The 708,839-nt window shown below is 67.6% G+C and carries 650 protein-coding genes, 3 tRNA genes, 2 rRNA genes, 5 pseudogenes and 4 riboswitches (1 of these 664 cut by a window edge); of the genes and pseudogenes, 289 read left to right on the top strand and 371 right to left on the bottom strand.

From position 1 onward, the window contains the following. Both LQ772_RS11100 and LQ772_RS11105 read left to right on the top strand, forming a co-directional pair. Positions 1-390 carry the final stretch of a phospholipase effector Tle1 domain-containing protein gene (locus tag LQ772_RS11100; protein ID WP_231320854.1) on the top strand. The gene continues 1,050 nt to the left of window position 1, outside the view, so 390 of the gene's 1,440 nt are visible here — the last part of the coding sequence; its start codon lies beyond the left edge, outside the window; the stop codon is at positions 388-390. Between the two features lie 19 nt (positions 391-409). Continuing rightward, positions 410-982, top strand: coding sequence for a hypothetical protein (locus LQ772_RS11105; protein ID WP_231320856.1), 573 nt, complete (start codon positions 410-412; stop codon positions 980-982). Between the two features lie 232 nt (positions 983-1,214). Here the strand turns inward: LQ772_RS11105 and LQ772_RS11110 are convergent, their stop codons facing one another. Then, on the bottom strand, positions 1,215-1,787 hold the full coding sequence (locus tag LQ772_RS11110; protein WP_231320858.1) for a Maf family protein: 573 nt from the start codon (positions 1,785-1,787) through the stop codon (positions 1,215-1,217). Between the two features lie 164 nt (positions 1,788-1,951). On the opposite strand from LQ772_RS11110, the gene LQ772_RS11115 reads away from it, so the two are divergent. Then, entirely contained in the window at positions 1,952-3,451 is a 1,500-nt protein-coding gene (locus tag LQ772_RS11115) for a GGDEF domain-containing protein (protein WP_231320859.1), read from the top strand. On the opposite strand, the gene LQ772_RS11120 is transcribed toward LQ772_RS11115, so the two are convergent. The 3 genes from LQ772_RS11120 to LQ772_RS11130 form a co-directional block, all read right to left on the bottom strand. Next, on the bottom strand, positions 3,441-3,890 hold the full coding sequence (locus LQ772_RS11120; protein ID WP_231320861.1) for a GNAT family N-acetyltransferase: 450 nt from the start codon (positions 3,888-3,890) through the stop codon (positions 3,441-3,443). The genes LQ772_RS11115 and LQ772_RS11120 overlap by 11 nt on opposite strands. Before the next feature lie 387 nt (positions 3,891-4,277). Then, positions 4,278-5,873, bottom strand: coding sequence for a GMC family oxidoreductase (locus LQ772_RS11125; RefSeq protein ID WP_231320863.1), 1,596 nt, complete (start codon positions 5,871-5,873; stop codon positions 4,278-4,280). Positions 5,874-5,875: 2 nt separating this feature from the next. Further along, positions 5,876-7,576, bottom strand: a complete 1,701-nt coding sequence (locus LQ772_RS11130) for an AsmA family protein (RefSeq protein WP_231320864.1) — start codon at positions 7,574-7,576, stop codon at positions 5,876-5,878. 201 nt (positions 7,577-7,777) lie between these two features. Here LQ772_RS11130 and LQ772_RS11135 point away from each other — a divergent pair, with 201 nt between their 5' ends. The 4 genes from LQ772_RS11135 (at position 7,778) to LQ772_RS11150 (ending at position 12,327) form a co-directional block, all read left to right on the top strand. Further along, complete coding sequence (locus LQ772_RS11135; RefSeq protein ID WP_231320865.1) at positions 7,778-9,193, top strand: MBOAT family O-acyltransferase; 1,416 nt, start codon at positions 7,778-7,780, stop codon at positions 9,191-9,193. Beyond that, positions 9,168-10,340, top strand: a complete 1,173-nt coding sequence (locus tag LQ772_RS11140; protein ID WP_231320866.1) for a hypothetical protein — start codon at positions 9,168-9,170, stop codon at positions 10,338-10,340. The genes LQ772_RS11135 and LQ772_RS11140 overlap by 26 nt, the downstream gene beginning before the upstream one ends. Positions 10,341-10,777: 437 nt before the next feature. Continuing rightward, positions 10,778-11,098: a hypothetical protein gene (locus tag LQ772_RS11145; protein ID WP_231320867.1), complete on the top strand. Its 321-nt coding sequence runs from the start codon at positions 10,778-10,780 to the stop codon at positions 11,096-11,098. 122 nt (positions 11,099-11,220) lie between these two features. Further along, complete coding sequence (locus LQ772_RS11150; protein WP_231320868.1) at positions 11,221-12,327, top strand: DUF1615 domain-containing protein; 1,107 nt, start codon at positions 11,221-11,223, stop codon at positions 12,325-12,327. Between the two features lie 116 nt (positions 12,328-12,443). Here LQ772_RS11150 and LQ772_RS11155 read toward each other — a convergent pair whose 3' ends face one another. After that, positions 12,444-13,724 (bottom strand): DUF763 domain-containing protein, encoded by a 1,281-nt coding sequence (locus tag LQ772_RS11155; RefSeq protein ID WP_231320869.1) that lies wholly within the window; start codon positions 13,722-13,724, stop codon positions 12,444-12,446. Positions 13,725-13,893: 169 nt separating this feature from the next. Between LQ772_RS11155 and LQ772_RS11160 the strand changes: the two genes are divergently transcribed. From LQ772_RS11160 to LQ772_RS11170, 3 genes are all read left to right on the top strand, one after another. Beyond that, positions 13,894-14,988 (top strand): aminoglycoside phosphotransferase family protein, encoded by a 1,095-nt coding sequence (locus LQ772_RS11160; RefSeq protein ID WP_231320870.1) that lies wholly within the window; start codon positions 13,894-13,896, stop codon positions 14,986-14,988. Next, positions 14,985-15,707: an N-acetylmuramate alpha-1-phosphate uridylyltransferase MurU gene (gene murU, locus LQ772_RS11165; protein WP_231320872.1), complete on the top strand. Its 723-nt coding sequence runs from the start codon at positions 14,985-14,987 to the stop codon at positions 15,705-15,707. Before LQ772_RS11160 ends, murU begins: the two co-directional genes overlap by 4 nt. A gap of 169 nt (positions 15,708-15,876) precedes the next feature. Continuing rightward, positions 15,877-17,346, top strand: a complete 1,470-nt coding sequence (locus tag LQ772_RS11170) for a sensor histidine kinase (protein ID WP_231320873.1) — start codon at positions 15,877-15,879, stop codon at positions 17,344-17,346. Positions 17,347-17,416: 70 nt separating this feature from the next. Here the strand turns inward: LQ772_RS11170 and LQ772_RS11175 are convergent, their stop codons facing one another. The 4 genes from LQ772_RS11175 to LQ772_RS11190 all read right to left on the bottom strand — a co-directional run bounded on the left by LQ772_RS11175 (position 17,417) and on the right by LQ772_RS11190 (position 21,766). Further along, entirely contained in the window at positions 17,417-18,325 is a 909-nt protein-coding gene (locus LQ772_RS11175; protein WP_231320875.1) for a hypothetical protein, read from the bottom strand. Continuing rightward, positions 18,325-20,544 carry a M1 family metallopeptidase gene (locus LQ772_RS11180; RefSeq protein WP_231320877.1) on the bottom strand — a complete coding sequence of 740 codons (2,220 nt, stop codon included), beginning with the start codon at positions 20,542-20,544 and terminating at the stop codon, positions 18,325-18,327. The genes LQ772_RS11175 and LQ772_RS11180 overlap by 1 nt, the downstream gene beginning before the upstream one ends. 350 nt (positions 20,545-20,894) lie before the next feature. Continuing rightward, positions 20,895-21,221 carry a non-heme iron oxygenase ferredoxin subunit gene (locus tag LQ772_RS11185; RefSeq protein ID WP_231320878.1) on the bottom strand — a complete coding sequence of 109 codons (327 nt, stop codon included), beginning with the start codon at positions 21,219-21,221 and terminating at the stop codon, positions 20,895-20,897. Continuing rightward, complete coding sequence (locus LQ772_RS11190; RefSeq protein WP_231320880.1) at positions 21,218-21,766, bottom strand: GNAT family N-acetyltransferase; 549 nt, start codon at positions 21,764-21,766, stop codon at positions 21,218-21,220. Before LQ772_RS11190 ends, LQ772_RS11185 begins: the two co-directional genes overlap by 4 nt. Positions 21,767-21,878: 112 nt before the next feature. Here LQ772_RS11190 and LQ772_RS11195 point away from each other — a divergent pair, with 112 nt between their 5' ends. Beyond that, a complete protein-coding gene (locus tag LQ772_RS11195) occupies positions 21,879-23,195 on the top strand; it encodes a PQQ-dependent sugar dehydrogenase (RefSeq protein ID WP_425600788.1) in 1,317 nt (438 codons plus the stop codon). 67 nt (positions 23,196-23,262) lie between these two features. Here LQ772_RS11195 and LQ772_RS11200 read toward each other — a convergent pair whose 3' ends face one another. From LQ772_RS11200 to LQ772_RS11230, 7 genes are all read right to left on the bottom strand, one after another. Further along, positions 23,263-24,516 carry a cysteine desulfurase gene (locus LQ772_RS11200; RefSeq protein WP_231320882.1) on the bottom strand — a complete coding sequence of 418 codons (1,254 nt, stop codon included), beginning with the start codon at positions 24,514-24,516 and terminating at the stop codon, positions 23,263-23,265. Positions 24,517-24,655: 139 nt separating this feature from the next. Continuing rightward, positions 24,656-25,960 (bottom strand): Fe-S cluster assembly protein SufD, encoded by a 1,305-nt coding sequence (gene sufD, locus LQ772_RS11205; protein ID WP_231320884.1) that lies wholly within the window; start codon positions 25,958-25,960, stop codon positions 24,656-24,658. Then, positions 25,957-26,724 (bottom strand): Fe-S cluster assembly ATPase SufC, encoded by a 768-nt coding sequence (gene sufC, locus LQ772_RS11210; RefSeq protein ID WP_231320886.1) that lies wholly within the window; start codon positions 26,722-26,724, stop codon positions 25,957-25,959. The genes sufD and sufC overlap by 4 nt, the downstream gene beginning before the upstream one ends. Positions 26,725-26,735: 11 nt before the next feature. Beyond that, positions 26,736-27,155 carry an ACT domain-containing protein gene (locus LQ772_RS11215; protein ID WP_231320888.1) on the bottom strand — a complete coding sequence of 140 codons (420 nt, stop codon included), beginning with the start codon at positions 27,153-27,155 and terminating at the stop codon, positions 26,736-26,738. Then, complete coding sequence (sufB, locus tag LQ772_RS11220; protein WP_231326025.1) at positions 27,152-28,588, bottom strand: Fe-S cluster assembly protein SufB; 1,437 nt, start codon at positions 28,586-28,588, stop codon at positions 27,152-27,154. Before sufB ends, LQ772_RS11215 begins: the two co-directional genes overlap by 4 nt. Before the next feature lie 23 nt (positions 28,589-28,611). Then, positions 28,612-29,067 carry an SUF system Fe-S cluster assembly regulator gene (locus LQ772_RS11225; RefSeq protein WP_231320890.1) on the bottom strand — a complete coding sequence of 152 codons (456 nt, stop codon included), beginning with the start codon at positions 29,065-29,067 and terminating at the stop codon, positions 28,612-28,614. A gap of 91 nt (positions 29,068-29,158) precedes the next feature. Then, positions 29,159-30,433: a nucleotide sugar dehydrogenase gene (locus tag LQ772_RS11230; protein WP_231320891.1), complete on the bottom strand. Its 1,275-nt coding sequence runs from the start codon at positions 30,431-30,433 to the stop codon at positions 29,159-29,161. 131 nt (positions 30,434-30,564) lie between these two features. Here LQ772_RS11230 and LQ772_RS11235 point away from each other — a divergent pair, with 131 nt between their 5' ends. The 3 genes from LQ772_RS11235 (at position 30,565) to LQ772_RS11245 (ending at position 31,993) form a co-directional block, all read left to right on the top strand. Beyond that, a complete protein-coding gene (locus LQ772_RS11235) occupies positions 30,565-31,071 on the top strand; it encodes a hypothetical protein (protein WP_231320893.1) in 507 nt (168 codons plus the stop codon). A gap of 62 nt (positions 31,072-31,133) precedes the next feature. After that, positions 31,134-31,430 (top strand): hypothetical protein, encoded by a 297-nt coding sequence (locus LQ772_RS11240; RefSeq protein ID WP_231320895.1) that lies wholly within the window; start codon positions 31,134-31,136, stop codon positions 31,428-31,430. 8 nt (positions 31,431-31,438) lie between these two features. Further along, entirely contained in the window at positions 31,439-31,993 is a 555-nt protein-coding gene (locus LQ772_RS11245) for a sugar O-acetyltransferase (protein ID WP_231320897.1), read from the top strand. Between the two features lie 25 nt (positions 31,994-32,018). On the opposite strand, the gene LQ772_RS11250 is transcribed toward LQ772_RS11245, so the two are convergent. The 3 genes from LQ772_RS11250 to LQ772_RS11260 form a co-directional block, all read right to left on the bottom strand. Then, positions 32,019-32,744: a glutathione S-transferase family protein gene (locus tag LQ772_RS11250; RefSeq protein ID WP_231320899.1), complete on the bottom strand. Its 726-nt coding sequence runs from the start codon at positions 32,742-32,744 to the stop codon at positions 32,019-32,021. 81 nt (positions 32,745-32,825) lie between these two features. Continuing rightward, positions 32,826-33,464, bottom strand: a complete 639-nt coding sequence (locus LQ772_RS11255; RefSeq protein WP_231320901.1) for a glutathione S-transferase family protein — start codon at positions 33,462-33,464, stop codon at positions 32,826-32,828. A gap of 165 nt (positions 33,465-33,629) precedes the next feature. Then, a complete protein-coding gene (locus LQ772_RS11260; RefSeq protein WP_231320902.1) occupies positions 33,630-34,178 on the bottom strand; it encodes a hypothetical protein in 549 nt (182 codons plus the stop codon). A gap of 127 nt (positions 34,179-34,305) precedes the next feature. Here LQ772_RS11260 and LQ772_RS11265 point away from each other — a divergent pair, with 127 nt between their 5' ends. The 3 genes from LQ772_RS11265 (at position 34,306) to LQ772_RS11275 (ending at position 36,063) form a co-directional block, all read left to right on the top strand. Then, on the top strand, positions 34,306-34,968 hold the full coding sequence (locus LQ772_RS11265; RefSeq protein ID WP_231320904.1) for a glutathione S-transferase family protein: 663 nt from the start codon (positions 34,306-34,308) through the stop codon (positions 34,966-34,968). A 16-nt stretch (positions 34,969-34,984) separates the two neighbouring features. Beyond that, positions 34,985-35,695, top strand: coding sequence for a DUF899 family protein (locus LQ772_RS11270; protein ID WP_231320906.1), 711 nt, complete (start codon positions 34,985-34,987; stop codon positions 35,693-35,695). Between the two features lie 182 nt (positions 35,696-35,877). After that, a complete protein-coding gene (locus LQ772_RS11275; protein WP_231320907.1) occupies positions 35,878-36,063 on the top strand; it encodes a hypothetical protein in 186 nt (61 codons plus the stop codon). Here LQ772_RS11275 and LQ772_RS11280 read toward each other — a convergent pair. Both LQ772_RS11280 and LQ772_RS11285 read right to left on the bottom strand, forming a co-directional pair. Then, positions 36,034-36,279, bottom strand: a complete 246-nt coding sequence (locus LQ772_RS11280) for a hypothetical protein (protein WP_231320909.1) — start codon at positions 36,277-36,279, stop codon at positions 36,034-36,036. The two genes, LQ772_RS11275 and LQ772_RS11280, sit on opposite strands and share 30 nt — an antisense overlap. A 222-nt stretch (positions 36,280-36,501) precedes the next feature. Beyond that, entirely contained in the window at positions 36,502-37,497 is a 996-nt protein-coding gene (locus LQ772_RS11285) for an alpha/beta fold hydrolase (RefSeq protein ID WP_231320910.1), read from the bottom strand. A gap of 264 nt (positions 37,498-37,761) precedes the next feature. Here LQ772_RS11285 and ligD (LQ772_RS11290) point away from each other — a divergent pair, with 264 nt between their 5' ends. Beyond that, positions 37,762-40,320: a DNA ligase D gene (gene ligD, locus LQ772_RS11290; protein WP_231320912.1), complete on the top strand. Its 2,559-nt coding sequence runs from the start codon at positions 37,762-37,764 to the stop codon at positions 40,318-40,320. A gap of 38 nt (positions 40,321-40,358) precedes the next feature. Here ligD (LQ772_RS11290) and LQ772_RS11295 read toward each other — a convergent pair whose 3' ends face one another. Continuing rightward, positions 40,359-41,042, bottom strand: coding sequence for a hypothetical protein (locus tag LQ772_RS11295; RefSeq protein WP_231320913.1), 684 nt, complete (start codon positions 41,040-41,042; stop codon positions 40,359-40,361). A gap of 313 nt (positions 41,043-41,355) precedes the next feature. Between LQ772_RS11295 and LQ772_RS11300 the strand changes: the two genes are divergently transcribed. After that, positions 41,356-42,198, top strand: a complete 843-nt coding sequence (locus LQ772_RS11300) for a class I SAM-dependent methyltransferase (RefSeq protein WP_231320914.1) — start codon at positions 41,356-41,358, stop codon at positions 42,196-42,198. Between the two features lie 51 nt (positions 42,199-42,249). On the opposite strand, the gene LQ772_RS11305 is transcribed toward LQ772_RS11300, so the two are convergent. The 4 genes from LQ772_RS11305 to LQ772_RS11320 all read right to left on the bottom strand — a co-directional run bounded on the left by LQ772_RS11305 (position 42,250) and on the right by LQ772_RS11320 (position 46,149). Further along, positions 42,250-44,028 carry a tetratricopeptide repeat-containing diguanylate cyclase gene (locus tag LQ772_RS11305; protein WP_231320915.1) on the bottom strand — a complete coding sequence of 593 codons (1,779 nt, stop codon included), beginning with the start codon at positions 44,026-44,028 and terminating at the stop codon, positions 42,250-42,252. 14 nt (positions 44,029-44,042) lie between these two features. Beyond that, positions 44,043-44,315: a hypothetical protein gene (locus LQ772_RS11310; RefSeq protein ID WP_231320916.1), complete on the bottom strand. Its 273-nt coding sequence runs from the start codon at positions 44,313-44,315 to the stop codon at positions 44,043-44,045. A 97-nt stretch (positions 44,316-44,412) separates the two neighbouring features. After that, the gene (locus LQ772_RS11315) at positions 44,413-45,180 is read right to left on the bottom strand and encodes an SAM-dependent methyltransferase (RefSeq protein ID WP_231326026.1); all 768 of its coding nucleotides are present in this window, start codon (positions 45,178-45,180) and stop codon (positions 44,413-44,415) included. Positions 45,181-45,339: 159 nt separating this feature from the next. Further along, positions 45,340-46,149: a hypothetical protein gene (locus tag LQ772_RS11320; RefSeq protein WP_231320917.1), complete on the bottom strand. Its 810-nt coding sequence runs from the start codon at positions 46,147-46,149 to the stop codon at positions 45,340-45,342. 229 nt (positions 46,150-46,378) lie between these two features. Between LQ772_RS11320 and LQ772_RS11325 the strand changes: the two genes are divergently transcribed. Beyond that, positions 46,379-47,035, top strand: coding sequence for a helix-turn-helix transcriptional regulator (locus LQ772_RS11325; RefSeq protein WP_231320918.1), 657 nt, complete (start codon positions 46,379-46,381; stop codon positions 47,033-47,035). Positions 47,036-47,098: 63 nt separating this feature from the next. On the opposite strand, the gene LQ772_RS11330 is transcribed toward LQ772_RS11325, so the two are convergent. Continuing rightward, positions 47,099-48,961: a hypothetical protein gene (locus tag LQ772_RS11330; RefSeq protein WP_231320919.1), complete on the bottom strand. Its 1,863-nt coding sequence runs from the start codon at positions 48,959-48,961 to the stop codon at positions 47,099-47,101. A gap of 518 nt (positions 48,962-49,479) precedes the next feature. Here LQ772_RS11330 and LQ772_RS11335 point away from each other — a divergent pair. Beyond that, a complete protein-coding gene (locus LQ772_RS11335; protein WP_231320920.1) occupies positions 49,480-51,108 on the top strand; it encodes a S8 family peptidase in 1,629 nt (542 codons plus the stop codon). Between the two features lie 107 nt (positions 51,109-51,215). Here LQ772_RS11335 and LQ772_RS11340 read toward each other — a convergent pair whose 3' ends face one another. Beyond that, positions 51,216-51,794: a redoxin domain-containing protein gene (locus LQ772_RS11340; RefSeq protein ID WP_231320922.1), complete on the bottom strand. Its 579-nt coding sequence runs from the start codon at positions 51,792-51,794 to the stop codon at positions 51,216-51,218. Positions 51,795-51,993: 199 nt separating this feature from the next. Here LQ772_RS11340 and LQ772_RS11345 point away from each other — a divergent pair, with 199 nt between their 5' ends. Further along, entirely contained in the window at positions 51,994-52,539 is a 546-nt protein-coding gene (locus tag LQ772_RS11345) for a peroxiredoxin (protein ID WP_231320924.1), read from the top strand. A gap of 238 nt (positions 52,540-52,777) precedes the next feature. Here the strand turns inward: LQ772_RS11345 and LQ772_RS11350 are convergent, their stop codons facing one another. The 4 genes from LQ772_RS11350 to LQ772_RS11365 form a co-directional block, all read right to left on the bottom strand. Then, complete coding sequence (locus tag LQ772_RS11350; protein WP_231320925.1) at positions 52,778-53,944, bottom strand: ScyD/ScyE family protein; 1,167 nt, start codon at positions 53,942-53,944, stop codon at positions 52,778-52,780. Positions 53,945-54,354: 410 nt separating this feature from the next. Beyond that, positions 54,355-54,753 carry a DUF1801 domain-containing protein gene (locus LQ772_RS11355; protein WP_425600789.1) on the bottom strand — a complete coding sequence of 133 codons (399 nt, stop codon included), beginning with the start codon at positions 54,751-54,753 and terminating at the stop codon, positions 54,355-54,357. An 84-nt stretch (positions 54,754-54,837) separates the two neighbouring features. Next, positions 54,838-55,284, bottom strand: coding sequence for a VOC family protein (locus LQ772_RS11360; protein WP_231320927.1), 447 nt, complete (start codon positions 55,282-55,284; stop codon positions 54,838-54,840). Further along, a complete protein-coding gene (locus LQ772_RS11365) occupies positions 55,281-55,742 on the bottom strand; it encodes a helix-turn-helix transcriptional regulator (RefSeq protein ID WP_231320928.1) in 462 nt (153 codons plus the stop codon). The genes LQ772_RS11360 and LQ772_RS11365 overlap by 4 nt, the downstream gene beginning before the upstream one ends. 214 nt (positions 55,743-55,956) lie before the next feature. On the opposite strand from LQ772_RS11365, the gene LQ772_RS11370 reads away from it, so the two are divergent. Both LQ772_RS11370 and LQ772_RS11375 read left to right on the top strand, forming a co-directional pair. Continuing rightward, positions 55,957-56,397, top strand: coding sequence for a BON domain-containing protein (locus LQ772_RS11370; RefSeq protein WP_231320929.1), 441 nt, complete (start codon positions 55,957-55,959; stop codon positions 56,395-56,397). A gap of 12 nt (positions 56,398-56,409) precedes the next feature. Further along, positions 56,410-56,976 (top strand): general stress protein, encoded by a 567-nt coding sequence (locus tag LQ772_RS11375; protein WP_231320930.1) that lies wholly within the window; start codon positions 56,410-56,412, stop codon positions 56,974-56,976. 88 nt (positions 56,977-57,064) lie between these two features. Here LQ772_RS11375 and LQ772_RS11380 read toward each other — a convergent pair whose 3' ends face one another. Further along, entirely contained in the window at positions 57,065-57,544 is a 480-nt protein-coding gene (locus LQ772_RS11380) for a hypothetical protein (protein ID WP_231320931.1), read from the bottom strand. Between the two features lie 330 nt (positions 57,545-57,874). Between LQ772_RS11380 and LQ772_RS11385 the strand changes: the two genes are divergently transcribed. Then, positions 57,875-59,533: a S8 family peptidase gene (locus tag LQ772_RS11385; protein ID WP_231320932.1), complete on the top strand. Its 1,659-nt coding sequence runs from the start codon at positions 57,875-57,877 to the stop codon at positions 59,531-59,533. Between the two features lie 80 nt (positions 59,534-59,613). Here LQ772_RS11385 and LQ772_RS11390 read toward each other — a convergent pair whose 3' ends face one another. From LQ772_RS11390 to LQ772_RS11410, 5 genes are all read right to left on the bottom strand, one after another. Next, positions 59,614-60,516, bottom strand: a complete 903-nt coding sequence (locus LQ772_RS11390) for an ATP-grasp fold amidoligase family protein (protein ID WP_231320933.1) — start codon at positions 60,514-60,516, stop codon at positions 59,614-59,616. A gap of 206 nt (positions 60,517-60,722) precedes the next feature. Then, positions 60,723-61,817, bottom strand: a complete 1,095-nt coding sequence (locus LQ772_RS11395) for a CapA family protein (RefSeq protein ID WP_231320935.1) — start codon at positions 61,815-61,817, stop codon at positions 60,723-60,725. Positions 61,818-62,034: 217 nt separating this feature from the next. Next, complete coding sequence (locus tag LQ772_RS11400; RefSeq protein WP_231320937.1) at positions 62,035-64,005, bottom strand: M61 family metallopeptidase; 1,971 nt, start codon at positions 64,003-64,005, stop codon at positions 62,035-62,037. A gap of 193 nt (positions 64,006-64,198) precedes the next feature. Further along, positions 64,199-65,719 (bottom strand): peptidoglycan-binding domain-containing protein, encoded by a 1,521-nt coding sequence (locus tag LQ772_RS11405; RefSeq protein ID WP_231320938.1) that lies wholly within the window; start codon positions 65,717-65,719, stop codon positions 64,199-64,201. Positions 65,720-65,762: 43 nt separating this feature from the next. Then, positions 65,763-66,206 (bottom strand): lysozyme inhibitor LprI family protein, encoded by a 444-nt coding sequence (locus tag LQ772_RS11410; protein WP_231320940.1) that lies wholly within the window; start codon positions 66,204-66,206, stop codon positions 65,763-65,765. Positions 66,207-66,438: 232 nt separating this feature from the next. Here LQ772_RS11410 and LQ772_RS11415 point away from each other — a divergent pair, with 232 nt between their 5' ends. Next, on the top strand, positions 66,439-67,158 hold the full coding sequence (locus tag LQ772_RS11415) for a hypothetical protein (RefSeq protein WP_231320942.1): 720 nt from the start codon (positions 66,439-66,441) through the stop codon (positions 67,156-67,158). A gap of 212 nt (positions 67,159-67,370) precedes the next feature. Here the strand turns inward: LQ772_RS11415 and LQ772_RS11420 are convergent, their stop codons facing one another. The 7 genes from LQ772_RS11420 to LQ772_RS11450 all read right to left on the bottom strand — a co-directional run bounded on the left by LQ772_RS11420 (position 67,371) and on the right by LQ772_RS11450 (position 74,560). Next, positions 67,371-67,937: a serine hydrolase domain-containing protein gene (locus tag LQ772_RS11420; protein WP_231320943.1), complete on the bottom strand. Its 567-nt coding sequence runs from the start codon at positions 67,935-67,937 to the stop codon at positions 67,371-67,373. Between the two features lie 81 nt (positions 67,938-68,018). Beyond that, positions 68,019-68,258 (bottom strand): hypothetical protein, encoded by a 240-nt coding sequence (locus LQ772_RS11425; protein WP_231320944.1) that lies wholly within the window; start codon positions 68,256-68,258, stop codon positions 68,019-68,021. A 124-nt stretch (positions 68,259-68,382) separates the two neighbouring features. Beyond that, positions 68,383-69,345 carry a class I SAM-dependent methyltransferase gene (locus LQ772_RS11430; protein WP_231320945.1) on the bottom strand — a complete coding sequence of 321 codons (963 nt, stop codon included), beginning with the start codon at positions 69,343-69,345 and terminating at the stop codon, positions 68,383-68,385. A gap of 14 nt (positions 69,346-69,359) precedes the next feature. Beyond that, positions 69,360-69,914, bottom strand: coding sequence for a YdeI/OmpD-associated family protein (locus LQ772_RS11435; protein WP_231320946.1), 555 nt, complete (start codon positions 69,912-69,914; stop codon positions 69,360-69,362). Between the two features lie 84 nt (positions 69,915-69,998). After that, positions 69,999-70,556, bottom strand: a complete 558-nt coding sequence (locus LQ772_RS11440; RefSeq protein ID WP_231320947.1) for a DUF3228 family protein — start codon at positions 70,554-70,556, stop codon at positions 69,999-70,001. 91 nt (positions 70,557-70,647) lie between these two features. Then, positions 70,648-73,557, bottom strand: coding sequence for a PAS domain S-box protein (locus LQ772_RS11445; protein WP_231320948.1), 2,910 nt, complete (start codon positions 73,555-73,557; stop codon positions 70,648-70,650). Positions 73,558-73,897: 340 nt separating this feature from the next. Beyond that, complete coding sequence (locus LQ772_RS11450; RefSeq protein WP_231320949.1) at positions 73,898-74,560, bottom strand: glutathione S-transferase family protein; 663 nt, start codon at positions 74,558-74,560, stop codon at positions 73,898-73,900. A gap of 224 nt (positions 74,561-74,784) precedes the next feature. Between LQ772_RS11450 and LQ772_RS11455 the strand changes: the two genes are divergently transcribed. Together LQ772_RS11455 and pyrC are read left to right on the top strand one after the other, a co-directional pair. Next, a complete protein-coding gene (locus LQ772_RS11455; RefSeq protein WP_231320950.1) occupies positions 74,785-75,540 on the top strand; it encodes a M90 family metallopeptidase in 756 nt (251 codons plus the stop codon). A 66-nt stretch (positions 75,541-75,606) separates the two neighbouring features. Then, entirely contained in the window at positions 75,607-76,647 is a 1,041-nt protein-coding gene (pyrC, locus tag LQ772_RS11460) for a dihydroorotase (RefSeq protein WP_231320951.1), read from the top strand. 90 nt (positions 76,648-76,737) lie between these two features. Here pyrC and LQ772_RS11465 read toward each other — a convergent pair whose 3' ends face one another. Next, positions 76,738-78,348, bottom strand: coding sequence for a S53 family peptidase (locus LQ772_RS11465; protein ID WP_231320953.1), 1,611 nt, complete (start codon positions 78,346-78,348; stop codon positions 76,738-76,740). Positions 78,349-78,718: 370 nt separating this feature from the next. On the opposite strand from LQ772_RS11465, the gene LQ772_RS11470 reads away from it, so the two are divergent. Continuing rightward, positions 78,719-79,441 carry an rRNA pseudouridine synthase gene (locus tag LQ772_RS11470; protein WP_231320955.1) on the top strand — a complete coding sequence of 241 codons (723 nt, stop codon included), beginning with the start codon at positions 78,719-78,721 and terminating at the stop codon, positions 79,439-79,441. A gap of 10 nt (positions 79,442-79,451) precedes the next feature. Here LQ772_RS11470 and LQ772_RS11475 read toward each other — a convergent pair whose 3' ends face one another. The 4 genes from LQ772_RS11475 to LQ772_RS11490 all read right to left on the bottom strand — a co-directional run bounded on the left by LQ772_RS11475 (position 79,452) and on the right by LQ772_RS11490 (position 82,517). Next, on the bottom strand, positions 79,452-79,922 hold the full coding sequence (locus tag LQ772_RS11475; protein WP_231320956.1) for a YehS family protein: 471 nt from the start codon (positions 79,920-79,922) through the stop codon (positions 79,452-79,454). A gap of 64 nt (positions 79,923-79,986) precedes the next feature. Continuing rightward, positions 79,987-80,880, bottom strand: coding sequence for a DUF5996 family protein (locus tag LQ772_RS11480; RefSeq protein WP_231320958.1), 894 nt, complete (start codon positions 80,878-80,880; stop codon positions 79,987-79,989). 160 nt (positions 80,881-81,040) lie between these two features. After that, positions 81,041-81,481 carry a barstar family protein gene (locus LQ772_RS11485; RefSeq protein ID WP_231320959.1) on the bottom strand — a complete coding sequence of 147 codons (441 nt, stop codon included), beginning with the start codon at positions 81,479-81,481 and terminating at the stop codon, positions 81,041-81,043. 142 nt (positions 81,482-81,623) lie between these two features. After that, positions 81,624-82,517, bottom strand: coding sequence for a LysR substrate-binding domain-containing protein (locus LQ772_RS11490; protein ID WP_231320960.1), 894 nt, complete (start codon positions 82,515-82,517; stop codon positions 81,624-81,626). A 117-nt stretch (positions 82,518-82,634) separates the two neighbouring features. On the opposite strand from LQ772_RS11490, the gene LQ772_RS11495 reads away from it, so the two are divergent. The 3 genes from LQ772_RS11495 to LQ772_RS11505 are packed head-to-tail and all read left to right on the top strand — an operon-like array spanning position 82,635 to position 84,600. After that, positions 82,635-83,153 (top strand): lipocalin-like domain-containing protein, encoded by a 519-nt coding sequence (locus LQ772_RS11495; RefSeq protein WP_231320961.1) that lies wholly within the window; start codon positions 82,635-82,637, stop codon positions 83,151-83,153. A gap of 18 nt (positions 83,154-83,171) precedes the next feature. After that, on the top strand, positions 83,172-83,648 hold the full coding sequence (locus LQ772_RS11500) for a 5-carboxymethyl-2-hydroxymuconate Delta-isomerase (protein WP_231320962.1): 477 nt from the start codon (positions 83,172-83,174) through the stop codon (positions 83,646-83,648). A 46-nt stretch (positions 83,649-83,694) separates the two neighbouring features. After that, positions 83,695-84,600 carry a sulfotransferase family protein gene (locus LQ772_RS11505; RefSeq protein WP_231320963.1) on the top strand — a complete coding sequence of 302 codons (906 nt, stop codon included), beginning with the start codon at positions 83,695-83,697 and terminating at the stop codon, positions 84,598-84,600. Between the two features lie 134 nt (positions 84,601-84,734). Here the strand turns inward: LQ772_RS11505 and LQ772_RS11510 are convergent, their stop codons facing one another. After that, positions 84,735-85,496, bottom strand: coding sequence for a hypothetical protein (locus tag LQ772_RS11510; RefSeq protein WP_231320964.1), 762 nt, complete (start codon positions 85,494-85,496; stop codon positions 84,735-84,737). 151 nt (positions 85,497-85,647) lie between these two features. Between LQ772_RS11510 and LQ772_RS11515 the strand changes: the two genes are divergently transcribed. After that, positions 85,648-86,058, top strand: coding sequence for an ExbD/TolR family protein (locus tag LQ772_RS11515; RefSeq protein ID WP_231320965.1), 411 nt, complete (start codon positions 85,648-85,650; stop codon positions 86,056-86,058). Positions 86,059-86,336: 278 nt separating this feature from the next. On the opposite strand, the gene LQ772_RS11520 is transcribed toward LQ772_RS11515, so the two are convergent. After that, positions 86,337-86,843 (bottom strand): hypothetical protein, encoded by a 507-nt coding sequence (locus LQ772_RS11520; protein ID WP_231320966.1) that lies wholly within the window; start codon positions 86,841-86,843, stop codon positions 86,337-86,339. Between the two features lie 373 nt (positions 86,844-87,216). On the opposite strand from LQ772_RS11520, the gene LQ772_RS11525 reads away from it, so the two are divergent. Next, complete coding sequence (locus LQ772_RS11525) at positions 87,217-88,908, top strand: TPR end-of-group domain-containing protein (RefSeq protein ID WP_231320967.1); 1,692 nt, start codon at positions 87,217-87,219, stop codon at positions 88,906-88,908. A 69-nt stretch (positions 88,909-88,977) separates the two neighbouring features. Here LQ772_RS11525 and LQ772_RS11530 read toward each other — a convergent pair whose 3' ends face one another. After that, positions 88,978-89,577 carry a hypothetical protein gene (locus LQ772_RS11530; RefSeq protein WP_231320968.1) on the bottom strand — a complete coding sequence of 200 codons (600 nt, stop codon included), beginning with the start codon at positions 89,575-89,577 and terminating at the stop codon, positions 88,978-88,980. Between the two features lie 603 nt (positions 89,578-90,180). Between LQ772_RS11530 and LQ772_RS11535 the strand changes: the two genes are divergently transcribed. Beyond that, on the top strand, positions 90,181-91,047 hold the full coding sequence (locus tag LQ772_RS11535) for an endonuclease/exonuclease/phosphatase family protein (protein ID WP_231320969.1): 867 nt from the start codon (positions 90,181-90,183) through the stop codon (positions 91,045-91,047). 67 nt (positions 91,048-91,114) lie between these two features. Here the strand turns inward: LQ772_RS11535 and LQ772_RS11540 are convergent, their stop codons facing one another. Then, positions 91,115-91,783 (bottom strand): hypothetical protein, encoded by a 669-nt coding sequence (locus LQ772_RS11540; RefSeq protein ID WP_231320970.1) that lies wholly within the window; start codon positions 91,781-91,783, stop codon positions 91,115-91,117. 249 nt (positions 91,784-92,032) lie between these two features. Next, positions 92,033-94,414 carry a beta-glucosidase BglX gene (gene bglX, locus LQ772_RS11545; RefSeq protein ID WP_231320971.1) on the bottom strand — a complete coding sequence of 794 codons (2,382 nt, stop codon included), beginning with the start codon at positions 94,412-94,414 and terminating at the stop codon, positions 92,033-92,035. A 104-nt stretch (positions 94,415-94,518) separates the two neighbouring features. On the opposite strand from bglX, the gene LQ772_RS11550 reads away from it, so the two are divergent. Beyond that, complete coding sequence (locus LQ772_RS11550; protein ID WP_231320973.1) at positions 94,519-96,372, top strand: family 43 glycosylhydrolase; 1,854 nt, start codon at positions 94,519-94,521, stop codon at positions 96,370-96,372. Positions 96,373-96,456: 84 nt separating this feature from the next. On the opposite strand, the gene LQ772_RS11555 is transcribed toward LQ772_RS11550, so the two are convergent. From LQ772_RS11555 to LQ772_RS11565, 3 genes are all read right to left on the bottom strand, one after another. Beyond that, positions 96,457-97,914: a glucoamylase family protein gene (locus LQ772_RS11555; RefSeq protein ID WP_231320975.1), complete on the bottom strand. Its 1,458-nt coding sequence runs from the start codon at positions 97,912-97,914 to the stop codon at positions 96,457-96,459. 76 nt (positions 97,915-97,990) lie between these two features. Next, positions 97,991-99,508, bottom strand: coding sequence for a tryptophan halogenase family protein (locus LQ772_RS11560; RefSeq protein WP_231320977.1), 1,518 nt, complete (start codon positions 99,506-99,508; stop codon positions 97,991-97,993). 63 nt (positions 99,509-99,571) lie between these two features. Then, positions 99,572-102,610 (bottom strand): TonB-dependent receptor, encoded by a 3,039-nt coding sequence (locus LQ772_RS11565; RefSeq protein WP_231320979.1) that lies wholly within the window; start codon positions 102,608-102,610, stop codon positions 99,572-99,574. Positions 102,611-103,000: 390 nt separating this feature from the next. On the opposite strand from LQ772_RS11565, the gene LQ772_RS11570 reads away from it, so the two are divergent. The 4 genes from LQ772_RS11570 to LQ772_RS11585 all read left to right on the top strand — a co-directional run bounded on the left by LQ772_RS11570 (position 103,001) and on the right by LQ772_RS11585 (position 109,716). Further along, positions 103,001-103,972 (top strand): TolB family protein, encoded by a 972-nt coding sequence (locus LQ772_RS11570; RefSeq protein WP_231320981.1) that lies wholly within the window; start codon positions 103,001-103,003, stop codon positions 103,970-103,972. Between the two features lie 419 nt (positions 103,973-104,391). Next, complete coding sequence (locus LQ772_RS11575) at positions 104,392-106,230, top strand: peptide-N4-asparagine amidase (protein ID WP_231320982.1); 1,839 nt, start codon at positions 104,392-104,394, stop codon at positions 106,228-106,230. 292 nt (positions 106,231-106,522) lie between these two features. Beyond that, the gene (locus LQ772_RS11580) at positions 106,523-107,659 is read left to right on the top strand and encodes a hypothetical protein (protein ID WP_231320983.1); all 1,137 of its coding nucleotides are present in this window, start codon (positions 106,523-106,525) and stop codon (positions 107,657-107,659) included. 176 nt (positions 107,660-107,835) lie between these two features. After that, positions 107,836-109,716, top strand: coding sequence for a peptide-N4-asparagine amidase (locus LQ772_RS11585; RefSeq protein WP_231320984.1), 1,881 nt, complete (start codon positions 107,836-107,838; stop codon positions 109,714-109,716). Between the two features lie 156 nt (positions 109,717-109,872). On the opposite strand, the gene LQ772_RS11590 is transcribed toward LQ772_RS11585, so the two are convergent. Both LQ772_RS11590 and LQ772_RS11595 read right to left on the bottom strand, forming a co-directional pair. Then, positions 109,873-111,954, bottom strand: coding sequence for an alkaline phosphatase D family protein (locus tag LQ772_RS11590; RefSeq protein WP_231320985.1), 2,082 nt, complete (start codon positions 111,952-111,954; stop codon positions 109,873-109,875). A gap of 213 nt (positions 111,955-112,167) precedes the next feature. Then, on the bottom strand, positions 112,168-113,355 hold the full coding sequence (locus tag LQ772_RS11595) for a serine hydrolase domain-containing protein (protein ID WP_231320986.1): 1,188 nt from the start codon (positions 113,353-113,355) through the stop codon (positions 112,168-112,170). A 252-nt stretch (positions 113,356-113,607) separates the two neighbouring features. Between LQ772_RS11595 and LQ772_RS11600 the strand changes: the two genes are divergently transcribed. After that, complete coding sequence (locus tag LQ772_RS11600; RefSeq protein ID WP_231320987.1) at positions 113,608-114,942, top strand: TolB family protein; 1,335 nt, start codon at positions 113,608-113,610, stop codon at positions 114,940-114,942. Between the two features lie 88 nt (positions 114,943-115,030). Here LQ772_RS11600 and LQ772_RS11605 read toward each other — a convergent pair whose 3' ends face one another. Further along, positions 115,031-116,107, bottom strand: a complete 1,077-nt coding sequence (locus LQ772_RS11605) for a GGDEF domain-containing protein (RefSeq protein WP_231320988.1) — start codon at positions 116,105-116,107, stop codon at positions 115,031-115,033. A gap of 442 nt (positions 116,108-116,549) precedes the next feature. Between LQ772_RS11605 and LQ772_RS11610 the strand changes: the two genes are divergently transcribed. Both LQ772_RS11610 and LQ772_RS11615 read left to right on the top strand, forming a co-directional pair. Beyond that, positions 116,550-117,371: a class I SAM-dependent methyltransferase gene (locus LQ772_RS11610; protein ID WP_231320989.1), complete on the top strand. Its 822-nt coding sequence runs from the start codon at positions 116,550-116,552 to the stop codon at positions 117,369-117,371. Between the two features lie 210 nt (positions 117,372-117,581). Beyond that, positions 117,582-117,929, top strand: a complete 348-nt coding sequence (locus LQ772_RS11615) for a zinc ribbon domain-containing protein YjdM (protein ID WP_231320991.1) — start codon at positions 117,582-117,584, stop codon at positions 117,927-117,929. A 314-nt stretch (positions 117,930-118,243) separates the two neighbouring features. Here the strand turns inward: LQ772_RS11615 and LQ772_RS17415 are convergent. The 3 genes and pseudogenes from LQ772_RS17415 to LQ772_RS11630 form a co-directional block, all read right to left on the bottom strand. After that, a pseudogene (locus tag LQ772_RS17415) lies at positions 118,244-118,333 on the bottom strand (DUF1456 family protein); the annotation flags it as partial. Positions 118,334-118,431: 98 nt separating this feature from the next. After that, the gene (locus LQ772_RS11625; RefSeq protein WP_231320995.1) at positions 118,432-119,073 is read right to left on the bottom strand and encodes an HD domain-containing protein; all 642 of its coding nucleotides are present in this window, start codon (positions 119,071-119,073) and stop codon (positions 118,432-118,434) included. Positions 119,074-119,282: 209 nt separating this feature from the next. Continuing rightward, on the bottom strand, positions 119,283-120,257 hold the full coding sequence (locus LQ772_RS11630; protein WP_231320997.1) for a GlxA family transcriptional regulator: 975 nt from the start codon (positions 120,255-120,257) through the stop codon (positions 119,283-119,285). Positions 120,258-120,490: 233 nt separating this feature from the next. On the opposite strand from LQ772_RS11630, the gene LQ772_RS11635 reads away from it, so the two are divergent. Beyond that, positions 120,491-121,195: a transposase gene (locus LQ772_RS11635; protein ID WP_231320999.1), complete on the top strand. Its 705-nt coding sequence runs from the start codon at positions 120,491-120,493 to the stop codon at positions 121,193-121,195. 109 nt (positions 121,196-121,304) lie between these two features. On the opposite strand, the gene LQ772_RS11640 is transcribed toward LQ772_RS11635, so the two are convergent. From LQ772_RS11640 to LQ772_RS11650, 4 genes and pseudogenes are all read right to left on the bottom strand, one after another. Continuing rightward, positions 121,305-121,967: a hypothetical protein gene (locus LQ772_RS11640; RefSeq protein WP_231321001.1), complete on the bottom strand. Its 663-nt coding sequence runs from the start codon at positions 121,965-121,967 to the stop codon at positions 121,305-121,307. 513 nt (positions 121,968-122,480) lie between these two features. Beyond that, positions 122,481-123,098, bottom strand: coding sequence for an HNH endonuclease (locus LQ772_RS17420; protein ID WP_425600790.1), 618 nt, complete (start codon positions 123,096-123,098; stop codon positions 122,481-122,483). Between the two features lie 134 nt (positions 123,099-123,232). Next, positions 123,233-123,754, bottom strand: a complete 522-nt coding sequence (locus tag LQ772_RS11645; protein ID WP_231321002.1) for a hypothetical protein — start codon at positions 123,752-123,754, stop codon at positions 123,233-123,235. Positions 123,755-123,928: 174 nt separating this feature from the next. Next, a pseudogene (locus LQ772_RS11650) lies at positions 123,929-124,018 on the bottom strand (transposase); the annotation flags it as partial. A 224-nt stretch (positions 124,019-124,242) separates the two neighbouring features. On the opposite strand from LQ772_RS11650, the gene LQ772_RS11655 reads away from it, so the two are divergent. Further along, positions 124,243-124,707: a hypothetical protein gene (locus tag LQ772_RS11655; protein WP_231321003.1), complete on the top strand. Its 465-nt coding sequence runs from the start codon at positions 124,243-124,245 to the stop codon at positions 124,705-124,707. Between the two features lie 260 nt (positions 124,708-124,967). On the opposite strand, the gene LQ772_RS11660 is transcribed toward LQ772_RS11655, so the two are convergent. Beyond that, the gene (locus tag LQ772_RS11660; RefSeq protein ID WP_231321004.1) at positions 124,968-125,837 is read right to left on the bottom strand and encodes a hypothetical protein; all 870 of its coding nucleotides are present in this window, start codon (positions 125,835-125,837) and stop codon (positions 124,968-124,970) included. Between the two features lie 52 nt (positions 125,838-125,889). On the opposite strand from LQ772_RS11660, the gene tcmP reads away from it, so the two are divergent. From tcmP to LQ772_RS11675, 3 genes are all read left to right on the top strand, one after another. Then, positions 125,890-126,717, top strand: a complete 828-nt coding sequence (gene tcmP / locus LQ772_RS11665) for a three-Cys-motif partner protein TcmP (protein WP_231321005.1) — start codon at positions 125,890-125,892, stop codon at positions 126,715-126,717. Between the two features lie 132 nt (positions 126,718-126,849). Next, the gene (locus LQ772_RS11670) at positions 126,850-127,593 is read left to right on the top strand and encodes a DUF5131 family protein (RefSeq protein ID WP_231321006.1); all 744 of its coding nucleotides are present in this window, start codon (positions 126,850-126,852) and stop codon (positions 127,591-127,593) included. Positions 127,594-127,603: 10 nt separating this feature from the next. After that, complete coding sequence (locus LQ772_RS11675; RefSeq protein ID WP_231321007.1) at positions 127,604-128,878, top strand: three-Cys-motif partner protein TcmP; 1,275 nt, start codon at positions 127,604-127,606, stop codon at positions 128,876-128,878. A 65-nt stretch (positions 128,879-128,943) separates the two neighbouring features. On the opposite strand, the gene LQ772_RS11680 is transcribed toward LQ772_RS11675, so the two are convergent. From LQ772_RS11680 to LQ772_RS11695, 5 genes are all read right to left on the bottom strand, one after another. After that, positions 128,944-129,378 carry a DUF488 domain-containing protein gene (locus LQ772_RS11680; RefSeq protein WP_231321008.1) on the bottom strand — a complete coding sequence of 145 codons (435 nt, stop codon included), beginning with the start codon at positions 129,376-129,378 and terminating at the stop codon, positions 128,944-128,946. Then, a complete protein-coding gene (locus tag LQ772_RS17425; RefSeq protein ID WP_425600844.1) occupies positions 129,375-130,133 on the bottom strand; it encodes a DUF488 domain-containing protein in 759 nt (252 codons plus the stop codon). Before LQ772_RS17425 ends, LQ772_RS11680 begins: the two co-directional genes overlap by 4 nt. Before the next feature lie 653 nt (positions 130,134-130,786). After that, complete coding sequence (locus tag LQ772_RS11685; RefSeq protein ID WP_231321010.1) at positions 130,787-134,272, bottom strand: methylmalonyl-CoA mutase family protein; 3,486 nt, start codon at positions 134,270-134,272, stop codon at positions 130,787-130,789. Positions 134,273-134,480: 208 nt separating this feature from the next. Then, entirely contained in the window at positions 134,481-134,819 is a 339-nt protein-coding gene (locus tag LQ772_RS11690; RefSeq protein ID WP_231321012.1) for an EF-hand domain-containing protein, read from the bottom strand. Positions 134,820-135,089: 270 nt separating this feature from the next. Further along, the gene (locus tag LQ772_RS11695; RefSeq protein ID WP_231321014.1) at positions 135,090-136,037 is read right to left on the bottom strand and encodes a transporter; all 948 of its coding nucleotides are present in this window, start codon (positions 136,035-136,037) and stop codon (positions 135,090-135,092) included. Positions 136,038-136,158: 121 nt separating this feature from the next. Between LQ772_RS11695 and pdxR the strand changes: the two genes are divergently transcribed. Continuing rightward, positions 136,159-137,631: a MocR-like pyridoxine biosynthesis transcription factor PdxR gene (gene pdxR / locus LQ772_RS11700; protein WP_231321016.1), complete on the top strand. Its 1,473-nt coding sequence runs from the start codon at positions 136,159-136,161 to the stop codon at positions 137,629-137,631. 35 nt (positions 137,632-137,666) lie between these two features. On the opposite strand, the gene LQ772_RS11705 is transcribed toward pdxR, so the two are convergent. The 5 genes from LQ772_RS11705 to LQ772_RS11725 all read right to left on the bottom strand — a co-directional run bounded on the left by LQ772_RS11705 (position 137,667) and on the right by LQ772_RS11725 (position 140,660). Then, positions 137,667-138,002: an EF-hand domain-containing protein gene (locus tag LQ772_RS11705; RefSeq protein ID WP_231321017.1), complete on the bottom strand. Its 336-nt coding sequence runs from the start codon at positions 138,000-138,002 to the stop codon at positions 137,667-137,669. A gap of 260 nt (positions 138,003-138,262) precedes the next feature. After that, positions 138,263-138,601 (bottom strand): EF-hand domain-containing protein, encoded by a 339-nt coding sequence (locus tag LQ772_RS11710; protein WP_231321018.1) that lies wholly within the window; start codon positions 138,599-138,601, stop codon positions 138,263-138,265. 37 nt (positions 138,602-138,638) lie between these two features. After that, positions 138,639-138,983: an EF-hand domain-containing protein gene (locus LQ772_RS11715; RefSeq protein ID WP_231321019.1), complete on the bottom strand. Its 345-nt coding sequence runs from the start codon at positions 138,981-138,983 to the stop codon at positions 138,639-138,641. Positions 138,984-139,123: 140 nt separating this feature from the next. Beyond that, positions 139,124-140,047 (bottom strand): alpha/beta fold hydrolase, encoded by a 924-nt coding sequence (locus LQ772_RS11720; RefSeq protein ID WP_231321020.1) that lies wholly within the window; start codon positions 140,045-140,047, stop codon positions 139,124-139,126. A gap of 10 nt (positions 140,048-140,057) precedes the next feature. After that, a complete protein-coding gene (locus LQ772_RS11725) occupies positions 140,058-140,660 on the bottom strand; it encodes a TetR/AcrR family transcriptional regulator (protein ID WP_231321021.1) in 603 nt (200 codons plus the stop codon). Positions 140,661-140,824: 164 nt separating this feature from the next. Between LQ772_RS11725 and LQ772_RS11730 the strand changes: the two genes are divergently transcribed. From LQ772_RS11730 to LQ772_RS11745, 4 genes are all read left to right on the top strand, one after another. After that, positions 140,825-141,622, top strand: a complete 798-nt coding sequence (locus LQ772_RS11730) for a M48 family metallopeptidase (RefSeq protein ID WP_231321022.1) — start codon at positions 140,825-140,827, stop codon at positions 141,620-141,622. Positions 141,623-141,930: 308 nt separating this feature from the next. Beyond that, positions 141,931-142,263, top strand: a complete 333-nt coding sequence (locus LQ772_RS11735) for a hypothetical protein (RefSeq protein ID WP_231321023.1) — start codon at positions 141,931-141,933, stop codon at positions 142,261-142,263. A gap of 224 nt (positions 142,264-142,487) precedes the next feature. Further along, complete coding sequence (locus LQ772_RS11740; protein WP_231321024.1) at positions 142,488-143,591, top strand: Glu/Leu/Phe/Val dehydrogenase dimerization domain-containing protein; 1,104 nt, start codon at positions 142,488-142,490, stop codon at positions 143,589-143,591. Between the two features lie 178 nt (positions 143,592-143,769). After that, the gene (locus LQ772_RS11745; protein WP_231321025.1) at positions 143,770-144,927 is read left to right on the top strand and encodes an isovaleryl-CoA dehydrogenase; all 1,158 of its coding nucleotides are present in this window, start codon (positions 143,770-143,772) and stop codon (positions 144,925-144,927) included. 93 nt (positions 144,928-145,020) lie between these two features. Here LQ772_RS11745 and LQ772_RS11750 read toward each other — a convergent pair whose 3' ends face one another. Then, positions 145,021-147,831, bottom strand: a complete 2,811-nt coding sequence (locus LQ772_RS11750; RefSeq protein ID WP_231321027.1) for a S8 family serine peptidase — start codon at positions 147,829-147,831, stop codon at positions 145,021-145,023. 204 nt (positions 147,832-148,035) lie between these two features. On the opposite strand from LQ772_RS11750, the gene LQ772_RS11755 reads away from it, so the two are divergent. The 3 genes from LQ772_RS11755 (at position 148,036) to LQ772_RS11765 (ending at position 151,609) form a co-directional block, all read left to right on the top strand. Then, positions 148,036-149,214 carry a thiolase family protein gene (locus LQ772_RS11755; RefSeq protein WP_231321029.1) on the top strand — a complete coding sequence of 393 codons (1,179 nt, stop codon included), beginning with the start codon at positions 148,036-148,038 and terminating at the stop codon, positions 149,212-149,214. A 158-nt stretch (positions 149,215-149,372) separates the two neighbouring features. After that, positions 149,373-149,789, top strand: a complete 417-nt coding sequence (locus LQ772_RS11760) for a hypothetical protein (RefSeq protein WP_231321030.1) — start codon at positions 149,373-149,375, stop codon at positions 149,787-149,789. A 212-nt stretch (positions 149,790-150,001) separates the two neighbouring features. Then, positions 150,002-151,609 (top strand): carboxyl transferase domain-containing protein, encoded by a 1,608-nt coding sequence (locus tag LQ772_RS11765; RefSeq protein ID WP_231321032.1) that lies wholly within the window; start codon positions 150,002-150,004, stop codon positions 151,607-151,609. Between the two features lie 111 nt (positions 151,610-151,720). On the opposite strand, the gene LQ772_RS11770 is transcribed toward LQ772_RS11765, so the two are convergent. From LQ772_RS11770 to LQ772_RS11780, 3 genes are read right to left on the bottom strand one after another with little or no spacing between them, the layout of a single operon-like run. Beyond that, entirely contained in the window at positions 151,721-152,026 is a 306-nt protein-coding gene (locus LQ772_RS11770; RefSeq protein WP_231321034.1) for a DUF6587 family protein, read from the bottom strand. Beyond that, positions 152,023-153,873, bottom strand: a complete 1,851-nt coding sequence (feoB, locus tag LQ772_RS11775; RefSeq protein WP_231321036.1) for a ferrous iron transport protein B — start codon at positions 153,871-153,873, stop codon at positions 152,023-152,025. The genes LQ772_RS11770 and feoB overlap by 4 nt, the downstream gene beginning before the upstream one ends. Further along, positions 153,870-154,112: a FeoA family protein gene (locus LQ772_RS11780; protein WP_231321038.1), complete on the bottom strand. Its 243-nt coding sequence runs from the start codon at positions 154,110-154,112 to the stop codon at positions 153,870-153,872. The genes feoB and LQ772_RS11780 overlap by 4 nt, the downstream gene beginning before the upstream one ends. 129 nt (positions 154,113-154,241) lie before the next feature. Between LQ772_RS11780 and LQ772_RS11785 the strand changes: the two genes are divergently transcribed. Next, a complete protein-coding gene (locus tag LQ772_RS11785) occupies positions 154,242-155,027 on the top strand; it encodes an enoyl-CoA hydratase-related protein (RefSeq protein WP_231321039.1) in 786 nt (261 codons plus the stop codon). 75 nt (positions 155,028-155,102) lie between these two features. Here LQ772_RS11785 and LQ772_RS11790 read toward each other — a convergent pair whose 3' ends face one another. Genes LQ772_RS11790 through LQ772_RS11810 form a run of 5 tightly spaced genes read right to left on the bottom strand, consistent with a single transcriptional unit; the run spans position 155,103 to position 159,835 of the window. After that, on the bottom strand, positions 155,103-155,705 hold the full coding sequence (locus LQ772_RS11790; protein WP_231321041.1) for a response regulator transcription factor: 603 nt from the start codon (positions 155,703-155,705) through the stop codon (positions 155,103-155,105). Further along, complete coding sequence (locus tag LQ772_RS11795) at positions 155,702-156,889, bottom strand: sensor histidine kinase (RefSeq protein ID WP_231326028.1); 1,188 nt, start codon at positions 156,887-156,889, stop codon at positions 155,702-155,704. Before LQ772_RS11795 ends, LQ772_RS11790 begins: the two co-directional genes overlap by 4 nt. Next, positions 156,889-158,082, bottom strand: coding sequence for a sensor histidine kinase (locus tag LQ772_RS11800; RefSeq protein WP_231321042.1), 1,194 nt, complete (start codon positions 158,080-158,082; stop codon positions 156,889-156,891). The genes LQ772_RS11795 and LQ772_RS11800 overlap by 1 nt, the downstream gene beginning before the upstream one ends. Before the next feature lie 39 nt (positions 158,083-158,121). Next, positions 158,122-158,907 carry an ABC transporter permease gene (locus LQ772_RS11805; protein ID WP_231321044.1) on the bottom strand — a complete coding sequence of 262 codons (786 nt, stop codon included), beginning with the start codon at positions 158,905-158,907 and terminating at the stop codon, positions 158,122-158,124. Position 158,908: 1 nt separating this feature from the next. Beyond that, positions 158,909-159,835 carry an ABC transporter ATP-binding protein gene (locus tag LQ772_RS11810; RefSeq protein ID WP_231321045.1) on the bottom strand — a complete coding sequence of 309 codons (927 nt, stop codon included), beginning with the start codon at positions 159,833-159,835 and terminating at the stop codon, positions 158,909-158,911. A 269-nt stretch (positions 159,836-160,104) separates the two neighbouring features. On the opposite strand from LQ772_RS11810, the gene LQ772_RS11815 reads away from it, so the two are divergent. Continuing rightward, a complete protein-coding gene (locus LQ772_RS11815; protein WP_231321046.1) occupies positions 160,105-161,601 on the top strand; it encodes an aminotransferase class III-fold pyridoxal phosphate-dependent enzyme in 1,497 nt (498 codons plus the stop codon). A 112-nt stretch (positions 161,602-161,713) separates the two neighbouring features. Then, the gene (gene upp, locus LQ772_RS11820) at positions 161,714-162,352 is read left to right on the top strand and encodes a uracil phosphoribosyltransferase (RefSeq protein ID WP_231321047.1); all 639 of its coding nucleotides are present in this window, start codon (positions 161,714-161,716) and stop codon (positions 162,350-162,352) included. Positions 162,353-162,468: 116 nt separating this feature from the next. Here the strand turns inward: upp and pip are convergent, their stop codons facing one another. Together pip and LQ772_RS11830 are read right to left on the bottom strand one after the other, a co-directional pair. Then, positions 162,469-163,425, bottom strand: coding sequence for a prolyl aminopeptidase (pip, locus tag LQ772_RS11825; RefSeq protein WP_231321048.1), 957 nt, complete (start codon positions 163,423-163,425; stop codon positions 162,469-162,471). Between the two features lie 96 nt (positions 163,426-163,521). Then, a complete protein-coding gene (locus tag LQ772_RS11830) occupies positions 163,522-164,907 on the bottom strand; it encodes an FAD-binding oxidoreductase (RefSeq protein ID WP_231321049.1) in 1,386 nt (461 codons plus the stop codon). A gap of 122 nt (positions 164,908-165,029) precedes the next feature. Here LQ772_RS11830 and serA point away from each other — a divergent pair, with 122 nt between their 5' ends. Continuing rightward, positions 165,030-166,262 carry a phosphoglycerate dehydrogenase gene (gene serA, locus LQ772_RS11835; protein WP_231321050.1) on the top strand — a complete coding sequence of 411 codons (1,233 nt, stop codon included), beginning with the start codon at positions 165,030-165,032 and terminating at the stop codon, positions 166,260-166,262. A gap of 233 nt (positions 166,263-166,495) precedes the next feature. Here the strand turns inward: serA and LQ772_RS11840 are convergent. From LQ772_RS11840 to rpmI, 7 genes are all read right to left on the bottom strand, one after another. Next, a tRNA-Pro gene (locus tag LQ772_RS11840) sits at positions 166,496-166,572 on the bottom strand. Between the two features lie 68 nt (positions 166,573-166,640). Beyond that, a complete protein-coding gene (locus tag LQ772_RS11845) occupies positions 166,641-166,997 on the bottom strand; it encodes a MerR family transcriptional regulator (RefSeq protein ID WP_209618439.1) in 357 nt (118 codons plus the stop codon). Continuing rightward, positions 166,978-167,277, bottom strand: coding sequence for an integration host factor subunit alpha (ihfA, locus tag LQ772_RS11850; protein ID WP_091333672.1), 300 nt, complete (start codon positions 167,275-167,277; stop codon positions 166,978-166,980). The genes LQ772_RS11845 and ihfA overlap by 20 nt, the downstream gene beginning before the upstream one ends. Position 167,278: 1 nt before the next feature. Further along, the gene (gene pheT, locus LQ772_RS11855; RefSeq protein ID WP_231321051.1) at positions 167,279-169,657 is read right to left on the bottom strand and encodes a phenylalanine--tRNA ligase subunit beta; all 2,379 of its coding nucleotides are present in this window, start codon (positions 169,655-169,657) and stop codon (positions 167,279-167,281) included. 22 nt (positions 169,658-169,679) lie between these two features. Then, positions 169,680-170,675 (bottom strand): phenylalanine--tRNA ligase subunit alpha, encoded by a 996-nt coding sequence (gene pheS / locus LQ772_RS11860; RefSeq protein WP_231321052.1) that lies wholly within the window; start codon positions 170,673-170,675, stop codon positions 169,680-169,682. Between the two features lie 269 nt (positions 170,676-170,944). Then, on the bottom strand, positions 170,945-171,304 hold the full coding sequence (gene rplT / locus LQ772_RS11865) for a 50S ribosomal protein L20 (RefSeq protein ID WP_091333679.1): 360 nt from the start codon (positions 171,302-171,304) through the stop codon (positions 170,945-170,947). A gap of 12 nt (positions 171,305-171,316) precedes the next feature. Beyond that, a complete protein-coding gene (rpmI, locus tag LQ772_RS11870; RefSeq protein ID WP_026635107.1) occupies positions 171,317-171,514 on the bottom strand; it encodes a 50S ribosomal protein L35 in 198 nt (65 codons plus the stop codon). Positions 171,515-171,740: 226 nt separating this feature from the next. Here rpmI and LQ772_RS11875 point away from each other — a divergent pair, with 226 nt between their 5' ends. From LQ772_RS11875 to LQ772_RS11885, 3 genes are read left to right on the top strand one after another with little or no spacing between them, the layout of a single operon-like run. Then, positions 171,741-172,643 carry a hydroxymethylglutaryl-CoA lyase gene (locus tag LQ772_RS11875; protein WP_231321053.1) on the top strand — a complete coding sequence of 301 codons (903 nt, stop codon included), beginning with the start codon at positions 171,741-171,743 and terminating at the stop codon, positions 172,641-172,643. Between the two features lie 36 nt (positions 172,644-172,679). Beyond that, complete coding sequence (locus LQ772_RS11880; protein ID WP_231321055.1) at positions 172,680-173,168, top strand: GNAT family N-acetyltransferase; 489 nt, start codon at positions 172,680-172,682, stop codon at positions 173,166-173,168. 4 nt (positions 173,169-173,172) lie between these two features. After that, positions 173,173-173,745 (top strand): GNAT family N-acetyltransferase, encoded by a 573-nt coding sequence (locus tag LQ772_RS11885; protein WP_231321056.1) that lies wholly within the window; start codon positions 173,173-173,175, stop codon positions 173,743-173,745. Positions 173,746-173,805: 60 nt separating this feature from the next. On the opposite strand, the gene LQ772_RS11890 is transcribed toward LQ772_RS11885, so the two are convergent. Next, the gene (locus tag LQ772_RS11890) at positions 173,806-174,600 is read right to left on the bottom strand and encodes a thymidylate synthase (protein WP_231321058.1); all 795 of its coding nucleotides are present in this window, start codon (positions 174,598-174,600) and stop codon (positions 173,806-173,808) included. Between the two features lie 131 nt (positions 174,601-174,731). Between LQ772_RS11890 and LQ772_RS11895 the strand changes: the two genes are divergently transcribed. After that, entirely contained in the window at positions 174,732-175,739 is a 1,008-nt protein-coding gene (locus LQ772_RS11895) for a TIGR00266 family protein (RefSeq protein ID WP_231321060.1), read from the top strand. A 69-nt stretch (positions 175,740-175,808) separates the two neighbouring features. Here the strand turns inward: LQ772_RS11895 and lgt are convergent, their stop codons facing one another. After that, positions 175,809-176,687 (bottom strand): prolipoprotein diacylglyceryl transferase, encoded by an 879-nt coding sequence (gene lgt, locus LQ772_RS11900; protein WP_231321062.1) that lies wholly within the window; start codon positions 176,685-176,687, stop codon positions 175,809-175,811. Positions 176,688-176,871: 184 nt separating this feature from the next. On the opposite strand from lgt, the gene LQ772_RS11905 reads away from it, so the two are divergent. Further along, positions 176,872-178,818, top strand: a complete 1,947-nt coding sequence (locus tag LQ772_RS11905) for an alpha/beta hydrolase family protein (RefSeq protein WP_231321063.1) — start codon at positions 176,872-176,874, stop codon at positions 178,816-178,818. A 60-nt stretch (positions 178,819-178,878) separates the two neighbouring features. Here the strand turns inward: LQ772_RS11905 and LQ772_RS11910 are convergent, their stop codons facing one another. The 4 genes from LQ772_RS11910 to LQ772_RS11925 form a co-directional block, all read right to left on the bottom strand. Then, the gene (locus LQ772_RS11910; protein WP_231321065.1) at positions 178,879-179,382 is read right to left on the bottom strand and encodes a TPM domain-containing protein; all 504 of its coding nucleotides are present in this window, start codon (positions 179,380-179,382) and stop codon (positions 178,879-178,881) included. Then, positions 179,383-180,279 carry a TPM domain-containing protein gene (locus LQ772_RS11915; RefSeq protein WP_231321067.1) on the bottom strand — a complete coding sequence of 299 codons (897 nt, stop codon included), beginning with the start codon at positions 180,277-180,279 and terminating at the stop codon, positions 179,383-179,385. It abuts the gene before it with no gap. Between the two features lies 1 nt (position 180,280). Beyond that, positions 180,281-180,904 (bottom strand): LemA family protein, encoded by a 624-nt coding sequence (locus LQ772_RS11920; protein WP_231321069.1) that lies wholly within the window; start codon positions 180,902-180,904, stop codon positions 180,281-180,283. Positions 180,905-181,017: 113 nt separating this feature from the next. Then, positions 181,018-181,404 (bottom strand): diacylglycerol kinase, encoded by a 387-nt coding sequence (locus LQ772_RS11925; protein ID WP_231321070.1) that lies wholly within the window; start codon positions 181,402-181,404, stop codon positions 181,018-181,020. A gap of 252 nt (positions 181,405-181,656) precedes the next feature. Between LQ772_RS11925 and LQ772_RS11930 the strand changes: the two genes are divergently transcribed. From LQ772_RS11930 to LQ772_RS11960, 7 genes are all read left to right on the top strand, one after another. Beyond that, positions 181,657-183,213, top strand: coding sequence for a peptide MFS transporter (locus LQ772_RS11930; RefSeq protein ID WP_231321072.1), 1,557 nt, complete (start codon positions 181,657-181,659; stop codon positions 183,211-183,213). A 44-nt stretch (positions 183,214-183,257) separates the two neighbouring features. After that, the gene (locus tag LQ772_RS11935; protein WP_231321074.1) at positions 183,258-184,526 is read left to right on the top strand and encodes an ATP-binding protein; all 1,269 of its coding nucleotides are present in this window, start codon (positions 183,258-183,260) and stop codon (positions 184,524-184,526) included. Between the two features lie 70 nt (positions 184,527-184,596). After that, positions 184,597-185,175 (top strand): response regulator transcription factor, encoded by a 579-nt coding sequence (locus LQ772_RS11940; protein ID WP_231321075.1) that lies wholly within the window; start codon positions 184,597-184,599, stop codon positions 185,173-185,175. A gap of 213 nt (positions 185,176-185,388) precedes the next feature. Continuing rightward, entirely contained in the window at positions 185,389-187,614 is a 2,226-nt protein-coding gene (locus LQ772_RS11945) for a TonB-dependent receptor (protein WP_231321076.1), read from the top strand. A gap of 15 nt (positions 187,615-187,629) precedes the next feature. Further along, on the top strand, positions 187,630-188,796 hold the full coding sequence (locus tag LQ772_RS11950) for a sialidase family protein (protein WP_231321077.1): 1,167 nt from the start codon (positions 187,630-187,632) through the stop codon (positions 188,794-188,796). Beyond that, positions 188,793-189,257, top strand: a complete 465-nt coding sequence (locus LQ772_RS11955; protein WP_231321078.1) for a thioredoxin domain-containing protein — start codon at positions 188,793-188,795, stop codon at positions 189,255-189,257. Before LQ772_RS11950 ends, LQ772_RS11955 begins: the two co-directional genes overlap by 4 nt. A gap of 322 nt (positions 189,258-189,579) precedes the next feature. Beyond that, positions 189,580-189,867 (top strand): hypothetical protein, encoded by a 288-nt coding sequence (locus tag LQ772_RS11960; RefSeq protein ID WP_231321079.1) that lies wholly within the window; start codon positions 189,580-189,582, stop codon positions 189,865-189,867. Positions 189,868-189,927: 60 nt separating this feature from the next. On the opposite strand, the gene LQ772_RS11965 is transcribed toward LQ772_RS11960, so the two are convergent. Both LQ772_RS11965 and LQ772_RS11970 read right to left on the bottom strand, forming a co-directional pair. Next, positions 189,928-190,632, bottom strand: coding sequence for an endonuclease domain-containing protein (locus LQ772_RS11965; RefSeq protein ID WP_231321080.1), 705 nt, complete (start codon positions 190,630-190,632; stop codon positions 189,928-189,930). An 86-nt stretch (positions 190,633-190,718) separates the two neighbouring features. Beyond that, positions 190,719-191,006: a helix-turn-helix domain-containing protein gene (locus tag LQ772_RS11970; protein WP_231321081.1), complete on the bottom strand. Its 288-nt coding sequence runs from the start codon at positions 191,004-191,006 to the stop codon at positions 190,719-190,721. Positions 191,007-191,182: 176 nt separating this feature from the next. On the opposite strand from LQ772_RS11970, the gene LQ772_RS11975 reads away from it, so the two are divergent. The 3 genes from LQ772_RS11975 to LQ772_RS11985 all read left to right on the top strand — a co-directional run bounded on the left by LQ772_RS11975 (position 191,183) and on the right by LQ772_RS11985 (position 194,750). Then, entirely contained in the window at positions 191,183-191,944 is a 762-nt protein-coding gene (locus LQ772_RS11975) for a hypothetical protein (protein WP_231321082.1), read from the top strand. An 11-nt stretch (positions 191,945-191,955) separates the two neighbouring features. Further along, positions 191,956-192,597, top strand: a complete 642-nt coding sequence (locus LQ772_RS11980) for a hypothetical protein (protein ID WP_231321084.1) — start codon at positions 191,956-191,958, stop codon at positions 192,595-192,597. Positions 192,598-193,061: 464 nt separating this feature from the next. After that, positions 193,062-194,750 carry a site-specific integrase gene (locus tag LQ772_RS11985; RefSeq protein WP_231321085.1) on the top strand — a complete coding sequence of 563 codons (1,689 nt, stop codon included), beginning with the start codon at positions 193,062-193,064 and terminating at the stop codon, positions 194,748-194,750. On the opposite strand, the gene LQ772_RS11990 is transcribed toward LQ772_RS11985, so the two are convergent. Further along, complete coding sequence (locus tag LQ772_RS11990; RefSeq protein ID WP_231321087.1) at positions 194,715-195,356, bottom strand: DUF6988 family protein; 642 nt, start codon at positions 195,354-195,356, stop codon at positions 194,715-194,717. The genes LQ772_RS11985 and LQ772_RS11990 overlap by 36 nt on opposite strands. Before the next feature lie 158 nt (positions 195,357-195,514). On the opposite strand from LQ772_RS11990, the gene LQ772_RS11995 reads away from it, so the two are divergent. Further along, positions 195,515-198,082: an AAA family ATPase gene (locus tag LQ772_RS11995; RefSeq protein ID WP_231321089.1), complete on the top strand. Its 2,568-nt coding sequence runs from the start codon at positions 195,515-195,517 to the stop codon at positions 198,080-198,082. Positions 198,083-198,117: 35 nt separating this feature from the next. Here the strand turns inward: LQ772_RS11995 and LQ772_RS12000 are convergent, their stop codons facing one another. After that, positions 198,118-199,767 (bottom strand): MobA/MobL family protein, encoded by a 1,650-nt coding sequence (locus tag LQ772_RS12000; protein ID WP_231321091.1) that lies wholly within the window; start codon positions 199,765-199,767, stop codon positions 198,118-198,120. A 339-nt stretch (positions 199,768-200,106) separates the two neighbouring features. On the opposite strand from LQ772_RS12000, the gene LQ772_RS12005 reads away from it, so the two are divergent. Beyond that, entirely contained in the window at positions 200,107-201,822 is a 1,716-nt protein-coding gene (locus LQ772_RS12005; RefSeq protein ID WP_231321093.1) for a hypothetical protein, read from the top strand. 25 nt (positions 201,823-201,847) lie between these two features. Here the strand turns inward: LQ772_RS12005 and LQ772_RS12010 are convergent, their stop codons facing one another. The 11 genes from LQ772_RS12010 to LQ772_RS12060 form a co-directional block, all read right to left on the bottom strand. After that, the gene (locus tag LQ772_RS12010; protein ID WP_231321095.1) at positions 201,848-207,424 is read right to left on the bottom strand and encodes a DUF3320 domain-containing protein; all 5,577 of its coding nucleotides are present in this window, start codon (positions 207,422-207,424) and stop codon (positions 201,848-201,850) included. 259 nt (positions 207,425-207,683) lie between these two features. Next, on the bottom strand, positions 207,684-208,559 hold the full coding sequence (locus LQ772_RS12015; protein WP_231321097.1) for a hypothetical protein: 876 nt from the start codon (positions 208,557-208,559) through the stop codon (positions 207,684-207,686). Positions 208,560-208,776: 217 nt separating this feature from the next. Continuing rightward, on the bottom strand, positions 208,777-209,262 hold the full coding sequence (locus LQ772_RS12020; protein WP_231321099.1) for a JAB domain-containing protein: 486 nt from the start codon (positions 209,260-209,262) through the stop codon (positions 208,777-208,779). Positions 209,263-209,475: 213 nt separating this feature from the next. Further along, complete coding sequence (locus LQ772_RS12025) at positions 209,476-210,525, bottom strand: hypothetical protein (protein WP_231321101.1); 1,050 nt, start codon at positions 210,523-210,525, stop codon at positions 209,476-209,478. Further along, complete coding sequence (locus tag LQ772_RS12030) at positions 210,497-211,975, bottom strand: DUF6538 domain-containing protein (protein WP_231321103.1); 1,479 nt, start codon at positions 211,973-211,975, stop codon at positions 210,497-210,499. The genes LQ772_RS12025 and LQ772_RS12030 overlap by 29 nt, the downstream gene beginning before the upstream one ends. A gap of 80 nt (positions 211,976-212,055) precedes the next feature. Further along, positions 212,056-212,148, bottom strand: a tRNA-Ser gene (locus LQ772_RS12035). 70 nt (positions 212,149-212,218) lie between these two features. Further along, positions 212,219-212,425, bottom strand: a complete 207-nt coding sequence (gene csrA, locus LQ772_RS12040) for a carbon storage regulator CsrA (protein WP_231321105.1) — start codon at positions 212,423-212,425, stop codon at positions 212,219-212,221. Positions 212,426-212,696: 271 nt separating this feature from the next. Further along, positions 212,697-215,324: an alanine--tRNA ligase gene (alaS, locus tag LQ772_RS12045; RefSeq protein ID WP_231321106.1), complete on the bottom strand. Its 2,628-nt coding sequence runs from the start codon at positions 215,322-215,324 to the stop codon at positions 212,697-212,699. A 53-nt stretch (positions 215,325-215,377) separates the two neighbouring features. Beyond that, positions 215,378-215,872, bottom strand: coding sequence for a regulatory protein RecX (locus LQ772_RS12050; protein ID WP_231321108.1), 495 nt, complete (start codon positions 215,870-215,872; stop codon positions 215,378-215,380). Positions 215,873-215,976: 104 nt separating this feature from the next. Further along, positions 215,977-217,011: a recombinase RecA gene (gene recA / locus LQ772_RS12055; protein WP_231321110.1), complete on the bottom strand. Its 1,035-nt coding sequence runs from the start codon at positions 217,009-217,011 to the stop codon at positions 215,977-215,979. A gap of 131 nt (positions 217,012-217,142) precedes the next feature. Next, positions 217,143-217,592, bottom strand: coding sequence for a CinA family protein (locus tag LQ772_RS12060; RefSeq protein WP_425600845.1), 450 nt, complete (start codon positions 217,590-217,592; stop codon positions 217,143-217,145). 298 nt (positions 217,593-217,890) lie between these two features. Between LQ772_RS12060 and mutS the strand changes: the two genes are divergently transcribed. Further along, the gene (mutS, locus tag LQ772_RS12065; protein ID WP_231321114.1) at positions 217,891-220,464 is read left to right on the top strand and encodes a DNA mismatch repair protein MutS; all 2,574 of its coding nucleotides are present in this window, start codon (positions 217,891-217,893) and stop codon (positions 220,462-220,464) included. A gap of 72 nt (positions 220,465-220,536) precedes the next feature. Here the strand turns inward: mutS and LQ772_RS12070 are convergent, their stop codons facing one another. Then, positions 220,537-220,941 carry an RNA-binding S4 domain-containing protein gene (locus LQ772_RS12070; protein ID WP_231321116.1) on the bottom strand — a complete coding sequence of 135 codons (405 nt, stop codon included), beginning with the start codon at positions 220,939-220,941 and terminating at the stop codon, positions 220,537-220,539. A gap of 36 nt (positions 220,942-220,977) precedes the next feature. Beyond that, the gene (locus tag LQ772_RS12075) at positions 220,978-221,877 is read right to left on the bottom strand and encodes an AEC family transporter (RefSeq protein ID WP_231321117.1); all 900 of its coding nucleotides are present in this window, start codon (positions 221,875-221,877) and stop codon (positions 220,978-220,980) included. A gap of 84 nt (positions 221,878-221,961) precedes the next feature. Between LQ772_RS12075 and LQ772_RS12080 the strand changes: the two genes are divergently transcribed. The 3 genes from LQ772_RS12080 to pnuC all read left to right on the top strand — a co-directional run bounded on the left by LQ772_RS12080 (position 221,962) and on the right by pnuC (position 226,149). Further along, positions 221,962-223,095, top strand: coding sequence for a phosphotransferase enzyme family protein (locus tag LQ772_RS12080; protein WP_231321118.1), 1,134 nt, complete (start codon positions 221,962-221,964; stop codon positions 223,093-223,095). A gap of 148 nt (positions 223,096-223,243) precedes the next feature. Then, a riboswitch (TPP riboswitch) is annotated at positions 223,244-223,341 on the top strand. Positions 223,342-223,402: 61 nt separating this feature from the next. After that, entirely contained in the window at positions 223,403-225,565 is a 2,163-nt protein-coding gene (locus tag LQ772_RS12085; RefSeq protein ID WP_231321119.1) for a TonB-dependent siderophore receptor, read from the top strand. After that, positions 225,565-226,149, top strand: coding sequence for a nicotinamide riboside transporter PnuC (gene pnuC / locus LQ772_RS12090; protein ID WP_231321120.1), 585 nt, complete (start codon positions 225,565-225,567; stop codon positions 226,147-226,149). Before LQ772_RS12085 ends, pnuC begins: the two co-directional genes overlap by 1 nt. Before the next feature lie 14 nt (positions 226,150-226,163). Here the strand turns inward: pnuC and LQ772_RS12095 are convergent, their stop codons facing one another. The 3 genes from LQ772_RS12095 to LQ772_RS12105 form a co-directional block, all read right to left on the bottom strand. Beyond that, entirely contained in the window at positions 226,164-226,817 is a 654-nt protein-coding gene (locus tag LQ772_RS12095) for a trimeric intracellular cation channel family protein (protein WP_231326030.1), read from the bottom strand. A gap of 30 nt (positions 226,818-226,847) precedes the next feature. Continuing rightward, on the bottom strand, positions 226,848-228,122 hold the full coding sequence (locus LQ772_RS12100) for a M20 family metallopeptidase (RefSeq protein WP_231321121.1): 1,275 nt from the start codon (positions 228,120-228,122) through the stop codon (positions 226,848-226,850). Positions 228,123-228,406: 284 nt separating this feature from the next. Beyond that, complete coding sequence (locus LQ772_RS12105; RefSeq protein WP_231321122.1) at positions 228,407-228,868, bottom strand: metallophosphoesterase family protein; 462 nt, start codon at positions 228,866-228,868, stop codon at positions 228,407-228,409. A 273-nt stretch (positions 228,869-229,141) separates the two neighbouring features. Here LQ772_RS12105 and LQ772_RS12110 point away from each other — a divergent pair, with 273 nt between their 5' ends. The 3 genes from LQ772_RS12110 to LQ772_RS12120 all read left to right on the top strand — a co-directional run bounded on the left by LQ772_RS12110 (position 229,142) and on the right by LQ772_RS12120 (position 231,526). Further along, entirely contained in the window at positions 229,142-229,297 is a 156-nt protein-coding gene (locus LQ772_RS12110) for a hypothetical protein (protein WP_231321123.1), read from the top strand. Between the two features lie 78 nt (positions 229,298-229,375). Beyond that, a complete protein-coding gene (locus LQ772_RS12115) occupies positions 229,376-230,317 on the top strand; it encodes an oxygenase MpaB family protein (RefSeq protein WP_231321124.1) in 942 nt (313 codons plus the stop codon). Between the two features lie 324 nt (positions 230,318-230,641). Then, positions 230,642-231,526 carry an EamA family transporter gene (locus tag LQ772_RS12120; RefSeq protein ID WP_231321125.1) on the top strand — a complete coding sequence of 295 codons (885 nt, stop codon included), beginning with the start codon at positions 230,642-230,644 and terminating at the stop codon, positions 231,524-231,526. A gap of 63 nt (positions 231,527-231,589) precedes the next feature. Here the strand turns inward: LQ772_RS12120 and htpG are convergent, their stop codons facing one another. The 4 genes from htpG to LQ772_RS12140 form a co-directional block, all read right to left on the bottom strand. Next, positions 231,590-233,458, bottom strand: coding sequence for a molecular chaperone HtpG (gene htpG, locus LQ772_RS12125; protein ID WP_231321126.1), 1,869 nt, complete (start codon positions 233,456-233,458; stop codon positions 231,590-231,592). Between the two features lie 149 nt (positions 233,459-233,607). Further along, positions 233,608-234,501, bottom strand: a complete 894-nt coding sequence (gene htpX / locus LQ772_RS12130; RefSeq protein ID WP_231321127.1) for a protease HtpX — start codon at positions 234,499-234,501, stop codon at positions 233,608-233,610. A gap of 114 nt (positions 234,502-234,615) precedes the next feature. After that, complete coding sequence (locus LQ772_RS12135; RefSeq protein WP_231321128.1) at positions 234,616-235,359, bottom strand: hemerythrin domain-containing protein; 744 nt, start codon at positions 235,357-235,359, stop codon at positions 234,616-234,618. A gap of 3 nt (positions 235,360-235,362) precedes the next feature. After that, positions 235,363-235,578 (bottom strand): hypothetical protein, encoded by a 216-nt coding sequence (locus tag LQ772_RS12140; RefSeq protein ID WP_231321129.1) that lies wholly within the window; start codon positions 235,576-235,578, stop codon positions 235,363-235,365. 90 nt (positions 235,579-235,668) lie between these two features. Here LQ772_RS12140 and gluQRS point away from each other — a divergent pair, with 90 nt between their 5' ends. Both gluQRS and phbB read left to right on the top strand, forming a co-directional pair. Beyond that, a complete protein-coding gene (gene gluQRS, locus LQ772_RS12145; RefSeq protein ID WP_231321130.1) occupies positions 235,669-236,529 on the top strand; it encodes a tRNA glutamyl-Q(34) synthetase GluQRS in 861 nt (286 codons plus the stop codon). Positions 236,530-236,690: 161 nt separating this feature from the next. After that, a complete protein-coding gene (gene phbB / locus LQ772_RS12150) occupies positions 236,691-237,431 on the top strand; it encodes an acetoacetyl-CoA reductase (protein WP_231321131.1) in 741 nt (246 codons plus the stop codon). A gap of 147 nt (positions 237,432-237,578) precedes the next feature. On the opposite strand, the gene LQ772_RS12155 is transcribed toward phbB, so the two are convergent. Beyond that, positions 237,579-238,364 (bottom strand): tRNA threonylcarbamoyladenosine dehydratase, encoded by a 786-nt coding sequence (locus tag LQ772_RS12155; protein WP_231321132.1) that lies wholly within the window; start codon positions 238,362-238,364, stop codon positions 237,579-237,581. Between the two features lie 137 nt (positions 238,365-238,501). Between LQ772_RS12155 and LQ772_RS12160 the strand changes: the two genes are divergently transcribed. Genes LQ772_RS12160 through LQ772_RS12170 form a run of 3 tightly spaced genes read left to right on the top strand, consistent with a single transcriptional unit; the run spans position 238,502 to position 241,299 of the window. Next, entirely contained in the window at positions 238,502-238,897 is a 396-nt protein-coding gene (locus LQ772_RS12160) for a cytochrome c (RefSeq protein WP_231321133.1), read from the top strand. 30 nt (positions 238,898-238,927) lie between these two features. Next, positions 238,928-240,286, top strand: a complete 1,359-nt coding sequence (locus LQ772_RS12165) for a sensor histidine kinase (RefSeq protein ID WP_231321134.1) — start codon at positions 238,928-238,930, stop codon at positions 240,284-240,286. Further along, complete coding sequence (locus LQ772_RS12170) at positions 240,283-241,299, top strand: response regulator (protein WP_231321135.1); 1,017 nt, start codon at positions 240,283-240,285, stop codon at positions 241,297-241,299. Before LQ772_RS12165 ends, LQ772_RS12170 begins: the two co-directional genes overlap by 4 nt. Before the next feature lie 139 nt (positions 241,300-241,438). Here LQ772_RS12170 and LQ772_RS12175 read toward each other — a convergent pair whose 3' ends face one another. From LQ772_RS12175 to LQ772_RS12200, 6 genes are all read right to left on the bottom strand, one after another. Next, the gene (locus LQ772_RS12175; protein ID WP_231321136.1) at positions 241,439-241,768 is read right to left on the bottom strand and encodes an Mpo1-like protein; all 330 of its coding nucleotides are present in this window, start codon (positions 241,766-241,768) and stop codon (positions 241,439-241,441) included. A 205-nt stretch (positions 241,769-241,973) separates the two neighbouring features. Beyond that, a complete protein-coding gene (locus LQ772_RS12180) occupies positions 241,974-242,849 on the bottom strand; it encodes a pirin family protein (protein ID WP_231321137.1) in 876 nt (291 codons plus the stop codon). Between the two features lie 18 nt (positions 242,850-242,867). Next, positions 242,868-243,941, bottom strand: a complete 1,074-nt coding sequence (locus LQ772_RS12185) for an NADH:flavin oxidoreductase/NADH oxidase (protein WP_231321138.1) — start codon at positions 243,939-243,941, stop codon at positions 242,868-242,870. A gap of 102 nt (positions 243,942-244,043) precedes the next feature. Continuing rightward, a complete protein-coding gene (locus LQ772_RS12190; protein WP_231321139.1) occupies positions 244,044-244,901 on the bottom strand; it encodes an alpha/beta hydrolase family protein in 858 nt (285 codons plus the stop codon). A 96-nt stretch (positions 244,902-244,997) separates the two neighbouring features. Beyond that, a complete protein-coding gene (locus LQ772_RS12195) occupies positions 244,998-245,207 on the bottom strand; it encodes a cold-shock protein (RefSeq protein WP_091333775.1) in 210 nt (69 codons plus the stop codon). Between the two features lie 259 nt (positions 245,208-245,466). Further along, positions 245,467-245,676, bottom strand: a complete 210-nt coding sequence (locus tag LQ772_RS12200; RefSeq protein ID WP_209614482.1) for a cold-shock protein — start codon at positions 245,674-245,676, stop codon at positions 245,467-245,469. Between the two features lie 318 nt (positions 245,677-245,994). On the opposite strand from LQ772_RS12200, the gene LQ772_RS12205 reads away from it, so the two are divergent. Continuing rightward, positions 245,995-246,489, top strand: a complete 495-nt coding sequence (locus tag LQ772_RS12205; protein ID WP_231321140.1) for a hypothetical protein — start codon at positions 245,995-245,997, stop codon at positions 246,487-246,489. Between the two features lie 55 nt (positions 246,490-246,544). Here LQ772_RS12205 and LQ772_RS12210 read toward each other — a convergent pair whose 3' ends face one another. Next, complete coding sequence (locus tag LQ772_RS12210) at positions 246,545-247,819, bottom strand: winged helix-turn-helix domain-containing protein (protein WP_231321141.1); 1,275 nt, start codon at positions 247,817-247,819, stop codon at positions 246,545-246,547. 121 nt (positions 247,820-247,940) lie between these two features. Between LQ772_RS12210 and LQ772_RS12215 the strand changes: the two genes are divergently transcribed. Both LQ772_RS12215 and LQ772_RS12220 read left to right on the top strand, forming a co-directional pair. Beyond that, positions 247,941-248,621, top strand: a complete 681-nt coding sequence (locus LQ772_RS12215; RefSeq protein WP_231321142.1) for a hypothetical protein — start codon at positions 247,941-247,943, stop codon at positions 248,619-248,621. A 211-nt stretch (positions 248,622-248,832) separates the two neighbouring features. Continuing rightward, a complete protein-coding gene (locus LQ772_RS12220) occupies positions 248,833-249,921 on the top strand; it encodes a phospholipase A (RefSeq protein WP_231326032.1) in 1,089 nt (362 codons plus the stop codon). A gap of 51 nt (positions 249,922-249,972) precedes the next feature. On the opposite strand, the gene LQ772_RS12225 is transcribed toward LQ772_RS12220, so the two are convergent. After that, positions 249,973-250,455 (bottom strand): FKBP-type peptidyl-prolyl cis-trans isomerase, encoded by a 483-nt coding sequence (locus LQ772_RS12225; protein WP_231321143.1) that lies wholly within the window; start codon positions 250,453-250,455, stop codon positions 249,973-249,975. A gap of 100 nt (positions 250,456-250,555) precedes the next feature. On the opposite strand from LQ772_RS12225, the gene dacB reads away from it, so the two are divergent. Beyond that, positions 250,556-252,061, top strand: coding sequence for a D-alanyl-D-alanine carboxypeptidase/D-alanyl-D-alanine endopeptidase (gene dacB, locus LQ772_RS12230; protein ID WP_231321144.1), 1,506 nt, complete (start codon positions 250,556-250,558; stop codon positions 252,059-252,061). 53 nt (positions 252,062-252,114) lie between these two features. Here the strand turns inward: dacB and LQ772_RS12235 are convergent, their stop codons facing one another. Next, on the bottom strand, positions 252,115-252,600 hold the full coding sequence (locus LQ772_RS12235) for a glutathione peroxidase (protein WP_231321145.1): 486 nt from the start codon (positions 252,598-252,600) through the stop codon (positions 252,115-252,117). Positions 252,601-252,700: 100 nt separating this feature from the next. On the opposite strand from LQ772_RS12235, the gene LQ772_RS17350 reads away from it, so the two are divergent. Continuing rightward, positions 252,701-252,832 carry a hypothetical protein gene (locus LQ772_RS17350; RefSeq protein WP_256445228.1) on the top strand — a complete coding sequence of 44 codons (132 nt, stop codon included), beginning with the start codon at positions 252,701-252,703 and terminating at the stop codon, positions 252,830-252,832. Between the two features lie 4 nt (positions 252,833-252,836). Here the strand turns inward: LQ772_RS17350 and pncB are convergent, their stop codons facing one another. From pncB to LQ772_RS12275, 8 genes are all read right to left on the bottom strand, one after another. After that, entirely contained in the window at positions 252,837-254,018 is a 1,182-nt protein-coding gene (gene pncB, locus LQ772_RS12240) for a nicotinate phosphoribosyltransferase (RefSeq protein ID WP_231321146.1), read from the bottom strand. A 43-nt stretch (positions 254,019-254,061) separates the two neighbouring features. Beyond that, entirely contained in the window at positions 254,062-254,448 is a 387-nt protein-coding gene (locus tag LQ772_RS12245) for a thioredoxin family protein (protein ID WP_231321147.1), read from the bottom strand. Positions 254,449-254,575: 127 nt separating this feature from the next. Then, positions 254,576-255,652: an aminopeptidase gene (locus LQ772_RS12250; protein WP_231321148.1), complete on the bottom strand. Its 1,077-nt coding sequence runs from the start codon at positions 255,650-255,652 to the stop codon at positions 254,576-254,578. 50 nt (positions 255,653-255,702) lie between these two features. Further along, positions 255,703-256,101 carry a hypothetical protein gene (locus LQ772_RS12255; protein WP_231321149.1) on the bottom strand — a complete coding sequence of 133 codons (399 nt, stop codon included), beginning with the start codon at positions 256,099-256,101 and terminating at the stop codon, positions 255,703-255,705. Positions 256,102-256,214: 113 nt separating this feature from the next. After that, complete coding sequence (locus tag LQ772_RS12260; protein ID WP_231321150.1) at positions 256,215-257,048, bottom strand: hypothetical protein; 834 nt, start codon at positions 257,046-257,048, stop codon at positions 256,215-256,217. Between the two features lie 141 nt (positions 257,049-257,189). Continuing rightward, positions 257,190-257,993, bottom strand: a complete 804-nt coding sequence (locus LQ772_RS12265) for a metallophosphoesterase family protein (RefSeq protein WP_231321152.1) — start codon at positions 257,991-257,993, stop codon at positions 257,190-257,192. Further along, positions 257,990-258,934: a diacylglycerol/lipid kinase family protein gene (locus tag LQ772_RS12270; protein WP_231321154.1), complete on the bottom strand. Its 945-nt coding sequence runs from the start codon at positions 258,932-258,934 to the stop codon at positions 257,990-257,992. The genes LQ772_RS12265 and LQ772_RS12270 overlap by 4 nt, the downstream gene beginning before the upstream one ends. Before the next feature lie 7 nt (positions 258,935-258,941). Then, entirely contained in the window at positions 258,942-259,544 is a 603-nt protein-coding gene (locus LQ772_RS12275) for a rhomboid family intramembrane serine protease (protein WP_231321155.1), read from the bottom strand. A gap of 138 nt (positions 259,545-259,682) precedes the next feature. Between LQ772_RS12275 and LQ772_RS12280 the strand changes: the two genes are divergently transcribed. Further along, positions 259,683-260,564: a PhzF family phenazine biosynthesis protein gene (locus LQ772_RS12280; protein ID WP_231321157.1), complete on the top strand. Its 882-nt coding sequence runs from the start codon at positions 259,683-259,685 to the stop codon at positions 260,562-260,564. After that, positions 260,561-261,025 (top strand): YaiI/YqxD family protein, encoded by a 465-nt coding sequence (locus LQ772_RS12285; protein ID WP_231321159.1) that lies wholly within the window; start codon positions 260,561-260,563, stop codon positions 261,023-261,025. Before LQ772_RS12280 ends, LQ772_RS12285 begins: the two co-directional genes overlap by 4 nt. 63 nt (positions 261,026-261,088) lie before the next feature. Here LQ772_RS12285 and LQ772_RS12290 read toward each other — a convergent pair whose 3' ends face one another. Next, positions 261,089-261,964 (bottom strand): NAD(P)-dependent oxidoreductase, encoded by an 876-nt coding sequence (locus LQ772_RS12290; protein WP_231321161.1) that lies wholly within the window; start codon positions 261,962-261,964, stop codon positions 261,089-261,091. An 88-nt stretch (positions 261,965-262,052) separates the two neighbouring features. Then, complete coding sequence (locus tag LQ772_RS12295; RefSeq protein ID WP_231321162.1) at positions 262,053-263,228, bottom strand: BaiN/RdsA family NAD(P)/FAD-dependent oxidoreductase; 1,176 nt, start codon at positions 263,226-263,228, stop codon at positions 262,053-262,055. 89 nt (positions 263,229-263,317) lie between these two features. On the opposite strand from LQ772_RS12295, the gene LQ772_RS12300 reads away from it, so the two are divergent. Continuing rightward, positions 263,318-263,800 (top strand): YajQ family cyclic di-GMP-binding protein, encoded by a 483-nt coding sequence (locus LQ772_RS12300; RefSeq protein ID WP_231321163.1) that lies wholly within the window; start codon positions 263,318-263,320, stop codon positions 263,798-263,800. An 84-nt stretch (positions 263,801-263,884) separates the two neighbouring features. On the opposite strand, the gene LQ772_RS12305 is transcribed toward LQ772_RS12300, so the two are convergent. Both LQ772_RS12305 and LQ772_RS12310 read right to left on the bottom strand, forming a co-directional pair. Continuing rightward, a complete protein-coding gene (locus LQ772_RS12305; RefSeq protein WP_231321164.1) occupies positions 263,885-264,565 on the bottom strand; it encodes a DUF1345 domain-containing protein in 681 nt (226 codons plus the stop codon). Positions 264,566-264,638: 73 nt separating this feature from the next. Next, positions 264,639-264,914: a GNAT family N-acetyltransferase gene (locus LQ772_RS12310; protein WP_231321165.1), complete on the bottom strand. Its 276-nt coding sequence runs from the start codon at positions 264,912-264,914 to the stop codon at positions 264,639-264,641. 142 nt (positions 264,915-265,056) lie between these two features. On the opposite strand from LQ772_RS12310, the gene LQ772_RS12315 reads away from it, so the two are divergent. Next, positions 265,057-265,482, top strand: coding sequence for an OsmC family protein (locus LQ772_RS12315; protein WP_231321166.1), 426 nt, complete (start codon positions 265,057-265,059; stop codon positions 265,480-265,482). Between the two features lie 41 nt (positions 265,483-265,523). On the opposite strand, the gene LQ772_RS12320 is transcribed toward LQ772_RS12315, so the two are convergent. Continuing rightward, positions 265,524-266,717 (bottom strand): GGDEF domain-containing protein, encoded by a 1,194-nt coding sequence (locus tag LQ772_RS12320; protein WP_231321167.1) that lies wholly within the window; start codon positions 266,715-266,717, stop codon positions 265,524-265,526. A gap of 179 nt (positions 266,718-266,896) precedes the next feature. Between LQ772_RS12320 and LQ772_RS12325 the strand changes: the two genes are divergently transcribed. From LQ772_RS12325 to LQ772_RS12340, 4 genes and pseudogenes are all read left to right on the top strand, one after another. Continuing rightward, positions 266,897-268,771 (top strand): 3'-5' exonuclease, encoded by a 1,875-nt coding sequence (locus tag LQ772_RS12325; protein WP_231321168.1) that lies wholly within the window; start codon positions 266,897-266,899, stop codon positions 268,769-268,771. Positions 268,772-268,846: 75 nt separating this feature from the next. Continuing rightward, a pseudogene (locus LQ772_RS12330) lies at positions 268,847-270,405 on the top strand (S10 family peptidase). Positions 270,406-270,464: 59 nt separating this feature from the next. Further along, on the top strand, positions 270,465-271,544 hold the full coding sequence (locus LQ772_RS12335) for an aromatic ring-hydroxylating oxygenase subunit alpha (protein WP_231321170.1): 1,080 nt from the start codon (positions 270,465-270,467) through the stop codon (positions 271,542-271,544). Further along, positions 271,541-272,839: an amino acid permease gene (locus LQ772_RS12340; RefSeq protein ID WP_231321171.1), complete on the top strand. Its 1,299-nt coding sequence runs from the start codon at positions 271,541-271,543 to the stop codon at positions 272,837-272,839. The genes LQ772_RS12335 and LQ772_RS12340 overlap by 4 nt, the downstream gene beginning before the upstream one ends. A 6-nt stretch (positions 272,840-272,845) precedes the next feature. On the opposite strand, the gene LQ772_RS12345 is transcribed toward LQ772_RS12340, so the two are convergent. Continuing rightward, the gene (locus LQ772_RS12345) at positions 272,846-273,736 is read right to left on the bottom strand and encodes a LysR substrate-binding domain-containing protein (RefSeq protein ID WP_231321173.1); all 891 of its coding nucleotides are present in this window, start codon (positions 273,734-273,736) and stop codon (positions 272,846-272,848) included. A 95-nt stretch (positions 273,737-273,831) separates the two neighbouring features. On the opposite strand from LQ772_RS12345, the gene LQ772_RS12350 reads away from it, so the two are divergent. The 3 genes from LQ772_RS12350 to LQ772_RS12360 all read left to right on the top strand — a co-directional run bounded on the left by LQ772_RS12350 (position 273,832) and on the right by LQ772_RS12360 (position 276,209). Continuing rightward, complete coding sequence (locus LQ772_RS12350; RefSeq protein ID WP_231321175.1) at positions 273,832-274,422, top strand: LysE family translocator; 591 nt, start codon at positions 273,832-273,834, stop codon at positions 274,420-274,422. 18 nt (positions 274,423-274,440) lie between these two features. Next, entirely contained in the window at positions 274,441-275,031 is a 591-nt protein-coding gene (locus LQ772_RS12355; RefSeq protein WP_231321176.1) for an NADPH-dependent FMN reductase, read from the top strand. 89 nt (positions 275,032-275,120) lie between these two features. After that, positions 275,121-276,209, top strand: a complete 1,089-nt coding sequence (locus LQ772_RS12360; protein WP_231321177.1) for an acyltransferase family protein — start codon at positions 275,121-275,123, stop codon at positions 276,207-276,209. Here LQ772_RS12360 and LQ772_RS12365 read toward each other — a convergent pair. The 3 genes from LQ772_RS12365 to chrA all read right to left on the bottom strand — a co-directional run bounded on the left by LQ772_RS12365 (position 276,181) and on the right by chrA (position 278,658). Beyond that, positions 276,181-276,678: an acyl-CoA thioesterase gene (locus LQ772_RS12365; protein WP_231321178.1), complete on the bottom strand. Its 498-nt coding sequence runs from the start codon at positions 276,676-276,678 to the stop codon at positions 276,181-276,183. The genes LQ772_RS12360 and LQ772_RS12365 overlap by 29 nt on opposite strands. A gap of 32 nt (positions 276,679-276,710) precedes the next feature. Beyond that, the gene (locus LQ772_RS12370; RefSeq protein WP_231321179.1) at positions 276,711-277,205 is read right to left on the bottom strand and encodes a GNAT family N-acetyltransferase; all 495 of its coding nucleotides are present in this window, start codon (positions 277,203-277,205) and stop codon (positions 276,711-276,713) included. 61 nt (positions 277,206-277,266) lie between these two features. Continuing rightward, positions 277,267-278,658 (bottom strand): chromate efflux transporter, encoded by a 1,392-nt coding sequence (gene chrA / locus LQ772_RS12375; RefSeq protein WP_231321180.1) that lies wholly within the window; start codon positions 278,656-278,658, stop codon positions 277,267-277,269. 117 nt (positions 278,659-278,775) lie between these two features. Between chrA and LQ772_RS12380 the strand changes: the two genes are divergently transcribed. Further along, on the top strand, positions 278,776-279,807 hold the full coding sequence (locus LQ772_RS12380; protein ID WP_231321181.1) for a YncE family protein: 1,032 nt from the start codon (positions 278,776-278,778) through the stop codon (positions 279,805-279,807). A 3-nt stretch (positions 279,808-279,810) separates the two neighbouring features. Here the strand turns inward: LQ772_RS12380 and rlmKL are convergent, their stop codons facing one another. Both rlmKL and LQ772_RS12390 read right to left on the bottom strand, forming a co-directional pair. After that, entirely contained in the window at positions 279,811-282,000 is a 2,190-nt protein-coding gene (gene rlmKL, locus LQ772_RS12385; RefSeq protein WP_231321182.1) for a bifunctional 23S rRNA (guanine(2069)-N(7))-methyltransferase RlmK/23S rRNA (guanine(2445)-N(2))-methyltransferase RlmL, read from the bottom strand. Continuing rightward, positions 281,997-282,515 (bottom strand): alpha/beta hydrolase, encoded by a 519-nt coding sequence (locus LQ772_RS12390; RefSeq protein WP_231321184.1) that lies wholly within the window; start codon positions 282,513-282,515, stop codon positions 281,997-281,999. The genes rlmKL and LQ772_RS12390 overlap by 4 nt, the downstream gene beginning before the upstream one ends. Positions 282,516-282,581: 66 nt before the next feature. Between LQ772_RS12390 and LQ772_RS12395 the strand changes: the two genes are divergently transcribed. From LQ772_RS12395 to LQ772_RS12410, 4 genes are all read left to right on the top strand, one after another. Beyond that, complete coding sequence (locus tag LQ772_RS12395) at positions 282,582-283,136, top strand: N-acetylmuramoyl-L-alanine amidase (RefSeq protein ID WP_231321186.1); 555 nt, start codon at positions 282,582-282,584, stop codon at positions 283,134-283,136. A 478-nt stretch (positions 283,137-283,614) separates the two neighbouring features. Further along, positions 283,615-284,481, top strand: a complete 867-nt coding sequence (tesB, locus tag LQ772_RS12400) for an acyl-CoA thioesterase II (RefSeq protein ID WP_231321188.1) — start codon at positions 283,615-283,617, stop codon at positions 284,479-284,481. Positions 284,482-284,523: 42 nt separating this feature from the next. Beyond that, the gene (locus LQ772_RS12405; RefSeq protein WP_231321189.1) at positions 284,524-284,916 is read left to right on the top strand and encodes a hypothetical protein; all 393 of its coding nucleotides are present in this window, start codon (positions 284,524-284,526) and stop codon (positions 284,914-284,916) included. 68 nt (positions 284,917-284,984) lie between these two features. After that, on the top strand, positions 284,985-285,692 hold the full coding sequence (locus tag LQ772_RS12410; RefSeq protein WP_231321190.1) for an arginyltransferase: 708 nt from the start codon (positions 284,985-284,987) through the stop codon (positions 285,690-285,692). 9 nt (positions 285,693-285,701) lie between these two features. On the opposite strand, the gene LQ772_RS12415 is transcribed toward LQ772_RS12410, so the two are convergent. Together LQ772_RS12415 and purT are read right to left on the bottom strand one after the other, a co-directional pair. Continuing rightward, the gene (locus LQ772_RS12415; protein WP_231321191.1) at positions 285,702-287,237 is read right to left on the bottom strand and encodes an FMN-binding glutamate synthase family protein; all 1,536 of its coding nucleotides are present in this window, start codon (positions 287,235-287,237) and stop codon (positions 285,702-285,704) included. Between the two features lie 104 nt (positions 287,238-287,341). Beyond that, the gene (gene purT / locus LQ772_RS12420) at positions 287,342-288,523 is read right to left on the bottom strand and encodes a formate-dependent phosphoribosylglycinamide formyltransferase (protein ID WP_231321192.1); all 1,182 of its coding nucleotides are present in this window, start codon (positions 288,521-288,523) and stop codon (positions 287,342-287,344) included. A 111-nt stretch (positions 288,524-288,634) separates the two neighbouring features. On the opposite strand from purT, the gene LQ772_RS12425 reads away from it, so the two are divergent. The 3 genes from LQ772_RS12425 (at position 288,635) to LQ772_RS12435 (ending at position 291,388) form a co-directional block, all read left to right on the top strand. Next, positions 288,635-290,161, top strand: coding sequence for a transglutaminase-like domain-containing protein (locus tag LQ772_RS12425; RefSeq protein ID WP_231321193.1), 1,527 nt, complete (start codon positions 288,635-288,637; stop codon positions 290,159-290,161). Positions 290,162-290,222: 61 nt separating this feature from the next. Next, on the top strand, positions 290,223-291,089 hold the full coding sequence (locus LQ772_RS12430) for an SPFH domain-containing protein (protein ID WP_231321194.1): 867 nt from the start codon (positions 290,223-290,225) through the stop codon (positions 291,087-291,089). Between the two features lie 95 nt (positions 291,090-291,184). Next, positions 291,185-291,388: a type II toxin-antitoxin system antitoxin gene (locus LQ772_RS12435; protein ID WP_231321195.1), complete on the top strand. Its 204-nt coding sequence runs from the start codon at positions 291,185-291,187 to the stop codon at positions 291,386-291,388. A 75-nt stretch (positions 291,389-291,463) separates the two neighbouring features. On the opposite strand, the gene LQ772_RS12440 is transcribed toward LQ772_RS12435, so the two are convergent. Further along, positions 291,464-291,844, bottom strand: coding sequence for a hypothetical protein (locus LQ772_RS12440; protein ID WP_231321196.1), 381 nt, complete (start codon positions 291,842-291,844; stop codon positions 291,464-291,466). 31 nt (positions 291,845-291,875) lie between these two features. After that, positions 291,876-292,271 (bottom strand): DUF423 domain-containing protein, encoded by a 396-nt coding sequence (locus tag LQ772_RS12445; RefSeq protein WP_231321197.1) that lies wholly within the window; start codon positions 292,269-292,271, stop codon positions 291,876-291,878. Positions 292,272-292,342: 71 nt separating this feature from the next. On the opposite strand from LQ772_RS12445, the gene LQ772_RS12450 reads away from it, so the two are divergent. Then, positions 292,343-292,942, top strand: coding sequence for an SCO family protein (locus LQ772_RS12450; RefSeq protein ID WP_231321198.1), 600 nt, complete (start codon positions 292,343-292,345; stop codon positions 292,940-292,942). Beyond that, a complete protein-coding gene (locus tag LQ772_RS12455; protein ID WP_231321199.1) occupies positions 292,939-293,379 on the top strand; it encodes a copper chaperone PCu(A)C in 441 nt (146 codons plus the stop codon). The genes LQ772_RS12450 and LQ772_RS12455 overlap by 4 nt, the downstream gene beginning before the upstream one ends. A gap of 68 nt (positions 293,380-293,447) precedes the next feature. Here LQ772_RS12455 and LQ772_RS12460 read toward each other — a convergent pair whose 3' ends face one another. The 8 genes from LQ772_RS12460 to LQ772_RS12495 form a co-directional block, all read right to left on the bottom strand. Continuing rightward, positions 293,448-294,320 carry a cytochrome c oxidase assembly protein gene (locus LQ772_RS12460; RefSeq protein WP_231321200.1) on the bottom strand — a complete coding sequence of 291 codons (873 nt, stop codon included), beginning with the start codon at positions 294,318-294,320 and terminating at the stop codon, positions 293,448-293,450. A 555-nt stretch (positions 294,321-294,875) separates the two neighbouring features. Continuing rightward, positions 294,876-296,747, bottom strand: a complete 1,872-nt coding sequence (locus LQ772_RS12465; RefSeq protein WP_231321201.1) for a Gldg family protein — start codon at positions 296,745-296,747, stop codon at positions 294,876-294,878. Position 296,748: 1 nt separating this feature from the next. Beyond that, complete coding sequence (locus tag LQ772_RS12470; protein ID WP_231321202.1) at positions 296,749-297,483, bottom strand: ABC transporter permease subunit; 735 nt, start codon at positions 297,481-297,483, stop codon at positions 296,749-296,751. Beyond that, positions 297,483-298,409: an ABC transporter ATP-binding protein gene (locus LQ772_RS12475; protein WP_231321203.1), complete on the bottom strand. Its 927-nt coding sequence runs from the start codon at positions 298,407-298,409 to the stop codon at positions 297,483-297,485. The genes LQ772_RS12470 and LQ772_RS12475 overlap by 1 nt, the downstream gene beginning before the upstream one ends. Before the next feature lie 126 nt (positions 298,410-298,535). Next, positions 298,536-301,061, bottom strand: coding sequence for a TonB-dependent receptor plug domain-containing protein (locus tag LQ772_RS12480; protein WP_231321204.1), 2,526 nt, complete (start codon positions 301,059-301,061; stop codon positions 298,536-298,538). Between the two features lie 273 nt (positions 301,062-301,334). Continuing rightward, positions 301,335-302,747 carry an SRPBCC family protein gene (locus LQ772_RS12485; RefSeq protein WP_231321205.1) on the bottom strand — a complete coding sequence of 471 codons (1,413 nt, stop codon included), beginning with the start codon at positions 302,745-302,747 and terminating at the stop codon, positions 301,335-301,337. Between the two features lie 328 nt (positions 302,748-303,075). Next, entirely contained in the window at positions 303,076-303,717 is a 642-nt protein-coding gene (locus LQ772_RS12490) for a response regulator (RefSeq protein ID WP_231321206.1), read from the bottom strand. Between the two features lie 96 nt (positions 303,718-303,813). Beyond that, positions 303,814-305,043, bottom strand: coding sequence for a sensor histidine kinase (locus tag LQ772_RS12495; protein ID WP_231321207.1), 1,230 nt, complete (start codon positions 305,041-305,043; stop codon positions 303,814-303,816). A gap of 195 nt (positions 305,044-305,238) precedes the next feature. Here LQ772_RS12495 and LQ772_RS12500 point away from each other — a divergent pair, with 195 nt between their 5' ends. From LQ772_RS12500 to LQ772_RS12520, 5 genes are all read left to right on the top strand, one after another. After that, positions 305,239-305,868 carry a GNAT family N-acetyltransferase gene (locus LQ772_RS12500; protein ID WP_231321208.1) on the top strand — a complete coding sequence of 210 codons (630 nt, stop codon included), beginning with the start codon at positions 305,239-305,241 and terminating at the stop codon, positions 305,866-305,868. A gap of 8 nt (positions 305,869-305,876) precedes the next feature. Further along, the gene (gene minC, locus LQ772_RS12505) at positions 305,877-306,644 is read left to right on the top strand and encodes a septum site-determining protein MinC (protein ID WP_425600791.1); all 768 of its coding nucleotides are present in this window, start codon (positions 305,877-305,879) and stop codon (positions 306,642-306,644) included. 39 nt (positions 306,645-306,683) lie between these two features. Beyond that, complete coding sequence (gene minD / locus LQ772_RS12510; protein ID WP_231321210.1) at positions 306,684-307,499, top strand: septum site-determining protein MinD; 816 nt, start codon at positions 306,684-306,686, stop codon at positions 307,497-307,499. A gap of 5 nt (positions 307,500-307,504) precedes the next feature. Beyond that, positions 307,505-307,774, top strand: a complete 270-nt coding sequence (minE, locus tag LQ772_RS12515) for a cell division topological specificity factor MinE (protein WP_231321211.1) — start codon at positions 307,505-307,507, stop codon at positions 307,772-307,774. A gap of 66 nt (positions 307,775-307,840) precedes the next feature. Further along, complete coding sequence (locus LQ772_RS12520; protein ID WP_231321212.1) at positions 307,841-308,302, top strand: hypothetical protein; 462 nt, start codon at positions 307,841-307,843, stop codon at positions 308,300-308,302. Positions 308,303-308,437: 135 nt separating this feature from the next. On the opposite strand, the gene chaB is transcribed toward LQ772_RS12520, so the two are convergent. From chaB to LQ772_RS12540, 4 genes are all read right to left on the bottom strand, one after another. Continuing rightward, complete coding sequence (gene chaB / locus LQ772_RS12525; protein ID WP_231321213.1) at positions 308,438-308,665, bottom strand: putative cation transport regulator ChaB; 228 nt, start codon at positions 308,663-308,665, stop codon at positions 308,438-308,440. Positions 308,666-308,732: 67 nt separating this feature from the next. Continuing rightward, positions 308,733-309,347 (bottom strand): DNA-3-methyladenine glycosylase, encoded by a 615-nt coding sequence (locus LQ772_RS12530; RefSeq protein WP_231321214.1) that lies wholly within the window; start codon positions 309,345-309,347, stop codon positions 308,733-308,735. 81 nt (positions 309,348-309,428) lie between these two features. Then, positions 309,429-311,648 carry a DUF5916 domain-containing protein gene (locus LQ772_RS12535; RefSeq protein ID WP_231321215.1) on the bottom strand — a complete coding sequence of 740 codons (2,220 nt, stop codon included), beginning with the start codon at positions 311,646-311,648 and terminating at the stop codon, positions 309,429-309,431. A gap of 135 nt (positions 311,649-311,783) precedes the next feature. Further along, a complete protein-coding gene (locus LQ772_RS12540; protein ID WP_231321216.1) occupies positions 311,784-313,040 on the bottom strand; it encodes a multidrug effflux MFS transporter in 1,257 nt (418 codons plus the stop codon). A 94-nt stretch (positions 313,041-313,134) separates the two neighbouring features. Next, positions 313,135-313,215: riboswitch (Fluoride riboswitch) on the top strand. A gap of 71 nt (positions 313,216-313,286) precedes the next feature. Here LQ772_RS12540 and crcB point away from each other — a divergent pair. The 3 genes from crcB to cfa all read left to right on the top strand — a co-directional run bounded on the left by crcB (position 313,287) and on the right by cfa (position 315,246). After that, complete coding sequence (gene crcB, locus LQ772_RS12545; protein WP_231321217.1) at positions 313,287-313,676, top strand: fluoride efflux transporter CrcB; 390 nt, start codon at positions 313,287-313,289, stop codon at positions 313,674-313,676. Between the two features lie 81 nt (positions 313,677-313,757). Further along, on the top strand, positions 313,758-314,093 hold the full coding sequence (locus LQ772_RS12550; protein WP_231321218.1) for a DUF190 domain-containing protein: 336 nt from the start codon (positions 313,758-313,760) through the stop codon (positions 314,091-314,093). 28 nt (positions 314,094-314,121) lie between these two features. Further along, a complete protein-coding gene (gene cfa, locus LQ772_RS12555; protein ID WP_231321219.1) occupies positions 314,122-315,246 on the top strand; it encodes a cyclopropane fatty acyl phospholipid synthase in 1,125 nt (374 codons plus the stop codon). On the opposite strand, the gene gcvA is transcribed toward cfa, so the two are convergent. After that, positions 315,197-316,138 (bottom strand): transcriptional regulator GcvA, encoded by a 942-nt coding sequence (gene gcvA, locus LQ772_RS12560; RefSeq protein WP_231321220.1) that lies wholly within the window; start codon positions 316,136-316,138, stop codon positions 315,197-315,199. The genes cfa and gcvA overlap by 50 nt on opposite strands. A 128-nt stretch (positions 316,139-316,266) precedes the next feature. Here gcvA and LQ772_RS12565 point away from each other — a divergent pair, with 128 nt between their 5' ends. From LQ772_RS12565 to LQ772_RS12610, 10 genes are all read left to right on the top strand, one after another. Next, positions 316,267-316,959: an FMN-dependent NADH-azoreductase gene (locus LQ772_RS12565; RefSeq protein ID WP_231321221.1), complete on the top strand. Its 693-nt coding sequence runs from the start codon at positions 316,267-316,269 to the stop codon at positions 316,957-316,959. 79 nt (positions 316,960-317,038) lie between these two features. Continuing rightward, positions 317,039-318,064, top strand: a complete 1,026-nt coding sequence (locus LQ772_RS12570) for a proline iminopeptidase-family hydrolase (protein WP_231321222.1) — start codon at positions 317,039-317,041, stop codon at positions 318,062-318,064. Positions 318,065-318,071: 7 nt separating this feature from the next. Next, on the top strand, positions 318,072-318,941 hold the full coding sequence (locus tag LQ772_RS12575) for a TraB/GumN family protein (protein WP_231321223.1): 870 nt from the start codon (positions 318,072-318,074) through the stop codon (positions 318,939-318,941). Between the two features lie 185 nt (positions 318,942-319,126). Continuing rightward, on the top strand, positions 319,127-321,367 hold the full coding sequence (gene parC / locus LQ772_RS12580) for a DNA topoisomerase IV subunit A (protein ID WP_231321224.1): 2,241 nt from the start codon (positions 319,127-319,129) through the stop codon (positions 321,365-321,367). A 275-nt stretch (positions 321,368-321,642) separates the two neighbouring features. Continuing rightward, on the top strand, positions 321,643-322,056 hold the full coding sequence (locus tag LQ772_RS12585; RefSeq protein WP_231321225.1) for a hypothetical protein: 414 nt from the start codon (positions 321,643-321,645) through the stop codon (positions 322,054-322,056). Positions 322,057-322,108: 52 nt separating this feature from the next. After that, complete coding sequence (gene lplB / locus LQ772_RS12590) at positions 322,109-322,399, top strand: lipoate-protein ligase small subunit (RefSeq protein ID WP_231321226.1); 291 nt, start codon at positions 322,109-322,111, stop codon at positions 322,397-322,399. Then, complete coding sequence (locus LQ772_RS12595) at positions 322,396-323,172, top strand: lipoate--protein ligase family protein (RefSeq protein WP_231321227.1); 777 nt, start codon at positions 322,396-322,398, stop codon at positions 323,170-323,172. The genes lplB and LQ772_RS12595 overlap by 4 nt, the downstream gene beginning before the upstream one ends. 147 nt (positions 323,173-323,319) lie before the next feature. After that, entirely contained in the window at positions 323,320-324,693 is a 1,374-nt protein-coding gene (locus LQ772_RS12600) for a M16 family metallopeptidase (protein ID WP_231321228.1), read from the top strand. Positions 324,694-324,701: 8 nt separating this feature from the next. Next, positions 324,702-326,120 carry a M16 family metallopeptidase gene (locus tag LQ772_RS12605; RefSeq protein ID WP_231321229.1) on the top strand — a complete coding sequence of 473 codons (1,419 nt, stop codon included), beginning with the start codon at positions 324,702-324,704 and terminating at the stop codon, positions 326,118-326,120. 119 nt (positions 326,121-326,239) lie between these two features. After that, the gene (locus tag LQ772_RS12610) at positions 326,240-326,617 is read left to right on the top strand and encodes a VOC family protein (protein WP_231321230.1); all 378 of its coding nucleotides are present in this window, start codon (positions 326,240-326,242) and stop codon (positions 326,615-326,617) included. 22 nt (positions 326,618-326,639) lie between these two features. Here the strand turns inward: LQ772_RS12610 and LQ772_RS12615 are convergent, their stop codons facing one another. Continuing rightward, complete coding sequence (locus LQ772_RS12615; protein ID WP_231321231.1) at positions 326,640-327,134, bottom strand: NUDIX hydrolase; 495 nt, start codon at positions 327,132-327,134, stop codon at positions 326,640-326,642. A 102-nt stretch (positions 327,135-327,236) separates the two neighbouring features. Between LQ772_RS12615 and LQ772_RS12620 the strand changes: the two genes are divergently transcribed. Beyond that, a complete protein-coding gene (locus LQ772_RS12620; RefSeq protein WP_231321232.1) occupies positions 327,237-328,028 on the top strand; it encodes a phosphodiester glycosidase family protein in 792 nt (263 codons plus the stop codon). Beyond that, on the top strand, positions 328,025-330,457 hold the full coding sequence (locus LQ772_RS12625) for a penicillin acylase family protein (protein ID WP_231321233.1): 2,433 nt from the start codon (positions 328,025-328,027) through the stop codon (positions 330,455-330,457). The genes LQ772_RS12620 and LQ772_RS12625 overlap by 4 nt, the downstream gene beginning before the upstream one ends. Before the next feature lie 184 nt (positions 330,458-330,641). On the opposite strand, the gene LQ772_RS12630 is transcribed toward LQ772_RS12625, so the two are convergent. Next, positions 330,642-331,031, bottom strand: coding sequence for a DUF3224 domain-containing protein (locus LQ772_RS12630; RefSeq protein WP_231321234.1), 390 nt, complete (start codon positions 331,029-331,031; stop codon positions 330,642-330,644). A 143-nt stretch (positions 331,032-331,174) separates the two neighbouring features. On the opposite strand from LQ772_RS12630, the gene LQ772_RS12635 reads away from it, so the two are divergent. Together LQ772_RS12635 and LQ772_RS12640 are read left to right on the top strand one after the other, a co-directional pair. Further along, positions 331,175-331,600: a YciI family protein gene (locus LQ772_RS12635; protein WP_231321235.1), complete on the top strand. Its 426-nt coding sequence runs from the start codon at positions 331,175-331,177 to the stop codon at positions 331,598-331,600. 65 nt (positions 331,601-331,665) lie between these two features. Next, the gene (locus LQ772_RS12640) at positions 331,666-332,925 is read left to right on the top strand and encodes an RNA polymerase sigma factor (protein ID WP_231321236.1); all 1,260 of its coding nucleotides are present in this window, start codon (positions 331,666-331,668) and stop codon (positions 332,923-332,925) included. A gap of 89 nt (positions 332,926-333,014) precedes the next feature. Here LQ772_RS12640 and dapE read toward each other — a convergent pair whose 3' ends face one another. From dapE to dapD, 3 genes are read right to left on the bottom strand one after another with little or no spacing between them, the layout of a single operon-like run. Then, positions 333,015-334,145, bottom strand: a complete 1,131-nt coding sequence (dapE, locus tag LQ772_RS12645; protein ID WP_231321237.1) for a succinyl-diaminopimelate desuccinylase — start codon at positions 334,143-334,145, stop codon at positions 333,015-333,017. A 55-nt stretch (positions 334,146-334,200) separates the two neighbouring features. Then, on the bottom strand, positions 334,201-334,554 hold the full coding sequence (locus tag LQ772_RS12650; protein ID WP_231321238.1) for a Spx/MgsR family RNA polymerase-binding regulatory protein: 354 nt from the start codon (positions 334,552-334,554) through the stop codon (positions 334,201-334,203). Continuing rightward, positions 334,551-335,378: a 2,3,4,5-tetrahydropyridine-2,6-dicarboxylate N-succinyltransferase gene (dapD, locus tag LQ772_RS12655; protein WP_231321239.1), complete on the bottom strand. Its 828-nt coding sequence runs from the start codon at positions 335,376-335,378 to the stop codon at positions 334,551-334,553. Before dapD ends, LQ772_RS12650 begins: the two co-directional genes overlap by 4 nt. A 150-nt stretch (positions 335,379-335,528) precedes the next feature. Between dapD and LQ772_RS12660 the strand changes: the two genes are divergently transcribed. Continuing rightward, entirely contained in the window at positions 335,529-336,653 is a 1,125-nt protein-coding gene (locus LQ772_RS12660; protein WP_231321240.1) for an HD-GYP domain-containing protein, read from the top strand. 54 nt (positions 336,654-336,707) lie between these two features. Here the strand turns inward: LQ772_RS12660 and glnD are convergent, their stop codons facing one another. Next, positions 336,708-339,353: a [protein-PII] uridylyltransferase gene (glnD, locus tag LQ772_RS12665; RefSeq protein ID WP_231321241.1), complete on the bottom strand. Its 2,646-nt coding sequence runs from the start codon at positions 339,351-339,353 to the stop codon at positions 336,708-336,710. A gap of 671 nt (positions 339,354-340,024) precedes the next feature. Here glnD and LQ772_RS12670 point away from each other — a divergent pair. Continuing rightward, on the top strand, positions 340,025-340,870 hold the full coding sequence (locus LQ772_RS12670; protein ID WP_231321242.1) for a class I SAM-dependent methyltransferase: 846 nt from the start codon (positions 340,025-340,027) through the stop codon (positions 340,868-340,870). Between the two features lie 6 nt (positions 340,871-340,876). Here LQ772_RS12670 and LQ772_RS12675 read toward each other — a convergent pair whose 3' ends face one another. The 3 genes from LQ772_RS12675 to map form a co-directional block, all read right to left on the bottom strand. Next, positions 340,877-341,329, bottom strand: a complete 453-nt coding sequence (locus tag LQ772_RS12675) for a DNA adenine methylase (RefSeq protein ID WP_231321243.1) — start codon at positions 341,327-341,329, stop codon at positions 340,877-340,879. A 60-nt stretch (positions 341,330-341,389) separates the two neighbouring features. Further along, positions 341,390-341,611, bottom strand: a complete 222-nt coding sequence (locus LQ772_RS12680; RefSeq protein WP_231326034.1) for a DNA adenine methylase — start codon at positions 341,609-341,611, stop codon at positions 341,390-341,392. 559 nt (positions 341,612-342,170) lie between these two features. Then, positions 342,171-342,935 carry a type I methionyl aminopeptidase gene (map, locus tag LQ772_RS12685; protein WP_231321244.1) on the bottom strand — a complete coding sequence of 255 codons (765 nt, stop codon included), beginning with the start codon at positions 342,933-342,935 and terminating at the stop codon, positions 342,171-342,173. A 302-nt stretch (positions 342,936-343,237) separates the two neighbouring features. Here map and rpsB point away from each other — a divergent pair, with 302 nt between their 5' ends. After that, entirely contained in the window at positions 343,238-344,116 is an 879-nt protein-coding gene (rpsB, locus tag LQ772_RS12690) for a 30S ribosomal protein S2 (RefSeq protein ID WP_231321245.1), read from the top strand. Positions 344,117-344,176: 60 nt separating this feature from the next. Further along, positions 344,177-345,061 (top strand): translation elongation factor Ts, encoded by an 885-nt coding sequence (gene tsf, locus LQ772_RS12695; protein ID WP_231321246.1) that lies wholly within the window; start codon positions 344,177-344,179, stop codon positions 345,059-345,061. A gap of 77 nt (positions 345,062-345,138) precedes the next feature. Here the strand turns inward: tsf and LQ772_RS12700 are convergent, their stop codons facing one another. Next, positions 345,139-345,525 carry a VOC family protein gene (locus tag LQ772_RS12700; protein WP_231321247.1) on the bottom strand — a complete coding sequence of 129 codons (387 nt, stop codon included), beginning with the start codon at positions 345,523-345,525 and terminating at the stop codon, positions 345,139-345,141. A gap of 124 nt (positions 345,526-345,649) precedes the next feature. On the opposite strand from LQ772_RS12700, the gene pyrH reads away from it, so the two are divergent. The 21 genes from pyrH to LQ772_RS12805 all read left to right on the top strand — a co-directional run bounded on the left by pyrH (position 345,650) and on the right by LQ772_RS12805 (position 368,102). Beyond that, the gene (gene pyrH / locus LQ772_RS12705; RefSeq protein WP_231321248.1) at positions 345,650-346,372 is read left to right on the top strand and encodes a UMP kinase; all 723 of its coding nucleotides are present in this window, start codon (positions 345,650-345,652) and stop codon (positions 346,370-346,372) included. A gap of 164 nt (positions 346,373-346,536) precedes the next feature. Then, positions 346,537-347,094, top strand: a complete 558-nt coding sequence (gene frr / locus LQ772_RS12710; protein WP_231321249.1) for a ribosome recycling factor — start codon at positions 346,537-346,539, stop codon at positions 347,092-347,094. A 208-nt stretch (positions 347,095-347,302) separates the two neighbouring features. Beyond that, positions 347,303-348,025: a polyprenyl diphosphate synthase gene (uppS, locus tag LQ772_RS12715; RefSeq protein ID WP_231321250.1), complete on the top strand. Its 723-nt coding sequence runs from the start codon at positions 347,303-347,305 to the stop codon at positions 348,023-348,025. A gap of 26 nt (positions 348,026-348,051) precedes the next feature. After that, positions 348,052-348,873: a phosphatidate cytidylyltransferase gene (locus tag LQ772_RS12720; RefSeq protein WP_231321252.1), complete on the top strand. Its 822-nt coding sequence runs from the start codon at positions 348,052-348,054 to the stop codon at positions 348,871-348,873. After that, the gene (locus LQ772_RS12725; protein ID WP_231321254.1) at positions 348,870-350,060 is read left to right on the top strand and encodes a 1-deoxy-D-xylulose-5-phosphate reductoisomerase; all 1,191 of its coding nucleotides are present in this window, start codon (positions 348,870-348,872) and stop codon (positions 350,058-350,060) included. Before LQ772_RS12720 ends, LQ772_RS12725 begins: the two co-directional genes overlap by 4 nt. A gap of 36 nt (positions 350,061-350,096) precedes the next feature. Continuing rightward, entirely contained in the window at positions 350,097-351,443 is a 1,347-nt protein-coding gene (rseP, locus tag LQ772_RS12730; protein ID WP_231321256.1) for an RIP metalloprotease RseP, read from the top strand. A gap of 156 nt (positions 351,444-351,599) precedes the next feature. Further along, the gene (gene bamA / locus LQ772_RS12735; protein WP_231321257.1) at positions 351,600-353,996 is read left to right on the top strand and encodes an outer membrane protein assembly factor BamA; all 2,397 of its coding nucleotides are present in this window, start codon (positions 351,600-351,602) and stop codon (positions 353,994-353,996) included. 133 nt (positions 353,997-354,129) lie between these two features. Continuing rightward, positions 354,130-355,158: a UDP-3-O-(3-hydroxymyristoyl)glucosamine N-acyltransferase gene (gene lpxD, locus LQ772_RS12740; RefSeq protein ID WP_231321259.1), complete on the top strand. Its 1,029-nt coding sequence runs from the start codon at positions 354,130-354,132 to the stop codon at positions 355,156-355,158. Beyond that, the gene (gene fabZ, locus LQ772_RS12745; RefSeq protein WP_231321260.1) at positions 355,151-355,624 is read left to right on the top strand and encodes a 3-hydroxyacyl-ACP dehydratase FabZ; all 474 of its coding nucleotides are present in this window, start codon (positions 355,151-355,153) and stop codon (positions 355,622-355,624) included. The genes lpxD and fabZ overlap by 8 nt, the downstream gene beginning before the upstream one ends. Next, a complete protein-coding gene (gene lpxA, locus LQ772_RS12750; protein ID WP_231321261.1) occupies positions 355,621-356,394 on the top strand; it encodes an acyl-ACP--UDP-N-acetylglucosamine O-acyltransferase in 774 nt (257 codons plus the stop codon). Before fabZ ends, lpxA begins: the two co-directional genes overlap by 4 nt. A gap of 99 nt (positions 356,395-356,493) precedes the next feature. After that, positions 356,494-357,690 (top strand): lipid-A-disaccharide synthase, encoded by a 1,197-nt coding sequence (gene lpxB, locus LQ772_RS12755; protein WP_231321262.1) that lies wholly within the window; start codon positions 356,494-356,496, stop codon positions 357,688-357,690. 76 nt (positions 357,691-357,766) lie between these two features. Next, positions 357,767-358,423, top strand: a complete 657-nt coding sequence (gene rnhB, locus LQ772_RS12760; protein ID WP_425600846.1) for a ribonuclease HII — start codon at positions 357,767-357,769, stop codon at positions 358,421-358,423. A gap of 77 nt (positions 358,424-358,500) precedes the next feature. After that, the gene (locus LQ772_RS12765; RefSeq protein ID WP_231321263.1) at positions 358,501-359,034 is read left to right on the top strand and encodes a TlpA family protein disulfide reductase; all 534 of its coding nucleotides are present in this window, start codon (positions 358,501-358,503) and stop codon (positions 359,032-359,034) included. Positions 359,035-359,237: 203 nt separating this feature from the next. Beyond that, the gene (locus LQ772_RS12770; protein WP_231321264.1) at positions 359,238-359,444 is read left to right on the top strand and encodes a hypothetical protein; all 207 of its coding nucleotides are present in this window, start codon (positions 359,238-359,240) and stop codon (positions 359,442-359,444) included. Positions 359,445-359,539: 95 nt separating this feature from the next. After that, positions 359,540-363,082 carry a DNA polymerase III subunit alpha gene (gene dnaE / locus LQ772_RS12775; protein ID WP_231321265.1) on the top strand — a complete coding sequence of 1,181 codons (3,543 nt, stop codon included), beginning with the start codon at positions 359,540-359,542 and terminating at the stop codon, positions 363,080-363,082. 202 nt (positions 363,083-363,284) lie between these two features. Then, a complete protein-coding gene (locus LQ772_RS12780; protein WP_231321266.1) occupies positions 363,285-364,241 on the top strand; it encodes an acetyl-CoA carboxylase carboxyltransferase subunit alpha in 957 nt (318 codons plus the stop codon). Between the two features lie 4 nt (positions 364,242-364,245). Then, entirely contained in the window at positions 364,246-364,632 is a 387-nt protein-coding gene (locus LQ772_RS12785) for a VOC family protein (RefSeq protein ID WP_231321267.1), read from the top strand. Between the two features lie 113 nt (positions 364,633-364,745). Continuing rightward, on the top strand, positions 364,746-365,501 hold the full coding sequence (locus LQ772_RS12790; protein WP_231321269.1) for an NYN domain-containing protein: 756 nt from the start codon (positions 364,746-364,748) through the stop codon (positions 365,499-365,501). After that, entirely contained in the window at positions 365,494-366,798 is a 1,305-nt protein-coding gene (gene tilS, locus LQ772_RS12795) for a tRNA lysidine(34) synthetase TilS (protein ID WP_338029229.1), read from the top strand. The genes LQ772_RS12790 and tilS overlap by 8 nt, the downstream gene beginning before the upstream one ends. A gap of 151 nt (positions 366,799-366,949) precedes the next feature. Further along, complete coding sequence (locus LQ772_RS12800) at positions 366,950-367,207, top strand: exodeoxyribonuclease VII small subunit (RefSeq protein ID WP_231321270.1); 258 nt, start codon at positions 366,950-366,952, stop codon at positions 367,205-367,207. Beyond that, positions 367,167-368,102: a polyprenyl synthetase family protein gene (locus LQ772_RS12805; RefSeq protein WP_231321271.1), complete on the top strand. Its 936-nt coding sequence runs from the start codon at positions 367,167-367,169 to the stop codon at positions 368,100-368,102. The genes LQ772_RS12800 and LQ772_RS12805 overlap by 41 nt, the downstream gene beginning before the upstream one ends. Positions 368,103-368,173: 71 nt before the next feature. Here the strand turns inward: LQ772_RS12805 and LQ772_RS12810 are convergent, their stop codons facing one another. Both LQ772_RS12810 and pmbA read right to left on the bottom strand, forming a co-directional pair. Next, complete coding sequence (locus LQ772_RS12810; RefSeq protein ID WP_231321272.1) at positions 368,174-368,635, bottom strand: DUF4870 domain-containing protein; 462 nt, start codon at positions 368,633-368,635, stop codon at positions 368,174-368,176. An 88-nt stretch (positions 368,636-368,723) separates the two neighbouring features. After that, on the bottom strand, positions 368,724-370,076 hold the full coding sequence (gene pmbA, locus LQ772_RS12815; RefSeq protein WP_231321273.1) for a metalloprotease PmbA: 1,353 nt from the start codon (positions 370,074-370,076) through the stop codon (positions 368,724-368,726). 89 nt (positions 370,077-370,165) lie between these two features. Between pmbA and LQ772_RS12820 the strand changes: the two genes are divergently transcribed. Then, positions 370,166-370,405, top strand: a complete 240-nt coding sequence (locus LQ772_RS12820) for a DUF1653 domain-containing protein (RefSeq protein WP_231321274.1) — start codon at positions 370,166-370,168, stop codon at positions 370,403-370,405. After that, a complete protein-coding gene (yjgA, locus tag LQ772_RS12825; RefSeq protein WP_231321275.1) occupies positions 370,402-370,965 on the top strand; it encodes a ribosome biogenesis factor YjgA in 564 nt (187 codons plus the stop codon). The genes LQ772_RS12820 and yjgA overlap by 4 nt, the downstream gene beginning before the upstream one ends. Before the next feature lie 439 nt (positions 370,966-371,404). Here yjgA and LQ772_RS12830 read toward each other — a convergent pair whose 3' ends face one another. From LQ772_RS12830 to thiL, 24 genes are all read right to left on the bottom strand, one after another. Next, positions 371,405-372,673, bottom strand: coding sequence for a threonine/serine exporter family protein (locus LQ772_RS12830; RefSeq protein ID WP_231321276.1), 1,269 nt, complete (start codon positions 372,671-372,673; stop codon positions 371,405-371,407). After that, positions 372,670-373,116 (bottom strand): NfeD family protein, encoded by a 447-nt coding sequence (locus tag LQ772_RS12835; RefSeq protein ID WP_231321277.1) that lies wholly within the window; start codon positions 373,114-373,116, stop codon positions 372,670-372,672. Before LQ772_RS12835 ends, LQ772_RS12830 begins: the two co-directional genes overlap by 4 nt. Before the next feature lie 88 nt (positions 373,117-373,204). Further along, entirely contained in the window at positions 373,205-374,149 is a 945-nt protein-coding gene (locus LQ772_RS12840; protein WP_231321278.1) for an SPFH domain-containing protein, read from the bottom strand. A gap of 95 nt (positions 374,150-374,244) precedes the next feature. Further along, positions 374,245-375,621 carry a sensor histidine kinase gene (locus LQ772_RS12845; protein WP_231321279.1) on the bottom strand — a complete coding sequence of 459 codons (1,377 nt, stop codon included), beginning with the start codon at positions 375,619-375,621 and terminating at the stop codon, positions 374,245-374,247. Between the two features lie 28 nt (positions 375,622-375,649). Beyond that, positions 375,650-375,985 (bottom strand): hypothetical protein, encoded by a 336-nt coding sequence (locus tag LQ772_RS12850; protein WP_231321280.1) that lies wholly within the window; start codon positions 375,983-375,985, stop codon positions 375,650-375,652. A 135-nt stretch (positions 375,986-376,120) separates the two neighbouring features. Next, positions 376,121-377,458 (bottom strand): sigma-54-dependent transcriptional regulator, encoded by a 1,338-nt coding sequence (locus LQ772_RS12855; protein WP_231321282.1) that lies wholly within the window; start codon positions 377,456-377,458, stop codon positions 376,121-376,123. Between the two features lie 82 nt (positions 377,459-377,540). Continuing rightward, the gene (locus LQ772_RS12860) at positions 377,541-378,770 is read right to left on the bottom strand and encodes an ABC transporter permease (RefSeq protein ID WP_231321284.1); all 1,230 of its coding nucleotides are present in this window, start codon (positions 378,768-378,770) and stop codon (positions 377,541-377,543) included. Between the two features lie 10 nt (positions 378,771-378,780). After that, on the bottom strand, positions 378,781-380,085 hold the full coding sequence (locus LQ772_RS12865; RefSeq protein WP_231321286.1) for an ABC transporter permease: 1,305 nt from the start codon (positions 380,083-380,085) through the stop codon (positions 378,781-378,783). Between the two features lie 169 nt (positions 380,086-380,254). After that, complete coding sequence (locus LQ772_RS12870; protein ID WP_231321287.1) at positions 380,255-381,478, bottom strand: ABC transporter permease; 1,224 nt, start codon at positions 381,476-381,478, stop codon at positions 380,255-380,257. Positions 381,479-381,487: 9 nt separating this feature from the next. After that, positions 381,488-382,810, bottom strand: a complete 1,323-nt coding sequence (locus LQ772_RS12875) for an ABC transporter permease (protein ID WP_231321288.1) — start codon at positions 382,808-382,810, stop codon at positions 381,488-381,490. A gap of 38 nt (positions 382,811-382,848) precedes the next feature. Then, on the bottom strand, positions 382,849-383,385 hold the full coding sequence (locus tag LQ772_RS12880; RefSeq protein ID WP_231321289.1) for an ankyrin repeat domain-containing protein: 537 nt from the start codon (positions 383,383-383,385) through the stop codon (positions 382,849-382,851). A gap of 165 nt (positions 383,386-383,550) precedes the next feature. Next, on the bottom strand, positions 383,551-384,774 hold the full coding sequence (locus LQ772_RS12885) for an ABC transporter permease (RefSeq protein ID WP_231321290.1): 1,224 nt from the start codon (positions 384,772-384,774) through the stop codon (positions 383,551-383,553). A 9-nt stretch (positions 384,775-384,783) separates the two neighbouring features. Continuing rightward, on the bottom strand, positions 384,784-386,085 hold the full coding sequence (locus LQ772_RS12890) for an ABC transporter permease (RefSeq protein ID WP_231321291.1): 1,302 nt from the start codon (positions 386,083-386,085) through the stop codon (positions 384,784-384,786). Positions 386,086-386,134: 49 nt separating this feature from the next. Continuing rightward, positions 386,135-387,355 (bottom strand): ABC transporter permease, encoded by a 1,221-nt coding sequence (locus LQ772_RS12895; protein ID WP_231321292.1) that lies wholly within the window; start codon positions 387,353-387,355, stop codon positions 386,135-386,137. Between the two features lie 8 nt (positions 387,356-387,363). Beyond that, positions 387,364-388,662, bottom strand: coding sequence for an ABC transporter permease (locus LQ772_RS12900; protein WP_231321293.1), 1,299 nt, complete (start codon positions 388,660-388,662; stop codon positions 387,364-387,366). Positions 388,663-388,713: 51 nt separating this feature from the next. After that, positions 388,714-389,946, bottom strand: a complete 1,233-nt coding sequence (locus tag LQ772_RS12905) for an ABC transporter permease (protein WP_231321295.1) — start codon at positions 389,944-389,946, stop codon at positions 388,714-388,716. Between the two features lie 10 nt (positions 389,947-389,956). Next, entirely contained in the window at positions 389,957-391,276 is a 1,320-nt protein-coding gene (locus LQ772_RS12910; RefSeq protein ID WP_231321296.1) for an ABC transporter permease, read from the bottom strand. A 177-nt stretch (positions 391,277-391,453) separates the two neighbouring features. Then, positions 391,454-392,686: an ABC transporter permease gene (locus LQ772_RS12915; protein WP_231326039.1), complete on the bottom strand. Its 1,233-nt coding sequence runs from the start codon at positions 392,684-392,686 to the stop codon at positions 391,454-391,456. A 14-nt stretch (positions 392,687-392,700) separates the two neighbouring features. Continuing rightward, positions 392,701-394,008: an ABC transporter permease gene (locus LQ772_RS12920; protein ID WP_231321297.1), complete on the bottom strand. Its 1,308-nt coding sequence runs from the start codon at positions 394,006-394,008 to the stop codon at positions 392,701-392,703. Between the two features lie 80 nt (positions 394,009-394,088). After that, complete coding sequence (locus tag LQ772_RS12925) at positions 394,089-394,802, bottom strand: ABC transporter ATP-binding protein (protein ID WP_231321298.1); 714 nt, start codon at positions 394,800-394,802, stop codon at positions 394,089-394,091. A 170-nt stretch (positions 394,803-394,972) separates the two neighbouring features. Further along, on the bottom strand, positions 394,973-396,244 hold the full coding sequence (locus tag LQ772_RS12930; RefSeq protein WP_231321299.1) for an efflux RND transporter periplasmic adaptor subunit: 1,272 nt from the start codon (positions 396,242-396,244) through the stop codon (positions 394,973-394,975). A gap of 518 nt (positions 396,245-396,762) precedes the next feature. Further along, on the bottom strand, positions 396,763-397,731 hold the full coding sequence (locus LQ772_RS12935) for a potassium channel beta subunit family protein (RefSeq protein WP_231321300.1): 969 nt from the start codon (positions 397,729-397,731) through the stop codon (positions 396,763-396,765). A 96-nt stretch (positions 397,732-397,827) separates the two neighbouring features. Further along, a complete protein-coding gene (locus tag LQ772_RS12940) occupies positions 397,828-398,331 on the bottom strand; it encodes a phosphatidylglycerophosphatase A family protein (RefSeq protein ID WP_231321301.1) in 504 nt (167 codons plus the stop codon). 46 nt (positions 398,332-398,377) lie between these two features. Continuing rightward, positions 398,378-399,340 carry a thiamine-phosphate kinase gene (gene thiL / locus LQ772_RS12945; protein ID WP_231321302.1) on the bottom strand — a complete coding sequence of 321 codons (963 nt, stop codon included), beginning with the start codon at positions 399,338-399,340 and terminating at the stop codon, positions 398,378-398,380. Positions 399,341-399,488: 148 nt separating this feature from the next. On the opposite strand from thiL, the gene LQ772_RS12950 reads away from it, so the two are divergent. Beyond that, positions 399,489-399,977: a nuclear transport factor 2 family protein gene (locus LQ772_RS12950; protein ID WP_231321304.1), complete on the top strand. Its 489-nt coding sequence runs from the start codon at positions 399,489-399,491 to the stop codon at positions 399,975-399,977. 79 nt (positions 399,978-400,056) lie between these two features. Here LQ772_RS12950 and nusB read toward each other — a convergent pair whose 3' ends face one another. The 6 genes from nusB to LQ772_RS12980 form a co-directional block, all read right to left on the bottom strand. Next, complete coding sequence (gene nusB / locus LQ772_RS12955; protein ID WP_231321305.1) at positions 400,057-400,503, bottom strand: transcription antitermination factor NusB; 447 nt, start codon at positions 400,501-400,503, stop codon at positions 400,057-400,059. Then, the gene (gene ribH / locus LQ772_RS12960; RefSeq protein ID WP_231321306.1) at positions 400,503-400,964 is read right to left on the bottom strand and encodes a 6,7-dimethyl-8-ribityllumazine synthase; all 462 of its coding nucleotides are present in this window, start codon (positions 400,962-400,964) and stop codon (positions 400,503-400,505) included. The genes nusB and ribH overlap by 1 nt, the downstream gene beginning before the upstream one ends. A gap of 128 nt (positions 400,965-401,092) precedes the next feature. Beyond that, positions 401,093-402,013 carry a muramoyltetrapeptide carboxypeptidase gene (gene ldcA, locus LQ772_RS12965; RefSeq protein WP_231321307.1) on the bottom strand — a complete coding sequence of 307 codons (921 nt, stop codon included), beginning with the start codon at positions 402,011-402,013 and terminating at the stop codon, positions 401,093-401,095. Positions 402,014-402,068: 55 nt separating this feature from the next. Next, positions 402,069-403,160, bottom strand: coding sequence for a bifunctional 3,4-dihydroxy-2-butanone-4-phosphate synthase/GTP cyclohydrolase II (gene ribBA / locus LQ772_RS12970; RefSeq protein WP_231321308.1), 1,092 nt, complete (start codon positions 403,158-403,160; stop codon positions 402,069-402,071). A 176-nt stretch (positions 403,161-403,336) separates the two neighbouring features. Then, complete coding sequence (locus tag LQ772_RS12975; RefSeq protein ID WP_231321309.1) at positions 403,337-403,978, bottom strand: riboflavin synthase; 642 nt, start codon at positions 403,976-403,978, stop codon at positions 403,337-403,339. 139 nt (positions 403,979-404,117) lie between these two features. Then, positions 404,118-404,300, bottom strand: a riboswitch (FMN riboswitch). Between the two features lie 42 nt (positions 404,301-404,342). Further along, a complete protein-coding gene (locus LQ772_RS12980) occupies positions 404,343-405,254 on the bottom strand; it encodes a LysR family transcriptional regulator (RefSeq protein ID WP_231321310.1) in 912 nt (303 codons plus the stop codon). A gap of 89 nt (positions 405,255-405,343) precedes the next feature. Between LQ772_RS12980 and LQ772_RS12985 the strand changes: the two genes are divergently transcribed. Beyond that, a complete protein-coding gene (locus LQ772_RS12985; RefSeq protein ID WP_231321311.1) occupies positions 405,344-406,354 on the top strand; it encodes a zinc-dependent alcohol dehydrogenase family protein in 1,011 nt (336 codons plus the stop codon). A 42-nt stretch (positions 406,355-406,396) separates the two neighbouring features. Here LQ772_RS12985 and ribD read toward each other — a convergent pair whose 3' ends face one another. The 3 genes from ribD to glyA form a co-directional block, all read right to left on the bottom strand. Next, complete coding sequence (gene ribD / locus LQ772_RS12990; RefSeq protein ID WP_231326040.1) at positions 406,397-407,500, bottom strand: bifunctional diaminohydroxyphosphoribosylaminopyrimidine deaminase/5-amino-6-(5-phosphoribosylamino)uracil reductase RibD; 1,104 nt, start codon at positions 407,498-407,500, stop codon at positions 406,397-406,399. Between the two features lie 70 nt (positions 407,501-407,570). Next, on the bottom strand, positions 407,571-408,083 hold the full coding sequence (gene nrdR / locus LQ772_RS12995) for a transcriptional regulator NrdR (protein WP_231321313.1): 513 nt from the start codon (positions 408,081-408,083) through the stop codon (positions 407,571-407,573). Positions 408,084-408,093: 10 nt separating this feature from the next. Further along, positions 408,094-409,362, bottom strand: a complete 1,269-nt coding sequence (gene glyA / locus LQ772_RS13000) for a serine hydroxymethyltransferase (RefSeq protein ID WP_231321315.1) — start codon at positions 409,360-409,362, stop codon at positions 408,094-408,096. 137 nt (positions 409,363-409,499) lie between these two features. Between glyA and LQ772_RS13005 the strand changes: the two genes are divergently transcribed. Together LQ772_RS13005 and LQ772_RS13010 are read left to right on the top strand one after the other, a co-directional pair. After that, positions 409,500-410,546, top strand: a complete 1,047-nt coding sequence (locus LQ772_RS13005) for an alpha/beta hydrolase family protein (RefSeq protein WP_231321317.1) — start codon at positions 409,500-409,502, stop codon at positions 410,544-410,546. Between the two features lies 1 nt (position 410,547). Further along, the gene (locus LQ772_RS13010; protein ID WP_231321319.1) at positions 410,548-411,156 is read left to right on the top strand and encodes a TetR/AcrR family transcriptional regulator; all 609 of its coding nucleotides are present in this window, start codon (positions 410,548-410,550) and stop codon (positions 411,154-411,156) included. Here the strand turns inward: LQ772_RS13010 and LQ772_RS13015 are convergent. After that, positions 411,147-412,016 carry a DUF817 domain-containing protein gene (locus LQ772_RS13015; protein ID WP_231321321.1) on the bottom strand — a complete coding sequence of 290 codons (870 nt, stop codon included), beginning with the start codon at positions 412,014-412,016 and terminating at the stop codon, positions 411,147-411,149. The genes LQ772_RS13010 and LQ772_RS13015 overlap by 10 nt on opposite strands. A 156-nt stretch (positions 412,017-412,172) precedes the next feature. On the opposite strand from LQ772_RS13015, the gene ettA reads away from it, so the two are divergent. From ettA to LQ772_RS13030, 3 genes are all read left to right on the top strand, one after another. Continuing rightward, positions 412,173-413,831 carry an energy-dependent translational throttle protein EttA gene (gene ettA / locus LQ772_RS13020; RefSeq protein ID WP_231321322.1) on the top strand — a complete coding sequence of 553 codons (1,659 nt, stop codon included), beginning with the start codon at positions 412,173-412,175 and terminating at the stop codon, positions 413,829-413,831. Positions 413,832-413,962: 131 nt separating this feature from the next. Then, positions 413,963-414,793, top strand: coding sequence for an orotidine-5'-phosphate decarboxylase (pyrF, locus tag LQ772_RS13025; protein ID WP_231321323.1), 831 nt, complete (start codon positions 413,963-413,965; stop codon positions 414,791-414,793). A gap of 169 nt (positions 414,794-414,962) precedes the next feature. Further along, on the top strand, positions 414,963-415,295 hold the full coding sequence (locus LQ772_RS13030; protein ID WP_231321324.1) for a TfoX/Sxy family protein: 333 nt from the start codon (positions 414,963-414,965) through the stop codon (positions 415,293-415,295). Positions 415,296-415,364: 69 nt separating this feature from the next. On the opposite strand, the gene LQ772_RS13035 is transcribed toward LQ772_RS13030, so the two are convergent. After that, entirely contained in the window at positions 415,365-417,284 is a 1,920-nt protein-coding gene (locus LQ772_RS13035; RefSeq protein WP_231321325.1) for a hypothetical protein, read from the bottom strand. 161 nt (positions 417,285-417,445) lie between these two features. Beyond that, entirely contained in the window at positions 417,446-418,459 is a 1,014-nt protein-coding gene (locus LQ772_RS13040) for a hypothetical protein (RefSeq protein ID WP_231321326.1), read from the bottom strand. A 250-nt stretch (positions 418,460-418,709) separates the two neighbouring features. Between LQ772_RS13040 and fusA the strand changes: the two genes are divergently transcribed. After that, a complete protein-coding gene (fusA, locus tag LQ772_RS13045) occupies positions 418,710-420,749 on the top strand; it encodes an elongation factor G (protein WP_231321327.1) in 2,040 nt (679 codons plus the stop codon). A gap of 119 nt (positions 420,750-420,868) precedes the next feature. On the opposite strand, the gene LQ772_RS13050 is transcribed toward fusA, so the two are convergent. Together LQ772_RS13050 and LQ772_RS13055 are read right to left on the bottom strand one after the other, a co-directional pair. Next, positions 420,869-421,417 (bottom strand): type 1 glutamine amidotransferase domain-containing protein, encoded by a 549-nt coding sequence (locus LQ772_RS13050; protein ID WP_231321328.1) that lies wholly within the window; start codon positions 421,415-421,417, stop codon positions 420,869-420,871. A gap of 107 nt (positions 421,418-421,524) precedes the next feature. After that, positions 421,525-421,992, bottom strand: a complete 468-nt coding sequence (locus tag LQ772_RS13055; protein WP_231321329.1) for an SET domain-containing protein — start codon at positions 421,990-421,992, stop codon at positions 421,525-421,527. A 158-nt stretch (positions 421,993-422,150) separates the two neighbouring features. On the opposite strand from LQ772_RS13055, the gene LQ772_RS13060 reads away from it, so the two are divergent. Then, positions 422,151-422,630 carry a hypothetical protein gene (locus tag LQ772_RS13060; protein ID WP_231321330.1) on the top strand — a complete coding sequence of 160 codons (480 nt, stop codon included), beginning with the start codon at positions 422,151-422,153 and terminating at the stop codon, positions 422,628-422,630. 81 nt (positions 422,631-422,711) lie between these two features. Further along, positions 422,712-424,487, top strand: a complete 1,776-nt coding sequence (locus tag LQ772_RS13065) for an acyl-CoA dehydrogenase C-terminal domain-containing protein (RefSeq protein ID WP_231321332.1) — start codon at positions 422,712-422,714, stop codon at positions 424,485-424,487. Positions 424,488-424,548: 61 nt separating this feature from the next. On the opposite strand, the gene pgeF is transcribed toward LQ772_RS13065, so the two are convergent. After that, a complete protein-coding gene (gene pgeF, locus LQ772_RS13070; RefSeq protein WP_231321334.1) occupies positions 424,549-425,292 on the bottom strand; it encodes a peptidoglycan editing factor PgeF in 744 nt (247 codons plus the stop codon). A 108-nt stretch (positions 425,293-425,400) separates the two neighbouring features. Then, positions 425,401-426,372, bottom strand: a complete 972-nt coding sequence (rluD, locus tag LQ772_RS13075; RefSeq protein WP_231321336.1) for a 23S rRNA pseudouridine(1911/1915/1917) synthase RluD — start codon at positions 426,370-426,372, stop codon at positions 425,401-425,403. A gap of 68 nt (positions 426,373-426,440) precedes the next feature. On the opposite strand from rluD, the gene LQ772_RS13080 reads away from it, so the two are divergent. Then, positions 426,441-427,268, top strand: coding sequence for an outer membrane protein assembly factor BamD (locus tag LQ772_RS13080; RefSeq protein ID WP_231321337.1), 828 nt, complete (start codon positions 426,441-426,443; stop codon positions 427,266-427,268). A gap of 123 nt (positions 427,269-427,391) precedes the next feature. On the opposite strand, the gene LQ772_RS13085 is transcribed toward LQ772_RS13080, so the two are convergent. The 3 genes from LQ772_RS13085 to sucC form a co-directional block, all read right to left on the bottom strand. Further along, positions 427,392-429,008: an NAD+ synthase gene (locus LQ772_RS13085; protein WP_231321339.1), complete on the bottom strand. Its 1,617-nt coding sequence runs from the start codon at positions 429,006-429,008 to the stop codon at positions 427,392-427,394. 153 nt (positions 429,009-429,161) lie between these two features. After that, positions 429,162-430,034, bottom strand: coding sequence for a succinate--CoA ligase subunit alpha (gene sucD, locus LQ772_RS13090; protein WP_231321341.1), 873 nt, complete (start codon positions 430,032-430,034; stop codon positions 429,162-429,164). A 13-nt stretch (positions 430,035-430,047) separates the two neighbouring features. Next, positions 430,048-431,208 carry an ADP-forming succinate--CoA ligase subunit beta gene (gene sucC, locus LQ772_RS13095; protein ID WP_231321343.1) on the bottom strand — a complete coding sequence of 387 codons (1,161 nt, stop codon included), beginning with the start codon at positions 431,206-431,208 and terminating at the stop codon, positions 430,048-430,050. 338 nt (positions 431,209-431,546) lie between these two features. On the opposite strand from sucC, the gene LQ772_RS13100 reads away from it, so the two are divergent. Both LQ772_RS13100 and LQ772_RS13105 read left to right on the top strand, forming a co-directional pair. Then, positions 431,547-433,127, top strand: coding sequence for a sensor histidine kinase (locus LQ772_RS13100; protein WP_231326041.1), 1,581 nt, complete (start codon positions 431,547-431,549; stop codon positions 433,125-433,127). 133 nt (positions 433,128-433,260) lie between these two features. Next, complete coding sequence (locus tag LQ772_RS13105) at positions 433,261-434,688, top strand: sigma-54-dependent transcriptional regulator (RefSeq protein ID WP_231321344.1); 1,428 nt, start codon at positions 433,261-433,263, stop codon at positions 434,686-434,688. A 132-nt stretch (positions 434,689-434,820) separates the two neighbouring features. Here LQ772_RS13105 and LQ772_RS13110 read toward each other — a convergent pair whose 3' ends face one another. From LQ772_RS13110 to LQ772_RS13125, 4 genes are all read right to left on the bottom strand, one after another. Further along, positions 434,821-436,395, bottom strand: coding sequence for a hybrid sensor histidine kinase/response regulator (locus LQ772_RS13110; protein ID WP_231321345.1), 1,575 nt, complete (start codon positions 436,393-436,395; stop codon positions 434,821-434,823). Positions 436,396-436,441: 46 nt separating this feature from the next. Next, a complete protein-coding gene (locus tag LQ772_RS13115; RefSeq protein ID WP_231321346.1) occupies positions 436,442-436,888 on the bottom strand; it encodes a response regulator in 447 nt (148 codons plus the stop codon). Beyond that, entirely contained in the window at positions 436,885-438,657 is a 1,773-nt protein-coding gene (locus tag LQ772_RS13120; RefSeq protein WP_425600847.1) for an ATP-binding protein, read from the bottom strand. The genes LQ772_RS13115 and LQ772_RS13120 overlap by 4 nt, the downstream gene beginning before the upstream one ends. A 332-nt stretch (positions 438,658-438,989) precedes the next feature. Then, positions 438,990-441,257, bottom strand: coding sequence for a GH92 family glycosyl hydrolase (locus LQ772_RS13125; RefSeq protein ID WP_231321348.1), 2,268 nt, complete (start codon positions 441,255-441,257; stop codon positions 438,990-438,992). Positions 441,258-441,399: 142 nt separating this feature from the next. On the opposite strand from LQ772_RS13125, the gene LQ772_RS13130 reads away from it, so the two are divergent. The 5 genes from LQ772_RS13130 to LQ772_RS13150 are packed head-to-tail and all read left to right on the top strand — an operon-like array spanning position 441,400 to position 447,929. Further along, positions 441,400-442,449 carry a LacI family DNA-binding transcriptional regulator gene (locus tag LQ772_RS13130; protein ID WP_231321349.1) on the top strand — a complete coding sequence of 350 codons (1,050 nt, stop codon included), beginning with the start codon at positions 441,400-441,402 and terminating at the stop codon, positions 442,447-442,449. A gap of 20 nt (positions 442,450-442,469) precedes the next feature. Beyond that, positions 442,470-443,792 carry a sugar MFS transporter gene (locus tag LQ772_RS13135; RefSeq protein WP_425600792.1) on the top strand — a complete coding sequence of 441 codons (1,323 nt, stop codon included), beginning with the start codon at positions 442,470-442,472 and terminating at the stop codon, positions 443,790-443,792. Beyond that, the gene (locus LQ772_RS13140) at positions 443,789-444,757 is read left to right on the top strand and encodes a carbohydrate kinase family protein (RefSeq protein ID WP_231321350.1); all 969 of its coding nucleotides are present in this window, start codon (positions 443,789-443,791) and stop codon (positions 444,755-444,757) included. The genes LQ772_RS13135 and LQ772_RS13140 overlap by 4 nt, the downstream gene beginning before the upstream one ends. After that, on the top strand, positions 444,754-445,965 hold the full coding sequence (locus LQ772_RS13145) for an AGE family epimerase/isomerase (protein WP_231321352.1): 1,212 nt from the start codon (positions 444,754-444,756) through the stop codon (positions 445,963-445,965). Before LQ772_RS13140 ends, LQ772_RS13145 begins: the two co-directional genes overlap by 4 nt. A gap of 14 nt (positions 445,966-445,979) precedes the next feature. After that, entirely contained in the window at positions 445,980-447,929 is a 1,950-nt protein-coding gene (locus LQ772_RS13150) for a M1 family metallopeptidase (protein ID WP_425600793.1), read from the top strand. A gap of 137 nt (positions 447,930-448,066) precedes the next feature. Here LQ772_RS13150 and ligD (LQ772_RS13155) read toward each other — a convergent pair whose 3' ends face one another. Next, the gene (ligD, locus tag LQ772_RS13155; protein ID WP_231321354.1) at positions 448,067-448,993 is read right to left on the bottom strand and encodes a non-homologous end-joining DNA ligase; all 927 of its coding nucleotides are present in this window, start codon (positions 448,991-448,993) and stop codon (positions 448,067-448,069) included. A 48-nt stretch (positions 448,994-449,041) separates the two neighbouring features. Beyond that, positions 449,042-449,998 (bottom strand): non-homologous end joining protein Ku, encoded by a 957-nt coding sequence (gene ku, locus LQ772_RS13160; RefSeq protein WP_231321355.1) that lies wholly within the window; start codon positions 449,996-449,998, stop codon positions 449,042-449,044. Positions 449,999-450,106: 108 nt separating this feature from the next. On the opposite strand from ku, the gene LQ772_RS13165 reads away from it, so the two are divergent. From LQ772_RS13165 to LQ772_RS13175, 3 genes are read left to right on the top strand one after another with little or no spacing between them, the layout of a single operon-like run. Beyond that, positions 450,107-450,730, top strand: a complete 624-nt coding sequence (locus tag LQ772_RS13165) for a YceI family protein (protein WP_231321357.1) — start codon at positions 450,107-450,109, stop codon at positions 450,728-450,730. Next, positions 450,717-451,289 carry a cytochrome b gene (locus LQ772_RS13170; protein WP_231321359.1) on the top strand — a complete coding sequence of 191 codons (573 nt, stop codon included), beginning with the start codon at positions 450,717-450,719 and terminating at the stop codon, positions 451,287-451,289. Before LQ772_RS13165 ends, LQ772_RS13170 begins: the two co-directional genes overlap by 14 nt. Then, a complete protein-coding gene (locus tag LQ772_RS13175) occupies positions 451,286-451,852 on the top strand; it encodes a YceI family protein (protein WP_231321361.1) in 567 nt (188 codons plus the stop codon). The genes LQ772_RS13170 and LQ772_RS13175 overlap by 4 nt, the downstream gene beginning before the upstream one ends. A gap of 41 nt (positions 451,853-451,893) precedes the next feature. Here LQ772_RS13175 and LQ772_RS13180 read toward each other — a convergent pair whose 3' ends face one another. Continuing rightward, positions 451,894-452,124 (bottom strand): glutaredoxin family protein, encoded by a 231-nt coding sequence (locus LQ772_RS13180; RefSeq protein WP_231321363.1) that lies wholly within the window; start codon positions 452,122-452,124, stop codon positions 451,894-451,896. A gap of 76 nt (positions 452,125-452,200) precedes the next feature. Between LQ772_RS13180 and LQ772_RS13185 the strand changes: the two genes are divergently transcribed. Beyond that, a complete protein-coding gene (locus LQ772_RS13185; protein WP_231321365.1) occupies positions 452,201-453,583 on the top strand; it encodes an L-serine ammonia-lyase in 1,383 nt (460 codons plus the stop codon). Positions 453,584-453,837: 254 nt separating this feature from the next. Here the strand turns inward: LQ772_RS13185 and LQ772_RS13190 are convergent, their stop codons facing one another. Genes LQ772_RS13190 through LQ772_RS13215 form a run of 6 tightly spaced genes read right to left on the bottom strand, consistent with a single transcriptional unit; the run spans position 453,838 to position 459,246 of the window. Further along, complete coding sequence (locus LQ772_RS13190) at positions 453,838-455,775, bottom strand: response regulator (RefSeq protein ID WP_231321367.1); 1,938 nt, start codon at positions 455,773-455,775, stop codon at positions 453,838-453,840. Beyond that, entirely contained in the window at positions 455,768-456,628 is an 861-nt protein-coding gene (locus LQ772_RS13195; protein ID WP_231321368.1) for a sensor histidine kinase, read from the bottom strand. The genes LQ772_RS13190 and LQ772_RS13195 overlap by 8 nt, the downstream gene beginning before the upstream one ends. Next, positions 456,621-457,637 carry an ATP-binding protein gene (locus LQ772_RS13200; RefSeq protein ID WP_231321369.1) on the bottom strand — a complete coding sequence of 339 codons (1,017 nt, stop codon included), beginning with the start codon at positions 457,635-457,637 and terminating at the stop codon, positions 456,621-456,623. Before LQ772_RS13200 ends, LQ772_RS13195 begins: the two co-directional genes overlap by 8 nt. Beyond that, positions 457,628-458,032 carry an anti-sigma regulatory factor gene (locus LQ772_RS13205; RefSeq protein WP_231321370.1) on the bottom strand — a complete coding sequence of 135 codons (405 nt, stop codon included), beginning with the start codon at positions 458,030-458,032 and terminating at the stop codon, positions 457,628-457,630. The genes LQ772_RS13200 and LQ772_RS13205 overlap by 10 nt, the downstream gene beginning before the upstream one ends. Then, a complete protein-coding gene (locus LQ772_RS13210) occupies positions 458,029-458,391 on the bottom strand; it encodes an STAS domain-containing protein (RefSeq protein WP_231321371.1) in 363 nt (120 codons plus the stop codon). The genes LQ772_RS13205 and LQ772_RS13210 overlap by 4 nt, the downstream gene beginning before the upstream one ends. 3 nt (positions 458,392-458,394) lie before the next feature. Continuing rightward, entirely contained in the window at positions 458,395-459,246 is an 852-nt protein-coding gene (locus tag LQ772_RS13215) for an STAS domain-containing protein (protein ID WP_231321372.1), read from the bottom strand. Positions 459,247-459,832: 586 nt separating this feature from the next. Between LQ772_RS13215 and LQ772_RS13220 the strand changes: the two genes are divergently transcribed. The 6 genes from LQ772_RS13220 (at position 459,833) to LQ772_RS13245 (ending at position 469,575) form a co-directional block, all read left to right on the top strand. Beyond that, on the top strand, positions 459,833-460,600 hold the full coding sequence (locus LQ772_RS13220) for a copper homeostasis protein CutC (RefSeq protein WP_231321373.1): 768 nt from the start codon (positions 459,833-459,835) through the stop codon (positions 460,598-460,600). Positions 460,601-460,612: 12 nt separating this feature from the next. Further along, positions 460,613-463,279 (top strand): beta-mannosidase, encoded by a 2,667-nt coding sequence (locus LQ772_RS13225; protein WP_231321374.1) that lies wholly within the window; start codon positions 460,613-460,615, stop codon positions 463,277-463,279. After that, on the top strand, positions 463,276-464,703 hold the full coding sequence (locus tag LQ772_RS13230; RefSeq protein ID WP_231321375.1) for a glycoside hydrolase family 125 protein: 1,428 nt from the start codon (positions 463,276-463,278) through the stop codon (positions 464,701-464,703). The genes LQ772_RS13225 and LQ772_RS13230 overlap by 4 nt, the downstream gene beginning before the upstream one ends. A gap of 64 nt (positions 464,704-464,767) precedes the next feature. After that, the gene (locus LQ772_RS13235; protein WP_231321376.1) at positions 464,768-467,197 is read left to right on the top strand and encodes a GH92 family glycosyl hydrolase; all 2,430 of its coding nucleotides are present in this window, start codon (positions 464,768-464,770) and stop codon (positions 467,195-467,197) included. A 314-nt stretch (positions 467,198-467,511) separates the two neighbouring features. Further along, a complete protein-coding gene (locus tag LQ772_RS13240) occupies positions 467,512-469,176 on the top strand; it encodes an APC family permease (protein ID WP_231321378.1) in 1,665 nt (554 codons plus the stop codon). Positions 469,177-469,329: 153 nt separating this feature from the next. After that, entirely contained in the window at positions 469,330-469,575 is a 246-nt protein-coding gene (locus LQ772_RS13245) for a DUF6582 domain-containing protein (RefSeq protein WP_231321380.1), read from the top strand. Between the two features lie 141 nt (positions 469,576-469,716). Here LQ772_RS13245 and LQ772_RS13250 read toward each other — a convergent pair whose 3' ends face one another. The 3 genes from LQ772_RS13250 to metX are packed head-to-tail and all read right to left on the bottom strand — an operon-like array spanning position 469,717 to position 473,011. Then, on the bottom strand, positions 469,717-470,793 hold the full coding sequence (locus LQ772_RS13250) for a homoserine dehydrogenase family protein (RefSeq protein ID WP_231321381.1): 1,077 nt from the start codon (positions 470,791-470,793) through the stop codon (positions 469,717-469,719). After that, complete coding sequence (gene metB, locus LQ772_RS13255; protein ID WP_231321382.1) at positions 470,790-471,977, bottom strand: cystathionine gamma-synthase; 1,188 nt, start codon at positions 471,975-471,977, stop codon at positions 470,790-470,792. The genes LQ772_RS13250 and metB overlap by 4 nt, the downstream gene beginning before the upstream one ends. 20 nt (positions 471,978-471,997) lie before the next feature. Continuing rightward, positions 471,998-473,011, bottom strand: a complete 1,014-nt coding sequence (gene metX / locus LQ772_RS13260; RefSeq protein WP_231321383.1) for a homoserine O-succinyltransferase MetX — start codon at positions 473,009-473,011, stop codon at positions 471,998-472,000. Between the two features lie 79 nt (positions 473,012-473,090). After that, positions 473,091-473,205, bottom strand: a riboswitch (SAM riboswitch). A 202-nt stretch (positions 473,206-473,407) separates the two neighbouring features. Between metX and LQ772_RS13265 the strand changes: the two genes are divergently transcribed. Then, the gene (locus tag LQ772_RS13265; protein WP_231321384.1) at positions 473,408-474,124 is read left to right on the top strand and encodes a 2OG-Fe dioxygenase family protein; all 717 of its coding nucleotides are present in this window, start codon (positions 473,408-473,410) and stop codon (positions 474,122-474,124) included. A 58-nt stretch (positions 474,125-474,182) separates the two neighbouring features. Here the strand turns inward: LQ772_RS13265 and LQ772_RS13270 are convergent, their stop codons facing one another. Then, positions 474,183-474,974, bottom strand: coding sequence for a hypothetical protein (locus LQ772_RS13270; RefSeq protein WP_231321385.1), 792 nt, complete (start codon positions 474,972-474,974; stop codon positions 474,183-474,185). A 202-nt stretch (positions 474,975-475,176) separates the two neighbouring features. Between LQ772_RS13270 and LQ772_RS13275 the strand changes: the two genes are divergently transcribed. Then, positions 475,177-475,848 (top strand): M24 family metallopeptidase, encoded by a 672-nt coding sequence (locus LQ772_RS13275; RefSeq protein WP_231321386.1) that lies wholly within the window; start codon positions 475,177-475,179, stop codon positions 475,846-475,848. A gap of 57 nt (positions 475,849-475,905) precedes the next feature. Here the strand turns inward: LQ772_RS13275 and LQ772_RS13280 are convergent, their stop codons facing one another. Continuing rightward, entirely contained in the window at positions 475,906-476,343 is a 438-nt protein-coding gene (locus LQ772_RS13280) for a hypothetical protein (protein ID WP_231321390.1), read from the bottom strand. A gap of 171 nt (positions 476,344-476,514) precedes the next feature. Here LQ772_RS13280 and LQ772_RS13285 point away from each other — a divergent pair, with 171 nt between their 5' ends. The 6 genes from LQ772_RS13285 to LQ772_RS13310 all read left to right on the top strand — a co-directional run bounded on the left by LQ772_RS13285 (position 476,515) and on the right by LQ772_RS13310 (position 485,341). Next, on the top strand, positions 476,515-478,116 hold the full coding sequence (locus tag LQ772_RS13285) for a peptide chain release factor 3 (RefSeq protein ID WP_231321391.1): 1,602 nt from the start codon (positions 476,515-476,517) through the stop codon (positions 478,114-478,116). A gap of 153 nt (positions 478,117-478,269) precedes the next feature. Next, complete coding sequence (locus LQ772_RS13290) at positions 478,270-479,205, top strand: CPBP family intramembrane glutamic endopeptidase (RefSeq protein ID WP_231321392.1); 936 nt, start codon at positions 478,270-478,272, stop codon at positions 479,203-479,205. An 83-nt stretch (positions 479,206-479,288) separates the two neighbouring features. Then, positions 479,289-482,921, top strand: coding sequence for a response regulator (locus LQ772_RS13295; protein WP_231321394.1), 3,633 nt, complete (start codon positions 479,289-479,291; stop codon positions 482,919-482,921). An 11-nt stretch (positions 482,922-482,932) separates the two neighbouring features. Next, positions 482,933-483,787, top strand: a complete 855-nt coding sequence (locus tag LQ772_RS13300; protein WP_425600848.1) for a CheR family methyltransferase — start codon at positions 482,933-482,935, stop codon at positions 483,785-483,787. Continuing rightward, entirely contained in the window at positions 483,774-484,346 is a 573-nt protein-coding gene (locus tag LQ772_RS13305; protein WP_231321398.1) for a chemotaxis protein CheB, read from the top strand. Before LQ772_RS13300 ends, LQ772_RS13305 begins: the two co-directional genes overlap by 14 nt. After that, entirely contained in the window at positions 484,343-485,341 is a 999-nt protein-coding gene (locus LQ772_RS13310) for a diguanylate cyclase (protein ID WP_231321400.1), read from the top strand. The genes LQ772_RS13305 and LQ772_RS13310 overlap by 4 nt, the downstream gene beginning before the upstream one ends. A gap of 34 nt (positions 485,342-485,375) precedes the next feature. Here LQ772_RS13310 and LQ772_RS13315 read toward each other — a convergent pair whose 3' ends face one another. From LQ772_RS13315 to LQ772_RS13330, 4 genes are all read right to left on the bottom strand, one after another. Beyond that, positions 485,376-486,893, bottom strand: coding sequence for a tryptophan halogenase family protein (locus LQ772_RS13315; protein WP_231321402.1), 1,518 nt, complete (start codon positions 486,891-486,893; stop codon positions 485,376-485,378). Between the two features lie 108 nt (positions 486,894-487,001). Then, positions 487,002-490,193, bottom strand: coding sequence for a TonB-dependent receptor (locus LQ772_RS13320; protein WP_231321404.1), 3,192 nt, complete (start codon positions 490,191-490,193; stop codon positions 487,002-487,004). 386 nt (positions 490,194-490,579) lie between these two features. Then, the gene (locus LQ772_RS13325; protein ID WP_231321406.1) at positions 490,580-493,051 is read right to left on the bottom strand and encodes an acyl-CoA dehydrogenase; all 2,472 of its coding nucleotides are present in this window, start codon (positions 493,049-493,051) and stop codon (positions 490,580-490,582) included. A gap of 1 nt (position 493,052) precedes the next feature. After that, positions 493,053-493,934, bottom strand: coding sequence for an alpha/beta fold hydrolase (locus tag LQ772_RS13330; RefSeq protein ID WP_425600849.1), 882 nt, complete (start codon positions 493,932-493,934; stop codon positions 493,053-493,055). A gap of 181 nt (positions 493,935-494,115) precedes the next feature. On the opposite strand from LQ772_RS13330, the gene LQ772_RS13335 reads away from it, so the two are divergent. The 5 genes from LQ772_RS13335 (at position 494,116) to LQ772_RS13355 (ending at position 498,738) form a co-directional block, all read left to right on the top strand. After that, the gene (locus LQ772_RS13335) at positions 494,116-494,694 is read left to right on the top strand and encodes a TetR/AcrR family transcriptional regulator (protein ID WP_231321410.1); all 579 of its coding nucleotides are present in this window, start codon (positions 494,116-494,118) and stop codon (positions 494,692-494,694) included. Between the two features lie 125 nt (positions 494,695-494,819). Further along, a complete protein-coding gene (locus LQ772_RS13340; RefSeq protein WP_231321412.1) occupies positions 494,820-496,598 on the top strand; it encodes a phosphoenolpyruvate carboxykinase (GTP) in 1,779 nt (592 codons plus the stop codon). A 236-nt stretch (positions 496,599-496,834) separates the two neighbouring features. Beyond that, positions 496,835-497,386, top strand: coding sequence for an RNA polymerase sigma factor (locus LQ772_RS13345; RefSeq protein WP_231321414.1), 552 nt, complete (start codon positions 496,835-496,837; stop codon positions 497,384-497,386). Beyond that, entirely contained in the window at positions 497,383-497,805 is a 423-nt protein-coding gene (locus LQ772_RS13350) for a hypothetical protein (RefSeq protein ID WP_231321416.1), read from the top strand. The genes LQ772_RS13345 and LQ772_RS13350 overlap by 4 nt, the downstream gene beginning before the upstream one ends. Positions 497,806-497,829: 24 nt before the next feature. Then, entirely contained in the window at positions 497,830-498,738 is a 909-nt protein-coding gene (locus tag LQ772_RS13355; protein ID WP_231321418.1) for a DUF4097 family beta strand repeat-containing protein, read from the top strand. A gap of 192 nt (positions 498,739-498,930) precedes the next feature. Here the strand turns inward: LQ772_RS13355 and LQ772_RS13360 are convergent, their stop codons facing one another. Beyond that, a complete protein-coding gene (locus LQ772_RS13360) occupies positions 498,931-499,824 on the bottom strand; it encodes a hypothetical protein (RefSeq protein WP_231321420.1) in 894 nt (297 codons plus the stop codon). Positions 499,825-500,089: 265 nt separating this feature from the next. On the opposite strand from LQ772_RS13360, the gene LQ772_RS13365 reads away from it, so the two are divergent. Continuing rightward, a complete protein-coding gene (locus LQ772_RS13365) occupies positions 500,090-502,984 on the top strand; it encodes a bifunctional diguanylate cyclase/phosphodiesterase (protein ID WP_231321422.1) in 2,895 nt (964 codons plus the stop codon). Between the two features lie 79 nt (positions 502,985-503,063). Here LQ772_RS13365 and hslO read toward each other — a convergent pair whose 3' ends face one another. Further along, positions 503,064-503,963 (bottom strand): Hsp33 family molecular chaperone HslO, encoded by a 900-nt coding sequence (gene hslO, locus LQ772_RS13370; protein WP_231321424.1) that lies wholly within the window; start codon positions 503,961-503,963, stop codon positions 503,064-503,066. A gap of 109 nt (positions 503,964-504,072) precedes the next feature. Here hslO and mtgA point away from each other — a divergent pair, with 109 nt between their 5' ends. The 3 genes from mtgA to LQ772_RS13385 all read left to right on the top strand — a co-directional run bounded on the left by mtgA (position 504,073) and on the right by LQ772_RS13385 (position 506,301). Next, positions 504,073-504,813 carry a monofunctional biosynthetic peptidoglycan transglycosylase gene (gene mtgA, locus LQ772_RS13375; protein WP_231321426.1) on the top strand — a complete coding sequence of 247 codons (741 nt, stop codon included), beginning with the start codon at positions 504,073-504,075 and terminating at the stop codon, positions 504,811-504,813. Between the two features lie 3 nt (positions 504,814-504,816). After that, positions 504,817-505,758, top strand: a complete 942-nt coding sequence (locus LQ772_RS13380; protein WP_231321428.1) for a glycosyltransferase family 2 protein — start codon at positions 504,817-504,819, stop codon at positions 505,756-505,758. Positions 505,759-505,872: 114 nt separating this feature from the next. Next, positions 505,873-506,301: a CBS domain-containing protein gene (locus LQ772_RS13385; RefSeq protein WP_231321430.1), complete on the top strand. Its 429-nt coding sequence runs from the start codon at positions 505,873-505,875 to the stop codon at positions 506,299-506,301. An 80-nt stretch (positions 506,302-506,381) separates the two neighbouring features. On the opposite strand, the gene LQ772_RS13390 is transcribed toward LQ772_RS13385, so the two are convergent. Further along, entirely contained in the window at positions 506,382-507,605 is a 1,224-nt protein-coding gene (locus LQ772_RS13390; RefSeq protein ID WP_231326047.1) for an NTP/NDP exchange transporter, read from the bottom strand. A gap of 280 nt (positions 507,606-507,885) precedes the next feature. Here LQ772_RS13390 and LQ772_RS13395 point away from each other — a divergent pair, with 280 nt between their 5' ends. Then, entirely contained in the window at positions 507,886-509,169 is a 1,284-nt protein-coding gene (locus tag LQ772_RS13395) for a serine hydrolase domain-containing protein (RefSeq protein WP_231321432.1), read from the top strand. A 140-nt stretch (positions 509,170-509,309) separates the two neighbouring features. Here LQ772_RS13395 and LQ772_RS13400 read toward each other — a convergent pair whose 3' ends face one another. The 6 genes from LQ772_RS13400 to LQ772_RS13425 all read right to left on the bottom strand — a co-directional run bounded on the left by LQ772_RS13400 (position 509,310) and on the right by LQ772_RS13425 (position 515,274). Continuing rightward, entirely contained in the window at positions 509,310-510,248 is a 939-nt protein-coding gene (locus tag LQ772_RS13400; RefSeq protein WP_338029230.1) for an energy transducer TonB, read from the bottom strand. A gap of 334 nt (positions 510,249-510,582) precedes the next feature. Next, complete coding sequence (metJ, locus tag LQ772_RS17395; RefSeq protein WP_345778312.1) at positions 510,583-511,113, bottom strand: met regulon transcriptional regulator MetJ; 531 nt, start codon at positions 511,111-511,113, stop codon at positions 510,583-510,585. 466 nt (positions 511,114-511,579) lie between these two features. Next, a complete protein-coding gene (gcvH, locus tag LQ772_RS13410; RefSeq protein ID WP_231321437.1) occupies positions 511,580-511,975 on the bottom strand; it encodes a glycine cleavage system protein GcvH in 396 nt (131 codons plus the stop codon). A gap of 84 nt (positions 511,976-512,059) precedes the next feature. After that, positions 512,060-513,160 carry a glycine cleavage system aminomethyltransferase GcvT gene (gcvT, locus tag LQ772_RS13415; protein WP_231321439.1) on the bottom strand — a complete coding sequence of 367 codons (1,101 nt, stop codon included), beginning with the start codon at positions 513,158-513,160 and terminating at the stop codon, positions 512,060-512,062. Positions 513,161-513,284: 124 nt separating this feature from the next. Continuing rightward, a complete protein-coding gene (locus LQ772_RS13420) occupies positions 513,285-513,872 on the bottom strand; it encodes an alpha-ketoglutarate-dependent dioxygenase AlkB family protein (protein ID WP_231321440.1) in 588 nt (195 codons plus the stop codon). Positions 513,873-513,876: 4 nt separating this feature from the next. Continuing rightward, entirely contained in the window at positions 513,877-515,274 is a 1,398-nt protein-coding gene (locus LQ772_RS13425; protein ID WP_231321441.1) for an amidase, read from the bottom strand. A 149-nt stretch (positions 515,275-515,423) separates the two neighbouring features. Between LQ772_RS13425 and LQ772_RS13430 the strand changes: the two genes are divergently transcribed. From LQ772_RS13430 to cysN, 10 genes are all read left to right on the top strand, one after another. Continuing rightward, the gene (locus tag LQ772_RS13430; RefSeq protein WP_231321442.1) at positions 515,424-517,040 is read left to right on the top strand and encodes an electron transfer flavoprotein-ubiquinone oxidoreductase; all 1,617 of its coding nucleotides are present in this window, start codon (positions 515,424-515,426) and stop codon (positions 517,038-517,040) included. 120 nt (positions 517,041-517,160) lie between these two features. Continuing rightward, on the top strand, positions 517,161-519,131 hold the full coding sequence (locus LQ772_RS13435) for a glycosyltransferase (protein WP_231321443.1): 1,971 nt from the start codon (positions 517,161-517,163) through the stop codon (positions 519,129-519,131). A gap of 5 nt (positions 519,132-519,136) precedes the next feature. Then, complete coding sequence (locus LQ772_RS13440) at positions 519,137-521,206, top strand: glycoside hydrolase family 99-like domain-containing protein (protein WP_231321444.1); 2,070 nt, start codon at positions 519,137-519,139, stop codon at positions 521,204-521,206. A gap of 817 nt (positions 521,207-522,023) precedes the next feature. Continuing rightward, complete coding sequence (locus LQ772_RS13445; protein WP_231321445.1) at positions 522,024-522,770, top strand: electron transfer flavoprotein subunit beta/FixA family protein; 747 nt, start codon at positions 522,024-522,026, stop codon at positions 522,768-522,770. Between the two features lie 27 nt (positions 522,771-522,797). Continuing rightward, the gene (locus LQ772_RS13450; protein WP_231321447.1) at positions 522,798-523,742 is read left to right on the top strand and encodes an electron transfer flavoprotein subunit alpha/FixB family protein; all 945 of its coding nucleotides are present in this window, start codon (positions 522,798-522,800) and stop codon (positions 523,740-523,742) included. A gap of 92 nt (positions 523,743-523,834) precedes the next feature. Then, positions 523,835-524,026, top strand: a complete 192-nt coding sequence (locus LQ772_RS13455) for a hypothetical protein (RefSeq protein WP_231321449.1) — start codon at positions 523,835-523,837, stop codon at positions 524,024-524,026. A 171-nt stretch (positions 524,027-524,197) separates the two neighbouring features. Then, positions 524,198-524,497 (top strand): SLC13 family permease, encoded by a 300-nt coding sequence (locus LQ772_RS17430; RefSeq protein ID WP_425600850.1) that lies wholly within the window; start codon positions 524,198-524,200, stop codon positions 524,495-524,497. Positions 524,498-524,501: 4 nt separating this feature from the next. After that, positions 524,502-525,683: a TrkA C-terminal domain-containing protein gene (locus tag LQ772_RS13460; RefSeq protein WP_231321451.1), complete on the top strand. Its 1,182-nt coding sequence runs from the start codon at positions 524,502-524,504 to the stop codon at positions 525,681-525,683. A gap of 10 nt (positions 525,684-525,693) precedes the next feature. Then, positions 525,694-526,614 (top strand): sulfate adenylyltransferase subunit CysD, encoded by a 921-nt coding sequence (cysD, locus tag LQ772_RS13465; protein ID WP_231321453.1) that lies wholly within the window; start codon positions 525,694-525,696, stop codon positions 526,612-526,614. Beyond that, positions 526,614-528,524 carry a sulfate adenylyltransferase subunit CysN gene (gene cysN, locus LQ772_RS13470; RefSeq protein WP_231321454.1) on the top strand — a complete coding sequence of 637 codons (1,911 nt, stop codon included), beginning with the start codon at positions 526,614-526,616 and terminating at the stop codon, positions 528,522-528,524. Before cysD ends, cysN begins: the two co-directional genes overlap by 1 nt. A gap of 332 nt (positions 528,525-528,856) precedes the next feature. On the opposite strand, the gene LQ772_RS13475 is transcribed toward cysN, so the two are convergent. From LQ772_RS13475 to LQ772_RS17435, 5 genes are read right to left on the bottom strand one after another with little or no spacing between them, the layout of a single operon-like run. Next, on the bottom strand, positions 528,857-530,257 hold the full coding sequence (locus tag LQ772_RS13475; RefSeq protein WP_231321456.1) for a hypothetical protein: 1,401 nt from the start codon (positions 530,255-530,257) through the stop codon (positions 528,857-528,859). A 43-nt stretch (positions 530,258-530,300) separates the two neighbouring features. Then, entirely contained in the window at positions 530,301-531,242 is a 942-nt protein-coding gene (locus LQ772_RS13480; RefSeq protein ID WP_231321458.1) for a glycosyltransferase family 2 protein, read from the bottom strand. Beyond that, complete coding sequence (locus tag LQ772_RS13485) at positions 531,239-532,357, bottom strand: DegT/DnrJ/EryC1/StrS family aminotransferase (RefSeq protein ID WP_231321460.1); 1,119 nt, start codon at positions 532,355-532,357, stop codon at positions 531,239-531,241. Before LQ772_RS13485 ends, LQ772_RS13480 begins: the two co-directional genes overlap by 4 nt. Positions 532,358-532,360: 3 nt before the next feature. Then, a complete protein-coding gene (locus LQ772_RS13490; RefSeq protein WP_231321461.1) occupies positions 532,361-532,786 on the bottom strand; it encodes a GtrA family protein in 426 nt (141 codons plus the stop codon). Beyond that, on the bottom strand, positions 532,783-533,415 hold the full coding sequence (locus LQ772_RS17435; RefSeq protein ID WP_425600794.1) for an acetyltransferase: 633 nt from the start codon (positions 533,413-533,415) through the stop codon (positions 532,783-532,785). Before LQ772_RS17435 ends, LQ772_RS13490 begins: the two co-directional genes overlap by 4 nt. Positions 533,416-534,368: 953 nt before the next feature. Between LQ772_RS17435 and LQ772_RS13500 the strand changes: the two genes are divergently transcribed. Further along, entirely contained in the window at positions 534,369-535,160 is a 792-nt protein-coding gene (locus LQ772_RS13500) for an ABC transporter permease (protein WP_231321465.1), read from the top strand. Between the two features lie 23 nt (positions 535,161-535,183). Further along, positions 535,184-535,921 carry an ABC transporter ATP-binding protein gene (locus LQ772_RS13505; protein WP_231321467.1) on the top strand — a complete coding sequence of 246 codons (738 nt, stop codon included), beginning with the start codon at positions 535,184-535,186 and terminating at the stop codon, positions 535,919-535,921. Between the two features lie 91 nt (positions 535,922-536,012). Here the strand turns inward: LQ772_RS13505 and LQ772_RS13510 are convergent, their stop codons facing one another. The 6 genes from LQ772_RS13510 to LQ772_RS13535 all read right to left on the bottom strand — a co-directional run bounded on the left by LQ772_RS13510 (position 536,013) and on the right by LQ772_RS13535 (position 544,526). After that, positions 536,013-537,065: a GSCFA domain-containing protein gene (locus LQ772_RS13510; protein WP_231326049.1), complete on the bottom strand. Its 1,053-nt coding sequence runs from the start codon at positions 537,063-537,065 to the stop codon at positions 536,013-536,015. Next, positions 537,065-537,970, bottom strand: a complete 906-nt coding sequence (locus LQ772_RS13515; RefSeq protein WP_231321469.1) for a WcbI family polysaccharide biosynthesis putative acetyltransferase — start codon at positions 537,968-537,970, stop codon at positions 537,065-537,067. Before LQ772_RS13515 ends, LQ772_RS13510 begins: the two co-directional genes overlap by 1 nt. Before the next feature lie 139 nt (positions 537,971-538,109). Then, positions 538,110-538,517 (bottom strand): hypothetical protein, encoded by a 408-nt coding sequence (locus tag LQ772_RS13520; RefSeq protein WP_231321470.1) that lies wholly within the window; start codon positions 538,515-538,517, stop codon positions 538,110-538,112. Positions 538,518-538,615: 98 nt separating this feature from the next. Then, on the bottom strand, positions 538,616-539,569 hold the full coding sequence (locus LQ772_RS13525; protein WP_231321472.1) for a sulfotransferase family protein: 954 nt from the start codon (positions 539,567-539,569) through the stop codon (positions 538,616-538,618). A 125-nt stretch (positions 539,570-539,694) separates the two neighbouring features. Then, a complete protein-coding gene (locus LQ772_RS13530; RefSeq protein WP_231321474.1) occupies positions 539,695-543,192 on the bottom strand; it encodes a glycosyltransferase in 3,498 nt (1,165 codons plus the stop codon). A 170-nt stretch (positions 543,193-543,362) separates the two neighbouring features. Further along, positions 543,363-544,526: a trans-sulfuration enzyme family protein gene (locus LQ772_RS13535; RefSeq protein ID WP_231321476.1), complete on the bottom strand. Its 1,164-nt coding sequence runs from the start codon at positions 544,524-544,526 to the stop codon at positions 543,363-543,365. Positions 544,527-544,702: 176 nt separating this feature from the next. Here LQ772_RS13535 and rfbB point away from each other — a divergent pair, with 176 nt between their 5' ends. The 10 genes and pseudogenes from rfbB (at position 544,703) to LQ772_RS13585 (ending at position 555,052) form a co-directional block, all read left to right on the top strand. Then, positions 544,703-545,752 carry a dTDP-glucose 4,6-dehydratase gene (gene rfbB / locus LQ772_RS13540; RefSeq protein ID WP_231321478.1) on the top strand — a complete coding sequence of 350 codons (1,050 nt, stop codon included), beginning with the start codon at positions 544,703-544,705 and terminating at the stop codon, positions 545,750-545,752. 10 nt (positions 545,753-545,762) lie between these two features. Beyond that, entirely contained in the window at positions 545,763-546,650 is an 888-nt protein-coding gene (gene rfbA / locus LQ772_RS13545) for a glucose-1-phosphate thymidylyltransferase RfbA (protein WP_231321480.1), read from the top strand. Continuing rightward, positions 546,647-547,204 (top strand): dTDP-4-dehydrorhamnose 3,5-epimerase, encoded by a 558-nt coding sequence (rfbC, locus tag LQ772_RS13550; RefSeq protein WP_231321482.1) that lies wholly within the window; start codon positions 546,647-546,649, stop codon positions 547,202-547,204. The genes rfbA and rfbC overlap by 4 nt, the downstream gene beginning before the upstream one ends. Next, positions 547,201-548,133 (top strand): dTDP-4-dehydrorhamnose reductase, encoded by a 933-nt coding sequence (gene rfbD, locus LQ772_RS13555; RefSeq protein WP_231321484.1) that lies wholly within the window; start codon positions 547,201-547,203, stop codon positions 548,131-548,133. The genes rfbC and rfbD (LQ772_RS13555) overlap by 4 nt, the downstream gene beginning before the upstream one ends. Positions 548,134-548,162: 29 nt before the next feature. Further along, the gene (locus tag LQ772_RS13560; protein ID WP_231321486.1) at positions 548,163-549,575 is read left to right on the top strand and encodes a mannose-1-phosphate guanylyltransferase/mannose-6-phosphate isomerase; all 1,413 of its coding nucleotides are present in this window, start codon (positions 548,163-548,165) and stop codon (positions 549,573-549,575) included. Between the two features lie 85 nt (positions 549,576-549,660). Further along, a pseudogene (gene rfbD / locus LQ772_RS13565) lies at positions 549,661-550,317 on the top strand (dTDP-4-dehydrorhamnose reductase); the annotation flags it as partial. A gap of 111 nt (positions 550,318-550,428) precedes the next feature. Then, the gene (locus LQ772_RS13570; RefSeq protein WP_231321488.1) at positions 550,429-552,615 is read left to right on the top strand and encodes a toll/interleukin-1 receptor domain-containing protein; all 2,187 of its coding nucleotides are present in this window, start codon (positions 550,429-550,431) and stop codon (positions 552,613-552,615) included. A 26-nt stretch (positions 552,616-552,641) separates the two neighbouring features. Beyond that, positions 552,642-553,016: a hypothetical protein gene (locus LQ772_RS13575; RefSeq protein WP_231321490.1), complete on the top strand. Its 375-nt coding sequence runs from the start codon at positions 552,642-552,644 to the stop codon at positions 553,014-553,016. Between the two features lie 95 nt (positions 553,017-553,111). Next, positions 553,112-553,270 (top strand): hypothetical protein, encoded by a 159-nt coding sequence (locus LQ772_RS13580; protein ID WP_231321492.1) that lies wholly within the window; start codon positions 553,112-553,114, stop codon positions 553,268-553,270. Positions 553,271-553,360: 90 nt separating this feature from the next. Then, entirely contained in the window at positions 553,361-555,052 is a 1,692-nt protein-coding gene (locus tag LQ772_RS13585) for a hypothetical protein (RefSeq protein ID WP_231321494.1), read from the top strand. A gap of 16 nt (positions 555,053-555,068) precedes the next feature. Here LQ772_RS13585 and glmS read toward each other — a convergent pair whose 3' ends face one another. The 5 genes from glmS to LQ772_RS13610 all read right to left on the bottom strand — a co-directional run bounded on the left by glmS (position 555,069) and on the right by LQ772_RS13610 (position 560,313). Continuing rightward, entirely contained in the window at positions 555,069-556,898 is a 1,830-nt protein-coding gene (glmS, locus tag LQ772_RS13590; protein ID WP_231321495.1) for a glutamine--fructose-6-phosphate transaminase (isomerizing), read from the bottom strand. 71 nt (positions 556,899-556,969) lie between these two features. Then, positions 556,970-558,340, bottom strand: a complete 1,371-nt coding sequence (locus LQ772_RS13595) for a pyridoxal-phosphate dependent enzyme (RefSeq protein ID WP_231321496.1) — start codon at positions 558,338-558,340, stop codon at positions 556,970-556,972. A 172-nt stretch (positions 558,341-558,512) separates the two neighbouring features. After that, a complete protein-coding gene (locus LQ772_RS13600; protein WP_231321497.1) occupies positions 558,513-558,740 on the bottom strand; it encodes an HP1242/YdcH family protein in 228 nt (75 codons plus the stop codon). 344 nt (positions 558,741-559,084) lie between these two features. Beyond that, on the bottom strand, positions 559,085-559,741 hold the full coding sequence (locus LQ772_RS13605; RefSeq protein WP_231321498.1) for a hypothetical protein: 657 nt from the start codon (positions 559,739-559,741) through the stop codon (positions 559,085-559,087). Further along, complete coding sequence (locus LQ772_RS13610) at positions 559,738-560,313, bottom strand: DUF4398 domain-containing protein (protein WP_231321499.1); 576 nt, start codon at positions 560,311-560,313, stop codon at positions 559,738-559,740. Before LQ772_RS13610 ends, LQ772_RS13605 begins: the two co-directional genes overlap by 4 nt. Positions 560,314-560,410: 97 nt before the next feature. Between LQ772_RS13610 and LQ772_RS13615 the strand changes: the two genes are divergently transcribed. Continuing rightward, positions 560,411-561,526: a PilT/PilU family type 4a pilus ATPase gene (locus tag LQ772_RS13615; RefSeq protein WP_231321500.1), complete on the top strand. Its 1,116-nt coding sequence runs from the start codon at positions 560,411-560,413 to the stop codon at positions 561,524-561,526. Between the two features lie 148 nt (positions 561,527-561,674). Here the strand turns inward: LQ772_RS13615 and mnhG are convergent, their stop codons facing one another. From mnhG to LQ772_RS13645, 6 genes are read right to left on the bottom strand one after another with little or no spacing between them, the layout of a single operon-like run. Then, on the bottom strand, positions 561,675-562,016 hold the full coding sequence (gene mnhG / locus LQ772_RS13620) for a monovalent cation/H(+) antiporter subunit G (protein ID WP_231321501.1): 342 nt from the start codon (positions 562,014-562,016) through the stop codon (positions 561,675-561,677). Next, positions 562,013-562,294 (bottom strand): K+/H+ antiporter subunit F, encoded by a 282-nt coding sequence (locus LQ772_RS13625; protein WP_231321502.1) that lies wholly within the window; start codon positions 562,292-562,294, stop codon positions 562,013-562,015. The genes mnhG and LQ772_RS13625 overlap by 4 nt, the downstream gene beginning before the upstream one ends. Then, a complete protein-coding gene (locus LQ772_RS13630; RefSeq protein ID WP_231321503.1) occupies positions 562,291-562,776 on the bottom strand; it encodes a Na+/H+ antiporter subunit E in 486 nt (161 codons plus the stop codon). Before LQ772_RS13630 ends, LQ772_RS13625 begins: the two co-directional genes overlap by 4 nt. After that, positions 562,773-564,326: a monovalent cation/H+ antiporter subunit D gene (locus tag LQ772_RS13635; protein ID WP_231321505.1), complete on the bottom strand. Its 1,554-nt coding sequence runs from the start codon at positions 564,324-564,326 to the stop codon at positions 562,773-562,775. Before LQ772_RS13635 ends, LQ772_RS13630 begins: the two co-directional genes overlap by 4 nt. Beyond that, a complete protein-coding gene (locus LQ772_RS13640) occupies positions 564,323-564,661 on the bottom strand; it encodes a Na+/H+ antiporter subunit C (RefSeq protein WP_231321507.1) in 339 nt (112 codons plus the stop codon). Before LQ772_RS13640 ends, LQ772_RS13635 begins: the two co-directional genes overlap by 4 nt. Then, positions 564,661-567,549, bottom strand: a complete 2,889-nt coding sequence (locus LQ772_RS13645; RefSeq protein ID WP_231321509.1) for a monovalent cation/H+ antiporter subunit A — start codon at positions 567,547-567,549, stop codon at positions 564,661-564,663. The genes LQ772_RS13640 and LQ772_RS13645 overlap by 1 nt, the downstream gene beginning before the upstream one ends. Before the next feature lie 191 nt (positions 567,550-567,740). Here LQ772_RS13645 and LQ772_RS13650 point away from each other — a divergent pair, with 191 nt between their 5' ends. Then, a complete protein-coding gene (locus LQ772_RS13650) occupies positions 567,741-568,625 on the top strand; it encodes a universal stress protein (RefSeq protein WP_231321511.1) in 885 nt (294 codons plus the stop codon). Between the two features lie 89 nt (positions 568,626-568,714). Here the strand turns inward: LQ772_RS13650 and maiA are convergent, their stop codons facing one another. Then, positions 568,715-569,374, bottom strand: a complete 660-nt coding sequence (maiA, locus tag LQ772_RS13655) for a maleylacetoacetate isomerase (protein WP_231321513.1) — start codon at positions 569,372-569,374, stop codon at positions 568,715-568,717. Between the two features lie 190 nt (positions 569,375-569,564). Here maiA and LQ772_RS13660 point away from each other — a divergent pair, with 190 nt between their 5' ends. After that, positions 569,565-570,743 carry a phosphoglycerate kinase gene (locus tag LQ772_RS13660; RefSeq protein ID WP_231321515.1) on the top strand — a complete coding sequence of 393 codons (1,179 nt, stop codon included), beginning with the start codon at positions 569,565-569,567 and terminating at the stop codon, positions 570,741-570,743. Beyond that, positions 570,743-571,381: an HAD hydrolase-like protein gene (locus tag LQ772_RS13665; RefSeq protein WP_231321517.1), complete on the top strand. Its 639-nt coding sequence runs from the start codon at positions 570,743-570,745 to the stop codon at positions 571,379-571,381. Before LQ772_RS13660 ends, LQ772_RS13665 begins: the two co-directional genes overlap by 1 nt. Before the next feature lie 171 nt (positions 571,382-571,552). On the opposite strand, the gene tkt is transcribed toward LQ772_RS13665, so the two are convergent. Continuing rightward, a complete protein-coding gene (gene tkt, locus LQ772_RS13670; protein ID WP_231321519.1) occupies positions 571,553-573,562 on the bottom strand; it encodes a transketolase in 2,010 nt (669 codons plus the stop codon). A gap of 392 nt (positions 573,563-573,954) precedes the next feature. On the opposite strand from tkt, the gene LQ772_RS13675 reads away from it, so the two are divergent. After that, positions 573,955-574,548 carry a porin family protein gene (locus LQ772_RS13675; protein ID WP_231321521.1) on the top strand — a complete coding sequence of 198 codons (594 nt, stop codon included), beginning with the start codon at positions 573,955-573,957 and terminating at the stop codon, positions 574,546-574,548. Between the two features lie 409 nt (positions 574,549-574,957). Here LQ772_RS13675 and LQ772_RS13680 read toward each other — a convergent pair whose 3' ends face one another. The 5 genes from LQ772_RS13680 to LQ772_RS13700 form a co-directional block, all read right to left on the bottom strand. Next, positions 574,958-575,962 (bottom strand): class I fructose-bisphosphate aldolase, encoded by a 1,005-nt coding sequence (locus LQ772_RS13680; protein ID WP_231321523.1) that lies wholly within the window; start codon positions 575,960-575,962, stop codon positions 574,958-574,960. Positions 575,963-576,089: 127 nt separating this feature from the next. Then, entirely contained in the window at positions 576,090-576,521 is a 432-nt protein-coding gene (locus tag LQ772_RS13685; RefSeq protein WP_231321525.1) for an energy transducer TonB, read from the bottom strand. 173 nt (positions 576,522-576,694) lie between these two features. Then, positions 576,695-578,167, bottom strand: a complete 1,473-nt coding sequence (gene pyk / locus LQ772_RS13690; RefSeq protein WP_231321527.1) for a pyruvate kinase — start codon at positions 578,165-578,167, stop codon at positions 576,695-576,697. A 137-nt stretch (positions 578,168-578,304) separates the two neighbouring features. Next, positions 578,305-579,099 (bottom strand): S1/P1 nuclease, encoded by a 795-nt coding sequence (locus tag LQ772_RS13695; RefSeq protein ID WP_231326050.1) that lies wholly within the window; start codon positions 579,097-579,099, stop codon positions 578,305-578,307. Between the two features lie 46 nt (positions 579,100-579,145). Next, complete coding sequence (locus LQ772_RS13700; protein WP_231321528.1) at positions 579,146-580,006, bottom strand: MBL fold metallo-hydrolase; 861 nt, start codon at positions 580,004-580,006, stop codon at positions 579,146-579,148. A 233-nt stretch (positions 580,007-580,239) separates the two neighbouring features. On the opposite strand from LQ772_RS13700, the gene gap reads away from it, so the two are divergent. Continuing rightward, complete coding sequence (gene gap, locus LQ772_RS13705; protein WP_231321530.1) at positions 580,240-581,238, top strand: type I glyceraldehyde-3-phosphate dehydrogenase; 999 nt, start codon at positions 580,240-580,242, stop codon at positions 581,236-581,238. Between the two features lie 165 nt (positions 581,239-581,403). Beyond that, on the top strand, positions 581,404-583,350 hold the full coding sequence (locus tag LQ772_RS13710) for a cytochrome c/FTR1 family iron permease (RefSeq protein WP_231321532.1): 1,947 nt from the start codon (positions 581,404-581,406) through the stop codon (positions 583,348-583,350). Between the two features lie 189 nt (positions 583,351-583,539). Here LQ772_RS13710 and fdxA read toward each other — a convergent pair whose 3' ends face one another. Further along, positions 583,540-583,863: a ferredoxin FdxA gene (fdxA, locus tag LQ772_RS13715; protein WP_231321534.1), complete on the bottom strand. Its 324-nt coding sequence runs from the start codon at positions 583,861-583,863 to the stop codon at positions 583,540-583,542. Between the two features lie 246 nt (positions 583,864-584,109). Here fdxA and ccoN point away from each other — a divergent pair, with 246 nt between their 5' ends. Genes ccoN through LQ772_RS13760 form a run of 9 tightly spaced genes read left to right on the top strand, consistent with a single transcriptional unit; the run spans position 584,110 to position 590,980 of the window. Then, positions 584,110-585,576, top strand: a complete 1,467-nt coding sequence (ccoN, locus tag LQ772_RS13720; protein WP_231321536.1) for a cytochrome-c oxidase, cbb3-type subunit I — start codon at positions 584,110-584,112, stop codon at positions 585,574-585,576. Between the two features lie 13 nt (positions 585,577-585,589). Further along, positions 585,590-586,243 (top strand): cytochrome-c oxidase, cbb3-type subunit II, encoded by a 654-nt coding sequence (gene ccoO, locus LQ772_RS13725; protein WP_231321537.1) that lies wholly within the window; start codon positions 585,590-585,592, stop codon positions 586,241-586,243. Beyond that, positions 586,240-586,458: a cbb3-type cytochrome oxidase subunit 3 gene (locus LQ772_RS13730; protein ID WP_231321538.1), complete on the top strand. Its 219-nt coding sequence runs from the start codon at positions 586,240-586,242 to the stop codon at positions 586,456-586,458. The genes ccoO and LQ772_RS13730 overlap by 4 nt, the downstream gene beginning before the upstream one ends. After that, positions 586,455-587,372: a cytochrome-c oxidase, cbb3-type subunit III gene (gene ccoP, locus LQ772_RS13735; RefSeq protein WP_231321539.1), complete on the top strand. Its 918-nt coding sequence runs from the start codon at positions 586,455-586,457 to the stop codon at positions 587,370-587,372. Before LQ772_RS13730 ends, ccoP begins: the two co-directional genes overlap by 4 nt. Continuing rightward, positions 587,347-587,634: a hypothetical protein gene (locus tag LQ772_RS13740; RefSeq protein ID WP_231321540.1), complete on the top strand. Its 288-nt coding sequence runs from the start codon at positions 587,347-587,349 to the stop codon at positions 587,632-587,634. Before ccoP ends, LQ772_RS13740 begins: the two co-directional genes overlap by 26 nt. Beyond that, complete coding sequence (locus tag LQ772_RS13745) at positions 587,631-589,862, top strand: heavy metal translocating P-type ATPase (RefSeq protein WP_231321541.1); 2,232 nt, start codon at positions 587,631-587,633, stop codon at positions 589,860-589,862. Before LQ772_RS13740 ends, LQ772_RS13745 begins: the two co-directional genes overlap by 4 nt. Further along, positions 589,859-590,074: a cbb3-type cytochrome oxidase assembly protein CcoS gene (gene ccoS, locus LQ772_RS13750; RefSeq protein ID WP_231321542.1), complete on the top strand. Its 216-nt coding sequence runs from the start codon at positions 589,859-589,861 to the stop codon at positions 590,072-590,074. Before LQ772_RS13745 ends, ccoS begins: the two co-directional genes overlap by 4 nt. Continuing rightward, complete coding sequence (gene azu, locus LQ772_RS13755; RefSeq protein ID WP_231321543.1) at positions 590,071-590,523, top strand: azurin; 453 nt, start codon at positions 590,071-590,073, stop codon at positions 590,521-590,523. Before ccoS ends, azu begins: the two co-directional genes overlap by 4 nt. 52 nt (positions 590,524-590,575) lie before the next feature. Further along, a complete protein-coding gene (locus LQ772_RS13760; protein WP_231321544.1) occupies positions 590,576-590,980 on the top strand; it encodes a group III truncated hemoglobin in 405 nt (134 codons plus the stop codon). 61 nt (positions 590,981-591,041) lie between these two features. On the opposite strand, the gene tpx is transcribed toward LQ772_RS13760, so the two are convergent. The 6 genes from tpx to LQ772_RS13790 all read right to left on the bottom strand — a co-directional run bounded on the left by tpx (position 591,042) and on the right by LQ772_RS13790 (position 596,406). Beyond that, positions 591,042-591,542 (bottom strand): thiol peroxidase, encoded by a 501-nt coding sequence (tpx, locus tag LQ772_RS13765; RefSeq protein WP_231321546.1) that lies wholly within the window; start codon positions 591,540-591,542, stop codon positions 591,042-591,044. Positions 591,543-591,566: 24 nt separating this feature from the next. After that, positions 591,567-592,004 carry a CopD family copper resistance protein gene (locus LQ772_RS13770; protein WP_231321548.1) on the bottom strand — a complete coding sequence of 146 codons (438 nt, stop codon included), beginning with the start codon at positions 592,002-592,004 and terminating at the stop codon, positions 591,567-591,569. 134 nt (positions 592,005-592,138) lie between these two features. Then, on the bottom strand, positions 592,139-592,699 hold the full coding sequence (locus tag LQ772_RS13775) for an SCO family protein (protein WP_231321549.1): 561 nt from the start codon (positions 592,697-592,699) through the stop codon (positions 592,139-592,141). 4 nt (positions 592,700-592,703) lie between these two features. Beyond that, on the bottom strand, positions 592,704-593,498 hold the full coding sequence (locus tag LQ772_RS13780) for a formylglycine-generating enzyme family protein (RefSeq protein WP_231321550.1): 795 nt from the start codon (positions 593,496-593,498) through the stop codon (positions 592,704-592,706). Between the two features lie 3 nt (positions 593,499-593,501). Beyond that, positions 593,502-595,031 (bottom strand): copper-containing nitrite reductase, encoded by a 1,530-nt coding sequence (gene nirK, locus LQ772_RS13785; protein ID WP_231321551.1) that lies wholly within the window; start codon positions 595,029-595,031, stop codon positions 593,502-593,504. Positions 595,032-595,167: 136 nt separating this feature from the next. Further along, entirely contained in the window at positions 595,168-596,406 is a 1,239-nt protein-coding gene (locus tag LQ772_RS13790; RefSeq protein WP_231321552.1) for an NnrS family protein, read from the bottom strand. Positions 596,407-596,592: 186 nt separating this feature from the next. Here LQ772_RS13790 and LQ772_RS13795 point away from each other — a divergent pair, with 186 nt between their 5' ends. The 4 genes from LQ772_RS13795 to LQ772_RS13810 all read left to right on the top strand — a co-directional run bounded on the left by LQ772_RS13795 (position 596,593) and on the right by LQ772_RS13810 (position 601,791). Then, entirely contained in the window at positions 596,593-597,354 is a 762-nt protein-coding gene (locus tag LQ772_RS13795; RefSeq protein WP_231321553.1) for a glucose 1-dehydrogenase, read from the top strand. Between the two features lie 14 nt (positions 597,355-597,368). After that, positions 597,369-597,806 (top strand): universal stress protein, encoded by a 438-nt coding sequence (locus LQ772_RS13800; RefSeq protein WP_231321554.1) that lies wholly within the window; start codon positions 597,369-597,371, stop codon positions 597,804-597,806. Positions 597,807-597,810: 4 nt separating this feature from the next. Then, complete coding sequence (locus tag LQ772_RS13805; protein ID WP_231321555.1) at positions 597,811-600,312, top strand: cation-translocating P-type ATPase; 2,502 nt, start codon at positions 597,811-597,813, stop codon at positions 600,310-600,312. Positions 600,313-600,399: 87 nt separating this feature from the next. Beyond that, positions 600,400-601,791 carry an MBL fold metallo-hydrolase gene (locus tag LQ772_RS13810; RefSeq protein WP_231321556.1) on the top strand — a complete coding sequence of 464 codons (1,392 nt, stop codon included), beginning with the start codon at positions 600,400-600,402 and terminating at the stop codon, positions 601,789-601,791. On the opposite strand, the gene LQ772_RS13815 is transcribed toward LQ772_RS13810, so the two are convergent. From LQ772_RS13815 to hmgA, 7 genes are all read right to left on the bottom strand, one after another. Continuing rightward, the gene (locus tag LQ772_RS13815) at positions 601,778-602,377 is read right to left on the bottom strand and encodes a DUF2238 domain-containing protein (RefSeq protein WP_231321557.1); all 600 of its coding nucleotides are present in this window, start codon (positions 602,375-602,377) and stop codon (positions 601,778-601,780) included. The two genes, LQ772_RS13810 and LQ772_RS13815, sit on opposite strands and share 14 nt — an antisense overlap. A gap of 5 nt (positions 602,378-602,382) precedes the next feature. Continuing rightward, positions 602,383-603,144: a helix-turn-helix domain-containing protein gene (locus LQ772_RS13820; protein WP_209615402.1), complete on the bottom strand. Its 762-nt coding sequence runs from the start codon at positions 603,142-603,144 to the stop codon at positions 602,383-602,385. Positions 603,145-603,164: 20 nt separating this feature from the next. Continuing rightward, positions 603,165-604,565 carry an oxygen-independent coproporphyrinogen III oxidase gene (gene hemN / locus LQ772_RS13825; RefSeq protein ID WP_231321558.1) on the bottom strand — a complete coding sequence of 467 codons (1,401 nt, stop codon included), beginning with the start codon at positions 604,563-604,565 and terminating at the stop codon, positions 603,165-603,167. Positions 604,566-604,811: 246 nt separating this feature from the next. Further along, on the bottom strand, positions 604,812-605,054 hold the full coding sequence (locus LQ772_RS13830) for a hypothetical protein (RefSeq protein ID WP_231321559.1): 243 nt from the start codon (positions 605,052-605,054) through the stop codon (positions 604,812-604,814). A 74-nt stretch (positions 605,055-605,128) separates the two neighbouring features. Beyond that, positions 605,129-606,115, bottom strand: a complete 987-nt coding sequence (locus LQ772_RS13835; protein ID WP_231321560.1) for a fumarylacetoacetate hydrolase family protein — start codon at positions 606,113-606,115, stop codon at positions 605,129-605,131. A gap of 18 nt (positions 606,116-606,133) precedes the next feature. Then, the gene (locus tag LQ772_RS13840; RefSeq protein WP_231321561.1) at positions 606,134-606,706 is read right to left on the bottom strand and encodes a lectin; all 573 of its coding nucleotides are present in this window, start codon (positions 606,704-606,706) and stop codon (positions 606,134-606,136) included. Further along, positions 606,706-608,013 (bottom strand): homogentisate 1,2-dioxygenase, encoded by a 1,308-nt coding sequence (hmgA, locus tag LQ772_RS13845; protein ID WP_231321562.1) that lies wholly within the window; start codon positions 608,011-608,013, stop codon positions 606,706-606,708. The genes LQ772_RS13840 and hmgA overlap by 1 nt, the downstream gene beginning before the upstream one ends. 121 nt (positions 608,014-608,134) lie before the next feature. On the opposite strand from hmgA, the gene LQ772_RS13850 reads away from it, so the two are divergent. Next, positions 608,135-608,527: a DUF5362 domain-containing protein gene (locus LQ772_RS13850; protein ID WP_231321563.1), complete on the top strand. Its 393-nt coding sequence runs from the start codon at positions 608,135-608,137 to the stop codon at positions 608,525-608,527. A 21-nt stretch (positions 608,528-608,548) separates the two neighbouring features. Here the strand turns inward: LQ772_RS13850 and hppD are convergent, their stop codons facing one another. After that, complete coding sequence (hppD, locus tag LQ772_RS13855; RefSeq protein WP_231321564.1) at positions 608,549-609,643, bottom strand: 4-hydroxyphenylpyruvate dioxygenase; 1,095 nt, start codon at positions 609,641-609,643, stop codon at positions 608,549-608,551. Positions 609,644-609,780: 137 nt separating this feature from the next. On the opposite strand from hppD, the gene LQ772_RS13860 reads away from it, so the two are divergent. Further along, positions 609,781-610,260, top strand: a complete 480-nt coding sequence (locus tag LQ772_RS13860) for a MarR family winged helix-turn-helix transcriptional regulator (RefSeq protein WP_231321565.1) — start codon at positions 609,781-609,783, stop codon at positions 610,258-610,260. A gap of 71 nt (positions 610,261-610,331) precedes the next feature. On the opposite strand, the gene LQ772_RS13865 is transcribed toward LQ772_RS13860, so the two are convergent. Together LQ772_RS13865 and LQ772_RS13870 are read right to left on the bottom strand one after the other, a co-directional pair. Beyond that, positions 610,332-611,840, bottom strand: a complete 1,509-nt coding sequence (locus LQ772_RS13865; RefSeq protein ID WP_231321566.1) for a peptide MFS transporter — start codon at positions 611,838-611,840, stop codon at positions 610,332-610,334. 155 nt (positions 611,841-611,995) lie between these two features. After that, positions 611,996-612,838: a tryptophan 2,3-dioxygenase gene (locus LQ772_RS13870; protein ID WP_231321567.1), complete on the bottom strand. Its 843-nt coding sequence runs from the start codon at positions 612,836-612,838 to the stop codon at positions 611,996-611,998. Positions 612,839-613,221: 383 nt separating this feature from the next. On the opposite strand from LQ772_RS13870, the gene pdhA reads away from it, so the two are divergent. The 4 genes from pdhA to LQ772_RS13890 all read left to right on the top strand — a co-directional run bounded on the left by pdhA (position 613,222) and on the right by LQ772_RS13890 (position 617,285). Further along, the gene (gene pdhA, locus LQ772_RS13875) at positions 613,222-614,307 is read left to right on the top strand and encodes a pyruvate dehydrogenase (acetyl-transferring) E1 component subunit alpha (protein WP_231321568.1); all 1,086 of its coding nucleotides are present in this window, start codon (positions 613,222-613,224) and stop codon (positions 614,305-614,307) included. A 3-nt stretch (positions 614,308-614,310) separates the two neighbouring features. After that, on the top strand, positions 614,311-615,291 hold the full coding sequence (locus tag LQ772_RS13880; RefSeq protein WP_231321570.1) for an alpha-ketoacid dehydrogenase subunit beta: 981 nt from the start codon (positions 614,311-614,313) through the stop codon (positions 615,289-615,291). Between the two features lie 69 nt (positions 615,292-615,360). Beyond that, positions 615,361-616,749, top strand: a complete 1,389-nt coding sequence (locus LQ772_RS13885; RefSeq protein ID WP_231321572.1) for a dihydrolipoamide acetyltransferase family protein — start codon at positions 615,361-615,363, stop codon at positions 616,747-616,749. Between the two features lie 152 nt (positions 616,750-616,901). Beyond that, positions 616,902-617,285, top strand: a complete 384-nt coding sequence (locus LQ772_RS13890; protein ID WP_231321574.1) for a VOC family protein — start codon at positions 616,902-616,904, stop codon at positions 617,283-617,285. Positions 617,286-617,400: 115 nt separating this feature from the next. Here LQ772_RS13890 and LQ772_RS13895 read toward each other — a convergent pair whose 3' ends face one another. The 8 genes from LQ772_RS13895 to LQ772_RS13930 all read right to left on the bottom strand — a co-directional run bounded on the left by LQ772_RS13895 (position 617,401) and on the right by LQ772_RS13930 (position 623,407). Continuing rightward, positions 617,401-618,045, bottom strand: coding sequence for a DUF6348 family protein (locus LQ772_RS13895; RefSeq protein WP_231321576.1), 645 nt, complete (start codon positions 618,043-618,045; stop codon positions 617,401-617,403). Between the two features lie 7 nt (positions 618,046-618,052). Next, positions 618,053-618,382 carry a hypothetical protein gene (locus LQ772_RS13900; protein WP_231321578.1) on the bottom strand — a complete coding sequence of 110 codons (330 nt, stop codon included), beginning with the start codon at positions 618,380-618,382 and terminating at the stop codon, positions 618,053-618,055. A 10-nt stretch (positions 618,383-618,392) separates the two neighbouring features. Then, entirely contained in the window at positions 618,393-619,751 is a 1,359-nt protein-coding gene (locus tag LQ772_RS13905) for a tryptophan--tRNA ligase (protein ID WP_231321580.1), read from the bottom strand. A 117-nt stretch (positions 619,752-619,868) separates the two neighbouring features. Beyond that, positions 619,869-620,783, bottom strand: coding sequence for an arginase (rocF, locus tag LQ772_RS13910; protein WP_231321582.1), 915 nt, complete (start codon positions 620,781-620,783; stop codon positions 619,869-619,871). 45 nt (positions 620,784-620,828) lie between these two features. Further along, a tRNA-Thr gene (locus LQ772_RS13915) sits at positions 620,829-620,904 on the bottom strand. Positions 620,905-620,972: 68 nt separating this feature from the next. Further along, positions 620,973-621,653, bottom strand: a complete 681-nt coding sequence (locus LQ772_RS13920) for an SPOR domain-containing protein (RefSeq protein WP_231321584.1) — start codon at positions 621,651-621,653, stop codon at positions 620,973-620,975. A gap of 27 nt (positions 621,654-621,680) precedes the next feature. Next, complete coding sequence (locus LQ772_RS13925) at positions 621,681-622,439, bottom strand: type III pantothenate kinase (protein WP_231321586.1); 759 nt, start codon at positions 622,437-622,439, stop codon at positions 621,681-621,683. Then, the gene (locus LQ772_RS13930; RefSeq protein WP_231321589.1) at positions 622,436-623,407 is read right to left on the bottom strand and encodes a biotin--[acetyl-CoA-carboxylase] ligase; all 972 of its coding nucleotides are present in this window, start codon (positions 623,405-623,407) and stop codon (positions 622,436-622,438) included. Before LQ772_RS13930 ends, LQ772_RS13925 begins: the two co-directional genes overlap by 4 nt. Before the next feature lie 187 nt (positions 623,408-623,594). Between LQ772_RS13930 and LQ772_RS13935 the strand changes: the two genes are divergently transcribed. Beyond that, complete coding sequence (locus LQ772_RS13935) at positions 623,595-623,912, top strand: hypothetical protein (RefSeq protein ID WP_231321590.1); 318 nt, start codon at positions 623,595-623,597, stop codon at positions 623,910-623,912. 44 nt (positions 623,913-623,956) lie between these two features. Here the strand turns inward: LQ772_RS13935 and LQ772_RS13940 are convergent, their stop codons facing one another. The 5 genes from LQ772_RS13940 to LQ772_RS13960 form a co-directional block, all read right to left on the bottom strand. Then, positions 623,957-625,333, bottom strand: coding sequence for an ATP-binding protein (locus tag LQ772_RS13940; protein ID WP_231321591.1), 1,377 nt, complete (start codon positions 625,331-625,333; stop codon positions 623,957-623,959). A gap of 79 nt (positions 625,334-625,412) precedes the next feature. Then, positions 625,413-626,105 carry a response regulator transcription factor gene (locus tag LQ772_RS13945; RefSeq protein ID WP_231321592.1) on the bottom strand — a complete coding sequence of 231 codons (693 nt, stop codon included), beginning with the start codon at positions 626,103-626,105 and terminating at the stop codon, positions 625,413-625,415. Then, a complete protein-coding gene (locus LQ772_RS13950) occupies positions 626,105-626,410 on the bottom strand; it encodes a PepSY domain-containing protein (protein WP_231321593.1) in 306 nt (101 codons plus the stop codon). Before LQ772_RS13950 ends, LQ772_RS13945 begins: the two co-directional genes overlap by 1 nt. 74 nt (positions 626,411-626,484) lie before the next feature. Then, complete coding sequence (gene dusA / locus LQ772_RS13955) at positions 626,485-627,462, bottom strand: tRNA dihydrouridine(20/20a) synthase DusA (RefSeq protein ID WP_231326052.1); 978 nt, start codon at positions 627,460-627,462, stop codon at positions 626,485-626,487. A 48-nt stretch (positions 627,463-627,510) separates the two neighbouring features. Next, positions 627,511-628,164 carry a TMEM175 family protein gene (locus LQ772_RS13960; protein WP_231321594.1) on the bottom strand — a complete coding sequence of 218 codons (654 nt, stop codon included), beginning with the start codon at positions 628,162-628,164 and terminating at the stop codon, positions 627,511-627,513. 181 nt (positions 628,165-628,345) lie between these two features. On the opposite strand from LQ772_RS13960, the gene LQ772_RS13965 reads away from it, so the two are divergent. The 5 genes from LQ772_RS13965 to LQ772_RS13985 all read left to right on the top strand — a co-directional run bounded on the left by LQ772_RS13965 (position 628,346) and on the right by LQ772_RS13985 (position 633,628). Continuing rightward, positions 628,346-629,122 (top strand): ferredoxin--NADP reductase, encoded by a 777-nt coding sequence (locus tag LQ772_RS13965; RefSeq protein WP_231321595.1) that lies wholly within the window; start codon positions 628,346-628,348, stop codon positions 629,120-629,122. A 169-nt stretch (positions 629,123-629,291) separates the two neighbouring features. Then, positions 629,292-630,434 carry a DUF3182 family protein gene (locus tag LQ772_RS13970; protein ID WP_231321598.1) on the top strand — a complete coding sequence of 381 codons (1,143 nt, stop codon included), beginning with the start codon at positions 629,292-629,294 and terminating at the stop codon, positions 630,432-630,434. Further along, entirely contained in the window at positions 630,421-631,194 is a 774-nt protein-coding gene (locus LQ772_RS13975) for an alpha/beta hydrolase family protein (RefSeq protein WP_231321601.1), read from the top strand. The genes LQ772_RS13970 and LQ772_RS13975 overlap by 14 nt, the downstream gene beginning before the upstream one ends. 110 nt (positions 631,195-631,304) lie before the next feature. Beyond that, positions 631,305-631,784, top strand: a complete 480-nt coding sequence (locus LQ772_RS13980; RefSeq protein ID WP_231321604.1) for a DUF456 domain-containing protein — start codon at positions 631,305-631,307, stop codon at positions 631,782-631,784. Between the two features lie 68 nt (positions 631,785-631,852). After that, positions 631,853-633,628: a DUF885 domain-containing protein gene (locus LQ772_RS13985; protein WP_231321606.1), complete on the top strand. Its 1,776-nt coding sequence runs from the start codon at positions 631,853-631,855 to the stop codon at positions 633,626-633,628. Between the two features lie 544 nt (positions 633,629-634,172). Here LQ772_RS13985 and trhA read toward each other — a convergent pair. Together trhA and LQ772_RS13995 are read right to left on the bottom strand one after the other, a co-directional pair. Then, positions 634,173-634,838, bottom strand: a complete 666-nt coding sequence (trhA, locus tag LQ772_RS13990; protein WP_231321608.1) for a PAQR family membrane homeostasis protein TrhA — start codon at positions 634,836-634,838, stop codon at positions 634,173-634,175. Between the two features lie 101 nt (positions 634,839-634,939). Continuing rightward, the gene (locus LQ772_RS13995; protein WP_231326054.1) at positions 634,940-635,374 is read right to left on the bottom strand and encodes a hypothetical protein; all 435 of its coding nucleotides are present in this window, start codon (positions 635,372-635,374) and stop codon (positions 634,940-634,942) included. A gap of 190 nt (positions 635,375-635,564) precedes the next feature. On the opposite strand from LQ772_RS13995, the gene LQ772_RS14000 reads away from it, so the two are divergent. The 3 genes from LQ772_RS14000 (at position 635,565) to LQ772_RS14010 (ending at position 638,310) form a co-directional block, all read left to right on the top strand. Further along, complete coding sequence (locus LQ772_RS14000) at positions 635,565-636,224, top strand: energy transducer TonB (protein ID WP_231321610.1); 660 nt, start codon at positions 635,565-635,567, stop codon at positions 636,222-636,224. 89 nt (positions 636,225-636,313) lie between these two features. Beyond that, on the top strand, positions 636,314-636,883 hold the full coding sequence (locus LQ772_RS14005) for a cupin domain-containing protein (protein WP_231321612.1): 570 nt from the start codon (positions 636,314-636,316) through the stop codon (positions 636,881-636,883). Positions 636,884-636,906: 23 nt separating this feature from the next. Continuing rightward, on the top strand, positions 636,907-638,310 hold the full coding sequence (locus LQ772_RS14010) for an FAD/NAD(P)-binding protein (RefSeq protein WP_231321613.1): 1,404 nt from the start codon (positions 636,907-636,909) through the stop codon (positions 638,308-638,310). Positions 638,311-638,378: 68 nt separating this feature from the next. Here LQ772_RS14010 and LQ772_RS14015 read toward each other — a convergent pair whose 3' ends face one another. Next, positions 638,379-638,747: a hypothetical protein gene (locus tag LQ772_RS14015; protein ID WP_231321614.1), complete on the bottom strand. Its 369-nt coding sequence runs from the start codon at positions 638,745-638,747 to the stop codon at positions 638,379-638,381. A gap of 80 nt (positions 638,748-638,827) precedes the next feature. On the opposite strand from LQ772_RS14015, the gene pncA reads away from it, so the two are divergent. Beyond that, a complete protein-coding gene (gene pncA / locus LQ772_RS14020; RefSeq protein WP_231321615.1) occupies positions 638,828-639,460 on the top strand; it encodes a bifunctional nicotinamidase/pyrazinamidase in 633 nt (210 codons plus the stop codon). A gap of 30 nt (positions 639,461-639,490) precedes the next feature. On the opposite strand, the gene LQ772_RS14025 is transcribed toward pncA, so the two are convergent. Further along, positions 639,491-639,679, bottom strand: coding sequence for a CPXCG motif-containing cysteine-rich protein (locus tag LQ772_RS14025; RefSeq protein WP_231321616.1), 189 nt, complete (start codon positions 639,677-639,679; stop codon positions 639,491-639,493). Between the two features lie 77 nt (positions 639,680-639,756). Between LQ772_RS14025 and LQ772_RS14030 the strand changes: the two genes are divergently transcribed. Further along, positions 639,757-640,020 (top strand): hypothetical protein, encoded by a 264-nt coding sequence (locus LQ772_RS14030; protein WP_231321619.1) that lies wholly within the window; start codon positions 639,757-639,759, stop codon positions 640,018-640,020. Positions 640,021-640,037: 17 nt separating this feature from the next. On the opposite strand, the gene LQ772_RS14035 is transcribed toward LQ772_RS14030, so the two are convergent. The 8 genes from LQ772_RS14035 to LQ772_RS14070 all read right to left on the bottom strand — a co-directional run bounded on the left by LQ772_RS14035 (position 640,038) and on the right by LQ772_RS14070 (position 645,215). Continuing rightward, the gene (locus LQ772_RS14035) at positions 640,038-640,499 is read right to left on the bottom strand and encodes a PIN domain-containing protein (RefSeq protein WP_231321622.1); all 462 of its coding nucleotides are present in this window, start codon (positions 640,497-640,499) and stop codon (positions 640,038-640,040) included. Positions 640,500-640,509: 10 nt separating this feature from the next. Then, the gene (locus tag LQ772_RS14040; RefSeq protein WP_231321625.1) at positions 640,510-641,241 is read right to left on the bottom strand and encodes an HAD family hydrolase; all 732 of its coding nucleotides are present in this window, start codon (positions 641,239-641,241) and stop codon (positions 640,510-640,512) included. An 83-nt stretch (positions 641,242-641,324) separates the two neighbouring features. Beyond that, positions 641,325-641,480 carry a DUF3309 family protein gene (locus tag LQ772_RS14045; protein ID WP_275045640.1) on the bottom strand — a complete coding sequence of 52 codons (156 nt, stop codon included), beginning with the start codon at positions 641,478-641,480 and terminating at the stop codon, positions 641,325-641,327. 332 nt (positions 641,481-641,812) lie between these two features. Next, positions 641,813-642,187, bottom strand: coding sequence for a YciI family protein (locus LQ772_RS14050; RefSeq protein ID WP_231321626.1), 375 nt, complete (start codon positions 642,185-642,187; stop codon positions 641,813-641,815). A 61-nt stretch (positions 642,188-642,248) separates the two neighbouring features. Then, a complete protein-coding gene (locus LQ772_RS14055; protein ID WP_231321627.1) occupies positions 642,249-642,803 on the bottom strand; it encodes a hypothetical protein in 555 nt (184 codons plus the stop codon). A 114-nt stretch (positions 642,804-642,917) separates the two neighbouring features. Further along, positions 642,918-643,109, bottom strand: coding sequence for a KGG domain-containing protein (locus tag LQ772_RS14060; protein ID WP_231321628.1), 192 nt, complete (start codon positions 643,107-643,109; stop codon positions 642,918-642,920). Between the two features lie 667 nt (positions 643,110-643,776). Next, positions 643,777-644,391, bottom strand: a complete 615-nt coding sequence (locus tag LQ772_RS14065) for an OmpA family protein (RefSeq protein ID WP_231321629.1) — start codon at positions 644,389-644,391, stop codon at positions 643,777-643,779. Positions 644,392-644,672: 281 nt separating this feature from the next. Then, complete coding sequence (locus LQ772_RS14070) at positions 644,673-645,215, bottom strand: hypothetical protein (protein WP_231321630.1); 543 nt, start codon at positions 645,213-645,215, stop codon at positions 644,673-644,675. Between the two features lie 198 nt (positions 645,216-645,413). Here LQ772_RS14070 and LQ772_RS14075 point away from each other — a divergent pair, with 198 nt between their 5' ends. Continuing rightward, the gene (locus tag LQ772_RS14075; RefSeq protein ID WP_231321631.1) at positions 645,414-645,623 is read left to right on the top strand and encodes a hypothetical protein; all 210 of its coding nucleotides are present in this window, start codon (positions 645,414-645,416) and stop codon (positions 645,621-645,623) included. A 28-nt stretch (positions 645,624-645,651) separates the two neighbouring features. Here LQ772_RS14075 and LQ772_RS14080 read toward each other — a convergent pair whose 3' ends face one another. Continuing rightward, a complete protein-coding gene (locus tag LQ772_RS14080) occupies positions 645,652-645,873 on the bottom strand; it encodes a hypothetical protein (protein ID WP_231321632.1) in 222 nt (73 codons plus the stop codon). 254 nt (positions 645,874-646,127) lie between these two features. Between LQ772_RS14080 and LQ772_RS14085 the strand changes: the two genes are divergently transcribed. After that, positions 646,128-648,482 (top strand): PAS domain S-box protein, encoded by a 2,355-nt coding sequence (locus LQ772_RS14085; RefSeq protein WP_231321635.1) that lies wholly within the window; start codon positions 646,128-646,130, stop codon positions 648,480-648,482. A gap of 36 nt (positions 648,483-648,518) precedes the next feature. Here LQ772_RS14085 and LQ772_RS14090 read toward each other — a convergent pair whose 3' ends face one another. From LQ772_RS14090 to LQ772_RS14120, 7 genes are all read right to left on the bottom strand, one after another. Then, on the bottom strand, positions 648,519-649,040 hold the full coding sequence (locus LQ772_RS14090; RefSeq protein ID WP_231321638.1) for a GNAT family N-acetyltransferase: 522 nt from the start codon (positions 649,038-649,040) through the stop codon (positions 648,519-648,521). Then, positions 649,037-649,237 (bottom strand): hypothetical protein, encoded by a 201-nt coding sequence (locus tag LQ772_RS14095; RefSeq protein WP_231321640.1) that lies wholly within the window; start codon positions 649,235-649,237, stop codon positions 649,037-649,039. Before LQ772_RS14095 ends, LQ772_RS14090 begins: the two co-directional genes overlap by 4 nt. Beyond that, positions 649,234-649,647, bottom strand: coding sequence for a hypothetical protein (locus LQ772_RS14100; RefSeq protein WP_425600795.1), 414 nt, complete (start codon positions 649,645-649,647; stop codon positions 649,234-649,236). Before LQ772_RS14100 ends, LQ772_RS14095 begins: the two co-directional genes overlap by 4 nt. A gap of 80 nt (positions 649,648-649,727) precedes the next feature. Continuing rightward, positions 649,728-649,937 (bottom strand): hypothetical protein, encoded by a 210-nt coding sequence (locus tag LQ772_RS14105; protein ID WP_231321642.1) that lies wholly within the window; start codon positions 649,935-649,937, stop codon positions 649,728-649,730. Positions 649,938-650,016: 79 nt separating this feature from the next. After that, complete coding sequence (locus tag LQ772_RS14110; RefSeq protein WP_231321644.1) at positions 650,017-650,286, bottom strand: hypothetical protein; 270 nt, start codon at positions 650,284-650,286, stop codon at positions 650,017-650,019. Between the two features lie 127 nt (positions 650,287-650,413). Further along, on the bottom strand, positions 650,414-650,851 hold the full coding sequence (locus LQ772_RS14115; RefSeq protein WP_231321646.1) for a GNAT family N-acetyltransferase: 438 nt from the start codon (positions 650,849-650,851) through the stop codon (positions 650,414-650,416). Positions 650,852-650,940: 89 nt separating this feature from the next. After that, on the bottom strand, positions 650,941-651,408 hold the full coding sequence (locus LQ772_RS14120) for a DUF1203 domain-containing protein (protein ID WP_231321649.1): 468 nt from the start codon (positions 651,406-651,408) through the stop codon (positions 650,941-650,943). A 163-nt stretch (positions 651,409-651,571) separates the two neighbouring features. On the opposite strand from LQ772_RS14120, the gene LQ772_RS14125 reads away from it, so the two are divergent. Together LQ772_RS14125 and bla are read left to right on the top strand one after the other, a co-directional pair. Next, a complete protein-coding gene (locus LQ772_RS14125; protein ID WP_231321651.1) occupies positions 651,572-651,760 on the top strand; it encodes a hypothetical protein in 189 nt (62 codons plus the stop codon). 129 nt (positions 651,761-651,889) lie between these two features. Beyond that, a complete protein-coding gene (bla, locus tag LQ772_RS14130) occupies positions 651,890-652,765 on the top strand; it encodes a class A beta-lactamase (RefSeq protein ID WP_231321653.1) in 876 nt (291 codons plus the stop codon). Positions 652,766-652,871: 106 nt separating this feature from the next. Here the strand turns inward: bla and LQ772_RS14135 are convergent, their stop codons facing one another. Further along, complete coding sequence (locus LQ772_RS14135; protein WP_231321655.1) at positions 652,872-653,285, bottom strand: hypothetical protein; 414 nt, start codon at positions 653,283-653,285, stop codon at positions 652,872-652,874. 17 nt (positions 653,286-653,302) lie between these two features. Next, on the bottom strand, positions 653,303-654,223 hold the full coding sequence (locus LQ772_RS14140) for a M14 family metallopeptidase (protein WP_231321657.1): 921 nt from the start codon (positions 654,221-654,223) through the stop codon (positions 653,303-653,305). Positions 654,224-654,495: 272 nt separating this feature from the next. On the opposite strand from LQ772_RS14140, the pseudogene LQ772_RS14145 reads away from it, so the two are divergent. Next, a pseudogene (locus tag LQ772_RS14145) lies at positions 654,496-654,651 on the top strand (HupB); the annotation flags it as partial. Positions 654,652-654,729: 78 nt separating this feature from the next. On the opposite strand, the gene LQ772_RS14150 reads toward LQ772_RS14145, so the two are convergent. Beyond that, positions 654,730-655,323 (bottom strand): OmpH/Skp family outer membrane protein, encoded by a 594-nt coding sequence (locus LQ772_RS14150; protein WP_231321658.1) that lies wholly within the window; start codon positions 655,321-655,323, stop codon positions 654,730-654,732. 332 nt (positions 655,324-655,655) lie between these two features. Between LQ772_RS14150 and LQ772_RS14155 the strand changes: the two genes are divergently transcribed. Next, a complete protein-coding gene (locus tag LQ772_RS14155; protein WP_231321659.1) occupies positions 655,656-656,522 on the top strand; it encodes a class I SAM-dependent methyltransferase in 867 nt (288 codons plus the stop codon). Positions 656,523-656,687: 165 nt separating this feature from the next. Further along, positions 656,688-657,584, top strand: coding sequence for a hypothetical protein (locus LQ772_RS14160; RefSeq protein ID WP_231321660.1), 897 nt, complete (start codon positions 656,688-656,690; stop codon positions 657,582-657,584). A 79-nt stretch (positions 657,585-657,663) separates the two neighbouring features. Here the strand turns inward: LQ772_RS14160 and LQ772_RS14165 are convergent, their stop codons facing one another. The 4 genes from LQ772_RS14165 to LQ772_RS14180 form a co-directional block, all read right to left on the bottom strand. Further along, entirely contained in the window at positions 657,664-658,086 is a 423-nt protein-coding gene (locus LQ772_RS14165) for a DUF3465 domain-containing protein (RefSeq protein ID WP_231321661.1), read from the bottom strand. A 59-nt stretch (positions 658,087-658,145) separates the two neighbouring features. Then, positions 658,146-658,664 carry a PH domain-containing protein gene (locus tag LQ772_RS14170; protein WP_231321663.1) on the bottom strand — a complete coding sequence of 173 codons (519 nt, stop codon included), beginning with the start codon at positions 658,662-658,664 and terminating at the stop codon, positions 658,146-658,148. Between the two features lie 170 nt (positions 658,665-658,834). Beyond that, the gene (locus LQ772_RS14175; protein WP_231321664.1) at positions 658,835-659,335 is read right to left on the bottom strand and encodes a hypothetical protein; all 501 of its coding nucleotides are present in this window, start codon (positions 659,333-659,335) and stop codon (positions 658,835-658,837) included. A 148-nt stretch (positions 659,336-659,483) separates the two neighbouring features. After that, positions 659,484-660,299, bottom strand: a complete 816-nt coding sequence (locus LQ772_RS14180; RefSeq protein WP_231321666.1) for a hypothetical protein — start codon at positions 660,297-660,299, stop codon at positions 659,484-659,486. Positions 660,300-660,454: 155 nt separating this feature from the next. Here LQ772_RS14180 and LQ772_RS14185 point away from each other — a divergent pair, with 155 nt between their 5' ends. Then, entirely contained in the window at positions 660,455-660,703 is a 249-nt protein-coding gene (locus tag LQ772_RS14185) for a hypothetical protein (RefSeq protein WP_231321668.1), read from the top strand. A gap of 88 nt (positions 660,704-660,791) precedes the next feature. Here the strand turns inward: LQ772_RS14185 and LQ772_RS14190 are convergent, their stop codons facing one another. Continuing rightward, the gene (locus LQ772_RS14190) at positions 660,792-662,045 is read right to left on the bottom strand and encodes an MFS transporter (protein WP_231321670.1); all 1,254 of its coding nucleotides are present in this window, start codon (positions 662,043-662,045) and stop codon (positions 660,792-660,794) included. A 148-nt stretch (positions 662,046-662,193) separates the two neighbouring features. Further along, positions 662,194-662,736 (bottom strand): DinB family protein, encoded by a 543-nt coding sequence (locus LQ772_RS14195; protein WP_231321672.1) that lies wholly within the window; start codon positions 662,734-662,736, stop codon positions 662,194-662,196. A 197-nt stretch (positions 662,737-662,933) separates the two neighbouring features. Here LQ772_RS14195 and LQ772_RS14200 point away from each other — a divergent pair, with 197 nt between their 5' ends. After that, a complete protein-coding gene (locus LQ772_RS14200; RefSeq protein WP_231321673.1) occupies positions 662,934-664,295 on the top strand; it encodes a glycoside hydrolase family 2 in 1,362 nt (453 codons plus the stop codon). A gap of 147 nt (positions 664,296-664,442) precedes the next feature. Then, the gene (locus LQ772_RS14205) at positions 664,443-664,637 is read left to right on the top strand and encodes a hypothetical protein (protein ID WP_231321674.1); all 195 of its coding nucleotides are present in this window, start codon (positions 664,443-664,445) and stop codon (positions 664,635-664,637) included. Positions 664,638-665,097: 460 nt separating this feature from the next. On the opposite strand, the gene LQ772_RS14210 is transcribed toward LQ772_RS14205, so the two are convergent. The 4 genes from LQ772_RS14210 to LQ772_RS14225 all read right to left on the bottom strand — a co-directional run bounded on the left by LQ772_RS14210 (position 665,098) and on the right by LQ772_RS14225 (position 668,128). Beyond that, on the bottom strand, positions 665,098-665,772 hold the full coding sequence (locus LQ772_RS14210) for a CPBP family intramembrane glutamic endopeptidase (RefSeq protein ID WP_231321675.1): 675 nt from the start codon (positions 665,770-665,772) through the stop codon (positions 665,098-665,100). 113 nt (positions 665,773-665,885) lie between these two features. Continuing rightward, positions 665,886-666,269, bottom strand: coding sequence for a VOC family protein (locus LQ772_RS14215; RefSeq protein ID WP_231321676.1), 384 nt, complete (start codon positions 666,267-666,269; stop codon positions 665,886-665,888). 128 nt (positions 666,270-666,397) lie between these two features. Continuing rightward, positions 666,398-667,291 carry a 1-acylglycerol-3-phosphate O-acyltransferase, YihG family gene (locus LQ772_RS14220; protein WP_231321677.1) on the bottom strand — a complete coding sequence of 298 codons (894 nt, stop codon included), beginning with the start codon at positions 667,289-667,291 and terminating at the stop codon, positions 666,398-666,400. A gap of 183 nt (positions 667,292-667,474) precedes the next feature. Beyond that, complete coding sequence (locus LQ772_RS14225; protein ID WP_231321678.1) at positions 667,475-668,128, bottom strand: glutathione S-transferase family protein; 654 nt, start codon at positions 668,126-668,128, stop codon at positions 667,475-667,477. Positions 668,129-668,239: 111 nt separating this feature from the next. Here LQ772_RS14225 and LQ772_RS14230 point away from each other — a divergent pair, with 111 nt between their 5' ends. After that, positions 668,240-668,827, top strand: coding sequence for a TetR/AcrR family transcriptional regulator (locus LQ772_RS14230; RefSeq protein WP_231321680.1), 588 nt, complete (start codon positions 668,240-668,242; stop codon positions 668,825-668,827). A gap of 442 nt (positions 668,828-669,269) precedes the next feature. On the opposite strand, the gene LQ772_RS14235 is transcribed toward LQ772_RS14230, so the two are convergent. The 6 genes from LQ772_RS14235 to LQ772_RS14260 all read right to left on the bottom strand — a co-directional run bounded on the left by LQ772_RS14235 (position 669,270) and on the right by LQ772_RS14260 (position 676,096). Beyond that, a complete protein-coding gene (locus LQ772_RS14235) occupies positions 669,270-669,974 on the bottom strand; it encodes a DUF4145 domain-containing protein (RefSeq protein ID WP_231321682.1) in 705 nt (234 codons plus the stop codon). 266 nt (positions 669,975-670,240) lie between these two features. Next, complete coding sequence (locus LQ772_RS14240) at positions 670,241-671,293, bottom strand: RelA/SpoT domain-containing protein (protein WP_231321684.1); 1,053 nt, start codon at positions 671,291-671,293, stop codon at positions 670,241-670,243. Positions 671,294-671,384: 91 nt separating this feature from the next. Beyond that, complete coding sequence (locus tag LQ772_RS14245; protein ID WP_231321686.1) at positions 671,385-672,179, bottom strand: TIGR02391 family protein; 795 nt, start codon at positions 672,177-672,179, stop codon at positions 671,385-671,387. A gap of 115 nt (positions 672,180-672,294) precedes the next feature. Then, positions 672,295-673,029, bottom strand: coding sequence for a TSCPD domain-containing protein (locus tag LQ772_RS14250; protein WP_231321687.1), 735 nt, complete (start codon positions 673,027-673,029; stop codon positions 672,295-672,297). 255 nt (positions 673,030-673,284) lie between these two features. Beyond that, positions 673,285-673,899, bottom strand: coding sequence for a histone H1-like repetitive region-containing protein (locus tag LQ772_RS14255; protein ID WP_425600796.1), 615 nt, complete (start codon positions 673,897-673,899; stop codon positions 673,285-673,287). A gap of 46 nt (positions 673,900-673,945) precedes the next feature. Continuing rightward, the gene (locus tag LQ772_RS14260; protein WP_231321688.1) at positions 673,946-676,096 is read right to left on the bottom strand and encodes an adenosylcobalamin-dependent ribonucleoside-diphosphate reductase; all 2,151 of its coding nucleotides are present in this window, start codon (positions 676,094-676,096) and stop codon (positions 673,946-673,948) included. 377 nt (positions 676,097-676,473) lie between these two features. Between LQ772_RS14260 and LQ772_RS14265 the strand changes: the two genes are divergently transcribed. From LQ772_RS14265 to LQ772_RS14300, 8 genes are all read left to right on the top strand, one after another. Then, entirely contained in the window at positions 676,474-677,850 is a 1,377-nt protein-coding gene (locus LQ772_RS14265; protein ID WP_231321689.1) for a DegQ family serine endoprotease, read from the top strand. 207 nt (positions 677,851-678,057) lie between these two features. Further along, entirely contained in the window at positions 678,058-679,356 is a 1,299-nt protein-coding gene (locus tag LQ772_RS14270) for a LysM peptidoglycan-binding domain-containing protein (RefSeq protein ID WP_231321690.1), read from the top strand. A gap of 14 nt (positions 679,357-679,370) precedes the next feature. Further along, entirely contained in the window at positions 679,371-680,096 is a 726-nt protein-coding gene (locus tag LQ772_RS14275; protein ID WP_231321691.1) for an HAD family hydrolase, read from the top strand. 200 nt (positions 680,097-680,296) lie between these two features. Beyond that, positions 680,297-681,691, top strand: coding sequence for a leucyl aminopeptidase family protein (locus LQ772_RS14280; protein WP_231321693.1), 1,395 nt, complete (start codon positions 680,297-680,299; stop codon positions 681,689-681,691). A 133-nt stretch (positions 681,692-681,824) separates the two neighbouring features. Continuing rightward, positions 681,825-683,150 (top strand): aspartyl/asparaginyl beta-hydroxylase domain-containing protein, encoded by a 1,326-nt coding sequence (locus LQ772_RS14285; protein WP_425600851.1) that lies wholly within the window; start codon positions 681,825-681,827, stop codon positions 683,148-683,150. Between the two features lie 240 nt (positions 683,151-683,390). After that, positions 683,391-686,207: a TonB-dependent receptor domain-containing protein gene (locus LQ772_RS14290; RefSeq protein ID WP_231321698.1), complete on the top strand. Its 2,817-nt coding sequence runs from the start codon at positions 683,391-683,393 to the stop codon at positions 686,205-686,207. A 103-nt stretch (positions 686,208-686,310) separates the two neighbouring features. Next, a complete protein-coding gene (locus LQ772_RS14295) occupies positions 686,311-688,152 on the top strand; it encodes a tetratricopeptide repeat-containing sulfotransferase family protein (protein ID WP_231321701.1) in 1,842 nt (613 codons plus the stop codon). Positions 688,153-688,236: 84 nt separating this feature from the next. Beyond that, positions 688,237-689,991, top strand: a complete 1,755-nt coding sequence (locus LQ772_RS14300) for a M1 family metallopeptidase (protein WP_231321702.1) — start codon at positions 688,237-688,239, stop codon at positions 689,989-689,991. A gap of 305 nt (positions 689,992-690,296) precedes the next feature. Here LQ772_RS14300 and LQ772_RS14305 read toward each other — a convergent pair whose 3' ends face one another. The 12 genes from LQ772_RS14305 to LQ772_RS14360 all read right to left on the bottom strand — a co-directional run bounded on the left by LQ772_RS14305 (position 690,297) and on the right by LQ772_RS14360 (position 703,765). After that, a complete protein-coding gene (locus tag LQ772_RS14305) occupies positions 690,297-692,534 on the bottom strand; it encodes a carboxy terminal-processing peptidase (protein ID WP_231321703.1) in 2,238 nt (745 codons plus the stop codon). A gap of 7 nt (positions 692,535-692,541) precedes the next feature. Beyond that, positions 692,542-693,534 (bottom strand): lipoyl synthase, encoded by a 993-nt coding sequence (gene lipA, locus LQ772_RS14310; protein WP_231321704.1) that lies wholly within the window; start codon positions 693,532-693,534, stop codon positions 692,542-692,544. 10 nt (positions 693,535-693,544) lie between these two features. Continuing rightward, entirely contained in the window at positions 693,545-694,222 is a 678-nt protein-coding gene (gene lipB, locus LQ772_RS14315) for a lipoyl(octanoyl) transferase LipB (protein ID WP_425600797.1), read from the bottom strand. A 190-nt stretch (positions 694,223-694,412) separates the two neighbouring features. After that, positions 694,413-694,703, bottom strand: a complete 291-nt coding sequence (locus LQ772_RS14320; protein WP_231321705.1) for a YbeD family protein — start codon at positions 694,701-694,703, stop codon at positions 694,413-694,415. After that, positions 694,703-695,959 carry a D-alanyl-D-alanine carboxypeptidase family protein gene (locus LQ772_RS14325; RefSeq protein WP_231321706.1) on the bottom strand — a complete coding sequence of 419 codons (1,257 nt, stop codon included), beginning with the start codon at positions 695,957-695,959 and terminating at the stop codon, positions 694,703-694,705. The genes LQ772_RS14320 and LQ772_RS14325 overlap by 1 nt, the downstream gene beginning before the upstream one ends. Before the next feature lie 62 nt (positions 695,960-696,021). Further along, the gene (locus LQ772_RS14330; RefSeq protein WP_231321707.1) at positions 696,022-696,933 is read right to left on the bottom strand and encodes a septal ring lytic transglycosylase RlpA family protein; all 912 of its coding nucleotides are present in this window, start codon (positions 696,931-696,933) and stop codon (positions 696,022-696,024) included. Continuing rightward, positions 696,930-697,934: a lytic murein transglycosylase B gene (gene mltB, locus LQ772_RS14335; protein ID WP_231321709.1), complete on the bottom strand. Its 1,005-nt coding sequence runs from the start codon at positions 697,932-697,934 to the stop codon at positions 696,930-696,932. Before mltB ends, LQ772_RS14330 begins: the two co-directional genes overlap by 4 nt. Before the next feature lie 91 nt (positions 697,935-698,025). After that, positions 698,026-699,141 (bottom strand): rod shape-determining protein RodA, encoded by a 1,116-nt coding sequence (rodA, locus tag LQ772_RS14340; RefSeq protein ID WP_231321712.1) that lies wholly within the window; start codon positions 699,139-699,141, stop codon positions 698,026-698,028. Beyond that, on the bottom strand, positions 699,138-701,084 hold the full coding sequence (gene mrdA, locus LQ772_RS14345) for a penicillin-binding protein 2 (protein ID WP_231321714.1): 1,947 nt from the start codon (positions 701,082-701,084) through the stop codon (positions 699,138-699,140). Before mrdA ends, rodA begins: the two co-directional genes overlap by 4 nt. Before the next feature lies 1 nt (position 701,085). Beyond that, positions 701,086-701,571, bottom strand: coding sequence for a rod shape-determining protein MreD (gene mreD / locus LQ772_RS14350; protein ID WP_231321716.1), 486 nt, complete (start codon positions 701,569-701,571; stop codon positions 701,086-701,088). After that, on the bottom strand, positions 701,568-702,509 hold the full coding sequence (mreC, locus tag LQ772_RS14355) for a rod shape-determining protein MreC (protein ID WP_231321717.1): 942 nt from the start codon (positions 702,507-702,509) through the stop codon (positions 701,568-701,570). The genes mreD and mreC overlap by 4 nt, the downstream gene beginning before the upstream one ends. A 209-nt stretch (positions 702,510-702,718) precedes the next feature. Beyond that, the gene (locus LQ772_RS14360) at positions 702,719-703,765 is read right to left on the bottom strand and encodes a rod shape-determining protein (RefSeq protein WP_091340706.1); all 1,047 of its coding nucleotides are present in this window, start codon (positions 703,763-703,765) and stop codon (positions 702,719-702,721) included. A 243-nt stretch (positions 703,766-704,008) separates the two neighbouring features. Between LQ772_RS14360 and LQ772_RS14365 the strand changes: the two genes are divergently transcribed. Next, positions 704,009-704,941: a carbohydrate kinase family protein gene (locus tag LQ772_RS14365; protein WP_231321718.1), complete on the top strand. Its 933-nt coding sequence runs from the start codon at positions 704,009-704,011 to the stop codon at positions 704,939-704,941. A gap of 772 nt (positions 704,942-705,713) precedes the next feature. Here LQ772_RS14365 and rrf read toward each other — a convergent pair. Together rrf and LQ772_RS14375 are read right to left on the bottom strand one after the other, a co-directional pair. After that, a 5S ribosomal RNA gene (gene rrf / locus LQ772_RS14370) occupies positions 705,714-705,827 on the bottom strand. Between the two features lie 114 nt (positions 705,828-705,941). Further along, a 23S ribosomal RNA gene (locus LQ772_RS14375) occupies positions 705,942-708,820 on the bottom strand. Between the last annotated feature and the right edge of the window lie 19 nt (positions 708,821-708,839).

Consider the following 708,839-nt stretch of genomic DNA (forward strand, 5'->3'; position numbering starts at 1 on the left):
GCACCTCGTCACCATCACCACGGTCATCGCGTGATGGGCGATCCCTACAACGCCGAACCCCGCAACGAGGCCCTGAGCGGCGAGTTCGATTTTCGCGCCGTGGCGATCAGTCCCGTGCCGGGCGCTGCCCCGGAAACCGCGGGGGAGCCTGCCAAGGCCGTCGCTGCGGATCCGGTCGACGCGATGGTCGAGCGGCTCTACCAGGCCGCCCTCAAACGGGACGCTGGCGCGATGGACGCCGTGGCGAGCGATTATCTGCAATCACCGCAAGGGACCGCCTGGTGGCGCGAGATCCAGCAATACAGCCAGGCGATGCAGGTCCCGGATCCAGCGCTCGCCTATCAGGGACAGGCGGCGGAGCCGGCGATGACGGCCGGCATGCAGCGCTGACCCAACCCGAGGAGATGCCATGGACGGCGGCACTATCGACGACGTGAAACAACTGCTGGTCAAGCTCGCGGTCATCGCAGAGCAGCTCGACACGCGCAGCCGCGGTGCCCTGCAGCGCATCGATACCAGCGCTACGGCGCTCGATCGCAGCGCGCAACGCTGGACGGAAGGCGGCGAGGATTTTTCCCGCAAGGCGTTGGAAACCATCGGCGCGCAGGCGCGCGACAGCATTGCCGGCGCCACCCGCCAGGCGCTGGCCCCGCTGGACGCGCAGTTGCGCCACGCCGCCGAAGCGGCGAAATGGGCGGCAGACGCGCTGGCCGAACAACGCAAGCTGCTCACCCAGGCGCAGCAGTCACTGGTCCGCAGGGGTCTGCTCGCCCTGCTGGTGGGATCGGTGCTTGCGGCAGGCGGCAGCGGCTACCTGGCCTGGCGCAACATGCACAGCGCCGCTCTCGGTGATGATGTGCTGGAGGCCGTGCGCTCGGGTGCACTCGTACGTTGCCCGGACAGCCAGTCGCTGTGCGTAAGGATAGGTACCCGGCCGCACCGCAGCGGGGGCCGGGGCGAATACCTGGTGGTCCAGCCGTAGCCTGGCGAAGGCGGGCATAACGGGAATGCCACGCGCCCCAGGCGCCCTCTGTCATCGAACGCGCGCCCGAAGGATCGAAGGCAGCCAGAACCGTCCGCCGCTTTTGGATGGAGGCTCGGATGGGTCGGGCGAGGGAAATCCCCACCTCCGCGCCAATCTTTCCACTCAAGGAGATCAGCGACCGCGCCGCGCGGTCCCAACAGCGACAAACCGTGGCCGGAGAGGAGCGGGATCAGCCCGGCAAGACGCCGAAGCCACGCAACAGGCGCGCCGTCTCGAACAGCGGCAACCCCATCACTCCGGAGTAGCTCCCCTCCAGATGTTCCACCAGCGCGGCACCGCGCCCCTGGATCGCGTAGCCGCCCGCCTTGCCGAACGGCTCCCCCGTGGCGACATACGTGGCGATGGCCGCCTCGTCCAGCGGTGCGAAACGCACCTTCGAGATGCAGAGCTCGCGGCGCGCCTGCTGCGCATCCACGCCCCATACCGCCGAGATCACCGCGTGGGTCCGGCCCGATAAGCGACGCAACATCGCGGCAGCCTGCGCCGCGTCCGACGGCTTGCCGAACACCTCGCCCTCCAGCACGACCTCGGTATCCGAACCGACCACCAGCGCGCCCGCGACATTCGCCACCAGGGCAAGCCCGGCCTTCGCCTTGTCGCGGGCGACCCGGCCGACGTACTGCTCCGGCGACTCGTCCCTCGCGCGTATCTCGGGTACGTCCACGTCCAGCGTGGTGTAGGCAACGCTGAGTTGCTGCAGCAGCTCGCGGCGGCGGGGGGATTGCGAGGCGAGATAAAGCATGGCGTGTCGGGACGAGGCGAAGAAACCAGCATAACGGCATCCGCTCCTGCGCTTACCGCGACACAGTCGGCACTGCGACCGTGGCAGCGTTGTGCGGCGACCCCGCCCGCTTCCACAATCGGGCCTCCCTGCTCCCCGGCAGCGCGGCTACCACCGAGGGCTTCGTGAAACTTCAGAGCTGGACGCCCAGGATCTACGCGCCGCTCCTGCTCGGCCATCTCGGCGTGCTGTTGTTCGTCGGCGAGCGCTGGATCCTGGCGTCCAGCTACGCGTTCGTGCTGGCGATTCTGGCGTTCACCGTGATCCTGTGCTGGCGCCGGCTGCACCTGAGCGTCAACCACAACACGCCACTGTGGGGTCTGCTGCTCGGCGCGCTGCTGGCGCAATTGGCCGCCTTCGCACTGTTGCTGGTCGATGCCCTGCATCACCCCCAGGGCACGCTGGTGGCGTTCGATCCCACGTTCTACTTCTGCCTTGGAAGCTTCTGGCTGATCGCCGCGGCGGCCTACAACCCGCTGACCCCGGTGCGTCGGTGGACGACCGCCATCGACGGCGTGCTGGCGTGCGCCATCGTGGCGCTGTTCTACCTGATGTTGGTCCGATTGCTCGCCGCCGGCCAGCCGGCGCAGGCCACGGGCCGTTACGTCATGTGGATGTTCGACGGCATGGGGTTGTTCGTGGCGCTGTTCGCCACGCTTCGCTTCGTCGCCACGCGGCGCGCGGACGAACGGCGCTTCCATTTCGTGCTGGCCGCCTTCGCCTGGGTAGATGCGATCCTGCCGGCGATCCACAGCCGCTTCATTCTGGCAAGCGAATCGTGGCTGCCGGAGTGGCTGCTGGGATGGCCCTTCGTGATGCTGGGGCTACTGCTCAGCCGCCGCCGAACGGTGTGGCTGCGCGGCTACCGGCCGACGCCGCGCACCCGCCAGGTGGCGGCCAGCATCGCCCCGTTGATGCTGAGTCTGGCGCTGTGCCTGCTCGGCTTCGCCCAGCTCGGCGCGGACCGGCCGCTGGCGATGGGCGCGCTGATCCTGGCCGTCGCCGCCTACGGCGTGCGGACCACCGTGCTGCTGGGTTACCACCAGGCGGTGGAGGACGAACTGCGCAGCCTGCGCCGCAACCTGCACCACAAGAGCGTCCGCGACGAGCTGACCGGCCTGCTCAACCGCGCCGGTTTCCGGCAGGTACTTCGACGCTCGTGGCAGGAAGCGGTGCGTGCGCGGCGGGCGTTCGGGATCGCCGTGGTGGACGTGGACAACTTCAAGTCCTTCAACGACACCTACGGTCACCTCGCCGGGGACGACTGCCTGTCGCTGGTCGCCCACACGCTGCGCCAGGAGGCCGGCATGCAGCCGGGCGTGGTGGCGGCGCGCTACGGCGGCGAGGAGTTCGTGATCCTTCTGAGCGACCTGGACATCGACCGCGCCGAAGCGGTCGTGCAACGGTTGCGGCTGCGCGTGGAAGCGCTGCAGGTTCGCCACATCAACTCGGCCCACGGCGCGGTCACGATCAGCGCCGGCGTGGCCGTGATGGCCGCGGGCACCATGCTGGCCAGCGAAAAACTGCTGCGCGCCGCCGACGAGGCACTGTTCGCGGCCAAGCGCGGGGGACGCAACCAGGTCCGCCGCGCGGCCGTCGTGGCGGCGCCGCCGGCTAAAGCGTGAGCGTGTACTCGCAGAACTGGCGATCGCGCTCCCAGCCCAGCGATTCGTACAGCGCCTGCGCGGGCGCATTGTCGAGCGCGGTCGACAAGGACAGGCTGGCCGCGCCCAGTGCACGCGCATGCGCCGCCGCTTCCCGCAGCAATGCTGCCGCCACGCCCTGCCGGCGCGCCCGGGCCGCCACGAACATGTCGTTGAGCAGATAGGTCCGCACCATCCGCACCGAGGAAAACAGCGGATAGAGCTGGGTAAAGCCCAGCCCGGCGCCCTCGGCGTCCAGCGCCAGCAGGATCACCGATTGATGGTGCGCGAAGCGCGCGCCGAGGAAGGCGCGTGCGCCTTCGAGGTCGGACGGCTTGCCGTAGAACTGCCGGTAGCCGTCGAACAACGGCGCCAGCGTGTCGAGGTCATGGACGGTAGCCTGGCGAACCTGGACGGTCATGGCAGTTCCGGAGAAGGTGGAAGTGCGACCGTATCGACCTGATGGCGGCCGCACAAGCCTGCCTCGTGGCTTGGCGCTACCCACGCGTTTCCGGGGCCTGAAGCGGACGTGCCGGTACCGCGGCTGGCGTCGGCATTCCGCATCGGCCGGACCGGCCCATGAGCTGCCCTCCCTGCCAACCTTCCTAGCTCGCGGCCTGGCCCGCGGAGGGCACATGCCATCAGGGGAATGAGGAACCGCGCCCACTGTAGGACCGCCCTTGGGCGCGCGACCGCGGGGCACGTGCGCAAGCCGATGCGGTAACTCGGGTGATGGCCGTCTCGGCGTCCAAATGGCGGTCGCGCCGAGGGCGCTCCTACAGGAGATCGCGCCGGGGCGCCCGGTCTGCTATGGGTTATCGGCCAGCACGAACCGCGCGGCCATCTCGCCGATCATCGCCGAGGGGGCTTCGGTGTTGCCACTGATCAACGTGGGCATGATCGAGGCGTCGGCGACGCGCAGCCCTTGGATGCCGCGCACGCGCAGCTGCGGATCGACCACCGCCCCCTCATCGGCGCCCATGCGGCAGGTGCCCACCGGGTGATAGATGGTATCGGCGTGTGCGCGGATCAGCGCGCGCAGGCCCTCGTCATCCTCGCTGCCGGTGCCGTACAACAGCCGCCCGCCGAACGCCGCCAGCGCCGGCGCCGCCAGGATGCGCCGGACGATGCGCGCCCCCTCGACCAGCAGCTCCGTGTCTTGCGGCGCCGAGAGAAAATCCGGATCGATCAGCGGTGCGGCCGCCACATCCGCACGCGCCAGGCGCACGCGTCCCCGGCTCGACGGTCGCAACACGCAGACATGCAGCGCCATGCCAGTGGACAGGTGCATGCGGCGGTTGTGGTCGTCGACCATGCCGATGCAGAAATGCAGCTGCAGGTCCGGTCGCGTGACCTCGGGCCGGCTGCGGATGAACCCCCCGGCCTCGGCCGCGTTGCTGGTCAGCATGCCCTCGCCCCGCCGGCGGTAGGCGCCGCCACTGGCGACCATCCGTGCAAGAGTCGTTGGGTTCATCCCGAACAGGCCTTCGGCGCGAACACGCAGGTTGGCGGTGTAGTCGATGTGGTCCTGCAGACGGCCGCCCACGTCGGGCGCGTCCTGCAGCACCGGGATGCCGAGCTCGCGAAGGTGCGCTCCCGGCCCGATGCCGGAAAGCATCAGCAACTGCGGCGAGCCGATCGCGCCGCCGCAGAGGATCACCTCGCGCCGCGCAAGCAGTCGCCTCCCTCCGACGAGCACCCCGCGCGCGCGATGCCCCTCGAACAGGATGCGCTGCACCGGCCGCCCGGCCAGCACGCGCAGGTTCGGCCGCGCCTTGCCGTCGCCGAGGTATGCACGTCCGGCGTCGATCCGGCGGCCGTCGCGCTGGTACACCTGGTATAGGCCAACGCCCTCCTGGCGCGGGCCGTTGAAGTCGTCGTTGCGCGGGTAACCGCACTGCACCGCCGCCTCCACGAACGCACGGCTCATCGGGCTGGGCGAGCGAAGGTCGCTCACCGGCAGCGGCCCGCCGACGCCGTGCCACGCATCGGCGCCGCGCTGGTTGTCCTCGATGTCGCGGAACACCGGCAGCACGTCGTCCCAGGCCCATCCGGCACAGCCGAGCGCGGCCCAGCCGTCGTAATCCTCGGGCTGGCCGCGGGTGCAGATCATCGCGTTGATCAGGCTGCTGCCGCCGACTCCGCGCCCGCGCGGCACGTAACCGCGACGTCCGTCCAGGTGCGCCTGCGGCACCGTCTCGTAGGCGTAGTTGTGCCGGCTACGAAAAGGCACGAGCGCGGCGATGCCCATCGGCACGCGGCTCAGCCATGAAGGCGTGGCCGGTCCGGTCTCGACCAGGAATACCGTGGGCCGACCGGGTGCATCGGCCAGCCGCGCGGCGACCGCGCAGCCGGCCGGGCCGGCGCCGACCACGATGAAATCGGCGCTCTCCCGGTCGCTCATGCTCAATGCCCCGAGGTCGGCTGCTTGGGCTTGAGCGCGTTCTGCAGCAGGTTGTTGAGCGCGTCCTCGGTGCTGGCGGGCTGCGTCGCCGCCGGCTGCGTGCCCTTGCCGCGCGCGCCGGCCTCCAGCAGGCCGACCGCCGCCTTGGGATCGAGCTTGAAGCTGGGTGCGCTGGCCGTGCCACCCACACGCACGCCTACGCCGTTGGTGCTCATGCCCTTGATCAGGCCGCCGAGCGCGCCGCCGGCTTTCGATCCGCCCAGCAGGCCGGCAAGGCCCTGGCCCGCCTGTCCCGCGCCGGTTACGCCCTGGTCGAGCTTGACCAGCATGCGGAAATCGAGCGCGCCGTCGGCGGCCATGCGGCCCTTGCCGGTGAAGCTACCGAGCTGGGCGATCTGCGCCTTGGCCGGGTCGGCGTCGATGCCCTTGGGCGAGATGGTCAGCATGGCCTCGGCATGGCGGATCACGGTGTCCTTCGGCGCGCTGATGCCGGCCAGCGCCAGTGCGCCACCGAGCTTGTCGCCGAGGCTGTAGCCGGCCAGCCGCGTGCCGTCGAGCGAGACCGGTCCGTGGATGACCAGCGCATCGAGCGGCCCGCGCACGCCGAGGTCCATGCTGGCGGTGCCGCCGGCCAGTCGCGAATCCTTCGGCAGGATCACGCCGAACACCGGCAACAGCGGCTGCAGGTCATCGATCGGCTGGCGCTGGCCCTTCACCTTCAGGTCCATGCGCATCACCGCGGGGCGATTGTCGAAGCTGCCGCCGATGGACAGGCGCGCCGCGCCCGCGTGCAGCGTGGTGTTGGCGATCTGGCCGGTACCGGCAGCCAGCCGGTAGTTGGCCTGGTAGTCGATGCGCAGCGGTTGCGGCGAAGGCGAGCCGGACGCGACCAGTTGCAGCTTGCGTGCATCGATGCGTCCCTTCGAGCGCAGCACGCCCTTGGCGGAAGCGATGTGCGTGTCCAGGTCGAGCACGCCGCCCACGCCGCTGCCGCGCGCCATCAGGCCGGCACCGATGAGGTCCAGATCACGCATGACCAGATGCGCGTCGACCGGGGTCGACACGGCGTTGCCGGACTGCCAAGGACCGAGCCTGCCGTCCAGCGCCAGGGTGCCGCCGCCGGCAACGTCGGCTTTCAGTTCGAACGGGAAGGCCGCCTGCGTGCCGACGTGATCCGCACCCAGGTGCACGTGGTCGTACACCTTGCGGTCGCCGGCCATGCGCGTGAGTTCGATGCGGCCATCGTCGATGCGCAGCCGGTCGACCGTGAGTCCGGCCGGAGCGCTGGCTCCGGCGCCTTCGGACGGCGCCGGACCGCCGCCGAGTCCCGCGAAGTTCCAGTCGCCCTTGCGGTTTTGCAGCAGGCGCACCACCGGCTGCTCGAGCGTCAGCGAGGTGACGTGCAGCTCGCGGTGGATCAACAGCGGCCACAGCTCCACGCCCAGGTCCAGCGAACGCGCGCTGACAAATGGCTGCTTGCCGAACGCCGGGTCATCACCGATGCGGATCTCGTTCGCCTCGAGCGAGCCAGTCCACAACGCCAAGTGCAGCTTGCCGATGCTCACCTCGCGACCCAGCGCCTTGCCCAACGAGGCCTGGATCTGCGGGCGGAAGTGGTTGGCGTCCACCAGCAGCAGCGCGGCGGCGCCGAGCACGACAAGCGCAATCACGACGGCAAATACACCGATGAGCAGGCGCTTCATGGGGTTTTCTCCGCGGAATCGACGGCAACGCGGCCGGCCTCGGGATACTAGCGCGGCTAACACGGTTGAGCCCGCCGCAATGCCCGGACCGTGCGCCGCGCCACGCTAGGCCGGTCTCGCGCGGCCGTAACGCACCGGCGCTTGCATCGGGCACCGCCTGATGCTAGACCACGCCGGCTGCTGCGCCCCGGGCCCAATGCGATGGTATTCAACTCGCTCGCCTTCATCGCGTTCTTCGCCGTGGTCCTGGCGCTGCACGCCATACCCTTCCGCTGGACGACCAAGAAGATCAATCTGCTGGTCGCCAGTTATCTGTTCTACGCCGCGTGGAACCCGCCGTTCGTCATCCTGCTCTGGATCTCCACGGTGGTCGACTGGTTTGCAGCCCAGCAACTGGTGCGCGCACAGCGGCCGCTGGTGCGCCGGGCCTGGATGCTGCTGTCGGTAGTGGCCAACCTGGGGATGCTCGGCTACTTCAAGTACGGCCATTTCCTGCTGGAGAACTTCAGCGCGGCGATGGCGGCGATTGGCGTTCACTACGTGCCGCCGACCTGGGACATCGTGCTGCCGGTGGGCATTTCCTTTTACACCTTCGCCACGCTGTCCTACACGCTGGACGTGTACCTGCACCGCGCCGTGCCGGCCAACCGGTTCCTGGACTACGCCCTGTTCGTGACATTCTTCCCGCACCTGGTCGCCGGGCCGATCATGCGCCCGACCGAGCTGGTGCCGCAGTTCGAGCAACCGCACAAGGCCAGCGCCGACCAGCTGCGCTTCGGGCTGGTGTTGATGACGCTGGGGTTGTTCCAGAAGATCGTGCTCGCCGACAGCTTCCTGGCGGGCGTAGCCGAGGCGATCTACGACACCGACCAGGCGCCCGGCACGCTGGATGCCTGGATCGGCACGCTGGCCTTCAGCGGCCAGATCTTCTGCGACTTCGCCGGCTACTCCACTACCGCGATCGGCGCGGCGATGTGCCTGGGCTTCGCCATGCCGGACAACTTCCGCTTCCCGTACGCGGCGATCGGCTTCTCGGACTTCTGGCGGCGCTGGCACATCACCCTGTCGTCCTGGCTGCGCGACTACCTCTATATCCCGCTGGGAGGCAACCGCCACGGCGCGGCGCGCACCTACCTGGCTCTGATGGCGACCATGCTGTTGGGGGGTCTCTGGCACGGCGCGAGCTGGACCTTCGTCGTGTGGGGCGGCCTGCACGGCCTGTACCTGTCGGGCGAGCGTGCGCTGCGCACGCACTTCGCCGGCTACCGGCCCGGGCCGGGCATGCTGCTGGCCCTTGGCCTGCTCACCTACGTGTTGATCAACGTGACCTGGGTGTTCTTCCGCGCGCACAGCTTCGGCAAGGCGTGGGACGTGCTGCGGGGCATGGCCGGCGGCAACGGGGCCGCCACGCCGATCCTGCCGATGGTGTCGCTGGTGACTACGGCACTGATCGTCGGCGGGCTCGTATTCGCGCACTGGCTGATGCGCAGGCACACGCTCGAATCCATGCTGCAGCGCGCACCCGCCGTGGCGTTGTCGACCGGGCTGGGCGTGATGGTGTTCGCCATCGTGATCGCACAGGGCACAGGCAATGCCTTCATCTATTTCCAGTTCTGACGAAACGTCCAGCGCGCAACCGCTGCGCGCCGGCTTCGTGCGGCTGACGGCAGCCGATCGTCCCGGCGTCGCGCAACCGGTGCCCGTGCGAGACATTCCCGTGCAGCCGTGGCGCTGGATCTGGATCGGTGCGGCGGTGCTCGCATTGCTGCTCACCGGCGCATGGGAGTGGCAATGGCGCGCCTTCGGCGTCACCCCGGGCTATCGCAACAGCAACGGCGAATGGGCCATGCAGCGGCGGCGCATCGACCAGGGCGAAGGCGGCAAGACCGTGCTGATCGGCTCCTCGCGCGTGCTGTTCGACGTGCAGTTGACGCAGTGGCAGCGATTGACCGGCGAACGGCCGATCCAGCTGGCGATGGAAGGCACCTCGCCGCTGCCGATGCTCGAAGACCTGGCCGCCGATCCGAACTTCAAGGGCCGGCTGGTGGTCGGCGTCGCGCCATTGCTCTTCTTCACCGGCTACGCCTACCGCGGCGACGTGGTGCCCTATACGCACAAGCAGACGCCGTCGCAAAAAATCGGCAACTGGCTGTCGATGCACCTGATCGAGCCCTGGCTTGCCTTCGACGACCCCGATTTCGCCCTGGCCACGGTGGTCAAGCGCCAGGCCTGGCCGGCGCGCGACGGTACCCACCCGTACATCGCCGTGCGCAAGCTCGCGGACACGGGCGCCGACCGCGACACCCACATGTGGACCAAGCTGCAGACCGACGCCGGCTACCGCGCACTGGCCCGACGCATCTGGGCGCAGCAGTTCCACCGTCCGCCACCGCCGAACATGGACACGCCGGCCAAGCAGCGCAGCATGGTCGATGAACAGATCCGCCGCGCAGTGGTGGCGGTCGCCACGCTGCGCGCCCGTGGCGTGCAGGTGGTATTCGTGCGCCCGCCGAGCATCGGTCCGTTCCATGCATTCGAGGAAAAGGTGCTGCCGCGCGCACAGACCTGGGACGTGCTGCTCAGGCGCACGGGCGCGCCGGGCATCCATTTCGAGGATCATCCGCAGTTGCGCGGCTACGAGCAGCCGGAGTGGTCGCACATCGCGGCCACCGATGCCCGCCGGTTCACCACGGCACTGGTGCCGCTGGTCGAGGGCCAGCTCGCCCCCGCCCCACCGGCCCGGCTGGCGTCGACGAAGCCGTAGTTCCGCGCAGGCACGCGACGGACCTCTTCATCACGGATCATTGAGCCTGCAAAGGCACCCAGGCGGTTAGCGTTGGCGACTCCTGCCCTGCCGGAGTCCGCCATGCGCCCGCTTCTGCGCGTCGATGACCGCGCGTTCCGGTTGCGCGAGCACCTTCGTGGCGCGGCGCCTGCTGGGCCGCGACTGAGCAACGGCGGCGTGCGCCGGTGGGTTGCCTTCCCGTTCCGCGTGCTTCGTGCACCGCCTCGGCATCGCTACGCCGTCGACGGCTCGCAGGACGAGCTGGGGCGCCGGCGCCGGGCTGGTCGTGCAGATCGCAGGCATGGCATCGATGATCACCCTCATGCGTGGCCGTCGCTGAACCGGCCGCGGCCCGCGCACTGGCCTTTCCATCCGGCGCGTAGTCGAATGCCCGGCAGTCTCCACCGGAGTTACAGGTGATCAAGGACATCGACCGACTGAACCGCCATCTCGATCGCTTCGAGCGTCGGTTGCCGCGCTGGATCGCGTCGCCCCTGCGCTGGCTGCGCGCGCCCTCGTCGCGCTGGGTGCGCATCCCGGTGGGCCTGCTGCTTATCGTCGCCGGCTTTTTCAGTTTCCTGCCGCTGCTCGGGCTGTGGATGCTGCCGTTGGGTGTGCTGCTGCTCGCCCAGGACCTGCCGTTCCTGCGCCGGCCCACGCGCTGGTCGTTGATCCTGCTGGAACGCCAATGGCTGCGCTGGAAGCGGCGCCGGCGCCAGGCCCGGCGGTCGTCGTAACCTTCGTAGGCTCAGCCCACCGTAATCCGCGGCAGGCCCCCCGGGCGGGCTGAAACCCATCCTGCGAAGCCCTGACTCGGGCTTCAGTCGCCATTGGCGAGCGCTACGGCACCCTATTACGGATGCGTATCCGAACGGCCACCCGTCCCGTCGTCCTGCTCGCGCTGCTGGCCCTGGCCGCCGGCTGCGCGCGTCCGCGCGTGGAAGCGCCGCAGCGCCGACCCGACGAGGTGCGCGCGCAGATCGTGCGCCTGTTGCCCGGAGACACCGCGGACCGCGCGGGTTGGGCCAACGACATGTACGCGGCGTTCTCCGCGCTGGACATCCCGCCGACCGACAGCAACCTCTGCGCCGCGCTCGCCGTCGCCGCGCAGGAATCGAACTATCACGCCGAACCGGTGGTGCCGGGCCTGGGCTCCATCGCGCGCAAGGAGATCGACCGCCGCGCCGCGCAGCACCACGTCCCGCAGTTTCTGGTGCGCGCCGCGCTGGCGCTGAAGTCGCCGGACGGCAAGCGCTACGGCGACCGCCTGGCCAGCGTGCGCACCGAACGCGAACTGAGCCGCCTGTACGAGGACTTCATCGGCATGGTGCCGCTGGGTCGCCGCCTGCTGGGCGACGACAACCCGGTGCACACCGGCGGCCCGATGCAGGTGAGCGTCGCCTTCGCCGAGGAATACGCCGACGACCACACCTATCCCTATCCGGTCGATGGCTCGATCCGCCACGAGGTATTCAGCCGCCGCGGTGGCCTGTACTTCGGCATCGCCCATCTGCTCGCCTACCCGGTCGACTACCGGCAGATGCTCTACCGCTTCGCCGATTACAACGCGGGCTGGTACGCCAGCCGCAACGCGGCGTTCCAGAACGCGCTGAGCGAGGTCACCGGCATTGCGCTGGACTTCGACGGCGACCTGATCCGCTACGACGGTGGCCTGGGCGCCACCGAACGCGCCGCCCGCACACTTGCCAGGCGCCTGGACCTCGAACCGGGCGAGATCCACGACGCACTGGCCGAAGGCGAAGGCCCCGATTTCGTGCGCACCGCCCTGTACACGCGCGTGTTCGAACTTGCCGACGCCGGTGCGCGCAAGCCGTTGCCACGCGAGATGTTGCCGCGCATCCGACTGGAAAGCCCCAAGATCACCCGCAAGCTCACCACCGCCTGGTTCGCCAAACGCGTCGACGGGCGCTATCAGCGCTGCCTGGCGCAGGCCCCGCGTGGCTGAGCCGCCCAAACCGATCGCCTGAAGCGCGTCGGCCGCGACCCGCAAGTCGCTTCAGCCCACCGGCCCGATCGCCAAAAGGTACCGGAGGCGCCGGGGGAGGCCTGCCCTCCGCCTCGCTATGAGGCCTTCTTCTGCCCGATCGGACCGGTTGCCGGCGGCTCCCAACCGAACACGCTGCGACCGCCGTACTCGTGCGAGCGAAGGCGCTCCCCGGCGATGTACTGCTCCACCGACGGTCCCCTGGCGTGCCGCTCCAGCCGACGCGCCTGCTCGTCGAGCCGCCTGAGCGCGGCCAGTTGTTCGTCCCGGCCGAGCCTGGCGTTCTCCACCGCCGACTTCAGCACGCCGATGGTGTGGTCGTAGACACGCGTGGGCACCGGGAACGGGTGGCGGTCCTTGCCGCCGTGCGCCAGCGAGAAGCGCGCCGGGTCGCTGAAGCGGCACGGGGCGCCGTGGACCACTTCGGCCACCATCGCCAGCGCGCGTACCGTGCGCGCACCCACGCCGGGCACCTGCAGCAGATCGGTGAAATCGCGCGGGCCGTTTTCCGCCGCGGCGGCGAGCGCGCCGTGCAGGCGGCGCGTCACGACGTCGCTGCCGCGCACGTCGTGGTGGTCGGGCATCATCAGGTGCGGCAGCAGGCCGAGTTGCAGCGGCCCGTCGGACGGCGACTGCACGGGTGCGGCCTTGCCCTCGATCTGCGCCATCTCGCGCGCGATGCCGTCCGGACCGAGCGTCCGCAGCAGTTCGATCTGCGCCAGGCGCGAGGCATGCGCGCGGTGGTCGGCCAGGTTCACGATGCGTCCCTGCCCCGGCCCGTCGACCGCCGCGTGCGGATCATCCACGAAGCTCTTGAGGTTCTCCGACAGCCAGTGGTAACGGCGTGCCTGCCGGCGCTCGCCGTTCATGCCCTGCTGCACGACGACCCACTGGCCGTCGTCGGTGACCACGAAGCCGTGCAGGTAGAGGTCGAAGCCGTCCTGCACCGCGGCGCTGTCCACCTTGGCCACCAGCCGGCTCGCGCCCGCCAGCGCAGCGCCGTCGAAGCCGACCTTCTCGCCGATGGCCACCAGCTCGCCCGGCGTGGCGCGCGAGTGTTTGCCGCGCCCGCCGCAGACGTGGATGCCCAGCTCGCCCGACAGCGGCGCGAGACCACGCTTGAGCGCGCCGATCACGCTGGTGGTGATGCCGGAGGAATGCCAGTCCATGCCCATCACCGCGCCGAAGGACTGGAACCAGAACGGGTGCGCCAACCGCCGCAGGAACTCGTCGCGTCCGTACTCGCGCACGATCGCCTCGGCCGTCAGCGCGCCCAGCCGCGTCATGCGGTCCGCCAGCCAGCGCGGCACGCGCCCGCCATGCAGCGGCAGGTCGGCGCTTCCGGATCGTCGGGTCATCGCGGCTCCAGCGAAAATACGGTCAGGCAGGGTGCAAAACCCAAGGTATCGAGTATCGCAAACGGCTGTCTCACCGGATGAACCTCCGCCAGCCGGCGTCGGCGCAAGCGGATGGACCGCGTGCGCGCCGGCTCGCTAAGCTGATGCGATGCCCGCGACCGACCCGCCCATGACCCCCTCCGACCGCGCCGCCGCCCGACTTGCCTGGGCCCGCGCCACGCTGCACGACGACACGCTGACCCTGGCGCCGGCTTCGTCCGACGCCAGCTTCCGCAGCTACTGGCGTACGCAGGGCGAGGGCAGCTGGATCGTCATGGACTCGCCGCCGGCGCTGGAAGATCCCGCGCCCTGGCTGGCCATCGGCCAGCGCCTGCGCGACGCCGGCCTGCACGCGCCAGTGGTGCTCGCGCACGACCTGGCGCAGGGCTTCCTGGTGATCGAGGACTTTGGCCGGCAGGACTACCTATCGTGCCTGAACCCGGACACGGCCGACGCGCTCTACGCCCAGGCGATGGACGCGCTGCTGCGCATCCAGGCCAACGTCGACGGCTCCGACCTGCCGCCCTACAACCATGCCTTCCTGCAGCGCGAACTCGAACTGATGCCCGAGTGGTTCCTGCAACGCCACCTGGGGTACACGCCCGCGTGCGAGGAATGGGACGTGATCGAGCAGGCCTTCACCGTGCTTCTGCACAACGCCGCCGAGCAGCCGCGCGTGTTCGTGCACCGCGATTTCCACAGCCGCAACCTGATGCGGTTGGAGAGCAGCCGTTCCGGCCCCTTCCGCATGCCCTGCCTGACGCCCTTCGTCGCGCCCTACCAGCCCGCAGGCGCGGAAGCCCTGCCGCGACTGCGCAACCCCGGCATCATCGACTTCCAGGGCGCGCTGCACGGCCCGCTCGCCTACGACCTGGCCTCGCTGCTGCGCGATTGCTACATCGCCTGGGACGAAACCCGCGTGGCGCAGTGGGTCGAGCAATACCGCCAGCGCGCGCAGCAGGCGGGCCTGCTCGACGCCACGGTCGACCGCGAGCGTTTCCAGCGCTGGTTCGACCTGATCGGCCTGCAGCGCCACATCAAGGTGCTCGGCATCTTCTGCCGGCTCTGGTACCGCGACGGCAAGCGCGGTTACCTCGCCGACCTGCCGCGCGTGCTCGGCTACGTGCTCACCGTCGCGCGTCGCTATCCCGAGCTGGCCGACCTGGCGGCGCTGATCGAACGCTGCGTGGGCGAGCGCGACATCACCGCACCGGCCTCCGCATGAGGCACGCGCTGATCTTCGCCGCGGGCCTGGGCGAGCGCATGCGGCCGCTCACCGACCGCACCGCCAAGCCCCTGCTCGAAGCTGGTGGCAAGCCGCTGGTCGCCTGGCATCTGGAAAAGCTCGCCGCCGCCGGCGTGCACTATGTCGTCATCAACACCTCGTACCTGGCCGAACAATTTTCCGACGTGCTCGGCGACGGCAGCCGCTGGGGCCTGCGCATCCGCTATGCCTACGAAGGCCCGACGCCGCTGGAAACCGGTGGCGGCATGCTCAACGCGCTGTCGCTGCTGGGCGAGGCGCCCTTCATCGCGGTCAACGGCGACATCCACAGCGACCTCGACTACGCATGCCTGCCGGCCGAACCCCAGGGCGACGCGCACCTGGTGATGGTGGACAACCCGGCACACCACCCGGAGGGCGATTTCCTGCTCGACGCGCACGGCCTGCTGCACGCCCAGGGCGCGCCACGGCTGACCTTCAGCGGCATCGGCGTCTATCGGCGCGAACTGCTGCAGCACTGGCGCCGGGTGATCGGCGACACGCCCGGCGTCGACGCCAACCCGCCGCGATTCAAGCTCGCGCCGTTGCTGCGCGCGGCCATGGCCGACGGACGCGTGCACGGCGTACATCATCACGGCGCATGGACCGACGTGGGCACGCCCGAGCGCCTGGCCGAGCTCGACAGGCACCTGCGCCAACGGCCAGCTACCGCCACCTGACTGGCGCGACCGGTGTCGGCGCACGCCTACACGCTGCCGCATTAAGCTCCGGCATCGCCCTGCCCCGCGCGGCGCCGGACAAGACTGCGCCCCGCTGGCACGGCGACGACATCGCCCACATCGATGTGCCCGCAGTCGAGAAAAACAAGACCAACAAGCATGGCGGCCCATGGACGACGAACGGATGCAAGCCGAACCGAAGATGGCCCAGCGTGTGCGCGCCTACGACTGGGGCGCCACCGCCATGGGTTCGATGGACACCTGGCCACAGCCGCTGCGCACCGTGGTCGACATCGTCCTGTCGTCCAACCTGCCGATGGTGATGGCATGGGGGCCGGACGCGCAGCTGATCTACAACGACGCCTACGCGGTGTTCGCCGGCGGGCGCCACCCGTACCTGCTCGGCCTGAACCTGTTGGCCGCCTGGCCTGAGGTCGCCGAGTTCAACCAGCACGTGCTCGAGGTGACGCTCGCGGGCCAGCCGCTTTCCTACACCGATCAACCGCTGGTGCTGTTCCGCCATGGCCACGCCGAAGACGTCTGGATGGACCTGGACTACACCCCGGTGCGCGATGCCGATGGTGTACCGCGTGGCTTCCTCGCCACCGTGGTCGAGACCACCGCGCGCGTGAAAGCCGAGCGTGCCTACCATCGCGCCCGCGAACAGGTCGAGCTGGCGCTCAATGCGGGTGCGGCGATTGGCACCTGGCTGTGGGACATCCCCGGCAATCGCGTCGTGGTCGATTGCCGCCTGGCCCGCGCCTTCTCGCTGGACCCGGTGGAGGGCGCAGCAGGCCTGCCCCTCGAAACCTTTCTCGAACGCATCCATCCGCAGGACCTGCCGGAGGTGGAGGTGCGCATCCAGGAAAGCATCGATCACGGCGTGCCATACCGTTGCCAATACCGCATCCGCCAGCCCGACGAAAGCTACCTCTGGGTGGAGGCATCCGGGCGCTGCGAGTTCGACGAAGACGGCAAGCCCACCTGTTTCCCCGGACTGATGGTCGATGTGCAGGAGCGCAAGCTGGCCGAACAGCAGCAGCGCACGATGATCAACGAGCTCAACCATCGCGTGAAGAACACCCTGGCGATCGTGCAGTCGCTGGCCGCGCAATCGTTCAACGGCGCCCCGTCGGTGGAGAGCGCGGCGGAGGTGTTCAACGCCCGCCTGATCTCGCTCTCGCATGCGCACGACGTGCTCACCCGCGAGCACTGGCGCAGCGCGCTGCTGAGCGACCTGGTCGAGCAGATGGCGCATTCCCACAATTTCCGGGGCAGCGAGCGCTTCGACATCGAGGGGCCGCGCGTGCGGTTGTCGCCGCAGAATGCGTTGTCCTTCGCCATGGCGTTGCACGAGCTGGCCACCAACGCGATCAAGTACGGCGCGCTGGGCGATCGGGGCGGCGGCGTGCGCATCCATTGGCGCGTCGGCGAAGCCAACGGCCGGCGCATCCTGCATCTGGACTGGATCGAGCACGGCGGGCCGCCGGTGCATCCGCCGGCCCGCAAGGGGTTTGGCACGCGCCTGGTCGAACGCAGTCTCAATCCCGCGCGCAACGGCGCGGTCAGCATCGACTATCGCGAAAGCGGCCTGGCCTGCCACATGGCGGTGCCGCTGCCGGAAGTGGACGACGAGTAGGTCCGGGCGCGGCGGCGACCGGCCAAAAAAAAACGCGGCCCCGCTCGGGGCCGCGCTTCCAGCCACAGGGCTACAGGGCGGGCGCGAACCCGCCACGCCGGGGCGCCAGCGAACGCCCCACCGCGGCCAGCGCGAACAATCGCGCGATGCGCATCCAGCCCACCGCGAGCACCGCCAGTTCGGCGAACAGCAGCGCCAGCAGGAAGCCGCCCAGGCCCACCGCCGGGGTATGCACGCGGCCCACGCCACAAGCCAGCGCAATCGCCGAGCCGATGGCGCCGATCAGCAGATAGCTCAGCAGCGTGCCCAGCGGCCGGCGCAAGAGCTGCATGAAGCCACGCCCCAGCGCGCGGGTCGCCGAACGCAGGCCCGGGTCGACGATGAACGCCGCGCGGGCCGACTCGACCACGGCATGGGCCAGCACGAACAGCACCCCAAGGACCCACAGTGCGGTGTGCGCATAGCGGTCGGCGGTACTCTGCAGCACCGCGTGCTCGCCTGACTTGTGCGCGGCGCCGATCGCCATCGCGCCCAGGCCGATGGCGACCGCGTAGGGCAGCAGCGACCACAGCATCAGGCGGAACATGCGCCCGTACTCGATCACGCCGGACTGCAACAGCTGGCCGAAGCCCAGCGCGCGACCGGCGCGGCCGGTGGCCACCGTCATGCCGGTCAGGAACGGGCCCAGCAGCAGCGCGAACACGGTCGCCAACAGCAGCGAGCCGTGCAGTGCGGCGCCGCTGTCGCCCAGCTTGCCGATCACGTCGCCGAAGGCCAGCCCGTCGAAGCGCTGCGCCCAGTCGGCGGCGTGCACGGAGCGGTCGAGCAGGTCGGCCAGCGTCCGCCATGCCGGCAGCGCGGCTACCGCGGTGGGCAGCAGCAGGAACAGCAGCCACAGCAACAACAGGCGCCACTGCAGCGCCGCCACGGGCGCGAGCATCACGGCGCCCACATCGGTACGTCGGGTCGAGGTCATCATCACAGCGACACCAGCAAGGAGTAGAAGGCCTGCACCAGGGCAGCGAAATCGGCGCTCCAGCGACGCGAGGCGGCGCCATCGGACTCGACCGTGCGACTGTCGTTCAACTTGTTCGCGTCGAGGTAGATCTTCCGCTCGGGATCGAGTTCGGCCGAAACGACCTTGCCAGGACCGGTGAACTCGAAGCGTCCCCAGCGCCGGTCGTCATTCCAGCGCAGGTCCTGGTGGCTTCCGTCGGCGAACGTCACGCGCAGGGTCTGCGGGACCGGTGCACCCTCGCGCACCACGCTCACCGTGCTGTGCCAGGGGAACGGCCCGGTGCCGGCCTTGGCGTTCGGATGGGCCTTCTTCCAGTCCTCGCGCTGCTTGTCGATCCGCTTGTCCAGCGCAGCGCTGTCCCCATCGGTACGCTTGCCATTGGCGATCGTGCTGCCGGCCGGCGGCAGCACTTCCTCGCTGTCGATGTTGGCCACGCGGTCGTCGATGTGCGCGGTGCCGTAGACGTACTGGTCGAACACCTCGTTGACGTTCTTCGCGTCACCCGACACGTCGATCAGCGTTGCGCGCAGGTCGGCGGCAGACGGGTGACGGAAGTGCCAGCGCCGGTAGTACTCGCGGAAGGCGCGCTCGGTGACGTCCTTGCCCAGGCGCTCTTCCAGGTCGTGCATCGCCGTGGCGGTGCGCGAGTAGACGGTGCCGTAGCTGCCGCTGGAGAGCCGGTCCCAGGCGTTTTCCCCGAGGGGGTCATAGGGCTGCTTGAGACCCGCCGCCGCCCGTTCCATCGCGAAACCGCTGATCGAGGGCGCGAAGCCCAGCCGCCTGAGGCCTTCGGTGGTGATGTCGATGGCCTGGCCCCGCGCGCGCAGCATGCGCTGGTCCCAGTACTCATTGAGACCCTCGTCGAGCATCGGCTCCTCGAATTCGTTCGAGGCGAGCAGGCCGTAGAAATAGCCGTGGCCGAACTCGTGGATGGTCACGAAGTCGATCGCATACTGGGTGGCGGTGCCGGGCGTGACCTCGTCATAGCCTTCGGCGGTGAAGAAGGTCGGGTACTCCATGCCGCCGGCTTCGCCCGCGTTGTACGGCGGCACCACCGCGGTGAGCGTGCGGTAGGGATAAGCACCGAGCGTGTCGGAGAAATACGTCAGCGAATCGGTGCTCGCCTTGAGCACCGGCTGCGCGCTGGCGGCGTACTCGGGCGGATAGAGCACGCGCACGGCGACCTTCGGGCTGCCCGGTCCCTGCCAGCTGCCGTCGAGCACCTTGTAGCCCTTGGCCGCGACCCAGGCGAAGTCGTGCACGTCGCCCTGCACGTAGTGGTAGGTGGTCTTGCCGTTGGCGACGACCGGCGCGCCCTGCTGCTCGCCCACCGCGCCGACGGTGTAGTCGCTGGGCACGGTCATGGTGACGTCGAAGCGGCCGAAATCGGCGTAGAACTCGCTGTTGAAGTGGAACTCGTGGACGTTCCAGCGCACCTGCGTCGCGCCGCGCTCGCCCGGCAGCTCCAGCACGCCGATCTTGGGGAACCACTGCGCGACCAGGTTGAAGTCGCCCCACCAGCCGGTGCGCTCGACCACGCGCGGCAGCTGGCTCAGGAAGTCGATGTCCAGCGTCAGGGTGCCGCCGGCTGGCACGGGCTGCGCCAGGTCGATGCGCGCGACCGTCTGGTCGGTCTTGGGGCCGCCGTCCGGGTGCACGAACGTCCACTTGAGCGCGCTGCCGTTCTGGGCGACCTGCTTGAGGTCGATCCAGCCCCATTGGCCCTTCTCCAGCTTGGCCGCGCCACGCGAACCGCTGTGCGCAGTGAGCACCTCGCGCTCGGTGAAGAAGGTGCTGCCCTCGCTCTGGAAGGCGTTGAGGTACAGGTGTACGTAGATGCTACGTATTTCGCGGTCGCTGCGGTTGCGCCAGGTCAGCTGTTCCTTGCCGCTCACCGCGTGCCTGGCGGCGTCGAGGGACGCATCGATGCGGTAGTCCACCACCCGATCGGACAGCGTCGGTTCGTTGCCGGTGCGCGGACCGCCCCAGGCGTCCGGCGCGCTGGGCACGTGCGGCGCGGAGGCGTTGGCCGGCGCGAAGGTGATCGGCGTGGGCGGCGCCGCCACGCTCGTCGCGGGCGTGGGCGCCGCGGGCTGGGCCTGTGCATGCAACAGCGCCGGCATGGCGGTGGCGCTGCACAGTGCAAGCGCGCCCAGCCACCCGGTAAAGGTCGGTTTCATCTGACGATCCCCCTGTCCTGGCAGGCCCCCGGCCCGCCGCAATCCAAGACGCTGGCGGCCATCCCCAAAGCGCCGCCGCAGGCGCGCAGCGTGCGGCATCCGCTCGTGAGGGCACATAGGCCAAAGGTCATGGACGCGGGTGTCCTTGTCCCTCGGAGAAGGGTTCCCGTGGTGCGTCCAGACGGCGGGCCTCTTCTCCCCTCCGGAGGGGTTGAGGGTCGTGGTTGCGGGCAGCTGGCTCCGCGCGAGGGTTTCGCTTCAACGCTTCCTGTCCGGCTCTCCGCCCTGGCGAGCCCAACCCTTACGCTGCGCTCCTCCCGGCTCTGGAGAGGGTCAGACCGTGTGACACTTCAGCGGTCGTCGCGGGTCCAGACGGCGCCTTCATCCTCGCGTACCGGAAAGCTGGCGATCGGCTCGTAGGCCGGCGGACGCGTGACGGCGCCGGTACGCACATCGAAGCGCGCGCCGTGGCGAGGGCACTCGACCTCGAAGCCGAATACTTCGCCGCCGGCGAGATCGCCGCCGTCGTGGGTGCACACGTCCTCGATCGCGTAAAGCTGGCCATCGATGTTGTAGACCGCGATCGGCGTGTCGCCGTCGAACACCACGGTGAATTCGCCGGGCAGCAAACCGCCCTGCCCGCACACGCGCACCCAGCCCTGCGCTGCCAGGCTCATACGGCGACCCCCGCCAGTTCCTTCACCAGCAGCTCGAAACGCAGGTCGTCGCGGCGCGGGATGCCGAAGCGCTCCTGGCCGTAAGGGAACGGCTTGTAGCTGCCGGTGCGCCGATAGCCCCGGCGTTCGTACCAGGCGATCAACTCCTCGCGCTGCACGATCACCGTCATCTCCATCAGGCGACAACCCCAGTCCTCCCGTGCGAGGCGCTCGGCCTCGCCCAGCAACTGCTTGCCCAGGCCGCCGGCCTGCCGCGCGGGATCGACCGCGAACATGCCGAAGTACGCGGCCTCGCCCTTGCGCTCCAGATGGCAGCTGGCGAGCAGACGATCGTCGCGCTCCAGCAGCAGGATGCAACTGTCGGGGCGGGACATCGCGTCGGCGACATCGGCCGCGTCGGTGCGCTGGCCGTCGAGCAGGTCCGATTCGGTAGTCCAGCCGCGCCGGCCCGAATCGCCCCGATAAGCCGATTCGACCAGCGCGACGATGGCGGGGATATCGGCTTCGGTGGCCGCGCGAAAGGTGAATGTGGATAGCGTGGTCATGCGCCCATGATAACGACGGGCGTACCGCGGTCGATGACCTGGGACAGGCCGGCGGTTCACGCAGGCTTGCTGCCGCAACCGTTCCACTGGCCACTTCCGTGGAGGCGTTCCCGTGTCGCTCATCCGCCGCACGCTGTGGCTTCTTCCCTGCCTGCTGGCGCTGACCGCCTGCGGTGTACGTGCGCGCCTGCCGGTGACGGCTGGCATCGGTTCCGATCCTGCGCTGCCGCCGCCCAACCCTTCGCTGATACCGACGGTGAACATCGCCCCGGCCAGGGGCTGGCCGCCCAACGCCAGCCCCGTCGCCGCACCCGGATTGGCAGTGCAGGCATTCGCGAGCAACCTCGATCACCCGCGCTGGCTCTACGTGCTCCCCGACGGCGATGTGCTGGTGGCCGAGACCAATGCGCCCCAACGACCGGAGGACGCCCGCGGATTGAAGGGCTGGTTCATGCGGCGGGTGCAGAAACGCGCGGGCGCCGGCGTGCCCAGCGCCGACCGCATCACGTTGCTGCGCGACGCCGACGGCGATGGCGCGGCCGAAACCCGCAGCGTGCTGCTCGATCATTTGCACTCGCCCTTCGGCATGGTGCTGGTCGGCGACGCGCTGTACGTGGCCGACACCGACGCGCTGCTGCGCTTTCCCTACCGCGACGGCGAAACGCACATCCAGGCGAGCGGCACCAAGATCGCCGACCTGCCCGCCGGACCGATCAACCACCACTGGACCAAGAACGTGGTCGCCAGCCCCGGCGGCAAGCGGCTGTACGTCAGCGTCGGCTCGAACAGCAACGTCGGCGAGAACGGCCTGGCGGTGGAACGGGACCGCGCGCGCATCCTGGAAATCGATCCGGCCACCGGCGCCACGCATGCGTACGCCACCGGCTTGCGCAACCCGGTCGGCATGGCCTGGCAGCCGCAGAGCGGCGCGCTGTGGGTCGCCGTCAACGAACGCGACGAACTGGGCAGCGACCTGGTGCCCGACTACATGACCGCCGTGCGCGAGGGCGCCTTCTACGGCTGGCCGTACAGCTACTACGGCGCGCACGTGGACGAGCGCGTCAAGCCGCAGGATCCGGCGCTGGTCGCCCGCGCCGTCGTGCCCGACTACGCACTGGGCCCGCACACCGCGTCGCTGGGCCTGGCGTTCTACGACGCCGGGTTGATGCCGCAGTATCGCAACGGCGCCTTCGTCGGCCAGCACGGCTCGTGGAACCGCAAGCCGCTGAGCGGGTACCGGGTGATCTTCGTGCCGTTTGCGGACGGCAAACCCATCGGTCCGCCGCAGGACGTGCTGACCGGCTTCGTCGACGGGCATGGCCACGCGCGTGGACGCCCGGTCGGGGTGGCGGTGGCGCGCGACGGCGCGCTGCTGGTCGCCGACGATGTGGGCAATACGATATGGCGGGTGGCGCCGACCAACCCGTAGGGTGGGCTTCAGCCCATGGGCTCCGACGACCGCGGCGGGCTGGAGCCCACCCTGCGACGGCCGAGGATCACATCAGCAGCTTGCGGACCTTCTCCAGCGCGGCCACGAACACGTCGACCTCTTCCATCGTGTTGTAGAACGCCAGCGACGCACGCAACGTCGCGGGCACGCCGAAGTGCTGCATCAGGGGATGCGCGCAGTGGTGGCCCGAGCGCACGGCCACGCCTTCCAGATCCAGCAGCGTCGCCAGGTCGGTCGACTGCGTGCCTTCGATGAGGAAGGAGATCACCGGCTCCTTTTCCGCTGCCTCGCCGAACAGCCGCGCCCCTGGCACCTCGCGCAGGCGCTCGGTGGCGTAGGCCAGCAGTTGCTGCTCCCACGCATGGATCGCCGCCAGGTCCAGCGTGCCGTAGTAGTCCACTGCCACGCCCAGGCCGACGAACCCGGCGATGTTGGGCGTGCCCGCCTCGAACTTGTGCGGCGGATCGGCGAAGGTGGTGCCGTCCACGCGTACCTGCCGGATCATGTCGCCGCCGCCGAAGAACGGCGGCATGGCGTCCAGGTGCGCCCGCTTCGCCCACAGCGCGCCGGTGCCGGTGGGGCCGAGCATCTTGTGTCCGGTGAAGGCGTAGAAATCGCAGCCGAGCGCCTGCACGTCGACCGGCCGATGCGGTACCGCCTGCGAGCCGTCCACCAGCAGCGGGATGCCGCGGCGCGCGCACTCGCGGGCGATCTCGCGCACCGGGTTCACGGTGCCGAGCACGTTGGACACGTGCGCCACGCAGGCGAGTTTCACCTCGGGGGTGAGCATCTCCAGATACCGCTCGACGTCCAGTTCGCCGCGCTCGTCGATGGGCGCGAACTTCACCGAAGCGCCGCTGCGCCCGGCGACCAGTTGCCACGGCACGATGTTGGCGTGGTGCTCCATCAAGGTGGTCAGGATCGTGTCGCCGGGCTTGAGCTGCGGCAATGCGTAGCTGTAGGCCACCAGGTTGATCGCCTGGGTGGTACCGGAGGTCAGCACCAGCTCATTGCGCGAGGGGGCGTTGATGAAGCGGGCCAGCTTGTCGCGCGCGCCTTCGTAGGCCAGCGTCGCTTCTTCGCCGAGCTGGTGCACGGCCCGCGAGACGTTGGCGTTGTGCATCCGGTAGTGCGCGTCCACCGCCTCGATCACCGCCGCGGGCTTCTGGCTGGTGTTGGCGTTGTCCAGGTAGACCAGCGGCTTGCCATGCACGCTGCGGGCGAGCAACGGGAAATCGGAGCGGATGCGCTCGATGTCGAGGGCAGGCGCCGGGTGTGCGTGGGCGGCGGTGGCGGACATCGGTGACTCGCTTTGTGAAGAAGGGATCACGAGGTTTTAGCCTGCCGGATGTGAAGAAAAGTTGGGTTGCCGAGCCCTGGTTTCCCGGCAGCCGCCCTCAGCCCAACCTCTCCCTCGAGGGGAGAGGCGGCAGATCGCGTCAGGCGGGCAGTCGGGACAGCAGCAACTGGTCGATATGCTGGCGCAGGGGCTCGTGCGGCAGCGACTCGAACGGCGCCCGGGCGAAGGCGGTCGTCAACAACGTGCGCGCCTGAGCGCCGGGAATACCGCGCGAGCGCAGGTAGAACAGCGCGCGCTCGTCCAGCTGGCCGACGGTTGCGCCGTGCGCGGCCTTCACCTCGTCGGCGTAGATCTCCAGTTCCGGCTTGGTGTCGATCTCGGCCTGCGCCGACAGCAACAGGTTCTTGTTGCCCAGCGAGGCGTCCGCGCCGTCGGCCCCGGCCGCCACCAGGATCGCACCACGGAACACGCCGCGCCCACGGCCACTGGCCACGCCGCGCCAGGTCGAGGAGGAGACGGTATCGCGCGCGCGGTGGTGGATCGCCAGCTGGGTGTCCATGTGCTGGCGGCCATCGGGCAGGAAGGCGCCATGGGTATGGAAAGCGGCCGCGTCGCCCACCAATTCGGCCCACAGGTCGTGCCGCGCCAGCGCGCCACCGAGTTCCAGCACGTGCAGGTGCGCTTGCGCGCGCGCATCCAGCCGGTAATGGCTGCGGCGCACGAGGCTGCTGCCGGTGCCCGCCTGCTGAAGCACCGCATGGTGCAAAGTCGCGTCGGCGCGCAGGGTGAAGCCGGCGAGCTGCGTGCCCAGGTGTGCCTGTTCGCCGGCATCGAGGTACTGCTCGATCAGCGTGAGTTCGGCGCCCTCACCCAGCTCGACGAGGTTGCGTACGTGCCAGGAAACGTCCCGGTCCGCCGCGGCGCCGACGAACAGCAGGCGCAGCGGCGCGGCGACCCGGGTTCCGGCGGCCACGCGCAACACCGCGCCATCGTGGGCGAAGGCACTGTTGAGGCGCGCGAACGCGTCGCCCGGCTCGCGGAAGTGCCGCGAGAGGGCGAAGCGCAGCGGCTCCGCATCCTCGGCCAGCGCGCGCGACAGCGGCTGCATGCTCACCCCGGCCGGCAACGCGTCGAGCGCGGAAAGGTCCGCGCGGAAAGCGCCGTTGACGAACACCAGCACGGGTCCGTCGATGCCAGGCAGCGCCATCGCGGCCGGGTCGACCGGACGACTGGCCGCCTGCGCGTCGCCGGCGGCGAAGCTGCGCTGCGCCAGCGCGCGCAGCGCGGTGTATTTCCACGCTTCCACGCGCGTGTCCGGCAGGCCGGCATCCGCAAAGGACTCGAGGTTCTCGCGACGCGCCTGGTCCAGCCAGGCAATGCCGCTGGCCGGCAGCGGCGCGTCGGCCAGCGCGGCGACGAACGGCGTACGGGCCGGCTGGTTCATGCCGACGCCCCGGCCGGTTCGCCGTGCTCGGCGACCCAGGCGTAGCCGTGTTCTTCGAGCTTGAGCGCCAGGCTGCGGTCGCCGCTCTCGACGATGCGCCCGCCGGCCAGCACGTGCACGAAGTCCGGCACGATGTAGTCGAGCAATCGCTGGTAATGCGTCACCACGATGAAGGAGCGCTCCGGCGAGCGCAGCGCGTTGACGCCCTCGGCCACCTGCTTGAGTGCGTCGATGTCCAGGCCCGAGTCGGTCTCGTCCAGGATCGCGAGCTTCGGCTCCAGCAGCGCCATCTGGAAGATCTCGTTGCGCTTCTTCTCGCCACCGGAGAAACCTTCGTTCACGGCGCGGTTCAGCAGGTCCGGCGAGAGCTGCATGATCTTGAGCTTCTCGCGCACCAGCTTGAGGAACTGCATCGAGTCCAGCTCGGCTTCGCCGCGCGCCTTGCGCTGCGCGTTGAAGGCCGCGCGCAGGAAATAGGTGTTGTTCACGCCCGGGATCTCGACCGGATACTGGAACGCCAGGAACACGCCGGCGGCGGCGCGCTCCTCCGGCTCCAGCTCCAGCAGGTTGCGGCCCTCGAACAGCACCGTGCCTTCGGTGACCTCGTAGCCCTCGCGGCCGGACAGCACGTTGCCCAGCGTAGACTTGCCGGCGCCGTTGGGCCCCATGATGGCGTGCACCTCGCCCGGCTTCACTTCGAGCGAGAGGCCCTTGAGGATGTCCTTGCCCTCGACGCGGGCGTGCAGGTTGACGATCTTGAGCATGGTCGTGTCCATCAGGCAGAGAGGTGCGCGAGCGCGTCGAGCGCGTCCTCGCGACGGTTCCAGGGCACGAACACGTGGTCGTGCAGGAACGCAGAAACCGGGTTGCAGGAAATGTCGCGCGCGGCCAGCGCGGCGGACACGGCAGCCATCATGCCGACCGCGTCGAGGCTCGATTCCACGCCCAGCGTGATCTGCGCCCACAGCAACCGGTCGGCGACCAGCTCGGGGCCTTCCAGGTCGTGGTCGACGATCAGCGTGACGCCCTCATCCTCGCGGAACATCATCAGCGCCTCGTGCATGCGCCCGAACGCCTTGTCGTGCGACACGAACAGGAAGCGGCGCGGCATCGGATGCAGGCGTGGATTCAGTCCGGCGAGCAGGGCTCGCAGGTCGGTTCCGCCCGGGTGCGAGCTCGTGGCAGCGGTGTTCATCCGACCGCGCCTTCCAGCGAGACTTCCAGCAGCTTCTTGGCCTCGACCGCGAACTCCATCGGCAGCTCCCGGAAGACCTGCTTGCAGAACCCGTCGACGATCATCGATACGGCGTCTTCCTCGCCGATGCCGCGCGAACGGCAGTAGAAGAGCTGGTCGTCGGAAATCTTCGAGGTGGTCGCCTCGTGTTCGACGATCGCGGTGGGGTTCTTCACTTCCATGTAGGGGAAGGTGTGCGCGCCGCACTTCTTGCCGATCAACAGGGAGTCGCACTGGGTGTAGTTGCGCGCGCGCTCGGCGCCCTTCTCCACCTTGACCAGCCCGCGGTAGCTGTTGGAACTGCGTCCGGCGGAGATGCCCTTGGAGACGATCTTTGACTTCGTGTCGCGGCCGATGTGGATCATCTTGGTGCCGGTGTCGGCCTGCTGGAAATGGTGCGTCAGCGCCACCGAGTAGAACTCGCCGACGGAGCGGTCGCCGCGCAGCACCACGGACGGGTACTTCCACGTCACCGCCGAACCGGTCTCGACCTGCGTCCAGCTGATCTTGCTGTCCGCGCCGCGGCAGTCACCGCGCTTGGTCACGAAGTTGTAGATGCCGCCGACGCCGTTCTCGTCGCCGGGGTACCAGTTCTGCACGGTCGAGTACTTGATGGTGGCGCCTTCCAGCGCGACCAGCTCCACCACCGCGGCGTGCAGCTGGTTCTCGTCGCGCCGGGGTGCGGTGCAGCCTTCCAGGTAGGAAACGTGCGCGCGGTCCTCGCAGACGATCAGCGTGCGCTCGAACTGGCCGGTGTTCTGCGCGTTGATGCGGAAGTAGGTGGACAGCTCCATAGGGCAGCGCACGCCCTCGGGCACGAACACGAAGCTGCCATCGGAGAACACCGCCGAGTTGAGCGCGGCGAAGTAGTTGTCGCCCTGCGGCACCACGCTGCCCAGGTACTTCTGCATCAGCTCCGGATGCTCGCGGATCGCCTCGCTCATCGAGCAGAAGATCACGCCGGCCTCGGCGAGCTTCTTGCGGAACGTGGTGCCGACCGACACCGAGTCGAACACTGCATCGACCGCCACGCCGGCCAGCGCGGCGCGCTCGTGCAGCGGCACGCCCAGCTTCTCGTAGGTTTCCAGCAGCGCCGGGTCGACCTCGTCCAGCGACTTGGGGCCGGCCTTGGGTGCGGAGTAGTAGCTGATCGCCTGGTAGTCGATCGGGTCGATCTTGAGCTTGGCCCAGTCGGGCGTGGGCATGGTCTGCCAGTGGCGGAACGCGGCCAGGCGCCACTCGGTCATCCACTCCGGCTCGCGCTTGATCGCGGAGAGCTGGCGGATGGTGCCTTCGTCGAGCCCCGGCGGCAGGCTGTCGCTCTCGATCTCGGTGACGAAGCCGGCCGCGTAGTTGCGGCCTAGCGCTTCGGCGACCTCGGCGTTGTCGCGCAAGACGGTGTTGTCAGTGTTCTCGGTCACGCGTGGGTCCTGCCCTTCAGTTCGCTCAGCGCCACGGTGGCGACCGCCGGGCGCGGCGGTTGCAGCATGTCGGCCAGGCTGACCGCGCGCAGCGCGTTGTCCAGCACGCTGCTGATGCGCCGCCAGCTGCCGCGCACGCCGCACTGCGATTCGCGATCGCACTGCCCTTCGACGCTGCATTCGGTCATGCCGATCGGCCCCTCCATCGCCTCGACGATCTGCGCCAGGCTGATCTCGCGCGCCGGGCGCGACAGGCGATAGCCCCCGTTGACGCCGCGGAACGACTCGACCAGGCCGGCGTGACCGAGCGATTTCAGGAGCTTGCTCACGGTCGGCCCTTCCAGCCGCGTTTCATCGGCGATCTGCGCGGTGCTGAGCACGTCGTGCGGGTGGGCGGCGATGCAGGTCATCACCACCGCGGCGTAGTCGGTCAGGCGGCTGACGCGAAGCATGGGGGGAGCCTCGTCAAATCCAGACCAAAATGGTACGGATTACGCGGGTTGAGGTCAACCGCGTCGCTCGCAGGATGGGCTTCAGCGCGCCCTACAAGCGCCCGTCGACGGCTTCTTGCGGCAGAACGGACTTCACGTCGTAGATCACCGCGCCTGGCTTGCCCAGCGCGCGGATGCGTTCGGCGCCCATCTCCTGGAACTGCCGGTGCGCCACCGCCACGATGATCGCGTCGTAACCCTCGCCGGGCTGGTCCACCAGCCGCACGCGGTAGGCGCGCTCGGCCTCGGACGCATCCACCCAAGGGTCGTACACGTCCACCTTTGCGGCGGAGGACTCCAGTTCCCGCACGATGTCGATCACCCGCGTGTTGCGCAAGTCCGGGCAGTTCTCCTTGAAGGCGAAGCCCAGCACCAGTACGCGCGCGTCGACGATGTGCAGGCGCCGCTCGCTCATCAGGCGGATCACGCGGTCGGCCACGACGCTGCCCATGCGGCTGTTGATCCGCCGAGCGGCCAGGATCAGCTCCGGGTGGTAGCCGGTGACCTCGGCCTTGTGGGTAAGGTAGTACGGGTCCACGCCGATGCAGTGGCCGCCGACCAGGCCGGGCCGGAACGGCAGGAAGTTCCACTTGGTGCCGGCCGCGGTGAGCACTTCCTCGGTATCGATGCCCAGCCGGTGGAAGATCAGCGCCAGCTCGTTGACCAGCGCGATGTTGACGTCGCGCTGCACGTTCTCGATCACCTTGGCCGACTCCGCCACACGGATCGAGGACGTCTTGTGCGTGCCGGCGCGGATGATCGTGCGGTACAGCGCATCGACCCGCTCGGCCGCTTCCGGCGTGGAACCGGAAGTCAGCTTGACGATGTCGGTCACGCGCCGCGCGTGGTCGCCGGGGTTGATGCGCTCGGGGCTGTAGCCGCAGAAGAAGTCGACGTTGAAGGCCAGGCCCGAACCTTCCGCCAGCAGCGGCACGCAGACTTCCTCGGTGGTGCCCGGATAGACGGTCGACTCGAACACCACCAGGTCGCCGCGCTTGAGCTGCGGTCCGAGCATGCGGCAGGCCGCCTCCAGCGGCTTCAGATCCGGCCGCTGCGCCTCGTCGATCGGCGTGGGCACGGTGACGATGTAGACGTTGCAGCGCGCCAGGTCGCCCGCGCGGTCGGTGAACGACAACCGGGTGGCGGCGCGCAACTGTTCGGGCGAGGTCTCCAGCGTGTGGTCGCTGCCACCACGCAATTCGGCCACGCGCGCGGCATCGATGTCGTAGCCCAGCGTGTCGAAATGGCGCCCGAATTCCACCGCCAGCGGCAGGCCGACGTAACCCAGTCCGATGATGCCGATGTGCGCGGAGGTGTTCGGGTCCATGGTTCCTGGCGGGCAACGTGAAATGCGCTGAGCGTACAGGATGCCGCCAGCTTCGGTCCCCGGTCGGGCGCACGCGACAGGAGGCGTTGCGTTCGCCCATCATCGACGCCCGCCGCCCGAGCATGCGCCGCATGGACGAGACCCGTCTCCCCGCGATTCCCTGGCCCGGCTTTTCGCCGGAACGCGCATTCGTGCTGCCGCTGCCGGCCGGTCGGATGGCTACGTCCCTTGGCGACATGTGCGAGATCGATGGCGTGCGCTTGCGGCGCAAGTCCGAGTTCCACGTCACCGTGCTGAGCCAGGACATGTCGCGCGCCGCGGCCGCCGACCTTGGCGAAAGTGCGCTTCGTGCGCTCTACGAATCGCTGGCATGGACGCCCCGCCGCACCGGCTGCTATGCCCTGCTGCACAAGGCCAAGCCGACCGATACCGGCACGCTCGACTGCTGGTCGCTGATCGAACACCTGGATCTTCCCGCGATGCACGCCTTCCGCGGCGAGCTGGCCCGCCAGCTCGGCCCGACCCTCGCCGACCCGGTGCCGCACGTAACCCACTATGTGCGGGGCGACCCCAACGGCATCGGCGTGCCGGACGCGCGCGCGCTGGCGTCGCTGCGGGTCCGCGAGGTGATGCCCTGACCATCACCCGGCCCGCACGGGCCGGGCGCGACACTGGGCCGTCCCACAGCGAGGTCAACCTCATGCAAGAACCGATCGAACCGGGCTTCATGGTGTTCGTCGCCGATGGCGAACTGGGCGTGGGCGCCGTGCGCGAGGTGCATGCCAGCAGCAGGGAGCTGGTCGTCAACATCCAGAACGGCGGCGACTTCACGCTGCCGGCCGATGCCATCCGCGACGTGCACGAAGGCAAAGTGATCCTGGATGTCGACCACCTGCCGCAGGCCGTGCGCCAAGCCCTGAGGCACCCGCATGACGCCGAGTATCCGGATTCGGTCTACGCCGCGACCGACCCGAAGGAAGGCGCACTGAAGGACTGACCACAGGCGTGCGCAGCGAAAAGGAAAAGATGCTGGCGGGCGACCTCTACGACGCCAGCGCACCCGAGCTGCAGGCGGAACTGGCCGAGAACCATCGCTGGCTGGCGCGCTACAACGCCGCCCTGGCGGAGGGCCCGGTACGCTGGCACACCCTGCTGGAAGAACGCCTCGCCGCGGTCGGCGAAGGCGCGGTGATCCGTCCGCCCTTCCACTGCGACTACGGCTTCAACATCCACCTGGGCGCCGGCGCCTTCCTCAATTTCAACTGCATGATCCTGGATGTGGTGGCGGTGCACATCGGCGAGCGGACGCAGATCGGCCCGGGCGTGCAGATCCTCGCCGCCGACCATCCGCGCGATCCGGCCAAACGCTCCACCGGCCTGGAATTCGGGCGGCCGGTGCGGATCGGCAGCAACGTCTGGATCGGTGCCGGCGCGCTCATCCTGCCCGGCGTCACCGTCGGCGACGATGCACTGGTCGGTGCCGGCAGCGTGGTTACCCGCGACGTCCCCGATGGCGCCACGGTCGTCGGCAATCCGGCGCGGGTTCGCGATCAGCGCTGACCGGGACCGACCCGCGCACGCATGCTCATTCCGGCCACGGATGCCCGGGGTAATGGCGCCGCATCATGCGGGCGACATAGGCGGCCAGGTTGGCGTGCGCCTCCGCGGCGCGCCTCAACGGGGTGTCGAAGAACGGCGTGAGCACGCAGGCCAGCATGCCGAAGGCGGTGGCATCGACGCCGCTGGGTGCATCGCCCATCAGCCAGGGCTTGTCGTCCAGGAGGGTGGCGAGTGCGTCGATCGAGCGCGTGCCCAGCTCGGCGATGCCCTCGGGTTCGTGCCGGCCCAAGCCCTGCGCGTGCAGCTCAGCCTGCTTGCGCGCCTGCAGGTCGCGCCGCAATTGCTCGCGCTGGCCCTCCGGTGCCGTATCGGCGAAGTGGGCCGGCCCCTTGGCGAAGTTCGCCGGTTCCAGCCAGCGAAACCACACCATGGCGAAATACAGGTGGTCTTCGAGCATGCGTTCGATGGCCCAGGCCTGCGCGCGCTGCGATGGGTCCAGGCCCGCGTCGAGGTCGATGCCGTAAGTGCGCTCGATGTGCGCGCGGATGAAGGTCGAGTCGGCCACCACCACGCCGCGATCGTCGATGTAGGGCAACTTGCCCCTTGGCGCCTGCGGCGGAATCGCGGAAGCGCGCTCGTAGGCCACTCCAGCCATCTGCAGCTGGACCTCGGTCTTGAGCACGAACGGGCTGGTATCGGGCAGGCCGAAGCCGGCGCGGGTGGCGTAGAGGGTCAGGCGTGAGGCAGACACGGGCGACTCCGGGGAAGGTGCCCCGCAGCATGGGATGAGCCTGCTGACAGCATCATGTCAGCAGGCAAAGCCCGAGCGCCTTCAGCCGGAGGTCGCCACGTCGAAGGCGTAGGCCGTGCGCTGCGCGGCTGGCCGCTCGCGCCAGGCCGCGGCGAAGGCGGACAGGTGGCCATACGGAGCGAGCGGCAGCGTGTCGCGGAAAGCCAGGTGTTCGAGCAGGCAGAACAGGGATGTTTCGAGCAGGCTCAGATCGCGCGGCGGGAGCGCTTGCAGCACCGATTCCAGGTTTGCATCCAGCCACGCCAGCGCGTCGCGGAAACCGTCGGTGGCCTTGGCGAAATACACGCTTTCCGCCGGCAGTCGCGCCACCTGCATGCCGAACACCAGCTGCACCTGCGCGCCCATGCCGTGCCAGACCAGCTCCTGGGCGTTGCGCGCACGCAGGTCGGGCAGGTGTTCGGTCCAGAGGATGCGTCGCGGCTCGCCCGCTCGCTCGGCGAGCGTGCGGCAGATGTTCTCGGTGCCGAACACCGGCCCTTCCCGCAGCACCAGGACCGGCAGCTTCAGCGCCGGGTTGCCGGCGTAATCGGCCGGGTCGCGCGAAGCCAGGTCGTACACGGGAGCAAACGCATAGGCAATGTCCAGCTCCTCGGCGAACATCCGCGCGAGCCGGGTGAAGTGTGAACTGCTGCGGCCGACGAGGCGGGGCTGGTCCAGCATGGGGGGCGTCCATGGGGCGGGTCGCGCCAATGTAGGACAACGCCCGTCTTCGCTGCATCCAGACGGGCCATCACCCCGGCGGAATGGCGGCACCGCCAGGTACGGACGTGGTCGACGGCAGGGTTTCACCGTCGACTCCGATGCCCCGGGAAGGGGTTGCCGGGCTCAGCGATGACCCGGCGGATGCGACGGCGGTCGGCTGGCGGGCTTGCTTGCGCTGTTCTGGACCGGCGGGTCGTAACGCTGCGACGGGGTCGGCCAGTAGTAGCCGGGCGGCTGCCGGAAGAAGCGCTGCCGCGTCGAATCGGCGCCCTGGCTCCTCAGTGCCAACCGGTGGCCATCCACATGCACCCAATACCAGGATCCCGGCGGCACGGGCGAAGTGGAGACGTACACGAACTTCGCGTCGAAATTGCCGTCGGGCCGCGCCATCGTCTGCAGGCCGAGGTTGATCACGAACTGGCTCGCCACCGGACGCCCGTGGTCGTTCGCCGGCTTGGTGATCATCTCGTCCAGTGTCTGGCGCAGCAGGCGGTCATAGCGCGGCGCCAGTTCGACCGAGGGCGATACCTGGGTGACCTTGCCGTGGCTGTCCACCTGCACGAGCACGGGCAGGACCTTGGGCGTGAACTGGTTGATCGACATCGAGGTCGCCAACGCGCCTTGCCCGGCGGCCAGCGTGCCCAACAGAAGGAACGCGCAGAACGGTTTCATGAGGACCTCCGGGGGATCGTTGCCCTCCACAGGTGATGGTAGTCCTGCGACGTCCGGCCTGCCAGCGGGGGCATTGTCGATTCCGCTCCCGGTGGTTCGTCGTGGATGCAGACCACTGGAGCGCACCATGCCGCCGAACCTTCCCCGCCTTTACGCCCACCCGTTTTCCTCCTATTCGCAGAAGGCGCTCGTCGCCCTCTACGAAAACGGCACCGCCTTCGAGTACCGCTCACTGGAAGAACCGGAAGCCCGCGAGGAACTGGCCGCGCTGTGGCCGATGCGGCGCTTTCCGGTCCTGGTCGACCAGGACCGCACGATCCTGGAGGCGAGCTGCATCGTCGAATACCTGGATCTCCACCATCCCGGCCCGGTGCGGCTTATCCCCGCCGATTCCGCGACGGCGCTGGAGGTGCGCATGCTCGATCGCGTGTTCGACAACTACGTGTCGACGCCGCAACAGAAGGTGGTGCTCGACAGCCTGCGTCCGGCGGACAGCCGCGACGATTACGGCGTGGCGGAGGCCAGGACCGCGCTGGAGACCGCCTACGCCTGGCTGGACCGGCACCTGGCCGGACGCGAATGGGCCGCCGGCGAAGACTTCAGCCTGGCCGACTGCGCCGCCGCGCCCTTCCTGTTCTACGCCGACTGGACCCATCCGATCGACCCGTCACTGACCACCCTGCATGCGTATCGCGCCCGCCTGCTGGCGCGGCCCTCGTTCGCACGCGCGGTCGACGAAGCCCGGCCCTATCGCGGCTATTTCCCGCTCGGCGCGCCCGATCGCGACTGACCCCATGGAGACCCCCATGACAAAAGACCTCGTGCCCGCCGCCGAACTGGCCGCCCGCAACCACCTGCGCTTTCCCAACGAAAGCGCCGCCTACCGCCAGGCCCGCCAGGCACTGCTGGCGGAAGAAATCGAACTTCGCCGGCACATCGAGCGCGTGGCGGAACTCCGCCGCGCACTGCCTCCGGGCGGCGCGGTCACTGGCAACTACCGTTTCGAGGGCGAGAGCGCGCCGACCGGTTTCGCCGGCCTGTTCGGGGACAAGCAGACTCTCGTGGTCTACAGCTACATGTTCGGCCCGCAGCGCGAGCGTCCCTGCCCCATGTGCACCTCGCTGCTCGGTGCATGGGACGGCGAAGCGCGCGACATGGCACAGCGCATCGCGCTGGCGGTGGTGGCGCGTTCGCCGATCGAGCGGCTCGCGGCCTTCAAGCGCGAACGCGGCTGGCGCCACCTCAAGCTCTATTCGGACGTCGACGGCGCCTACAGCCGCGACTACTTCGGCATGACCGCCGACGGCGGCGACGGCGACCAGGCGGCCATCAACGTGTTCACCCGGCGAGACGGCATCATCCGCCACTTCTGGAGCGGCGAGATGGGCTTCGAATCGGCCGACCCCGGCCAGGATCCCCGCGGCGCGCCCGACCTGATGCCGCTGTGGACCGTGTTCGACTGCACGCCCGAGGGACGCGGCACCGATTGGTATCCCAGCCTCGCGTACAGCGACTGACTCAGCCAGTCGCCGGCCTGGCGCGATTTCCCTCGTCCTGGGCCAGCGGTGTGGATGGATTACTTGTTTCTAACGCGCACAGGCGCATCGTCCAGAACGATGCCTTCACGGGCCGCCTGCCGGATGGGTGCCCGCCTTCCGCATGCGTGCGGCCTTTCCGTTACCGCTGCAAGGAGCGCCCTATGCCGCACAAGCAACGCCCCGTTTCCGTCGCCGACCTGCATGACATCTACGGCGGCGAACGCCCCGCTCCGAAGAGCGAGGGCTCGGCGACTTACCGCAAGGCATCCTTTTCGGTCCGCGAGGCCGGCCATCCGGGCGCGCCGCCGCCGCGGCAGCTACCGGACGGCAAGAAACGAATCCGCTGACGCAGCGGGCCCGTCGCCGAACAGCCGCGAGGCATGCCGGTAGAGATCGAGGTCCAAGGCATTTTCTTCCTGCAGCCGGGCATAAAGCCCGCTGCCGAGTTCCGCCTCGATGTCGCGCAAACGCTCCTCCAGCGTAGCCTTCCGGCCCTCGCTGCTGTTGGCCACCGTATGGCGGGTCGACAAGTCACCAACGTAGGGGCAAAGGCAGGCGCGCATCTAGACCTTGCCGCGTATGCGCTGGCCAACCCGGGCGTGCGGGCGATCTCCAGCCATCAGGCCAGCTTCCCTTGCCGAAAGCCGGCGGGTCGTGTTCCAACCGATCGTCTTCCTCATGCATTCGATCGACCGCGTGGGCTCGGTCTTCGAATTCGAGTGACGCCCGCCACCGCAGAGCCCGAGTCTGGGCGCGCGTCGCCAGGGAGCAGCACTCCACTCCAGTCAGTGGTGCTGCATGAAACCTTCCATGGCCTCGAGGAACGCCGCTGGCTGTTCCTGGTAGGGAAAGTGCGCACTGTCGGGGAGGACCACCAGCGTTGCCTGCGCCAGACGTCCGGCCAGCGCGCGCTGCGGGGCTACCCCGACCGCCTGGTCGTGCGCGCCGACCAGCACCAGCGTAGGCATGCGCAATCGCTCCGGATGGCGCACCGAGTAGCAGATGAAATTCGATTCGGGCGCCATCAGCGCCGCGCCGATTTCGCCGGTGTTGTGCAGGCCGCTCTGTGCATCCAGCCGCTCCTGTTCCAGCTTGGCGGCCGCCACGTGGAACTGCTGGCGATCATGGAACACGTGTCCGTCCGGCAGCGTCGCCGTCCCGGCGCCGACGAAAGCCATGCGGGCACGGGCCAGCGCGCAGACATCGCCCGGCGGGAGGGCACGCAGCGCCTTGCCGGCGTCGGAACGCTCGGCCGCTGCGTAGGCCTCCGGGAACTGCGTGGCCAGCGTCTGCACCCAGCTTTCCATCGCGCCCGGCAGGTCCACCGCGGCATCGATCAGTATCAGGCGCGCCACGTGCCCGGGATACGTCTGCGCGTACTCCACCGCCAGCGTGCCGCCGAAGCTGTGCCCCGCCACCACCATCCGTTCGACGCCCAGCTGCCGCCGCAGGCCCTCGATGTCCTCGACCAGCGTCGCCAGCGCATAGTCGCCCCGCCAGGGCCGCTCGCTCTCCCCACTTCCGCGCTCGTCCAGGTAGACCATCGGGTAACGCGCATCGAGCGCCTTGCCGGCCGTCATGCGGAAGCTGTAGGAGTTGTAGCCCGGCCCGCCGTGCAGGAACACCACCGGCACGTCCGTCGGCCGGATCGGGCGCGAGGTCCAGTAGGCCAGCCGGACGCCGTTGATCACCGCGTCGTGGCGGATCTCCGAGGCCCACGCGCGCGATGGCGGAACAAGCAGGCCGGCAAGGAGCGCGGCGGCGACAAGCAACAGACGCATGACGGGTCCAGTCGAAGGGGGATTGCGCAATCTTGCGTCCCGTCGCCGCCACCGGATAAGTGCCGTTGGTCTACTGACACGGCCTTCTCTTCGTAGCAGCCCACTTGCGGGCGATGCTTTCTGGCGTGTCCTGGGGGACACGGGCGTCGCCACTGCGGGCCGCCACAGCAAAAGCGGCAGAGGCGTGGTGTCGGTGCTGCGCTCCACCCGGGATTCACGACCCCGGTGCCACAACGATCCGGACCACTGTCGCGGAGCCATCGGTTGAGTCTCAGGGAATACGATCGCAAGCGTCGCTTCGACACCACGCCGGAGCCCCGGCCGGAGGGTTCGGCGGCGCAGGGCGGGCGGCCGATCTTCGTCGTGCAGCTGCATCACGCCAGCCGGCGGCACTACGACTTCCGGCTGCAGGTCGGCGACACGCTCAAATCCTGGGCCTGCCCCAAGGGACCCAGCTATGACCCGAACGTGAAGCGCCTGGCCGTGGAGGTGGAAGACCACCCGATCTCCTACGCCAAGTTCCAGGGTGACATTCCCGCGGGCGCGTACGGCGGGGGCCACGTCGACACCTTCGACAGCGGCGTGTGGTCGACGCAGTACGACCCGGAGGCGCAACTGGAAAAAGGCCACCTGCGCTTCGAACTGTTCGGCACGCGACTCAAGGGCAGCTGGCACCTGGTGCGCAGCGGCAAGCCGGCGAAGCAGCCGCAATGGTTCCTGATGCACGACAAGGACGCCTACGCCAGCGACGTGGAAGCCGACGACCTGCTGGACGCGCGGATGATCGCCAGTACCAAGGCCGCCGCCGGCCGTTCCGGCGGCGCGAAGGAAGTGGCCGCGACGCTGGACACGCGCAAGCGCAAGCAGGTTCCGGTCGCCGGTCACCCGGCCAGCAAGGCGGGCAAGCTGGCCGCTGCCGCGGAGGGCGCGAAGAAGGCCAAGGCCAGCACTGACTTCTTCAAACCCGAGCTGGCGACCTTGCGCGAGAACCCACCGGTCGGCGAGCAGTGGCTGCACGAAGTGAAGTGGGACGGTTACCGCATCCTTGCCACGATGGCCAAGGGCCGGGTGGAGTTGTGGTCGCGCAATGGGCTGTCCTGGACGGACAGGATCCCCGACATCCGCCAGGCGATCGAATCACTGGGCGTGGACTCGGCCCGCTTCGACGGCGAACTGATCGCCCTGAACGCGGAAGGCCAGGCCGACTTCAACGCGCTGCAGAAGACGCTCTCCGGCGAGGCCAGCGCGCCGCTCGCCTACATGCTGTTCGACGTGCCGTACCTGGAAGGCTACGACCTCTCCCGAACCCCGCTGCACGCGCGCAAGGCGATCCTCGAAGCATTGCTCGAGGATCCGCCGACGCACCTTTCCTACAGCAGCCACGTGGTGGGCAACGGCGACCAGGTGTTCGCCATGGCCAGCGAGCAGAAGCTCGAGGGCATCCTCAGCAAGCGCGTGGAGTCGCACTACCGCGCCGGCCGCGGCGACGACTGGCTGAAGATCAAGCGCGTGGAGTCGGACGAATTCGCGGTGGTCGGCTACACCGCGCCCAAGGGCGGGCGCCAGGGCTTCGGCGCACTGCTGCTGGCGAAGCCGGCAGCCGAGGGCGGTTGGCACTTCATGGGCCAGGTGGGCAGCGGCTTCAGCCACAAGCAGTTGCTGGACCTCAGCCGCACGCTGGCCACCGGCGGTGGCAGCAAGCCGATCGTGCGCAATCCCCAAGACGCCCCACGCGGGGTGAAGTGGATCGAGCCCACCGCGGTGGCGGAAGTGAACTTCCGCGGCATCGGCAACCAGGGCCTGCTGCGCCAGCCGAGCCTGAAGACGATGCGCGCAGACAAGACGCCTGCCGACTTGCACGACAGCGACCGCGCGGCACCCGTGGCCGAACCGCCCGCGACCAGGCGCAAATCATCGACGCGCGCAACGCAGGCAGCCGAGCCGGCCGGCATCACCATCACCCACCCCGAGCGTGTGGTCTACCCGGCCGACGGCTACACCAAGCAGGACGTGGCCGACTACTACCGCACGGTGATGGAGTGGTTCCTGCCCGGCGTGATCGACCGGCCCACCTCGATCATCCGCTTCCCGGACGGCATCGAAAAACCTTCGTTCTTCCAGAAGCACATTCCTTCGGGCGGCCTGAAATACGTGGGCAGCGTGAAGTTGAAGGAGGAAACCGGCGCCGCCGCCGTCTACCTGTATCCGCAATCCGCCGATTCGGTGATGGAACTGGTGCAGTACGGCACGCTGGAGTTCCATCCCTGGGGTGCCAAGGTACAGTCGCCGGACCTGGCCGACCGCGTGGTGTTCGACCTGGACCCCGGCCCGGACGTGGCCTGGGAGCGCGTGGTCGCCGCCGCGCGGCTGGTGCGCAAGCTGCTCGCCGACCTGGAGCTCGAATCGTTCCTGCGCACCACCGGCGGCAAGGGCTTGCACGTGGTGGTGCCGCTCGATCCGCCGTCGGACTGGGGCACGGTCAAGCAGTTCGCGCAGGGTTTCGCCGGCGCGCTGGCGGGCATCCATCCGCTGGAGTTCGTCGCGGTCAGTACCAAGTCGATACGCAACCAGAAGATCTTCGTGGACTACCTGCGCAATGGCCGCGGCGCGACCGCGGTGGCCTCCTACTCGCTGCGCGGGCGCCCGGGCGCGCCGGTGGCGGTGCCGCTGCGCTGGGAGGAACTGGGCAAGATCAAGAGCGGCGCGCAATTCGACATCCGCACCCTGCCCGCCCGGCTCAAGCGCCTGCGCAAGGACCCGTGGGCCGGCATCGACCAGGTCAGGCAGAGCCTGGGCAACGTGTTCGAGAAGCTCGGCGGCTGACGGACCTGGCGCCCGCTCGTTCTTCGCTTGGGGCGGCGTCACGCGCGCGTGGGGCATGCGAGCCAACGCATCCCCAGTAACACGCCCAGCGCGCTGGCCAGGGTCACCATGTGCACCAGCCACGGTGCGCCGGCGACCGGCCCGGCCAGGATCCCGGCGTCCAGCAACCGGTTGAGCAGCGGCAGCAACGGACCGGTGATGGCGATTCCCGCCACCAGCGCCGGCAGGAAGATCCCGGGCCGCCGTTGCGTACAAGCGAGGGCCCGCCAAGCCACGGCCAGCACGATCACGCAAAACCCGGCCACGACCGCAGCCGCCGCCATGTGCACCCAGACGGCATCGGCCTGCGTGCCGGCCCAGGTGCGCGCCACCAGCATCTCGTCGCCATGTCCGCTCAGCGCGGTCACCAGGCGCGCCAGGGGATTGGCAGCGAATACCAGCGCCAGCCCCGGCCAGGCGCGCCCGCGCCGCAGGGCGAGCAGCGCACCGATCGCCATCAGCAGGTAGGAGAACACCGGCCCGGCCGCGGTGGGCAGCCAGCTGTCGCAGCTGTCGATCGACCAGCGGTTGAAATCGCGCTCGGCCCAGCGCCCACAGACCAGTCGCCCGGTCAGCGTATGCGCAAATTCGTGCGCTTCGTGCACCAGCATGACCAGCGGTACCAGCGCGACCAGCCAGCGCCAGGGAAAATGGGTGTCTTCGTTCGTGCGCTGGGTCCGCATGGTCGGCTCCGGGTTGGATTGTCTTGGATGCAGACCGTGGTCGATGCGTTGCAACCGGCCGAGCCCGAGGGGTGCACTTGGGCGCGACCGGAGGTCGAGGCGAGGCGTGGCGTCCGGCGATGCCTGACAGGCCGTCGCGCACAAGTGCGCGCCTGCAAGGTGGCGGTCTCGAGGGAATCCGGGCGTGTCCGCCAAGGGGTGGCGCCCGGGCACAAATGCGTTGCTGCAGGGACGCGGCGGGAATGGCCGCCTTGGCGCCGATTCGCTATGGTCGCGCTCCACGCCGCGGCATCGCCGCGCCAGGAAGCTTCTCGTGTCGCATTACACCGGTCCCCTGCTTACCCGTTCGGTTACCGACGCGCTGATCGCTGCGCGCGATGCCGGCGCTGGCACCTGGAGCGGATCGCTGGACCTGGGCCGCTCGTGCACGGTCGTGCCGTTGCAACCGGACGCCTGGCAGTGGCAGGGCTCGCACTATCCGTATCCGGCGAAGCTCAAGGACCGCACGATCTATTACTGGGACGGCGAGGCGTTCGCGCCCGTGTCGCGCTTCTCCGGTTCGCTGATCAAGCTGGTGCCGACCGAATGGGGCGCGCCGACATTCGAGATCGACGGCATCAAGATGCTGCCCACCGCGAAGGACTCGCCGGTCGAGGACGCGCGCCGCAAGGTGGCGCTCGTGGAACCCCATGGCAAGGTGGTGCTCGACACCTGCGGCGGGCTGGGCTACTTCGCCGCCTGTTGCCTGGACGCGGGCGTGGCGCGCATCCAGTCGTTCGAAAAGAACCCGGACGTGCTCTGGCTGCGCACGATCAACCCGTGGTCACCGGATCCCGACGCGCCCGCCAGCGGCGGCCGGCTGCATCTCGCGCACGCCGACGTGTCCGTCGCGATTGCGCAGACCGCCGACGCCTCGGTGGACGCGCTGCTGCACGACCCGCCCCGCTTCGGCATCGCCGGCGAGCTCTATTCGCGGGCGTTCTACGACCAGTTGGCGCGCGTCCTCCGCCGCGGCGGCCGGCTGTTCCACTACACCGGCAGCCCGAACAAGCTCACCAGCGGCCGCGACGTGCCGCGCGAGGTGGCCGCGCGGCTGGAGAAGGCCGGATTCAAGGCTCGGTTGGCGCTGGATGGCGTACTGGCGACGCGTCGCTAGGCTTCACGCCGAGGTGGCACCGGTGGGTGCCCGGCCGGGACGAAACGAAGATCAGGCGTGGGTCAGCGCGCTGGCCACCTCGACGTCGCCCATCACGCAGTTGCGCCCCGCGCGCTTGGCGCGGTAGAGCGCAGCGTCGGCCTCCCTGCAAAGCCGCTGCACGCCGTAGCCGGAGGTGGCGGTCGAGGCCAGCCCGACGCTCGCCGACACGGTGATGTCGCAGCCTTCGTTGGCCATCGGCTCCTCGACGATCGCCGCGCGGATACGGTTGGCGATGTCCATGCCCTGCTCGCGCGAACACTCGTAAAGCAGGATGCCGAACTCCTCGCCGCCCAGCCGGCCGAACAGGTCGGTGGGGCGCAACTGCCGCTGGCAGGCGGCGACCGTGCGCTTGAGCACCGTGTCGCCCATGGCATGGCCATGGGTGTCGTTGATGAGCTTGAAGTGGTCCAGGTCCAGCACGATCAGGCAGGCATGGCCCACGCTCTTGTCCAGGTGGTGCAGCGCCCGCTCCGCCTTGCTGATGAAGTGCTGGTGATTGAGGATGCCGGTCAGACCGTCCAGTCGCGAAAGCTTCTTGAAGCGCAACTGGGAACGCTTCAGGCGCAGCATCCACAAGCCGATGGAACCGATGACCAGCAGCAGCAGGACGTTGTAGAGCCGAACGGTTTCGGCCGCCTTGGTGGCCAGTGCCTGCTGCAGGCGCAGGATTTTGTTCTGCTTGCTCAGGCTTTCGGTTTTCAACTTCTGGGCAAGCATGTGCTGCTTGGCCGATTCGTACGCCAGCGTCCTGGCGCGGACTTCGTCGAGATATCCCTTGTCCTGGGCGACATACCGTTCGTAGTACGCGAGCGCGGCCGTCGAATTGCCCCCGCGCTTTTCGATCCGGTAGAGCACTTCGTAAGCATCGTCCAACCAATCGTTGAAGCTTCCCTGCGGGACCTTCGCCACGACGGCCAGTGCGGCTTTCCTGGCCTCGCCATCGCGGCCCAGCTTGGCATAGGCCTGCGCCCGTTCCGCCTGCGAGGACAGCAGGTGCGGGTAGTAGTCATTGGCCTGGATGCTGGGCTCACGCCGATCGATCAGCGCCAGAGCCTTGGCCGGCTGATTCTCTTCCAAATAAAGGCTCGCCAGGAGGAGCCATATGGAATTGGACATCACCGGCTCATGCGCGGCTTCGCAGATCTCGATGGCGCGCTGTATTTCCGGGCTGGCCGAAGTCAGCCGCTTGCCGTTGTAAAGGGCCGCGACCTCTCGGGAGTAAGGCCGGCACAGGCTCTCGCCTGGCGGCACGGCCTCCTCCGCCATCTTTGCGTACTGGACCGCCAGGTCGATTTCGCCGGCGAAGTTGAGCGTCTGCGAGAGATCCGACGCCAGGTAGTAGCGGGCCTGTGGATCCTTGATCCGGGGAAAGCTGGCCGCAAGCTTGTTGGCCAGGGTGAAGGCATCCTCGTAGCGACGGTTGAGCGTCAGGTTGTTCACGAGCAAGCCCGACGCCTTGGCGGCCAGGAGCTCGTTGCCGGAGTGATCGATTACATCGCGCAGCGCCGATTCCGATTTGGCGTACTCGCCCTCGAACATCGTTTCCCAGGCGTCGAGATACCGCAGCTGCCATTGCTCGGACGGGGTCAGGCGGGGCCGTTCACGATGGATCCGGGCCAACATCTCGACGAACCTGGCATGGTCCTTGGTCCGCAGGCTCTCAGCCCGGTCGAGGAACCGTCCCGGCTCCGTGATCGACTCCACCGCCGGAGCAGCCTGCGCAAGCAGGCACCAGCTCAGTCCCAGCCATGCGGACCAGGCGACGGTGCGGCTTGGCAGCCGTGCCACGGCAAAAGCCCTGGTTACGACTGGGCGGGAGCAGGACCGCCGAGTGGTTCCTCATCGAGAGGCTCTTCTTCCTCTTCGCGGGCAGGCATCTGGACGGACTGGGGCGACAGATTGGACGCTTGCCCGAATTCCGCCGACAACATCGAACGGTCGCTGGAGGCCGCCGCCGCCACCAGCGCCGGAGAAGCCTGCCCCTGCTCCAGGAGCCGCGCCATCTCGTCAGCGGATGCGTGGCGCAAAGAGGCGTTGCCGCCAATCGTTTCCAGCAGATCGATCGTGTCCTTCATGTTCTTGCCCCTGTTTGATCAATGGTGACGGAAGCCCGCGAGCTTACGGTCGATGCAACGCGCGTGAGCCCCAGTCGGCGCAAAGCCCTAGCTAGGATTATCCGACTCTCGCCGCCCTGTCCAACGCGTCCAGTTCGGCCAATCGCGCCTGCATTTCGTGGTTTTCCCTGAGTGCATATGCCGGCGGCAGCACGACGGTCTCCTCGGCGGTCAATGCGGTCTGCGGCAGTTCCTGCAGGGCGACACGCCGGACCCTCGGCGCCTCGATGGGCAGGGTGGCGGCGCGGTAGATGATCACCTCATGGTCGGCCGGGTAGTCCCGCTGCAGCAATTCCACCAGCAACTGGCGGTATGCCGGACCGGTCGCAAAGCGCCCGAGCGAGCGGTCGCCGACCAGCGCGACCTGCCAGAGCACGAGGTAGCCGGTGACATCGATCCGCCGTTCGAAGAACAGCAACTGGCTGGCCTCGAAATGCTGGCAGCCGAACCGGCCCGGATCGATGCCGAGGTCGGCATAGAGGCAATCCTCCGCCGAAATGCCCGGTTCCATGTGCGCCTGGAAACCTTCCGCCCGCGCCGTGGCGATGGCCTTGTGCGGCGACCAGGCAAAGATGCCCGGGTGCCCGTAGAACACCCCGCATACGCGCTTGCCGCCACGCACTTCGACCATCATCAGTTCGACCCACTCGCGGTAGGTCTTCAGGCGCGACTTGCCTTCGCGGTAATACGGCTGGAGGCTGCGGACGTCGCGGTGCATGCGCTCGAGCCATTTCTCGACGATGCCATCGGATAGCCCCGCGAACACCACGTCGGCCTGCTCGATATGGCTGCGCGCCAGCGGCGTCAGGTGCGACCCAAGGGTCATGCCCATGCCGACGCATGCCAGGCTGCCGCGTGTCTTGTGCGCTACCGCAGAGAACGTATCCATCGCGTGATGGTAAAGCAAACCCGACGCGGCAGCGGGCGGACTTCAATCACGCGCACGCCCCCGGCCATGGACCGGGGGCGTGCGGGGGCAAGGCGGTCAGTCCAGCGGGACCTTGTAATTGCCGTGGTTGTCGATCGGGCAGGAGCATTCGTTACCCACTTGCTTGGGAGCGAAGTGGTAGCCCGGGATGCGGCTGGTGAGATAGGCGGCCGTAGCCTTGTAGGCATTCAGCCCGTACGGCGGCTTGGCCGAGCCGAAGGTGTTGCCGCCGGGCGTGGTGAGCACCTGCCACAGCGTCGGCTGGGCGGCCGAGGGCGTGATGTAGAAGCTCGGCACGACGGTGTCGTTGAAGGCGGCGTACTTGTCCACGCCGACCAGGTTCCAGGCATCCTGCGAGGCGTTCTTCCAGAAGCCCGGCGAGCACCACGCGCCCGGAGTCTTCATCGGCTGGCAACCGTGGCTGACGACCAGCTGCACGTTGCCGTGGGCGACCTCACCCTCGTACGTGGCCGTCACCGGCAAGCCGACCAGTTTGCTGTAGCGGTAGTACTTGCTCGCGTACTTGAAGGTGCCGCCGACCTGGATCATCTGCACGGTGCGGTCCGGCAGGGTCAGCGTGGCCGACGTCGCGCCATTGGCGGTGAGCACCCAGACCAGGTAGCCCTGTCCGGTCTGGTAGGGCTGGCCCGTTCCATTCCAGTTGGCGAACAGGCCGGTACCGCCATCGTCGGCATCGTCCTGCCCCGTGAGGCCGCAGCGCTCGTCCTGGAGATTGTGCGTGTTGCCGTCGAAGCTGTAGCCCTGGCCGGTATAGGTAACGACCGTGGCGGCCCACGCCGGTGCGGCCCCGACCAGGGTCAGCAGCAGGGCGAGCAGTGGCATGCCAAGCAAGCTAGTGATTTTCATGAGCCTGGACTTCATGAGCATGTACTCCCGGGGACCGCCGCAGCGGGGGACCGCAGCATGCGGTGCGCGCCACGCCGGTTGAATACTCCGGACGGAGTACGCCGGCGTCCCGTCCGGCCGAACGCCGACAAGCGGAGCCAGCAGCATGGCCCGGCCGTTACACATCGCACTCACGCCACCGAACCAATCCTTGCGCGGTGACAAAAACGCGGGACCATGGGAGGGCCGCGTGATCAGCATCGTGCTAGGTGGTCCGGACCCTGCCCTTCGGCGTGCGCTGACCGCCGGTTTCGAACACTTCGACGAGCTGCGGGTGCTCGGCGACAGCGGCGCGCCGGAGCACTTGTCCATGCTGGTCGCCACCCAACGACCCGCCGTGGTGGTGATCGAAGCGTGTTGGGCCCAGGCCAGTCCCGGATTGCTCGGCTACCTGCTGACCCGCCCCGCCGGGCCGCGCATCCTGGCCTACGCCGATACGCTGGCACGGCCGGAAGTTCTGGCTACCGTGAAGCTGGGCGTGCACGGCTGCCTGCCCCGCCACTCCCTCCTGCCGGCGTGGCGCCGCGCGATCCTGGCCATTCATGCAGGCGACGCCTGGATTCCCCGCGCGCTGATGGCCGCGGCACTGTCCGACTTCAGGCATCTGCTGCAATGGGCGCCGCCGCCCGCGGCGGGTATCGGATCGCTCACCGATCGCCAACGCGAAATCGTGCGCTGGGTGGCGCAAGGCATGAGCAACAAGGAAATCGGCCGGCACCTGGGGATCAGCCCGACCACGGTGAAGACGCATCTGCACAATATCTTCGAGCGCGCCGGGATCAATGGCCGACAGCAGCTGGCCGTGCGTGCGCTCAGGACCACCGGCACCGAGCAGGAAGTGAACTGAACCCGATGGCGTGGGCCGGCGATGGACGCGGTTTCCCGCGTTCATCGCCGGCCTGGTCCTATCTCAGAGCTGGAGCCGCGAGATGCGCGTCGACCAGTTGCTGAGCGCACCACGCGTGCCGCCGCACTGGAACAGCGGCGGGCTCAGGTACTCGGCCAGCGTGCACGAATGCGCGATGTACTCCGAGGCGGTCCAGATCGTGTTGCCCTCGGCCGCCGCCGCGCCGTAGTCACCCCAGCGGGGACGGTCGCCTCCCAGGTAGGGGATGCCGGTGAAGCCATCCCACGGCGCTGCACCCGCGGCCGCGATGTGCACTTCGCCAGCGCCATGCTTCGCGTCGAAGCTGGCATAACCTGCGCTGGGCCAGTCGTTCGGCCCGACCACGGTGAAGGCGATCACGCCGCGCCCGCTCTGCGTCACCGCCGAGGTGCCGTAGGTCAGGTTGGCATCCGGCAGCGCCAGCGTGCCGTTGGCGAACACGCCACCGGACTTCGGATCGATCACGAAATACGAGACGCCCGATCCATGGCTGCCGTCGCCCAGCAGCACGTCGGTGTCGAGCGTGCCCCACAGCTTGCCGTTGGCGAAGCTGACCTGCTGCATGCGCGAGTCGTTGACCGCGAGTGGCCGCGGCGTCGGATAGACGATGTTCGGGTAACCGAGGTACGTCGGCGCACAACCGGTGAGGGCGAAGCAGTCGCGCAGCGGTGCCACGCCAGGCTTCTGCTGCGCGAGGCTGGTGGGCACCGCGTAGGTCTGCACGCCGACCGCAGAGACATCCAGGGTCAGCGCGTTGGGCGCGCTGTCGATGGCGCTGGTGTTCGACACGGACCACAGCCAGATCGTGTCCGAGGTGCCTTCCTCGTAGAACACCGCATCGGAACTCAGCAGGTACTCGGTGCCGCCATGGGCGCCGGCGTACTGCCCGCCGGTGGAGATCGCCGGCCACACCGTGAACGCCGGAGCCGGAACGCTCGGATCGCCCGCGTTGAACAGCACCACGTTGGGCGAGGCATCACCGGCCACCAGGGCGCGCTTGGAGATCGCGTAGATCTGCGCGCCGTAGAAGCCCGGACCGAACAGCGAGAACTCGTTGGTGGTCAGGAAGATCGCGTTGGCATCGGCGCCGATGTGCGGATAGTCGCCCAGGCAGAAGCCGGCCGTGCACCCGTGGTCCGGCGTGCCGTCGCTGCCGTTGTTCTGCACCGGCAACCGGTACACGGTCCAGGCGCCGGTCGGATCGGCGCTCTGGCTGACCGCGATGTCCAGGTGGTTGGTGCCCGAGAGTGCCGAGGAGGTGCCGACGCGATCGAGCGTCAGCACGACGTGGAACCAGCGGCGGGTGTCGGCGTCGTAGTAGCACGAGGGGTCGGTGATGCTCGGCCCGTAGGCGCCGGTGGTGCGGTTGATCGCTGCCGGGTAGCCGTAGAACGTGTTCAGGTCGACCGGCCCGACCAGCTCGTTGCCGGCGCGGTCGTAGACCGCCAGCACATCGTTGACGCTCTCCACGACGAAGCCGTTGCCTGCGCACAGCCCCTGGTCCGGCGGTTCCACCGAAAACTGGTTGCCGCCGTTGGCGTAGCGCTGATCGTGGAAGTTCAGGCCTTCGAAGCCGCCCGCGAGCTGCGGGTTCGACTTGGTGCGCAAGGCGTGGCCCACGCTGTTGAGGCCACCGTGGTGACCGTGATGGATGGTGCGGTTGACCACCGGCTCACCGCCCAGGTCGTCCTCGCCATCGCCCGAATCGGCGTCGCCCGCCGCCATCGCCGGATCCTGTTCCAGGCTGGTGAGTGGTGCGCCGCCGATGGGCGTGGTGTGGGGGGTGGTGGTGGTCCCCTTCTGGAGCTTGAGCGTGACCGGGGTTGCCCCCATCGCGCAGGTGGCAAACGCCATCGCCGCGAGGGCGATGAGCAGTCGGGTTTTCATGGACGGTCTCCTGTCAATCCGTGAATCGGTTAGGTGACCGCGTCCCCCTGACAGGCGCCGCCGTCGAACAGGCCGACGAGCGTCTACGCAAGTACGCACACATGGGGTGTGCGTGCGCGGACGATACGCCCGGGTTCGGCCGCTTGCCACAGGATTTTTGGAAGAGTTCGCTCCCCTCCGGACCGCCCCGCAGGGTGGCTTCGGCCCACCGCCACGTCCCGGCAAATGGGCCTGGTGGGCTCCGCCCCGCCCTACGGGACGCAGCGGTCGGGGACGTTCGGGCCGGTGGTTGGCGCCCCGCGGGCCACCGTCCCCTTCGCGCCTGCCGCTTTCACGACAACCTTACAACCGTCTGCCTAGTGTCTATGCCCAGTTTGTCCGCGGGGAGGCCGCGGTCAGGGTTTCAGCCGGGGGCGGGGGCTCTCCGGCACCAGGGTTTCCGTGACAAGGCGGCGCCATCCGGCGCTGTCGTCGCTTGACGCGCCGCACGCGAGGCGCCACCACCGGAGGACCACCGCATGACACATCGTTACGCGATCAAGGCGCTGCTGGGCGCCTCCATCGCCCTTGCCCTGTCTCTGTCCGCCCACGCGGCCACGCCGCAGGGACCGTCCGGCACACGATTCGACATCAGCAGCCTCGCGCCCGGCGGGCACTACGACCGGTTCATCGTGACGTATCGCGACGGCAGCACGGAACGCAGCAACCATGCCGCGCTGTTGCAGAACGTCGGCGCGGCGATCAGCCGCGCGGGCCTGGACCGCGCCACCGCCGCCGGCGGCAGCGCAGGCGTGCAGGCGGCCTACCAACGCAAGCTCGCCACCGGCGCGGACCTGGTGCACACCTCGCGCAAGCTCGACAGCGGCGAAGCGGCCACCCTGATCCGCCAGATCGCGGCCGATCCCGCTGTCGCCTTCGTGGCGCCGGACGTGATGCTGCATCGCGTGCGCGACATCCAGGCGCCGGCCAGCCTCGCACCGGCCACCTTCACGCCCAGCGACACCTACTACCCGTTCTACCAGTGGGACCTGAAGGCGCCCGACGGCACCATCACCTACTTCGGCGACGCCAACCACGGTGGCACGCGCGTCAATGACGCGTGGGACCTGTCCGACGGCAAGGGCGTCATCATCGCCGTGCTGGATACGGGCATCACCCGCCACGTGGACGTCAACACCGGCCTGGCCGACCAGGGCTACGACTTCATCACCGACGCCTTCGTCTCCGGCCGCGCTACCGACGACCGCGTGCCGGGCGGCTGGGACCTGGGCGACTGGACCACCACCGAACCGTGGTTGTCGGCCTGCACCAACGAGAACAATCCGCCGGAGGCGAGCTCCTGGCACGGCACCCACGTGGCCAGCACGGCCGGCGCGGAAATCACCGACAACGCGCAGGGCATGGCCGGCATCGCTTTCCACGCCAGGGTGTTGCCGGTGCGCGTGCTCGGCCATTGCGGCGGCTACACCAGCGACATCGCCGACGCGATCGTGTGGGCGGCTGGCGGCAAGGTCGACGGCGTGCCGCGCAACCGTCATCCGGCGCAGGTGATCAACCTGAGCCTGGGCGGCGAAGGCCGCTGCAATCCCAGCGACGTGACCGCCAAGGCCGTGGCCAAGGCGAACTCGCTCGGCGCGGTGGTGGTGGTCTCGGCCGGCAACAGCGGCGACGACGCGGCCAAGTACACGCCTGCCGGCTGCCCCGGCGTGATCACCGTGGCAGCCACGGGCATCACCAGCCAGCGCGCCTTCTACTCCAACTGGGGCCATGCGGTGGAGATCGCCGCGCCCGGCGGCGGCGTCTACCAGGACGACGACCCGAACACCGGCGTGATTTCCTACGACGGCTTCATCTGGCAGGCGCTCAACAACGGCGACACCACGCCGGTGCCCGAGGGCACCACGTACGGCGGCTTCGCCGGCACCTCGCAGGCCGCCCCGCACGTCACCGGCACGGTCGCGCTGATGCAGAGCGCACGCAAGGAGCTGTGCCTGCCGCTGCTCAAGCCCAAACAGGTGCTCAAGCTGCTGCAGAAGACGGCCTACACGCCGATGATCCGGCCGGAGGGCAAGTACTCCATCGGCGCGGGCATCCTGGACTCCGCGGCCGCGGTGGAGGCTGCGGTCGACTTCGATCCGCACAAATAAGCCGCCGCGAGCTGCGTCCTTCATCGCAGCAATCTTCGGCTTCATCCACCAAAACAGGAAAAAGGCGGGCACGAGCCCGCCTTTTTCCTTGCCCGGACCCCGGCGCCTCAGGAATGCGCAACCGCCTGCGCGGGCTTCACTCCGGCCCTGGCGAGCATGCCGCGCGCCAGGAACAGCTCCACCCGCTCCAGCGGTATGCGATCGCCTGCATCGCCGCCGTAGTACGCCTCGGCGATATTGCCTTCCTCGTCGATCAGGAAATCGGCCGGCATCAGGTTGGTGGTGTTCAAGCCGGCCAGGCCGACGATGCGCAGGCCTTTGATCAGCGTCGGCACGCGGGTGAGGATGCCCTTGAGCTTGCGCCACAGCGAGCGCTCGATCCCGTAGGTTTCGTGCGCGTGCGAGGTCGGGTCCGCCACCACGCTGAATGGCCGCGGTTTGCGCGCGACGAAGCGCTGCACTGCTTCGGGCGTGGAGGTGAACACGGCGACGATGTCCAGCCCCAGCGACGACAGCGCGGGATGGTGGTTGGTCAACTCGTAGATGCGGAAATTGCAGAACGGGCACGCCGCGTCGCGGAAGAAGCACAGCAGCGTGCGCCGCCCCGAGCCGCCGATATCGACGCGGCGGCCGTAGATGTCGACGAAGTGCAGCAGCGGCGCCCTGGAAGGTGCGTTCAGTCTCATCGGAATTCCCCTGTTCCCCTGTTCCCCTGTCGAAATCCTGCGCGTGCCACGGCTCGCGCGCAAGCCGATGCCGTTGGTGCCACGAATGCGGAAAAAAGTTGGGCCCTCATCGACGACCCGGACGTGTTTCCCCGACCGACATCCGCCGTCGCGTTTGTAGCGTATAAACGGTGCTTCCACGCCCCCCAGGAGCACCGCCATGAAGTCCCCGCTCAAGCTCGCCGCGCTCGCCCTCGTCGGTACCGCCACATTGGCCTCACCGGCCTTCGCCGCCCTCAAGGAAGGCACGCAGGCGCCAGACTTCACCGCGCCGGCCTATCTCGCCGGCAAGGCCTTCACCTTCAATCTGGCCGATGCGCTGAAGAAAGGCCCGGTGGTGGTGTACTTCTTCCCCGCCGCGCACACTTCCGGCTGCAACCTCGAAGCCCACCTGTTCTCCCAGGCCATCGACCAGTTCAAGGCGTTGCACGCCACGGTCATCGGCGTGACCGCCGGCAATACCGACCAGTTGTCCGATTTCTCGAAGGAAACCGAACATTGCAGCGGCAAGTTCCCGGTCGCCGCGGACGCCGACGCGAAGATCGCCAAGGAATACGACGCCCTGCTGACGATGCGCCCCGGCTGGTCGGACCGCACCTCTTACGTGATCGCGCCTTCGGGAAAGATCACCCACGTCTATTCGGACCTGAAGCCGAACAAGCACGTGCAGGAAACGCTCGATGCGGTGAAGGCGCTGGAGAAATAAGCCACCGGCGTCGCGGTGCAGCCCTTGCCCGGCCGGCGTCCGGTCGGGCACCGATCGTCCACAGGAGTGAGACCGTGCCGATCCCGGACGAATCGCTCGCTGACCGAACCGAAATACGTCGAGCATGCTCGATGCATGGCTCCGGCAAAGGCAGGCCAGGCTGGGTCTCCGCGACCATGAATCCTCGTGTCACCCGGCGCTGGCGCGGTCCCACCGGGTCCGCGCCAGCACGGTCACGCTAGGGCGAATGGCGCCAGCCATCGAAGTCGAAGCGCAGCACCTGCCCCATGCCCGGCGGCAGGCCGAAGCCCGCGTTCGACACGTACAGCGCGCCGTCAGGCCCGAACGTCATCGCCGATGGCAACACCAGACCGGTAACCACTGCGTGGCGGTCGCCGGATGGCTCGATGCGCACCACCTTGCCGGTGCCCGGCGTGGGAGCCAGGTTGTCCTTGCCGGTGGTGTCTTCCAGCACGTACATGCATCCGCGCCGGTCGAAGGCGATCCCGAGCACCGTGGTCAACCGGTCCGCCACCGGCCACAGTTGCCCGTTGCGGGTCAGCTTGAGCACTTTCGACGAACCGGCCGTGATCGGGAATGTGCCGAGGTTGCCGATGAAGAATCGCCCACGATGCGCCAGCGCCGTCGGCACGATGTGGCCCTGGCTGGCCGACACATCGATCACGCGCCGGACCTTGCCATCGAGACTCACCTTCACCAGTTCGCCGTGATTGGGCTCGAGCGCGAAAAGTTCGCCATGGAGCGCCACCATGCTGTACCAGGTGCCGTCGGGCTCGAAATCCTCTTCCTCCGGGTTCTGCACCGGGTGGTTTTTCTGGTAGCGGCTGAGGTTGGCGATCCAGTGGATCGAACCGTCCGGATCGACGCGCGCGATGCCGTTGTAGGTGCCTTTCAGGCCATGCGAGCAGCCGGCCCCGGCGGTGATGGCATACAGGGTGTGTCCGATGAAGGCGACGTCCGCGACACCGCTGACCAGCGACCCGGTCTGGGCACTGGTCTGGCTTGACGGGAACTTGTTGGTGATCGTGACGCGATGGCCATGATGGTCGATCCTCGAAATGCGCCCGCCGGTGTAGCTGCCGCTGTACGGGCCGACTTCCGGCACCTGCGTGCAGTCCATCGCGGTGGTCTGGTGCCATCCGCCGCGGCCGCCCTCGGCCACGTAGAGATAGCCGTCCGGCCCGAACTTGAGGCCGCGCGGATTGTTCAGGCCCGTGGCGTAGACCGACACCTTCACCGGATAGCCGGTGTGCGTCTGCACCAGGCTGACGATGTCCGCTGCGCCGGGCGCCGCGCCGATATCCACGGCGAACGCCGGCGGAGCGACGGCAAACGAGAGGGCAAGCGCCAGCGCGCCGACCAGGAGTCGCTTACGAACAGTCATGAGGGGAACCCTCCAGGGAGAGTGCGGCAGGATCGGGCGGTGCCGCGTGCGCCTCGCAAGCCCGGGCCGTCGTCCGGCCCTGTTGCACGAAGCGGGCGGCGGGTGTGTCGCCCGGCCCGTGCGCGGTGGTGCGGGCTCGGGGCACGGCACGCGTTGCGCTTGCCCTCGCCAGCCAGGGCGTTACCTTCTGCTCCCGCACCAGGGCGGCGATCCTACTCGCCGGCGGTAACCCGGCCGTGACATCCGCGTGGCAATCGGTGAAGCCGTGCTCGACACGTCGATACCGCAACGCCACCGCGACCTGATGGTCGTGGAGGGCGACGCATCCGACAGGGCGGCCCGCACTCGTCGTCGTACGGCAGCGCTGCACGGCGTCCCGGCCATCCGGAACGCCATTGCACTGTCGAGCCTCAGTGCGTGTTGAGGGCCACGGCCGCGCGCACCAGCGCCGCCAGGGCGGCCTCGTCGACGGTTTCGCCCTCGTGGATGTCGATCGCACGCCGGGTGTTGCCATCGAGGCTGGCGTTGAACAGCCCCGCCGGGTCTTCCAGCCTCGCGCCCTTGGCGAAGGTCACTTTCACGACGTTCTTGTAGGTCTCACCGGTACACACGATGCCGGCATGGGACCACACCGGCACGCCCCGCCATTTCCATTCCTCGACGATCGCGGGATCGGCCTGTCTGATGAGCGCGCGGACGCGGGCTAGGGTTTCGCCACGCCAGTCACCCAGTTCCTCGATCCGTGCGTCGATGAGCTCGGAAGGCGAGAGTCCCGCCGCCGAAGTGGCCGGTTTGCGCATGGTCGCCATCGTTCGTCTTCTCTGGTGTGTTGCGGGTCTTGCCGTGGGCTTCGCCCACCGGCGGAGATGCGGGAAAGGGGACCGGCGCTCTCCCTACGACGCGCGCTCCTGGACGCGAAGCAGGTTGCCGGCCGGATCGCGCACGGCGCAGTCGCGCACGCCGTAAGGCTGGTGGGTCGGCTCTTCGACGATCTCCGCGCCGCTGGCCTGGAGCCTCTCGAATGCGGCATCGAGGTCCGGCGTGGCCAACAGCATGATGGCGTAGGTGCCCTTGGCCATCATCCCGGCGATGGTCTGCTTCTCTTCGTCGGTGACGCCTGGGCTCGCCGCTGGCGGGAACAGCACGATGGACGTGCCCGGCTGGTCGGCCGGACCGACCGTGATCCAGCGCATGCCGTTGTAGCCGACGTCGTTGCGCACCTCGAAGCCCAGGGCGTCGCGGTAGAAGGCCAGCGAGGCTTCCGGATCGGTGTGCGGGAGGAAACTGGCGTGGATGGTGATGTCCATGGCGGTGACGCTCGGTTTGGAAGGAGCGCTCATGCTAGGTCGGGCTCGCGATCGGGCGCTTCTCGATTCCTGATCGGTTTGGTCACCTGGCGCGCGACGCAGGAAGGCATGCCCGCGGTTGCACCGGCCTCATCCCGCCGGTAGACGCTCGGCGACACGCCCACCAGTTCGGTGAAGCGCGTGCTGAAAGTGCCCAGCGAGGCGCACCCGACGGTGAAGCAGACCTCGGTGACGCTGAGGTCGCCCCGGCGCAGCAGCGCCATGGCGCGCTCGATGCGCCGGGTCATCAGGTAGCTGTATGGCGACTCGCCGAACGCGGCCTTGAACTGCCGGCTGAGGTGTCCGGCCGACATGTGAACCCCGCGTGCGAGTGCCTCGACGTTGAGCGGCTGCGCGTACTCGCGGTCGATGCGATCGCGCACGCGACGCAATCGCGCCAGATCGCGCAGGTGCTGCGGTGCGAGCGGGCTGAGGGTCACTGGATCGTCCATGCCGACCTTGGATCATGAACTCATAGCAGACGGCCGCGGCGAAGTGAACGCCCTGCGTTGCGCCGCGTCGCGAGCGCTCGAATCGTCGAGTCCGCTCACTCCGATGACACGACCATTTTACCCCCCGTTCCCTAGCGTGACCTTCCCGGCCCATTCCAATGCCGGACCCAGAGTGCGGGTAGCCCCCGCATGGCTCTCCAACGAGGAGGAACGCATGAAATTCGCATTGCCCAGACCCCTGGCCGTGGGCGTGTTCGCAGCGCTCGCGGCAAGCACCGGCGCCTTCGCGCAGCAGGCCGCGCCCATGTCTTCGCCCGCGACCAGCCAGTCGGCCGCCGGCGTGGCCGGCGCGGATGCCGACAACACGCGCCTCAACCGGCGTGACCGCAACGATGCCACCACCACGCCGACGGACCAGTCCAACAGTTCGTCCGCGGTGGATATGGTCGCGAACGTCCGCAAGGCCATCGTCGACGACGACGGCCTTTCGGTGAAGGCCCGCAACGTCAAGGTCGTGGTCAACAACGGCGTGGTGACCTTGCGCGGCCCAGTGGCCGACGCCCAGGAAAAAGCGCGCGTGGAACGCGATGCCGCCAGCGTGCGCGGCGTTACCCGCGTCGACAACCAGCTCGATATCGCCACCGATTCCGATTGAGGAGACACCACCATGTACGCATCCGTCTATTGCACCGTCCCCAATCAGGACAAGGCCGAAGCCATCGTCGATGACCTGAAGGACGCCGGCTTTTCCAGCAACGACATCTCCGTGCTGATGCAGGACCGCCGCGGCACGCGGGAATTCGCCACCGAGCACAACACCAAGGCGCCCGAAGGCGCGACCACCGGCGGCGTCGCCGGCATGGGCGTCGGTGCCGGACTGGGCTGGCTGGTGGGCATCGGCACCCTGGCCATTCCGGGCCTGGGCCCGTTCATCGCTGCCGGCCCGATCATGGCCGCCCTCGGCGGCGCGGCGGTCGGCGGCGCGACCGGCGGCATCGTCGGCGCGCTGATCGGCATGGGCATTCCCGAGGTGGAAGCCAAGCATTACGACGAGCGCGTCCGCGAAGGCAACGCCCTGATAACCGTGAGCACCGAGGATGTGGCCGAGCGCGATCGCGCCCGCGCGGTCTTCGAGCGCCACGGCGCGACGGACATCGCCACCGGCACGGGCGCCGGCCTCGGCGCCACCCGCGGCACCACCGGCAACAACCTCAACACCGGTCCGCGCTTCTGAAGCAACGGCTGCCTCGAAGGCCGTTGCCGGCCTTCGAGGCGGGCTTGGAGATACCCGGCATCCGGCGCAAACCGGTGCCGGGTACCGGCTAGCCGTTTTCTCCGCGCCGCACCTGGATAAGTTCGGGTCCGGACAGCAGGCGCATGGCCTGCAACGTGCCGACCAGTTCACGGTAGCTTTGCGAAAGCTGGCGGTAGAGCGCCGCATAGGCCTGCCGGCTGGCCTCGGCAACGCCCAAATAGGCGGTGCGACCGATGTCCATGAAGTAATCCACGCTCACGCGCCGCCGCTCGGCCAGTCCCGGAAACAGGCCGGCCACCACCAGACAGCGATCACCTACCTCGCGCAGGCCTTCGGCGCGGGCATGGCCGACTCTCTGCAGCGCTTCCATCCAGTCCATGCCATGCACGTGCGACAGCAGCCAGGGTTCGCGCTGGTAGCGCAGCAGCAGAAACACCAGGTAGCTCTCGTGCGTCTCGTCCAGCGGCCGCCGGTTGCGCTCGCCCGCCTCCTGCACCAGCGCCTGCCAGACCTGGGCCGGAGTTCCGGTTCGGATTGCGTCGTACATGTCTTTGCCTCCACGCGTCGCATCGACGCCTCGAGCGTACTGCGCGCAACGGCAACGCGCCCGGCAGCCGGCCATTACGTCTGCTGACATCGACGAAAAAGCGGATCCCCGGCGGCACGGACGATTCGGTGAACTGTGTCCCGTTTTTAATGGCCGTGTTTCACAAACCACGGACGCCCACCTGCCTTAGCGTCGAAACCAACACCCGGAGGGGCCGGCACTGCAGGTCGGGGCCGGGTGCCATGGGGGATTGCTGTCCATCTCGGTCTACGCATCCGCCTCACCCTGGGCGGCCGCGCAAGCGCGGCTGCCACTGTCAGAGGAACACGCATGCATCATCGTTTCGGAATCAAGGCGCTGCTTGGCGCTTCCATTGCGGTTGCACTCTCGTTTTCGGCCAACGCCGCCAGCACGGCGCCGACGACGACCCGTTACAACATCAGCTCGCTCAAGGACGGCGGGCAGTACGACCGGTTCATCGTGACCTATCGCAAGGGGGCCGCCGAGCGGTCCGACCACGCCGCGGCCGCGCAGAACGTCCAGGCGGCGATCAGCCGCGCCGGCCTGGCGCAGGCTGTCGCTGGCCGGGCCATGCCCCGTGCCGTCTACCAGCGCAAACTGGCCATCGGTTCGGACCTGGTGCATACCTCGCGCAAGCTGGACAAGGCCGAGGCGACCGCGCTGATCAAGCAGATCGCTTCCGACCCGGCCGTGCTCAGCGTCGCACCCGACGTGCTGCGCCACCCGGTACGCGACTTCTCTGCGCCCAAGGCGCTGCAACCGGCGACCTTCACGCCGAGCGACACCTACTACGGCAACTACCAGTGGGACCTGAAGGCGGCCGACGGCTCGGTCACCGCGTTCGGCGATGCCAACCACGGCGGCAGCAACGTCAACAACGCCTGGGACGTGGCCGACGGCACCGGCATCACGATCGCGGTGCTCGACACCGGCATCACCAGCCACGTCGACGTGGACACTTCGCTGGCCGACGCGGGCTACGACTTCATCACCGACTCGATGGTTTCGGGTCGCGCGACCGACGGTCGTGCGCCGGGCGGCTGGGACCTGGGTGACTGGACCACCACCGAGCCGTACCTCTCCGCGTGCACCAACTCGAGCAATCCGCCCGAAGACAGCTCCTGGCACGGAACCCACGTCGCAAGCACGGCCGGCGGCGAGCTGACCAACAACAGCCAGGGCATGGCGGGCATCGCGTACAACGCGAAGATCCTGCCGGTGCGCGTGCTGGGTCATTGCGGCGGCTACGACAGCGACATCAGCGACGCGATCGTCTGGGCGGCCGGCGGTCACGTGGACGGCGTGCCCGACAACACCCATCCGGCGCAGGTGATCAACATGAGCCTGGGTGGCTCGGGTACGTGCAGCGCCACCGATCCCGAGGGCCTGGCCGTGGAGCAGGCCAACAGCCTGGGCGCGGTGGTCGTGGTCGCGGCGGGCAACTCCAACGCCGACGCGTCCCGGTTCTCGCCGGCCAGCTGCCCGGGCGTCATCACCGTGGCCGCCACCGGCATCACCAGCCGTCGTGCGTTCTACTCGAACTATGGCTCGGCCGTGGAACTGGCCGCGCCGGGCGGCGGCATCTACGCAAACGACGGCAGCAGCGGCACGCAGTCCAACGACGGCTTCATCTGGCAGGCCCTCAACAGCGGCACCACCACGCCGGTGCCGAACGACAGCACGTACGGCGGCTATGCCGGCACCTCGCAGGCAACGCCGCATGTGGCCGGCGCGGTCGCGCTGATGCAGAGCGCACGCCTGGCATCGGGCCAGGCCCTGCTCTCGCCCAGCGCGGTGCTGGGCATCCTGCAGAGCACTGCCTACGCGCCGAGCATCAAGCCGTCGCGACGGACCTCGATCGGCGCCGGCATCCTGGATGCCAATGCCGCCGTACGGGCCGCGGTAAGCAGCACGGGCAGCAGCGATGGCGGCAACACTGGGTCCGGTACGGGCCACGGTCACAAGTAACCGCTGACACCGTCATCGACCGAAGCGGGGAGGCGGCGCATGCCGCCTCCCTTTTCGCTGGAACAGCGAAGGTACGACGCCTATCGGCCCCGCCCTGCCGTTTCGGGCCAGCGGAACCGATCCCCGAGCATCTCGTCCCAATGCGGCGGCGACAGCGCATACATGCCGGCGCCCGGCGTGACCGTGAGCTCGCCGACGTAGACCCGTCCCGCGTGGTAGTAGCAATCCACGCGCAGGAAGCCGAAGGGCTCGGCCAGCTTCTTGGAGATGTGCATCATCTCGTCGAGCCCGTGCACCTGCGGCAGCGGCTTGCCGCTGGGCTTCAGGCCCCGGAAGCTGAAGGGCGCGGGGCTGCCGTCCGCCAGGTAAAAGTCCTGCGTCATGTCCTTGAAGCGGTCGTGGACGTATTGCACGAAGACAAACGGTTCGCCCGTCCCGCCGGAGTTGAACACGTTGAACTTGTAGTCGTCCGGGGGTTCGCCCGTGGCTCCCAGGAGCGCCTCTTCGAAAATGATTTTCCGCGGGATCTGCTGGTAGTGCTTTTCCCGTTGCCTTATCGAGAAATCCGATTTCAACCAGCCGTTGGCAAGACGCGCCAGCGCGTCCAGGTCTTCGGACTTCTTGTCGAGGACGATGCGTGTCTGTCCCGCGCTGTGGTTCGCCTTCATGACGAAGGTGTCGGGCAATGCGTCGAAGGTTTCGCGAGTCACTTGGCCACAGGAAAAAAAGGCCGGTACCAGGTACTGCTCGCCCACCGCTTCGGCGATGTAGTCGCGTACCGCCACCTTGTCGGCCAGCATCCCGAAAATCGGCAACGGATGCCGCATCCGGTAGAAAATCTTTTCCGAATAGCGCTTCGGTTGCGCGAGATTGCCTACCCGCCCGTAGATCTGGAAGTACCGATAGGGGTAATAGACGGGGTCGGGCATTTTCTTGACGATGGCTCTTCTTATTTTTTTTATGCGAGCGACGACACTGACCATTCAGGATTTCCTGTATGTATCGGCGCGTGGTCCGGGGCCGGACCGCTGCCGGAAATACCACTGCATTGCCATCCAGAAAGTCGACGGCCCAATGGCCGTGAAGCCTGTTTCACCCTGCGTGAAGGGACTGGCAAGTCAGGTGTAAGCCAGGCATGTAACATTCATACTCTGTGCGCTGGCCCGCAAAAACCGCATGGCCATCCACTTCACCACACCAGTGCCCAGCTGCCGTCGGGCTTTTCCTCGACATCGCAACCCATGCGGCCGTATTCGCGGCGCATGGCGGCAAACAACCAGCGCCGGTCCTCCGGCATCGGCGATTGGATGCGGAAGCCGCGGACGCGCGTCGGCACCAGCGCCAGCTCGCACAGCCGCCCATGCGAGGTCTCCAGCTGCGGGAAATACATCAGGCCCAGGTCGCCGCGGTATGCCTCGTGGCCGCCGATGCCTTCGTAGTCGTTGAGAAAATCGCCACACCCGTAAAGAACCAGGTGTCCGTGGTGCACTTCGATCGCCTTGGGGTGGTGCGAGGAATGGCCATGGAGCAAATGCACGCCGGCTTCGTCGATGAGTGCGTGGGCGAACGCGCGCTCCTGCGGGGCCACCTCGTAACCCCAGTTGCCACCCCAGTGCAGCGAAAACGCGACCAGGTCGCCTGGCTGCCTGTAATGGGCCAGCTCGGCCGCGATTCGGGCGATCGTCTCCGCGGACAGGTCCGGCAGGCGCCAGACCCCTGCACGTCTCGCCTCGGCTGACCAATCCTCCGGCACGCCCGCATCACCCGTGGCTGCGGCGAAAACCAGCAGCCGCCTTCCGCCGGGCAGCGGCAGCACCGCGGGTGCCTGCGCCATTGCAAGTCGCTCGCCGGCACCGGCGACCTCGATCCTCGCCGCCCGCAGCACCGCCAGCGTCTGCGCCAGGCCCTCGTGACCCCAGTCCAGCACGTGGTTGTTGGCCAGCCCGCAACAGTCCAATCGCGCGGCCGTCAGCACGCCGACGTTGGCCGGGTTCATGCGGTAATTGATGCCCTTGGGCCAGGGGCGACCGTGGCGCGTGATGCTGGTTTCCAGGTTGGCGATACGCAGTGCCGGCCGGCGCGCCTTCCACTGTGCGAGCGCCTCGCCCCAGACGTAATCGGCGTCCACCTTCCGCGGGATCGGGCCACTGGCCCGTTCGGCCAGCGCCACGTACTGGCGCGCGTCGTGCACGTAGTCCTCGTGCAAGGCCGGATCCGACGGATGGCCCAGGATCTGGTCGATGCCGCGACCGGGCATGACGTCGCCACACAGGAACAGGGTCACCAGCGCTCGACTTCCGTGATCCGGCGGCCACGTCGCCTTCTCCGCGGGCACGCGACGCACGACCATGCCCCCGACCGCACCCAACGCGATGCGGCTCCATCGCTTGAGGAATGCCCGCCGCCCTTTCATGGCGGCAGGGTAGATCGCGGTCGGTTATGCCGTGTTGAAGGCGGGCCGGGCCGTCCCGCCTTCGTCCAGGCAACCGTTTGCGCGGCTGCTATTTCGTGCGCGGCGTGATGATCTCGCTCAGGTAATCCGGCGTGCCCTCGATGCGCACCAGGTGCGGATACTGCAAGCCGCCGTGGTAATCCACCGGCACGGTGCGGTAGCCGCCCTGGAACTTGAGCAGCAGCTTGATAGGCGCCTTGCCGCTCTTTGCGGCGGTAATCGCGTTCTTCAGCACGTCGTTCGAGAAGTCCTTGCCGTCCACGGCAACGATGGTGGCGCCGGTGCTGACGCCTGCCTTGAAGGCCGGGCCATCCCAGCGCACGTCGTTGATCTGCCCGTGATCGTCCAGCGTCAGGCCGATCGACCAGGCGAAGTTGTACAGGTGCCGCGGCGACTGCGGCCGGCTGTTGTACTGCTTTTCGTAGTCGCTCGGCTGGTCGGTGTAGACGAGCTTCCAGCCGGTGCCTTCCAGGCCATCGAGCAGCGGCGGGTCGAGCGTGTCCACGTGCGCGCGCAGGAAGCCCGCCCAGTCGTACGGCGCCACGCCATTCAATGCAGCAGCCACGTCGTCGAAGGTGTAAGTCCTGGTCACGAAGCTGCCGTTGTCGACGCCGAAGAACGCGCGCGCGAAGTCGTCCAGCGACTTTTTGTCGTGGGTCAGCGCGCGCAGCCTGGCGTCCACTTCCAGCCACATCATCTGGCCGGCGCTGTAGTACTCCTCGCTCATCTGCCAGCTGCGATACGGCAGGCCGGTGCGATGCGCCGCCGTCGGGTCGTTGGTGGTGTCCTCCAGCGTGCGCCAGTGGAAGCCCACGCGGTTGCGGTCGTAGTTGGCGGCCGTCATGGCCAGCGCGTCGCGGAACTGTCCGGGCGTCCACAGACCGGCGCGCGCGGTAAGCACGTAACCCCAATACTGCGTCTGGCCCTCGTACACCCACAGCAGCGAGTCGCCCATCGGCACGTTGAAGTTGGGCGTCCACAGGTCGGCCGGCCGGCGGAATTTGCCGTTCCAGGAATGGGTGTACTCGTGCGCGAGCAGGTCGCGCCCTGGCGCGGCTTCCTTCCACGCGGTGAAGTAGTCGGCCTCCAGCCCGTTCTCGCTGGACTGGTGATGCTCCAGCCCGTTGCCACCCAACTGGTCCGACAGCGAGAACAGGAAGTCGTAGTGGTCGTAGTGGTGCGAGCCGAACAGCGTCGTCGCCTCCGCCACCAGCGCACGATGTCCCTGCACCTGTTCGGGGCTCATCTCCAGATACTTGGGAGCATCCGCGACGACGTCCAGGTGCACCGGCGCGCCCCCCTTCGGCGTGAGATCGACGCGTTTGAAGTACTGGCCCGCGTAGATCGGCGAATCGACCAGCGTGTTGAACGGCACCGGCTTGAAGGTGGTGGTGTCGCCTCCGGACGAGACCTTCGCCTGGCCCGCTGGCTCCAGCGCGCTGCCGAATTGCCAGCCGTGCGGCAACGTCACGCTGGGCGCGAAGGTGATGCCACGCGAGAAGTGGCCGGCCGGATACAGCGCCACCTTGTTCCACTCCAGGTCCAGCATGCGGTCGGTCATTTCGTAGCCGCCATCGCGGCTGGACAGGTACTGGAAATCCGCTTCGATAGAGGACACGCCGGCAGGTACGTCCACGTGGAACGCGTACGCGTCGTATTCGTCCCGCGTCCACTTGAGCGGCTTGCCACCCGCGCTGAGTTTCAGGCCGGCAAGCATCGCGACCGGGCCGCTCGGGGAGTGGTCGCCGGGAATCCACTTCGGATACAGCAGCGTCAGCGCACCGGCCTGCACCGGCAGGGTCTCGTGGACGCGGAAGATGCCCTGCCGCGTGTCGCTTGCATCGACGTGGATCGCAACGGTGCCCGGATAGGGCGTGTCTTGCGGCGGCGGCACGTGGGCGCTCGGGGATTGCCCTGCATTGGCCACGCCGGCCGCAAGGGCGATCGATACGGCCAGCGCGAGGCGCCACGGACCGCGGTGGGCAGCGACCGATGAACCAGCGAGAGCGACACGGGACATGGAAGACCTCCGGCAGGCGTATGGACAGCCCCGGAACTTAGCAGCAAACGGAGCCGCAGGTTCTTGCCGGCCAATGGCGACGGCTGGCGCATCGACCGTTCGCTTTGCGGTGTATCGCCCAGCGGCTCCCATGGGATAGGAACCCCTTTATCCGGGGCCCCGTCATGCCCTTGCCGTCCAAGGCGGTAGCCCGCTAGCGATGGGCGTCCTGCAGCGCGGGCGGGGCGAGCGTCTGTTGAGGTAAAGCCGCCAGCGATTCTTCCGCTCGCGGCGCCGCCGCGAGGAAATCTACGCTGCTTTGCGCCAGCGGCGTGGCGAGCGCCTGCAGGATGTCCACGCCCGCAAACCGCCTGAACGGCGAATCGAGCGCGCCCTGCACGGCAAAAGCGCGCGTGGCGTTCTCGCCCAGCACCACGTGGTCGATGCGGGTAAGCCCCTGCGCCTGTGCCGCCGTGGCCAATGCACCGGCCACGTTGTTCGACAGCTCGTCTGGCGTGCGCCCACACTTCGCGTCAATCAGATGAACCTTGTCCAGCGCCTGGCAAAACAGCGGGTGCCCGGGATGGCTGCGGTCGGCCAGACTCGCGGCTTGTAGCTGGATGGCGTCGTCCAGGATGCCAAGCGTCTTCGGGCCCACACGGCCGTCAGCCTTCAGGCCATGCGCTTGCTGGAACGCGACGACGGCTTGCCGGGTGCTCGGGCCGAAATCGCCATCCGGCTTCAACGCGTGGCCGTGGGCGTCGGTGATGCCCAACCTGGCGAGATCGGTCTGTAGAAAGGCCACCTCTTCGCCATGGGAGCCCTGGCGGAGGACATGGATCGGCGTCCCCTGGCCTATGGCTCTCAATCCCGCCTGCAGGTCCTGATCACTGGCAAAGCTCGCGGGATTGAACTCCGCGCTTCCCACTTTGGTTTGGGCGCGGGCAAGCGCGGCGGCTTTCTCCGGATCACTGTAAGTCTCCAGATAGTGCCCGGCCGTAGCCGCCGCTTTGGCTCCGGCGTAGCTCTTGTTGTGACGTTCGATCTCTTGAGCCTTTGCCAAGACATCATCGTAATCGCCACCACCGGACAGCACCTCGCGGAACTCGCGCAGTTCGGACGGCCGCTGGTTAGCCGTCTTCATGAGGATGGCAACCGTTTCCAGCCGATGGTTCTCAGGGATGTTCCGACCCACCGAATCCAGCATGTCCAGCGCTTGCTGCGTCGCGTTGCGGATCTGTGGGTAGTCGATGTTTTTGTGGATCCATTTTTTCCCACCTTCGGATCCGGCCCATGCGTTGAAGCTGTCACGCGTGCCGGGATCGATGAAACTCAGCGAGCTACGGTTGCCCTTGCCATCGCCGTGGGACAGCAATTGCTCGCGAAGCTCCGCCCTGTCTGCAGTGAAGCTCAGGTAATGATCTTCCGCATACTTCGCAGCTTGCGCGATGAGAGCGTCCACGTAAGTAGTCTCGCCGGGCTTCAAAGGCGCGCTTTCCGTAGCGCCAAGCGGCCATGTCCCACGTTTTCCCAAATCGACCTGGATAGCCCCGATCGAGTAGCCACTGTCGGCTGCGACCTCCTCCGTTTTCCCCCAGCGGGGCTCTGCCCCCCGAATGGTGATGCCGGCGATAGCCAGGTGATAGGGTGATGGCCCACCCTCAGTAGCGCGCCCAACAACGAAATACATGGCGCCTGCGAGCGCATCTACATCGTGCGTGTCCGGTCCTGCCATTCCGTTACTCCCTTAACGGATCAATCTCAAAAAAGAGCCCGCATTAGAGTTCGTTGGCGAGAGCCAAATACTCGTCCAGCTGGTTTGCCTGCCGACAAAGTGCGAAGGCCTCGTTTTCGGTCACTTCCAGGTTGCCCATGAGTTCGCTCCCATAAAGCGCACTTTCCACCTGGGAAGTCTTGTCTTGCCATTTCAACCAAGCGCGCTCTGCCTCGATCACATTCTTCTTTCGATCACCGTCGAGTTTGTGCAACAAGGCCTGGTAACTTGCGTTGAGGCGGCGGTCCTGCCGCTCTCGCTCCTGGGACACGCAGTAGGCCTTGTCGATATCGCTGAACTTTGCCTCGTCGATGCAGGCATAGAAGGCCTCTGTGATTCCCTTCGGCGAATCACGACGGATCCGGTCGCTGGGGCGCTCGACCGCTCCTGCACCCGAGGCGCAAGCGAAAAGAGCGAATGCGATGACGGTGGTCCTGATGCGTTCCATGGCAACTCCGGGCTTGAGTACGGAAGCGAAGCTTGCCGCGGCATGCAGCGCCTGTCTGTCGGCCGATGACTACGCCCGGTGACCGGAAGATCAACAGCTGTGAGGCGCCGCCCACTTCCGCTCTCTCCGGCATGGGATACCGGCGCATGCCCCGGGGCGCGTGGCTTCCGGCACTGCGACGACCGCGCGCCACCCGTTACCTTGACGCACCCCGAAACTGCGGAAGCGTGCAATGCGTTGGTGGCTGATTCTTGGTGCCTGGCTGGCCCTGCCGATGGCAGCGATGGCGCAAACCGGGCCGGCGAATGTGGTCGTGCTGGACACGCTGCACCAGATGCATGCCGAGGTGCCGGCTTACGACAACGCGGCGCTCGGTCGCGCCATCGAACGGCTCAAGCCGGATGTGTTGTGCGTCGAGCTGCAGCCGGACGATCTCACTGCCCGGCCGCCGGAAAAGACCAAGCAGGAGTATCCGTCCGTCATCTATCCGCTCATCGATCGCCACCATTTGCGCGTCTACGCGATGGAACCGGCCGAGCCGCTCTACGACACGCTGCTCGCGCCCTATCGCGCCAGCACCATGGCGTTCAACGAGCGCGAGCCGGCGCAGGCCAAGGCGTTCGGCCAATACGTCGATGGCTTGTACACGGTGCTCAAGGCGCGCTGGACCTCGCCCGCCGCCGTCAATGACCGCGTCACCGACGACGCGCTGCGCGCCAAGCACGCGCTGCAGGAGGCGCTGATGGGACCGGCCGAGCACACCGGCTGGGAAGCCTGGAACGGGCATTTCCTGGAGGTCGTCCAGCGCGCGGCACGGGAAAACCCGGGACGGCGCATCGTCGTACTCGTCGGCGCCGAACACGGTTACTGGCTGCGCGGGCATCTGCGCGACACGCCCGGCGTGATGCGGCTCGACACACCCAAGGCGCTCGAAGATCCTGCTCCGAATTGATCGAGGTCAACATCCGCCGCTCCGCGCCGGCCCATAACCGCTGGTGGAAGAGGGATGGTGCCGGCAGCGCGGCGCGGATGCGCGCGCGACCCTGCCGAACCATGCCGATGGCAAGCGAGACCCCCGCCCCATCCGCCAGCCGGAGCGCTGCCCTCTTCCACCTCCTCGCTCCCTTGACGCGATGCGCCCGACCACCGGTCTCATCACGGCGGTCATTCGCGTACCGAAGCCACCACGCCCTGCACCAGCCGGTTCACCGCGATGGCCGTCGGCAGCTCGTCGTAGGCGCCGGCGGTGGTGACTATGGAAAGGTCCAGCTGCGGCACCACGAACAGCCGTTGCCCACCATTGCCGAAAGCGGCATGCCAGGCGATCGGGCGCCCATGCCACTGCACCGTGCCGGCCCACCATTGGGCGCCGTAGCGGAAGTCGCTCACGCCGGTGGCCAGCTGCGGCCGCAGCGAGCGTTCGATCCACGCGGCGGGCACCAGCTGGCGCCCGTGCCATTGGCCGTGGTCGAGCACCAGCCGGCCGATCTTCAGCAGGTCGCGCGGGCGCATGCGCAGGCCGTCCAGCAGCGCGCGCGACGCCTTCTCGAGCGTGCGATCGTCGAGGCCTTGCGTCGCAGGCGCAGCTACCGGCCAGTCGCCACCCAGCGATGCCGGGACCGGCCCGACGCGAGGTCCGACCGGGCGCAGCCATGCCGGCCAGGCCAACGCGAACGCCACCAGCACGAGCGCCACGCGCCACGTCCATCGGATGCGGCCACCGTTCGTCATGCAGATCCACCTGCGCAGACCGCGGGTTGCGGCCTGCCCATTCTTCCAGACGCCGGTGGCCGGCGCCTCGCTGCGTTATTGCTAGCCGCAGTGACCGCAGCAGGTGCTTCCGCCGCTGATGTGCACCTCTTTCTCCAGCGGTCTGGCCACGCACCCGATGCCGAGCAGCGCGTCGAGGACCTGGGCGCTGCTCGCGCTGGCCAGTACTTCCAGTCGACCGCGTCCTGAGTCCAGCACGACCGTGGCGTGGGGATCCAGCGCCTGGACGGCGGTGGTGAGCAAGGCCGCATCGTGGTGGGCGGTGGACAATTCGAATTGCATCGTGGACTCCAAGGGGGGATCCCGGCAGCTGCCGGCCCACGCATGGTCCGGTCGCGCGCGCTTTCCCGCCTTGATCCCGGTCAACCGTCCTTTTTCCAGCCGGCTCGAACGTGATGCCGATCCATCAACGCTCGATACGCACCACCAGCGCCTGGATCCGGCCGGTGACCGGGCCGGTGCCGAACCGCGCGCTCATGGCCGCGGTGGCCGCTTCGGTCGCCGCATCCAGTCGCGAGGCATCGCGGGCCACGATCTCGTTGCGCAATGGCGTGCCCTGGCAGTACGCCACGGCAGCAATGGCGGGAGTCTCGGCCGTACTTTCGGCGGTGACGGTTTCGATCACGGGCTTCCCGGCAAACCCGGCCTCCGCCAGGTCGCGCGCGATGTCCGACCTGGAGCCATACCCGTGCGGCAGGCGCTCCAGAAAACGCGGCGGATCGTCGGGAAAGAGCCCGGCAACGGCGTCCTGGATGACCCGCGCGAAATCGTTGGTTTCGATGCGGTCCCACACGTTGAACAACAGCGTGCCGCCGGGTTGCAGCACCCGCCGCGCCTCGGCAAAGGCGCACGCCCGGTCCGGAAAGAACATCGCACCGAACTGGCACACCACGGCATCGAAGGACGCATCGGCGAACGGCAACGCCAACGCATCGGCCTGGCGCCAGAGTACGGGCCTGGACGTCCCCAGCTTCTGCGCCACGGCCAGCATGCTCTCGTTGAGATCCGTGGCGACCAGTTGCACGCCCGGCGACAGGCGCGAGGCCATTTCGCGCGTCACCACGCCGGTGCCCGCCGCCAGTTCCAGCACGCTGGCTACAGGCCGCGTCGCAAGCCGGGTCGCGAGATCCAGGGCATACGGCGCAAAGATCAGCGGCACCAGGAGTTCCTGGTAAAGCGCGGCGATGTCCTGACCGAACCGCCTGTCGTTCCCGGGCATCTGCATGGCGTGCGCTCCTCCGGCCACCGGATGGGCGAAGCCTACGCCGTTGCGGAGCAGGTGCAGCAAGGCGAAGCCGCCCGGCACCGTCGAGGTCGCGCTCCCATCGCGTACCGCCCACTGATGGATCCCGGCCAAGACCTCAGGCACGCGACCGGAATAACCTACGGTTCGCCGGCAGGCTCCGGCGGCGCGAATGCCTTGCTGTAGTAACCGGAAGGGTCGAAGCAGCACACCCGTCGCTTGCCCGATGCAAGCATGTCGCAGGCGTCGGCGACGCGCTTGGCGCGGGTGGCCGATTGCCTGGCCGACGTCAGCCAGTGGATCCAGTCCACGCGGGCCAACGTGGTGGTGTTCTCCCAGGTCGCCAACGCCTCGGGCGCGTCGTCCAGCGCCTGGCGCAGGTCCGGCGGAAGTTCCGGCGCCGGCTCTTTGGCGACCGGCGCGATCTCGAGCGCGACCATATCGCCGGCGGTCGCGCCCGCGGCCTTGCAAAGCGCCGCATCCACCTTGAACCAATGGCTCAGCCGGCCATCCGGCTCGAGCGTGGCCTCGAACGGCTGCCCGTTGATCGCGCCTTCCGCGGTCGTCCTTCCCCGTCGCGGGAATCGCGCGCTGGCTTCTTCGGGAAGGACCACGAAGGCCCAGGATGCGTTGCGCGGCTGCGCCGGGCGCAGCAGCCTTGCGTCGAATCGGGAAGCGCCTTTTTTCTTGGCCATATCGATGGGTCCGCAGGGAATCCGAAGCGTACCGTCCCGGGACGGCGACAGGTAGCCGCGGGCCAGCCTCCATACCGCCTTCGACTACCCCCGCCAGTTGGCGTGCGTGCGCCAGAACTCCACGCCGCGGCGATAGGCTTCCCGATCCAGCGGCACGCCGGAGCCGCCCTCCTCCACGCCCAATGCATTGCGCATCATCGTGATCGGGGCCATCGGCATTTCCTCCGGCTCGGCGGTGTACATGCAGCCGACCACGCCCCAATCGGCCGCGATGGACGTGCCCTCCTTCGCCAGCTGTTCGCGGCTGTAGAGGATCGGGATCAGGTAACCGGCCACGGGCGGCTCCAGCCCCTCGAACCAGCGCACCAGCACGGGCAGTTCGTCGCGGGTGCGCGCTTCGTAGTCCGAGCGCAGCAGGTGCCGGTTCGCGTCGGTCACCGGCACCGCCAGGCAGCGCGTGGACGTCCAGTTGTGATGCACGTGCAGCTTGCAGAACGGCGCATAGCCATCGAGCACCTTCAGCGGCGGGACCGTGTTGAGGTGGCGCTCGAACGCCTCGGGTGTGCAGTCCTGGATCGTGTTGCGGCGAGGCTCGCGCGGGAACAGCCGCGGAAGGGCGAAATCGGTGAGGACGATGGACATGCGGCGCTGGCCGTGGCTCGGGAGCCTGGGATTATCGCGTGATCGGCGGCGTCGGTCGGCGCCCCGCCGCACGGCCACGCCAGCCCTGCAGTCACTCGCCTCCATCCAGCATCGCCCTCACCTTCCGCGCCAGCTCGTCGATGGTGAAGGGCTTGCCGAGAAGTTCGACATCCGGATCGAGCACGCCCTGGTGGACGACCGCGTCGCGGGTATAGCCGGTGGTGAACAGGATCGGCAGCTCCGGCCGGCGATGGTGCACTTCGTCGGCGAGTTTGCGGCCGTTGATCTCGGGCATGACGATGTCGGTGAACAACAGAGCCACATCCGGGTGCCGGTCGAGCAACCGCAACGCGGCCGGCGCACCGTCGGCCTGCAGCACCCGGTAGCCGAGCTCTTCCAGCGCATCGACGCTGAACTGGCGCACCGACGGCTCGTCCTCGACCACCAGGATCAGTTCCTGCAGCCCGCCGGGCGCGGTGGCCGGGTCGCTGTCGGCGACCCAGCCGGCGGCAGGTTCTTCGCGCAGCCGCGGCAGGTAGATCCTGACCGTGGTGCCCTGGCCCGGCTCCGAGTAGAGCTTCACGTGGCCGCCGGATTGCCGCACGAACCCGTACACCTGGCTCAGCCCCAGGCCCGTGCCCTTGCCGACCTCCTTGGTCGTGAAGAATGGATCGAAGGCGCGCGCCAGCACGTCGGGCGGCATGCCGCTGCCGTTGTCGGTGACGGCGATCAGGACGTAATCGCCCGCACGGATGCCGTTGGCGGCGGCATAGTGTTTGTCCAGCTGCACATTGCCCGTCTCGATGGTGAGGCAGCCGCCATCGGGCATGGCATCACGCGCATTGACCGCCAGGTTGAGCAGCACGTTCTCCAGCTGGTTGGCATCCACCCGGATGGGCCACAGCCCGTCGGCCAGCGTCGTGTGCAGGCGGATGCCCGCGCCGATCGAATGGCGCAGCAGCTCCGACATCTCGCCCACCAGCCGGTTGGGATCGATCGGCTGCGGATTCAGCGCCTGCTGGCGGGAGAACGCCAGCAGCCGCTTGGTCAGCAGGGCGGCGCGGCCGGCCGCGTCGGTCGCGCTCTCGATCTGCCGGACCGCGCGGGGGTTGTCGCCCACGCGCCGCTTGAGCAGGTCGAGCGAGCCCATCACCACCGCCAGCATGTTGTTGAAGTCGTGCGCGATGCCGCCCGTGAGCTGGCCGACCGCTTCCATTTTCTGGCTCTGGCGCAGGGCCTCCTCCGCCGCGGCAAGCGCCTGGGCCTGTTCCTTCTGCTGCGTGACGTCGCGCCCGCTGGCGTAGAGCACGCCCTGGTCGGCGGACTTGACCCAGGACAGCCAGCGATAGCTGCCGTCCTTGTGCAGGCAGCGGATCTCCTCCGGAGGGAAACGGTCGAGCGCGGCCATCGACATCGCTTCCAGGTGGATGGCCACGTCATCGGGGTGCACGAAGGCCTCGGCGCTGCGCCCGATCAGCTCGTCAGGCCGATAGCCCAGGATGTCGGAGGCCTCGTTCGCCGCGAGGATGATGCCGGTGGCGTCCATGACCAGTTGCAGGTCGCGCGACATGGCCCAGGCGCGGTCACGCTCGCGGGTGCGTGCCTCGACGCGGGCTTCGAGCGTTTCGTTCAAGTCGCGCAGGCGCTCCTGCGCGATCCGGCGCTCCTCCACCTCGCGCTGGGCGGTGGCCAGCAGCCGTGCGTTGTCGATGGCGATCGCGGCGTGCGCGGCCACGCCGACCATCAGGCGCTCGTGCCGTGCCTTGAAGCGCGCCGGCTCCGGATGAACGAACACCAGGGCGCCCAGCGGCTCGCCGCATCGCGACGTTACCGGGACGGCGAGCACGCTGCGTATCGGCGCAGGCGTGGCCGACATGGCCTCGTGCGCGATGCGTGGATCGACGGTGACGTCGTCCGAGCGAAAGAGCCGGCGGTGCGCGATCACCGGACCGAACAACTCCGCCACACGCGTCTTGGCCGGACTGCCGAACGCGTCGCGATCGATGCCGGCCAGTGCACACAGCCTCGTGCCGCCAGCCGCTTCGTCCAATGTTTCGGAAAGAAACGCGCCCATGCTTGCCCGGGTCAGTTCGACGCCAGCCTCCGTGGCCAGCTGCACGACCTGGGGAAGGTCCAGTTCGGCGGCCATCTCGGCGGCGGTGCGATTGAGGATCTCGAGTGTGCGCGTGCGCCGGCGCAGCGCGCGGTCGGCCCGCTTGCGCTCGGTGACGTCGACCATCGCGCCGATCATGCGGATGGCGCGTCCCTGGGCGTCGCGCGCCACGGTGCCGCGGTCGCACACCTTTGCGTAGGTACCGTCGGCACGGCGGAAACGATACTCGTCGGTCCAATGGATACCGCCGCCCGCATGTACCACCTCGCGCAGGCCTGCATCGATGCGCCCGCGATCGTCCGGGTGGATCTGCGAAATGAACCAGGCGTAGGAGGTCTCCGTGTAGCGATGGCCGTAGGCCTCGAACAGCCGCTCGTTCCAGGCCGTGCGATCGGTCCGGGGATTCCAGTCCCAGATCGCATCCTCCGTGGCCTCGGTGGCGAGCCGGTAGCGTTGCTCGGCATCGCTCAGCGCGCGCTCGGCCTGCACCCGCGCGGTGTCGTCGTGGAAGGTGAGCACCGCGCCGGTCATCACGCCCTCGGCGTCGAAAAGCGGTTGCGCGGCGCCGCCGGCGATGCGCTGGGTGCCGTCCTCGCGCTGGATGCTCCAGCGCGCGTGGGGAACCGTCTCCCCGCGCACCGCACGCGCCAGCGGCAGGTCGACGGCCGGATAGGGCTGGCCATCCTCGGTAAGGAGATGAAAGACGCGGCTGTAGTCGACCGGCAGCACGCCCAGTTGCGACACGCCGAGGAAGCGCCCGGCCGCTTCGTTGATGAAGGTGATCCGCCCCTCGCGGTCGGTGAGTATCACGCCTTCGCGCAGCTGGCCGAGCACCGTGGCTTGTTCGCCGGGCAGCAGGCCGCGCATGGATGGCGTGAGGCTTCTCATGGGCAGGACACCCTTCCGCGCCGCGGGGCATGCGGGCGGGCATCCATCCCGCATGGCGCGGCACCAATTTCCTTACGCCGATGGGCGTGACGGGCGCAGAAAGGGAACGTCGCCGGTCGCGCCATGCGCGGCGGTGGCTGCCACGCCCGGGGCTACGGGCGGAACGGGCTCTTCTTCACGGTACAGGCCCCGGGCGACTGTTCACGTTTGCCGGGGCCTGGCCGCGGAAGCATCCTCCAGGACGGCGTGCGCGCACTGCTCTCCGGTGCCGATTGCACCGCCTGCTGGATCGCCGCCACCTTGTACTTGCCCGCCGGCCGTTTCGGTGTGGGGATGGGGCTCAAGCCCCTCCATTCACCTTCTCAGCCCGGGCCGCCACCGCCGCCTGGGCCGCGTAGGCCCGCTGGTATGCCGGGCGCGCTTCGCCGCGGGCGACGTAGGCGGCCAGACTGGGGAACTCGGCCAGCATGCCCGAGGGTTTGAGCCTGAGCAGTACCGACACCATCATCAGGTCGCCCGCGCTGAACGCGCTATCGAGCCAGTCGGCATCGCCCAGGCGGGCGGAAAGCTGGCGCAGCCGGGTGCGTATGCGCTCGGCGACCAGAGGCAGGCGTTCCTGGGTCCATGGCTTGTCGCCCTCCACGAACTTGGCGATGACCAGTTCGAGGATCGGTGCCTCGACCGTGTTGAGCGCGGCGAACATCCAGGTGATCGCACGCGCCCGGGCGTCCGCATCCTCTGGCAACAGGCCCGCATGGCGCTCGGCGATATGGAAGACGATCGCGCCGCTCTCGAACAGGCGGAGGTCGCCCTCCTCGTAGGTGGGAATCTGGCCGAACGGGTGGATCGCCAGATGCGCGGGTTCCTTCATTGCCTGGAACGAAACAAGGCGGACGTCGTAAGGCTGGCCCACCTCTTCCAGCGCCCAGCGCACGCGCGTATCGCGCGCCAGCCCCTTGCCGCCATCGGGCGAGCGTTCGAAGGCGGTGATGGTGATGGTCATCGTGAGGCTCCTCGCTGGTGATGGTCTGTGTGCCGCGCCGCCAAGGTCAACGGCGACTCCCTGCCGTTGGCATCCTGGCAGTCCCTCGCCCTTGGCGGCTCATTCCCACGACGATCCAGTCCCCGACGAATCGACATGGCCCCGGGACTTCTTTCCGGGAAGCGCTTGAGAAAGCGCCCATCGCCCTGATTGCCTGGAGACGCAAAGACCCATTTCGAAGGGCCATGTTCGCCAAAATCAGAAACTGGCGCGAGCGACGCATCGTCGCCCGCCGCCCCATCGCCGAACCGCTTTGGCAGGACGCGCTGCGCCGATGCGCGCCGGCTCGCCGCCTGGGCGCTTCCGACCAGGCCACGCTGCGCGTGCTGGCCACCTTGTTCCTGGAACGCAAATCGCTCGAGCCAACCCAGGGGCTGGAACTCGACGATGCCGACCGGGTGCTGCTCGCGGCCCACGCGTGCATACCGATCCTGAAACTGGGCCTGGACTGGTACGACGGCTGGCACAGCGTCATCGTCTATCCGGACGCATTCATTCCGCGGCGCACGCACACCGATGCGGCAGGCGTGGTCCACCAGACCCGCACCGTGATGGCAGGCGAGGCCTGGGGCCGCGGCCCGGTGATCCTCTCGTGGGCGGACGTGCTCGATGCCGGGGGCAAACCCGGGCACAACGTGGTCATCCACGAAATGGCCCACAAGCTGGACATGCTCAACGGGGACGCCAACGGCTTTCCACCCCTGCACCGGCGCATGGACCGGCGGAGGTGGACACGCGTCTTCTCCGAAGCATGGGATCGCCTGCGCGATGACCATCGCAACGGCCTGCCCCTGCCGATCGACCCGTACGGACTGGAAAACCCGGCCGAGTTCTTCGCGGTGGCCAGCGAGCAGTTTTTCGAGGAGCCGGCCAACCTGCGCGTCCAACTGCCCGAGGTGTATCGACAGCTCGAGCAATTCTACCGGCAGCATCCGTACTAGTCCGGTCGAGCCGCGGCGTTCGTCCGGTCGCGCTCCCCGTAACGTCAATCCCGCTAAACTTTGCCGATGAGCACGACCGACCTCACGCTGACCCGCCCCGACGACTGGCACCTGCACCTGCGCGACGGCGCCATGCTGGCCGCGGTGCTGCCGCATACGGCGCGCCGCTTCGCCCGGGCCATCGTCATGCCCAATCTCAAGCCGCCGGTCTCCACGGTGGCGCTGGCGCGCGCCTACCGCGAGCGCATCCTGGCCGCGCTGCCGGCCGGTGCGGATTTCGAGCCGTTGATGACGCTGTACCTGACCGAGGCCACCACACCCCACGACATCGCCGAGGCCAGCGCCAGCGGCTTCGTCCACGCGGTCAAGTATTACCCCGCCGGCGCGACCACCAACGCGGCCAGCGGCGTCACCGACCTGCGTCGCTGTTACGCCGTGTTCGAGGCGATGCAGAAGCACAACCTGCCCTTGCTGATGCACGGCGAGGTCACCGACCCGGACGTCGACGTGTTCGACCGCGAGCCGGTGTTCGTGGAGCGCCACCTGACCACGTTGCTGCGCGATTTCCCCGCGCTGCGGATGGTACTCGAGCACATCACCACCAGCGAGGCGGCCCGCTTCGTGCGCGACGCTCCGGCCCATGTCGGCGCGACCATCACGCCTCAGCACCTGCTGATGAACCGCAACGCGATCTTTGCCGGCGGCCTGCGCCCGCACAGCTACTGCCTGCCGGTGCTCAAGCGCGAAAGCCATCGCCGCACGCTGGTCGAAGTGGCCACCAGTGGCGATCCGAGCTTCTTCCTGGGTACCGACAGCGCGCCGCACCCGCGCCACGCCAAGGAAAGCAGTTGTGGCTGCGCGGGCATCTATTCCGCGCACGCCGCCATCGAGCTGTATGCCGAGGCCTTCGAAGCCGCCGGCGCGCTGGACAAGCTCGAAGCCTTCGCCAGCTTCCACGGCGCCGACTTCTACGGCCTGCCGCGCAATACCTCCACGATCACTCTTCGCAAAGAGCCGTGGGTCGTACCGGAGGAACTGGATTTCGGCGGAACACCCGGCGTACCCATGCGCGCGGGCGAAACCATCGGCTGGCGGATGGAAGGGTAGAGAGCGGGATCACCGCCGAACTCTCGCGGTGCGGGGCGCACGCCTTGCGCTAACTCGCCCGGTGGCGGAAGCCACCGGGCGAGCTTCGTCTTACAGGCTCGCGTTGAGATTGCTCACGATGATGCTGCCGAAGCCGCTGGCGTAATCCCAGCCGGTCGTGGCCGTCTCGCCACCGTTACTGCCCGAGGTGACGTCGTGGTACACGCTCGACGGCACCTGGTACAGGTGCGGGCCGGCGAAGCCGAGCGACGAATGACCGGCCAGCATGCGCGCCCAGGTGGCGGCAAACAGCGGAGCCGACAGGCTCGTGCCACCGTACTGGGCGTTGCTGCCGTTGACGATGATGATCGAGCCGGAGTTCGGATCGGCGTCGAACGCCACGTCGGCGACGTCGCGCGTCGTGCCGCCACCCTGGGTCTGCCAGCTCGGCTTGGGCTCGACCGTGCTCGGGCTGCCGCCGGCCTTGCTCCACAGCGTCTCGCTCGCCCAGCTGTTGTTGCTGCCGGTACCAAGCGTGGTGCCGCTGACCGCCACGACGTAGGGGGAGCTGGCCGGATAGCTCGGCGTGGTGCCGCGCGGGCTGCTTCCGCACTCGTTCGAGCCGGCATCGCCGGTGGACACCGAGAAGGTCTGCCCCTGCGCCACCGCGACCGCGAAGATCTGGTCGTCGGCCGCCATCGTGCCGTCCTGGTAGGTGTAGGTCTCGCACTCGCCCAGGGACACGTTGATGACGCGCGCCTGGTTGTCGCTGACCGCCTGGTTGTAGGCGGTGGTGAGCGCGCTGTTGCTGAGCGACGTGGCGGTATAGAAGATCAGCTTGCCCACGCCGCCGGACATGCCCACGATGTCCTGGCTGTCCAGGTCCCACTCGGCCGTGCCGCTGGTGTCGGTACCGGCCGCGCCGGCCACCACTACCTGCGTGTTGACCGCCGGCAACCCGTTCTTGCTGGTGAAGCTGGCGAGGTCCTTCAGCGGCTGGGTCATGTCGCCGTCGCTGATGATGCCCACCGTCACGGTCGACGCGGTCGGCGTGCCGCCGGCGTTGTAGATGCTCGGAAAGGTGGTCGGGTTGTGGCCGGTGATGGTGCCCGCGCCACCGCCGCCGCCCGGCTTGCCGGCCGTGCGGATCATGGTGTGCGCGTGCGAGACCGTCTGCAGGCCGAGCACCGACAGCACCGTGCCGGAAAGCGCGGCCGGCACCTTGGCGTCGTCGATGTTCGCGTAGGCCGCATGGCCCTGGCTGTCACGCGCGTGGACCAGGCGCGCGCCGAAGGCCGTCCGTGCGCCGGCAGCCGTGCCGTCGGCCGACACCATCAGCCGGTTCGGTGCGACGGTGATGTTGGTGAAACCGGACTTGGCCAGGTAATCGACCACAGCCCGCACCTGCGAAGCGCTGGGCGAGAAGTTGGCGGTGACGTCCTGCGGCAGCAGCCTGGCGCCGAACATCGCGCTGTGAGGGTTGTGCGCGTCGGCGATGAAGGCGTCGAGAACCGGGCGGTTCTGCAGCTTGAGCGCGACCGAGATATGGATGGGCATGCCTGGCTCGGCCAGGTCTTTCGCCGAGGCCGTCGCCGCGAGCGCTTGAGCATGCGTCGCGGTGGCAACCCAGGCGGTACCAGCGGGCGCGGCCATGGCCGGCACCGCAGCCACACCCAGCGCCGCCCCCAAGGCCAGGCACAGCATTGAAATCTTCGTCTGCATGAAACATCTCTCCCGTAGGAATCATGATGACCGTGTGCGTCACGGCTCCCCGCCGCCGTCCACGAGTGGCATTCGATGCAGAGGCATTTGCCGTCAACTGCGACCGCGCGCCACCGGTCGACGCTAGCACGGGAAAAGGCGAATTTCGGGTGAAGAATCGAATCGCAAGTTCTTGAAATATCGCAAGATATTTCGTTTCCGCGGATTGGGGATCGATTCTGGGATTCCTCCCCGACCGTGCACGCCGGACGCAGTCGACGCGGCGAATCGACGACTGCGCGTGATCGCACCTCACCCGACGGCGCTCGCGTTCCACAAGAGTGCGCATGCTGGCGGATACACTGGCCATCCCGATTTCCGGCACTGATCCATGTCCGATCCGGTTCGACTGGCGAAATACGTCGCCGACCTGGTCCGGTGCTCACGCACCGAGGCCGAGCAGTACATCAAGAACGGCTGGGTGACCGTCGGCGGGCGCGTGGTGGAGGATCCGGCGTACCCGGTCTCGACCGAAGCCGTCGCGCTCGACCCGGCTGCGCAACTGGAAGCCGTCGAGCCGGCCACGATCCTCCTGCACAAGCCGGTCGGCTACGACGCGATCAAGGGCCGCAAGGCCGCGGCGGGGCTGGTGCAACCGCAAACACGCTGGCCGGACGATCCCTCGGGCGTGCGCTTGCTCGAGCGTCATTTCCATCGCCTGACGCCGCTGGTGCCGCTGGAAACCGAAGCCAGCGGCCTGATGGTGCTGACCCAGGACGGCCGCGTGTGGCGCCGGCTGACCGAAGACCGGGACGAGATCGAGCAGGAATTCGTGGTCGAGGTCGGCGGCCGGATCGCGCCCTATGGCCTGCACAAGCTCAACCACGGCTTGCACTATCGCGGCCGTCCGCTGCGGCCGTGCAAGGTCAGCTGGCAGAACGAGATCCGCCTGCGCTTCGCGCTCAAGGGCGTGCAGGAGGGGCAACTGCGCGACATGTGCGCGCAGGTCGGCCTGGACGTGGTGGCGATCCGGCGCATCCGCATCGGCAAGGTGCCGCTGGCGAAGATGCCCGTCGGCATGTGGCGCTACCTGCCCGTCGGCGAGCGCTTCTGACGAAGGCGGCCTAGGCCCCGCGCACGCGCAGCGTCAGTCCCTTGAGGAAATTGCGCAGCAACTGGTCGCCGCACGGACGGTAGTTCTTGTGTCCGTGCTGGCGGAACAGCGCCGAGAGCTCCGGCCTGGAGACGGGGAATCCCGCGTCCTCGAAAACCTGGTGCATGTCCACGTCCTTGAGCTCGAAGGCCACCCGCAGCTTCTTCAACACCACGTTGTTGCTGACGCGCTTCTCCACTGGCCGCGACGGCAAGCTCTCGTCCCTGCCACGGCGATGCACGATCAGCCCATCGAGGAAATGCGCCAGCACGGCATCGCGGCAGGCCAGGTAGCCGGGCTCGTCTTCCTTCAGCAGGAAGGCGCGCACGTCGTCCTTCTCCAGGGCGAATGCCGGGTCGGCCAGATGGGCGATCTCGACCACCTTGTTGTCGCTGAGGTCGAGCATGTAGCGGATGCTGCGCAGGACGTCGTTGTTGATCATCGATTGACTGCAGGTTCGTGGCGGGCCGCCCAGTTTACCGGTGGCGGATGCATGATCTGGCCAGTCATTGCCGCTCCAGCTCCGCCAGGTCCCAATGCCCGAGCGTCGCGGCCCGGCGCCACGTGCTTTGCAGGAACGCTCGCAGAGCGGCTTCGGGCGAAGATGCTTTGCGCACCGCTTCATACGGCAGGATGAACTCGCTGAGCGACGGATGGAAATACGCCTCGCGCGGCTCCACCCGCGCCTTGGCCAATCCATCCGGTGGCGGCACCGCGTAGGCGTAGAAGGCCGGCTCCAGCAACGGCGCACTGCCGGGCCAGAAGCCGTGGCTGATCACCTCGTGCGAATACGCGTCGCGCTCGAACGCCGGACCCTCGCGCGATGGCGCCCGGCGACCGGAGAACCGCGTCACCGCCAGATCGAAGCTGCCCCAGAAGAAATTCACCGGGCTGCTCTTGCCCACGTAACTGCAACGCCAGCGCGCGAACTCGCGCTCGACCAGCACCAGGATCCGCCAGAACCGATGCGCCCATGCGGGCTCGTAGCTGCAATGGCGGGTGTCCTCGTCCAAGCGCACGGGCGTGGGCATCTCCACCGAGACCGGCCAGATCCGAACCGCCAAACCCATCTCCCGCAGCGCGGCCATCAGTGCGTGATGGAAGTCGGCGACGCTGCGCGGCTCAAGCGGCAGGCGGCGGGTTTGCCCATCGGTGCAGTCGATCACCAGCGCGTGGTCGATGAAGTCGAATGCCAGCGTGAAGCTCCGCGCCTCGTACGGCAGCAGCCGGGTGGACATGCCGCGCGCCGTGACGTGGAACGCGATGCCCCAGCAGTGGTTGAGCGGCGGCGCCAGCGCCAGCGCGACCTTGCCCACCACCTGCGACCACAGGTGCAACGTGGCATAGGTCTCCCGCCACGCGTCGTAAGGGAGCTCGGGCCAGGCCTCGTCGATTTGCATGCGATACCTCCTGCAAGCTCGCCGTGGTGCCCGAAACCGCCACGGCAAAGTGGGACGGCAACGGCTCCCATGGAAGCGCCCTGCGCCGGGCTTTCGACCGGCTCTCGCGGAACGGATCCCTCGGGCTCGACCCGAAAAGGCTCCGATCCGTCCATCCGGCTCAGGCGTCTATCGCGGCATCCAGCGTCTCGCTGTCCGGGAACACCATGAAAACGAAAAACGGCACGCCGCGGGCGTACCAGTCCTTGGCCACGCCGGCCAGGTGGTCGCGAAGTGCCGCGTAGACGTCGGGCGCCTCGGCGCGCAGGACGTCGGCATGATCGAGCACCAGCACGCAGCCCGGCGCCGACAGCCAGCCCGGATCGCGCAGGCTGGCCGTGACTTCGGACCAGTCATCCCCGGGTAGCGCCAGCTCGAACGCCTGGGCCAGGCACCGCATCGCGCGCTGGTGGCTCGTGCACTCGCGCAGATCGATGCGACTGAGGCGCAGGCCGGCGCGGGCAGCGTCATCGGCCAATGTCATCGGGTCGTCGGGCACGACGCGATAAATGCCGTCGCGTCCGGCATCGTGCAGGTCGATCTGCAGAACTTTGCTGGTCATCGGCAGAACGTGAGAGGCAAGGATCAACGCCTCTTACGCCCAGGGGCGTGTGGGCAACGAAAAAGCCCACAGCGAAGCGAAAGGCCCCGATAACCCCCTCGAGGGCGACCATGCATGGAGCGCGGCAGAGCCCGGCATCCGGTCACTTCCCGCGGGGTCCCGATCGACCCAGATGCGTTCGCGCCTGCTCCACCACCACCTGGCGCAGCCGTGTCAGCGCCGCAGAAGAAGGGCCGGAGGCGGCATGCAGGCACAGATCCACACCCGGCAGCGACGGCAGGCCGTGGCGCTCGTCCAGCCGCATCAACGCGGGCGGGAGGTCGGTGCCCGTGCGTACGGTGAGGCCCAGCCCCGCGGCGACGCCCGCCCACAGGCTTTGCAGACTCGCGGTGACGAATGCGGGCCGCCAGGCGATGCCTGCCCGATCCAGTGCTGCCGTACCCGCCTGTCGGAAGAAACACGGCGGCTGGTAAAGCGCCAGATCCAGCACCGCGCCGGGCCGCACGACCTCGCCCTTTCCTGCCGGGCCGATCCAGGTCATCGGCAACGTGGCCAGGCGCTGGGCGTCCGCCCGCCCGCCCTGGTTCATGGCAAGCACCAGATCGAGCTCGCCGCGATCTAACCGTTCGAGCAGCAGCCGGTTCGGCTCGACCAGGACATCCACCCGCACCGCTGGATAGGCTTTCCTGAATTGCCCCAACGCCGCCGGCAACCAGGACTCGGCGAAGTCGCCCGGCAGGCCGAAGCGCACCACGCCGTCGACCGCCGCACCGCGCACCGCGTGGACCGCTTCATCGTTCAGTTCCAGGATGCGGCGCGCGTAGGCGTGTACCCGGTCGCCCGCCTCGGTCAACACCACGCGGCGGCCCTGCTTGCGGAACAGCGGCTCGCCCAGCTGCAGCTCCAGCTTGCGCATCTGCTGGCTGACCGCCGAAGGCGAGCGCCCGATGCGTTCCGCGGCACGGGCCAGGCCGCCCGTGTGCAGGATCGCCACCAGGCTGCGCAACGCGTCCATGTCGAGATTGGGGAGCGACATAAGTAAGCAATTCGAAAGTTTTGTCCTCGAATTATTCGATTTTTCCGTATGCAGGCAAGCCGTACGATCGGCGAGGCCCCATCCACGACCTCCCCCGATTCGAACGAGGAAAACCCCATGAGCCTGCATCGCACCTTCTTCCGCCTCGCTGTCGTCGCCTGTCTGCTGCCGGGCCTGGCCTGGTCATCCGGCGCCGGTGCGACCGACACCGGCGATGTTTCGCTGGCCGGAACCTGGACGCTGGTGGCGGCCGACGTACTGCATCCGGACGGCTCGCGTTCGCACGACTACGGGGACGCGCCGAAGGGCCTGCTGCTGATCGACCGCACCGGCCACTACTCGCTGCAGCTCTACCGCGCCGACCGCCCGCGTTTCGCCAATCCGAGCAAGGCCAAGGCCACTGCGCAGGAATACCGGGCGGCGGTCATGGGCGCGAGCACCCACTACGGCACGGTCGCGGTCGAGCCGGATCGGCACCAGTTGGTGTTCCATATCGAAGGCGCCTCCTTCCCCAACTGGGAGGGGCAGGAGCAACGCCGCGCCTTCGAGTTGCACGGCGACACGCTCAGCTACCGTGTGCCGCCGCGTCCGGACGGCGACGTGCCCGTATCGGTCTGGCGGCGCATCGGCCACTGAGCCGGATGCAGCGACCCCGTGGCACAAGCCCGCGGGCGCGAACCGAGCTACCGCTTGCGGCGTGGGTGGATGCCGCCTGCCGAGTTGTTTTGCGGCCTCGATCGAGTGGCCCGAGGTAAGCCGCCTTTTTCCAAAACCAGGCCGGAAGACATGCCGCACTTCATCGTCGATTGTTCGCAGGAAATACTGCGACAGCACAGCGAGGAAGCCATCCTCGCGCGCCTGCATCGCGCCGTGAATTCGACGGGATTGTTCGAGGAATCCGATATCAAGGTGCGGATCCATCCCTTCCGGATCCACGCCGCCGGCGGCGCAAGGGAAGACTTCATCCACGTGTTTTCGTACATCATGCAGGGACGAACCGTCGAGCAGCGCGCCGATCTCTCGAAAAGGGTGGTCGGCGAACTGGCCGGCATGTTTCCGGCCGTCCACCGGATCGCCATGAACGTGATGGAATTCGAGAAGGCGACCTATTTCAATCGGGACATGTTGTAGACACGAAAAGCCGGACCACGCACGCCTGCCCAGGTTTTTCTTCGCCATGATCATCCATCCCGGTTTCATCAAAACGGGCACGACATCGCTGCAGGACTTCCTGCTCTTCGTCCATCCCCGGATTCATGCGTTCGGCCATCCCCACGGGTCGGATGTGGATGTCCGTGTTTCCCGGGCCCTTCGACGGATCGAGGGCTTCGACGATGACCCGCAGGAACTGCGCGAAGCGCTGGCAGCGGCGCTCGACGCCCGCCCCGACGGTCGGGTGCCTGTCCTCTCCGACGAGACGCTCACCGCCGATCCGCACCTGACCGCCAGCGTCGCCCGACGCCTGCATGATCACTTCCCGCAGGCACGGATCCTCTTCACCATCCGCCGCCAGGAGGACATGATCCGGTCCTTCTACGGTCGTCACGGCCGGGTACTCGTCAACGTCCCGGTTCCCTACCGCGACAGGCACGTACGCTTTGCCGCCTGGCTGGAACACGCCTGGCGGAACCGCCCCGCAGGCGTGCTCGGCGTCGCGGATTACCAGCGGACCATCGACATCTATCGCGCACTGTTCGGCGCCGAACGCATATCGGTACTGCTGCTGGAACAGTGGATGGCCGACCCCCGGGCTTTCGCCGACCGTCTGTCGACCCTCCTGGGCATCGACGCCCCGACCACCTTGCACTTGCTGGGCCACCGGCGCACGCACGGGCAGGAGACCTCGCGCTACGTCCTTTACGACCGCCTGCGCAAACGCTTCCCCATTGCAGGCCGCATGGCGGCGCTCCTGCCGCGCGGGGTGCGGACCCTCGGCAGTGGGTTCCTGACGCAGGGCGGCACGCAACGCGCCGAATTCCCCCCCGGATGGCCGGAAAAGCTGGGCGATCTCTACCGGGAGGGCAACCGGAAACTGGCCGAGCAATACGCCCTGCCCTTGCGCGATTTCGGGTACGCGGTTTGAGATCCCTAGCGCGGCGGGTTCCCGCGACGGAAAGCCGCCTCCGCACCCGCCGTGCCTGACATGAGCGGGCGCTACATGCTCGCGGTCATGCCCCGCTGCATCGGGCGCTACCCGTTGCGTGGGGCGATGGCCGGTCAGCCACCCTTCGCACGCAGGCCGTGGATGTATTCCAGCTCAGCCAGCGACTTGGGTTCGCCCGGGACCAGCTTCAGGCATTTTCGATAAGCCTCGGTCGCATCATCGAGCCGGCCCAGCTCTACCAGGGCGAAGCCTTGCCCGCGCAAGGCCGCGCACTTCAGCGGGGAGGCCTGCTCGGGGGCGGCGCTGATCTCCGCGTCGGCTTCCGCTTCCTGATCCAGAGCCAGCATCTTCTGCCAGTCGCGGCTTTCCTGATAGGTGTAGGCCAGTTCGATCTTGAACTGGCTGTCCATCGGAGACAGCGCGAGCGCCTTTTCGAGATCGGCGCGCGCTTCAGCGTAACGTGCCATTTCCGTCATGGCATACCCGCGTGCCCAATAGGCAAGCGCCCATGCCGGGCCTATCACGCTCACGGACACCCCGGGATCCGCGTCCGCCATCTTGTCGCCCAAGGCGGCGTAGGCAAGCGCATCGACCATTCCGCGGGCGCAGAACACCTTGGCCGGGCTGTCCTTGTAGAGCGCCTCGTATTTTCGGATGACCTCCGCCAGCGGGCCGTCGACGGCCTGCTGGATATGGCCAGCCTGGATCATCGCCAGCGCATCGTCCACCTTCTGCCGGTCGGCATCGGCAGCCGGTTTTCCGGCATCGTCCACAGCCAGCGTGATGGTCCTGGTCGGCTTGGCGCCTGGGTGCCCCGCGCAACCGGTGAGAGCGAGGAGCGAGGCCATCACCACGCTGAAGAGAGAACGCTTCACTGGAGATTCCTCCCTGAAAAACCGGTCCGGCGATCATGCGCGCGCACGGGCCCTTGCGGGAAGTCCCCGTCGGTGCGGCATAGTCGGGCCGCCGGCATCCCCCACTGGCCGGCACCAGGGCTCAACCACATCGAAAACGTCAGGAGGAAGTATGGCTTTCTCTGCGAGGATCGAGTCGTCCCCCTTCGCCGGCATCAACGTCACCCCGCTCGTCGACGTGTTGCTGGTGTTGCTCATCATTTTCATGATCACGGCGCCGGTCGTTGTGCACAGGAACCGCGTTGACCTGCCCGTGTCGGGTCACGCATCCAGCGACAGGCCCGAACCGTTGCGGGTCACCGTGGACCCGGGCGGCATGGTGTTCTTCAACGGCACGCTGGTGAGCGATGGCGCGCTCGCTACGCAGTTGGACATTGCCGCAAGCCACGGCCTGGATGACCCGGCCAGCATTCCCCGTGTCGAGCTCCACGCCCGGGATGAAGCCTCATACGACGATGTGGCGCGGGTGCTGGCGCTGGTGAAGGCGCACGGCATCACCGGCATCGATTTCGCATCGGACTGATTGCCGCGAAGCATCCAACGTGGCGGCGAGCGCCTCGCGGATGAGGCGCTCGCTTTGCGTCCCGCGCTCGAGAACAGTGCAAAGCACAGCGCACGCCCTCCCGCCGGTCGAGGCATCAGCCAACAGAGGCTCCTGCCCGACGAGGCTTCATGACCGGCCGGGGCAGCGCTCGATGGGGTGGTCGAGTCTGCCCCGGTCTCTCGGGCGGGCCGGCAAGTGGGGGATCAGCAGGCCCGCACGATCAGTGCATCCGGCACCTTTTCATGCACATCCCCTGCCTAGTCGCGCAGGTTCACCACGGCGACTTGCGGGTATACCGCCTGGGTCGACGCTACGCGCTGGCCCTCGTTGTCGGCCTTCATCAACTGAGGCGCCAGGGTGCAGCGCGCGGCGCCCGAGGGCATCGTCCGCTTGCAATAGACGTTGACGATGGCAACCGTGGTCTGGTCGGCGTCCATCAACAGGATGCGTTTCGCCACGCCAGGGCGCAAAGAGTTGTCGATGGCCACGGCAACATGCGTCACCGGGGTGCCGCTCTTGCGCACGGACTCCGACTGATCGGCCGCCTGCTGTGCCTGTACGTACTGCTTGTGCGTATTGCCGACGAGGGCGTGCAGGGTGTAGCCCGTATGCAGGTTGGCCACATAGGTTTCGTACTGGCCGGGGACCGCCGTGACTGTGACATCGCGCAAGTTGGTGGGCTGCGTCTGGTCCTGGGCCGCGCTGGCGCCGCCGGCGAAGGCAAGACCGAACGCAAGTGTGGTGGCATTGATCAGGTGTTTCATGGAAGCCTCCAGACGGACGCGGATGTCCGTGAAATGATTCTGGGCTGGGGGCTACGCCGCTTGCTTGAGGAACTTCGGAGGAATCCACGGGGATTCCATGAGGATTTCCAGCGGCGATCCGCGCCGATCGCGAAGGGTCTGCGACCGCTACCCCTCCGGCCGAACGTGATCCGGCCTTTTGCCCGCGACCGACGCCATGCGGCACTCAGGATGCATGACTGACGACCTACTCCGGGCCTGCGCCGCATTGGCATCGCACGCCAACGCGCGCTTGAGCCAAGCGGAATGGCGACGCTGGGCTCGCTTTTCGCCACCGCCCAACTCGCCGGCGAACTCTATCGATCTTTAACCACCCCTGTGATATTGCGGCCGCGTGGCCAGTGACTCGAACAGTCCGCGGGTCGACTACGCGTTCGGCGATATCCGCGTCGAGCCGGCGGCCCACCGCGTGTTGCGCGATGGCCACGAACTCGAACTGGAGCCGAAGGCCTACTCCGTGTTGCTGCAGTTCGTGACCCATCCGGGCGAACTGATCCAGCACGACGACCTGCTGGAACACGTGTGGGGGCACAAGTGCGTCACGCCGGCATCGTTGAGCCGGGTCATCTCGCAGTTGCGCCAGAAGCTCGGCGACGAAGCGGCGGAGCCGCGCTACATCCAGACCGTGCATGGGCTTGGCTATCGCCTGATCGCCGGCGTCACAGCCAGGAACCCAACGGATGCCAACCGGGCCAGCGGCGCCGTGCCCCGTCCACTGCGCCATGCGGACGGCGACCACGACCGCCGCAGCATCGCCGTGTTGCCGTTCGTCAACATGAGCGGCGACGTGGAAAACGAGTACTTCAGCGACGGCATCGCCGAGGAAATCCTCAGCCTGCTGACCAAGCTGCCGCAACTGAAAGTTTCCTCGCGAACCTCCTCGTTCTTCTTCAAGGGCAAGGAGATCGACCTCCCGACGATCGCGGCCAAGCTGGACGTCAGCACCGTGCTCGAAGGCAGCGTGCGCCGGGCGGGCAACAGGGTGCGGCTCACCGCGCAGCTGATCGACGTGGCGTCGGACTCGACGCTGTGGGCCGAGACGTACGACCGCGAACTGCGCGACGTGTTCGCCATCCAGGACGACATCGCCCAGAGCATCGTCGATGCCCTGAAGGTCACCCTGTCGCCGAAGGAGCGCCGCGCGATCCAGTACGTCGCCACCGCCGACGTGCAGGCCTATGACGACTATCTGCGCGGGCGGAAGTATTTCTATGCATGGAACCGGCGCGATTCGCTGCGCGCCATCGACATGTACGAGCGCGCCATCGCGCGGGACCCGAAGTACGCCGCGGCCTGGGCCGGCCTGTCCGATGCGTACGTGATGCGGCATCGCTTCCTGGATGCGAATCCCGCGCACGTGGCGCAGGCCATGGAAGCCAGCGAGCGGGCCCTGCAGATGGACCCGGACTCGGCCGAGGCGCATGCCTCGCGCGGCCTGGCGCTGTACGTCAGCAAGCGGTTCAAGCAGGCCGAGCAGGAATTCGAGACGGCCATGATGCTCAACCCGAACCTGCTGGAAGCCTATTTCCTGTACGGCATGATCTGCAGTTCGCTGGGCCATTTCCAGAAAGCCGCCTGGCTGTACCTGCGCGCGGCCGAAGTCAGTCCCGCCGACTACCTGCCGCTGGTCTACCTCAGCCAGGCGTACAGCGAGATGGGCCGCAAGGAGGACGAACGCAAATCCCGTCATCGCGCGATCGAGTTGATCGAACGCGCGTTGAGCGTGAACCCCGACGACGCCCGGGCCCGCTACATGGGGGCCGCGAATTTCGCGGCGATGGGCGACAAGGCCAAGGCGATCGAGTGGGCCAACCTGGCACTGCGATCGAGCGAAGACGAGCCGATGGTGTTCTACAACGCCGCGTGCACGTTCGCGGTGCTGGAGGAACACGACCGGGCCATCGACCTCCTCGAACGCGCGGTGAAACTCGGCTGGGGCGACCGCGCCTGGATGGCGAACGACAGCGACCTCGCCTCGCTGCGCAACAAGCCCCGCTTCCAGGCGCTGCTGACCAGCCTGAACTGAGGCACGCGGCGGGCCTGCTCCCGGGAACCCGCTTTTGTCAGCCGGGCATGGCCGTCCAGGCGCGCTCGATCAGGCCTTGTTGCGCACGGCGGCAACCTTGGCCATGAGCTGGTTGATGGCGTTGATCGCCGTCGGCTTGCCGCCCAACGCATGAGCCCGCGTGAAGTCGAAATCCACGAACCCGTTGCTGGTTTGAACGCGGATCCGGCAGTCCCTGGCCGCCGTCATCCGCTCCAGCACGGAGTACGGGATGACGACCTCGTTCATGCCGTACAGCCGGTTGGAGCCTGCCGACCCGCCTCCGGACGCAGCACGACTGGTCGGTTCGCCCGCCGAATACTGGGAGATGTCGCCATCGATGTTGATGAAGAATGCGCGTGTGTCGCTGAAAACCAGCGTGCCTGCAGTACCCGGGGCCCAACCCACGACAAGCGCAACGCTTTCTGGTGCCGCGCTCGACCACCGGGCTCCGAGCTCCAGCGGCTCGGTCCATGTGCCATCCACGTTGGCAAGCGCGTTGGGCGAGGCCTCGATGAGGGTCGCGTTGTCGAAACCGGACGTTCTTTCCGTGACCACGCCTCGGCCCGTCAACTGGTCCAGCGTGGTACAGCCGGACATGGCCAGCGCAAAGGCAACCACGAACAAGCGCTTTTTGTTGATACCGATCATGTGTAACTCCCTTTTGATGATCCATGGCGAGCCTGACGTTCTGGCGACGACGCCAGGTGCGATCCGAAGGCTCAAGAGAAGGACCCGTGTTGCGCACACGCGCCGGAGCGCAACCGCGCCTGCCCCACGCGTGCTGCAACCAACGCTGCCGTCCCCTCATTACGGGACACGCGCGGCTCCTCGCCGCCGCGCCAGGCACGCGGTCCACCAGCGAGTGGAACGCCGAGGCCGAGCCATCTCCGACAGGATCACCCGACGCCGCGACCACCACGATCAGCGCAGGACGCGCCCAACCGTCATCCGAGCAAGCCTTCTGCTGTCAGACAATGCGCCCGACGCCTTGGGTGAGATCCGATCCATCACCGGCGGACACCGGCGATGACCCGGCAACCACATGTCGAAGCCATGACCGCGGCACCATGCGGGAGTGGTCGGGTGCATGGTCGAACGGGATACTGGAACGCGGGCGTGGCCAGCGCGATGACGTGTCCGGCGCACGATGACGCGCGCCACTGCGTTTCGCACCGCGTGAACCCGCCTCGAGTGAGGCTGCCTCCAGTTCTGAAGTTCAGCGCGTCACCCCTTCCCCACAGGAGTTGCTCCATGCGTCTGCTATCACGCGTTTTCCTGATTTCCGGGCTCGCGCTCGCCTCCAGCATGGCCAGCGCCACCGCGCTGCCGGGCACGCACGACCTTCGCGTGATGACCTTCAACGTGCGCTACGGCACGGCCGACGACGGCATCAACGCCTGGCCCAAGCGTCGTGACCTGATGGTCCGGGTCATCCGCAAGGAACACCCGGACATCATGGGCACGCAGGAACTGCTCTCGCCCCAGGGCGACTACCTGCAGCAACACCTGGCGGGCTACACCTGGTTCGGCATGGGCCGCAACGGCAACGAGATCGACGAGAACGGCAACGAGCACATGGGCGTGTTCTACGACAGGACGCGCCTGCAGGTGCTCGAGTCCGGCAACTTCTGGCTGTCGGAGACCCCGGACAAGCCCGGAAGCATCGGAGCCGGCCTGTTGATGCCCCGCATGGTCACCTGGGCGAAATTCCACGACCGGCGCAGCGGCAAGGATTTCTACTACTACGACACGCATTTTCCCTACCGCGACGGCGAGGAGGCCGAAGCGACCCGCGAGCGTTGCGCCGAGCAGATCCGGCAGCGCCTGGCGCGACTGCCTGACTCGGTTCCCGTCATCCTGACCGGTGACTTCAACACGACGCCGGACAGCAGGACGCACGCTTCCCTGACTGAAGTCCTGCACGATGCGCGTACGTCGTCGCCACGAAACGATGGCCCGGAGGGCAGCTTCCACGACTTCACCGGCCATGCGACCAAGCGCATCGACTGGATCCTCTACCGCGGCCTGGAAGCCGACGACGTGCGTACGATCACCACGCACGAGGGCAAGGTCTACCCTTCGGACCACTTCCCGGTGGTGGCGGACTTCAGCTGGTAGGAGCCCGCAGGAGCGTTGGCTCCCGGGCCGAACGTGTACCTGTCGCGCCAAGCGCAACGGGCGCCTGTCAGGAAATGGCTTCCATGTTCGAGCTCAGCACGTGCCAGCCCCGCGCGTCATGCCGCAACACCGCGGTATGCCACGAGGCGCACAGGTCGCCACACCAGAAGCCGTACTGGACGTCGTAGTCGCCATCCGGGCGGCGCATCGGCAGGCCCACGTTCATCCGCATCCTCTGCTGCATCGGCGCCTTGCCGGAGGGCCACGCGCTTCCGGGGAACAACCGCAGGCCGGTGTCGACCAGTTGCCTGATGGCATCGGCGGAGAGGTCGCGCTGGAGCCCGCTGTCCGGCCAGCTCATGGACACGTAGAGCGGCATGCGGTTGGCGCGCACGTAGCCGTCCTTCGCCGTGGCCTGGTAGCGCACCAGCGCGACCATCATGCCCTGCAGGTCCGGAGCGGGATGAAGCACCGCGTCCTGCTGCGCCGCGCGCCGGACGCGGGCTTCCCCGAGGTGAGCCGCCACACTGCCTTGCGCGACACACTGCCTCACCGCCGGATCGCGCGCGCACACGGCGCCGGTCGCCTCGTCCAACGTGACCTCGAGCGAGGCCGGCGCCTTGGAGATGTCGCGGTCGAGCCGGAAGTGCCATACGCCGCGGCTTGGATCGAACTCGATGCCGCTGATCGTGGCGTCGTCTATCTCGGGCCGAAGCGCCGCCAGAGAGGCCTGCATGGCATCCATCCCGTCCAGCAGCGGCCTGGCCGGGGCACCCTGTGCGATCGCGACGCCGCTCGCGGGGATAAGGGCGAAAGATATCCATCCGAGGTACCGACCTGCCATCCGCATCGCCACGCCCCCGCCTGGTGGGTCCGGAAACGGTAGCCCGATCGCCGATGATCCGGCAATCGGACCATGCCTGCGTTCACCGGGAAAACGAACGATGCCGGGACAGGCGAGCATCGCGTTCCGCCGGGCCCGAGGTCATGGACGCACGTCGAAGTCGGCCTGCGCCGCCGCCTGCGAGCTGCCGCCGACCCACACCGTGTAGTGCGTGGGTTCCACCACCTGACGGCTGTGCACGTCGTAGAACGACAGTTCGGGGAAGCCGAGCTCGAAGCGCACCTGCCGCGATTCGCCCGGCTTCAGCGTCACGCGCTGGAAGCCCTTCAGGCCGCGCACCGGCTGCTCGACGCTGGCGCCGAGGTTGCGCACGTACAGCTGCGCGACTTCCGTGCCTTCGCGCTTGCCGGTGTTGGTCAGCGTGGCCGTGACTGTGACCAGCGATTTCGCGCCTGGCCGATTGGCCTCGGCCAGCGGCAGCGTGGCTCGCAAAACGTGCACGCCGGAGTACGCGAAGCTCGTGTAACCCAGGCCAAACCCGAACGGGAACAACGCGTCGTTCGGCACGTCGATGTAGCGCGAGACGAAGCGCGTTTCGCCGCCACTGGGCGGCTTGCTCAAGTCGGCGTCGCCGGCGGGCCGGCCGGTAGGGAACTGTGCGTAGTACAACGGCTCCTGCCCGACCGCGCGCGGGAAGCTCATCGGCAGCTTGCCGCTGGGCGCGACGTCGCCGAACAACACGTTGGCCAGCGCGTTGCCGGCCTCGGTACCGGGGAACCACACGGCCATGATCGCCGGCACGTGCCTGGCCGCCCAGTCCAGCACCAGCGGGCGACCGGAGAACACCAGCAGCACCACCGGCTTGCCCGTCGCCGCGATCTTCTCCAGCAGTTGCTGCTGGTTGCCCGGCAGGTCGAGGTGCGCGCGCGAGCCGGCCTCGCCGCTCATTTCCGACGACTCGCCCAATGCCATGACCACCACGTCGGCCTGGCGCGCGGCCTGCAGCGCGGCATCGAAGCCCGCCGTCGCGTCGCCCAGGACGTCCGTGCCGTGCGCGAACAATACGTGGCCGCCACGCTGCTGCATGCGCCGCTCCAGTGCCTGGCGCAGCGTCACCACGTCGGACGCCTGCGTTGCGCCGCCCCACGCGCCCTGCATCTCGTTGGAGGCATCGGCAAGCGGGCCGATCAGCGCCACCGACTTCACTTCGTTGCCCAGCGGCAGCACCGCCTTGCCGCCGACCGGCGCGTTGCGCAACAGCACGAACGACTCCTCGGCGGCACGGCGCACCAGCGGACGATGTGCAGGCACCGCGTGCGTCACCTCGGTGCCCTGCGCGTAGGGATGCTCGAACAAGCCCAGCGCGAACTTGACCCGCAGCACGCGCCGCACGGCCTCGTCCACGGTGGCCATCGAAAGCTTGTGCTCGGCCAGCAGCTTGGGGATCTGCGTGTCGTAGAAGTGGGACATCATGTCCACTTCCACGCCCGCCTCCAGCGCCTTCTTCGTCGCGGTGGCGGCGTCGAGCGCGATGCCGTGGTGGGTCAGTTCCATCACCGCGGTGTAGTCGCTGACCACGAAACCGTTGAAGCCCCATTCCTTGCGCAGGATCTCGTCCATCACGTAGGGGTTGGCGGTGGCCGGCACGCCGTTGAGCGCGTTGAACGAACTCATCATCGTCGCCGCGCCCGCCTCGACCGCGGCCTTGTACGGCGGCAGGTAGACCTGGCGCAGGCGGATGTCGGACATGTCGGTGGTGTTGTACTCGCGCCCCGCCTCGGCCGCGCCGTAGGCGGCGAAGTGCTTGACCGAGGCGGCGACGCTGTCCGGCCGGGACAGGTCGCTGCCTTGGTAGCCGCGCACGTAGGCACGCGCCATCGCCGAGCCCAGATACGGGTCCTCGCCCGCGCCTTCGGTCGAGCGGCCCCAGCGCGCGTCGCGCGAGATGTCGACCATCGGCGAGTAGAACCATTTCACGCCGGCGGTGGTGGCTTCGGTCGCCGCCATGTGCGAAAGGTCCCCGACCAGCGCCGTATCCCACGATGCCGCCAGGCCCAGCGGCACCGGATAGATGGTGCGATAACCGTGGATCACGTCCGCGCCGAAAAGGATCGGGATGTGCAGGCGGCTGTGCATCGCCGCCTCCTGGAAGGCGCGCGTCTTCTCGGCGCCGATCACGTTGAGCATCGAGCCGAGCCGGCCTTGTCTGGCCAGCGCCATGGCGTCGACCTCGGTCTTGGTCTCCGGGTTGGCGGCGAGCTCCTTGTCGCCGGTGGTGGGGGTCGGCGCGCTGAAGCCCTGATCGTTGTACTGGACGAGCTGGCCGATCTTTTCTTCCAGCGTCATCTGGTCGAGTAGCGCCTCGACACGCCGTTCGATCCCGGGCGAGGCCAGTTGCGCGTTCGAAGGCGCCGTGGCGTGCGGCAGAGCGCCGGCGACCTGCGCTTGGACGACTGTGCACGCGAACGTGCTTGCAAGCAGCAACACGGAGGGACGCAAACGGAAGATCGATGATCGGTTCATGGCAGCACGAGATGCGAGCGGCAGCGCCCGCTTGAGCGTGAAGACGTTTACACGACCGGGTGTGAAAAGATCAGATGTTCCCGATCCGGCCGAGGCCGCATGCCATGCCACACGCCTGCCCTTCCCGTTCCTGTCTCACGCTCGCCCTGCTGGTCACCGCGGGCATCGCCGCAACGGGTGCCCGCGCCGCCGTGAACCCGCATGGTCGCACCTGGGCCAACCCGGTCGACGTCGACTACCGCTACAACTACGAGCAGATGAACCAGGGCATCTCCTACCGTACCGGCGCCGATCCGGCGGTGGTGCGCTACGGCGACGCCTACTATCTGTTCCTGACCCTGGCCGATGGCTACTGGCGCTCCACCGACCTGGTGCACTGGGATTTCGTCAAGCCGGACCGCTGGCCGTTCGACGGCCCGGTGGCGCCGGCCACGCTGGTCGCCGATGGCAAGCTGTTCCTGATGCAGTCGGCGATGCAGCCGGTGCCGCTGCTGTATTCGACCGATCCCGCGCATGGCCACTGGAATTTCTGGACGCGCCTGTTGCCGCCGGTCCCGGGCGCCGTGTGGGCGGGCCACGAGAGCGAGATGAAGCCGGGCGACCTGCCGCCCGGCCCGTGGGACCCGGGCCTGTTTCGCGACGAGGACGGCAAGACCTATCTGTACTGGGATTCCTCGAACGTCTTCCCGCTCTACGGCGCGCAGATCGACCTGGCGCTGGACCACGGAAAGGAAGGCGAAGGCAAGCGCGTCACCTTCGTCGGCAAACCCGAGGCCCTGCTGCGCCTGCATCCGGACCAGCACGGCTGGGAGCGTTTCGGGCAGGACCACACCGACGAGAGCATCGACCCCTACGTCGAGGGCGCCTGGATGAACCGCCACGGCGACACCTACTACCTGCAGTACGGCGCGCCCGGCACCGAGTTCAACGTCTACGCCACCGGCGTCTACACCAGCGACAAGCCGCTCGGTCCGTTCCACTACGCACCGTACAACCCCATCGGCTACAAGCCCGGCGGATTCGTGGTCGGCGCCGGCCACGGTTCCACCTTCGAGGACACCTACGGCAACACCTGGAACACCGGCACGATGTGGGTAGCGGTGAACTGGCGCTTCGAGCGGCGTGTCGACTTGTTTCCCGCCGGCTACCACGACGACGGCCAGATGTGGGTCGACACCCGTTTCGGCGATTTCCCGCAGCGCATGCCCGACCACAAGCTCAAGCCCGGCGAAAGCACGTTCACCGGTTGGATGCTGCTCTCCTGGCGCAAGCCCGCCACCGCCTCGTCGCAGTTGCCCGATCACGGGCCGGCGGAGGTCACCGACGAGAACCCGCGCACCTATTGGGTCGCCGCGCAAGACAATCCGGGCCAGACGCTGACCATCGATCTCGGTACCACGCGCAGCGTGCGCGCCGTGCAGGTGAACTTCACCGACTACAAGGCCGGCCGCTACGGCGACGCGCCGGACATCGTCACGCAGTTCAAGCTCGAAGGCTCCACCGACGGCAAGCACTGGACCGTGCTTGCCGATCTCTCGCACGAGCAGCGCGACCGGCCCAACGCCTACCTGGAGTTCGACCGGCCCGCGCACGTCCGCTACGTGCGCTACGTGCACGGGCACGTCGGCGCGAAGCACCTGGCGATCTCCGATCTGCGCGTATTCGGCAACGCGGACGGCGCGCCGCCGTCACCGCCGGAGCTCGTGTCCGCCAAACGCGATACGGACGCCCGCGACGCCGAGATCGCGTGGAAGCCGGTACCGGGCGCGGTGGGCTACAACGTGCGCTGGGGACTGTCCGCCGACCGGCTGCACGAGACCTACCAGCGCTTCGCCGACCAGCCCACGCACCTGCAACTGCGCTCGCTCAACAAGGGCGTGCGTTACGTGGTGGCCGTGGAGGCGTTCGACGAGCATGGGGTGTCGAAACTGTCGCGGGTGGCGACGCTCGAACCCTGATCGATGGTTGCCTTTGCAGGCGCGGGGGCCCCTCGGGTGGCCGCGCTGCGCAACTTGCGTCTAGACCACACGTATGGCGGTAGGTCAGGGTTCGGGTGCGGCCAGCCAGCCGCCGGTGAAACCGGCCTTCTCCAGGCCCTTGCGGATGTACGGGTTTCGCCGCATCACCTTCCAGACGAAGTCGCTGCGCCAGTTCTCGATCATCAGCACGATCGGGCCCTGGTCGATGCCCAGTTGCACGCTGTCGACCCAGCCCAGCCCCGGCACCAGCCGGCCTGTGCGCAATTCGGTGTCGGTATGGAAGCTCGGGTTGAAGGCGTCGACGAAACCGTAGCGGTCGTAGATGGATTTGCCGTAGCGCTGCTTCATCGTCGCCAGCGCGGGAACCACGATCTCCGGCGCGAAGGCAATCGAGCCGCCCGCGGCGGTGGGGGCGATGGTGCCGTCGTCGGAGATGTAATCGAGCCCGGCACCGCGCGCCGTGTAGCCCTCGAACGTGAGCGTCTTGTCGCCCTGCTCGACGACGATGCCGCCCGGCCCGTTGCTGGCGGTCAGGCCCCACACGTTCGCGCCGTAGCCGGTCCAGTGGCCCGGATTGGCGATGGCGTAGTTGCGCTGGCTGTAGGTGGCGCGCCGGCTGTTCTGGAAGTAGTCCAGGTCGTGTTCGCGGTTCCAGTCGTCGCGGATGCCGCGGAAGTCCACCCAGACGTGGCTGTACTGGTGGCCGAACAGCGGCGCGAAGTTGAGGAAGGTCTGTCCTTGGAACGCGCCCCAGGTCTGGTCGTTGGTCGAGGTCCAGGCCTTCCATGCCGCCGGTTGCACCGGATGCGTGGGCGAGCCGAGCGCGAGGATGTAGACCAGCATGCCCTCGTTGTAGCCCTTCCAGTCGCTCGGGATGAACTGGCCGCCCGGGGTCCAGCCCATGCTGATCAGCGGCGCACGCGCCTGCATCCAGGGCCAGTCGACGCGGCGGTAGATGGTGTCGGCCAGTGCGCGGATCTCGCGCTCGGCGGGCGTGTCGCGGTCGAAGTAGGACTGCGCGAACAGCACGCCGCCGAGCAGCAGCGTGGTGTCGACGCTGGAGAGTTCCACCCAGCGGCCGAAGCGCTTGCCGGTGCCCATGTCCAGGAAGTGGTAGTAGAAACCGTGGTAACCGGCGGTGTCGTCTTCGCTGCCGTTCTGCGGCGCGTCCTTGAAGAAGCGCAGCGTGGCGAGCGTACGTTCGGCCGCCTGCGCGCGCGTGACGTAGCCGCGCTCGACGCCCACGCCGTAGGCGGTCAGCCCGAAGCCGACCGCGGCGATGCTGGAGAACGACTCGCCCGGGTAGTGATCCGGCACCAGCCCCGTCTTCGGATCGGCGCTGTCCCAGAACCAGTCGAAGGTGCGCCGCTCCAGATCGTCGATGAGCTTCTGCTGCGCAGGCGGCAGCGTGGCGTAGGTCGTCGCGGCGGGCCCGGGTGTCGCAGCGCGGACCGGCGGGGTGGCTGCGAGTGCCGTGGCGAGGAAGGCGGTCGTCAGTGCTAGCGAAAATCGGCAAGGCATGGGAACGGCATCCGTCGAGGGGGGGTGGAAAAAACCGGCCACCGCCGAACGGCGAGGAACGGACGGAAGGTGGGACTCAGGCCGGCACCGGGACGGCGGCGCAGCAGCGCTCGATGAAGGCGGCATGGCTCGGCATTGCCTGCACGCAACTGGCGATCACCCGTCCCACGTTGGCGATATAGCCGTCCACATCGGACTGGGCGACCTGATCGACCAGCGGGTGGTACTGCTCGGGCACGATGCCCTGGCCGATCATTACCTGCACCCAGCTGACCAATGCGAACATCTCCTCGCCCTGGCGGAAGAAGCGGCCGCTGTCGCGGAACAGGCGGATCGTCTCGGCCAGCGACGGCGGGATCGCCATCGTGCGGCAGTCGTTCCAGAACGCGCTGTCGGTGCGCTCGGTGGCGTGGTAGTGCAGGATCAGGAAATCGCGGATGCGCTCGTACTCGAACACCGACTGCGCGTTGTAGCGGTCCATCAACACCGGGTCGAAATCGCTCCACGGGAACAGATTGAGGAACCGGGCGATGCCCGACTGCACCATGTAGATGCTGGTCGATTCCAGCGGCTCCATGAAGCCGCTGGCCAGGCCCAGCGCGACCACGTTCCGGTCCCAGAACTTCCGCCGCATGCCCGCGGTAAAGCGCAGCACACGCGGCTCGCCGAGCGGGCGGCCGTCCAGGTGCTTGAGCAGCGTGGCAGCCGCTTCGTCGTCGCTCAGGTGTGCGCTGGAATAGACGTGGCCGTTGCCAATGCGATGCTGCAGCGGGATGCGCCACTGCCAGCCGGCGGATCGCGCGGTCGCGCGCGTGTAGGGCGTGGGTGGGCCGACCTTCTCGCAGGCCACCGCCACCGCGCGGTCGCACGGCAGCCAGCGACTGAAGTCGTCGTACCCGGCGTGCAGCGTCTGCTCGATCAGCAGGCCGCGGAAGCCGGAGCAGTCGACGAACAGGTCGCCCGCGATGCGCGTCCCGGAGGCCAGCGTCACCGCCTCGACGAAACCGCTGTCCGGCTGCAGCGCCACATCCACGATCTTGCCTTCGATCCGCTGCACGCCGTGGCGTTCGGCGTACTCGCGGAGGAAGCGCGCGTACAGCCCGGCGTCGAACTGGTAGGCGTAGGCAATGTTGGCCAGTGGCGAGGTCGGCGGCACGTCGCTGGCCGACACCATGAACCTGCCCTGCCCGGCCGCCAACGCGTTGAGCGAGTAGGTTCCGAGGTCGGCCGCCTTGCCCTGTCGGCGTGCCTTGAGCCAGTACTGGTGGAACGGCAGCAGTCCCAGGTCGGGGCCGAGGCCGCCGAAGCTGTGGAAGTAACGCTCGCCGATGCGGCCCCAGTCGTCGAACTGGATGCCGAGCTTGAATGTCCCCTGCGTGCGCCGCACGAACTCGGCCTCGTCGATGCCCAGCAGGTTATTGAAGAGTTTCAGGTGCGGCACGGTGGACTCGCCCACGCCGACGATGCCGATCTCGTCCGACTCGATCAGCCGGATCGCAAAACGTCCGCCGAGCACCTTGGCGAAGGCGGCGGCGGCCATCCAGCCTGCCGTGCCACCACCGACGATGACGATGTCGCGAATGGGTCCGCTCATAAAAGGCCCGGATGGGAGCGCGCTCCCGGCACGGCCGTAGCCGTGCCGGGGCGCTGGGCTGCGCTAGAAGTTCAGGCCGACCTCGAACTTGAACGTGCGCGGCACGAAGGTGATGTTGCCCAGGCGGTTGTACTCCACCGTCGCCTGCCCGTTCGCGTAGGTCGGAACGTAGTCGACGAAGTTGTCCCAGTTGAACACGTTCAGCACGTCGAACCGGCCGAACAGCGTCACGCCATGCCCGAGGTCGAAGTTCTTGGTCGCCTGGAAGTCGATGTCGCGGTAGCCCCAGATCTTGCCGCCAAAGATGAAGCGCGAGCCGCCCGGCGTCGCCGCCTGCGGGATGCAGTTGTTCCCGGCCGGGAACACCGCGCCGTCGTAGCAGGCGATGCCGTTGAACGGCAGCGGCGTGGCGAGGGTGAGCTTCGCCGACAGCGTGGTGCCCCACGGTCCGTCGATGTTGCCGGTCGCCACGAAGCGATGCTTGGCCGCGGCGTTGGACGTGATGAACGGGTAGTCGCCGATGGTCGCCTCGTCGAACGAGTAATGCTCGTTGATGTCGCGGTTCTGCTTGGCGTGGGTGAAGGTGTAGGCGAACGTCGCGCCCCAGTGCGATTCCTTCGTGTAGGGCTTCTCGGCCGAGAGCAGCAACTGAGTGGTGCGGGTGGCGATGCCGTTGTTGCCGACGATCAGCGCGCCGAACCCGGGCACGCCATTGCCCCACGGCTGGCTGTTGTTCTGGAAGAACGCGCCGTCCGGGTAGCGGTTGCCGAGCGTGAAGGCGAAGCCGTCGTGGCTGAGGATGCGCGAGACCGTCGCGCTCGTGTTCCAGTCGCCGACCTGGTTGCGCATGCCGAGGCTGAACTGGTCGGAGTACGGCGCCTTCAGGTGGTTGTTCAGCAGGTCGACCTCGGTGCCGGCATTGCTGCTGGGGCCGAGCAGCGCCTGCAAGTTGGCCAAGCCGTTGAGGTAGTTCGGGTCCCAGTCGTAGCAGGGGGTCGAATTGCGGTGACACAGGCCGGTCGCCGGGTCGCGGAAGTAGATCGTGTACTGCGGCAACGCCGATTTGGTCGTCTCGAGCTGCAGGTAGTCGTACAGGTCGCGGTCGTAGGCGCGGCCGGCGCCGCCGAAGATCACGTGCGCCTCGTCGCCGTTGAGGTCGTAGGAGAAGCCCAGGCGCGGCTGCCACTCGCCCTTGTAGGCGGAGCGGTTGCTGCCGGTGCTGATGTAGTCGTTGACGTCGATACCGCCGAGCGCGAGTGACTGCGCGTAAGTCTGGCCCGGCGGCCCGTTCGGGTCCTGGCTGTTGAGCGCGGCCACCACGTTCGCCGGCGTGACGAAGTTGGTGTACGACGGCGTGCGTTCGTAGTCCCAGCGCACGCCCAGGTTCAGCGTGAACTTGTCGGTGATGTCCCAGTCGTCCTGGATGTAGGCGCCGAACTGGTGGCTCTTGGTGGAGACCGACGGCGTGAGGCCCAGTCCCGTCACCGGCTTGGTGAAGAAGGCCTTGTACGGCGTGCCCGCAGTGCCGGCCGTCGTCACGTTGTAATAGAACTGCGGGTTGACGTCGGCCGCGTCGGCCGCGTTCAGCGTGACCATCTTCTTCTTGAAGCCCAGCTTGATCACGTGGTCGCCGTGCCACTGCAGGTCGTTGAAGGTGAAGTCGTCCTGGATGGCCGGACCCTTCTGCCCCTTGTTCTGCGTGGCCAGCGGGCTGGCCGCACCGGTCTGGATGATCACCGGGTCGTCGGTCGGTCGCTCCCAGGTGTAGACCAGGCCGTTGCCGTAGTTGAGCGCAGTCGGCGCGTTGAACGCGTCCTCGTAGGTCAGCAGCAACTCGTTGAAGTACGCCTCGCCGCTGTGCTGCCAGCGCAGCGCGTAGCGCTTGTCATTGTTGCGGGTGCTGAATCCCACCGAGGGAGCGTTCTGGTCGCCGATGCCGCCAAGCTGGTTTTCCTTGCGGATCTGCGCGCTGGCTTCGAAGCGGTCGCGGTCGGTCGGCTCCCAGTCGAGCTTGCCGAAATAGAGGTCTTCCTTGAAGTTCAGTCCGGCCGGGCCGAACAGCCCGGCCACGTCGGCGGGCAGGTAGGCCACGCCCGGCGCGCCGTCGGCGCTGGGCACGACGGTGATCGGCGTATCGAAGCGCTTGGCCTCGTACGTCGCGAAGAAGTGCATCTTGTCCTTGATGATCGGACCGCCGATGGCGAAGCCGTATTCCTTCTCCTCCGACGGCGTCTTGGTGCCGGCGTCGCGCTCGGCCGGCGTGCGCTCGCGGAACGCGTCATTGGTGTAGCGGTAGTAGGTCTCGCCGTGGAACTCGTTGGTGCCGGACTTGGTTTGCGCCGTGACCGCGGCCGAGGATATCTGGTCGTACTCGGCCTTGTAGTTGGAGGTGATGACCTTGTACTCGCCGATCGCCAGCTGCGGGAACGGGTTGCCCTGGCTGCCGAACTGGCCGCTGACGCCGCCTTCCTTGACGTAGCTCTTCTGGCCCACGCCGTCGATGTAGACGTTGACCGAGCTGTTGTTCATCGCGCCGCCGCGCAGCGACGTGTTGCCCTTGGAATCGACGGTGAAGACCATGCCGGGCACGGTGTCGGCGAACTCCAGGAAGTTGCGCGAGATCTGCGGGATGGTCTGGATCTGGCGCAGCGAAATGGTGTTGCCCACTTCCGGCGTCTTGACCTCGGTAAGCGTGGTCGCGGTGACCGACACGCCGCCAAGCGTGGTGGCGGCGGCCGGCGAAGGCGCACCCGCGGCCACTGGCACACCGGCCGCCACCGGCGCTTGCAGGTTCAAGGTCGCGGTGGAGGCGACGGTCAACGTCACCGTCTGCTCGGTGCCCGGGCCGGCATCCACCTGGTAAGTGCCTGGCTGCAGGCCGGGCAGCGCATAGCTGCCGTCCGCGCCGGTACGCGTGCGTCGCACCGAGCCGGTCGCCACGTTGCGGGCGGTGACCTGGGCGTTGGCCGGGCCGGTGCCGCGCAGGGTGGCGTTGGCGGTCTGCGCCCACAGGACGTTCGGGGCGACGGCCAGCGTCGCCACCGAGCCGGTGATCAAACTCGCCAGCAGGCTCTTCTTCATCAATCGCAGTGTCTTTTTCATCGGTTCCTACCTCGGCGGCCGGTTGCGAGGATGGTCATTAACCCGAAGTGATGACGGCGTCGGCAACGGATGCCCGAGGGCGAATGGCGAAGCGGTGAACGGCACGGGTTGGCATCGCGGCATGCCGCGCCACCGGCCGGCCGTCCCTTTCGCACGCCCGGGGTGAAACCTGTCCGGTCGCTGAACCTTCACAACGCCGGCAGCAAGATCTTGCGCACAGGGGCACGCCGGGCAAACACGGACGTTGCGGATTCCAGCTCCCCTCGTCTGTGTTGCCCCAACGAACGGAGCAACAACAAGATGAAATGCCCAGCCATCCTTTCGGCTCTTGTCGCAGTCGCAGCCGCAGCCGCAGCTCCTCTGTGCGCGGCACAGACGGCTTCCACTCCCTTGATCCTTCTTTCCCGCACTTACGTGGCCGGCGACGGCTCGACGTATTCAGGCTTGTATCGGGTAAAACCTTCCGGTGAACAGACCGTGCCGCTGTCGATCGCGGTGCCGGGCGTCACCTTTCGCCCCGGCGACTGGTCTCCCGATGGCGCCAACATGGTTTACGAACGGCTGGTTGCGGACTGGTCGCGCGAGTCGCAACTCTTCGTGACGAGTCGCGAGGGACCAGGGGACAGCCAGATCACCAGCGGCAGCTATCTGCATCAGCAGCCGTCGTGGGGACCCGACGGGCTGATCGCCTATATCTCCGACCGAGGCAGCCACAACCTCTGCCTCTCGCTCGCCCATGCGGACCGTTCGGGCCAGGAAGATCTGTTCTGCCCCGACATCGCCGATCGCCCCAGCGAGCCCATGACGATGTCCACTCCAACGTGGAACCCGAGCGGACGGGGAGTCATTTTCGAAGCCGCCGCCTGGGAGGACAGCATAGACGGGGACTGGATCTCGCACGTCTACCGCGTGAACGTCACCACGAAGGCGGTCGTCCAGCTCACCCAGCAGCGCCTCCCCAGCCAGACGGAGCTGACCGTCGCGCCCGGCGTCAAGCAGGGCATCTACGCCAACAGGTATCGCGTCAGCGCGATGTACCACGTGGATTTCGGAACGGGCACGCTGACGCCGTATGGAAATGGCCGTTCGCCGAAATACTCCCGCGACGGCAGCATGATCGCGTTCGACCAGGGCAATCAGGTTTACGTGATGAATGCCGATGGCAGCAACGCACACCCGGTTATTGCCGATCCTGACCCGAACGCCGGCTACTCGGTCGCCGACTGGTCATGGGACGGCACCCGGCTGCTGGTCAACAAGACCGGCCAGGCGCCGCTCATGCAAATCGTCGACCTGGGGACTGGCTCGACTAGGGACGTCGGCGCGGGCAGCGCCGCCTACTACGGTTGGTATCACAACTGATCCGCCCACCAGCGGCGCGCTGCGGTATGCGCTACCGCGAAGGGACGTGGCTCATCAGGATATCGATTTGCCACGTCCCATCGATCGCAGGAATGGGTGCCCAGAGCCCAGGTGTCACCATCTCCGCGACCCCTCTGATTCGCTCAAGCCCCCTCGCCGGTCCCGGCGCGAACGAGGCGCTGCTGTCGGGATCGATGGCGCGACAGCGCATGCGCTTTTCAGCCTCGCCGTGGTTCGTCCATGGGCGAGCATGTCCAGGACCGACCGGCTGATGTCGGTACAGCCGGTGATAGGGAAGGACTCATTCCGTCCTGTCTCGCCCTTCGTTGATCAACGTCAACTCACGTCGGCTGCCTTGCAGTAATACCTCGCGCGGGAATCCGGGATGCGACCATCCGCTAACGCGGTGGAGGCTCCTCATGCTTATCCCGAACGCTTCCTGGCATCGCACGCTGGCCATCGCGATGCTCTTGGTGGCACCGGCCTTCGGCGCGGGCGCACGCCCGCATGCCTCTCTCGAGGTCGCGCCACAGGTGGCTGCCACCGATCCGGTTCCATCGGTCGATCCGCGCGTACCGCGCGCCGCCGGCACCCCATGCCGGGTCGAGCTGCTGCACAACCGCCCGTGGCCCCAGGAGAACGTCTACATGGTCGTCGACCCGACGATTACCTACGTGCCTCCCGCGGCCTGTCCACCGCCGTGGTCCAAGGTCATCCTCACGCTGGATGTGCAAACCACCCGGCGTTCTATCGTGGAAACGCTCGGCATGGACTTGGCGCACGTGCGGCTGTTCCGCAGCGCGGCACCGCGCTACGAGGGCCTGTCGCGCTGGCATGTCGAACGCGACCTGACGGACTACAGCGCGCTGTTCAGGGCGCCGCACACCGGAAGCATCTGGAGCACGCAGAACCCGGAGGCCATCGACTACGACTGGCCCGATCACCTGCCCATCTACTACGCGACCGCGCGCCTGCTTTTCTATCCGTCTACCTCTGCCACGCCGGCGCCGCGTGTGCCCGATGCCGTCATCGGGGTCAACCGGGGTTCGCCGGTGGCCCTGCCGCACAACATCGTCCGCGCCTACGTGGACGTCGAGAACGGGTTTCTGCCGGGCGACCCGCTCTGGTTTACCTGCTGGAGCAATGATTCCGCGGGCGTGCGGCTCGGCGATGTCTTCGCGCCCGGGACGAATCCCAAGGTGGCGATCAATCCCCCGGACGAAGGATGTGGCGGCGGCAGTTTCCGCGAACTGCAGGTCAGGGTCGACGGCAGGCTCGCGGGAATCGCTCCGGTCTTCCCGTTGGTGATCGCCGATCTGAGCTGGTACCACCCCAACAGCGCCAACCTGCCGCTCCCCACTCTGGAGATGCTGAACTTCAAGCCCTACCGGGTCGATCTTTCGCCGTTCGCGGCGATCCTTAGTGCCGCCGGACCCCACGATGTTTCCACCGGCGCGGCCGGCACGCTGCTGCTCTACCTCGACCGCAATCGCACCCAGGTGACCGGCGCGGTGACGCTCAACACCCTCGCGACCGAAAACGGCGCACCCGTCGACACCAACACCGTCGAGCAGAACGGGGATAGCACGCAAGGTGACATCCGCACGCGCGAGCACCGCGACTTCACGATTCGCGGCTTCGTGAACACGTCGGGCGGGCGCATCGATTCGATCGTCCACCAGACCAACGACTTCTCCAACGTCCAGGCATTCCACCTCGAGGGACCGGACCGGCCGGACCAGTACGACACACCGATCGAAAAGCTCTACGTCCAGCACCTGTGGCTGGCCAGCACGGCAGTACAGACCAGCCGACGCTCCCAGGGCACGCGACTGATCAGTCGGGATCAGGTCACCACCCGTTACCCACTGGAACTGAGCTGGCACATGGCCGCGACGGTCACGCTCAGCGACGCGTTCATCGTCGACTTCCACCGCACCAACATCACCGTGCGGCAGCACCGCGTAGTCGATGGCGACCACTACAAGCCCGGCTTCGGCCACTACACCACGCATGCCGGCGCGCGCTTCTTCTCCACCGTGAAAGGTGGCGACGAACAGACCGACCCGCGCTGGGAGGGCTTCACGACGCGCAGCTACCGGGACAATTTCGGCAGCTGCTATTTCGGGGAACTGGACGCGCGTGGCGGCACGATCATCGGCCGCTCGCTGGGCACCGCTTGCCCCGATGGCCGCAACCGCGTGCGCTGGTTCGCGCATCCGGACGGCTCGCCGGAAAGCCTTGGCTGGTGGCGTTGAGCGAACAAAGGGACGTGGCTTATGAGCCCTCGCTTTTGCCACGTCCGTTTCGTGCACGAGATCTGCCGCGGCGTCAGCCGATCAGCTCAAAGCACCCCGCCGCAGTGGGGCGAATAAATCAGGCGCCGGGCGAATTGGCAGGGCCGCCTCGGATGCGTTCGCATGGGCATGCATTGCCGAAGCGGCCTTATCCGTCCCCCGCATGAAGGCAGCGCGATCTTTCGACTGCGGGGCGGAGCGGATCGCGGATTCGTTCACGCGTCCTTTGGACGCTCGCGATTAATCCGCGCCCATGTCCACCTCCGACGCCACAGTGGCTGCTGCATTGATGGACGCCTTCGCCCGGCGCACCGGGCTCGACGGGGATACGCTCCCGGTGCGCTACCTGTGGACCGACGCGTTCGCAACCTGCAACTTCCTGGGCTTGGCCCAGGCCGGCGGCGGCGCGCGCTACGACGCCCTTGCCCAACGCACGATCACGCAGGTGCACGAGGTGCTTGCGCATTTCCGCGCCGACGACTTCCGCAGCGGCTGGCTGCGCGGGCCGCATGGCTGCGCCGATGACGACCACCCCACCCGCCCCGGGCTGCGCATCGGCAAGCCGCTGCCCGAACGCGCCGCCGGCGAGCCGTTCGACGAGCGGCTGGAGTGGGAGCGTGACGGGCAGTACTTCCACTACCTGACCCGCTGGATGCATGCGCTCGACCGCTGCGTGCGCCTCCGCCACGCGGCGCACTCCAATCGCTGGGCCCGCGAACTGGCCGACACCGCGCACCGCGCTTTCGCCGCGAGCGGCGGGGGCATGTACTGGAAGATGAGCACGGACCTCGCCCGTCCACTGGTCGCCTCGATGGGCCAGCACGACCCGCTCGACGGCCTGCTCACCGCACGAGCGCTGCAGGCCACGGCGCAGGTCCTGGGCGACGCCTCGGGGCCCTCGCTCGACGCGGCGATCGCCGGTTACACCGGCATGCTGCACGGCAGCCAGCTGGCCACCGCCGACCCGCTGGGACTGGGCGGCCTGCTGGTCGACGCGCTGCGTCTGGACCGACTGTCGCAGGCCGGCAACACGGGTGATCGCGCACTGCTCGATCATCTGCTCGCCGCCGCGCTCGCCAGCCTGCCGCATGGCCAGCGCTCGCTCCATGGAGCAGCCAACACACGCCTGGGCTTTCGCGAGCTGGGCCTCGCGATCGGCCTGGCCGCGCTCGAACGACTGATCGCCGCGCCGATGAGTCGCACGAACCAGGCACGCCTGGATGCCTTCCGTTCCTATCTGCCGCTGCGGCGGGCGATCATCGATTACTGGCTTGCCCCGGACCACCGCGCTGCGGCCTCATGGACCGCACACCGAGACATCAACGAAGTCATGCTGGCTACCAGTCTGATGCCGGACGGATGGCTCGGCGACCAGGCACCGTCCGGTTGACGACCCACCTTGGGCCGGGCCCGACCGGCGTGGCTACGTCGGCGCCGGGTCTCATGGCGAGCGCGGCCCATCGCTGCCTTCCTTCCTTTGATCGACATCAAGCCATGCCGCGGGGAGCGGAGTAACACGCTACGCGGGGCCAGGATGGATCGACCGCAACGCGGTGGAGGCTTCGCATGACCTTTCGACACCATTCCCTGCATCGGGCGCTGGTCGCCACGGTGTGCATGTCGGCGCCGGCCCTTGTCATGGCCGCCCAATCACCCGCCGGTCCGGCCATCGCGCCCCAGGTGGCATCGACCAACCCGGTCGCATCGGTCGATCCGCGCGTGCCGCCGGCGGCCGGGCAGCCCTGCGCGGTGGAGCTCATGCGCGATCGCGTGTGGGCGCAAGGCGACCCTAACTACGATCCCAACGCGCCGATCACCTACGTGCCGCCGCCCGCCTGCCCGCCACCGTGGTCGAAAGTGATCCTCAAACTGGACGTGCGCAGCGTCCAGCGCTCATGGGCGCAGACGCTCGGCATGGACCTCGCGCACGTGCGGCTGTTCCGTAGTATCACGCCCCACTACGACGGCGATTCGCGCTGGCATGTCGAGCGCGACCTGACCGACTACAGCGCGCTGTTCCGGGTGCCGCGCACGGGCGTCATCTGGATGACGCAGAACGACGACCTTTCCGACCCGCCGCCGCCCCCGTTCTACGGAACCGCGCGGTTGCTCTTCTATCCGTCCAGCGCGGCCACGCCCGCGCCCCGCGTGCCGGACGCCGTGATCCCGGTCAACCAGGAAACCCCGGTCGACCTGCCGCACAACATCGTGCGGGCCTACCTGGATGTGGAGGCAGATTATTTCAGCGGCGGCGGTGGCCTGCCCGATAACTTCTGGTACACCTGCGTGATCGACTGGCCGAATGATGGAGGCCCGGCCGAGCAGCCCCACCTGACAGACGTACTTGCACCGGGTGGACGCATCCGCATCGCCATCAATCCGCCGCCACAGGGTTGCACCGGCGGCAACTACAGGGAATTCAAGATTGCCGTGGATGGAACCCTGGCGGGCATCGCTCCGGTGTTTCCGCTGCTGGTGGCCGACATGAACAACTACCATCACAACAGCGCCAACCAGCCCATTCCGACGCTGGAGATGCTGAACTTCAAGCCGTACCGGGTGGACCTCACCCCGTTTGCCGCCGTGCTGAGCGCGCCCGGCCGGCACAGTGTCACCGTGGACAACCGGTATCCCTATGACCGCGACCGCTACGCGGGCAGCGCACTGCTGGTGTACCTGGACCCGCAACGCGCCCAGGTGACCGGCGCCGTGACGCTCAACACGCTGGCCACCGAGAGCGGCACACCCCGCTACACCAACACGCTGCAGCGCATCGGCGACACGATCGTCGGCGACATCCACACGCGGCAACAGCGCGACTTCGAGATCCGCGGCTTCGTGAATACATCCCAAGGGCGCATCGACTCGCGCGTGTACCAGACCGGCAGCTTCGCCAGCACACAGGCGATCAGGGTGAAGGGCCCGTACACCGGCGTGTTCACCGCCGACAAGGCCTACCGGCAGGACCTGTCACTGAGCAGCACGGTGCAGCAGACCAGCCGCCGCGCGATCGGCACGCGGGTGATCAGCTGGGACCGCACAAGTGTCAGCTACCCGCTGCAGATGATCTACCGGTTGGCGGCGCATGTGGAGACCGGCGACGGGTGGTTCATCGACTTCACGCGCACCAACGTGAGCATCGCGCAGAGCCGCGTGATCGATGGCGATCACTACAAGCCCGGCTTCGGCCACTACACCACGCACGCGGGCGCCCGCTTCTACTCCGTCCGCAAAGGCGGCGCCGACCAGACCGACCCGCGCTGGGAAAGCTCCACCCTGCGCAACTACCGCGACAGCTTCGGCAGCTGCTACCACGGGGAGGTGGCCGCCCAGGACGATGTCATTGTGCACCTGTCCAAGGGCGACACCTGCCCGGATGGCCGCAATCAGGTGCGCTGGTTCGCGCATCCCGACGGCTCGCCTTACACACTCGGCTGGTGGCGTTGAACACTGATGTTCTGGATGGACAGGCCAGGGGGTGGGAGTTCGTCTCCCACTCTGACCCGCGTTCTTTCGATCGTGCGTCGATGGCGCCGACCGAGCGAAAAAGGATTCAGGGACTCCTTGAGCCTCGCCGCGAAGAGCGCCGACCGGTCACTCCATTCACACCGCGAGGCCCGGGTCCCCTTCCACCACCGTCTGCTGCATCCGCGGCCGCTCGCCGGCTTGCCACAGTGGCACTTCGTGGCGGACGCGGTAGCGCAGCGGTCCGCCGTCGGAACGCGGACTGCGCTCGATCGGGCGCGGGATGCACACGAACTCGGTGACCATCGTGCCAGCGTCGACGCGGACGGTTGCGTAGCCGTGGCCGCCCATGTCGACGAAGGTCAGGTGCGGGGCGAGGTCGGGGTTGCTGACGGCGTGCGCCTTCTTCAGATCCCCGCTCTTGGCGAACTCCAGCGCCGAGCGAACGCCATGGTGCATCAGAAGGTTGACGGTGGGCTGCGTCGGTCCGTCGCCCGGATTGGCGACGTATAACGGGCGCAACGGATCGTCCTTCTTCAGGTTGTGCTCGGAAGCTTCGAGCATGCCCGGGGAAATGAGCGATCCGCCCACGAAGGTGACGCCCGCGGGCTCGAACGCGGCGGGTGGCAAGGCCTTGGCCGCGTAGCCGGCCCAGAAGCTGTGGCGGTCGCCCGAGACGATCGCGAACCCGGTGATGCCCTCATCGCGCACGGTGTCGAAGATCTCGGCGCGCTCGTGGTACGCGCCGCCCCAGTCGCTGGTGGCCATGACGGCGAAGCCCTGCCCGGACCATGGGCCCAACGCCGGCGGGAGATGCTGCGGATCCACGCGCCAGTCGGGCGTGCCCAGCGAATTGCCCCAGATCTTCCAGGTAGCCTGCGCGCCGCGCAGGCGCTCGAGGAACCAGGCCTTCTGCTTCGCCCCCAGCAGGGTCTGCGCGGCCTCATGGGCGCGGTAGTTGGCCACGCTCTTGCCGCGGAAAGAGAGCTTCGCCGGCGGATGGCCGTCGGCGTAGTCGCGGCCCGCGTCGAGCTGCATTGCCAGCTCTTCCGGCACCCAGCCCAGCGCGTCGCCTTCGAACAGCGGAGCGAGCTCCTCGTGCGAACCCGGGTCGCGCGAGCGGAAGCTGTGCTGGTCGGTGAGGATCAGGTCGATGTGCCGGCCCCAGCGCAGGGCGCGATACACGATCAGGCTGTCGATGGCGGCGAGGTTGTTGGCTTCGCGCCCCAGTCCGTCGTCATCGAACGTCGTGACCGGGGTATCGACGACGTGCGGAGCCACGAAAGTGTCCATGCGGGCGCCCGGCGCCGCGACCCGTGCCGGCTGGAATTCGAACCAGGCCTGGTTGGCCGCGACCTTGAGCGTCTGCGCGGGAACCAAGCCGTCTGTGCCGGGAAATTCCTGGATCGACTGCCAGCCCTGCCAGGAGAATTCGTGGTTGTCCCAGACCGCCACGAACGGCCAACGCGCGCGCGCATCCTGCAGATCCGGGTCCTGCAGGTAGCCGTGGTAGAGGGCGCGGTAATCCTCGAGCGAGGCGGGCACCCAGTAACGGTTATCGGCGACCGTCTTGCCGGTCGGGTAGTGGACCGGGAACGTGATGCGGCGGTCGTAGCGATGGCCGTCCTTGACCTGGTCGGGGTATTGCACGACCTCGTAGACGAAATCGCCCAGGTGCAGCACGAAGCCGATCCTGTCCTCGGGCGCGGCACGCTCGTCTTCGAAGATCATGCGTCGATAGGCGTTCAGGGCACCCTCGCAGACGTCCTGGCAACTGACGAAGGCGAAGCGCGCCGTTCGCGGATCGTCGGGGCCGGGCGCCGTCATCGTGCGGCCGATCCGGCTGCCGTTGCCCTCCTCGTCCACGAAGCGGTACCAGTATTCGCGGGCCGACGGGAGATGGCCGACCAGCACCCGGCAGGTCCAGTCGGACGCGGCCGACACCCGCGCCGCCGTGCTCGCGATCACCCTCGTGAAATCCGGATCCTCCGCCACTTCGACCCGCAGCGTGGCGCTCTTGCGCGTGTCCGCATACGGACGCCGCGTCCATAGCAGGACGCTGTTCTCGTCCGGATCGCCCGAAGCGACACCTTGTGGATACATGTCACGACGCTCGCGCCAGCCGCTCGACGACGGGCGCACGGGCGTGCAACCCAACGCCAGGGCCGCGCCCAGCGTGCCGGAGAGCTTCAGGAACTGTCGGCGGTCCATGGTTGGCATGAGGTCCCTCGGCCGCGGCGGTAGCTTGATCGGTGCGTGGGAACGCTAGAGCTGATAACGGGCTGGGGAGTGTGCCGAAAGTACCGGGAGGCGCTCGAGCGCGTCAGTCTGGGCAAAGGGCCCGGATACCACGTCACGGCGGACCGGCGGCGCCTGCAAGGCGACCGCGCGCGGGACGGAGCTCGATTGGCTACGTCCCCTTAGTGGAACCGTTTAGCCGGACTTCCCTGCGTGATCGCCGTACTCCCATCCGTAGGGAACACCGGTGTCGCCGAGTATGAAGTGGACGAGATCGGCAAAGCCGGCTTCGGCGCGGACGTCGTTGGCGAGGATCAGTACGCAGCGCTCGTACGCTTCGATACACACGAGCGTGTTACCGGTCTGGCCGTCATGGCCTCCCTTGAAGAACCCATGGCCCTGCGGGCCGTCGAACACGACCAGGCCCAGGCCCGCGGACAGGTCCTTGCGTTGCTGGTTGGCGGGCAGGTTCGGCTGGACCGTCGGGAACTGCGTCCGCGTACCGATGTGCAGTTGCGGCTTGACCATCTCCGCGCGCGAGGCGCGCGACAGGCCCTTGCCGCTCACCAGCGCCGCGGCGAATTTCGAGAGGTCGTCGATGGTGGTGTCCATGGAGCCTGCGGCACGCACCTTCGAGCGTTCGTCATGCGGCTGCGGCTGGCCCTTGTCGTTCCAGCCGTCGGCAAGGTTGCCTGCGAAGTCGTCGCGCCACATCAGCGAACTGCGCTTCATGCCCAGCGGCTCGAATACGTTCTCGCGCACGAGGTCGCCGACGTCCACGCCGAGGCCCTGTGACTTGCGCCCATTCTCGATCGCGAACTGCAGCAGGATCATCCCTTCGCCCGAATAGCTGTAGCGCGAACCGGGCTCGAAATGGATGCGCAGCTTCTGGTCGGGCTCGAGCCAGTAGAAGTTGAGGAAGCCTGTCGAATGGGTCAACACCATCCGCGGGGTTATTTTCTTCCAGCGGTCGTCGCCGGCAAGATCCTTGTAAGGGCCGTACTTGTCCGGGTAGATCGCCTCGGTGTCGTATGCCGGAAGTGGCTTGTCGAGGTACGCCGCGATCGGCGTGTCCAGATCCATGCGGTGCTGGTCGACCAGCCGCATCACGGTGTACGCAAACACCGACTTGGTGAGCGATGCGCCGTACATGATCGTGTCGCTGCGCAGCGGATCGCCCTTGGCGTTGCGGGAGCCATAGGCCTTGACGTAGGTCACCTTGCCCCGGTCGATCACGGCGATGGCCAGGCCCTTGGCGCCCGTGCGCGAAAGCAGGTCTTCGACACGATGGTCGATGGCGGCGCCTGTGGGGATTTTCCCCGGCTGGCCCGCCATGAGAGGCGCGGCAAACAACAAGAGTGCGAACAAGCAGACGCGCGGCATGATCGGCTCCCAGGAGCATTTGTCGGGATAGCTTATTGGAGCGCGGTCGCACCAGTAGACCGTGTGCGCGTGCTGCGCGTCGACTGCGTATCTTCCTCGCGAGGATCCACCGGCCCCAACAATAGCTGTCACGGCAGCTATACGCGTATTAATGCACGCTGACTGCCAGGGGAGACATCCAGGCACCAAGCCAGTGCCGCAGCGCAACGCTGCGGCAGCGAAGGGGCTTTGCCCCAGATGGAGGAAACGCTTATGCGTGTTTTCTCGCTCGCCACCCTTGCAGCAGCCCTTCTTTGTGGATCATCGGCCGCCGTTGCCGGGCCGGGCACTCTTTCACAGGAAGGAACCCAACCTTCGACCTACGCGGGGGACAGCTCACCGGGCACCATTCTTTTGGTCCGTCCGCTCACCGACCCGGCGAGTCCGAACCGGGTGACCGGCAGCGCGATCTTCAGCGTCCGCGACAACGGTTTCGGTCTGCGCCAGCTCACACCCTTCGCGGACGACGTGTACAACCTCCCCGACGCGTGGTTTCAGCCTTTCGACTCGTTGGAGAGCTGGGTCGGCAATGCGTTCTCCCCTAGCGGGCGCTATAGCCAGTTCCTCAAAGCGCATACTCGCGAAGCCACGGTCAACCACCCGTTCGCGTCCGGCAAATACTTCATTATGAACGCGTGGGGCCAACGCACGCCGCCCCTTTTCCCCGGTGGAAATGATCTGCAACTGCCAAAGGACGGCCCCAGCTACGGCTGGCTCACCTGGGGCCCGGCGGGCACGGACCTGATCGCGTATTCCAACTCGGTAAATGGCACACCGCGGCGCAACGCCTGCGTCCGCCTGATGCACCCTGACGGCCATGGCAAGCGCACGCTGTGGTGTGCGCCGAGCAGTTACCCGAACAAGCAAGCCATCGAGGGACTTCGTTGGTCGGGCAACGGCAGGTTCCTGCTGGCCTATGTGGAAGTGACGGCTCCGGATAATCCCAATCAGACGATCGACACCAGGCTCTTTCGAATCAATCTCAATGTGGGGTCGGCGCAACTTGTCCATAACGACGTGACGTCGCCGCTGCATGGCGCGGCCGCAGATCTGTCGTATGACGGAGACAAGGTCGTGTTCCAGACCAACTCTCCGGGTGCCTGCGCACCGCAGGAACAGGACCAGCACGTCCTGTGCGTCAGGACGTTGAGTACCGGCCAGCTGGTACCGCTGGTCGACCTCGACCGCACGCTTGTGCTCAGTGGCGGGCAACTGCTGCTAACGCCAGATGGTTCCCACGCCGTCGTGAACGGCGGCAGCCGGATATCCAACGCGATTGAGCTTTATGTCATCAAGACCGATGGAACCCAGTTGCGCAGGCTGACCGTGCCCTGCAGGCCGTTGGACCCCAACGGGAACATCGCTGTTTACTGGCATCCCGTACGCCTTTCACCCGACGGTAAGCGGGTGCTGGCCAACTGCTATTCCGAGCAGGGGTCGCCCCGTATCCGTTATCCGACACAGATCTACGTCGTGGATATCAAGACTGCCAGCGCCCGTTACGTGATCGATGGCTATGCCTACGACTGGCACGTGCCAGCCATCTGAGGCGGCGGTCGATGCCGCAGGCGCGCAAGGAAGCGCGCCTGCAGCAACCCTCGCGGAGAAGCGGTCAATTCGCTGCGTCTCCTTTGCTTTATTCGCCGGACGCCGACTCCACCCGATTGCCGCCGTGCTCCTTGGCGCGATAGAGCGCGCGGTCCGCGCGTTGCAGCACGGTATCGAGCGAGTCATCAGGCTGGATCATGGTGATCCCGAACGACGCAGTGACCGCCTGCACCGGCGCCACCGGCAAGCCGGCAATGGCCGAACGCAGGCGCTCGGCGACCTGCGACAGGCCGGACGCATCGATGTCCGGCACGAGCGCCAGGAACTCTTCCCCGCCCCAGCGTGAGATGCATTCGTCTCCGCGCAACAGGTCCTTGCAACCGCTCGCCACCGCCTGCAGCACACGGTCGCCCACCGGATGGCCGTAGGTGTCGTTGATCGCCTTGAAGCGGTCCAGGTCCAGCATGATCACGCCGGCAGGCGTGTCCCTGTCCAACGCTTCCCGCAGCATCCGCTCGCCGAGCAACCGGCTCTGGGCGCCCGTCAACGGATCCCGATGAAGCAGCACTTCCATTCGCTGCCGCTCCGTCGAGAGACGCCGGATCTTGCCGGCCAGTCCACGCTGCACCGGCAGCAACACCACCGCCATGATGCTGACCGGCCCGTACGCCATCAGCAGATCCGTGCCCCGCGCGGACCACATTTCCTCGCGATGGAACAGCAGGTAGACCAGCACCGGCAGCGCGATCGTCGTCCAGCCCAGCGCGGCCAGAAGGAACGCCAGCCGGCCGGGGACGAAGATCATCAGCATGACCAGGAACACCACGAACAGCGACGACACCGGCGGCAGGGTGTCGACCAGCAGCGTCCCGGGCGTCAGGGTGGCCTGCAGCGTGTAGAGCCAGGCCGGCGCCGCCAGCGCCAGGCCTGCCGCCACCAGGGCGACCCGGGCGATGCCGACCATCCATTGGGGACGCCGTGTCAGGGCGATGATCAGGCCGGCGTACAGCGCGCTGATCGCGGGCGGCACGATCAAATCCATCGGCCGATGGACCGGGGACATCCAATGGATCACGGTGGCGCAGGTGCCACCCAGCAGCGCCAACGACAGCATGAACAGCACGGCCATCCGTGCGTAGCGATCGTCGATGTCAGGCGCTTGCATCCGGAAGGTCCGAGAAGTCTGCTGATGAGTGTAGTGGAGGCCGCCTGGGCAGGCGGCGTGTCACCCGTGGCTATCGGCACGGCGCGCGTTCACTCAAGCGAGCCATGGAGCGGGACGCGGCCAAGGACACTACGCCCGCCAGGGGCGGGACTTCACATCGACAGGTTCGGGAGACTCATCAGCGCGTAGTGACGCTCTCTCACGGGCAAAACCCGCGCTTGCGATCCGCGCCACCACCCACCTCCTGGCGATGCCAGTTCCTGTTGTAGCCGCTCACCCGGGAGCCCACCAATGCCGCCTTTCCCCGTGCGTCCGTGTCCATCGCCGTCTCGTGGATGTGATTTCGAGGATGTGTGGGACCCCGGGGGCATCGAAGCGAGGACATCGCGAAATGGCGTCGGGGAGTAGGCTTGGATGACTCCCACCCTCGGAGGTCCACGCCATGATCCGCCGCACCTTCCGGTTGTTTCCGTGGTTGGCCAGCACGCTGCTGGTCGTCCTGTGCGCCCCTGCCGTTGCCGCGGAACCCGCCACGCCCGCGGCCATCTCCCTGCCGCAGGCGGCCGCGGGTAGCTGGCGTTCGGACGCCAACAAGGCGCGCGACACCTACCGCCATCCCGTGCAAACGCTGGAGTTTTTCGGCCTCAAGCCAAACATGACGGTGGTGGAACTGGCGCCGGGCGACGGCTGGTATAGCGAGATCCTCGCGCCCTACCTGGCCGCCCACGGCCATCTGATCGAGGCTACCGCTCCGGGCGCCACTGCGTTTGTCTCCAAGCTCAAGGCGGCGCCAGCGGTGTACGGAAACGTCGGCCCCATCGTCGACTTCGCGCCACCGGGCCAGGTGCGGCTTGGCCCTGACGGGACTGCCGACATGGTGTTGACCTTCCGCAACACGCACGACTGGCTCAACCAGGGGCCGGATGCGCTTGCCGCGGTGTTCAAGGCCGCGTTCGCCGTGCTCAAGCCCGGCGGCGTGTTCGGGGTGGTCGAGCACCGCGCCAGGCCTTTTGCCAACGCACAGCAAAGCTCCCGCACGCTACATCGCATTCCCGAGGACTACCTCATCGCGCTGGCGTTGAAGACCGGCTTCCGCCTCGACGGCGTCTCCGAGATCAACGCCAACCCCGCCGACCCAGAAGACGTCAACGTCCATCGCCTCCCACCCAACCTCGCCGGCCCCGATAGCGAGCACAAGAAAATGCAGGCGATTGGCGAATCGGACCGGATGACGCTGCGCTTCGTCAGAGCGAGCGGTAAGTGAACCTGACCCCGTGAACTAGCCCTGGCCGATACCGCACGCTACGTAGTGGCGTGCTATCGCCACATCGAACCCAATTCCCTCGGGCGAGCGGCTGTCCCCCGGAAAGCCGGGCGCCCGAGGGAATACGACCCTGACTCCTTTTGTTGCCGCAGGCAGCCACTGCAGCCGCACGCTCTAGAATGCGTCCCTCTTCCCGGCAACGGCTTTGCGATGACCACCTTCCCTCCCTGCCCCCAGTGCGGTCTTGACGATACCTATCCGGACGGCGCCCAGCTGGTCTGTCCGCACTGCGCCCACGAATGGGCGGCAGGCGAAGCGGCCGACGCCGGCGCGGGCGAACCTCTCCTCGTACGCGACTGCAACGGCAACGCGCTGGCCCAGGGCGACAGCGTCGTGGTCATCAAGGACCTGAAGGTGCGCGGCAGCTCCATCCCGCTCAAGCAGGGCAGCGTCATCCGCAACATTCGTCTGGTCGCCGACGACCCGGAGCACATCGAAGGCAACTCGGACAAAATCAAAGGACTGGTGCTCAAGACCTGCTTTCTGCGCAAGGCCTGATGGGCAAAGGTGCGGGAGAAATGCCGCGCCGCTTGGTTTCAAAAGGGCCACGCACTCGGCTGGCCTGTCGGCAACAAGGGAAAGTGCACTCTGACCTGAGTTTTTCCTGCCGCCCCAGCGCCCCAAGCACGCGCGTCCGACGAGCCAGAGGCGGCACCGCCTTGCCCGAAGTGCGGCAAGGAGATGCAGCTACGGACCAACCGCCGAACCCACGAAAGATTCTGGGGCTGCACGTCCGACCCGAGCTGCCGCGGCACCCGCCAGCTGACCGAAAGTGCATTGTGACACCGGTTTTCCCAAGCTTTCCGGTGACCCGGGTTTTCCAGGCGCATGGTCTCGACCACCTTGTTGTCGCTGAGGGCGAGCATGTAACGGATGCTGCGCAGGACGTCGTTGTTGATCATCGATCTAGGTCGGGCCCAAGTTTACCGGTGGCGGGAAAAGAGACGTGGCGAATTGCGAAAGCCGGGGCACTCCGTCCCTTTTTGGGGCACAACCTGCGTCAGGTGGGCCAGGCTGAACCCAGGATCATCGAACAGAAGTTCTGGCGGACGTAACCCATGTCCTTCAACGCCAGCACGTCCGCCTTGACATTGCCGAACGTCGTAAGGGGCTTACTCGCGATGCCCCTGGCGAAGTGGTCGATGATGTTCTCCTTGAAGTTCGCCTCACGCGGGTGGTGGGCACAGACGTGGTCGCGCTGCTCCGGGGAAAAGTCCTGGTACGCAATGCCCAGCACATCCATTTCGACGCCGGCCGTGACCAGCGCGATGGTCGGACGCATGTGCTCGGGGATACCGGGCGTCGTGTGCAGTGCGATAGCCGTCCAGACGTCCTCGATGTCTCGCTCGGACATGCCATGGCTCTTCATGAAGTCGCGCGCGACGTTGGCACCGTCCACCTCGAATCGCAGGTCGGGGCTCGCATGGCGCCGAGTCAGGCCCATGTCGTGGAACATGGCGCCGAGATAAAGCAGTTCGTGATCGAACCTCAGATCGCGCCGCGCGCCGGCGAGCGCGCCCCAGAAGAACACCCGGCGGCTGTGGTGGTAGAGAAGGTCGTCCTCGGTATCACGGACGAGCTGGGTGGCCGCGCGCGCGATGGCACTGTCGGGCACGCGAACTCCGGCGATGGTTTCTGACATGGATGGCCTCCTCTGGGGCACGGTGGCGGATACGGATGGCCGCCACGCGTGCATCGGAAAACCGAGCCGGGGGTCCGCGGGCGGTGTGACCATTGTTGGCCGGTGCGCCGCGGGGGCCAAGCAAAAGGGGCCGTCCGATCAGGACAAGTACACGTCGTTTCATGCCAGCCGATGGCCGTACCGCGCGACGCGCGCCCGAAGGTGGCGTCCTAGCCCGTCCCGGTCCGCCGGAAACTCGCGCGGTACTGGGCCGGGGTGACGCCCAGGCGGGAAAGGAAAACGATGCGCATGCGATCGGGGGAGCTGAAGCCGCTGTCGTAGGCCACGGTCTTCAATGGACTGTCGCTTGCCTCGAGGAGCATCCGTGCGGCATCCACGCGCACGCGCTCGATGAACTCGTGCGGCGTCAGGCCGGCCTCCTGCACGAAGTGCCGGGCAAGGTTGCGGGGACTCATGCCCGCGATGGCGGCAAGCGACTCCAACGTGTGGCGGCCAGCCATGTTTGCCATCACGTGATCGCGGATGCGCGCGATCGGCGAAGCCGGATCCGCGGGGGCGACCAGAAAGGGACTGAACTGCGACTGCCCGCCCTGGCGCTGGGCCACGACCACCAACCGCTTGGCGACGCTCAACGCCGTTGAAGCGCCGTGCCGCTCGCCGACCAGCGCCAGCGCCAGATCGATCCCGGCGGTGATGCCGGCCGAGGTCACCAGGCGGCCGTCGCGGATGTAGATCGCATCCGGCTCGACCCGGGCGGCCGGGAACATGGCTGCGAGGGCACGCGCGTTCTGCCAATGGGTCGTGACGCGCCGCGCATCGAGCAGCCCCGCGTGACCGAGCAGGAATGCTCCCGTGCAGATCGACCCGTAGATGCCTGCCCGCTCCGGCATCGCGCGAATCCACTGCGTCACGCGCGGGTCCGGCTCGGCGTCAGGGAGGGCCGGCCCGCCCGCCACCAACGCGATGTCGAAAGTGCCCGGGGCCTCCTCGAACGCCAGGTCGGCGAGCATCCGCATGCCGTTGGATGCACGCAGTGGCTGGCGGTCGGCGGCCACGAGCAACACCTCGTACCGGTCGTTGGCCGGGAGGTAGGCGTTGGCCTCGGCGAACACGTCCACCGGGCCGGCGACGTCGAGCGCCTGCACGCCCTCGTGGATGACGATCGCGACCGTTTGCGCAGGCAAGGGGCTCACCTTTTCAAATTGCAGCCTCAGCCTACTACGGGCTCGCGATGGGCTCTTGCCGGGAAAGGTGCCGACTGACCGCCCGGGGGGCGCATGGAAGAAAGCAAAGGGGTCGGGTTCGTTTTCGCCGACGTGTGGACGCGCTGATGCGACCCACCTGGATCCGTGTGTTCCGACATACGTGCGAGATCCTCCCGGCCATCCTGCCAACTTCCGCCCGCGAGAGGATGCCCATGGCCCGCAACCCCCGACTGGATTTGCCCGGCGTCACGCAACACCTGGTGCAGCGGGGTAACGACCGCCAGGCGTGTTTCGCTGCGCCGGTCGACTATGGCCAATACCTGCAAGAACTGCGCGAAGCCGCGGCCAAACACGCGTGTGCCATTCACGCGTACGTGCTGATGACCAACCACGTTCACCTCCTTGCGACCCCGGCCGAACCCGGGTCGCTCTCCCGCATGATGCAGGCGGTGGGGAGACGTTACGTTGGCAGTTTCAACGCGCGCTACCGGCGCACCGGCACGCTGTGGGAAGGACGCTTCAAGGCCGCCCTGGTCGACACTTCGCGCTACGTCCTGGCGTGCTACCGCTACATCGAGCTCAACCCCGTGCGGGCGTCCATGGTGGCCGAACCGGGCGAATACCCATGGACCAGCTATCACGCCAATGCACTAGGCCAGCCCAATCTCCTGCTGACACCGCACGACGCATACCAGGCCCTGGGCGAAGGCAATTCCGCTCGCCTCGCCGCCTACCGCGCGTGGGTCACCGACACGGTCGACCAAGCGGAGTGGAACGAACTGCGCCGGCACACCCAACAACAACGCGCCTGGGGAACCGATCGCTTCCGCCAGCAAATCGAAGCACTAACCGGCCGGGCGGCAGGCGTCCTTCCACGCGGCCGTCCCCGAAAAGCCCCCACACCCGAGGGAAAATGAACCTGACCCCTTTTTTTCGCTTTCTTCTCAGGCTCGCGGCCCTGAAGACTGCCGACCGAGAAGGCCAGAAGCCGCGAGCCGGCCGGGCGAACGGGTTAGGGCCACTGCCCTATCGCTCCTCCAAGGCCTCAGCCAGGAGTGCTTCGTAGACGTCGAGCCGGCTACGAAGGCGGATCAGCCACCAAGACACCAGGTAAGCAAGGAGTAACGCCCAAAGAATCAGTCCGCCTACAAGATGCACGTTGTCCCACGTCGATGCCCAGTCGCCAAAGCGCCAATCCTTGAACTGCACGTACAGTACGGCGAGTACCGGTAGCACACCCAGTCGGTCCATGCTTCCACTGAAAAGACTAGTGCGGTAGGCGAGTGAGGCCCTACGAGCCTTCAGATATCGAAGACGCTGCTGCAGCTCCACCTTAGGGTGCACACGCACCGACGCCACAAGCTTCACATAGTGGTCGAACGACTGATCCAGTTCACGAGAGAACTCTTCGTGCGGCCGCTGGAAACCGCGCCACTCGCGCCGGAACATGCAGAAAAGGCTTGTGGCCAGACCTGTCAGCTCCAGGATGAGTGCAACAGTAGAAAGGCGGACGGCCAGGTTGCCGCTAAGTGCCTTTGCCAACACCAAGCCGACACCACCGGCAGCGCAACCAGTGACGAACGCCCAGCGCTCAACAGGTCCGGGCCGGTCATCGGGAGCTTCTGTTTCCTTGGCGTACTGACTGACCTTCTCGTGCAACAGAGAGAAGCTGATGGATTCGGCGTTCATAGGCATCCTTGTCTTGTAGGGAACCATTCAAACATGCCCGTTCCTGGCAACGTCAAGCGCCCGCCCACTGCTCCGCGGACGATGCCGCTCGCCCACAATCGAGGCGGGCCGGGCAAGGCTTAATTCCCTCCGTCCCCTTTTTTGCGGACACATTCGACGATGCCGAGTGGTTCGAACTACGCCGGCACACCCAGCAGCAGGCGCATGGGGAAGCGACCGCTTCCGCCAGCAGGTCGAGGCACTCACGTTGCGAGCGGCGACCGTCCCACCCCGCGGTCGGTCACGAAAGCCTCCCGCCGCTGAGGAAAAATGACCCTGACCCCTTTTTTCCCGGCAAATCGAAGCACTAACCGGCCGGGCGGCAGGCGTCCTTCCACGCGGCCGTCCCCGAAAAGTCCCACACCCGAGGGAAAATGAACCTGACCCCTTTTTTGCCTTACTGTCAGTCAGACAACCCGCACGCTGTCAGGAAAGTGCACTCTGACCCGGTTTTTTTGTAAGGGGGCTGTCCCGTTAGGTCTGTGCCGCAGCGATTCGAGATAAACCGTCCCAGGAATCACGTACCGGCTCTGGGGAGCGCGGGTCCGTCAGCTCGACCTCCGCCAACAACCACTCGCCCCGACCGAATTGGCAGCAGTAGCACGCGGTAACAAAGTTGTCAGGTTCGTTCCTTCCACCCCTCCCGTGAGGGTGCACATGGTCCAGCGAACACGCCATCGCGTAGAGGGCGGTGTGGCGTTCAAATTCTCGAGCGGACCAGTGCACCTCATCGGGGAAAGACCGAATAAGGCGAGCCCGTGCTGACCTGTTGATGACCTTTGTTCCGCAGAACCTGCATCGCCAGCCATCTCGGACGAAGATCGCCGCCTGCGCAGCAAGAGAGGGCATGCGCGCAGGGTCACGGTCACCCTTTGGGAGGCATTCTGGCCGCTTGACGACCCGATGGACCTCTACGCTCATCTTCCCCACCAGACGGCGGGCGTAAACTCCAATTTCCGGCAGATCGGCTGCCGCGATCAGGAGGGCGGCAAGCTCGCGGCGATTTGCCAGGACCGCGTCCGCTGCTGCGTCCAATAGTTTTGCCGCAAGCTCCAACTCAGGGATCGGCGGAAGTAGCGACGGCCTCATCATGCTGCCTCCCTAGCTGACAGGGACACCATACGGCGTCCGCGCCGGGGGATAAATGAACCTACCCTTTTTTTGGGCTACCCAGGCAACCCGCCAACTAGTCGAAAGAGCACTCTGACCCGGGCAACCGGTCTTCGTCAGCAAACGCGGATTATCTTTCGGATTCTCCCCAGCCTCACCGGCCGGACTGCCTCAATATAGAAGTACGCCACGTTGAACGCCGAGACTTTGTGGTTCCCCTTCCCCAAAGAAGGCCAGTCGCGAAAACGATCAAGCTGGGCATCAGTAAAAGGCTTCTTCGAAAAATCGAAAAGAACAAGAAGCGACCGCCCATCATACTTGAGTAGCTTCTTTAGCTCGCCTGCGTTAGCAACTGCCGATAGATTGCCTCTTGATCCCAGCGGCTTCCTGACCGCGAACTCGATAGCGATCCCGTCAACGCAAAAGTCGACCCTACCAGTTCCGGATGCAGACCCAGGCAATTTGCAAGCCAGCTCTGGCATTACCTTGCCAAAGTAGCCAAGCAAGAAGCTACGAGCAATCGGAAGCAACTCGCGTTCGCCGCATTTATGCAGTGACAAACTCTTGCGATAAGTCCGATCGTGCAAGCTACGGTAGAGAAGGTCAAAGGCGTCTGTAACAGCCGTCACGGTTGTCATTCTGTCACCCCAGCGTGCTACGCCAGCCCACCCATCAGCAGCGCGCTTGGGGAAGCGATCGCTTCCGCCAGCAGGTCGAAGCACTCACGTTGCGAACGGCAACCGTCCGCCCCGAGGTCGGCCACGAAAGCCTCCCGCCGCTGAGGAAAAATGAACCTGACCCCTTTTTCAGGAGTCCTCGAAGAAACAGGGTTGTCGATCGTTCCCTCGCTGCACGACATGCTGAGGGATACCTGGAAGATCGAGCCCTGGCTGACGTGGCATGAGCGCGTCCTTGAGCGAGTGCCCAAGGCTGCGCCATCGCCCCATGCCTTACTGTCAGTCAGACAAGCCGCACGCTGTCAGGAAAGTGCACTCTGACCCGGGTTTTGGACCCGGGTTTCGGTTTGCGTTTTGGGGTCGGTCTTCTGACCCGGGCTTTCTGTTTGGGCTACAAGTTACACAGCTTTCACAACTGAGCGCGCACGTTCCGCCGAGTCGCAGCCAAGATGGAGAAGAACGTGTCCTTTCAGACAATAGCTGCAGTCGAGAAGCCCGGGGCCGCCGAACTCGACGAATTTGTGTTGGAGGTGCAAACCTTTCTTGGGCTCGTCGTCACAAGCGACCGAAGGGAATTCAGCTTCCTTTGGGAAAACCACCTCGAACTACAATCAGATGCCATAGCAACGTTTAATTCCGATGTATCGGACCGAGGCGTACCGGAGCTAAGGAAAGCCATCGCCCAGATATCCGAAGACGCGCTAGATGCGCATGGCCTCCAAGGCAGGCCATTGAGATTCAAATTTCGAGTCCTCAGCGCAATTGCTGGGGAATCCGGTCTTGGTCGCGAAAGGAAGTGGTTCAAGAAAATGGTTGATGCCATCGACGCCATCCTTGACTCCCTTATCGCGGCCGCTGGCGGTGCCGGAGGACTCATCAAAGAGTTCAAAGACGCTCTACGCGCTCTGGCTTAAAGGCTTGCACGGCCGATAGTGAGGAAGAAAACGCTATGACTCGCAACTTACAGCCCAACAGCGTCAGCGATTTCGAAGTACGTACTGACCGGTTTCTGCAGTTGAGAGTGCACTCCTATCCGGGCTTATAAATCACTAGCTCAATGTTGGAGCTAAGCCAGCATCAGCCACCCAAGAAGCGCACTCTGCCCGGGTGTTGGAAAGTGCACTCTGACCCGGGTTTTTGCTTTTTCTTCCACCCTGACTGGGGTTTTCACGCGCTAGACCTTCATGCGTTCGCTTAGCTTCCTCTCATAAGCCCGTTTGACCTCACCCGGAAGCCAAACGAACTTGAGCACCTCTTCCAATATCTCCGGGTGAAGTGACAGCGGCGAGTTCACCGAGTGTGTGCGAGAACGCCACTTGATGGTTTTGCGGTTGTGGCAATTGAAGAAGAGGTTTTTCCATACCAGGGCTGTCCGAGCTGCATGCTTCTTGTTCGACAGAACAGTCTCAATCACGCCGCCGGTGCCGACTACGGGTCTGGGATCCTTCAGCTCGCGCTCGATGTCTGCCAGGTGGTACGGCAACATGTCCACATTCTTGCCATCCACCTTCAACTTGTGATTGATCACTCGACAATAGAGCCGTATCTCCCATACAGCCTTGTCGAGCTTGAGGAGTTCGTTGTCCCGAACGAAGTAAGACGTATCCAAGTAGCGAAAGCGCCCATACGTGTCCAAATGCTCGATGATTTCGTGGCTGGTATTCGACAGCTTCATGCGGAACGGCAACGCCTCTAGTGCTTTGACGCCTCGGTCGAGATGGTGCCCAAGCAGTTCGTCCCGCTTCATCGGCTGCGGGATGCGGTTGTAGAGAAGTATCGCCTTGATGTATTTCTCGATCGCCTGGAGGCCACTCCAAAGGAATTGCGCGTTGAGCTCAGACCGATAGGCTGCACGGGCCATGATGTAATCTTGGTCCGCAGTATCTCGGAACGATCGCGTAGCAAAGTCGTTTAGATAGGGGTCGTACTTTTTCTGCACGCTAATCAAAAGCCGTCCCTCCGCTTCACTTGAAGCCACATCTGTGCTTACGCTGAGGCTGAGATTACTTCTTTCATCTGCCGTCGCGGCAAGCTTAAATTCCATCGGACTCAGCCGATAGCCTTGAATTGTCAGTGCCGGTCAGGAGGACCAAGACGTGCCCACCCAAAAAGACCAAGACCGTTATGAGGTAGATCCCCACGACGGTTTACGTCGTGCCATCGTTGGCGGTTGGGCGCCCGAAAAGCACCTGCGCCTTCGGAAATACGTCGACATCACTCGTGCTGTTCGAGGGAAGTTCGGGAGGAACGCTACCTACATCGACCTCTATTGCGGACCGGGCCGCGCCCGCTTGCGTGAGGCCGGAGATATCGTCGATGGGAGCGCCATAGTTGCGGCGACGGAGGCCGCCTCGAAAAATCCTTATCGAGAAATCATCATCGGTGACCTCGACCCCCTGAACGTCGAAGCCTGCCAAGAACGTCTCAATCGTCTGGGCATCGCCAACGTCCGTGCCTTCACTGGAACGGCCTTAGAAGTTGCAGGCAAGGTTCTTCCGACGCTGAACCCAACCGGCTTTAACCTCGCCTTCCTCGACCCGTTCAACATCGAAGCCCTTCCCTTCGGCGTGATCGAGACGTTGGCCCAAGCTAAGCACATGGACCTGCTCATCCACGTCAGCATCATGGACCTCCAACGCAATGTCCGAAGCATGATGATGTCAGGGAAGCTCGATGCCTTTGCGCCTGGCTGGGAAAAGACGGTCAACCGAGGCGCGACAAACTCGACCCTAGTGATGCAGGTGTTCGAGCACTGGCGGAACCTCCTAGCAAGTATGGGCTACCTGATCAGTGACAACATCGAGCGCGTCCGAGGCAATCGCAATCAACCTCTGTATTGGTTGGTTCTAGCCGCAAAGCACGATTTGGCGGATAAGCTTTGGGGAGAGGTGAGCCAGGTCGAGCCGCAGCGCCGTCTCTTCTGAGCTTGCTTCACGGCTCGCTCCCCTTACCCGCATGATATAAATGGCCAATTTAGTCCCGGCCATTTAGTCCCGGCCATCGATCGTCACGCCGGCGAGACCGGCCTCGATCCCTTGGCCCACAAGAGGTGGACCATGACCACGACATCACGCATCGAATGGACCGAGCAAACTTGGAACCCCATCGTAGGGTGCACCAAGATTTCCGCTGGTTGTAAGCATTGCTATGCGGAGGTCATGGCCAAGCGCCTGAAAGCCATGGGCACGCCGGGTTATGAGAAGGGCTTCGCCCTCCGCCTCATCCCAGAGCGCCTGGAGGATCCGCTCCGGCGGAAGAAGCCGACCGTTTACTTCGTCAACTCAATGTCCGATCTCTTCCACGAGCGCGTGCCCGCAGCCTACATCGATCAGGTCTTTGAGGTCATTGCGAAGACGCCACAGCACAGCTATCAGATCCTGACCAAACGGGCGGAGCGGCTCGCCAACTACTTTAGTTCCCGATCGGTGCCCCGAAACGTGTGGCTAGGCGTCTCCGTCGAGAACAAGCGCCATGGTGTACCCCGGATCGACTACCTGCGACAGGTCCCAGCCAAGATCCGGTTCTTATCCGTTGAACCGCTCCTGGAAGATGTTGGAGAGTTGGATTTGACCGGCATCCACTGGGTGATCGTGGGCGGTGAATCAGGGCCCAAAGCTCGGCCGATGAAACCGGAGTGGGCGGACGCCGTGCGCGTCCAGTGCGAAGAGCAAGAAGTCGCCTTTTTCTTCAAGCAATGGGGCGGCTGGGGGGCCGACGGAAAGCGCCGAGCCAAATCCAAGAATGGCCGACTGCTCAACGGCCGCACGTGGGACGAAATGCCAGCCGCGCCGCTGGGCTGAGCTAGCGCCGATGAGCCGCCTTCCGTTCAAGTGGCCCGCGGATGGTTCCGGCGCAATGCTGCAACAACACAGCGTCGCAAAGCTCGACGTCCTGCGGGAGTATTTAATCGCCTATTTCCAGACCTTGGTCACCGCCCCAGGCCAGGAAGAGGTTCGATTGACCTTGGTGGATGGTTTCGCTGGCGGTGGCGTTTTCCGCCATGCCGATACCAAGGAACGCATCCTCGGCTCTCCATTGGTCTTTCTGAAGGCGTCCGAACAGGCCCAGGCCATCATCAATGCCCAGCGCAGTAAGCCAGTCCAGTTCCGCATCGCGTACATCTTTGTTGAGAAAGATCGCAACGCGGCCGCCTCCCTTCTCACCACTCTGAAAGCCGAAGGCTATGGCGCGCGCATTGGTCAAGACATCCAGGTCGTGCGGAGCACGTTCGAGGCGCAAAGCCAGTCCATCATTGACGCAATCAAGGACCGTAGTCCTCAGGTGGGCCGTTCCGTCATTTCGTTAGACCAATATGGCTACAAGGACGTGCCAACCGGCCTCATCCGTAGGATCCTGACCCAGCTTCCCCGGGCAGAAATCCTGCTGACATTCGCCGTCGATGCCCTGATCAACTTTGCTAGCGACAAGCCCGCCACTCATAGCATCCTGAGTCGACTGGGCATTCCCGATGTACTTAAGGGGCGCACCATCGCGGACATCAAAGCCAACGAGAGCGACTTCCGCCTACTGATTCAAAGCAGCCTCTATCAAGACCTCGTCAAGAACTGCGGAGCACGCTTTTACACGGTGTTCTTCATTAAGACGGCCGGCCATGGGGACTATTGGTTGGTCCACTTGTCCCAGCATCCGCGCGCCAGGGATGTCATGACGCAGGTGCATTGGGAACACAACAATCACTTCATCCACTACGGCGGTGCAGGCTTGGACATGTTCCAGGTACTGGGCTATGCCGCCCATCGTGACGAAAGCTACACCGGCCAATCGTCTTTCGGGTTCGAATTCGATGGCCATGCGCACGCGGCCAGTGTGAGTGCATTGACCGAGCAACTTGCTCAAAGAGTGCATGCTCTAGATGCGGTGACTTTTGGAACGCTCTACTCGACCACGTGCAACTCGACGCCAGCGGACAGCCTTCGTTACCGGCAAGCGATCGAACAGCTAGTAGCGCACAAGGAGCTTGTTGTGACCGCTGCGGCCGGCGGCTATCGACGAAAGGCGAGCACTATCCGCGATAGCGACGTCATCCGCCGCGCCAACCAGCGAAATCTGCTGTTCGTGAGCTAGTCTGAAGGCACGTGGCACGTTTCTTGGCGCAGACAAGGCGCGCCCACTCAAATGAGCATCAGTTTTTACAGGTGGTGTATATCCACATCACCCCACCGGCCCTTCAAATACTCAGCGACAAGACGCCTGTGACAGTGGTGCGGTTTGTCTTCGCTGCAAAGCAAGCAACCGTCCCCAATCACATCGGGGCTAATAAATTTCTCTATTGAACGACGCTTCATTAGATCCAAGAACTCACGTTCGTAAATCGACCAATCGCCCCCATGTTTTTTATACGCATCCAACATACTCTTAGTTGGCGCAAGGTCAGGGAGATGCAAATATTCAATATCGCATATTTCGCGAAGAAAAAACGACAGGTCTTGCCTCTTTGCAAAACCAGCTAACTGAGAGACATTATTCAACCGGACGTCAATTATTCGTTTGACACCCGCTCGTTTCAATCTACCAAAGAAGCGCTCAGCCGACGTCTTAGTGAAGCCTATCGTCAATATTCTCATTGCTCGCACTCATCGTCATGCTGAATGGCGGCCGGGTCTATATACGCAATCTTCTTTTCTCTCAGGACGTACGCCTCGTTTATCAATTCCTGCGCACTTCGAAACATGTCGACGCGGGGGAGGCCCACCACGTCAAGCATTCGGAGAATTGTTTCATCGTGCGTTTCAACCTCGCCATTTGGAAGAATGTGCCTGACATCTGCTCCGCGGCCTGATAAAGCCCTGCTCACCAAAAGAGTGCGGTGGCAATCAAGAGGCTCCTTTTCGGCGCACATTAGTGCTATGCGATACTTAGCAGCACCACTCAGCACCCTTTCAATGCCTGAAAGGAAAAGCCGCGTCCCCGCCAATCGAGTGTATTGAACACGACCATGTTCATAGCACGAAGGATCTTCTGATCTGGCGCCAAGCTCCTTCCCTAGAAACGCATAACTTATGCGATTGCGGAATAGTGCCGCACGGAGGCTTTCTTTATTAAATTGAGGGTTGTGCCGGCTGTACGGATAGGATCGTACGTCCGCGATGGCAGACACGCCGGAGCCCTCTAACAAATTCAGAAAGTATTGGAGGGAGTGGTTCGAATGACCGACAGTGTAAACCGTTGGCCCTCGCCCGTTCGGGTTTGCGCAGATATCTGCGCCGACATGGGAACCCATTGAAGTCATCAGGTTGTCACGCGTCTCTGTATCCTCGCAGCTGGCCCAGCTTAGACGGAAAAGTGTAGATCCCATTTGCCTGCAACCAATACCCGTCATTCGATGTATTTGGTTGGCAGAAGCGCCGACCGAGGCCGAGCCGAACAAAGACACGCTCTGCTGAGGCGAGGTGCCTGTTTACCATCGCGAGATCACCTCGTCCGTGATGCTCCTGCGCGTACTCGTGAAACCCAAGGTCCGTTATTGATATGTGAGAAAGTCGAAACCCATTATTGTCCGCCAGGCTTAGCTTGAGCTTCGCGGGTTCATACTGGTTTGGCAAAACCTCGATATCCTCAGGCGCCACCTCCAATGTAATTATGGAACGAGGGGCCCGTGTGTTGAACGGGATGAATTTCTGTCCCGCGGGAAAGGCGTATTGAAAGCCCTCCCTAATATTCTCCGACGAAGTTTTCTCGAGTATTTCGAGAAATTCTTGACCTGAGGCCGGACCCTCATACCTAAGCTTTTTGTAACTCGAATCCTCCAGGTGCGGATTAGCCGCGTCTTGCTTACGAGTCAGATCCCCCGAAATTATTGCGCCCGGGATCACCTTTAGCTCGCGGACTTCTTCATATAAAAGATAGGGCATCGGGCGAAAGCATTCGCCTGTTTGCCTGCAGATCATTGCTGTACAGACAATGTCTTTATTACTAAACCGAGTTAAATCCGTGACGACGTAGCTTCCCATTTCTCCCCCCGTTAGTTGTCGCCTACATATTCCTCCGATACTCCCCACCCACGTCATACAACGCGTGGCTGATCTGCCCCAGCGAGTTGTACTTCACCGCCTCCACCAACTGCTCGAACACGTTCTTCCGCTCCCGCGCCGTCTGCTGCAACCGCTTGAGGCTCTCCGGCGCCAACCCATTCCGCGCCTCCCCGAACGCCCGCACGTTCGCAATCTGCTGCCCCTTCTCCTCCTCCGTGGAGCGAATGAGCTCGATCTCGGTGGCCACTTCGCCGCCGTGCTCCTTCGGCAGGAAGGTGTTCACGCCGATCAGCGGCAGCGAGCCGTCGTGCTTCTTGTGCTCGTAGTACAGCGACTCTTCCTGGATCTTGCCGCGCTGGTACATGGTGTCCATGGCGCCCAGCACGCCACCGCGCTCGCTGATCGCCTCAAACTCCTTGTAGACAGCCTCCTCCACCAAATCAGTCAGTTCCTCGACCACGTAGCTGCCCTGCCAGGGGTTCTCGTTGAAGTTGAGGCCCAGTTCCTTGTTGATGATCATCTGGATCGCCACGGCGCGGCGCACGCTTTCTTCGGTCGGCGTGGTGATGGCTTCGTCGTATGCGTTGGTGTGCAGGCTGTTGCAGTTGTCGAACAGCGCGTAGAGCGCCTGCAGCGTGGTGCGGATGTCGTTGAACTGGATCTCCTGCGCGTGCAGCGACCGGCCGGAGGTCTGGATGTGGTACTTCATCATCTGGCTGCGCGGGCTGGCGCCGTAGCGCTCGCGCATGGCGCGGGCCCAGATGCGGCGGGCGACGCGGCCGATGACGGTGTACTCCGGGTCCATGCCATTACTGAAGAAGAAGCTGAGGTTCGGCGCGAAGTCGTCGATGTGCATGCCGCGGGCGAGGTAGTACTCGACGATGGTGAAGCCGTTGCTGAGCGTAAAGGCGAGCTGGCTGATCGGGTTCGCGCCGGCTTCGGCGATGTGGTAGCCGGAGATCGACACCGAGTAGAAGTTGCGGACCTTGTGCTCGACGAAGTACTGCTGGATGTCGCCCATCATGCGCAGGGCGAATTCGGTGGAGAAGATGCAGGTGTTCTGCGCCTGGTCTTCCTTGAGGATGTCGGCTTGCACGGTGCCGCGCACGGCGGCCAGGGTTTCGGCCTTGATGCGGGCGTAGGTTTCCTCGTCGACGAGCTGGTTGCCGGTGACGCCGAGCAGGCCGAGGCCCAGGCCATCGTTGCCCTTGGGCAGGTCGCCGGAGTAGCGCGGGCGCTCGCGGCCTTCGTAGAGCTTGGCGATCTGCTTCTCGGCCTCGGCCCAACGGGACGCGTCGGCCTTGAGGTACTTCTCCACGTTCTGGTCGATCGCGGTGTTCATGAACATCGCGAGGATCATCGGCGCCGGGCCGTTGATGGTCATGGAGACGGAGGTGGTCGGCGCGGACAGGTCGAAGCCGGAGTAGAGCTTCTTCATGTCGTCCAGGGTGGCGATGTTGACGCCGGAGTTGCCGATCTTGCCGTAGATGTCCGGGCGCGGGGCCGGGTCTTCGCCGTACAGGGTGACCGAGTCGAACGCGGTGGACAGGCGCGTGGCGGCGCCGCCCTGGCTCAGGTAGTGGAAGCGGCGGTTGGTGCGCTCCGGGGTGCCCTCGCCGGCGAACATGCGGGTGGGGTCTTCGCCAGTGCGGCGGTACGGGTAGACGCCGCCAGTGTAGGGGTAGTGGCCAGGGAGGTTTTCCTTGCCGAGGAAGAGCAGTTGGTCGCCCCAGCTTTCGGTCTTGGGCGGGGCGACTTTCGGGATCTTCTGATGGCTCAGGGATTCGCGGTAGTTCTCGACGCGGATGGTCTTGCCGCGGACCTGGTATTCGTTGACGTCCTTGGTGACCGATTCGCGCAAGGCGGGCCAGTCGCGCAGCAGGTGCACGGACTCGGCGGAGAGTTCCTTCACCGCTTCGTTGTAGCGCTGGCGCAGCAGGGTCAGGGTGCGGTCGCCTTCGGCCTTGAGGCTGTCGACCGGGTAGCGGTCCAGCGGCTTGGGCAGGTGTGCGTCGTCCAGCTCCCTGAGCGATTCGTAGTAGTGCTGCGCCTTGTTGGCCGCTTCGGCCTGGCGGGCGATGGAGCTGTTGATGCCCCTGCCCTGCTCGGCGATCTCGGCGAGGTAGCGCACGCGGCTGCCGGGGATGAGGACGGTGACGCGCGGTTCCTTGAGCGCGGTGTCCACTTCGGGGGCGAAGTCGCAGCTCGGGCTGCCGATGGCCTGGCCGTGCCTGGCGCCAACTTTCTCGCGCAGCAGGCGGCACAGGTTGGCGAACATCCAGGTCACGCCCGGGTCGTTGAACTGGCTGGCGATGGTCGGGTAGACCGGCACGTCCTCGTCCTTCAGGGCGAAGGCGGTGCGGTTGCGCTTCCACTGCTTGCGCACGTCGCGCAGGGCGTCTTCGGCGCCGCGCTTGTCGAACTTGTTGAGCACGATCAGCTCGGCGAAGTCGATCATGTCGATCTTCTCGAGCTGGCTGGCAGCGCCGTAGTCGCTGGTCATCACGTAGAGCGGGAAGTCGACAAGGTCGACGATCTCCGAGTCGCTCTGGCCGATGCCGGCGGTTTCCACGATGACCAGGTCGTAGGGCTGGCTCTTCAGGAACGCGATGCAGTCCTTGAGCACCTCGTTGGTGGCCATGTGCTGGCGGCGGGTGGCCATGGAGCGCATGTACACGCGGTGGGAGCGCAAGCTATTCATGCGGATGCGGTCGCCCAGCAGCGCGCCGCCGGAGCGGCGGCGGGTCGGGTCGACGGCGAGCACGGCGATGCGCATCTCGGGGAAGGCGTGCAGGAAGCGCAGCAGCAGTTCGTCCACCACGCTCGACTTGCCGGCGCCGCCGGTACCGGTGAGGCCCAGCACCGGGGTCTTGCGGCCGGCCAGATCCCATTCCTTGCGCAGGTGGGCCAGCTCGGTTTCGGTGAGGCGGGTTTCCTCGATGTCGGTGAGCATGTGACCGACAGAGATCTCGTCGTTGATGTCGACCTTCGGCACGCCGGCGGGCTCGGCCTTCAGGCGCGCCGCCTGGGCGGCGCGGGTGCGCGTGATGACGTCCTCGATCATCTCGGTCAGGCCCATCTTCATCCCGTCGTTGGGGTGATAGATGCGCTCGACGCCGTAGGCCTGCAGCTCGCGGATTTCCTCCGGGGTGATGGTGCCGCCGCCACCGCCGAACACGCGGATGTGGCTGGCGCCGCGCTCGCGCAGCATGTCCACCATGTACTTGAAGTATTCGACGTGGCCGCCCTGGTAGGAGGACAGCGCGATGGCGTCGGCGTCTTCCTGCAGCGCGGCGCGCACGACGTCTTCCACCGAGCGGTTGTGGCCCAGGTGGATCACCTCGGCGCCCTGGCTCTGGATGATGCGGCGCATGATGTTGATCGCCGCGTCGTGCCCGTCGAACAGGCTGGCGGCGGTGACGAAACGCAGCGGGGTGGTTTCGGCCTGCGCGGCGGCGGCGGGGACGTGGCTGGCGGGGGAACTCATGGGGACTCCGACATCGGTCTGCTCTGAACCCCTCGATTCTAGTGGGTTCGCGCATGACCGCGCAGGAGTCACTCCAGGCATGCTCCGCCATCGGCCAATCGGGCCCAAGGCTCGTCCACAGATCAAGGGCAGGCTTCAGGCCAGTCGCGAAACGAAGACGCCCCCGAGTCGGGGGCGTCTTATGACCCTTACGCACTACCGGCCACCGCTATTGTCCGGAGGCATTACTCCCACGGTTGTTGTTGATGTAACCGACGGGGCTCGAGGGTGGCGGGCTTACGTGTTCAAGGTGGCTCCCCTGGTACGGATATGTGTGCGGCTCCGTACGCCAACGCACTGCCTCCTCGGCGGCGACCAGCTCTTTCGAGTCGAGAAGCTTGTCGTGGTTCTTGTCGAAACGGGCGAACTCCACCTTGAGCAGGGAAGCGGGCGGCAGCTCGCTGTTGCTCAGACGCTGGTCGTGATCGGTGTCCAGACTGCGGTAGTCCGCAGAGAGCTGCGCCGCTGCCGCCAAAGGAACGGCACCCGCAAGCAGGGCAACTGTCATCCACCTTCTTCCATTCCACATAGGCTGTCTCCTTGTCAGTCCACGAGCGATCGGTAGCTATGGATCGTGCCGAGCACGGCAACGTGGTGGCCGCAGACGCATGGGTGACACGGAAGGCGCTCCCATGTGGATAGGCCTGTCTCCCTTCAGCCCTGAAGGACGATGCCTGCGCTGGCATGGTGGGTTATGAGCCCGGCACAAGGGCTTGTCAATGCACGAAAGGCGGCTTCACGCCGGCACCACGCGCAAGGCGCGGGGTGCTGCCTCAACTCAGTGAACGATGTTGACCGCGATCGCAGGCGTGACCGAGCGCGTGACGTTGTGTCCGCCAGGAATGACGCGTACGCCAAGCAGCACGCCGACGTTCGCGTTGAAGTTGTATTCGACCGCCGGCGCGAAGCCGAACGCTTCGCTGCGGCCGGAACTCGCGCGCACGGGTGTCGCCGGCAGGCCGAGCGGGTCGTCGTAGCCGGCCACGTGGGTGGCGTCGCTGCGGCTGTAGGTCAGGTCGAGCGCCAGCACCCAGCGGCGGGTGAGGCTGTATTCGAACGCGGTCGCGACGTAGAACGCATCGCCCGGCGTAGCGCGGCCGTGGAAATCGGGGCCGGTGCCGTAGCTGCTCGTGCCGTCGATGTCGGCATGGCGCGCGAAGGTCCACGTAGCGTTGAAGCGCACGCGCAGGATGCGGCCGTTGGGCATCCAGAAGTAGCTCTGCGCGTTGAGGCCGAGCGTGGTCGCCCAGGCGCCGGCGCCCATGCCGTCGGCCGTCCTCGCCAGGCGCTTGTAGCGACCGGTGGGCACGGCTTCCTGCAGCATGATGGCGAGCGTGGGGAACCAGCTTCCTTCATGGAAGCGGGTGAGGCGGTACTGCGCCTGCAGGATCTGGTCGCCCGCGCCGATGCCGGAACTGTTCCTCCCATGGTGCAGGCCGCTGTAGCCGATGATCGGTATGGCGCCGACGGTGAGGTCGTCGGTCAGGCCGTAGAGCACGTAGGCGCGCGAGCCGAAGCCGTCGTTGCCGCGGGTCTGTACGTCGTAGACGTAGGGCTCGATGAGCATGTGCCCGCGCGGCAGCGTCTCGGCCGAGTTGGCGAGCATCGGGCCGGTCCACCAGGCGTCGTCGCGCGACTGGCGCGTGGCGTCCTGCGCGAATGCGGTGCCGGCCACGAGCCAGGCGAGAACGCTGCCGAGGATGCGTCGCCGGATCCGTCTCGCCACTAGCCGCTCAATGCCCACGCCGCCCCCACCGTGTCCTCGGAAGCATGCACCTTAGGTGCCACAGTGGCTCGCGCGAATAGCCACTTCGCTATGATCCCGCATGACCACTTGGGAGCCGCGCATGAAACGCGTATCCGCCAGCCTGTTGCCGCCGATCGCGCTCGACCCCGGTGGCGACGTGCCCATCTACCGGCAACTCTCGGAGTGGTTCCGGCGCGCCATCGTAGAGGGGCAGCTCCAGCCGGGCCAACGCGTACCCTCCACGCGAGCATTGGCGGGCGAACTGAAGGTCTCTCGCCTGCCGGTGCTTAGCGCCTACGAGCAGTTGCACGCCGAGGGCTACCTGGAAACGTTCACCGGTGCCGGCACGTGTGTGGCCGGGACCATCCCGCCGGGAGGGCCGGAGAACATGCGACGCGGTCGCAGCATCTCGACGCCGGCGGCTTCGCCCGCCCGCCGGGTCGCGGCGCGCGCGCAGGCGATGGCGGGTCCTGAGCAGACCTGGCTCGAGAGCCAGGGCGCCTTCCGCGTGGGGTTGCCGGCGCTGGACGCGTTCCCGCACGAGGTGTGGGCACGCCTGCTCAGCCGGCACGCACGCCGCGTGGACACCGAATCGCTGGTCTACGGCGATCCACTTGGCTATCTGCCACTGCGCGAGGCGGTCGCCGATTACCTGCGCATCGTGCGCGCGGTGCGGGCCGACGCCTCGCAGGTGATGATCACCACCGGCGCGCAGCACGGCGTGCAGGTGTGCACCCACGTGCTGCTCGATGCCGGTGACAGCGCGTGGATGGAGGAACCGGGCTACCCCGGCGCGCACCAGGCGTTGGCGGCCGTCGGCGCGAAGGCGGTGCTGGTCCCGGTCGACGAGGACGGGCTGGACGTGGCCGAAGGCATCCGTCGCGGGCCCGACGCGCGCATGGTCTATCTCACGCCGTCGCACCAGTTTCCGCTCGGCGTGACGATGAGCGCTTCGCGGCGCATGCAGCTCCTGCAATGGGCGACGCGCGCGGGACGCTGGATCGTCGAGGACGATTACGACAGCGAGTACCGCTTCGGCGGCAAACCGGTGCCGTCGCTGCAAGGGCTCGATGCGGACGGGCGGGTGATCTACGTGGGCACCTTCAGCAAGGTGATGTTCCCTGCCCTGCGGCTGGGGTGGCTGGTGGTGCCGAAGGACCTGGTGCCCGCGTTCCGCGCCGCGCGCGATGCGCTGGACACCTGCTCGCCGATGCTGCCGCAGCGGGCGATGACCGACTTCATCCGCGAAGGGCATTTCGCGCGTCACACCAGGCGCATGCGCGCGCTCTATGCGGCGCGGCGGGCCGCCTTGCTGGAGGCGATCGAACGGCACCTGCCTGGCCGGCTGCGGGTCGTCGGCGCGGAAGCAGGCATGCAACTGGCAGCGCTGCTGCCGGACGGCATGGACGACATCGCACTCTCGCGTCGCGCCGCCCAGGTCGGCGTATCGATCCGACCGCTATCGCAGTGCTACCGGGGAGCCGCGTGTCGAAGCGGCGTCATCCTGGGCTACGGTGGCGTGGATGCACGCGCGGTCGACGAGGCTATCCGCAGGCTCGCGCACTGCCTGTAGGCCCGCCGAACCCTTCCCCGGGCTCTCGACCGGGATCAATGCGACGGCGGCGGTCCGTGCCGCGCGGGCGCGTCCCCGCCCGCGGCATTGCCGCTTCCCTTCATGGCGAGCTGGGCCGCGGCGAACTCCTGGGCGTCGAGCTTGTTGTCGTGGTTCTGGTCGTATGTCGAGAAACGGGTCCGCAACAGCACCATGTCTTTCGGCAATTCCGAGCGGGTCAGGCGACCGTCGTGGTCCTGGTCCATCGCCTGGAAATCCGCGTCCACCGTTGCCGGCGCTGAGGCTTGCTGCGCGGACACGACGGTCGCGATTCCGCACAGCGCAAACGCTAGGACGCCACACCTGATCTGGAACGATTTATCGCTTTTCACCGGACATTTCCTCTGCAGCTGGGCAAGGCGCGCTTCGCGAGGGCGGCACCGGCCCGACTCTGCGCCGGCTGCGGTGAAGCACAGCTCTAGCCGCAGACAACGATCCGACATGGGCGAAGGGCTGTTCAGCCAGGCCGAGTCGACGATTCGGTAACGCCTCGACACGAGAAAGTGTCCGGGACGTTATCGAGGGCTCCGAAACGGCAACGCCCCCGGAACCGGGGGCGTCTGGTGGCACTGCCTGACAACAACGGGCGCAGCTATTGCCCGCGCTCGTTGTTGATGTAACCGACCGGATGTCCAAGCGCCGGGCCATCATGCGTCGTGTGAAGACCGACCAGCGTCGGATTGGTGGCTCCGCGCACCTGCACCGCCTGCTTGGCGCTGTCCAATTCCGCGGTGTCCAGTTGCCCATCCCGATTCCGGTCGAAATTGGCAAAGTACGTTTTGAGGGGCGATGCGGGAGGCAGTTCCGGACGACTCAGGAAGCCGTCGTGATTGGCGTCGAACCCGCGAAAATCCGCGGGGAGGGACGCTGCAGTCGCCATCTGGACCATGCCCGCCAGCAGGCCCGCGATCGAACATGTGAGAAAACGCATTTCCTTCTCCTTAGCTTTAGGGGGTGGGACCTTCCTGCTAATTGCCGTTGGAACTGGGTATCCGAACGATCGGATCCTTCGGCGGCGCGGCGTGATCTGGACTGGACGAGAAATAGAGGCGTGGATCGCTGCCGTCCGGATCGACGCTGCGTATCGCGGCAATGAATTCGCCCTGGTCCAGGCGGCCGCTACTGTCGTGGTCGAAGGACGCGAAACGTGCCTTGAGAAGTGCCAGATCGTCGGGTATCTCGCCGCGACTGAGGCGACCGTCGTGGTTTTTGTCCAACGACTGGAAGTCCAGATGCTTCTGCTCGTCCGCGGCGAACACCAGGGTGGAAATTGCAAGCAACCCTGTCGTGCAGAAAGCTGTGCACATACGCATGAGGCTGTCTCCCTTTTGCCTTGGGTCCCCTACGCTGGACAAAATCCTCTCCAGCCGTTCGCATTTCTGCGCCCGATACCGTCCATTGTCAAATTGAACTGGCGCGCGACCGCCAGAACGATGCTTGTGCGGTCGGCTGATCAGGCGATCCCGAACGGGAGATTCACGGACGCAACAATCCGCTCGCCCACGACTGCCCCACCGGCGAAAGCGAGCACGGATTCGATCACCTCCGGCGCATCGAGCACGCGGTGGTGGCCCAGCCCCTGCGTGGTGAGCAGCCGCGCGCCGGGCCAGTGGCGCGCGTAGCGCTCGCCCTCCTCCCAGGGCACGTCGGCGTCGTCCAGGTCGTGCACGATCAAGCCGGGTTGGCCGAGTGCGGTGACGTGGCGGTGCATCTGCAACTCGTCCACGCTGATGCCGGTGCGGTTGACCAGCCAGGCGTAGAACGGACGACGCAGGTGTTCGCCCAGGCGCACGAAACGGAAGTAGCGGGTGGCGGCCGCGTGCATGTCGGCGGCCGGCGCGATCAGCACCAGCTTGCGGGCGCGCCAGCATTCGCCTTGGGCCAGCGCGACGGCGGCGCCGCCGAGCGAATGGGCGATCGCGAGCTCGGCGTCGCCGTAATGGCGGCCCACGGCGCGCACGGTGTCGGCGAACTCCGGCAGCGTGCAGTAGTTACCGGTACTCAGGCCGTGGCCGGGCTGGTCGAAGGTCACCACGGCGTAGCCGAGCGCGCGCAGGCGTCCGACCCAGGGTAGGAAGCGCAGGCCGAAGCTCGACCAGCCGTGCACCAGCAGCACGTATGGCTGCGTGGCCGGATCGCCCCAGACATAGGTGGCGATGGACTGGCCGGCGATCGACAGCGTCTCGCGGCGCATGGCCGGATCGGGCCTGGCGGCCTGGGCGCGAACGCGGCTGCTGGCGAACGGCGTGGCGAACAGCCGCGCAGCGCGATCGGCAGTGCGCCCCGGCGCCAGGCGACCGCCAAGGGCGAAGCTGGTGCGGACGGTGGCGAGCTTGAAGCGGGCGGCCAGGCCCGGGCGGCGCATCACGGTGGACATGGGTCGATCCTCAAGGTTGCCAGCTGCGCCACAGGCGCTCGAATGCGGCGCGGATACGCTGGCTCGCCTGCTCGAAGCCGAACAGGCCGGCGTCGTGGTGCAGGCCGAGCATCAGCGCGTAGATCTCGAAGGCGAGCTGGGCCGCGTCGGTGTCGGCCCGCAGGTGGCCCGCGGCGACGGCCTGGCCGATGGCCTTTTCCAGCTCGCCGCGCCAGCCGGCCTGTTGCGCCACCACGGCGTCGTGCAGCGCGCCTTCGCGGCCGTCGTATTCGCCCGCGGCGGTGAGCAATACGCAGCCGCTCTTGTGCATGCGGCCCCACTCGCACCACTGGGCGACGATCGCGCGCAGGCGCGGCAGGCCGCGCGGGGCGGAGAGCGCCGGCAGCAGCACGTGGGCCATGAAGCGGCGGGCCGCGGAGTCCAGCACCGCCAGCTGCAGGTCTTCGCGTGAACCGAAGTGGGCGAACAGGCCACTTTTGGACATCCCCACGTCGGTGGCGAGGGTGCCGATCGACAGGCCTTCGAGCCCGCCCACACGGGCCCGTTCGTAGGCGTGTTCCAGGATGAGTTCGCGGGTGGCGAGGCCCTTGGCGGGTGAGGTGGCGGTTGTCATGTGCGTAAAATAGCACGACCGTTCGTTCTTTTGTAGTGAACTTCGGCCCGCCACTGCGACGCCAAGGCGATGTCTTGATGTCCACCCTACGGCCTCGGGCTTTCATGCGGCCTAGGCGGGCGCAGCGGCTAAGCTTGGCCGCTGCCATCGCAAAGGAGACGCCCATGAAGCCCCGCCTGCTGACCGCCGCCGCCCTCGCCGCGCTGCTTGCCGGCTGCTCCACCTCGCCGACCGGACGCTCGCAGCTGATGGTGGTGTCCGATGCGCAGATGAGCCAGATGGGACTGGCCTCGTTCAACCAGATGCGCCAACAGGGCAAGTTCGCCAACGCGCCGAAACAGCGCGCCTACGCCACCTGTGTCGCGCAGGCACTGATCTCGGTGCTGCCGCCGCCGTGGAACACCCAGCAGTGGGAAGTGCAGATCATCGAGGACAACACGGCCAATGCCTTCGCCCTTCCCGGCGGCCGCATCGGCGTGAACCAGGGCATGTTCAAGGTGGCGAGCAACCAGGACCAGCTGGCGGTGGTGCTCGGCCATGAGCTCTCGCACGTGGTGGCGCGCCACGGCGCGGAGCGCGTGTCCGACAACATGGCCGCGCAGGCGGCGGTAACCGCCGGCAGCATCTACGCCGGCACGCGCGGCGGCGACGCCGGCAATGTCGCGGCGCTGTTGGGTGCCGGTGCCACCGTGGGCGTGCTGCTGCCGTTCTCGCGCACGCAGGAATCCGAAGCCGACACGCTCGGCCAGCGCTACATGGCCAAGGCCGGTTTCGATCCGCGCGCGGCGGTGACCCTGTGGGAGAAGATGGAAAAGCAGGGCAGCGGCGGCACGCCGACGTTCCTGTCTACCCATCCGGCCCCGGACAAGCGCGCGCAGGTGCTGGGCGAGCAGGCGCAGAAGCTGATGCCGACGTACCAGCAGGCGCGGGCGGGCGGGCATTCGCCCAACTGCAAGCTGTAAAGCGTCTTCGACCCGCATTGCGGGCCGTGGCAGAAGCGCCCCGCCCACCTGTCGGCGCCTTCCCCGCGTTTGTGGGGAAGGCTCAACGGGCCGAAGTCCGCTTCTCCCCCATCACTTTCGCGAATGGGTCAACCGGTTGCAGCCGGGGTCCTCCCCCCGTTCATAGCGGAAGGTGCCCGAGGTCGGACGGGGTGCCTTGCGGTAAGCCAGCTGCCTGCTGAATGCGCGTGAGCAACGCGTCAACACCAGGCCGGCCACCCCGTTTTCCGTGTTGCACGCCGCCCACGCGGCGCTCACCGGAGAACACGATGACCGCCATCACCCGCCCCCTCGCCCTGCTCGCCGGCCTCGGCCTGGCCTTGGGCGCTGCCGCCTACGCGCCGGCCTCGCAGGCCAGCCCCCACGTGACGATCGGCGTGCGCGTAGGCGTGCCGCCCCCGCCGGTGCGCGTGGTGCACGTGCGTCCGCGCCGCGGCTACGTGTGGGCGCCTGGCTACTGGCGCTGGAGTCCGCGCATCCACCGGCACCTGTGGACCGAGGGCTACTGGGTGCGCGAGCGTCCCGGTTATCGCTACCGCCCGGCGCGCTGGGAACGGCACGGCGACGACTGGCGTTTCCACCGCGGCCACTGGCACCGCTGAGGGCGGAGCCGGGCGCCGCTCGCGCCCGGCTTGCTGCGCCGCGGAAACGGCTGGAGCGCCGACGTATTAAACTAGCGGACTGAATTCACCGCCCCGGCCCTTGCCGGGGCTTTGACTTTCAAGCGTTTTCTGCCGCTGAGGCGGTCCGCACTGGATCGGCCCGCCACCTTTCTGCGGGATGCCATCCCCGTGGCATCCGCCAAACTTGTGGAGTCATCGTTCCAATGATCTTTGAAACCATCGCCAAGACGGGTCACGAAGAAGTCGTCTTCTGCCACAACAAGGACGCCGGCCTGAAGGCCATCATCGCGATCCACAACACGGTGCTGGGCCCCGCGCTCGGCGGCCTGCGCATGTGGCCGTACAAGACCGAGCAGGACGCGGTCAACGACGTGCTGCGCCTGTCGCGCGGCATGACCTACAAGAACGCCGTGGCCGGCCTGAACCTGGGCGGCGGCAAGGCGGTGATCATCGGCGATCCGTCCAAGGACAAGTCCGAGGCCCTGTTCCGCGCGTTCGGTCGTTTCGTCAACTCGCTGGGCGGTCGCTACATCACCGCCGAGGACGTCGGCATCGACGTCAACGACATGGAATACGTGTTCCGCGAGACCGAGTACGTCACCGGCGTGCACCAGGTGCACGGCGGCTCGGGCGATCCGTCGCCGTTCACCGCCTTCGGTACGCTGCAGGGCCTGATGGCCGCGCTGAACTTCAAGCACGGCAACGAGGACGTGGGCAAGTACAGCTACGCCGTGCAGGGCGCCGGCCACGTCGGTTCGGAGTTCATCAAGCTGCTGCGCGAGCAGGGCGCCAAGGTGTTCGTCACCGACATCAACAAGGATGCGGTGCAGCGCTGCGTCGACGAGCTGGGTTGCGAGGCGGTGGGCCTGGACGAGATCTACGATGTCGACGCGGACGTCTACTCGCCATGCGCGCTCGGCGGCACGGTCAACGAGCAGACCATCGACCGCATCAAGGCCAAGATCATCTGCGGCGCGGCCAACAACCAGCTGGCGACCGACGCGATCGGCGACGAGTTGAACAAGCGCGGCGTGCTGTACGCGCCGGATTACGCGGTCAACGCCGGTGGCGTGATGAACGTCTCGCTGGAAATCGACGGCTACAACCGCGAGCGTGCGATGCGCATGATGCGCACGATCTACTACAACCTGGGCCGCATCTTCGAGATTTCCAAGACGCAGGGCGTGCCGACCTACAAGGCGGCCGACCGCCTGGCGGAGGAGCGCATCGAGTCCATCGGCAAGATCAAGCTGCCGCACATGGGCAATGGCGGTACGCGCTTCCAGGGCCGCATGCGCGGGCAGTAAGCATCGCAGCACAGGGAATGGGCCGCCGCGAGGCGGCCTTTTCTTTTGCCGTCTGTTCGACCCCGCACAGAAGAAGCAGGCGCTGCGTCCCCGCGCCTGCGAAGAACTACCTCCGGGTCTCACCGGCCGCCAAACATCTGTGCGCTAAAATCGACACCCAACCTCTAGGAGTTCCCGGATGCGCCCGTTCCCGCTCGGAGAAGACATCGACCTGCTGCGCGAGAGCGTGCACGCCTTCGCGGAGAAGGAGATCGCCCCGCGCGCCGATCGCATCGACCGCGAGAACGCCTTCCCGGAGGACCTGTGGCCGAAGTTCGGCGAGATGGGTCTGCTCGGCATGACCATCCCGACCGAATACGGCGGCACCGGCATGGGCTTTCTGGCGCACATGGTGGCGATGGAGGAGATCTCGCGCGCGTCCGGTTCGGTGGGCCTGTCCTACGGCGCGCATTCGAACCTCTGCGTGCAGAACATCTTCCACAACGGCAACGAGGACCAGCGCCGCACATACATCCCCAAGCTGTGCTCGGGCGAGTACGTGGGCGCGCTGGCGATGAGCGAGCCGGGCGCCGGTTCCGACGTGGTCGGCTCGATGAGCTGCAAGGCTGAGCAGAAAGGCGACGTGTGGGTCGCCAACGGCTCGAAGATGTGGATCACCAACGGCCCGGATGCCGACGTGCTGCTGGTCTACATGCGTACCGCCCCACGCGCGGCAGGCAGCCGGTGCATGACGGCCTTCATCGTCGAGAAGGGCATGAAGGGTTTCTCCACCGCCCAGAAGCTGGACAAGCTCGGCATGCGCGGCTCCAACACCTGCGAGCTGGTGTTCGACAACTGCGAGATCCCCGCCGCGAACATCGTGGGCGAGGTCAACGAAGGCGTGCGCGTGCTGATGAGCGGCCTGGACACCGAGCGCCTGGTGCTCTCCGGTGGCCCGCTCGGCCTGATGCAGGCGGCGCTGGACCTCACCCTGCCCTACGTGCGCGAGCGCAAGCAGTTCAACGCGCCGATCGGCACGTTCGGGATGATGCAGGCGAAGGTCGCCGACATGTACACCGCGCTGCAGTCCTCGCGTGGCTTCGCGTATCTGGTGGCGCAGCAGTTCGATGCCGGCATCAAGTCGCGCATCGATCCGGCGGCCTGCCTGCTCAACGCGTCCACCAACGCGGTGAGGGTGACGCTGGAGGCGATCCAGGCGCTGGGCGGCAACGGCTACATCAACGAGTTCCCGGCCGGGCGGTTGCTGCGCGATGCCAAGCTTTACGAGATCGGCGCCGGAACGAACGAGATCCGACGCATGTTGATCGGGCGCGAGCTGTTCCACGGCAAGGCGTAAAAAAAGGGCCCGCATCGGGCCCTTTTTCGCAGGGTGGGCCTGAGCCCACCGCCACGCACGTGGGTGATGGGCTGAAGCCCCCGATGGCAAGCGCTAGAACGACAAACGATACGCCAGCGTCGCCATGCTCCCCTGCTCGCGCTGCGCAAAGCGATGGTCGATGCCGAACGTGAGCGCGGCCCGCGGCGTCATCGCCCAGTCCAGCGTCATGCCCGCCACGCCGCCGTAACGAGACAGTCCGATGCCGCCCAGCGGCGCCCACTGGTCGATGCCGGTGAAGCTGGCCTCGAACACGTCACCGCGGGTCGCGATCGCGCGTTGCCAGGCGAGCCTTGCTTGCAGGTCCAGGCTGCCACCGCCGGCAAAGGTCCACTGCCGTACCGCACGCAGGCCCAGCCCGGCCTGCCAGCGCTCGATCGCATGCGCGTTGGCCTTCAGGCCGAAGCCCCAGGCGCCCGGCTCGTTGAAGCCGCTGCTGTCCATGCGTGCGTACTGCAGGCTGGCGTAGGGGGTGAGCGTCAACCGGCCGAGCGTGGCGCGGTAGCCGCTCTCGCCATAGGCGACGTCGTAACGACCATGGCTGTCGCTGGCCACGCCGGCGAAGGCCGGGCCCAGCAAGACATTGCGGCGCATGGATTCACGGTAGTCGCCCGTGCCCACGCGGCCCATCAGGTACGCGTTGCCGCGCACCACGCCGCCATAGAGCATGCCTTCGACGGCATGGCTGCGGCCCTGATCGGCGGTCTCGGCCAGTCGGCCCAGGCCGCGCGACTGGCTCAGCGCAAAGCCGGCCACCCCGTTGCTGCCGATGCGCATGTCCTGCCCGACCAGCGTGCCGGAAAGGTCCACGCCGACGTTCGCGTAGCCGCTGCGCGCCAGGTCGCCGTGGTAGCCCAGGTCCTGCGTCCAGCCGCCAGTTCCGTTGCTGTCGAGCAGGCGGTCGAAGCGGTCGGACAGCGCCCGCGTGCCCGCGTCGATCGCCTCGAAGGTCATCGCCGCGCTGGCTGCGTGAAGCTGCCCGGAGAGGCTTTCCAGCGACTGGCTGGCGCTCGAAAGCGTGGTCGCCTGCTGCAGATGCGCTGCGCCGGCGACGAAGCCGCTGGTCGCGGACGCGGTACCGGCGCCGCTGGACACCAGCTGGCGGTCGAGCTGGTCGAAAGCGCCTTCCACGCGCTGTGCCGAGTTGTAGCTGGACGCGCTATAGCTCATGCCCTGGATCGCGGTGACGTCCGCGCGGGTCACGTCCAGCCAGGCGCTGGTGGCGTCGTAGCCGGCCGTGGCGGTCAGCATCACGTTGGAGGCGGCGTTGATCGCGCTGAAGGTGCCGGTCAATCCGCCCTGCGTGACGAGCACGTTGGTATGGGAGTCGAGCACATAGTCCGAACGCTTGCCGATCACGTACAGATCGCCACCGGATAGCGTGGCCGTACCGGCGACTTTGAGCACCGAGCCCAGTTCCAGCGCCAGCCGCCCGTTGTCGTGCTGCGAGTAATTGCCGCCGACATCCAGGTCGCTCCCGCTGACCGTGACAACGCCGGCGTTGTCGACGTCGCCACCGATGCGCGTGGCCGCTCCCAGCGTGCCGCCCATGTCCACCTGCAGTGCGCCGGCCAGGGACTGCGCATTGAGGATGCCGCCCTGGATCTCGGTCAGCCCCGCGTAGGTCGAGGCCTGGGTCAGGTTGAGTGTGCCGCTGCCCTGCTTGATCAGGCCACCGGCGCCGGAAATGGGATTGTTCCAGCTCGATTCGCCGGTGAAGCTGACGGTGACGTCGCCCCAGTCGAACTTCGCCGGTCCATTGACCGCCTTGCCCGCGTCGAGCATGCCGTAGCCGAACACCTTGTCCGGCCCGGCCGCGCCGAGGTCGTCGGCCGTGCCTAGCAAGGTCTGCCGCACCAGGTCGTTGGTGAAATACGGATAGGCCTCCCACACCAGCGCCGCGGCCCCGGAGACCTCCGGCGCCGCGAACGAGGTGCCGCTGACGATCCAGTAATCCTTCGGATCGGTGGCGGTGGCGTCCTTGTCGCTGACGATCACGTCGCCCGGCGCGGTCAGGCAGTAATTCATGGCCTTGCCGCAGGCGTTGGAATAGTCAGCCAGCACGGTCTTGCCATTGGCGGCACTGATGCTGTCGGCCGCGACCGCGACCAGCCAGCCGCGTTCGAGTTCGGGCGCGTACTTGGGCAGCGCGGCGATGTCGCTGGGATCGGCGCGGCCATCGTTGCCGGCCGCGAACACGACCAGTCCGTCGTGGTTGAGCACGAAATCGTCGTACGCCTGGGCGAAGGCCTGGTTGATGGTCGCGTCCGTGGTGTCCCAGTAGATGCCGCCCCAGGAGTTGTTCTGGATCTGCACGCCGTCGGCGATCAGGGCGGGGTTGAGGTACTGGCCGAAGAAATCCGCGTCCGAGGCACCCACCGCATTGCCCTGGCCCGAACCGTCGTCGGTGGGCTCCTTGTCGGCGATGATGCGCGCCGACACCAGGTTCGCGCCCGGCGCGATGCCGCCGGGGAATTTGTCGAACGCCTTGCCCGCGGCGATTTCCGATACCCAGGTGCCATGCCCGACCACGTCGTCGATGCTGGTGTTGTTGGCTTGCGAATCGACGTAGATCAGCTCGTCGGTCACCCGCCCGGCGAGGCTGGGATGGTTGCGCATGATGCCGCTGTCGACGATGCCGATGGTGACACCCTTGCCCGTAAAGCCTTGGCTGTGCGCGGCATAGGTATCGGTCAGATCCAGCTGGGCATCCACCGGTGGCTCGGGGCTGCTCGGCGTGGTGGGTGGCGGCTGCGGGGCCGGCGCCCGGACGTTGCTGCCGCCGCCTCCGCCGCATGCGCTAAGGCCGAGTGCGACAAGGATCCCCAACGCCACTTCCCGGTGGCGCAATGCGTACGTATTCATGCCAGCTCTCCGTACAACCGTCCCCATGCAGGCCCCCGCGATCGCGCGAGCCATCGGCCTGCAACCCGCCGCCAGTTTCCCACAACGCGTCCGACGCGAAGCATGCACCACGGCGCGTTTGCCGCACTGCCGCATGGACTGCGATAATGGGCAATCGTCCACGGCGCGCAGGCCGCGCGCCCCCAAGCCTCGCGGAGAAACCCCATGTCCGACGTCGTCATTGCGGGCGCCAAGCGCACCGCCATCGGCTCCTTCCTCGGCCAGTTCACCGGCGTGCCGACGCCCACCCTCGGCGCGACCGCGATCGGTGCGGCGCTGGAGCAGTCCGGCGTGGCGCCTGCCGAGGTCAGCGAAGTCATCATGGGTTGCGTGCTGACCGCCAACCTCGGCCAGGCGCCGGCCCGCCAGGCCTCGCTCGGCGCCGGCCTGCCGCCCGCCGTCGGCTGCACCACCATCAACAAGGTGTGCGGCTCGGGCATGAAGGCGATCATGCTCGGCCACGACCTGATCAAGGCCGGCTCGGCCGCGGTGGTGGTCGCCGGCGGCATGGAGTCGATGACCAATGCCCCGCACATGGTCGCCGCCCGCACCGGCATCCGCTATGGCGATGGCCAGCTGGTCGACCACATGGCCTACGACGGTCTGACCAACCCCTACGACAACAAGGCGATGGGCATCTTCGGCGAGCTGTGCGCCGACAAGTACCAATTCAGCCGCGAGGACCAGGACGCCTTCGCGATCGAATCGGTCAAGCGCTCGCAGGCGGCGCAGGCCTCCGGTGCGTTCGCCGACGAGATCGTCCCGGTGACGGTCAAAGGCCGCAAGGGCGACGTGGTGGTCGACGCCGACGAGCAGCCGGGCCGCTCCGACATCAACAAGATCCCGACCCTGAAACCCGCCTTCCGCAAGGAAAACGGCACCATCACCGCGGCCAGTTCGTCCAGCATCTCCGACGGCGCCGCCGCGGTGGTGCTGCTCTCGGCCGACGACGCCAAGGCCCGCGGTATCAAGCCACTGGCGCGCATCGTTGCCCACGCCACCAACTCCCAGGAGCCCGAGTGGTTCACCACCGCTCCGGTCGGCGCGATCCAGAAGGTGCTGGACAAGGCCGGCTGGAAGGTCGAGGACGTCGACCTGTTCGAAGTCAACGAAGCCTTTGCCGTGGTCGCCATGGCGCCGATGCGCGAGCTTGGCGTGCCGCACGCGAAGCTCAACGTCAACGGCGGCGCCTGCGCGCTGGGGCACCCGATCGGCGCCAGCGGCGCGCGCCTGGTAGTCACCCTGCTCAACGCGCTGAAGACCCGCGGCGGCAAGCGCGGCGTGGCGTCCCTGTGCATCGGCGGTGGCGAAGCGACGGCGATCGCGGTGGAGCGACTGGATTAAAGCTTCCCGTCACCTTCTGTCGACGGAACGAATGAAAGCCTGTTAACCGGCTTTTTAATATGTACTGAAGGGCAGTTGGTAAAACATATGGCGCGTGTACGGCGAAAGCGCTATTAATACGCGGCCAAAACGGCATTCCACGGCAAAGGAGATCCACCATGAAGTTGACGCGTACCCTACTCGCCTCCGCGCTCGTCGCGCTGCTGGCGGCTTGCAGCAACGGCGCGCAGGATTCCGCGCAGGACGCCCAGCAGTCCGCCGACCAGGCTCAGCAGTCCGCTGACCAGGCCCAGCAGGCTGCCGCGCAGACCGGCTCCCCGGCCGCCGACCAGGCTGCCCAGCAGGCCACCACGGCTGCCAACGCCGCCGGCCAGGCTGCTGATCAGGCCCAGCAGGCCGCCACCGCTGCTTCGGCTGCCGCCCCCGCCAACAACGACATGTCGAAGGACGCCATGTCGCAGGCCAAGGACGCCGCCGACAACGCTTCGGACCAGGCTGACAAGGCTGCCGACGCTGCCAAGGACGCCGCCGACAATGCCAAGGATGCTGCCGACGACAAGAACAAGGGTCACTGATCCTTCGGTTCGTCTGATCGAAAAAAACCGGCCGCTTGCGGCCGGTTTTTTTATGCGCGTTTTTTGCGTGTCGCACACCTTGACCGCACGGGCCGCAGTGGCCGGTTATCATCGGGTGTTTGGCCGGCGCGCTTGGTTTCGTATCGCGATCGCGCCCATGGACGAAACGCCGCCGCGGGCGGTCCCGAACGAATGAGCCAGAGTTCAGCCCGATGACCACCATTGCTTCGCAGATCGATATCCGTTCGCCCGATTTCCAGGCCTCCAGCGCCGCGCTGCGCGCGCTGGTCGAGGACTTGAAGGCACAGCTGGCGCGCAACGCCGAAGGCGGCGGCGCCAAGGCGCGCGAGAAGCACACCGCGCGGGGCAAGCTGCTGCCGCGCGAACGCATCCGCGCCCTGCTCGATCCGGGTTCGCCGTTTCTCGAACTCTCGCCGCTGGCCGCGCACGGCATGTACGAGGACGCCGCGCCGGCGGCCGGCATCATCACCGGCATCGGCCGCGTCAACGGCATCGAGGTGGTGGTGGTCGCCAACGACGCGACGGTCAAGGGCGGCACCTATTTCCCGATGACGGTGAAGAAGCACCTGCGCGCGCAGGAAGCGGCTCTGGAAAACCGGTTGCCGTGCATCTACCTGGTCGACTCCGGCGGCGCGTTCCTGCCGCTGCAGGACGAGGTTTTTCCTGACAAGGAACACTTCGGCCGCATCTTCTACAACCAGGCGCGCATGTCCGCGCTCAACATCCCGCAGATCGCCGTGGTGATGGGAAGCTGTACCGCCGGCGGCGCCTACGTGCCGGCGATGAGCGACGAGACCATCATCGTGCGCGAGCAAGGCACCATCTTCCTGGGCGGCCCGCCGCTGGTGAAGGCGGCTACCGGCGAGGTGGTCGATGCCGAAACGCTGGGCGGTGCGGACGTCCATACCTCCGTCTCGGGCGTCGCCGACCACTACGCGGAAAACGACGCGCACGCGCTTTCCATCGCGCGCGACGTGGTGGCGAGCCTCAATCGCCGCAAGCACATGCCGCTGGCGCTCGAAACGCCGGTCGAACCGAAGTACGCGGCCGAAGAGCTGTACGGCGTCATCCCGCAGGACACCCGCCGTCCCTTCGACATCCGCGAGGTCATCGCGCGCATCGTCGACGGCTCGCAGTTCCACGAGTTCAAGGCGCGCTACGGCAAGACACTGGTCACCGGGTTCGCGCACATCCACGGCTATCCCGTGGGCATCGTCGCCAACAACGGCATCCTGTTCGCCGAAAGCGCGCTCAAGGGCGCGCACTTCATCGAGCTGTGCAACCAGCGCAACGTGCCGCTGGTGTTCCTGCAGAACATCACCGGCTTCATGGTCGGCAAGAAGTACGAGCAGGCCGGCATCGCCAAGGATGGCGCCAAGATGGTCACCGCCGTGGCCTGCTCGCACGTGCCCAAGTTCACCGTGGTGATCGGCGGCAGCTTCGGCGCCGGCAACTACGCGATGTGCGGTCGCGCCTACGGCGCACGCTTCCTGTGGATGTGGCCCAACGCGCGCATTTCCGTGATGGGTGGCGAGCAGGCCGCCAGCGTCCTCGCCACGGTCAAGCGCGACGGCCTGGAAGCGGCCGGCAAGAGCTGGAGCGCGGAGGACGAAGAGGCTTTCAAGGCGCCGATACGCGAACAGTACGAACGCCAGGGACATCCGTACTACGCCAGCGCGCGGCTGTGGGATGACGGCATCATCGACCCGGCCGACACCCGCCGCGTACTCGGCCTGGCGATCTCGGCGTCGATGAACGCGCCGATCGAGCCACAGCGCTACGGCGTGTTCCGCATGTAGCGCTCCAGGCGGTCACACGAGGGTGGGCTTCAGTCCACCAGCTCCGCTGCGAGGAAACGGGGCAGTGGGCTCAAGCCCACCCTGCGCGATACGCAAGGATCGGAGCGTTGCTCAGCGCTCGCGGGGGCGGAAGTGCAGTGGCGTGGAAGGCTCCCGCGACGCGGGTACCGGGGCGCAGCCGCCGCAACTGGAGCAGCCGTCGCCGCTACCGCACCCCCCGCTTTTCGCCTCGGCCGGCTGCAGCCAGTCACCGAAGCGCCGCACGGCCCTGGCACGGCCAGGTCGGTCCAGCGCCGCCGACACCCCGGCCTGCACGCGCTTGGCCGTCTGCGGCAGCAGCTTGCGGAAGGCCGCGACCAGGCTGGCCAGCAGCACCAGCGTCAACACCACCGCCTGCACGACGGCGAACGTGCTCACGAGAGCGCCCGCGCGATCTGGTAGGTGACCAGCGAAGCCAGGTAGGCCAGGCCGAACAGGTAGCCGGCGGTGATCGCCACGTTGCTCCAGGAGTTGGTTTCGCGGCGGATCACGGCGAGCGTCGACATGCATTGCGGCGCGAACACGTACCAGGCCAGCAGGCTGAGCGCCGTGGCCAGCGACCACTGGTGCGAGATCAGCGGCCCGAGCTGGTTGGCGATGGTGTCGTCGCTGCCGGACATCGCGTAGACGGTACCCAGCGCCGACACTGCCACTTCGCGCGCGGCCAGGCCCGGTACCAGCGCGATGCAGATCTGCCAGTTGAAACCGATCGGCGCGAACACGTAATGCAGCGCATGGCCCAGGCGCCCGGCCAGGCTGTAGTCGATCGCCGGCCCGCTGGCGCCCGGCGGCGGCCCCGGAAAGCTGGAAAGGAACCACAGGATCACGGTCAGCGCCAGGATGATGCCGCCCACGCGCTTCAAGAAGATCTTGGCGCGCTCCCACAGGCCCAGTGCCACGTCGCGCACGTTGGGGAGGCGGTAGGACGGCAGCTCCATCAGCAGCGCGTGCTCGCTCTTGTCCTTGCGGAAGCGCTTGATCACGAACGCCACCGCCAGCGCGCTCACGATGCCGGCCACGTACAGCGTGAACAGCACCACGCCCTGCAGGTTGAACACGCCCCACACGGTGCGATGGGGTATGAACGCGGCGATCAGCAACGTGTAGACCGGCAGCCGCGCCGAGCACGTCATCAGCGGCGCGACCAGGATGGTAGTCAGGCGGTCGCGCGGATCGGTGATGCTGCGCGTGGCCATGATGCCGGGGATCGCGCAGGCGAAGCTCGACAGGAGCGGGATGAACGCGCGTCCGGTCAGGCCCGCCTTGAACATCAGCTTGTCGAGCAGGAACGCGGCGCGCGGCAGGTAGCCCGATTCCTCCAGCACCAAGATGAACAGGAACAGGATCAGGATCTGCGGCAGGAACACCAGCACGGCGCCCAGGCCCGCGAAGATGCCGTCGTTGAGCAGGCTATGCAGCGCGCTGTGCGGCGGCAACGCCCCGGTCATCCAGGTGCCCAGCGTGCCCACGCCCGCTTCGATCGCATCCATGATCGGCTGCGCCCAGGAGAACACCGCCTGGAAGATCAGGAACATCAGCACTGCCAGGATGCCGAGGCCGAACACCGGATGCAGTGCCCAGCGGTCGATCGCGTCGTCCACCGCATCGGTGGCACGCGGCATGATCACCGTGGCAGCCATCAGCGCGCGCACCTGTGCATGCAGGTCGTGGCGGCTGGCGGGATCGTCCGGCTGCACCGGCGCGGCGACCGGGACTTCGCCATCGACGCGCTCGATCAGTGCCTTCGCGCCACCGCGCCTGACCGCGATCGTTTCCACCACCGGCACGCCGAGCCGGCGCTGCAGTTCGGGCACGTCGATCACGATGCCGCGCCGGCGCGCGGTGTCCATCATGTTGAGCGCCAGCACCACCGGCCGCCCCAGTCGCTTGACCTCGAGCACGAAGCGCAGGTGCAGGCGCAGGTTGGTGGCATCGGCCACACAAACGATCAGGTCCGGCGCCGGCTCGCCCGGATAGCGGCCCTCGCAGACGTCGCGGGTGATCTGTTCGTCGGGGCTGGCCGCATCGAAGCTGTAGGTGCCGGGCAGATCCAGCAATTGCAGCACGCGACCGGACGGCGCGACGAAGCGGCCTTCCTTGCGCTCGACAGTGACGCCGGCGTAGTTGGCCACCTTCTGGCGCCCACCGGTGAGCTGGTTGAACAGCGCCGTCTTGCCGCAATTGGGGTTGCCCACCAGCGCGATGCGCAGACCTTGTGCGCTCATGCCGCCTCCGCCCTGACGAAAATGCGCGATGCCTCGCTGCGCCGAAGCGCGAAGCGGGTGGAGCCGATCTGGATCAGCAGGGGGTCGGCGCCGAGCGGGCCGCGGGCGACCACGCGCACCGGCTCGCCGTCGACGAAACCGAGGTCGCGCAGGCGCTGCGCGATGGGATCGCCGGCGTGGGCATCGTCCACGCGGTCCACCACGGCGGGCGAACCTTTGGGCAAGTCGGAGAGGCGCACGGATGGCAACTCAAACAAGAATGGTTCGCATTATAAGGCAAAAGCCTGTGCCCGCGCTGAGTCCGGCACCCGAACGGGACCACGCGCCACGCCCGTACAATTCCCACTTTCAAGCAGGGAACCTCGCGCATGTCCGCCATCCTCGTCACCGACCGCGCCGCCGTCCGCCAGATCGCCCTCAACCGCCCGGACGTGCACAACGCCTTCGATGACGGCCTGATCGCCGAGCTGACCTCCGCGCTGGTGGAGGCCGGCCGCGCCGAGGCGGTGCGCGCCGTGGTTCTGACTGGCACCGGAGCCAGCTTCTCCGCCGGCGCCGATCTCAACTGGATGCGCGGCATGGCGACGGCGAGCGAGCAGGAGAACCGCGAGGATTCGTTGCGCCTCGCCGCACTGGTGCGCACGCTGCAGTTCCTGCCCAAGCCGACCGTTGCGCGCGTCAATGGCGCAGCCTACGGCGGCGGCGTGGGACTGATCGCCGCCTGCGACATCGCCATCGGCGCCGAGGGCGCCAGATTCGGCCTGACCGAAGTGAAGCTCGGGCTGGTGCCCGCGGTGATCTCGCCCTACGTGGTCGCCGCCATCGGCGTGCGCCAGGCGCGGCGGTTGTTTCTCACCGGCGAAATCATCGACGCGGCCGAGGCCAGCCGCATCGGGCTGCTGCACCAGGTGGTGGCGGCCGATGCGTTGGACGAGGCGGTCGACCTCGCGCTGAAGCTACTGGCCAAGGCCGGCCCGCAGGCGCAACGGGAGGCCAAGCAACTGGCGTTGCGCATGGGCGGCATCAACGAACAGGACGCTGGCCGCATCGATGCGGAAAATGCGGAACTGATCGCGCGTCTGCGCGTTTCGGCCGAGGGCCAGGAAGGCCTCGGCGCCTTCCTCGACAAGCGCGCGCCCGCCTGGACCGCGTAGGGTGGGCTTGAGCCCATCGTCGGCAGGTGGGCGCAAGCCCGCCGCCCTACCGGGTCGGTTGGGTGGAACGCCGGCCTACAACCATCCCTTTTGCCGCGCGAGGCGAAACGCCTCGATGCGGTTGCCGGCGCCGAGCTTGCCGATCGCCTCGGACAGGTAGTTGCGCACCGTGCCGTGCGAAAGGTTGAGCCTTGTGGCGATGTCGCCGGCCGAAAGGCCTTCGCCCGCCAGCCGCAGCACCTGCCGCTCGCGATCATTGAGGGGGTCGGCTTCGGTCCAGGCTTCCAGTGCCAGCTGCGGATCGATGGCGCGCCCGCCGCGATGCACCGTGCGCAGCGCCTCGGCCAGGTTCTCGGCCGGCGCGTCCTTGAGCAGGTAGCCGGATACGCCCGCGTCCAGCGCGCGTCGCAGGAAGCCGGGACGGGCGAAGGTGGTCACGATGATCACCTTCATCGGCAGCTCCTGCCGCTGGATGCGCTGGGCCAGCTCCAGTCCGGTCAGGCCGGGCATCTCGATGTCGGTGACCAGCACGTCGGGCTTGAGCCGCTGCAGGTCGCGCCAGGCGGCCTCGCCGTCGGCGGACGAGCCGAGTACCTCGATGTCGCTTTCCAGGTTGAGCAGCGCCGACAGCGCGCCACGTACCATCGCCTGGTCTTCGGCCAGCAGCACCCGGATCATGCGGCGCTCCCTGAGGCCGGAACCGCGGCCGTTGCGGTGGCATCGCGTTCCGCGGCTACGCTCGCCGACACCGCACCTGGCACGCGGATGGACAGCGCCGTGCCGCGCCGCGGCGGCGAGTCGATCGCCAGCGTCCCGCCCAGCGCGCGCACCCGCTCGCGCATGCCACTCACGCCGTTGCCATGGGCGGCCAAACCGCCGCGTCCGTTGTCGCAGATACGCATCTGGAGCATGTCGTCCTCGAAGGAAACGCTGACGCTGGCCTGGGTGGCGCCCGCGTGGCGATGGATGTTGGTGACGGCTTCGCGCAGGACCAGCGCGACCGGTGCCTCGATGGCATCGGGCAGCGCCAGGCCGTCCGGCAACCCGCCCTCGAAGGCCACGCCAGAGGCTTCCAGCATGAGCCGCGCCGAAGTGAGTTCGGACGCCAGGTCGCTGCGGCGCATGCCGGTCACCGCCGCGCGCACTTCCGCGAGCGCATGGCGCGCGACGCGCTCGACCTCGGCCATTTCGCGCTGCGCACGCGCCGGCTCGTCCAGCGCCAGTCGCCGGGCCAGTTCCGACTTAAGCGCCACCAGCGACAGCGTGTGGCCGAGCAGATCGTGCAGGTCGCGGCCGATACGCTCGCGCTCGGCCAGCGTCGCCAGGCGCCGCACCTCGGTCTGCGACAGGCGCAGTTCGGCGTCCTTGCGGGCGCTGTGCATGTAGGCAACGTTGCTGAAGCCGCCGAACAGGCCGGACATTACGACCCACAACGCCACGCTCAGCGGATCGCCGAAGGTCCACGCCTTGGCCAGCGCGAGCGCGCCCATCACCGCCACGCTCACCAGCCAGCGCCGCCACGAAAGCGAGAAGGACGAAACGACGCCGGCAAGGATCAGCAGGATGAATCCGAACGGGTTGCACGCCCACAGCGCCAGTGCGGTGGCGACCATGCCGGCCACGTACCAGTCCACGCGCCGGCGCGGGCCCACGTAGACCCGCGAGTACAGGTACACGAACACCGGCACGGCCAGCAACGTGGGCGCCAGCCATGATCCGGGGGCGCGATGAAGCGAGGCCGGTCCCTGGAACAGCGCCACCAGCGCGAACAGCGAAAGGCCGGCCTGCCAGCGCATGTACAGCGGCGAGCGGAGCTGGCCCAACAGCGAATCCGGCCGCGGCGTGAACCACTGCACCTGCATCACGGGCGCGCTTCCGCCGTGAGCGTCAGCCCGTCGGCCGGCAAGGCCGGCGCCGCTGCGACCTGCATCGCCGACGCCGGAAGCGGCACCACGATCCGCAGGCGGGTGCCCTGCCCCTGCTGCGAATGGATCTGCAGGCGGCCGCCCAGCGCGCGCACGCGCTCGCGCATGCCGGTCAGGCCGTTGCCTTCCTCCAGCACGCCGCCGCGGCCGTTGTCCGAGATGGTCAGGCACAGGCCGCCGTCGATGCATTCGAACGCCACGCTGGCGCACGTCGCGGCCGCATGCCGGGCGATGTTGGTGGCCGCTTCGCGCAGCACCAGCGACAGGCCACGTTCGGTTTCGGCGGGCAGGCACGGCGGCTGGCCGTAGTCCAGGTGCGCGCCGGAGGATTCCAGCAGCAGGCGCGCGGAGGCCAGTTCGGCAGCCAGGTCGGTGGCGCGGATCCCGGTGACCGCCGCGCGCACCTGCGCCAGCGCGTGACGGGCGACGTTCTCCGCCTCGATCACCTCGCGCCGGGCCGCCTCGGTATCGCGATCGAACAGCTTGCGCGAGAGTTCCAGCTTGAGCGTGATCAGCGAAAGCGTATGGCCGAGCAAATCGTGCAGGTCCCGACCGATGCGCTCGCGCTCGGCGGTTGCCGCGAGGCGGCGAACCTCGTCATGGGAAAGCTTGAGGGCCGCGTCCCGCTCATGCCCGATCCGCTCCACGTGCGTGACCATCCCGATGATGAACGTCATCAGCGGGAAGGCGACCAGCGCCTGCCACGGATAGCCGACCTTCCATGCGACCAGCAGGAACAGCGCGTTCAGCGCGAGCAGGCGCAGCAGGAAGGGCGCCAGGCGCCGGCTGTTCACGCTGCAGGAGACGCAGCCGTAAATGAAGTAGCTCACGCTGCCCGAATAGAACGGCACCAGCGCGATGCCGAACACCGCCAGGGCCGCGCCGTAGCGCGAGGCAACGTTGCGGGAAACCAGCATCGACTTGGCGAAAAGTGCCACGAACAGCGGATAGGTCAGCGCGGTCAGGATCGCCCAGCGCCAGGTATATCCGCGGTCGAACAGGGGCGTAACGAAGATCCATGCCGACCACAACAAGTGGACGGACTCCATCCGCGGCGACTTGCCCTGCTGGATGATCTCGCTGATGCGCGAGCCCGGCTCGGGCGCAAACCAGGTAACAAGACGGTTCATCCAGCCGGGTCCCCACGACACGATCGCGGCCATGCTACTTCAACCGTGCCGACGCAGCCGCCGGGCAGCGAGCAGCAGGAACGCCACGGTGAAACCAAGCAGCACGAGTACGTGCGCCGCCAAGGCGTCCTGGCGCATGCCCACCGCGGCGAGCGCGAGGCGGTCCAGGTGGTAGCTGGGCCACAGCGGCGCGATCTGCTGCAGAACCCTGGGCAGCATCGGCAGCGGGAACCACAGGCCCGACAGGAACGACATCGGCAGGTAGACGAGGTTGAGCACGCCCGGCCCTCCCTGCCCCTTGACCAGCGTACCGATGAACATGCCCAGCGCACAGAACGGCAGCACGCCGAGCACGCCGGTGAACAGCAGCGCCGCGGCCTGCGCCAGCGACAGGGACACGTGCGCGATCTGCGACAGCCCCAACAGGAGCAGCACCACGAACGCCGCCGCGCCCATCGCCATCAGCATCTTGCCCATCAGGTAGGCGCCCGGCGGCATCGGCAGCGCGCGCTTGAGCGTGAGCAGCCCGCCGTCGCGCTCGATCGCGAGCGATACGCCGAAGCCGAACAGGCCCGGGCTCATCACGCCGAAGGTGGCATAGCTGGCCAGCAGGTAGCGCGCCGTGTCGGTGCCCCCGCCCTTGGCCATCAGCACGCCGAACACCAGGTAGAACATGCCCGGGAACAGCGTGATCGGCAGCATGAAGCTGGGTGCACGCAGGTAGCGCAGGCATTCGCTGCGCGCCTCGGCCAGGTAGGCGCCGAGCACGCGGCCGGGTGGCATCGCGTCGTTGTCGACGGACGGATCGAAGGAAAGGGTGTCCATGTCAGGCCGCCTCGCGCTGGTCGGTGGGCGATGCTTCGGGATCGCGGGTCAGTTCGGTGAAGGCTTCGGCCAGGCCGGCACGCTGCACTTCCAGCTCGCGCAGCCAGGCGTCGTTCTGCAGCAGGCGCAGGACCACCACTTCGGCCTCGGCGGTGGTCAGCTGCAGGCGACCGCCTTCGACGCGCACCTCGGCCACCTCGGGCCATGCGGCGACCGTTTCGGGCAACAGGGTGCTGATGCAGCGGATGCGCCTGACGCCGACGCGGGCGCGCAGCTCGTCCACCGTGCCCTCGTGGATGGCGCGACCGCGCGCCATCACGCACACGCGGTCGGCCAGCGCCTCGGCCTCTTCCAGGTAGTGCGTGGTCAGCAGCACCGAGCACCCTTCGCCGACCAGCCGCCGGATCGCCGCCCAAAGCGCCTGGCGCGCTTCGATATCCATGCCGACGGTGGGCTCGTCCAGGAACAGCAACCGCGGCCGTCCGCACAACGCCAGCGCGAACTGCACGCGACGCTGCTGGCCGCCGGAGAGCTTGCCGTAGGGACGGTCGAGCAGGTCCTCCACCGCGGCCAGCTCGGCCGATTCCTGCAGCACGCGGGGGTTGGGGTAGTAGCTGGCGGTCAGGCGCAGCAGTTCGCGCACGTGCAGGGTCTGGGGCAGCGTGGCGCTCTGCAGCATCACGCCGATCCGCCGGCGCGCCTCGATGCGCTGCGGGTCCAGCCCGAACAGCTCGACCTCGCCCGCGTCGGCGCGGTGCAGACCCAGCAGCAGACCGATGGCGGAAGACTTGCCGGCGCCGTTGGGCCCGAGCAGGGCGAGCAGCTCGCCCCGGTGCAGCGAGAGATCCAGGCCATCGACGGCGGCGAGCGCGCCGTAGCGCTTGACCGCACCGCGCAAACGCGCGACCGGGATTGCGGACATGTCCATGGGCAGCCTCCTTGGTATGGACGCAAACGTTAGGCGCGGCAAGGCCTTGCGGACACTGGTCGACGTCAGCCCGCGCTGGTGACAGCCGTCATGCGGGGTTACGGCGGAGCCGGGCGCACGGTATCCTTGGGTTTATCCCCGGCCCGTCTGGCGCGCTTTTCGACGCGAAAAGGCGGGTCCGCACAACCGCATGCGCCTTCAGGTCGCGCGTGCCCGCAATCACCGCCAGCGGCGCCATCGGGCGCCGGCCGGCCACGAGGAGGACTGCCATGGGTGTGATCGATCAGCTGCGCGAGATGCGCGATTTCGGCGGCAAGCCGCGTACCGTTGGCCTGGACGACGCCAACATCGAGCGCATGGCGGCCAAGGCGCCCGAGCTGGTGCAGGCGATCGACGAGGCCCTGGCCCGTCACCGCGAGCTGCGCGGCGAGTTCGGCGACTTCCTGAAGCTGGACGAATCCGAGCAGCTCGCCAAGGCCCAGGCCGGCTACGTCAATTTCTATCCCGACGACGCGATCAACCCGTACCTGCCGGCCGCCGCGCGCGGTCCGTGGATCGTGACGCTCAAGGGCGCCGTGCTGCACGACAACGGCGGCTACGGCATGCTCGGCTTCGGCCACAACCAGCCGTCCATCCTGGAGGCGTTGTCCCGCCCGCAGGTGATGGCCAACGTGATGTCGCCCAGCGTCTCGCAGCTGCGCTTCACCCGCGCGATGGACAAGGAACTGGGCCGAAGCCGCGGCGCCAATCCGTACAAGCACTACCTGTGCCTGAACTCCGGTTCCGAAGCGGTGGGCCTCGCCTGCCGCATCGCCGACGTCAACGCCAAGCTGATGACCGACGCCGGCAGCCGCTACGCCAACCGCACGATCAAGCGCCTGTCCGTGCGCGGCGCGTTCCACGGCCGCACCGACAAGCCGGCGCTGTACTCCGATTCCTCGCGCAAGACCTACCAGCAGCATCTGGCGAGCTACCGCCACGAGGACACGCTGATCACCGTGGCGCCCTACGACGTGGCGCAGCTGGAAGCGGCCTTCGCCGACGCCGACAAGCACGGCTGGTTCATCGAGGCGATGTTCCTGGAGCCGGTGATGGGCGAAGGCGACCCGGGGCGCGCGGTGACGCCGGAGTTCTACAAGGCCGCGCGCGAACTGACCGAGGCGCACGGTACGCTGCTGCTGGTCGACTCGATCCAGGCCGGCCTGCGCGCGCACGGCGTGCTGTCGATCATCGACTACCCCGGCTTCGAGAACCTGCCGGCGCCGGACATGGAGACCTTCTCCAAGGCGCTCAACGCCGGCCAGTACCCGCTGTCGGTCCTGGCGGTGAGCGACCGCACCGCCGGCCTGTACCGCAAGGGCATCTATGGCAACACCATGACCACCAACCCGCGTGCGCTGGACGTGGCGCTGGCCACGATGGAACTGCTCACCGACGAGGTGCGCGGCAACATCAAGGCGCGCGGCGAGGAATTCGTGGCCAAGCTGGAGAAGCTCAAGGACGAACTGGGTGGACTGATCACCAAGGTCCAGGGCACCGGCCTGCTGTTCTCCTGCGAACTCGCGCCGCAGTTCAAGTGCTACGGCAGCAATTCCACCGAGGAGTACATGCGCGAGCACGGCGTGGGCGTGATCCACGGCGGCGCCAATTCGCTGCGCTTCACCCCGCACTTCAACGTGACCAGCGCCGAAGTGGACCTGGTGGTCGACCACGTGCGCCAGGCGCTGCTGAAAGGCCCGCGCAAGCAGACCGCCGAGGCGGCCTGACCGGCAGGTTGATCGAAGGGCGCGTCGGCAACGGCGCGCCCTTTTTCATGCCTGGCGAACACACTCCTGCAGGAGCGCCCCGGGCGCGACCGCGATGCAAGAAGGAACCACCATGCCTGTCACCGAAGTCCGCCATCCGCTGATCCGCCACAAGCTGGGCCTGATGCGCCGCGCCGGCATCAGCACCAAGGAATTCCGCGAACTGGCTTCCGAAGTGGCCGCCCTGCTCACCTACGAAGCGACCAAGGACCTGGACACGCTCGATGAGACGATCGAGGGCTGGGCCGGTCCGGTGACGGTCGAGCGCATCAAGGGCAAGAAGATCACCATCGTGCCGATCCTGCGCGCCGGTCTTGGCATGCTGCCGGGCGTGCTGGACCTGATTCCCTCGGCCAAGGTCAGCGTGGTCGGCGTGCAGCGCGACGAAGCCACGCTGGCGCCGGTGGCCTACTACGAGAAACTCAGCGGCAGCATGCAAGAGCGCACCGCGCTGATCGTCGATCCCATGCTCGCCACCGCCGGCACCCTGGTGGCGACGGTGGACATGCTCAAGGCGGCCGGCTGCCGGCGGATCAAGGGGTTGTTCCTGGTCGCCGCGCCCGAAGGCCTGCAGCGCATCACGGCCACTCATCCGGACGTGGAGATCTACACCGCCTCGATCGACCGGCGGCTCAACGAGAAGGGCTACATCCTTCCCGGCCTGGGCGATGCGGGGGACAAGATCTTCGGCACCAAGCAGTTGCCGGGTTGAAAGGCGCGTTTCGCAGGGCTTGAGCCCACCTCAGCTGGCCGGCGAGGTTGCCGGCCGGCTGAAGCGCACCCTACGTCGCATCGTGGGCGTCGATGCAAGCTCAGGCGCCTCAGGCGCTAGCTTTTGAAGCGGTCGGTCGCCTCGACCAGCTCGTGCGTGATTCCCGCCTCGAACGCCGAGTGCCCCGCGTCCTGCACGATGCGCAGGTCCGCCTCCGGCCAGGCGCGGTGCAGGTCCCACGCGCTGCGAAGCGGGCACACCACGTCGTAGCGGCCCTGCACGATCACCGTCGGTATCCGCCGGATGCGGTCGACGTTGCGCAGCAGCTGGTCGTCGTGTTCGAAGAAGCCGCCGTTGACGAAGTAGTGGCACTCGATCCGCGCGAACGCGAGCGCGAACTCATCCTCGCCGCTGCTGGCGATGTAGCCCGGGTCCTGGAACAGGAAACTGGTGCCGGCTTCCCAGGTCGACCAGGCGCGCGCGGCCTCCAGCCGCGTCGCCGCATCCGGGCTGGTGAGGCGCCGGTGGTAGGCGCTCATCAGGTCGCCGCGTTCGGCCTCGGGAATGGCCGCCAGGTAGGGCTCCCAGGCATCCGGATAGAGCGCATCGCAACCCTTCTGGTAGAACCACTCCAGCTCCCATCGACGCAGCATGAAGATGCCGCGCAGGACCAGCTCGGTCACCTTGTCCGGGTGGGTCTGCGCGTAGGCCAGCGCCAGCGTGGAGCCCCAGGAACCGCCGAATACCTGCCAGCGCGCGATCCCGAGGTGCTCGCGCAGCCGCTCGATGTCGGCGACCAGGTCCCAGGTGGTGTTGTCGGTGAGCTCGGCGTGCGGCGTGGAGCGTCCGCAGCCGCGCTGGTCGAACAGGATGATGCGGTAGGCCGCCGGGTCGAAGAAGCGCCGGCAGCGCGGGCTGGCCCCGGCGCCTGGTCCGCCGTGCAGGAAGACCACGGGCTTGCCGTTCGGATTGCCGCTCTGCTCGTAGTAGATCGTGTGCAGTCCGGACACCGGCAGCATGCCGCTGTCGTAGGGTTCGATCTCCGGATACAGCGCGCGGCGTTCCTCGGTCATGCCTGGTTCTCCGTGGGATGGGAAGCCCTCAAGGCTAGCACCCGCGCCGGCCTTGCAGGAGCCTGCGCGCGGGTTCCCGCGGGTCGCGTAACCGGATCAATCGAACAGCTTGCCCGGGTTGAGGATGCCGTTAGGGTCGAATACCGTGCGTACCCCGCGCATCAGGGCAATCTCCGCCTCGCTGCGCGTGCTTTCCAGATACGGTTTCTTGACCAGCCCGATGCCGTGCTCGGCCGAGATGCTGCCGCCGTGGCGCTGCAGCGTATCGGCGAGCAGGCGGGTGACGCGTTCGCAATGGGCGATGAACTCGGCCTGCTGCATGTCCTCGGGCGGCAACACGTTGATGTGCAGGTTGCCGTCGCCGATGTGGCCGAACCACACGACCTCCATCTGCGGATATTCGCGCGCCAGCAGCGCCTGCATCTCGTGCAGGAACGCGGGCATCGCGCCGATGCGCAGCGCGATGTCGTTCTTGTAGGGCTTGCGCGGCGCCAGGCTTTCGGTGATTCCCTCGCGCAGCCGCCACAGCGTGGCCGCCTGCGATTCGCTCTGCGCGATCACGCCATCGCTGATCCAGCCCTCGCGCACGCCGTCCTCGAACGCCAGCAGGGCCGCCTGCTCGTCGCCGTCGTCGAGCGCGTCGTACTCGGTCACCACGTAATACGGCTGGTCGGCGTCGATCGCGCGCTGCGCGCCATGCGCCAGCACGTGCCGGAGCGCCACATCGGTGAAGAACTCGAATGCCTGCAGCTTCAGCTGCGCGCGGAACAGCGCGAAAACCTTCATCAGCGCATCCATGTGCGGCAGCGCCAGCAGCATGGTCTGCGCCGGCGGCGGCGGATCGGTGAGCTTGAGCTGCGCACCGACCACCACGCCCAGCGTGCCTTCGGACCCGATCATCAGCTGGCGCAGGTCGTAGCCGCTGGAGTTCTTGACCAGGCCACGGTTGAGCTCCAGCAGCTCGCCGTTGCCGGCGACCACGGTCAGGCCGCCGATCCACTCGCGCGTGGTGCCGTAACGGATCACGCGGATGCCGCCGGCGTTGGTGGCGATGTTGCCACCGATCGTGCAGGAGCCGCGGGCGCCGAAGTCCACCGGGTAGAGCAAGCCGTGCGAGCGCGCCGCCTCATGTACCGCCTGCAGGGTGATCCCGGCCTCGACCTCGAGCAGGCGGTCGGTGTCGCTGAAACCGAGGACGCGGTTCATCCGCTCCAGGCTCAGCACCAGTTCCCCACGTGCCGCCACGGCACCGCCGGACAGGCCGGTGCGGCCACCCGAGGGCACTAGCGCGACCTGTCGCTCGTTGGCCCAGCGCACGATGGCCTGGACCTCCTCGATCGAGCCAGGCAAGGCCACGGCCAGCGGCGCAGGACCCCAGCGGCGCGTCCAGTCGCGCCCGTAGTGGATCAGGTCGGCAAGTTCGGTCAGCAGGCGCAATGAGGGCGCGCGGGCGGTCAGTTCGGTGAGGCGGGGGTCGGTCATGGGGGCTCCGGGGGAAGCCGCCAGCCTGCCAGAGCGGGACCGGCGCGGTCCAGTGCTGCAGTGCCGCAAAAACACGGGAGCTCTGGCATAGTAGCCCGACGCCCCGTCATGGATTTGCGCCGATGAAGACCTCGTTTCCCAGGCAGGACATCCACGTGCTACTGCTCGAAGGCGTCAGCCGCAGCGCGGAGGAGAGCTTCCGCCTCGCCGGTTATACCCAGGTCGAGGTCCACCCCAGGGCATTGCCGGAGGTCGAGCTCAAGGCGCGCCTGGCCGAGGCGCATATCGTGGGCATCCGCTCGCGCACCCAACTCACGCCCGCGCTGCTCGAACACGCGCGGCGCCTGATCGCGGTCGGTTGCTTCTGCATCGGCACCAACCAGGTGGACCTGGGCGCCGCGCGCCGGCTGGGCGTGCCGGTGTTCAACGCGCCCTACTCCAATACCCGCAGCGTGGCCGAGCTGGTGGTGGCCGAGGCGATCATGCTGTTGCGCGGGATTCCCCAGAAGAACATGCAATGCCATCGCGGCGGCTGGTCGAAATCCGCGACCGGCAGCTACGAGGCGCGCGGCAAGGTGCTGGGCATCGTCGGTTATGGCCACATCGGCACGCAGGTCGGCGTACTGGCCGAGAGCATGGGCATGCGTGTGGTATTCCACGACATCGAGGCCAAGCTGGCGCTCGGCAACGCGCGCGCCGCGGCGAGCCTGGACGACCTGCTCGAGGCGGCCGACGTGGTCACGCTGCACGTGCCCGACACGCCAGCGACGCGGTTGATGATCGGTGCCGAACAACTCGCGCGCATGCGGCAGGGCTCGCTCCTGGTCAATGCCTCGCGCGGCAGCGTGGTGGACATCGACGCGCTGGCCGCGGCATTGTTCAGGGGACACCTGGCCGGTGCCGCGGTGGACGTCTTTCCGTCCGAACCCAAGGGCAACGACGACGCGTTCGTGTCCCCGCTGGTGGGGATGGACAACGTGATCCTCACCCCGCACATCGGCGGCAGCACGCTCGAAGCGCAGGACAACATCGGCATCGAGGTGGCGAGCAAACTGGTGCGCTACAGCGACAACGGCTCGACGCTTTCGGCGGTGAACTTCCCCGAAGTGTCGTTGCCCGAACATCCGCGCAGCCGCCGCCTGCTGCACATCCACCGCAACGTGCCCGGCACGCTTTCGCGCATCAACGAGCTGTTCACCGCCGGCAACATCAACATCGACGCGCAGTTCCTGCAGACCGATGGTGAAGTGGGCTACGTGGTCATCGACGTTTCGGCCGACGTTGCCCAGGCGCAGGCGTTGAAGGAGCGGATGGCGGCGATTCCGGGGACGCTGAAGACGCGCGTGCTCTATTGAGCCAGGCAAACCTCCGTCGCCTCGTGGCTCGACGACGTTTTGTCCTCGTGAGCGCTTCTTCGAGCCGTGCCCTCACCCGCCTGTAGCACCCTTGCCCAGGAAGGAAGAAGATTCGAATGCGGAGCTTGAGAGACGGCGCTGCGACTTCGCCGCTGCGCATCTGGGTCAGCGCGAGCACCTCCGCGCCCCGAAAACAAAAACGGCGCCTAAGGCGCCGTTTTCAGTTACCGAATTGGTCGGGGCGGCCGGATTCGAACCGACGACCCTCTGCCCCCCAGGCAGATGCGCTACCAGGCTGCGCTACGCCCCGACGTGACTCGTGTGTTCGCCGCGTTCGCGATGAAACAGGCGGCGAACTATAACAGATGCCCGCGTGTTTCAGCGACGCAGCAGGGTCAGGATTTCTTCCAGTTCCATGCGCACCTGGCGCACGATCTGGTGGGACATGCTCGATTCCATGCGCGCCTGCGGGCCTTCCAGCCGCGCGCGGGCGCCGGTGATGGTGAAGCCCTCGTCGTACAGCAGGCCACGGATCTGCCGGATCATCAGCACGTCGTGGCGCTGATAGTAGCGACGGTTGCCACGGCGCTTGACCGGGTTGAGCGCGGGAAATTCCTGCTCCCAGTACCGCAGCACGTGCGGCTTCACCCCGCAAAGCTCGCTGACCTCACCGATGGTGAAGTAGCGCTTGGCCGGGATGGCGGGCAGTTCGGTGTTATTCCCTTGGTCCAGCATAGCTCTCCACTCGCACCTTGAGTTTCTGCCCCGGACGGAACGTCACCACGCGACGGGCGGAAATCGGAATCTCCTCGCCCGTCTTGGGGTTGCGACCCGGTCGCTGGTTCTTCTGACGCAGGTCGAAGTTGCCGAAACCCGACAGCTTCACCTGCTCGCCCCTTTCCAACGCTTCGCGGACGACCTCGAAGTAGGCATCCACGAATTCCTTAGCCTCACGCTTGTTGAGGCCCACCTCGAGGAACAGGCGCTCGGCCATTTCCGCCTTGGTCAGCGCCATCTCAGCCTCGCAACTTTGCCTTGCATGTCGACTCCAACGCAGCCACCGCATCGCGCACGCAGCGGTCCGCGTCGTCGTCGGTAAGCGTGCGTGAAGCGTCCTGCAAAATCAAGCCCATAGCGAGACTCTTTCGGCCTATATCGACGCCCTTGCCGCTGTAACGGTCGAACAGCTTGAGCTCCTTGAGCACGCTGCCAAGCGTGCCCCGGACGGTTTGCTCGATCTGTGACCAGCGCACCTCTTCAGGCACCTCCACGGCGATATCCCGGCGTACCGAGGGAAACCGCGGGACCGGCCGGGCCTTGGGCAGGCGGCGGTCCAGCAGTGGCGCCAGGGCGATTTCCAGGACGTGCACATCCGGCCCCAGGTCGAGCGCCTTGGCCAATTGGGGATGCAGCGCGCCGAGGTGACCGACAGTCTCACCGTCCCGAGCGACGCGGGCGCTGCGGCCCGGGTGCAACCAGGACGGCAGCCCGTCGGCATGCAGCGACCACCGCCCCGGCTCGCCACCCCAGGCCAGCAGGGCGTCCAACTCGCCCTTGAGATCGAAGAAGTCGTACGGACGACCCGGCTCGGCCCACTGTTCGGCGCGCGCGGCGCCGCAGGCGGCGATCGCCAGGCTAGGGGTTTCCACGGGCGGATCGCCGGCGGCGAAGACGCGCGCGACCTCGAACAGTCGCACGCGTTCCTGCTGACGGGCGCGGTTGTGGCGCAGCGCCTCGACAAGGCCAGGCAGCAGTGACGGGCGCATGACGGCCAGGTCGGCCGACAGCGGGTTGGCCAGCGGCACGAGGCTTTCGGCATGGCCCCAGCGCGCGAGCAGTTCGGTGCTGACGAAAGACAGGTTCACTGCCTCGTAATAGCCGCGCGCGGCGAGCTGTTCGCGCAGCGGGAGTTCGCCGATGCGCGCCTCGGGCTCGGGCGCGAGCGACAGCGCGCCGGCGGGCGTATGGGTGGGAATGCGGTCATAGCCGTGGACGCGCGCGACCTCCTCGATCAGGTCCTCCTCGCGTTCGATGTCGAAGCGACTGGTCGGCGCGGTGATCTGCCAGCCATCAGCCGTGACCTGCACGGTCATGCCCAGCGCGGTGAAGATGCGCGTGACCTCCTCGTCGGGCACGGCAACGCCCAGCACGCGGGCCAGGCGTGCGCGCCGCAAGGCGACCGTGGCGGGCTTCGGCAGGTCGGCCGGGTTCTCCGCAACCAGCACGGGACCGGCTTTGCCGCCGGCGATCGAGAGCAGCAGTTCGGTGGCGCGCTCCAGCGCGCGGTTCGGCAACTCCGGATCGACGCCGCGCTCGAAGCGGTGCGAGGCATCGGTGTGCAGGCCGAGCTTGCGCGCGCGGCCCATGATCGCCGACGGGGCGAAATGCGCCGACTCCAGGAAAATGTTGCGGGTCGCATCGGTCACGCGCGAGTGGTGGCCACCCATGACGCCGGCGACGGCTAGCGCCTTGCGTTCGTCCGCAATCAAAACGAAACCCTCGTCGAGCTTCGCGTCACTGCCGTCGAGCAGCTTCAGCGTTTCTCCCGCGCGCGCATGCCGCACGACGATGTCGCCGTCCAGCGTGTCATTGTCGAAGGCGTGCAGCGGTTGGCCCAGTTCCAGCATCACGTAGTTGGTGACGTCGACCACCGCACTGATCGGACGCAGGCCGGCACGGCGCAGGCGCTCGGCGAGCCACAGCGGCGAGCGTGCCGACGCGTCGATGCCTTCGATGACACGGCCAAGGTAGCGCGGTGCGTCGCTGCCCGCGTCCAGACGGATGCCGCGGCGCGCATCGGAGGCGACCGGCGCCGGATCCTGCACCGGCACCAGCACGCGGCTGCCGAACAGCGCGGCCACGTCGTGGGCCAGGCCGACCAGCCCCAGGCAATCGGGGCGGTTCGGGGTGAGCTTGAGTTCGATGCTGGCGTCGGGCAGGCCAAGGAACCGGGCGAGGGGCTGGCCGACCGGCGCATTGGCTGGCAGCTCCATCAGGCCGGAAGCGTCGGTGTCGATGCCCAATTCTTTCGCCGAGCAAAGCATGCCGGACGATTCCACGCCGCGCAGCTTGGCCGCCTTGATCGTGATGCCACCCGGGAGCACGGCGCCAAGCATCGCCAGCGGAGCCTTGAGCCCCACCCGGGCGTTGGGTGCGCCGCAGACGATCTGCAGCGGCTCGCCCTGCCCGACCGCGACCTTGCATACCTGCAGGCGGTCCGCTTCCGGGTGCTTCTCGGCGGCGATGATCTCACCCACCACCACGCCGTCCAGGCCCTCGCCCAGCACGGTCAGCTCTTCCACTTCCAGCCCGGCCATGGTCAGCGCATGGGCCAGCTCGGCGCGGTCGGCCTGGATCTCGACCAGCTCGCGCAGCCAGTTCTCGGAGAATTTCATGGGTACTAGGTTCCTTGCCGGCTTACGCGAACTGCTTGAGGAAGCGCAGGTCGTTCTCGAAGAACGCGCGCAGGTCCGCGACGCCATAGCGAAGCATGGCGAAGCGCTCGACGCCGAGGCCGAAGGCGAAGCCCGTGTAGCGCTCCGGGTCGATGCCGCAGTTCTTCAGCACGTTCGGATGGACCATGCCGCAACCGAGCACCTCCAGCCAGCGGCTCTGGCCGTCTTCGGTCTCCCAGCGGATGTCCACCTCGGCCGACGGCTCGGTGAAGGGGAAATAGCTGGGGCGGAAGCGCATCTCGAAATCGCGCTCGAAGAACGCGCGCACGAACTCGGCCAGCGTGCCCTTGAGGTCGGCGAAGCTCGAAGTCTCGTCGACCAGCAGCCCCTCGATCTGGTGGAACATCGGCGAGTGGGTCTGGTCCGAATCGCTGCGGTAGACCTTGCCTGGCGCGATGATGCGGATCGGCGGCTGGCGACCCTGCATCGAGCGGATCTGCACCGGCGAAGTGTGCGTGCGCAGCAGGCGCCCGTCGCCGAAGTAGAAGGTATCGTGCATGGCGCGCGCCGGGTGGTGCGGCGGAAAATTCAATGCCTCGAAGTTGTGCCAGTCGTCCTCGATCTCGGGACCTTCGGCGCGCTGGTAACCGAGGCGCGCGAAGATGGCAGCGATGCGCTCGAGCGCGCGGGTGATCGGGTGGATGCCGCCACGCTCGCCGTCGCGACCCGGAAGGGTGATGTCGAGTTTCTCCGAAGCCAGGCGGCGGTCGAGTTCAGCCTGTTCCAGCGCCTGCTTGCGCATCGACAGCGCATCGGCCAGGCGGTCCTTGACGCGGTTGACCTCGGCGCCCCGGGCCTTGCGCTCGTCCGGGGCGAGCGCGCCCAGCGACTTCAGGGCGGCGGTGACGATGCCGCTCTTGCCGAGCAGGCCCACGCGCAGGGCTTCGAGCGCGTCGAGCGAGGCGGCGGCGGCTATGTCGGCCAAGGCCTGGGTTGCGCGGCTTTCCAGATCATCCATCGGTGCGTTTTCCGCTTTGGCTTCCGGCTCCCTCTCCCTCCGGGGAGGGGGTCGGGGTGAGGGGTCGCTCTTGCGTTGGAGTCGGGTTCGAAGCGGGCTTCGATAATGCCCAAGGCAAGCCTCGGCCCCTCACCTCAATCCTCTCCCCCGTCATTGATCAAAAATGGGGAGAGGAAGCGAACGCGAAAAGCGACATCATTAAATAAAAACGGGGAGAAGGCGTTGGCCTTCTCCCCGCTTGATTTACAGCATACCGTCGGTGACGACGATCAAGCGGCCAGGCTGGCCTTCGCCTTTTCCGCGATGGCGCCAAACGCCTTGATGTCGTGCACGGCGATGTCCGCCAGCACCTTGCGGTCGATCGTGATGCCGGCCTTGGACAGGCCATTGATCAGGCGGCTGTAGGACAGGCCGAACTGACGGGCGGCGGCATTGATACGCACGATCCACAGCGCGCGGAACTGGCGCTTGCGCTGCTTGCGACCGATGTAGGCGTACTGGCCGGCCTTGATGACGGCCTGGTTAGCAACGCGGAAGACCTTGCGACGGGCGTTGTAGTAACCCTTCGCGCGGCCGATGATCTTCTTGTGACGACGACGGGCGGTAACGCCACGCTTTACACGAGCCATGGTGTTGTCCCCTTAGACGTACGGCAACATGCGAGCCACACCCTTGGTGTCGCACGCCTTGACGTGATTGGTCGCGCGCAGGTTGCGCTTACGCTTGGTCGACTTCTTGGTCAGGATGTGCGACTTGAAGGCGTGACCGGCCTTGAACTTGCCCGACGCGGTCTTGCGAAAACGCTTCGCGGCCGCCCGGTTGGTCTTGATCTTGGGCATGGGAATGCTCCATGAGTGGGCTTGGTTGCCCGGTTTCTGACTGATTCGGCGGTGGGTCCGAGGAACCACGCTTTCCATCCTGCCGACATCGGTTCACGACCCGTCCGTGTGGGTCGAACCGGCGATTATACGGAGGAGTTCGGGGCAAAGCCAGCCTGCCGGGCGATCTGTCCTCGTCGGGCGGCCGACCGGCTAAAGTGGGCGCTTCCCCGCACCCGGAGCCGCCATGACCGCCCCCGTCGATACCGTCCGGATCGTCGAAGTCGGCGCCCGCGACGGCCTGCAGAACGAAAAGACCCTGCTGCCGGCCGAGGTGAAGATCGCGCTGATCGACCGGCTTTCGTCCACCGGCCTGACCACCATCGAGGCGACCAGCTTCGTCAGTCCCAAGTGGGTGCCGCAACTGGCCGACGCTGCGGAGGTCTTCAGCGGCATCCGCAAGGTGCCGGGCGTGCGCTATCCCGTGCTGGTGCCGAACCTGCAAGGCTACGAGCGCGCGCGGGCAGTGGGCGCGCAGGAGATCGCGGTGTTCACCGCGGCCAGCGAGGCGTTCAACCGCAAGAACATCAACGCTTCGATCGACGAGTCGATCGAGCGATTCATGCCGGTGATCGAGCGCGCCAAATCCGACGGCGTGGCCGTACGCGGCTATGTCTCCACCGTGCTCGGCTGCCCCTACCAGGGCGAGGTGCCGGTCGCCGACGTCGTGCGCGTGGCGCAGCGGCTGCATGCGCTGGGCTGCTATGAGGTTTCGCTGGGCGACACCATCGGCGTGGGCACCGCGGCCAAGGCGCGGACGATGCTGCGCGCAGTGGCACAAGCGGTACCGATGCAGGCGCTGGCCGTGCATTTCCACGACACCTACGGGCAGGCATTGGCGAACATCCTGGCCTGCCTGGAGGAAGGCGTGCGCGTGGTCGACAGCGCGGTCTCCGGTACCGGCGGCTGTCCATACGCCAAGGGCGCCACCGGCAACGTCGCGACCGAGGACGTGGCCTACATGCTGGAGGGCATGGGCATGCATACCGGGGTCGATCTGGACCTGCTCATCGCCACCGGGGCCTGGCTCTCGGCGCAACTGCACAAGGAAACGGCCAGCCGTGTCACCCGTGCGCGCACGGCCGCCTGAAACCCCTCAAGTTCGACGACCGCCAGATCCAAGATCATGACCACCAACTTCCTGATCCGCCCTATCGAACCGCGCGACGATGTTGACGTGGCATCGATCATCCGCACGGTGATGCCCGAATTCGGCGCCGACGGTCCGGGCTTCGCCATCCACGATCCCGAGGTCGACCACATGTCGCAAGCCTACGCACGCCCCGGCTGCGCCTATTTCGTGGTCGAACGCGAGGGCGTGGTGATCGGCGGCGCTGGCGTGGCGCCGCTGGACGGCGGCGAACCGGACGTGTGCGAGCTGCGCAAGATGTACTTCCTGCCACAGGCCCGCGGCATCGGCGCCGGCACGGCGATGATGCAGCGCTGCCTGGACGCGGCGCGCGCGCTGGGCCATCGCCGCTGCTACCTGGAAACCCTCACCGGTATGGACGCCGCGCAGGCGCTGTACCGGCGCAGCGGTTTCGCGCCGATCTGCCAGGCGATGGGCGGCACCGGGCACCACGGCTGCGACCGCTATTACCTGCGCGATCTTTGACGCCATGATCCGCATCGCCCATCCCGACGATGCCGTGGCGATCCATGCGATTTACGCCCCATCGGTCACCCACGGCGTCGCCACCTTCGAAACCGTGCCGCCCGGCGTACCGGCGATGCGCGAGCGCATCGCAACGCGACTGGCGCATTACCCCTGGCTGGTATGGGAAAGCGAAGGCGCGGTATTGGCCTACGCCTACGCCAGCCGCTTTCGCGATCGCGCCGCCTACGACTGGATCGCCGAGACCTCGATCTACGTGCGCGAGGATGCGCAGCGTTCGGGGCTCGCGCGGCGCCTGTACGGCGCGCTGCTCGGGGCGATGTGCCTGCAGGGTATCAACCAGGCAGTCGGCGTAATCACCTTGCCGGGCGAGCCCAGCGTGCGGCTGCACGAGGCGATGGGTTTCACGCCCGCCGGCGTGTGGCGGCAGAGCGGCTACAAGCTTGGCCGCTGGTGGGACGTGGGCGTGTGGCAGAAGACCCTGCAACCGCCGGCCGAGCCGCCGGCGCCGGTGGTGCCGTTTGCGGTGTTGCGTGACAGCCCTGCGTTGGGGGCATTGCTGGCGCGCGAACCGTAGGGCGGGCTTGCGCAGGAACCATGGCGGACTGGAGCTTACCCAAGCCCTCCCCGCCGCCGCCTAAACCGCGACGGGAGCCTTGATCGCCGGATGCGGCACGTAGCCCTCGAGCGCGATGTCCTCGAAGCGGAAATCCTCCAGCGCCCGCACTTGCGGGTTCAACACCACGCGCGGCAACGGCCTGGGTTCGCGACCAAGCTGCAGCCGGGCCTGCTCGACGTGGTTGCTGTACAGGTGCGCATCGCCCAGCGTGTGCACGAAATCGCCCACGCCCAACCCGCACACGTGCGCCACCATGTGGGTGAGCAACGCGTAGCTGGCGATATTGAAGGGCACTCCGAGGAAGACGTCGCCCGAACGCTGGTAGAGCTGGCAGGAGAGCCTGCCGTTGGCGACGTAGAACTGGAACAGCGTGTGGCAGGGCATCAGCGCCATTTTCGGCAGCTCGCCCACGTTCCAGGCGCTGACGATCAGGCGGCGCGAATCGGGGTTGCGACGGATCTCGTCGACCACCCAGCGGATCTGGTCGACGGTGCCGCCGTCGGCGGTCGGCCAGGCGCGCCACTGTTTTCCGTAGACCGGGCCGAGGTTGCCCTCCGCGTCGGCCCACTCGTCCCAGATGCTGACTCCGTGTTCCTTCAGGTAGGCGACGTTGGTGTCCCCGCGCAGGAACCAGATCAGCTCGTGCACCACCGACTTCCAGTGCACCTTTTTGGTGGTGACCAGCGGGAAGCCCTTGTCCAGGTCGAAGCGCATCTGCCAGCCGAACACGCTTTTCGTGCCGGTGCCGGTGCGGTCGGTTTTTTCCGTGCCGTGGTGGAGGACGTGGTCGAGCAGGTCGAGGTAGGTGCGCATGGGACGATTCTAGCGGACCGCCGGCGCAGCGTTTTCCCAACGGCTCCCAGCCGCACCCGGTGACATCCGTCACTCCCACACGCGCCCCGCGCCGGCCTAGACTCGTGCCCTTCCACCAAGGGACGGCCAACATGACGCAGTGGTATTTCAGCTACGGCAACAACGAACGCATCGGCCCGATGGACGACGAGGCCGCCCGTGCGCAGGCGCGCAGCCGTCCCGACGGTTACTGCTGGAAAGAAGGCTTCGGCGAATGGCGGCCGATCCACAGCGTGTTCCAGCCGGCCACCGCGATGGCCGTGGCGCCGCCGCCCGTGCCGGCCGGCCGCTACGGCAGCGCCGACGAGGTCGACTACCGCATCGTCGGCAACGACATGCAGTTCGTCGAAGTCGAGCTCGATCCGGGCGAGAGCGCGATCGCCGAAGCCGGCTCGCTGATGTACAAGGAGTCGGCGGTGCAGATGGACACCGTGTTCGGCGACGGTTCCACCGCCAGCCAGGGCGGCGGCCTGATGGGCAAGCTGATGTCCGCCGGCAAGCGCGTGATCACCGGCGAGAGTCTGTTCACGACGGTGTTCACGCACACCGGGAGCGGCAAGGCCAAGGTCGCCTTCGCCGCGCCCTACCCCGGTACCGTGATGGCGATGAAGCTCTCCGAACACGGCGGGCGCCTGATCTGCCAGAAGGATTCGTTCCTGGCCGGCGCGCGCGGCGTGCAGCTGGGCATCTATTTCCAGCGCAAGATCCTCACCGGCCTGTTCGGCGGCGAGGGCTTCATCATGCAGAAGCTCGAGGGCGACGGCTGGGTCTTCGTGCACGCCGGCGGCACCGTGGTCGAGCGCGAGCTCAAGGCGGGCGAACGGCTGGATGTGGACACCGGCTGCGTGGTCGCCTTCCACGACACCATCAACATGGACGTGCATACGGTCGGCGGCATCAAGAGCATGCTGTTCGGCGGCGAAGGCATGTTCCTGGCCTCGCTCACCGGCCCCGGCAAGGTGTGGCTCCAGTCGCTGCCGTTCTCGCGCATGGCCGGCCGCATGCTGGCCGCCGCGCCGCAGGGCGGTGGCCAGCGCCGCGGCGAGGGCTCGATCCTCGGTGGTCTGGGCGATCTGATCGGCGGTGACAATAACTTCTAAGGCGGGCTTAGGCCCATCGACCCCAGGCCGGAACGCAGGGTGGGCTGGAGCCCACCCCTGCGGAAACACTCAGTGCGCGGCGGGCGCCAGTGTCGGCGCCCGGCGCGACATCGCCACCAGCACCAGACCGATCACGATCAGCGGCAGCGACTGCACCTGCCCCATCGTGAGCCAACCCCAGGCCAGGTAACCCAGCTGAGGATCGGGTACGCGCACGAACTCCACCGCGAATCGGAAGCAGCCGTACATCAGCGCGAACAGCCCGGAAACCAGGTAGCGCGGGCGCGGCCTCATCGATACCAGCCACAGCACCGCGAACATCACCAGGCCTTCGAGCGCCATCTCGTACAGCTGCGAGGGGTGTCGGGGAATGCCGCCGAACTGCGCCAGTTGCTGGGCCAGCGCCGGCTGGCCGTGCGCCAGCTGCACGTCTTCCAGCTTCGCGTTCGGGAAAATCATCGCCCAGGCCACGTCGCCGGGTTTGCCCCACAACTCGCCGTTGATGAAGTTGCCCAGCCGGCCCAGACCCAAGCCCAGCGGCACCAGCGGCGCGACGAAATCCATGGTGTCGAAGAAGTGCAGCCGATGCCGCCGCGACCACCACCAGGCGGCTACCAGCACGCCGATCAGGCCGCCATGGAAGCTCATGCCGCCGTCCCATACCTTGAACAGCGCCAGCGGCTCGGTCCAGATCCAGTGAAGCCCGCCGGCGTAGTAGAACAGCATGTACCACACGCGCCCGCCGACGATGATGCCCAGCATCGCGTAGAACGCCAGGTCGCTCAGCGCGTCGCGGCTCACCGGCAACCGTCCCTGCTTGCGCCTCCGCTCGCCGAGCAGTCCCGCGCTCAGGAAGCTGAGCAGGTACATCAGACCGTACCAGTGCACCTGCACGGGCCCGATGTGGAAGGCGACCGGATCGAAGTGGACGGTGAAAGGCTGGGTCATGGTGGAGGGCTGGCGGACAAAGACCAAGTGTAGCCGGGCCCGACCGGCCCGCGCAGGCCCTTCCGGCCCGCGATCCACTCTCACTAGAATCGCGGCGAATGCATGCGGCGGGGGACGCCGCCCGGCCTGCCGCCGCGCTCCCGGCGGCCGCGCCTGCCACAGGGAGCTTACGGGGGAAGGGATGATGAACCGATTCACGCGGGCCGCGTTGTGCGCGGCCCTGTTAGGGGCGTCGGCGATCGTCGCCGCAGCCGATCTGCTGCCGGTGGAGGATTTCGCACGCCACCCGTCGCTGTCGATGCCGCGGCTGTCGCCGGACGGCAAGTACCTGGCCGTGCGCTGGGACGATGGCAGCTCTCACGCACTGGTCGTCTATCACGTCGACGACATGTCCCGGCCCGCCAGCATGTTGCGCATGCCCAAATACGAACTGCCGGCCGGCATCACCTGGGTCAGCCCCACGCGGCTGGTGGTCGAAAAAGGCAAGGAATACGGCTCGATCGACAAGCCGTCCATGACGGGCGAGATCATCGCCACCGACGTCGATGGCAAGAACCAGGACTACCTGTACGGCTACGATGTCAAGTACAGCTCGCGCGCCGCCACGCGGGGCACCGACCGCGGCTGGGGCACCGTCGACGGCATGCCCGAGCACGCCAACGGGCACTTCTACATGGGAGCCACGCCGTGGGACAGCTCCGACCACAGCTATATCTACGACGTCGACGCGAGCGCCAACACCCGCCGCCTGATCGGTGACATCGGCGAGGGCGGCATGACCTTCATGGTCGGCGCCGATGGCCAGGCGCACTACGCCTACGGCCGCAACGAGAACTTCGACTACGTGGTCTACCACCATCAGGACGGCCACTGGCAGTCGCTGAGCGCGCAGCAGATCGGCGGCACCTTCGCCCCGATCGACTACACGCCCGACCACCAGCGCATCTATGCCATGTACGACGCCGGCGGCGGCCCTGCCTCGCTGGTCGAGCAGGACGAGAACGGCGGCAACCGCAAGCTGCTTGCCGCCGCGGGCTTCGGTGACATGGGCGGCATCGAGTGGACGCCACTGCCGCATCAGCCGTTCGCCACCATCCCCGATACCGGCCTGCCGCAGCTGAGCTACATCGATCCCAACCTGCCGGCCGCCAAACTTCACCGCGCGCTGGTAATGAAGTTTCCGGGCCAGTACGTGCACTTCGTCGACTACAGCGAGGATGGCGGGCAACTGCTCTTCAGCGTGGCCAGCGACCGCACCCCGGGTTCGTATTTCCTGATCGATACGCATACCTACAAGGTGCGCAAGCTGTTCGACGCGGCGCCATGGATCGATCCGACCAAGATGGCTGAACGCCGTCCCCTGCGCTTCAAGGCCAGCGACGGCACGGAGCTGGAAGCGATCCTCACCCTGCCGCCGGGTCGCCCCGAAACCAACCTGCCGATGGTGCTGCTGCCGCACGGCGGCCCGATCGGCGTGCGCGACGACTGGTTCTACGACGACGACGCGCAGTTCCTGGCCAGCCGCGGATACCTGGTGTTGCAGGTCAACTACCGCGGCTCGGGCGGGCGCGGAGAAGACTTCCAGGAAGCTGGCTACCTCAAGTGGGGCACGCGCATCCAGCAGGACCTCACCGACGGCGTCAAATGGGCGATCGCAGAACACTATGCCGACCCGGCGCGCGTGTGCGTCTACGGCGGCAGCTTCGGTGGCTATTCGGCGATGATGACGGTGATCCGCGCGCCGGGCATGTTCAAGTGCGCTGTCGGCTACGCAGGCATCTACGACCTGAAGATGATGTACAAAAAGGGGGATATCCAGTCGAGCAAGAGCGGTCTCAGCTACCTCACCACCGTGATCGGCCGCAACGACGCCGAACTCGACGCCAACTCGCCGGACAAGCTTGCCGACAAGATTTCGGTCCCGGTGCTGCTCATCCACGGCGAGGACGACAAGCGCGCTCCATTCGCCCAGGCCAAGGCCATGCGCGCCGCGCTGGATGCTGCGCACAAGCCATACGAATGGATGAGCAAGCCGGGCGAAGGCCATGGCTTCTACGACGAGAAGAATCGCGTGGACTTCTACAACGCGCTGCAGGCGTTTCTGGAGAAGCACATCGGCAAAGGTGCCTGACGCGTATCGCGCAGTAGCGATCCCGCCAACCGGACGGCCGCCTTCGGGCGGCCGTTTTCGTCACAGCAGCACGGGCCGATCGGGCAACTCGTCGGGATTGTCGCGATCGCCCGCCGGGAAATGCTCACTCAGCAATGCGTTGATGGCGGCCAGGCCCGCCAGGCTTCCCTCGCGCCAGCGTGCAGCCGAGAAGTGATCGCGCATGAGCGAGCAGACGCCATCCCATTGCACCTGCGGCACGCGGCGCGCGATGCCGCGGTCGGCAACGATCTCGATCCGCTGCTCGGACAGCAGCAGGTACACGAGCACGCCGCAGTTCTCCTCGGTGTCCCACACGCGCAGCTGGGCGAACACGTCCCGAGCGCGCGAACGTGCATCCACGCCAGCCAACACGGCGCGCACGGTCAGGCGCGATTCGACCGCGAAGCGCACTTCGCCCAGGTGCCCCCGTTCGCCGATAGTCACCGCGTCGGCCAGCTCGTCCAGCAACATCGCGGGAAAGCGCTGGCGCAACTGGAACCAACCACCGAACAGGTTGGCGAACAATCGCTGCATGAGCGTCATCTACCAGCTCCCCGACGAACCGCCGCCACCGAAGCTGCCGCCTCCACCACTGAAGCCGCCGCCTCCGCCGAAACCGCCACCAAAACCGCCCCCGCCGAAACCACCGCCACCGAAGCCGCCCCAACCACCCCAGCCGCCACGCCCGATCGAGCGTCCGCCGCCGCCGGGCAGCAGCATGAACACGCCACCGATGATTGCGCCCAGCGCCGCCGCCCCCAGGCTGGCGGCGACCAGCCACAGGATGCCGCCGGTAATGCCGGCACCCAGCGGCGTGCGCACGAACAGGTTGGCGCGGCCGAACAAATTGCGCAGGAAGAAGGCGATGAAGATGCCGATGAACAGCGCCTGCTGGAAGCCGATGCCGCGGTGCTCGCGCGGCGCGCCCTGCACCGGCGGCGGCAACGGCTCGCCGTCGATCAGCTGGGTGAGCGCCCCCACGGCGTCATGAATGCCACCGTAGTAGTCGCCCTCGCGGAACTTCGGCGCGATGTACTCGCGGATGATGCGCGCGGTAGCTGCGTCGGGAATCGCACCTTCCAGCCCGTAGCCGACCTCGATGCGCACCCGGCGATCGTCCTTGGCCACCAGCAGCAGCACGCCGTCGTCGGTGCCCTTGCGGCCAACCTTGTTCTGCTCGGCCACCGCGAGCGAATAGCTCTCGATGTCCTGCTCGCCGGTGCTGCCGATCATCAGCACGACCAGCTGCGCGCCCTTGCCCTTCTCCAGCGCCACCAGTTGGCCGTCGAGTTCATCGACCTGCTGCGCGCTCAGCGTGCCGGTCAGGTCGGTGACGTGACGCTTGAGCGTGGGCACCTCGGCGGCCTGTGCCGCCCAGCCTGCCGCCAGGAGCAGCACGCCGAGCAGCAACCACGCCAGCCGTGGCGGGCGATGGGCCATGTCAGTGCGCGGCCGAGCCGGCCGGAGCCGGCGCCTGCGTGCCGAAGTCGACGGTCGGCGCGGTGGAGATCGCCTTTTCGTTCTCCACCGTGAAGTTCGGCTTGACCTGGTATCCGAACATCTTCGCGGTGAGGTTGTTCGGGAAGGTGCGGATCATCGAGTTGTACTGCTGCACCGACTGGACGTAGCGGTTGCGCGCCACGGTGATGCGGTTCTCGGTGCCTTCCAGTTGCGCCTGCAGGTTCTGGAACAGGCCATTGGCCTTCAGGTCCGGATAGCGCTCGCTGACCACCATCAGCCTCGACAGCGCACTGGAAAGCTCGCCCTGGGCCTGCTGGAACTGCTTGAGCTTCTGGGCATCGTTGATGGTGTCCGGGGTGACCTGCACGCTGCCCACGCGGGCGCGGGCGTTGGTGACCTCGGTCAGCACGCGCTCCTCGTGCTGGGCATAGCCCTTGACCGTATTGACCAGGTTCGGCACCAGGTCGGCGCGGCGCTGGTACTGGTTGAGCACCTCCGACCAGGCGGCCTTCACCGCCTCGTCCTGGCGCTGGATGGCGTTGTAGCCGCAGCCGCTCAGCAGCACGGCCAGCAGCGACAGCACGATCACGCGAAGGGTCTTCATGGCGGCGCTCCGAGGGATGGGAACGCCAGCGTAGGGTCAGGCTCCGGCCAGCGTCAACGAGCCCGCCATGACGTTCGCGCGAAAAGGCGGCGGGCCGAAGCCGACCTACCGAGCTACATGGTCAGGATCGCGGGCAACCGGGGGCCGACGATGAGCGCCCAGCTCAAACCCATGAAGACGAGCAGCACGAACACGGCAGCCGAACCCATGTCCTTGGCGCGCCCGGCCAGTTCATGGAATTCGGGGCTGACCTTGTCGACCACCGCCTCGATCGCCGAATTGAGCAACTCGGCCGACAGCACCAGGAACATCGGCAGCACCAGCGCCAGTTTTTCCAGCGCGCCCTGGCCCAGATAAAGGCCCAGCGGAATCACCACGATGGCCAGACATACCTCGAAGCGGAACGACGCTTCGTGGCGCCAGCCCGCGCGCAGGCCCTTCATCGACCAGCGCATCGCGTTCCACAGTTGCCGCGGTCCGCGGAAGCCTTCGGCGGCCATGCGCTCAGGCGCCCGTCCGCGCGAAGGCGGAGTCGGCGGGCAGCGGGAAAGGGGCTGTCGACATGGGCGGCTACTCGCGATTCGGCCGGCGGCAAGCGCGCCATGATGCCACAGCGACCGTCGCCGGACGGCATGCCGCAGTGCAACGTTACCCGTATGCCGGATCGGTTACCCTCGAATGGTTGTAGCCCGGTTCAGGGTTGCAGAGCAGGCCGCGCCGCGGCAGTCAGTGTTCAACCGCTCGGAAATTTCATGGCAATCCAGAATCCGCCCGTATCGAAAACCCGTTCCTTCAGCACCGTCTTCCTGATCGAAATGTGGGAGCGCTTCGGCTTCTACGGCATGCAGGTGCTGATGGTCACCTACATGATGAAGAAGCTCGGCTTCATCGACACCCACGCCAACCTGGTGTGGGGCGCGGCCGCCGCGCTGATCTACGCCACGCCCGCCATCGGCGGCTGGGTCGGTGACAAGCTGATCGGCACCCGCCGCACGATGCTCACCGGCGCGGTGGTGCTGGGCCTGGGCTACGCGATGCTGTGGATTCCCACGGACAACCCCTACCTGCTGTATGTCGCGCTGGGCGTGATCATCGTCGGCAACGGCTTCTTCAAGCCCAATGCCGGCAACCTCGTGCGCAAGATCTACGAGGGCGACGACACCAAGATCGATAGCGCGTTCACCATCTACTACATGGCGGTGAACGTCGGCTCGATGATCTCCATGACGCTGACCCCGTGGGTGCGTGACTACGTGGGCGAGCGCTACGGCGACGCCTGGGGCTGGCACACCGCCTTCGGCATCTGCGCAATCGGCCTTCTGCTGGGGCTGGTCAACTACATGCTGATGAGCCGCACGCTGCGGCACATCGGCTCGGCGCCGGACCAGAAGCCGTTCAATCTCGCCCGCTTCGGCATGGTGATGCTCGCTGCGGTCGGCATGGTGTTCGTCTCGGCCTTCATTCTGCAGAGCCAGACGGTGGCGCGCATCTGCGTGTATGCCGCGGGCGTGGTGATCCTGGGCATCTTCATCCACCTGATCCGCTCCAGCGAGCGCAGCGAGCGGGCCGGCCTGGTCGCCGCGCTGGTGCTGACCGTCCAGACGATCTTCTTCTTCATCTTCTACCAGCAGATGTCCACCTCGCTGAACCTGTTCGCGCAGAAGAACGTGAACCTGGACTTCAGCGTGTTCGGCATGCACCTGTTCACCTGGATCCCGGAGCAGTACCAGAACCTCAACGCGATCTGGATCGTGCTGCTCAGCCCCGTGCTGGTGTTCGTCTACAACTCGCTGGGCCGCGTCGGCAAGGACCCGTCCGTCGCCGCCAAGTTCGCACTGGGCTTCGCCGCTGTGGCGGCGGGCTTCTTCGTGTACGGCGTCGGCGCACATTGGGCCGTTGCCGGCCAGGTGTCCTCCTGGACCATGGTCTGGGGCTATGGCCTCTACTCGCTGGGCGAACTGCTGGTGTCCGGCCTCGGCCTGGCGATGATCGCCCGCTATGTGCCGGCACGCATGGGCGGCTTCATGATGGGCGCCTATTACGTCGCTTCCGGCATCTCGCAATACCTCGGCAGCGTGGTGGCCAACTTCGCGCACATCCCGGAAGGTCTCAACGATCCGCTGCAGTCGCTGGACATCTACACCAGCCTGTTCACCAAGCTGGGCTGGGTCGGCCTGGGCTGCACGGCGATCGCCGTGGCGGTGCTGCCGCTGATGAAGAAGCTCTCCAACAGCCATGCCGAGCATGCTGCCGCGGCCGATCCGCTGCCGCCGGTGCGCAGCGAGGAAGGCTGGGAACTCCCGGGCTGATCCAAGACGGCGCCGCGGACCACCGCGGCGCTTTTCCTTGCGCCATGCCACACCGGCACGCCAACCGCCGCATCGGACCCTTCGCGCTCACGCGCATGCTCGCGTGGTTGCGCCTGTGCGCGATCGCCGGCCAAAGCGTGGCGGTGCTGGTCTGCGCGCTGTGGATGCACCTGCCTATTCCAGTACTGCCGTTGCTGACCGGCATCGGCGCACTGGCGGTCTTCGCCGTGTTCGCCGCCTGGCGGCTCGGCCAGCCCTGGCCGGTGCGGGAGTGGGAAACCATCCTGCACGTCGCGATCGATACGCTGGTATTGGGCTACCTGCTCTACTTCACCGGTGGCGCCAGCAATCCGTTCGTGACCCTGCTGCTGGTGCCGATCGCGCTGACCGCTGCCGCGCTGTCGGTGCCCGCCGTGCTGGCGGTGGCGACCCTGGCCGGCGTGGCCTACCTGCTGCTGCTCTACCGCTACGAGCCGTTGCCGCTGCCGATGCACGGCGGCGGCTTCCCGCTGCACATCCTCGGCATGGGCGTGAACTTCGTGATCACCGCGCTGCTGCTGGGCTTCTTCATCAACCGCCTGGCGCGGGCGTTGCGCATGCAGCAGATGGAGATCCAGCGCGTGCGCGAGCGCGCGCTGCGCGACGAAGGCATTCTCGCCATCGCCACCCAGGCCGCCGGCGCCGCGCACGAGCTCAACACGCCGCTGGCGACCATGCGCACGCTGCTGCCTGAACTGCGTCGCGAACATGCACAGGACGCCCTGCTGGAAGAGGACCTCGCGCTGCTGCAGGAGCAGGTGGACCGATGCCGCACGATCCTGCGCGAGATGGTCGCCTTCGGCCAGGCGCAGCTGTCGCAGGAGGCCGAGCGGATGCCGCTGCAGGCATTCGTGCACGGTTGCCTTGAACGCTTCCAGTTGCTGCGCCCGGAGGCCGAGCTGGCGCTGGACCTTCCAGACGCCATCGCGCGACTGGTGCTTCGCGTGCCGGCGGGCCTGCGCCACGCGCTGATCAACCTGCTCAACAACGCCGCCGATGCCTCTGAATCGCGCGGATCGGATGCGGTCGAACTGCAGATCCGCTGTGAGCACGGCTGGCTGGAACTGACCGTGCGCGACCACGGCCCGGGCTTCGACACCCAGGCCGAACTGGGCGAACTTGGCCGCAGCGGCAAGCAGGGCGGCCTCGGGCTGGGACTGGCGCTGGCCGAAGCCACCGCCGAACGCCTCGATGGCGAACTGATGGCAAGCAATACCGCTCAGGGCGCCCAGGTGCGCCTGCGCCTGCCGCTGGCAGCGATCGGCGCGGGCTGATCCTGCGAAACGTGCAACTGCGGCGCGCTCGGGCAAGAATGTCTTTCCCGACCTTGCTCCCACCATGCCCATGACCGACGCCAACGCTCCCCGCCAGCTGCTGATCGTCGACGACGACGCCACCTTCGTTCGCGTGCTCTCCCGCGCGCTGGGTTCGCGCGGCTTCGAGGCGATCGGCGCCACTCGCGCCGACGAGGCGCGGCAACTGGCCCGGCGTCACCAGCCACGCTACTGCGTGCTGGACCTCAAGCTGGGCGAGGAGAACGGCCTGAAGCTGATCTCCGAACTGCACGCGCTGGTGCCGGAGATGCGCATCCTGCTGCTGACCGGCTACGCCTCGATTGCCACCGCCGTCGAAGCGATCAAGCGCGGCGCGCACGATTACCTGGCCAAGCCGGTCGACGCCGACGCAGTGGTGCGCGCGCTGCTCGAGGGCGAGGGCCCATCGGCGGTCGACGACGAGCCGCCGGAGGCACCCGAGGCGCCGCTGGCCTTGCGCCGGCTGGAATGGGAGCACATCCAGCGCGTGCTCACCGAATGCGACGGCAACATCTCCGAAACCGCGCGGCGCCTGGGCATGCATCGCCGCACGCTGCAGCGCAAACTGAGCAAGCATCCGGTACGCGAACGCCCCGACGCGGGCGAGTGATCGTGCCATCGTAGGGCGGGCTTGGAGCCCACCGACCGTCCGCGTCGCACACGATGGTGGCCGGAGCCCACCCCACGGTTTCCCCGCGAGAGGCGCTTTCCACACTCCCGTGCGACAACGCGTCATCTGGCCGTGCACATTGGCGCCGCTATGCTGCGAAGCCTCGACCCACGTCCAGAGTTGACTGTGAAGCCCCGATCGCCCGGTCTCCGCGTGCTCGCCATCCTGGCTTTCCCGGGCTTGCTGCACGCCGTCGACGCGCCACCGCAGGCGACCACGCTCGCCCCGGTGATGGTGCACGCCAGCGACACCCACGTGACCGAGACGCCGGCCGTCAGCGTGCGCATCGACCGCGCGCAGCTCGCGCGGCAGAACGTCACCACCAGTGCGGACGCGCTGCGCTTCGCTCCCAACCTGCAGGTGCGCGCGCGCTACATCGGCGACCCCAACGCCATCATCAGCGGCCGCAACGCGGGCACCCTGCAGAGCGCGCGCAGCCTGGTCTATTCCAACGGCCTGCTGCTCTCCAACCTGATGACCAACGGCTGGGACGGCGCGCCGCGCTGGGGCATGGTCACGCCCGAGGAGATCGGCGCGGTCGACGTGCTGTACGGGCCCTACTCCGCGCTCTATCCCGGCAACTCGATCGGCACCACGGTGCTGATCCACACGCGCCTGCCCGAACGGCTGACCGCCAGCGCGAGCGTGCAGTTGATGAGCCAGGATTTCCATGACGCTTATGGCGCCGACGGTCACTACAACGGCCGTCACGCTGCCGCCTCCCTCGGCGACAGGCAGGGCCGCTGGAGCTGGTTGCTCACTCTGGACCGCCTGGACAACCACGGCCAGCCGATGCAGTACGCCACGGCGCGGCCCGGCGGCGATCCCTCGACGGCGATCGCGGTGGACGGCGCCGCGCTCGACCGCAACCCCAACGGCAGCCCGCGCCTGGTGTACGGCGCCAACAGCATCGAACACACCGTGCAGACCCAGGCCAAGCTCAAGGTCGGCGTGGACCTCACCGATCGGGTGGCCGCGTTGTTCACGCTCGGCTGGTGGCACAACCACGCAGAGGACCGCACGCGCAGCTTCCTGCACGGCGCGGATGGCCGAGCGGTAACCGCCGGCACGGTCAGCGCCTACGGCGGCCTCTGGACATTGCCGCCCAGCGGCCTGGCACCGGCCGCCAGCGAAGATACGCACTTGCTCTACGGTGCCGAATTCAATGGCCATTGGTCCAACGACTGGCGCTGGACCGCCGTCGCCAGCCACTACGACTTCGCGCGCGCGCTGGCACGCAGCGCGTCGCTGCCGCCGGCCGGTCCGCTCGACGGCCCCGGTACCGTGGCAGACAACGCAGGCTCGGGCTGGGACACGTTCGACCTGCGCAGCTCCGGCCCGCTGGCCGACACGCACATGCTCTACGCCGGCCTGCACGGCGACCGCTACGTGCTCGACTCGCGCGCCCGTGCGGCCAGCGACTGGCGTGGCGCTCCCGACGGACCGCTGACCGCCGCTTTCGCCGGCCGTACGCAGACCCGCGCGGGCTACCTGCAGGACGTATGGAGCTTCGCCGACGCCTGGGCGCTGACGCTCGGCGCGCGCTGGGAGCAATGGCGCGCCTACGGCGGACGCCGTTCGGATGCCGCCAACGCCGTGCGTTACGCCGACCGCCAGCGCAGCGATCTCTCGCCCAAGGCCGCGCTCGAATGGGATTTTGCGTCCGACTGGCAGCTGCGCCTGGCCTGGGGCAAGGCGGTGCGTTATCCGACCGTGGCCGAACTGTTCCAGGGCGCGCTCTCCGACAACGCCATCGTCGGCAACGATCCCAACCTCAAGCCCGAGCGCGACAACTCGCTCGACCTCACGCTCAAGCGGCAACTCGCCAACGGCCATTGGCGCATCTCGCTGTTCCAGGACCGCATCGCCGATGCGCTCTACACGCAGACCGACATCACCGTCACGCCCACCGTCACCAACGTGCAGAACATCGACCTCACCCGCGTGCGGGGCATCGAGGGTGAGCTGGCGCTGACCGACCTGTGGACGAGCGGGCTGGATCTGACCGCGAGTGTGGCACTCAACGACGCCAAGACCCTGCGCGACCGTCGCTACCCGCTGGCCGAGGGCAAGTGGTTCCCGCGCATCCCGCGCCTGCGCGCGAGCCTCTTCGCCGATTACCGCTTCGCCGACGGCTGGGAGGCGTCGCTCGGCATCCGCCGTTCCGGGCGCCAGTACGGCACGCTGGACAACAGCGACTTCGTCGATACCTACGGCGCCGTCAGTGCCTTCACGGTCGCCGATGCGAAACTGCGCTGGCACTTCGCCCCGCGCTGGACCGCATCGCTGGGCGTGGACAACCTCACCAACGCGCGCTACTGGGTCTACCACCCGTATGCCGGTCGCACCTGGGTCGGTGGCGTGCGCTGGGATATGTAAACCGGAAGGACTGCCATGCGCCGCTTGTTGCTCCTGCTGCTTTGCCTTGCCGTCGCGCCGGTCGTTGCGCACGAGCACATGGCCATGTCCAAGGAGCCGCCGCTCGGCGCCAGCGCCGCATTCGACACGCAGGGCCGGCTATGGGTGGTCGATGCGGCCGACGGCCACGTGCGCCTGCGCCATTCGGACGACCTGGGCAAGACCTTCAGCGCGCCGATGCCGGTCAACGCGACGCCCGAGCCGATCTACGCCGAAGGCGAGAACCGGCCCAAGCTGGCGTTCGGCCCTGATGGCGAAATCTACGTGAGCTGGTCGCAGCCGCGCGCGAAACCGTGGACCGGCTTCGTGCGCTTCGCCCGCTCGCTGGATGGCGGCACGCATTTCTCCATCCCCATCACCGTGCACCGCGACCGCGCCGAGATCACCCATCGCTTCGATGCGCTGGCGGTCGACGGCAAGGGACGCGTCGTAATCGCCTGGATCGACAAGCGTGACCAGGCCGCGGCCGAGGCGGCGGGCAAGCCGTACCTGGGCGCCGCGGTGTACTACGCCTGGTCCGGCGACCGCGGTGCAAGCTTCGTACCCGAACGCAAGCTCGCCGCACACAGCTGCGAGTGCTGCCGCATCGCGCTTTCGAAGACACCGAACGGTGAAGTCGTCGCGTTCTTCCGCGCCATCTACGGCGACAACATCCGCGATCACGCCTATGCCACGCTGCGTACGGACGGCGGCCCAGCCCAAGCCGAACGCGCCACCTTCAGCGGCTGGCACATCGCCGGCTGCCCGCACCACGGCCCCGGCCTGGCGATCGGCAGCGACGGCACACGCCACGCGGTCTGGTACGAGGCCAGCGGCAAGCCGACGATCTGGTACGGCCAGTTGCAGCCGGGCCAGCGTGCGGCGCACGCGCAGGCGATCGCCGGCGCAGGCGCGAGCCATGCCGACGTCGCCGTGCACGACGCCTCCGTGTGGATCGCATGGAACCAGGTCGACGCACAGGGGGAAGCGCTGATGCTGCGACGCTCGGATGACGGCGGCCTGCACTTCGGCCCGCCGCACGCGCTGGCGAACAGCACCGCGGCAGTCGGCTCGCCACAGTTGCTGCAGCACGACGGCCGCGCCTACGTCGCCTGGAATACCGCAGCGGGCTTCCGCCTGCTGCCCGCGGGAGACACGCCGTGAAGCGTTGGCTCGCCATCCTGTTGCTGGCTCCCGCCCTCGCAACCGCCGGTTCGCTGAAGCCGCTGGCCGCCGCCGACGTCCCTGCCCTGCTCGCACCACCCGCGCACGGCGAACGCCTGATCGCGCTCTGGGCGCTGGATTGCGCGTATTGCGAACCGAACCTGCAGGCCCTCGCGCGATTGCAGCAGGCACATCCGGAGGCGATCGAGCTGGTCACCGTGGCCACCGACGACATGACGCACGAAGCGGCCATCGAAAAGCGCCTCGCCACCGCCGGCATGACCGCCTGGCCCGCTCGCGCCTACGCCGACGCCACGCCCGAGCGTCTGAACTATCTGCTTGATCCCGAATGGGGCGGCGAGACGCCGCGCGTGCTGGTCATCCGCGCCGATGGCTCACGCCACGGTTACAGCGGCGAGCTGACCACAAAACAGCTGCAAGCCCTCACCCTCGACCCATAGGGTGGCTTCAGCCCACCTTGCCCTCCGTCGTGGCTAGGTCGGAGGGCCGAAGCCCACGCTGGGAAAGCCGTGGCCAGACATGCAAAACGCCCCATTCGGGGCGTTTTGCATGTCTGGCGGAGAGAGAGGGAGATGATTCTCTCTCAACCCCACCAAGCCCTTGCGGCGCTTGGCCCGCCGGAAAGTTTGACCTCCGGTGTTGACCAAGTTCGGCGAACCGTATCAGGGAGCCTTGCTCTGCAGCAACCACTCGACCCTTGAAACGGCCGAGCCCGCCCAAACGTGAAAATTTGGTCCATGTGGACCGCTAGAGGCGACCAGCATGACTCAGCAGGAGAAGGAACTGGAACACGCCAAGGGCGATTGGTCCAAGCACGACAACAAGCGCTACATCGGCAAGATCGATCGTGTGAATGTATCGCTCAGTGAATCCTGGGAGGTCGAATACTTCATCGACCATTACATTCAGACCCGTGGGTTCCCCATCACTAACGGAAACCGGAACAAAGTCGTTGGCGCGTTGGAGAACTTCACCGGTCGCGCGCCTTACAAACGCGACGAATTGAATGCTTACCTGGACAAGCTTTGGGGTTTGTCGCCCAAGGTCTAAACCGGACCAGAGGGGCGCTGCTGCGTGGCGCGCCCTCTTTTTGCCCTGTCCAAATAGCAGTTACCACGAAAGCGGATCGGCGAAGGTGTCTGCGTGGCTTGGGGCGTGGGCTCGGTAACGTCGTTCCCATGCTTGCTTCAACAGGTCCACATCACGCAACCCAGTGGTTCGCACAAAATCGAGGTAAGGCTCAAGGCCGCGCGCCGAGCACTCATAGATGTCGCCGCGAAAGTTCATCGCAAACGCCCGGGACGAGAACCGCCAGCCTTCTTTGGGTGACCAACTATCCTCGCCGCTGCCCTCACAATCATCAGGGATCTCATTAGAGCTCTCGCTGTCCGACTGCTCCCATCTGGCTTGCGCCACCTCACACCACCGATCCCGCTGCTCTCGCTTGAAGCACTGGGGCTCAACGCGGGCAAGGCCAGCCAAGACACCGATGAGGTTGCTGTAAACAAACACTGCCGGGACTCGGTAGACCACGTCAGCCTTTCCGGCAGAGACGATGAACACCGTTCGCCACCGATCCCTGCCCAAGTCGTGATGCTGTCCGTCCACTTCGATGGCGACCCGCCGTCCCGGCCTGGTCAGTAGAAGATCGAGCCGGAACGGGCCCGCTTCCGTATCAACCCAGACTTGCGTAGTGAGTTGAACCCCCGGGGCCAATGAATCGCGCAAGCGCTCACCCAATGCTTCTTCAGGGTCGCTTTCATATGCCGTCTGGGTCCGAGCTAGCCGTGCGATAGCAGCGCTGATGTGTTCCATGGGATCAGCCTACTACCTACGTTCTCAGTCGACGAGACAATAAGTCTGTGGATAAAGCTTGTTTCCGTTTTAGAGCGACGAGTCCGTCATGGCGGGGCTTTGCCGGTGCGCAAGGTCTTTTCGACCTCTCGAGCCCAAGCGACCAGGTCCGTGCCACAAGCTTTGCACCAATCCCGGATCTGCAGCCCATCTAGCCTGACCGCACCTCGCTCGGCCGCGGTGACGTAGTTCTGCGACCTTCCCAATAGATCGCCCAGGTCTTTTTGCGTGAGCCCTGCCCGCGTTCTCACAGCACGCAGAGTCGCCAAGAACGCTTGGTTCTCCGGTCGATACAGGGACTTCTGTGCTCGTTCCGACAGCCGGTCGACAGCCATGTGCCCGCTCCCACGTTGGATCGGACACGCACGCTATGACTCAAAACTGTTTACACCGAGTTTGTGTTTTTGTTTAGTATCGATTCCGATTCGCGACGCTAGTCTCGAAATCGCCAAGGACGGTGCGGGTGGCCTTGGCATGGATCGCCACACACCCGCGGAACAGGGGTTTCGAGATGATCAAACATTGGATCCAGGGCACGGCCGCCGCGCTGCTAGCGCTATGCCTCACGCCGCTCCACGCCCAGGACAGCGGGCTCAAAGGCTTCCTCCACCGCGCCAGTTCGGCGATCACGCACACGGCCTCAAAGGTTCTGAGGGGCCCGGCAAACGGAGCAAGCGCCAACGCAGCCGGACCGGCGACAACCGACGGGGCCTACTACCGTCCCGTCAGCCCGTCCAAGTCCGGCGACATCGTCGGCATTTTCGCGCACCACAAGGTGGGCGACGCGTGGCCGCGGGTCGCGATCAAATTCACGGAAGCCGGAACGAACCTCGCGTGCTGGACCGCCACTGCCCGGGTGTGGCGCTCGGCCACTCGTCATCACGACGAAACCTTTCAGGTCTGTAACGCCCCCTTGGCGTTCACCGATGCGATGGGACAAACGCGCTACATGACGGCGCCGGAAGACAGCATCGGCAACGGCCAAGGCCGGCTCCAACTGCTCACGGCGCAGAACATCCAGGGGATCTCGCACGTCGACACCGCCGTTGGCGGCGTGCGCAACATGGGCCCAAACCCGCCCCACATGCTTTTCGATCTGGGGGACGCCACCGAGTCCGGGCCGTTCGCGCACCAGTATCACGAAATTCTCATTCGCCTCATGTGGATCACCAGCTGGATGAGCCACGCCGATCCGGTGTTGGACAACAACTCCGGCAAAACCCTTTGGATCGTCGGCGTCGATCCCGCCGGTAACCACAACCTGCGCCGCTGAGGGAGCCTCCAATGAGCGGACTGCTGACTTTCCTAGCGCTGCTGATTGCCGCGGGCGGCTTCGTTATTCACTATTTCGGCAGCAAGTCGAGCCGCGGACCCGTCTTTGAGGTCCGCGAAGCCGGCGGTTGGGCGACGCTCATCGCCACGCCCGCGGCGTTGCCCTTTCGCCTCACCGTTGTTTCGATGGGCTTGGCAATCATCCCCGCCTGGATCGTGGGCGGGATGATTTACGCACGCAACCCCGAAAGTTCGGCCGCGCCCATTGCTGGGTTCCTTACGTGGATTCTCGCGGGGGTGCTGATCCGCCAAATGTGGCAGGGTTACCACGACCACCGGCGAAAGGTCGTGCGCGAGCCGTTGAAGGTGTCCACCGAAGGCATCCGGGTTGGCACGACCTACATCCCCGCCGACCAGGTCCTTTCGCTGGTCCGCAGCAACGCGCAAGACGGCCGAACTGTCGTGATCGGCGGGAACGGCGTGGCGGCAGGGGTCGGTCACATGGCGGCCCAAACCCTTTCGTTGTTGGCGGGTGTGAGCTACACGGTTGAGGTGGATCACCTTGGCCAACGCACCGTGCTGGCGGGCGGACTGACCGACGCCCAAGCGAATGCCGTGGCTACCGAACTTGCGCGCCGGTTGGCGCGCTTCTAGCTGCTTTATTCATCGCCGGAGAACGCAAAGGCCGCCCTGTGAGGCGGCTTTTGTTTGTCCGTGGCGGGGACAGTGTCCGGAAAATTGGGCGGACAAAAACTGCTTGGCTGGTGGAGGTTTAGTTGAAAAAGGGCGGTGATGCATTTAGACCCTACCTATTCGCCTGGACCGCTTCGGGGAGCAAAAAACGAGCGATTTTCGGGCAGGCGCATGGGGAACCTCCGATCCACACCCGAACTTCTCACAAGCGACAGAACTGTCAACCGGCCGGGTGCGCACGGTCGGAACGCTAACCTTAGCGATCCGGCCCCGGCACCCGACGAGCGCGAAAAAATTCTTTGCACGCGCCAGCTCAAGCCCCACGTCGATTCGTCGGAAACTGCGTCACAACAAGCAAAAATCAGGGGTTGACAGCCCTCTGACCTCGGCTAGAACCACGCACCCAACTGCTGCGTTCTGCCGCCATGCTCTCCTCCTCCACCGCTTTGGAAGGCCCCACACACGAGCCGCATCTCTATGACCTAGTCGCCACCCGCGACGGGCTGCGCGTGTCACCCACATGCGTGGATGGGCATCTGCTGGTGATGGAGCTGCTGGATCGTCTCGGCCTGGCCGATCGGTTAAAAGCCGACGAAAGCGGTTCTGCAGGCGGCCAAGGTGCGCGCGGCGACTGGAATGGCGGCGCCTTGCCGATCCTCCTTACGCCGGCAGCGCCTCGGCAAGCGACACCGCCCGCTCAGCCACCGCGGCGCACCGTCGGTGCCACCGTCGCCCACCCGAGCGTGTCCCAGAAGCTCCACGAAGCCGATCAGGCCACCGCCAACGAAGAGCCGAAGCCGAATACTGTCCCTTTGCCAAAGGCGTCACTTGAGCCCAGCCCAGAGCCGGCTCCCTCCACAGCGTCCGCGCCCGCCAAACCGGGGGCTCCGCGACTGCTCAGCGAACTCACGGCCCTTCACCTGGCCAACCTGGCGCGCGGGCCGAAGAAGGCCACCTCCCCCGTCACGGATCGCCGCTACATCCTCAACCTCCTGCTCGACGTCCTGGGCGACAAACCGGTGGCCGAGATCACGGCCGCTGATGCCAACCGGTTTGCCGATGTCCTGGCGTCGTGGCCATGCCGGCTGACCCACCATCCGGAGTTGAAGGGGTTGCCGGCCGCACGCGTCGCTGCCATCACGAAAAAGAAGCGCCTGCCGGTCATCCAACGAGGCACCCAGGGCAAGCACATCATGGGCTTGAGCGCGTTCTTCAATTGGTGCGTGGACACCGGCGCCATCCCGGAGAACCCGTTCCACTACGTCCAGACGTCCCGCTACCGGGATCAGGTGCCCAAGAAAAAGGACATCTTCTCCGCGCAGGACCTTCAAACGATTTTCGCCCCGTCGCACCTCGGCCGTCATTCCGAGCCCCACAAGTATTGGGTGCCGTTGATCGCCCTGTTCACGGGTATGCGGGTCAACGAGATCGCCCAGCTCTACGTGGAGGACATCCTGACCACCACGGAGACGGATGCGGAAGGCCAGGAGCACACGATCCTGTATTTCGACATCACGCCCTTCCGCGAGGGTCAGAGCATCAAAACTTGCTACTCCATGCGTCGGATCCCGATCCACGCACGCCTGCTGGAACTGGGCTTCGAGCGCTACGTGGCCGACGTGAAAGCGTCCGGCGCCGTCCACCTGTTCCCCGGGCTCGTCTGGGAGGAAGGCGGCCCGGGCCGGGTGGTGTCCCGCTGGTTCAACGATTACCACCTGCGTCGAACCTGCGGCATCACCAGTGCCAAGAAGTCGCTGCATTGCTTCCGTCACACGCTGACCACCCGATGCGAGCGCGCCCATGTGCCGAAGAGTGTGATCCAGACGATCAACGGCCACAGCGACGGGCAAGGCGTGGACGCCCGCACCTATGTCGCTCGCGGCTCGCTCCTGGAATGTAAACAGGCCTTGGAGCGGCTGACCTACCCGCCACTGGACCTGGTGCCATACGCCTCAGAGCGTTTTGCGGCCTACTTGGCTCAGACAGCTGCGCAGGAAAGTCACGCCACCCGGTTGGCCGCGGAAGGGAAGCCCATCGCGCGCAAGCGGGGGCGGCGGCCCAAGCTACAAACACAGGATCTACGCGCGGGCATCTCCTGTGTCGGCGGCACCTGATGGCATCCGTCCGCGCAAGAATAGGTCGTCCGCCTCGACCATCATTTTCATGGCGCGTCCCGTGTCGCCAACAATGCCGCCGACCACGTCCACTGCCGCCATCGTGGCCACCCAAACACCGATGCTCAGCGCGTTGGCGAGATCATCCCGGGTGTATTGAGGACCCACGCTCGATGTTCCTATCCTCAGCCCCAAGTGCTCGATCCCACCATGCGTCATTGCGTTCATCCGCCGGACCAGGTTCTGCAAGTCTTTTTTTCGTGGGCCTGTTGGGTTTTCATCTCCAATGCGGCGAAGGAGCGGTTCGAGCGTGTGGGTCATACGCCCTCTCTTGAAGGCGTCCAGTTGATCCTCGCTGGCCTGGTAAAGCAACCAGTAACCCAACGCGAAGCCCTCAACTGCGCATCGAAGCAACGCCAAGGCGGAACCATAGGCCTGGGCACCGGCCAGCACGGTCATGGCCCGCTGATGCTCCAACGCCAAACCATAGGCCGCACCTGCAAGCCGATTCCGCACGGTCGGCTCCAGCTGGCGCCCTTGGACGTGTTCGGCCGCCCACGCCGCGGCGTCCACAGCACTTCGGTATGCCAGATCAAGCTCGCTCATGATTGAATTCCTTCACGTGGTCACGAGCCTGACCCGTTGGCTGGAAAATCTTCCACTGAGTGACCGCTAGTCTGAGACAGACCGGCCGCCATAACTGGCAACCCGGCCACTGCCCCGTAGAGATGCCTTAACCTTGCCCCACAGGAATGGGGGCCACGATGGCACTGATCAACGACCTCGCGCGGTTCACACAATGGCTGGGGGCGCGTCAGCCTTCCGAGGATGTGCGCAAAACTTGCGCTGTCGTAGAGGCTAACTTAGCGCACGTTGCTCGAACGACCCACGCCGGTGGCCAGCGATCGCGCCTGCTTGTGCCACTGCTTCGCGCAGGTATGGACCAAGCGGTCGTGGTTGACCAGGCAGCCGCTCCCACGCAAGTAGGCGTCGAATGGGACAAGCTGACCAGTCTCGAGATCGGCCCTTTTCGCGGCTTCCGTCGTAAAGAAGTCTTCGACCTATGTGGCGCCACAACGCTAATCCTCGGCGGCAATGGAACCGGTAAGAGCAGCTTGTGTGAAGCGCTGGAGCTCGCCCTTCTGGGCCGAATCGAAGAGGCGGATGAGCGCGGCTTGGGAGCAAAGCACTATTTCAACAACGCCCATGAGGGCAAACACAAGCAACCCGTGCTTCTCGGCAGCCTGAAAGGAGCATCTACTGAGATCAAACCGGACGACGAGCTTCACCGCTTTATCATCGTCGAGCGTAACCGCATCGAGGGTTTCGCCAGGATAGGTGCTCGCCGGCCTGCGGAAGCCGCCCGCATGCTGGCCGCCTTGTTTGGGCTTACGGCCTTCAACGACTTCGTCAGCGGGTTCGCCTCCTCCCTCGATAGCCAGCTGGACCTCGCCCTTCCCAAGGCCGCGGCTCTCGAATTGCGCCGCGCTGCCACTCAGGCGGACCAAGCAAAGGTGGCATCGACCGCCGAGAGCCACGGAAAGTTCGATGAGGAACGCGCAGCGGTTGCCGCCGGATTTGAGCCCGGGCTGACATACGCCGACCTTAAGGCGCGGATTGGCACGCAAGCGGCCCCGGGGCGCCTCCAGGAAATCCGGGACATCCTAAAAAACCCGTTGCCGGCGCTGACAGGGAGCAGCGCTAGCAAATTGGTCACTCTGCGCCGAGATCTTCGCGATATACAGCGCCAGCTCAAGCAAGCACGGGCGAAGCTAGAGGCTCGCAGCCGAGAGGTTTCCTTCCGCAGTCTGTATCAGGCTGTCGTAGCGTTGGAGGCAACACGGGCTGATCGGTGCCCGGCCTGCGAAACTCCGCTGGATCAGGTGGCAACTAACCCGTTCCGTCGCGCCGCTGATGGTCTTCAGGCACTACGAGAGCTCGCGCTGCTGGAACAACAGGCCCTCGAGTTGGACCGCCGATCTGCCGTAAGCCAGGCCGCCCTAGAAGAGGGGATCCGGCAAGTCATGAGCCACGCGGCCCAGTTGCCTACTGACAAGCAGCTGGCTCCATTGGAACAGCCGCTGAGCAACTACCGGTCAAAGGAGTGGCGCCAAGTCTTGGCGGCCGCCAAGGTCTTAGAGGAACTGGACGCTAAGTTGGCAGCAGAGCAGACGCAACGGGACGCGTTGTCCGCCGAAGCAGAGAAACTCCAGGGAGCTCGAAACGCGCTGATCGATATCCAAGGGCGACAGACTCAGTTCGACGCGGATGTGGCAGCAGCGCGAGAGCGGTTGACCGCCTTCGAACGAGAAAACGCGGAACTTCTGAAGGAGGTCGAGGCGGAGGCCGCCGAGCACCAGGTGAAGTTGAGGATCCAGAAGGCCTACGCCGAGTTTCTTGAGGAGCTCAAAACTTATCGAGACGGGCTCCCTCAACAGCTCTTGGCGGATCTGAACGAGGTCGCGCTCGACCTCTACAACTCATTCAACGTCGAAGACCAGCCGGCCGATTTGCTTGAAGAGCTGCGGCTGCCACTACGGGGCGGGGACCCGATACAAGTCCGTTTCCGGGGCACACCCGACCGTTGGCAAGATGCCTTGGCTATCTTGAGTGAGGGTCATGTTCGTTGCCTCGGGCTCGCCATCCTGCTGGCGAAAAACATCAAGCTCGGCCTGCCCGTCTTGCTGCTGGACGACGCGGTGAACGCCATTGACCACGATCATCGGGAAGGGATCCGCACCACGCTTTTCGGCCACCCAGAGCTCGTGAAGAAGCAGCTGATCATCAGTTGCCACAGCGACGAGTTCATCAAAGACATCCACAACCACCATGCGCGCGATGCCGAGCTTTACATCCTCCGCCACCATGACGGCGACCACCATCCGCGTGTGAGCGGGGGAAAGACGCGCAACTACATCAAGCAGGCGGATGCTTGCTTGGCCGACTACAACTTGCGGGGAGCTCTGTCCCACTCTCGCCAAGCGCTCGAGGGACTTCTCCACCAAATGTGGAAAAAGCTGGCGAAAGAGGCTCCTGACGTTGCGCGTTTCTCGCTAGAGCTGCGAGGTCCGGGCGCCCCGCCGGACACAAGGAACGTAGCCGAGGTGTTGCTCAGCCGGATAACGAAGGCTCTGACCGCTGGCACGCTGAAAGCCCCATGGGACCTCCGTCGGGACCAGCTAGATCTGATCCTTAAGGCCAAAGTGAACTCTCGGGCGTGGCTCTCGTTAAATAAAGGCACCCACGAAGAAGGAGATCGAGAAGACTTCGAGGAGCCAACCGTCCGCCGAATACTTCAAGCCCTGACTGCTATAGATGACTCTCTTCGGTAACGCCGCCATCTCAGGCTAGAAGTAACGCAGTTCGCTCACCCGGGCGCTCCCGGCCGCCTCCGCGGCTCCATCGTCAGAGCTCTGTCTGGCCTGCCCGACGTCTGCGGCGGCACCGAAGCCACCACCCCCGCGGCCTGGATCCATTCCCGCTCATCCTCGTGCGCCGCGGTGAACAAGGCACGCACAGACCCCTCGTCGGTGTTCCGAATTCCGCCCAGCAGCAGGCGCAGCCGGTTCATCAGGCTGGCGTGTTCGTTGCCCAACCGAAATCCCTCCTGATCGAACACCAGGATCTGCCGGTCATGAGAAGCAAGCGCTGACTCCATCTCCGCGATACGGTCCTGCCGCGCCTCCACTGCGCGGTTCAAGATCCGCCACTCGACTGGCTTGCCGTCGCCACCTCGGGCCTTGGCCGCTCTCATCCGCCATGGATGCGCGGCCTCCCATTCCTGGACGCGGGTGCGAGCGGCATCGCGCTCGTCGCGAACACGATCGAGGCGATAGACTACTTCAAGCTTGGCCGCCACCCGGCGTCCGCGCGCCTCATCGTGCTGTCGGAACCTGGCCAGCCACTCCCGAAGGGAGACGAACACCTTTTCGACAAGCCGAACCAGGCGCAAGACCTTGTTGTAGGCAGCGTGTTCCTTGGGGTCCTCCGGCGCCTCGTCCATCTCACGAAAACGCGCGAGGAGCGAGCCCGGAGGCCCTTCGATGAAGTCGGTAAAGGGTGACCCTGTTTCCCCCGCCGTTGTCGCTGACCCTTGCGCGTCCGCTCCAGCGGCTTCCGCTTTGGGCACCGTCTTGACCAGCTTCCATTCCAACGCCTCGCCATCGGTCGTCTGGATCACGCCTGGAGAGGGGGTGGTTAGTGGCTGAGGTTGGGGAACCTTCGTAGCAGCTTCCCGTTGGCGGTCTGCAGCAGCCTGAGCACGTTGCGCTTCAAGCACAATCGCATGAGCGGCTTCTGCGAGTTTGGACGGCAGGATGATGTCCTCACGCAGCTCCGCTCCCTTGCGCGTGAAAAAGCCCTTCCGCTCCATTGCCGTGACGGCCTGGCCGAGCGTGCGTTGCGGCTGGATCGGCAAATCTTGCCGTGCGTAGCTCCGGTGGTCGTAGTCGGCCGTCAGCCCGTGCTCGGCCATGTAACGGTTGGCGAGCTCGGCCCACTTCGCGTTCAACTGCTCGACGAAGGCGCCAGAGCTGTTCTTGTTCGAGAGCATGGTCAGTTTCGAGCCAAGCCCCCACTCGCCTTTTCCCTCTTCGCCTTCCAGCTGCTCGAGCTTTCGCGTCGGGAAATACAGGTGCGCGTGATACCCCTGCTTCTCCTTCGGCTTCACGTTGCCGAGCGCGTCGACCTCGGCATCGCGGTGAAGGCCCATGGACACTGCTGTGGTGAGAACGTCGGCGATATAACGCGCCATCGCCTCGGCCATGTCGCCCGCTTGCTCATCACTAAGGCCAAACGGAATCGGGATGCGGTAATCGCGCGCGACCTGCGCGTCCTTGCGCTTCTCAGCGCCCTCCGCCCGGTTCCACAGCTCGTCCGGATCGGTCGCCCAGTCGGGCGCGCCTGGCGGTGCCACGGTGACGGCACGCACGATCTCTTCGCCCAATTTGCGGCGCCTGAAGTCGTGCCACTTGCCTGTGCGCCGGTCGTAGAGGCGCAGGCCGAGACGGTAAGCCACGCCAGCGACGGCCGAGTGGCCGGCACCGCGTGAGTGGGTTTCCAAGTGGGGGCGGGCATGACGAGACACGTTGATCCTCCTTGATCCAGTCACCTGTCGGCGACCACCGGTCATCCTGACCAAAACTGACAGCGCGGCGGGCCAGCTTCATGCCCGCCCCCACGAGAACATCCAAGCAGATCTGGGGATTGCGTCAAGCCCAGCAGGCACTAAGGCGGCTGGGCGTTTCACCGAGTGAGATGGCGGTCTCGGAACATCCAGTGCCAGGCGCCCAACAGGAATGCCTTAGCATCATTGAACACCAGCGTGAAGCGATCGGTGGATCGCGAGGACAGGGGCATGGAAGAACAACAAGGAACCGTTGACCAGAAGCCAACGGCCAAAACGTCACCGGTCGAACCGGTGTTTGGTCTCTTAGAGTGGCTCGCGAAAGTCTCCGTGCCGCTCGGTGCGATGTTGCTGGCGGTTGCGGCGCTCTACTGGCTCGAGTTCATCAAGCTCTACGCGCTGCCCGTGGACTTTTCTTCCTCGGGCACGCTTTCAGGGTTGCCAGCGCTTGCCGCAGTGATCGCCGCACTGGTTGGTTTGGTGGCCATGTCGGCGTTGATGCCCATCATGGCGCTCGTCTACCCCCTCGATTCAGAAGGTCACACGCTCGCCCACACGCACCAGATGGCCGCCGCGGGCGATCCTGGAACGAAGTGGGGTGGAAGCCTCGGACAGCGGTGGATCATCCTCACCGTTGCTCTGACAATTCTCTGGCCACTGGTCATCGGCGCCTTGTCGCTGCTTCCAGGGATTGAGAGGTTCCTATGGGTCTTGTTCGGCCTGGCCATGGTCGTCTCTTACCTCTTCATCCTGCCCATCTATCGTCGAGCGACGACCAGAAAGTGGCCCCCGTTTGACGTCACCACGATCTTCATATCAGGGGTGGGCACCCAGCTGATGCTTACCTTCGGGGTGTTCTACGTGGCGGTGAAAACGTTGACCGACAGCCGGGTGTTCACGTTGGTGGCCGCTTCCGTGGTCTACCTCGCGGTCTGCATCGCCCTCTCAGCCGTCCAGTTCATTGCCGCCAAAAAATATGTCCAAGGATGGTCAGCCCAAACGCCGAAGTGGGTGGTTCCTGCGGCTCTCGTCATCATGGCGCTCCCCTTGGCTTGGCCACCGCTCGGCGGTGCGATTGCCTCGTTCCCCTTCCGCGTTTCGCCAGCCGGCGGCGGCTCGTGCGTCACCCTGGTGGCCTCGAACCTCGGTGAGAACACGGCTTGGGCCGACATCACAGATAAGGCTAGTCCGGGGCATACCCTGCCCCTGGGCTTCGCGGCCAGGCTGGACGATGCCTACTACATCAAGCTGGCGAAGGATCGGGCGACCTACATCCTGCCCGCGGCGATGGTCACCAAGGTGGATGGCTGCCCAAAGCCAGCACCCAAGGCAGCTGCCGCTCAGGCCACACTGCCAGCTCCCGCTGCTCCCCCAACAAACAAGGACGGCCACATGGCTCTCGTTGCGCTCATTACCTCCATCCTCTCAGCCATTGCGTCCCTTCTGACGGTGTTTTTCATGGTCCACCTTTGGCGCAGAAGCAACAGGCCCCTCGTCACCGCGAGGATTGCCACCCACCGCGGAGGGGATGTAAACACCGCGCTGGATGTTCTCGTCGAGAACGCCGGCAGCCAGCCGGCAATCAATGTCCGGCTGCGCGCAAAGCGGGAAGATGTCGAGGCAGCCATACGCAACCCACCCGGATCAGAGCGATTGAAGTCGGCCCCTGAGCGGATCTTCTTTTCGGACGTGACTATTCCAGTGCTGGCTAACGGTCGAACCGTAGCCAACTCCTTTGGGATGCTCGGAGAAGACGGGCTTTGGAAAGCGGGCGCCCAGCTCCCCATCACGGTGTGCTACGAGGCTATGGATGGACGGAGCTTCACGGAGAAGGGCGTGCTACTGCTGCACTCAGACGATGGGTTCGCCCAGACGTCTTGGGACGCCCCAGCGGACAGGGACATCGTCCATAGTCAGGTCGTGCTGACCGATCGCTCGAACGCTTAGCGTTGACTGTTGCCTTTAGCATCGATCATGCGAATTCCTCCCCCACCGTTAGCAGGCCTTCGGCCTCCACCAATTGCCCCGTCCGCACTGCTTTGTTGATAGCCGATTCGATCACGGACCGCACTTGGCTGCTGGTGCTCCGGATGCCTAGGCCGCGTGCTACAGCCTGAATGATCTGCTCCCGGGAAGCGCCAAAGTTCTTGCGCAACAGTTGGACGGCGGCAGCCTCGATCTCTGAAGGTGGCAGCATGTCCGCACGTCGCAGAGCAACCGTCTCGACGTTCCCACGATCCCTTGGAAGAGGTGTGGAACCAGGCAGCCAAAGGAAGTTTTGCGCACGCGCCACGCGCTTGAATCGAACAGCTACACCTATTGCTTGATCCACCGCAGCTTCAATGCGCTGGCCACTGCGCTTCAAACCCCAGGCTTCACGGATGCGTGTGGTTACCTGGTCAACATGCACCGGTCCCTCAATCGAAACAGCCTCTATCACCAGGTCGGTCAGCACATTGAGAGGTGTGTCGTGAAGTTCGGTTGCGCAGCGCGAAGGCCGCTTGAGCACAGCCTCCTTGTAGGGCGAGAAGACCGCAGCGTCCTCATCGCTTCCACTTTCGTCCCGCGGTATGGCGGGGATCTCTACCGAGGGCTCCGAAAGAGCAAATGCGTCCTCTTCGTCCGCGTCACCGGACTTTAAGGCCTCGATGCGTTTGATCACCAGGTCCAATTGCTCGGCCGGCCGCTGGAACCAATCGGTGCTCCATATCCGATGGATCACCCATCCATGCTCCTCCAAAATCATCTGTCGCAACCTATCTCGGTCCCGAGCGGATCGGGAGCTGTGATAGGCCGCACCATCGCATTCGATACCCAGCAAGAAGCGCCCAGGCTTTTGCGGGTCGACCACGGCGAGGTCGATGAAAAAGCCCGCGATCCCGACCTGGATCTGAACCTCGTAACCGCACGTTCGCAGCGCGTGCGCCACCTGCTCCTCGAAGATGCTGTCGTAGTCTCGCCCAGTGACCTCGGCCGTTGGCATCCGGCCTGTCCTCGCGTATTGGAGAAACAGGCGGAACGAGTGAACTCCCTTCTTGCCTGCGGCGTAGCTGGGATCAATGTCCTCATCGGTCATCGAGGCGAAAACCTCGCAACGCTGCTTAGCGCGGCTGATCAACACGTTCAGGCGCCGCTCGCCACCGTCTGTGCCGAGAGGACCAAAGCGCATGGGCACCCGGCCACCGGGCACAGAGCGGCCATAGCCAACCGAAATGAAGATGACGTCTCGCTCGTCACCCTGGACATTCTCCAGATTCTTGACGAAGAACGGCTCAGCCCCCTGTTTATTGAAGAACGCCTCGACCTCGGGGTCCGCACCGCGGCGCAGAAGTTCCAGCTCATCCACGATGGCACGGCGCTGAGCCGCGGAGAACGCCGCGACGCCAAGAGACAGGCGGGGGAATTTCGTCGCGTGTTCCATGATCGCCTTGGCGACCGCTTGGGCCTCGACTAAGTTGTTCCGCTTGTTACCTGCGTCGAAAAGGCCGTCCGGGACATAATGAAAGCGAAGACCCATTCCGCCTTGGGCGGTGTATGGGCTGGGCACAATGAACAACTTGTTCTCATAGAACTGATGGTTGCTCACCGCGATCAACGATTGGTGGCGGCTGCGGTAATGCCAACGAAGCATGCGGGTCGGCAGCCCCCTGGCCATGAAAAGACCCAGGATGCTTTCCACATCCGCGACTGCGGCACCGTCTTCGTCATCTTCGCTGTCAGCTGCGGTCATCTTGGCGAAGAATGAGGTCGGCGGCAGCTGCTTGGGATCGCCGACCACCACGACCTGTTGAGCGCGCGCAATGGCACCGAGGGCGTCCACAGGTTGGATCTGGCTTGCCTCGTCCATCACGAGTAGATCGAACTTCATTGCTCCGGGGGGCAGAAATTGCGCCACCGACAACGGGCTCATCATGAAGACAGGCTTGAGAGCGCGAAGTGCGGGACCCGCCTTCTCGACGAGCTTGCGCAATGGCATGTGCCCCCGTTTTTTCTGGATCTCGCCGCGCAAGATGCCTAAAGGGCCCATCGCACCTTCGCGTTGAGGAACGCCGTTGTGGTGGGCGCGGGCAACTTCCACTCGAGCGGCCACAATCCGCTCTTGATCGAGGGTTCCGAAGTCGCGAACCAGGCGTCCGTGCGTGGTGCCATCGAAGCGTGCGAGCTCAGGCTTTTCGCGCACCAGCCGCGCGTAAGTCGCTTCGAAGTAAGCCATCTCGAAGGCAGGGACCACCTGCTCGGGTGTTAGGCGGCCATCCCCCAAGCGCACCACGATCTCCGCGCAGCCCTGCTCCGTCGCTCGCGCAGCTCGATCGCGGTAGTTCACCCACTGGAAAATCTGTTCGTGCTCGTTGGCCCACCGCTGAAGGCGCCAGTCCACGACGCTGATGAGTGCTTCCTCGGGGGGGGCACCCAGCGATGCGTGAAGATCGAGCTTCAACTCAGTGGCCAATGCCCGGAAACTCGCGAGGGCATGCGCCTGGGCAACTTCAATGAACTTGGCCCGTGGCAGCAAACTTTCCCGCTCCCCGACCCGCCCAGCCAATGCACGGATGTCGGGGTTTGCCTTCATCCACCGACTGGCTTCCACGAGGAACCCCCAGTCGGATGCCTCGTCTCGCCACGCTTGGCCAAACGCGATCTGCCCCAGGGCTCGTGCCCCACGCACTGCCCCGCGGGCGGCCTGCCCCTCAGCCAGTTCCATGAGCAGCGCGCGGCCCTCACCCACGCGCTCAGGTGCGGGCGTGGCGATGCTGCGCACCAAGGCTTGAGCCCGGGAGTAGCGAACCGCGACTTGGAGCAGCGCGTTGAGTTCGACGCTCTCCACCGCCGCCATGTCTCCGAAATGCTTGGCCCGAGCCTCTCCAAGATCGATCCACGCTTCCCTCAGGAGGGGCGCGGCCATAGCGCAGAGATCCGAAAGTTGCCTCGCCCTGGCCGCAACCTCGGCTTTCTCCGGGCTACGCGAGGCAATCATGCGGGGTTCTGCGCCGAGTCCCTTGAGGGAGCGCATCCACTCGACCAGCGCAAGCAAGGGAGCGGCGTTCGAGCGTTCGCCCCGCCAGTCGTGCCCAAATGCGCTCCGGCCGAAGTGATCTTCGCCTTCGATAACTTTCCTTGCCGCTTTGCCTCGGGCGAGCGTATCCAGCAATCCCAAGGTGACGGCCAGGGGCTGGTCAGGCGCTGCGGTCACGGATCGCACCAAGCGATTGGCGTTCCGCCATTCACCACTGAGGAACCGGAAAACGCTGGTTCCGCGTGACGCCAGCACCGCTCGTGCGCCTGCGAGGTCGGTATCCCAAGCTAGATCGGTCAACTGGCTACCGATCGAGGCGCGCGCGTCTTCCAGGGTTGCCACCGCAGCGGCGAGGTCGCCAGCGCGTTCCACGCCGTTGTCCCACAGATCCGCAGCAAAAGTTTCTGGACTTGCTGGTGGCGCAGCAGAGACACATTGACCAATCCGAACAAGCACATGGAAATCTGCGAGGGTCCTACCGGGCTCGCGGCCCAAGGCCCGCCCAAGAGCCGCCGCCTCGGCCAGCACTCGCGGCAGCTGTAGGGACATTTGAGTCAGACGTTCGAATTGCTCGACTCCAAAGGCACCTGGCAATTCGGCGAGGGCCTGCTGGTCTTCCAGCAGATCGACATCCCAAGCATCGTCTGTCACTCGGCCGGATAGGCTTACCCTCGCCTTTTGATAGCGCAAACCCTCGCTGAGTAAGGCCTCCACGTCATCCGAGCGTTCCCACACGTCGCTACCCATTGCCTCGGATGAAAGGACCGGTGCGCCAGCAATGCGCCGCAAGAGCTCCACCATCGCAGGCACATCCATGAACCGCCGAGGCGGCTCAATTCCAAGCAGTTGCGCAGCCTCTTCGAACTTTTGATGGGTCGTGCCTAGATGGGCAGCAAGCGAGCGCACCCGCGTGACAAGTCGATCCGCGTCCATGGGTGTGATCGCTTCTAAACCGACGCCAACCCAGGCGTGGTCCGCAGGCTTGCCAATCTCCCGGACGCGAGAGGAGAGGTCGCTGAGCAAGTCATGGCGGCTCAGGAACCCATGGCGCCCCCATTCTTCCGGTGCGCCAAGCACGATGTCGTTGGGCTTTTCGCCTGCCGCGCGCAGCCGGGTCAACTGGCCTTGTATCTGATAGGCGGAAAGCCCCGAGCGCTCATCGACCTCGTGTAACCGGTTGGCATGACCGTTCAAATTGTCTCGTGCTTCCGTCAGCCGGACAAACAGCCTCCCCGGATCTTGTGCCCTTGGCGCGCCGAGCTCCCACGTGCGCCGGAGCTCTTCAAGCACCGAACGCTTGTTGGTCTTGTTGCTGTGGATTTCGAGACAGGCGTCACCGACACTCGTTTCGTCCAGGCGGCGTTTCACGACCTCCAAGGCGGCCATCTTCTCGGCCACAAACAGGACTGTCTTACCGTCCTTGATGGCCGCCGCGATCACATTGGCAATCGTCTGGCTCTTTCCGGTTCCCGGGGGCCCCTGGATGACAAGATTTTTCCCGCGCCGCACCTCGTGAATGGCCAATGCCTGCGAACTATCGCAGTTGAGAATGTGGACCATTTCTGCAGGTGGGATCAGCTCATCGATGTTCGCGTCTTCATGGGCCATGCCGTGATCGGCTGGAAACCCTTCGGTCAGCACGCCACGGATGAGCGGGTGATCGCTGATGGCGGCCCCGTTCGGCCAAACAGCCGGATCGAGGTCGCGATACATCAGGAACTTGGCAAACGAGAAGAAGCCTAGAGAGATGTCATCGGGCAGGACTTCCCAGTCTGCCTTGGCCTTGACGCTCGCGCGCACCCTTTCAACGTAGTCAACCGGATCAAACCCCTCGCTCACCTCGAACTCGGGCATCCGTAGAGCGTGGACGCGATCCAGGTATGTTTCGAGCGAAAGGTTGGATGCAAAGTCATCCTGTCGGGCCTTGAGCTGGAAGCGTTCACCAGCGCTGCCACGATCGAGTTGGACCGGCACCAGCAACAGGGGCGCGTGGCGGATGTTCTGTGCGTTGTTGGGATCCACCCACTTCAAGGCACCGAGTGTCAGGAACAGGACATTGACGCCTTGCTCTTCTTCCAGCGTTCGGGAGTCCAGGTAGAGTTCAAGCAGCCGCTTTTGGAGCCCCTTGCTCGTCAAGCGGGTTTGGAGGCGGGTGTCGGCATGCCGCCGCAACACCCCGCGTTCGTCTGTGCTGTCGTCTTCCGGTTGCGCCAGTTGCTCGATCTCTTCGGGCTCCTGGTCCGGCTGAGCATCAGCTGCGACAAGCGCCGTTTCAGCCTCGGCCGCACGTCCAGCCAGAAAGGTGAAGGTCTTTCCTTCGCGCACCAAAAGACGGAAGACCTCGCAGGCCTTCTCGTCAACGACCTCGATGGAGCGAGCGCCTCGCGCGCCCCTCGGCATACTGAGGAGGCGGTTGCGTGCGGAAAGATCGAGAAGTTCTGTGCGCGCCCGCTCCAGCTTCTCCCTTAACGGCAAATCGCTCTGAAAGATTGGCCCGGTTTGGGCCACCACGGCGACGTCCTCGTTCGGGCCCATGCCTTGCTCCCCCTTGCCCTGCGGTCCTTCCACGCAGCATAAAGCGGGTAAGGGCTGGGCGCACCTCTGCTTAGCTGGCTGCAGTGCTCCGGCCCGCCGCCGACAGGCGTTTCCTGAGCGCGTGAGGTCTTCATCTCAAGCAAGCTGCAGCATGCTTGGGCGCGTGAGGCGGAGCCTCGTGCGTCAACGCTTTAGCTTTGAGCGTCGTGTTCGCAGAACACTAAGACGCGCTCTGCCTAAGGGGCGAACCGAAATCAATTCATGCAGGTCCCAGCTGGATCTTTCTCGGTCGACCATTCACCCGCACCACGATCTTAGCCCGGGCGTTGTTCAAAACGCATGTCTTCGTAATCTCCCTGAGGCGCAAAACCGAATTCACCTTATGGGTAGCGCCCTGATGCTGAAAGTATCGAAGCTCGTCTAGAGAGCACGCCCTTTCCAGCGCTGACAATACACCGTTCACCTGAAGAAGCTTGAGTTTTTCGGGATGAATTAGACTGATCAGTTCTTTGAACTCATCGATTCGCTCGTGGAGATGTCTCATAGCGTCTGGCGCCGAGGCGACACCAAATTTTTTCCAGATTGGTTCGTGATGTGAGGCACGATTTCGGAATTTGCGGACTATTTCTATGAGAACACGGACTCGCATAAGTAATTGGCTTGTAGTCAGGTGTCCCCAGTCGCCACGAAAAACCTTTCCAAGATGGGCAGGCCAGAACAAGCCTGGGCCATTAAATTCCGGATCGAAAATAAACTCCCATGTGGAAAACTCTGTCTTCGCAACAATCTCGCTCCTACTTGGCGTGCAATTCCTCACGCCGTATCTGTCCATCTTATCTCGCCGGACGTTATTGTTTGCCTTCGCAAAGTTTTCTTTTACGCACTTCACAGCATGAGGCACAACGCCAGTAGTGGAATAGGACAAATAGCGCAGATGCGGCCTTTGCCACCAGAATGGATTTACTGCCCCTGCGAGGGCTGTGTCTACCGAATTGCGCAACGCCACTTCAACAGCGGTGATAAGCGGGTGAAAGCACGAGCAGACGTGGCCATTCCACAAATACGCTCCAAACAGCTCAATGTCATCTCTCGGAGCGAAGACAACCTGATAGCTATTGAGGCGGTCTTGCGTCATGATTCCGTCAACGAGGTCCGGCCTGTAGACCACAGTCCCTGGCATTCTTGGCCCCCTAGGCCTTGACTTGATGGTTGCGTTGGCCTATCTTAACCCCTAGGCCGGTATCCGCTTCCACTGTTGCAAAGCCGCATCAAGAACGGATATGTAAAGCCTGAACACCTCAAACCCCGGACCAGAGCCGGGGTTTTTCATACCTAAGGCTTGGAAGATAGGCTCACATGAGCCCCCTCCCCGCCATGCTGACGCAGCTGCCCGCGCCGACAACGATGTGGTCCAGCACCCGCACACCTACCAGCCGCAAAGCCTCCGTCAATTCCCGGGTGATGGCCCGATCGGCCGCACTGGGTTCGGCCACGCCGCTCGGGTGATTGTGCGCGAAGATTACGGCGCAAGCATTGGTCGTTAGGGCCGCTCGCACCACTTCCCTGGGATGGACGCTGGCGCCGTCCACCGTGCCCGTAAAAAGCTTCTGGCAGTCCAGGATGCGGTGGCGATTGTCGAGCCAGAGGACGTGGAACTCTTCGTGGAGCAGTGCCCCCAGGCGCATGCGCAGGAAGTCACTGGCGTCTTCCGGGTTGCCGATGCTGCCGAGTCGTTCCAGCTTGGCTTTGAGGATGCCTTCGGCGGCGGCCAGCACGTCGTGCTCCGTGGTTTTGCCGGTGAGCCGGTAGTTGCCTTTGCTGTCTTTCGCGATGCCCATGTTCCGTTTCCCTCGACGCGGGATTGCGCCGTGGGCTTCGCAGAACGAAGCGGGAACAGGGCTGCAGCACCTAGAACTAGCGCCTGCGCGCCGTGAAACGCGGGAACACCGTGGACGAGGCCTTGGCCTTGCGCGGACCGACCGCGCAGTGAGCATGGCCCACAACAAGCGCAGTCCAGTGGCGAGGGATGGAACAGGCGGTCGATCGGATCGCTATGACTTAGCGTTCGACAGCACGTTCAAGACGTGCCTGACGACGAGCTCTGCCACGGGCTGGCTCTCTTCTTTAGCGTCGATGACGACAGCTGCTCGCAAGCTTTCCGATACCGCCGCGTCGCACCCGTTGAGGAAGACCACGATGGGTTGGAAGCCTCTAGCGAAGGGGCGCTCGAAAACTGTCATGTGGTCCAGTAACCGTGAGGCGTGTTGACCCACGATTACCACAAAGGGCCTTTGCGCGATCATCCATAGGGGCCGGGCTCGGTCCGCATCCTGCGGTGCGCCTGCCGGGCCGCATTTGATAGCTTGACTTCTTGCTACGTTGGCCAAAACCTCGACGAATCTCAGCACGTCGGGCTGATCAAGATCATAGGAGATGGTAACCAGGACGCCGGGAAGCCAGACCCGCTCACCAATGGCCTCGGGGGTAAGCTCTTCGCGTAGGAAACAAGCCTCAACCAGATGGTTTCCCAGCGATGTCAGCTGCTCACCTTCCACCAAAGACTGGCTAACCAGCGCCGCATGATCGCGTCGATCAAGCACGCCGCCTTTGTTTCCCAAGAAGTCTGCGGGCGACTTATTACCGCTTCCCTGTGCTGGGAGCAATGTGTGTTGCTTCGCCACCCAGGCTCGCCTCAACCGCTCTGCTTGTTGAAGTGTGAGGGTTGACAGCGCCACCATCAACGGAGGCCCGAAGTTCGCCGGCACCTTGTTTTGCGCGATGGCCTTTGCTAACCGCCCATAGAGCGGCGCCTTCTTCTGCTCGATGTCAGCCATACAAAGACGAAGCATACCCATGAGCTCTTCGGCCGACATGTCTTCCGCATTCTCGGGAAACACGTCGCCTTCCAGCGCAGCCCGGACGAACTCCTCATAGCGCCGCTCCGTTTGGGCCTTGTAACACTCAGCGACCGCGCCGGCTCCTCGCTTTAGGAGGCTCGCGGCTGGAAAGCTGCCCAGCAGGGCGTCAGCCGCCATCCCGCCCGCGGACTTCACCAGATCCCAGGTCGGCGATTTACTTGCCACGAACACGCCTGCGGACACCGCCGCTCCACAGCGCCTTTCGGATGCCTGAAAGATCCAAAGCCCACCCTAGCCCGCCCTGGACGGCATCAAGCATCTCTTTGGGACCGTAATCACCGCTGTAAGCTTCCACATGCTCCTCGTCGAGCTCGTGACCGACGTAGGCGCACCGCCATTCCAGTGGCACTTTGGCTGCCTTCATCGTCTGGATCGCGGTCTTGCGCAAGCTATGGAAACCATACTTGCCCTTGGCCGGCTGCTCGATGCCCACCGCCTCGATGTGGCGGGTGAAAGACTTCGAAAGCCAATTGCCGGCGCCATTGACGGCGCCGACCTTGACCTTGGGAAACAGGCGCGTTTCCCCCTCAGCCCGCAGCGCTTCGACGCGCTCCGTGAGCCCCAACGCCAACAGATCGGGATGGATGGGGATCGTGCGGCGGCTCGCTTCGTTCTTGATGCTCTGCCCTTCGCCATCGTCGGTGATCGTGAGACACGGAACCTCATCCACGGTGGTGAAGTCCGTGAGTGCCAGTTGCCCCACTTCCGACACGCGCGCCCCCGCATAAAGACCGACGAGGGCGCCCCAGCGCGCCCCTTCGCTCAACTGAGCGAGCGCCTCCGGCGCATAGAGCTTCTGGACCTGTCCCAGGGTGAACGCCTTGAAGCCATGCGCCCGCCGCTTGACCTTCTCGCGCTTGCGGAAGACCACGTGCCCCATCGCCGGGTTCTCATCCTTGGGGAACTTCGGGTAGTAGCCCGCCTGGGCTGCCCAGTCGAAAAAGCCGCGGAGGTAGCTGCATTTGTTCACGAGGGTGGGCGTCTGCAGCCCGCTCAGTCGCAAAGCCTCCACCCACGCATGGATGTCCTCGCGCACTACCTCGTGGAGCATGCGATCAGTGCCGAAATGCTTGGCGAAGCCTTCCACGGCCGCCGCTTTGATCGTCAGCGTCTTCGTCAAGGTGTCGGCGCGGATGCTGCGCAGCCACTGCTCCGCGGCTTTGCCGATCGGGCGCATGAGCCGGTGCGCAGGCGCTGCCGGCCCCACAGGCAAGACCACGGGTGGCGGCACCAGGGCGGGCGGCTGCTGGGCCATCAGCGCCGCCATCTCCCGCATGGCTTCCATGGCCCGAGCGTGGTCCTCGGGACCGTTGGCTTCGATGCGGACGTTGCCCACCTGGCAGGCGTAGTCCAACACTTCGTTGCCCGGCCCGGTGGGCAACACCAAGGGCCGCGGGCGGTCCTTACGAGCCTTATCCATCGGCGGCGTCCCCTGTCCGCGTGCTGCGGCGAAGACCTGAGCATAACGTGCCCCTAAGACATACGCCCACACGCGCGCCACGGCGGGATCGCGGGTGCGCAGCGACTTCTTGATGATGCGCAGGCCGACGACGGCGCGCAGGTCGGCAGGAACAACCAGGCGGAAGTGAAACACGCCCGATGAGTGACGCAGGAGATGGTGGGGTAAACGCATGTCGTTTGACCAATCGACATGACCAAGCACCTTTCTCTAGGCCACAAAAAACCCCTGTAAAAACAGGGGCTTTTGCAATCTGGCGGAGAGAGAGGGATTCGAACCCTCGATAAGGCTTTTGACCCTATACTCCCTTAGCAGGGGAGCCCCTTCGGCCTCTCGGGCATCTCTCCGGGTATGTTCCGCGCTTTCGCGGAGCCGGCAAGGATACCGGCCGACGCCGCCGAGGTAAAGCGTTGGTGATCAGTGCTCGCCGGCTTCGCCGGACGCGCCGCCACCGGACTCGTGCTCGCCCTTGATCCGCTGATAGATCTCTTCGCGATGCACCGCCACGTTCTTGGGCGCATTGATGCCGATCCGCACCTGATTGCCCTTCACGCCGAGAACGGTAACGGTCACCTCGTCACCGATCATCAGGGTTTCACCGACCCTGCGGGTCAGAATCAACATGTTGTGTTACTCCATTACGCTGTTTGGTCACAGGCCTGCTGCCGCTGGAGCTTCACCCCTGAGCTCCCCGTCAGTCAGTTCGACGAAAGTCCGTCGAAGGCCCTACCGCCTTCCCCGGCTTACAGCCAAGACATTCGCCATGAATGCCCTTGCCTCGCGGCGACATCGTGGGTCCATGCCGCCGACAGTCAACCGATACTAGCCGAGCGCGAGCGCCGTGCGCAACGCATTTCGAGGGCGATAAATCCCCGATTCACAAAGGCCTGAAGGCCTACATCTGTTGGCCGATCCAGTCCGGCAAAGAGGCCAGCAGAGCCGGCAACTGGGCGGTGTCCAGGCCACCGCCCTGGGCCATGTCCGGACGGCCGCCGCCCTTGCCTTCGATCTGCCTGGCGACGTGCGACACGACGTCGCCTGCCTTGATGCGACCGAGCGCCGCACCATGCACACCGGCCACCAGTGACACGCGACCGTCGGCCGCACCAGCCAGCAGGACCACGCAATCGACCAGTTGCTGTTTGAGCTGATCGACGCTGTCGCGCAGGGACTTCGCATCGAAGCCCTCCAGGCGCGCCACGACTACCTTGATGCCGCCCACTTCGAGCGCCTGGCCGGCGAGGTCGGCAGTGGCGTTGCCGGCTGCCTTGCTGCGCAGCGATTCGAGCTCGCGCTCGAGCTTCTTCTGGCGGTCGAACAGCTGCCGCAGCTTCTCGACGACGTCATCGCCGCTGCCCGAAAGCAGGTGCGAGAGTTCGCCCAGGCGACGCTCCTCGTCGGCAACGTAGGCCAGCGCGCCGTCACCGGTCACCGCCTCGATGCGCCGCACGCCCGAGGCCACGCCGGCTTCGCTGACAATCTTGAACAGCCCGATGTCGCCGGTGCGGTTCACGTGCGTGCCGCCGCAAAGCTCGGTGGAGAAATCACCCATCTTCAGCACGCGAACTTCGTCGCCGTACTTTTCGCCGAACAGCGCCATGGCGCCGAAGGCAATCGCCTCGTCGTAGGCCATCTGATGGACTTCCGCCGGCGCGTTGCGGCGCACCTCGGCGTTGACCAGGGCCTCGACCGCGGCAAGCTCGTCGCGGCTGACCGGCTTGAAGTGCGAGAAATCAAAGCGCAGGCGCTCGGGCGCCACCAGCGAACCCTTCTGCGTGACGTGCTCCCCAAGCACCTGGCGCAGCGCCGCGTGCAACAGGTGCGTGGCCGAGTGGTTCAACACGGTGGCCTGTCGGCGGCCGGTATCGACGTGGGCGTCCAGCGTATCGCCCGTGCGCAGCGCCACGCCGTGCCAGCGACCTGCGTGGCCGAAGAACACGCCACCCATCTTGAGCGTGTCGCTGACCTCGAAGCGGCCATCGGCGCGGCTGAGCACGCCGGTGTCGCCCACCTGGCCGCCGGACTCGGCGTAGAACGGCGTGCGCTCGAGGATCACCAGGGCATTTTCGCCATCGTCCAGCGCATCGACCTGCCTGCCGTCGCGCACGATGCCCACCACCTTGCAGCCGGTGGCCACGAGCGCGTCGTAGCCCAGGAACACCGTCGGCGCGAGACGGCTGGCGAGTTCCGCCGGCATCTGGCCCTTGGCTTCGAAGCGGCCGGCCGCGCGGGCGCGCTCGCGCTGCTCGTTCATGGCCTGCTCGAAACCGGTCATGTCGACGGAAAGGCCACGCTCGCGCGCGATGTCGCCGGTCAGATCGACGGGGAAGCCGTAGGTGTCGTAGAGGCGGAAGGCATCGGCCCCGGGAATGGTGTTGCCGGCCTTTTTCGCGACCTCGTCGAACACGCGCATGCCGTGCTCGAGCGTCTCGCCGAAACGCTGTTCCTCGGTGCGCAGGGCGTCCTCGACGAAGGCCTGCCTGGCGGCCAGCTCCGGATAGGCCGCGCCCATCTCCTCGACCAGCGGCGCGACCATCTTCCAGAAGAAGTCCCCACGCACACCGAGCATCCAGCCATGGCGCAAGGCGCGACGGATGATCCGGCGCAACACGTAACCGCGGCCTTCATTGGACGGCAGCACGCCGTCGACGATCAGGAACGAGCAGGCGCGGATATGGTCGGCGATCACGCGCAGGGACTTGTTCCCCAGATCCTTTGTGCCGGTCAGTTCGCCCGCCACGCGAATGAGGTGTTCGAACAGGTCGATCTCGTAATTGGAATGCACGTGCTGCAACACGGCGGCCAGGCGCTCCAGGCCCATGCCGGTGTCCACGCACGGGGCCGGCAGCGGCGAGAGCGTTCCGTCCGGCGCGCGATCGAACTGCATGAACACCAGGTTCCAGATCTCGATGTAGCGGTCGCCGTCCTCGTCGGGCGAGCCCGGGGGACCGCCCGCCACGCCGGGGCCGTGGTCGTAGAAGATCTCGGTGCAGGGACCGCAGGGCCCGGTGTCGGCCATCTGCCAGAAGTTGTCCGAGGCGAACGGCGCGCCCTTGTTGTCGCCGATGCGCACGATGCGCTCGGCCGGCACACCCATCTGCTGGTTCCAGATGTCGTACGCCTCGTCATCGGTTTGGTAGACCGTCACCCACAGCCGCTCCGCGGGCAGCTTGAACACGACCGTGAGCAGTTCCCATGCGTAGGCGATGGCGTCGCGCTTGAAGTAGTCGCCGAACGACCAGTTGCCAAGCATCTCGAAGAAGGTGTGGTGGCGCGCGGTGTAACCGACCTGGTCCAGGTCGTTGTGCTTGCCGCCTGCACGCAGGCAGCGCTGCACATCGGCCGCACGCGCATACGGCAGCTTTTCGCTGCCCAGGAACACGTTCTTGAACTGCACCATCCCCGAGTTGGTGAACAACAGCGTCGGATCGCTGGCTGGCACCAGCGAACTGGACGGCACGATGGCGTGGTCCTTGGCGCGGAAGAATTCGAGGAAGGTCGAACGGATTTCGGCGGTTTTCATGGGCGGCGGGCGGCTAGACAAAAAAGGCCACGCCGGCGGCCACCGCCGCGAAATCAGTCGATTTCGTCGGCAGCGTCGTCCACTTCGGCGTGGGTAGCACGTCGTACTGTGGCGGCGGCAAAGCCGCGACGCAAGAGGAACTGCGCGCGCCGTGCGCGTTCGGCATGGTCCACCGGGCCCTTGCCGCCATAGCGGCGGCGCAGCTGGTCCACGGCCGAGGCTTCCCAATCGACGTCCGCCGCATCCAGCAATTCGCGGATGCGCACATCGGGCACGGCGTGGGTCTTGAGCTCGGCGCGGATGCGCTGGGGCCCGTAACCCTGGCCCGCGCGACTGCGCACCAGGATCTCGGCAAAGCGGTCATCGTCCTGGTATTGCTGTTCGCCAAGGCGGTCGACGGCCGCCGTGGCTTCGTCGCCATCATAACCGCTCTGGCGCAGCTTGGTCTTCAGTTCGCGCCGCGAGTGCTCGCGGCGGGCGAGCAAGCCGAGCGCCTTGTCGTAGGCGGTGCGTTTGGGCTTGTCGGGGTTATCCGTGCGACGCCTCATGGCGCGCGATGCGCATCGAAAGCGGCAGGACTGGCTCCCTCCCAAACCCGCTGCCCCGGCCGATGGCCGAGGCAGGGGCAGCGTCGATCAGGAAAGAGCACGACTCACGCTTCTTCGAGCGCCTCTTCGGAGGCCGGCGCGGCCTTGCCGCCACTGACCAGCAGGCGCGCGCGCAATTGCTGGTCGATGTCGTCGGCGATGGCGGGGTTGTCGCGCAGGAACTGGCGCACGTTCTCCTTGCCCTGGCCGATGCGGTCCCCGTTGTAGCTGTACCAGGCGCCCGACTTGTCGATCAGGTTTTCCTTGACGCCCAGTTCGATGATCTCGCCCTCGCGCGAGGTGCCCTCGCCGTAGAGGATCTCGAACTCGGCCTGGCGGAACGGCGGCGCGACCTTGTTCTTGACCACCTTGACGCGGGTCTCCGAACCGATCACCTCGTCACCCTTCTTGACCGCGCCGATGCGACGGATGTCCAGGCGCACCGAAGCGTAGAACTTCAGCGCGTTGCCGCCGGTGGTGGTCTCGGGGCTGCCGAACATCACGCCGATCTTCATGCGGATCTGGTTGATGAAGATCACCAGGCAGTTGGTCTTCTTGATATTGGCGGTGAGCTTGCGCAGCGCCTGGCTCATCAGGCGCGCGTGCAGGCCGACGTGGGAATCACCCATCTCGCCCTCGATTTCAGCCTTCGGGGTGAGCGCCGCCACCGAGTCGACCACCACCATGTCCACCGCGCCCGAGCGCACCAGCATGTCGGCGATCTCAAGCGCCTGCTCGCCGGTATCCGGCTGGCTGATCAGCAGATCGGCCACGTTGACGCCAAGCTTCTCGGCATAGGTCGGGTCGAGTGCGTGCTCGGCATCGACGAAGGCAGCGGTGCCGCCGCTCTTCTGGCAGTTGGCGATGGCCTGCAGGGTCAGCGTGGTCTTGCCGGAGGATTCCGGGCCGTAGATCTCGACCACGCGGCCGCGCGGCAGGCCGCCGATGCCCAGCGCGATGTCCAGGCCGAGCGAGCCGGTCGAAACCGTGTCGATGGCTTCGTTGCTCCGGTCGCCCAGGCGCATCACGGCACCCTTGCCGAACTGCTTCTCGATCTGGCCAAGGGCGGAGGCCAGCGCTTTGCGCTTGTTGTCGTCCATCGTGGGAATCCCGGGTGGTGTGGCTAGGAATGAGGGGATGATGCCCGGTCCGAATCTCACGGGCTGCGATAAGTCTGCGAAGGCGTTGATTATCCCACAGCCGTCAAGGCCCGCCGCCGGCGCAGGGCGCTTCAGCCCGTCAGCGCTTTCCGCACGCCGTTGAGCGCGGCGGCCACGCTTTGACGGCGGATCGCCTCACGATCGCCATCGAAATGGAACAGCTGCGCGTGGGCGTAGCCGCCTCGGCGTTTCCAGCCGATCCAGACCGTCCCGACCGGCTTGTCCGCCGTGCCGCCCGAGGGCCCGGCGATGCCGGTGACCGCCACCGCGACGCCCGCGCCGTAGCGCGCCATGGCGCCGGAAACCATTTCGAGCACGGTTTCCTCGCTCACCGCGCCGGCGTGTTCGAGCGTGCGCGGATTGACGCCCAGCAGCGCCTCCTTGGCTTCGTAGCTGTACACCACGACGCCGGCATCGAACCAGGCCGAACTGCCCGGCTGGTCGGTCAGCGTCTTGGCGATCCAGCCGCCGGTGCAGGACTCGGCGGTGACCAGCATGAGCTTGTGCTGCTGGACTTCCATGGCGACCTGGGCTGCCAGGGCAGACAGCTCGGCATCGGTGGGTGAGGAGGACAGGGGCACGGTGGGCTTCCCGGTGGTGCAAAGGCCCCTTCTACCCGCTGGGGCGAGGCGGCGGCAAGCGATGCCTCCTGGCGGGGCCTCTTGAATACGCGCAGCCGGCCGCGCGCACGGAACGCTCCCACGGGTAGTGCGGCCGTTCGCGCTTCCCATGCCGCCGGGCCAAGGGCGACGCCGTGTACACTCCGAAGCCTCCCGGCGCGATCACCGCCGCCGGCGACCGCCTGACCAAACTCCCTGCATGAACCTCAACGATTCCGCCTCGCATACCCCCTTCATGCGCCAGTACCTGGCACACAAGGCCGAGCACCCGGACGTGCTGCTGTTCTTCCGCATGGGCGATTTCTATGAGCTGTTCTACGACGACGCCCGCAAGGCGGCGCGGCTGCTCGACATCACGCTGACCCAGCGCGGGCAGTCGGCCGGGGCGCCGATCCCGATGGCCGGCGTGCCCTACCACGCGGCGGAAAACTACCTGGCGCGACTGGTGAAACTCGGCGAGTCGGTGGCGATCTGCGAGCAGATCGGCGACCCGGCGACCTCCAAGGGCCCTGTCGAGCGCAAGGTGGTGCGCATCGTCACGCCCGGCACGGTGACCGACTCGGCGCTGCTGGAAGAGCGGCGCGACAACCTGCTGCTGTCGATCCACGCCGGCGCGCAAGGCGCCTTCGGGCTGGCGTGGGTGGACCTTAGTTCGGGTCGCTTCCTGCTGAGCGAAGTGCCCAGCGCCGAGGCGCTCGCCGCCGAGCTCGCGCGCCTGCAGCCGGCCGAAACGCTGGTCGGCGAGGACGGCGGCTGGCCGAAGCTGGTCACCGCCCTGCCCGGCCTGCGCAAGCGTCCGCCGTGGCATTACGACGTCGACGCCGCGCGCCGCGAGCTCAACCGCTTCTTCGGCACGCGCGATCTCTCCGGCTTCGGTGTCGACGGATTGCCATTGGCGATCGCCGCGGCCGGTTGCCTGCTCGGCTACGTCGAGGAAACCCAGAAGAGCGCGCTGCCGCACCTCACCGGCATGGCGGTGGAAAACGCCGGCGAGACCATCGCGCTGGATGCGGCGACCCGGCGCAATCTGGAGCTGGATACCCATCCGAGCGGGCGCGTCGAGTACACCCTGCTTGGCGTGCTGGACGAGACGGTGACGCCGATGGGCGCGCGACTGCTGCGCCGCTGGCTCAACCGCCCGCTGCGCTCGCGCGACGTGTTGCGCCTTCGGCATCAGGCGATCGCCACGCTGATCGAGGCGCGCGCCTGCGAGCCATTGCGCGAGCAACTGCGCGGCATCGGCGACCTGGAGCGCATCCTGGCCCGCGTGGCGCTGTGCTCGGCGCGTCCGCGCGATCTCTCCACGCTACGCGACGGCCTCGCCGCGGCGCCGGTCTTGCGCGAACGCCTGGCCGCACTGGACAGCCCGCTGCTGCACACCTTGGTCGCGCGCATCGGCGACCATGCCGAAACGGCCGCGCTTCTGCAGCGCGCGATCGTCGCGCAGCCGCCGGTGCTGCAGCGCGACGGCGGCGTGATCGCCCAAGGCTACGACGCCGAGCTCGATGAACTGCGCCGCCTGTCCACCAACGCCGACCAGTTCCTGGTCGAACTGGAGGAACGCGAGAAGGCCGCCAGTGGCATCAGCACGCTCAAGGTCGGCTACAACCGCGTGCACGGCTACTACATCGAGATCACCCGCGCGCAGGCGGACAAGGCGCCCACGCACTACACCCGCCGGCAGACCACCAAGAACGCCGAGCGCTACATCACCGAAGAGCTGAAGGCGTTCGAGGACAAGGTGCTCTCGGCGCGCGAGCGCTCGCTGATGCGCGAACGCGCGCTCTACGAAAATCTGCTCGCCACGCTGATCGAACACCTCGCCCCGCTCAAGGACGCTGCGGCCGCCATCGCCGAACTGGACGTGCTGGCCGACTTCGCCGAACGCGCCGACGCACTCGACTGGCGCGCGCCCGACCTCACCGACGCGCCCGGCATCTGCATCGAGCGCGGCCGTCATCCGGTCGTGGAGAAGGTGCGCGACGAGCCGTTCGAGCCGAACGACCTGGACCTCACCGACGCGCGCCGCATGCTGGTGATCACCGGCCCGAACATGGGCGGCAAGAGCACCTACATGCGCCAGAACGCGTTGATCGTGCTGCTCGCCCACATCGGCAGCTACGTGCCCGCATCGCGCGCGTGCATCGGTCCGGTCGATCGCATCTTTACCCGCATCGGCGCCGGCGACGATCTCTCGCGCGGGCAGTCCACCTTCATGGTGGAGATGAGCGAAACGGCCAACATCCTGCACAACGCCACCGAGCACAGCCTGGTGCTGATGGACGAGGTCGGCCGCGGCACCAGCACCTACGACGGCCTGGCGCTGGCGCGCGCCGCCGCGGTGCACCTGGCTGTCGCCAGCCGCGCTTTCACGCTTTTCGCGACGCACTATTTCGAGTTGACCGAACTGGCCGGCGAGTATCCGTCCATCGCCAACGTACACCTGGACGCGGTCGAGTACGGCGAGCAACTGGTGTTCATGCACGCGGTCAAGGAAGGCCCGGCCAACCGCAGCTTCGGCCTGCAGGTGGCGGCGCTCGCCGGGTTGCCCAAGAGCGTGATCGCCGATGCCAGGCGCACGCTGGCCGAACTCGAGCGAGGGATGCATGGGCACGCCGCCACACCGACGCCCGCACCCACGGCCTCGCCCCAGCTCGGGCTGTTCGCGGCACAACCTTCCGCGGTGGAAGAAGCGCTGAAGGCGCTCGATCCGGATGCGATGTCGCCGCGCGAGGCGTTGGAGGCGCTGTACCGGCTGAAGGCGGTGGGCTGAGCGGACGCCCATCCCAGTGCCTCCGTGAAGGGGGAGAAGCAGAACGCGCGCGCCTTATAAGCGATCCCTGCCCTACGACTGCTCGTCCTTGAACCGCATGATCTGCCGCCGGGCCTGCTTGTCCGGCCGTGTCGGCGGACGCAGCAGGCCGGCGGCTCCCAGCTTGCGCTGCGCCTGCGCCGCCTCGCGCGCGACGAGGCTTTCCGCGGTCTCGCGATACAACGCCTGCGCCACCGGTGCCGGGCCGCGCTGTTCGGACAAAGCCAGCACCACCACCTCGAGCCGCTCCTCGCCGCGGCCGATGTGCAAACGGTCGCCCACGTGCAAGGCCTTCGCCGGCTTGCAGCCGCTGCCGTTGACGTCGACCTTGCCGCCGTCGATCGCCTGCTTGGCGAGGCTGCGCGTCCTGAAGAACCGCGCGGCCCACAGCCACACGTCGGCCCGCACGGCCGGCGGATTGTTCTGCGTGTCGTTCATGGCCTCATTATCCCGCGCTGCAGTGAGGCGCGCGCATCATCCCAGCAACGCGCTTCCCAGCGGCACCGTCAGCAACGACAACACGATGCCCGCGCCCAGGATGGTATTGGCCAGCGGCGGATCCAGCCCGTATTCGTCGGCCAGGATCGTGGCCGAAACCATCGGCGCCATCGCCGCCTGCAGCACGCCCACGGTCAGCACCAGTCCGCCCACGCCGGTGGCCATACCGAGCAGCCAGCACGCCAGCGGCGCCAGCAAGAGTTTCCAGCCCAGGCCAAGGCCCGCCGCAGCAAGCTGGCGCTCGCCCGGATGGAAGCGGAACTGCAGTCCGACCGAGAACAGCGCAAGCGGGGTAAGCGTCGCGCCCAGCGGCGCGAACACGCCCTCCACGACAGGCGGCCAGCCGCCGAACACGGCAACGGCGATGCCGACCAGCAATGCGACGAATGCCGGGAACGTCGCGATACGTCGCACGATCATCGTCGGCTCCGGCGTACGTCCGGCGTACAGGCAGGCCACCACGATACCCATCGAGGCGAGCACCGGAAACGCACCGAGCTGGTCGGCCACGACGGCGAGCGTCAGCCCCGGCTGGCCGTACAGCGCCTGCATGAGCGGGTAGCCCATGAACGAGGTGTTGCCCAGCCCGCAGACCAGGATCAGCGCCCCGGTGCGCCCGCGCGACCAGCCCAGCCGCGGCCCGAGCAACCCGAACAGCAGCCAGGCCCCACCGAAGGTCAGCCACATCGCGACGATCGGGAACCACAGCTGCGGATCGAAACGCAGCTTCGGAATCAGCTCCAGCACCAGCGCCGGCAGCGCCACGTTGATCACCCACCAGTTGAGCCCCGCCGCAAGGCCGGCCGGCGGCCGCGCCAGGCGCGCCACCAGTGCGCCCAGCACCAGGCAGGTGAACAGCAGCAGCAAGGCACTCATCGAGCAGGCCGGTGGGAAAGGGCGCCTAGCATGCCGGAAGCGGGATGCTGCTGTGGTTCCGGCTCCCGACGCGATAATGCCCGGATGAACGACACCGACCACCGCGTCCACGGCCTGGCCGCCGACGATGTCCCGCCCGACTGGCCCCCCATCGCCCCGGCGGAGGTGACCGCGCTCCTCGCGCGCTATCCATCGATCGGCTCTGCCGGCGTGATCCGGTGGTGCAGCCCCCGCCCGCTTTCGGCCGCCGCGCTGGTCGATGTCGCCGGGCGCATGGTGTTCGTCAAACGTCACCATCGCAGTGTCCGCACACCGGCCACGCTGGCCGAGGAGCACGCCTACATGGCCCGGCTGCGGGCGGCCGGCCTGCCCGTACCGGCGGTGTTTGCCGATGCGGCTGGAAACTCTGCCGTCGCGCGTGGCGAATGGACGTACGAGGTGCACACGGCCGCCGAAGGCCTGGATCTCTACCGCGAAACCACCTCGTGGTCGCCACTGCTCGATCTGGGGCACGCGCGGACCGCCGGCGCCATGCTGGCAAGGCTGCATGTAGCGGCGGAAGGCTACCCGGCCGAACAACGCCACACGCACCTGCTGGTTGCCCGCAGCGAGCTGATCGCATCGGCCCATCCGCTCGACACGCTGGCCGCGCAGTTGCCGGTACGGCCAGGGCTGGCCGCGTACCTGGCGCAACGCGACTGGCGCACGGAGTTCGAGCAGACGCTTGGCCCTTTCCATGCGCAGGTGCAGCCACGCCTGGCGGCGCAGCCCGCGCTGTGGACGCACGGCGACTGGCACGTTTCCAATCTGTGCTGGAGCGATGCGGGCTCGCAGGCGTCCATCACCGCCGTGCTCGATTTCGGGTTGGCGGCGCGCACGTTCGCGCTGTTCGACCTGGCCACGGCGATCGAACGCAACGCGATCGCCTGGCTGGCGCTCGACCGTGGCGATGCGGCCTATCCCGACACCGCGCTTGCATTGATCGCCGGCTACCGCGAACAGCGGCCGCTGTCCGCCGCGGACATCCATCTGCTGGCCGACCTGCTGCCACTGGTGCACGTGGACTTCGCGCTGTCGGAAGTGGAGTACTTCAGCGCGATCACGCGCTCGCCGGCCAACGCCGACGTGGCGTACCACACGTTCTTTCGCAGGCATGCGGCGTGGTTCGCCACCCCGCCCGGACGCGCGCTGCTGGATGCCATCCGCGCGCTCGCCTGATCCGCCGAGACGGTTGCGCGGCCATTGCTCGCGCCAGCAGGCGAAGTCGACAGGCCACGCAGGCGCGCGTGTCCTTGCGACGCCGGCCTGCGGCCTGCGCTCAGCGCGAACAGTTTGGGTTGGACGTCCATTCCATGTTTCAATAGCGGTCTTGAAGCGGGGGTGCCCGGCAAAACGCCGGGCTGAGAGAGTCCCTTGGAACCTGATCCGGTTTGTACCGGCGTAGGGAGCTTGATAAGCAGTCGCGCGTCCGTCCGGGCGTGCGCCTCGCCGTCGCTTCGTCCTTTCCCTTGCCGACGAGCCGACGATGACCTTTCCCCGCACGCCCCTGCTGCTCGCACTGATCACTGCGCTGGCTCCGGCCACGCACGCCGCCGATCTGCCCGACGCCACCCAGGCCAAGGAACTCGCGCCCGTGCGCGTGGAAGGCCTGACGCATGACGACCGCCACGGCACCGCCATCGACGCGTACGGCAACGCCTCGCTGCAGGACACTCCCGCGGCCGTCACCGTGGTCACGCGCAAGCAGATCGACGATCGCCACATCCGCACGCTGAGCGAACTGGCGCGAGAGGACGCGTCGCTGGGCGACAACTACGCCCCGGTCGGCTACTACCAGGACATCGCCATCCGCGGTTATCCGCTGGACCTGGCCACCGGCCTGCGCTTCAACAACCTCACGATCGCCGGCGAACAGCCGGTCGCGCTGGAGGACAAGCAGCGTGTGGAAGTGCTCAAGGGCCTGGCCGGATTGCAGGCGGGCGTGATGGAACCGGGCGGCGTGGTGAACTTCGTCAGCAAGCGCCCGGCGAACGTGCGCGAGGTGACGCTGGGCACCGATTCGCACGGCTCACGCTACGGCGCGCTGGATCTCGGCGGCTGGCTCTCGCCGACCTTCGGGGTGCGCGCCAACCTGGCCTGGGAAGACGTCCACTCCTACGTGCATCACGCCGACGGCCGGCGCAATTTCTACGCCCTGGCGGCCGACTGGCACCTCACCCCCGACGCCACGCTGGAGCTGGACAGCGACTACCAGGCCAGCGCGCAACGCTCGGTCTCCGGCTACCAGTTGCTGGGCGGCGACACGCTCCCGGAACGTGCCGACGCCACCCGCATGCTGGGCTTCGAACCGTGGCAGCAGCCGGTGAGCATCCATGCGGCCAACACCAGCGCGCGCTTCGGCTACGCCTTCAACGACGACTGGCGCCTGCGCCTGGCCGCCGGACACAGCCGGAGCGTGATCGACGACAACGTGGCGTTCGCCTACGGCTGCTTCTACTCGCCCGCCTGCGCCAGCGGCGCGCCCGGCAACTTCTTCGCGCCCAACGGCGACTACGACGTCTACGACTACCGCAGCCCGGATGACACGCGCATCGACGACGAGGCTCGCGCGACGCTGGAAGGCCACCTCGCCACCGGCTCGGTCAGCCACCAGCTCACGCTGGGTGCGAGTGCGTTCCGCCGCCTCAACGACCAGCGCGCCGATGTCTACGACTACGTCGGCACCGCCAACATCGATGACGTGGACCCGCCCTACTTTGCGCCCTCGCCCAACCAGCCCGGCCCATCCGCGCGCCGGCTCACCAGCTGGCAGCGCTCGCTGTTCGCCCTCGATCGCCTGCACCTGGGCGAGCAGTGGCAGCTCATCGCCGGCGGCCGCTTCGTACGCCTGCACGAGCGCGCGTACGACGGCGACGGCCTGCCCGAACGCGATACCCGCCTGAGCAAGGCGTTGCCGCAAGCGGCCGTGCTGTGGCAGCCGGGCGAAGCACTCACCACCTACCTCAGCTACAGCGAAGGCCTTTCGCTCGGCCAGGAGGCGCCGTACTGGACCAGCAACGACGGCCAGATGCTGGCGCCGCGCCTGTCGCGCCAGCTCGAAGCGGGCGTCAAGTACGCGGTGAGCAGCACGCTCGACGTCAGCGCGGCCGCGTTCGGCATCCGCCAGCCCTACCAGTTCGCGCAGCCGGACGATTCCGCCTACGGCTTCACCTTCGTGCAGCAAGGCGAACAGGTGCATACGGGGCTGGAGCTGGGTGCCCACGGCCACGCCAGCGACAACCTCGAAGTCACCGCCAGCGCCAGCTTCATCCGCGCCCGCGCCCGGGACACCGGCACGCCCTCCTACGAAGGCCACCAGGTCGCCAACGTGCCGCAGGTGCGCGCCGCCGTGTACGCCGACTACCGCCTGCCGTTCGCACCACAGCTGAGCCTGCTCGGCGGCTGGCGCTACGCCTCGCCCAACGTCGCCACCCCGGACGGTCGCGTGCGCGTTCCCGCCTACAACGTCTTCGACGCCGGCGTGCGCTACGCCACGACGCTGGACGGCCATGCGCTCACCCTGCGCCTGTCGATCGACAATGTATTCAACCGCTTCTACTGGCGTGACACCGGCAGCGCCTACGGCGACAGCTACCTGTTCCCGGGCGCGCCCCGCCTCGCGCGGCTGTCCGCGACGTTCGCCTTCTGATGGACGCGGTCGAACTCATCGGCGCGGCGCTGAGCGCGTGGGCGGTATGGCTCACCGCCCGGCGTCGCCCGTGGTGCTGGCCGGTGGGCTTCGCCTCGGTGATGGTCTACAGCTGGATCTTCATCGACGCGAAGCTCTACTCCGACGCCCTGCTGCAGGGCGCATTCGCCGTGCTGATCGTGTACGGCTGGATGCGCTGGCTCAAGCACCTGGGCGGCGACGGTCGCGTCCAGATCGCGGTGCTCCCGCCAGGCCAGTTCGTCGTGCACCTGATGCTCGGCATCGCCGGCGCGCTCGCGCTCGGCTACGCCATGCACCGCTGGACCGACGCCGCCCTGCCCTGGCTGGATGCCGCGCTTACCGCCTTCAGCCTGGTCGCGCAGTGGTGGCAGGGCCGCCGCCACCTCGCCGCATGGTGGCTGTGGATCGTGGTCGACGTGATCTACGTGGGCGAATACGTCTACAAGGACCTGCTGATCACCGCCGTGCTGTATGCCGGCTTCGTGGTGCTGGCCGCCATCGGCCTGCGCGACTGGCGCCGTGCGAGCCAGTCCGTGCCCGACGGCCACCCCGCGATCGGCTGAGCCCGTCCCGCCGATCAGCGAGCGTGGTCGCGATCGCGCTCGTTCGGTGTCGTGACTTGCTCCGAGCGTGCGGACGGCAGGCGCCAGCCGTAGCGGATCGCCATGAAGCGCAGCGCCAGGCACACGGCTCCGCCGGCCACTGCCGCCGCGGTTGGCGCAATCTGCAGCAGATGCCCACCGACCACCACGGCCGCGCCGGCGAGCGCGGCCAGCGCGTAGAGGTCCGTGCGCAGGACGGTGGGAATGCCGGACACGAGGACATCGCGCAACATGCCGCCGCCGATGCCGGTGAGCATGCCGAGCAGGGCCGCCATCAGCGGATGGACGCCGTGGACGAGTGCCTTCTCGGCACCGGCGACCGCGAAGAACGCCAGCCCCACCGCATCGAGCCACAACACGTCGCGGCTGTAGCGGCGGGTGACCGGATACCACAGGAAGGTAATCGTGCCGGCCAGCGCGGACACCGCGACGTAGCGCCAGTCGTCGATGGCCGCCGGCGGTATCGCGCCGATCAGCAGGTCGCGCGTGATGCCGCCGGCATTGCCGGCAGCAAACGACAACACCAGCACGCCGAACACATCCAGCCGGCATCTGACCGCGACCATCGCCCCACTGATGGCGAACACGAAGGTGCCGCCCAGGTCCAGCATCAGCACCAGGATGTGCATCATCGGACAATTGCTCCGGCTGCCCGTGGCTCAGGTGGCGGGCGACAGCCACGCGCGCGCAGCCACCACCAGCGTTTCCACGCCCGTTTCCAGGGTGGGATGGATGACCGGCAGGAAGCGCGGGTTGTGGTTGGTCGGGATCTCGTTCAGGCGGTTGTCGGCCTTCGCTTTCGCGTAGGTTTCCGCATCGGTGCCGCCAACGAACCAGAACACCGATGGCACGTGCCACTCGGCACCGAACGAGCCGAAATCCTCGCTGGCCGAGGTCGGGCCGGTCCGCCGTAGCCGTTCCGGCGGGAAGAACGCGCGGAACGCCTCGACCACGCGCGCCGCCGCCGCCGCATCGTTGTTCACCAGCGCGTAGCGGTCCAGCGGGGTGATTTGCGGCGGCCTGGGCGCACCGGATGCGGCCGCCTCGGCGTTGGCAATGCGCGTGATGGCATCGAGCACGCGCTTGCGGACGCCTTCGTCGAATGTGCGCACGTTGAGCTTGATGACGGCCTCATCGGGAATGACGTTTTCCTTGGTGCCGGCCTGCAGCGAGCCGACCGTGATCACCGCCGCCTCGGTCGGCGCCAGTTCGCGCGAGACGATGGTCTGCAGGCGCAGCACGGTCGCTGCCGCCATTACCACCGGGTCGATGCTCGCCTGCGGCATCGACCCGTGGGCGCCACGGCCGAACAGGCGGATTTCCAGGCTGTCGGCGGCCGAGGTGATGACACCGGTGCGACCCGCCACCGCGCCTGCCGTACCGACCATGACGTGTTGCCCGAGCACCACGTCCGGCCTGGGGAAGCGCTGGAACAATCCGTCGTCGATCATTGCGCGCGCGCCTTCGGCGGTTTCCTCTCCCGGCTGGAACACCGCCATCAGCGTGCCCTGCCATTGCGCGCGAGTCTGCGCCATCAGCGTGGCGGCACCGACCAGCCAGGTGACGTGCATGTCGTGGCCGCAGGCATGCATGACCGGCACGCTGTGGCCTTCGCGGTCGACGGCTTCGACCGTGCTCGCGTACGGCGCGCCGGTCGCCTCCTTCACAGGCAACGCGTCCATGTCGGCGCGCAGCATCACCGTCGGGCCCTCGCCGTTGCGCAACAGGCCGACCACCCCTGTCTTTCCGACACCGGTAGTCACCTCGTAGCCGGCGGCCCGCAGATGGTCGGCCGCCAACGCGGCGGTGCGGGTTTCCTGCATCGACAGTTCGGGATGCGCGTGGATGTCGGTGTAGAGCTCCTCCAGCGCGGGAAGCAGGCTCTGGAGGTTGCCGGGCCGGGCGGCGGAGGCATCTGTCTGCGTGGTGGTCATGGGGCATGGGGTCCGCTGGGAGGACGCTGGCGCGGGGCCGGTGTTACGACAAACGAACTGCGCGGGACGACACCTGAAAAATGCGCGGCGATATGGATGCGAGCGCGAGGACATGCCTCGTGTGTGGCCCTGAGGTCGCTGCGAAAACGCCTCGCCGATGTCTTGTGCAGCGTGCCGGCATCATGCGCGAGTACGCGCAAGGAGGGGTGAAGCAAGGGACGGCATGACTCGTTCGTGTGGGTCGAAAGTTCTTTCGCACCGCTGGGATATCCGGCACCAACCGGCTAGCCGTCCATTTCCACGATCCGCGGCATCACTTCGCGCCCGTCGATGAGCAGCTCGCCCACGCTGATCGGTAGCCTGAACCGCCGTCGCCCGGCGCTGCCGGGATTGACGTAGAGCACGCCTTCGCGTTCCTCGACCAGCGGTTTGTGCGAGTGACCCGAGACCACCACGTGCACGCCCTGCGCGCGCGGATCGATGGCCAGTTCCTTGAGGTCATGCAGAACGTGCACCCGCACGCCACCCAATTCGATCGTCGCCGTTTGAGGCAGGTCGGCGAATGCCTCGCCGCGGTCGTTGTTGCCGCGCACGGCGGTGACCGGCGCCACTGCCGACAACGCTTCCATGAGCGCGACGCCGCCAATGTCCCCTGCGTGGATGATGCGCTGGCACCCGCGCAGGAAATCCATCGCTGCGGGGCGCAGCAGGCCATGGGTATCGGAAATCAGGCCTACGCGGAACATCGTATCGGGCACCTCTCGCGCTGCCGACCTCGGTGGCGATGGCTCCACGCTAGCTCGCCCGGCGCGACCGTGCCGTCACGGACCGGCAGCGCACGGGAAAGGCGTTCGTGTCCGTCCGCGAGTGTGTCCGGACGCGGAAGCCGGTGTCCGCGGACGGCCATTGCGCGCGGGCTCGGTGCCTGGAAAACCGCATGGCGCCGTGCTTTTAAACGTTGGCACGCCTCGTGCCATCCAATCCGCGAAAGCTTCCCTTCAACCACGCGGAGAACCACCATGAAATTCGAAACCATCCTGCTGCAGAGCTTCTTTGCCGCCTGCATGCTGCTTTGCCTGGCCGTGATGAGCGCAATGCTGGTCCTGCCGACGCCGACCGCCGTGGCGGCCGCCAGCCAGGCGCACGCCGCAGCGGTCGCCAACGCGGAAGGCTGAAGCCGAAGCGAAGCCTTCGCCAGTCGGACAAGACCGACCGAAGGCCTCCATGAAGGGCGCATCCCTATACTTGCGCCCATGGCTTCGCCACTGCACCTGCTTCGCCGCGCCACGCACGAACCGATTCGCCGCTGGGTAGTGGGCGCCTTCCCGCGCGATCCCGGCGGCTCGCTGGACTATGACCACCCGCGTGGCGATCCCGGGCTGTTCGGCCCGGACAGCGTGACCTGGCGCATCCACGCCGACTTCCCCGGCATGCTCGCCGGCGGCCTGGCCGCGTTGATGATGCAGACCCTGCATCCGCTGGCGCTGGCAGGCGTGTGGGACCACTCCAACTTCCGCGGCGACCTGGTCGGCCGCCTGCGCCGCACCACCACCTTCGTTGGCGCCACCACCTACGCGCCGCGGGCGGCTGCGCAAGGGCTGATCGAGCGCGTGCGCCACATCCACGGTTTCGTGCGAGGTACGAGCGAGGACGGCACACCGTACTCGGCCGACGATCCGGCCCTGCTCACGTGGGTGCATGTCACCGAAGCGCACAGCTTCCTTGCCGGCTATCGCCGCTTTGCCCACCGCGCCGTTCCCCGCGCGATCGCCGACCGCTACTACGACGAAGTGCGGCGCGTTGCCGAAGCGCTCGGCGCGCGCAACGTGCCGGCGTCGGAGGGCGAGGCGAACGACTACTTCGCCGGCATCCGGCCGCAACTGGCCTATACCGATCGCTCGCGCGAGGTCCTGCGTATCCTCGCCGACGTGCGCCTGCCCGTCCCGCTCGCCGGCCTTTCGCGCGACGTGTTCCTCAACGCCGGCATCGCGCTGCTGCCCGCATGGGCCAGCGAACTGCTGCGCCATACGCCCCGGCAGCGCCAGCAGGCCCGCGTCGCCGCACGGTTGTTGTGGTCGATGGCCCCGGCCTTCCGCGCCGCCCTGAAGGAGAGCGGCGTGGTCAGCCGCTCGTGCCGTCGCGTGGGCGTGGCGCCGGAGGCGATGCGCCGCTGGCCCGCGCCGGGCGATCGGTAGCGCGCCGCTCAGGCCCCGGCCCATGCAAGCTTGCCTTCGCGCTGCCAGCGGCCGCCCTTGCGCGGCAGCAGCAGGCGCCAGGAGCGACATCGAGCTGGTCCCGGGGCCGGCGCCCGCCGTTGCACCTGGGCGGTCACCTGCCACTGCCGGCCACTGCTCGCGCTACGCCACTGCACGGGCAGCGTTACGTGCCGGACCTTCCGCCTTTGCTTCTACTGCCAGCATGCTGTCAGCAATAGCGCCGACAGCGTGCCCAAGGCGGTGGGTTTTGACTTGGCCGGCGCGCATCATGGTCGGAGTGATTTTCCCCATCCCGGTGCCCACATGTCCTCCCGCTCCGCCATTGCGCCGGTCGTGCTTGCGATCGGCGCGCTGTTGATCAGCATGGTGTCGTACCAATGCGGTGCGTCGCTGGCCAAGCATCTGTTCCCGCAGGTCGGCGCGCAGGGGGCGACGGCCTACCGGCTCGGGCTCAGCGCAGCGATCCTGTTACTGTGGCGGCGGCCGTGGCGGCGCCCGCGCAGCGGGCGCGACTGGCGCGCGCTGTGGGGTTACGGACTCTCGATGGGCGCCATGAACCTGGTGTTCTACATGTCGTTGCGCACGATCCCCCTGGGAATCGCGGTCGCGCTGGAGTTCACCGGACCGCTGGCGCTGGCGCTTTTCGGTTCGCGCCGGCCGCTCGATTTCGTCTGGATCGCGCTGGTGGTCGGTGGTCTGCTGCTTCTGCTCCCGCTGCGGGCGCACGCCCAGGCGCTCGATCCGGTCGGCGTGATGTATGCGCTGGCCGCCGGCGTGGGCTGGGCGCTGTACATCGTGCTGGGGAAAAAAGTCGGCGCGAGTCACGGCGCAGACGCGGTGACGCTGGGTATTTCGATCGGCGCCCTGCTGGTGATCCCGTTCGGTGTCGCGCACGCCGGCGCCGCGTTGCTGTCGCCGACGTTGCTGCCGTACGCATTGGGCGTCGCGCTGCTCAGCTCGGCGTTGCCCTATTCGCTGGAGATGGTCGCACTGACCCGATTGCCGGCGCGCACCTTCAGCACGCTGTTGAGCCTGGAACCGGCCATCGCGGCGATGGCGGGCGCGGCATTGCTGGGCCAGCAGCTGAGCCCGATGCAGTGGGCAGCGATCCTGGCGATCATCGTGGCGGCGGCCGGTACGGCGGTCAGCGTGCAGCAACCCACGGTAGTGGAACCGCTGGCGAACTGATCGTTTCGGTCGGTACGGAAAAAAAAGCCCGCCATGTGGCGGGCTTTTTTTTGGTCGCGGTGCTCAGCCGAGCAAAACGCGGTTCATCCGCTGCACGAACGCCGCCGGATCGGGCAGTTGCGCGCCGGCCGCGATCTCGGCCTGGTCCAGCAGCAGCATGGCCAGATCGTTCGCCTTGGCCGGGTCGCCCTCCGTCTCCACGCGCCGCACCAGCGGGTGCTTCGGATTGACCTCCAGCGTGGGCTTGCTCTCGGGCATGTCGTGGCCTGCCTCGCGCAGTAGCCGGGCCAGGTGCGGCGCCATCTCGTAGTCGGACAGCGCCAGGCACGAGGGGCTGTCGGTGAGGCGGGCGGAAACCTTGACGTCGCCGACGCGGTCGCCGAGTAGCTCCTTGAGCTTCGCGAGCAACGGCTCGGCCGCCTTGGCCGCTTCTTCCTGCTTCTTCCTGTCCGCCTCGTCCAGCGGCACCTCGCCCTTGGCGACGCTCTGCAGCTTCTTGCCGTCGTATTCGCTCAGCGAGCCGAGCATCCACTCGTCGATGCGGTCGGACATCAACAGCACCTCGATGTCCTTGGCCTTGAACGCTTCCAGTTGCGGGCTGCCGGCGGCGGCCGCGTAGCTGTCGGCGGTGATGTACCAGATGGCCTCCTGGCCGACCTTCATGCGGCCGATGTAGTCGTCGAAACCCACCGTCTGCTGGGCGCCCTCGCCCCGGGTGGACGCGAAGCGCAGCAGCTTGGCGATGCGCTCGCGGTTGTTGGCGTCCTCCCCTATGCCTTCCTTGAGCGTGTTGCCGAAGGCCTTGTAGAAGGTGGCGAACTTTTCCGGCTCGTCGCGGGCCAGCTTCTCGATCAGGTCGAGCACGCGCTTGACGCAGGCGGCCTTGATGCGGTCGAGCTGGCGGTTGTGCTGCAGGATCTCGCGGCTCACGTTGAGCGGCAGGTCGTCGGCATCGACCAGGCCGCGCACGAAGCGCAGGTAGTTGGGAAGCAGTTCCTCGGCCGCGTCCATGATGAAGACGCGCTTGATGTAGAGCTTCAGCCCCTTGCGCTCGTCGCGGCCGCCCATCATCAGGTCGAACGGCGGTTGCGCGGGGAGGTAAAGCAGCGTGGTGAAACTCTGGCTGCCCTCGACGCGATTGTGCGTCCAGGCCAGCGCATCGTTGAAGTCGTGCCCGAGCGACTTGTAGAAGCTCTGGTAGTCCTCGTCGCTGATCTCGCTCTTGGGCTTGGTCCACAGGGCGCCGGCGTCGTTGACGGTTTCCCACTCGGCGCTCGGCTTGCCCGCTTCTTCCTTGGGCATGCGGATCGGGAAGGCGACGTGGTCGGAGTACTTGCGGATCAGCGAGGCGAGCTGCCAGCGCTTGAGGAATTCGTCCTCGTCGGCCTTCAGGTGCAGGACCACGGTCGTGCCGCGTTCGCCGAGCTCGACCTGTTCCAGCGAATATTCGCCCTTGCCGTCGCTCTCCCACTTCACGCCCTCTTCCACCGGCGCGCCGGCACGGCGGGTAAGCACCGTAACCCGGTCGGCCACCACGAAAGCCGAGTAGAAGCCCACGCCGAACTGGCCGATCATGCGCGCGTCGGCCTTCTGCTCGCCGCTCATCGCTTCGAGGAACCGCCGGGTGCCGGAACTGGCGATGGTGCCGATGTTGGCCACTACTTCGTCGCGGCTCATGCCGATGCCGTTGTCACGCACGGTGACGGTGCGCGCCTGCTCGTCCCAGCTCACGTCGATGTGCAGTTCGCCCTCGCCGGCGAGCAGCTCCGGATGCGCGATCGATTCGAAGCGCAACTTGTCGCAGGCGTCGGAGGCGTTGGAGACGAGTTCGCGCAGGAAGATTTCCTTGTGCGAGTAGAGCGAGTGGGTAACCAGGTGCAGGACCTGGCTGACTTCGGCTTCGAACTTGCGGGTTTCGGTGGATGCGGTCATTGCGGTGATGCTTCCCAGGTAACGACAAAAGACATGTCCCCTCCCACCGGGGAGCGGGTGCCAAAGGCGGGAAAGGGCTCAGGCAGGCGATCTGCCCGGCGCCAACGAACCCCGCCCCAGCCCTCTCCCCGGGGGAGAGGGGCTCAAGTTCAGGCGCGGGCCGCCTGCAGCGCGGCGATGCGCTCGTCCAGCGGCGGGTGGCTCATGAACAACCGCTGCAGGCCCGCGGCCATGTGGCCGGAGATGCCGAACGCGGCCATGGCCTTGGGCAGCGTGGTGGCGCCGTGGTCGCCCTTGAGCCGCTGCAGCGCGGAAATCATCGATCCACGCCCGGCCAGCTGAGCGCCCGCGCGGTCGGCGCGGAACTCGCGCCAGCGCGAGAAGGCGGCCACGATCATCGAGGCGAACAGGCCGAACACTACCTGCAGCACCATCACGGTGACGAAGTAGCCGATGCCGCTGCCGCCGCGATTGTCGCGCCCGCCGGAAAGCCAGCTGTCGACCACGCTGCCGACCACGCGCGCGGCCAGGATCACCAGCGTATTGAGCACGCCCTGGATCAGCGTCAGCGTGACCATGTCGCCATTGGCGATGTGGCCGATCTCGTGGCCGAGCACGGCCGAAACCTGCTCGCGGTCCATCTGTTGCAGCAGGCCGGAACTGACTGCCACCAGCGAACTGTTCTTCGTCATGCCGGTGGCGAAGGCATTCATTTCCGGCCCGTCGTAGATCGCCACCTCGGGCATGCCGATGCCGGCGGCCTGGGCGTGCCGGCGCACGGTGTCGACGAGCCAGCGCTCCGCCTCGGTGCCCGGCTGCTCGATCACCCGGGCGCCGGTGGAGTATTTGGCGATGGTCTTGGACATCGCCAGCGAAATGAACGCGCCGCCCATGCCGAACACGGCGGCGAAGACCAGCATGCCGGTCATGCCGCCGTAGCCGCGGGCGGCGGCCCACTGGTCGATGCCGAACAGGCGGCAGACGATGCTCAGCAGCAGGAGGACGGCGATGTTGGTGGCAAGGAAAAGGACGATTCGACGCACGGCTGTCTCGTTTTGGCAGTCATGGAAAAGCGGCTTGCGCCGCAGGCTGAGACTCGGGGCGGCGTGCCATGGTTTCAAGAGGTCGGCGAGAGGCTCGCCGGCGCGACGGGAGACTCAGCGCGCCGGCGATGCCGGCGGGGGCGGAGCTGTCAGCGCGGCCAAGTCGGCCAGGCCGAAGGCCCGTTCAATGCGCCCGATCTGGTCGACCGCGTCCTCGAAGCCGTCATGGCCGAACATGCGCCGCTCCAGCGCCTCGAACGTTTCGGACAGCGCGCTGTATCGGGCCGGCGTCAGGGTGCGCTTCCAGGCCGGGAAGACGATCGTGTCCTCGATCGCCGTGTGATGCTGGTACATGCGCACCAGTCCGTCCAGCGCGTCGGCCAGCGGCGCCATGTCGGCCTGGCCGATGCCCTTGCCAGCGCTGGAGGCCAGGATGTAATCGGTGATCTGCCGGCCGCGCTCGTGCTGCGTGGCCAGGATGCGGCAAATCGTCGCCGGTTCGCCGCCGGTCGCCACCACGGCGGGAAAGACGTGCCGCTCTTCCAGGCTGTGCTCGTGATAGTCCTCGCCGAAATGGCGGAACAGTGCAGCCGTCCGGTGCAGCGCGTCGGCGGGTATCGTCTCGCGGGCGCGTAGCCGGGTGGCGGCCTGCGCATAGACCAGCAGCGCGCGGCGCAGCACGCCGTGCTCGCGCATCAGGTCCTCCACGGCCAGCACGTCGGTGGATTTTTCCTCCTCCGCCCGGGCGGCAAGCGGCAGGGCAACCGTGAGGCCGCCGAGCGCGGCCAGGCCTGCGCCTGCCAGCCAGCGGCGGCGCCGCGGATCGGTTGCTTCATTCCCGGGCTCGGGCCCTTCCATGGCTCAGCGCCAGGCCGCTTCGCTGCGCTGCTCGAAATGCTCGTAGGCGGCGATCAAGCCACCGAGCACCTCGGCGGAAGTCTCGAACGGCGCCTGCGCCTTGGGATCGGAAACCTTCGGCACGTCTCCGCGCACGTGATCCATGGCCTCGCGCAGCATGCCCTTGATCTTGCGGGTTTGCTCGCGCGGATCGTCATGGCCCTCGGTTGCATCGGTCATCGCGTTCTCCTTCGGCACCGGACGGACGGATGCTCGCGCCGCTTCCGTTGCCGGCGGGTGAACCGGTGCCCGCGCCCTTAGAATCGTGCGATGACCTACTGCGGCCGCTTCGCCCCCTCACCCACCGGCCTGCTGCACTTCGGCTCGCTGGTGGCCGCGGTGGGCAGCTGGCTGTGCGCGCGCCATGCGGGCGGGCGATGGCTGCTGCGGGTGGAGGACATCGATCCGCCGCGCGAGGTGGCGGGCTCGGCGCAGGCGATCCTGGACGCGCTGCCGGCGTTCGGGTTGGTGGCCGATGCGCCCGCGCTGTTCCAGTCGCAGCGCCAGGCTGCCTATGACGTGGCGTTCGACCGGTTGCGCGCGGCGGACCTGGCGTTTCCCTGCTGGTGCAGCCGGACACAACTGGCGGCCGAAGGCGGGCTGCACCGTGGTCGTTGCATCGCTCCGCCCGACCCCGACCGTCCACCGGCCTGGCGGATGCGCGTTCCCGACGGGACCATCGCCTTCGACGACGCGTTGCAGGGCCCGCAGCGGCAGGTCCTGCGCGACGAAGCCGGCGATTTCGTCATCCGCCGTGTCGAGGGCTACTACGCATACCAGCTGGCCTGCGTGGTGGACGATGCCTTCCAGGGCATCACCGAGGTGGTGCGCGGCACCGACCTGCTCGATTCCACGCCGCGCCAGATCCTGTTGCAGCGCTGCCTGGGCTATCCCACGCCGGCCTATCGCCATCTGCCGCTCGCGCTGGACGGGCAGGGTCACAAGCTTTCCAAATCCGGGCATGCGCATCCGGTGGACCCGGGCGATCCGCTGCCGGCGCTGCGGCGTGCGCTGGCATTCCTGGACGTCCAGACGGCCGCGGGCGCGGACAGCCCCGCAGCCCTTCTGCAGGCCGCGCTCGAGCGTTTCGATCCGGCCCGCCTGCCCCGCCTGGCTGCGCGCACCCTGTAGGGAGGGCTTCAGCCCGCCGTCCCCGATGCCGGGGGCTGAGGCGTTTGCCGAAAGCAACCGCGACTGGATTCACTGGCAGGCCGGCAGCAGTTGTCATGAAGTTGGGGTATACATGCAAGGGCACGCCAGCACCGGCGTGTTCTCACCGGGAACTGCACGCAATGAACCCACGCACCGCACTGGTCACCGGCGGCACGGGCGGCATCGGCAGCGCGATCGTCCGCAACCTGGCGCGCCAGGGACACAAAGTCGCCACCAACTACCGCGACGCGACCCGGGCCGAGGCCTGGCGCGCCCGCATGTCAGCCGAAGGGATCGACGTGTGCATGGTGCCGGGCGACGTGGCCGACCCGGTCTCGGCCGAAGCCATGGTGCGCGCGGTGGAAGCGCAGTGCGGGCCGATCCAGATCCTGGTCAACAACGCCGGCATCACCCGCGACGCCACCTTCCACAAGATGGACTACCAGCAGTGGACCGAGGTGGTGAACACCAACCTCAACGCCTGCTTCAATGTCACCCGTCCGGTGATCGAGGGCATGCGCGCGCGCCGCTGGGGCCGCATCGTGCAGATCAGCTCGATCAACGGCCAGAAAGGCCAGTACGGCCAGGCCAATTACGCCGCGGCCAAGGCGGGCATGCACGGCTTCACCATCTCGCTGGCGCAGGAGAATGCGAAGTTCGGCATCACGGTGAACACGGTTTCGCCCGGCTACGTCGCGACCGACATGGTGATGGCGGTGCCCGAGGAGGTGCGCGAGAAGATCGTGGCGCAGATTCCGATCGGGCGACTGGGCAAGCCGGAGGAGATCGCTCACGCGGTGGCGTTCTTCACCACCGAAGAGGCCAGCTGGATCACCGGATCGAACCTGGCGATCAACGGCGGGCATTACATGGGGTGGTGATGTAGCTCCCTCCCTCTTCGGGGAGAAGGGCTGGGGCGAGGGGCCACTCTTACGGAAAGCTGCAAAGTGGCCGCTCTTATGCGCGCTTCCCCCGAGCCACGGCGCTTCACCTCGGTCCGCTTCCCAGCGAGGGAGGCGGAAGACGAGCTACTTCTCCAGCACCTTTTCCAGCACCTTTCCCACCGCCGCAAACGCGAACGCCCCGGTGATGTGGGTGGCCGCCCCCAGCCCGCCGCCGCAGGCCAGGTTGAGCGAATCCCCACCCGGCGGGCGCAAACCACAGACCGAGCCGTCCGGCTGCGGGTACTGCACGTTCTGCAGCGAATACACCGCCGATACGCCGAAATAGCGGTCCGGATTGCGCGGGAAATTGAAATCCTGCCGGAGCTTCTTGCGGATCAGGCTGAACATCGCATCGTGCTCGGTGCGCGAAAGATCGCGCACGCGGATCTGCGTGGGATCGGTTCGGCCGCCGGCCGAACCGACGGTGACCATCGGCAGCTTGCGCCGGCGACACCAGGCGATCGCCTCGAGCTTGACGCGGAAGGCGTCGCAGGCATCGAGCACCACGTCGTAGCCGCGGTCCAGCAAGTCGTCCAGCGTGGCGGTGGTGAGGAAGCGCTCGATCGCCTCCAGCCGGATGCGCGGGTTGATCGCATGCGCGCGCTCGGCCATCACGCCGACCTTGGGCTTGCCCCACTGGCCGTCCAGCGCGTGCAGCTGGCGGTTGGTGTTGGACAGGCAGACATCGTCGGCATCGATCAAGGTCAACCGGCCCACGCCGCTGCGCGCCAACGCCTCGACCGCCCAGGAACCGACACCCCCGATGCCGACCACGCAGACGTGAGCGCCCATCAGTCGCTCGATGGTTCCACGTCCGTACAGGCGCTCGACGCCTTCGAAGCGTTCGACCGGATAGTGCGGCCCGGTCATGCGGCCTGCCCGGGGACGAGGTGGATGCTGCCTGCCATCGCGTGCGGTTTCCTACGCGGAAAAGCCCATTTTACGGCTACGAAAGCCGCCAATGCTTCGGTATTCTGGCTGTTCACAACTTCCAAGGGCGGTCCACCATGAATGCACGTTCCGCACTCCTGATCCTGCTCGGCCTGGTCATCGGCGTCCTCGGCACCGTCTTCGCCATGAAGGCGCTGGGCAATCGCAACCCCATGCCGCACGCGGTGATGACAGTGATGGGCCACCACATGGGCGCGCTCGGCCAGGCGGTCAAGACCAAGCAGTGCGACGCCGCGCAGGTCAACGACCACTTGCTGCGGCTGCAGTCGACCGCATCGGACATCCCCGTCGCCTTCCCGGGCGCCGAGCAGGATTTCCTCGACCATTCCGGTCGCCTGCGTACGGCCCTGCAGGGCGCGGTGCAGGCGCATCCGACCGACTGCGCGGCGCTCGCCCAGGCGATCAAGCCGGTCGGCGACGCCTGCCAGTCCTGCCACGAGCAATACCGGTAAGCCAAACGCCAACGGCCGGATGCCATGTTGATGCCAGGGACGACCGACACGACGCACCGCCGCCGCTCGCGGCTGCAGCAGCTGCGGCGGCGGGTGGACAATGCGATGTTCACCCGCGCGCGCTACTCGCAGCCGATGATGCCGGTGATGTGCCTGCTCGGCGGGCTGTTCATGCCGCTGTACTGGTTCCTGTGGACCTATGTGCTGCCGCAGCCCTACAGCAACCTCGGCCTGCACCTCGCCGGCTGCGCGGCGCTGCTGCCGCTGGCGTGGCAACGCTGGTGGCCGCGCTCGTTCAAGCCGTGGCTGCCGCTGTACTGGTACGCGGTGATCACGTTCGTGCTGCCGTTCTTCTTCGGCTACCTGTGGCTGCGCAACGGCGGCACGATCGTCTGGATGGGTGCGCACCTGTTCTCCATCTTCATCACCATGATGCTGTTCGACCTGGCCAGCTTCGCGCTCATCTGCAGCCTGGGCACGGCGCTGGCCGCGCTGGCGTTCCAGCTCGGGCCGCACGGGGCCTGGCCGTGGCACGCGCTGTTGCAATACGCACCGCTGCTGGCGCTGACGCTGATCCTTGGGCCGCTGGCCAGCCTCTCGCAGAAGTTCGCCGACGAGGCCAAGGTCAAGGCGCTGATCGGCGCTTCCAACAACATCGCGCACGAGCTGCGTACGCCGCTGGGCTCGGTGCAGATGGCCGGTCGCGCGATTGGCCGGTACCTGCCCAACCTGCTGGAGAGCCACCGCGTGGCCGAGCGCGCCGGACTGCCCGTGGCCGCGCTGCGCAACCCTCACCTGCAGGCCCTGCAGCGCGGCATCTCGGTGATCGAACACGAGGTCAACCACGCGCACACCGTGATCGACATGTTGCTGATGGCGGCCAGGCCGATGGGTACGCTGCAGCTCGAGCCGCTGCAGGCGCGCGCCTGCGTGGCGCAGGCGCTGGCGCGCTACCCGTACGCCTCGCAGGCCGAGCGCGAGCGCGTGCAGCTGTCGGCCGAGCCCACCGACTTCGTGCTGATGGGTTCGGAGACGCTGCTTACGCACGTGCTCTTCAACCTGTTGCGCAACGCGCTGTTCCACACCGGCCGGGCCGGCAAGGGCGAGATCCACGTGAGCCTGGACAGCGATGCGGGCGGCCACTGCATCCGCGTGCGGGACACCGGGCCCGGCATCCCGCCCGACGTGCTGCCGCGCATCTTCAACCGCTTCTATTCCTACAGCGAAAGCCGCGACGGCACCGGGCTGGGCATCGGCCTGGCTTTCTCCCAAAGTGCCGTCGAGCGCATGGGCGGTCGAATCAGCTGCCGCTCGCGCTGGGGCGAATACACCGAGTTTTTCGTGGCGTTCCCGCCATGCGTGCCAACAGGACAGGGACTTCCGGCATGAGCATCGACTTTCACGGCGACATCCTGCCGTTCCACTTCCCCACCACCACGCTGCTGGTGGACGACCACGAGACATACCTCGACAGCATGCCCCTGCTGCTCGATCCGGCCCTGCGCCTGCGCAGCTACAGCTCGCCGCGCAAGGCGCTGGCCGAACTGGGCAGCCACGGCATCCGCGCCGTGCCGGGTGGCGGCTGGATGTACCACTGGAAGGACCGCTCCTCGCAGACGCGCGAACTGGTCGCACTGGACATCGATTCCATCCACCGCGTGATGTTCGACCCGGAGCGTTTCGCCGAGGTGTCGGTGGTGGTCGTGGACCTGACCATGCCCGAGATGGATGGCATTTCGTTCTGCCGCGAACTGGCCAATCCCCACATCGGCAAGATCCTGCTGACCGGCACCGCCGACGACTGCACCGCCATCGAAGCCTTCAACGCCGGCGTGATCGACCGCTTCATCCGCAAGAGCGATCCGCAGGCGATCGACAAGCTGCAACTGGCCATCCGAGCGCTGCAGCGGCGCTACTTCGAGCGCGTGGGCGGGTTCGTGGCCGAAGCGCTGGCGCTGGGCAACGTGCGATTCCTGCGCGACCGCGCCTTCCAGCAGGCCTTCCGCGGCCTGGTCGGCGACTTCCCTGCGGTGGAGTGCTACCTGCACGTCAACCCCACCGGCCTGCTGCTGCTGGACGAGCGCGGCCGCGGCCGCTTCGTGCTGGTGCAGACCGACGAGGACCTGCGGGCGCACTACGAGATCGCCAGCGACCTGGGCGCCCCGGAAGTACTGCTGGCCGCGTTGCGCGAAGGCGACCGATTGCCATGGTTCGGCGAGGGCGACGGCTACTTCCACGAAGGCATCCGCGAAACGGAAGCGCTGCTGCACCCGGCCGTGACCGTGCGCGGCGAGCAGTGGTACCACTTGGCGGTGATCGAGGACGTCTCCCGCTTCCAGCTCGGCAAACTGCGCAATTACCACGACTGGCTGGGTGAGCAGGACCAGGCCCTGGGGGCCTGATGACCTGGCAGGGGCTTCAGCCCGCCATGGCATCGAAGCGCCGGGTCGAGGCCCATCCTAGCCTGCAGTAACTCTCTTGGCCGGGCCCGAGAGTCGGCAGTCGCGCCCAAGGGTCCACAACGGTTTCGCAGGCGGTTCGCTACATCCGCTGGCGGCCGCGCAGGATCTGCCAGTACATCACCCAGTCGCCGGCCAGGCTGTAGAGCGGATGGCGGAAAGTCGCCGGGCGGTTCTTCTCGAACACGAAATGCCCGACCCAGGCGAAGCCATAACCGGCCAGCGGGGCCAACCAAAGCCAGCGTGCGTCGCGGGTCACGAGCGCCACGGCGATCACCAGCAACACCAACGTACTGCCGGCGAAATGCAGCCGGCGGCAGGCGGGATTGCGGTGTTCGCCCAGGTAGTAAGGGTAGAAATCGCGGAAACGGGTCGGACATGGCGCAGAACGGTATCCGGCGAGCGATGCCACGAGCGTGCGCCTACCCGGCACCGGGTACAAGCCAACCCGCGTTCCGAAATTTCCGATCGCCAGGAGCGCAAACGCGCGGCGCAGGGGTTGAGGGGCAAGCCAGGCCCTGGAACCGCTCGCACAGGTGCGCTTCGACTTCGCTCGCTGGCGAGCTCCGCACGGCGCGAGCGGTCGTTCAGGTAGCGCAAACCAGTGCTCGGTCTCCTCAGTGCTCCGGGAGCGGGATGAATTCCTTGTCGTCGCCCGGCACCACGCCGAAGTGCCCGGCCGCCCAGTCGGCCTTTGCACGCTCGATGCGCTCGCGCGAGCTGGCCACGAAGTTCCACCACAGATGCCGCTCGCCATCCAGCGGCGCTCCGCCGAACAGCATCAGCCGGCTTGGCGCGCGCGCGCGCAACGGCACCGCGGCGTTTCCGCCCTGCACCGCCATGCGGTCGGCGCCGACCACGACGTCGCCCATTTCCACTTCACCTTCGACCACGTACACGCCCCGCTCGGCGTGCTCGCGCGGCCATTCCAGCGTGGCGCCTTCGGCCAGGTTGGCCTCGATCAGGAACATCGGTGCGAACACCTTCACCGGTGAGCGCTCGCCGTAAGCGGTGCCCGCGATCAACAGCAGTTCGGCGCCATCCCGGCCGATGCGCGGCAGCTCCCCCGCGCCGTGGTGGTGGAACTCCGGTGGGACTTCCGCATCCTCGCGCGGCAGCGCCACCCACAGCTGGATGCCGTGCAGTCGCTGGCCGTCGCGGCGCTCGTCCGGCGGCGTGCGTTCGGAATGCACGATGCCGCGGCCGGCGGTCATCCAGTTGACCTCGCCCGGGCGGATGTCGGCCAGGCTGCCCAGGCTGTCGCGGTGGCGGATCGCCCCCTCGAACAACCACGTGATGGTGGCCAGGCCGATGTGCGGATGCGGTCGCACGTCCATGCCCTTGCCCGGCGCGAAGTCGGCCGGTCCCATGTGATCGAAGAACACGAACGGGCCGACGTGCCGCGCCAGCAGCGCGGGCAGCAGGCGTCGCACCGTGAACCCGTCGCCCAGGTCGTGTTTGCGTCCTTCGATCAATCGTGGCGTGTGGTCCATGTGTCGGTCCTCCGGGCGCTACCAGGCGCGCTGATACTGTACCGGCGCGACCAGCGACACGCCCAACTCCTGTGCGGCGCGGCGGGGGAAGTACGGATCGCGCAGGCTCTCGCGGGCGATCAGCACCAGATCCGCCTCGCCCTTCTCGATGATGCCTGCCGCCTGGGCGGATTCGGTGATCAGGCCCACCGCGCCCGTGGCGATCTCCGCCTCGCGCCGGATCCGCGCGGCGAACGGCACCTGGTATCCGGGGCCGACCGGAATCTTCACGTGCGGCACCACGCCGCCGCTGGACACGTCGATCAGATCCACGCCCAGCGACTTGACCTCGCGCGCCAGCCGCACGCTTTCCTCCACGCTCCAGCCGTGTACGCCCTCGCTCTCCGGTGCCCAATCCGTCGCGGAGACGCGCAGCCATAGCGGTAGCGTGTCCGGCCAAACCTCGCGTACGGCCGCCAGCACCTCGCGCACCAGCCGCGTGCGGTTTTCGAAGCTGCCGCCATAGGCGTCGGTGCGATGGTTGCTGAGCGGCGAGAGGAACTGGTGCAACAGGTAACCGTGCGCCGCATGCACCTCGACCAGCTGGAAGCCCGCGGCGAGCGCGCGCCTGGCGGCCGCACGAAAGTCGTCCACCACCTTGCGCAGTCCTGCGTCGTCCAGCGCCTGCGGCGTATGCCAGCCCTGATCGAACGGGATCGCCGAAGGCGCCACCGTTGGCCAGTCGCCCTGCCCCGCCGCCAGCGGACCGCCGCCCTCCCACGGACGCTGCGCGCTGGCCTTGCGCCCCGCGTGCGCCAGCTGCACGCCCGCGACGGCGTGCTGGCCGCGGATGAAGGCGGTGATCGGCTTCCAGGCGGCCACCTGTGCGTCATTCCAGATACCGGTGTCGCCGGGCGAGATGCGCCCCTCCGGCGAGACCGCGGTGGCTTCGGCGACCACCGCCGCCGCACCGCCCACCGCACGGCTGCCCAGGTGCACCAGGTGCCAGTCATGCGGCACGCCGTCGGTCGCCGAGTACTGGCACATCGGCGCGACGACGATGCGGTTGCGCAGCGTCAGGCTGCGTTGCTCAAAGGAAGTGAACAGGTTCATGCGGTGGCCTTGTCGAAAGACAATGCCATCAGATGACGCCGTGTGGGCTGGGCTTCAAGAGGCAGGGCCGTGCGCGCTCTTCGTGCGGGCCCATCGTGACTCCTAGGCTTGCGATTCCAGCCAGCCCGTGATGCGCGCGGCGACCGGCTCGGGCGTCTTCATCCAACCGAAATGGTCGGCCGTCCCATGCAGGTCATCCGGTGTGAGCACCGCGCGCGTGATGCGCGCGCGGGACAGCTTGCCGAGCAGCCATTCCAACGAGGCTGCCGGACCCAGCCAGTCGTCGCACGGACGCAGCGCAAGGAGCGGGCCGGCAAACGTTGCCATGCCCGGCTCCAGGTCGCCCACGCCTGCGGCGGCGTAACGGCCGGTGCGTCCGCTGCGCGCCCAATCGACGATCACCCCGCGCGCCTCGTTGCCGCCGAAGCCGATCCGACGCCCGGGAAAATGCCCGAACAGTCGGGCCAGCACCGGCGCCGCCACGTATGCCGTGGCGATCAGCCAGGCGCGGCGGAAGTTCTTCCAGTAGGGCGAGCCACTGGCCACCAGCACCAGTCCCGCGATCTGCGCGGAATGCCTTCCGGCGAACATCGTCGCCAGTTGCCCGCCGAGGCTGTGGCCACCCAGGTAGCCGGTGGTTCCTGGCCAGGCGGCGCCCACGGCGGCGAATCCTTGCGGCAGGTCGTCCTGAAGCAAGGTGCGGTAGCCCCAGTCCTGGCGCCTGGACGCGCGCCGGTCACTGGAACCGATGCCGCGCCACTCGTGAAGCGCCACGCCGAGGCCGCGCGCCGCCAGCGCCTGGGCCAGCGGTAGGTAATGCTTCGCCGGCACACCCATCGCGGGCAACCAGTAAAGCCAGCGCCCGCCCATCGGCTCCCCGACCAGCAACAACTGGCTGGCCGCGCCGTCGGAGGCAGTCACGCGGATGACCCGCACAGCAGCGGTCGGATTGGCGTCCATGAAAACCTGCCGAAAAGTCCAAGGCTAGCGAGGCCGCGGCGCACGCACAAAAAAAGGCCGGCTTGCGCCGGCCCTTTTGAAAAGACTCCGCCTGTCTCAGGCTGGTGCGACCTCGTCGGCCTGCAGGCCCTTCTGGCCCTGCACGACCTTGAAGCTGACCTTCTGCCCTTCTTTCAGGCTTTTGAAGCCCGTGCCGCTGATGGCACGGAAATGCACGAAGACGTCGGGGCCACTCTCCCGGCTGATGAAGCCAAAGCCCTTGGCGTCGTTGAACCACTTGACGGTGCCAATCTCACGATCCGACATGACTCACTCCGTTCTGCACGATGCTGAGACAAGTCGACCTCCCCTTTGGCCGACGACTTACTGGGCATGCAGGGAGCGGGTGGAGCGAGGCGCGATTCGGACGAATCCCGCTTCGGGGCACGCACGTGGACCGAGCAGACACAGTGCCCCAAGCATAACGGAAATTTCGCCAAGGCAAGCGGGCCGCGAAACCGACCTTTCGGACACAAAAAAGCCGGGCATCGCTGCCCGGCTTTCGTAGCTTTCGCGGAGGAACCGCTTAGGCCGGCATGACCTCGTCGGCCTGCAGGCCCTTCTGGCCCTGCACGACCTTGAAGCTGACCTTCTGGCCTTCCTGCAGGCTCTTGAAGCCGGTGCCGCTGATGGCACGGAAATGCACGAACACGTCCGGACCGTTGTCGCGGCTGATGAAGCCGAAGCCCTTGGCGTCGTTGAACCACTTGACGGTACCGATCTGACGATCAGACATGAAACACTCCACTAGGTTTAATCAAAGAGACTCGACCGCCGCAACGTGCGGGGCCGACTTACTGGTGTGCAAGGAAAACCCTAGGGGTGATTCGATGAAGCGCCGGTCGGCGGCATCGGGCCACGTGACTCTGGTGACCCCGGCAAACGCAGTGGGCGCATCATAGCCGGTACCGATCCCCTGTGCGACCGACATGGCTGAACGGCGGAAGGCCCGCCAGCACGGGAAATTTCAGATTTTCTTCACAGTGCCGTTTGTCTAGTGTAGAGGTCGCCAGCCTCGTTGCCGGCCTTGCCTGTCGCCAGAGGAACGCCCGCCATGAAGCTCGCCCTTCCACGCCTGACCATTACCCTGCTCGGCGTCGGCCTGATGCTGACCGGTTGCGCAAACCATCCGGCCCGTTCCGGCTCGACCGGGACCAGTGGGTCGCAGTCGGCATCGGAAACCCCGGCGACACCCCGGGCCCAGCCGAGCGAAAGCCGCGGTGCGGGCCACGCCAGCCATGGCAACCACGCCGCCGCGGCCGGCACACCGGAACAGGCGAGCAAACTGCCCGACAGTACCGGGATTCCGGCGTGCGACGACTATCTCGCCAGCTACGTGGCCTGCCATCGCGCCGCGCAGGTCTACAAGCCCAACGAGATCCAGGGCCGCTACGAAGCCATGCGCACCAGCCTGCTGCGCGACTCGCAGGATCCGGCCATCCGCCCGAATCTGGCCACGCGCTGCAACTCGCTGGCGAGCCAGTTGCGCCAGGCGTTGCACGGCAAGTCCTGCGAAGGCGCGCCGGCCGCGTCACGCAGCAGCGACTGATCTGTCCTGATCGCTCGCCCGCCCGTCCTCCGGCGGGTGAGGTTTCGCCGGTCGCTTAACGCGCCGCCTTCCAGTTTGCCCGCAGGGCCCGTCCGAACGCTGCCGGCTCGCTACGCTCGAGCCGAATCTCCGGCGTCCCATGCCAGGTGGCCGTGCGCGCGATCGCATCGCCCACATCCGCAACCAAGCGCGGGGTAACCTCCTGGCCCGGTTCCAGGAACAGCGCCTTGATCTCGAATACGCCCTCGCCGCGGTGTGCCTTGGCATCCAGTCGCCCGACCAGGCTGCCGCGATGCAGGATCGGCAGCACGTAGTAGCCGTAGCGGCGCTTCGGCGCGGGCGTGTAGCACTCGATCGCGTACTCGAAATCGAACATGGCTTGCGCGCGGGCGCGGTCCCACACCAGCGGATCGAATGGCGAGAGCAAGGCCGTATGAGTCGCACGCAACCGGCCGGCGCGCGCCTTGTCGAGCGATGGCGCATGCTCGCGATGCACGTAGCCGGGCACGCTCCAGCCCTGCACCGGTACCGCCAGCAGTTCGCCCGCCGCGACCAGAGGCGCCAGTTCCGCCTCGTCCACCGCGGGCTTGAGCCGATAGTAATCGGCGACCCAGCGCGCCTGGGCGATGCCCAGCGCACGTACGCTGTCGAGGATGAAGCGCCGACGCAGGCCGGATGTGTCGAGCTGGCTCGGAACGAACGGCGGATCGAGCCTGGCGAGGACGCGCTCGGCCAGGTCGTAGACCCGCTGGAAACGCTCGCGCCGGGGGATCATCAGCTCGCCCAGCGCGAACCAGGCCTCCAGCCAGCGCTTCTCCGGCTTCCATTCCCACCAGCCGCTGACGCCGCGGTCGGCGCGCGGGAAATCGGCCGCGCGCACCGCGCCCTGCGCCCGGATCCGCTCGAGCAGTTCGTCCATGTCGGCGCGGTGGTCCCGATGCATGCGCGCGGCATGGCGGTGCGCCCAGTGCGCGCCGCGCTCACGCCAGGCGCGGTGCATGGGCAGGTCGGCCGCGGGCACGAAACAGGCTTCGTGCGCCCAGCACTCGGCGATGCGTCCCTGGGCCAGCGCGTCGTCGAGCCAGGCGCCGTCGTAGTCGCCCAGGCGCGCATGCAGCACCAGGTAAGGGCTGCGCGCCACCACATGGATGGAATCGATCTGCAGCAGGCGCATGCGCTCGATCGCCCCGACCACGTCGGCGGGCCGCGGACGGCGATCGAACGGCTGCAGCAGGCCCTGGGCGGCCAGGTGCAGCCGACGGGCCTGCGACAGGCTCAACGGCGCGATCTGGCTGGGTAAAGCGGAAGACAACGTGGTCTGGGACTTCACGGAACCCTGCTGCGCAAGATGAGGCCGCGTTTACAAATCGTTTGTTAGCGTGCCGGAAGCGCGGCGACCCCATCGAATGCGTTCAACCCGCGCCCCCGCATTCTGGCATGGAGTATCGATAATGAAATTCCGCAAGCCATGGCTGTCCGCCCTCGTCGCCAGCTCGCTGCTGGCGTCCGGGGTCCTGATGGCGCAGGACGTGCCGACGCCCCCGACACCGCCACCGCCGCCGACGGATCCGGGGACCCCCGCACCCCCGCCGCCGACCACCCCGATGCCGCCTCCCCCGGCCGGCGCGCCGCAGTCGAACATGCCGCCGACACCACCACCGCCGCCCGACCCGAATTCCACGCCGCCTGCCCCACCGACCAGCTCCGGCATGCAGACCATGCCGCCGCCGGCGTCGAGCGCGCCTCCGCCGATGGGCAACGATTCGGGCGGCATGAATGGCAACCAGGGCATGCAAAACGGCATGGACCATAGCGGGAACATGGATGCCAATGGCAACGCGAATGCCAACGGAAGCATGAACTCCCACGGCAACATGGACTCCAATGGCGACGCGAACGGTGCCGGCATGAATGCCGGTGGCAACGCCAACGTGGAATTCAAGTCCTCGATGCCGCCGGCTTCCTCCGCCGGCCCGGCGCCGGACTTCAGCCAGCTGGCCAACGGCAAGAAATCCATCACCCTGCAGGAAGCGGCCAGCTATCCGCCGCTGGCCAACGATTTCGACTATGCCGACAAGAACCGCGACGGTCGCGTCACGCAGCGCGAGTACGAAGCCTGGCAGTCGCATTGAGTTTCGCTCGACACTCCCCTCGCCGGCTGCCTGCAGCCGGCTTTTTTTTTTGGCCGGTCTTGGCCGACCACGGCCGGTGCGAAACATGTGCCTGATGGGGCGACGCCTCCTGGTTTCCGTGCATCTCCGCGTAGGCCCCTGCCTCCCGTCACGACCGGTTGGGATGCCGCTCGCTAGACTCGCGCCTTTGCCGTAGGGAGCGACGTCCTTGATCAAGCACGGTACGGCCGCGGTAGTCGCGGTACTTGGCGGCCTGTGGGCCTGCGCGGCGCACGCGCAGAACCCCGATCCGATGGACATCCGCGCCTGCACCGCCATCGAAAGCGACGCGCAGCGGCTGGCCTGCTACGACCACGCCACCGGCCGAGTGAACCTGCCGGTGGCGAAGAAGCGCGCGGACGAGGAAACCCGGTTGCCCAGCGTGTTCGGGCACGACCGCCTCCCGGGCCAGGTCGCCGCACGCGAAAATCCGGAGGTGTCCACGCCGATGTCACTGCTGGACAGTCGCTGGGAACTGGCGCCGGAAGCCAAGCTGGGGACGTACAACGTACGCGGCTACAAGCCGGTGTTCCTGATGCCGGTCTTCGCCACCAGCAACCAGAACGAGCGCCCGCAAAGCCCCAATCCGCTCAACACCGTGACCCACCCGGAGCAGCTGGAGAACATCGAGGCGAAGTTCCAGATCAGCTTCAAGACCAAGTTGTGGCAGGGCGTGTTCGGCGACGCGGGCGACCTGTGGCTGGGTTATACCCAGTCCTCGCGCTGGCAGGTCTACAACGACCATGCCTCGCGGCCGTTCCGCGAGACCAACTACGAGCCCGAGGCGATGCTCGTGTTCGACACCCACTACCAGGTGTTCGGATGGGACGGTCGCCTGCTCGGCATCGGCATCAACCACCAGTCCAACGGCCAATCCAACCCGCTCTCACGCAGCTGGAATCGCGTGGTCGCCAACGTGGGCTTCGAGCGCGGCGACTGGACGGTGATGCTGCGCCCCTGGTGGCGCATTCCCGAGGGGGGCACGGACGACAACAACCCGGACATCAGCGACTACATGGGTCGGGGCGACGTCCAGATCGTGCGCGAGTGGAACGGCCAGGAGTTCGGCATGATGCTGCGCCATTCCTTCCGGGGCGGCAGCCGCAGCCACGGCGCGGCGCGGTTCACCTGGAGCTTCCCGCTGGCCGGCAACCTGCGCGGCTACATGGAAGTGTTCAAGGGCTACGGCGAAAGCCTGATCGACTACAACCACAACGCCACGTACCTGGGGCTGGGCGTTTCGCTGCTCGACTGGTACTGAGCCTCACGCCATGCAGGAGCCCGTTTGCAGGCTCCTGCATGGTGGCCCGGCTCAGTGGTGGTGGCCGCCCGGGCCGTGCACGTGGCCATGCTGCAGTTCTTCCGCGCTGGCCTCACGCACGTCGGTCACCTCGACGTTGAAATGCAGGGTCTGCCCCGCGAGCGGGTGGTTGCCGTCGATGTGCACCTTGTCGTCGTCCACGCGCACCACGGTCACATTGATCGCGCCCTGCGGGCCGCGACCCTGGAACTGCATGCCCGGCTGGATGTCCTCCACGCCCTGGAAGGCCTCGCGCGGCACTTCCTGCATCAGTTCCGGATGGCGCGCGCCGTAACCTTCCTCGGGCGATACGTCGACCTTGAACTGATCGCCTGCCTGGCGGCCGGCCATCACCTTCTCCAGGCCCGGCACGATCTGCCCGGTACCGTGCAGGTAGGACAGCGGCTCGCGCCCTTCGGAGCTGTCGATGACGCGTCCTTCGTCGTCGGTCAGCGTGTAGTGGAAGGAGGCGACGGTGTTGTCTGCGATCTGCATGGCATTCTCGTTGTCGGTGAATGGGCCAGTTTAACAGCTCACGGTCGAGGGCCTGTCACACCGGCCTGCGCCGTTGCGCCATGGTTGCGATACTTCGGGCATGAAGATTGCCCGCTTGCCTTTCCTGCTCGCCCTCGTCCTGCTGCCATTGCACTCCATGGCGATGGACCTGCACGCCACGCGCGCGGCCATCGATTCGCGCATCGCCCAACCGCGTTTCGCCGCCGCGCGCTGGGGCATCGCCGTGGTCTCGCTGGACAGCGGCCGCACCCTGTACGTGCACGACGCCGACAAGCTTTTCCAACCCGCATCGACCACCAAGCTGTTCACCGCGGCGCTGGTACTGAACAGCCTGGATGCCGGCTACCGCATTCCCACCCGCGTGCTGGGCGCCACCCCGGAAAAACGCGGGCGCGTGCAGGGGCCACTGGTGCTCTACGGCATGGGCGATCCGTCGCTCGGCACCGATCCGTCCACCGCGGGCTGGGCCGACGCGCTGGCCGATCAGCTGGCGGCCAAGGGCGTACGCCGCGTACACGGCGACCTGGTGGCCGATGCCACCTATTTCGCCGGACCGGCGATCGGCAACGGCTGGGAAGCGTTCGACCTCCTTGCCGGCTTCGCCGCGCCGGCCTCGGCGTTGAGCGTGTACGAAAACCAGTTCCAGCTGAAGGTGACGCCTGCGGCACGCGCAGGCGAGCCGGCCGGACTGGCTTTCGATCCCGCCGGCGCGGCGATACCGTTGGATAACCGCCTGCTCACCGTACCGGCCGGCACCGCGAGCGACGTCAACCTTTACCGCGATTCCGGCGACCTGCTTCTGCACGCCTTCGGCTCGGTACCGGCGCAGTCATCACCGCGAAGCTTTCATCTGGCCATCGCCGACCCGGCACGGCTGGCCGGCCAGACGCTCCTGCGGGCGCTGGAGCGACGCGGCATCGATGTCGATGGCGAAGTGCGCGTGCTCTACTGGCCGCAGCAGGATGCGACGCTGCAGGCGGGCACGCGCGTGCTGGCCCAGCTGGAGTCGCCGCCACTGGCGACATTGCTGCGCGAGGGCCTCAAGCGCTCGCAGAACCTCTATCTGCAGAACCTGCTGCAGCTGGCCGGCGCGCGTGCCCACGCCGCGGCGGCTAACGACCCGGCCGCACCCACCGGGTTCCTCAGTGCGGCCGACTGGGGCATCCACGCGCTGCATCAGCTGCTCGATCGCATCGGCATCCCGCCCTCGGTCAGCCTGATCGGCGAAGGCACCGGACTGTCCCGGCGCGACCTCGCCACGCCGAACGCGCTGGTGCGCCTGCTCGCCTTCCTCGCCAACGGGCCGGGCGCCGGCCACCTGCGCGACATGCTGCCGGTGGCAGGCGTCGACGGCACGCTGGCCGGGCGCATGCGGGGCACGCTTGCCGCGGGCAACGTGCACGCCAAGACCGGCAGCATGACGTACGTGAACTGCCTGGCCGGCTATGTCACCAGCGCGGCGGGCGAACACCTGGCGTTCGCGATCCTGCTCAACGACTACGTGCCGCCGCAGGGGGTATCGGCCAGCGCGGACGTCGATGCGATCGCCGTCCTGCTTGCCGAGCTGAGCGAACGATCCCAGTAGGCGCGTCCTCGGGCGCGACCGCCATGCTGGTCGCACCAGGGGCGGCGGAGGAATCAGCCCTTGACCCGCTTCGCCAGATCCGCGCCGATCTTCTCCGGCGTATCCGTCGGCGCGTAGCGCCTGACGACCTGCCCCTCGGGATCGACCAGGAACTTGGTGAAGTTCCACTTGATCGCCTCGCTGCCGAGCACGCCCTTGCCCTCGCGCTTGAGCCAGCGGTAGAGCGGATGCGCATCGGCGCCGTTGACCTCGATCTTGGCGAACAGCGGAAAACTCACCTCATAATTGAGGCTGCAGAACTGGCGGATCTCCGCCTCGTCGCCTGGCTCCTGGTGGCCGAACTGGTCGCACGGAAAACCGAGCACCGTCAGTCCACGCTCGCGCCACTCCCGCCACAGCGCCTCCAGTCCGGTGTATTGCGGGGTGAAGCCGCACTTGGAGGCGACGTTGACGACCAGCAGCCAGCGCCCGCGCCACTCGGCGAGCGAGCGCTCCTGGCCATCGATGTCGCGGGCGGAAAAGTCGTAGACGCTGCTCATGCACGGGCTCCCGTAAGGTGTCGGCGAGTCTACGCCGCCAGCGGCATATGCACATGAGCGATGGTCATTTCCCGACGTGCGGTCCGGAGGCGATGCTGCCGTGATGCACCTCGTCCTTTCCGCCCTGGTCGCGCTCGCCACCCTCGTGTTGCTGGGCTACGCGGCATGCCGCGAGGCGCCGCGCCGGCATGTGCGCGTGCGTGCGCGCCGCGACCGCCACATCGGGCTGTAGCGACTCAGGCTTCCGGCGGGATGTCGAACACCTGCCGCAGGTAAGCCACGTAGGCCGGGTCCTCGCACATGTTCTTGCCCGGCGAATCGCTGAGCTTGGCCACCGGCTGGTCGTTGCAGCGGACCATCTTGATCACGATCTGCAGCGGCGTGGGCCCCACGTCGTTGGTCAGGTTGGTGCCGACGCCGAACGCCAGCTGGCAGCGTCCGTGGAAGTGGCGGTAGAGCTGCATCACGCGTGGCATGTCCAGCGCGTCGCTGAACACCAGGATCTTGGTGCGCGGATCGACGCGGTTGGCGCGGTAGTGCGCCAGCACCTTTTCGCCCCAGACGAACGGATCTCCCGAATCGTGCCGGGTACCGTCGAAGAGCTTGCAGAAATACATGTCGAAATCGCGCAGGAAGGCGTCCAGACCGTAAACGTCCGATAGAGCGATACCGAGGTCGCCGCGGTACTCCTTCGCCCAGGTTTCCAGCGCCACGCGCTGCGAATCGCGCAGCCGCGGGCCCAGGGCCTGGTGCGCCTGCAAGTACTCGTGGGCCAGCGTGCCCAGCGGAGTGAGCCGGAGCTTCCACGCCATCCACACGTTGCTGGTGCCGGCCAGCTGCTCGCCGAGGCCGTCGCGCAGCGTGCGCACCACTTCCTCGTGCCATTCGCGCGAGAAGCGCCGGCGCGTGCCGTAGTCGGCGATGCGGCAGTCGGCGTACTCCCGGTCCGCGCGCAGCAGCTCGATCTTGGCCTCGAGCCGCGCGCGGCCCTCGGCGAGATCTAGGCCCGGGCGGGTGCGGCGGAAGTACACCTCGTTGACGATCGCCAGCAGCGGCACCTCGAACAGGATCGTGTGCAGCCACGGTCCGCGGATGTGGATCTCGATCTCGCCGTTGGCCGCCGGCGAAGGGGCGATCTCCACGTACTTGGCGTTGAGCTGGAACAAGCCCAGGAAGTCGACGAAGTCGCTCTTGATGTAGCGCCAGCCGCGCAGGTAGTCGAGCTCGTCGCGCGTGAAGCGCAGGCCGCACAGCGCGTCGAGCTCGGCGCGGATCTCGTCGATGCACGGCACCAGGTCGATGCCCGGCGTACGGCACTTGAAGCGGTACTCGACGTGCGCCGCGGGGTAGTGGTGCAACACCACCTGCATCATCGAGAACTTGTACAGGTCGGTGTCGAGCAGGGACTGGACGATCATGCGCTGGCCTGGCGGGAACCGGCACATGGCCGGATCGGACGCATTATCCCTGCGGCGACGCCAGCGCGGCGAGCTGGGTGTCGATCGCATGCACGAAGGCGTCGGCGCCCGGCCAGCTGGTGATGCGCCCGAGCTTGCGGGAACCGGCGAACACGAAGAACGCCGGGATGCCGTGCAAGCCGAAGCGGGTGGCCATGCCGGGATCCTCGTAGACGTTGTCGTGCAGCCATTGCACGCGCGACCACTGGAAGCGTTCGCGCGCCAGCAGCATGGCTCGCTTGGCGATATCGCAATTGGGGCAATCGCGGCCCCACAGGAACAGGACGGTCAGGTCCCGGGCGGATTCGGACAGCGCGGCATCGAGTTCCGACTCGAGCACGCTGCGCATGGGGAACTGCTCGAAGAAGTGGGGAACGGTGGTATCGGCCATGGCTTCGACGTTGGGGCGTGGCGGGCGGGTGCAAGGCGCAGCGCCATGCAGGCCTCAGGCATCCTGCTCCGCCCGCACCGCCTGGCCAGGCCGCAGGCCGGAGCGGGCCGGCCGGCGGGCGGGCCGATCAGGGAGCATGGTTCTTCGCGGCAGCCAGATGCTCGAGTTCGCGCGTCCGTTCTGCCTCGGGCTTCTCCGCCAACGTACCGACCGCGGCATAGAACGCGCCCCACTGCCGTTCCGCCTGTTCGAACAGCACCGCGAAGGCGCCCGTCCAGCGGTCGTACAGGCCAAAGGGCAACAGCTTGGCGTTGTTGATCGGCGCTTCCACCCAGGCGTCGTAGCGGCGGTCGCCGGACCACCGGCTGTCGCGCCACTGCGCGTAGCGGCGACGGAACGCATCGACCTGCGCCTGCTTGCCGCGCGCCAGCTTGGCCGGATCGTCCCCACTCGCGTACAGCCGCCTGAGCCGCTCGCGCAGGTCCAGCACCAGTGCGGTGAAGCCCTGCTCCATCGCCTGATCGCGCGAGCCGGGGGGCGGCAAACCGCGCGCCTTGCGCCACTGGCGCAGACCCTCCTGCTCGACGAAGCTGGCGAAGGATTCATTGAACGCCGTGTCGCCCTTCACGTACAGCCGCTGGTGCGCGAGCTCATGGAAGATGGTGCCGGCCACGTCGTCGTCGTCCCAGCGCAGCATGCTGGAGACGATCGGATCGGCGAACCAGCCCAGCGTCGAATACGCCGGCACGGGCCCGATCCATACATCCTCGCCTTGCGCCTTCAGCTCCGCCGCGCGAACCCGCGCGCGGGACTGGTCGAAATAGCCACGGTAGGCCACGCAACCGGCGATGGGAAAACACTGCGGCAGGGCTTCGACCGAATACGGCGGCGTGGCGAACACGTTCCAGGCGACGTAAGGGCGGTGCAGGTCCACGTAGCTGGTATAGCTGCGGTTGTCCGGCAGCGCCAGCACCGCGGAAGCGAACCGCCGCGCCTGGGCCGCCAGGCGCAGGCGACGGGCCAACGTCGGGTCGGTGGCCGGGTCCTGCAGCACCTTGACGATCGGGCGGCGGTGCATCAGCAACGACGCCTGCCCATGCGCGACGTGGGCGTAATAGCGCAGGCTACCGCAGCCGCCGAGCAGGAGGCACAACGCGACAGTAGCCAGGCGCGCAGGGCGCCCGCGAAGGGTTGGAGAAGGCATGCCGCGATTGTGCCAAGCGGACGCTTCGGGCACGAGTCGCGGCGCGCCGGTCAGTCGCGATCGTGCCCGCGTCGCCCGCGCCAGTCGCCGCGGTCATGGCCGCGGTCTTCCCGGCCGCGCCACTCGCGACGATCATGCCTGTCGTCGCGGTAGTCATGGCGCTCGCGGCTCCAGTCGCGGCCACGGTAGTGGTGCGAATCGCCGCGCCAGGTACCGCTGATGCCGACGCTCACGCCGGAGGAATAGCAGCAGCCATAGCCCCAGCCGGGCCCGTAGTAGCCGCCGTAACCGTAGTAGTCCGGCTCGTAGATCACCGAGGGACCCTCGCCGTAGTAGGCATCGCCCTGATAGCCGTTGCTGCGCACGTAGCTGTAACCGGGGTCGTAATAGCAACCCGACAGCGCCGCCGTGCCAAGCACCAGCGCCAGTCCTGCAAGCATGCGTTTCATGGGCTCACCTCCGTGACTGCTGTCACGGGGATCACGCTAGTCGCGGCGGTTTGAATGCGCCCTGAGCGCCGCGCCCGGCTGATGCGCGGGCGCGGCGGCAGGGTGACCTGGCGTCAGACCTTGGCGCCGCGCTGTCCGGTGTGCACCGGAATGGTGGTCTTGGGCGCATCGCTGGGCAGCTGCGGGCTCTCGGGCGTATGGATGGCCGATTCGCCGTGTGGCCTCGGCTGTCCGTCCGCCGGACGGCTCGACGCCTGCCGGGTGCGTTCCTGCTTCGCATCGAGCAGCGCCTGGATGTGCGCCACCGCCTCTTCCGGGCTGATGTGCTGGATCGCGGGGGGTGCATTGCGCGGCGCCGCTGCCTTGCTGGCGGCGGGCTTGGCGCTGCCCGGCCGGCTGGGCTTCGACGCGGAGGAGGCCTTCTTCGCCACCGGCTTGCCCGCGGCCTTCGCCGCCATGCCGCCGGTGCGGGTGGCCGCTTTGGTCGGCGAGGGCTTTGTGGCCTTCTTGCTGGCCGACGCTGGCGTGCTCTTCCTGGTGGCCGTTTTTTTCAACGCGGCTTTCTTCGCCGCCGGCTTCCGGATGGCCTTCTTCGATGCTGCCTTTTTGACGATGGCCTTCTTCGGTGCCGCCTTCCTGGCGAGGGTCTTTTTCGGTGCCGCTTTCTTCGCGACCGTCTTCTTCGGAGCCGCCTTCCTGACGGATGCCTTCTTCGGAGCCGCCTTCTTCGCCGTCACCTTTTTGGCCGGCGATTTCTTCGATGCGGTTGCCGACCGGGAGGCCGAATCCTTGCCCGCGGCCTTCTTTGCGGCCGGACGGGCGGCGGTGCGGTTGATCGGTGTCTTGATGCCGGCCTTCGCGGCGGCGGTCTTCTTGGTCGCCTTGCTGCCGGCGGCTGCCTTCTTGGCCGCGGATTTCTTCGCGGCCGACGTGCGGGTCGTTGCCATGCGTCATCACTCCTGCGGTGGTCAGTGCAGCCTTGCCCGCGTTGACATGCTCCAAGCACGCGGCGGAAAGACCTGCACGTCCAGTATTGCGCGGGCATCTTCCGCTGTCATGCGCGATTGCGGCATGAAGCGCCTGGCAATTCAGGATGCATGCGGGACGCGCAGCGCGAGTGGCTGCCGCTCGTGGCAGACGAACGCCCCGGAGTTGGCGTCGTAGTCCCAGCGCTCCGCCGTGCAGGTATCGGAGTTTCCATCGCGGCGGAGCAGGTTGACCGAGTTGGGGATGTCGCCCCGTACCCTGTGCGAAACCGCGGTGCCGGCCTGCACGACCCATAGGGGGCGGCCGCCCGGTTCGGGCAGCGATCGTACGTAGGGCAAGTGGATATGGCCACCCAGCACCAGTTGCGCGCCGGCGGCTGCCCAGGCGCCGGCCGCCTGCGCGTGTCCTCTCAGCAGGTTGCGCCGGTCGGACTCGTCGATCACCGCCATCGGCTGGTGCACTACCACCACTCTCGTCTGCCCCGGAGCGGCCTGGCGCAGGCGCGCCGCCACCCGCTCGATCTGCGCCGGCGACACCTCGCCCTGCTTGTGCCGCCACCAACGCGTGGTGTTGACCCCCAGCACCAGCCATTCCGCCGACGACCATGCCGGCTCCAGCTCGTTGCCGAACGCCGCTGCATAGCGCGCGTACGGTGCCCGCAGGCGGGTGCCCAGGGCATACAGCGGGATGTCATGGTTGCCGGGGATCGCCAGGAACGGCGCGGGCAGGCTTGCGACGAAGTCGCGCGCGGCGGCGAACTGCGCCGGTCGTGCGCGCTGGGTCAGGTCGCCCGAGAGCACTACCAGTGCCGGTCGGCTGTCCCGGATCAATCCCCTCAGCGCATCCAGCACCGCCGCGCGCTCGGTGCCGAAATGCGAATCGGACATGTGCAACAACACGCTCACCGGTCGCTCCGGTTCCGCGGCACCAGCAGCCGGAGCGCCTGCGGCGCAACCCGGAAACGCAGCGGCAACGGCAGACGGACGATCTCCCCGTCGATCGCGAGCTTGAGCTCCCGCCGCCTCGGCAAGGCCACTTCGAGTTCGGTGAAGGCGAAGTTGTCGACCTTCTCGACGTCGCCCAGATGGCCGGACAGGCCGCGGATCGCCGTGAGGATCATGTGCCAGCGTGCAAGGGGCGGCAGCACGATGCCGACCAGCGCGCCGCGGGTCACGGCGTCGGCCTCGGGGATGCCGATGCTCTCCAGCTGCAGGCGGTTGTTGCCCACGACCAGGGTGGTGCTGCGCCGCACCTGCCACTGGCCGTCCTCGCAGAGCGACAGGCGCAGGTCCGGGTAGCTGCCCAGCAGCGCGCGCAGGCCCGACAGCAGCGCGACCAGGCGGTGGCGTCCGAAGCGGCGCTTGTCCTGTTCGCGCCGTTCCAGCAGCTCGGGGTAGAGCCCCAGGCTCGCGTTGACCAGGAACACGCGATCGTTGACCAGGCCCACCTGCACCGGCCTTTCCTGCGCGTCGAGCAGGCCGCGTATCCCCTCGCCGGCATCGCCCTCGGGCAGGCCGTGGCAGCGGCCGAAAAAGTTGAACGTGCCCTGCGGCAGCACGCCCAGCGGCAGGCCGCTGGGCAGCACCGCCTGCACCACCGCGTTGATGGTGCCGTCGCCGCCGGCGACGACCACTGCGCCCCCCTGCGCCCGGGCCGCTTCCACCGCCTGCCCCGCCAGCTCGCCCAGGTGTCGGGGGTGCTTCGCGCAGAACAGCCGGTAGGGATGCCCCGTGGCATCGAGTGCGCCGCGGATGGCCTCTTCCGTGGCACCGCCATCGCCGCTGCCGGAGCGGCGGTTGAGCACCACGAAGAAGGGTCGTCGCTGGCTGTTCCCTGGCGCGGGCATTGGCCTCCTACATGCGTGGATTCACGAGCTGCGCAAGGAAGTAAGTAAACAACCCTTGCTTGATCAGCAAGGTGAAGATCACGCCGTAGGCGGCGCCCCACAGATGGGCGCTGTGGTTGATATTGTCGCGGCCGGCCCGGTCCATGTAGATCGAGTAGCCGACGTAGAGCACCGCGTAGAGGATGGCCGGCATCGGCAGCACGAACACGATGATGCGGGCCCACGGCGCGAAGAGGATGAAGGCGAACAACGCCGCCGAGACTGCCCCCGAGGCGCCCAGGCTGTGATAGTTCGGGTTGCGCCGGTTCTTGATGTAGGTCGGCAGGATCGAGACCACCAGGCCGCCGATGTAGAACAGCAGGAAACCAAACCGGCCAAGCTCCTCGGCATACACGCTCTCGATGGCGCGCCCGAAGAAGAACAGCGTCAGCATGTTGAACAAGAGGTGGCCGAAGTCCGCGTGGACCAGCCCGTAGGTCACCAGCCGGTGGTATTCGCGATGGCGCTGGACCGCAGGCGGCCACAGGATCAGGTCGTCCATCAGCTTGGGCTTGTTGAAAGCCAGGAACGAGACGACGCAGGTGACGGCGATGATGGCCAGGGTGATCATGATCGCTGGGGCTTCCTGATGAACGGCGGACCGTCCATCTTGGCGTCACCCATGCCCCTTGTCGACTCGCGCGGCCACCGGTGCGACACCAGGGCGTATCATGCGCGCCCTTATCCGCCCCGCTCCCCACGGAAACGCATGGCACCGATCCGCTACCTGCATCTGGACGTCTTTGCCGCCACCTGTGGCGGGGGCAACCACCTTGGCGTGGTCACCGACGCGCGTGGATGGAGCGACGATGAGATGCAACGTTTCGCACGCTGGACCGCGCTGGTGGAGACCACGTTCCTGCTGCCGCCCTCGACGCCGCGGTCGAGCTACCGCGTGCGCATCTTCACCCCGCAGCACGAGATCCCGTTCGCCGGCCACCCGAGCATCGGCAGCGCGCACGCGGTGCTGGCCTGCGGACTCGCGCAACCGGTCGATGGCGTGCTCTGGCAGGAATGTGGCGCCGGCGTGCTTCCGATCCGCGTCGAGGGCGAGGGCGAGGCGCGCGACCTGCTGCTGAAGTCGCCCGGCGAGCAAGTGCTCGCCACCGGGCGCGACGCCCACCCTTTGCTTGCGGCCACGCTCGCCGGCATCGAACTGGGCACCCTGCCACCGGCGCTGGTCGATGGCGGCCGCCGCTGGTGGCTGGCCGAAGTCGCGGACGAAGCGGGCCTGCGCGGCTGGCTGCCCGACCATAGCGCCATCGGCGCGCTCGCACGCGCCACCGGCAGCATGGGCCTGTGCGTGTTCGCGCGCAGTTCGTCGGAGGATTACCCGCTGGTGGTGCGCGCGTTTCCCGCCGGCGTCGGCATCGTCGAGGATCCGGCCTCCGGGGCGGCCAACGGCCTGATCGCCGCCTACATCGCGCAGGCCGAGCCGCAGGGTGCGCTCTCGCGCGGCTACGCGATCAGCCAGGGCCGCGAGATGGGCCATGACGCGCGACTGCTGGCGCGTATCGAACCGGACGCGATCTGGGTCGGCGGCCGCGCACGCACGGTGGTCGATGGCGTGCTGCACTGGAACCGCGGGTGAGCGAGGCGCAGATCTGGGTCGATGCCGACGCCTGCCCGGGGCCGATCAAGGAGATCCTGTTCCGCGCGGCCGAGCGTGCACAGGTGGTGGTCACGCTGGTCGCCAACCAGATGCTGCGCACGCCGCCCACGCGATGGGTGCGCGCGATCCAGGTCGCCGGCGGCTTCGACGTGGCGGACAACGAGATCGTCCAGCGCCTCTCGTCAGGTGACCTGGTGGTGACGCAGGACATCCCGCTGGCCGCGCAGGCAATCGACAAGGGCGCGCTGGCACTGCACCCGCGCGGCGAGCTCTATACCCGCGAGACCATCGCCCAGCGCCTGTCGATGCGCAATTTCATGGACGAGTTGCGCGGCGCAGGCGTGGATACCGGCGGGCCGGCGACATTTCATGCGCGCGACCGGCAGGCGTTCGCCAACCAACTGGACCGCTGGCTGCAACAGCGCCCGAAGCATCCGTAGGTGGCGTAGCGGTCGCAGGGGGCGGCCCGGATCGCCACCCGTACCGGTAGGCTCGCCTTGCGGTCACTCCAGTTGCGCGCGGCGCGCGGCCACCTGCGCCAGCGCCGCCCAGTCCAGTCCTTCACCGCCGCCCGCGAGCGCTTCGATCAGCGCATCGCGCACCACGCCGGCGAACGGCAACGGCACGCGTGCCGCCTCGCCCGCGGCGAGCGCGAGGTTCACGTCCTTCAGCCCCAGCGGCAGCGCGAAGCCCGGCGGCGTGTAGCGCTCCTCGGCGATCAGCCGGCCGTAGCCCTGGTAGGCCGGCGCGGCGAACAGCGTGCTGGTCATGATCTCCAGGAAGTCGGCGGCACTGACGCCATGCGCCCGCGTGAGCGCGCTGGCTTCGGCCATGCTTTCGATCGCCGAGGCCAGCATGAAGTTGCCGGCGAGCTTGACCACGTTCGCGCGCTCGGGCGCCTCGCCTACCGGCCACAGCCGACTGCCCAGCGCTTCCAGCAACGGGCGCACGGTCTCGACCACGTGCGCATGCCCGGCCACCACGATGTTGAGCTTGGCCGCCGCAGCCATGTCCGGTCGGCCGAACACCGGCGCGGCGACGTAGCCCAGCCCGCGCCGCGCGTGCTCCACCGCCAGCTCGCGCGCCAGCGCCACGGAGATGGTGGCGTGGTTGACGTGCACGGTGCCCCGGTCCATTTCGTCCAGTACGCCACCGTCCAGGAACACCTCCCGCACCGCCTGGTCGTTGGCCAGCATGCTGTGCACGACCTGGCCCTGCACCGCCCGCCCGGGCGTGCGGACGACCCTGGCGCCGAGCGAGGCCAATGGCTCGGTGGGGCCTTCGGAGCGGTTCCACACCGTCAGCGTGTGGCCCGCCGCGAGGAGGTTGCTGGCCATGGCGCTGCCCATGGCGCCCAGGCCGAGGAAGCCGATGTTCAAGGAAGTTCTCCTGTTGGCGCGACCCGGTAATGGAACACCGGCGGTGTTGAAGGCGCGCAAAAGCCCGCCCCCGGTTTCGGCGCACGGCTCACGCCACTTCGCCGGCCGCATGCCCAGAAGCCCACGCCCACTGGAAGTTGTAGCCGCCCAGCCAGCCGGTCACGTCGACCACCTCGCCGATGAAATAAAGCCCCGGCACGAGCCTGGACTGCATGGTGCTGGAGGACAGCCCGTCGGTGTCCACGCCACCCAGCGTCACCTCCGCCGTGCGGTAGCCCTCGGTGCCGCTGGCGACCAGCGGCCAATCGTTCAGGCGGGCGCCGATCGCGGCCAGCTCCGCCTCGCGGTACTGGCGCATCGGGCGGTTGCCGAAGTCGAGTTCGCACAGCCGCTGCGCCAGCCGCTTGGGCAGCGCGTCGCCCAGCACGGTCTTCAGTTCCGCCGCCGGACGCGCCACGCGCTGGCCGGGCAGCCAGTCGGCGGCGTCGCGGTCGGGCAGCAGGTCCAGCCGCAGTTCCTCGCCCGGCTGCCAGTAGGAGGAGATCTGCAGGATCGACGGCCCGCTGATGCCCCGGTGGGTGAACAACAACCCGGCGCGGAACGCCTGCCGCCCGCAGCGCGCCTCGGCCGGCAATGCCACGCCGGCCAGGTCGGCGTAGCGCTCCTGGTGCTTGCCGCTCAACGTCAGCGGCACCAGGCCCGCGCGCGTGGGCCGCACGGCGTGGCCGAACTGGCGCGCCAGTTCGTAGCCGAACCCGGTCGCGCCCATGCTGGGGATCGACAGGCCGCCGCTGGCGACTACCAGCGCCTCGGCGTGCACCTCGCCGCGCGCGGTGGTCACGCTGAAACCGGTCTCTCCGTGGCGCACGCGCTCCACCGCGCAACCGGTCTCCACCCGCACGCCGGCGGCCGCGCACTCGTCCAGCAGCATGCGCACGATCTGCTTGGAGGAGTCATCGCAGAACAGCTGGCCGAGCTCCTTCTCGTGGTAGGCGATGCGGTGCTTCTCGACCAGCGCGATGAAGTCGGCCGGCGTGTAGCGCGCCAACGCGGACTTGGCGAAATGCGGGTTGGCCGAGAGGTAGTTGGCCGGCGTCACGCCCAGGTTGGTGAAATTGCAGCGCCCGCCGCCGGACATCAGGATCTTCTTGCCCGGCTTGTTCGCGTGATCGAGCACGAGCACACGCCGCCCGCGCTGGCCGGCGGTGATCGCGCACATGAGGCCGGCGGCACCCGCGCCGATGATGAGGACGTCGGTTTTCATGGATCGGCAGGGAGCGCGCGCCGGGCGCCGGTCGCGCATTATGGCCGAGCGCTTACACTTTCCGCTTTCCAACCCTCAAGGTGCCCACCATGCCCTCCTTCGACGTCGTCTCCGAAGTGGACAAGCACGAACTCACCAACGCGGTCGACCAGGCCAACCGCGAGCTGGCCAGCCGCTTCGATTTCAAGGGCACCGATGCGGTGTTCGAACTGGACGGCTACGTGATCACCCAGCGCGCGCCGAGCGACTTCCAGCTGCAGCAGATGCTGGACATCCTGCGCGGACGCCTGACCTCGCGGAAGATCGACATCCGCGCGCTGGACGTGGCCGAGCCGGAAGTGAACCTGGGCGGTGCGCGGCAGAAGGTCACCGTCAAGCAGGGCATCGAGCAGGCGATGGCCAAGAAGCTGGTGGCCGAGCTCAAGGCCGCCAAGCTCAAGGTCGAGGCGCAGATCAACGGCGACAAGCTGCGCGTGACGGGCAAGAAGCGCGACGACCTGCAGCTGGCGATGGCGCTGCTGCGCAAGTCCGAGGTGGAGCTGCCGCTGCAGTTCGACAACTTCCGCGACTGACGTGGCGCGAAGGGTGGGCTCAAACCCACTGCCCTGATCCCCGGCCAGGATGGGCGGGCTGAAGCCGCCCTTGCGGAGCCTCGCCTACAAGCCTCGCCCCGCCAGGATGTTCACGCTGACCGCCACGATGAACACGTTGAAGAAGAACGCGATCACACCGTGCACCAGCACCATCCGGCGCAACTCGCGGCTGGTCACCTGGACGTCCGAAACCTGGAAGGTCATGCCGATCACCACTGCGAAATACGCGAAGTCCCAATAGCCGGGCTCGCCGCCGCCGGGGAAGTCCAGACCCCTGTGCTCCTCGCCGTAGTCGCCGTAATAGCCGTGCGCGTAGTGCAGCGCGAACAGCGTGTTGAGGAAGCCCCAGCTGAGCATGATGCTCGCGGCGGAAACCATGATCGCGACCAGTCCGCCGGTCTTGCCGGCCTCCAGTTCGGTGCCCAGCGCCACCAGCACCACCGTCGAGATCGCCACGCCGCTCCACAGGATGCCCCAGCGCCCGGCGTCCTGGTGGCGCGCCTTCTTGCGCATGCTGGTCGGCGTGGCCGTGTTGAACTCCCACAGCTGCAGGCCCATGAATGCCAGCGCGCCGGCATCGAAACCGAGCAGGAACGCCGGCGCCGGATGCATGCCCAGGCTCCATGCCGCCACGGCCACCATCAGCAGCAGCGCGCCACCGACGGCCAGCGAGCGACGCGCGCGCAAGGCATGGACGAGACCGCGGCGACGATGCTGCCTGCCGTGGGGATCGGAACCACTCATCGGTCTCTCGCCGTCGTTGCGTCAACCCAGTGTGGCCGATGCGGCGAGGCGGACACAACGATCGGGCGCGGAATCAGGCGCGCAGGTCGGCGAACTCCGGATGCCGACGCAGCCACGAGGCGGCATAGGCGCAGGCGGGGATCACCGACCAGCCCTCGGCCCGCGCGGTTTCCATCGCGGCCTGGGTCAGCGCCGAGGCAATGCCACGGCCCTCCACCGGCCCCGGCACGCCGGTGTGGGTGATCGTCATGACCTTGCCGGCGAGGCGGTAATCCAGCTCGCAATGCTGGCCGTCCACCACGGTTTCGAAGCGCTGCGCGGCAGGGTCGTGCCGGATGTCGAAGCTCATGCCGATGCTCGGGAAGGGAAAGCCGCGAGCTTACGACTGACGGCGGCAAAACGCGCGTGAAGCAGGCGCGGGCGCGCGTTCGCGCGTCCTGAATGACAGCAGGCCCACACTGGTTCGTCCATCCGAACAACGGGAGAACCCCATGAAGAAATCCGCCTCCGCCACATGGTCCGGCGGCCTGAAGGACGGCCAGGGCACCATCTCCACCCAGACCGGCGTGATGCGCGAGGCGCCGTTCGGTTTCAAGTCGCGTTTCGAGGACGGCCCCGGCACCAATCCGGAGGAACTGGTCGGCGCGGCGCTGGCCGGCTGCTTCTCGATGGCGCTGTCGCTGGGCCTGGGCAATGCCGGGCTGACGCCGGAGCGGATCGAGACACGGGCCGAGGTGACGCTGGACAAGCAGGGCGACGGTTTCGCCATCACCACCATTGCCTTGAACTGCCGCGCCCGCGTGCCCGGCGCCGACGCCGACACCTTCCAGCGCATCGCGCAGGAGACCAAGCAGGGATGCCCGGTATCCAAGGTGCTGCGCGCCGACATTTTGCTCGACGCCGCACTGGAGGGCTGACTGCCGGGATGCGCAGGGTGGGCTCCGGCCGATCCTGCCGGTCAGGCCAGCAGGCGTCGGACCGCCAGTTCCGGATCGGCTGCCATGACCCGGTTGCGGCCGGCATGCTTGGCCGCGTACAGCGCCGCGTCCGCGCGCCGCAGCAGGGCCGCCACATCGTGCTCGCCCGGCTCGGCCGCGGCGGTACCGATCGACACGGTCAACTGCAGCAGATGCCCGTCGACCATCAACGGCGTGGACTCGACCGTGCCGCGGATGCGCTCGGCCAGCACCAGCGCCTGCTCCAGGCTGGTATCGGGCGCCAGCACCACGAATTCCTCGCCGCCGATGCGCCCGATCACGTTGCCGGCCCGCAGCGTGGCCCGGATGCTGGCGACCAGTGCCAGCAGGACCTTGTCGCCGCCGCCATGGCCGAAGCGATCGTTGACGCTCTTGAAGTGGTCGGCGTCGATCATCAGCACGCCCAACGGCCGTCCTCCGCGGTTGACCTGGGACAGCATCCGGGTGGCGCTTTCGGTCAGGGCTAGGCGGTTCTTCACGCCGGTCAGCGAATCGACCCTTGCCAGCAGGTGCAGCTCGCGCTGCAGCGTCTCGTTGTAGAGCAGCAGGAAACCGATACTGAGGAACAGCGGCTGCATGCCCGAGAGCAGCACGTAGAAATAATTGACCAGGGCCGGCTGGATGATGTCGGCCGGCGGGTTCAGGTCGAACCATAGCTGGCCGTTGCGCCACACCAGCAGCAGCGCCGAGGCCGAGCACATGACCAGCAGCACCACTCGCGCCCGTGAACTGCGGCCGGGACCGCCGCTCAGCAGCGCCCACATGCGCAGGGCGATGTCGGCCATGATCGCCGCCGATCCCCACAGCACGCGCACACGGTAGTCCGGCTCGACCACGCCGAACCAGGCCACGCCCAGCCAGCCGATCACGCCGATCGCCAGCGCCGTTCGCCAACGCAGCGGCGCGCCGAGCAGCATGCGCAATGCCACGACCGACATGCCCTGTGCCAGCAGGTTGAGCGCGTTGCCGCCCAGCACCAATTGCGCCGGGTGCAGCCAGACCTGCGCCGCCAGCATGCTCCAGCCGGCCGATTCGACCGCCAGCGCGCCCGCACGCAGCTTCAGGCTGGTGCGTGCCGAGCCCGGGCCGCCATGCGTGCCGGCCCAGAGCAGGACGGCCAGCACGAGCGACTGGACGGCACTGATCAGCGACAGCGTTTCGATATGCATGGGCATGCTGGGCTCTCCCCCGCGCCCGAACGTGACGATGGCTCCCGCCGTGGATGTCGCGTCTCCGCGATGGGCGTCCCGGCTTGGTCGTCGCCCGTCGTATCGGCGCTGGCTGGCGCGACTTTAGCGTTGACAGCGAGGCCGAGTCCGTTACTTTCCACGCAAAACGCCCAAACGGATGCCGGATGGCCACCCAGATCCCGACCCTCAACAGCTGCCTGCCCCGCATGACCGCGGGCGAAAAGCGCTTCGCCCAGCGGCTGGAACAGAAGCTGGAGGACGACTACCTGCTCTGGTACGACGTGCCGGTGGGCCTGAAGCAGCGCCGCCCGGACTTCGTGGTATTCCACCCGCGCCGCGGCCTGCTGGTGCTGGAGGTGAAGGACTGGAAGGCCGAGACGATCCAGCACGCGGACAGCACGCAGTTCACCCTGGTCACCGACCGCGGCCTGGTGAAGGAGAACCATCCGCTGCTGCAGGCGCGTGCGTACGCGCTGGAGATCGGCGTGGTGCTCGAGCGCGACCCCGCGCTGCGTTTCCCGGAAGGCCATCGCCATGCCGGCAAGATCATCATGCCGTGGGCCTGGGGCGTGGTGCTGGCCAACATCAGCCGCAAGCAGTTCGAGGATGGCGGGCTGGACGCAGTGATCCCGCCGCACCTGGCGATCTGCCGCGACGAGTTCTACGAATCGGTCGAGTCGGAGGACTTCCAGGAGCGGCTGTGGGCGATGTTCCCCTACGCCTTCCCGGTGGCCCTCACGCTGCCGCAGATCGACCGCGTGCGCTGGCACCTGTTTCCCGAACTGCGGGTGGAACCGGGCAGCGGGCAATTCGGCCTGTTCGGCCCGACCGAGGCGGCGGTGCGTCCGCTGCAGATTCCCGAGCTGGTCAAGGTAATGGACGCGCAGCAGGAACAGCTGGCGCGCTCGCTGGGCGACGAGCACCGGATCATCCACGGCGTGGCCGGCTCCGGAAAGACCATGATCCTGGGTTTCCGCGCCATGCAGCTGGCGCGCGCGATGAACCGGCCGATATTGATCCTCTGCTACAACAAGACGCTGGCCGCGCGGCTGGAGCAGTTGATCGGCGAGCGCGGCCTGGCCGACAAGGTGCAGGTCTACAACTTCCACAAGTGGTGCCACAAGATGCTCACGGCTTACCACGTGGAGCTGCCGCCGAAAGGCTCGGACGGCTTCTTCGAGCAGATGGTCGAGCGGGTGATCGCCGGCGTCGACAAGGGCCAGATCCCGCGCTTCCAGTACGGTGCGGTGCTCGTCGACGAAGGCCACGACTTCGAGCCGGACTGGTACAAGCTGATCGTGCAGATGATCGACCCGGCCACCAACTCGCTGCTGGTGCTCTACGACGACGCGCAGAACATCTATGGCAAGGCCGACCGTCGCAAGGTCAGCTGGAAGAGCCTCGGCGTGCAGGCGCAGGGCCGGACCACCATCCTCAAGCTCAACTACCGCAACACGCTGGAAATCCTGGCCGTCGCGCGCGGCTTCGCCAACGAGCTGCTCGATGCCCGCGCCGACGACGACGATGGCGTGCCGCTGATTGCCCCCGAGAGCGCCGGCCGCCGCGGCGCGGTGCCGGAGCTGATCCGCGTGGAAACCGCACCGGCGCAGCTCACCGTGCTGATCGCCCAACTGCGCGACGAACACGCGCACGGGCGGCCGTGGTCGGACATGGCGGTGATCTTCCGCAACCAGTGGGAGGGCGAGAAGCTCGCCGAGGCGCTGGCCCGCGAAGACATTCCCGGCCGGCTGGCCGAGGGCCGCGGCAAGGGCGCGCTGTTCGCCGTCGGCGACACGGTCAAGCTGGTGACCATGCATTCGAGCAAGGGACTGGAGTTCCCGTTCGTGATCATTCCCGGCCCGGGCTCGCTGCCCAAGGAAGGCAAGGACGAGGCCGAGGAAGCGCGCCTGCTCTACGTGGCGATGACCCGCGCGACCGAGCGGCTGCTGTTGATCCACCACGACGATTCGGTCTTCAGCAAGCGCATCCGCGACGCGATCAACCAGGTGCAGGATCAATTGGTGGCGCTACCGGCCTGACCGGTTGCAGGAGCGCGCCTTGGGTACGGCCGGAAGATGACGGTCGCGCCCAACGGCGCTCCTACAGGGGCTCCCATGCCTTTGGGCACACTCCCGCCCAGCTGGCAGCCGCTAGGCTGGGGCTTTCGCCCCAGGGGAATCACCGTGCGCAAGACCCTCCAGGCCACCCTGCTGGCCGCCTCGCTGCTGGCCGGCTTTACCGTCCCTGCCTTCGCTGCCGACAAGCCTGCCGCCGACGCCAGCCACGACGACTTTCACCTGCCGCCCTTCCCCGCCGACGCGCACGTGCAGCAGACCGCGCAGATCGACGGGCGCACGCTCAGGTACACCGTCACCGTCGGCTCGCTGCCGGTGCGCGACGCGAAGGGCAACACCGTGGCCGAGGTGGTCTACACCGCCTACAACATGGGCGGCGCCGACCGTCCGGTGACCTTCGCGCTCAACGGCGGCCCGGGCGCCTCGTCGGTGTACCTCAACCTTGGCGCGATCGGCCCCAAGCGCGTGGACTTCGGCGTCGAGGGCGACAACCCGTCCGATCCGGCCACCCTGCACGACAACCCCGGCAGCTGGTTGCCCTTCACCGACCTGGTGTTCATCGACCCGGTCGGCACCGGCTTCAGCCGCGCGCTGGTGGAGGACAAGAAGGCCACCGAGCTCTTCTACAGCACCGACAACGACATCAAGTACCTCTCGCGCATCGTCTACGACTGGCTGGTGAGAACGGCCGCCTGCAGTCGCCCAAGTACCTGGTCGGCGAGAGCTACGGCGGCTTCCGCGGTCCGCGCATCACCGATTACCTGCAGACCCAGCTCGGCGTGGCGATGAAGGGCGTGGTGCTGGTCTCGCCCTACCTGGACCCGGCCGCCTCCAACGACGAGAACGTCTCGCCGCTGCCGTGGATGCTGACCCTGCCTTCGATCGCGGCGGCGCACCTGGAGCGCGAGCACAAATTCAGCCCCGAAGCGATGGCGCAGGTGATCGAGTACACCCGCGGCGAGTACGCCACCGACCTGATGCGCGGCCGCTCCGATCCGCAGGCGACCGAGCGGGTGATCAGTAAGGTCACCGAGCTGACCGGCCTGGACCCGCTGTTCGTGCGCCGCTCCGGTGGGCGCCTGGAGACGCAGGCCTACCTGCGCGAGGTCTACCGCGCGCAGGGCAAGCTGGGCAGCCGCTACGACTCCAATGTCACCGCGTGGGATCCCTTCCCCTACGCGCCTCGCCAGCGCACCGGCGACCCGATCCTCAACGGCATCATCGCGCCGACCACCACGGCGATGGTCGACTTCGTCACCCGCACCGTGGGCTGGAAGTACTCCGGCCGCTACAACGCGCTCAGCTACGACGTGAACCGCCTGTGGCACGAGGACGATGACGCCATCGAGGGCTCGGTCTCGCAGCTGCGCGAATCCGTGGCCAACGATCCGGGCCTGCGCGTACTGATCGCGCACGGGTGGGACGATCTCTCCTGCCCGTTCATGGCCTCGGTGCTGATCGTCGACCAGATGCCGCCGATGGGCGACCCGACCCGCGTGCAGGTCAGGGAGTATCCCGGCGGCCACATGTTCTACGCCCGTCCGGACAGCCAGGCGGCGCTGCTGAAGGACGTCAAGGCGCTCTACGGCGCCCGCTGATTGATGTAGCTTGGGGTGCGCCAGACGAGCGCATCCCAACCACCATCGGTGCCCTGCCAATGACCGAGCTGCTCACGCCCGACCTCCTCGCCGCCCAGCCGCTCGATCACGCGTGCGCGCTTTCGGCGCGTTGCTACACCGATCCGCGCATGCCGGCGCTCGATGCCCGGTCCGTGTTCGCGAAGAGCTGGCAGCTGGTCTGCCACCAGTCGCAGCTGGCGGGCGTCGGCGACCACCTGGTCACCGCCATCGCCGGCCTGCCGATCGTCGTCGTGCGCAGCGACGAGACCACCCTCCGCGCCTTCCACAACGTGTGCCGCCATCGCGCCGGGCCGGTCGCCAGTTGCGATGGCAAGGGCGCGACCGCGTTGCGCTGCCGCTACCACGGCTGGACCTACGGCCTGGACGGGGTCCTGCGCGGTGCGCCGGAGATGGGTCGCACGCCCGACTTCGATCCCTCGACGATCCGGCTGCCCGAGGCACGCGTGCAGGTGTGGCAGGGCTTGGTCTTCGTCGCCACTGGCGAGGCGCCACCGTTCGCCGAATTCGTCGAAGGCATTGATGCGCGCCTGGGCGAAGGCCGCTCGCTGGCCGGCTTCGAGTTCCATCACCGCGCCAGCTGGGAAGTGGCCTGCAACTGGAAGGTGTACGTGGACAACTACCTGGAGGGCTACCACGTGCCGCACATCCATCCGGGCTTGAACAGCGTGCTGGACTACCGCAGCTACGTCACCGAGACCGCGCGGTGGTACTCCTACCAGTTCAGCCCGCTGGAAAGCGCCGACGAGCTCTACGGCAGTGGCGAGGCGCTGTACTACTTCCTCTATCCCAACACCATGCTCAACATCCTGCCCGGCCGCCTGCAGACCAACCGCGTGCTGCCGCTGGGCGTGGACCGCTGCCGCGTGGAATTCGACTTCTACTATGCCCCGGACACGAGCGACGAAGGCCGCGCCCGGCGCGAGCGCGACATCGCCTTCAGCGACGAGGTGCAGGACGAGGACGTGACCATCTGCGAGGACGTGCAGCGCGGGCTGGCATCCGGCTCCTACGAAAGCGGTCGCCTCAACCCGCTGCGCGAGAACGCGGTCCACCATTTCCACGAACTGCTGCGCCGCGCCTACCGCGAGCACGCGTGAGCAACCCCTCCGCCGCGGCTTCACGACCGCTTGGCCAACTGGCGCTGATCGCCCTGGTGGTCGGCAACATGATCGGCTCGGGCGTGTTCCTGCTGCCCGCGGCGCTGGCGCCGTATGGCGCGGCGAGCCTGCTGGGCTGGGCGCTGACGCTCGCCGGCGCGCTGCTGCTGGCACTGGTGTACGCCTGGCTGGCGCGCGCGATCCGCAACCACGGCGGCGCCTACGGCTATGCGCGACGTGCGTTCGGCGACGGCATCGGCTTCGTGGTCGCGTGGAGCTACTGGGTCTGCACCTGGAGCGCCAACGCGGCGATCGCGGTGGCCTTCGCCGGCAGCCTCGGCGCGCTGTGGCCGGCCGCCACCGCCACGCCGGCTCTCTCCGCAGGCTGCGCGCTGGGCGCGTTGTGGCTGTGCACCGCGGTGAACCTGGCCGGCGTGCGCGAGGCGGCGCGCATGCAGATGCTCACCACCCTGCTCAAGCTGGTCCCGCTGGTACTGTTCGGTGTGGTCGGGCTGGGCTGGGTGCATGCCGGCGCCTATCGGCCGTTCAATCCGAGCGGCCTGCCGCTGCTGGGCGTCACCACCTCGGTGGCCGCACTCACGTTGTGGGCCATGCTCGGCTTCGAGGCGGCCACCGTGCCGACCGGCGTCGTGCGCGACCCGGAACGCACGGTGCCGCGCGCCACCGTGATCGGCATGCTGGTCGCCGGGCTGGCCACGATGCTCGCCTGCACGGTGGTGATCGGACTGCTGCCGCCGGACGAACTGCGCCGCTCCGCCGCACCGATGATCGCCGCGGCGGCGCGCGTGTGGGGACCGGCCGCGGGCCTCGCACTGGCCGCCGTGGCGACGATCTCCTGCTTCGGCGCGCTCAACGGCTGGGTCCTGCTGCAGGCGCAGACGCCACTGGCCGCGGCCCAGGATGGCCTGTTCCCGGCGCGCTTCGCCCGGCTCGACGCGCGCGGCACGCCGGCCTTTGGCCTGGTCGTGGGCAGCGGCCTTGCCAGCGCGCTGATCGTGGCCAACTACAGCCGCACGCTGGTCGCGCTGTTCACCTTCTCGATCCTGCTGTCCACCGCCACCACGCTGCTGCCCTACGTGGTGAGCGTGCTGGCATGGTGGCGGATCGAGCCCGCCGCACGGTGGTGGCGGCGGCTGGTCGCCGCTGGCGCGCTCGCCTATGCGCTGTGGGCGCTGGCCGGCACGGGCATCGAGTCGCTGATGTGGGCGGGCGTGCTGGTGGCGATGGGCCTGCCGGTGCTGCTGTGGCAGCGCCGGCGGTCGGCCATCCCGTAAGCGGCGCTATGGCGTCGCGGCCTGCCAGCGCAGCCAGTCGATGACCGCCGCGACCGCGGGGCGCGGTCGCGTGCCGTCGGCGCGCACGATCCAGTAGGCGGCATCCAGCGGTATCTCCAGCGCACCAAACGGGCGCACCAGGGTCCCGGCCGCGAGTTCTTCGGCCACCAGGCGATGGCGCGCCAGCGCCACGCCCTGTCCCTGCTGCGCGGCGCGCAGTACCAGGTCCGAGGACGCATAGCGCGCGCCACCGTGCAGCGACAGCCGGGACGGCCCGTGCTCCCGACGCCACGATTCCCACGCCGCCTGCGGGTCGCGGTCGTGCAGCAGGCGCAATCCGGCCAGCTGGGCGGGCCGCGAGGGGCGGCCGTGGTCCTGCCAGTAGGCAGGGCTCATCACCGGGTACAGCGCGTCGCCCATCCAGGGCTCGCAGTGCAGCTCCGGCCAGGGGCCCTGCCCCATGCGCAACGCGACGTCCATGCGACCATCGGTGAAACCCTCCAGCTTCTGGTCGACCAGCACCGACAGCTCGATCTTCGGATGCGCCTTCTCGAACGCCGGCAACCGGGGAAGCAGCCAGCGGATCGCGAACGAGGGCGTGGTCGACAGCGCGACCGCATGCGCCGGGCGCGCCTCCCGCAACACCGCCACGGCACGTTCGATCTCGCCCAGGCCTGCGCATACGGCCCGCCCCAGCGCCTCGCCTTGCGGCGTGAACGCCAGTCCCGCGCGGCCTGCGCCGGCATGCAGCAGTGGCACGCCCAGCCAGCGGTCGAGCTCGCGCAGATGACGGCTCACCGACGAATGGGCCATGCCCAGCTCCCGCGCCGCGGCGCGCACGCCACGGTGCTGGTAGACCAGGGCGAAGGCGCGCAGCGCGTTGAGGGGCAGATCCATGGTCGGAATTCTAGACCATAGCCGGCACCCTTCCGACCAGCGAAAAGCGCCAGGCTATGGATGCTGCCCGATGGCAGCGACGCCACGGGAACGCCATGCACGACCTGTTCGCCTGCGCCGGCCTGCTGCTAGCCGCCGCGATCACGCCCGGACCGAACAACCTGGTCGTGCTGCACGAGGCCGGCCACGGCGGCGTGCGCGCGGCCGCCGGCGCGATCGGTGGCATCGTGCTCGGCGGACTGGCCCTGCTTGCCGTGGTCGCGACCGGTGCCGGTGCACTGCTGTCGACGCACGCCACGCTGCGCGCGTCGCTCGCGGCGCTCGGGGCGGCCTACATGGCATGGCTTGGCGTGCGCCTGTTGGGGAGCACGTCCGGTCGCGCATCCGCCGACGCGATGGCGCTGCCGACAAGTGCGCTCGGCCTGTTCGGTTTCCAGTTCCTCAACCCCAAGGGCTGGGCGATGGTGACAACGGTCGTCGCCGCCCGGCCCGCCGCCGATGCGGCCGGTTATCTGCCGCTCGTCGTGCTTTTCACCGCCATCCCGCTGGCCTGCCTGCTGTTGTGGAGCTTCGCTGGCCGACGGCTCGCCGTGCACCTGGCGCGTCCGCGTTCGCGGCGGCGCATCGATGCCGCCATGGGCGTGCTGCTGCTTGCCAGCGCGGCGTTGCTGCTCATCGACCTTTGACTCCTGGAGAGAACGTCCATGACCCACCGATCCCTTCGACTTCTCGGCCTCGCCGGCAGCCTGCGCCGCGCTTCGTGGAACCGCCGCCTGCTGCAGTCCGCCGCCGCGCTGGCACCGACCGGCGCCACGATGGACGTCTACGACGCACTGGGCCGCGTGCCGCTGTTCGACGAAGACCTGGAACGCGCTTCTCCGAACGGCCTGCCCGGCGTGCGCGCGCTGCGCGAGGCGATCGCCGCGGCCGACGGTCTGGTGATCGCCACGCCGGAGTACAACCACGCGCTGCCCGGCGTGCTGAAGAACGCACTGGACTGGCTCTCGCGCGAAGACGCGACCCTGGCCGATCTCCCGGTCGCCGTGCTCGGCGCCAGCAGCGGCCCGTGGGGAACGCGGCTGGCACAGGCCTCGCTGCGCCAGGTCCTGCATACCTGCGGTGCGCTGGTGATGCCCTCGCCCACGCTGTTCATCGCCCACGCGGCGGAACGCTTCGATGCCCACGGCGTGCTCGCCGATGAGGCGACGCGTGCGGCCTTGCAACGATTCATGGGTGCATTCGCCGGCTGGGTCCATCGCGTCGCGCCACCCAGCGTGGAAGCGGGCGCTGCGTGAGCCGGCAACGCAACGTACGGTGAACGGCGGGCGCGCAGAAGGGGCGACGGGGACGTCTCGTGAACAAACCCGTTGCTAGCCTGCGAGGGATGTATGGATCTGCCCGCGCCATCGACAACGTTCCCGCCAGCGCATCGCCCGTCCGGCCGGTGCGTGATGCCTGGAAGGACAACGCCCGCCTGGCCCTGATCACGCTCGTGGTGTTCGGCCACAGTCTGGAGCCGCTGCGCGGCGTGGCGTCGATCGACGCGCTGTACCGCTTCCTTTACCTGTTCCACATGCCGGCGTTCGCCTTTCTGTCCGGTGCCGTGGCGCGGACGGAAGTCGACGTGAAGCTGCTCAAGCGGATCACGTTCCAGCTGCTCCTCCCTTACCTGCTGTTCCAGGCGCTGTATGCGCTGGCCGCGCAGGCACCCGGCTGGCCCGATGCCGGGCCCAAGGGCGTGACCACGCCGTACTGGCTGCTCTGGTATCTGCCGAGCCTGGCGGCCTGGCGCCTGCTGCTGCCGTTGTTCGTGCGCCTGCGCCATCCGCTCCTGCTGGCCTGCCTGTTCGCGCTGATGGCCGGTTGGGCGGACGACGTGGGGTACCGCATGTCGCTCTCGCGCACGGCCTCGTTTTTCCCGTTCTTCCTGATCGGACACGTGTATGCGCCGGCATGGCGCGAGCGCCTGCGCGGTCCGCTGGTGTGCGCACTGGCGCTCGGCATGCTGCTCGCACTGGGCTGGGCGGCCAGCGCCGTGCCGGATCCGCGCTGGCTCTATGGCAGCAACGGCTACGCCGCGCTTGGCGTGGACGACGCCGCCGGCACGCTGTGGCGCATGCTGCGGCTGGGCGCGGGCGTCGCCGGCAGCGCCGCCTTCCTTGCGCTGGTCCCGCGCCGCGAATTCGACGCCACGGCGGTGGGCGGGCGCAGCCTGCAGGCGTATCTCGCCCACGGCTTCGTCGTGAAATTCGCGGCGGCCGCAGGGCTGTTCGCCTGGCTGGAGGGCAGCGAGCCGCCGCTGGTCAACGCGCTGGTCTTGCTGCTGGTCGCCTGGTTGCTGGTGCGCCTGCTGGCCAGCGCGCCGGCCGTCCGCCTGCTGAGTCCGCTGACCAGCCCGCAATGGCTGGAGCGATTCCTGTGGCGGGTGCCGGCCGCCGAGGAACTCAAGTCACCGGTGCGGCCGCGGGCCTGAGCACGGCGACCTGCTGCTCCATCGTCTTGGACAGTTCCATCAGCCGGCGCGCGTAGTCCTGCAAGCGCCGGTCCTCGTCCGTCTGCGGCTCCCAGCGCGGCACCGGCGTGGGCTTGCCGTCGGGGCTGTCCAGCGCAACGAACACCATCACGCAACTGGTTGCCAGGCGCTGCTCGCCCTTGCGCAGGTCCTGCGCCAGCACGTCCACCGCCAGGTGCATGCTGCTGGTACCGGTGTGGATCAACCGCGCGCGCACCGTCACCAGATCCCCGATCAGGATCGGCGCGATGAACTGGATGCCGCTGACCGACACGGTCACGCAGTACGCGCCGCTCCAGCCCACTGCGCAGGCGTAGCCGGCCTGGTCGATCCATTTCATCGCCATGCCGCCATGCACCTTGCCGCCGAAGTTGACGTCGGTGGGCTGGGCGAGGAAGCGGAAAGTGACTTCGTTCTGCTGGCCGGGCATGGCGTTCCTGTGGTGTCGGTGGCAGCGGTCGATTATGCCCGCCTCGACTCGCCGGCGAGTTCAAGCACCATCGGCGTGGTGCGGACACCGGCGGGCGAGAAGCCTTCCGGGCCGGTCGCGACGAAGCCCAGGTGTTCATACACCGGCACCGCGACGCGCGTGGCATTGAGCGTGAAGCGGCGCGTGCCGGCGCGGCGCACGGCGTCGGCCATCGCCCGCCGCCAGAGCCGGGTGGCGATCCCGCGGCCCTGGTAACGGGTGCCGACGAAGAATTGCACCAGGTGACAGTCGTCGCGCATCCCGGCGATACCGACCAGTACGTCGTCCAGCCAGGCCAGGTGGAAGCGCTGGCCATCCCGCATGCGCTCGCGCAACGAGCGCGTGCCCAGCCGCGCCAGCAATGCCTGGCCGGCCTCGTGCGACTGGTCGGGCAGGATCCATCGGCGGGCCACGCGTCGCGCCAGCGCGCTGATGGCGGGCGCATCGTCGGGACATCCCAGGCGCAGGTACAGGGCTGGATCAGGCATGCGCAATCCTGTCATCGATGGGCGGCAGTTTGCGCGGCCGGTCGACGGAACGCCACGGCGGCTAGAGCGCTCCGGCAAGCCATCGCCAGAGCAGCGCGACCACGCCGCTTCCCAGCAACACCCTTCCCATGCCCACCTTGAAGCGGAGCATGGCAAGCATCGCGGCGGCGGCAATCAGCGCCGATGGCCACTGCAGCGTGGACCAGTCGGGGTGTTCCAGCCGCAACCAGCCGTAGTGGCGCTCGTCCACGCGACCGAACACGGTATGCACGGTGAACCACACCGACAGATTCAACACCACGCCCACCACCGCGGCTGTCACCGCCGACAGTGCCGCATGCAGCGCGCGATTGCTGCGCAACGCCTCGATGTAGGGTGCCCCAAGGAAGATCCACAGGAAGCACGGCGCAAAGGTCACCCAAGTGGTGAGCACCGATCCGGCCACGCCGGCGGCCAGCGGCGACAGGCCGGCCTGGTGGTAGTAGGCGCCGAGGAAGGCGACGAACTGCACCACCATGATCAGCGGGCCGGGCGTCGTTTCGGCCAAGGCCAGGCCATCGAGCATCTGCCCTGGCGTGATCCAGTGGAAGCCGACCACGGCACGCTGCGCGATGTAGGCCAGCACCGCGTAGGCGCCACCGAATGTGACCACCGCGGTCTGGCTGAAGAACAACCCCTCGCGCGCCAGTACGCTCTGGCGCCCGAACGCGGCAATCGCCGCAAGCACGGGTATCCACCAGATCGCCAGCCAGGCCACCAACACCCGCCATGCCCGTCGCGCCGAGGGTCGCGTATGCGTCAGCCGCCCCTGGCCCAGCAGGCGGTCGATGAGGAAGTCGGACGATGCATCGGCCGCGGAGGACGCCGGTGCCGGGAAGTCGCGCGGCGCCCACCAGCGCCCCAGCAGGCCACACAGGCCCGCACCGAGCACGATCAGCGGGAACGGCACGCGGAAGAAGTAGATCGCCACGAAGGCGAGCGCAGCGATCGCGACCATGACGCGATTCTTAAGCGCCTTGCGGCCGATCCGGATGACCGCCTCGACCACGACCGCCAGCACGGCGGCCTTCAATCCGAGGAAGACGGCCAGGACCAGCGGGACCTGGCCGTACAGCGCGTAGACGATGCTCAGCGCCAGGATCGTGACGAAACCCGGCAGCACGAAGAGCACGCCAGCGACCAGTCCGCCGGCGGTCCGGTGCAGCATCCAGGCGATGTAGATCGCCAGCTGCGTCGCCTCCGGCCCGGGCAGCAACATGCAGTAGTTGAGGGCGTGCAGGAAGCGCGCGTCGCTGATCCAGCGGCGCGTGTCCACCAGTTCCCGGTGCATCAGGGCGATCTGGCCCGCCGGCCCGCCGAAGCTGAGCAGGCCGATCTTCGCCCACACGCGGGTGGCTTCGCGCAGCGAAACCGGCGAAAGGTCTTCGGCTTCCGTGTGAGCCCGCTCGTTCATTTCACCGTGCCGCTGGCCTGCTTTCGAGACGCCGTTTGCCTGCCCCCGGAAGGTGCACGACGGCAGTGTTATAAGCGCCGCATCCTACGCCTGTGTGAAGTCCGGAGAACGCGAGCCATGACGCCTGGAAGCCTTCGGTGCCGGCCCATCGTCGCCGGACTGGTGACCGTACTGCTGGCCGTCACCTCGAACGCCGGCAGGCAGGCGGCACCACCCTTGCCGCTCACCACGGTCGCCGATGTACCGCTGACCGGTCGCACCACGCGTTGGGATTACGCGAGCCTGGACCCGGTGCGCCACCGTCTGTTCCTGGCCCACTTGGGCGACGGCGTGGTCACCGCGTTCGATACGCGGGGCAACCGGGTGGTCGCCGACGTATCCGGCGTCAGCAGCGTGCATGGCGTGCTGGCGATTCCCGAGCTGGATCGCGTTTACGCCTCGGCCACCGGCACGGACGAGGTGGTGGCGATCGATGCCACGAGCCTGAAGGTCATCGCCCGGATGCACACGGGCGACTATCCCGACGGCATGGCCTACGCACCGGGTGCGCACAAGCTCTACGTCTCCAACGAGCACGGCGGCAGCGACACGGTGATCGACGTACGCGGCAACCGGCGGATCGCCACCATCCCGCTCGGCGGCGAGGTAGGCAACACGCAGTACGATCCGGTTTCCGGGCACGTCTTCGCCAACGTGCAGACGCGTCGCGTGCTGGCCGAAATCGATCCGGCCACCGACAAGGTCGTCGCGCGTATTCCGTTGCCCGGCGCCGAAGGCAACCACGGCCTCCTCATCGACGCTCCCGCGCGGCTCGCCTTCATCGCGTGCGAGGACAACGCAAGGCTGCTGGTGCTCGACCTGCGCAACCGTCGCGTGGTCGCTTCTTTCGCGGTGGGCGAAAGACCCGACGTGCTCGCCTTTGACCCGGGGCCAGGCTGGCTCTACGTGGCCAGCGAGTCGGGCGAGTTGGCGCTGTTCGAAGTGAAGGGTCGCGCCGTACGTGCATCGGGACGGGGCATGCTGGGCCCGAACGCGCACGTGGTCGCGGTGGACCCCGTCACGCACCGGGCCTATTTCCCGCTGAAGGACTGGAAGGGCAGGCCCGTGTTGCGGATCACCGAACCGGCGTCCGCTACCCGGCGCAAGTAAACCTCAACGGCGGTTGTGGAGGTGCCGCAGGCTGTCCTCCCACGGCGAGGCCTGCGCGTGCAGGCGCAGTAGCCAGCAACCATGGATGTCGGCGCGTCGGGCGAAGTCGAACGGGATGCTCGGGGCGCTCCAGTCCTCGATGGTGAAGCGCTCCTCCAGCGACGCCACGTCGAGCTTGAAGCGACGGAAGTTGTTGGAGAACACCACCACGCCGTCGCTCGCCAGCCGGTCGGCGCAGGCCAACAGCAGCGCCGCGTGGTCGCGCTGCACGTCGAAGTCCTCGGCGCGCTTGGAGTTGGAGAAGGTCGGCGGGTCGACGTAGATCAGCCCGTAATGGCCGCGATCCTGGCGCAGGAAGCTCGTGGCGTCGGCCTGCACCAGACGGTGCGCCGCGCCGGTGAAACCGTTGAGCGCCAGGTTGCGCGAGGCCCATTCCAGGTAGGTGCCGGAGAGGTCCACGCTGGTGGTGTCGCGCGCGCCGCCGGCGGCGGCGTACACGCTGGCCGTGGCGGTGTAGGCGAACAGGTTGAGGAAGCGCTTGTCGCGCGAGAGCTCGCGCAGCTTCGCGCGTACCAGCCGGTGGTCGAGGAACAGGCCGGTGTCGAGGTAGTCGGTGAGGTTGACCAGGAAGCGCAGGCCGCCCTCCTCCACCTCATGGAACTCGCCGCGCTGGTCGAAGCGGCCGTACTTGGCGCCGCCCTTGCCGCGCTCGCGTGTCTTCAGCGCGATGCGCTCGCGCGGCACGCCCAGCACTTCGCCGGCCACGCGCACGATCTCGCGCAGGCGCGTGCGCGCCACCTCGACCGGCACGTCGGTGGGCGCGCGGTACTCCTGGACGTGCAGCCAGGGCTCCTCGCCCGCGCGGCCGTAGACGTCGATCGCCGCGGCGTACTCGGGCAGGTCCTGGTCGTAGGCGCGCCAGCAGAAGATGCCCTCGCGCGCCAGCCGCTTGCGCTGGTGGCGCACGGTCTTCTCCAGGCGATTCTTCAGCATCTCCGCGCCGGGCGAGAGTGGCTTGCGCTCGCGTGGCGCGGTCTCCTTCGCGGACAGGTCGAAGGTGAGCAGCACCGTTTCCAGCGCGCCGTTGTAGAGCGCATAGCGCTTGTCCGCGTGCAGGCCCAGCGCGCGGCCGAGTTCGGCGTCGCCCGCCAGCACCGCGCCGCGCCACCCGGTGAAGCGCGCGCGCAGCGCATCGCCCAGCGCGCGGTAGAGCTGCGGCATCTGCGCCCGGTCGCCCAATCGCTCGCCGTAGGGCGGGTTGGTGATGACCAGGCCGCGCTCCTGCCCCGGGGGCGGCGCGGCGTGCGCGACGTCGTGCTTCTCCAGCGTGAGGAACCCGGCCACACCGGCTTCCTGCGCATTGCGCTTGGCGGTCTGCACCATGCGCGGGTCGGCGTCGGAACCGAAGAAGGTTGCACGCAGGTTGCGCAGGCCCACCTCGGCGCGCTCGCGCGCCTCATCCAGCAGGCCGCGCCACATCGCGATGTCATGCTGTTTCCAGCCGAGGAAGCCGAAGTACTCGCGGCGCAGGCCGGGCGCCGAGTCCGCCGCCATCAATGCGCCTTCGATCAGCAGCGTGCCGGAGCCGCACATGGGGTCGAGCAGTGCCCCGCCTTCGGCGTATACCTCGGGCCAGCGCGCGCGCAGCAGCATCGCGGCGGCGAGGTTTTCCTTCAGCGGCGCCTCGCCCTGCTGTTCGCGCCAGCCGCGGCGGTGCAGCGGCGTGCCAGCCAGGTCGAGCGAGAGCGTCACGCGGTCGCGCTTCAGGCGCAGGTTCAGGCGGACGTCCGGTTCCTCGGTGTCCACACCCGGGCGCGCGCCCTCGCGCTGGCGGAACTGGTCGACCACGGCGTCCTTCGCGCGCTGGGCGATGAACTGGCTGTGCGTGAGCTTGCTCAGCGCGGTGTGCGCATCGACCGCCAGCGTGCCGTGCGGCGCGAGGTGCGCCGACCAGTCGATCGATTGCACGCCCGCGTATAGCGCCTCGTCGTCCGCCGCATCGAACTCGGCCAGCGGCAGCAGGATGCGGCTGGCCAGTCGCGACCACAGGCAGGCGCGGTAGGCGGTTTCCAGCGTGCCGGTGAAGCGCACGCCGGCAAGCGATTCGTGCGCCTCGGCGGCGCCCAGTGCGAGCAGCTCGTCGCGCAGCAGGTATTCGAGGCCCTTGGGGCAGGTGGCGAAGAAGTTGCTCATGCCAGTGTGTCCAGAAAGAGGGCGAACTGGCGTTCGATCGCCGGCAGGCTGCTGCCCAGTCGATGGTCGTCGTCGAGGACCAGCAGCGGCAGCTGGCGGCGGGCGGCAAAGCTGTAGACGCCATCCAGCGGACAGACCTCGTCGCGCCAGCCGTGGATCAGCAGCGTTGGCACGTCCTGGCGGACATCCAGCGCGGTCTCGACACCCGGGATCGCTTCCGGCGTGGCAAGCAGGAAAAGGCCTGCGACCGGATGCTCCAGCGAGGCCACCGCCGAGACGAACGCACCCATGCTGGAACCGACCAGGACAGGCGGGGCCTTGCAGTCCGCGATCGCGGCATTCAGGCGCGCCAGCCGCGGCGCCACCGAGCCGGCGTGTCCGCGCGCGTCGTCCTCGCGATAGTCCGGCCGCTGCGTGCGCCAGTCGCGCGCCTCGGCGAGCGCCGCAAGGGCGCTGACCTTGGTGGCTTCCGGGCTGGAGTCGGAGCCGTGCGAAAGAAGGATCGTGCCGCGCATCGCTCGGAACTCCGGACCGCCGTGGGACCGGGCATGATAGCCGGTGCCGTGCGAGACTTCCCTCACATGCCCGCGATCACCGACCAGCCACTGCCCTACGTCGACTCCCTGCCCGAACGTCCCGCCGAGGCGGTGACGCTCGTGGTGATCCACTGCACCGAGCTGCCGGACCTGCTCACCGCGCGCGAGTACGGCGAGAAGGTGCTGTACGAGAGCGGCGCCGGCAACAGCGGGCATTACTACATCGACCGCGACGGCACGATCCTGCGCTACGTGCCCGGCACGCGCATCGCGCACCACGTGCGGGGGCGCAATGCGGATTCGATCGGCATCGAGCTGGTCAACAGCGGCCGTTATCCGGACTGGTTCCTGGCTGGGAACCAGTCGATGAGCGAGCCCTATCCCGAAGGGCAGATCGAAGCGCTGCGCGGTCTGCTCGCGCAGCTGCGTCGGGAGTTTCCCAACCTGCGCGGCATCGCCGGGCATGAGGACCTGGACACCGCGCGCGTGCCGGCCAGTGACGACCCGGCGGTCATGGTTCCGCGCAAGCTCGATCCAGGCCCGTTGTTCCCGTGGGACGCGATCGTTCCCTCCTGCGGGCTGGAGCGGATCGGGGCCTGACCGAGCTGTCCCGCGAGCCCCGCCCCTAACCCCACCCCTCTCCCCGCGGGGAACAGGGAGCTACTTCAGCGCACGCCCCGCCTTCCGCTCCGGCCTTCCGCTTTGCGTAGCTTCATCTGAAAAGTGCGCGCAGGAAGCGCGCTGCTCTACCGGGGTCCCCTATGGCGCGGCGGGCGGGTGGCGGATCAGCCCGAAGGGTGGCCGGCAGGACGCCGGCCAGTTTTTCGTCGGGGCAGGAAGCCCCGTCGAAAAACCCCGCCACCCGCACGCGCACCCGAAGGGCGCGCCATCGGGGTGCCCTTCTCTTTGGTTACTTTCTCTTGGGCAAGCAAGAGAAAGTGACTCGGGCGCCGACAGGCGTCCGAAAGCTCTTGCTCTCAAGCCACGAGGCAACCCCCGCCCCCAACCCCAGCCTCTCCCCGGAGGGGAGAGGGAGCACAGCTATAATCCACATCCCTCCACGCACCTCGGACACCCCATGCGGGAAGAACACGTCAAGGAACTGGTCGACCTGCTCCAGCTCGAGCGACTGGAAGACAACCTGTTCCGCGGCCAGAGCCGCGACATCGGTACGCGCTTCGTGTTCGGCGGCCAGGTGCTCGGCCAGGCGCTGGCAGCCGCGCAACAGACGGTGGATCCGAAGCGCGAGGCGCACTCGCTGCACGCCTACTTCCTGCGTGCCGGCGACATCGACGCGCCGATCGTCTATTCGGTGGAACGCGCGCGCGACGGCGGCAGTTTCTCGGCGCGTCGCGTGGTGGCGATCCAGCATGGCCAGCCGATCCTCAACGGCGCGATCTCCTTCCAGGTACCGGAACAGGGCTTCGAGCACCAGAGCGCCATGCCCGAAGTGCCCTCGCCCGAGGATCTCGAACCGATGCGCCACCTGCCGCCGGACGAGTTGTCCAAGCTGCCGGTGAAGCTGCAGCGCTGGCTCGGCATCGATGGCCCGTTCGAGTTCCGCCAGGTTTGGCCGCGCGACGAATTGCACCCGGCCAAGCGCCCGCCGATCCAGCACATCTGGTTCCGCCTGACCGCGCCGATCGGCGACTCGGCCATCCTGCACCGCGCCCTGCTCGCCTACGCCTCGGACTTCCACCTGATCGGCACCGCTACGCTGCCGCACGGCATTTCCTACCTAACCCACAACGTGCAGATGGCCAGCCTCGACCATGCGCTGTGGTTCCATCGGCCGTTCCGCGTCGACGAATGGCTGCTGTATTCCTTCGACAGCCCCACCGCGCAGGGCGGCCGCGGCCTGGCACGTGGACAGATCTACAGCCGCGACGGCCGGCTGGTCGCTTCCACCGCGCAGGAAGGCCTGATCCGCCTGCGCAACGGCTAGCCTTTCCTACAGGGAAGCCCGGCGAACGGCTAGACTCCATCCATGCGTCCGCTCTATACCTCTCCCCGCCAGGAAAACATCGACCGCGTGGTCGCGCTGCTGGCCGAACACGGCATCGAAACGACCGTCACCGGGCGGTCGAACTGGAATCGCCCGAGCTACCAGCGCTTCAGCTATGCCCAGCGCAACGAAAGCCGCGAGAGCTGGCCGCAGGTGTGGGTCAACCGCGCCGACGACTACACCCAGGCGCGCACGCTGATGCGCGGGCTAGGCATCGAGCCGATGGTACGCCACGGCGAGGAGCTGGCCGCGGCGCGCAATCCGACACCGGAGTCGCGCCGTTCGGGCGTAGCCACGCGCGTGCGCCGCATCGTGCTGCTGGCGCTGGCGGCGGCCTTCATCGTGCTGATGCTGCGCTACATGGGCAAGATCTAGCGCCCGATCAAGGCGGTCTTCTCGGAATATTTGCAACCGCCCGCGCGCTCGGTCATAGAATCGGGCTCATGCGCTCCGAACGCGTCCGCCTGTTCCAGACCCTGCCGCATGCCTGCGGCTACTACGCCGAGCGCACGGCGCAGAACCTGGTGATCGACCCGGCCGCGCCACGGCTGGACCAGCTCTACGGTCCCGCGCTGGAGCGTGGCTTCCGCCGCGCGGGCGGCCATCTCTACTACCCCAACTGCCCGCAGTGCCGCGCCTGCACGCCCTGCCGCATCGATGTGGAGCATTTCGTGCCCGACCGCGGGCAGCGGCGATGCCTCAAGCGCAACGCGGATCTCACGGTGGTCGAATGCATGGCCGGCTACAACGCCGAGCGCCACGCGCTGTACGAGCGCTACCTGCGCACCCGCCACGCCGGCGGCGGCATGGACGAGGCCGACGCCAGCGACTTCCGCCGCTTCCTGACCGCGCCGTGGAGCCCCACGCTGTTCCTGGAGTTCCGCCTCGACGCGCGGCTGCTTGCGGTGGCCGTCACCGACGTGTGCGCCAACGGACTGTCCGCGGTCTACACCTTCTTCGACCCCGACGAGAGCGCGCGCAGCCTGGGCACCTACGCCATCCTGCAACAGGTGCAGCTGGCCCGCCGCCGCGGCCTGCCGTGGCTGTACCTGGGTTTCTGGATCGAAGGCCACGAGAAGATGGATTACAAGCGGCGCTTCCACCCGCTGCAAGTGCGAACGCGCGAGGGCTGGGCCCCGCTGGCGTCATAGGTCCGGGCTTCAGATTGAAGGGCGCGGCTCGACCCGTCGCGTCGAGCCAACTTCCGGATACGGGAACAGCTTGATCAGCGGCACCGAGAGGCCGTCGTCCCCCACCACGCGGCAGTGCGTGCGATCGAGCTGGCGCGGATCATCGACCCCGCAGCTGTGGGCGATGATGCCGACCTCGTACATCAGGTTGCGCGCGTAGTGGTACACCTTCTCGCTCTTGTCGGTGACGACCAGACCGCGCTGCAGCTTCGGGTTCTGCGTGGTGATGCCGGTCGGGCAGGTGTTGCGGTTGCATTGCAGCGACTGAATGCAGCCGAGCGCGAGCATGAAGCCGCGGGCCGAGTTGACGAAGTCCGCGCCCATCGACAGCGCCCAGGCCACGTCGTAGGCCGTGATGCGCTTGCCCGAGCAGATCACCTTGATGCGTTCGCGCAGACCCTTGGCGATCAGCGTGTCGATGAGCGTCGGCAACGCCTCGTGCAGCGGCAAGCCCATGCCCTCCATCAACGTCTGCGGCGCCGCGCCGGTGCCGCCTTCGGAGCCGTCGACGATGATGAAGTCGGGTGCGCTCTCGATCCCGCGCCTCCACACCTCGTCGCACAGTTCCTCGATCCACGCCGGGTCGCCCAGCACCGCCTTGAAGCCGGTCGGCTTTCCGCCGACCTCGCGCACGTGTGCAATGGCGTCGAGCAGCTGCGGCACGTTGGCGATGTCCAGGTGGCGGTTGGGGCTCTGCGAATCCACGCCAATCGGGATGCCGCGGATCGCCGCGATCTCCGCCGTCACCTTGATGCCGGGCAACAGGCCGCCCATGCCGGGCTTGGCGCCCTGGCCGAGCTTGATGCTGACCATCTTCACCTGCTTGTGTGCGCAGATCGCGCGCAGGCGCTCGTCATCGAGCTGGCCGTCGGCGGTGCGCACGCCGTACTTGGCGGTGCCTATCTCGAACACCAGGTCGCAGCCGCCTTCCAGGTGGTAGGGCGCCAGCCCGCCCTCGCCGGTATCCAGCCAGATGCCGGCCTTGGCTGCGCCATGCGAGAGCGCGCGCACGGCCGGCGCCGACAGCGCGCCGTAGCTCATCGCCGAGATGTTGAAGAAGGCTGCATGATCGTAGGGCTCGCGCGCGTACGGGCCGATCCGCACGGGTTTGGGATCGACATGGTGGCCTTCCAGCCGCGGGAATGGCGCATTGACGAAGAACGGCACGCCCTCGGCGGAAAGATCGCGCGTGGTGCCGAAGCCGATGGTGGTATCGGCGTTCTTGGCCGCGCGGTAGACCCACACGCGCTGGGCGCGGTTGAACGGCAGCTCCTCGCGATCGCTGGCGAACAGGTACTGGCGGAAGAACTCGCCCAGGCGCAGGAACCCGTAGCGGAAATGCCCGATGACCGGGAAGTTGCGCAGCACCGCGTTGCCGGTCTGGTAGCGGTCGGCAATCCATACGGCCAGCACGAGCATTACCGCCAGCGCGAGCATCAGCACGAAGAATGCCGCCAATGTTTCGACCAGCACGATCAGCCAGTGCGCGAAGCCGTCCGATGCCATAATTTGCTCTCCCTCCGGTGAAGCCGCGAGCCTAGCCCATCGCGCGGACAAGCTCCCTCTCACCTGAGGGGCGAGGGAGCTTCATCAGGCGAGTATGCGGATTCTCAAAGCTCTACCTTCAGGCACCCCGCCGCCCGCACCGCCTTGGCACGCGCCGCCTCCACATCGACGTCCCGCGCCAGCGTCACCGCCATCCGCCGGCGACCCTTCACCTCCGGCTTGCCGAAGATGCGCAACTGCGTGTCGGGCTCGGCCAGCGCATCGGCCACGCCGTGGTAGCGCGGATGACGGCCTTCGCCCTCGACCAGCACCGCGCACGAGGCCGACGGCCCCCACTGGCGGATCACCGGGATCGGCAGGCCGAGGATCGCCCGCGCGTGCAGCGCGAATTCCGAAAGTTCCTGCGACATCAGCGTCACCAGTCCGGTGTCGTGCGGACGCGGGCTGACCTCGGAGAAGATCACGCTGTCGCCCCGGACGAAGAACTCCATGCCGAACACGCCCCAACCGCCCAGCGCCTGGGTGATCGCCGCGGCCTGGCGCTGCGCCTCGGCCAGCGCCGCTTCGCTCATCGGCTGCGGCTGCCACGACTCGCGGTAGTCGCCGTGTTCCTGGCGGTGGCCGATCGGCTGGCAGAAGCTGGTGCCATCGCGGTGGCGCACGGTGAGCAGGGTGATCTCGTAATCGAAGTCGACGAAACCCTCGACGATCACGCGCCCCTGCCCCGCGCGCCCGCCGGACTGTGCATAGTCCCAGGCCCCGTCGAGCTCGCCGGCATCGCGCACCGTGCTTTGTCCCTTGCCCGAGGAACTCATCACCGGCTTGATGACGAACGGGTAGCCGATCGCCTCGGCTGCCGCGCGGTACTCCGCCTGCGTGTCGCAGAAGCGATAGGGCGAGGTGGGCACGCCCAGCTCCTCGGCGGCGAGGCGCCGGATGCCTTCGCGATCCATCGTGAGCCAGGCGGCGCGTGCGGTCGGGATCACGCGCAACCCCTCTTTCTCCAGTTCGACCAGCGTCGGCGTGTGGATGGCCTCGATCTCGGGCACGACCAGGTCCGGCTTCTCGCGCGCTATCAGCGCGCGCAACGCGGCGCCGTCGAGCATGTCGATCACATGGCTGCGGTGCGCCACGTGCATGGCCGGTGCGTCCGGGTAGCGGTCGACCGCGATCACCTCCACGCCGAAACGCTGCAGCTCGATCGCCACCTCCTTGCCCAGCTCGCCCGAGCCGAGCAGCAGGACGCGCACGGCGTGGTCGGAAAGCGGCGTGCCGAAAGGCTTCATGGAAAGCTCCCTGGAAGAATGGGGCGCATTGTAGGGCTACGCTGCAGTGCGCATTGACGCCGGCCCCGCCAACCGTTCCACTGGGCTCGTCATCCGTCCCCGGGGTTGACCATGCGACGCGTCCTGCTCAGCTTGGTGCCTGCGATCTGGCTGGGCATCTTGGGTGCCGCGCAAGCGGCCGTGCCGGTCCAGACCGACTGGATGACCGTGCTGCTCGGCGGGCGCAAGGTCGGGCATGTGCAGATCGACCGCGAGCGCCAGCGCGACATCCTCACCACCACGCAGACGCTGTCGCTGGACCTGAGCCGCTCGGGCAAGCCCATGCACCTGGGCAACATGAGCCAGAGCGTCGAGGGCCCGGAAGGTGAGCCGCTCGGCTTCGCGGCGCGCACGCGGATGTCCTCGATGGACAGCACGGTCGATGCCATGCCGGACGTTGCCGGTCGCTATCGAGTCACCACCACGGTGGGTGGGCAGACACGCACGATGCTGATGGACTGGCCCGGCGACGCCCTGCTCGCCGAGGGGCAACGCCTCGCGACCCTCGCCGCCGGACGCACGCCGGGCACCAGTTACCAGCTGCACGAGTTCGATCCGTCCAGCCAGCAGGTCGTCCACGTGCGGGTGGATGTGCTTGGCGACGAAACCGTGACCTTGCCAGGCGGCGCCATGCGCCTGAGCCACCAGCGCCAGGTCCTCTCGCTGGCGCACGGACGCCAGACCCTGGACCTGTGGGTCGACGACCGCGGGATTGCCCGCAAGGGTTTGATGAGCCTGCTCGGCCAGCCGCTGGAAATGCTCGCCTGCGACCGCGCCTGCGCGCTGGCCCCGAACCAGCCGGTGGACATGCTGCGCGCGGCCACGATCGATTCGCCGCGCTGGTTGCCGGGCTATGTGCGCGCGGTGCCGATGCGCTACCGCATCCGCATCAGCGGCAACATCGGGCAGCCCTTCATCACTACCGACGAACAGCAGGTCACGCCACTGGGCGGTACCGACTGGATGCTGGACGTGGGCAACTCCCACGTCGGCCGACAGGCGCCGCCCCGGCCGACCGACACCCAGCCCAACGCCTGGCTGCAATCCGACGCACCGGCGATCCGCCGGCTGGCCGCGGAGGCGGTGGGCGGTGCGCACGACGACCTGCAGCGCATGCGCCGGCTGCGGGAGTTCGTGAGCCGTTACATCACCGGCCACGGCCTGGACGTCGGCTATGCCTCCGCGCTGGAAGTAGTGAACAGCCGCGCGGGCGACTGCACCGAATATGCGGTGCTGCTGGCGGCGATGGCGCGCGCGCAGGGCATCCCGGCGCGGGTGGTGACCGGCATGGTGTACGCCGACCGCTTTGCCGGCGCCTCGCAGCTGTTCATTCCGCACGAGTGGGTCCAAGCCTGGGTGCACGGCCGCTGGCAGAGCTTCGACGCCGCGCTCCGGCATTTCGACAGCACGCACCTGGCGCTGGCCAGCGGCGACGGCGACCCCTGGCACTTCGCCGCCACCACCCAGCTGTTCGGCAACCTGCACATCCGCCAGGCCGAGCCCGGAGCCGACCTGAGCCTGCCGGCCGGCGGCGGTCAGGCGGCGCCCGCCGGCCACCCGGGAGGCAACACCGGGAGCGATGGCAGCACCGGCCACTGACGACACTTGCATGGTGATATGTTTTTGATATCTACTTCCCATACCTAAGGGAGGTAGCGTCATGAACGAACGCAAGGGTTTTTCGATCGCCGGCATCCCCTTCATCGGGGTCTGCCTGGTGCTGGCGGCCATTGGCGTCCTGCTGCTGGTGAGCACCGATGGAGCGCAGCCGGCGCCGCACGTGGTCCCGGGCATGTTGCTGCTGGCGTTTACCGGGTTCCTGCTCAAGGGGTTTTTCCAGGTCGCGCCCAACGAGGCCCAGGTGATGCAGCTGTTCGGCCGCTACGCCGGCAGCGTGCGCGAGGAGGGCCTGCGCTGGACCAACCCGTTCTATGCCAAGCGCCGGCTGTCGCTGCGCGTGCGCAATTTCGAAAGCGGGAAGCTCAAGGTCAACGACAACGACGGCAATCCGATCGAGATCGCCGCGGTGGTCGTGTGGCAGGTCGTCGACACTGCAGAGGCCGTGTTTCGCGTCGAGGACTACGAGAATTTCGTGCACATCCAGAGCGAATCGGCGCTGCGCCAGATGGCGCAGAGCTATCCCTACGACGCGCACGATGACGGCGAACCGTCGCTGCGCAGCCATGGCGAGGTGATCAACAACCACCTGCGCGACGAGATCCAGGCGCGGCTGGAACAGGCCGGCGTGCAGGTGATCGAGGCGCGCATCAGCCACCTGGCCTATGCGCAGGAAATCGCCCAGGCCATGCTGCAGCGCCAGCAGGCCGGCGCGATCATCGCTGCACGCACGCGGATCGTCGAAGGCGCGGTGAGCATGGTCGAAATGGCGCTCGACCAGTTGAGCCGCCGCGGCGTGGTCGAACTGGACGAAGAGCGCAAGGCGGCCATGGTCAGCAACCTGCTGGTGGTGCTGTGCGGCGAGCGCGGCACGCAGGCGGTGGTCAACACCGGCACCCTCTACGGCTGAAGGAGACAACGTGATGAGCTACGCCATTCCCGTCATCGTCGTGATCCTGATCATTGCCGTGGCCGTCGCCGCGCGGCGCAAGCGCGACTGAGTCGATGCCCGCCGAGAAAAAGGCCTATCCGCTGAGGATCAGCGCCAGCGTGCTCGAAGCCATGCAGCGCTGGTCCGACGACGAGCTGCGCAGCGTCAACGCGCAGATCGAATATGTGCTGCGCGAGGCGCTGCGCAAGTCGGGGCGGTTGAAGGCCGGGACCAGCAAGCCGGTAGTGGACGACGAGCCGGACGCGGATAGCCGTTGAATACCGGCTTTGGAGAGCGCCTGGGCTCGACCGCGAGCATCACGGTCGAGCCCAGGGGCGTTCCTACCGCGAGTTTCAGCGCGATGCCTGCGCCAGGGGCTGCGGCCGCAATCCCGGCAACCGCACCCTCGTCGGCCCGTCATTCCCCAGCACGACCAGCCAGCGCCCTTCGAGCACCAGCCGGTCGACATCGGCAAGACCGGAGCGCCGGTCCAGCGTCCCAAGCGGACGTCCATCGCGCGCGTCGTAGGCCTGGATTCGATCGTGCTGGCGGTCGGCCACCAGCAGCCAGTCGTGGCCTTCGTCCGTCCAGCGCACCAGTTGTTTCGGCGGCGCCGCGGGCGATGGCGGCATGATCACGCCGGTCAGCGTCGCCGCCGCCAGGAAGGTAGCGGCAAACCCTGCCCGACCGTCGAGTCGACGCAACGACTCCTTGAGGGAGATGTATCGGCGCATGCCCGCAGCTTCGCGCGCGGGCATGACGAGGCTATGACGCGATCTTGTCCGTGCGGTGAAAGGCCAGGCCCAGCGCGATCCAGCCGACGATGAAGGCGAGTCCGCCCAACGGCGTGATCGCCCCGCACCACCGCGGCGCACCCAACGCCAGTGCATAGAGGCTGCCGCAGAACAGCACGATGCCCATCGCGAATGCCGCCAGCGCGCAGCGCCGTGGCCTGCCCGGCGGCGCCTGGCAGGTGATCGCCAACGCCAGCGCGTGCCAGAAGTGGTACTGCGAGGCGGTGTGCCACACCTCGCGGCCGCCGGCATCGAGCACGCCGCGCAGCGCGTGCGCGCCGAACGCGCCAAGCAGCACCGCGCTGGCACCCGCTGCGCCTACCAGCCAGGGCAGCGCGCGCGTCGTGGGAGGGACAGGTTGTCGCATAAGCTCCTCGTTGCGGGCGTCCGCATCGCCGCGTGGCGTATGCTGGCGGGATGCATCGCCCGGATTCTTGCATGAAGCCCTCGCGCCTGGCCCGCCTCGTCCTGCTGCTCGGCGTCGTACTGCTGACCGCCTGCCACCGCGAGGAGGCCCTGCCCTGGCGGCTGACCGACATCAGCGGCCACATGCCCGACCTCGCCTTCCAGCTCACCGACGACAACGGCAAGCCGGTGACCGCCGAGGACTACCGCGGCAAGGTGGTGCTGCTGTACTTTGGCTACACGCACTGCCCGGACGTTTGCCCGCTCACGCTGGCGCACCTGCACGCGGTGTTGCAGAGGGTCGGTCCAAAGGCGGACGGCGCGCGCATCCTGTTCGTCAGCGTCGATCCGGCACGCGACACGCCCGCGATCATGCATGCCTACGTCAATGCCTTCGACAAGCGGGCTGTCGGCCTGACCGGCGCGCCGCGCGCGCTGGAGGCGCTGAGCAAGCGCTACCGCTCCGCGTTCACTCGCGAGCCGGCGCAAGCCAACGGCCAGTACGAGGTCAGCCACAGCTCGGCGATCTATCTGTTCGACCGCCAGGGCCAGGCGCGCCTGCTCGCCACGCCCGCCGCGTCGCAGGACGACCTCGTCCACGATCTCTACCTGTTGCTGGAAGCCGGAAAATGACCTTGCGCTCGCTGCCCCTGCTGCTCGCCGGACTGCTCGGCGCCGGCGCCGCCCACGCGGGCCAGGCCGACCATGTGCATGCTGGAGACGCCTGGATCCGCGTGATGCCCGCCAGCCTGCCGGCCGGCGGCTACGTGACCCTGCGCAACGACGGCGACCAGCCCGTCGTGCTCGATGGCGCGAGCAGCGCCGCCTACGGCAGCGTGATGTTGCACGAGAGCTCCACCGACACCGGCATGGGCCGCATGCGCATGGTCGATCGCCTGATCGTGCCCGCGCACGGCCAGGTCGCCTTGGCGCCGGGTGGCTACCACTTCATGCTGATGGACGCGGCCAAAGTGGTGCAGCCGGGCCAGACGTTGCGGCTCACGCTGCATTTCGCCGACGGCAGCACGCTGGCCACCGACTTTCTCGCCAAACCGGCTAACGCGCTGTAAACCCACGTGGGGTGGGCTTTCGCCCACTCGCCGCGTTCGCGGCAGAAGCCGGCGGGCTGAAACCCGCCCTACGATGCGCGTTGCGTATCGCGCGCGACCGGCCGCGCGGGCACGCGATGCTCGCGGCGGATCCGGCCGCGCCCCGACAGTGCCAGCCACTGGCGCAGCGCCAGCAACGCGCCGATCGACTCGATCATCGCTGCCGGCACCCAGGTGATCACGCCTCCGACCAGTTGCCCCGTCAGCACGTTGAAGGTGAACGCGCGCCCGCAGATCTCGAAGATCGGATACAGGTCGGTCTTGGAAAAAGTGACGATCGCGCCGGCCAGTATCTGCGGCGTCATGGTAATGGCCGGGGACAGCACGCGCAGGCCCGGGATCATCCGTCCCGGCGGACGCGGCCGGTGATCCAGCACCAGCGACCAGTAGATGAATCCGCTGCCGAGCATCGTCCAGTTCATGAAGCGGTAGATGCGCCAGTCCAGCATCGCCAGCGTCTGCATCGACGGGATCAGCCAGACCAGGATGAAGGCGATGAACAGGAACGTCGCCAGCGCCGGATTGAACAGCACGGCGCTCGCCGCCCGCCACGGCGCCGATCGCTGCACCGGCCGCAGCAACCGCGTACGCCACTCCAGCGGCAGGCCTGCCCGCATTACCGATACCGGGTAGGACGCCACCACCAGCAAAGGCGCCAGGTGGTGCAGCAGCACCTGCTGGATGCGGTGCATGAAGAACTCGTGCTCCGCGTAGTAGTCGAGGTAGGTGTGCAGCGACAGGTAGATGATCGCCATGCCGCTCCAGAACGACAGGCGCCGCCCCAGGCTCACGCCGAGCGCGCGGGAACCCCGCCAGTACAGTACTGCGGCCACGAGGAAGCTCGCGAGGAACACCCACGAGAACTCCCACGGCACGATCCATTTGAGCAACAGCGCCATCACCGGCCCGCACGACCACCAGCCTGCAAGGATAGTCCCCGCGGCACGATGCCGGGGCGCTTGCGGCAGATTGCCGCTTTGGCGGCGGTCAGAGCTCAGGGACGGAGTTCCCGGCGAGCCCCAGGCCGCTCACCCCAACCCCCTCCCCGGAGGGGAGAGGGCGTTTGCCCCATGCGACTTGCTTTTCGCACGAGCGAGCAACCTCACCTGCACTATGGCTCTGCGCTTTGGTTCTACTGAGAAGTGCGCGCAGAAAGCGCGCTGCTTTTTCGGGTCCCCTATGGCGCGGCGGATGGGTGGCGGATCAGCCCGAACGGTGGCCGGCAGGACGCCGGCCGGTTTTTCGTCGGACAGGAGTCCCGCCGAAAAGCCCCGCCGCCCGCACGCGCACCCGGAGGTCCGAAGGCCCGTAGGGCGCGCCATTCGGGGTGCCCTTTCTCTTGGTGACTTCTCTTTGGGCAAGCAAAGAAGTACTCGGGCGCCGACAGGTGTCCGAAAGCTCTTGCTCCGAGCCGACGGGCAATTGAAAGAACCCGCTCCGACGAGTATCTAAAGCCTCTAGCCCGGCCGCGACCGGCTCTGGCGCACACGTCGCCAGCCGTACAGCAGCCCGATCAGGGTCACCAGCGCCGGCACCAGCACGATGTTGATCACCTTCAACCGCAACCCGAGCGCATCGATCTCGGCATTGAGCTGGTGCTGCACGTCACGCAGCTCCTTGTTGATCGCCAGCCGCCGCTGCTGGAACTGCTCGATCTCGCTTTTCTGCTGCGCACTGGCCCCACCAGACCGCCCGCCCTTGACCGGTTGCAGCTCGTCCAGCCGCTGCCGCGTCTCGGCCAGCTCCCGTTCCAGCTCCTGCTTCTTCACGAGGAACTTCTGGTCCGCCGCCGCCTGCAGCGCCCGCACGCGGGTGAAGGGCCGCTGCGAGGCCGAGCGCCCGCGGATGGAAAGCAGTGCCGAGGAGCCGCTCAGGTTGTCGGCCAGGTTGGTGGCGAAATCGCCGTTGTTGGCGAAGGCCGACAGCATCGGCTGGCCCAGGAAGTTCTGCATCTCGACCCACAGCCGGTCGCTGAGGATGTCGGTGTCGGCGACCAGCACGACTTCGGAATCGGGTTTGGATTCGGCCAGGTGTCCCGGGGTACCGGCACGCTGCGGGAAGGCGCTGTGGAAGGTGCCGCGCAGGCGCGCCGCGATCACGTAATGCTGGTTGTCCGGCTGGTAACCCTGCAGCAGCGAGGTCGGGTCGCTGACCGCCTCCAGCACGCGCTGCGAGGGCACCTTCTCGGCCTCGGCGCTGCTCTGGATCAAGGGCAGCAGGCGCGTCTGCGCGTCGGGCGCGAGGTCGAAGCTGCCGGCGGTGGAGACGTTGATGCGCTGCAGGCTGGCGGTCACCACGTCGTTGTGGTTGAGCTCCTGCGGACCCAGGCCAAGCATCGCCGGATGGTTGAGGTTGGTGCCGGCCAGCTCGATCTGCAGCGCTCGCGAGCGATCCAGTACCACCGAACTCGCATTGAAGGCCACACCCCACGCCGCAAACAGCCGCGGCAGGTCGGAGTTGTGGTCGTCGGTCATGCCGTTGCTGTCTACGTAGGGCGTGGTGTCCAGCTCGGCATCCGGATCGACGAACACCACCAGGTGCCCGCCACGCAACACGTACTGGTCCAGCGCATAGACCGCGGCGTCCGGCAACCGCTTCGGATGCACCAGCAGCAGCACCTGGATGTCGTCGCCCACGCGGTTGAGCGTGTCGGCGTCGAGCGTCCTGACATCGAACAGTTGCTCCAGCTGCTGCACGACCGCCCACGGCGGCTCGCCGATCGCCGGATTGCCCGCCAGCGGCAGCGAGCTGATCAGCCCGATATGGGGTTTGCTGGGCTGGTCCAGTTCGTAGAGCAGCTTGGCGATGTCGTACTCGAGGAAGGTCTCCCGTGCCGGGTCGAAGAACGGGATCGACAGGTTGCGATCCTCGCCTTCGCCCTCGCTGCCCGGCACGGTGTTGCCGACCAGGCCGAAGAACACCCGCTCGCCGTTGCTGCCGCCGTTGATCGGCGTCAGGCCGCCGCCCTCGGCGCTGGCCTCGTCGTCCGAGTACGGTACCGGGTCGATCACCGCCAGCCGGACGCGGCCGCGCGAGCGGGCGACCATCTCCTGCAGCATCTCGCGCACGCGTTGTTCGTAACTGCGCAGCTGCGGCAGGTCGCGGGTGGCGTGTTCGGAGAAATACAGCGTGAGCTTCAGCGGCCGGTGCAGGTCGTCGATGATGTGCTGCGTGCCGGGCGTGAGCGTGTAGAGGTGGTCGGCGGTCAGGTCGACGCGCGCCGTCTGCAGCCACCGGCTGCTGGCCAGGGTAATGCCGATGAAAGCCAGGGTCAGCGCGACCAGCGCGGTGACCAGCCAGGTGCGGCGACCGATGTGCAGGCGGCGCATGTCAGCGGTTCCGCTTCAGGTCGAGCACCAGCACGCCGGCGGTAAGCCAGGCGAGGATGGTGAGCAGGAAATACATCAGGTCGCGCACATCGAGCACGCCGCGCGCGATTGCTTCGAAATGCCGCAGCATCGACAGGTGCGCCACGCCATTGACCAGCTTGCGCGGAAGCGCGCCCTGGAAGAAATCCAGCACCTGCGGCTGCCCGACCAGGATCAGCAGCACGCACACCAGCGCGGTGAGGATGAAGGCCACCACCTGGCTGCGCGTGAGCGTGGAGAGGCAGGCGCCGATCGCCAGGAACCCGCCGGCCATCAGCCAACTGCCCAGGTAACCGGCGAAGATCACGCCGTTGTCCGGATCGCCCAGGTAGTTGACGGTGACCCAGATCGGAAAGGTCAGCAAAAGCGCCAGCCCGAGGAACAGCCAGGCGGCGAGGAACTTGCCCAGCATCGCCTGCACCAGCGTCACCGGCAGCGTGAGCAGCAGTTCCAGCGTGCCGGCCTTGGACTCCTCCGCCCACATGCGCATCGACAGCGCCGGCGCCAGGATCAGGTACAGCCACGGGTGGATCACGAAGAACGGCTGCAGGTCGGCCAGCCCGCGCTCGTAGAAGTCGCCGGCGTAGAAGGTGAGCAGCCCGGCCAGCACCAGGAAAATCACCAGGAACACGTACGCCACCGGCGTGACGAAATAGCTGCGCAGTTCGCGGCGCATGATCGCGGCGACGGGGTGCATCAGGCGTCCTCCCCCATCGTGATCTGGCGGAACACTTCGTCCAGCCGGCCGCGCTCGAGCTGGATTTCCGACACCTCCAGGCCCTGCTGGCGCAGCAGGTCCTCGACCGGTTCCAGGATGCGCGCGCCGGGCTTGGGGAACACGGTGATGCGCCCGTCCAGCGGATCGACCTCGATCGCCGCCACCTGCGGCAGGCGGCCGAGCATCTCCTGGGACACGCCGCTGCCGGGCGCGCTGAAGGACACCGCGCCGTGGTAGCGCGAGCGCGCTTCCAGTTCCGCCGGCGTGGCGTCGGCCAGCAGCTTGCCGCGGGCGATGATCACCACCCGGTTGCACAGCGCGTGGACCTCTTCCAGCAGGTGGGTGGAGATCAGGATGGTGCGTTCCCGCGCCATCGAGTCGATCAGGCGACGCACGGCGTGCTTCTGGTTCGGGTCCAGGCCGTCGGTGGGTTCGTCGAGCATCAGCACCGGCGGGTCGTGCAGGATCGCCTGCGCCAGGCCCACGCGCCGGCGCAGGCCCTTGGATAGCGTGTCGATGCACTGCTCGAGCACGTCCTCCAGCTGCAGGTGCGTGACCACTTCGTCGAAGCGGCGGAAGCCTGCTTCGGCCCGCAGCGCACGCACGCGCAGGATGAAGGTCAGGAACTCGCGCACTGTCATCTCGCCGTAGCTCGGGGCACCCTCGGGCAGGTAGCCGAGCGCGCGCTTGGCCTTGAGCGGTTCGCGCTGCACGTCGTGGCCGCACACGCGCGCGGTGCCGGCGGTGGGCGTCAGGAAGCCGGCGATCATGCGCATGGCGGTGGACTTGCCGGCGCCATTGGGACCGAGCAGCCCCAGCACCTGACCCGGCTCGGCACGGATGGACAGCGCGTCCACCGCGATGAGGCGGCCATAGCAGCGGGTAAGTCGGTCGGCTTCGATCATGCGGTGCGGGGCCTGGACTGGCCCGTCACTCTAGCGCACGGTACGCAGCTGCGGCAGGTCGATCCCTCCCGGCGCCTTCCCCCGCGAACGGGGGAAGGCGCCCAGGACGGGCGGGAATGTCTTCGCCTAGAACCGGAAATCCAGCCGCGCGTAGTAGAACCCGCCGTTCATGCCAAAGGGCATGGTTTCCCAGCCATAGGTAAAGCCCAGCTGCGGGAACGGCGCGCCCGTGTCTGGATCCCACTTGTCCGGGTAGGTGTCGAACACGTTGTCGGCGCCCACTGTGAGCTTGGCCGCGTCGGAGAAGCGGTAGCCCAGCGCCACGTCGGCCAGCCACTTGCCGCCCCAGGTCTGCTTGATGCCGGGCGTGAAGCCCTGCCCGCTGACCGGACCGAAATAGTTGCCGCGCAGCGTGAAGTCCCAGGCGCCGGTGCGATACACGCCCTGCAGGATGTGGTGCACGCGCGGCTGGCCTTGCTCGACCAGGGTGACCTGGGTGTCGTCGAACAATTTCTCCGGCGGCAGGATGGCCGACTGCGACTTGCGCCCGGTCACCTCCGTGCGGTTGTAGCTGAGCAACGCGGTGAGATCGAGGTTGCTGCCGCCATCGAAGGCGTAACCCTTCTGTGCCACCACGTCGGCGCCCTCGGTGCGGGTGTCGATCGCGTTGGTGAAGAACAGCACCTGGCCCACGCCCAGCGGATCGAGGATCGCGCGGATCGGGCAGTTGGCGTTGCCCGGCGCGCACGCCAGCCCGTCGGTACCGACCGTCTCGGGCACGATGTTGCTGGAGAAGATGATGCGGTCGTCGATGTCGATGCGGTAGACGTCGGCGGTCAGCGTGAAGTCGCCCATCGGCTTGTAGACGATGCCCAGCGTGCCGCTGCGCGAGGTCTCCTGCTTCAGCGGCTGGATGCCGAAGGCGCGCGTGACCGGGCTGTCCTGGCGCGCGGTCAGCGTGTCCACCAGTACGCCGCTCGGATCGAGGTTCGTCGAACGCTGGCTGTAGAACATCTGCTGCACGCCCGGGGCGCGGAAGCCGGTGGCCAGCGTGCCGCGCACGGCGAAACTGTCGGTTGCGTCGAAGCGCGCCGAGAACTTGCCGGTGGTGGTGCTGCCGAAGTCCGAGTATTTCTCGTAGCGCGCCGCCGCGCCGAGCAGCAGGCGGTCGGTGAGCTGCGATTCGGCGTCGAGGTAGAAGGCCCAGTTGTGGCGGCCATCATTTACCGCCTCGGTGGGCGAGAAGCCGGGGAAGCCTTGCATGCCCGGCTGCGCGATCTCGCCGGTCTGGCCGAAGATCGGAATGCCGCGGTCGTTGGTCCGCCCGTAGGTGTAGGTCACCGGATCGCCCGGGGTGATCGCGTACTCGTCCTTGCGCCACTCCACGCCCGTGGCCAGGTCCAGTGGATTGGCGCCCACGCCCCAGTCGACCGGGCCGCGCAGGTCCAGGTTGAAGGTGGTCTCGGTAAGCTTGAGCTTGCCGGTGTCGGCCTCGGTCGGCGATTGCGCGTAGATGCCGCCGTCCGGCGCCGGTTCGTACCACCAGCTCACATTGACCGAGTCGGCCTCGTGGAAGCCGAAATGGTTGCGTCCGCGGTTGACCGACACGTCCATGTCCCAGTCGCCGAGCGGATGACGAAATCCTACGGCCAGCGAGGCGTCCTTGACCGTGGTGACGATGTTGGGCAGGAAGCCGTCCGGATAGAGCGCCGGCACCGTGCGGTTGTCGCCGGCCGGGCGGAAGAAGCCGTACGAGCTGCCGTCGCGCTTGGACACGCCGCCGAACCAGTACAGCTCGCCACCCGCCACCGGCAGGCCGCCGTTGAGCCAGAAGTAGGCATCCTTGGCGTCGGCATCGCCCAGGCGCTGGGTGACGCGCGGCGGATCTACGCGCAGCGTGTCCAGCCCGGCGCGGTTGGTGGCGTCGCGCTTGCGGTATTCGAGCGTGAGGTCGAGGTATCCGTCCCTGCCGAGCTTGAACCCCGTGTTGACGCTGCCCTGGCGCATCAGGCCGTCGCCCTTGTAGGTCTGGCCGCTTTCGAGCGAGACGTTGGTCTGGCCGGTCTGCTTTTTCAGCACGATGTTGATCACCCCGGAGATCGCGTCGGAGCCGTACTGTGCCGCCGCACCGTCGCGCAGCACCTCGATGCGCTCGATCGCCGAGATCGGAATGGCGTTGATGTCGGTGCCGGCCGAGCCACGGCCGACGGTCTGCTGCACGTTCACCAGCGCCTGCTGGTGGCGGCGCTTGCCGTTGACCAGCACGAGCACCTGGTCCGGACCGAGGCCGCGCAGCGTGGCCGGACGCAGGATGTCGGTGCCATCGCTGACGAATGTGCGCGAGAAGTTGAAGCTCGGCTCGAGCATCTGCAGCGCTTGTCCCACTTCCACCACGCCGGCGTTCTGCAGCTGTTCGGCGCTGATGACGTCGACCGGCGCGACCGCCTCGGCAGCCGTGCGGTCCCTGGCGCGAGATCCGATCACCTGCACGCTGTCCAGTTCGGTGATCTTTCCCTTGTCCTTCGCGTCGCCCTGGGGCGCCTGCTGGCCCAGCGCGGGCAGACACAATCCCAGTGCGAGGACGGCCAGGCCCGTGCGCGGCACGACAGACCCTGCGCGTCCCTTGTGGGCCACGTGATGGTGATGCGACATGCGTTCACTCCCTCCCGAATGGCCGCCTCCAGGCGGCGCTGCTTCCCCTGCGTGAGGCAGGCTGCCATGCGGCATGCGGGAGCGTTGTGTCCTGCCGCGCGGTTCGGCAGGTTGACGCGGCTACTGACCCATGCCCGCCGAGGCCCTGGCGATGCGCCGCCACGCGCCGCGCATCGACCTACGGAGGCGCGTGGCCCAAGCGCCGTCTTCGCGGACAAAAAAAATCCTGCCCGCGCAAGGCGGGCAGGATTTCGGGGGACGAACCGCGTGGGCTTACTGGCCTGCGCTGGCGGCCTCGGCCGGAGCGGTGGCAGTGCCGGACGAGGCAGGCGCCGAAGCGCTGGCGGCGGGCGCCGAAGCGCTGGTGGCCGGCGCCGGCTCCAGGGTCGGCTGCGGAATGCCAGCGGCCTGCTCGGGGGTCTGCTCCGGCACATCGTCGCCCAGCAGCGGCAGGTAGACGTCGTACTTGGCGTAGGTGGTGATGTTGCCGCCCTTGTCCTTGGCCTCCGGCTGCACTTCGATGTCGTACAGGCGGTTGGTCACTTCGTCGAACTTGTAGCCGTGGGTCTGCGCGTAGGCCTTGAGCATTTCGCGGGTCTGCGGCACGCCGGCGGCGGTGCCGTTCCACACGCCCACCAGGGCGGGGCCGCCGAAGGCCAGCGTGGCGCGCACGTTGTTGTCCACGATCAGGCGACCGAAGCGGTCATGGTCGCCCGGCTGCGGACCGGCCGGCTTGGCGCCAGCGGCGCTGCTGGCACTCGCCGGCGCGCTGGAAGCCTCTGCCGGCGCCTCTTCGTCGCCGAGCTTGGGCGGCTGCGGTGCGGTCAGCTCCTGGCTCTGGCCAGCCACGGTCAGGCTGGTGGCGTCGATCGGCATGCCGACATCGAAGGTGTAGTTCTGGTCGCCGAAGTTGGTGGTGAAGATGACGCGCGGGCCGACCACGTTGACGCCCAGCTTCTTGGCAGCGTCCTGGATCTGCTTGACGGCGGTGGCGGTGGCATCGTCCAGCGCGGCAAGGCCGCCGCTGCGCGGGATCGAGCTGGAAACCACCAACATCGGGGTCGGCTGGGTCGGGCGGATGTACGGGACCAGGTTGCCGTAGTCGATGTTCGGCACCGCCGCCAGCACGTTCTGCAGGTTGCCCAGGCTGGTCTGGATCAACGAATCCGGATCGCCATGGATGTACAGGTTCGAGTAGCGGTTGACCAGGTTGAAGCCGTAGGCCACGTCGTAGGACCAGGTGACCTTGGTCAGCTGATGGCGGCTGCCCTGGCGCTCCAGGTCCAGCGTGAAGTGCTTGTCCTGCCCGCGCCAGTCGTTGTCCAGGTTCCAGACGACCTTGGCTTCGTTGACGGTGTTGTCGACCTTGTAGAAATCGGGGTCGGCGCTGGCGATGGTCAGCTTGCCGTCGCTGATGCGGTCGTTGTCACTGGTCCAGCTGATTTCCGCGCCGGGGCCATAGGCCTTGCCGGAAAGCTTGAACTGGATCTTCGGGTCCTCCTGGCGCAGCGAGGAGTAGTCCTCGAAGCGGCGGAAGTTGTTGAGGACGTCGTAGACCTGGCGCATGTCCTTGCCGAAGACGAGCGATCGTTCCACATGGCCGCTGCCGGGCATGATCACGCCTACCACGACACCGACCACGGCGACGATGATCAGGGCCACAATGAATTCAAGAACACGCATCATTACCTGGGTTCTCCGAGCGTTTTCCGCGCAGCGCTATAAGGTTCCCGTCGGATCCGCACCACGGGTTTGACCCCGGAGGAAGGCACGGCGAGGGTCGGCGAAATACCGAAGCTTGGGATGGTACTTGCTCGCGGGCTGGAACGCCATCGGGCGCGCAGGGGCCTGTCTGGGCGCCGTGAAAACGGCCTGGGGCGGGCTGCCGGCGGCTCGCAGGATCGCTTTCCCGGGACGAACGCAAAGGACCCGGGGCCAGTCCAGTGCAGCGCCGGCCCGTCGCGCCCGACTCCCAACGCGGGCTGCGCCTGCACGCTCGGCGCAGCCTGATGAATCAGACGATCCCCAGCTCCAGCGCCTTCAACACTGCACGGGTGCGGTCGCGCACGCCGAGCTTGGAAAGAATGTTCGAGACGTGGTTTTTCACCGTCCCCTCGGCGACCTTCAGCGAGTTGGCGATCTCCTTGTTGGAGTAGCCACCCGACAGCAGGCGCAGGATTTCCGTCTCACGCTCGGTCAGCGGGTCCGGTTGCTCCAGGCTGGTGAACTGGTTCTGCATGCGCCCCACCCCGGCCAGCAGGCGCTGGGTGACCATCGGCGCGACCAGCGAGCCGCCGGCCGCGACAGTGCGCACCGCCTCGACCAACTGCTCGAGCGAGACATCCTTCAGCAGGTAGCCGCGCGCGCCGGCCTTCAGGCCTTGCAGCACCAACTGGTCGTCGTCGAAGGTGGTCAGGATGATGGTCGGCGGAAGCTCGCCGCGCGCCGAGAGCGCCTGCAGCACTTCCAGCCCGCTCATGTTGGGCATGCGCAGATCCAGCAGCACGACATCGGGCTTGATCCTCGGAATGTCGGCCACGGCCTGCGCGCCGTCGACGCACTCGGCGACCACACGGATGTCTTCGGCCAGGTCCAGCAGCGAACGGACGCCCTGGCGCACCAGGTTCTGGTCATCGACGAGACAGACGGAAATCATCGCGGTTCCTCGATAGTGCGGTGATGGTGCGCTTTCCGCGCGACCGTGGCGCCGGGCGCTGCCCGTCATTCTGGCATGGGACACGCCAGCCCGGCGTCATGACATGCTCAACGCCGGCGGTTCGAGCCGGGAGGGCGAATGGGCCAGTTCCAGCGCCTCGCCCAGCGGCAGCCGCACGGTCAGCGCGAATCCCTCGCTGACGGCGGTATCGACCGCCACGCTGCCGCCGAACTCGGCCAGCCGCTCGCGCATGCCGGAAAGGCCGTTACCAGGCTTGAAGTGCGCCGACCCGCGGCCATCGTCGCGCGCGTGCAACCCGATCTGGTTGGCATCGGCATAGGCGAACGTCAGCCAGAGCTGGCGCGCGCCCGCATGCTTGGCGCAGTTGGTGATGATCTCCTGCGCGCAGCGCAGCAGCACCTGTGCGCGACGCGGATCCTCCACGCTGAAACGCGGCGGCGTGTCCACGTGCACGGACAGCCCGGGCACGCCCTCAATCAGGCTACGCAGCGCCTGGGTCAGGTCGATGGCGTCGTCCTGGCGGAGCTCGCTGACTGCCTCGCGCACATCCGACAGCAGATGCCGCGCGGTCGCCTGCGCCTTGCGCACGTGCTCGGCCGAGGCGTCGTTGGCCAGATGGCTGGCCACTTCCAGGTTGAGGCTGAGGGCGGTCAGGTGGTGGCCGATCAGGTCGTGCAGTTCGCGCGCGATGCGCATGCGTTCGGCGATGCGGGTCGATTCGGCTAGCAGCGCGCGGGTGGCGCGCAGTTCGGAGTTGAGCCGCCGCTGTGCCTCGCGCGCCTCGGTCTGCTGACTCGCCACCATCGAGGTGAAGAACGCCAGCGCAGAGATGCCCAGGTACATGCATACCTGCAGGAACGCGGTGACGATCGTCCAGCCCATGTAGCTGGCGATGATCGGAATCAGCATCAGGTTCTGCGCCAGCATCCATACCAGCCCCGCCACCACCGGCAGCTGCCAGGGCAAGACCACCGCGATCACGAGCATCAGCATCGCCGACAAGCCGCTCTGGCTGAACCAGCCCATCGCTACCGCTGAACCGGTCAGCACCACCAGGCCGAACAGCTTGAGCACCTGCGCGCGACCGCTCTGCCGGCTCATGCCCGAGCGGCCGGTCAGCAGAAGGTAGGTGAGTCCGAACACCAGGTAGGAAAGGATCCAGCCGGAGATGTTCGGATTGCTCCACCACGCATTGACCTGGGCCAGGCTCCAGCTGCCGGGCAGCAGCGGCAGCGCCACGCAGAGGTAGGTGAACAGCCCGGTCAGCCGCAGCAGCCGGATATGGTTGAAATTGGTCCAGGACATACCGGCATCATAGGCCCACGCCAGCCCGGCGCAATGCGCGGAAAGTCACCCTGCCACCGGTCACGCAGGCTCGCGTTTTACAAAGGTTTTACAGCCGCGCGCAGGGTGTGCGCCCCGCCCCCGCATGCCATAATGCGCCCTTGCGGGACGCCCTCGGCGGCCCACCGATCTGACTGTTCATCTGCGGAGCAACGAATGGCCTTAGCCATCCGCGACGTGCGCGAGCACGATCTGGATGCCGTGCTGGCGCTCAACAACGCCGCCGGCCGCTCCATCCTCGCCCTGGACGCCGCGCAGCTGCGCTACTTCTTCGAGCGTGCCGAATATTTCCGCGTCGCCGAGATCGACGGCCAGCTGGCCGGCTTCCTGATGGCCCTGCGCGACGGCAGCAGCTACGACAGCCCCAACTACCGCTGGTTTTCAGATCATTACGAGTCCTTCGTCTACATCGACCGCATCGTGATCGGCAACGCGTACCGCCGCCACGGCCTGGGCCGCATCCTCTATTGCGACGTCACCAGCTACGCCGAGGTGCGCGTGCCGCTGCTGACCTGCGAGGTGTTCCTGGAGCCACGCGACGACGTGGTCGTGTTGTTCCACGGCACTTATGGCTTCCAGGAAGTCGGCCAGCAGCGCATGGGCGAATCCGGTCCGCAGGTCAGCCTGCTGGCCAAGGACCTGCCCAGCTACGCCTACGTGCGCGAGACCTGGCTCGAGAACGGCGGCCTGCCGGACGAACCCTGGCTCGCCGAGCGCCAGTTGCCGCCTCCCCACTCTTCCCTCCCCTCCCAGCCGCGCCGCCTTGCCGGAGAGCGGCACCCGTGACCGTAAAGATGGATACGACTGAAAGTTGCGACCTGCGCTTCGGCCAGGTCGGCATCGCCTGCGTGCGCGTGCGGCGCGTGGATGCCGCTGCACTCTGCGAAGAACTCGAACGCCGCGTGCGCTCGGCGCCGCAATTGTTCTCCCGCGCCGCCGTGGTGCTCGATCTTTCTCATCTGCTCGACCTGCCCGACGACGGCACCGTCGATGCGCTGCTCGAGGCGGTGCGCAGCGCCGGGATGCTGCCCGTCGGACTGGCCTACGGCACCAGCGCCACCGAGGCGCTGGCCCAACGCATGGGCCTGCCGCTGATCGCCAAGTTCCGCGCCGCGTACGAGCCGGCCGATGGCGGCAGTGTTGCGCCGCCCGCTCCGGCGCCGGCGGCCGCCCCCGCGCCGCGTGCCGAACCGGTGCGCGAACCGATCCACGCCGCGCCCCCCGCGGGACCGGCACTGGGCGCGCAACACCACGACGGCACCGTCCGCTCGGGCCAGCAGGTTTACGCGCGCGACCGCGACCTGGTGCTCACCGGCGCGATCGCCAACGGCGCGGAGGTGATCGCCGACGGGTCCATCCACGTTTACGGAAGCCTGCGCGGGCGCGCGATGGCCGGAGCGCAGGGCGACGAAAAGGCGCGCATCTTCGTTTCCGATTTCCGTGCCGAACTGGTGGCCATCGCCGGCCATTACCGCGTGTTTGAACAGATCCCCAAGGACCTCGAAGGCCAGGCTGTGCAATGCTGGCTCGATGGTGAAAAATTGATGATCGCCCGGCTGTGACCGGCGCGATTCCCACCCAAGCATTCCGGAGAAGAGCCCTTGAGCGCTGAGATTATCGTCGTCACGTCTGGCAAAGGCGGCGTCGGCAAGACCACCACGAGCGCCTCGCTGGCCACCGGGCTGGCGATGGCCGGCAAGAAGGTTGCGGTGATCGACTTCGACGTCGGGTTGCGCAACCTGGACCTGATCATGGGCTGCGAGCGGCGCGTGGTGTACGACTTCGTCAACGTCGTGCACGGCGAGGCCACGATCAAGCAGGCGCTGATCAAGGACAAGCGCCACGAAAACCTGTTCGTGCTGGCCGCCAGCCAGACCCGCGACAAGGACGCGCTGACCCAGGAAGGTGTCGAGAAAGTGCTCGACGACCTTTCCAAGGACGGCTTTGACTACATCGTGTGCGATTCGCCCGCCGGCATCGAGAAAGGCGCGCACCTGGCGATGTATTTCGCCGACCACGCTGTGGTGGTGGTCAACCCCGAAGTCTCTTCGGTGCGCGACTCGGATCGCATCCTGGGCCTGCTCGCAAGCAAGACCCGCCGCGCCGAACGCGACGAGGGCCCGATCACCCAGCACCTGCTGCTGACCCGCTACAACCCCGCGCGCGTGGCGCTGGGCGAGATGCTCAGCGTCAAGGACGTCGAGGAAATCCTGGGCATCCTCGTGGTCGGCGTGATCCCCGAATCGGAGAACGTGCTGGCCGCCTCCAACGCCGGCGTGCCGGTGATCCTGGACGAGAATTCCAACGCCGGCCATGCCTATCGCGACACCGTGGCGCGCATCCTTGGCGAGGAGCGTCCGTTGCGTTTCACGGAAGTGGCCAAGAAGGGCTTTCTCCAGCGCGTCTTCGGAGGTTGACGGTGATGGGTATTCTCGATTTCCTGAAGCGCAAGCCGGAACCCACCGCCTCGGTCGCCAAGGAACGCCTGCGCATCATCGTGGCGCAGGAGCGCTCCACCCGCGGCGCGCCGGACTACCTGCCGCTGATGCGCAACGAGCTGCTCGAGGTGATCAAGAAGTACGTTCACGTCGACATCGACGCGATCAACATCAACGTCGAGCGCGACAGCGGCCATGAGGTGCTGGAGCTTTCCGTCGCCCTGCCCGACGGCAAGGCCGCCAGCACACCCTAGCCCGCAGGGTGGGCTTCAGCCCACCTTGCGGCACCGGAGCGGTGGGCTCAAGCCCACCCTACGCCCATGAATACTCCCGACGTCCTGCGCCTGGCCGACATCGGCTTCGACGCACCCACCGCCCTGCTCGCACGCCACGGCCTGGCGCTGCATTGTGTGCCTGCGGGCGAGCCCATCCCCGGAAGCTACTGGGGCGACGAAGAGGCCGGGATCATCGGCACGGCCGTCTACGCACGCGACGACACGCCGGTGCACTCGCTGCTGCACGAGGCCTGCCACCTGCTGGTGCTTCCGTCCGATCGCCGCGCCCGGGTACATACCGACGCCACCGATTCGGTGGAAGAGGAAGACGCCACCTGTTACCTGCAGATCCTGCTCGCCGACGAACTGCCGGGCGTCGGTCGCGCACGGCTGATGGCCGACATGGACACCTGGGGCTACAGCTTCCGGCTGGGATCGACGCGGGCGTGGTTCGAGCAGGACGCGGCCGAGGCGCTGGCGTTCCTCAAGGTCCGTGGACTGGCCTGAACAAATCGGCTGACGAGGGGCGAGGCTCGCGGAAAGCTCTCGACCCCTTCTGGAAGAAGATCAGCCGGCAGCGGGCCTTTCCCGCAAACCCCGCGCCTTTGCCTGCCCTGTCCCAGGGGCAGCAAGCGGCACGCTCTACTTCCGGTGCCACTTGTCGTCGCTTCCCTTCTCGTACTCGTTCTTCACCGCCGACCAGGCGACCTTGAACGAAACCTCCTCCTGCGATTCCTTGCCCCGGCGCTTGTCCGGATCCGCATACTCGTCCCAGGCACTGTTGAACGCCTCCTTGAAGATGTCCTGCGCGTGCTCGGGCAGATTGTCGCGCACGGCGTCGGGCAGATCGCTGGTGGACTTGTAAGGCATGGCCGCTCTCCTCGGTGGACTCACCTCACCGTCCGCCCGCGCGGATCAAGCGGGCGTCAACCCCGCCCTAGCGCGACACATGCCGATCGCCCTGCACGTACCAGCGCCATGGCGCTTCGGCGGCGCGGGTGATGCCGATCCTCGTCGATACCCCCGGGGCAGCCGGCGGCGCCACGCCGTCATCCAGCAAGACGAAGCCACCGGCACCCTCGACCAGATCGACGCCATCCTGCGCTCCGCCGATGCCCAGTGCCTGGCAGAGCCGCGCGGGGCCACGGCAGAGGTCGCGGTCATGCCGGCAGCGGGGACGTGCGGCGCGCATGGCGGTGAGCCCGGTCAGAGGCGCCAGTGCGCGCAACAGCACCGCTACGCCCTGGTCCTCCTCGCCGCACACCGGGTTGCAGCACCAGTGCATGCCGTAGGTGAAATACACATAGAGCCGCCCGGGCGGCCCGAACATGGTCGCATTGCGCGCCGTGCGCCCGCGCCAGGAGTGCGCCGCCGGATCGATCGCGCCGCAGTAGGCCTCGGTCTCGACGATCCGCCCGCTGCGCCCGTCGGCGCCGAGCAGCACCTTGTTGAGCAGATCAGGCGCCACCACGCGCGGATCGCGCGCATAGAACGCCCGCGGCAGCACGGTAGCCGGGCGGCCAAGCAGTGACGCGATGAAGTCGGGTGTCATGCGCACAGCATGCGGCGCGGAGCGTCAACGGGCCAACCATGGCAACACGCGCGCCATGACGTCCGGCGCCTCGCCCCAAGGCTAAAGCTCGAACCGATAGGCGAGCTTCACCAGCAACTGTTCGCTGTCGCGCAGGTCGAAGCTGCGGCCGAACTGGCTACCGGCTTCGCTGTAGCGCGGGTCGAGCGCATAGCCGCCACGCCCGTACACAACGTAAAGGTCCGACAGCGGCGCCAGCTCGTAGCGGTAGCGGATCTGGAACCCAAGGTTGCGCACGCTGAAGTCGTTCACAGGGTCGTCCGCCGGGACCGCGCGCATGTCGCCGTTGACGCGATAGGCCTGCAGCAGCCGCGCGTCCAGGCCCAGCGCCTGCAGCTTCACGCGCAGCTCCTGGCGGTTGCCGATGTTCCAGTTGACGCCCGCGTCGAGCAGTATCTGGTGGCTGTCGAAGCTTCCGATCAGGTTGTCGTGCTGCCACACCAGCCAATCCGGGTCGAACTCGTAGGTCACGCCGGTGAACAGGCTGAAGGCGTCATTGATGAAATAGGTTGGCTGGAACTGCGCGGCATAGCCCACCCGTTTCAGTCCGACACGATCGCTCCCCTTGAGCGTCACCTCCGACTCCCACGCCCAGTTGCCTTTGCGCGGGCTCTGGCGCTCCCAGTCCAGCAGCGCGTTGTGCGGAATGCGCAGCGCCCCGTGGCCGCGGGTGAGAAGGTCATCGTGCGCCGGTGCATCGAGGTTGAGCTGCCAGTCTTCCTGTCCACCGTCACGCAGCTGGCTCTCGCGGATCACGCGGAACTGCCGCTGCAGCGACAGCCCGTGGTCGTTGTCCATGCCGATGATGCGCCAATGCCACAGATGGGAGGCGTAGCGTGACTCGGCCGGCAGCTCGGCGAACCGCCGGCGCACCTCGTAGTGCACGTAGTTGAGGCTGTTGCGTGGCAGGTAGCCGAAGTCGTTGAGATCGAGCTTGTCGTCGAAGTGCATGGCGATCCACTGCTGGCTCCAGCGCTCGTTCATTTCGTACTCGACGATCGATGTGGCGCCGATGCCGCGTACGGTGGTTCCACGCTGGTCGATCGCGCTGCCGACCACGTTGCTCGTGACCGTAAGCTGGGCGTTCGGCTGCCACTTGTGGTCGATGCCCAGCACGTCCGCATCGCGGTCGAGCCAGGGGCGCTCCACGCGCGTGGCCATCATGCCCAGCGTCTGCGTGCCGTAGTCATGGATCAGGCGCACCGCCGAGAACGTGCGCCCCGCCTCGCCACTCTCCTGCGCCGCGAGCACGCCATACTGGGTGCCGCCCACGCTGCCGTTGAGCTTGACCGCACCGGTCACGTCGCCGGAGCCGTTGCCATCGTCGGCGGGGCCGCCCACGCGGCGGGTGTAGATCAGCTGGCTGTTGTCGATCAGGAGGCCGAAGTCGAAGATGCCCTGGTTCTCGGTGAAGAACGGCCGCTTGTCGGTAAAGAACGTTTCCTCGGCACCGAAATTCACTACCAGGTCGTCGCTCTCCACCTGGCCGAAGTCGGGGTTGATCGTCGCGGTGAGCTGGGTCTGCCCGTTCGGCTTCCAGAAGATGTCCGCGCCACCCTTGAAGCTGTTCGCGCCGTGCACCTGGTCGCGCAGCCCGACAACGTAGGGCGTGATCGCGAACAGCGACTGCGTGTAGGCCGGCAGCGTCACCGGCTTGAAGTCGGAGACGAAGCGCGGCTTGTTGAAGCTGGCCACCGGCCAGGCGTCTCGCTCGCCGGTCGAACCGATCACGCGATCCAGGTACAGGCCGATGGTGCGCTCGCCGCCGACCGCGCCGCGCATCGGCGCGATGTACCAGGGAATGAGCATCTCCACGCTCCAGCCCTGCGCATCCTCGCTGGAGGCGTGCTTCCAGTTGCCGTCCCAATCGGTGTTGAACTGGGTTTCCTGGGTCACCACCGCGTCGTTGATGTCGTCGGCAAGCGTGACCATGAAGTTGTAGCCGGTGCGCCCGTCGCCGTCGAAGTCGACCATCAGGTTCACGCGATCGACCTGCGCCTGCTCATCGCGGCGGATGCGCTGGTGCGTGCGCGGCACGCCCGGCGGCTGGATGCAGCGGAACGCGATCGCCAGGCCGTCCGGCGTGGACAGCACCCATGCCTCGGTCGGCAGGCTGCCCGGTTCGCCGTTGAGCGGCTGCACCTTGCGGAAGTCGGTGATGTGCCGGGCGCCTTGCCATTCGACCGGGTCGATGTGGCCGTCCACTTCCACCGCCATGGCGGGCAGGGCCAGCAGGGCGAACGAGGCGATCAGGGCGCGCATGGCGCAATGGCGTGCGGAAGGGCGCATCGGGAGGCGGGAAGCGAAGGGATGTCGCGCAGGATAGAGGGCCATCGCGATACGGCCGACTGGCGGAAGTCATGGCGGCGCGCCTGTCCGCGGACAGGCCGGCGCCGCTCAGCGTGGCTCGGCGATCTGCGCCTGCAGTTCGATGTCGCGCGGCGGCGGCGTGCGCGGCGTCCGCGTGACGCGCCGGTACCAGCCCCACGACAGCGCGCCGACCGTCGTCAGCACGCTCGCCCCCAGCGCCAGGTGCAGCAGGTCGCTCGAAAGCAGCGGCGAAAGGACACCGGCCACGGCACCGTTGAGGAGCAGGCTGGCAAAGGCCTGCACCGAGGAGATGCCGCCCCGCCTGTGCGCGAAGCGGTCCAGCAGCAGCAGGGTCAGCGTCGGGAAGGCCAGCTGCACGCCCACGCCGTGCAGCACCAGCGGCAGCATCGACCAGGGAAGCCGCGGTTGCGGAAGCGCGAGTGCGAGGACCACATGCAGCGCACAGGCCAGCAGCATCACCGCATAGCCCAGGTTTACCGTGAAGCCTACGCCGCGCCGGCCGGCCAGCCGCCCGGACAACCAGGCGCCGGCGACCAGGCCGGCCACCACCGGGATGAACAACCAGGGAAAGCCCTGCGCCGACAGGCCCAGCAGCTCGCGGATGATCCGCGGCGCCGAGGCGATGAACAGGAACAGCCCAGCAAAGTTGACCGAACTGGAAATCAGCAATGGCCAGAACGGCCGGTCGCGCCCGAACGCGATGTAGCCGGCCAGCAGCGGCTTCAGCGCGAAGCGACTGCGTGCCGCCAACGGGTGGGTTTCGTCCAGCTGCCACACCAGCAGCATCGCCAGTATCAGGGTGAAGCCGGTCAGCACCCAGAAGATGCCGTGCCAGCCGCCCAGGCCAAGCAGCTGCGCGCCCACCATCGGTGCGATCACCGGCGCCACGCCGAAGATCATCATCACCTGCGACATCAGCCGCTGCGCGGCCTCCCCCTCGAGGCTGTCGCGGATCACCGCGCGGCCCACCACCAGGCCGGCGCCGGCGCAGGCGCCCTGGATGCCGCGGCACACGAGCAGCATGCCGAAGGAGGTCGACAGCGCCGCCCCGGCCGAGGCCAGCGCATAACCGAGCATGCCCGCGGCGATGACCGGCTTGCGCCCGATCGCGTCGGAGATCGCGCCATGGAACAGGCTCATCACCGCGTAGGTCAGCAAGTACATGCTGAGCAGCTGCTGCAGCGCCACCTCGTCAACACCGAAGCGGGCGCCGATCAGCGGAAAGGCCGGGAACACCGCGTCGATCGAGAACGGGCCGATCATCGACAGCCCGGCCAACAGCCAGGGCAGACTGCGCCGGATGGGGGGAGGAGTCGTGGTCATCGGATCACGCCGGGAAGCGGCGGCGAGTATGCCACGCTCCCCGGCTGCTCCCGTGGGACGCCGTTGGCCTGGCACACGGCCATCGGCTAGCATCCGCCGGATGGGAGATGGCATGCCTCCCGTTCTTCACGGAACGAACCGCCCCGAGCGAGGGGTTGATGATGCCTGCACACCGGACGCCCCGGGTGCGGGTGCATGCCCGCAGCGCGGAGGTCCGGGATTTCGACCTTTCAGGGAGGCGCTCTCGTGGGTTACATCGGATTCCTTGCCATCGGCTTCGGCGGCGCGCTCGGCTGCTGGCTGCGCTGGCTGCTCGGCAGTCTTCTCAACCACCTCTTTCCCACGCTTCCGCCAGGCACGCTGCTCGCCAACCTGCTCGGCGGCCTGCTGATGGGCGGCGCGATGGGCGTGTGGGACCACTTCCAGACGCTGCCACCGGAACTGCGCCTGTTCGTGTTCACCGGCTTCCTGGGCGGCCTTACCACCTTCTCCACCTTTTCGGCCGAATCCTCCACCCTGCTGCTGCGCCAGCAGTACCTTTGGTTCGGCGGGCATCTGATGGTGCACCTGGTGGGCTCGATCGGCCTGACCCTGCTCGGCATTGCACTCACCCGCGGGCTGCTGCGCGCCTTTTAGCAGCTGCCTCGGCGTGACCGCCAAACACGCCGCCAGTGGGTCGCGCCAAGGGCGTTCGTGCAGATCCGACGGAGGACCAACGTGAGCGATACGACAATCGAAGGCGTACAGCTGTGCTTCTACGTCCATCTGCGTGCACGCCACGACGGCAGGTTGCTGTCCGAATGGCTGCTGGAACAGGCCAGGCAGCAGGGCATCGGTGGCGGCTCGGTATTCCGCGCCACCGCCGGCTTCGGCCGCCACGGCGTGCTGCACGAGGAAGCGTTTTTCGACCTTGCGGACGACCTCCCGGTGAAGGCCGAGTTCCTGCTCCGGCCGGCGGAGGCCGACGCCCTGCTCGCTCGCGTGCGTGAGGCCGGCGTCCACGCGGTCTATGCAACCTCGACCATACGCTTTGGGGTTCTGGGCGCGCAGTGAGGCGTGCCGCCATCTGAAGGAGCGCCGCATGCCCTTCCGCCAGCAGTCCATCAAGCAGCGCGCGATCGATCTGCTCGCGCTGGCCGGTGTCCGTGCGGCCGACAAGCCGCCCTGTGACATGTGCGTACACGACGATCGTCTCTACGCCCGCGTGTTCGCGCACGGCTCGCTCGGTCTGGGCGAGGCCTACATGGACGGCTGGTGGGACAGCGACGACCTGTCCGGCCTGTTCACCCGACTGCTGCGCGCACAGATCGACGACGAGCTGCGCACCCTGGACACCCTGATCGCCCACCTCAAAGCCCGCTTCGTGAACCTGCAGCGCGGCGAGCACGCCTTCGAGATCGGCAAGGCGCATTACGACCTGGGCAACGATCTGTTCCAGGCCATGCTGGGGGAACGGCTGGTGTACTCGTGCGGCTACTGGGCCCAAGCGACCAACCTGGACGACGCCCAGGTCGCCAAGCTCGACCTGATCTGCCGCAAGCTGCAGCTCAAGCCGGGCCAGCGTGTGCTCGACATCGGCTGCGGCTGGGGCGAGGCGCTCAAGTACGCGGCGGAGACCTACGGTGTCCAAGGCGTGGGCATCACCGTCTCGCGGGAGCAGGCGGCCTACGCGCAGGCGCTGTGCGCCGGGTTGCCGGTGGAAATCCGCCTGCAGGACTACCACGAGCTGGACGAGCCGTTCGACGCGATCATGTCGATCGGCATGTTCGAGCATGTGGGCGCGCTCAACTACCGCGGCTACTTCGAGGTCGCGCGGCGCTGCCTGCGCGAGGACGGTTTGTTCCTGCTGCATTGCATCGGCAGCAACGGCCGGCCATCGCGGCCCGACCCGTGGATCGAGAAATACATCTTCCCCAACTCGATGATCCCGGCGATGAGCCAGACCGCCACGGCGCTCGAAGACCTGTTCGTGGTCGAGGACTGGCACAACTTCGGTGCCGACTACGACAGGACGCTGACCGCCTGGCGCGCCAACTTCGATGCCGCCTGGCCGGCGCTGTCGCACCATTACGACGACCGCTTCCGCCGCATGTGGCACTACTACCTGGCCGTCTCCGCCGCGGTCTTCCGCAGCCGCCGCGACCAGCTCTGGCAGCTCACGCTGAGCCCGCGCGGCGTGCCCGGCGGCTACCGCGTGCCACGGTAGGAGCGACCGCTTCGGCGTTCATTTCGGCCTGCAACCAGTCCGCCAGCGCCGCCAGTTCGTCGCGCCTGGGCGCATCCGGCGCATGGACCAGATGGTATCGGTAGCCCTCGAGCACCGGCCCGAACGGCTGCACGAGCGCACCGCTGCGCAAGTCCGGCCCCACCAGCAGAAGGCTGAGCAAGGCCACGCCCTGGCCGGCCAGCGCCGCCTGGATCGCGTGGTTCTCGTCGCTGAAGACCACGCCCGATTCCGGCAGCACGCCGCGCATGCCTGCCTGTTCCAGCCAGCGCCGCCAGGTCGGGTTGTCGGCGCGCCGGTGCCGCCATTCGAAATGCAGCTGCGGCCACCGTGCGAGGTCGGCGCGCCGGCGCAGGAGCAGCGCGGGGCTGCAAACGGGGGCGAAGTGGTCGGCCGCCAGCGGCAGCGCGACGAGGCCTGGGTACGGCCCGCGGCCGTAGCGGATGGCGGCGTCGATGTCGCGGCCCTCCAGGCGTACCGGCTCGTCCGAGGCATGCAGGCGCAGGTCGAGTCCCGGGTGGGCGCGGCGGAACGAAGCAATGCGCGGCACCAGCCAGCGCGCGGCAAACGCACTGGTCGCCGACAGCGTCAGGCTGCGCCGGGCGCGGCGGTCGGCCACCGAGTCCAGCGCGCGCGCAAAAGCATCGAAGCCATCACGCAGCACGGGGTAAAGCTCCATCGCGGCGGCAGTAGCGACCACCTGGCGTGGATGCCGCTCGAACAGACGCACGCCCAGCCGGTCCTCCAGCTGGCGCACCTGGTGGCTGACGGCGGTGGGCGTTACCGCCAGTTCTTCGGCCGCACGCTTGAAGCTCAGGTGGCGCACCGCCGCCTCGAAGGCACGCAGCGAAGCCAGCGGCGGAAGTTTTCGCATGGGTCGCTCCCTCTGGGTGAGTTCAATTCACCCATGGCGCGAAAAACTATCGTTTGTCCGTGGAACTTTCCAGTTCCAAGCTGGCGTTCAACGCAGGCAGCTGAGCCTGCCTCATCCGACGAGGTCGCATGACCACCCTGCTCCACATTGATGCCAGCGCCCGCTCCGGTCGTTCCGATCAACAACCCCATGGCTCCCATACACGCCGGTTGAGCGCCCGGCTCGTGGAGCGCTGGAAGACGGCACGCCCGCACGACCCGGTGCTTTACCGCGACGTCGGAGCGAATCCCCCGCCACCGGTCAGTGGCGACTGGATCCACGCCGCGTTTACGCCACCCGACCGGCGGGAGCCCTGGATGGACGAGACGCTGGCCGCCAGCGAAATCCTGGTGGATGAGCTGATCGGCGCCGACCTGATCGTCGCCGGGGTGCCCATGTACAACTTCGGCATGCCGGCCGCGTTCAAGGCCTGGATCGACCAGATCGTGCGCGTCGGCCGCACGTTCGGCTTCGACCGCTCGCGCGAAGGCGCGCCCTACTGGCCGCTGCTGACCGATCGGCCGCGAAGGCTGGTGATCCTGAGTTCGCGCGGCGACTACGGCTACGCCGACCGGCTGCGCGCGATGAACCACGTCGAGGACGGTATCCGGACCGCCCTGGGCTACATCGGCATCACCGACGTGCACGGCGTCGCCGTCGAGTACGACGAGTTCGGCGGGCCTTCCTTGGCCCGCTCGCTGGCCGAGGCGGAAGCGCAGGTCGACCAGTTGGCGGATCGGCTGATCCGGGATGCTGTTCCGGCACCCTGCCGGGCCGCATGAGAACCCGGCGGGCCGTGAGGCCGCCGGTTGAAGCGGCGCGGGTGGCGGGGGATAGTGCGGCAAACCGCCGGGGCCCGCCATGAAGCACTACCTGCTCTGCCTGCTCGCCATCCTCGCGTTCGCGCCTTCCGGCACCGGCCGCGCCGCCGACGGCGTTCCCGCCTACTTCTCCCACGCCGACCACGACGATGTGCTGAGCGGCGGCGTGAAGATGATCGCCATCGACACGCCCAGGGGCCACTTCAAGGTCTGGACCAAGCGCGTGGGCAACAACCCGCGGCTCAAGGTGCTGCTCCTGCACGGCGGCCCGGGCATGACCCACGAATATTTCGAGGCGTTCGACAGTTACTTCCCCGGCGCCGGCATCGAGTACTACTACTACGACCAGCTTGGCTCGGCCTATTCGGACCAGCCCAAGGGCCCGGGTAGCGACGACCTGTGGACTACCGATCGCTTCGTCGAGGAAGTGGAGCAGGTTCGCCAGGCGCTGCACCTGGACAAGGACGACTTCTGCCTGCTCGGCCACTCCTGGGGCGGCGTGCTGGCGATCGAGTACGCGCTGAAATACCAGCAGCACCTCAAGTGCCTGGTGATCTCGAACATGGTCGATTCGATCCCCGCCTACAACGACTACGCGCACAAGGTATTGATGCCATCGATGGATCCGAAGGCGCTGGCCGAGGTGCAGAAGCTGGAGGCGGAACATCGCACCGATGACCCGCGCTACATGCAGATCCTGATGCCGATGCACTACGAGAAGCACCTGTTGCGCATGCCGGCGGCACAGTGGCCCGAGCCCGTGCTGCGCTCCTTCGGGCACGTCAACGAGCACATCTACCAGTTGATGCAGGGGCCCAGCGAACTGGGCGCCAGCGGCCGGCTGGAACACTGGGACCGCAGCGCCGACCTGCACCGCATCACGGTGCCCACGCTGGTGATCGCGGCGAAGTACGACACCATGGATCCGGCATACATGGCCGGCATGGCCAAACGCCTGCCCGAAGGCCAGTTCCTGCTGTGCTCCAAGGGCAGCCACATGGCCATGTACGACGACCAGCAGGCGTATTTCGATGGACTGATCCGCTTCCTGCGCGGCGTGGAGTGAGCCACTGATGGCCACGCGCATCCGCGCCCTCCTGCTCACCCTCCTGCTTGGCCTGTTCGCCGGTCCCGCGCTGGCGCACCCGGGGCTTTGGGTGGTCAAGGACGCCGACACCACCATCTATCTCTTCGGCACCGTGCACCTGCTGCCGCAGGACACCGATTGGCATTTCCCGGCGCTGGACAGGGCACTGGCCGACAGCCAGACGCTGTACGTGGAAATCGTGGACGACGACCAGGCCAACATGGCCGCGCTGGTGCTGCGTTACGGAATGGACATGACGCACCCGCTGACCGGCCTGCTCTCGCCGTTCGACCGTAGCAGGCTTGAACGGGCAGCGCGGCTGGCCAACGTGCCCGGCGGCGTCGCGTCACTTAACATGATGCGTCCGTGGCTGGCCGCGCTCACGCTCACGGTGGCGCCACTCACCCAGGCCGGACTGGACCCGGCCCAGGGCGTGGACAGGCAGCTGCGCGCAGCGATGGAGAAGGCCGGCAAGCCGGTGCGTGCGCTGGAGACGGCCGAACAGCAGATCGGCTTCCTCGCCGGGATGCCACAGGCGATGCAACTGGCCATGCTGCGTTCGACCCTGCGCGACACCGATCGGGCGACAGTGGATCTCAAGTCGATCATCGAGGCCTGGAAGAACGGCGACGACGAAGCACTCGCCCGCCTTGAGAACGAGCTGATGCGCCGCGACGAGCCGGAGCTTTACCAGCGCCTGCTGGTCGAGCGGAACGAGGCCTGGGCCAGGCAGGTCTCTGAGCTGTTGCAGCAGCCGGGCACCGTGTTCATCGCGGTGGGTGCTGCGCACCTGGCCGGGCCGGACAGCCTGCAGCGACAACTACAAAGACAGGGCGAGAGCGTCGAGCGCCTGTAGGGGACAGTGCCCGGTCGGCGCCGCAGTCCGCGCAAACCTCGGATAGCGCCCGCAGGAGCGGGCCCGAGGTAGCGAGAGGCAACCACCGCAGGCGTGCGGTCCAAGCGCCTGCCCCGGCCTCCCTGCTGTCCCGCCCGCGGCCGATCTGGCACCATCGGCCGGTTACCCGTGCAAGAAACCCCCGCATGAATCTGCAAGCCAATTTCGAACAGATCCCGCTCAAGGAATACGCCGAGCGGGCCTACCTCGACTACTCGATGTACGTGGTGCTGGACCGCGCCCTGCCGTTCGTGGGCGACGGCCTCAAGCCGGTGCAGCGGCGCATCATCTACGCGATGAGCGAACTGGGCCTGGCCGCGACCGCCAAGCCGAAGAAATCCGCCCGCACCATCGGCGACGTGATCGGCAAGTTCCATCCGCATGGCGACACCTCGTGCTACGAGGCCATGGTGCTGATGGCGCAGCCGTTCTCCTACCGCTACCCGCTGGTCGACGGCCAGGGCAACTTCGGCTCCCCCGACGATCCGAAGAGCTTCGCGGCGATGCGTTATACCGAGTCGAAGCTGAGCCCCATCGCCGAGGCGCTTCTGGGTGAGCTGGCGCACGGCACGGTCGACTGGGTGCCCAACTTCGACGGCACGCTGGAGGAGCCTTCCTGGTTGCCCGCGCGCGTGCCGCACGTGCTGCTCAACGGCTCGATGGGCATCGCCGTGGGCATGGCCACCGATATCCCGCCGCACAATCTGCGCGAAGTAGTGGCCGCCTGCATCCACCTGATCGACAACCCCGACGCCACCGTCGCCGACCTGGCCCAGCACATTCCCGCGCCGGACTACCCGACCGCGGCGGAGATCATCACCCCGCGCAAGGAACTGCTGTCGATCTACACCACCGGCAACGGTTCGCTGCGCGCCCGCGCGGTGTACCAGGTCGAAGACGGCAACATCGTCATCACCGCGCTGCCGCACCAGGTCAGCCCGTCCAAGATCCTCGAGCAGATCGCCGCGCAGATGCGCGCCAAGAAGCTGCCGATGGTGGAGGACCTGCGCGACGAGTCCGACCACGAGAACCCGATCCGCCTGGTCGTGGTGCCGCGCTCAAGCCGCGTGGACTCGGCCGAGGTGATGCAGCACCTGTTCGCCACCACGGACCTGGAAAAGAGCTTCCGCGTCAACCTCAACATGATCGGCCTGGACGGCCGCCCGCAGGTGAAGGACCTCAGGAAGATCCTCGCCGAATGGCTGACCTTCCGCACCGACACGGTGACTCGGCGCCTCACCCATCGATTAGGAAAAGTCGAGCGACGCCTGCACCTGCTCGAAGGCTTGCACATCGCCTACCTTAACCTGGACGAGGTGATCCGCATCGTGCGCTCGGAAGACGAGCCCAAGCCGGTGCTGATGAAGCGCTTCAAGCTGTCGGAGGAACAGGCCGACTACATCCTCGAAACCAAGCTGCGCCAGCTTGCGCGGCTCGAGGAAATGAAGATCGAGGCCGAGCGCAACCAGCTGGAGGAGGAGCGTGCGCGCATCAACGTGCTGCTCAAGTCCCCCGCCAAGCTGAAGACCCTGATCAAGAGCGAGTTGCAGGCCGACGCCGCCAAGTACGGTGACGCGCGACGCGCGCCGCTCGTCGAACGCGAAGTGGCGCAGGCGCTGGACGAGAGCGCGCTGGTAGCCAGCGAGCCGGTGACCGTGGTGCTGAGCCAGAAGGGTTGGATCCGCGCGGCCAAGGGCCATGACGTCGACCCCGAGAGCATGAACTACCGCGAAGGCGACGGCCTGCTCGCGGCGGTGAAGGCGCGCACCACCCAGCAGGTCGCGGTGATCGACTCGACTGGCCGCAGCTACTCGACGCCCGCGCACAGCCTGCCTTCGGCGCGTGGCAATGGCGATCCGCTCACCGGACGCTTCAGCCCGCCCTCCGGCGCGAGCTTCGACGCGCTCACGGCCGGCGACAACGACACGCGGCTGATCCTGGCCACCGACTTCGGCTACGGCTTCGTCACCCGCTTCGAGGCGCTCACCGGCCGCAACAAGGCCGGCAAGCAGATCATCAGCCTGACCGAGGGCGCAAAGATTCTCGCGCCACAGGCCAGCGCGGACCCGGCGCGCGACCGCATCGTGGTGGTCACCACCGAGGGCCATCTGCTGATGTTCTCGGTGGCGGAGTTGCCCGAGCTGGACAAGGGCAAGGGCAACAAGCTGATCGAGGTGCCCAAGGCCAAGCTCGCCAGCGGCGAGGAGCGCGTGGCCGGCATTGCCGTGGTGGCCGAGGGCAAGGGCGAGGTCACGCTCTACGCCGGCCAGCGCAAGCTCACCCTGCGCTGGAACGACCTGGTCGAGTACGGCGGCAACCGCGCCACCCGCGGCGGCCTGCTGCCGCGCGGCCTGCGGCGCGTGGAGCGGATCGAAACCACCGGTTGATGGGCACTGCAAGCTGCCGCCCACCGGCCCCCTCTCCCCCGCGGGGAGAGGGCTGGGGTGAGGGGTCACTCTTGCGACCATCTCGAGCCGGAGCGAGGCCCGATCGACCGTCCCGGCGAGCCCCAGCCCCTCACCTCGGCCCTCTCCCTGAGGAGAGAGGAAGCAAAGCGGTCGCTCGTTTCACCAAGAACTTTCACGCCCACCACCACTCCAACTCCGGTACACGCGACCGTGCCCCGCCCGTTGATATGGGCACCGCCCCACCGGATTCCGCCATGCGCCCCCTGCTTCCCGCCGCCCTGCTCGCTTCCTTGCTGACCGCACCGGCGTGGGCGCAGAGCGCCAACCAGCCGCTCAACCTGAAGCTCCCGCCCAGCAACCTGCCGACGCCGGCAAGCACCGCTCCAAAACCGGCGACCGCGCCCGGCGTCTACTACGGCGACACCAGCGGCAGCACCGCTGCCGATGACGAAGTCGCCGCCGACCACTGCGACGACGCCACCTTCAACCAGCCGCAAGTCCACGGCAGCGTGGGCGTGGGTGTCATGAGCGGCCGTCACATCGACGGCAACTACCAGCGAGGCACGGTGACGCTCGGCAAGGCGTTCGGCAGCTGCGACCACCCCACCGGCGGTGTCAGCGTCTCGATCGGCGCAGACAGCGGGCATTTCCACGGTCGCGGTCACTGACGCGCAGCGCGCCCCTGCGCTAGCCTTGCCGCCGGCCCGAGCGGAGGGATCCATGCACGGCGAATACAAGATGCCTGGCGGCAAGCTGATCGTGGTCGACCTTGACCTCCTCGACGGCTGCCTGGCCCGGGTGCAGGTCAGCGGCGACTTCTTCCTCGAACCGGACGACGCCCTGCGCGCCATCGACGCCGCGCTGGAAGGCCAGAGCGCCGACGCGGACGAACACATGCTCGCCGCCGCGGTCCGCGCCCAGCTCGTGCCCGGCGTGATGATGTACGGCATCTCCCCCGAAGCCATCGCGATCGCGGTCCGCCGCGCCATCGACCAGGGAACGGCCCCATGACCCGCACGCTCTGGCGCGACCACGCCTGGCATCTGATCCACACCGAACCGCAACCGCCCGCGCTGCACATGGCGCTGGACGAGGTGCTCACCCACGAAGTCGGCGCCGGCCACAGGCCGCCGACCCTGCGCATCTGGGAATGGGGCGGACCGGCGGTGGTGATCGGCCGCTTCCAGTCGCTGCGCAATGAAGTTGACGCCGAGGCCGCACGACGCCACGGCATCGAAGTCGTACGCCGCGTCTCCGGCGGCGGCGCCATGTTCATCGAACCGGGCAACACCATCACCTGGTCGATCTATGCGCCGCTGTCGCTGATCAAGGGCATGAGCTTCCAGGAGGCCTACGCCTGGATGGACGCCTGGACACTCGAGGCGCTGGCGGAGCTCGGCATCGAAGCCTGGTACCAGCCGCTCAACGACATCACGTCCGCCGGCGGCAAGATCGCCGGCGCGGCGCAGGCGCATCGCGGCGGCGCGGTGCTGCACCACGTCACCATGGCCTACGACATCGACGCGACCAAGATGCTCCAGGTGCTGCGCATCGGCCGCGAGAAGCTCTCGGACAAGGGCACGCAGAGCGCCGGCAAGCGCGTGGATCCGTTGCGCAGCCAGACCGGCCTGGCGCGCGCGGCGATCATCGGGCACATGATCGCCACCTTCCGCCACCGGCACGGCCTGGCCGAGGACACGCTGCGCGCCGGCGAGCTGGCGCAGGCCGAAGTCCTGGCGCAGGAAAAGTTTTCAAGCGCCGCCTGGACCGCCGACGTCCCGTGATGCGCAGGTGGGCTTCGGCCCACCGCCGCCCACCGGATGCGCTGGGCTGAAGCCCGCCCTACGTTCCGGCCATCCCAAACGTCACTTGCACCCCCTCGCCCGCCGCCGCAGGATCGGGCTTCCATTCGCGTGGACAAGGAGATGCAGATGCGCGTTTTACGCACGGCCGCCCTGGTGGCGGGATTGGGCATGGCCCTGGCCGCACAGGCGGCCGACACCGATACATGGAAGCTGCCGGTCGCCGTCAAGAAGCTGGACAACGGCATGACCGTGGTGGTCTCCGAGGACCACAGCTCGCCCACCGTGGGCATCAGCATGGTCTACCACGTGGGCATGCGGCTGGAGCCGCAGAACCGCACCGGCTTCGCGCACCTGTTCGAGCACCTGATGTTCGAGGGCACGCCGGACGCGCCCAAGGGCACCTTCGAGCGCGTGATCCAGGGCGGCGGCGGCGTGTTCAACGGCTCGACCCGCGCCGACTACACCAACTACATCGCTTCGGCACCCTCCTCCGCGCTGGCGCCGATCCTCTGGCTGGAGGCCGACCGCATGAAGTCGCTCGACTTCAGCGCCAAGAACCTGGCCAACCAGCAGAACGTGGTGAAGGAAGAGATCCGCGTCAACGTGAAGAACCAGCCCTATGGGCTGTTCTTCTGGACCGACCTCAACGCGCTGGCTTTCGACAAGTGGGCCAACAAGCACGACGGCTACGGTTCGTTCAAGGACCTTGACCACGCCTCTATCGAGGACGTTAAGACCTTCCACGACACGTTCTACCAGCCGGCCAACGCGGTGCTGGGCATCGCCGGCGACGTCACGCCCGAGCAGGCCTTCGCGCTGGCGCAGCAATACTTCGGCAACGTTCCGGCCCGCGCGCTGCCCAAGCGCCCGGACGTGTCCGAGACGCTCAACACCAAGCCGCGCCACGCCGAGGAAACCGACGCGCTGGCCAAGGTGCCGGCACTGGCGGTCGGCTGGAAGATGCCGCCACGCGGAAGCGCCGACCAGGTGCCGATGATGGTGCTCTCGCAACTGCTGGTCGGCGACAGCGCGTCACGCTTCTACCAGGGGCTGGTCAAGGGCCGCGAGCTGCTGCTCAACATCGAAGGCGGCATGAACTTCCCGCTGGGCGACGGCAGCGACTATGCCGGTCCCGCGCTGCTCGGCCTGTTCGCCATCTACAAGCCCAACGCCACGCCCGACCAGGTGCTCTCCGCGCTCGACCAGGAAATCGCCAAGGTCGCCGCCGATGGCGTGGACGACGCCACGCTGGCCAGCGTGAAGACCAAGATGCTGTCCGACTGGTACGGCGGCCTGGAGGCATTCATCAACCGCGCCGACACGCTGGCCAAGCTGCAGACCCTGTGGGGTGATGCCAACGTCGCCAACAAGATGCCTGGCTGGATCGAGGCGGTGACTGCCGAGGACATCCGGCGCGTGGCGCGCACCTATCTCACCGACGCCAACCGCAGCGTGGTCGTGCGCCGTCCCGTCGCCGCCGCGAAAGCCCCTGCCAAGTGAGGACCGCCATGAAGACGAACACGACGTTCAAGCTGCTCGCGCTGGCCGTGGGCCTTTCGCTGGCCGGTTTCGCGCAGGCCTCTACCCAGCCGCTGCCGAAGGACCTGCCCGCCTACGGTCCCGAAAAGCCGCTGCCCACCCCGCAGATCCAGCAGCGCACGCTGCCCAACGGCCTGACCGTGTGGGTCGTGCCACGCGAAGGGTTGCCCAAGGTCAACGTGGAGCTGGCCGTGCTGGGTGGCACGGCGGCCGACGATCCGAAGACGCCGGCCATCTCGTCCATGATGGCGCGCCTGCTCGACGAGGGCACCGCCGCGCGCACTTCGCGGCAGATCGCCGAGCAACTGCAATCGATCGGCGGCGACTACCGCTCCGGCGCGTACGCCGACGCGGTCACCGTCCGCGCCAGCGCGCTCGCCTCGCACGCGCCGGAATTGCTGGCGCTGGTGGCCGATACCGCCCTGCATCCGAGCTTCCCGGACAAGGAGGTGGCGCTGGCCCAGGCCAACGCCATGCAGGAGCTGAAGGTGCAGGAAGCGGACCCCGACTGGCAGGCGCAACGCGCCTTCGACCATGCCGCCTTCGGCGCGCATCCGTATGCACGCGATGCCCTCACCGAAGCCAGCGTGCAGGCGAGCAACCCAGGCGCGCTGCGTGCGTTGCATGACGCCCGCTTCCAGCCGGACCGTGCCCTGCTGGTGATCGTTGGCCGCATCGATGCGAACCAGGCGTTCAAACTGGCCGGCGAGCAGTTCGGCGGCTGGAAATCCGACGGCAAGGCGCTGGCCCGCACCGCGTCCGCGCCCCACGAAACATCGCCGGAGCGCCTGATCGTGCCGCGCGCGGGCGCGGTGCAGAGCAACATCCGCTACGGCCGCCCGGTGGTCGCCGCGAGCAACCCGGACTTCATCCCGCTGACCGTGGCCGACACCATCCTGGGCGGCGGCTTCACCAGCCGCATCACGCAGGACATCCGCGAGGACAAGGGCTACTCGTACAGCCCGTTCTCGCAGTTCGATGCCCAGCGTGCCGGCGGCAGCGCGTTCGCCCGCGTCGACGTGCGCAACGAAGTCACCGGCGCCACCCTGGCGGAGCTGGCCAAGCTGTACGACAGCATGGCCACGCAGGCGCCCAGCGAGGAGGAACTGACCGGCGCCAAGCGACTGGTCGGCGGCATCTATCTGCTGCGCAACCAGATCCAGATGGCGCTCACCGCGACCGTGGCCGGCTACTGGATCGACGGCCTGCCGGCGGACTTCCTGGGTCGCTATGTCGCCGATGCCAACAAGGTCACCGCCGGGCAGGTGCAGGCCATGGGGCGCAAGTACTTCGCCGCCAAGGACCAGAGCATCGTGGTGGTGGGCGATCCGAAGGCGATCGACGCGCAGCTGAAGCCGTTCGGGAAATTCGAGGTGTTCAAGCCTTGAGCCTGCAGCGGCCGCCGGCACCTGCCGGCGGCCGCTCGCCGGGGACCCATCGCGTTCACGCTTGCTCGACGGATGCGCGACCCAAATCCGGAACCCCGACTCCGGCAGAGGCAAAGGCCATGCAAAACCCCGTCGGCTGGTTCGAGATCTACGTGCAGGACCTGCAGCGCGCGAAAGCCTTCTACGAAGCCGTGCTCGCCGTGAAGCTGGAAAAGCTGGAAGCACCCGGTTCCAGCCCCGTGGACATGTGGGCCTTCCCCATGCAGCAAGGCGGCACGGGCGCAGCCGGCGCGCTGGTGAAGATGGAAGGCATGCCCTCGGGCGGCAACAGCACGCTGGTCTATTTCTCCTGCCAGGACTGCGCCGTGGAAGCCGGCCGCGTCGGCGCGCAGGGCGGCAAGGTCGAGAAGGACAAGTTCGCGATCGGGCCCTACGGTTTCATCGCGCTGGTGACCGATACCGAAGGCAACATGATCGGCCTGCACTCCATGCAGTGATCTCCGGCGGGCGGCTGCCGAATCAAAGCCGGCTGTACGACCACGATTGCATCCGCCCGTCCTTGTACGGCATCACGCCGTGGAACGGCCGCGGGTCTCCATCGAACACCAGCGGCAGGAAGTGCCGGTCGCCTTCCCACATCGGCAGATCCATCAGCCGCGCACGCGGCACCCATTCCAGCGTGCCCTCGTGGTTGCCGGCGTGGCAGCTGCCCTCGAAGCCGTCGATCAGGAAGATGAAGCCCAGCCAGTCCTCGCCCTGCTTGCCGAAGCCGGGCCAGTTGAGCGTGCCGCGCAGGCTCATCGACGTGCATTCGATGCCGGCCTCTTCGCGGATCTCGCGGCGCATGCAGGCGGCGATGTCCTCGCCCGCCTCCATCTTGCCTCCCAGGCCGTTGTACTTGCCCAGGTGCTGGTCGTCCGGCCGCGCGTTGCGGTGGATCATCAGCACATGCCCGCGATCGGGAGAGAGCACGTAGCCGAGCGTGGCGACGATCGGGCAATAGGTGTTCGACATCGGCGGGGACGTTGCGGCAAAGCGGCAAGTGTAGCGCCGGGGCTGAACATGCGCCCGGTCGCACACTTGCGCCTGTCGCGTCAGGGCGGCGACCATCGGGACATGATCCGCTCCGTCCCCCGCGTGCCCCTCGCCCCTATCGTGTCCCTGCTGCTGGCCGCCCTGGCCGGCTGCGCGCCGCAAGCCCGCGCACTGGACAGCGAGGAGCGCGCGTTCGAGGGTCAGAACTACCGCGTGGTCAGCATCGACCTCAAGCGCGAGCCGCTCACCCTGCACTGGCGTGCGCCCGAGAGCGGCGAGCCGTTCGGCAGCATCGACGGCCTGCGCCAGTGGGGCGAGCAGCATGGGCGCCAACTGCTGTTCGCCGCCAACGCCGGCATCTACGACGCGGCGTTCAAGCCGCTGGGGCTGTACGTGGAGGACGGCAAGGCGCTGGTGCCGCTGAACATGGCGCACGGGAACCCCGCCTCGGGCAACTTCTCGCTGCTGCCCAACGGCGTGTTCGCGATCTATCCGGACGGCAAGGCGGCCGTCGAAACCAGCGCCGCGTTCAAGGCGGACGGGCGCAAGGCGCAGTGGGCCACGCAGTCGGGGCCGATGCTGGTCATCGACGGCCAGATCAACCCGGCCTTCGTGCACGATTCGGACAGCCTCAAGTGGCGCAGCGGCGTGTGCGCGCGCACGCCACGCAACGTGGTTTTCGCGGTGAGCGAGGCGCCGGTCAACTTCCACACCTTCGCGCGTCTGTTCCGCGATGAGCTGGGCTGCCGCGACGCGTTGTTCCTGGACGGCACCATCTCGCAGTTCTACGTCGGCGACGAGGGCTACGCCGGCGCGCCGGCCTTCATGGTCAAGCCCTACGCCGGAATGTTCGCGGTGTTTGCGCCCGAATGAACCGCCGCCGCTTTCCGTGGCGGCGCGCCCTGGCGCTGGCGGTGCTGGTGGTGCTTGCGGCGACGTTGGCCACCGGCTGGTACCTGCTGGCCGGCAGCCGCGCGCGACTGGAGGGCAGACTCCGGGTGGCGGGCCTTGGCGCGCCGGTGACGGTCGCGCGCGATGCCAATGGCAGCGTCGTCATCGACGCGCGCAGCCGCGCCGACGCCACCTTCGCGCTGGGCTTCGTGCACGCGCAGGAGCGCTGGTTCGAGATGGACCTGATGCGCCGCGTCGCGGCCGGCGAACTGGCCGAGCTGGTGGGCCCGGCGGCGCTGGATTCCGACCTGGACATCCGCCGCCACCGCCTGCGCGCGGTGGCCGAGGCGGCCTATGTCGCGATGACGCCCGAACAGAGGCAGGTGCTGGACCGCTACCGCGACGGCGTGAACGCGGGCCTGGCCGATCTGCGCGAGAAGCCGTGGGAATACTTCCTGCTGGGCAGCGAGCCCAAACCCTGGCGCTCGGAGGACTGCCTGCTGGTGATCGGTGCGATGTACCTGGATCTCCACGGCCACGGGCACAACACCCGCGAGCTGGACATCGCGCGCATGCGCGCGGTGTTGCCCACGCCGTTGGTGGACTTCCTGCTCGCGCCCGACCCGGACTGGGAGGCACCGCTGACCGGCTCGCTCTCGCGCCCGCCGGTGCTGCCCGGCGCGGCCGTGTTCGATCTGCGCAAGGGCCCCGCGCCGGCGACCACGACGGCCTCGGTCGCCGCGGCGCTCGCACCTGCGCTCGCACCTGCGCTCGAAACGCGCCATCCGGGCAGCAACAACTTCGCCGTCGGCGGGACACTGACCGACACCGGCGCGGCAATGCTCGCCAACGACATGCACCTGGGCCTGCGCGTGCCGGACATCTGGTTCCGCGCGCGCCTGCGCTACCCCGACGCCACCGCGCCGGACGGCATCCGCGACGCGGTGGGCGTGACCCTGCCTGGCACCCCGGCGCTCATCATCGGTTCCAACGGGCAGATCGCCTGGGGCTTCACCAACAGCTACGGCGACTGGCTGGACTGGGTGCGCGTCACGCGCGATCCGGCCGACCCCTCGCGCTACAAGGTGCCGGGCGGCTGGGCCACGATCGAACGCCACGCCGAGCGCATCCACGTCAAGGGCGCACCCGACCGCGTGCTGGACGTGGATGACACGCGCTGGGGCCCGATCCTCGCCGAGGACGCCGACGGCACGCCGCTGGCCCTGGCCTGGATCGCGCACGATCCGCACGCATACAACCTGGGCCTGATGCAGCTCGAACGGGCGTCCAGCGTTGGCGCAGCGCTGGACCTGGCGTCGACCCTGGGCATGCCGCCACAGAACCTGCTGGTCGCCGACCGCGAGGGCCACATCGGCTGGACGCTCGCCGGGAATGCGATTCCGCTGCGTCCGTTCGACAGCGGTCCGCAGCAACCGGCGGACTGGTCAGAGGCGGGCAGCGGTTGGCAAGGCTGGGCCACGACGGGGCAGTACCCGCGCGTGGTCGACCCGCCCGGGGGCCGGCTGTGGACCGCCAACAACCGCACTGTCGACGGTGTTGCCCTAGACCTGCTCGGCAACGGCGGCCACGACCTGGGCGCACGCGCACAGCAGATCCGCGACGACCTGGCCGGGCACAGCGTGTTCACCACCGGCAACCTGCTCGACATCCAGCTGGACGACCGCGCGATCTTCCTCACGCCCTGGCAACGCCTGCTGCAGGACACGCTGGCGGGCACGTCCGATCCGGCGCTCCAGTCCTTGCGCAAGCTCACCGCCGATTGGCGCAACCGCGCCGCGCCGGACAGTGTGGACTACCGGCTGGTACGCGCCTTCCGCCAGGAAGTGCACCGGCTGGCGCTGGCCCCGTTCCTGGCGCGGGTGAAGGCGCGTTACCCGGACTTCGCCTGGCCCTCCGGCGCCGGCAACGCCGAGGCGGCCGTATGGTCGCTACTGCGCGATCAGCCCGCGTGGCTGCTCGATCCGGGCTACCGGAACTGGAACGCGCTGTTGCAGGATGCCGCCCGCCAGGTGGCGATCCGGCTGGGCGAACAGCCCGGTGGTCTGGCCGCGCGCAACTGGGGCGAGGTCAATCCCGCCGAGATCCGTCACGCGTTCTCGCCCGCACTGCCGCACTTCCTGTCCCGTTTCCTGGACATGCCCGATTCCCCGTTGCCGGGCGACGCCAACATGCCGCGCGTGGCCGCGCCCGGCTTCGGCGCCTCCGAACGGCTGGCGGTGTCGCCCGGCCACGAGGCCAACGGCATCCTGGAAATGCCCGGCGGCCAGAGCGATAACCCGCTCTCGCCCTACTACGGCGCGGGACACGCCGAGTGGGTCGAAGGCCGCCCCACGCCGCTGTTGCCCGGTCCTGCGAAGTGGACTTTGACGCTCAGTCCCGGACGGCCATGACCTGAGCCCTCTCCTTGGAGGAGAGGGCTGGGGTGAGGAGCCGGGTTCGAGCGGCCGTCCGATCGAGCGGCCTGCCGAGGGAAAACCAAAAAGCTGCACCTGCCCGCCGGACCTGCGCGCAGAGCCGGCATCGGCGCATCGCCCACAAGCGGCCCCCGCAAGGACGGGAAGGGGGCGCCGGGCGTTACGGCAACTCGTACTCGAACGCGTACTCGTGCCGCCCCTGCTCGATGCGGATCGCCAGCTCGCCCTTGAGCCCCACCAGCTCCGCCGTCCCCGAATCCGGCACCACCGATACCCGCAGGCTCGGCGTGCCCCGCTCCATCAAACCGTAGTGCATCAGCACGAAACTGCCCTGCCGGCCATGCAGCGCCCCGTTCACCCGCTCGATCGCCACGTAGCCGGCCGAACCGGGCACCTCGGTGCCGGCCGAGAGCATCTCGCCCAGGCTGGTGGCTTCCAGATCGCCCTGGAAGCGCTTGTCGATCGACAGTCGACCGAGTTGCGCTCCCTCGGTCCCCGGAGCGGCCGGTTGGGGGCTGAGTTTCACGTCGAAGGTTCCGCGGGCGTGCATGGTCTCTCCTGATCGGGTCGGTCGCAGCAATGATGGCGCAGCTTGCCCTACTTCCATGGCAGGTCGAACGATGTCGAATCACCCGGCGCTCGCGCGTCGTACCACGTGAGCCGGCAGCCGCCGGCGTCGACCGGGAGAGACGTATGCGATGCATGGTGATGGTCCGCGCCACGGCCGAGTCGGAAGCCGGCGTGCCGCCGAGCGAAAAACTTCTGCGCGAGATGATGGCGTTCAACGAGGAACTGGTGAAGGCGGGCGTGATGCTGGCCGGCGAGGGGCTCAAGCCCAGCGCCGAGGGCAAGCGGGTGTACTTCGCCGGCAACGGCCGCAGCGTGGTCGACGGCCCGTTCGCCGAAGCCCGCGAGCTCGTGGCCGGCTTCTGGCTGTGGCAGGTACGTTCGATGGACGAAGCGCTCGAATGGGTGCGCCGCTGCCCGCCGCCGTTCGAGGGCGAGTGTTCGATCGAGATCCGGCCTCTGCTTGAGGCGGACGACTTTGGCGAGGCGCTGACGCCCGAACTGCGCGCGACCGAAGAACGTCTTCGCAGCGAGGTGGCTGGCAAGGCCTAAAGTTCCGCTTTTTGCGGGAGCCCGAGGCTTGCTGGATTGGCGCTTGCGGTGGTCTGATCGGCCGCATGAGCCAAGCCGATACCCACCGCGCGATCGAAACCGTCTGGCGCCTGGAAGCGCCCAAGCTGGTCGCCGCGCTGATCCGCGTCGTACGCGACATCGACCTGGCCGAGGAACTGGCGCAGGACGCGCTGGTCGCGGCGCTGGAGCGCTGGCCGACCGCGGGCGTGCCGGACAACCCCGGCGCCTGGCTGATGACGGCGGCCAAGCGGCGCGGCATCGACCTGCTGCGGCACCGCCAGTTGGTCGAGCGCAAGCATGCGGCGCTGGATGGCGATCCGGAGCACGAGGCGTTCACCATGCCCAACCTGGAAGCGCTCGACGACGACATCGGCGACGACCTGCTGCGGTTGATCTTCACCGCCTGCCACCCCGCGCTCTCGACCGAGGCGCAGGTGGCGCTCACCCTGCGCCTGCTCGGCGGCCTGACCACCGCCGAGATCGCCCGCGCGTTCCTCACCGCCGAGCCGACCATTGCCCAGCGCATCGTGCGCGCCAAGCGCACACTGGCCGACAAGCGCGTGCCGTTCGAGGTACCGCGCGGCGAACAGCTGGCGGAACGCCTTGCCGCGGTGCTGGGCGTGATCTACCTGGTCTTCAACGAGGGCTACGCCGCCACCGCCGGCGACGACTGGATGCGTCCGGCGCTGTGCGAGGAAGCGTTGCGCCTGGGCCGCACGCTGGCCGGGCTGATGCCGCGCGAGACGGAAGTGCTGGGGCTGCTGGCGCTGATGGAGATCCAGGCCTCGCGCAGCCATGCGCGCGTGGGCGCCGATGGCCGTCCGGTGCTGCTCCTGGAGCAGAACCGCGCGTTGTGGGACCAGTTGCTGATCCACCGGGGCCTGGAGGCGCTGGAACGCGCCGGCCGGCTCGGCGGTGCCGACGGTCCGTACGCGCTGCAGGCTGCCATCGCCGCCTGCCATGCCCGCGCGACTAGCGCCGACGCGACCGACTGGACGCGCATCGCCGCGCTGTACGCCCGGTTGGCGAGCGTGGCGCCCTCTCCGGTGGTGGAACTCAACCGCGCCGTGGCAGTGGCGATGGCCGAGGGGCCCGCCGCGGGGCTGGCGCTGGTCGATGCCTTGCGCGACGTGGCGGCACTGGCCGGCTATCACCTGCTTCCGGCGGTGCGGGGCGACCTGTTGGCGAAGTTGGGGCGGAGCGAGGAGGCCCGCGCCGAATTCGAGCGTGCAGCCGGACTGACGCAGAACGCTCAGGAGCGGATGGTGATGCTGGAGCGGGCGGCGGGATGCGCGGCGGGATAGGCAATGCCTCGCTGCCAGCTCTGCTTCCTCTTCCCGGCGGGGAGAGGGAGCAAAGATCTGGCTTCGGCTCTGCTTGCCGCGAGAGCCCGCTAGCCGAGCAACCTCTCACAGATGGCCCGATAGAGCCCCGGCAACCGTTCCAGATCCGCGACTGACACGCACTCGTCCACCTTGTGGATGGTCGCGTTGACCGGCCCCAGCTCCACCACTTCGGCACCGAGCGGCGCGATGAAGCGGCCATCGGAGGTACCGCCGCCGGTGCTCTGCTCCGGGTCCACGCCGCACAGCTCACGGCAGACGCCCAGCACGGTTTCGCGCAGCCGACCGCCCGCGGGACAGAGGAACGGCTCGCCGGAAAGGTTCCAGTCCAGCTGCCAGTCCAGGCCGTGGCGGGTGAGGATGGCCTCGGTGCGCGCACGCAGGTCAGCGGCCGCGCTGGCGGTCGAGTAACGGAAATTGATGTGTGCCACCAGCGATCCCGGGATCACGTTGGTGGCGCCCGTGCCGGCGTTGAGGTTGGACACCTGGAAGGAGGTCGGCGGGAAGTCCGCGTTGCCCTCGTCCCAGCGCGTGGCCGCCAGCTCCGCCAGCGCGGGGGCGAAGGCGTGGATCGGGTTCTTCGCCTTTTCCGGGTAGGCCACGTGGCCCTGCATGCCATGCACGGTGAGCGTGCCGGAGAGCGAGCCGCGACGGCCGACGCGGATCAGGTCGCCCAGCCGGGCCTTGGAGGACGGCTCGCCGACCACGCACCAGTCCAGCCGCTCGCCGCGCGCGCGGAAGGTCTCGGTCACGCGGCGCACGCCGTCCAGATTCGTCGGGCCTTCCTCGTCGCTGGTCAGCAGCAACGCGACGCGACCGGCGTGACGGGGGTGCGCCGCCACGAAACGTTCGAGCGCCAACACCATCGCGGCGACCGAACCCTTCATGTCCGCCGCGCCTCGGCCGTAAAGATGGCCATCACGCACGACCGGCTCGAACGGCGGGCTCTGCCACGCGTCCTCCGGACCGGTAGGCACCACGTCGGTATGGCCCAGGAACACCAGCGTGGCGCCCTCGCCGTGCGTCGCCCACAGGTTGTCGACCGCGCCGTGGCGGAAGTGCTCGATGGCGAAGCCCGCCCGCACGAGCCGCTCGGCGATCTGCGCCTGGCAACCGGCATCCTCGGGCGTCACCGAGCGGCGGCCGATCAGGTCACAAGCAAAGTCCAGTACGTCGCTCAAGCGAACCCCCCGCTGCTTACGAAATTCCTGCAGGACAACTCCCGGCGCGGGACCTCTATTTGCCGAACAGCTTCTTGAAGCCGTTGTCGCTGAAACCCACGCTTACCGCACCGTCGTCCTGCACCACTACCGGCCGGCGCACCAGCGCCGGGTACTCCTTCAGCAGCAGCGTCCACTCCGGGTCGCTGCCCGGATCCTTGCGCTGCGGCAACAGGTTGCGCCAGGTGGTGGATGACTTGTTGACCAGCTTCTCCCAGCCGCCCAGCTGCTGCGCCCAGGCCTTGAGCGTGGCCGCCGGCACGGGGTCGGCGCGGTAGTCGACGAACGTGTGCGGCACCTCGAAGCGCGCCAGCCAGTTGCGCGCCTTCTTGCACGTGTCGCAGTTGGCCAGTCCGTACACGGTGGTCATTCGGCACCCCTGAGCAATTCGTTGATGCCGGTCTTGGCGCGGGTCTTCTCGTCCACCTGCTTGACGATCACCGCGGCGTACAGGCTGTGGCTTCCGTCCTTCGCCGGCAGGCTGCCGGCGACCACCACGCTTCCCGCCGGAATGCGGCCGTAGCTGACCTCGCCGGTCGCGCGGTTGTAGATGCGCGTGGACTGGCCCAGGAACACGCCCATGCCGATCACGCTATCCTTCTCCACGACCACGCCCTCGACCACTTCCGAGCGCGCACCGATGAAGCAGTCGTCCTCGATGATGGTCGGATTGGCCTGCAGCGGCTCCAGCACGCCGCCGATGCCGACGCCGCCGGAAAGATGCACGCGCGCGCCGATCTGCGCGCAGGAGCCGACCGTCGCCCAGGTGTCGACCATGGTGCCGGGCCCGACGTAGGCGCCGATGTTGACGTAGCTGGGCATCAGCACCGCGTCCTTGGCGATGTGGGCACCACGGCGCACCAGCGCGCCTGGCACGACGCGCGCGCCGAGCGTTTCCAGCTCCGCGTCGTTGCCGTGGCCGAAGCGCAGCGGCACCTTGTCGAAAGCCAGCGCCGCGCCACCGTCGACCACGCGGTTGCCGTTGATGCGGAAATACAGCAGCACGGCCTTTTTAAGCCACGCGTTGACCTTCCAGCCGCCCTGCCCGTCCGGCTCGGCCACGCGCTGCTCGCCCTGTTCGAGCAACTCCATCACCTGCGCGAGCGCCGGGCGCAGGTGCGTTTCGATCTCGCTCTGGCTGAGTTCGTTGCGGCGCTCGAAAGCGTCGTCGATCAGGGTATCGATGGAGGGCATGGGCAGCTCGCGGAAAGAAGCTCGGGAAGCGGCCAAGTATACGGAGGGGAACGGGTGCCTACGCCCGGAAACTCAAGTTCACACTCGAGCGGCCGATTCCCCTTCGCTCCCCGCGGCTCGTGCGACCGGTGGAGACGGAGAAGCAGAGCCATGCCACGGCGTCCGATCGACCCGGCCGAGATCACGGTCGGCCAACCTTTGCGATTCAACGCCTACGACGCCAGGGGCAAGCTGCTGATGCGCCTGGGCCAGGTGATCGGCACCGCGGCGCAACTGGAGAAACTGCTCGAACACGGCGTGTTCTACGGCTCCGAAGAGGAGTGCCGTGGACCTTTCCTGCCCCCGGCGCCCTCGCCGCCCTCGCCGCTGGCGCTGGTGCTGGAGGCGCGTGAACGGCTGCAGGCGCTGCTTGCCGATCCGGCGCCGGCGGACTTCCCCGGCGCGCTGGCCGGGATCGCCGAGCAGGTCCGCGAGGCCTGCCGGCGCAGTCCGGACGTAGCGCTGGCCAGCATCCTGCTGCGCCGCGAGGGACCTTACGGCACGCGCCATGCGGTCAACGCAGCGATCGCCTGCCAGCTCACCGGCACCGCGATGGCGCTGGAACCGGCCGAACTGGCGGCGATCGTGTCCGCCGCGCTGACCATGAACATCGGCATGTTCGAACTGCACGACCAGCTGGTCGCGCTGGAAGGGCCGCTGTCGGACGAACATCACCTGGCGGTACGGGCGCACTGCCGGCTGGGCGTCGTGCGGCTGCGCGATCACGGCATCGCCAGCGCCGCCTGGCTCAATGCCGTGCGCGATCATCACGAGCGCGCCGACGGCAGCGGCTATCCCGGCGGCAAGATCGGCGAGGAGATCGGTCGGCCGGCGCGGCTGCTGGCACTGGCCGACGTCTATTGCGCGCGGGTTTCCGGCCGCGACTACCGGCCGCCGCTGCAGCCGACGCTTGCGTTGCGCTGGCTGTTCCTCAACGAAGGGGCAGCGCTGGACGAACGGCTGGCCCGCACGTTCATCAAGACGCTGGGCATCTATCCGCCCGGCACCGGGGTGCGCCTGCGCAACGGTTCGATCGCGGTGGTCACCCAGCGTGGCCCGGTCGGCCACCAGCCGGTGGTCGCCTCGCTCACCACCCACGACGGATTGCGCACGGGCGCGCCGATCCGCCGCCGCGGCGACGTGGAGGCGCACGCCGTCAGCGAGGTGGTCGATTTGACCGCGCTGGACATCGACGTGGACATGGAAGCGCTCTGGGGCGCCGACGCGGTGGCGTAAACACCGATCTGCTGCAGACGCTGCGCGACCGGGACGCGTTCCTACAGCACTTCCTCAGCCGCTCTGCCCCAGCCGTGCCAGCAGCGCCTGCCGCAAACGCTCCTGCTGGGCATCGCCCAGCGGGGCGTCATGGCGATCGGTGAGCTGGAAGAAATCCTCCACCCGCTCGCCGAAGGTGGCGATGCGCGCGTCGTGCACGCGCACCTGCGCCTCGACCATCGCCTGGGCCACGGCGGCGAGCAGGCCGGGACGGTCGGTGCACACCAGCGCCAGCTGGGTGCGGCCGCCGGCGGCGTGGAAGGCGATCCGCGGGGTCATCTGGAAATGCTTGAGTTGCCGCGAGGCACTCCGTCGCGCGGGGTGCACCGGCACCGTCTGCGCCAGCGCGCGGGCCAGCCGCTGCTGCAGCTCCTCCGCCCGCGCCGGGGTGGCCGGCTGCTGCGTCTCGGTGTCCAGCAGCAGGAAGGTGTCCTGCGCCATGCCATGGGGCGAAACCAGCACGCGCGCTTCCAGCACCGACAGGCGCAAGCGGTCCAGCATCGCGGTGACGGTGGCGAACAGGCCGTCGCGGTCGGGGGTATAGACGAACAGTTCGGTGGTACCGCGCACCGACAGCGGATGCACCGCGATCAGCGGCAGCGCGCCATCGGCGCGCAGGATCGCGGCGGTCTGCCAGGCGATCTGCTCGGGCCGGTGGCGCAGGAAGCTCGCTTGCGGGAAGCCGGCCCAGACACGCTCGACCGTTGCCGCCTCGAAGCCGTCGGCTTCCAGCAGCGGCAACGCGTAGTCCTGGCATTCGCGCACGCGGGTGGCGGCATCGCGCGGCAGCTCCACGTCGCTGCGCAGGGCGTAGCGGGTGGCGCTGTAGAGATCGGCCAGCAGGCGGTCCTTCCAGCCGTTCCACAGCTTGGGGCTGGTGCCGATGATGTCGGCGATGGTGAGCAGGTAAAGCTGACCCAACTGCTCGCGGTTCTCCACTACTTGCGCGAAGCGCGCGACCACGTCCGGGTCGGTGATGTCCTGGCGTTGCGCGGTGACGCTCATCAGCAGGTGGTGGCGCACCAGCCAGGCGACCCGCTCGACGTCGTTGGGCGGCAGGCCGAGCTTCGCGCAGAACGTGCGCGCCTCTTCTTCGCCCAGCACCGAATGGTCGCCGCCGCGGCCCTTGGCGATGTCGTGGAACAGCGCGGCCAGCAGCAGCACTTCGGGCGTGGGCAGCGTGGGCCATATCTCGCGGGCGAGCGGGAATTCGGCCTGCGCCGCCGGGTCGGCGAAGCGCGCCACGTTGTGCAGCACGCGCAGCGTGTGTTCGTCGACCGTGTAGACGTGGAACAGGTCGTATTGCATGCGCCCGAACACGCGGCCGAACGCGGGCAGGATCGCCGCCAGCAGGCCGTGCCGGTTCATCCGCCACAGCGCATCGACCGAACGGGCGCCCTGGCGCAGCAGGCGCAGGAATGAGGCAAGCACCTCGCGGTTGTCGGCCAGCGCACCGTCGAGCTGCGCGGTGGCCTGGTGGATGCGGCGCATCGTGTCGGCGGTGAAACCGAGGATGCCGGGCTCGTCAAGGCGCGCGATGAAGGCCTCCACCAGAGCGGCGGGCCGTCGCATGAACACGTCCGGATCCCGCGCGGCCAGCCGCGTGCCGTAGCGCAGGAATTCCTCGCCGACCGGTACCGCGATCTGCGCCGGCTCGAGCATCTCCTCGAAGCGCTCGACGATCTGCACGCCCAGCCGCTCGATCTGGCTGGCGGCGCGGTAGTAACCCTGCATGAACTGCTCGACGCCCAGGTTGGTGGCGTGCTCGTCGACGAATCCCAGCGCCGCGGCAAGCGCGCGCTGGTAGTCGAACAGCAACCGCTCCTCGGCCCGGCCAGCCTCCAGGTGCAGCGCGTAGCGGTAACGGCGGAGAGTCGCCTCGGACTGTTCGAGCGTGACGCACTCGGCCGGGTCGAGCAGCCCCTCGCCGACCATCGCCTCGAAGCCGTCCGCATGCGCCAGCCTGTGGCCGAGCCAGCGCAGCGCGTCGAGCGTGCGCAAGCCGCCCGGACCTTCCTTGATGTTCGGTTCGAGGTTGTAGGCGGTGTCGTCGTAGCGCGCGTGGCGTGCATCGCGTTCGGCCAGGCGCACAGCGAGATAGGCGACTGGCGGCCACAGCGCCGGGTCGTCCACGATCGCCTGCAATTCGGCGTCCATGGCCGGGTCGCCGACCAGCCGCCGTGCGTCGAGCAGGCTGGTGAACACGCTGGCTTCCTGCGCGGCCAGCGCGCGGCACTGCAGCGGATCGCGCACGGCGTGGCCGACTTTCAGGCCTATGTCCCACAGCGTGGCGAAGCATTGTTCCAGCGCGCGCAGGCGCGCCGGCTGCGCCTCCCGTACCAGCGCCAGCAAATCGACGTCCGAATGGGGAAACAGCAGCCCGCGGCCGAAGCCGCCGACGGCGAACAATGCGGCGCCCTCGACTTCACCCAGGCAGGCAGTCCAGACGTGGGCAACCACGCGCGCGACCGCTTCGCCGCGGCGCCTGGCGAGCGCGCCGGCGTCGGCGCCGTCGCGGAAGGCGGCCGTCAGGGAACGATCTACGTCCTCCAGCAGCTGGCGCAGGGCGCGGCGGGCTTCCACCGAAACGCCCGAGCGCGGGACGGCCGGCGGCAGGCGCGGCAGCGGAGGGAGCGCGGGGCGGGCAAGTTCGTCGGTCACGGCAGCCATCTACGCGGGGATGTCGAGCTTACACGCGCGTCGATATGACAATCTCTCCATGCGGGGGGAGGGTGCCCGAAAGGCGGGTGGGTGTAAGCGGCCATTTAGTTTGCATACTCGGGACACTTGGTCTGCTTGCTCAGCTAGGAGCGGTTTAAAGGACGTTTGAAGGCCTTGCGCAGGGGCCTCAATCAGCACGCCCACTGGCGCGGGGGCAGCGGGACATCGAGCATGCTGGTCCCTCTGGTCTCGTCCCAGGGGCGTTCGGCCAAGCTCACGCCGAACTGGCGGGCCAGGCAGAGCACCGTTTGGCGCCATCGGCCATGGTGGTGCGAGAGGTGCTGCATGCCAGACAGGCTTCCCATCGATCAACCTTTCCCGCTTCCTGCATGCAAGCAGATATGTTTGCACCAGGGCGACCGTCCCAGAAGGTTGTAGAGCGGTTCACCGGGGTTGGCCGCGTCCAGCCAAGGCGACGGTGGACTCAGCTCCCCGATGGTCCATTCGAGGTCTCTCCCGCCCCAAATCACGCCGTTGGGCATCTTCGCGCCTCGCCAGCTTTGCGTGCGCGCGCGGTTGCAGGCGCGCCGGGACAGACACAACGGCATGGATGACAGTCCGATCGTCCATCGTGCCTATACTTCGCGCTCCACGATGAAGGATCGCTTTGCATGAGGCAGCCAGCATTCCCCAACGGCCATTTCTACTCGCCCGTAGTCGATCGCGCCGAGGCGGATAAGGACGCAGACCGGATCTGGCCGGCGGCCGCCAAGCCCGTCCGAGGCATCGACCTGAACTACGAAGGGCACCAGCGGTTGTTGCGTGAGGTATTTCCTGCCGTCGTGGAGGGTTTCGCTTACCCAACCTCCGGCCCGACAGACGACACGCTCGAACACTTCTATGACTTCAACGGGCAGTTCGAGCGGCAAGACCCAAAGGTCGCATTTTGCTTGCTGCAGACCATCCGGCCACGGCGGATCGTGGAGGTGGGTTCTGGCTATTCAACGCTGTTAACCATGGATGTGAACCAGCGGTTCCTAGGCGGAGCCGCCGCGATCACCTGCATCGAGCCATACCCGAGGCCTTTCCTAAGGCGCGCCGCTTCCGAGGGAAAGATCGCGCTCATTGAGGAGCGCGCGCAGACCGTCGACGAATTCATCTTCACTTCGCTGGCTGACGGCGACGTGCTGTTCATCGATTCGTCGCACGTGGGCAAGACCGGAAGCGATGTAAACCGGCTCATCTTGGAGATACTGCCGATTTTGGCTGAAGGCGTGTATGTCCACTTCCATGACATATTCCTGCCGCTCGACTATCCAGAACGATGGGTCCGCGAGCTGGGCTTCTCGTGGAATGAGCAATACCTGCTACAGGCATTCTTGGCCTTCAACCCGGTCTACAGCATCGTGTACGGCAGCGCGATCGCCCGCGAGCTCCACACCGAAACCCTGGGGGCGTTTCTGAAGGGAACGCCCATGCAGGGCGGTAGCTTGTGGTTGCGACGCAATCAGGGCTAGGGGATCTCACATCAAGCCGGCGGGCTGCTCTCGCAGGTCCCAATAGAAAATCAGGGCGTCGCCAATTTTTTCGGCCTTGTCACCGCCGACCGTGTACGTGTGGCGCGCGCTCGATGTGAACGCGACCGAATAGCTCGCGGATCGCCGGATGATCATTAAGTTGAGGATCGCCCGGCCCTTGGTGCTGCCAACGGTGGACGCGAGCGCCTCGTACTGGTCCCAGCCGAAGTCCACGCCGTAGCCCTCAGTCTCCCAATAGGGCGGATCCATGAGAAACAGCGTACGCGCCCGATCGTACTTGGCTACGCATTCGGTTCGTGGCAAGTGTTCGATGTAGGCGTTGGCCGGGCGCAAGTGGGCTGCTGAAAGAGTCTCCTCCAGCCGGAGCAGATTGAGGCCTGGAGGCGCGGTCGTGGCGGCGCCGTAGGTCTGGCCCTCAATCTTGCCGCGGAAACGCACTCTGCTGGCGGTAATAGAAGCGCGCCGCGCACTGGATGTCCGTGAGGGCCTCTGGCCGGGTTACTTTGAGCCACCCGAACACCTTGCGACTGGAAAGCGCCCATTTGGACTGGCGGACGAACTCCCCCAGGTGTGCTGCACCACGCGATAGAGGTTGACCAGGTCGCTGTTGATGTCATCGAGCACCTCGACGTCGGTCGGCGCCTTCAGAAAGAAAAGCGCCGCCTCGCCGGCGAAGGGCTTGACGTAGCAGGTGTGCTTGTTATTAAAGAACTTGAAGATTCGATCGCAAGGCGCCGCTTACCGCCGAGCCAGGGGGGTGATGGGTTTGCCGGTGAAAATCACCGGGCCGGTCGCCGCGGCCGCCGCTTAGCCTGTACGGCCACCAGGAGTGGATCGCGCGGCAGATCCTGCCCAACACCTGCGACGAGGAAGTGCTCGCCATGCGGCCCGCTGGGGGCAGTTGGTCAGCACCTTGAACAGATGGGCGCCCCTCCCTGGACGCCGCCGGCGCCCCGCCCCGGCGCGCCGCCGGCGCGTTTACGCGCTTCGAAGCCGTTTCACACTCGCCTCAACTGCCCTTCGAACACGAAAAAGCCGGTCCCTCGACCGGCTTCATTTGCAAACGTACTGTCTTTTGACCGGAATCGTGCCCAACTCTGCAAACTTACGCGAGGCCGGCGACGCGCTCAGCACGCTCGAAACCGGCGCCAGTCGTGGATTTCATCCCGAATTGGACCTTCTTATTTCGGATTGTCCCCCTTCAGTGGGGTCCGGGCGGAGCGTGCTGTCCGGCAATACCCGCCCTCACCCCTCTCCCGGCGGGAGAGGGGCTCAAACCTCACGCATCCGGCCAGGGCGTCAGGATCTCGAAGCCGTCGTCGGTCACCGCCACGGTGTGCTCCCACTGCGCGGAGAGCGAGTGGTCCTTGGTGACCACGGTCCAGCCGTCGGGCAGCTGCCGGGTTTGCGGCTTGCCTGCGTTGATCATCGGCTCGACGGTGAAGGTCATGCCCTTCTTCAATTCCACGCCGGTGTCGGGCTTGCCGTAATGCAGCACCTGCGGCTCGTCGTGGTAGACCTTGCCGATGCCGTGGCCGCAATACTCGCGCACCACCGAGAAACCGGCCGCCTCGGCATGCTTCTGGATGGCGTGGCCGATGTCGCCCAGATGGGCGCCCGGGCGCACCTGCTCGATGCCGCGCATCATCGCCTCGTGGGTGGTTTCCACCAGCCGCCTGGCCAGCACCGATGGCGTGCCCACGAAATACATGCGGCTGGTATCGCCGTGCCAGCCGTCCTTGATGACGGTGACGTCCAGATTGATGATGTCGCCGTCCTTGAGCACCTTGCCCGGCGTCGGGATGCCGTGGCAGATCACGTGGTTGACCGAGGTGCACAGCGTCTTGGGGAACCCGTTGTAGCCCACGTTGGCGGGTACCGCCTTCTGCACGTTGACGATGTGCTCATAGGCGATGCGGTCCAGCTCCTCGGTGGTCACGCCGGGCTTGACGTGCTCCTTGAGCAGCGCCAGCACTTCGGCCGCCAGCTTGCCGGCGACGCGCATGCCTTCGAGGTCCTGGGGAGATTTGAGGGTGATGGCCATGGAGTCCGCTTTCGAAGGGAGCGGCAGCGCCGGCTGGGCCGGCAACTTGCCGCGGAGCCGGCGCACCGGCTACAATTGCACGGTTTTGCAAGCCGCGTCAGGCCTTTGAAGGCATGCGGCGCAAGACGAAACGGGATTGTAACCGCCCTGCGGCAGCAAGCCCAATCAACGCCACACACGCATCGGCACCGTCTTCGGGGTGCCGCGGTCTGCTTTGAAGGCGACCGCGGTCGAGGCCGGGGATGCGTGGAGGTCCCAACCCCCGGGTCACTGCTTGTGGCCCAACAATCGAGAACACCACCATGGCACAAGTCACCATGCGCCAGATGCTTGAAGCTGGCGTGCATTTCGGTCACCAGACCCGCTACTGGAACCCGAAGATGGCCCCGTACATCTTCGGCGCGCGCGGCAAGATCCACATCATCAACCTCGAGAAGACCCTGCCGCTGTTCACCGACGCGATGAACTTCCTGTCGGGCCTGGCGCAGAAGCGCGGCACCATCCTTTTCGTCGGCACCAAGCGTTCGGCCCGCGAGCCGTTGGCCGAAGAGGCCGCCCGCGCCGGCATGCCGTTCGTCACCGCCCGCTGGCTCGGCGGCATGCTGACCAACTTCCGCACCGTCAAGCAGTCGGTCGCGCGCCTGAAGGAGCTGGAAGCGGCCGAGACCGACGGCACCTTCGAGAAGCTGGTCAAGCACGAAGTGCTGTCGCTGCGTCGCGAGCGCGACAAGCTCGAGAATTCGCTCGGCGGCATCAAGAACATGAACCGCCTGCCCGACGCGCTGTTCGTGGTCGACATCGGCCATGAGGACATCGCCGTGCAGGAAGCCAAGAAGCTCGGCATCCCGGTGATCGCGGTCGTCGACACCAACTACAACCCGGAGCTGGTGGACTACGCCATCCCGGGCAACGACGACGCCATCCGCGCGATCCAGCTGTACGCCCGCGCCGCCGCCGACGCGATCCTGGAAGGCAAGGCTGCCGCCCCGGATGCCGCCCACGGCGACGCCAACGAGTTCGTCGAGCTGGACGAGGAAGGCAACCCGATCGCCAAGGACGAGCGCAAGGCCGCCCCGCCGCGCCGCGAGCGCGACAGCCGTGGCCCGGCCAAGAAGGGCGCCGGCGCGCCGCGTCGTGACGGTGGCCGTGGCGGTCGCGAGTCGACCGAAACCGCCGAGTAAGCCTTTCACGCTGCCGTGGCGGCCCGGCCGCCACGGCACATCAAGATCCGAGGATTCAAGATGAGCAATATCTCCGCACAACTGGTCAAGGAGCTGCGCGAGCGCTCCGGCGCCGGCATGATGGAATGCAAGAAGGCGCTGGTGGAAAACAATGGTGACATCGACGTCGCCATGGAATGGCTGCGCAAGTCGGGCCTGGCCAAGGCCGACAAGAAGGCCAGCCGCGTCGCCGCGGAAGGCCGCGTGGTCACCGCCCAGGCCGGTGGCAAGGCCGTGCTGGTCGAGGTCAATTGCGAGACCGACTTCGTCACCAAGAACCCCGACTTCGTGAAGTTCAGCGACACCGTCGCCGACGTCGCCCTGAAGTCCGGCGCCGCTGACGTCGCCGCGCTCAATGCCGCCGCCTACCCGGGTGCCGGCAGCGTCGAGGAGGCCGCCAAGGGCCTGGTCGCCACCATCGGCGAGAAGATCGAAGTGCGCCGCATGGCGCGCGTCGAGACCACCGACGGCAAGATCGGCAGCTACGTCCACGGCGGCCGCATCGGCGTGCTGGTGGCGATCAAGCGCGGCTCCGAGGAGCTGGCCAAGGGCGTGGCGATGCACGTGGCGGCGATGAACCCGCCGTACGTGCGCGCCGACGACGTTCCGGCCGACTTCATCGCCAAGGAAAAGGAAATCGCGCTGAGCCAGATGTCCGACAAGGACAAGGCCAAGCCGGCCGAGATCCTGGAGAAGATCATCTCCGGCAAGATCAACAAGATCGTCTCGGAAGTCACCCTGCTGGGTCAGGCCTACGTGCTGGACACCAACATGACCGTGGGCGACGCGCTGAAGAAGGAAGGCGCGGACGTGCAGCAGGTCGTGCGTCTGGCCGTCGGCGAAGGCATCGAGAAGGTGGAAGAGGATTTCCACGCCGAAGTGATGAAGCAGGCAGGTCTGGCTTAAGCGCCAGCCGCATCGCTTGAAAAAGGCCGCGGGAAACCGCGGCCTTTCTTTTTGCCCGCTCATGGACGACCGCGGCCTCAGCGACGGGGTTGCAATAGATCCCAGCGATTGCCGTACAGATCCTCGAACACCACGACGGTGGCGTAGGCCTCCTCGCGGGGCGCTTCGCAGAAACGCACGCCCTTGGTGCGCATCGCCTCGTAGGTCGCCTGGAAATCCCGAGTCTCCAGGAACAGGAAAACCCGCCCGCCCGACTGGTTGCCCACCGCTTGCGATTGCCGCGCGTCGACCGCCTTCGCCAGCAACAGTCGTGTCTCGCTGGATCCGGGCGGCGCCACGATGACCCAGCGCTTGCCCCCGCCCTGGGGCACGTCCTCGATCAGCGTGAAACCGAGGCAATCGGTGAAGTACGCGATGGCTTCGTCGTAATCGCGCACCAGCAGGGCAATGGCGCCGAGATGCATGGTTACCTCCGGTGGTTGGCCGCCGCGCAGGATGAACGATCAGGCCGGCTCGCGCGGCCGTGCGCCTGACGGGGCACCGCCGCATCGCTACAATATGCCGGTTTACCCACAATCCGGAGACCCCATGAGCGACCAGCCCAAGTACCGCCGCATCCTGCTCAAGCTCTCTGGTGAAGCGTTGATGGGCGAGGCGGACTACGGCATCGATCCGAAGGTGATCGGCCGGCTGGCCAACGAGATCATCGAAGTGCGCAAGGCTGGCGTGGAAGTGGGCGTGGTGATCGGCGGCGGCAACATCTTCCGGGGCGCGGGGCTGGCGGCCGCCGGCATGGACCGGGTGACCGGCGACCACATGGGCATGCTCGCCACCGTGATGAACGCGCTGGCGATGGCCGACGCGATCGAGAAGCGTGGCGGCTATGCGCGCGTGATGAGCGCCATCCAGATCCACGATGTGGCCGAGGACTTCATCCGCCGCCGCGCCATCCGCCACATCGAGAAGGGCCGCATCGCGCTGTTCGCGGCCGGCACCGGCAATCCGTTCTTCACCACCGATTCGGCCGCTGCCCTGCGCGCGGTGGAGATCGGCGCCGACCTGCTGCTCAAGGCCACCAAGGTCGACGGCGTGTACACCGCCGACCCGGCGCGCGATGCCAGCGCGACGCGCTACGACCAGCTGAGCTACGACGACGTCATCCAGCGCAACCTGCAAGTGATGGACACGGCGGCCATCGCGCTGTGCCGCGACCATGGGATGCCACTGCGCATCTACGACATGACCGTGCCGGGCAACCTGATGCGGATCATGCAGGGCGCGCAGGTAGGCACGCTGGTCACCGCCAGCTGATCTGATGTAGGAGCGCCCCTGGGCGCGACTACCATCCGGGCCGTGCCGGGCCGCCCGGCTCTTCCGGTCGCGCCAAGTGCTCCAGCCCGGGATGCGGTGTGCCGGGCCGCCGCCACCTGTGCGCTGCTATACTTGGCTGCTTCACGCAACGCCGGATGACTCCCATGCTCAACGACATCAAAACCGATGCCCAAACCCGCATGGGCAAGAGCATCGACGCGCTCAAGCACGACCTGACCCGCCTGCGCACCGGCCGCGCCAGCACCGCGCTGGTCGACCATATCAAGGTGCCCTACTACGGCTCGGACATGCCCTTGAACCAGGTCGCCTCGGTGTCGCTGGCCGACGCCCGCTCGATCCAGATCTCGCCATTCGAGAAGAGCATGGTCGCGCCGATCGAGAAGGCGATCATGGCCTCGGACATCGGCGTCACGCCGACCACCGCCGGCACCGTGATCCGCCTGAACATGCCGCCGCTGACCGAGGAGCGCCGCAAGGAGCTGGCCAAGCACGTGTCGCACGAGGGCGAGAACGCCAAGATCGCGATCCGCAACATCCGTCGCGACGCCATGCAGAAGGTCAAGGACCTGATCAAGGACAAGCAGATCAGCGAGGACGACGAGCGCCGCGCCGACGACGAGATCCAGAAGCTGACCGACCGCTTCGTCAAGGAAGTCGATGCCGTGGTCAAGGCCAAGGAAGACGAGCTGATGGCGATTTGAGCGGTCCTGCGCTCATTGCCATGAACACCCCGGTGCGCCCCTGCCCTGCTCCCTCTCCTCTCCGGGGAGAGGACTGGGGTGAGGGGACGCTCTCGCGGGAAGCTCCCTCCGAAGCTCGCACACGCCTTCCCGGCGAGCCACAACCCCTCATCCGACCCTTCGGGCCACCTTCTCCCCGGGAGGGAGAAGGATTCAGTCGCGCGCATCCATGACCATTCCCCGCCACATCGCCATCGTGATGGACGGCAACGGCCGCTGGGCCAAGGCTCGCCTGCGCCCGCGCAGTTTCGGCCACAACGCCGGCCGCAAGGCCGTGCGCGAGGTGGTCGAGGGCTGCCTGCGCCAGGGCGTGGAGGCGTTGACGTTGTTCGCCTTCTCCAGCGAGAACTGGCGCCGCCCGGACGAGGAGGTCGGCGCGCTGATGGAACTGTTCCTGCGCGCGCTGGACAAGGAGGTCGACGAGTTGCACGAGCAAGGCGTGCGGCTGCGTTTCATCGGCGACCTCAGCGCGTTCCACGCCGAGCTGCGCCAGCGCATGGAGCTGGCGATGGCGCGCACTGCGGACAACCTCAAGCTCGCGCTCAACATCGCGGTCAACTACGGCGGCCGTTGGGACATCGTGCATGCCGCCCGGCAGGCGGCGATCGCGGTGGCGCAAGGCGAACTGCGCGTGGAAGACATCGACGAAGCGTGTCTGGGCGGCTATACGTCCCTGGCCGAATTGCCCCCGCTGGATCTGTTCATCCGTACCGGCGGCGAAGTGCGCGTCAGCAACTTCCTGCTCTGGCAGCTGGCTTACGCCGAGCTCTACTTCACCGACACCTTGTGGCCGGATTTCGACCAGGCTTGCCTGGCCCGCGCCATCGAGGACTTTGCCCACCGCGAACGCCGTTACGGCAAGACCGGCGAGCAGGTCGCCCGATCCGTATGATCGATCGGTAACCCCAAGGATCCTCGATGCTGCTCCAACGCACCCTCACCGCCCTGCTGCTCGCGCCCTTCGCGATCCTGGTAATCCTGCTGCCGCCTGGCTGGACATGGCTGTTCGCGCTGGTGACCGTGGCCGCATTCCTCGCCGGGCTGTGGGAGTGGACACGCCTCTCCGGTCTTCGCAACCGGCCGGTGCGGGCGTTGCTCCTGGGAGGAGCGCTGGTGGTGTTTGCGCTGCTTTGGTGGCTGCGCGATACGATCCAGTGGGCGGCCCTCGTCGCCGGTGCCGCCTGGTGGGCGTTGGCCTGCGTGTGGCTCAAACACTTCGCGTTCGCTGCCGCACCCACGACGGAAAACCGCAACCTCAAGCTCGCCGCCGGCGCGCTGGTGATCTTTCCGGCGTTCGTGGGCCTGCTGGCGATCCACGCGAGCGAGCCTTACGGCCATTGGTGGACGCTGCTGACGCTGCTGATCGTGTGGGCCGCCGACATCGGGGCGTATTTCAGCGGCCGCTTCCTGGGCAAGCGCAAGCTCGCGCCCAACATCAGCCCGGGCAAGACCTGGGCCGGCGTAGGCGGGGCCTTCGTCGCGGGCGCGCTGGTGGCCGTGGCCGGCGGCGTGCTGCTCGGGGTGGAAAGCTGGCGCCTGCTGGCGCTGGCCTTGCTGGCTGTGCTCACGGTGGCCGCATCGGTCGTCGGCGACCTGATCGAAAGCCTGATGAAGCGGCACGCCCAGGTGAAGGATTCCGGCCGCATGTTCCCTGGCCACGGTGGCCTGCTCGATCGCATGGACAGCGTGTTCGCGGCCGTGCCGGTGTTCGCGCTGGGCAAGCTGCTGCTGGGTCTATGAGTACCTCTACGCTCCGCCGGGTCGCGGTACTGGGCGCCACCGGCTCGATCGGCGGCAGCACGCTCGACGTGATCTCCCGCCACCCCGAACGCTTCCGCGCGAGCGTGCTGGTGGCCCATCGCAACGTCGAGGCACTGGTCGCGTTGTGCGCGACGCATCGGCCGGACCTGGCGATCGTCGCCGACCCGGCCATGGAGGGCACCCTGGTCCGCCAGCTTGCCGCCGCCGGCGTGCAGTGCGACGTCGCCAGCGGTGCCGAGGCCATCACGCTCGCCGCATCCGGTCCGTTGTGCGACACCGTGGTTGCCGCCATCGTCGGTGCCGCCGGGCTGGAGTCGACCCTGGCCGCGGCCCGCACCGGCAAGCGCCTGCTGCTGGCCAACAAGGAATCGATCGTGATGGCCGGGCCGCTGTTGCTGGCCGCGCTGCGCGAGGGCGGCGGCGAGCTGGTGCCGGTCGACTCCGAGCACAACGCGATCTTCCAGTGCCTTCCCGACGGTCGGCCGGAACTCGATGCGCATGGCGTGCGGCGACTGATCCTGACCGCCTCGGGTGGCCCGTTCCGCGGCAGGAGCCGCGCCGAACTCGCCGCCGTCACGCCCGAGCAGGCCTGCAAGCATCCCAACTGGGTGATGGGCCGCAAGATTTCCGTGGACTCGGCCACGCTGATGAACAAGGGCCTGGAAGTGATCGAGGCGCACCACCTGTTCGGCGCCGCGCCCGAGCGCATCGAGGTGGTGGTGCATCCGCAGAGCATGATCCACTCGATGGTCGAGTATGCCGACGGTTCCGTGCTCGCCCAGCTGGGCAACCCGGACATGCGAACGGCGATCGCCCATGCGCTGGCCTGGCCCGACCGCATCGAGGCGGGGGTCACGCCGCTGGACCTGGCCGCCTGCGCCCCGCTGGCCTTCGAGAAGCCGGACCTGCAGACCTTCCGCTGCCTGGCACTGGCCTTCGCCGCCCTGCGCGAGGGCGGCGACGCGCCGGCCATCCTCAACGCGGCCAACGAGGTCGCGGTCGAGGCGTTCCTGGCCGGCGCGCTGCCCTTCCTGTCCATCCCCGAGCTGGTCGAGGGCGTGCTTGCGGAACTGCCGGCCCAGCCCGTGGTCGATGTCCAGGCGCTGCGCGAGCGCGATGCGCAGGCGCGCATGGTGGCGCGTCGGAAGTTGCGAACGGCTTGCTGATAAGCTCGCACAGAGAAGTAACCCCAGGTTTTTTTGATGAATCCCTTCTTCGGCTCGGTGTTCTGGTTGCTGGTCACGCTGGGCGTGCTGGTGACCTTCCATGAGTTCGGCCATTACTGGGTCGCGCGCCGCTGCGGGGTCAAGGTGCTGCGCTTCTCGGTCGGCTTCGGCCGCGCCGTGTGGAAGCGCATCGGACGCGACGGCACCGAATACCAGGTCGCGATGATCCCGCTGGGCGGCTACGTGAAGATGCTCGACGCGCGCGAAGGTGACGTCGACCCCGCCTTGCGCGATGTCGAGTTCACCAGCAAGAGCGTATGGAAGCGCATCGCCATCGTCATTGCCGGCCCAGGCTTCAACCTGGTCTTCGCCGTGGCCGCGTTGTGGCTGATGTTCATGCTTGGCCGTCCGGATGCCGCGCCGGTGGTCACCGCAACGCCTGGCAGCATGGCCGCCGCCGCCGGCATTCAGTCGGGCGATCGCCTGCTGCGCGTGGACGGCGAACCGGTGGCCACCCTGAGCGACGCGATGGACGGCATCGCCACCGCCCTGCTCGGGCGGGAGCCGCTGCCGGTGGTCGTGCGCGGGCGCGACGGCAACCAGCGCGACGTGGTCCTGCCGCTGCAGGAGCTGCCGGCCGGTCGCAGCATCGACAAGTACTTCGACAAGCTGGGACTCAAGCTGGCCCCGCCGCCGGCGGTCGTCGCCACGGTGATGCCCGGCCAGCCGGCCGCGCAGGCGGGCATGGAGTCGGGTGACATCCTGCTGGCGGTCAACGGCAAAGCCGTGGCCGATTTCGACGACTTCGCCAAGGCGGTCCGCGACGCAGCCGCGCAGTCGCCGAAGCTGGACGTGGCCGTGCGCCGCGGCCAGCAGACCCTGCACCTGCCGGTCGTCGCCCGCTACGAGTCCCTGCAGGGGCAACCGCCCCGATGGTCCGTCGGCGTGGGCGCGATCCCCCCGGAGAACGTGACGAGGCGGTACGGCCCGGTCAAGGCCTTGGGCGCAGCGCTGGGCTCCGCCTGGGACACCACGCGCCAGACGTTCACCATGATCGGCAAGATGGTCACCGGCGACGCGTCGACGAAGAACCTGTCCGGCGTGATCGGCATTGCCCAGGTCGCCAACCAGTCCGCCCAGGCGGGCCTCCCGTATTTCCTCCGTTTCCTGGCGCTGGTCTCGCTCAGCCTGGCGATCCTCAACCTGCTTCCGATCCCCGTCTTGGACGGCGGTCACCTGCTGTATTACCTTATCGAGTTGGTCAAAGGCAGCCCGGTAAGCGAGCGGACCCAGATGATCGGCCAGTACATTGGCCTGGTCCTGCTGTTCACGCTGATGGGGCTGGCGTTCTACAACGACATACACCGCACCCTGCTTTCGTGACGCGAGCGCTCTTCCCCGCGGCCATCGGCCTTGTCGTGGCAGTAACGCCCGCCACGGCGCGCGGGTGCATTCCGGGACGGGGCTCGGCCCCTTCCCTTCAGAACATGCTGGAACGGCCTCGCGGCCGGCCGTCGGAATAACCCACCGGAATCGACGATGAAGCGTATCGCCGCCCTGCTACTGCTTGCCTCCCTCTCCGCCAATGTCCTGGCGTTCGAGCCGTTCGTCGTCTCCGATATCCGTATCGATGGCCTCAACCGCATCTCCGCCGGCACGGTCTACAACTACCTGCCGGTCAACAAGGGCGACCGCCTGACCGACGAGGAGGCGGCCCGCGCGATCCGCGCCCTGTACGACACCAAGTTCTTCAGCGACGTGGAGCTTTCGCGCGAGGGCAACATCCTGGTGATCAAGGTGGTCGAGCGCCCGTCCATCGCCAAGCTCACCCTGCGCGGCAACAAGGACATCAAGGAAGAGGACCTGCGCAAGGGCCTGAAGGAGATCGGCCTTTCCGAAGGCGAGACCTTCGACCGGCTGTCGCTGGACCGCGTGCAGCAGGAACTGATCCGCCAGTACTACAACCGCGGCAAGTACAACGTCTCGGTCGAGCCGCACGTGACCCGGCTGGACCGCAACCGCGTGGCGATCGACATCGAGATCCGCGAGGGCAAGGCCGCGCGCATCAAGCAGCTGAACATCGTCGGCAACACCGCGTTCCTGGACAAGGACATCCGCGAGGACTTCGAGTCCGACACCACCAACTGGATGTCCTGGTATTCCAAGGACGACCAGTACTCGCGCGAAAAGCTCTCCGGCGACCTGGAGAAGCTGCAGTCGTTCTACATGAACCGCGGCTACGCCGACTTCGGCGTGGACTCCACCCAGGTCACCATCGCGCCGGACAAGCGCGCGATGTACATCGCCGCCAGCATCAAGGAAGGCGAGATCTACACCGTCTCGGACGTGCACCTGCTCGGCGAACTGATCCTGCCCGAGGACACGCTGCGCAAGCTGGTGTTCGTCAAGAAGGGCGACACCTTCAACCGCGCCGCGGTCGAAGGCACCTCGGACGCGATCAAGGGCATCCTGGCCAACATCGGCTACGCCTATGCCAAGGTCACACCGGTGCCCAAGCTGGACAAGGACAAGCGCACGGTCGACATGACCTTCTTCATCGAGCCGGGCCAGCGCGTGTACGTGCGCCGGGTCGTTTTCCAGGGCAACACCCGCACCGAAGATGACGTGCTGCGCCGCGAGATGCGCCAACTCGAAGGCACGGTGTACTCGCAGGCGGCGGTCGACCGCTCCAAGATCCGCCTGCAGCGCCTGGGCTACTTCAAGAAGGTCGACATCGACAAGCAACGCGTGCCCGGCTCGCAGGATGCGGTCGACGTCACCGTGAAGGTGGAAGAGCAGTCCGCCGGCAGCCTGATGTTCGGCGTGGGTTACTCGCAGTACTCGGGCGTGATCCTCAACGCCTCGGTATCGCAGAACAACTTCCTGGGCACCGGCGACAGCTTCAGCGTGGGCGCCGAACACAGTTCGTACTACTCGCGCGTCACCGCCAGCTACTACAACCCGTACCTGACCGACAACAACATCGGCATCGGCTACAGCGCGAGCTACTCCAAGACCGATTACGGCAACACCGACTTCGCGAACTACGAAAACAGCACCAAGGCGTTTTCGACCTACCTCGGCATCCCGATCAGCGAGACCGACGGCTTGCGCGTCGGCATGGGGCTGTCCAGCAACAAGATCAACACCTACCAGAACATCACCCCGCAGGTGCTGGTGGACTACCAGAACGCCATCGGCAACCGGACCGTGCACTCCTGGACCGGGACGCTGGGCTGGACCCATGACACCCGCAATGGCTACTGGGCTCCCACCCGCGGCGGCCTGCTCTCGGCCAGCACCGAGGTGGCGCTGCCCGGCTCCACCGTGCAGTACTGGAAGTTCATGGGCGAGGCCAACCACTACTGGCCGGTCGGCGGCGGTTTCGTGCTGTACCTGGACGGCCAGGTCGGCTACGGCGACAGCTATGGCAACCAGACCTACAGCCGCACCTTCGGCGACTTCGTGGCCGGCCAACCCTACGATTTCCCGTTCTGGGAAAACTTCTACTCCGGTGGCGTGCGCGACGTGCGCGGTTTCCAGGACAACACGCTGGGCCCGAAGGTGTGCATTGGTGCATCCGGCACCTCCAGTACGCCCAATGCCAACGGCACCTGCACTGGCGGCTACTACCAGTATGCGCAGCCGATCGGCGGCGCCTTCAAGGTGCTGGGCACGGCGCAGGTGTTCATCCCCCTGCCGTTCCTCAAGGACATCAACACGGCGCGTGTGTCCGCCTTCGTCGACGTCGGCAACGCGTTCCGCAACTACCAGGCCTTCGATGCCAGCGAGCTGCGCGCCTCGGCCGGTATCGCGTTGCAGTGGCAGGCGCCGATCGGCCCGCTGATCATCAATTTCGCGGTGCCGATCCGGTCCAAGCCGGAGGATCGCCACTACGAGGAGCGCATCCAGTTCACCTTCGGCAGCCAGTTCTGACCGCAGGACATGATCCGACCAAAACGCGGCCCGACGGCCGCGTTTTGTTTTGGTCCGGATGATCCCAGCAGGACTGCGGCAGTCGTTCCCAGCCTCGCCCTCGCCTACAATGCCCTGCCCCAAAGGAGCGCGCATGAGCGAGCACATCTACACCGTGGCCGAACTCGCCGAGCGGTTCGGCTTCGCCTTCCACGGCGACGGCAAGCGACGGATCGGTGGCGTGGGCACGCTCGCCGCGGCGCAGCCGGACCAGCTCAGCTTCCTCTCCAACAGCAAATACACCGCCCAGCTGAGGGCTACCCGGGCGGGCGTGGTGGTACTGCGCGAAGAGAACGTGGGCGATTGCCCCACTGCCGCGCTCATCGCCGCCGACCCGTACGTCGCCTACGCGAAGATCGCCGCGCTGTTCGAGCGTCTGCCAGCCGCCCCTCGCGGCATCCACCCCAGCGCGGTCGTCGCCACCAGCGCGAAAGTGAGCGCCAGCGCCAGCGTCGGGCCACACTGCGTGATCGAGGACGGCGCGGTGGTCGAGGATGGTGCGGTGCTCGGCCCGCACTGCATCATCGGTCCGGACTGCACGGTGGGCGCGCAATCGCGGCTGGTCGCGCGCGTGACACTCGTGACGCGGGTGACGCTGGGCAGGCGGGTGCTGGTGCACCCGGGCGCGGTGATCGGTTCGGACGGCTTCGGCCTGGCCTTCGAGCGCGACCACTGGGTGAAGATCCCACAGCTGGGCGGCGTGCGCATCGGCGACGATTGCGAGATCGGCGCCAACACCACGATCGACCGCGGCGCGCTGGAAGACACCGTGCTGGAAGAGGATGTGCGGCTAGACAACCAGATCCAGATCGCCCACAACGTCCACATCGGCGCGCACACGGCCATGGCCGGCTGCGCCGCAGTCGCGGGCAGCGCCCGGATCGGCCGCTACTGCCAGATCGGTGGCAACGCGGGCGTGCTTGGCCATCTGGAGCTGGCCGACCGGGTTACCATTACCGCCAAGAGCCTGGTCACGCATTCGATTCGCGAGCCGGGCGAATATTCCTCGGGCGTGCCGCTGCAGGACAACCGCCAGTGGCGCAAGAACGCTGCCCGCTTCAAGCACCTGGATCAGTACGCGCGCCGCCTGTCGGCGCTGGAGAAGGACAGTAACGATGAGTGACAACCCCGCGACCTTGGCCCTGCCGGTCAACGTGGAGCAGATCCAGCAACTGCTGCCGCACCGCTATCCGTTCCTGCTGGTCGACCGCGTGATCGAACTGGTGCCGGACAAGAGCGTGGTGGCACTGAAGAACGTGACCATCAACGAACACTTCTTCCTCGGCCATTTCCCCGGCCATCCGGTCATGCCCGGCGTGCTGATCGTCGAGGCGATGGCCCAGGCCGCCGGCCTGCTGACGCAGATATCCAGCCGCATGAAGGGCGACCAGGGCAGCCCGCTGTTCTACCTGGCCAAGGTCGACAACGCCCGCTTCAACGCCCCGGTCGTACCCGGCGACCAGTTGCGCCTGGAAGTCTCGCTCAAGCGCCTGATGCGCGGCATGGGCCTGTTCGTCGCCCGCTCGCTGGTCGAAGGCAAGGAGGTGGCCAGCTGCGAGCTGATGTGCGCCGCGAGGGCCGACAAATGATCCATCCCACCGCGCAGATCGATCCCAGTGCCGTCATCGGCAGGAATGTCGCCATTGGCGCCTACAGCGTGATCGGTGCGGAGGTGGAGATCGGCGAGGGGACGGTGATCGGCCCGCACGTGGTGATCGAGGGCCCGACGCGGATCGGGCGCGAAAACCGGATCAGCCAGTTTGCCTCGATCGGCGGCGCGGCGCAGGACAAGAAGTTTTCCGGCGAGCGCACCGAACTGGTGATCGGCGACCGCAACCTGATCCGCGAATTCGTCACCATCAACCGCGGTACCGGCGAGGGCGGCGGCATCACCCGCATCGGCGACGACAACTGGCTGCTCGCCTACGTGCATATCGCGCACGACTGCCAGGTCGGCAACCGCGTGGTGTTCTCCAACTACTCGGCCCTGGCCGGACACGTGGAAATCGGCGACTGGGTGATCGTTTCCGGTTACGCCGGCGTGCATCAGTTCTGCAAGGTCGGCGCGCACGCCTTCATTGGCATGGGCTGCCTGGTCGGCTCCGACGTGCCGCCGTTCGTGATGATGGCCAACGAGCAGCACGGCCGCCCGCGCGGCATCAACAGCGAGGGCCTCAAGCGCCGCGGCTTCGATGCGCCGCGCATTTCGGCGATCAAGCGCGCCTACCGCACGCTGTACATGGCCGGGCTGTCGCTGCCGGAGGCGCGCGTGCAGCTCGCCACCCAGGCGCAGGACAGCGACGACGTGCGCGAGATGCTCGCATTCCTGGAGCGCAGCGAGCGCTCGCTGGCGCGGTAATCGAGCGCGATCGCGTCCGCCTCTCCGCGTTACGGTGCCGGCCGGCCCGGGCCGCTGTTGCGGTGACCCCCGCCGCCTTCGCCGCTACACTGCCGCTCCATGAGTTCCTCCCCCCTCATCGCCCTCATCGCCGGCGAAGACTCCGGCGACCAGCTCGGCGCCGAGCTGATCGCCGCGCTGCGCAAGCGCTATCCGCAGGCCCGCTTCGTCGGTATCGGCGGCGCGCGCATGCAGCGCGAGGGTTTCGAGTCCTGGTACGACATCCGCGAGCTGTCGGTGATGGGTTTCGCCGAAGTGGTCCGGCACCTGCCGCGGCTGCTGCGCCTGCGCAAGGCGCTGCTCGGTCGCCTGCGCGAGGCGCGCCCGGACGTGGTGGTCGGTATCGACGCGCCGGACTTCAACCTCGGCGTGGAACGTCGCCTGCGCGAGGCGGGACTGCGCACCGTTCACTACGTCAGCCCCTCGGTATGGGCCTGGCGCGAAAAACGTGCGGAGAAGATCGGCCTGAGCGCCGATCAAGTGCTGTGCCTGTTCCCGATGGAGCCACCGATCTACCAACGCCACGGCGTCGATGCCCGTTTCGTCGGCCACCCGCTGGCCGACCGCTTCGCGCTGGTTTCCGACCGCGTGGGCGCGCGCGACGTGCTGCAACTGCCGCAGGACGCGCCGGTGCTCGCCGTACTCCCAGGTAGCCGGCCTTCGGAAATCGACAGGCTGGGCACGATCTTTATTGACGCGGCCCGTCGCGTTGGCGCGGCCCTGCCCGGCCTTCGCATCGTGGTCCCCGCGGCCAACCCACAAGTGCACGCGCGCCTGAAGGCGCTGCTGGCCAGTGGCCCGCGCGACGAGAGCGCACCGCTGCTGATCGAAGGGCATGCGCACGAAGCCATGCAGGCCGCCGACGTGGTGTTGCTCGCCTCCGGCACTGCCACGCTCGAAGCGATGCTGGCCAAGCGGCCAATGGTGGTCGGCTACCGCGTGTCGCCGTGGAGCTATCGCATCGCCCGCGCTTTCAACATGCTCAAGACCGACGTCTACGCGCTGCCGAACATCCTGGCGCGCGCCTGCGGCCTGGGCCAGGACAAGGTGGTTCCCGAGCTGATGCAGGACGAATGCACGGCGGAGAACCTCGCCCGGGCGACGCTGGCGCTGTTTGCCGACAGCGAACGGCGCGGCCAGGTAGTCGCCGCGTTCGAGCACTTGCACCGGGCGCTGCGCGGCTCCGAGGAAGGGGGCGCGGGCGAACGCGCGGCCGCTGCCGTGGCCGAGTTGCTGGAGACTCCGCGTGCGTCCTGACGATCTCGACGAAGCCACCGCTCTGCTTCCTCGATCCTCAGTGGATAGCACGGTGGGGAGCGGCCTTCGCGACGCATTGGTCGCGGAGCGCGCCCCGAGTGGAGAAGAAACCGGTTCACCGGTACCTCCAGCCAAGGCCGCGCCAAGAACCAGGCGTCTCATCGCCGGCGTGGATGAAGCCGGTCGCGGCCCACTGGCCGGCCCGCTGGCGGTCGCGGCCGTGATCCTCAACCCGCGGCACAAGATCGAAGGCCTGGACGACTCCAAGAAACTCACCGAGGCCCGCCGCGAAGCGCTCTACGCGCAGATCGTCCAGCGCGCGCTGGCCTGGCACGTGGTGCTGGTCGAGGTGGATGAGATCGATCGCATCAACATCTTCCAGGCGACCATGGCCGGGATGTGTCGCGCCGTGGCCGGCCTGAAGGTTGCCGCGCACGAGGCCTGGGTCGACGGCAACCAGCTGCCCAAGGCCCTGCCCTGTCCCGGCAAGGCCATCATCGGCGGCGACGCGTTGAAGCCTGCGATCAGTGCCGCCTCGATCATCGCCAAGGTCACCCGCGATCGGCTGATGTGCACGCTGGACGCGCACCATCCCGGCTACGGTTTCGCCAGCCACAAGGGTTATTCCACCCCCGAACACCTGGCCGCGCTCCGGCAGCTCGGGCCCTGTGCGCTGCACCGGCGCAGCTTTGCGCCCGTGAAGCTTCTGTTCGACCAGGGCACCCTGTTCTGACATACGATGACGCGTCGCGCCGGGAGGCGTGACGCCGCGCACCTTCAGTGGCCAGCTGTTCGTCGGGGGAGAAACGCATGCTTCGCAAGATCGCATTGGCCCTGCTGGGTCTGGCGTTGGGCTTTGGCGCCCGCGCGGACGTCAAACCGGGCGAACCCGCGCCTTCCGCGCTCGGCTCGGACCTGCACGGGCACGCGCTCGACGTGCCGGCACTGCACGGCAAGGTCGTGGTGCTCAGCTTCTGGGCCACCTGGTGTGGCTACTGCATGAAGGAGATGCCGGTACTGGCCAGCCTTCAGAACGTCGCGGACGAAAAGCACCTCCCGCTGCAGGTCGTGCTGATCAACTCCCAGGAAGACCGCGACGTCTTCCGCCACACCAGCGGCGTGCTGCGCAGGCAGGCGCCGGGCGTGCTCGCCACCTGGGACCGCCACGGCGAGATCGGCAAGCCCTACGGCGCCGACCGCAGCATTCCCGTGATGGTGATGCTGCGACGGGATGGCACGGTAGCGCACGTGCACGTCGGCTACGGAGAGGACATGCTCGACAGCCTGCTCGCCGAGATCAACGCGTTGCTGCAGGAACCGCAGGCCGCGGCAAAGGGCTCCTGACCGCGCTGCCCGGCGGGCCGATCGTCCTCGCGACCGGGCGCGACAACGCGCTGCACACCGGGGGAAAATAGGCCATAGGTCTATGCAACTTTTCGCGAAAGTGGAGCATCCTATCCACGTGGGAAGACGGCCAAGCGGCCTCTTCCAGCGTTCGCACGGACGCCGTGTCCTCCACCGCGGAACCCCTCCGCAGGAGTCGTGCCATGTTGTCGCGCTTCTTCCACGTGCGCTCTGCACTCAAGCCCTTCGCCGCGCCATCGGCCAGTCCCACCGTCGAAGCCGACGAGGCTCGACCAGCCAGCGATCCCTACTACCACCACGTCGACTACGACCGGCATTCGCTGGAGACCAGCGGCTTCGACCACTATGTCGAGTGGAACGAGGACGACGAGCGGTTTTTCGTCCATTGAGCACGGCCGCGAGGCCGTCTCCGCTGTCAAGCTTGTGGGAAGCGGGCACCGCAGCGTAGCCTTCACGGACTAAGCCGGGGAATGCTCCCGAGTCCTTGATGTCCGCACGCTTCGTCCACTTCCACCTGCACAGCGAGTACTCGCTGGTCGACTCGACCATCCGCATCAAGGCGCTGGTCGATGCATGCGTGCGCGAAGGCATGCCGGCGGTGGCGCTCACCGACGACAGCAACATGTTCGCGCTGGTGAAGTTCTACAAGGCGTGCAGCGGTGCGGGCATCAAGCCGATCGGCGGTTGCGACCTGTGGGTCGGCTCGCCGGACGATCCGCGCCCGTGGCGACTGACCCTGGTCTGCCAGAACCGCGAGGGCTATCTCAACCTGTCGCGCCTGGTGTCGCGGGCCTGGCGCGACGGCCAGCACGGCGGCAAAGCGCTGATCGAGGCGAGCTGGCTGACCCCGGACGCCACTGCCGGGCTGATCGCCCTGCTCGGGCGCGAGAGCGAAGTCGGCCGCATTGCGGTGAGCCATGGCGTGGATCCGGGCGTCGCGCGGCTGCAACCCCTGGCGCGACTGTTCCCCGACCGCCTGTACCTGGAGCTGACCCGCTGCGGCCGCGAAGGCGAGGAAGCCTGGAATACCGCCGCGCTGGCGCTGGGCGATGCGCTCGAGCTGCCGCTGCTGGCCAGCAACGACGTGCGCTTCCTCAAGCAGGACGACTTCGAGGCGCACGAGGCGCGCGTATGCATCAACCAGGGGCGCGTGCTGGCCGACCCGAAGCGCCCGCGCGACTACTCCGACCAGCAATACCTGAAGTCCCCGACGCAGATGGCGGAACTCTTCGCCGATCTGCCCGAGGCGCTCGAGAACACGGTCGAGCTCGCCAGGCGCTGCAACCTGGAACTGAAGTTCGGCACGTATTACCTGCCCGACTTCCCGGTGCCGCAGGGCTACGATCTCGACAGCTACATCCGCGAGACCGCGCGCGCCGGCCTGAAGGAGCGCCTCGCCGCCAATCCGCTCGCCGCCGGCTACACGCTGGCCGATTACGAAGCGCGATTGGAGCGCGAGCTCGACGTCATCATCGAGATGGGCTTCCCCGGCTACTTCCTGATCGTGGCCGACTTCATCAACTGGGGTAAGCAGAACGGGATTCCGGTCGGCCCGGGCCGCGGCTCGGGCGCCGGTTCGCTGGTCGCCTGGGTGCTCAAGATCACCGACCTGGACCCGTTGCAGTTCGACCTGCTGTTCGAGCGCTTCTTGAACCCTGAACGCGTGTCGATGCCCGACTTCGACATCGACTTCTGCATGGATCGGCGCGACGAGGTGATCGACTACGTCGCGCGCAAGTACGGCCGCGAGCACGTCAGCCAGATCATCACCTACGGCTCGATGGCGGCCAAGGCGGTGCTGCGCGATTCGGGCCGCGTGCTGGGCATGGGCTACAACGCGGTCGACAAGATCGCCAAGCTGATCCCGCCGCGCCCGCTGGACCTGACGCTGTCCGATGCGCTCGGCCGCTCGGAGAAGTCCAGGAAGGAACCCGACCGCGTCGTCAGGGAATTCTGCGAGCTGTACGAGCAGGACGAAGAAGCGCGCACGCTGGTCGACCTCGCGCTCAAGCTGGAGAACCTCACCCGCAACGTCGGCAAGCATGCCGGCGGCGTGGTGATCGGTCCCCGGCCGCTCACCGAATTCGCGCCGATGTACTGCGAGCCGGGCGGCGGCGGCATGGTGACCCAGTACGACAAGGACGACGTGGAAGCCGTCGGCCTGGTCAAGTTCGACTTCCTGGGTCTGCGCACGCTCACCATCATCGACTGGGCAGTCAAGGCAATCAACGTGCGCCGCGCCCAAGCCGGCGAGCCGCCACTGGACATCAGCGCATTGCCGCTGGACGACCCGGCGCCGTACGAGCTGCTCAAGAAGGCGCAAACGGTCGCGGTATTCCAGCTTGAATCCTCCGGCATGCAGCGCATGCTCAAGGACGCCAAGCCCGACCGCTTCGGCGACATCGTGGCGCTGGTGGCGCTGTACCGCCCCGGCCCGATGGACCTGATTCCCAGCTTCGTGGCGCGCAAGCATGGCCGCGAGGACGTGGAATATCCCGATCCGCGCGTCGAACCGATCCTGAAAGAGACCTACGGCATCATGGTCTACCAGGAGCAGGTGATGCAGATGGCGCAGATCGTCGGCGGCTATACGCTCGGCGGCGCCGACCTGCTGCGCCGCGCGATGGGCAAGAAGAAAGTCGAGGAGATGGTCAAGCACCGCGCGACCTTCCGCGAGGGTGCCGCGAAGGACGGGCTGCCGGGCGACAAGGCCGACGCCATCTTCGACCTGATGGAGAAGTTCGCCGGCTACGGCTTCAACAAGTCGCACGCGGCCGCTTACGCGCTGGTCTCCTATCAGACCGCGTGGCTGAAGGCGCACTACCCGGCCGAGTTCATGGCCGCGACCATCTCCTCGGACATGGACAACACCGACAAGGCGGTGACGTTCCTGGACGAGTCGCGCGCGATCGGCCTGACCATCCTGCCGCCGGACGTGAATGCCTCGGACTTCATGTTCGTCGCCGTCGAGCCGAAGGTGATCCGCTACGGCCTGGGTGCCATCAAGGGCGTCGGCCAGGGCGCCTGCGAGTCCATCGTCGAGGAGCGGCGGCGCGGCGGCCCCTACACGGATCTTGCCGACTTCTGCCGGCGCGTCGATTCGGCCAAGCTCAACCGCCGCGTGCTCGAAGCGCTGATCCTGTCCGGCAGCCTGGATGCGCTCGCGCCCAACCGCGCCAGCCTGATGCTGCAGCTGCCCGACGCGATCAAGGCCGCCGAGCAGCACCTGCGCGACAAGCAGTCCGGCCAGAACGACATGTTCGGCGCGCTGATGGGCACCAGCACGCCGGCAGTGCAGATCGAGCTGCCGACCGCACCCGAGTGGCCGCTTGAGCAGAAGCTGCAGGGCGAGCGCGAGACGCTTGGCCACTACCTTTCCGGCCACCCGACCGACCCGTGGCGCGAGGAGCTGGCCCAGCTGTCCACCTGCCCGCTGGGCGAGATCGCCGACCGCTACCAGCCGCCGCGGCCGCGCAAGAACGACGGCGAGGAAAACCGTTTCCGCCGCGGGCCGGACACGCCCTGGACCGTCGCCGGCATGGTCACCGCGGTACGCAAGCGCGGCGACAGCGACGCCTTCGTGCGGCTCGAAGACGGCACCGGCATCATCGAGGTGAGCTTCTTCGGCGAGGTCTACCAGCAGGTCGCGCCATTGCTCACCCGCGACGAGATGCTCATCGTCGAGGGCGGCCTGCGCATCGATGACTTCTCCGGCGGCGGCTTCCAGCTGCGCGCCCGCGGCGCCATGACCCTGGCCGACGCCTGCCGCCGCCACGCCCGGGCGCTCAGGGTCAAGCTCAACGGCATCGGCCCCGGTTTCGAGCAGGAACTCAAGCAGACGCTGGCCGGCTACCGTGGCGGTCGCGCCACGGTGATCCTGCACGGCTACCACAACCGCAGCGCCCAGGCCGACCTGGAGCTGGGCGAGCAGTGGCGCGTGGACGCCATCCCCGACCTGCTCCGTGCGCTGCGCGGGCTGTCGTGGGTGGAAGCGGCGAAGCTCCGGATCGTCAAGTCCGAAGCCTGATCCCAAACCCTCCCCTACCCCAGAAAACGCCGTCCACCCTGAGCGCAGGCCGCGGTGCCGAAATCGAAGGCGGCCTCTGTGCGGACGCGGCGCCGGGGTTCGCGCCGCCACGCCCAGCGCGAGCCGCCCCATACGCGCCCGTTCCCGCCTTTGCACCCACCCCGGCTATACTGGCCCGCTCAGCGTCACGAATCGCCTGCGAATGAACCCCAACTTCCTCGATTTCGAACAACCGCTCGCCGAACTGGAAGCGAAGATCGAAGAACTGCGCCATGCCAGCCATGGCCAGGCGTTCAACATCGACGAGGAAGTCGCGCGCCTGCGCGAGAAGCTCAAGGTCAAGACCGCCGAGATCTTCCGCAACCTCAACTCCTGGCAGATCACCCAGCTTTCGCGCCATCCGGCGCGGCCCTACACGCTCGACTACATCGGCGTGATCTGCGAGGAGTTTCAGGAACTGGCCGGTGACCGTGCGTTTTCCGATGACGCCGCCATCGTCGGCGGCCTGGGCCGAATCAACGGCCGGCCGGTGATGATCATCGGCCACCAGAAGGGCCGCGACACCAAGACCAAGGTACGCCGCAACTTCGGCATGCCCCGCCCTGAGGGTTACCGCAAGGCGCTGCGCCTGATGAAGATGGCCGAGCGCTTCGGCCTGCCGCTGCTGACCTTCATCGACACCCCCGGCGCCTACCCCGGCGTGGGCGCCGAGGAGCGTGGCCAGAGCGAGGCGATCGCCCGCAACCTGCTGGAAATGGCCGACCTGAAGACCCCGATCGTGTGCACGGTGATCGGCGAAGGCGGCTCCGGCGGCGCGCTGGCGATCGGCGTGGGCGACCGCGTCAACATGCTCCAGTACTCGACCTATTCGGTGATCTCGCCCGAAGGCTGCGCCTCGATCCTGTGGAAGAGCCAGGACAAGGCGCGCGACGCCGCCGAGGCGCTGGGCATGACCGCGCCGCGCCTGCACGAGCTCGGCCTGGTCGACAAGGTGATCCGCGAGCCGCTGGGCGGCGCCCACCGCAACGCGCGCTCGATGGCGGTGCGCCTCAAGGCCGTGCTGATGAACCAGCTCGACGAACTCGAAGCGATCGCCGCGCCGGACCTGCTGGAGCAGCGTTACCAGCGCCTGCGCAGCTACGGCGCCTACGCGGAATAAGTCCATGACCGGCGTGCGCGGCCTCGCCCATGCCAACATCCGCGCACCCGAGGCGATGATCGAGCGCCTGCGCCGCTTCTACATCGACGTGGTGGGCCTGCGCGAAGGCCCGCGGCCGGCGTTCCGCTCCGGCTCGCGCGGCCATTGGCTCTACGCCGGCGAGACCGACGTGCTGCACCTGACCGTCGCAGGGCCGGGTGATGCAGTTCCCACGCGAACCGGCCACCTCAACCATCTTGCCTTCGCCTGTACCGACCTCGACGTCACCCGCGCGCGCCTGGACGCGAGCGGGCTGGCGTACGAGGTCGACGGGGTGGACGAACTGGGCCAGGTGCAACTTTTCCTCACCGATCCCAGCGGCCTGGACATCGAGCTCAACTTCAGCCGCTGATCCCGTGGGAGCGTACGTCTGCGCGACCGGGATGCCTGCGGTCGCGCGGTTGCTCCTACACGAGCCACGCCCGCCCACGGTTACTATCGGGGTCCGTCCCGAAGGGCATCGCCATGGCCGACCACGCCAAGCTCGCCGTATTGATCGACGCCGACAACGCCCAGCCCGGCCTGGCCGAGGGCCTCCTCGCCGAAGTGGCCCGCTACGGCACCGCCCACGTCAAGCGCGCCTACGGCGACTGGACGGACAACCACCTGCGTGGCTGGAAGGACCGGCTGCTGGACCTGTCGATCCAGCCGATCCAGCAGTTCGGCTACACCAAGGGCAAGAACGCCACCGACTCGGCGATGATCATCGATGCGATGGATCTGCTTTACACCGGCCGCTTCGACGGCTTCTGCATCGTCTCCAGCGACAGCGACTTCACGACGCTCGCGCGCCGCATCCGGGAATCGGGCCTGACCGTCTACGGCTTCGGCGAACGCAAGACACCCGGGCCGTTCGTCGCCGCCTGCGACAAGTTCATCTACACCGACGTGCTCGGCGAACCCGACAGCGACAACGAGAAGCCCGCCGAGCCCGCGCAGCGCATGAACACGCAGGAGCTGCGCCAGGACGCGCGGCTGGTCAATCTGCTGCGCAATGCGATCGAGGACGCCGCCGACGATACGGGCTGGGCGGGCCTCGGCGCCGTCGGCAGCATGGTCAGCAAGCGCGCGCCGGAGTTCGACTCGCGCAACTGGGGCTACGGCAAGTTGAGCGGCCTCATCGGCGCGATCGGGCTGTTCGAGACCGAAGACCGCCAGCTCGGCAACGGCAAGCACATCTACGTGCGCAACAAGAAGAAGAAACCGTCCGGCCGTGAGTAGTCCGCGCACGCTGGCCGACACGCTCGGCCACGCCCTCGACCGCCACCCGGACGGGCCGCTGTGCGTTGCCTTCAGCGGCGGGCCTGACTCGACCGCCCTGTTGCATGCGCTGGCCGCGCTGCCTCAGGCGCGCGCGCGCGGCCTGCGCGCGTTGCACGTGGACCACGGATTGCATCCGCAAAGCGGCGACTGGGCCACGCAGGCGGCGGCGTTCTGCGCAACGCTGGGTATCGACTGCGAGGTGCGCAGGGTCGAAGTCGCACGCGCCGGTGGCGAAGGCCTGGAAGCGGCCGCACGGCACGCGCGCTACGCCGCCTTTGCCGGCGCACTGCGTTCGGGCGAATGGCTGTTGCTGGGACATCACCGCGACGACCAGGTCGAGACGGTGCTGCTCAAGCTGCTTCGCGGTGCCGGTCCGCAGGGGCTCGGCGGCATGCGCGTGATCCGCCCGCTGGGTCGTGGCTGCCTCTGGCGCCCGCTGCTGGACCTGCCTCGCGAGGTGTTGCGTGCCTACGTCGAAGCCCACGCGCTGGCCTGCGTCGATGACCCGTCCAATCGCGACACCACCCTGGCGCGCAACCACCTGCGCCACGAGATCCTGCCGCGCCTGCGCCGGCACTGGCCGCACGCCGCCGATTCCATCCTGCACAGCGCCGCGCTCTGCCGCGCCGCGGATGAAAGTTTGCGAGCGCGTTGGCGGGACGCTTTCGCCGCGCTGCACGACCCCGCCAGCGGCAGCCTCGATGCCCAAGGCTGGCTCGCCCTCGACGCTGCACTGCGCGAGCCGCTGCTCGACCACTGGCTGCACGCTCGGGGCCTGCCCGCACCGACCGCTGCGCAGCGTCGGCAGATCGAGCGCCAGTGCCACGCCCGCGCAGGCCAGCAGCCGTGCGTGCGCTGGCCAGGGGCCGCGCTGCATATCTGGAAAGACAGGCTATGGGCGCATGCGCCGCGGCCATCATTCGATCCGCGCTGGGAGGCCCGCTGGCACGGCGAGGCGTTGGCCCTGCCCGACGGCGGCCATCTCTCGCTTGCTCCGGCCCGCCGCCTGCCCACGCCTCTCACCGTGCGGCTGCGCCAGGGTGGCGAACGGATCAAGCCCCTCGGCGACCGCCACACCCGCGAGCTGCGCGACCTGTTCCAGCAGGTGGCGCTTGCGCCATGGCAGCGCGAAGCCTGTCCGCTGCTCTATGACGGAGACGAGCTGCTTGCGGTGGCCGACCTGTGGCGTACGGCTTCGGGCGCGGAGTTGTTCGAGGCGCTGGGCGCCTGGCCGCGCTGGATCCGGGCCGACTGAGCGCCGCCGGCCCGCGCGGAAGCCCGCGCGTGGGCGATGCTTTTCATATCGAGCCGCCACGCCCACAAGTGGGCTTCTGCAAGGGAGTTCCAAGCTTCGGCTCCGCGCCGGACATTGATTCCAACCCCCTGCTGCGCTAGCGTTGCGGCCCATGGCCAAACCCGCTCCCGCCTCCGCGGAAACCCCATCCGTCGCCGACTTCGAGCATTCGCTGGACGAACTCGAGCAGCTGGTGGCGCGCATGGAAGGCGGCGAGTTGAGCCTGGACGAATCGCTGGCCTCGTTCGAGCGCGGCATCGGCCTCTACCGTCACTGCCAGCAGGCCCTGGACAAGGCCGAACTGCGCGTGCGCCTGCTGCTCGATCCCGATGCGCCCGACGACGCCGAACCCTTCGAATCCGACCTCTGACGCGCCGCTCCAACTCGGCCCCCGGCTGCTCGCGCTGACCGCGCGCGCCGACGCCGCGCTGGCGCGCGTGCTGCCCTCCGAGCAACAGCCGCCACTGGAGTTGCACCGGGCCATGCGCTACGCCGTGCTGGGTGGCGGCAAGCGGCTGCGTCCGCTGCTGGTCTACGCCGCCGGCCACGCGCTGGGCATGGACGGGATCGAACTGGACGCACCCGCCTGTGCGGTGGAGCTCATCCACGCCTACTCGCTGGTACATGACGATCTCCCGGCGATGGACGATGACGCCCTGCGCCGCGGGCGGCCAACCTGCCATATCGTCTACGGCGAGGCGATGGCGATCCTGGCCGGCGACGCGCTGCAGGCGCTGGCCTTCGAAATCCTTGCCCACGATCCGCACACCGGCGCCGACGCCGCGCGCACGCTGGAGATGCTGCGCGTGCTCGGCCGCGCCTGCGGCGCGGAAGGCATGGCGGGTGGCCAGGCGCTGGATCTGGCGGCCGTGGGCCGCAAGCTCACGCTGGACGAACTCGAACACATGCACGCCTGCAAGACCGGCGCGCTGATCCGCACGGCCGTGCGGCTGGGTGCCCTCGCCGCCGGCGCGGACGCGAACGCGCTCGATGCGCTGGACCGCTACGCGGGCGCCGTCGGCCTTGCGTTCCAGGTACGCGACGACATCCTCGACGTGGAAGGCGAATCGGCGGTGATCGGCAAGACGGCCGGCAAGGACGCGGCGGCCGACAAGCCGACCTTCTCCTCGATCATCGGCCTGGAGGCTTCGCGCGCGCGCCTGGCCGAACTCACCACCACCGCGCTGCAGGCCATCGCCCCGTTCGGCGATCGGGCCGTGCTGCTCCGGGAACTGGCGCACTACGCAGCCAATCGCTCCCACTAGAAAGACTGAGGGAGCGCATCGCTGCGCTCCCTCAGGCAATCCGGCGGGCCGGAGCCCGCGCGTGGAGTTACTTACTTGATCAGTCGCAGCGTGAACGGATAACGGTAACGCTCGCCCTCGTTCGCCTTGATCGCGGCGATGATCGTGAACACCAGCCAGGCGATGCCGACCAGGATGCCGACCGGCACCGTCAGCAGCGCGCCGAAGCCGAAGGTGACCAGGGTCAGCAGCAACAGCGCCACGCCGACGATGGCCAGGGTGATGTTGAAGTTCAGCGCTTCCTTCGCCTGGTCATCGACGAAGGGCATGGTGTCCTTCTTGATCAGCCAGATCACCAGCGGGCCGATGAAGCAGCCCAGGCCGGCGAACGCGCCGGTGAGCAACCCGCCCACCAGCGCGGACAGATGCGCGAACAGCGCCCACTGGCGCTCCTCGTGGCTGGGCATGCCGACCGAATCGATCGGCTCGGGCGGCGGGACCGGCTCGCCCGAAGGCGGCGGGGGCGGGACGACGGAATCGGGTGGAACGCTCATGCCAGGCTCCTCTTTCCTTCGATGACGCCGGCCTGTCGCCGGTGCCGCGATGCTAGCAAAGCCACGCGGCGACGCCATAGGCCAAAGGCTATTGGCCGCCGACCGTCATCCGGTCGAGCAGGATCGAGCCGGTCAGGATCTGCGCCCGCCGGTCCACGTCGCTGCCCACCGCCACGATGCCCGCGAACATGTCGCGCAGGTTGGCGGCGATGGTGATCTCTTCCACCGGGAAAGCGACCTGCCCGTTCTCGACCCAGAAGCCCGCCGCGCCGCGCGAGTAATCGCCGGTCAGCGTGCTCACGCCCTGTCCCATCACCTCGGTCACCACCAGGCCGGTGCCCATGCGCCGGAGCAGCGCAGCGAAGTCGTCCGGGCCGGACTCGACCAGCAGGTTGTGGATGCCACCGGCGTTGCCGGTCGACTCCAACCCCAGCTTGCGCGCCGAGTAGCTGCCGAGGATGTAGCGCGCCAGCACGCCATTCTCCACGAGCGCGCTGTCGGCGGTGGCCACGCCCTCGGCGTCGAACGCGCCCGAACCCATGCCGCGCGGCAGGAATGGCCGTTCGACGATGTTCATCCATTCGGGCATTACCCGCTTGCCCGCGTGGTCGAGCAGGAAGCTGGCCTGCCGGTAGAGCGCGCCGCCGCTCACCGCGCTGACCAGGTGACCGATCAGCCCGCGCGCGAGTTCAGGCACGAACAACACCGGGCACTGGCGCGTGCCCAGGCTGCGCGAGTTCAGCCGCGCCAGCGTGCGCTCGGCCGCCTTGTCGCCGAGCGCCTGCGCGCTCATGAAGTCGCTCGCGTCGCGCACCGAGTCGTACCAGTAATCGCGCTGCATGCCGTCGCCCTCGCCGGCGATCAGCGAAAGCGAGAGCGCATGCCGCGTGGCGCGCTCGCGCCCGACGAAACCGTGCGAGTTGGCATATACCGACAGGGTCTGGCCCGCCTGTACCGCCGCCCCGTCGGAATTGGTGATGCCCGCGTGCGCACGGCCGGCCGCCTCGATCTGCTGGCCCAGCGCGATCGCCTCGGCCGTGTCGACCTGCCAGGGATGCCACAGGTCCAGGTCCGGGAAGCTCGTCGCCATGCGCGCCGGATCGGCAAGGCCCGCGGCGGGGTCGGCTTCGGTGTAGCGCGCGATCGCGCAGGCCTGGTCGATCGTGGCCTGGATCGAAGCCGGGTTGAGGTCGGCGGTGCTGGCCGTGCCCTTGCGCTGGCCGAAGTACACGGTCAGGCCGAACCCGCGGTCGCGCGTATGCTCGACCGTCTCCACCTCGCCCAGGCGGACGTTCACGCTGAGACCGCTGTCGATGCTTGCCGCCACCTCGGCCGCACTGGCGCCCGCCACGCGCGAGCGGCGGATCACGTCCTCGGCGAGCTCGGCCAGGCGGTCGAGTTCCTGATGGCTGGTGTCGGCGGTCAAGGCGGCTGCACTCACGGGGCGTTCCTTCAGGCAGGTAGAATGGGCGGCGACAAACGCACGACTTCCGGAGATGGGGTCGCCCTGCCCGATCAAAAGGAGCGCGCATGGCACCGGTCCCCGGCATCTACCGACACTACAAGGGCCAGCGCTACGAAGTGCTCGGCATCGCCCGCCACAGCGAAACGCTGGAGGAACTGGTCGTGTATCGCGCACTGTATGGCGAACACGGCCTGTGGGTGCGCCCGATGGCCATGTTCAGTGAAACCGTCACGATCGACGGCGAACCCGTGCCCCGCTTCGCGCTGGAAACGCCCAGCCAACCCGATTCCATGGAAAGCCAGTGAGCCCGAGCCGCAGCCGCAACCAGACCGAACTCGACGAGCAGGACTATGGTCCCAGCCGCACCCAGCAGCGCCGCGAGGCACTCGCCGTGCTGGCGCTCGCCAACCAGCTGGTCGAGTTGCCGCCCAGCCGCCTGGCCAAGCTGGAGCTGCCCGAGGAGGTGCGCGAGGAGATCGCCAACGTGCGCCGGATCAGCTCGCACATCGCGCGCAAGCGGCAGCTGGCGTTCCTGGCCAAGAAGATGCGCCGGCACGAGGACGCGGTGTTCGACAGCGTGCGCGCCGAACTCGGCGAGAACCGCGAGCGCCAGCGTCAGGAAACGGCCGCCATGCATCGCCTGGAAGCGCTGCGCGAACGGCTTCTCGACGACGACGAAGCCGTCGCCACGCTGATCGCCGAGCACCCTTCCGTCGACCGCCAGCACCTGCGCTCGCTGATCCGCCAGGCGCGCAGCGAGCGCGCGGCTAACAAGCCGCCGCGGGCGTACCGCGAGATCTTCCAGTTGCTGAAGGATCTGCAGCAGGAAGATGCCGGCGATGAGGGTGAGGACGCCGAGGACTGAAAGACCCATCGCCTTCGCTGATCGCCAAGGCGAGCCCGACCCCTCACCCCAACCCTCTCCCCGGAGGGAGAGGGCGCATCTCTTTGGCAAGCGCCAACTTTCCAGCCATCTGCTTTCGCCGCGCGCGCAGCCCGGCTCTGCGCTCTGGCTCTGCGCTTTAGCTCGGCGCCTTTGCTTCCCAGGTCCCCTATGGCGCGGCGGGCGGGTGGTGGATCAGCCCGCAGGGTGGCCGGCAGGACGCCGGCCAGTTTTTCGCCGGGGCAGGAAGCCCCGTCGAAAAACCCCGCCATCCGCACGTGCACCCGGGGGGCCGAAGGCCCTAGGGCGCGCCATCGGGGTGCCCTTCTCTTTGGTTACTTTCTCTTGGGCAAGCAAGAGAAAGTGACTCGGGCGCCGACAGGCGTCCGAAAGCTATTCGCTGGGCGAAAAACTCTTCGCTCTAGAGCGACCGCCGGGGTGAAACCAGCAAGTCACCGAACAACAACCCCGCCACCAGCGAAATCAGCAAAGTGATCAACAGGATGAAACTGTCCATCCCGAGCGTCGTATCCCGCTCGAACAGATAGGACACGCTGCGAAATCCCACACTGCCCGGCACCAGCAGGATGATCCCCGGCTCGCGTATCACCGCCCCCGGCCGATGCATGTACCGCGCATAGAGATTCGCCAGCGCCCCCAGCAACAACCCGCCGAGGAACACGCCAAACGGCGCCCCCGGAATCGCCCCCGACAGCAACCCGCCCCAGCGGGTGGCCAGATAGCCCACGACCACCGCCGCCATCACGATCAGCCAGTCGCGCCGCGCCGCGCGGAACAGGATCGCAAAGCCCAGCGCGCCGATCAGCAACGACGGCCAATCCATCCATCGCGGCAGAGGCGGCAACACGAAGGTGCCGGGGTAGATGCCGAACGCGGCGCACACCTGACTGGCCGCCACGGTGCCGAAGGTGAGTTTGAGCAGGGTGGCGATGGCCCCGCCCATGCGCGCCGTGCCCGAAGTCAGGTGCTGGCTGGAAATCTCCCGCACCGCCGTGGTCAGCGACATGCCCGGGATCAGCACGATCAACGCCGCGAGCACCACCGACTTGATCGCCAGCGGCACGATGAAGGCGCTGACCAGGATCGCGCCGGCGGTCGCCACCAGGGCGCTGATCGCCTCGCTGGCGGCGGCCAGCCGTGGCCGCGTGCCCGAGAGCACCGTGATCAGGCCGATCACCAGGCCGATCGCACCGGCCACCACCAGGTCGGCCCAGGAACTGTGCAGGAACAGCGCCGCGACACTGGCGGCCGACAGCCCGTAGCTGCCGACCACGGCGGCCTGGGCGCGCCGCGTCTCCGGCCGGCCCAGGTCGCGCAACAGGCGGAAGCCTTCGCGGAGGCCAAGCTCGCCGGCGATGGCGCGGTCGGCGATCGCGTCGGCCTCGCAAAGGCGCGCCAGGTGCACGTCGCCCGGTGGTAGCCGCATCACCTGGGTGACCTGGGCCAGCCCTTCCTCGCTCTGGCTGGGGTCGGCAAAGGAAATGATGATCGCGGTCGGACTGGACCATACGTCCGCGACCAGCGCCAGCCGCTGCGCGGCGGCGGCGATGGCTATCTCCAGGCGCGCCGCGGAGGTGCCGTATTGATGCAGCCGGCGCGCCAGCTCGACCAGGAAGGCGATCCGCGTATCGACTGGCGCCTGCGCCGCGCCTGCGATCAAACCGCTCATGCGGCGGGCCGCACCTGTAGCGTATTGCCATCGACGCCGACTACCTCGACGGTGGCGCCAAGCGGCAGGTCCGGACCGTTGACCAGCCATTCGCCATCGCCCACGCGCGCCTTGCCGCGGCCGTTGACGATCGGCTCGATCAGCACGTAGCGCCGGCCGACCATCTGCGCACCGCGGCGGTTGAGCCGCTCGCCGGTGGACTCGGTGCGCCGCAGCTTCGGTCGCAGCATCCACGCGTAGACCGCGCAGGCGAGGAAGGCCAGCACCGCGAAGGCGATCGCCTGCCCCAGCAGCGAAAGATCCGGCACCAGCCAGGCCAGCATGCCGGTGGCCGCGGCGCCGATGCCGATCCACAGCAGGAAGTAGCCCGGCAGGGCGACCTCCAGCCCGATCAGCAGCAAGGCCAGCAACCACCACAGGTGATGCGCGGAAAGTAGTGACATCGATGGAGCTCCTGCCAGGTCCTCGGGATGAGCCGTCGCGCGAGCCGTCGACTCCGCAGCGTTACGCCGGAATGGAACGACCGGGAATCTACCGCGGCGGGGGGACGATCTTGGCCGAGCCCTGCTGCGACATCGCCTCCTTCGCCAGCTCGGCGATGCCCGCCAGCGAACCGATCACGCCGGTCGCTTCCATCGGCAGCAGCAGCATCTTCTGGTTGGGCGAGTGTGCGATTTCCTTCAGCGCCTCGACGTACTTGTTGGCAACGAAGTAGTTGAGCGCGTTGATGTTGCCGCTGGCGATCGCGTCGGACACCATCCGGGTCGCCTCGGCCTCGGCCTCGGCCAGCCGGATGCGCGCCTCGGCTTCGCGGAAGGCCGCTTCCTTCTTGCCTTCGGCGGCCAGGATCGCGCTTTGCTTCTCGCCGTCGGCCTTGAGGATCGCCGCCTGCTTGAAGCCCTCGGCCTCCAGGATGTTGGCACGCTTCTCTCGCTCGGCTTTCATCTGCCGCGCCATCGAATCGATCAGGTCGCGCGGTGGCGCGATGTCCTTGATCTCGATGCGGTTGACCTTGACGCCCCACGGGTGGGTGGCCTCGTCCACCACGCGCAGCAACTGCGCATTGATCGCATCGCGCTTGCTCAGGGACTCGTCCAGGTCCATCGAGCCCAGCACCGTGCGAATGTTGGTCATCACCAGCGCCAGCGACGCCTGCTCCAGGTTGGCCACCTCGTAGGCGGCCTTGGCCGCGTCCAGCACCTGGTAGAACACCACGCCGTCCACGCGCACGACTGCGTTGTCCTTGGTGATGACGTCCTGCGAGGGGACGTCCAGCACCTGCTCCATCATGTTCATCCTGGCGCCGACGGCCTGGTAGAACGGCACCAGGAAATGCAGGCCCGGGCTCAGCGTGCGGGTGTAGCGACCGAAGGTCTCCACGGTCCATTCGTAGCCCTGCGGCACGATCCGCACCAGCTTGGCGATCACGATGATCACCAGCAACACCAACACCACGCCGATTATCCAGCTGCCCATGGCCCCCTCCTGTGGTTGAGCGACCAGTATAGGCGCGCGATGCCTGCAGGGCGCGCCTGTGCGCGCCCACGGGCCGGTCCAGCACCGGCGCGCTCCTACTGGTTTCTTGCCGGCAGCAGCAGGCTGACCCGCAGGCCGCCATCCTCGCGGTTGGCCAGCGTGATGCGCCCGCCGTGCGCCTCGGTGATCTCGCGCGCAAGCGCCAGCCCGAGGCCGGTGCCCGCGCGCTTGGTCGAATAGAACGGCAGCAGCGCCTGCGCCAGCACCGTCTCGCTCATGCCCGGACCGCGATCGGCCACTTCGATGCGCCAGTCGTGGCCGACCTGTGCCAGCGCGATCGTCACGCCGTCCTCGGCGCCGCCCGCCTCGTGCGCGTTCTTGATCAGGTTGATCAGCACCTGCTCGATCTGCGCCTTGTCGAACCAGCCCGGCTCGGTCGGCACCGGCCCGGCCAACTGGAACCGGCAGTGCAGCGCAAGGCTGTCAAGGAACGCCTGCCAGTCGATCGCCTGAGGCTGCGGCGCCGGCAACTTGGCGAAGCTGGCATAGCCGGCGATGAAGCCGTGCAGGTGGCGCGCGCGCTCGCCGATGGTGGCGAACACGCCGGGCAGCCGCGCCAGGTCGCCGCGGCGAGCCAGTTCCGCGCCCGAATGCGCCAGCGAGGAAATCGGCGCCAATGAGTTGTTGAGCTCGTGGCTGATCACGCGGATCACCCGCTTCCACGTCGCCACTTCCTGGCGCGACAGCTCGCGCGTCATGCGGCGCAGCGAATACAGCTTGTGCGGCCGTCCCTGCAGCCGGAACAGCCGCTGGGACAGGTGGAACGTTTCCTCGGCGCCGTCCATGGGTACGCTGAGCAGCGCATCCTCGCCGCTCTCCACTGCGCGGCGCAGCGCCTCGGGCACGTTGAGCAGCAACTCGCCGAAATCGAGGCCGTTGAGGCTGCGCCCCTCGTTGAACAGGTGCCGCGCGGCGATGTTGGCGTAGGCGATGCGTCCCTGGGCGTTGGCCAGCACCAGCGACACGGGCGTGTGCTGCACCACCGTGTCCAGCAACAACTCGCGCTGTACCAGGTGCTGGCGCTGCTCGCGCAGGGTCTGGCCCAGCGTGTTGTGCATGCGGATCAGCGCGCCGAGTTCGTCGCGCCGGTCGGCCGCGATCGAGAAGCTGAAGTCGCCGTCGCGGAAACTCGCCACCGCGCCTTCCAGCGCACGCAGCAGGCGGCGGATCGGCGACATCACCTGCCCACCCAGCCAGAACGCCAGCGGCAGCAACACCAGCATGGTGGCGAGCAGGCTCCCGGAGATGCCCGGCCAGGTCGGCAGATGGACGCCCAGGCGCGGGTCGTGGCGCAGCCACGCCAGCACCTGGGGCATGGGCCACTGGGTGAGGCCGGCATAGACCAGCGCGCCGCTGAGGCTCGCCAGCAAGAGCAGCCCGGTCAGTCGGACCTGCAGCGATCTCAGTTGCATGCGACGCTCCGGCCCCGGGACGGTTGCGTCAGTGGCACGCAGGATCCATCGGAGTCTGCGGGCAGTTGACTGCCGGACGGCCATTGCGATCCATGGTGCCCATGGTGCCGACCGCGGCATGACCCGAATGCTGCTGCGCCGCGTTGCCCGGGGGTTGGGTATAGCTGTCGCGCTCCTTGAACTTGAAGTGCGATGCGGACTTCTTCTCCTTCACCCCGGGAATGGCATCGGCCCGATAGCTCGCCGTGGAAGCCGGCGCCGGGGTGCTCCAGCTGTCGCTGGGCTGGGTGGAGGGTGGCACCGCCTGGGCGTGGGCCCCGGCAGCCGCCAGCAGCGAGGCAAGCACGATGATCCGGATACGCATGGTTCCTGCTCCTTGGGGACTGGCGTCGATCATCCCGCGCGCCCGTCGTACCGGCAACCGCCGTTGTGGACTGCAGGGTGGGCTTCAGCCCGCCAGCCTCGCGCAGGGCCCCAGCCCACCCTGCGCCAGGCGCCGTCAGCTCGTCGCCAGCCCGTAGCGCTCCATGCGCCGGTACAGCGCCTGGCGCGACAGCCCCAGCGATTGGGCGGCCCGGCTGACCACGCCGTCGGCGCGGTGCAGCGCGGTCTCTACCGCCTCGCGGCTGGGTTCGTCCAGGTTGCGCGCAACCGCAGGCGTGTGCTGCGGCAGGTTGAGCAGTTGCGGCGTCACCACCCCGTCGGTCGCCAGCAGCGCGGCGCGTTCGATCGCGTTCTTCAGTTCGCGCACGTTGCCAGGCCAGGGATAGGTCGCCAGCGCCTCGCGCGCGGCGTCGCCGAGCTCGGCGCGCCCGTCGAGGAAGTATTCGGCTAGCGGGACGATGTCGTCGGTGCGCTCCGCCAGCGGCGGCAGGTTCACCTCGATGACGTTGAGTCGGTAGTAGAGGTCTTCGCGGAAGGTGCCGGCGCGCACCATCGCCTTGAGGTCGGCATTGGTCGCCGAGAGCACGCGCACCTTGACCTGCCGCGTGCGGCCCGAGCCCAGCCGCTCGAACTGCCCGGTTTCCAGCACGCGCAGCAGCTTCACCTGGCCCGGCAGCGGCAGATTGCCGATCTCGTCCAGGAACAGCGTGCCGCCGTCGGCCAGCTCGAAGCGGCCCTCGCGCGCCTTGTTGGCGCCGGTGTAGGCGCCGGCATCGGCGCCGAACAGTTCCGCCTCGATCAGCTCGCCCGGAAGCGCGCCGCAGTTGACCGCCACGAACGGCCCGTTCCGGACCGGCGAGTTCGCATGCACGATGCAGGCGATGCGCTCCTTGCCCGCGCCGTTGGGGCCGGTGATCAGCACCGGCACGTGCGAGCGGGCCACCTGGCAGGCGAGCTCCAGCGTCTGCGCCATCGCGTCGGAAGCGAACACCAGCCCGTCCAGCTCGTAGGTCTGGCGCAACACGTCGCGACGCCGGCGGCGCTCGCGACGGGTGCGGTTGACCTCGCGGGTGGACTCGGAAAGCTCCAGCAGGTTCTCCACCGTGGCCAGCAGCTTGGTGTCATCCCACGGCTTGGCCACGTAGTCGGCGGCGCCGGCCTTGACCAGCTCCACCGCGGTTTCCAGGTGGGTCCAAGCGGTCAGCAGGATTACCGGCAGGTCGGTGTGGCGCTGGCGGATCGCGCGGAACAGCGCCACGCCTTCCTCGCCCGAGGTGGTGTCGGCGGTGAAGTTCATGTCCTGGATCACCACGTCGACGAGCTCGCGGTCCAGCGCCGCCAGGCCCTCCTGCGGCGTGACCGCGATCAGCGGGCGGATGTCGTGCAGCGAGAGCAGCAGCGACAGCGCCTCGCCCACCGCGGGGTTGTCATCAATGATCAGGACGGTTCGCATTTTTTTCCTGCACATGCCGGCATGGATGCATCTCCACGCCAAAAGGTTGCCACAGGTCCGCCAAAGGGGAAGCCATTACCCTTCAGACCGACCGCGTCGCCACCACCGGCGGCACGCGCGAGGCGCGCAGCGCCGGCGCCAGTACCGAGAGCTGGCCCAGTGCCCACAGCGCCAGCGCGCCGACCGGCAGATACCACAGCGGCAGGCGCGGCAGCTCGTAGCGGCTCATCAGCAGCAGGTTCAGCGCCAACGCCAGCAGCATGCCCAGCGCCACGCCGCCGCCCACGATCAGGGCGTTCTCGGCCTGGAAGTAACACAGGATGTCCGCGCGAGTGGCGCCGATCGCGCGCCGGATACCGATCGCGCGCGTGCGCTGCTGTACCCAGAAGTTGGCCAGGCCAGCCACGCCCAGCGCCGTGACGAACAGCAGGCCCAGCGCGGCGGCCAGCAGCAGGCCGACCATGGTGCTGTCGCGCTGGAAGTAATCCTCGCGCATCTGCGTGTAGGTGCGTTGGCCAGTTTCGGGGATCAGGCGGTTGGGGTCGAGCGCCTGCAGGGTGGTCACGGCAGCGGCGAGCACGCGCGCGCGATCGGCCGGCGCGCTGCGCAACAAGTAGCTGGTCTCGTTGTCATCGGGCAGTTGCGGCCACAGCATGACCTCGCCGTCGCTGCCGTCGCCGCGCAGCATCGGCCGAACGGTGTCGCTGACGATGCCGATCACCCGGCTGCTGTGGCGGCCGGCGTAGACCACCTGCCCCAGCGGATCCTTGCCGCCGAAGAACTTTTTCGCCGCCGCCCCCGTCAGCAGGATCGACGGTACATCGCCAGTGACGTACTCGTCGGCGGTGAAGTCGCGCCCGGCGATCACGTGCAACCCCAGCGCGCCAAGGAAGCCCGGCCCACCGCTGTAGGTGTCGATCGACATGCAGCCGGTGTGATCCAGGCTGCTTGCAACCATCGCACGCTTGAGCGCCTCCTCGTTGGGGCAGACGCCGTAGCTGTTCACGCTGCTGCTGAAGGGCAACGCCCAACCCACCGCGACGGCTGCCGTCACCCCGGGAATCCGGCGCAGAGCATCCAAATCTGCTGCATGCCGCGCCTGATGGTTCTCGTCCTTGGCAGTGCCCTCCACTCGGATCAACGAGAGCTCCTGCTCGGCCAGCCCGCTGGGCGTGTGGATGCGCTGCACGCGCTGGGCCACCATGAAGGCGGCGTTGGCGACGATCGCCAGCGTGAGCGCCACCTGCAGGATCAGCAGGCTGGCGGTGAGCTTGTGATGGCGCAGGCTGGAAAGAATCGGACGCAAAGGCATGGCGTGGTCCTCACTGTGCCTTCAGTTGCAGGGCGGGAACGACGCGACTGGCGCGCCAGGCCGGCAGCATGCCGGCCAACAAGCTGCCGGCGATCGCCAGCAACACGGTCAGCGCCAGCATGGACAGATCCATCCGGGCGATGTGTGCGTAGCTGTCCGGCCGATGCCGTACGCTCCACAACCCGGCTTGCGCGATGGCGATGCCGAGCAGGCCGCCGAGCAGGCCCACCAGCGCCGACTCGATGCCGAACTGCAGGAAGATGTCGCGCCGCGTCGCCCCCAGTGCGCGGCGGACGCTGACCTCGCCACTGCGACGCAGGAACTTAGCCAGTAGCAACGCCACGATGTTGACCAGGCAGACGATCAGGAAGCTCAGCGCCAGCCAGAGCTGGAGACGCAGATCGCCCGGCACCAGCTTCTCGTGTTCCAACCAGCCCATCAACGGATACAACGCGGCGTTCTGCGACGAGCGCTCGAACCGCCCCAACCGTTTCTGTTCGGCCGAGTAGTCGACCAGGAACTGGCGGTAGTTGCGCACTTGCGCGGCGTCCTTCAGCCGCACCCACACCTGCAGCCAGGTGTAGTAGCCGCTGGTCTTGCCGCCCTCCTTCCAGCTCGCCTGGTTGCCGCTGACGCTCATCCCCAGGTCCAGCGCGGTGGCCAGCGGCAGGAAGAAGCGGTCCGCCTCGCCGTAATTGCCCTTGCCAGCGGCGTCGGCATAGAACTGCGGCTGCGGCGCCCACTCGGAAGTTACGCCCATCACCTGGAAGCGTGCATCGCCCAGCCGTACCGTGCGGCCCACCACGTCGGTGCGACCGAACAGTTGCATGGCCAGTCCGTGGCTGAGTACCGCCACCCGTGCACGGGCTTCGTCGTCCGCCATGGTCCAGCCCCGCCCCTGTTCGAAGCGCAGTCCGAACAGGTCGAAGAACCCGGCCGTGGCATAGCGCCCACCCACCCGGAACGGCAAGCGGCCGGTCTGCACTGGCCACACCAGCACCCGGCCGCCGGCCATCGCGGCCTGCTGGTCCGCGCGATGGGCCTTGAGCATCGCCATGGCGTCGGGCCAGGTGAAGTTGTCGCTGGGATCCCCCCAGTCGTTGTTGGTCGGGTAGTTCGCCGGCAATGGATCCAGGTGCGGGTAGTAAAGCTGGGCGCTCAGTGCCGGCAACGGATCGCGGGTCATCACGTGCAACACGGTCAGCATGGTCATGCTGGCGCCGATGCCCAGGCCGATCGCCAGCACCATCAGGCTTGTGAGGACCGGACTGCGCCGGAGGCTGTGCAGGGCGAGATCGAGGTAGTAGGCGAACATTCCGTGTGCTCCTGGCGAATCGAACGCTGCGGCGAGGTCACCCCCATCCGCCCTTCGGGCACCTTTCCCTCTTGGCACGGGAGAAGGATCATTTGCGCGCCCATCTTCCGAGCCTTCCTCCGCACGCGGGGGAAGGTGCCGACAGGCGGAAGGGACTCCTGCGGCGATCTCACACCGACCGTGTCGCCACCACCGGCGGGACCGCCGCCGCGCGCAGCGCCGGCGCCAGCACGGCCAGCTGGCCCAGCACCCACAGCGAGAGCGCGCCGATCGGCAGGTAGTACAGCGGCAGGCGCGGCAGTTCGTAATGGCTCATCAGCGCGAGGTTCAGGCCGAAGGCCAGCACCATGCCCAGTCCGATGCCGAAGCTGACGATCAGGAAGTTCTCGGTCTGGAAGTAGCGCAGGATGTCGCTGCGCGTCGCGCCCAGTGCGCGGCGCACGCCGATCTGCTTGCGCCGCTGCGCGACCCAGAAGCTGGCCAGGCCGACGATGCCCAGCGCGGTGACCAGCAGCAGCGCGGCGATCACGCCGACCAGCATGCCGGCCATGGCGCGGTCGTTGCGGAAGTAGCGGTGGCGCAGGTCGCCCAGGGTCTGGCTCTGGTCCAGGTCGAGCACGCCCTCCGGAACGGCGCGGATCAGCGCGGCGCGTGCGTCGCGCAGCACGCGCGGCAGGTCGGCGGGCGCGGCCTTGATGACGTAGTTGCCGGCCAGCTGCCTGCCCGGCGCCATCGGCAGGAATATCGACCATTGCGCCGTGGCCACGCCGCGCGCGCCAGGCTCCGGCTGCGCCAGGTGGTCGAGGATGCCGGCGACGCGGAAATGGTACTTGTCGCTCCAGAAGTCCTTGCCGAGCGGGTTCTTGCCCGGCCACAGGTGCTCGGCCAGCGGGCGAGTGATCCACACCGGCGCATCCAGCGGCAGCCAGGCGCCATCGGAGGGCTGGAAGTCGGCGCTCGAGAAGCGCCGCCCCTGCACCGGACGTATCCCGATCGCTTCGGCGGCCGCGGGACCGCCGGCGTAGAAGTGCGGCACGGTGCCGTAGTGGCGCTCGGCCTGCCCGGGCGGGTCCAGCGTGATGCCTGCATACCCGCTGGGCGCGCCGAACGGCAGCGAACTGACGACCGCGGCCGCCTGCGTGCCCGGCACCGTGCGCAACGCGGACAAGGCGCGCGCATTGAGGTCCGATTCGTTGCAGCCGTCGCAATCGAGCCGCAACTGCGCGAGCGAGGACTCGTCCACGCCGCTGGGCACCTTCATCAGGTCCAGCCGCGAGACGATCAGGAAGCAGGCATTGCACAGCACCGCGCAGGCAAGCGCGATTTCGAGCGCGATCAGCAAGGTGGCAAGCCGGTGGCGGCGCAGCGCGGCGAGTATCGGTCGGATATCCATGATGCTTCCTTACAAGGTCTTCAGCTGCAGCGCCGGCGCCACGCGGCTCGCACGCGCGGCAGGCAACAGGCCGGCCGCCACGCTGGTGGCCACGGCCAGCACGAAGGTCACCGCGAACATCGAAACGTCCAGGTGCGCCATGTCCGCATACGCCACCGGCTGGTGCCTGACCAGCCACAGCCCCACCAGCGACAGCAGCCATCCGGCGATGCCGCCCAGCAACCCGATCATGCCGGCCTCCACCAGGCATTGTGCGAACACTGCGCCACGCGTGGCTCCGAGCGCGCGACGCACGCCGATCTCGCCGCTGCGGCGCAGGAACTTGGCCAGCAGCAGGCCCACCGTGTTGAACAGGCAGATCGCCAGGAAGGCGAACGCCAGCCAGGTCTGCAGCCGCACGTCGCTCGGCACCACGCCGTTGTAGTCCAGCCATTCGGTGAGGTTGCGCATGCGCGTGTTGCCGGCATGGCTGAAGCGGCCCAGCGCCATCTGCTGGGCCGCATAGGAAGCGACGAAGCGGCGGTAGTCGTCCGCCTTGCCCGCGTCGGCCAGTTCCACCCACAGCCGCACCCACACGCAAGGCGAGTCCTTGAGGTAACCGGGCCGTTCGGGCACCTGCCAGCAGGTGAACTGGTAGAAGTTGCCGTCGTTCAGATCCATGCCGGTGAAGAACGGCGTCATCACATCCTCGGGCTTGCCATAGAAGCCATCCGTATGGCCGTGCGCGAAACGGCCGCCGGCCACTTCGTAAAACAGCGGCGACGGGCGCCAGGGCGCCAGCACGCCGACGATGCGCACGTCCTTGTCGCGCAGCCGCAGCGTGCGACCGACGCTGTCCCTGCCGCCGAACAGCTTGTTGTTGAGGTCCGCCGAGATCACCGCCACGCGGCTGTGCCGGGCGTCGTCCTCGGCCGACCAGCTGCCGCCGTACTGGAAGGCAACGCCGAACATCGGGAAGAAATCGGCAGTGGCCGAGAGCATGTCGAGCTTGGAAGCGGGCACGTCCGAACCGGGCGCCGCGACCTTGATGGGGCTGGACACGACCAGCGCCTGGCGGTCGGCACGCTTCGCGCTCCACAGGTCCACGGCCGAGTGGTAGTCGAGCTCGTCGTAGGGCTCGTCCGAATCCTTGTTGGCCGGATCCGGGTCCACCTGCGGATAGAAGATGTGCTGGCTGCGGCCCGGCAGGGGATCGCCGGAAAGCAGCCGCATCACGGTAAGCGTGGTCATGCTCGCGCCGATGCCCACGGCGATGGCGAGCACCATCAGCGCGGTGAGCGTCTTGTTGCGCTTGAGGCTGCGCAGGGCGAGATCGAAGTAGTAGCCGAACATTCACTCACTCCATGGTTCGTCGGGGCGCGCCATCGGCCTCATCGGCGTGGCGTACCGCTTGCCGTCGCGCCCTTGCCGCGCAGGAAGCCCGCGACGGCATCGCCGCGGGCCTGGTTGAGGGGCGTGCGCCACTGGCCGTTGTCCGCCATGGCGCCAAGGTTGACGTCGGCGCCGTGCGAGGCCAGGTACTGCACGGCCGCCAGGTGATTGCCACGGACGGCCGTGATCAGCGCGGTCTCGTCGCCGGGGACGACGGCGTCCAGCCGCGCGCCGGCGTCCAGCAGTTGCGCCAGGGTGCCGACGTCGCCCGCCGCGGCCGCCGCGATCAGCGGATTGCCGTCACCGTGGCAGGCGCCGTTGACGTCCGCGCCCAGGCGAAGCAGCGCATCGACCATCGTCCGGTCGGCGCCCTGCGCGGCCACGATCAGCGGGCTGCCGTCGCCCGGCGCGCAGGCATCCACGCTGACGCCCGCGTGGACCTGCTGCCGCACGAGGTCGGTGCGGCCGTGCCGGACCGCTTCGACCAGCGCCGCCGCTTCTTCGGCATGGCCGGCTCGGGTGCCCGGCGGCGACACGGCCGCGGACGCCGTTGCGGGCAAAGCGCACGCGCCGACGCAGGCCGCGGCCAGTGCGCATGCCATCGAAAGAGGCAGGCGCCGGACGCTCCGGCGAGGCAACACGGAAGCTGGCGTACCCGATCGGGCGATGTGCTGCATGTTCATGGTCGTGTCTCCTCGAGGTCAGACCGAGCGGGTGGCGACCACCGGTGGCACCGCGGCGGCGCGGATGGCCGGGCCGAGCACCGCCATCTGCCCGATCAGCCACAGCGCGATCGCGCCCACGGGGAAGTAATAGGCGGGCAGCCGTGGCAGCTCGTAATGCAGCATCAGGAACAGGTTGATGCCGTAGGCCAACACCATGCCCAGCGCGATGCCGATGGTCGCCAGCAGGAAGTTCTCGGTCTGGAAGTAGGTGAGGATGTTGCGGCGGGTGGCGCCCAGCGCGCGACGCACGCCGATGGTCCGCCGCCGCTGCGCGACCCAGAAGCTGCCCAGGCCGACGATGCCCAGCGCGGTCACCACCAGCAGCGCAATGCAGACGCCGGCGAGCAGGCCCGCCATGGCGCGGTCGTCCTGGAAGAATTCGGCACGGATGTCGTCCAGCGTCTTCTTCTCCAGGATGATGCGGTGCGGGTCGGTCTTGCGCAGCGTGGCCACGGCGGCGGCCAGCACGCGGTCGCGCTCCTGCGGCGCGGTGCGGATCACGTAGCGGCTGGCGTTGTCCGAGTCCATCCGCAGCGGGAACACCATCGACCACTGCGCCGTATCGTCGCCGCCGAACAGCGCCGGACGGATCAGCCCGGCCACCACGCCGACCACCCGCACCGGATCGCCACCGAGGTAGATCGTCTTGCCGAGCGCGGACTGGCCGGGCCAGAGCTTCTCGCCGAGACCGCGGGTGATGATCACGGTGGTGATCTTCTTGGCGAGCTTTTCGTCGCGGGCGACCTGGCGCATTTCCAGGTACTCGCCCGGCTCGAAATCGCGCCCGGCCACGAGCTGCGCGCCGAAGGTCTTAAGCAGGTTCTCGCCGAAGTACTGGGTCGCGTTGAGGGTGGCCTGCTTCTGCTTGGGATCGAGCTTGACGCTGGTGTTCCAGGAGCTGTTGGTGAACGGCACCTGGTTGACCAGCGCCACCGATGTCACACCCGGAATCTGGCGCAGCGCGGTGAGGTCCTCCTGCGCGTGCGCCTTGGCGTCGGCGGTGTCGCCGATGCCGAAAGCCTGGACCTGGATCAGTTCGTGCTCGGCCACGCCGCTGTACATCTGCATGCGCTCGAGCCGCTGGTTGATCAGGAACACCGCGTTGCAGACGATCGCGCAGGTCAGCGCGATCTCCAGCACCAGCAGCAGGGCGGTGATCTTGTGGCGGCGCAGCGTGGAGAGGATCGGAAGAATGTCCATGGGGTGCTCCTAGTTGCTCTTCAGCTGCAGCGCGGGGGTGACCTGGCAGGCGCGCCAGGCGGGCAGCAGCCCGGCCAGCAGCGAGGCACCGACGGCCAGCAGGAAGGTGGCCAGCAACATCGACAGGTCCAGATGGGCGAGCGCGGCGTAGTCCGACGGTTGCTTGCGCACCAGCCACAGGCCCACCAGCGACAGCAGCAGTCCGGCGACGCCGCCGGTGAGGCCGATCACGCCCGACTCGACCAGGAGCTGCATGAACACCTCGCGGCGCGAGGCGCCCAGCGCGCGGCGCACGCCGAGCTCGGGGCTGCGGCGCAGGAACTTGGCCAGCATCAGGCCCACCGTGTTGACCAGGCACACCAGCAGGAAGCCCAACGCGAGCCACGCCTGCAGCCGCACGTCACCCGGCACGACCTTGTTGTAGTCCAGCCAGCCCATCACATCGGGCAGGCGCACGTTCGGCGGGCGCTGGAAGCGGCCCAGCGCCTTCTGCTCCTGCGAGTAGTGCACCAGGTACTGCTTGTAGGCGGCGGCCTTGGCCGGCGTATCCAGCTGCACCCAGAACTGCAGCCACACGCAGGGCGCGGTGTCCATGTGATCCGGATCGGAGCCCTTGCCCCAGCAATCGGTCGAACCGTTGCGCCCGAGCTTGAGCTCGTAGGCGGTGGTCAACGGCAGGTACACGCCCTCGTCCTCGGCGTAGCTGCCGCTGTTGAGGTCGTAGAAGTGCGGCGTCATGCGCCAGGTGTCCAGCACGCCGACAATGCGGAAGGCGACGTCGTTCATGCGCAGGGTCTGGCCGGTGCTGTCGCGACCCTGGAACAGCTTGTCGTTGAGCTTGCGCGAGATCACCGCCACGCGCGCATGCGCCTCGTCGTCGGCCGCCGTCCACGCGCGGCCGTAGCGGATCGGCACCTCGAACATGGGGAAGAAGTCGGCCGTGGTGTAGCGCGCGTCCTCGAAGAACGGATCGATCGCCGACTGCGCCGGCTGCACCGGCACCGCGCCGCCGGTCATCAGCGCCTGCCGGTCGGCACGGCCCGCGTGCAACAGGTTCATGCCGTCGGTCCAGGTCACCTGCACCGGCGGATCGTCCTGCGGCTGGTAGCCGTCCATGTCCTGCGGGTCGAGCTGCGGGTAATAGAGCTGCGCGCTCTTGCCGGGCAAGGGATCGCCCGAGAGCACGTGCAGCACCGTCAGCGTGGTCATGCACGCGCCGATGCCCAGCGCGATCGCCAGCACCATCAGCGCCGTGAGGGCCTTGTTGCGCCTGAGGCTGCGCATGGCCAGGTCGAGGTAGTAGCCGAACATTCCGGTTCTCCGTGGCTGGAATCCCTCTTCCACCGGAAGAGGGCAGAATTCATGCGCTGCGCGTGGCTTCCACTGGCGGCACCGATGCGGCGCGATGGGCCGGGCCGAACACGGCCACCTGTCCGAGCAGCCACAACGCGATGGCGCCGACGGGCAGGTAGTACCAGGGCATGCGGTCCATTTCGTAGTGCTGCATCAGGTACAGGTTGATGCCGAACGCGAGCACCATGCCCAGCAACACGCCGGCGCCGCTCAACAGGAAGTTCTCGGTGCGGAAGTAGCTCAGGATGTGGCTGCGCCGCGCGCCGACCGCGCGGCGGATGCCGATCTGGCGGCGGCGCTGCGCCACCCAGAAGCTGGTCAGGCCGACGATGCCGAAGGCAGTGACCGCCAGCATCACCACGCACACCAGCACCAGCATCCAGACCATGCTGGCGGCGCCGGAAAAGTACTCGCCACGCATGTCGGGAAACGTCTTGCCTTCGGCCACGGCACCGGGCTCCAGCCCGGCCAGCACGTCCTCGGCCTGGCGCGCGACGCGGTCGCGGTCGGCCGGCGCACTGCGCAGCACGTAATAGCCGAGCGCGCCGGTCGGCTGCATCGGGAAGAACGCCGCGTCATAGATGCCCGGCAGGCCCGCGCCGGCCTGCTTCGGGCGCAGCACGTTCGCCACCACGCCCACCACCTGGTACCAGTACCGGTCCACGTACATCTTCCGGCCGAGCGCCGACTGGCCGGGCCACAGCCGTTCGGCCAGGCGCTCGTTGACGATGGCCACGTGCGTTTCCGGCATGAAGGAGGAGCCCATCGATGCGGTGGCGTAGTCCTCTGCGGTGAACATGCGTCCCTGCTTGAGGCGCAGCTCCAGCGCGCGATCGGCGCCCTCGCCCAGCAGGTACACGTTGGAGTTGATGCTGGCCTTGTCGGTCGGCTTCATGTCCGCCCGCGTGGTGAAGTTGCTGTTCCAGCCGTTGCCGGACAGCGGCATGGTGTTGACCACCGCCACCGCCTCCACGCCGTCGATGCGGCGCAGCGCATCGAGGTTGCGCGGGATCTCGCTGGCGGCGCGGTCGGAATCGGCGCCGGAGAGGGTGACCACGCTCAGGCCCTGCTCGTCGATCGCGTTGGGCAGGCGGATTTCGCCGGCGCGTTCGCTGATCATGAACACGGCATTGCACAGCACGGCGCAGGCCAGCGCGATTTCCAGCACGATGAGCAGCGCCGGGATGCGGTGCTTGCGGAGGCTGGCAAGGATCGGTGCGATTTCCATGCGAAACCTCAGGCGCTCTTCAACTGTGGCGCAGGCGAGACCACGCAGGCGCGCCAGGCCGGCAGCAGTCCCGCGACCAGCGCCGACACCAGCGCGACGATGAAGGTGAAAACGAACATCGAAACATCCAGCCGGGCCAGGCTGGCGTATTCGGCCGGCTGGTGGCGGATGCCCCACAGGCCCAGTTCGGCGACCGCCAGCCCGAGCAATCCGCCGGCCAGGCCGACCATCGCCGCTTCCACCATGAACTGTCCGAAGATCGCGCCCCGCGTGGCACCCAGCGCGCGGCGCACGCCGATCTCGCGCGAGCGGCGCAGGCATTTGGCCAGCAGCAGGCCGATGGTGTTGGTCACGCAGATCAGCAGGAAGCCGAAGGCAAGTCCGGCCTGCAGCCGCGCGTCGTCCGGCACCACGTTTTCGATGCGCAGCCACTGCAGCACGTCAGGCAGCGCGGTATCGGTGCGGTGGAAACGGCCCTGTGCGATCTGCTCGCGCACGTAGCCGTCGAGGAAGCGCTTGTAATTGGCGACCGCGGTGGCGTCGGTCAGCTGCACCCACAGGCCCAGCCACATGCACGGGGCGGTCTCCAGATGCTCGATGTCGGCCGCTTCCCAGCAACTGATGTTGTTGGGATCGAGCTGTACCGCCCGTGCCGCGCGCAGCGGCAGGAAGGCGCCATCGCCGTCGCCGTAGCTGCGCCCGATGTTGATCGCGTAGAAGCGCGGCTGCGGTGAGAAGTGGTCGAGCACGCCGACCACGCGGAAGTCGTGGCCGTTCAGGCGCAGGGTGCGCCCGACGCTGTTGGCTCCGCCGAACAACTTCTGGTTGAGGAAGTCGGCGATCACCACCACCCGCGCGCCGGCGGCGTCGTCATCGGCGCTCCAGCCGCTGCCGTAGCGGAACGGGGCACCGAGCATCGGCAGGAAGTCGGCCGTGGTCATCACCGCATCGCCGAAGAACGGCCGCCCGCCCGCATCGCGCGACTGGATCTTCGCCGAGCCCAGCGCCACCAGCGCCTGCCGCGGCGCGCGGTGCGCGTCGAACAGGTTGTTGGCGTCGACCCAGGTGAGGTTTTCCTGCGGCTTGCTTTCGCCGGGGATATAGCCGTTCTTCGGATACGGGTCGATCTGCGGGTAGTAAAGCTGCGCGCTGCGGCCAGGCAGCGGGTCGCCCGAGAGCAGCCGCAGCACGGTCAGCGTGGTGATGCAGGCGCCGATGCCCAGCGCCAGCGCCAGCACCATCAGCGTGGTGAGCACGCGGTTGCGGCCGAGGCTGCGCAAGGCAAGGTTGAGGTAATAGCCGAACATCCCAGGCTCCTGGCTATGCTCCCTCTCCCCCGCGGGCAGAGGGACTCCAAGTCAAACGCTGCGCGTAGCCTCCACCGGAGGCACGCGCGAGGCCTTCACCGCCGGCGCCAGCACCGCTCCCTGCCCCAGCAACAGGAGCATCAGCACGCCGGCGACCAGGTAGAGCGGCGACATCGGCTGTGAACCCATCCGGATCACCAGCCACACATTCATCGACACCGCGAGCACCACGCCCAGCAGCACGCCGCCGAGGGTGATCAGCAGGTTTTCGGTAAGGAAGTAGCCGAGGATGTCGCGCTGGCGCGCCCCAAGCGCGCGGCGCACGCCGATCTGCCTGCGCCGCTGGCCGACCCAGAAGCTGGTCAGGCCGACGATGCCCGCGGCGGTGATCACCAGCAGCACGGCGCTGATGATGCCCATCAGGATCGCCATGCCGTAGTCGCCGTCGTAGGCGCGGTGGCGGACCTGGGCGAAGGTCATGATGCCGTCCTGCGCGGGGATGATCCGCATCGGACTCTGCGCGTAAAGCGCATCCTTCGCCTGGCGCATGGCATCGGCGAGCTGCCCCGGCCGCGCGCGCACCAGGTAGAACGTGCCGTCGCCGGTCAGGCGCGCCGGGACCAGCACGGCGTTGTAGGCATAGGGCTTGGCCCACACCCCGGTCATGTGCGCCTGCAGGGTGTCGGTGATGCCGATCACGGTCGAGGGCGCGTTGTCGTTGGACACGTAGATGGTCTTGCCCAGCGCCGAGCCGCCCGGAAAGAGGATCTCCGCCAACCCCTTGCTGATGATGATCTGCCGGGCATGCATGCGGTCGGTGCCGCTCTGGCTGCCGACCTCGTCCGCGCTGAAGTTGCGGCCGGCGATCAGGCGCGCACCCAACGTCGCGAGGGTATGCTCATCGGAGAAAAAGATCGCCGTGTCGGTGGTCATCTTGACCTGATCGGGGCTCAGCCGGACGAAGTTGTCCCAGCCCGAGCCGCGCAGCGGGAAGCTGTTGGAGGAACTGACCTCCTGCACGCTGCCGAGCTGGCGCAGCGCCTGCAGGTCGGCGCGCATGCGCGCGTCGGCGTCCTGCGAGGGCAGCTTCTCCGGCCAGTCGTTCTGGATCACGAACAGGTTCGACTCCTGCACGCCGCTGGGACGGTCCACCCGCACCAGCCGCTGCTGGATGATGAACAGCGCGTTGCACACGATTGCCAGCGTCAGGGCGATCTGCAGCGCAATGAGCGTGGTGCCGGCCTTGTGGCGGCGCAACGCGACGAGGATGGGTCCGATTTGCATGCTTGCCCCGTCAGTTGGACTTCAGTTGCCAGGCGGGCTGCACTTTCGCGGCGCGCCAGGTGGGATAGAGCGCGGCGATCATCGTGGCCAGGATCGCCAGCAGCAGCGTCGACAGCATCAGCGACACGTCCACGTGCGCCAGTTGGGCGATTTCCGGCGAGAACAGCAGTCCCACCCCGCCGACGCCGACCGCGGTGAGCAACAGGCCCAGCACGCCGCCGGCGGCGCCGACGGTGCCCGCCTCGATGAGGAACTGGCGGTAGATCTCGCCCCGCGGGGCACCCAGTGCGCGACGCACGCCGATCTCGGCGCTGCGGCGCATGAACTTGGCCAGCAGCAGCCCGATGGTGTTGACCAGGCAAATCACGAAGAAGCCGGCCGCCACGATCAGCGAGATGCGGCTTTCCGGCGGCACCACGTCCTCGAAGTCCAGCCAGTCGGCGACGTCGCGCAGGCGCACGTTCGGCGCCCAGCGGAACCGGCCGGCGCGCTGCTGCTCGGCGGCATAGCCCTCAAGGAAATTGCGATAGGCCGACACCTGCGCAGGCGTGTCCAGTTGCACCCACATCGGGATCCACGAGCACTCGCCGTGCAGCCAGCCTTCGCGTCCGGCGTCCACGCCCGTGTTGGGCGCACCGCCGCAGTTGTTGCGCCCGGCCGTGTCGATCTTCAGGTCGTCGGCGCGATGGAACGGAATGTAGATCTGCGCGGGTTCGTCGAAGGCCGAGCCGTCGAACAGGTCGAAGTAGCGCGGCTTCGGGTCCCAGTGCTGGGTGACCCCGACGACGCGGTAGGTGTGCCCGCTCAGGTCGATATCCCTGCCCACGCTGTCGGCGCCGCCGAACACCTGCTGGTTGAACTCGTGGCTGAGCACCACCACGCCGGTGCGGCGCGCGTCTTCCTGCGCCGACCAGCCCGAGCCGTACTGGAAGGGCACGTTGAACATGCCGAAGAAGTCGGCGTTGGTCGCGTAGCCGATCGCCTTCAGCGGCAGGCTGCGGTTGCCGCCGGGAAGCACCGCCAGCGCGATCGGGTAGAACAGGGTCTGGTGCGGCGCCTTGTGCGCGCGGACCAGCGCGTTGGCATCGGTGTAGGTCAGCGCCTCCGGCGGCTCACCGTCGTTGTTGTACTGCGGGCCGCGGTTGTCGACCAGCACGGTGAACAGCTGCGAGGACTTCTCCGGGATCGGGTTGCCCGACACCACCCGGAACACCGACCAGGTGATCATCGAGGCGGCCACGCCGAACCCGATCGCGACGACCATCAGGGCGGTCAGCACGGGGTTGCGGCGCAGGCTGCGCATGCCGAGTTGGAAGTAGTAACCGAACATCCAGGGTTCCCGTATTTTTGCTCCCTCTCCCCTTTTGGGGAGAGGATTGGGGTGAGGGGCCGGGCAGGGCGCGGACGTCCACGCCAGTCCCGAGTTCCAATCCCGCTTTCGATGGAGTGCCGGGCGAACCCCGCCCTTCACCCCAACCCCTCTCCCCTGAGGGAGAGGGGCTCGGAATCACACCGAGCGCGTCGCTTCCACCGGCGGCACGCGCGAGGCCTTCATCGCCGGCGCGAGCACCGCGCCCTGCCCCAGCAGCAGCAGCGCGATCACGCCCGCCGCGACGTACACCATCGACAGCCGCTCCATCTCGAAATGGCTCACCATCCACAGGTTCATGCCGATCGCCAGCGCGGCGCCCAGGATCACGCCGCCGGCGCCGATCAGCAGGTTCTCGGTGAGGAAGTAGGAAAGGATGTCGTGCTTGGTCGCGCCCAGCGCGCGGCGCACGCCGATCTGCTTGCGCCGCTGGCCGACCCAGAAGCTGGTCAGGCCGACGATGCCCGCGGCGGTGATCGCCAGCAGCACCGCGCAGACCACGCCCATCAGGATGGCCATGCCACGGTCGCTCTTGTAGGCCTGCTCGCGGACTTCGGCGAAGGTGCGTACGCCACGTTCTTCCGGGATCACGCGCATGCGGTTGGTCTTGATCAGCAACGCCGGCACCGCCTTGGTGAGGCGTTCGAGCTGCCCGGGCTGGGTACGTACCAGGTAGCTGCCGAAGTTGCCGGTGAGCAGGCGGGGAATCAGCATCGAGTTCTCGGCGAAATTGTTCGCCCAGGAACCCGTCCACGGCACCTGCAGCCGATCGACGATGCCGATGATGGTGCTCGGCTTGGTCTGGCCGGAGTGGTACAGCACCTTGCCCAGGGCGTCGCCCTTCGGATAAAGCTTGTGGGCCAGCTCCCTGGTCACGATCACCACCGGCGTGGTGGTGAATTCCTTGGCGTCGACCCAGTCGATCTCGTCCGGCCGGAAGTTGCGGCCCGCCACCAGGGTGAGGCCCATCGCGGCCAGCGCATGGTCGTCGGTGAAGTAGAGCGTGGTGTGCGCCATCTCCTTCTTCGCTTCCGGCGTGATGTTGATGCTGGTCGACCAGCCACCGCCGCGCAGCGGATAGGAGTTGGTCATGGTGGCATCGACCACGCCCGGCATGCGGCGCAGCGCCTCCAGGTCGGTCTTGCCCAGCGACGGCGTCGCCTTGTCGTCGGCGCCGACCCAGCGGTTGGCGACGGTCAACAGGTTGGTCTCGACCATGCCGGTCGGACGCGAGAGGTGCTCGGTCCGCTGCTGGATGATGAACAGTGCGTTGCACACGATCGCCAGGGTCAGCGCGATCTGCAGCGCGATCAGGACAGTGCCGGCCTTGTGGCGCTTGAGGGCGGCGAGAATGGGCTTGATCTGCAACATCGTCATCGCCTCCTTCAGTTGGACTTCAATTGCCAGGCAGGCTGGACCTGCGCGGCCCGCCAGGTGGGATAGAACGCCGCCAGCAGCGTGGCCAGCACGGCGGCGACGATGGTCAACGCGATCAGCGAGCCGTCCAGCGTGGCCAGCCGCGCGATCTGCTCGTCGAACACCCAGCCCACGCCGAGCACGCCCAGGCCGGTCAGCAACAGGCCCAGCACGCCGCCGGTCAGGCCAACCGTGCCCGCCTCGATCAGGAACTGCGCGTAGATCTCGCGGCGCGAAGCACCCAGCGCCCGGCGCACGCCGATCTCCGGCGAACGGCGCATGAACTTGGCCAGCAGCAGGCCGATGGTGTTGACCAGGCAGATCAGCAGGAAGCCCAGCGAGACCAGCAGCGAGATCTTTGATTCCGGTGGCACGACCTTGTTGAAGTCCAGCCAGTCGGTGACGTTGCGCAGGCGCACGTTCGGCGCCCACTTGAAGCGGCCCGCACGCTGCTGTTCGGCGGCGTAGCCGGTGAGGAAGCGCTTGTAGGCATCGGCGTCGGCCCTGGCCGGAAGCTCGGCCCAGTACTCGATCCAGATGCACTCCGAGTGCAGCCAGTTGTCCCAACCGGGACCGGGCGTGTCGTTGCAGTTGTTGTTGCCGGCCGACGGCATCTGCAGGTCGATCGCGCGGGTGAACGGAATGAACAGGCCGATCGGATCACCGAAGCCGCCGGTGTTGACCGGGTCGAAGAACAGCGGCTGCGGGTCCCATTCGCCGATCACCCCGGTGATGCGGTAGTCGTGCCCGTCCAGGTTGATCGTCTTGCCGACGCTGTTGCGGCCGTTGAACAGCTTGTCGTTGAGCTTCTTGCCGATCACCACCACCGCCGCGCGCGCGTCGTCCTGCGCCTGCGTCCACGGCCCGCCGTAGATGAACGGGACGTCGAACATGGCGAAAGCGTCGCCGTACCAGGCGTAGCTGTTTTCCTCGATCGGCAGGCGGCTGGCGTCGGCCGGGATCACCGACGGCGCGATCGGATAGAGCGCGGTCTGGCGCTTGGCCTTGTGCGCCTGCATGAAGGCCATGGCGTCGGTGTAGGTCAGTGCCGAGGGCGGCTCGCCCTGGTCGAGGTCTTCGGCCTTCCAGTTGGCGATCTGCACCGCGTAGAGCTGGTCGGATTTCTGCGGGATCGGATTGTTGGAGGTCGCCCGGAACACCGAGTAGGTGATCATCGAGGCGGCCACGCCGAAGCCGATGGCCATCACCATCAACGCGGTCAGCAGCGGGTTGCGGCGGAGACTGCGCAGGCCAAGCTGGAAGTAGTAGGCGAACATGTCGGGGTTTCCGGATAGGTGAAGTTGCCGCGCCCGCTCCCTCTCCCCGGCGAGCCGGGGAGAGGCTCCATCGACAAGGCTCAGGCGTCGGCGACGCGCGCGTTGTGCGAGTGGAAGCGCGGCTCTTCGGACAGGTCGACCACCTGGCCGTCGATGATGTGCACGTTGCGCTGGGCGCGGGCGGCGAGTTCCGGATCGTGGGTCACCATCACGATGGTGGCGCCCTCGCGATGGATCTCCTCCAGCAGTTCCATCACGCCGCGGGCCATCTGCGTGTCCAGGTTGCCGGTCGGTTCGTCCGCCAGCAGCAGGCGCGGGCTGCCGGCCAATGCGCGGGCGATTGCCACGCGCTGCTGCTGGCCGCCGGAAAGCTCGGCCGGGTAATGCTTGGCGCGCGAGGCCAGGCCCACGCGCTCGAGCGCGTCCATGATGCGCTGCTTGCGCTCGGCACCCTTCATGCCGCGGTAGCGCAACGGCACTTCGACGTTGTCGTACACGTTGAGGTCGGGGATCAGGTTGAACGCCTGGAAGATGAAGCCGATCTTCTCGTTGCGGATCTTCGAGCGGGCGTTGTCGTTCAACTGGCTCACCTCGATGCCGTCGAGGTGGTAGTGGCCACCGGTGAAGGTCTCCAGCAGGCCGGCGATGGTCAGGAAGGTGGTCTTGCCCGAACCGGACGGGCCGGTGACGGCGACGAACTCGCCTTCCTTCACGTCGATGTTGAAGTCGCGCAGGGCGTAGGTCTCCACCACTTCAGTGCGGTAGACCTTGGACAGGTGGGTCATCTTGAGCATGGTTACGTCCTTCGGTGGTGGTGGTAGTTCGTGCAGGGAACGGAGGATGGGGAACGGGTAGATGCGTCTGCGGCGTCTGGGGTTTCACCGCCCGGAGGTTTCCACGGCAAGGAGGCCGCCTCCGGATGCCACTCTTGCCTGTTCCCCATGCTCCGTTCCCCGCCTTTCGGTCAATCGCTGATGGCGACCTTGGCCGCATCCTTGAAGTTGTCGGTGCCGGAGATCACGATCCGGTCGCCTTCCTTCAGGCCGTCCAGGATCTCGACCTTGTCGATGCTGCTGGCGCCCACGCGGATCGGCTTCTTCTCGGCGATGCCCTCGTGCACGACGTAGGCGAAGTTGCCGCCGGACTCGTCGACGAAGGAACCGCGCTGCACGGTAAGCACGTTGTCGCGCTTGTCGAGCAGGATGCGCACCGACAGGCGCTGGTTCTGGCGCAGCTGCTTGGGCGTGGCGCCCTCGAAGCGCAGGCGGGCGGCAACCTCGCCGTTGACCACTTCGGGCGAGATCGCACTGACCAGGCCCTTCCAGGTGTGCCCGTTGCCGGTGATCTCGCCGGACATGCCGATCCCCAGGTCACGCGCGAAGCTTTCGGGTACCTGCATCTCCACTTCCAGCGCGGAGAGGTCGATCACGCTGAGCAGCTTGGCGTCCTTGGCCACGGTCGCGCGCTCGGCGATGAACAGCTGGCCGACCTGGCCGTCCACCGGCGACTTGACGTTGAGGTCGTCGACCTGGCGCTCGAGGTCCTTGACCAACAGCTCCTGGCGCTCGTGCGCGAGCTTCTTGGACTTGATGTCGAAGTTCAGGCTGTCGTTGTCCATCCCCAGGTCCGCCTTCGCGTGCTGGGTGGTCAGCCTGGCCTTCTGCAGCGTGTCCTTGGCGCGGTCCACGTCCATGCCGGAAACCGCGCCGAGCTTGAACGCCTTCTCGTTGCGGGCCAGGTCGCGCTCGGCCGCCTGCTGGTCGATCAGCGCGTTGTCGTAGGCCTTCTGCAGCGAGGAGCGCTGCTTGCGCGCCTCGATCTGCGCGCGCTGGTATTCCACTTCCATCGCATCGGCGTTGGACTCTTCCTGCAGCAGCTTGTTGGTCAGTTCGGGGCTGTCGACCACGGCCAGCACCTGGTCCTTCTTCACCGTGTCGCCCGCGTGCACCTTGAGCGTGACCGCGCCGCCGGAAGTGGCATAGAGCGTGGGGCTGACCGCCGCCACCACCTTGCCCTCGGCCGCGATGTCGCGCACGAACAGGCCGCGTTCGACGGTGGCGAAGGAAAGCCGCGAGGCGCTGACCGACGCGTCGGCCGAGAACAACCGCATCGCGGTCGGCAGCGCAAGGGCCAGCGCGACCAGCACGGCCAGGCCGATGCCGCCGATGAGCAGCTGGCGCTTGCGGTTGGGTTTGACCTCGACCAGGCGGTCTTGAGCGGAGGTGTCGCGAATCATCGGGCGGTCCTGACCTGAAGTGACTGGGCTGGTTGAGCAATCGCCGTGCCAAGTCGGATCGGAGGCGCGCAACCCTTGTGGTTGCTGGCTTTTCGCAAGGACACACCCGACGTGTCCGCTGTCCGCGGACACCGTCACGGACAGACGGACAAGCCGCCGGACACCGGGTTTACGCTCTGCCCTTCCCTCGCTTGGGGGACAACAGGGCGAGGGCCCCGTGGCTTGCGGCGACGGCCGGGCAAAGCCGACACCCGGGCTTTGCTCCCTCTGCCGAGGTGGGGGTCAAGGCTTGCGAATAAACACGGTGAAGCAGGAGCGCTGGCCGATGCGGAAAGTCCAGGGCGAGCCCCGGCCCCTCACCCAACCCTCTGGGGAGAGGGAGCCGAAGCGGCAATTCCGCGAGCGGCGGAGCGCCTGCCCGGCAGCGACCATCACCAGCCTTAGGAATGCGGGACCAAGTCGTTGCGGATAGAACCGGCGAGCGTGGCGGCAAGCCGCGCGGCCAGGGATCCGGACCGCTAACCGACCGCCTGCTCGATCCGCTGCTTCAGCGCCGCATCGATGCGTGGCACCAGCTCCAGCGCCGCCAGATTCTGCTCCAGCTGCTCGCGCCGGCTCGCCCCCAGCAGCACGGTGGACACGTGCGGGTTGGCAAGGCACCAGGCAAGCGCAAGCTGGGCCTGGCTCACGCCCAGCTCCTGCGCGATCGGCGCCAGGTGGCGCACGCGCTCCACGCGCTCGCGCCCCGACCCGAGCACCGTCTCGCGCAACCACTCGTAGCCGGCTTGCGCCAGCCGCGAATCATCAGGAATGCCGTCGTTGTAGCGTCCGGCCAGCAGGCCCGAAGCCAGCGGCGACCAGATCGTGGTGCCCATGCCGAAGCGCTCGTACAGCGGCGCGTATTCGCGCTCGACGCGTTCGCGGTGCAGCAGGTTGTATTGCGGCTGTTCGGCCACCGGCGCGTAGCAGTGGTTCTCGCGCGCGATGCGGTGGGCCTCGGCGATCGCCTCGGCCGGCCATTCGCTGGTGCCCCAATAGAGCACCTTGCCCTGGCGCACCAACGTGTCCATCGCGGCCACGGTTTCCTCGATCGGCGTATCCGGATCGGGTCGATGGCAGAAGTAGAGGTCCAGGTGCTCGACCCGCAGGCGTTCCAGCGCCTGGTGGCAGGCCTCGATCACATGCTTGCGCGAGAGCCCGCGTTGCGTGGGCCGGGGATTGTCCACGGCGCCGAAGAACACCTTGCTGGACACGCAGTAGCTGTCACGCGGGAAGCGCAGGTCGGCGAGCACGTCGCCCATCAGCCGCTCGGCCTCGCCGCGGTTGTAGGTCTCGGCGTTGTCGAAGAAGTTGACGCCCCGGTCCCACGCCAGCGCGAGCAACTCGCGCGCCTGGGAACGCCCCACCTGCCGTCCGAAGGTCACCCACGCGCCGAAGGACAGCGCGGAAAGTTGCAGGCCGGTGCGGCCGAGGCGGCGGTAGAGCATGGCGGAGTCTCCACGGGTGAAAGACGGCATGGTGTCGGACACGGCCTCAATGGAGAGCGAAAACGCGAGGCCATTTGCAGGAGCGCCCTCGAACTCCTACAAGGCGATGGCGATTAGCGCCAGCACTATCGCCGCGTAAGCGCCGGCCACCACGTCGTCGATCATCACGCCCAGCCCGCCCTTCATGTTCCCGTCCAGCCAGCCGATCGGCCAGGGTTTCCACACGTCGAACAGCCGGAACAGACCGAAACCCACGGCGACCATCCACCATGGCGCCGGCAACACGAGCAGCGGCAGCAACGCGAGCCATTGCCCGACGAATTCGTCCCACACCAGGCTGCGATGGTCGTCCACGCCGAGCGTGCGTCCGGCCACGTTGCACGCCCACACGCCGAGCGCGAACGCCAGCACCAGCACCAGCACGTACAGCGGCAAGGCGAGATGGCGCAGCGCAAGCCAGGGCAGGATGGCCGCCAGCGATCCGAACGTGCCTTGCGCCACCGGCGCCAGGCCAGAGCCCAGGCCGCAGGCGATCCAGCCGGCGGGCGAGGCCAGCAGGCGTCGGCGCTGGTCGGGGGTGAGTTTCTTGCGGTCGGTCATGGGGGTTCCGTTGGTTGCGGCTTTCCTGCAGGCGCGGCGTTCGCGTCTACGGGCCGAAATGATCCCAGCCGCCGCGCGTGGCGGCCAGTGGAGCGCCGCCGATCGCGCGTACGCCCTGGCCTTCGACGATCACACCGATGCGTGTGGCATGGCTTCCCACCGCCGCCAGTGCCGCCTGCATGGCGCCGATCGAGGCGGTCGGCACGGTGAAGCAAAGCTCGTAATCGTCGCCGCCAGACAGGGCCAGTTCGCGGGCGGCGGCATGGCCGAACACGCTGGGCAGCGCGGGCGACAACGGCAGGGCTTCGAGGTCGAGCTCGGCGCCGACGCCGCTGGCGGCGCAGATGTGGCCCAGGTCCGCAAGCAGGCCATCGGAAACGTCGATGCAGGCGCTGGCATGCGCGCGCAGCGCAACGCCGGTGCGCACGCGCGGGGTCGGGCGATCCAGCCGCTTGCGCAAGCTGCGGTGCAATTCGTTTCGCGGATCGAATGGCACCCTGCCCTGCGCCAGCCGCAGGCCGCCGGCCGCCGTGCCGAGCGCGCCGGTGACGAACACGGCGTCCCCCACGCCGGCCCCGCTGCGTGTCAGCGCCTGTCCCGGCGGCACGAAACCGTGCACCGCCACGCTCAGGCAGAACGGGCCGCGGGTGGTATCGCCGCCGACCAGCGACACGCCATGCTCGCGCGCCAGCTGCGCGAAGCCTTCGGCCAGGTCGTCGACGAAAGACGCCTCGCCCTGCGGCAGGGTCAGCGCGAGCAGCGCCCAGGCCGGCGTCGCACCCATCGCAGCAAGGTCGGACAGGTTCACTGCCAGCGCCTTCCAGCCGATGTCCCGCGGCGCGGTGCCGTGCGGGAAATGCACGCCCTCGACCAGTGTGTCGATCGCCACCGCCAGGTGCTGGCCGGCCGGTACCGCCAGCACCGCCGCATCGTCGCCGATCCCCAGCCGCACGTCCTCGCGCGCCAGCGCGGTGCGGTCGCGGATGCGGTCGATCAGGCGGAATTCCATGGCGTGGCCGTCGGCTTGGGAACGCGCAAGCAGAGCATCCGCGCGCCCGCGAATGCAAGCCTTGGCGCCCGGCAACCCATGCCGAATGGCAGGGCTGCGGCGTGCATCGGGCTGGCTAGAATCGAGACCTCTCCCAGGAGACGACGCCATGCGCCCTACCCTGCTTTACCGCAGCCGCGCCCTCGCGGCCTCGATCGGCCACCATCGGCTGCTGCCGCTGCTTGGTGGCCTCACCCTGGTCTGCGCCGCCGCGCTGGCGGACACGCCCGCCTCCCACGGCCCACTGGAACCGGTGCACGCCTTCTTCGATGCCATGGCGCGCCATGACCAGGCAGCCATGCGCGCACAAGTACTGCCGGCCGGAACCGCCACGCTGATGCGCGACGGCAAGCCGGTGCAGCTCACGCTCGGCGATTTCGTCGACCACGTGAAGCCTGGCAAGGAGCGCATCGAGGAGCGCATCGGCAAGCCGCAGGTGATGGTCGACCACGACCTGGCGGTAGTGTGGGCGCCCTATACCTTCCTGCTCGATGGCAAGCCACATCACTGCGGCACGGACGTGTTCAACCTTGTGCAGGTCGATGGGCAGTGGCGCATCGCGGCCATCGCCGACAACAGCCGCAAGTGCGAACCGTAAGGTGGGCATGGCGGCGGGCTTGGGCCCACCGCTCCTCCGCCCGTTGGAGCCGGTGGGCTGAAGCCCACCCTGCGCAGAACTAGCGTGCGCCTTTCTCGGCCGCGCGCAATTCGCCCGCCAGCTTGTCCAGCACGCCGTTGACGTAGCTGTGTCCGTGGTCGGCGCCGAAACGCTTGGTCACTTCGATCGCCTCGTTGATGACCACGCGGTAGGGCACGTCCAGGCGGTACTTCAACTCGTAGGCGGCCAGACGCAGCGCGGCGCGCTCGATCGGATCGATCTGCTCGACCTCGCGATCCACGTAGGGCTTGATCGCGGCGTCGAGCGTGCCGACGTTCGCCTCGACACCCTGCAGCAGGTCCTCGAAGTACTCCTGGTCGGCCACTTCCATGTCCTGCTCGTGGCGGAACTGGTCGATGACGGACTTCATGTGACTGCCGGACAGCTGCCAGGCGTACAGCGCCTGCAGCGCGCGGCGACGGGCGCGCGAACGGGCGGCCAGGTCGATGCCCTGCGGACCGCTCATCACAGTTTCCCGTACAGGTTGGCCATTTCCAGCGCGGCCAGCGCCGCGTCGGCGCCCTTGTTGCCGGCCTTGGTACCGGCGCGCTCGATCGCCTGCTCGATGCTGTCGGTCGTGAGCACGCCGAACGCCACCGGTACGCCGGAGGCGTAGGCGGCCTGCGCCAGGCCCTTGGCGCACTCGCCGGCGACGTAGTCGAAGTGAGGCGTGGAGCCGCGGATCACCGCCCCCAGCGCGATCACTGCCGCATAGCGGCCCGAGTTGGCGAGCTTGTGCGCGGCCAGCGCGATCTCCCAGGCGCCCGGCACGCGGATCAGGTCGATCGCCTCGTCCTTCACGCCATGGCGCACCAGTGCGTCGCGCGCGCCGGCCACCAACGGCTCGACGACGAAGCCGTTGAAGCGGCCGGCGACGATGGCGAAACGGCCCGTGGGCGTGGCGAAGTCGCCTTCGATGATCTTCATTGCGAATCCTTGGGCAGACGGGAAGCCCTTGCGGGGCCGGGTATTTTACGGGTTTGGGGCGTCGATATCTCCTGCGGGAGCACCGTTGGGCGCGACAGGAGGCATCCGGGTCGCGCCCAAGGGAGCTCCTACGGGGACATGTGCGGGTAGCCGGTGCACTCCAGACGCGCCTCGCCACCGCTGACACGCAACCTCGCCTGGGCACCGAACGGCAGCGTGAGCTGGCGTGCGGCATGGCCGTGCGGCAAGCCGTGGATCACTGGAACGCCGGCCATCCGGGCCAGCTGCGCGAACGCCGCGTCGAGGTCGTAGCCGTTGTCGCGCGGGCCCGGGCGACAGGCGTGGAAATCGCCCAGCACCAGCGCACGCTGCCTTCCGAGCACGCCGGACAGGTGCAGCTGGTAGAACAGCCGCTCGATGCGGAACGGCGGCTCGGCAAGGTCCTCGACGAAGAGAATGCCGCCGTCGATGGCCGGAAAATAGGGCGTGCCGAGGAGGCTGCACAGCACGGCCAGGTTGCCACCCCACAGCGGGCCCTGCACGTCCAGCCCGGCATCGCCGGCGCCGGCCCAGGTGGCCACGCTGGCGTCCGCGCTCAACGTGCTCCAGAAATGTTCCCAGGTGTAGGTGGGGCAAGGCTCGGCGCCGAGGTCCGCCAGCAGCGGGCCGGCGAAGCTGCGCACGCCGCTCCTCGCATACAGCGCCAGCTGCAGCGCGGTGAAGTCGCTGTGGCCGACCAGGGCGAGGTTCGAATGGGCCAGGCGCTCGCGCAGCGCGCCGTAGTCGAGTTGGCCGAGCAGGCGCGCGGCGCCGTAGCCGCCGCGGGTGACCAGTGCGATGTCCGGCAGCTCGTCGAGCGTGGCCAGCGCGTTGATGTCGCCCGCGCGCTCGGCATCGCTGCCGGCGAAACGCAGCTGCGCGCGCCCCAGCACGTCCAGGTTCTCCACTGTGCAGCCGGCCTCGCGCAGGCGAGCCACGCCGCGCATCATGGCGTCCGGATCGTGGGCGTAGCCGGAGGGGGCGATCAGGCGGATGCGGGCGTTGGGCATGGGCTTGATGGCGATGGAGTACGGAGCATCCTAAGGCATGTGGGGCGCGGCGCCCTCACACGTACTCGACCACTTCCAGATCGAACCCGGCCAGGCCGACGAGCTTGCGCGGCGTCCCCATCACGCACAGCTTGTGCACGCCCAGATCGGTCAGTATCTGCGCGCCCAGCCCGAGTTGGCGCCACTCCTGCTGCTGCGCGTCCTCCGGTGCGAGCGCCGCGGGTTGGCGTTTCAGCCGGGCCAGCAGCGCATCGGGCGTGTCCTCGCCGGAGAGCACCAGCAGCACACCGCGTCCCTCGTCGGCAATCCGGCGCAACGCACTGGTGACGGTCAGACCGAGGTCCTCGCGCGTCAGGTGCAGCACGTCCGACAGCGTGTTGCGCACGTGCACGCGGGTCAGCACCGGCCTGCCGTCGTCGACCGTGCCGCGCGACAGCGCGTAATGCAGGCCGTGGCGGATGGCATCGCGGTAGGCGACCAGCCGGAACGGGCCGAACTCGGTCTCGACGTCCTCCTCGTGCACGCGCTGGATCGTCTTCTCGGTCTCCAGCCGGTAGCGGATCAGGTCGGCGATGGTGCCGATCTTCAAACCGTGTTTGGTCGCAAAGACTTCCAGTTCGGGGCGCCGCGCCATCGAGCCGTCCTCGTGCAGGATCTCGATCAGTACGGCCGAGGGCTCCAGCCCTGCCAGCGCGGCCAGGTCGCAGCCGGCCTCGGTGTGGCCGGCGCGGGTGAGCACGCCGCCGGGCTGCGCGGTGAGCGGGAAGATGTGGCCCGGCTGCGAGAGATCCTGGGGTCGGGCATCGGACTTGACCGCCACCTGGATGGTGCGCGCGCGGTCGTGCGCCGAGATGCCGGTGGTCACGCCCTCGGCCGCCTCGATCGAGACGGTGAAGTTGGTGTGGTAGGGCGAGGTGTTGTCACTGACCATGGGCTTGAGGCCCAGCTGGCGCGTGCGCTGCTCGGTGAGCGTCAGGCACAGCAGGCCGCGCGCCTCGCGGACCATGAAGTTGACGTCCTCGGGCCGCACCATCTGCGCGGCCATGACGATGTCGCCCTCGTTCTCGCGGTCTTCGTCGTCGAGCATCACGACCATGCGGCCGGCGCGGAGGTCTTCGAGGATTTCGGGGATGGTGTTGAAAGGCATGGTGGGTTCCAGAACGGATTCAATCTTGCGGGGCGTCATTCCGGCGAACGCGGGAATCCATGTTGGCTTTCCTGCATCGGAGCGAGATGGATTCCCGCGTTTACGGGAATGACTTCAAGGCGATCGGCAGAGCACGGGCAAGCGTGGGACACGGCGAAACCGGCACAGTGATCGAGTCAGGCGAAGCCGTGCTGCTTGAGGAACGCCTCGTCCAGCCGCGGCGCCTGGCCGCTGCCGATCAACCGCTCGACGTACCGCGCGATCACGTCCACCTCGATGTTCACCGGATCCCCCGCGCGCCTGGCGTGGAAAGCCGTGTGTGCCACGGTGTGCGGGATCAGGTTCACGCCGAAGCGGGTGCCCGATACCTCGTTGACGGTCAGGCTGGTGCCGTCGATGCAGATCGAGCCCTTGGCGGCGATGTAGCGCGCAAGGCCCGGCGGCACCTCGAAGGTCCAGCGCTGCGAGCGCGCATCGGGGGTGATGGACACCACCCTGCCCACGCCATCGACGTGACCCGAGACCAGGTGTCCACCCAGCCGGTCGGCCAGCCGCAGCGCCTTTTCCAGGTTGACCGGGTCGCCGGCCTTGAGCCCACCCAGGGTGGTGAGCGACAGCGTCTCGTTGGACACGTCGGCCGCGAATCCGCGTTCGGTGAGCGAAATGGCCGTCAGGCACACGCCGGACACGGCGATCGAATCGCCCAGCTGCACGTCGGAAAGATCGAGCTGGGCGGTATCGACGTGCAGGCGCACGTCGCCACCGCGTGGCTCGAGGCGCGCGATGGAACCCACGGTCTGGATGATGCCGGTGAACATCAGCGCACCCTCCGGCCGGAGGCGGCTGCAAAACAAGCGACAAGGGACATGAAACGTTCTCCGCATGGGGTCAGCGAAAAACGCCTCAAGGCATGAGGCCGACGCACCGCCATGGCCTTTCGGCCCGCGCGATGCGGTCTGCCGTCTTCTTTCATCCGGACTGTGGGCCGCCCCGGATCACCGGAGTGGCTCGACCGTCGGCTCCGGCATCGGACCGGATCTGCTGACCCCTCGCATGGCGAGGGCGCTCGCGGGCTCGTGTCCTGCATCCATCCGGACACCTACCGCCGGTGGGGAATTCCACCCCGCCCTGAAGACGTTCGCCGGCAACGCCGGCGGGCGAAGTCTAGCAGCACCGGCCCCCTCAGGCCTGCGCGAGTGCACCGGCGAGGTGATCGATCAGCCGCCGCAGCGCCGGCGTGCGGTCCGCGCCGGGCAGCCACAACAGGTGGATCGGGAACGACGGCAGTTGCCAGTCCGGGAACAGGTCCACCAGACGCCCGTCGGCGACCAGGCCATCGGCCATGTAATCGCCCTGCAGGCCGACGCCCACGCCGGCGAGCACCGCGTCGCGAATCGCCTGCGCGTCGTTGCAGGTCAGCACCGGGTCGATCCGCACCGAGCGCCGCTGGCGCTGTCGGCCGAACGACCAGAGCGTGCCCCGGCGATAGCCGCTGAAGGCAATGCAACGGTGCGCCTTCAGGTCGGCCGGATCACGCAGCGGTGGCGCGCCGGCAAGGTAATCGGGCGAGGCACAGGCAAACAGGCGCATCGTGCCTACCCGGCGCGCCACCAGTTGCACGTCGGCCAGCCGTCCGAGGCGCACGGCCAGGTCCACCCGACCGGCCACCATGTCCACGTAGGCGTCGTCATAAGTCGCCTCGATCCGCACGCGTGGGTGCTCGCGCATGAAATCGGCCAGCAGCGGCGCGACGCAATAACGGCCGTAATTCGCCGGAAGATGCACGCACAGGCGCCCGGACAGCTCGCCATCCGTCGGGCGAAGGCCGGCCGCCAGGTCGGTCATCACCGCTTCCATGCGCTGCCACTGCGCCAGCAACTGCTCGCCACGTGCGGTCAGCGCCATGCGCCGGGTGGTGCGCAGGAACAGCCGCGCGCCGACCGCCTCCTCCAGCGCCGCGATGCGGCGACTCAACACCGATGCCGTGCAGCCGACCTCAAGCGCTGCGCGCGAGAAATTGAGACGACGCGCGGCCGCGGCGAAAGCGCGCAGTTCGCGCAGGCGGGTCGGCGTGAGGTCGAAGGATTGATTCATACAGTGAACAGAAGATCACCCATTCGTGCGCATTATCGCAAGCCGTCGATGGCGGGACCATGGCCTCACCACTCACCACGGAGCCCCGCATGCGCGCCATCCAGCTTTCCGCTTTCGGTCTCGACCACCTGCAACCGGTCGACCTGCCTGCCCCGCGCCCCGGCCCGAACCAAGTGCTGGTGCGCATGGAGGCCGCCTCGCTGAACTTCCGCGACTGGATGCTGGTGGACGGCCAGCTGTATCGGGGCGTGTCCCTGCCGATCGTGCCGGTGTCCGACGGCGCGGGCACCGTCGTGGAAGTCGGCGATGCGGTGACGCGCTTCAAGCCGGGCGACCGCGTCACGACCTTCTACAAGTCGCGATGGATCGCCGGCGCGATGCGGCCGGAGTGGGAAGGCGCCGAGATCGGCGGACCGGAACCGGGCGTGCTGCGCGAACTGGCCTGCTTCGACCAGTACTGGCTGGCGCGCGCGCCTGGTCACCTGAGCAGCCTTCAGGCCGCCACGCTGCCGATTGCCGCTCTCACCGCCTGGCAGGTGCTGGAAGCGGCCCGTATCACCACCGGCCAGACCGTGCTGCTGCTCGGCACCGGCGGCGTGTCGCTGTTCGCGCTGCAGTTCGCGAAGTTGCGTGGCGCGCGGGCGATCGTGCTGTCCTCCAGCGACGACAAGCTGGAGCGCGCGAAGGCGCTGGGCGCGGACATCGGCATCAATTACGCGAAGCACCCGCAGTGGGGTGCGCTGGTGCGCGAAGCCAGCGGCGGTACCGGCGTGGACGCGGTGGTCGAGACCGTCGGCGCGGCCACCCTGGCGCAATCGCTGGAGGCCGTGCGCATGCACGGCTTCATCGGCGTGCTCGGGTGGCTCGGCGGGATGGAGGCCACGTTGCCACTGTCCAAAGTGGTGCTCAAGCGCGTGCGGATCCAGGGCATCTCGGTCGCGCCGCTGGAGGAGCACGAGCGGATGGTCGAGGCGATCGAGGCCACCGGCCTGGAGCCGGTGATCGACCGCGTCTACGGGTTCGGCCAGGTGCGCGAGGCGTTCGAGCACCTGGTTGCCGGCCGGCACTTCGGGAAGCTTGCGATCGACTTCAACGCATGAGGAGGCGCCAATGAAGGCGCTGCGCTTGACCGCTCAGGGAGCTCAGTCCCTCACGCGCAGGCGCAGGCGCAAGTCCTGCCCCACCATGCGCTGGTCGAGCACCTGCAGCTGCCAGCGGTCGGCCATGGCGGCCAGCGGGGGCAGTTCAAGCAGCGGCCGGGCCTGGTCGCCCAGCAGCACCGGCGCGACGTAGAGCAGCAGTTCGTCGGCGAGCCCTTGCGCGAACAGCGCACCGCACAGCGCAGGACCGGCTTCGACGTGGACCTCGTTGATTTCGCGTCCCGCCAGGGCGGCGAGCACGGCCGCCAGGTCGAGGCGGCCGGCGTCGCTGGTGATGGCCAGCCGCCCGACGCTTGCGAGATGGGGCGCGACGGGCGCATCCGCCGCATGCACCAGCACGGTGGGCGCCGCCGCATCGAGGACGTGGCTGCCCGCCGGCGTGCGCAGGTGCGTATCGAGAACCACGCGCAAGGGTGGCGCCGGCGCCCCGGCCTCCGCTTCCACCTGGCGCACGGTAAGGCGTGGGTTGTCGGCCAGCACCGTGCCGCTGCCGGATAGGATGGCGGAGCTTCGCGCGCGCCAGCGCTGCACATCGGCGCGGGCGGCTTCGCCGGTGATCCACTTCGACTCGCCGTGGGCCAGGGCCGTGCGGCCGTCCAGGCTCATCGCCAGCTTCACGCGCACCCACGGGCGGCCGCGTTCGATGCGGCTGAAGAAACCGATGTTGAGTTCGCGAGCCTGCCCGCGCAGCAGGCCGCTTTCGACGGCGATGCCCGCCGCACGCAGCTTCGCGATTCCGTTGCCGGCCACCTGCGGGAATGGATCTTCCGCGGCGATCACCACCCGCGCCACGCCGGCGGCCACCAGCGCATCGGCACACGGCGGCGTGCGGCCGAAATGCGCGCAAGGCTCGAGTGTCACGTACGCGGTGGCGCCACGCGCCGCATCCTTCGCTTCGCGCAGCGCGAACACCTCGGCGTGCGGCTCGCCGGCGCGCTGGTGCCAGCCGGTGCCGACCACCTGTTCGCCGTGCGCGATCACGCAACCTACGCGCGGGTTTGGCTGGGTCGTGTAGAGGCCACGGGCGGCAAGTCGCAGTGCGTGCGCCAGGTGCAGGTGGTCGATGCTGGAGAACGCTTCGGTCATGGCGTCGCTGTCGTAGGGTGGGCTTCGGCCCACCGCATTTCCCGCATCAGGCCGGAGGGCTGAAGGCCACCTATTTGGCAGGCCGCTTGCTGCCGCCGAGCAACGGCAACTGCAGCGCATCGAGCCCCGGCAGGTCGCGCTCGAGCTTCTCGATCTCCTCGCGGAACGCCTGCACGTCCTCGAACTTGCGGTAGACGGAGGCAAAGCGCACGTAGGCGACCTGGTCGAGCTTCTTCAACTCGCGCATCACCAGCTCGCCGACCTGGCGCGACGGCACTTCCCGCTCGCCGCTGCGGCGCAGGTCGTTGATGATCTCGCGTACAGCGTGGTCGACGTCGTGGCTGGCGACCGGCCGTTTCTGCAGCGCGCGCTCGAAGCTCGTGCGCAGCTTGCGCTCGTCGAACACCTCGCGCCGCTCGCCGCTCTTGACGATCGCGGGCAGTTTCAGCTCCGCCGTCTCGAACGTGTTGAAACGCTCACCGCACTGCGGGCACTCGCGACGACGGCGCACGGTGGCGCCGTCCTCGGTCAGCCGCGAGTCGATCACGCGGGTGTCTTCGTGCTGGCAGAAGGGGCAGTGCATCCGGTGCCGGTCAGCCGTAAACCGGGAAGTTCTTGCACTGCGCCTCGACCTTCTCGCGCACCTTGGCGATCACCGCCTCGTCGCCCGGCGCGTCGAGCACGTCGCACAGCCAGTTGGCCAGGTCCACGCAGTCGGCTTCCTTGTAGCCGCGGGTGGTGACGGCCGGGGTGCCCACGCGCAGGCCCGAGGTGACGAAAGGCTTCTGCGGGTCGTTCGGCACGGCGTTCTTGTTGACCGTGATGTGGGCCTTGCCCAGCGCCGCTTCCGCATCCTTGCCGGTGACGCCCTTGCCGATCATGTCGACCAGCATCAGGTGGTTCTCGGTGCCGCCGGAGACGATCTTGTAGCCGCGCTCGATGATGGTCTTCGCCATCGCCTGCGCGTTCTTCACCACCTGCGCCTGGTAGGCCTTGAAGTCAGGCTCCAGCGCTTCCTTGAAGGCGACCGCCTTGGCCGCGATCACGTGCATCAGCGGGCCGCCCTGGATGCCCGGGAAGACGATCGACTGCAGCTTCTTCTCGATCTCCTCGCCCGCCTCGCCCATCGCGTCGCGGCTGGCCACGATGATGCCGCCGCGCGGACCGCGCAGGGTCTTGTGGGTGGTCGAGGTGACCACGTGCGCGTGCGGCAGCGGGCTCGGATACACGCCGGCGGCGACCAGGCCGGCCACGTGCGCCATGTCGACGAAGAAGATCGCGCCGACCGAATCGGCGATCTGGCGCATGCGCTTCCAGTCGACCACCTGCGAGTAGGCCGAGAAACCGCCGACCAGCATCTTCGGCTTGTGCTCGCTGGCCAGGCGCTGGACTTCGTCGTAGTCGATCAGGCCTGCGTCGTTCACGCCGTACTGCACGGCATTGAACAGCTTGCCGGAGATGTTGACCTTGGCGCCGTGGGTGAGATGGCCGCCGTGGGCGAGGCTCATGCCAAGGATGGTGTCGCCCGGCTGCAGCAAGGCCAGGTACACCGCCTGGTTGGCCTGCGAGCCCGAGTGCGGCTGCACGTTGGCGTAGGTGGCGCCGAACAGCTGCTTGACGCGATCGATGGCCAGGCGTTCGGCCACGTCCACGTACTCGCAGCCGCCGTAGTAGCGCTTGCCGGGGTAGCCCTCGGCGTACTTGTTGGTCAGCACCGAGCCCTGCGCTTCCATCACGCGCGGGCTGGCGTAGTTCTCCGAGGCGATCAGCTCGACGTGGTCTTCCTGGCGACGCGCTTCGTCGGCGATGGCCTTGGCCAGCTCAGGGTCGAAACCTTCGATCGTGCAATCCTTCGGGAACATGCGTCGCCTCGGCGGGGTGGGTGCGGGGTTTAGCCGAAAAGTGTAGTCCTCGCGGGGGTTCGCGGCCACTGCGGGCGCTTGCGCCAGAGTTGCGTACATCGTACCGTACACCGCACGCCACCCTGGGAGAACGTTCGATGGCACCGATTGCGCGACGCCTGCGCTGCCTCATGGCAGTCACCCTGCTCTTGATCCCGTTGGCGCTGTGCGCGGTGGACGTCGAGGGCGCGGGCATACGACCGATCAGCTTCCCGGACCCGGTCAACCAGGCACAGACGCCAGGCTTCGTGTTCTATCCCTCGTCCACGCCGACGCACGGTACGACAGCCTTCGGTCCGTATGACGTCGCCGCCACATCGGACGCTGCGCCAACACCTGGCCCGTGGCCGCTGGTGATCATCTCGCACGGGCATGGCGGCTCGGACCTGGGCCACCACGACCTGGCCAGCTATCTCGCGCGGCACGGCTTCGTCGTCGCCACCTTCGAGCAACCCGGCGACAACTTCCACGACCAGAGCGGCTCGGCCACGTCCAGGGTGCTGGTGGGGCGTGCCATCGAAGTGCGCGCCGTCATCGACACGGTGCTCTCGGACGCGCACTGGAAAACGCTGATCGATCCGGCGCGCATCGGCGTGGCCGGTTTCTCGGCGGGCGGCTACACCGCCCTGCTCGTCGTCGGCGCCAAACCGCGATTCGATCTTTTCATCGGCTACTGCCATCGCCACCCGGACGACATGGAGACCTGTGGTCCGGCGAAGAAACTCACGCCCGAGGCGGCTGCGGCTTACCTGGCGGATATCCAGCACGACATCGGCCGCTGGGGCGATACCGCCGATCCGCGCGTCAAGGCCGCCTTCGTGATGGCGCCGCTGTCGCTGGTCTTCGACAAGGCCGGCGCCGGCGCGATCGATCGACCGGTCGACCTCTGGTACGGCCAGCACGACCACGTGCTGTTGCCCTCGGAGAATGCGCTGCACCTCAAGCCGCTCGTTCCCACCCTCGCGCGCGTCAACGAGGTGCCCAAAGCGGACCACTGGGTCTTCCTGGCGCCCTGTTCGGCGGCGCTGGCGAAGGACGCCGGCGCGATCTGCAAGGATCCGCCGGGCGTGGACCGCGCGAAAGTGCACCAGCGGATCAACGCCGACGCCGTCGCTTTCTTCCGCAAGGCGCTGGGCACGCGCTGACATGCCCAAGGCGCTCAGCGAGCACGACGCGGAGGCCTTCCGCGAACGCATCTGCCAGGTGGCGGCACGGCTGTTCGTCGAGGAAGGCCCGGCTGCCGTCAGCATGCGCCGCATCGCCGCCGAGCTCGGCTGCGGCACGATGACGCCTTACCGCTACTTCGCCAGCAAGGAGCAGATCGTCACGGCGGTGCGTACGCGCGGCATGCACCGGTTCTCCGAGGCACTGGAGCGCGCGCTGGACACGCCTGGCGACGGCCGCACGCGCAGCCGCGCGGTGCGCGATGCCTACGTCGCATTCGCCCGCCGCGAGACGGCCACCTACCGGCTGATGTTCGAGTATCCCGAGCCCCGCCGCGACGACCCGGCCTATCGCGAAGCCCACGCGCGCATGTGGCGCACGATCGCCGCCCACGTCGAGGTGCTGGTGGCCGAAGGTGCGGTGGAGGCCGACGCGCCGCTGCTGGGTCACCAGATCTGGGCGGCACTGCACGGCGCGGTGATGCTGGAGATCGCCGGCCTGTTGCCAGAAGGCTTCGACGCCGCCTCGCTGCATACCCGCACCGCCGGCACGTTGTTCGAAGCGGCGCGACCCGACCGCGCTCAGTCCTGATCGGCGCCTCCCTTGCGCTGGTGCAACGCCCAGACCATCACGTAGCTGATCACCATCAGCAGCAGCCACGACCCCAGCTTCGACACCGGGACCATCGACCAACCGTGGCGCTGCGGCGGATAAAGCCAGGCGCGGCTGAAGGTGCCCACGTTCTCGGCCATCCAGATGAACAGCGCCACCAGCACGAAGCCCAGCAGCAATGGCATGCGCCGGTGCACGCGGCGGATGCGGTAGTGCACCCAGGTGTGCCGGAACAGCCACGCCAGCGCGGCGAACAGCAACACCCGGGCGTCCGGCAGGTAATGGTGGGTGAAGAAGTTGAGGTAGATCGCCAGTGTCAGCCCCAGCGTCGGTGCAAAGCCCGGGTGCCCGGTGAAGCGGAAATCGAACAGCCGCCAGGCGCGTGCGATGTAGCTGCCCACCGAGGCGTACATGAAGCCGGAAAACAGCGGCACCCCGCCCAGGCGCAGCAGCGAGGGCTCCGGATACGTCCACGAGCCCACGGCCGTCTTGAACAGCTCCATCAGCGTGCCGACCACGTGGAACAGCGCGATCACGCGCGCCTCGCGCGGGCTCTCCAGCCCGCTCGCCAGCAACGCCAGCTGGATTCCGACCGCCGTCAGCGTGATGAAGTCGTAGCGCGCCAGCGGGGCATCGGGCGGGTACCAGCGCCACGACGCCAGCAACAGCGCCACCATCAACCCGCCGAACAGGCAGGCGGAGGCCTGTTTCACCCCGAAACAGAGGAATTCGTAGGCGAAGGTCGCCGTCGGTCCACGCCGGGAAACCCGCTGGCCGACCCACCGTTCCAGCGCGCGCCAACCGCGCCGCCTGCTCCATACGCCGCCGATCGCTTCCATCGCCCTGCTCCCGAGCCCAAAACGCCGAGCCTCAAGGGGAAAACGGCCCGCCGCGTGGCAAGACGCAGCCCGATCGGCGATAATTGGCGGTCATTTCCCCGCCTTTCTCTGTCGGACCGCTCCCGCGGCCCGCGGACGCCCTTAGGGAGCCGAAGCATGCAGTACATCTACACCATGAACGGGGTGAGCAAGATCGTTCCCCCGAAGCGCCAGATCATCAAGGACATCTCGCTCAGCTTCTTCCCCGGCGCCAAGATCGGCCTGCTGGGCCTCAACGGCGCGGGCAAGTCCACAGTGCTCAGGATCATGGCCGGCGTGGACACCGACTTCCAGGGCGAGGCCCGCCCGCAGCCGGGCATCAAGGTCGGCTACCTGGCGCAGGAACCACAGCTCGATCCGGAAAAGACCGTTCGCGAAGTGGTCGAGGAAGGCGTGCACGTCATCCTCGACGCGCAGAAGCGACTGGAAGAGGTCTACGCCGCCTATGCCGAGGAAGGCGCCGATTTCGACGCCCTCGCCAAGGAGCAGGAACAGCTGGAAAACCTGCTCGCCGCCAACGACGCCCACGCGCTGGGACGCCAGCTGGAAGTGGCCGCCGACGCGCTGCGCCTGCCGCCGTGGGATGCCCCGGTCGGCCCGCTCTCCGGCGGCGAGAAGCGCCGCGTGGCGCTGTGCCGCCTGCTGCTGTCCAAGCCGGACATGCTGCTGCTCGACGAGCCGACCAACCACCTGGACGCCGAGTCGGTCGAATGGCTGGAGCATTTCCTGCAGGATTACCCCGGCACCGTGGTGGCGGTCACCCATGACCGCTACTTCCTGGACAACGCTGCCGAATGGATCCTCGAGCTCGACCGCGGCCGCGGCATCCCGTGGAAGGGCAACTACACCGACTGGCTGGAACAGAAAGACGCTCGCCTGAAGCAGGAAGCGCAGCAGGAGAAGTCCCGCCAGCGTGCGATCGAGAAGGAACTGGAGTGGATCCGCTCGGCCGCCAAGGGCCGCCAGTCCAAGGGCAAGGCTCGCCTCAACCGCTTCGAGGAACTGAACTCGGTCGAGTACCAGCGCCGCAACGAGACCAACGAGATCTTCATTCCGCCGGGCGAGCGCTTAGGTCAGGAAGTGATCGAGTTCAAGAACGTCAGCAAGTCCTTCGGCGACCGCCTGCTGATCGACGACCTGTCGTTCAAGATCCCGGCCGGTGCGATCGTCGGCGTGATGGGTCCCAACGGCGCGGGCAAGTCGACGCTGATGAAGATGATCATGGGCAAGGAGCAGCCCGATTCGGGCGAGGTCAAGCTCGGCCACACGGTCAAGCTCGCCTACGTCGACCAGTCGCGCGACGCGCTCGATGCCAAGAACAACGTGTGGCAGGAAGTGTCCGGCGGCTCGGACATCCTCACCATCGGCAACTTCGAGATCCAGTCGCGCGCCTACATCGGCCGCTTCAACTTCAAGGGCACCGACCAGCAGAAGATCGTCGGCAACCTGTCCGGCGGCGAACGCGGCCGCCTGCACATGGCCAAGACCCTGCTGCAGGGCGGCAACGTGCTGCTGCTCGACGAGCCGTCCAACGACCTGGACGTGGAAACCCTGCGCGCGCTCGAAGACGCGCTGCTGGAGTTCCCCGGCTGCGCGGTGGTGATCAGCCATGACCGCTGGTTCCTGGACCGCATCGCCACGCACATCATCGCCTTCGAGGGCGACTCGCACGTGGAGTTCTTCCCCGGCAACTACAACGAGTACGAGGCCGACAAGAAGCGCCGCCTGGGCGACGACGCCGGTCCCAAGCGCGTGAAGTACAAGAAGCTGGCCTAAGCGTTTGGCCCCTCCACGCGAGGGGCCATCCCGCGCCCTCTCCCCTAGGTGGAGAGGGCTGGGGTGAGGGGCCGCTCTAGCCCGGCAGCACCATCGAGCGAAAGACACTACACACCAACGAGGAGCCCCCCATGCACTTCATGCAGTCCCTGCACCAGGCATGGCAGCGCAATGACTCCCTCGTCTGCGTGGGCCTCGACCCCGAACCCGCCAAGTTCCCCGCCCATCTGCGCGACACCTCCGACGCGGTCTACACCTTCTGCCGCGCCATCGTCGACGCCACCGCCGACCTGGTCTGCGCCTACAAACCCCAGATCGCCCACTTCGCCGCCCTTCGCGGCGAAGACGCGCTGGAACGCCTGATCGCCCACATCCACGACGCGCATCCGGGCGTGCCGGTCATCCTCGACGCCAAGCGCGGCGACATCGGCTCGACCGCCCAGCACTACGCCACCGAAGCCTTCGAGCGCTACCGGGCCGACGCCGTCACCCTGAACCCCTACCTCGGCCGCGACTCCATCCAGCCCTTCCTGGACCGTGCCGACAAGGGCGTGATCCTGCTCTGCCACACCTCCAACCCCGGCGCCGCCGACCTGCAGGACCTGATCGTCGAAAGCACCAACGGCGAACGTCTGCCGCTCTACCAGCACCTCGCCCGCACCATCGCCCGCGACTGGAACGCGAACGGCAACTGCGCCCTCGTCACCGGCGCCACCTGGCCCGAGCAACTCGCCCAGGTACGCGTCCTGGTCGGCGACATGCCCCTGCTCGTCCCCGGCATCGGCGCCCAGGGCGGCGACGTCGAAGCGGTCCTGCGCCATGGCCGCACGGCTGACGGCACCGGCCTGATGATCAGCTCCTCCCGCGCCATCCTCTACGCGGGCGACGGCGAAGACTTCGACGCTGCCGCCCGCAAAGCCACCGAAGCCCTGCGCGACCAGATCAACCGCTGCCGCGCCTGAGGCGCCCCCGCGTTCGCCACTGGGCGAATCGAATTACCGCTGGCAGGTTGCGGCGCCGGCGAGACGGGCCTGGCGCGGCCAACCGCCGCCGGGTCCGCCCGCAACAAGAGCGGACGTGCGATAAAGAGGCGTTGCCAGCCCTGGCGGCCGGCGTTTCCCGAGGCCATGCATGGCAACAGATCTTTCCTTCATCGATTACGTCATCGAACAGGCGGCGCTGGACGAACGCATTACGTTCAAGCGGATGTTCGGCGAGTACGGGATCTACATCGACGGGAAAGTGGTCGCTTTCGCGTGCGACAACAGCCTGTTCGTCAAGGCGGCGAACGCCACCGCCGAGCTGACGGCAAACCTGCCGCGCCGCCCGCCCTACCCCGGCGCCAAGCCCTATCCGGTCGCGGACGAGTTGCTGGACGATTCGGACCAGCTGCAGGCGTTGCTGCTGGCGACCGCGGGTGCCATGCCCGAGCCCAAGCCGAAGAAACCCCGGAAAGGTCGGTAGTAATCACGGCGCCCCGGGAAGGGGATACCTGGTTGCCGGACGGCACAACGAGCGCCGCCCAGCCCGCTGTCAGAACTGGTCGCTCGCCGGCACCCACGAGCTCGAGCTGCTGGGCGGCACGCGCGCGGGTGGAGGCGACGGCGCGACACCCTCGCAATTGGGCGGCAGCGGGCCGCCGCTGACGCGCGCAGCGGCGCATTGTGCCGCGTTGTCCAGCTTGATCGGCGCGGCGGGCACGGGGGTCGGTGTGGCCGTCGCCGCGCTGCTGGATACGGTGGGATCGAGCGATTTCACTGGCGCCAGGTTCAGGCGCTTGTAGAGCTCCGGATCCTTGGCGGCTTTCGCGGGCGGGTCGCCACCGCAGCCGAACAGCGCGATGGGAAACAGCGGGCTGACCTTGCAATTGAGCCGCACGCCCCGCGGCAGGTGAAAGGTGTGCTTGATGGTGGTCTTCTCGACCGCGTGGCGCAGGGCGGTATCGATGGAACTCTCGCCTTCGGGCGCCCAGTCGTCCTCGAAGCGGGTGGGCCTGTAACCGATATCGGGCGCGCGATGGTCCATGATTTCGGTGTCGCCGTGTGGCTTGAGCTGGATGTAACTGCCCAGTCGGCCCCGCTGGGCGCCCTCGGCCGCGCCCGGTTGTGCCTTGCCCTGCTTGCCTTCGTCCTGCCCCTTGCCCTGGCCGGCCTGCGGCGCGGGTGCGCCGTTGGCGCTCGCGGTTTCGGATGCGCCTTCGCGGGCGCCGGGGGCGCCCGTGTCGCTGCCCTGCGGTGTCGCCTCGGGCGCGCTGGCGGGTGCGTTCTCCTGCGTGGTGGCACTACCTGGCTGCGTGGCGGCGGTTTCCCCGGCGGGAGTTGACGGTGCGGCGGCTTCGGCCGGTGCAGATGCGGTCGACGGCGTGGCCGCGATCTGCGGGCTGGCCAGGATGACCGGTGCCGCGGGCGAGGTCGCCTTGGGTACGTCGATGGCGGGCGCGGAGGGTTGCGGCGCCGCGGGCGCGGGCGTCGTTTCCAGCGGCACGGCCGAGAGCTGCGGTTCGGCGAGCTGGATGCTGGGCGCCTGCACGCGCGGGCGTTCGCGCGGCACGAGTGGCGTGGGTGCGTTGATCTGCGGCGCCAGGTTGATGGTGGGCGCGGCCTGTGCCGGTAGCGGGATCGCCTCGACCTGGGGCGTGGCAGGCGCGGCGGGCGGTTGCGGTCGGACCAGGTCCACCGTGCTGGGTGGCAGGGCTTTCGGCGGCGCGACCTGGTCGATCGCGATGCTGGGCGTGGCGACCGGCGGGGTCGCCTGCGCGGGCACGGCAGGCATCGCCAGCGAAGGCGGCGTGGGCATCGGCCGGTTGCCTTCGGCCTGCGGCTTGCGCACCGGCTCGGGTTGGAACTTCGGTGGCACCGGGCGCACCGTCGGCGGCGCGTCGAGGTTGATCCGCGGCGGCGTGCCGGCCAGCGGCACAGGCGCGAGGTCCGGCGTCGGCTGCGGGCGCGGCAGCGTGAGCGGCGGAGTCGGCGCGGCGGCCTTGGCAATCTGGATGGTCGCCTTCGGCGCGGTGATCGTGATGACCGGCGTGTCGGGCCTGGAAGGCGTCGGCGTCGGTGGCGTGCTTGGTGCGCGCTGGGCCTGCACCGCAGCGGCGGTGCTGGTGTTGCCGCGGTGGCGCGGCCCGACCCGCTTGGGCGGCGTGCCGCGCACGGGCGGCGGAGGTGGCGGCTCGGGCTTGTCGATCAGACGCACCTGCAGCGGCTCACTCGTGTGTTCGGGCTCCTGGAGATCGTAGGCGGGGCCGAGGATGGCGCCGAACAGCACCATGAGATGCACCAGCAGCGTGCCGGCCAGTCCGGCGATGCGCAGGGCGCGATCATGCGGCCGCTCGGCGCGCCGACGGCGGTAGACGATCGCTTGTGCCGCCGCCTCGCGTGGCGAGCGCAGCATGAGGACCGGGTGCGCTTTGGCGGGCGAGTCGCTCGGCTTGTCCGCGGGTGGCAGGGGCATGGGGAAAGTGTAGCTTGCGGGGTGGAAGGGCCGTGCCCGGTGAACAGGATCCGGCGTTCGTTGCGGGGGCCGCTTGTGAACGGCGGCTTTTCCTGCGGGCCGGAAATCATCGCCCTCTAGCGCGGCCTAGAGGTCGAGGGATTGCATCCTGGCGAGGCGGCTCAGGGCTTGCGGCAGTGCATCGGCGGCGGCTTGCCGGCCTGCCGTGCTTCATCGCATTCGGCATCGACCGCGCGCACGGGCGTATCGACCGGGCAGCCGTGCGGCAGCGGCTTGCCGGCGCGGTAGAGGGCGATGCATTCGGCCAGCTTGCGCCTGGGCGGAGCCAGTTCCTTCGCCAGCGGGGCGGACGCCATGTTGAGCCGCTCGTCGCCATCCTTCTTCGAAGGCGGCGCGGGCGGCATGGTGCAATCGGGCGTGGGGAGGCCGAACAGCGTCCTGCACTTGAGGTGGATGCCATGCCCGAGGTTGACCGACTTGTGCTCGTTCGTGCGGGTCGCGCTCAGCGCCCGGCGCACGGTCTGGCCGACGAGGGTTTCGTTGGGCGACGGGAAATATTCCTCGAAACGCGTGGCCTTGTACTTGATCGGGTTGTCGTGGCTCATCACCTGGCGGTCGCCCTGGGGCATGCGCTGCACGTAGTCGGGTATCGGCGCGGTGGTCGCCGCGCTTGCGGGAAGCATGGGTTGCCCGGTGCGGTCGTACAGGCGTGGCGTCCGGGAAGCCGGGACGGCGGACGGCGCAGGCAGGCTGACCATCATCGCATCCTTGCGGGGTCGCTCGCGCGAGGGCGACGGCGGTCGCGTGGGCAACGGCGGTTGCGGCACGGCAGGTGGTGGTGCGGGTGCCACCGTGCGCGGCCGCGCGATCAGGCGCACCTGCAAAGCGCTGCCCAGTCGCGCGTGGACGACCTCGCGCGTGGGACGAGGCTGCATCTCCCACCACGCGACGATGGCGAACAGGCCGTGCAGCGCCAGCACCAGCGCAAGCGCAAGACGAAACCGCCAGGGTTCGTGCGGCGGCGTCCGCTCGCGCCAGGCGCGCAGCAGCGCACGGGTGTCCTCGTCCAGGGGCGCCAGTCCCGGGCGGGGCGACGTGGCAAGCCAACGATGCGGTTCGAGCTGCGGCGGGGAAACGATGGGGGGAGTTCCTTGCTTGGGGAAGCAGGCCGTCAACGCGCCCGCCTTCGCAAGACCGTCACGTTTCCAAGGGGTTCCCGCCCGCATTGCCGCTTGACCGCGCGAACGGATCGCTCAAGGCTACACAGGCGGCACCCGCCGCACCCCGCCATGACCGCCCCGCCCGCGCCCTGTGCGCCCGAGGACGACCATGACGGCCCGCCATCGTCAGCCGCCAAGCGCGGCCTCGTGCGGCGCCGTTCATGCCGATGCGAGTCCGCGCCCTTAGCTCAAGGAGGGACGTCTCGTGTCGTACAGCACGGAAAACATCCGCAACATCGCGCTCGCCGGCCATGCCGGCACCGGCAAGACCACCTTGTTCGAAGCCTTGCTGCATGCCGGCGGCGTCATCCAGACGCCCGGCTCGGTCGAGCGCGGCACCACCCAGTCCGATACCGACGCGCAGGAGAAGGCGCGCGGGCATTCCATCGACAGCGCGATCGCGAGCATCGACCGCGACGGCTGCCACATCAACCTGATCGATACCGCGGGCTACGCGGACTTCCGCGGCGCCACCCTGTCCGCCTTCGCGGCGGTGGAGACGGTGGCGATCGTGGTCAACGCCATCAATGGGATCGAGCATGGCACCCGCCGCATGATGGCGCGGGCGCGGGAGCGCCGCCTGGCGCGCGTGCTGGTGGTCAACAAGATCGACTTCGAGGGCGCCCGGCTGGGAAAGCTGGTCGATGGGTTGCGCGAGGAATTCGGCCCCGAATGCCTGCCGGTGAACCTGCCCGCCCAGGGCGGCAAGCTGGTGCTCGACTGCTTCTTCCACAACGAGGGCACCACCGACTTTTCCTCGCTCGCCGCGGCGCACCAGCAGATCGTCGACCAGGTGGTGGAGATCAACGAGTCCACGATGGGCGCCTACCTCGACAACGGCGAAGGCGCGCTCAGCCGCGAGCAGTTGCACGACGCGTTCGAGCAATGCCTGCGCGAGGGCCACCTGGTGCCGATCTGCTTCGTCAGCGCCCGCACCGGCGTGGGCGTGAATGAATTCCTGGACGTGGCAGGGCGCCTGCTGCCCAATCCGGCCGAGGGCAACCCGCCGCCGTTCGTCGATGGCCAGGGCGAGGCGATCACGGTCGACGGCGATCCGTCGAAGCACGTCATCGCCGACGTCTTCAAGATCGTCAACGACCCGTTCGTCGGCAAGCTGGGCGTATTCCGCATGTGGCAGGGCACGATCCGGCGCGACACGCAGCTGTTCGTCGACGATGCGCGCAAGTCCTTCAAGGTCGGCCACCTGTTCCGCCTCAACGGCAAGGCGCACGTGGAGATCGACCAGGCGATCCCCGGCGACATCGCGGCGGTGGCCAAGGTGGAGGAGATCCACTTCGACGCGGTGCTGCACGACTCGCACGATGAGGACGGCATCCACCTCGCGCCGATGGACTACCCGCAGCCGATGTTCGCCCTGGCGCTCACGCCGCGGCACAAGGGCCAGGAACAGAAGCTCTCGCAGGCGCTGGCGCGGTTGGCCGAAGAAGACCCGTGCCTGCGGATGGAGCACCACAAGGAATTGAACGAAGCTGTGGTGCGCGGACTGTCGGAGCTGCACTTGAAGGTGATGCTCGAGCGCATGCGCGAGCGCTACGGCGTGGAGGTGGACACGCATCCACCGCGCATCGCCTACCGCGAAACCATCGCCGCGCACGCGGACGGCCACCACCGGCACAAGAAGCAGACCGGCGGCGCCGGGCAGTTCGGCGAGGTGTTCCTGCGCGTGGACCCGCTCGATCGTGGCGCCGGCTTCGAGTTCGTCGACGAGGTCAAGGGCGGCGTGATTCCCAATCAGTTTCTGCCGGCGATCGAAAAGGGCGTGCGCCAGGCGATGGAGAGCGGCGCCGTCGCCGGCTATCCGATGCAGGACCTGCGCGTGACCGTGTACGACGGCAAGTACCACCCGGTGGATTCGAAGGAGGTGGCGTTCGTCAGCGCGGGCAGGAAGGCGTTCATGGATGCGGTCGGCAAGGCGCGGCCGATCGTGCTCGAACCGATCGTGGACGTGGAGGTGGCGATTCCCGAAGCCAGCGTGGGCGACGTCACCGGAAGCCTGGCCGGAAAACGAGCACGCATCATGGGCACCGACACGCAGCGCGGCGGGGAACTGCTGATCCGTGCGCAGGCGCCGTTGGCGGAGTTGACCGACTACCCGACCGAACTCAAGGCGATGACCGGCGGGCAGGGGCGCTACAGCCTGGATCTCTCGCACTACGAAGCGGTGCCGCCGCCGGTGCAGAGGCAGCTCAGCGAGGCGTGGAAGCCCCACGTGGAGGAGGACTGATCCCGCCAGGCAGATCGGCGCCCTCTCCCCGCCAGGGAGAGGCCGGGGTGGGAGGGTAAAAACCGAAAGCCACCATCTCTCCCTACCCCTCTCCCCCGGCTGCGCCGGAGAGCGGTCGTTCAAGCCGCCAACGCCTCGATCACCGCCTTGGCAAACGCCGGGATGTCGTCCGGCTTGCGGCTCGTGATCAGGTTGCCGTCGCGCACCACTTCGCGGTCTTCCCATTTCGCGCCGGCGTTTTCCAAGTCCTGCCGGAGCGAGGGCCACGACGTCACCTTGCGCCCCTCGACCTGCCCCGCGTTGATGAGCGTCCACGGCCCATGGCAGATCGCCGCCACCGTCTTGCCGGCTTTTGCGAACGCCTGCACCAGCTTGACCGCGGCCGGCTGCGTGCGCAGCTTGTCGGGGTTGATCACGCCGCCGGGCAACACCAGCGCATCGAAGTCGGAGACGTCGACCTCCTCCAGCTTCATGTCCACCGGCACGCTGCCGGCCCAGTCGCCACCTTTCCAGCCCTTGATCTCCTTGGCGTCGCCCGGCGCGACCACCTGCACGTCCGCGCCGGCCTCCTCCAGCAGGCGCTTGGGTTCGGTGAGCTCCGAATACTCGAAACCGTCGGTGGCGAGCACGGCGATGGCGCGGCCGTTGAGCTTCTTCGATGGCGTCATGTCGATCCTCCTGCGAATGAAGCGGAGAGGATGGCGCCTGGCGCATGCGCAGGACGTCTTGCGCATGTCATCCGGGTGTTAGTAACGCCTTCGTGCAGGAACGCGGATCAGCGCTTGGGCTTGAGCAGCGTCCCGGTGCAGTCGGGCGTGCCGCACAGGCACTGCCACAGCTTCTTCAGCCGCGCGGTGTAGGGCACGTCCAGCACGATGCCGTAGTCGTAGGTCAGTTCCTCGCCCGGCTTGATGTCGCGGATCGCCTCGATCAGCACGCGATCCTTGCGCGGGTCGCCGCTTTCGCTTTCCTCGACCACCGCGCGGCAGTTCGGCGCGCAGCTGTGGTTGATCCAGCGCGCGGTGTTGCCCTTGCGGTTGGCGTCGATGATGTAGTCGTCGTTGAGCGTGAACAGGAAGGTGTGACCGGTTTCGCCGCCGTCGCCGTACATGTCGTCGGCCTCGGCGTGGGTCATCAGCGTGCCCTTGTACTCGACGATCTCCTCGCCCTTCTTGATCGGCGCGGTGGCGAACACGCCATTGCCGTGGATGGGGGAGCGGCGGGCGACGTAGCGGCGTGGCATGCGTGGGCAACCTTGGGACGAAAGACGCTGATGATGCCTGTTCGCCGCCCACGGCGAAACCGGGCGCGGCCGTGATGGCCGCGTGCCCCAGCGGCTGACGCTAAGCGGTCGGCTGTGGTTAGAATCAGGAATTCGAACGATCGTTTGGAGAACCCGCGATGCGTTTCCTGCGCTGGATCGTCCCGCTGTCGCTGGCCCTGGGCGTGGTTGCCTGTGGCCCTCCCCGCAAGAGCGTGTTTCCGCCTACCGTCAACATCCAGCAGCTGGAACTCCAGCCCGGTGGCGCCTGGCGGCTGACCGTGCGCATCCAGAACAACAGTTACGGCGGCATGGACTTCACGGGGATGGACGCGCAGCTGGCGATGGGCGACAGCGTGCCGGTGCGCGTGCATGGCGCCTTCGAGCGCGACATCCCCGCCTTCGCCGGCGATTCGGTGCAGATCGACGTGCTGCCGACACCCGCGATGAGCAAGGCCCTGGCGGCCAGTGCCGCCAAGGGCAGCGCCGGCGCCCTGCCCTACACGCTTGCCGGCAGCATGCGCGCCAAGCCCGAGCAGGAGAAAGAGCCGCGCGACTTCGACTTCTCCGGCAAGGACTGGCTCTCGCCCGTGCCGGGCATCGCCAATACCTGGCGCTGACCCTTCCCAACGCATACCGCGGTGGCTGAAACCCCACTCTGCGCAAACGCCACGTCCCAACGTTTTCTCGAGGAATACCCGATGACGATCTACAAGGCCCCGCTCGACGACATGCGTTTCGTGCTGCACGACCTGTTCGGCGCGGAGGCCACGCTGACGCCGCTCACCGGCGGCGAGGGCCACACGCGCGACCTGCTCGATGCGGTGCTGGAGGAAGCGGCGCGTTTCAACGAACAGGTGCTCGCTCCGCTCAACGCTTCGGGCGACGCCGAGGGCTGCCATTTCGACAAGGCCACCGCCACGGTGACCACGCCCAAGGGCTTCCGCGAGGCCTATCGCACCTACGTCGAGGGCGGCTGGGCCGGACTGACGATGCCCGAGGCGATGGGCGGACAGGCGCTGCCGGAAGTCGTCGGCGTGGCGATGAAGGAGATGCTCGATTCGGCCAACCTCGCCTGGGGCAACTATCCGCTGCTCAGCCAGGGCGCGGCGCACGCGTTGCAGCTGCACGGCGACGACTGGCAGAAGGAGGTCTTCCTCAAGCCCATGGTCGAGGGCCGCTGGTGCGGCAGCATGTGCCTGACCGAGCCGCAGGCCGGCTCGGACCTGGGGCTGCTCAAGACGCGCGCGGAACCGGCCGCGGACGGCAGCTACCGCCTCACCGGCACCAAGATCTTCATCACCGCCGGCGAGCACGATCTGACCGAGAACATCGTGCACCTGGTGCTGGCGCGCCTGCCCGACGCCCCGGCCGGGAGCCGCGGCATTTCGCTGTTCGTGGTGCCGAAGTTCAAGGTCGCACGCGACGGTGCGATGGGCGAGCGCAACGCGGTGTCCGCCGGCGCGATCGAGCACAAGATGGGCATCCACGGCTCGCCCACCTGCGTGATGAACTTCGATGGCGCCGAGGGCTGGCTGATCGGCCAGCCGCACAAGGGCCTGTTCGGCATGTTCACCATGATGAACGCAGCGCGCCTGGCGGTCGGCGTGCAGGGCATCGGCCTGGCCGAGCGCGGCCTGCAGAACAGCCTCAACTACGCGCGCGAGCGCCTGCAGGGCCGTGCGCTGAGCGGTCCGGCCTACCCGGACAAGCCGGCCGATCCGCTGGTGGTGCATCCGGACGTGCGGCGCATGCTGCTGACCCAGCGCGCCATCGTCGAGGGCGGCCGCGCGCTGATGCTCTACGCGGCGCTGCAGCTGGACATCGAGGAACGCGCCGCCGACGAAGGCGCGCGCGCGAAGGCTGGCGAGCTCGTGGCGTTCCTGATCCCGATCGTCAAGGGCGTGCTCACCGAACTGGCGCAGGAGAGCGTCAAGGAAGCGGTGCAGGTCTACGGCGGGCACGGCTACATCGCCGAGAACGGCGTGGAACAGTTCGTGCGCGACGCGCGGATCATCACGCTGTACGAGGGAACCACCGGCATCCAGGCGATGGACCTGCTGGGCCGCAAGATCGTGCAGCTCAAGGGCGCGGGGTTGCGCCACTTCCTGGAGGAGATCGGTGGCTTCTGCCAGCAGCACGCGGGCAACCCGGCGCTGAGCGACTTCATCGCGCCGCTGTCGAAGGCGGCCAGGGAGTGGCAAGCGCTGACGATGACGCTGGCCGAGCGCGCGCAGGCGAACCCGGAGGAACTCGGCGCGGCCGCGGTGGATTACCTCTACTACTCCGGCTACATCGCGCTGGCCTACATGTGGGCGCGCAGCGTGGCGGCGGCCGAAGGCAGCGCGCAATCGGCGGCGTTCAAACAGGCCAAGCGGGACACCGCGCGGTTCTACTTCGCGCGGATGTTGCCGCGTTGCGCGATGCATCGCGCGGCGATCGAGGCGGGCGTGGCGAGCATTCCCGTCCTGGCTTGAGAGGACGGGGGGGCTTCAGCCACCATCCCAGAGGTCGCGGTGGGCTTCAGCCCACCCTGCCTCAGTCGCGCCAGATCAAACTCGCGAAGCGACCGCTGTCCGCTCCATCCCGGCGATAGGAATAGAAGCGCTGGTCGGCCAGCGTATCGAAACCCCCGCCGTGAACGCGCGTGATGCCCGCCGCGGCGAGTTTCAGCCGGGCCAGGCTCGCCAGATCGCAATGCCAATGGTTCGGCCGCGTCGACGCGAAACAGGCGGACGCCGCCGGATGGGGTTCGACAAAGGCGGCGCGCACGTCCTCGCCCACTTCGTACGAACCGGCACCGATGCACGGACCCAACCACGCCAGCAGGCGCGCTGGCGGGGTACCCATTGCATCGATCGTGGCTTCCAGCACGCCCGCGGCCAACCCGCGCCAGCCTGCATGGGCAGCGCCGATGCGCGCGCCGTCATCGCTGCAGAACAGCACAGGCAGGCAATCGGCGGTAAGGATGGCGAGCACCGTGCCGGAGAGGTGCGCCACCGCGGCATCCGCCTGCGGTTCCGCCGCGCTGGCGAGCGGACCCAACTGTGCGACGGTGGTGCCGTGCACCTGCCGCAGCCAGCGCGGATCGGACGGCAGCGCGAGGGCGTGGCGCAGGGCGTCGCGGTTGCTCGCCACCGATTCGGCGGCGTCGCCGCTGCGCAGGCCAAGGTTGAAGCGTGCGTAGGGACCGGTGGAGATGCCGGGCCCATGGCGGGTGGTCACCGCCGCGTGCACGCCGCGTGGCGCGGGCCAGTCGGGGAGTATCCAGGGTTCGGTCATGGGGATGGCCGTCACGGGGAGCCACAAGCATAGCGCGCGGATAGCCATCCCACGGTGCGCGGGCAAGAGTCCTCCCAGCCGCGGTTATGGCGGGCGCGAGCCTGATGGCTAATAGGGATCGCTCTGCTCCATGGCATCGGCCCGCAGTGTCCCGATCAATGCGTTCATGTCCACGGGTCGTTTCGCCTCGAATGCCATCGCCTCGCCCGTCGCGGGATGCTCGAACGCCAGCCGCTCGGCGTGCAGCGCCTGGCGCCGGAAGCCGCGCAACGCCGCGACCAGTTCCGGTGTCGCGCCCTTGGGCAGGCGAAGGCCAGTGCCATACAAGGGATCGCCGACCAGCGGGTGGTGGATGTGCGCCATGTGCACGCGGATCTGGTGGGTGCGACCGGTCTCCAGGCTGCACTGGATCAGGCTGTGCGCGCGGAAGCGCTCGCGCAGGCGGTAGTGGGTGATGGCGTGTTTGCCGTCCTCCTCGTCGCGCACCGCCTGGCGCAGGCGGTCGCCCATGTGCCGGCCGATCGGCGCATCGACGGTGCCGCCGGCCACCAGCGTGCCGAGTACGACCGCCTCGTACTGCCGTTCCACATCATGGCGCGAGAGCATATCCACCAGCGCGGTATGCGCGGCCAGCGACCTGGCCACCACCATCAGGCCCGAGGTGTCCTTGTCCAGCCGGTGCACGATGCCGGCGCGCGGCAGCTCGGCCAGCTTTGGATCGTGGTGCAGCAGCGCGTTGAGCAGGGTGCCGGCCGGGTTGCCGGCGCCCGGGTGCACGACCAGGCCGGCCGGCTTGTCCAGCACCAGCACATGCTCGTCCTCGTGCACGATGGCGAGGTCGATGGCCTCCGGAGCGCTTTCCACCTCGTTGGCCAGCTCGGCTTCGACCCGCACCTGTTCGCCACCGCGCAGCAGTTGGCGCGGCGGCGCCACGGCGCCGTCCAGCGTCACCGCACCGGCCTTGATCCAGGCGGTCAGGCGCGAGCGCGAGTAGTCGGGGAACATCTCGGCCAGCGCCTGGTCGAAACGCCTGCCCGCCGCCGACAGCGGGACCTGGGCCGCGTGCCGGATGACGGTCATGCCGCCCTCCGCGGGTGGCCAACGGTTTGGGCTATCATCCCCACGATCACATCCATAAAAAATTCCCAATGCGCGTATTCTTCAAATTGCTCGCCGTGCTGGTCCTCGGACTTTCCCTGGGCGCCTGCTCGCTGTTCGGCCCCAAGCGCGAGACCATCGACACCATGTCGGTGGAGAAGCTCTACGCCACGGCCCACGACGACGTGATGAACGGCGACTACGCCGCTGCGACCAAGGCCTACCAGCGCCTGATCGCGCGCTTCCCGTCCGGCGACTACAACGAGCAGGCGCAGCTGGAACTGGCCTATTCGCAGTACAAGGACAACGAGCCGGACGACGCGTACTCGACGATCAACCGCTTCATCAAGACGTATCCGACCCAGAAACATGTCGATTATGCCTATTACCTGCGCGGCCTGATCAATTTCGGTCGCACCAGCGGCGTGATCGAACGCTACATCTCCCGCACGGGCTCGCAGGCACGCCGCGACCAGGCGTACAACCTGCAGGCGTTCGACGACTTTTCCGAACTGGCCCGCCGCTTCCCCGACAGCGCCTACACCACCGACGCCCGCCAGCGCATGATCTACCTGCGCAACATCCTGGCCCAGTACGAGATCAACGTCGCCGAGTTCTACCTGCGCAACGAGGCTTTCGTGGCGTCCGCCGATCGCGCCCAGTACGTGGTCGAGCACTACCAGCAGGCGCCGCAGACCGGCGATGCGCTCGCCATCCTCGCCCGCAGCTACATGGCGCTGGACCAGAAGCAGCAGGCCGAGAACGTCCGCAAGGTGCTGGCGCTCAATTACCCGGACCACCCCTACCTGACCGATCCGAAGTGGCCGCATGCGCCTTCGACGTTGCGCAAGCTGATTCCCTTCTCGGGGCATCATTGAGAAAAAAGGCCGGCGCATCGCCGGCCTTTTTTTTGGTGCAGGTCGCCATTGCGTTCCTTGCAGGAGTGCACGTGTACGCGATCGTGAGAGACGGCGGTCGCGCACAGGCAGCCTTACATGGAGCTATCGCCAGCCGGAGGTGATGGGATAGCGGCGCTCGCGGCCGAAGGCGCGGGTGGTCACGCGCGGGCCCGGGGCTGCCTGGCGGCGCTTGAACTCGTTGCGAAGTACCAGGCTGGCCACCCGGCGCACGGTGTCCGGGTCGAAACCCGCGGCGGCGATTTCGGCCTGGGACTGCTCGTCCTCGATGAAGCGCGTGAGGATGGCGTCGAGTACGTCGTAGGGCGGCAGCGAATCCTGGTCGGTCTGGTCCTCGCGCAGTTCCGCCGAGGGCGGGCGGTCGATGACCGCAGGCGGGATCACCTGGCCGGCCTCGTTGCGCCAGCGCGAGAGCCGGTACACGACCGTCTTGTACACGTCCTTGAGCGGCGCGTAGGCGCCGCACATGTCGCCGTAGAGGGTGGCGTAGCCGACCGCCATTTCGCTCTTGTTGCCGGTGGCGAGCAGCAGGTGGCTGTGCTTGTTGGAAAGGCCCATCAACATCACGCCGCGCGTGCGTGATTGCAGGTTCTCCTCGGTGGTGTCCATGGCCTTGCCGGCGAAGGCGGGCGTGAGCGCCGCGAGGAAGCTCTGGTAGGTCGGCTCGATGTCGATCACGTGGTAGGCCACGCCCAGGCGTTCGGCCTGTTCGCGCGCGCCGTCCAGCGAGAGTTTCGAGGTGTAGCGGGTCGGCAGCATCACTGCGGTGACGCGCTCGGCGCCCAACGCGTCGACCGCCAGCGCCAGCGTCAGCGCCGAGTCGATACCGCCGGACAGGCCCAGCAGCACGCCGGGAAAGCCGTTCTTGTCGATGTAGTCCCGGATGCCCCGGGTGAGCGCCCCATAGAGCACGGCCTCCGGACGCGTGTCGGCGGCGACCGGCCAGTGGTCGGCGACCAACGTGCGGGTCGTCGGGTCGAACGTGGCCCACAGCAGTGCATCGACGAAGGCGGGGGCGCGCGCGGCGATGGTGCCGTCGCCGTTGACCAGCATCGAGGCACCGTCGTAGACCACCTCGTCCTGGCCGCCAACGAGGTTGAGATAGACGATGGCGCAGCCGGTTTCCTTCGCGCGTGCGGCAAGCAGCGCCTCGCGGGTGGCCTGCTTGGCGTCGTCCCAGGGCGAGGCATTGATCACCACGATCAGTTCGGCGCCCGCCTTTGCGGCCCGTGCCGCCGGCTCGGGCTCCCAGATGTCCTCGCAGACCAGGAAACCCACGCGTACACCGTTGACCATGCCGGTGGCGCTGGCGTGGCCCGGACGGAAGTAGCGCTTGTCGTCGAACACGCCGTAGTTGGGCAGCGCCTGCTTGTGCGCGACGCATTCGATCCGTCCCTCGCGCAGCAGCGCGGCGGCGTTGTAAACCTCGCCCTCGCTGTGCGGGAAGCCAACCAGCGCGGCGAGGCCGTTCGTGCCTTCGGCCAGCGTGGCGATCGCCTCGTTGCAGGCCTGCAGGAAACTGGGGCGGATCAGCAGGTCCTCGGGCGGGTAGCCGCTGATCGCCAGCTCCGGGAAAGCCACCAGGTCCGCACCGCCGACGCGCGCCCGGTTCATCAGCTCGCGGATCTTCGCGGTGTTGGCGGCGACGGCGCCGACGGAGAAGTCGAACTGGGCCAGGGCGAGGCGAAGTTGGGCGCTCATGGGCGAGAGGGGTGTTGGGGGATCGCCATGATAGTGGGGGCGGGTGTTCCGCGGGCCAACGCTTGTGCCTCCCTCTCCCCTGCGGGGAGAGGGAGCCAAAAGCAAAAGGCCACGCTTTCGCGTGGCCTTTTGTCGTGCGCGAAGTGACGCGCCTTACTTCATCAGCTTCGCCAGCGTCTTGCCGAGGTCGGCCGGCGACTTCACCGTCGTCACGCCCGCCTTCTCCAGCGCCGCAAACTTCGCCGCCGCGGTCCCCTTGCCGCCGGAGATGATCGCGCCGGCATGGCCCATGCGCTTGCCCGGAGGAGCCGACGCACCTGCGATGAAGGACACCACCGGCTTGGTCACGTACTCGCCGATGAACTCGGCGGCGTCTTCCTCGGCGCTGCCGCCGATCTCGCCGACCATGATGATGCCTTCGGTCTGCGGATCGTCCTGGAACAGCTTCAGGCAGTCGATGAAGTTCAGGCCGTTGATCGGGTCGCCGCCGATGCCGATGCAGGTGGACTGGCCCAGGCCCTCGTTGGTGGTCTGGAACACGGCCTCATAGGTCAGCGTGCCGGAGCGCGACACGATACCGACCTTGCCCGGCTTGTGGATGTGGCCCGGCATGATGCCGATCTTGCACTCGCCCGGGGTGATGATGCCGGGGCAGTTCGGCCCGATCAGCACGGTCTCCGGATGCTGCGCCAGCACGTTCTTCACGCGCAGCATGTCCAGCACCGGGATGCCCTCGGTGATCGCCACGATCACGCGGATGCCCGCGTCGATCGCTTCCAGGATCGAATCGGCCGCGAACGGCGGCGGCACGAAGATGACCGAGGCGTCGGCACCGGTATCGGCGACGGCTTCTTCCATCGAATTGAAGACCGGCAGGCCGATATGCTCGGAGCCGCCCTTGCCGGGGGTGACACCGCCTACGATCTTGGTGCCGTAGTCGATCGCCTGTTCGGCGTGGAAGGTGCCCTGCTGGCCGGTGAAGCCCTGCACCAGCACCTTCGTATTCTTGTTGACCAGAACGCTCATGCTTGTTCGCTCCTCACTTCGCGGCGGCCACGGCTTTCTGCGCCGCGTCGTTGAGATCGTCAGCCGGCGTGATCGCCAGGCCGGAATTGGCCAGCAGTTCGCGGCCCTTCTCCACGTTGGTGCCCTGCAGGCGCACGACCACCGGGATGGTCAGGCCCACTTCCTTCACCGCGGCGATGATGCCCTCGGCGATCAGGTCGCAGCGCACGATGCCGCCGAAGATGTTGACCAGGATGGCCTTCACCTTGTCGGAGGAGAGGATCAGCTTGAACGCCTCGGTCACGCGCTCCTTGGTGGCGCCGCCGCCGACGTCGAGGAAGTTGGCCGGCTCGCCGCCCGCCAGCTTGATCACGTCCATGGTGGCCATGGCCAGGCCCGCACCGTTGACCATGCAGCCGATCGAGCCGTCCATGGTCACGTAGTTGAGGTTGTGCTGCACGGCGGCCGCTTCGGCGGCGTCTTCCTGGGAGAGATCGCGCATGGCGACCAGTTCCGGGTGGCGGAAGTCGGCGTTGTCGTCGGAGTTCACCTTGCCGTCGAGCGCGGCCAGGTTGCCGTCCTCGAGGATCGCCAGCGGGTTCAGCTCCACCAGCGACAGGTCCTTCTCGTTGAACAGCTTGTACAGGCCCAGCATGATCTTGGTCAGCTGGTTGACCTGCTTGGGATTGAGGTCCATCGCGAAGCCGAGCTGGCGGCACTGGTAGGGCTGCAGGCCTTCGACGAAGTCCACCACGATGGTGTGGATGTCCTCGGGCGTGTCGCGGGCGACCTGCTCGATGTCCACGCCACCGTGCTTGGAGGCGATGAAGGAGACCGACTTCGAATCGCGGTCGACCAGCACCGACAGGTACAGCTCCTTGGCGATATTCGTGGCGTCGGTCACCAGCACCAGGTTGACCGGCAGCGCGCGGCCAGCGGACTGGTAGGTCGCCATGTTCGTGCCCAGCATGCCCTTGGCGGCAGCGCGCACGTCGTCGAGGCTCTTGCAGAACTTCACGCCGCCGGCCTTGCCGCGGCCGCCTGCGTGGATCTGCGCCTTGACCATCCATTGCGAGCCGCCCAGCGCCTTGGCGGCGTCGACGGCGGCGTCGGGGGAGTTGGCAACCTTGCCCGGCGGTACGGTGATGCCGTACTGCGCGAACAGCTCTTTGGCCTGGTACTCGTGGAAATTCATTCCTATACCTCGAGCGAACGGGGAAACGTATCGGGCCGCACGCGCGCTAGGCAGCGTGGGCGCGGGAGAGGGTCGGACGGCGGCTTTCAGCACACTGCCGGCGTGCAATGCGCGCTGCCTGGAGTCAACCGGGCACGAATCGCGCAATACGGCCGGGCATTTTCGCGCAAAGGCGGCCGTGATGGAAAGTGCCGCCTGGCCGCGCCATCCGTGCGCCACGCCCCTGGCAGCGCCCGCCGGCCTGTCTATACTCGGACGAACGCCGCGCCGAAGCCGTCAACGTGCCAGCCACCCTCCCCGCCGAACCGCCCGTTTTCCAGCCGGCCCGCCCGGCCGCGATGGCGATCCGCCACGAACTGTTCTTCCTCAACTACTTCCGGCTGGCGCAGGCCCTGGTCTACACGGGCCTGGCGCTCAGCTCGCCGCGGCTGACCTGGCCGACCGTCGACCAGCCGGTACTGGCCTATGTGGTGACCGGGGTCTACCTGCTGTTCGCCATCGGCATGCTGGTGCAGACCCGCAACGCCATGGCCAACGCACGGCTGGTGGTTTCCGGCGCGCTGGTGGTGGACATCATGGTGGCGGTGCTGGCCGCCTGGCTGATCCACGACGCGCGCATCGGCATCGCGATGATGCTGGCGGTGAACCTCTCCACCGGCGCGTTGGTGCTGCCATTGAGGCTGTCGTGCTTCTTCGCGGCGCTGGCTACGCTCGGCATGCTGGGCCATACATTGCTCGCGGAGGCGCACGGTGACGGCGACCTGCTCGAATCGGGCCTGCTGGGCGTGGCCTACTTCGCCACCACCACGCTCTGCCACGTACTTGGACGCCAGCTACGCGCCACCGAGGCGCTGGCCGAGCAGCGCAGCCTGGACCTGGCCAACCTCTCGCAGGTCAACGAGCTGATCATCCGGCGCATGAAGACCGGCGTGCTGCTGGTGGACGACGCCAACCGCATCCACCAGTTGAACGAGTCGGCCTGGATGCTGCTGGGCAATCCGCCGGCCGACCAGCGCGACCTGGGCAAGCTGGCGCCGGAGCTTTCGCGCCGGCTGTACCACTGGATGACCTCGGGCAAGCTGGACGAGACCGCCACGCAGCTGGCCGACGGCGTACCCGAAGTGGTGCCGCGCTTCACCCGCCTGGCGCCAAACGACGACTCGCACGTACTGATCTTCCTGGACGACACCTCGCTGCTCTCGCGCCGTGCGGAAGAATTGACCCTGAGCTCCCTGGGGCGCCTGTCGGCCTCGATCGCGCACGAAATCAGGAACCCGCTCGCCGCGATCCGCTACTCGGCGCAGCTGCTGGCCGAGTCCAAGGAGCTCGCCGCCGGCGATGCGCGCATGGTGGAGATCATCAACAACCACTGCGTGCGGCTGAACGAGATCATCGAGAACATCCTGCAGCTCTCCCGGCGCGAGCGCTCGCGCCCGGAAACCCTGGACCTGGGCCGCTGGGCCAACGGTTTCGTGGAGGAATACAAGCAGGGCAACGACATCGGCGGCGACTCGCTGCGCGTGATCACCGGCTCGATGGCGGTAGCCGCGGTGGCCGATCCGCAGCAGTTGCAGCAGGTGGTGTGGAACCTGGTGCAGAACGCGTTGCGCTACGGCCGCATGCCAGGCGAGCCGGCGCGGGTCATGGTCGTGGTGCGCCAGGGCGAACACAGCGTGCCGATCCTGGAAGTGATCGACCGCGGCCCCGGCATCGCACCCAAGGTGGCCGCGCAGATCTTCGAGCCGTTCTACACCACGCACGAGTACGGCACCGGCCTGGGGCTGTACCTCGCCCGGCAGATGAGCGAAGCCAACCAGGCGTCGCTCGAATACGTGCGTGTGGCCGGCGGCGGCAGTTGCTTCCGGCTGACCCTCACGCCACCTGCGAGGCATCCGGCCGACGGCGGCGACGCGGGCTGACACCTGGCTTCCCCCTCCGGGGAGAGGGAGCAAAGCGTGAAGCCCGCAATCACGCCGTTTCCTGCCGCGGATCAGAGCACAGAACCGCCAAACTGCTATACCCTTCCACTGTTACCGCCTGCCGAAGAGAACCATGTCCGCACAGACCGTCCTGGTCATCGACGACGAACGCGACATTCGCGAGCTGCTCACCATCACGCTTGGCCGCATGGACCTGCAGGTGGAAGCGGTGGGAACCGTGGCGGAGGCCCGCCGGGCGCTGGGCGAACGCAGTTACGACCTGTGCTTTACCGACATGCGCCTGCCCGACGGCACCGGCCATGAGGTGATCGAGCTGATCGCCGCCACCCATCCGGACATGCCGGTGGCGATGATCACCGCCTACGGCAACGTCGATGCGGCCGTGAACGCGCTCAAGGCCGGCGCCTTCGACTTCGTGTCCAAGCCGGTCGATATCCAGATGTTGCGCCGGCTGGTGCGCACCGCGCTGCAGCTGGCGGAGGAACGCAAGAGCGGTGGCGCCGCCACGGCGACCGGCGCGGCTGGCCGGCTGGTCGGCGACTCGCCGGCGATGCAGCAGGTGCGCGCGACCATCACCAAGCTCGCGCGCAACCAGGCGCCGGTGTACATCGCCGGCGAATCGGGCGTGGGCAAGGAGCTGGTCGCGCGGCTGATCCACGAGCAGGGTCCACGCGCCAGCGGGCCGTTCGTGCCGGTCAACTGCGGCGCGATTCCGTCCGAGTTGATGGAAAGCGAATTCTTCGGCCACAAGAAGGGCAGCTTCACCGGCGCCGGCGCCGACAAGGAAGGCCTTTTCCAGGCCGCCCATGGCGGCACGCTGTTCCTTGACGAGGTGGCCGAGCTGCCGCTGCACATGCAGGTCAAGCTGCTGCGCGCGATCCAGGAGAAGGCGGTGCGCCCGATCGGTGCCCGCGAGGAGGTGCCGGTGGACGTGCGCATCCTCTCGGCGACGCACAAGGACCTGGCCCGGCTGGTCGAGCAGGCCCAGTTCCGCCAGGACCTGTTCTATCGCATCAACGTGATCGAGCTGCGCGTGCCGCCTCTTCGCGAGCGCCGGGGCGACGTGCCGCAACTCGCCGCCTTCATCCTGCGCTCGCTCGCTGCCAAGAGCGGCGGCGCGCCCGGCCGGCTGAAGCCGGACGCGCAGCAGGCGCTGGAGGAATACGACTTCCCGGGCAACGTGCGCGAGCTGGAGAACATCCTCGAGCGCGCCATGGCGATGTGCGAGGGTGACACCATCGGCGCCGACGACCTGATGCTGCCGCAGCGACCGTTGCGCCAGCCGGAGCCGGTCAACGCCGCCCACGCGGCCATGCACGCGCCGCAGCCGGGCGCCCCGGTCGCCGCGCAGCCGGCCGTGCCCCACGCCGCCGGTCTGGGCAGCGGCGTACCGCTGGACGACTACATCAGCAACCTCGAACGCACGGCGATCATCAAGGCGCTGGAAGAGTCGCGCTACAACAAGACCGCGGCGGCGAAGAAGCTCGGCATCACCTTCCGGGCGCTGCGTTACAAGCTGAAAAAGCTCGGCATCGACTGACACCTTGCTTCCCGCTTCCCTTCGGGGAGGGGTCGGGGCGAGGGCCGGCGCTCGTGAGGAACGTGCCCTTCCACGGAGCAAAGCCCACTCCAGACCTCTCCGTCAGCTCCGCTGCGGGGAGGCTGCTGGAAGTTATTCGCCCGCCTCCGCCTCCTGCCCGCCCAGCGCCTGGCGCATGGTGCGCAGCAACTGCTGGGTGTTGATCGGCTTGTCCACCAGGTAGAGCCGATCCAGCCGGGGCAACTCCTCCAGATCCGGCGGCGCCTCCGGCCGTGCCAGCAACAGCACCGCCCGGCGATACCCGTGCTCGATCAGGGCCGCCAGCGTGCGCACGCCGGTGAACAGGTTCATGTCCGCGTCCATCACGACCAGATCGGGCACGCCGTGCGCCTCGATCCACTGCAGCGCGGCGGTGCCGCTCTGGCTGGCGTGCGGCTGGTATCCGTAGCCGTCCAGGACATCCACCAGCAACGACAGCGGGCCGGCTTCCTCCACCACCACCAGCACGCGTTCGGCTTCGCCCATCAGGCTTTCACCCTGCTCCTCCTGGGCCTCCGCTTCGACCTTGGGTTCCTCGATCGGGATGTACAGGTGAAAGGCCGTCCCCTTGCCCGTTTCGCTGTCCAGGCGCATGACGCCGTTGTGGCTGGCGACTATGCGCTGGCACGAAAGCAGCCCCAGGCCGGTGCCGGTTTCCTTGGTGGTGAAGAACGGCTCGAAGAGGTGTTCGCGCACCTCCGGCGGCATGCCCGGGCCGGTGTCGGCGACGGTCAGGCGCAGGTAGCGCCCCGCATGCGGCTGCTCCCCGGAAAGAAAGAAATCCTCGGCCAATTCGCACTCGCAGGCCTCGATGCGCAGGCTGCCTCCCGACTCGCCCATGGCCTGGATCGCGTTGAGGCAAAGGTTGAGCAGCGCCTGCTGCAGTTCCGTGTGGTTGCCTTCGACGGTGAGCTCGCGGTCGTCGACCTCCACGTCCATCTTCACCCCGCGCGGCACGCTACCGCGCAGCAACAGACCCAATGCATCCATCAGCGCGCCCACGCGTACCTGCTCGGCGCGCCGCGCGCCGCGAGCGAAGGAGAGCATCGACTGCACCATCTGCAGTCCGCGCCGGCCACAGTCGCGCACCAGTGTGCCCAGCCGCGCCAGGCGTGGATCCTCCTGGTAGTCCTGGAGGCTGTCGCCAGCCAGCAGCAGCGGTTGCAGCAGGTTGCGCAGGTCGTGGCTCAAGCCCCCGGCGAGCATGGCCAAGCTTTCGAAGCGTTGCGCGCGGATCAGTTCGGCCTCGGCGCGACGCTTGGCGCGCAACGCCTCGGCCTCCGCCAGCGCGCGGCGCACGGCGCTGGCCAGGCGGGTGGGATTCTGCTTGAGGATGTAGTCGGTGGCGCCGTTGCGCAGCGCTTCGACCGCCGCCTCCTCGCCCAGCGTCGCCGAGACGTAGATGAAAGGCAGGTCCTCGTCGTGCTGGCGCAACAGCTCCAGCGCGCGCTGGCCGGAGAAGCCGGGCAGGCTCAGGTCCGACAGCACGATGTCGGGCTGGAATTCCTCAAGACACGCGGTGTAGCCAGCCTCGTCGTCGACCAGGCGCACCTGGTACTCGATGCCATCGGCGTCCAGTTCGGCCTGGATCAACTCGGCATCGATCGGGTCGTCCTCGACCTGCAGGATGCGGATGGTGGGCAGCGGGCGTGTGGTGGCGTTGGGCATGCAGTCTATTGCGCTCCTGTTTCGTTCCGTCGTCCAGCACCCGAAGTCATTCGTGCTCCGGCAACTGGTTGAGCACGGCCCAGAAGCGGCCCAGCGTCCGCACGGCCTCGAAGAACTGGTCCACGTCCACCGGCTTGATCACGTAGGCATTCACGCCCAGGTCCCAGCTGCGCGCCAGGTCGCTCTCCTCGCGCGAGGAAGACAGGATCACCACCGGGATCAGGTGCCACCGCTCCTCGCCGCGCAGCCGGGTCAGGACCTCCAGCCCGTTCATGCGCGGCATCTTGATGTCGAGCAGGATCACCGACGGGTCGACGTCCTCGCGACCCTGCCAGGGGCCGCGGCACTGCAGGTAGTCCAGGCAGTCGACGCCATCTTCCACGTGCACCACGGGGTTGGCCAGATTGGCTTCGCGCAGCGCGTCCATGGCCATCTCGGCATCGGCCATGCTGTCCTCGACCAGCAGTACCGGACCCAGGTGACGATTGTTCATGACGGAAGCCTCGTGGTGCGCGCTTCGGCCAGTTCGGTGGCCGGCAGCGAAAAATGGAAGCTCGCACCGCGTTCCGGTTCGGCCTCGGCCCAGACTCGGCCGCCATGGCGCGCGACGATGCGGCGCACGTTGGCCAGCCCGATGCCGTTGCCGGGAAACTCGGAGGCGCGGTGCAGGCGCTGGAACACGCCGAACAGCTTGCCGGCGTATTCCATATTGAACCCCGCGCCGTTGTCGGCCACCGTGAAGACATATTCACCGTCGCGGTCACGGTTCACGTTGATGGCGATCTGCGCCACCTCGCGCCGGCCGGTGTACTTGACCGCGTTGCCGATCAGGTTCTGCCACACGGTGCGCAGCATGTTCTCGTCGCCGATCACGATCGGCAGCGGGCCGATGCTCCACTCGATGCGCCGCTCGCCTGCCTCCGACTCGGCCAGTGCACGCGCCTCGTCGACCAGCGACTGCGTATCCACGGCCTGCAACCTGAGCGCGCCGCGCCCCAGGCGCGAGAACACCAGCAGGTCGTCGATCAGCTGCGCCATGCGCGTGGCAGAGGTGGAGATGACGTCCAGATAATGGGCGGAGGTCTCGTCCAGGTGTTCGACCAGGTGCCGCTTGAGCTTGCCGGTGAAGCCGGCGATGTGGCGCAGCGGCGCGCGCAGGTCGTGCGAGACGGAATAGCTGAAGGCCTCCAGCTCGCGGTTGACGTCGGAAATCTGCGCCACCTTGCCTTCGAGCTGGCGGTTGAGCTCCTTCACCTGCTGCTCGACCAGCGCGCGCGCGGTGACGTCGCTGACAGTGAGCAGCAGCACCGGCGGTTCGCCCTCGTGCTGTTGCAGGCGCCGCGCGTTGACCATGACGTGGCGATCGATCCCGCCGACGGTGCGCTGGACCAGCTCGTAGTCCCACAGCTCGCGATCGTGCAGCATCACGTCGCGCAGGCGCTGCAGCAGCGCGCCGTCGGTCCAGGCGCCCTCGCCCACCTCCTGCAGCGGGCGCAACTCGCGCTGGTCCTCCTGCGGCAGGCCATACAACTCGCTGAAGGCGGTGTTGACCAGCAACGTGCACAGCTGCGCGTTGAGCAGGGCGATCGGCTCGCGCACCGCCTGCAGGATCATCTGCGCGCGGCGCACCGCCTGGCTCTCGCGCGTCTCGGCGCGCATGCGGCGGGCGATCTGGCGTTCGGACACGAGCACGATGATCGACAGCAGCACGATCTGCGCGATCGAGGTGATTCCCAGCACCAGCGCACTTTCGAACGCGCTGCGCCGCGCGTGCGCGCGACGCTCCATCAGCACGGTGCCCTCGTTGCGCACGACCGTATCGATCTGATCGTCCATCGGAAACAACGTGCCGGCATCGTGCAGCGCCGCCACCGCGCCGGCGCGATCGCCGTGCTGGATACGCGCCAGCGCCTGTTCGAGCAGCGCCAGGCGGCCGTTGACCACGTTGCCCAGCGCGCCGATCGCGGCCTGCTGGGTCGGGTTGTCGCGCGTCATGTCGCTCAGCTGGCCGAGCAGCGCGGGCACGTCGTTGCCGGCCTGGTGCGCCCTGTCGACCAGGCTGGGTTCCCTGGCGCCCTCCAGCAGGCGGAATATCGCCGCCTCGCTGCTGCGGGTGACATAGGCGATCCGGTAGGTGAGCGACTTGACCTCGGAGGAGTGCGTGACCAGCTGGCCCGCTTCCATCGCGTCCTCGTGGCTGGTGCGCGTGGCCAGGTACGGCAGCAGCACGATCACCAGCACCGCGCACAGCAGCCCGACCATGCGCCACCGCGGCACGCGCCAGCGGTGCAGGCCGCGGCGAAGCTCGGGCAGCAGGGCGCGATGGCGGCTGGGCATGCGGGAGGCTTCCTCACGGCGCGTCGACCAGGCGCAGCTTACGTCCTGTCGCCCCCGGCCGGTAAACGTGTAATGAAAGCCTACGGCGCGTTAGGGCCGGGTGATGGCGGACTCCGGCGTAATTGCCGGCATGGCGTGGCCCGATCCCCCGTACCGGGGGTTCAGGCGGCCCCCTCTCCCTGCGGGGAGAGGGTTGCGGTGAGGGGTCGCACTGGCCTTGAAACAGCCTGCGGGCACGCGCCCGGCCGGAAGCGATCTCACGGGCGCGCCGGCTCGGCCTGCATGCGGAAATGCAGTTCCCCGCCGGCAAGGATCTGCCCGTGGCGCAGGAAGGGCTTGCCCAGCGGCTTGCCGTTCAACGTGACCTCGCCGACGTAGGGATGCGCGTCGTCCAGCGGCGCGGCGCTGACGGTGAAGACCTTGCCGTTGGTCAGGTGCAGCGTGGCCCGTTCGACGAACGGCCGGCCGATCGCGTACACGTCGCTCGCCGGTGTCACCGGATAGAAGCCCAGCGCGGTGAACACGTACCAGGCCGACATCTGGCCCAGGTCGTCGTTGCCCGAGAGCCCGTCCGGACGCGCCGCGTACTGGCTGTCCATGATCTGCTTGAGCCGCTGCTGCGTCTTCCACGGCGCGCCGGCGTAGTCGTACAGGTAGGCGATGTGGTGGCTGGGTTCGTTGCCGTGGGCGTACCAGCCGATCAGTCCGGTGATGTCCTCCACGTGCTTGAAGTGCGCCGGGTCCACTTTGGCGTCGAACAGCGCGTCCAGTTTCGCCACGAACTTCGCGTTGCCGCCCATCGCCCCGATCAGTCCCGGCACGTCTTGCGGCACGTACCACGAATACTGCCAGGCGTTGCCTTCGGTGAAGTCGCTGCCGTAACCGGCGGCCGTGGGATCGAACGGTTCGCGGAACTTGCCGTCGGCGAGGCGCGCGCGCATGAAGCCGGTCCCGGGATCCCAGGCGTTCTTCCAGTTGCCGGCGCGTTTGCCGAAGGTGGCGGCGACATCGTCCCGCCCCATCGCCCGGGCCATCTGCGCCAGCGACCAGTCGTCGTAGGCGTATTCGAGCGTCTTGGAGGCGCCCTCGGGCTCGCGGTCGATCGGCACGTAGCCGAGTTTCATGTAGTCGGCCAGGTCGCCATAGGGGGCGTAGGTGGCGCTTGCGACCATGGCGTCCAAGGCTTTGCCCGCATCGAAGCCGCGCACGCCCTTGATGTACGCGTCGGCGATCACCGGCACGGCGTGGTAACCGATCATGCACCAGGTCTCCAGGCCCTGGTACGCCCACACCGGCAGGATGCCGAACGGGCTGGCCTCGCGCGCTGCGATGAGGGAGCGGACGAAGTCGCTGCTGCGCTCGGGAGCGAGCAGCACCATGAGCGGCTGCTGCGCGCGGTAGACGTCCCACAAGGACCAGGTCGAGTAGAAGTCGTAGCCCCTGGCCTGGTGTACCGCGTGGTCGGGGCCGCGGTACTGGCCGTTGGCGTCCATGCTCAGCGTGGGCGAGAGCATCGCGTGGTAGAGCGCGGTGTAGAACTGCTTGCGCACGGTTGCCGGTGCGTCGACATCGACCACCGCCAGCGCCTTGTCCCAGGCGGCCTTCGCCTGCGCGCGGCGGGCATCGAAGTCCCAGCCCTTGCCGTCCGCGTCCAGGTTGGCAACCGCGTTGGCGGCGCTGACCGGCGAGATCGCCACCTTCACTTCCAGCGGCTTGACCAGCGAGCCGAAGTCGAACACGCCGACCAGCGCGCGGCCGCTCTGCGCGTCGTGGTCCACAGGCTGGTTGCCCGGTCCCTTGAAGCCCTTGTAGGCGACATCGTTCTCGCGGTCGTACAGCGTGCGCGCGGTGACCGGCTGGTTGAAGCGCATGGCGAAGCACAGTTCCCGCCCCGGCGCCCAGCCGCGCGTGGTTCGGCAGCCGGTCACGGTGCCGTCGTCGGCCACCTGCACGTTCGACCACAGCACCTTGCCCGGGTAGTCGTAGATGCTGGGGCGCAGGTCCAGCAGCAGGTGCGCGCTCTTGCCCGCGGGGAAGGTATAGCGATGCCAACCCACGCGGCGCCCTGCGGTGAGCTCGGCGCGGATGCCGTAGTCGGCCAGGGTCACGGCGTAATAGCCGGCCTGCTCGACCTCGGTGGCATGGTCGAAGCGCGAGCGGTAGCCGCTGCCGGGCCTGGCCGGGTCGCCCGGTTCCAGCTTCACCTCGCCGGCGATCGGCATCACCAGCACGTCGCCCAGGTCCGAGTGCCCGGAACCGGAGAAGTGCGTATGCGAGAAGCCCAGGATGCTGCCGTCGCCGTACTGGTAGCCGGCGGCCCATTTGTAGGCGTGCTTGAAATCCGGCATCGCCGTGTCGGGCGACAGCTGGATCATGCCGAAGGGCACCGTGGCGCCGGGAAAGGTGTGGCCGTCGCCGCCGGTGCCGATGCGCGGATCGACGTCGCCCGCATGGCCGGTGGCGGCGAGCGCGACGCCGGGCGAGAGGGCCAGGGCGAAAACGAGGCGGGACAGGCGAAGGGCCATCTGAAAGGCTCCGTTTGGATCGTTCCAAATGCCAACGCTAACAGCGCGCGCCGCGCGGCGCATGTTGCGCTGCGTGAAGCCGCTGGTGTCATGATCGGCTAGATTTGGATCGTTCCAAACCGCTTATCCCACCGGGTGCCCAATGGACAGCAACACCCCACTCGGCCGCAAGGTCACCGTGAGCGACATCGCCGCCGGCTGCGGCGTCTCGCGCGCGACCGTCTCACTGGTGCTGCGTGGCAGCCCGCTGGTCAACAAGGACACCCGTGCGCGCGTCGAAGAGGAACTGCGCAGGCAGGGCTACGTCTACAACCGCGCCGCCGCCAACCTGCGCCGGCGCACGTCCTCGTCGATCGCGCTGGTCATCAACGAACTGGCCAACCCGTTCTTCGCCGAATTCGCCGCGGGCGTGGACGACGTGGTCGGCGAGGCAGGCATGGTCACCCTGCTCGGCTCGTCCAGCGAATCGCCCAAGCGCGAGCAGGCGGTGCTCGGCTCGCTGATCGAACACGGACCGGGCGGCATCATCCTCTCGCCCGCCGAGGGCAGCGACGCCAGCCAGGTGCTGGCCGCGGTCGGCGCGCGCACGCCGCTGCTGGTGTTCAACCGCGAGCTCACCGGCGAACAGCCCGAATACGCGCATTGGGATTCACTGGCACTGGACAACCAGCAGGGCGCGCGCGAGGCCACCGCGCATCTGGTCGAGCAAGGTCACCGGCGCATCGCCTTTTTCGGCGGCCACGGGGACTCCTCGTCGTGCCGCCAGCGCCGCATCGGCTATCGCGAGGCGATGAAGGCCGCCAAATTGCCGGTGGACTCGCACTGGGAAGTCGAATGCCTGCCCACGCGCCTGGATGCGGCCCGCTGCGCCGAGGCGCTGTTCGCGGCCGGGCCGGCGCCCACCGCGGCGGTCTGCTACAACGACGCAGTGGCGCTGGGCCTGATGCACGGACTGGTCGAACGCGGGCTCACGCCGGGACGCGACTTCGCCCTCACCGGCTTCGACGACATCGCCGAAGCCGCGCTTGCCACCCCTTCACTTACCACCCTCGCCGCCGCGCCGCGCGCACGCGGTCGCCAGGCCGCGCAGATGCTGCTCGAACGCCTGCGCGACCCCGAAGCCGAAACGCGGCGCATCGTCGCCCCCGTACGCCTGGTGATCCGCGCCAGCAGTTGCCCGCCCACCGCCTGACCAGGACTTAAGGAGTCCCCATGGCCATCATGCAAGCTCCCAACCGGTCGCCCGCCGCTCCCGCCGACAGTTCGCGCGAGCGCTACACCCACTATCCCGCGGCGCTCGCGGTGGTCACCACGATCTTCTTCATGTGGGGCTTCCTGACCTGCCTCAACGACATTCTCATTCCGCACCTGAAGGCGCTGTTCGAACTGAACTACAAGCAGGCGATGCTGGTGCAGTTCACCTTCTTCGGCGCGTACTTCCTGATGTCGCTGCCCGCCGGGCGGCTGGTGGCACACCTGGGATACAAGCTCGGCATCGTCGCGGGCCTGGCGATCGCCGGCGTGGGCGCCGCCGGCTTCTGGCCGGCCGCGGGGCTGCATTCCTACCCGGCCTTCCTCGGCGCGCTGTTCGTGCTCGCCACCGGCATCACGGTGCTGCAGGTGGCCGCCAATCCCTACGTGGCGCTGCTCGGGCCCGAGCGCACCAGCTCCAGCCGGCTCACGCTGGCGCAGGCGCTCAATTCCTTCGGCACCTTCCTCGCACCCCATTTCGGCGGGCTGCTGATCCTGTCAGTGGCGGTGAAGAGTTCGCTGGAAGTCACCCAGCTCTCGCCCGCCGAGCAGCTGGTCTACCGGGCGCAGGAAGCGCAGGCCGTGCAAGGGCCCTACCTGGGCCTGGCTATCGCGCTGTTCGTGCTGGCGGTGCTGGTGTACCTGTTCCGCCTGCCCACGCTGGAGGAGGCCACCGAACAGGCCGACCGCGGGCACCACACGCTGCTCGATGCGCTGCGCATCCCGCACGTCCTGTTCGGCGTGATCGCGATCTTCTGCTATGTGGGCGCGGAGGTGGCCATCGGCAGCTTCATGGTCAACTACCTGTCGCTGCCGCAGATCGGCAACATGCACGAGACCACCGCCGCGACCTACGTGTCCTACTACTGGCTGGGCGCGATGATCGGCCGCTTCGCCGGTTCCTGGCTGATGACCCGCTACTCGCCGCGCGCGCTGCTGGCCTTGTTCGCCGCGATCAACATCGCGCTGCTGGCGGTCACCATGAGCACCGCCGGCATGACCGCCACCTGGAGCATCGTGGCGATCGGCCTGTTCAACTCGATCATGTTCCCGACCATCTTCACGCTGGGCATCGAGCGGCTCGGACCCCTGACCGAGAAGGCTTCGAGCCTGCTGATCATGGCCATCGTCGGCGGCGCGGTGATTCCGTTCGCGCAGGGCGCGCTGGCCGACGCGATCGGCGTGCAGGCCGCCTTCATCCTGCCCGTCGTGTGCTACGCCTACATCGTGTTCTACGGCCTGCGCGGTTCGCGCATCGCCGGTGCGTCGCTGGAGGGTCGATGAGCCGTCCGATCCTCTGCTTCGGCGAAGCGCTGATCGATTTCCACGCCGAAGCTGCCGGCGCGAACGGCTTCCCGCGTGCGTTCGTGCCCTTTGCCGGCGGCGCTCCGGCCAACGTGGCGGTGGCGGTGGCGCGACTGGGCGGCGCGGCGCGCTTCGCCGGCATGCTCGCGCACGATCCGTTCGGCGATTTCCTGCTCGACAGCCTGCAACGCGCCGGCGTGGGCGTGGCCGACGTGGCGCGCACGGACGAAGCCAACACGGCGCTGGCCTTCGTCAGCCTCGATGCGCGCGGCGAGCGCAGCTTCAACTTCTATCGGCCACCCTCGGCGGACCTGCTGTTCCGCCCCCGGCATTTCCGTGCGGAGGCGTTCGACGACCTCGCCGTGTTCCATGTCTGTTCCAACAGCATGACCGACCCCGACCTGGCCGAGACCACCCGCGAGGGCATGCGCCGCGCGCAGGCCGCCGGCGCGCTGGTGAGCTTCGATCTCAACCTGCGGCCGGCGCTGTGGCCGCGGGAGTCGAACCCGCGACCGCTGGTGTGGCCTGCGCTGCACCTGGCGGACGTGGTCAAGCTGTGCGCCGAGGAGTTCGCCTGGCTGGCCGAGGACGGCGCGCTGCTCAACCGCCTGTGGCGCGGTCGCACGCGCCTGCTGGTGGTCACCGACGGCCCGCGGCCGCTGCGCTGGTTCCGCCGAGACGCGACCGGCGAGTTGCCCTGCCCGCAGGTCGAGGCGGTCGACACCACCGCCGCGGGCGATGCTTTCGTCGGCGGCCTGCTGTACAAGCTCGCCACGCTCGGGAACGCGGACGCCTTCGATGCGTTGTTGCGTGACGAGCCTGCCCTGCACGCGATGCTCGCCTTCGCCGCCGCCTGCGGCGCGCTCACCGTCACCCGCCAGGGCTCGTTCACCGCGATGCCGAGCGCGGCGGAAGTCGACGCCTTCCTGGAGTCACACCGATGACCACCCTGCCCGACTTCCGCAGCGAGAGCTTCCTGCGCGAGCACATCGCCCGGACCATGGCGTTCTACCACCCGCGTGCGATCGATCCGGCCGGCGGCTTCTTCCACTACTTCAAGGACGACGGCACGATCTACGACCGCCGCCATCGCCACCTGGTCAGCAGCACGCGCTTCGTTTTCAACTACGCGCTGGCCGCGATCGAATTCGAGGACACCGATTACCTCGAAGCCGCGCGCCATGGCCTGCGCTACCTGCGCGACGTGCACCGCGACCCCGTCACCGGCGGCTACGCCTGGACCATCCGCGACGGCGAGCCCGAGGACCGGACCAACCACGCCTACGGCGTCGCCTTCGTGCTGCTGGCCTGCGCCAGCGCGCTGCGCGCGGGGCTGGTCGAGGCGGAGCTCTGGATGGACGAAACCTGGGCGCTGCTGGAAAAGCGCTATTGGGACGCCGAGGCCGGCCTCTACCGCGACGAGGCCGACGCGAACTGGCACTTCTCCTCCTACCGCGGCCAGAACGCCAACATGCACATGTGCGAGGCGATGCTGGCCGCCTATCAGGCCAGCAACGACGTGCGCTACCTCGACCGCGCGCTGCTGCTGGCCGATCACATGACCCGCCGCCAGGCGGCCAAGGCCGGCGGTCTTGTATGGGAGCACTACGACACGGACTGGAACATCGACTGGGACTACAACCGCGACAACCCGCGCCACCTGTTCCGCCCGTGGGGCTTCCAGCCCGGCCACCAGACCGAGTGGGCCAAGCTGCTGGTGATCCTCGAGTCGCACCTGGCCGAGCGCGGCCGCGAGGAGCGCTGGCTGCTGCCGACCGCGCGCCACCTGTTCGACACCGCGCTGATGCGCGCGTGGGATCCGAAGCACGGCGGCATCCATTACGGCTTCGCACCCGACGGCAGCATCTGCGACCCGGACAAGTACTTCTGGGTGCAGGCCGAATCGCTGGCCGCCGCGGCGCTGCTGCACGCCCGCACCGGCGAGGCGGTGTATGACCAGTGGTACGAGCGTCTGTGGACGTACGCGTGGCAGCATTTCGTCGACCACGAGCACGGCGCGTGGTACCGCATCCTCACCCACGACAACCGCAAGTACGACGACGAGAAGAGCCCGGCCGGCAAGGTCGACTACCACACCATGGGCGCCTGCCACGAAGTGCTCGCGCTGATCCGCGCCGGCAGCCAACCATGAACAGGGGATTTTCGATGAAGGCACTCGCAGTCTGCATGGCCGGCGCGCTGGCACTGGCTACCACCCTCGCCGCGGCGGCCGACGCCCCGCGCTACGATCCGCTCCAGACGTTCGCGCCGTTCGCCTACCCCGATCCGGTCAACGCCTATCGCTCGGCCGACGGCAAGCCCGGCCCGCTGTTCTGGCAGAACCGCGCCGACTACACCATCGAGGCGACGCTGGACCCCGCCAGCCGCCTGCTGACCGGCCGCGAAACCATTACCTATACCAACCACAGCCAGAGCGCGCTGGACGTGCTCTGGCTGCAACTGGACCAGAACCGCTACAAGCCCGAAGCACGCGGCGCTTTCACCAGCGAGTTCCCGACCGAGTTCACCGACGGCTACAAGATCGCCTCGGTGGAGGTGGAAGACGGCAGCGGCCGCCTGCAACCGGTGCAGTGGGTCGTTTCCGATACCCGCATGCAGCTGCGCCTGCCCGAAGCGATCAGGCCCAAGGGCGGCAGCGTGCGCGTGCACATCGCCTGGAGCTTCACCGTGCCGGGCGAGTTCGGCGGCCGCATGGACGTCAATGCCAGCAAGAACGGCGACATCTTCGAGATCGCCCAGTGGTACCCGCGCCTGTGCGTCTACGACGACCTGCGCGGGTGGGACACCGCGCCTTACCTCAACAGCGAGTTCTACCTGGAATACGGCGACTTCGATTACAAGGTCACCGTGCCCGCGGACATGATCGTGGCCGGTTCCGGCGAACTGGTGAACCCGCAGGAGGTACTCACCCAGACCCAGATCAAGCGCCTGGACGAAGCCCGTCACAGCGACAAGACGGTGATGATCCGCACTCCCGCCGAGGTCACCCAGCCATCCAGCCGTCCGAAGCAGGGCGGCACGCTGACCTGGCACTTCCGCATGCACGACACGCGCGACGTGGCGTTCGGCGCATCCAAGGCGTACGTGTGGGACGCCGCGCGCATCAACCTGCCGCACGGCAAGACCGCGCTGGCGATGTCGGTCTACCCGGTCGAGAGCGAATGGAGCCGCGCCACGGAATTTCTCAAGGCCTCGGTCGAGTACTTCTCCAAGGAATGGTTCGCCTATCCGTGGCCGGTGGCGATCAATGAAGCCGGCACCGCCGGCGGCATGGAGTACCCGGGCATCACCTTCGACCACAAGCGCGCCAAGGGCGGCGGCCTGCACGGCCTGATCGCGCACGAGATCGGCCACACCTGGTTCCCGATGATCGTCGGCTCCAACGAGCGCCGCCATGCCTGGATGGACGAGGGTTTCAACACCTTCGTCGACATCTACGAGGACGAAGCTTTCAACCACGGCGAGTTCGCGCCCAAGCGCGACGGCGAGTACGCGCCGCACAAGGGCAATCCCGCCGACGAGATCGCCCAGGTGATTGCCGATCCCGAGGCGCCCGCCCTGCTCAACGGCGCGGACGAAACGAGCGAGAAGTACCGCCACCCGATCAGCTACTTCAAGAGCGCCTTCGGCCTGGTGCTGCTGCGCGAACAGATCCTGGGACCGGAGCGGTTCGACGATGCCTTCCGCAAGTACATCGCCACCTGGGCCTTCCATCATCCCTCGCCGTCGGATTTCTTCCGCTTCATGGAAAGCGAATCGGGCGAGGACCTGGGCTGGTTCTGGCGCGGCTGGTACCAGCACAACTGGACGTTCGACATGGCGGTACGCAAGGTCGAGCCGGTCGAAGGCGGGTGGTCGCACGGCGCCGCGGTGACCGTGGCGAACCTGGACCGGCTCGTCCTGCCCACTACGCTGCGGCTGACCTATGACGACGGCAGCACCAGGGACGTGCGCGTGCCCGTGGAGACCTGGCAGCAGCATCGCGAATACGTGGTACGGGTGGCTGGATCCCGCAAGGTCGTGTCGGCAGCGCTGGATCCGGCGCACGCGCTGCCGGAAGCCAATCGCGCCAACGACGTGTTGAAGGTGAAGTAACCCGCGAACGTCCACCATCCGCCTGTCGGAGCCTTCCCCGTGCAACGGGGAAGGTTCACTCAGGCGGAGCTTCGACACCGTCCCTTCCCCCGTTTTGCGGGAGATGTGCCCGTAGGGGGGACGGGGGAGCCCCGGCCTCAGCCCTTCGGTAGCCGCTGCTGCACCTTGGCCATATCCTCCCAGGGATCGGTCTTCAGGTTCCGCGCCCGTTCGAGCGCCGCCTGCATGCCAAATGCGGCGCCGCCTCCGACCTTTCCCAATTCCTCCCACCGCAACGGCATCGCCACCGGCGCGCCCACGCGCGCCCGCAACGACCAGCTGCACACGCTGGTCGCGCCGCGCGCGTTGCGCAACCAGTCGATGAAGATCTTGCCTTCCCGCTGCGCCTTGCTGGCCGTGGCGATGTAGCGATCGGGCGCGCGCTCGACCATCGCGTCGGCCACTCGTTCGCAGAAGTCCTTCACCGCCTGCCAGCCAGGCCCGCGCCGGAACGGCACCACTACGTGCAATCCCTTGCCGCCGCTGGTGCGCACGAAGCTCGTCAGCTGCATCCCGTCCAGCAGGTCGCGGATGCCGCGCGCCCCCTCCACCACCGCCTCCCACGCCACACCGGGCGCGGGGTCCAGGTCCAGCACGATGCGGTCGGGCGAATCAGGCTTGTCCACGCGCGAGCCCCAGGGATGGAACTCGATCGTGTTCATCTGCACCAGCTGCAGCAGGCCCTTGCGGTCGCGGATATAGACGTAGTCGTCCTCGCCGCCGCCCTTTTCCTCCAGCGCGATGGGACGCACGCTGGAGCCGAGCTTGGCCGCGTGGTGTTTCTGGAAAAAGCACGCGCTGTCGGTGCCGCCGGGACAGCGCACCATCGACAACGGGCGGTTGACCAGTTCGGGCAGGATCCAGTCGGCGACCGCCGCGTAATAGGCGGCGACCTCGCCCTTGGTGATGCCGTCGTCCGGATAGACCACGCGCGCGGGGTGCGTGATCCGGACGCCGGCAACGTCGACGGGTTTGTCCGTCCGCGGGCGATGGCTGGCGGCGGTTTCGCTGGAGGGTTCGCGCATGCTCACGTCACTCGCGAGCCCTGTTACAGGAGTGGCCGAAGACGTGCATCACCCGGCCTTGCGCCCCTTGCGCGTGGACGTGGCCTTTTTTGCCGGGCTCTTGCGCGACGCCTTCTTGGCCGCCGGCTCGGCCTTTTTCGCGGCTGCCTTCTTCGCCGCGGGCTTCTTCTCCGTCTTTTCCTCGTCCTTGCCCTTGGCCGGCGTGCGCTGCTTGCCCTCGATGCTCTTCTTCAAGAGCGCCATGAAATCGACCACGTTGGTGGTGGCATTGGCGTGCGCGGGCTCCTCTTCCTCCAGCGTGGTGGTGACGCCCTTGCTCTTGAGCCGCTGCTCGATCACCGCGGTCAAACGCTCGCGGAACTCGTCCTTGTATTTTTCCGGCTCGAACTTGCCCGACATGGACTCGATCAGCTCGCCCGCCATGTCCAGCTCGCGGTCGCTGATGCGGTATTCCGAAGCCGCCTTGTCCGGCAGCGCGTATTCGTCGGCATCGACCAATTCCTGGGGGAAGCGCAACAGGACCAGCATCAGGGCCTCGTCCTGCGGCATCACCGCGCACAGGTATTCGCGCGTACGGATCACCACCCGCGCGATGCCGATCTTGCCGGTGCGCTTGAGCGTCTCGCGCAACAGCACGTAGCCCTTCTCGGCCTTCTTCCCGGGTACCAGGAAATAGGGCTTCTCGAAGTACGCGGGCGTGAGCTGGCCGGCGTCGATGAAGGTATCGATCTCCACCGTCTCGTGCGCTTCGGCGGCGGCACTGCGGATGTCCGATTCCTCCAGCACCACGTAGTTGCCCTTGGAATATTCGTAGGCCTTGACGATGTCTTTCCAAGGCACCTCTTCGCCCGATTCGGCGTTGACGCGCTCGTAACGCACCGGCTGGTTGTTGCGCTGGTCCAGCATGCGGAAATGCAGGTCGACCTTGCGCTCGGCGGTCATCAGGCGGATCGGGACATTCAGCAACCCGAACGACAGCGTGCCGGTCCAGATGGGGCGAGCCATGGCCGACCTCCATGAGTGGCGGGTCTGGAGGTTTGACACGCGGGGCGTGCATGAAACGCCAAGGCTTCCCGCTGGCACCCACGCCAACGATCGTCCAGACTTGGCCTGATGAGCGCCCTGCCCGCCACCGCCCGCCTGCTTGCCTGTGCCGCGCTGCTGTTGCCGCTGGCAGCCGGCGCATCGGAGCACCGGTACCGCTACGACACGGTGCACAGCCAGGTCCTCTTCAGCGTGAGCCACGACGGCTACTCGCGCCCGTTCGGCCGGCTTCACATCGCCCGCGGCTGGCTCCGTTTCGACCCGGACGACTGGAGCCGGGCCGCGACTGAGCTGGACATCGACCTGGCCAGTCTCGACATGGGCGACCCCGACTGGAACCAGGCGGTGCTCGAACCGCGTTTCCTCGACGTGGCCAAGGCACGCTACGCGCATTTCGCCAGCACCGGGGTCGAACGCACCGACGACAGCCACGGCGTGCTGCACGGCGAGCTCACCTTGCGCGGCGTCACCCGTCCGCTGGACATTCCGTTTACGTTCAACCGCCAGGCGCGCACCATCTTCGGCATGCACACCGTCGCCGGTTTTTCCGCCACCGCCATGCTCGACCGCACCCGCTTCGGCCTGACCACCAGCACCGGCTCGATTGGCCGGAACATATCCGTATGGCTTGAAATCGAGGCCATCCGCGAGGACCGCACCCGCCGCCCGGAGAGCGCAGATGCTTCGCAATGACGAGTGGCGTTGGGGCGCCGTCGCCAAGTTTTTCCACTGGACCATTGCGTTGCTGATCCTGGGCAACGGGGTGTTCGGCCTGCTGATGGACCTGGCCAGTTCGCCAATGCAGAAGGTCAACTGGATGGCCTTGCACAAGTCGATCGGCCTGACCGTGCTGGCGCTGTTCGTGCTGCGCCTGCTTTGGCGGGCATTCAACCGCCCGCCGCGCGAGCTGCCGGCGCCACGCTGGCAGCTCTGGGCCGCAAGGGTGGTACACGCGGCGCTATACCTGCTGGTGGTCGCGCTGCCGCTTTCGGGCTGGTGGTTCAACTCGGTGCGCGGCTATCCGCTGCAGTTCTTCAAGCTGTTCAACCTGCCCGCGATCGCGGCCAAGAACCCCGATCTGCGCCGGTTGTCGCACGAAGTGCACGAATACCTGTTCTGGATCCTGCTGCTGGTGCTGCTCGCCCACGTCGGCGCGGCGCTCAAGCACCATGTGCTCGACAACGACGACGTGTTGCGCCGCATGTGGCCGTTCGCCCGCCTCCGCCAAGGCGCCAAAGGAGATTCCGCATGACCCGACCTGCCCTGCGGCGCCTGGCTGCGCTGCTGATCTGTCTGGCCCTGCCCGTGGCCGCCTCGGCGACCGATTACCGCGTGCTGCAGGACCAGAGCACGCTCGGCTTCACCGCAACCTTCCAGGGCGCGCCGTTCCAGGGCAGCTTCGCGCAGTGGCATGCCGCGATCCGGTTCGATCCGGCGCATCTGGCCGGCTCGAAGTTCGACGTCACGGTGGACACCACCAGCGCCAGCACCGGCGATCCGGATCGCGACGGCGCGCTTCCCGGCGCGGATTTCTTCAACGCGACCCGTTACCCGCAGGCGCATTACGTGGCGACCGAGTTCGTCCGGGCCGGCACGCACGTGATCGCCCGCGGCCAGCTCGACTTGCGCGGCGAGGTCCATCCGCTCAGCCTTACCGTGACCTTCACCCCGCAGCCGGGCGGCACCACGCTGATGGACGTCAGCGGAACGCTCAAGCGGCTGGCTTATGGCGTGGGCGGGGGCGAATATGCCGATACATCGGTGATCGGCGACGACGTGACAGTCAACGCGCACCTGGTGCTCGCCCCGAAATAGAGCCCGCCGCCCCGCCCTGAAAGCGAGGAGGCACGGCGTCGCTAGCCGCCCACGAGCGCTCGCACAGCTGCCGCGTCGAACGGCCAATCCAGCTCCCGCCCGTCCCGCGCATCGCGCAGCACCGGTACCCGCGTGCCGTAGCGCGCCTCCAGCGCCTCGTCGTCATCCACCCACACGCTGTCGAACTCCGGCGCCCGCGCCTCGGCGAGCACGGCGAGCGCCTGGTCGCACAGGTGGCAGTAGTCGCGCTGGTAGAGAACGAGGTCGGCCATGCGGCGGCGAATGGACTGCCAAACGTGAAGGGGGCGCGTAGAATAACGGGTTCTCCCCGTTCACCGCAGCGCATCCATGGCCGTCAGCGTTTTCGACATCTTCAAGATCGGCATCGGGCCGTCGTCTTCGCATACGGTCGGGCCGATGCGTGCGGCCGCCCGCTTCGGCGAGCGCTGGCTGGAGGAGAAGGGCGTGCTCGACCGCGTAGCCCGCGTGCGCGCCGAGCTCTACGGTTCGCTGGCGATGACCGGTCGCGGCCACGGCACCGACAAGGCGGTGCTGCTTGGCTTCGAAGGCCACCATCCGGACACCATCGATGCGGACCTGATTCCCGACATCCTGGCACGCATCCGCGCCAGCGGCCGGCTGCGCGTGCTCGGCAAGCACGACATCGTCTTCGACGAGAAGGCGGACCTCGTCTTCAACAAGCGCCAGAAGCTGCCCTTCCACACCAATGGCATGCGCTTCACCGCCTACGACGCTGAAGGCCACGAGCTGGCCACGCGCGACTACTACTCGGTGGGCGGCGGCTTCGTGGTCAACCAGGACGAGGCGGCCGAAGACCGCATCGTCGCCGACACCACCGTGCAGCCCTACCCGTTCTCCAGCGGCGACGAACTGCTCGCGGCCTGCGAGCGCCACGGCCTGACCATCGCCCAGCTGATGATGGCCAATGAAAGCGTGTGGCGCCCGGAAGCGGAAACCCGCGCCGGCCTGCTCACCATCTGGAAGGCCATGGCCGACTGCGTCTCGCGCGGCCTGCGTTCCCCCGGCACCCTGCCCGGTGGCCTGCACGTCGCGCGCCGCGCGCCGGCGATGGCCGAGGAACTGCGCAACCAGCCCGAAGCGGCGCTCAAGGATCCGCTCACCATCCTGGACTGGGTCAACCTCTACGCGCTGGCCGTCAACGAGGAAAATGCCGCCGGCGGCCGCGTGGTCACCGCGCCGACAAACGGCGCCGCCGGCATCGTGCCCGCGGTCGGCCACTATTACCTGCGCTTCTGCCCCAAGGCGGACGAGAACGGCATCGTCGACTACCTGCTGACCGCCGCCGCGATCGGCATCCTCTACAAGGAAAACGCCTCGATCTCCGGCGCCGAAGTCGGCTGCCAGGGCGAGGTCGGTGTTGCCTGTTCGATGGCTGCCGGCGGCCTCACCGCCGCGCTGGGCGGCAGCGTCTGGCAGGTCGAGAACGCCGCCGAGATCGGCATGGAACACAACCTCGGCCTCACCTGCGACCCCATCGGCGGCCTGGTGCAGATCCCCTGCATCGAGCGCAACGCCATGGGCTCGGTCAAGGCCATCAACGCCAGCCGCATGGCGCTCAAGAGCGACGGCAAGCACCGCGTGAGCTTGGACAAGGTCATCAAGACCATGCGCGACACCGGGCGCGACATGAAGGACAAGTACAAGGAAACCAGCCGCGGCGGTCTCGCGGTCAACGTCATCGAGTGTTGAACGCCCGGCTTCCCCCTCGGGAGCCCCGACCGGCCTGCGCCTTCAGCGCCGTCCCGGCACGATGATCGCGCCGGTAGGCGGGTTCGGGTGCCGCAAGGTCAGTTGGACATTGGGGACGTCACGGCCCGGCCTGCCTGGGATTCCGCTTCCAGCCAAAGCAGGTGGACCCATAGCGTCGCAAGGGTCTCCGGACCGGCACGGTTATCCGCGCGGCAGCCGACAGTTCCGACCGGGCCGGATGGCGGCGAAAGTCGTCATGCATCAAGCATGGTGCGGACCTTCCGCAGCAGATGCTCGATCTCGAACGGCTTGACCACCATGTCCATGTCGGGACCGAGGAACTTCTCGCGCGTCAGCGCGTTTTCCGCGTAGCCGGTGATGAACAGGATCGGCAGGTGCGGGCGAAGCCCGCGCGCGATATCGGCCAGGTCGCGACCGTTCATGCCGGGCAGGCCGACGTCGGTGACAAGCAGGTCCAGGCTCTCGTCGCCGCGCAGGACCCGCAGCGCCGATTCAATGTCGGCCGCACGCGAGCAGCGGTAGCCCGCCTCGCCGAGCAGCTCGGCCACCAGCATGCGCACCGTCGACATGTCCTCGACCAGCAGGATGTGTTCGCCGTCGCCCGGTGCGACCACCTGTGGCAGCGTCACGGTCGGGCGCGCCTCGGCCTGCTCGGCCGGGACCAGCAGCGTCACCTCGGTGCCCTGGCCCTCGGTGCTGGCGATGCGGACCAGGCCGCCGGACTGCCGCGCGAAGCCGTAGATCATCGAAAGACCCAGGCCGGTGCCCTTGCCGCTCGGCTTGGTGGTGAAGAACGGTTCGAATACCTGTTCCAGCAATTCGGGCGGAATGCCGCAACCGTTGTCCCGCACGCTGAGGGCGATGTACTGGCCATCGGCCAGTTCGTGGTCGGCGCGGATATGCACGCCGCTGGTGCTGACGCAGACATAGCCGTTGTCCTGCAGCGCGTCGCACGCGTTGATCACCATGTTGAGCACGGCATTCTCGAACTGGCTGACGTCGATGCGCGCCACCATCGGTTCGCTGGCCAGCTCGAAACGCAGCTCGACCCGCTCGCCCATGGTGCGGTGGAGCAGGTCCCTGAGCGAGCGAACGTGCTCGTTGATATCCACTGGCCTGGCGTCGAGCGGTTGCTGCCGAGCGAAGGCGAGCAGCCGGTGGGTGAGCGCGGCCGCGCGGCGCGCCGATTCGAGCGCGATGTCCGAATAGCGCTGTATGTCGAGGCTGCCTTCCTCGACGCGTCGGTTGATCAGCTCGATGCCGGTGATGATGCCGGTCAGCAGGTTGTTGAAATCGTGCGCGATGCCCCCGGTCAGGCGGCCGAGCGCATCCATCTTCTGCGCCTGGCGCAGCTGTGCCTCGGTGTGCGCATGTTCCTCGACCTCGCGTGCCAGGCGGGTGGTGGCCGACGTCAGCGCCTCCTGGTGCTGGCGCTCGCGCTGGCGTTGCTCGGTGACGTCCTCGACAAAGATCAACCCCAGGCCCGGCGCCCGGTACGGCACCACGCGCCATTCGGTTTCGCGCAGGGCGCCGCCGGCGCGCACGATCAGCATGCCCTGCCATCGCTCGCCCGCGAGCAGGCTCGAACTCAGTGCTTCCAGCGCCTGGGCCTGGCCCTCGGCGAAGCAGTCCGCCAGGCGCGGCAGGTGTGCGTCGGACGGAATCAGCCGGGCGAACGCCGGATTGCTCTCATGCACGCGCAGGTCTGCGTCGAGCACGGCGATGGGCGCCGCCACGTGGGAAAAGATCTCGCGGAAACGCGCCTCGCTTTCGCGCAGTTCGCGCTCGGTGTCGCGCACGCGCAGCAGCGTGCGCAGCGTGGCCATCAGCACGTCCGGGTCGACCGGATGCACCAGGTAGGCATCGGCGCCTGCATTCAGGCCAGTGATCACGTCGCCGGTGGCGATCGAGGAGGCCGATACGTGCACCACCGGCAGCAGGGCGGTGTGCGGCTGCTGGCGGAGCTGCCGGACCACGTCGAAGCCGCTCGTGTCGGGCAGGTTGACGTCCAGGATCAGCGCATCGACCGGGTGCGCCTGCAGCAGCGCCAGTCCCTCGCCGCCAGTCGCCGCCTCCAGCACGAGGCAGCCGCGGCGCTCCAGGACGCGCTTGACGGCGTAGCGCGTGGCGACGTTGTCATCCACCACCAGCAGGCGGATTTCCTCAGCCATCGGCATGCTCCCCAGGCAGGACGGTGGGAATGATCACGTAAAACACCGAACCATGCCCGGGCTCGCTCTCCAGCCCGACCCGGCCGCCCAGCAACTGGCTGAAGCGCTTGCACAGGGACAGGCCCAGCCCCGTGCCTCGCAGCCGCTGTTGCAGCGGCGAATGGACCTGGGTGAAATCCTCGAACAGCTTGGCGTGCATGTCCTCGGGGATGCCGATGCCGGTGTCCTTCACCGAGAACCGCACTTCGCCGGGACCTTCCACGCTCGCGGTCACGCGCACCTCACCCTGCAAGGTGAACTTCAGCGCATTGGCGATGAAGTTGCGCAGGATCTGCGCCAGCTTCTTGTCGTCGGTGTACAGCTTGGGGATCCCATGCGGCTCCTCGAACACAAGGTCGACCGCGGTGCCACCGGCGATCGGGCGGAACATTCCGCGCAGCGCGGCGAACAGGTCGACCATCTCGAACCAAGCCGGCGCAATGGTGATGCGGCCCGCCTCGATCTTGGCCAGGTCCAGCAGGTCGTCGACCATCGCACTCAGCTCGCTTGCCGCGTTCTGCACGAAGTCGACCTGCTTGTGCTGCTCCTCGTTGAGCGGGCCATCCAGTTCGTCGCTGAGCAGGCGCACGATGCTCAGGATCGAGCCGAGCGGCGTGCGGAATTCGTGGCTCATGTAGGAGAGGAACCGGCTCTTCAGGTCCGAGGCCTGGCGCAGTTCCTCGGCCTGCGTGTCCAGCTCCGCGTAAAGCGCGAGCACGCCCCGGTTGGTCTCGTCCAGTTCCGCGCGCAGATCCGCGGCCTCTTCGCGCAGGCGCGCGAGTTCGGTGGCAGGGGATTCGGGCAAATCAGACACGCTTCGCCTCCAGGGCTAGGACCAGGACGGTGGCATCGTCCCGGCCGCGGCAGTAGTCGCGATGCAGGAGGGCCGCGATCACCGCCGGATGGCGCTGCCACAGGCCCGGATAATCGCCCAGGCGCCAGCGCGATTGAAGTCCGTCGCTGTGCATCACCAGCAGTTGGCCGGCGACGTGCGGATAGTCGAACGCATGCGCCTTGCGGAACTGCGCGCCGACGATGCCCGGATGCGACGCCAGCCCGCGGCTGGATTCCCCGCCCACCAGGCAGGCGGCGATGTTGCCGATACCGGCGAAGCGCAGCAGGCCCAGGCCATCGTGGCGCGCGAACGCCACCGCCCCACCGCGGGTGCCAGCCATGCGTTGATGCGCGCGCTCGAGTAGTACCTCCGGCGCATCGAACGGCGATTCGGCGAACGCCCCGGCGCCCGCCTCCGCGGCTTCGGCGGCCTGCGGACCGTGGCCGAGCCCGTCGGCGACCATTGCGCTCGTCCGGGTTCCGTCGATGGCCAGCCGCCAGCTGTCGCCGCTGATGCTCTCCCCGTGCAGCGCGTGATGGCTGACGCCATAGCGGTAATCCGTCCCGGCCGGCGTGCCGCGCGGGTAAAGCCGCGCCAGCACCACGGCGCCGCGCGCATCGGCATAGGCGTCGAACACCTGCGCCTGGCGCGTAAGCGCGCTCAGCCCGATGCCCTGGGTGCCGCGCGTGGAATAGCCGTCCACCAGGCAATGCGCCAGGTCGAAACCCGGACCGCGGTCGACCGCGACGATTTCCAGCCCCGACCCATCACGTCCGGCCACCATCGAAAGATGCAGCGCGCCGCGTTTGGCGTGCTTGAGCACATTGCTGGCCAGTTCCGTGGCGACCAGCGCCGCGCGACCGGTGTCGGCCTCGTCGAATCCGGCCCGCTGCGCCCATTGCATGGCCACCCGCCTGGCGTGGCCGACCTGGCTGGCATCTTCCAGCGCGAGCACCAGGGTGGGTGCGCCGGTCTGCCCTATGTCCATCGGGCGATGGTGACGCGGGTGCCCTTGCCGGGCGCGCTGTCCAGTTCGAATTCGTTGACCAGCCGCTTGGCCCCGGTCAGACCCAGGCCCAGCCCGCTGCCGGACGTCCAGCCATCGGTCATGGCCAGCTTGAGGTCGGCGATGCCGGGGCCCTGGTCGCGGAAGACCAGGCGCACGCCACTGCGCACGCCGTCTTCCAGGATCTCCCAGTCCATGTCGCCGCCACCACCGTAGATCACGGCATTGCGCGCCAGTTCGCTGGCCGCGGTGATCAGCTTGGTCTGGTCGACCAGACGCAGGCCGCACTCCTGCGCCACGCGGCGCACGGCCTGGCGGGCCAGCACGACGTCCTGTTCGACGCGAACCGGCATGGTGCCGCGGTTGCGTACGTTCATTGGGCGGCCACGCGTTCGCGCAGCAGTTTCATGCCCCGCTCGACGTCGAGCGCCGTACTCACGCCGGGCAGGGTCAGGCCGAGCTCCACCAGGGTGATCGCCACTTCCGGCTGCATGCCGACCAGCACCGTGTGGGCATCCATGATGCGCGACTGCGCCGAGATGGTGCCGATCATGCGGCCGATGAACGAATCGACCATGTCCAGCGCCGAGATGTCGATCAGCACCCCACGCGCGGTGGTCTTGCTGATGCGCTCGGCCAGGTCCTCCTGCAAGGTCAGCGCGAGCTGGTCGTGCATGTCCACCTGGATGGTCACCAGCAGGAACTCGCCCATGCGCAGGATCGGAATGCGTTCCATCGATCAGGCCTTGACCACGTTCAGGCCCGCGCGCTTGAGCGCCAGCGCCAGCGCGTCGGCAAGGTTGGCCTTGGTGACGATGCCCTGCAGGTCCAGGCCCAGGTGCACGATGGTCTGCGCGATCTGCGGACGCACGCCGCTGATGATGCAATCGGCGCCCATCAGGCGGATCGCGGTCACCGTCTTGAGCAGGTGCTGGGCGACCAGGGTGTCCACGGTCGGGACGCCCGTGATGTCGATGATCGCGATTTCCGAGCCGGTCTCGACGATGCGCTGCAGCAGCGATTCCATCACCACCTGGGTGCGCTGCGAATCGAGCGTGCCGATCATCGGCAGCGCCAGTACGCCGTCCCACAGCTTGACCACCGGCGTGGACAGCTCCAGCAGTTCCTCCTGCTGGCGGCGGATGACTTCCTCGCGCGACTTCTGGAAGGTAGCGATGGTGTACAGCCCCAGCTCGTCGATCAGCTCGGAGAGGGCCCACAGCTGCTCGGCCAGGCGCGCGGGATCGTTTGCCAGCTCCCGCTGGAGCAGCGAGAACAACGGCCGCTTGAGCGAGAAGATGAAGTTGGCGGTGTGCTGCGAATCGAAGCCGTTCAGCGCACGATCGCGCGAAAGCTTTTCGAGGAACGCGCGGCCGTCCGCCCATGCGTCGCCGCCGACGGCGCTGCCGCCCCGGCTCGCGCACTGGACCAGCAGGCGCAAGGCTTCGGTGGTCTGCCGGCGAAGATCCTCGGCGCTCAGGCGGGTATCGCGGGTGGCGCCACTGTTGGCCAGGTCCGCGTTCCACTGCTCGAGCAGCCAGGCATCGTTGTTGCGCATTGCGTCCAGCGTCAACGGCTGCAGCTGTGCCATGGGCATTCCTTGTTGAGTAATCGGCGCATCATGGCGCAACTGATGTGATCAGGACAGTAGCCCGCGATCGGCGTTCATCGACCGACGAAGCCGGTTTGATTCCAACCGCAGCAGCACCCGCTCTCAGCGATCTGGCTGCAACCATGGATGCCCCCGAATCTCCGCCGGGCGCCCCGATTTCTTCCGCTTCGTACCGGGTCAGGTGGGCGACAATTCAGTGACGCGAGAGCGTGTTGTGGCGACTGGCCCATTGCGAAGGCGGAGCATCGTTCAACGCGGGTGTGCCGGATGCCTGCTTCGGGCCGAAAGCAGATGCGCGGACTTCCGCAAGTTTCGCCCCTGCCGCTGACCACCCGCCGTGCGCGGATGGGTCTTCGACGCATCAGGTAGACCTCCAGGGGCGCGCTACCCACGATCCAAACGGCGTTACTGCACTGCCGCATGCAAGCCCCTGGTGGCGATGTTACCTTGCCAATATAGATCGATCTAAATGGCAGGCAACCGTGAAACATCCTCGCCCCTTCCCAAGCGCGTGGGCTCGCTTCGAGCGCCTTGCGACCGAATCCGCTGGCGGGTAGGTCTCCTGATGCCTGCATTCCCCGCACCACTGCTCGAAGTTGCCGCCAACTCGGTCGCCTCCGCGCTGGCCGCGCAGGAAGGTGGCGCCGGGCGGGTCGAGTTGTGCGCGGCGCTGGAGCTGGGAGGCGTGACGCCTTCCTACGCGGAGATCGCCACGGCGCGCGATCGGCTGACGATCCCCTTGTACGTGCTGATCCGCCCGCGCGGGGGCGACTTCCTCTACAACGACTTCGAGTGCGAGGTGATGCTGCGCGACGTCGAGGCCTGTGCGGCTCTGGGGTGCGACGGCGTGGTGCTCGGCGTGCTGGATGCCGAGGGTCGGGTCGAGGAGGCGCGTTGCCGGGCACTGGTCGGTGCGGCCGGGCGACTGGGTGTCACGTTCCACCGCGCCTTCGACATGGTGGTCGACCCGGCGCAGGCGCTGGAGGCGGTGATCGGACTGGGCTGCGAACGCGTGCTCAGTTCCGGCGCGCGGACGAGTGCGATCGACGGCGCGGCGGCCTTGCGCGCGTTGGTGGAACAGGCGGCCGGGCGGCTGGTGGTGATGCCCGGCGCAGGCGTCCATGCAGGCAACATTGCGGCGCTCGCTCAAGCGACGGGCGCGAGCGAGTTCCATGCTTCGGCGAAGCGTGCCTTGCCGTCGGGCATGCGCCATCGACAGCCAGGCCTGGATGACATGGCCACGGGCGAGTGGCGCAGCGACAGGGCGGAAGTGCGCGCGATGGTATCGGCGCTGCAGGATCTGGCGGCGCGCGAAATCCCGGCCTCGACCTAGCCCCGAGCGGTCATGACGATCCCGCCTCCGTCCACTCGCACGCGCAAGACGCCACGCCTGGCCGGCATCGCGGCTGCGCTGGTGCTGTTGGCGGGGCCGGCTCGGACGGCACCGGCCACGCAGCTTCTCGACCAGGATTGGCAGGTCCGCCTTGTGCCGGGCGACCCCCGCGAGGCGGAGCACCCGCAAGCGGCGCACTGGCTCGCTGCCACGGTGCCAGGCGCGGTGCAGACCGACCTGATGGCGGCCGGCCTGGCGGCCGATCCTTTCGTGGGGCGCAACGAGGCGGCGATCCAGTGGGTGGGCCTGTCCGACTGGGTCTATCGCACACGCTTCGATGTCGACCCGGCCACGCTGGCGCGCCAGCATGCCGAACTGGTGTTCGAGGGGCTGGATACCTTCGCCGAGGTCTCCCTCAACGGGCACAAGCTGCTCGACGCGGACAACATGTTCCGGCGCTGGGCGGTATCCGCGAAGCCCTGGTTGCACGCAGGCGCCAACACGCTGGAAGTTCGCCTGTACTCCCCCATCAAGCGCCTGCAGCCGTGGCTGAAGCGACAACCGTACGCGTTGCCGGGCGAGTTCGACTCGGCCTTCGGCGACGAGCCCAAGGGCCTGCAGAGCGCCAACTACGTGCGCAAGGCCGCCTACCAGTACGGTTGGGACTGGGGCCCGCGCATCGTCACCGAGGGAATCTGGCAGCCGGTGCACCTGGACAGCTGGGACCGACTGCGCGTGGCCGGCCTCCATGTGGCGCAGAAACATCTTGATGCGCAGGCCGCCCGGTTGGACGTGCAGCTCGATGTCGATGCGGACCGCGAGGCGACGTTGCCGGCGGAAATAAGCGTGTTCGGCCCGGATGGCGAGCCGGTCGCCCGGCAGGTCGCGGATTTCGAAGTGGTTGCAGGCCACCACCGCGTGGGCGTGCCGGTAACCATTGCCCATCCGAGGCGGTGGTACCCGGTCGGGTATGGCGCGCAGGACATGTACACGGTCCGGGTGCGGCTGGGCGATGGCGGCACGCCGCTCTACGAAGGCTTGCGCCAGGTCGGCCTGCGCACGGTCGAGCTTCGGCGCGACAAGGACCGCTGGGGCCGCAGCTTCGCGTTCGTCGTCAACGGCGTCCCGATCTTTGCCAAGGGCGCGAACCTGATCCCGTTCGACAGTTTCCCCACCCGCGTGGATAACGCACGCATGCGCCGGACGCTCGAATCGGCGCGCGCGGCCAACATGAATATGCTGCGCGTGTGGGGCGGCGGCTATTACCTGCCCGACGCCTTCTATGCGATGGCCGACCGGATGGGCCTGATGATCTGGCAGGACTTCATGTTCGGCGGGGCGATCCCGCCGCGCGATGCAGCGTTCGTGGCGAATGTGCGGCAGGAGGCGGCGGACCAGGTCGAGCGCCTGTCGGACCATCCCTCGATCGTGCTCTGGTGCGGCAACAACGAGGTGCAGAGCAGCTGGTTGTCCTGGGGCGACCGCAAGGCCCTGCAAGCCTCGCTCGCGCCCGCGGAGAACGAACGCATCAGGCAGGGCATGCGCGACCTGTTCGGCGAGGTGCTGCGCGATGCGGTCGTGCAGAACGATCCCGACGTGCCGTACTGGCCGAGTTCGCCCAGCCGGGGTGGCGATGGTTTCGCCAACAGCCTGGACGATGGCGACTACCACTATTGGGACGTCTGGTCGGGCCAGGCGAAACCAACCACTGCGTACCTGGACGTCACGCCGCGCTTCCAGTCCGAATATGGCCTGCAGTCGTTCCCCGACCTGCGCACGATCCGCGCGTTCGCCGGCGCGGGACCGTGGCAGGCGGATTCGCCGGTGCTGCGCGCCCACCAGAAGTTCGACGGTGGCAACGGCAACCGGCGCCTGCTCGAGTACGTGCGGCGCGAATATGGCGAGCCGAAGAACTTTCCCGCGCTGGTGTACCTGAGCCAGGTGATGCAGGCCGACGGGATCGCGCTCGCGGCCGAACACCTGCGCGCCTCGCGTCCGCAGTCGATGGGCTCGCTGTACTGGCAGCTCAACGACCTGTGGCCGGGCGTGACCTGGTCGAGCATCGATTCATACGGGCGATGGAAGGCGTTGCAGTTCCGCGCCCGGCGGTTCTACGCGCCGCTGCTGGTGGCGGCCTTGCGGCATGAGGGCTCGACGACGGTGTCGCTGGTCTCCGACCGCACCAGCCCGCTTGCCGCGCGCTGGCGGTTGCGCCTGATGGACTTCGCCGGCAAGGTGCGGCGCGAGGAAAACCATGACGTGACGCTGGCGCCGCTGTCCAGCACCCAGGTTGCCCGTTACACCGATGCGGAGCTGCTCGATGGCGCCGATCCACGCGCCACTTTCGCGGTCTTCGAACTGATCGAGGACGGCAAGCCCGTCGCCCGCAACCTGGTGTTCTTCGCCCTGCCGAGGGACCTGCGCCTTCCGCGGGCGCATGTCCACGTGCAACTCATCCCGACGCCCACGGGCTACACCCTGACGCTTGCCACCGATGCGCTGGCGCGCGACGTGTGGGTTTCCTTCGGCGATCTCGATGCCGATCTGTCGGACAACAGCCTCGACCTGCTGCCGGGCGAGCCCGCCGCGCTGGAGGTCACCAGCAAGGCCTCGGTCGAAGCGCTCCGGCAAGCCCTGCAGGTGCAGGACCTTGCGCATGCCATGGGAACCCCGCCATGACCACCCGCCGCGACTTCCTCAAACTGCTCGGCACCACCGCGGCCGCCGGCGCCATCGGCAACGCCGCCATGGCTCGCGCGCGCGGCTACGCCGGCAAGCGCCCGCCCCCGGGCAAGCGCCGCTTCACCAGCGACACGGTGGAACGTGAGCTGGCGCGGGTGCAGGCGCTGATCGGCGATCCCAAGCTCGCCTGGATGTTCGCCAACTGCTACCCGAACACGCTGGACACCACGGTCGAGCTGGGCACGCTGGATGGCAAGCCGGACACGTTCGTGATCACCGGCGACATCGAGGCGATGTGGCTGCGCGATTCCTCCGCACAGGTCGCGCCATACCTGCCGCTTGCGAAGCAGGACCGCGCATTGCAGCGGCTCTTCCATGGGCTGATACAGCGCCAGGCGCGGTGCATCCGCATCGACCCCTACGCCAACGCCTTCATGCCCGATCCGCATGCGCAGCCGCTGTCGTGGGCGCGCCAGGACCAGACCGACATGAAGCCGGGCGTGGGCGAGCGCAAATGGGAGATCGATTCGTTGTGCTGGCCGATCCGCCTGGCGCACGGCTACTGGCGGGCGACCGGCGACGCGGCCCCGTTCGACGATGACTGGCGCGCGGCCATGCACCTGGTCGTGAACACGTTCCGCGACCAGCAACGCAAGCACGGCCGCGGCCCGTACCACTTCCAGCGCACCAGCGACCGGCCCACCGAGACACAGGCGCTGGAAGGCTACGGCAACCCGACCCGCCCCAACGGCATGATCCATTCGGCGTTCCGGCCCTCGGACGACGCTTGCATCTATCCACTGTTCGTCCCGGCCAACCTGTTCGCCGTCGTATCGCTGCGGCAGCTCGCGACGATGAGCCGCACGATCCACCATGATGGCGCCTTCGCCGACGAGTGCACGGCGCTGGCCGACGAGGTGGCGCAGGCCACCCATCGCGACGGGCGGCTGCACGACGCCGATGGCGACGTCTGGGCCTACGAGATCGACGGCTACGGCAACCGGCTGTTCATGGACGATGCCAACGCGCCTAGCCTGCTCAGCCTGCCCTACCTCGGTTGCTGCGCGGCGGACGATCCGCTCTACCGGCGCACCCGCGAGCGCGCCTGGAGCGAACACAACCCCTACTTCTTCCGCGGCACGGCGGCCGAGGGCATCGGCGGGCCGCATGAGGGCCTGCGCATGATCTGGCCGATGGCGATCACCGTGCGCGCGCTGACCAGCAGCGATGCGACCGAGATCCGCCAGTGCCTGCGCTGGTTGCGCGATACCGACGCGGGTACCGGCTTCATGCACGAAGCGTTCGACCAAGACGATCCGGCGCATTTCACGCGGGCGTGGTTCGCCTGGGCCAACAGCCTGTTCGGCGAGCTGATCGTCAAGCTCGCCGATACCCGGCCCGCGCTGCTGCGCAACCCGTGAATCCACTTTCCACCCCAAGGCCGGCATCCGTGGTGCCGCCCACCGATCCACAGGAGAACTCGACATGGTGACCCGCAGACACTTCCTGCAAGGCATGGGCGCCCTGGCCGCACTGGGCGGGGCCGGGGCACTGCCGGGCTTCGCGATGAGCCGGACCGGCGCCCCTCGCTCATCGATGGGCGCCGACGCGGGTGTGTCGCGCTACGTCGACGTGTTCGTCGGCACCGGCGGCCACGGCCACACCTTCCCCGGCGCCGCCCTGCCCTACGGCATGGTGCAGCTGAGCCCCGACACCAACGACGCCGGCTGGGACGCCTGCTCGGGCTACCACCAGCGCGACGGGTCGATCATGGGCTTTTCGCACACCCACCTCTCCGGCACCGGCGCCAGCGACATGCTCGACGTGCTGGTGATGCCGGCGCAGGGTCCGGTGCTGCTGCAGCCGGGCGAGCGCGGGCTGCCGGACAAGAATTACCAATCGCACTTCGACGAAGCGGCGTTCGCGAGCACGCGACTGCCGCCCGACGCGGTCGGCAAACCCGGCCATGGCTACCGCTCGCGCTACGACGGCGAGCAGGCGCAGCCCGGCTACTACCGCGTGCACCTGACCGACCACGACATCCTGGCCGAACTGACCGCTACGCTGCGCGCGGGCCTGCACCGCTACAGGTTCCATGGCGAAGGCGACGGGCATCTGCTGGTCGACCTGGCGCACGGCTACCACGACGATGCCAAGGTGCCGGCCAAGGTCAGCGATGCCACGCTCGAGCTCATCGGCGACGACCTGCTGGTCGGCAGCCGGCGCGTGCACCAGTGGGCCAACGGGCGCTACATGCATTTCGCCATGAAGCTTTCGCGCCCGGTCGCGCGCGCCTCGCTGTACGCCGAGGACGTGGCGTTGCCCACCGGCTCGCGCAAGGTGCATGGCAAGCACCTGAAGGCTGCGCTGCATTTCACCGACGTGGCGCGCGAGCCACTGCTGGTGAAGGTCGGCATCTCCGGGGTCGACATCGACGGCGCGCGGCGCAACCTTGAATCCGAAGTGCCCGGGTGGGACTTCGAGGGTGTGCGGCAGCAGGCCTCCGATACCTGGGAGCGCGAACTCTCGCGCATCCGCGTCGACAGCCCGTCCGAGCCGGTCAAGCGCACCTTCTACAGCGCGCTCTACCACACCATGCTCGCGCCCACGCTGTTCAGCGACGTCGATGGTCGTTATCGCGGCATGGACCTGAAGGTCCACGAACTGCCGCAGGGCCGGCACAACTACAGCACCTACTCGCTGTGGGACACCTACCGCGCGCTGCATCCGCTGCTGACGCTGTTCCAGCCCGCGCGCGTGCCCGACCTGGTCGATGGCCTGGTGCGCATGGCGGCGGAAAGCCCGGACGGCCCGCCGGTATGGCCGCTGCAGGGCGTGGAGACCGGCTGCATGATCGGCTACCACTCCGCCGTGGTGATCGCCGAAGCCCAGGCCAAGGGCTTCACCGGCATCGACTACGCAAAAGCCTGGCCGCTCTATCGCAAGCGCGCGATGGAGGACGACTATCGCGGCCTCGCGTACTACCGCAAACTCGGCTACATCCCCAGCGACAAGGAATGGGAAGGCGCCAGCAAGACGCTCGAATACGCCTACGACGACTGGGCGATGGCGAGCCTGGCCGAGGCGGCCGGCGCGCACGAGGACGCAAAGCACCTGCGCGAGCGCTCGCGCAATTACCGCAACCTGTTCGACAAGAAGCTGGCATTCGTCCGCCCGCGTGGCAGCGACGGAAAGTGGCTGGAACCATTCGATCCGCGCGCCATGGGGCATGGCGACAAGTGGCGCGACTTCACCGAGTCCAACGCCTGGGAGGCGACCTTCCTCAACCAGCACGACCTGTACGGCTACATGCCGCTGTTCGGTGGCGAGCAGGCGTTCGAACGCAAGCTGGACGAGCTTTTCGAGACCAGCTCGGCGCTGCCGGGGGACGCGCCGCCGGACATCGCCGGCATGGTCGGCCAGTATGCGCATGGCAACGAACCCAGCCACCACGTGGCCTACCTCTACGCGTACACCGGCGCGCACCACAAGACGCAGGCGCGCGTGCGCATGCTGCTGGAGAAGATGTACCGGCCCGAGCCGGACGGGCTGGCCGGCAACGAGGACTGCGGGCAGACCAGTGCGTGGTATGTGCTGGGGGCGCTGGGGTTGTACGCGGTCGATCCGGTGAGCACGAACTACGTGTTCGGCAGCCCGATGCTCGACCAGGCCGAGGTGATGCTGGCCGGCGACAGGAAACTGGTGGTCCGCACGCAGGGGAACGGGCCGGACAAGCCATACATCCAGGCGGTGCGCTGGAACGGCAAGCCATGGACCAAGAGCTGGATCAGCCACGCGGAGCTGGCGGCGGGCGGAACGCTGGAGTTCGAGATGGGTGCCACGCCCAATCTGAAGTTCGGTGCAGCACCGGCGGATCGGCCGCCGTCATTCGGGCAGGCGGCCCCCGCGGTCTGAGGCTAGCTCCAGCGTGCGAGCTGAGCCGGGTGCTTCGATTTCGGCTGTGCCTGCGCTCATTGCAACCGTGAATGTGAACGCCCCTCTCCCACCGGGAGAGGGGTTGGGGTGAGGATTCGGTATCGCCGGACAACACGCCCTGCCGAATCCCCCACCCTCGCCCGAGGCGATAGGAACACGGGCGTCCCGCTCGCCACAACCGGACATCCGGACGTCCACAAACCATCTAGCCGCCGTCGCAGGTGACATGCCCGGCCCACTTTGCGACCATCACCGCTTTGGCGCTCAGCGCCTGGCAGACACAGGGGCCCTCGATGGCGAACCAGACTTCCATCCGGCGTGACGTCGGTCCTTTCGCGCTCATGTTCACCGGCCTGGGCTCGATCATCGGCTCGGGCTGGCTGTTCGGTGCGTGGAACGCCGCCAAGCTCGCCGGTCCCGGCGCGATCTGGGCCTGGGTGCTCGGCGCGGCAATCATCCTGTCCATCGCGCTGACCTACGCCGAGCTGGGTGCGATGTTTCCCGAGTCGGGCGGCATGGTGCGCTACGGCCATTATTCGCATGGCTCGCTGGTCGGCTTCATCGCGGCATGGGCCAACTGGATCGCGATCGTCTCGGTGATCCCGGTCGAGGCCGAAGCCTCGGTGCAGTACATGGCCGGCTGGAAGTGGCAATGGGCGCAGGATCTCTACCACGCCGTGCCCGGCCAGCATGGCGAGCTTAGCCAGCTGGGCGTGGCGATCGCCGGCGTGCTGGTGATCGTGTACTTCCTGCTCAACTACTGGAGCGTCAAGCTGTTCGCCCGCTCCAACAGCCTGATCACGCTGGTCAAGCTGATCATCCCGGCCGCCACCGGCGTCGCGCTGATCGCCAGCGGCTTCCATAGCGAGAACCTCGAGGTCGGCGCGACCGGCGGCAGCCACGCCAACGATTTCGCGGCGATCCTCACCGCGGTGGCCACCGCCGGCATCGTGTTCAGCTTCAACGGCTTCCAGAGCCCGGTGAACCTGGCCGGCGAGGCACGCAACCCGGGGCGCAGCATCCCGTTCGCGATCATCGGCGCGATCCTGCTGGCCACCGTGGTCTACGTGCTGCTGCAGATCGCCTATCTCGGCGCGGTGCCGCCGGACCTGCTGGCCCAGGCCGGCTGGAGGGGCATCAACTTCAGCTCGCCGTTCGCCGAACTGGCGGTACTGGTCAACCTCAACTGGCTGGCGATCCTGCTCTATGCCGACGCTTTCGTCAGCCCCAGCGGCACCGGCATGACCTACACCGCCACCACCGCCCGCATGATCTACGGCATGGAGCGCAATGGCACGCTGCCGCGCATCTTCGGCAGCATCGATCCGAAGTCCGGCGTGCCGCGCCCGGCGATGTGGCTGAACCTGGTGGTGTCGTTCCTGTTCCTGTTCTTCTTCCGCGGCTGGGACTCGCTGGCCGCGGTGATCTCCGTGGCGACGATCATTTCGTACCTGACCGGGCCGGTCAGCGTGATGACCCTGCGCCGCACCGCGCCGGAACTGCACCGCCCGTTCCGGCTTGCCGGCCTGCCGATCATTGCCGGCATCGCCTTCATCATGTCCGCCGAACTGCTGTACTGGGCCAAGTGGCCGCTGACCGGCGAAATCATCCTGCTGATGGTGGTCGCGCTTCCGGTCTACTTCTACTACACGGCCAAGCACGGCTGGCACGAGTTCGGCCGGCACCTGAAGGGCGCGTGGTGGCTGATCGCCTACCTGATCACGCTGGCGGCGGTGTCGAAGGTCGGCAGCGCCAAGTTCGGCGGCCTGGACTACATCCCCTACGGCTACGACCTCGCCGTGGTCGGCGTGATCGGCCTGGTGTTCTACCTGTGGGGCGTGGCGTCGGGCTGGCGCACGCCGGCGATCGAGGCCGAGCGCGAGCAGGCGGCGCAGCATCCCGATGCGCTGCAGATCCCGCCGGACGAGGAAGAAGCCGAGAAGATCACCGGCCACTGACCTGCACCGGCAACACCACCGAACGCGCGGCGATGAGCCGCGCGTTTTTTATTGCCGCAAGGCAGCGCTCACACCCTCCATACGCGTGGCTTACGGGGGACGCGACAACATTCCGTGTCACCCCTCGCGGGGCACCACCTGTGGAGCATTCCGATGGCAGAGCTCGATAGCGACAAACGGGACGACCTGTCCCGCGGCAGTTTCGCCTTCCCCGACCAGCGCAAGGAGCCGCTGGAGGACGCCAGCCACGTTCGCAACGCCATTGCGCGTTTCGACCAGGTCAAGGGCGTCAGCGACGACGACCGCGACGAGGCATGGAAACGCATCAAGGCGGCGGCGAAGAAGTTCGACGTCGAGGTGAGCGAAAAGAGCTGGCGGGAGCTGGGCAAGAAGTCCTGATGGCGGTCATCCCGGCGCGCGGGGCCAGGCGAGAGGTCCTCCCGCGGCAAGCCCGGTTCGCCTGTAGCCATGAAGTGGCCGGATCGAATGGCGCGACCCCACGCGGCATGAGCCGGTGTCGGCCCGGTGATCGCCCGCCACCTAGCTCCCTCGCGCCAACGCCAGGGCATCGCCAAGCAACGCTTGCGCGGTGACTTCCGGCCCCGCCCCCGGGCCCTGGATCACCATGGGCTGGGTGTTGTAGCGAGTGGTGGTGAGGGCGAACTGGTTGTCGGTCCCGTAAAGCCGCGCGGACGGATGCGTGGGCGGCACCTCGACCAGCCCGACGCGCGCGCGGCCGCGCTGGTCGAGACGAGCCAGGAATCGCAGCACGTTCCCGCGCGCGGCCGCCTGCGCGTGGCGCTCGGCCAGTGGCGCGTCGAGCTCGGACAGCCGATCGAGGAACGTGGCGGTGTCCAGCTCGCGCAGCGCAGGCGGCACCAGGCTTTCCACCTCCACCTCCTCGCTGCCCAGCGCAAAGCCGGCATGGCGGGCGAGGATCAGCAACTTGCGCGCGACGTCTTCGCCGGACAGGTCCGAGCGCGGATCGGGTTCGGTGTAGCCGAGCGCGCGCGCTTCGGCCAGCAGCGCGGAAAATGGGCGGCTGCCGTCGTACTGGTTGAACAGGTACGACAAGGAACCGGAGAACACGCCCTCCAGCGTGAGCAGGCTGTCGCCGCAGACCCGCAGCCGGCGCAGGGTGGAAAGCACCGGCAACCCCGCGCCGACGGTGGCCGCGTCGCCGTAGCACGCGCCGTGGGCGAGCGCCGCCTGCAGCGCGCGCCAGCCGGCCAGTTCTCCACCGGCCAACGCCTTGTTCGCGGTGACGACGTGGTAGCCCTGCGCCAGCCACGTCGCATGCCGCGCGGCGAGCACCGCGCTGGCCGTGGCGTCGACGATCACCCTGACCGGCGCGCCGCTGGCATCCAGCGCGGCGAACAACGCCGCGTCATCGCGCGGTCCGCCCTCGCCGCGCAGCTGCTCGCGCAGGTTGCGTTGCGCAAGCCGCCGCGGGTCGGTCTGCTGGCGCCGCGAGTTGGCCGCGCCGACCAGCCGGAGCGCCGCCGCCGCCGGCGTATCGAGCAGCTTGAGCAACGCGCCGCCGACCACACCCGTGCCCAGCAGCACCACGGCGATGGCAGGGGATGGCTGCGGACAATCGGCCAGTACCGCGCTCATGCGCTCACCCGGCGTTTGGACGGCTGCACGGCCGCCGCGCGGTCGAGCGCGCGCGCGAGGTCGAGCAGCAGGTCGTCGCCGTCCTCGATGCCCACCGAGACGCGCAGCAGCGCGTCGGCGATGCCGGCGTTGCGGCGTGCCTCCGGCACCATCGCGGCGTGGGTCATCGAAGCGGGATGCGCGATCAGGCTCTCCACGCCACCGAGCGATTCGGCCAGCGAGAAGAACTCCAGCCCATCGACCAGTGCGGCGACGCTCGCCGGGTCGCCGGCCAGCTCGAAGCTCAGCATGGCACCGAAACCCTGCTGCTGGCGCGCCGCCAGCGCATGCCCGCAGTGGCCCGGCAGCCCGGGGTAGTGCACCGCGCGAACCGCCGGGTGCATCGCCAGGTACTCGGCGATGCGCTGCGCATTTTCCTGGTGCTGGCGCAGGCGCACCGCCAGCGTGCGCAGGCCGCGGAGGGTGAGGAAGCTGTCGAACGGCGCGCCGGTCAGGCCCAGGCAGTTGCCCCACCACTTCAGCTGGTCGGCCACGGCGGCATCACGCGCCACCACCGCCCCACCGACCACGTCGCTGTGGCCATTGATGTACTTGGTGGTGGAGTGCACCACCACGTCCGCGCCAAGCGCCAGCGGCTGTTGCAACGCCGGCGAGAGGAAGGTGTTGTCCACCACCAGCAGCGCGCCGACGGCGTGCGCAGCCTGCGCGACGTGGCGGATGTCGGTGATCCGCAGCAGCGGGTTGGAGGGCGTCTCCACCCATACCAGCGCCGGCTTGCGCGCCAGGCCCGCGGCCAGTGTGGCGGCGTCGGTGAGATCAGCGAAGGCCAGCTCGAAGCGGCCCTTCTTCGCCCACGCATCGAGCAGCCGCCAGGTGCCGCCATAGCAGTCGTGCGCCGCAAGTACGAGGCCGCCGGCCGGTACCAGCTCCAGCGCCAGCGCGACCGCCGCCATGCCGCTGGCCGTCACTACCGCGCCGGCGCCCAGCTCCAGGTCGGCCAGCGCATGGCCCAGCAGGTCGCGCGTGGGATTGCCGCTGCGCGAGTAGTCATAGGGCCGCTTGCCGCCCAGTCCGTCGAAGCTGTAGTTGGTCGACAGGTGCAGCGGCGGCACGATCGCGCCGTGTTGCGTGTCGGTTTCGATGCCGGCGCGCACGGCGCGGGTACAGGGGGCCGATTCGCTCATGGGGAATGCTCCGTGGGGTGTCAGGCCAGCGCAGCGCGCAGCACCGGCGCGAGCTGGTGGGTTTCCTTGAGGAAGCCGTCGTGCCCATAGGGCGACTCGAGGACTTCCAGCGTGGTGGGGCCATGCAGGCGCCGCTGCAGTTCGCACAGGTCGGCCAGCGGCACCAGCAGGTCGGAGGCGAAGCCGACCAGCGTGGCAGGCGTGGGAATGCGCTCGGGCGTGACGTCGTGCAGGTCGATCGATTCGGACAGCGCGAGGAAGCGGCCGGCATCGAAGCGCTCGATGAAGCGTCGGCCCTGGTGCTCCAGGTAGTCCTCTACCGGCAGGCGGAACCGGCCCTCGCGGAATTCGGGCGCACCGGCGAACCGGCGGCCGAATTCCTCCCGGCCGCGGTAGGTGGTGACCGCAAGCTGGCGCGCCAGGCCGAGCGCCTCCTGCACCTGCCCGCTCGCGAGGCCCAGCCGCACGATGCCGCGCTGCACGCTGCGCTGGGCCGACGCCAGCGGGTGCGGGCGGTGGGCGCCGGCCAGCACGACCAGCCGGTCCAGCGCGCGCGGATGACGGGCGGCAAAGGCCAGCGCCACCATCGCGCCGTAGGAGGCGCCGACGAAAGCATGCGCGCGGTGGATGCCCAGCGCGTCGAGCAGCGCGGCCAGCGCGTCGGCCTGGTCTTCGCTGGAGATCGCCTCGACACCCAGATCGGCCGGCGCGAGCCAGTCGATCGAGAGCACGCGACAACGGTCCAGGTCGACCGCGGCGCCGGCATCGACCAGCGTCTGCCACCAGCCGGCCGAACCGTCGAAGGCGGTGACGTCACGGCTGGCCGAGATGCCGCCCTGCACGATCACCGTCGGCGCGTCGGCGGCGCCGCACCAGAGGTAGCGAACGTCGACCGCGCGCGCGCCGGTGCCGTACTTGGGCGAGAGGGTCAGCCGTCGCGTGCTGCGCTGGGCGGTGAGTCCACCTGCGCGGGCGTCCACCCGAGGCGGTTCGGCGGCGGGCGATACGGGCAGGGGCAGCGGCTGGGCGGTCATGCGGTTCTCCGTGGCATCGCCTGCGGGAACCGGAAAGGTCGCCATCCCCCGCCGACGGTTGCACGTCGGCGACGAATCACGCCCATCTCTCGGCGGCGCCAGGCGCCCCGCAGGAATTGGCACCGTCGCGGGAACGCTTCCCGCAGGTTGCCCCGGCATCAAAGGGCCTATCCCTCCGCCGGTCTCGATGAGTGGGACGATTCTGGGGCTTGATCGGGCGAACTGTCAATAGCCGTTTAGACGTCTGGATGTCCTTTACTTCAACACGATGACACGACCGAGCGCGCCCGCCTTCCGGAGGCGGATCGAGACCGGGCGTATGCCATTGCCACCTTCCCGAAGAAGACGGCTCGAGATCGGGCGTATGCTGATGCCCCCTCCCCGCCCACCCCGGACATGACCGCTGCACTTCCCGCGCTGCACGAGCAGCTTCGCCAGGATGGCTTCGCCTTCGCCGCCGCCGACGCCATGCGCGTCCTGCTCGATGCGGCCTCCCTGCCCGACTGGCAGGATTTCACCGCCAGTTGGAACGACCTCGCCCCGGATGCCTACCTGGCCTCGACCGGCCGCCATCGGCGCCGCCGCCACGCGGTGTTCTCGGCCGACGCGCAAGGCGTCCACCGCGAGGCGCATCAGCCGCACTATCAGAGCAAGACCTACAACACGCTTCAGGGCGACATCGAGCGCTGGTTCGAGCCGATCCATGCCGATGGTCCGAGCCTTCGCCGCATCCTCGACTTCTGCCACCACTTCTTCGGCGCGCTCGCACCGCAAGTGGCCCGCTGGCATCTGGAAGTGCACCAGTTCCGCATCGAGGCGCGCGCCGGCGAGGCGGGCGAGCCCACGCCCGAGGGCGTGCACCGCGACGGCGTGGACTATGTGCTGGTGCTGCTGGTCGACCGCAGCAATATCGAAAGCGGCACCACCACCATCCACGCCGCCGACGGCCATCTGCTGGGCAGCTTCACCCTCGTCCATCCGTTCGATGCCGCGCTGGTGGACGACGCGCGCGTGTTCCACGGCGTCACTGCGGTGACGCCGAAGGATCCGGCCCTGCCCGCCCATCGCGACGTGTTGGTGGTGACCTTCCGCGCGGATGCAGCCGGCGGCTGACGTTAGTCCCGCAACGAGCGGCCGGGCGGGGCGGCGCGTGCCGCGCCCGCCTTGCCGGCTACTGCTTCATCGCGACGAACGACATCGTCGCGCCGCGCAACTTGTTGTCGACTGCGACATCCATGGTCCTGCCGTCCGCGTGCAGGGTCATCGTCGCGACGCTCACCACCTTGCCGTCGCGCTTGTCGGTTTCCACATAGCTGTGTTTGCCGGTCTTGCGTACGCTGACGCTGTCCACGCCGGGATCGCCCTTGAACGGCGCGTCGGTGCCATCGAGCCTGGCCGAGTAGGACTGTCCGGTCGGGCTGCTCATGCTCAGCATGTCGCCATCCTGCTTGAAGGTCATCGTCAACGCGTTGTCCGACATGTTGTCGATGTGCCTGGTACGCCACGAGCCGGACAGCGCGTGCGAACCGGCGGGCCCTGCGGCCACGCGGGTCATGCTGCCCTTGCCGGTGACCGGGGCGCTGTGGCTGGCGCTGCTGTCGCTGAACTGGAAAGTGGCGCTCTTGCCGTCCGGTGCCACCGTCGTGGTCTCGGTGGCGACCACCTTGCCGTTCTTCTTGTCGGTCTCCTTGACCGTGTGCTCGTCTACCACGTTCACCGCGATCGAATCGAAGTAGGGGTGGCCGCTGACCGGCTGGTCGGTGCCGTCGGCCTTCACGTCGATTGGCGGCACGCAGGTCTTGCAATGGAACATGCCGTCCTTGAGCACGAGCACGTCGGGCTTGGTCGGAAGATGGACCTTGTTCATGTCGATCTTCCAGGTGCCGTCGATGGCGTTCTGCGCAAACGCGGCAGCGGGCAGCAGCAAAACCGCCAGCATGCCGGCGAGCGTTGACGTTTTCATGGCCGATACACTCCCGGAAGTTGATCGCGCCGGCGCTTCCTCTGCCCGCCCCTTCGACCGCCATCCGAACCCGGCCGGCGAACGCTACGCTCGGCAAGCCCAACGCCGCATCAAGAACGTGTTATGCGCAAGCGAGCCGAGCCTTGCTGCATCCGGGCGGCCCGCTTGCGATGATGCAGCTCCCACTCCGGAGCCCTCGCCCATGACTGACCGCGAAGCCGTCGGCACCCGCTTCGATCCCGTCCGCATGCAGCATGCCCGCGCGCAGACATGGGCCGCGCTCCACGGCATTCGCGAGCGCATGCGCGTGGGGATCGGCGAGGAGGAAGCGCGCCATGAGGCGCTCGACGTTTTCCGCGGCCTCGGCATGGAGCGCCTGTGGCATCCGGTGATCATCCGCATCGGCGCGAACACCACCAAGACCTATCGCCAGCGCTCCGATCCGAACGTGCGCCTGGCCGAGAACGACAGCTACTTCATCGACCTCGGGCTGGTGTTCGACGGCCATGAAGGCGACGTCGGCGACACCTTCGTCGTCGGCCACGCGCCGGAGCGGCAGGCCTGCGCCGACGCCGCCCGCACGTTGTTCGACGAGGTGGCCCGCACCTGGCGCAGCGACGGCCTGAGCGGCCGGGCGCTCTACGACTTCGCGAGCGAACGCGCGCAGGCGATGGGCTGGCGCTTCAACCATGCGATCAAGGGCCACCGCCTGGGCGACTTCCCGCATTCGGTGCACAAGGGCGGCGATCTCGGCACGCTGGACGGCGCGCCCTCGCCGGGGTTGTGGGTGCTGGAGATCCAGATCGCCCACCCCAGCGAGCCGTTCGGCGCGTTCTACGAGGACCTGCTCGGCGTGGAGCGCTTGGCGCCGTGATGCAAAAGGCCCCTCGCCGCGGGCGAAGGGCCTCACCCATGCCAGCGCGTGGCATCGCTATTTCAGGATGAGTTCGCGGATCAGTTGGCTGCCGAGCAGCTCGCGCATCGACTCGCGGTCCATCATCCCCTTGTCCTGTGCCTCCAGCGAACCCATTACCTTGGCGCGGATGGCATCGGCCTCGTCGGTGCGATCGAGCGCCGCCATGTTCGGGTAGGTGACGGCCAGGATCAGATCCGCGTCCTGCGGCGTCCGTGGCTGCGCCTCGTAGACCGAATAGCCCATGATCAAGCCGGCCTTCTTGCTGGCCTCCATCGCCGCCTTGTAGGGGCCGTCCAGGTACTTCATGTAGTTGTTGAACTGGCCGGGCTTGATCTTGATGAAGCTGACCTCCCTGACCGGCCCCTCCCTGTAGGGCTTGGCCTCCTGGGCTAACGTCGAACCCATCACCGCGAACAGCATCAACGACGCGAACAGCATGGCGACACGTTTCATGGCCCACCTCCTTCGATGGGGGCGCGCACGCGGATGCGGCGCGCGGGCGACGCTACGCCTGCGCGCTGTTGCGCACGTGTGAACCGCGCGTCGTGACCGATGGGGATTCCGGCGGACCGCCTGGCCGATCCGGCTACAATGCGCGGTTCGACTCCCGCTCCGACCGACCGCATGTCCTCGCACGCCCAAGAAACCCGCCGCCGCCGCACCTTCGCCATCGTCAGCCACCCTGACGCGGGCAAGACCACCCTGACCGAAAAGCTGCTGCTGTTCGGCGGTGCGATCCAGATGGCGGGCAGCGTCAAGGGCCGCAAGGCCGCGCGCCATGCGACGTCGGACTGGATGGCGCTGGAGAAGGAGCGCGGCATCTCGGTGACTTCCTCGGTGATGCAGTTCCCCTACGAGGGCAAGATCGTCAACCTGCTCGACACTCCGGGCCACGCGGACTTCTCCGAAGACACCTACCGCGTGCTGACCGCGGTGGACTCGGCGCTGATGGTGATCGACTGCGCCAAGGGCGTGGAGGAGCGCACGATCAAGCTGATGGAGGTGTGCCGCCTGCGCGACACGCCGATCATGACCTTCATCAACAAGCTCGACCGCGAGGGGCGCTCGCCGATCGAACTGCTCGACGAGGTCGAGTCGGTGCTCGGCATTGCCTGCACGCCGGTGACCTGGCCGATCGGCATGGGCAAGCGCCTGAAGGGCGTCTACCACCTGCTGCTGGACGAGGTGCACGTCTACGAGCCGGGCAAGAACTTCACGCGGCAGGACTCGACCATCTTCAAGGGTCTGGACGCGCCCGGCCTGGAGGCCGCGGTGGGCGCCGACATGCTGGCCGAACTGCGCGACGAACTGGAGCTGGTGCAAGGCGCCTCCAACCCGTTCGTGCTGGAGGATTACCTCGCCGGCAAGCTCACCCCGGTGTTTTTCGGCTCGGCGGTGAACAACTTCGGCGTGCAGCTGTTGCTGGATTTCTTCGTCGAGCACGCGCCGGGCCCGCGCCCCCGCGGCACGCTCGGTCGCGCGGTAACGCCCGAGGAGGAGAAGCTCACCGGCTTCGTCTTCAAGATCCAGGCCAACATGGACCCGGCGCACCGCGACCGCGTGGCCTTCATGCGCGTGTGCTCGGGCACCTACACCGCCGGCATGAAGATGCTGCAGACGCGCACCGGCAAGGAAGTGCGCATCGCCAATGCGCTGACCTTCATGGCGAGCGACCGCGAGATCGTCGAGAGCGCCTATCCCGGCGACGTGATCGGCCTGCACAACCACGGCACGATCTCCATCGGTGACACCTTCACCGAGGGCGAGCCGGTGCACTTCACTGGTATCCCCAACTTCGCGCCGGAGCTGTTCCGCCGCGCGCGCCTGCGCGACCCGCTCAAGATGAAGGCGCTGCAGAAGGGCCTGGCACAGCTGTCGGAGGAAGGCGCCACGCAGTTCTTCCGTCCGCTGATGAGCAACGACCTGGTCCTGGGCGCGGTCGGCGTGCTGCAGTTCGACGTGGTGGCCTACCGGCTGAAGGACGAGTACGGCGTGGATGCTTCGTTCGATACGGTCGGCGTGGCGACCGCACGCTGGGTGCATTGCGATGACCCGAAGATGCTGGAGGAATTCCGCGAGAAGAACGCGATGAACCTCGGCATCGATGCGGCCGGCGAACTGGTGTACCTGGCGCCCTCGCGGGTCAACCTGCAGCTTGCACAGGAGCGCTGGCCGAAGGTGCGTTTCTCGGCCACGCGCGAGCACGCGGCCTCGGTCGAGGTGTAACCCGCGCTCCCCGCAGTAGCGCACCTGCGCGGCGACCAGCGTGCCTCGCGATCGCGCACGGGTGCACTCCTGCAGAACGCCCCGCGTGACCTCCTCCACTGGGATGGCGCCGCGCGCGCTGCTAGCGTGCGCCCTCCAACCAGGGGAAATCGCATGCACGGTTACCGTCTCGCCTTTGTCACGCCCATCCAGGCCCCGAGCTGGCAGCGCTGGCTGGTGTTCTCGCCGGTCGCCCGGCTGGTGTTCTTCACCGCGCTGCTGGTCGCCGCCAGCATGCTGTTCGGGCTCGTTCCGCACGGGCCGGCCGAGAGCCCCGTCGCCAAGGGCCTGCGCGAGCTTGGCTTCCGGGCCGTGGCGCCGCTGCTTGCCTACCTGGTGCTGGTCAAGCTGATCGAGCGCCGGCCGGTGCGCGAACTGGCGCTGCGGCGCCTCGCGCCTGAGGGCGCGCTCGGCCTGGCCGCGGGCGCGCTGCTGTTCAGCGCCGTCGTCGGCAGCCTGTGGCTGCTCGGCAGTTACCGGATCATCGGCACCAACCCGGAAGCGCACTGGATGCTCGCGGCACTGACGGTAGGCCTGGGCGCCGGCATCGGCGAGGAGATCATCTGCCGCGGCGTGCTCTACCGGATCGTCGAGGAAGGCCTGGGCAGCTGGATCGCGCTGCTGGTGTCGGCCTTGTTCTTCGGGGCCGCGCATCTGAACAACCCGGGCGCCACGCTGTGGGCCGGCCTGGCGATCGCCATCGAGGCCGGCATCCTGTTCGGACTGATCTACCTGGTGACCCGTTCGCTGTGGATCTGCATGGGCCTGCACGCGGCCTGGAACTTCATGCAGGGCACGGTCTACGGCATCCCCGTATCGGGGACCCGGGCGGATGGCTGGCTGGTATCCACCCGCAGCGGGCCGGACTGGCTGAGCGGCGGCGTGTTCGGCGCCGAGGCGTCGGTGGTCGCGCTCGTGCTGTGCACGCTGGTGTCCGCCATGCTGCTGGCAGTGGCGCTGCGACGCGGCCTGATCGTGCCGCCCGGCTGGCGCCGCCAGGGGACCGAACCGCGTTCGGGTTCCCTACCCATGCCCACCCCGGGCAGCTAATCTGGTTCCATCGCCGGCGGCAGGCACCACGAGGTCGTGGCGGCAAGCACTCCACGGCCCTCCGCAACCACGGCGACATACGCATGCCGGCAGCAGTACCCGACGATTTCCAGCCCGATCCCTCCCGTCATTCCTGGCTGGCGCACCTGCCGGTGCAGCGCAAGATGCTGCTGGTGATCGGCCCGCTGCTGCTGGTGTTCCTGCTCGCCAACCTGGCCACGCTCTACTCGCTGCAGGAGCAGACGGTCAATCGACGGTGGACCGAGCACACCTACCGGGTACTGCTCGCCATCGATTCGGTCAAGGACGCCATGCTGACCGCGCAGATCGGGGCCCGCGGCTACATGCTGACGCAGAGCAGCGCGGAGCTGGCCGGATTCGAGAAGGGCGGCCGCAGCCTGGCCTCCGGGTTCAGGCTGCTGCGTACGCTGACCACCGACAACCCGCTGCAGCAAGCCAGGCTCGACCGCGCGGAGGTGCTGGCGACACGCTGGCAGCGCGAGATCGTCGCCTACGTGGTCACCCCGGCCAGCCGCGGCAGGATCGACGCCGGGGCGCGCGAGCGCATCCAGCAGGACTTCTTCGCCCACCGCACCGTCACCGCGCCGGACGTGACCGGCGTGCTGGCCCAGATGGCGGGCACCGAGGAGGCGCTGCTGGCCGAACGCAACGCGCGGCTGCAGCGGACGCTGGACCTCATGCGGGTGTTCAACGCGCTGGCCGCCGCGCTCTCGCTGCTCTACGGGGCCTACGTACTGGAGCTCACCCGGCGCATCATCACCCGGCCGCTGCACCAGATGACCACCCTGATGTCCCGCCTGGCGGCGCACGACCACTCGGTCACGATCACCCGCCAGGGCCGGCGCGACGAGATCGGCCAGATCGCGCGGGCACTGGAAGTGTTCAAGCGGATGGCGATCGGCTCGAGCGAGCAGAACTGGGTCAAGAGCGAGATCTCGCGACTGGTCCAGCGCCTGCAGCAGCTTGGCACGCACCGCGACTTCGGCGCTGCGCTCGCCAGCGAACTGGCGCCGCTGACCCAGTCCGGGGTTGCGCTCTATTACGGCTACGACGCCGCAAGCGAACGGCTGGACCTGCTCGGCAGCTACGGCCTGCGCCAGTCATGGAACCCTGCTGAAGCCTACGTGCCCGGTGAGGGCCTGGTCGGGCAGTGCGTGATCGAGCGCAAGCCGATCGCCCTGGACGAGGTGCCCGAGCGCTATCTGCGCATCCATTCGGCCGCCGGCGAGGCCTCGCCCGGGCACGTGCTGATCCTCCCGGTGCTGTTCCGCGAGCGCCTGGTCGGCGTGCTGGAGCTGGCAAGCTTCAAGCCGCTGACGCCGTTGTGCCGCGAATTCCTGGAGGAGCTGCTGCCGATCGTCGCGCTCACCCAGGAAAACCTGACCCGCGCCATCGCCACGCAGGACCTGCTCGAGCAGACCCGCGAGCAGGCTGACCACCTGCGCCGATCCGAGGAAGCGCTGCGCCGGCAGCAACAGGGCCTGCGCGATGCCAACGCCGCCTTGCAGGCCAAGACGCGCGAGCTGGAGGAACAGTCCCAGCGCCTGACCGTCTCCGAAGAAGAACTGCGCGTGCAAACCGAGGAGCTGCAGGCGTCCAACGAGGAACTGCGCGAGAAGGGCGACATCCTCAAGCAGCAGAAGCAGGCGCTCGAAGCGCTGCAGCGCGAGACCGCACAGAAGGCGCTCGAACTGGAGCGCGCCAGCCAGTACAAGTCCGACTTCCTGGCCAACATGTCGCACGAGTTGCGCACGCCGCTCAACAGCCTGCTGATCCTCTCGCGCAGCCTGGCCGACAACGACGGCGGCAACCTGGACGAGGAGCAGATCGAGTCGGCGCGGATCATCCACGACGCAGGCGCAAACCTGCTGCGGTTGATCAACGACATCCTGGACCTGTCCAAGATCGAGGCCGGCAAGATGGAGCTGGTCATCGACGAATTGCCGCTGGCGGTGTTCGCACGCGCGCTCAAGCGCACCTTCGCGCACGTGGCGCAGGAAAAAGGCCTGGCCTTCGAGGTGCAGGTGGACGAAGGCATGCCGCCGGCGCTGCACACCGACAGCGCGCGACTGGAACAGGTGGCCAACAACCTGCTCGGCAACGCGTTCAAGTTCACCGCCCGCGGCGGCGTGCGGGTGCGCATCGGCCACCCGGGCCCGGAGACCCGCGTTCCCCCCGCCCTGCTCGGCCAGCCGCTGGTGGCGATCGAGGTGAGCGACACGGGCATCGGCATTCCGGCGGAGAAGTTCGAGCGCATCTTCCAGGCGTTCGAGCAGGTCGACGCAGGAACCAGCCGCCAGTACGGCGGCACCGGCCTGGGCCTGGCGATCTGCACGCGCATCGCTGCGCTGCTGGGCGGCGACGTCGTGCTGCGCAGCACCCCCGGCGAAGGCAGCACGTTCACCGTGCTGCTGCCGGAAACCGCCCCGTCCGTCGCCATCCCGCCCGCCCCGGCAACGCCCGCACCGGCGCCACGCACCCATACCAGCGCGTTGTTGCCCGAGGCGATCGAGGACGACCGCGACCGGCTGGCGCCCGGCGACACGGTCATCCTGCTGATCGAGGACGACCCCGCGTTCGCCCGCATCCTGGCCGACATGATCCGTCGCAACGGCCACCGCGTGCTGGCCGCCGCCGACGGCGAGAGCGGCCTGGCGCTGGCGCGCGAATATCGCCCCACCGGCGTGCTGCTGGACGTGATGCTGCCCGGCATGGACGGCTGGACGGTCATGGAGCGCCTGAAGACCGACGACGCCACGCGACACATCCCGGTGCATTTCATCTCCGCCATCGACGAGGCCGGCCGCGGCCGGGAGCTGGGCGCCGTCGGCTTCCTCACCAAGCCGGTCAGCCGCGAGGCGATCAACGCGGCGTTCGAACGCCTGCTGCACTTTGCCGAAGGCAAGACGCGCCGGCTGCTGGTGGTGGACGACGATGCCGCCTCGCGCACCGCCGTGCGTTCCATGCTCCGGGGCGAAGGGGTGGAGATCGACGAGGCTGATTCGGCCGAAGCCGCGCTGCGCATGACCGGCGAGGCGAAGTACGACTGCATCGTGCTGGACCTGGGCCTGCCCGGCATGTCGGGCATGGAGCTGCTCGAACACCTGGCCGCCACGCCCGCGGGCGTGCCGCCGGTGGTGATCTATTCCGGCCGCGACCTCAGCCGCGAGGAAAACCTCAAGCTGCGCCAGTACACCGATGCCATCGTGGTCAAGGGCGCCCGCTCGCCCGAACGGCTGCTGGACGAGGTCAGCCTGTTCCTGCATTCGATCCAGCACGCACCGCGCCGCGCCGCGGAACAACCGCCCCCGGGCGAGGAACTGAAGGGCCGCCGCGTGCTGCTGGTGGATGACGACATGCGCAACCTGTTCGCACTGTCGAAGGTGATGCGCGGCTGGGGCCTTGCGGTGACCATGGCGCAGGACGGCCACAAGGCGCTCAAGGCACTGGAAGACAATCCGTCCACCGAGCTGGTGCTGATGGACATCATGATGCCCGGCATGGACGGCTACGAGACGATGCGCGCGATCCGTGCACAGGACGAATTCGTTGAGCTGCCGATCATCGCGCTGACCGCCAAGGCGATGCGCGGCGACCGCGAGAAATGCCTGGAGGCCGGCGCCAGCGATTACCTCTCCAAGCCGGTGGACATCGACAAGCTCGCCTCGCTGCTGCGCGTGTGGCTGCCACACTGAGCGCCCAGGCGATGGACCGGATCGATCCCGCGCTGGAGGACATCGAACTGGAGCTGTTCGTGCGCGCGCTGCGCCAGCGCCACGGCTACGACTTCGGTCATTACGCGCCCGCCTCGCTGCGGCGGCGCGTGCGCCAGCTGGTGCACGCGCACGACACCGGCACGATCAGCGCGCTGACCGGCCGGCTGCTGCATGAACCGGAGTTCGTGTTCGAGGTGATCGAGGGCCTGTCCGTGCCGGTCTCGGACATGTTCCGCGACCCGCCGGTGTTCCGCGCGCTGCGCGAGCAGGTGCTGCCGCTGCTCGCCTCCTGGCCGCGCATCAACATCTGGCAGGCCGGTTGCGCCAGCGGGCAGGAGGTGTACTCGCTCGCCATCCTGCTCGAAGAAGAAGGCCTCTACGACCGTTGCCAGATCTATGCCACCGACTTCAACCCGGCCGCGCTCAGGCGCGCGCAGGAGGGCATCTACCCGGTTCGCGCCGCGCAGGCCTGGTCGCGCAACTACCAGGAGGCCGGCGGCCGCCATTCGCTGGCCGACTACTACAGCGCGCGCTACGAGTTCATCAAGCTCGACCAGCGCCTGCGCCGCAACGTCAGCTTCGCCAACCACAACCTGGTCACCGACAAGGTGTTCTGCGAGGCGCAGCTGGTGCTCTGCCGCAACGTGCTGATCTACTTCGCCAACCCGCTGCAGGACCGGGTGCTGGGGCTGTTCCGCGACAGCCTGGTGCGCGGCGGCTTCCTCTGCCTGGGACTGCGCGAGAGCCTGGACTTCGCGCCCAGCGCCGCCGATTTCACGGCGCTCGACGCCGACCTGCGCATCTACCGCCGCAACGTGTTTCCCGCTTCCGATGGCGCGGCTTGAAGCGATCGTGATCGGCTGTTCGGCCGGCGGCCTGGGCGCGCTCGAGCCTCTGCTGCGCGCGCTCGCGCCGCCGCTCCCGCTGCCGGTGATCGTCTGCAGCCACAGCGCCGAGCCGGGCACCGGCCTGCTCGGACCGCTGCTGGCGCGGTACGCGCGGCTGCCAGTGCGCGAGGCGCGCGAGCGCTGGCCCGCCGAGGCGGGAACGATCCACCTGGCCCCGGCCGGTTATCATCTGCTGATCGAGCGCGACCGTTGTTTCGCCTATTCGGTAGACGAGCCGGTGCATTACTCGCGTCCCTCGATCGACGTTCTTTTCGAGAGCGCCGCGGATGCCTATGGCGCCGGCCTGGCCGGCGTGATGCTGACCGGCGCCAGCCCTGACGGCGCGAAGGGCCTGATGCGCATCCGCCAGGCCGGCGGCCTGGCCATCGTGCAGGATCCGGCCGAGGCGCTCGCGTCGGCGATGCCGCAAGCCGCACTCGACCAGGCCGGCGCCGATCACTGCCTGCCCCTGGCGCGGATCGCGCCGCTGCTCAACGAACTGGCTCACCGCGAATGAACGACACGACGCGACCGAAGATCCTGGTGGTCGACGACACCCCGGCCAACCTGGTGGCGATGCGCCGCCTGCTGGCCCACGCCGGCGCGGACCTGTACGAGGCCGGCAGCGGCAACGAGGCGCTGGCGCTGTGCCTGGACCACGAGTTCGCGCTGATCCTGCTGGACGTCAACATGCCGGACATGGACGGCTTCGAGGTGGCCTCGCTGCTGACCGAGGCCGACCAGATGCACGAGACGCCGATCATCTTCGTCACCGCCGCCTATGCGGACGATCTCAACCGGCTCAAGGGCTATCGCTCCGGCGCGGTGGACTACGTCGCCAAGCCGATCAACGACGTGATCCTGCAGTCGAAGGTGCGCGTGTTCCTGGAGCTCTACGGCGCGCGCGTGAAGCTGGAGCAGACGCTGGAGGAACTGTCCGAGCGCAACCACCAGTTGCAGCAGGAGATCGCCGAGCGCGAGCGCGTCGAGGCGCAGGTGCGCCACCAGGCGACCCACGACATGCTGACCGGCCTGCCCAACCGCGTGCTTTTCCATGACCGCCTCGGCGCTGCGCTTGCCCATGCGGTCGAGGGTGGGCCGGGCTTCGCGCTGGTGTTGCTGGATATCGATGGATTCAAGGGCGTGAACGACCGCTACGGCCATCCCGCCGGCGACGCGCTGCTGCAGGCGATCGCGGCGCGGCTGAAGCTCAACCTGCGCGCGGGCGACACGGTGGCGCGATTGGGCGGCGACGAATTCGCCCTGATCGTGGGCGAGATGGGGGAGCTTCCGGTGCTGCTTCGCCGCTGCGAGGAACTGGGCACCAGCCTGGCCGAGGCCTACCCGCTGGTGTCGCCGCAGGGGGCCTTCGAGGCCCGTGTCAGCGCAAGTATCGGCGTGGCGCCGTGGAGCGCGCAGGTGGCAAGCGACGAGGCGTTGATCCAGGCCGCCGACCGGGCGCTGTACCGGGCCAAGGACGGCGGCAAGAACCGCTGCGTGCTGGCGGACTGACGCCTGGTCCGCGCCCTCGATGCCAGGGTATCTGTCAGGCCGTGGCGGCCCGGCAGTGCGCGTCGATGTAGTCCTGGTGCAACGGCATGGCTTCGGCGCCCGCTGCGATGGTCCTGCGCACGCGCTCGACGAACGCGACCAGGTCCGCCTCCGGCACCTCATCGACGATGGGATGGTAGCCGCGCGGCACGATGCGCTGGCCAAGCATGACCTGGACCCAGCTCGGCAACGCGAAGAAATCCTCACCGTTGCGGAAATAGCGGCCGTCGGTACGGAAAAGCTCGATCGTCTCGCGCAGCGGATCGGGAATGGCCATCGTGCGGCAGTGGTCCCAGAACGGCGTGTCGTCGCGTTCGGTCGCGTGGTAATGGAGCGCCAGGAAGTCGCGCACGCGTTCATGCTCGAACACCGACTCGCGATTGAAGCGATCGGCCAGCATCGGGTCGAACCCGCGCGTCGGGAATAGTCCGAGCAGGCGCTGGATGCCCGACTGGGCCAGGTAGATGGCGGTCGATTCGAGCGGCTCCATGAAGCCACCGGCCAGCCCGACCGCCACGACGTTCCTGTCCCAGAACCGGCTACCCCTGCCGGGGGTGAAACGCAGTGGGCGCGGATCGCCCAGCGCCTTGCCATCCAGGGTCCCGAGCAAGGTCGCAGCCGCTTCGTCGTCGCTGATGTGCCCGCTGGAATACACGTAGCCGTTGCCGGTGCGGTGCTGCAACGGGATGCGCCACTGCCAGCCCGCCGCGCGCGCGGTCACGCGCGTGTACGGCGTCAACGGCCCGGCGCTCTCGCAGGCCACGACCATCGCGCGGTCGCAGGGCAGCCACCGGCTCCAGTCCTCGTAGCCGGCCTTCAGGGTCTTTTCGATCAGCAGGCCGCGGAAGCCGGAGCAATCCACGAACAGCTCGCCCTCGATCCGCTCGCCGCCCTGGAGCACCACCGCTTCGACGAAACCGTCATCGCCGCGCTGGACGACGTCGACGATGCGGCCTTCGATCCGCTGCACGCCCCGGCGTTCGGCCAGCTCGCGCAGGTAGCGCGCATACAGCCCGGCATCGAACTGGTAGCCGTAGGCGATGTCCGCCAGCGGCGAGCCTGGCGGCGCGTCGGCCACGTCGGCCGTGAACCTGTCCTGCGGTGCCGCGACGGTCGGCAGCGAGAACGCGCCGATGTCCGGGGCACGGCCGGCGAGGAACAGCTTGAGCCAGTACTGGTGGAACGGCAGCGGCCCCAGCGAACGGCCGATCGTGCCGAAGCCGTGCACGTAACTGTCGCCAATACGGCCCCAGTCGTTGAACTGGATGCCGAGCTTGAACGTGCCTTGCGTCCGCGCGACGAATTCCGCCTCGCGGATGCCAAGCACCTGGGCGTTGAAGGTCTTCATGAACGGGACGGTGGATTCGCCCACCCCGACGATGCCGATCTCCTCCGATTCCACCAGGCGGACGCGGGCGCCCTTGCCCAGGTAGGTGGCCAGCGCCGCCGCGGCCGTCCAGCCGGCGCTGCCGCCGCCCACGACGACGATGGTGCGGATGCGGTTGTCGTCCATCGCTGCTACCCGGAGTGAGATGCGCATAAGAAAAACGGCAGTGCCGGGGGAGTACAGGCGACTGCCGTTGGAAGGTTCCCGTGCCTTGCGGCACGGGGCAAGGCCTTCCTAGAACTTGTACGTCAGGCCCATGTACACGATGCGGCCAGCGTAGCCGTTGGAGTAGAAGCGGGCCTTGGTGTCGTTGCCCAGGTGCGAGCGCGACTCCTCCTTGGTGAGGTTGAGCACCGACGCGGTGACGCTGAACGCCTTGGTGATGTTGTACGCGGCGTTCAGGTCGATCTGCAGGTAAGGCTCCTCGTAGACGTTCAGGCCGTTGACCAGGCCATCCACCACCTCGCCACGACGGTTGTAGGAAGCCCGCGCCAGGAACCGCTCGGTCTCGTAGAACACGGTGAAGTTGGCCTGGTTCTTCGCGCTCCCGACCAGCGGAGACTTGCCGATCTCGGTGCCGTCCTCCAGGGTGATCGCCGCCTCGTTGGTCTTGTTGTAGGTGTAATTGACCTGGAAGCCGAGGCCGAAGTCCAGCGTGTGCTGCGCGTACAGTTCGACGCCCTTGGACACGCCGTCGCGGCCGCCGGCAGTGGTCGAGTAGTTCTGCACCGTCACGTTCTCGCCGCCGACGTCCAGGGACACGTCCTGCACCACCGGCACCGAGAAGTTGCTGACGTCCTTGCGGAACACGTCGATGCCGAGCACCGAGCCGGGATGGAAGTACCACTCCGCGCCGACGTCGTACTGGGTCGCCTTGTACGGCTCCAGCTGCTTGTTGCTGCCCGCGCCGTACCAGCCGACCTCGTCGCCGCCGCCGATCAGGCGACGGTCGTTGACGTATTCCTGGCTGTAGTACTGCAGGCCGCCAGGGGAGGCGATGTCGTTGTAGCCCGGGCGCGAGATCACCTTCGAGGCGGCGCCGCGCAGCACCAGGTCGTCGGTCAGGTCGTAGGCGACATTGAAGCTGGGCAGTACGTCGGTGTAGGTGCGGTCGAGCGAGCTGACCACGAACGAGGACACGTGCCCGGTGGCCGGGTTGGTCTGGCTGTCCGGCAGCGTGGTGAAGCCGCTGACGCAGCCGGAGCCGGCGGGCGCGCCGGCCGCCGGCAGGTTGCCGGGCTGGCAGGGTGCCGGATTGCCATCGGCGCCGTCGAAGAAATAGTCGTTGTAGTAATCGACCTGGTCGGTCGAGTCGGCATGCTGCCGGGTGCGGGCAAGGCGCACGCCGACGTTGCCGCGCAGGCGCTCGGTCTTGAAGTTGAGCTGCACGTACCCCGAGTAGATCTTCTCGCCGACGTTGTAGATGAAGTTGTCCTCGTTGCGCGTCTGCATCTCCCCGTAGTTCTGGTTGAGGTAGGCGACGTAGGCGGGGTAGTTGATCGCCGGGAACGAACTGGCGTTGATGCCGCCGGCAAGGTTGCCGAGCGGCTGCCCGTACAGGAACTGCGGCTGGAACACCGAGGCGGTGGGATCGCAGCCGTTCTGGAAGCGGTTGTCGTAGTCGGTCGGGTCGGTGCCCTGGCAGACCCAGTAGTTGTTGCCCGTGCTGCGGTGGGTGCCGCCGTTGCGGTACTTCACGCCGAACTGCAGCGAGTCCATCCAGTCGCCGTAGGCGTGCCAGGTGAAGTCGGCCTGGGCGTACTTCTGCCGGGTTTCGTTGCGGGTCCACGAGGAGCCGGTCGAGCCCAGATCCACCTCGCCGATGCCGTTCAGAAGGTTCGCCATCAACTCCGGCGAGAAGTTCATCGTCGGCGTGCCGGCCAGGCTCCAGGAGCTGGCATAGTTGCCCAGGTCGTAGTCGCCGGATGCGTTCTGGCGGCGCGGTTTGATCGGTACCGAAATCTGCAGTTCGGGGCCACCGCTGGCCCAGGTCCGGCCGGCCTTGACGCTGGCGTCGAAGGATTCGCCGACCCACTCGGCGCCGAGGTCCGCGGTCTGCGACAGCGCGCTCTCGTGGTTGTAGCTGCCGGTGATCTGCGGAGTCGGGATGGAGCAGTCGTCGGGACCGAAGCCGCCGGTATTGGTCAATCCGCCCGCGGCCGCCTCGTCACCGCTGCAGTAATAGGCCTTGCCCGGGTGCAACGAGTAGTCGGCGCCGGTGACGATGGTGCCGCTGGGGTCGAAGGTCAGTCCGTCGAGCATGCGCCCGCCCGGCCAGTTGCCATCGCCGGCATAGCGGGCGAGGTTCCATTCCGGGATCTTCAGCGTGTTGGTCTGGGAATCCTGCGACAGGTCGAAGCGGAAGTAGTTGGCCGTCAGCGTGAGGTTGTCGACCGGCCGGAACTGCAGGGTCACCTGCCCGCCCTTGCGCTCGCGGTTCTCGTTGGTGACGTTGAGGTTCACCGAGGTCGGCATCATGAAGTTGCAGTAGTACCCGCACTCCGTGGGCCAGCCGTCCTGGAAGGTGCCGGTGTAGGGATGGTTCTGGTCGTTGAAGCCGGACTGGCCCCACCAGTAGGAGGTCATGCCGGAGGGCTTGCCGTTGACGTCGGTGGCCGGGTGCGCGTCGTAGTCGTCGCCGTACCACTGCCAGTTCTCCGTGCTGGCGCCCATCGTGCGCGTGGTCCGCTTCTGGCTGGTGTAGCCAACCAGGAAGCCGAAGCGCTCGTCCTTGTCGTGCCAGGAGTACTGGCCGGAGAACTGCCCGTCCGTCTTCTTGGTCGTGTCCGCCCAGGTACCTTCGGCGGAAACGAAGCCGCTGTTCGCCTCCATCTCCAACGGGCGGCGCGTATGCAGGATCACGGTGCCGCCGATGCCGCCCTCGTCGATGCGCGCTTCAGGCGTCTTGAACAGCTCGGCGCTGGAAAGCATGTTCGACGGCAGCAGCGTGTAGTTGAACGAGCGCGTCGGGTCACCGTTGGACTCGGCCGTGGCGACGTAGTTGCCGTTCAATTCGGTCAGCGTCAGCTCCGAGGACAGGCCGCGGACGCTGACGTTCTTGCCCTCGCCGCCATCGCGCGAAATGATCACGCCGGGCACGCGCTGCAGGGCATCGGCCACGTTCTTGTCGGGGAACTTGCTGACGTCCTCGGCCGTGACCACCTCGACGATCGCATTGGCCTCGCGCTTCTGGTCGAGGCTCTTCTCGATCGAGTAGCGGTAGCCGGTGACCTGGACCTTCGAGAGCGATACGGCCTGGTCCGGCTGCGCCTTGGCGCCTTTGCCGGTGTCGGCCTGGCCCTGCGGGGACTGACCCTGCTGGGACTGGTTCTGCTGGTCCTGCGTCTGCGCCTGCACGTTGCCGCAATAAAGCGCGGCCAGAACCGCCGCGGCCAACAGCGTGACCGGCACGAATGGGCTTTTCATGGTTCCCCTCCCGAGAGAATTTGGATCGTTACAAATTCAGAGCAACTGCATCCCCTTGCGCTCGACCTGGACCCGCCTTGCCACCTGCTCTCGACCCGGACGGTTTAGATCGATCTAAATCTGGTACGGCCGAAACATAGCCTAAATTTCCGGCGATGTAATGCTGCGAGACAGCAAGGCATGCGCGGCGGACGCGCGGCGGCGCCGCGCCCGGTTCGGCGGGTCGGAAGTCGGTCAGGGATGGCGTCCCGCCGGGCCTGCTGCCGCGGGCCGGATGGGGCGCTGCGTGGAAAGCCCTCCCCGAAAGGGAGGGCTTCGTCGCCGCTTTTTTGTGACCTGCCCGCTTAAGGAGAGCCGGGGTGGGAGGCTGGGCCCGCCCTGGCGCGTCAGGCCACCGCCACCGAACGCGGCTTGTGGTCGGACCGGGTCACCTTCGCACCCAGTTCGGACGGATCGAAATCGTCCACCGAAATGAACTCGAACACGCCCTCGTGCACGCGCTTGAGCAGCGCGGCCTCGGCCTCGGTGATCACGCCTTCGCGCACCGCCTCGGCCAGCTGGCCTTGGTACTCATGCGCCTGCAACTGGCCGGCCTTGAGCGCCTTGCCGAACTTGCGCTCGACCGGCTCGGCGGCGATCACGTCAGGCAGCAGTGCGTTCATGCGGCCGATGGTGTTGTTCGGCGTGGGCGTGAGATAGACCCAGTCGATCAGCCGGTCGCGCGCCTCGCCGGGCGCGGTCAGGATGGCGGCCACGCGCCGGCCCAGGCGATCCGACGGCGGCACCTCGCGACGGCCGAACGGGAACACCAGCACGCGCAGCAGGAAGCCGATCGGCTTGACCGGGAAGTTGCGGATCGCCCCGTCCAGCGCCATCTGCGTGCGCCACATGCACTCGTGGAAGGCCCAGGCGAGCAGCGGACGGTCGGCTTCCGGGCGACCGGTGTCCTCGTAGCGCTTGAGCATGCTGCTGGCGATATACAGGTACGAGAGCACGTCGCCCAGGCGCGCCGAAAGCTTTTCCTTGAACTTCAGCTTGCCGCCCAGCACGCCCATGAACACGTCGGCGCACAGGGCCAGCGCGGCCGAATAGCGATCGAGCTTGCGGTAGTAGCGGCGCGTATAGGCGTCGCCCGCGCCTTGGCCGATCGACGCGCCGGTGATGCCGAGCACGAAGCTGCGCACCGCGTTGGAAATGCCGAAACCGATGTGGCCGAAGAGCAATCGGTCGAAGGTGCGCAGCTTCTCGCCGTAGTCGGCGATGGAGAGCGCCTGCATTTCCTTGAGCACGTACGGATGACAGCGGATCGCGCCCTGCCCGAAGATCATCAGGCTGCGCGTCATGATGTTCGCGCCTTCCACGGTGATCGCGATCGGCACGCTCTCCCAGCCGCGCGCGGCGTAGTTCTTCGGGCCCAGCTGTACCGCCTTGCCGCCGTGCACGTCCATCGTGTCGCTGGCGACCTGGCGCGCCCATTCGGTGGCGTGGTACTTGGCGATGGCCGAGGTCACCGCGGGCTTCTCGCCGCGGTCGACCGCCGCCGCGGTGGCGCGCGAGAGCGCCGCGGTGGCGTAGGTCAGTCCGCCGATGCGCGCCAGCGCTTCCTCCACGCCCTCGAAACGCGCGATCGCCAGGCCGAACTGCTTGCGCATGCGCGCGTAGGCGCCGGTCGCCGCAGCCGAGGCGCGCATCGCGCCGGTGGCGTTCGACGGCAGCGAGATGGCGCGGCCGACCGACAGCACCTCGACCAGCATGCGCCAGCCGTGGCCAGCCATCTGCGGTCCGCCGATGATCGTCGACAGCGGCGCGAACACGTCTTTGCCACGCACCGGACCGTTCTGGAACGGGATGTTGAGCGGGAAGTGGCGGCGGCCGACTTCCAGGCCCGGGGTCGTGTGCGGCAGCAGCGCCAGCGTGATGCCCAGGTCCTCGGTCTCGCCGAGCAGATGCTCGGGGTCGTACATGCGGAAGGCCAAACCGATCACCGTGGCGATCGGTGCAAGCGTGATGTAGCGCTTGTCGAAGTTGAGCTTCACGCCCAGCGTCTCGACGCCGTCGACCATCTGCTTGCAGACGATGCCGTAATCGGGAATCGAGGTGGCGTCGGAGCCTGCGTAGGGACCGGTCAACGCGAAGCAGGGGATCTCTTCGCCGACGGCCAGGCGCGGCAGGTAATGGTTCTTCTGCTCATCGGTGCCGTAGTGCAGCAGCAGTTCGGCCGGCCCCAGCGAGTTCGGCACGGCCACCGTGGACGACACCGTGGCCGACGCCGTCGACAGCTTCTGCAGCACCGCCGAATGCGCCAGCGCGGAGAACTGCAGGCCGCCGTACTGCTTGGGAATGATCATCCCGAAGAACTTGTTCTTCTTGATGAACGCCCAGACCTCCGGCGGCAGGTCCGCCAATTCGTGGGTGATCTGCCAGTCGTCGATCATCGCGCAAAGTTGTTCGACCGGGCCGTCGAGAAAGGCTTGCTCCTCGGTGCTGAGTTCGGGCTTCGGCTGCTTGAGCAGTTGCTTCCAGTCCGGCATGCCCGAGAACAGCTCGCCCTCGAAACCGACCGTGCCGGCCTCCAGCGCAGTCTGTTCGGTGGCCGAAAGCGTCGGCGTGGCGCGGGCGAACATCTTCAGAACCGGCGCGCTGACCTGGCGCCGGCGGAAGGCCGGCATCAGCAGCGGCACGGCGATCAGCAGCTCGATGACGAGCAGCACGATCATCGTCACCCAGGCGCCGGTCAACACGCCCACCACCAGCGTGGCGGCCACCGTGGCGATAGCCCAGGTGCGCAGGCTGGTGCGGTGGTAGGCGCAGGCGCCGGTCGCCAGGATCGCGGCCAGCAGGGTCAGGAACACGGACATGTCAATGCACCTCTTGCGGAATGGTCGGGCGGGCAACGCCGTCCGGGTAGACATCTTCGATGAAAGCGGCGATTTCGCGCGTAAACGCGTCATTGGCGTCGCCGGCAAGCATGTGCGTGGCGCCGGGCACCTCCACATGGCGCGCGTGCGGCACCAGTTTCAGGAACTCGGCCACGGTTTCGCGTGACACCACGTCGCTGCGTTGCCCGGAGAGCAGCAGGACCGGTACGTCCACGCGGGCCGCCGCGGCCAGCAGGCGCGGCTGGTAGCGCTCGCTTTCCCGCACCACGCCCGCCAGCATTGCCGGATCCCAATGCCAGCGCAGGCGACCGTCCGTGCCTTCGCGCAACAGCGGCTTGAGCTGTTCCTCGCTCTTGCGCTCGCGTCGCTGCGGCAAGTAGGCGGCGATCTGTTCGGCCGCCTCGGCATAGTCGGCGAACCCGTCCGGGTGGGCCTGCATGAAGGCAAGGATGCGTTCGACTCCGGCGGTTTCCCAACGCGGCGTGATGTCGACCAGCACCAGCGCGCGGAACGGCGCCGGGCGGGCCTCGCCCGCCAGCACCAGCCCCAGCAGGCCGCCCATCGAGGCGCCGACCAGAATCGGCGGCTCCGGCTGCGCCAGCGCTAACGCATGAAGGTCGCTGGCGAACTGGTCCATGTGGTAATCGCCGCCAGCGACGCGGCCGCTCTGGCCATGGCCGCGGCTGTCGAAGCTCACGCAGCGGCATCCCCGCGCCGCCAGCGCGTCGGCCGCGCCGTTCCAGGCGCCGCGGGTCTGCCCGAAACCATGCGCGAACAGCAGCGGTGGCTCGCCAGCACCGTTGCGTGTTTCAACCGCCAGATGCAAGCCATCAGGGGCGTAAAAGCGATCATTCGAAACCATACGCATGAGTATGGTTTGACCCGCGCGCGAGGTCAACTGCCGCGCTCCTTGCGGAATCCCACTTGGCGCCGCTCCCCCACATTTACGCCAGGACCATCGCTCGCTAGTGGGCTTCAACAAGGCCGCGGCGACTGTCGCGCCCGCCTGTCGCGGCCCTGCCCACAAGCGCTACCATGCGCAGATGAACGCCAGCAGCAAGCCCGAACGTACCCGCCTGTCCGCCGAAAACTGGGAGGACGCCGCCCTGGATCTGATCGCCGAGCAGGGCGTCGGGGCACTGGCGGTGGAAGCCTTGGCCCGCCGGCTGGGTGTGACCAAGGGCAGTTTCTACTGGCATTTCCGGACCCGCGAAGCGTTGCTGCAGGCGGCGCTGGAACGTTGGGAGCAGTACGGCGAGCGCGAAGTCATCGCGCAGATCGAGTCCATCGCCGATCCGCGAGAGCGCCTGCCCGAGCTGTTCCGTCGCGTCGCCCACGAACTGCGCCCGCACCGCGTCTACGCTGCGCTGCTCAAGGCGCTGGATCACCCGCTGGTGGTGCCGGTGATGGCGCGCGTGTCGCAACGGCGCACCGAATTCCTGGCCACCGCCTTCCGTGAGGCCGGCTTGCCGCCGGTCCAGGCGCTCAACCGGGCGCGGCTGACCTATGCCGCCTACGTCGGCTTCCTGCAGCTCAATTTCACGCTCGGCCTCCCCCGCATCAGCCACGAGGATTTCGACGCCTACGTGGAACACATGATCGCGACATTGATTCCGGCCTGATAAAGCTCTCGGGGGCGGTTGCGCGCGTCTGCGCGCGCCTTTTGCTGCACTCAACCTTGCAATACCAGTGCACGCAAACTAGCGTTTCGGAACCCTTTTTTCCTAAGACCTTAGAAGAGGACATCATGGCCAGCAAGCTGGAAGCGCTCGAGCGCTGGGTGAACGAGGTGGCCGCGCGCACGCGGCCATCGAAGATCCATTGGTGCGACGGCTCGGAGGCCGAGTACCAGCGGTTGGTCAAGGAGATGCTGGCCGACGGCACCCTGATCGAGCTCAACCAGGAAACCCACCCGGGCTGCTACCTCCACCGCTCCAACCCGTCCGACGTGGCGCGCGTGGAGCACCTGACTTTCGTCTGCCACAAGAACCAGGACGACGCCGGCCCGAACAACCACTGGATGGACCCGGCCGAGGCGCACGCCAAGATCGACGCCTTGTTCGACGGCTGCATGGAAGGCCGCACGATGTACGTGATCCCGTACTGCATGGGCCCTATCGACTCGCCGCTGTCGCGCTGCGGCGTGGAGATCACCGACAGTCCATACGTGGTTGCCAACATGCGCATCATGACGCGCATGGGCAAGGCCGCGCAGGAGCGCATCGAGCGCGAGGGTACGTTCGTCAAGGGCCTGCATTCGACCGGCGAGCTCGACCCTGAGCGCCGCTTCATCATGCACTTCCCCGAGGAGCGCACGATCAAGTCCTACGGTTCCGGCTACGGCGGCAACGCGCTGCTGGGCAAGAAGTGCCATGCCTTGCGCATCGCCTCCAACCAGGCCCGCGACGAGGGCTGGCTCGCCGAACACATGCTCATCGTCGGCCTCGAGAACCCCCAGGGCGAAACCCGCTACATCGCCGCGGCCTTCCCGTCGGCCTGCGGCAAGACCAACCTGGCCATGCTCATTCCGCCGGAGGGCTACCGCAAGGACGGCTGGAAGGTGTGGACCGTGGGGGACGACATCTGCTGGATGCGCCCGGGCGCGGACGGCCGGCTGTACGCGATCAATCCGGAAGCCGGTTTCTTCGGCGTGGCGCCGGGAACGAGCACGGCGACCAATTCCAACGCGCTGAAATCCATCTCGCGCGACACCATCTTCACGAACGTCGCGGTTACCGCCGACAACCAGCCGTGGTGGGAAGGCCTGCCCGGCACGCCGGTCACCGACTGGCAGGGCCGTCCCTATGATGCCGCCAACGGTCCGGCCGCACACCCGAATTCGCGCTTCACCGTGAGCGCGAAACAGTGCCCGACCTGGTCGGAGAAGGCCGAGGACGCGCAGGGCGTGCCGATCGACGCGATCGTTTTCGGTGGCCGCCGTCCTTCGCTGCTGCCGCTGGTGATGGAAGCGCGCGACTGGGCGCACGGCGTGCTGATGGGCGCGGCGATGGGTTCGGAAACCACCGCCGCGGCCACCGGCGCGGTCGGCGTGCTGCGCCGCGATTCGATGGCGATGAAGCCGTTCTGCGGCTACCACTACGGCGACTACTTCGCGCACTGGCTGTCGTTCGACAAGCCGGGCATGAAGCTGCCGAAGGTCTTCCACGTCAACTGGTTCCGCAAGGGCAAGGACGGCAAGTTCCTCTGGCCGGGCTTCGGCGAGAACCTGCGCGTACTGGAGTGGATGATCAACCGCGTCGATGGCAAGGCGCGTGGCGTGGAGACGCCGATCGGCATCGTGCCGGCCGAAGGCGAGTTGAAACTGGAAGGTCTGAACCTCCCGCGCGAAGCCGCCAGCGAACTGCTCGACATCGACACGGCCGGCTGGCAGGCCGAACTCGACGCCATCGGCGAATACCTTGGCAGTTTCGGCTCTCGCATGCCCGAGCGCCTGCGTCAGGAGCAGCAGCGTGTAGCCAGCGGCCTGTCAGCCGCCAAAACCGAGCCGCGCGCCGCCACGGCCTGATGGCACGAAGCCCCACTCCCCTCCGGGGGAGAGGGTTGGGTTGAGGGCCCACCCTCGCGAAAGGGTCGGGATTGAAGCAAGCCAAAAGCGCAGCCTGCCAGGCAAGCGCCAAACCACGAATCGCCCTCGCCCATCTCTTGCCCCGAAGCGGAGGGTAAGCCTGCTTAAACGTTCCGCCACTTGCGTGCATCCAAGCTGGCAAGATGGATGCCGCCTGCCTCGCCACTGGAAGCCCGATGCCACCACCGCCTGTCGCGTGGTCCGACGCCGATGACGCGCGCGCCGCGGCCAGGGGCGATCGCCAGGCGTTCCAGCGGCTGTATCGCCAGCACGTCGACCGCATCTACGGCGCGGTCTACCGGCTGGCCGGCTACGACCACGCACGTGCCGAAGACCTGACCCAGGACGCCTTCGTGCGCGCCTGGCAGAAGCTTGCCGACTTCCGCCACGAAAGCGCCTTCGGCACGTGGCTGTACCGGCTGGCGGTGAACGTGGCACTGATGGACATCCGTTCGCGCGGCGCGCAGCCGGTCGGCTTCGTCGGCGAGGACGACCTGCCGGACCCGGGCGAGGTGCCCTTCTGCGCCGCCGAGCGCGAGGAGCTGGAGCGCGCCATCGCCAAACTGCCGCCCCGCGCCCGCGCGGTGCTGGTCCTGCACGACGTGGAAGGCTGGCTCCACGAGGAGATCGCCAGCGAACTGGACATGGCCGTCGGTACATCCAAAGCGCAGCTGCACCGTGCCCGCGGCCTGCTGCGGCGGATGCTTGAACCCGGAGAACCGTCATGAACGAATTCGAATGGCGTCGCCAGCTGCGCGGATTGCGCGCGCCGGTCGCACCGTCCCACGATCTGTGGGCGCGCATCGACGCCGCGCTGGAACCGACTGCACCAGTGCGCACCAGCTCGCGTCCGGGCTGGCTGCTTGCCGCGAGCTTCGCCGGCCTGAGCCTGCTCGCGGTGTCCCTGAGCACGCGCCAGGACGGGCTGCTCGTCCACCCGCAAGCCGCCGCCACGGCCACCACCCAGGCGCCGTGGAAGCCTGACGACCCGCGCCTGGCCGGTGCGGCGATCGAACTGGACGCCGCGCGCCTGGAACTTAGGCAGGCCCTGGAGCAGTCCCCCCATTCACCGGCATTGCAGCGACTCCTGTCGCGCACCCATCAACAGCAATCGCGGCTGCGCCAGCTCGACCAGCAGGCCGGCTGAGAACACCGTTCAAGGAGTCATTCGATGAAAACCGCTCGTTACCTTCCCCTGCTGCTCACCCTGTGCATCGGCCAGGCGCTGGCCGACACGCCAATCAACCTGCATCACCCGGCAAACGCCGACGCGCGCATCAACGTGAGCAACGTCAAGGGCCAGGTGACCATCACGGCCTGGGACCGCAACGAGGTGCAGGTTACCGGCACGCTCGGCGAAGGCGCGGCTCCGCTGGTCATCGACGGCGACAACGGCAACCTGGAAATCAAGGTCAAGCCCAAGGGCGACGGATCCAAAGGCTGGTTCAACTGGAACGGCGACAATTCCATGGGCGATACCACGCTCGACCTGCACGTTCCCAAGCGCGCCTCGCTCGACGTGGAAGTGGTCAGCGCACCGCTGGGCATCGACGGCATGGATGGCGGCGACATCTCGGTCAACTCGGTCAGTGGCCGCGTGCGGATCAACGCCCGCACGCCCGACCTCTCGGTCGAAAGCGTGAGCGGCACCGTGCAGCAGTCGGGCCACGCCGTGCGCGCCGACCTGCAAACGGTCAGCGGCGACATCCTCGCCCCTGCGCTGGGCAGCCAGGCCGAGCTGCAGACGGTCTCCGGCCGCATCCAGGCGAGCGGCGGGCCCTGGAAGAAATTCGACCTGAGCACGGTTTCCGGCGACGTGCAGCTCAACGGCGACCTCGCCGAAGACGGCAGCATCGAAGTCGACAGCATGAGCGGTGACGTGCAGATCCAGGTGCCCGCCAGCCTGTCCGCATCGATCCACGCCAGCAGTTTCAGTGGCGATCTGCGCAGCGACTTCGGCCAGGCCATCGAGCACGACCATGGCCCCGGCAGCGAGCTCAACACCGAAGTCGCCGGCAGCAAGGGGCGCATCCATGTGGAAACCTTCAGCGGTGACCTGCGCATCCGCAAGAAGGACTGAGGACCGCGGCTCTGCGGGAGGCACTCCGCGCGCCTCTGCCGCAGCGAACGCACACCACCTGCGGCGGGCTTTCCGGAAGTTGCGAGCCTCGGACGACGATGTGGCGTCGTTTGCGATGCTCGGCCCGTACGGCGGAGTCGAAACAAAAAAAGGCCGTCGCATGCGACGGCCTTTTCGTGTTCGGTGAAAAGCTTAAAGGTCTTGGTGGTATTGCACGTAAGGCGTGCGCGACTGGTCGGGCTCGGGGCCGGCCGGCGTAGGCACCGAGGCGCCCGACGACCACAGGTTCTGCGCACCGATGCTCAACTCGCCTTGCCATGGCAGCCGCAGCGTGACGCCCAGGTCGATGCTGCTCCAGCGCTTGTCGCCGTAGTAACCGCCCGGCAGCGTCGGCTGCATGGTGCGGCCGACGAGCATGCCGCTCAGCGGGCCGTGGTCGACGCCGAAGCTCAGCGCCTTCTGGTCCAGCGAGTTGACACCCAGTTCGTTGCCCGGCAACAGGCGGATCCGGCCCACGCTCGCGCCCAGATCGATGCCGCTCTGCCCGCCGACCGCCACGCGGCCACGTGCATTGAGTTGGGCGCTGCTGTCGAAGTCGGGCAGGCCATTGACGCCCGGCGTGGCGCCCGGCAGGACGCGCGGCAGGCGCTGGTCGGGCGTGCTGTCGGCGCCTACGCTCACGCCCACGCTGTAGCGCCCGAGATTATAGGTGGCGCCAATCTCGCTGCCGACGACCCGCGGACCGCGGGCCATCCCGTTGTGTTCGCTCAACCCGGCATGGATCTGCAGATGCGGATCCAGTCCATACTGCAGGTCGGTCGACGTGACGTTCCCGGCATCGACCACGGGGAACGACAGCGAGGCATCGGCACGCTGGCCCGAACCCGCCGGCTGCGCGGCTGCCTTCAACATGAGCATGTGACCATCGCGGTCGCGCCACATCGGCACCACGACGCCATAACCGAGGTCGACCGTCTGGCCCGTCACCGGATGCAACAGCTGCTGCGCCTGACTGTTTCCAGCCAGCGACTGCCCTGCCGCGGCGAGCGGCATCAGCAAAGTCAGCAGGGGCAGGATGCGGCGCATGGGTCGATGATAAGCAGTCGGAAGGTGACAGGCGGGCGTATGCCATTCGTTGGGGACAGTATAGCTCCTTTACGTTTACCTAACACCCCATCGCAGCGGACCGGCCGCTCAAACGGTGAACCCAGGCACATATCCCATGCCCATGGACCCCGACGTGAAAACAGGGTTCCCTGCGGTTAAAAAATCAGGCAAATCGGACTCCTACAAAGCCCGCTGCGCACGATATAGTCACGCCACGGCCCTGCCACGGAACCTGAGAACCGCCATGAACCCGGCTCCCCCCACCCGCGAGCCCACGACCTTCCCGGCCGACCGGGAAGTGTTGCACCGGGCGGTCGAGCGGCTGTTCGGGGCGCCGGATGCGGGCAGCGTAGCGGCCGTCTGCGAGACGTTGTTGTCGGACTGGCACGTGCGCGCCCGACTCGGGTGGCGCCAACTCGGTGGCGAGGAGGTTCCGGCCGCCGCTGGCCGGATGGAACTGGCCGAAGACCCCCAGGGACTGCGCGTACTCGTGCTGGAACCCGAGGCCCCGCTGTCCGAACCGCTGCGCGAGCGGCTTGCCTGGTTCGGCCGCCTGGCCGGCACGCGGATGCGCCAGCAGGCCGAGACCGCGCGGCTGTACGAGGCGATTTCCCGCCTGGCGCTGGCCGAGCGGTTGCAGCGCGCGCTGTTCGCGATCGCGGAACAGGCCGGCACCGAACGCAACATGGCCGAGATGATGCGCTCGCTGCACGCCATCGTCGGCAGCCTGATGTACGCGGAAAACTTCTACATCGTGCTTTACGACGTGGCCACCGACAGCGTGCGCTTCCCGTACTACGCCGATGCGGCCGATCGCGACCCGCCCTCGCCCGAGCGCAGCGTGCCCCTGTCCGACCTGGAGCACAGCCTGACCTGGAACCTGCTCAAGGGCGGGCGGGCCATGATGGGTTCGATCGAGGAGCTCAACCGGACGGTGCCCGATCGACTGGTGCTGATCGGGCCGGACTGCGAGCACTGGCTTGGTGTGCCGCTGCTGCGCGAGGCCAAGGTGGTCGGCGGCATCGTGATCCAGAGCTACCGCGCCGATACCCAGTACACCACGCAGGATCGTGAGCTGCTCTGTTACGTGGCCCAGCACGTACAGGCCGCTCTGGAGAAGCGCCAGGCGCAGGCCGAGCTCGAACGGCGCGTGGCCGACCGCACGGCCGCCCTGCGCGAGGCCAATCGCGTGCTTCGCCAGCAGGTGCTGCAGCGCCAGCGCGGCGAGCGGCTGCAGGCGGCGCTGTTCCGCATCGCCGAGCTGGCCAGCACGTCCGAGGGCCTGGACACGTTCTACTCGGCGGTGCACCGGGTCATCGGTGGGCTCCTGTACGCGCGCAACTTCTATATCGCCCTGGTCGACGAGGACAACGGGCAGCTGACCTTCCCGTACTCGGTCGATGAGGTGGACAACGTGCCAGCCCCGCGCCTGCACGGCCGCGGCGCGACCGAGTACGTGCTGCGCCACGGCAAGCCGCTGCTGGCCGACTCGGAGCAACTGGAACGGCTGACCGCACTGGGCGAAATCCAGCGCCAGGGCACCCATTCACTGTGCTGGCTGGGTGTGCCGCTGGTGTGGGGCGAAAAGGTGATGGGCGTGCTGGCGGTGCAGAGCTACACCCCCGAGCACACCTACAACGAGCGTGACCAGGAACTGCTCACCTTCGTCAGCTATCACATCGCCAACGCCTTGCAGCGCAAGCACACGGCCGAGTCGCTCAAGCAGGCCTACGCGGGGCTGGAGCGGCGCGTCACCGAGCGCACCCGCGCGCTGGCGCTGGCCAACCGCGACCTGCGCGAGCAGATCGCCGAGCGCGAGCGCGTCGAGCGCCGGCTCAAGTACGAAACCCTGCACGATTCGCTGACCGGCCTGCCCAATCGCACGCTGCTGCTGCAACGCATGGAGCAGGCACTGGAGCGCTATCGCGGCGAACCGGATGAAGGCGGCTTCGCGGTGCTGTTCATCGATCTGGACCGCTTCAAGGTGATCAACGACTCGGTCGGCCACCTGGTCGGCGACGACCTGCTGTTCCAGGTCGGCGGACGCATCCGCGCCTGCCTGAAGACCCGTGACGTGGTCGCGCGACTCGGTGGCGACGAGTTCGCCGTGTTGCTAGAGGGCATCGTCGATCCGGCCACCGCGGTGACTGTCGCCGAGCGCGTCATCGGGGAGCTGCAGGTGCCATTCCGATTGGGCGCCAAGGAGATCTTCACGTCCGCGTCGATCGGAGTGGCCCTGCCCGGCCCGCACTACCAGAAGCCGGAGGAACTGCTGCGCGATGCCGATGCGGCGATGTACCGCGCCAAGGATGAAGGCCGCCATCGCGCGGCCGTGTTCGACGACCGGCTGCGCCGCGAAGCGCTGTCGCTGCTCGAACTCGAAAGCGACCTGCGTCGTGGCCTGGCGCGCAGCGAATTCGTGCCGTTCTACCAGCCCATCGTGGCGCTGGAGGACGGTCGCGTGGTGGGCTACGAGGCGCTGCTGCGCTGGCACCACCCCGACCGCGGCCTGCTGGCACCGGGGGAGTTCTTGATCATCGCCGAGGAAGCCGGCTGTGCCGAAAGCATCGACTGGCAGATCTTCGAGCAGGTCTGCGCGCAGGCACCGGCGCTGCTGGGCAAGGACGGCTTCGTCAGCATCAACGTCTCCGGCCGCCATTTCCGCCTGCCGGATCTCGATGCCCGCCTGCTCGCCCTGCTGGCCGAGCACGGTCTGCCGCCGCGGCAGGTGCGCATCGAGGTGACCGAACGCGCGCTGCTGGACAACCCGGCGCAGGTCAAGCGCATCCTGGAGAACATGCGCAGCCGCGGCGTGCGGGTCGCGCTGGACGACTTCGGTACCGGCTACTCGTCCCTGAGCTACCTGCACCAGTATCCGTTCGAGACGCTGAAGATCGACCGCTCCTTCATCACCGAACTGCCGCGCGAAGGTGAAAGCCAGGGCGTGGCGGTGGTGCGCGCGATCCAGGTGTTGGCCGATTCGTTGAACATGCTCGTGATTGCCGAGGGCATCGAAGAAGAGCACCAGCGCCAGGCGCTGATGCGGGTCGGCTGCCGCTTCGGGCAGGGCTTCCTGTTCGCCCGTCCGCAGCCGATCAGCGTGTGGCTGCCCGCCGATCCGACGCCGGCCGTGGCGTAACGATCTCGATGCCCGGCCGGGGCGGGTTTCCGCCCACTTCAGACCGCGACGATGGTGGGCTGAAGTTCACCCTACCGGTTTACTGCGCGGTGGTGGACGTATCGGCGCTGACCCCGCCGCTGAGCACGTGTTCGGCATCGATGCGGTCGAAGGTGTAGCGCTGCGCGCAGAACTCGCAGATCACCTCGATCTCGCCATCGCGCGCCGCCAGTGCCGCTTCCACTTCTTCGCGCCCCAGCGAGCGCAGCATCGACTCCACTCGCTCGCGCGAACAACTGCAGCCGAACGCCAGCGGTCGCGGCTCGAACAGCCGCACGGTTTCCTCGTGGAAGAGCCGGTAAAGCAACTGCTCCGGCGCCGTGGCCAGCATTTCCTCACGGCCCAGCGTGCCGGTCAGGTGCAGTACGCGGTTCCAGGCATCCTCGTCCTCGACCGCGCCGTGGCCGCCCTCGTCCGGAAGCTTCTGCAGCATCAGCCCGACCGCGTGCGCGCCGTCGGCCGCCAGCAACAGGCGCGCGGGCAGCTGTTCGGACAAGCGGAAGTAGTTTTCCAGCGCGCCGGCCAGGTCCGGCTGGCTGAGCTCGACCAGGCCCTGGTAGCGCTGGCCGCGCTCGGCATGGCCGATGGTAATCGCCATCACCGCGCCCGGCAGCGCGGCCAGGTTCAACGGCTCGGGCAGCGGATCGTTCCAGCGCGCGAGGCCGCGCAACCGTCCCTGGTCGCTGCACTCGGTGAACAGCAGACGCAGCGCGCCGCTGCTCTTGAGCTCGATCGACAACGCGCCGTCCAGCTTGATGTTGCCCGTCAGCAACGCACTGGCCGCCAGGCTCTGGCCAAGCAGCTCGCGCAGTGGCGTCGGGTAGTCCGCACGCCCAGCGACCTCGCGCCAGGCGGCGCCCAGCCGCACGAGCACGCCGCGCACGCCGGCGCGTTCCAGCACGAAGCGATGCAGCACGTCCTCGACAAGCACGGTTTCCACAGAAGATGACCTCGACACGGGGGATCGGAAGAAATGGGGACGGCGCCGGCGCGGGACAATGGGCCGCTTATACTCCCCGGGATTGCAACCGAAGGTCGACGCCAAGACGATGCCAACGCTGCGCACCGCCCTCCGCCGCCCGCTGCGCGCCCTCGCCATCTTGATGGTGTCGTGGCTGGCGCTGTCCTGGCTGGTGGTGCTGGTGCTGCGCTTCGTGCCGCCGTGGACCTCGGCCGTGATGATGGAGCGGCGCGTCGGTGCCCTGCTGCATGGCGAGCACGATTTCCGGCTGCAGCAGCGTTGGGTGCCATGGGAGCGCGTCTCGCCGTATGTGCCGCTGGCGATGGTTGCGAGCGAGGACCAGAAGTTCCCCTTCCACCACGGCTTCGACCTGGACCAGATCCAGGACGCCCTGGACGATGCCGATGATGGCAAGCGTCTGCGCGGCGCGAGCACCATCAGCCAGCAGGTCGCCAAGAACCTGTTCCTGTGGAACGGCCGCAGTTTCGTGCGCAAGGGGCTGGAGGCCTACTACACCGTGCTGATCGAACTGACCTGGCCCAAGCGGCGCATCCTCGAGGTGTACATGAACATCGCCGAGCTCGGCGACGGCATCTACGGCGTGGGCGCGGCGAGCGATGCCTATTTCCACGTGCCGCCGGCGCGACTCGGGCCGGCGCAGGCCGCGCGCCTGGCCGCGGTGCTGCCCAGTCCGCGCCGCCTGCATGCCGATCGTCCCAGCGCCTACGTCCAGCGCCGCACGCAATGGATCCAGCGACAGATGCAGCACCTGGGCGGCCCCGGCTACCTGGACGCCAGCCACCCCCCGCGCGTGCGCCGAGGACACTGAGCCATGAGCGAACTGACCGTCGTCGTCCCCGCCTACAACGAGGCGGCCGTGCTCGATGCCTTCCACCAGCGCCTGGGCGCGGTGCTCGACACGCTGGGACTGGACAGCACCGTGCTCTACGTCGACGACGGCAGCACCGACGGCACCTGGCGGGCGATCGAGTCGCTGCTGGCCGGCGACGGGCGCGTGCGCGCGCTCAAGCTCTCGCGCAATTTCGGCAAGGAGGCAGCGCTGACCGCGGGACTGGACCACGTCACCACGGGCGCCGCCGTGGTGATCGACGCCGACCTGCAGGACCCGCCCGAGCTGATTCCCGAACTGGTGGCACAGTGGCACGCCGGTTTCGACGTGGTCTACGCCACGCGAAGCGCACGTGCCGGCGAGACGCGACTCAAGCGCCTCACCGCCGCGGCTTTCTACCGCGCCATGGAACGGGTCTCGGACACGCCGCTGCCACGTGATACCGGCGACTTCCGCCTGCTCTCGCGCCGCGCGCTGGACGCACTCTCGAGATTGCGCGAACGCCAACGCTTCATGAAGGGCCTGTTCGCCTGGATCGGCTACCGCCAGACGGCCGTACGCTACCAGCGCGAACCGCGCCACAGCGGCCGCACCAAGTGGAACTACTGGCGGCTCACCCAGCTGGCCATCGAAGGCATCACTTCCTTCTCCAGCGCACCGCTGCGGCTGGCCACCTGGGTCGGCCTGGGCTCGTCATTGCTGGCGTTCGCCTACGGCCTGTGGGTGCTGACCAAGGCGCTGATCTGGGGCGACCCTGTGCGCGGCTACCCGACGCTGATGCTGGTCATCCTGTTCCTGGGCGGCGTGCAGTTGCTTGCGCTGGGCGTGATCGGCGAATACCTGGGCCGCAGCTATGCCGAGAGCAAGCAGCGGCCGCTGTACTTCATCGAGGAAGAGCGCCAGCACGGCGACCGCCCCGCGTAGGAACCAGTCGCGGGCGACACTCGCTACGGCAGGCATTGCGCGCAACGAACTCCTACACGCCCTGCCGACGCGCCAGCGCTACACTCCGCCGCAGGCCGAAGAGGAGCATCGGGCATGCGTCAGGTAAGGCATCTTCTGCAAAGCAAGGGCAGTGACGTCTATGCGATCGCACCCGAGGCGCCCGTACTGGACGCCATCCGGCAGATGGCCGAGCGCCGTGTCGGCGCACTGGTGGTGATGAAGGGCGAGGCGTTGTCAGGCATCGTTTCCGAGCGCGACTACGCCCGCAAGGTGATCCTGCAGGGCCGCTCCTCCGCGCAGACCGCGGTGGCCGACATCATGAGCGGCGAACCACTCACCATTTCGCCCGAAACCGACGTGTTCGACTGCATGCGCCTGTGCACCGAGCGCCGCGTGCGCCACCTGCCGGTGGTCGAGGGTGGGCGCGTGGTCGGCGTGATCTCGATCGGCGACCTGGTCAAGGCGGTGATCGACGCCCAGGCGGAGCAGATCGAGCAGTTGAAGCGCTACATCACCAGCTGACGCGCTTCGCAGGCGGGCGTCGGCCCGCCGGTTTGGAAGTGAGGAGGGGGCGGAAGCCCGCCCTACGGCTACGGCCCGACTCAGTCCTTGGCCAGATCCGGCGCCCGCCCCGCGCGACGCGCCACCCACGCCGACGTCGCCGCCACGCCCGCGCCGATCAGGCCCATGCCGCCGACGCCGACGCCCAGCCACGTCAGCACGCTCACACCGCTGGTCACCAGCACGTCGCCGAAGCGCCACACGGCTGTCTCGACGAAGTTCTTGCCCTTGTAGCGCGTCTCGCGCGGCACGCGGGTATACAACGCATCGACGGCCGGCTTGGTCATGCCGTAGGCGAAGCCGCGTGTGGTCACCAGCATCACGGCCAGCAGGGGCACCGCCATCCCCAGCAGCCGCACGTCGCCGGCGCCGAACACCGCGACCATCAACAGCAGGCCGATGTTGACCAACGCCGGCACGACCAGGCCCCAGCCGGCGCCGAGGCGCACCATCAACCAGCGCGTCAACGTCAATTGCAGCAGGGCACCCAACGCGTTCGTCGCCAGGTCCAGGTCGTTGTAGAAAGACGTGCGCGCGACGCGGTCAACGAAGTGCGCCTTCGCGTAATCGGCCATCAGCGCGTAGGCCAGCGTACCGATGCCGTCGCCGAGCAGCATCAGCATCGCCATGTAGCGCAGGAACGGCCGCGACCACAGCTCGCGGATGCCGGCCCACAGCGAACCGCCGGTGCCCTGCATGGCACGCCCGTCTCCCGCCTGCTCGTCTCGCGCGGACAGTTGCAGCAGCAACACCAGCGCCAGGCCCAGTGCCACGGACGACACCACCAGCAGTTGCGCCACGCCGAGCACGTGCAACAGCAGCCGGGTCAGCAGCGGTCCGAAGATCGCCCCGCCCATGCCGCCGAGCGCGATCAGCGGAAACACCCGCCGCGCTTGCTGGCTGGCGAAAATGTCGGCCATGAAACTCCAGAACAGCGACACCACGAACAGGTTGAACACGCTGACCCATACGTAGAACACCACGCCCAGCAGGCGCGCGCCGATCCGTTCCTGCGCCAGGAACGCGGGGACGAACGCGACCAGGCAGAGGATGAAGAAGCTGTAGCTCCACGTCAGCAGCCGACGCCGCGATACGTGCGCGACAAGCCAGCCGAACACCGGCGTCAGCAGCAGCATCACGGCGAAGGTCACCGCATAGAACAGCGGCAGCGACTGCGATCCGACGGCGCCGCCCAACTGGTCGCGCACCGGTCGGATGATGTAGTAGCCGGCCATCACCAGGAAGAAGGCCAGTGTGGACAGGATCAGCCCGGTGCGTTCGTCGGCGCGGGCGTTGTGGCGCAGGCTCACGGGGAGTCTAGCCTCATGGGGAGCGCAAAAGCCTAGCATGGCTGCCGGGCCCGCTCCCGCCGACCGGACGCAACCTCTTCCCCATGCACCCCGATCGGCTGAACACTGGCAGCCCGACGCCTGCCTGTTCACGTTGTAGAGCCAGCCCAAGTGGCCCACAATTCGGGAATCGCGCCTGCTCCAGGCCGGCTTTTTTCCTCCACTTTCCACGGCTTTGCGCCGGACTCTTCCAGGCATGCAGCTTCGTACGCTTTCCTTGCTGATCGCCGGCCTTCTGGGCGCAGCGAACACTCCTGCATTGGCCCGCGCCTCCACGCTGGCTTCATCACCCGCCTCCACCCCAGCCATCCAGTCCGCCCCGCAGTCGCTTCCGCCCGAGCGCGTGAAGGAGACGCTGGAGGCGTACAGGCAGTGGCTCGGCAAGCTCGACCAACGCGACTCCGTTGCCGGGTTGGCCACCGCGGTCGTGGTGAACGACAAGGTGGTGTTCGAAGGCACCATCGGTTACGCCAACGCGGCCGACAAGGAACCGGTCAAGCCCGACACGGTGTTCCGCCTGGCGTCGCTGTCCAAGGCCTTTGCCACCGGCCTCACCGCGGTCCTCGTGCAGGACGGCAAGCTGGCGTGGGACACGCGGCTGGTCAACGTCCTGCCGTTCTTCAAGCTCAAGAACGTGCCCGACACGCAGCGCGCCACCGTCGCCGACATCCTTGGGCAACGAATCGGGTTGCCGCGCAACACCTACGACAACATGCTCGAAGACGACGTCCCCTACGAGCAACTGGTGCGCAAGCTCGACGAGGTCGACATGACCTGCGGCGTGGGCAAATGCTACGGCTACCAGAACGTCGCCTTCAGCCTGATCGGCGATGTGGTGTACGCCATGACCGGCAACTTCTTCTACAAGCTGGTCGACCGCCGCATCTTCCTGCCATTGGGCATGTCCACCGCCAGCTACGGTCGCGCCGGACTGGAATCGAGCGAGAGTTGGGCGCGCCCCCACCGGCGCACCCGGCGCGGCTGGGTGCCCTTCGAGCCTAAGGAAAACTACTACCGCGTGGCCCCGGCTGCCGGCGTCAACGCCAGCCTGCGCGACATGGAAAAGTGGCTGATCGCGCAAATGGGGGGACGCCCCGACGTGCTCTCACCCGCAGCGCTGGAAGTGCTGCACGATCCAGGCGTGCGCACGCCGACGGAATTGCACTCCTCGCCCTGGCGCAATGGACGCCTCACCTCGGCGGCCTACGCGTTGGGCTGGCGGGTGTTTACCTACGGTGGTGAAACGCTGGTCTATCACGCCGGCGCGGTGGAGGGTTACCGCACCATGATCGGTTTCTTTCCCAAATACCACGCCGGGGTGGTGACGATGTGGAATGCCGGCGTGCCGACGCCGTCGGGCCTGATGCCGATGGTGTTCGACAGCCTTCTCGGATTGCCGCACGTGGACTGGGCAGGTCTTGAAAAGAGCGCCCCCGATCGCCCACGAAGGGCAAGCCCGAGGCGCCACCGTCGCCACTAGACGAAACCCGCGCCACGGTCCGGCGGTGTGCACCACCGCCTGACCGGCAACTTGCCTGACCCGCGCAAGCCTGGTTTTGGGCGATGCCCGCGCAAAAAAAAGGCAGCGCCAGGCGCTGCCTTTCCTGCCCTGTACATCGCTCAGAGCTTGAACTCGATCTTCTTCTGCAGCTTCGCTTCCACGGGCGTGCCGTTGCGCGTGGCCGGCTTGTACTTCCAGCGTTCGACCGCGTTGACCGCCTCGCGATCGAACATGTGGCGCGGCTGTGCATCGACCACCTGCACGCCGCCGACGTTGCCTTCGGTATCAACCGTGTAGCCCACCAGTACCCAGCCTTGCGTGCGCGTACGTTGCGCCTGGGTCGGGAAGCGCGGCTGCACATACTTGGTCATCACCGGCTCGGTCGATACGACCTGTTGCGCCGCCGGCTTGTTCGGCTCGGCGGTGGCCGGCGTGTTGGTCGCTGCAACCGCGGTCGGCGCCTTCTGTTCGGACGGCTGCGCCTTCTGCTGGGTGGCGAGCTTGTCGGCGGCCGCCTTGTCCGCCGCGGCCTTGTCGGCTGCCAGCTGCTGCTGGCGCTGCTGCTCGAGCGCCTGCTGCTGTTCCTTGTCCAGCAGCTTGCGCTGGGCATCGAGCTTGGAGCGCAGGATCGTCAGCGTGTAGTTGGCCGGGTCGGCCTTCGCGAGCAGGTCGATCTCGCGCTGCGCCTCATTGAAGTCGCGCCCGTTGATCGCCTGCTCGGCGCCGCTGGCTGCGAACGGGAAGGTTTCGCGCAGGGCGTCGGTGGCCACCGGGTTGCCCGGCTGCTTCTCCAGCGCTTTGAGGTAGAACTCGAATGCGTTGTTGCCGGCCGGCGCAAGCACGCGATGGTCGTTCATCGCCTTGCGCGCCTCGGCCAGCAGCTGGTTCAAGTCCATCGCCTCGACGTTGGCGGGCGGCGCCACGGCGATCTTGTCGGTGGACACCGGGGTGGACGGATGCCCGCCACCGTCCTGCATGACCAGCTCCTGGTGCGGCTGCAGGATCAGGAACCAGCTGGCCACGGCCAGCAGGACGAAAATGGCGATAACGGCAATCAAGGTGGGGCGGGCGGCCCCGCGCGCGCGTGCGCGCATAGATCTGGTACGGGTATCCATGGGACGTTCACCATTGGCTGGCATGAGATACCCGCGCTTTTTCCCCCTGTAGGAGCGGCCGTCCCCCTGGACGTGCGCGGCGCGAGTGCGCACAAGTTACCGCCAATGCGCCGTTGCGGCAAATACGGAAGCCTCGGTCGGAGACCTGCATTTTCCCGCCCCCGAAACGAAGCGTCCCGGCCGGGGCCGGGACGAATCGCTCTTCGAAGTACCCTCCCTGCGCTGGGCACCGCAGGGAGAGAAAGTCGATACCGCTTGTTGGTCTTCTAGAAAAAACTTACTTCTTGGCCTTGGCGGTCTTGGTGGCCTTGACCACCTTGGCCGGCGCAGCCTTCTTCGGGGCCGCCTTCTTGGCGGCAACCTTCTTGACGGCAACCTTCTTGACGGCAGCCTTCTTGGCGGCGGCCGGCTTCTTGGCGGCAACCTTCTTGGCGGCCGGCTTCTTGGCGGCGACCTTCTTGGCGGCCGGCTTCTTGGCAACCGGCTTCTTCGCGGTGGCCTTCTTCACAGCAGTCTTCTTGGCGGGCGCCTTTTTGGCGGCCGGTTTCTTCGCAGCGGTTTTCTTGGCAGTGGCCATTCGTCTCAGCTCCTCATCAGTTGGCAGTGGTTGCCCAGTAAAAGCGTGCAGGAACGCCTCAACCAGCAAGTCGCTGTTGGTGGCGTGCCGAAGATTGTTCACTTGACGGCGGGTGCGCTCGTCGGAAAGCAGACGCAGGACATGCAGCGGAATCGACACGGTGATCTTGCGCACCGCGCCGGCCTTCTCGCCGTGATCGACATAAGGCGTTATGAATTTCGATGCAGCCATGTGGACCCGTTCCCCTGATCTGAAGCGAAAGCTATTCCTGAAGATTTCAACTGTCAATTGATTTCGACCAGAAAATTCGACCGGTCGAAAGCCCGTCCCGGAGGCCGCAAAGGGCCGCGCGGCAAGGGTTGGCGGATTAACCGTGGCATTTATAAATGGACGTATAGACGGCCATATAAAATAACAACGCAAATGACCAGCACCCCGCAAAGCCTTGCTCCACAAGGCTTCGCGCCATATCGATGGCTTTGCCCGAGCGCGCGCGACGCGCACCGCAACGGTACGCCAGAGCAGTCCCGCGGGAGCAGCGGGAGCCCTCGTTTCGAATGAATGGAAGTCGACCAGCCGCACGATCGACGGCGATGATCGATCACCTCGGAGGCTCCCGGATCGCACCTTCCGGGCAGCCAGCAGATGCCGGCGAGCCGCTCGTGCGCCGCCGGCGGCGGCGCACGACGATGGACCGTCAGTGGTCTTCGTTCTCGATCTGCTCGGCGTACGCGTCGGCATCGAGCAGTTCGTCCAGCTCGGCGCGATCGCTGATGCGCACGGCGAAAATCCAACCGTCGCCGAAGGCGTCTTCGTTGATCGTCTCGGGCTTGTCGTTGAGCAGCTCGTTGACCTCGACGATCTCGCCGGACACCGGCGAATAGATGTCCGACGCGGCCTTCACCGACTCGACCACGGCCACGCCGGTGCCGGCCTGCACGCTGGCGCCGATCTCCGGCAACTCCACGTACACCAGGTCGCCCAACTGACCCTGCGCGTGGTCGGAGATGCCCACGCGCACCACGCCGTTGTCTTCGACGCGGGCCCACTCGTGGGATTTGAGGAACTTCAGGTCGCCGGGAATCTCGCTCATGGTCGGGTCCAGTCGTTGTCGTGGGATTGGAGCGGCGATTCTAGCCGCTCCGGAGGAAACTCTATAAAGGGATGCGGGCCTGGATCAGATGCCTTCGCAAGGCTTGCCATCGCGCACGAACGGATACTTCACCACGCGCACCGGCACCTCGCGGCCACGGATGTCCACCCGCACCTCGCCCGGCTCGCCGGCCGGAATGCGCGCGAACGCCACCGCCTTGTCGAGCGTGGGCGCAAAGCTGCCGGACAGGACCTCGCCCTCGCCGTTGGCAGTGAGCACCTTCTGGCCGTGGCGCAGCACGCCTTTTTCGTCGAGCACCAGGCCGACCATCACGCGCGGCACACCAGCATCTTTCTGCGCCTCGAGCGCCTTGCGGCCGATGAAGTCGCGCCCCTCATCCAGCACGATGGTCCAACCCAGGTTCGCCTCCCACGGCGACACCGTCTCGTCCATGTCCTGCCCGTAGAGGTTCATGCCTGCTTCCAGGCGCAACGTGTCGCGCGCGCCCAGGCCAGCCGGCTTGACACCGGCGTCGGCCAGCGCCTGCCACAGGGCGACCGCCTGCTCGCCGGGCACGATGATCTCGAAGCCGTCTTCGCCCGTGTAGCCGGTGCGCGCGATGAACAGCGGCATGCCGTGCGGGCCCTGCGCGGCGGCGGCGGCGAAGCGGCCGAGCTTCTCGATGCGCGGGCGATCGACCTCATGCAGCAGACCGATCACCCTGGCGCGGGCGTTGGGGCCCTGCACCGCGATCATCGCGAAGTCGGGGCGCTCCTTCACTTCCACGCCGAACGCCCTGGCCTGCTGTTCGATCCAGGCCAGGTCCTTGGCGCGCGTGGCGGCGTTCACCACCAGGCGGAAATGCGCCTCATCGAAGAAGTACACGATCAGGTCGTCGATCACCCCACCCTGCTCGTTGAGCATGCACGAGTACAGCGCCTTGCCCTGCACCTTGAGCTTGTCGACGCTGTTGGCCAGCAGATGGCGCAGGAACTCGCGCGTGCGTGGACCGTGCAGGTCGACCACGGTCATGTGCGAAACGTCGAACATGCCGGCGTCGCGGCGCACCGCGTGGTGCTCCTCGATCTGCGAGCCGTAGTTGATCGGCATGTCCCAACCGCCGAAGTCCACCATGCGGGCGCCCGACGCGCGGTGGGTGTCGTTGAGTACGGTCTTTTCGGTCATCGGACGGACGCCTTGGGGAAAGGTGGATTATCGCTGCGGGCCGGACGCAAGCCAAGCTGCGCGCAGCTCTCCGCCGAAGCGCATCCGTGCAACCGTCGCGACCCAAGGTTGCGTGGGCGCGCTCCTATGGGATCCGGCGAAAGGTCAGATTGATGCGTGGCGTAAGGACGCGCGCGGCGCGCGGCAGGGCGTGCTGATAGAGGCGCTGGGTCGCGCCGGCCATGCGCAGCAGGCTGCCGTGCGGCAGCTCCAGTTCCAACGCAGCCGAACTACGCGGCGATTTGCGTCGAAAGAGGAAGCGGCGCGATGCACCGAGGCTGAGCGAAGCGATCACTGGCGCCGGTCCCAGCTCCGGCTCGTCATCGCTGTGCCAGCCCATGGCGTCATGGCCGTCTCGATAGAGATTGGCCAGCACGCTGTTGAACGTGCCCCCGCAGGCCTGCTCCAGGCGCGGGCGCAGCGCCGCCAGGGCAGGCGGCCACTGACGTGGCTCGAAGCGCGTGCGCGAATAGACGTAGCTCGCGCCGGGGTCGCCAATCCAGCAACTCAACCGCGGCGAGGCGACCTCGCGACCGAACATGCGGATGACGTGAGTCTCCCAGGCAATCGTGTCGCGGAGCTCCTCAAGCAGCGCATCGGCCTCGGCCGGTGCCAACCAGTGCGTCCACAGCGCGAGGTCCGCGCCGGCGAGCGCGAGCGGCTGCCAGCCCACGCGCTCAGGCGATCGCCGGGTAGGTCGGCTCGGCGTCCAGCGTCGAGGAGCACACCGCGGCCAGCTCCAGCAGGCGCAGGTCCGAACCGCGCGCACCGACGAACTGCAGGCCGATCGGACGGCCATCAGGCAGCGCGCCCATCGGGATGCTCACCGCCGGGCAGCCGGCGAGGCTGGCGAAGCTGGTCAGGTCGGCCGCCGAGTCGGGCGCGGGGACATCCAGCGGAAACGCTCCCTGCGGCGTGGTCGGCAACACCAGCACGTCGATCTGCGCGAACAGGCGACGCATCTTGAGCGTGGCCGCGTCGAGCACGCGGTCGGCGATGGCGTAGTCTGCCGCGCTCTTGCGCGCGGCGTAACCGAGCATCTCGCGCAGCCGTGGCGAAACTGGGCGTGCCGTGTCGGCCAGATCCTCGGCGAAGGTGCCGAGCATCTCCGCTTCCATCAGCAGCAGGCCGGCACGGCGCGTGCGTGCGAAGTTCCAATCGGAGAAGTCCACCGTGCGCCGCTCGCCGAGCTCGCGCGGCAGGCGGGCCAGTGCAGCCTCGAACACCTCGATCACGTCCGGCTCGACGCCGATCGCCGCCAGGTCCGGCAGCAGGCCAGCGCGCAGGTTGCCCGGCTCCCAGTCCGGCGGCGAGAACGCCACGCGTCGGCGGCGCGAGCGAGCGTCGTCGGCGTCGTAGCCCGCGAGCACCTGCAGCAGCACGGTCAGGTCGTTGGCGCTGCGCGCGAGCAGGCCCACGGCGTCGAGCCGCCGCGCCGCCGGCAACATGCCGCGGGCGGAAATCTCGCCGTGCGTCGGCTTGAGGGCGTATACGCCGCAGTAGCTGGCGGGGATGCGGATGGAGCCCAGGCTGTCCGAACCGACCGCCGCCGCCGCGAGCCCGGCCGCCACCGCCGCGGCCGCGCCGCCGGAGGAGCCGCCGGCGCTGTAACCGGGCTTGTACGGATTCTGGGTCGGACCGTAATGCGGGTTATCGGTGGCCGCGCCCAGCGCCGCCTCGTCCATGTTGGTCTTGCCCACCAGCACCGCACCGGAAGCGCGCAGTCGTGCGACCACGTGGGCATCGTCCTGCACTGGCTGTTCGCGCCCGGGCAAGCCGGCGCGGGTGGGCCAGCCGGCCATGTCGAAATTGTCTTTCAGCGCGATCGGGATGCCGTCGAGCCGACCCAGCACACCGTCGCGGCGGCGGTGGGTCGCGGTGCGCGCCTGCTCCTGCAACAGGCCCGGGCGCAGGTCGACGTAGGCATTGAGTTCGGGATTGATCCGCTCGATGGCCGTCTGGTAGACGTCGGCCAGTGCCTGGGGCTGCACGCGCCCAACCGCCAGCCAGTGCAGTAGCTGGCACACGCTGGCTCGGCGCAGGTCGATGTCGGCGATCGGCGGGGTCGAATTCATGCCTCGTCCTTCAGGGTGGATTCCCGATTATCGCCATGGGCCGCAAAGCGATTGCAAGCGGCCTTTAGTGAAGAGTCCGGTTTGCCGCCGGGGCCGCGAAACCGGACAATGCCTCTCTTTCCTTATATGTACGCCGCACGGAGTCCGCCATGAGCGAACGCGAAACGATGGAATACGACGTGGTCGTGGTCGGCGCCGGCCCGGCCGGGCTGTCGTTCGCGATCCGCCTGAAGCAGCTGCAGCCGGACACCACCGTCTGCGTGATCGAGAAGGCGTCCACCATTGGCGCGCAGATCCTGTCCGGCGCGGTGATCGAGCCGGCCCCGCTGGACGCGCTGCTGCCCGGCTGGCGCGACAACCCGCCGCCGATCTGCGTGCCGGCCGGCGAAGACGAATTCTGGCTGCTGACCAAGACCGGCGGCCGCAAGCTGCCGGTGCCGCCGGGGATGAACAACCACGGCAACTTCATCGTGTCGCTGGGCGCCATGTGCGCCTGGCTGGCGCCACAGGCCGAGGCGCTGGGCGTGGACGTGTTCCCCGGCTTCGCCGCCGCCGACAACGTCTACAACGAGGACGGCTCGGTCGCGGGCGTGCGCATCGGCGACATGGGCGTGGCCAAGGACGGGACCCACAAGAGCGGCTACACCCAGGGCATCGACATCAGGGCCAAGGTCACCGTGCTGGCCGAAGGCGCGCGCGGCAGCCTGACCAAGCAACTGATCAAGCGCTTCGCGCTGGACAAGGACAGCGACCCGCAGGGTTATTCGATCGGCATCAAGGAACTCTGGCAGGTGCCCGCCGGCCGCGTCACGCCCGGCAAGATCGTGCACAGCTTCGGCTGGCCGGCCGACAACGACACCTACGGCGGCAGCTTCCTCTATCACCTGGACGGCGACCGCATCGCCCTGGGCTACGTCAGCGGACTGGATTACCGCGACCCCGAATACAAGCCGTGGGAAGCCTTCCAGCAGTGGAAGAACCACCCGCACGTCAAACCGTTGCTCGAGGGCGGCAACATCCTGTCGGCCGGCGCGCGCGCCATCGTCACCGGCGGCTACCAGTCGCTGCCGAAAGTCGAGATGCCGGGTGCGATCCTGATCGGCGACACTGCCGGCCTGCTCAACGTGCCCAAGATCAAGGGCACCCACCAGGCGATCCGCAGCGGCATGCTCGCCGCCGAACACCTGGCCGCCAACGGCCTGAACGCCGCCGGCTTCGACGCCGCCCTGCGGGCCTCACCGGCGATGGCGGAATTGAAGCAAGTGCGCAACATCAAGCCCGGCTTCAAGAAGGGCCTGTGGTTCGGCATGGCGAACGCCGCCTGGGAAACGGTCACCCGCGGCGCCTCGCCGTGGACGCTGAAGAACAAGCCAGACTGGAGCTCGCTGGAAAAGGTTGGCGAATACGAGGAACCCAAGCGCGACTACGTGACGCGCGACCTGGCCCCGCGCGATCGCCTGGCCGGCGTCTACTTCGCCGCCACCGAGCACGACGAAGACCAGCCGATCCACCTGCACGTGGCCGATACCAACATCTGCATCGAACGCTGCAGCGTCGAGTACGACAACCCCTGCACCCGCTTCTGCCCGGCGAACGTGTACGAGATCGTGGAAGACGCCCTGCCCGATGGCAGCCAGTCCAAGCGCCTGCAGATCAACGCCGCCAACTGCGTGCACTGCAAGACCTGCGACATCAAGGATCCGTACGAGATCATCACCTGGGTTACCCCCGAGGGCGGCTCGGGTCCCAACTACCAGAACATGTAAGGCCGCGAGGGCACGCTCCTGATCGGCAATCTGCAATGGCGCTTCCGGCGCCTGTGCTACCAGTGGCAACGCACACGCGGCAGCATCGCGCTGCGCGGCTGGCGGGGTACGCTGGCGCGCGTGCGCCAGGAATGGACCTCGCGCCCCGCGATCGCCGACGAGCTTGCGCTGCTGCCGCTGGACCTGCCATTCGAGCCGTTCGCCGTGCCGGGCTCAGACGCGCCGCGGGTGTCGATCGTGATTCCGGTCCACGGTAAGCTCCCCTACACGATCGCCTGCCTGCGTTCGCTGGCAAGGCATCGCGCGCGCGCTCCGTTCGAGATCATCGTGGTCGATGACGCCTCGCCGGACGAGACCGCCACAGTGCTCGACCAGGTCGATGGATTGCGGCTGCTGCGCAATCCCCGCAACGTGGGCTTCATCGACAGCTGCAACGCTGGCGCCGCGGCGGCCAGGGGCGAGTTCCTGCTATTCCTCAACAACGATACGCAGGTCACGCCCGGCTGGCTCGATGCACTACTCGCCTGCTTTGCCGAGCGTGCCGATTGCGGTATCGCCGGGGCCCGTCTGGTCTATCCGGACGGACGCCTGCAGGAAGCCGGTGGGCTGGTGTTCGCCGACGGCGGCTGCTGGAACACCGGACGGTTCGAGGATCGCGACGCACCCGCCTTCCAGTACCGCCGCCGCACCGATTACGTCACTGGGGCCGCCCTGCTCGTGCGGCGCGAGGTGTTCGACCGTGTCGGCGGATTCGACATCCGCTACCGACCGGCCTACTACGAAGACACCGATCTTGCCTTCGCCGTGCGTCAACTTGGACTAGCCGTGTATTACGAACCGGCCAGCACGGTGATCCACTGCGAGGGGATCACCTCGGGCACCGATACCGGCAGCGGGGCAAAGCATCATCAGGTGACCAACCAGGCCGTGTTTGTGGCCAAGTGGGCCGACCAGCTCGCCCTTCAGCCGCCGCCGGGCACGCCTCTGGAGCAGGCCGTCCGCTGGCATGCGCGTGGCCGGGTACTGGTGGTCGACGCCACCGTGCCCGATCCGACGCGTGACTCCGGTTCGCTGCGCTTGTGCGGCATCCTGCGTCTGCTCGAGCAACAGGGATGGAGCACCTGTTTTTTCCCGGACGACCGGCGCGCCACGCACCGCGACATGCTTGCGCTGGGCGAGCTCGGCTGCGAGATGCTCAGCGCGGAAGACCTCCCAACCTGGTTGCGCCGACATGGGCGCCAGCTCCATGCGGTGATCCTCTGCCGCCACACGGTGGCCGGCCAGTACGCCAGCCTCGTACGGCGCCACGCACCGCAGGCCAGGCTGGTTTTCGACACGGTGGACCTTCATTTCCTACGCGAAGGACGCGCCGCCGACCTCGCCGGCCATCCCGGGCTCGCCCGACAGGCCGCGGCTTCGCGGCGCAGCGAACTGCGTCTGATCGAGCGCTGCGACACGACGCTGGTGGTGAGCACGCACGAACAGGCGCTGCTGGCGGCGCTGCTGCCGCAGGCACGCGTGGAGCTGCTCTCGAACATCCACCATGTCCGTGGCTGTCGCCGATCGTCGGCCGAGCGCCGGGATCTGGTGTTCATCGGTGGCTGGGGCCACCCACCGAACGCCGACGCGATCCGCTGGATCGCGCAGGACATCCTGCCGCGCCTGCGCGAGGCCCTGCCGGACATCCGCGTTCACGTGCTGGGCGACCTGCCCGATGACGCGGTGGCGGGGCTCGCCCGCCCCGGGCTGGAGTTGCATGGCCGCGTGCCTGACCTGGAGCCATGGCTCTACCGGTGCCTGGCCTCGCTTGCGCCGCTGCGCTTCGGCGCCGGGGTGAAGGGCAAGATCAACATGGCGATGAGCTTCGGCCTGCCGGTCATCGCCACCACGATCGCCGTCGAAGGCATGCAGCTGAGCGACGGCGTGGACGTGCTGGTAGCTGACGATCCGTCGGCGTTCGCCAAGGCGACGGTGCGCCTCGCCAGCGACGCCTCACTCTGGCAGCGGCTGTCTGACCACGGATTGGAAAACGTCCGCCGGCACTTTTCCGTCGATGCCGCGGCTGCCACCCTCGAACGCGTCCTGGGTTGACCGCGATGACTTCTTTCCTCGCCAAGCGCTACCTGTTCCGGGCCATGCGGCTGGGCTTCCGGATCCTGCCGTTGCCTACCGCCACCCGCGACCGGCTGCGCCAGCGATTCCTGGAGCGCTACGTCAACCTCGTGCCAGCCGGCCCGCGCGGTCAGGTCACGGAAAACGCAAGGCGCCGTCCACACCTACATGCCGCGGCACGCGCGATCGGCTTCGTCGAACCACGCGCCGAGGCGCTGCCGGCGCCGCTGCCCGCGACGCTGATTGCGTTCTACCTGCCACAGTTTCACCCGATACCGCAGAACGACGCCTGGTGGGGCGAGGGCTTCACCGAATGGACCAACGTGGCGCGCGCGCTGCCCCAGTTCGAGGGCCACGCGCAGCCGCGCCTGCCGGGCACGCTGGGTTTCTACGACCTGCGGCTCCCGCAGGTGATGCGCCGGCAGATGGAGTTGGCCCGCCAGTACGGCATCGGCGCATTCTGCAGCTACTTCTATTGGTTCGGTGGCGAACGGTTGCTCGAACAGCCGCTGCTGCAATGGCTGGAAGATCCGTCGCTGAACCTGGCGCTGTGTCTTTGCTGGGCCAACGAAAACTGGTCGCGACGCTGGGACGGACGCGCGGAGGACATTTTGATCGGCCAGCGGCACAGCCCGGAGGACGACCTCGCCTTCATTGCACACGTCGCACGGTGGCTGCGTGATCCACGCTACCTGCGCGTGCAGGGCAAACCGCTGCTGCTGGTCTACCGCCCGGGCCTGCTGCCCGATCCGAAGGCGACCGCAGCGCGCTGGCGCGACTGGTGCCGCGAGGCGGGCATCGGCGAGATCCATCTCGCCTACGTGCAGAGCTTCGACCGGGTCGATCCACGCGACATCGGCTTCGATGCGGCGGTGGAGTTCCCTCCCAACAACGCGACGCCCGCGCCGATCACCGCACGCCAGCGGTTGCTTGATCCGGAATATCGGGGCGACGTGTACGACTGGCGCGAACTGGCCCGCCAGGCCATGGCACTACCCGATCCGCCTTACCCGCGTTACCCGGGGGTAAACCCAGGCTGGGACAACGAGCCTCGTCGCAGCGGCAAGGGCCGGGTATTTACGCATGCCTCGCCGCGCGGCTACCGCGACTGGTTGCGCCAGGCGATCGCCGTGGCGCGCCGGCGCCAGCCGGACCAGCCGCTGGTGTTCGTCAACGCCTGGAACGAGTGGGCCGAAGGCGCCGTGCTCGAACCCGACGCGAGGCTGGGCCACGCCTGGCTGCAGGCCACCCGGGACGCCCTGCGCGCGACGCCCGCCGCGGCAGCGGCCGCGCAGCCCTGCGCGGTGATCCACGTTTGGTACGTCGAGGTGCTGGACGAGATCCTAGCGACCCTGCAAGGTTCCGGCCTGGCATGGCGCATCATCGTCACTACCGCGCACGAGCGGGCCACGGCGGTACGCGAACGGCTCCAAGCGCTGGGTACGGCCGCGGAAGTGCACGTGTTCGAGAACCGCGGACGCGACATCCTGCCCTTCCTGCATGTGGCCAACCAGTTGCTCGATGAAGGCACTGAGGTGGTGTTGAAGCTGCATACCAAGCGCTCGGTACACCGCGAGGACGGCGAGCTTTGGCGGCGCGAACTGCTCGACGGACTGGCCTCACCTGCACGTGCCCGTGCGCTGGCGGCGGCGTTCGCGGCGGACCCGACGCTGGGCTTGGTGGCACCGGACGGGCACGTGCAGCCGCTCGGGTTCTACTGGGGCGCCAACCGTGACACGGTCGGTTATCTGGCCACCCGGCTCGGCCTGGCCGAACCGGACGTCGAGCACGACTGCTTCGTGGCCGGCAGCATGTTCTGGGCGCGGCTTGAGGCGCTGCGTCCGCTGCTGGATGCGCACCTGGGCGAATGGGAGTTCGAAGCCGAGGCCGGCCAGCTCGACGGCATGTTCGCACACGCAATCGAGCGGATCGTCATGCTGGTCGTGCGGCACGCCGGGTTCCGTGCGACCGAAGCCGCCGGTCTGCTGGGTCTGGCGTCCTCGCAGCGGCCCTTTCCCTATGCAGCCGCGGACGGTGCTGGCGCGCGTCAGTAGCGCGCGCGGCGCCAGCGCCCGCTGGTCTCGAGCATCACGTCGATAGTGGTGCAGGTTCTGCCGGCTTCGCCCTCGTGCGCCCCGCGCTGGGCGCCACTAGCGCCTCCGGTTCCGCTCGCGGCGCGGACCACACTCGAAGTGAGCGTCCACGCCCGCGACCCGGCGTGCCTCGATGACGTGCACCAGCGTGCCTATGCCCGCCGCTTAAGTTGAAGAGCACGCGCCGTTCGCGTCCGTGAAACCAGCGCCCGCAGGTGCACACGCACCACCGTCCCGCGCCCTGTTTCGGGGTCCAGTCGAGGCCGGGGGAATCTCCGTTGGGTGCAACTTGCGATTCCGCCGCACGGATCCGCCCCTTGGCGTTTAAGCAGCGCGGGACTGTCAACGCAGGCCATAGGCGCGGAGTACATCGCGGGCGAGCGCTCGAACCCCGGTTCGCTGGCGCCGCAGGGTTGGTCGACGGCGTGCACCTCGTCATTCAGCGGAACCCGGGGCTGCCCGAACGGGGCGGCGTGGAGGAAAAACATCAACCGCTCCACGTTCGCTTCACCCATGCCCCGGGCAGCTCCAAGCTGCCGCTGACGCTGTTCTTGTCGTAGGCACACGGCCCCACGACCAATTCGCCACCCGGAGAAAGAGCGCAGAACCGCATCATCGCGTCAAAGCGCGCATCGCCTGACACGCACGCTGCTTCATGGGCTGGCGCTCCATGCTTCCGACCAACCCGCATACGCCGGCACATGCCCGGTCGGGTTAGAATCGGCGATTCACGTCCCTTCCCATGCCGCCTGCGGAGCGGCACACCCAAGGAACCGAAATGAAGATTCTGGTCGGCTACAAGCGCGTCGTGGACTACAACGTCCGCATCCAGGTCAAGCCCGACGGCACCGGCGTGGTGACCGAGGGCGCCAAACTCTCCGCCAACCCGTTCGACGACATCGCCCTGGAAGAGGCCCTGCGCCTGCGGGAGAAGGGCGTGGCCGAACAAGTGGTGATCGTCGGCATCGGCCCGGCCGACCTCACTGCGCACCTGCGCAACGGCCTGGCGATGGGCGCGAACCGAGCCATCCACGTCACCACTGCCGAGGCAATCCAACCGCTCACCGCCGCGCGCGCCTTCCTCAAGCTGGTCGAAAAGGAGCAGCCGGGCCTGGTGATCCTGGGCAAGCAGGCGATCGACGACGACGCCAACCAGACCGGCCAGATGCTCGCCGCGCTGTGGGACCGTCCGCAGGCCACCTTCGCCAGCAAGGTGGAGATTGCCGATGGCAAGGCCACCGTGACCCGCGAGGTCGACGCCGGGCTGGAAACCATCGAGGCCGAGCTGCCGGCGGTGATCACCACCGACCTGCGCCTCAACGAACCGCGCTTCATCAAGCTGCCTGACATCATGAAGGCCAAGTCCAAGCCGGTCGACGTGATCGAGTTCGCCTCGCTCGGTGTCGAAGGCGGTGACCACCTCAAAACCACCCACTACGCCGCGCCCCCCAAGCGCACCAAGGGCGTGATGGTGAAGGACGCGGCCGAGCTGGTCGCCACCCTCAAGCAGAAGGGCCTGCTCTAAGCAGCCGCCGGGAACAGGAGAGAAGACATGAGCAAGATCCTCGTCATCGCCGAACACCTGGACGGCAAGCTGAACCCCTCGACCGCGCGCGCCGTGAGCGCCGCCGCCGCGGCCAAGCCCGAAGCCATCGACGTACTGGTGCTGTCCGACAACGCCGATGCCATCGCCGCCGAGGCCGCGAAGATCGAATGCGTAAGCCGCGTGCTCGCCGCCACCCGCGCCGAGAACGCGCACGCGCTCGCCGCCGTGCTGGCGCCGCAGGTGGCCAAGGCCGCCGCCGGCTACAGCCACGTGTTCGCACCCTCCACCACCTTCGGCAAGGACCTCGCCCCGCGCGTGGCCGCCCTGCTCGGCGTGGCGCAGGTCAGCGACGTGATGGCGATCGAGGGCGCGCACACCTTCAAGCGCCCGATCTATGCCGGCAACGCGATCGTCACGGTCGAGGCCGACCCGGCGCACACCGTGGTCGCCACCATCCGCACCGCCTCCTGGCCAGCGGCCACCACCGGCGCCAACAGCGCCCCGGTCGAGGCGTTGAACCTCGACGTCGCCCTGCCATCCCACACCCGTTTCGTCGAACTCAAGCAGGGCAAGAGCGACCGCCCGGACCTGCAGAGCGCGAGCAAGGTCGTCTCCGGCGGCCGCGGCGTGGGCTCGAAGGAAAACTTCGAGATCATCTACAAGTTCGCCGACAGGATCGGCGCGGCGGTGGGCGCCTCGCGCGCCGCGGTGGATGCGGGCTACGTGCCCAACGAAATGCAGGTCGGCCAGACCGGCAAGATCATCGCGCCCGAGCTGTACATGGCGATCGGCATCTCCGGCGCCATCCAGCACCTGACCGGCATCAAGGACGCCGGCACCATCGTGGCGATCAACAAGGATGGTGAGGCGCCGATCTTCGAGGTAGCCGATATCGGCCTGGTCGGTGACCTGTTCAAGATCATTCCGGAACTCGAACAAGCGCTGGGCTGAACATGTGGCGGGCAAATGCCCGCCACCAGGGGCGGCAACCACCGGGCAGCTCGGACTGACCGCCTGCGAATGTCTCAAGGGGACGGCTGCTGGTGATTGATCCCGGCGTATTGCGTGCCAATGGGTGGTTCACGGTCGGTGTGATCGTCATCGCGCTGATCTTGCTGGTGACCAAACGCCTCGCCCCCTTATGGATTCTCGGCGGAGCGGTCGCCCTCCTGGTCATCGGCGGCGTGCTCAGTCCGGCGACGGCAATCGCCGGTTTGGCAACAGGGCCGTACTGACCGTGGGCGGCCTTGTTCCTCATCACGGCGGCCTCCGGCATACGGGAGCCATTCGCTGGGTTGGCGCCTGGGTGCTCGGACGCCCCTAGCGGGCTGTTCGCGGCCCAGGCCAGGCTGGTTGGTATCGCCGCGAGCATGAGCTCGTTGGTCAACAACACGCCCATTGTCGCGATGCTTACCTCGGCTGTCGAAAGTTGGTGCCGCCGCGCGGGATTCCCGCCCTCCAAGGTGCTGCTGCCGCTCAGCTACGCGACGATGCTCGGCGGCATGTGCACCTTGGTCGGCACCAGCACCAATTTGTGTCGCCGGATTGGCACACGGCCATCCGGAGCTGCCGCCGCTGGACCTGCTCACCCCCGCTTGGGTAGGCATCCCTGTCGCCGTCTCGGGCCTGCTCTACCTAGTCACGCTTGGCCGGTGACTGCTGCCCTCCCGGGCGGGCGCGATCGAGCAGGCAGCCGATACCCGTGAGTGCGTGCTGGAGCTGCAGGCGGATGCCGGCGGGGCCATGCAGGGGCGCACGATCGCCGAGGCCAGGCTGCGGCGCCTGCGCAACCTTTGCCTGGCCGAGATCGACCGCCATGGCGCCATTATTCCCGCGCCGGGCCTCCACACCACCCTGCAAGCGGGCGATCGGCTGATATTCGTCGGCTTGCCGAACGGTGCGTGTGAGCTGCGCGGACTGCAGGGCCTCTCATATGCCCAGACGCCACTGTTACCCGTCGACCCGGACTCCGGCCGCCATTTCGTGGAGGTGGTGCTGTCGCGCCTGGCCCCGGTGATCGGGCGCTCCGTGCGCGATTCGCAGTTCCGCGAGCGGTACGGTGCCGTGGTGCTGGCCATCAACCGGCATGGGCGGGAGCTGCGCGAGAAGCTCGGCGAGGTGGTACTGCAGAGCGGTGACACGCTGCTGCTGGAGACCAAGCCCGACTTTGTGCTACGGCACGACCAGTCGCACGATTTCGCCATGCTCAACCGTGTCGGCGAGGACAACGGGATCGACCCGCGCCGCGCTTTCATGGCGCTGGCTTTCGTGGTGGCGACGATCGCCGCCAATGTGCTCCTCCGGGCGGACGTGCTCACGTCCGCGCTGGCCGCGACGCTCGGCATGCTGGCGACGGGCTGCCCTTCCTTTCCGCTCCGTCTGGCGCGCCCTGGAGGTGCCGCTGATTGCCACGATCGCGTTCGCCTTCGCGATCGGTCAGGCATTCAACGACACCGGGGTGGCTGCTGCCATGGCGCGCCTGTTGTTGGCCGTCGCCCCATCGAACCCCTGGACTGCCTGGTCGCCGTCAACGGCGCCACAGTCGTGTTCACCGAGCTGGTCACTAACAGCGCCTCGGCGGTGCTGATGTTCCCTGTGGGCCTCGCGACCGCCGCGCAGCTGGGCGTCCACCCGATGCCGTTCGTGAAGACTGTGATGTTCGCCGCTTCCGCGTCGTTCATAACGCCCATCGGTTATCAGACGAACTTGATGGTTTACGGCCGGGTGGGTACCGCTTCATCGACTACGTGCGCGTGGGCACGCCACTGGCCGTCGTCGTCGGGCGTTGGTGACCACGCTGGCGCCGCACATCTGGCCATTCTGATGGGACAAAAACGGCAAAATGTTGCGCAAGAAGTTTCCACATCCCACTACAATCACGTGATTTGCTGAGGAACCGGCCATGAAGGCGACCCATGCTCATCATGCGAGCTCCCACCTGGATCGCCTTGAAGGCGAGAGCATCCAGATACTGCGCGAGGTCGCTGCCGAGTTTTCGAATCCGGTGATGCTGTATTCGATCGGCAAGGATTCCTCCGTGCTGCTGCACCTGTTGCAGAAGGCGTTCCGTCCGGCGCCCCCGCCGATTCCGCTGTTGCATGTAGACACGACCTGGAAGTTCCGCGAAATGATCGCCTTCCGAGATCGGCGGGCGAAGGAAACCGGTTGCCGGCTGATCGTGCACACCAACCCGGATGGCCTGCGCGACGGCGTCGGGCCCTTCAGCCATGGTTCGGCGGTGCACACCGACATCATGAAGACCCAGGCGCTGAAGCAGGCGCTCAATGCCCATGCTTTCGACGCCGCCATCGGCGGCGCCCGGCGCGACGAGGAAAAGTCGCGCGCCAAGGAACGCGTCTTTTCGTTCCGCAACGAGCAACATCGCTGGGATCCGAAGAACCAGCGGCCGGAATTGTGGAACCTCTACAACGCCCGCATCCGCAAGGGCGAAAGCGTGCGTGTGTTTCCCCTGTCCAACTGGACCGAGCTGGACATCTGGCTCTATATCTACAGGGAAAACATCCCGGTGCCGTCGTTGTACCTGGCGGCCGACCGGCCGGTCGTGGAACGTGACGGCATGCTGATCATGGTCGACGACGACCGCATGCCGCTCGCGCCCGACGAGCGTCCCGCCATTCGCAAGGTGCGCTTCCGCACCCTCGGTTGCTACCCTCTCACCGGTGCGATCGAGTCCGAGGCCGACACCTTGCCCAAGGTGATCCAGGAGATGCTTGTCGCCAGAACCTCCGAACGACAGGGGCGCCTGATCGACCAGGATGCCGGTGCCTCCATGGAGAAGAAGAAGCAGGAGGGCTATTTCTGATGCGCCGCGACGAACACCCCCCAATCGACGCCCTGGCCGCTTCGGCCGTGGATGCCTACCTGCAGCAGCATGAGACCAAGGGCCTGCTGCGCTTCATTACCTGCGGCAGCGTGGACGACGGCAAGAGCACCTTGCTCGGGCGCCTGTTGTACGACACCAAGCTGCTGTTCGACGACCAGTTGGCCGCGCTCGAAGGTGACAGCCGCCGCCACGGCACGCAGAACGGCGAGCTCGACTTTGCCCTGCTGGTCGACGGCCTGGCGGCCGAGCGCGAGCAGGGCATTACCATCGACGTAGCCTACCGCTTCTTCGGCACCGATCGGCGCAAGTTCATCGTTGCCGACTGCCCCGGGCACGAGCAGTACACGCGCAACATGGCAACCGGTGCCTCCACTGCAGACCTCGCCGTGGTGCTGGTGGACGCGCGCAAGGGCCTGCTCACCCAGACGCGCCGGCACAGCTACATCTGCAGCCTGCTCGGCATCCGTCACGTGCTATTGGCGGTCAACAAGATGGATCTGGTGGACCATGCCCAGGCCACCTTCCGGGGCGTCGAGGCAGCCTACCGAGAACTGGCCACCCAGCTGGGCATTCCCGAGGTCACCGCGATCCCGGTATCGGCCTTGCGCGGGGACAACGTGTCGGCCCGCAGCACCGTGATGCCCTGGTACACCGGCCCAAGCCTGCTCGAACACCTCGAAACGGTGGCCATCGAGCCGCCGGTCGCCACCACCGGCTTCCGCATGCCGGTGCAGTGGGTGTGCCGCCCGGACCAGCATTTCCGCGGCTATGCCGGCACCCTCGTAGCCGGCGAGATCAAGCCCGGTGACGAAGTGGTGGTCCTGCCCGGCGGCGCGCGTTCCCGGGTCGAGCGCGTGCTTGGGCCGGACGGCGACATCGAGCTGGCCCGTGCCGGCCAGGCCGTCACGCTGACCCTCGCCGACGAACGCGACGTCAGCCGCGGCGACGTGCTCGCCAGCGCGAACCAGCCGCCGCAGGTGGCCGACCAGTTCGCCGCGCACATCCTCTGGATGGACAACCAGGCCCTGCTGCCCGGGCGCCCTTACTGGCTGAAGATCGGGGCCCGCACGGTCAGTGCCCAGATCACCGAGATCAAGCACCGGATCGACGTGAACACCCAGGAGCACCTGGCCGCCAAACGGCTGGAGCTCAACGAGGTTGGCGTGTGTAACCTCAGCCTTGACCACGCCATTCCCTTCGAGGCTTATGAGCACTGCCGCGAGCTCGGTGCGTTCATCCTGATCGATCGCCAGACCAATGCCACGGTGGCCGCCGGCGCGCTCGACTTCGCGCTGCGGCGCGCCGAGAACATCCACTGGCAACACCTGACCATCGACCACCAGGCCCGCTCCCGCATCAAGGGCCAGCGCCCGCGTTGCGTGTGGTTCACCGGCCTGTCCGGCTCGGGCAAATCGACCGTCGCCAATCTGCTGGACAAGCGCCTGCATGCGATGGGCTACCACACCTACGTGCTGGACGGAGACAACGTCCGCCACGGCCTAAACCGCGACCTGGGCTTTACCGACGAGGACCGCGTGGAGAACATCCGGCGTGTGGCCGAAGTCGCCAAACTCATGGTCGATGCGGGCCTGATCGTGCTGGTTTCCTTCATCAGCCCGTTCCGCAGCGAACGCGCGATGGCGCGCGAGCTGTTCGGCGAAGGAGAGTTTGTCGAGGTATTCGTCGACACTCCGCTGGAGCTCTGTGAGCAGCGCGATCCCAAGGGCTTGTACGCAAAGGCGCGCGCCGGCGGCATTCGCAATTTCACCGGCATTGATTCGCCGTACGAGAAGCCGCAGGGTGCCGAACTGATTCTGACCACGGCGGACCACGCCCCAGAGGAGCTAGCTGCGCGCGTGGCGGAGGTACTGGTTCGTGAGCAGCAATGAGAGGAGTCCCCGCCTCAAGAGATCTCGGAGCATGTGAAGAGGTCCAGCGATGGCTCCGCTGAGCATCGCCATCGGCAGCGCCTAAACCATCGGCCTGACGGTTGCGGGGACATGGGCCGGGCGGCCGGCGCTCTAGCTGGCCATGAGATCACTCGCTCATTGCCGTACGCCCAGGGAAAACTCGCCTTCTCCCCAACCCGTGCGCCGCAAGCACCAACACTGCAGCGAAAGCCGGATGCCCAGCTCGATGAATCTCGACAATCCGGTCCAAGCCGGCTGTTGCCCGCGTGGCGCAGGGCCTTCGAACTGCTTGGGCCAATGCCCCCTACGAACTACCGCAGCGACCCATCAGGAGCGGGCAGGCCATGCACTTCCATGACCGGCCGTGAATAGAGATTCAATCGGTGGTCATATAGAAGGCTAATCAGCACCGATCGTTTTTCCGGGCCCATGCGGCATATCGGCAGCTGGGGGGCGCAGCGCTCCGGCGTATTGCGGGGGTCCTTCCGCATCAGGTCGATTTGCCGAGCGAACAACTGGTAAGCACTGCGATGATATGGAGCGGCCCTCCATGCGTGAACGCTGAGCGGAAGCTGCAGTGCCACGTAGCAGGCCGCCAGCCCGGCCGCGATCCACCGAGCGCGCGTCATGTGGCCGGCATCGACGGCGCGAGCGCAAAGCATGATGACAAGCGCCACGAGGTTGAACTGATAGTAAAGGATGTATCTCGGCGAGTTCAGGTAGTCCGAGCCGAACACAGTCACCCGGGAAACGATGATCCCGCCCACGAGACCGTAGAAGAAGAGCATCAATATCGCGGCAAAAGTTCTCGACCGCGTTGTTGGTGACCGAAAAAAAGAGACCCAGAACCCGACGTGGCATCCCGCCAGCAAACACGCCAGTAGTACTTGCGTCAGGACCACATGGTGTGGGACCAGGGCTCGCAACCGCTCGAACGAGACCAGCGCGTTGGCCAAGGGCAGAACAATCCATTCCCAGGCATTCGGCAGCTGGGCCAGCAGCAAGCGACCGGTATCCGTAGATGCCGCGGCCCCGCCAACAACCGGAGTTATCAGGTACAGGACAGCATCCGTCACGAGAAAGGCCACCACGACGGCCGCCACTGTCCGCCATCCATCGTGGCGGAAGGACCGATATCGCAACAGCGCAGCGACCACGCTCGCAATAACGGCGATGGTGGATACGTCGCTCGCCACGACCGTCGTCAAGACCGTTGCCGCGATGGCCGCAGCAACCCCTCGCCCCCGGACCAATGCCGAGGCAAATAGCGAGAAGAAGACCGCCACCACGAGGAATATCACATATTGGACACTGACGTCTGGCCAGGTCCAAACCGCACCGCTGTTGAGCGAAAGAAGTGGAGTCAGAACAGCGGCAAAGCCCAGCCAGGCAATCCACCCGTTCCCGTCCTCCTTGATGTCCTTGTTCAAGTTGCGCTTGATGACATAGGCGATGCCGATGGCGCATGCAAAACCGAGGATCGCCTGCGGCACGAAGTCAAGCTCGAAAAACCAGAGTTCGACAAGGTAGATCAGCTTCAACAAAGGCTGTGAGTGATCCACGCCGGCGCGACGAACGAAGAAGTCGCGCAACGCAAGATCATGTTCGATGCCTTTCCTCAGGAAAACGTCGAGGTAGTACCAGCCATCCGAGACAAGCAGCGGATTAGCGGCATACGCCACGAACAGCAGGCCGTTGATCACCAGAGCCACCGGCCACACCGCCAACAGCGGCTTCAGCCGATCCGAGAACCAATCAGTCCTGGCGCTTATCATTCCCGGTCCCATCGCTCTTGATAATATAAAGGGGCTTGGCCTTGATCTCGTCCAGGATTCGCCACAGATACTCGCCGATCAGGCTCAACATGAACATGATCATGCCGCCTATCACCAGTACCACGACCATGATCGGCGCCCAGCCTTGGAACGGCACATCACCTATCAGTCGAAGCACAATGATCAGCGCCGCGTAAGACAGGCCGAGGACGGAACTCAGCACCCCGCAGACAGACATGATCCGGATGGGTAGATAAGAGCCGTCCAAAAGAAAGTCGTAGAACAATTTCAACTTCTTACTGAAATTATATTGGGACTTGCCAATCGTCCGTTTTCTCCGCACATAGGGGATGAAGGTGGCGGGAAGGCCCGACCACAGCACATCACCCTGAAAGAACCGGTTGCGACCCTTGAAAGTCAGGAAAATGTCGAGCGCATATCTGCTCAGCAGAACAAAGTCGAATCCGCCCTCGGGAATATTGGGATTTGAAACCCGAAGCGCACCATAGGCCAACTTCGAAAGCATGCGGGCCATCATCGAGTCCTCGCGGTCAGCCCGATGACCGACCACGACATGCGACCCGGCACGCCACGCCCGCACCATGTCGACAGTGAGTTCGGCCGGATCTTGCAGGTCCGCGGACATATTGATGATCGCGTCGCCTGTCGCGTGTTCGTAGCCGGCGACGATCGCTGCGATCTGTCCAAAATTCCGCGTGAACTGGATCAGCCGAACTTTTGGATCCTTAGCGGCGACTTCCTCCATTTCGGTAGCCGACCGATCCTTGGATCCATCATTTACGAACAGTATTTCGTAATCGTAGCCAGCCAGCCCGCTTGAGAAGAGGCTGACGATGGCTTCCCACGTCCGTTCAATCGAACCCTCGTTCTGATAGACCGGAATGACGTAACTTATTTTCATGATTCCAGGCCTGCCTTGACCAAAGACGACGCAAGGGTCTCGACAATGTAATCCACGTCTGAATCGCTAAGCTCCAGGTGGAACGGGATACCGAGGATTCGCTCCCCGATGTCCTTCGCAACGGGGAGGCTTCCGGTCGTCGGCCGGTCGACCATGGGAGGATGGAGGTGTAGCGGCGGGCAATACCAGCGGCGAGTCTCAATACCCGCCTCGGACAAATCCTGTGCGACGGCAGATGCCTTGGCGTCTCGAGGCAGAAGCGTGGCAAGGATGGGATAAATCCCGTCGATCGCCTTCTTTTGCATTCTCAAGGAGGGACATCTTGCAGACAGCGCGGAAGCGAACTTCTTGTCCAGCTGTCTCCGTTGCGCCTTGATATCCTCCCAAAGCTCGAACGTGGCCAATCCGACGGCCGCGTGATACTCGCTCATTTTTCCGTTGGTTCCCGATTCCGCGAGGAGGCTGCGGGAGGTATCGATCCCGAAGTTGGAAAGCCGGCGGATATGGTCGATTCGCGCCTTGTTCGACGAAATGACCATGCCGCCTTCGCCTGCGCCCAGGGATTTCGTGGCATGAAAGCTGTAGACAACATCGGTCATGCGGCCTGGCTTCTGGTTACCGAACGCCCCAGCGGCGTCGACGATCACGGGCTTGCCGGTGTCGGACGCCAACGCATCCCAGTCCGAGGCATTGTGGCCATAGCCAAAGGTGCTGACCGGCATGAAAGCGTCGACCATGCCGGCGTGTTCGCGGGCGGTGTCCGGCATGAGTGCCCACGTATGGGCATCGACGTCGGCGAACACCGGAACCATGCCCACCCGTTCGATCGCCGTGGCCGTAGCGACGAACGTCAGTGTTGGCAACAGGACCCGGCTGCCGGGGGCCAGCCCGGCTGCCTGCAGGGCAAGCTCAAGACCGACTGTGCAATTGGCTACCGTCGTGGCGTAGTAGCTGGCGCCGTGGTCGCTCCCGACTTCGGCGAGCACCCGCTGTTCGAATCGGTCATTCAGCGGGCCGAAGTTCGTGTAGTGGCGGTTCCTGTCGATCTCCTCGAGGTACGGATGAATCCTGTCGGCCTTCGGCATGGTCGGAACCAGCAATCGGATTTTTTTCATGACTCACCTGGAAAAGGAGTAGTGCTTGTGAGCCACGTAGCTCACTATGGTACTGAACGAGACAAAAATCGCCTGCGAAACCAATGGACCGATTCCTGTAAACCTGACGAACAGCGGCAGAAATACCAAGTTCGAGAAGAAGATGAGGCTATTCGCAAGCACAAAACGGCGAAATGATACCAGCCAGCGAGTGCCGTGATTGAAGACAAACCTCCTCTGCATATAAAACGCAAGAGGAAGAGCGATCATGTAGGCGATCACGATCACAAGCAGATCCCCTACTCGGCGTGCAATGAGAAGGTGGACCAAAACGAAAATGCCATAGCCCGCCACGGTGTTCCAGGCGCCCACAGCAAGAAAGCGGATACGCTGATCCAACCAAAATAAGCGGATGAGGTTGGCCGGTCGCCGTGTCGCGAGCACCTTCATCTGGGCAATTCCCGCGCCGGATTGCCTGCGTGTATCTTGTCGGCAGGTACATGCTTGACTACGACCGCTCCCATACCCACGAGCGCCCTTTCGCCGATGGATACGCGTTCCCGCAAGCATGCGGCGGCACCTATGTAGGCGGACGTCCCGATCTGGCAATTGCCGCTGATGACGGCTCCAGGCGCTACGGTCACGTAATGGCCGAGATGACAGTCATGCCCCACATTGACCGAACGGTCCAGGTGCACGTGGTGGCCGATAACGACGTCTGTCGTGATGATGGCGCCAGCGCAGACGATGACTCCGTCGCCGATGTCCGCGCATCGCGAGATTATTGCAGCCGGGTCGATCAGAGTCGGATATCTAATATTGCCAGACAAAGATTCCCTCAAAGATTTCCGCACGGCGGGATCGCCAATCGCAAGAATGAGCTCCCCCCCGGATTGATCAAGCCGGCTCAAGGGAAGAACATCGAAACCTGCCACGCGGCGTTTCTTCCAGACGTTGTCGCTCTCATAGAGGCCGCGGACATGCGCGACCTTGCCAAGGCGGTCAAGAAGGAACAGCACTTCGCGCGCAAATCCTCCCGCGCCCACTATGGAAATGCCTGAAATTCGCGTGCTCGACATAAGAAGAAAAGATAAGGGCTTTCAGTGTGCGCACCGACCTGGCCCCAGCCAGGCTGAGCGTCGGAAATGGCGATGATCAAGCGAACAACGAGCCTGGTGCCTATCGCAGACGTGCACCGTTTCCTGTGATTCCACGTGTCCTACCGAAATGGCGGAGACGACGAATCCGCCGAGATCAGCCAGCCCATTGGATGGCACCGCGCGAAGGCATGCCGACGTCAGGACTCTCCACCCCGATGCCTCGCCAATAGTGCAGCACCAACAGGAGCCGCGACATGATGGTTATCCCTACGCCCCCGTCGTGGCCGCCCCACGAGGAGCAGGTGCAAGTTGCAGAGATGCTCACCCATCGGCTTTCCGCGCGTAGCCAGATCGCGTGACGCGCCTCCAATGACTGAGCGTATTTGACGTCTTCCTGCACGTCCGGTGCAGCGCGTGCCGGGCAGGCTTGTCCTCCGGCCCGATACTAGTGATTCGACTCCAGGTTGTCCGAGCTCCGACTACGGCTTCCGCGCTGCTTTGGCCGCAGCCGCGCTATTGTCGCTGTAGCTGCGCCCCCCAGCAAGCTCCGATGCGGCGCCAGCGGCCTTGAGGTCCGAACAGTTGTCGCGAGCTTTGCAACGACACCAAATTCCGGGCTAGGGATCATTTGCCGCACGCAAAAGCCCAGTCCGGCGGCTCAATCTCTTCGCATCTCGACGGAGCCATGGGATGCACGGCCCCCTGACCTCATGGATCTGCCCCAGGCTCGGGCTTGCGTGGGACTTTTAAAGTCGCCATCATCCCAGCTCCGCGATGAACACCCATCCTGGCCTGAATGTGACATCTTCCGTTCAGCTCGCTGCACGACAGGACCGAAGCAACCATGACTTGCAAGTTTAGGCCCGGGCCCGGGAGGGTGCCGCCCTCCCCCTCGCGGCCCTCGTCCGAGCCCGCCACTGAAGGACGTGCGGATGCCCAGGTTCCTGCCTGAAACGCTTGCCGAGTTTCGCGCGATTTTTTCGACACGGCCCGTATGGATGGCGCTCGCACGCGAGGACATCGGAGATCAGCACCGCCGGACTTGGCTGGGCCCACTCTGGTTGCTCGTAAATTATCTGATTTTCGCGGGAACATTCATCTACGTTTTCCAGGGCGCGGGAGCGAAGGCAGGGAACTACACCGCCTACGTCTGCCTTGGCCTGCTGACGTGGTTCTACATGACGGAGGCGATCACGCTAAGCGTTTCGCTGTTCGTGCGCGAGGAGAGCTTCATCAAGGGGACCAAGCTGCCGCTTACGACCTATGTCATGCGGCTTGGCATGCAGTCGGTGATCCGTTCCGGTTACGCGCTGGCGGGCTGCCTGGCAATCCTGTGGCTCAATGGCGTTACCCCCTCCCCCGCCTGGGCATGGTCAGGCCTCGGTGTACTGCTGATCCTCTGGGTGACTCCGGCGGCCATCACTGTGTTCGCGTTCCTCGGTGCCTTCTTTCCCGACAGCCAGTTCATCGTTGCCAACCTCATGCGGATTGGCCTCTTCCTCACACCGGTCCTGTGGACACCGGAAACCGCAACCGGGATCCGCCACCTGTTCTATTATTGGGACCCATTCACCTATTTCCTCGAGATCGTACGGGTGCCCATCCTGGCCGGCTCCGTCCCGATCCACGCGTTCGTTGTCTGCCTGGTCACGGGCCTTGCACTTTGGCTCGTGGCCCTCTTACTCCTGGGCCGCTACCGCCGGCACATTGTGTTCGTAATCTGATGGTCTCTATCGTTGCGAAAAATGTGAGCCTCACCTACTCGGTGCAGGAGAAACTGAGCCTCGCACCTCGGGATCGTCGGCTGGGCGCTACCGGGGGGCATATCGACGAGAAGTTCGGCAAGCGGTTGGTGCGGGCACTCCAAGACGTCAGTTTCGAGCTCGCGGCCGGCGATCGCCTCGCGCTGGTCGGCTCCAATGGAGCCGGGAAGAGCACGCTGTTGAAGGTGCTTTATGGGATCTACCAGCCAACGGACGGGTGCGTCGAAATCAGCGGTCGCGTGGACGCGCTGTTCAACATCAATATTGGTTTTCGCCGCGAGGCGACTGGGCGGCGCAACATCGAACTGCGCGGGCTGATCAACGGCTGGTCGCGTGAGGAGATCGCCGAGCGCATGGAGGAAATCATCGATTTCAGCGAACTCGGTGATTTTATCGACATGCCCTTCAAGAGCTACAGCCAGGGCATGGGTGCAAGGCTGGCATTCTCGATCGCCACGAGCCTGGAGCCGGAGATTCTGCTGATGGACGAATGGATCGGCGCGGGAGATCCGGCCTTCCAGGAAAAGGCGCGGCTGCGGATGGAGGCGATCGCTGAAAAAGCCGGCATCATTGTGCTGGCCAGCCACAACCACGCACTGCTGAAGCGGGCGTGCAACAAGGTGCTGGAACTGGAGGGCGGGCACGTGAAAGCCTTCGAATCCATGGACGCCTGGGCAGCCCAAGCGGACCCATCCAACGCTGCGTCCTCCCCGACCGCTTAGGCTCCCCGCGGCCCGCAGTATCGCCTTCCGGCAATTGCGGGACCGCGGCACTGCTGTCGGGGCCTCGGTGAATGCGCCACGACAGGACCGATCAGATCCGCACCCGGTCGATGGCCTCCTCGTCACAAACGATGTCGACGTCGACCGGGCCGTGCGCGCTGGCTACCGATCCACTCTCGGTGCCGCTGCGCTGACCGGTGTAATGCTTGAGGAAACAGCGCATGGCATGGTCCACGCCGATGGCGTTGATCCCGCGGTAGTCGGCCTCGTAGTAAGCCGAGTTGTTGTAGTTGCCCGTAATTATTTCGAACGAAGGGAAGTACTCGACCCATTCCGGAAACTTCCGGTAAAGCATGTCTGCGGCCACCCGAAGAACCGACTTGCTGTAGGTGGTGGAGACCAGCACGTTCCTGTCTTCGTAGGTGGCGATCAAGGGCACGGGTGAAACGGTGAGAACCACCTTGACGCCAGGGTTGATCTCCTTGAGCCCGGTCAGGAATCGCTCCATGTCGCCCGTTACGTCATGGATGTCCAGATTGACGAATTCGTGGACGGAAGGATCGAAGCTGCCGCCGGCGACGCCCGGCGCGAGCGGATAGACAGTACCGTCCGTGCGGCTGCGCCATGTCTCCGTCAGACCGAGGGTGAACACGAAGATGTCGCAGCTCTCGAACATTTCCCGCACTTTGGCCAGGTGCTGCGCGCGGGCCGAAAGGACCTCCTCGGGTGACGCAAACCCTTCCGGGCTGATCTGGGGACGAAGCGCGTCGACGTAACGGCCGTCGTCCCGCTGCCATGCGTGGCCTGCCGAAGGGCGCTTCCCGATACATTCCTCGAACAACTGGACGAGTTGTCGCGAGGTGTAGATGTTTCCATACCGGGCGGAGAAGACCCCATAGTTCTCCGCTTTCCGACAGCTCTCCTCCAGGTCCTCGCCACGTTCGGTGACGTAGTAATTGAAGCCGACCTTGGCCAGCTGGTTGGAAATGTGCTGCGCAAAACAGCTGCCCGCCGTCGCGACCCGCTGCGTCGGCCCAATCCTGAAGCGCGTATTCACCACCGGGTCAAAGCGAAAACGCTCAACACCGGCGACGGCGCGCCGCCAGAAACGGTAGTTCTCGAGGTTCTTGTACGGGTTCGACATCACGCTGCCCTCAGGACAGTCATCGCGTTCTCGAGCATGGCCGCATGTTCGGGTATCGGAGCGGCGCTCGGTGCGGCGGCGTATACGGAAAAACTGTCTTGCAGAAACTGCTCTAGGCGGATGAACCGATAGGAGCCGCCGAGCTTGAACAGATAGTTGCCCCGCACCCCGAGCCTCAGCCCGATCTCGGGATAAACAGGGAAGGCAGGCCCATTCATGAGGTTGTCGTGCGGCAATTCGCTAAGGTAGTCCTGCCGCTTGCCCGCCCGGGACAGGATCGCCTTGGCGATGTCCATGAGGCAATGGACCTTGACGTGATTGTTCGAATACATGAACGCACTCGTGCGGCTCCAGTTGGCGAACGACAGGCCCAGATCGAAACCGGCCCGGGCAAACTTATCCAGAAGTTGCTGCTTCGCGTGATCCCAGCAATCGAAGTAGCCCAGCCGGGCATAGGTATCTTCGTTGTACATCCGCAGCACCTGAGTGGCGGACAACCCCAGCTTGAACCCGGCATAGGCAATGGTCGAGTGGTAATCATCCATCGGCCCCTTCAGCGGCGCGCCCCGAAAGTTGAGATAGCAGATGTCGGGATGGTAGGCGGTGAAGGACACTGTCGGGATTTGCCAGATCTTCTCCGAGTTGCGGTATCCGGCCGGAAGCAGCTCCAACAATTGCGGCGCGACCAGCACACGCTGGTAGGAGTCCCAGCGGCGCAGAATGCCGGCCGAATCCTTTTTGAAACCCGCGGGGTGATAGTGCTCGACCTCTACCTGATCGGTAACTAGGTTGAGGCAATTGGCGAGACCCAGGGCCTGGCAGTTGGAGAGCAGGAGCCAACTTTCGCGCTCGGACGCAGCAGCGTGGGGTTCGGGGCCGGCTCCGGTTTTCGATACGGTGGGCATGGATGGTTGCCTGGTTGGTCTCGCCACACCGAAAAGACATGGCTGTGGAAATTGGGTCGGGGAGGGCATCGGCTCGGCGCGGAGCACCTGCGCTGCCTTTGGCTGGCCCCGTCATGCCGGGCCCTCCTCCTGCGCGGGGTCATCTGGCGATTAGATCGACCTTTTCGCTCGATATCCTTGTGCCTTCCTTCGTCGTTTCGACCACGTCCAGCGTGTGCGTTCCGGCCTGGGCGTAGAAGGAGGCCGGCACGACCGCGGTGACCAGGCTGCCTTTGGCCACGGTGTGCAGTGCCGTGCCGTCAAACTCCAGGGTGGCATGACTCCCATCGACCGGGTGATCGAGGCGCACCCACGCCGCTGCACTTCCATCCGGCTGCGTGTTGAACGGCACGCCCGCCTCGATGCGTTTCGGGCCGAAACCGACGATTTTCAATGACACTGTGGCGCCAGCCTGCAGGCCCGAGCCGTCGTTGTACGACGGGCCACAGCCGGAGAGAAGCAGGCTCGCCAGCGCCGAGCAGACGAGACCTCTGATCCTGGAATTCATGAGTGCGCGTTCTCTTGTGGAAGATCGCTGCGAAGAACGATCGGGAAAAAAAACAAAGCAGTATCGCGGGTGAAGGATCCGGCCACCGGACGGCGGCTCTAGATCAGTTCGCGGTCGTGGCAATAGTCCAGGAAACGCTGTTTTAGCACCTGCTCAGCCGCCCCATCGGGCTGATCGGGAACGCCCGAGGAAGCAATGTGCCTGAACAGGGTTTCGGCCTTTTCGTAGTCCTTGATCTTCAGCAACTTGTGGCGATTGGCCTCGCGCTGATCATCCACCTCGGAGGAATTGAGCCGCCGCTGCAATGGCAGCAGGCAATCGGCCGAATATTCCTCTCCAAGGAAGGCAAGGATGTCGCGGACCAGGTCTTCCGGATCCTCCCCCACCCGGTGGAAGTCGGCGCGGAATACCTTGCCTGCGCCGTAGGCCTGCTCGGCATACCAGGCATTCTCCGTATGCTGGAACCACGTCGCGACCCCGTCCCGCAGCGGTTGCGGGTTGGCACCTACTGTGGCGAACCCTTCCAGCGAGGTGATCACCTCGTCAGGCCGGCGCAGGTTGTGGATGAAGCGGGCACCGGGGAACATCTGCGACAGGATCCAGATGTACTGCGAGTTCAGCGGGGTACCGTCGATCCACCGTTGCTTGGGATCGTCCGGCGACCTGAGCAACTGGAGTTCCGGGTTGGGGCTGTTCGGGCTTGAGCGCAACTTCCCCTTTTCGCGGAAATCGCCGTAGAAACGCCGGCAGCGCACATCGAAGACATCGTTTACGACGTCGTCGACGTATCTTCCCAGTTTTTCCAGGAACGGCTCCATGGGGTATTCGACGTTCGACAGGTGCGAAAACCGCCCGCGCTCGGAGCCTTTGCAGTAGGAAAGGTAGCCACCCACACCCATGCTCGCGATCCATGCTGTCTCGGGCATGGGCTGGATGTTGGGGTGCTGGCCAAGCGCCCAAACCATCGCCGACGTGGCTGAGCGGGGCGCTCCGATGATGAAAATGGGACGGACGGCCGTCTCGGGTCTGGTCGTTTTGTGGTCGACGTGCACTTGCTGACACTCCAGATAAAAATGACTTCAGGGGTCGCCTGGCCAGGCAGGGAACACGCTGCTAACCGATTGATGCGGGGCGCACGGCCCTTGGACCGCTAGATCCTTCCGCCCCATTCGACCGGCTAGGCGCGCTTGCCGCCAAGAGCCTTATTGATGGCTTCATCAAGCGCCGCACGGGAAAAATTTTGGCTGATGAAAGCACATCCCCGCTCCGAGACGCGGGCCCACTCGGCGTCGTCATCGAGCAACAGGGAAACGCTGCGCGCAAGTTCCGCGGGGTCGTCATGAACCGGTATGTCGGCGGCCAGGTCCGGGAGCCCTTGCGCACCCACCGAGGTGGTGACCAGCGGGACCCCGTGGCGCATGGCCTCGAGCACCTTGAGTTTGACGCCGGCGCCGAACCGGAGAGGTGCGATGACGACCCGTGCACGGGCGTACATCTCCTCCAGCCGGGCAGTATCGACATAACCATGTACGGTCACATCATCGCTCGCCAGCGCCTTGACCTCGTCCGAAGGGTTGGATCCGACCAGGTCGAGCGCCACGTCCGGGTTGTTCTGGCGGATCCGCGGCAGGATCTCATCGACCAGCCACATCGCTGCATCGACATTCGGTGGGTGGGCAAATCCGGCCACGAAGAGAATGCCCTGGCGCCCGTCCGATTCCGCACGGGTAACGGAATCGAATGCGACCAGCGGCACCGCGCGAGCGTCCACCCCAGGCTCCAGATCACGCACCATGGCCGCCTCTTCTTCGGAGGGGTACAGCACCACGTCGCAATCTTTCCAGACGCCACGCTCCAACAGTTCCATCTCTCGCGCCTGTTCGGCCAGGCCCGGTACCGCCTGCACTTCATTGCGAAGCCGCATGCGCCGGAAATGCAGGTCATGGCCGAAATAGAGCAGCCTGGCCTCGGAGCGGCTCCGCACGGCCTCGATGTACTTGCGGGCTACATAGGGCCGGCTGAGCATGACGTGCCGCAAGGCCGAGCCGTATTCGGCCATGTACTTTTCGAAGTTCCCGGCCCAGGCCTGACCATAGATCACCTCGATACCCATCTGCTGAAGCTGCCGCGCATAGGGCTTGTCGTACCAGAGGTTGTCGGGCCAGAACACGACGCGTAATCCCAGCGAGCGCATGGAGCGCATGAAGTCGACCATGACCCGGGAACCGGCATCCTGGTCCGGCTGGGGTATGTAGTGGTCGACAATCAGGATGCCGGGGCGGGAACTGCCCCGGTCGCGCGCCAGATGGAGCCTAGCGGGATCATGGGTGTGCTGGTTTTTCAGGGCGCCGGCCCAGCGCTCCATGAATTTCTGCCGGTTGATGACCTGGTGTGCCTTGACACCCTGGCTTTCGTCGGTTCCGTGCGAAACCCCTTCATGGTGAATCACCACTGAAAATGGCGTGTAATAGACCTTCCGGCCGGACTCCCTGATCTTGAATGCAAGATCCGTGTCTTCGTAGTACGCGGGCGCGTAGCGCGCGTCGAAACGACCCAGCTCTTCGAACACGTCCCGCCGGATCAGCAGCGAGGCGCCCGAGCAATAGTCGGCTTCGCGCACATAGTTATATTCCGGAGCCTCGGGGTCCTGCAGCCTTCCGTAGTTCCATCCGTCGCCGTCGTTCCAGATGATGCCGCCAGCCTCCTGCAGGCGCCCATCCGGATAGACCAGCTTGGATCCGACCATGCCGCAGTCGGGATGGTCACGAAAGACCTCCAGCATGGCGTCGAGCCAGCCCTCGCTGACTTCGGTGTCGTTGTTGAGAAAGTAGAGGAACTCGCCACGAGCCAGCCCGGACGCGCGGTTGCACGAGAGCACGAAACCGAGGTTTTTCTCGTTCTCCTCGTACCGCAGCCCCGGAACACCCGACAGCGCATCGATCTGGGGATCACCCGACGCATCCTCCATCACCAGCACCTCAACGGGAACCTGAGGTAGATGGTCGCGGATGGAGCGAAGGCATGCGGCGGTTACCGGCAGGTTGCCGTATCCGGGGATGATGATGCTGACTTTGGGCGAGTGATAGCTCGGAAACGTCAGGCCCGCCAGCAGGTCCTCGGGACGCGAAGCGATCTCACCGGCCCGGGCAACCTTCTTCGCGTCGTCCAGAGACGGATTCCCGGCCACCGGCGCGCTCCCGGAACGGGCGATCATGCGGTTCATGCGCCGCTGCGCAGTTATCGCACGGAGCGTGGCGATATCGCCCCGAAGCAGCATCGAGAGGACGCGGATCGGGCGGGTGATGCGCCAGGAGTTCGAACGCAGGAGCCGGTCGTATTGCTCCCTTTGCGCGAGCAGCTCGCCACCAAGTCGATCAGCCTTGGCCCTCAACCGTTCCTGCTCGCTCTGCAGGGAGGTGATCAGCTCGTTCCGGTCGTGCAGCTCGCAATCGAGGGATTGCGCCCAGGCGGCAACGGTCTCGTGCTCGGTACGCAGCTTCTCCATCTGCTTGGCCGTGGTCTCAACGTTGGCCCTCAACCGTTCCTCCTCACTCTGCAGGTACGCGATTCGCTCGTCCCGGTCGTGCACCTCGCGATCGAGGGAATGCGCCCAGGTGGCAACGGTCTCGTGCTCGGCCCGCAGCGCCTCCATCTGCTTGACCGTGGCATCCAGTTCCCTGTCCAGGGACTTTCCCCACGCGGCAACCGCTTCGTGCTCCGCATGCAGCGCATCCAACTGCTGGCGTGCCCCGTCCAGCTGTGCGTTGGCCTCGTCCACTTTGGCCTGCAAATGGTCCTGGACGGATTTCGGACGCAGGGCTTCCACCAGGGGCGAACGGAAATCGTCCCGCTCGAGAAGCCCGCCCAGCCGAGCGCTCAACATGTCCCAGCCATTCCCGCTGCGCTCGATCTCGCGGCACGCCGCATGGATGTCCTGAACGTCCTTGCGCCAGCCTGCGGGCACCAGGTCACGTTCGGGGGAATAGACCTCATGCCTCATCTGCGCATCCAGGTGCGCGTCGATCTGCCCGGCACACTTCTCGCTCGGCACCGGCCAGTCCCAGCCCAGGCATGTGGTCAGGCGTCGCATGCATTCGCGCCAGTCAGAAAGTAGCGACTCGTAACCCACCGCACAGCGGACGGTCCCCTCGGAGGCCGCCACAGACTCGGCAAGGTGGCGGAGCCAAAGCGTCGCGCCGACCGGTGCGCCGAGGTCGTTCCGGCGATTGAGTGAGGCGATGACTTCCGAAGGCTGCCGGAACGCCACCACCACGCCGACTTCGGTACCGGTCCGCTTCAGTGCGGACAGCCAGAGGGGGAGAAACCTGCAGATGCGAGGGTCCTTTACCGCCCACAAGGGGGCCTGCCCGAACTCGCGCTCGATGAGTTCGAGCAGTTCATCCGCATAACCGGCATCGACCGCAAGCTTCAACCAGTCATCCGGGAGGGGCCGCGGGTCATCCCACGCGGACCCCAGCTGGGCCAGAAGACGTTCGTGGAAATCCACGACCGCCTGGTTTTCCCAGAACCCCTTCGCGTTGTCCTCGGCCGCCGGGGTCAGTCGAGCGCCCAACTCGGCGCCGTGCAGGTTGACAAGCCGCGTCAAGGCCGAGGTTCCGCTCCGGTGCATGCCGGCAATCAGAAGTGCCCTCGACTGGTTTTTCTCCCGATTCATGAACCTACCTTTTCACATTGCATTGAGCCCGACGGCGGCCCTGCCGTCGGGTAAGTCTTCTCGGCGACCTGCACCATCCGCTTTCGACCTCGGTCGGCACCGGCAACCTGGATGTCGACGCCGGCCCGGCAATTCGTTCGACAGAGGCCAGATCCGCCCTGCCCTAACGCTCAGCGCAGGGCCGCATCCAGTTCGCTACGCAGATCCGCGATGTCCTCCACGCCTACCGACAGCCGCACCAGGCCATCGCTGATGCCAAGCCGCTTGCGATTTGCCGGGGGCACCGAGGCATGCGTCATGATGGCCGGGTGCTCTATCAGGCTCTCGACGCCGCCCAGCGATTCGGCCAGGGCGAAAAGTTCGCAGCGTTCCAGCATCCTTCGGGCTCTGCGCAGACCGCCTTTTACCTCGACAGAAATGATGCCGCCGAAACCGTGCATCTGCCGGCGCGCCAGCGCATGCTGCGGGTGCCCCTTCAGGCCCGGGTAGATCACGCGCTCGATCGCAGGGTGCTTCTCCAGCCACTGCGCCAGTTCCAGCGCACCCTGGCAGTGGGCCTTCATGCGCAGGTGCAGCGTCTTGAGGCCGCGCATGGCCAGGAAGGCATCGAACGGGCCGGCAATGGCGCCGACGGAGTTCTGCAGGAAGGCCATCCGCTCGGCCAGTTCCCCGTTGCCGGCGACCACGATGCCGCCGACCATGTCCGAATGGCCATTGAGGTATTTGGTGGCCGAATGCAGCACCAGGTCGGCGCCGAATTCCAGCGGCCGCTGCACCATCGGCGAGCAGAAGGTGTTGTCCACCACCAGGATCAGCCCGTGCTTCTTCGCGAAGGCGGCGACCTTGGCCAGGTCGACCAACTTGAGCATCGGGTTGGTCGGCGTCTCGGCCCAGATCATGCGGGTATTGGGCTTGAGCGCGGCCTTCAGCGCCTTGGCGTCGTTCAGATCGATGAAATCGAAATCCAGGCCCGCCGAGCGCCGGCGCACCCGCTCGAACAGCCGGTAGCTGCCGCCGTACAGGTCGTCCATGGCGATCACGTGGCTGCCCGAGTCGAGCAGGTCCAGCACCGTGGCCGCCGCGGCCAGCCCGGAGGCGAAGGCGAAACCGGCCACGCCGCCTTCCAGGTCCGCCACGCAACGCTCGTATGCCATGCGCGTCGGGTTCTGCGTGCGCGAGTATTCATAGCCCTTGTGCTTGCCGGGGCTCTCCTGCACGTAGGTCGAGGTGGCGTAGATCGGCGTCATGATCGCGCCGGTGCTGGGGTCCGGATGCTGACCGGCATGGATGGCCCGCGTTCCGAGTCCCAGGGTCGAATCGGCTTTTTTGGTCATGGCTAGGTCGTTTGCTCGCGCACCTGCCCAACGGGCAGCACTGTATGAGGGGGCCGCCATCTTAACCGCGAACCCGGGTTTTGCCTTAATCGCCCGGGTACTTCTCCGGCCAGGACAACACTTTCGAGTGCCCGCGGTGGCACAATGCGGAGTTTGGAAAACTTCCCAGTGAGCCTATGGAAACCTTGCTCGTTACCGGCGGCGCCGGCTTCATCGGTGCCAACTTCGTCCTGCAGGCGGTCGCCGACGGCCTGCGCGTGGTCAACCTGGACAAGCTGACCTACGCCGGCAACCTCGACACCCTGGCCTCGCTCGAAGGCAGCGACCGGCACCTGTTCGTGCAGGGCGACATCGGCGACCGCGCACTGGTGGCACGGCTGCTGGCCGAACACCGGCCGCAGGCGATCGTCAACTTCGCCGCAGAGTCGCACGTGGACCGTTCGATCGACGGCCCGGCTGCCTTCGTGGAAACCAACGTGGTCGGCACGCTCGGCCTGCTCGAAGGCGCCCGCGACTACTGGCGCGGCCTGGAGAACGACGCCCGCGAGGCCTTCCGCTTCCTGCACGTCTCCACCGACGAGGTGTACGGCTCGCTCGGCGCCGAGGGCAAGTTCAGCGAGACCACGCCCTACGCGCCCAACTCGCCCTATTCGGCCTCCAAGGCGGCCTCCGACCATCTGGTGCGGGCGTTCCACCACACCTACGGCCTGCCCACGCTCACCACCAACTGCTCGAACAACTACGGGCCCTACCAGTTCCCCGAGAAGCTCATTCCGCTGGTGATCCAGAAGGCGCTGGCCGGCGAGCCGCTGCCGGTGTACGGCGACGGCATGAACATCCGCGACTGGCTCTACGTGGGCGACCACTGCAGCGCGATCCGCCGCGTGCTCGAGGCCGGCCGCGTGGGCGATACCTATAACGTGGGCGGCAACGCCGAGCGCGAGAACCTGACCGTGGTCAAGACCATCTGCGCGTTGCTCGACGCGCGCCGGCCGCTGGCCGACGGCCGGCCGCGCGAATCGCTGATCACCTTCGTGAAGGACCGTCCTGGCCACGACCGGCGCTACGCGATCGACGCGGGCAAGCTCAATCGCGAACTGGGTTGGTCGCCGACGCACACTTTCGAGAGCGGAATGGCACACACCGTCGACTGGTACCTGGCGCACCAGCTGTGGGTGCAGCGCGTGCTGGACGGCAGCTACCGCATGGAACGGCTGGGATCGTGAGGAGCCACGCATGAGCGCACGCAAGGGGATCATTTTGGCCGGCGGTTCCGGCACGCGGCTGTATCCGATCACCCAGGGCATCAGCAAGCAGCTGCTGCCGGTGTACGACAAGCCGATGATCTACTACCCGCTGGCGATCCTGATGCTGGCCGGCATCCGCGAAGTGCTGGTGATCAACACGCCGCACGAGCAGGCACTGTTCCAGCGGCTGCTGGGTGACGGCTCGCAGTGGGGCATGGACATCCACTACGCCGTGCAGCCCTCGCCGGACGGCCTGGCGCAGGCGTTTTTGATCGGTCGCGAATTCCTCGACGGCGCGCCCAGCTGCCTGGTGCTGGGCGACAACATCTTCTACGGCGTGGGTCTGACCGAGCGACTGCAGCGCGCGGCGACGCGCGAGCGCGGCGCCACGGTGTTCGGCTACTGGGTGCGCGATCCGGAACGCTACGGCGTGGCCGAATTCGATGGCGACGGCCGCGTGGTGGGCCTGGAGGAAAAGCCCTCCAGGCCCAAGTCCAACTACGCCGTCACCGGCCTTTATTTCTACGACGAGCGGGCCTGCGACTTCGCCGCCTCGCTCAAGCCCTCGCCCCGCGGCGAACTGGAAATCACCGACTTGAACGGCTGCTACCTGGGCGAAGGCGCCCTGCACCTGGAGCAGCTTGGCCGCGGCTACGCCTGGCTGGATACCGGCACGCACGAGTCGCTGATGGAGGCGGGCAACTTCATCCAGACCATCGAGCACCGCCAGGGCCTGAAGGTGTGCTGCCCGGAGGAGATCGCCTTCCTCAAGGGCTGGATCGGCGCCGAGCAGTTGCTGCGCCTGGCCGAGCCGCTGGCCAAGACCGGCTACGGGCAGTACCTGAAAAACCTGGTCAACCAGGGCCTGGTGCGATGAAGGTCATCCGGACGGCCATCCCCGGCGCGGCAGTGGTCGAGCCGCAGGTGCTCGGCGATGCGCGCGGCTTCTTCTACGAGAGCTTCAACGAGTCGAAATATCGCGAGGCTGGCATCGACGTGCGCTTCGTGCAGTCGAACGTCTCGCGCTCGGCCCGCGGCGTGTTGCGCGGCCTGCACTACCAGTGGCCCAACCCGCAGGGGAAGCTGGTCAGCGTGCTCGAGGGCGAGGTCTACGATGTGGCGGTGGACATCCGCCGCGGCTCGCCCACCTTCGGACGCTGGGTCGGCGCGATGCTGACGGCCGAAAACCACCGGCATTTCTGGATCCCCGAAGGCTTCGCACATGGCTTCTGCGTGCTGTCGGAATTCGCCACCTTCAGCTACCAGTGCACCGCGCTGTACGAGCGCGAGCATGACGCGGGCATCCGCTGGAACGACGAGGACATCGCCATCGACTGGCCGGTCAGCGCCCCGCTGCTGTCGGACAAGGACCTCCGCGCACCGTTCCTGAAGGACGTGCCGCCCGAGCGCCTCCCCGTCTACTCGCCATGAAAATCCTGCTGCTGGGCGCCAACGGCCAGCTTGGCCGCAGCTTCGTGGAGGACGGTGGTCTGGCTGCGCGCGGCGAGCTGGTGGTGGCCACGCGCGAGGGCACGTTGTGGGATGGCGAGCGCGCCGAAGTGGCTGACCTGGCCGCGCCCGGCCTGGACGCGCTGCTCAATCGCGTGCAGCCGAAGCTCATCATCAATGCGGCCGCCTATACGGCCGTCGATCGCGCCGAACACGAAGAGCCGCTGGCCACGCGCGTCAACGGCGAGGCCGTGGGCGAACTGGGCGCGTGGGCTGCAGCGCACGGCGCGCTGGTGCTACATTACTCGACCGACTACGTGTTCGACGGTGGCGCGCGTGTACCCTACCCCGTCGACGCGCCCACCGGCCCGCTGGGTGCCTACGGCCGCAGCAAGCTCGCGGGCGAAGCAGCGCTGCGCGCGAGCGGCGCCGACCATCTGATCCTGCGCACGGCCTGGGTGTACGCCCCGCACGGCCACAACTTTCTGCGCACCATGCTGCGCTTGGGCGCCGAGCGCGATGAGCTGCGCGTGGTCGCCGACCAGTACGGCGCGCCCACGTCCACCGCGTTGATCGTGCGCGGCTCGCTGGTGGCGCTGGACCGCTGGCAGGCCGACCCGACCGCACCCCAGGCGTTGCTTGGCACTCACCACCTGGTAGCCAGCGGCCATACCAGCTGGCACGGTTTCGCCAATGCAATTTTCGATGAAGCCCACGTGCGCGGGCTGATTGCGAACAAGCCGCGGGTCGTGCCGATAGGCACCGCGGACTTCCCCACGCCCGCGCGGCGTCCCCTCTGGTCGGTGTTGGACAACGGAGGATTCGAACGGCATGTTGGCATCGCCCTGCCCGGATGGCGCGAAGGCCTACGCGAAATCGTCAACCTGTTGGCAAAACCCAAGGAAATCTAACCGCCTCAAGGCGGCTACAAGGAAAACCGATGTTGATCCCCCTCATCCTCAGCGGTGGCAGCGGCACCCGGCTGTGGCCGGTATCCCGCAAGAACCTGCCCAAGCAATTCCTGAACCTCACTGGCCACGGCACGCTTTTCCAGCAGACCTTGGCGCGCACGCGTCATCTGCCTGACCTGGCCCCGCCGATCGTGGTGGTGACGGACGACCACCGCTTCCTCGCCGCCGAGCAACTACGCGAAGCCGGGATCGAGGACGCTACGATCGTGCTTGAGCCGCTCGCCCGCAATACAGGCCCGGCGATTGCGCTGGGCGCCCTGACAGCGCTTGAGCGCGATCCGCAGGCGTTGCTACTGGTGTTGCCCGCCGACCACCTGATCAGCCATGAGGAGCCATTCGGGCGAGCGGTCGAGGCCGCCTTGCGGCTTGCCAACGACGGCTGGCTTGTAACCTTTGGCATCCGCCCCGATCGTCCGGAAACCGGGTTCGGTTACATCCGCCGTGCCGAGCCGCTCGGCACGGACGCCTTCCGCGTCGGTCGTTTCGTCGAAAAGCCCGACCACGCGACCGCCGAAGCCTACCTGGCCGACGGCAGCCATGATTGGAACTCGGGCATGTTTCTGTTCACCGCGGCCCGTTACATCGAGGAGCTCGGTCGCTATGCGCCGGCCATGCTTGATGCAGTACGCGCGGCGCACGTCACGGCGCGGCGCGATCTGGACTTCGCCCGGGTTGACGCGGAAGCTTTCACCCGCGTGCCCGATGGTTCCATCGACTACGCGGTAATGGAGAAAACCGACCGCGCGGCCGTGGTGCCGTTGAGCTGCGGCTGGAGCGATATCGGCTCCTGGTCGGCGCTGTGGTTGGCTGGCGAGCACGACGCCGAAGGCAACCTGCGCGAAGGCGACACACTGGCGTTGGACACGCGCAACTGCTTGCTGCACTCGCACGAGCGCCACCTGCTGGCGGCCGTCGGCGTGGATGACCTGGTCGTGGTCAGCACGCCGGACGCCACCCTGGTCGCACACCGCGATGCCGCCCAGCAAGTCAAGCAAATCGTCGAAGAGCTCCAGCGCTCCGGGCGCAGCGAGCACTCGATCCACCGGGTCGTGCAACGTCCTTGGGGCAGTTACGATTCTCTCGAGTCGGCCGAGCGCTTCCAGGTCAAGCGCATCTTGGTCAAGCCGGGCGCCACCTTGAGCCTGCAGAAGCATCACCATCGCGCTGAGCACTGGATTGTGGTCTCTGGCACGGCCGAGGTCACTTGCGACGACAAAGTGTTCCTGCTCGGCGAGAACCAGAGCACGTACATCCCGCTCGGCAGCGTCCACCGCCTGCGCAACCCGGGCAAACTGCCACTGGAGCTGATCGAGGTGCAGTCGGGCAGCTACCTGGGCGAGGACGATATCGTCCGCCTAGACGACGCCTACGGTCGCGCCTGATACCCACCGGGGCCGAGGGGCACTGGAGCCCCTGGGCCGCGTTAGAGTAGCCCATGCGCACGAGATGTGATCGCCTGCCGTCCCCGTCGGCGAACTGGGCGAGTGGGCCGCTGCGCACGATGCGCTCGTGCTTCGTTACTCCACCGACTACGTGTTCGACGGCAGCGCGAAGGTGCCCTACCCCGTCGACGCGCCTACCGGCCCGCTGGGCGCCTACGGCCGCGGCAAGCTCGCCGGCGAAGCAGCGCTGCGCGCCAGCGGCGCCGACCACCTGATCCTGCGCACGGCATGGGTGTACGCCCCGCACGGCCACAACTTCCTGCGCACCATGCTGCGCCTGGGGGCCGAACGCGAGGAGCTGCGCGTGGTGGCCGACCAATACGGCGCGCCCACCTCCACCGCGGTGATCGTGCGCGCCAGCCTGGCCCTGCTCGACCGCTGGTTCGCACGGCCCGGCGCACGCGCCTCGTTGCGCGGCACGCATCATGTGGTCGCCAGCGGCCATACCAGTTGGCACGGCTTCGCCAGCGCGATCTTCGACGAAGCCCATGCGCGGGGACTGCTCGCGCGCGTGCCCCGCGTGCTGCCGATCGCAACTGCCGACTATCCCACGCCCGCCCGCCGCCCGGCCTGGTCCGTGCTGGACAACACCGGCCTGGGCCAGTGGCTCGCAAGTCCGTTGCCCGACTGGCGCGAGGGCTTGCGTGAGGTGATGGACCGGCTGGCCGACCGGGTACCCTGACCGGCAGAAGGCTGCCGCCCCCATCGTGAGGCCGGCATCACGCTGGCCGTGCTAGGTTCCGCCCGCCGCCAGCGCCAGGGGACTGTGCGACTCGCCAAAGGGTCGTGCGCCATGAACCAGGTTTCCGCCGAAGGCGAATACCGCTACCGCGCGTTCATCAGTTACAGCCACCGCGACCGGCGCTGGGCCGAGTGGCTGCATCGTGCCCTGGAAACCTACCGCATGCCCTCGCGCCTGGTCGGCCAGGTCACGGACGCGGGCATCGTGCCGCGGCGGCTCGCTCCCATCTTCCGCGATCGCGAGGAACTGGCCAGCTCCCACGACCTGGGCCACAAGGTGGACCTGGCGCTGGCGCAATCGGCCAACCTGATCGTCGTGTGCTCCCCCGCGGCGGCCGCCTCGCGCTGGGTGGGCGCCGAGATACGTGCGTTCCGGCGGCTCGGCCGCAACGATCGCATTTTCTGCCTCATCGTCGCCGGCGAACCCAATGCGCCGGCCGGGCAGTCCGCCGAGGAATGCCTTTCCCCCGCGTTGTGCGGCCCTATGGACGGCCAGACCGATGCGGAGCAAGACGAGCCGATCGCCGCCGACGTGCGCCCAGGCAAGGACGGCAAACAGGCGGCCAAACTCAAGCTCGTGGCCGGCCTGCTCGGACTGGAACTGGACCAGCTGCGCCGGCGCGAGCTGCAACGGCGCAACCGGCGGCTCGCGGCGGTCGCGGCGCTGTCCACGCTGGTGATGCTGGTGACCACCCTGCTGGCGATCGACGCGATGATCGCCCGCCGCACCGCCGAGCGCCGGCAAAAGCAGGCCGAGGCGTTGATCGGCTTCATGCTCGGCGACCTCAACGACAAGCTGGCGCAGGTGCAGCGGCTGGACATCCTGGAAGCGGTCGACGACAAGGCGATGGCCTACTTCCAGTCCCTGCCCGCCACGGACGTGACCGACGACGTGCTGGAACAGCGCGCCAAGGCGCTGGAGAAGATCGGCAGCGTGCGGCTGGACCAGGGGCGCCTGGCCGCCGCCACGAGCGCGTACCGGGCCGCCGAACCGCTGGCGCGGGCGCTTGCCCAGGCGGCGCCGGCCGACCGCGAAAGGCAGATTGCCTACGCGCGGGTGCAGGCCTTCCTCGGCATGAGTGACTGGTACCAGGGCCACCTCGAGGCGGCCGGTCGCTACTTCGCCGCGGCGCAGGCCACGCTCGAGCGGCTGGGCGCGCCGGCGCGCAGCGACCCGCGGGTGCTGTTCGAACTGAGCACGCTGGACAACGACATCGGCCATGTCCTGGAAGCGGCGGGCCACCTGGACGAAGCCGCCGTGCACTACCAGCGCATGCTCGAACGCTGCCGCCTGCTGGCCGCCCACCCCTCGCCGCGCAGCGAGTGGCTCGAACACCTGGGCGAGGCGCACAACAACCTCGGCAAGATGGCCCTGATGCGCGGCGACCTCCTTACCGCGATCGACGAGTACTCGGCGGACGACGCGATCGAAACGCAGCTGAGCCAGGCCCACCCGCAGGACAACGGCCAGCACCAGAACATGGCGCGCGTGCGCGCCATCCTGGCCCGCACGCTGGCCCTGGCCGGTCGCATCGAACAGGCGGACCGCGACACCGGGGAGGCGCTGGCGGTGATCGAGGACATCCACCGATTCGATCCCAGCCTGACCGACGCCAGGGAGAGCCTCGGCCTGTACTCGACCCAGCTTGCCCGTCTGCGACGCATGCAGGGCGACACCCGCTCGCCCCGCGCCCTGTTGGCGCGCGCGACCGGCACGCTCGAGGACCTGGCGCATCACGATCCCAGCAACACCGGCTGGCAGCAGGACCTGGCCGATGCCCGCATCGAGCGCGCGGCATGGCTGCAGGCGACCGGGCGCCCTGACCAGGCGCGGGCCGACGCGCAGGCCGCGCTGGCGGTGCTCACGCCCCTGCTGGCGGACCAGCCGGACGAACGCGCCCTGCTGCTCTCCACCGTGCGCGCGCGCCTGCAACTGGCCGACCTGCAGACCGGCAAGGACGCCGAAGGCTTGCGGTTGTCCGCCCTGCAGGACTTGCGCGGGGTCGAGAGCGGCGCCGGCGACGTCCGCCTGCTCGCCGCGCAGGTCGACGCCCTGCTCGCTCTGGGCCACATCGACGAGGCCCGTCCGCTGGTCCAGCGGCTGTGGTCCTCGGGCTACCGCGAACCGGCGCTGGTCCGGCGGCTGGCGCGGGCGGACATCACGTTCGGGCCCAACCCCGCCTTCGAGCAACGCCTGCAAGACGTCCTCGACCGGCGCGCACTCGCACTCGCGCGCTGACCTCCACCACCCCACGGGAGAACACCATGGATCACGTGCTCAACGTCAGTCTGGACAAGTCCACCACGCCCTGGCTGGTCGACATCGACCAGCACGGCAACGCCAACCAGGTCGGGCGCAGCCCGCAGCCGCAGACCCTGGCCTGGGAGCTGACCGGCAACGCCGCCGGCGGCGACCTGTTGCCGCTGCAATGGGTCGAGCCACCTCCGCCGGGCATTTTCGGCCCGCCCGAGGTGGCTGCCAACGGCCAGCGCATGACCATGACCGACCTCAACGACGACCAGGATTCGACCGGCACCTGGATCTACAGCCTGAGCCTGACGCTGGACGGCCAGGAGTATTCCACGCAGGGAACCATACCCACTGGCACCACGACCAATCCATCGATCAAGAACAACTGATCCCGTCGCACCGGCATCACCGGCGCGTAACGACGCAAGACGTACACGCACACGGCGGCCGTACCGGCCGCCGCCAGGCCCATCGGAGGCTGACCATGACCAAGCCACGCACCACCCAGGGCACCCCGGACGAACCGAAGTCGACCGCCGAGCGCAAACCGCCCGACAACCCGCCCGAGGAACTCGAGATTCCCGAAGACACACTGGCCGCGGCCAGCACGCGGGATCCGACGATCATCAATCGCACCAGCTAGCACTCGCCGCGCAGCCGAACGGCGGTTGCGCAAGGAACGGCGGCCGCCCCGGCCGCCGTGGCGCCTCCGGCCGCAAGCCCTGGAGCACCCATGACGCCCCTGGTGATCGGCGTGACCAGCCATCGCGACCTGCCGCCGGCCGACATCGAGGCCGTCCGTGCAGCCGTGCGGCAACTGTTCGGAACGCTGCGGGAATCCTGGCCTTCGCTGCCCCTGGTGGTGCTTTCCGCGCTGGCCGAGGGCGGTGATCAACTGGTGGCCGAGGAAGCACTGGCGCAGGGCGCGCGGTTGATCGCCCCGCTGCCACTGCCGCGCGAACTCTATGTGGAAGACTTCACCGACGCGGTCGCGCGCACGCGTTTCGAGGCGCTCTGCGGGCAGGCCGAGGTGATGACGCTGCCGGTGCGCAAGGGTCACTCGCACCGCGAGGTGGGCAACCCCGGCACCGCGCGCGACCAGCAATACGCGCAGGCGGGCGTGTACATCGCCAGCCACTGCCACATCCTGCTGGCGATCTGGGACGGCCAGCCCTCCGACCGTCTCGGCGGCACCGCGCAGATCGTGCGCTACCACCTGCGCGGCACCCTGCCCGGCCCGCCCAGTGAGGACCGCGACCCGCACCACATCCTGGCCGCGGGCGACGAGCGGCTGCTTTATCACGTGCTCTGCGGGCGGGCAGACCTGGCCGACGATTCACGCCCGGCGGTCACGGCTTCCTGGCGGCATGCCCTGGCGGCGACGCCCGAAGACCACCTGCCGGCGCCGTTCCGGCTGATGTTCGACCGCATGGCCGAATTCAACGACGAATGCACCACGTACGCCGACGCGATCGATGCATCGACGCGCCCCGGCGTGCACGTCGATCCCGCCACGCCGGCCACGGCCCGCATGGGCATCGAGCGCACCTTCCACGAAGCGGACTGGCTGGCCATGCACTTCCAGCACCGCGTGCTGCTGGCCATGCGCACCATCTACACGCTGGCTGCCCTGATGGGCATCGCCTTCACCTGCTACGCGCACTTCGCCGAGCAGAACTACCTGATCTACCTGTTTTTGCTGCTGTTCGCCCTCGGCACCACCATGACCGCGATCGCCAAGCGTCGCGGCTGGCATCGCAAGTACCTCGATTACCGGGCGTTGGCCGAAGGGCTGCGCATCCAGTCGTACTGGCGGCGCGCCGGCATCTCATTGACGCGCGACCACGCCTTCGCGCACGACGACTTCCTGCAGCGCCAGAACGTCGAGCTGGGCTGGATCCGTAATGTGATGCGCGCCTCGGGCCTGCCGCCCAGCTACGCGCCGCCGGCGAACGCGGCCGAACTGGCCGGCGTGATCGCCGAGTGGGTGGGCGAGCCGGGCCGCTCGGGCCAGCTGCATTACTACGAGCGCAAGAGCATCGAATGCGCCGGGCTGCATCGCGTGACCGAGGCACTGGGCGCGCTGAGCCTGTGGGGCGGCGTGTCGATCAGCGTGTTGCTGGCGGTGTTCGCGTTGCGCCTGGAGGATGAAACCAAGGCCGGCCTGGTCGCGGTGATGGGCATCCTCTCGATCATCGCCGCCGTGCGCCAGGCGTACGCCTACCGCAAGGCCGACAAGGTGCTGCTGAAACAGTACCGCTTCATGGAGCGCATCCTCGGTACCGCGCGCTCCGCGCTGGACCAGACCGACGACCCGGCCGAACAACGCTCCATCCTGCGCGCGCTCGGCCACGCCGCGCTGACCGAGCACGCCGAGTGGACCCTGATGCAACGCGAACGGCAGGTCGAGCACGGGCCGATGTAGCCCGCGCCGCCCAAGCTCATTCCACCGTGACCGACTTGGCGAGGTTGCGCGGCTGGTCGACGTCCGTGCCGCGCAGCACGGCGACGTGGTAGGCGAGCAACTGCAGCGGCACGGTGAACACGGCCGGCGCGATGAAGTCGCCGCCGCCGTCGATGCGCAGGGTGGTGCCGGTGGCGTTGCCCGCATCCATCGGCGCGTCGCCATCGGCGAACACGATCAGCCGGCCGCCGCGGGCGCGCACTTCCTGCAGGTTGGATTTGAGCTTGTCCAGCAGCGGGCCGTTGGGCGCCACCGCGACCACCGGCATGGCTTCGTCGACCAGCGCCAGCGGACCATGCTTGAGCTCGCCGGCGGGATAGGCCTCGGCGTGGATGTAGGAGATTTCCTTGAGCTTGAGCGAGCCCTCCAGCGCGACCGGAAACTGTGCGCCGCGGCCCAGGAACAGCGCGTGTTCCAGGGGCACGAACAAGGCCGCCAGTTCCACGATCTGCGGTTCCAGTTGGAGCGCCTCCTCGATCGCGCGCGGCAGGTGCGCCAGCTGCGCGCACAGGTCGGCGTAGCGCGCCTTGTCCAGCCCGCGCTGCTCGGCCAGCTTCAGGCACAGCAGCGCGAGCGCGGCGAGCTGGGTGGTGAACGCCTTGGTCGAGGCCACGCCGATCTCGGGACCCGCGCGCGTCATCAGCTTGAGGTCCGCCTCGCGCACCACCGAGGACTCCGGCACGTTGCAGATCGCCAGCGTGGCCAGGTAGCCGCGGCGGCGTGATTCACGCATCGCCGCCAGCGTGTCGGCGGTTTCGCCGGACTGCGAGATCGCCACGAACAGGGTGTCGGCCGGAACCACCGTGTCGCGGTAACGGTATTCGCTGGCCACTTCGACGTTGACCGGCAGGCGCGCGTGTTCCTCGATCCAGTACTTGGCGACCAGGCCGGCGTGGTAGCTGGTGCCGCAGGCGACGATGTGGATACCCTTCACCTTCGCCAGCAGCTCGTCGCCGCCGACGCCGAAGATGTTCGGCAGCACGCCGTGCGGGCCGATGCGCGCCTCCAGCGTGTCGTTGACCGCGCGCGGTTGCTCGTGGATTTCCTTCTGCATGTAATGGCGGTAGTCGCCACGCTCGACCGCGTCCGTCGACAGCTCGCTCTGGTGCACCGCGCGCTCGACCGGCGTGCCGTCCAGGCCGTAGACCTGCACGCTGTCGCGGGTGATCTCCACCACGTCGTCCTCGTCCAGGTAGAGCATGCGATTGGTGACCTGGATCAGCGCCTGCGCGTCGGAGCCCAGGAAGTTCTCGCCGATGCCGATGCCGACCAGCAACGGCGCGCCGCGGCGGGCGCCAACCACGTGGCCGGGCTCGTCGCGGCTGATCACGGCGATGGCGTAGGCGCCCTCCAGCGAACGCACGGTGGCGAGCACCGCCTCGCGCAGCTGCATGCCGCCGGCGATGCGCTCCTCGATCAGCGCGGCCATCACCTCGGTGTCGGTCTCGGAGGTGAACACGTGGCCGCGCGCCTGCAGTTCGGCGCGCAGGTCGGCGTAGTTCTCGATGATGCCGTTGTGCACCAGTGCGACGCGGCCGACCATGTGCGGATGGGCATTGGCCTCGTTCGGCACGCCATGGGTGGCCCAGCGCGTGTGCGCGATGCCGGTGCCGCCGCGCAGCGGGTCGGCCAGGTACAGCGCCTCCATCTCGCGCACCTTGCCCTTGGCGCGCACGCGGCGCACCTGTCCGGCTTCGAGCACGGCCAGGCCGGCGGAGTCGTAGCCGCGGTATTCGAGCGCCTTGAGGCCGGCGATCAGCAGCGGGGCGACGTCGCGCTGGGCGGTGGCGGCAACGATTCCACACATGGGGTCAGGCTTCCTTCGGGGCGAGGGCGGAGCGTAGTTACGGTTTCGCGAAGACGGCGTCGCGACGGCGCTTAGTGCACCTTGCGCCGCAGGTAGTTCAAAAGGTCGATGCGGGTGATCAGGCCCAGGAACTGGTCGCCGTCGACCACGATCGCCACGTGCCCGCGCTCGAACACCGGCAGCAGCGCCTCGATCGGCGAGTGCACGTCAAGCTTGGTGAGCGAGGTGATCATCGCGGTGGAGACCGGGTCGCGGAAGCGCACCTCGTTGGCGTGCACGTGCATCAGCACGTCCGACTCGTCCAGGATGCCGACCAGCTTCTGGCCGTCCATCACCGGCAGCTGCGAGACGTCGTACAGCTTCATGCGGGTGTAGGCGGTCATCAGCAGCTCGTTCGGGCCGACCACCACGGTGTCGCGCTGCGCGAACGGGCGCAGCAGGAGGTCGCGCAGGTCGCCGTACTGGTGGCGCTCGATGAAGCCGTTGTCCAGCATCCAGTAGTCGTTGTACATCTTGGACAGGTACTTGTTGCCGGTGTCGCAGACCAGCGTCACCACGCGCTTGGGCGTGCCCTGCTCGCGGCAGTACTTGAGCGTGGCGGCCAGCAGCGTGCCGGTGGAGGAGCCGCCGAGGATGCCCTCCTTGGCCAGCAGCTCGCGCGCGGTGAGGAAGCTTTCGCGGTCGGAGATGGCGTAGGCCTTCTTCACGCGCGAGAAGTCGCTGATGGTCGGCAGGAAGTCCTCGCCGATGCCTTCGACCATCCAGCTGGCGGACTTGTCCGAGAGCGTGCCCTCGTTGATGTACTGCGCCAGGATCGAGCCGACAGGGTCGGCCAGCACGATCTCGGTGTCCGGCGAATGTTCGGCGAAGAACTGCGACAGGCCGGTCATGGTGCCGGAGGAGCCGCAGCCGATCACCACCGCGTCGACGCGCCCGTCCATCTGCTCGAGGATTTCCGGCCCGGTGGTCTGGATGTGCGCGCGCGGGTTGTCCGGGTTGCCGAACTGGTTGATGAAGTAGGCGCCGGGCGTTTCGCGGGCGATCCGCTCGGCCATGTCCTGGTAGTACTCGGGGTGGCCCTTGGCCACGTCCGAGCGCGTCAGCACCACTTCGGCGCCCATCGCCTTGAGGTTGAAGATCTTCTCGCGGCTCATCTTGTCCGGCACCACCAGGATCAACCGGTAACCCTTGGCCTGCGCGACCAGCGCCAGCCCCAGGCCGGTGTTGCCGGCGGTGCCCTCGACCAGCGTGGCGCCGGGCTGGATCTTACCGGCGCGCTCGGCGCCCTCGATCATCGACAGGCCGATGCGGTCCTTGATCGAACCGCCCGGGTTGGCGCTTTCGAGCTTGAGGAACAGCTCGCACAACCCCGTATCGAGGCGCTGGGCCTTCACCATCGGGGTGTTCCCGATCAGTTCGAGCACGCTTTGGTGGACCGTCATGGCAACTCCGTCGAAAGGCGGCGCCCGCGGGCGCTGGACAAGCCCGGAATGATAACCGAGCCGCCCGTCACGGTTGCGTCCGGCAGCCTTTGCGCCACGCGCGGGCTTCAGAAACGACGCGGCCCCGGCGCTTCGCGATGAAGGGCCGGGGCCGTCAAGGAAAACGGTGGAATCAGTGGATCCGTGGGACTCGCGCATCCCACATGCGTTGCAGGCGTTCCTTGGCGTGGAGTTTTTCCTTCTTCATGCCGGCCAAGGTGACATCGTCGATGGGAAGCACGCCGATTTCGGCATCGTGCACCTTGCTTTTCAATTCGCGGTGATGCTGGAAGAGCCGGCGAAATTCGGCATCGGCCTTCATAAATGCTTCGACATCGTCACGCTGCTGGTTTTCGAACATGATCCGACCTCCTCGCGAGATGAGCGGGCGCGTGATCGGCACGCCCGCGGGCGGATGAAGCGCGCGCACCCACGTCCCGTACGCATGAACGCGAAACAGGAACAATCGTTCGGGGAAAATGGGCGCATGTTTCAGGTCAGTGAGCCATGGAACGGGTGCGCCATGGCAGCCCTGACCCTACTCCCGCGCCCGGGGGCGTGCAAGCCACCGCGGGAGACCGCAAGGGCACGCGATCTCCACGGTTGAGCCCGCCTATGCGATGTATGGCCGCCTGCAGAGAGCGCCGTCGGGCGCGACCGGGGGACGGTCGCCCAAACGACGCTCCTGCAAGGCGTGACGGGCGCTCAGTGGCCCTTGGCGCCCTTGCTGGAACTCTTCTTCGGCGTGGGCTTTTCGGCAGGCGCGGGGGACTCGTCTCCCTGCATCTGCGAGCGCATGGCGCGCGCGGCCTGGGCGGCAGCTTCGGCCTCACGACGAGCTGCGCGGGCGACGCGGCTCTGCGCGGCGGCCAGCTTCTTGGCACGCTCGGCCTCCGCGCGCGCCTGCTCGGCGGCCTGCGAGGCCTCCATGCCCTGTTGCTGCAGGCGGGCGGCTTCTTCCTGCGCCATCTGGTACTGCATGCGCTGGCGCTCCAGTTCCATGCGCGCGGCTTCCGCCTCGCGGCGGCTGGCGTCCAGCAGGATCTGCGCGTGTTCGCGATCGAGCTGGTCGAGCTTTTCGCGGGCGTCCTGCAACTGCGCGGCAGCCTTGGCCAGGTCGACGCGACGTTCGGCTAGGTACAGCGCGTGCGGGCGCTCGCTGCGGCTGGACTGTTCCAGCCGGTCGATCGCGGCGTGGGCGAGCGCCTGCTCGGCCTGGGCATAAGTGCCCAGAGTGGGGTCGCTAGCCAGCTGGTTGAGGCTGGAGTTGAGGCGGTTGACGTCCATGTCGTCCTGGCGCGCCAGGGCCGGGCCGGCCAGCACAAGCAGGCCAATCAACGCGGTGGTGGCAAGGCGCTTCATCGCTGGCCTCCGTCGTTCGTCTGGGTGCTCGACGCAGGCGCGGGCATCGGCTGGAAGCCGCCATCCTGCGGCAGCGGCGCGGACAGCACCGAGGCCGACGGGGCCGGCATGTCCTCGAGCGTTTCGGGGGCGCTGCTGCCGGAGGCCGGCGCGGCGGGCGGGGCCGGCTGGGGGTGCTGCTCGGTCTGCTGGCGCAGGCCGGCATTTTCCTCGACCTTGGCCTGGATCTGGGCGCGGGCGCTGCCCAGCTGTGCGCGGGTACGGGCCAGTTCGGCGTCGGCGCGGGCCTCCTCGGCCAGGTTGGCGGCGTCGGCGTACTTGCGGGCCGCCATCGCGGACTGCGCCTGCTGGAACTTGGCCTGGGCGAACCCGAGGTCGACCGGATCGTAGTCGGCCGCGCCAGCGTCGCGGGCCGACTGCAGCAGCGCCTGGGCCTGGTTCATCGAAGCGTCCGGCGGAGGGACCGTGGCGCAGCCGGCCAACGCCAGCATTGCCAGTCCCAGGGTCAAGCCACCGGCTGCCCGGCCGATACGCTTGATGCGCCCGGGCGGCCGGGAAAAGATGTGCACCATCACTCATTCCTCGCGCAGTGTCGCCGCGTATTGTGGGCAGGCATAATCCTGCTTTGCAACGCGCCACAAGAACGCGCGACCACCTCAGGGGTCCTTCGTGGATATCGGTTACTTCCTCAAGCTGATGGTAGACAAGGGCGCGTCGGACATGTTCCTGACCACCGGCGCCCCGGTGAACATCAAGGTCGAGGGCAAGCTCTACCCGCTCGGCAACACCGGCCTGCCCAGCGGCATGGTCAAGAAGATCGCCTATTCGCTGATGGACGAGGGCCAGGTGCCGCAGTTCGAGCGCGACCTGGAATTGAACATGGCGCTGGCGGTGAAGGAAGCCGGCCGCTTCCGCATCAACGTGTTCAAGCAGCGCGGCGAAGTGGGCATGGTGATCCGCGCGATCAAGAGCGAGATTCCCTCGATCGACCAGCTGCAACTGCCGACCATCTTCCGCGATCTGATCATGGAGCAGCGCGGCCTGATCCTGGTGGTCGGCGCTACCGGCTCGGGCAAGTCGACCACGCTGGCGGCGATGCTCGACCAGCGCAATTCCAATTCGCCCGGCCACATCCTCACCATCGAGGACCCGATCGAATACCTGCACCGGCACAAGAAGTCGATCATCAACCAGCGCGAGGTCGGGCTGGATACGCACAGCTATCACGAGGCTCTGAAGAACGCGATGCGCGAGGCGCCGGACGTGATCATGATCGGCGAGATCCGCGACACCGACACGATGGAGGCGGCGGTCGCGTTCTCCGAAACCGGCCACCTGTGCCTGGCCACGTTGCACTCGAACAACGCCGACCAGACGCTGGAGCGCATCCTCAACTTCTTCCCCGAATCGGCGCACAAGAACGTGCTGATGAACCTGGCGCTCAACCTGCGCGCGGTGATCAGCCAGCGCCTGGTGATCGGCAAGGACGGGCGCCGCGTGCCGGCGGTGGAAGTGCTGCTCAACACGCCGCTGATCCGCGACATGATCCGCCGCGGCCAGATCCACGAGATCAAGGAAGCGATGGACCGCAGCCTGCAGGAAGGCATGCAGACCTTCGACCAGTCGCTGTACAAGCTCTACAAGAGCGGCCGCATCGAGCTGGAGGAAGCGCTGGCCAAGGCCGACTCGCGCGATGGCCTGGCGCTGAAGATCCGCCTGTCCGAGGGCGGCGGGGCCGAGGCCACCGAACTGGTCGGGAACGATCCGTACGGCCTGGGGTTCTGAACCTGGCCAGCCGGCACTGAAGGAAGGGCGCAGCGATGCGCCCTTCCTTTTTGGCTCGTATCACTCGATTCCCTGGCCCAGGGGCATCCTTTCCCGAGTTTCGGCAAACATCGCTCCGCGAAAGCGGGAAGCGCGGCCGGTGCGGACCTCAGCGCGGCGGCATCTGCTGTCCGTCCTCGACCCGGTGCCGGTACAGCGCCGCGCGCACCAGCAGCATCAGCGTGATCGGCGTGGTCAGCGTGAGGAACACGCCGATCAGGATCACGTGCAGCACCGGCCGCCCCTGCATTGCCGAAAAACAGACTACCGACGCGGCGACCATGAAGAACGTACCCAACGTGCTGCCCAGCGTGGGTGCATGCACGCGCTTGTAGAAGTCATGCAGGCGCAGCAGCCCCAGGGACCCGGTGAAGGCGAAGCCGGCGCCGAGCAGTACCAGCACGCCCACCAGTACGGCGACCCATGGCGGCAGGCCGGCGAGATGGTTCATTCGATCACCTCTCCGCGCAGCAGGAACTTGGAAAACGCCACCGTGCCGGCGAAGCCCAGCAACGCGATGATCAATCCGGCTTCCACGTACAGCACGCTGCCGGTGCGGATGCCGATCGAGAGCAACAGCAGCATCGCGTTGACGTAGAGCGCATCGAGCGCCAGCACGCGATCCTGCGCGCGCGGCCCGCGCACCATGCGGATGATCGCGCAGGCCATCGCCAGCAGCAGCAGGAACTGGGCGACCACCACCGCGACCGCGAGGAAGCCATGGCTCATTGAAAGATCTCCTTGAGCGGTTGCTCGTAGCGCCGCTTGATCGTGTCGATCCAGACCGACTCGTCGACCAGGTCCAGCACGTGGATCAGCAATACGTTGCGCCTTGAATCGTGGTCGACCCAGATCGTCCCCGGCGTCGAGGTGATGATGCAGGCCAGCGCCGCCAGCCCGTAGGGGTCGGTGAGCTCCAGCGGGATCTCGACGAAGCCGGAAACGAAACGCCCCCGCCGGCGCAGCACGATCCCGGCCACCGCCAGGTTGGAGCGCACGATGTCGCGGATCACCCGCAGCAGCAGTCGCAACATCAGCGGTACGTTGCGCACCCGCGCCGGCGGCGCACGCAGCTTGCCGAACGCCCACGCCAGGCCCGGCGCGATCACCATGCCGGTAAGCCACGTCCCCGGCGCCAGGCTCTGCTGGAGCAGCAGCCAGGCCAGCAGCAGGAAGCCGGCCATCAGTGGATGCGGTACCAGTCGCGTCATGGCAGCACCGCCCGGATGTAGTGCTGCGGCGCATGCAGTTGCGCGGCCGTGTCCATCAGGTAGCGCATCGGGGCGCCGGCCAGCACGGTCAGGCCCAGGCACAGCGCCAGCAGGATCACCACCGAAGCTGCCTCACCCGCACGGATGGCTGGAAACACCCAATCCTCGTCGGCCCAGAAAATTTGGATGCCGGTGCGGCACATCGCGATCACCGTGCACAGGCCGGCCGCCACGATCAGCGCGAACAGGGTCGCCGCGCCCGCCCCGCCGCCCAGCATCGGCGACAGCAGCGCGAACTTGGCCAGGAAGCCGGACAGCGGCGGCAGTCCCGCCAGCACCAGCGCGCAGACCAGGAAACACGCGCCCAGCAAGGCCACCGGCGCCGGCACGCCGGCCGGGCTCTCGTCCTCGTCGGCGTACAGCGCCATGCCGGTCGGGTCGTAGGGCTCCAGCAGCGAGGCGCCCTCGGCGTCCTCGCGCGGCGCGATCAACCCGGCAAGCAGGAAGAACGCGGCGATCGCCAGGGTCGAGACGACCAGATAAGCCAGTGCACCGGCCGTCACCGTTGGCTGCTGCAGGCCGACCGCGCCGAGCAGGCTGCCGGAGGACACCAGCACGTTGTAGCCGGCGAGCTTGCCCAGCTCGCGCGCGCCCAGCATGCCGACCACGCCCACCGCCACGGTCGCCGCGCCACCCCACAGCAGCCAGCCGGCGCCGAAATGCGCCGAGGCAGGACCCGCCCCGTCGCCGAACAACAGCAGGCTCAGCCGCAACAACACGTACACGCCCACCTTGGTCATCACCGCAAACATCGCCGCCACCGGCGCCGGCGCGGCGGCATAAGTGCGCGGCAGCCAGAAGCCCAGCGGCCACATCGCAGCCTTGACCAGGAAGGCGATGCCGAGGATCGCCGCGCCGGCGTGCAGCAGCGCACGCGTGTTGTCCGGCACCCGCGGCACCAATTGCGCCAGCGCCGCCATGTTGAGCGTGCCGGTGACGCCGAAGATCAGGCTCACGCCGATCAGGAACAGCATCGAGGCAAGCAGGTTGACCACGATGTAATGCATCCCGGCGCTTACCCGCCGCGCGCCCGGCCGATACAGCGCCAGCCCGTAGGAGGCGGCCAGCAGCACCTCGAAGAACACGAACAGGTTGAACAGGTCCCCGGTGAGGAAGGCGCCGTCGAGCCCCATCAACAGGAACTGCACCAGCGGCTGCACCGGCCCGCCCGGCCGCCGGCGGCGGCCCAGCGCGCAGGGCAGCAGTGCCAGCGCCAGCACGGCGGTGAGCAACAACATCAGGGCGGAAAGCCGGTCGGCTACCAGCACGATCCCGAAGCGGGCCGGCCAGTCGCCGATGCGATAGACCACGGCCGGTTCGTCGTCCGCGCCTACCCGCAACAGCAATGCCACGGCCAGCCCCACCAGCGCCACGCAGGAGGCCGTACCCAGCGCCGCCACGGCGCCGCGCCGGCGCTCGCCCAGCAACAATTGCAGCGCGCCCACCGCCAGCGGCAGCACGATCGGCCAGACCAGCAGGTGCGCGCTCACGGCGTACCGTCCTTGCCGTCGACGTGGTCGTTGCCGGTCAGCCCGCGGGAGGCCAGCAGCACCACCAGGAACAGCGCGGTGGTGGCGAAGCCGATCACGATCGCGGTGAGCACCAGCGCCTGCGGCAACGGGTCGGTGTAGCTCGAAAGGTCGGCGCCACCGCGCAGCACCGGATCGGCGCCGGTACGCAGGCCGCCGATGCAGAAGATGAATAGGTTGACCGCATAGGAAAGCAAGGTCAGTCCGATGATCACCTGGAACGTGCGCGGGCGCAGCAGCAGCCATACGCCGCAGCCCGCCAGCACGCCGATCGCCAGGGCCAGCACGAGCTCCATCAGCGGTCCTCCGGTAGTTCATCGACGAATGCGCGCGGCCGGCGCAGCGACTGGTGCGCCAGCGCCACCAGCATGAGCGAGGTTGCGCCCACCACCACGCCGAACACGCCCAGGTCGAACAGCATCGCCGAGGCCAGCGGCAGCTCACCCAGCAGCGGCAACGCCAGGTGGCGCGAGTGCGAGGTGAGGAAGGGGTAGCCCAGAAGCATCGAGCCCAGGCCGGTCGCCACCGCCAGCAAAAGGCCGGCACCGATCCAGCGCACCGGGGCCACGCGCAGCCGCGTCTCCACCCAGCGCGCACCGCGCGCCATGTACAGCAGGATCAACGCCACCGACACCGTGATGCCGGCGGCAAAACCGCCGCCGGGAAGATCGTGCCCGCGCAGGAACAGGTGAACGCCGAACAGCACGACCACGGGTGCCATCAGCTGGATGATCAGTCCCGGGATGCGCAGGTAGTCGGCCAGCGCCGGCCGCGCATCCGTACCGGCGGCCGCATCCCAGGCCGCCTGCAGGCGCTGCTGCGCGGGCGCGTCCACGCTCTCGACGGCCGGACGAAAGCGACGCAGAAGCGCAAATACCGATAGCGCCACGATCGCCAGCACGGTGATCTCGCCCAGCGTGTCGAAGCCGCGGAAATCGACCAGGATCACGTTCACCACGTTGTGGCCGCCGCCCTCGCTGTAGGCGCGCTCCAGGAAGAAACGGGAGATCGAATCGGCCACCGGATGGCGCATCGCCGCATAGGCCAGCGCCGCCATGCCCAAGCCCGCGCCGGCCGCTACCAGCGCATCGCGGTAGCGGCGAAACCGCGCGCGCGGCGTGTCCAGTGCCAACCCGGCGATGCGCTTGGGCAGCCAGCGCAGCCCGAGCAGGATCACGATGGTGGTGACCACCTCCACCAGCAGTTGGGTCGCGGCCAGATCCGGCGCCGACAGCCACACGAAACTCACGCACGACACCAGCCCCGCACCACCGGTGAGCACCAGTGCAGCCAGCCGGTGGAACTTGGCCTGCCACGCGGCGCCCACCGCGCAGGCGCCGCCGAGCAGCCACAGCAGCCCGAAGGCCGGGTCCACGCCCGTGGCGCGCAGGCCGAAGCGCAGCGGCGTACCCCACATCGCCAGCCCCGCCGCGACCATCGCCGCCAGCACGATCAGCAGCAGCTGCGGCTGCAGCCGACGCCCCGGGAAAGTGCGCTCCAGTGCGCCCGGCAGGCTCGAGGTCAGCAACGCCAGCACGCGTTCGAACAGCAGCCGCCCGCTCAACCGGCCCAGCAGCGGCACGGTGTCGCGCGAGGCGAACCAGTGGCGCAACGCGGCGTAGGTAACACAGCCGGCGGCGAACGCCACCGCGCTCATCAGTAGTGGCGCATTCAGCCCGTGCCACACCTTGAGGTCGAACGCCGGTGTGTCCACCCCCAGCACTGCCCGCGCCGCCGCCTGCAGGAACGGCCCGATCACCCGCGCCGGCAGCACGCCCACCAGCACGCAGGCCAGCGCCAGCAGGCCGATCGGCAGCCGCATCCAGCGCGGCGGCTCGTGCGGCTGGCGCGGCAACTCCGAGCGCGCCGGGCCGAAGAACACGCCAATCACGAAACGCAATGAGTAGACCACCGAGAAGGCACTGGCCAGGACCGCGATCGAGGCTGACAGCACGTCCACCACCGGACCGTGGTGGGTGGACACAGCCACCGCGAAGAACATCTCCTTCGACAGGAACCCGTTGAGCAACGGAACGCCCGCCATCGCCGCGGCGGCGATCATCGCCAGCGTCGCGGTGATCGGCATCGCGTGGCGCAGGCCGCCGAGCCGGCGCAGGTCGCGCGTGCCCGCCTCGTGGTCGACCGCGCCGGCGGCCATGAACAGCGATGCCTTGAAGGTGGCGTGGTTGACGATGTGGAAGATCGCCGCCACCGCGCCCAGCGCGCTGCCCAGGCCCAGCAGCATGGTGATCAGGCCCAGGTGGCTGATCGTCGAATAGGCCAGCACGGCTTTCAGGTCGCGCTGGAACACCGCCGCGGCCGCGCCCAGCAGCAGGCTGGACAAACCTGCGCCGCCGACGATCCAGAACCAGGCATCGGTGCCTGAGAGCACCGGCCAGAAGCGCAGCAGCAGGAACACCCCGGCCTTGACCATCGTCGCCGAATGCAGGAACGAGGACACCGGCGTGGGTGCGGACATCGCCTGCGGCAGCCAGAAGTGGAACGGAAACTGCGCGCTCTTGGTCAGCGCGCCCATCAGCACCAGCACCAGCATCGGCATGTACAGCGCCGAGGCACGCACGCGCTCGCCGGCGGCCAGGATCACGTCCAGGTCGTAGCTCCCGGCGATGCGCCCCAGCAGCATCATGCCGGCGAACAGGCACAGGCCGCCGCCGGCGGTGACGATCAGCGCCATGCGCGCGCCCTCGCGCGCCGACGCGCCCTGGTTCCAGTAACCGATCAGCAGGAACGAGAACAGGCTGGTCAGTTCCCAGAAGAACACCAGCTGGATCACGTTGCCGGACATCACCACGCCCAGCATCGAACCCATGAAGGCCAGCAGCAGCGCGTAGAAGCGCGTGAGCGGATCCTCCGGCGGCATGTAGTAGCGCGCGTACATGCCCACCAGCAGGCCGATGCCGCAGACGAGCATGAGGAACAGCCAGGAAAAGCCGTCCACCCGCAGCACCAACTCCAGACCCAGCGAAGGCACCCAGCGCACGGCGCTGCGCAATGCCGTCCCGTCGGCCAGCGCCGGATGCAGCGTCGCCGACAGCACCAGCCCGACCGCCGCGGTCACCAGCATCAACCCGGTCGCCGCCTGCCGACCGCGCAGCCACGGCACCACGAGGCTCGCCGCGAAGGGCAGGCAGAGGATGGCGAGCGAGGCTGTGTCGTAGGGCATCAGGCCACCGTTCGTGGAGGAGGCGTCCACCGGCGCGGTGCGCGAACGACCGCGGCACATCCGTTGGGGAAACGGGGCGCGCGGGTGCTGGTGGAAGGCCGTCAGCCCGAGTCTACAGGCCGCCTCGCGCCAGCGGAAAGCTCTATAGTCCAGACAGGCCGCCACGCCACACCTCGACCGGGAGAGCGCGCATGAACGACCCCGTCACGTCACCGGCGTCGCCGCAGCGGATCCTGTTGGCGACCGACCTGAGCAGCCGTTGCGATCGCGCGCTGGATCGCGCCGTGCAACTGTCGCGGCAGTGGCAGGCCGAGCTGCACGTGATGCACGTGCTGGTTCCCGGCAACGAAGGCAGTTGGCCCGCGACGCCCGCGCCCTCCTGGCGACATGCGCCGACCACCGCGGCGTTGGCCGAGCGGCAGTTGCGTCGCGACCTCGGGGACGATGTGGCCGGCCTGGTACTGCACGTGATCGAGGGCGACCCGGCTGCCACCATCCTGGACACCGCCACGCGCGAACATTGCGAACTGGTCGTGCTCGGCGCTGGCGAAACGCCGGCACACGGCACGCTCGGCCATGTCACGGAGTTCCTGCTGCGCAAATCGCCGGCCTCGCTGCTGGTGGTGCGCGAGCGTCCGCACGGGGCTTATGCGCACGTGCTGGTGGGTACCGATTTCACCGCCGAGTCGCGCCATGGGCTGATCGCATCCGCCCGCTGGTTCCCCACCGCCCGGCTGGCGCTGATGCACGTGCTGGACATCCCCTACAAGTCGCTGTGGCTCGACGCGGAACATGGTGAGGAACTGGCTCGGATGGAGATGGTGACGATGCAGTCCTTCCTCGCCGACACGCCGCTGGCGGCCGAGGTCCGCGCGCAGGTGCTGACGCTGGTCGAACATGGTCATCCGGAAGTGATGCTGCGCGAGTACGTGGTCGAGAAGGAGGCCGACCTGGTGGTGATCAGCGCCTTCCGCCGCGGCCTGGCGTTCCATCTGCTGGTCGGCGGGACTTCGCGGCGGATCGTGCCGGCGATTCCTACCGACGTGTTGCTGGCACGCGCGGTGGCGGATTCATAGCTGGCCTGGGCTGGGGGGCGACGGCTTTTCCCCACCTGCCCTCGGCCGCCTTCCCCGTGAAGGGGAAAAGGATCAAAAAATGTGAGGCCTCAGGGCGCGTCAGGTTGGCGCTCCGGCATCGCCTGCTGGAACGCCTCCAGCTCGTTGCACGAGGCGTGGATGCGCGCGAGGGTAGGCCAACGATCCATCGGGAGCTGCCAGCGCAGCGCGTTGTACACCTGCGGCACCAGGCAGGCATCCGCCAGGCCGGGCGCGTCGCCGTGGCAGTAGCGGCCGGTGGCGCTGTTGCCGGCGAGCATCGCCTCAAGCGCGTCGAAGCCGGTCTCGATCCAGTGCCGCGACCAGGCCAGCTTCTGCGCCTCGTCGGCACCCAACTGGCCCTCCAGGTACTGCAACACGCGCAGGTTGCCCAGCGGGTGGATGTCGCAGGCCACGGCCATCGCCAGCGCACGCACGCGGGCGCGGCTGCGGGCGTCGGCCGGCAGCAGCGCCGGCTCCGGATGGGTTTCCTCCAGGTATTCCATGATCGCCATCGACTGGGTGATCACCCGCTCGCCGTCGCGCAGGCAGGGAATGAGCTGCTGCGGATTGAGTGCGCGGTAGGCCTCGCCGTGCTGTTCACCGCCGTCGCGCAGCAAATGCACCGGGCGCGTTTCGTAGCGCAGTCCCTTCAAATTGAGCGCGATGCGCACGCGGTAGACCGCGCTGGAGCGCCAGTAGCCGTACAACGCCAACAGTTCCGCTGCCATGGGGTTCTCCGTGCCGGTCATTGGTGGGAAGGATAAACCGGGCAGGCGCGACCACGCGCACCCCATGGGCCGCAACCGCGGCCACCGGTTGCGGCGTTGCATCATCGGTACCCGCGCCGGACAATAGGCGGTTCGCGCCGGTCAAGGCGCATCCCGCTGAATTGCAATCCCCTTTCCGAGGAGTGGCGCCGTGTCCATCACCCGCATGAGCGATCTGGAGCTGCGCGGCAAGCGCGTGCTGATCCGCGAAGACCTGAACGTGCCGATCGACGACGGCCGCATCACCTCGACCCAGCGCCTGGACGCGGCGCTGCCGACGATCAAGGCCGCGCGCGACGCCGGCGCGAAGGTGATGGTGCTCTCGCACCTGGGCCGCCCGAAGGAGGGCCAGTTCGACGCCGAATCCTCGCTCGCTCCGGTCGCGAAGTGGCTGGGCGACAAGCTCGGCACGCCGGTGCGCCTGGTCGCCGACTATCTCGGCGGGGTCGACGTCGCCGAAGGCGAAGTGGTGGTGCTGGAGAACTGCCGCATGAACGTCGGCGAGGGCAAGGACGACGAGGCGCTCTCGAAGAAGTACGCGGCGCTGTGCGACGTGTTCGTCATGGACGCCTTCGGCACGGCGCATCGCGCGCAGGCTTCCACCCATGGCGTGATCCGCTTCGCGCCGCAGGTCGCCGCCGGCCCGCTGCTGTCGGCCGAGCTGGACGCACTGGGCAAGGCGCTGGAACAGCCGGCACAGCCGTTGCTGGCGATCGTGGCCGGTTCGAAGGTGTCGACCAAGCTCACCCTGCTGGACAACCTGATCGGCAAGGTCGACCAGCTGATCGTCGGCGGCGGCATCGCCAATACGTTCATCGCCGCCGCCGGCTACGGCGTCGGTAATTCGCTCTACGAGCCGGACCTGATCGACGCGGCGAAGAAGGTCATCGCCGATGCCAGGCGCCGCGGCGCCGAGGTGCCCCTGCCGGTCGACGTGGTCGTGGCGCCGGAGTTCTCCGCCAATGCGGCGGCGACGGTCAAGCCGGTCGATGCGGTCAAGGACGGCGAGATGATCCTGGACATCGGACCGGAGACCGCGCGTCGCTATGCCGAACTGATCGCCAACGCCGGCACCGTGGTGTGGAACGGCCCGGTCGGCGTGTTCGAGTTCGACGCCTTCGGCAAGGGCACCGAAACGCTGGCCCACGCGATCGCCGACTCCAAGGCGTTCTCGATTGCCGGCGGTGGCGACACGCTGGCCGCGGTAGACAAGTACGGCATCGCCGACAAGGTCTCCTACATCTCCACCGGCGGCGGTGCGTTCCTGGAATTCCTCGAAGGCAAGGAGCTCCCTGCCGTGGCCGCGCTCAAGGCGCGTGCGAAGCACTGATGCTCTGCCTGTTCGACCTCGATGGCACGCTGATCGACTCCGAGCACGGGATCACCGCGTGCGTGAAACACGCGCTGGAGCGCCTGCGCGTGGCCATCCCGAGCACGGAGGAATTGCGTCGCTGGATCGGTCCTCCGCTGCGGCACAGCTTCGCGCCGCTGCTGGGCCATGACGCGGCACGGGTCGAGGCGGCGGTGGAGCACTACCACGAGCGCTTCGACACCCACGGCTGGCGCGAGCACGCCGTCTACCCGGGCATCGAGCCGTTGATCGGCCGCCTGCTCGACGCCGGCCACCAGCTGGCCATCGTTACCGGCAAGCCGCACCGGCATGCCGAACCGATCCTGGCGCAGCTGCCGTTCGGCCAGGCTTTTTTGCGGCTGTACGGACCCGATCCGTCGAGCGCCAACAGCGAAAAGGCGGACATGATCGCCGCCGCCATGGCGGACTTCGGCGTTCGCGCCGAGGAAACGGTGATGATCGGCGACCGCCACTTCGACATCGAAGGTGCCGTTGCCAACCGCGTGCGCGGCATCGGCGTGTTGTGGGGCTTCGGCAGCCGAGCGGAGCTGGAACAGGCGGGTGCCGCGGCGATCGCCAGATCGCCTGAAGAACTGGGCGTGCTGCTCGGCGCGTGACGTACTCCTCCCTGAAAGCCCGGGGGGAACCGATGGGCCGTCGTGCCGAGAATGGCTGCCTCTCGCCGCCGGAGAGAGGGCTGGGGTGAGGGGCCGCGGTTGCGGCAAAACCTCCCTCACCCGCCTGTGGTCTTCCCACTCAACCGGGAAGACCCGATAGAGCGAAGTCGATCAGCCGACCACGCGCTTGACCGCATCCACCACGTTCGTGACGGTGAAGCCGAAATGCTCGAACAGCTGCGGCGCCGGGGCCGAGGCGCCGAAGCCGGTCATGCCGATGACTTCACCATCCAGGCCCACGTACTTGCGCCAGTAGTCGGCCGTGGCCGCTTCCACCGCCACGCGCGCGCGGCACCACGACGGCAGGATGCCCTCGCGGTATTCCAGCGGCTGCTCGTCGAACACCTCGGTGCAGGGCATCGAGACCACGCGCACCGGCACGCCCTGCTGGGCCAGCGTCCGGGCCGCTTCCATCGCGAGTTCCACTTCCGAGCCGGTGGCGATGATGATCGCCTTGAACTTCGTGTCGGCCGGATCGGATAGGACGTACGCGCCGCGCGCGATGTCGGCCACCTGCTGCTCGCTGCGCTGCTGGTGCTTGAGGTTCTGGCGCGAGAACACCAGGCAGGCCGGATTGCCCTTGCGCTCGATGGCGGCCTTCCACGACACGGCCGATTCGACCGCGTCACAGGGGCGCCACACCTGGTTGTTCGGAATGTAACGCAGGCTGGCCAGGTGCTCGACCGGCTGGTGCGTCGGGCCGTCCTCGCCCAGGCCGATCGAATCATGGGTGTAGACGTGGATCGCGTGCGCCGGGATCAGCGCGCTCATGCGCACGGCGTTACGCGCGTAGTCGGAGAACACCAGGAAGGTGGCGTCGTAGGGAATGAAGCCGCCGTGCAGCGCCAGGCCGTTGGCGATCGCGGTCATGCCGAACTCGCGCACGCCGTAGTAGACATAGTTGCCCTGGCCGTCGCTGCTGTTGCCGTTGCCGGCGTCCTTGCTGCCCTTCCACTTGGTGAGGTTGGAGCCGGCGAGATCCGCCGAGCCGCCGATCAGTTCCGGCAGCAGCGGACCGAAGGCGTCCAGCGCCATCTGCGAGGCCTTGCGCGAGGCCACTTCGGGCCCTTCGGACTGCATCTTCGCGATGTAGGCCCGCGCCTTGTCGTTCCAGTCGGCCGGCAGCTCGCCAGAGAGGCGGCGCTTGAATTCGGCGGCCAGCTCCGGGTGCGCCTTGGCGTAGGCATCCAGCGTGGCGTTCCACTCCTGCTCACGCTTGGCACCGGCGGCCTTGGCGTCCCAACCGGCATAGATTTCGGAAGGAATTTCGAACGGCGGGTAGCTCCAGCCGAGCTGCTCGCGCGCGGCGGCGATTTCGTCCTTGCCCAGCGGCGCGCCGTGGCTCTCTTCCTTGCCCTGCTTGTGCGGCGCGCCGAAGCCGATGATGGTGCGGGCGCAGATCAGCGTGGGCTTTTCGCTCTGCGCGGTGGCCTGCGAGATCGCGCGCTTGATCGCCTCGGCGTCATGGCCGTCCACGCCGCGGATCACGTTCCAGCCGTAGGCCTCGAAGCGCTTGGCGGTGTCGTCGGTGAACCAGCCGTGCACCTCGCCATCGATGGAGATGCCGTTGTCGTCGTAGATCGCCACGAGCTTGCCCAAACCCCAGGTACCGGCCAGCGAGCAGGCTTCGTGCGAGATGCCTTCCATCAGACAGCCGTCGCCCAGGAACACGTAGGTGTGGTGGTCCACTACCGTGTGACCGGGGCGGTTGAAATGCGCCGCCAGCACCTTCTCGGCGAGCGCGAAACCCACCGCGTTGGCCAGGCCCTGGCCGAGCGGGCCGGTGGTGGTTTCCACGCCGGGCGTGTGGCCGTACTCGGGGTGGCCGGCGGTCTTCGAATGCAGCTGGCGGAAGCGCTTGAGCTCCGCCATCGGCAGGTCGTAGCCGGCCAAATGCAGCAACGCGTACTGCAGCATCGAGCCGTGGCCGTTGGAGAGCACGAAGCGGTCGCGGTTGGGCCACTTCGGATCGGCCGGGTTGTGCTTCAGGAAATCGTTCCACAGCACTTCGGCGATGTCGGCCATGCCCATCGGCATGCCCGGATGGCCGGACTTGGCCGCCTCGACGGCGTCCATGGCGAGGGCGCGCACGGCGTTGGCAAGTTCGCGGCGGGTGGTCATCGGTCGAATCTCCGGGCAAGCGGCAAAGCGCCAATTGTCGCCGATCGGGAGGGTTGCTGTCGCGTCGCGTGCAAGTACCTGCCGCGACGATTAATTCGGGCTTAACCGACGCCGGAGCAATACCGCGCAACTTCAGGTAGCGCCCGTTCCAATGTCATCGCGCATGATTCGTGCGCGACGACCGGCGAGCCTTCCGGAAAAAGCGGAAGGACGTCCAGGCGTCCAAACGACCTGGTCGCGGAACTTAACCGCAAATTACCGGCATCGTCATGCGCATTGAATCTTTGGCGCACCGGCCGCATCCAAGAAGTCGCGTGTCGCTCTTCCCCTTTTCAGGGCGCACGCAAGCGATCGACTCCCCACGATCGCCACAACAACAGGAGAATCTCCCAATGAAAAAGACGCTGATTGCCCTTGCCTTTGCTTCCGCCGGCCTGCTGGCCGTCCCCGCCGCGTTCGCGCAGAGCGCGCCGACCCACAACGACGGCTGGTTCGTCAACGGCAACGTCGGCCGCACCTCGATCGACAAGGGCCCGTACGACAACCACGACACCGGTTATGCGATCGGCGGCGGCTACCGCTGGGCGATCACCCCGTCCGTGGCGCTGGGCGCCGAGGTGGGCTACAACGACCTGGGCAACATCCACGTCAAGAACATTTTCAACAGCAATGACGTGGTCGAGCAGGGCCGCTCGCAGCTGCACGGCTGGACCGCCGGCGTGAACGGCCATTTCAACGTGGCGCCGAACTGGTACGTCAGCGCACGCACGGGCCTGTACAGCTGGAAGGGCCACGGCCTTTCCAATGACGTCAACCCGGTGCGCAAGAGCCTGGACGACACCAGCTGGTACGCCGGCGCGGGCGTGGGCTACGACTTCAGCAACAACGCCAGCCTGGGCCTCAACTTCGACCACTACGATGCGTCGAAGAACAACGTCAACCTCGACACCAACATGGTGTCCGTCAGCGCCGAATACCGGTTCTGATCACATGGGCGCAGGGATGCGCCTCCATGGAGAAGAAGGGCGCCCTCGGGCGCCCTTCTTTTTTGCCCTCTCCATGGAAACAGGGCATGTACACCGCAGCACACAGACACGCGCGGTCTTCGGCCTCGGCTCCCGAGCGTCCGCGGTGAAGCGGCGGCAGCTCCTCTAGGAGCAAGAGACCGGCCAGGCAACGCGAGGAGGCGCCCAGCTCTTGCCCCTCACCGGGCTGGCGCCGACAAGCAATCGGAGGCCGCCGCAGGCGAGTCACGTCACGGAGGGATTCTCAAGAAGCAAGGCATCCATGCGGGAGCTTCCCGCGAGCCGCGGCCCCTCTCCCCGGACGGGAGAAGGAGCAAGGCAAAAAAAGGGCGCCCTGAGGCGCCCTTTCTCACAACTGTGCGTTGGCAGTTCAGCCGTTCCACTGTCCCAGCGCGGCCAGGCCATTCTCCTTGGCACGCGCGGCGACGGTCTTCTGCGCCTCGGCGTAGTTGGCCTTCATGTCCTTGGCCCACAGCTTCAGCGCCGCCTGCTGCATGGCGCGGCCGTAGGAGAACGACAGCGGCCACGGGTGCGGGCCGATGTGGTTCATGGCGTTGAGGTGCGCGGTCGACTGCTCGTCGGTCTGGCCGCCGGAGAGGAACACGATGCCCGGCAGCGAGGCCGGCACGGTGCTCTTGAGCACGCGCACGGTCGCCTCGGCCACCTCCTCGACTTCGGCCTGCTCGTCGCAGTCCTTGCCGGGGATGACCATGCTGACCTTCAGGATGGTGCCCTCGAGCATCACGTTCTGCTCGTACAGCGCGTTGAACAGGCTGCGCAGCACGGCTTCGTGCACTTCGTAGCTGACCTCGATCGAGTGGTCGCCGTCCATGATCACTTCCGGCTCGACCATCGGCACCAGCCCGGCTTCCTGGCACAGCGCGGCGTAACGGGCCAGCGCGTGGCAGTTGGCTTCGATCGCGGTGGAGCTGGGGTTGTCGTCGGAGATGTTGATCACCGCGCGCCACTTGCAGAACTGCGCGCCCAGCTTGACGTACTCGGCGAGGCGGTCGCGCAGGCCATCGAGGCCCTCGGTAACCACGTCGCCCGGGAAGCCGGCCAGCGGCACCGGACCCTTGTCGACCTTGATGCCCGGGATGATGCCGTTCTTCTTCATCACCTCGGTGAACGGCACGCCATCCTTGGTCTTCTGGCGCAGCGTTTCGTCGTACAGGATCGCACCGGAGATGTGCTCGTTCAGGCCCGGCGTGGTCAGCAGCAGTTCGCGGTAGGCGCGGCGGTTTTCCTCGGTGTTCTCGATGCCGACCGCCTCGAAGCGCTTCTTGATCGTGTTGGTCGATTCGTCGATCGCGATGATGCCCTTGCCGGGCGCGACCATCGCCTGGGCGATGCTTTCAAGATCTTCGATGCTCATGAACGACTCCGTGCAGACGAGGCGGGGTCACCGCAATGGATTTGCGCCGCCCCAAGCGGGACGGCAGGTCAAAGAACCGCCGATTATAACGACATGGTGTCAACGCCGTCGTGACGGCGCGGCACGGCTAGTTTTCGTAGCCCGGCAGGCGGCACGGTGCCATCACCTGCTCCTGGCCGGCCGGATCGGAGGGCGCGTTGAACGGCACCACGTAGTACGTAGCCACCGGATCGTGGTTCTTGTTGGACAGCGAGGGGCCGTAGCGGAAGTTGGACACGGCGCTCAGCGCGATCTGGCCGAAATCGCCCTTGGGGACGACTTTCTCGACCTTCAGATCGCGCGGCAGGCCGTCGGAACCGATCATGTAGCTCACCGCCGCGCAGCCCGGCTGGTTGACGTTCCGGGCACTGTTGGGCACGTCGACGGCGACGTTCTGGTTCAGGAGGATCCAGTGGTCGTACAGGTGCCGCGGATCAACCCGTTGCTGGGACTGGGCCGCCACCGGCAGACCAGCGGCCAGCAGCGTCGCGAAGGCGAGACGACGGACGGTCGGGTTCATGGCAACCTCCTGGTGTGGGGCTGGCCAGTGTAGCGCCGTGGCGAAAAGACAGCCTGTGGCGCTTTTGCTCCCTCTCCCCTCGGGTGGGAAGGACTGATGCTGCGGTGTTTGGGGCCCTTCGCCTCGATCCTTTCCCTCGGAGAGGAGGGGGAAGCGAACGCAGAGCGCCGTGCTTACAGGTCGCGCAGGCTCTCGACGATGCCCTCCGCACCCACCAGCAGCAACTTGAGCGTGTTGGTGCCGCCACCGGCACCGACGCGGTCGCCCTGGGTGAGCACCACGCGGTCACCCTCGGCCAGTTTGCCCTGCGCGAACAGCTGGCGAACCGCCTCGCGCGCGTTGGCCGCCGAACTCTGGCTCACCTCGGTAAAGGCCACCGGTTGCACGTCGCGCAGCAGCAGCATGCGGCGGCGGGCGTCGGCGCTGGGCGAGAGCGCGAAGATCGGTACCGCGCTGCGATAGCGCGAGAGCCACTGCGCGGTGGCGCCCGAGTCGGTCAACGCGATCAGTGCGCGCACGCCGAGCTGCCCGGCCAGCACCATCGCGGCCAGGGCGATCGCCTGGTCCGCGCGGTCCAGTCGATGCGCGGCGGAGGTCAGGTCTTCCTTGGGCTCGAACTGGCGCTCGGCGCCCAGGCAGATGCGTCGCATGGCGGCCACCGCCACGTCCGGATGCGCGCCGGCGGCGGTCTCCTGCGAGAGCATCACCGCGTCGGTGCCGTCGATCACCGCGTTGGCGACGTCGAGCACTTCGGCGCGCGTGGGAATCGGCGCGGTCACCATCGACTGCAGCATCTGCGTGGCGGTGATCACGGCGCGGTTGCGGGCGACCGCCTCGCGGATGATCTTCTTCTGCAGGCCGGGCAGCTCGGCGTCGCCGATTTCCACGCCCAGGTCACCGCGCGCCACCATCACCGCATCGGATGCGTCGATGATCTCGCCCAGCACCGGAATCGCGTCGGCACGCTCGATCTTCGCGACCAGCGCGCCAAGGCCATCGGCCTCGCGCAGCAGGCGACGCGCCTGCTCCATGTCGGCCGCCGAACGCACGAACGAGACGGCGAGGAAGTCGGCGCCGATTTCGGCCGCCAGGCGGATGTCCGCCCGGTCCTTGTCCGAAAGCGCGGACACCGACAAGCCGCCGCCCTGGCGGTTGAGCCCCTTGCGATCGGAAAGCTTGCCGCCGATCAGCACCTCGCAGCGCACTTGTGCGCCTTCGACGGCATCCACGCGCAACGCGACCAGCCCGTCGTCCAGCAGCAGCACGTCGCCGGCCGCCACGTCCTGCGGAAGCTGGTGGTAGCTGACACCGACACGGGTGCCGTCGCCGGGCGGCGCGTCGGGCGAGCAGTCGAGCACGAACGGATCGCCCGGATGCAGCTCGATCGGACCGTTGGCGAATTTCTCGATGCGGATCTTCGGGCCCTGCAGGTCGGCGAGGATGCCGACCTCGCGGCCGGCCGCCAGGGCCGCGTCGCGCACCGCCATGGCGCGGGCGCGATGGTCCTGCGGTTGGCCGTGCGAAAGGTTGAGGCGGACCACGTCCACGCCCTCGGCGATCAGTCGCGCGAGCATGCCCGGCGCGTCGGTGGCGGGACCCAGGGTGGCGACGATCTTGGTGCGGCGCAGGTGGTTTTCGGCATTCATGCCGTCGAGGCTAGCAGATGCCAGTCACGGCGCGGCCCGGGTGCAATCGTATGCAATGTGACGGGAGACCCATCCCCGCCCCAGCCTTCCTGGAGGGGGAGGAGCAAGGGCGCGGCGCCTCGAGTTCCTCACGCAACTCATCCCAGGGTGCGGTTGAGCAATTGGGCCAACCGCCGCCCCGCCTGGCGCAGTCGCCGTTCGGCCACCGGCAACTGCGTCCTGACGTAAGCGGCGCCAACCGCATGGCCGTCCGGATAGATGTCGCGGGTGAGCCGGCAGGATTCCTCCGCCCATGCCGCGAACGGCGCGCCCGCCACCGGCGGCAGCGCGACCATCCCGAGCGCATCCAGCCGCTTCGCGTACGCCTGCCAGTCCAATCCACGGGTGCGCAGCATCCCCGAGTCCCACACGCGATGCAGGTTGCTGCCCTGGTCCCGGAACTGCACCTGGTAGGTGTTGCCGCCCTTGTCGGGTCGATAGCCGGCGTGCAGCGGCTGGTGCACGTCACCGACGAAATGCACCACGAACTTCAGGGCCTCGCGGCGTGCATCCTCGCTCTGGCTCCGGTCGCCGAGCACGGCGACGTAGTGCGCCAGGCCCTCGACCACGCACCGTCCCTCGCGGCAGTCGCGCGGCGGCTGGTAGTCGCAGTCGCGGTCGCCGAAGTTGATGTAGTGCAGGCTGCGCGTGGCCTTCCACAGCGCCTGTTGCGATGGATCGTCCTGGATGTCGTCGGCCCAGGTGGCGACGTCGGCCAGCCGGCGCGTGTGCTCGGGGCCCAGCAGGCGCGCGACCTGGGCTTCGGCGGCGGGACTCAGGTGGCGCTGGGCGAGCTCGGCGACGATGCGATGACCGTTCGGTCCCCAGGCATGGGCGTCAGGGACCAGCAGGAAACAGGCGAGCAGGAGAACGGCGGAACGACGCAGGAACATCATCGAGACAACGACCACAAAAGGCCGGCCAGTGTGCCACAGCGCCTCAGTCGAGCACTTGCAACGGCAGCTTGAAGTAATGCTGGCCATTGCCTTCGGGCGGCGGCAGCCGGCCACCGCGGATGTTTACCTGCAGCGCCGGCCACAGCAGGCGCGGCGGCGGCAGGCCGGCGTCGCGCTGCCGCCGCATCGCCACGAACGCCTCCTCCGTCACGCCGTCCCGGATGTGCTTGTTCCCGGCGCGCTGCTCGGCGATCGGCACCTCTGCCCGCGGCGCGCTTCCGGCGGCGGGATAGTCGTGCGCCAGGAACATGCGGGTGACGGGCAGGCCGTAGATGCGCCATACCGACTGGTACAGCGCATTCGCATCGCCGCCGGGGAAGTCGCAGCGTGCGGATCCCGCCTCCGGCGAGAACAGCGTATCGCCGACGAACACTGCATCGCCGATCAGATAGCTGAGGCTGTCGGGCGTGTGTCCCGGCGTGGCGATGACGTGGATCACGAGTTCGCCCAGCGGCAACGCGTCGCCGTCGTGCAGCAGACGGTCGAACGCGCGGCCATCCAGCTCCGGCTCGTCTTCCAGGCCCAGCCGCTGGCGGAAGGTTTCCTGCACCTGTTCGATGCCCGCGCCAATCGCGGTCTGTGCACCGGTGGACGCGCGCAACCAGGCTGCCGCCGACAGGTGGTCGGCGTGCGCATGGGTCTCCAGGATCCAGCGCACCTGGGCGCCGTCGCGCTCGGCCGCCTGAAGGATCGCCGCCGCGCTGGCGTGGCCGAGTTCGCCGGTGGCCGGGTCGAAGTCCAGCGCGGCATCGATGATGGCCGCCTCGCCCGTGGCGGCGTCGCGCACCAGGTAGCTCCACGTCGAGGTGGGCGCGTGGAAGAAGGGGGTGATCTGTGCCTGCATGGCTACGCTCCTGGGGAACTCGACGCCCGGGCCGGAGTATGACGCGACCGCCCTTGGGCAAGCAGCCGCGACACCACCGCCACGACCGATACCTGCCGAGGCAGGCAGGCCGAAGGCGCAGCGGACCGGACGGTATACGGCCCCGTGACCCCGATCGGCGCTAAAATGCGCGTTTCAGGCGACCCGAACGTCGCCGCTCCACCGCTCCATCGAACCCAAGAGGATGCTTGCCCATGGCCATCAAGGTCGCGATCAACGGCTTCGGCCGCATCGGCCGCAACGTGCTGCGCGCCGCCGTGCAGAATTTCGCGGACATCGAAATCGTCGCCATCAACGATCTGCTGGAGCCCGACTACCTGGCCTACATGCTGCGCTATGACTCCGTGCATGGCCGCTTCAAGGGCGAGGTGGCCGTCGATGGCGCCCACCTGCTCGTCAATGGCAAGCGCATTCGCCTGACCCAGGAGCGCGATCCGTCGAACCTGAAGTGGGACGAAGTCGGCGCCGAGGTGGTGATCGAATCGACCGGCCTGTTCCTGACCAAGGAAACCTGCCAGAAGCATCTGGACGCGGGCGCGAAGAAGGTGATCCAGTCGGCGCCCTCCAAGGACGACACGCCGATGTTCGTCTACGGCGTGAACCATGAGAAGTACGCCGGCGAGACGATCATCTCCAACGCCTCGTGCACCACCAACTGCCTGGCGCCGCTGGCCAAGGTGCTCAACGACAAGTGGGGCATCAAGCGCGGCCTGATGACCACCGTGCACGCGGCGACCGCCACGCAGAAGACGGTCGACGGTCCGAGCAACAAGGACTGGCGCGGCGGCCGGGGCATCCTGGAGAACATCATCCCCTCCTCCACCGGCGCGGCGAAGGCCGTGGGCGTGGTGATCCCCGAGCTCAACAAGAAGCTCACCGGCATGTCCTTCCGCGTGCCGACCAGCGACGTCTCGGTGGTCGACCTCACCGTCGAGCTGGAGAAGCCGGCGACCTACGCGGAGATCTGCGCCGAGATGAAGGCGCAGTCCGAAGGCGCGCTCAAGGGCATCCTGGGTTACACCGAGGAGAAGGTGGTCGCCACGGACTTCCGCGGCGACGCGCGCACCTCGATCTTCGACGCCGACGCCGGCATCGCGCTCGACCCGACCTTCGTCAAGCTGGTCAGCTGGTACGACAACGAGTGGGGCTATTCGAACAAGTGCCTGGAAATGGTGCGGGTGGTGGCGAAGTAAGCGCATCGGGCCGGCTTCCCTCGAAGCCGGCGCGCCACGAGAAGGCCGGGACCTGCGCAAGGTCCCGGTTTTTTTTCGCCCGGCGAAACCGCCGCCGAAGGGCGCGGTCTGCGGCATCCGGACACGCCTGGCGTCGCGCGTCCTGTTCCGGCCTATACTGAGGCAATGATAGGCATTCTCAACAAGGCAGCCGCGTCGATGCTGGCCTTCGCGCTGCTGGCGGGCGGGTGTCCCGCCCTCGCCCGGGCCCAGTCGGCGGGCTCCGCCGCAGCCGCCGTCCCGGCATCGCCAGAGGTCAGCCAGACCTGGCAGATGCTCGACTACCTGGCCACCGACTACGCCGGCGCGGTGCACGACGGCCACGTGGTCAGCGCCTCCGAATATGCCGAGATGCGGGAATTCGCCGCCACGGTGCGCCAGCGCCTGGCGCAGCTGCCGCCGCGCCCGGGCTCGCCGGCGCTGCAGGCGCAGGCCGCGCAACTGGTGCAGCTGATCGACGCCAAAGCCGCCACGGCCGACGTGGCGCGCCAGGCCCACGGGTTGGCGGACGCGCTGCTGGCTGCCTATCCGGTGCCCACGGCGCCCGCGCACCTGCCCGACCTCGCCCGCGGCGCGGCGATGTACCAGCAGACCTGCGCCGCGTGCCACGGCGCCACCGGCCAGGGCAACGGCCCCGCGGCCGCGGCGCTCGAGCCACCGCCGATCGACTTCACCGACCGCACGCGCGCCGACCAGCGCAGCGTGTTGTCGCTGTACGAGGCCATCAGCCAGGGCGTCAAGGGCACGGCGATGACCGCCTATGCCGAACAGTTGTCGGTCGACGATCGCTGGTCGCTCGCCTACTACGTCGGTTCGCTGGCCTACGCGCACCGCGCGGGCGAAGGTGTGCGGGCGTGGAAGGACAACGCCCTGGCACACCAGCGACTGGGCAACCTGGAAGAGCTTTCCCGCGCCCGCGTGGCGGACCTGTCGCCTGCACTGGGCGAGCAGCAGGCGCGGGCCATCCTCGGTTACCTGCGCGCCTATCCGCATGCGTTGCCCAAGTCCCGTTCCGGCCTGGCGCTGGCGCGCGAGAAACTGGCCGCCAGCCTCATCGCGTGGCAACAGGGAAATCATGACGAAGCGGAGCGCCTGGCACTCTCGGCGTATCTCGATGGCGTGGAACCGGTCGAGCCGCAACTGGACGCGCGAAACGCGGCACTGCGCTCGCAACTGGAAACGGCGATGGGCGTCTACCGCACCGCGGTGGCCAGCGGAGGGGCAGACGTCGTGGCGAACCAGCAGGCCGCCGACGCGCTGCTGCAGCGTGCCCAGGCCGTCCTCGCCGGCGGTTCGGCCGACGCCGCCTCGGCCTTCCTCGGCGCCTGGACCATCTTGGTGCGCGAGGGGCTGGAGGCGCTGCTGGTCGTCGTCGCCCTGCTCGCCTTCCTGCGCAAGGCCGAGCGCCCGGCGATGCTGCGCTACGTGCATGCCGGCTGGAGCCTGGCGTTGCTGGCGGGCCTGGCCACCTGGGCGGTGGCGAGCTACGCGGTGGCGATCAGCGGCGCGGGACGCGAACTCACCGAAGGTCTGTCCTCGCTGTTCGCCGCCGCCGTGCTGCTGTGCGTGGGGCTATGGATGCACCGCAAGAGCGTGGGCGGGCGCTGGCAGGCGTACCTCAAGGCCAAGATGGCCGCCACCCTCGATCGCTCGGCCTGGTTCCTGTTCGGCCTGGCCTTTCTCTCGGTCTACCGCGAAGTGTTCGAGACGATCCTGTTCTACGTGGCGATGTGGAACGAAGGCCCACGGATGTGGCTGCTCGGCGGCATCGGTACTGGCGCGCTGACGCTCGTCGCGATCGCGTGGCTGCTGCTGCGCACCAGTCGGCGGCTGCCGCTGGGCAAGTTCTTCTCGGCCAGCTCCGCGCTGATCGCACTGCTGGCGGTGGTGCTCACCGGCAAGGGCATCGCGGCGCTGCAGGAAGCCGGCTGGATCGGCGTGCACGTGGCGCCGTTGCCGCGCATCGAACTGCTCGGCATCTATCCGACCTGGCAATCGATCAGCGCGCAGGCCGTGGTGGCGCTGGTGCTGGCCGCCGGGTATGCGGTGAATCTGCGGCGCGTTCCCGGCTGACCCGGCCCCTTTCCGGGGCGCACTTGTGCGCGACCGGAGACACGGCGGTCGCGTCAGGCGCATTCCCGCAAGGGTGCCTGCAGACTTGGCGGGCGGACGCGCAGCGGCGAACTGCCCGGGCGCGTCCTGCGCGAGGTCCCTCGCGCAGGCGCACCCTGCAGCCCTCCCCAACCGATCCCCAGGCGGGTGCTACCGCTTGAGCAGCGCCAGCTTGTCCGGCACGCCGTCCCATTGCCCGGCCTCCGCCATGGCCGGGATCTTCGTCGTGATCACCGGCCACTCGCGCGCCAGTTCGGCGTTGAGCGCCAGGAAGCCTTCCTGGCCGACCGGGATGTCCAGCTCGGGAAAAATCGCGCCTACCGGGCACTCCTCCACGCAAAGCGTGCAATCGATGCACTCGTCCGGGTTGATGACGAGGAAATTCGGACCCTCGTGGAAGGCATCGACCGGACACACCTCCACGCAGTCGGTGTGCTTGCAGTTGATGCAGTTCTCGGTCACGACGTGGGTCATCGGCGGCGAGTATGCAGATGCCCTCCGCGGGGCGCCCTGACCCAGGTCAGGGCGCGGGAACGGGCGGCACGGCGCCGGCCGGCTTGTACGCCACGGCCACGAATGCGGGCGCACGATCAGAGCCCGGCGGCGTGCGACAACCGGCCACAGCGCCGAAGCGGTCTTTTGCCGCGGTGCTTTGACACAGGTCAGGCGAACCGGTCGCCCGCCCACGGAAAATACACGGACTTCTCCTGGAACCCCTCCATGCCCAACACCGAGTATTACAACGACAAGGTCGTGCGCCAGTTCCTGCTGGCGGCGGCCGTGTGGGGCATCGTCGGCATGTCGGTCGGCGTGCTCGCGGCCGCGCAGCTGGCGTGGCCCATGTTCAACTTCGATACGTCGTGGCTGACCTTCAGCCACATTCGCCCAGACCACACCTTCGGTGTGATCTTCGCCTTCGGCGGCTCGGCGTTGATCGGCACCTGCTACTACGTGGTCCAGCGCACCGGGCACACGCGGCTGGCCTACCCGAAGCTCGCCGCGTTCACCTTCTGGGGCTGGCAGGTCGCCTGCCTCGCCGCGATGATCACCATGCCGCTGGGCATGACCCAGAGCAAGGAATACGCGGAGCCGGAGTGGTGGGTCGACATCATCATCGCGGTGGTGTGGATCAGCCTGGGCGTGGTGTTCTTCGGCACGCTCGCGCGCCGGCGCATCCGCCACATCTACGTGGCGAACTGGTACTACGGCGCGTGGATCATCGCGGTGGGCCTGCTGCACATCGTCAACAACCTGGTGATCCCGGTGTCGCTGTCGAAGTCCTACCCGATCTACTCGGGCGTGGTCGATGCGATGGTGCAGTGGTGGTACGGCCACAACGCGGTGGCGTTCTTCCTGACCGCCGGCTTCCTCGGGATGATGTACTACTTCGTGCCGCGCCAGGCGCAGCAGCCGCTGTGGAGCTACCGCTTCTCCATCGTCAATTTCTGGGCGCTGATCTCGGTGTACATGTGGGCCGGCGCGCACCACCTGATGTACACGGCACTGCCGGACTGGGTGCAGTCGGTCGGCATGGCCTTCTCGCTGGTGCTGCTGATGCCCAGCTGGGGCTCGGCGGCGAACGGCCTGATGACCTTCAACGGTTCGTGGCCGAAGCTCAAGGTCGACCCGGCGGCCAAGTTCATGGTGCTGTCGCTGGTGTTCTACGCGGGCAGCACGTTCGAGGGCTCGATGATGGCGGTCAAGACCGTCAACCAGCTCTCCCACTACACCGACTGGACCGTGGCGCACGTGCACAACGGTGCGCTGGGCTGGGTGGCGATGATCACCATCGGCTCGCTCTACGCGATGGCGCCGCGCGCGCTCGGCCAGCCGGCGATGTACTCGCGCAAGGCGATGGAATGGCATTTCTGGCTGCACGTGTTCGGCGTGGTGCTGTACGTCGGCTCGATGTGGGTCGCCGGCGTCACCGAGGGCCTGATGTGGCGTGCCACGCTGCCCGACGGTTCGCTCACCTACCCGTTCATCGACAGCCTGCTGGCGATCCAGCCGGCCTATTGGACGCGGTGGTTCGCCGGCGTGGTGATCCTCACCGGCATGGTGCTGATGGCGTGGAACCTGTGGCACACCGCCGCCGACGCCCGTGCGCGGCTGATCAAGCCGATCCCGGTGCCGATCCCCGAGCCCGATCCGCACCAGGTACCCGAACCGCTGCCGAGTGTGGGCTGAGGAACACGACCAGATGGCTTACAAGCATTTCGAAATCATCGAGAAGAATGCCGCGCTGCTGGGCATCCTCACGGCGATCATGGTGTCGATCGGCGGCCTCGCCGAGATCACCCCGCTGTTCATGGAAGCCCATGCGGTCAAGGCGCCGCTGGGGGTCAAGCCCTACGACCCGCTGCGCCTGGCCGGCAAGGATGTCTACGTGCGCGAGGGCTGCTACCTGTGCCACTCGCAGATGATCCGGGCGCTGCGCGCCGAGACCCAGCGCTACGGCCACTTCTCCACCGCGCAGGAATCGGTCTACGACCGTCCGTTCCAGTGGGGCTCCAAGCGCACCGGGCCGGACCTGGCGCGCGTGGGCGGCAAATACACCGACGACTGGCAGCGCCTGCACCTGGAGAATCCGCGCCAGGTGGTGCCCGAGTCGAACATGCCGCAGTACGACTGGCTCGAGCACAACACGATCAGCGCCGAGGACATCCAGGCGCGCATGCGTGCGCTGCGCAGGCTGGGCGATCCGTACACCGATGCGGACATCGCCAGCGCGCCGAAAGCGCTGGCCGGCAAGACCGAGATGGATGCGCTGATCGCCTACCTGCAGGGGCTCGGCATCCAGAACGAGCCGGCGGCCACCGTGCCGGTGCCGACCGGCCACGGAGGCACGCCATGAACCATCCGATGATGAATCCGTTCTGGGGCCACCTGACCGGCGTGGTCACGGTGCTGCTGATGCTGGTGTTCATCGGCATCTGGATCTGGGCCTGGCGCAAGCGCCACCGCTCGACCTTCAAGCGGATGAGCGAGCTTCCGATGGAAGACAAGCCGGAAGGGCCGGCGCCGGGCGCGCCGGACGCGGACAAGAACAACAAAGGTAGGCAGCCGTGAGCGCGGGTTGGTCGTTGTGGGTGATGTTCCTGGTGGTGCTGAACTTCGGCATCACGTTCCTGCTGTTCCTGTGGGCGCCGCGGGCGAAGATCCCGACACTGTCGGACGACACGAGCGGCCATGTCTGGGCGCACGGCACCATCCGCGAAGGCGTGCGCAACCTGCCGCTGTGGTGGCTGCTGCTGTCCGGCGCGATGTTCGTCGCCGGCGCGCTCTACCTGGTGCTCTACCCGGGCTTCGGCAACCACAAGGGCACGCTGGGCTGGACGGCGCACGGCGAGCTGGCGCGGGACGAGGCCATCAACAACGCCAAGCTGGACGACCTGGTCGAACGCTTCCGCAAGTACCCGGTCGAGCAGCTGGCCGACGACCCGGCCGCACAGCAGATGGGCGAGCGCCTGTTCGTGGACAACTGCGCCGCCTGCCACGGCCGCGGCGGCTACGGCAACGTCAAGCTGGGCGCGCCCAGCCTGATCGACGATGACTGGCTCTACGGCGGCAGCGGCAAGGACATCCTCGCCTCCATCCACGATGGCCGCAGCGGCCTGATGCCGCCGTGGGCGAGCCTGGGCGAGGACAACGTCAAGAACCTGGCCAACTACGTGCTGAGCCTGTCCGGCTCGTCGCACGACGAAGGCCGCGCGGCCGCGGGCCAGCCGCTGTTCACCACCTGCGCCGCCTGCCACGGCCCGCAGGGCAAAGGCAATCCGGCGCTGGGCGCGCCCAACCTGACCGATCACGTGTGGCTGCACGGCGGCAAGTTCGAGGACATCGTGCGCACCATCGGCGGCGGTCGCCAGGGCCACATGCCGGCATGGAGCAAGCGCCTGAACGACGACCAGATCCGCGTGCTGGCAGCCTACGTCTACCACCTCTCGCACCAGGGCGATGCAGCAGCACAAGCCTCCCGCTGAGGCGTCGGCCGCGGCCGACGCCTGGTACCGGCAACCCGTGCTGTGGCTCGGGGCGGTGATCTTCGCCGCCTCGCTGGCCGGGTGCATCTGGACGATCGTGCTCGGTTCGCGCCATGCCGACCTGCCGCTGCAGATGACCGAGCATCCGCATACGTTGCTGGACATGCCGATGCACGGGCCCGTGAACGGGGGCCGCCAAAAAGCGGAAAGCGCCAAGGCCTCGTCGTCCCGCGCGGCCGGTGCGCCAGGGCGCGGCCCATGAACGCCGCCGGCATGCACGCGGCGTGGCTGCACCCGCGCCTGGCTGCGCAGGTGATCCGTCCCCGGCGCGATGGCCGTGCCGAGATCGCGCTGCGTGTCGAAGGCCTCAACGACCCGCGCCAGCAACTGCGCCTGGACGCGCGCCTGCACGCCCTGCCGGGCGTGGCGCGCGTGGCGATCGACGCCCGCGCACAGCGCGCGCGCATCGTGTGGAACCCCGACCGGCTGGCCCTGCCGCAACTGCTCGACGCGTTCGCCGCCGAGCAGTGCAGCGCACGGCCGCTCCGGCGCGAACACATCGACGACGCGCGCAGCGGCGAGGCCAACGACGCGCTCAAGCGCCTGCTGGTCGCCGGCATGTGCGCCATGCAGGTGATGACCTACGCCTTCGTCATGTACATCGGCGTGGTCGACTTCGTCGACTTCACCACGCGCGGGCTGTTCCGCTGGCTCAGCCTGCTCACCACCGCACCGGTGGTCGCCTATTCGGCGCAACCGTTCCTCGTTGGCGCCTGGCGCGAGGTGCGCACGCGACGGCTCGGCGTCAGCTTCACCGTGTCGCTGGCGGTACTGCTGACCTTCGGCGCCAGTGTGTGGAGCACGCTGCGAGGGCACGGCGAGATCTATTTCGACTCGGTGAGCATGTTCGTGTTCCTGCTGCTGGCCGCGCGCCACGTCGAGCTGCGCGCGCGCCATGCCAGCGGCGCGCTGGGCGAGGCCGCGCAGGACGCCACCCCGCTGGTGGCCGAGCGTCGCCGTGCCGACGGCAGCCTGGAAACCATACCGGCGCTGGAGCTCCTGCCCGGCGATCGCGTACGTATCGCCGAGGGCGGCACCGTGCCGGCCGACGGTGTGCTGGAGAGCGACGCGGTCGAAGTGGACGAGGCGCTGCTCTCGGGCGAATCCCGCCCCCGCCGCCGCCAGCGCGGCGAACGGCTGGTCGCCGGCGCCGTGGTCCTGGGCAGCCCGGCCGAACTGCGCGTGGAACACAGCGGCGACGACACTACCGCCGCCCGTCTCGGCCAACTGGCCGGCCGCGCGCGCCAGGCGCGCCCGGGCAACGATGCCGCCGACCGCGAGGCCACCCGCTTCGTATTGCGCGTGCTGGCGCTGACCACGCTCACCGCGCTCGCCTGGCTGTGGCTCGACCGCGCGCGCGCGTTCGACGCCGCGGTCGCCGTGCTGGTGGTCGCCTGTCCCTGCGCCTTCGCACTGACCCGCCCCGCCGCCGTCACCCGCGCGCTGGCCGTGCTCGCCGGACGCGGCGTGCTGGTGACCGAACCGGCCGCGCTCGACACGCTCGCACGCGTCGATTACGCGCTGTTCGACAAGACCGGCACGCTGACCACGCCGTGGCTCGAACCCGACGCGATCGAGCCGCTGCGCGACGGACTGGCGCCGCAGCAGGCGCTGCGCCAGGCCGCGGCGCTGGCGCGCGAAAGCACCCATCCGCTCGCCACGGCGCTGGCTGCCGCCTGGCCGGGCGACACGCCAGCGGCGCACGCGCTGAAAGTCACCGCCACCGCCGGCATAGGCGCCGAGGTGGACGGCCGCGCGCTGCGCCTGGGTCGCCCCGATTTCGCGCTGGCCTTGAGCGGTTGCGCGGCGCCGGCCAGCGCCGCCGGCACCTTGCTGCTGGCCGATGCCGAAGGCCCGCTGGCCGCCTTCCACGTCAGCGAGGCGCCACGCAGCGATGCCGCCACTACGCTGCAGGCGCTGCGCGGCGAGGGCATCGTCACCGTGCTGGCCAGCGGCGATACCCGCGCCCGCGTGGCGCCGATCGCCAACGCGCTGCACATCAAGCGCTGGGCCGGTCGCCAGTCGCCCACCGACAAGCTCGCGCTGCTCGAGGCGGCACGGGCGCAGGGCCACGTCACGCTGGCCGTCGGCGACGGCAGCAACGACGCCCCGGCACTGGCGGGCGCGGACGTCTCGGCGGTGCTCGCCTCGGGCACCGACCTGGCGCAGGCGCATGCCGACCTGCTGCTGGCGCGCGGCCGGCTGGACGGCCTTGTGCAGGCGCGCCGCGTCGCCTGCCAGCTCGCCCACGTGGTGGCCCAGGGCCGGCGCTGGTCACTCGCCTACAACCTGCTCGCGGTGCCGTTCGCCGCGGTCGGTCTGGTGCCGCCGTGGCTGGCCGCGATCGGCATGTCGGTCAGCTCGCTGGTGGTGGTGCTCAACGGCCTGCGCGTGGGCCGCGCGAGTGCCGGCGCGGCGCTGCGCGCATGAACATCCTGCTGGTGCTGATCCCGGTCACCGGGCTGATCGTGTTGGTTGCCGTGGCGCTGTTCTTCTGGGCCGCCAACCACCAGCAGTTCGACGACCTGGACAGCCCCGCCGTATTGCCGCTGATGGAGGACGAACCGGTTCCCGGCCAGGCCGACGACGCGGCGCCGCCGCACGATCCCGCTTCCCCCGATAGCAAAGGAGACACCCCGTGAAACGTCGTCTGTTCGCTTTCGCCCTGCTCGGCCTGGTCGCCGCCCCGACCTGGGCCGCCTCCAACTGCTCGACCACCATCCAGGGCAACGACGCCATGCAGTTCGACCAGAAGTCGATCGTCGTGCCCAACACCTGCAAGCAATTCACCGTCACGCTCAAGCACGTGGGCAAGTTGCCGAAGGCCGCGATGGGCCACAACTTCGTGGTGTCCGCGACCGCCGACGAGCCGGGCATCGTCGCCGATGGCGCCAAGGCAGGCATCGACAACAACTACCTCAAGCCCGGCGACAGCCGCGTCATCGCGCACACCAAGATCATCGGCGGTGGCGAGAGCGACTCGACCAGCTTCAAGGTGGACGCGCTCAAGCCCGGCCAGGATTACGAGTTCTTCTGCTCGTTCCCCGGGCACGCCGCACTGATGAAGGGCACGATCAGCCGCGCCAAGTAACCTCACCGCCGCGCCGCGGATCGCCCGCGGCGCGGCCACCCAAGCGAACCACATGCGCGACACCACGCTTACCGAATCCACGATCGCCCGCCTGGTCGATCACTTCTACGACAAGGTCACCGCCGACCCGTTGATCGGTCCGGTGTTCAACGCCGTCGTGCACGACTGGCCCGAACACAAGCGCCTGCTGACACGCTTCTGGTGCTCGGTGGCGCTGGGCGCGGCCAGCTATCGCGGCAACCCGATGGCCATGCACCGCCCGCTGCCGATCCGCGCCGAACACTTCGATCACTGGCTGGCACTGTGGCGCGCCACCTGTGCCGAGGAACTGGACGAGGCCGGTGCCGCGCAGATGGTCGAGTACGCCGAACGCATCGGTCGCAGCCTGAAGTATGGATTGGGGCTGAATCCCGACGCGCGCGGGATCGGCGTGCCGCTGATCTCCGTCCGACGGTAGTTCCTGCGGGAGCGCCCTTGGGGCGCGACCTGGCAATCGCGGTCGCGCCCCAGGGCGGCGCTCAGCCCAGCGCGGCCAGCGCGGCGTCGTAGTCGGGCTCGTTCGTCAGCTCGTCGACCAGCTGCGCGTGCAGCACGCGGTTGTCCGCGTCCAGCACCACGACCGCGCGCGCGGCAACGCCGGCCAGCGGGCCGGTGGTGAGCGCCACACCATAGTCTTTGAGGAACTCGCGCCCACGCATGGTCGAGAGCGTCACCACGCGCTCCAGTCCCTCGGCGCCGCAGAAGCGCGCCTGCGCGAACGGCAGGTCCGCCGAGATGCACAGCACCACCGTATCGGTGAGCTTCGCCGCCAGTTCGTTGAAGCGGCGCACCGAGGTGGCACACACCCCGGTGTCGATGCTGGGGAAGATGTTGAGCACCTTGCGCTGGCCCGCATAGCTGGACAGCGCCACGTCGGCCAGACTCTTGCCGACCAGCGTGAACGCCGGCGCCTGCGCGCCCTTGGCCGGGAACGCGCCGCTGACTTCGACCGGTTCGCCCTTGAACTTCACTTGCGACATGACGCTTCCTCCTGGGGATGAGACCTACAAGTAGAACATGGTCTTGGCCAGGAACACGATGCCGACCATCAACGCCAGCACCACGCGGTGGGTGTGGCGGAAGCGGCACACGCTCATGCGCCCACGCGCGCCGGCCCATACCGCGTTGACGAACACCCCGAGCACGCCGAACGCCAGCGCCACCTTGAGCAGCAGGAACCAGCCAAAGCGCGTGCCGACGCAGGTGACGCCGTCACAGCGGATGTCGAACAGCATGCCGCCGCTCAGGAAAAGCAGCAGCACCACGATAGGCATGAAGCGCCGCACGCGCGCCATCACCGCCTGTTCGATGTCGGCCATCGTGGTTGCGTCGAAGCGCTTGTGCAGGCCTTCGAGCACCAGCACCTCGAACGCGGCCGCGCCGACGAACACGATGGCGCAGGACAGGTGCAGCAACAGGATCCAGGGGTACCAGGCGGCCATGCTCGGGCCTCGTTCGGGACTGACCGCAGCTTGCGCCGCGCCGCACCCCGAGGCCATGACCTGCATCAACGCCGGATCTTCGTGGGGCGGCTTCAGCCCACCAGGCGTCGCGCGATGGTGGGCCCGAGCCCACCCTACTTCGATCCGGTGGCCTTGCGCACGGCGGCGACGAACTCCGGATCGGTCCGTCCGATGATGTTGGTGCGCGCCACGATGCGCCCGTCCCCATCCAGCAGCAACAGGGCGCTGGAGTGGTTGAACTCGCCGTCGGGCAGCTTGCGGTATTGCACGCCCAGCAACGCAGCGAGCGAGCGGGTGTCCTGCGGCGCGGTGCGCGCCAGCGTCCACCAGCGCAAGTCCAGCTTGTGCGCGGCGGCATAGCGGCGCAGCGCGTCCACGTCGTCGCGCTCGGGGTCGAAGCTCACCGCGAGCAGGTGCAGGTCGGCCGGCTCGCCGGCGGCGCGGCGGGTGGCCTTCATGGTGTCGATGATCATCGGGCAGACCATCGTGCACGAGGTATAGAACATGCTGACGATCCGCGGCGTGCCGCGGCCTGCGGCGAGCGGCGCGACGTGGCCGTCCTGGTCGGTCAACGGCACCGACAACTGGTAGATCGAATCGGACGGCAGCGGGGAGGCCGCCTGAACCGGGGCGGCGAGCAGCAGGGCAAGCAGCGTCAAAAGCAGTCGTTTCACGGGTTCACTCCGGCCGGGCGCAGCGGAAGCCCAGGTTGGCGGTGGTATCGGTAGCCTTGAGCGAGGAGAGCATCGCCACGCGCATCAGCGTGGCGTAGTTCTCCTTCTGTTCCATGGTGATGGCGCCGGCGCCGCAGAACTTGAGCTTGTCGGCGCCGTCCTGCTCGCGGCTGTCGGCGCTGGTCATCATCGCGTTGAAGTCTTCCACCCACTCCCACACCAGGCCGTTCAGGTCGCGCACGCCGTGGACGTCCGGCTTGCCGCCGACCGGCGGCAGCGCGTCGGTGGAAGGACGCGCATACCAGGACAGCACGCGCTCGCGCCACGCCGGATCGCTGCGCGCGTCGGCGCGGGTGGCGTCCGCGGCAGCGGCGTATTCCCACTCGTACCACGTCGGCAGGCGGGCGTGCTCGCTCTCGCAGTACGCCTGCGCGGCGAACCAGCTCACCTGCGTCACCGGCTGGCGCGGCAGCGCGTCGCGGCCGAGCTGGTCCGGCGCGGCCCATTGGGTCAGGTAACGCCCGTCGGCGAACACGCTCGGCACGCGATCGCGCCGCCATTCAGGGTAGCGTTTGACGAAGGCAAGGAACTCGGCATTGGTCACCGGCTCGGTGCGCAGGCGGAAGGGTTTGAGGACGGCCGGCGCCGTCTTGCCGTCAGCCGGGAGCACGCTGGCGAACTCGCCGCCCGGCAACGGCCGGTAATTCGCCGGCGCGCCGTCCGCCGCCAGGATCGGCCCGGCCAGCAGCAGCCCGAGCAGCACCAGCCCGAGCCCGGGAAGGGAAGGACGCCGGCGCATCGCTCAGTGCTCCGCGGCCGGCGCCGGGGCCGGCTGCGCGCGGACCTTGGCCACCTCTTCCTTGGTCACCTGCCCGCCCGGGTTGTCCCAGCTGTTGAGCACGTAGGTGAGCAGGTTGGCGACCTCGTCGTCGGTCAGCTGCGTCATCGGCGGCATCACCGAGTCGTATTCCTTGCCGTTGACCGTGACCTTGCCGGTCAGGCCGTGCAGCGGGATCGCGATCAGCTTGTCCTTGTCTTCCTTCACCAGCTTCGCCACGAGGTCGGACTTGGCCAGCGGCGGGAACACGCCCGGCAGGCCTTCGCCGTTGGCCTGGTGGCAGACCGAGCAGGTGCCGGTGAAGAGCTGCTTGCCGGCGGCAACCTGGTCGGCCTTGCTGAGCGTGCCGGCGGCGTTGGCCTTGGCCGCGGTGCTCACCGCATGCAGGTTCGGTTCGGCGCGGTCGCCCAGGTACACCGAGTCGACCTCCTTGCCCGAGTAGATCGCCTTGTTCTCCGGGCCATCCACTTTCAGGATGCCCAACGCGCCCTTGTTGAACGCGCGGAAGATCGAGTGATCGACCAGCACGTAGCTGCCCGGCACGTCGGTGTGGAACTCGACGATGGCCGCGCCGCCGGAGGGGATCAGCGTGGTCTGCACGTTCTCCTGCGGATGCAGGCCGCCCTCCTGCTGCACGCGGTCGAAGATCTCGCCGATCACGTGGAAGCTGGAGACCAGGTTCGGGCCGCCGTTGCCCACGAACAGGCGCACCGATTCGCCGACCTTCGCGGTCAGCGCCTTGTCGCCGGTGAGCGCGCCTTCGTGGCCGTTGAACAGCACGTAGGTCGGGCGCTCGTCGATCGCCTTGTCCATGTCGAACGGCTGGTGGCCTTTCTCGCGGTACTTGCCGGTGGTGTAGAAGTCGCCCTGCATCACGTAGTACTCGTGATCGACCTTGGGCAGGCCTTCCGGCGGCTCGACCAGGATCAGGCCGTACATGCCGTTGGCGATGTGCATGCCCACCGGCGCGGTGGCGCAGTGGTAGACGTAGATGCCGGCGTTGAGCGCCTTGAAGGTGAACTGCGACTCGTGCCCCGGCGCGGTGAAGCTCGACGCGGCGCCGCCGCCCGGACCGGTCACGCCGTGCAGGTCGATGTTGTGCGGCATCTTGCTGGTCGGCGAATTCTTCAGGTGGAACTCGACCGTGTCGCCCTGGCGCACGCGGATGAAGCTGCCCGGGACGGTGCCGCCGAAGGTCCAGTAGGTGTAGGTGACGCCCTCGGAGATCGGCATCTCCTTCTCGATCACTTCCAGCTCGACGATGACCTTCGCCGGGTAGTTGCGGTGGATCGGCGGCGGCACGTGCGGCGGGCTGGTCAGCACCGCGTGGATCGGCTCGCCCTGCGGCGGGCCGAAGTCGGTCGGCGCGGGCACCGGTGCGGAAGCCGCGCTGGCCACGGCTGGCTCGCCGGCACTGGCGGAGGGTTTGTCCGAACAGGCGACCAGGGCCAGCATGCTGGCGGCCGCGAGCAAGAGGGACAGCCTTCGTGACATGAGGAATCGCTCCTGTGGTTCCCGGGGATCAGGCTAGATTCCGGGCCACTGACGCGCTTGACCTGCGTCAGGCCCACTGCCGGAACCGGCCTGCTGCGTCACCCTGCCACAGAACAGTGTTGCCGTGGCGTCAGCCCTAGCCAGGCCTGCCGTCCACGCGCGGGCTCAGGTAGATCCAGGCCGAGCGCACCACCCAGGGCAGGAACGCCACCAGCCAGCCAAAGGCGGCCACGACCAGCCACAGGTAGCTGTCGCGCGCGAGTTCCGCCCACACGCGCAGCAGCACGACGCCCTGCAGCAGCACGAAGCAGGCCCAGGGCACGGCGCCCATCTGCAGCGGCCGGCCGGAATGGCCCTGCGTGACGCGGGTGACCATGGCTACCAGCATCGAGCCGAAGTAGCCGATGGTCAGCACGTGCAGCGGCGCCAGGCCGAGCACCGGCCCGTGCCCGGCGAACAGGCACAGGCTCTGCACCGCGTACAGCACGAACGCGATCGGCAGCCAGGCGAAGGCAAGATGCAATACGGCGAGCAGGCCCGGGCGCATCGCCTTCCACGGCTGCCAGGCGATCGCATGCCAGCCGAACAACAGTGCCAGCGGCGCATCGACGACCCACAGCCACGCCTGCGCGTGGGCCAGGTCCAGCGCCAGGTGCGCCAGCAGCAGCGGCCACATCAGCGGCAGGCTCCAGGCCGGACGGCGCACCACGTAGCCCTTCACCACGTTGCCGCTGAAGAAGGCCAGCATGCGATGGGCCACCGTGAAGTACACCGGCACCAGCAGGCCGAAGGTGCCCAGCTTGATCGCCAAGCGCGCGCAGTGCGTCGGCGCGCCGAGCAGGAAGCCCAGGAATGCCGCCAGCCCCAGCGCGCCCAGGCACAGCGCCGCCAGGCACGACCAGGCGTGCTGGTTGCGCTGTTCCGACGCGCGCAGCACGCCGGCGAGCGTGACCACGCCGACGAGATACCCGCCCAGCATCAGCGCGATGCCGGCGCGCAGTACCCATGGCATGTCCAGCAACCCGATGTGCGAGAGCAGGTATCCGGCGAACACCGAGCCGGCCACCGCCACGTAGCGCCGCGGCCGTATGGAAGGCCGGTTGAGCCATTTGGGAAACGTGGTCAGCAGGAAGCCGAACATGAACTTCGGCAGCATGCCGTACTGGGTCAGCATCGCGTGCGCCCAGCCCGGCGGCACCGGTGGCTGCGGCCAGCCATGCCAGCCGAAGCGCATCGAAGCCAGCTCCAGCGCCCACCAGGCCATGCTGGTCAACACCGCCAGCGCACCGGCGAGGAACAGCGGGCGGTGCGGGGCGGCGGCAAGCAGCGTGGCGATGGGCGGGGACGTGCTGCCGGTGGTGGCGGATTCGCGCATGCGGGGCTCGCAAGGTTGGAAATGCGAGCGATTCTCCCGCGCGCCCGTCGCCGCGGCCGTGACTTGAATCAGTCCCGCGTCAATCGGCCCTGCGTCAATCGGCTCTCGCGCCGGTTGACGCAGGTCAGCATCGCCCGGAGTCGCCCGATCCATGCTCGCTTCACGTCTGAAGAGGAGGATCCGGTCATGGGCAGGCTCGATGGCAAGACCGCACTGGTCACCGGTGGCGCCGTAGGCATCGGCGCGGCCTGCGCGCGGCGCATGGTGGAAGCGGGGGCGCGCGTGGCGATCGTGGACGTGCACGACGACGCCGGGCAGCGGCTGGCCGCCGAACTCGGCGACAGCGCGCGCTACCTGCATGCCGACGTGTCGGTCGAAACGGAGGTGGCCGCCGCCGTCGCCGCGACGGTGGCCGCGTTCGGCCGGCTGGACGTGCTGGTGAACAACGCCGGCATCTCCGGCGCGAACAAGCCCACCCACGAACTGACCGAAGCGGAGTGGGACCGCGTGCAGGCGGTCAACGTCAAGGGCGTGTTCTTCGGCACCAAACATGCGATCGCGCCGATGCGCGCGGCCGGCGGCGGCAGCATCATCAACCTGTCCTCGATCTACGGCCTGGTCGGCGCGCCCGACGTGCCGCCCTACCATGCCTCCAAGGGCGCGGTGCGGCTGATGAGCAAGACCGACGCGCTGATCTACGCCGCCGACCGCATCCGCGTGAACTCGATCCACCCGGGCTTCATCTGGACGCCGATGGTCGAGCAGCACATCGCCGCGATGGGCGGCGACGTGGAGCAGCACCGGCGCGATACCGCCGCGCTGCACCCGCTGGGGCACCTGGGCGAGCCGGACGACATCGCCTGGGGCGTGGTCTACCTGGCTTCGGACGAATCCCGCTTCGTCACCGGCAGCGAGCTGGTGATCGACGGCGGCTATACCTGTCGCTGACCCTGGAGAGATCCATGTACAAGCACATCCTGCTGCCCATCGACGGCTCGGACCTTTCGCTGCGCGCCGCCGACGCCGGCATCGCGCTGGCCCGCCAGCTCGGCGCGCGCGTGCACGCGCTGCACGTGGTGGTGCCGCTGCCGGCGGTGCCGTTCCTCAACGAGATCATCGCCACCAGCGACGCCGAATATGCCGACAGCGCCGAGGAAGCGGGCGCCCGCTACCTGGCCGCCGTGCGCGAGCGCGCCGACGCCGCCGGCGTGCCTTGCCAGTGCAGCCTGGAAACCGACCCCAGGCCGCACCGCGTCATCGTCGCGGTCGCGCGGCGCGAGGGCTGCGACCTGATCGTGATGGGCAGCCACGGTTGGCGCGGGCTGGACCGGCTGTTGCTGGGCAGCGAGGCGCAGCGCGTGATCCTGGAATCGGACGTTCCCGTGCTGGTCGACCGCTAGCGCCATGGTCACCGCCGAGCGCGCGCAGGCGGCCGCACGCCTCGGCCTGGACCCGGCCGAAGCGGCGCGCCGGCTGGCCGCGCACGGTCCCAACCTGCTGCCCGGCAGCACGCCCAAGAGCTTCGGCGCGATCGTGCTGGGCGTGTTGTCCGAGCCGATGTTCCTGATGCTCCTGTGCGCCGGCGGCCTTTACCTGGCGCTGGGCGACCGGGCCGAGGCGGCGTTCCTGCTCTCGGCCGTGTTCGTGGTGATCGGCATCACCCTGCTGCAGGAGCGCAAGACCCAGCGCGCGCTCGAATCGCTGCGCGAACTTTCCGCGCCGCGCGCGCTGGTGATCCGTGGCGGCGAGGAGGTGCGCGTGGCCGGCGCCGACGTGGTGCCGGGCGACCTGCTGGTGCTGCGCGAAGGCGATCGCATCGCGGCCGACGCCACATTGCTGGAAGGCCGCCTGGAGGTCGACGAATCACTGCTGACCGGCGAATCGGTGCCGGTGACGCGCCAGAGCGAGGGCGAAGCGGCGGTGCATGCCAGCACGGTGGTAACGCGCGGGCTGGGCGTCGCCCGCGTCAACGCCACCGGCGGCGCCACCGCGGTCGGTCGCATCGGCGAGGCGCTGGCGGACACGCGCGAGGCGCCGAGCGGGCTGCAGCGCGCCTCGCGCCGGTTGATCCGTTATCTCGCCATGGGCGGCCTGGCGCTGGCCGCGGCCTACGCCTTGCTGTCCTGGTTGTGGGACGGTCGCGGCCCCCTGGAGAGCCTGCTCGGCGGCATCGCGCTGGCGATGGCGATCCTGCCGGAAGAAATCCCGGTGATCCTCACCGTGTTCCTCGCGCTGGGCGCCTGGCGCATCTCGCGACGCAAGGTGCTCACCCGGCGCGTGCCGGCGGTGGAGGCACTGGGCGCGATCTCGGTGCTGGCCGTGGACAAGACCGGCACGCTCACGCAGAACCGCATGCAGGTGGCGGAGCTGGCGGTCGGCGGCGAGCGCTTCGTCGACGCGGGCGCCACGGAGCTGGCCGAGACGTTCCACCTGCTGGTGGAGTTCGCGATGCTGGCCACGCCCAGCGATCCGTTCGATCCGATGGAGAAGGCGATCCAGCACTTCGGCCTGCGCTGGCTGGTGCACACCGAGCACGTGCATGCCGACTGGTCGGCCGAAGCGGAGTACGCGCTCTCGCCGCAGATCCTGGCGATGACGCGGGTGTTCCCCTGCGACACCTGCACGCGCCACCTGCTTGCCACCAAGGGCGCCCCCGAGGCGGTGATCGACCTGTGCCACCTGCCCGCCGAACGCGCCGCGACGATCCAGCACGAGGTCGAGGCGATGGCCGCGCGCGGCCTGCGCGTGCTGGGCGTGGCGCGCGGGCAGTGGACCGGCGAGACGTGGCCGTCCAACCAGCACGATTTCGATTTCGAGTTCCTGGGCCTGGTCGGCTTCGCCGATCCGCCGCGCCCGGAGGTGCCGGCCGCGATCGCCGAATGCCGCGCCGCCGGCGTGCGCATCCTGATGATGACCGGCGACCACCCCGCCACCGCGCGCGCGATCGCCCGACAGGTCGGTCTGGGCGAGCGCACCGAGGTGCTCACCGGCACGGACATCGCGGCGCTCGACGACGACGCTCTGCGCGAGCGCCTGCGCCACGTCGACCTGTGCGCGCGTCTCAAGCCCGAGCAGAAGCTGTGCCTGGTGCAGCTGCTGCGCGCGGACGGCCGGGTGGTGGCGATGACCGGCGACGGCGTCAACGACGCGCCCGCGCTCAAAGCCGCCGACGTCGGCATCGCCATGGGCGAACGCGGCACCGATGTGGCGCGCGAGGCCGCCGCGCTCGTGCTGCTGGACGACAGCTTCGCCAGCATCGTGGCGGCGATCCGCCAGGGCCGGCGCATCTACGACAACATCGCCAAGGCGACCGGCTTCGTGTTCGCCGTGCACATGCCGATCATCGCGTTGGCGCTGGTGCCGGCCCTGCTGCACTGGCCGGTGCTGCTGATGCCGGTGCACATCGTGCTGCTGGAACTCCTGATCGACCCGGCCTGCTCGATCGTGTTCGAGGCGGAACCCGAAGCCGGCGACGTGATGACGCGGCCACCGCGCGCGGCGGGCGAGTCGCCGTTCGCCGCGCCTCGGCTGGGCCGCGCCGTGGTGCAGGGACTGGGCGTGGCAACCGTGCTGCTGCTCGGCTTCGGATGGCTGCTGCACGAGGGCGTGAACGCCGCGCAGGCGCGGGGCGCGGTGTTCGCGGCGCTGCTGGGGAGCCTGTTCCTGCTGATCCTGGCCAACCGCCACCCGGCTCGCGCGGTGCTGGCGCGATCGGCGCCGGGCAATCGCTGGATCGGCCGGCTGGCCGGCGCCCTGTTGCTCATGCTGGTAGCCGCATTCGGCGTGCCGTTCCTGCGCGCGGTGATGGACCTCGCCCTGCCCGGCGCCATGGCCGCCAGCGCCATGCTGGCCATGCTCGCCGGCGTCCTCGCCTGGCTCGAAGCCCTGCGCCGCGCATTTTCGTAAAGCGCTTCCCATCATCCCGGCTTGACGGTGGTCAAGCGCGCCGGCGGGCATCGTGCGAGAGTTTCCGGGCTACCACGGAGCAATGCGATGCTCGTCTACAGCTGCCACGGTGCCGCCAAGCAGGTCACCGGTTCGTGTCACCTGATCGAATGCAACGGTCGGCGCGTGCTGGTCGACTGCGGCATGTTCCAGGGCGACCGCGCCACCGAACAGGCCAACGCCGAGCCGGTCGGCTTCGAGCCCGCGTCCATTGACGCGCTCCTGCTCACCCATGCGCACCTCGACCACTGCGGGCGCATCCCGCGGCTGGTGCGGCAGGGCTTTCGGGGGCGCATCCTGGCCACCTCGGCCACGCGCGAACTGGCGCGGCTGGTGCTGCTGGATGCGGCCGGACTGCAGGAGGAGGACGCGCGCCGCGCGGCACGGAGCGATCGGCGCGGCGAGGAGGCGGTCGAGCCGCTGTACACGCTGGACGATGCGCTGCATGCGATGGACTTCTTCGAACCGGCCCTGGGCTATGCGCACGACATCGACGTGGCGCCCGGCATCCGCGCGCGCTTCCTCGACGCCGGGCACATCCTCGGTTCGGCGCAGGTGCTGCTGACGCTGGACGATGGCGCAAGGCAGCGCACGATGCTGTTCTCCGGCGACCTGGGCAATCCGGGCCGCCCCTTGCTGCGCGACCCCGTGCCCGCGCCAGCGGCCGACTACGTCGCAATGGAATGCACCTACGGCGACCGCCCGCACCGGTCGGTGCCCGACTCGGTGGCCGAGCTGTACCAGGCCATCCGCGAAACGGTGGGGCGTCGCGGCAACGTGGTGATTCCCACCTTCGCGCTGGAGCGCACGCAGGAGATCCTCTACTACCTGCACCTGGGTTTGCGCGATGGCCAGGTGCCGCCGAACGTGCGTGTGTTCCTGGACTCGCCGATGGCGATCTCGGCCACCGAGATCTTCCGCCGGCACCCGGAATGTTTCGACGCGCAATTCCTGCAGGTGCTGCAGCACGGCGACCCGTTCGCCATGCCCGGCCTCCATTTCACCCGCAGCACGCAGGAGTCGATGGCGATCAACGCGATCGACGGCGGTGCCATCATCCTGGCCGGCTCGGGCATGTGCACCGGCGGGCGCGTGCGCCATCACCTGAAGCACAACCTCTGGCGCGAGCGCAGCAGCGTGGTGTTCGCCGGCTACGCCGCGCAGGGCACGCTGGCGCGGCGGATCATCGACGGCGCCGCCAGCGTGCGCGTGTTCAACGAGGATATCCCGGTGCGCGCGCAGGTGTGGACGATCAACGGCTTCTCCGCCCACGCCGGCCGCCCCCACCTGCTGGACTGGCTGGGACAGTCACCGCGGCGGCGGGTGTTCCTGGTGCATGGCGAGTACGACCGCGGCATGCGCGGCATGGGCGAGGCGTTGACCGGGCTTGGCGTGGACTGGCAAATGCCCGGCATGGGCGAGCCGATCAGGCTCGAGTGAGCTTTCGCGGCAGGACCGCCCACAGCAGGCTGCCGGCGAGCGCGATCGCCATGTCCTTCTGCGCGTCCCACGCATCACCCTGGGTGCCGAGGTAGGCCATGCCCAGGTCGCCGCCGAAGGTTTCGGCCGCGGCCCACTCGATCATCTCGTACAGCGCGGAGCCGGCGGTGAGCAGCGCCACCACCACCACGCGCAGCGACAGGCCGCGCAGCGGCGTGCGCAGGGCCGTCCAGTCCGCCACCGCCGGCGCCAGCAGCAGGCCGTAGGCGAAGTGCACCGCGCGGTCGAAGTGGTTGCGTCCGGGCGCGGGCGCCTCACCGGTCAACGCCTGCCACCACTGCATCCATGGCACCTGCGAGTAGGTGTAGTGCGCGCCGACCTCGTGCAGCAGCAGGAAGGCGAACAGCGCGACACAGGCGAGGTTCGAAAGCGGCCGTTGCCGATGGCTGGGCAGCAGGACCGCCAGCAGGAGCACCACCAGCGCGTTCTCCAGCAGCCAGTCGTTGCGGTCGTACGGAGCGATGCCCAGCGCGAGCGTCGCGACCAGCCACAGAGCCAGCAGCACCGCCGGCAACCGGCCGCCCAAGGGCGTCAGTCCGGCAGCAGGCTTCGGCCGATGTGGTGCAGGCCGGCCGGATCCAGGATCAGGAGCTGGCGTCCTTCCACCTGGATCAGGTTCTGCGCGCGGAAGCGGCTCAGCACGCGGCTGACCGTCTCGGCGGCCAGGCGCAGGTAGTTGGCGATGTCGCCGCGCGACATGCTGAGCTGGAACTGCGTGCCGGAGAAGCCGCGCGCGGCGTAGCGCTGGCCCAGGTCGGTAAGGAACGCGGCCATGCGCTCGTCGGCGCTGTGGTCGCCGGCCAGCAGGCTGGCCGAACCCAGCTCCTTGCTGAGCAGGCGGAACAGGTGGCTCTGCACCGCCGGCATGCGCGCGGCCAGCGCGCTCATCGCCGGGAAGGAGAAGCGGCAGAAATAGGAGGTTTCCAGCGCGATGGCGTCGCACGGGAAATGCTCCGGATAGATCGCATTCAGGCCGATCACTTCGCCCGGAAGGTAGAAACCCAGCACCTGCTCGCGACCTTCCTTGTCGACCATGCTGGTCTTCACCGTGCCCGAGCGCACCGCGAAGATGGCGCGGAACGGATTGCCGGTGCGGAACACGTATTCGCCGGCCCGGAACGGGCCGACGTGTTCGACGAGGCAGTGCAGCTCGCGCAGTTCGAGCTTGCCGTAGCCCACCGCCTGGCAGGCGCCGGCGAAGGCGCAGGTGCGGCAGAAGTGGGCCTCGTCGCCGTCATCGGCGATCGGGCTGGGCGGTTCGGGCAGGCGGCCCGCCTGGTTTTCCAAACGCATCAGCAACGCCTTGTGGCCGGTCAGATCGTGCGCGAGAAGCGGCGTGGCGCTTCTTCGGCATGCAGGTAGGCATCGAAACACATCGCGATGCTACGCAGCAACAGCCGCCCTCGTGCAGTCACCCGGATCATGCGCCCTTCCAGCGTCACCAGACCGTCGTCGGCCAGCGCGCGCAGGCGCGCCAGCTCGGCGGCGAAGTATTCGTCGAACAGCAGCCGGTGGCGGGCGCCGAACAGGCGGGTATCGACCTCGCCGTGGCACATCAGCTCGCCGATCAGCGCGCGGCGGATGATGTCGTCCTCGTCCAGCGCCAGGCCACGGGCGATCGGCAGGCGGCCGGCATCCAGCGCGGCGTAGTAGCCGGTGAGGTCGCGCGCGTTCTGGCTGTAGGTGTCGCCCACTCGCCCGATCGCGCTCACGCCCAGGCCCACGATGTCGCAGTCGCCATGGGTGGAATAGCCCTGGAAATTGCGCTGCAGGCTACCCTCGCGCTGGGCGCGGGCCAGCTCGTCGTCGTAGCGGGCGAAGTGGTCCATGCCGACGTAGACGTAGCCGGCGGCGGACAGCCGTTCCAGCGCGCGTCCGAACAGCGCCAGGCGGGTGGCCGGATCGGGCAACTCTTCGGCGTGGATGTGTTTCTGCGCCTTGAACAGGTCCGGCAGGTGCGCGTAGCCGTAGACCGCGACGCGGTCGGGCTCGAGCGCGATCACTTCGGTGAGCGTGCGGTCGAAGCCTTCCAGGTTCTGTTTGGGCAGGCCGTAGATCAGGTCCACGCTGGCCGAGACGAAGCCCGATGCGCGCGCGACCTCGATCACCTCGCGCGTCTGTTCCACGCTCTGGATGCGGTTGACCGCCTGCTGCACCGCCGGGTCGAAGTCCTGGATGCCGACCGAGAGGCGGTTGAAGCCCATCTCACCCAGGCCGCGCATGTAGTGGCCGTCGGCGAAGCGCGGGTCGATCTCGATGCCGAACTCGCGCGAGCGCTCGCTGCTGAAGCTGAAGTGGCGCGCCAGCGATTCCATCAGCTCGCGCATGCGCGGCAGGTCCAGGAAGTTGGGCGTGCCGCCGCCGAAGTGCAGCTGGCGCACCGGGCGGTCGCGGTCGAACAGCGGCGCGGTCAGCTCGATCTCGCGGTAAAGGCGTTCGAGGTAGCGGTCGGCCTTGGCGATCTCGCGCGTGATCACGCGGTTGCAGCCGCAGTAGAAGCACGGGCTCATGCAGAAGGGCACGTGCACGTACAGCGACAGCGGGCGCGGGATCGGCTCCTCGTTGGAAGTGCGGATCGCCTCGCGCAGCGCCGGCTCGCCGAAGCGCGTGTGGAACTGCGGCGCGGTCGGGTAGCTGGTGTAGCGGGGGCCGGCGGTGTCGTAGCGGGCGATCAGCGCCGGATCGAAGGCGGGGGCGGCAATGGCGTGGTTCATGGGGCCAGTGTGCCGGCGCGGCGCGGGGCGCTCTTGATCCGGGTCAAGGCACGGGCGCGGCGGGCGGGACAGAAGGTCGCGGGCGAATGACCGGCGAGGTCCTCCCATTCACCTGCCGGCACGGCTCCCGTAGGCCGGAGGAAGCCGCGTTCCCGAAGTATCCCGCCTCGCCCTTCCCGCGCAGGCGAACATTCTTCTCCGCTGGGACGAACGTGCCGGGGGCGGATGGGGGAGTCCTGCGGGCGACTAGCCCCGCGGCGCGTCCTGCAGGTAGGCGCGCGTCGCTACCAGATCACGCACGCCCAGCGCGTCGCCGCCAAGGGAAGCCACCCGCCCGCCGCCGTGGCAGGACGCACACAGGTTGTTCGGCAGGTTCGCCGCGCGGGCGACCGGCGGGTGGCCGGCGGCATGCGTCGAGGCGACATGCACGGCCAGGCCAAGCAGCGGCGCGGCGACGAAAGCGGCAAGGGCAGGCAATGGATGCGGCATCGGCAGGCTCCTTCTGTGAACGATGGCCGGCGGGCCAGGACCGCCCAGGCGCCTGTGCGCCCGGGCGGCACCGATCATGCCTTCTGCGGCGTGATGGTTTGTTCGATGGCGCCGAAGATCGAGGCGCCGGCGGCGTCGGTGATCTCGATGCGCAGGCGGTCGCCAAACTTCAGGAACGGCGTGCTCGGCTTGCCGTCGCGCAGGGTTTCGACTGTGCGCTGCTCGGCCAGGCAGGAGGCGCCCTTGCTGGTGTCTTCGTTGGCGATGGTGCCCGAGCCGACGATGGTGCCGGCGGTCAGCGGGCGGGTCCTGGCCACGTGCGCGACCAGCTGGGCGAAGCTGAACTGCATGTCCACGCCGCAATCGGCCTCGCCGAACCACTTGCCATTGAGCCAGGTGCGCATGGGCAGGTGCAGCTTGTCGTCCCGCCACGCCTCGCCCAGTTCGTCCGGCGTGACCAGCACCGGCGAGAGCGCCGAGCGCGGCTTGCTCTGGAGGAAGCCGAAGCCCTTGGCCAGTTCGCCCGGGATCAGGCCACGCAACGAAACGTCGTTGACCAGGCCGATCAGCTGGATGTGTCCGGAGGCCTGGGCCGGCGTGGCGCCCATCGGCACGTCGTCGGTGACAACGATCACCTCTGCTTCCAGGTCGATGCCGAAGTCCTCGCTCGGCACCACCACCGGATCGCGCGGCCCGAGGAAGCCGGCGCTGGTGGCCTGGTACATCAGCGGGTCGCTGTAGAAGCTCGCCGGCACCTCGGCGCCGCGCGCGCGACGCACGCGTTCGACATGCGGCAGGTAGGCGGAGCCGTCGACGAACTCGTAGGCGCGCGGCAGCGGGGAGGCGAGGTTGGCCATGTCCAGCGCAAACGCGCCCACGACTTCGCCGGCATTCAACGCTTCGGACAGGGTGTTCAGGCGCGGCGCCGCGTTCGACCAGTCATCCAGCGCGGCCTGCAGCGTCGGCGCGATGTGGATGGCGGTCACCGCCTGCGTGAGGTCGCGGCTGACCACGATGAGCGTGCCGTCGCGGCCGCCTTCCTTGAGACTTGCCAGTTTCATGAGAACTCCGGATTGAAATTAACCACAGCCTTCCACGTAATCGACCTGCGGCGGCACGCCGGCGCGCCAGCGCGTCACCCTGCCCTGCGCGTCGGTCTCGAAGACCAGCACGCCCATGCCCTGCGGGGCGGTCACGCGCAACACCCTGCCACCAGGTAGGTATTTGTGCGGTGTCTCGCTGGCCCGCGCACCGTACAACGTGCGGATCTGTTCGGCGTGCATGCCGATCTTGCCGCCACCGGGCGCGGTTTCCTTCAGCGTGCCCACGTCGTAGCGCACGAAGCGGCCGCCTTCGAACATGAAGGCGAAGTCGGAGGGCGTCTTCGCCCACTTCGGCGTCTGGTAGAAGCACGCCTGGCCCGGTGGGCCGAGGCGAGTGAGCTCGCCCTTCCATGCGTCGGCGAACGCCTTTTCGTCCATGCCGAACCGGAGGTCACCGTAACCGTCGTAGCGGGCCATGCCTGCGGGAGCCGTATCGGCCGCACCACTGGTCGCGGCCGCGACGGGCGCGAGCGCCGGTGCACTGCCCTGCTCGCCGCTGCCGCAGGCGGCGAGCAGCAGCGCGCAGACGGCGCCCGCGAGCCGGCGCATCAACCGCATCCCGGCTCGAAGTGCCGCGCGATGCCCTGCCAGCACTCGTAGTAGTTCTTCTGCAGCTGCGGCGATTCCAGTGCCTGGCGCGTCGGGCGGATCACCTTGCGCGTCTCGAACATGAAAGCCATGGTGCCGCCGATCACGTCGGGTTTCGAAAGGTCGGCGCTGGAGGCCTTCTCGAACGTCGCCGCATCGGGCCCGTGGCCGCTCATGCAGTTGTGCAGGCTGGCTCCGCCCGGCACGAAGCCCTCGGCCTTGGCGTCGTACACGCCGGTGATCAGGCCCATGAATTCGCTGGCCACGTTGCGATGGAACCACGGCGGGCGGAAGGTGTGCTGCGCCACCAGCCAGCGCGGCGGGAAGATCGCGAAATCCATGTTCGCGGTACCGGGCGTGTCGCTGCCGGAGGTCAGCACGGTGAAGATGGACGGATCCGGGTGGTCGTAGCTGATCGAGCCGATCGTGTTGAAGCGGCGCAGGTCGTACTTGTACGGCGCGTAGTTGCCGTGCCAGCCGACCACGTCCAGCGGCGAGTGGCCGATCTTCGCCTGCCACAGGCTGCCCTGGAACTTGGCGACCAGGCGGAAGTCACCTTCGACGTCCTCGTAGGCCGCCGCCGGGGTCAGGAAATCGCGCGCATTGGCAAGGCAGTTGGAACCGATGGGGCCCAGGTCCGGCAAGCGCAGCAGCGCGCCGAAGTTCTCGCAGACGTAGCCGCGGGCTTCGCCGTCCGGCAGCTCCACGCGGAAGCGCACGCCGCGCGGAATCACCGCGATCTCCTGCGGCTCCAGCTCGATGACGCCCAGCTCCGTGGCCAGGTGCAGGCGGCCGTGCTGGGGCACGATCAGCAGTTCGCCGTCGGCGTCGTAGAAGTAGCGGCCTTCCATCGAGCGGTTGGCCGCGTACAGGTGAATGCCGATGCCAGCCTGTTCGGCCGGCCCGCCGTTGCCGGCGATGGTGACCAGGCCATCGACGAAATCGGTGGGCTGCGCCGGGCTGGGCAGCGGGTCCCAGCGCAACTGGTTGGGCGTGGCCGGGGCTTCGTCGAAGCGGTTGTGGAAGCGCCCGTGCGCCAGCGGCTCGAACGGCTCGTGCACGGCGGCCGGGCGGATGCGGTAAAGCCAGCTGCGGCGGTTGACGTGGCGCGGCGCGGTGAAGGCGGTGCCGGAGAGCTGCTCGGCGTAGAGGCCGTGGGCCACGCGCTGGGGGGAATTCTGGCCCTCGGGAAGGGTGCCCGGGATCGCCTCGGTGGCGAACTCGTTGCCGAAGCCCGATTGGTATGCCGATACGTTGCCCGTCTTCATGACCTCAGCTCCGATGGTGGCAGGCCCTGTGCGGCCATGCCCTTTGCCTCTACTCTCTGCCCGGCCGGGCATCCAGGGGGAAGCCCGGTCCCACTTACGCACTCAAAACCAGGGGAACCACATGTCTTACGTACCTGCCGCACCCGGCGCGGGCATGCCTGCGCGCGCAACCCGCGAAATCGGCCTGCCGCTGGCATCGGCCGCGGGCTGGATGAAGTTCATCGGCATCATGTTCATCATCCAGGGTGCGCTCACCGCCATCACCATCATCGGCATCCTCATTGCCTGGTTGCCGATCTGGATCGGCGTGCTGCTGCTCCAGTCGGCCGGGGCCGCGCAGCGCTCGCAGCTCCAGGACGATGCCAACGCACTGATCGAAGCCCTGTCGCGGCTGAAGACCTATTTCGTGATCCAGGGCGTGCTCTACCTGGTCGGCCTCGCGCTGATGGTCATCTACTTCGTGTTCTTCGGTGCAGTGGTCGCCGCCATGCTGCACAACAACCTCGGTCACTGACCGCTGTTCCCGCGGCGTGCCTTACAGCACGCCGCGCTTCATCTGGTCGCGTTCGATCGATTCGAACAACGCCTGGAAGTTGCCCTCGCCGAATCCCTCGTTGCCCTTGCGCTGGATGATCTCGAAGAAGATCGGCCCGATGTTGTTCTGCGTGAAGATCTGCAGCAGCTTGCGCTGTTTGGTCTCTGGATCGGCGTCGATCAGGATCTTGTTCCTGCGCAAACGCGGCACGTCCTCGCCGTGGTCGGGAATGCGCATGTCGATCACGTCGAAGTAGGTATCGGGCGTATCGAGGAACTCCACGCCCTGCTCGCGCATTTTCTCGACCGTGGCGTAGATGTCGTCGGTGAAGCAGGCGATGTGCTGGATGCCCTCGCCGTGATAGGCGTCTAGGTACTCGTTGATCTGGCTCTTCGGGTCGCTCGACTCGTTGAGCGGGATGCGCACGATGCCGTCCGGCGCCGTCATCGCCTTGGACACCAGGCCGGTCTTGGCGCCCTTGATGTCGAAGTAGCGGATCTCGCGGAAGTTGAACAGCCGCTCGTAGTAGTCCGACCACTTCTGCATGTTGCCGAAGTAGAGGTTGTGCGTGAGGTGGTCGATGAAGGTCAGGCCGAAACCCTTGGGATTCTTCTCGGCGCCCGGCACGGCCTCGTAGTCGCCGTCGTAGACGTCGCCCCTGGCGCCGTAGCGGTCCACCAGGTACAGCATGCAGTCGCCGATGCCCTTGACCACCGGCGCATCGACCGCCTTGCTGGCGGCCTTGTGATCGACCGCCTCGCCACCGTTGCCGAGCACCTTCCGGCACACCTCGTCCGAGGGCGTCTTGAAGCGGATCGCGAAGCCGCAGGCGCAGGGACCGTGCTTGGCCGCGAAATCGGCGGCGAAGGAATCCGGATCCTCGTTCACGAGGAAGTTCACGCCGTTCTGGCGGTACACGGTGATCGCCCTGCGCTTGTGCTTGAGCACGGCGGTGAAGCCCATCTTGCGGAACAGCTCGTGCAGCTCGCCACCGCGGCTCGCCGGCGCGGCGAACTCGACGAACTCGAAGCCGTCGATGCCCATCGGGTTCTCGAAGGTGGTGACCTGCATGCCGAGGTTCGGTTGGGCGTTCATGGCGCTCTCCTCAAAGGCTGGAAGACGTAGAGTGGGCGGTGCGGCCACGTCCGCGAGGATGCGCGGGGACCACGAAGATTCCGGCTAGATCTCCGTTATAGTTACATATGAAACCATTTGCAAGGAGCCGCGCTGCCGTGCCAGCCAAGCGCCCACCTGACCGACCGCCCGCCGAACACGCACCACTCGAACTCGAGCATTTCCTGCCGTATCAACTGTCGATCGTGTCCAACACGGTCAGCCAAGCGATCGCCGACGATTACCAGCGCCGTTTCGACTTGGGGGTCACCGAGTGGCGGGTGATGGCCGTGTTGGCACGTTTCGACGGACTGTCGGCGCGCGAGGTGGCCGAGCGCACGGCGATGGACAAGGTGGCGGTGAGCCGCGCGTTGGCGCGACTGGTCGAGGCCGGGCGCGTGGATCGCGCGATCCACGACGGCGACAAGCGCCGCTCGGTGCTCAATCTTTCCGAAGCGGGCTGGGTGATCCACGATCAGGTGGCGCCGATGGCGCGGGCGCGCGAACGCGAGCTGCTGGCGAAGCTCGATGTCGAGGAGCGGGCCTGGCTCGAGCGCATCCTGGACAAGCTGATGCCAAGCCAGGACACGCCCCTTTAGGGTGGGCCGCAGCCCACCATTCCTTCACCGCAAAGCGCGTGGCGGGCTGAGGCCCACCCTGCGGTTGGTGCTTACTTCACTCCGTGCATCAGCTTGTTGATCAAGGGCGAAATCAGCAGCAGAAGCACGCCCGCACCCAACAGCACCCAGAAGCAGAAATTGAAGCCGGACAGCGCCGAGGCGACCGTCATGCCGGTCTCGCCGCTGATCGAGCGCGCCACCAGCCCGGAGAAATCGCCGCCGGCGGCCAGCGACAGGAACCAGCCGCCCATCGCCAGGCCGACCAGCCGCGGCGGGGCGAGCTTGGTCACCATCGACAGGCCGATCGGCGAGAGGCACAGCTCGCCCAGCGTCTGCATCACGTAGCACAGCACCAGCGGCCAGAACGGGATCAGACCGGTGGGCCCGAGCAGCTCCTTGAGCGCGTACACCAGCACGATGAAACCCAGGCCGTTGAAGATCAGGCCAAAGCTGAATTTGCGTGGGATCGACGGTTCGGCCTTGCGGCGCGACAGCACGGCCCACACCAGCGTCAGCAGCGGCGCGAACACCAAGATGGAGAGCGGCGTCACCGACTGGAACCAGCCGACCGGGAAGATCCAGCCGCCGAACATCTCGCGGTCCACCCAGTTCTCCGCCAGGAAGTTGAGCGAGGTGCCGAACTGGAAATAGAAGGTCCAGAACACCACGCTGAAGACGAATACGATCAGCATGGCGATCACCCGGTGCAGCTGCACCCGGTCATGGCGCAACGCCTCCACGATCAGCGCCGCCGCCACGCCGATGAACAGCACGCCCAGCAGCCACTGCAGGCCCTCGGCGCCAACGTACGCCAGCAGCGCGTAGATCAGCGGCACGGCCACCGCCGCGCCGATCAGTACCCACAGCACGCGCAGGCGGTTTTCCATGCCCGGCAGCGGGCGGCCCACGCCCTTCAGGCCGCGGCGGCCGAACCAGAACCACAGGAAGCTCAGCAGCATGCCCACGCCGGCAGCGCCGAACACGATGCGGTAGTTCTGCTGCATCGGGGTGTCGGTGAAGTAGGCGGCCATCCACCCGGTCAGCAGCGGGGCCACGAACGCGCCGGCGTTGATGCCCATGTAGAACAGGGTGAAACCGCGGTCGCGGCGCGGATCGTCGCGACCGTAGAGCTGGCCGACCATGGTGGAGATGTTGGGCTTGAAAAGGCCATCGCCGGCGATCACCAGCGCCAGGCCCAGCATCATCAGCGGCTTGCTCGGCACCAGCAGCGTGAACAGGCCGGCGGCCATCACCGCGGCGCCGAGCAGGATCGAGCGCTGGTAGCCGATCACCCGGTCGGCCACGTAGCCGCCAAAGATCGAGGCGGCGTAGATCAGCGCGGTATAAGCCCCGTAGATGCCCGCCGCCCAGCCCTGCCCCGCCGGATCGCCATTGAAGAACTGCGCCACGATGTAGAGCACCAGCGCCCAGCTCACGCTGTAGTAGGCGAAGCGCTCCCAGAACTCGGTCATGAAGAGCATCCACAACGGGCGCGGGTGGCCCAGCAGCTGCGGATAGTCGGGCGCGGCGGCCGGCGCGGATTCGGCGGTCTGGCTCATGGGTTCCCCTTGGCGTGGAGGGACGCGCTCGGCGCGCGCCAATCGGTGACGTGTAACCGGCGCAAGGGCGCCACGTCAATGGCGGCCCTGTAGGAGCGCACCTGTGCGCGATCGCGATGTCCCGGCCGCGCGCGTGCGGCCCTACAAGGGATCGGTCAGGTGCCGAGCACCGTGCGCACGTCCAGCAATTCCGGAAAGAACTCCAGCTCCAGCGCCTTCTTCAGGAACGACACGCCCGAGGATCCCCCGGTACCGCGCCGGTGCCCGATGATCCGCTCGACCGTTTTCATATGCCGGAAACGCCACAGCTGGAAGCTTTCCTCCACGTCCACCAGCTGCTCGCACAGATGGTATTCCGGCCAAAAGTCGCCGCGTTCCTCGTAGATGCGCTTGAGCACCGGCAGGAGGCCCGCATTGCGGCGGTAGGGCTGCGTCCAGTCGCGCTCGATGAGTTCCGGCGGAACGGCGTGGCCGCGGCGGGCGAGATAGCGCAGGAATTCGTCGTACAGGCTGGGCGCCTCCAGCACCTCGCGCAGCTGCGCCTGCGCCGCCGGATCGTGGGCGAACACCGCCAGCATGTCGGCGTGCTTGTTGCCCAGCGCGAACTCGATCATGCGGTACTGCAGCGACTGGAAGCCCGAGGAGGGCCCAAGCATGTCGCGGAATTCAAGGTATTCGGCGGGGGTGAGCGTCTCCAGCACCGCCCACTGCTCGAACAGCTGGCGTTGCACCTGCTTCACGCGGGCCAGCACCTTCAGGCAGCCGTCGACGTCGTCCTTGCGCAGGTCCGCGATCGCCGCCTTCAGCTCGTGGATCACCAGCTTCATCCACAGCTCCGAAACATGGTGCTGCACGATGAACAGCATCTCGTCGTGGTGGCTGGTGAGCGGGCGCTGCGCGGACAGCAGCGTGCCCAGCTGCAGGTAGCCGCCGTAGGTCATCTTGCCGTTGAGGTCCGTCTCGATGCCGGTTTCGAGGTCGCGCTGGTTGTCGCCCATGGAATGCTTTCCGTCCCTTTCGATCCAGGCCGCCATGGTACCGGGGGCGTTTCGCAGGCGCTCCTGATCCAGGATAAGAGGAGAGGCCGGTCATGGCCTCACCGATACGACGGCTGTCGCTGCAGGAGCGCCCCGGGCGACCGTGAGCCCCAGGGGCGCTGCTGCGGAGACGCTGCGCCAGCAAGCGATCCAGGCGTTGCGCGAGGTCCCGCCGACGCCCTCCACACGCCCGCGCATGTTGCACCGTACCTTGCAGCGCAACACGCGCGCCTGCTATCAAAGGCGGTCTTTTCGGGCCGTTTGCGCGTGCCTGGCCCCACTGGATGGGCCGCCGCCTCCCCCAACGCATCCCCATCTCCACTCCACCTTCACGGGAGCGAGTCGTGTCCATCGCCGCCAAGTTTGAAATCGAGTACCTGCAATACCTCGACGCCGAGGGCAAGCAGGTGCGTGACGACCTGCCTGCCTTCGCGCAGGACCTGAACCAGATGGTCGAGCTGTACAAGCTGATGCTCTCAACCCGCGTGTTCGACGCCAAGTCGATCGCGCTGCAGCGCACCGGCAAGCTCGGCACCTATGCCTCGTGCCTGGGCCACGAGGCCGCGCACGTCGGCATCGGCAGCGCCATGAAGCCCGAAGACGTGCTCGCACCGAGCTACCGCGAATACGGCGCGCAGCTCTACCGCGGCGTGCAGCCGCGCGAGGTGTACATGTACTGGGGCGGCGACGAGCGCGGCAACGATTACCAGAATGAGCCGGCGCGCCACGACTTCGCCTGGTCGGTGCCGATCGCCACGCAGTGCCTGCATGCGGCCGGTTCCGCGCTGGCGTTCAAGATCCGCGGCGAGAAGCGCGTGGCGGTGTGCACCATCGGCGATGGCGGCTCGTCCAAGGGTGACTTCTACGGCGCGATCAACATCGCCGGCGCGCAGAACCTGCCGATGGTCGCGGTGATCGTCAACAACCAGTGGGCGATCTCGGTGCCGCGCAAGATCCAGTCCGGCGCGCCGACGCTCGCGCAGAAGGGCATTGCCGCGGGCCTGTACTGCATCCAGGTCGACGGCAACGACATCATCGCCGTGCGCAAGGCGATGGAGGACGCGCTCGAGCGCGCCCGCAACGGCCAAGGCGGCAGCGTCATCGAGGCGGTCACCTATCGCCTGGGCGACCACACCACCGCCGACGACGCGCGCCGCTACCGCGGCGAGCAGGAAGTCAAGGACGCCTGGGCGAAGGACCCGGTCAAGCGCCTGAAGAACTGGCTGGTGGCCAAGAAGGTGTGGGACGACAAGAAGGAAGAAGCCTGGAAGGCCGAGTGCGACGACTGGATGGACAACGAGGTCAACGCCTACCTCGAGACCAAGACCCAACCGGTCACCGCCATGTTCGACTACACCTTCGCGGAAGTTCCCGCCGACCTGGAAAAGCAGCGCGACCTCGCGCTCTCGCTCGAGAACAAGGCCCACTAAGCCATGGCACAGATCACTCTTATCGAAGCAGTCACCCAGGCGCTCGCCTACGAGATGGCGCACGACGAATCGGTCGTGGTGCTGGGTGAAGACGTGGGCGTCAACGGCGGCGTGTTCCGCGCCACCCAGGGCCTGCAGGAGAAGTTCGGCGAACTGCGCGTGCTCGACACCCCGCTGGACGAGACCACCATCGCCGGCGTCACCGTGGGCCTGGCCGTGCAGGGCATGAAGCCGGTGGCCGAGGCGCAGTTCGAGGGCTTCATCTACCCGATGATGGAGCAGATCGCCTGCCACGCCGCGCGCCTGCGCAACCGCACCCGCGGCCGCCTCACCGTGCCCGCCGTGTGGCGCGCCCCGTGGGGCGGCGGCATCCGTGCGCCGGAGCATCACTCCGAGGCGAACGAACACCTGTTCACCAATATCCCGGGCCTGCGCGTGGTGATGCCCTCCTCGCCGGCGCGGGCCTACGGCCTGCTGCTGGCGGCGATCCGCGACCCCGATCCGGTGATGTTCTTCGAGCCCAAGCGCATCTACCGCCAGTACAAGGAAGAAGTGCCGGACGACGGTGAGGCGCTGCCGCTGGACGTGTGCTTCGTGCTGCGCGACGGCACTGACGTGACCCTGGTGACCTGGGGCGCGCAGGTGAAGGAGACGCTGGAAGCGGCCGATGCGCTGGCCGCCGAGGGCATCAGCGCCGAGGTGATCGACGTCGCCACGCTGACACCGCTGGACTTCGACACCATTGCCGAGTCGGTGCAGAAGACCGGCCGCTGCGTGATCGTGCACGAGGCCCCGAAGACCGCCGGCTTCGGCGCCGAGATCGCCGCGCGCCTGGCCGAGGAATGCATGTACGACCTGCTCGCGCCGGTCGAGCGCGTGACCGGCTTCGACACGCACATCCCGCTGTTCCGACTGGAAATGAAGTACCTGCCCAGCACCGAGCGCGTGGTCGAGGCGGCCAAGCGCAAGCTGGCGGCGAGCTGATCGAGGGAACGAGGCAGCGCATCAGGCGCGCCCGTTCCATCCCCTATTCCCTTTTCCGGATACAACGCCATGGCTGACATCAAGACGTTCTACCTGCCCGACCTCGGCGAAGGCCTGCCCGACGCGACCATCGTCGAATGGCACGTGAAAGTCGGCGACACGATCAAGCTCGACGCGCCGCTGGCCTCGATGGAAACCGCCAAGGCGGTAGTCGAGGTGCCCTCGCCCTACACCGGCAAGGTGACCAAGCTGTACGGCGCCGCTGGCGACGTGATCGAGACCGGTGCGGCACTGGCCGACTTCGAACCCGACCCCAACGCCAAGCAGCGCGCCGAGGCCGAGGCCACCGGCCACCACCACGGCCCGAAGAAGAGCGTGGGCAGCCCCGCGCCGGACGACGGCCACAAGGTGGTTGCCTCGGACGAAGGCGGCGAAGTGGAAACCAACGGCAAGGACCGCGAAGACGAAGGCACCGTGGTCGGCGCCATGGTCAGCGGCAACACCGTGCACGTCGAACAGGCCGCCAGCATCGGCGGCGTCAAGGCAGTGCCTGCCGTGCGCGCGCTTGCGAAGAAGTTGAAAGTCGACCTGGCCAAGGTGCGCCCGACCGGCGCCGACGGCGTGGTGACCATGAAGGACGTCAAGGACGCCGCCGCCAATGGCAGTGCCCCGCTCGGTGCGGCCCCGGCGCGTGCCGTGCCCGCGTCGGCCGGCCGCCACCTGGCGCCCGAGCTGCCCGAGCCCGGCCCGGCGCCGCAGCGCGGCCCGGTCTCGCTCGCCGGCAAGCCCGTGCGCACCGCGCCCCCGTCGCAGCCGGCCACCGGCCAGCCCGAACAGTTGAAGGGCGTGCGCCGCAACATGGCCCGCGTGATGGCCGAAGCCCACGCCCAGGTCGTGCCGACCACGCTGGTGGACGATGCCGACCTGCACGCCTGGATCGGCAAGCAGGACATCACCGCGCGCCTGATCCGCGCCATCGTGGCCGCCTGCAAGGCGGTGCCGGCGCTCAACGCCTGGTTCGACGGCAAGAACCTCACCCGCACGATGCATCGCCACGTCGACATCGGCATCGCGGTCGACACCGACGACGGCCTGTTCGTGCCAGCCTTGCGCAATGCCGACGTGCTCGACGGCGCCGGCGTGCGTGCCGCGATCAAGCGCCTGCGCTCGCAGGTCGAGGACCGCACGATCCCGTCGTCGGAACTGTCCGGCTACACCATCAGCCTGTCCAACTTCGGCATGTTCGCCGGCCGCTACGCCACCCCGGTGGTGGTGCCGCCGTGCGTGGCGATCATCGGCGCCGGCAAGCTCAGCCACGACGTGGTGGCGGTCATGGGCGGCATCGAAGTGCACCGCCGGATGCCGATCAGCCTGACCTTCGATCACCGCGCCGCCACCGGTGGCGAAGCGGCGCGCTTCCTCAAGGCGTTGCTGGACGACCTGGCGCTGCCGCAGTAAGGAAGCGCCCTTTCTCCCGCCCTGCGGGAGCGAAGGTCGCGCGGACGGATGGGCGCCAACGCCTGTCCACCGGAAACGGAGCGCCCCGGCGCTCCGTTTTCTTTTCACGCCCTCGAGCGCACGCTTGGCTTTCAGTCCAACGGAGGCCTTCCATGCACCACAGCCGCCTCAGCACCATCGTGCTCGACTGCCAGCTCGACGACCTGGAACCGGCCATCCGCTTCTGGAGCGCCGCCCTTGGCAAGCCCGTCGAAGATGCCGACCAGGATGGCGACGGGCGTTACGCGGCGCTCGCTACCGCCGATGACGAGCCGATCGTCCTGCTGCAGAAGGTTTCGCACGAAAGCCGCGTGCACCTGGACATCGAGACCGACGATCTCGACGCGGAAGTGGCGCGTCTGGAAGCACTCGGGGCACGCCCCGTCGCCTTCGTCCGCGAACGCTGGTGGGTGATGCAGGCGCCGACCGGCCACCGCTTCTGCGTGGTGCAGAAGCAACGCGAGCGCTTCGGCCCGCACCTCAATCGCTGGGAGTGAAGCCGGGAGCGCGATAGCACCCTGCAGCAGCGACCAGTGCGCGACCGCCATGCATCACGGCCGCGCCCAGATGCGCTCCTGAGGACAGAAAGCCGCGAACGCGGTCGCCGGAAGCTCAGTAGTCGCGCACGTCCAGCGCGATCAGGCTGCGTACGTCGTAGGCCTGCGCGCTTTCCGGCCAGGCCAACTCCGCCAGCGCGCGGTCACCGGCGGACCACGGCGTGTTATCGAGCAGTACCTCCGTGGCCAGCGTGCCGTCGGCGGTACGGCGCAGGAACAGGCGGATCCAGTGCAGGCGCGGGGCGAGCGACTCGTTCTTCAATGCATCGGCCACGTTGGCCAGGATGCCCGCCGGCACGGCGATGTCCGCGCCCTCCACCGCAAAGCGGCCGATGAAGACGTCCCATTGGCGCAGGCCAAGCTCCCACTGCGCCAGGTCCAGCCTGCGCTCGTCGGTGACGTACCAGCAGGCGGCCAGCAACACCGGCAGATCACTGCGTGCGAAGCGATCCAGCGCATCGCGCCAGCCGGCCTCGCCCTGCCCGTCGCCGGCGTAGCTGAGCTCGAGCTGGCGCTCCTCGTCCAGCACCAGGTCGAGGTCCAGCCGGCCGGGCCCGCCCGGCGTGGACGCGTCCTGCCACTGCGCGCGCAGTGCGGGATAGTCGCCATCGGTCAGCAGCCAGTCCTCGTCCGGTTCGAGTTCCACCTCGTGCCGTTCGAACAGGCGGGCCAGCTGGGCCTTGAGCTTTTCGGAAGTCATCGCACGCTCACCGGCGCACCGGGCGCCAAAGTAGATATCGGAGCAGCATCGCCAGCGCCAGCACGCCCACGCAGGCGCCGTAGCCGAGCAGGGCCGGCAGCACCTGCTGCCAGATCGCGCCACTCGCGCGGCCGAACGCGTCGACCTGCGGAGGCGGCGCGGCCTCGAAGCCCCAGCCGGCGCTCAACACCGCCGCCGCGGTCGCGAGCAGCAGCGCGAGCCAGTCGAACGCGCGGCGCGCGGCAGTGCGCGGCAGGCTCCTGGGATAAGTGAAATAGGCCCAAGCCAGTACCAGCAGCCAGGGCGCGAGCAGCAGCAGCGCGAGGTAGCGAAGCATCGGTGGTCCCTCAGGCGGCGCCGGCGAGCTGGTCGAGCGCCTCGCGCAGCCGGCCGAGCGCCTGGTCGCGCGTCGCTTCGTCGGCGAACGCGGGCGTGCTGCCCACCTCGCTGCCATCGAGCTCGAGCACGCCGCCCGCGGGCGTGGCGCGCAGCGTGACCGCTCCACCACCCTGCCTGAGCTGCTTTTGCGCCACGCCGGCGGCCTTGGGGTCGTCGAAGGCGCGCGAGAGCAACAATTCCTCGCCATCGCCGGCGAACAGCCGGAAGCGGAACCGCCCTTCCTCGTCGCGGAAGCTGGCCAGGCGCGGGGGCTTGTCCCCGCGCGGCTTGGCCGCCTCCGCGGCGCCGGACGCCACGACGTGGCTGCCCAGGCCGACCGCATCGCGCAGCCGCGCCATCTTCGGCGTGGCGATGGCGCGCGCCTTGCGGGCGCCTTCCTGCAGGATTGCCTCGATGTGCGCAGGCTGGGCGATCAATGCGTCGTAGCGCTCGCGCATCGGCGCGATCTGGCCTTCCAGCAGGTCGAACAGCGCCTGCTTGGCCTCGCCCCAGGCCAGCCCCGATTCCAGCGCACCGCGAAACGCGGCAGTGTCGGCATCGCTGGCGAACGCGCGGAAGAGCGTGTACAGCGAGGAGCTTTCCGGATCCTTCGGCTCGCCCGGCAGGCGCGAGTCGGTGACGATGCGCATCACCGCCTCGCGCAGCGCCTTGGCGCCGCCGGCGAACAACGGGATGGTGTTGTCGTAGCTCTTGGACATCTTGCGGCCGTCCAAACCCGGCAGCGTCGCGACCTGCTCCTCGATCTGCACCTCCGGCAGCACGAAGAAGTCCTGGCCGTAGATGTGGTTGAAGCGCTGCGCGATGTCGCGCGCCATCTCCAGGTGCTGGATCTGGTCACGGCCGACCGGCACCTTGTGCGCGTCGAAGGCGAGGATGTCGGCGGCCATCAGCACCGGATACATGTACAGGCCCGCATTTACGCCGGCATCCGGATCCTCGCCGGTCTCCACGTTGCGGTCGACCGCCGCCTTGTAGGCGTGCGCGCGATTGAGCAGTCCTTTGGCGGTGACACAGGTCAACAGCCAGGTGAGCTCCGGAATCTCGGGAATGTCGGACTGGCGGTAGAAGGTGACCCGCTCCGGGTCGAGCCCGCACGCCAGCCAGCTCGCCGCGATCTCCAGCCGTGAGCGGGCGATGCGCGCCGGATCGTCGCTCTTGATCAGCGCGTGGTAGTCGGCCATGAAAAAAAACGCGTCGACATCGTCGCGTCGGCTCGCCGCGATCGCCGGCCGGATGGCGCCGGCGTAATTGCCCAGATGCGGGGTACCGGTGGTGGTGATGCCGGTGAGGACGCGGGTTCGGTTCATGACTTCAGTTCTGGAGGTAAGGGCGCGGGCGGCGGGACCGCACCGCCAGCCGATCGATGATAGGCGTTCGGGACGCGTGCCGGCACGCGCAATGCTGTCGCAGTGCGGCGATGTCGCTCAGCGAATCAGCGTGGATTTGCCGAACAGCGACTCGACCAGATCCACCGCCAGCTTGCCGGTCTGGTTGCGCTTGTCGTAGGCGGGGTTCAACTCGACGATGTCCAGCGAGCCCAGGCGACCGGTGTCGGCGATCATCTCCATGCACAGCTGCGCCTCGCGGTAAGTCGGGCCGCCCCGCACCGTCGTGCCCACGCCCGGGGCGATCGACGGATCGAGGAAGTCGACGTCGAAGCTGACGTGCAGGTGCGTGCCCTCGTCGATGTCGGCCAGCGCCTCCTCCATCGTCCGCTTCATGCCGACCTCGTCGATGTGGCGCATGTCGAAGATCTTCATGCCGGCCTCGAGCACCAGCTTCTTCTCGTCGTCGTCCACCGAGCGGATGCCGACCTGGCGGTACACATGCGGCGAGGTCGCAGGCTTGTGGTTGCCGATGCCGGTGAGCACGTCCGGGCCATTGCCGCAGAGGCACGCGACCGGCATGCCGTGGATGTTGCCCGAGGGCGTCGCGTCGGCGGTGTTGAAGTCGGCGTGCGCATCCAGCCAGAGCACGCGCAGCTTCTTGCCGGTGTCGCGGCAGTGGTCGGCCACCGCGGAGATGGAACCGATCGCCAGGCAGTGGTCGCCGCCGAGCATCACCGGCACGCGGCCGGCCTGCAGCTCCTGGCGCACGGCCGTATGGACGGCCATGTTCCAGGTCGCCACCTCGTCCAGGTGGCGGTAGCCGTTTTCCGGCGGCAGCCAGGGATTGAGCGGACCCTGCAGGTTGCCGCGGTCGATCACCTTCAACCCGCGCGCTTCGAGCTTTTCGGCCAGCCGGGCCACGCGCAGCGCTTCCGGGCCCATCGAGGCGCCGCGGTGGCCTGCGCCGATGTCGGTGGGTGCGCCGATCAAGCTGACTGTCTGCTGGGTCATAAGGGCCATGTCCGTCCGGTGGGATGCCGCGCGCTGGCGCGCGGCTGGTGCCGGCAGCAGGAGTCGAACCCGCGACCTACTGATTACAAATCAGTTGCTCTACCAACTGAGCTATGCCGGCCCTGGAGAAGGCATGGAGTCTAGCAGGCGGGGCGTAGGGACGGTGGGGGTAATGGGTTCCCGGCCAACCTAGAAGCAGGTCGTGCTGTGCGAACCGATCCCCGCCGTGCGCACCCGGCCGCGCCAGTCGAAGCGCGCCCCGTCGGCGACCACCAAATCCAGCCAGTATTCGGGCACCTGCTCGCTGCGTTCCTGGATCTGGGCGGAGAAGCCGGCGGTGGTGACTTCGTCGCGGCGCTTGCGCGCGTTGGCCGGGTCCTTGAACAGGCCCAGCGAGATGGCGTTGGGCTGGTCGCCGGAGCTCATCACGAAGTAGTCGCCCACGTGCGCCTCCCCCAGCCGGCGGGCCAGCGCGAGCGCCTGGGCGCGCGTGCCGGGCGCGGGCAGGTAGACCCACCAGGCGCGCGTTTCGGTGGTCTGCTCCTGCCGCGAACGCATGCGCACGCCGGGGCCGGCCAGTGCGGTGCGGGCATTGCGCAGATCCTGCGGGGTGTCGAACGGGCCGACCGCCAGGCAGCGGGTTTCCAGCGCCACCGCCGCGCTGGCCGCGGGCGCCGGGATCGAGGCGGGTGCGGGCGGTCGGCTGGCGACCGGTGCGGGCGGGGCGGTCTGCTCGGAGAGCAGGTGCAGCATCGGCACGCCCGGGTCGGTGACGCTGCGCCCGTGCGAGTCGTCCTGGCCCAGCAGCAGCCAGGCTCCCACCGCGATATTGAACGCGATCAGCAGGACGAACAGCAGGCGCAGGAACATCGGACTCCCCCCGGGTGGACGCACATCTTAGGGCGTCGCGGAGCTGCCCGACTGTGCCTGCGCCCACACCGCCAGACCCCGCAGCACGCCGTGTTCGACCATGGTCGCCGGCAGTCCCAGCAATGGCACCAGACCGGCGGCGTCGCCGCCGTCCAGCCGCAGCGCGGGCGCTTCGCCGAACCGCGGTGCCATGCGCGCCACGAAGCGTTCGACCAGCGCGGCGGCGGCCTGCCAGCAACCGGAGACCACTGCATCGGAGGTGTTGTCGGCAGCGTCCACCAGCACGCCGTCGTTGCGCGGACGCACCTGCGCGGTAGCGCCGAGCAGGGCCTGCTGCATCAGCCGCGGACCGGGGGCGATCAGTCCGCCGAGGTGCCGACCGTCCACGGCCAGCGCATCGAGGGTGAGCGCGGTGCCGACACCGACCAGCACGCAGTCGCCCGCCCCGGCGGCGCGTGCCGCGACCATCGCCAGGAAGCGGTCCACACCCAGGCGTCCGGGCTCCGGATAGGCATTGCGCACGCCACAGGCGCTGGCCGGCGTGCGCAGCCAGGCAACCTCGCGTCCGAACAGTGCGCGCACCTGTGCCGCCACGGCCTGTTCGCGTTCGGCATCGACCACCGACGCGCCAAAGGCCGCCGCGGGCAGCGGCAACGCCTGCCAGGTGGAGGCGAGCAACGCCAGGTCCTCGTTCCAGGCGGCGGCGCCCTGCGCCTGCCAGTGGCCGTGGCCCTCCTCAAGCGCCCATTTCAGGCGCGTGTTGCCAAGGTCCAGCAGCAGCCTCATGCGCGACGCACCGTGACGTCGGCGCTGTCGACCGAGCGCAACGCGCCGTCTGCCAGGCGCACCTGCAGCGCGCCGCGCGCATCGACGCCGGCGCCCGTGCCTTCGAAATGGCCTTGCGCACCGCTGAGCTTGAGCTGCCGCCCGGCGAGCAGGTCGTGGCGGGCGTAGTCCTCCGCGAAAGACGCGAAGCCGTGCCGCTCGAACTCGCGCAGGCCCTCGACCAGCGCGGCGATCAACCGGGCCGCCACCAGGTTGCGGTCCGGCAGGTCGGTCGCCAGCGTGGCAAGGTCGCACGCCGGCTGTCCGGCCTGCTCGCGCAGCGCCTCGGTCAGGCGCAGGTTGAGGCCGACACCGATCACGGCCGCGCACGGCCCCTGGTATTCGCCGCTCAGTTCCACCAGCACGCCGGCAAGCTTGCCGCCGTCGGCCAGCACGTCGTTGGGCCACTTGAGGCCCGCGCCCTCGATGCCCAGCGAATCGATCGCCCGCAGCACCATCGTGCCCACGGCCAGCGACAGGCCCGACAGCGCCGCGAACCCACGATCGAAGCGCTTCAGGCAGGACAGATACAGATTCAGGCCAGGCGGCGACAGCCAGCTGCGCCCGCGCCGGCCGCGCCCCGCGGTCTGCGTTTCGGCGAGCACCATGCTGAAATCGGCCGTCTCGCCCAACCGGCGTTGCAACTCGCTGGAGGTGGAATCGAGCTCCCAGTGCACTTCCAGCGCGCCCAGGCGGGATGTGCAGGTACGCGGCAGGGCCGCGCGGATGCGCGTGGCATCCAGCAACTGCACCGGCCACGGCAGCCGGTAGCCGGCGGCGCCCCGGGCCTCGACCGGCACGCCGCGCGCGCGCAGCGTCTCGACCTGCTTCCAGATGGCCGCGCGGGTGACGCCGGAGCGATCGGCGAGCTGTGCGCCCGACACCGCCTCGCCGGAGGCCAAAGCGGCCAGCAGTTGTTGTGCCTGCATCAGCCGCACACTCCAGGGTCGGATCCGGCCACGCGGGCGGGGAAAAAGGTCTCGCGCATCGGGAGATTCTAGCCTTTCCGGAGCCCCGTCACGCCCTGCGCCAACCGTCCGCGCCGGGCACTGGCAAGCCCCGTACGTTTCTGCGACGATCCGGAGCCTTGGCCGGTGGATCAAGGGGTTGGTCGCCATGGAACTGAAACGCTGCCTGTTCGGATGCCTGCTCGCGCTTGCCAGCGTGGGCACCGTGTCGGCCATGGGCGTGTCCACCCAGGACCCCACCGCCCCGCACGCCACCATCGACGGCGGCAGCCATGACGGCGGCGGTTCGGGCAGCGATGCCTCCAGCGCCAACCACGATTGCATCCTGCCCGGCCCGGGCGGCGACAATGCCGACGACAGCGACAGTGATGGCGGTGGCGGCGGCGGTTCCACAACGGCGCGCCCGCGCGCCAGCCATCACAGCAGCCTGGGCTGGCAGTCGCTGTTGCCCGGTTCGATCCAGTAGCTGGATCGGCGCCCTTCTCCGGAGGGAGAGGGCTCTAGGCCGCGCTAGCTCGCCGGCAGATTCACGCTGAAGCGCGCGCCGCCCAGTTCGGGCGAGCGGTCGACCACCAGCTCGCCGCGGTACGCCTTGACGATGTCCTGCACGATGGAGAGGCCGATGCCGTGCCCTTGCACGCGTTCGTCGCCGCGCACACCGCGCTGGAGCACCTTCTCGATCTGGTCCTCGGCGATGCCGGGGCCGTCGTCCTCCACGCTGAGCCACAGACCGGGCCGCTGGCGGCCGGCCTGGGGCTGCGCCTTGACCACCAGCAGCACGCGGTGGCCGGCCCACTTGAAACCGTTCTCCAGCAGGTTGCCCATCAACTCCAGCAGATCGCCCTGCTCGCCGTAGAACGCCGCGCCCTCGTCCATCTCGAACTCGCACAGCACGTTCTTGGCCGCGTAGACCTTCTCGAGGCTGCGCACGAGGTCCTCGGCGTGGCCGGCGACCGGCACTGCGCTGGCGAAGGTCTGCCGGCCCGAGGTCGCGGCACGGGCGAGCTGGTAGGCGACCAGTTCGTCCATGCGCCGCACCTGGTCGAGCACGTCGCCGCGCAGGGTCGGCTGCTCGCCGACCGACTCCAGCCGCGAGCGGATCACCGCCAACGGGGTCTTCAGGCTGTGCGCCAGGTCGGCCAGGGTGTTGCGGGTGCGCGTGCGCTGCTCGCGTTCGGAGTCGATGAAGGCGTTGATGCGGTCGGTCAGCGGGATCAGTTCCAGCGGGTACTGGCTGTCCAGGTGATCGCTCTTGCCCCGTTCGACGCGTGCCATGTCGGTGGCGACCTTGCGCAACGGTGTCAGGCTCCAGCGCAGCAGCAGCAACTGCAGCACGATCAGCATCACGCCCAGGATCGACAGCATGCCGACCAGGGTGCGCCGGTACACCGCGTTCTCGCCCTCGAACTGGCTTTCGGTCTGCGCGACCATGAAGGTCAGCCTGAGCGGCTTCTTGTCGGGCACGTCCCAGGCCACGCCCAGCGCGTAGTAGTAGAGCCGGCCCATGCGCGTGTCGATCGGACCGGCAAAGCGGTTCTCGCCCGGATCCAGCGTTTTCAGAAAGGCGAAGTCGCGGCCGATTGCCGAGGACGATTCCCAGCGAAAACCCTTGTCGCCCAGCACGACGGCGTAGAGGCCGGAACCGGGCTGCGAGAAGCTCGGGTCCGGCGGCGCGTCGGGCAGCAATACCTTGCCGTAACGCGACACCTCGCTACCGGCCAGGTAGGCGATCACGTAGTTCTGTAGCCGGTCGTGCAGGTTGTTGAGCGCGGTCTCGTGGTTGGCCCGCGAGAGCGTCAGGCCGACCAGTCCGAGGAAGCCGGCCAGCACCAGGCCGGTCGCAATGGCCGCGCGCGCCGCCAGCGAGAACGGACGGGGCGCGAACATCGATCAGCGACCGCCCGTGGGCTGCGGGCGGCGCGAGGCGTGCATGCTCAGGGGCCGCCGCAGGACCATGGACCCGGACTCAGTCGTCGTCGCCGTCGCTGCGGGGAATGGCGAAGCGGTAGCCGCGGCCGCGCACGGTCTCGATCGGCTTGAGCGCGCTTTCCGGATCGAGCTTGCGGCGCAGGCGCCCGATGAAGACCTCCAGCACGTTCGAATCGCGATCGAAATCCTGTTGGTAGATATGCTCGGTGAGGTCGGCCTTGGAGACCAGCTCGCCGGCGTGCAGCATCAGGTATTCGAGCACCTTGTACTCGTAGCTGGTGAGGTCGACCGGCTTGCCCTCCACCATCACCGTCTGCGCGGTGGTGTCCAGCTTGATCGGCCCGCAGGCCAGCACCGGCTTGGACCAGCCACTGGCCCGGCGGACCAGCGCGTTGATGCGCGCCAGCAGTTCTTCGACGTGGAAGGGTTTGACCAGGTAGTCGTCGGCGCCATGCTTCAGGCCCTCGACCTTGTCCTGCCAGGAACCGCGAGCGGTGAGGATGAGGATCGGATAGCGCTGGCCGGCTTCGCGCAGCGCCTTGACCAGCTCCATGCCGGACATCTTGGGCAGTCCCAGGTCGATGATCGCCAGGTCGAACGGCACCTCGCGTCCCAGGTAGATGCCTTCCTCGCCGTCCTGCGCGGCGTCGACCGCGAAGCCGTCACGCTTCAGCCGCGCGGCGAGGGTCTCGCGCAAGGGCGCCTCGTCCTCGACCAAAAGGATGCGCATCAGTGTTTCTCCTTCTTGCCTGCGCCGTTGCCGGCCGGGTGTTTGCCCGCGCCCGCACGCGGGGCATCGGACGAAATCGAGATGGTCCGCACGTGGCCTTCCGGGGTGAGCACCTTGATGCGGTACTCGGTCCGCCGGCCGAACTTGCGCGGATCAGCCGACAATATCTTACCGCCGGTGTCCTGCTGCACTTTCGCCACCGCCTCTTCCAGTGTCATCGGCGTCTTCTCCTGCGGCGGGGCGGCATGCGCGAGCACCGGCAGCAGCAGGACCGGCAGGCAGGCAAGGAGGCGTCGGGAAAACATCGTAGGCAAGGCGGTGGCTCGAGTCCAAATGGTTACCAGCCTAGGCAAGCGGGGCTGAACAATGGCCGGCCGGTTCACGCCGCCTCCCGGCGACCGCTGAGAGCCTGTTCGAGCAGGCTCCAGCCCGCGCCGGGCAGGTGCGCACCCTCGCTCAGCACGCGCCGGAACGTGCGGGCGCCGGGCTCGCCCTGGTACAGCCCCAACAGGTGCCGGCTGATGTGCTTGAGCGCGGTGCCGCGCTTGAGTTCCGCCTCCACGTAGGGCCGCAGATGCGCAAGGACTTCCTCGCGCGCGGGAACGGGCGCGCCATACAGCGCCGCCTCCAGTTGCGCCAGCACGAAGGGATCGTGATAGGCCGCCCGCCCCAGCATCACGCCATCGACCTGTCCCAGGTGCGCCTGCACCGCCTCCACCGTCGTGATGCCGCCATTGATCACCACCACCAGCTGCGGGAACTCGCGCTTGAGGCGGTACACGCGCTCGTAGTCGAGCGGCGGGATCTCGCGGTTTTCCTTCGGGCTCAGGCCCTGCAGCCAGGCCTTGCGCGCGTGCACCACCAGTACCTGCACGCCCGCCTCGACCATCGTGCCGGTGAAGTGCTGCAGATCGGCGTAATCGTCCTGGTCGTCCACCCCGATGCGGCACTTGACCGTCACCGGCACGTCCACCGTCTCGCGCATCGCCCGCACGCAGTCGCCGACCAGCCCCGGCTCGCGCATCAGGCAGGCGCCGAAGCGGCCGGACTGCACCCGGTCGGACGGGCAGCCCACGTTGAGATTGATCTCGTCATAGCCGGCCTGCGCGCCCAGCCGCGCCGCCTGCGCCAGCTCCATCGGATCGCTGCCGCCCAGTTGCAGCGCGACCGGATGCTCCTGCTGGCTGTGTTCGAGCAGGCGCAGCTGGCCGCCGCGCACCAGCGCGGCGCTGGTCACCATCTCGGTGTACAGCCGCGCGTTCGGTGACAGCAGCCGGTGGAAGTAGCGGCAGTGCCGGTCCGTCCAGTCCATCATGGGCGCGACGCACAGGCGAAAGTCGGCAGGATCGGGGGTCATGCTCATGCGCACATTGTACGCAGGCGCACCTCTGCGATTTCGCCGCGGTCAGCCCGCGCCCCTGGCCGCCTTGGCCAGCCGCCGGTAGCGGCGCTTGGCGGCAAGCACCCCCAGGGCAAGCACGGTGAGTACGAGCGCCGGGACCTGCTGCTGGATGTCGTAGAACACGGCCGCGGCCATCAGCATCGGCGCGGAGACCAGCTCCAGCAGCCAGACGCGCGCGAGATTCCGTTCCACATCGGGCGCCAGCCGCGCGATGAAGGCGAGGTAGCCCCACATCACCCCGGCACAGGCGTAGGTGAGGCCCACGCCGGAGGCGTAGACGATGAAGCCCTTGTGGAGATCCTCGCCGGTGGCGCTCTGGGCGAGCGCGTAGCGCACCACCACCGGCACCAGGGCGACCAGGCTCAGCGTCAGCAGGTTGAGCACGGTACCGACCGCGTCCACGTCCCGCAGGTGGGCCACGATGCGCCGGTGCAGGAACCACAGCGATCCGATCAGCAGGAAGCTCAGGAAATACAGCAGCAGCGGGCGCCCCCAGGCCTGCAGCACCGTGGCGGCGAGGTCTTCTTCCGGCTTCAGTTCGATCGCCGAAAGGGTGATCGCGATGGCGAAGACGCCATCGGACAACATCACCATCCGGTCGAGGTGGCGCTGGCCGACGTGATGGTCGGTCAGCGCTTCGCGTACACGGCTTTCCATCGCTTGGGTTCCTGGCGGTTCGGTCGGCGCGCATCATGCCGCAGAACCCCGCGGCACGGGCAAGCACGGGCCGGATCGCGTACCCTATGCACCTGCGCCCGCCTGGCGCCCGCCCTTGCGCGGGCCCGCTTCCGGCCCCATCCCACGGCGCACCTTCGACCGATCCGAGACGAAATACACCATGGTGGCACTGGCGACCGAGCACGTGATCGACGTGCGGCACTGGAACGACAGCCTCTTCAGCTTCCGCGCGACGCGCGACCCGGGCTTCCGCTTCGAAAGCGGGCAGTTCGTGATGATCGGCCTGGAAGTGGACGGCCGTCCGCTGATGCGCGCCTACTCCATCGCCAGCGCGAGCTGGGAGGAGCACCTGGAGTTCTTCTCGATCAAGGTGCCCAACGGACCGCTGACCTCGCGCCTGCAGCACTTGAAGCCCGGCGACCCGTTGGTGGTCAGCCGCAAGTCCACCGGAACGCTGGTGCTCGATGACCTCAAGCCCGGCCGGAACCTGTACCTGCTCGGCACCGGCACGGGGCTGGCGCCGTTCATGAGCATCATCCGCGACCCGGCCACCTACGAGCGCTACGAGAAGATCGTGCTGGCCCATGGCGTGCGCCACATCAGCGACCTGGCCTATGCCGACTACCTGGAGCGCGAGCTGCCGCAGCACGAATACCTGGGCGAGCTGGCGCGCGAGAAGCTGATCTATTACCCCACCGTCACCCGCGAGCCGTTCCGCAACCGCGGACGCATCACCGACGCCATCGTCGACGGCGTGATGAGCCAGGCGACGGGCCTGCCGCCGCTCAGCCCGGACACCGACCGCGTGATGCTGTGCGGCAGCCCGGCGATGCTCGATGACCTGTGCGCGCTGCTGGACGGGCGCGGCTTCCAGGCGTCGCCGCGCACACGGGAGCCGGGCGATTACGTGATCGAGCGGGCGTTCGTCGAAAAGTAGGCCCTGCAAGGCCGTCCCATCCCCGCTTCGGGCACCGGGTGCCGCCCGACCGCGAGGTGCAGGCGAGCGGACGGAGCCAACTCGCCGGCAGCTTCAACAGGCTATCCACACCCGCACCACTAGCCTCCTGACGATTCGGCGCGATCCGCGCCGTCGTGCGGAGACTCCGGTGGCATCCATCACCCCGCCCCCCATGCAGGCAGGCCAGGCTCGCGGCAGCGTGGTCCTGGGCGTCGGGCGCGATGCCGCGCATTCCAGTCACGAGGCCGCCGCGCACGCGGCCATCGCACAGCAGTTGGCCGATCTGCTCGGATATGACTTCGCCGGCGCGTACGTCCCGGGCCAGCGCTATCCCGGTCCACTGTATTTCGTGCCGGGCGACGTGCTGACCGCGCTGGATGCGGCGCAAGCCTGCGGCATCCGCAGCGCCGCCGACCTGTTCGGCGGCGTGGTGCCCGACCGGGTCGTCGCCTCCAAGGCCATTACCCATCCGCTCGTCGATGCGCCCACGCGCGTACCGGAAGGCTGGTCGAGCGCCTTTGCCGAGCGCGTCCGCTCGGTGGTCCTGCCGGGCTACAGCGCCTACACGCCGGCCGACGCGCGCCGCGCGGGACGCGCGCTGTTGCACCTGGGCCCCGTGCGCATCAAGCCCGCGCATGGCAACGCCGGTCGCGGACAGCGCGTGGTCAGCGACATCAGCGAACTGGATGCGGTCGTGGCCGACTTCGATGAGGAGGCGCTGGCCCTCGATGGCATGGTGCTGGAAGCCGACCTTGTCGACCTGACCACCTGGAGCGTGGGCCAGGTGCGCGTGGACCATCACACCATCGCCTACTACGGCACGCAGTGGCTGACCCACGACAACGCGGGCGAGGTGGCCTACGGCGGCTCCAGCCTGCGCGTGCACCGTGGCGGCTTCGACGCGCTGCTGCGCGAATCGCTGCCACCGCCCGTGCGCGCGGCAGCCGCCCAGGCGCAGCTTTACGACGAGGCCGCGCGGCAATGTTTTCCGCGGATGTTCGCCTCGCGCCGCAACTACGACGTGGTGCAGGGCAAGGATCATCGCGGCCAGCCGCACGCCGGCGTGCTCGAATCGTCCTGGCGCATCGGCGGCGCCAGCGGCGCCGAGGCCGCCGCGCTGCTGCGCTTCCACGACGAGCCCGGCCGCCGCTGGCTCGGCGTGCGCTCGGAGGAACGCTACGGCACCGATGCCACGCCGCCACCCGGTGCCAGCGTGCTGTTCCACGGCGCCGATCCGGTCGTCGGCCCACTGCTCAAGTTCACGCTGGTGGAGGACGATGACGACGCGTAGCGAAAACACCGACATCGCCGTCGACGGCGCGCGCATCGCCGGCACCGTGCTTGCCCCCGGCTCGACCATCCCCGGCGTGCTGTTCGTGCATGGCTGGGGCGGCTGCCAGGAACGCGACCTGGGCCGCGCGCAGCAGATCGCCGCACTGGGCTGCATCTGCCTGACCTTCGACATGCGCGGCCACGTGCGCACCGAGGCCCTGCGCCAGACCGTCACCCGCGAACAGAACCTCGCCGACGTGGTGGCCGCCTACGATCATCTGCGCCTGCAGCCACACGTCGACCCGGATTCGATCCTGGTGGTCGGCGCCAGCTACGGCGGTTATCTCGCGTCGATCCTCACGTCGCTGCGCCCGGTGAAATGGCTCGCGCTGCGCGTGCCGGCGCTTTACGAGGACCAGGACTGGGACGAGCCCAAACGCTCGCTGCCGCGCAAGGAGCTGCACGCCTACCGCAGCCGCGTGCTGGAACCGGACGACAATCGCGCGCTGCGCGCCTGCAGCGATTTCCGCGGCGACGTGCTGATCGTCGAATCGGGCCACGACCACCTGGTGCCGCATCCGGCGATCGTGAGCTACCGCAACGCCTTCCACCGCTCCCACTCGGTCACCTACCGGATCGTCGACGAGGCCGACCACGCGCTTTCCAGCCCCGATTGCCAGCGCGCCTACTCCTCGATGCTGCTCGGCTGGACCACCGAAATGGTCTTCGGCGCCCGCGCCGGCGGCGCTCCCGGCCTGGCCCCGCCACGGCCCTCGTAGGATGGGCTCGGGCTAAGTCGCATCGAAGCCGGTCGCCAACCTGCGACCCGGCGCTTGTCCACGCGGGCGAACGCCTGCACATTGGGTGCGATCACCCGGGGAACCTGCCGATGGAAATCGCGCTGTACCTGCTCGCCGCGTTGCTCATCGTCGGCGGCCTCGCCGGCACGGTGCTGCCGATCCTGCCGGGCATCCCGATGATCTTCGGCGGCATCTGGCTGGTCGCCGCGGTCGATGGCTACCGGCACCTGGGCCTGGCCTGGCTGCTGGTGATCGGCGCGCTCGGCGCGCTCGGCGTACTGGTGGACTTCGTCGCCGGGGCGATGGGCGCCAAGCGCGTCGGTGCCAGCCCGCGCGCACTGTGGGGCGCCACGATCGGCACCGTGGTGGGCATGTTCCTGGGCATTCCCGGACTGATCCTGGGTCCCTTCGTGGGCGCGCTGCTGGGTGAACTCTCCGCCGGCACCAGCGTGCTGCGCTCGGCCCACGTCGGCGCCGGCACGTGGATCGGGCTGCTCGCCGGCACCCTGGTCAAGCTGGTGATCTCGTTCCTGATGGTTGGCCTTTTCGGCCTCGCCATGCTGATCTAGACCTCCGGCACAGGCATAGTCCAGACGCGCCCGCGTACGCTGCGCCGGCCATCCAAGGAGGAACACCCATGCGCAAGACCCTCGCCCTCGCCCTGGCTGCCACGCTGGCCACCGCCGGATCGCTGTACGCGCAGACCGCGCCCGCCTCGTGGGTCGAACGCAGCAACGCCGACGCCAAGGTGCTGCTGGACGCCATCGCACGCTTCAGCCCCGAATTCGCCACTCAGGTGGGCGTGCCCGGCTACGACACCAAGGTCGCCGACCTGAAGCCCGGCATCGACAAGCGCTCGCGCGCTGCACTGGTCGAGGCCAAGGGCAAGCTGGAAAAGATGCTCGCCACGGAAAAGGACTCCAACGTGCGCGAGGACCTCAAGATCATGATCGAGGCGACCGCGCAGCAGATCGAAGGCATCGACCTCAACCACAAATACCTGCTGCCCTATACCGACATCGGCTCGCTGATCTTCAGCGGCGAATTCGTGCTGCTGAAGGACGACGTCGACGCCAAGCGCCGCCCGTCCGCGCTCCAGCGCCTGGAGTGCTACGTCGGCAAGGCACCCGGTTGTACGCCGGTCACCCAGGAAGCGAAGGCGTTGATGGCGGCGCGCCTCGGCGACAAGGCGCTGCTGGGCCCGTACAAGGGCGAAGTGGAGCAGAAGCTCGCCAACACGCCGCGCTACGTCGAGGGCATCCGCAAGCTGTTCGCCAAGTACAAGCTCGACACGCCCGAAGGCAAGGCCGCGCTGGACACGCTCGATGCGCAGTTGAAGGACTACGACGCCTGGGTGCGCAGCACCGTGCTGCCGCGCGCGCGCACCGACTTCCGCCTGCCCGAGCCGCTGTACGCCTACAACCTCAAACAGGTCGGCATCGACATCCCGCCCGAGCAGCTGATGAAGCAGGCCGAGCTCGAATTCATGGAACTGCGCGGCATGATGCAGGCGATGGCGCCGGTGGTGGCCAAGGCCGAAGGCATCGACGCGACCGACTACCGCGACGTGCTCAAGGCGCTCAAGAAGCAGCAGCTCACCCGCGACCAGGTCGAGCCCTGGTACCACCAGGTGCTCGGCCACATCGAGGACACCATCCGCGACAAGAACATCGTCACGCTGCCCAAGCGTGCGATGCAGATGCGCGTGGCGTCCGAGGCCGAGGCGGCGCAGACGCCCGCGCCGCACATGGACCCGCCGCCGTTCCTCAACAACCACGGCGAGCGCGGCACCTTCGTGCTGACCATGGGCAACCCCGGCAACGGCAAGGACAACAGCCAGGCCTATGACGACTTCACCTTCAAGGCCGCGGCCTGGACCCTGACCGCGCACGAAGGCCGCCCCGGCCATGAACTGCAGTTCGCCGCGATGGTCGAACGCGGCGTCTCGCTGGCGCGCAGCCTGTTCGCCTTCAACAGCGTCAACGTGGAAGGCTGGGCGCTCTATGCCGAATCGGAAATGCTTCCGTATGAGCCGCCGGCCGGGCAGTTCGCCGCGCTGCAGGCCCGCCTGATGCGCGCCGCCCGCGCCTACCTCGACCCGATGCTCAACCTGGGCCTGATCACCCGCGAGCGCGCGCACGACGTACTGACCCACGACGTCGGCCTGTCCGAAGCGATGGCCCGCCAGGAACTGGACCGCTACACCTTCAACAGCCCCGGCCAGGCCACCGCCTACTTCTACGGCTACCTGCGGCTGCAGCAGCTGCGGCTTGAAACCGAGCTGGCGCTGGGCGACAAGTTCGACCGCAAGGCCTTCAACGACTTCGTGATCGGCCAGGGCCTGTTGCCGCCGGCGCAGCTGGCCGAGGCGGTGAAGATCCAGTTCGTTCCGCAGCAGAAGCAGATGAAGTAACTGCACGCCTGATCGCCACCCTTGCATCGCGGAGGTGGGCGATCAGGACCACCGGCAGAAGCAAGCTCCGAAAGCTCTGATCGCAGAATTAGGGCGAGGCAGAATTAGGGCGAGTCCGTTCCCGCGCCCGAACCCTCTCCCCGGGGGAAAGAGGGAGCAGCGCGCGACGCACCGCCCGTCCAAAAGGCACACGCAGCCCAGTGTGTGCCGCGACGCACACAACTCGTGCTCCTCTCCCCTCAGGTCCCGAGCGCCCGCGGTAAAGCGGCGGCAGCTCCTCTAAGAGCGTGAGACTTACCAAGCAAAGCGAAGCGGCACCTATGCTCTTATCCCTCACCGGGCTCGGCAGGCCATTTCTTTTGGCTCCTTTCTTTGGGCCAGCAAAGAAAAGTGACTCGAGCGCCGGCAGGCGATCGAAAGCCCGCCGCAGACGAGCCAGGTCGCGGGGAACCCCGCAGGACATCAAGCAAGGCTGCGCTCACGCGAACAGTCCCGCGAGGCCCGGCCCTCACCCGGAAGGGGAGAGTGAGCTGAAACCTGGCGCTCAGTCGGGAATGACATAGAGCAGCACGGCCAGATAATGCAGTACGCTGCCAGCCAGCACGAAGCCGTGCCACACCGTGTGGTGGAACGGCACCCGCTTGCACAGATAGAACGGCACACCCAGCGTGTAGGTCGCCCCGCCCGCGATCAGCAGGATCAGCCCACCCGGCGCCAGATGCGTGCGCAACGGCTCGAACGCCACCAGCGCCACCCAACCCATCGCCACATAGATCGACACCGCCAGCCAGCGAGTCCGGATCCGCCGCAACAGCCCCAGCTCCAGCGCACTGCCGGCCAACGCCAGGGCCCAGATCGTGCCGAACAATCCCCAGCCCCACGCCCCCGGCAACACGATCAGCGTAAAGGGCGTATAGGTACCGGCGATCAGCAGGAAGATCGCGATGTGATCCAGCGTGCGCAGTACCCGCCGCGGCAATTCGCCGGGAATTGCGTGGTACAGGGTCGAGGCGGTGTACAGCAGGATCAGCGTGCTGCCGAACACCGCGCTGGCAACCACCGCCCTTGCGTCGCCACGCAGCGCAGCGAACGCCACCAGTGTCGCCAGTCCGCCGATGCTGAGCAGGATGCCGATGCCATGGATCAGCGTGCTGGCCAGTTCATCGCCGAAACGGTAGCGCGGCGGGCTGGCGACGGAAGGCGCGGGCATGGCAGTGCTCCAGGATGGAAAGGCCAGGCGGCCACCCTACCATACCCACGCGTACTGTTTCTTGCGACGGACGTCTGGACGTCCCTTTCGTCGAGCCGGGTCTACTGCTCGATGATGAACGCCCCGAACGCCACGCCAAGGTTCCAGCCCTCGCCCTTGCCGCTCAGCGCCAGTCCCACGTTGCCCTTGGTCAGCGCCTGCGCGCCGGCCGACTTGACCGCGCCGGCGTGCGCCTCGGCGTTGGCGTAGTGGCCGAGCACCTCGTGGATGTCGTAGACGCCGGTGAACTTGCCGATGCCGTTGTCGATATGGGTCTTGCCGAAGGTGAGCCCGCCGCCCTTGGCGCTCAGCTTCACGTGCATGGTTTGGCCGTTGCTGCAGCGGATCGTGCCGCTGCCCTTGGCGGTCTTGTAGAAGACCGACCAGCCCGACAGCGAAAAGGTCATCTTGCAGGAGATCTCGCCCGCGTGCGCCGGAGCCGGCGCCAGCGCCAGTCCGCCCACCAGCAGCGCCAGCGCGCCCAGTTGTTTCCACATGGTCATGATTGCCTCCCGTTCGGCCCCCGCGGCCGCGCCGGGCGATTGTGCGGCAAGACCACGGCGCCGGGAATGCTTGCGCCCGGGCGATCGGCGGGCCTAGGCTGGAACCGCGCCGGCACGATTCCCTCTGCCCCGGTCCCTCTACACGAGGCAGCGTGCCTGCGCCACAAGCACAGGAGGATCGCCCATGTCGTCCGCAGTCCTGGCTTCATCCCGCACCCACGCCCATCCCGACCTGGTCCGCATCACCGCGCTGAGCGCGGCGATGGCCATCAACCTTACCGTGTTCATCGCCGCCACCCGGCCGTTGCCGCCGCTGGCCCTGCCCCGCCTGGACGCGCCGGCGCTGAGCGCGCGCTTCGTCCCGCCCAAGCCAAAGCCGGTAGAAACGCCGCCGCTGCCGGCCGTGACGCCGGTGACGCGGCACGCGCCGGTGCACATCACTGCGCCCGTCGCCACCACGCTGCACATCAGCGACGAAGGGACCGTGGCGGCGCCACCGATCCGCATCCCCACGATCGCGCCACCGGCGGTCACCGCGACGCCGGCCACCGTGCCGGGCGAGCCGGTCGAGGCCAGCCTCGCCTACCGCAGCGCGCCACTGATCTTCCCGCCGCAGGCGATCCACCAGCACATGCACGGCACCGTGCTGCTGCGCGTGCTGGTGGACGAAGAGGGCAAGCCGGTCGATGTGATCGTGGAGCAGAGCAGCGGCTACAGGTTGCTCGATCGCAGTGCGCGTGAGCAGGTGCTCGCGGGTTGGCGCTTCCAGCCCGCCAGCGTGGACGGCCATGCGGTGCGCGCCTGGGCGCGGGTGCCGGTGAGTTTCGAGCTGCGCAAGCTGTAAAAAGCCGCCCAGCTTCGCGCACCCAGATGTTACGACTGCTTAACGGCGCCCATGATCCACTGGGCGCCGTTCTTCGTACGGTCCCATGCATGGCAAGCCACAGGCAAAGTTTGAAGGCGCTGCGTCATATCGCGCTGACGCACTGCCGAGGGGAGCACCCCGACCTGGCCGCCCTCGCCCGCGAGCTGGGCAGCGCGGTCCGCGTCCACGCCGACGGCCTGGATGAACTCGCCGCCCGTGCCCGCATCGCCGGCGCACCACGCATCCGTCCGCTGCGCACTGGCACCCAGCACGTCCAGTTGCTGCTGATCGCGTGGCCGGCAAACCATGTCTCCTCGCTGCACGATCATGGTGCGCGCTGGGGGCTGGAAATTCCCCTGCACGGCGCGCTGGAAATCGAAGCCTGGCGTCGCCAGAACGACGGCGGCGATCCGCTGGCACACGGGCGCCATTGGCTCGGCCCGGGCGACGCGTTGTGGTTCGACGCCGACCAGTCGCGCCTGCACCGCTGCCGCAACCTTTCCGGTCGCGAGGCCGCGCTGAGCCTTCACCTGTTCGGCGGCGCTCCCGGCGCCGGCCTGGCCTATGCCCCGCCCCCCTCCACCCGGCAGCGGATGCCCCCCTCGCGGCCGGCCATCGCCGGCCCGCTGCCGGGCTGACCGCCGGCCACCGGAGAGTCGCCATGTTCCGACGGGTCGCCATCATCGGCGGCGGTGCTTCGGCCGTCGCGCTGCTCAGCGAGCTGGTCGACCGGGCCAGTGGGCCGCTGCACCTGGACTGGTACACCGGCGGCGCGACGCATCCCGGGCGCGGCATCGCCTACGGGACGGCCTCGCCGCGCCACTTGCTCAATGTGCGTGCGGCCACGATGGGGATGTTCTCGCGCCGGCCGCGCGGCTTCCTGGATTTCGCCCAGCGCCTCGATCCGCAGGTGGCCGGTACCGATTTCCTGCCACGGCGCCTGTATGGCGACTACCTCGAAGACGAGGTGGCACACGTGCTCGGGCAGTCGCGCAGCCGCGGCGTGGATGTGCGCGTGGTGCCGTTCGCGGCCGATGCGCTGGTGCCCGAGATCGACGGCGTCACGGTGATCCAGGGCGAGCGCGCCAGTCGCGCGGACGCGGCGGTGCTGGCCATCGGCGCATTGCCGGTGCGACCGCTCGAGGGCGTCGACGCCGCACTGGTGGCCGAGGGCCGCTACGTCATCGATCCCTGGGCGTTGCTGGCACAGGCCGGGTCCGATCCGGCGCCACGCGAAGTCGCACTGGTCGGTCTCGGGCTGACCGCCGTGGACGTACTGCTGGAACTGGCCGATCGCTGGCCCCATGCGCACTTCACCGCCATCTCCCGCCACGGACGCCTGCCCGCCGCGCACCTGCCCGTATCGACGGTGCCGGACGACGATGGCGGCGCGCTGCTCGATGCCATGCACGAGGCGCCCGAGGTCCGTCGCTGGCTTCGCCTGTTGCGCGAGGCGATCGCCGCCAGCGACGACTGGCGCGTGGTGATCGACGGCCTGCGTCCCTCCACGCCCGGATTGTGGGACGCGCTGCCGATGCCGGAACGCGCACGGTTCCTCCGCCATGCCCGCTGGGCCTGGGAACGCGTGCGCCACCGCATGCCGCCGCAGGTCGAGCGGCAGGTACTGGCGCTCGAACGCGAAGGGCGGCTGCAACGGGTGAGCGGTCGCGTTACCGGCGCCAGGGCGTTCGAGGGGCGCGTGGAACTGCATGCATGGCACGCCGGTGCGCGCACGCCGGTACTCGCAGACATCGCGATCCAGACCGTGGGTCTGGACACCGACCTGCGCAACACGGTCCACCCGCTGATCCGGCAGATGGTCACCAACGGCCACGTCACTCCCGATCCGCTGGGCCTCGGTTGCCAGGCGACGCCGGATGGTCGCCTGTGCCGCGAAGGGACACCGTGGCCGCGCCTGTTCGGCATCGGCAGCCTGTTGCGCAGTGCACGCTGGGAATCGATCGCGATGCCTGAAATCCGGCTGCAGGCGCGGATGCTGGCCTCGCAGATGCTGGAGCCGGACGCTGCGCCGGCACGTCGGCGGCTCGCTTCGCAGCCTGGTTGAAGGCGTCGGGCGGGCTTCAGCCCACCCTGTCACGTTGCGACAGGCGGTGGGCTCACGTCCACCCTACGTCACTTGCGTCGCATCACCCATTCGCTGGCCATCCAGGCGACCCCGACGCCGATCGCCACGCCGGCCAATTCGCACAGCACGCGCGTGCCCAGGCCATCCGGATCGTGCACCTCGGCCAGCTTCACGCGCAGCAGCTGCACCGACTGCAGGCGCGCGTAGTTGAAATAGAAGAGGTCGGCCAGGTCGCCGCTTGCGGCGAGCGCGACGCCGAGCACATAGGCCCATGCCATCTGCGCGCCATGGCTCCAGGCCTGGCGCGTGCGCCAGCGGAACAGCAGGAAAAGCAGTGCGCCGGCCACCGTAGCGATCAGGCCCGCCTGCAGGCCGCCGGTCCAGCCATAGCCCATCCAGGATTGGTCGTAGTGCATCGCCGTCCGCCGTTGGTGAAGCGGCATTATGCAGGGTGCTTTCGCGCCGCCGCATGGGGGCGACCCACTACACTGCCCCGATGACGCAACCGACTTGCCCGCACGACACTGCGCTGATCCTCGTCGACGTCCAGCCGGACTTCATGCCCGGCGGCCCGCTGGCCTGCCACGAGGGCGACGCGATCGTGCCGGGCGTCGATGCCCTGCTTCGCGCCCGCCGCTACCGCCATGTCGTCGCCACGCAAGATTGGCACCCGCGCGAGCATGTTTCCTTTGCCGCCAACCATCCGGGTCGGGCGCCGTTCGCGCAGATCACGTTGCACGGCCAGCCGCAGACGCTGTGGCCGACGCACTGTGTGGCGGGCACGGCCGGCGCCGCGCTGCACCCGGCGATCGACTGGACGCCACTGGATCTCGTCGTGCGCAAGGGCACCGACGCCGGGGTCGACTCCTACAGCGCCTTCCGCGAGAACCATGGCCCCGGCGGCGCGCGCCCGCCGACGGGACTGGCCGGCTGGCTGCGCGAGCGCGGCGTGACCGAGGTGCATGTGTGCGGACTGGCGCGCGACGTGTGCGTGCTGTGGACGGTGCAGGATGCGCTGGCGCTGGGCTTTCGCGCCCACATGCTGTGGGAGCTGACGCGGCCGGTGACGCCCGCCAGCGACGAGGACACCCGCGCCGCGCTGGCCGGGCTCCTCTTGCCGGAGGGTTGAAGGTTCGACCGCGTGCCTGCGGTGACCGGATCAGGCCTCGTTCTCGCCCGATACCGTCGCGCGGGGTTCGCCGTCGTCGTCCGCGCTGACGTGCACGCTGATTGGCCGGCAGCACACCTGGCAGTCCTCGATGTAGTGCTGGTCGCCGGCCGAGGCGTCGAGCACGAGTTCGATCGGCTCGCCGCAGTACGGGCACTGGACGGTCTGGGATGTCAGCATGCTCCTCTCCTCGCTCGATGCGCGCCGAAGGCTGGCGGGCCGCGGGATATACTGCCGCTCCGCTTCCAGTGACCGCCATGGCAGAACGCCACTTCGACCGCTATTTAGTCCGCTCCGGCGCCAGCGCCGAAGGCTCGCGCTACACCGCCTGGCTGGCCGTGTCGCCCACGGACAAGCACGGCTTTCCGGTGTACTACGCCATCTGCGAAAACCGCAGTTTCCGTGAACAGGCCAAGGCCGAGCAGGCGGCGGCCGATGCGCTCGCCGCCATGCTGGCACTGGAAGAAGACGGCACGCCGGTGTTCCCCGAAAACTACACGGGTTTCGCGGACAGCCCCTGAACAGGCGCGTCCGCGCGCTATACGGCGGACGCTGGGGCCTCCGGATACGACGCCCGCCACGCCTGCGGCGTCACGATGGCAAAGCCATGCTCGCGCAGGCAGCGGCGGTTCCATGCCAGCAGCGCACGATCACGGCTGAGCAGCCAGCGCGCGCCGGCGCATGCCGCCAGCTCGAGGAATTTCTGGTCGTCCGGGTCGGCGCAACGCGGCAACCGCACCGTGGCCATCCGGACTTCGGGCAGCCGCCGCACCAGCGCGTCGAAGGCGGCGCTCGCATGAGCCCGTACGGCCTCCTCCAGCGCCAACTGCGGATAGCCCAGCACCATCCGCCATTCGTCTTCGCAGGCCGCCACCGTCACCGCTTCGATGGCACCGCCTTGCAGCGCCGCGGCCAGGCCCGCGCAACGCGGATCGGCGAACACGAACAGGTCCAGGCAGACGTTGGTGTCCAGCACCACGCGCGGCGGCGAGCCAGCCATCGCGGCCGACTCAGGAGGCCGTCAGCGAGGCGGCCGCGCGCTCGGCGAGCCGCGCCACCGCGGCGGGAATGCCGGCGGTGTCCTCCACCGTGACGAAGCGCTCTTCCTCGCCGCTCAGGCCCGTCTCCAGCTCGTGCGCCCAGGTCACGTGGTAGGGCATGTGCACGCCCCAGCCGCCCAGTGCCAGCACCGGCTCGATGTCCGAGCGCAGCGAATTGCCGACCATCGCGAACTGCGCCGGCGCCAGGTCGAATTCGCCCAGCACGCGACGGTAGGTGCGCTCGTTCTTTTCCGAAACGATCTCGATGCGCCGGAACAGGTCCGACAAGCCTGATTCGGCGACCTTCTTTTCCTGGTGGAACAGGTCGCCCTTGGTGATCAGCACGATCGCGTGCCGCGCGGCCACCGCTTCGACCGCCTCGCGGATGCCGGGCAGCAGTTCCACCGGATGCTCGAGCACCGCCTTGCCCAGCTGCACGATGCGGTGGATGTCGCGCGCTTCGATGCGCGCCCCGGTGAGGGCGATGGCGGTTTCCACCATCGAGAGCGTCATGCCCTTGGCACCGTAGCCGAACAGCTTGAGGTTGCCCCGCTCGGTGGCCAGCATGCTCACCTGCACCTGGCTGTCGGTGATGTCGATGTAGCGGGCGAGGATGGCCTGGAATTCGGCGCCGGCTGCCTGGTAGTAGCCCTCGCTGTGCCAGAGGGTGTCGTCGCCGTCGAATCCGATCAGTTCCAGCATGGGTGTGCACCGTGGTGGGAGCTGCCCATTCTCCCACGCACGGCACGCACGTGGCCGCCCCGGATGGCGGCCACCTCAGGACGTCAGTGGAAGACGCCCAGCAGCCAAAGCACGATCACGATCACGATGATCAGGCCCAGGCCACCGCTGGGGCCGTAGCCCCAGGAGCGCGAGTAACCCCAGGTCGGCAGGCCGAGCAGCGCGAGGATCACCAGGATGACCAGGATGGTAACCAGCATTGAATTACTCCTTGCCGTTGAGAGTGCTTGCATCGTGCGCGCCACACCCGTCTAGGGGGTGTGAGGCGGCCGAGCGGAAAACGTGCAGGCGCCAGGCAGGCACACTGCCGCTCCGGCAAAGGTTCGGGGAGGGTGAAGCACACGCCAACGGCGGATGATCCGGGCCGGGCAAACCGCGTCCGAATTCCTGAGACAGCGACCGCCTATCGTGGCCCGGCCGTCGCGGTCCCTCCGCCGCCGGCGTCCGATCTGCTTGGCAGTGGCTCGGTTCTTCAGGCCGCGCCCAGTGCAGGGCGCGGCCTTTTTTTAGGTGGCCATTTCAGGCGATCGTTTCATGCGCCCACGCGCTCGCGCACCGCGTCCATGTCGCGCACCGGGCGTACCTCGATCGCGCCGATGCGCGCCCACGGGAAGGCCTGTGCGATACGCATCGCGTCATCCAGGTCCTCGGCCTCGATCAGGTTGAAGCCGGCCAGGTATTCCTTGGTTTCGGCGAACGGCCCGTCGAACACGGTGGTGCGTTGCTGGCGCACGCGGAACGAGCGGGCGCTCGAGGGAGGCTCCAACTGCTGCGAATCGAGCACGCAGCCATCGGCGCGCAATTCGTCGGCATGCGCCAGGCAGCCGCGCATGAGCGAATCGAACTCGCCCTCGGGCAAGGCCTGCAGCAGGGCGTCGTCGACGTACACCATCATCAGGAACTTCATGGACGTTTTCCGGCGAGGTGGGGGCGGCCGATTATGGCCGGCCCCGGCATCCGATGCAGCCTCAGTGCAGGCGCGCCACCACCTGCTTGCCCAGCGCCAGCACCGCGGGGTGCAACGATGCGGGGTCGCGCTCGTCCACGCGCAGGTTGATTTGCCCCTGGTAGGCGCCCACGCGCAGCTTGAGCCCGGCGGCACCTTCGGCGTCGGAAAGGAAGGCCTCGTCGCCAAGCCCCGGCACCGGGGTGACAGCCATGCCGCGATCGGTGAAGTCCTGGCGATGCGCGGCCAGTGCCTGTTTCGCCTGGTCAGGCGATGCCATGCGGGTGAAATCGATCAGCAGCTTGGTGCGGTAGTCGCCCGGCTTCGGCTGGTGCAGGTACGAACACATGCCGCCGGCGCCGGGCGTCTGCTCGGTGACGGTGTCGGCGCCATTGGCCTGCAGGATGCCTGCCACGTCGGCCACCGGCATCAAGCTGCACAGGTCCAGCGGCTGGTCGGCTGCTGCGGGGGCAGCGGCGGTTGGCGCGCCGGCGGACGTGTCGGCTGCCTGGTCGTGCGACGAACAACCGGCCAGCAGCAGGCCGCCCAGCACCAGCGCCACGTGGAATCGCTTCATCGGATGTCCTCCCAGATGCCGCACATCGCGGCGGGCCGATCATAGACGGGCAAACGCCGGACAAGCGAAGGGCGGCCCGATGGCCGCCCTTCGCATTTACATGGACTGATGGGGTCAGTCGTTCTTGTGGCTCTGCTGGCCCGCCTTGACGTGTTGTTCGTGCGAGCCGCCGCTGCTCTGCTGGCCAGCGCGCACGTGCTCCTCGTGCGTGGCGTGATCGCCGCCACCGGCCCTGCCACCCTTGCTGGCAATGGAACGCTGCTTTTCTTCGTCCATCGATGCGAAACCGCGCTTGTCATCACTCATGCGTTTCTCCTGTCGTCTGGAAGGAAAGTCCGCTCATCCGGCGGACCCTTTCCACCCTAGCGATCGGGCCATAAAGAAGCCCTTAGCCTCGGGTCAACGGGCTCCTCGACAGCCTTCCGTTCACGCTGGTCGCCCGGCGCATGTACAAACACCGCCATCCTTCTGTCTCGCCGGCAACCACCCAGGCCAGCGTCCGCATGCGGGCCACTTCCCAAGCCAGAGCAGACTCGCTCAATGCCGCGATCCGCCCGCGGCCGGATAGATCGGCGTATGAATGGACGTCTATACGTCCGTCATAAGGATCGTGACCGCCGAATGGCGAGCGCCTGTCCGAATGACACCATGGCACGTTCCGTTCCGCCGCGCGGTTCGCGGGACATGGCCGGCGGGCTGCTGAAATCCGTCGCTCACGGCGACCATCCGGGGAGGGCCCGGCCGTACCTGTACGCGATGGGGTAGATCGAGCGGATCGCGGTGCCTGGCCTCGCCAGCCCCGGAATTCATGCGTCCACGGCAGGAGCTTCCTGAGTCGGACTCGCAACAGCCGGCGTCGAAGGCGCTGCTTCCCCCCCGGCACCCGCCGAATGAGCGAATGGGGGGCCGGAGCCCACCATTCGCTGAAAGACACGTGTGACCCAACGCTCGGCCCGAGCGCCGGTCCGGCTGATCAGCCGGTCGTGCCGGAGGACATCGACTGGTCGCCGCTCGACTGCCCGGCAAAATCCACCACCAGCGTCACGCGACGGTTGGAGGCGCCTTCCTCGCGCGTCTTGCCGCGCTCGACCTGGCGATCGCTCGCCTCGCCGTAGCTGACCGCACGCAGGTGATCGGCGGACAGCCCGTTCTGCGCCAGGTAGTCGCGCACCGCTTGGGCCCGGCGCTCGCCGAGGCGACGGTTGTAGCTGGACGAGCCGGCCGGGTCGGCGAAACCCTCCACCGTGATCACGGCATCGGGATAGTGCTGGCTGACGACCTTGGCAAAGTCGTCCAGCAGCGGCTTGTCCTCGTCACGCAGGGTGGCATCGTTGAAGGCGAAGTGCGCCGCGGTATCCAGTCTCACGCGGCCGGCCATCTGCGAAATCTGGGCGTCGTACTTGGCGAAGCGCTGCTGCATTTCCTGGGTCAGCGAATCGAGCTGCTGCTGCTGCTTCTGATCGTTGGCGCGCAGTTCGGCGATCGCGGCATCGTAATCGGCCTTCTTCACGTAGTTCGTGCAACCGCCGAGCGCGATCGCGGTGACGACCAGCGATCCCGCGGCCCACCGGAATGTCGAATTGACCATGTGCGCCTTCTCCTTCGTGAGCGAGCCCTTGGCGGATGCCTGCCCTTCGGACAGCCACCCACCGTGTCGGCCCAGAAGCTCGGACCGTAGCACTGCCGGTCGCGCGCTACCTTGACGTTGCCTGACTCGGACGGCCAGGCGTACGCCACTGCTTGTAGGCGGATGTGTTTCGTTCATTGTCGTGCAAGACATGCATGCGCCTTGACGACTTGAACGTCGGTCCGGCTGGCGCGAAACCTCATACCCCCTTTCCCTCGAAGGGGAGGAGAAAAGTGCCGGGCTCAGATCTGCGGGTCGCGTTGCGCGTCGTTGCCACTCTGGCCGCCCTGGATCACGCCCTCGTCGTTTTCCTGCCCAGGCATGCGGGACGGCGCCATGCGCGCCGGGCCGCCCGGTGAGCCGGCGGTGCCGCCGCGGTTGGGCGAATCCGCGCCGGTGGTCCGTTCGGCCGGATCACGCGGTGCGCCGTGCACACGGGTGTCCTGCTGCGCGCCCAGGTCGGCGGCAGCCCCGGGGTTGCGCGAAGCCGGCACGCCGGTGCTGTCGCTGGAGACATGCCCGCCGTCGTCGCCGCTGAAGCCCTGCTCGACGCTGCCCTTGCGCGCCGGACCGCCCTCGTCCACCGAAAGGCCCGGCGGATCCACGCGCGGCAGGCCGCCGGGCAGTCCGGCGGCGGCATCGAAGTCCTCGCGCGCCGCCTGGGCGACCTTGTGGCTGATGCCCCCCTGGCTCTGCGTGTTCGAGCCGGCGGTCTTGCCCCCGGCCCCGGCATCCATCGGGCCGCCCATCGGTTCGCGGCCGCGATCGTCGCGTTGGTTGCTCATGGCTTTTTCCCTTGGCTGTGCGTACCGGAAAGTCTGGTCCGACGGCCGTAAGGGCAGCGTCGAAGCGCGCCAGCGGGCTCATCGCCACGGCCGTAGCCTTCGCATTACAGGCATCTAACAAGGTTCGGTGCACATTCAGCATTCCAGGCAGCGATCACAGCGCCGCCAAGGCCCGGTTCGACGGTTCAGGATGCGCATATGAGCACGCATGCACAGCTTCCCCATCCATCCCTGTGGCCCACCAACCGGTGGCGCCAGCTGGCGCTGCGTATCGGCCGCCAGCTGGGCCTGATCGCCGATCAGGCACCCGCGCTCCCGCCCACCCGTCGGCAGCAACTGCTCGCGGCGCAGGACCGCCGACGCGCCGAGCAGCGCCGTGCGGCCCAATTGGCACGCGGCCACCGCTGATCCCGGACGGAACCGCCCTCGTCAACTCTCAGGGTCCGCAAACCCAGTAATAGAAGTCCTGCGCGATGACCTTCTCGCCGGCCTCCTGCGCGTACCCGTAACGTGCGTGTTCACCGCGCGCCACGATCTGCCGGGCAAAGGCATCGGCCAGGCGCCGGGTCGGATCGCGGCCGAGCAGGAACGCACGGAAACCGTCGTAACGGGCCCGCTCGGTCCTCGCGTCGGACTGGATGATGTGATCGGCATCCACCGGGGCTGACTCCTTGCCGGAAAGACATGCCGGCGCACGTACCACCGCTCGCCTGGCACCGCCAGCCTACGTTCGTCCGGGTGAAGCTGCCGCGCGCGATCGGTCGTCGGCGCCTGCATCGAACTGACGCGCGCCACCACTGCCGACGGAACCTACACGTTCCTTTGCCCCGCGCAGTCAGACGCTGGGGTCGCTTGCGCATTCCCGTGTCCGCGTGAGCGACGCCCGACACGCCCTGGGACCGCCTCCGAGCCATGTCCCCTCACCGCGATGCCACCGACGAGCACGGCCGCCCCCAACGGGAGGCCCGCCTCGAACAGGAGAACGCGCGCTTGCGTGCGGCGCTCGAGCGTGCCGGCGTGGATGTCGACGCAGCGCTGGGCGAGGCCGATGTCGCGCGCCAGGCGACCCGGCAGGCGCATGACGACGCAGCCACCGCCGCCCAGGATCACCAACGAGCGATGGAGCGGGGCCGCGAAAGGCTGGCCGATGCGGAGGCCCTCAATGCCGACCTGCGCCGAAGCAATGCCGCGCTGGCGGCCAGCCAGGCCGCCCTGAGCCGGAGCCGGGAACGGTTCCACGGCCTGTTCGCCATGAATACGCTCGGGGTGATGATCTGGGGAGCGGAGCTGACCCTTGCCGAAGTGAACGACGGTTTCCTGGCGATGACCGGATTCAGCCGCGAGGAAGCGATCGGCCTGTCCTGGCAGGCGCTGACGCCGCAGGACTTCCACGCGGTCTCGCTCCGCGCCATCGAGCAGCTTAAGGCCACCGGGGAATGCACTCCCTACGAGAAGCAGTACCTGCGCAAGGACGGTTCGCGGTGGTGGGGTCGTTTTGCCGCGCGCAGGGTCGGCGAGGTGACGCTGGGCGTGGTGCTGGATGTCAGCGACCGTCGCGACGCACAGGAGGCCCTGCGCGAGAGCGAGGAGCAGCTGCGCCTGATCGTGGAGAGCGCCCGCGATTACGCCATCCTCGCGACGGATCCGGAAGGCATCATCACGCGCTGGCTACCCGGCGCGACCGCGGTGTTCGGCTGGTCCGCCGAGGAAGTCATCGGACGGCCCGCAACCTTCATCTTCACTCCCGAGGATCGCGCCTCGGGCCGCCCCGTCAGGGAAATGGCGACCGCGCGCGAGCACGGTGTGGCGCCGGACGTGCGCTGGCATCTGCGGCGCGACGGCTCGCGGGTGTTCATCGAGGGCCACATGATGGCGCTGCGCGGGCCGGGCGGCGAACTGCGCGGCTACCTGAAGATCGGCCAGGACATCACCGAACGCTGGATGGCCGAGGAACAGCTGCGCGAGAGCGAGAGCGCGCTGCGCCACCTCAACGAAACCCTGGAAGCCCAGGTCGACGCGCGCACCGCCGAACTGCGTCAGGCCGTGGAAGCACTGCATGCCGAGGCGGTCGACCGCATGCAGATCGAAGAGGCGCTGCGCCAGGCGCAGAAGATGGAAGCGGTCGGCCAGCTCACCGGTGGCCTGGCGCACGATTTCAACAACCTGCTGACCGGCATCGTCGGCAGCCTCGATCTGCTGCACCGGCGCACGGCGCAGGGGCGCTACAACGACCTGGACCGCTACATCGCCGCCGCCCGCGGCGCCGCGGACCGCGCGTCGGCGCTGACCCACCGCCTGCTGGCGTTCTCCCGGCGCCAGACGCTCGATCCGCGCCCGACCGACCTCAACGCCCTCGTGCACGGCATGGTCGAGTTGCTCCGGCGCACCATCGGTCCGCACATCAGCCTGGAGGTCGAACGCGCGGAGGACCTGTGGACCACGCTGTGCGATCCCAACCAGCTGGAAAACGCGCTGCTCAACCTGTGCATCAATGCCCGCGATGCCATGCCCGGCGGCGGGCGCCTGGTCATCGATACCGGCAACACGCGCCTAGACGCCGCGGCCGCCAAGGGGCTGGACATGGTGCCGGGCGCGTACGTCGCGCTGCGCGTGACCGATACCGGAACAGGCATGCCGCCGGAGGTGATCGCGCGCGCCTTCGACCCGTTCTACACCACCAAGCCGCAGGGCCAGGGCACCGGACTGGGGCTGTCTATGGTGTACGGCTTCGCGCGCCAGAGCGGCGGCCAGGTGCGCATCGAGTCCACGCCCGGGCGCGGCAGCGTGGTGACGATCTACCTGCCCCGCCACAAGGGCCAGCCCGCGACCGACGCCGGCATCACCGACCTGGCGAGCACGCCCCAGGCCGGCGCCAACGAGGCCGTACTGGTGGTCGACGATGAGCCGACGGTTCGCATGCTGGTGGGCGAGGTGCTGCGCGAGCTCGGCTACACCGCGATCGAAGCGGGCGACGCGGCCTCGGCGTTGCGGGTGTTGCAGTCGCAGGCGCGCGTGGACCTGCTGGTCACGGATATCGGTCTGCCCGGCGGTATCGGCGGGCGGCAGCTGGCCGACACGGCAAGGGCGTCGCGCCCCACGTTGCGCGTGCTGTTCATCACCGGCTATGCCGAACACACCGCGCTCGGCTCCCTGCAGCCCGGCATGCAGGTGATGGTCAAGCCGTTCGCCATGGATGCGCTGGCCGCGCGCATCCGCGACATGCTCGGTGGCGCGCCGCCCCAGGGCGCTCCTCCCACGGCGCGCTGAGGACTCTCGCGACGATGGGCCGCAGGGGGATGGGCGTCACCGCAACACGAGGCTGAAGCCAAACACCGGCAACTCGCCCTGCATGAAATCCAGTTCCGGCGCTCGCTCGAAGCCCAGCCGCTCGTACATGCCCCAGGCGACCTGCATGGCGCGGGTGGTATGCAACACCACGCGTGCATGGCCGCGCTCGCGTGCGCGCTGGATGCAGGCCTCGGTCAGCGCCCGCCCCACGCCCAGGCCACGCGCCGCCGGCGCCACGCCCAGCAGGCGGATGCCCGAGGCGTCGAGGAGCGTGCCGGCGCTGCCGCCCGAGCCGTAGTGCGCCATGTCGCCGAAATAGACCACGCCGCCGAGCAGCCGGTCGTCGGCGTCCAGCGCCACCAGCAACTGCGCCCGTGGCTTGCGGGTGAATTCGCCGATGTTCGCCAGCAGGGCGTAGTAGCGCGGCTGTTCGTCGGGACCGGGAAAACCCTCAAGCCGCGCGTACACGTCCACCAGCAGGCGCCCAAGCGCATCGAATTCCCCGGGGCGCGCCTCGCGGATGCGCACGCCGGTCATTGGTCGCTCGAACGCACCCGCGCGAGACCCGCCGGCGTCAATTCCAGTATCGGTGCGCCTTCGCAAACGTGCTCGGGCCGGCGCACCAGCCCGGCCAGCGTGAGCCGCGCCACGGCCGGTTCCGGCACGGTGGCGCCCTGCCCTTCGGCCACGCGGGCGAGGTGGGCCAGGTCCTCCAGGTCGAGCTTGTCGCTCATCGTCGGCGTCCTTCGGTCGCGTTCCCGGGCCTGCGCGCAAACGGCCACCAACCCGTGCCCCAGCGGGCATAGCGATCGGCCGCCCGCTCGAACCGATTGTGCACGCTGACGCCCCCGCACAGCAGGTACAGCGGCAGGAACAGCGGGCCCAGCACCATGTACTGGTACACGTGCGCGCGCTCGTGGTCGGCCAGCGATACGCGCGGTTCGACCGCGTGCCCGGCGCGATGCGCGTAGGTCGGGCAGGCCACGTCCAGGCTGTCGCCCGTGTGCAGGATGACGTTGCCCAGGGTCAGCGCGCCGCCGGACGTCCACGGCATCCGCTCGAACACCAGCGCGCGTTCGCGTGGGCGCCATCGCACGCGCGCGCCCACCATCAGGCCGATACCGCCGGCAAGCAGTCCGAGCAACGTGTTGGGCGAGGCCCACAGGCCGCCCAGCGCGAGGCCGAGGACGCCGGCCAGGCGCGGTTGATGGCGTGCGTGCGCCCTCAGCAGGACCCCACCAGTTCGTGCGCGAACGAACTGGCCGCCGCCATCGCCTGGTCCTCGTCGCGGAAGTGTTCGCCGGGCACCACGCGCATGGTGCCGTCCGGGAGACGCACGGTGACGCTCAGCAGGCCGTCGGCCTGCTCGTTGAGGATCGCCACGAAATGCTTGCCGCTGTCCTCGAAGGTGCGCTCATGGTGGGTGTGCTGCATGGAAAGCTCCTCGTGGGTGGAATGGTTCCATCTTGCGGGCGGCCATCGCCAACGCAAGCAGGCACGGCCGCAGCCGCAACTAGACCTGCAACGGGCCGGGCGGGAAAGGACGCGGGATCAACGCGGTATCGCCCTGCTTGCGCTTGGCCGCCGCGATGCCTGCCTGGCAACCGGCTTCGGCCGCCTCGAACAGGTCCGCGTACGGGGCGCCGTTCCGCACGGTGTCGGTACGGATCAACGGCAGGCCGGGCTGGGCCCGCAACAGGGCGAACTGGCCGACAAAGCCCGGCCCGTCGGCGGGCACGATCCACGAACCCACCACCACGATGTCCCCGACGAGGTATGCCATGCATCCGCTCCTCCGCCTCGGCGTGCCCATGGTGGGCTCGCGCCACATCACGCCAGCATGAAAATCATGCGGACAAGGCGGTGAAGTGTGACCTCCTGCTCACGGCAGGCGCCGATCGCGCAGACGTTCAGGCAGGCGACGGCAACAGGGAGGTGCGGAACTGGAAGCACTCGATGCCCAGTCCCTCGCGGAAGTAGAACCGGTGCGCCTGCTCACGCACCACCCGGGAGATCAGTTGCAACTCGCTGCAACCTTGTGCGCGACCGGTTTCCTTGAGCCAGTCCAGCAGCCGCGCGCCGTAGCCGCGCGAGCGCACGCGCGCGTCGGTGACGAAGTCGTCCACGTACAGCAGGCGGCCGCAGTAGAGCATGTGCATGATGCGGTATCCGGCCACCGCGCGGACCTCTCCCTCGTCCACCAGACAGGCCAGGCGGAATCCGTCGGACTGCATCAGCTCGCGTATCCGCCGAACATACGCGGCGCGTTCGAGCGATGGCCTGAGCTGCACCATCACGTCGAAGGTACTGGCGATCCCGGCATCGGTTTCGACCTGTTCGATGATCACGGACGTCTCCGGAAGATGTGCGCGGCCAATGTAGCGATTTCCATGGCAGGCGGGCACCCGGCTCATCCGTCGACGCCGTCAGCGCCCCCTCAGGCGCGGTCGATGCGCGCTGCGTAGCAGCCCCGCGTGGCGTAGTGCGCGTGCAGGTAGTCCACGCTCGGCCGGGCGAACAGGCGCCTGATCGCCGCGTCCATGTCGGAGCCGTCGACCAGTTCGGCCTCGACCATCATGTGGCTGGCGTCGAACGCGCGCAGCGAAATCGGCCGGATGCGGATGACGTCCGGGATGTGGTCGACGGCGTCGTAGGCGGCGTCGGCACCCTCGCGCACGAAGATGGCATGGCTGGCGCGGAACGGCGTGTCGGCAGGTTGGTGGGTGTAGTTCAGCAGCAACGCCGTCTCGCCGGGCTCGAGGTCGCGCAGCTCGATGCGGTCGGGGAAGCCGGGCGCGTGATCGACCACGTAACGGCGTGCGCCGGCGGCGGCCAGCGCCGCTTCGTCCAGGCCGAACAGGTGGCGGAAGGGTTCGGGCGAAAGCCCGCGGATACGGAAGGCCATGACGAACTCCAACGGAGTGGGATCGCGCAAGGCTAGGTCGTGCGCTGCCACCGGGCACTCCGGTTCTTGCGCAGGCCGCCCGCCGCCGCAGCTCGACGCCGCGCTCACGCGCACTTTCGCGCGTGGGCCGAGAATGGCTGCAAATCATCGATGGGAGCAGCGCATGAACACGTCCAATCCCGGCAAGGGCGACGAGGCGGACCGCAAGCAGCGTGCCGGCGCCGATCCCGGCAAGGCGATCCCCAAACGCCCGGCGGACACGACCGCCAGCGGCGATGCCACGAACGACACCGGCGAGGACAACCAGCGCCAGAAGGGTGAGCGGCCCGCGGACGATTACGTGCGCCGCTGAGCGCCGGCGCATCGCTGCCGGGCGACGAGACCCCGGCGCCCGATGCCCGTCAATTGCCCGCGCCCTGGCCGCTGACAGGCTCAACGATCCCCCAGGATCGCGTCTTCGTTCCTGCCGAAGGCGACCCACATGAAACGCCGCGACTTCATCAAGGGGAGCCTGCTGGGCGCCCTGCTCCCGGCCGCACTGGCCCAGGCGCGGCCGGACGCAGCCGCCGCGCCCGACGCGGCCGCCCGGCTCGCCGCGCTGCAAAGGAACCACGGTGGGCGCCTGGGCGTGGCCATCCTCGACACGGGCAGCGGCCGGCGCGTGGACTGCCGCGGCGACGAGCGGTTCCTGATGTGCAGCACTTTCAAGGTGCTGGCCGTGGCTGCGGTCCTCGCGCGGGTCGACCGCGGCGATGAGCGGCTGGACCGGCGCATCGTGTTCGGTCCGAACGTATTGCTCGACTATGCGCCGGTCACCCGGCTGCATATCGGCGCTCCGGGCATGACGGTCGAGGCGCTGTGCGCGGCGACGCTCACCCTCAGCGACAACACGGCCGCCAACCTGCTGCTCGACGCGCTCGGCGGGCCGCAGGCGGTCACCGCCTTCGTGCGCGGACTGGGCGACACCGTGACCCGGCTGGACCGCACCGAGCCGGAACTCAACGTCACCCGTCCCGGCGACCTGCGCGACACCAGCACGCCGCGCGCGATGCTCGACACCCTGCGGCACCTCCTGCTGGGCGAGGCGCTGGGCGCCGCGTCCCGGGCGCGGCTGCTCGGCTGGATGCGCGGCTGCCTGACCGGCACCGACAAGCTGCGTGCCGGCCTGCCCGCCGGCTGGAGCGCAGGCGACAAGACCGGCAGCGGCGCGCAGGGCGAAACCAACGACATCGCCATCCTGTTTCCGCCGGATCGCCCGCCGCTGCTGGTCACCGCCTATTACGCCGCGCCCGCCATCGACGCGCGCCAGCGCGGTGCGGTGCTTGCCGAGGTGGGGCGGATCGCCGCCGCGCTCTAGCGGGCGATGCTCTCCCGCACGTGGTCGCTTCGACTCCGGCGCTTTGCGCCTACGCTCGTCGCGAACGGATGGGAGGTGCAACCTGGAGTTGGCGCGCGCTGGCGCGTCAGCGTCCGATGTATGCGGTGCGGCGAAAGCGCAACGCGGACCAGTCCTGATCGATGGCGACCTGGCGCACGCTGTCGAAGCCCAGGGAGCGGATGACGTCCCATCCGCTGTCGCGATTGAACTCGCACTGGTAACGCCGGGATGCCGCTTTCGGATAGGCGAACCACAGCACGGCATCGCCCTCGGCCTTGGCCGCCAGCACCCTCGACATCGCGTCCAGCTCGCGCTGTGTCGTCAGGAAGGCCAGCGCGAACGCCACGCTTGCCGTGCCGGCCGGGTCGCGCAGCACGCTGACGCCTTCGAGCGCCTGCAACTCCGGCTCGAAACTGGCCGGCGCGTCGACGACCAGGATCGCGGCCTGGCCTTTCAGGTTGAGCTTGGCGAAGACGGACGGCACGGTCGGATCTTTCATCTCCAGCGCGATCGCGTTTACGCGTGCGCGAGCGCGAACTCGATCGCCGCGCGGACGGCGGCTACCTGGGCCTCGTTGCACTGCTCCGCGGTCGCCTTCGGGCTGTCCGGATAGACCTCGGTGGTGGTCTTGTACGGCGCATCGGTGATGCCGGCGCACAACCCCAGCTGCCTGAGCGGGTAGCGGATGACCCCCGGCGCTACCACGGGCGAACCGATGATCTCGCCGTTCGCGTCGGCCGGCGCGATGTGCGTCACCTTGGCCACGGCCGCGATCACCGCCTGCTGGAACGCCGGCTGCGGGTTCACGCTGTCGTCGACCAGGTAGAAGCCATCGGGGATCTCGCCGGGCTCGAAGGCTTCGCCGTCGCGCGCGGCGAGCGCGGGGCGGAACTCCGACTCGTCCGTATCGGTGGTCTCGTGCAGGTCCACGTGTACCCGCACGCGATCGCGCAGTGGCGCCACCAGGCGTAGAAGCGCCGCCGATTCCTGCGCCGGGCTGTCCTCGCGGAAAGAACGGTTCGGGTCGATCGCGTGCGCGTTCCAGCGATGGATCCGCTCGTAGGCCCACGGGCTGATGCATGGCGCGATGAGCAGGTTGACCTTGCCCTCGTAACTGGCGGCGTGCTGCTCCGCGAAGCGCAACGCACCGTGCACGCCGCTGGTTTCGTAGCCGTGCACGCCGCCGGTCACCAGCACGCAGGGAAGATCGTCGCGCCAGTTGCGGTTGCGGATCGCGAACAACGGGTAGCTGTCGGGCGGATAGTCCAGGCTGCCGTACTGTTCGACGTCCAGCCGCGAACGCAGGCGATCAATCACGGCCAGCACATCGGCCTCGTAGCTGCGCTGGCGGGCCTGGCGCGACAACCACGCGGCCACTTCCGCCGGTCCCCAGGGAACACCGGGCGTGCCGATCGGGTAGGGGGCCTGGTTCGTCATCGCGTCGCTCGCTCTGCCATCGGGAGGGGAGCGAAACACTTTAACACCGCGTGCACACCCCACCGACCGCGACCGGCGCCGGGGCTTGGCCATTCCAGGCTTTCCCACACCGGCAAACGGTAGGAGTCACTGGTCGGTTTCTACCAGGCACAGGTGGGGCAGTACCGGTGTGCGATGCGCCCCTGTCTTTACGTGACCGTGGTCGACTGGCGACCTCGCGTTAACCGCGCAACCGCTAGCGTCGAAGCCCAGCCAGCCACGGGAGCCATGCCATGTCCAAGGGCGACAAGTCCTCCTACACCGACAAGCAGAAGCGCGAAGCGCACCACATCGAGCAGAGCGAAAAGAAGGAAGGCAAGTCCAAGGAGACTGCCGAGCGCATCGCCTGGGCAACGGTGAACAAGCAGGACGGCGGCGGCAAGAAGTCCTGACCGCCGCGTACAAAAAATGAACTTACTACCGCGGGCCCGTCCGACCGGACGAGCCCTGCGGTCGCATCTGGGCGCTTACTTGCCCGCGTTGGCGGGCAGCGGCTCCAGGTTGAAGCTGATCGTGGTGATCTTGCGATCCAGGCCCTGCACCACGCCCGGGGTCAGGTCGTTGGTCATGTTGCCGCCCAGCACCGAGTCACGATCCAGCAGCAGTCCGCAGTTGTGGCTCTTGTAGACGTCGGCGACGATCGGTTCGGCCTCCTGGCCGATGCGCTGCATGGCCTTGGAGCGGGTCAGCTGGATGCGCTGGTCGAGTTCGCCTGCCTGGCCGCGGAACGTCTGCACGCGCTGCTGCAGCGCCTCGCCCTGCTGCTTGCGGTCCGCATCGCTCAGCGACTGGGCCTTCTGCTGGAAGCTCTTAAGGTCGGTATCGAGCGGCTTGCGCTGGTTTTCCAGCTGGGTCCGCGCCTGCTCCGCCAATTGCCCCAGCCGCTGGCTCGCCGCCTGGCCTACCTTGGACTGCGCGAAGACCGCCTCGCGCGAGAGCATGCACACCCCCGCGACGGCGTTGCCGCCCAGGTCCGCGGCATGCGCGGAGGACACGGGAAGGGTCGAAAAGCCGGCCACGGCGACCAGCGAGGCGGCAAGGAACGAACGGGAAAGGTTCATGTCGGGCAGTCCGGTGTTTGGGTAATGGTCCGTGGACCCCGCGGGCACACGGCAGTTCCCCAGCATAGCGGAGCCGCGTTCGGCCCCGGCATCGGAAAAACCGGTACCCGCGGCGGGTGCACCCTGCTGTTCAGCGGGGCGAGCCGGGTGCCCGCCGCGACCAACGGCCAGGGCGCGCGGGGCGAGCAGGTAACCGGCGGAAACAGTGAGCGTCTCTTGCCTGCCTTCTTCCGGTAGGCATGCCGTCGCAGCGTTCGCCTCTTGACCTCAAGTCGACTTGAATTGGCACAGTGGGCCACCGCCTCTTGCAGGCCAGCACCGGGACACGACCCATGCACACCGCACCGCAGCAGCCGGAGGGTGGACAGTCGGCACTCTGGAACGGGCCGGCCGGCCGCGCCTGGGTGGCCCTGCAGGAGGTTCTCGACCGGATGTTCGAGCCGTTCGCGCAGGTCCTTCTGGAAGCCGCCGCGCGCGAACCGGTGCGGCAGGTGCTCGACGTCGGCTGCGGCGCGGGTGGTACGACGCTGGCGCTGGCCGACTCCCTGGGATCACGCGGAGGATGCCTTGGCATCGACGTCTCCGAACCCTTGGTCGCCCTGGCCCGCGCGCGGGTCCGCGACGCCGGGACGCCAGTCCGTTTCATCTGCGCCGACGCCCAGACCCACGCGTTCGCGCCGGAGCGCTTCGATCTGGTCGTCTCGCGCTTTGGCGTCATGTTCTTCGGCGACCCGGTCGGTGCCTTCTCGAACCTGCGCCGCGCGGCGCGCGACGGCGCGGCCCTGCGCTTCGTCGCCTGGCGCAGCCCCTTGGAGAACCCCTTCATGACCGCCGCCGAACGCGCCGTGGCACAGCTGCTTCCGCCATCGGCCGCGCCTGCGCCAAACGCGCCCGGCCAGTTCGCTTTCGCGGACGGCGCGCGGGTGCATGCGATCCTGGTGCAGAGCGGCTGGATCGATGTCGAAATCCGCCGCCTCGATCGCGATTGCACTTTCGCCGAACGGGACCTTCTCCCCTATCTCACGCAGATGGGCCCGCTCGGTCGCGCCCTGCCCGGGCTGGAGGCATCCACGCGGGCGCGCGTCATCGAGGCAGCCCGCGCCGCTGTCGAGCCGTACGTGCACGGGCCCGACGTGCGCTTTACCGCCGTCTGCTGGCAGGTCGACGCACGCGCATCTTCCGTTCGCAAGCTCACCTGACGGGTCCTGCTCCATCCGCGCGTCAGGAACCCTTGCCGCGTCAGCGCCACCGTTTGGGTCGAAGCGATGCCGGCCGGTTGCTCCCCGACACCCGGCTTTCTTGCGGATGTCGGAGCCCACTATGCTCGCGTTGCACGGCGCGGGGGCGCCGACAAGGGGATCATCATGACGACTCGTTCCAAGGGACCGGGAGCCGGCTTTGGCTGGCTGACGCGGGGCATCGATGTGGCACGCCGCCACCCGCGGCCGCTGCTGGGTGGTGCCGGCCTGCTGCTGGTGGCCTGCCTGCTGCCTTCGCTGGCCACGCTGCCGTTCCAGTTTCATGCCATGCAGCCCGGCGCGCAGCCCAACCCGGTCGTGTTCGGCGGCCTGATGTTGTTCTCGATGCTGCTGGGCCTGCTGGTGGTGCCGCTATATGCCGGATACCTGCAGGTGATCGATGCCGCCGAGCGCGGGCAGCGGCCCCGCGCGCGCGACATCTTCAAACCCTACGCGCAAGGCCAGGCGCCGCGGCTGATCGGCTATGCGCTGGTACTGATGGTGGTCTTCGTTGCGCTGTTTGCGCTGGTGCTGCTGGCGGCGGGCGGTGGCCTCGTGGGCTGGTACATGCAGGCGATAGCCGCACAGGCCAATCACCTGCCACCGCCGGGCTTGCCGGCCGGCTTCATGAGCACTTTCGCGCTGCTCATGGTGCTCTGGCTGTTCCTGATGGGTTTCTACGCGATCAGCCTCGGCCAGGTCTCGCTGGGCAACCGCAGCGTGCTCGGATCGATCGGCGACGGGGTGACGGGCGCGCTCAAGAACGTGCTGCCGCTGCTGGTGTTCGCGTTGAGCCTGACGCTGGTCTGGATCGTGGCGACGATCGCCCTCGTGCTGCTGGTGCTGGTGGTGGGGTTGCTCGCCAAGCTTGTCGGCATGTGGCTGGTGTTCGTCCTGGCCATTCCGCTCTACATCCTGATGGTGCTGGCGATGTACGCGGTCATGTTCGGCGTGATGTATCACCTCTGGCGCGACGTCTGCGGCGATGATGCCGCCGCCGGGCTGGCGCCGGCAGCCATCTGACGAAGCGATCGCGCATGCAGCAGGAAGGCGGCCCTTGGCCGCCTTCTTTTTTTGTGACTCCCGGACGACGCTGCGGCGTTTACTGGAACGTCTGGCCCGCGTGCCTGAGCCATCCCGCCACGTGGCGGCCCGACGGATCGCGATGCGTCCAGTGCACCACGCCGCCCTTGGGATTGGACTGGTACTCGCCGTAGTACTCGACCGTGTCGCCCACTTCCAGGCCGGTCACGCGAGGCGCCAGGTCGATGTTGTGCGCAACCAGCAGGGTCTGGCCCGAAGGCAACCGCAGGATGAAACGCTGGTGCCGGCTGCCGTCCTCGTCGTCGGGAAGGATCCGCGTGACGGTGCCGCTCCCGCGCACCTGCGTGTCGTCGGCGACAACGCCCTGCTGGCCCTCGGCCGATGGTGCGACGGTGACCGCCCGGTCCGTTCCGCCGTCGAAACGCTGGTAGCCCGCGACTGCGACCACCACCAGCGCCAGCACGCCCAACAGCTTCCTCATCGATGCCGCCCCTTTCGTTGCTTCCATCGTCTGGGCGATCGCGAGCCCGGGACCCCGCGCTACATCTGTTCCATCGGCAACACGCGCCGGCGGGTGCGCTCGCGCAGCGAACATTCACGCAACGTGTCGGCCATGGCCTCCAGACCCGCGATGCCATAGAGATCGACCACGGGCATCTCCGGGTCGGAGGAGTGCAGCTGCACCCTGCAAAGCCCGACAAGGCGCATGCCGAGCGGCTTGATGACGTCGAAATGGTCCACGCGGAACAGCTCCACGTTGTCCTGCGCCTTGGAGAGCAGCCCGCGCTCGACCCGCACCCGCTGGGTGGTGATGGTGAAAGTCAGGCTGAGGCTGCGCACCCAGTAGAACAACAGGGCGACGCCGAGCGTGCAGACCGCCACGACGTACTGCCCGAAGGTGTAGATCACCTTGGGGTGGCCGCTGAACAATGTCTGCTCCTCGCTGGCCTCGTGTGCCGCGACGTAGGCATCCAGATCCGTGCCGCAATAGCGGCATTTGCGCGCCGCCGCCTGGATCAGCTCGGCACACGCCGGGCAGCGCTTCAGTTCTTCGCTCATGAGCCAGTTTCCCGTTGGACCGTCGCGGTCGCCGGGGCGATGTTAGCGCTGATCACGCGCGGAGCGACGCGCCGGAGAAAAGTCCGGCGCGCGTCTGGCCGGTCGGTCCCGCCGGGATCGGAGTCCATGGGATTCCGTCCCGGCGGATCGTGCTGCCATCGGTTCGCGCGTTATTGCGCCAGGTAGGCGCGCACCCGCGGTTCGTTGAGGAGCTTCATCACGCTCTCGGCAATGCAGCCGTTGAGGTCCTGCGCAAGGAGGCCGCTGGTGTGGGGCACCGTCATCGTGACCACTTCGCCGTTGCCCAGACGCGCCTCGAAGCTCAGGTGGCTGTTCCAGTGGAAGCCCGCGTATTTGCTGAGCAGCGAATTGACCTTCAGCTCGATGGACTTGGCGGAACCGTCGGCGGGAATCGAGGCCTTCGCGATTTCCTTGGTCGTCTGCTGCACCATGACCTCGGTGATCGAGTGCAGGTCCGAGCTCAGCTTGGAACCGCTGTACGAATAGACGATCACCGGTCCGGTCTGCGACTGGGCATTGGTCACGTGGACCTCGCCGTGCACGGGCATGGGAGCAATAAGGCCATCGCGCAGCGGGTATTCCGTGGGCGTGAACTTCACGGTGCCGCAGCCGGACAGGAGCAGGAGGGCCAAAAGCAACAGGTAACGCATGGTTTTCCCCAGTTTGATGTGAGCTTGCGGTGCTATGCCCGCTTGGCGTTCTGCCGCCCGCGCCTAGTTCGGCGCGGACGGCACCGCAATGGAGCCCGCGGTGACATGGCCCGCGCGGGCACCTTGTTTCGTTTCCTACGCTTTCCGCCTAGCGGCTGGCGAGGGTCGCGTCTTCCACCGGCAGCGAATACACGGTGCTCCACTGCGGCTGGCCGGTGGCGAAGCCGATCCGGCCGGCGCCCGCGTCGAAGCCGTAGCCGTTGAGCGGGATCTCGGTGCGTGGCGTCACGAACGACGAGCGCAGCACCTTCTTCTGCATGGGATGGAAGGTACCGGCGACGTCGGTGGCGAACGTCGTCGCCGTCCACGCAAAGCCTTCGCGGACATCGGCCGACAGGCGTTCCACCTGCGAGGGCTCGAGCCCCTTGGCCAGCTGCTCGGTGGTGTAGACGTCCGGCGCCTCGTACACGTACTTGCGCGACCACGCCTTGCTGCCCTGCTTGCCCTGCACATGCAGCAGCGCGGCAAAGCGCACATGCGTCTCGTCGACCTTCTCCACCAGCAGCATCGGCGAAACCACGGGCGCGCCCGCGCCGCCATCGAAGGACAGGCCCTGGATGCCGGATGCGGCATCGGCAAACAGGCGATTGGCGTCGACCGGGAGCTTGCCCTGCAACGCGGTCACATCATGCGCGGTCTGCTTCTTGATGGCCGCGACGTTCGCCGCCACGCCCAAGGGACCGAGCAACAGACCGACCGCCACACCACCACCGCCCTGGTTCTGCATGTAAAGGATCGTGTGGCCGGCATCGAGGAAGCCGTGCATGTGATCCAGTTCCACCGGATAGGGCCCCTTCGCGAACGCGTGTCCCATACCCAATCCCTGTGCCGGCTGGTAGGGCTGCAACGTCACGCAGCCGGCCAGCGTGGCGAGGCAAAGCCCCACCCCCATCTTCTTCAACATCTCCTGCCCCCTGTCAAAATCCGTTTGTCTGCGGCGCTTCCGTTGCGGAAGCACCGTCGTGCATCGTGCCGCCGCCGATCGTTCTACGCAACGCCTTCACGCCGATACGGTGCAACCTGAGCTGCCCTGGTCCTTGCGTCCTTACGCTGCCCGTCATGCTCCAACTCAACCCGCCATTGCCGCTGGACACGCCCAAGGGCGAAGGTCTTGCCCACATCCTGATCGACTACGGTCCCGAGTCCGACCTTTACTGGACGGTATTCATCAACGCCACCGGCGAGATCTGGACGTTTGCCAACCGGGACGTTCGCGCCAGCAAGAACATCACGCTGGGCCGCACCCATCCGCAATCGCCCAAAGGGGAACCGCGCGCCACGGTGCCCGTGCGCCCGATCGCGGGATGACTCAAGCGGAACGCGGGATGTTCGCAGTCGCCCGGCCTGCACGGGCGTCGACCGCGTTACCACGGTGCTCCGCCGACCCGCCGCGAACTCACGGGGGTGGCGAACCCGTCGTCCCCTGTTCCGGGCGATCTTCACCAGTATGGAGCTCAAGCGAGCTGGCGCCCGTGTTCACCATCGGCACGAAGTTGTCGTCCGGGGTCACTTCGCGCTTGCGGTGGACGAAGCGATGGAACGCATAAGCGGCCAGCGTTCCATCGAGGATGGCGAACCAGACGAACAGCAGCTTCGGCCCGAGGAGGCTCATGAGCGAACCGGCCAGCAAGGGCCCGAGCGCCGAGCCGATCCCGTTGACCAGCAGCACCGTGCTGGATGCCGTCAGCAGCTCGTCGCGGTGGACGTAATCGACCAGGTGCGCCACGGCGATCGGATACAAGGTGAGGCTCATGCCGCCGAAGGCGAAGATCACGACCATCGCCGCCACGCCCCCGGGGTTGGACAGCAACAGGTTGGTCAGCGCCGCCAGAGCGGCCACCGCGCTGATCAGCGAGAGCGCCAGGCGTCGGTCGATGCGATCGGAAAAGCGCCCCAGCGGCCATTGCAGCACCACGCCGCCGGCAATGCCCACGCTCACGTAGGTGCCGATGCCCGCGGGGGCCAAACCACGGGCCGCGGCGTACACCGGCAACAAGCCCCAGAACGCGCCCAGCGCGAGGCCGGACAGTAGCGCGCTGACCAGCGCGGTAGGCGCCAACCGGAACAGGTGCCCGATCCGCACCCGGGGCACTGAGCGGATGTGCGGCTGCGGCTGGCGGCTCGTCACCACCGGCAGGCTGGCCGCGCAGAACAGGATCGCCACCACGCAGAACAGCACGAACCCGTCGCCCTGGATGCGCAGGAGCTGCTGCGCGGCGGCGCTCGCGCCCAGGTTCACCATCATGTAGATGGCGAACACCGAGCTGCGGTGCGCCGGATCGGCCGACACGTTCAACCAGCTCTCGATGATCGCGTACAGGCCCACCAGCAGCAGCCCCTGCAGCACGCGAAGCACCACCCACACGCCGTACGCCGGATCGAGCGCCTGCACCAGCACCACCAGCGTCACCAGCGCCGTGCAGAACGCGAAGGTGCGGATGTGACCGATGCGGTGGGTAAGCCGCGGCACTGTGTAGGTGCCGACCAGGAATCCGGAGTAATAGGCCGACGTGAGCACGCCGATCATCGCCACCGAAAAGCCGAGCGTCCGTCCCTCCAGCGCGATATGCGAATGAAGCAGTCCGACGCCCATCAGCAGGAACACGGTGCTCAACAGCAGCGGCGTGGAGGTGCGAAGGCTGGTCAGCATGGATGGGCGGCGAGGCGGGCGAAAAGGCATCCTACCGCTCCGGCCTGCCGCGCTCCGTGACGGGCCGCGACGCACGCCGGCCCCCGCCACCGCTCGAGGCTGCGGACGCTGCGCGGCATATGCATGGCGCAGCCTCCGGGGGTCCAACTCAGGCCGAGGACCAGTCCGGGATCAGCACCGACAGGTCGGTGACTCCGACATCGACGCCACGCTGGCTGAAGAGCGTAGTCACCTGTCCACGGTGGTGCGTCTGGTGATTGAAGGCATGGCGCAGCACCAGCCCGGCTTCCCGCGTGAAGGACTCGCCCGCGCTGTTCACGTAGCGCATCGGCCTTGCATATGTGGTCTCGGTGGCCTCGTGGGTGAACGCGACAAGCACGCCGTCCAGCGCCTCGCGGTCCAAGCGCAGCCGTGCAAAGTCGGGAAAGGTGATGCCGCGGACCAGTGCCGGCAAGGGCGCATGCCGGAGCGGCTCCAGCGACTCCAGCTCCGGAAAGTTCGCGGCAAAGCGGCCCAACCAGTGCGTGTCGGCCGCCAGGATGTGGTCGAGCGTGGCAAGGATCGAACCGAAGAACGCACCGCGGTCGGCGCGCAGTTCCGCCTCGTCCACGGACGATGCAGCCGTGTACAGCCGCTCGTTCATCCACTGGTTGTAGCGGGCCATCAGCTGGAAATCGCGGGCAAGTGACATGGGAAACCTGTTCTCGGGCCTTGGGGCCCGGAGCAAAGGCATCGACCTTACCCGGGCGCACGGGTTGGCACAAAGCAGCTTCGGTCCAGGGCACCGGCACGGACGCGGCTGGCACGGCCCTCGGTTGAACATCGGCCAACGTCTACTGCAATCTCGCCCATGTTTGCGTGCTTCCACCACTCCGACGGGATCCCTGGATGACGAGCAACGGATTTTCCCCGGCCGCGCCACGGGTCGATGCCACGCAGCGCAAGCGGGTCATCGCCATTCTCGTAGCGACGCTGGTGACATGGGTCGCCGTCATCGCCGACCTGAAAACCGGCGGCCGCCCCGATCCCGGGCCGCTGCGCGCCGCCTCTAGCCTGCTCGACGGCCCGTGGCGGTTCCATACCGGCGATGACCTGCGCTGGGCCGCCGCCGACACGGACGACAGCGGCTGGAAGACGATCGACCTGACCGCCCTGCAGGGCAGCCACGACGGCGACGTGGGTCTGCCCGATTACGTGGGCGGGTGGATGGCGCACGGCCATCCCGGCTACCACGGCTATGCCTGGTATCGGCGGGAGGTAACGGTGCCCGCCGACGCGACGGGATGGGAGATCCTCGGGCCGACCCTGGTCGAGGATGGCTACGAGCTGTACTGGAACGGCCGGCTGCTCGGCGGCTCGGGGCGGCTCGGGCCGGACCCGCGCCTGGTCGGCACGCGGCCGCTGCGGTTCGCCCTTCCTGCCGACGCCGCAGGCAGCCGGGGCGTGCTCGCCATCCGCGCCTACATGCGCCCCGGCTCCGGCGCCAGCGCGGACAGCGGCGGCATGCATACGCCGCCCCTACTGGCGCCAAGACCGGTGGCGGATGCGCTGCACCGCGCGCAATGGCGGCGGACCGTCGCCGGTTACATCGTCGATGCGGTCGAGCCGGCCGCCATGCTGGCGGTGATCGGCCTGGCGCTTGCGTACGGGCGCCGCAGTGGCCGCAAGGGTTTCCTCGTCTTAGCCTGCCTTGCACTGGCGCTCACCGCAGTCAGGCGGCTCGACAATGCCATCGTCTCCTGGACCGACCTGCAGGACCTGGACACCTATGCGTGGCTGGCGTCGGTCATGTGGGTACCGACGATCGCCGCCTGGGTGCTGGCCTGGAACCGTTGGTGCCTGCGGCCGTGGCGCAGCATCGATGGCGTGGCGATCGTGCTGGCGGTGGCCGGGATCATCGGCGCGCTCACCCATTCGGCGGGCTGGACAAGCGTGTGCCGACTTGGCTCGCTCGCGCTGTTCGTCGTGATCGGCGCGCGCATCGTTCGCACCGGTCCGATGCGCGCCCTCGCGGCCCTCACGCTGGCATCGGTCGTGGCCGCGCAATTCGGCGCGGAGCTGCTCGATACGATCGGCGTGCCGGGCATCTGGTTCCCGTTCGGCATCGGCGTGTCGCGGACGCAGTACATCTATGCGATCGCCGTTCCGCTGCTGGCCGTCCTGGTCGCGCGGACCGTGCTTCCCCGCGAAACACGATGCCCGGCCGCGCGGCAGGAAGGAAAAATCGTCACGTCCGGTGCCGGTCCGTGAAACGCGCTCCAGCTCCGTTTCCGTCACTACCCTCCAGGCATGGAATCCACCGGGTAGGCGGATCGGGCACGCTGGCCCTGTTGTGCTTGCTGCCCTTCGCGGACCGCGCGCACCATGGCGCACCGAACCTGCATGGGGCGATGGCACATGAGCACCCATAGATGCGACCGGTACACCGAGCGCGGCCCCTATATCGCCTGGCTCTGCAAGATCGACGACGGCGAGTACACGATCACCGTGCAGATTGCAGAACGTCCGCCGGAGAGCGCCGACGAATTCTTCGCGACCGAGGAGCAGGCCCTTCAGGCGGCCGACGTGCTCGCTCACCGGCTGCAGCAGTAGGCAGGCCTGACGCGTTACGGCTTCTTCCGCCAGGCGATGACGCGCCCGGCTTATTCAGGCTTCGCGAGTGGAACGGAACCGCTAGCTGCCGTCAGGTTTCCAACGCCCAGTGCTGCTTCCAATCGTTCCGGCGATTCCACGGATAGTCCATCGCCGCGATCGAAACGGCTTCTGTCCGCTCTCGGCCCGGTCGAAGTCCCGCCCATTGATGGCAAGGCGATCGACTTCGTCGTCGAGGCCGATCGCGCCCAGTTGGATCAATCGTCCAGCGAGTGCGCGATGGGCGACTGAGGACAAACATCGGCAGCAACGCGACCCTCGACGATGCCATCGCCGCGTTCAATTCGACCAGGCGGAGCAACGGGAAGACGGTCGTCCACGTTCGTCCGTGAGGACACGAAAAACAGCGGTCAGGGTCGACGATGAAAGTGCACCCTGACCGTTTTTTCGACAGGTATACCTAGCTCAGATAACCAAGGCGGAGCAGCGTGAACGCGCTCATGTCGGCGCAGGCGTGGAAGCTGATCACGTACCATAGGTTGGCCGGCCAACGGGAGCGCACCCCGCCGGCGAATAGCGCGAACACCAGCGCGTTGGCCACTCCGAAAGCTCCCAGTTGCGCGTGATAAGCGGCGAACGCCAGCACCGTCAGCGTGAGCGCCAGCCCGGATCGCACCCTCCCGGCCGGCAGCCACCGCATGAGCGACCCGTGCAGGAAGCCACGAAAAACCAGTTCTTCATAGAAGCCGCCGATCACCCAGGCCAGGGCCAGAGCGATCAAATAGCCGGAGAAGTGCTCGCGCACGAAGGCGAAGTCGGACAGGTCCGGCCGCTCGCCCAGCAGGAGCGCGAGCATGGGGCCGATCACGCTGACATTGACCGCGGCGTAGAGCACGCCAAGACACCCGCCCACGAGCAGCGCGCGCACGCCCAGCCCACGCCAGCGGAAACCCGTATCGGCCCACCGCAGCCCCTGGCCGTGCAGCATCACCGTGCACAAGCCGAGCCCGAACAACGGATAAAGCACCATCGGCACACCCAGGTGCGGCGCGACGAGCACGCCGAGCGTGCCGAGCACAACAAGGCTCGTCTTGCTGAGCGAACGGACGGACGATCTGATTGGGACCTCGCGCATGATCGCCGGCGCTCCGCCTTCTCGCCTCAAGTGGCCCTGAACCCGTTCGTCTCAGAACCGCTCCGTTTGATAAAAGCCTCTGACCCCGGTCGTTCTGCCTGAGTCGGACGAGGCTAGTCCCACCGATTGGCGTTCTTCGGGTAGCCAGGCCGTTGGACCCGGACCACGCAGAAGCGTTGCCCGGTAGGGGCCTGCATGACTACCCAGCGTTCGAGACGCTGCACCACCATGGCTCCCAGCTTCTCCAGACGGGCGACCTCGGCAGGGATGTCATCTGTCTCGATGTCCAGGTGCACGCGGCTCTCGTGTTCCACGCGCTGGATCTGGACGATAGGTTCGTCAGGCGGGGTTTCGAGCATGCGGTAGTTGCCGCGTGTGCCGGGATGCGACGGGTCGGTGGGGCGACCGAGCGCGGCCGCCCAGAATGCCGCCGCCTCGTCCACATCGTCCGTCTTGCAGTCGATCAGTACTGCGCAGAGTCGAGAGTAATGCGCCATGGCTTGATTGCCTCCATCCCGTTGGCTGGGCGTTCCCGCCTGATAGGTGAAACTGACCCCGTTAGTGCAAATCGAATAAGGGGCTCTGACCCCGTTAGTTAGGTCGCTTGGTCGATCGTGTCAATGAGTCAACCCGACCCCGTTTGCTGCTGGATGTCCGCATCCTTCTGCGCCCACAACGCGTTGATCCATGCCTGGAAGCGCTCGCGGAAGGCCGGGTCGTTCTCGTAGTCGCCGCGCAGCGCGGGCTCGATGGAACGCTGGCGCACCTGCACGCGGATGTCGCGGATGCGGCCGGCGATCAAATCCATCATCGACCCGGCGCCACCCACATAGACGATGGTGACGTCCAGGATGGCGTGCAGGCCCTCGCCCATCGCGTCGAGCACGAAGGCGACGCCGCCGGCGCGGGGACGCAGCAGATGGCGGTATGGCGAAGCCTGCGCCTCGTGCTTGGCGCGGGTGAAGCGCGTCCCCTCGACGAAATTCATCACCGACACCGGCATGTGGCGGAATTTCTCGCAGGCGCGGCGGGTGGTCTCGCGATCCTTGCCGGCCAGCTCCGGGTGCTTGGCCAATTGCTCGCGCGAGTGGCGTTTCATGAAGGGGAAATCCAGCGCCCACCACGCCGGCCCCAGCAGCGGCACCCAGATCAGCTGGCTCTTGAGGAAGAAGCGCAGGAACGGGATGCGGCGGTTGAAGACCTTCTGCAGCACGGGGATGTCCACCCAGCTCTGGTGGTTGCACAGCACCAGATAGTTGCCGTCCGGGCGCAGCCCTTCCAGCCCCTCGATCTGCCAGCGAGTGTGCGTGAACAGATCGAACAGGGCGCCGTTGACCCCGATCCAACTCTCGGCGATCACCACCAGCGCGCGCGACAGCGCCACTCGCGCACCCCGCCACGGCAGCACGAGCTTGACCAACGTCAGCGCGAACAGCACCAGCACATGCGCCACCGTGCTGGCGGCCAGCAACAGCAGGGCAAGCGGGACGCGCAACAGCGCAGGTAGCGAGGCGAGCATGAGCGAGGCCGTCGTGGGGCGCTGTAGCGTAACGCGAGGGCGGCGGGGATCGCGCGACCAAAGTCGGCCGGCCGCGGGGCAGCACCCCAGCGGCGAGCGGTGCAAACAACAGGAAACAGGGATCGGAGTCGACTTTGAAAAGTGCCCTCTGATCCCTGTTCCGCCAGACCCTGTTTCAGGCGTTCAGGCGTTCGCCAGTGCCGGCATCTGCGACGCGTTCGCCTTCGTCGGCCATGGCTCGGCCCAGGCCGGAATCGCCATCAGCCGATCGAGCCAGCGTGTGATGTTCGGATAGGCGTCGAACGGCATCTCTGCCTGGCGCCAATCGCACGCCATGGACGCCAGCTGGAAGTCGGCAATGGTGAGCCGGCCGCATGCCACGAAATCGCGGGAAGCGAGATGACCTTCCAGCACAGGCGCGACCTTGTGCAGGCCCGGCACCGCGGCGGCCAGTTCCGCCGGGTCCGGCTCGCCGATATGGAAAGACGGCTTGATCACGTGCTCGAAATAGAACGGTCCTACCGCGCGCGACCAGTGGTTGTCGTTCCAGGACAGCCAACGCAGTATCTCGATCTGGTCGGCCGGCTGCTGCACTGGCCACATGTCCGACCCGACCTTGGCGCACAGGTAGGCCATGATCGCCGAGGATTCCCATAGCGTGACCTCGCCGTCGACCATGGTCGGCGCCTTGCCGTTGGGGTTGAGGGCCAGATACGACGGCGCCTTCAGGCCGCCCGCCCCGAGGTCGATCTCGATGCAGTCGGCCTCGATGCCCAGATGCTTCGCCAACGCCAGCACGCGACGTGGCGCCTGGGCCCTGATCCAGTAGATCTTCATGCTGTTGCCTCCGGTGGGTGGTTACCGGTGGCCCAGATTACGCATCCGCACAATATGTTAAAGAACATATTTTGCAGTCGCGCTATACCTCGCTGCCGGAGGTTCCACACCATGTCCTACCGTCCCGAACATGCCGTACAGACACGCGCACGCGTCATCGAGTCCGCGCGCCGCCTGTTCAATCGCCATGGGTTCGAGCAGGTCACCATCGACCAGATCATGGCCGACGCCGGGCTCACGCGCGGCGCGTTCTACCATCACTTCCGGAGCAAGAGCGAACTGTATGCCGCGGCCGTGGCGAGCTTCGCCACCTGCAATCCATTCGCCATCCGGACAGCCGATGACGCGGACAAGCTGCGCGACCCGCGCGCGCTCGCCCGCATGCTGGTAGAGCTCTATCTGAGCGACGAAACGCTGGCGAATATCGACCTGCACTGCCCCCTCTATGCCCTGCCCTCGGACGTGGCGCGCGCGGGGCTGGAGCCGCAGGAGGCCTATACGAGCCTTATCCGGGGCATGGGACACATCTACCGGACCGCGCTCAAGGGCGTTCGCGACGCGCCCCGACGCGCCGAGGCGATGGTCGCCCTGTGCGTAGGCGGGATGGTGCTGGCACGCACCACCAACGACCCCGAGCTACGCCGGTCGCTTCGCGCCTCGGCACGGCATCAGGCGCTGGCGTTGCTGAAGGTGGAATAGGCGCCCGACCGGGCTGTTGAGGCGGCAAGCAGGGGACGCCGGCGAGCGGGGGACCAATTAAATGAACCTGACCCCTTTTTATTGGACGTAATAAATCGTCCGAAACAGTCCGAAACAGGAATCAGAGCCGATTTTAAAAGTGCACTCTGACCCCAGTTTTTGGTTTTTGCGGGGAAAAATCGGAGCCCGGCGCTACTAAAAGAATCAAAAGAATGAAAAGAACGGGGTCAAAAGAATAAAAGAATGGGGTCAGGTTCATTTTCGAGGCCCAGAAAATGAACCTGACCCCATTTTTGGTAGATTCGTCGAGAAGTTCGGCTATCGCGCACCCAGTGAGCGTGCGGACGTGTTGGCCGCCAAAAGCAGAGGTCAGAGTCGACTTTCCAAAAAGTGCACTCTGACCCGTATTTTTGGGCGGCGAAATGATGACCCTTGTTTTTAGTCAGCTCCGACTCCCCCGCCTTTCGTCTCGCCTCTGCTTCGCAAGCTCGAGTTTCCTGGGCTCCGTATACATGCGCTCCAGAAGCGCAACCGTGAAATCGAGGAGGTCCTGCGCCTCATCCAAGGTCAACGTGCCATCGTGTGCACCGTCGTTGCCGTCTTGGTGGAGACATTCCGCAAGCTCCCGGAGTCCACTCGACAACCGGTTGTTTTCGAACAACCATTCGAGCCGCAAGCCCAAACTCCGGCGGATTTTGGCAGGCGGCGGCTCACTGGCATCAGCAGGTAGCATCGGCTTGGTCGCCAAATCAATGCAGAGGCGGAACATGGCAGCCGCGGCGTTCGGGCAGCCTACGGCTAAGCAAATCGCGCCCTCGTTGAAAGCGTTTTCTATGTTGTCCGGCAAGTATTCTGGGGGTGATATGCCGGTTCGGTCTTTTGCCGAAATATATCCTATGAGTTCAAAAAATTCGCGCAGTCGGGCGCCCGTATTAATGACTGTCCCTGAATCCCAGTTTTGCGCCCCCAAGTAGCGTGATCGTTGCTTAAGAACGAAAACCGTTGACGTGCCGCAAGCTCGGCACGCTGCAAATAGCTCAAACGTTTGCGCGCCTGGTGTGGTGCGAGCCGTCTCTACTGCGCTAAATAAAGAGAACGTGACCTTGTGCGCGCCGCACCTGGGACAATCCTCGACGATCTCTGACACAAAAATTCCTCTCTACGGACCGTAGACACCGAGCTGCCAACCGGCCTTGGGTGGGGGTGGGGAGCGGGACACGAACCTTAAGCAATCAGAAAGGGATCAGGTTCACTTCTTGACTGGAGGTAAGTGAACCTGACCCCGTTTTGCTTGTTTTGAGTCAGGCGAGGAAAGATGGAACGCCTTAATTCCCTCCGCCCTCTATTCCGAACCGATGAAAACGAACCTGGCCCATTTTTTAGGTGACCTTAATTGCCCCGCCCCTTTCTTTATTACGGCCCTTCGCTAGGCCCCCTGGTAAGCTGGTATAGCTTATTCAGGTGTTCGACGCCCATCGCTGTACGGGCTGCCTCTAAATAACCCTTACCGGTCGCTTTATCCAGCGCCTCTTGAATGCTTAGATTATTAAGGATATCCCCGAGGGAACTGTATCGATGAGTTTGTGATTCTCTGTTCTTTAGCTCCGATACCTGAGACCTTAGTTGGTTAATCGTTTGCTGTGAGGATGCGTCCTGCCTTTTTAGCCCCTCGAGCGAGCTCAGTAATCGGTCTATTTCTTCCAGGTTGCGCGCGTTTTCGCTCTGGGCGGCGTGCAGCTCAGTTTTATGGCGGTCGATTGTTTCCTTTAAACCTCGAACGAAGGAACCCATTTCGTCCGCATTTCCGCATAGTCTGTTAAATATGGTCAGGAAGTAAGCAACTATTTTATCGTCGCTAAAGTTGGGGTAGCGGATCGAATGGTCGATCTCGCTCCATCCTTCCTCGAAAATTGTCCTAACTTGCAACTCGGCAACGATCGGCCTGTTCAGGGGTCTTGTTTCAAAAACGTAATGAATCGACCGGTAGCCCTGTTTATGTTCTTGAATATCGATTCCCGCAGACGCATAGGCCTCGGATAGCTCGCTTGGATCGCCAGTTCGGATATACGCCACTGGTTTCTCTTTCAATTCGAGAATTCCCACCAAATCTCGATGAATGGTGGACCAGTCTGCCTTATAAAGGTGGAGCGCGCGGATTCCTACCAGATCAGTTACGGCAGTGTGGTAGTTTGAGGCATCTATATTGTCATACTTCGACGCCTTACTTGCCCGCTTCCTGATAATCTTTTCGATTAGGTGGTCCGGATTTTTTACTCGCCAGCGGACCGAGTGGACTGCCGGAATTTTTTGGATGGCGGAAGCCAGAAATTGCGCATTCTCCATCAGATTTGGGGCCTGCTGTATGAATGCGTCCCTTATTTTTAAGAGCTGGTCCCAGAGGCAATCGGCAGACTCCCATTCCGGAGTAGAGATATTATGATTGGAAAGGAAATCTTGAAGGCTCACGGCTTTTACCTCATTTTGCATGCTTACCCTGACGGATGAGTGCCGACCCTAAAACAAAGACAGCAACATAAAAGTGGCAAAGAACAGAAGGCTAAGCGTTAGTACGATCGAGCGAATTTGCCAACATACTCAGGAACGAAAGATATTCGACGGCATTTTGCGGGTGGTCTTCAACCAATCCATGTGCGCGAGGATTCCGGAGCGCCAGCATCGCGCCAGCAAACAGAAACATCATCCCTTGTTGCTCGCTCTTTTCACTATCATTCGTTTGGTCGTTGTATTTTAAAATTGGAGCCTTCGGACTAAACACAAGCTGCATGAGTTCCGTGCCGCTAAGGTCTTGGCGCATGCTCCGCATTTTTACCAGCATATCGAGAACTTTACAGCCAGCCTCAACTGCCTCCGCGTAGTGCCCGTTTTGAAAGAGCTTTGTACATGCGCGCGCTAGTTCAGGGTGTAGATTGAGATCCTCAAAGGCCCGCTTCGCGCGAGTTGCCGGAGTCTCTCCCCCATCGGCGAGCTTTTCCTGAAAAAGTTCGATGATGGTGCGGAGATTCGAAAGCTCTCGCTGCTTACTTTCAGCGACGCTCTCGATCACATCCGAAAGAGGAGTGGCATACATCATGTTGTAGCCAGCGCGGTCGAGTGAGCTTGAAGCGAACCGATGGCACTCAATAGTCCCGTGACCGAACACCTCCGAAATTGTGTCAGCGAGTTTAGTTTCAATGGCTTCTATGCGAGGGTCGCTGCGCTGTTTGAGAGACCTCGGATCAAAGTCTTCAAGATCTTTGATGCGCCGCTCCAGCTTTGGTATGGCGGATCGCATTTGTTCGGCCGTTAGATTTGCTGGCTGGGGGGCCGGCGCCGCACTTTTTCTTGCTGCCATAGAATTCTGACTCCTTTCACATGCTGCGAAACTCGGAACTTGATAGCCAGCTACCTATAGATAAGCAAAAGGCGGCCTCACAGCCGCCTTTTTCCTGTCCTTAGGAGTGAAACAGTCACCCGCACTTCGAATATCCACAATTCAAACAAGTCTGACACCCATCCATCAGCACCAGCGCCTGCGTATTGCACTTGGCGCACAAGGTCGCCCCCGGCGGGAACCCGCTGGCATTGCTCTCGCTGCTCGCCGCAGCCTCAGCCGCCTTCTTCCCCGCCGAAGCCGCCTCATACGCCGCCCGCTTCTCGGCAATCAGCTTCTTCTGCGCCTCGTCCATCTCCGGATCGTGGATGAGCCCGATGTTCTTCATATGCTGCTCGATCACCGCGCCGATCTCGGCCACGATGCTCGGCATGTAGACGCCGCCGGCCTTGAAATACCCACCGCGCGGGTCGAACACCGCCTTCAGCTCCTCGACGATGAAGGTCACGTCGCCGCCCTTGCGGAACACGGCCGAGAGGATGCGGGTGAGCGCCACGATCCACTGGAAGTGGTCCATGTTCTTCGAGTTGATGAAGATCTCGAAGGGACGGCGCTGTTCGTGCGGCGTGCCCTGGTTGAGCACGATGTCGTTGATGGTGACGTACAGCGCGTGCTCGAACAGCGGCGACTTGATCTTGAAGGTGGAGCCGACGAGCGATTCGGGACGCTCGACACTCTCGTGCATCTGGATGATTTCGGCTTGGCGCGGCTCGGCGGCCTTCTTCTCAGGTTGGGCAGCGACCGGGGCGGCCTTGTCTTCGGGCTTGACGACCTGGTAGCCCTTGATCTTCTTTTCGATCTTGATCGTCATGGGTGTTTTCTCTTTCTCTGGCGGGCCGTCGACACGCGGCCGGTGGTTGGACGATGCGTTGAAGCTCGCAGAAGGGGGAATCCATCTGGGGCGGCCCTTCTAAGGGCAGGAGCAAATGGATTTCCGCTTGTGCGGGAAGGCAGCACGCGCGGTGGTGGCTTTGGGTTCGCGGTCCCTGGCGGGAGGGCGGTGCGCGCGGCGCGGGTGGTGCGGAAGACTCCGGCCCGGGCGAACCCGGGCCGGGGTCGGTACGGCTTACTTGCGGCGGGCAGCCTTCTTCGGCGCCGCCTTCTTGCTGGCAGTGGACCGCTTGACCGTCGACTTGGCGACGGCCTTCTTGCTGGCGGACTTCTTCCCTGCCGCCTTCTTGGGAGCGGCCTTCTTCATGGCCGTCTTCTTGCTGCTGACCTTCTTGGCCGGTGCCTTCCTGGCGACCGCCTTCTTCGAAGCGCCCTTCTTGGCAGCGGCCTTCTTCGGGGCTGCCTTCTTGGCAGCAGCCTTCCTCGGCGCGGCCTTCTTGGCGGCAGCCTTCTTCGGGGCCGCCTTCTTGGCAGCGGCCTTCTTCGGTGCTGCCTTCTTGGCAGCGGCCTTCTTCGGAGCCGCCTTCTTGGCCGCGGCCTTCTTCGGCGCAGCCTTCTTGGCAGCGGCCTTCTTCGGAGCCGCCTTCTTGGCCGCAGCCTTCTTCGGCGCAGCCTTCTTGGCGGCGGCCTTCTTCGGAGCCGCCTTCTTGGCCGACGACTTCTTCGGCGCAGCCTTCTTCGCCGGTGCCGGCGTCTGCGGAGCCGGGGCGCCCATCGGCGCAGCGGCCGGCGTGTCGCCCGTGGACGGCATGGAACTGTTCTGCGCTTGGTTCTCGGTATCGATGGACATCTGGTCTTCCCCTCCGACTTAGGTTTTTGTGTGAGACCTGCGTTGGCTAGAACTTGCCGTAATAGCCTTCCTTCAGGGCATCGAACAGGTTGGCGGCGGTGTGCATTTCGCCGTCATATTCCACCTGCTCATTTCCCTTCAGTTCGATAACGCTACCGTCTTCCAATTCAAAGCGGTAGAGGGTGTTCGCAAGGTCCGTCTCCTTGACCAGCACGCCCTGGAAGGCGGCGGGGTTGAAGCGGAAGGTGGTGCACCCCTTCAGGCCCTGCTTGTAGGCGTAGAAGTAGATGTCCTTGAAGTCTTCGTACGGGTAGTCGGTGGGGACGTTGGCGGTCTTGGAAATGGACGAGTCGATCCACTTCTGCGAGGCGGCCTGGATATCCACGTGTTCCTTCGGGCTGATGTCGTCGGCGGCCACGAAGTACTCGGGCAGCTTGTTGGCCGCCTCGTCGGTGAACGGCAGCGCGTTCGCGTTGATGAGGGCGCGGTAGGCGAGCAGCTCGTAGCTGTAGACCTCGACCTTTTCCTTGGACTTCTTGCCCTCGCGGATCACGTTGCGCGAGTAGTGGTGGGCGAAGCTCGGCTCGATGCCGTTGGAGGCGTTGTTGGCCAGCGACAGCGAGATGGTGCCGGTCGGCGCGATCGAGCTGTGGTGGGTGAAGCGCGCGCCCGTCTCGGCGAGCTGTTCGACCAGGTTCGGCGCGACGGTGGCGATGCGCTGCATGTAGCGGCTGTACCTGGCGTGCAGCACGCGGCCGGGGATGGTGTCGCCGACCTTGTAGCCGTCCTTCGCCATTTCCGGGCGCTTGCGCAGCATGTCGCCGGTGACGGTGTAGTCCCTGGCGAGCACCGGGGCCGGGCCCTTTTCCTTGGCCAGGTCCAGCGCGACTTCCCAGCCGGCCACGGCCATCTCGCGGGAGACGTCCTCGGTGAAGCCGACCGCCGCTTCGGAGCCGTAGCGCATCTTGAGCATGGTCAGGGTCGAGCCCAGGCCGAGGAAGCCCATGCCGTGGCGGCGCTTGCTCATGATCTCGTTACGCTGCTGCTCCAGCGGCAGGCCGTTGATCTCGACCACGTTGTCGAGCATGCGGGTGAACACCTTGACCACTTCGCGGTATTCGTCCCAGTCGAAGCGGGCCTTCGGGCCGAACGGGTCGCGCACGAAGGTGGTCAGGTTGATCGAGCCGAGCAGGCAGGAGCCGTACGGCGGCAGCGGCTGCTCGCCGCAGGGGTTGGTGGCGCGGATGTGCTCGCACCACCAGTTGTTGTTCATCTCGTTGACCTTGTCGATCAGGATGAACCCGGGCTCGGCGTAGTCGTACGTCGAGACCATGATCATGTCCCACAGGTGCCGCGCGCGGATGGTGCCGTAGATCTTGCAGGCGACCAGGCCGTCCTCGCGGTCGACGTAGTTCTCGTGGGTGGGCCACTCGCGCCAGACGACCTTGGTCGGGTCGGCAAGGTCGATCTCGTCCTGCTCCTTGACGTGCACCGGGAACACCAGCGGCCAGTCCTGGTCGTGCTCGACCGCCTGCATGAAGCCGTCGGTGATCAGCAGGGAAAGGTTGAACTGGCGCAGCCGGCCGTCCTCGCGCTTGGCGCGGATGAATTCCTTGGCATCGGGATGGGAGATGTCGAACGTGCCCATCTGCGCGCCGCGGCGGCCGCCGGCCGACGACACGGTGAAACACATCTTGTCGTAGATATCCATGAACGACAGCGGGCCGGAGGTGTAGGCGCCGGCACCGGAGACGTACGCGCCGCGCGGGCGCAGCGTGGAGAACTCGTAGCCGATGCCGCAGCCGGCCTTCAGCGTCAGGCCCGCCTCGTGGACCTTCTCCAGGATGTCGTCCATCGAGTCGCGGATGGTGCCCGACACGGTGCAGTTGATCGTGGAGGTCGCCGGCTTGTGCTCAAGGGCACCGGCGTTGGAGGTGATGCGGCCGGCCGGGATCGCACCGCGGCGCAGCGCCCACAGGAAGCGCTCGAACCAGTGCGCGCGCAGTTCGTCGGTCGCTTCCACGTCGGACAGGGCGCGCGCGACGCGCTGCCAGGTCTCGTCGATGGTTCCGTCCACCGGCTCGCCCGCCTTGGTGCGCAGGCGGTACTTCTTGTCCCAGATGTCGTAGGAGGCCGGCTGCAGCGGGATGGCCGTGGCATCACGGTTGGCGGCGAGTGGTGCACGCATCGTGCTCATCGGATTGTCTGACTCCCGGCCTTGCGACCCATCTGTTGTTTTGACCAACGCCGCCGCGGCGCCGCCGGTTCCCTTCAAGGCCCTGGCGAGGCGGAGCGCGCGCGTTTTCCTTGAATATCCGGCCTTGCGGCGTCCTCCCCCGAGGTTGCCGCATCGACACAGCACTTGGGTGGGAGCCCGAACGACTCACACAAGATGTTGTGGTGCGACCGGGCATGAACGGTATCTCTGGCCTGCGTAGGCGTCAACAGAAATTTCTGTCAGGCACGGCCTGCATTGGCTGGCGCCCGATCCGCCGCGCGTCGTCGTCACCGTGGAACCCGGAGGCTCGGTTTACAGTCGCAGGTTGGGTCCGTTTTCAAGTCAAGGAGAACCGCATGACCGCCCGTCGCCCTTCGCCCGCGAGCGCCCTCATCCTGTGCAGTGCGCTGCTGCTTGGCTGGCCCCTCGCCAGCCGCGCCGCGCTGCCTGCGAGCGTGGCCGGCCAGCCGATGCCCTCGCTGGCGCCGATGCTTCAGAAGGTGACGCCGGCGGTGGTGAACATCTCCACCAGGACGCGGGTGGCGGTGCGTGATCCGTACTTCGACGATCCGATCTTCCGCCAGTTCTTCGGCCTGCCCTCCTCGCCGCGCGAGCGGGTGGAGCAGAGCCTGGGTTCGGGTGTGATCGTGGATGCCGCCAAGGGCTATGTCCTGACCAACAACCACGTGGTCGGCGGCGCGGACGACATCACCGTGACGCTGCAGGACGGACGCACCTTCAAGGGCAAGCTGATCGGCACGGATCCGGATACCGACGTGGCGGTCGTGCAGATTCCGGCCAAGGGACTGAAGGCGCTGCCGGTGGCGGACTCGTCGAACCTGCGCGTGGGCGATTTCGTGGTGGCGGTGGGCGATCCGTTCGGGCTGGGGCAGACGGTCACCTCGGGCATCGTCTCGGCGCTGGGCCGCTCGGGGCTCGGTGGCGCGGGCTACCAGAACTTCATCCAGACCGATGCCTCGATCAACCCCGGCAATTCGGGCGGCGCGCTGGTCAATTTGAACGGCGAGCTGGTCGGGATCAACACGATGATCCTGTCACCGTCGGGCGGTAACGTGGGCATCGGCTTCGCCATCCCCAGCGACCTCACCACGCAGGTGATGCGGCAGTTGATCGCGCACGGCAAGGTGGTGCGCGGGAGCCTGGGCGTGCAGACGCAGGACATCACCCCGCGCATCGCCAGGCTGCTGAACCTGTCGACCGACCAGGGCGTGGTGGTGACCCGCGTCGCGCCCGACTCGGCCGCGTCGCATGCGGGACTCGCGCCAGGCGACGTGCTGCAGGCGATCGACGGCAAGCCGCTGCACGACAGCGACGAACTGCACAACGCCGAAGGCCTGTTGCCGCTGGGCAGCCAGGTCACGCTGAAGCTCACGCGCAACGGCGAGGCCCGCCAGGTGCAGGCCACGCTGACGCCGGAGAAGCTCGCCACCGTCGACGGCGCCACGCTCGATCAGCGGCTGGCCGGGGTGCGTTTCAGCGAGCTGTCGATGGCGCAGCGCGGCCAGGGCGTCGCCGGCGTGGCGGTCACGTCGGTGCAGGGCGGCAGCCGTGCCGACCGCCTCGGATTGGACGAGGGCGATATCGTGATCGGCGTGAACAACCGGCGTGTCACGAGCCTGCGCGAACTGAGCGGGCTGGTGGCGATGCAGCCGCGGCAGCTGGTGCTGGTGGTGGAGAACGATGAGGGCGTGCGATACGTGCCCATGGATTGAGGGCGGCGCCGATCGAACTCCCGCTCTCCGGCGGGGAGAGGGCGCTGAGCGTTCGCGCCCCTACTCCGCCTTTGCTTAACGCCAACCTGTGACCGTGCTTGATGTTTGGCGACCGGACCGATGAAATACCGGACTCCCATCACTGCGCGCGTGCCATCTACACGGCACGCTCACGCCACTCATCGAAGCCGTAGGTCGTCCGAAGTCATGCCCGTCCGTTCCGTTCGCCTGTCCGTCGCCGCCCTGCTGGGCGCCTGCCTCACCACGGTCGCACTCGCCGCCGGGCCCACCCTGACCCTGCGCGGCGACGTGGCCACCACGCGAGGGCTGGTGCAGGACCTGGCCTCCGCCTGGAGCCGGAGCGGTCACGGCAAAGTCGACGTGCAGCCGTTCAATACCGCCTCGGGCCTGGATGCGCTGCGCAGCGGCAGCGCCGACATCGCCGGCAGCGCGCGCGACGGCAACGGCAGCGCGCAGGAGTCCGGGCTGGTGTTCACCCCGGTGGCGTGGGACGGGCTGGTGATGATCACCCACCCGAGCAACCCGGTCAGCAACCTCAGCCTCAAGCAGTTGCACGATATCTATTACGGCAAGATCACCAACTGGAGCGACGTCGGTGGCCGCAGCGCACCGATGAACGTTTACGCGGTGGCGAGCCCCGGTGACGGCGTCGAGTTCAGCCTGCGCAAGCTGCTGTTCGGCCGCGGCAACCAGCCGGTCGCGGCGCCGCGCCTGTACGTCAACACGGCCAAGCTCGAGGAAGCGGTGGCGCTCGATCCGAAGGCGATCGGCGTGACCACGCTTTCGCGCGTGGCCGGCAACGGCAAGGTGAAGATGATCCGCATCGACGGCACCGCGCCCAGCGCCGCCACCGTCGCCAGCGGCCGCTACGAGCTCTACTCGCCGCTCTACCTGGTGACCAACCCGTCCAGCCCGCACGCGGCCGAGGCCAAGGCCTTCGTCGACTTCGCCACCTCCAACCAGGCCACCGCCGCCCTGCGCGGGCACAACACCGTGCCTTACGCCGCCGGCAGCGCGCTGGCTGCGGCCGATGCCTCGCGCCGCGCGCAGATCCTCGCCGCGGTAGGCGCGCATGCCGTGGCGCAGCCGACGCCGAGCGCCGCGCCGCCGGTTGCCGCGCCGGGCGCCACGTACGCTTCGAGCGCCGCCATCGCGCCGACCTCCGAGCGCACCGCCGAGGCCAAGCGCGCGCTGGAGGAACGCCGCGCCAAGGCCGCCGAAAAGGCCAGCCTGAAGGGCGTGCACGGCGAGGCGACCACCGTCGATGCCGCCGCCGCGCGCGGCCCCGCCTTCGCCAAGGTCTCCGCCAGCGCCACGGTCAAGTCCACCGTCGCCAAGCCGCGCACCTACAAGGTCACCAAGGGCGACACGCTGTCCTCGATCGCCCGCTCGCACTCGGTCGACGTATCCGACCTGCGCGCCTGGAACCACCTGAAGGGCAACGAGCTGAAGGCCGGCCAGGTGTTGCGCCTCGGCGAGCGCTGAGCGCGGGTGCGCGCATGCGCATCCTCGCGCTGACGCTGGACCTGGACGACACCCTGTGGCCGGTGCTGCCGGCCCTGGAGTGCGCCGACCGCGAGCTTGACGCCTACCTGCGCACGCACCATCCGGAAGTCGCCACGCGCTGGCCGATTCCCGCGATGCGCCAGCTGCGCGCGCAGGTCGCCGCCGAGCGGCTGGACCTGGCGCACGACTTCACCACGCAGCGCCACCTGACCATGCAGCGCGCCTTCGAAGCCTGCGGGTTGGCCCAGGCGCCGATCGAGGCGTTGTGGGAGGTCTACTACGCCGCACGCAACCGCGTGGAGCTCTATACGGACGCCCTGCCGGCGCTCGAGCGGATCACCGCGCGCTGGCCGGTGGCGAGCCTGACCAACGGCAACGCGGATCTGGAACGGATCGGCATCCACGCGCATTTCCATTGCCAGGTCTGCGCGCGCGACACCGGCGTGGGCAAGCCGGACGTGCGGATTTTCCAGGTGGCGGCCGAGCGGCTCGGCGTGCCGCCGGAGCACATCCTGCACGTAGGCGACGACGCCGACCTGGATATGCGCGGCGCGCGCGAGGCGGGCCTGCGCACGGCGTGGATCAACCGCGAGCGGCTGCCGTGGCCGGACGGGCTGGGCGAACCACCGGACCTGGACCTGCCCGACATGGGTGCGCTGGCGGGTTGGCTGGAGCGCAGCCAGGGGCTGGCAGGCGGCTCCGGTTCGCAAACCTTGTAGGAGCAGCGAAGGCGGCACACGCATCGGTTCCGCCCCTTGTAGCACCCGTGCGCGACCGGGGAGATGGCGGTTGCGCACAAGTGCGCTCCTACAGGGATCTGCTTCGCACGCGTTATCGGGTGCGTAGCTGGTGGCGGTTTGGCATCTCCCACGCATCGGCGCATCATGGTCGACTCGCCGCAGCCATGAGGCACGAAGCCATGCCGGAGCGCTCCACGTCCGCCCTGACCGAACGCAAGGCCGGCAAGGCCCAGGGCGTCGCCATCGAGACCATCGACAGCGCGCGCTACAAGAACACCTTGAAGCGCCTGGACGCCACTCAGCGCCGCTGGCTGGAACAGACCGGCTTCGAACCCAGGCCAGGACGCTTCGCCCTGTTGCCCGATGCCAGCGGCAAGCTCGCCCGCGTGCTGGTGGCGGTCGATCCGTCCGAGCCGCTGGGCGCACTGGCCGGACTGCCGTATGCGCTGCCGGCCGGCACCTATCATCTGGCCGAGGCCGGCGCGCTTGCCGATACGCACCACGCAGCGCTGGGCTGGGCGCTGGGCGCCTACCGTTTCGAGCGCTATCGCAAGGGCGGGCGCGTGCCGGCCACGTTGGCCATACCCGCCGCGGAGCTTGCCGCGCTGGCGCCGCTCATCGAAGCCACCGCGCGCGTGCGCGACCTGGTCAACACGCCGACCGAGGACATGGGCCCGGAGCAACTGGCCGATGCCGTGAAGCAGGTGGCCAAGGCGCACAAGGCCAAGATCCGCGATTGGGTCGGCGATGAGCTGCTCAAGGCCAACTTCCCCACCATCCACGCCGTCGGGCGCGCCAGCCATCGCGCGCCGCGGCTGGTCGAGTTGAGTTGGGGCAAGGCGTCCGATCCGAGGCTGGTGATCGTCGGCAAGGGCGTGTGCTTCGACACCGGCGGGCTGGACATCAAGCCGTCCGATGGCATGCGCAACATGAAGAAGGACATGGGTGGCGCGGCGCACGCGATCGCCCTGGCCGGACTGGTGATGCAGGCGCAGCTGCCGGTGCGGCTGACGCTGCTGGTGCCCGCGGTGGAGAACGCCATCGCCGGCAACGCGATGCGCCCGGGCGAGGTCATCACCACCCGCGCCGGCCACACGGTGGAAGTGGACAACACCGATGCCGAGGGTCGCCTCATCCTGTGCGACGCGATCGCCTATGGCGCGGAGCAGCAGCCGGACCTGATGCTGGACTTCGCCACCCTGACCGGTGCCGCGCGCGTCGCGCTGGGCCCGGACCTGCCGGTGCTGTTCGCCAACCAGGACGCGGCGGCCGATGCCTTGCTCGAGGCCGGTCGTGCAGTGGACGATCCGCTGTGGCGGCTGCCGCTGTGGCGGCCGTACCGCAAGATGCTCGAGTCGTCGGTGGCGGACTTCGCCAACTCGGGAGCCTCGCGACATGCCGGCGCCATCACCGCGGCGCTGTACCTGGAGCGGTTCGTGCCCGATGGTCTGCCGTGGCTGCACCTGGACACCTACGCCTGGAACGATGCCGACCGCCCCGGCCGCCCGCGCGGCGGCGAGGCGATGGGCCTGCGCGCCATGTTCGCGTTCCTGCAGCACCGCTACGCGCACTGATCTCCCGGCCGACGCATCAGTAAGGTGGGTTAGGGCCCACCGTGCCGCGCGACCGGGAAAGGCGGGCTGAAGCCCACCCTGCGACCGCATGACCGGTCGCATGATCCGGTACGCTGCGCGCATGAACGCATCGATGCACGCTCCCGATGCTGCGGCTGTCGCGGCCTGCCGCGAAGAGGCACGCGCAGCACTGCAGCGCGGCGACTTCGCCCGTGCCGAGCAGGCGTTTTCAAGGCTGCTCGAACTCCGCCGCGACGACGTCGAGACGCTGCAATTCCTGGCCTCTTGCCAGCTCGGCCGTGGCGACGCGGCACGCGCGATCGAATGGTTGCGCACGGCGCACGATGCCCAGCCCCAGGACGCCGCGATCCTGCATCAACTGGGTGCGGCACAGGTCGTGGCCGGGGATCTGCGCGGCGCGGAAAAAAGCCTGCGCGAAGGCCTCGCGCTGGCGCCCGGCATGTTCGTCGCGCGCCTGCGCCTGGGCGTGGTGTACGAGCAGCAGGGGCGCCGGCACGAGGCCGTGACCGCTTACCAGGGCGCGATCAACGCCGCGCAGGCGCAGGGGCGCTGGCTCAGCGACGAGACCACCGCGCCGGGCGTGCGCGAGGCGGTGAAACACGCCGCGCAGTACGTCGCCGCGGGCCGTCGCGAACTGTTCGACGCGGTCATCGAGCCATTGCGGCAACGATACGGGCGGACGGAACTGAGCCGCGTCGACCAGTGCCTGGCCATCTATCTGCGCGAGCGGCCCGCGCTTCTGCCCGATCCGCGGCAGCGTCCCTTGTTCCTGTATTTCCCTGGCGTGCCCAGCCAGCCGTTCTATCCGCGCGAGCGCTTCCCGGAGCACGCGCGACTGGAAGCGGCGGTCGATGTGATACGCGAGGAACTGCGCGCCGTGCTGTCGGATGCGGACGATCCGCTCGTGCCGTTCCTGGGCGCGCCCTCGGCCGAGGCGATCGCGGCGCGATTGCTCGGTTCGACCGGCGCGCAAGAGGCATCCTGGGATGCGTTCTTCTTCTATCGGCACGGCGTGCGCCATGACGGAAATTGCGCGCGCTGCCCGCGTACCAGCGGCCTGCTCGATGCCATGCCGCTGGTCCGGGTTCGCGACCACGCGCCGGAAACCCTCTACTCGGTGTTGCGCCCGGGCACGCACATCCTGCCGCACCGCGGTGTCACCAACACGCGCCTGGTCACCCACCTTCCGCTCATCGTGCCGACCGACTGCGCGCTGCGCGTCGGTGGTCAAACCCACGTGTGGGAGGAAGGCCGCTGCGTCACCTTCGACGACACCTTCGAGCACGAAGCGTGGAACCGCAGTGGCCAGACCCGCGTGGTGCTGATCGTGGACAGCTGGAATCCCGACCTCAGCGAGGTGGAGAGGATGGCGGTGAGCGAGCTGGTCGCGGCCATCGGCGACTTCAACCGGTCCACGGCGGAACCTGATCCGCCATGAGCCACACGGCCGTCCAGACGGCCGGAAGATAGTGGCCATGACAGCCGCCTTGCACACCCATGACTGAGGGCATGGGCACTTGCTTGTTAAACAGTTGTTGCTGTCATACTCGGTGCGCTCGAAATGAGCGGGGGAAGCAGGGATTTACTTCACCGGGGAGTGCACATGAAATACGACTTGAATCACTTGTCATTGGCAGTGCGTCTGGCGTTGAGTGCGGGTGTTTTTTCGGTAGCGGGAGTGGCTCAAGCGCAAGTGTCGACACCGGACAGTCCGCAGTCGACCGAACAGACGTCGCAAGACCAGGCCACGCCGCCCTCCAAGAAGGAAGCGAAAACGCTGGAGTCGGTCCAGGTGACCGGCTCGCTGATCCGGCGCGTAGACGCCGAGACGGCCAGCCCGGTGATCACGCTTGACCGCGCAACGATCAGCAACTCGGGCAAGCCCGTGCTGGGCGACGTGCTGCAACAGATGCCAAGCATTTCCGGCAATGCCACCAATCCGGCCAACAACAGCAACGGTGGCGGCGTGGCCAGCCCGTTGCTGGAAGCCGGCGATGGCGCGTCGCGCGTCTCGCTGCGCGGCCTGGGCAACAACCGCACGCTGGTGCTGGTCAACGGCCAGCGCATGGCCAACCCGGACATCAACCTGATTCCGCCGGAGATGATCGAGCGGGTCGACGTGCTGGCCGAAGGCGCCTCGACGGTGTACGGCTCCGACGCCATCGGCGGCGTCGTCAACTTCATCCTTCGCAAGGACTTCAAGGGCGCCCAGTTCAGCCTCAACGACGGCATCTCCAGCCATGGCGATTCGCGGCGCCACGGCTTCAACCTGACCGGAGGCATGACCGGCGAGCGCTACAGCATTGCCGCCGGCCTCGACTACAACAAATACGACGCGACGCTCGGCGCCGAGCGCAAGTTCTCCAAGCAGCAGTTGTACCTCTCCAGTGGTTCGGTGGTGGCGGCCGGTTCCAGTTCGATCCCGACCGGCCGCATCCAGGTGCCTGCCTCGGTCGCTGCCCAGTATGGCTGCGCGGTCGATCCGACGACCGGCACCGCCCAGGTGACGCTGGCCTCGGGCGACGGGTCGAGCCAGGCGGACTATCGCTGCCGGCTTTCCTCCGACACCTACAACTACGCCGCGCTCAACTACATCCAGACCGCGCAGAAGCGCACCAACGGCTTCGTGCTGGCGAACTTCAACGTCACCGACAACGTGACCGCGTTCGTCGACGCGTTCTACAACCACACGGTGTCCAGCGGCCAGGACGCGCCCTCGCCGGTCGGCACGGGCGACGGCCTGATCATTTCCGCGGACAACCCGATCAATCCGTTCGGCATCACGTTCAGCCAGAACGCGATCGCCGGCGATCCGAACAGCGGCTACAACTTCCAGACCCGCCTGACCGGTGCCGGCACGCGCGTGCACAGCTACACCACCAACACCGGGCAGATCAACGCGGGGCTGCGCGGCAATTTCGGCCAGACCAGCAGTTGGATCTGGGATGCCTCGATCAACTACAGCCACACCAAACGCGACCAGCGCGACACCAACGAGGTCGACATTCCCTCGTTGCAGGCCGCCGTGGATGCCGGCGCGAACATCTTCGACCAGGCGAATGCCGGCGATGTGCTGAGTGCCGGCGTAAAGACGCCGATCTACGTCTTCACCCAGTCCACCAAGCAGGCCCAGGTCGACGCCAGCGGCGAGCTGTGGGACCTGCCCGCCGGCCCGGTGCAGCTGTCCGTCGGCGCCCTGTACCGCAAGCAGTTCATGAACTACACCGTGAGCGACTTCGCGGTGCTCGATCCGGTGACCACCACCTGCCAGATCCTGCAGGAAGCCTGCGGCTCGCCCGGCCGTGGCAGCTACAACGTCAAGGAGCTGTTCGCCGAGACGCTCATCCCGCTGGTCTTGGACGTGGCATGGGCCAAGTCGCTGTACCTGGACCTGGGCGTGCGCAGCTCCAACTACAGCACCACCGGCACCACCACCAACGGCAAGATCGCGATCGAGTGGCGCCCGACCGACGACCTGCTGGTACGCGGCACGGTCTCGCAGGTGTTCCGCGCGCCCAACCTCAACGAGCTGTACGACGGTCGCACGCTGGTCCAGCCGGTGCTCAACGACCCCTGCGTCGGGCTCTCCGCGGCTGAGCTCGCGCAGCACCAGGCGGCCTGCCAGTTCGTTCCGGTGAACTGGGCAGGCAACGATCCGGCGCAGGTCAACACGTTCTATTCCGGTGCCGCCACGGTGGGCGCGTCGCTGAAGCCCGAGAAGGGCAAGTCGATCGATTTCGGCCTGGTCTACGATCCGGACTGGGCGCCGGGCGTCTCGACCAGCCTCGACTTCTGGCACATCTACCTGTCCGACACGCTGACGGCGATCCAGGCCGATACCGTCGTCAACTCCTGCTACAACAACAGCGCCAGCCCGTACTGCTCGTTCATCACGCGCCAGGACAACACCAGCCGGCAGCCGGGCCAGGTGTTCCTGATCAACACGCCGGTGGTCAACCTGGGCACCCTCAGCACGTCCGGCATCGACTACACGCTGCGCTACAAGATCCCGCACTTCAATGTGGGCAGCATGGATCCAGGCAACTTCCGGGCCGGCCTCAACACCAGCTACACCTCGACCTACAACGTCAACGCCACGCCGGACGAAGCGGACTCGGAGACGATCAACTACGCCGGCACCTACACGCCGCAGTTCGGCAACATCTCGCGCTGGCGCGGGACGGTCACGCTCAACTGGGACAAGGGCAACTGGAGTGCCCAGTGGCAGTCCCGCTACATCAACAGCCTGACCGCGCTCAATGCCGACGCCGCCATCCACGGCGTGGACATCCCGGTGGCCTCGGTGGTCTACCACTCCATCCAGCTGGGCTATTCGGTGCCCTCGATCCACACCCGCTTCGACGTCGGCGTGGACAACCTGATGGACAAGCAGCCGCCGCGGCTTTACCAGAACGGTTCGAACTACAACGTGGACACCGCGACCTACGATGTACTCGGCCGCTACTACTGGGCTCGTGCGACAGTGAAGTTCTGACGCTCCACGCCAGCGAAGCTTGCTGACGGCACCCGGAGGGGTCGCGGATAACTCCGCGGCCCCTCTTGCATAATGCGGATCGGCCGACCGCGATCGAGGACGCATGCCCCACTCCGCCACCGACCTGGCCGATGCCTACAACGCCGGCGACATGGAGCGCGTGATCGCGCTCGCCAGCGCGGCGGGCGACCGGGCCGACGAGGGCATCCAGCTGCTGCTCGGACTGGCGCAACAGGCGACCGGCCGCTACGGCGAGGCTGCCACCACGTTTCGCCAACTCGCGCAGCAGCGCCCGGACGTGTCGGCCTATTGGAACAACCTGGGCGTCGCCAGCCGGCTGAGCGGCGACCTGGCCGCCGCCGAGCAGTCGCTATCGAAGGCCAGATTGCTGGCGCCGGACGATGCCGACGTGCTCTACAACCTGGGCCTGCTCTACATCCAGCAGCGACGCTGGCTGTTGGCACGGGAGACGCTGCTCGACGTGGTGGGACGCGCGCCGGACTTCATCGACGCGCGCCTGCAGGCCGCGTTCGCCTGTTACGTGTGCGGCGACAATACCTGGCAGGAGGCGATGTTGGCCGGCGCCATCGACTGGCCGGCGCAACCGGCCGAGCAGGCGTTGATCCTTTCCTCGATGTTGTCGGCGCAAGGCGAGCTCCAGACCGCGCTGCGCGCGCTGGCGCAGGCGCAATTGCCCGACGGACCCGCGGGCGAACTGTTGCGGCTGCGCATCGCGGCGCAGCGGGTGTTGCTGCATGAGCGCAACAACCAGATCGACGAAGCGAAACGGCAACTCGAGCAGCTGCCGCTCGGCGCACTCGACGCCTTGCCGATGGACGCGCACCAGGTGCGTGCGGACGTGTGGCGCGCGCACGCCGCGCTGGCGATGCGCGCCGGCGCCTACGCCGAGGCGGCGACGCTGTACCGGAAGGCGCTGGCGCTTGCCGACGACGACGAAACCCGCGCCAGCGCCGGCTTCGCCCTCGCCGCTGCGCGCGATCGGCTGGGCCAGCACGCCGACGCGTGGCAGGCCTTGCGGGCCGCGCACGAAGCGCAAGTGGAGATCGCGCGCACCGTGCTGCCGGAACTGCTGGCGCCCGACAGCCAGCCTCTGCAGATGGCCGACGTCGATCGCGCCGCCCACGCCCGCTGGAGGCCATTGCCCGCGCCGGATGGCCGGCAGAGCCCGGTCTTCGTCGTGGGCTTTCCTCGTTCGGGCACGACCTTGCTGGAGCAGATGCTCGATGCCCACCCGGATTTCCGGTCGATGGACGAGCGGGCCTTCATCCATGAGCTGACGCAACGCATGGAGCAGGTCGGCCAGCGCTACCCGGCCGACCTGGCGAACCTGACCGGGACCGAAGCCGACCAGCTGCGCGCGGCCTACTTCCGGATGGTCGGGCGCGTGTTGCCGGACCTGGGGCGGCATCGGCTGGTGGACAAGAATCCGCTCAACATGCTGTGCCTGCCGATGATCATGCGGCTGTTTCCCGAGGCGCGCATCATCCTGTGCCTTCGTCATCCCTGCGATGTGCTGCTGAGCTGCAGCATGCAGCCGTTCCGCTCACCGGCGTTCATGGTGCTGTGTTCGTCGCTGCAGCGCCTGGCGCGCGGTTACGTGCAGGCCTTCGAGCAGTGGTATCGGCAGGCGGAGGTGTTCGCGCCCCGGGTGCTCGAGTGGCGCTATGAATCGGTCGTCGGCGACCTGGACGATCACCTCGCGCGGCTGGGGACGTTTCTCGACGTCGCCGATGCCTCGCCGATGGCGCGCTTCGCCGATCACGCAAAAAACAAGCGCTTCATCAGCACGCCCAGCTATGCGCAGGTCACCCAGGGCGTCCATCCGGGGTCGGTCAACCGCTGGCACGGCTACCGCGACCAGTTCGAACCCGTCCTGCCGCTGCTGCGGCCGCTGATCGAGCGCCTCGGCTACTCCTGCCGATAACCGGACGCCGGCGTGACTTCTGGCCTAGTCGCGGCAACCGCGCACGCGGCATGCTGGCTGATCGAACCCCAAGGAGTCGTCCCCATGCACCCACGCCTGTCCCTGCTGGCGCTTGGCGTTGCGCTCGGCCTGTCCGCCGGCGCGCACGCGTCCGAGCCGGTCGCCGTCGAGCAGCCCAAGCTCACCGCCCAGACGCTCGATTCCGGCGGAACCATGCCGGCCGAGCAGGCCCGCCTGCATTTCGACCACGCGGAACTGCATTTCTCCATCGATCCGGACAAGCGCCACCTCGATGGCGAAGCCACGTTGCGCTTTACCGCGCGCGAGCCGACCGACGTCCTGCTGCTGGACCTGGACAGGAACCTGCCGATCCGCAGCATCGCCGTCGACGGCAAGCCGCTCGCAGGGAGCGCCTGGAGCAATCCGGACGGCCGCCTGCGCATCCAGTTGCCCCAAGCCCTGGCCAAGGGCGGCAGCGTAAGCACCACCATCGCCTACGGCGGTCAGCCGCACGTGGCCAAGCGCGCGCCGTGGGATGGCGGGTTCGTGTGGAGCCGTACGCAGGACGGCCAGCCGTGGGTCGCCAGCGCGGTCGAAGGCGAGGGCTGCGACCTGTTCTGGCCGTGCATCGATCAGCCCACCGGCGAGCCGGACCTGGTGGACACTTGGGTGACCGTGCCCAAGGCGCTGGCCGCGCCGGGCAACGGCGTGCTGGTGGACATCAAGGACAACGGCGCCACGCGCACCTGGCACTGGCGGATCAAGCAGCCCGACACGTACGCGATCACGATCAACGTGGGACCGTTCGAAGAGCTCAAGGGCGACTACAAGAGCCGCTACGGCAACACCATCCCGATGGAACTGTGGTATCTGCGCGGGCACGAAGCCGGTGCCAGGGCGTTGTTCGCCGAGTTCCCGCGCATGCTCGACTTCTTCGAGCAGGAAATCGGCCCCTATCCCTTCGGCGACGAGAAGATGGGTGTGGTCGAAACGCCCCACCTGGGCATGGAACACCAGACCATCAACGCCTACGGCAACGGCTATCCGAAGAGCGAGTACGGCTACGACTGGCTGCTGCAGCACGAGTTCGCGCACGAGTGGTTCGGCAACCAGGTAACCAACCGCAACTGGGACGACATGTGGCTGCACGAGGGTTTCGGCACCTACATGCAGCCGCTCTACGGGCAGTACCTCAACGGCGACATGCCGTACTTCGCGATGCTTCACGACGAGCGGATGAAGCTGTCGAACAAGGTGCCGATCGTGTCCGGCCAGCCGAAGACCGAAGAGCAGGTCTACGACGGCAAGACCGGGCCGGGCCTGGACATCTATTACAAGGGCTCGCTGGTGATGCATACGCTGCGCGGGCTGATCGGCGACGACGCGTTCTTCGAGAGCGTGCGCCGGCTGGTCTACGGAAGGCCGGATCCGAAGCCGGGCAACTTCAAGCCGCGCTATGCCACGACGAAGGATTACCTCGGCATCGTCGACCAGGTGACCGGCAAGAACCTCAAATGGTTTTTCGACGTGTACCTGTATGACGCGGCACTGCCGAAGCTCGAGACGACCCGGCATGGCGACAACCTGCAGTTCCGCTGGGTGACCGGCCACGGCGAGCCGTTCCCGATGCCACTGGAAGTGCAGGTGGGCGATACCGTGCGCACGTTGGCGATGGCCGACGGCACAGGCGAACTGCGCGTGCCGGAAGGGAGCTTGATGATCGTCGACCCGCGTTCGAAGGTGCTGCGCGAGATGCCCCACGTGGAGGCGTTCCAGGCGTGGGAGAAGGCGCAGGCAGCGGAGAAGAAGGCTCGGGAGAAGACGGGGAAGAAGGACTGAGGCCGGGTTGTCGGTGGACAGTCGGGTAGCCCTTCGACTTCACCGCGCTACGCCCAGGGCGAACGGCTTTTGGTGGTGCGCAGCTTCCGATTCCGTTCCTTCCGGGAAGGGATGACGGCGAGGACTGGATGGTTCGGTCCGAGCGAAAGGGACGGCGGAACTCGTACTCGTGCTTTCGCTCGAATCCTCTCCGTGTGCCGACAGGCGGGTGAGGGTTCGGGCGAGGCCGAAGATACCCAACCCCGCGGAATGGACTCCCGAACGACAAAAAAAAGCCCGGCCAGGCCGGGCTTTTTTTCGTCACTTCAGCGTGGCTCTGTCGCCGGTTTCTCCGGCGCCATCACTGCCGCGGTGGAGAACTTGCCGCCATAGGGCAACACTTCCGCGGCCAGCTTGGGGTTGCCCTTGATCAGGCCGATCGCGTCGAACAGGATGTGCGCGGTTTCCTGCAGCTCCGGATCCTTGGCGTTCTTGGCTTCCTTCTCCTGCTTGAGCTCGGCCTTGAGGCTGCGCTCGTTGGCGTTGAGGCCATCGTCCAGCGGCGATTCCTCGCCGGCCAGGCTGCCGTCGGTACCATCGATCGCCTTGTGCCGCGCGCGGAAGTCGGCCTGGATCGCGTCCTGACGCTTGCGCTCGGCCTGGCGCTCGGCGAGGTTCAGCGACACCGTGGTCTGGTCGCGCATTTTCTTGTATTGCGCCAGCTCGTCCAGCATCAGCTGCCAGGCCGGCGACTTGACCACGCGCGCATCGTGCTTGGACTTCAGCTGCGGCAGGTAGGCGGAGAGATCCGCGACCTGGCTGTACGGCGCTTTCTGGATCTGCGTCCACGGCAGCGCGTTGTCGTAGGTCGACTCGCCGAAATCCTTCTCGTCGCCGTTCTTCGGGAACAGGATGTCGGGCGTCACGCCCTTGAGCTGGGTCGAGCCGCCGTTGATGCGGAAGAACTCGGCGATGGTCATCTTCAGTTCGCCGTACTGCGGCTTCTCGCTGTCGCCCTGGGCGAAGCGGTCCAGGTCCACCAGGTTCTGCACGGTGCCCTTGCCGAAGGTCGGCTCGCCGACGATCAGGCCGCGGCCGTAGTCCTGGATCGCGGCGGAGAAGATCTCCGAGGCCGAGGCCGAGCCGCGGTTGACCAGCACCGCCATCGGACCACTCCAGGTCAGGCCCGATTCGTCGTCACCCTGCACTTCGACCTGGCCGCGCGCATCGCGCACCTGCACGACGGGGCCCTGGTCGATGAACAGGCCGGTCAGTTCGTTGGCCTCGGCCAGCGAGCCGCCGCCGTTGTTGCGAAGGTCGACCACCACGCCCTGTACGCCAGCGGCCTTGAGCTCGCCGAGCAGCTTGGCGACGTCGCGGGTGGCGCTCTTGTAGTCCTTGTCGCCTTCGCGGCGCGCGCCGAAGTCGGAGTAGAAGGTGGGCAGGTCGATCACGCCGATCTTGCGGGTGGCGTCGCCATCCTTGACCTCGATGATCTTCTTCTTGGCCGCCTGTTCCTCGATGCTGACCTTCTTGCGCACCATCGTGACCAGCTCGTGCTTGCCGTCGGGGCCGGCATCGGCGGGCAGGATCTCCAGCCGCACGGTGGTGTCCTTCTTGCCGCGGATCTTGTCGACCACGTCGTCCAGGCGCCAACCGATCACATCGACCATCGGGCCGTCGGTGCCCTGTCCGATCGCCACGATGCGATCACCCACTTCGATCTTGCCGGACTTGTCCGCCGGGCCACCGGGGACGACCTCGCGGATCTGCGTGTATTCGTCGCGTGCCTGCAGCACCGCGCCGATGCCTTCGAGCGACAGCTTCATGGCGATATCGAAGTTTTCCGCCGCGCGCGGGCCGAGGTAATCGGTGTGCGGATCGGTGGTCTCGGCGTAGGCGTTCATGAAGGTCTGGAACGCATCTTCGCCGTCGAGCTGCTTCACGCGGTCGATGTAGCCGGCGTAGCGCTTGTCCAGCGTCTTGCGGATGTCGTCGTCGCTCTTGCCGGCAAGCTTCAGGCGCAGCCAGTCGTTCTTGGTGCGCTTGCGCCACAGGTCGTCCAGCGCGGTCTGGTCGGCCGGCCACGTGGCGTGCTCGCGATCGTAGGTGTAGTTCTCTTCCTTGGTCAGGTCGAAACCCTGCTTGAGGAGGCCGCGCGCGAAGTTCATGCGATCGACGGCGCGCCGGACGTACAGGTTGAACACGCTGAACGGGCCGGAGAGATCCTTGTTCCAGATGGCGTCGTCGAACTTGGTCTTCAGCGGTTCGAAGCGGGCCATGTCGGCCTGGGTGAAGAACACCTTCTCGCCGTCGAGCATGTCGAAGTAGGCCTTGTAGATCTTGGCCGACATGACGTCGTCGAGCGGCTTGGCGTCGTAGTGGAAGCGCGTCAGGAAGCGCGCGGACAACTGCGCGGCGTCGGCCTGGGTGTCGGTGGACTTCAACGGCAGCGTGGAAGCCTTGTGGCCTTCCTCGCCCTGCACGGCGGGCGCCTGCGCTTGGGCGTGGGCGGCCGGCAGGACCAGGGCAAGCAGCAGGGCGAGCGTGGGGCGCAGGGTCATGGGAATCTCAGGCGAGTTCGGTGACGCCGGCTGCATGGGCCTGCAGGTCGGCATGGTAGGAGGAACGCACCAGTGGGCCGGAAGCGACATGATGGAAGCCCATCGCTTCGCCCGCCTCGCGCAGCGCGTCGAATTCGTCGGGAGTCCAGTAGCGCACGACCGGGTGATGGTGCGGCGTGGGCTGCAGGTACTGGCCGATGGTGATCATGTCCACGTCATGGGCGCGTAGATCGCGCAGCGTCTCGATGACTTGCTCGAAGGTCTCGCCCAGGCCCAGCATGATGCCGGACTTGGTCGGCACATCCGGGTGCTGCGCCTTGAAACGCTTGAGCAGGTCCAGCGACCACTGGTAGTCGGCGCCGGGGCGCACCTCGCGGTACAGGTGCGGGACGGTTTCCAGGTTGTGGTTGAAGACGTCCGGCGGGAAGTCCTTGAGCACTTCCAGCGCCCGCTCCATGCGGCCCTTGCCGCGGAAGTCGGGGGTCAGGATCTCGATCTTGATGTTGGGGCTGGCGTGGCGCGTGGCGCGGATGCAGGAAGCGAAATGCTCGGCACCGCCGTCGCGCAGGTCGTCACGGTCGACCGAGGTGATCACCACGTACTTCAGGCGCATGTCGGCGATCGTCTGCGCCAGGCGCGCCGGTTCCAGCGGATCGGGCGGCTGCGGGCGGCCGTGGGCGACGTCGCAGAACGAGCAGCGGCGCGTGCACACCTCGCCAAGGATCATGAACGTGGCGGTGCCCTTGGAGAAGCACTCATGGATGTTGGGGCACGAGGCCTCCTCGCACACCGTCACCAGCGCGTTCTCGCGCAGGCGCGCCTTCAGTTCCTGCACGGCATTGCCTTGTGGCAGCCGCACGCGGATCCACGAAGGCTTGCGCAAGGTCGGCACGCTCGCGTCGAACGCGGCGCGGTTGCGGGCGATCTTGTCGTTGCCCAGCTGCTTTTCGGGCGCGTCGACCACGCTGATCGGGATGACCCTGGAGGAAATTTCGCTCATCTGCGACTGCCTAGACCGCGGCGCGCGCGGGGAGTTCGGGGAGGACGGGGGCGGCCGGCACCGCGTGGAAGCCGAACTGGCGGCAGAATTGCCCCACCAGCACGTCTTCGACCTGCGCCAACTGCGACGGGCCGCCCAAGTCTAGCACTTGCGTGACGGCCAAACCCTTGTAGCCACAAGGGTTGATCCGTCCGAACGGCTCCAGGTCCATGGCCACGTTGAAGGCCAGACCGTGGAAGCTGCACCCCCGCCGTACGCGCAGGCCCAGGGCAGCCACCTTGGCGCCGGACACATAGACGCCCGGGGCCCCTTCCACCCGCGCGGCCTCGATCGACCAGTGCGCCAGCGTATCGATCAGCGCCTGCTCGATGCGGTTGACCAGCTCGCGCACGCCCACACCGGTGCGGCGCAGGTCGATCAGCGGGTAGCCGACGATCTGGCCGGGTCCGTGGTAGGTCACCTGGCCGCCACGGTCGACGGGGATCAACGGGATGTCGCCCGGCGCCAGCACGTGCTCCATCTTCCCGGCCTGGCCCAGGGTGAACACCGGGTCGTGCTCGAGCAGCCACAGTTCGTCGGGCGTGTCCGGTCCGCGCGCGTCGGTGAAGGCGCTCATCGCCTTCCAGGTGCGCTCGTAGGGCTGGCGGCCGAGGCGGCGGATGAGGAGCGGGCGGGAGTCGGGGGGCATGGGCACTACCGGGGAAATGGGGAGCAGATGAGGCGGACCGGGCGAAATGCAAGCCGGCGCTTTTGAAGCCGCCTCCCTCTGGAGAGAGGGTATGAGTCAGGGCCGGGGCACGCGGGAAAACCTTTCACGGCGCTTTAGGCAAAGCCGGCCCTTATCCCAGCCCTCTCCCGGAGGGAGAGGGCGCAGCAGCCTATAGCGTGTAGCGGATGGCCGGATCGGCGCGCAGCGCCGTGTGCGCACCGTCGTACTGCTCCCGGGTATCGCAGCGGAAGCTCACGGTCACCGAGATGAACTTCCCCTCGCGCGAGGGGCGCTGGCTGACCGTCTCGTGCAGTACGTGCAGGCCCTCGCCCTCGAGGATCCGCGGCACGCGCCTGGGCAGGTCCGCGCTGGCGTCGCCCAGCGCGGTGATCTCGAACTCACCGGGGAACTGGAAGCCCTTGCCTTCCTTCTTCGCCTGGCTGAAATCGATTTCGTGCATTATTTTTTGTCCGCAGCGGGGGCCGTGGCCGCAGCGTCGTCCTTCTTGTCGCCGTGGAACCACAGCAGGATGGAATCCCACAGGCGCTTGAAGAAGCCGCCCTGCGGGGCGTCGTCGAGCGCCACCAGCGGTGCCGACTGCAACGGCTTGCCGTCCAGCGTGACGCGCAGGGTACCCACCTGCTGGCCCTTCTTGAACGGGGCGACCAGGGTCGCGGGGATGTCCATGATGGCCTTGAGCTGGTCGTACTGGCCGCGCTTGACGGTCACATCCATCGGCTGACTGATGCCCAGCGGCAGCGTGCCTGCCTCGCCCTTCCAAAGCTTGGGCGTGGCCAGCGGCTTGTTGGCGTCGTACAACTTGTGGGTTTCGTAGAAGCGGAAACCGTAGTTGAGCAGCGCCATGGCCGAATCGGCGCGCGCCTTCTCCGAGCTCGCACCCATGACGATGGCGATCATGCGCGAATCGCCCTGCTTGGCCGAGGCGGCCAGGCAGTAACCGGCCGCGGCGGTGTGGCCGGTCTTGATGCCGTCCACGCTGGGATCGCGCCATAGCAGGGTGTTGCGGTTGCCCTGCTTGATGCCGTTCCACACAAACTGCTTGACCGCCGAAATCGCGTAGTCCTCCGGGAAATCGTGGATCAGCGCGCGCGACAGGAGCGCGATGTCCCGCGCCGTGGTGTAGTGGTTCTCGATCGGATAGCCCGAAGCGTTTTCGAAGTGGGAACCGGTCATGCCCAACTGCTTGGCGTAGGCATTCATCAGGTTGGCGAAGGCTTCCTCGGAACCGGCGGTGTGCTCGGCCAGCGCGATCGCCGCGTCGTTGCCCGACTGGATGATCATGCCGTACAGCAGGTCCTTGAGCGGAACCTGGCTGTTGAGCTTGAGGAAGCTGGTCGAACCATCGGTGCCTGCGCCACCGCCGCGCCAGGCGTGCTCGCTGATGGTGACCGGATCGGTCATCTTGATCTTGCCGTTGGCAAGCTCAGCCGAGACCACGTAGTCGGTCATGATCTTGGTGATCGAGGCCGGTTCGACGCGCTCGTCCGGATTCTTGCTGGCCAGTACCTGCCCGGTGGCGTAATCCATCAACACCCAGGCCTTGCCGTCCACGTCCGGCGGCGGCGGCACCGGTGCCTCCGGCACGGTCGGGCGCGGCACCGGCGAAGGCTTCGGCGGCGTCTGCTGCGCGAAGGCGGCGCCGGCGATCAGCGCGGCGGCGGCAAAGGTGGTCAGGGTACGGCGGAAAAAGCTCATCGTCGGTATCGATCCCGTTTCTGTGGCCGGCGCCCCGCGCGCCAGCGCGAAAAATGCATCGCTCAGTCTACCGCGACCTGCGGTCGGGGGAGGCCGAGCTCTTCGATCTGGTCGGTCACGCGGTCGGCCTGGTCGACGTCGTCCAGCGGCCCCACGCGCACGCGGCGGATGTTGTGTCCGTTGACCTCCACATCGGTCACCTGCACCGGCGCCAGCCGGGCCGAGCGCAGCCGTGTGGCCACGCGGTCGGCGTTCGCCAGGTCGGAGAATGCGCCCACCTGCAGCCAGATGGCCGGATGGGCGCTACCCGATGGGACCGCCGCTTGCGCGGTCAGTTCCTCGGCCGGCGCATCGTCGTCCCGATGCGCCGGGTCGATCGCGCGCACTTCGACCAGGCCAGTGCCCTTGGGCCAGATGCCGATCTTGACGGCGGCCGCGTAGGACAGGTCGATCAGCCGGTTCTCGTGGAACGGCCCGCGATCGTTGATGCGCACGATGACGCTCTTGCCGTTTTCCAGATTGGTCACGCGCGCGTAGCTGGGCAGCGGCAGCGTCTTGTGCGCAGCGCTGAAAGCGTACATGTCGTAGTTCTCCAGGCTCGAAGTCTTGTAGCCGTGGAACTTGGCGCCGTAGAACGAGGCGATGCCGCGCTCGTCGTAGCCGCGCGCATCGGAGAGCACGCGATAGGTCTTGCCGAGCACGGTGTAGGGCGACTTGTTGCCATAGAGCGAGCGCGGCTCGATCCTGGGCACCGGCTCGGGGATCCGGCTGACGTCGATCGCCGGCGGCACGCTGTCGTCGTTGTCGCGATAGCGGCTGGACTGCGGGCGGCTGATGTCGTCGCGGAAGCCGCCATGGCGGCCTTCCGCGCGCGGACCCGCGACCTTGCCGCCATGCGAGGGCCGCGGGTGCGAACCGCCGCACCCGGCCAGCGCCAACGCGACTATCGCCAGGACGCCAGCGCGCCAGCTCACGGCACGGCATCCGCCGAGCGCACGCCCGCGGCAATGCCCTCAGCCAGCTGGTGCACAGCCAGGGCATACAGCGGGCTCTTGTTGTAGCGGGTGATCACGTAGAAGTTCTGGAAGGTGAACCAGTATTCGGGGCCGTTGCCGCCTTCGAGCGCCTGCAGGCTGGTCATCCGGCCCGGATCGAACGACTCCAGCGGCGCGTAGCCCCAGGCCTCCAGTTGCTCCAGTGGCCAGCGCGGCTGCGGGTCGGGGACGTCCAGCGTCCTCGGCGCCGTGTCCGGCTGCGCCCGCGCGGCGACCGGGCCGCCGCGCTCCCAGCCGTGGCCGGCGAAATAGTTGGCGACGCTGGCCAGGATGTCCGGCAACGAACCCTGCATGTCGATGTGGCCGTCGTGGTCGCCGTCCACGCCGAAGTCGCGGATGCTGGAGGGCATGAACTGGCCCCAGCCCTGCGCGCCGGCGTAGGAGCCGGTGAGCGTGTCCAACGGACCGGCCAGGTGGTTGGCCGGCAGCTCCAGCAGCACCTTCAGCTGCTCGCGGAAGAACTTCGCGCGCGGCGGGTAATACAGGCCCAGCGTGACCAGCGCATCGAGCACCTGGTACTTGCCGGTGTTGCGGCCGTAGAAGGTTTCCACGCCCAGGATGGCCACCAGGTACTCGGGCGCAACGCCGTACTGCCCGGCGATGCGCTCGATCAATTCGCGATGGTCGCGGTAGAAGGCCACGCCCTCGTCGATCCGCTTGGGCGTGATGAAGATCGGCCGGTAGTCCTTCCACGGCTTGGCTTCGGCAGGGCGGTTCATCGCATCGATGATCGACTGCTGCATCTGCGCGCCACTGAGCAGCGCATTCAGCTGGCCCGGGTCCTTGCCGGTGTCGCGCGCCACCTCGCGCACCAGTTCGGCCTGGCCGGGATGGATCGTCGTTTCGGCATGTGCCGGCGCGACGGCCAGCACCAGGGTGGCGAGCACGCCGGGCAGGCGGCACGAGCGAAGAAGAGACATGGGAAACACCGCGCGGATCGACATCGCACCCAAGCCTATCACGCGTGCACGGCCGATCCGGGGCCGAACCGGGGCGACAGGGTGACGCCGCTCAGTCATGCATCTTGCGGTTGGCGTGGATCGACATCAGCACGCCGAAACCGCTCAACAGGCTGACCGCCGAGGTGCCGCCGTAGCTGACGAACGGCAGCGGCACGCCGACCACCGGCAGCATGCCGGCGATCATGCCGCCGTTGACGAAGACGTAGACGAAGAAGCTCATCGCGATCGCGCCGGCGAGCAGGCGTGAATAGGTGTCGCGCGCCTCCATCGCGATCCACAGGCAGCGGCCGATGATGAAGGCGTACAGCGCCAGCAGGCAGACCACGCCGACCAGGCCGAATTCCTCGGAGAACACGGCGAAGATGAAGTCGGTGGTGTGCTCGGGCAGGAAGTCCAGCCGCGACTGCGTGCCATGCGTCCAGCCCTTCCCGAAGACGCCCCCCGAACCCACCGCGATCTGCGACTGGATGATGTGCCAGCCATTGCCCAGCGGATCGGCCTCGGGATTGAGCAGGGTCAGCACGCGATCGCGCTGGTACTGATGCATGAAATGCCAGCCCACCGGCACCATCCCGGCGGCGATGCCCAGCAGCAGGCCGATGCGCCACCAGGCGACGCCGGAGAGGAACAGCGCGAACGCCCCGGCGGCGGCCACCAGCAGCGCTGTTCCCAGGTCGGGCTGCTTGGCGATCAGCCCACCGGGAATGGCGATCAGCAGGCCGACCACGGCCATGTCCTTCCAGCTCGGCGGCAGTTGGCGCGGGTGCAGGTACCAGGCGGCCATCATCGGCATGGTCAGCTTGAGCAGCTCGGACGGCTGGAAGCGCATGAAGCCCAGGTCCAGCCAGCGGTCGGCGCCACGGCCCTCGCCCAGCAGCGCCACCACCACCAGCAACGCGGTGCTGCCGGCGTAGAGCCAGGGTGTCCAGCTGCGCAGCACCGTGGGCGGGATGCGCGAGATCAGCAGCAGCAGCGCCGCGCCGAGCACGAACCGCGCCGCCTGGCCGCCGACCAGGCCCAGGTCGCCGCCGCCGGCGCTGTACAGGGTGACCAGGCCGACCGTGGCCAGCGCCAGCAATCCCATGGCCAACGGCAAATCGATCCGCGGCCGGGTCAGGATGCGGCGCAGGAAACGGCGCATGCGCGCGTAGAGCATTCCGATCATGGCGTGGTCCCGCCCTCGGCCGGCACCGGCATGTCTTCGGGCTGGTCGGGCGCCAGGGGTGCCGGGGCGGCCGCCGGCGGCTGAGATTTGACCGGTGCCCCACCCTGCGTGGCAAGCCAGGACTCCATCACCGTACGCACGATCGGGCCCGCTGCTTCGGCACCCCACGCGCCGGCCTCGAGCATGGCGACCACCGAGATCTTCGGGTCGTCCGCCGGCGCGAAGGCCTCGAACCAGGCGCGATGGCGCGCGGCAAGGTAGGCGGTGTTCTTGTTGGTGTCGTAGGCCGAGGACGTGCGCGAGAAGCGCTCGGCCGTGCCGCTCTTGCCCGCGACCACCAGCGGAAAGCCGATGAACTGCTTGGCGCCGGTGCCGCTGGTCACCACCGCTTCCATGCCTTGCTTGATCACGTCCAGGTGGGCCGGATCGGTCACCAGCGAGGGGCCGGTCGGCGGGTTGGGCAACGGCTGTCTGGGGGCATCGACACCATCCTGGGTCGCCATCACCAGCCTGGGCGCACGCGGGATGCCCTTCCCGGCCAGGATCGACACCGCATGCGCCAGCTGCAATGGCGTCACCGCCCAGTAGCCCTGGCCGATGCCGGCGATGATCGTTTCTCCCGGATACCAGGGCTGGCGCGAATGCGCCATTTTCCAATCGCGCGAAGGCAAGACGCCGTTCTCCTCGCCGTCGAGGTCGATGCCGGTCTTTCGGCCGAAGCCGAAGCGCCCCATCCAGTCGCTCAGGCGGTCGATGCCCAGGTCCAGCGCAAGTTTGTAAAAGTAGGTGTTGGTCGATTTCTCGATCGCCTTGACCATGTCGACCACGCCATCGCCACCGCGCTTGTCGTCGCGGTAGCAGCGCGAGGCCCCGGGCAGGCAGAACTCGCCCGTGGACAGCACCGTATCCTCCGGCCTGCGGACGCCGTAGGCCAGGCCGCCGAGGGCCAGGAACGGCTTCACCGTGGAGCCGGGCGGATACACGCCGCGCAGCGCGCGGTTGTACAGCGGCTTGTCCGGCGCGGTGGTCAATGCCTTGTAGTCGGCACTGCTGATGCCGTTGACGAACAGGTTCGGATCGAAGCTCGGCACGCTGACCATGGCCAGGACCTGGCCGTTGCGCGGATCGATCGCCACGGCGGAGCCCGCTCGACCGTCGAACGCGGCCATGGTCGCCTTCTGGATGCGCACGTCGATCGAGAGATAGAGGTTCTTGCCGGGGACCGGCGCATGGGTTTCGAGCACGCGCTGGGTGCGGCCGTCGGCGTTGACCTCGACCAGTTCATAGCCCGGCGTTCCGTGCAGCACATCTTCGTACGAGCGCTCGATCCCGCTGCGACCGACGTGGCTGGTGCCCTGGTAGCGGTCCGGGTCCAGGCGCTTGAGGTCGTCTGCATCGATGCGGCCGACGTAGCCGATCACGTGCGCGAACAACTCGCCGTAGGGATAGTGGCGGGTCAGGTAGGGCACCACGTCCACGCCCGGGAAGCGCCAGCGGTTGATCGCGAAGCGGGCGATGTCGTCCTCGGACAGGTGCATCTTCAAGGGGACGTTCTCGAAGCGACGGCTCTGTTTCAGGCGCTTCCTGAAGTCGGCGACGTCGTCCGGGTCCAGCGGCACCACCGCGCCGATCTGCGCGAGCATGGCACTCATGTCCGGCACCTGCTCGGGCACCACCTCGAGCCGGAATGCCGGCACGTTGTCGGCCAGCAGCACGCCGTTGCGGTCGTAGATCAGCCCACGGGCCGGCGGGATCACCTTCGGCTTGACGCGGTTGTTCTCCGAGCGGGTCACGAACTCGTCGTGGCGCATCACCTGCAGGTAGAAGAAGCGCCCGGACAAGGCGATCAGGCCCAGCACGATCAGGGCGAATCCGACCAGCGAGCGCCGCTGGAAAAGCGCCGCCTCGCCGCGGGGATCCTTCAGTGCGCGCCGCCTCTTCATTTCATTGCAGGCGCAGGCGCATGCGCAGGTCATCCAGCAACAGGAACACGAATGGCCAGAGCGCCGCCCCGACGAACGGCGAGATCCACCAACTCGCTGGCGGCAGCGCGTCGCCGGCGAACACCCGCACGATCGTCAACAGGATGCGATCGTTCAGCAGCAGCGCGAGCACCGCCAGGGTCTGCTGCCACATCGGAAAGAAGCGCAGTCGTGAGCGGAAACGCAACGCGATGAAGACCAGCGCGGTCAGGCGCAACGCCTGTTCACCCAGCAGCACGCCATCGAGCAGGTCGGCCGCCAGACCCATCGTGAAGGCCAGGCCGAGCGTCACCCGCTCACCCGATTCCAACGACCAGTACAAGAGCACCAGCGCCGGCCAGTACGGCTTGAACGGCTCGAGCACGTCCGGCAGTGGCACCAGCATCGACAGCAGAGCGATCACCAGCGTGCCGATGAACCACCCGAGGGCCAGGCGCTGCCGGTTCATGGCTGCCCCTTCGCCGGCGGTGCGGCCTTGGTAGCCTCGCCGGTGCCCGCCGGTGCGAGGTCAGCCGGAGGTCCCGCCGGCCGGACGGGCTCGGGCGGCCCGACCGGTTCGGCCTGGTCGTGCAGCAGCAGCACGTCTTCGCTGCGGCTGATGTCCGCACTGGGTTGCGCCTGTGCTTCCAGGAACATGCCGGTGGCCGCGGGCGCCACGCGGGTGACCGCGCCGACCGGGAAGCCCGGCGGGAAGCGCCCGCCCAGGCCGGAGGTCAGCAGCCGGTCGCCCTCGTGCACATCGGCCGCCATCGGGATGGTCGGCAGCACCAGCCGGTCGCCATCGCGCGAGCCATAGGCGATGGTGCGCAAGCCGGTGCGCTCGACGGTCACCGGCAACGCATTGTTCGGGTCGGTGATAAGCATCACCACCGAGGTCGTCGGCAGCGTCTGGATGACCTGCCCCATCACGCCGCGCGCATCGATGACCGGCTGCCCTGGCTTGACGCCATCGCGGGCGCCGACGTTCAGCAGCAGGCGATGGCGGTAGGCGCCCAGGTCGACGCCGACCACGCGGGCCAACTGGACGTTGAGCTCAAGGCTGCGCTGGGTATCGAGCAGCTCCTTCAGATGCTGGTTCTGTTGCGCCACCGCCGCCATGCGGTTGAGCTTGGCGTTGGCCAGCAGCAGGTCCTCGCGCAGGCGCTGATTCTGGTTGGTCAGCCGCTGGCGGTCGGCGAAGGCCACCGAGAGCGTGCGCATCCCTTCCACCGGCAGGCCGGCGAGGCGATACAGCGGCTCGACCGCCACGGCGGCGCCGTAGCGGATGCGCCACATCCAGCCATTGCGATGGTCGAGCACCATCAGCACCATCGCCAGCGCGAGGTAGCCGATCAGCCGCAAGGTGCCGGTGGACCCGGCGAACAGGGGCGAGGATTCCTGGCCCATCAAGAGAATCCGAAAAGGAAGGAGCGACGCAGACGGTCGCCATCAAGCGTGGCAGAAGGCACCGGCATGGCACAACGGATTTGCCACCCTCCATCGCGGAGGGGGCCGGGGACGGGCGACCGGATCGGTCTCAGTCCCATGTCGTCGAACACACCTCGTGTTTCCCCCGTACAGGCCGCGACCGCCGCGTGCAGCGGCCCGGCCATGCCTCACTCCGGCGCGAAGAAATCGCTGCCGTGCTGGTCGATCAGTTCCAGCGCCTTGCCACCGCCACGCGCCACGCAGGTGAGCGGATCATCGGCAACCTGCACGTGCAGGCCGGTTTCCTCGGAGATAAGGCGATCCAGGTCCCGCAGCAGCGCGCCGCCACCGGTCAACACGATGCCACGCTCGGCCACGTCCGAGCACAGCTCCGGCGGGGTCTGCTCCAGCGCCGACTTGACCGCCGCCACGATGCCCGACAGCGGCTCGTGCAGCGCCTCGAGCACTTCGTTGGAGTTGATCGTGAACATGCGCGGCACGCCCTCGGCCAGATTGCGACCGGAGATCTCGATCTCCTTGACGTTGCTCTGCGGGAAGGCGCAGCCGATCTCCAGCTTGATCCGCTCGGCGGTGGACTCGCCGATCAGCGTGCCGTGGTTACGGCGCACGTAGTTGATGATCGCCTCGTCGAACCGGTCGCCGCCCACGCGCACGGACTGCGAGTAGACGATGCCGTTGAGCGAGATCACTGCCACTTCGGAGGTGCCGCCGCCGATGTCCAGCACCATCGCGCCGCGCGCCTCGTGCACCGGGATGCCGGCGCCGATCGCCGCGGCCATCGGCTCCTCGATCAGGAACACGTCGCGGGCGCCGGCGCCCTCGGCCGATTCCTTGATGGCGCGACGTTCAACCTGGGTCGAGCCGCACGGTACGCACACCAGCACGCGCGGGCTGGGACGCAGCATGCGCGACTTGTGCACCTGCTTGATGAAGTGCTGCAGCATCGCCTCGGTCATGGTGAAGTCGGCGATGACGCCGTCCTTCATCGGGCGCACCGTGGCGATATTGCCCGGCGTGCGGCCGAGCATGCGCTTGGCGTCGCCACCCACGGCGGCCACCGTGCGCGGGCCGCCCGGACCGCGATCCTGGCGGATCGCCACCACCGACGGCTCGTTCAGGATGATGCCCTGCCCACGCACGTAGATCAGCGTGTTGGCGGTGCCGAGGTCGATGGAAATGTCGTTGGAAAAGATGCCGCGAAACTTCTTGAACATGAGGCCTGGCGCGCCGGCTGGAAAAGGAAAAAGTAAGCGCGTCAGTCTAGTGAGCGGGTTCTACCCACGCAAGCGCGAAGAAGTTAAGAAAGCCTTGTAGAACGCGATGATGCGCGCATTTCCTGAGCCTCGCCGCCGCTTCCACCGACAAGCGACTGTCGCCTTGGGCGAAGCGTCGCGCTACGATTGCAGGGTTTGCCGGACGACGTCCCGTCCGCGCCGCTCACTGGGGTTTGATCGAACATGTCAGCCGTCATCTGCGGTTCGCTGGCCTACGACACCATCATGGTGTTCCCGGACCAGTTCAAGAACCACATCCTGCCGGACAAGGTCCACATTCTGAACGTCTCCTTCCTCGTGCCGCAGATGCGTCGCGAGTTCGGCGGCTGCGCAGGCAATATCGCTTACAACCTCAAGCTCCTGGGAGGCGACCCGTTGCCGATGGCGACGGTCGGTCAGGACTTCGGGCCCTACCGTGAACACATGATCCGTTGCGGCATTCGCCTCAATGGCGTGCGCGTGTTCGAGGACCAGTTCACTCCGCAGTGTTTCATCACCACGGACCTGGACAACAACCAGATCACCGCCTTCCATCCCGGCGCCATGTCCAGTTCGCACCACAATCACGTGGGCGACGTGGCCGATGCGCAGTTCGGCATCGTCGCGCCGGACGGAAGGGAGGCGATGCTGCAGCACACCGAGGACTTCGCGGCGCACGGCGTGCCTTTCATCTTCGACCCGGGCCAGGCGATGCCGTTGTTCACCGGCGAAGAGTTCCGCTCGATGATCGGCAAGGCCAACTACGTCATCGTCAACGACTACGAATCGCAGCTGCTGCAGCAACGCACGGGCTGGAGCGCAGAAGAGATCGCCAGCCGCACCCAGGCGTACATCGTGACCTTGGGACCGCGCGGATCGTTGATCCACACTGGCGGAGAGGTCATCGAGATCCCGGCGGCCCGCGAGCGACAGGTGATCGATCCGACCGGCTGCGGCGATGCGTACCGGGCAGGCCTGATCTTCGGCATCATGCGCGGCTACGACTGGCCCACCATCGGCCGCATGGCGTCGCTGATGGGCGCGCTCAAGGTCGAGCATCCGGGCACGCAGAACCAGCGCTTCACCTACGACGAGTTCGCCGAAGCGTTCCGCGAGCAATTCGACTACGCGCTTTGAGTCTTATCCGGCGCGCGGCATCTTCCCCGCGCCGTAGGCCACCACGCCCAGCAAATCCCTCCACGGCATCGCAACCACGCGGGGCAGCCAGCGGTGCTGCCAGGCGTGACGGAGCGATCAGGTCATAGGTCGCTCGCCCAAGTCTCAACTCGCTTACGAGCCTTTCCTGCGCCCGATCCGCAGGGTCCTCGCCGCGTCTTTACGACTGCGCTCCGCTGGCGCCTGTTGGAAAAGGGCGAAGACGCGACAACAACGTCCACCCGCAGGCATGGCGCGAGCAGTCGCCCCGCGTCCTGCAGGCGCACCTGTGCGCCCTATTGATGGATGGGGGAAAACGCATCGGATGCGCGGAACGTCCGTGTAGGGACTCGGCCGCGGTGTGCCGTCCATCGACGCGCCGGCCAAGCGGTGGGTCTCCCTGTCCCGACCTTCGATGTTGGCGGTGGGATTGCCCGCCGGTGACGGGCCGCGACCACAGCTGCCGGTCGAACGCTGGTGCGCGACTGCGGGCAGTGAGGGATGGTGGCCGGTAGTGGCAGCCGGTGCATGGCGGTCGCGCCAAGGGGCGCTCCTACAGGGGTAACGGTCCAACATCGGCGGGCCGGCCGCCTTGGCAATGATCGGCGGTGGCGTCCGACGCGCGCCGGTCGCGCATGCGGTCGGGACCGTTGCAGGACCGTGCGAACCATTCGCAGGTGCGCCTGAAGCGCCGCACGAACGCAGGCAAAGAAAAACCCCCACCGTTGCCGATGAGGGTGTTTCAGGATAAAGCCCCTGGCGGTGACCTACTCTTGCATGGACAAGCCACACTACCATCGGCGCGGCTGCGTTTCACTTCCGAGTTCGGGATGGGATCGGGTGGGACCACAGCGCTATGGCCGCCAGGGAAGGGGTTGAAGCAGCGCTATCAAGCGCCGGCTTCAAAAGGGGTAAACGAGTGACAAGCGAGTTGGTGAATCGAGATGTATCGGCAAAGACATTCGAAGCGTCTTGGGGTTATATGGTCAAGCCGCACGGCGCATTAGTACGCGTAAGCTCAATGCATTGCTGCACTTCCACATCGCGCCTATCAACCACCTAGTCTTGATGGTGCCTTAAGGAGAGTCAAGCTCTCGGGAGATCTCATCTTGGGGCGTGCTTCCCGCTTAGATGCTTTCAGCGGTTATCACTTCCGTTCGTAGCTACCGGGCAATGCCTCTGGCGAGACAACCCGAACACCAGCGGAACGTCCACTCCGGTCCTCTCGTACTAGGAGCAGCCCCCCTCAAATCTCCAACGCCCACGACAGATAGGGACCGAACTGTCTCACGACGTTCTGAACCCAGCTCGCGTACCACTTTAAATGGCGAACAGCCATACCCTTGGGACCGGCTACAGCCCCAGGATGTGATGAGCCGACATCGAGGTGCCAAACACCGCCGTCGATATGAACTCTTGGGCGGTATCAGCCTGTTATCCCCGGAGTACCTTTTATCCGTTGAGCGATGGCCCTTCCATACAGAACCACCGGATCACTAAGACCTACTTTCGTACCTGCTTGATCCGTCGATCTTGCAGTCAAGCACGCTTATGCCTTTGCACACAGTGCGCGATGTCCGACCGCGCTGAGCGTACCTTCGTGCTCCTCCGTTACGCTTTGGGAGGAGACCGCCCCAGTCAAACTACCCACCATACACGGTCCCTGACCCGGATTACGGGCCTAGGTTAGAACGTCAAGCACTTCAGGGTGGTATTTCAAGGATGGCTCCACGCAAACTGGCGTCTGCGCTTCAAAGCCTCCCACCTATCCTACACAGAAGAACTCAACGTTCAGTGTAAAGCTATAGTAAAGGTTCACGGGGTCTTTCCGTCTTGCCGCGGGAACGCTGCATCTTCACAGCGATTTCAATTTCACTGAGTCTCGGGTGGAGACAGCGCCGCTGTCGTTACGCCATTCGTGCAGGTCGGAACTTACCCGACAAGGAATTTCGCTACCTTAGGACCGTTATAGTTACGGCCGCCGTTTACTGGGGCTTCGATCAAGAGCTTCGCCTTGCGGCTGACCCCATCAATTAACCTTCCAGCACCGGGCAGGCGTCACACCCTATACGTCCACTTTCGTGTTTGCAGAGTGCTGTGTTTTTGATAAACAGTCGCAGCGGCCAGGTTACTGCGACCCATCAGAGCTCAGTCACGCACGTGACCACCCCGATGGGCGCACCTTCTCCCGAAGTTACGGTGCCATTTTGCCTAGTTCCTTCACCCGAGTTCTCTCAAGCGCCTTGGGATTCTCACCCTGCCTACCAGTGTCGGTTTACGGTACGGTTTTTCTTAAGCTGAAGCTTAGTGGCTTTTCCTGGAAGCGTGGTCTCAGTCACTTCGCCCAATAGGGCTCGTCTCGGTGCTCGGCATAGAGAATCCCGGATTTGCCTAAGATTCATGCCTACCGCCTTTCCCCCGGACAACCAACGCCGGGTAGACCTAACCTTCTCCGTCCCCACATCGCACTTAAGAAAAGTGCAGGAATATTAACCTGCTTCCCATCGACTACGCATTTCTGCCTCGCCTTAGGGGCCGACTCACCCTGCGCCGATGAACGTTGCGCGAGGAAACCTTGGGCTTTCGGCGTGGGGGCTTTTCACCCCCATTATCGTTACTCATGTCAGCATTCGCACTTCCGATACCTCCAGCAGACCTCTCGATCCACCTTCGCAGGCGTACGGAACGCTCCTCTACCGCGCACACAAAGTGTGCACCCCGAGCTTCGGTGTCTAGCTTAGCCCCGTTAAATCTTCCGCGCAGACCGACTCGACCAGTGAGCTATTACGCTTTCTTTAAAGGGTGGCTGCTTCTAAGCCAACCTCCTGGCTGTCTATGCCTTTCCACATCGTTTTCCACTTAGCTAGAACTTGGGGACCTTAGCTGCGGGTCTGGGTTGTTTCCCTTTTCACGACGGACGTTAGCACCCGCCGTGTGTCTCCCGGATAGTCTGTCCTGGTATTCGGAGTTTGCCATGGTTTGCTAAGTCGCGATGACCCGCTAGCCATAACAGTGCTCTACCCCCAGGAAGATTCGTCCGAGGCGCTACCTAAATAGCTTTCGAGGAGAACCAGCTATCTCCGAGTTTGTTTAGCCTTTCACTCCTATCCTCAGCTCATCCCCATCTATTGCAACAGATGTGGGTTCGGTCCTCCAGTGCGTGTTACCGCACCTTCAACCTGGCCAAGGATAGATCACTCGGTTTCGGGTCTACTGCCAGAGACTATGCGCCCTATTCAGACTCGGTTTCCCTTCGCCTCCCCTAGACGGTTAAGCTCGCCACTGACAGTAAGTCGCTGACCCATTATACAAAAGGTACGCAGTCACCCTTGCGGGCTTCCACTGCTTGTACGTATACGGTTTCAGGGTCTATTTCACTCCCCTCTCCGGGGTTCTTTTCGCCTTTCCCTCACGGTACTAGTTCGCTATCGGTCAGTCAGGAGTATTTAGCCTTGGAGGATGGTCCCCCCATGTTCAGACAGGGTTTCTCGTGCCCCGCCCTACTCAATTTCACGCACGGTGCCCTTTCGCGTACCGGGCTATCACCGTCTATGGCAGACCTTTCCAGGTCCTTCCACTAAAACACTGTGCGCTTTTGGGCTGCTCCGCGTTCGCTCGTCGCTACTTACGGAATCTCGGTTGATTTCTTTTCCTCCGGGTACTTAGATATTTCAGTTCCCCGGGTTCGCTCCGTACACCTATGTATTCAGTGCACGGTACCGCCTAAGCGGTGGGTTTCCCCATTCGGACATTGCCGGATCAAAGCTTGTTGCCAGCTCCCCGACACTTTTCGCAGGCTGCCACGTCCTTCATCGCCTCTGACTGCCAAGGCATCCACCGTATACGCTTGGTCGCTTGACCATATAACCCCAAGTCGCCT

Origin of the sequence: Frateuria edaphi (genome assembly GCF_021117405.1) — a bacterium.
GTDB classification, from domain to species: Bacteria; Pseudomonadota; Gammaproteobacteria; order Xanthomonadales; family Rhodanobacteraceae; genus Frateuria_A; species Frateuria_A edaphi.

Excerpts from the sequence above, each read along its gene's own strand:
- LQ772_RS11105 (WP_231320856.1), top strand. The coding sequence starts at position 410 with ATGGACGGCGGCACTATCGACGACGTGAAACAACTGCTGGTCAAGCTC.
- LQ772_RS11110 (WP_231320858.1), bottom strand. The coding sequence starts at position 1,787 with ATGCTTTATCTCGCCTCGCAATCCCCCCGCCGCCGCGAGCTGCTGCAG.
- LQ772_RS11120 (WP_231320861.1), bottom strand. The coding sequence starts at position 3,890 with ATGACCGTCCAGGTTCGCCAGGCTACCGTCCATGACCTCGACACGCTG.
- LQ772_RS11125 (WP_231320863.1), bottom strand. The coding sequence starts at position 5,873 with ATGAGCGACCGGGAGAGCGCCGATTTCATCGTGGTCGGCGCCGGCCCG.
- LQ772_RS11130 (WP_231320864.1), bottom strand. The coding sequence starts at position 7,576 with ATGAAGCGCCTGCTCATCGGTGTATTTGCCGTCGTGATTGCGCTTGTC.
- LQ772_RS11135 (WP_231320865.1), top strand. The coding sequence starts at position 7,778 with ATGGTATTCAACTCGCTCGCCTTCATCGCGTTCTTCGCCGTGGTCCTG.
- LQ772_RS11140 (WP_231320866.1), top strand. The coding sequence starts at position 9,168 with ATGCCTTCATCTATTTCCAGTTCTGACGAAACGTCCAGCGCGCAACCG.
- LQ772_RS11150 (WP_231320868.1), top strand. The coding sequence starts at position 11,221 with ATGCGTATCCGAACGGCCACCCGTCCCGTCGTCCTGCTCGCGCTGCTG.
- LQ772_RS11155 (WP_231320869.1), bottom strand. The coding sequence starts at position 13,724 with ATGACCCGACGATCCGGAAGCGCCGACCTGCCGCTGCATGGCGGGCGC.
- LQ772_RS11160 (WP_231320870.1), top strand. The coding sequence starts at position 13,894 with ATGACCCCCTCCGACCGCGCCGCCGCCCGACTTGCCTGGGCCCGCGCC.
- murU (WP_231320872.1), top strand. The coding sequence starts at position 14,985 with ATGAGGCACGCGCTGATCTTCGCCGCGGGCCTGGGCGAGCGCATGCGG.
- LQ772_RS11170 (WP_231320873.1), top strand. The coding sequence starts at position 15,877 with ATGGACGACGAACGGATGCAAGCCGAACCGAAGATGGCCCAGCGTGTG.
- LQ772_RS11175 (WP_231320875.1), bottom strand. The coding sequence starts at position 18,325 with ATGATGACCTCGACCCGACGTACCGATGTGGGCGCCGTGATGCTCGCG.
- LQ772_RS11180 (WP_231320877.1), bottom strand. The coding sequence starts at position 20,544 with ATGAAACCGACCTTTACCGGGTGGCTGGGCGCGCTTGCACTGTGCAGC.
- LQ772_RS11185 (WP_231320878.1), bottom strand. The coding sequence starts at position 21,221 with ATGAGCCTGGCAGCGCAGGGCTGGGTGCGCGTGTGCGGGCAGGGCGGT.
- LQ772_RS11190 (WP_231320880.1), bottom strand. The coding sequence starts at position 21,766 with ATGACCACGCTATCCACATTCACCTTTCGCGCGGCCACCGAAGCCGAT.
- LQ772_RS11200 (WP_231320882.1), bottom strand. The coding sequence starts at position 24,516 with ATGTCCGCCACCGCCGCCCACGCACACCCGGCGCCTGCCCTCGACATC.
- sufD (WP_231320884.1), bottom strand. The coding sequence starts at position 25,960 with ATGAACCAGCCGGCCCGTACGCCGTTCGTCGCCGCGCTGGCCGACGCG.
- sufC (WP_231320886.1), bottom strand. The coding sequence starts at position 26,724 with ATGCTCAAGATCGTCAACCTGCACGCCCGCGTCGAGGGCAAGGACATC.
- LQ772_RS11215 (WP_231320888.1), bottom strand. The coding sequence starts at position 27,155 with ATGAACACCGCTGCCACGAGCTCGCACCCGGGCGGAACCGACCTGCGA.
- LQ772_RS11225 (WP_231320890.1), bottom strand. The coding sequence starts at position 29,067 with ATGCTTCGCGTCAGCCGCCTGACCGACTACGCCGCGGTGGTGATGACC.
- LQ772_RS11230 (WP_231320891.1), bottom strand. The coding sequence starts at position 30,433 with ATGGACCCGAACACCTCCGCGCACATCGGCATCATCGGACTGGGTTAC.
- LQ772_RS11235 (WP_231320893.1), top strand. The coding sequence starts at position 30,565 with ATGGACGAGACCCGTCTCCCCGCGATTCCCTGGCCCGGCTTTTCGCCG.
- LQ772_RS11240 (WP_231320895.1), top strand. The coding sequence starts at position 31,134 with ATGCAAGAACCGATCGAACCGGGCTTCATGGTGTTCGTCGCCGATGGC.
- LQ772_RS11255 (WP_231320901.1), bottom strand. The coding sequence starts at position 33,464 with ATGCTGGACCAGCCCCGCCTCGTCGGCCGCAGCAGTTCACACTTCACC.
- LQ772_RS11260 (WP_231320902.1), bottom strand. The coding sequence starts at position 34,178 with ATGAAACCGTTCTGCGCGTTCCTTCTGTTGGGCACGCTGGCCGCCGGG.
- LQ772_RS11265 (WP_231320904.1), top strand. The coding sequence starts at position 34,306 with ATGCCGCCGAACCTTCCCCGCCTTTACGCCCACCCGTTTTCCTCCTAT.
- LQ772_RS11270 (WP_231320906.1), top strand. The coding sequence starts at position 34,985 with ATGACAAAAGACCTCGTGCCCGCCGCCGAACTGGCCGCCCGCAACCAC.
- LQ772_RS11275 (WP_231320907.1), top strand. The coding sequence starts at position 35,878 with ATGCCGCACAAGCAACGCCCCGTTTCCGTCGCCGACCTGCATGACATC.
- LQ772_RS11280 (WP_231320909.1), bottom strand. The coding sequence starts at position 36,279 with ATGCGCGCCTGCCTTTGCCCCTACGTTGGTGACTTGTCGACCCGCCAT.
- LQ772_RS11285 (WP_231320910.1), bottom strand. The coding sequence starts at position 37,497 with ATGCGTCTGTTGCTTGTCGCCGCCGCGCTCCTTGCCGGCCTGCTTGTT.
- LQ772_RS11295 (WP_231320913.1), bottom strand. The coding sequence starts at position 41,042 with ATGCGGACCCAGCGCACGAACGAAGACACCCATTTTCCCTGGCGCTGG.
- LQ772_RS11310 (WP_231320916.1), bottom strand. The coding sequence starts at position 44,315 with ATGAAGGACACGATCGATCTGCTGGAAACGATTGGCGGCAACGCCTCT.
- LQ772_RS11315 (WP_231326026.1), bottom strand. The coding sequence starts at position 45,180 with ATGACCCTTGGGTCGCACCTGACGCCGCTGGCGCGCAGCCATATCGAG.
- LQ772_RS11320 (WP_231320917.1), bottom strand. The coding sequence starts at position 46,149 with ATGAAAATCACTAGCTTGCTTGGCATGCCACTGCTCGCCCTGCTGCTG.
- LQ772_RS11330 (WP_231320919.1), bottom strand. The coding sequence starts at position 48,961 with ATGAAAACCCGACTGCTCATCGCCCTCGCGGCGATGGCGTTTGCCACC.
- LQ772_RS11335 (WP_231320920.1), top strand. The coding sequence starts at position 49,480 with ATGACACATCGTTACGCGATCAAGGCGCTGCTGGGCGCCTCCATCGCC.
- LQ772_RS11340 (WP_231320922.1), bottom strand. The coding sequence starts at position 51,794 with ATGAGACTGAACGCACCTTCCAGGGCGCCGCTGCTGCACTTCGTCGAC.
- LQ772_RS11345 (WP_231320924.1), top strand. The coding sequence starts at position 51,994 with ATGAAGTCCCCGCTCAAGCTCGCCGCGCTCGCCCTCGTCGGTACCGCC.
- LQ772_RS11350 (WP_231320925.1), bottom strand. The coding sequence starts at position 53,944 with ATGACTGTTCGTAAGCGACTCCTGGTCGGCGCGCTGGCGCTTGCCCTC.
- LQ772_RS11355 (WP_425600789.1), bottom strand. The coding sequence starts at position 54,753 with ATGGCGACCATGCGCAAACCGGCCACTTCGGCGGCGGGACTCTCGCCT.
- LQ772_RS11360 (WP_231320927.1), bottom strand. The coding sequence starts at position 55,284 with ATGAGCGCTCCTTCCAAACCGAGCGTCACCGCCATGGACATCACCATC.
- LQ772_RS11365 (WP_231320928.1), bottom strand. The coding sequence starts at position 55,742 with ATGGACGATCCAGTGACCCTCAGCCCGCTCGCACCGCAGCACCTGCGC.
- LQ772_RS11370 (WP_231320929.1), top strand. The coding sequence starts at position 55,957 with ATGAAATTCGCATTGCCCAGACCCCTGGCCGTGGGCGTGTTCGCAGCG.
- LQ772_RS11375 (WP_231320930.1), top strand. The coding sequence starts at position 56,410 with ATGTACGCATCCGTCTATTGCACCGTCCCCAATCAGGACAAGGCCGAA.
- LQ772_RS11380 (WP_231320931.1), bottom strand. The coding sequence starts at position 57,544 with ATGTACGACGCAATCCGAACCGGAACTCCGGCCCAGGTCTGGCAGGCG.
- LQ772_RS11385 (WP_231320932.1), top strand. The coding sequence starts at position 57,875 with ATGCATCATCGTTTCGGAATCAAGGCGCTGCTTGGCGCTTCCATTGCG.
- LQ772_RS11390 (WP_231320933.1), bottom strand. The coding sequence starts at position 60,516 with ATGGTCAGTGTCGTCGCTCGCATAAAAAAAATAAGAAGAGCCATCGTC.
- LQ772_RS11400 (WP_231320937.1), bottom strand. The coding sequence starts at position 64,005 with ATGTCCCGTGTCGCTCTCGCTGGTTCATCGGTCGCTGCCCACCGCGGT.
- LQ772_RS11405 (WP_231320938.1), bottom strand. The coding sequence starts at position 65,719 with ATGGCAGGACCGGACACGCACGATGTAGATGCGCTCGCAGGCGCCATG.
- LQ772_RS11410 (WP_231320940.1), bottom strand. The coding sequence starts at position 66,206 with ATGGAACGCATCAGGACCACCGTCATCGCATTCGCTCTTTTCGCTTGC.
- LQ772_RS11415 (WP_231320942.1), top strand. The coding sequence starts at position 66,439 with ATGCGTTGGTGGCTGATTCTTGGTGCCTGGCTGGCCCTGCCGATGGCA.
- LQ772_RS11420 (WP_231320943.1), bottom strand. The coding sequence starts at position 67,937 with ATGACGAACGGTGGCCGCATCCGATGGACGTGGCGCGTGGCGCTCGTG.
- LQ772_RS11425 (WP_231320944.1), bottom strand. The coding sequence starts at position 68,258 with ATGCAATTCGAATTGTCCACCGCCCACCACGATGCGGCCTTGCTCACC.
- LQ772_RS11435 (WP_231320946.1), bottom strand. The coding sequence starts at position 69,914 with ATGGCCAAGAAAAAAGGCGCTTCCCGATTCGACGCAAGGCTGCTGCGC.
- LQ772_RS11440 (WP_231320947.1), bottom strand. The coding sequence starts at position 70,556 with ATGTCCATCGTCCTCACCGATTTCGCCCTTCCGCGGCTGTTCCCGCGC.
- LQ772_RS11445 (WP_231320948.1), bottom strand. The coding sequence starts at position 73,557 with ATGAGAAGCCTCACGCCATCCATGCGCGGCCTGCTGCCCGGCGAACAA.
- LQ772_RS11450 (WP_231320949.1), bottom strand. The coding sequence starts at position 74,560 with ATGACCATCACCATCACCGCCTTCGAACGCTCGCCCGATGGCGGCAAG.
- LQ772_RS11455 (WP_231320950.1), top strand. The coding sequence starts at position 74,785 with ATGTTCGCCAAAATCAGAAACTGGCGCGAGCGACGCATCGTCGCCCGC.
- pyrC (WP_231320951.1), top strand. The coding sequence starts at position 75,607 with ATGAGCACGACCGACCTCACGCTGACCCGCCCCGACGACTGGCACCTG.
- LQ772_RS11465 (WP_231320953.1), bottom strand. The coding sequence starts at position 78,348 with ATGCAGACGAAGATTTCAATGCTGTGCCTGGCCTTGGGGGCGGCGCTG.
- LQ772_RS11470 (WP_231320955.1), top strand. The coding sequence starts at position 78,719 with ATGTCCGATCCGGTTCGACTGGCGAAATACGTCGCCGACCTGGTCCGG.
- LQ772_RS11475 (WP_231320956.1), bottom strand. The coding sequence starts at position 79,922 with ATGATCAACAACGACGTCCTGCGCAGCATCCGCTACATGCTCGACCTC.
- LQ772_RS11480 (WP_231320958.1), bottom strand. The coding sequence starts at position 80,880 with ATGCAAATCGACGAGGCCTGGCCCGAGCTCCCTTACGACGCGTGGCGG.
- LQ772_RS11485 (WP_231320959.1), bottom strand. The coding sequence starts at position 81,481 with ATGACCAGCAAAGTTCTGCAGATCGACCTGCACGATGCCGGACGCGAC.
- LQ772_RS11490 (WP_231320960.1), bottom strand. The coding sequence starts at position 82,517 with ATGTCGCTCCCCAATCTCGACATGGACGCGTTGCGCAGCCTGGTGGCG.
- LQ772_RS11495 (WP_231320961.1), top strand. The coding sequence starts at position 82,635 with ATGAGCCTGCATCGCACCTTCTTCCGCCTCGCTGTCGTCGCCTGTCTG.
- LQ772_RS11505 (WP_231320963.1), top strand. The coding sequence starts at position 83,695 with ATGATCATCCATCCCGGTTTCATCAAAACGGGCACGACATCGCTGCAG.
- LQ772_RS11515 (WP_231320965.1), top strand. The coding sequence starts at position 85,648 with ATGGCTTTCTCTGCGAGGATCGAGTCGTCCCCCTTCGCCGGCATCAAC.
- LQ772_RS11520 (WP_231320966.1), bottom strand. The coding sequence starts at position 86,843 with ATGAAACACCTGATCAATGCCACCACACTTGCGTTCGGTCTTGCCTTC.
- LQ772_RS11530 (WP_231320968.1), bottom strand. The coding sequence starts at position 89,577 with ATGATCGGTATCAACAAAAAGCGCTTGTTCGTGGTTGCCTTTGCGCTG.
- LQ772_RS11535 (WP_231320969.1), top strand. The coding sequence starts at position 90,181 with ATGCGTCTGCTATCACGCGTTTTCCTGATTTCCGGGCTCGCGCTCGCC.
- LQ772_RS11540 (WP_231320970.1), bottom strand. The coding sequence starts at position 91,783 with ATGCAGGCCTCTCTGGCGGCGCTTCGGCCCGAGATAGACGACGCCACG.
- bglX (WP_231320971.1), bottom strand. The coding sequence starts at position 94,414 with ATGAACCGATCATCGATCTTCCGTTTGCGTCCCTCCGTGTTGCTGCTT.
- LQ772_RS11550 (WP_231320973.1), top strand. The coding sequence starts at position 94,519 with ATGCCACACGCCTGCCCTTCCCGTTCCTGTCTCACGCTCGCCCTGCTG.
- LQ772_RS11555 (WP_231320975.1), bottom strand. The coding sequence starts at position 97,914 with ATGCCTTGCCGATTTTCGCTAGCACTGACGACCGCCTTCCTCGCCACG.
- LQ772_RS11560 (WP_231320977.1), bottom strand. The coding sequence starts at position 99,508 with ATGAGCGGACCCATTCGCGACATCGTCATCGTCGGTGGTGGCACGGCA.
- LQ772_RS11565 (WP_231320979.1), bottom strand. The coding sequence starts at position 102,610 with ATGAAAAAGACACTGCGATTGATGAAGAAGAGCCTGCTGGCGAGTTTG.
- LQ772_RS11575 (WP_231320982.1), top strand. The coding sequence starts at position 104,392 with ATGCTTATCCCGAACGCTTCCTGGCATCGCACGCTGGCCATCGCGATG.
- LQ772_RS11580 (WP_231320983.1), top strand. The coding sequence starts at position 106,523 with ATGTCCACCTCCGACGCCACAGTGGCTGCTGCATTGATGGACGCCTTC.
- LQ772_RS11585 (WP_231320984.1), top strand. The coding sequence starts at position 107,836 with ATGACCTTTCGACACCATTCCCTGCATCGGGCGCTGGTCGCCACGGTG.
- LQ772_RS11590 (WP_231320985.1), bottom strand. The coding sequence starts at position 111,954 with ATGCCAACCATGGACCGCCGACAGTTCCTGAAGCTCTCCGGCACGCTG.
- LQ772_RS11595 (WP_231320986.1), bottom strand. The coding sequence starts at position 113,355 with ATGCCGCGCGTCTGCTTGTTCGCACTCTTGTTGTTTGCCGCGCCTCTC.
- LQ772_RS11600 (WP_231320987.1), top strand. The coding sequence starts at position 113,608 with ATGCGTGTTTTCTCGCTCGCCACCCTTGCAGCAGCCCTTCTTTGTGGA.
- LQ772_RS11605 (WP_231320988.1), bottom strand. The coding sequence starts at position 116,107 with ATGCAAGCGCCTGACATCGACGATCGCTACGCACGGATGGCCGTGCTG.
- LQ772_RS11610 (WP_231320989.1), top strand. The coding sequence starts at position 116,550 with ATGATCCGCCGCACCTTCCGGTTGTTTCCGTGGTTGGCCAGCACGCTG.
- LQ772_RS11615 (WP_231320991.1), top strand. The coding sequence starts at position 117,582 with ATGACCACCTTCCCTCCCTGCCCCCAGTGCGGTCTTGACGATACCTAT.
- LQ772_RS11625 (WP_231320995.1), bottom strand. The coding sequence starts at position 119,073 with ATGTCAGAAACCATCGCCGGAGTTCGCGTGCCCGACAGTGCCATCGCG.
- LQ772_RS11635 (WP_231320999.1), top strand. The coding sequence starts at position 120,491 with ATGGCCCGCAACCCCCGACTGGATTTGCCCGGCGTCACGCAACACCTG.
- LQ772_RS11640 (WP_231321001.1), bottom strand. The coding sequence starts at position 121,967 with ATGAACGCCGAATCCATCAGCTTCTCTCTGTTGCACGAGAAGGTCAGT.
- LQ772_RS17420 (WP_425600790.1), bottom strand. The coding sequence starts at position 123,098 with ATGATGAGGCCGTCGCTACTTCCGCCGATCCCTGAGTTGGAGCTTGCG.
- LQ772_RS11645 (WP_231321002.1), bottom strand. The coding sequence starts at position 123,754 with ATGACAACCGTGACGGCTGTTACAGACGCCTTTGACCTTCTCTACCGT.
- LQ772_RS11655 (WP_231321003.1), top strand. The coding sequence starts at position 124,243 with ATGGAGAAGAACGTGTCCTTTCAGACAATAGCTGCAGTCGAGAAGCCC.
- LQ772_RS11660 (WP_231321004.1), bottom strand. The coding sequence starts at position 125,837 with ATGGAATTTAAGCTTGCCGCGACGGCAGATGAAAGAAGTAATCTCAGC.
- LQ772_RS11670 (WP_231321006.1), top strand. The coding sequence starts at position 126,850 with ATGACCACGACATCACGCATCGAATGGACCGAGCAAACTTGGAACCCC.
- LQ772_RS11675 (WP_231321007.1), top strand. The coding sequence starts at position 127,604 with ATGAGCCGCCTTCCGTTCAAGTGGCCCGCGGATGGTTCCGGCGCAATG.
- LQ772_RS11680 (WP_231321008.1), bottom strand. The coding sequence starts at position 129,378 with ATGAGAATATTGACGATAGGCTTCACTAAGACGTCGGCTGAGCGCTTC.
- LQ772_RS17425 (WP_425600844.1), bottom strand. The coding sequence starts at position 130,133 with ATGACGGGTATTGGTTGCAGGCAAATGGGATCTACACTTTTCCGTCTA.
- LQ772_RS11685 (WP_231321010.1), bottom strand. The coding sequence starts at position 134,272 with ATGAGTTCCCCCGCCAGCCACGTCCCCGCCGCCGCCGCGCAGGCCGAA.
- LQ772_RS11690 (WP_231321012.1), bottom strand. The coding sequence starts at position 134,819 with ATGACAGTTGCCCTGCTTGCGGGTGCCGTTCCTTTGGCGGCAGCGGCG.
- pdxR (WP_231321016.1), top strand. The coding sequence starts at position 136,159 with ATGAAACGCGTATCCGCCAGCCTGTTGCCGCCGATCGCGCTCGACCCC.
- LQ772_RS11710 (WP_231321018.1), bottom strand. The coding sequence starts at position 138,601 with ATGCGTTTTCTCACATGTTCGATCGCGGGCCTGCTGGCGGGCATGGTC.
- LQ772_RS11715 (WP_231321019.1), bottom strand. The coding sequence starts at position 138,983 with ATGCGTATGTGCACAGCTTTCTGCACGACAGGGTTGCTTGCAATTTCC.
- LQ772_RS11720 (WP_231321020.1), bottom strand. The coding sequence starts at position 140,047 with ATGTCCACCGTGATGCGCCGCCCGGGCCTGGCCGCCCGCTTCAAGCTC.
- LQ772_RS11725 (WP_231321021.1), bottom strand. The coding sequence starts at position 140,660 with ATGACAACCGCCACCTCACCCGCCAAGGGCCTCGCCACCCGCGAACTC.
- LQ772_RS11730 (WP_231321022.1), top strand. The coding sequence starts at position 140,825 with ATGAAGCCCCGCCTGCTGACCGCCGCCGCCCTCGCCGCGCTGCTTGCC.
- LQ772_RS11735 (WP_231321023.1), top strand. The coding sequence starts at position 141,931 with ATGACCGCCATCACCCGCCCCCTCGCCCTGCTCGCCGGCCTCGGCCTG.
- LQ772_RS11740 (WP_231321024.1), top strand. The coding sequence starts at position 142,488 with ATGATCTTTGAAACCATCGCCAAGACGGGTCACGAAGAAGTCGTCTTC.
- LQ772_RS11745 (WP_231321025.1), top strand. The coding sequence starts at position 143,770 with ATGCGCCCGTTCCCGCTCGGAGAAGACATCGACCTGCTGCGCGAGAGC.
- LQ772_RS11750 (WP_231321027.1), bottom strand. The coding sequence starts at position 147,831 with ATGAATACGTACGCATTGCGCCACCGGGAAGTGGCGTTGGGGATCCTT.
- LQ772_RS11755 (WP_231321029.1), top strand. The coding sequence starts at position 148,036 with ATGTCCGACGTCGTCATTGCGGGCGCCAAGCGCACCGCCATCGGCTCC.
- LQ772_RS11760 (WP_231321030.1), top strand. The coding sequence starts at position 149,373 with ATGAAGTTGACGCGTACCCTACTCGCCTCCGCGCTCGTCGCGCTGCTG.
- LQ772_RS11765 (WP_231321032.1), top strand. The coding sequence starts at position 150,002 with ATGACCACCATTGCTTCGCAGATCGATATCCGTTCGCCCGATTTCCAG.
- feoB (WP_231321036.1), bottom strand. The coding sequence starts at position 153,873 with ATGAGCGCACAAGGTCTGCGCATCGCGCTGGTGGGCAACCCCAATTGC.
- LQ772_RS11785 (WP_231321039.1), top strand. The coding sequence starts at position 154,242 with ATGTCCGCCATCCTCGTCACCGACCGCGCCGCCGTCCGCCAGATCGCC.
- LQ772_RS11790 (WP_231321041.1), bottom strand. The coding sequence starts at position 155,705 with ATGATCCGGGTGCTGCTGGCCGAAGACCAGGCGATGGTACGTGGCGCG.
- LQ772_RS11795 (WP_231326028.1), bottom strand. The coding sequence starts at position 156,889 with ATGCAGGTGCAGTGGTTCACGCCGCGGCCGGATTCGCTGTTGGGCCAG.
- LQ772_RS11800 (WP_231321042.1), bottom strand. The coding sequence starts at position 158,082 with ATGAACCGTCTTGTTACCTGGTTTGCGCCCGAGCCGGGCTCGCGCATC.
- LQ772_RS11805 (WP_231321044.1), bottom strand. The coding sequence starts at position 158,907 with ATGGACACCCTTTCCTTCGATCCGTCCGTCGACAACGACGCGATGCCA.
- LQ772_RS11810 (WP_231321045.1), bottom strand. The coding sequence starts at position 159,835 with ATGGACATGTCCGCAATCCCGGTCGCGCGTTTGCGCGGTGCGGTCAAG.
- LQ772_RS11815 (WP_231321046.1), top strand. The coding sequence starts at position 160,105 with ATGGGTGTGATCGATCAGCTGCGCGAGATGCGCGATTTCGGCGGCAAG.
- upp (WP_231321047.1), top strand. The coding sequence starts at position 161,714 with ATGCCTGTCACCGAAGTCCGCCATCCGCTGATCCGCCACAAGCTGGGC.
- pip (WP_231321048.1), bottom strand. The coding sequence starts at position 163,425 with ATGACCGAGGAACGCCGCGCGCTGTATCCGGAGATCGAACCCTACGAC.
- LQ772_RS11830 (WP_231321049.1), bottom strand. The coding sequence starts at position 164,907 with ATGACCGACCCCCGCCTCACCGAACTGACCGCCCGCGCGCCCTCATTG.
- serA (WP_231321050.1), top strand. The coding sequence starts at position 165,030 with ATGAAGACCTCGTTTCCCAGGCAGGACATCCACGTGCTACTGCTCGAA.
- LQ772_RS11845 (WP_209618439.1), bottom strand. The coding sequence starts at position 166,997 with ATGCTGGACCAAGGGAATAACACCGAACTGCCCGCCATCCCGGCCAAG.
- ihfA (WP_091333672.1), bottom strand. The coding sequence starts at position 167,277 with ATGGCGCTGACCAAGGCGGAAATGGCCGAGCGCCTGTTCCTCGAGGTG.
- pheT (WP_231321051.1), bottom strand. The coding sequence starts at position 169,657 with ATGAAATTCTCCGAGAACTGGCTGCGCGAGCTGGTCGAGATCCAGGCC.
- pheS (WP_231321052.1), bottom strand. The coding sequence starts at position 170,675 with ATGGATGATCTGGAAAGCCGCGCAACCCAGGCCTTGGCCGACATAGCC.
- rplT (WP_091333679.1), bottom strand. The coding sequence starts at position 171,304 with ATGGCTCGTGTAAAGCGTGGCGTTACCGCCCGTCGTCGTCACAAGAAG.
- rpmI (WP_026635107.1), bottom strand. The coding sequence starts at position 171,514 with ATGCCCAAGATCAAGACCAACCGGGCGGCCGCGAAGCGTTTTCGCAAG.
- LQ772_RS11875 (WP_231321053.1), top strand. The coding sequence starts at position 171,741 with ATGACCGCCCCCGTCGATACCGTCCGGATCGTCGAAGTCGGCGCCCGC.
- LQ772_RS11880 (WP_231321055.1), top strand. The coding sequence starts at position 172,680 with ATGACCACCAACTTCCTGATCCGCCCTATCGAACCGCGCGACGATGTT.
- LQ772_RS11885 (WP_231321056.1), top strand. The coding sequence starts at position 173,173 with ATGATCCGCATCGCCCATCCCGACGATGCCGTGGCGATCCATGCGATT.
- LQ772_RS11890 (WP_231321058.1), bottom strand. The coding sequence starts at position 174,600 with ATGCGCACCTACCTCGACCTGCTCGACCACGTCCTCCACCACGGCACG.
- LQ772_RS11895 (WP_231321060.1), top strand. The coding sequence starts at position 174,732 with ATGACGCAGTGGTATTTCAGCTACGGCAACAACGAACGCATCGGCCCG.
- lgt (WP_231321062.1), bottom strand. The coding sequence starts at position 176,687 with ATGACCCAGCCTTTCACCGTCCACTTCGATCCGGTCGCCTTCCACATC.
- LQ772_RS11905 (WP_231321063.1), top strand. The coding sequence starts at position 176,872 with ATGAACCGATTCACGCGGGCCGCGTTGTGCGCGGCCCTGTTAGGGGCG.
- LQ772_RS11910 (WP_231321065.1), bottom strand. The coding sequence starts at position 179,382 with ATGACGCTCATGCAGCGATTGTTCGCCAACCTGTTCGGTGGTTGGTTC.
- LQ772_RS11915 (WP_231321067.1), bottom strand. The coding sequence starts at position 180,279 with ATGGCCCATCGCCCGCCACGGCTGGCGTGGTTGCTGCTCGGCGTGCTG.
- LQ772_RS11920 (WP_231321069.1), bottom strand. The coding sequence starts at position 180,904 with ATGAAGACCCTTCGCGTGATCGTGCTGTCGCTGCTGGCCGTGCTGCTG.
- LQ772_RS11925 (WP_231321070.1), bottom strand. The coding sequence starts at position 181,404 with ATGGCCGCCGAAGGCTTCCGCGGACCGCGGCAACTGTGGAACGCGATG.
- LQ772_RS11930 (WP_231321072.1), top strand. The coding sequence starts at position 181,657 with ATGGCAATCCAGAATCCGCCCGTATCGAAAACCCGTTCCTTCAGCACC.
- LQ772_RS11935 (WP_231321074.1), top strand. The coding sequence starts at position 183,258 with ATGCCACACCGGCACGCCAACCGCCGCATCGGACCCTTCGCGCTCACG.
- LQ772_RS11940 (WP_231321075.1), top strand. The coding sequence starts at position 184,597 with ATGACCGACGCCAACGCTCCCCGCCAGCTGCTGATCGTCGACGACGAC.
- LQ772_RS11950 (WP_231321077.1), top strand. The coding sequence starts at position 187,630 with ATGCGCCGCTTGTTGCTCCTGCTGCTTTGCCTTGCCGTCGCGCCGGTC.
- LQ772_RS11960 (WP_231321079.1), top strand. The coding sequence starts at position 189,580 with ATGACTCAGCAGGAGAAGGAACTGGAACACGCCAAGGGCGATTGGTCC.
- LQ772_RS11965 (WP_231321080.1), bottom strand. The coding sequence starts at position 190,632 with ATGGAACACATCAGCGCTGCTATCGCACGGCTAGCTCGGACCCAGACG.
- LQ772_RS11970 (WP_231321081.1), bottom strand. The coding sequence starts at position 191,006 with ATGGCTGTCGACCGGCTGTCGGAACGAGCACAGAAGTCCCTGTATCGA.
- LQ772_RS11975 (WP_231321082.1), top strand. The coding sequence starts at position 191,183 with ATGATCAAACATTGGATCCAGGGCACGGCCGCCGCGCTGCTAGCGCTA.
- LQ772_RS11980 (WP_231321084.1), top strand. The coding sequence starts at position 191,956 with ATGAGCGGACTGCTGACTTTCCTAGCGCTGCTGATTGCCGCGGGCGGC.
- LQ772_RS11985 (WP_231321085.1), top strand. The coding sequence starts at position 193,062 with ATGCTCTCCTCCTCCACCGCTTTGGAAGGCCCCACACACGAGCCGCAT.
- LQ772_RS11990 (WP_231321087.1), bottom strand. The coding sequence starts at position 195,356 with ATGAGCGAGCTTGATCTGGCATACCGAAGTGCTGTGGACGCCGCGGCG.
- LQ772_RS11995 (WP_231321089.1), top strand. The coding sequence starts at position 195,515 with ATGGCACTGATCAACGACCTCGCGCGGTTCACACAATGGCTGGGGGCG.
- LQ772_RS12005 (WP_231321093.1), top strand. The coding sequence starts at position 200,107 with ATGGAAGAACAACAAGGAACCGTTGACCAGAAGCCAACGGCCAAAACG.
- LQ772_RS12010 (WP_231321095.1), bottom strand. The coding sequence starts at position 207,424 with ATGGGCCCGAACGAGGACGTCGCCGTGGTGGCCCAAACCGGGCCAATC.
- LQ772_RS12015 (WP_231321097.1), bottom strand. The coding sequence starts at position 208,559 with ATGACGCAAGACCGCCTCAATAGCTATCAGGTTGTCTTCGCTCCGAGA.
- LQ772_RS12020 (WP_231321099.1), bottom strand. The coding sequence starts at position 209,262 with ATGGGCATCGCGAAAGACAGCAAAGGCAACTACCGGCTCACCGGCAAA.
- LQ772_RS12030 (WP_231321103.1), bottom strand. The coding sequence starts at position 211,975 with ATGCGTTTACCCCACCATCTCCTGCGTCACTCATCGGGCGTGTTTCAC.
- csrA (WP_231321105.1), bottom strand. The coding sequence starts at position 212,425 with ATGTTGATTCTGACCCGCAGGGTCGGTGAAACCCTGATGATCGGTGAC.
- alaS (WP_231321106.1), bottom strand. The coding sequence starts at position 215,324 with ATGAAAACCGCCGAAATCCGTTCGACCTTCCTCGAATTCTTCCGCGCC.
- LQ772_RS12050 (WP_231321108.1), bottom strand. The coding sequence starts at position 215,872 with ATGAGGCGTCGCACGGATAACCCCGACAAGCCCAAACGCACCGCCTAC.
- recA (WP_231321110.1), bottom strand. The coding sequence starts at position 217,011 with ATGGACGACAACAAGCGCAAAGCGCTGGCCTCCGCCCTTGGCCAGATC.
- LQ772_RS12060 (WP_425600845.1), bottom strand. The coding sequence starts at position 217,592 with ATGGAAGTCCAGCAGCACAAGCTCATGCTGGTCACCGCCGAGTCCTGC.
- mutS (WP_231321114.1), top strand. The coding sequence starts at position 217,891 with ATGAACCTCAACGATTCCGCCTCGCATACCCCCTTCATGCGCCAGTAC.
- LQ772_RS12070 (WP_231321116.1), bottom strand. The coding sequence starts at position 220,941 with ATGAACGACACGCAGAACAATCCGCCGGCCGTGCGGGCCGACGTGTGG.
- LQ772_RS12075 (WP_231321117.1), bottom strand. The coding sequence starts at position 221,877 with ATGAGTGCCTTGCTGCTGCTGTTCACCTGCCTGGTGCTGGGCGCACTG.
- LQ772_RS12080 (WP_231321118.1), top strand. The coding sequence starts at position 221,962 with ATGAACGACACCGACCACCGCGTCCACGGCCTGGCCGCCGACGATGTC.
- LQ772_RS12085 (WP_231321119.1), top strand. The coding sequence starts at position 223,403 with ATGACCTTTCCCCGCACGCCCCTGCTGCTCGCACTGATCACTGCGCTG.
- pnuC (WP_231321120.1), top strand. The coding sequence starts at position 225,565 with ATGGACGCGGTCGAACTCATCGGCGCGGCGCTGAGCGCGTGGGCGGTA.
- LQ772_RS12095 (WP_231326030.1), bottom strand. The coding sequence starts at position 226,817 with ATGCACATCCTGGTGCTGATGCTGGACCTGGGCGGCACCTTCGTGTTC.
- LQ772_RS12100 (WP_231321121.1), bottom strand. The coding sequence starts at position 228,122 with ATGACCACCACGCAGACAGATGCCTCCGCCGCCCGGCCCGGCAACCTC.
- LQ772_RS12105 (WP_231321122.1), bottom strand. The coding sequence starts at position 228,868 with ATGTTCCGCGTAGGCCTGATTTCCGATACCCATGGCCTGCTGCGCCCC.
- LQ772_RS12110 (WP_231321123.1), top strand. The coding sequence starts at position 229,142 with ATGAAATTCGAAACCATCCTGCTGCAGAGCTTCTTTGCCGCCTGCATG.
- LQ772_RS12115 (WP_231321124.1), top strand. The coding sequence starts at position 229,376 with ATGGCTTCGCCACTGCACCTGCTTCGCCGCGCCACGCACGAACCGATT.
- LQ772_RS12120 (WP_231321125.1), top strand. The coding sequence starts at position 230,642 with ATGTCCTCCCGCTCCGCCATTGCGCCGGTCGTGCTTGCGATCGGCGCG.
- htpG (WP_231321126.1), bottom strand. The coding sequence starts at position 233,458 with ATGACCGCATCCACCGAAACCCGCAAGTTCGAAGCCGAAGTCAGCCAG.
- LQ772_RS12135 (WP_231321128.1), bottom strand. The coding sequence starts at position 235,359 with ATGGAAGGGCCCGAGCCCGGGAATGAAGCAACCGATCCGCGGCGCCGC.
- LQ772_RS12140 (WP_231321129.1), bottom strand. The coding sequence starts at position 235,578 with ATGACCGATGCAACCGAGGGCCATGACGATCCGCGCGAGCAAACCCGC.
- gluQRS (WP_231321130.1), top strand. The coding sequence starts at position 235,669 with ATGACCTACTGCGGCCGCTTCGCCCCCTCACCCACCGGCCTGCTGCAC.
- phbB (WP_231321131.1), top strand. The coding sequence starts at position 236,691 with ATGAACCCACGCACCGCACTGGTCACCGGCGGCACGGGCGGCATCGGC.
- LQ772_RS12155 (WP_231321132.1), bottom strand. The coding sequence starts at position 238,364 with ATGACCGGGCCGCACTATCCGGTCGAACGCTTCGAAGGCGTCGAGCGC.
- LQ772_RS12160 (WP_231321133.1), top strand. The coding sequence starts at position 238,502 with ATGAATGCACGTTCCGCACTCCTGATCCTGCTCGGCCTGGTCATCGGC.
- LQ772_RS12165 (WP_231321134.1), top strand. The coding sequence starts at position 238,928 with ATGCCAGGGACGACCGACACGACGCACCGCCGCCGCTCGCGGCTGCAG.
- LQ772_RS12170 (WP_231321135.1), top strand. The coding sequence starts at position 240,283 with ATGAGCATCGACTTTCACGGCGACATCCTGCCGTTCCACTTCCCCACC.
- LQ772_RS12180 (WP_231321137.1), bottom strand. The coding sequence starts at position 242,849 with ATGGACCACACGCCACGATTGATCGAAGGACGCAAACACGACCTGGGC.
- LQ772_RS12185 (WP_231321138.1), bottom strand. The coding sequence starts at position 243,941 with ATGAACCTGTTCACTTCCTTTGAGCAACGCAGCCTGACGCTGCGCAAC.
- LQ772_RS12190 (WP_231321139.1), bottom strand. The coding sequence starts at position 244,901 with ATGGACGCCAATCCGACCGCTGCTGTGCGGGTCATCCGCGTGACTGCC.
- LQ772_RS12195 (WP_091333775.1), bottom strand. The coding sequence starts at position 245,207 with ATGTCGGATCGTGAGATTGGCACCGTCAAGTGGTTCAACGACGCCAAG.
- LQ772_RS12200 (WP_209614482.1), bottom strand. The coding sequence starts at position 245,676 with ATGTCTGATCGTCAGATCGGTACCGTCAAGTGGTTCAACGACGCCAAG.
- LQ772_RS12205 (WP_231321140.1), top strand. The coding sequence starts at position 245,995 with ATGAAGCTCGCCCTTCCACGCCTGACCATTACCCTGCTCGGCGTCGGC.
- LQ772_RS12215 (WP_231321142.1), top strand. The coding sequence starts at position 247,941 with ATGAAATTCCGCAAGCCATGGCTGTCCGCCCTCGTCGCCAGCTCGCTG.
- LQ772_RS12225 (WP_231321143.1), bottom strand. The coding sequence starts at position 250,455 with ATGCAGATCGCAGACAACACCGTCGCCTCCTTCCACTACACGCTGACC.
- dacB (WP_231321144.1), top strand. The coding sequence starts at position 250,556 with ATGAAGATTGCCCGCTTGCCTTTCCTGCTCGCCCTCGTCCTGCTGCCA.
- LQ772_RS12235 (WP_231321145.1), bottom strand. The coding sequence starts at position 252,600 with ATGAGCAGCGTCTACGACTTTTCCGCCCGCGACATCGATGGCCAGGAG.
- pncB (WP_231321146.1), bottom strand. The coding sequence starts at position 254,018 with ATGATCGTCCAGTCCCTGCTCGACACCGACCTGTACAAGTTCTCGATG.
- LQ772_RS12245 (WP_231321147.1), bottom strand. The coding sequence starts at position 254,448 with ATGGCCGATACCACCGTTCCCCACTTCTTCGAGCAGTTCCCCATGCGC.
- LQ772_RS12250 (WP_231321148.1), bottom strand. The coding sequence starts at position 255,652 with ATGCCTTCTCCAACCCTTCGCGGGCGCCCTGCGCGCCTGGCTACTGTC.
- LQ772_RS12255 (WP_231321149.1), bottom strand. The coding sequence starts at position 256,101 with ATGAAACGCATGCTTGCAGGACTGGCGCTGGTGCTTGGCACGGCGGCG.
- LQ772_RS12260 (WP_231321150.1), bottom strand. The coding sequence starts at position 257,048 with ATGGCAACGACCCGCACGTCGGCCGCGAAGAAATCCGCGGCCAAGAAG.
- LQ772_RS12270 (WP_231321154.1), bottom strand. The coding sequence starts at position 258,934 with ATGCCCGCGCCAGGGAACAGCCAGCGACGACCCTTCTTCGTGGTGCTC.
- LQ772_RS12275 (WP_231321155.1), bottom strand. The coding sequence starts at position 259,544 with ATGATCACCCTGGCCATCATCGCCGTCACCTGCGTCGTCTCGTTCCTG.
- LQ772_RS12280 (WP_231321157.1), top strand. The coding sequence starts at position 259,683 with ATGGCACCGATCCGCTACCTGCATCTGGACGTCTTTGCCGCCACCTGT.
- LQ772_RS12295 (WP_231321162.1), bottom strand. The coding sequence starts at position 263,228 with ATGAAAACCGACGTCCTCATCATCGGCGCGGGTGCCGCCGGCCTCATG.
- LQ772_RS12300 (WP_231321163.1), top strand. The coding sequence starts at position 263,318 with ATGCCCTCCTTCGACGTCGTCTCCGAAGTGGACAAGCACGAACTCACC.
- LQ772_RS12305 (WP_231321164.1), bottom strand. The coding sequence starts at position 264,565 with ATGAGTGGTTCCGATCCCCACGGCAGGCAGCATCGTCGCCGCGGTCTC.
- LQ772_RS12310 (WP_231321165.1), bottom strand. The coding sequence starts at position 264,914 with ATGAGCTTCGACATCCGGCACGACCCTGCCGCGCAGCGCTTCGAAACC.
- LQ772_RS12315 (WP_231321166.1), top strand. The coding sequence starts at position 265,057 with ATGAAGAAATCCGCCTCCGCCACATGGTCCGGCGGCCTGAAGGACGGC.
- LQ772_RS12320 (WP_231321167.1), bottom strand. The coding sequence starts at position 266,717 with ATGCCCATGCATATCGAAACGCTGTCGCTGATCAGTGCCGTCCAGTCG.
- LQ772_RS12325 (WP_231321168.1), top strand. The coding sequence starts at position 266,897 with ATGGCCACCCAGATCCCGACCCTCAACAGCTGCCTGCCCCGCATGACC.
- LQ772_RS12335 (WP_231321170.1), top strand. The coding sequence starts at position 270,465 with ATGACCGAGCTGCTCACGCCCGACCTCCTCGCCGCCCAGCCGCTCGAT.
- LQ772_RS12345 (WP_231321173.1), bottom strand. The coding sequence starts at position 273,736 with ATGGATCTGCCCCTCAACGCGCTGCGCGCCTTCGCCCTGGTCTACCAG.
- LQ772_RS12350 (WP_231321175.1), top strand. The coding sequence starts at position 273,832 with ATGCACGACCTGTTCGCCTGCGCCGGCCTGCTGCTAGCCGCCGCGATC.
- LQ772_RS12355 (WP_231321176.1), top strand. The coding sequence starts at position 274,441 with ATGACCCACCGATCCCTTCGACTTCTCGGCCTCGCCGGCAGCCTGCGC.
- LQ772_RS12360 (WP_231321177.1), top strand. The coding sequence starts at position 275,121 with ATGTATGGATCTGCCCGCGCCATCGACAACGTTCCCGCCAGCGCATCG.
- LQ772_RS12365 (WP_231321178.1), bottom strand. The coding sequence starts at position 276,678 with ATGCCCGGCCAGCAGAACGAAGTCACTTTCCGCTTCCTCGCCCAGCCC.
- LQ772_RS12370 (WP_231321179.1), bottom strand. The coding sequence starts at position 277,205 with ATGCCTGATCCAGCCCTGTACCTGCGCCTGGGATGTCCCGACGATGCG.
- chrA (WP_231321180.1), bottom strand. The coding sequence starts at position 278,658 with ATGAACGAGCGGGCTCACACGGAAGCCGAAGACCTTTCGCCGGTTTCG.
- LQ772_RS12380 (WP_231321181.1), top strand. The coding sequence starts at position 278,776 with ATGACGCCTGGAAGCCTTCGGTGCCGGCCCATCGTCGCCGGACTGGTG.
- rlmKL (WP_231321182.1), bottom strand. The coding sequence starts at position 282,000 with ATGAGCAACTTCTTCGCCACCTGCCCCAAGGGCCTCGAATACCTGCTG.
- LQ772_RS12390 (WP_231321184.1), bottom strand. The coding sequence starts at position 282,515 with ATGCGCGGCACGATCCTTCTTTCGCACGGCTCCGACTCCAGCCCGGAA.
- LQ772_RS12395 (WP_231321186.1), top strand. The coding sequence starts at position 282,582 with ATGCCCGCGATCACCGACCAGCCACTGCCCTACGTCGACTCCCTGCCC.
- tesB (WP_231321188.1), top strand. The coding sequence starts at position 283,615 with ATGCGGGAAGAACACGTCAAGGAACTGGTCGACCTGCTCCAGCTCGAG.
- LQ772_RS12405 (WP_231321189.1), top strand. The coding sequence starts at position 284,524 with ATGCGTCCGCTCTATACCTCTCCCCGCCAGGAAAACATCGACCGCGTG.
- LQ772_RS12410 (WP_231321190.1), top strand. The coding sequence starts at position 284,985 with ATGCGCTCCGAACGCGTCCGCCTGTTCCAGACCCTGCCGCATGCCTGC.
- LQ772_RS12415 (WP_231321191.1), bottom strand. The coding sequence starts at position 287,237 with ATGGCATCGGACGGCTTCGCGCACTGGCTGATCGTGCTGGTCGAAACA.
- purT (WP_231321192.1), bottom strand. The coding sequence starts at position 288,523 with ATGAAGCCTTTCGGCACGCCGCTTTCCGACCACGCCGTGCGCGTCCTG.
- LQ772_RS12425 (WP_231321193.1), top strand. The coding sequence starts at position 288,635 with ATGCGACGCGTCCTGCTCAGCTTGGTGCCTGCGATCTGGCTGGGCATC.
- LQ772_RS12430 (WP_231321194.1), top strand. The coding sequence starts at position 290,223 with ATGAACGAACGCAAGGGTTTTTCGATCGCCGGCATCCCCTTCATCGGG.
- LQ772_RS12435 (WP_231321195.1), top strand. The coding sequence starts at position 291,185 with ATGCCCGCCGAGAAAAAGGCCTATCCGCTGAGGATCAGCGCCAGCGTG.
- LQ772_RS12440 (WP_231321196.1), bottom strand. The coding sequence starts at position 291,844 with ATGCGCCGATACATCTCCCTCAAGGAGTCGTTGCGTCGACTCGACGGT.
- LQ772_RS12445 (WP_231321197.1), bottom strand. The coding sequence starts at position 292,271 with ATGCGACAACCTGTCCCTCCCACGACGCGCGCGCTGCCCTGGCTGGTA.
- LQ772_RS12450 (WP_231321198.1), top strand. The coding sequence starts at position 292,343 with ATGAAGCCCTCGCGCCTGGCCCGCCTCGTCCTGCTGCTCGGCGTCGTA.
- LQ772_RS12455 (WP_231321199.1), top strand. The coding sequence starts at position 292,939 with ATGACCTTGCGCTCGCTGCCCCTGCTGCTCGCCGGACTGCTCGGCGCC.
- LQ772_RS12465 (WP_231321201.1), bottom strand. The coding sequence starts at position 296,747 with ATGCGCCGCCTGCACATCGGTCGCCGCACCTGGCTGGTCACCGCGCTG.
- LQ772_RS12470 (WP_231321202.1), bottom strand. The coding sequence starts at position 297,483 with ATGCACCCCGTCGCCGCGATCATGCGCCGCGAACTGCGCAGCTATTTC.
- LQ772_RS12475 (WP_231321203.1), bottom strand. The coding sequence starts at position 298,409 with ATGATCGAAGCCGACCGACTTACCCGCTGCTATGGCCGCCTCATCGCG.
- LQ772_RS12480 (WP_231321204.1), bottom strand. The coding sequence starts at position 301,061 with ATGTCGCATCACCATCACGTGGCCCACAAGGGACGCGCAGGGTCTGTC.
- LQ772_RS12485 (WP_231321205.1), bottom strand. The coding sequence starts at position 302,747 with ATGATGCGTGTTCTTGAATTCATTGTGGCCCTGATCATCGTCGCCGTG.
- LQ772_RS12490 (WP_231321206.1), bottom strand. The coding sequence starts at position 303,717 with ATGATTTCCGTCTGTCTCGTCGATGACCAGAACCTGGTGCGCCAGGGC.
- LQ772_RS12495 (WP_231321207.1), bottom strand. The coding sequence starts at position 305,043 with ATGTCCTGGACCAATTTCAACCATATCCGGCTGCTGCGGCTGACCGGG.
- LQ772_RS12500 (WP_231321208.1), top strand. The coding sequence starts at position 305,239 with ATGGCCTTAGCCATCCGCGACGTGCGCGAGCACGATCTGGATGCCGTG.
- minC (WP_425600791.1), top strand. The coding sequence starts at position 305,877 with ATGGATACGACTGAAAGTTGCGACCTGCGCTTCGGCCAGGTCGGCATC.
- minE (WP_231321211.1), top strand. The coding sequence starts at position 307,505 with ATGGGTATTCTCGATTTCCTGAAGCGCAAGCCGGAACCCACCGCCTCG.
- LQ772_RS12520 (WP_231321212.1), top strand. The coding sequence starts at position 307,841 with ATGAATACTCCCGACGTCCTGCGCCTGGCCGACATCGGCTTCGACGCA.
- chaB (WP_231321213.1), bottom strand. The coding sequence starts at position 308,665 with ATGCCTTACAAGTCCACCAGCGATCTGCCCGACGCCGTGCGCGACAAT.
- LQ772_RS12530 (WP_231321214.1), bottom strand. The coding sequence starts at position 309,347 with ATGACACCCGACTTCATCGCGTCACTGCTTGGCCGCCCGGCTACCGTG.
- LQ772_RS12535 (WP_231321215.1), bottom strand. The coding sequence starts at position 311,648 with ATGCGCGCCCTGATCGCCTCGTTCGCCCTGCTGGCCCTGCCCGCCATG.
- LQ772_RS12540 (WP_231321216.1), bottom strand. The coding sequence starts at position 313,040 with ATGACCACGACTCCTCCCCCCATCCGGCGCAGTCTGCCCTGGCTGTTG.
- cfa (WP_231321219.1), top strand. The coding sequence starts at position 314,122 with ATGCCCTTCCGCCAGCAGTCCATCAAGCAGCGCGCGATCGATCTGCTC.
- gcvA (WP_231321220.1), bottom strand. The coding sequence starts at position 316,138 with ATGCGAAAACTTCCGCCGCTGGCTTCGCTGCGTGCCTTCGAGGCGGCG.
- LQ772_RS12565 (WP_231321221.1), top strand. The coding sequence starts at position 316,267 with ATGACCACCCTGCTCCACATTGATGCCAGCGCCCGCTCCGGTCGTTCC.
- LQ772_RS12570 (WP_231321222.1), top strand. The coding sequence starts at position 317,039 with ATGAAGCACTACCTGCTCTGCCTGCTCGCCATCCTCGCGTTCGCGCCT.
- LQ772_RS12575 (WP_231321223.1), top strand. The coding sequence starts at position 318,072 with ATGGCCACGCGCATCCGCGCCCTCCTGCTCACCCTCCTGCTTGGCCTG.
- parC (WP_231321224.1), top strand. The coding sequence starts at position 319,127 with ATGAATCTGCAAGCCAATTTCGAACAGATCCCGCTCAAGGAATACGCC.
- LQ772_RS12585 (WP_231321225.1), top strand. The coding sequence starts at position 321,643 with ATGCGCCCCCTGCTTCCCGCCGCCCTGCTCGCTTCCTTGCTGACCGCA.
- lplB (WP_231321226.1), top strand. The coding sequence starts at position 322,109 with ATGCACGGCGAATACAAGATGCCTGGCGGCAAGCTGATCGTGGTCGAC.
- LQ772_RS12595 (WP_231321227.1), top strand. The coding sequence starts at position 322,396 with ATGACCCGCACGCTCTGGCGCGACCACGCCTGGCATCTGATCCACACC.
- LQ772_RS12600 (WP_231321228.1), top strand. The coding sequence starts at position 323,320 with ATGCGCGTTTTACGCACGGCCGCCCTGGTGGCGGGATTGGGCATGGCC.
- LQ772_RS12605 (WP_231321229.1), top strand. The coding sequence starts at position 324,702 with ATGAAGACGAACACGACGTTCAAGCTGCTCGCGCTGGCCGTGGGCCTT.
- LQ772_RS12610 (WP_231321230.1), top strand. The coding sequence starts at position 326,240 with ATGCAAAACCCCGTCGGCTGGTTCGAGATCTACGTGCAGGACCTGCAG.
- LQ772_RS12615 (WP_231321231.1), bottom strand. The coding sequence starts at position 327,134 with ATGTCGAACACCTATTGCCCGATCGTCGCCACGCTCGGCTACGTGCTC.
- LQ772_RS12620 (WP_231321232.1), top strand. The coding sequence starts at position 327,237 with ATGATCCGCTCCGTCCCCCGCGTGCCCCTCGCCCCTATCGTGTCCCTG.
- LQ772_RS12625 (WP_231321233.1), top strand. The coding sequence starts at position 328,025 with ATGAACCGCCGCCGCTTTCCGTGGCGGCGCGCCCTGGCGCTGGCGGTG.
- LQ772_RS12630 (WP_231321234.1), bottom strand. The coding sequence starts at position 331,031 with ATGCACGCCCGCGGAACCTTCGACGTGAAACTCAGCCCCCAACCGGCC.
- LQ772_RS12635 (WP_231321235.1), top strand. The coding sequence starts at position 331,175 with ATGCGATGCATGGTGATGGTCCGCGCCACGGCCGAGTCGGAAGCCGGC.
- LQ772_RS12640 (WP_231321236.1), top strand. The coding sequence starts at position 331,666 with ATGAGCCAAGCCGATACCCACCGCGCGATCGAAACCGTCTGGCGCCTG.
- LQ772_RS12650 (WP_231321238.1), bottom strand. The coding sequence starts at position 334,554 with ATGACCACCGTGTACGGACTGGCCAACTGCGACACGTGCAAGAAGGCG.
- dapD (WP_231321239.1), bottom strand. The coding sequence starts at position 335,378 with ATGCCCTCCATCGATACCCTGATCGACGACGCTTTCGAGCGCCGCAAC.
- LQ772_RS12660 (WP_231321240.1), top strand. The coding sequence starts at position 335,529 with ATGCCACGGCGTCCGATCGACCCGGCCGAGATCACGGTCGGCCAACCT.
- LQ772_RS12670 (WP_231321242.1), top strand. The coding sequence starts at position 340,025 with ATGAGGCAGCCAGCATTCCCCAACGGCCATTTCTACTCGCCCGTAGTC.
- map (WP_231321244.1), bottom strand. The coding sequence starts at position 342,935 with ATGGCCATCACCCTCAAATCTCCCCAGGACCTCGAAGGCATGCGCGTC.
- rpsB (WP_231321245.1), top strand. The coding sequence starts at position 343,238 with ATGGCACAAGTCACCATGCGCCAGATGCTTGAAGCTGGCGTGCATTTC.
- tsf (WP_231321246.1), top strand. The coding sequence starts at position 344,177 with ATGAGCAATATCTCCGCACAACTGGTCAAGGAGCTGCGCGAGCGCTCC.
- LQ772_RS12700 (WP_231321247.1), bottom strand. The coding sequence starts at position 345,525 with ATGCATCTCGGCGCCATTGCCCTGCTGGTGCGCGATTACGACGAAGCC.
- pyrH (WP_231321248.1), top strand. The coding sequence starts at position 345,650 with ATGAGCGACCAGCCCAAGTACCGCCGCATCCTGCTCAAGCTCTCTGGT.
- frr (WP_231321249.1), top strand. The coding sequence starts at position 346,537 with ATGCTCAACGACATCAAAACCGATGCCCAAACCCGCATGGGCAAGAGC.
- uppS (WP_231321250.1), top strand. The coding sequence starts at position 347,303 with ATGACCATTCCCCGCCACATCGCCATCGTGATGGACGGCAACGGCCGC.
- LQ772_RS12720 (WP_231321252.1), top strand. The coding sequence starts at position 348,052 with ATGCTGCTCCAACGCACCCTCACCGCCCTGCTGCTCGCGCCCTTCGCG.
- LQ772_RS12725 (WP_231321254.1), top strand. The coding sequence starts at position 348,870 with ATGAGTACCTCTACGCTCCGCCGGGTCGCGGTACTGGGCGCCACCGGC.
- rseP (WP_231321256.1), top strand. The coding sequence starts at position 350,097 with ATGAATCCCTTCTTCGGCTCGGTGTTCTGGTTGCTGGTCACGCTGGGC.
- bamA (WP_231321257.1), top strand. The coding sequence starts at position 351,600 with ATGAAGCGTATCGCCGCCCTGCTACTGCTTGCCTCCCTCTCCGCCAAT.
- lpxD (WP_231321259.1), top strand. The coding sequence starts at position 354,130 with ATGAGCGAGCACATCTACACCGTGGCCGAACTCGCCGAGCGGTTCGGC.
- fabZ (WP_231321260.1), top strand. The coding sequence starts at position 355,151 with ATGAGTGACAACCCCGCGACCTTGGCCCTGCCGGTCAACGTGGAGCAG.
- lpxA (WP_231321261.1), top strand. The coding sequence starts at position 355,621 with ATGATCCATCCCACCGCGCAGATCGATCCCAGTGCCGTCATCGGCAGG.
- lpxB (WP_231321262.1), top strand. The coding sequence starts at position 356,494 with ATGAGTTCCTCCCCCCTCATCGCCCTCATCGCCGGCGAAGACTCCGGC.
- LQ772_RS12765 (WP_231321263.1), top strand. The coding sequence starts at position 358,501 with ATGCTTCGCAAGATCGCATTGGCCCTGCTGGGTCTGGCGTTGGGCTTT.
- LQ772_RS12770 (WP_231321264.1), top strand. The coding sequence starts at position 359,238 with ATGTTGTCGCGCTTCTTCCACGTGCGCTCTGCACTCAAGCCCTTCGCC.
- LQ772_RS12780 (WP_231321266.1), top strand. The coding sequence starts at position 363,285 with ATGAACCCCAACTTCCTCGATTTCGAACAACCGCTCGCCGAACTGGAA.
- LQ772_RS12785 (WP_231321267.1), top strand. The coding sequence starts at position 364,246 with ATGACCGGCGTGCGCGGCCTCGCCCATGCCAACATCCGCGCACCCGAG.
- LQ772_RS12790 (WP_231321269.1), top strand. The coding sequence starts at position 364,746 with ATGGCCGACCACGCCAAGCTCGCCGTATTGATCGACGCCGACAACGCC.
- LQ772_RS12800 (WP_231321270.1), top strand. The coding sequence starts at position 366,950 with ATGGCCAAACCCGCTCCCGCCTCCGCGGAAACCCCATCCGTCGCCGAC.
- LQ772_RS12805 (WP_231321271.1), top strand. The coding sequence starts at position 367,167 with ATGCGCCCGACGACGCCGAACCCTTCGAATCCGACCTCTGACGCGCCG.
- LQ772_RS12810 (WP_231321272.1), bottom strand. The coding sequence starts at position 368,635 with ATGAGCGTTCCACCCGATTCCGTCGTCCCGCCCCCGCCGCCTTCGGGC.
- LQ772_RS12820 (WP_231321274.1), top strand. The coding sequence starts at position 370,166 with ATGGCACCGGTCCCCGGCATCTACCGACACTACAAGGGCCAGCGCTAC.
- LQ772_RS12830 (WP_231321276.1), bottom strand. The coding sequence starts at position 372,673 with ATGAGCGGTTTGATCGCAGGCGCGGCGCAGGCGCCAGTCGATACGCGG.
- LQ772_RS12835 (WP_231321277.1), bottom strand. The coding sequence starts at position 373,116 with ATGTCACTACTTTCCGCGCATCACCTGTGGTGGTTGCTGGCCTTGCTG.
- LQ772_RS12840 (WP_231321278.1), bottom strand. The coding sequence starts at position 374,149 with ATGGGCAGCTGGATAATCGGCGTGGTGTTGGTGTTGCTGGTGATCATC.
- LQ772_RS12845 (WP_231321279.1), bottom strand. The coding sequence starts at position 375,621 with ATGCAACTGAGATCGCTGCAGGTCCGACTGACCGGGCTGCTCTTGCTG.
- LQ772_RS12850 (WP_231321280.1), bottom strand. The coding sequence starts at position 375,985 with ATGCGTATCCGGATCATCGTGCTTGCCTCGCTGCTGGCGGCTGCCGGG.
- LQ772_RS12855 (WP_231321282.1), bottom strand. The coding sequence starts at position 377,458 with ATGCGAACCGTCCTGATCATTGATGACAACCCCGCGGTGGGCGAGGCG.
- LQ772_RS12860 (WP_231321284.1), bottom strand. The coding sequence starts at position 378,770 with ATGCCTTTGCGTCCGATTCTTTCCAGCCTGCGCCATCACAAGCTCACC.
- LQ772_RS12865 (WP_231321286.1), bottom strand. The coding sequence starts at position 380,085 with ATGTTCGCCTACTACCTCGATCTCGCCCTGCACAGCCTCCGGCGCAGT.
- LQ772_RS12870 (WP_231321287.1), bottom strand. The coding sequence starts at position 381,478 with ATGGATATCCGACCGATACTCGCCGCGCTGCGCCGCCACCGGCTTGCC.
- LQ772_RS12875 (WP_231321288.1), bottom strand. The coding sequence starts at position 382,810 with ATGTTCGGCTACTACTTCGATCTCGCCCTGCGCAGCCTCAAGCGCAAC.
- LQ772_RS12885 (WP_231321290.1), bottom strand. The coding sequence starts at position 384,774 with ATGGACATTCTTCCGATCCTCTCCACGCTGCGCCGCCACAAGATCACC.
- LQ772_RS12890 (WP_231321291.1), bottom strand. The coding sequence starts at position 386,085 with ATGTTCGGCTACTACCTCGACCTGGCCATGCGCAGCCTCAGGCGCAAC.
- LQ772_RS12895 (WP_231321292.1), bottom strand. The coding sequence starts at position 387,355 with ATGGAAATCGCACCGATCCTTGCCAGCCTCCGCAAGCACCGCATCCCG.
- LQ772_RS12900 (WP_231321293.1), bottom strand. The coding sequence starts at position 388,662 with ATGTTCGGCTATTACCTCAACCTTGCCTTGCGCAGCCTCGGCCGCAAC.
- LQ772_RS12905 (WP_231321295.1), bottom strand. The coding sequence starts at position 389,946 with ATGCAAATCGGACCCATCCTCGTCGCGTTGCGCCGCCACAAGGCCGGC.
- LQ772_RS12910 (WP_231321296.1), bottom strand. The coding sequence starts at position 391,276 with ATGTTCGGTTACTACTTCCAACTCGGCATGCGCAGCCTGCGCCGCAAC.
- LQ772_RS12915 (WP_231326039.1), bottom strand. The coding sequence starts at position 392,686 with ATGTTGCAGATCAAGCCCATTCTCGCCGCCCTCAAGCGCCACAAGGCC.
- LQ772_RS12920 (WP_231321297.1), bottom strand. The coding sequence starts at position 394,008 with ATGTTCGCCTACTACTTCCAGCTTGGCCTGCGCAGTCTCCGCCGCAAC.
- LQ772_RS12925 (WP_231321298.1), bottom strand. The coding sequence starts at position 394,802 with ATGCTCAAGATGACCCACCTGTCCAAGGTCTACCGCACTGAAGTGGTG.
- LQ772_RS12930 (WP_231321299.1), bottom strand. The coding sequence starts at position 396,244 with ATGATTCGCGACACCTCCGCTCAAGACCGCCTGGTCGAGGTCAAACCC.
- LQ772_RS12935 (WP_231321300.1), bottom strand. The coding sequence starts at position 397,731 with ATGCTCTACCGCCGCCTCGGCCGCACCGGCCTGCAACTTTCCGCGCTG.
- LQ772_RS12940 (WP_231321301.1), bottom strand. The coding sequence starts at position 398,331 with ATGACCGACCGCAAGAAACTCACCCCCGACCAGCGCCGACGCCTGCTG.
- thiL (WP_231321302.1), bottom strand. The coding sequence starts at position 399,340 with ATGGAATTCCGCCTGATCGACCGCATCCGCGACCGCACCGCGCTGGCG.
- LQ772_RS12950 (WP_231321304.1), top strand. The coding sequence starts at position 399,489 with ATGCGCCCTACCCTGCTTTACCGCAGCCGCGCCCTCGCGGCCTCGATC.
- nusB (WP_231321305.1), bottom strand. The coding sequence starts at position 400,503 with ATGAGCGGTCCGCAGGGCATCGACCTGGCCGCCCGTTCGCGCGCCCGT.
- ribH (WP_231321306.1), bottom strand. The coding sequence starts at position 400,964 with ATGAAGATCATCGAAGGCGACTTCGCCACGCCCACGGGCCGTTTCGCC.
- ldcA (WP_231321307.1), bottom strand. The coding sequence starts at position 402,013 with ATGCCCAACGCCCGCATCCGCCTGATCGCCCCCTCCGGCTACGCCCAC.
- ribBA (WP_231321308.1), bottom strand. The coding sequence starts at position 403,160 with ATGCCTTTCAACACCATCCCCGAAATCCTCGAAGACCTCCGCGCCGGC.
- LQ772_RS12975 (WP_231321309.1), bottom strand. The coding sequence starts at position 403,978 with ATGTTCACCGGCATCATCCAGACCGTGGGTTCCATCGCGCGCCTCGAG.
- LQ772_RS12980 (WP_231321310.1), bottom strand. The coding sequence starts at position 405,254 with ATGAATCAATCCTTCGACCTCACGCCGACCCGCCTGCGCGAACTGCGC.
- LQ772_RS12985 (WP_231321311.1), top strand. The coding sequence starts at position 405,344 with ATGCGCGCCATCCAGCTTTCCGCTTTCGGTCTCGACCACCTGCAACCG.
- ribD (WP_231326040.1), bottom strand. The coding sequence starts at position 407,500 with ATGACCGAAGCGTTCTCCAGCATCGACCACCTGCACCTGGCGCACGCA.
- nrdR (WP_231321313.1), bottom strand. The coding sequence starts at position 408,083 with ATGCACTGCCCCTTCTGCCAGCACGAAGACACCCGCGTGATCGACTCG.
- glyA (WP_231321315.1), bottom strand. The coding sequence starts at position 409,362 with ATGTTCCCGAAGGATTGCACGATCGAAGGTTTCGACCCTGAGCTGGCC.
- LQ772_RS13005 (WP_231321317.1), top strand. The coding sequence starts at position 409,500 with ATGGCACCGATTGCGCGACGCCTGCGCTGCCTCATGGCAGTCACCCTG.
- LQ772_RS13010 (WP_231321319.1), top strand. The coding sequence starts at position 410,548 with ATGCCCAAGGCGCTCAGCGAGCACGACGCGGAGGCCTTCCGCGAACGC.
- LQ772_RS13015 (WP_231321321.1), bottom strand. The coding sequence starts at position 412,016 with ATGGAAGCGATCGGCGGCGTATGGAGCAGGCGGCGCGGTTGGCGCGCG.
- ettA (WP_231321322.1), top strand. The coding sequence starts at position 412,173 with ATGCAGTACATCTACACCATGAACGGGGTGAGCAAGATCGTTCCCCCG.
- pyrF (WP_231321323.1), top strand. The coding sequence starts at position 413,963 with ATGCACTTCATGCAGTCCCTGCACCAGGCATGGCAGCGCAATGACTCC.
- LQ772_RS13030 (WP_231321324.1), top strand. The coding sequence starts at position 414,963 with ATGGCAACAGATCTTTCCTTCATCGATTACGTCATCGAACAGGCGGCG.
- LQ772_RS13035 (WP_231321325.1), bottom strand. The coding sequence starts at position 417,284 with ATGCCCCTGCCACCCGCGGACAAGCCGAGCGACTCGCCCGCCAAAGCG.
- LQ772_RS13050 (WP_231321328.1), bottom strand. The coding sequence starts at position 421,417 with ATGACGCCATCGAAGAAGCTCAACGGCCGCGCCATCGCCGTGCTCGCC.
- LQ772_RS13055 (WP_231321329.1), bottom strand. The coding sequence starts at position 421,992 with ATGCCACGCCGCTACGTCGCCCGCCGCTCCCCCATCCACGGCAATGGC.
- LQ772_RS13060 (WP_231321330.1), top strand. The coding sequence starts at position 422,151 with ATGCGTTTCCTGCGCTGGATCGTCCCGCTGTCGCTGGCCCTGGGCGTG.
- LQ772_RS13065 (WP_231321332.1), top strand. The coding sequence starts at position 422,712 with ATGACGATCTACAAGGCCCCGCTCGACGACATGCGTTTCGTGCTGCAC.
- pgeF (WP_231321334.1), bottom strand. The coding sequence starts at position 425,292 with ATGACCGAACCCTGGATACTCCCCGACTGGCCCGCGCCACGCGGCGTG.
- rluD (WP_231321336.1), bottom strand. The coding sequence starts at position 426,372 with ATGACCGTCATCCGGCACGCGGCCCAGGTCCCGCTGTCGGCGGCGGGC.
- LQ772_RS13080 (WP_231321337.1), top strand. The coding sequence starts at position 426,441 with ATGCGCGTATTCTTCAAATTGCTCGCCGTGCTGGTCCTCGGACTTTCC.
- LQ772_RS13085 (WP_231321339.1), bottom strand. The coding sequence starts at position 429,008 with ATGAGCGCCCAACTTCGCCTCGCCCTGGCCCAGTTCGACTTCTCCGTC.
- sucD (WP_231321341.1), bottom strand. The coding sequence starts at position 430,034 with ATGAGCGTTCTGGTCAACAAGAATACGAAGGTGCTGGTGCAGGGCTTC.
- sucC (WP_231321343.1), bottom strand. The coding sequence starts at position 431,208 with ATGAATTTCCACGAGTACCAGGCCAAAGAGCTGTTCGCGCAGTACGGC.
- LQ772_RS13100 (WP_231326041.1), top strand. The coding sequence starts at position 431,547 with ATGGCGATCCGCCACGAACTGTTCTTCCTCAACTACTTCCGGCTGGCG.
- LQ772_RS13105 (WP_231321344.1), top strand. The coding sequence starts at position 433,261 with ATGTCCGCACAGACCGTCCTGGTCATCGACGACGAACGCGACATTCGC.
- LQ772_RS13110 (WP_231321345.1), bottom strand. The coding sequence starts at position 436,395 with ATGCCCAACGCCACCACACGCCCGCTGCCCACCATCCGCATCCTGCAG.
- LQ772_RS13115 (WP_231321346.1), bottom strand. The coding sequence starts at position 436,888 with ATGAACAATCGTCACCTGGGTCCGGTACTGCTGGTCGAGGACAGCATG.
- LQ772_RS13120 (WP_425600847.1), bottom strand. The coding sequence starts at position 438,657 with ATGGTCGGGCTGCTGTGCGCGGTGCTGGTGATCGTGCTGCTGCCGTAC.
- LQ772_RS13125 (WP_231321348.1), bottom strand. The coding sequence starts at position 441,257 with ATGGCCCTTCGCCTGTCCCGCCTCGTTTTCGCCCTGGCCCTCTCGCCC.
- LQ772_RS13130 (WP_231321349.1), top strand. The coding sequence starts at position 441,400 with ATGGACAGCAACACCCCACTCGGCCGCAAGGTCACCGTGAGCGACATC.
- LQ772_RS13135 (WP_425600792.1), top strand. The coding sequence starts at position 442,470 with ATGGCCATCATGCAAGCTCCCAACCGGTCGCCCGCCGCTCCCGCCGAC.
- LQ772_RS13140 (WP_231321350.1), top strand. The coding sequence starts at position 443,789 with ATGAGCCGTCCGATCCTCTGCTTCGGCGAAGCGCTGATCGATTTCCAC.
- LQ772_RS13145 (WP_231321352.1), top strand. The coding sequence starts at position 444,754 with ATGACCACCCTGCCCGACTTCCGCAGCGAGAGCTTCCTGCGCGAGCAC.
- LQ772_RS13150 (WP_425600793.1), top strand. The coding sequence starts at position 445,980 with ATGAAGGCACTCGCAGTCTGCATGGCCGGCGCGCTGGCACTGGCTACC.
- ligD (WP_231321354.1), bottom strand. The coding sequence starts at position 448,993 with ATGCGCGAACCCTCCAGCGAAACCGCCGCCAGCCATCGCCCGCGGACG.
- ku (WP_231321355.1), bottom strand. The coding sequence starts at position 449,998 with ATGGCTCGCCCCATCTGGACCGGCACGCTGTCGTTCGGGTTGCTGAAT.
- LQ772_RS13165 (WP_231321357.1), top strand. The coding sequence starts at position 450,107 with ATGAGCGCCCTGCCCGCCACCGCCCGCCTGCTTGCCTGTGCCGCGCTG.
- LQ772_RS13170 (WP_231321359.1), top strand. The coding sequence starts at position 450,717 with ATGCTTCGCAATGACGAGTGGCGTTGGGGCGCCGTCGCCAAGTTTTTC.
- LQ772_RS13175 (WP_231321361.1), top strand. The coding sequence starts at position 451,286 with ATGACCCGACCTGCCCTGCGGCGCCTGGCTGCGCTGCTGATCTGTCTG.
- LQ772_RS13180 (WP_231321363.1), bottom strand. The coding sequence starts at position 452,124 with ATGGCCGACCTCGTTCTCTACCAGCGCGACTACTGCCACCTGTGCGAC.
- LQ772_RS13185 (WP_231321365.1), top strand. The coding sequence starts at position 452,201 with ATGGCCGTCAGCGTTTTCGACATCTTCAAGATCGGCATCGGGCCGTCG.
- LQ772_RS13190 (WP_231321367.1), bottom strand. The coding sequence starts at position 455,775 with ATGGCTGAGGAAATCCGCCTGCTGGTGGTGGATGACAACGTCGCCACG.
- LQ772_RS13200 (WP_231321369.1), bottom strand. The coding sequence starts at position 457,637 with ATGGACATAGGGCAGACCGGCGCACCCACCCTGGTGCTCGCGCTGGAA.
- LQ772_RS13205 (WP_231321370.1), bottom strand. The coding sequence starts at position 458,032 with ATGAACGTACGCAACCGCGGCACCATGCCGGTTCGCGTCGAACAGGAC.
- LQ772_RS13210 (WP_231321371.1), bottom strand. The coding sequence starts at position 458,391 with ATGGAACGCATTCCGATCCTGCGCATGGGCGAGTTCCTGCTGGTGACC.
- LQ772_RS13215 (WP_231321372.1), bottom strand. The coding sequence starts at position 459,246 with ATGGCACAGCTGCAGCCGTTGACGCTGGACGCAATGCGCAACAACGAT.
- LQ772_RS13220 (WP_231321373.1), top strand. The coding sequence starts at position 459,833 with ATGCCTGCATTCCCCGCACCACTGCTCGAAGTTGCCGCCAACTCGGTC.
- LQ772_RS13225 (WP_231321374.1), top strand. The coding sequence starts at position 460,613 with ATGACGATCCCGCCTCCGTCCACTCGCACGCGCAAGACGCCACGCCTG.
- LQ772_RS13230 (WP_231321375.1), top strand. The coding sequence starts at position 463,276 with ATGACCACCCGCCGCGACTTCCTCAAACTGCTCGGCACCACCGCGGCC.
- LQ772_RS13235 (WP_231321376.1), top strand. The coding sequence starts at position 464,768 with ATGGTGACCCGCAGACACTTCCTGCAAGGCATGGGCGCCCTGGCCGCA.
- LQ772_RS13240 (WP_231321378.1), top strand. The coding sequence starts at position 467,512 with ATGGCGAACCAGACTTCCATCCGGCGTGACGTCGGTCCTTTCGCGCTC.
- LQ772_RS13245 (WP_231321380.1), top strand. The coding sequence starts at position 469,330 with ATGGCAGAGCTCGATAGCGACAAACGGGACGACCTGTCCCGCGGCAGT.
- LQ772_RS13250 (WP_231321381.1), bottom strand. The coding sequence starts at position 470,793 with ATGAGCGCGGTACTGGCCGATTGTCCGCAGCCATCCCCTGCCATCGCC.
- metB (WP_231321382.1), bottom strand. The coding sequence starts at position 471,977 with ATGAGCGAATCGGCCCCCTGTACCCGCGCCGTGCGCGCCGGCATCGAA.
- metX (WP_231321383.1), bottom strand. The coding sequence starts at position 473,011 with ATGACCGCCCAGCCGCTGCCCCTGCCCGTATCGCCCGCCGCCGAACCG.
- LQ772_RS13265 (WP_231321384.1), top strand. The coding sequence starts at position 473,408 with ATGACCGCTGCACTTCCCGCGCTGCACGAGCAGCTTCGCCAGGATGGC.
- LQ772_RS13270 (WP_231321385.1), bottom strand. The coding sequence starts at position 474,974 with ATGAAAACGTCAACGCTCGCCGGCATGCTGGCGGTTTTGCTGCTGCCC.
- LQ772_RS13275 (WP_231321386.1), top strand. The coding sequence starts at position 475,177 with ATGACTGACCGCGAAGCCGTCGGCACCCGCTTCGATCCCGTCCGCATG.
- LQ772_RS13280 (WP_231321390.1), bottom strand. The coding sequence starts at position 476,343 with ATGAAACGTGTCGCCATGCTGTTCGCGTCGTTGATGCTGTTCGCGGTG.
- LQ772_RS13285 (WP_231321391.1), top strand. The coding sequence starts at position 476,515 with ATGTCCTCGCACGCCCAAGAAACCCGCCGCCGCCGCACCTTCGCCATC.
- LQ772_RS13290 (WP_231321392.1), top strand. The coding sequence starts at position 478,270 with ATGCACGGTTACCGTCTCGCCTTTGTCACGCCCATCCAGGCCCCGAGC.
- LQ772_RS13295 (WP_231321394.1), top strand. The coding sequence starts at position 479,289 with ATGCCGGCAGCAGTACCCGACGATTTCCAGCCCGATCCCTCCCGTCAT.
- LQ772_RS13300 (WP_425600848.1), top strand. The coding sequence starts at position 482,933 with ATGGACCGGATCGATCCCGCGCTGGAGGACATCGAACTGGAGCTGTTC.
- LQ772_RS13305 (WP_231321398.1), top strand. The coding sequence starts at position 483,774 with ATGGCGCGGCTTGAAGCGATCGTGATCGGCTGTTCGGCCGGCGGCCTG.
- LQ772_RS13310 (WP_231321400.1), top strand. The coding sequence starts at position 484,343 with ATGAACGACACGACGCGACCGAAGATCCTGGTGGTCGACGACACCCCG.
- LQ772_RS13315 (WP_231321402.1), bottom strand. The coding sequence starts at position 486,893 with ATGGACGACAACCGCATCCGCACCATCGTCGTCGTGGGCGGCGGCAGC.
- LQ772_RS13320 (WP_231321404.1), bottom strand. The coding sequence starts at position 490,193 with ATGAAAAGCCCATTCGTGCCGGTCACGCTGTTGGCCGCGGCGGTTCTG.
- LQ772_RS13325 (WP_231321406.1), bottom strand. The coding sequence starts at position 493,051 with ATGTCCGTGTTCCTGACCCTGCTGGCCGCGATCCTGGCGACCGGCGCC.
- LQ772_RS13330 (WP_425600849.1), bottom strand. The coding sequence starts at position 493,934 with ATGGTTTCGAATGATCGCTTTTACGCCCCTGATGGCTTGCATCTGGCG.
- LQ772_RS13335 (WP_231321410.1), top strand. The coding sequence starts at position 494,116 with ATGAACGCCAGCAGCAAGCCCGAACGTACCCGCCTGTCCGCCGAAAAC.
- LQ772_RS13340 (WP_231321412.1), top strand. The coding sequence starts at position 494,820 with ATGGCCAGCAAGCTGGAAGCGCTCGAGCGCTGGGTGAACGAGGTGGCC.
- LQ772_RS13345 (WP_231321414.1), top strand. The coding sequence starts at position 496,835 with ATGCCACCACCGCCTGTCGCGTGGTCCGACGCCGATGACGCGCGCGCC.
- LQ772_RS13350 (WP_231321416.1), top strand. The coding sequence starts at position 497,383 with ATGAACGAATTCGAATGGCGTCGCCAGCTGCGCGGATTGCGCGCGCCG.
- LQ772_RS13355 (WP_231321418.1), top strand. The coding sequence starts at position 497,830 with ATGAAAACCGCTCGTTACCTTCCCCTGCTGCTCACCCTGTGCATCGGC.
- LQ772_RS13360 (WP_231321420.1), bottom strand. The coding sequence starts at position 499,824 with ATGCGCCGCATCCTGCCCCTGCTGACTTTGCTGATGCCGCTCGCCGCG.
- LQ772_RS13365 (WP_231321422.1), top strand. The coding sequence starts at position 500,090 with ATGAACCCGGCTCCCCCCACCCGCGAGCCCACGACCTTCCCGGCCGAC.
- mtgA (WP_231321426.1), top strand. The coding sequence starts at position 504,073 with ATGCCAACGCTGCGCACCGCCCTCCGCCGCCCGCTGCGCGCCCTCGCC.
- LQ772_RS13380 (WP_231321428.1), top strand. The coding sequence starts at position 504,817 with ATGAGCGAACTGACCGTCGTCGTCCCCGCCTACAACGAGGCGGCCGTG.
- LQ772_RS13385 (WP_231321430.1), top strand. The coding sequence starts at position 505,873 with ATGCGTCAGGTAAGGCATCTTCTGCAAAGCAAGGGCAGTGACGTCTAT.
- LQ772_RS13395 (WP_231321432.1), top strand. The coding sequence starts at position 507,886 with ATGCAGCTTCGTACGCTTTCCTTGCTGATCGCCGGCCTTCTGGGCGCA.
- metJ (WP_345778312.1), bottom strand. The coding sequence starts at position 511,113 with ATGGCTGCATCGAAATTCATAACGCCTTATGTCGATCACGGCGAGAAG.
- gcvH (WP_231321437.1), bottom strand. The coding sequence starts at position 511,975 with ATGAGCGAGATTCCCGGCGACCTGAAGTTCCTCAAATCCCACGAGTGG.
- gcvT (WP_231321439.1), bottom strand. The coding sequence starts at position 513,160 with ATGACCGAAAAGACCGTACTCAACGACACCCACCGCGCGTCGGGCGCC.
- LQ772_RS13425 (WP_231321441.1), bottom strand. The coding sequence starts at position 515,274 with ATGAATTCGACCCCGCCGATCGCCGACATCGACCTGCGCCGAGCCAGC.
- LQ772_RS13430 (WP_231321442.1), top strand. The coding sequence starts at position 515,424 with ATGAGCGAACGCGAAACGATGGAATACGACGTGGTCGTGGTCGGCGCC.
- LQ772_RS13440 (WP_231321444.1), top strand. The coding sequence starts at position 519,137 with ATGACTTCTTTCCTCGCCAAGCGCTACCTGTTCCGGGCCATGCGGCTG.
- LQ772_RS13445 (WP_231321445.1), top strand. The coding sequence starts at position 522,024 with ATGAAGATTCTGGTCGGCTACAAGCGCGTCGTGGACTACAACGTCCGC.
- LQ772_RS13450 (WP_231321447.1), top strand. The coding sequence starts at position 522,798 with ATGAGCAAGATCCTCGTCATCGCCGAACACCTGGACGGCAAGCTGAAC.
- LQ772_RS17430 (WP_425600850.1), top strand. The coding sequence starts at position 524,198 with ATGCTTACCTCGGCTGTCGAAAGTTGGTGCCGCCGCGCGGGATTCCCG.
- cysD (WP_231321453.1), top strand. The coding sequence starts at position 525,694 with ATGAAGGCGACCCATGCTCATCATGCGAGCTCCCACCTGGATCGCCTT.
- cysN (WP_231321454.1), top strand. The coding sequence starts at position 526,614 with ATGCGCCGCGACGAACACCCCCCAATCGACGCCCTGGCCGCTTCGGCC.
- LQ772_RS13480 (WP_231321458.1), bottom strand. The coding sequence starts at position 531,242 with ATGAAAATAAGTTACGTCATTCCGGTCTATCAGAACGAGGGTTCGATT.
- LQ772_RS13485 (WP_231321460.1), bottom strand. The coding sequence starts at position 532,357 with ATGAAAAAAATCCGATTGCTGGTTCCGACCATGCCGAAGGCCGACAGG.
- LQ772_RS13490 (WP_231321461.1), bottom strand. The coding sequence starts at position 532,786 with ATGAAGGTGCTCGCGACACGGCGACCGGCCAACCTCATCCGCTTATTT.
- LQ772_RS17435 (WP_425600794.1), bottom strand. The coding sequence starts at position 533,415 with ATGTCGAGCACGCGAATTTCAGGCATTTCCATAGTGGGCGCGGGAGGA.
- LQ772_RS13500 (WP_231321465.1), top strand. The coding sequence starts at position 534,369 with ATGCCCAGGTTCCTGCCTGAAACGCTTGCCGAGTTTCGCGCGATTTTT.
- LQ772_RS13510 (WP_231326049.1), bottom strand. The coding sequence starts at position 537,065 with ATGTCGAACCCGTACAAGAACCTCGAGAACTACCGTTTCTGGCGGCGC.
- LQ772_RS13515 (WP_231321469.1), bottom strand. The coding sequence starts at position 537,970 with ATGCCCACCGTATCGAAAACCGGAGCCGGCCCCGAACCCCACGCTGCT.
- LQ772_RS13520 (WP_231321470.1), bottom strand. The coding sequence starts at position 538,517 with ATGAATTCCAGGATCAGAGGTCTCGTCTGCTCGGCGCTGGCGAGCCTG.
- LQ772_RS13530 (WP_231321474.1), bottom strand. The coding sequence starts at position 543,192 with ATGAATCGGGAGAAAAACCAGTCGAGGGCACTTCTGATTGCCGGCATG.
- LQ772_RS13535 (WP_231321476.1), bottom strand. The coding sequence starts at position 544,526 with ATGACCAAAAAAGCCGATTCGACCCTGGGACTCGGAACGCGGGCCATC.
- rfbB (WP_231321478.1), top strand. The coding sequence starts at position 544,703 with ATGGAAACCTTGCTCGTTACCGGCGGCGCCGGCTTCATCGGTGCCAAC.
- rfbA (WP_231321480.1), top strand. The coding sequence starts at position 545,763 with ATGAGCGCACGCAAGGGGATCATTTTGGCCGGCGGTTCCGGCACGCGG.
- rfbC (WP_231321482.1), top strand. The coding sequence starts at position 546,647 with ATGAAGGTCATCCGGACGGCCATCCCCGGCGCGGCAGTGGTCGAGCCG.
- rfbD (WP_231321484.1), top strand. The coding sequence starts at position 547,201 with ATGAAAATCCTGCTGCTGGGCGCCAACGGCCAGCTTGGCCGCAGCTTC.
- LQ772_RS13560 (WP_231321486.1), top strand. The coding sequence starts at position 548,163 with ATGTTGATCCCCCTCATCCTCAGCGGTGGCAGCGGCACCCGGCTGTGG.
- LQ772_RS13570 (WP_231321488.1), top strand. The coding sequence starts at position 550,429 with ATGAACCAGGTTTCCGCCGAAGGCGAATACCGCTACCGCGCGTTCATC.
- LQ772_RS13575 (WP_231321490.1), top strand. The coding sequence starts at position 552,642 with ATGGATCACGTGCTCAACGTCAGTCTGGACAAGTCCACCACGCCCTGG.
- LQ772_RS13580 (WP_231321492.1), top strand. The coding sequence starts at position 553,112 with ATGACCAAGCCACGCACCACCCAGGGCACCCCGGACGAACCGAAGTCG.
- LQ772_RS13585 (WP_231321494.1), top strand. The coding sequence starts at position 553,361 with ATGACGCCCCTGGTGATCGGCGTGACCAGCCATCGCGACCTGCCGCCG.
- glmS (WP_231321495.1), bottom strand. The coding sequence starts at position 556,898 with ATGTGTGGAATCGTTGCCGCCACCGCCCAGCGCGACGTCGCCCCGCTG.
- LQ772_RS13595 (WP_231321496.1), bottom strand. The coding sequence starts at position 558,340 with ATGACGGTCCACCAAAGCGTGCTCGAACTGATCGGGAACACCCCGATG.
- LQ772_RS13600 (WP_231321497.1), bottom strand. The coding sequence starts at position 558,740 with ATGTTCGAAAACCAGCAGCGTGACGATGTCGAAGCATTTATGAAGGCC.
- LQ772_RS13605 (WP_231321498.1), bottom strand. The coding sequence starts at position 559,741 with ATGAAGCGCCTTGCCACCACCGCGTTGATTGGCCTGCTTGTGCTGGCC.
- LQ772_RS13610 (WP_231321499.1), bottom strand. The coding sequence starts at position 560,313 with ATGGTGCACATCTTTTCCCGGCCGCCCGGGCGCATCAAGCGTATCGGC.
- mnhG (WP_231321501.1), bottom strand. The coding sequence starts at position 562,016 with ATGAACCATCTCGCCGGCCTGCCGCCATGGGTCGCCGTACTGGTGGGC.
- LQ772_RS13625 (WP_231321502.1), bottom strand. The coding sequence starts at position 562,294 with ATGAGCCATGGCTTCCTCGCGGTCGCGGTGGTGGTCGCCCAGTTCCTG.
- LQ772_RS13630 (WP_231321503.1), bottom strand. The coding sequence starts at position 562,776 with ATGACGCGACTGGTACCGCATCCACTGATGGCCGGCTTCCTGCTGCTG.
- LQ772_RS13640 (WP_231321507.1), bottom strand. The coding sequence starts at position 564,661 with ATGGAGCTCGTGCTGGCCCTGGCGATCGGCGTGCTGGCGGGCTGCGGC.
- LQ772_RS13645 (WP_231321509.1), bottom strand. The coding sequence starts at position 567,549 with ATGCCCTACGACACAGCCTCGCTCGCCATCCTCTGCCTGCCCTTCGCG.
- LQ772_RS13650 (WP_231321511.1), top strand. The coding sequence starts at position 567,741 with ATGAACGACCCCGTCACGTCACCGGCGTCGCCGCAGCGGATCCTGTTG.
- maiA (WP_231321513.1), bottom strand. The coding sequence starts at position 569,374 with ATGGCAGCGGAACTGTTGGCGTTGTACGGCTACTGGCGCTCCAGCGCG.
- LQ772_RS13665 (WP_231321517.1), top strand. The coding sequence starts at position 570,743 with ATGCTCTGCCTGTTCGACCTCGATGGCACGCTGATCGACTCCGAGCAC.
- tkt (WP_231321519.1), bottom strand. The coding sequence starts at position 573,562 with ATGACCACCCGCCGCGAACTTGCCAACGCCGTGCGCGCCCTCGCCATG.
- LQ772_RS13675 (WP_231321521.1), top strand. The coding sequence starts at position 573,955 with ATGAAAAAGACGCTGATTGCCCTTGCCTTTGCTTCCGCCGGCCTGCTG.
- LQ772_RS13680 (WP_231321523.1), bottom strand. The coding sequence starts at position 575,962 with ATGAGCATCGAAGATCTTGAAAGCATCGCCCAGGCGATGGTCGCGCCC.
- LQ772_RS13685 (WP_231321525.1), bottom strand. The coding sequence starts at position 576,521 with ATGAACCCGACCGTCCGTCGTCTCGCCTTCGCGACGCTGCTGGCCGCT.
- pyk (WP_231321527.1), bottom strand. The coding sequence starts at position 578,167 with ATGAATGCCGAAAACCACCTGCGCCGCACCAAGATCGTCGCCACCCTG.
- LQ772_RS13695 (WP_231326050.1), bottom strand. The coding sequence starts at position 579,099 with ATGTTCCTGCGTCGTTCCGCCGTTCTCCTGCTCGCCTGTTTCCTGCTG.
- LQ772_RS13700 (WP_231321528.1), bottom strand. The coding sequence starts at position 580,006 with ATGCAGGCACAGATCACCCCCTTCTTCCACGCGCCCACCTCGACGTGG.
- gap (WP_231321530.1), top strand. The coding sequence starts at position 580,240 with ATGGCCATCAAGGTCGCGATCAACGGCTTCGGCCGCATCGGCCGCAAC.
- LQ772_RS13710 (WP_231321532.1), top strand. The coding sequence starts at position 581,404 with ATGATAGGCATTCTCAACAAGGCAGCCGCGTCGATGCTGGCCTTCGCG.
- fdxA (WP_231321534.1), bottom strand. The coding sequence starts at position 583,863 with ATGACCCACGTCGTGACCGAGAACTGCATCAACTGCAAGCACACCGAC.
- ccoN (WP_231321536.1), top strand. The coding sequence starts at position 584,110 with ATGCCCAACACCGAGTATTACAACGACAAGGTCGTGCGCCAGTTCCTG.
- ccoO (WP_231321537.1), top strand. The coding sequence starts at position 585,590 with ATGGCTTACAAGCATTTCGAAATCATCGAGAAGAATGCCGCGCTGCTG.
- LQ772_RS13730 (WP_231321538.1), top strand. The coding sequence starts at position 586,240 with ATGAACCATCCGATGATGAATCCGTTCTGGGGCCACCTGACCGGCGTG.
- LQ772_RS13740 (WP_231321540.1), top strand. The coding sequence starts at position 587,347 with ATGCAGCAGCACAAGCCTCCCGCTGAGGCGTCGGCCGCGGCCGACGCC.
- LQ772_RS13745 (WP_231321541.1), top strand. The coding sequence starts at position 587,631 with ATGAACGCCGCCGGCATGCACGCGGCGTGGCTGCACCCGCGCCTGGCT.
- ccoS (WP_231321542.1), top strand. The coding sequence starts at position 589,859 with ATGAACATCCTGCTGGTGCTGATCCCGGTCACCGGGCTGATCGTGTTG.
- LQ772_RS13760 (WP_231321544.1), top strand. The coding sequence starts at position 590,576 with ATGCGCGACACCACGCTTACCGAATCCACGATCGCCCGCCTGGTCGAT.
- tpx (WP_231321546.1), bottom strand. The coding sequence starts at position 591,542 with ATGTCGCAAGTGAAGTTCAAGGGCGAACCGGTCGAAGTCAGCGGCGCG.
- LQ772_RS13770 (WP_231321548.1), bottom strand. The coding sequence starts at position 592,004 with ATGGCCGCCTGGTACCCCTGGATCCTGTTGCTGCACCTGTCCTGCGCC.
- LQ772_RS13780 (WP_231321550.1), bottom strand. The coding sequence starts at position 593,498 with ATGCGCCGGCGTCCTTCCCTTCCCGGGCTCGGGCTGGTGCTGCTCGGG.
- nirK (WP_231321551.1), bottom strand. The coding sequence starts at position 595,031 with ATGTCACGAAGGCTGTCCCTCTTGCTCGCGGCCGCCAGCATGCTGGCC.
- LQ772_RS13790 (WP_231321552.1), bottom strand. The coding sequence starts at position 596,406 with ATGCGCGAATCCGCCACCACCGGCAGCACGTCCCCGCCCATCGCCACG.
- LQ772_RS13795 (WP_231321553.1), top strand. The coding sequence starts at position 596,593 with ATGGGCAGGCTCGATGGCAAGACCGCACTGGTCACCGGTGGCGCCGTA.
- LQ772_RS13800 (WP_231321554.1), top strand. The coding sequence starts at position 597,369 with ATGTACAAGCACATCCTGCTGCCCATCGACGGCTCGGACCTTTCGCTG.
- LQ772_RS13805 (WP_231321555.1), top strand. The coding sequence starts at position 597,811 with ATGGTCACCGCCGAGCGCGCGCAGGCGGCCGCACGCCTCGGCCTGGAC.
- LQ772_RS13810 (WP_231321556.1), top strand. The coding sequence starts at position 600,400 with ATGCTCGTCTACAGCTGCCACGGTGCCGCCAAGCAGGTCACCGGTTCG.
- LQ772_RS13820 (WP_209615402.1), bottom strand. The coding sequence starts at position 603,144 with ATGCGTTTGGAAAACCAGGCGGGCCGCCTGCCCGAACCGCCCAGCCCG.
- hemN (WP_231321558.1), bottom strand. The coding sequence starts at position 604,565 with ATGAACCACGCCATTGCCGCCCCCGCCTTCGATCCGGCGCTGATCGCC.
- LQ772_RS13830 (WP_231321559.1), bottom strand. The coding sequence starts at position 605,054 with ATGCCGCATCCATTGCCTGCCCTTGCCGCTTTCGTCGCCGCGCCGCTG.
- LQ772_RS13835 (WP_231321560.1), bottom strand. The coding sequence starts at position 606,115 with ATGAAACTGGCAAGTCTCAAGGAAGGCGGCCGCGACGGCACGCTCATC.
- LQ772_RS13840 (WP_231321561.1), bottom strand. The coding sequence starts at position 606,706 with ATGCGCCGGCTCGCGGGCGCCGTCTGCGCGCTGCTGCTCGCCGCCTGC.
- hmgA (WP_231321562.1), bottom strand. The coding sequence starts at position 608,013 with ATGAAGACGGGCAACGTATCGGCATACCAATCGGGCTTCGGCAACGAG.
- LQ772_RS13850 (WP_231321563.1), top strand. The coding sequence starts at position 608,135 with ATGTCTTACGTACCTGCCGCACCCGGCGCGGGCATGCCTGCGCGCGCA.
- hppD (WP_231321564.1), bottom strand. The coding sequence starts at position 609,643 with ATGAACGCCCAACCGAACCTCGGCATGCAGGTCACCACCTTCGAGAAC.
- LQ772_RS13865 (WP_231321566.1), bottom strand. The coding sequence starts at position 611,840 with ATGAGCCAGACCGCCGAATCCGCGCCGGCCGCCGCGCCCGACTATCCG.
- LQ772_RS13870 (WP_231321567.1), bottom strand. The coding sequence starts at position 612,838 with ATGGGCGACAACCAGCGCGACCTCGAAACCGGCATCGAGACGGACCTC.
- LQ772_RS13880 (WP_231321570.1), top strand. The coding sequence starts at position 614,311 with ATGGCACAGATCACTCTTATCGAAGCAGTCACCCAGGCGCTCGCCTAC.
- LQ772_RS13885 (WP_231321572.1), top strand. The coding sequence starts at position 615,361 with ATGGCTGACATCAAGACGTTCTACCTGCCCGACCTCGGCGAAGGCCTG.
- LQ772_RS13890 (WP_231321574.1), top strand. The coding sequence starts at position 616,902 with ATGCACCACAGCCGCCTCAGCACCATCGTGCTCGACTGCCAGCTCGAC.
- LQ772_RS13895 (WP_231321576.1), bottom strand. The coding sequence starts at position 618,045 with ATGACTTCCGAAAAGCTCAAGGCCCAGCTGGCCCGCCTGTTCGAACGG.
- LQ772_RS13900 (WP_231321578.1), bottom strand. The coding sequence starts at position 618,382 with ATGCTTCGCTACCTCGCGCTGCTGCTGCTCGCGCCCTGGCTGCTGGTA.
- LQ772_RS13905 (WP_231321580.1), bottom strand. The coding sequence starts at position 619,751 with ATGAACCGAACCCGCGTCCTCACCGGCATCACCACCACCGGTACCCCG.
- rocF (WP_231321582.1), bottom strand. The coding sequence starts at position 620,783 with ATGACCCAGCAGACAGTCAGCTTGATCGGCGCACCCACCGACATCGGC.
- LQ772_RS13920 (WP_231321584.1), bottom strand. The coding sequence starts at position 621,653 with ATGTTCCTGCGCCTGCTGTTCGTCCTGCTGATCGCGTTCAATATCGCG.
- LQ772_RS13925 (WP_231321586.1), bottom strand. The coding sequence starts at position 622,439 with ATGAGGCTGCTGCTGGACCTTGGCAACACGCGCCTGAAATGGGCGCTT.
- LQ772_RS13930 (WP_231321589.1), bottom strand. The coding sequence starts at position 623,407 with ATGCAGGCACAACAACTGCTGGCCGCTTTGGCCTCCGGCGAGGCGGTG.
- LQ772_RS13935 (WP_231321590.1), top strand. The coding sequence starts at position 623,595 with ATGGAACTGAAACGCTGCCTGTTCGGATGCCTGCTCGCGCTTGCCAGC.
- LQ772_RS13940 (WP_231321591.1), bottom strand. The coding sequence starts at position 625,333 with ATGTTCGCGCCCCGTCCGTTCTCGCTGGCGGCGCGCGCGGCCATTGCG.
- LQ772_RS13945 (WP_231321592.1), bottom strand. The coding sequence starts at position 626,105 with ATGCGCATCCTTTTGGTCGAGGACGAGGCGCCCTTGCGCGAGACCCTC.
- LQ772_RS13950 (WP_231321593.1), bottom strand. The coding sequence starts at position 626,410 with ATGTTTTCCCGACGCCTCCTTGCCTGCCTGCCGGTCCTGCTGCTGCCG.
- dusA (WP_231326052.1), bottom strand. The coding sequence starts at position 627,462 with ATGACCCCCGATCCTGCCGACTTTCGCCTGTGCGTCGCGCCCATGATG.
- LQ772_RS13960 (WP_231321594.1), bottom strand. The coding sequence starts at position 628,164 with ATGGAAAGCCGTGTACGCGAAGCGCTGACCGACCATCACGTCGGCCAG.
- LQ772_RS13965 (WP_231321595.1), top strand. The coding sequence starts at position 628,346 with ATGGTGGCACTGGCGACCGAGCACGTGATCGACGTGCGGCACTGGAAC.
- LQ772_RS13975 (WP_231321601.1), top strand. The coding sequence starts at position 630,421 with ATGACGACGCGTAGCGAAAACACCGACATCGCCGTCGACGGCGCGCGC.
- LQ772_RS13980 (WP_231321604.1), top strand. The coding sequence starts at position 631,305 with ATGGAAATCGCGCTGTACCTGCTCGCCGCGTTGCTCATCGTCGGCGGC.
- LQ772_RS13985 (WP_231321606.1), top strand. The coding sequence starts at position 631,853 with ATGCGCAAGACCCTCGCCCTCGCCCTGGCTGCCACGCTGGCCACCGCC.
- trhA (WP_231321608.1), bottom strand. The coding sequence starts at position 634,838 with ATGCCCGCGCCTTCCGTCGCCAGCCCGCCGCGCTACCGTTTCGGCGAT.
- LQ772_RS13995 (WP_231326054.1), bottom strand. The coding sequence starts at position 635,374 with ATGTGGAAACAACTGGGCGCGCTGGCGCTGCTGGTGGGCGGACTGGCG.
- LQ772_RS14000 (WP_231321610.1), top strand. The coding sequence starts at position 635,565 with ATGTCGTCCGCAGTCCTGGCTTCATCCCGCACCCACGCCCATCCCGAC.
- LQ772_RS14005 (WP_231321612.1), top strand. The coding sequence starts at position 636,314 with ATGGCAAGCCACAGGCAAAGTTTGAAGGCGCTGCGTCATATCGCGCTG.
- LQ772_RS14010 (WP_231321613.1), top strand. The coding sequence starts at position 636,907 with ATGTTCCGACGGGTCGCCATCATCGGCGGCGGTGCTTCGGCCGTCGCG.
- LQ772_RS14015 (WP_231321614.1), bottom strand. The coding sequence starts at position 638,747 with ATGCACTACGACCAATCCTGGATGGGCTATGGCTGGACCGGCGGCCTG.
- pncA (WP_231321615.1), top strand. The coding sequence starts at position 638,828 with ATGACGCAACCGACTTGCCCGCACGACACTGCGCTGATCCTCGTCGAC.
- LQ772_RS14025 (WP_231321616.1), bottom strand. The coding sequence starts at position 639,679 with ATGCTGACATCCCAGACCGTCCAGTGCCCGTACTGCGGCGAGCCGATC.
- LQ772_RS14030 (WP_231321619.1), top strand. The coding sequence starts at position 639,757 with ATGGCAGAACGCCACTTCGACCGCTATTTAGTCCGCTCCGGCGCCAGC.
- LQ772_RS14035 (WP_231321622.1), bottom strand. The coding sequence starts at position 640,499 with ATGGCTGGCTCGCCGCCGCGCGTGGTGCTGGACACCAACGTCTGCCTG.
- LQ772_RS14040 (WP_231321625.1), bottom strand. The coding sequence starts at position 641,241 with ATGCTGGAACTGATCGGATTCGACGGCGACGACACCCTCTGGCACAGC.
- LQ772_RS14045 (WP_275045640.1), bottom strand. The coding sequence starts at position 641,480 with ATGCTGGTTACCATCCTGGTCATCCTGGTGATCCTCGCGCTGCTCGGC.
- LQ772_RS14050 (WP_231321626.1), bottom strand. The coding sequence starts at position 642,187 with ATGAAGTTCCTGATGATGGTGTACGTCGACGACGCCCTGCTGCAGGCC.
- LQ772_RS14055 (WP_231321627.1), bottom strand. The coding sequence starts at position 642,803 with ATGAAGCGATTCCACGTGGCGCTGGTGCTGGGCGGCCTGCTGCTGGCC.
- LQ772_RS14060 (WP_231321628.1), bottom strand. The coding sequence starts at position 643,109 with ATGAGTGATGACAAGCGCGGTTTCGCATCGATGGACGAAGAAAAGCAG.
- LQ772_RS14065 (WP_231321629.1), bottom strand. The coding sequence starts at position 644,391 with ATGGTCAATTCGACATTCCGGTGGGCCGCGGGATCGCTGGTCGTCACC.
- LQ772_RS14070 (WP_231321630.1), bottom strand. The coding sequence starts at position 645,215 with ATGAGCAACCAACGCGACGATCGCGGCCGCGAACCGATGGGCGGCCCG.
- LQ772_RS14075 (WP_231321631.1), top strand. The coding sequence starts at position 645,414 with ATGAGCACGCATGCACAGCTTCCCCATCCATCCCTGTGGCCCACCAAC.
- LQ772_RS14085 (WP_231321635.1), top strand. The coding sequence starts at position 646,128 with ATGTCCCCTCACCGCGATGCCACCGACGAGCACGGCCGCCCCCAACGG.
- LQ772_RS14090 (WP_231321638.1), bottom strand. The coding sequence starts at position 649,040 with ATGACCGGCGTGCGCATCCGCGAGGCGCGCCCCGGGGAATTCGATGCG.
- LQ772_RS14095 (WP_231321640.1), bottom strand. The coding sequence starts at position 649,237 with ATGAGCGACAAGCTCGACCTGGAGGACCTGGCCCACCTCGCCCGCGTG.
- LQ772_RS14105 (WP_231321642.1), bottom strand. The coding sequence starts at position 649,937 with ATGCAGCACACCCACCATGAGCGCACCTTCGAGGACAGCGGCAAGCAT.
- LQ772_RS14110 (WP_231321644.1), bottom strand. The coding sequence starts at position 650,286 with ATGGCATACCTCGTCGGGGACATCGTGGTGGTGGGTTCGTGGATCGTG.
- LQ772_RS14120 (WP_231321649.1), bottom strand. The coding sequence starts at position 651,408 with ATGGCCTTCCGTATCCGCGGGCTTTCGCCCGAACCCTTCCGCCACCTG.
- LQ772_RS14125 (WP_231321651.1), top strand. The coding sequence starts at position 651,572 with ATGAACACGTCCAATCCCGGCAAGGGCGACGAGGCGGACCGCAAGCAG.
- bla (WP_231321653.1), top strand. The coding sequence starts at position 651,890 with ATGAAACGCCGCGACTTCATCAAGGGGAGCCTGCTGGGCGCCCTGCTC.
- LQ772_RS14135 (WP_231321655.1), bottom strand. The coding sequence starts at position 653,285 with ATGAAAGATCCGACCGTGCCGTCCGTCTTCGCCAAGCTCAACCTGAAA.
- LQ772_RS14140 (WP_231321657.1), bottom strand. The coding sequence starts at position 654,223 with ATGACGAACCAGGCCCCCTACCCGATCGGCACGCCCGGTGTTCCCTGG.
- LQ772_RS14150 (WP_231321658.1), bottom strand. The coding sequence starts at position 655,323 with ATGAACCTTTCCCGTTCGTTCCTTGCCGCCTCGCTGGTCGCCGTGGCC.
- LQ772_RS14155 (WP_231321659.1), top strand. The coding sequence starts at position 655,656 with ATGCACACCGCACCGCAGCAGCCGGAGGGTGGACAGTCGGCACTCTGG.
- LQ772_RS14160 (WP_231321660.1), top strand. The coding sequence starts at position 656,688 with ATGACGACTCGTTCCAAGGGACCGGGAGCCGGCTTTGGCTGGCTGACG.
- LQ772_RS14165 (WP_231321661.1), bottom strand. The coding sequence starts at position 658,086 with ATGAGGAAGCTGTTGGGCGTGCTGGCGCTGGTGGTGGTCGCAGTCGCG.
- LQ772_RS14170 (WP_231321663.1), bottom strand. The coding sequence starts at position 658,664 with ATGAGCGAAGAACTGAAGCGCTGCCCGGCGTGTGCCGAGCTGATCCAG.
- LQ772_RS14175 (WP_231321664.1), bottom strand. The coding sequence starts at position 659,335 with ATGCGTTACCTGTTGCTTTTGGCCCTCCTGCTCCTGTCCGGCTGCGGC.
- LQ772_RS14180 (WP_231321666.1), bottom strand. The coding sequence starts at position 660,299 with ATGTTGAAGAAGATGGGGGTGGGGCTTTGCCTCGCCACGCTGGCCGGC.
- LQ772_RS14185 (WP_231321668.1), top strand. The coding sequence starts at position 660,455 with ATGCTCCAACTCAACCCGCCATTGCCGCTGGACACGCCCAAGGGCGAA.
- LQ772_RS14190 (WP_231321670.1), bottom strand. The coding sequence starts at position 662,045 with ATGCTGACCAGCCTTCGCACCTCCACGCCGCTGCTGTTGAGCACCGTG.
- LQ772_RS14195 (WP_231321672.1), bottom strand. The coding sequence starts at position 662,736 with ATGTCACTTGCCCGCGATTTCCAGCTGATGGCCCGCTACAACCAGTGG.
- LQ772_RS14200 (WP_231321673.1), top strand. The coding sequence starts at position 662,934 with ATGACGAGCAACGGATTTTCCCCGGCCGCGCCACGGGTCGATGCCACG.
- LQ772_RS14205 (WP_231321674.1), top strand. The coding sequence starts at position 664,443 with ATGAGCACCCATAGATGCGACCGGTACACCGAGCGCGGCCCCTATATC.
- LQ772_RS14210 (WP_231321675.1), bottom strand. The coding sequence starts at position 665,772 with ATGCGCGAGGTCCCAATCAGATCGTCCGTCCGTTCGCTCAGCAAGACG.
- LQ772_RS14215 (WP_231321676.1), bottom strand. The coding sequence starts at position 666,269 with ATGGCGCATTACTCTCGACTCTGCGCAGTACTGATCGACTGCAAGACG.
- LQ772_RS14220 (WP_231321677.1), bottom strand. The coding sequence starts at position 667,291 with ATGCTCGCCTCGCTACCTGCGCTGTTGCGCGTCCCGCTTGCCCTGCTG.
- LQ772_RS14225 (WP_231321678.1), bottom strand. The coding sequence starts at position 668,128 with ATGAAGATCTACTGGATCAGGGCCCAGGCGCCACGTCGCGTGCTGGCG.
- LQ772_RS14230 (WP_231321680.1), top strand. The coding sequence starts at position 668,240 with ATGTCCTACCGTCCCGAACATGCCGTACAGACACGCGCACGCGTCATC.
- LQ772_RS14245 (WP_231321686.1), bottom strand. The coding sequence starts at position 672,179 with ATGGCAGCAAGAAAAAGTGCGGCGCCGGCCCCCCAGCCAGCAAATCTA.
- LQ772_RS14250 (WP_231321687.1), bottom strand. The coding sequence starts at position 673,029 with ATGACGATCAAGATCGAAAAGAAGATCAAGGGCTACCAGGTCGTCAAG.
- LQ772_RS14255 (WP_425600796.1), bottom strand. The coding sequence starts at position 673,899 with ATGTCCATCGATACCGAGAACCAAGCGCAGAACAGTTCCATGCCGTCC.
- LQ772_RS14260 (WP_231321688.1), bottom strand. The coding sequence starts at position 676,096 with ATGAGCACGATGCGTGCACCACTCGCCGCCAACCGTGATGCCACGGCC.
- LQ772_RS14265 (WP_231321689.1), top strand. The coding sequence starts at position 676,474 with ATGACCGCCCGTCGCCCTTCGCCCGCGAGCGCCCTCATCCTGTGCAGT.
- LQ772_RS14270 (WP_231321690.1), top strand. The coding sequence starts at position 678,058 with ATGCCCGTCCGTTCCGTTCGCCTGTCCGTCGCCGCCCTGCTGGGCGCC.
- LQ772_RS14275 (WP_231321691.1), top strand. The coding sequence starts at position 679,371 with ATGCGCATCCTCGCGCTGACGCTGGACCTGGACGACACCCTGTGGCCG.
- LQ772_RS14280 (WP_231321693.1), top strand. The coding sequence starts at position 680,297 with ATGCCGGAGCGCTCCACGTCCGCCCTGACCGAACGCAAGGCCGGCAAG.
- LQ772_RS14285 (WP_425600851.1), top strand. The coding sequence starts at position 681,825 with ATGCACGCTCCCGATGCTGCGGCTGTCGCGGCCTGCCGCGAAGAGGCA.
- LQ772_RS14295 (WP_231321701.1), top strand. The coding sequence starts at position 686,311 with ATGCCCCACTCCGCCACCGACCTGGCCGATGCCTACAACGCCGGCGAC.
- LQ772_RS14300 (WP_231321702.1), top strand. The coding sequence starts at position 688,237 with ATGCACCCACGCCTGTCCCTGCTGGCGCTTGGCGTTGCGCTCGGCCTG.
- LQ772_RS14305 (WP_231321703.1), bottom strand. The coding sequence starts at position 692,534 with ATGACCCTGCGCCCCACGCTCGCCCTGCTGCTTGCCCTGGTCCTGCCG.
- lipA (WP_231321704.1), bottom strand. The coding sequence starts at position 693,534 with ATGAGCGAAATTTCCTCCAGGGTCATCCCGATCAGCGTGGTCGACGCG.
- lipB (WP_425600797.1), bottom strand. The coding sequence starts at position 694,222 with ATGCCCCCCGACTCCCGCCCGCTCCTCATCCGCCGCCTCGGCCGCCAG.
- LQ772_RS14320 (WP_231321705.1), bottom strand. The coding sequence starts at position 694,703 with ATGCACGAAATCGATTTCAGCCAGGCGAAGAAGGAAGGCAAGGGCTTC.
- LQ772_RS14325 (WP_231321706.1), bottom strand. The coding sequence starts at position 695,959 with ATGAGCTTTTTCCGCCGTACCCTGACCACCTTTGCCGCCGCCGCGCTG.
- mltB (WP_231321709.1), bottom strand. The coding sequence starts at position 697,934 with ATGTCTCTTCTTCGCTCGTGCCGCCTGCCCGGCGTGCTCGCCACCCTG.
- rodA (WP_231321712.1), bottom strand. The coding sequence starts at position 699,141 with ATGATCGGAATGCTCTACGCGCGCATGCGCCGTTTCCTGCGCCGCATC.
- mrdA (WP_231321714.1), bottom strand. The coding sequence starts at position 701,084 with ATGAAGAGGCGGCGCGCACTGAAGGATCCCCGCGGCGAGGCGGCGCTT.
- mreD (WP_231321716.1), bottom strand. The coding sequence starts at position 701,571 with ATGAACCGGCAGCGCCTGGCCCTCGGGTGGTTCATCGGCACGCTGGTG.
- mreC (WP_231321717.1), bottom strand. The coding sequence starts at position 702,509 with ATGGGCCAGGAATCCTCGCCCCTGTTCGCCGGGTCCACCGGCACCTTG.
- LQ772_RS14360 (WP_091340706.1), bottom strand. The coding sequence starts at position 703,765 with ATGTTCAAGAAGTTTCGCGGCATCTTTTCCAACGACATTTCCATCGAC.
- LQ772_RS14365 (WP_231321718.1), top strand. The coding sequence starts at position 704,009 with ATGTCAGCCGTCATCTGCGGTTCGCTGGCCTACGACACCATCATGGTG.